Genomic DNA, 922,746 nt, shown 5'->3' with positions numbered 1-922,746 from the left:
TACCTTGTAATTGACAGTGTTCTAATGCTAAATGGGGATTCTGCAAAAAACGAATAATTTCCTCTTTTGTAAAGCCGAGATCTCGCGCTTCTTTAATCAATTTTATCCATTCTTGATCTAAGTACATATTCTCCACAAGAACCCCTCCAGAAAGTAAAGTAAATGGAATCCAGGTAACCCGGCGATCTTAGCTTTAAAAGCCTTAGACCCGTGGCTTTGCGCCCATTTCTTTCGAAAATGTTTGCCCTTGTCTGAAGGATTTTTAGGTAAAATTCCCTAACTAAAATTGATTATAAACAAGCTAAATAGAAAATGTTGTCAGAAAATGACTGTAACAAAAATGTAATATTACAATAGTACCAAACACTTTAAAGGATTGGATTAAGACTTTGTTGAAGTAGTAGAAAGATATGTCATTAAGAATTGAGAATATAATTTAAGTAATGAAAGGATGAATAATTTGTTTAACAAAATGCCATTAAGTTTGTCGAATCAACTCAGTCTACCCGTCATAAATGCTCCAATGTTTCTAGTATCAAGTCCCGATATGGTCTTGGAAAGCTGCAAGAACGGAATAATAGGGACGTTTCCTTTATTAAATGCACGCACCTCCGATCTATTAGAAAATTGGATGAAACATATTTCAGAAGAGCTAAGTAAAGCAAGGGAAGAAGATCCTTCGGCAAAGATAGCTCCATGGGGTGTTAATTTAATTGTTCACCGTACGAATAAACGTTTTGAGGAAGATTTAGAGCTAATAAAGAAATATAAGCCGCCAGTAGTAATTACATCTCTAGGTAATCCAAGTGATGTGACAAAAATCGTTCACGGATACGGTGGTCTCGTATTCTCTGACGTTATCTCGCTTGATCACGCGCGTAAGGCTGCTAAAACAGGTATCGATGGATTAATACTCGTGTGCAGTGGAGCAGGTGGCCATGGTGGGACGTTAAATCCATTCGCTTTCTTAAAAGCAGTAAAAGAATTCTGGGATGGGATGACGATTCTAGCTGGGGCGATTTCTACAGGTGAAGAAATGCTGGCTGCCAAGATTCTTGGGGCAGATCTCGTATACATGGGAACGCGCTTTATAGCTACTCAAGAATCTTCAGCTAGTGAAGACTACAGGCAGATGTTGATTGAATCTACTTTAGAGGATCTTGTTTATACAGACGCAATTAGTGGAATAAAAGGAAACTACCTGCTACCATCCCTACATAAAGCGGGATTTGATGTAGAAAACTTGATGAAAAAAGATTCTATTGATCTCTCTTTCTCTGAATCCAAAGCAAAAGCATGGAAAGATATCTGGTCAGCAGGGCAAGGTGTCGGTAGTGTGAAGAAAATTGCTACGATTCAGGAAGTAGTAGATGACCTAAAAGCTGAGTATAAAAAAGCATTGAATACAAAGGAAGCTATGAGCATTATTCCATAAATTGTATTAGTCTTTTAGAACTAAATCCCCCAAAACCACACTGTATAAACGTGATTTTGGGGGAAGTTTATTTAAAATCTTTTAAATAGCTTGGATCATCTTTTATTCGAAGATCTACTCTATAGAGATCTTTGGTTTCTGCAACTCCTCTAGAAATATCAAGTAATTGCTTCGAACTCTCTGAATAATAGAATACACTTCCACTTGAAGTTAGGATATGGTATGGCTTTCCTAGCTGGTTTACTAACTCATCTCTTTCTCGCTTTTGAAGATAAATGCTTAGATAAAAAGATTTATTTTCATCCAAATAGTTGATACTTAGAAAGTCATACGGAGGATTATTGTTAATTTTGGTTTTCCAACTATATGTGTTTTGGGCATCATATTCTACATCTGAAATATACTTTTGATCATAAAGCCCGAGGACTTTTACGGTTTCTTCTAAAGTCATTTCGGTAGTTACACCATTTAAATAGTACTTACCTCCTTGATAAGAAACATTTACTTTATCAAAAGGAGTTTTCTTTTGTTCTTTTATTTCTTCAGGTTTTTCTACTATAGCGGACTCTTCGTCTAACTCTTCGATTGGTTCTTTGAGTATTTCTTCGTTAATCGTTGTATTGTCAGGTGTGTCAGTAGACTCATCATTTTTTTCTTCTGCTATAGGTTTCTCTTCTGGTGGTTTTACCTCTTTTTCTTCATTTGGTAGATAAGTTATATCATTTATAACGAACGAGGTTAGTATATTTTCCTTGCTGTATATTTCTACTTCTACGGCATCCTTAAATGTGTTTTCATCAATAATACTAAGGTCAACAGTGACTACCTTCTTAAAAGAGTAACTTTCATTGGGTTTTATTATTTGATTAGTAGGTGTTTCTATAATTAAGCTTTCTGCTCCTAAAGCTTTTGCTACATCTTCATCTAAGATATTTACTTTTGCCTGAACCGGTTCACTATTATAGTTTGTCGTATTTACAACCGTTCCTGAGATGGTAAGTTCTCTTTTACTAACCTCAAAAGACAGCGTACTGGAAGCCTGGGTTAACTCCTGAGCGTAATGGACTTTAGGTTTCTTATTTTCTTTCTTAATTTCTATCGCCGTTTGGGGTTCCAAATACGTGTTAATCAATGTATAAGAGGTAAAAACAACCCCAGCAAAAAGAGCTGCTGTCAGGAGTTTTGGAAGAAAGATATTTTTTTTCTTTCCAGCTTTTTTGTTGAATGATGAGTTCTGTATAGAAAGTAAAATATTTACTTCATCTTTTTTCGTGAAAACGGGATTTATAGAAATTTGTTGATCTAATGTTTGTCTAAGGTCTTTAAGTTTTTTTTCCATTACGCTCACCTCCTAGGTGAATATAGGAACCTTGTAACTTTGTTCTGGCTCTGCTTAAACGCGTCTTGACTGTCGATTCACTTATCTTCAACAACTCACATATCTCGAATAGAAAATTCCTTATAATAGTGTAATAAAATGACTTCTCTATACTTTATCGGCAAAGAAAGGACAGCTTGATACAAAAGTTCATCATCACTGTTTGAAATGACCCCATCTTCGGCAGAGTCGACGCTTCCATTTGAATTTGCAGTAAATTTATCTGTAAAAGCAAGCTTTCTATAGCTCCAACTTTTTAAAAGTCTTTTGACTTATTAATAGCTATTGTGTAAATCCAGCTCTTTAATGTGGATTCTCCACGAAATGTATCAAGTTTCGTATACAAAGCAATATAAACATCTTGAGTAATATCTTCAGCTTGCTGCCAATTCTTCACGAATGTATAAACAAGACGTTTAATCTCTTCACCGTAGCACCTCATTAAGTAAACGATGGCCTCATCTTTAGTCATCCCATCAATAGTTATGGAACCCCTCAATCCCTCACTTTTCACTAAGCTGTCCTCCTTAAGTTGCATCTCCGATAGTAAGACGACGATATAGTAACACAAGTTTCATAAATTTAGAATACAAGTATAATATTACCATTTAAGGGTCTGACCCCACACAATTACAAAGTACAGAAAATGTTCATCAGGAAAGGACACAGCAAACTTGCTGTGTCCTTTCCTGATCGATTTTCAAGAAACAAATTCACCCATATTTTCTTCGAAAAGAGGAGAAGCGAAGAAGAGAGAGAAAATATAAGTAATATCTTTATGTAAAGAAAACGTGTAAACTGTAAGGAATTCATTACGATAAGAAAAATATCTACAGCTAATAAAAATGGAGGTGTTACCATGAATTTATTCTCATCGATTACCGAAGAAAGTTTTGACTATTTAATACGAGATTATGGATTTTCTGAGCCGGTTGATACAGATGGGAGGTGGAAGACAACCTTCTTATACGCAAACGAGCAACTTGAAATTGAAATAGAATTGAATTATCAAGATATGGATACGTTTATTTACTTGAGAAGTTTAGATTATGAATCAGAAGAACAATCGACGCGTATGCAACTAGAAGAGGTTCTTAATATTGAACCCGTTAAAAGTAATGGAGATCAAACAACGATTGAACAATTTGAAAAAGGGATCGTAAATAAGGCTGCATTATTAAAGAAGAACCTTAATCAAATCATAAACAAAAAAGAAAAGATTTTTTCGTGAAATAAAACTCTCAAATTTACCAAAAATGTCGCAACGGATATTCGTTGTGATTTTTTGTTTATAACTTTAAAAAGTTTCTAAAACGAAAATTAATGAGAAGAGAGAGGCTATAAGATGCCAGGTATAACTTTTAACATAAAAGGAGAAAAGAAGACTATTTTATTTGATGAGGAAATCAATAAGTATTTGCGGAAAAGAGAAGTAGATGGTAGGAAATCCGGAATCCTTCTTAACTTAGACCCCTATGGAGAATGTGAGTTTGCAAGCTCCGAGATACAATCACTCATTTTACTTTGTGATGAGTTAAAAGTAAAATATAATGATGAATTTAACTGGGAACATGGTAGGGTACGGAAATTTTGTAAGAAGTTTAAAGAATTATGTGTGGAAGCGATTGAGAAAAAGATGAACATAGAGGGATCAGGTGATTAGCTTACACTATATACAAAAAAGATAACTCCAATTTTCGAGTTATCTTTCTTATATTTATTTATGCTAATGTAAGTGTCATTCCTAAAGTAATAAGTATATATCCAACAAACATTAAGACAGCCAAAAAAGCTCCTTTTCCACTTGTACCCCCGCGCTTGCGAAGTTCATGCATCTTCCCCTCTTCGTTGATGGCGAGCTGATTCACTTCTTGTACTTGTTTTTTAACGTGCTTTCTATAGAACATATTACCTGTAATCCCTAGAGCTCCAGCAAGCCCATAACCTAATCCTCTACTGATTGTTGCCCCATCAATGCCCATGAATAAAACAATAATGTCAATTGCTAAAAAACCAAGAAGGATGTAAACAACAGGCTTGAGCATTTTTCGGTATCCCAACCAAAACAGGGTTAAAAAGAATGCTGCCCAGTTCCAGCTGTTGTCTTTTTGCCATTTTCTAAAATAAAATTCTCTCTTTTTTTCTCCCACGAATTCACCGAGTTTAGCTTGATCTGCACCATCAATCATTTTGTCGGGAGATAAACTTGTACTAGGTTGAGTAATTTGATCCATTTAACCTTCTCCTTCCGGTTAATAAAAGTACTTTGCTTGATTATTTTAAAACAGGCAACACAAATCCTAACCATTATATTCCATTTTTCGCGATTGAATAAACCTAAAAATTACACTTAATAAGTCATTTTGTTGAAAGTCTTTTTAAACAGCAAAAGTGTAATTGTGAGGGGTCAGACCCCGGGGTCTGACCCCTCACAATTATGTAAATTTTTATGAAAGTGCACAAAAGGGTTTTAATTTTCTAAAAAATATTGTAAAATAATTTGAAAATTAGGTTTCGTTTTAGCGGAATTGGGGAAGGAGAGTATATTTGGAGATGAAACATAACACATCAGGGTTTGGATTTGCGTTTATCTTCTTAGCAGGACTTTTTGCATTGGGACTTTATCAAACAGTGATGGTATGGGGGAACATTAATTTGTTCTTTGAACGAATTATGGGACTAACTTCTACTTCATTTATTTCTTCCATACTTCTATTCTGGTCCATCACGAGTGCATTTTGGATTCTTAGCTTAAAAGTGCTGGATCTTGCACATAAGACTCAATTGTACAACACGAAAAATGCGATTTTCGGGATGTTGTTTTTGTTCTTTGCGGTTCCATTTGGCATTTGTGTACAAGTGTATAACGCATTAAAAATTAATGCAGGTATTACAACCCTTACAACAGCTATCTTTATCATGACGATTGTTTCTTTTATCATTGGATTTGTTTTTAAGTTTAGGAGAACGGCGAGATAATTTCATAAATATACTCAGAACAAACCCCTTCTTTAGTTATTTAAGAGGGGGTTATTTTTGTGTCTATAAAAATTTAATTACAAACCAGTTTCGATTGTTTTTCAACATTCTATAACAATTTTCAAGAAAACCTCTACTCTTTATAACCTCAAGCTTGCTATTTTCACACTTTTTTCATGTATTACTTTTAAAATTTTTTTGTGCTTTTTAAGTTCTTAATTATTATCCACCATCAGAGCAAAGATTACAGGTATAGAAGTTCTTTAAAATGAACAAAAAGTTCTATAAAAAATGCAATATTGTATAAAAATTGAAGAAAAAGGATGCTAATTGGTACAATTGTACGTTAAAAAGAACAAAAATGACCTTATATGAGAGTTTTTAAAGTAGGAAATACGTTCTATAATAACACCATAACGTTCTTTAAATAGAACGAAAAGTTCGACGATGGTTCTATAGTAAGGAGGTACATATGGTAAAAAAAGCATTATCGATATTGGGAAGTGTTCTTTTCGGACTACTTATCACTTTAGTTGGATTTTCGGTATATTTAACGATTAGTGCCAAAGCGAATCCAAACGAAATACCATCTGTTTTGGGTTTTAAACCGCTTACTGTCCTATCTAACAGTATGTATCCAGAATTAGAAGCAGGCGACATGATATTTGCAAGAGAACTTGATCCAACTGAAGTTAAAAGGGGTAATGTTATTACGTTTAAAGAAAATGATGGTCGCATTGTAACCCATAGAGTGGTAAAAGTCATATCAGAAAAAGGAGAAACTACTTTTCAAACAAAGGGTGATAACAACAATGTAGTAGACCAGGAATTAGTGTCTAGTTCTCAATTGCTAGGAATGATGGGGTTTAATGTTCCAAATGCTGGTCATGTAGCAAAGTTTGCAGCAAGTCCAATCGGTGCGTTTGTATTCTTCGGAGTTCCGTTCTTCTTTTATGTACTTCTAGAGATGAATGATTTTTTGAAAAGAAGAAAACGAGATAAAGAACAAATGGCATGAAAAGTAAACACTTTAAAGGAGGTGAGGAAAGGGAGCAGAGCAGTTGTTAGGGATGACATAGGCAATAAGGATTCATACTTAAAAATCTTATTAAACTTAAAGTTATGGGGAGGCTTTCAAATGAAAAACGTTAAAAAGGTATTAGCAGCAACAGCATTATCAGGTGCAGTATTAATAGGTGCAGGATTTGGGACTTATTCCTGGTTTACAACAAGTGCTACAGTGGATGGCAACATAACCAATGGAACATTAAAAATCACAAATCAAACCCCATCTGGAAAAGTTTTTAGTAAAGAAAAATTCGCACCATCACAAGCAACTTATGGATCTATATTAGCATTTAAAAATACTGGAAATCTAGACCAAGTAGGAAAAGCAACATATACAGCTACACTGACAGATGCTGAAGATATGAATAATGTAGATTTAAGTAAGTATTCAATAATTCAAATTGCTGTTAAATATAATAGTGAACCTAAAAATGCAATACAACTTTTCACTAAATATCTAGATGAAAGAACTTCTAATTTAACTTCAAATTCATTAATGGCTCCTCAAAAACCAACATTTGAAGGGGCAGTAGAAGTCTTAGAACAAGAATTAGTAAATAATAGTATGAATAGTCTAGCTGCAAATTCAAAAAAAGAGAGTGACATCGTTGATGAGTCGAAATTTTGGAGTACAAAACCAGGTCAAGTAATTTATGTAAGTCATATAGCGGTGTTAAAATCTGATGCTGGAAATGCTTATCAAGGTGCAAAATACAATGCTACATTTACAATAAACGGTAAACAAACAGATGCTAGAGCAGATTGGAAATAAGTCCTTCCATAAAAAACGAGGCAGTCGAATAATCGACTGCCTTTATTAAGGAGGATATCTGTGGAAAAGAGACTAGAAAAGTATAAAAAGATTAGAAAAAGAAAAGTGACTAAACTCACAATATCAGCATTATTAATTTTTTATTTATTGATAATATCATTTAATTCTAATTTCTCAGAAAGTACTTATGCTTGGTTCTCTGTAGAGGCTAATTCTAACGGTGAAATAAAAAATGCAGTTACTTCTGACTTAATAACTATTAATACCGGAGAAGTCGATTATCTTAAGAACTGTAAAGTGAAAAGTATTATCACGCTTACAAATATATCCACTATAAATATACCGATAACATTGGAACTTCAAAGTAAAAATAATGGTAATCATATTAAATCACTAGTGTTATCTCCAGGCAATTCTTATATAAGTAATCCAAATGATACGGATAATTTACCGCATAATTGTGACGCAACTGAGATTACGTATCATTTATATGGATTTGAAGGTTTTATAGATGAGTATATATCAATTCCACTAAATCGTGAAAAGCTATTAGCAACTATTCAAGAGCCAAAAAAAGGCCAAGATAATAATCAAAATAAACAACTTAACAATGAGGAAAAACCAGTTCAAAATGATTCTACTCTAACTAAGGATAAAAACATAGAAGAGCAAGATCAAGAACAAAAACCACCTGTAACAGAACCGCTACCAATAAAGGAAGAAACTGAACAAACTCAAACTGAACAAATAGTAATACAACCTAAAGAGGATAATAACACTCCGCACCTAGACGTTCCTGACGAATCATCTACACCGGAGGAAAACCAAGATGATAATGTATAAATACAATCTCTCTATCATTCAAGTAAATTTGCAAAATGATGGTAGTGGAGGTGTGGTCATTGCCCACTAATAAGTGGTTCTATCGTATTATCTTTGTGTTCATTTTTATTTTTCTTATGGTGGGAAACACATTCAAATCAGAAAAAATTTATTCTTATAACAATGAAATTTATGGTTTAGAAGTGACGCCATCAGAGTTGTTTAACATTCAAAACATGAGACCGGGATATGAAGAAGACTACACATTGATGCTAAAAAATACTGGTAATCAGCCTTTGAGCTATTCTATTAAGTCAGAGTTATCCTCTGGAGATGAACTTCTCTTTAATCAACTTATCATTAAAGTAAGTAAAGAGGGCTCTATTCTTTATTTAGGTAAACTAAGTAATTTTTATTTTAGATCTCAACAAGGTTTAGCTGCGCATGCTCAAGATAACGTTAAGTTTACAATTGGGCTCCCAGGAGAGTCAGGTAATGAGTATCAAGGGCTGTCTGCCTCGGTTGTTATCGATATTAAAGCAGAACCTTCTAGTCCACCCAACCCAGGAGATGGAGATCCACCAGACAACGGTGGAGATCCAGATGACGGTGGAAATCCAGACGACGGCGATGACCCAGGCGATGGCGACAACCCAGACGACGGAGACGGAACAAACCCACCCGACGACAACAACCCGCCAACCGACGATCATGAGCCGCCATCAACAAATGAACCACCAAACACCAACGAACCTCCTAGCAATAATCCAACACCAACGAAACCGAATGATTCGCCAGCTAAAAACACAGGCTCATTACCGCAAACAGGTGAAGAGAATCCAATCTTAATCATTATGTCAGGATTTATCCTCTTACTCGCTGGACTCAGTTTATTACTTATCAAAAAGTCCATCATTCCAAATCCTTTTAAAAGAGGATAAGAGATGAAATGGCTCGCGTACCTCTTAATTATTTCAGGGATAGCTACAATGTTCTACCCCAAACTAAAAAGCATGTACTACTCGTATCAAGAACATCAGCTGTTGGAAGACTGGGAATCTATTGATGAAGATTCTGTGATCCAACAAAGCTATCAACAGCTGGATGATGTTTTCTTAAAGAATAAGCCGAAAAACACAGTTGCATCCCCAAAATTACAGAACGGAATCATCGGAAAACTGCAAATAAACAAGATCGATTTAACCATCCCGATCATGGAGGGTGCTTCCCAAGCCAACTTAAAGGTAGGTGCCGGACATTTGATAGGCACTTCTCCAATCGGGGATACTGGAAATTCGGCTATAGCTGCTCACCGCAGCTACACATACGGGAAGCAGTTTAACCGACTGCCAGAAGTGAAAGTGGGGGACACGATCCAAGTCGTCACGAAAGACAAAAAGCTTACTTATCGAATTATTGATGAAATGATCGTGCTGCCTAATGATTTGTCGGTGTTAAAAAAAGATTCAACCCAAAACGTCCTTACATTAATCACCTGTCATCCTATGAAAAATCCGACTCACCGGTTCATTGTTAAAGCGGTTCTCGAACAAGAGGAGGTTTTATAGCAAAGGAAGTTGTTAATTGTGAATAACAGTCTCGGAACCCAAATTAGAAAAATTCGATTAAGAAAAGGTCTCAGTCTTACAAAGCTTGCTAAAAAAGCAAACATCTCAAAAGGCTACTTAAGCAGTATTGAAAGTCATAAAAACAACCCTTCTGCGCATATGATTCAAAAATTGGCTAAAGCGTTGGAGGTACCTGTGGAACAATTGTTAAATATTCAGGTGGATCTGCTTGATCCTGAATGGGTTGAGCTTTTTACGCAAGCGAAAGAATTGGGAGTCAATAAGGAAGAAATCCGTGCTTTTCTTGCCTATGAAGCTTGGAAACATTCTTTGAAAGAAGAGGTGTAAAGCGTGATACGATTAGGCAACGGCATATACATCAGCCATCTTAACGGCTACATCCTAAAAATAGTGTATTTAGGCAACAACGAATGCGAGATTTATCTTGGTGATGAATATCAAGGAAAAGCGTATTTTGACTATGTGAAAAAGAAGCTGAATCTTATGGAGAAAAGGTGGAATACGTCTAAGCTCGTGTATTATAAATTTAGAGAGTTTCAACCGAGTGATTATACAGTATAAAGCCCGACGCAATATAAAACTGCATCGGGTTTTTTAGTATTATCCATTCACAACCTTACCACCATTAATATGAATCATCTGCCCCGAAACATAGGAAGAATCCTCACTTGCTAAATACACATAAGCAGGTGCAAGTTCTTCTGGCTGCCCCGGTCGGCCCATTGGCGTATCTTTACCGAACTGCTCCACTTTATCCGCTGAAAACGTGGATGGGATGAGCGGCGTCCAGATCGGACCTGGTGCGATACCGTTCACACGGATGCCTTTCTTCACAAGGTTATTCGACAACGAACGAGTGAACGACACGATCGCGCCTTTCGTTGATGCGTAATCGATCAACTCCGGATGGCCTTGATACGCCGTGATAGAAGCTGTATTAATAATCGAACTTCCTTGCTTTAGATGAGGAAGCGCTGCTTTCGTCAGATGAAACATGCTGAATATATTTGTACGGAATGTTTTCTCAAGCTGTTCCGCTGTAATATCCTCAAAGTTCTGCTGTGGATGTTGCTCAGCGGCATTGTTCACGAGAACGTCCAGTCCGCCGAACGAATCAACAACATCGCGAACCGTTTGTTCACAGAACGATTCGTCTCCGATATCTCCTCGAATCAACAAGCATTTCACGCCTTCTTGCTCGATCTGTGTTTTGGTTTCCTCAGCGTCACGTGATTCCTCTAGATAAACAATCGCAACGCTTGCGCCTTCTTTCGCAAAAGCAATGGCTGCCGCTTTACCGATTCCACTGTCTCCACCCGTAATAAGCGTCGATTTTCCTTGTAGCTTTCCGCTACCTTTATAAGTTGGACTTTCCGATTGCGGCTTGGGTGTCATTTCAGATTCTACACCGGGCTGGTGATTTTGATGCTGTGCGGGTTGACCTGTTGGATGACTTTGATTAGACATGTATGCTTCACTCCTTAAGTATATTTTATGTTTTAAAACTACCTTTCCCATATCACCATTGAATAAACATGAAAGTTTTATAAACATCTTTTTATTATTCCTTTTCTTTCAAAAATGCTCGTTCATGCTGTGGGTTCAGTGAAATAACAACCTTAGACGCTAGTCGTCTCCAATGTGAAATGAAGGAGGTTAGATGCCTACAACGACTTTTTCGAACATATTAATTGTTAATTTGAAGTAAATATCTAAAATAGGGAAGGAGTAAAGTAAAGTTTATAAAATAGAATAGAGGAAAGCATTCATTTGTCAAAGGAGTTTATCATCATATGAAAATAAAAAAAGCAATAATTCCAGCAGCTGGTTTGGGCACGCGTTTTTTACCTGCAACGAAAGCTATGCCTAAAGAGATGCTACCAATTGTTGATAAGCCAACAATTCAATATATTGTGGAAGAAGCAGTTAGATCAGGAATTGAGGATATAATTATAGTAACGGGCAAGGGCAAACGAGCGATTGAGGATCATTTTGATTTCTCACTAGAACTTGAACAGAATTTATTCCGAAAAGGAAAGTATGATCTTCTTGAAGAAGTCCAAAAACCTTCGAAACTTGTAGATATCCATTATATTCGCCAAAAAGAACCAAAAGGGTTAGGTCATGCAATATGGTGTGCAAGGAAGTTTATTGGCAACGAGCCTTTTGCTGTCTTGCTAGGTGATGATATTGTAACTTCCGATACGCCTTGCTTAAAGCAACTTATGGATCAGTATAATGAACATCGCTCTTCCATAATTGGTGTTCAACAAGTTCCCTTAAATGAGGTTTCAAGATACGGAATTATAGATGGTAATCAAATAAACGATCGGCTTTATTCTGTTCTTAATCTTGTAGAAAAGCCAAAACAAGATGTAGCCCCTTCAAATGTAGCCATTATGGGACGCTATATCTTATCACCTCAAATTTTTAAAATTCTTGAAAATCAAACACCAGGGGCTGGAGGCGAAATTCAACTAACGGATGCAATAGCAGAATTGAATCAATTACAAGATGTATTCGCTTATGATTTTGATGGAATCAGATATGATGTAGGTGAAAAGTTAGGTTTTATTAAGACAACCATAGATTTTGCTCTTCAACGTGAAGATTTGAAAGGTGATTTAATTAAACATTTAACAGAAATTACAAGTAAAGTGGATGCTCCACAAAAATGAAAATGCTCTTTTTCCACCCATATATATAGAAGAAAAGGATTTTTATTAAAACTTTCGAAAAATTGAAAAGTTAATGATTATACTAAGTAAGATAAAACATAGTCACTAAACTAAAGGAGATATTACAGAATCAGTGCTAATCACTGCGAATGCACTCAAAAAAGATAAATATATGATCTGTCAAGGAATTTAGCTTATCGCACATTGCTTTAAGGGGGAATTGTGGTGCTGATCATTTGTACCTTTGTTGCTACGACGCGCTTACTCCGCTTAAATCCTAAACCTATGAATAATTTCTCAAGAATAGAACAGTATTGATATTAGCAGTGCAAATAATCAGTTAAAGAAATGATTTGAAATATGGGTTTAACAAAGGTGTCTATACACATACTAATGTTAAAATAAGTACATTTCTTTTCAAAAACATCCTAATATTTGGATGAAGACGTTCTCAGTGAATAAAATTTTTTTGGAGAATTGTTAGGATTAAAGTGTTCCGTCATGGAAAGTGGAACAGGTCATGATGTAATAAACATGAGTAGAAATGGCTATCAAGATTTATCTTTTAAATATCTGTATAGTTGTGAGTTGAGACTCAGATGAATATGCAACAATAGAAGATTTACATTTAGGAGTCGATATCCTTGTTGGTTATTTACGAAAAGAGGCAAGGACTGAATAGATGAAAATGGTGTAGTTGGACCCAGTTATTCTATTGAACTTGTTAAAAATGCCGCTAAGAAGTTTGAGAAGCTTGAGATTGTCCCGTTTCCGTACAAAAAAGTAGAGGAAACATCTGATATCATTAGGCAAAATAAAGCCATTGTGGACCAATGGCTTTATTTCTGGACAGGCGCCTTATCATTATGCTCTCTATAATAATTTGATCTCTGAAGAGGAAGGCATCTTGTTCCGCAACGGAAATAGTCTGTATAAGACACTGCTTGAAGCACAGCTTAAGGAACAAAAGATTTTTAAAAGGATTAGTCTAGATACAATTTTAGAAAATGAAGTAGAAACGATTCATAGGCTTGTTACTTAAAGAAAAAGGAAAAACGTCGCTGTGCTTTAGGGTCTAAAATGAATATGTTGAGTTGACGATTTATTGCTTTACAACCTGTTTAGTAACAGATTCAAGATATATCACTTAACTCTGTGAGCAAACTCAATTTCATTGCAGCAAAAAAGAAGCAGAAGAACCGACCCAATCCTTCCCTCTCTATTGATTCAAATGTCACCTATATTTATAAAGATACTTAAGCAGTTAGGAATGTTAGCTGAAGGAATAAAAATAAGAAAAACACTAAGAAGTCAATATTGGTGGTTTTTAATGTTTATTTGATCCCTTCCTTTCCGATATAATATCGGAAGAAGAACTTATCTCAGGCAGTGCCGGTAGTATTTAAATATTAATGACTGAATGTATAACATAAATTTTGAGAATACCTAGAATGAAACATAATAGAATACCTAGAATGAAACATAAGCTAGAAAACAATTTTAGGAAGTGATGACTATTCAATTTGTTTATTTTGTAATATTATTTTTTTTGATGAAGCAAATGATTTACAAAATTGAACTTAAATTAGATAACCATAAAATAATATTATTATTATTTCTTACAGGGTTAATCTATGTTATTATCTCTCTTCCTTTTTATTTAATTTCTGAAAAATATAATACCTTCAATAAATTTATTACCATTACTATGATTATTGGTTTTTCTTATTTTTTCCAAGCTTTTGTTTTATATTTACTAAAGACTTTACATTCAAGAACAGACTCAAAAATATACTTGAAATGTATTGTATGGTATAAGAAAAAATACAAAACTCAAATTATTGATTGAACCCAACCTTGAAAGTACGGGGACGGTTCTCTCGCTTCTTTTTTGTATCTTTATTGTTCTGCTGAGGCATTAGGGCCGTATGAAGGATGTGAGTAAAAAATGTATCTTTTATAAAGGACAAGGACGCACAAAACTCCATCTTTCTTTTTCTCTTTTTAATTTAACAATTTGTAAGATATAGACCTAAAGTGTTGATACAATGAGTATATTAAGTAGTTTACTAGTAGCCATAGAGAACCATCACTTCAACCAATTAACTATTACAGGGTGGTCTAATTTATGAAAAATAAAATTTCCATAACCATTACCTTTATATTATTTTTAGCAGCATCCATTAGTTTGATTTACAACTTGTACTTTAGGAAAGTGGATCTAAGTGATGCAACTTCGGCTACCTTTTTAATTATTGCGATTATGATGTTCGTGACATGGATAAGAGAAGTGAAAAATAACTCATAATGTTTGCTCAAACCATTGTATGAATTTTTTATATGTTTGTTTGTTCTTTTTCTTAAGAATTAATAAAATGGGTAGCCATAGCAATTGAAAAACACCAAATGCTATTCCAGATTTTATAAAATTGTTAAATATATAAAAGGGAGTATGTAATAGAAATAGTGCAGATGAGAAAAAGATCAGGACTACCGCAGAAATGAAGAATCCTAGTTCATATGGTTCTTTTCTATTGAAAAAATGAGTTGAAATGCCTTTTACAAGTACAGCTGCAACTCCTGCATAAACGAATGCTAGTAAGACACTAATTAGTACCATGACATATTGCCTCTCTTTAATCTTTTTATTTTTATTATAAACTATTCAAAAACGCTATGGTTTAAAATAGGGAAGCAAGGTAAAGCCACACTCCTTTGTATGACGGAGTGTGGCTTTACCATTTTAGCGTGACTCTCTACATGCCAACTTGAAAGTGTCATCTTCTCAATATGCATGAAGTTTTGCCACTATCTGCTCCATTCTCCTCTCCTCATGAATAAGATGATTTTCAGTTACCTATGATTTATCGTAGGTTAATTCGTATAATGGATAATTTAGTCAATTCCTCTAATTGCTTGTCGAAATAAAACAATTATTCCTACTAAAAAATAACAAAATATTACTTTTTTTGCTATTTACGTAGGTAATACGTCATGGTACGTTTGATTTGGCTAGTATGTTACAAATCTAGCTGTTAACTACTCTACTAAAAGGAGGATCGTACGTCGAACATCACTTAATTTGAAGGGGAGAACCGAGTGAAGAGAGGAAGAACGTTTCATAAGAGTATGGCGGTTGGTTTTGCTACATTATTGTCTTTATCCAGTGCTATGAGTGCAACAAACGTTCGAGCAGAATCAAATGTAGAGCTAACCAAGTTTGAGTCGTTACAGATCGCGGAACAGCAAAAGTTAGAGCTCTCTAAGCCATTCGGCACCAAAGACATCGTGCGTGTTATTGTTGAACTAGAAGGTGATCCTGCTATTTCTTATCCGACGAGCAAAGGGGTTAGATACAAGGACCTTTCTACCAACAAAAAGAAAGAACTTCAATCTGAGGTTAAAGAAGAGCAATCTGAGTTTTTAACAGATGTAAAAGCAGACAAGATTGATTTTCAAGTCGAGAACACCTTTACTACGGTTATGAATGGTGTCAGTGGAGAAGTGGAATTTGGCGATATTGATGAACTTGAAAAATTACCGAACGTAGAAGCTGTTAGTGTAGTAAACGAGTATGAACGACCAAAAGAAAAACCTCAAATGATTTCAAGTAAAGAACTTGTAGAGACCATTCAAACGTGGAATGCGGGATTTGATGGTAAAGGCATGGTAGTGGGTGTTATTGATACGGGTATCGACTACACGCATAAAGACATGGTACTAACAAATCCTACGCCAAAATTAACTGCATCACAAGTTGCTGATCTTGTATCAAAAGAAGGTTTGAAGGGCAAATACTACACGAACAAAGTTCCTTACGGATACAATTATGCGGACAAGAACTCTGAAGTGTTAGATCTCGGTCCAGATGCTTCTATGCATGGAATGCACGTAGCAGGTACAGTTGGTGCTAACGGCGATGAAACAAAAGATGGACTTAAAGGAGTTGCACCAGAAGCTCAATTGTTAGCATTAAAAGTATTTGGGAATGACGCTGCGATGCCTTCTACATTCGGGGATATTTACATAAAGGCAATCGATGATGGTATTAAGTTAGGTGCTGATGTACTGAATATGAGCCTTGGTTCTACAGCAGGGTTTGTGGATGATAACAATTTAGAACAAAAAGCGATTGATCGCGCTGTAAACAGTGGGGTGCTTATGGCGATCTCTGCTGGTAACTCCAATCAGATCGGCAGTGGTTTCTCCAATCCGCTTGCAACGAATCCAGATATCGGATTAGTTGGGGCTCCTGGGTTATCCACAAACTCTTTATCAGTGGCATCGATTGAAAACAGTAAGATTACATTAGATCAGATGTCTTTAAAAATTGGTGAAGAAACATTGCCGATTGCATATAAATCACAAGAGTCACCAAAGTTCGTTGATGTGTTCGGAACATCTAAAGAAACAGAAGTTGTGTATGTTGCTGATGGAAGTGCAGCAAAATATACGGGCAAAGATGTAAAAGGCAAAATTGTCTTTGTAGTTCGTGCAGCTTCTAATCCGAACTATGGAGAAATTCAAAAGCAAGCAGAACTTGCTGGTGCTGCGGGTGTCATCATCAGAGGACTCCCAGGCCACGGCGATTATGTGAGTATGGCTCTAACCAATCCAATCATTCCGTTATTATCTCTAAGCCAAAGTGACGGGAATACGTTAGAAACGAAAATAAAAGCAGCAGGCGGCACAGCTAAAGTTACGTTCACTGGTAAGAGTGTTCAAGTTGTAAATAGCGCAGCAGGTAAGATGTCTTCCTTCACTTCTTGGGGAGTAACACCTGATCTTGGCATCAAACCGGAAATAACAGCTCCAGGAGGACAAATCTATTCCACGCTAAATGATGGAAAATACGGTGTGATGAGTGGTACATCCATGGCAGCGCCACACGTTGCTGGTGGCTCAGCACTAGTTCTTCAAAAAGTACAAGAGCTATTCCCTAAACTTACAGGGGCAGATAAAGTAAAACGTGCAAAGCTCTTGCTGATGAATACAGCAAAATCAGTTAGCGATCCTGATAACAATAACCTTCCTTACTCTCCGCGTCGACAAGGTGCAGGATTGATGCAGCTTCATTCTGCTGTAACAACACCAGTGTACGTTGTAAACAAAGCGACCAATGAAGGGAAGATCGAACTAAAAGAAATCTCCTCAGACTCCTTCAACATGACCATAACTGCAACTAATTTTAGTGAACAGGAAGCATCCTACGATGTTAGTACATCTGTTTTAACAGATGCTCTTTCTTCTGGAAGAAACGCTTTAAAATCAAAAGCGATAACAGATGCTAAAGTTACAATCGATACACCTACCGTAACACTCTTCCCTGGTCAGTCAAAAGATATCACGATTAAAGTAGATCTAAAAGATGCTAAAACAGCGCTTGAAGGTCTGATGAAAAACGGCTATTTCGTTGAAGGTTTTATTACCTTAACCAATAAATCACAAGATCCTGCACTTTCAGATTTAACGATTCCTTATGTAGGTTTCAAAGGAGATTGGAATAAGCCACCTGTCATGGATGCTATGATCTATGATTCCGGTTCTTATTACGGTGCAGCAGGAATGGTGGATCAAGTAGGGGATTACCTAGGATTTAATCCTTTCTCTGGCAAATATGATAAAAACCTGATCACTGTTTCTCCAAATAACGATGGTAAGAATGATTCAATTACTCCCGTTGTCTCTTTCTTGAGAAACAGCAAAAGTGTTGAATACAGTGTGGCAGATTCAAAAGGGAATACGTTGAGAAAGCTTACAACTGATAAAGAACAGCGTAAAAATTATTTTGCAAGTTCTTATTATTCTTACCAGCCTTCTATGACAGGGTGGGACGGATTAATAAACAATAAGAAAACAGAAGATGGTCTTTACTACTATCAAGTGAAAAATACAATTGACTTTGCGGGGAAAGATCAGCAAGTACTAAAAGTGCCAGTCATGGTAGATACTACAGCACCAACCGTTACACATGCCGCTTATAGTAGCAAAACAGGAAATTTAAGTCTTACTGCTGAAGATGCAGCAGGTGGAAGCGGCTTACAGTACATTGATATCAGTATTAACGGTGTGAAAAAAGGAAGCATTAATCCGAATGGTAAGAAAGCCTTTAAAGTTCCTTTAGGGAATGTGGCCGATGGTTCTACCATTGAAATTATGGCGTACGACTATGGATTCAATCATAGTGGTCAAACGCTATCCGGAAAATGGGATAATACGATTCCATACATTATTACGGATTCTCCAGAAGCATTAGGAGTATACGATACACGTGAAGTTCCTCTTTCTGGATACGTAAGTGACGGATCAAAGGTAGAGTATCTTAAGATTAAAGGTGAGCAGATCCAAGGTTCTGAACTGAATCTTAATCTTGTATATAATGCCACTTTAAAAAGATACGAGTTTAGTAACCAGATTAAATTTACAGAAGACGGCATTCACGATATTTATTTTGAAGGTGCCGATGAAGTAGGTAACAAAATTGAATTCAGACGCCAGATTATCGTGGATACGGAAGGACCAACTCTACAGGTAGATGGTATTCCTGCTAACCATTACGTACCTTTAGATGGTGAGAATCCTGAAGTGACAGTTACAGTTGAAGATAACTTCGACGAACTTCGTCTTCAAGTAAACGGATCTGAAGAGTTTAAAACGAAACTCGATGAGCCATATGAGAGAAGAGCTTTAAAGAAGGAACATAAGATGACTCTCAACCTTAAAGAAGGATTAAATGACTTCCAGTTTGTAGCTACAGATCTTTCTGGTCATAAACTCGTTAAGACAATCACCATTTATCAAGGAGAACAGGCACCAAAATCATTCATTACTTCTTTCGTTTCCTCTCCAAGTGAAGAAGTAAGTACGAATAGACCTTTGAAAGTGAAAGCTGAAGCATCAGAATCCATCAAATGGAATGCTAAAGTGATTGATTCAAAGGGTGATGAGTTCACTCTACCATCAGCTGAAGGAGTTACGTATGAAGCGACATATACACCTGATGAGTTAGCGGTTAACGGTATCTACAAGCTTATCTTATCTACTGAGGAAGGAAGAGAATTGAAAACAGAAGAGTTCACGGTAGTGAATTTTCCTGTAACCGTAAACAGTGTTCAGATGGTGGATGCAGAAGGAAATAAAGTCACTTCGTTCAATACGGACAGCAGTGTAAGTATTAAAGGTGATCTTAAGAACTTAGGACAACTGTCAGTCGATCCTGTTGTTTTCTTACAGGTTACAGATCGAGATGGTGCCGTAGTGTTCTTTAAGGAAGTAGATTTAAGTCTACTAAACAGCGGATCCAAAAATAGATTTGCTATAGATATTCCACTTGAAGGATTTGATAGCGGGTCCTATTCCGTTGAAGTATTCGTTTGGGATCAAGATAATAATCCTTTAACAGAGAATAATAAGCAAAAATCATTTACGGTCAACTAAGTACTAAAAAGTAAAATGGAAACTGGGAGGTCATTTCGCCTCCCTTTCTTCCTACTAATCTAGCAGGGAGTGAGCTTTTTTGAAGAAGAGATTAATGATCGTATTTACAACCTTTTTGCTGGTTGTAGGATATGTAATGCCGGTATTCGCTTCAACAGTAACGGTCGAACTTGCTACAGATAAAGTTCAATATACACCAGAATCTACAGTAGTCGTAACAGGTAAAGTGCTTAAAGACGGTAAAGCGGGAACGGGTACAAAGCCACTGTTAAAAGTTTTAAATGAAAACGGTGAAACAACACAAGCTTATCAATGGAAAGATACAGATATAGGTACGGAAGGGCAGATTTCAACATCCGTAAAATTAGGAAAGAAAGCTGTGAACGGTACATACAAGTTGGTGCTCACTGCAGGAGGAGTAAGCGTAACTAAACAAATTACCGTAACAGGCTCAACTGTAACAGAAACAATGAATATGAATATTAATAAAGTCGAATATAATCCGAACGAAGTGGTTCATATATCAGGAAAGGTTTTACTAGGGGACAAGCCTGCAAATAATCGGACGGTCTCTATTAAAGTAGAAAAGGAAACCGTATTAACTGTCCAAAGCAAAGTAAGTGATGCATTAGGAGAGTTTCAATATGATTACCAAATTCCAGCAAGTGCATCAGCAGGTACATATAAAGTAACAGCTACATTAGCAGGTACAGAACAAAAGATCGTAAAAGAGTTCGTGGTGAAAACGGCTCCTGTTACACCACCGCCAAACCCAGGTGTTCCTGGACCACCATCTCCAGTTGAATTGGCAGCTCCTGAAGTAAATGCAGTCACTTCAGAAAGTATGGAAATCACAGGAAAGTCTGAAAAAAATTCAACAGTCACGATTACCGATAAAGATAAAATGAATGTATCTGGAAGAACTTTAGAGAATGGAACATTTAGAATTAAACTTTTGAACAAAATAAAAGAAGGCACAAAGTTATATGCAACTGCGAGTGATTCTTCGGGCAAGGTAAGTAAGGAAATAATCATTATAGTTTTAGATAAAACACCTCCAAAAGCTCCATCTTTTAAAGAAGTTAGTGATCTTGACACTAAACTAACAGGAAGTGCGGAAAAGGGTTCTAAAATAGTCGTTAAAGCTGGAACAAGCACTGTCGCTCAAGGCACCGCTAATGCAAAAGGCGACTTCTCAATCTCCATTAAACCTTTACGAGCAGGTACACAATTAACGGCAACTGCTACAGATACAGCTGGGAACGTTAGTGCTCTGTCCAAGGTAGTGGTTAAGGATAAAAAAGCTCCAACAGCTCCAATCGTTAAAGCAGTCGGTGATTCAGATCGAAAAGTTACAGGAAAAGCAGATAGCGGTTCAACCGTTGTGATTAAAGTTGGAAGAAAAGTAGTGGCTAAAGGAACTTCAAATTCAAAAGGTGACTTTTCACTCTCGATTCCTAAACTAAAAGCGAAAACTACATTAGAAGTGACGGCTACTGATAAAGCAGGTAACGTAAGTAGAGTAACCAAAGTTCAAGTAAAGGATAAGACTGCCCCTGCGGTACCAACCGTACATGCAGTAAAATCGTCAGCAAAGTATGTGACAGGAAAAGCAGAGCCACATGCAAAGATTTATATAAAGGTAGGAAAGAAAGTAATCGGTTCAGCAACCGTAACAAGTAAAGGAAACTTCACGATTAAGATCGCAAAACAAAAATCAGGTACAACGCTAGTCATTTATGCGATAGATCAAGCTGGTAATGTTGGGAAGAGTAAAAGTGTTAAAGTGAAATAATGACATCGAATGAGCGTAAAGTTCCAGAGTGTGTTTCTCTGGGGCTTTTTATTTGTAATAGAGTTGTAAATAACATTGGAAATGAAAATATGCGTTTGAAAGAGAACCAGTATTTTGGTGGGGGTTTTGTTTTGGGAAGAAGAAATGGTTTGTGCATAGTGTGTTGATGTTTGGTGAGGACTCATTGAAGTAGTGTAGAGACTTAGTTTTAAAACCGTTACACTCCTTTAAGAAAAACTCATTTCAACTCTAGCAGGGAAAGTAGAGCAGTAAATGAGGGAAGCTCTAGAACAGAATCCTGTGCTGTCGAATGCATCAATACTAGTATCAGATCGCAAAAATATGCAAACCCTCGAAAATAACCAAATTTATAATAAGCAAGTATCACACTTTATTAGAGAGCAATAAAAAAATTGATACAACTATTATATAAGTATCTAAAAATAAGTAAATAGACTTATTTATTAAAAGATGAGTAAAAACAGGTGTCTTTGTAACTATTTTAAGTAAATAAATGTAAATTTTTCTTGAGTAATCCATTTTATGGATGTAAAGTGTGAATTATGACGCGCGTACATAATTTATTTTCTAAAAAGGGGATATCATGAAAAAACTTATTAGTGCTTTAATAATGACTTTTATGCTTTTTGTTAGTGTTGATGGGGCTTATGCTGCTGGTGATATTAATACTCAAGTAAAAAAGGTTAAAATCGAAAAAGTTAATCTTAATAAAAAAGAAATTGCTCAATTAGAAAGTATGGGCTTTACTCTGGAAGAAATAGAATCTTTAAGCAAAGTGGAGTATAATGAATTAAAGGACAGATATACCAACTTAAATGGTGAAAAAGTTGGAATTTCTGAAAGATATTTCAAGAAAACAAGAGACCAAGTATCTGAAATTTCTAAAGAGGAATATGATGCACCTAGCATTGGTATTCTAGGTGGAGTTAATGAAACCACAAAATTTAGATTAGTATTAAATGTAACTAAAATATACACTTCTACTGGCAGTTATACAGGACGTATTCAACTAAAGTCCTCCTGGGTTTGGAAGTCTGCACCAATTGCGAGATTTGTTGATGTTTCTGGACTTTCGTGGGAGCAAAATTTAAGTTATGTTACAAACAGTGCATATAATGTATATAAGTGTGATGGATATGCAACCATTTCAGAGGGATGGCAAGCTATGGATTCGCCAACTACATATGGAAGCGCCTTTAAAGTAGATATTAAAGCAACTCCGGCGCCTTATCACAGTGGTTACACACTTACTGAAGTAAGAAACAATAATAGTAAAAATACTTATGCTAATGTATATGGTCACTATGTTCACGTAGAATCCCCAGAATGGTTAAGTAATATCTCTGTGGGTCCTGGAGTAATAAGTGTAACGGGTCCTAGTGCTGATACATCTTGGAGAACAGACATAGGTATAAATTTACCTTAGAAAGGTCTGAGCATAATGGATAATCCTGTTTTTATTTTTATAGCAAACGTAATTGGTGGAATCGTTGTTTTTTACGGTCTAGCCTACTTATTCGGAGTTGTCTTAGATACCGATATCGAAAGTGCTTTTGCTGTAGGGATCTTTTTATTTCTCCAATTATGTTTTGTAACTACACTTCTTTTTACCATTTTGCATAAAGTGAACTCTAAAAAGTAGTAATTGAGTTTAGGTGTGTTTTTCTTGCCTTGTACTGCAAATTTAAAACCTTTTAAAATCCCTAAAAGCCTATTGGCTTTCAGGGATTTTTTTGGAGTATGCTTGTAACAATCACTTTAAACGTTAAGATAATACAGTCAAAAATCCACCAACTTGTACAATTTACATATTAGCAGATCTTCGGCATGTGTTTTTATTTTGAAATAAAAAACCGCAACTCAAATTAAATCTATTAATTATGCCATTAATCTTTAAATGTCTTTTTAATATACATTGTTTGACTGTGGGCTGCTACATGATAATAGTCACTGCCTTCACCAATTACAAGGACAAAACCGCCGCCGTTCAAAGTCATGATTTCTTCTTTAAACCCGTAGTTATAAGCTTTTGTACTTACTCTTAAATCCATTCGCTTCATAGGAAGTTCTTGTATCTGGTTTCCAGAAATCCAGCCATAAACAGTACTTCCATTTGAAAGTTTATACCATTTTTGTCCATTATAAGTAGTTTGTTCTTTTGATATTAATATCCAGTTGAGGTATGGAGTGCTAGATTCTTTATATACCCCTGGCTGTGAATAAATTCCAAACTCATCACTGGTGATCTTCACTGCTTTATATGGCATTGTATATTGACCATCGAAATTAACGAGTTTTTTTGCTATATACATGGGTTGACTGTGAGCAATAACTAAATATTTGTCACTATACTCTTTAGCTACATATACATATCCCGTACCATTAAGGGTCATAACTTTTTCATCTAAGTTATAGTTATATGCGTCAACATCTTCAGTAAGGTATTTCTTTTCTAAGCTCTCGTATTCACTTGTTTGATGTGCAGCAATCCACCCAAATACTTTATCTCCGTGTACGAGGAGGTACCAACGTTCACCGTTATAGATTTGCTGTTGTTTAACAACAAACGTCCAGCCTACATATGGTGTTGAAGACTCTTTATACGAACCCATCTTAGAATATAGACCAAACTCATCACTATCTAGTTTGATTACTTTAAACGTATCTGATGGTGGTGTATCTTTAAACTCTCCATTCAATTCTACTAATGGATTGATTGCATTAGATTTTTTGTCGTTCCAAGTACCTTTATGCAATTCAAAGTGTAAATGCTGACCAAAAGAATGCCCTGTATTACCCATGTATCCAAGTAATTGTCCCTGAGTAACACTTTGTCCTGCATCAACAGATCTAGAACGTAAGTGAGCATAGACAGTTTCATAGGTTTGTCCACCTATATTATGAAGCACAAAGACTACATTTCCATATGTCGTAGAATAATACGATTTAGAAACTTTACCTCCCGCAGAAGCTTTGATTGGAACTGTTCCAGGAATAGCAATATCAATTCCATAGTGCATTCCCGAGGATCTCTCTCCAAATCCTGAAGTTACATTATCTTCATTACCAGCTGGCCAGATAAAACTAGCAGCACTAACTTTTGAAGATGAAAAACCACCCGCAATTGAAAGTGTTAAAACAAATACCAGAAATAGTTGCATGAATCTTTTCAAAATATAAACCCCTCTCTAAACTCCATACCATTTATTAATATTATTCCTCTCTGAATCAAAAGGATTGATTTCCTTCATCACCAATATTGGAACAAAAAGAATACTAACATATTTTTCTAGAAAAATACTATTTATTACAAAATAAGGTATAATACTACTGTTTTTTACATAAAAGGAAAAATAAACTTTAGTAAAAAGGCTCTAAATTATTATAAAATTTTGAATTAAGAGTGTTTTGATAGAGATTTGAATAATAGGTTTAAGATGAGATGAGTTGATATGGAATAATGACTTATAAAAGCAGTAATAAGACCTCATAGGATAGCAAAATGCGAGCTTTTACACTCCATTCACAAGTGCAGCCTGATAATTGGGAAGCGTAGTTGTGGTTTTATTAGTCGATAGTTGGTGTAAGGTTAGTCGCAAAAGGCACATAAAAAAGCCCCTGATCGAAATCCAGGGACTTTTTCTATGCAATGTGTTCAGTTAAAAACGTAGCTCTCTCTGTGCTTGAAGGTTGCGCCAAACCCGTTCCCGCACACCTTAGAAAACATCATAAGACTTCTTATCATGATAATGCAAAAAGTTAAATTTCTTTGCGTAATTTTTACTTTTTTGCTCTGATTGCGTTGAAACCGTCAAAACTTGAGTTTTACCCATTTGTTGAATCTTTTTTAGCTTGTTTATTTGAACCTGAGCCCACTCATCTGTTGAAACTTCATTATAATCAAAGCCTTCCCACATAAAGCCATCCATGTAAGGATGAGTGTGCTGTATGGTTTCCATACCCCAATTTTGTACCATCAGGAGATCCGGGAATTTTTGATTGCTCTTTTTCAAGAAAGATAGAAGCCCATCTAACTGTTTTTTATAAATCGAAGCATGGTGCTCTAAATGTTCATTATCGATGTTCCCGACTGTATCAAAAAAGACGCCGTCCATGCCTTTTGAAGAAACCTGTCTTTTCATTTCATCCATGAGAACTTGGTGATAATGCTCGCTTGAGATGTCCATTAGGTAGGAATCCCATTGTTTATAATGCACTTTATTTTCATTTCTTTTGAAATAGTCACTCTCTAACAGAAGCTCCGTTCGCTGTTCATTCCAAGTGGGTGTTTCCATCACACTAATATATCCAAGAACGATTGTTCCAGATTCTTGCAAATATTGAACTTGTTCTTTCGTGTATAACTGTGGTTCGATCACAACCAAATCATATTTTCTTAATTTCTTAAGAATGGATGTAGTTGGTTCTGAGTAATAAATTTTGTAATTCTTTACTTGTTGTAGAGCACTTTGTCCACTTTGAGCAGATCCATGCTTAGGTTGAAAGCTTAAAAACCCTAAAGTGAAAATAGTCATGATTAATAACCACTTCTTCATAAAAAAATTCCCCCGATTCATACGAGGGATGGGTTGGTTTCGCGGACTGGCAATCTTTATTCTAATTAAAAGAATCGAAGACCCATATCTTTGCGTCCTTGGCTTTCACCAAGTTTGCCCATCACCGCAGTATTAAATTAATTATTTCCATTTTATAGGTTTTAAATGCGGAAAACAATAGCTATTCATCTAGTTTTTAGAAAAATGAGAAATAAATTTTTCTAGTGAATTCTGATAATGTTTAGGATCTTTTTTTGTAAAGATATGAAAATCGGCTTTTTGTACATAAGATATCAATCGAAAGCCTCCGTACGTGAAAGAGAGCGTTGCCCCAATAGCGACACCGACTCCATACCAATTAAACCCTAGCGGCAGCAAGAAAAGGGTTACTAAAAATGTCACGGTAAAGAATATGAAGGTCGTTATACATGCACCTAATCGATCATCAAAATATAGATGAAGTAGAGATAGAGTTAAAACAAGGCTGATTGAAAAGACTGCGATTAGTGTCATTGGCATCAATTCAAAAAAAACTGCTTTCCACTCAAACCATGTAACAAATCTAGGCAGCAATAGAAGAAACAGCAAAGTGAACAATCCTTGTGTTCTGATCAGACGGATCACTTCTTCTTTTAGAACACGAATCATCACTTTCTTACTATCTTTAATTTGAGACAAACTGCCCCCTTCATTTACAAAACCGTAGAATGTCCAATATTTCTTATAAAACCTGGTTTCAATAGAGATCACAAACGTCATCATTGTTGGAATGATCGTTAAGAACGACCAAAATAGAGCTGTATCATAATCAGGGTGATAGCGAAAGGATTTCTCAACCAATATGGATCCTTCGCCAAACCAGATGATCCAATTACTTATCCAAAGGCCCAAACTATAAAAAACACCGGTAAGAAGTAGATCAGGATATTTGTAGATATATTTGATAAAACCCCATTGGTTCGTTAAAGGACGGTCTGGAAAGCTGATGAATAGATGATAAAGAAGCCATAAAAGTGTAATGAGCATTCCTAGTGTAAATACCCCGAGCATAACCGCTGCTCCTTTAATGATCGTTAAAGAACGAACAAGGTCTCCGATCGGCAACACCCAAAACGCAAGAACCGTTATGAATCCTCCGACCAAAAAAGCATACACGATATTCATATATTCTTTCGTAGCCGTGCTGTATAAAAACAATACCCAAATCAGGTTCATAGTGATGAAGAGGACGAAGACAATCCAGTCGTACCAAAAGGGCAGGGGTGTGAATAAAGCAAATGGAAGCCACAGCAAGAGCGCGATTCCACAAGTCAACTTTGCCAATCCTACACTCGTTGCTGCCACATCTTCCACCTTTTCTGCATAGAACAAATCTGCCATATACCTTGTTACAACGAGCTGCAGCGAAAAATAAATGACTTGCGAAAAAATAAACGTGTATGAAAGGGAAACAACAAACAATTCTCTCGTACGAGGATCAACTTCATAAAATCTCATACCCCATTGCAGAGAAGTTAGGATCGCGATCGTGATCAGCCAGGGTCCGGAGGTGAGTAGAATTGTAAAAGCATAAGCCTTCGCGCGGCTAGAAAAGTAATCCTCTTGAAACATCTTTTGAAGTTGAAAGCCTATTCCTGCCATTGTTTTACTCTACCTACTTCCTTATAAAGAGAACGATACCTATTAATGACTTCACTTAGCTGATACCTGTGCTTTACCCGATTGAATCCGTTAATGCCATGTAGCATTATTAAAGACGGTTCTTTCACATAGTTTTCTATGCTTTCTGCAACTTTTCTAGGATTTACAGGAGGAACGACAAAACCTGCTGGTCCGAATACATCGATTGCGCCACCTGTTATAAGTTCCTCACAGTCTCCAACATTTGTACTGACAAAAGGCACACCTGCTGCTAAACCTTCTAAGATGGCTAAAGGCTGTCCTTCTGAAATGCTTGTTAAAAGCAAAACATCAATGTCAGCTAACTTTGATTGAACATCGACTTTGCCTGTGAATGTTACACATGCATTTAATCCTAGTTCATTCACCAGCTGTTCACATTCATTCACATACTCTTGATCCTCGTCCAATGGGCCGAATATTTGTAAGGAAAACAGAATGCGCTTTTTTCGGAGCATATCGGCTGCATAAATCATGGTTAGGATATCCTTTATAGGAACGACTCTAACAATGGCCCCTAACTGTATGGGTTTATCATTAGAAAAGTACTCTCTCTTTAATGAAGTATCTGAAAGCGTTACTCCGTTTGAAACAACAAGCTGCTTAGTCTTCAATGCTCCTAGACGCTCTTGAATCTTTGCATTTTTATGAAATAGCGTAATGAGTTGTTCGGCTTGGTTGTATGCCAGGTGACTTAAAAAATAGAAAAATTGAATCCACCTGTTTTTATAGATCATCGGAATCCAATCCGACTTTAAAATTTCCTCTTCACGTTCGCGAGAGTAGATTCCATGTTCTGTAACCATGAGTGGGATATCCTGTTTCGCTGAGAGATAGGCTCCTAACACACCCGCATAACCAGTAGAGGCAGCGTGTAAAATGTCGTAGTCATCAAACTCACTTTGAAGCAGATGAAGAATCGGCTCATATTTGTTGCGAATCATCCAGAAATAATCGATGAAAGAGCTTTGTAGCTTTTCTTCTCTATAGCAGATCTGAACAATATCCCAAAATTCCGGGCTCCTGAAAAAACCAGATGGATTGCCAATGATTGTGGTATCGCCTAAAAAACGCAGAGCTTTGCCTGATGTATCCTTGGACATAAAGAAGGAAAGTAAAGCTTTTTTGTTTTCCTCATTTAAATGAGGATAGATTGGTCGTTCTTCCTTCACTTCTAATGGATAGACCTTGACTGACTTTCCGTTTCTAGGGAGTTTGTATTTCCAATGCTCTTGAGTTGTCTGAACGCCACTTGGCATAATTGAGATGATGGTGAAGTCAAACTCAGGCATTTCGGTAATAAGCGTGTGTATCCACGAAGAGACCCCTCCGCTAACAAAAGGATAACTACCTTCAGCTATAATGGCTATTCTCACCTATGACTCACCTCTTTTAATAGGGACTATCGTTTTTCCCTTATACGTTTTGATCGTATAGAGTCCGTGAAATCCATTTATGCTTGCGACTGTATATCCTTTAAATGAACCTGACTCCATAGTTTCATTGTCATTAAGACGGATCAAAAAAACACTTGGTGATACTAAATTTTTGCCGTAAAGGATAATTTGATCCTCTTGATAATCTACCTTCATTTCAGATTGGATATAACTTGTGTATAGCTGCTTTGCTTCCTGTGCGGTTACCCCTTTTAAAAAAGGATACGTTTCATAAATTTTCTTCAAATGACGATCCAGTTCAACATTTAAGTCCGGCCATTTGTACCCTCTATTACGATAAGGATCCAACAGGTCGTCAGGGTGAATAAAATGAGAAAGAATGCCAGCATTTGCTAGCGCATCTGCATATGAAAATTGTTCATACAAATCAGGAGCATAGCCACTGGATACACGAGGTAAATGAAAATAACCTGCGTTTTCGTCGTAGCCAAATTCTTGGATAAACGAACCTTGATCAGTGCCGCCTAGATATAAAGAAGAAATTGTATCAATAGAAGGGGCACTTCTCTTCAATGCTTTTAGTCCAGTCGTATTCATTACATTAGAAGGTGGTACATAGGTTTTAACCTTATAATTAGGAAACAAATGTTCATGCATCTTCATCACTTCAGATGTGGCGTTTTCCATCTGTTCTTGATTTTCCCAAGGGATGTATCCAAAATCTTTCGCAATCGGTTCGTTCTTTGTCACAAGAGATTGGTGATTATAGCCATGCAAACTTAACTCATCTCCATTTTGAAGAGCATCTCGACCGTAAAAGAGAAATTTTGCTTGGTTTTGTGTGATCAATTGTTCGGTTTTCATCTTCTGATCTGCTCTGTATGTTCCAATGAAAGCATGTGTATATTTTAAATCGTATTTATCCTGTAGATTCTTCATATCCGGCCACCATATGTTCTTGAAAAAAGAACCTACACTTCTATCAAAAGTCGGAGTAATGTTTTCATGATCACCATCAGGAAACGGAGCAGGGAAATCGTCAATAAAAAAGACACTCATTTCTAATCGACCCGAAACAAACCTTGGAGGTAATAAGGAAAGGGATTGTAACAACAAGCCTCTAGAGCCCTTTCCTTGAAGCATGGTTCCATTCCAATACGCTACTTTTCCTTTTCCGTAGGAATGGTACCAAAGGATAGGTGTACCCTCGCTTTCCACATAGACTTCACTGTCATTTTGCAGTGTAAGCTCAAGAGAATTATTCGGTATTCTACCGTCAACATCTTTAACATCAGGATAAATCGGAGCAAATGGCTTAGTAAACGTAATGCCATTCAAATCATTTTGTTGATAGCCATCTACCTGTTCGATCCCCATCACATCATTTAGACTTGGATGGATGAAACGTAATCCAACAAATAACCTTCCGCCTGCATGAACAAAATTTCGAATACCCTTTTCTTCTGCTATCGCTTTCTTTTCATCTAAAATAACAACGATTGTATAAGGAGAAACAGAGACCTGATCTAAAGAATTAATGTAACTGTAAGACAATTTTCCAAGTTCAAGAGACTTTTCAAGGTGGAGTATGGAGGGGTTATTCTTAAGTGATTCTTCGTCACCTAACACGAGAATCTTAAGATGTTCACCCTGATCAGTTGCTGATAGGGTAGGAAGAAATTTTTGTTTCTTCATCTTTATCTCCTGTTGAGGAAATAACCAGTGAATCTCTCCAATTCTGGAAATCTGTACAACAATCATACATAGTACGGTAAGCAGCAAAACGGACCAAACCACTTTATTAATATCTTTCATCGTTCTTCATCCCTTTATTAGTTCCAGCACAGACTGCAGTCTCAATGGAATTCTTGCTGAGTAGTGTTTATCTATTTTGACTAACACTTTTTTTAATTGATCCTTATCATGAGTGATATAGTAGTGGTTAAGCAAAATGAAGTAGCATTCTGCCGAATTTGGAAAGTAAGAGATCACCTTTTCAGACAATTGAACGGCTTTATTTTTTCTATTATTCTCCCAGTAAAACAATACTAGTTGTTCATAGAACAAAACGTCTCTTGGAAAATTCTTAATAGCCTCTCTCAATAGCTTTTCATAGACTTCTTTCTTTTCCTTCATCAATGTATCAGAAATAACATCACTGGTCAGATATTCTTTATACACATACAAAACATTTTTGTACCCTTGTAAGCTACTATTCTCTTGGAGAGCTAAAAGCATCTTATGAATGGTTGTTTCATAGCGTTTGTTCAATAGATTTAATGCAGTAGCTGCATAATGAGCAGTTTCTCTATTTTGCTGGCCAACTGCTGCCTTTAAGTATCTTCCTTGTTCAGGTATTTTGTTTTCCATTAAACGGACGACCAAGTCTTTCCCAATATCATCAACCGTTTGCATCGCTGCGAAAAACGGTATAGAGTCTCTTCGTTTTAGGGAGAGGAGACCTATCTCGTTAAAATTGTTTACATAAAAACGTTCATGATGAATATAACGTTTTTCCTTTCCCTTGCGATCGGAGAGCTTAATAACCGCCCAAACCCCTAATGCTCCTAGTATAGGAATGACGAAACTAATAGCAAACAGCCAAAAATACTCTGTTTTTCTTTCTGTATGGTCATTCTCTTTTTCAAGCCACTTTTTCATGAGTAAAACTAGAAGGCTGTTTATAACATAGAGGGAAATAATCGAATATGTCATGTTATTTCAGAACCCCCAGCACCACTTCTTTTAGTCTGTCTTCAATAACTTTTACATTGTTTTTGGACGTTCCGGGCAGCAGGAAAACGATATGTTCAGAGCTGGGAAGATAGGAAATCAAGTCGATTTCCCTTAACAGACTTCTAAATTCTATTTCTAAACTTTGCAAAACAGGTAGGGTTAAAGGCTCTACTTTAAAGTAGACATAGCAATAAGGAACATGAAATTCTCGTAATCTAGCTTTTTCAATTTCGATACGTTCTTTAAATGAAGAAGGCTTAAATACCTTCGTATCTTGATAATATTGCTGCTGCTCTAGCTTTTCAAACTTTTTAGAAGTCTTTGTTAACTGTTCTGAAATAATATCAATCAGCATATGTAACATCGAAAGCCCTTCATTACTTAACCTTGATAGATCAAGCTCCTGTATTACAATAACCTGTGAAATTTTATTATTGATTTTTATAGGAGCAGCTAATAAAGGAGCATTTTCTTCATCTGTAATACGACGAATGGTAATGCTCTCATCTTGAAGTAATCTATCGTAGAATAAAGGTGCTGAATCTATGAATATGGTTTGAGGCAGCAGCTTTCCTGTTCCTGTCCGCACTTTTATACGCAAAGCTCTTAAACTTTGATCAACATGGTAAATCCCAAGTGTTTTTGCGCCGTAATAAGACTCAAGCGTTTTTGCCACTTCGTTAATAAACATCTCGATATGATCTTGATCTAGTGCTTGCAGCATCTTATAAACGTTCACCATGGTCATTTCTGAAGCAAGAATCTTTTTCTCTAGAACATCGTTTGTTTCATTAACTGTGTATAAAGTCGTAACAGCTTGTTCAAGTTGCACTTGAAGCTCTTCTCGCTCCGCCTCTTTATCCTCATATCGTTCTCTGTAACGAGTAGAGTAAATACCACTGATATAAGCGGTTAATAAATAAATGATGGCAGAGATAGAGAAGTTTCCATAAAAAATAAAAGAATAAACATCGCCATTTTGACTCCACACATTCATGATATGTAGGAATAGTATGAACGCGGCAATGGCCAATCCGTATAGGATGCCGTACCGTATACCGATCAAGAGCACAACAATCACATAGGGACTTCCAGATAACTCAGCAAATGAAAAAACATAAAATTCTATGATAAAAAGAATCATGGAAACAGCTAAAAGCTCCCACCACTTCATCCACTTTTTATTTATTCTATACATATTCCCCTACTCCTGACTTCTTAATAAAAACACCTTCATCATAAACCATTATTTTACAAAGTAACCTTATAATACCAACAAATATAAATCTAAAAAAGCAAGGAACGACTTTCGCTCGAGTTTGTTGAACCTCAAATTTGAAACGAGTTGATCATGAACCATGTATTCTCATATCCTTTTCTTTTTTATCGTGTGTTATCGTACAAAAGTTAAATATTTTGTAGACGAGTTTATGCATTTTTTAAACAGAAATAAAATACCCTTTATATGTTTTAGAAAATACTTGTACTTTATATCGTCTTTTAAATGACGATACAGATTAAAGAACAGTATTTAGCAATTTATTGGGGGGAACAAAATGGCTATTCTAGTCACAGGTGGTGCTGGTTTCATCGGTAGCCATACCGTAGTTCAATTAATCCAATCAGGATTTGATGTGGTCATACTTGATAATTTTTTGAACAGTGATCCAGAAGTATTAAACCAATTACATACAATTACAGGAAAAGAGATAAAGTCCTATAACATAAATCTTTTAGATAAAGAAAAGGTTCAAGAAGTCTTTTGTGAAAACAGCATCGATGCCGTTATTCACTTTGCCGGGTTAAAAGCGGTAGGGGAGTCTGTTGCAAAACCTCTGCATTATTACCATAACAACATTACTAGCACCTTAATTTTATGTGAAGTGATGAAGGATCATGGTGTGAAGAAAATCGTATTTAGTTCTTCTGCTACAGTATATGGTGCGGCTAATAAAATACCTTTGACGGAAGATACGCCACTTGGTGCAACGAATCCGTATGGATGGACGAAGCTGATGCTAGAACAAATCTTTAAAGACCTACACACGTCCGACAATGAATGGAGCGTAGCCCTTCTTCGCTACTTTAACCCAGTAGGTGCTCATACAAGTGGATTGATTGGAGAAAAGCCAGGTGAGATTCCAAATAACCTAACCCCATACATTACACAAGTTGCCGCAGGAAAGCTTGATAAATTGCGCGTCTTTGGCAATGACTATGATACAAAAGATGGTACAGGTGTACGAGATTATATTCATGTGGAAGACTTGGCGATCGGGCATTTGAGAGCTTTAGATAGAGTACTGACAAATACAGGTGTGGATACATATAACTTGGGAACAGGCAAAGGATTTAGCGTAATGGACATTATCCAAACCTTTGAAAAAGTAACAGGTGTGTACATTCCGTATGAAGTAATCGAACGCCGCCCTGGAGATGTCGCGGTCAGTTACGCAGATACAACAAAAGCCAAGCAAGAACTCCGCTGGGTCGCAGAAAAAGGATTAGAAGACATGCTGCGAGATGCATGGAAATGGGAGCAGAAGCAAGGGAAGTGTTTCGTTCCACATCTTGTTAAGAGAACTTAGGATCAAGTAAATTAGGTAAACGTGAAAAATGCAGATGAGGCTAATATGAAGCGAAGGAACGGGTAGTAAAAGGTCCTGTTCTTCCAAATACCTTCTGGTAGTCCTAGCATGTTCTGAAGTTTTTACTGAAAGGTTACAAGATGAATCTTAATGATTAATTACTTCATAGACATGGACAGAAACGATTCATAAGAAAAAAGGTGCAATTACAGCGAATTTAAAGCAGGTGGCAATGCTCATATAAAAGATAAGTTCGTATCTACGCTACATTATACAAATTGCTGCAGAACAATTAAACATTATAAAAAAAGTAAATAAAGGCACATAAGTTGAGGTTGGTCGCATTTGTTCACAGAGACCATGCATGAGATTCATGCGAGGCTTGATGTAAATTAGACTTTCTTAATGTATAAAAAGCAGATACGAATAGTCTGGAACGTTTAAAAGCACCTGTAGAAGATAACAGGTGCTTTTAAATAAGTTGGTAATAATAGGTAAAACTGACTACAGCTATATGAATGACTAGTCAGGAGAATGAATAGTGAGTGAAAGTAACTTCTTTAAAGGAATTAACTATGGTTTATTGATCAGTATTCCACTATGGATTGCATTTTTTGGCTGGTTATCTATCAAACGGATGAGTTGAAACGAGTCGTGCTATAATTTGTCTATTAATTCGTTGAAAGTATTGCACAACGGCTTGTGGATCTGTTTCAAAATAATAAATGCTGCCATTACAACGATAGGGTTTATAGTACCAAATTCCTTTTGTAATAGCTGAAAAACGTTTGAATTTGTCCCCCGTTTCTTCCTTTAACCATCGTGCAGCTTCTTGAATACTAATGGCTTCAAAAACAAGCGTTTTAGCTTTATAAATGTTGACAGGTACATTCAATTTATCTTTAAGCTTAGGTTTAATCCTTTCCATTGCACTCTCCTATATTGAAAATTAGTAGTTAAATAAGCACGTAATCAATAGTTGAATCATTATACAAATTTTAACATATATAATAACTTTCTCATAGTTATAAAGTCATGGTTTTTAAGAGCTCTTTTGGGAGATAGTGTAATATATTCTTTGCTTGTAACTTATAATTTTAGCTCTATTGCATGGGAGTCATCATAACTTGATAAATAAGGTATGTGGCATATTTTGGCTTGTAATAATAAGGCACGAAAAGTGAAATTAAGGGAACTTTCCAGTAAAATCATCGTATAAATTATTAGAGCTTAATCCTTAAAAATGATAGAGGGATCTATATGACAAAAAAGAAGATGGCAAAGGTCATCTTATGGGGAATCTTATTATCACTGCCATTATGGCTGCTTACCATATTAGTTGTAGTCACCATATGGATTATATTTTAATGTACGAAGATTAGATTTGTCAGAACACGTCAAGAGGTCTGAAGGCAGCAGATAGCAGTAGCCTAAGAAGATGGTGTTTTGTTACTTGGATAGCTAGAGGGAGTCTGCAACAAACATTCACGCCAAGGAACACGAACTTCATAATGAGGTAAGTTAAAAACTGTATAATGCTGGATTATACTACCTCATATGTAAAAAAATAAAGTCCATATCTTTACTAATAAGCAATGAAGTTTCGAATTTCCAAATCGTTAAATTTCAAATGTTGCTAAAATATTGTTGCTTAGTAAAAAGATGCTCGTCATACAAGACGAACATCTTTTTTGTATATTTGTCGTAAGATCAACTGATTATTACACTCTTTTTAACTGGAGAATCCTCACCAATTGGGAAGTGGCAAGCGCTGTAATGATCGTTATGGCTACGAGAAGTGAGTACTGGTTCTTCAACCTTGCATCTATCTTGGACTTTCCAGCAACGCGTTTGAAAGCGACAACCATTAGGTGGATCTGCTGGTGACGGAATATCGCCTTCTAGAATGATCTCTTCCTTGTCATGCTTCAACCATGGCTCTGGGTCGGGAACTGCTGATAATAGTGCTTTCGTATAAGGATGAGTAGGTGATTCAAAAATATCTTCACGGTTGCCGGTTTCAATAATTTTACCTAGATACATCACTGAAATTTTATTACACAAATGGCGAACAACTGAAAGGTCATGAGATATAAATAAATAGGCGAGTCCGAGTTTATTCTGTAAATCTTGAAGTAAATTTAATATTTGAGCTTGAACAGATACATCGAGTGCTGAAACAGCTTCATCACACACTAGAAGCTTTGGTCGAAGAGCGAGTGCTCGAGCGATACAAATGCGTTGCCGTTGACCACCAGAAAACTGATGAGGATAATTGTGTGCACTGTTAGGGTTCAATCCAACAAGTCTCATCATTTTCGCCACTTCTTGGTCCCAGTCTTTTTTATCCACGATACCAGGATGAATCAACCATGGCTCTGTAATAAGATCTTTAACACGCATTCTTGGGTTTAAAGAAGCATCAGGATCCTGAAAGATTAATTGAACGTCTTTTCTTAATTCTTGCATTTCTTTATTAGATATATTGGTGAGGTCTTTACCTTCAAAAAGGATGCTACCACTTTTGGATTTTTCAAGGCCAAGAATCGTGCGGGCAACCGTAGATTTCCCGCATCCAGATTCTCCAACAAGCCCCATCGTATCGCCAGGATAGATAGTAAAGCTCACGCTAGAAACAGCTTGCACTTCGGAAGTGGTACGCCGAAAGATACCAGTCTTGACCGGGAAAGAGGTTACGAGATCATGAACTTCTAAAATCGGTAGTGTATTAGAATGATTTGTCATTTAACACATCCTCTGCAAAATGACATGCACTTTTACGACCTGGTAATATTTCCAATAAAACAGGTTCCTTTTGTCTGCATAGTTCTGTTGCCATAAAACATCGTGGATGAAAGGCACAACCAGTTGGTGGATCCGCTAAATTGGGTGGCAATCCTTCAATAGACTTTAAACGCTCACCATTTTGTGTTGAAGAAGGAATGGAAGCCATGAGCCCGACGGTATACGGATGTGCAGGATTTCTGAAGATCGTTTCAACATCTCCAGTCTCTACGATATGCCCAGCATACATGACAGCGACCCGATCAGCATTTTCAGCAACAACACCTAAATCATGTGAGATCAGAATTAATCCCATATGATTACGATTTTGTAGATCCTTCAAGAGTCGCATAATTTGGGCTTGAACAGTCACATCTAGTGCCGTAGTCGGTTCGTCAGCAATCAATAATTTTGGATCCATCGCTAGGGCAAGAGCGATCATAACACGTTGCTGCATTCCTCCAGAAAATTGATATGGGTATTGCTTATAACGATTTTCTGCATCAGGAATGCGAACCAACTTCATTAGCTCGATCACACGTTTTTCTGTTTCTTTTTTTGAAAGATTTTTTCTTTTTCTAAGTGCTTCACCAATTTGGTATCCCACTGTTAAAACAGGATTCAATGCACTCAGAGGATCTTGGAAGATAATTGAAAGGCTCTCCCCATACAATTTACGGCGTTCAGCTTCCGACAACTTCACGAGATCTTTACCCTCAAATAAAATCTCTCCACCTGATATGACACCCCCAGGTTTAGGAAGCAATCCCATAATAGCTAAAGCTGTCGCACTTTTCCCACTACCCGATTCACCTAATATAGCTACTGTTTCTGCACGATAGACGTCTAGAGAAATATCATTCACAGCTTTTGCAACTTTTTTCCGCGAATGGAATTCTAAAGAGAGGTTCCGCAGCTCAATAAGTGGTTCATCGCTAGGTAGCTTATTTTTATCCTTAGATGCTTCAGTTGCTTTCATAAGAAACCTCCTTACTTAAGTGTTATTCGATCGATACTTTATGAAAATTTGGAGCACCTGTCGGACTAGCTTCTAGCCCCTTAACGTTCTTACGTACAGCATAGATTTGCTTTAGCTGTAACGGGAAAATACCAACTGCATCGTCCCAAATGATCTTGTTTGCTTTATCGTAAAAATCTTGACGTTCAGACGCATCTGTTGACTGTTTAGCTTTGAGAAGCAACTCATCTAATTTTTTATTTTTGTAGCCGTTACGATTGGCTTCTGAAATATATAATCGACCTAATGTATAGTCTGCGTCTCCACTAATGACAACGTTTGTTTGTAAATCCATATCCCAATCGAGTGCGGTTAGCTTTTCGATCCACTCTGCTCTTTCTAATTGATCTGGTTTAACTTTTACGCCAATTTTATCCCAGTATGAAGTCATCGCTTTTTGAAGTTCTAGTATTTGTGGGCCAGATCCTTTACTCCACATCATGCTAGTTTCAAATCCATTCGGATAACCAGCTTCTTTTAATAACTCTTTCGCTTTTTCTGGATTATACTCGTATGGCGTTTGTTCTGAATAACCAAAAACAGATGAAGGGATAGGGGCTTGCATGACTTCGGCTGTGTCACCGTATAAGTCTTTCACGATTGCTTTAGTATCAAGAGCATGCCACATAGCTTTACGAACACGAACATCATCAAATGGTTTTTCACCACTGTTGAACCAGTTGAAGTAGTAATAGTAACTGGCAGTATCGACGATGTTAATCTTATCGTTCTGTTTTAATTGACCTATTAAATCTGATGGAATCGTCCAAGTGGCATCGATCTCACCCGTCTCAACAGCCGTCATTCTAGCTGCGTTTTCAGGAATATTCATGATCTTTAACTTCGTTAGTTTAGGCGCACCGTTCCAATAATCTTTGTAACCAGTCAAATTCAAGTCTTGTTCAGGTTGGAAAGAATCCACCTTAAAGGGGCCACTGCCAATCGGTTTTCGAAAGAAATCTTCTCCAGTTGCTTGGTCTGCAGGAGTGATGAACAATAACGTTAGGTTATAAAGCATATTTCCAAGGGGAGTTTTGGTCTTTATCGTTATCGTTTTATCGTCAGTAGCTTGGATGGAGTCAAGCTGAGCCCATAACACAGTTAATGGTGATTCTTTTCGTTCTACTAGTTGATCAAGGGAAGCTTTAACATCTTTTGAAGTAAGTTTTGTTCCGTCATGGAACGTTACATCCGTACGCAACTTAAATACCCAAGTATTTTCATCGGGTTGTTCCCACTCAGTAGCTAAGCTAGGGGTAAAATCATCCCCATCTTTCTTCACAAGCGTGTCGTAAATTTGTGTAGCCGCTAAGATGGTTGGCGGTTCTCCATGAGCTGAACCGTAGGGGTCTAGAGAGATAATTCCGAGATCATTTGCGACGGTTAACTCCTGTTTTTTCTCACTCTTTCCATCTGATGAACCTTCATCCGAATCACCACTGATTCCCGCGCATCCTGAAGCAACCAAGATCAACATACATAAAGAGATGAGCGATAGGTACCACTTTTTCATAAAAACCCCTCCAATATATTAATTATTTAAATATGGGTCAGATTCATCTCTCAATGTATCTCCCAAAAATCCAACACAAACAACTAATATGGCTAAGGCGATACCAGGCATGACTGAAATCCACCAAGCCGTACTAATATAATCACGACCAAGAGAAATCAGTAATCCCCATGAGGCATTGTCTGGAGGTGTACCTAAACCTAAAAAGCTTAGTGAAGCTTCAGAGATAATGACTAATCCTATCTGGACGGTTACGACGACTAACAAAGGGGATAAACAAACAGGCAGGATGTACTTAGTCAAAATTCGTAGATGTGACGCACCCACGACTCTGGCAGAGTCTACAAAATCTTTATTTTTAGCGGTAAGAGTTGCACTGCGGACTACTCTGGCAAAAGTTACCCAACGTGTGATGGAGAGTGTGATAATGACATTGGTAACACTTGGTCCTAAAACACCAGCTATTAATATAGCTAATAATATGGTTGGAAACGATAGCTGAATATCTGCTATACGCATAATGACTGCATCTACCCAGCCGCCAAAATAGCCTGATAGTAATCCGAGGACTACACCAATACCTCCTCCAATTAAAACAGTTGCCACTGCTACAGAAAGAGAGATTTTTGCGCCGTGTATAATCTGGGCCAAAACATCTTGACCAAGTTGATCTGTTCCTAGCCAGGATATTTCATCACCAATCTTTGAACCAGGAGGCAGTACCCGATTGGCAGTATCGGTATTGACCGGGTTGAAATCTATAATCATCGGTCCAAAAATGGCAGTGAGTACAAACAATAAAACAGGAAGGCTAAGTATGACGATCTTCCAGTTGATTTGTTTTTTAAAAGAGGGTATAAATTCGCTCTCATTATTTATGACAGTTTTTACATTCACATCATTCATGATGATTCCTCCACAGTAACCCTTGGATCGATGTAGCCATACAGAATGTCTACTACAAGATTGAGGATGATATAGATAACGGCAATTAAAGCAACCGCAGCTTGAACGACTGCATAATCACGGTACAAAATGGAATTGATTAAAAGACGACCGATTCCTGGCCAAGAAAATACAACCTCGATAATGATAGCGCTTCCAATAAATTCTCCTAATAATAAGCCCAATACGGTAACCACGGGAATGAGCGCATTGCGAAGTACGTGAATGTACAGAATAAAATTTTGCTTGAGCCCCTTTGAGCGAGCCGTTTGTACATATCCTTGGCGCAATTCTTCTAAAATTCCGCTTCGAACAAGTCTCACGATCATACCGATGAAAGGTAGACATAACGTAAATGCTGGCATTATGAGATGCCAGATCGAACCTGCTCCAGCACTAGGTAAGACTCCAAGTATCCTTGAAAAAATTAAAATTAACACGATACCCACCCAGAAGGTAGGAAGAGATTGCCCAAATAGTGAGATAAAAGAGATCATCTTATCAGCTATCCCATTCGGTTTGCGAGCGGCCTGAATCCCAAGGGGGAAACTAATAAGAATGGCGAATAAAATAGCTGTGAACGCTAGTGTTACGGTGAATGGCAATCTTTCCATAACGTGTGAAATGGCGGATCCACCAAGTCTAAAAGATTCACCAAAGTCAAAACGGGCAGCATTCAGTATGAATTCCCCATACTGGACAATGAGCGGTTTGCTCAAACCAAGAGATTCTTTTAACGATTGTATTTGTTCAGGAGTAGCGTTACTCCCTAGCATTACGGCGGCAGGGTCACCTGGTATAATCCGGACCACTGCAAAGATAATTGTAATGGCTCCCCATATTACAAAGAGCGAATAAATGAATCTTCGGATCAAATATGTGGCCAAAGAGTACAGCTCCTTTCTATTACTCTACTTATTCATTCAAAGAAATGAATGAGTTACCAATTTAGAGAAGACTAAAAATTATTAATGTTCTGAAATTTAAGGTTAAAAATGTACAACCTCCTAACGTGATATGAAGTTTATGATATTCGTGTTTGTTTTTGTTTATATGTGTTCATAATAAAGAGTTATTTAATTATTTGTCAACATAAACAAGCAAAAAAGTGCGAGGTTAATCATTCTAAACGATGTTTTGAACTCTATATTCAGAAGGACTCATTCCCATAACTCCTCTGAATACACGACTAAGATAGAATCCATTCTCATAGCCGCATCGTTCAGCGATTTGTTCTAATGTTAAATTAGTGTCGATGAGAAGGCGAGCTACTTTTAGAATGCGTAACCTTTTTACAAACTCGGACGGTTTCATGTGAAATTCACGTTGGAATCGGCGGGAAAATTGTACAGGACTCAAACCCACTAAATCAGAGAGCTCACGTAAATTAAATTTTGAATAGGCATTATTCAACAACCATTCATAAGCTTCATTCATTAAAGGATCTCCAGAATAAGTGTGATACAGATATTCATTAGGATGCATTTCTTTATCCCATTCATTACAGAGCATCTGCCAAATATCATTGAGCATATGTTGCTGCTGTATAAACTCTTTCGGATCATTCGTTAAATGATAGTTGTGTAGGTAATTAATATCTGAGTCTAATCGTAATCGGTCTGAAAGTGTAGTTTTAAAGCGAGGTAACACAAACTGATTCAACTTTAAATCTTCGTCTACATCAAAGCTAATAAAATGTAGTGCGATGGGTGTTCCAATTTTTCGACGAAACGTAATTCCTGGTGGACAAACTAGTATATCACCGGGTTCAACTGTTCCAACCTCTTCCTCGATTTGATAATCGAAGCTCCCACTATCGATCATGAACAAAATCCAAGAATCATAGATATCTTCATTCATTACGAAATTTTCCTTGCGTTCAAAATAGGTATACGATAACAGTTTTAACGAACATACCCATAAATATCTTTTATCCAAATTCAGACCACCTCTTTTGAGTAAGTGAAATAAAATATATGTGCAATGTTACATTAGTGCATGTTATAAGTCTAGTAGCAAATTTATAATGAAATAAATTAAACTAACTGTTGAATAAAGGAAATTAAGAACGATTTGTTTTGGAATAAGGTAACCAATAAGCGGACAAAGGAGCTCTTATATGAAACTAGAAACAGTTCAATCAGATATCACTATTGTAGGGGGAGGATTAGCTGGAGTTTCTGCAGCAATCTCAGCAGCGAGACTCGGAAAAAAGGTAGCGCTCGTACAGAACAGACCTGTGCTGGGGGGGAACTCTAGTAGTGAAATACGTGTTTGGGTGTTAGGCGCGACTGGTCTGGGAGTTAATCGTTATGCTCGTGAAACAGGAATTATTGGTGAGATGTTAACGGAGAATCAATTCTTAAATCCCGATGGAAACCCATACTATTGGGATCTTGTAGTACTAGAAGCGGTAAGGAGAGAACCGAATATTCACCTTTTCCTGAACACAAATGTGTATGAAGTTGAGGCAGACGGAGATGAAAACGATAGGCAAATCCGTTCTGTTACTGGTTTTATGATGGGATCAGAACGCAAGCTTCGTTTTGAAAGTCCTATGTTTTTAGATTGCTCAGGTGACGGGTTCGTTGGGTTTCTTGCGGGTGCAAAATATCGTATCGGACGCGAAGCGTATGATGAGTTTCAAGAAGAATGGGCGCCAGAGAAATCCGATAATATCACGCTTGGCAGTACGATGTTTTTCTATACAAAGGATGCAGGCCATCCGGTAAAATTTGTTGCCCCAAGTTTTGCTCAAGATATAACGAAGACGGCAATTCCGATGAAACGTGTCTTTAAAGCGGGTGACAATGGTTGTTACTATTGGTGGATCGAGTGGGGCGGAGAAGCCCACCTAGACACACTTTATGATAATGAACATATTCGTGATGAACTGTGGTCTGTTATTTATGGAATCTGGGATTATATCAAAAATTCAGGGGAGTTCGATGCAGAAAACATGACCCTAGAATGGGTGGGGAGTGTTCCAGGGAAGCGGGAATATCGCCGTTTTATTGGAGACTATATCTTAACGCAGAACGACCTTTTAACTCAGAAACAATTCGATGATAATATCGGATTCGGAGGCTGGTCCATCGATCTACATCCACCTGAAGGTATGTATGCAAGCGAGTATATCTCTAAATTATTCTGCACAGATGGGAATTTCCAAATTCCGTTTAGAAGTTTGTATTCTAAAAATGTCAGTAACCTGATGTTTGCTGGTCGAAACATTAGCGCGACCCATGTTGCTTTTGGCGCAACTCGGGTTATGGCAACGTGTTCTGTAATGGGTGAGGCAGCAGGTGCAGGTGCAGCCTTAGCGGTTGATAAAGGGGTTACTCCTAGAGATGTTTATGAAAATCACATGACTGAACTACAACAAAAACTACTGTGGAACGATGCGGCCATGATCGGTGTAACCTACGAGGGTGACTTGACTGAAGGTGCTACGGTTGAAGCGTCTAGTCAACTAACGAACTTATCTTTACCTTTATCCAAACAAACCATGCAACTAACAAACGATGTTGCGTTTATTGTTCCAGCCAACCCTAAAATTACGAAGGTTGATCTTTTAGTCGATGCTAAAGAGGATACCGAAATTAAAGTGGAGTTATGGGACACGGGGCGTCTAGAAAATTATATTTCAGGTGAGCAACATGCTAGTGATACAGTTCATGTTTCAAGAGGAGAAAAGAATTGGGTGACTGCTGAACTTCCTTGGACACCTGATTCACCTCAAAATGCCTTTATCGTTATACGTGAAAATGATGCTGTTTCTATCCATCAATCATCAGAACCACAAACAGGTACACTAGGTTTTGTGCGAGAAAAATCAGCAAATATCTCAAGGTTGCTTCAAGCTATTGATAATAATCAGTTGATTGTACAATGGAGCCAAAAACCTATTGGTCGTGATCATTTCTGTATCCGTTTACACGATGAAACGAATGCTTATATGCCAGAGCAAGTCGTTAATGGATATCTACGCCCTTATGGTGGTCCAAATATGTGGTCCTCATCTGAAATGCAAGATGGGAAGGAAGAATGGTTAGAAGTAAAGTTACCTGAAACAAGAACAATTTCTGAAATACAGCTAATCTTCAATAATGATGTAAATGAGGATTTAAATAATCTGCATGATAAACGAACACCTTTTGAAGCGTTTCCTGAACTAGTGAAAGACTACAGAATTGAAGCGCTAGAGAAAGAGAATAACGAGTGGAAGGAACTCATTGTAGAGAAAGACAATCATACACGAAGAAAGCAATATCAGTTGAGTGAGCCAATTAGTACCGATGCTGTACGATTAGTGATTGAATCGACGAATGGCTCCCGTTTTGCAGAAGTTGTGGCAATACGTTTAAAATAATAAAATAAATACTTCTTGAAGGGCTTAGATAAAATTTTATCTAAGCTTTTATTTGAGTTTCTACTATTATATAGTTACTCGTAGTTAGCTTGTTATTCTGTGCGATTATTTTTATTTCTTCTCCGCAATACTACTTCTAAAATCTATCTTTTCATTTGTTTTAACAAATAGGAGCATTATTTTTTGAACATCATTAAACAAATGTTTAATATTACAAATAAAGGATATTTATAAGTACAACTAGAAAGGAGAATGTCAATGTTCTTCAAGCACAATGAAAAGATCAAGCGGAGGAATGTTAATATTGCTTGCTGGTGTACCTTTACCGTATGGGCAGTGTTGCTGTTAATTAATTCGTACTTTGAATTTTTTCTAGATAGAGAGCTTATTACGCATTCATTTACTATTTTAATTGTTGGACTAGTCGTGTTTTTTGTAGTTGAAGCGTTCTTAAATATCTATGATAGAAAGTCGGAAAGATCCCGAAACTTTTGAGAAAGGGGTTATATCCATGCTAAACATATTCATTCTCTTAGCGTTTATAATCGCAATGGGTTATAACACCTATGTCAAAACGACTTTTTCCCTTGTGGTTGTGTTGGTTATTGCAGCTATTGGGATTATATATAGAATTTATAGCGCGAAGAATAAAAATATAAATAGCTAAAGAAATCTCTGGAAACAGGGATTTTTTTAATGAAGCAATAATTTCGGCTAAAAAAACGTAAGGATATTATACCCAGAATCACTTCTTTCACGTAAAGCCCTTAGCCTCATTGTAAATGCAACTCATGACCTGTAATCTTATTCTTATATAAGGAAAATTAAGGTAAGTAGAAGAGGAGGCCATACCATGTTTCGGATTTTACTTAAGTGTTTACTTGTATTTCTATTCATTATTCCCCTTTATCCAAGTGGACAAGCTCATGCACAAGTGGAGCTTATTTCCGACACTCCCCTAAGTGAGAGGCTTCACGACATTACACTTCATAGTCCGGCATTAGGTAAACAGACATCACTGCGAGTCATTTTGCCTAAAGGATATGAGGAATCAGAGCAAACATACCCTGTTCTTTACTTGCTACATGGTTGCTGTGGTGACTACAAAGCATGGACGGCTCGAACGGATATTGAAAAGATAACAGAGGATCTACCGTTAATTGTAGTTATGCCTGATGCGGGGCGAGGTGCGAGTTATTCGGATTGGTATAACGGAGGTGCCTATGGACCACCACAGTGGGAGAAGTATCATATCGAAGAACTCATTCCTTGGGTGGAGCAACATTATCGTGCAAAAGGAACAAGAGAAGGACGAGCGATAGCAGGCTTGTCTATGGGTGGCTTTGGTGCGATGTCATACACAGCAAGGCATCCCGATCTTTTTGTAGCTGCAGCATCATTTTCAGGTGTACTTGATACGAATCTAGACCCTGAGTTTTTAGAGAAGACGATCTTTCAGAACCAGGAAAAAGTACCACCTGGAACCGTTTGGGGTGACAGAGAAACGAATGAGATCATTTGGAGAAGCCATAACCCTTGGGACCTAGCAGAAAACTTGGAAGGTGTAGATCTTGCCATACACACGGGAACAGGTGAAGCGGGCGGACCGTTGGATGGTGGTTTGGAATCTCCGGTTGAAGAGACTTGCTTTGTGATGTCAACGAGTCTTCATAATCGGTTAGATGAACTGAATATTTCACATGTGTGGGATAGTTATGGACCAGGTTCTCATACGTGGGGCTATTGGCAGCGCGATCTGCACCAAACGTTGCCTCGGTTCATGGATATCTTTAATAATCCCCCAGAAGCGCCGATTCCTTTTCAATATAAGTCGGCTGAATCATCCTTTTCTATCTACGGCTGGGATGTTACATTCGATCGAGATGAAATGGAGTTTGCTAGATTATCCGACGTGACGAAGAAAGGATTCAAACTTCAGGGTTCAGGAAAAGCAGATGTTCAAACAGCACCTTGGTTTAAGCCGAACGGAAAGTATCACGTGAAGATTAAAGGTGATCGAGGTGCTAAAGTTGTGAAGACACGGGCTGATGATGAGGGAAGATTGCGTGTTGAGTTGGATTTTAGTTCGAAACATGTAGGGGATACAGTGTCGGTTCGTATAAAATAAAAACAAACAGCGCTGCAGTTGCAGTGCTGTTTATTTGTAATGTTTTAATTAACCATTTCTCCACCTAATAATTTAAGTCTATCATCTTCCATTCCGACCACATAGCTCATCTGATAAACGGAAGTTTGTTCGGTTTCATTTACATATTCTTGTGCCTCTAACGTAATATCAACTTGATATGTGCCATCACCGTTATCGCTCACGTAAGAATTCGTAATCGTAGTATATATTGTTTGTGCATATCCTTCAGTAAATACTTCTAATGAAGGAGAAGAAGCTTTCCAGTTACCGCCAATCAGAACGTAAGCTAGCTCATATTCTCCAGCATTCACATAATTATAGTATTCTTCAACAGTGTATACCGCATCATCAGGTGTTACTTCGTAGGAAGACTCATATCCTTCATCGTAATCTTCATAATATTCATCTTCCTCGTATTCTTCATAAGGCTCTTCGCTGTATTCTTCATCCATACCGGTGTTCGTGTCAGAATCTGATCCATCCTCATAATATGCACCTTCATCGTTTTCATCCTCAGAAAGGTCTCCATCATACTCTGGTATTTCGTAATCAAAATCATGATCTTCTTCATATGGCTGAAGATTCATCGGGTTCTTTGACCATTCTGCTAACGTCGGCAATACGGCATACAACGGAATGCTAAATCCAATATTGTTTTCTTTAATGTATTTGACAGAGTTAATACCAAGCACCGATCCGTCTATGCCACTTACAATCGGTCCTCCACTATTACCCGGTGAAATAGGTGCTGTAATTTGATACATGTTCTCGTAGTAGTAGCGGTCTAATTGGAAGGAGCGATCTAGTCCACTGATGATTCCTACAGTTACCGTGTTTTGCAAACCGAGTGGACTGCCTAATGCTACAACATCGTCACCAGTTTCTGCTTTCTCTTTTTTTACCTTTAATGGAGTAGTATTTGCTAACTCTTGAACACGAATCAGAGCGATATCCGTATGTTCACTCCGCCCGATCACTTTACCTGTATACGTTTGTTGATCGCTCATGCGTATCGTTACGCTAACTTCATACCCTACTACATGGGCATTGGTAACAATATCTCCTTTGTTGTTATATAGAAACCCTGAGCCTTGGCCGTTGGATGTCTCAATTTGCACAACCTTGTCTTGAGTTGCTTTGATTATAGACTTTAAACTTGACTTTTCTTTTGCAGCCACTTCCTTTGTTATGGTAGTGGTTTTCACTTCAGTTACAGCAGGCTTTGCTTGATTCTGTGGAATCGTTGTAAATAGAAAGTAAGCTAGAGATAACCCGCAAATGAGGACAATAGTGACCAACGTCGAATGGAAGAGAATTTTTTTCATCGTATCTATTTCACCTTTCAAAATGTATGCCTATAAAAAATAAAAAACCTACAATCTAGCCGTAGGTTAAATGCGAATATACCTTTAGCTGCCCGGCTGTCGTAGTGTGAAGCACCTTAGACCCGTGGCTTTGCGTCCTTACTTTTCAATAAGTTTGCCTTTATATGGTTATCATACTTTTATCCTATCATATATGGAAAAAAATACAATATAGCATTAACTTTTCGTGACTATAGAACCATTACATGAATATCTTAAATCTTGTTAGTAAATTTTAATTGTTTATATTTGCACACTACCGAACTCATTTATGTTCATTTATGTTGAGAATTCCATACATATTCTATATGATTATGGAAAAGCGCTTACATAAGAGGTGAATAAAGATGTCCGGTTATTCTATTGGTATTGATTTTGGCACGGAGTCTGGACGAGTAATTGTGGTTGAGGTGAGTACTGGAACCATAAAAGCCATAAGTACCGTTCCCTACAAACACGGGGTAATGGTCGATGTTCTTCCAACAGACCAAAGTGTTCAGATTCCTCACGATTTTGCTCTGCAACATCCTCAAGATTATCTCGATGTGTTATACAATGGTATTCCTACTGCTATGAAAGAAGCTAACATCCATCCTCATGAATTGATTGGGGTTGGAATTGATTTTACTTCCTCAACATTTCTCTGTGTGAAAGAAAACCTAGATCCTTTATGTTCGCTAAAAGAATATGAAAATAATCCTCATGCTTGGGTAAAACTTTGGAAGCATCATGGGCCAAAAGAAGAAGCGCAAGCGTTGTTGGATAAAGCCTTATATGAAAAAAGTGAATGGCTGAGAAGGTATGGTTTCACAGTATCAACAGAATGGTTTATTCCAAAATGTCTTGAGACGATTAATCATGCACCTGATGTATATGAAGCTACCGATTATATGCTAGAAGCGGGAGATTGGATCGTTGCAAAACTGACTGGAGAAGTGGTGAGAAGCAATTGTTCTCTTGGATTTAAAGCCTTTTGGAGTGAGGAAGAAGGCTTTCCCAAAAAGTTCTTTGAAGAATTGAATCCTACTTTAGGGCAGATGGTACATACAAAGTTACAAGGAAAAGTAGGCAAAGTTGGCCAACGAGCGGGTGTCCTTACAGAAGAGGTGGCGAACTCATTAGGATTACCTAAAGGGTTACCTGTTGGAGTCTCAATCATTGATGCTCATTCTGCTCTCCTTGGTGTTGGTGCATCACGTTCTAATCAACTTACGATGGTAATGGGAACATCTACGTGTCATATGACGCTAAATGAAGAATTTATTCAAGTGCCTGGCATCTCAGGGGTGGTGAATGATGGCATCCTACCTGGTTTTTACGCCTATGAAGCGGGTCAATCGGCTGTTGGTGATCTCTTTGGATGGTATGTGAAACAAGCTCCATCTTCTTATGTGGAGGAAGCCAAGAAACAAAATCTATCTTTATTTACTTATCTGGAATCCTTAGCGATTCAAAAGGAACCAGGGGAAACTGGCTTGATAGCATTAGACTGGCATAATGGAAATCGATCCGTATTGTCCGATTCCAACTTAACTGGAACTTTAATTGGTCTTACGTTGCAAACAAAGCCAGAGGATATTTATCGGGCATACCTTGAAGCTACAGCGTTTGGATCAAAGATAATTATTGATAACTTCGAGTCATGGGGAATTGCGATTGACCGTGTATATGCTTGCGGCGGGCTGCCACAAAAGAACGAACTGCTCATGCAGATCTATGCCGATGTCCTTAACCGAGAGATTCATGTGTCTTCCACAGATCATGCTTCCGGAATTGGTGCGGCCATGTTAGGTGCTGCTGCAGGAGGATTGGAGTTAGAGGAAGTCGTACAATCTATGAAACAACCTTTTCTAAAGACTTACTATCCAAAGCCGAACCATGTTGAAAAATATGAGACTTTATTTGAACTGTACAAAGAGATTCATGACGAATTTGGCTACAAACGTCCTCATGTAATGAAACGGTTAAAGCAAATGACTGTATAGGGGTAATTGAGGTTTTTTTACAATAAACCTAAGGGCTGCTCCATTCCATTTAAACTGAAAGAAAGCTTCATAGATTCGTACTTGGAAATGATAAAAAATAGTAACCGATAATTCTTTTAGAGACCTTGAAGGGTGAAACTCCTTTCAAGGTATTTTTTATATCTACTTTTAGCTCAATTTTGCTTAAAATTCTTGACAGACAAACAACGTATGACTATTATTTACATTAACGAGCATAAATGAACTTTAACTGAGCGAAAACGAACAATAAATAACTACCGGTCTTCATACGAGGAGGAATGATTTGTGCAGGAACAGTCAATCCATTCAAGGACGTATCGTTTATTAGGTCCTTATCAGATGGAAGAGGTTACCGTTAATCGAACGATTAATGAAGGGGAAGTGGTTGTTGAACCGCTGATTGCAAGCATCTGTCATGCAGACTTACGTTATTTTATGGGGCACCGAAAGCCTGAAGTGCTTACTAAAAAACTTCCAATGGCCCTATTGCATGAGGGAATCGGAAGAGTAGTTGAAAGTAAATGTAACTCAGTAAGCGTTGGAGATCGTGTTGTGATCGTTCCTAATATTCCAGGGCATCTGCTTAAAAAAGGAGATCCTGAAGAGTGTAGTTCGTACTCGCAACAAGAGTTTATCGCCAATTATGGAGAGAAGAATGTATTCTTAGGAAGCGGCTATGACGGAATTGCTCAAAATCGGTTAGTTCTACCTGCAGAATGCGCCATCCCTATTCCAGACTCACTTCCTAATGAAATAGCCGTTCTTTCAGAGTTATGTACCGTGTCTTATCATGCACTTAGTCGCGTTAAGCAGAAGTTAGAATCCTCTCCAAACACGACGGTAGCCGTTTTTGGAGATGGTCCAGTCGGCTATTTGACCGCGGCTCTGATTCACCATGTGTATGATCTTGGCCCTGAGCGTTTGACGGTGTTTGGTGCAATCGATGAGAAGCTGAAACAGTTCACGTTTGCTTCAAGAAAGCTAGTCCAAAACTATGATTTTAAATCTTCTAAAAAGGTAGATATCATTGTAGAGTGCACGGGTGGAGCTTTTAGTGAGCATGCCATCAACCAAGGAATTGATCTTGCCGCACGCGGGGGAACAATCATTTTAATGGGTGTTTCAGAGGATCGAGTTCCGATCAATACAAGAGATGTTCTTGAAAAAGGGCTCTCGCTTTATGGCAGCAGCCGTAGCTCGAGTGCGGATTATCATGCAGTAATGAGAGCGATGGAGAACATAGAGTACCAAAAGACACTCCAAGCGATCCTGCCGAAAAGAAATACACCGATCCACAATCTGTCGGATTTTCAAACGGCGATGAAATCGGCATCCGAACATAGACATTGGGAGAAAATTATTTTAGATTTTGACTGGTCGGCATCTTAAATAACATTCAAGCTTTTCTTCAATCGAAGGAAAGCTTTTTTATTAAATACACACAAAAAAACATAAATTTCATGTAAACTAACAGAAACAAACAATTAGTGTATGTAAGGGGAGAACGTTATGTTAGCAGCAGAACGAAAAGCGAAGATTATTGAATTTGTAAAAAGGACAAACATTGCAACAGTCACGCAGCTTTCTGAGGAGTTTAATGTGCATGAAGCAACGATCAGAAGAGATCTCTCGGAAATTGAGAGAGAAGGTCATCTTAGAAGAACCCATGGTGGTGTTATTTTAGGAGAAGGTATTCACTCTGAGCCTTCATTCACTGTACGAGCAACCGAGCGTGTGGAGGAAAAACAGCGTATTGGAGAAAAAGCAGCAGAAATGATTCAAGAAGGCGATAGTATTATCCTGGATTCGGGGACGACGACGTTTCAGATTGCAAAATATATCGCGAACAAAACGAATATTACCGTTGTTACGAATGATATCAACATAGCTGCAGAGCTTCGTGATTCAAAAGGAATAAAAGTCATCGTGACAGGTGGTGTGCTTTATCCAGAGAGCTTTATGCTAAACGGTATGTTTACAAACGATGTACTAAAGAAATTGCATGTCCATAAAGCATTCATTGGTACACCTGCCATTCATCCTAAAAAAGGACTAACTCATTTTGAAGAGCTTTTTGTGCCAGCGAAGATGGAAATGATTAACGCTGCTAGTGAAGTGATCGTCGTTACCGATCACACGAAACTAGGCGGTGTTTCTCTTCACATGGTTTCACCAATCAATAAGGTAGATAAACTCATTACAGGTGAAGAAGCTTCAGATACACAGATTCAACAGTTCAAAGAAAGTGGAATAGAAATTATTATTTCTTAAATGTGACTAAACAAACATTAACGAACACTTAAATGTAAATATAATGTAAAACAAACAAATTCGAGCGAAAAGTGATTGACAATTTTGGTAATATTCTTTAAATTTAATATAAATCAACAAAAACAATCATTATAGTGCATTTGTAAAGACTTTTTATATTTGTAAGCGCTTTATTAAGATATTGTAAATGTTTAAGCAGAGAAAGTTGTTTGCAAAAGGGGGAGCGTCAATGGCATCTATTGAGTTTGTGAATGTGACGAAAGAGTTCGAGAAAAAAGATATTATTAAAGATCTTAACCTCACAATCAAAGATGGAACGTTTACCGTTTTGGTAGGTCCATCAGGATGCGGGAAGACGACATTGTTAAGGATGATCGCTGGAATTGGGCCGCAGAGCTCAGGAGCTGTCTTGATCAATGGAGATGATGTCACAGCGGTTGCACCTGGAAAACGAGGAGTGGCCATGGTTTTTCAAAACTATGCGATCTATCCGACGATGTCTGTAAGAGAGAATATTGAATTTGGACTTAAGAATAACAAAGTAAAAAAAGAAGAACGAACAAAGTTGGTAGAAAGCATCAGTGCTGCTGTTGGTCTGACGGACTATCTAGACCGAAAGCCTTCCACCCTTTCTGGCGGACAGCGTCAGCGTGTGGCTTTAGCTCGTGCGATGGTTAAGCAGCCTTCCGTGTTTCTGATGGATGAACCACTGTCTAACTTGGATGCCAAACTACGAGCGCAGATGCGACTCGATTTGATCGAGCTTCATAAGAGGTTAGGCACTACCTTTGTTTATGTAACACATGATCAGGTGGAAGCTATGTCGATGGCAGATACGATCGTGCTGATGAATAACGGATTGATTCAGCAAGAGGCAGCACCTGAAGAAATTTATCATGAACCGAACAACCTCTTCGTGGCTCAGTTTATCGGAACGCCACCGATGAATATCGGAGAACTTGGTATAGATGGTGTCAAGTTTGGATTCCGTCCAGAGAGCGCGCAAACGTCAGACACGCCGGTCGATGAATATTTGAGTATGGAAGGCGAGATTGCGACGCGTGAGATGCTTGGCTCAGAAACGCTTTACCAAATGAAGTACAAAGATAGCGCGTTCATGCTGAAAAGCAATTATGCCTTCTACAAAGTAAACCAAAAGATTCACATAGGGGTACCTGAAGATAAGATTTATCTCTTCGATTCAGAAGGGACACGAATAAGAAAAGATCATGAACGTTATTCCTCGTATCTTGAAGCTTTAAGAGGTTATTGAGATGAAGAAAAAGACGTTCTGGGAAACCTGTAGACCCTATGTCATGATCGGCCCGGCCATGATTGGTATCTTTTTGTTTGTGATCTATCCGATGCTCTATTTAGTCTACCTTAGCTTCTTCAAATACAATTTATTGAACAGTGCGATGAGTCGGTATGTTGGTTTTGATAACTATATTCAAATTTTCAACAGACCTGATTTTTATAAGTCGCTTACGAACACCGTGATCTACACGGGTGGCGTTGTTGTTCTGACGATGCTCATCTCCTTGTTTTTTGCGATATGGCTCAAAAAACAAACACGCTTGAATTACATTATCCAAGCGGGAATCTTCACCCCACATATCATTTCAATCGTTTCCGTTTCACTCGTATGGCTATGGCTGATGGAACCGAATCTAGGGTTTCTGAATTTTGCTCTAGAAAAATTAGGTCTTCCAACATCACAATGGCTGCAAAGCTCGAAAACAGCACTTTTTTCTATTATTATCGTTTCGGTTTGGCACGGAATCGGGTATTACGTTCTCATTTTGGTCGCGGCGCTGCAAGGCATATCGCCAAATATCTATGAGGCAGCGGAACTCGATAACACGAGTAGATTCAGAGTGTTCCGCAGAATTACACTGCCGCTCATCTCACCACAAATGTTCTTTATCTTGATCATCATGACGATCGGTTCGTTCAAAGTCTTTGATACGGTTCGAATCATGACAGGTGGTGGACCGAACAATGCAACAAATACGCTTGTCTACTATATTTATGGATTCAGAACGACAAACATTGGTTATGCGGCCGCTACTGGCGTCGTGTTGATGGTCATTATCGGAATTCTAACGTTTATCTACTTCCGTTTGATGTCGAAGAAAGTTCATTATCAATAAGTTCATAGAAAGCTAGATAGAAAGGGGGATCATAGGTTTTGAAAAAACATAACGTTTGGTTGTCGGTAGATTTCTTGCTAAAAGCAGCCATCTTATTCGCCTTTATTTTTCCGTTCCTATGGATGATCTCGACCTCGCTTCAGACGTTTCAGGAGACACTCAGCGTTCCGCCTACATTGATCCCGTCTTCACCGCAATGGATCAACTTTGTAGAAGCGATGACATCAGGTCCGTTTGCAACTTATGCCAAGAACTCGATCATCATTACATTGTCGATCATCATTATTCAATTCCTTGTGATGATTCCGGCAGCCTATGCGTTCGCCAAATATGAGTTTTTCGGAAAAAACGTCCTTTTTGCTCTCGTGTTAATCGCGTTTATGATGCCAGGGCAGGTAACTTTTATCCCGATCTACTTAATGATGGCAGATTGGGGTTTGATCAAGACATTGATTCCGCAGATTCTGCCGTTTATGTCTAACGCGTTTGGAATCTTCTTGCTCCGGCAATATTTCATGCAGATTCCTGAGGAGATTATTGAAGCAGCGAGGCTTGATAATGCGAGTGAATTTAAGATCATGTGGAAAATCATGACGCCGATGGCAAAACCAGCACTCGCTACAATCGCACTCTTTAGTTTTGTCAGTCACTGGAATGATTATTTCTGGCCGCTCGTTATGACAGATTCAAATGAAGTTCGGCCGTTAACGCTTGGTATTGCGATGTTAAAGCAATCTGAAGGAATCAGCAACTGGCACATTATTATGGCTGGTAACGTGGTATTGGTTATTCCGATTCTAATCGTTTACTTATTATGTTCCAAACAGATCGTCAAAGCTTTTGTGTATTCAGGTATCAAATAAGCTATATAAAAGATGGGGAGGGTTATGTTATGAAATTGAAGTACGTATTAAGTGCAATGGCTGTATTGGTGTTTATGATGCTTGCAGGTTGCCAAGGGGAAACTGAGAAAACCAGCGGTACGAAGTCCAAAGAAGGCGGTACGGCAACGATTCAATTCTGGCATTCATTAGGCGGTAAGAACGGCGAGTTCATGGATCAGTTGATTCAACGATTCAATGATAGCCAGGATGAAGTGAAGGTAGTCGGTACTTTCCAAGGAACGTATGATGAAACGTCGACTAAGCTTCAACAATCGATCTCAGCAAGTACAGGTCCTGACGTTACGATGCTTGAACGCTCATATGTACAACAGTTTGCAGAGTCTGAAGTGCTGGAAGACATGACACCTTATCTAAAAGAAAGCGGCTTGAAGAAGGGTGATTTTACAAAAGGTCTGATGGGACATTCAACATTTAACGATAAGCTTGTTTCATTGCCATTGAATCGTTCAACACCAATTCTTCATGTAAACAAAACGATTTTGGATGAAAAAGGCTTAAAGGTTCCTACTACGTGGGATGAATTAAACGAAGTAGCAAATGCACTTGTTGTTAAAGAAGGCGACAAAGTTACACGCTACGGCCTTACGATGCCTTACGATACGTGGTACCCGATCGCTATGATCTCTCAATCAAAAGGAATGTATTTTAACAAAGATAAAACGTCTATCGGATTTGCTAAAAATGATGTTGGCGTTAAAGTGTTTCAATACTTAAAAGACATGCAGAAAACAGGTGCTCTTTATTACCCACCAGCACAGGATTCAGGAAACATTGTAAACCAAATGTTCGCTGCTGGAAAAGTACCTCTTATGTTCCAATCTACAGGGGTAATCGGTGACATCAACCAGAATACAGACTTTGAGTATGTAACGGCTTTTCTACCTAAAAATAAAATCCACGCTACGCCAACAGGTGGCGGGAACGTTGCGATGCTTGCAGGATCTGAAAACAAAGAAGCGGCATGGAAGTTCATTGATTTCATGATGGAAGATCCGAAGGGGTTACAACAGTTTATTGTTGAAACAGGTTACCTTCCGTTTACAGAAAAGATGGTAGACTCCAAAGAAATTCAAGATCTATGGGCAAAAGAGCCGAACAAGAAAACAGCGTATGATCAGTTAAAATATGCAGTAGATAACAATAAGAGTGTGGTTTGGCCAGAAACGATGCATGAGTTCTTCTCAGCGATTGAAGCGATCATGTATGATGATGAAGAAATCGAACCAACCCTTGATCAATTTAAAGGTGAAGTAGAGAGAATCCTCTCTGAAAGTTAATGCAATGACCAAAAAGCCTAGAGGAATGCAGTCAGTTCAATACGTCTAACTGATGACTCTAGGTTTTTTGTTTTTCATTATTATGTTATTTTTTTACTTCTTTTAAAGAAATTGGAGTGGAAGGTGCGAGACTCCAGCGGGAGCAGTGGGACAGTTCGAAAAGTGGAAGTGGCTTGTTCAGCCCCGACAAGCAAAAGGTGAATGGGTTGGAAGGCGCTCTTTGCCTTCTTAACCATTTAACTTTTGACCTCGAGGGGCTAGTCACTGTAACTAGACAGGTGAGACTCTTAATAGCGCATAGCGCTAAGAGGCTCACCGCACACCCCGCGGAAAGCGAGCAACCTGGAACGGAAATCAACTGCTGTCAAGAGCTGCAAAGACTTTGCTATTTTCTAACTGAAAGGATGAAACAAATGATCGAGCAACTAAAAAACACCGATACCTTTTTTATCGCGGGCCATCGCGGATTTATGGCAAAGTACCCTGAGAATACACTTATCGCGTTTCAAAAAGCGCTTGATGCTGGAGTGGATATGCTCGAATTCGACCTTCGCTTTTCAAAAGATTCCGTACTCATGGTCATTCACGATGATACGGTGGATCGAACGACGAACGGTACAGGAAAAGTTAGTGATTTTACCCTTAGTGAGCTAAAAGGTTTATCTGCTGGAGTAGATGCTGACGGACAATCGCATACAATCCCAACTTTAGAGGAATTTTGTGAGTTGTTAAAAACGTATCCTGACGTTCTTTTTAATGTAGAAATTAAACCAAGTCCTGATGCAAAACGTGTGGCGGCTGCAACCATTCAAACGTTAAAGGATTACGATTATCTACCGCGATGTGTGTTTACGAGTTTTGATGCAGATATCGTTGCGTATATTCATGACGTATATGGTCTTCGGACACAAGGCTTTCCGGGGGAATTGATGTTCAACTTTGTAGCAGGACCAAACGGAACCTATTCGAAAATGTGGGCAGCGGGGATTAGTATGAAGCTGCTTACTCCTGATTTAATAGAAGAATTTAAGGATTTAGGTATTTTAAGATGGTGTTATTGTCCGGATACAAAAGAGCAAGTTTCTCAAGCTTTGGGATTAGGCATCAATGTTTTAACGTGTAACAATCCGTTACCCGCACTGGAAGAACGAAAGAAACAAAAAGACGAGATCAAAAGTTAAAGGAGGACGACCTTGCATATATCCTTTCCTTTTATAGTGAATTATGAGATGTATCTTCGTGTTCTGATCAGTGCTATCTTAGGCTTTTTGATCGGCTGGGACAGAGAATCAAAGAGCAAGCCAGCTGGGATCAAAACATACATGTACGTGTGCGTAGCGAGTACATTGATTACGTTGATCTCAATTTACAGTGTTGATGAGTTCAGTATGATGAGCGATACGATTCGAATGGATCCGATGCGATTGACGGCGCAGATTGTAGCTGGTCTTGGTTTTCTAGGCGGTGGCGTCATCATAAAAGACGGTGTTCAAGTGAAAGGTCTCACATCAGCTGCTATGATTTTATTAGCGGGTGGCGTTGGTATTGGTATTGGGGCAGGCTTCTATGGAATTGTAAGTTTTGCTGTTATTATCTCCCTCGTGTTAGCAAAGCTCGGCAACCATATGGAGAGTAGAAAAATGGCACGTCTTGAAAGGGAAATGAACAAGAATGAAGTGCATTTATAACGAATAGGAGGCTACTACTAATGAATATATGGAAAACGAACGTTGTTAAAAAAAGTGTAGGTATGATAACAGTGTTGGCCCTTTCATTAAGTCTATCCATTCCCGCAAGTGCAAAACAAAGCGTCCCGCATTCAAAAGTGTTTGATCTTAAGGCTCCCGCACATGAACTATTTCGGGATAAAGCTCTACATAATGGAACGGTTCAACAATCTTTTGGATTTGATGATGTGAATGGACATGTGTATGTGATGCAGCTGATGGCCGGCGGCATCCAACTGCCAGGTGAAGAAGCTCCTGTCAGTGGGGCCACTCGTAGTCTGAATGGAGATCTGACGTTAACGAAACTTGATCTAGACGGAAACAAACTCGGTTACATGTATTTAAAAGGCTTTGGTCACGGTGTGCAGATGGGAATTGAAACAGAGAATGGTGTTCCTTATATTTGGTCCGAAACTGATTCTGTTGCTGAAGGAAAAGAAGGATGGGGAACACAGCTGGCGCGTTTTCCGTTTCAAGAGGGTACTATTTTAACGCCTGATTCGGATTCTTTAGAAAAACACCGTTTAATAGAAGGAGCCGATCGAACGACGGTAAACATTGATTCTGCCAACAACCTGCTTACCATGCGTTATCGAGTGAATGGTGTCTTTCATTTTGGCGTATTTTCGTTAGATGATGTAAAAGAAGGAAAATATGAACCTGTAGCAGATGTGGTGCAGCCCTCTCTAGGCACGTTTCAAGGGTTTGCAAGCTACGGCAGTTTCCTCTATCTTCTAGAAGGCAACGCATATGGATCGAACGGCTCTGTTGCGCCCACTGGAAACACGTATATTACGGTTGTGAATCTGCAAAATGGTGACGTGATTGATCGGGAGTTATTTACAGGAGGGCAAGATCTTTCATTTAGAGAGCCAGAAGGTCTAGGGATTCGTGTTCCGGATATTCGCCATCCGCATAAAGCGCAGTTATATGTAGGGTTTGCATCAAACTTTACTCCGAATCGCTTGTCTAATCTGCTGTATATAGATGAATTGAAGCCATTGAGTCGCGTGGTGAAGTAGAGGTTATGTTGGAGGAAGCTTGGGAGAGTTCTCAAGCTTTTTTGTTTTTTTCGTAAGATGATTTTGCGACGACCCATAGCAAGGTGACTTTGACCCATAGACAGCACGTAACGACCCATAGAATTCGTTAAGACCCAGAACGACTCATAGGATTCGCGGGACGACCCATAGACACATGCTTTTGACTCATAGACTCTTGATAACGACTCATAGAAGGTCCATATCGTGTAACTCCATGTGGATTGAAGCAGTAGCGACCGAAGAGTACACCTTTCTGCTACTTAACGCATGACTACTTACAGCTTATAATAGTAGTAAACCCCACTAAGTTAGGAAAATTACAAAAATGAAAAGAATATTAATTTGGTTTACCGAACCCTACATCATCATAAGACAGGAATGGAAACTTCTCTCTGCACGTAATAAAGAACCTATAGTAGCTTCTGAAAAGAGACGAATAAAGGAGCTGCAATTCTTTAACATCATGCTAGCGGCTGTGTATACGTTGTTTTTCTACATGTTTTTAGGTGATTTGTTCATGCTTATACGCGGAAATTGGGTTTCATTGCTGGGCGTGGTATTTGGTTTCTTGATGATGGTTCTGATAAAGAAAATTCAAGTCTCGCGCTATCTTAAGCGGCGTGATGCTTATATCAAAAATGACGAGACACTTATCGAAAAATAGGGCTCGCCGCCGCAAAAAAAACAAGCTGACTCTTCTAAAGAGCCAGCTTGTTTTCTGTCTTATTTCTTCGCTACATCCACAATTCGACCTTCCACTTTCGGATCGACCGTCTTTAATTTAGCTACATAATCGCGTAAGTTTTCCCAGTCGGATAGTCCAAGATCTGTTACGCGGCCTTGCTCATAAGCTGTTTTGAATACTGTGTATCCATCTCCACCTTTTGCAGTGAAGGCATTTGTTGCAATTACATATTCTTTTGCTGTATCAATTGCTGTGTAAGAATCATCAGCATTCTTTACTTCCATCGTAAGTACACGGCTACCAGCAGCTTTTGTGCTGTCATACGTGAACTTCATACCAGAAACGTGTAAGAATCCGCCGCTTTCTTTTGGAGATTGGCTTACACTGTGCTCAAGTGCAGTTTTGATCTCAGCACCTGTTAACTTCATTGTTGCTAACGTGTTACCGAATGGTAGTGTTGTTAAAACATCTCCGTATGTGATCGGACCAGCATCGATTGGAGCACGAATTCCGCCACCGTTTTGAAGAGCGAACGAAACACTTGGATTCACTTCTTTTGCTTTGTTTAACATACCATCTGTGATGAGGTTACCCAGTTCAGTTTCGTTGCTTCGTACACTTGGTCCGCCGTTGTCAGAACGAGGATTCTCAAGTGCTTTTGCTGTTTCCCCACCTGTTGGAGTGTTCTTTAACTCGGCAATTTTGCTAGAGTACTTTTGTAAAAGTTTTGCAGCTTCTGGATCTTCCGTTTTTGTTTTCACTTCAATTAATTTACCAGCTTGGTTGATGACTTGACCTTTTCTGTTGAACTCTACATCCAATGTACCAAGGAAATCACCATATTGATAGGCTTGTACGATAACCGTTGAATCTTTCACTTTGCCTTCTTCATTTTCTTTAATGACGACAGGTGCGTTTAATGTTGTATGACTGTGACCACCAACGATTACATCGATGCCATCAACGTGTTTTGCTAGCGTTAAATCGTTATCGTATTCAGGGTTATCATCGTATCCAAGGTGAGTGATCGCTACGATCTTGTTAACACCACGGCGTTCTAAATCTCTAACCGCTTTTTGCGCAGACTCGATATAGTTTTTGAATTCAACGTTCTCAGGACTTGCGATGTCTGCAGTTTCTTCAGTCGTTAAGCCGATGAATCCAACTTTTTCATGGTTAACTCGTTTGATAACAGCAGGATAGATGTTGCTATCTTTCGCTTTAAGCGGAATTCTTTTGTTCGTAAGGGCTTTCATATTTAAGTCTTTAGAGAAATCAACGTTTGAACTAACAAATGGAAAATCTGCATTTTTCACAAAATCCGCAAGCGCTTCGTGACCTTCAGGGCTAGCACCAAGATCAAATTCATGATTACCAAAAGTCATAAGGTCATAGCCTGCTAGATTCATAAACTCAAGATCAGCTTGTCCCTTAAATTCGTTAAAATAGAGAGTTCCTGAGAACACATCACCAGCGTCTAAAAGTAAGGCATCTGGCTTTTCGGCACGAACCTCTTTAATAGCAGTTATGCGTTTTGCTACATTATCTAGGTGAGCATGTGTATCGTTGGTATGCATGAGTGATAGATTAAACGTACGATCCATAAACTTATGTTTCTTACCTTGAGCTTGGTCATCAGCTAAAGCTGGTACTGCGATTTGGGAAGAAATTAGCCCAACCGCAAGAGAAGGAGCAAGTAATTTTTTAAACTTTTGATTTAAAACCATACCATCACAATCCCTTCAAATTTGTCACACTATTATTAATTTAGCATGTAATAATGCAAAGTAAAGTCGAAATTTGTCGATTAAAGTTTGAAATTAAAAGTTTAATACGAACTTAACATTTTTAATAGTTCAGCGTGTGACACTTCATTAATAGAGTATGTATGTTTTGTCTGTTGATTAATGATTTGATAGGTATGTAGTGAAGGTCTGATAAGAAATTTCCAATGCGTTCCCGTTTTCGGCGAGTTTACATATTTGGCTGAAGGTGTCATCTGTTTAGTGAAAGATTCAAGTTCTGTAAGAAGGAATTTATCAAAATAGCGGATGAGCAAGTAACCTGTATAGGATTTCTGATGGAAACGGTCGAGGTTTACTTTGCGAATATCAAACCAGCTGTGCGCATTTTGGACAGAAGGCGATAACACAAAGAGATTCCCTTTCGTATAAATCGTAGTGTTTGAGTATTGCCTCAACTTCAGATCCAGTGTTAATACAATTTTATTTACTTTTGAAGAGGTGGTTACGTTCCCCATACGAGATCACTCCATTTTACAAGATAAGGTAATTATAACGTAAAGCAAACAAAGGATAATACAATTTTTTACAGAAATATACAAGATACGATGGAAATTGAGGGGAATGAGTATTTATGGCAGTCACCACACAATGGGATGAACGTTCAGTGCGTCTAGCTTTGGATAAGTTAGAACCGGGCTTAAAGAAATACGTAAACATACGCAACATGATATACAATGTTGATTTATCTACGAATCTAGCATTTAAACAAGCGTTTAACGGGTTCTATCGGATGAGGCAGCGTAATCAAATCTATTACGACACTTTCTATACGTTTATGGAAGCGAACAAGTATAAGACTCCAACATTTGCGGAGACTTTGATGCACATGTACGATAAATTAAACAGGGTGGAGGCATCCTTTTCTAGCAAATTGGTAGCAACGATTAATCCTGATTTGCCTGTTTGGGATAGAGTAGTGTTGAATAATTTAGGGTTAAAAGAGCCAGCGCAATATGATAAACATAGAATTAGTAAAATTATCTCATTGTATAACGAAATTGTGGCATGGTATGGGATGTATTTAGAAACAGAAGAAGCTAAGGAGATCATCCGGATGTTTGACACGGAGTATCCAGAAACAGGATTAACAGATACAAAGAAAATAGATCTCGTTTTATGGCAGATTCGTGAGTAAAATAAGTGAGGAGAGGCTGACTAGTTTTGTGTCATGTCTCTTTTTTTTGCTTTCTTAAAGAGACTGATAGAGGTTAATAGTTGCCTTATTCCTGATAGATATAATGTTTAGAAGATATTGAAATGTGAGATGCTGTTAATACTTATATTCTAGATGGGTAGGGGACTAATATGAATGAAGAACGATCTTTCGGTAAAGGCTGCTTTTGGGGACTGCTTTTATCCATACCATTTTGGATTTTAGTAGTTTTTATCGTACGAGCTATGGTGAACTAGTTCTTGGAATCTATAACCTGGTTTTTCTTGATATTCTCTTTATTCTTGATATCAGTTCTAAGATTCTTGATATCAAACTTTGTTTTCTCGATAAGTCACTCATAATTCTTGATATCCGCTCTCAACCACCTGTCACAATCCTACTTATACCCACAACCAAACCTCCATTTGTAAAACTATGTTAAGAATACACATTGTTACTGTAAATATCAGTATAATATCTTCTTTTTTTAGTAAGATGAGTAAATATTTGATTTTGTAATTGAACTTATAACTAGAAGAGGTAAGATCTATGAAGTTTATTTACAAGTATCTAAAGAAATACCATTTCGAGGTAAGTATCGGGTTGTGTTTTTTCTTGCCTCCTGTTGGCTTATTGTTACTAATGTTTATTGGTTGGCACTCTTTACATCGCGTATGGAAGGAGGGTCGTCTCTTTTCATTTACACTAGGTCAATTTTTATTTGGGAGTATGTTTATTTCTACAATTGGATCTTCTATTATAATGAAAAATTATTCGTTTTTTTTAGTATCAGCACTAATTCTAGCATATATGGGAATTTACGTTAAAATGTCAGCCGATGGCGTACAAAGAACATTTACTTCTTTTAAATGGTTAACCATTGCAGGTGGACTTTATTGTTATGGTCTATATCCTTTTCAACAAGAACTTATGACACATCCAATTTCCAGTTTTTTAACAGGAACAACGTTGGTTGGTGCAACTCATATAGAGGAATATGAGAGATTGATTGGAGCTGCGTATAACCCGAATTTTTCTGTTGCATTACTGCTTTTCGGACTATCGTTTCTTCTAGCAGAATGCTTAAAATCAATAAGAAAATCTTGCTGGATTCAATTGGGAATTATCATGGTGACTGTTATGTTCTTTTTACATGCCATCATCCTAACTGGTTCAAGAGCAGGCTTTTGCATCTCAATCGTCATCTTGACCCTTTTTACATTTAGATGGAACAAGTTATTTGCATTCGTGCTAATTACATTTCTTGCTCTAAATTATAAATTAATTCTAACCTGGATGCCTCGTTATAACGAACTGATTCGGTCTGCTGATGTTAGAAAAGAAATATGGGGACGTTCATTTGAAATTTGGCAGAACCACTCTTTATTTGGCACTTCATCAATTGGGTTTTATCAAGAATATTTTTTTCATTATCATGAGAAAATACCGCATGCACATAACATTATCCTTAGCATGTTTGCAGAGTACGGATCACTTGGAGGGATTGCCTTTCTTATTGTTATACTTATTAATGGATATAGGGTGACATGGCTATTTCTCTCGAAAGAAACGGATAAGAAGTTTCTAGATGTGTATCTTCTATCTTTACCTGTAATACTCTTAACGGGAATTGTGGATCATGTTTTGTATTCACCGCAGGTCGCGATCATGGCAATAATCATACTTGCTTCATGGGACAAATACACGGCAAGACTTTATTTAATTAATCCGTCTATATGGATTTTCACAGGAAAATGGATCTGGTGGAATACTTTGAAAGCATCGAAGAACCCCAAAAATCAAACCCCTTCATAACACGAAGGGGTCTTTTCTCACTTTTTTTCAAGCTTCACATCATGTTTCTTTGCTAACTTTTCCACTTCATTCTTATAATCTCTCATCATTTTACGAGCTGTGTTTAACTTCTCGTTTGCTTCATTAATCATAGTGCTGTCTTGGTTTTCGATGGCGGAAACAATCAGCAAGAACGCGCTGGCTTGTATATTCGCGGCCTCTATAAAATTTTCATGTAGTTTTCGTAATTCCTCCGTATCCACCTCGACTGCCTCAAGTTCTTTAATAAACGCGTTGTATGAAGGTATGATCTCCACCTTCAGCGCATTATATAGGGTTTGGTCATCAGTATAATTTGAACCTGTCACATTTTCATATTTTCCTATAATAGTCGACTCTTCTTTGCCAATAGTAGGCATTTCCTCGTTCACATAGTTCAGTAAATCATCCTGAATGGGATCGCCACATCCCGATAGGATGCAAATCAGAAAGAGAACACTCGTTAACACGTATTTTCTCATTAGCCACCTCCCTCAATCACTCTATTCACCGCGAAAATTGTCCTATTACCTAATTATGGATTTTGGTGGAGTGCACGATATTCCATTTCTTCATGTAGTGAAAAGTTCTTTAGAAATAGTAAAATGGATATATTTTCAACCATTTGGTTCTTTAGACTTAAGAGTAAATATGGAATTAAGTGTATGATCAGAGAGTTGTGTTTTTGAGATGAATACATATTTTTACATATAAACAGGTTTCGTAACTGTAGAAAAATGGTAAATAAGACAATGTGAAGAAATTGGAAGATAGATAAAAAGGAGTGGTCAGTTTGTTAAAAGCAAAGTCTAAATCTAAGTTCGTGGTCGTGGCAGGTCTATCTGCAGTCCTGATGTTAAGTGGATGTGGAGATAGTGAGAAGGCATCAGGCGATAAGGAAGAGAAAGATGTAAAAGTAGAAGAGAAAGCAAAAGCTGCTGACGAACCTAAAAAAGAAGAGCCAAAAGAAGAAAAAAAGGAAGAGCCAGCAAGCAGTGATTCTGGCGAAGTATTGAATCCATACATAGAAGAAGATACAGGTGGAAAAGCTGAAATCCTATATACGAACAGCAACCCTGGCTACGTAAATGAAGGTAGTGGCTTTAAAGTTACGATTGATGAGTACCAGCTTGTAAAAGTGACAGGCATGAACGAGTCAACAGCTGCACGTTTTGATGATTCACCGAACGGATATATCTTAACGGCACGCATGTCTGTGGATAACCAATCTGGAAAAGATGTTTACTTCAACGGAACAACAAATATTCGTCTAACTGATAACCTTACGTATATTCCGTCAAACACAAGGAACTTTATTGAAGAAGGAAAAGGACTGCGTCCGAAAACTTATTCAGAAGGCATCGACGGAAATAATAACATGTATAAAGCGGGTGAGAAGACGTCTGGTCTGATCACGTTCATGATCACAGAAGCGGATTACCAAACGATGACGAGTGTAAAACCAAAGTTCGTTATTGAAGCAAGTGCTGCACCAAACAAAGATTTCAGTGGTATGCAAGATTTCATGCAAGAAAAGATCTTTGATTTTGCGTATAGTGGGGAACAAGCAAAGGCATCCGCAAGTGAGCAAAAGTTCTACCCAGACTTGATGTCAGCGAACAACCTAGCGGATAAGAAGATGATCTTCGAGAAAGCAGGCATCGGACAAAAGCAAACCGTCGGTGACATGGAAGTGACGTTAGAAGGCGTTCAGTACACAGAAGTCATCCCAACAGCGGGTAACGAATCGCGCTTTGAAGATGCAGAGTTGGTTGCGTTAACGGTAAAAACGATGATCAAAAACAACGGTAAAAAAGAGATTGACATCTACAACGTACCTGGAAAAGTAACCATCGATAAAGATCGCGGATCAGCATTAAGCAATGCATTTGCAGAGCCACGCGATCCAAAGAGTGTGAAGCCGGGCGAAGAGAAAGAAAAATACACGGTATTCCTATTCCGTAAAGACGAATTCCAATTGTTCAAGTCGTTCGATTTAGAGGTTGGCCCGTTCTTCGGAGACGGTAAGTACCTATTTGGCGAGAAAAAAGCGAAGTTTACGTTACCGAGGTAACGAATTTGAGGGCACTCCTGTAGGTTTGGGAGTGCTTTTTTGTGTTCATTTTAAGGCTGCCGCCTGTACTTAGCAATTAAAATGCTAAAGACGGTGTTTAACCATTCATGATCAAGTATTTAACTGGGAAACGATTTAAGGTTAAGAGGACTAGCGATAGGGCCATAATTGTTTTAAGATAGCTGTAGAAGATTAGAGGCTATTTTTAGGAGGAACCATGCTACAAAAATTCGGTTTTTCACAATACGAAAGTCAGGTGTTCGAGGTTCTTGCATCAAGCGAGGAACCGATGGACGCGACAAATATCGTTAAATACTCGGGTGTTCCGAAATCCAAGATATATGAAGTGCTATCGCGCATGATTGAAAAAGGCATGGTGCTGGATTCGGTGTCAGAAAAGAAGAAGCTGTATACCGCATTGCCACTGTCAATCGTGATCGAGAAGCTGACGACTGAATTTCAGGAAAACGTAGAGCAGCTCAAAAATAATACATCGAAGCGGAAATTTTACGATGAACACGTTTGGAGTCTGAAGGTAGATTCGTCGATTCGTGCACAAACGAAGCAGCTTCTGCAAACCGCGGAGAAATCCATTCGAGTTTCTGGCTGGCAAGACGATATTCAAGAAATCCTACCGATTCTCCAAGAAAAAGAAAAGCAGGGTGTGGATGTGGAAGTGCTTGTTGTAGGTGAATTGGCGTCGACGCTGTCTCATGTACACACGTTGATTCCTGCACAGGAGCATCACTCGTTGGAGCGTTTTCGCCTTGTTGTTGTCGATGAGACAGAAGTTATTTTTGCAGGGATGGAGAGTCAGAGCTGGCAAGCATTAAAGACCAAGTCTCGACCATTTATTAAAGTTTTCATTGAGTTCTTTTATCATGATGTGGCGCTGGCTAAAATTACGGAGAAACATTCCGAATTAATGATGAATGATGAAGAGATTAAGAGTGTATTGATGAAGTTAAGGTATTAAAGAGTTAGGGCTGACTCCAAAAGAGCACTTCAAGTGATCTTTGGAGGTCAGCCCTATTACATTTTATAGTCTGATTGAGTGGTGCCGGATCCCTATGAGTCAAAGTGTGTACTCTATGGGTCGTAACTAGTCACCTATGAGTCAAACGAAGACTGCTATGGGTCAAAAAGAGAAGTCTATGAGTCAAACCATAATCTATGGGTCAAAATCATAGGTCTATGAGTCAAAATAAACATCCTATGGGTCAAACGAGCAACCCCAACCCCCTCAATCAAGCTTGTTGCACCACACAATCAATCAACCAACCAACCACTACACATTCAAATTAGTATCCCAATCCGCATTTCGCAGTGGGCTGTGTTTAGATGTCAGAAGCTTGGTGAAGGTGGGCTGTATTTTTTTCGTGAAGTCTTCTGCATCAACAGAAGACTTTTGTTGAAATTGTACCCCTGCAATAAAAGATGTCACATACTCATTCCAGTTTGAAAAGAGTGATTGTGCCTGCTCAGCAGCACGCTGGGAGCGTTCGTTCCGGTCCTTTCTAATTAATGATAAGTGTTTGAAATTACTCCACAATAAAGTAGCTGATCTTGCGTACATTTGGTTGTTATAGATGCAATTGGATATGTCGTACGCCGCAATTCCATGTTCGTTTAAGCGGTTCATATAACGTTGAACGACGCGGTACTTATGAGCGGTCTCTGGATCTAATGATTCAATAAGTGAGTTCTGTTCAATTTCTGATAATTGTAATAGCTCTTTCTTAATTGAAGAAAACCTCTTTTGAAAGCCATCTGTGAGAAGCCAATCCAATTTGTCATACGTGATTTTTTTATCTATATGTCCGGTTGAAAACAGAGCACCAATCCTGCTAACACCGTATTTAGGATAATTCACAGCCCAATAGTACGATCCCATGCCTTTAAAGCAGAGTACAGCGAGCGAATCGATGAAAAGAGACTTTTTTTGCCGACGTTTTCGTTTTTTAAACACGTGTATGCTCCTCTCTTATCGAAGTCCTCGAAAGATTTTTTTCCACTCTCGCCAAATGAAAAAAACGGAGACGAGGAATACGATTGACCAGATGGCTGGCCAAAAGATAAAGTCGTAAAAGTCCTGATCTGATGAGATGAACAAGTTAAGAATAAACATGAACATGAGCCAAAATGGGTTTGTTTTTTCATCGATCTCACTAACCGTGTTATAGCTGAAATAGGCTAGTACGAGTGGGATGAAGAGCCTCCATCTTAACTGGCTAATCAAGAAAATAAGCATTTTTTTCTTGAGGGAATAAATGTTCAGCTCTTTCTTTAATTGGCTCTTTGGTATCTGATGCTTTAGCTTTTTGCGTACGGCACGAGTATGTAATAAGCGATTGATTTCGGCTAACATGGTGATTGCTTCTGCATCATAGGGTTCGAGCTCTCTAATCCTTGTGAACTGTTTCCGTGCTTCTAGTAGCCTTTCTTGCTTGAAAAAGACGTGTCCAAGCAGACTGATTATGTCCGTGTCATCTGGCCACGATGAGACCATAGCGGAGAGTAGGGTCTCTGCTTTTTCATATTGTTCACTCTTAACGTACACAGTCGCGAGAAGAAATCTGGCGTCTTTTGTGTCTTGATGTTGTAGCAGCAGATGAGCTGCCCTGTCAAAGTCTTTTCTCAAAAGGAAAATCTGCGCCAATTGAGTAATCGTTTGATGATGATGAGGTCGCAGGGAATGTGCTTTTGAAAGTAAGAGTTCCGCCTCGTCGTAAGATTGCTGATGTGTAGCTAACAGTCCTTGGATGAGCAACAGATCAGGATCATCTGTGAAAATTTCTGCCGCTGCTGCCGCTTCACTTTCTGCTGAATTTATATCTCCTTCAAAGAACGCATCGAACGCGGCTTCTCTTGCTCGAAAGAATGCGTCATGATGAATGTCTTGCTCGTTTGCCGCAAATTCATATGATAAATCGAAAGAGGGTCCTATCCGTTTTTTATAATACGGTAAAAAGCGTTCTTTTGTTTCTGAATCAAGAATATCGAGATCCTCTTTCATCAACTCGTACCATTGGAACTGGTTTTCGAGAAGAAGCCAAATTTTCTTTGGTAAGAGATGATGTTCGGATATAAAGTAGAGAAGTTCGTCGCTCACTTCCTGCTTGTGCTCGATACTCCATAGCAGTTCATCGTCTAAAAGTGTTAGCCATGCTTCTTCCGAAATCCTTGATGTGATATCCCGATAATGCCGTTCAACATCTTCCATAAATGTTTCTATGGATTTAAGCGAATCAACATCCGGCAAGATAACAGGAGTTAATCTTTTTTGTTCTTGATTGAAATGAGAAAGTGAAGAATCTGGCCAAGACGTATCTACAACAGCAGTAGGTTCAACATGTACCAAAACACGCTCTTTTCTCTTTAAATCTTGTTTAGCACGGTCAAACGCTTCCCGAAGTCTTTGATAGCCCTCGGGATCATCTTCTGGATGGTGGATCTTCAGTTGTTTTGAATAGGCTTTTTTGATGACTGAAAGATCGTCTGTTGGTTCGATGCCTAGAATGGCCCAGTATCCGTTCATACGGTCAGCCAGCTTTCAGCTTGGTCGAGATCTTCTTTACACTTTGCAGCTGCTCGCTTAATGATATGTTCTTGCTGGGTTGAGAGCGCGAGTTCAAACTCCTCTAGAATCTTGGCTGCTACTAGTCGTTTTTCGCCGATTGATTCTTCGTATAACCGCTCACCGCGTGCGAGGATCAGTCGGTTTTCTGTACGTTCACGTGGATGGATCTTAATGTCTTTCAGCTTTTCCATCCTAGCTTGTATCTCTTCAGGTGTCATACTTCCGTCCTTTTGCTCGATCACCATCTTTTTCACATGTCCTGTGCTCAGTGTAGTAACCTCCACTTCGAGCAGTCCGTTCACATCGTACGTAAACCGGACATCTATGGGTTCTTGGCCTGCAGGTGCAGAAGGAATTTTAATAGAAAGTTCTCCAAGTTTCAGGTTGTTTTCAACAAGTCGGCTTTCACCTTGGTAAATATCAATCTTGAGCTTTTTTTGATAATCGTCGATCGTTGCATAACGTTCAACCCTACTAACTGGAATGGGGGTGTTTCGCTCGATGATAGGACTGTAGTGACCGATAGAATATTGGTTCTCGCCTAATTTTTTTGTCGTGTTGATGCCAAGCGAATAGGGACAGACATCGGTTAAAATCATTTCGTTTACCGCTTCGTTTCGTTCCTTGAGAGCCACTTGAACGGCGGTGCCAAGACCCACAGCTTCATCAGGGTGGATAGAGGTGAAGGGAAGGCGGCCGAAAAGTTTACCGATCGTTTGTTTGATCATCGGCATCCTTGTCGCTCCACCAATTAAGATCACCGTATCAACGTCATCAGGACGCATGTTGGCATCACGAAGTGCACGCTCTACTGGGTTTCGCAGACGGAGGATGAGTGGCTGTATGAGCCGTTCGAATTGTGTCCGGGTCACTTCCAGGCTATGGGTCGTATCATTTACATGAAGGGTCATCATCGAGCTCTGTATGTTACCGCCGAGTTCGCGCTTACATTGCTCCGCTTGTTTAAAAAGGGCAGAGTGAGCATGCACATCGAGATCATCAGATGAAAGATTTTTTTCGTTCATAAAAAAGTTCATTAACGAGCTCGTAAAATCTTCACCACCTAAAAAGTTGTCACCGGCAATGGATTTTACCTCCATCACTCCTTCAAACAGCTCGAGGATGGAGACATCAAACGTTCCACCACCAAGGTCAAAGACAAGGAATTTCGTATCATCTTCTTTTTGATGTAAGCCGTACGCGATGGCAGCAGCTGTCGGTTCGCTGATCAGTCGGTCAACTGTAAGTCCTGCAAGTTCGGCCGCATATTTGGTTGCTTTTCGCTGTTGATCGTTAAAATACGCAGGCACACTGATTACCGCATTTGTGATAGATGTGTTTAAATGAGCTTCTGCATCGCGCTTTAATGATTGAAGCACAAAGGAAGACAATTCTTCAGGTGTGAACTCCAAACGTCCGAGTCGGTATATTTTTTTCGTTCCCATGTGGCGTTTGAAAGCTGAAGCTGTAGTATGTGGGTGGGTGATCAGCCGTTCCTTGGCGATATCACCGACTAAGAGCTCTCCGTTGTCATCAACGCTGACAATGGATGGAGTTAGGTTATGGCCGAGTACATTTGGGATGATAACGGGTCCGTCTTCTCCCCAATACGCAACAAGGCTGTTGGATGTTCCAAGATCAATTCCAATCGTGGTCATTCGATCTTCCCCTTCAATCATGGCTATTTTTTGCTAACAGTATTATATAGCTCATTTTCTGGAAATTCAAACCAAATGGTGGGTGGGGAGTGGAATGAATAAGTGTTTATTGCATCTAAGAAGATGTGAAAGAGTTAGGAAGAGTACTAAATGGAGGATGAAAACGTAAAAAAAAGACCCAATCGGGCCTCTTTTTTTTCTACTATTCTTGTGTACTCACAACTTCCAAAGCCATCTCAATCATATCATTGAAAGTCGTTTGGCGTTCTTCCGCTGAAGTTTCTTCACCTGTGAAGATGTGGTCACTTACAGTTAAGATAGACAATGCGTTCACACCGTATTTCGCTGCGATCGTGTAAAGGGCTGTTGTTTCCATTTCAACTGCTAACACACCGTTATCCGCAAGCTTTTTCACGATATCCATGCTGTCGCGGTAGAAAAGATCAGCTGTTAATACGTTACCAGCTTTGATCTTCAAGCCTTTTGCTGTTCCAGCTTCATACGCTTTTCTTAAAAGATCGAAGTTCGCGCAAGGTGCGAAGTCGATGTTCGGGAACGTCAAGTGGTTCATGCGAGAATCAGTAGATGCTGTCATCGCAAGGATTACGTCACGCACTTTTACGTCTTGTTGAATCGCACCACACGTACCAACGCGGATTAAGTTTTTTACGCCATATTCACGAATCAATTCGTTTGTGTAGATCCCGATTGATGGAATCCCCATGCCTGTCCCTTGAACAGATACACGCTTTCCTTTGTATGTTCCCGTGAACCCAAGCATGCCGCGTACTTCGTTGTAGCATGTTACGTCTTCTAAAAATGTTTCTGCAATATATTTTGCACGAAGCGGATCCCCTGGTAATAGGATGCTTTCTGCGATTTCACCTTGTTTAGCGCCGATATGAATACTCATTTGTTCACCATTACATCGTTACGATTGTAATGGTTTCACCTCCTCAAAAGATTGTAACTTACCAAAAATTTCTCTACCTTCATCATGCCATAGTTTTCGCAACCTAGCTAATAGTATGTGCAGATTCTTCAGTGCGGCGTGCTTTTTTTGTCATAGATAGCACAGCCGTTCCGAGTGCTAAGATGATCAGCAGTCCGCCGACCGTTGCGTTGTTCTCGACAGATGCGTTCTCAATCACGATTCCGCCGATCATGGACCCGAACGCGATTCCGAAATGAAGCGCCGAGTTGTTCAGACTCTGCTGAATGTCGGACGTTTCAGGTGATGACTCGATAAGATAGCTTTGCATGGCCGGTGTGATCGCCCAGCTGAGCATGCTCCAAATCACCATGACGATTAAAAATAACGGAAAAGCAAAAGTTGTATAAGGAATCATAAAGATTGAGATCGCAAAAACAATAATAACGCCAATAATCGTAGGTTTTGTGCCGAATTTGTCAGCGAGCATACCACCGATTCCACCGCCAAAGACCGCAGCGACACCGAATATTAAGTATACGATGCTGACCCATGTTCCGTTAAGTCCAAGCGCCATTTTTAAAAACGGAGTCAGGTATCCGTATAAAGTCAGATGACCAGCTAAGAACAGGAACGAGGTAATTTGAGCAAACAAAATGCGTCTGTTTTTCAACGTGCGCAGCTGTTCTCTGATCGGAATCGCTGGTTTTGGAGCCAACGTATTCATGAAGAAATGCACACCGAGTATGGATAAAACGGTAAGTGCTGTAATCAGGATGAATGGTGCGCGCCATCCGAAAGCATTTCCGAGCATTAAGCCGACCGGTATGCCGAGTACAAGCGAAGCACTGATCCCCATGAACACCACGCCAATCGCGCGTGCTCGATATTTTTCTTCCACGATGTTAGACGCCATCGTCACACAGAGTACAACGAGCAACGAACCACTGACCGCAGATAGGATTCGTGCGATGAGCAGCATCGAATACGTCTGACTCACAATCACGAGTGCGTTACCTATTAGAAACACAAATAAAGAGATGATCGTTAGTCGTTTTCTCTCGATATGAGCTGTCATCGTAAGCAGGATAGGTGCCGCGATAGCGAACACGAGTGAGAAGATCGTGATCAGAAAGCCCGCCTTACCGAGACTAACATCAAGATCGTCAGCGATCAGGTCAAGGATGCCGCCGATAATCAACTCGACCATCCCAACCACGAACGAGACGATCGTTAACAAATAAACACGTTTGTTCATATTTATCTACCTTCTTTTTATATAAAAGTTACCCCTGTAATGGTAACTTATTTTGAGAGTGGTGGCAATAACGAAAATGATGTTAAAAATAGGGTTTGAGGGAGAGTGGAATTGAGAGTGGACAGTATTTTGCTGAAAGTGGACAGTAAATGTGTAAAAGTGGACAGTATTTCATCGAGAGTGGACAGTAAAACTCAAAAAGTGGACAGTATTTTCATGAAAGTCGACAGTAAGTGGCTGTTGAGGTGTCTGTACACCCCAAATGCGTCTATATCCGGGCTGATCATATTGTTGGCGACCCCAATCTGTCGGATTAGATGTTTAATCTGTCCGTTTGACCATTTAATCTGTCCAGTTAGCCCCACAATCTGACCAATCTCTAACATAATCTGTCCATTTCAGCCGATAATCTGTCCGATTCAAAATATCGTACTTAAAACCTTTCACCACTCATCCCGCACCACATCAAATCCTCACAAAACCACCCACCAAGACGAACAACTAAAACATCCAAAACTTGTTTTGATTGAACAATAATAGGAAAAGCTTCAAGTAAAGGAGGTCGCACGTGAAAAGTATACATAGTCGTTTGTTGCTCATGCTGTTAGGTTTTATTATCGTGCCGTATTTTTTAACGATTTTTCTTATATTTGCTTACACGAAGAATAGTGTTGAAGAATATGAACTCAACAACAGCAAGATGCAGCTGGAGAAGAATGCGGAAGACCTCCAACAATATTTTGATGACATGGTGAACCTGCCTTTTATTTTGTATCGTAATCCAGATCTGTTCCGCATTTTTACGGAAGGATTTGAAGACTCGATTTACTTCGATCAGGATTCGGTTGAAAAGAGTATTGAGACGTTTTACTTAGCAAGAAATGAGATTCGTCAGCTCCGATTTTATTTAAATGAAGGAAAAGAGTCGTTTACCGTTTACAACGCGACAGTTAGTACGCGAAAACCGCAGCCGAATCTACTGAACCAAGAACACATTAAACAATTGTTTAAATCTAATAAAAATTACGTGATCGAGCCGCCTCATGTGATTAAAAACTACAACAACGCGGCGATCATTCCAGAATCTGACCGGACGAAGGTGCTAAGCATTCATCATAAAATAAAGGAAGTGCCGTCTGACAAGTTTCTTGGAATCATGACGATGGACATCAGTTTAGGTGAGTATTCAAAGATCGTGAGTAACTTAGCCGGAGAAAACGGGTCATCAGCTTATCTAATTAACGATCAAAACGAGATTATGTATGCGACGGATGCTTCATTAATAGGTAAGCGTGTTCCATCCGAGCTAAAAAATCGAATTAAAAAAGGAACAACAGATAAAGAAATTTCATTAACAAAGACCTTATCGGGACCAGTTGAAGGCTGGAAGTTAGTGAAAAAGACGCCGAGTGACGTACTGTTTCGTGATGTTCGGAAGACGGCAACCATTAATATCATCGTTGGACTTGGTGTTGGCCTTTTAGGTCTACTCATGATCAGTTTCATCTCATACAAAATCTCTCGGCCGATTCGCAAACTGAGTGAGAAGGTGCGCGGGATTGAAGGGGGACATATCACGATACCATTTGACCAAGACAGGCAAGATGAGATCGGACACTTGGAACGGCATATTAAAGACATGACGGATCGGATCAATCTTCATATTAATCGTGAATATAAGTTAGAAATAGAGAACCGAAGAAATCAGTTTCGCGCGTTGAAGTCACAAGTGAACCCGCACTTTTTGTTCAATGCTCTGCAATCGATCGGAGCGGTGGCGCTGCGTTCCAAGTCACCGCAAGTGTACGGCCTTATAACCTCGTTGTCTAAGATGATGCGTTATTCCATGCAAGCCAACCAGTGGGTGAGCGTGCAGAATGAAGTGGATTATATGAAGGCTTACCTCACTCTGCAACAGGCTCGATTTGGGAAAAATCTGCACTATTCATTTGAGTTTAGTGACGAGGTACTAGAGAGTAGGATTCCGAGCATGATTTTACAACCGCTTGTTGAGAATTTTTTCAAACATGTGTATGAAGAGGGGTATTATGAAGCACAACTGACGGTTTCCGGTGAGCTAAAAGGAGAGTCTCTCTATATGGCTGTGCAAAACAATGCCGGTCCTGAAATCACACAAAACGATTTAGAGCGTTTACGAGAAAACATTTACGAATCACCATCGGAAGGTACCCCTGTAAATGAGCATATCGGGGTGAAGAATATATATCAGCGACTGATTCTAAACTATGGCACAAAAGCGGAATTCATAGTGGATAGACCGAATGGACAAGGTTTTTCGGTGACGATTGTTATTCCAAAAGATTCTAATGACGAGCCAAGGGTTTAGTAACAGAAAGAAGGTAACGGATATGAAGGTGTTGATAGCTGACGATGAGTTCAATGTCCGCGATGTGATTCGGTATATCGGAAAGTGGGATGAACACGGGATAACAGAGCTCTTGGAAGCGGCGAACGGAAACGAAGCGAAGAAGGTTATTGAAAAAGAGCAGCCGGAAATTATTTTTACAGATATTAAGATGCCGGGAATGAGTGGCTTGGATTTGATCGAGTGGCTGGATTCTATCGCGTATGAAGGCAAGGTTATTTTGATTACAGGTTACGATGATTATCAGTTTATGAGAAAAGCCATTCAGCATAACAGCTTCGATTACCTATTAAAACCGGTCGAGGATGAAGCATTTAATAATGTGCTGAAAAAAGCAGTGACCGCCTATGAAGAGGAAAGTAAAGCCAGACTCTATCAAGAAGATGCTGTCAAAGTAAGATGGAGTCAGACGATGTTAGCCGCTTGTCTCGGTGAGCCGGCTGACCTTGATTTCATCGCCTCAAACCTGCCACCATCGGAAAAATATGATTTTACATTATTAACGTTCTATCAAATGCATCAGCCCGCACCTTTTATCGAAAAACTAGCTGATGAGCTGGTGGAACAAGAAATCGGAAACGCTGTGATGCTGCTGGGTGACTCTAATCAAAGTGTGCTCATTACCTTGCCGGAAGAGTGGTTTTTCGTTGAAGAGCTTTTAAGCCGTGAACTTGATATTCCGGTGCGCCTCGTAAAGGGGGAGCTTCAGTCTCTTCATGAGATTCACGAAAAATATAACGATCTCCAAAGTGAGCTGGAAAACCAAAACTACCGATCCATCCAGCGTTTGGATGAACTCGAAGCAAAGCAGCGCATGAACGATATTATTTCGTATGTTGAAACATACTACATGGAAGATATGAGCTTAGAAAGACTAGCGAACCGGTTCTTTTTTAGCCGCGAACATATCTCTCGTAAATTCAAGCAAGAAACGGGATTAACGTTGTCCAAGTATATAACAAAATTGAGGATTGACCAGGCGAAACGTTGGTTGAAGGAAAGTGATGAAAGCATCTTTTCGATCTCGACGATGCTTGGGTATCAAGATGAAAAATACTTTTCTAAACTTTTTAAAAAAGAAGTGGGTATAACCCCGTTTGAATATCGAAATGGTGAAAAATCATAAGCAGAAATTTTATAGAGAAAGGGGTGATTCCAGAAAACATGAAAAAGCATTATGTAACCATTGGTATGATAGCGATTCTTCTTGCGGGCTGTCAGACAGAATGTGATTCGAAGCCCAAAAAAGAAGAAAAGGTAGAGAAAAAGATCGTTCTCGATATCCGAAATCCGAAAGTAGAGATCGCCTCTGAATTTGAAGAGCTCGCGAAAGTCTATGAAAAAGAAAATCCTGAGATTGATATACGGATTCGTACGGTCGGAGGAGCGGCAGATGATTATTCCGATTTAAAAGCGGAGCTCGCTTCAGGTAAGGGACCGGACATTTTTACAAACACAGGTTATGAGAATGCTGAGACTTGGCGGCCGTACTTAGAAGATTTGTCAGAAGAGCGATGGGTCAAGGAAGTCTATCCAGGTACGCTTAACGCGATCAAGATGGATGGCAACGTGTACGGAATGCCCATGAATTTAGAAGGCTACGGCTTCATCTTTAATGAGCAGCTGTTTCAACGTGCGGGTGTCGAGCAAGTACCACAGACATTATCAGATTTGAAAAATGCAGCGGCAACATTACAGAAAAAAGGAATCACCCCGTTCGCAACCGGCTATTACGAGGACTGGAAGCTCGGTGTCCACTTATTAAACGTGGCTTTTGCGAGACAAAAAGATCCTGATGCTTTTATAAAAAGGTTGAATACAGGTGAAGAACAGATTCCAGACAATCCATTGTTTCACGATGTGATCGATCTATTAGATGTTACGCTGAAATATGGAAACGCTGATCCGTTAACGACGGATTACAATATGGAAGTTGACCTTTTTGCAAAAGAAAAAGCCGCGATGATTCTTCAAGGAAACTGGATTCAGCCGATGATCGATGAACGAGCTTCTGATTTGGATGTAGCTTTCATGCCGATACCGATCAATGATGAACCAACCGACCAGCTTGTTGTGAGCGTGCCGAACTATTGGGTCGTGAACAAGCAGGCAAATGCTCGTGATAAAAAAGAAGCGAAGCGATTTTTAAACTGGATGGTGAATTCGGAAAAAGGGCAAACGTTCATTACGGAGCGGTTTAAGTTTATCCCGGTTTTTAAAAACATTAAAACAGACAAACTAGGTCCTCTTGCTAAAGAGACGATTGCCGCATACAAAGAAGGCAACACGTTGGATGCTAACTGGAATGGGTTTCCGGCTGGAGTAAAAGAAGAGTTCGGATCTGCCATGCAGATGTATGTAGGTAAACAACTGACACGTGAGCAGTTGTTGCGCGAATTTCAGCTTTCCTGGGACAGAGCACGGAAAACACAAGAATGATGAGACTCCTTGATAGGGGTCTTTTTTTGTTGTGAAAGTTGTTGATTTCATTTTCACCTCGACCCGGAGTCAATTTTTACGAGATATCAATTTAAGACGAAATCCTTATCAATCTATGCCATATCTACATGCAGGATCCTTCCCTATACTTAATCATGCAAAGACAAACGATTGGAACTGCTGATTCAGTCCCAACGAAAATCACTTAGGAGGAATACGTATGAACTATCGTAATATGGCGAAAAAAGTAGCTGTCGTATCACTCAGTACTGCGATTTTATTAGGAGGGGGCGCAACAACATTCGCGTCAGGCCAAACCCCTTCAGATTTTAAAGAAACGTACGGAACTTCACAGATCACGCGCTACGATATGAAGCAGATGATCAATCAACATAACGACCCAAAATATACAGTGCCAAAATTTGATGCATCTACGATCAAGAACGTTGAATCAGCTAAAAAGGTTGACGAAAACGGCAAGAAGATCGACATGGATGTGTGGGATACATGGCCACTTCAAAACGCGGACGGAACGGTTGCTGAATACAAAGGCTACCACATCGTTTTCGGTTTAGCAGGTGACCCGAAGAACCCGAACGACACGTTCATCTACATGTTCTATAAAAAAGCGGACGACCAATCCATCGATGCATGGAAAAATGCAGGACGTGTTTTCGAGGACAATGACAAGTTCAAAGCAAACGATAAATACTTAAAGCATCAATCTGAAGAGTGGTCTGGTTCTGCAACGTTCACTTCTGACGGTGAAGTTCGTTTGTTCTATACAAACCGTGAAGCATTCAAACCAGATCAAGACCGTTTCGGTAAACAAACATTAACAACTGCACAAGTAAACCTTTCTCAACCTGATAGCAAAACGCTTGAAATCGAAGGTGTAGAAGATTACAAGTCCATCTTTGAAGGCGGAGACAGCAAGATGTACCAAACGGTTGAAAAAGCGTTCGGTGGCGGAGACTACAACGATAACCATACGTTCAGAGATCCTCACTATATCGAAGAAGATGGACGCAAATATTTAGTATTTGAAGCGAACACAGGTACAGAAACAGGTTACCAAGGAGAAGAATCTCTTTATAACCAAGCGTACTATGGAAAGAGCAACGCTTTCTTCCAAGATGAAAAGAAGAACCTTTTAGCATCTGATAAGAAAGAAACGGCTAAAAAAGCGAACGGTGCGATCGGAATCATCGAGATCAACGACGATTATTCTGTGAAAAAAGTGATGAAGCCACTAATCGTATCCAACACGGTTACAGATGAGATTGAGCGACCGAACATCTTCAAAAAAGATGGCAAATGGTACCTCTTCACAAGCAGCCGTGGCGCTAAGATGACGATCGATGGCATCGATGACAGAGACATCTACATGCTTGGGTATTCAGCTGATTCTCTAGACGGTCCATTCAAGCCGTTGAACAAAACAGGTATCGTGCTGCATCAAGACCAAGATCCGAACGACATTACTTGGACGTATGCACACTACGCGATTCCTCAAGAAAATAGCGACAATGTCGTTGTAACAAGCTATATGACAAACAGAGGCTTTTTCGAAGACCGCAAATCAACATTTGCACCAAGCTTCGAGATGAACATCAAAGGCAAGAAAACATCTGTTGTTAAAAATAGCATTCTTGAACAAGGACAACTAACGAAGTAATACAGATTTTCTATCAATCATTTTTCGACCTACCCTACACATCAACCAAAAAGAAATGCCAGAGATGGCATTTCTTTTTATTTAGGGATCACTAGGATAGGAGGTTAAGTTATGTATAAGTACGATAAATGGCCCTTATTATTCATTTTTAGTCTACTGTTTGCAGGCATGTTACTCGTGAATCATCTGATGGATGAATCGAGTAAGCCTGTTCCAAAAAAGGAAAACGACCTATCGTATCGGGCAGATTATCATTTTACAACGCCTGATAAGTGGAAGAACGATCCTCAGAAACCGGTCTATTATAAAGGAAAATATCATTACTATTATCTGTATAACAAAGATTATCCGGACGGAAACGGAACAGAATGGCGCCATGCAACGTCAGAAGATCTCGTGAACTGGAAGGATGAAGGCGTGGCGATTCCAAAGTTTACGAATGACAACGGAGACATTTGGTCAGGTTCTGTGGTAATTGATAAGGAAAATACCGCTGGCTTCGGGAAGAATGCGTTTATCGCAATCCTCACACAGCCTTCAAAAGACGAAGGCAAACAGAAGCAATTTCTTTGGTACAGTACGGATGAAGGAAAGACGTTTAAGCCTCATGGCGAGGATCCTGTTTTAGACAACCCGGGAACGAAAGATTTCAGAGATCCTAAAGTCGTCTGGGATGATGAGCGAAAAAAGTGGATCATGCTAATGGCAGAAGGGACGAAAATCGGTTTTTATGAGTCGAATGATCTGAAAAATTGGAGATTTACGAGCGATTTTCAAACGAAAGATATTGGGTTGATTGAATGTCCTGATCTTTTTGTGATGCGAGCTGATGACGGAACGCTGAAATGGGTGCTCGGTGTGAGCGCGAACGGTCTTGCGTCTGGAAAACCAAACACGTACGCGTATTGGACAGGAGATTTTGACGGCGAATTCTTTGCTGTTGATCAAGAAGATCCAGAATGGCTGGATCATGGCTTTGATTGGTATGGCGGGGTGACGTTTGATAAAGGAGAGAAAAGTAATCCTGTTGCAAAAAGATATGCGCTCGCTTGGATGAACAACTGGAGCTATCCGCACGAAACGCCGACGATGAAAGAGGATTTTAACGGTATGGATTCCGTGGTTCGTGAACTTCAGTTGAAACGAGATGCTGATGCCGATCGCTATTATTTAGCTTCACAGCCGGTTGCGGCACTAGATAACTTGACGAGTTATAAGGATTTCTTCCAGCAGATTAAAGTGGATGGAGAAAAAACGCTCGATGTATCTGGAGATTCATACGTGTTAGAAACAGATATCAGTTGGGAAGACAGTCAAAATATTGGTTTGAGACTTCGTGAGTCCGAAGATAAGACTCGTCACATGGATGTGGGCATTCATACAGAAGGGCAGTTTTCGTACGTGAACCGATCTGCTTCTAACCAACCAGATAAAAGCGGTCAATTTGGAGAGAGCAAAGCGCCATTTTCTTCAGAAAAGCGAAACGTTCACTTGAAAATTCTTGTGGATAAGACAAGCGTGGAAGTGTTTGTAGATGATGGAAGAGTCGCGCACTCAAGTTTAGTGTATCCGGAGCATAACGATCAGGGAATCACACTGTTTTCTGAAGGTGGAGAAGCTATCTTTGAGAATTTACAGGTTAAGCATGTAGATTGAGAATGATTTAAGTGTTCTAGTGTGTTTGGCGAGCAGTGTTTGTTCATGTTGTCGGTGATTGTTCGTAGTTTTGGGGTGGTTGAAGCTAGTTTACCAGTGGTCCAAGCAACGCTTCAGGTGGTCTGCGGCCAGTCACCGGTGATCCCACATCATTTACCGGCGAATGTGTAACAGATATAAAACACGTACCGTAAAACCGACTATCATACTAAATTAAAGCAGCTTCCTAAGTGGAGCTGCTTTTTTCATATAACAAAAAGACTAACAGCAAACCTTCACGGAAGTTATTGTAAGATTTATAATAAAATCACAGACAGAAAAAAGGGGATATGAGGATCATGACAGACATTCTTTGGACGATCTATCTAGGGATTATTGGAGCTTTTGCCATCGGCTATTTCATCAAGGGCGGATACAAGACTCACTCAGCAAAACTAGACTTCGTTATCTCAATCATCACCTGGATCGGATTATTCGGTTACGTAACGAGCAATGAAATCTTCACGCCACTTCTATGGAAATTTGTTTTCATCGGCGGACTGGTGTGGGATCTAGCGTATGGACTTAAAAAATTTAATGAAGACGCGAACGAGATTCCAAGAGCAGCTCGCCCAGCGATATTCGGTGTTACGGCACTAATTATGATTGGCCCACTTTATTACGGGCTATTCCGTTACGCGTTTTAACAACAAGGAAAGGTAGATGTTTAGTATCAATACGAACAAAGAAGCTATTCATCAGCTAGAAGAAAATAATTTAGATAAAGCGATGAAACTATTTCAAAAAGCGGTATTAGAAAAGAGAGATGTTCAATCGCTGACGAACTTAGCATGGATTCTGTGGCATGAAGAAGATGATCTGGAGCGGGCATTGTCACTTGCCTCTGAAGCTATAATTTTTCATCCTACTTCACATTTTCCATATAGTTTGTGTGGGGAACTTTTATTAGAAAATAAACGTTATAAAGATGCGTTAAAAATGTTACAGCAAGCCCTTTCGATTGAACCGACTAATATCACTCATCATAACGTTGGTGTAGCGTATTATTATCTTGGAGAAACGGTGAAAGCGGCTACTCATTTCGGGCTAGCAGCTGGTAAATCTGACTACACGCTGTACAATCAGGTAAAATGTTTGATAGAAATTGGAGAAAAGGCCGAAGCCTTAAGATTCATTCAAACTTTTGATGAAGATGCCGAAGATTTTATAGGTACGATCGACCTTGCTGAATTGTATGCTGAGATTGGATTACATGAAGAAGCTGTTCATTGGTTTGAAAAAGGATGGAAAGACTATTACATACAGCCAGAATGGGTAGGGCTGTATATCTATTCTCTCTTACAAAGTAAAAAAGAAACCAAAGCGATCAACACGATAAAAGAATTTCTTCGTTACAAGAAAGAAGAAATACTAGAAACGGAAACAGAAGAATTAGATGAAGACTGGACGGAAGAGGATAAAAGAGAAGTGATTATCAGACTCACAAAAGAGATTAATGATTTTGAGATTCTGCTCAAGAAAATAGAGGATGGATATCTTCCGGCGATTCTACTTGAGCCTTCACCAGAAAGAAACTGTTACCTTTTCGGCTGTGAACGCCATCAACATCCTGAATATAAAGACTCGTGAGACGAGAGGCTCTTTCCAAAAGAGTCTCTTTTTTATGTTCAAAAGAAATCCGTCATGTATTGAACAAGCCCTCCATATAGTAGTAATAATCATCATACAAGTGCTTCTTATGTGAGAAATGCCTGTGATTAGAGGAGGGGTCGAATGCTTCATATTGTGGCTTGCATTAAGCAGGTGCCGGATACGAAGATCATCAAGATGAACCCGAAGACGAATACGATGGACCGCGCCAGTGCGCCTGCGATACTTAATCCATACGACGCGCATGCGGTAGAAGAAGCGGTGCGTTTAAAAAAGAGATACGGTGGGACGGTTTCGGTCTTGACGATGGGACCGCCGCCAGCGGTAAAAGCGATCAAAAAATGCATCGAGATCGGGGCAGATGAAGGCTACATGATCTCAGACCGAGCGTTTGCGGGAGCGGATACACTTGCGACGAGCTATGCACTTACGAAAGCGATCGAGAAAATCTCGCAAATTAAGCCGGTCGACTTGATCATCTGCGGAAAGATGACGATCGACGGTGATACGGGACAAGTTGGGCCGGGAATCGCACGCCGATTAGACATGCCACCACTCACTTCGGTCAATAAAGTAAAAGAGATCAACGTGGAAGAAGGGTATGCGATCGTTCACCGAAAGCTAGAGGACGGATATGAAGTGATCCAATCAACGATGCCGTGTTTGATGTCGGTGGAAAAAGAGATCAACGATGTTCCGTATTCTTCGATGACGAACATGCTGAAAGCGGCTCGCTATCAGCCGGTGATCTGGGCAGTCGCGGATCTAGAGGATGTGGAGAGAACACAGCTCGGACTGAAAGGCTCACCGACGATCGTTTCAAAAGTGTGGGCACCGACTAAACCGAGTGGCGGAGAGATGTTAGAGGGGGATGCAGTTGAGCAGACTGAAAAGCTCCTGAACCTTTTATTAGAGAAAAAAGAGCTTTTTGCGGTGAAGGGAGGGTCTGGCGTTGAGCTTTGAGGATTATTCAGGCATTTGGGTTTTTATTGAGGTGAAAGATGGTGAAGTAGTACCTGTTTCGCTCGAGTTGTTAGGAGCGGGTAAGGAACTCGCCGACAAACGTGGCACCGAGCTTGCTGGCGTATTGATCGGAGAGAACGTCACACATCTCGCCGACACGCTTTATGAATACGGAGCGGACACGGTCTATGTGTATGACGACACCATTTTTAAAAACTACCGAACAGAGTCTTATATGAAAGCACTATTGGAATGCTGTCAAAAGCATAAACCTGAAGTTATTTTATATGGCGCCACCTCAACTGGTAAGGACCTCGCAAGTGCCGTTGCGACGGACCTTCCAACCGGACTCACCGCGGACTCTACGATTTTAGATATAGAAGAAGACACAGGGTTGTTGCTTGCGAGCCGACCAGCGTTTGGCGGTAACATTATGGCAACGATTCTCTGTAAAAAGTATAGACCACAGATGGCGACGGTACGGCCAAAAGTGATGAAAGCACTGACGCCTGAACCGGGTCGAAGAGGACAATTAATAGAAGAAACAGCTTCTATAAAAGAAGAAGACATTCGAACAAAGGTGCTCGAGATCGTACAGTTCACGACGCAGAAGGTTCGGATCGATGAAGCAGATATTGTTGTTGCTGGCGGTAAAGGACTGGGCAGTGAGAAAGGATTCCAGGTAATTCATGATCTCGCTGAAACATTGGGCGGAGCGGTTGGGGCGAGCCGTGATGTTGTGGAAGCAGGCTGGGTCGAGCACCATCACCAAGTGGGGCAGACAGGATTAACCGTTACGCCAAAAATCTATTTTGCGATTGGAATTTCTGGAGCCATTCAACACATTGTTGGGATGCAGAACTCAGGGCTGATCATCGCGATCAACAACGACCCTGAAGCTCCGATTTTCCAGTCTAGTCATTACGGCATTGTTGGGGATGCCTTTGAAATCGTACCGCTTCTGATTCAACAGTTTAAACAAGCGTTTAACAAGGAGGTGGTGGACCATGTCTGAAAAGTTTGATGTCATCGTCGTTGGAGCAGGTCCTGCTGGCATTTCTTGTTCATACGAACTCGCAAAGGCCGGCGTTAACGTATTGCTCATCGAACGCGGAGAGTATCCGGGCTCGAAGAACGTGATGGGCGGAGTTCTTTATCGCAAAATGATGGAGGACGTGATCCCAGAGTTCTGGAAAGAAGCGCCGCTCGAGCGACCGGTCGTAGAGCAACGGTTCATGATGATGGACAAAGAATCGGCTGTAACCGTCGGGTACAAAGGAATGGAATGGGGACAGGAACCGTACAACAACTTTACGGTACTGCGGGCAAAATTTGATCAATGGTTTGCGGGGAAAGCTGTTGAGCAGGGAGCACTGCTCGTAAACGAAACGGTTGTTTTAGAGTGTATTGTTGAGAACGGAAAAGTAGTTGGTGTACGAACGGATCGACCGGACGGTGACCTGTACGCGGACGTTGTCGTGTTGGCAGATGGCGTGAACTCCCTGTTAGCAAAGTCACTGGGCTTCCACAAAGAATTTCGTCCAGATGAAGTGGCCCTCGCCACGATGGAAATCATCAAGCTCGACAAAAAGACAATCGAGGACCGATTTAATTTGGAAGAGAATCAAGGTACGACGATAGAGCTTTTTGGTGACGCGACAAAAGGAATTCTCGGCACCGGTTTTCTTTATACGAACAAAGATACGCTGAGCTTAGGTGTCGGTTCACTTCTATCTGGCCTTATCAAGCATAAGATAAAACCATATGAGCTCTTAGAGTATGTGAAGAACCACCCGATGATCAGACCGTACATCGCGGGCGGTGAGCCGGTCGAATATTTAGCGCACATGATTCCAGAAGGTGGCTATAAATCAATGCCAAAAGTAGCGGGCAACGGGGTGCTCGTTGTTGGGGACGCCGCCCAGCTCGTGAACGCGATCCACCGTGAAGGCTCGAACCTTGCGATGAAATCGGGCCAGTTTGCGGCAGAAGCTGTTTTATTAGCAAAAGAACGAGACGACTATTCGGAAGCGACACTCAACCATTATAAAACGCGCTTGATGAGCAGTTTTGTTGGTCAGGATATGAAAAAGTACAAAGATTCAACGCATCACTTTGATAAGTTTCCTCAGTATTTCGATAAGTACATTCCGATGGTGAACAAAGCGGCGAGCCAGATGTTTACGGTCGATGGTTCATCGAAATGGGAGAAACAGAAGAAAATTTGGCGTGATGTAGGAACGGCTGGAGAGAAATTCAAACTAGCTCGTGACGCGTACCGGGCGTGGAAGGTGATGAAGTAAATGAGCGAAAGAAAGTGTCAGAGCATCGAAGAAAAACAGTATCTCGTTCGTTTTAACGCAGACACAAAGTCACATCTTACCGTTATGGATGCCGATGTTTGTCTGAACCACTGTCCTGATAAAATCTGCACGATCTTCTGTCCGGCAGAAGTGTATAAGTGGGAAGAGATTAGGATGCACGTTGGCTACGAAGGCTGTCACGAGTGCGGAAGCTGCCGGATCGGTTGTCCCCATCAAAACATAAAGTGGGAATATCCAAAAGGCGGACATGGGATTGTGTTTCGCTTGGGGTAAAACGGCTGGAAAAGATGAGGATGACCTGGGGTTTAAGCCAGGTTATCCTTTTTTTGTGTTTGAAATGACGGTGATTCTTTTTGTAGCAAGGAAATACGCTACAACTCCAAAACAAAGTAAGAAAAACGCGAGGATTCCATAAGCTGCTCCTTCAAAACCACGAATGAACTCTAAACTCACATAAAAAATGACAAAGGAGCTAATCACGGTTAACAAACAGGGCAGAAGTTTTATGAACAAAGAGACGTTCTTTTTTCTTAGCCACCACGTGAGAAAAAGAACGATTATGCCTGGTATTAAGCTGATAAGAAATGGCATTCCAAAAAACATGTTAATTTCCTCCTGCTATTATAGTGGATTAAGGCTTAGACCAGAAGAGATGTATGCCTAAATACAAGAGCGCGACCAAGCCTATGAATCCAAAAACGAGAGTTGTAGCAATTCGTTTTGATAATCCTTTTTTCGCGTAAAAAGCCAAGAACAAAGATAAAACGATAAACGTGAAAAAAATAGGAAACATATAGTCCGCAATGAATGAGCTATATGCAGCCAGAACAATTGGAGAACCTGCGATTAATAAAGAAAGAATTGAAAGTATGCCAGCATTTCTTTTTAACACCATAAGACCACTCCTAATAATCGATTCAGATTTAATTCCATTTAATTACATTATACATAACTTCCCTTTATTTTGTAGGAGTCTTCTTTAATTAACGATAGTCACATGATTTTAACTTGTTTTTACGGTACGTGTTCTTATTTTTATTACACGTTCGCTCAATTCTTCAGCCGTTTCACTCAGAATAAATGCTGTTTCACCCAGAACCGTCAACGTTTCACTCCAACTAGCACCTGTTTCGCTCAAAAGGGTCTACTTTTGAATTAAACAACTGTTTAAAAATATTATTATTACCCTCTCTAAATACAGTAAATATTTTACCGATATAGAATATGTAAAGTAATTTCGATTCATTAACAAGGAGAGTTTCTATAAATGGACGCCGTTTCTAGTACATATCACATTCCGCTTGTTTCTCTATCAATCATTATTGCAGTCATAGCTTCTTATGCTGCGCTGGATTTAGGGATACAGGTACAAAAAACAAAATCATACGCACGGTACATTTGGATGATCTCGGGAGCTTTTGCGATGGGGATGGGCATCTGGGCCATGCATTTCGTGGCGATGCTTGCTTTTCACTTATCGATCTCGGTCACTTATGATGTAACACTCGTCATTGTTTCAATCATTCCAGCGATTCTTTCTTCCGGAATCGCACTATATATCATCAGCCGCCCTGTTATGGGGAAAAAGCAGGTATTGTTAGGAGCTCTTTTCATGGCGACGGGTATCGTTTCTATGCATTACACGGGAATGGAAGCGATGAAGATGAACGCTGAAATAGACTACAATCCAGTATTATGGACGCTTTCGGCGGTCATTGCTTTTGTCGCATCAGTCGTAGCTCTGTATCTACTTTCGTTTGTTAGTCAAAACTATAAAACCAGTAAAATATGGCTCGTGAAGCTAGGAAGTGCGGTGCTCATGGGTATCGCCATTTCTGGAATGCATTATACGGGTATGTCGGCTGCATCCTATAAGGCGCATCAGCATCACACGGATCTAGCATCAACACCTTTTAACAGCACCCTTTTAGCTTATGCGATTGGGATAGTTATTCTCATTTTGCTAGGGATGGTGTTCATCAGCACGTTCATCGATCGAAGGTTTGAGTATCAGTCGATTCTATCAGAAAGAAAGTTCCGCTCTGTTATTGAGTCTGCCAACGATTCTATTATTCTGTCAGATCGAACAGGAACCATCATCTCGTGGAATAAAGGAGCAGAGCTGATCTTTGGCTTTAACGAAAAAGAAGCACTAGGAAAAAATTTGCAGATCATTATACCGGACAAGTTTAAAGTTGCTCATCAGCAAGGTATGGAACGTTATCTGTTGTCTGGAGAACCAAAAGTGATCGGCAACACGGTTGAGTTAGAAGGGCTTCGAAAGGATGGAAGTGAGTTTCCGATTGAACTGTCCCTTGCGGCTTGGCAGGAAGATGATCAAGTATATTTTAGTAGCATTATTCGTGACATTACGGAGCGAAAAAGAAACGAGAAGAAAATTAATCAGATGGTCTACCGTGATCCCTTAACAGGTCTGCCAAATCGACTTCTGTTGAACGACCGTCTTTCTCAAGCACTTGAACTGGCAGATGAGAACAAGCAGACGATCGGCATCATGTTTATCGACCTCGATCGATTCAAGTATATAAACGATACGTTAGGACATGCGGTTGGAGATCAACTGTTGATTGAAATTGCAAAGCGGATTCAAGCATGTGTAGGGAAGAACGATACGGTCTGCCGTCAGGGTGGGGATGAATTTATCGTACTCATACCAAATACAACGGCAGATGAAGTCTCGAAAATCGCTCAGCAAATCGTAGATCTGTTTAGCAGTTCCGTTATGGTCAACGAGCAAGAGCTATTTGTGACTCCGTCGATCGGAATTGCGATGTATCCAGGAGATGGCCGTGATATAGAAACGTTGATCAAAAATGCGGATACTGCGATGTATCGAGTGAAGGAACAAGGGAAAAATAACTTTCAATTTTATACACCAGAGATGAATGAGGCCGTTACTAAAAAAATGAAGCTTGAGATCGGTCTTCGAAAGGCACTGGAACGTGACGAATTTAAGATTGTATACCAGCCTCAAATTGATGTAGAAACGGGTGGCATCATCGGAGTTGAAGCTCTTTTACGCTGGCATCATCCGGAATGGGGGACGATCTCACCAGCTGAATTTATTCCGATTGCCGAAGAAACAGGTCTGATTCTACAGATCGGAGAATGGGTGCTTCATGGGGCTTGTCGTCAAAATAAAGCGTGGCAAAACGCTGGATACGCGCCATTACGGATGGCGGTCAACATTTCATCCCGTCAATTTCAGCAGAGTGATCTCGTTGAGCGTGTGAGTAGAATTTTGAATGAAACTGAGCTTGCGCCACAATATTTAGAACTAGAGCTGACGGAAAGTATTATTCAAGATTCGAAGTATGCTGTAGCTAAGATGCAGCAGCTGAAAGAGATGGGAATTCATCTATCGATCGATGACTTTGGAACAGGCTATTCGTCTCTAAGCTATCTGAAGACGTTCCCGATTCATACGTTAAAAATTGATCAAAGCTTTACGCGTAACATCTATGCAGATCCGAAAGACGCTTCACTCGTTGAAACGATTATCGCGATGGCTCATAATTTAGATCTGAGGGTAATAGCAGAAGGGGTAGAAACGGAAGAACAGCTTCAGTTTCTGCAGCAAAAGCAATGTAACGAGGCGCAAGGGTATTACTTCAGCAGGCCGATTTCGGCGGAGGAGCTGGCGGTGATTTTACAAGAGCGCTCGGTTAGTGAAGTTAGTTAAGTCTGAATTGATACAAGAATAACACGAAAAAAACCCCATCATACACATTGAGATGGGGTTTTTAAGTGAATAAAACCAGATTTGTGGTAAAATAAGAACCTCAAACTAGGGAAGGAAAAACAAAGATGAAGATTAAACAGTTTCTTTCTTACTTTTGTATTTTCTACTTAAGTGTTTTAGCCACTACTAATGAAGAACTGAAGAGTTCTTTTAGTGCATTTAGTGCTGGCCTTTTCTTATTTGATATGTTGGTTTTATTTTCAACCCTATACTTATTATACGTTGTGAGAAGTTACTTTGAATCACAAGGAATAACTAAAAAAGAGTCTCTTCTTTATGCTTTTTCATCTTTATTTCTATGTTTCTGCTTCGTTTATCTTGTTCAACGATAGTGTCTGTTGCATCCCTAAATATATGTAACACCTAAGTCATACATCTTTCTCATGGCTTCCATGGCGGAACTATAGTACATGCTAGCCTGTTTATATTTTTGATGATCTTCAAAGTATTTTCCGAGTATCGGGTAATACTCTGCTAAAAAGATCCACTCGTTTCTTTTTCTAAAGTAAGGAATCATTTCTTTTATCATGAATTGAACAGTTGAGTCATTAAGCTCCCCATGAGTAAACAGTTCTTTGTGATAAAGGAAATGGAGTTCATAGCCCCTAAAAATAGGATTATCTTTCACATGATCCATCCAAGTGTTCAGTAACTGTAGGCCTTTTTCTGGTTGGTTTGTTTTTTCATAACTTTTGATTAATGCATAAATCGTCATAACTTTAGCGATAAAAGGTTCACTCTCTTTTGCTTGTAAACTTCTAGAAAATAGTTCGATCGCCTTTTCCGTTTCACCTTTATGATTCGCAATACTACCTAAATTATGGTAGACAATCCCTTTAATCACTTCATCACCAAACGAATTCGCGATGGTTTCGGCTAGGAGTAATTGCTTAATAGATTCATCGAAATTTTTAATCCTCGTTTGGACGATAGCAAGTATAATCCTACAATCTGCACATCTTTTAAAGAAATAGGTTTTTTCAAATATGGTCAGAGCCGATTGTGTGTATTCTAGAGCGGTAATGCTTTTAAATAGCTGATTAGCTGTAAGACCAATCATGTAGAGCAAGTAGCCTCTTTCCCATTCCTGAAAACGATGTTCTTCTAACAATTTTTCAGCTTTTAAAGCATAGCTATGTGAGTCTTCAAATTCTTCCATAAAAAAACTGAGTTGTGATCTAGCCAGCAGATAGTAAAAAGCTTTTTCCCCTTTGATCACATCGTCAATATAACCAACTTCATCTAACATTTCAGGTACACCATCTATTTCTTGTGTAGTCATCATGATGTACATACTTTTAAAAATTTTGTTCAAGATATCCTCTTCTACGGATTGTGAAGGTAAATCTATCAAATTATCATATTTTTGCTTTGCAGTTGAATAATCTCTCATATATAGAGAATAGAAGAGATCTACGTAATTTTGCATGATACTTTTTTCGTTTTTAGTATGTAGTCTGATAGCTAATCGTTCTGCTAGATGCTGCTGTATTTCTTCTGATGGTTCAGTGACTCCATTTTCAATCTTACTTAAATAAGGTACTGAACATATCCCGACAGCGAGTTCTTGCTGGGATAAGTTTTTGACTTTTCGGAAATAACGAATCTTTTCCCCTAAGTTCATTTTTTGTTACCCCGCCTTTGTTCATAAATTGGATTTACAATTATTAGGTATAAGCTCACGGTAAATTTTTTCCCTTCTCTAAATATACATGAACTTTAACTGTAAGAGGAAACTAGTCTTTAATAATTGCAATATATCCCCTAAATCACTTCATGTTTCCCAATTTTCATGGGCTATTTATTAGGTATAATTATCTATAGAAACTAACAACTAGGGTGAAGGCTATGACTATTGAAAGAGGCGATCTTGTAACATACCATGATGAATTACACAAAGTGCTTCACGTGTATTCATCTGATTTTCTTGAGATCAGAAAAGTAAACGAACCATATATACCGCGTGTTATTTTGGTTCATAAATCGGAAGTTAATGCCCAGCCATGATAAATGACTATATAAACATGAACTGACTCAAGAGTGAATATGACCACTACTTGAGTTTTTTGTTTGACTTAAAAAATTATGTATCAGAATTTTCTGTAATCATTTACAATAATAGTACTAATGAATAAGGAGGAATTTAACATGAGAAACATGACTACTCAAACCGTACAAACATATAAGGGTGGAACACGTTCTTAACTTATAGACGGTGTGTCCCCTTATGTGTGCCTCGTAAAAAAACACAAAAGGGGTAAATCATGAATTTTCCAATCAAACGTTTTTTCTCCTATTACAAACCGTATTTAGGGTTATTTCTAACTGTATTAGTTACTGCGTTTATTGTTTCTGGGATCACACTCATCCTTCCATTGCTCGTTCGGTATATAACCAAAGATGTTTTAGAAGGGGACTTGTCTGTTGCTCTTCATAAAGTCTACTTGATTGGTGGAATTATGTTTGTGCTAGTTGTCATACAAAACCTAGGAACCTACTTCGTCGACTATAAAGGACATGTGGTCGGTGCCCGAATGGAAAGTGATATTCGCAGCGAGTTGTTTCAGCATCTGCAGAAACTTTCTTTTAGCTTTTACGATAAAGAAAAGACCGGCCAACTCATGTCTCGTGTAACGAACGACTTATTTTTACTTGCTGAACTGTATCATCATGGTCCAGAAGATTACGTCAAATATTTTGTGAGGTTTGTAGGGGCATTTGTGATTCTGTTTTTTATCAATGTGCCTTTAACGCTTGCGGTGTTTTTGTTCCTGCCGATCATCGGTTTTCTCTCGCTCTATTTTAACAAGAAAGAGAACGTTGCTTTGCGACGAAATAAAGAGCGGATCGCAGATATCAATGCTCAGCTTGAAGATACACTTTCAGGAATTCGGGTCGTAAAATCTTTTGCAAACGAACAAGTGGAGATCCGTAAGTTTAATAGAGAAAATCTTCGTTTCTTAGAGAGTAGAAGGAACACATATAAAGTAGAAGCGACTTTTTATAACAGCATACAAATCTTAATTCAGCTCATCACGATCACCGTTGTTGTTTTCGGTAGTGCCAGTATCGTTAATCAAAATTTGGATTTAGCTGATCTGATCACGTTTTTGTTATATGTCGGCTATATGGTGGAGCCCATTCAGCGTTTGACTCACATGAGCACACAGTTTCAAGAAGGCATTACAGGCTTTCAGCGCTTTATGGAGATCATGAACCTAAAACCAGACATCGAAAGTCAAAAAGATGCGAAACAGTTTTCCACGGTGAAAGGGGAGATTGCTTTTAAGAAAGTAAGCTTTCAGTACGAACCGCATTTGGATTCTGTGTTTTCGAATCTTTACCTTCATATAAAGCCTGGAGAGTACGTTGCTTTAGTCGGTCCATCAGGTGCGGGAAAGACAACATTATGCTCGCTCATCCCTCGCTTTTATGAAGTGACAGTTGGGGAAGTGCAGCTTGATGGTATGGACATAAGAGAGCTTGATTTAAATGATTTGAGAAATCAGATTGGTGTTGTGCAGCAAGACGTTTATTTGTTCGCGGGAACGGTGATGGAGAATATCCGCTATGGTAATAATGAAGCGACTGATGAAGAAGTTATGGCGGCCGCAAAACAGGCAAACGCTCACGAGTTCATTATGAGCTTGCCAAATGAATATCACGCTGACATCGGTCAACGAGGAGTGAAGCTTTCTGGTGGTCAGAAGCAACGGCTCAGTATCGCTCGTGTATTTTTGAAAAATCCGTCTATCCTGATTCTCGATGAAGCGACGAGTGCGCTGGATAATGAATCAGAAGCTGTAATCAAGGAATCTCTCGAGTCTTTAGCAAAAGGGCGTACAACAATCGTAATCGCTCATCGCCTCTCTACGATCCGAAATGCTGAACGGATTATTGTTCTAACGAACGAAGGGATTGTGGAGGAAGGTACACACGATGCATTGCTTAGAAGCGATGGAGCGTATGCGCAGCTTTACAATAAGCAGTTTGAAGTACAATATTAGATGTTTATATAAATGGTCACTCCTTATTTTATAGGAGTGGCTGTTTTTCATTTCGATTATAGTTATACGAAACTTGTTGAACATTTAAAAAAAGACTCTCAAATGAAAGTCTTTTTATTCTTTATCTTTTCCCATGCTTGCATAAGGTTATCATGATAGTCTTTCGGTCTTTCAATAATAATCCATTCCACAGAATGTGATGTGACAGGCATCATTTTCTTGTGCCTTTCTCTTATGGTTTCGTGATGGGTGTAATGAGTATAGATGACTGAAGAGCGCGTAGACGTAACCGAACTTTTGAAAAACGTAATATCCTCAATTTCACTCCAGAGAATTTTGTTTCCTCTTAAATCGATCACAACGCCTTCAGCATCCCAATAAAAACCTCGGTTACTCTTTCTTTTTTGAAGTAGATAAATAGAATAACCAATAAGTACAACCGAAAAAATGAAAAGAAAGAGTGCTGCAGGAAGATGTTTATAGAACTCCTTTATATTACTTAACGGGAGCAATAAGGTGATTACTCCTGCTGTCATAAAACTTATTATAGGAAAGCAAGAAACTTTATACGTTGAAGATTTCATCTTTTAGTACCATGAATTGTCTTCTGTTGGTCTTGAAATGAGGTAACGTCCTCTTGGTGTGCTTCGTTCATCGTTATTCTCCTCTTTAAAACGTTCATAATTGTCTTATTTCCTTATTTTCCTACTATACCTTTATTATGTAAGTACGTCTGCACCAATTTATGAAAAAAACATAATAAAAATGAACTGGTTTATCATCCACTTCATTGGTGTGTTTCTTATATGGTTTTTCTTATATGTACACTGTTTCACAATCTGTAGCAAAAAGAAAAGCGAGGATGAATCACGTTATGCTTCTCTTTGTAGGACAGGCTTTTCAATTGTGCTTAGCAGATCTTCGCGGGCTTTTTGACTTAATTCATTGGAGTACTCGATCGCTTCATAGATGGATGCGAAGTGCTGCGACGCGTAGTACGGCGATTTATAGCAATGTATCACTTTCGTTTGTGAAGGATAGATGAGCACCTTCCAGTGGTAAACATTTCGTTGCTTTTCACTGCCTTCCATCGCGATGAGCCAATGTGTGGAGCTCTCAAGTGCTGCGTCGTCTTCCTGAGCTGTGTTCTTTAGAGCAGCCCGATCATTTTCACCGATTAAAATAGGCACCTTTTCATAGAACTCCCTAAGGTTTGGGTAGTTGTTCATACCATCTCTCCTCTCAAACATGATTTGTCCATTTCACAAAGTACATGTTTCGCTTATTGTGACATTATATGAAGGGAGAGAGGAAAAGATGATTCAAAAATAAAACCAGATGCTAAATATTTCAGCATCTGGTAGGTGAACGTTAGAAGCGTCTTCTTTTGTTACGACGAGGTCGTCTCGGCCGTCTGATCTTGATCTCTTTTACCTTAATAAAACGAACCCCGATAAATAGGAAGTAAGTAGCTAGTGCGACATAAAAGAAGATCGGTACGCTTTCGAATCGGTTCTTCGCAAGCAAGTAAAACATGTAAAACAAGAATAGCGAGATGATCGTTCCATATCGCGGCATCGGGATATCCTTGAAGCTTGGAATCTTGATCGTGCTTACCATTAAGAGACCGAGTCCGTAAAAGAGAAGAACAAAAATCCATAGTGGAATCCATTTTACAAAAAAGACTAAGAATACAACGATTCCACCTGCAAGCGGGATCGGGATTCCTTTAAAATATTTCATCGATTCTTCCGCTGCCGTAATGTTAAAACGCGCTAGACGGTATGCACCGAATAGTGGAAAAAGACCTGCAAACAGAAAGCCCCACATTCCCAGATGAGCGAAGTAGGTATTCGCTACAAAATAGGCGGGTGCTACGCCAAATGAGACAACATCCGCAAGTGAATCGAGTTCCTTTCCGAGGTTTCCTGAGACTCCTAAAATCCGAGCTGCTCTTCCGTCGACCGCATCCAGCATCATCGCGATGAAAATGAGGATAGCTGCGTTTCGAATATCACCGTTTGAAACGTAACCGATGGAAAGAAACCCACAGAATAGATTTCCTAAAGTTAATAAGTTTGGAATATGCTTTTTCATTGTTCACGTCCTTAAAAAATACTCTTCTCTATATAATAGATGATTTTATTGGAAAAAGTTATGTTTTTTTACAAGTCATGCAGTAATGTATAAAAATATTTCCACTCTATTTCAATTTATAGGAAAGTTTATTTGTAACATTTTAAAGAATGGAAAGCAAGATTGTCTCATTAAAATATTCGAGACGAAAAAGACAAAAGAGTTACTATGTTAAATTTTCATTAATTAAATCTTTCAATCCCGTAATCTTATTGCGGAATAATTTCCTGTGTGTTTTACTAAAACAAGTTTTTTAGATAACAAATGGAAAAGAGGGGAGAAAATTCATATGATCCTGATACCTATTATTCTTACTATAATTATTTTTTATGGGGTATATGAACAGCGATTTCATAAGAAAAGCATTGAATCAATTCCCATTCGAGTAAATATCAATGGAATTCGAGGTAAGTCAACCGTTACTCGTCTAATAACAGGAATCGTAAGGGAGGCAGGTTATAAGACGATAGGAAAGACAACTGGTACCTCTGCAAGGATGATTTTTTGGTTTAAAGATGAAGAAGAACCAATAATTAGAAGGCCAGAGGGTCCTAATATTGGTGAACAGAGAAGGGTCGTTCAAAAAGCAGCTAGCCATGGCTGTGAAGCATTAATTAGTGAGTGCATGGCTGTAAATCCGGATTATCAAATAACATTTCAAGAAAAATTAGTACAAGCGAACATAGGAGTGATTGTAAACGTCCTGGAAGATCACATGGACGTTATGGGACCAACATTAGATGAGGTCGCAGAAGCATTTACTGCTACTATTCCTTACAATGGTCACTTAATTGTTACAGATGATTCCTATTTAGACTATTACAAAGAAGTAGCCAAGGATCGAAATACCAAAGTGATAGTTGCAGATAACACACAAATTACAGAGTCTTTTTTAAGGAAATTTGAATATATGGTCTTTCCTGATAACGCAGCATTGGCACTTGGTGTTGCTGAGGCCATTGGAATAGATAAAGATACTGCATTTACTGGAATGTTAAATGCGAATCCCGATCCTGGTGCTATGCGAATAACGATTATGGGAGATCAAGATTCTCCATCCTATTTTGTAAATGGATTTGCTGCAAATGATGCATCATCGACTTTGAAAATATGGGATCGAATTGTTGAACTAGGATATCCAACAGAAAAACCTGTAGTCATCATGAACTGTCGAGCTGATCGAGTGGATCGCACAGAACAGTTTTCCAAAGATGTTTTACCATACATAGATGCTGAAATACTTATTTTGATTGGAGAAACAACAAGTCCAATTCTTAATGAATTTGATAAAGGAAATATAAAAGCAAAAGAAGTGTGGAATTTAGAAGGTTATGGTACGGAAGAGATCTTTAATAAGATCATACCTGTGTTAAACAATACTGTTATTTATGGGGTAGGTAATATTCATGGGGCAGCTGAACCTTTAATTCAAAAATTCTCGACAAATAAATACGGAAAAAAAGTGGGGTAACGAACAGATATGTTTGGATCTGATTTATACATAGCATTAGTCCTAGGAGTTATTTTAAGCTTAATTTTCACTGAGAAAACAGGAATTATCCCTGCAGGATTGGTTGTCCCTGGTTATTTAGCACTTATTTTTGATCAACCCATTTTTCTGTTAATTGTTCTATTTATTAGCTTACTTACATTTTTGATCGTAAATTATGGACTCTCCAGATTTATGATTTTGTATGGCCGCAGAAAGTTTGCAGCTATGCTGACAACAGGTATAGCTCTCAAATTAGTTTTCGACTATTTATATCCTGTTATGCCTTTTGAAATCTATGAGTTTAGAGGCATCGGAGTAATTGTTCCAGGTTTAATAGCAAATACAATTCAAAAACAAGGTATTCCAATGACATTAGGAAGTACGGTGCTACTTAGTGGATTAACATTCAGCATTATGTCATTGTATTATCTGTTTTAGGAGAATAGTAGATGAATAGAGTATTAACACCTCAAGAAAAAGTTTTGCGTTTCTTAAAACGTACAAAAAAGAAAAATAAAAAATATTCCATACTTTCCACTATCGTAATTGTGGTTTTAATCATCTCTTACAACCTCTTTTTTGAGAATGATCCTGTTGCTGTAAAGAGTGAGGGGGAACCACCGCTTCTAACTGGTACATTTGTGGGAGACATTATGCTAGGCAGACATGTGGAGGAAGTTACGGATAAAAAAGGACAAGAATACTTATTCAGAAATGTTCGTCCCTATTTTGAGACTTCTGATTATGTTACGGGAAATTTTGAGCATCCAGTTACTAAAACGGATGATTATGAAGAAGCGGATAAATTTATACACTTACAAACTTCTGCAGATAGTGTAAAGACAATGAAGAATTTAGGTTTTTCCGTTTTGAATCTAGCAAATAATCACACTATGGATTATTTAGAACCAGGCTTAAAGGACTCCATTGAAACCTTTAATGAGACAGACATGGATTTTGTAGGGGCAGGAAAAAACATTGAAGATGCAGGTGAAGCATCTTACCAGTCGATCAACGGTATTACGATTGCGACTTTAGGGTTTACGGATGCTTATGTAAAAGGCGCAAGAGCTACAAAAAATGACGGTGGCGTAGCAAACGCCGATCCAACAATCTTCATGCCTCTTATTTCAGAGGCTAAGAGAAATGCAGATCTTGTAGTCGTCCATATGCATTGGGGACAGGAATATGATGCTGAGGCAAGTCCTCGACAAGTTGGATTAGGTCATGCACTTTCAGATGCAGGAGCCGACATTGTGATCGGTCATCACCCTCATGTGCTTTCCACTGTTGAGAAGTATAATGACACTGTTATTTTTTATTCGTTAGGCAATTTTGTTTTTGACCAAGGCTGGTCCCGAACGCGTGATAGTGCTGTCGTTCAATATAAGCTTTCTAAGGATGGAATGGCAACCTTTGAAATCACGCCATTACGCATAAGAGAAGCAACACCTTCTCCTGTTAACAGCTGGTTATCTAGAGAAAAGATATTTAGACAATTAACAAAAGATACTGGTGAAAGTATAGTCTGGAAACGACAGGATGGAAAGCTATCATTTCAGGTTAATCATAAAAATGTAATTAAGGAATAGGAAAACTAAAAATGAAAATTAGGACAAAAATTTTTATTGCCGCAATTGTTTTTGGCGTGTTGCTTTTATGGTTCAATTTAAGCGATTTGAATAATAAACGAGAGCATACAAAAAAATACGAATCAAATAAAGGTTTTGAGTCCTCATTAAACTATGAAAAAACAGGGTCAATAGGAGTATCTGCTTCTCACCCCATTGCTGTTAGAGCGGGAATCGACATTCTAGAGCAGGGTGGTAATGCAGTTGATGCTGCTATTGCTGTTTCATTTGTATTGAATGTAGTAGAACCGTATGGCTCAGGAATGGGTGGCGGTGGTGGCATGTTAATCCAAAATGACGAGAAAAGTGATTTTATTAACTATCGGGAACGTGCTCCATCCCAATTTCTTACTACAAATAACAAAACAGCTATTCCTGGTTTTGTGAAAGGTATGGAAGCAGCTCACAAAAAATATGGTTCTCTTTCTTGGGAAGAACTTCTAGAACCTGCTGTAGATTTAGCTGAACTGGGTTTTAAATCAGATCAAGTGCTTTCAGAGCGATTATCGAATGCGAAATATCGTTTAGATTCATCTGATCTGTCTTCGTTTTTTCCAGATGGCCAGACGATCGAAGCGAATGAATTGGTTCAACAAAAAGAACTTGCTGATACCCTGAAAGTTATACAGAGTGAGGGTGCAGAGGGCTTTTATTCAGGTGAAGTTGGAAAAGAGCTTAGTAATTATTTAGGGATTAGCAACAAAGAACTTAACAGTTATTCTGTAAAGTTCCAAAAGCCAGTTCGAAGCAAAGTGGATGGGTATGAGATTGTTTCAGCACCTCCACCGTTTTCAGGTATCACCTTCATCCAAATGTTAAAGCTAGCTAACAAGTTTGAAATCACAGATTCAGAAGGCATGAGTGAATATATCCATTTATCTGGAGAAATACAAAAAGCAACTTACCATTCACGTTCGAATCATTTGAGTGATCCGTATTTTAATGAGGTCAACGAAAAGTACCTTTTATCAGCGTCATACATGAACAAACTCTCAGAAAATATAAACCGTGATAAGATCTCGGAGAAAATGGAGTTTGATGATGAAGAACATACAAGCACAACCCATTTTGTAATAATGGACAAGAAGGGAACTATCGTTTCAGCTACAAATACCCTTAGTAACTTTTTTGGAACAGGAAAAGTAATAAAAGGATTCTTCTTAAATAATCAAATGGATAATTTTAGTGCTCAAGAGCTATCAGCAAATTACTATTCACAAGGAAAGCAATCTAGAAGCTATACAACCCCGTCCATTATAAAAAACAAGGAACTTACGATAGGGATAGGTTCTCCTGGCGGCAGTAGAATTCCTATGGCTCTGTTTCTAGCATTGAATGAGTTTAAATCTAAAGACGTTACACTTCAAGATGCTGTAGATCATTCAAGATTTTATTTTGACGAAGACAAGATATTTGCAGAGTCCTCTTTTCCGAACAGTACTGAAAAAAGATTAAAGAAGCTAGGCTATTCCATTGATTATGATCAAAATAATACCTTCTATGGAGGTATTCAAGCGCTAGTCATTGATAAACAGCACGATAAAATCTACGGTGTTGCAGATAAGCGTCGTAATGGGAGTTGGATGGTTAAATGAAAACAGTAAAAAAGTTAATGGGCTTTATACTGCCAGTGGTTATTATTCTTGGATTGCTACAGATCATGACAACGTTTAAAAGAAGTGAAGTTCTAAGTGCAGAAGAAAAAAAAGTGATTGATGGATTTGAAAATCTATCAGAGGACCTTGAATTAAATTATACAAAGGTAATAGGTAACAAAGTAAGAGTTTTTAATTCGAATGGGGAAATTCTTTTTCAAACATCACTAAACGATTGGAACAAAAAGCTTGTATCCTATCAAAAGAAATTCAATCTAGAAACAGTAGAAAAAGACGGCTAAAATAGTCGTCTTTTTTAATTTTAGCATATTTAGTTAGAACACTTAATGTAATAGACGTAACGGTCGATAAAAGCTATAACACTCATAAAGGAAAGAGGAAAAAAGATGAGGTTTAAGGCAAATCGTTTATTGGCGATAATCGGATGTTGCTTACTGGCTATCGTTCCGTTATATCCTATCGATCACAATTTAAGTGTTGATGCTATGGAGAAAGAAGATGTATTAAATCGTTCGCTCAAATTGCTTGGTACACCTTATAAAATGGGGGGAGAAGATCCAAGTGGTTTTGATAGTTCCGGGTTCATACAATATGTTTTTAAAGACACTCATGATCTTTTGCTGCCTAGGACAATTTCTGAACAAAATAGGGTGGGAACTCTCGTTTCAAAAAAGGATTTAAAACGAGGTGATGTAGTATTCTTTAGCAGAGAGAATACTAAAGATTTGGCTACTCATGCTGGCATCTATATGGGTTCTAATTTATTTATCAATGCCCAATCAAAAAAAGGAGTAATAATTAGTAATTTGAATGATCCTTATTGGCAGAAGAGTTTTAAAGAAGGAAGACGTATTGCGTTAGCTTCAAAAAACATCAATACCCTATCTGTAGCACAAGAGTCTCTGGACTATTTAGGATTTCCTTATAAAAGTGGAGGAGACACTGTAAAAGGGTTTGATAGCTCTGGTTTTGTACAGTATGTTTTCGAAAACTCGATGTATTTTAACATTCCAAGAACCATTGAGAAGCAGTGGAGGTTAGGTAAGACAGTCATCGAAGAACAGGTAAAGGTAGGAGACTTATTATACTTTTATAATGATAATAAAGATAAGATCTCACATGTAGGCTTATACCTCGGCAACGATCAATTTATCTCTTCTACGGTTTCAAATGGCGTTGTGATATCTTATTGGAAAAAAAGCGACTATTGGAGAAGTAAATATGCAGGCGCACGCCGATTCCAAATTACAAATTCCAATGTTCCTACAATTGAAGAAGCGAAAAAATATTTGGGCACTCCCTATATCTTTGGAGGAGAAACGGAAGCTGGATTTGATTGTTCAGGATTAGTAAAGTTTGTCCACGATCATTTGACTAGTATGAATTTACCGCGTACGGCAGAAAAACAGTGGTCTGTCGGATCAGAAATTACAATAGATCAAATAAAGCCTGGAGACATTGTTTTTTTCAGCAACACATATAAAAAAGGAATTTCTCATAACGGCATATATATTGGAGAAAATCAGTTTTTACATGCAAATCGATCAAAAAATGTAGTTGTCTCTTATTTAGAGGATACTTATTGGAAAGGTAAATTAACAGGTGTTAAGAGGTTTAGTAAGTAAAGGCATTTATAAAGACTAGTCGGAAATGCGACTAGTCTCTTTTTTTGATTGAATGTAGAAGTACTCTTCACTAGTAGACAGTCCTACTTCACACTTCTCTTCAAATAACTCTCAAACAAAAGGTCGATCAACAGCATCAACGTTGATCTTGCTGTAATATCATAGCCTGCGAACTTCACCCGGCCGACAGTCATGCTCAGGTTCGTCTTCACCATCTTGCCTAAAGTAGAGTCGGATGCGTTCGTGATCGCTGCTGTATCAACGACTTTATACGAAAGCTTCTCGGCTGCTTGCACAAGTGTTTTCGTTTCGCCGCTTGACGAGATAAAGAACACGAGGTCGTTCGGTTCCACCATATTCGGTAAAAGGTCAATCATGTGTGACTCGTATGTATAATGAGTCTGTTTGTTTGTCTGCATGAGCAATTTGCTGAAGTACTCTGCCATCATTTTTGATAGACCTACACCAACCACCATCACACGCTTTGCGTTAACGATTTTCTCACTCAATTTTTCGAGCTCCGTTTTTTGAATCGTTTCAAACGCGGAGACAAATTCTTCTTTATAGCGCTCAACCGGATTATCCCTCAACATCACATGCTGATTTTCAATCGTTTTTAAAATGTATTTCAGTTCCGAAAAGCCTTCAAGTCCGAGCTTATGGGACATGCGTACGATCGTTGTTGTACTCACGTTATTTACTTTGGCGATCTCGGTCAACGAATGCGTTTTTGCTTCATCTATATGGTTGTCTATGTAATACAGTACTTGTTTTTCAGTCGGTGTAAGTTCAGCTAACTTGCTGCTGAACTGATCTAGAAACTTCCCCATCGTTAACTTCCTCATTTCCGTACGATTCTTTCTTTTAGTATAGCCCATTTTTCATTCTGTACAAATGTACGGACTCTGTACAAAGATAACGCTTACTTTCATGTTACAAATAGAGTATAGAAAGTTGGAAGTGCTTTCATACTAGGGGAGATTGGAGTGAACGTCATGGAACTAAGAAACATGACCCATCCGAATTTAGTGTTGTTTGATGTGGATGCTCAAAATAAAGAGCAAGTTATTCGGCAGCTAATTTCAATGATTAAAGTACAAAATTATATAGAATCTGAAGAAGCTTTATTGGAAGCGGTGTTAAAACGTGAGGAGCAGTCTCCGACAGGCATGGAGAAAGGGCTAGCGATTCCGCACGGAAAATCGGCAACGGTAAAACAAGCCGTCTTTGCGGTAGCTCGTCTCAAAACACCACTCGCAGATTGGGAAAGTATCGATCCGAACAATAAAGTTCAGCTCGTATTCTTGATCGCTATTCCTGAAAGTGAAGCCGGAACGACGCATTTAAAAGTATTGTCTACACTAAGCACAAATTTGATGCGTGACGGTTACTTGGAAGGTTTGATGTCAGCGGGAACAACAGAGGAATTTTTAAACAGGCTAGATGTTGAAAAGAAGACGGAAGTTACGACTGAAAAAGAGTTCACGAAGACGGTTGTTGCTGTTACAGCTTGTGCAACAGGTATCGCGCATACGTACATGGCAGCTGAAGCGTTAGAAAAAGCAGGACGTGAGCTAGGTGTTTCTGTACTCGTTGAAAAGCAAGGTGCGAGCGGAATTGAAGATGAGTTATCAGCTGAGGTTATAAAAAACGCGGATGCTGTCATCTTCGCAACGGATATTGCACCAAAGCAAAAAGACCGTTTTGCAGGTAAATCGTATGTGCAGACGCGAGTAGCTGAACCGTTACGAAAAGGGAAGGAAATGATTCAAAAAGCGCTGAATAACCCTGATGGTGTTGTTGAAGCGGAGGAAGAAGAATCATCTACTTCACAATCAAGTGGCGGAGGCGGATTCTTTAAAGATATGGTCCAAGCGGTAATGACAGGGATCTCTTACATGATTCCGGTTATCGTAGCAGGTGGATTGATGATGGGGATCGCAAAGCTCGGTGCGATGCCGTTCGGACTTGTAAACGAACTTGCTGATCCGAAGTACGCTACACATTCAAACGAGCTATTTGTTATTCTGCACCACCTCGATAAGTTTGGAGCACTCATATTCAAATTCATGTATCCGATATTTGCCGCGTTCGTCGCGTATTCACTGGCTGACCGCGTTGGTCTTGTAGCTGGATTTATCGGAGGAGCTTTTGCAGGCGGACTTCATTACACGTTCTGGAACAATCCGGAAGGCATTCCGTCTGGATTTTTAGGAGCATTGATCCTTGGTCTTGCAGCAGGTTACATCGCTCGTTTCTTGAATCGAAAAATTCAATTGAACAAAAACTTAGCTGCGATGAAGCCGATGTTTCTCATCCCAGCGATCTCTGTACTATCGATCTTTTTCTTGAACTTTTATATTGTAGACCCTGTGTTTGGCGGTCTGAACGTTGTGTTACGCAACTGGATCGAGTCTGCACAAGGAACGGGTGACGTTGTGCTTGCATCGATCATCGCTTCTGCAACTGCTTTTGACTTAGGTGGACCGATCAATAAAGCAGCTGGTGCAATCGCGATCGGACTTGCCGCTGATGAAGTGTATCCGTTAACAGCTCGCGTTCTAGCGATCGTTATTCCACCGATCGGCCTTGGAATCGCTGTTGTCATTGATAAATATATCGTCGGTCGCCGTGTATTCCCAGCAGACCTTCGTGTAGCAGGAAATACTTCGTTGTTATTAGGATTCCTTGCAATTTCTGAAGGTGCGATACCGTTCATGCTTCGTAACCCGTTGATCACGATACCGATCAACATTATCGGTGCGATCCTTGGCGCAAGTACGGCTGTCTTGCTTGGAGCTGTTCAATGGCTTCCGCTTCCGGCAGTCTGGGGCTGGCCGCTCGTTGAGAACCTTTGGGCTTACTTGCTCGGACTCGTTGTCGGCGCAGCATTCATCGCATTCTCCAACATCTTTATCCGCTTTGCGATTTTAAAGAAAAAAGAGAGACAAGCGTAAGAAGATTTTAAAGTATGTGCCTCTTTGACTAGGTTGATTGGAGCGCAAGGTGCGAGACTCCTGGGGGATAAGCGGGACAGGTGAGACACCTAACAGCGCAGAGCGCTAGGTGGCTCACCGCACGCCCCCCGGAAAGCGAGCATCCTGGAGCGGAAATCAACTACTTTCGGAGAGCGACAGTGAAAATACAAAAAAGAAAAGGGGCGCATCTTGTTAAAAAGGTGACCCCTCTTTCTATTAAACGTGAGCAACTCGGGAGGGGAAACAGCATGAAACAGAAACAAAAAAAGGTATACGTCGTACCGCATTCGCATTGGGATCGCGAGTGGTACTTTACTATAGAAGATTCAAACCTACTACTCGTAGAAAACATGGACCGATTGATGGATGTTATGGAGAAAGACCCTGAGTATACAGGTTATGTATTTGACGCGCAGAGCTCGATCATTGATGAGTATCTAAAGATTCGTCCAGAAGAAAAAGAACGGTTAAGCCGTTTGATCGCCGATAAGCGTATTTTCGTAGGACCTTGGTACACACAAGCAGATTCACTACTTGTTAACCGAGAGTCATTGATCCGCAACTTAATGTACGGAACGCGAATCGCTGAAAAGATGGGTCACTCCCTGAACGTTGGTTATCTGCCTGATATCTTTGGTCAAAACACGTACCTTCCGTCTATGTTCAGAGAATTTGATATTGATTACAGCGTGTTACAGCGTGGAATCTATACCGATCAGTTGAACGGTGATCTGAACTTCACGTGGCAATCCCCAGACGGCGAGAGCGTGAAGGCAAACAATATCTACTTCGGCTACGGTCCAGGAAAATTTTTATCTGATGATCCTCAGTACATGGAAGAACGATTGCTCCCGATTTTAGAAAAAATAGCTGATCTGAACGCGAGCACGGATAACTTGTTGTTGCCAGCCGGTGGTGACCAAGTGCTCGTGCGTGAGCATTTTCCTGAAACGGTAAAAAAGCTGAACGAAAAAGATGACAAACACGAATATGTGCTATCTGACTATGAAACGTTCATGAAGGATACGTGGCAAGAAGGAGATTTTAAGAACGTGATCGAAGGTGAGCTGATCGCGACTCAAAAATCTCGTATCCATAATACGATTCGGTCTCAGCGTTATGACATCAAAAAGCTGAATGATCTGGCTGAAGAAAAAGTCATTTATGAACTTGAACCATTAGCGAGTTTTGCAAGTACGCTAGGTTTTAAATATCCGCAACGATGGCTGGATGAGATGTGGAAGATGCTTTTCGATGTTCACGCTCATGACAGCATTGGTGGTTGTAATTCTGATGACACGAACCAAGAAATCGTGAATCGTCTTACGAAAGTTATACGAATTGCTGACGGCTGTTTGAATCTATTAAAAAAACAGATATCAGAAGCTGTGAGCCGTAAGCTAGGCAAAGATTCGATCTTTGTGATGTTCCATCTGCTGCCTAAAGCGTTTGAAGGCTCGCAAAAAGTCGTTCTTTTTACAAAAGAAAAAGGGTTCGGTGTTCGTGACCTAGATGGAAATCCTGTTTTGTTCGACGTATTGAATCAGGAATATATCTCAGGTGGAAAGACGATCGTCGTAACGGCGGATGGCGAGAAAGAAGTAGAAGCGCCAGGTTATTACAGAAACGAAGTGCTCTTACAGAATGTGAAACTTCCGTCCATGGGCTATGAAACATTTGAAGTAGTGGAAGATGAAGTGATCGAACATGTAGCTCCGAAAGTTGAAGATAAACGAGCGATACAGAATGAGAACTTCCGCATTTTTGAGGAAGATGGCAGACTGCATTTAACGGTGAAAGCATTGAACAAGACGATCTCAGATTTTGTGAAGTTCGAAAATGTTGCGGATGCGGGCGATTCATATGATTTCTCTCCACTTGCAGGAGACTCTCCGATTTATTCCCGAGAGATCGAATCTGTTTATGTTGAGGGAAGTGAAGCTGTAGAATTCATGGAGGTCGTGCATCTGTTGCAGGTGTCGAAAGACTTGGAAGAACGAAAAGTTGGAGACGCAACTGGGAATTTAGCCATTGTAACCCGATTTGAACTACGCAGTGGTGAGGACTTTATCCGGGTTACACATGACATTGAAAACGAAGTAAAAGATCACCGTGTTCGCGTGTTGCTGCAAACTTCTGTTGAAGCACCAGATTACTCGTTCGGTGATCAAGGTTTCAGCTTGATTCAGCGCCCGACCGTTAATCCGTACATGGAGAACTGGAAAAAAGAAAAGTTCGCTGAAGCACCAGTGCCGATCTATCCGCTTGAAAATCTAGCAGGTGTAACGAACGGAGAGCTAACTTCTGCTGTTATCACGAAAGGCATCAAAGAGTATGAGTTGATCAAAGAAACGGGGCAACTCGCTTTAACGCTGTTCCGAAGTGTTGGGCTGCTTGGTCGTGACAACTTAGCTTGGAGACCTGGCCGCGCGTCAGGTATCAACAACAAAGTCGTTTACACGCCAGATGCCCAAATGCAGACGAAAATGTCGTTTGAGTACGCAATTACGGTCACAGAAGGTCATGATGTTAAACAGTTGTTTAACACGGTGGATAATTATCGTGGACACAGTGTGAGTTATCAAAAGCAAGCGTTGAACACGTTTGAAGAGAGACTCGACCGTTTTGAAATTCCTTATCCAGTGGATATTTTACCTGCGAGATTCAGCTTGTTTGAGACAGAAGGTGACCTGTTCCTAAGCACGATGAAAAAAGCGCATGACGATGATTCGGTCGTCTTACGTTTGTTTAACCCGAGTGAGGTAGAACAGACAGTCTTATTAAGAAGCGAACACATCCAGTCTGTTGCACAAACAAAACTGAACGAAAAAAATGTGATCGACGTGAAAGACGAAGTGACGGTTCGAGCAAAAGGATATGTCACACTAAAGCTTCGTATGAAGGAGAATGTGTAATGAGTTTTCCAAAAAAAGTTGAGAATTTGTTAAAAACGATCTATGGCGAAGAATTTTCATCTACCTATAAAGATGAAATCATAAAGCTTGTTGATGGGTGGAAAGAGAAGAAGTGGAGCGAGACAGCTCCACTTTCTGAAAAAAATGTGTATCTGATCACGTACGGCGACATCATCAAAGAAGAAGGGGAGCCGACGTTAAAAACGCTGAACAAGTTCATTAACGAATACGCGGCAGATGAGATTACGGATGTACATTTGTTACCGATGTTTCCGTATACGTCTGACGATGGTTTTTCGGTCGTTGATTATCGTGAGATCCACCCTGAACTGGGGGAATGGTCGGATATTGAACGATTCTCAAGCGATTACCGTTTAATGTTTGATTTTGTGGCGAACCATATGTCGAAGTCGAGCAAGTGGTTTCAAGGCTATCTGAAGGATGAAGCAGAATATGCGAACTATTTTACCCCGAAAGAAGAAGGTTTCGATGCTTCAAACGTCGTGCGTCCTCGCACCTCTCCGCTATTTCACGAGTACGAAGGTGGAAAGACAGCGTGGACAACATTTTCTGAAGATCAGGTGGATGTGAACTTTAAGCATTTTCCTGCGTTGCTGGAGATGACGGATATTTTACTGAATTACGCGAACCGCGGTGGGACAAGCATTCGCCTAGACGCGATCGGTTTCATGTGGAAAGAATCGGGTACGACATGTATTCATCTTCCTCAAACACATGCCATCATCCAGTTGTGGCGTGAGATTTTAGAAGAGTTGAAGTTAAACACGCTCTTGATCACAGAGACGAATGTTCCGCATAAAGAGAATATCAGCTATTTTGGTGACGGAAACAATGAAGCACATATGGTGTACCAATTTTCGCTGCCGCCGCTCGTATTGCACACGTTAACGACTCATGATGCGAGTAAGCTGACGGGTTGGGCGAAGTCGATTGAAAAGGTGTCTGATTCGGCTACGTACTTTAACTTTTTAGCGAGTCATGACGGTATCGGCATGCGTCCAACAGAAGGAATTTTAACAGAAGATGAGCGTTCCTCATTGGCTAAGAAAGTACTAAGTAACGGCGGTCGTGTTTCGTATAAAAGTAACCCAGACGGAACGGAATCTCCTTACGAGCTGAACATCAATTACATGGATGCGCTCATCAACAAAGACGAAGATACGAGTGAAGATATGCAAGTGCAAAAAATGCTTGCGGCACATTCCGTTTTGTTCTCCGTGATGGGTGTTCCAGCCGTCTATTATCATTCGCTGTTAGGGTCTGAAAACGATTATGAAGGATTGGAGTCGTCAGGAATCAACCGTCGAATCAATCGCCAAAAGTTTCAATACGATGAGTTGGTAGCTGATTTGGAAACATCTACTCGACGTCAAAAAGTGTTTACGGGGTTGAAGCGGTTGATTCGAACGCGTCAGCAGGAAACGGCGTTCTCGCCATTCGCTTCACAGTCGATTGTAGATCTTGGGAAGCAGGTATTCTCACTGATTCGAAGAAATGAAGAAACAGGTGATACGGTGCTGTTCGTGATGAATACATCGAACAAACTGGTGGATGTAGAACTTCCTTTCGGCGGGCAAGACTTGTGGAGCGGAACTTCAGTTGAAGGAACCGTTGAACTTGTTCCGTACCAGTTTATGTGGATTAAAAAATAAAGTAGGTGGACACGGATGAAGATTGTCATTGCTCCTGATTCATTTAAAGAAAGTATGACAGCGGCTGAGGTCTGTAGAGCAGTGGAAACTGGTTTCAAAAGTACGTTTCCCCAAGCAGAATATGTGCACGTTCCTGTTGGCGACGGTGGAGAAGGAACCGTTACATCGGTTGTTGATGCGACAGGCGGCGAGATGGTCGAAGTCCAGGCAACAGGTCCGCTCGGTGAAAAAGTAGATGCATTTTACGGAGTGACAGGTGACGGGAAGACGGCAGTAATCGAGATGGCTGCCGCTTCCGGTCTTCATCTTGTTCCGAGAGAGAAGCGGAATCCTTGTGTGACAACAACACGTGGAACAGGTGAACTGATTCTGGATGCTTTGAATCGAGGAGTGGAGCGGATCGTGCTCGGTCTTGGTGGATCTGCAACAAACGATGGCGGTGCTGGAATGGCATCTGCACTCGGTGTTAAGTTTTTGAATGTGAACGGCGATGAGTTGAGTGCTGGGGGTGAAGCGCTTCGTGAACTGTTGACCATTGATGCTTCTGGACTAGATACTAGACTGCAGTCAGTGAAGATAGATGTGGCGTGTGATGTAACAAATCCGTTAACGGGACCGCACGGGGCATCGGCTGTTTTTGGACCGCAAAAAGGTGCGACGCCAGATATGGTTGGCATTTTAGATGAAAGTTTAAAACGATACGCTGAAGTAGTGGAGCGAAATCTTGGTGTTGCAGTAGATGAGTTACCAGGCGCTGGCGCTGCTGGAGGCCTTGGTGCAGGAGTTGTAGCGCTTTTAGATGGAAAGCTGCAGAGCGGAATTGATCTTGTGCTTGATGTAATTCATTTTGAAGATAGGGTTCGTGATGCGGATCTCGTCATTGTTGGAGAAGGACGGATCGATTCTCAAACCATTCATGGCAAAGCGCCAGTTGGTGTAGCGAAACGAGCGAAGACTGTTGTGGACGGTGTACCCGTTGTTGCGATTGCTGGCAGCATAGGTCCTGATTATGAAGCGGTGTATGATCACGGAATTGATGCTGTTTTTAGCGTAGTGAACAGTGTGGTGACGTTAGAGGAAGCATTGCTACACGGAGCGACTAATGTGGAAAAAACAGCGGAAAATATAGCGCGTGTTATAAAGTATGTTAAATAAAGAGGCATGGAATCTCCATGCCTCTCTCTTATTTATGATTTCTAGTTGTAACTAATCGCTTGTTTACCCATCTGTTCCCAAGCGGCAACGAAGTTTGTTCGATTGATCTTACGGTTTTTCTCGTTCGTCAAAGGATCGTTGAAGTAGATATATTGACTGTCATAACCTGTAACGAGTACAGAGTGTTCTCTATACGTGATTTTGACGGGTCCTTGTTCCGTATAAAAAGTTTGAAACTGAGAAGAAGGAAGTTTAGTGAACCACGTATTAGCGATTACCCAAACAGGTTTCTTTTTATCAAGCTGGTTTGTAACACTTGTAAAAGGTTTTCCAGTTAAGTTTACAACCCGATTACCTAGATACTGCCTTGTCAACGTGTCGATCGGTTTTTGATATACGCCATAACCAGGTTTGCTTTTGTCATACATATCGCCGACAAAGCCTACGTTTGGATTACCAAAATACACTTTTCCGTCTACCTTGCGATAAGGCGTTGGATCTTTTACAACTTGTTTTGCAAGTGTCATCTTGTCTACTTTTACACCAGCATAATTTAACAGCATGGCTAAACTCGTAACTTCACAACCTCTTGGAAGCTCTGGCAATTGAGAAACGAGAGGTGCATTCAATAACACTTTAGTAGGAACAGTTGTTTTAACAAGCCAACTCGCGATCCAACCTGTTCGATTATCAGGTAACGTAATGCGATACCAGAGCTCGTTTCTAGAATTCGTAAACTGTTCAAAAGCGACTACTTTTGTTCCATTCTTAAGCTGAGTGACTATCTTATAGTCTGTACTCGCACCTGAACGGATATTGGCAACGTCCACATTCACATAAAGAGTTTTACTAACTTTAGTAGCAGCAGAAACGTTTATTCCTGAAAAATATGTAGAAATACTAAGCAATAAACAAACAACAAGTAAACTTTTTAAAATCCCCTTCATTTTTCCCCTCCATCATTTAATTTTTGGCACTCTTAAACTCTATTAAATGACAGAATTTTCAGCAATGGGCAATCTTCTTTATTTTATTAACATAATAACCATTACTTAGAAAAACGACGGGAGATATGGCATAGACCATATTGTGCATATAAAACTTTTGGTAAACTACTGATTAATAAATCGTTTTACAAAGTGTTTAAACTTATCGTACAGTTGGTGTAAATTAAACAACTGTTTAAAAAGTGGGAGGTCATTTCATGAGTATTATTGATATTAACTGTGATATGGGCGAGAGTTTTGGCGCTTACAAACTCGGAACAGACGAAGAGATTTTAAAATACATAACATCAGCCAACATCGCATGTGGTTTTCATGCGGGAGATCCTGCGACGATGATGAAAACAGTAAAATTAGCGCTAGAGCATGGCGTTGGAATCGGTGTTCATCCGGGGTTGCCTGATCTGGCTGGATTCGGCCGCCGAAACATCGATATCTCTCCACAGGAAGCATATGAGATGGTGGTTTATCAGATCGGTTCGTTGTGGGGATTTGTACAGGCTGAAGGCGGAACGATTCAACACGTGAAACCGCATGGTGCGCTCTATAACATGGCGGCGGTGAATCGTGAACTGTCTGAAGCGATTGCCGAAGCCGTTTACAAAGTGAATCCTGAGCTTATTTTATTTGGACTTGCAGGGAGTGAGCTCGTTCAAGCAGGTGAAAAGGTTGGGCTGCGCACAGCATCTGAAGTTTTCGCCGATCGTACGTATCAGCAAGATCGCACGCTTACTTCACGCAAATTGCCACATGCTGTGATTACGGATGATGATGCGGCTGTCGCACAAGTGATTCGTATGGCTAAAGAAGGAAAAGTGATGACGCAGCAAGATGTTGATGTCGATATTAAGGCAGATACAGTTTGCATCCACGGTGATGGTGCGCATGCACTGAGTTTTGCGAAGAAAATCAGACAAACGTTAGAGGATTCTGGAATCTCTGTACGTAAAATCGGAGAAAGTATTTAAATTAGACTGCAGCAAGCTCAAAGGAACGCACCTTTGAGCTCTTTTTAATGTGTGGTAGGTTGGTTCGTGTGGTTAGGAGTGGTTTTCAGGTGGAGTGGAGAGAAAATGAGCGGTGAAAAATGAAGGCTCACAGGTGGAAGCTCTCACTTTACAGGTGGAACGACGGACTTTACAGGCGAACGTGTAACAAATATAGAAACACGTACCGTAAAACCCCTCTCTATGTCATAATAAATCTGGAAACTTCTACTAAAGAAAGGAAGCATCACACCTATGATTTGGATTCTTTACCTTATCTTTTTTATTCTATCATTGACACTCTCAATACTTGGTGCATCAACATGGATGTTCATCACGCTGCTACTATTTTTTGTAGCAGGCTCTTTTCTAACTCTTCTCTATCCGTTAATGTGGCAAAAAGATGCTGAACAAGTAAAGAAGTACTTACGAAAATCAAAGCAGCCGTACCACCGCTTTTTATATGCATTTTTATATGAAGAAGAAAGTGAGGCTGAAACGAAGCTCACGAAAATCAAACAAGCTCAGGCGAGAAAATATGCTGAGATCATGCTTTTCACACAGCAAGAAAGATGGGCAGATGTAAAGGAGCTTTTACAGACCATGAAAAAAAGTGATCTCACTCTCTATTATTCTGCAATCGTCGCGATGGAAGAAGGCAGACAAGACGAATACGAGAATTACAAGAAAAAATTGAAAGACCGCGATTATGTGACATGGTTAACAGTTGAAGAGCATCGACGTAACGGCAACAGAGACGAGGCGTTCGCTATTCTCGATAAACAAATAAGTACCTTAGGTGGACTAAAATTACTATCCGCCCTTCACTATAAAAAGAAGCTACTACATACAGCGTAAACGTCAAAAACTAGAACTCCATTACAAGGAAATCTAGTTTTTTCTTTTTCCAGCACATTCCACGCGTCTTCGAGCTACCTTTATCCGACAAATAACAGTATAATTAGGCATAAAAACATTTTTTGTAAAAAGGCAGGAATATAGGGGATGAATAATTTTAGATTCGGTATTCGCCAGAAAATCATTACTGGCTACATTGTCATCATTGTCTGTTTAATTGCTGCTATTCTTGCGGTGACCAACCAGCTGGATAACATGAAGAGTGAGAGGAACTTTATCATCCAGCATGATATTGCGGTCAGGGACCTTACGAGTCAGATTGAAAAAGATTTGCTAACAATGGAGACGAACAAAAGGGGTTATCTGATCACAGGAGATGAGAGCTATCTTCAGTCTTATGATGAAGCTCGTTCAAAATGGACGAAGGACTTCAACACGCTGAACGAACTTCTCTCTGATAATCCGAATCAGCAAAAAAACGCTGCAACGATTAACGAAAACATTAAAGAATGGATCGCAGTTGCTGGAGATCCGCCTATTAAAATGAAGCAGCAGAACGATACGGCGGGTATCACGGAATTCTTCAGACTAGATCCAGGGAAAGAAAAGACAGCACAAGTGCTTCAGCAATTCGATTCTTTTCGAACAAAAGAAAAAGTACTTACTGAACAACGCGCGGATGATCTGAACGACCAGAATCGATACTTAGAGATCGGTCTTTTTAGTTTGCTAGGATTCGTTGTTATCGCATCCATTACGCTTGCTTATATTATTTCCGGTTCGATCATTAAGACGATCAAAGCGGTAGTCGAGACGATTCGTGCCATGACGTCAGGCGGAAACTTGAGCAGCCGTATTCATGTGAAATCAAATGATGAGATCCGAGATTTAGGAGAAGCAACGAACGAACTGTTGAACTCTTTTGAAGAACGCGACTGGCTACAACGAAGTGTCACGGATGTTGTGAGCAAGAACCAAGGCGTTTCATCGCTTGAAACGCTAGCGGAGATATTCCTTTCTGCTACAGCACAGATCACGGAATCGTCGTACGGTGCCTTTTATATTAAAGAAGGTAAAGACGAGAACATTCGCTTTGTTAAAAAAGGAGCATTCGCGGACACGGATGCTGATGTAGGACGAGCTAGCTTTAAGTTAGGACAAGGTCTTATCGGGCAATGTGCACTCGAAAAACGAGTTCAAGTGATCGAAAAGATCGATGGAAACTATACGCTCATTTCTTCTGGACTTGGTGAAACAAAACCGAACAGCATTTTGATCGCGCCGATCGTGCACGAAGATGAAATCGTGGCAGTGATTGAGCTAGCGAGCCTAACGACCTACAGCAAGCAGCACATTGCATTTATTGAAAAAGTACTTGAAACATTCGGACTTACGATCAACCGAGTGATCGACCGAATGGAGATTGCAAGACTTCTATCTGAATCACAAGCGATGACAGAAGAACTGCAGGCGCAATCTGAAGAGCTTCAAACGCAATCTGAAGAATTGCAGATGCAATCAGAAGAACTGCAGATGATCAACGAGCAGCTGGAATCTCGATCACAAGATGCTGAGGAAAAATCGAAGGCACTTGAAATCGCGAAAAAGGACCTTGAAGATAAGGCGAAGCAGTTAGAAACAGGGTCTAAATACAAATCAGAGTTTTTGGCGAACATGTCTCATGAACTGAGAACTCCGCTTAACAGTATCTTGATTCTTTCCGAGATGCTTGCTGAAAATGGCAACCAATCACTTTCTGACGAAGAGTTAGAATTCGCTCGAGTGATCCATTCATCCGGACAAGATCTTCTGAATCTGATCAATGATATTCTAGATCTTTCGAAGGTAGAAGCAGGTAAACTGGAGATCATGCTTAGTGAGGTGAACCTCAGTGAGTTCCCGGCTAACCTGGAAAGAAACTTTACGCATATCGCGGATCAAAAGAATCTTAACTTTACGATCAACATGGCTCCTGACGTCCCACCACTGCTACAGACAGACGAAAAACGTTTTCAGCAGATCGTCAAGAACCTGCTGTCCAACGCGTTTAAGTTTACGGAAAAAGGGTCAGTATCTGTTAGCGTGAAAAAGGTTGAGACAGATGTGATCTACAACGGTGTTGATTATTGGTTAGAAGTGGCGATCAAGGATACTGGAATCGGTATACCGAAAGAGAAACACGCACTCATTTTCCAAGCTTTCCAGCAAGGGGATGGTGCAACGATTCGTAAGTTTGGAGGCACAGGTCTTGGGTTATCCATCAGCAGTGAGTTTGCGAAGCTTTTAGGCGGAAGACTGCAGCTGCAAAGTGAAGAAGGAAAAGGAAGTACCTTTAAACTTCTTATTCCAAGTATCTCTGATGAAAAAGTTTCTGTTCAAACGTTCCTTGGAGCATCAGCTGAAGTGGCGACTGCACTTGAGCAATCTAGCAACCCGGTAGCAGTGGCAGAAGCACCAATAACAGCTAAAATTGTACCTGCAGAACCTGAGGCAGAACAACCATCGATCTCTGCTGATGAAGAGAACGTATTTTATGGTAAAACGGTGTTGATCACAGATGACGATAACCGAAATATCTTTGCGTTAAAAACAGCTCTAGAACAAAAAGGAATGAATATTCTGATCGCCAATAACGGCATGGAGTGTCTAGACGTTCTTGATGCGAACAAGAATATAGATCTGATTTTGATGGATATCATGATGCCAGAGATGGACGGCTATGAAACGATGCAGCGCATTCGCGGAACAGGTGACCACAAGGACTTGCCAATCATTGCGTTAACGGCAAAAGCGATGAAGAACGACCGTGAAAAGTGTCTTGAAGCAGGGGCGTCTGATTATATCAGCAAACCGCTGAAGCTCGAACAGCTCTTTTCTGTGATGCACGTTTGGATGACAAAGTGAGGATCGACCACTGATGAATGATTTCTTATGGAACAACGATGACAACCAGGAAAATAGCATAACGGAAACACTCGAGATGGATCTGTTGTTAGAGGGATTGTACCGCGTATCTGGATTTGATTTTCGCCAGTATATGCGGTCCTCCATCCATAGACGTGTCCACAACCGCATGCAGCTCGAACAGATTCCAACGATTACGGGCGTGCTGGAAAAAGTTCTGCATGAACCAGCTTTCATGACGACGCTGCTCAATGACTTTTCGATTAACGTAACGGAGATGTTTCGTAACCCGGAGTTCTTTCGTGCATTTCGCCAAAAGGTGATTCCCGAGTTGAGAGATTTACAGGAGATCCGTATTTGGCATGCAGGATGTGCCACGGGTGAAGAAGTATATTCGATGGCGATTTTGATGGAAGAAGAAGGCTTAAGTCATAAGACGAAATTTTATGCGACAGACATGAACGAACCAGTGCTGAACAAAGCGCGTACAGGTATTCTGCCGCTGAGCAAGATGAGGACGTACACGAAGAACTATATGGCGGCTGGAGGGACTCAAGCATTTTCTGAGTACTATACGACAGACGGCCACTTTGCTTATTTAAAACCTTCGTTGTTAAAGCAGATCAGCTTTCTGCAGCATAATCTTGTGACAGATCATTCGTTCAATGAATTTCACGTTATTCTTTGCCGAAATGTCTTGATCTACTTTACGGCTGCTCTGCAAAATCAAGTGCATGAGCTGTTTTACGATAGCCTCAGCCCGAATGGTTTCCTTGGACTTGGTGATAAAGAATCCATTCAATTTGCGGACTGTGCGGATAAGTACGCTGATTTTGCCGAACAAGTAAAAATCTATCAAAAAAAATAAAGCAGGATGAAGGGGTGTGAAAACCTCTTCAATCCTGCTTTTTTTATTTGGCTTGAATCATCATGATACACATGTCATCGCTCTGACCTTTTTGCTGTTCTTCTGGCATAACAAGATGAATCGGCGAGCGAATGTTGCTCCATTTTTCCGAAGCCACGTACTTCAGCTTCTCTAGCATCAATTCTTCGTCGTCACCAGCTTCTAGCACACCATCCGTAAATAGCAGCATCTGAATATTATCTTCATAATGAATTACAGACTTCTTCACCTCGATCTGCTCAAAGAAGCCTACAGCAAAACAGCTGCGTTCAATGGATTGAAGCGAATGATCAACGAGCACATAGCCTTCTGGATGCCCGGCATTCACGTATTCGACCGTCTTTTTCTCCGTATCGATCAAAAGATAGATGCCTGTGAAATAGTAGTTATAATCGTTCTTCGGATTATGAAGAAGCGCCATGTAACGGTTCAATTCTTTGATCACGAGCTCCGGATCTTTAAGTTCTTTAATGCTATCCCGCATAACAGAAGAGATGAACATGCAAACAAGAGAAGAGGAAATTCCGTGCCCCATCATATCAAGCAAGATGATGCCATAACGATGGTCATCGAACTTATGCCAATAATACATATCGCCCGCGAGCTTAAAGGAAGGCAGGTGAGACACGTTTATCGTGATGTTGTCTTCTTTGATCGGAGGATTCAACAAGCCTTTTTGAACTTGCATCGCAAGATCGAGCTCATTTTGAATCTTTTGTTCTTGTTCAGCATGCCAGTCTTTTTCGTATTTTAATCGAAGTGCGACTCGGATTCTAGCAAGCAGTTCTACTTTATTAATCGGCTTCGTCACATAATCCATACCGCCGCAGTCCAGCGCTTCTGCTAACTTCGTAGAGTCTTCAAGCGCCGTGATAAAGATGATCGGAATGTCTTTGAAGCGCTCGTCTTTCTGTACGCGCTGACAAGCCTCGATCCCGTCAATCTCCGGCATCATGATATCAAGGAGAATCAAGTCGATCGACTTTTTGTTCAGCTCTTTTTCATTTTCTTCGAGGTGATCGAAAAGCTGTTGAGCCGATGAAAGTGAGGTACAGTCTTCGTATCCTGCATTCTTCAATATTTTCTCTATTACAAATAAATTTACCGTATTATCATCAACGATCAGAATGGACATTCAAACTTCTTCCCCTTATATGTACCATTTATTGTGTGTTCTTCTAAGATCATTCATTTCTATAACTCTAGTATACAAGTAAATACAGAAAGGGACTATTTTTTAGATTATTTAGAGTGGGATAGTGGTGGTGGAACAGTTATTAGGAGTGATTATGCTAGTTATGGCAGAAGAGGGGGGTGTTACGTAATAGACTGTGTACAGGATAAGGACATTGTTGCGATTTGTGCACAACAGATAGACTGTTTGAAATATATCCACGGTAATCCAAATTATATTCACGGATAAGCGTATTAATTTCACGGATAACCACAATAATTTCACGTATAAAATAATTTAAACGATTTTCGACACTTATCGCCACAATAACATCATCTATGGAAAATACACAATGCTCAACCGTATGTTCATTTTAAACATTTTAGTTGACATTATTGTTCGTTTATAACATTATAATACATATAAGATGTTCGAAAATAACAAAGGTGATGAAAACAATGCCTAAAGAGCGTAGAGAGCAAATTCTTCAACAATTAAATGAGAACGGAAAAATTGAGATTGAGGACTTAGTAAACGAATTAAATGTTTCGGCGATGACAATCCGCCGTGATCTTGCTTTTCTCGAAGAAACGGAACTGATTATTAGAACGCATGGCGGAGCGATACTTAACAAGCCGTTAGTCGTGGAATCATCTTTCCGAACAAAAGAAGGAAAGTTCAACGATCGGAAGAGAGCAATTGCCGAGAGAGCTGTACAATTCATACAGGATCACTCTACTATTCTTTTAGATTCAGGAACGACAACGTTAGAGATTGCAAAATTGTTAAAAGAGAAAACGACGATCACAGTTGTTACAAATGATATAAAAATTGCAGCTGAGCTTCTAGATACGGATGTGAAAGTAATTGTTACTGGCGGCGAACTTCAAAATACGATTGGAACGTTGTTCGGCCCATTAACAGAGCAGATGTTAAAAGGGATTCACGTAGATCTCTTTTTCTTAGGAGCTCATGCGATCCACAGCCGAGCGGGTGTTACAGCACCGACTTATGAGAAGGCTGCGATCAAAAAGCTGATGATTGAAGCAGCAGAAAAAACATGGCTCGTGGCTGACTCTAGTAAGTTTGAGCAAAAATCACTAACAAAGGTTTGTGACTTAAATCAGATACACGGATTGATTACAGATCAGCACATTTTAGATGAAACGGAAAAAATGCTGAATGAATATTTAGAAGTCGTAACCGTTGAAGGTGGTGAAAAGGGATGAAAGTCGGCGTTATCGCAGATGATCTAACAGGTGCCAATGCGACAGGGGTAAAACTGATCAAGCAAGGTTTTGAAGCGGCAACGATGGTGTATTATGATCAGGAGCCAGCATCAGGCAGCTACAACGCAGTCTGTATCGATACAGATAGCAGGTATGCACGAAAAGATGTGTCCGAGATGCGGATTAAAAAGTCCATGAGCAACCTTCAACGTTGGGGTGCAGATGTTATTTGTAAACGAATCGACAGTACCGTAAGAGGAAACATTGGAACAGAGATCGACATGGTCTTAAATGAACTTGGCGAACGGTCGATTGCGGTTGTCGTTGCATCGTTTCCAGATTCATCCCGAATCACATCTGGGGGTTACTTACTCGTCGATGGTGTACCTGTTCAAGCGACGGATGTGGCCAAAGATCCGGTCATGCCTCTTACTGAATCATACGTTCCTTCTATTATAAGTAAACAGAGTGAGTATCTTGTAACACACATCGGGCTCGAGACTGTTTTACAAGGAAAGAAAACGATTCTGCAGGCGTTAAAGCGTAAAATAGACGAGGGCAATCGCATTCTTGTGATGGATGCGGTAACGGATGAAGAGATTGAAGATATTGCTCACGCGATGGCATTGATTGAGGACTACCAACTCGTACCGGTAGATCCAGGACCATTAACGGCTTATTATGCAAAGGCTTACACGTCTCTCCACACACAAAGTAAAAAGATTCTCGTCACCGTCGGAAGTGTTACGTCTTTAAGTGGTGAGCAACTAACGTATTTGATCGATAAAACGGATGCGAAACCCGTCTACGTGGATGCTGAGAAATTAGCAAGTCTATCGGACAGCTGGGAAACAGAAGTTCAAAGAGCTGTGACAGCAGCCTTAGAAGCTATTCATCATCAAGACATCCTGATCATCACGACCAATTCACCCGAGGCAAAACGATTAGAACTAAAACGATTGGCTGAAGAGCAAGGTGTTAGCCAGGATCAACTCGCAAAAAGAATCGCAGATGGGTTAGGAAAGATTACGCGTATTGTCATTCAGTCAACGAATTATGAGATCGGCGGCTGCTTCTCTAGTGGAGGAGATGTTACGGCTTCACTCTGTTCCGTCGGAAGAGCAGAAGGCATCAAGCTAAAAAACGAAGTGTTACCTCTCGTCGCATACGGTGAATTCATCGGAGGTTACTTTGATGGTATACCGCTCGCAACAAAAGGCGGCATGGTTGGTGACAAAAAAGCGATTCACACGATTGTAAAGCACCTTTTAGCAAACCAAACGTCTACAAAGCAATTTCAATAAATCTATAAAACAACTTAAGGAGGAAGAAACATGACAACGACAACAAAAACGACAACAACAGAAAAAGCGATTATTGCGATTCCAATGGGTGATCCGGCAGGTATAGGACCAGAAATAACGATGAAGTCTCTTGCAAAAAAAGAGATCTATGATGTTTGTAAACCGCTCGTGATCGGAGATGCTGCAGTACTTGAAAAAGCGATTGAGATTGTAGGTGCAGACCTCACAATTAATGAAGTAACATCACCAGCAGAAGGAAAGTACGAACTAGGAACAGTTGATGTAATGAACTTAAACAATATTGATATGAATAAGCTCCAGTATGGCGAAGTTTCTGCTCAAGGCGGACAGGGAGCGTTTGAATATATCAAAAAAGCAGTAGAGCTAGCAACAGCAGGTGAGGTTAAAGCGCTGGCAACAACGCCAATCAACAAAGAATCGTTAAAAGCCGCAAATGTTCCATATATCGGACATACTGAGATGCTTGAAGCACTCGCAGGTTCAGATGATCCTCTAACGATGTTTGAAGTAAAAGGGATGAGAATTTTCTTCTTAACACGCCATCTTTCATTAAAAGATGCAATTGCAGCTATGACGAAAGAACGTGTGCATGATTATTTAGTACGATGTGATCGAGCGCTCGCTCGTCTAGGTGTTGAAAACAGACGGTGGGCTGTTGCTGGACTGAACCCGCATAGCGGCGAAGGCGGATTGTTTGGCTGGGAAGAAGTCGAGCAGATCAAACCGGGTATTGAGCTAGCTGTCGCAGATGGAATCAACGCAGTAGGTCCGGTTCCAGCAGACTCTGTATTCTTCCAAGCACTTAACGGAAAATATGATGCAGTGTTGTCGCTTTATCATGATCAAGGACATATCGCAGCAAAAATGACGGATTTTCATAGAACCATTTCTATCACGAACGGACTTCCGTTCTTAAGAACTTCGGTAGACCACGGAACAGCGTTTGATATTGCAGGTAAGAACATTGCAGAGAGCACGAGTATGGAAGAGTGTATCAAACTTGCTGCTCAATATGCGCCGAAGTTTACTGCGAACAGTCTTTAAGATAGTTACATGAAAGTGAAGGGTACTATTGCCCTTCACTATTCTTTCAATAAAATAAAAGCGCTTACATAAAAGGGGGTTAATGAAATGGAAGTATCAGGAGCACAAATGGTAGCTGGTTTAGTTCTTGGGGTTATTGCATTAATTTTTCTCGTTTTAAAAACAAAGATTCACGCTTTTCTAGCTCTGATCATCGCGGCATCAATTGCCGGTCTTGTCGGAGGTATGGAACCTGGTAAAGTCGCTGATACCATCTCGGCTGGGTTCGGTAGTACGCTTGCCTCTATCGGGATCGTTATCGGACTCGGTGTGATGATCGGACGGATTCTCGAAGTGTCCGGAGCGGCTGAAACACTGGCATATTCACTGATAAAAGCAGTCGGCAGGAAAAAAGAAGAATGGGCGATGGCGATTGCGGGTTATGTGGTTTCCATTCCGATTTTTGTTGACTCAGCGTTTGTTATTTTAAATCCACTCGTAAAAGCTCTATCTAAGAAAACGGGGAAGTCGGTCGTGTCATTAGGTGTTGCTTTAGCAGTGGGTCTTGTGATCACCCACTCTTTAGTACCGCCAACGCCTGGTCCTTTAGGTGTAGCTGGAATCTTTGGAGTAGATATCGGACTTATGATTGGGCTTGGCCTTCTTTTTGCCATTCCGACTATGATCGCGGGTGTTCTTTACGCCAAATGGATAGGTAAACGAATCTATCAAGTGCCAGATGATTCCGAGCTTGGTTTCACACGACCTACTAAACAAGCAGCTTATCAAGAGTTTATCGAGCTAGCTAGTGCGCGAGAGGATGCTCTACCTTCTTTAGGACGCTCACTTTTACCGATCGTTCTGCCGATTCTACTAATCTTTTTAAACACAACATTAACTGCACTTGAACTTACATCTGGTTTTTACGGAATCCTGATTTTCTTAGGAAAGCCAATTATTGCCGTAAGTATCGGACTCATTGTAGCGATCTACGCTTTAGCCGGTAACTTAAGTCGCTCTGAATCACTTGACCGCATGGAAGAGGGAATACAGACAGCCGGTATCATCTTGTTAGTAACAGGTGCAGGTGGAGCGCTTGGTAATGTCCTTCGTGAGAGTGGAGCGGGGAACTTTATTGCTGAAAAAATTGCAGACCTTCCACTTCCTGCAATCTTGATTCCGTTCTTCGTCGCGACGATTGTTCGCCTTGTTCAAGGAAGTGGAACAGTAGCGATGATAACTGCAGCATCTATTTCAGCACCGATCCTTTCTCAGCTAGATGTGAACATGGCACTCGCGGCTCAAGCTGCAGCGATGGGTTCGATGATCTTCTCGTACTTTAACGACAGCTTGTTCTGGGTAGTTAACCGGATGTTAGGCATTAAAGAGGTAAAAGAACAGATTATGGTCTGGTCTGTACCGACGACGATCTGTTGGTTCGTAGGATTAGTGTCACTGTTAGTCGCAAATATGGTTTTTTAAACAGATGTTTAAAAAGAGTCTCATCATGTTGAAATCGTGGTGAGGCTCTTTTGTATGTGAAGGGGGTCTTTTACAGCTTGTAACCAAGCTGTGACGACCGCTAAGCAGCTCACGACCACCGCTAACTCCTCCCATACCATCTAAATCCAACAAAAAAAGAACCTACATCATGTAGATTCTTCTCTATCGAGCATTATTTATGAACAGGATCAACGGCTGATGCCGCATGAACTGGCAATGTAATCCGAAATGAGGTGCCTTCGTTCTGTTTGCTGTCTACCAGAATCGTTCCTCCATGGTTGTGAATAATTTTAAAACAGACCATCAGCCCGAGGCCCGTTCCGTTGCATTTTGTCGTGTAGAACGGCTCACCGATTCTTTTTTGTTGCTCATCTGTCATGCCGACTCCGTTATCTTTGACCGTAAGAACAACATGGCCGTCAACAGGAGCAGCAGAGAGCGAGATCTTACCTCCGTCAGGCAGTGCTTCCATCGCGTTTTTTATCATGTTGATGATCACTTGTGTCAGCTGATTCTTTTCACCGTAGACGAGAGGCATGTCTTTTTCTTTTTCAAATGAAATAATGACGTTGCGTAAATTCGCTTCAGGCTGCATGAGATCGATGACGTTCTGGATGCTTTCAACGATATTGAACCAGCTGAAATAGACAGCATGGGGTTTTGCTAGGACCATTAGTTCACTCACAATAAAATTGATTCGATTGATCTCCGTCAGAATGATGTCTTTAAAGAAGGTATTCTTCTCCTGATCGGATTCGTTAATGAGCTGAACGAGCCCTGCGATTGATGTAAGAGGATTGCGGATCTCATGAGCAATTCCTGCGGCTAAATCCCCGATTAACGAAACCTTTTCAGACTTCAATAGAATCTCTTCTGTTTTCTTTTTCTCCGTCACATCGTATTGGATTGAGATGTGCTGATAAGCCACACCTTCCGGATCTAGAAATGGAACGATCGTCGTATCCACCCAATAGAGCGAGCCGTCTTTCGCTTTGTTGCAGATCTCACCGTTCCATACGCGTCCTGCTTTAATCTCTTGTTTAATATGATGAATGAAACTATCTGTATGAACACCTGAATAGAAAATCTTGCCGTGATCCTGTCCGATCAATTCTTCGCGGGTATATTGCGTTAACTCACAAAAGTGATCGTTTACTTGAATGATGCGATCGTCTTTGTCTGTAACGGAGAAGATCGTTCCTTCAAAGAGAGCCGTTCGAATGTTGTTTAACTCTAGGATTGAGATATCTAAATCTCGATTTGTATGTTGAAGAGCTTTTTTCGTGTTATGCATGAATTTAGTATAGTGTGTAACGATTGAACGAGCAGCGGTATCGATTAAAAGGTTCAGGCGATTGGATGCAGTAATAGCACCATTAACGTTAGTGCTTCGTGTTCCAAATTCTTCCTTTAACAGCTGTGAGATGATAACACGGGACTCGAAGATAAAATGAAGGGCGTGATCGAGCGGAATTTCCAACTCGGATGAGCGCTGGCCGAATGAGTCAGCCCATTTTTTGATCTTTTCTTCGGCGGTTTGAACATTTTCCGATAAGCCTTCACCTAAGTATTGAAAAAGAATTTCCATCCAGTGAGATACTTTGGTTTTGTAGATCGAAAAATCAGTTCCTAAGTTCTCGATCGGCGTTAGTGTGTCTACAAGTTGTTTGCTGTTTTCTTTTATTTTCGTTCCTAGCGTCTTACAACCTTCCATGGGGTTTGCCTCCTCGAACAGTTTCCGAATGTATCTGTTGAAACCTTCGACATTTCGACAAACATCCCTTCTATTGGAAGAAAAGGAATGATAAAACTTTTTTAGTAATGCTTTTGTTGTCCTTGTGGGGAGTTGATTTCCGTTTCAGGTGCTCGCTTTCCGGGGGGAGTGCGGAGAGCCACCTCGGCACTCTGTGACCTTAGGTGTCTCACCTGATTGGTTTAAGAAAGTTCCTTGCTCCTGCGTCTACAAGCAAATGCTACTGGGGTGTTTTTCCTCGTCGCATGCCTTACTTAGAAGGTTCTCAAGTGGTAGGCACGCACCTTACACTGCAATCAACTTTTCAAATGGTGTCAAAAAGCAACAATCTTTGATATAAGAAACTAAGAATTTATGATAAATAATGAGGGTAAACAAAAAAAGACACTCGATCTACTGTGATCAAGTGTCGCTCATTACATCGCTTCTAAGATACTCTCCATGTAGGTTTCGGTAAACACTTGAAAGCATAGATCGAGCATCTGATTTATCTCTTGAATGATAAATATCACTTCTTTTACGCTAGTTTCTTCTTGTTCTGCTAGACGTTCAATCACATGAAGAATCTCACTGCGAATAAAGATGGTGGATTGCATGGCAACATCTAACGATTGTCCGTATTCAAGCGCATAGCGAGCAGTTTGGATCGCCCAAACTTTTAATCCATCTTCTCTTGCAGACGGCGATAGCACGAGTGAGCTGCCGATGAGCTGGACTAATTTCATAATGTAATCGGTTGATGATTGACGATCAAAGAGCTGTTTATCTTTTATCGGATATTTCTTAAACCGTAGTGTGAGTATTTGCTCAGCCAGTGTCGGTGAATCATCGATGAGTGTTTTGGCTAACGTATGTTGGAGCTGATTCAAGATGGTAACCCCCTAATTTAAAAGATATATGTATTGAAATGTTAAGAAAATAAAGCTTTACCTTTAGTATTACTTAATCAGATAGGCTTGTCACGAACAATCGAGCTATTATAGACCAAATTTACAAAGAGGGCAGCTGAATAATCAGCTGCCCTCAGTTTCTGGTTGTTTTTCTTTTATAAAGAAGGAGATCACTAAGCCGATCAAAGATAATACGGATACGACGATAAAGGCCATGTTCGCGCCATATATATCTGGATGTGTAATTTCAGGGCGCGCTGCCGCTGTTTCGGCAGTTGTGGTCATGACGGTCACTAAAATCGCAGTACCTACTGATGCAGCGATCATCTTCATCGTATTATCCATTGCCGCTCCGTGAGGGATCAATCGCTTCGGAAGCCGGTTGAGTCCAGCAGTTGCAACAGGCATCATGACCATCGCAAGACCAAACATCCGTATGCCGTACATCACGGTTAAGAAGGTGAAAGATGTAGCGGGACTTAAGGTGGCGAACGCGAATGATGATCCTGTTATGATCGTTAATCCGATGATCGCCAGCCACCGTGCACCAAACTTATCGAACAGCCTTCCTGTGATCGGTGACAAAAGCCCCGTGATGAGTGCACCTGGCAAGAGTGCAAGACCTGCTTCAAACGCTGTAAAGTCTCTCATGTTCTGCATGAATAGCGGTATGATCGTCTCCGCTCCAATCAATCCTAAGAATGTGATCATTCCGATGATGATCGTAAGCGGGAAGATGGAGTTTGCGAACACTCTAAACTCGAGCATCGGATGTGCTAAACGCAGTTGTCGTGTGATGAATAAAACAAGAGCTACGACACCGATTGCGAGCCATAAGAGCGTGCTTGGTGCGGTCCATCCGAGATTTCCTGCACAAGTGAATCCGTATAGCAATCCTCCAAAACCGAAAGACGAAAGAATGATCGATGTTACATCTACCTTTGTTTTTGAAGTTTCCGTAACATTTTTTAAAGCAAAAAAGGCTACGATAATATCAATGATGGCAATCGGTAAGATTATGAAAAAGAGTACCCGCCAAGAGTAATGTGATGTTACCCAGCCTGAAAGAGCAGGACCGATAGCAGGTGCGAATGAAATCACGAGCCCGACTAATCCCATCGCTGATCCGCGTTTGTTCACGGGGAAGATCATCAAAAATACGGTCTGCATAAGAGGCAACATCACCCCAGCTCCACTCGATTGGATGACCCTGCCGAGCAAAAGGGTCTCAAAGTTTGGCGCCAGTCCTGCAACGAGTGTTCCAACAGCAAAGACACTCATCGCTGAAATGAAAAGCTGCCGCGTTGTGAACCGTTCGAGCAGAAATGCGCTGACGGGGATCATAATCCCGTTTACAAGCATAAAAACGGTCGTCAGCCATTGAGCGCTGTTCGCCGTTATGTTCATTTCTTTCATGATCGGCGGAATCGCAGTGATCATGAGTGTTTGGTTTAATATCGCAATAAACGTACCAGCCAGCAGCAAGGCAACGATCGTCGATTGTTTATAATTTTGTGAGGTTTCCATAATCGTTCATTCCCATCTAACATGTCATGATGAGTACAGCTTACAGGATTTTAAACGGAATTGATATAAAGTTGCTTTCATGAAAAGCATCTTCTTCCTCATGACATACACTAATCAAAAAGCGGGTGAGTGATATGGAAGAAGAGCAGTTAGCCGCGCTGGATGAAGTCCTGTTGATCGTCGATATGATTACCATTCTATTATTAGAAGATCGACCTCTTTTAGGTATCGTTTCTGTGGGTCTGCTTAAAATAGTAGCGAAAGATCGTTTGATCAGAATCGCTTTTATTTTGCTGATCATCGTGATAAATGTAAGCCGGAGATAAAAACACTCATTTATTCCTGGGTAGTAGGATGTCTGTTTTCGACGAAATGATACAGGATTAAACAATTCATACTATTCAAATGATTTCGTCGTTATTCTACAATAAGGAACAAAAGGAGGGTTTTTGTGAAGATATCATTTGGAAGAAGTATAGGAATGACATGCGCTTTGTTGCTCGGAGTCGTTATTTTTGAAAATGGTGAGACAGCAGAAGCAAAGAATCAGACAAGCTGCTTTGACACAAATGTAGCGTTAACAGCAGAAGAAGAGAGAATTGAGGATGGCCGACCGATTCCGCAACAGTTATTGAAGGAAAGTGAATTTACCTCATACGTGGATCGTTTTAAAAAAGACCTCTGTTCAGCAAGAAGTCCAGAAAAAGCTGAAAAAGTGATACAGAAGCATGGAACGGCATTATGGAAAACAGCCGTTGACCGCGCTCAAGGAAAAAGACCAGATTTAGGCGAGCTCGATTCGTATGATGATCGACCACTATACTGGGCAAGATTACATATGACAAGTGCTCTCAGACAATGGGATCCTGCGTTTAACGTGACGAAAGAACAACGCGATAAGCTGATGAAATCGTTAGAATACACATCAAGAGGCATTACGACGATCGATTATCCGAAAAGCAAAAAAGTGAAGCGGATCCTTGTGAGTGGATTCGATCCGTACCGCCTTGAACAAGAATTTAGACGAACCAACCCTTCAGGTGCAAGCGGCTTACAGCTCGACGGACGATGGGTGTGGACAGGTGATGGGCTAGCTTTGATACAAGCTGCGAATTTCCCTGTTCGATGGGATGACTTTGAAGATGGAATCGTGGAGAATACGTTCGGTCCATTTTTGAAGCAAGGCTCGAAACAAGTGGACTTAATCATGACCATTAGTCAAGGTGGACCGCGTAAGATGGCGATCGAAGGATATGCCGGACGCTATCATACGGGAGCTGACAACAAGCTCGAAGAACGAGCGGAAGTCACACCACCTGTAGCTCATTGGCCGATGCCAAAGCCGCTTCCAGAGTTTATTGAAACCACCCTTCCATATGAAGAGATGGTTGGGGCTAAAACCGGACCGTGGCCGGTTTTCCGAAATGATAAAGTATGTGAATGGCTGCCGCCAAACTTGGAAGACCCAGCAGTTTGTAATGAAGATGGACCAACACCGGGCTCTAAAGCGAAAGAGGGTGGAGGCGGAAGCTATCTATCTAACGAAAGCATGTACCGCTCGAATCGCGTTCGCTTAGGTCTTGGTGCGACCAATATTCCAGGCGGACACCTGCATATAGCAGCACAAGAATTTTACCCGGAAGACAAATCTGTATACATCACGGAGGAGTTTCAGGACTTTCGCCGAAATACTGTCGATCAAACAGTCGATCTCGTGGAAGCCGCAGCTCGAGCGGTGAAATAAAATAGGTAGAGGAAGATGTCTCTCATGTTGATGAGGGGCATTTTTTCGTGTGTGATTGAGGGGGATGACTCATAGAAACATACGGAAGGCCCATAGAATGTGAACGACGACCCATACAATTTTGGTTTGACTCATAGAAACCCCATTAAGACTCATAGGATGTTCATGACGAACCGTAGAAAGGTCTTTATGACCTATAGAAGTCTCGCGAAGACCCATAGATGATTTTTCGGTTCATTTTAGTAAATTAATGAAACCCTCTTAAACAAACCAACACTCGAAAAATTCAACATATGAAATTTTTTTCAAAAAAAGTGATCTGATTTGACTACTTTTAACGTATATATTATATTACTGTACTTATGGACTGGCTTTAACTAAAGAGGTGTTGCAACATGAATATCGTTAAAGTGTTAAATCAACTAGGTGACCGATTTCTCAAATTGAGGGTGTACGATTTATCGGCACAGATGGCCTATTATTTTTTAATGTCGGTCTTTCCATTTTTGCTTGTTATCTATTCATTGCTGACATATTTACCACTGAGAGAAGAAAATATTTTAGAGCTAGTCCAGCCGTATGCGCCAGAGAGCACATACAATTTAATTGATAAGACATTATCCTACACCGTTATGAGACAAGAAGGAAATCTGTTGTCGTTCAGTTTGATCGTCACATTGTGGCTTTCGTCGATGGGCTTTCAAAGTATGAAGCGTATCATGAACGATGCGTACCAAGTGCGAAATAACGAGAACATGCTAAAACAGATCTTAGAAAGTCTGTTGTTAACGGTTGGGTTCATGATCGCTGTTCTGTTCTCTGTATTTGTTCCGTTGTTTGAGAAAATCCTGCGGGTGTATTTGGAAGGCATCTTTTCGAATCTTGCTTTTCAAAAGCTATGGATCATAATCCAATGGGGAATAGGAACCGTGTTTCTGCTATTGTTTTTCATCATGCTATATTCCTTTGCTCCGAGCATCAAGCTTGGATTTAAAAAAGTACTTCCGGGTGCATTTCTGGCGACGATAGGCTGGCAACTCGTTTCGATGGGCTTCGCTACGTACGTGAGTGGAAGCAACTATTCCGCGCTGTACGGGCAAGTTGCAGGTCTCGTCGTTCTGATGCTGTGGTTCTACCTGTCAGCGATGATCATTATCCTAGGTGGACTGCTGAATACGGTGGTGTACCCAGCGGAAAGTGAATAGATGTAAGTAATGAAAGCTGATCCTTGCATGAGGGTCAGTTTTTAAATTGTCTGGGGTCTGACCCCGGGTCAGACCCCAGACAATTTCGACCATTTACGGTACACATTTTAATATTTGTTACACGTTCGCTGCTAATGAGGGTGTTTCCACTGGTAAGCGCAACATATGCACCGGTAACGTTGCTCTGAGCACCAATGATCACTCCTTTTCACCGATAAAAAAGATCGTCACCACCGCTCAGAACAACTTTCGTATCCAAATTGTCATCCTCACACCTAAAAAACCATTCCCAAAAAAGAAAAGAGAATCTACAAAAGTAGATTCTCTCCTCATTTAACGATTTCAACTACAAAACGCCATACTTCTCATCACGAACATCAGTAATGAACATGTGTCCGGGGGCGTGAGTGATCATGATTTCAGGTTTCACATGCATCGCGACGGCTTGAGGCGTTACCCCACAAGCCCAAAATACAGGAACTTCACCGTCATGAATCTGAACAGGATCACCGAAGTCTGGCTGATATAGATCATGTACACCGATCGCTTCTGGATTACCTATATGAACCGGAGCTCCGTGAACGGAAGGGAAGCGGCTTGTTACTTGAACCGCTCGAACCACATCCTTTTCTGGCACAGGACGCATGCTCACGACCATTGGGCCTTCAAAACGTCCAGCTTTCACACAATCGATGTTTGTTTTAAACATCGGAACGTTGCATCCTCGCTCGATATGACGAACAGGAATGCCGTTATTCATCAGCGCATGCTCGAACGTAAAGCTGCAACCGAGCAGAAAGCCGACCATGTCTTCATTCCATAGCGAAGTAATATCGGTACACTCTTCAACAAGTTCGCCATGACGATAGACGTTATACTTCGGTATGTCCACACGTAGATCGGCATCAGGTGCAACAAGTGCAGGAACAGCAGAACCTGGCTCAGTAACATCAAGCACTGGACAAGGCTTTGGATTTCGCTGACAGAAAAGGAGGAACTCAAAAGCTAGATCTTTCGGCAACACCACAAGATTTCCTTGTGTATAGCCGTTCGCGAGTCCACTTGTTGGCTTTCTCCACTCACCGCGGCGTATCAGTTCACGAGCTTCAACTGGAGTTAAACGGTCTAGTGCGTTCATAACAAGCTCCCCTTTTTATAGTAGTATTTATGCGAAAAGTTTCGGAACTTCTGTGTACATCGTGTAAACACTCATTGCGGCCATCATCAGAACGATCACGACGCCAAAGACCGTCATCCACATCGGATGTTTGTAGTCTCCGACAATCTTAGGTTTGTATGCTGCAATCAGCATCACACCAAGTGAAATTGGTAAAATGAGTCCGTTTAAAGCACCTACTAGAATCAAAATCGCAACTGGCTTTCCAACGAGCGCGAAAACAATCGTTGAAACAGCGATAAATCCGATGATGATCCATTTGTGGTATTTTTCGAGTGTTGCATTCAACGTACGGATAAACGAAACGGATGTATATGCTGCACCAACAACAGATGTGATGGCAGCCGCCCACATAACGACACCGAACATTTTGTAACCAATGTTTCCAGCAGCTAACTGGAATACAGAAGCAGGAGGGTTTTTAGGATCAAGTGCAAGTCCTTGAGACACGACTCCAAGTGCCGCTAAGAATAGGAAAATACGCATGATAGACGCGATTCCGATTGCCGAGATCGAACCTTTCGTTACTTCACCTAGGCTTTCTTTCCCTTTAATCCCTGCATCAAGCAATCTGTGTGCTCCGGCAAATGTGATATATCCACCGACTGTTCCACCGACTAGCGTAACGATCGCTAAAATATCAATCGTGTCAGGTGCGAACGTTTTTACAACCGCTTCTCCAACAGGAGGCTGGGCTGTGAACATCACATATACAGTCAATGCGATCATGACGAAACCAGCAACTTGTGTGAAACGGTCCATCGCTTTTCCAGCTTCACGAACAACGAATACTAAGATAGCAACGATACCACTGAGTACAGCTCCCATTGTAGGGGAGACGCCGAACAATACGTTTAAACCAAGACCAGCACCGGCTATATTTCCGATGTTAAATGCAAGTCCTCCAATTACTATCAATACAGCTAGGAATACACCTAAGCCCGGAAGTACAGCGTTCGCGATATCTTGTGCTCTTTTTTCAGATACGGCGATAATCCGCCAAACGTTCATCTGTGCGCCGATATCAATAATGATGGATGTTAAAATAACAAAACCAAAACTCGCTGCGAGTATGGACGTGAAATGTGTGGTTTGTGTTAAAAAACCTGGCCCGATCGCTGATGTCGCCATCAAGAATGCGGCTCCTAGCAGAATACTAGCTTTTGACTCTTTCTTCATAACGTACCTCCTAAATTACTTCGTTTCTTGTCGTATTTTAAGTGCGATTCCTTGTTTTAACTGATGCAATTTCTTTTCGCGATCTAAGTAGAGTTGTTGAGCCACTTCATGGGAAACCTCGACAAACTGAACTTTGTCTCCGGGCTTAAGCTGCGCCATGATTGAGAGATCCACCGTGGCGATCTGTCCGATCTTTGGATATCCACCGGTAGTTTGACGGTCAGCGAGCAGTACGATTGGATTGCCTTCAGAGGGAACTTGAATTGTCCCGAAGCTCACAGCTTCAGAAAGCATTTCTTGTTTCTCTTCGAGAGCGAGCTCAGGTCCTTTTAAACGATAACCCATCCGGTCAGATTGTGATGTGATTTCAAAGTGTTCGGTAAAAAGCTTCATCTGGCTTTCTGTTGTGAACCAGTCGTATTGTCTTCCTTTCATAACCCGGACTTGCGGTTTAGAAGCAGAAGAGGCGATAAAATCAGAAGAGATCGTCCATTGCATCTCCACGAATTTATTCTCTCCAAGCTGTTGTGTTAAAACTTTAGCTATCTTTCCGGAAAGCTCACTGTGCTCGCCGGTAGAAAGCTCATCTTCATTTTGCAGTGCTTTTCCATTATGCCCGCCGATTCCAGCTCGTAAATATGTAGATTTACTGTTCATTACTTCTGGCACATCGAAACCGCCCGCAACAGCAAGATATGCACGACATCCTGTTTTACAGCCGCCGAACTTCAACTTGCTGCCAGCCGTCACAAGGACCGAGCGCCATAACTTCACAGGTTTTCCGTCAATAGAAGGAGAAAGATTGCCCCCGCAGATTGAAATCAGCGTATCTTCTTTAAACTCCATATCAGGTCCGAGCAGCGTGAGTTCTAATGTTGCTTCATTCTCAGCATTTCCAACTAAAGAATTTGCTATCCGATGAGCAGTCGTGTCCATGACACCACTCGTGATCACGCCATATTTTTGAAACCCGTAACGGCCAAGATCTTGAACACTCGTTAGGAGGCCAGGCTTTGTAATCTTAATCATCTCGCGTCCTCCTCTATTCTTTGAAACTCTTCTTCTGAGATCGGTACAAACTTGATCTGATCACCCGCTTGAAGCAGGGAAGGCGTATCACCGTCAGGAGTGAAAAGCTTTTCCGGCGTTTTACCGATGAGCTGCCATCCGCCAGGCGTTTCGATCGGATACACGCCTGTCTGTTTGCCAGCGATTCCAACAGATCCGGCAGGGATCTTCAGTCTCGGATTACTTCGTCTCGGTGCTGCGATTTTTTCACTCATGCCACCGATATAGGGAAAGCCAGGGGCGAACCCGATCATATAAACGGTGTATTCACCATTCGAATGGATATCAATCACTTCGTCAACACTGAGTCCGTTGTGATTCGCGACTTCCTCTAAATCTGGACCAAACTCACCGCCGTAACAGACGGGAATCTCCACGACACGAGGGTTAGCGTCACCATCAATCTCTAACTTTTCTAAAAGCGGTTCCAAAAATGCGCATACTTCATCATAAGGAAGTGTCGTTGTCTTGATTTTCAAAGGATCATAAAAAACAGCCACCGTCGTAAAACCAGGAACGGTTTCAATCACCCAATCAAACATATTCTCTTCAAAGAAAGCGGAGACTTTTTTGACTTTTTGCTGGATCTCATGGCTCATATCTTGTCCGAGTTCAATGATCATGCTGTTATCGCCAAGTGGCTCAATGGTAAATTTCATCGTCAGATCTCCTGTCTTTTTATGTAAAATTAATCAGAATATTTGTATATTTATAAAGGTCTAGTATATCGGAATATGTGACAAAATCAAACCTACATTCTTAGATTCCCGATAGTAATAATTTCTAGTCCGATTTTTTTATGGTATCAGGTGGTTTATCTTTAAACAAACGTTTAGAATGGGAGGGACTATACCCATGTGGGGAGATGTGAAAAACGTGTATAATGAACCTATTTTTCTAAAACCTGTATTCAAGGACCGAATCTGGGGCGGTACGAAGCTTCGCGATGAGTTCGGTTATAAGATTCCGACTGAAACTACAGGTGAGTGCTGGGGAATTTCCGCCCATTCGCACGGGCCGAGTGAAGTCGTGAACGGACCATTAAAAGGAGAGACGCTGAATTCAGTATGGGATAAGCATCGAGAACTTTTTGCTGACCAAGAAGGTGAAGACTTTCCGTTGCTTGTAAAAATTTTAGACGCAAAGACCGACCTGTCCGTTCAAGTACATCCGGACGATTCGTATGCGCGCGAAGTAGAAGGCGAGGCATTCGGTAAAACAGAATGTTGGTATGTGATCGACTGTGAGCCAGGAGCAGAGCTTGTTTATGGGCATCACGCAGGTTCTAAACTTCAGTTTGAAGAGATGGTAAACGAGAACCGGTGGGACGAGCTGCTTCGTAAAGTGGCGATCAAGCCAGGTGATTTCGTCTATGTACCGAATGGAACGATCCACGCGATCGGTGCAGGCACGATGATTCTTGAAACGCAGCAAAGCTCAGATGTTACGTATCGTGTGTACGATTACGATCGTCGTGATGATGAAGGGAATCTGCGCGAACTGCATATCGAAAAATCGATTGAAGTCGCGATGATTCCACATGAAGACGCTGACTTCGAACCAGTGTTGTCAGGTAACGAGGACTTAAGAATCAAAAAACTGGTGAAAGAGAGCTACTTTACCGTTTATCATTGGAATTTAGCTGGTGCTGTTTCGGAAGTCGAAAATCCATCTTATTTGCTCGTAAGCGTACTAGATGGTGAAGGGAAACTGAAGGTAAATGGTGGAACGACGTCTACTTTTAGTAAAGGTGACCATTTTATCGTCCCTTCAACAATAAAAAGCTTCGGAATGAACGGTGATGCGCGATTCATCGTGTCACATCCGACTCTATAGAGAAGATGAAGCAACCGGAATGTTGGAATTCCGGTTGTTTTTTGTTTGATATCAGGATTGAGTGGGGGATTGTGAGCGAAACGGAGGCTATTTAGAGTGAAACACTATGCCGTTGGAGCGAAAACAGCAGTTGACTGAGCGAAAAGCATAATATTTGGAGTGAAACTTTACAATGTTTGAGCGAACGTGTAATAAATAAAATAACACGTACCGTAAAACACTAAGAATACAGAACATCACATTTGTAATAAATCCTCAAGAAGATAAATTTTGTGTTTTCCAGATTGAGAGGTTGGAAGTTCGATCGAATTTAGCAGGTGTTTGACGACATGACGTGAGGGGATCTGAAAAAATTCACAGCATTCATAATTCGTAATAGAAGGTTTCAACAAAAATGCATATTCTCTTAAAGCTTCAATGTGGGCAAGTTTGTCATAATGCCCGCATTTTAGACAAAACCACTTTCTCCTCGATCTAACCATTGATAGTTTAAGGCATTCTGTACAAGCTACCCCTTTTAACAAGTCGCTTTCAGTGATTGAGAATTGTTGAAAATAGTTATGATTCGGTTCGCTATGATGCTTAAGTAAAAGACGAGTTATTTTCTTAATATCTTTTTTAGAGATCGCTTCTTTCTTTCGAGTGTTCTGATAGCTATGAAACTTTGCAAGTATATTCGCACTATGAGTAACCACTTTTGAAATATCTTTATGTTGGGGAATGCTTTTAATTCGAGTGTTGGAGTTACTTACGACTACGAGTGATTCGATGGGAATATAGGGGAATTTTTGCTGATTGAGCCATTCTCTCAATAAATGAGTTTGTCGATAAACTTGTGAGATTGGATCTGGAAAAACTTCCTCCTTGTCTTTGTATATTCGTATGAGTTGATAAAATTCTTGGTCAAAAATTAATGTGCTGGACATGTTTTTCACTTCGAGTATGAGAAAAAAAGTTGGCGTTAAAATGAGGATGTCGATTTGAAAATAATTTGCCCCAAAAGGCAGGCGAAGATCATGGAAAATGTAAGTATCGTCTTTTGGAAGTAACTCCATATGATAGTCGAGGGATTTTTCACCATTATAACCGGTCACACTTTTAATTAGTTCAACTTCGATTTCATTACGAACAGGATGGTGAATTGGGAATCTCTTCATAATCAACTTTAGTTTTCTAATTTTAATAGACTCTGAAGCTTCTTTTATTATCATTGCATCTCTCCTTTATAGTTTTGAGCACTATTTCTACTTTTTTAGACAAAATCCTCCAACATCAAAAAATATTCTGTGGTTCTTACATTAGAAAAGAACGAGCCTGGGTGAAACAGTGAGCTTTCTGAGCGGAACTAGTTACCGTTGGAGCGAAAACGGTGCTTTATTGAGCGAAAAGAAAAGCAGTTGGAGTGAAACGAAATCGGATTTGAGCGAACGTGTAACAATAAAATAACACGTACCGTAACCTATTCAACTTATGAGCTATCAAATTGCATGCATAATAAAAATTTCTTTGTTTTCAACTCATGAAATATGCTATTTTATTAGTGTTAAGAAAATTATTACCAGAATAATATTTATTTTGACTATTATTTTCACGAAAAAATGAAATGGCAGGTAAATCATATGTTAAAACAAATCAAAAAAGGTTTAGTTGTATCATGCCAAGCACTAGAAAATGAACCGCTACATAGCTCTTTTATCATGTCCAAACTCGCTCTTGCTGCAAAAGAAGGTGGAGCATCTGGTATTCGTGCGAACTCCAAAGAAGACATACTCGCGATTAAACAAGAGGTGGATCTGCCGGTTATCGGAATCGTGAAAAGAGATTATGATGACAGCGAAATCTATATTACCGCAACAAAAAAAGAGGTAGATGAATTAATTGAGAGCGGATGTGAAATGATTGCATTAGATGCGACACTCAGAGAAAGACCGAAAGCGCTCACTCTAGAGGAACTCGTTTCATACGCCCGTGAAAAGAATCCAGGCGTGCAGCTCATGGCTGATATCTCATCCATCGAAGAAGCTAAGAATGCGGAGAGACTAGGTTTTGATTGTGTGTCTACCACACTATATGGATATACCGAAGATTCTAAGAAACACAAACTGTATGAAAATGACTTTCAATTTTTAAAAGAGGTATTAAAAGAAGTATCTCTTCCAGTGATTGCAGAAGGCAACATCATGACGCCTGAGATGGTAAGAGATGTACTTCATATTGGTGCTTATTCTGTTGTTGTAGGCGGTGCGATCACGCGTCCTCAGCAGATCACAGCTCGTTTTGTTGCTCAAATTCCTAAATAAAAAGGATGTTTATCAATGGCTTCATTACTCAAAGAAATACAAAGCGTTTTCTCCACGCTATCTGATAAGGAAAAGAAAATAGCGAATTACATTTTGGCCAATCCTGAAAAAGCTTCCCGAAGCCATATTCAGGAGCTTGCCGATACAACGGGCGTTTCGATCAGCTCGATCACCCGATTTGCGAAAAAGGTGTCATGCCGGAATTTTGTAGAAATGAAAGTACGGCTTGCTGGGGGTTTTGAATCAAAGGAAGAAAAGGGAATCGAACAGCAGCTTTCTTCCTCTTATCGAGATATGCTGACAGATGTCCAGGACCTAGAAGACAGAGATCAACTTCAGAAAGTCTTAGCTCACATGACAAAAGCAAGGCGGTTATTTATATATGGACTTGGAAGTTCTGGGTTAGCGGCTCAAGAATTAAACTATCGTTTAAGCAGAATGGGCTTTGTATGTGAAGCCATCACGGATCCACACTTAATGATTATTCGTAGCACACTCATGCAAAAAGGCGATGTGATCCTCGCTTTCTCTCGTTCCGGACAAACGGTAGATCTTCTTCAGTCCATTTCCAAAGGAAAAGAAAAAGGAGCTTTAGTGGTAGCATTTACAGCATTCGGTGAAACGCCGCTAACTAAACTTTCTGATTTTATTTTGTGGACGGTGCACCCGCTTCGCAATCATCACCTATTAACAGGATTGGATTTAAGTACACTTTATTTAATTGACAGAATCAGTCTGTATTTTTTATCGGATAGCAAACGAGAAGAAAAATATTTGGAAACGGTAGAAGCAATCAAATCACGGGAAAGATAGATTACTCCCCACACTTTAATGGAGGCAATGTAATGGTTAGAAAAAAAATCACCTTAAAGAATGCAACGATCTACGGCGAGAACCAAACCATGCATAAGGGGTCAATCACCATACAAAACGGAAAAATAATAAATTTAGGTAAGGACTTTTTTCCAGATGATGAAACAGAGATAATCGAACTTCCTGAAACTTATCACATCGTTCCTGGAATGATCGATGTTCATATTCATGGAGCTGCAGGTGCAGACACGATGGATGCTACTTTTAATGCGCTGCAAACTATTGCGAGCGTTCTGCCTGAAGAAGGTACGACTAGCTTTCTTGCAACAACGATGACGCAAGAGCAGAACAAAATAGAAAAAGCGCTTGAAAACGCAGGGTTATTTATTGAAGCTGGGCAAGTGGAAGGAACAGCTGAAACGCTTGGCATTCATCTTGAAGGACCATTTATCTCTGAAAAAAGAGCGGGTGCACAGCCAGTCGGCGCGATCATCAAACCAGAGTTAGAACTTTTTAAACAGTGGCAAGAGTTAGCTTCAGGGCACATTAAGCTCGTTACCATTGCGCCTGAAATAGAAGGTAGTCTTGAAGTCATCTCCTATCTGCAAGAGCAAAATATCATTGCGTCGATCGGGCATTCTGACGCGACATATGAAGAAGTGGTGACCGGAATGAAGGCAGGTGCGTCTCATGTGACCCACCTTTATAACGGAATGCGCGGACTTCACCATCGGGAGCCTGGAGTTGTGGGAGCATCACTTTTACACGACGAACTGACGACTGAATTGATCGCGGACGGAATACATGTTCGACCGGAACTCATCGCTTTAACTTACAAACAAAAAGGAAATGAGAGAGTCGTGTTAGTGACGGATGCGATGCGGGCAAAATGTCTTGGTGATGGGCAATACGATCTTGGTGGTCAGGAGGTAACCGTTCAAAATGAGACGGCGACTTTAAAAGAGGGAACACTTGCTGGCAGCATCATCAAGATGAGCGCAGCCGTAAAGAATATGATGCAATTTACCAGCTGTTCGATTTCTGACATTATTCAGATGACGTCTGTTAACCCTGCAAAGAAACTGAACGTTTTTGACCGTAAAGGAAGTCTCACGCCAGGAAAAGATGCCGACATTGTTGTTTTAGATGAAGACTTGGAAGTGGTGATGACTTTTTGTAAAGGAGATCTTGCTTACAGAAGGGGTGTTGAAGCATGAAAATCTTAGAAGCAAAGAACTACCATGAAATGAGCTCTATTGCAGCGAAAATCATTATTGAAAAAGTTCAATCTAAGCCAGATGCTAAACTAGGACTTGCAACAGGTGGCACACCAATCGGACTTTATGAGGAATTGATCCAGGATTACAGGAGTAACCGTACCTCTTATGAGAGAGTATGCACCTACAATTTGGATGAGTATGTTGGAATCAATCCAGAAGACTCCAATAGTTATCGTTATTTCATGGAGGAACATTTATTTGCTCATATTAATGTACCTGAATCTCAAATACATATCCCTGATGGAACAGCAGAGGATTTGGAAGCTGAATGCGAACGGTATGATGTCGAGCTGAACAGAGGAGAAGGCGTGGACATTCAGATCTTAGGCATCGGAAGCAACGGTCATATCGGATTTAATGAGCCTGGCACTTCTTTTTCTTCACATACCCATATCGTGGATCTTACCGAAACAACTCGCAAAGCGAATGCCCGATTTTTTCAACGTTTAGAAGAAGTACCAACGCAAGCCATTACAATGGGCATCGCATCCATCTTAAAGGCGAAAGAGATATTACTACTCGTCTCAGGCATCAATAAAGCAGAAGTGATGAAGAAATTATTAACTACAGATGAAGTGGATGAGCAGCTGCCAGCTTCTGCGTTAAAAAATCATCATAATGTCACGATAATTGCAGACGAGGAGGCACTTTCGCTACTTCGCGAAAAAAAATTTCAGTATAAGTAAAAAGACCCTTTTTAAATAGGGTCTTTTTTCGTGTTTTTAAACGGAAATCCCTCATTTACCCTCATAAATACTATTAATGAAAATAAATTTCATAAAAATAATATTAGTGAAAATAATTTAGAAAGACATTATAATAATTTGAAAGCGTTACCAAAAAAATAAAAGGAGACTGATTATGAAGAAAAAATTTAAAATCTTAACGGGTTCCCTCCTTGCTACGAGTCTTGTTTTTTCAGCTGTTGACCTGTCAGGTTCGGTTAAAGCACAAGAAAATGCACCTTACAATGTCCTGTCCGTAAAAGATGAGTCTGGTGACCAGATGGCGATCAACGGCAAAAATCAGTTAGCCAATGATAACAAGCTGATTTTATTCAACGATGAATTTAGTTACTACACTGAAACACAAAAAGGAAGTATGGAAGTAGTCTTAGAAAAAACGGGTGTAAATACATACCGTGTGGTAAAAGACACAGACGGTGACAGCTCTATTCCTGAGAACGGAATCGTATTATCAACTGGAGATATTTCAACAACAGAAATCAGAAACTTTTTAACACAGTTGGAAGCGGGTGAGTCCGTGACATTGTATGAGCCAACTGAAAAACGTGAGCAACAACAGTCTAATGCAGTAGATCCTACAAAAGAAACAAACCCAGATGGAGCTGTATTTGATGGGTTCCGCGGACCTGATCAGTTGATCGTCTATACTCCGGCGTTCGGTGAATCCACAAAAACGAATCAGTATGGCTATGAAATTACAGTAGAGAACGGATTTGTTACAAAACTTGGAGGCGGAAACTCTAAGATCCCAAAAAACGGTTTTGTTGTAAGCGGACATGGAGTGAATTCCAGCTGGATTTCTTCCAACTCTATCATTGGCGCGAAAGTCAAGGTGAGTGAAAATGGAGTTGTTGAAATCGTACAAGACGTTGAAAGTTTTCAATACCAAAGTAAACAAGCGATTGATCAAGCGAAGTCATCTATCGAAAATGCAAAAGCAGAGTATTTAGAAGTCGCGTTTAAAGAAGCGAATGCTGCGATTCAAAAAGCTGAGTCACTTTTAGCTGAAGCGGAAGCAATCAAAACAAGCGATCCTGTAAAATCATTGGATAAAACAAGACAAGCAACCCAATCGGCTTACGACGCGTACTATTATTCACTTGCTTCTCATAAAGCAGAGCAGCGTGCAATCTGGTATCGTCCAGAGGAAACTACATTAGCAGGAGTTAATCAAGTCCTTGATCGTATGGAGAAAGCGGGTTTTAACTCTGTTTACCTTGAAACAACATTTTGGGGTTACACGATCTATCCGAGTGATGTCATGAAGAAATATGGTCTCCCATCACAGCATCCACGCTTTGCAAATGGTAATTATGGAAAGTATGGAAAAGATCTTCTTGCTGCTTATGTAAAAGAAGGGAAAAAGCGCGGCATGACGATCCAGGCGTGGACAGATGGATTTATGATTGGAGAAAGCAGCATTGGTGTTCCGTCTCAATTCGCAAAATATCCAGAGTGGGCAGCGATCCAGCGCAGCAATACAACAGGAACGTTCCAGCCAGATACAGTGAGCCGTTATTACTGGCTTGATATCGCACAGCCTGATGTTCAGGATTTTATGTTAGACATTTATAAAGAGATGCAGAAAGACTATGACATCAAAGGTCTGAACATTGATTATATGCGTTACCCTCATCATAAGTTTGAGCAAAGCTACGGTTTCAGCGAGCGGACGAAACAGCTTTATCAAGAGATAACAGGAATTGATCCATACACACTGTCCCCAACGACTACACCTGCTGAGTGGGAAAAATGGCTTCATTGGCTACGTGAGCGTGAGAACGATTTTGTTGACAAGCTTCACGTTCAAACAAAAAAGCTGGATAAAAAGTTTATGCTGACAGCTACACCTGAACCAGGACCTGAAGCGGTACAGATCAGCGATTGGAAAGAGGATATTGATGGCGTCATACCACAAGCATATGGACACGACTTCAATAGCATTCAAAAAACAGTAACAGAGAGCAAAAAACTTATGCCAGAAGGAACGATGTATTACACAGGAATTTACTCTTTCTATCACCACTTAAGTGAAATGGCTAGCGTAAATGATGTCATATCAGCGAAATACGGAACATCGGGTGTAAACATGTTTGCTTTTGGTCAAGCAAGTGCACCATCTGTGGATGCACTTGGAAAAGGACCTTGGCGTGAGAAAGCAGTAAATCCAGGTGAAGAACCAATATTGGCATCCCGTACAGTGCTAAAAGATATCGAACAACAAATAATGAAAATCTATATTCCTCAAGGTGCAGTAAAGAAAAAAGAAGGCATTTCTCTTAAACTAGCGATTAAGAAACTCAATAAAACAGTAGAAAAAGATATCAAGAACAGTTCTGTCGTGTTTGATTCTACTGTTGCTAAAGTAGAAAAGGCAGTCGAGAACGAAAAACTTGATCCAGAGGTAGGAGAGAGAATGAAAGCCGATCTTCTTGATGCGAAAATGTGGGTGAATTACGCATTAAAGCATCAAAAGTAATTTCACTTTACGTAAGAATTGGATTTTTATGAGAAAAACTTGAAAAGCTGGCTCAAAAGGTACATGTAGTGACCTATTGTTGTCAGCTTTTTCTTTTTAGTTTGGTACGGAGTGAAATGATGATCCTATGGGGTGAAACTTCACCATGTTCGAGTGAAACATAAGCATTTCTGAGCGAAACCCAAACTAGTTGGAGTGAAACCACTTATGAATTGAGCGAACGTGTAACAAACTATAAAATCACGTACCGTAAAATCGATGCGTACATCGTCTGTCATACATCTATTCAGCAAGTGAAGAAATTAATTTTCAATAATTAAATAAAAATGAAAATTATTTTTAAAATGGATTGAAATCTCTTAATCTTACTTTTATAATTGAGGTATCAAGAAAACGCTTACCAAAATGTTTCTGAGGGGGAAATGAAAAGTGAAGAAACGTACAAAAACATGGGTTTCTGGTTCACTAGCAGCAGCATTGTCATTAAGTTTGATCGCGTGCAGCAACGGAGAGGATGATAAGGCAAAAGGGTCTGCTAAAGATGGAGAGCTTTCCGGAGAAGTTACACTTTGGACAGCGTCATTAGCAGGTGAGCCATTTGACACCTACTTCAAAAATATCGAAAAAGACTTCGAAAAGCTTCATCCGAAACTTGATGTTGTGATTGAAGACGTGCCTCAAAATGAGATGGAACAAAAAGTATTGACATCGCTTACAGGGGACGATGTTCCTGATGTTGTTAACTTAAATCCTCATTATATGTCTAACATTGCTGCTCAAGGTGGACTATTAGATCTTACAGATGCGGTGAGCGACGAGACGAAGAACTCTTTTGTAGAAGGACCATACGAGTCTGGTATGTATGACGATAAGCTATATGCACTGCCATGGTACTTAACAACAACTGTTTCTTGGTATAACAACGATGCTTTCTCTAAAGCAGGCGTTTCCGAACTTCCTACAGATACGAAGGGACTTTATGAAGCTGCGAAAAAAGTAAAAGACGCAACGGGTAAACCGTCATACTTCCCGGTTATCAATGACGGAAACACGATCATGGAAAAAATGGTTTCGATCGCGAACGGTACTCCTATCGTTGAAGATGGTAAAGCAAAGTTTGCAGATAACAAAGATCTATTAGAATTCTTTGAGGCAACACAGAAGATGTATAAAGAAGGTATTATTCCTCAAGAAGCAGCGGAAGGTTCAATTAAAACAGGTCAAGAACTTTACATGGCAGGAAACGTTTCAATGCTTGAAGGCGGCGTAACATTCCTAGGACCAATTGAGTCAGGAGCTCCTGAAGTGTATAAAGCGTCAAAAGCAGGACAGCCGTTGAACGCAGATGATGCACCAGTGAACGTAGCGGTTATGAACTTTGCGGTTCCAGCAAAAACAAAGAACGAAGATGCTGCCGTAGCTCTTGCTGAGTTTGTATCGAACGCTGAAAACCAATTAGAATTTGCTAAAACAGCAGGCACAGTTCTTCCAGCTACAAAGAAATCTTTAGAAGATGACTACTTCAAGAATCCAGGAGATTCTCCAAAAGCATTCGGTATGTTAGAAGCTTCTAAGTCTTTAAGCCGTGCTGAAGTACTTATTCCTCCAACGGAAAACAGTGCTGATTTGCGTACAGCAACAAAGAACATCTTCATCCAAAACTTACAAGGTAAATTATCTCCGAAGGAAGCGATAAAAGAACTAGCTTCTGAATGGAACAAAGCATTTGAAAAATCAGGTGAAAAAGTAACATTCTAATGTAGTAGATGAAGAGACTAGCTTTTTTTAAAAAAAGCCTAGTCTCTACTTTTTAAAAGGGAGGTTCTAACATGAACAGAGAACCTGTTGTGCTGCCAAATGTAAAAACAAAGATCACAACAACAAAAAAGAAGAAAAAGTTTAGTATGAAGTTCCTTACACCATGGCTGTTTTTACTTCCAGCTATCGTGATTCTAGCGACGTTTTTAGTGTTTCCCATCCTAGAAGCGTTCAAGTGGAGTTTTCTGGATTATAAAATCATTGCGGGTACTGGAGAATATGTTGGTCTAGCTAACTTTAAAGAGATGTTTGCAGATAAGTATTTCTGGGTTGCGTTAATGAACACGCTGACGTTCCTCGTGATCGTCCTGCCATTAAACGTCTTTTTACCAATGATTTTAGCAGTCCTTGTAAACCAAAGAATAAGAGGAGCCGGCACGTTCCGCGTTCTCTACTATCTCCCAGTTATCACACCAATGGTAGTAGCGGCGCTCATGTGGAAGATGCTTTATTCACAAAGCGGAATCATCTCTGAGTTTTTAGTAAAACTAGGCGTGTTTGATGGTCCTACCAATCTACTGGTTCAATCATCAACAGCATTAACAGCCGTAGCAGCCATCACTGTATGGAAAGGGCTCGGCTACTATATGATCATTTATTTGGCCGGTCTGCAATCGATTCCAAAGGATGTTTATGAGTCTGCAAGTATTGACGGAGCATCCGTTTGGAAGCAGTTTACGAAGATTACAATTCCGATGCTAACGCCATCTATTACACTCGTATCGGTTATGACAATTATTGCCGGCATGAAAGTCTTTGAAGAGATCGCATTAACAACGGGCGGTGGTCCATCAGGTGCGACCACTACGCTCGTAATGTACATCTACAGCAAATTTATGAGTCTTGACGTAAGTATCGCGTCTGCTGCAGGAATCGTGCTGCTCGTACTTGCCATCGCTGCATCACTTTTACAAATGAAGTTAACAAGTAAACGCGAAGACGATCTGCGTGTTTAATAGATTGGGGGGGAAACCATGAAATCAAAACAAAACAGTAAAATATGGCTTTACGCCGTTATGTTACTCATCACTGTGCTAACGGTCGGACCGTTTCTAATCACGTTATTTATGGCAATGAAATCCGGAAGTGAAGGCATCTACACAAGTCTTCTTCCGAAAGACCCTACACTTGCTAACTTCGTATCGGCATTTGAAAAAGCGAATTTTGGACTTTACTTTATGAATACAGCGATTATTACAGCGATCGCAATCCCTCTAAACTTATTGTTCTGCAGTTTAGCGGCATATCCACTCGCACGAATGGACTTTAGAGGTCGAAGTGTTGTTCTGGCACTCATCATCTCAACGATGATGGTACCGTTTCAGCTATACATGGCTCCACTTTTTCAGCTAGCAGGAGAACTAGGACTAAGAAACACACATATCGGTCTTGTTGTAATGCAGGTTTCAACAGCGTTCGGAATCTTTTTAATGCGTCAAGCTTACCTTCGTATACCAAAAGAACTTGAGGAGTCGGCTTACTTAGACGGCGCAAACCGATTTAAAGTTTGGTACCTTGTTGTATTGCCACTTGTAAAGCCAACACTTGTAACTCTGGCGATCTTCACATTCATGGGCACGTGGGGCGATTACTTATGGCCGCTTCTTAACTCAACAGAAAGCAGCATGTACACGTTATCCATTGGTCTTGCGCAGCTTTCACAGAACTTTGACGGATCGAACTTAAAATTAATTTCTGCAGCTTCCATCTTAACGACAATTCCAACACTTTTAATCTTTATTTGGCTGCAAAAGTACTTTATTTCAGGAGCAACAGACGGAGCAGTAAAAGGATAAACATATCTTTATAAGAGGTGAATTCATTTGAGTACCTTATCTTTTTGGGGCAGAGAAATACCTGTCATTTATGATGTGGATTGTGTTGTGGTCGGCGGCGGTACGGGAGGCGCGGCAACAGCGATCTCTGCATTAGAAGAAAATCTCTCTACATTAGTCGTAGAAAAAACCATTTCACTCGGAGGAACTCAAACGAATTCGCTTGTTTCTCCTATGATGCCGACTCATGTGAAAACACAGCGTATCAACAGTTTGATTACTGAGCGTTTAAATAAAGAAAATGTGGAAACGAACGATGGAACGACAGCTTGCAGCTGGTTTAACGTGGAGTCTTTAAGTTATGTACTCGAACAGCTCATTACAGAACGCGGAGGCAGTATTCTGTATGATGCGAATTTTATTGATTGCGTCAGGGAAAACGGGAAGATCACGCATATCATCGTAAACACATGTGATGGGCTTATAGCGATTTCAGGAAAAACGTTCGTTGATGCTACAGCAGATGCCGTTCTTTCTCGTTCAGCAGGTGTTGAAGTTGTGAGCGGAAATAAAGATGGTGAAAATCAGCAGATCTCTTTTCGATTTGAAATGGGCGGGATTGATATTCCAGAGTTACGAACGTTTATTCTCTCTCAGAATGAGACGTTTTGTAAGATCGAAAATCCTGACTTTTTTGAGATCGCGATGGTTCCTGGTAAAGGGCATGTGTTAGAACCTTATTTTCGAGAAGCACTCGCTAACGGTGACTTAATTGAGGAAGATCTGCGGTATTTCCAAGCGTTTACTCAACCTGGAAAACCCACGGTCATGTCATTCAACTGTCCGCACATTCCAGGCATCACAAAAACAACAGATCCTAAGCTTCGTTCAAAGGCTGTTGTAAAAGGAAGACAAATGATTCGCAGGCTCGCAACCTTTTTACCAAAATGCATTCCGGGATTCCAGAACGCGTTTCTATTGAAAGAAGCGAATCAGCTTGGAATCCGGGAGTCATACCGCATCGTTGGGCAATATGTGCTCACTGAACAAGACTATGTAGACCGTGCACGATTCCAAGACGGAATTGCTCGAGGCGACTGGTACATTGATGTTCACAGCGTTACAAAGAAACCGGTAAATGAAGCGAAATTCTCTCGTGGAGAATATTACGAAATTCCTTACCGTTCACTTATTACGTACGAAGTGGAGAACTTGGTTGTTGTAGGCCGACACATCTCTAGCACATTTTTGATGCAAGCTTCTCTTCGCATTCAGCCGACAGTTCGTGATATGGGGGAAGCGGCAGGGAAAGCCTGTGCGTATTCAATTAAAAACAACATGGCATTAAATACATTGAACGGTGCTCTCCTGAAACAGCAGCTTCAAATGGTGGAGGAGTTTTAAATGAAGAACATAAAGACAGTAAACATATTGAATCATACGCATTGGGACCGTGAATGGTACGAAACGTTCGAAGAGTTTCGTTTCAGGCTTCGAAACGGACTTCGCTATACACAGGACCTGTTGAGTGAGGGGAAGATCGATAACTTCTTTTTAGACGGACAGACGATCGTTCTGGATGATTACCAAGAAATCGTAAGTGATGAAGAATATGCGCGTCTTCTTACTTTTATAAAAGAAGGAAAAATTGAGGTTGGCCCCTGGTATCTCTTAGCAGATGAGTTTCTCGTTTCAGGTGAGTCCATGATTAAGAACTTGGAGATCGGAACAAGCACGGCAAAAAAACTAGGTTCACCGTACAACATCGGATATTTGCCAGATACGTTCGGACACATCAGCCAGATGCCGCAAATTTTACGAAATTACGGAATTGATTCTGCACTTATTTTCCGTGGTGCTATATCGGACCGTTTTGAAAACACATGGGAAGGTGCAGACGGAACGAAGGTATTTACGATCGTCCTGCCACTATTTGAAGGGTATTATCAAACGTTCCTTAAATCTAAGGATTTTGTGGAAAAGACGATAACCTATTTAGAAGGAAATGCTCCATATTTAACTTCAGGCAATGTTTTGATCATGAACGGAGCGGACCACACGTTTACGAGTTCAGATGTGAATGAAAGAGTGGAGAAGTTGAGTGAGGAAATGCCCCATATCGCGTTTAAGCAAACATTGATGTCTGAATATGTGGATTCCTTCGCTGGAGTCGAACCAGATGGAACAATCTCGGGGGAACAACGGGACCCATCAAAGATCTTCATACTTCCAGGTGTGTATTCCACGAGATCTTATTTGAAAAATCAGAACCAAATGTGCGAAGACCAAGCAATTGGAATTATGGAGGCATTAAACGTTTGGACAAATGGTCGTTCAGATTCTGCAACGTTCATGGAATATGTGTGGAAGCTCATTTTACAGAACCAGCCACACGACAGTATATGCGGATGCAGTGTGGACGCGGTTCATGATGAGATGGAGACTCGAACGCAAAAAGTGTTAAGCGCGATCAGCCGATTTTCAAAAGATATTCTTCACGATGAATTTCCGTTTGAGTATCTAGACGATTCAGTAGATAACGGCTACTTATATTTGGTCAACAACACACCGATCGCGTCACGTTACCCTGTAACAGCAACGATCCGCATACCAGCTCCATTGGACAAAGGTTCGATCAAACTGTTTCATAACGAAGAGGAGATTTCGTTTGACGTGTTGAAAAGAGAACGTCGAGAAGAATTTATTCATCATATTTTAGCTGAGCCCCACTATGGAGATTATGTGATCTATGATGTAAGCTTTTCGCTACTCTTTGACGGTGCCGAAATGAAAGCTCTTCGAATTGAACGTGTGGAAAATGAATCGGAAGTTGTTGAAAGTTGTGCGTTGCCATTCATTCAAAACGACTTTTATAAAATTGAATGGAACGAGGACAGTTTATCCATCACTGACCTAGAAACGGGCCTGAGACATGATGATCAACATCATTTCACGTCGTCCCTAGATGCTGGGGACACTTACAACTATTCACCTCCTCTGAATGATAAAATAAGTAAAGCCGTAATCACAGAGGTATCGGATATCCTTAACGGCGAGACGTTCCAGTCAGCTACAGTGCACTATGAGATGAAGTTGCCTGCTTCACTGAACGAAGACCGATCAGGTTCGAGTGAGGCTGAGACCATAAACACGATGAAAACAACGATTACTCTTCATAAAGGGAAAAGGTTCATCTATTTTAAAACGAAGGTAAACAATACGGCGAAAGACCAAAAGCTGAAGGTTGGATTTTCAGCTTCAACAGCCGATATTAGCTATGCAGATACAGCGTTTGACCTCATCCAAAGGGAAACGCTTCGAGATAAGAAGTACGATATGCCCAAAAATAAAGAAGCGATTATGAATCAATATCCGACTCAATCCACAGTGATTGCAAATGAACATCAGCTTCTTCACCGCGGTTTACAAGAATACGAGGTAGACTCTTTTAATGGTAAAGACCACATTTTCTTAAGCGTGATCCGCAGTGTTGGCTGGTTGTCGAGACGCGATCTGCGTACGCGTGGTAACGGGGCTGGACCAGGTTTTGAAACACCTGGTGCACAATGTCTCGGTGAGTATGAATTTAAATACGGATTGGTTCTTGGCAAGAACAATATGAGTTTAAACAACGGAAAATTTTTGCGTCAGCAAGTGTTGACTCAGCAATCATATGTGAAAAAAGAGGATCAAAAGCTGTTTAAACTTTCATCAGCTGAGGTTGCTTTTTCCTCATTCATGTTGAAGGAAGAAAATACGTTTGATATTCGTCTGTTCAATCCTTCTCATGAGGATGTGAACACAGATTTGATTTTTGGTTTTGATCCTGAAGAGCTGTATGAAGTTGATTTTACTGGAAAAATCATTTCCAGCGTTTCCGCAGCAAAACAAATAGCCATTACGTTTGGCCCTAAACAAATCAAAACCATTCGTGTAAAAAGGAAAGGCCGGTAATGAAGGGATCAAATACTCCGTCCTTAGAAAATGAAGGTGATCATGATGAGAAAGTTTGTAGCATTTGACATAGGCGGGACATTAATTAAATACGGTGTTATTTCAGAAGATGGTTCGTTTATTGAAAAATTCGAGGTGCCAACAGAGGCGCAGCTTGGCGGACCTGTTATCGTCGAAAAAGTGAAGCAATGTGGGAAGCAGCTGATCGACAAGCATGATATAAGCGGAATCTGTGTCAGCACGGCTGGCCAAGTAGATTCCAAAGAAGGCGTCATTTTGTTTGCTTCTTCTTTAATTCCAAACTACACCGGAACCAAGTTGAAGCAGGAGCTAGAGAACCATTTTAACTTGCCTGTAGAAGTAGAAAATGATGTGAACTGTGCCGGGCTTGCGGAGTCTTGGATTGGAACAGGAAAAGATTCGAAGAGCTTGTTCTGTCTGACGATTGGTACAGGGATCGGCGGAAGCTATATTTTAGATAACAAACTTCACACCGGCCACAGCTTTAGCGGTGGCGAGATTGGTTATATCCCGATTGAAGGCGGTCAGTTTGAAGAACTGGCTTCGACACGCGTATTAATTAAAAATGTAGCGAAACGAAAAGAAGTAGCTGAAATTGAGCTTGATGGTAAGAAGATTTTTGAGTTGGCACAAGCAGGCGATGAAATATGCATCGAGGAAATCGAACGCCTTGTGTACTATCTATCAAAAGGAATCGCCACGGTCGCGTACATGATGAATCCAGAAACGATTATTATCGGCGGTGGTATTACCGCTCAAAAGGAATACCTTCTGCCTTTAATCATGAAACAGCTCAAGATCGATATGATTCCAGCTATTTTAGCAAAAACGAAGATCGAGATCGCCCGTAACTTAAATAATGCTGGTATGGTTGGAGCTCTACGTCATTTCTTGCTTCAAGAATCCCTGCAGCCGCTTAAGAGCATCACAACAATGATTGAATCGAACAGACACAAGCTGACGAAACGTGAGCAGATGATCGCAAAATACATTATCACAAATCTAGAGTCATTTCCGAACAGAACGATCTCCGATTTGTCGCGACAGATTGATGTATCAGAAGCTACGATTACACGTTTCTGTCAGAAACTAGAGTTTGGTTCATACAATAAGCTTCGATTGATGGCAAAAGAAGCATCTGTTAGCACAAGACTTTTCGAACCATCTGAAAGTAATCATTTAACAGGCCTTAAAGAAACATATGTAAAAATGCTGAAGAAGTTTGATACGCTCTACGAGTTAAAAGATGTTGAAAAAGTAAAGCAACAAGTAGCTAACGCAGAACAAATTTACTTATATGGTGGAAACAAACTGTCTTTTATCGCCGATCAGATGAAGTATAAATTGATGAGACTTGGTAAGAAAGCAGACACCTTTTTGTCTGCATATGAGATGGAATTGTCGGCATACACATTAGATAAAAATACACTTGTGATCGGACTTAGTGCTTCTGGTTATGATTCAGAAGTGGTTGGTATGCTGAGGCAAGCGAAAAAGTTAGGCTGCGAAACGATCGGAGTAACCAGCCAGCAGGACTCTCCGTTAGCAGATGTTTCGAATACGCGATTACTCATTCCAGCGACAGATGATATCGCGGGTGATGATAACTCCATTTGTGAGGTTTCCGCATTCTACCTAATGGATGTTATCTTAAAAGAACTGCAAAGTGACTATAATACGGAAGAACAAAAAGAGATTATCTAATAGCTCAGAAAAAAAGCATATAATTACGCTGAATTCTGATATAAATGAGCCGATTCTTCGTTTTTACTGATGATGGGACAGGGTTTTTTAGCGGTAAAAAGAGATGAAGTTTGTATTTAGGAGTGTTGGAGCGAAACAAGGGGTCCACTGAGCGAAACTCTGATCAGTTGGGGCGAAACATGGTGTCCACGGGGTGAAACGAGTGGTGTTTGGGGCGAAAAGAGCCTTAGTTTGAGCGAACGTGTAACAAATAAAAAAACACGTACCGTAAAAACAGACTGCTTGTAGAGTTTTTGCAAAAACAGACGGTGAACCTGTGAACTGCTGAACTGAGGACTCGCAAAACGCACCTTTGAGATCGCCAACTTTCTATAGAAATGAATTGAAAAGAAAGGGAGAAAATATGACACTACAAATATTTTCTCCTTTTTACGTATAAAAGGGTGAAAAGTCTTGAATGCATACGATGAAGCAATGGAACAACTTCAAAATTACAAACCTAAACGGACTAAAAAAGCTGATTTCGAGGAATTTTGGAATGGGTTAAAAGTTGAAAATCAAGAGTATCCGCTGAATGTAGAAGTGAAGGAGCGGGCATACAGCGTTCCTGGTGTAAAAGTCTATGATGTGGCTTTTGAAGGATTTCGCAATTCACGTATCCACGGTGTTTACGTGACACCAGAAGTTTCAAAAGACGATGCACCAGCTGCAGTCATCTTTCATGGCTACAACTGGAACACGCTGCAGCCGCATTATACGTTTAAGCATGTGATTCAGGGGATACCCGTTTTATTAGTAGATGTAAGAGGACAGAGTGTGAAATCGGCAGATAAGAATTCCTATGAAAATGGAGGAGCAGCCGGTTGGCTTACGCAGGGAATTTTTGACCGTAATCAATATTATTACACACATGTTTACATGGATTGTTATCGAAGCGTTGACGTTGTTCGGAAGCTTTCTGGAAAAAGGAACGTTTATCTGGAAGGTGGTAGTCAGGGTGGGGGATTGGCTATTGCCACTGCTGCTTTACAGGAGAACATCACCTTAACGTTATGCGACATCCCATTTCTTACGGACTTTGAACAATCAGTTGGACTTGCTGCAGAAGGACCTTATACAGAGATTTCGCATTATTTTAAAGTGCACGATCCTCAACATCAAACATCACCTAAAATCTTTGAAACGCTTAGTTATGTTGACACAATGAATCTAGCAAGCTCTGTAACGTGTCCGGTTCTTTTATCGGTTGGAATGATGGATCCCGTATGTCCGCCGTTAAGCGCTTTTGCTTTGTATCATCATTTAGGCGGGCCAAAGGAAATTAGAATATACCGTGAATACGGCCACGAAGTTCCTATGCTTCATGAGGAAGAAAAGCTAAAATTTATTCACTCTTATATAAAAAGAATGTAGTGAAAGAAAGAAGGTCAAACGCATGAAAATTGCTTATTTACCAATAGATGAACGCCCTTGCAACATCACATATGTTCAGATGATCGCGGAGTCTTCACATGATGTAGAGTTGTTTGTTCCTGCACCCGAACTCTTAGGTTATAAAAAGAATGCGGCGAATACAGAAGGATTGTGGAACTGGTTAAAAAATATGGCAGGGAGAGTGGACGCTCTTATTTTAAGCATTGATATGCTGGTTTATGGCGGTTTGCTTCCATCTAGACTTCATTATTTGACCGAAAAAGAGAGTGCGGTATGGGTGGAGCGCTTACGCTCGTTGCGTCGCGATTATCCGAATCTAGGAATCTATGCATCGAACTTAATTATGCGCACGCCAAAATACAGTTCGAGTGACGAGGAACCGGATTATTATGAACATTGGGGCCGGGAATTGTTTTTACGCTCTTATTTGTTGGATAAAGAGAAGCGCGAGAAGTTAACAGAAGATGAGACGAAGCATCTTAGTGAGATCGATGCAAAGTTACCAAAAGAACATATTGAAGACTATGAGACGAGACGTGTCTTCAATTCAAACATGAATGTGCACATGCTAGATTTGGTTAAGGAAGGCGTGCTGACGTTTTTGTCGATTCCGCAGGATGATAGTTCTGAATACGGATATACCGCGATTGATCAAAGCACTGTGGTGACAAAACGTGAACAGCTTCGTTTATATAAAAAGGTTCACATGTACCCTGGTGCAGATGAAGTTGGAGCGACTTTATTAGCGCGGGTTTATAATGATTTGAAGGGGCAGAAACCTAAGATCTTTCCTATATGGAGCAGTACGCTCGGCCAGCAGCTTGTGCCCATGTATGAAGATCGTCCTTTTGCAGAAAGTTTAAAAGCACATGTGTTAGCAGCGGGGTGTCAGTTAGTGGATAGTGCTACGGATGCCGATCTCGTGCTCGCATATAATACGCCTGGCCGTGTGATGCAAGAATCATGGGAACAGAATGTAAAGGACATTACGTACACTAGTTTCAGAAATATGCTTACGTTTGTAGACCAGATTAAGGATTACATCGACTCAGGGAAAAACGTCATTGTGGCGGATTCCGCCTATGCCAATGGCGGAGACCGCGAGTTAATTACCCTTTTGGATGAAGAGCGTATTCTTGATAAACTCGTCTCATACAAAGGATGGAACACGAATTGTAATACGCTAGGTACAACCATCTGCCAAGGAGTGTTAGGTGCTGATGGGAAACAGCCGAAGATTCAAGAGAACCTTATCTACCACCTCTTTGATGATTATTTTTATCAAGCAGAAATACGTATGGAAATGAACGCAGATTTTCTGCCGAAGTATGATTTGAATTATTTTGATTTGAAAGATGAAACGGTTCGTGTGAATGAAGAACGTAATAACCGTTTGATAACCAGATTTAATGAGCAGATTCTTCATAGTTTTAAAAAGTTCAAAATCGATAATTTGAAAACATTTGCTCCTTGGAACCGAATGTTTGATTGCGGTCTCTCATTTGATTTTAAGGATGCTACATGTAAGGAGTGATTTTATGTTATTAGGCGCAATTGAAGCGGGCGGCACTAAGTTTGTGTGTGGAATCGGAAATGAGGACGGAGAAGTTATTGAAAGAATCTCTATCCCTACAACAACCCCTGAAGAAACGATGAGACACGTTGTTGATTACTTTATGGAAAAAAAGGTGAATGCTCTAGGAGTTGGTTCATTTGGGCCGGTTGATCTTGATGTTTCAAGTGCAACTTATGGTTATATCACGAGTACGCCGAAAGAACATTGGAATCAGTATGATTTAGTCGGTGAACTGAAGAAGCACTTCCAGGTTCCGATCGGATTTGATACGGATGTGAATGCTGCCGCTTTAGGCGAATCTCTCTGGGGTGCCGCCAAAGGTCTAGATAGCTGTCTGTATATGACGGTTGGAACTGGAATTGGAGTAGGAGCCGTTTCGGAAGGGAAGCTGGTACATGGGATGCTTCACCCAGAGATGGGCCACATTCGTGTTAGGCGACATGTTGAAGACCATTTTGCAGGAAGCTGTCCGTTTCATGGTGATTGTCTAGAAGGGATGGCGTCAGGTCCCACAATCGAAGCACGTTGGGGAAAGAAGGGCGTAGAGCTCGCGTCGGATCTAGAGGTGTGGGAGCTAGAAGCTTATTATCTCGCACAAGCTCTTGTAAACTACATTTTGGTGCTCTCTCCAAAACGTATTGTGATCGGCGGTGGCGTAATGAAACAAGAACACCTATTTCCGCTCGTACGAAACGGGGTGGTTCAGCTGTTAAACGGCTACATTCAACACGAAAATGTACTGAATCGAATTGATAAGTATATTGTACCGCCTGGTTTAGGTGACAACGCAGGTTTGTGTGGGGCTTTAGCTTTGGCTAGGCAAGCATATGCTATTAAAAAGACAAGCTGACTCTGGGAAAAGAGTCAGCTTGCCTTTTTCTATACTTATTTACTTTTTTGGGGCAAACAGCTGGCTAACGATAATAAGAGAATCATCGCTTCCGATATCGTAATGAACAGAGTGAAGTATTTTTGAGCATCGTCAACCCAGCTCTCTTTGTTGATTAGTAATAATCCAATTACCGCGAGCAAGACTATGTTGGCTAACCAGAAAAATATAAATCCTCGTTTAAATGAAAATGTTCTGTTCATTGGCAGTTCTCCTTGAGACTTCTAGTACTTTAATTTTATCCATTATACATAATTAGTAAGATCAACCAGTTGATAAGCAGCAGAAAAAAGAAAAGAAGAGCCAGCAATTTGTTGATGATCCATGGTATTAGGCTAAGTACGGATTGAACAGCGTCGTTCAGACCGTAAAAAGCAAATGTAGTGTATTTATATATTAATGAGAGAACATCCACTTTGTTTGTAACAAAACTATTATTATAGCGTTCAATAATGGCACGTTGTACAAATATAGAAAAGAACGCAGTGATGGCGTTAGTTAATAAAAGAAGCATGATTATAGTTGTTGGAAAAGGGATGTCAATTCCTACAAAAATTAGTGAGAAAAGAGAAATGAATAGAATGGTTAGAAGTATACTGATTAATTTGGCAGTCATAAAGAAACCTAAACCTTCCTTGATAATGGAATATTATAGATAGTTCTAGAATAGCACAAGGGATATAGTCTACATAAAGGTTAGGAAAACAAACCTGAAATTAATAGATGTAAAATTCTCGAGCGCAGAATTCTGAAGTTACTGATTGATTAGAGAACTTCACAACCACCACGTCACAATTTTTAGAAAATTATATTGTAACCGTTTACAAGTTGATTTATAATATTTAAAAGTGAAACGTTTCTATTGTTAAAATGAGGATTTCTGGTATTGAACAACAATTCAAACGTTTATATTTACCGAAAATCCTATTTTTTTGTACTATATCGAAACGTTTCGAATAGCTATACCCACACGCATCAACCATTTGATTTAATCCATTTATACTCCAGTACCCCGGTTTTTTTCCGGATGAAGAGGTGATTTATGAAGAGCATAGCAATAAAAGAAGAAAAGGTGATCGTAGACGGTCAGGAGGTCTTCTTGTTCGGAGGAGAGCTTCACTATTTCCGAATTCCGAAGCAAGACTGGCGCGAGCGCATACAGCAGGTAAAAGAAGCTGGCGCGAACATGATCAGCACATACGTGCCTTGGATTTTCCACGAGTATGAGGAAGGTGTTACGGATCTTATCGGAACTTCTCGACCAGAACGTGATCTACATACGTTTCTGCAGCTCCTACAAGAAGAGGGTATGTACTGCTTAGTCCGTCCGGGTCCATACGTGATGGCAGAAATCGTGGATCATGGTGTGCCAACATGGTTTATCGATAACTACCCGGAAGCCGTAGCGAAAACGAACGTTGGCGAGATTCATCCAACCCGAGTCGTGAGTTATAGTCATCCAACATTCTTAGAAAAAACGGAGCTTTGGTATGAAAAGGTATGTGCCGTTATTAAGCCGTTTTTAGTAACAAACGGTGGTCCAGTTATCCTTTTTCAGCTTGATAACGAAGTAGGGATGTTTCACTGGGTGACGAACCAACCCGATTTCAACACTTCAACACTGCAAGAGTTTCAACAACATCTGAGAACAAACTATACAGAACAATCGTTTCAAGAAACATTCCGCATTCCGTTTAGCGAGATTCAGTCGTTCGCGGAAAACATGACGAAAAAGCCTGAAGCGATCTACGCTCATGCATTACGAAATGAATTCGGCTTATTTTTACGACAGCACTATAAGCGTTTCATCGAGCATCTGAAACAGTCAGCAGAGGAAAAAGGTATCGATGTTCCGTTCGTCGTGAACATTCATGGTTTTCATGGAATCGATATCTTAAAGCGCGGAACGATGTATCCGATCGGCATTTCGCAGCTGCTTGAGACCGCGAAAATTGAGAACACACTCATGGCTGGTGATTATTACATCGGTAACATCGAGTATGACAGCTATGTGGACATCGTTTTAGCAAACGCCTTTACAAAAGCGATCCAATGGAAAGAGCAGCCGCTTTTCTCAGCAGAGTTTCAAGGTGGAAGCATCCACGATAAACCGAAGCTCCAACCAACTACGTTTGATCTGACGACGCGCTTATGTATCGCGGACGGGATGAACGGTGTGAACTATTACATGTTTGGTGCGGGCGAGAACTATGAAAACATCGGCTTGTTCGGCAGACGTCACGATTGGCAGGCACCACTCACTAAGTCGGGCAAGAAGAATCCGCACTATCCTGTGATTCAGCATATCGGAAAGATGCTTCAAACATTTGAAAGCTCACTTCTACAAACGAAACCAGTCGTTGATACACATCTCGGTTTTTATCCGGATTATTACATGACAGAGTTTCATGATGAGCATACGAAACACATGGTCGACCAGATCCAGCGTGATCGTGAAACTTTTATGGCAAACGGCATCGCAAAAGCACTTCGCGTGAACAACATTATCTATGATGCAATCAATGTACAGGATGATGATGAGATTGATCCAAATAAAGTTCCTTCTCTATGGATGTTTACCACAGAGTGGATGGATGAAAACATTCAGCAAAAACTCGTTACGTATCTAGAGAATGGCGGAAAGCTGATTCTGTTCCCAACGATTCCGACAAAAACACTGAAAAATATACCGTGTACGAACTTAAAAGATTACATCAACGTATCGGTAAAAGAAACAAAGCACCGCGTGTTCGGTCAGATCGATCAGGCGGACAACGTGTTGATCGACCGAGCTGATATCTATGAGACAACTGATGGAGCGTTTGCGCATATAGAGGACAAGCCGGACGAAGTGATCGCATTTGAAAAGCAGCTTGGCAAAGGTCAGCTCTATATGTTTGGAATCGGTATGGATCACGGTTTTCATTATCAAAACGACATCATCGTCGAGCTTGCCAAACGAGCTGGAATACAGAGTCGTTTCACACTTGAAGAAGAGCTTGATATTACCGTTCGATCTTCACCAGAAAAAGGAGACTTCTTCTTTCTTCAAAACTTCGATGAATTTAAGAAATCAACGACGATTACGTACGACGGAGCAACCCTTTTCGGTGGGAAAGAAATTTCAATTCCGATGCGAAGCGGCCTCATGCTACCGGTCAATGTACCGTTACATGAAGACTTGTTCATCGAATACGGAACGGGTGAAATCTACGAAACGGTACAGCACCAAGACGTGATCTCACTCACAATAAAAATGGTTCAAAAAGAAGAAGAATTCGTCTTCCGTTCCCCCTCCTGGAAACCTGTAGACACTAAAGAGGTTTCAATAGAGGAAGTACAAGAGCACACATACAAAGTGCTAATTTCAACAACAGAAGACACAACATCCATCCGGTTTCAACCAGCGTTCGCAAACGCTATTCAACCATAAGTACCAACAAGGCTATTTCTACCTGTTGAACCTGAAGTATTTGGACTTTTATCATCTCCGAATAAGTTGATTGGAGTGCAGGGTGCGAGACTCCTGGGGGATCAGCGGGACAGGTGAGACACCTAAGGGCACAAGGTGCCGAGGTGGCTCACCGCACGCCCCCCGGAAAGCGAGCACCTGAAACGGAAATCAACAGCTTTCAAAAGCAACAGAGCGAATAGCAAATAAAATTAATTGGGGAGTTGATAGGTAATGAAGAAAGTATTATCACTATTCATGATCATCGCACTGCTATTTTCAGTAGCAGCTTGTAGCTCAGATGACAAAGCAAGCTCTGACGACAAGAAAGAAAACGTAACCATCTCGTATGCAAGCTGGTCACTTGGTACGGAAAAAGAACAAAACCTTGAGCGCTTGATGATCAAAGCGTTCGAGAAAAAGTATCCGAACATCAAGGTTAAGATCGACGAGTCGATCAATCCGACAGATTGGAACGGAACACTCGCTGCAGCAGCAAGTGCGGGCAAGATGCCAGACGTTTTTGCTCTACCACAGATTCCATCATCACTTTCTAACGATTGGTTGATGGACATCACGAAAATGACAGAAAAAGATAAAGATTTTGCAAACATTCCTGAAGCGGTTCGTGAATCAGCAACATACAACGATAAAGTGTATGCGGTTCCATTCGCACAGCATTTCTTAGGTTACTTAGTAAACAAAGATCTATTTAACGAAGCGAACCTCGATTATCCTGAGTTTGGTTTTTCACTAGAAGAGTACACGAAATCCATTAAAGAAGTAACGAACATCAACAAAGGTGTAGCTGGAACGAACCACGCGTTCTCCGTAACAGACTGGTATCCGGCAGCAGCGAACCCAGACATGGGCTGGTATACGGTTCAAGACGGGCAATACTCTCTTGACTCAAAAGAATTCATCGCAGGAGCGAATCTTGCAAAAGAAATCACAACGAACAACTACGCGTACGAGTCACTTCCAGATGACTTGAAAGCTAACTTTAAAGGGGAAAACCCAGAAGAAGTATGGATGAACGGACAAGTTGCTGTGAAATGGGACGGCACTTGGGGAGTTCCTGCTCTTGTTGAAAAAGGAACGTTTGACTTTGACTTCATAGGACTTCCTGGTGGAAGAACGGGTGTAACGAACGACTTTGTTGGAATCTCTAAAACGAGTAAGCACGCTGAAGAAGCATTCCTTTTCTCTAAGTGGATGTCATTCGGTAAAGAAGGTTTCATGAAGCGTATGGAAATTGCTGAAAAAGAAGGAAAAGCTCTGAACACACTTCCAGTTAACGCAGATCCTGAAATTTTAGATGAGTACTTTGCGATCAATGAAGTGCCTGGAATCAAAACAGCTTATGACAACTTAGACAACGCAGTCGTTGAGCCGGTTAAAACCGTACCTGGCTATGTAGATGCACGCTGGGAAGCACCAACAGGCGTAAAGGTTGGAGAAGAAGCGAACGCGAAAGTGGCAGTTATTTTAGATAACGTGATCAAAGGAAACCTGAAGATCGAAGACTACGCAAAGCAGCTTGATCAATTAGCAGACCAAAAGAGTAAAGAAGCAAGTGAGGCTTTAAAAGATAAATAGAAAGCCTGAAGTTTAAGGGGAGGTTGATAGTATGAAGTTTAAAAGATTTCTTTGGTTAGGTTTAGCGCTGTGTCTCATTATTCCACAACCCTATGCATCTGCTGAAGGCAACAGTCAGGATAATAAGCCTGCCGAACAAGTCGTGGAGGAAAACTATCATACCGTCCTTAACAGTTGGGAGAAGAAAGGGACAGGGGACGCTTCAGAATTTGAAGCGTCTGTCTCTCCTTCTGATTTTAAGATCAAAGACAAAAAGAACCTTTTGTCAGAATCAGAGAGTAAGGGCTATAACGATCGTGTTTTCTATTGGCATAACCGAGACTCCGTTTCTTATGAAGTGAATGTGAAGGAAGCGGGACTATATGAGCTAGCGTTTGATTATTATCCACTGAGCAACGAGGTTGTTCCAATAGAGGGCGCCATTCAGGTAAACGGTAACTATCCTTTTTATGAAAGTCGAAGAATCGTGTTTCCGGCCGACTGGAAAAACGAGAAAAACACCTTTGAGAAAGATCGGTTCGACAACGATATGATTCCGAAGCAAAAGCGGATCGAGCGTTGGAACACGTTAACAGCGGAAGATGCGAGTCAGTTGCAGTCTGAGCCACTTCGATACGAACTGAAAAAAGGAAAAAATACGATCCAGCTTACAAACCTATCAGGTGAGATGCTGCTAGGTAAAGCTTACGTCAAATCACCTAGCAATCTACCAAGCTATAAAGAATACACAAAGAAACATGAAGATGCAAAAGTGGCGGACACGTTGATCACACGTGAAGCCGAGAAGGACTATGAAAAGAACAGCTCGTACATACGTCCTTTTGCAGCAGATGATTCATCAGCGGTACCGAGCTCTCCAAAGAACCTTCTATTAAACACACTAGGTTCTGAATCGTGGAAAGACTCCGGACAGACGGTGAATTGGAACGTCAACGTGAAAAAAGAGGGCTTTTACAAGCTAACATTTAAAGTGTTGCAGAACAAAGAGACGGGCGGTCCGGTTTTCCGAAAACTGTTGATCGACGGAAAAGTTCCGTTTCAAGAGACTTCACCCGTTACGTTTCCCTTCAATAAAAACTGGGATAATGTCACGTTAGAAAATAAAGAAGGAAAAGATTATCTGTTTTATTTATCAAAAGGTAAGCATCAGATCGGTCTAGAAGCGGACGCAGCACCTGTTGAGCCCGTTCTTCATACGACAAACAAAGTGATGCGCGAGATGGAAGAGCTGACGCTTGAAATTCGAAAGCTTACAGGAAATCAGACAGATACATCGCGTGGCTGGAAGATCAGCGAGTACATTCCAGGCATCGATAAAAAACTGGCTGGCTGGGCAGATGAGCTAGAGCAAGAACTGAAGTACCTCAGAACTCTTGATAATACAAAAGAAGATTCAAAAGATATGGTCTCGCTTGAGATGGCGGTTCAGAAGCTAAGGGCACTTAGCAAAAAGCCAAATGAGATTCCAAGCCGACTTACTGAGCTGTCAGAAGGATCGTCTTCAGCGGCACAGTTGCTCGGAAACATGCTCGTGACTTTGCCAGAACAGCCGTTAACGGTCGACCGTTTCTACGTGCATGGTGACGAAAAAGAAGTGCCGGATGCAGAAGCCGGTTTTTGGGAAAAGCTGATCGACTCGATTCAACGCTTCTTCTTATCGTTCTTCTCAGAGAACTACTCGGCGAGTGAAGCAGAAGAAGATACGTTAGAGGTTTGGGTGAACCGACCGCGTCAATACGTGGAACTCCTACAAAACCTATCTGATCAAAACTTTACGCCAGAAACAGGAATTAAAGTAAAATTCTCGATCATGCCAGAAGAGCAGAAGCTGATTCTCGCGAGTGCGTCGAACAAACAGCCAGACATTGCGCTTGGTATCTCTTCGTGGCTGCCATACGAGTTATCCATTCGTGGTGCAGCCGTTGATCTGCATCAGTTCGATGACTTCGAAAAGTTCAGCAAGCAGTTCTCGCCAGGAGCTTTTCTTCCGCTTATGATCGGTGATTCGGTCTATGCGATGCCAGAGACGCAAGATTTCTTTGTGCAGTTTTACCGAAAAGATATTCTGCAAGCACTCGGTCTTCCGGTTCCAGATACGTGGGATGACGTGAAGAGTATCTTGCCAGAGCTTCAGCGTTTTGGAATGAACTATTATACGCACATCGCTGGTGCGACAGGGTTTAAGCCGTTCCAAGCAACCGCTCCGTTCGTGTATCAGTTTGACGGAGATCTGTACGGAAAAGATGGCATGAAGACCGCGATTGGAACAGAAGAATCGTTAAAAGGCATTCAGTTCATGGCAGAGCTGAACACGATCTACAGCATGCCGTTACAAGTACCGAACTTTTATAACCATTTCCGATATTCAACACTACCGATCGGGACGGCTAACTTTACGACATATACGCAACTTACGGCAGCCGCTCCAGAGATCGCTGGATGGTGGGATATTGCACCGCATCCGGGTGTGAAAAAAGAAGACGGAACAGTGGAACGCTGGGCTACTGGTTCAGGCCAGTCGGCAATGATCTTCAAAGGAACGAAGAGCAAGGAAGATTCGTGGGAACTTTTAAAATGGTGGCTGTCAGAAGATACGCAGACCGAGTTCGCGACCAATCTTCAGATGTTGTACGGACCAGAATACATGTGGAACACGTCGAATCTAGAGGCGTTTAAGAACCTTCCGTGGCCAGAACAGCATAAGAAAACGATTTTAAAGCAATGGGAGTACCTATACGAAGTACCGAAAAATCCAGGTTCGTACATGATTGAGCGTGAGCTTTCGAACATCTGGAACCGCATCGTGTTTGACGGTGTGAACCCGAGATCGGCAGTTGACGATTCCGTTGTTGCGATCGACCGGGAGATCAAGCGAAAGATGGAAGAGTTCGGATATGTGAAGGACGGCAAGATGGTCAAGCCGTATCCGATTCCTACGATAGAACAAGTGAAAAGTTGGGCAGGCGATGAGAATGAAAAAGAAACCAAATAAACGAGATTATTCACCGTGGATGTTCCTTGCTCCGTATATCATCTTTTTTACAACGTTTATCATCATACCTGTTGCAGCGGCAATTCTTTTGTCATTCACGTATTTTAACGCGATCGAGACGCCATCGTTCATCGGGTTGAGCAACTATGTCGGTCTGATCACACAGGATGAAGTGTTCATGCAGAAGATCCTGCCGAACACGTTAACGTTCGCACTGATCGTGGGCCCTGGCGGGTATATCTTATCGTTCATACTCGCTTGGGCGCTCGCTCAAGTGCCAAAGCGCATGCGAACCGTACTTGCGCTGGTCATCTACTCTCCATCCATGACAGCAGGTGTTGCGATGGCCGTTGTTTGGACGATCATCTTCTCTGGAGATGAAACGGGTTATCTTAACAGCTTGCTTCTAACGATGGGTGTGCTGTTAGAGCCGATCCAATGGCTGCAGTCACCTGAGTATTTGATGAAAATCATGATTTTTGTAACGCTTTGGGGCTCTATGGGTGTAGGATTCCTTGCGATGTTATCAGGTGTTCTAAACATTAACACTGAGATCTATGAAGCCGGATACATCGATGGCATCAACAACCGTTTTCAAGAGATCATCTATATTACGATTCCGTCCATGAAGCCGCAGATGCTGTTCGGCGCGGTCATGGCAGTCGTTGGAACATTTCAAGCTGGTGCGATTGGGGTAGCGCTATCGGGTGCCAATCCGACACCGCAATATGCGGGTCAGCTAATGGTCAACCACTTAGAAGATTATGGATTTATCCGTTATGAGATGGGTTACGCAGCAGCGATCTCGGTCGTGCTGCTCATCGTTGTATATCTGTTCTCGAAAGTAGCCTGGAGGCTGTTTGGAGAGAAAGACTAGCGAAAAAGGAGTGATCAACATGTCAGCCTTTCAAGGGACAAGAATGAACCCGTCAAAGTTTCATAAAAGTCAGCTGAAATTTCTTGCATTTTTAATACCACTGGCTGTCTTTATGGCTTTGCCGATCGTCTATATATTCTTTCATGCGTTCAAACCGATCGACGAACTGTTCGCGTATCCACCGCGCTTTTTTGTAGATAACCCAACTATGCAGAACTTTGTAGACCTTTTTACAAAGACGAACGATACTGGCGTTCCGATGTCGCGCTTTCTGTTCAATTCTGTTGTCGTTACGCTGATCGTGGTTGTTCTGACGGTAATCATCAGCACGATGGCAGGCTACGCGCTATCAAAGAAAAATTTTAGAATGAAAAAAGCGATCTTTGAGATCAACACGCTTGCGCTCATGTTCGTACCAGCGGCGGTTATGATTCCCCGGTACCTATTGATCGACGAACTAGGTTTGATCAATACGTTCATGGTTCATATCCTTCCGTTACTTGCGATGCCGATCGGTCTGTTTCTCGTCAAACAGTTCATCGATCAGATACCGGATGAACTGCTTGAAGCAGCAAGACTTGACGGAGCATCTGATTTTCAAATCTTCGTTCGGATCATCATACCGCTCGTCAAACCTGCCATCGCGACCATCGCGATTCTATCGTTCCAGCTCGTTTGGAACAGCATTGAGAGTTCGTCTCTTTATGTGAACGATGAAGGACTGAAGACGTTCTCGTTCTATATGTCGACGTTAACTTCAACCGTTGAAGGAAACAACGTAGCAGGACAAGGACTTGCAGCAGCCGCATCCTTGATCATGTTCGTACCAAATCTAATCATTTTTATAATTCTGCAGAGCCAGGTGATGAACACGATGGCCCACTCAGGAATCAAGTAAGAAAGTAGGAGGGGGGAGAAATGAAGCGCATTGCCCAATTTGTAGCATTATTGGTATTCCTGCTCGTTCCGATCTCATCTATCGCTTCTGCTTCTGTCCCTTATCAGACAGAAACGTTATCAGCAGACGGTCAGACGATCGAAACACAGACTGCATACACACCGGTCGGCACCTTACTGCCGGACGTTGAAATTACAAACCCGGAAGATATTTTCTCTGATTCAAAAGGAAACCTTTATATCGCGGATTCTGGTGCCAAAAGAATTCTCGTCGCTGACAGAAACGGGAAATTTGTACGCGAGATCGGAAAAGGTGTTCTAAAATCACCAACTGGCGTCTATGTGGACGAAACGGAAAGAATCTTTGTAGCCGATTATGAAGAAGAGAAGATATTCCGCTTTTCAAAAGACGGCAAGGTAGAAGAGGAATACGGAAAACCGGATTCGCCGCTTTTCGGTAAAAGCTCTTCTTTTAAGCCACAAAAAGTAGCGGTCGACCGTCGCGGCAGCATCTACGTGATCAGTGAAGGGTCAACGAACGGAATCATCCAGCTTAGTAAAGATGGCGGATTTCTTGGCTATTATGGTGTAAACAGCACAGAAGGATCGTTTGGAACGTTTTTGCAGAAGCTTCTCACATCAGAGAGTAAAAAAGCAAATATGTTCATGAAAACACCTCCAGCACCAGATAACATCGCGCTTGATGATCAAGGTCTCGTCTATTCTGTGACAGAAGGAACGTCGAACGAAGTCATCAAAAAGCTGAACGTTGCTGGAAAGAACATGTTGTTTCCGGATATCTCTGATGAGAAATCATTACAAGATATCGCGGTCGATCATGACGGTAACATGTTCGTCGTATCAAGCACCGGCGAGATCTATGAATATGACAGCTTTGGAAATTTACTGTTCATCTTTGGTGGAAAAGACGACGGAACGAACCGTCTTGGGTTGTTCAAACAGCCGACAGGCATCACGATCGATCCTGATGGCAGACTGTACGTGACCGATAAAGAACGTGGCATGATCCAAGTCTTTGAATCTACTGCTTTTTCCAAACAAGTGCATGAAGGAATCGCGCTTTTTAAAGAAGGTCGTTATGTAGAGAGTCAGAAGTATTGGGAAGAAGTGCTGAAGATGAACTCTTCGTTCGGTCTCGCACATTCTGCCATGGGTTCTGCTTATTACAAACAACAAGACTATGATAAGGCGTTAGAAGAATACGAGTTTGCAAACGACGTGTACGGTTATTCCGACTCGTTCTGGGAAGTTCGTCACGCGTGGATGCAAGAGAACCTGGAAACGGTGTTGTTCGCGTTAATATTCTTTGTCATTTTGTACTATATCGTTAAAGTGATCGACAAAAAGAAAGGCATTCTGGATCAGCCGCGCAGAAGAATCGGTGCGATTAAGAAACAAAGATTGATAGGAGAACTGCTCTTCCTGTTCAAGTTCTTCCGTCATCCGATCGACAGTTTTTATTATCTGAAAAGAAAACAATACGCGTCGATTCTATCAGCGACGATTCTGTATGTAATCTTAATCGTCGAGTATATTTACAGCCGCTTCTATACCGGGTTTATCTATAAAACGGTGAGCAGCGATGCGAACTTAGTCGGCGAGCTTCTCTTACTACTCGTACCACTCGCGTTGTTTATTGTCGTGAACTATCTCGTTAGTACGATCAACGACGGTGAAGGAAGATTTAAGGATATCTATATCGGAACGATCTACTCGCTCGCTCCGTTTCTCGTGTTCAGCCCAATTCTGACCCTTCTGTCGAACGTGCTGACTTATAATGAAGCGTTTGTTTATGTTTTCTCAATCCGCATCATCTACGCATGGTGTCTGATCATTCTTTTCATCATGCTGAAAGAGATCCACAACTACACATTCTCAGACACGATCCGAAACATCTTCGTCACGCTGTTCGGTATGGTGATCATGCTTCTTGTTGTGTTCATCGTGTTCGTGTTGATCGATCAAGTGTACGATTTTGTTTATTCCATCATAAAGGAGGCTGTTCTTCGTGTATAAAAAGATAAGTATCGCGCTTCTTACCTTGCTCGTACCGATCTCTGTATTCGCCGCGCAAGATGATAAAAAAAGTACGGAGCAGCCTCCCGTACCAACAGAAAAGAGTCAAAACGTGATGAAGTATACGTCTTCATCGTTTACGAAGCCTGAAAAAGCAGATGATGCTCCGATCAAACAGAAAAATTCGTTTCAAGGCTTTGAAAAAGCAGCCGAGAACGAAAATCTTGCTCTTTATGTGAACGAAGAAACGCTCGCTATCAAGATCGAGAACAAGAAAACGAAGTACGTTTGGAACTCAGGACTGGATAATCCAGATCAGTATCGACTGAACAAAACGTGGGAACAGATGGCTCAATCTGCGATCACCGTTGATTATATGGATCGTCGCGGAAAGGTGAAAACCGAGAGCATCACGACGAACGATTCTAAGCCTCGTGTGAAGACGAACGATAAAGGATTCACCGCCTCTCTTTACATGAATCAGTCAAAATTAGAGTTTGAAGTGAACGTCGAACTTCAAGAAAACGATCTTGTTGTTTCAATTCCTGAGAATGAGATTAGGGAAAACAAGTACACGAAGCTCATCTCGATGCGCGTTTATCCGTTTTTAGGTGCGGTGAACAAGAGCGACATCAACGGCTACATGTTCATCCCAGACGGATCTGGTGCATTGATTCGTTATGAAAAGAACGGAACAAAAGCCGATGCACCGTTTACGGGATCCATTTACGGTGATGATGAAGCCTTTTTAAAAACGAAAGTGAAGAAGGAAGAAGATGAAAAAGTAACACCAGTCGAGCAGATCAAGATGCCGGTATTCGGAACGGTTCATGGTGTGAAGCAGAACGGATTTCTTGCTGTGATTGAAGAAGGCTATAGTCATGGTGACATTTTAGCGTATCCGTCAGGCGTTTCGACCGACTTTAACTGGATCTCTTCTGAATTTCATTTTAGAAAAGAATATTATCAGCCGACGAGTAAGAACATGAAGGGTCTGAACGTATATCAAAAAACAAAGAACCCGTTCGGCGTGAAGCTGAGATACATGTTCTTACAAGAAGATGATGCTGATTATGTAGGGATGGCCAAAGCGTATCAAAACCATCTTTCTGATACAAAACAGTTAGAAAAACAAGACGACAAAACCGGCGTCAGACTCGAGTTTTTAGGTGGCGAAGTGAAGGAAGGTCTGTTGTGGGATTCGGTTCTGCCGATGACGAAGGTTACAGACATTCCGAGTATGACGTCTGAGCTCAAAAAAGACGTCGATGATCTGTTCGTCGTTTATAAAGGCTGGTCAGAAGGCGGCTTAACCGGAACACTGCCTCAGAAGTTTCCGTTTGAAAGTGAGCTCGGAAACAGTGATGACGTAAAGGACACGATCGACAGTCTTAAAAAGGATAACATTCCGCTTTATTTTTATAGTGATTATACAAAAGCGTACGACGGAGCTTCCGGTTATTCTGGCAGCAAAGACGTAGCGAAGAAGATCAGTGCCGAGACGATCTCACACAGTGAAGATAAGAAGACACTATATTATCTATCGCCAGGAAAATCACTTGCGATCGCAAAAGAGGATGCAAAGGATTTTAAAGAGCTAGACATTTCAAACGTGGCAATCGATACGAGCGGGTATACGTTGTTCTCTGACTTTAGCGGAAAGAAATCGAGCGAGCGAAACCAGACGATCAAAACGTATCAAAAGCTGTTTGGGACTTTGAACAAAGAAGTAGGAAATGTTGCTCTCTACGAGCCGAACACGTATCTATGGAATCAAACGGATCGCTATCTCGACATTCCGATGAACGCGTCGAACTACGTGTTTGAAACAGATACGGTGCCGTTTTTGCAGATCGTGCTAAAAGGCTATATGCCATATTACGCGCCGTTCTCGAACTTTCAGTCAGATTCGGAAGATCAGATGTTGCGCATGATTGAGTACGGAGCATACCCGTCGTTTCTTTTAACGAAGGAAGCGTCACATCTTCTTGCGAAAACAGCATCGAGTGACGTTTATACATCGGAATACTCGATCTGGAGAGACAAGATTTTGTATCAGTACGAAAACATTAAGAAAAGTCTTGGTGAGGTAGAAGGCGAAGAGATCGTCAGCCGCAATGTGCCTCATACTGGTGTTGTTGAGGTAGAATACTCCAACGGAAAAGTGATCGTCGTCAACTACACGAATGCGACTTATAAAAGTAACGGTATTGAAGTGAAACCTAAGGATTTTGCAGTAACAGAAGGGGGAGAAAGCGATGAAACGACTAGGCAATAACAGAAATCTAACAGGATTGCTGTTTGTTTCACCATGGATCATCGGCTTTCTCGTCTTTACGGCGTTTCCGCTTTTATACTCACTCTTTTTAAGCTTTCAGGAAGTGAAGATTACGACAGATGGCATCAAAACAAACTTTGTAAGCTTTGGAAATTATGAATATGCGTTTTCGGTCGATGGAACGTTCGTTGACCGCGTCCTAAAATATCTAGAAGAGATGGTCATCTCCGTTCCGATCATCATCGTCTTTTCGTTGATCATCGCTCTATTGTTAAACCAGAAGATCAAGTTCCGCGGACTGTTCCGCACGATTTTCTTTCTGCCCGTAATCATCGCAAGCGGACCGGTTATCAAAGAGCTGATCGATCAAGGAATCACGACGATTCCTTCTATTGAACAGTACGCGATTTACCAAGCGTTAAATGATAACCCGGATGGTTTCTTTAACGGAATTCTACTTTATTTAATTAAAAACTTGATTGTGATCCTGTGGTATTCAGGCGTACAGATCCTGATTTTCCTTGCTGCTCTTCAAAAGATGGACAAGCAGATCTTTGAAGCGGCGAAGATCGACGGTGCGAGCAACTGGGAGTTCTTTTGGAAAATCACTCTGCCAAGCCTTACGCCGATGATCATCGTTAACTTGATTTACACGATCGTAACGTATTCGGTCTTCTCGCTCAATCCGATTATTGAACATATCCAGAAAAACATGTTTAAAGTAGACACAGGCTATGGCTATGCATCAGCACTATCTTGGATCTACTTCCTGATCATCGCCGCTGCACTTGCGATCGCGGTTGGTGTGATGACGGTAAAAAGAAAGAAAAAATACACCTAAGAGGATGTGATCAATGTGCAAACCAAAACACAGCAAGTGAACAAGTATTACTTAAAAACGAAACGCATGTTTTTGGGCATGCAGGGGACAGATGGTCTTCTTTACAAGCTCTTGATCTACGGACTCTTGGTCGGAATCGGATTCGTGTACCTGTATCCGCTTCTCTACATGGGTGTGTACAGCTTTAAAAGTTTGGATGATTTGTTGAACCCGCTCGTGAACTGGATTCCAACACAATTTTATACCGGAAACTATGAGCAGGCGAACAAAGTTCTGAACTTCTTCTCAACATTGATGGAAACGTTGTATGTGACCGTTCTTCCTGCATTGGCACAAACTGCTGTAGCAGCAGTTGTCGGATACGGACTCGCTCGTTTTGATTTTCGCGGTAAAAAGATCATGTTCGTTCTAGTGCTCGCAACGTTTATCATCCCGCCGCAAGTGACGCTCATCCCAAGATACATCTTCTTTAATGAGCTGAACATCCTCGGCAGTTTGAGTGCGTTCTTGCTTCCGGCAACCTTCGGACAAGGATTAAACAGTGCAATCTTCATCCTGATCTTTTATCAGTTTTTTAGAGCCGTGCCAAAAGCTTTGGAAGAAGCAGCTCAGCTTGACGGAGCAGGGCATTTTCGAATCTTTTTCACGATCGCCTTACCGATGGCATTGCCTGCGATCATCATCTCATTTTTGTTCTCGTTCGTTTGGTATTGGAACGAAACGTATCTGGCTGCGATCTATTTTGGTGATGCGTTAACGACATTACCCCTGCAGCTGCAGAAGTTCGTTGCGACATATCAGCAGATGTTCCCAGCTGAGATGGGAGTGTCGGGGGGCAACCAGTTGAACGAAGGAATCAAGATGGCAGGAACGGTCCTGTCGATTCTACCGCTATTGATCGTGTACTTTATCACGCAGCGCTGGTTTGTTGAAGGTGTGGATCGTTCGGGGATTACTGGGGAGTAAAAGTGACTTGGGTTTTCATTCTTTTGTGAGATTCTTCATAGAAACAGTGGAATGTAGCAGAAGGTGTGAGACTCCTGCGGGACGAGCGGTCAGGGGAGACCCTTAAAGGCGCAAAGCGGCAAGGGGCTCACCGGTCGCCCCGCGGAAAGCGAAGCACCTGGAGCGGAATGAAACGATCTTCACTTTAAATGGCTTAAAAACCCACAAAAAGAGAGGGGAATAACGATGGATACACAGAAACTATTGGACCTTGAAGCAAAAGGATGCTTTGATTTCTTTTGGAACGAAGCAAACACGGACAAAAACAGCCCGGGATACGGGTTGATCCTGGATCAGTCAGCGAATAAAAAAGTAGCAAGTATCGCATCAAACGGTTTTGGATTAACCGCGATCATCATCGGAATCGAGCGCGGCTGGATCACGAAAGAAGAAGGTTACGAACGTATAAAAGGGACGCTTGAAACGTTCCTGAACAACGTGGAACACGCGAGCGGCTTCTTTTACCACTTCTTAAATATGCAGACAGCGAAGAAAAACGAAGAGTGGTACGACTGTGCGTCGATCATTGATACGGGAATCTTCCTATGTGGTGCCGTAACTTCTGCTGAATACTTTGGCGGAGAAATCGCAGAGCTGTTCGAGAAAATCTACGCTCGCATCGACTGGAACGTGTATTATGATGAGCCGGTCAACCAGTTCTACATGGGCTACAACCCGGAAACGGGCGGCTTCCACCATTGGGATATGTACGCGGAGCAGATGATGACGTATGTGCTTGGTGTCGCATCTCCAACACATCCAGTTCCTGCAAAAATTTACGAAGGTTTTGAGCGCAGAAAAGGGACGTACAAAGATTACGAGTACATCCATGCGCCAGGAAACGCGATGTTCGTTCACCAATATTCGCATGCGTTCATTGATTTTAGAAATATCGTCGACGGAGACGGAATCAACTGGTACGAAAATTCGGTAAAAGCATCTCTTGCGAACCGTGCGTTTTGTAAAGAAAAATCGAGTGAGTTCAAGACGTATCACGAGAATGCTTGGGGCTTAACGGCTTGTGCGAGTCCGACCGGCTACCGTGTCCCAGGTGCTCCTCCTTATTATGAAGGGTGTGAGCCTGAACTTGAGGGTACGGTCGCACCAACGGGAGCAGCGGGATCAATCGTTTTCACACCAGAAGAGTCGATCGCAGCGATGAAGTACTTTTACGAAGAGCACCCACAGCTTTGGGGTGAGTATGGTTTCCAAGATTCTTATAATTTGGATGTCACGCCAGCTTGGTATTCAGACCATGTAATCGGTATTGATAAGGGAATCACGCTTCTTATGATCGAAAACTATCAATCTGGTCTCGTGTGGGATCTGTTCATGAAAAATAAGTATGTGAAACAAGGCGCTGACCTATTAGGTTGGAAAAAGACAGAAGGAAGTCCTGTTAAATGATTGAGATCAAGAACAAACAGATCATCATCGACGGAATGCCCGTTCTGATCACGTGCGGAGAGATTCATTATTACCGCCTTGATAAAAGCGACTGGCAAGACCGTTTAGATAAACTAAAAGAAACAGGTTGTAACGCCGTGGCCACTTATGTGCCATGGCTTTGGCATGAGCCGGTAGAAGGGCAGTTTGATTTTACGGGTAAAACGCGTCCTGAAACAGACCTTGCCGGTTTCATAGACCTTTGTACAGAAAACGGCTTTTATTTCTTCGTTCGTCCCGGGCCGTTCATCATGGCCGAGATGAAAAACGAAGGACTGCCATATTGGGTGTATGAAAAGCATCCTGAGATCATTCCGGTTGGTTGGGACGAGAGCGAACCCACAACACCGACAGTCGATTATCTCGCACCAGGATTCTTACAAGAGGTTCGTAAGTATTATGAAAAAGTAATGGAGATTGTTACGCCGCGCATCTATCCGAACGGCGGAAAAATCATCGCGTTTCAGCTTGATAACGAGATCGGCATGCTTTCTTGGGTGAGCAACACGCCGGACTTAACAGACAACGTGCTGAACGATTTCTCAAATTGGTTGAGCGAACGATACGGTGATAACGTGTCTAATCGCTATCCGTTTACGTTAGAAGAAAGTGCTGAGCGAAACACTGCATTCCGCTCTCCTAAAGAAGAGTATGCGGCCCAACTGTTAAAAGATCTTGGTTATTACATGCGCTACCGATTCGCTAAATACATCGCGATTTTAAGAGAGTACGCAGAAGAGTTTGGAGTGAGGGACATTCCTTTCGTGGTCAACATCCACGGAACAGGTGGAGGACGTGGATTCACGTACCCGATTGGGATCAGTCAGCTGTATGAAACGTATAACCAAGGACCTGGATATATCTCTGGTTCTGATATTTACTTTGGCGATCTTGATATGAAAACGTTCCAAGACCTCTACATCATCAACGGTCTGATGGAAGCTGTGCATAATGAAGATCAGCCGTTAACCTCTGTGGAGTTCAACTGTGGTGACGGAAACTTTGGTGAGACACTAGGCGAGCGCTACGATCCATCAGCGGCAGATTTTAAGTTTAGAATGTGTCTTGCTCAAGGAAACAGACTCATCAACTATTATCTGTTTGCGGGCGGGAAAAATGCGAGACTTGACACGCTTGTTGACGATGGAAACGATCGCATCGCCTCAACAGGTGAGCGCCATGGTTTCGCGGCGCCAATCGGTCCAGAAGGCGACTACAATTACACGTTTCCGCGCATGTCTCGCGTGAACCAAAGTGTGATGGCGGTGAGTGATAAGCTCGCGCGTATGAACGAAGAACGAGATGAAGTATCATTCGCGTTCATTCCGGACTATTACATGACGGAATATCGTTATCCGAAGAGTGAAGTGATGCGTGAGATTCTATCAAACATTGAGGCGAACCGCGGTGCGGGCGCTTGGGAGATCATGTGTCGTGCGATGCTGCTGAACGGTTATCGTTTTACAGCGGTCGATGTTCAGAACAAACTCCTCGATGTGACGAAAACACCTGTCCTAGCGTTACCGTCTGCTCGTTACATGGATAGTGCGATACAGGAGAAGCTCGTAAACTATTTGAACATGAGCGGAAAAATTCTTCTGTACGGTGAGGTTCCTCTTTTTGATATGGAAGGGAAGGACTGTACATTGTTAGCGGAAGCACTTGGTGTGACGTATAAAGGGATTAGTCGTGATGGTCACGGAAACTACCTTTCTATCTATGGAGACAACTGGGCTTCAGCTCAACCCGAGATTCGTTCAGGCTTCGTGCAGCGTTTTGAAGTTGGACCGAATGTAACTCCAATTTTCAGAGTGTACGGATCTGATGATGTGTGTGGCTTTGAGTCTGAAGTGGGGAATGGACGCGCGATCGTGATCGCGAGCTTCTATCGCTGTGATCTGCCTTTCTTTAAAACAGCGCTTGAACGATTAGGAAGTCATGTGAAACTCACGCATGATTGCCCACACCACGGCATCTTTATGACATCGACTGCTGATGCAGAAGGTGAGCGTTTCCTTCATCTGTTGAACCTAGACGGATTTGATAAAGAATTCAATGTTTATGAAGATGGGGTAGCATTGTTAGGCGGAAGAAAGCTGTTGTTGCAGAGCAAAGACGGTGTGATGCTGCCTGTGAATCTATCAGTTGGACGTGTGAAAATTGCTTATGCGACAGCAGAAATTACCGGTGTGAGTGCAGACTATATCGATTTCCGCTTAACGCAGGTGGAAGATGTGATCGCGTTTGAACGTGGAACGAAGATTTTACCGAGTGCTGATTATGTGATTGAAGAAAATGAGGAATTAACGCTCGTTCGCAGCAAGAAACATGCGAAAGTGGATGATGCGTTGCGTGTTTTGGTGGGATAGTAAGGGAGACTGCTCTTTGTGAGCGGTCTTTTCTTTATGTTAGAAGTCAGTCTTTGGTCGCTCGAGCGAAAAGGAAGGCCGTTGGAGCGAAACGCATTGTTGTTTGAGCGAAAACAAAGGTTTACTGAGCGAAACGAAGGGTCAATTGAGCGAAAAGAGCCCACGTCTGCGCGAACGTGTAATCAATATAAAAACACGTACCGTAAAACACACAAAAAAAGGACTGCTCAATCCCAGAGCAGTCCTTCCTATACATATATTACTTTACCAACCTAAACGGAACACTCACCACATCATGGCTGTTTTTCCCGACAAACGCCTCAAACTTACCAGCATCACTCTTGAACTCAAGGTTCTCGTGGTGATAGCGAAGCATTTCTTCTGTGATCTCAAACGTTACTTCTTCAGATGCTCCAGGCTCAAGAACAATCTTTTTATAACCTTTTAGCTCTTTCACCGGACGAACAACATCACCTGCAATATCACGGATATACAATTGAACTAGCTCTTCACCAGTCACATCACCTGTATTCGTAACGGTTACAGAAGCTGTAATCGACTCATTCTCCGTCAACACATCACTCGACAACTTCACATCGTCATACTTGAACTCTGTATAGCTCAATCCGAAACCAAACGGGAATAGAGGTTCGTTCGGAATGTCCAGATAATGAGACAGATAGCGCTCTTTATTTTCTGGAGTCGGCTGTGGACGACCTGTGTTGAAGTGGTTGTAATAAACCGGCACCTGACCAACTGAATATGGGAACGACATCGATAAACGACCAGATGGATTCACGTCTCCGAATAAAAGATCAGCAATCGCAGCACCCGCTTCAGTACCTGGGTACCACGCTTCTAATACAGCATCCACTTGATCTGCTACACCATGTAAATCAAGCGGGCGACCGTTAAAGAGTACCGTCACAATCGGCTTACCTAACTTTTTCATTTCTTGAATCAGTTGAAGCTGAGGCTCAGGTAGACGAATGTCAGCCCGACATCCCGCTTCACCACTCATGAATGATGCTTCTCCAAGTGCGAGTACGATCACGTCCGCATCACTCGCAACACGAACCGCTTTTTCCAATTGATCAGCTGTTACAGACTCAACCTCACAACCATCCGCAACCGTCAAAAGTGAAGGATCAGCCAGTTTACCCAACATACCTGCATCCACTTTTACCACATCATCATAAGCACCTTGCCAAGACCAAGGTCCCATCAGATCGCCATTTGTAGCGAACGGGCCGACTAGTGCAATTTTTTGTGTTGGTTGAAGGGGAAGAACGCCGCCTTCATTTTTTAAAAGGACACAAGATTTCGCAGCAAGGTCACGTGCTACATCACGGTGCTCGTCGCACAGAATCACTTCTTCCGCACGCTTCTCATCAGCACCACGGTACGGATCTTCAAAAAGTCCGAGCTTCTGCTTCAGCGTTAAGATACGTTCTACCGATTCATCAACGAGAGATTCCGATAACTTGCCGCTTTCCACAAGCTCCTTCACATGGTCGACGTAACACGTTGTCATCATCTCGATGTCAACACCAGCTGTCAGTGCTTTATATGCTGCTTCTGCTTCGTCTTCAGCCACACCGTGCGGAAGTTGCTCCTTTACAGCACCCCAGTCCGAAATGATTACGCCGTCGAAGCCCCACTCATCACGAAGAAGGTCACGCATCAGCTTCTTGTTCGCCGTTGCCGGAATACCGTCAACTGTATTGAACGCTGTCATCACCATCTCACAGCCTTCATCAAGCGCCGCTTTATAAGCCGGCAGATAAGACTCACGAAGCTGACGCTCAGACATGTTTACCGTATTGTAATCGCGTCCGCCTTCAGGAGCACCGTATGCCGCAAAGTGCTTCACGCAAGCTGCAACACGGTCTTTGTCGTTCGTGAGATCTGTTCCTTGAAAACCACGAACGAACGCACGAGCGAACTCACTGTTCAGGAAACCATCCTCACCCGTTGATTCCATCACACGACCCCAGCGCGGGTCACGAACGAGGTCGACCATTGGTGCGAACGTTACGTGAACACCAGAAACAGATGCTTCTTTTGCTGCGATCTCAGCGCTTTTTTCAGCTAGGTCTATATCCCATGAGCAACCGATCGCAAGAGGTACCGGAAAGATGGTCTTAAAGCCATGTACGATATCAGCCATCATCAATAAAGGAATGCCATGACGGTTTTCTTTTAAATGTGCGTCTTGAATGTTGCGCGTTTCACGAGCTCCCGATCCACCAAGAACAGATCCTGTATTGCGGATCACGTCATCCGTAATCCCCATCTCCTGCATAGGACCCGTGATGAAGCCTTGATCAGATGAACCTTTAAAGAAAGGCGTAGCCAACTGAACCAACTGCGCGATCTTTTCTTCGAGTGTCATGTCTTGAATTAAATGTTGCACGTTTTGCTTAAGCATAAAGAAAACCTCCTGAATATCGTTTATTGTGTATGGTCTAATGCAATCGAAACGTTTCGATAAACCTGTTAATAAAAATTATAAGCGCTTTCATTTTGAGAGTCAATGAAAAATCGAAACGATTCACTAGATTTGAGTCGTTATACTTTTATAGTCAACTTCTTAAGAAATAAAGGTATGATTTATAGCGTAGTGTTACTTCCAAAAGATTTCTTTCTTAACAGATAATAGATAAATTTTTCACAAGTGATAGAATTCCAGCATTCACTTCGTATTACATAATAGGTACCAATAACCAGCAGGAGGGGTGTACGATTGAAAGTTACAGAAAACAATGTTGTACAACAACTAATAAATAAGAATGAAAATGCCATTTCTTTTATGATCCAACAGTACGGTGGATTACTTACAGCGATCATCAAGCGTCATGTGAACAATCAGCAACAAGATTATGAAGAATGCTTAGACGATGTGTTGCTATCGGTATGGGACAATATTCATTCCTTTGATCCTACGAAAAATACGTTCAAACAATGGATTGCTGCTGTTGCGAAATATAAAGCCATTGATTATCAGAGGAAACAGATTTCTCTTCAAAAACAGCAGTTCTCAGTAGGGGAATTTCATGATTCCATCCTACCAACGCAAAAGCCACAAGAAGAGAGCCTTGTTCAAGAGTTGCTTCAACAATTGCCTCCAAATGAACGGAAAATTTTTCAAAAGTACTATTTAGAAGGAAACACGTCAAGTGAGATCGCTCATGAATTAAACGAGCGAGAGTCTTGGGTGTATAACAAGCTATCCAGAGGGCGTAAAAAACTAAAAGGCTTTTTGTTTCAAAATAACGAAGCATGAGGAGTGGGGATATGACAATCTATCAAAAATTAAATGAACTCGATATGGAATTGGAACAATACGAAGAGCAAGACCTTTCTCATTTTGAAAAAAAGCAATGGGAGAAGCGTGTACGAAAGAAAGTCAAAAAACAAATAGCGTCAAAGGGTAGGAAATATGTGAGTGTAGCAGCGGCCATGCTCCTAGCAACAGGAATATCACTGAGTACTGGAATCGTCTCTATAGCAAATATGCCGTTTGTAGGCGAGACGATCGAAAAGTATTTGAATCAAAACGAGAATCTTGATTTTTCTTCCTATAAAACAGCGATCGGACAAACCGCTGAAAACGAGAAGGGGAAGTTGACGCTGAACGAAGTGATGATTGATGGCGGACGATTACTTATAAGTTCGACTTATGAACCAGCAGACGGAATCGACTTTCATCATAAGATGCACCCTATGCCTAAAGTGAAGATGAATGGAAAAGACTTAACGTCAAGTACTGGCGGGCAGTCGATTGAACTAAACAATTCCATGTTTACGGTTTACAACGAAGTTCAATTAAAAGAGATACTGATGGGAGAGAAGATCCAGTTTCATATTGAATACGATCGCTTAGATCTAGAATTGAAGATGAATCAGCCGTGGGTATTTGATATTGAAGTCCCAACTGAAAAGTTAGCAGCGGATAGCAAAACGATCACGCTTGACCAAGATATACAACTCGAGAACGGACGCTCCATAAAACTCGAAAAAATGATCGTTACTCCCATTTCCACCGTGCTGTATTACGACTGGCCAGGCGAAGAGAACCACATCGCGTTTAAAATTGTAAGTGAATCTGGAACGGAAATCTTGCCTGACATGGTTTCTGTTACACCGGAAGAATCGTATAACAGATTTAGCGCGATCGATCTGGAATCGGAGAAATATGTTGTAGTGCCTTTTGAACACTCAGAAAATCCTGGTGCAGATCAGCCTGGTCGTATACCAGAGCTATCTGTTCCTATAAACTAAGCTTAAAAGCAAAAAACACTTGGTGACGATCCCAAGTGTTTTTTACTATCATCACTCTTATTTCACTAAATGACTCAATTTACCGTTTCGTTTCTCTCTTTCACTTTCATCCGCAAGATCGTACTTTTTCAAAAGATGAAACACTTCATTTAAGTAGGTTTGATCAGCAGCTTCAGACAAAGAGTCGCCAACCTCCATCACGAGTTCACGCGGCATAAAAGCGGATTGTTCGGCTAGCTTCTGCTTCACATCTTCTAACATGTGGTCGATCGTACATTTGCCCATCTATAATCAGTCTCCCTCTGTATCCTATTGAAAAAATCGTATCATAACTCTTTGCAGAAGTGGAAGAATAGTGTCTCAGCTAGGATTCATGTTACGCTATGAAGGATATAAAAATAGTGGAGGTGTTAAACATGCGTTTAAAAGGTAAAAAAGTGCTTAGTCTTGTGCATCATGATTTTGAGGATTTAGAACTGTGGTATCCGATTTTGCGATTGCGTGAAGAAGGGGCGATCGTGGAACTAGTTGGAGAGAAAGCAGGAGAGACGTACATCGGAAAGTACGGTGTTCCGGCTGACGCAGATTATGCGTTTGGTGATGTGAACGCCGAAGATTACGATGCGATCTTAGTTCCTGGTGGCTGGGCACCGGACAAGCTGCGCCGTTTTCCTGAAGTAATCGAAATGGTTCAGCATATGGAGAAGAACAAAAAGCCGATCGGCCAGATCTGTCATGCCGGCTGGGTTCTTGTTTCAGCAAAAGTGTTAGAAGGTAAAAAAGTAACGAGCACACCAGGAATCAAGGATGACATGGAGAACGCAGGGGCAACGTGGATCGATGAACCTGTAGTGGTTGACGGTCACCTCGTATCAAGCCGCCGTCCACCAGATCTCCCAGATTATATGCGTGAATTTGTTACGGTTTTGGAGAAAAAGTAGAGTTTGTTATCAAATGAGGCATCCGATTGTTCGCGAATCGGGTGTTTTTTTGTGAAAATTAGCGTGTTCAGGGGATTAAGAACGATTTACAGGTGAAACATGGTTGTATACAGGTGCTCGTACATCAATCACAGGTGATAACTAGTGCATCACAGGTGAAAACAAGCGATTTATCGGTGAACTTGTAACAAAATATAAAAAACACGTATCGCAAGCTTCAAACATTTGTTTAACTTTAACAGCAGAAAACGATCATGATTTTTGATAAAATAAGTCTAAAGGAGGTGAGTAAAAATGAGCGACAGACAACTATTAGAACAAATTCTAGAACTGAATAAACAAAATCATCAAGGCATTTTAGAACTAAAAGATGATGTGGCAGACTTGAAGGTTAGAGTAACAAATATCGAAAAAACTATGCTCCGCAAAAACATACTATGAATATAAAATTGCTGAACATGACCGCGAAATTTTCCAACTGAAGGAAAGTCAGAACTAATCCTCTAAAAATAAACACACATTTTTACCCCACTCAATCGGGTACACAATTTCATAAGAATACAAAGGACCCGGTTCACATAACGACCGGGTTTTCACATGACTCCATTAACTCTAATCGCAATAACATGATGTAACCGAGTTCCCAACATCCATTCATCTCTATACACTACTAATACATATTCCTTGACAGTTAGGAGTGAAAGACATGCCATCCAAAGACGACTTCATCAAACAGGAAGGCACGGTGTTCCCCGGCAAGACATACGTAGAACACTTGCTTCGCCCGGTATTCAACGATCAAAGAGACTATCTTTTTAAACATATGTTTAACATCCACCGCGCACATGTTGTGATGCTATCTGAACGACGAATCTTAGATAAAAGTGATGCCGCAAAAATACTTCAAGGAGTAGAAACCATAGCCAATATCGACCCACAGACTCTAACCTACGATCCCAAATTCGAAGACTTATTCTTCATGATCGAACACAAAATGAGTGAAGAAATTGGACCCGTTCTTGCGGGCAGTATGCATATGGCGCGTAGCCGAAACGATATGGGAATCGCCATGTACCGCCTCGTGCTAAGAGAACACATCCTCACGCTCACAGAAAGCGCACTTTCACTCGCAACAGCACTTCTAGAAAAGATTGACGAACACGCGGAAACTGTCATGACAGCCTATACCCACACCCAACCCGCACAGCCAACAACGCTCTGACACTACTTAACCGCTGTGCTAGACATCCTTCTACGAGATATCGAACGTCTTCAATCTGCGTACGAAACAGTGAACTGTTCACCAATGGGAGCGGCAGCACTCTCCACAACGAGTTTTCCAATCGACCGTGATAGAGTTTGTGAACTGCTCGGTTTCTCCAGACTTATTGAAAACTCATACGACGCTGTAGCTGGCGGGGATTATCTGATAGAAACCGCGACCGCCGTGTTAACGTTGATGACGAACAGTGGACGTTGGATTCAGGACTTCCTTCAGCTCGTTACCCGTGAACATGACTTCATAAAAGTGGCAGATCCATACGTGCAGATCAGCTCGATCATGCCACAAAAACGAAATCCGGTTTCCATTGAGCATTCGCGGGCACTGGCGAGTTCATCAGCAGGAGAAGCACTCGCGGCAATACACATGATCCACAACACACCATTTGGCGATATCGTGGATACCGAAGACGACCTTCAGCCGCATTTATATAGAAGTTATGAAAAAGCAAACCGGGTGATGCACCTCATGCATGCGGTCATTCGAACGATGGAAGTGAACAAAGGTCTAGCACTTGCCCGTGCGAAAACATCTTGTATCACGATCACAGAGCTTGCGGACTACTTAGCGAAAGAAAAGGGAGTGCCGTTTCGAGGAGCTCACAAAATAGCGAGCACGATAGCGACAAAGTGCTCATCAGAAAAGTTAGAGCTAAATGAACTGCCACTTCAAACGGTTCAACAAATTTTGTCGACTCATCACCAACACCTGACTCTCACCCAAAATGAATGGGAAGACATCATTTGCCCTATTCAATTTGTGAAAAGGCGTAGTATTCAGGGTGGGCCGAATCCGGATGAGGTGAGGAGAATGGCTGGAGAGCGACGCACTGTGATAAATGATGTAGTGAAGCGTCTTGAAGAAAGCAAGACGAACCAAACAATAGCAGAAAATAAATTACAATGTGCAATTCGTAGTCTAATAGAAAAAAATTAAAAAAAGCCAGCAGGCTTTTTTTCGTTTCCTGTCGAAAAGACAGTTAAATAAATATCCATAATTGCCGATATATGTCATAAACGGTATTTTTGAAGGAGGAGAACATGGAGAACACGGTTGTAAAACGGTTAGTGATGACTTCTGCGTTTGCTGGTGCATTTTTTGCTGTTCCTCTCGTTGGTGAAGCTGCCTTAGGTGATAACACTCTTAAACAGGGAACAACGCATGCGGATGTTCAGCAGCTGCAATCCATTTTAAAGCAAAAAGGATACTTTAAAGATTCACAAACGACAACGTATTTTGGACCGATTACAAAAAAGGCAGTTATGGATTTTCAACGAGCAAACGGACTAGTGGTGGATGGGATTGTAGGGAAGAATACGTATAGTAAGCTGTTGCAGAAGTCTTTTCAAGATACGGCACCGAAACCTGCACCAAAGCCGATAATAGCAAAGCCATCGGCCACAACACCAGTGGCTAACACTTCTACAAAAGAAATGAAGCTGTATTCCACAGGACAAGCTGTTATGAAGCTTCAACAAGATCTTAAGTTCCTTGGTTTTTTTACATATTATAAAACGACCGATTATTATGGAACTATCACAACAGAAGCGGTGCGTAAATTTCAGATCAGTCAAAAATTAAAAGCTACAGGTGTGGCTGATGCGAAAACCCAAGAGCTGATCCGAAAGGCAGTTGCGGCTAAAAAAGCACCGCCGGCTCCTTCCAAACCTGCTAAACCACCAGCTTCTAAGCCCCAGCCAACTTCTAAGGACTTGAAGTTTGGCACAACAGGGCCGGAAGTCAAACACCTGCAAACGCGCCTGAAAAATCTAGGTTTCTTTACATACCCGATGATCACGGACTATTTTGGGACAGTAACAGAAGATAGTGTTGAAGCGTTTCAAAAGGCACACGGCTTACCTGTGACAGGAATTGTAACCAAATCGGTTTTAGACAAGATGACTGAAGTAGAGAACAAAAAGCCAGAGCCTGTCAAAACACCGAACGAGATTACTATCAACGTGATTGCGAACGCGGCAGAACTTATGGGAACGCCGTACGTTTGGGCAGGGACGACCCCGAGCGGGTTTGACTGCAGTGGATTTATTCAGTATGTGTTTGCAAAAGAAGACGTTGCACTTCCAAGGACGGTTGCTCAGATGTGGAACGCTACAACAGCTGTTTCTAAGCCAGCTGTTGGTGATCTCGTGTTTTTTGAAACATATGCCACTGGTGCATCACACCTTGGCATCTATTTAGGAAATAATCAGTTCGTTCACAGCGGATCGAGCACGGGCGTGACGATCAGTAATCTTACTTATAAGTATTGGCAAGACCGATATCTCGGTGCTAAGCGTATTAACTATTAATAATCTATCACCTTGTGCGCATCGTTATCTATGCGCGCAAGGTGATTTTTTTATCATGTAGTTATCACACATTTATTGCTAGATTATTTGTTATAATGATTAAACAACTGTTTAATGGTAGGGAAAGGAGTTCTGTTTTGAAGAATTTTTATAAGGTCCTCGTATTAGCAGCACTTTGTTTTGTTTTTTTGACGGCGTGTTCAGAACCGCCAAAGCCGGAATCAACGGTGAAAAAGTATATGTCCGCGTGGCAAAAACAAGATTTTAAGAGTATGTATGACATGCTAGATTCAAAGTCTAAGAAAGCCATCTCGAAAAAAGAATTCGTAGATCGTTATACCACGATTTATGGTGGCATTGAAGCTACAGATCTGAAGGTGAAAACTTCAGGGAAAGTGAAACAAGATGAAAACGAGGAAAAGAAAGCTCAATCCTCGTATTCCGTAAAAATGAACACACTTGCAGGTCCAGTGGACTATACGCATAACATAAAACTAAACCTAGAAGAAAAAGAAGATACAGAGAGTTGGAGAGTAGAGTGGAATCCTTCACATATCTTTCCTCAGATGAAGGAAGGAGATAGAATTTCGGCTTCCTCCATCGCACCAAAACGTGGAGCAATTCTAGACCGTGAAGGAAATCCGCTAGCATTTAACGGCACAGCTTATGAGGTATCGATTGTTCCTCAAGAACTGCCCGAAGACCAAAGCAAAACGATTGTCCCACTCGCAAAAATCTTAGGCATGACGCCAGAAGAGGTCCAAAAAAAACTGGATCAGCCTTGGGTTAAGCCTGAATATAGCGTTCCAATTAAGAAGATGCAAACCGATAACCCAAATATTCAAAAAGCCGTTGCGCTAGCAGGCGTTCAGTCACCGAAAGCCGAAACGAGACTGTATCCGCTTGGAGAAGCAGCAGCGCATATAACAGGTTACATCGCACAAGTAAATGCAGATGATCTCAAGAAGTTAGAAGGTAAAGGATATACCGCGCAAGATTTTGTCGGTAAAGCCGGACTCGAGAAGTTGTACGAAGAACAGCTTCGCGGTCAAGCGGGCGGAGTCATAAAAGTACTTACGAGTGAAAAAGAAGAAAAAGCGGTTGTCGCTGAGAATGAGGTCGTTAACGGAAAAGACGTGAAAACGACGATTGATAGCGGTGTGCAGAAGTCTATCTATGCTCAACTTCAAGGGGATGTGGGGACATCATCTGCCATCCACCCAACAACGGGAGAAGTGCTCGCACTTGTAAACAGTCCATCTTACAATCCGAATGAGTACACACTCGGCTTGACAGAAGCGGTACGAACTAAGTGGAGTGATGATCCGAAAAATCCGCAGCTCAATCGCTTCGTATACACGTATGCACCTGGTTCAGTATTGAAACCAATTACGGCAGCAATCGGGATGGAAAATGACACACTCAATCCGAACGATGTGATGAACGTGAGCGGTAAGTCATGGAAAAAAGATGAATCGTGGGGTGGATATACGGTAACTCGTGTTAGTGCTGTTCCAAGTGTGAACCTTGAAAAGGCACTGATCTACTCAGACAACATTTACTTTGCTCAAGCTGCACTGAAAATCGGGCAAGAGCCGTTCGTAAACGGTTTGAAAAAATTTGGGTTTGGCGAAGATCTGCCACTGGCGAACCCGTCCACAATCGGTGAAGAAGGAATGACCGAAGTACAGCTCGCAGATAGCGGATATGGTCAAGGAAAGATCGAGATGAGTCCGCTTCACCTCGGAATTTCGTATACGCCATTTTTGAATAACGGTAATCTGTTAAAACCGCAGATTCTACAAGATGAAGCGGCGGGTCAACCGACTGTTTTGAAGGAGAATGTGATATCCGAAGAAACAGCAGCGATTCTTCGTGATGATATGTCGAAAGTGGTCTCGAACTCAGCTGGAACGGCGCATGACGCCTACATGGCGAAGCTGCCGCTTGCCGGGAAAACAGGAACGGCAGAACTGAAAGCCAGTAAAGAAGATAAAAACGGTATGGAGTTAGGCTGGTTTGTAGCATATAACACCGAGAATCCGTCCCTTCTCGTTACGATGATGATTGAAGATGTGAAGGGAAGAGGCGGCAGTCACTACTTGGTGCCTAAGGTGAAGAAGGTTTTTGAGGAAAGCATGAACTAACTCAATTGTTTCTTTAATTTAAATAACCAAACCCCATCTGGTATAAGCTAGATGGGGTTTGGTATGTAAATAATATTTATACTTCAATTTTCTAAATAAGAATCTAATAATGAATGGATTCTAGTTCGTTCCTCTTCTTTCACAAGATAGTACCAAACTCCATTTATTTTCTCATTATTACCTTTAATTTCTGTGGATTCTATATTGTTTCTAGCATTTTTATAATTTTGTTGGATGTTCTTCATTTCTTCAAATGTTATATTAGTTTTAACATTATTCCCAAGTATATCTAGTATGTTATCAAATTTTGTGATTGAAGACACTCGTGCACCTTTATCTATAATAGAAGTTATAATTTGGCGTTGCCGATCGTTACGGCCTAAATCCCCTTTAGTATCTTGATACCTCATTCTTGAGTAGGCTAATGCTTCAGTCCCGTTTAATTCTTGGTAACCTGTTGGAAAGTAATTCCCTTGATACTCAAAAGATTTAGGATTATTTACCTCGACACCTCCTACAGCATCAACGATATCTTTAAATGACTCCATATTTACTTTTACGTAGTAATCAAGTGAGATATCTAAGAAATTTTCTGCTGTATCCAAAGCCATTTGAGATCCTCCAACATTGTAGGCATGATTAATTTTATCTTCATATCCCTTACCAATTATTTCCGTTCTAGTATCACGTGGAATGTTGAACATAAGCATAGACTCTTTATTAGGATTTACAGCGGCTATTATAATGGTATCAGACCGCCCCTTATCATTTCTACGTTCATCTACTCCCATTAGCATAATAGAAATAGGTTTAACATTATTTCCTTCAACTAAAGGCTTAGGAGTATCTCTTATAACTTTTTCGTGCATTTCATTTGCTGCTTCTTTTGCTGTAATATATAGATAGTATGTGTAACCTCCCATGCTAATCAATATAATACAGATAACAATGCTTACTATTGTTAGTATTTTTTTCAAACTCGATCACTCATTTCATTAATGAAATTACCATAAATAGTATACCATTCGATATACAAGTTTGTTTGAATTAATAGATTAAATAAGGTGATGTTCAATGAGAAAAATTTTGATTTACTATTTGCCTATTTTCATTTGGGCGGTCATGATATTCTATTCGAGTTCACAGCCCTACGAAAAACAAGATCTGCGTCCGACGATCTCTGACTTTCTTAACTTGGATTTTGTAGAATCTTTATTTTCTACTACCGTTTTCAATTATGCTGGAGAAGAAATAAGTATAGAAAGTATGGGGCCGGCCCATTTTATAGAGTTCTTTATCCGAAAAGGAGCGCATTTTAGTGTGTATCTTGGACTAGGTTTTCTATTATATCGTGCCTTCGCCATACATTTAAACAATCGTTTAACAATGTTTTTGCTCTCCTGGATCCTAACTATTGCTTATGCTATTTCTGATGAGATTCACCAAGGGTTTACACCCAACCGAACACCATTGATGGAAGATGTAATGATTGATACAGTGGGTGGTCTTGTTGGAATTTCACTAGCTTTGTTTTTTTATAGAAATATTCGTCGAAAAAGAATCTAGTCATCAGTACCAGTGATACAATAGAAAAAAAGAGAGAAAGAAGGTGAGCGTATGCAGATGCCAATCACGATGCATACGAATTTGGTCACACTAGGCCAAGAAAAACGTCTAGACGGTAATGTGTTTCAACTGATCCTTCAAGGTTATCAACTTTTTATCTTAGATCATCCTTTTACGCTAAGTAAAAATGAAAACAACTCTCCTATTGGGAAAGCTGTTGTGAAAGAGCTGACGTGGAAAGAAGGCTCTACTTATCTTGTTTATGAATTAATAGATTTACATGGTGTTAACTAGCTAAAATTACTTATACGTAATCGCCTGTGACCCCATTTGTTCCCATGCCGCTTTAAAGTCTTGAAGCGGCATTTTTCGACTCTTCTTTTCGTAAAGTGGGTCGTTAAAATAAACAAAATCTTCATCAAATCCCGTGATTACAACTGAATGCTCTTTCCAAGTGATCTGTACTTCGCCTGTAGGTGTGTTCCACGTTCGGAACTCACTTATAGGTAGCTTTTTAAAATCCGAGTTAATGATGATCCAAACAGGTTTTCCTGTTTTCACTTTATTCAGTACATCTGAGAATGCATCACCACTTATATTTACAATGCGTCCTGGCAGATAAGATTCAGCTAATTCAGCTACAGGACCGTTGTAAACGCCATATCCCATGTTGCTAAATGAATAAATATCACCTACAAAACCATCATTCGGATTTCCATAATAGTAGGTGCCGTTTTTGTTCTCGTAAGGAGTTGTTACTTTTTTAATCTCTTTGGCAAGTTGCATTTTATCCACTTCTACACCTGCATGCTGAAGCATCATGGCAAGTGAGGTTACCTCACAGCCTCGATCAAGCTCAGGTTGTTGGAGAATGAGGGGAACATTATCAATTAAAAATAAGTCATCATTTCTCTGGATATGATTTGTCATCAAAAGCTCTGCTTCGCTCCGCTCTTCATAACTGTTTTTCATATCTTTAAACCATTCTTCGTAAAATAAATAACCAATAATGATTACTGCCAGCGCTATAAGGGTCTTTTTCATTCCATTCTCCTTACTTTGAACTTACGTTAATCGTACCAAAAAATAAGGAAACTATCATGAAGATATCACAGTTTGTCATGACTATTGTTGATATAATAAAGCAAAGTTTACTCCGAAGCTCTTAAGATTACTAAGGAGGGAAATTGACTATACTTTTTATAAAGGTTAGCATGTGAGTAGGAAATTTTATAGATAGAAGGGGTATATTCAATAATGGCTGCAAAACTAAAAGTAATGACAATCTTTGGTACTCGTCCAGAAGCGATCAAGATGGCACCTTTAGTTCTAGAATTAGAGAAAAATACAGAAGATATTGAATCAATTGTTGCTGTAACCGCACAACATCGAGAAATGTTAGATCAAGTGTTAGAGATATTCAATGTTAAACCTGACTACGATCTAAACATTATGAAGGATAGACAAACATTAACTGAGGTTACCACTCGAGCTCTTGAAGGACTGGATCGGGTAATGAAAGAGGTAAAACCGGATATTGTTCTCGTTCATGGAGATACAACAACAACATTTGTAGCGAGCTTGGCTGCCTTTTACAATCAAATTGCAGTTGGACATGTGGAAGCCGGGTTAAGAACTTGGAACAAATTTTCACCATTTCCAGAAGAGATGAACCGTCAGCTGACAGGAATTATGGCAGATTTACATTTTTCACCTACGGATACAGCAGCACAGAATCTCCTAGCGGAAAATAAATCTGGTGATGCTATTTACGTGACGGGGAATACGGCGATAGATGCACTGAATACTACTGTTCGAGACATGTACTCGCACGAAGTACTTGAAGAGCTTGGCGATGACCGCTTGATACTTGTAACGGCTCACCGACGAGAAAATCTTGGGGAACCAATGGAAAACATGTTTCGAGCAATCAAGCGCTTAGTTGATGACCATGATGATGTAAGAGTTGTCTATCCTGTGCATCTTAATCCAGTTGTACGAGAAACGGCTGATAAAATATTAGGTAACGATTCACGTATTCGGTTAATTGAACCACTTGGCGTTATTGATTTTCACAACTTTGCTTCTAGAGCACATTTAATTCTAACAGATAGTGGAGGAGTTCAAGAAGAAGCACCTTCATTAGGCGTTCCTGTGTTGGTCCTCCGGGATACGACAGAACGACCAGAAGGGATTCAAGCTGGGACACTTAAGTTAGCAGGGACAGATGAGGAAACCATTTACTCTTTAGCTAGTGAACTATTAACAGATGATGATGCATATGAAGCCATGTCACAGGCATCAAATCCGTACGGTGATGGACAAGCTTCAAGAAGAATTGTTGAAGCCATCCTGTATCACTTTAAGAAAAGAGACGAAAGACCTGATACATTTAGGGTCATTTAATAGCGTTATTAAAAATAAAAACTGTTACTTCATTTGTTTTTGAAAAAATAACAAAAGGAGTGCAGTTTCTTTATAATTCAGTGTCATATTTCGCAGTTTTTAAACATGTTTTTGCAATTTGTTATCGAATTGTAATATTAATTGACTAGAATTGTAACACTCTATTCCATAAAATACATGTAGATGTAAAAAGTCGAATTTTAGGGGAATAGAGGAAATTACATATGACAATTAGACTATTACCTAGCAAAATATATACTAAACTCCTAGGTGGAGTAATCATAGCAGGCGCTTTATTAATCTCAAATCCAATATCTGCAGATGCAGCACTGGGTGATCGTGTACTAAAACAAGGCATGACTCATAATGACGTTAAGGAATTACAGGTTTCGCTTAAGAAAACAAACTATTTTACATACCCTACATATACTACTTATTATGGATCTTACACGAAAACAGCTGTTACCAATTTTCAAAAGAAGAACAAATTGAAAGTCACCGGAGTAGCGGATCAAAAAACAGTAGCTCTAATTAAAAGTGCTGCAGCTAAAGTAAAAACAAAACCAGTAGTGAAGACTGCGAAACCAAATACAAAAGTGGCATCCGTAAAAACATTCAATGCCTCTGTTGCTAAAAACCTAGCGGGTATTCGATACACAAGCGGAGGGACAAGCCCTAAAACAGGCTTTGATTGTAGTGGTTATGTTACATATGTAATGAAACAGCATGGAGTGAGTCTTCCAAGGAAATCAAGTGATATGTATAACGCTGGAAGATCTATCTCGGCAAAAGAATTACAACCAGGGGATTTAGTATTTTATGATACGAATAGCAATGGTCGTAAAGATGTTTCACATGTTGCAATTTACGTCGGAAGCAATACAATGATACATAGTGCATCCAAAAAAGTTGAGTATGATAGCTTGAGCAATTCATATTGGAATAAGCGCTTTGTCGGAGCAAGAAGAGTATTATAATTGGATAGAAGTTCATTTAATGAAGAGAGTTGTCAAAAGACAGCTCTCTTTTTTGTTTGTGCCCTGCATGGGTACGGGCTATAGGGTGTGAGTGCCGAACTTGCTGGCACAGACATGCTCTGTCATAGCTGGACAAGAGAAATGGTTAAGTTGAAGGAATAGAATGATACGCTGGAAAGAATGGAAAATCTCGAGAAATCGTGTCGGAAATCTGAACAGTTTAGCCGTAAGTAAAGGCAAACTTTACGAATGGGGAAACTCGATAAAGGGATACTGGCGAATTCCCAAAAGCCCCAATACACACAAAATCCTAGGTAAAGCTTATTGGCTTTCCCTAGGGCTAAAGAGTTTAACGGCACAGTATGATTTTCTGCGTAAAACGTAACAGGAACCGCAGTATACGGAACCGAACGTACGGTGGTGTGAGGGGATGTGGAGGCTAGACGCCTCCCCCTATCTCAATTGCCAGCAAGAAAGAGTTAGATCAATTTGAAAAACGACAACGAGTGACAATTATCACTATACAAAATAACTATAAAAAGTATTTTAGATGTAAAAAATGAAAAATATTTGAAAATATATTAAACATTTAAAACAGACGACCGATAATATTTTTGGGTGATGAGTTACATTTACCCAAATAGTTTTTTACCATAATATAACTCTATTGGAATAATGTTAAAATATTTAGCTATAATTTACAAAAAAATGCTAGTATTTTATCAAAATTTGTTATATTATATGTAATGTATTCCTCTGATACTACTAAATTACTTATCTTGAATTATATGGAAATTTAATGGTAATATAGATTGGTATTGGAAAGAGTTAAAAAATGGGTTTTAAGCAGGTGGGTATTTGGAATTAGAAAATACATAACCGGTACGATCGAGTTTCTTACCTAGCTGTTTTTTTATACAAACCAAATCGTAAGAGAAATGGAAGGGGAATTTTAGATTATGGACAAAAAGAAAGTTTTCAAGCTTGCTACAGCTTCAACTGTTGCAGCTAGCGCATTTTTAGTAGCTGCACCTACACAAGCAGCGGGGTACACTGTAGCTCAAGCAGAATACCTTGTAAATAAAGCAATCAAGGCTCAAGATTCATTACGTAAACAAACTACAGTTTACAATGCAAACGATGCTAAATTGCTAGCTGGTGCTCCAGTACAAATCAACCGTTTAGAAAAAGCGATCGATAACGCAAAAGCTGCGATCGGAACGTTAAGCAAAAAGCACCGTGTAGTGCTATATGCAAAACTTGATGACCAAAAGCACGGAGTACAAAAACTTACTCTTGCTCAATCTTTAGAAAACGGTAAGAACTTTGACGATGCTGCTAAAGCTGCAACAAAAGTTCAAGCTGCTAAAGCTGCAGTTCAAACAAAAATCGATGACGCTTCAGTAGCTGCTCTTGAAAAAGCAATCACTGATGCACATGTAGCTTACGGAAAAGTTTACGGTAAATTCACTCGTGATTCTTTCCGCGCAACTCACGGAACTGAAGTTTCTAAATGGTTAGAAGCTGAAAAAGAAAAAATGACTCCAAAAGTTGCATCTGTAAGTGCGATTAACCTTAAACAAATCGAAGTAAAATTAACTCAAGCTGTTGATAAAGATACAGCTGTTAAAACTAACTTCACTGTTACTGGTGCAACTGTTGATACTGCTGTAGTTTCTGAAGATGGAAAAACAGTTACGTTAACTCTTACATCAGCTTTAACGCAAAAATCTGATCACACTGTATATGTTTCTAACTTAAAAACGGTTACTGGTGCTAAGTTCCCTTCATTTGTTCAAGATATTACAGTTGAAGATACAGTAGCTCCTAAAATTTCTTCTGCAATTTCTGTATCAAAAGATGATAAGGTGAATTCATTCACACTTAAATTCTCTGAGCCAGTTTCATTTACAACTATTAAAGTTGGAGATTCAATTCTAGGTGCTTCTAAAGTTGATGATTATACTTACACTGTATCTGGTAAAGAACTAGAAGTTGGTAAGTCTTACGAAGTTGAAGTTTACGGATTAACTGACCTTGCTGGTAACAAAGGCGGAACTCCTGAACGTGCTTCTATCGTAGTTACTAAAGATGCTGTAAAACCTAACTTCAGCCTAAACTCTGCTGGTCCTAAGACAATCGAAGTTAAATTCGACAAAGATATGAACAGTGCAGTTGCAGTTGATTCTATTAAAGTTAAAAATGCTAAAGGCGAAGTTGTAGCATTAAGCTCACTTCCAACTTTCAAAGATGATAAGCGTACACTAGTTGTTCAACTAGCTGCATTCCCGTTTGCTGATGCTACTGCTAACTCTGCAACTCTTGATGTTACAGTTCAAGCTTTACAAGACAAACTTGGAAATGTAGTTGAAGCTAAAACATCTCAAGTTACTCTTGTTCGTGATTCTGCAAAACCAGCTATTAAAGATGCTAAATTTACTACTGCTAATGAAATCGAAGTAGAATTCTCTGAAGCTGTAACAGGCGTTGAGAAGACTGACTTCTTTGTAAATAAAGCTGATGGCACAACTGCTACAACTGTTGATAGCATTGCTCCAGTTGCTGGAACAAACAAATACAAGCTTACTTTAACTGGATCATTGAAAAATGGAAGCTATGGCTTAGTATTAGGTGTAAATACTGTTTCTGACGACTCAGCAAACACTAATGCTGCTCAAGCTTTAACATTAACAAATGATAAAGAAACTGTAACACCTGTATCACCTATATCTGCAACAATCGTTAGCGCTGGCGTAACATCTGCAAATAAACAAGTTGTAATTACATTTGATAAGACTGATGTACTTTCTGGAATTAATCCTACAACTGGTAACCTATATGTAGATGGTGCAGACAATAAGGCACTATACTCAATTAACGGAGCAGCTCTTCCTCAAGGTGCTGTAATCAACTTCTACGATAAGGGTGTAGTAGCAGTTGGAACTGATTTAACTGCTGGTAACGATAACGATGCTGTAGTAATCGACTTGTCTCAAGTTGAAGCAAAATATCTAACTGGATCTTATGCTGCTTTCGCTAATGGTGGAACTGCTACGATCGCTGTTGGTGGAGTTAAAAACGTTGCTGGTGCTACATTGTCATTAACTAGTCTTCCAGTAGCTGTGGCTGATAAAACTGCTCCAACTGTAACTGAGTCTTATATTACTGGTAACGCTACAAATGGTTACTCATTAACTGTTAAGTTCTCTGAAGCACTTGCAGCAACTGCATCTGCAGACTTTGTACTTGCTGGTAAGAAAGATGCTAGCACAGCTGCTGCAGGAATCACTCTTGGAACAGCGGTTCTTGCAACTGATGGTCTATCTGTGACAATCCCAGTTTCAGCTTTAGGTGATGCAGATCGTACTTTAGGATTTACTCTTGATACTGCAGCAGCAGCAGACCTAGCATCAACTACTGATAAGGCTGCTAACATTCTTACAGAAGTAACAACTCCAATCGCTGTTACTAACTTTACTACAAACTAATTTATTATTACTCTACTAAACAGGAAACGTGCTGAATTAAGGACTTATATCTTAATTTAGCACCCCTTTCCATAGAAAAAGAACCACTTTTATGACTCCATGTCATTCAGTGGTTCTTTTTTAGGATTATATTTAAATAGTGGTAGATTAATTGAATTATGTTACTTTTAAGGAGAAGATACTTTGGTCTGGATAAGAATAATAATAATTTATATACTTTTGGTATATTTATGGACTGGAATCCTAAAGATTTTTGAACTGAGTTTAAACAAGTATAAACGATGGTTTTTAAAAAGAGTTTACAGTAAACAAGAAACGTATTTAATTAAGAATGACATTATTAAATTAGTAAGAACAATTAAATGTGAAATGTTTATTGAAGATAAAATAAATAAGATTACTCCTTATTTCCCATATCGCTTACAACAAAGTTATTCAGATGAAAGATTAATGTTTGAAATCAGAAAGGACTATGAAGTATTATTTTTTTATGTAAAAAAGCTTTGGCCGTTTAAACTGATTAACTTTTTATTTATTGTCTTAATATTTTATTTTCAAACAAATATATTTGATAAACTTTCCCATATATTAAATTGGAAAAATATTAAAAGTATTGGAAATCCTTTACCTTTTATTCCCTCAACAATTGCACTTATATTATTAATAGTTGCAATATATTTTACTAGTAGAAGTGGACTATTTAGAAAGGCAAAGAATAAAGTTAAAGTAGAGGAGATAGAAAATAAAATTAAATTTCATAAAGAGAATAGGATTATATTATCTTCTCTATTATATGATGGGTATAAAAATATTGAACGTATGATATTGAAACGAAAATTTATAATATCTCAGGTGAATGACATAAAGAAAAGAACAAACTTATCTTTTGCTTGGCTTGAAGATTTAGAAAGCATTAAAGAGCTAGACGAATTTATATCGAAATCAGAAAAAAATAACAAAGATCTTTTTCCGTTTTATTTAGGTATACATCATATTTCATTTATAAAATTAGATGATTTATATAGGGAAGTTTTTACACAAAATAAAAATAGAATTAGTAAATTAAATGCAGTTTTTCTTACAAAAACACATATGGAATCTATAATCAAAAATCAGTACTTTCATAATAATCCTAATGAAAAATTGAATGAAAGTTTAATTATAAGTGTAAAAACGCTAATTTATATAGAAAAATATCTCAATATCATTAATAATCAGATAAACAAACCTCATTCAATCTATTCTTTCTTTGCCTTTATCACCAATAAAGATAAATAAAATAGATATTACTAATATTAAGCGTATAAAAGGAACCATTTAATGAGTTGAATTCCAGCAAGCGGTTCCTTTTATATTATATAAGAGATAAAAATGAAAAATAAACATTAATGAGGTTTCTCCTTATCAATAAAGTCCATCATTAAATTGTATTCGTGTTCCTCTAGATGTTTATAAATCTCTTCGTTCCGGATTATCTCTTCGCCTTTCTCATACCTTTTATCTATTGCCTTCATACAATCTTCGCTACAAATATGGACGAAATGTATTCTGTCTACCCAAACAGTTGTTTCGCTACAAACATAACAATTACCATCTTCAATTGGAAAGGCTGTTTCAGCACCGAAATTTTCTGTACCTACAATAAATGGTTTTAACTCCTCATCTGTTAATGGAAGTTTAATATCATTTTCTTTAATGTATTTTGATATTTTTACTATATTGTATCTATACCTGTTTACTTTTTTTCGCACTTTTATCCCATCCTTTTAATATTGATAACAAATTAATTTCGCTATTAGATCTTTTGTTCCTTCGATTTTTTTAACCAGGGAAGAATAATAAAAACGTTCAAAACAGATTTTTTTACAGTTTGATTATTTTTACTCTGAAATGTCAATAATCATATTAGTAGTCTTTCAATTAAAATTCTCTTTTAGTTGAAAGACTACTAATTAAAAAAATTGTCTGCTAGGAGCAGACAAGGATAAGAATATCTATTTAACTAAATCAAAATCAAATCGTTCTAATTTTTGTTGGATATACCATTCTAACTTAAGCGAATTTGAAACAATATCTCTATAGTTAACGTTCGAATTATATAAGATATCGAATTGTTGCTGTAGAGAAGTCACTGGAGAAAACCAAGTGAATTGTATGCAATCTCTTTGTTTGAAAAGGTAGGGCGTATTCTCTTCAACAGAAAGAATGAAATCATGCGGCCCAATGCTATCTTCAAACAATGGAAGATAATCTTTATACTCATAAGGCAGCTCTAGCGTAATAGTTTGTTTATAGTTTGACAGCCTAAAGTAAACCTCATGTTCAGAAGATAATGTAAAAATTCCTTCAAGAATTTGCTCATTAAAGGGGTCATTTGTAGATCCACATGAAGTAAACTCAGTTTTAACTAGAGCAATGACTTCGGGAAGAGTATATGATTGAAGATTTGCTCTAAAGTGATCATATAAGATTTTTTGGCATTTTTCTATGATATCTGTCTGGTGAGTTTTTTGAACGTTATTTAATTGATTTAGAAAATGCTCTAACAATGAAATATCCTCCACATTCAAATCGCGTTGTTCACATGCTTCATCTTGTATATTGCTGCCATCTGCTGCTTTCTGTTTCTCCAATAGTAGCTCCAACTCTTTTAAACTAACATCAAAGACGTTAGCGTAACGATCTAATTTTTCAGTTGATGGTAGCCGTTTGTTTGTTTCGATTAAACCAATGTAGGAAGCACTGACTCCTAATTTTTCTGCTAAAGCCTTCCTGTCCCAACCTTTTTGGTCCCTAAGATACTTCAGGTGGCTTCCAAGAATGTTGTTGTGTTGAATCTCCAAAGCTTTCACTTCTAATCATCTCCTATTAAAATGATGTGTTTCTATCATCAGTTATTGCCAAAGATGAAACTGAAGATACTCTGAATTGAATTGTTTATTGTCATGGGTAGAAAACGAGAAAGACTAGTTAAAAAATATGAAAAATGAATAAAAACAATAAAGTGAGTGCATGATAGTTGTAACTACTCTTTCAACATAAAACGCAAATATATCTGATTTAGTTGAAAGAGAAACTGTAACACCCGACACAATAAGAAAAAAGTGTTTTTAGCTACAACAAAATACAGAAACAAAATTAGGGATATCGGGCCAAAACCGATATCTCCTTTTGGCATGCTCAAGTATAAAAATTAGAAAACGGTCTACAATGATATACCATATCAGTCCGGATGATATAAAGTTTGATAACGAAAGGAGATTCATAGATTGAGTGCACAAGAAAAATATTGGATAAGCAGTCGTGAGGGAATTACATCTCAACACTTATCCGTTTTGAACGAGTATCTTTTAAGTATAAAACTCGCTAATAAAGCGGATGCAACAATCATAAAGTATCGGTGGATTTTGGAACGATTTCTCCGGGATTGTTCAATTCCACTGAAAGACTTAACCTCTGGTGAAGTACAGCAGTGGCTGAACGTATATTCCTTCAGAAAGAAACCAAAGACAATTGATCTATTTCTTGCCTGTCTTTCTTCTTTTTTTAAGTTTTGTCAGGAAGAAGACTATATGGAAGGAATGGTGATGAAAAAGCGCTGGCGTCCAAGAATTACTCAAGCCTTGCCAAGGTATCTGAATGAGCAGGAATACGCGCGAGTCAAGCTGGCTGCAGAAAGACTGTCTTTACGAAACCGGGCTCTGATTCTATTTTTTCTGTCTTCCGGTTGTAGACGTGCGGAAATTTCCAACTTAAATATAGAAGATATAGATTTTAACAAAAGAACAGCGGAAGTAAAGGGGAAAGGAAGCAAGATTCGGTTCGTTCATTTTACTGAAGAGTGTGCGCTGGTACTCATAGACTATTTAAAAGAGCGATCAAGTGAGCAAAGTGATCCACTCTTTTTAAACAGAAAAGGGAATCGTCTTCTTCCGAAAGGAATTTATGAGATTACGAAACGGTTTGGTCAAAAGATAGGGATTAACCTTCATCCACACTGTTTCAGGCATACCTTTGCGACAAACATGCTCGCAAGAGGCGCTTCCCTTGAGTTTATCGCAGATGAAATGGGACATGCCAACTTAAACACTACACGGATATATGCGCGGATTCCCACCGAAGATATGATGATGGCCTATCAGAGTAGAATGGGGTGAAAAAATGAGCAGTGAAGTTCAGCGGAATTTCTTTGATGACCACAGAGCACGCTTCAGCTTTGAAACGATTCGAAGCTACAGAATGGCACTTCGTCAATTTTTTGCTTTTTGTGAAAAAAACTTTGATGAAGTGAAAGCAACAGATATTCGAGCTTGGCTTTCTTCAATGGAAGAAAAAGAGTTAAAACCAAGAACCATTCATATAAAACTAAGCGCTTTAAAATCGTTTTATCGGTATTGTATGGAAGAAAATAAGGTAAAGAAAAATCCAACTGTGACCATACAGACTCCCAAAATAGATGATTCTCTCCCATATTATCTGAGTAAGCGCCAAGTTGCATTACTTCAGGAACACACTAAAGAGAACCCGAGAGATAGGGCCATCGTAGAAATGTTGTATGCTACCGGTGTCCGGGTAAGTGAACTGTTGCAGATGAAAAAAGAGGATATTAAATGGGAGACCATGCAAATTTGGATTCGTAAAGGTAAAGGGAATAAAGAACGGTTTGTGTTATTCACTCATGAATGTACAGAACGCTTGAAGACATATATAGAAACTCACAAAGAGGAAAGTGTTTATGTGTTTCCAAACAACAGGGGCAGTCATCTAAGTCGTGTTTTTGTAGAAAAACGGTTTCAGGAATTTTCTGAAGCCTTAGGATTTATAGTTAGACCTCACACCATGCGCCATACCTTTGCTGCACACTTAGCGGAAAAAAATATGCCGCAGAGTTATATTCAGGAGTTGCTCGGGCATTCCAATTTTAACAGCACAAGAATTTACACCCGTTTAAATGAAGCTGCTCGCAAAAAGCAATATGATCATTATCAAGTTTAAACAAGGGAGAATAATGTTATGGAGCAATATTGGAAAGTTATTAAACCGTTTGTTAATGAGCAAAATAAAGAAATTCTTAACGAATTTTTACTGAATGTAAAATTATACAACCTTTCTGAGGTTACAATCGTGTCTTATAAGAACCTGTTGAGCGAGTTCTTCATTAACAAGGAGATTTTATACTCCGAACTTTCATCGGAGGAGATTTTAGAGTGGTACCGGCTAAATAAAAGTCACTTGAAGTTGCGGAGCTACAAGCAGCATCTAAGTGTCCTTTCTTCCTTTTACAATTACTGTGTTCGTGAAAGACTTATTGAACGTTCGCCCATTAAAAAACGATGGTTTCCGCGCCCGCCTAAAACTCTTCCAAAATACTTAGACAAAAGAGAGATTGCCAAGGTAAGGCAAGTCATCGAACGGAGGACGCTTAAAGATCAAGCAGTATTTGAGTTTTTTCTTTCGTCAGGAACGCGTATAGGTGAAGTATATACTCTAAAGATAGAAGACGTTGATATAAAAAACCGTACGGCTCGTGTTTTCGGAAAAGGAAGGAAAATACGAACCGTAAATTTTTCAGAGAAAAGTGGAATCTTGTTAGAACGCTATCTGGATACTCGTCAGACAACCGATGTTTCTCCTCTTTTTGCAGATAAGGGAAACGGAAAAAGGTTAAGCAAGGCAAGTATGCGTAAAATGTTTAAAGAAGTAGGGGAAGAGGCAGGACTCGCAGTCGGACTGCATCCACACCGACTCCGTCATACCTTTGCGACCATGTTACTGTCAAAGGGAGCAGACATCTCTTTTATCAGCAGGGAACTCGGACACGCCGATAGCAGTACGACTCAAATTTATGCCAGGTTGCCAAGTTCGGTGATCATTTCGGAGTATAGAAAATTTATGGGATAAGGAGGATGCGAATGCTGACATCTGAAGCATGTATCAACAAATTCATTGAGGATCACAGCTTTAAATTATCAACATATATCCTGAAGGTTTATAGAACAGCGTTATCCCAGCTGATTGAATATTGCGGAAAGCCGTACAATGATATCAGTACAAAAGATATTCGCAGATGGATTAAACATTTAGTTGATGCAGGCTATAAAGCAAGCTCGATTAAAACTAAAATTTACGGGCTGCGTCTCTTCTATAAATACTGTGTGGAAGAGATGCTCATGGTGGAAAATCCTGTGGATACCGTCCCTCTCCCAAAAGATGAACCAAAACAACCTCGCTATATGATCCCGGACCAGCTAAATAAGCTGAGAAACCTTACAAAAGATGATGTCAGACTAAGAGCGATAATCGAAGTCTTTTATGCGACAGGTGTTCGATTAAGCGAACTGTTAAACATGAAACATGAGGATATCAATTGGGAAGAACGGTTGATACGAATACCAGAGGGAAAAGGGGGGATCGAGCGCATAGTGCCGTTTACTGAGGTGTGTGCGGAATATTTAAAGGCATATTTACAGACAAGAAGAGACAGCCTCCCATATGTGTTTGTGAACCGATACTGGACATCCCCCATTAACCCGGTTTCTATCGGGATATGGTTAAAGCCCTATAGTGAAAAAATAGGCATTCATTTAAACCCTCATCTTTTCCGACATACCTTTGCGGCTCACCTGGCAATGAAGGGCATGAAATTTGAACATATTCAGGCTCTTCTCGGACATGTGAATCCAAAGCACACCCTGGTTTATACAAATCTTTATCAGCAAGTTAGAAGCGAGATGTATGATCAATTCATGTGAAACTTACAAGTTGGATGGCTAAGCTATTATAAATACCCTTTTAGAAAGCTGGCTTGTTTCTAAAAAGGTATTTGTTTTTCTGAAAAGAATTAAATACCTTTTATAATAACGAAGGGAATTTCTCGTAAAGAATAAGTCCTCAAATCGTATCATCTTTATACTCATAATCATGATGAAGTGTGCCGGGAATAATTGCTTTAGTGGTATGTTAAAAAACGGAGAGGGAAGAATATAAGAGGATAAAACAGAATAAAAAAAGAGCATATTGATGTGTAAAAAGGCTCCAATGCAACAAGAAGAGTTGTGAATAGAACGATTTATACAAAGGGTGAGGACTAAAAAGTTTAAACATTACCCATACTTTTTACGGAACGAAAAATCGCAAGAAATCCTTAAGAAATAAGGGTTTGTGGCGATTTTTATTTTGCTTACTTGCGGATGAAAGTGCGATTAACGGACTATTCATTCCCTGAAAGGTTGAGTTCAATCTTAAACCGAACAAAACATAAAAAATAACCCCCATTCTAAAGAGTGGGGGTTATTATAAAGAAACAGTAAACTAAGAAAATACAGGGTGCAAATACTTGGCTAGATGTTCTTAGCTTTCTTTTTGTTTCTCATTTCGTACAGGTTGTAAATGATCCCAATGGTAGCGATAACGACAACTAGTATTAATGCTGTTGTTGTCTGTACATAGAGGCTATACGACAATGCGGCTATAAATAACAACGTTAATAATATTCTCATGGCTTAAGGTCCCCCTTACTTGTATTGGTATCTCGTTTTCGTTTTGCCTTTAAAGTTTATGTCTTTATAGAATACGGTTTTGATCTTCTTATTATATCCTTTTTTATCGCTTTTCTTTACATATACTTTATACGAATTGTAACCCTTATATGTGTCTTTTACGGTCTGGAGTGTCCCAGCAACGAAAGAAACAATTCCCCATTGTCCCCCGGGAATAAATCCAACGCCGCCAATGGCTGCCCCGCCTATAATCGTTCCTAATCTTTTGTCTTTATTTTTGTAAATTAACGTATAGCTTTTTGGTACCTTTGTATTGTAACATGTGGCTGCTGGATAACATGCCGCTGCTTTTTTGGGTGTAAGGGTACCCGCGCCCCCTGCAATGAATAACGCTAAAACGGCGGTGATGGAAACTTTGACTACTTTACTTCTCATGTGATCGCTCCCTTTCCGGTTTTATCGTGGTTCTTTTTATTCTACCAAAATATGATAATCCTAGTTATTGGGAAAATACCCCTAAATACCTTTCACTAAACGGTAAATTAATAGTCTAATTCTCCCCGATATATTATTTAGAAAGAGCGAATTTCCACCGCCTTTATATGCTAAGCATCAGGTTATGTCTAATCTAATTATGGACTGAAAACAGAATAATTGTGGGTAAACCTCCTAACAGGTATGCCTGTTACTTGTTCAATCAAAGAACAGTGAGTTTATTTAAGTATTTAAAGATGTACTATGTAATTCACATTGAAAGGGGGAGTAATTAATATGCCATACGGTTTTATAAAACATATAGAAAATAAAGAATATAGCTCGGAATCTACTAAAAGTTATGAAAAAGTCTTAAATCAGTTTTTCTCTTATCTCAACTATATAATTGCCGATAGTAAAGAACCTCTTCAGATCTCTTCTGGTGATATTAATTATAATTTAACAAACCAACAAGCTAAAAAAGTGTTTCAACTAAAAATAAAGAACTAGCTATTATAAAATCGTTCTTTAATTACTTATGGGACTTAGATAAAGTGCCAGTTGATCCACCCATGAAAATAAAACGCTTAGAAGTTAAAGAAAAACCAACTGTAGAAGTTACTTATCAAGAGATAGAGGAAATTAGGCCAAACGTACAAAAGAATAAAGATTATTAGGAATTAAGAAAGACAGTTTTTATGCTTTCGACTAAAGGGTTAAAAACATATGAATTTGTTCAAGTGTGAACATACTGTTATACTTGAGTATTTTTTGTCTAAATAGGAGGATTTCCGGATGTGAAAAATAAGAAAGTAGAGAAATACATAATTGAATTGGCCACTGCCCCTTTAATAAATGATGGTAAATTAGAAGAGTATTTATCAACATCAACTGGCTTAACGATTAAAGTACTAAATTTGATCTAATAAACTATCCTAAACACACTTCTCTTAAGAAACTTTTGAACCTCTTTTACTAGCTGCAGTTAAAGTGTATCCATCTACATCCACAATGTTTTTTCTAAAATTACTGTAGGATTAAACAAGGTATAGTAATGGTTTGAAAAGTAAATTATAGTATTAAGCCTAATAAAAATCTTACAAACTGCTCTAAACATAAAACCCCCAAACCAACATCTTTTTGCTAAAATGAATAAGATATCTACATTAAAGGATTGATCTATCTTGCTTTTTAATTCCTATGAATTTATTTTTATGTTTTTACCGATTTCCTTATTCATTTACTTTCTACTGAACAAGTGGGCATTTTTTAATCTCTCTAAATACTGGCTAGTTATTGTATCTTTGTTTTTTTATAGTTGGTGGAACATTGCCTATTTGCCATTGATTTTGGCGTCCATTATTTTTAACTATCTTATCGGCTATTCATTAGGTAAGAACAAAAATAAGTCGCTTCTCATGTTTGGGATCATCTGCAATCTGGCAGCATTAGGTTACTTTAAATACTATGATTTCTTTATATCAACAGTAAATGAAGCAGCAAATGCAAACCTTCCTTTATTGGAGATTGCTTTACCCTTAGCTATCAGTTTTTTTACTTTTACAGAAATTGCCTATCTCGTAGATTCATATAGAAATGAAACGAAAGAGTATAGCTTTATCAACTATGTGCTATTTGTTACCTTTTTTCCTCATCTAATTGCAGGACCGATCGTGCATCACAAAGAGCTTGCACCTCAGTTTAGCAAAAAGGAAAACATGGCTATACATCACCGAAACATGGCAACAGGTCTTTTTATTTTCTTTCTTGGTTTGTTTAAAAAGGTTGTCATCGCTGATACATTTGCAGTTTGGGCAACTTCTGGTTTCAGTCAGGCTGGAGATCTTACGTTTGCCGAGAGCTGGATTGCATCTATTTCATACACGCTACAGCTGTATTTTGACTTTAGTGGGTATTCAGATATGGCTATTGGAGCGAGCTTGCTATTTAATATTAAACTGCCGATTAACTTTTACTCTCCTTATAAAGCTATAGATATTCAAGACTTTTGGAGAAGGTGGCACATAACCTTAAGCCGCTTTCTAAGGGATTATATTTACATTCCGCTCGGAGGAAACCGTAAAGGTACATTTAATCTATATAGAAATTTAATGATTACCTTCTTAATTGGTGGAATCTGGCATGGAGCAGGTTGGACATTCGTATTTTGGGGATTCCTGCATGGTGCCGCCTTAGTTATTCACCGGATGTGGAAGAATGCGGGCTTGTCGATGCCGAAAGTGATGGCTTGGCTAATCACGTTCCAATTTGTAAATTTAGCATGGGTGTTTTTCCGTGCTGAAACCTGGAAAGATGCTATAGAGATTCTATCCTCTATGTATGGAATGAATGGAATAGTGTGGACAACCAGCTTGTTTGACAGTCTTTCAACTGGCTATGCACTCTATCAATACTTACATTTAACCAATAGTCAGTTCATTGTGTTGTCTATCCTATTCTTTTTAGGGATCTGTTTATTCGCGAGGAACTCCGTTCAATTAATGGAAAATTTTAGACCAGACTTTAAAACGGCAATCTTAACCGCAGGTATTGCACTCTATTCCATTTTAAGTCTGTATAAGGTCAGTGAATTTTTATATTTTCAGTTTTAAAGGGAGATAGTATGAATCAAAATAAACCTTATAAAAAGTGGATTATTGTTTTTTTCACTACAATTGTAATAGGAAGCTTACCCATAGCCATTTTTAATTATTATGTAGATCCGTTGTGGCTCTTTCATACATCAAATTCAACGAATCAAAATCAGGATGGGTTTGATGAAAGGCAACAGAAAACAAACTGGATCAGCTATCATTCTTTTTCGTATGATAGCTTATTATTGGGAAGCAGCCGCAGCACATATATTAATCAAGAGGATTTTGGAAAAGAAGATGTCTTCAACTACTCGGTCAGTTCGATGTTGCCTCAAGAGTATGGTCCTTACATTGCTTATGCCAAAAAACAAAGAGGCAAAGCGTTTCGTACCATCTATCTAGGTCTAGATTTTTTTGGCACAAGTAAAAACATGAAAGCCGAGTTTAAGAAACCTGAGTTTTATTTTTCCAACGCTTCTGATCCTTTTTATCGAATGAAAATGCTTTTGAATTTTGATACGATGGAACGTTCTAAATATAATTTGAAGTTAGCGAATGGGGAAGCTAAAACAAAAGCTGTATATAATAGAAAACTGGTTAAAGAACCTACAAGGTTAGCCCAGTTTCAAGCAAATAAAAGCCTGCACAAAGATTTAGAAACATATCGTAATGACATATATGGAGACTCATATACGTATAGAAGCAATTATAAAAGTTTGCTTAGTAAACTGAAAAAAGAAAATCCTAATTCGAAGTTTGTTGTCTTTACCACACCTGTTTCTAAACCACTGTATGATGTCATGATAACAAGTAACAGATTTCCTGATTATGAGAGATGGTTAAGAGACCTAGTTGACGTATTTGGAGGTGTACATCATTTTATGTATCCCAATAGCGTAACAGAAAACCAGGCTAATTATTTTGATGCACATCATTTTTATCCGAAGACAGGCACATTAATTATAGATAAGGTTACGGGCAAAACAGATAAGGATAAACCCTCTGATTTCGGTGTGTACCTTACTAAGAGGAATATTAATATTTTTATTAAAGAGTGGAATCCGAAGAACACTTCGCAAGATTAATTCTAAAAACAAAATATACTTGTAAAGTAATTTGTAAAATGTCCGATATTAAAATAGTAGAAACATAAGAGTCTACAAATATATATACACATCCGTAAAGAAGCAACTCTTAAACCACAAGAGTTGCTTCTTTAATTTATGTAACTTAAAAAGATATCCAATTGTTTTTAAAGGCTTTAACTACAGCAGATGTCCGGTCAGGAACATTTAATTTACATAATATAGAACTAACATGATTTTTTACGGTACTTTCAGTTAAGAATAGTTGATTAGCAATTGTTTCGTTACTTAAACCTTTTGCGATTAATTGGTAAACTTCCCATTCTCTTTTGGTAAGATTTATGTTAGGCGGTTTAAATAAATTCACAGGTTCATCTAAATAGATACTAAATAGAATAGAAGATAGTGACGGTTGAAGATAAGGTTTATTCACCTGTAAGAATTTTAAGCTTTCTGCGAGTTCCTCATAATTTAAAGGTATTGAAAAATATCCCCAGTATTTTTGCTTTAGAAGGTAGATGATATCCGATTCATTAATAGAATCAATAAAAATATAGATTTTAACACCTTTTTTTTGGAGTGACTTTAAATTTTTCAACAAGTTTTGATTGTATGTTTCAAACTGAATATATAGTACATCACCTTTATTTAATAGTTTTGTATTCAACTCCTGTATTGATTCATAGGATTGGATAGAAGCTGATGTTAATGTTTCATTAATTATTAACTTTATTTGTTCTAACAATATTGGAACACGATGAATTAAAAATACCTTCAAGTAACTAACCCCATTTTTTGTAAATTCAATTATCAATATATAACAATTTTTAACTATTGTCATTAAAAAAGATAGGTGCACTGATATTTATAACAAAATAGTAATAAGGACATATGTTGGAGTATATTTTATATGCTATTATTTGGTTTGAATGGAAAATATTTTTCTAATAAAGGGGATAGGATTTTGAAAAAATGGTTTTCTGGCATTTTAATTCTTACTTTAGCCATTACCGTGTTATTGAGTGGGGGGAATTCGGCTCTAGCTTATTCAACTGCGGATGTAGAAGTAATAGTGAAGAAGGCAGAGGTACAAGCAGATTATCTGCGCCGCACCATTTCAGTTGAATACACAAAAAGTATTAAACCGTTTGATCTTAACCGATATAATATAATAAAATCGGCTTATGATAAAGCTTTGGCTGCTACTAATTCGTTAAAATCTGGACCGAATAAGAGAATGCTTTTTAAAAGACTATCAACAAATGTAAAGCCTCAGCTAGATCGTGCCATTTCATATTCTAAGGCTTATAATGCAGGCGTGAAAGTTGAACAACAAAGAGTTGACCTTGAAAGCAAAATTGAAGCTGACGTATACTTCGATACAGATGTAATCGAATCATATATCCAATTAAATTCAAAGTTAAAAGATTTTCATAAGCGAGTTGGAATCGTTTATGGAAAAACGACACGTGAAGCATTTGTAAACAAGTTCACAGCTCCTTCAGAAGTAACTAAAAAACGCACGGATAGCCTTGTACAGACAGGGATTAGTATCTATGAAGCGCTTTACGAATATGAACAAGATGAAGTGGATTTAGACTACTTATTGTATCACATGGATAAAGCAGGGCAGTATATTGCTGGTGTTGAAGAAGAAAACAAAGATATGTTTAATCAATACTTCCAAGATTATTATGTGATAGAAGATATGTTTATTGAACTTACGAAAGAAGATTGGTCTGGTAATGATATAATTTCTTCGGGATATGTTATGGGTGCTGATGGAAAGAACGATTTTACTAAACTACAGATTGTCTTTGATCTGGATGGTAAGCAAAAAGTAGAAGTTTATGATTTAGAAGAAACGATGTCAGGGCCTGGCTTTTACTTGAATTCGATTGAATTCAATGGTTATGAGTACCTGTTAAGCTTTGCAAAAATGGATAAAGATCCGTTCACGTACCCTGGATTTACTGTGCTTTACAAAGGGCCAATTGAAACTACTGAAACTTCAATAGGCAAATCTGTGAATGATTTCAAAATTGATTAATAGGTAAAGCAAGCAGCATGAGGCATTCCCTCACGCTGCTTTTTTTAACATTATGGATTAGTGATGGAATATCTCCATAGATCTGTTCCGTTCTTAAAGTACAGGTTTCCATCTTTCCCCTCTACTAAATCATCAATATCATTATTACTTCTTAAAATATCTAATTTATAGGTTTCGGGGTTTACCTTAAAGAATGTTTTTTCGACTGTCCCATATAGATAACCATCATTAGCAAATAGAAGAGTGGCATTTTTAAAATAACCGGATGTGCTTTTAACAATGGGAATCACTTTTGTTTTTTCTCGTCCAAAGGAATAGATAAACAAGTATCCATCCGCCATTCCCCATAACTTTTGATTATTGTCTATGACCACGGATGAAATCATCTTAATATTTGAAAGTGGAAGTGGAATATAAGCGGGTTGGGAGTAATTCTTGCTTACATCCACTGCAAATAGTTTGGCAGAAGTTTCATAGGTTCTAGAGTTCTTTCCACCATATATGGAAGTACCTCCATACACGTATCCATTTTGATAAGCCATTGAGATAATGGTTTGATTGGGAACGAGATTTTCTCTAACTTGTCTTATTCCCGTTTTAGGATCGAAAATGGTAAATGCGCCGCCAATTTTCCCATTATCAGGGGCGGTCCCTATGTATAACTTTTGAACTTCTTCCACTCCCAGCATGGAAACGGGCCGATTTTGACCAAAATCAAACAACTCCCACAAGCGAGTAGGGTTGGATCCGGCATTCCAAGTTCTACTCGGATCGTATTTAAATATTCGAGCTTTTGGATATCCACCGAAGTACATGAAATTTCCCAATGCTTCCATGGACTCAGCCTGACTCAGACCAGAGTAGACCTTTGTTGAATTAGAAAGGGTATCGTATACTCCTAGACTACCAGATACAAAACCAGAGCTGTAAATTTCACCATTTGGCCCTTTGCTAATATTGAAGAGCGGAACGCTTTGTTTAGGTAAATTCAACTTCAATAGTTCAAAACGTTGCGTTTGAAGGTTGTATTTGAAAAAACGCCCATCATTTCCTGTTGTGCCCACGAGTGTAAACCCGGGATATTTTGGATGGTTCAATTGAACATAATTTAGAGATACGACATGTGTCCCTTGTAAGTCAGAATGAAGCTTTTGACTTTGTCTCGTATTCAAATCAAATCTATATAGCGAACCGTCGTAGCCATAATAAACAGCATCTTCATAGGGAGACTTTGGCGATACACCTCGGGAATCGGCTGGGATCTCACCTAAAAATTCTTTCGTTATGGCATTAAAAAGAAGCATTTTCTCACTAGGTTCTAAACGGGCAAAAACGATTTCTTCAAACACATCAATATCATAGATTGTCGTTTGGGAGTGATACTCTGCAGGTAGAATGTTTTGTTTTTTATTTGTTTGTAAGTCCCAAGCGATTAATGCTGCATTCGATCCTGTACCTACAAACAAAGTTTCAGTTGCTGGCGAGTATCCAAGACTTTTTGCCAGCTCTTTTCGTTTTGCAGCCTGTCCTAAATTGGTAAAGCCTTTTCCATGAATATAACGAAACACATTGCCTCCGTATGATGTACTGCCAAACACAGCATTTTGTGAAGGTGCAAATTCCAGGTCCCATATCACTGTATTAGTAGGGGTTGTAGCCTTTCCTAGCTTTAACAAGCTCTTTCGACTAGGGTTATACTGATAAAGCGATTCGTCAGGTAATCCGCCCATCCAGACGTACCCATAGGGATCAACTTTTATCGACCAAGCAGCAGTTGAACCGGTTAATGACTGTTCATCATAAATACGATTCGTATTGAGATCTAATACTACTAACTTTGCAGGTTCTCCTTGTAACAAGGTGTACAATAGCGGTGTTCCATCGCTATTGGTTCCAGTCGCGCTTTTCATCACGTTTAAATTTGTAATTTGAGGTCCTACATTTTCAAAGGGTTCACTCAATTGTATATTTTTAAACGTTGCTGAGCTGACCTTTGCTTTACCTGACTGAAAGGCAATTTTTATTTGTGATGCATTTTTTGGGGCATGTAATAATACATCTATCGTTTCCCATTGTTTTGACGATGCTTTCGGCTTAGTTATGCTTTTATCTAATACAGGAATTCCGTTATTATCATAATATGTAACCTTCATTTGAGCTTGTACGTAAGAGATCAAGGTTTCTGCTGATACACGGTAAGTTGTATTGGGCTGAACCGGTACAAAAGCTGACTCTTTAATCATGTTTTTTTTACTTGAAGTATCATCAATCACAATCGTATCATTCTTATAAAAGAATTCTGCTGTGTTTTGTTCTCGGGTCTTTGCTAGAGCTGCCTCTGAGAATAAACTTGTGGTGATAGATATTCCGAGTAAAAATGAAATTGTTTTTTTCATTTTTTCCTCCTCTAGTTGAGTATATTAGGTATAATCTGGAAATAACACTAATTAATATCGGAATAAAATATTGTAATGTTAATAGTTTAAGGCAAAAAAAATCATTTCATATTAAAAAGGTATCCTTAACTAGCCGATAGAATATGTACATATAGTAAAATAATAGGAGATGGGGAAAAAGTTTGAAAGCTAAGGGGATCAAAGGGGCAATTGCAGGTGTAATTATTATTTGCAGCTTCTGTATACCATCTTTTCATGCAAGTGGAGAAGGATTAACTAGATTTGATACGTTGAATAAAAAGGGTGTTTTTTCTGCAGAAAAAAACGATGTTACGAGACTAGAAGACATAAAAAACCGTCAAATGGTAGTGAAAATGAAAGAAGGCTCTAAATTTCATGCGAAAAAGTTAGGATTAACGAGTATGCCGCGCACGAAATCGCTGCAAGAACGTAATTTATATATTGTTCAGGTTCCACATTCTATTTCTTATGAGAAAACGTTGAACGAAATAGCAAGTCATGCTGATGTTATGGAAGTGCAACCGGATATACTAGTTGAACCACAAAACACCTTGATGTCTTATAATCCTTTAGAAAAACGGCAGTGGTATCTTCAAACGATAAAGGCAGCAGAGGCGAGAGGATTTAAAACGCCTTTGACAGAAACAGTAGTGGCAGTTATTGATTCAGGAGTTGATTACAAACACCCAGATCTCGCTGGACAAGTCACAAATGGCTACAATGTTTATAATGACAACACCAACCCTATGGACAGACTCGGTCATGGAACAAGAGTTGCAGGAATTATAGGTGCAGGAATAACTAACGGAATTGGAATTTCTGGAATCAATTCAAAAGTGAAGATCATGCCATTAAAAGCTGGAGATGGAGAGGGGCTTTCGCTAAGTGATACAGTTGAAGCCATCTATTTTGCAATTGATCATGGTGCCAATGTTATTAATATGAGCTATGGTTCAGACCAAGCCGACATCTTGGAGTATGAAGCGATTGAAGAAGCTTATAATCAGGGAATCGTTGTAGTTGCTGCTACAGGAAATGAAAATTCTGAAGTGAATTATCCCGGAGCTTATCCACAAGTTATAGCAGTTGGAGCAGTAGATCAGCAACTAAGGGTTACGGATTTTTCAAATAAGGGGAATCTAGTAGATCTTGTTGCTCCTGGTACTTCTATTCTTTCTACTAATATAAAAGGTACTTACGATTGGGGAGATGGAACATCTTTTGCTACTCCAATGGTATCTGGTGCCGCATCTTATATAAAAGGGATCTATCCAGATTTTAGTCCAGCTCAGATTGAGTATCTTTTAGAGAAATCAGCTTCAAAAGTTCGAGTAAGAGGATATAACACATTTTTAAATCCTTATGGCGGTTACGGAATTCTAAACTTGTATAGCGGGCTTCAAGTATCATTACCAAGTTTAGCTGCAGATACCGGGAATAGCAGGGAAGAAGCGAGGGGTATTAAAGTCGGACAAGCCTATTCTGATCGTTATGATATGCCGATGGACGAGGATTGGTATAAGCTAACCGTTGACAATAGAATGAGACTTCAGGTTGATATAAGTGGAGTTAGAAGTATGGATGCTATAAGTTGGTTTGGACGCATGGAGGACGGGGAAATCGTTCAAGAAAATGTAGTGGATAATACAGGTGTTGATGAAAAAGAACAGTTCCGTTTTAACGTAAAGCCTGGCACGTATTATTTTCAAATACTAGAATTGAATAATCACTGGAGCCCTGAGCCTTATAAAATTTCATTTTCAGAAGCGGATGTAACTCCACCTTCTAAACCAGTCGTGAAAACTATTACCTCTTCTGATACGGTAGTGAGGGGTTCCGCTGAGCGTGGCGCGAAGATTATTGTAAAAAAAGGAAACACAACAATTGGAAGTACTATAGCAACAGCGCGAGCTACCTTCCAAGCTGCAATACCTAAACAGCCTCAGAATACTAGGTTAACGGTTTATGCGATAGACCCGGCAGGTAATAGTAGTATAGGATCTCAAGTGAAAGTTAAATAGTGTCTGAAAAACCAAGTAATCATGGATTATTTGGTTTTTTTATTGATATAAAACTATCAATAATTTACACAAAGATGCCGATATATATAGCGAGAACAAAGAGAACCCACTAGTATTTTTTATACATTTTTGGTATATTTTTATTATTAGTGGTATCGTACCGGTTAATAGGTGAAAGAAAGGAAACACTCCATGAAAATGGGAACAATTACGATTCATCATTGGAAAATGAATTATGTTCCTAATAATGACTTTACTTATGGTCAAGAAATGCTAAAAAAACTGGTCAATCTACGTTTGAAAGGCTACTCGCAACGTCATCGATATTACCATTCATTTTGCAAGAAGAAAGTGGGAGGGATTTATTTAACCCACCATGCTTTCTACAGATGGAATGAGCGGATAGGCCCAATTATGACCCTGCAAGCTTTAAATCTAATGTTTGCTTCACTATGGGAAGAGCCGGATAGACTTATCCTAGTGGATCAAGAAATTGGAACCTTGGATCAGGATATTGTATTTACATATGAATTGGATCGAGGACAATTGGTCATTACTACATTTTACGGAAGAATGTCGTTATATCCAGCTCTTCAAGGTATGACAAATGGGCAGCGTCTCAAACTTCCACAGAATGATATGTTGGACTTAAAGATATCTAAGCAATTACTTCAAAATCAATTGCCGCCTCAATTACCCTATGTAACTCTTATATTTTCTGGTAAAAGGTTTATGTATAAGATTGAACAATATTTATATGATCCATTAAAACAAGTCTTTTATTATGGATATGTACCCGAGAGCAATCTTGAATTAAAAACTTGGATATATACCTATTATGCATCAGCAATGCCGATCATTAGAGAATGGGAACCAGAGCGAAAGAATGGAAAGAGTATTGCGCAAGCAATGAAATGGCTGCAAACGGAAGTGAAATGGCCATATGAAATGAGTTAAAATGAAACGAATTAAAAGGAACTGACTTGTATGTTAATCGTACACGTCAGTTCCTTTTTTATTCCAATTTTAAGGACATGATATAAATCAGCAGCTATGTGTTATTTGTTTGCACAAGAGTCCTTGTTAATTGCAAAAACAGAACAGAAAATAACAAAAAGACCAGACAATCTTATCTGGTCATTTTCTTATGTTCATTTTACGCGTTTGGTTCATTTATTTAGAAGGAGAGTATACTTTCCATCGAGTTAAATCATAAGAAGTTGAAGTAATAAGGTTTTCTGGGAAGATGAAGGACCATGGTTTAGAGGTGTTTGCACTTACTTCAAAATCCTCTAATTTAAAAACGCCCTCTGCAACAATCGTTCCATTTGCATCCTCCACACATAATGGGAGCTGAGAAATACTGATATTTTCTTTGCTGCCATTACGAATTAATATCGTAACAATTAGTTGTGATTCTTTCATTGTTACTTCAATGCCCATCAGATTTATTTCATTCGGATTTAGGGCAGGGAGGTTTTGTATCATCTTTACAAGGTTTGATTTTTGTACTTCAGAAAGCATTTGCTCCCAACTTTCATGAAGTTGTAATTGGTGTACAGATGTGGATGGATTCGATATTTCAAAGGCTAATGACCACCCTTGTTCAGGAAGCTCTTCCACTTGCCAATCTTCTTTAGTAAATACAAAACGGTAAGGGATCGAAGACAAGCTAGGGATTTCTTCTTCTAAATGAAACTCAAAGGATTTTCTAGCCAAGATGGATCCATTTTCATCAAGTAATAGAACAACGAAGTGCTCTAAACGTATCCCTTTTGGCAACGTATTACGAATAAAGCCAATTACGACTGCAACCTCATCATCCTTAAATAATTCAACTCCACTAATAGACAATTGATTTTCTTTTAATGAGAATAGCTGCTGGTGATGATATTGGTAAACGTATTGTTCTTGAATAGGAATTTGCCAGCTGGAAGGAAAAATAAGTTTTGTTTTCACATCTGAGCTGTTACTCGTTTTTTCGTTTGTTTGTTCTGTATGTGTTTCTTGCTGTACCTCTTTATTCGTAGTAGGTTTCTTTTTAAACATGGAAAGCATTACAATTTCTCCAATCTACTGTTTGATCATTTCCATTTTTTCTTTAAGCATAAAGGCTAAAGCACTAGAAATATCTTCTCTGACCGTTTCTAGAAACCTAAGGAATAAATCATAGGCTTCCTTTTCAAAAATACGATATGGGTCTTCTTGAGCAACACTTCTAAGATGGATACCCTCTTTAAGAAAGCCCATTTCGTCAAGTAGTTTAAGCCAGTTTGTATCCAATGTTTGTAGCATCAAGCTACGTATTTTTGATTCGAATGAAGAATCGCCTATAAACGGGGTTACTAGTTCTTTTCTTTCTTTTAATAAAATAGAGATCTTCTCCATTATTTCTTCCTTTTCAAGACCTTTAAACGCTTCCTCAACTATTTCCCTTTCTGGGAAGAGAACGGAGAGTTGGTGTATTAAACCTTTTACATCCCATTCTTCTGCTATCATTTCTTCATTAATATAGGAATCAACTAGTTTGTTTATATGAAGTGATAACATGTCATCGATCGTACTCTCTAGGTCTGTTGATTCAAGAATAGCGTTACGTTGTGCATAAACAACTTTTCTTTGCTGATCTCCAACATTATCGAGCTTGAGCATATGACCACGGCTTGATAAAAGAATTCCTTCGATACTCTCCTGAATGCGGTCTACCAATTTAATAGGGTCAGGTTGAACGACGAGACCTTCGTTGTTGGTTTTTATTTTCTTTGTCCATCTCGCAACTTCTTCCGAATCAAAGCTTCTAAACAATTCATCTTCTAACGATAAAATAAATTGGGAAGAACCAGGATCACCTTGACGTCCAGCCCGTCCTCGAAGCTGATTATCAATTCTTCGGCTTTCATTTTTCTCGGTACCAATAATATGCATACCACCTAATTCTGCCACACCTTCACCAAGCAGTATATCCGTACCTCTACCGGCCATATTTGTAGCAATCATAACAGAATTTCTTTGGCCTGCCATTGATATCATTCTAGCTTCTTGTTCTACACTCTTTGCATTTAATAGTAGGTGCTGAATGTTTTCCTTCTTCAGGGCAAGAGAAAGGGCTTCAGACTGTTCAATGGATGTTGTCCCGATTAGTACGGGTCTGCCTACTTCATTTAAGTGCTTTACTTCATTTATGATTCTGCTGTATTTTTCATGGGTAGTTTTGTAAATAATGGTTTCGTGATCTATTCTGAGCTTAGGTTTGTTTGTCGGAATTTCAATAACGTTTAATCCGTAAGTTTGCCAAAACTCATCTTTTTCTGTTGAAGCCGTTCCAGTCATTCCTGAGATCGTTGTATATAATTTAAAGTAGTTTTGAATCGTAATGGTTGCTTGAGTTACGTTTTCTTCTTTAACTTCTAAGCCTTCTTTTGCTTCAATAGCTTGTTGTAAACCTTCACTGTAGCTTCTGCCTTCCATTACTCTCCCAGTAAATAAGTCAACAAGTTTTACTTCATCATTATGAATGATATAATCAACATCTTTTTTCATGATCGCGTGTGCCCGGAGAGACTGCATGATGAAATGAAATAAAAGCTGATGTTCTAAATGGAATAAATTCTCGATTCCGAATGCTTTTTCAACCTCTTCAGCACCTTTATCTGTTAAGAATAATTGTTTCGTATCCATGATGGCTTCATAATGAACGCCTTTGACGAAAGACTTAACAATCTTTGAAGTAATATAGAAAAGTTCAGATGAAAGATTGGATTTATTTGCAATGATTAGAGGAGTTCTTGCTTCATCGATTAAAATGCTATCTACTTCGTCAATAATAGCGTAATGAAGAGGTCTTTGTACTTTTTCACTAGACTTCAACACCATGTGGTCTCTTAAGTAATCAAAACCGAATTCGTTGCCCGTGCCATATGTAATATCTGCTGAATAGGCTTTTTGTTTTTCAGAGATCGACATTTTTGACAGGTTAATACCTACTGATAGTCCAAGAAATTGATGAATACTGCCTATTTTTTCGTAGTCACGTTGCGCTAAATATTCGTTTACTGTAATAACATGAACCCCTTTTTCTTCTAGCGCTCGAATGTAACTTGGAAGAGATGCAACGAGTGTTTTTCCTTCACCTGTCTGCATTTCAGCAATAGATCCTTCGCATAAACATAAGCCACCCATCAGCTGTACATCGTAATGGCGAAGACCGAGCACTCGCTTAGAAGCTTCTCTGACAACGGCAAACGCTTCTACTTTTATATCATCAATGGATTGTCCAACTGCAAGGCGAGCTTTGAATTCATCTGTTTTCTGTTGAAGTTCTTCGTCAGAGAGAATCTCTAATGAACTTTCTAATTTATTTATTTGATCTACAAGTTTACTAAGACGTTTAATATCTCTTGAAGAATTTTTCTTTAAAAGCTTTTTCACCGAAACCATTATTTGTAACTCCTTAAAATTAGATGATTAATAAGAGAATTATATCATATTTGGGATTTTTGGTCGTTAGTTCCATATAATAAATTTATTAACAATACGGCAATTTTATTATTTCCGTACTACCTACGAAAGGTTGACGATTATTGTCAATAAAGGTAGCATTATATCGACATGAAGCTTGCTTTTTATTCGAATCTACATATATAAACTAAAAACAAAGGAAATAAAAAAATGAAAAAAGTAATTGTATATTATCCTTTTAAAACAAGAGAGCAAACAAGTGGTTCTGCGGTACGTCCAGCTAAACTTTTAGAAGCTTTTTACGAGGCTGGACGAAAGCATTTGTTTGAAGTTGTACCTATAATAGGGGAAACTCATGAAAGAAAAGAAAAACTAGAGAGTTTCTATAAAAATACGAAGCCAGAAGATGTGCTTTTTTGTTATATGGAAAATGCGACGATTCCATACTGGCTAACAGATTCCAATCACATTCCTAAACATCCTCTCATGGATATTAAATTCTTTTCCTTTTTAAAGAAGAACAATATTCCACTTGGCATATTTTATCGGGATATTTATTGGAAGTTCGATGAGTTCTATCCATTAACAGGGCCGAAGAGGGCCATAATGAGAACTATATTTAAAATGGAACTATCTGTATATAAAAAGTATGCAGATGTGATCTTTTTACCAAGTCCTTATATGAATAAGTATGTAGGGATTGATTCCCAGCCAGTCATCTCACTCCCTCCTGGTGGAGTTGACAAAGTATTACCTACAGTTCCAAACAATGAGCCGATTCAAGCAGTCTATGTGGGTGGGATAAATCAGAGGTATGGGATTTATGATGTCCTTGAAGCCTTTGATACGATGAACAAAGACGAATTAAAAATAAAACTGATTCTTGTTTGTCGTGAAGCAGAGTTCAAAGTGATGAAGGAGCATTTTACTCCATATGTGAATCAGCCTTGGCTTAAGCTTATGCATGCACATGGTGAGCAGCTAGCACAAATCTATAAAGAAGCTGATTTTGGAATTGTTCCGATCAAAAAAGACACGTACAATAATTTTGCCGTAGCCGTTAAACAATTTGAATACATTTCGTATGGCTTACCGATTATTGCAACAAACTGTGATGCACAAAGAGATTTAGTGGAAAGTGGCAATTACGGTATTATTGTAGATGATAATCCAGCTTCCATTAAAGAAGGATTAGAAAAGATGTTAGATCAAGACACAAGACAACAGCTTCGAAACAATGCTGTACATGCTCTGCGTACAGAAAATTTGTGGCTGCATCGAGCGGAAACAATTATTGAAGAACTTTCAAGAGATTAAGGAGGAGAAGTACATGAAAATTCTAGTGCTTGTCCAAGATTATCCAAGTACAACAAATAAATATGCGATGAGTTATGTTCATACACGTAATCTAGAATATTTAAGAAAAGGATTAGAGGTAACGGTTCTTTCCTTTTCAGCAAAAGCCTCATATACCTATGAAAATATAAATGTTATCACTCATGAAGCTTTCCAGCCGTCACAAAAATACGATTTATTTATTAGCCATGCTCCTAATTTAAGAAATCATATTCGTTTCTTAATGAAGCACAAAACATCTTTTGCTAAATTATTAATGTTCCTTCATGGTCATGAAGTATTGATAAAGAAAGACTTTTATCCACCTGCCTATGATTATATGCAAAAAGGGAAAAAGCAGATTTCATTTGCGGATCAAATGTACGATCAAATTAAAGTAAGAGTTATGAAAAACTTTATGACGAAGTTAATGAAAGAAAACAAGCTGAAGATTATTTTTGTTAGTGAGTGGATGAAAGAAGCATTCTTCCAGTGTGTAAAAGCAGATCGAAAGCTAACGGAAGAAAACTCATATGTTATCTCAAATTCAATGAATTCTGTATTCTTAACAGAGAGTTACCAACCTAAGCAAGAGTTGAAAGCTGACTTTATTACTATTCGGCCATTAGATCAATCCAAGTATGGTGTAGATCTTGTAGCAAAAGTAGCTAAAGCTCATCCACAGTATACTTTCCATATATATGGAAAAGGAAAGTACTTTGACTATCATGAGAAACCAGAAAATATTACCTTGATTAATGAGTTCTTAACTCCAGCAGACTTTCCAGATACATTAAACAGCTATCGCTGTGCGATCATGCCTACGCGACTAGATGCTCAGGGGGTTATGATGTGCGAGATCGCGACTTACGGAATGCCAATTGTTACATCTGATATTTCAATTTGTAAAGAAATGCTTGGAGACTTTGATAATGCATTCTTCATGAACAATGAACGAGCGGATATCAACCTCGATGAAGTTTTTGAAAAAATTGATTTAAACAAGCTAACTGTAGATCCAAAGGCTAAGTTTTCTTATGAAGAAACAATTGAAAAAGAAGTGGAAGTCATTCAATCATTAAAAAGTTCTAATTAAAAAGGCAGTGTTCATACTATGAAATTATGGATTTTTAACCACTATGCTATTTCACCTGGATCAGGCGGGATAACGCGTGACTATGATTTGAGTTCGAAGTTAATTAAAAAAGGGCATGAGGTTACGATTTTTGCCTCGTCTTTTGATCATCGAACTCGAACGGTTAAGCATAGCATTCCAAAGGGTAAAACATATAAAGAAGAATATTACGATGGCATCAGATATGTTTGGATTAAAACAACTCCTTACTATAAAAATGATCATCGAAGAGTACTGAATATCTTAAGTTACACTTTTAGAGGCTATTTTGCTGCGAAAAAAATTAAAGGTCAGCCGGATTTTGTAATGGGTACGATTGTACACCCTTTTGCAGCATTTCTTGGCTATGCGATTTCAAGGTACAAGAAAAGTATGTTTTATTTTGAAGAGCGCGATCTATGGCCAGAGACATTGATTCATCTTGGAAAGTTTTCGCGTTCAAATCCGTTTGTGAAATTTTTGTACAAGCTCGAAAAGTTTCTGTATAAAAAAGCAGATAGAATCGTTGTCTTATTTGATAAAGCTGTCAATTATGTGGAGAGTCGCGGAATTGATACGAAAAAGGTTGTTTATTTACCAAATGGTGCTGATCTTGAGAGATATGAAAAGAAAGAGCCATTAGAAAACGATATTGAACAGGTTATGCAAAGTCTAAAAGATAAGAATATAGCCATCTATACCGGTGCACATGGTTTGGCTAACAACTTAGACCCTTTATTAGATACAGCAAAAATTCTACAGAACCGTAACGAAAACGTCCATTTTGTTTTTGTGGGTGATGGAGTAGAAAAGGCACGGTTGATTAAACGTACAGAAGAAGAAGGAATTCATAATATTACATTCCTACCTCCAATTCCTAAAGAACAAATTCCTTCCATATTAATGAAGGCTGATATTGGTTTAATCTCGATGTGGGATGCTGACCTTTATAAATGGGGTATGAGTTTAAACAAAGCGTATGATTATATGGCTGCTTCTCTTCCTACGGCAATTCTATGCAATATTCCTCAGACGATTGTTGAAACGTCCGGTGGGGGTGTGAAAGTAGGAACCGTAGATGAACTGGCTGACAGCCTAAGCCAGCTAGCTGGAAATCAGGAAGCGAAAGAAAGAATGGGAGCATTAGCCAGAACATTTGTAGAAGAAAATTATTCTTGGCAAAACCTAGCGAATCGATTGATACATGTCATGGAAGAAGATTATGCTAAAAAAGAAAATTTGATGGAAAGAGGGAATAATTAATATGCAACCCTTTAAAGCAGGAAAGAATGTAGTAATTGGTGAAAATGTAACATTTGGTGAAAATGTAACCCTTGGACATAATGTCATCATTTATCCAGGAGTAACAATTGGGGATCACTGTATTATTCAAGATAATGCTGTGATTGGAAAACAGCCAACACGGGCTAAGAACTCTATTTTACCTGATGTTAAACATTTACCTCCTACGAAAATTGGTTCAGGTGTTACCATTGGTACTTCTGCTATTATTTATGCAAATGCTGAATTAGCGGACGATGTTTTTGTAGCTGACCTCGCTACCGTTAGAGAGAGAGTAACAATCGGTGAAAAAACGATTGTCGGTCGTGGTGTTTCAGTCGAAAACGATTGTACAGTAGGATTGAAATGCAAGCTAGAAACTAATTGCTACATTACCGCTTATTCTACAATTGAAGATTATGTTTTCATCGCACCTTATGTAGTAACGACGAATGACAATTATATGGCTCGTTCAAAGGAACGTTATGATAAATTCAAAGGTGTTACAATTAAGAAAGGTGGAAGAGTAGGAGCGAATTCTACGATATTGCCTGGTAAAGTGATTGAAGAAGATGGAACTGTAGCAGCTGCAAGTGTCGTTACTAAAGATGTTAAATCAGAAGATCTTGTTGTAGGATCTCCTGCGCGTGTAATAAGAAAAGTTCCAGAAAATCAGCTTTTAAGAAATCAAGAATAGTCCTTTTGAAAATAGTCCGCTCATTCTCACACGAATGAGCGGACTATTTACTTATTTATTTTGTGTAAGGTACATGTTTGTATTACTTATTTTCTAATCTCTTAGCTTTACACATAATAAGATTAAAAGAAGAACCTGCCTAATGCAGGTTCCGGAAGAAATATTACTATTAATATAGTAGAAATTATTTAAAATAATTTCTTAACCCTTGAACAATGGCATTAGATACCGTTTCTTGATAGCTATCTTTGAGCACAAGTCGTTCATCTAACGGATCAGAAAGAAAACCTAATTCGAGCAGCGCAGCCGGTCGATAATTGTTTCGCAATACGGATAGATTACCGTATTTCACACCACGATTTTTCATTAAACCGATAGTGTTACCAGTCATACTATCATGAATGGACTTTGCTAGGAAATAATCTTTATTGTAGTTGTAATAATATGATTCTAGTCCATTTGGTGAACTCGTGCTAACTGGAAAAGAATTATAATGGATACTAATAAACGCGTCAGCATAATTCTTATTACTCACTTGTGCGCGATTTCCCAACTCAATAAATACATCGGTTGAACGTGTCATGATTACTTTCGCACCTGCTTTTGTGAGTTTGGTGGAAATTAATTTAGAAGTACTTAATGCAAGATTTTTTTCATACGTTTTATAGGTTCTTCCTATCGCACCAGAATCACTGCCACCGTGCCCAGGATCAATGACAATTACTTTACCACTTAAAGGATCAGGAAGTGGACTTCCAGTTTTCAAGTGAGCTCCAAAAAGCCAACCAGATCCTTTAGCTGATGTAAAGAAGTACCAGCCATTAATCTCTTTTTCAACTTGAATCGTATCACCAGAGGTAAGATTCGTTATTACTGCCGAACGTGTACTCGGCTTTTCATATACAGCGACATATGTAGAACTTACAGGTGTTTCTTTTTTTAAAACACCACCATACACCCAACCGTTTATGGTTTCAGAGGTAAAACGATTCCAACCATTAATTTGATAATTGACAATAACATTTTGATCCTTGCCTAAGGAACCTATTACAGTTGTGCGTGTGCTGGCACCGCTATAAACTTTAAGTCCATTTAATGTAACAATAGAAGGTATAGTCGTTGTGTTCTCAAGAGGCTTAGGACTTCCAAGATTGATGTGGTTAGAATATACCCAACCGTTAATGGTTGGAGAGGTTACGTAGTACCAACCGTTAATTTCTTTATTTACAGATATCTTATTGCCAGATTTAAAGGACGCGATGATCTTGGATCTAGTACTAGCATTTTCATAAACATTTACTTGAGATGCTTTTACTGTTAAATCAGAAGTTAAAAGCCCTCCGAACACCCATCCGCTTATTGAAGGTGATGTGATTTGGTTCCAACCGTTGATTTGCCGGGTAATTGTAACCCTTTGATCCTTTTTTAATGAAGAAATTGTTGAAGTACGTGTACTTGCACCGCTATGTACTTTTAATCCACTGGTTAATGAAATAGCAGATAGAGTTGGAGTTGTTTGCAAGGGTACACTCTCTTTTAATAGATGCGTATTATATACCCAACCATTAAGTTTAGAAGATGTAACAAAGTACCATCCATTAATTTCACTATCGATTAAAAGCTTGTCACCTTGTGTAAAGCTACCTATTGATGAAGACCTAGTACTTGGCTTTTCATATACGTTTGTTTTTATAGCTTTAACAGACACGTTAGCCGCTAGCAAGCCTTCATATACCCAACCATTTGTTGTAGATGATGTAATTTGATTCCAACCATTAATTTGATTGGTAATTTGTACTTTTTCATTCTTCTTAAGTGATGAGACAACTTTTGTGCGTGTACTAGCGCCGCTGTATACTTTAATTCCATCAGTTAGTGCTATTGCAGATAATGTTAAGGAGTTTATAGGTTTACTTTCCTTAACTAGATGAGTGCTATACACCCAACCATTCAAATTGCCGAAAGAAATTTGATACCATCCATTAATCTCTGAAATGATAGATATTTCTGTTCCTGATGGTAGTGTGTTAATGATTTGCTTCCTTGTGCTAGGTTTTTCATATACATTGACGCTGTCTGATTTAACTGTCGTTTGCGATTTTAGCACATCTCCGTAAATCCATCCGCTAAGATGATCTGTATTTACTTTACTCCATCCGTTGATTTGAAATGTAACTGTAACTATAGTATTTTTCTTTAAAGATGTAATAATTGGTTGTCTCGTACTCGCTCCACTGTGTAGATTAACATCATTTAGTGTCAGCGCTTTAAATGTGACGTCTGCTGCTTCAACTTTATTTGGCATACTATAAGCAAGAGATAAAACTAAAGAAATACATAATAAAAAACTCTTAATTTTGTGGTGCAATTCATTATACCTTCCCCTCTAATTAGTAGACTTTAAAACACCTGCCCATCCAACTTTATTAAAATTAGTAAATTATGACTAAATATAACAAAATATTACAATATAACTCTATCAAACCATATAGTATTTTGTTACTATTTGTCATTTTTCGGCTAATCACATCTTATATCGGCATACCTTTCCTATTGTTAAGGATTGATTATGTTTAAATAAAAGGATTGAAATGTACGACAGATATCTTTATAATTTGTCAATAGAGGTCAAAATAGTGTTCCAGTTTGAAAGTTTAAAAGGATTTCCTTGAGGGAAATTTCTCAGAAGAGGTTCTAGGGCTTTCAATGAGATGAATATAATACTTTTTGGAAAGTAAAGGGGATACCATGGATAAAACATTGATTATCGCGTTTGGTGTTTCATTGTTAACAGTATTAGCCATAACTCCACTAGTGATTAAATTCGCAATATTAATTGGAGCAACAGATAAACCAAACCAAAGAAAAGTTCATCAGAAAGTTATGCCAAGATTGGGAGGACTTGCAATCCTTATTGGAGTTGCAGCGGGTTATTTTACTGCTGGTCTTCACAAACAAGAAGTTACGGGTATAACAGTTGGTGCACTAATTATTGTTATATTAGGAATTTTAGATGACATATATGAGCTATCAGCAAAAGCAAAATTAGCAGGTCAAATCTTAGCTGCTTTTGTAATTATAGAAACAGGATTAACGATTGATCTACTTAATATCCCTTTTATCGGAAAGTTTGAATTAGGCTTATGGGCGTACCCTATAACGTTGTTTTGGATATTAGCGATTACGAATGCAATCAATTTAATAGATGGACTTGATGGACTAGCTGCAGGAATTTCATCGATTGTAATCTTGACTGTAGCAGTAATGGCGGGGATTAACGGGAATATCTTAATATTAACGCTCTCAGTTATTATTTTAGGATCAACTTTTGGTTTTTTATTCTACAATTTCAATCCAGCGAAAATATTTATGGGGGATACAGGCGCACTCTTTTTAGGGTATTCGATATCTGTATTATCTCTATTAGGACTATATAAAAGTGTAACTTTGTTTAGTTTTATTGTTCCTATTATTATCCTTGGTGTACCAGTGTTTGATACAACCTTTGCAATCATTCGCAGAATAGCTAACAAGAAGCCGATATCAGCACCAGACAAAGGTCATTTGCATCACCGATTGCTTAGTCTTGGCTTATCACATAAGTCGACGGTATTAATCATCTACCTTTTGAGCATCATTTTCAGCATTTCGGCTGCATTGTTTTCAACTACAACGGTATGGGGAGCAATTGCAATCACTTTTGGTTTGCTATTAATGCTGGAATTAATCGCAGAAATCATTGGCTTAGTTCACCACAAGTACAGACCCATTTTAAACGTGATAAAGTTTATCGTTGGAGAAAGTTTAGTGAAATTTTCTAATAAGCACCGATAAATATTATATTAGTTTAACCACTCACAACAGGGAGCATACGGATGCTTCCTGTTGTTTTTTTTCTTCAAAAAACAAGTTGGAAAATAATTCACGGCGAGTCGACCCCTTTAGCTGAATAACAGATACGAACCACTACAATATAAAATAATATTGTTTTTGTTGGATAAACTATGCAGACAAAAAATAATTCCGACAGAGGTTAATATGAATAATCATCTTTGGTTATCCAGTCTTGTGGCTCTAATTACTGTAATATGTGTAACACCACTAGTGATGAAGTTTGCAATTTGGATTAAAGCTACAGATCAACCGAATAACAGAAAAGTTCATAAAAAAGTTATGCCTCGTTTAGGTGGATTAGCTATCATAATTGGTGTGTCCACCGCTTATTTGTATAGTGGATTGTCACTTGAGAACATTTCTTCCATTACTTTGGGTGCTGGAATAATTATTCTTTTAGGGCTTTTAGATGATATTTTTGCTCTATCTGCAAAAATAAAGTTGGTTTTTCAATTGTTGGCTGCTGCTATAGTAGCGTCTAGTGGTTTAACCATTGAATTTGTTAATATACCTTTTGTCGGAAATTATGCTATGGGATGGTTATCTATTCCGCTTACAGTATTATGGATTGTTCTCATTACAAATGCGATTAACTTGATTGATGGTCTTGATGGTTTAGCCGCTGGTTCTTCAGCCATCATCATATTTACAATTGGAGTTGTTGCTTATTTTAATGGTAAGAGTCTAATTTTCTTTTTTTCTTTAATTATTTTAGCAAGTGTACTCGGATTTCTAGTGTATAATTTTCATCCAGCAAAGATATTCATGGGAGATATAGGGGCTTTGTTCTTAGGATACAGCATTTCGATCTTATCCCTGTTAGGGCTTTATAAAAGCGTAACACTCTTTAGTATAGTTGTACCTATTCTATTATTAGGGGTTCCTATTTTTGATACATCCTTTGCGATTATTCGAAGGTTAGCGAATAATCGATCGATCACAGCGCCCGATAACGGTCATTTACATCACAGGCTCTTGTTTTTAGGCTTATCTCATAGGAATACGGTATTAGTGATATATGCTATGAATGCACTGTTTAGCCTTATAGCCATTGCTTTTTCAAGGACAACCTTTTGGGGTTCGATCATCCTTACCGTAACGATTCTTTTTTGTTTAGAACTACTTGCTGAATTTATTGGATTGGTTCACGAAAGATATACCCCTTTGCTATCTGTTTTTTCTAAGTTAAAATCAAGGAAAAACAAAGAATAATGTATAATCGTATTAATTTTTGTCAAATTCTATCGCAAAACTTATAATGGATTATGTTAGAATGATACGGAGCCCATGGGACTCCAAAATTTTGTAGATTTCTTTTAAGGAGAGAATAAAACATGAAAGTACCTATGCTTGACCTTTCAGAACAATATGCAGTATTAAAACCGGAGATCATGGAAGCCCTTGACGAAGTTATGTCATCATCAAGGTTTATCCTAGGCGATAATGTTAAAAAGTTAGAAGCAGATGTTGCTAAATATAGTAATACGAAATATGCAGTTGGAGTAGGTAACGGAAGTGACGCAATACATATTTCACTTCAAGCTTGTGGTGTGAAAGCAGGAGACGAGGTTATTACAACTCCTTTTACTTTCTTTGCTACAGGTGGAGCTATCGCTCGAGCAGGTGCTAAGCCTGTTTATGTTGATATTGACCCAATCACTTTTAATATTGATCCAGCAAAAATTGAGGAAGCTATCACGCCAAAAACAAAAGCAATTATTCCCGTTCACTTATATGGCCAAATGGCAGATATGGATCCGATCGTTGAAATTGCCAAGAAACATAATTTAGCTATTGTGGAAGATGCAGCTCAAGCAATAGGAGCAAAATATAAAGGTAAATCGGTTGGAGAACTAGGAACTACAGCTACTTATAGCTTTTTCCCTACGAAGAACTTAGGAGCTTATGGAGACGGCGGAATGATTGTTACGAACGATCAAGAAATCGCTGAAAACATGGGCGTTATTCGTGTACACGGAAGTAAGCCTAAATATTATCACCATGTTCTTGGCTATAACAGCCGTTTAGATGAGCTGCAAGCAGCTGTGTTAAATGTGAAATTCCCTCATTTAGATGAGTGGAGCCAATTACGCCGTGAGAAAGCTGAAAATTACACAAAACTAATCAAAGAAATGCTAGGTGACAAAGTGGTTACGCCGATTGAGGCAGAAGACCGTTACCACGTGTTCCACCAATATACGATTCGCGTGGAAAATCGTGATGAGGTACAAAAGTTCTTAAACGAAAAAGGCGTATCTACAATGGTTTACTATCCACTTCCATTACATGTACAGCCAGTGTTTAAAGATCTAGGATACAAAGAAGGCGATTTCCCAGTTGCTGAAAAGGCAGCAAAAGAAGCCCTATCTCTACCAATGTTCCCAGAGTTGAAAATTGAGCAGCAGACTTATGTTGTAGAACAATTAAAGGCATACTTTGAATAAAAAACTTCCCCTGGTTTACAGGGGGGATTTTTATTGTTTAGGAGGTAGTTTTTTTGTCAGATCAAAACGATCGCTTTGTATTATATGAGTACTTGCTCTTCTTCTGGAGAAAAAAATGGCTGTTTTTGCTGATTCCAATCATTGCAATGATCATTGGAGCTGCTGCTACGCTCTTACAAGAAAGACACTATGTAGGTACTTCTACAACATTTATTGGGCCAGTGAAGAAACCAGCAACCTTAGTGAAAACGGACTTGATTACAACGAAATATCAAGATTTAGCGGATCCAGAAGTTGATTTCTTAGTACTTATCCCAGCCGATGGACGGGTTACTTTCCGTATTGAAGGAGAAGAGGAGAAATTAGTTAAGCAAGAACTTAACGAAGTTACTCAAGCTTATCTAAAAGACGTAAATGCTTCTTATAAGCCTTTGAAAGAAGAAAATGACACTAGAGTGAATGATTTGAAAACTAAAATTGATTTTTGGGAAGCAATAAAAAAAGAGTCTGCAGAAAAATACAATTCAAATACGTTAGAACCTCAACAATCAGAAAGACAATATAAACGAATTGTCGAGAGTGAAGAATTTATTACAGAGTTAACAAGTGAACTTGAAACAGCAGAAGAAAAAAGCCAAGAAATTATAGAAGAACCTAAGACTATTTCTAAAGATGTGAGCAAAGAACAAGGAAACATGGTTATGAATGCCTTGGTAGGACTGATTTTAGGGCTATTTATTACCGTATTAACTTTAATTTTATGGAAATATATTATAGATGCAAAGGGAGCTAGTAATCGTGATTAAGTTTGCATTAGTAGGGATTGGACATATTGCCAAAAAGCATATTGAAGCCATTGAAAATGCGCAAGATGCTGAACTAGTGGCAGTATGTGATAGCAATCCAGTTCGTTTAGAAGAATATCAAGGGAAATACGAGACATATACAGACTTAGATGAGATGCTTCGAACGAATAAAGATATAGAGGTCGTTAACATATGTGTTCCATCAGGTTTACATGCTAAATTAACGAAAATTGTTGCAGAACATAAACGCCATATCATTGTTGAAAAGCCTATGTCTCTTAAATATGAAGATGGTATTCAAATGATTGAAGACGCTAAAGCGAATGATGTTAAATTAGCAGTCGTTCATCCAAACCGTTTCAGACCAGCTGTTCAAAAGCTTAAAGCAAAAATGGACGAGGGTGTATTTGGAACGTTAAGTCATGCCAATGCAACGGTTAGATGGAATAGAAACCAAGCCTATTATGACCAAGCGCCATGGAGAGGAACGAAAGAGTTTGATGGAGGAGTCTTGATGAATCAAGCTATCCACGATCTTGACCTTCTGTTATGGTTAATGGGGCCAGTTGAATCTGTACAAGCGATGGCAGCCACAAGACTGCGGAAGATTGAAGCAGAAGATGTTGCTGCAGCGGTTGTTACGTTTAAAAATGGTGCATTAGGAGTTATTGAAGCTGCAACTACCATCTATCCTAAAAACCTAGAAGAGTCTTTAGCGATTTTCGGTGAGAATGCTTCAGTGAAAATAAGTGGCCGTACGGCGAATTATATTGAAACTTGGGATATCGAAGGCGAAAGTGAAGTTGATACTTCTAACCTTATGGATGAAATTAAAAATGATCCATTTGGAAAGCCAGGTCATCAGTGGATTATTGAAGACATGGTAGAAGCGATTAAACAAAATCGTGAACCCATTGTTTCGGGATTAGACGGGATTGCTCCTGTAGCATTGATTTTAGCAATTCTAGAATCAGCTGAAACTGGAAAGAAAGTAAGTCTTTAATTAAAGGGAGATGTAAATATGAGTCATATGGAAACATTGCTTCATAAATTAGAATCAAAAGAGGCAGTTATTGGGGTTGTCGGATTAGGTTATGTTGGTTTACCATTAGCTGTCGAAAAAGCGAAAGCTGGATACAAAGTAATCGGTTTTGATGTTCAAGAGAGCAGAGTTCAACAAGTAAATGACGGCGTTAACTATATTGGAGATGTTCTAAGTGAAGACCTTCAAGAGATGGTAAACAGCGGTCATCTCATTGCTACAACGGATTATGCGAAGATTAAAGAAGTAGATGCGGTTGCGATTTGTGTACCAACACCACTGGACATGTACCAACAGCCTGATACATCTTATGTAGAGAGTTCAGCAAATGAGATTGCAAAATATGCACATGAAGGCATGCTAGTTGTACTTGAATCTACAACTTACCCTGGGACTACAGAAGAAATCGTGCGTCCTCCATTCGAAAAGAATGGTTTTGTTGTAGGCGAAAGCATCTTTATTGCATACTCACCTGAGCGTGTAGATCCAGGTAACAAAGAATTCAAAACGAAGAATACACCTAAAGTTGTTGGGGGAATCACTGCAAACTGTACAAAAGTAGCTGCTTCTATGTACCGCAACGTACTTGAAGGGGATGTACATGAAGTATCTAGCCCTGCAATTGCTGAAATGGAAAAGATTTTCGAAAATACATTCAGACACATCAATATTGCTTTAGCTAATGAGATGGCAATTCTATGCGAACGTATGGGAATTGATGTATGGGAAGTTATTGATGCAGCGAAATCAAAACCTTATGGATTCATGGCGTTTTATCCTGGACCAGGTTTAGGAGGACATTGTATTCCAATCGATCCTTTCTATCTTACTTGGAAAGCTAGAGAATACAACTATCACACAAGATTAATTGAATTAGCTGGTGAGATCAACAACGCTATGCCGGAAATTGTAGTTGACCGCTCAATGAGAATCTTAAATGAAAGCGGGAAGGCACTTCGTGGCTCTAAAGTAGCAGTACTAGGTGTAGCTTACAAGAAAGATATTGATGATGTGAGGGAATCTCCATCTCTTCCAATTATCTCCATGTTGAAAAAAGCTGGAGCAGATTTAACGATTTGCGATCCTTTCGTAACTAGCTTTAAACTAGATGGTAACATTGAAGAAGTAGTAACTTTAAATGAAACAGTTCTTGAGGAAGCTGACTTAGTGTTAATTTTAACGGATCATTCTAATTTTGATTATGAGATGATCGGTCAGAACAGCAACGCTATTTTTGACACAAGAAACGCAATGAAAAACTTCACGAAACCAGAAAAATATATCAAATTATAATAAGATTAAGCCGCAAATAAGGTCTTTGTTTGCGGCTTTAACTTTAAATAGGGGATGATCGTGCTTGCTAGCTCAGATCAAACGATTGAGCGGTGATTCGTTATTATACGCTCTCATGAATGTGGGGACTAAGTTAATTGCATTTTTGATGATTCCCATATACACCGCTTATCTAGGATTAGCTGAAATGGGAGTTCTTGAAAATATTGACGCATTAACCTCTATTCTGACGTTTATCATTATTTTCGGAACTGATAATGCATTAGCGTATTATTATTTTGATGCAAAAGAAGAAAAAAGAAAACAAGATTACGTTAAGACGGTTTTGCTTTTTAGAATATTCATTTCTGTGGCCATATTTGTCGTATTTCTCTTGTTCGGAAAATGGATTTCTTTAATGCTGACGAACTCTGAAGAGTATGTAAACATCATCCTGCTATCGGGGCTTGTACTTATGTTAGAAGCAGTGGCAACGGTTATATTAACGTATTTCCGTTTTGAATTTAAAAGTCTAAAGGTCGTTGTTTATACCGTAACCAAACTTGGATTAGTTGCGATTCTTTCGTATGTCTTTCTAAGATTTTTTTCTGCAAATGTAGAAGCTATCTTTTATGGGAGAATTATAAGTACAGCTTTGATTGTTCTTCTTTTATTTAAACCATTAAAGGAATTTGTGACTTTCAAAGTTAACAAAGACATGATGAAAAAAATATTAGCCTATGGAGCTCCACTTGTTCCAGCGTCCATAGCTTTTTGGGTCATTACGTTTTCTAACCGATTCTTTTTAACGAAATTCGAATCCTTGGAAGAGGTTGGGATCTATGCTATAGCTGTTAAGTTTGCTGCTGTGATTGCACTTTTAACATCTTCTGTTCAAATGGCTTGGCGTCCTTATACCATGTCTATCAAAGAAAAAGCGGATGCTCCTAAGATATTTAGTAAATTGTATCTTCTTATTTTAATCATTGGCCTCGTAGGGCTTTTGGGAGTAGCTACAGTTATACCATATGTACTTTCTTTCATGATTTCTAATGAGGATTTTGCACCTGCTGCAGACTATATAGCATTCTTAAGTTTAGGAACATTTTTAAGTTTTTACTATCTAATTATTTCGGTTGGCTTATTTATTAAAAAGGAAACAAAGATAATTGCATACTATGTTGGAATTTCTGCAGTAATATGTGTATTATTGAATATTTTCCTTATTCCTGTGTTATCTATTTGGGGTGCAGTAATTGCGATGCTCGTCCCATATCTATTTGTTAATATTTCAATTTTTATGAAAAGCCAAAAGGTGTATTATGTACCCGTACCTGTTTTTAAAATGATTTTTCTTTTTGTAAATGGTACAGTTGTTATGGCTAGTGTTGTGTACATTCAGTCAACCGATACAATAAACCCGATATGGATTGCCGTTTCATGGCTTTATTTTCTAATAATCCTGTTTATATCAGGTATTATTAAGGAATTTCGGAAATAATAGTAACACTTCTTGGTAAGCACATTGCAACAGAGCATAAGGGGGTTCAAATGCTTTTCTTCACAATCTGGTTGGTTACGCTCATTGGCTCTTTATATCTTTTTCAAAAAGTATCAGGGTCACTTTCTATCCTTCGCCCTAATTTAGTTTCAATCGTGTATTATTACTCGTTATTGATATCCAGTTTTATTGGATCATTATTAATTGTTCTTAAATTAGATCATCATTATATGATCAATAGGCTACATGATGATAATTTTCGCGTAATTGGTTTCTTTCTAATCTGTTACATCATGGTTGCTATGCCGTTAGCTATGTTAGTCGTATCAAAATTGTTAGGCTTTAATGCGCAGCAAGAATTCAATGATTATTTAAAAAAACCTGTTGTGGAGACTGAAACGGGTAAAAAAGAATTCTTTTACCTATTTTCCACTCTAGCAATGATTTGCTTATTAGCTGTTGCATACACAATGCTAAAGCTTGATAAAATACCTATTCTCGCTATGTTTACAGGAAGTGAAGACCTAGGTAAGCTTCGAATTGAGGCTTCGAGAAATTTTGCAGGAAACACACTATTTAGAAATATATTCGCAATCGGATTTACTCCTGTTCTATCTTTGATAGCTTATATATATTTTGAAAAAACTAAGAAGTTAAGATGGACCATATTGTTCGGTGCCTTATTTATTGCATCAATTGTAATCTTGACATATGACTTACAAAAAGCCCCGATTATGTTCTATTTCATAATGTTAATATTGATTCGGATTTATATTGGTAAAACCGTTTTGAGCTGGACTAAAGTAGCTATGCTCGGCAGTTTGAGTGTTGGGTTATTAATTGTTATGTATGTGTTTATACAAGGCGTGACAAACCCGAGCAGCTTCCTTTCGTATCAGTCTGGACCTATTGCAAGGCTAATACTCGCCCAAATTGCTCCATTTTATCTTCATTTAGACTTATTTGGAGAAATACAACCTTTTTTATCAGGCAGGAGTCTTCCTAATTTTTTGGTTAGTATGTACGATATGGAACATGTGCGGTCAGCAAGAGTGGTTATGGAGCACTATTTTCCTGAGAGGGTAGAAGAAGGCATCGCTGGTGTTTTAAATACGCTCTATGCTGGAGAAGCTTATGCTAATTTTGGTTACAACGGTATCATTCTTGGTACATTGTATGTAGGTTTCTTTATACAAGTCCTTTATATCGGATTTATCAGACTGCCGAAGCACCCAGTTATCATTGTGTTATTTATCTTTTTTACGGTAAACATTCCACGAGTAGTTGTCGGAGGCTTTGCAGATTTTCTGTTCAATCCATTCTGGATTATGATTGTTTGTCTCTTCGGAGGTTTATTATTGTTTATACGCTTAAAGAAAGACTTTGAAGCATATATTACTCTTGCAAAAAACAAAAATAAACTACATTAATAAAAAGATGCCAATCTGTTTAGTGATTGGCATCTTTTTATATTACAGATCAGTAATCTGTGTACCTTGGAAGTAGTGGGTAAGGATTTTTTTATAATCCCAATTTGCATATTTAGCATACCCTTGAGCTCCGAATTGGCTCATTCCAATACGGTGCCCGAATCCTTTACCATCAATAATAATAGATTTAGGATCAGCTGGTTTCGTTACTACTGTGTTAGCCATTTGAATACTTACATTTGCATCATTTAAAATAGAAACACCATCTGTTTTTTGGATAGTTGCATTCTTTATGCTGAATACTGATTGCTGGCTATCATTGTTTTGAACAGCATACTCTTTATTCGCAGTTATTGTAAACCAGCTGGAAGGTAAATTGTAAGAGAGAGATCCTTTTGTTGTAGGGAAGTAACTACGCACTTCATTCTCTTTCTTACCTGTTAAAGAAATTGGTCCACTAGATGTTTCAAGTATAATCCCATTCACTTCTGTACCTGGACCGTTTACATTCGTTAGATTTAAACCATAAAGGGTAGAAGCTGCTACTTCAGCACTTATTTTCTTTTGAGTCGCTAATCGAGATAATAACTCACTAGCAGACACAGCATATTGCCATTTGCTGTTATGCTGTACACCGAAATCTTTTGTTGATTGAAAATCGTATTGATCATTTACACTTTTATAATAAGGAACTGAAGTAGGATTCCAAACTTCGCTATAATTAGCTGTTCTTCCTCCACTTGATGAGTAGTAGAAAGTCATGATTACTTTCCCATTATAAGTGACCACTTTGTTTTTCGTCTCATCCACTGCACGATTCGTTGCTGATACCTCTGTTCCATATCCCTTGTAAACTTGATCGCTTTGTCCATCATTCAGAATGCCGGTAATTCCTTTATAAGCGGCATAACTGCGTGCAGTAACAGCCTGAGCTTTTAATGCTTCAATATGCCAAGAAGAATAGGATTCGTTAGGTACTACACCTTTTAAGTATAATTCAAGGGCTAGTTGATTAATGATAGTATTTGTTGTTTCAATTTGAAAGCTTCCTCTATATGTCTTGCCGTTGCCAGTGACTGTGAATAATGACAATGCAGGGGCATTTTCAAGCACCGTAGTACTACCCTTTTTTACTGCTAATTGGGATCCATCTTTACCTTTGATAATAAACCATGCTTCACCATTAACAGAGGTTTCACTAACAAATTCAGAAGTTTCACCTGACACATATGTAATCTTAACAGGGGAGGTAGTAGAAGCACCGGTTCTCGCTTCAGTAGTTCCAGTGAAAGAGACGAGTTTAGCTGCTCCTGCCATTTCTGTAGCTAAAAAGCCTTTAGATGAATGAATATTTATACCACCTAGCTTTACATTTGTACCTGTAGAGGTTTTAGTAGAAGTCAGTGTAGTGTTTGGTCTTAACATAAAGACTTGATTATTTTCTAAATTTGTTAGCTTATATAACCCTTTATTACCAATAACTTGTGTTGATGGATTCTTAACTGTTAATCGGACCTTTACAGGGCGCTCATAAATTATTGGATTGATAGCGGCTAAGGCTGGATTAACTGCAAAACTTGACGCAATTAATAGGATGAGTACAAAGCTTGCAACTCGTTTCATCTTACTTAATACCTTCTGCACTCGATGCTAGGATTGCTGCAGCTCTACCATCACTCAATTTAACAATATACCACTTTTGACCATCAGCAGCTGTAAACGTTGAAGAGTATTTTACAACAGTGCCTGCCGCTAAATTCTTATAAATTATCCCCGTTGGAGAAGCGGATCTTCTTGCTGCAGTAGTATTTATCGTAATGGCACTAGAAAATGATGTAACAGAACTAATAGAAACGGAAGACTTACTAGCTAATACAGTAGCCGCTCTACCATCAGCAAGTTTAACGATATACCATTTTTCACCTGTTTTTGCATTTGTATACGTGCTTGAATAGGTAAGTGCTGTCCCAGCTGGAGCTGTAAAGAATACTCTCTCGGTAATTGACGCGCCTCTTCTAACCGGAGTTGAGCCTTTTGTCACTACATCCGATACTCCTTGCACAGGAACTTGCGGGTTTGACCCACCATTCGACAATTGGTTGACTTTGTTTTCCAACGTTGTAATTCTGTCTTTCATTGGATTAATTTGTGATAGTACCCATTCAGTGCTTGCCAATAATACATTTGAAGCAGCTTCACTTTTAACAGTAAACGCGCCTCCAATAAACCCAATAAACATTGCTGCACTAAGCGCAGCTAATTTCTTCTTCACCCGAAATCTCCCCTTTAAAATTATATGTTAGAAAAATATTATAAATTTTACTAACATTGTAAATATATCATTATAAAGGAAAAAATTCGATATTTTTTTACAAAAAATTCCCTACAAGGTAAATTGTAGGGAATAAGGGATTTAATATTCTGATTCATTATTTGTATCCTGTTGATCAATTTCAAGAATACGTTTTAATTCATTACTAACTTCAATAATTGAACGATCAAAAGGTACATAATAATATACCCCATTTATCGTCTGATCTTCACCTTCAAGTGATAAGCGTTTAATATCTTTGTTCGCTAATTCTTTGTAGAAATTACGTATACCAAACATTTCTTTTATTGTAATATCTGTTTGTGCATTATCACCGAGTGTCTCTATAATATTATCTGCTTTTCCGATTGAAGATATTGACATAGCTTTATCAGCAATAGCTTTAATGGCTTGTTGTTGGCGCTCTTGTCTTCCAAAGTCTCCACGTGGATCTTTCTTACGCATTTGAACGTAGGCAAGAGCTTCAGGGCCATTTAAGTCCATCTCTCCTTGGCGGAATTGAAACGTTTTAACTTTATCATCTACTATACCTTTTTCTCGGAAATCAAAAGGTACATCAACTGTAATTCCACCCAATTCATCTACAACTTCTTTGAAGCCATTAAAATTGGTTTTTACATAATAATCAATTGGAACATCAAGTAATCCCTCTACAGCTTCAATGGTTGCTAACTCTTTCTCGCCTTTCTTCCCATAAGCATAAGAGTGAGAAAGTTTATCTTTTCTATCAACAATAGGAAGATAAGTCCTCGTATCTCGAGGAATACTAACCATCGCTGTTTCTTTAGTTTTAGGGTTTATAGAAAGCAATATCATAGCATCAGAATGACCAGGAGACTCTTTATAGCTTTCTACACCGATCATCAGAATGTTAACAGGATCTTCTCCCATTTTCACTTCATCTAAGCGTTTATCTGACTTTTCTCTACCTAAAGCTTTAAAGCTCTCGTTTGCTGCGTCATTAACTTTGAAAGCTAAATATCCACCATAACCAGCTGCACTTAAAACGAATAAAAGGGTAACAACGAATAGGAACCGCAGAAATTTGCGGAAAGGACTTTTTTTGCGTTTTCTTCTTCTTACCCTTGTGTTTTTCATTTGATTCATAAAAATGTAAACTCCCTTTAGTCCAATAGTATTGGAAGTATTAATCATATATAACTCTTTCATAATAGCGTATGAGACAAAAATAGACAATTGTCTAAAATGCGACAATATAGCTTTCGGGGAAAAATATTATTTGGTGGGTATACTTTAGGATTTCACATCTTTCTCCAAATACTCCTCTTTACCAAAAACAATCTCACTTTGTGCGTTTGAAAGGTCAATGATCCATTCTTTAAATGTTTCCTTTTCTTTTATCGGTACAAACATCTGAATCTCTACTTTTTCCATGTAGTTCATCTCTTTGATAGGGAAGACAGAGTTGCGCAGTTCGTTCTCCATTTTACCGAGAAGCGTGTAATCCACGGTGATGTGAACGATCTGTTGGAGTTGACGTTCTACAACGCCAATATGGTTGAGGCCTTCAGAAACGGATTTACCGTATGCACGGATGAGACCTCCAGCACCTAATTTGATTCCACCGAAGTACCGTGTGACAACAGCAACGGTGTCTTTCAATTGTCGTTTTTTAAGTACTTCTAACATCGGAACACCCGCGGTACCGCTCGGTTCACCGTCATCGTTCGCTTTTTGAATGTTGTCGGTTTCTCCGATTAAGTATGCCGAGCAATTGTGTGTGGCACTGTTATGTTCCTTTTTAATTTTTTGGATGAAAGCCTGGGCTTCTTCTTCAGTAGTAGCTCGTGCAATATGAGCGATAAAACGAGATTTTTCAATGACAATCTCGTGCTGTCCTTCGTTTTTTACGGTAAGATAATTGGCAAGCATATGCGGGAAAACTCCTTTGAGTAGTGAATATTATGAATTCCATGTCAAATTTGTCGAATAATCTTCATGTTTCAAGTGTATCGTGTTATCCTTCATTATAAGGTGATTATAAAAAGCATTCAAATTCTTAAAAATTTTTTAGCATTAAAAGTCATAAAATTCCACATCTTGGCGAATGTAGTATATTAGAAGGATTAATGTCTTCGCGGTATGATTCGCTCAAGTGGGTATTAAGGCCTATGTATAAATTAGGCAAGATGGTTCTAGAACTTCCGGTTACACTTCTTTATCGTTTTAATTGGGGGAAATTTACATGACTGCAGCTAAGTTAACGATAGATCCACATTTGTTGGACGGAATACTAAATCAGACCATCGATACAGTTACGGCAAGTCAATCGCAAATCTTTGAGATCAGTGAGCATTCTCGCCAAGAGTTTCAGCAGCTTCGCCGTGAGCTTGAGCTAGTAAAGCAGCAGGTCATTGAGGTCATACATAAATCTGACCGGACCGAGGAATATGCAAAGCTGGCGCGAACTCGACTGGCAGAGGTGAGCAAGCATTTTCAAAAGTATAGCGAATCTGATATTCGTGATGCGTATGAGAATGCCAATAAGTATCAGATTGAACTTTCCATCATCCGGCAAACTGAGAAACAGCTTCGAGAAAAAAGAGATGAGCTCGAGCGGAGAATCGGCGCATTGAACGATACCGTTCAAAAAGCGGAGTCTCTGGCAGGTCAGATTTCTGTTGTTTTAAATTATCTTAACGGTGATTTAAGAAAAATTAACGAACTTGTGCAAAACGCTCAGCAGAAGCAAGAATTTGGACTTCAGATTATAGAAGCCCAAGAAGAAGAGCGTAAACGAGTATCGCGTGAAATTCATGACGGGCCTGCTCAATTGATGGCAAATGTGCTCATTCGCTCGGAACTTTTAGAGAAAATCTTTGTAGAAAAAGGAACTGATGCCGCCCGTGTTGAAATAAAAGATTTACGGGTTATGGTCCGAAATTCCTTGAAAGAGGTACGTAGAATTATTTACGATCTGCGCCCGATGGCCCTAGATGATCTTGGTATCGTTCCGACATTAGACAAGTATTTACGTAATGTGAAAGAAAGTACAGGTATAGAGGTTGAGCTTCATGCACTTGGTCAGACCCGACGGTTTCCGAATAAGATGGAAATCGCGATTTTTCGGTTGATTCAAGAGTCGGTAAGCAATGCTGTTAAGCACTCTGAAGCAAATCTGATTGAGGTTAAACTAGAGTTTACTCAAAAGTTTATTTCATTATATATCCGAGATGATGGCAAGGGGTTCGATATGGCACAGCCAACAAAATCAAATTCCTTTGGCATGATGGGGATGAGAGAGCGGGTCGAACTGCTCGAAGGAACTTTAAAAGTGAAATCCCGCATAAACTTCGGTACAAGTGTTTACATTCAAATTCCCATTCAAGACTAGGAGGGTTCACACATGAATAATGTTAATGTGTACGAAAATAACGCCTCAGCACCTGAGAAAACAAGAATAGCGATTATCGATGACCACCGTTTGTTCCGTGAAGGAGTAAAACGTATTCTAGATATGGAAGATCAATTCTCTGTTGTTGCTGAAGGTGATGATGGCTCAGAAGCTGAGAACATTGTCCGCGACCATAATCCAGATGTGGTGTTGATGGACATCAATATGCCAAACATTAACGGTGTAGAAGCAACGCGCCGTTTGGTTGAGAAGTCTCCTGGTACAAAGGTGATTATCCTTTCAATACATGATGATGAGACGTATGTATCACATGCGGTTCAAACGGGTGCATCTGGTTACCTACTTAAAGAAATGGATGCTGACTCATTGATTGAGGCCGTTCGTGTTGTTGCGGATGGTGGAGCTTATCTTCATCCGAAAATTACGTATAATCTTCTAAATGAATTCCGTCGATTGTCTACTTCAAATAGTAAACAGCAAAACAAAGCTGGTTTTGTGGAAGTGGAGTACCGCAAGCCGCTTCATATCTTAACACGTCGTGAGTGTGAGGTTCTTCAGTTGTTAGCGGATGGACGTAGCAACCGGACGATTGGGGAAGAGCTTTATATTAGTGAGAAGACGGTTAAGAACCATGTGAGTAATATTCTTCAGAAGATGAATGTGAATGATCGTACGCAGGCTGTTGTTGAGGCGATCAAGAATGGTTGGGTTAAGGTACGTTGATTTGATTTTAGGGGAAAAGACCTTCGATTTTGAAGGTCTTTTTTTGTTTTTGTTTTTTTGGAGCGAGTGTGGTGATGCGGGGATGTATTTTGAAAATCTTTGTGGGTGGTTATTAAGGTTGCTCAAGCTGGTGTTAGTTGTTAATTTCCGTTGCAGATACTCGCTTTCCGCGGGGCAGGCGGTGAGCCACTTGCCGCTTTGCGCCATTAAGTGTCTCACCTGACCGCTTGTCCCGCAGGAGTCTCGCATCTTCCACTTCAATTAACATTCGGAGAGGAGTTAAAGAAACAAATCCTTCTCTTGTTGATCTATAACAAGTTAAAGAAAAATCAAATCAACTTAAGCTCATTTCAAGGATCTTTTCTTCTGACGGAACGCTTATTGGGAATTCGAGTGAGACTTTTGTTCCGTAGCCTTCTTTTGATTCGATCCTCATCTTTCCTCCGTGGTTCTGGACGATTTGGTAGCAGATTAAGAGGCCGAGTCCAGGGTTGCCTTCTTTTGTTGTATAGAACGGCTGTCCGAGCTTTGATAGGAGGTGCTCGGGGATGCCGGGTCCATCATCTTGAATGGCGATGGTGATGTTTTCTTGTGTTTGTTTAAGCTGAAGCGAGATGTTTCCCCAAGAAGGTGTCGCTTCTAACGCATTTTTTAAGATATTTAAAATGAGTTGTGCTATTAGATTTTCTTCGCATTTTAAAAGAACGGGTTGTTTTGGCAGCTCGAGGTGTAGCGAAATGGTTTCAAAGTCTGTTTCTTCTTCTATAAATTTGAGTGAGCGTTTGATGACTTCGTTTAAGTCATGTTCACTTTTTAAAATCATATGTGGTCGAGCAAGTATCATAAGCTGACTGATGATAAAGTTGATTCGATCTGTTTCTCGTAACATGATGCCTAAGAAATGATGCGTTTCTTCTGTTGTGTTTTGAGACTGAAACAATTGCGCGAACCCTTTTATTGAAGTTAGCGGGTTACGGATCTCATGCGCAAGACCAGCTGCTAGTTCTCCGACATAAGCGAGCGTGTTTGCTCTTTGTTTAAAGTTTTGAGCTTCATTGATAGCAGTCATATCTTTGGCAATACCGATCACAGCGGTCATATCACTTCTTATCGAATAAGGGATGCTCGTAATATCGAGCTCTATTTCGTGCCCTTCTTTATGAATGATCGTAAGTGGATGTTTGATTGTTTCGCCTTCAATCACGCGAGTTAAGTAATTCAGTGAATTCGAGATTTCATTTTGTTTTAAAAGGTTGGTATATGGCATAGCGTGGAGCTCTTCTAATGAATAGCCAGTGATTTGTACAAGTGAAGAATTTACTTTTATAAAATTCAAATCTGGTCCGATCACAAAAACACCTTCAGGATTCAATTCAAAAAGTGAGTTGTATCGGTGTTCAGATTCAAGCAGTTGAAATTGATGCTCGACGAGTCTCTTTTGGTTTCGCTGTTCTAGAATGTATAGAATCAATACAACTGTTGTCGCACCGAATACAAGTAAAGTAGCGGTCATGTTTATATTGTTGATCGGAAAACTACTATGCCAATCGAAAGTAGGCGTTCCAGTCATTAAACCCATCTCACCGATATAGTGCATTAGACTAACACCTAGTGTGAACGAAAGACTAGCAGAAACTTTTCTTGCAGAAAAACTTCTTTTAGTGAGTAGATAAAAGCCGAGCCAGGAAAATAGATAGGCGGAAGAGATGGAAAGTAAGATAAACATGAGATTTGGTTTCATCGGCATATGCATGTGCATGGACAACAATCCAATCAAATGAACAGACACTAAGCCGATGCTAAATAAACTAACGGGTACAAAGAGTTTATTCTGCGGTCTTTGAGAGGTAAAATGTAAGAACGATACATATGAGAAGAAAATACCTGCAGCGAGTGCTGTGGTAACGATTAAAAAATTGTAGTTTACAGAAACGGGAATTTGGATGGATAACATTCCCATGTAGTGAGTTGCCCAAACAGCGATGCCCATTGTAACAGAACCTATCAGTAAGAATTGTTGCTGCGATTTTTGCTCTTCTGTACGTCGATTGACCCAATCGAGTGAGATTAAGGCAAACAGAAAGCAAACGAATAGAGAGAGTATTACGATATATAGATTATGATCCAATGGTCCTAGCCCTCCTTTAAACATGTCTCACATTCTAATTTCTTCCATATCCGACAAATTCCTTCTTCATTCGAAAAAAACTTTTTAAAAGATTAATAATTCGCGTGCTTAATAATGAACGTAGCTGTAGAAAACGGTTCGGAGGTGAATGAACTTGGTGAAAAAGTACATATTAGCAGTTGATATAGGAGGTACATCAATAGAGTGTGGACTGTTTGATAGGAGCGGAAAACTTTTATCGACAAGTATGTTACATACGATGGAAGTGATGCAAGGTGATGTAGCAGAACAACTTGCAGAAGAATTAAGAAGAAAATTGGATGATAGAGGGATTTTGTTTGAAGAGGTCTACGGATTAGGAATAGGTGTGCCAGGAATAGTGGATGCTGAAAATGGACTTGTGCTGAAAGCTCCGAGCTTAAAGTGGGATCACTATCCTTTAAAAGAAAAGCTTCAGAGGTTGTTACAGGTTCCAGTTTATATAGGAAATGATGTGAACAACGGATTGTTGGGTGAAGTTGAGGTAGGTGGGTTACAACACGTTTCTCATGCTATTTATATGATGATTGGAACGAGTATAGGTGTAGGTCTCCTCTTGAATGGTGAAGTATATGAAGGTCATCAATTCTCAGCAGGAGAAGCGAGTTACATGATAACGGATAAATCTGTTCTACGTGAAGGGTTCCAACCAGCTCGATCAGGATATGGCTTTCTTAGTTCAAAAGCTGGAGGATTCGGGATGGCTAATGAGTATGAGAAGAAAACAGGTAAGAGCGTTTCAGCTCAGGAATTATTTTCTTTAGTGAAAAAAGGGAATAAAGCAGCGATTAACGTTGTTGATCAAGCTGTTGAACACCTTACTTCTTCATTAATTAACATGACTGCTATTCTAAATCCAGAAGTGATTCTTCTGGGAGGTGGAGTCGGAAGAGAGCTTTCTCCATACCTTGAAAAAATAGAAGAAAATCTCGAAAAATATGTCCCTCACAAACCGAAATTAAGAATATCATCTATGCAAAATCGTTCCGTATTGTACGGTGCTTTCTCGTTATGCAGAAAACAGGCAAAAAGCACATAAAGGATAGTTGTAGAAAAAAGAGAATACTTAGTATAAGTAAATTTGAATTTAGTGAATTACTTTTTCTGATGGTGTACACTGTTAGAGGAGAAAAAAACAAGATTTTTGGCATAAGAGAGGACTAAAATTATGAGCAAGGTAGCCGTCATTACAGACAGTACTTCCTACATACCCGAACATATCCGCAACGAAAAAAATATTGTAATGATTTCGCTCAACGTGGTTTTTGATAAAGAAACATACAAAGAAGAAGCTGAAATAAAAGCAGATGATTTTTATGACATGGTTGGTAAAGAAGGAGCCCTGCCTAAAACGTCACAGCCCGCAATCGGTGAGCTTGTGGAACTTCTAGAAGAGCTATCTAAAAACTATGATGAAGCTGTGATGATCACACTATCGAGTGGGATAAGCGGAACGTATCAAAGTGCAGTTGCTGCCGGTGAGATGGTGGATGGCATTAAGCTTCATGTGTTTGATTCAGAGATCAGTTGTTCACCTCAAGCGTTTTACGTGTTGAAAGCTGCTGAGCTCGCGAGTGAAGGTTCTAACGGTTATGACATTATGAATCATTTGCTGCAGATGAAGAACAATGGAGTACCAGCTTACTTCATGGTTGATGATTTAAATCATCTTCACCGTGGTGGTCGTTTGAACACAGCTCAACTTTTCGTAGGCAATCTGCTTCAGATCAAACCGATTCTTCACTTTGAAGACAAAAAAATCGTTCCGTTTGAAAAAGTACGTACGAAGAAAAAAGCCTTAAAACGTATTTTTGACATCATGGATGAAAACGTAAAGCCGAATGACAAAGTGAAAATCAGTGTCATTCATGCGAAACGTGAAGATGAAGCGGTTGAAATTGCTGACGAGTTACGTGAAAAGTTTGTAAACGCAGACGTATGGGTTAGCTACTTCGGACCCGTAATCGGTACTCACTTAGGTGAAGGCTCACTCGGCATTACGTGGATAAAAGAATAATCATTTGGAGAGATGAAAATGAAATCTCTAACACAGGGGGAGACAACACGATGAGGTTTGTCTCCCTTTTTTTAAACAATCGTTTAACATTAACCCCTGAAACTCTAGTAAACGATTTCTCTTTGAAAGCTGTCCCTTTTAGTGAACTTCTTTTGATAGAACAACCTCCTTTAAATCCAACATTTCAATATGATGAGAAACTTCAACAAATCCTCTTTGGTAAGTCACTTTTATTTGATGAACTATCTTTTACAGTAGAGCAAATTCAACAGCATTATGAAAATGGTTTTGTTAATTATTCACCTGGTATTAGTAAGACTTCTAACGGTTATCTATGTAGTCGATGCGGAAATGAGAAGAGTAGTTTGTTTGCGGTGTTTTCTTGTTTTCGATGCAAGAGTGATAACTGTGCGTACTGTCGGAATTGCATCATGATGGGAAGAGTTAGCCAGTGTACGCCTTTGGTTTCGTGGAGTGGACCTGAAGTGAATTGGTCGCGTGGAAATAGTCTGCGCTGGAATGGTGAGTTGTCGAGTGGACAGCAAGTAGCATCTGAAGAATTTGTGGAGCGAATCGGAAGTGAGGGTGAACTTTTGATTTGGGCGGTGTGTGGGGCGGGGAAGACTGAAGTATTGTTCAAGGGCATTGAAAAAGCATTGAACTTAGGACTTCGAGTATGTATAGCGACTCCTCGTACGGATGTTGTATTAGAACTAGCACCTCGTTTAAAAGCGGTTTTTCCAAACACGATGGTCGCGAGTTATTATGGTGGATCAGAAGAACGTGAAACACTAGCACAACTCGTCATCTCAACTACTCACCAGCTGTACCGATTTAGACAAGCGTTTAACATCATGATCGTCGATGAAGTTGACGCCTTTCCTTATTCCTACGATAAAACCCTTCAACATGCGGTATCCTGTGCCGTTACATCGACACACTTTCTTATTTATTTATCAGCGACTCCTTCTAGAACGATGAAAAAAGCCTCAATTAGCGAGAGATTACCATGTGTGAAAATCCCAAAGCGATTTCATGGATTTCCATTACCTGTTCCAAATATGGTTTGGGGTGGAGAGTGGAAGAAGAGGTTAGAAAGAGGAAAACTACCAGCTCCATTTCTTAAATGGTTGAAAGCTCAAGCCGAGAGTGGACGACGAGCGATGATATTTGTGTCTTCAGTAGCCGTTTTAGAAAAGCTCACAGAACTGATAAGGAAGGAAGTTGATGTACCCGTTGACAGTGTTCATGCAGAAGATTCACTTCGAAAAGAAAAAGTAACTCAGTTTAGAAAAGATGAAATTCAATTACTTGTGACTACAACTATCTTAGAACGCGGAGTGACCGTTCCATTTATAGACGTAGCCGTTTTTGGTGCGGATCATGATGTTTTCACGGAAAGTGCTCTCGTTCAAATAGCAGGACGAGCAGGTAGAAGTAAGGATGATTATAACGGTAAGGTACTCCTGTTTCATTACGGTAAATCACTCAGTATGATACAAGCAATCAACCATATAAAGAACATGAACAAGGAGGCTAGACTTTGAGTTATTGCCTGTACTGCCATGAACCATATTCTGAAGCTTGGTCATGGGAAGGGCTGATTGGGTTAAAGCAATCACCACTTTTGTGCCAATACTGTGAAGGAAGATTAGTGCGGATAAAAGGTGAGATTTGTAGAATATGCGGTCGTGACTTTTCAGTATTTCCCGAGCAATATCGACAGGGTGATTGTTGCTTTGACTGCATTCGGTGGGAAGGAAACGAGGGTTGGAACGGCATTCTACAGCAAAATCGGTCACTATATGTCTATAACGACTATATGAAAGAAATGATAGCTAAACTCAAATATCGAGGAGATGCTGAAGTTGTTAAAGCCTATCACCCAGTGTTGAGTTCGGAGTTTAAAAAGATTTCCCGTGATGCACTTCTTGTTCCCATTCCTTTAAGTGAGGAGCGACATTATGAAAGAGGATTTAATCAAGCAGAACTTTTGGCAAGAGGAATGCAAAAGCCAGTAGAACATCTATTAAAGAGAAAAACACATGAAGAGAAACAAAGTAAGAAAACACGTGAAGAACGGTTATCTCAAAAAGAGAATCCGTTTGAAGTAGTAGACTCTTTAAAAGTGAAAGGTCAGAAAGTCATTTTAGTGGATGATATCTACACAACAGGAAGCACACTACGTTATGCGGCAAAAGTCTTAATTGAAGCTGGAGCCCGAAAAATTTCTTCTATTACCCTCGCACGATAAATAAAACGAATGACCTGTTAAAACTCGCTCGCTCAAATCCGATATATACAGAAGATAGAAGTGTTAAGGAGCGGGAAGCGATATGGACAATTTGATGAACTGTCCGCAGTGCGGCAAACTTTTTGTGAAATACATCCGTGAACAGTGTGATGGGTGCTTTCGAGAAGAAGAACAGGATTATGATCACGTATACCGATTTCTTAGAAAAAGCGAAAATCGTAAAGCGACGATTGTGGAAGTAAGTGAAGCAACCAAGGTAGCTGAAAGCAAAATCATCTATTTCATACACCAAGGAAGAATTCGTGTGAAAGGATACCCGAACTTCACGTATCCATGTGATGGATGTCAATCTCCGATTAATGATGGTCGTTTATGCGAAGAGTGTAAAGCGCGAATTAAATCGGAGCTCACGATTGAGGACTTAATAAGAAGAAAACAAGAAGAAGCATTACCTTCTTACCATACGGATGACAATTAACCTAATTTCTTTTCATCGCTTAAAGATTTTTATAATATTGCCGATACATTAAATAAGATTAAAGTCTCTAGATGAGGTGACTAAAAATGCGAATCAATCATTTTAACTCTATTCAAAATAACCCATACACAAAACAGGTGCCCCATATGAAGGATAATCATGTTAAGGCTGCATACAAAAAAGATGAGATTCAAATTTCTGATGAAGCAAAAAAACTATTATCTTCCTCAAAATTTGAACAAGACCGGATGAATAAAGTGAATGAGATCAAACAACAAGTGGATAGCGGAACATATAAAGTCAATATTTCTAAAACAGCAGCTTCCATTATTCAATATTACAAGCAGGTATAAGGAGGATTCATGGAAACGGCACAGATGACATCACTTCTTGAACGTTTGCTTCAATCCCACACAGATCTTCTAACTCTCGGAGAACGCAAAACAGAAGTGCTTAAATCAGGAGATATGAAGTCACTGGATGTTCTGTTAAAAGAAGAAGATCTTCAAGTGAAGAAACTACAACAGATAGAAAAAGAAAGACTTGTTAAGTTCGCGAATGTCACGTTAGGTGATGTTTTAGAACAAGTAGAAGAACCGGAAAAAGTACGATTGTTGAATCTACAAAACAGACTGATTGATATCTATGATGTTTTAAAGAATAGAAATCAGCTTAATCAAGGATTGCTTGAACAGTCACTGCAATATGTGAATATGTCACTTAGTATGATGCAGCCTCAAAGTGAACATGTGACGTATAACCAGACGAAAAAAAATCTTTATAAAAATAACGCAGCATCGCTTTTTGATTCGAAAGCTTAAACCTACGGAGGAATTACAATGCGCTCAACCTTTCATGGATTAGAAACAGCCCGTCGAGGAATGTTTACACAGCAAACAGCTCTTCAAACGACAGGTCATAATATAGCAAATGCAAATACTCCTGGGTATAGCCGTCAAAGAGTTAACTTTGTTCAGACAGAACCGTATCCGGCTGCGAGTATGAACCGTCCTCAGATTCCAGGGCAGATGGGTACAGGTGTAGCGGCAGGATCGGTGCAACGTGTTAGAGAAGGTTTTTTGGATACTCAGTTCAGAACAGAAAACAATAAGTTTGGGCATTGGGAAACTAAAAGTAATGCATTAAAAAAAATGGAAGACATTCTAAACGAACCTTCCGACACAGGCTTATCAAAAACAATGGATCGCTTTTGGCAATCACTACAAGACTTAGCTGTCCATCCTCAAGATGAAGGGGCTCGTTCAGTTGTTCTTCAGCGAGGGATAGCACTTTCTGATACGTTTAACCACATGTCAACTTCCTTAGACAATATTAGAAAAGACATGGGATTCCAGGCTGATGTAACAGTTAAGGAAATTAACTCAATCATTGATAAAATCAATGATATTAATATCCAGATTTCAGAAGTTGAGCCACATGGGTATTTACCAAATGACTTATACGACAAGAGAGATAGTTTAGTAGACCAGCTTTCAGGTTTAATAAATATTAAAGTTGAGCGTGTTCAAACAGCTGATCCTAGTTTAATTGACCTCAATTTTAACCCTGATGGAAAATATAAAATACATCTTTTAGATGATAAAGGCGCATCACTTGGATTATTAGTTAATGCAGACACGAATACAATTACTGCAATTAATAGTGTATATGATAAAACAACTAATGAACTAACAGCACTTACATTTGGCACAAATAATCTTTTAAGTGGAAGTGAAAAAACACAAGGTAAACTTCAAGCGTTAAGAGATGCTTATCAAGAAACATATCCAAACATGATAAAGAATTTAGACGATTTAGCGCATAAATATATACAAGCATTTAATGCGAAGCATAGCTCTGGAGTAGGTTTAGACGGAGCAGCCTCAGGAAATTTTTTTGACCCTGGTACACCAATTGGCGCTGCGAAAAACATGAAAGTAATATTATCGGATGTAAAAAAAATAGCAGCTGCATCATCTGGCGGGAAAAATGGCGATGGCTCAAATGCATTAAATCTTGCTGATGTAAGGGACGATGTTAATTTCCAGAGTGTATTTGAGGGATATATAGGATCGATGGCAGTCGATGCTCAAAAAGCAGAAGGAATGAGTACAAATTCTATTGTCTTACTCGACTCTGTTGATAAGAGAAGACAGTCGATAAGTGGTGTTTCACTAGATGAAGAAATGACAAATATGATTCAGTACCAACATGCATACAATGCAGCAGCAAGAAATATTACAGTAGTAGACGAAATGCTAGATAAAATTATTAACGGTATGGGTGTCGGAGGAAGGTAGGTTTAAGTAATGCGCGTAACACAATCTATGTTATCAAATAACATGCTGCGTCACATTAGCCAAAGCTATGAAAGAATGGCCAAAACACAAGAACAACTTTCAACAGGAAAGAAGATTAGCCGACCATCAGACGATCCCGTTGTCGCCATGAAAGGCATGGCGTATCGAACGGACTTAACAGAGGTAGAACAATATAAACGAAACTTATCGGAAGCATATAACTGGATGGAGAATTCGGATGCTGCTTTTGATAAAGCTACGAGTGTCTTGCAAAGAATCAGAGAGTTGACTGTTCAAGCGAGTAATGGAACTCTGGAAGAATCACAAAGAAGTATGATTGGAAAAGAAATCGGTCAATTAAAGGAACATTTGGTTTCAATTGCTAATACCAAAGTGGCAGGGAAATTTATTTTTAATGGTAACGATACAACAAACCCTCCTGTTTCAAATACAGCTGGCATAATCACAGTGTCTACAAACAGTAACCCTGTGAAAATTGAAATGTCTAGTGGTATAGAAGTTCCTGTAAACATTGATCCAACAAAAGTGTTTAATGATCAACTATTTAACGATATAAAAGATCTAGAAGATGCGCTTAATGGAAACAACACAATGCCAGTAGGTGATTTTCTTGGTAAATTAGACACTAATATCGATAACCTTGTAGCAGAACGTGCAGAATTAGGTGCTCGTTACAATCGTGTTGAATTAATTGACACTCGTGTAAGTGAACAAGAAGTTATTGCAAATCGCATCCTTTCAGATAATGAAGATGCGGATATCGAACGTGTTATAACAGATTTAAAGATGCAAGAAACCATTCATCGGGCAGCGCTTGGTGTTGGTTCTCGCATTATGCAGCCAACGTTAATGGACTTTTTACGTTAAAATTGGAGAGCTATCCTTGTGATAGCTCTTTTCTTGCAAATATGAAACTTATTTGGAGGGGACTTTTATGAACTTTCCTCAACTTAGAATGGAATCTGTAATTGGACAAATAGGTCTAACCTCTCAAAGATCAATTCAAGAGATAGAACAGCCTCCTGCAGAGATGACTATTAAACAACCAAAAGCTGAATTAACTATACACAGAACTCCCGGAAAACTAACAATAGACCAGACTCAAGCATGGGAGGATATGGATTTAAAACATATTTCTAAAAGAATAGAAGAGTTTGCCCAACACGGTTACCAAGATTGGTTGTCTGGTATGGCTAGAAGAGCTCAGGAAGGCGATGACCTGATGAGAATAGAAAATGGTGGAAATCCAGTAGTGGAACATGCGAAAATAAATAGTGAAAGTCCAGTGTATGAATTTAACATTGGTTTTGTACCATCACCATTTAGTGTGAAAGTAAACTATCAAGCAGCCGATGTGCGGATTAACTGGAAAACGAACAAGCCTGAAATTGATGTGAAAGTAAATAAGCCACGTCACGATTACACACCAGGAATAGTTAGTGGTGAAATGATACAATGGCCATCATTAAAAATTGAAGTCATTGGATTAGAATTGGATGGACAAACAGTAAAGGATTGAGGAAATGAAACTTCAGACGAAATTTGATGAAATATTAGAGATTAATGAATCAGATATATTGCATTTTGATAATGGATTGCCCGGTTTTGAAGAAGAGAAACAATTTATTCTATTACCTATAGAAGATACTGAGTTGTTTATGCTGCAATCCATAAACCAGAAAAATCTAGCGTTTATTACAACTAATCCATTTGTTTTCTTTCATAATTATGATTTTGAATTAGGTTCTCAAGAACAAAAATTATTGGGAGTTAAAGAAGAGAACGACGTTTATGTTCAAGTAATAATTACTGTAAGTGATCCATATGTAAAATCTACTGCAAATTTACAGGCACCAATTATTATCAATACTAAAAACAATAAATGTAAACAAGTTGTGTTAACCGATAGTAGGTATAGAACTAAGCATTTTTTAACAGAAGCAATTATTGGACAGGAGGGTTAAAGATGTTAGTTTTGGCCCGGAAGTTACAAGAAGCTATTAAAATCGGACATGATATTGAAATAACAATATTAGGTATTGATGGAGATCAGGTCAAATTGGGTATAAATGCACCCAAAAATATTGATATCCATAGAAAAGAAATATATATTTCCATACAAGAAGAAAATAGTCGAGCATCATTGACTACTTTAGATACTATACGTCAAATAAAACTACAAAAAAAAATTACGAAATCTGTTAAAGATTAATTTGAATTCTCCGATATAAATTATGTAGGAATAAGAGTTACTTTTAACGGCCGTAAAAGTGCTTAAATTCTACTAATTTATCCAACCACAAGGAAGTGGGCGGAAAACATTCAAGGAGGAAATTTAAAAATGAGAATTAATCACAATATCGCAGCACTTAACACGTACCGTCAATTAGGTGCAGCAAATAACGGACAAATGAAATCTATGGAAAAATTATCATCTGGTCTTCGTATTAACCGTGCAGGTGATGATGCAGCCGGTCTTTCAATCTCTGAAAAGATGAGAGGGCAAATTCGTGGATTAGAACAAGCTTCGCGTAATGCGCAAGATGGAATTTCTTTCATTCAAACTGCAGAAGGTGCTCTGAATGAAACACATTCTATTCTTCAACGCATGAGAGAGTTGGCTGTTCAAGCATCAAATGATACTAACGTTACAGCTGACCGTGTTGCTATTGGTGATGAGTTAAAGCAGTTGAAAAACGAAGTTACACGAATTGCTAATGAAACAGAGTTTAATACACAAAAATTAATTAGTACAGGTGGCACTTACGAATTCCAAGTAGGAGCTAATTCTGGTCAAATTATTGCACTTACTATGTCGACAATGACTGCTACAGCTCTAGGATTATCACTTGCTGCTATTACTGTTGATACTAGAACGAATGCTAATGCGGCTATTACTGATATTAATAATGCAATTACTACAATTTCAGAAAATCGCTCTAAGTTGGGAGCTGTTCAGAACCGTTTAGAACATACTATTAACAACTTAGATACTGGTGCTGAGAATCTTACAGCTGCTGAATCTCGTATCCGTGATGTAGATATGGCTAAAGAAATGATGGCACAGACTAAGAATTCTATTCTTTCTCAAGCTGCTCAAGCAATGCTTGCTCAAGCAAATCAACAGCCTCAAGGCGTTTTACAATTACTGCGTTAATTCACAAATATTAGTTCAATATCAATAAAGGCAACCAACACAATTGGTTGCCTTTTTTAAAAGGGTGTAATTTATGAACAACAGCAATGACGTATTTGAAAAATATGATATTTCTATAGTGAAAAGTAAACGGAATAATATTGATAGCTTAAAAGTAAATAATCTATACTTACATAGTAGGTACAACCCTATTGAAGAAGCAGAGAAAATAAGCAGTTCACACTATAAAAAGAACTATTTACATATTTTATTTGGATTTGGACTGGGATATATAGCTCATGCATTAGAAAAAAAGATGAGTGATACAGATCAACTACTAATTATTGAACCTAATATTGAATTGTTTAATAAAGCAATTGAAAGAAAAGAAAATCAAAGTTTCATTAATAATAATAAAGTTAAAATTTGTGTAGGTTTAGATGCCTCAAAACTTGAAATATTATTGAATTCTAATTTTCAAAGTTTTTTTGGAAGATTCACCATTATTTCATCTCCGAATTACACAAAATTGTATCCGGACTATTACAAATGCTTTTTAGAAAAAGCTAAGGAACACTTGATGATGGAAGTTATAAATAATAATACTCGTCATATTTTTTCCGAGCGATGGCAGGATAATTTTATATCTAACCTTTATCCAGCTTTTTTGGCATATAATCTCGAAGTTGTAAAAGGTAAGTTGGACTGTCCAGTAATAATAACATCAGGAGGACCATCCTTAACCAAACAACTGCCTTTATTAAAAAAAATGAAAGACCACGCTTATGTTATATGCGCTGGTTCTACTATTAATACATTACTAAACGAGAATATTATCCCTGATTTGATTGTAACAGTTGATGGAGGAGAACCAAATTTTAATCATTTCAAGGACATTGACATCGACCATATCCCTTTAGCCTATCCTTTAATTGTTCATAAAGGAATACCCTTGCAGCACAAAGGGGAACATATCATCTTTAATATTAGTGATCATACAAAAACAAATATATGGACTAATAAATTATTATCTAAAAATATAACCTTAGTGCAAACTGGACACTCTGTCGCTAATTTTTCTTTAGATATAGCCCTTCAAATAACAAGTGGACCAATTTGTATAATTGGACAAGACTTAGCATATTCCAATAACCAAACTCATGCAATAGGGAATGTTGGGTTCTCAATTATTGATGAAGCCCAGAAAAAACAAAGAAAAATGTTTATTACTGAGGGATATTATGGAGATGATGTTCTTACAGATTATGTTTTTCATGGAATGAAAAAAGGCTTCGAACATCAAATAAATATATTTAAGGAAAAAGGATGTAATCAAAATATATATAATGCCACTGAAGGTGGAGTGAAGATACAGGGTTTTGAACAAATATCCTTTATTAATTTTATTGAACAGTTTTGTAAAAAGAATGTTAGAGAAGAAGTAAATAAACTACTTCCACCAAAGGAAATTCCTAATTCTGAAAAGTGGAAGGAATTTTATAATGAAATACAAAAGTTATTGAATCAGTATAAAGATGTGTTGTTACTTACTGAAAAATCCCTGTCTATTTTAAATAAAGTTAAGAAAAATAATTTTCAATTTAATAGTAAATTCAATAAAAAAATAGATGAGTATGATAAGGAATTAAAAGTGTTACTAGAAAATGAATTTATACATTATATTTTAAAACCCACTTTATTTAAAATTCACCATAGTTACTTAGAAAGCGAAGATGAATCATGTGAGGATAGTAATAAAAGAATTTATCATCAATCATATATGCTATATGAAGGTATTAAAACAGCAACCCAACAAGGGCTTAATTGGCTAACTGACTTAATAAAAAGGGTTGAAATAAATTTATAAAAATGAGGTATAAATATGTCAAATGAAAAACTCATTCACGAAACAATCCAGAGTATAGAAGAATTTCTGCCCAAAGTTTCTCATTCTTGTCTAATAATTACTGAACAGATTAGAAGTGATAATGAAAGTCAAGCAATGTACCATATTAACCAATTCATTGCAGCAGTAGAATGGTTAACACAAGCTATTAATGGTATTAAATCGTTGGGCTATATAATTAATATAGATACAAAAGAGATTAATCAACATCTGCTTGAAACAAAAGAAGGCCTTGAAAACAATGACCTAGTACTTATAGCAGATATGTTTGAATATGAACTTTATCCAATGCTTGAGGGTTGGACTAACGAAATTTATCAATATAAAGGCGAATAGTAAATGGAATGGTATATTGCAAAAACGAGAACACTTCCTACAGTAAAGATTAAGAAAGATAGCAAAACGTATTATATGCATAGTAAATATGATCCCATTAAAGAGGCCGAGACATGGGTTGATAAAATTTCTTTAAAAGAGACTATAAATGAGATTATTGTAATAGGAATTGGACTAGGGTACCATATTTCATTGTTAGCCAAAAAGTATCCAAATTGCTTTATTCAAGTTTTTGAGTTTAATTATTCGTTTATAAAATGGGGCATAGAAAGAAATAAATTTACTAATCTAATTGAAAATAAAAATGTTTTTTTAAATTATGCAAGTGATACTTCTGCGCTATTGAACCAACTTTCTAAACACCTTATTGGTTCCATTGATAATCTACTTATATATAAACCATCTTTGGAATTAATTGAATCAAATATTATTAGATTGAGCTTGGAATCATACTTAATAAAAAAACGAACAATTCGAGAACAAAAAGCTGCATTAACTCAGAATTTTAATAAGAATAATGATTTAAAAGATAAAGACATTAGTAGTTGTCTAGGGATTTACAATAATAGCCCGACTATATTGGTTTCAGCGGGGCCATCCTTAACAAAACAATTACCTTTATTAAAGAAGGCTTCAATGAGGGGTGCAAAAATTGTTTGTGTAGGAACTGCACTTATACCATTGATAAAGGCAGATATTATTCCGAATTTAATTATGATATCTGATCCCAAAGATTTAATAATGGATCAGTTTCAGGGCATGAAAAATTTAGATGTACCATTATTTTATTTATGTACAGCAAATCATACTGCTGTAAAAATATATAATGGCCCAAGGTTTATTGTATGGCAAAGGGGTTTTCCTAATGCTGAACTTATTGCAAGACAAAATAAAGTGCCATTAATTGAAACAGGTGGATCAGTAGCTACATGTTTACTTGATTTATTAGTAAAACTGGGTTCAAATAAAATAGCCTTAGTTGGACAAGATTTAGCATTTACAAATAATATGACTCATGCAATAGGTACTCATTTATATAAAAGGTTTAATCATAACATTAATTCCATAGAAGTTAATGATTATTATGTTAAAGAGAAAATCATTACATCTCGAAACTTATACATTTATTTAAAATGGTTTGAAAGCTATGTTGAACAATATCAGGATATTCAGTTTTGGAATTGCACAGAAGGCGGTGCACATATAAAAGGTTGGGTACATCGCCCGTTGAGTGAGTTTCTGATTCAAAATAAAATACTTAAACAGGTTAATGGAAATGATGGAGGTTGTTCACCATCTTTAGCATAAAAATTTCAAAAAGACTCTATAAAGGAGTCTTTTTTTGTCTACAATTATATTAATAATTTTTCATATATACCGATATATAAAGTGATTCTTAATAATTAAGGAGATTAAAATCAATGTTCTTATCCAATAAAACTATACTAATCACCGGTGGTACCGGATCATTTGGAAAAAAATTCATAAAAAAAATCTTGCAATTAAATGTTAAAAAAGTAATTGTTTTTAGCCGGGATGAACTGAAACAATACGAAATGGCTCAAGAATTCACGGATTCTAGAATGCGTTTTTTTATTGGAGATGTACGTGATAAAGATCGTTTATACCGTGCATTTGATGGAGTAGATATTGTAATTCATGCTGCAGCATTAAAACATGTGGGTGCTTGTGAATATAATCCATTCGAAGCAGTAAAAACGAACATTCATGGGGCTCAGAATATTATAGAAGCTGCCATTGACCGTGGTGTACAAAAAGTGATTGCCCTTAGTACTGATAAAGCAGCAAGTCCAGTAAATTTATATGGAGCTACTAAACTAGCATCTGATAAGTTATTTGTTGCTGCTAACTCCTATGCGGGTGATAAAGATACAAGATTTTCAGTAGTACGTTATGGGAATGTTGTAGGTAGTCGTGGAAGTGTAGTTCCTTTCTTCAAAAAAATTGCACACACAGGACGTTTACCCATAACAGATTTAAGAATGACGCGCTTCTGGATCACGTTAGATCAAGGTGTTCAGTTTGTATTAGATAACTTAGAGAGAATGAATGGTGGGGAAATCTTTGTTCCTAAGATTCCAAGTATGAAAGTTATTGATCTTGCTGAAGCAGTAGCACCTGGTTGTGATATTGAAGAAATTGGGATTCGTCCTGGAGAGAAACTTCATGAGGCGATGATTACAGAAGACGATGCAAGGCGAACACTAGAATTTGATAGCTATTATGTTATCCAACCTGAGTTTCCATGGTGGAAAGAAGAATATTCAACTGATGGTAAGACACTTCCAGATGGTTTCCGCTATAGCAGTGAATTAAATGAGGATTGGTTATCTGTCGATCAATTGGTAGAGTTAATTGAAGAAAAAGAAGAAAAAGAATGGGTTAAGGGATAAATAGTTGATATGGACAATGTAAAAACTAAGTACAGGGCAGAACAACCCATTCGCGATTCATACCTTGCTTATGGCCGACAGTGGATTGATGAAGAAGATATACAAGCAGTTGTTGATGTCTTAAAGGGGGACTTTCTAACAACTGGTCCTACTATTAATAAATTCGAACATGCAGTAGCTAATTATGTAGGTGCAAAGTATGCAGTTGCTTTTTCAAATGGGACTGCAGCACTACATGGAGCTTGCTTTGCAGCTGGTATTGAAGAAGGTGATGAGGTCATAACAACACCTATGACCTTTGCAGCTAGTGCAAACTGTGTTTTGTATATGGGCGGTACCCCAGTCTTTGCTGATATTGATAACAAAACTTACAATATCAATCCTGAAAATATTGAAAAACTTATTACTGAGAAAACAAAAGCTATCATTCCCGTTGATTTTACAGGACAACCAGTAGAACTTGATACTATTTTAAATATAGCCAAGAAACACAATCTAGTAGTGATTGAAGATGCTGCACATGCACTTGGAGCTACCTATAGGGGTAGAAAAATCGGTTCCATAGCAGACATGACGATGTTTAGCTTCCACCCTGTTAAACATATAACAACTGGTGAAGGCGGAATCATTACTACGAATAGTAAGAATTATTATGATAAGCTTTTACAATTTCGTTCACATGGTATCACTAGAAACCAAGGTCAACTTATTAATAAAAATGAAGGTCCTTGGTACTATGAAATGCAGTTTCTAGGCTTTAACTACAGAATGACGGACTTCCAAGCTGCACTTGGAATAAGCCAACTTAAAAAGAATGATAAGTTTGTTGAAATCAGAACAAAATATGTTGATCTTTATAATAAGGCTTTTGAGCAACATAAATTTATTGACCCACCCCATCTCATAACAGATAGCAATTCTAGTTGGCATTTGTATGTAATACGTTTGAAACTAGACAAACTTAATGCTGATCGAAAAGAAATATACGAAGCATTAATCTCTGAAAATATTGGGGTGAATGTTCATTATATTCCAGTCCACTTGCTTCCATATTATAGTGATATTGGATATCAGAAAGGTATTTGTCCTAATGCCGAAAAGTTATATGAAGAAATAATAACTTTACCTTTGTACCCGGCTATGAATCAGAAAGATATTGAGGATGTTATAGAAGCTGTAAATAAAATATTAATATTCTATTCAAAGAATTAGGTGATCTCTTGAATAAAAAAGTTGCAATTATCCAAGCTAGAATGGGTTCCACAAGATTACCAGGAAAAATACTCAAAAAAGTGTTAGGGATATCATTATTAGAGTGCCAAATCGAACGCCTTTCCCATACTCAATTAGTAGATGAAATAGTTATAGCAACTACACTTAAAGAGGAAGATAAAAGTATAGTAGATTTATGCAATTGTTTATCTATTCCTTATTATCAGGGTCCTGAAGAAGATGTGTTAAAGAGGTATTACGAAACAGCAAAATTATTTAAGGCTAATACAATTATTAGGTTAACCTCAGATTGTCCAATTATAGATCCTTCTATTGTTGATAATGTTATAAATTATTACTTAAATAACAATTATGATTATGTATCTAATACTTTAAAACGGACATATCCAAGAGGAATGGATACTGAAGTATTTTCTTTCGATGCCTTAAAGAAAGCTTATATTGATTCGAAAGAGATTCATTTTAGAGAGCATGTTACACCATTTATTTATCAGAATCCAAGTATTTTTAAATTAGGATCAGTTGAGTCCCCCATTAATAATAGTAAATATAGATTAACTGTTGACACAAAAGAAGATTTAGAATTAATAACAAAAATAATAGAAAGTTTATACCCAAATAATAATTTATTCTTATTGAATGAGGTAATCGAGTTACTTCAAACTAAAAGTGATTGGGTAAAACTAAATAGCCATATAGAGCAAAAAAAATTAATAACTTAAGTAATTCACTCGTGAAATAAGGATGAAATGTATGAATATTGTTTTTAGAGTAGATTCTTCTAATATTATTGGCACTGGGCATATCATGAGATGTCTTACTTTAGCTCATCAATTTAAATTATTCGGAGCTAAGGTAGTATTTATATCTAGAACTCATAAAGGTAATATATGTAATATTATTGAGGAACAGGGATTTAAAGTTCATAGATTAAATATAAGTAACAAGATATGTAATGATAAATCTGTGTTGCATTCCAGTTGGTTAGGTGTAACTTTCGAAGAAGATGCCATGGAAACAATTAAATGTATTCAAAATGAAAAAGTAGATTTATTAGTGGTAGATCATTACGCTATTGATTCTCGTTGGGAAAAGAAAGTAAAAGAAGTGGTTCCAAGCATTATGGTCATAGACGATTTAGCTGATAGAAGTCATATGGCTGATTTTTTATTAGATCAAAATTTGTATCAGGATATTAATACAAGGTATACTAATAAATTACCAAACTACTGTAAAAAATTTTTAGGTCCCGAATTCGCACTTTTAAGACAAGAATTTTCACTTCATCAAAAAAAGAATCAAATTATAGATAAAAATAAAATAAAAAGAATTTTAATTTTTTTTGGTGGGAGCGATCCTACTAATGAAACAGAAAAGGTTTTAAAGGCACTAAAAAATATGGAATTATCAAACATAATAATTGATGTTGTTGTTGGTCAGTCAAACTCAAAAAAAGAAAAAATTAAGCAACTTTGCTCAAAATTAAAAAATGGAAATTTTCATTGCCAAATTAATAACATGGCTGAATTAATGTCTAAATCTGATTTTGCTATTGCTGCTGGAGGTAGTTTTACATGGGAACGATATTGTATAGGATTACCCGGAATAACAATAGCTGTAGCAGAAAACCAAATAAAACTTATAGAGGATGCTCAATTATTAGGAATAGACATGTATTTAGGTGAATCAAAAAATGTAACAGTAGATTTGATTTCTGAAGTTGTATCAAGAATTATTGTTTCTCCTTTTGATATTTTGAGTATGTCACAAAAAGCTCAAACGATTGTTGATGGAAATGGAGCGATAAAGATAGTTAAAGAAATTTTTAAAATTAGGAATGGTCTTAATGAAATTACTATTGCTAGGTAAACAAAGTGAGAATTTATTCGACTTTTTAATTGGATTAGGCAATGTAGTTGAACAAACGGAAAACAAACTAACATTAACTGAAGTTAATGAATATTCCCCTGATTTTATAATTAGTTATGGGTACAGACATATTATTAAAGAGGAGATAGTTTCTTGTTATAAAAATAAAATAATTAACCTTCATATTTCTTATTTGCCTTGGAACAAAGGAGCAGATCCAAATCTATGGAGCTTTTTAAAGAATACTACTAAAGGTGTGACTTTACATTATATTGATACAGGATTAGATACAGGAGACATAATAACTCAAAAGTCTATAGAATTTAATTCCAAAGAAACACTAAAATCAAGCTATGAAACGTTATGTCATGAAATTGAGTTGTTATTTAAGGAAACATGGACCTTAATAATTGAAAATAAAATCCTCCCTATTCAGCAGGTTGGAAAAGGGAGTTATCATCGAAGTAAAGACAAAGAATATTATTTGAATTTATTAACAGAAGGTTGGAACACACCTGTTAATAATTTGATTGGAAGAGCCTTAAATAAAGGAGAGTAAATAGTGAATTTAATTGATATAAATGGAAGAAAAATAGGACTAGGATTTGCGCCTTTTATCATTGCTGAAATGTCAGGAAATCACAATCAATCATTAGAAAGAGCCCTTGAAATAGTAGAAGCTGCAGCTAATGCTGGAGCACATGCCTTAAAAATTCAAACCTATACAGCTGATACTATGACGTTAGATAATGACTCCGATGATTTTTTTATAAATGATTCTAATAGTTTATGGAAAGGGAGGTCACTTTATAAACTTTATGAGGAAGCATATACTCCGTGGGAATGGCATAAACCTATATTTGACCGAGCTCGTGAGCTTGGAATGATTGCATTCAGTACACCTTTTGATGAAACAGCAGTTGATTTTCTAGAGGAGTTGAATGTACCTCTATATAAGGTTGCATCATTTGAAAATAACGATATTCCATTGATAAAAAAAATAGCTTCAACTGGTAAACCTATGATTATTTCTACTGGAATGGCCTCCATTGCTGAGTTAGATGAAACAGTAAGGACAGCTAGGGCAGCTGGTTGTGAAAATTTAGTGTTGTTAAAGTGTACAAGTACATATCCAGCCACACCAGAAAATACAAATATTACAACAATTCCACACATGAAAGAATTATTTAATTGCCACGTAGGATTGTCTGACCATACAATGGGGATTGGGGTAGCAGTTGCAAGTGTAGCTTTAGGGGCAACAGTTATTGAAAAACACTTTACATTAAATAGAGAAGACGGTGGGGTTGATTCAGCTTTTTCCATGGAACCTCATGAAATGAGAGCATTGGTAACAGAAACTGAAAAAGCATGGCAAGCATTAGGAAAGATAAGTTATGGACCTACAAATGCTGAAAAGAAGTCTATGAAATTCCGTCGTTCTATATATATATCTAAGGATATTAAACCAGGTGATATTTTAACTCGTCAAAATATAAAAATAATACGTCCTGGGTATGGTTTAGAACCGAAATATTATGACCTGCTTATGGGTAAAAGAATAAATTCTTACATAAAAAAAGGAACACCATTAAGTTGGAATATAATTAGTTCTTAAGGTATTGAATAATACTTTATAATTTTTTATCAAATGTTTATTCTTCAACGAACTTATCAATAAATAAACCAAACAAACTTCAGAGAAGATCTCTAAATTGAGATCTTTTTTTTAAAAATTCCTGTTTTTTTAAACAGCAGAGTAAGTGAAAATTTCATTAAAGTTAGTCTTTATCTGTGCTTATCCGGGTATACTCCTACTGTGGAGGTGAAAGAATGAAGCAATCGATCTGGCTACAACCGCAATTTTTAATTTGTCTTGTTCTGGCAGTTCTTAACATGATGGATGCAAGCATTACTCATGTGTTATTACAGAATGGTGCTAGTGAATTAAATCCTCTTATGAATAAAGCTTATGGGTACCATCCAGTATTATTTTTAGCTATTAAACTCATTTTTTCTTTCCTAATCGTATGGTGTAGAACGTTCATTGTTCATAAGCATATCAGAAAATTGACCATGGTTGCTTTTCTCATTTACTTAGGAGTTGTGACTTGGCAAACATTCCTGCTTATTTCCATATGAAAAGCCTTTCCACCATTGGAAAAGCTTTTAAATCTATTTATTTGATTTTGCGTTCAACCGTCGTTACTGCTAAATCCTTTACTTTAGGAAGTCCTTCTGGAGGATTTTCTATTAAATCTGGATTATACGTTATCTTTAATCTAGATTGGGCTGGGGAGATATTAGGCTGATTTAATTGGTAGATGTCGTTGCTGACCCATTGTAATCTGCTCCAATCCCAATCGTAGTTTTCTTTTACTGTTCCACGAGTAGCATTAAGTACAATTTTTCTTCCGAAAATACCACCTTGGATTTCAAGGTGTGAACCTACACCGTAAATCTCCATCATTTCTTCTGAATAAAAAAATCCTCGAATGATATTTGGTTCATCTTTATAAACGTTGTTATTCGAAATATGAATGGCATCTTTTCCAAAGACGACTAATGAGCTTTCTGGTACTTGAGTCTTGTCAATTCCTTGTATTTTGGAATAGTTGATTGTAGTGGAGCCTGTTACAAATATAGTGGAATTAAACTTAACATTAGCGCCTTTTATTGTTAAATTACCGTCTACAAACAACGGACCTTCAATCTGAAACTTTTCATAATTATTGGAATTATTCGGATCGTATGGGTATTCAGGGGTTTCACCGATCGTAAGATTCCCACCAATGTATGCTCCATTTTTTATGTTGTATATGGAATCGGTAAGTTTATTCCCTCGTAAATGTAATTGTTGGTTATTCTTTAAAAGGAAACTTAACCTGTTCAATGAAAAACCATTTTTAATTTCGATAATTTCATTGCCTATTCTATCTTTAACTCCCTTAACATCTGTTAGAAATGCATTTGTGCTACCAAGATTTCCGACTAATTTCGTGAGGTCTGTAACAGTTCTTGAATCAAAATAATACTTTGATCTTTGTGCGTCAATTTCAATAGGAGCGAAGTTAGCCACTCTTTGATCTAGAATAGGACTATATTGTTTGTTAACATCTTTATTGTATTTAGTAAAGGCATCGCTTACCTTTGAAGGGATAATTTCTTCATATTCATTTCTGTTAAAAGTATTTTGATTAATATTTTGATTGTATGACAATTTATCGTTATTTAATTTATATAATTTCTCTCCTACTATTAATCGAGCCTTGGAGCCATCTTCTCCTTCAATGCTCGGAAGGTCTGAGGGAATCCACTTATATCCATTGTTTGCATAAGTCACGACTCCTGTACTTTTCGTTACGAGGTTTCTCTCTACATATAGGTCGCCTTTAATGGCTACTCCGCCATGAAGAAACATATTGCCGTCATCTTTTTTTGATTCGCATTTCGCTGCGTCCTTACAAGGATTATAGGCACCAACTGCGTATTTTAAGGCATCAGGTACTTTCTTTGCACCTAGGTGAATGGTGGATGTAATGGTCTTTGTTTTTCCTTTAACTGTCGCCTCGCTGTGCAGAGTCATCTGTTGTGTAAGGTCTTCAGTTCCTGGAGACAGGTAGGAACGACTATAGATTTTCACCTTTAATTTCTTGTTTGGCTCGTCAATAAGCTTTCCGGCAGTTTGAGGAACTGTATTTTCACCATTAACATAATACGTTTGAATTATATTACCCATACGATTTTCAAAATCTCCAACTGGCAGTCCAGCAAGGGGCTTTGTTTCGGTTTCTAGGTAAGCTGTTAAAAAATCGATGCCTTTTTCTGCGAGCTCTGTTACCTGTATATCTGCCTCACGGACAGAGGTTCTTTTGACTCCGTTCATGGTTGTGGATAGAAGTGAAAGTCCAGCTACAGAAAAGATTACAATCATCAATAACACAATTAGTAATGTATTTCCTCTTTCATTATGCAGAATCTTCATTTTCCTCCTCCTAACAATCCAAATTGGCTATTGAGCGAAAGGGGCTTAGCTTTTTCGTTTTTTGTACTTTTGACTTTTAATAAAATTTTGATACTGGTTCCATCAATGGAAATTTTAGAACCCGTTAAATCATAGGAATTGGAGTGAAGAGAATTATTATTCATCTTTGCATCTGTTCCTATAAATCCCACCGTTTTTGTAACGCCTTCCTTTTCATAGGAAAGGAGATTCTGAGTTTCATTTGAGACATCCTTAATCTTAGATGAAGGAACCGTATAGAGGTCATTGATTATTTGTGACATAATAAGGTCCGCCTCGTCTCGTATCAAAGCTTCTGTATGTACACGTTTCTCTGTATTGAGCCCGTTAATAAGGAAAGAATATGCCACGGTTCCGATTATGGAGAACAATACGATCGTGACTAGCATTTCAATAAGGGTTAAGCCTTTTTGGTTATTTATCATAGGATACATACCCTTCTACAGAAGTGTCTTTCGATTTTTCTTTTAATTGATAAGAAACGGTTACTATTACAGGAAATAGATTTGCACTTACCTCTTTAGCATCTCCAGGGGAAGTAGTTACATTTATGGAATACTTAACATTATTGATTATTGTTGTATAGAGATTATTGCATGCGTCAGCTGTGAGGTCGTAGCATTTCTCATTGCTATAGACATCTTTAATAGGGACTTTTATCCCATAATCAATAGGTTTTTGCTGTATTCGATCTAATGTCATTCTAGCCAGATTTGTAGCGACTAGCTTCTGGTTGTTACCAGAAGAAATTTCGTCTGCTTGTATAAAAAGATTGGAAAAAGCTATGACAGAAACCGATAGAATAGTAAGGGATACTAGTACTTCAACTAATGAAAATCCTTTTTCTGAAAACATTGCACATCCCCCTGAATTCAAAGTTAAATTTGAAACTAAATTTCATTTCCATTTAGTATATAAGTAGTATACAATAATTCTCAGGAATATTTGCATTTATTGGATTTTTTTGTATAGTTTTGTAGTAATATAGTAAAAAAGATATATCATTTAATAAATATTTTGAAAATTAAGGAGGGATACCGTGACATATTTCATAGTTGCTATATTGTGTTTATTGGTTGTTACTCCTATCGTTCTTTATTTGCCTATTAAACTATCAAATAGAGATAAATTAATTTTGATTGGAGTATCATTTTTTCTAGCAATAGGAGGTATTGGGACGTTAAATTATATGTCGTACTGGATCGCTTTAGCTGTCATTCTTAGTCTTGCGTTTACAGCTGCGTATGCTTCAGAAAAATGGATGCCTGTTCTTAATACATCTCCTAGAGAAGAAGTGGCTAGTGTAGCACATTCAATCCAACCCACGTTACCTAGGGACAATCGCATGGAACAGCTCATGATCGAAGAAGCGTTAGCTCCAACTCTTGAAGAAACGGTTCAAAATAGAGAAGAGCTAAACGATGAAATACCTATTCTGTTAGAAGATTCCTTTTCATTAGAGGGTGTATGGATAGATGATTTAGAGGTAACTTCCGTTGATTTAATACTCGAAGATGTTTCTGAGGAAGAGGTCGTTGTTGAAGATGACCTGTTATTATCGCTTGAAGAACTGCAGAAGCAAGAGAATGAATTTGAGTTTCTAGAGATCAATCGATCTGATTTAATAGATTTGAACTCGGAGGAGAATTCTGAATTTGAGACGATCGATGAAATGATTCTGGAACGAGCAGAGTTATTTGATGAGCTTGATGAAACTGAGCTTGAAACAGAGTTAGAAACAGAACTTGAAATTGAGTTATCAGTAGCCGAAGTAGAAGAAATAGAACGAGAAGATAGTGTTAAGGAATTAGAAGAGATCGAGCACATAGACATATCTGAAATTTCTCTAGAGGTTGTCGAAAATTCTATAGAGAAAGAACTAGTAATTTCTAAAGTTGAGCCGATAAATGATATAGAGATAATAATTGAGTCCGAAATCATCAGTGAAGAGCTGAACGTTGTTAGTCCTTTAGATATGGATTTTGCGGTTCAGGATATGCTTTTACATACGCTTAGTCATTATCAAGAGAAACAGGATTTTGACTTTTATCACTCTATGTTATTGGCTATTTTAGAAGAGCCTCTATCAAACAAAGATTATTATCTTTTTGCAAAATTATTAGTAGAATCCTTTTTGGCAACAAATTATGCTAAAGGAGCAAAAGCTATTCTACAAAGCATGGGTGAGAGATTGTCAGATTATCCTATCATTCAAGAAGAAATTAAACATTATTTATCTTCATTAGATTAAATTACACATAAAGGAAAAGGTGAATCAAGAATGAAAAAAAGCAACCAGTTTATCGGATTGCCGATAATTAGCATTCAAGATGGAACAGAAGTAGGAAGTGTAAAATCACTTGTAGTAAATTCTCAACAGCGTACAGTGGATTTTTTAACAGTTGAACATGAAGATTGGCAGATTAGTGTAAGAGCGATTCCATTTAAGAAGATAGCAGGGGTTGGAGAATTTGCTGTAATGATTGAAGATCGAAATTCAATCTTTGATTTAACAGAGATTCCTATTGCAAACGAACTAGTTCAGAAGAAGATTGGAATTGCAGGAGCAAAGATCATTGATCGGAAAGGCCAGTTAATTGGGGAAGCGACAGAATTCTTTATTGATGAAGATAATGGATCTATTCTAGGTATTGCCGTATCGGTTCAATCCAAAGAATTGGTTCTTGCTGCAGAATACGTAATTACCTATGGTCGTAATTTATTAGTTGTTAAAGAAGAATCCGAATTGAAATTTTTGGATCGAGCAGAATTGCTCCTTATGAAACAAGAAGATGCTGTATCAAATGAGCCTGATATGATTAAAGAAAAGCAATATCAATTATTAACGGGCAGAACTACAACAAAAGACATTTTCTCTAGAAATGGTGTACTTCTTTTCCCAAATGGCACTCAGTTAAAAAAAGAAGACGTTGAAGCTGCACAAGAACACGGACCTGCAGTACTAGCTGAACTTTCTATGAATGTTGTCGGCTAAAGGATAGGCTATGGCTAAAACAGAATTCAATCCAAGACGATTTCTATTATTATTTGGAATGATTAGCCTAATGTCTTTTTTTATATTTTCCACAAGCCTTTTGTCTACGAATCTATACTATAGTTTATTCGCTGAAGAAACATTTGATAAGGGGGTTCAAGTAGCCTCAGTTTCACTGGAAGGACTCACCTACGAAGAAGCGGTTCAAAGAGTAAAAGATAGAACTAACAAGTGGAAGGAAGAAAGCCAAGTCGTCCTTCTTTATCAAAAGCAAAAGGTGACGATTAGTCCTGAATCTTGGGTGTTTCAGCCAGAGGATAGTGTGAAACAAGCGAACCAGAATAACGGAACTTTGATCGCTTCTTTAAATGGAGATCTAGTAAACGAAGGTTTAAATGAATGGAAGGATTCTGGACTTTTAGAAGTTCTAGATAAAGATTTGCTGTTTCGCCAGTTAAAGCAGATCGGACAATCCCTAAAAACAGGTACTACAGAAGTCGAGGTTAATGAATTTCTAACAACTGCAGGACAACCAGACGAAATCGTGAGCGAAAGTTCAATTGAGCTATCAGGTGAACTGCCATTGTTGGATGAATGGGTTGAGGCTTTAAATGGATATGAAATTAAATCTGGTGGTTCCTTCTCTTTATTAGAGGCTATTGAGGAGAAAGGAATGACTGCACAAGATTCAATTGATATTAATGTGCTTGGAAGTGCTATCTATTCAGCTGTTGTAAAAACTAATTTTGAATTTATAGAACGTCACATTTCTAGACAGCTACCTGAATATGTAGAGCTTGGTTATGAGGCGTATGTGAATCCCATTGAAACGGACCTAGCTTTTCAGAATCCTAATCCAACTCCTTATGCGTTAGAGCTTTTTATTCAGGATGGGAAGCTATCGGTTTCAGTTGTAGGGATACAGTTACCTCACCCTTACAGAATTGTGGTTAAGAAAGAGGAGTTTGAACCGAAGACCATCATTCACTTTAACGAGAACCTCTCCTACTTTTCAAGCTCAGTTTTAGTTGAAACAGGGAGAAAAGGTTATTTAGGAAAAGTGTATCGTGTCTCTTATGACGAAGCGGGGAAAGAGTCTGCAAGAGTGAAACTGTTTGAAGACTTTTATCCTCCTAAACACCGTATAGAAGAACGTGGTTATCCAGTGGAACCTGCTGAAGGGGAAGAAATAGAAGAAGGGATGCCAGTAGAAGGCATTCCGAATGATGGTACGATGCCACCTGTGTATCCGTATTATCCGTATCCTCAAAATCCGGCTAATCCAGATCCGTTTGCGCCGGTTCTTCCTAGTATTCCGACCCCGACGGACAAGGTGCCTAACGGAAACGAGGGCGAGACATCTGAGGCTCAGCCACAAGGGGGTGTTTCTAAGTAATGATTGTAAAAAAACGTCTTGGCGATTTGTTAGTTGAATCGGGATTAATTACTGAGGAACTTCTTAACCAAACGTTACAGGACAAGAGAAAGAATCAGAAGCTTGGAGATGCCCTCATTGAAAAAGGTTATCTATCCGAGCAGCAGTTAATTGAGGTTCTGGAGTTCCAGCTCGGTATTCCACATATCAGTTTGTATCGATATCCGATTGAAGAGCAAGCGATTGCCATCGTTCCACGAGAGTTTGCTAGAAGAAACTTCTTGATCCCTATCAAGAAAGAGGGTGAAAAGCTTTTTGTGGCGATGGCAGATCCAATGGACTTCATGGTGATTGATGATCTTCGTTTAACGACAGGCTTCCAGATTGAGAGGGTTATTTCAGCAAAGGACGATATCATCCGTGCGCAAAATAAATATTATGATGTAGATGATTCTATGAATGAACTGTTAGAGTTGTTGCCTCAAGGGACAGCACTAACAGATGAGAGTCGGATCACTGAGGATGATTCTCCTATTGTTAAACTCGTCAATCAAATTATCCAACAAGCGATCCAGCAAAAGGCTAGTGATATTCACTTTGATCCACATGAGACAAAGCTGCTCGTCAGGTATAGAATAGACGGACTTTTGAAGACGGAGCGAAGCTTGCCAAAGCATATGCAGAACATGCTGACAGCTCGCATCAAGATCATGGCAAACCTGAACATCACGGAGAATCGTTTACCCCAAGATGGGCGGATTAAACTCAACTTAGAGATGCATCCAGTAGATCTGCGTGTATCAACCTTACCCGCCATTTTTGGTGAGAAGATTGTACTGCGGATACTAGATCTTGGAAGCACGTTAAACAATTTAGATAATTTAGGATTTAATAAGTTGAATTACAAACGATTCACGACTCTTATTAAACAGCCTAACGGGATTATTTTAATAACAGGACCTACTGGATCCGGTAAATCTTCTACGCTTTATGCAGCACTAAATCGTTTGAACAGTGAGGAAGTAAACATAGTAACGGTTGAAGACCCTGTTGAATATCAGCTTGAAGGCATCAACCAGATTCAGGTAAATGCTGCAGTAGGATTAACATTTGCTAGTGGTCTGCGATCCATTCTGCGACAAGATCCTGATGTCGTGATGGTAGGTGAGATTCGAGATACAGAAACTGCTGAAATTGCGGTTAGAGCCTCGTTAACGGGCCATCTCGTTCTTAGCACACTTCACACGAATGATTCAATCGGCACGATCGCTCGTTTAACAGACATGGGTGTCGAACCGTTCCTTGTTGCAGCTTCTCTATCAGGTATAGTGGCACAACGTCTAGTTCGAAAAGTTTGTAGAGATTGTAAACAAACGTTTAAAGTGACGGAACGCGAGAAAGAAATCTTTTTAAAGCGTGGCATTAAAATTGAAGCTATTTCTCGTGGTAAAGGGTGCGGGATGTGTAACATGACCGGTTATAAAGGAAGGATTGCGATTCACGAAATATTGGTAGTGGACGAGCATATCCGACAGATGATTATGAACAACAAACCAATTCTTGAGATCCGAGAGTATGCCATGAAAAACGGAACGATCTTCCTCATTGATGATGGTCTGTTAAAAGTAAAACAAGGTTTAACCACTACTGAAGAAGTTCTAAGAGTAGCAATAAGTGAGTAGGTGGCAGACATGAAAGAAAAGCTAGAGCAGTGGCTACGAGCAGCATTTCAATTGAAGGCTTCGGATGTACATCTCTCTGTTGGAATGCCGCCTGTTTTTCGTATAAATGGTGCTCTTAAGCGGTATGGCAGTGAGTCGTTAAGACCAGAAGATACATTAGGTATTGCACAAACGGTTATTGATCCGAAATATTACTCAGCTTTCGAAGAGACAGGTGAAATCGATATTTCTTATGGCATTCAAGGACTGTCACGATTCCGAGTGAATGCATACAGACAACGCTCATGTGTTAGCTTAGCGATTAGAATTATACCGACTTCCATTCCTAGTCTAGAGGAGCTTTCTTTACCAGAGATTGTTCGTAAGATGGCTACCAAACATCAGGGACTCGTGCTTGTCACAGGTCCTACGGGAAGTGGAAAGTCGACTACCCTAGCCTCGATGATCGACTATATGAACCGGACAATGAGCCGGCACATTATTACGTTAGAGGACCCGATCGAATATTTGCACCGGCACCATACGTGTGTAATCGATCAGCGTGAAATTGGTTTTGACACCAATAATTTTGCAAACGGTCTCCGATCGGCTCTTCGTCAAGATCCTGATGTCATTCTTTTAGGTGAGATGAGAGATTTGGAGACAATCGCAACCGCCATCACAGCAGCAGAAACGGGTCACCTTGTATTAGGAACACTTCATACATCGAACGCTCCTTCTACAGTTGATAGGATCGTAGACGTGTTTCCTCCAGAACAGCAAGGACAGGTACGTATTCAGCTAGCTTCCGTATTAGTAGGTGTTATGTCACAGCGGCTGCTTCCGACCATTAATGGTAAAGGGAGAAAAGCCATTACAGAAATTTTAGTGAATACACCAGCTGTCGCTAACTTAATACGTAACGAAAAGAACCATCAGTTGCAAAGTGTGATGCAGACAAGCAGAAGCGCGGGCATGCATACTTTTGAGATGTCAGTACGAGAAGCATATGAGAAAAATGAGATCTCAAAAGAATATGTAGAGCCCTACCTCCAGGAAACGGGGGGATAGAATATGGCACAGTTTAGTTACGTAGGTCGTGACAGGAGCGGGAAGAGGCGTACAGGGCAAGTCCTTGGCCTTTCCAAAAGAGAAGCAGTGCTGAAGTTGAAAGAAAAGGGGATTGCTGTAACGGATGTTCAAGAAATGAAGCAAACATTCTTGAACAAAGAGATTTCCATTGGAAAGCAAGTAAAGTCACAGCAATTTGTCATTTTTCTTAGACAGTTCGCAACGCTTCTTCGAGCAGGAGTAACCGTGGTAGATGCAACTAGCATCCTGTCCGCTCAGACCGAAAGTAAAGCTCTTCAAAAAGTCTTGAGGGACATTGAAGAGGAGCTGCGACAAGGGAATCTATTGTCAGTAGCGATGGGGAAACACCGAGCGATCTTCCCTTCGATCGTCATCAACATGATTTCAGCAGGAGAAGTCAGTGGTAGTCTTGATGATACGCTTGATCAGCTGGCAACGTATTTTGAGAAACAGCATTACACGAAGCAAAAGATTGTATCAGCGATGATGTATCCGATGATTGTGGGTGTAGTTGCTGTCTTCGTTGTTATTTTCTTGCTCGCAAAAGTTGTTCCTAGCTTTGCCGCGATGCTCGAGGATGCAGGTGGAGAGCTTCCTTTGATTACAAAGGTTGTTCTCAGTGCCAGTGATTTTGTACAAGTTTTTTGGTGGCTATTTATTGTTTTGGGAGTGCTTTTTTACATAGCTATTATTTTTGTAAGGAGAAATCCCTCTAGCAAATTTTACTTGGATTATACATTGTTGAAGATCCCGGTGTTCGGTAAAATTCTGCAAAAATCCGTTTTAGCCAGAATGACAAGGACTCTTAGCTCTTTGTTCTCAAGTTCTGTACCCATTCTTCAAGCATTATCCATCGTTGAGAAGGTTGTAGAAAATGAGGTAGTTGCAAAAGTAATCCGTGATTCAAGAGACGCTTTAGAAAAAGGACAGCGGTTAACAGAGCCGATGAAAAAGCATTGGATTTTTCCACCACTTGTTACCCAAATGATATCTATAGGCGAGGAAACAGGATCACTCGATGAGATGTTAGCAAAAGTAGCGGAGTTTTATGAAAAGGAAGTTGAAACGGCGACAGATCGGTTAAAGTCATTGATCGAACCAATCATGATTGTTGTATTGGCATCTGTTGTTGGAACAATTGTTATTGCCATTATTGTACCGATGTTTGAAGTCTATAAAACAATTGGATAATACCAATATAAGAGAGGAAAAATATTATGTTAAATCTATTAAAAAAACAATTAAAAAATGAAAAAGGCTTAACGTTGATTGAGCTATTGGTTGTTATCGTAATTTTAGGTATTATTGCTGCAATTGCTGTGGTGAGTATTGGAGGTCTATTAGATAACTCAAAGAAAGATGCTCATATTGCGAATGCTGAACAGTTGATAAATGCTGCAAGAATGGCTGTAGTTGCTGACAATAATAATGTTAATGGAGCTACATATACGATGGACGCTTTAGTAACTGCAGGCCATTTAGAGTCTGCACCTAAAGATCCTAGCGGTGGAGATTATAATGGTACAGCTAGTAAAGTGGTAGTAGCAAAAGGAACGAGTAATGGTAATTTAACGTATTCAGTTACATTAGCTAAAACCACGACATTATTTTATATTAATGGAAAAGCTAAACCAGTAAGAGATGATGTTAAAGTTCCTCCTGTTGCTGCTACAAATTAAATATATTGTTAATTGACAGAGGTGAAACAAATGAATTTCGGTCGACTTGGGCTATTTAACAAAAGAAGGATTAACTTAATCATTCAAGATCATGTCATACGCTTCGTAGAGATGAAGAATCCAGAACTACTTGATGTTAAAAGCTCTGGTGAACGTTATCTTCCTGAAGGTGTTATTCAGGATGGAACCATTGTCGACCGAGAAGCTTTGTTTCTCATTTTAGAAGAATGCGTAGAAGATTGGGAGATAAAAGGAAGAGAGGTGCAGTTCCTCATTCCTGATAGCAAGCTTGTTATTCGTAAACAACACATACCCTCTGAGCTATTAGCAGAGGAAATTAAAGGCTATCTTTATATGGAATTAGGTAGCTCCATCCATCTACCTTTTGAAGATCCTCTCTTTGATTATGTACTGCTTGATAGAGATGAGAGTGATAGAGATATTTTGCTATTTGCTGCCTCGGAACAAATGGTTGCTGAGTATACATCACTGCTAGAGGGCGTTAAATTAAAACCAGTTGTAGCTGATGCATCTTGTGTAGCTTTATATCGTCTTTTATTTCTTAAACAACTAGTGAAAGCAGAAGATCATACGCTTTGTTTACAATTTGATATACCGGCAGTACAACTTAGTGTCTTTCATAATCATAAGCCTCTCTTCTTTAATCATATCAAGATGGAAAACGATATGACGGGTTGGAACTTTAATCATAGCACGCATGATACACAAATGATTAAATGGCAAGGTGAATTAGGATTTGTACACGGTCTTATTGAGGATAAACTTGTAGAGATTGAACGTATCATCAATTATTACAAATTTACGATTAATCAAGGTCAGCAAGGCGTTACGAAGATTGTCTTAACTGGTGAACTTCCTGAGCTTGCCTATATACAGGAAAGAGTAGAAGGAAAACTAGATATTCCTGTTATACGAGTAGACTCTTCCGATCATCCTTTGCCCGCTCAGTTTAATGTTATGCTTGGCTTGAGTTTAAAAGAGGTGCAGTTATGTTAGTAGAAATAAATCTGTTACCTCAAAAAGAGAAAAAACCTTTTCAATCACAGGTTCATATTATCATTTTACTAATTTTTCTTGTAGGTGCGGCTTCTTGGGTTGGAATTGACTATTATTTAACTTCTTCAGAACTCGCACAAAAAGAGACCGCTTTAGAACAAGAAAAAAAATTAGTTGAAGTACAACAACAGCAACTTCAAGGACAGAACAAAGATCAAACAACGATAGTTCCTTTAATGGAAAAAGTTGATTATGTTCGCGCAAAAGATATTGAAGCGGTGGGTTTACTTCAGCATATTGTAGCTTTACTACCAGAACGAGGTTACTTCCTAAAATATGAAAGATCGTTCAACGATATCGATAGAAGCACGTTTTGATACTCTGGAAGAAACTTCTCACTATTTATATGAACTAACAAATTCAAAATATCTAACACAAGCCTCCATTGAAAGTATGGAAACGACCAACTTTGAGGAGCTTGCAGCTGGAGAGGATATGACCTCGTTTGAAGGATTCCTACCAAGATATCATGCTCAATATAAATTAAAATTTAATCATGAGTTGATTAAAGAATTAAAAGGTGAAGACCAATGAACAAAGAAAAACTCGTTTCATTTATAGGTATTGGAACGCTTTTTCTTCTCCTTATTTTCGGGGGATACGGGTATTTTGTCATCCTTTCACCACTCCATCAAAAAGTTGAAACTGTAGATTCACAGATTACACAACAAGAGGCACTTTTGAAAAGCTTGGATGGTAAACCTAAGAATTCAGATTCTACATTGCTTGAGAATACACACTCTCTGCAAGAAGAAGTACCAGTAAAATCACTCGTTGATCAGCTATTACTGCAATTTGAAAAAGCCGAAGTTCTATCAGATAGCTTAATTTTGACAATGAATTTTACAGATGGTGAAACAACAGAGAACGACGGAACTTTAGAAGGTGAAAGTCCAGAAGAGGCTTCTGCTCCTGAGTCCCAACCAACAGATGGTGCTAATAATGGCTCACCTGAAACTTCGGAGAGGACTGATGATAGTCAGATTCCTGAAGAAGAACCAGTTACACCAGAAGAAAATGTCACACCACTAGCACCTGAAGTTCTTCCAGAAGGCGTAAAAAAAATTACGGCTGAGATGTCTGTTGTTTCTAAGGACTATGCAGGATTAGTCAAATTTTTGAAAACTATTCAAGAACAAAAGCGAATCACAATAATTGAAGCAATATCATTTGCAGGAACTGATGAACTAGAGGCAGCCTCTGCTGATGCTGTTACCGACCAGCTCAAATATGAGATTACCATTTCAGCTTATTACTTACCAGAACTTACGGATTACTTAAAAGATCTTCCCAAAGGAGAGTTTCCAGCTCCGAACGGAAAAGACAATCCTTTAATCAACAATGACGAAGAGTAGATATAGAAAAGCCAATCACCGTATGTTTTCGGATGATTGGCTTTTTTGTTAATCATTTTAATCAATATGTTTAAACAGAAATTCTGCATACTCTTTCGCACCAGTAAGCGTTAAATGCACACCATCACTACCAATATACTCTGGATGTGACTCACTCTTCGTAAACCAATCTACCACTTTAACATTATCATAGTTTGGAGCGACTTTTTCAATCGTCTCATTCACTTCCCGCTGCCAAGGCTTAGGAACACGTGCTGTAATCATATAAATATCTCGATCACCAATTAACTCAATTAAGTTATGCATTCTCTTTTCTGATAGTGGCCCATTCGCTCCAAGCTCAATGACAACAATTTCTCCTAAACTGCCTGAGCTTTTCTTCTGTTGAACGAGATCTTCTGCTTCTCTAAACTGACGTCCGATCTTGGCGTCCACTTTGGCATTAGGGAATACTTCCTCAATATGAGGCGTCACATCAATCATAACGGAGTCGCCAATGACTGAGAGTGAGCGTGTATCTTTAACAGGTTGTTTCTCTTCATCTGTTTTTTCATCATGAGATGGTGATTCTTCAGAAGGCTTTTCTTCAGGTTCTTCTGCCGGCTTTTCGTCTTCAGCACCATCAGGCTTCGGCTTTGGTCTCACCGTATTTTCTGGCGGAGGCTCTTCATTGCCGACTTTGTCTTGTATAGCAGAGATTACTTTACCCTTACTTAACGCTACTGAAGTTGTCGTGAAGCCGATTGCAGATACGCACATGAAAAGACCTAGAATACAAGCTGTTAACACAAACCGTCCAATAAACGACCGTTCACGTTTCCATTCTCCACGTTTCACGACTCTACAGAATCTTGATAACGCACCTTTACGGATCGGGTTTTCAATATATTTCCAAGATAGATTAGCTAGAACAAAGATCAGTACAATTTGAAATGTCGTTCTAAATAAACTTGGCGCATCCGCTCCCCATTGAGGGCTCGTCAGAACAATAACCGGGAAGTGCCATAAATAGATTCCGTACGAACGAATGCCGACCCAGCGTAACGGTTTAAAGCTCAACCACGTGTTGAGTCTGCTTGATGGGTGAACCATAACGGCAACGACTAGCAGAGCTGCAACGGATATCGCGACCATTCCACCTTGGTAGAGGAAATCTTGATATTGGTCCGTGCTTGCGAACATGTAAAAGATAAATGCGAGTGCAGATAGTCCGACAAAGTCTAGTTTCCAACGAATCTCTGGTGGTAGTGTGCTAGACAGTTTGCGGCTCGGCCAGATGACGGCAAGGCTTGCTCCTAGTAAAAGGGAGAACACGCGTGTATCTGTTCCGTAATAGACACGGCTCGGATCTGCACCTGGTTCGTACAGAATTGCCATGAATGCTGCTGAAAGGAGTGCACCTGCTAGCATCATAGAAAACAGAGAACCTTCACGAACTTTCATTTTTAATAGAACGATAATGACCAATGGCCATAGGATATAAAATTGTTCTTCCACTGCTAAACTCCAAAAGTGGGTTAGAAGGGAAGGGGGGCCGAAGCTTTCGAAATACGAAAGATCTTGGAATATATACCACCAGTTGCTCACATAAAAAATCGCTGCAACAGTATCTTCTTCAAGTTTTTCAAGCATGGCTGGCTCGAATAAAGTTACGTATGTGACAACGACGAGAAGCATCGTAAACATGGCTGGCAATAACCTTCGCGCTCGGCGGATCCAGAAGTTTTTAAAGTTAATCGAATTTGTTGTTACATATTCCGAGATTAATAGATCGGTTATTAAATATCCTGATAAAACGAAAAAGACAGTAACCCCTAGAAGACCGCCTGCCGCCCATTCGAAATTCAGATGATAGGCGATAACTGCAAGTACGGCGATGGCTCTGAGTCCATCGAGGCCAGTTATGTATCTGTTTCTGTGTAGAGATTGTTCCATGGCTTTCGTTTGCTTAACGTTTAAGTTCGGCTGTTGGCTGCGTTTTCGTTGTTGCTTTGAGTGTCGGTGTTTCATTACTGCCAGAATCCTCTCGTTTTCAATTTTTCATTTTTTAGAGTATGTATTGCTATATGTAAATGCCGCAAACATTATTGGTCATTTTTCTATATTTTTTATGTTCCTAAGCAACTATTTTACAATAAATAATTAGAAGATTGAGTAGTTTCATAGAATTGTAATAAATTTTTTTTCTGAACTTCTTTCTTTACTCTTCCTCAACAATTTTTTGATTAATCCGATATAAATTTTAGAGAAAACAAAAGGGGCGATGAAGGTGGAACTGCAATCGATTAGTTCTCCTGTATTTCAAAAATCTGAGCCTGTGCTTAAAAGCCAAAACCAACCAGAACAAACGACTCAAGCCGAAGCTTCAGTACAGAGTAAACCGACGCAAGAATCACTAGAAAAAGTGATTCATGCGATGAACGATATGTTAAAGCCAACACACACTTCTTCAAAATTTGTGCTTCACGAAAAGTTGAACGATTATTACGTTCAGGTCGTAGACGAAGTAACACAAGAGGTGCTCAAGGAGATTCCAAACAAAAAGTTCCTTGATATGTATGCGGATATGATTGATTTTATGGGTATTTTTGTAGATAAAAAAATTTAGGGACGGTGATGAACCGTGAGTATGAGAATTGGCGGATTAGCCAGCGGAATGGACATCGATACGATTGTTGGCGACTTAATGAAAGCAGAGCGCATCCCGCTCGATAAACTAGCGCAAAAGAAAACAACGCTAGAGTGGCAGCGTGATGACTACCGTTCGATGAATAGGTTGTTAAAGGATTTGGATCAGTTAATTTTTACAGGGATTAATATGCAAGGAAATTTTTCGAAAAAAACTGTTACAAGTTCAAACTCAAGTATTGTTTCCGCAACAGCGAATGGCAACGCGGTTAATACGGCTACAAGCATTGAAGTTAGTAATTTAGCTAAACCGGCAATGTGGGTAACAGAGGGATCCCTTTTAGCTGGATACACAGCTGCCGACAATGTAAAGCTGTCTTTTTCTGTTAAAAGTGGTGATGGATTAACTACTTCTACACAAACGATTGATATCGGTAAAGGGGATAATATAGAAAAAATTGTATCTAAGTTTAACTCTTCTGGTCTAGGTGTAATTGCTCTTTATGATGATCAACAAAATAAATTTGTCATAACTAAAAAAGATACTGGTGACAAAGCTGAAATCATAATTAATGACACAGGTTCAGAAACTGAGACTTTTATGAAGAGCTTGGGTTTTATAAACGCAACTACCAATGCAGAAATTGCCACAACAGGTAAAACTCAAGGTGGTATGGCAGAATTTTCAATTAATGGGTATGAAATGAAAAAACAAACAAACTCATTTTCAATCGGTGGGATAACTTATAATCTTCAGCAAAAAGGTTCTTCAAATATTTCTGTTTCCAGCGATACAACTGCTACCGTAGATATGATTAAAAATTTTGTTAGCAAATATAATGAAACAATTGATGCCATTAATAAGAAAACAAGTGAACCTAAGTATCGTAATTTTCTTCCATTAACCGATGAACAGCGTAAAGATTTATCTGAAAAAGAAGTTGAATTGTGGGATGAAAAAGCAAAAAGTGGTATGTTGCGCCGTGATTCAATTCTTACGAGTGGATTAAATACACTACGTCAGGATATGTATTCAATGGTAAATACAGGTGATGAAAAATATGATCAACTTTCTGAAATTGGTATTACGACCACTAGTATATATCAAGACAAAGGAAAGCTAGAAATCAATGAAACAAAGCTTAAGGACGCGTTAGCAACTAATCCAGACGCTGTAATGAAACTATTTGCTGGAACAAACTCTGTCGATGGGATTGCTAAAAAACTTCGTGAAACGATAGAGGGTACAAAAAAGAAGATTGAGTTGAAAGCTGGAAATGCAGGGGGAACCAACGCTCAGTTTACACTCGGTCGTGAATTAACTGATGTAGACAAGCGTATCTCAGCTTTTGAAGATCGTTTGAAGCAGGTTGAAGACCGCTATTGGCGTCAGTTCTCAGCCATGGAGTCAGCGATTCAACGTTCCAACCAACAATCCATGTACTTAATGCAGCAGTTTGGCGGCGGACAGTAATTTTAAACCAAAAAGGAGTGTTACCTTTACATGTCCATACTTAACGCAAACAAGGCGTATCAAAATAACTCAGTCCAAACGGCGTCTCCAGGCGAGTTGACGCTTATGCTCTATAACGGATGTTTAAAGTTTATCGGTCTCGCGCGAACGGGGATCGAGCTTAAGAATACAGAACAAAAGAATACGAATCTTTTAAAAGCGCAAAAAATCATTCAAGAGTTGATGGTCACGCTTAACATGGACCTTGAAGTATCGAAGTCATTGATGACGATGTACGATTACATCAACCGTCGTCTGATTGAAGCGAACATTCAAAATGACGTGAAGATCTTGGATGAAGTAGAAGACTACGTGCTGGATTTCCGCAACACGTGGAAAGAAGTAATTCAGATTAACCGCCGCATGCAGCATGGCGAAACAGGGCGCGTGTAATGCCTGTCGTAAAAATTTTACTCGAGATTACGAAGAACCTGTATGATCATATGAGCGCAGGTTTGCCGAAAGAAGAGCGCGAAATATATATCGAGCGGTTAAATGAATTGCTCGATCAGCGACAAGCGACAATCAGCAACTTACCTGGCACGTACTCGGAAGAGGAACAGCGGATGGGGCGTTTGATCGTAAAGATGAATGAAACGATTGATCCCCTTTTAACGCGGCAGTTTGAAGAGATTAAGCACAATCTTTCGACGATGAAGAAAAAGAAAGAAAAAAACACCCATTATGCGAATCCGTATCAGTCGGTGTCGGTGGATGGGATGTATTTTGATAAAAAGAATTAAATATGTAAAACAACAGGTTGCTCAATAGAGGAAAAAATTTAAGGAAATGATGAATAAACGCTGTTATTGGATATGTAAATACATAAGAAAACGATCAGAATATTTCTGGTCGTTTTCTTATGATTATTAATAAAGTTGTATTGTAATGGCTAGTTTAAATTATTGCGATAAAGACAAAATAAAATACGCGAGAAGATATTCGTTTTTTGTTATTATCTAAATAGTTAATTGTGAATATTAGTTAATTCAACTAGACTACTTTCATTGTTTGTCAAGGAGTATTTAATATAGCCGCTTATCGATTCGCCTCAATTTTTATTACAATACTAATCGGTTCCATTTCAATCACAGCTTTCATATTTATTACAGATTGGCAGGGAGAAACAGATATAATTCTTGTTGTGCTAACCACTTATTTCTACATTTTGGTACTATTAACAATTATTTCTTTCTGCTTTCTACTTCCTATGGTTTGGTTGATAGATAATTTTTTAAACCCCACAAAAATACTTAGGTTTGTATTATATATTTTACTTGCCTTCATTATGAGTATCTTAATTCATTTTTTTATTGGTGGTGCATATCCCGAAATCATTCTAGACCCAATTTTAGGATTAAGCATTTCTTATTTAATAATCTTTTATTATATTGAAATGAAAATAAAAAAGGGCAAATTACAAATGGAAAACTCAAAGTAAATATTTCTTGGTTTTTGTGCGTTTGTTTATGTTATTTGAGTGTGTAGATTCCTGATTTCAACAAATATTATGATGTCCGGTTTTCTAAAGATGCCTCAAATACCTCTCCGGACTCTCCAAAAAGTTTTTCGTAATCTGCACATGTTCCAGTTCTTCGTAAGGAGTTGGAGCTGGTGGCAGGGAATCGAGACTGATGATTTCTGCACCGGGATAGGCCATTAAGATGGGTGAATGAGTCGCAATAATGAACTGCGCGTTCTGCTGCTCCATCTCTTTTAACATGGATATAAAACTTAACTGTTTCATAGGTGATAGCGGAACTTCAGGCTCATCGAGAATATATAAGCCGTTCGGGCGAAAACGTGATTGAAAGAAATCTAGAAAACGTTCTCCGTGTGAACGAAACTCGAGACCGTCATTATAAAGTTCTTTGAGTTCAGCCAGCGTTCTGTTGTGAGGAAGGGAAGCTAGGCTCTTGGCATAGGCGGACTTGTCTTTGTACTCCACTTCGATGTTGGCTAATTCTTGTAACGCCGTTTCCTTCATTTCCGCAGCACGCCTCACAAAGGTAACAAAGTCCTCTGCGTTTAGGAAGAATCCTTTTTTCGTTTTCACACTCCACGTCAATTTTAACTGTTTGGCCAATTTTTTGATGGCGGTGTTCTCTTTTTCTGACCGATTGATCTGAACAGAACCCGCTCGATCTGCGATTGCCTCGAGCAAAGTTGATTTCCCTGTACCATTTTCACCTACTAAGATGGTGACAGGTTTTTGAAAGTGAAGAGACTCAAGGGATTGAAGAAGCGGAAGTTGAAAAGGATATCCTTCTTGTTTCTTATCTTTTCTATAAACAATTGATTTTAGAATCACGAAAAAGCACCTCTTTCTCAAAGAGTTCTTACTTTCAATTCTACCACTGAGTTTAGAGATGCTTCTATATGGAATGGCTATTCGTTAACTGTAACTTTATCGTGAAAATTCCCGGTATACACGGACTGTGGACGGTAAATCGTGTTGTCTTCCACTTGCTCTAAAATGTGAGACGTCCATCCGACCATTCTGCTTGCTGTAAAGGTAGGGGTGAATAAAGCAGGATCTAGTTCGATCGCCTTCATAATCGCTGCGGCGTAAAATTCTACGTTTGTATACAACGATCTACCTGGTTTGTATTCTTCGAGCAACGTTATCGCTGTTTTTTCTACTTCTAGTGCGAGATCTAACCACTCATCTTCACCGACTAATTCTAGAAGTGTTGCTTTTAGAGCAACCGCTCGTGGATCGTGTGTTTTATAAACCCGGTGACCGAATCCCATGAGCTTTTCACCATTCTCCAATTTGCCGCGAATCACTTGTTCAGCACTTCCAGCTTTTCGAATTTCGTCTAGCAAGTCAATGACCGCTGAAGGTGCTCCGCCATGAAGAGGTCCTTTCATCGTTCCGATTGCAGATGTTGCGGCTGAAACCATATCCGATTCGGTGGATGCTGTAACACGAGCCGAAAAAGTGGAAGCGTTCATGCCATGCTCGAGCGTTAGGATCATGTATGTTTCAAGTGCTAGAGTATGGGCTTTGCTCGGTATTTTACCTGTAAGCATATATAGATAGTTTTCAACATGACTTAACTCGGAGGACGGCTCAACAAATGGCTTACCATTCAAACGACATGTCCGGTAGCAAATGATAGTCGGAACAAGACTTGTTAACCGAATGGCTTGTGACACGGTTGGCTTCCATTCATAACTCGATACACCTTCAGAAGAAATGGCCGTTCGGATGACACTCATCAAATCCATGTCTTTAGGCAGGTGATCTAGGATTGTTTTTATATGAAGAGGAAGCTCACGATTTCTTGTAAGTTCGCTTTTGAGATTTTGTAATTGTTCATCGTCAGGAAGTTTACCGAACCAAAGAAGGTATGCCACTTCTTCAAACGAAAAACGTGAAGTAAGGTCACCAATCTCGTAACCTCTATAGATTAACTTACCTTCAGTACCATCGATGTGGCTGATCGCGGTTTCCGCAGCAACGATTCCTTCAAGTCCTTTTTGCATCATGGTTTTCACTCCTTCCATTATTTAGTATCATTGTATAGAATGAAAATGATTTACGATATTAATTGTTTTTAATTGATTTAATAAAAAAAGTTAATCAGGAGGGATTGAAGGAAGATGGAATTCTCTTGGCTACAAACGTTTATCACTGCGGCAGAATGCGAAAATTTTAGAAGAACGTCTGAAATTCTTCATGTTTCTCAGCCCTCTGTTTCAGTACATATTAAAATGTTGGAATCTGAATTAGGGATGTCACTATTTTTACGAGATGGCAGAAGAGTGAAGCTTACGGCGGAAGGGAGAAGGTACCTCCAGCATGCGAGAAAGCTGATGGAAGTGTATGAGAGTGGACTAGAAGATCTAAACGCGTTTCAACAAGGCTATGATACGAAGCTTTGTATCGGAATCTCACCGCTAATTGCAGATACGATTTTGCCTTCTGTTTTGAAACGATATGTAAAAGCCAATCCTGATGTGGAGATATCGATAAAAATCATTGATTCAGAAGATATAGAGAAAGCGGTTTTGAACGAGGATGTGGACCTTGGGCTTTCTTGTTTAGGAAGTTCGCATGCTGAGATTACGAGTCAGATGCTTTATCAAGATAAAATCGTATTAGTGGCACCGCATGATGGGCTGGATTTTGAAGCAGCGCCACCCCTGGATGAAAAAGAAGTGCTTCTCTTCAACTACCTACTGACCCATAACCATCCAGGATATTGGGACGATCTTTGCGGACGTGTAAAATCCCGTTATCCCGGCGTTCGGATGATGAAGGTGTCTCAGATTCATATAACAAAACGCTTTATTGCGGAAGGGTTAGGAATCTCGTTCTTACCGTTATCAACAGTAAGAAGAGAGCTGTTAGAAGGACGATTGCTAGAGGTGGACTGTAATTCAGTGGACATTCCTGATGCTCATACCTATGCGTTAACGAAGTACAATCATGGTAAACAAAAAGAGTTTCTGACGTATTTGTCTGGGTATCGGTTTTAAGCTTGTCGTCAGTTTGTCGACTCGCGTTTATATTGGCTATTTTCGTGAGATTATAAAATTTTTCGTGAAATTAATAGTCTTTTTCGTGAGAATATTTGTTGTTTCTGCGAGATTATTGCAAGCCAAGCCATACAGATTATCTTTTGATCCCATAAACAATACAAACGACGCCTAACATGATCCAGATCAAGCTGCCGAACGACAGTTTCGTTGATAATCCATAGATCCCAAGCGTCATCGTCGAGAAAAAGATGATCGGCCCGATGATGGAAAGCAGGGAATTGATGACGAGTGCTCGTTCTACCGTATTATAGTGCAGCATGAATAGGGCTGCCGTAATTTCAAGGGTACCGGATAAAATACGAATGGCCGCCATAGCTAGTACGACTTTTTCAATCATTTGCAGCAACGTCCATTGCCTCCTTTTAAACAACTGTTTAATGTTCCTACGCTGTATAGTGCATTATATGTGGCCAAGCTCCGATTAGAAGTGTAAAAAAGTTGCTACTATTCCCACTCTTTGCAATTGAAGGACTATACAGGTAATGATGGTTTTTTAGTGTATACTTGTCACTCAAGTTATTTTAAGGGGGAATAGGGATATGTTTGCAACATCAAACGGACCGCTCATTCAGGAGCCTATGGCGATTTTTGCTTATCTAGTAGCGCTAGTTGGCTTCGTATTCATATTGGGCGAATCCAAAAACCACGTTCTACGGAAGTTTTTCCACTATGCGCCGCCACTGATCTGGACGTATTTTTTGCCGATGATCTCAACGACTCTTGGCATCATACCTTCAAGTTCTGATTTATACAGTTTTGTTTCCGCTTACATACTGCCGGTTGGATTGCTGTTATTGCTTTTATCTATCAATGTAAAAGCGACACTCAAACTTGGACCGAAAGCAATCCTCATGTTCTTAGCGGGAACGGTAGGTGTAATCGTTGGTGGACCAATAGCGCTCGCGATCTTCCAGCCGTACTTACCAGAGGACGCTTGGACAGGTGTAGCTGCATTAGCTGGAAGCTGGATCGGGGGCTCTGCGAATATGGCAGCGCTCGTTGAAGCGGTGGACACACCAGAACACATTCTATCACCGATCATCGTTGTTGATACGGTTGTTGGATACAGCTGGATGGGAATCATGATTGCACTTGCGGGTTATCAAGCTCGTTTTGACAAGTGGAATAAAGCTGACAACCGCATCATTGGAGAAGTGAACAAGCAGGTTGGTGAGCTTGAGAAAAAGAATGCTCGTCCGATCGCCGTACCTCAATTGCTTGCAATTCTTGGTCTTGGTTTTGGTTTAGCGTTTATCGTAGGGAAGTTTTCCGAGAAGCTGCCACAAGGAGATATTCTAAACACTGCTACTTGGACAATCATGATCATCTCTGCAATTGGAATCGTGCTATCCTTTACAAAAGTTCGTGAACTTGAAAATTACGGAGCGAGTAAAGTAGGGTACGCAGGAATCTATCTATTGCTTGCTACAATCGGGGCAAAAGCGAACCTGATCTATGTCGTAGAAGCACCTCAATATATCTTAATGGGAATCGTATGGCTTGCCATTCATATTCTTTTCTTGTTTGGAGCAGCTAAGTTATTGCGTTCTCCTATGTTTTTCGTTGCGGTTGGCTCACAAGGAAACATCGGCGGGACAAGCTCTGCACCTGTTGTAGCTTCTGTTTTCCAACCAGCGCTTGCACCAGTCGGCCTTTTAATGGGGTTACTCGGTAACATCGTTGGAACGTATGGCGCAATTGTTTGTGCAAAGCTCGCACAGATGGTTTCACAGATGTAGACTCTTTAAGAACCGGTCGATTTGATCGGTTCTTTTTTGTGAAATAATTGCATAAATTAAGTTTGAAATGTATTTTTATGCGTTTTTGACCATTGATATTTTTCGACAAAACTTCTTATTTTTCGCCAATCTTAAGCCTTTGACAACTTTTTTGGGTATATGTCATACTATAAAGTGTATAGAAGATCTATACAAAGATTCGCATGATGAAGGGATTGTGAAACATGTTAGGAAAAGTAAAATGGTTTAACGCAGAAAAAGGTTTTGGATTTATCGAGCGCGAAGACGGAGACGATGTGTTCGTACACTTCTCTGCAATCAACACGGACGGATTCAAGAGCCTAGATGAAGGTCAGCAAGTCGAGTTTGATATTGTAGATGGAGCTCGTGGGCCTCAAGCGGCTAACGTAACTAAACTATAATTCCAGGCAATATGACCATACTTTTAATCCCGTCTGTTCAGGCAGGCGGGTTTTTATTTTTAGAAAATATTTCATAATATGAATGATTAGTTTGCATCATAAGGCAATCACTGTTATGATGGTGATAGATTATTTTTGTTCGGCGTAAAAGATTGTATGAGTTTCGACTTTTCTTCTTTAGCAATACTTTGGGCAAGAGTAGCAATATATCGTGTGGTAACGCACTAGGAGGCAACAAACATGGAACAAGGTACAGTAAAATGGTTTAACGCAGAAAAAGGTTTCGGATTCATCGAGCGCGAAAACGGAGACGATGTATTCGTACATTTCTCAGCTATCCAAACTGATGGTTTCAAATCTTTAGACGAAGGTCAAAAAGTAACTTTCGAAGTTGAGCAAGGTGCTCGTGGCGCTCAAGCTGCTAACGTTCAAAAAGCATAAGCTTCGTTATACCAAAACAGGTTCTCTTTAGAGCCTGTTTTTTTGTTGTTTAAAAAAAGTTTACATAAAAAAACCCCCACTCAACGTTCGAGTGGGGTGATGGAACAGGTTTTGTAAAATGTTTTAAGCTTTAAAGGTTAATTCCTAGTATACCACATAGTTTGAAACTTACAGAATGTAAGTCAAATTTATTTTTTTGCATCAAAACTGAATTGGTAAATATAAGTAACGGAAATTTTGTTTCGTAAAAATATTTTTTTGAATCGTGGCTGATTGGATCTTTTCCCGGTCTCATAAGGTTTGTAGCCATTGTAAAGAATTTGTCGATAGTGTAAAAATATTGTCAAAATATTTTAAATGTTACGGAGGAATTCTTTTGGGGTATATCGAAATATATATACATCACCGAAAGGAGGAGTTAAGTTATGCATTTTAACATTCGTGGAGAAAACATCGAGGTGACAGAAGCCATTAGGGCTTACGTTGAGAAAAAGGTGACGAAACTCACAAAATACTTTAACGAAACTCCAAATTCTGAAGTACACGTCAATCTAAAGGTGTACAATAATGAACAATCCATTGAGGTTACGATACCGATGAAGGGCCTACTGCTTCGTGCAGAGGAACGTCATTTGGATTTATACGCTGCGATTGATTTGGTGGTAGAAAAATTAGAGCGTCAAATACGAAAACACAAAACAAAAGTAAACCGTAAATTTAGAAATGCTGAAGGCACAAAGCACATGTTTGCTAACGGTACAGAAGGCGTATCAACGGCACTGTTAGAGGAAGAGGACGATTTCGAGATCGTACGTGAAAAGCGATTCGATCTGAAACCGATGGACACGGAGGAAGCTATTCTTCAAATGGGCTTACTCGGACATAACTTCTTCGTTTACAACAACGCTGAATCTGGTGAGATGAACGTCGTGTACAGACGTAAAGACGGCAAATATGGCCTGATTGCAGGAACGAACTAACATATACCAAACTAGACTACACACCCCATGATTCTTCTGGGGTGTGTTTTATGTTTTAGGAAGCAAGGTTGCCGATATAATCTAGAACTCGTCGATATAATTGAAAACTCGCCGATAAAAATGGATTCTTGCCGATATATTCTAAATCTCGCCGATAAAAGGTAATTCTTGCTGATATTTTCTAAATGAAGGAGCCACTACTATGAAAAACGACATTCTGTTAAAACAGCTCGCAGCTTTTCGCCACGATACCTTGAGTGCTGTGGAAGGACTGACTGAGGAGGAAGCGGATTTTATTCCTGAGGGTTTCAACAACAACATTCGCTGGAACTTGGGGCATATTTTTTTGGATCAGTACGATTGGCTGTATCATAAAACGCGTGAAGATAATCCAGCGCCGATTCATTATCGAGAGTTATTCGGATTTGGAACGAAGCCAGAGAATTGGCAGCAGACGCCTCCAACGCTTCAAGAACTTCGTCACCGATTAATGGAGCAGGTACAAGTGATTCAGGAGCAGTTTAGTCATAGACTTCACCAGGAGCTAGATGAACCAACTGAACTTGGAATGAATACTTTTGCGGAAGTGCTGCCCCGCACGTTTTATCATGAAGGTATTCATTTAGGAACGATCCTTGCTATAAAAAAAGCGATTCACCTTCAAAAACAAACACAAGCAAAATAAAAAAAGTGCAGACTCCACGTCTACACTTTTTCTGCTTTTCATACAGATACATCTCTCATTTTATTCTCGTTACTACTTCTATTATTGTAAATGTAACGCAAATTCACGATGATCTTTTAAACTTTTTTCAGCTTTGAAATATTTTCCGTGTTTTTCTGCGTTTTGTTCAACTCTAATCTGTTTTAACAGCAGGATTTTGAAGTAGGTAAGGGGAACTAGTGAATAACAAGAAAACGCTTACACTAATGACTATGTTTACTATTTAAGGAGGAGAAGTAGTTATGATGATGAATGTGCCTTTTCGAGTTACAAGTATGCTAGAGCATGCGGAACGGTATTTTGCTAAAAAAGAAGTAACGAGCCGCACGATGGCCGGGATCAGGAAGTTCAGCTACCGGGAGATTGGTGAGCGAACACGCAGGCTTTCGAGCGCGCTAAAACGCCTTGGTGTTCAAAAAGGTGAGCGGGTTGGAACACTTGCATGGAACCACCATCGTCATCTAGAAGCTTATTTCGCCATTCCTGGTGTTGAAGCTGTACTTCACACGATCAATATCCGACTTTCCCCTCAGCATATTGCATACATTATCAATCACGCCGATGACCAGATTTTATTCGTAGATCAGGACATTCTACCTCTTGTTGAAGCTCTTAAAGACCATATTCCAAATGTAAAAGCGTATATATTGATGACGGATGAAGACGAGCTGCCGCAATCGCCGCTTCAACCTCTCTATCATTATGAAAAACTATTAGAAACGGGTGATCCAGCTTACGAATTTCCACAGGATATCGATGAAAACGACCCTGTTGGGATGTGCTATACTTCTGCCACGACAGGAAACCCAAAAGGCGTAACGTACACGCATCGTTCGACCGTGCTTCACTCAATGTCACTAGGACTTGCTGATGGCGGTTCTGTATCAGAAAGTGATGTTCTTATGCCAGTTGTGCCGATGTTCCACGTAAATGCTTGGGGCCTTCCGTATGCGGCAACTTGGTTCGGTTCGAAGCAAGTGATGCCTGGACCGCGATTCACGCCACAGCTTTTAGCGGAACTGATTGAGATGGAAAAAGTAACCTTTGCTGCTGGTGTACCAACGATCTGGATGGGGCTTCTTCAAGAACTCGAACAGAATAGTTATGATACTTCTAGTCTTCGAGCGGTTATTTGCGGAGGATCTGCTGCACCTAAAGGGATGATAAAAACGTTCGAAGAAAAACATAACATTCCGTTTATGCATGCTTATGGTATGACGGAAACGAGTCCACTTGTAATCGCAACGCGACTGAAAACGTATCAAGAGGGTCTGGACGAAGAAACGAAATTTGATTACAAAGCAAAACAAGGTTATGTCGTGCAAGGTGTTGAGATGAAAGTGATCGGTGCGAACGGAGAAGTGAAGTGGGACAGTCACGAGATGGGTGAGCTGTTGTTGCGTTCAAACTGGATCGCGGACGAATATTACAATGATGATCGGACAGAAGGGACGTTCAACGATGGGTGGCTTCATACCGGGGATGTCGTTACGGTGGATGAAGAAGGATTCGTGAAGATCGTCGACCGGACGAAGGACCTCATCAAGAGCGGGGGTGAGTGGATATCATCCGTTGATCTAGAGAATGCGATCATGGCGTTTCCAGATGTTTTCGAAGCGTCTGTTATCGCCGTCCCTCATCCAGAATGGCAGGAGCGGCCACTCGCATGTGTCGTGTTGAAGCCTGAAGCAAAAGGAAAAGTGCCGAAAGAAGACATTGTAGAGTTTTTGAGGCCACAGTTTGCGAAGTGGTGGATTCCAGACGATATCGTGTTCATGGATGAGATCCCGAAAACGTCTGTTGGTAAGTTTTTAAAGCGGACACTGCGTGATCAGTTGAAAGATCATTATATGACGACGGCGAAATCGTAAAATTTGAGAGGCTTACTTGAACTTTGTTCAAGTAAGCCTCTCTTTTCTTCTTTTTACTCAAGAATTTGAGAACGTGGCAAAATGTAGCACCTGAAGTGTGCAGCTAGAATGAACATAATAAGGTTTTGTACGCATCAAGAAAACATCAAAAATATATCCGTAGATAAAGACACTTTATACGAGGTAAATGGAAATATATCCGTAAAAAAGCAGAATAATTCCGTACATAAAATAATTTATCCGATTTTCGACAAATACCGTGAATTTCAGATGCAGGTTGTCCATTCAATACAAGAAACAAAAAAACACCACCCTCAGTCAATCACGAGAACAGTGCCCAATCTACCTATTCTTGAATTTCCTTCTCAAGCCATTTACCTGTTTCCGTCACGTCCCAATAATCACTAGCTTTGTAGCCGTTCAACGATATATCGAGATCGTGAAAAATGCGGTGAACGCCTTTTAGTGGCTCTACACTCTCAGAACTTTTACTTTTCTCAATTTTATCAAGAGCGGTCTCGATGTCAGCCTTTAATGGACCCGCTACATAAGGCAGAATCTTATTTCGTATATCAATCTCTATTTCTTTTAATACAGGTGTATGTGTATCTATGTTATATTTCGACCATTTATCATAGCCGAGCTCACCGTTCCAAAATTCGTGAATCACATTGATTCGTCTTTGGATCTCGGTCTTTGGAACTTCTAGGGTCGGCTTGAAAAGAGCAGTGCCGCTCGATTTTTCAGCCTCCGTTAATTCCTCATCAGACGGTGCTTCTACACTCGCTGCAGAATTGGGTCCGAACAGTGAATAATATCCCCAAGTGCCAAGGCCTCCGATGATGAAGAAGCTGAGAACGAGGGTGAGAATGATCGTTTTGCTTTTTTCACTTCGCTGCTTATTTTGGTGCAGCTGCGCTTTTTGTCCTTGCCCAGCGTTATTTGTCCTGTCTAGATTTGTGTTTTCCATTCAGAACCTCCCCCATCCATCTTTATATTATTTTACCAAAATTTAGGTCTGCAGTCTCTATGAAAGTGTCAAATTTTTCACATATATAGGAAGTTTCTTTACGATGAATGCTACAATTCCGATGAAAAGATTTGGGATTTCTTGTGGCTCGTTTCACAAACTGGTAGAATAGAAGTGGTATATAATTTTCGAGAACAGGGAGCGTTATTCGGATGATTAGCATTTTGAAAAAGATTTTTCCAAGTTCCAATGACCGAACGTTGAATAGATACGAAAGAGTTGCGGAAAAAGTGGAAACGTTAGCTGAAGAGTTTAAGGCTTTAAATGATGAAGCTTTGGCGAACAAAACGGCTGAGTTCAAGAGCCGTATCGAAAAAGGGGAATCTCTGGATGACCTTCTCCCTGAAGCGTTTGCGACTGTGCGTGAAGCATCAGCTCGTGTATTGAACATGCGTCACTATCCTGTACAGATTATGGGTGCGGTTGCGCTTCATGAAGGTAACATTGCAGAAATGAAAACCGGTGAAGGTAAAACACTAGTTGCGACAATGCCTATTTATTTGAACGCACTAGATGGCAAAGGTACTCACGTTGTTACAGTCAATGAATATTTGGCTCGTCGTGACTCTGAGATCATGGCGCCGCTATACAATTTCTTAGGTTTAAGTGTTGGATTGAACGTATCTGACCTTTCAAAAGAAGAGAAGCGTGATGCGTACGCAGCAGATATCACTTATGGTACGAATAATGAGTTCGGCTTCGATTATCTGCGTGACAACATGGTGGTTTATAAAGAACAGATGGTTCAGCGCCGTAACTATGCGATCGTCGATGAGGTTGACTCGATTTTAATTGACGAAGCGCGTACACCGTTGATCATTTCAGGTTCTGCTCAAAAATCAACACAACTTTATCAGATGGCGAACATGTTCGTGCGTCAGCTGAAAAAAGAAACAGATTATACAGTAGATGAAAAGACGAAGAACGTTCAGCTTTCTGAAGAAGGTATCAACCGAGCGGAGCAGATGTTCTCAATCGATAACTTATATGATTATCAGCACGTAACATTGAATCACCATATTAACCAAGCGTTAAAAGCGAACATCATCATGCAGCGTGATGTGGATTATGTCGTTCAAGACGGCGAGATCGTGATCGTTGACCCGTTCACAGGACGTCTGATGGCTGGTCGTCGTTACAGCGATGGTCTTCACCAAGCGATCGAAGCGAAGGAAGGTTTGGAGATTCAGCGTGAGAGCATGACACTCGCGACGATTACGTTCCAAAACTACTTCCGTATGTACAATAAGCTTGCTGGTATGACCGGTACAGCGAAAACGGAAGAAGAGGAATTCCGCAACATCTACAACATGGATGTTATCTGTATTCCGACGAACCGTCCGATCGCGCGTGATGACAGAGCAGATCTTATTTATAAAACGATGCAAGGTAAGTTCAAAGCGATTGCAGCTGAAATCGAAGAGCGTCATAAAACAGGACAGCCGATTCTTGTTGGTACGGTTGCCGTTGAAACATCTGAACTACTTTCACAGCTTTTAACGAAGCGTAAGATCAAGCATAACGTGTTGAACGCGAAAAACCATGAGCGTGAAGCAGAGATCATCGAAAATGCGGGTCAGCTTGGCATGGTTACGATCGCAACGAACATGGCCGGTCGTGGTACTGATATCAAGCTTGGTGAAGGAGTTTTAGAAGTTGGCGGACTTCACATCCTTGGTACTGAACGTCACGAATCACGCCGTATCGATAACCAGTTGCGTGGTCGTGCGGGTCGTCAAGGAGATCCAGGTTCATCTCGTTTCTACATCTCAATGGAAGATGAATTGATGCGTCGATTCGGTTCTGATAACTTAATGACGATGATGGAGCGTCTTGGCATGGATGAAGAGACGCCGATTGAGTCTAAAATGGTTACAAAAGCCGTTGAATCTGCACAAAAACGTGTAGAGGGATCAAACTTTGATGCTCGTAAACAACTTTTACAATATGACGATGTTATGCGTCAGCAGCGTGAGATCATCTACGCACAGCGTCAAGAGGTGCTAGATGCTGAGAACTTAAGTGATATCGTTCTGCGCATGATCGATTCTACACTTGAGCGAATCGTGACGGTTCACACACCTGAAGCGGAAGTTCAAGAAGAGTGGAACACGAAAGAAATCGCGGACTATGTGAATGCAGTAATGTTTACAGAGCCGACGTTTACAGAAAAAGATCTATTCGGTCTTGATCGTGAAGAAATCATCGAGAAGATTCAAGCGAAAGTACACGCGGCGTTTGCTGAAAAAGAAACACAGCTTCCTGCTGAACAGATTGCTGAGTTTGAAAAAGCAGTAATCTTACGTTCAGTTGATAGCAAGTGGATGGATCACATCGACCAGATGGAACAGCTTCGTCAAGGTATCCACCTTCGTGCTTATGGTCAGAACGATCCGTTACGTGAATATCAGTTTGAAGGCTTCGAGATGTTTGAAGCGATGGTTGCAGCGATCGAAGAGGAAGTTACGACTTATATCTTAAAATCGCAGATCGAGCAAAACATGCAGCGTGAACAAGTGGCTGAAGGTAAAGCTGTTGTTCCGAGCGATAAACAAGATACAGCGAAAAAGAAGAAACCGGTTCGTAAAGCACAAGACATCAAGCGTAATGATCCTTGTCCATGCGGAAGCGGAAAGAAATACAAGCAATGTCACGGAGCTGAACAAGAATAGAAAGTTGCGTGAGAGAAGAGAGTCTTTTTTATAGGCTCTCTTTGCGCTTGTAATCAGACGTGAAAAAGGATTAATTTTAACAGCGTTCGCATACTTTAAAGATGGAACAATTATAAGATGAGGTGCAAAGACTATGGATTTAGTAGAAGTAAAACAGGAATTAAACGTGATTGAAAAACGTATCAACGACTTTAGGGGGTCCCTTTGACCTCGATACAAAGAAAGAGCGTATCGCAGAACTAGATGAAGAGATGAGTGCACCTACGTTTTGGGATGATCAAAACGCAGCACAAGTCGTGATCAATGAAGCTAACGGATTAAAAGAACAAGTGAACGAGTTTGAAGAGCTTGCTTCTGCTTATGAAGATCTTGAAATCGCTCATGAGCTTGTAAAAGAAGAAGCGGATGAGGATCTTCAAAAAGAGCTTGTAAAAGATCTTAAATCCTTGATCACAAAGCTGAATGATTTTGAGCTTCAGCTTTTATTGAACGAACCGTATGATAAAAACAACGCAATCTTAGAACTTCACCCAGGTGCGGGTGGAACAGAGTCACAAGACTGGGCGTCGATGCTGCTTCGTATGTACACGCGTTATGCAGAGCGACAAGGGTATAAAGTTGAAACGCTTGATTACTTACCAGGTGATGAAGCAGGGGTTAAGTCTGTAACGCTTAGCATTAAAGGCCATAATGCGTATGGCTATTTAAAGGCTGAAAAAGGGGTTCACCGTCTTGTTCGTATCTCACCGTTCGATTCATCAGGCCGTCGTCACACGTCATTCGTTTCGTGTGAAGTGATGCCAGAAATCACAGATGATACCGAGATCGAGATCCGTACAGAGGACCTTAAAATTGATACGTATCGTGCGTCTGGAGCAGGTGGTCAGCACGTTAACACGACTGACTCTGCGGTTCGTATGACACATATTCCTACGAATACAGTGGTGTCGTGTCAAACAGAGCGTTCGCAGATCAAGAACCGTGAGCGTGCGATGAAGATGATGATGGCTAAATTGGTGCAGCGTCGTTTGGAAGAGCAGCAGGCACAGTTGAATGAAATTCGTGGTGAGCAGAAGGAGATCGGGTGGGGAAGTCAGATTCGCTCTTATGTTTTCCATCCTTATAGTCTTGTGAAGGATCACCGGACGAATACTGAGGTTGGTAATGTGCAATCTGTTATGGATGGCGAGATCACGCCGTTTATTGATTCTTATTTGCGGTCTAAGTTGTAAAAAACTATATTGTTTTTGCTTCGAGGTTTTTGAGAGAGGTTGATCTGCGCTCTGGGTGCTTCGCTTTCCGCGGGGCGACCGGTGAGCCCCTTGCCGCTTTGCGCCTTTAAGGATCTCCACCTGCCCACTCGTCCCGCAGGAGTCTCACACCCTCCGCTCCGTTCAACTTGTCGAGGGTGTTAAACCAAAAACATTAAGTTACAAGCAAGCTTCAAATAACAAGCTAACAATAAAATAAAATAAAATAAAGAAACAAAAACAAAACTTCCGGGCTAATTGCTTCCGGAAGTTTTTTTATCGTATGTGTGTGAGATCTCCCTCTTGTACGAGTTCGATCTTTCTATGTTGTCCGTCTGTTACAATCTCAACGTTTCCATTGTCATAAATCCAAACGACTTGATACTCCTGGCCGTTATAAATGACAAAACTCCCCACTTCTATCTGCATGGCTTCACTCCTAATAAAGCTCTCTAGTTAATTATACCTATCTAAGATGGAATGTATATTGGGAAAAAACATGGACGTGTGTCTTCTTTAGTATAAAGGAAATTCCCCTATTTTCCCAACTTATATTTTCTACAGCAGAAATCTTCATGTCATAAAAGGTTTGATGAGCTAATAATCAAATCCTTTTTGTATCGTACTCCTACCGTTAAGGTTGTTCATTTTATGTCGGCAAGCATCGTAACTTTATAAAAAACAAAAAATTCTTAAACGTTTGTTTAAATCCTCTACATAGTAGCTTAATAATTCGACAGTATTCTTATAGGTGCAACATCAATTTTATGGGTCTAGGGGGAAATGACATGGAAAAGAAGCCATTGGATAGAAGAACCTTTTTAACATATTTGGGTACAGGCGCAACGGCACTTGCTGCAGCTACGACAGGATTAGGCGCTTTATCAGACACAGCTAACGCTCAATCAGACAGCTTGATGCGCATGAAACCTCGTAAAAAAGGGTTTAAGTTTCACCCGATCGCACCAACGGACAAAGATGATCTTGTTTTGCCAAAAGGATATAAATATGAAGTGATTGCATCTTATGGTGATGTAATTAATAAAAATGGTGACACGTTTGGATTCAATAATGATTTTACGATGTACTTTCCGATCGACAAATCAAGTGAACATGGCTTGCTTTGGGTAAACCATGAATACACGAACCCATTATATGTGGAAGGTGAAAAAGTAAACGATAAATATACTTCTGCTCAGATTGAAAAGATGCTCTACAATCAAGGCGGTTCTATTATTGAAGTGAAAGTGAAGAACGGCAAGTGGGTATTGGATAAAAATTCGATTTACGCTCGACGAGTAACAGGACTCACACCATTCGCACTAACTGGGCCAGCGAAAGGTACGGCAGCTGTAAATGGTGCAACAAAGGCACAAGGAACGTTTGCGAACTGTTCTGGCGGACGTACACCATGGAACACGGTTTTATCTTGTGAAGAAAACTTTGAGGATACGTCAAAAGCAGCTAATCTAGATCAAACCCATTATGGCTGGGTAATTGAAGTCGATCCTTTTAATCCAAACTTCAAAGTCAGAAAGCACACAGCTCTTGGACGCTTCAACCATGAAAATGCTAGCGTTGGAATCTCGAACGATGGACGAGTCGTTGTTTATATGGGAGATGACAAAAAGGATGCATGTGTGTACAAGTTTGTGAGTAAAGGCAAATATGCCGCTGCAAAAGGCAAAGACAACAGCAAGCTTTTAGAAGAAGGAACACTTTACGCAGCAGATCTTGCAAACGGACAATGGCTTCCATTAACGATTGAAGCTGTTCGTGAAAAAGCAGCAGGGAAAGCTGACCTTTTAGAAAAGTTCCAAACACAAGGTGATGTAGTGGTTAACGCACATGATGCGGCCATCCTTCTAGGCGCGACACCGACAGACCGCCCGGAAGATGTGGAGATTTCACCATTGGATGGGACAGTATTCATCGCACACACGAACAACGACAAGCACGGTAACATTCATGGCCATATCACACGCTTTTTTGAAAAAGACGAAGATCATGGTGCAGAGAGCTTTGAATTTGAGATCTTTGCAGCAGGCGGTCGTCAAAGTGGATTCAGTGCACCTGACAACCTAACGTTCGATTCAAATGCAAACCTTTGGACAGTAACGGATATTTCATCAAGTAAGCTGAATTCTGGTGCGTGGACAAGCTTTGGTAACAACGGCATGTTCATGATTCCTACGATCGGTCGTGAAAAAGGAGAGGCGTTCCAGTTTGCATCTGCTCCAAAAGAAGCAGAGTTAACAGGACCATCTTTTACACCGAACGAAAAAACGTTGTTCTTAAGTATTCAGCACCCTGGTGAGGAAACGGAAGATAAAGCTAATCCTACCAGCACATGGCCGCAAGTTCGTGGAGGCAACACACCGCGTCCATCTGTTGTAGCCATTACTGGTTTCAGATTCTAATTTCTCGTTAGCACGGAATAAAACGATTGATCACCAAAATTTGAGGAGGCGATCTACATGGGTTTCACAAACATCGGAGTACCAGGATTGATCTTGATCTTAATCATTGCGCTTATCATTTTCGGACCTTCTAAGCTGCCAGAAATCGGACGAGCATTCGGAAGCACGCTTCGCGAATTCAAGCACTCAGCAAAAGACCTCATGTCTTCGGATGAAAAAGAAGAAAAGCCGCAGTCAAAATAAAGAAAAGTGGAAGATGCGGGCGCGGTTAAAGTCCGCATCTTTTTTCTTTAAACCTGTTGCGATTTTAAACTCGTGGATTGGAAGCTGAAATTTGTGGATTGAGGGTCGAAACTCGTGGATTGGGAGTCAAAACTTGTGGATTGAAAGCCTAAACTCGTGGATTGAAGGCTCAAACTTCTGGATTGAACTCCAATACACATGAATCTAGAGTCCAAACAAGGCACAACAAATTAAAAATGAACCGCTATTTAAAGAAAGGAGGCTGTGTAGGATGAAAGCTGAAGAGATGTTTTTCGTTGAACACCTTGGTGAGCTTAGAAAGCGCATTATTATCACGCTCGCGGTATTCATAACCGTTCTTTCTGTTTCATTTTTCTACGTTCAGCCGATTTACGACTGGCTGATTCGAGATCTTGATCAGCAGCTTGCTGTTCTTGGACCAAGCGAGATCTTATGGGTGTATTTTATGATATCAGGTGTCATCGCGATCGCGTTCACCATTCCAGTTGCCGCGCATCAGACATGGATGTTCATCAAACCGGCATTGAGTAACAGAGAGCAGAAGGTAACGCTGTCCTATATTCCGGCACTATTCTTCTTATTCGTACTCGGTTTAGCGTTCGGTTATTTTATCGTGTACCCAATGGTTCTTAATTTCCTGCTAGGTCTATCGGAAGGGCATTTCCAAACATTCTTCACCTCAGAAAAATACTTTAAGTTCATGATGAATCTAACGCTTCCGTTCGGCTTTTTGTTTGAGATTCCGTTAGTGGTAATGTTCCTAACATCGCTTGGTATCTTAAATCCACATGTGCTAACGAAAGCTAGAAAAGTCTCGTATTTCGGACTTGTTGTCGTTGCCGTCTTGATCACACCGCCAGATTTAGTATCAGATTTTCTAGTCGTCATCCCACTGCTTGTCCTTTATGAGATCAGCATCATGCTGTCACGCGTGGTCTATAAGAAGAAGCTCGCGAAAGAACAGCTCGCCATGGAAGAAGAAAATAAGGTCGTGCAGATGAAACGTCCTTCATAAGTAATCTGAAAAGGAAGCCAATGTCGGCTTCCTTTCTTTATCAAACAAACTGATTCGAACGGCGGTTTTTGTCCGCTATGTATTTTGCGTACATATTTGCTTTTTCTAAATTTTCGTTTCGGTTATAAAAGTCAAACAGCTTGATCTCATAGTGCTCAGCGGGTAATACATAGCCTAGCTTTTTTAAATGTGGATACAATTCTGTTTCAAGATAATCAAAATAAAGATCGTCTTGTTTTTTTAATCGATAGATATGCATCTGAAAGAAGTGAACAAATGTCGTGCTGCCAGTTTCTTGCGCTGTTTTCAATCCTTTTTGTGCGAGTTGAAGAATGGTTGTCACAGATTCTTTTCCAAGAAGAGTAGCTGCGTTTACGTATCCTTCAAGAGACCCTAAGTAGTTTGAAGTGCTAGGATCTTTTAGGTGCATCGATTCTTTGTAGTGCCGGCACGCATCTTCAAAATATCCATGAAGAATCGAATGATAGCCGAAGTTGTGCAGAAGAAGCGCTTTTTGTTTCTCCAAGCCAAAATTCTCACACATTTCGATGAGTTCTTGATATTTCTCATTTTGAGGTCCACTTGTTGGCTCTTGTTCGATTTGAATTAGCATCAGCATCTCAGTTTCAATCACCCTTACATAGCAGTGCGATTTTTCAAAATAGCTAAGTGCTTTACTAGCGTAATAGTATGACAGAACGCGGGAATTGGTAGAGTGATACGCGACAGCCATATGATAATAATATTCCGGGTTGTTGTAGTAGGTAGGGTCTACCTGTTTCAAGAGATCGATCGCTTCGTAGTAATCATGTTTCATTTGAAGTCCGTAGATTCCTTTAATATGCAGAAGCATACTCTGTTCACGATGTGAGAGTTCAGTCCACTTTTCCATCTCTTGAAGAAGGGTTTCTGTCTTTTTTCTTTGTTCGGTAAGTATGTAATAACGTGTTAACAAAAGGGTGTGGGTGCGATAAAAATCAGGAATCTGCAACAAAGGAATCTGTTCGAGTTGCTTTTTGATGGTTTCTGTTTTGACATCCAGCTTCATGATGATTGCTTCTTCCCATTTTCTTAAGAGAAGTTCCACGTTTTTGTATAAATTCATCTCATTCTGAATATCGATCTGTAATCGATTCGCTAAAAAATGAATCGTTTCATCGGAAACCTCAGTCAGTCCTCGCTCAATCTTACTCACATGTGTACCTGAACAAATTCCGTCTCCGAGCTCTTTTTGTGTCATATTTCTAAGCTCTCGGTAGAATTTTATGATTTTTCCTTCAAGCATGAGATGACCCCCTATCTCTATTAAGAAATTCTCTACTTTTTCTATTCTACTAAAGAAAACCCCAAATCAGTTGAACGATTTTTAAGTCTATTTCCCTATTTCTCACCTCGTTTTCAAACGAAAATCTATTAAGTTCTAAGTTGAAATAGGTATGGAGTCATGTGGGAAACCCCGATAGCGGCAAGGGGTTATTGCTATTACAATTACATTTGAATCTACAAAAAATTCAAAAAATAGAAAGGAGGATACAACTCTTATTGTTTTTCTAGGAAAATTTTAACATCTGAGAGTTTCATATATAAATAATGGCTTGCAAATCATTAATACCAAAGAAAGCAGGGAAACGATGAAAAAGATATCTTTTATTAAAAAGTCTACTGCCCTTACCTTAGCTGCAGGATTGCTATTATCTCCAAACACAACGATGTTCACACAGCAAACAAGTGCTGCACCTTTTAAAGCAGAGAATATCCTCGCCTCTCTAACAGCTAAACAAAGAGAAGCTTTAAAACAGCTCGAACTAACAGATGTTGAAGGTCTTCAAGGCTTTAAGAAAGAAGAACTGCAGAGCGAAAAAGAGATCTCCGTTATCGTTCAATTTCAATCAAAGCCTGGACAAGCTGCAGTGTTAGATGCTCAGTTAAAAGGGAAAAAGATCTCACGTCAACAAGCTGACAGCAAAGTAGATCAAGAGCATGCTCAATTTAAGAAGGATGTTGAGAAACTCATTCCATCTGTTGCACCCATGACAAAAAAATCCACGCACAGAATTACATCCACATACAAAACGGTATATAACGGTGTGGCGATGAAACTGCCTGCCAATCAGGTAGAAGCACTCCTACAATCAGAAGCCGTAAAAGCAGTTTATAAAGATGTAACGTTTAAAGTAGATCCCATCGCGATGGGAGAAGAAAAAGCCCTGAACAGCAACAGTGCTGGAACATCTGTAGAGAGCATTCCTTACTTGAAGATTGATCAGCTACATAACGAGGGCATCACTGGTGAAGGTGTGAAGGTAGGGATCTTAGACACAGGGATCGACTACAACCACCCGGACTTAAAAGAAGTGTATAAAGGCGGATACGATTTTGTCGATAACGACAGCGATCCGATGGAAACGACGTATAAAAACTGGCAAGATTCTAAAAAACCAGAGTTTAACGGCAACGCATATTACACTTCGCATGGGACACATGTTGCTGGTACGATCGCTGGTCAAGGCAAAAACCCGAATGTATCCGTTCAAGGTGTAGCGCCAGATGCTGATATCTATGCGTATCGTGTGTTAGGACCTTACGGGACAGGCTCTTCTGAAGGCATTATCGCGGGGATCGAGAAAGCTGTTAAAGACGGGATGGATGTGATCAACCTTTCGTTAGGTGCCGGTATCAACGATCCGTATTATCCGACGAGTACTGCGATCAACTATGCGGTTCTAAATGATGTAACGGCTGTCGTATCTGCAGGAAATGCGGGTCCGAACGCATACACACTAGGTTCTCCTGGTGCTGCTGCATTAGCGCTTACGATCGGAGCGAGTGACGTACCAATGACGGTCGCTTCTTTTACAGGATCAGTGGGGAGTGAGAGTGGACTTCAACTCACTGGACTCGCTCGTCATTATGCTGATGTATTGAACGAACTGTCAGGTAAGTCGTACGATCTTGTTGATGTGGGTCTAGGTAAGGCTACTGATTACACAGGTAAAGATCTAAATGGAAAGATTGCTCTCATCGCTCGCGGTGAAACGACACTGAACGAAAAAGTGACACTCGCCAAACAAAACGGTGCGGTCGCAGTTCTTCTATATAACAACGTGGACGGAGTTATCGAGGCGAACCTTGGTGAGTCGACAACATTTATTCCATCATTCTCCTTAACAAAAGCAGCGGGTGAAAAGATTAAGTCTCAAATCGCTGCAGGTAAATCCAGTTTTACGTTTGGAAAGTATGATGAACTTCAAACAGAAGGCGATCGCTTAGCCGCTTTCAGTTCGAGAGGTCCAGCGAGACAGACGTACGACATGAAACCAGAAGTTACAGCACCTGGTGTTGCCGTTCTTTCAACGGTTCCGTCATACATGGTGAATCCAGCTACTCAAGAAAACTATGATTACGCATATTCCCGGTATTCCGGAACATCTATGGCTGCTCCGCATACAGCAGGTATCGCAGCGCTCATGCTCGATGCTAATCCTAACTTAGAGCCTGAGGATGTTAAAACCATATTAATGAACACAGCTGATCCACTTAACGGAGACTACTCCGTATTTGAAGTTGGGGCCGGACGTGTTGATCCATATCAAGCTGTGTACAGTGGAACAAGTTTTCAAGTGAACGATGAAACGTTGATTCCTAGTTCTACAAATCTAGTGAAAATTAAAGAACGGACAGGTGGAATCGCGTACGGAAGTCATTATGCAGGTAAAAAGCTGTCACTAAAAAAATCCATTACGGTTGAGAACAATGAAAAAGTGAAGAAGACGTTCAAAGTGGAAGTTGAAGAAACAAAGGGATCGCCAAGCTTGAAGAAGAACGGAATCGAGATCTCAATTCCGGACGAAATCAAGATTGCCGGTGACGATTTTAAAAAGGTGTCAGCAGGTATCAATATTCCTAAGAAAGCAAAAGAGGGCATTTACGAAGGGTACATCACGCTGACGAATCAATCGAAAGTAGCTGAACACTACAGAATTCCATTCAGTGTTCGTATAACGGAGGAGGGCTACAACAAACTAGAGCTTTCATCTCCGGTAATCGCGCCGAACTATTTGAATACAGGTGGATTCTTTGGTTACCGCGCGATTTATACGCCGATGGAATTTAACTTTAAGTCTCCGATGGAAAAGATGGAAGTCGTTCTTCAGGACGGAAAATCAGGGAAAGATCTGGGCGTGATCGGAACCATGAATTTAGAGGGTCGTAACGAAAACCAAAGCTATTTCGTGTTAAACGCTTTTAGTGGTATGTACAACAAATTTACCGGTGATAAAACAAATCCAGTTGATTCGGAGATCTCTTATGCACCAGCCGGTTACTATAAACTGAAGTTTATTTCAACAACAGCCACTGGTAAACAGCTAACCGATTACCGCCATATGTTCATCGATATTGATGAACCAACGTTTGAAAGCTCACTTGACGGCGATTCACCGTTCTTAGAATACAAGCCGGGTCAAGCGACGTATCCATTTGACATCAAAATTAACGATCCTTTAGTAGATGAGATGAAGAAGGTTGGCTTGAACGTAGATCAATCATCAAACTCGATGATCTATTATTGGAACACACCGTTCCCATCATCAGCGATAAAAATGGACAAAGAAGGTAAGTTTGTTGAAGAGATTGCGATGAACGAAAATGTACCTGCATTAAACTTCCGAATGGATGGTTTTGATCTGGCAGGTAACCAGGCTCTGCAGAAGAATTACTATTTTGTAAAAGAGGGCACACCTGTTTCCTATACGAAGAGTAAAAATGCGCCATTGAAAACCGGAGAAATGGTAAAAGCCACACTAGTATTAGATAACTTAAATGATCTGACCAAAGCGGAATGGAATTTTAACAATAGTAGCTTTGGCGCGGTCTCTCTTGTGGATGCTAAATTAACAGACGCTTACAAAGACAAAGCATCTATTGACGTGAAAGATGGTCTCGTAACTGTTGGCTTCAATGATGGTAGCGAAACGCTAGATCACGCCGCACTGGTAGAAGTGACGTTAAAAGTAAGTGATGCCTACTATGCGACACGAGCTGCAGTAGCGCCAATTGTAAAAGTAACGGATAACAACGCTAAAACATCAACAGTCCTGCAAGCTCAGTTAAGTTGGAAAGTGAAACCGCAGTTCTCTACTGCAAACGGCTATGTAACGCCTGAAGGCTTTGAAAACGAGGATGGAACAGTAACAGAAAGACGCGATTGGACGAAGGTAGGAGGCTCTGTACAAATTATCGATGCAGATGGTAACGCACATGCACCATCAACACGCATCGCTGACAACGGTCAGTACAAATACGACAAGCTTCCCCTTCAAAAAGAAGCATTCACAGTGGAAATGAGAGTGCCAGGACATTTCTTTACAAAAGACAATCTGTATATTGGTTTTGAACACAAAGGTGAATTATATGGACAAAGCCGCTTTATTACCGCGCTCGATGTGACCGCTGGAGATGTAAATCAAGATAACGTGATCGATATCCATGATGCTATCGAGATTCAAAATGCTTGGGGAAGCGGAAAACGTGCAGCGGATATTAACTTTGACGGAAAGGTAGATGCAAAAGATATGAAATTCGTACAGAAAAACTATCTCCTGCAAAATCAGCATGTGGACGATACACCATCACCTAGAAAGAAATATAAAGGAAAAACACTAGAAACGATCTTAGTTGAACTAGGTATCCAGCAATAACGGTGATTACATCTGAACAACCTTTAAGGAGAAGCATCTTCCTTAGAGGTTGTTTTTTTAACGAGATCCTCGAGATGGTAGACGCGGGATTTTCGATTGCCGGTGAAGGGGAGGTTTAGCGACTGGAGCAGGTGATATGATTGGCTTGTTGATGTAAGGTTCAAAAATTGTTTACAGGACTTATTGGAAATGGTGTTGGAGATTAGCAGAGCGTAATCTACTAATGCAGCTTCATGTGCCTTGTTATAGTTGTTTTTACAAGACGCACAATACCATGTTCTCCGTTGACGCTGTAAAAATTCTGCCTCGCAACTAGGACAAAACACACCAGTTAGTAAATGATTTGGATTAATATGATACTTTCTGCAAACGTCTGGATTATCTGGCGTATGTATTTTTATCAGGCTTTTACTAATTTTTTTACTATCTTTAGGTAAGATTATTTCTTTTCGATGCTTATTGCTCAACTCTTCAAATTTGGCTACTAAACCAGAACTCTTGATTACTTTCATGCGAGCTTCTTTGTAAGCAGGAGAAAATTCTGTTATTGCCTTTGGATTAGTCATCACTACAAGAGATTCGATTGGTAGGTGGGGGGCTTTGAAGTTATTTATAATGGCCATCAAGTGATAGGATTGTCTTTTTACTTGTTCAACGGGATTGTCAAAAGCTTCTTGTTGATCATTTAATGTACGGATCATTGGATCGTACGCACTTTCAAAATAGAGATGTCCTGCAATGTTCTTACTTTCAATAATAAGTAAGAAGTGCGGTGTAATCATAAGTGTGTCAATTTGAAAGTAGTAGTCTTCATGTGAAATTCTAAGACCATGAAGTAAAATAAGGTTAGTTTGAGGGAGATAACGATAAAAATAGTCCAGTGACTGTTCACCACGGTAACCAGATACATGTTTTCTTAAAGCGCGGTGTATTTCATCATGCTTAGTATCATTTAGTAGGTCTCTTTTTAAAAGTGATTGTAACTTATCAATGATAATTGGCCGTGTTCGATGTTTTTTTATCAAAAGTGACCACCTCTTGCACATTTTCTATATAATGATGGCTTTTGTGGAATAATGCAAAGTACAAAATGAAGAAAAATGAAAATATGCATCATTAATTTCACGGTAATCCTCCATATATGCACGGTAAATGCAATTATATTCACGTATAAAAACAATAATTTCACGGATAAAATTTTTTATCCGAAGTTCGACAAACTACAACACATTCCGACGAATGCACAAACCAAAATACTATCTCTTTCATATGCCCATACTATCCACATCTAGCTCCCACACACAGAATCTCACCAAAACAACTGCTATCAACCACACTTCACCTCATCACCGCGGCACTTAAGTCTCATTTACAAGGACATACTGTGATTGGTATACTTTTTCTCGGTTTAAAGAAATTCCTTATGAAAGTTTGAGGGTTAAAGACAGCAATGATGATGGCTATGCGAAAACGACGCGGGATCTTGCACCCGACCGTCGAACTCATTTTAGAATATGTATATGTTGTGATTGGATCAGGACTTGTGGCACTCGCATTCTCGGTATTCCTGCTGCCAAACCAGATCGCCTCTGGAGGAGTAAGTGGAATATCGACAATTTTATACGGACTCTTTCAATGGAAACCTTCTATTGTACAGTGGAGTTTAAACATTCCGCTCTTCTTTGCGGGATTATTCTTCCTCGGCCGACGATTCGGCGCGAAAACACTTGTTGGAACCGTTGTGCTTCCGTTTTTCGTCTTTATTTTTGAAAGCTGGGGAGCGGCTACAGAGGACCCATTGCTTGGAGCGATTTTCGGTGGACTAGGAATCGGAGCTGGGCTTGGGATCGTGTTCCGTGGGAAAGCCTCTACGGGTGGAGTTGATCTGCTCGCACAGATCGTCCATAAGTATACGGGTGCTTCACTCGGATCAATCATCCTTCTCATAGACGGAACGATCGTTACGTCGTCCGCCTTATTTTTCGGGATCGAACAAGCTCTATATGCACTTATCGCGATGTTTATTACCGCAAAAACGATCGATGTCGTACAGATCGGGCTAGGGACGACGAAGATGGCGCTGATCATTTCAGATAAAGAAGATGAGCTTCGCCAAGGCATACTGACTCACATTTATCGTGGCGTTACGAAAATCAATGCCTTCGGTGGTTATACGCAAGATGAACGGCCTATGTTGATGGTCGTTGTTGCTCAATATGAAGTAACAAAATTGAAACAATACGTAAAAGGTGTCGATCCAGATGCTTTCGTAATCGTAGTTAATGCAAACGAAGTATTAGGAGAAGGTTTTAAACGAGGATAAACAATCAGAAATGCAGCCAGTTGGGACTCATCCCGACTGGTTTTCTTTTGGTCACTAGTACTTTTCGCATAGAAGAGCCCTTTTTACTAGAATTAGCTAATATACTTTGAAAAAACTCTATCAATACCAGGTCAAAAGACCCGAAATCCCACGGCGATGGTCGGTTTTATCACACCTGTGTCGAAAAGTCTCCCTGCAGGTTTTTATGAGATATGAAGGATTTCAGCGAATTGTGTCGTATTTTAAGTACTACGGAATCTCGAAAACATGACCATGGTCCCTTGTCTGAGGGAAGATGAAACACAACTGTAATAAAATTGTCAGTGCAAGATGTTATAATAGTTATTGCGGAAAAAAACTGACATATATCGCGTATTTGTCGAAAGACCTTTATATAGAACTTGTTGATTGATCAGGGAAATATTTTTTGGGGTAGTAAGGAAGTGATTTTGCTTGATAGAAATGGTTGATGTATGGAAAACATACCCGAACGGTGTTATGGCACTTAACGGGATTGACGTCTACATAGAAAAAGGTGAATTTGTTTATGTAGTCGGACCAAGTGGAGCAGGTAAATCCACGTTTATAAAATGTATGTATCGTGAAGAGAAACCCACACAAGGTTCAATTATCATTAATGGAACAAACCTTGCAAAAGTAAAAGAAAGACAGATTCCTAAAGTACGAAGAAAGATCGGAGTTATCTTCCAAGACTTTAAACTGTTGCCACGTTTAACGGTATACGAAAACGTAGCGTTTGCACTTGAAGTTATTGAAGAGTCGCCAAAAGTGATCAGAGAACGTGTTATGGAAGTTCTTGATCTTGTAAAACTAAAAAACAAAGCGCGCATGTTCCCGGACGAGCTATCAGGTGGAGAGCAACAGCGTGTATCAATCGCACGTTCGATCGTAAACCATCCTCCAGTTGTAATCGCGGATGAGCCGACAGGTAACCTTGATCCAGAAACAGCTTGGGAGATCATGGAGATCTTCAAAGAGATCAACGCTCGTGGAACGACAGTTGTTATGGCAACTCACAATAAAGAAATTGTAAATACGATCACAAAGCGCGTAATCGCCATCGAAGGCGGCCGAATTGTACGTGATGAGGCGAAGGGGGATTACGGCTATGAAGATTAGAACATTAAAGCGTCATTTCGTAGAAGCATTCAAGAGCATGGGAAGAAACGGCTGGATGTCCTTTGCTTCCATCTCTGCGGTAACGGTAACATTGCTATTAGTAAGTGTGTTCTTGGCAATTCTCTTGAACATTAACTATATTGCAAGTCAAATAGAAGACGATGTACAGATTAGAGCTTACATCGAACGAACGGAAAAGCCGGAAAGATACGATGCTTACAAACAAGAGCTTGAAAAGCTTGGTAAGGTAAAAACAGTAGAGTATCAATCTAAAGAAGAAGGTCTTGATGAACTGATTGAAAGTCTAGGAGATGAAGGAGAAGCTTTCTCATCTCTTAAGAATGAAAATCCATTGCGAGATGCGTTCATCATCTACACAGAAAAGCCGCAAGATACGGCTGCTGTAGCAAAAGAAGTTGAGAAATTTAAATTTGTAAACAAAGTTGAGTACGGACAAGGGACTGTCGAAAAGCTCTTTAAAGTGACGGATGTTGCCCGCAACGTTGGAATCGTCCTCGTATTAGGACTTGTTTTCACAGCGATGTTCCTCATCTCAAATACTATAAAATTAACGATCGTAACACGAAGACGCGAGATTGAAATTATGAAACTCGTTGGTGCGACGAATGGATTTATCCGCTGGCCGTTCTTCATTGAAGGATTTGCATTAGGTGTAGCGGGTGCTGTTCTTCCGATCATCGTGATTACGGTAGGTTATCAAGCCATATTCGATATTGTTAACCAAAAATTAGGGACAGTATTCATTGAGCTATTGCCTGTAACACCACTTATCCCGCAGCTAGCATTGCTGATGCTGTTGATTGGTGGAGTAATCGGCGTGTGGGGAAGCTTAACATCTGTCCGTAAGTTCTTGAAGATTTAGTAAAGATAGCAGAAATAAAGAGATCCAAGAAAAACGAAACAATTAATTGGGGTTAGGGAGGAAAACGAATGAAAAGGAAAGTGGTTGGTACAGTGCTTTCACTAAGTTTAGCACTGGGCGCCTTTACTATGTATCACTCTGAATCCGTCGTTCACGCGGAATCTTTATCAAGCATCAAGAAAAAACAACAAGAAAATGCAAAGAAAGCGGAGGCTGCAAAATCAAAGCTGGACAAGAACAAAAGCAGCCAGGAAGCGATTGAGGCTGAAGTAGCAAGAATTGATAAGCTGTCTTCTGAAACAGATCTGAAAGTACAAGCCAAACAAACAGATATCAAAGAAACAAAAGAAGAGATCGACGTTTTAAAAGGCGAGATCGCTGTTGTTCAAAAGCGAATCGATAAGCGCGATGCTCTATTAAAAGAACGTGTTAACTCTATGTACGAATCTGGCGGAGCTGTTTCTTACTTAGAAGTTGTTCTTGGTTCAAAAGATTTTGGTGATTTTCTTGACCGTGTTCTTGCATTGAACATGATCGCAGAACAAGATCGTCAGCTATTAGAAGAACAAAAGAAAGATAAAGAGCTTCTAGAGAAAAAGATGGCAGCTGTTGAGAAAAAACTAGTTAACCTACAAAACGCAATGAAAGAGTTACAAGTATTGCAAAAGCAATTAAAAGCTCAAATGGATGAGAAGACTCGTTTGATGGCTTCTCTTAAAAAAGAAGAAGACTCGTTGCATGCTGAAGCACACAAGATTGAAAACGAAGGTGCACTTCTAAAATCTCAAGAAGAGGCGTTCCGTGCTGAACAAGCTCGTGCAGCTGCACGTGAAAAAGCTGCTCGTGAATCATCGTCTTCAGGTGGATCAGCTCCTTCAATGGGACCTGTTTCAGGTAACGGTATGATCATCAAACCTGCTGCTGGAAGAATTTCTTCTGGATTTGGTAACAGAAGCAGCGGTATGCATGAAGGAATCGACATCGCTCAAGGTGGAACCGTTCCGATCTATGCAGCTGCAGATGGAACAGTTATCCGTTCTGAGTATTCATCATCATATGGAAACGTTGTATACATCTCTCACTCGATCGGTGGGCAGCAATGGACAACGGTTTACGCTCACATGAGCAGCCGCGCTGTATCAGGCGGATCTGTTTCAAAAGGGCAGTTCCTAGGTAACATGGGGAACACTGGACATTCATTTGGTCAGCATTTACACTTTGAACTTCACAAAGGACCTTGGAATGCAGGAAAAACAAATGCTGTAAATCCTGCGGCTTACTGGTAAAATAAACACATAAAGTAAACAAGCTATTCATATAGTGAAGTAGGAGACAGGCTGTTGCCTAAAGACTCTTACAATGGAAGGCATCGCACTTTGCAGGGTGTGATGCCTTTTCCTGCAAAAACGAGGTGAGCAGAATGAACGTAAATAAAAAAATGTTGGCCCTGCTGATTGTTCTTTCCTTGCTTGTTGGTGCCGGTGGCATGTATGGTTCGATGGCACTGTTTGGAAACGATTCGAAGTATGTTCAGAACGGTGAAGTAAACGATCTTCCGAAGACCGCAACGAAAGTCGATAACGACGAAGAGTTTGCGAAGCTTCAGAAGACGTATGAGATCATCTCTTCTCGTTATGTAGAAGATGTTGATCGTGACAAACTCCTTGAAGGTGCCATTCAAGGAATGGTCAAAACGTTAAAAGATCCATATTCGGTTTATATGGATGAAGAAACAGCAAGTCAGTTTTCACAGTCACTCGATTCTTCTTTTGAAGGAATTGGGGCAGAGGTGAGCATGGTAGACGGTAAAGTTACGATCGTCGCACCGTTCAAAGATTCACCTGCTGAAAAAGCAGGACTCAAGCCAAACGATCAGATTATCACGATCGACGGTAAAAGCGTTGAAGGACTCGATCTCTATAAAGCCGTATTAAAAATCCGCGGTGAAAAAGGATCTATCGTAACACTTGGTGTAAAACGAACAGGCGTTAACGATGTAATGCCAGTCAAAGTTACACGTGATGAGATTCCGATCGAGACGGTTTACTCTGATATTGAAGAAGTAAAAGGTAAGAAAATCGGTGTACTTGAAATCACATCTTTCTCAGAAAAAACGGGAGCTGATTTCAAGAAACAGCTAGTAGAGTTAGAAAAAGAAAAGATTGATGGTCTAGTTATTGACGTTCGTGGTAATCCAGGAGGCTATCTAGAAGCGGTTGACAGCATTCTTCGTCAGATCATTCCTGAGAAAAAGCCATTCGTTCAGATCGAAGACCGTAAAGGAAACAAAGAGCGTTATGTTTCTACGTTAAAAGAAAAGAAAGATTATCCGATCATCGGTTTGATCGACAAAGGTAGTGCGTCAGCATCTGAAATTTTAGCTGCTGCTCTAAAAGAAGCAGGAAATTATGACTTAGTTGGTGAGAAGTCGTTCGGTAAAGGGACTGTTCAGCAATCGATCGATCTTGGTGATGGATCGAATATCAAGCTTACATTGTTTAAGTGGCTAACACCGGATGGTAACTGGATTCAAAAAAAAGGGGTAAAGCCTACTTTTGAAGTGAAGCAGCCAGACTACTTCTACACAAACCCAATTACGGTTGAGAAAAAAGCGTTAGAGTTTGATATGAATAATGAGCAGGTGAAGAACGCTCAAGTGATGTTGAACGGTTTAGGGTTCCAGACGGGCAGAGAAGATGGCTATTTTGATGAAAAAACGCAAGCTGCTGTAACCGCGTTTCAGCGTGCGAACGACTTGCCAGCAACAGGGAAAGTAGATACGAAGACAGCTGGTAAGATGGAGTCAAAAGTGATCGATTCAATCCGTGATGATAAGAACGATGTTCAGCGTAAAACGGCGATTGAATTGCTTGCAAAATAAGGGATTATGGCAGGAAAAAACAACTGAAACACGAATACTATCCGTAGAGGAAATTATTCTCTACGGAATTTTTTTGTGTAGTGCTACGATAACTTCAAAGAGGTTGATTTGCGCTCCAGGTTGCTCGCTTTCCGCGGGGCAGGCGGTGAGCCACATTCGTACGTTTCACGTATAAGTGTCTCACCTGTCAAGTTGCAGTGGCTAGCTTTTCGAGGTCAAAAGTTAAATGGCTCAGAAGGCAAAGTGCGCCTTCAAATCCATTCAACTTTTGCTAGTCGGAGCTGAACGAGCCACTTCCACTCTTCGGACTGCCGGCCTGTCCCGCAGGAGTCTCGCACCTTGCGCTCCAATCAACTATTCAGAGAAGTCTTAACAAAAAACAAAAAACAAATAAAACCCTGAATAGTTTCTATGGTGAGTATCAAATTAAACAGAAAATCAAATGATTTAAAAGATAAAATCCTTTGTCATTTTTAAAGGGGTAGACAAGATGCAGTCATTGAATGTTGGAGATGTTATATATCAGCTAGCTTTGTTTCTGGTGCTAATCGCTATTATCGTTGGAGTTGGTTTATTAGTGAAGAGAGCTGTGAGTACGGATAGAAGATTGAAACGTATTGAAGAAAAAGTGGATGAATTAAAAGATGAGAAAGGAAGAGACCGCACATGACAGACACCTTTGTGAAAGAATTACTTCAGGGCATGCTGCTTCTTTTTTTACACCCGCTTTTTTATGGTTTTATTCTGGTTGCTTTTTTAATTGGATTAAAACGTGTAAAACGAGAGAGAAAAGAATTTAAAGTGCGCGTGCATCCCGTCATTGATAATTTAATATTTTCATTGTTGCCAGGCATTCTGATTGGACTGATCGGATCAGTAATCTTTGTGGTTGCTGGTGTCACATTGCCGCTTGGGATGATTGCTTTGATCGGTGTCGTGTATGTGGCTTTAGGCTTAACGTTTAAAACAAGGTTTATGAATCCTGCATACGCTGTGAGTTTAGCGGCAGTTGTTGGTTTGTTGCTTCCAAAATTTCAACTCGGAATTTCTTTTCTAGATCGTTGGATTGTAGATGTTCAAAAAACGCCACTTGATTCATTAGCAGTCGTTATTGGTGTTCTTTTGATTCAAGAAGGGATACTGGTCATCTGGAAAGGTGCAGATCGCACTTCTCCTCGGCTGTTCAAAGGAAAACGAGGACATTATATCGGTGCACATGAAGCTACGAGATTTTGGATTGTTCCTCAGTTTTTAGTTTTACCTGTAGGCTCAATTCCTGTTTTAGATTGGTGGCCTTTGTTTCCGATGGGTGCGGTAGGATTCTCATTCTTCCTCGTACCGTTTGCCATCGGATATCGCCAGCTAGTTACACATACACTGCCGGAAGAAGCGATTAAACATCTAGGCAGACAAGTTTTGATTTTAGGATTTATCGTAACAGGCATTGCAGCAGTAGGTCATTTTTATAATTTGCCGCTCCTAATTGCTATAGCAATCGCAGCAGGTCTTGCAGGACGAGAACTCATTACACTCGTAACGAGCCAACGTGATGATACGAGACCATCACACTTTGTACCAAGAGATCAGGGAGTTATGATTCTTTCAGTCGTACCAGGGACACCCGCTGCAAAGATGGGATTAAAGATTGGCGAAGTCATTGTAAAAGTAAATGGAGTCACACTTTCACACGAATCAAGTTTGTACCGAGCCCTTCAAATCAACGCTGCATACTGCAAGCTAGAAGTTCTTAATTTAAATGGCGAGATTCGATTCGTTCAAGGGTCACTCTATCAAAACGAACACCACCAACTAGGTGTACTCCTTGTTCATGATGTAGTGGATCGGAATGCTGCTGTTGGGGATTGATGTAATTTTTCATAATTAACCGGAATCTGTTCAAAATTCGCCGGAATGATTATTTATAATTTATCGGAATCGCATAATTTTTATTTAAAAGGCTCATTTAACGTGAGTCTTTTTTTATTTCTGTTATTCAGCAAACGGGCCAGATTGTGGAATAAAACATTGTGATGGAAAATACTTAAACTAAAGTTGCAGTTTGGCTGAAGAAGAAAAAAGCTACTAGTTTTTATACAAACATTTCCATAAAATAGATGCCAATGATTGGTTTTGATGTAATAATTAGAGATATAAATATTACAATAGAGTGGTATTCATGGAAAAAATCATGGAGAATTACGCAAAGCATAGTTATGAAAAGCTTAGAATACTTCAACCACACGTAAAAACAAAAGGATTATATGTAGAGAAAGGATATTACTTTATTTTATGTGAAAATAAGGACGTTAAAGGACTTGGAAAAACTAATCAAACTGTTTCGGAAATGTTTGATGGGGAAATTAGAACCTTAGGTTGTCCTGTTAAACTGGTTGACGAGATACCAGCAGATGCTGTTTTAATAAATCATCGTACTGATGATGAAGTTATTGCATTAGCAGGAAATCCATTAACCGTATTTGAGCTTAACAAACAACTAGCATTATTAATCCCAAACAATTTCCCAAAAATTTGGATAGAATATAATAATGAAACAGGTAACACTGATGTCTTTCTAGAAAGAATGCCCTCTCCTCAAGAAGAGGAAGTTTTAAAAGATAAAATTAATTTCATAACCGCAGTCATTTCTCCAATCAAGTTTAACTTAGATGCTGAAGTTGAGAAGCGATTCCCTTCTAAATTACATGACCCTTTGTCAATAACCGTAAGTAATCATGCTTCAAATTCATTTTCTAAAACTTTACTAGATAAATGGGAAGAAGATGAACAGCTGTGGTCAGACAACAAACATACCCTTTTTAAAGATATTAGATCTAATGAAGTAAAGGAGAATTCAAAAAATTCTACATGTTTAATTAATGGACAATTTGCGGAAGCACATAATATTCGAAATTACCTTACCCTATTTGATGAATTACAAATTGTAATACCAATCGAATCCTCCTGGGAAGAATTTATAAAATCACTCGATGTTACTGAAACTGATTTACTAAAGTTGCTTGAACTCAACAAGGTTAAATTAATTTTTCCACATTCAATACAAAGATATAAGAAAAGTTTGTTAGAGTATGCTGTTTCTATTAACCCAGCTAATTTAATACTTTCTAGGGAATTAGCACATAAAACAGTTTTAGACTTAAAGCAGAGAAATCCATTAGTGTTTCTTCCAACTAGTATTGATGAAAAACAAGAAATTCTGTCAGCTATGTATTATTTAGCTACTGAATTGGCTAATCCACTTGAACAGAAGTGGATGCAGCAATTAACAGATGAATTATCTAACACTTGGTGTTCTATGTACGAATTGCTCGGAATTAGAGGGGCTATGGGTACGTTTAATGTAGGCTTGGGTCCGATAATTAATTCTACCCTTAAAAGTTTTACAGGAAAGGATTATTTTATTGAAATTATGCAGGCATCTAATTCAATTGAATGGGCTGCAGCGAATAATGCCGTCCTTTGTCCCGTTGGACCCTTAGCTCGAAATGAAGAACAATTAGCATATCTTTACTCTGGAGTTCGAAGAGGATGGAATTTAGAGATTGAAACTTCTCCCAATATTGCTACTGATGCAATTTTAACAATCGCCCAATACGTTCCGGTAGTTGAATTAGCTCAAACATTCACCAGCACTGAAATTCAAAGGTTTCGCCAATTAATTGTAGATGTCACCCACAATAAAAGTAGTGAAGAAATTAATGCTGTTATCCAAGATTTTAATGAGAATGTTAAAAAGTTTGAGAAGAACAGGAATAGGATAGATACATGGGATGTAAAGGGAGTAACCTTAGATACAAGTCTTGAGGTGGCAAATTCTGCAATTCCTTTTGCAGGCTTCGTCACTAAACAAATAGGAAGAATACTACAACACAAAGGTGCAAACCATAAAAAAATTGGTGAAATAGTTGATCGAGTTCATTCAAAAGTATATAGCACTTCACCAAACGTTATATTAGTTAGCAGAATGCGAGATAAGGTTAAGGATTTATTATAAGATTACATTATTAAAGAACATCACATGAAAGAAGAGTGTTTTTTCGTTTCTTTTTTATTAAGTTAATGGGGTTCTTTTTTCAATAAGACATTTCGATAATCTTCTACAATCGGGTGCGTTTCTGCTATAAGGAGAAGCGCACTTTTTTATTGAAATAAGGAACATAATTTATAGTTATACTTTTTTCGAAAAAGCGAACCTTTTACTAATTGAATGTGTATTTAGGTTGGTTGATAAAGGGAGGTGGTTTAACTGGAGATTCAAAAAGAATACTTTGCAGATTTGTTTAAAGAGTATTCTCCTTTTGTTTTTCGAACTGCATATTTTCTTACAAGATCTACTTCGGTAGCAGATGATATTACACAAGAAACATTTATCAAAATCATGAAAAGTATTCATAAATATGACTCATCTAAACCGATTGAGCCTTGGATATATAAGATAACCATTAATACAACAAGAAATATATTGAGGAAACAAAAATGGTTACGTTTTGTTGGTGTAATCCCTGAAGCTGCCCAGGAAAATATGGTGGAAAAATCAATTTTGCAAACGGAAAAAGAAAAAGAGTTAATGCAAGAGATCAATAAATTATCACAAAAATTAAAAGAAGTTATCATTTTACATTTTTACTTAGGGCTAAAACTTAAAGAAGTCGCAGATGTATTGGATATCCCGGTTGGTACATGTAAATCAAGATTGAATGCTGGATTGGTAAAATTGCGAAATCATATACCAGAGCATGAACATATAAAAATGATGGAGGGAGGAATATAGGTGGAAGATCAATTTCGACGCTATAAAATAGAGGAAGTTTTGGATAAGGAGTTAAGGAACCACCTTCCCTCTGTCACCTTGGAACAGATAATGAATACCAATGATAATCGGAAAAAACAGTTTAACAAGAGGCTTATTCCTGTAATGATTAGTTGTGTAATCGTTTTTGCTTCTATGATTTCTCCGTCAGCACGAGCAGTTATTGAGGGATGGTTACAATTCTCTAAAGTTGAGGAAGGTAAAACACATATTGGGTGGTCTTGGGATAATACTGCAGGAAATGAACAAAAAAACTATCAATCATTGAAAGAATTAGAAAGTGAATTTAATACTCTTATTCCCTTTCCTCAAGTTCTTTCAAATCTTGAGGTTAATGAAGCGCATAAACAATATCAATATAGTGCGAATATCAAAAATAACGAATTAATAGCTTTTCATTATCGACTTAAAATAAAAGGTAGAAGTTATAATCTAATGGCAACAAGAGCAGCAAAAAGACCCGAGTTTTCTGCTGGTACCGCTAAGAATTCTGTAATTGATAAAGAAATAAAAATTAACGGAATTCCAGGTAGAATGTTAGCAATTCATGACATGAATATCTTTCATATTTACTTAGAAAAAGACCATTGGAAATTAGTATTAACAGCTTCATCTGGTGGATTAGATACAAAATCAGGTAGAAAGGTTACGGAAAGCGAGATAATTAAACTTGCTGAGTCAATAACATGGTAAAACAAAGGTGGGGTAAATATGAAAAAAGTAATTTTAATTAGTTTAACTGTAGCTGTAGTAATTGGGGGGATCTTCATAGGAAACCTCTTTAATGAATATACTACCTTCTCTGGTAAACCCTCATTTAAATTAGCAGAACAACAATCTCTGAATTCAAATGTTGCATTTTCCGATGGATCTTTGTCAGTAAAAGCTGATAAAGATAGGTATGATAAATTCGATATCGGTTATTTTCAAATTACTAATACATCGAGTAAGAAGCTTGAGTTTACAGAAGAATGGACAGTTCAATATTTAAAAGAAAATGGAAAGTGGTATGATATCATTCATCACGGCTTAGGATTCACAACAAACACGAGTACATTGTCAAAAGAAAAAATTACAGACATGATTGCTATGGGAAATTACAAAGTTGGGAAGTTCCGTTTTACGAAAAAATTAACTGATCAGGAAGGTAACATATATTATATAGGTGTTCCATTTCAACTTAAGTGGTTTTGGCAATAGGTTATATAGAGTTCTTCCACAATCAGGTGCATTTCTTTAAAAAGAAATGCCTTTTATTATGTTAAAAATGATAAATTTAAATGATACGGAAATACAGTTACTTGTGACTATGTATTTAATTATTTTTACAGGAATGGGAATTGGAGGCGGAGATGAGGGAAACAGATGAGGTATTTATAATTTTGCTTCCGATTATTTTAGTTCTAATATTTATTACAGGAATATGCCTATTAGGGTATGGAATTAACCTTATTTTCAAAAAGGTTAATGAAGAAGAAGGACTAAATAAAAAAATAGAAGCTTTTGTTGCAAATATTTTTGGATTACATTTAGATCCATTTAGTAGAATATCAGTAGCAATTCTATTAGGTGGCTTACTAAGCTTATCTTCGTTCTTTTTTATTTTAAATATGTTTGGATATATTGAGATGGAATAAGGCAATGAATCAATAGCTTTTTAAATAGGAACTTTATGAATGAAGTGGTGTTACTCCATATTCAGCAATCGGTTGCATTTCTTCAAGAAGGAGAAGTGCACTTTGTATTGAATTTAAGGGCATAAATGGTATTGCTAACCTTATTGATGAGCAGTGTTTTGGGGGGGATCAAACATTAATAATTGGATTAAACTTAGTAAATCAGAAGAAAAAGCAGTATGGCGAAAGGTTTATAAAGATTATAAATTCAAACCTAGTATTACTAAATTTCCATCGTTTAAACTACCAAGCCCATTCATTACATACAATATTTCAGTTTATAGTAATTGGTCAGGAGATTTTAAAGAATTTAATGAGATTTATAAAGACCTTGAAGAGAAATCAATGTTTGCAATTAAAGAATTAATGAATAATGGTGAATATTTTTATGCATTAGATTGGCAACACCATTCATACTGGGTCAATCCCTTTTTAGAGTTTCCAAAAGACGAAGAATTTGATGAGTGGACAATACCTATTTTTCCTGATGGGGATTATTACTTCTTTATACAAAAGGAATTCAACTGGGGATTGTTAGGTCATCCCTGGGAACAGACCATAACTATATTTGGTGAGGAACTTATCCAATCGTTTAAAAAACATAATCCTAGAATGTTTGATACTATTTTACGGATAGGTTAGTCTTACCATCTGAGCTAGCTAGTCAAGGGTAGCATTCCTAATGATTTATTCCACAATCGGGTGCATTCCTGAAATAATTAATAAATCTATCAGATGAAAATGTAAAAAACAGTATATATTAACTTTCCATCTATAAGACCACCAATTACGTTATAGCTACGCTACTAATATGATCAATAATGGAGCACCTCTTTTATTGATACAGAGTTTATTAGGGCATGAGAAATAAAAAGGGGCTGATTTCTGCGCATCGATACCAATGTATCAGCTCCTATAAAATTAAATCATGCTCCCATAATCCTAGCTTTCCCTTAGCGGGAATAAACTCATCCAACATCTGCATGTCTTTAACTACCCAAGCATAACCTCCCACTATAAAGTCACCCATAAAATAGTCATTCCCTGATACGATTCGACCATCCTCCAGAATGGCCCATGTCTCATTGTTTTCATTTACCTTCAAACAATCTACAAGTTTGCATACAGCAATGATATGGCCAGTTGGAAGATTCTCTGGTGTGTATCCATGCTTACCAAGCAAAGACTTTATGGCTATATGATTAGCGACGTCTTTATCAATTTTTTTACTTGTGTGAATGGCAAGTGGCCCCCGATAATTCGTTCTCCATGACCTTGTTTCATATGTTGCCTCTCTAAGGATAAAAAGGCTTGCCCATGGCTGGATCATTGATAAAACCTTCATTTCTGACACTCTCCAACCTGTAGAAGTTTATTTTGATAATAGAGTGTCCCTGCAAAGGAATATTATGAGCAAAAGGCAGAATATCAGTTCACGGAGATCCATTTTATGAGGTATGAGTCATGACCAGTGATCATTATTATCATGTATTAATAAGGGAACTATTTTTGTAGGGTTTTACAAACACACTGGATGTGATTAGGCATGAACTTACACATGGAGTGACTTAGTTCACGAGCAGGCTAGAATATGAAAAGCAGCCTGGGGCTACGTGATCAGCACTCTTATGTCTGTACGAAAAATGGAAGAGCAACCTAATAAGTAGCTGTTCTTTTTGCAGTTAGCTCCTTCATTATTCAATAATCACCGAAACTCTGAGTACGTATTTGCATACTCAGGAAGTGTTTAATGGAGAAGGGGTCCTTGTTGCTATTCGTGGATTAAATAAAGACCCATTTTCAAACGAACACTCTATTGGTAGGGTGAGAAGGTTTTATGTTAGTAAAAAGTATAGGAGAAACGGTATAGGAAAGCTTTTGATAAAAAAAATAATTGACGAAGCAAAAAGAGATTATAAAATTTTGGTGCTTCATACAGATACGGAACAGGCTGGTAAATTTTATACTTCTTTAGGATTTTCAAATGAAAGCCTTTATCCAAATTCAAGTCACTTTATAGAACTTAAAAGCTAACGTGTTATTAAGCGTACTTTGTACGAACTAAAGAAGCAGACCCAACTGGATCTGCTTCGTTTTATGAAGGATTTGTTGACCATAATCCAGCTGTTTTGACAAATACTCTTGGATTAAATTTCAAACTAGCCACGACTAATTCTGCAAGGTCTTCTGGGTGCATCACGTTTTCTTCATTGCCTTTAACAAGATTTGTATCAATGGCTAAATCTGTAACGACCGTACTTGGTGTTAAAGCAGTAACACGGACATTATGTTTTCTTACTTCTAGCATAAGTGATTCTGTTAGCCCTAAAACAGCGAATTTAGAAGCACTGTAAGCACTTGTAACAGGAGCACCTTTTTGGCCAGCAGAAGAAGAGATATTAATGATATCTCCTGATTTTCTTTCGATCATACCTGGTAATACTGCTCGTGTTACATTATACACACCCATTAAATTGACTTGGATGATTTTTTCCCATTCTTCTGGTGTTAGATCAAGGAACCCACCAAATTTAGCAACACCAGCATTGTTGATTAGGATATCAATTTGGCCTAAGTCTGATTTGATATGTTCAATAGCATGGGTAACGGATTCAAGGTCCGTTACATCTGCTGTTGCAGCAGAAACCTTTATATCAAATTGCGCTAGTTCAGCAGTTACCTTTTCTAGATTAGACATATTTAAGCCGATTAGGCCTAAATGAACGCCTTCTTTTGCCAAGGCGATAGCAGTAGCACGCCCAATGCCTCTTCCTGCGCCAGTAACTATTGCATTTTTTCCATTTAAAGAAATCATTCTATCACTCCTAGAATTATTACTAATTGAAGTAGAACATACTAACAGAAAGACCACAATCTTGCATGGAAACAGTTTGTGGTCTTCCTATTTAGAACTCATGGAATAATTGTTTATTCTAAGTTGGCGTGTTTACCGTACATTTTATTGGTATCCAGACCTTTTTTCTCCATAAACCGAAGAATCACAGCGTCGTAAAATAGTAAAAGTGTTTGCTCAAATAATGAGCCCATTGGTTGAATCGTCTTAAAATCACTCTCCGACTGATCTTTAGGTGAGCCAGGCAACTTAATTGTGATATCCGCTAATTGTCCGATAGTGGACTCAGGGAAAATGGTTACAGCTGCAATTGTCCCACCGATGCTTTTTGCCTTCTCAGCCATGGAAACTAAACCTTTCGTTTCTCCTGAACCTGATCCAATGATTAAGATGTCATCTTTTTCAAAGTTAGGGGTTACTGTTTCGCCAATCACGTAGACATCTATCCCCATGTGCATCATTCGCATGGTGAATGATTTGGCCATAAATCCAGATCTACCTGCGCCTGCAACAAAGATTTTTTTTGATTCAAGAATCCCATTAACTAATTTTTCAGCTTCATCATTCGAAATTAAATCTACGGAGCGATTTAACTCTTTTATGATTTCAGCTAGGTATTGAGTTGTATTCATGAACTGAATTACCCTTGATTAATCATTTGTTGCATTTTAGCAGCAACAGCTTTTTTATCAGCTTGTCCAGTAATCCCGCCACCTACAATGACAAGGTCTGGTTGTACTTTGATGACTTCTGGAAGTGTGTCTAACTTAATACCACCTGCGATTGCAGTTTTAGCATTTTTTACAACACTTTTGATTGTTTGTAAATCTTCAAAAGAGTTCTTTCCAACTGCTTGAAGATCGTAGCCAGTATGAACACAAATATAATCAACGCCAAGTTCATCTAGTTCTTTTGCACGGGCTGTAATATCCTTAACAGCGATCATATCAGCAAGGATTTGTTTCCCTTGTTTTTTAGCTTCTTCTACTGCACCTTTAATTGACTCGTCTTCTGCAGTTCCAAGAATCGTAATGATGTCAGCACCTGCAGCAGATGCTTGACTGACTTCATATCCAGCTGCATCCATAATTTTCAAATCAGCTAATACGGTTAAGTTAGGAAATGCAGCTTTTACTTCTTTTACTGCTTTAAGACCTTCATTGATCACCACAGGTGTACCAATTTCTACAACATCAATATGATCTTCTACCTCTTTCACTAATTCAATTGCTCCCGGAATATCGACAAGATCTAATGCTAATTGTAATTTCATTTATATTTTCTCTCCTTATAGATAATTTTATTTTGTTGCGCTGAGTGGCTGGGTGTAAATGTTAATATTCATTTACTTACTAGCATGCTGTTTAGTATACTCAGTATGTAAATAAATTTAAAGTACGCACTTTTTCCGCATATAGTTACAAAAAGTATACTATTGGATGAAATAAAGGAGAATGAATGTAGATGCCTAATTTAGGAGATAAGGACTTTAACTGTGAAAAAGAATTAACTCTTGCAGTAATAGGTGGTAAATGGAAAATGTTGATTTTGTGGCACCTAGGCAAGGAAGGAACGAAAAGATTTGGAGAATTAAAGGCCATTATGCCAGGAATTACTCAGAGGATGCTTGTAAACCAATTGCGAGAACTGGAAGATCATTTAATCGTACATCGAGAAGTTTATCCTGTAGTTCCACCAAAAGTGGAATACTCCCTTACTGAGAATGGAAAAAGACTTTTACCAATCTTAGACGCTATGTATGAATGGGGTAAAGATTATATTGAGAATGTATTGGAAAAGGAAACTGATGATCCATCAGCAGTTAAATAGAAATAAACTTTTCAGAATAGTAACTTACCACGGGTTAGTCATTTTAACCGTGGTTTTTTTATTACTGTTTTATATACAGAGTAGAGATAACAACTTTCTAATAAAAATAGTATCAAAAAGCTTGAACAATGATTTTTATATGATTGAAGATCAAGGCTGTTTTACTAATGGAGTAAATTATATGAAACTGAACATAATACCAAAGGTGTAGAACTATTATCCTTATTGGGAGATTGATGTTGATGTTTTGGAAAAGGAAGAATATTTGGATAGGAAGCCAAAATGAAAATAGAACAAAAAAGATGACAACTAATATTCCTATCGCAATAGATGTTCTCCGCGAACGTATAGACAACATGGAAGACGCTGAAGTAATCGAATATCAAACCCAAAACAATAAGATATTTGTATTGATATTTATAGGAACATTGATTGATAAAGCAAGGTTAAATGAAGCTGTTATTGAACCTTTACGTCTCTGCAAGTATGAAAATATTTCAACTTGCATTTCTGTCTCTAAAATTACTGAAATTACAACGTTGGAAGAGGCGGAAAAGAAATTGATGCTGGGAGCCATCCTTCTTTTTGACACCATTGAAAATCAATGGTGTTCCGTTGATCTTAAAGATCCAACGGGACGTGCGATAGAAACCTCTGAAACAGAAACAATCCTTTATGGCGCTAAAGACAGTTTCAGTGAAAACTTAGAACAAAATATTACATTGATTCGTAGAAGGCTACCTCTAACAGCATTAAAATCAGAGAAATTCACGGTAGGATCACTAACTGAAACAAAGGTTGTTTTAATGTATATTGAGGGTTTAACGAATCCTGATTTCATATCAATTGCTAGGGAAAAAATCAAGAGTATTGACTATGATCAGATTCTTGACTCCTCCCAATTAGCAGCCTTTATGGAAGATCACAAACATAGTGTATTTCCACAATTTCAACATACTGACCGTCCCGATGTATGTGCATACTCACTAGGCGTGGGTAAAGTTACCATTCTAGTGGATAATACACCTTTTGCCCTGAATGCTCCAATCAACTTTTTCCATTTATTCCAATCACCCGAGGATTATATTAATCGCTGGATCGTTGCAAGCTTCTTGCGGATCATAAGATATTTAAGTTTCATGCTCTCCTTGCTGATGATTCCACTATATGTTGCTTTAACGACACATCATTATCAGATGATTCCCTTGCAAATTCTATTCGTCCTTGTAGAAACGAGAAGTCAATTGCCACTAACTCCATTTTGGGAATCGCTGATTATGTTGATAACACTTGAGGTCATTAAAGAAGCAAGTCTAAGAATGCCCACGAAATCTGGCCAAACGTTAGGTGTAATCGGTGGTATTGTCGTTGGACAAGCTGCTGTAGAAGCAGGATTCGCTAGTCAAGTGCTAATTGTTTTGGTTGGTATTTCTGCTATTGCTTCGTTTCTTGTGCCGAATTACTTGATGACTAAAGCGACTACATTAATACAGTTTACGCTATTGATCCTTGCTTCTTTTCTTGGAGTAATGGGCATCTTTATGGGCATCATTTTACTTTTAGTCAATTTGAATGCACTTACTTCTTTGAAACAACCATATTTTACCCCTGTTGCCCCTTTTTATGGGAAAGATTGGCTTGATCTATTTATCCGTGGTCCATTGCATTGGATGAAAACAAGGCCAGAGGCTCTTCATCCTCTACAGAAATGGCGATATAGCCGAAGGAGATGATCCCTTGACTGAATTTTCATTGTTCGAGAAAACCTCTTCGTATCAGGGGATTTATATGACTTTAATGGTCAATAGGATACAAATGTTATATTTTGCAATCATTATGCCCGTTTTTCTTATACATCCCTATATGATTTGGATGATTATCATTGTAGGGTTATTATCACAAATCAGTATATTCATGTTATCGAAATGGTTTAATTCCATGTATGCATCTAAAGGCTACGAAGGTTTTGTAGAACTTTTTGGTGAACGCATGGTACGGTTACTAGCTTTCATCGGAATCGGTTTCATATTATTAAAAGTGATTGTAATTATACTCGGATATATAGAAGTAGCACAACATTTCATCTTTCCTTCAGTTAATACGAACTGGATGCTTCTGTTCATTTTACTAATTTGCTGGTATGTTGCTTCACTAGGGATGACCAATACCATTCGTTTTATCGTCATTGCCTTTTTATGTACAGCTTGGATGCTATTGTTATTATTAAAACTGCCTTTTCATCCCTCTGCCACTATACATGATTTATTTCCGTTAATACCATATGAATGGACGAGAAAATCATGGGAAAGTGTACTATTCATCTGGTCAGCCTTTTCTGGCCCGGAATATTTGATTTTACTTGCGCCTTGGTTCAATAAGAGAGAAAAAATCCTAAAATACATGACAATCGGAAATGCATTTACCATTTTTGAATATCTGATTATATTTATTGCATCTTTGTTTTTTTTCGGATCACATTATCTTGGAGAAAACAAATTACCGATGATGGAAATGATACGTTACTTGCAGTCACCAGTGTTTGAGCGAATCGATATAATTTTAATCTCTGTATATTTATTTCACTTTGTATTCGCCATAACAATCTTCCTGTTATTTTTTTATGGTGCAACTCGTATTACTTTGAAGAAAACGAAAGATCAAACGACTCGATTAGGGTTTGCACTATGTTGTGCTATATTTTTCATTTGTATAATGATGAGTAATGAATTGTTGTGGAAAAAGGCAACTAATCAAAATATTTTGTTAGAGCTAGAGATATGGGCAGGAGCACTCACATACTTATTCGTACCCTTACTTCTTTTCATCTCTTTAAAGCGAAAGGGCCGTTCCTAGTATGAAACATAAACATACCAAAACACTTTTCTTCATTTTTGTTAATATAATTGCTTTATCTGGTTGTTCGCCTATTGCAGAAAAAAATCTGATTGAAGAAATTGCTCCTGTGACTTTTTGGTCGATTCAAAAAGGGGAGGATGAGAACTACCGAATGAGCACTTTGATACCTCCCCTTGTAAAAGAACACAAACGCCTTTTGACTGTTCAAGTCGACTTGTTAAAAGAAGGTATGAAGGGTTTCAACTTAAAGTATTATAGAGAATTGAAAGTTGGTCAACTCCGGATGCTGTTGATTAGTGAAGAAATTGCAAAAGAAGGGATCAGTCCATTGATTGATACGATTTTGACAGATCCTGATATTTCTAAACGTTTGTATCTAGCCGTTGTCAGAGGGAATTTCGATGAGTACATTAATAATCAACTGAAAATGCAAGAAGACCTAGATTATTATCTCTATCGGATGTTCAAGCATTACGATAATCAGGGGAAGTTGACAATTATAAATTTGCATCAATTCATGAAGACACTTCATTCACCAGCGCATTCTCCCGTAGTGCCTGTATTTGAAGCAAGTGATGAAAATTTCCAATACCTAGGTACTGGCATATTTAAAAATGACAAATTGATCGAAACCACGAACAACATGGAAGAGCAAATATACCAGCTTATCGGCAACGATCACTTTTTAAAGTATTTTGCGATTCGTGATTTATCCATTGTTCTTGGCCATGTGAAAGCCAATAGCCAATTGAATATAGATAAATCATATTCTGAACTGAATCTCAACGTCCAATTAAACGGACGACTTGACGAAATTGCACGGAAACATAACATACTTACCAGTGATGAGCTTTCAAGATTCGAATCAGAAATTGAATCGTATTTGGAAAAACAAACTACCAAGTTTTTAAAAAAGCTTCAGGAGAATAAGGTTGACCCCTTACAATTAAGAAATTATACCTTGAGACCTTTCTCAAAACCTCTTAATGGGAGAGAATGGTTAAACAGATGGGAGCTAATGAAGTTGAAGGTCGATTATGATCTTAAAATCCAACCGCTTACAGATATCAAAAACTAATCAATCCATCAAGAAAGCTCTATTTTTACTTTGTCTGCGGGAAGTCCAGAATAAAAGAACAGGTAAAGACTCCCGAAAAATCTGGACCCCACTCATAATCGATTAAAAGTATGAACAAGTTTTTATGGCATTTCTTCAAGGAGGAGAAATGCATTTTTTTATGGAAGTTTGGTAAAAGAGGTACTAACTATATTTTTTTGTTTATTAGGGAAAACTGACCTCTCAGTATAAAGTTAACTAAATCATTCTGAAGAAAGGAAGAATATATGAATCATAATAAGTTATTAAAAAATTTTGGTAGGCAAGCAAAAATAAGAGAAAAAGAATTCCAAAAAAGATGGCGGGTAGAAAACTACTGGCTTGATATTTTCCATGTGGGTTGGGAGAAAAAGTAATTGGATTGGAATTTACATGGAACTTATTCAACACACAGCAGACGTTCAGCTTTTAAATACGATTTTAGGAGAATAAGGATTATGAAAAAACAAATCGGATTCTCCTTCTAAAGGGAACCCGTTAGAATAAAGGGCACCTGTTTTCCTTTTTTCCTCTATACTGATCTATTCTAAAGGAGTTTTTATGGAAGTAAGATCTGTGCTAACTGACCACACATGGCGAATACTGGGATCGGGACTTTTTTGTAGTGTTTGTAATTTATTTTGAAAAGCAACATACTAAACTCAAAACATTTTTCAATAAGAATGCAGGTGTCGGAATGGATATTAAACAATTACAATATTTCATTGAGGTTGCAAAATATAACAGTTTTACCCGTGCAGCTAAAGAATTGTTCATCACTCAGCCAACCATAAGTAAAATGATCAAAAATTTAGAAGATGAACTAGGATTGGTTCTATTTGACCGTTCCAGCAGAAAGAAGCTCATATTAACCGATGCTGGTAGAGTCATCTATGAACAGGCTAAACTCGTAGATAAAGCTTTTAACAATTTAGAATCAGAAATGGATAATTTGCTGGGACTTCAAAAAGGACATGTTCGAATTGGATTACCTCCTATTTTTAATTCTCGTCTCTTTCCGAAACTGGTGGGAAGTTTTCATGAGAAGTATCCAGCCATTACATTCGAATTGATGGAGGATGGATCGAAGAAAATCGAAGAAGAAGTAGCTAATCATCTCTTGGATATCGGAGTAGTTGTACTCCCCACAAACAACGATATCTTTCAGTACTTTTCGTTTATGAAGGAAGATCTGAAGCTCATTATTCACCCTGATCATCCACTTGCTCAATGTGAAGTAGTTGATCTATCGGATCTCAGCAGTGAATCTTTTATACTGTTCAATAAGGATTTTGTTCTGCATGACCGGATCATCTCTTCTTGTAATCATGCTGGATTTCATCCTCATGTGATCTCCGAAAGCTCACAATGGTCTTTTATAGAAGAGATGGTCGCTTGTAAACTGGGTGTTTCTTTATTACCTGAAAGTATTTGCAAGCACCTTACCACAAAAGTAAAAACAATGAATGTGGTGAATCCCTCAATAAATTGGGAACTCGCTCTTATTTGGAGAAAGGATCAATATTTATCTTTTGCCGCAAAAGAGTGGCTGCGTTATGCCAAAGAACAACTTTAAAAAATAATGCAAGAGACGGTTCCACACGAATTGTCTTTTTTTATGCCAATCGGGCATAGATGTAAGCATTTACATAGAGACTGTCTATGTTGTAAATGAAAAATAACCATTTTACTTCATGTTATTTCAAGCGTACACTTGCCTTGTAAATGGAAATTCACATTCTGGAAGGAATGATTCATATGAACAAGAAGAGAGCGCGAGAAAGCAGAATTATTAATACTGATCAGGTTATGTCCCTGGATCTAAATAATTATAATACTTTATTCGGCGGTGTTTTGATGAGAAAGCTGGATAATAATGCAACTTTATCTGCACGCAGACATTCCAGAGTAAAAGAATGTGTAACAGCTTCAACCGATTCAATCGACTTTTTATATCCTATTCATCAAACAGACTCTGTCTGCATAGAATCCTTTGTCTCATTTACCGGCAAAAGCTCAATGGAGATCTTTTGTAAAGTGATTGCAGAAGACATGCTAACAGGCGAGAGAAGAATTGCTGCGACTGCTTTCTTAACTTTCGTTGCTTTAGGTGAAGATAAAAAACCAGTCGATGTTCCACAAGTTATTCCTGAAACAGAGGAAGAGAAATTCTTATATGAAACAGCAAAAGAAAGGGCAGAAGTCCGAAAGCTGAGACGATTGAAGAGTAAAGAATTAGCAGCTGTTATCTCTCTTGATAAACCGTGGGATGTAAAAGAGGAGGTATATGCATGATCACATTATGCAGCCAGAACGAACTGAAATCAGCTCAATCTGCACTAAATACATTAGAGCAATCTTACCCTGAGCTTTTTGAAAAGCTGATACATGTCATTCACTTGACCCGTACCATGCAGGTAAAATACCAGTACATGGGATGTTTAATCATGAATGAGGACCCGGAAAATGCCAAGCCTCAATTTGTTATCGGATCTGTTATTCGTTTGTATAAAAAAGAAATCCAGCGATTAACTAGTGACAAGGATATTGATGAAGTAAGAAAAGTATTCACAGAGTATAAACATACTGGATACTCTAGACTCAGCCAGCTTACTCTAGGGAAAACACCTGAATCGTTAATAGGTAGCTCTTTCATTATTCAATAAACATTAAAACTCTGAGTACGTATTTGCGTACTCAGGGTTTTTTACAGTGTTTTAATTTCCGTACACTACTACAACCTTTACGAATAGCACTATCTTTACAGCAATACTCTCCTTAAAATTCCCATTTCCTAAACGACTCAAAGACGAAAACATGGTGACATAAATTTTGATTGAAACATATATCGGTATTAAACTATCGGGTGTATTTCTTCGAGAAGGAGATCTGCACTTTTTTATGGAACTTATTGAACAGACGTAGCAGGATTGTGGAATAAGAGTTGTGTATTTTAAAGGGGATAATACACTTATGACGACAGAATATGTTAAATGGGGAGAAGCGATAGTAAAGTTAACGTGGATACTTGATAATCAACTTCCTCCTGCAGAACAAATTACCAGCGTTCACGGATTTTGTTTTAAAGATGATAAGTTACTTTTAGTAAATTTAAACCGAAGAGGATGGGACTTTCCTGGAGGTCATATCGAATGTAATGAAACACCCGAAGAATGTCTAAAGCGTGAAGCATATGAAGAAGGTTATGTTACGGGAAGATGCTCTCTTTTAGGACATATCATTGTTGACCACAATGAAAATGCTAAATGGGATGAAAATAGAAAATATCCAAAAGTAGGTTTTCAAGTTTTTTATCGATTTGAAATTGACCAATTACACGACTTTGAAGCGGGGTATGAGTCACAAGAAAGAATTTTTGTAAGTCCAAGCGAAGTAAAAGAATTTTATCCGAGTTGGAACGAACTCTATCAGGAAATAATTGACTATGCCATAATTCAAAATTGATATTCCACAATCGGGTGCATTTCTTCAAACAAGGAGAAGTGCATTTTTTATTGAAGTTAAGACTACATAAAATAATTATAGGAGAAGGATAAATTATTTTTATCAAACAAGCAGGTGTAGTAAGAATGCAGCTATTCAAACATGAAACAAATTAAAAAGGGAGGCTACAAATTGTCAGACTCTATGGTAAATCAAAATATTGAAAAGTATGCAGAAACTGTTCTACGTATCGGTTTGAATATACAGCATGGACAAAAACTTATTATTGAAGCACCAATACAGTCTGCACCTTTTGTACGGACAGTAACTAGCTACGCATATGAACTTGGTGCATCGTACGTCCATCATGAATGGTCAGATGATGAGTTGACGCTAATCAATCATAAACAAGCACCATATACATCTTTAGGGTATTATCCAGAATGGAAAGCAAATGGTCTTGAAAAATACGCAAATGAAAATGCAGCTGTGTTATTTCTCCAAGCACCAAATCCAGAGCTATTAACTGATGTATCAGTTGAACGTAGTACTAGGTATGCGAATGAGCGCTCTGCAATCAGAAGACCATATTTAGAACATACTCATTTGAATAAAATTAGTTGGGTTATTGTAAATGTCCCATCTGACTCTTGGAGTAATAAATGTTTTCCAGAACTTCCTGTGGATGAAGGAAAAGCAAAACTATGGGACATTATTTTTCAAGCAGCCAGAATAGATAGTATAGACCCGATTACCAATTGGAAAAATCACCTGAATTCGTTAAAGAAAACAACTGAACAATTAAATGCACTTCATATTCAAAAACTAGTTTATCTAGGACCTGGTACTGATTTAACGATCGAACTGCCTGAGAAACATCAATGGCTTTATGGATCTAGAATGAATAGAAGGGGAATTCCATTTGTGTCCAATATGCCTACTGAGGAAGTTTTTACGATTCCTAAGAAGGAAGGCATAAATGGAATCGTTGCTAGTACAAGACCTCTTAACTTCAATGGGAGTATAATTGAGGATTTTTCACTTACGTTTAAAGAAGGGAAAGTCGTCCAATTTACAGCTGTAAAAGGAAAAGAAGTACTAAATTCAATTCTACATACAGATGAAGGAGCGCGCTTTCTAGGAGAGGTAGCTCTAGTGCCTCATCATTCTCTAATTTCTAATATGAATCTTACGTTTTATAATACTTTATTTGATGAAAATGCTTCTTGTCATCTAGCATTAGGACAGTCCTTTCCAAATAATCTAGTAGGAGGAGAAGACATGTCTGATCAAGAACTCCAACTTAATGGAGCAAATAAAAGTCTCATTCATATAGATTTTATGATCGGTTCATCTGCACTAAATATAGATGCCCAGCTTGCGGATGGGTCAACTATTCCCTTGTTCCGCCATGGAGATTGGTCTGAAAAATTCCTTGCATATAATCAGTTGAAGAGTTCAAACTGAGGAGAAAAATATAGTTATTCCGTAATCGGGTGCGTTAATTCAAGAAGGATTAACGCACTTTTTAATGAACTTATTTAACAAACGTAGCAGAATTGTTGAATAAGCAAGCGGTAGGTTTTTAAGGTAGACTTTTCTAAATCGTAAAATTCTGGTAGGTCAAACAGGTTTTTTTGTCGTAATTTACACATATGAAATTCATTAAATTGGAGGAAAAAACGATGGCAGAAGTTTTGTTGTTACACCATGTTTTAGGCAAAACGAAGGGGATTGAAGAAATAGCTGAGCAACTGAGAGAGGCGGGGCATACTGTGTACGTGCCAGATTTATTTGACGGTCGCATGTTTTCCACGCTGGAGGAAGGCTTGGCATTTGTTAAGGGAATTGGATTTAATGAAGTGACGGCGCGCGGAGTTCGGGCAGCGAGCGAGCTTTCACGCGATGTTGTCTATGCTGGTTTTTCACTAGGTGTCCCGGCAGCACAGCAGCTCGCTCAAACTCGTGAAGGCGCCAGAGGCGCACTGTTTTTTCATGCCTGCCTCCCAAACTCGGCGTTTGAATCTCAGTGGCCGGCCGACTTACCTGTGCAAATTCACGCCATGAGTTCAGATCCTTTTTTCGTTGAAGACGGCGATATCGACGCTGCCCGTGAACTTGTGGCTTCATCCAATCTTGCTGAACTTTTTCTGTACGAAGGCAAGGAACATCTCTTTACCGACAGCAGTATACCGTCTTACGATGCTGAAGCGACGAAACTTGTAATCAAGCGAGTTCTCGACTTTCTCGCTTAGTTAAAGGTTCAATCGGTTAAAACGAAAACCCTTGGTGTAGGCATATACCAAGGGCTTCTTTATATGGAGATTTATATTGTACAAACATTGATTATTACTGTGAATCTTACTCCATAAACGGGTGCAATTGTCGGATATCAAACAAAATAAAACAACCAGCAGCGACTGGTCGTTTTATTTGTCTTTTTAAATTTTAATGAATTATCGAGAAAACAGATCTACAATAAAAACAGTCTCTTTATCTACTATTAGACGAAGAGACTGTTTATTATGGAAGTAGTATATCGATCGTTCCTTATAAAGATTTAAAACATCTGTGGGGGCATATCTTGTTGATTTATATAGATTTAATGAGGGGCTTTTGTTTGTAAAAGCTTAATCCCCATACCGATAAAAATAAGTCCAGTTAGTTTGTTCAAAACAGTCCCAATTTTTTGGTTTCCTCTTAGTTTTTTCGTAACGTAGGAAGAGAAATACGCAACAAATAAACACCATAGCAATCCAGTGGCTGTAAAGGTCAGTCCTAAAATCAAAAAAGGAATGGGTCCAACCGCTTTGGTGTCTATAAATTGTGGAAGAAATGCAATGAAAAACATTGAAACTTTTGGATTTGTAAGACTCGTTAGCATCCCTTGTATATAGATCTTTCGTATATTAAGGGAATCTGTCGCAGCTTGAAAAGATAGATTGGATTTGTCCAGTATCATCCGAATGCCTAAATACACCAAGTATATAACACCAATAATTTTAATCGTATTAAACAGAAAAACAGATTTTACAAGTATCAATGATAAACCAAACGCTACAAACAATGTGTGAACCAAAGAACCTGTAATAATACCTAAAACAGAATACACACCTGCTTTTCTACCTTGTGACATACTTCTTCCGATGATGTACATCGTGTCGGTTCCAGGAATTAAATTCAATAGAATTCCTGTGAGCAAAAATGCTTCATAATTTATAACGCCATACATAATTACGCACCTCTTTTTATTTTTAGGGTGCCCTTATCGATACTACAGGATTTTGCTACACATGGGAAGCTCTTTTGGCATATGGACAAAACTAGAACACGCGGTTTTAATTACTTTCTTTTTTCACTATTATTAGGTGAATACTATTCAAATTCTTATAGCAGCAGTAACAGCAACTGTAATAACTATTAACGTTAGGAATTAGATAGATGGGAAAGAGTAACTCTTTATCTAGAGGGATTTATGAAGGGTCTACATAGAGAAGCAAATTTAATTATTCGACTATCGGGTGCGTTTCTGTAATAAGAAATGTGTCCTTTCTTTATAAATCCGGCCAGATTGTTGAAGGTGTAGTTTAGCACTAGTAGTTGGGAACCGTAACATAAGTAACGGTGAAATGAATCACTCCTTTTACATTGTTATGGTAAAATTGTATGCAACAAGACTTATAACGATATATCTCGCCAATAACATAATATGAAACATTGCTTTAATAAGGAGTTGTGTCAAATGAATAAAAATAAAAGCACAGAAATAAAACTCTCTTCGAAAGCAGAAAACATTCTATCTCAGTTTAATACTAAAACGAAGCTAGGCGACTTACGAAAAATCGCGAAGGACATAAAAAAAGATCACGAACTAGCTATGGAACTTTGGTCAACCGGAGATTTTGTACCAAGACTATTGGCAATCTTAATTATGGACAAAAAACTTCTTTCACAAGATGTACTAAATAAGCTTGATAAGGATATGCAGACTCACACTCTTGATGAGCGAAATAACTTAATGGATTGGTTAATGGCTAATCAGCTCACCAAAGACAAGAAGAACATAGCATTGATGGAGTCATGGGAAAATAGCCCTTCTGCTCTTCAAAGGAGAGCCTTCTGGTATTTTCAAGGTCGATTGAGATGGACTGGACAAACACCGCCAGATAACACCGAAGACTTACTATCTGCAATTGAAGCTACTATTATGCAGGAAGAACCGGAAGTTCAATGGGCTATGAATTTCACCGCAGGCTGGATAGGCGTTTATGATGAAAAGTATCGAGCACGTTGTATTAAACTTGGGGAGAAAACGGGTCTTTTCAAAGATGAAATGGTATCAAAAGGATGTACTCCCAATTATTTGCCTGAGTTCATTACAATTGAGGTAAATAAACGAATTGAGAATTAATTACCAATGAACCCAATTTATGATTCGCACTTTTCTATCATCAATAAAGTAGACCATTAAAAAATCTCAGACTGGAAATAGTCTGAGATTTTAGTAATGGATTCTTTGCAGCACTGGTGGTCAATAACGGGGGTAGCTTTTAAGTGCTTTGCGGACCGTGAGTCAAGCAAACTGTCTCCTTGGTTTTTCGTCTTCTATATACGCTGAGAATCAGTCCTGCGGATATCATCTCCAGCAATAAATGTGAACCTCCATAACTCATGAATGGGACGGATACGCCAGTCAGTGGAGATAAACCGAGATTCGTCAGTAGGCTTAGTATAAACTGAGCTGAAAAGACTGCTGCCAATCCTGTAATAAGTAATTTTCCATAAGGGTGATTCACATTTTTGGCGGTAATCGATATTCTGCAAATAAAAAATATAACCAGGGCTAAGGCAATGATTGCGGCTAGCCACCCGAACGAATAGATGATGTACGCCAATATAAGATCAGTATGGACCTCAGAAATGAAACTTGGGGTCACCTGAAGGGTACTTCCTATAAAATAAGCCTCACCTATTTTATGATTGGTATAGGGGCTTAACATAGAATATCTCTGAGAAAGAGCCAGCAGATTCCAGATAGGCCATATAGAAGCAGCAACTGCGAATGTTATCGTTTGCTTCAGGCTGGACCTTGACGTATGCATGATTGCAACAGAGACAATGATGCTAATAGTAGTAGCTGCAAAGGCTCCTGTAGTCGACAATATGAAAATAGGTATTAACATAAGAGCTACTCCAAACCAAGACTTTTGTTTATCATGCCAGTCCCAGGAATGAAAGATTCCTGAAATGGCAATGACCAAAAGGAATGGTGTGATTTCGGTGAAATTAATACTGGCGAAGCCTACATCTAAAAATGGAACATTATCGACTCTAACACCAATGAGAACGGTTAATAAAAGTATGAGGATTGTTGCAGCATATAGGTGCTTAGAATACTTCAGCAATCTTCTGTAATCAAACATAAATAGGCTTAGCATGAGCACGACACCCAACAGGTAAAAGACAAGACTTTTATTGAAAACTTTCATTTCTTGAAGCTCTGTAAAAGCCGAATGAAATTGCAAATAATACATAATTAGCAGCCCAAATAGAGAAGTTGTCAGCACGGACAGCAAGGTTTTCATATCCATAGGGGCTTTATGTGTTTTGTTAAGCTGCTTCCCCAAAACTCCTGCATCTCCCATACGTGCCAATGCTTGATCTATAGCCTCTTCTTCTGAAAGTCCTGTACTCATGGCCTCCTCTTTGAGTGTATGAAGGTGATCGTTGATTTCCAGTTTTATAAGGGCATGTACATCCTTATTTTTTATCCGTTTACACAAATCTCTAATATATATTTCAAACTTATTATCTAATCCCATACGATTTTCTCCCCACTTAAAACTTCGTCAACAGCATTCTTGAAAACGGACCACTCTTCTTTTTTTTCTTGAATAAATTCTTTACCCTGGTCATTAATCTTGTAATATTTCCTCTTTCTCTTTCCAGTCCCTTCGCCCCAGTAAGATACAATTAGTTCTTTCTCCTCAAGGGTGTGAAGGATGGGATAGATCGTGCCTTCCTTTAAACTAAAAATCCCATTAGACTTTGATTCCAGTTCTTTGATAATTTCATAGCCGTACATTGGTTTAGAATTAAGCAAACTCAAAATAAGAGTAGTAGTACTACCCTTAAGCAATTCTTTGCTTATCTTCATAAACAGTTCACCTCCATATACATAGTAAATCTATGCATAGTTATTATATGTATAATTTATGATATAAATTAATTCCTGTCAATATGTCTATACAGAAAAACGGCATGTTTTATATAACAAAAATTCATTTTCATAAGTTGCACTTAATAGTTGAATGTGGTCTTGGTCTCAGTAAAGAAAGGGATAACAGACAATAAGAATTCCTATCAGATTTTTATGTTTATGAAGCAAACATTGATTATTTAACAAAAGGTCAACCAGAAATTCTAGATAACCTTATATTACGATCGGGTGCATTTCTTTAAGAAGGAGAAGTGCTCTTTTTTAGTGAATTAAATTTTAGTATTATGCAAAAGAGGTGATTACAAATGAGTTTAGCAAGTTACATTGGTTGTAATGTACAGGTGAATGATAGTGAATCAGAAGAGTTGATATATATTGGTGCTTGTTTTGCTGGAGATGAAGAATTAGACAGTGTTAGAAAATATCAGTTCTCTACGCCCTTTGTTTATGAGGTATCGAGTCATTGGGGAATTGAAATCACAGAGTATATAAATGAGGATACACTTAATGAGTCAAAACAAAAGTTATTAGAACTATGTAAAATTATGGACAAGTACCTTCAGAAAGGGGATTATTTTGAGTTATATAGTTGTTGGGTAGGGGAAGAACGTGATAAACGAGTAGGTAAAGTAATACTTCCGATTTACGGATTTAATATTGATCAGCTTGTTTTACCAGAAAAAACTTTAGTTCGATTTGAAAAATAATCTGCTGGAATAATCGTCTGTATCTTTTATTCCACAAAAGGGTGCTTTTCTTTAGAAAGGAAGCAGGAAATGGATCTAGAAGAATTAAAAAAGTATCTTGAAATTGGACATGATATTGAATTCAAATTCGATAATGAAGAATATTCTATTACTCCTACAGCGACTGGGATTTGTTTGACTAAATTTTATAATCTAGATCATCAAGAATACGAAAACCTTGATGAATTCATTAACAAAGCTAAAATAAACAATTACAAATTGAAAGATATCATCGATCAAATTAACGGGATATTTATTTATTAATTGTTAATAGAAGTTATCTAGTATTCTGCAACAAACGGGTGCGTTTCTTCAGGAGTGTATTTCCAAAAGAGATTCTCTTTTTACATATAAATAACGTTTAATAGTACTGTTAATCAAAATGATATTAACAGTGCTCTTTTTTTGAAATTTATAAGGTATAACAAATAACACTATAAAACTAATTTTTGGAAAATTGAAATGAAATTAGTATTATATAACTGGGTTTAACTGTAAAATATAGATTGATCTATGCATCTATTATTCATGCGAAATTGCCATCAAGGAGAAAAAGTTATGAAACAATTAGTAAGAATAATTAGCTTTTTGGTTCCATTGATTCTAGGATTGAATGGTCTAGCTGCTCATTTAGTAATCGCTGAATCAAGTGGAAAAATGGAGAAAATCGAAGAGCTGGTTGAAAAGCAAAGACATATTAGTAAAATTCCAGGTATATCACTAGTTATCGTTGAAAAGGGTGAAACAGTTTATCAAAGGGGTTTCGGCTACAAAAACGTGAAAGAGAAAACACCTGTTACGTGCAGCACATTATTTGAGATTGGATCAACTACTAAGGCATTTACCGGTTTGGCCATTCTTCGTTTGGAGAAGGAAGGGAAGTTAAAACGTTCTGATAGTGTTCAAGAGTATATTCCATGGTTGAAGCTTACATATCAGGGAGAACCTCAAACCATTACGCTGAATCAGTTACTCTATCATTCAAGCGGAATCGCATCAAATTCTATAGCGCAAATTCCTGAAAGTAATGCTTCAAACGCACTTGAATTGAACGTAAAGACATTATTGAATCAGGAACTGAATCGAAAGCCAGGAAGCACGTTTGAATATGCAACAATTAATTACGATGTTCTAGGACTCGTAATCGAGAATGTAACGAAACAACCGTATGATCTTCACATAAAAAATCAGGTATTAAAACCTATAGGGATGAAAGATTCCTTCGTTGGTCTCCACCAAGTTCAGTCTTCAATGGTCGCACAAGGCTACAAGATAGGATTTTTGAGAGAGCAGAAATACACACCCCCTATTTATCGTGGAAACATACCCGCTGGATATATCATCAGCAACACTACTGACATTGCGAAATGGATGAATTTACAGTTAGGATATGATTCGAATAAAGAGTTTGATAAGCAACTCATTAAAGAATCGCACCATCCTGATCGATCGGTGGATGCTTTTGATAAGAATTCTTACTATGCCAGCGGATGGGAAGTTGTAAAAAAGGAAGCAAAACAATATATTCAGCATGAGGGGCAGAATCCAACATATTCATCGTTTATCATTATGCAGCCAGATAAAGAATTAGGTGTAGCAATCCTTTCTAATATGAATTCAAGTTTTACGACATCGATCGGCCAAAGTGTTATGGATATATGGGAAGGTAAAAGTGTTTCAACCAACCAAACTGATAGTTATCAAAAGCTGGACAAAATAGCGACCGTTCTTCTTAGTATACTCACTGTCCTTGGTGTTATTTTTATCCTATTATTACTACGAACAATAAGACAGATAATTAGAAAACAACGAGAAAGAAGAGCATTAAAAGGCAAAAGGATTTTAATCTTATCCATACATACGTTGCTATTCGTTGCAATTTTGATTTTAGTAATCTTATTTCCAAAAATCTTATTAGGATTTACCTGGACATTCATCCAGGTATGGGGGCCAGTTTCTATAACAGTATTATTTTATGGTTTTATAACCACAAGCATTATCTTCTATGTTTATGGGCTATTACTTATTCTCACCAAAAAACAAACGGCATTAATAAGGGAAAGCTTTGGTAAATATAATTTCAATTCATTTATTATACTTTGCCTATTTCTATAAAAGGAAAATGTACCTTTTTTATGAGATGATCTAAATTGAGAAAAACGCAATAATTTGAAATAATTGGAATAGGAAGAGGGTAAATCTAATTAAAAAGAAAGGTGAGTACATTGAGATTTTTAAAGATTTTCGGAATAGGATTACTCTTATTTGTTTTATTAATCATCAGTTTACTTAAAAGCACCAGTGATCCTTCTACTAGAGATGGAATAGGATTTTTAATAGCTTTTGGTGTTGTCTTTTATTTGCCTACATTATTTATTACAGCCCTCATTTTCCAGAAACAAAAGAAATAGTGATAAACGGAAGTGAGAAAAATAGGGAGTTCTTATAATATAGAAATTCCTTTTATCATTGTTATCAATTAAAGTAATATCTTCCTTTCGTAATCTTAAGAAAATACCAAAATGGACAATCTATTATCTTTTATTTTTCTATTGTTTTTTTAGGATTTTATTAGTTAAACTCTAAGTAAAAGTATCGGAGGTCTCATGAACACAATCGTATACATGGTAAGGCATGGTGACTCACCAAAGGAAGGCAATGAACGGACGAGAGGATTAACCGAAAAAGGGTATGAAGATGCTTGTCGTGTGACTGAACTTCTAAAAGACAAGAAGATTGATATTGTAGTTTCGAGCCCTTACCGCCGCTCTATTTTAACGATAGAAAAGATAGCTTTACATATAAGGAAAGAAGTTGAGGTTATTGAGGGTCTAAGAGAAAGAGTATTTTCTTCGAGTTCCAATAGATTAGAAGATAATGAGCTCGGTCCTCTATTAGAAAAATCATTTGTAGACTTTAATTTCTCTCTTGAGGATGGCGAATCAAATGCAGCTTGTCAAAAGAGGGCAGTTCAAGTTTTGAAAGAACTCTTACATACGTATAAAGATAAAAATATGGTAATCGGAACTCATGGTGCCGTTATGACCTTGATGATGAATTATTTTGATTCTTCTTTTGACTTAGATTTTCTCTACAGCACAACAAAACCGGATATCTATAGATTAGCGTTCAATGACGAGGAGTTAGTAAGCGTTGAAAGAGTATGGGACAAGACTTTCATAAAATTAATTGATAACGGGGGATTAATGACATGACCTATCATATTCGAGTAAGAGTAGGCGCACTTATTATTGAAAATGATGAGATATTATTAACAGAGTTTAATGATCCATATCGGGGAATTTTTTATGATTTTCCAGCTGGTGGAGCGGAACCTCATGAATCTCTGATCGAAGCTGTAAAGAGGGAAGCAAGGGAGGAAGCGAATATTGATGTGGAGGTAGGTCCATTAGCTTTTGTCTATGAGTATGCTCCTCATCTAAACGAAAATAAGTATGGTCAAACACACACGCTAGTCATGCTGTTTGATTGTACATTGAAAAGTGGGTCCAAACCTAGATTGCCGGATAAGCCTGATCCAAATCAGACAGCTGTTAAGTGGGTTCCGCTATCAGAGCTTGAACATTTAGAGCTTTATGCGAACATTGGAAAACAAATTAATGATTATGCGAGCAAGAAGCGAAATATTGATCTACTACAAGAACACAAACTTCTAGATCAAACATTTACATCTAAACTCACGGAGACTTTCTAATAAGGGAAGTCTCTTTTTTATAGGAGCTTTAATAATGTTAAGTTTTAATTTAAATAATAAACAATTATTATCAATAAAATTAATTTATTCAACTCTAAATATTAATATTTTAATAAAAACTATTCACATAATTAATTATAAGGTATATAATCTAATTAATCGATATGAAAGGAGAATGAGATGGCTCACCCATTACTTACAAATTGTCCGGTTTGTTCACAAACGTTAAAGATAACTAAACTTCACTGTTCACATTGTCACACGACAATTGAGAACGAATTCGAATTGTCAAAATTTGCGTCACTAACGAAAGAACAGCTTCATTTTGTGGAAGTCTTTCTTGTATGTAGAGGCAATATTAAAGAGGTTGAAAAAGAGCTAGGGATATCGTATCCAACCGTTCGAGGCAAGCTGAACGATATAGCCTCTTCATTAGGATATGAAACCAAAAAGAAGAATGAGGTCGATGAGAAAAAGATTGTTGGGATGCTTGAGCGCGGAGAAATTTCTCCAGATGAAGCAATCAAAATGCTAAAGGATGAATAGGAGGATATAAAATGAAAAGTGAGATTGAGAAAGTCTTAACGATGGTGCAAGAAGGTAAGATTGATACAGATAAAGGTTCAGAATTAATTCAAGTCTTACAAGAAAAAGAACACTCTACTACTGTTAAGCCATTAAGCTATACGTCTCATAATTCTTCTAATTACATCGACAAAACCTTGAAAATCCGTGTTGTATCTGAGAATGACAATGTGAATGTGAACCTACCCATCAAACTAGTAAAGGTTGTACTAGCAGCAGGTCACAACATTGCTTTAAAGATTCCTCAATCTGAACAATATGTAAAAGATATTGATATTAATCTAATACTTGAAGCCATTGAAAACGAACTGGATGGACAGATTGTTGATGTGAAGTCAGCGAACGGGGATACCGTTTCAATTACGATTGAGTAGAGGATGCAAACATGTTACATGTAAATGTGAAAACAAAAGAGGCAAAGTTCTCATTTCCTGTTCCTTATGTCCTATTAAATATAGGGATATCTATTATCACTTCTAAGTTATTAATTCGACAAGTAAACAAATGGTCGAAACCTCATCTAGATAAGAAAAACATAGCCTTCACCATTCCTTCCATAGATCAATCAGAACTGAAACCTATTATTAAAGAGCTAAAAAAGCACAAAGGATTAGAGCTCGTTAATGTGAAAGCGCAAGATGGAACTGAAGTGATTGTAAAATTATAGAATAAGCAATAACACAGTTAAAAGGTTTCTGATTCCGCAAAAGCATTCATAACAAAAACAAGTTAAAGAAATAGTTAAACAAATGAGTGCTTTTCTGTAGTGGAAAAAGCGCTCTTTTTTATGCATAAGTCGATTTCGATGAAAGAGGAATATGAATAAGCAGTCGAGAAGAAGAGAATGGGATAATTAAGGATAAAGTTTTAGCTCAGTCAAAACTAGCTGTGCCCTTTTCCTACACAATACGTAAGTACTAAAAAGGAAGTGTAATAAATGAATGCAGAAGATGTGATGCAGGAACTTGAAGCTCTTGGCAAGGAACGGACCAAGAAGATGTATATATCCAATGGTGCCAAAGAACCGGTGTTTGGTGTAGCAACTGGTGCCATGAAGCCTATCGCTAAAAAGATTAAAGGAAATCAAACCTTAGCTGAAGAGCTTTACGCGACAGGAAATTACGATGCGATGTACTTTGCAGGAATCATAGCTGATCCGACGGTTATGACCGAAAATGATTTTGAGCGTTGGATTGACGGAGCTTATTTTTATATGTTGTCCGATTATGTAGTAGCAGTCACACTTTCTGAAACTGAAATGGCACAAGAGGTGGCGGACAAATGGATTGCAAGCGGTGATGAGCTCAAGATGTCAGCAGGTTGGAGTTGTTACTGCTGGCTATTAGGTAATCGGCCAGACAGCAAATTCTCAAGAACGAAGTTAGATAAAATGCTTGAGGTCATAAAAAATACTATTCATGATGCACCTGAACGAACAAAATCTTCAATGAATAATTTTGTCTATACAGTAGGGGTATCCTACGTGCCATTACATGAAAAAGCGGTTGAGACAGCAAACGCTATAGGACCGGTAGAAATGAAACAGGACAAGAAAAAAGCGAAGTATCTACTCGCTTCTGAAAATATTCAAAAGGCGATAGATAAAGGTCAGGTTGGTTTTAAGCGGAAATACGTAAGATGTTAATTATTTAGATTATAATGATACTCCTGTTTTGAGTTCGTTTATGAAAAACAATTTTGCACGGGAATTAATTTTATAATTCAAATTCCGAACGATAGGGCGTGTTTTCTAGATTGAATAAACAAGCTGATATGAAAGTTGTAATCGGTGCAGGTGAGTATAATAATAATCCCAATTGGCTGCAGACGCAGGAGTCAGAACTAAATTTATTAAAGCGGCTTGATTGGGAGAGGCAATTTTCAGGTGAATCGTTACAAGCAATCTTAGCTGAACACGTATGGGAGCATTTGACTTTTGCAGAGGGAGTCGAGGCGGCAAAGATTTGCTTTGATTTTTTAAAGCCAGGTGGCCACATTCGTTGTGCAGTACCAGATGGCTTTTTTCCTGATAAAGATTATCAAATGGGTGTACAAATAGGCGGTCCTGGGCCGAAAGATCATCCTGCTGCAAGTCATAAGATTGTACATAATTATAGAACAATTACATCTATGTTTAGAAAAGCGGGTTTTTCTGTTACTCTTTTAGAATATTGTGATGAGAAAGGAAATTTTCATACACAGGATTGGGATGAAAGTGAAGGATATATTTATCGCTCTATGCGCTTTGATCATAGAAATCAAAACGGGAAACTTGGTTTTGTATCTTTAATAGTGGACGCAAAAAAGCCTTTTTAACCCTAATATACCGTTCAAGCTCAATAGGCATTGAACGGTATATTTTATTTTACACAACCAAACCATCGCTCATTTTTACAACATGATCAACATAAGAAAGCATTTCCTCGTCATGGGTGACCATAAGAGTCGTAATGTTTAAGGTTTTCGTTAGGTCTTGGATGAGTGACATAATCTCTTTAGATTTCTTTGTATCCAGACTTGCAGTCGGTTCATCTGCAAAGAGAACTTTCGGCTTATGGATAACCGCTCGAGCGATAGCGACGCGCTGTTTCTCTCCACCGGATAAAGAAGAGGGATAAGCATGTTTTCGATGAGATAAACCAACACTGTCTAAAATATAATCAATTTCTTGTTCACGTTTTTCATTTTTCATTTTCACTTCAGATACATCTAACATGAGGCTTAATTGCTCCCGAACGGTTAAAAACGGGACAAGATGTGCAAATTGGAAAACAAAACCGAATTTCTTCGCTCTTATGCTGCGCATTTCCTCTGAAGTCATGGAAGTTAAGTTATGTCCATTAAATAAAATATTCCCGTCTGATGCGGGCTGCAGTCCTGCAGCAATGGTTAGCAGGGTACTCTTACCAGACCCCGATGGACCGACTAACGCTGTAATCTCACCTTCTTTAAGCGTTAGGTTTATTCCTTTTAATATCTCTTCTTTCATGTCACCATTCGTAAACGTTTTTCGTAATTCATCAATCGTAAAAATATCCATATATTAAACCTCTCCTTGTTGTATGGCTTGTAAAGGTTCAACTTTTTTAATTTGTAAACCAGATAGCGTAGCTCCAATAAATCCAATCACCAGGAAGACGATGGACAATTGCAGCGTGGTTTCGTTCGTTAAATGATAAGGCATATCCTTAGGTGCAATTTCCTTGAATAATTGGCTAAAACCAACAGAAAGAGTAAGGGATATGATTGTGATGCATAGCATTTGTGTCCACATCATTTTAAACAGATCACTTGTTTTTACGCCGATTGCTTTCAATATGCCATATAGCCCAATCTTTTGAACGTTCATCATATAGAAGAAGATAGCGAACAGCATACCGCTAATAACGATTAGAAACCAAACGATCATATTCAAAGACATTTGTTCTGCACTGTAACTCGGAATGGTAGAAAGGAATTCTTTATTCGAGAAAGTTTGCAGCTCTTTGAAATTTAGTGTTTCATCTGCACCTGGTATGAAAAGTAGCTGCATTTCTTCAGCTCGATACATCTGCTTGTAATCTTCCATATTCAGAAAAGCAACTGGAGCATGACTGAACTTTTTTTGGTCAACAAAATCCTTAACAACAAGCGGTTCGTTGAATGGTTTATGTGTTAAGGTATCACCAACTTTAATTCCGTCTTTCTCTAATGAACGGTCTAGAACGATTTCCCCGGGTGCCACTGATTGGAATAATTTAGAATCGGTAGAAGCAACAAAAGCAACGCTTCGTTGTTTGTCACTCTCATCGTTTAGAAATCCCATTTGTATAGAGAGTGCAGCAGCATTTTTATGTTTGTTTAACACTTGCTCTTGAAGCCTATTATCAATTCTAGAGAGGTTGTAATTTTCTTCTGCGTCATTATTCATATAAAACTGGCCGTTCGGCAAGTCTTTAATTAAGGCAGCGTTATCTTGTGATAACCCATTGGCCAAACCAGAAATAATAAAAGTTAATAAACTAATTAAAAAGATGATTGAACCTAATATGGAGAACCTACCTTTATTTTTTTTTATTTCTTTCCATGCAATGTTCATAACGTCTCCTCCAATCTTTTTACATCCTTTAGTTTATGGTCCTTATATGAACGGAGAATGAATAACAAGTTACAAATCAAGTTGTTTAGAATTGGAGAGGAGACATAAATAAATCAGGCATCACCAATGGGATTCCATTAATAATGCCTGATATATTTGAAATGGATTAATCTATAGGTAATTCAACCACGACCGTAGTTCCTTCATTTTCCTTGCTCTTCACATCTGTATGACCACCGTGAAGTTTCACAATTGTAGCAACGATGGATAGACCAAGTCCTGTTCCGTCAACAGTTCGCGATCGGGCAACATCAGCTCGGTAAAAACGGTCAAAGATTCTTTCTACTTCTTTATCGGTCATGCCTATCCCCGTATCTTTAAAGGTGATGAATATCGATTTTCCTCTCGTTTCAACAGCTATCTCAATACTGCCATCAGGATTATTATATTTAATAGCATTGGTTAGAAGGTTATCCCATACGGCATTCAATAGAGAAGGATCGCCGAAGAACTCGGTATCTGGTAATGAATAGCTAAGCATGACGCCTCTTTCATTTGTTAACCATTGATAATTTCGAATCAGTTCTTTAATCTGCTGTGAAAGATTGAACGTTTTTTTCTGTAAAATATCTTCGTTCCGATCTAATGATGCAAGAAGTAGTAATTGTTTCGTTAAGTTTGAGAGTCTACTGATCTCACCATTTATAACAGATATGTATTGCATTCGGTCATATGAACTCAGATCATCTTTTTCTAACAGGTTGGTGTACCCTTTTATATTCGATAGTGGAGACTGTATATCATGAGAAATATTTGAGATGAATTCTTTTCGCATCTCATCTGATTGTTCTAGCTTTCGAGCCATCTGTTTGAAGCTCTGAGAAAGGACGCCTAATTCATCCCTACGCCTCGTATCAAGCTCAACAGAATAGCTTCCTTGTGAGAGTGATTTTGTGGCAATGGTTAATTTGGATATTGGTTTTACTAAATATTTTGCACTTATGACTACCATCAAAATACTGATGACAATCATCAGACCAAAAAGCCAGCCGAATAGAACATGCATCTCATTAAAAAGAAGTTTAATATCGGGTCGGATAAACAGCGCATAATTTTCCTCGCGATGCGTTAGCGGAACACCGATCGAATTACTCAATTCGTTTGCAAAAAAACCAGTTACAAATGTTTGCTTTGGAAAATGAAGAATCCCATGATAGACCTCACCATTTAATACACTGTCTTTTGTTGAGGAAGGAAGTCTCGTGTTACGAAATTTTGCTCCGAAGTACATTTCCTTCCCTGTTCTTTCTACAAGGTAGATTTGATAGCCGATTGTAGATAGGTTCTTCAAGTATTCGTTCAGGTTGATGGTCGGGTGTTCTTCGACAAAGGCGGCCATCTCAAGCGCAATCTTTGTGTTTTTTTGGTCATTAGCAGGTTTTAATTTTTGCTGATAGTATGTATTGGAGGCGAAAAAGGCTAATACGCCGCTTAAAAGCATAATCCCTATTGTTATAACAACAAATTTGGTATACAGTGACCTCATTTTTTTGCCTCCAACAAATATCCGACTCCTCGGACGGTTTTAATTTGGAAATCATCCGTTAATTTTGAAAAACGTTCTCTTAATCTTTTGACATGAACATCTACTGTTCTTTCATCTCCTTCATAATCTATACCCCAGATGTGCTCTATTAATTGAACACGTGAAAATACCTGCATCGGGTTAGATACGAAGAAATACAAAAGTTCGAATTCCTTTAGTGGTAAAAGGATCGTAACGTCACCGATATGTACTTCATAGCTTTTTTTGTTGATGATCGTTCTTCCTAAAGTAACAGTTGCTGAATCTGATTGCTTATCATACCGTCTTAATAAAGCCTTAATTCGAAAGAGTAATTCTTTCGGTTCAAACGGTTTAACAAGATAATCATCAGTTCCTGATAGATAGCCTTGTTCTTTATCTTCAATTTGATTTTTAGAAGTTAGTAAGATAATGGGAATGTCGTAAATTTGACGTATCTCTTTGGTTAAGTGATATCCATCCATATAAGGCATCATCACATCTACAACAGCTAACTCGCAGCTCGTATGCCGCAGGACTTTTAAAGCTTCTAAACCATCTTGAGCCTGATATACCTTATAACCGATTTCTGATAAAAAAGTATCTATAAGCTTTAAGATATTACGATCATCATCGACAATTAAAATATTCGTCATTTTAGATACTCCTAACCAAATGTTGAGTCTTTTCTCTTACTAGTATGGGTTAATCTCTTTATAAGTTGTAGACAAGTTTTTGTCCATTCAAAGTGTGAATGGCATTCTATTGCAGTTGAATATATTAACGTACTTTCTAATGACATAGGCATATGATGAAATTATAAGTCATTGAAGGGAATGATTGATCTGGAACAACAAGAATTTGAAGCCCTATATTCGGGAATTATTAGAGAGCAATTCCTTGTGGATTTTTACAATCGGTTGGCAAATGAAGCTCCTAATCAGATTCATAAGAATAATATCCTTTATGCTTTGGAATGTAAAAGGTCCAATCTGAATGATTTAGTAAAAATGTTCACGGCTCTTACAGGAAAACTGCCTGAATACCAAAATAATGTCTTATCTTATAGTAGTTATGAGGAGGGATTGAGAAAAGCTCATCAAGCAGAACTAATGGATTGCCAGCGTTATCAGCATGACTATTATCGCTGTAAGCAGCCACATGTTCAACAGGTTTTGCTACAGACCTATTATCAGAAGTGTGAAGATGCAACACGAATAGGATGGTTAAAAAAACGAGTACCGATTAAATTAAAAGATTATGGAGGACAGCCTTTTGTAGTAAATATTGATGAAGCTACTAAGCAAAACCAGACGTACCGCACTGCTCTTTGGACAGGAGATAAGTTACAGGTAACATTGATGAGTATTGGAGTGGGGGAGGACATTGGTTTAGAAGTGCATCCGACCACTGATCAATTTCTCCGGATAGAAGAAGGCCAAGGGTTTGTACAAATGGGTGACAGTCCTGACCAGTTAGATTATACCGCCAATGTGTATGATGACTTTGCAGTTATGATACCAGCTGGAAAATGGCATAACTTAACGAATACAGGAAATAAACCGATTAAACTCTACGCTATTTATGCACCACCAGAGCATCCGTTTGGCACCGTTCATGAAACAAAAGCCATAGCGATGGCTGCAGAAGCCAGTGAATAAGTGGAATGGATTCTTTTCGTGCCATATGAAAAAAAGCTAACCATAAGGCTAGCTTTTTTTGTGGCTTTAATTGATTGGGTTAGCCAATTCTCTTCTTGTTTTTCTTGCTTTTAGCACGTTTTTTAGAAGATAGAACCCCGTTTAAGATACTAATGAAACTCACAATGAATTCCCCCCATATAGAACTTCCGAAAAGAGAATATTCGGTGTATCCTCTCTTCTCCATATCTTATGCAGACATATTTAAAATGTTTGGACAAACTGTATCCATACTTAAGCAAATAATAAAATACACACACACCTAATGAAACATTGAAAAAAATTTTCTAAGGTTATGAATAAGATTGAAAGTTAGTGGGATTATAAGAGTAGAAATGAAAGGGAGGTGAATAGAATGGCTAAAAACAACAGCAACCAATTATCAGTACCTGGAGCTCAAGGAGCTCTTGATCAAATGAAGTATGAGATCGCTTCTGAGTTCGGTGTAAACCTTGGACCAGACACTACTTCACGTGCAAACGGATCTGTAGGTGGAGAAATCACTAAGCGTCTTGTAGCACAAGCTTTAGGCGGACAACGCTACTAATTTTCAAACCTTTTGCTATGGCTATCTGTTTTATGCAGATAGCTTTTTTTGTATGAATTAAAAGTTAAACAACCGTTTAAACTATCTCTGTTGGAGGTGAATGGATAGATGAATGAAGATAGACCGACTCACTATGATGGGAGTCTTTTAAACACTGAAGTTTTCAATGATGATACTTTGCAAGAGCCGTTTCTTTTAACAGATGAAGTGAGGGCGAACATTGCTGGGAATCCTTATGATAAATCGTGATTGCAGTTCATTGAAAGTCGTTGATTTCCGCTCCAGGTTGCTCGCTTTCCATGGGGCGACCGGTGAGCACCTTGCCGCTTTGCGCCCTTAAGGGTCTCACCTGACCGCTCGTCCCATAGGAGTCGGCAACCTTCCGCTCCAATCAACTTGCATAGAAGTGAAAAGAACATTCAAAGCAACGGTAATTTAGAAAAGAAAAAACTGAAAGGCAGTGTCAATTACATGACAAAGGTATTATATATTACAGCGCATCCTCATGATGATCAAGTCTCTTACAGCATGGCTGTTGGTAAAGCATTTATTGATGAATACAAAAAAGTTAACCCGGATCATGAATTGATTCATGTGGATTTGTATAAAGAGGACATTCCTCACATCGACCTTGATGTCTTTAGCGGATGGGGTAAACTGCAATCTGGTAAAGGATTTGAAGAGCTTTCTGCAGAAGAAAAAGCTAAAGTGGGAAGACTTTCAGAGCTTTGTGAGCAGTTTGTAGTGGCTGATAAATATGTTTTCGTAACACCAATGTGGAATTTCTCATTTCCACCTGTTATGAAAGCATACATCGATTCAGTGGCGGTAGCAGGAAAAACGTTCAAGTATACAGAGCAAGGACCTGTTGGACTATTAACGAACAAGAAAGCACTACATATACAAGCTAGCGGCGGGATCTATTCGGAAGGACCTGCAGCAGCAATGGAGATGGGGCACCGTTATTTAAGCGTGATCATGCAATTTTTTGGCGTTCCATCGTTCCAAGGATTGTTTGTTGAAGGACATGCGGCCATGCCAGATAAAGCGAATGAAATTAAAGAAAATGCCATTGCTCGTGCTAAAGATTCCGCACATACGTTTTAACAGTTAGAAACCTCCCAAAAAGAAAACTTGTAGACGTTGTCTGCAAGTTTTTTTATAATGAAAAATCCTTGTCTACCAACTAAAAAGAGCATTTGTAAACAATTGTATGTAAAAAACTCCTTGCAATTTTGAATGCGTTTTCATAGAATAAAAAGCAACATCTATATTGACTGAATTTTTTTAAAACAAAAGGTAGTGATGTTTTAATAAAGATACCTATGTTATTGTTTTTTGAAAAAGAGGAGGTAATAAGTTGTCACACGTAAACATGAAAGAAAACAGCATGATTATAGAGCATGTTAGTGATGATTCATTCAAGAGTTATGGAAAAGTGATTACAGGCTATGATTTTACACGTTTAATGAACACGATGAAGCAATCTACGAAAATTCCAGAGCATGAAAATGTTTATGTGGCTTCAGAACCGATTCTGGAAGACGATCTCGTAAAAAAACAAATTGAGACTTACTTTTATGGTGAGATGCCTGCCCAGATTGGGTATTGCAACGGTCGGAATTCAACGTTAAATGGCCTTGAATATCACAAAGGAAGTGAGATCAATATAGCAGTGACTGATTTAGTTCTCCTTCTTGGAAAAGTACAGGATATCGAAAATAATACATTTCATTCGAATAATGTAAGGGCTTTCTTTATTCCTGAAGGAACGGCAATTGAAATATACGAGACGACACTGCACTTTGCACCTTGTAAAGTTCAAGAATCAGGATTCAAATGCATTGTTGTTTTACCAAAAGGAACGAATGAACCGTTAGAAGTTGCGCCAGCAGAGCGTGAAAAAAGTACTGATGAAGATCACTTGCTTTTTATGAAGAATAAATGGCTGATCGCACATCCGGATCGAAAAAAGCTGATAGAAAAGGGAGCTTATCCTGGAATTATCGGTGACAACATAGAAGTCTTGTTTTAACTATCATTATTTAAAAGGACAGGGGTGTTCGATATGTTTTCAGGCATTGGATTTACACTTTTATCATGTACATTTTTTATGGGACTGGTCGCATGGATCTCTTACTTAAAAACAAAAGGGGAGACAGAAGATTCTACGGGCTATTTCTTAGCAGGACGCGGGTTGAATGGGACATTTATCGCCGGATCACTGCTTCTTACCAATCTTTCTGCTGAGCACTTGATCGGTTTGAATGGACAAGGGTATCGAACGAACATGTCCAACATGGCTTGGGAAGTAACGGCTGGCTTTGCGATTGTTATCATGGCTCTCTATCTATTACCGAAATATTTAGGAGGAGCTTTTACAACATTGCCAGAGTTTCTCAGCACGCGATTTGATGAGGGGGTTCGTCGCTATACGGTTTTGCTATTTATGCTGGGCTATATTTTAGTTACGATTCCATCAACCCTTTACTCAGGTGCACTGACTATTCTTAAACTCTTTGATGTGCCAGGTCTTTTAGGCATTTCCTACACGCAATCGGTTTGGCTCTTAATTTGGGTGATCGGAATCATCGGTGCAGTATACGCAATCTTTGGCGGTTTAAAAGCCGTTGCTGTATCGGATACGATTAATGGAATCGGACTTTTGATAGTAGGACTTTTAGTGCCTGCTCTAGGTTTCTTAGCACTCGGAGATGGGAACATGTTTGAGGGCATGAAGACCATTGCAACAAACAGTCCGGAAAAACTAAATGCGATCGGATCGAGTACGGACTCGGTTCCGTTTGGGACCATCTTTACGGGTATGATTTTTGCAAACTTGTTCTATTGGGGAACAAACCAGTACGTTATTCAACGTACGCTTGGAGCACAAAACTTAAAAGAAGGTCAAAAAGGTGTGCTTTATTCTGGTTTCTATAAGCTTGCGATTCCACTATTTATGATGATTCCTGGTATTATCGCTTTCCACCTATATGGAGGAGGATTAAGCCCGGTTGATCTTGCTTATCCAACATTAGTAGCAGATGTATTGCCAAAATACTTATCAGGTTTCTTCCTAGCTGTTCTATTAGGAGCGGTATTTAGTACATTTAACTCGTTGCTTAACTCAGCAGCAACCATGTTTGCTCTTGATATCTATAAACCGCAGTTCAATCCGAAAGCGACTGACGATCAGTTGATCCGGATGAGTAAATGGTTTGGTACAGTTATTGCACTTGTATCATTCTTTATCTCACCATTACTGATGAACGCACCTGATGGTCTTTGGGATCTGATCAGACGCTTTACAGGGTTCTTTAATATTCCGATCATCACAATTGTTCTTGTTGGTATCTTCTCTAAGCGAATTCCTGCACTTGCTGCAAAAGTAGTAATCATTTTCCATGTTATTACCTACTACTTGCTCGTTTGGGGCTTGGATCAATTGTTTGGTATTCAAACCACCATTAACTTTATCCATATTTACGCGATTCTGTTCTTCGTAGAGGTTGGAATTATGATCGCAATTGGGAAATGGAAGCCTTTGCAAAAACCATATGTGTATAAAGCGAATGCACAAGTCGACATGGTACCTTGGAAATACGCACTTCCCGTAACGTTTATCTTGCTAAGTTTGCTTGCGAGTATGTACATCGTGTTCTCTCCGATTGGTTTAGCTTATCAGGATTCAATCGTTTCGGGGTATTTCTGGCCAGCGATTGCAGGATTGGCAATTGTTACTGGAGTTCTTATCTACCTTTCGCTAAAGGTTTGGAATCGGAAGTATGCAGACTTCTTAAGTGAACAGCACAAAAAAGAAGTAAAAGAAGCAAGAAAGCTAGCATAATAAGGAGGTTCTTATGGCTCTTAAAACAAATGAAACAAAATTCGTTTTGAACGAAATAAATAATGGATTTCAAATTGTTGCTGATGGCAGACTTCTCTTTCATCACTCTCTTCAGCAGCCCATGCTCTATGTAGGATATGGGGAAGAAACAATCAACATGTATCGAGGAAATTTTGACATTCACGATTATGTAGTAGAAAGAATAGGACTTCGTTATGTTGATGTTGTTCAAGAGGAAAATGGTTTTCAACTTTCTTTTTCAAAATTTGACGGTGGACCAACAGATCTCGAAATTCTTCTCACCGAAGAGGACAGAAAAGTAAAACTTCAGTTTACAAAACGTTCATCAGAAATAAACCGGTTATGGTTACGGGTACAAGCAGATAGCAACGAGAAAGTCTACGGTTGCGGTGAACAGCTGTCACATTTTAACCTGAGAGGCAAAAACTTTCCATTATGGACTTCGGAACCTGGTGTTGGAAGAAATAAGAACACGTACACAACATGGCAGGCGGATGTAAAAGATAAAGCAGGTGGTGACTACTACAACACGAACTATCCGCAACCAACCTTTATTTCTACTAAAAAATATTATTGCCATGTTGAAACAACGGCTTATGCTGACTTTGATTTTCGAAATGATGAATATCATGAACTTCAAATATGGGACATCCCGAAATATGTGCTATTTGAAACAGCGGAAAGCTATGTTGAGCTTGTCGAGAAATTAACTGATGTGTTTGGGCGACAGCCTGAATTACCAGATTGGACGTATAACGGAATCTGGCTCGGTTTACAAGGCGGAACCGACATTGTTCAAAAAAAGCTGGACGTAGCACTTGAAAAAGGAATTAAAGTCGGAGGAGTTTGGTGTCAGGACTGGCAAGGAAAACGCATCACTTCATTCGGAAAGAGATTGATGTGGAACTGGCGTTGGAACAGTGAAGAGTATCCAAATCTTGATCAAAAGATTGAGGAATGGAAAGCAAAAGGTATCCGCTTCTTGGGCTATATTAATCCTTACGTTGCTGTTGAAGGTGATCTCTACAAAACCGCGGCAGAGAAAGGATACCTTGCTCTAAATGAAACAGGGGACATCTACCTTGTTGACTTTGGAGAGTTCTACTGTGGAGTCGTAGATTTTACAAATCCTGAAGCTTGTACGTGGTACAAATCAGTCATTAAAGAAAACATGATTGACTTTGGCCTTGACGGCTGGATGGCTGATTTTGGTGAATACTTGCCAACAGATGTTCAACTCTATAACGGTGAATCGGCTAAAATCATGCATAATGCATGGCCCGCACTTTGGGCAAAAATAAATTATGAAGCAGTGAGTGAAGCTGGAAAATTAGGTGAAGTTACATACTTCATGAGAGCCGGTTATACGGGAATACAAAAATATTGTCCGCTATTATGGGGTGGAGATCAAAGTGTGAACTGGTCACTAGATGATGGATTAGCTTCTGTTATCCCGGCTGCACTTTCAGCTGGTATGACAGGCTGTGGTTTACACCATAGTGATATTGGCGGCTATACAAGTCTTCATGGAAACAAGCGAAGCAAAGAGCTCCTTCTTCGCTGGACAGATATGGCGACTTTTACACCCGTCATGCGAACACATGAAGGAAATCGTCCTGATGATTGTTATCAATTTGATGGTGATGAAGAGACGCTGCAGCATATTGCTCGTATGACAGATATCTATGTAAAGTTAGCGCCTTATACGAAAGACATCGTTAAGGAGAATGCTAAAAAAGGAATTCCAGTACAGCGTCCTTTGTTCATGCACTATGAGGAAGACGAAACAGCTTATGACATTCAATATCAATATTTATACGGCAGAGATCTTCTAGTGGCACCGGTGTATGAAGAAGCCGCAACCCATTGGAACGTCTACTTACCGGAAGATGAATGGGTGCACGTATGGACTGGAGAAGAATATCGTGGCGGTTATGCAGAAGTTGAAGCACCGATCGGTAAACCGCCTGTATTTTACAGAAAGAATTCCTCATACAAGGAATTGTTTGAATCATTAACGAACTAGAATTACAGAGGGGACAGGAATAGGTTTGTCCCCCTTATTCTTTTAAGCTTATGAAAACTTTTATAAATATAAAGGTAGTAATATATTTAAAAAGGTAGTAACCTTTTGTTATACTTATTCAAGATCACTCTTTCCTTTTAAATGATGATTGCCTTTGTTTACTCTTTTAAAGACATCATCGACAAGTTGATTGTAGTGTAAGTGCGAGACTCCTGGGGGATCAGCGGGACAGGTGGAGACTCCTAAGGGCGCAAAGCGGCAGGAGGCTCACCGCACGCCCCCCGGAAAGCGAGCAACTGAAACGGAGATCAACCACTTCCAAGAGCACCAAAATATACGAAAACAGCTTTAAAGATAGAACAATATGAAGGATGTGGACAACTATGCAAACGCCAACAATCGTATATATCCCAATTGGCAGAAAAACATTTGATCTAGAAGCTGGTGAGCAATACCGTAAGCAAAGCTCTGAATGGCTCAACAAGACGTACCACACAGTGTATGAACCAGAAGAAATTCTTACATCTGTAGAAGATCTACAGCAATTCCTTGAAACGCTAACCAATAAAAATATTGATTCTATCATCTATCAAAGCGTTACGTTTGCAGATGGTGAGTTTATTGCGAAAGTACTTCAATATCGAAACGAACCTGTTGTTGTATGGTCTGTAAGAGAACCAAGTGTAGGCGGCAGGCTTCGTCTTAATTCATTAACTGGAGGAAACAGCACGAGTAATGTTCTCATGCATCATCGTCACCCTTTTACATTCGTACTAGGTAACCCCGACGAAGAGCAGCTTCAAAAGCAGCTTTCTCGTCAAATCAGAGTGAATGTTTTGGTTAACAAGCTGAAGCAGCTAAAGATTGGAGTGATTGGAGAACATCCACCTGGCTTCTTCTTCTCAGATACAGACGAAGAACTTCTTCATCAAAAACTGGGAGTAACACTTAAAAAGATGGATCTCCTAAAAGCATTTCAAGAATGTGTAGAGCTACCTGAGGAAGAATGGACAGGTGCCATCGATCGAGCTGAACAGCAAGTCATAGGGTTGAATCGATCTGATGAAACGGTAAAGAAGTTTGCACAGTTTTCCACGTATGTGAAAAAGTATATTGAACAAGAAGATATTGCAGCACTCGCTGTTAGATGCTGGCCAGAATTTTTTAATGAATTAGGAGCAGCAGCGTGTTCGACACTATCTCAGTTTACCGAAGATGGTGTGGTATCTTCCTGTGAGTCGGATATTCATGGTGCGGTTTCGATGTTTATCCTACAAGAACTAAGTGGAGGAAACGCTCCGTATCTCGGGGATCTCGTTCATGTGAACGAACCTAATAATTCGGTTGTTTTCTGGCATTGCGGAGCAGGTGCTTATTCGCTCGCAAGTCCGTCAACCGGTGCACAATCAGGCGTGCATCCTAACCGTAAAATGGGCTTTACGATGGACTTTGGATTAAAAGCTGGAGAAGTAACAATCTTCAGACTAGGGTATACACCAGACGGATATCGCCTTCTTGTGATGAAGGGGGAAGCGCTAGATGTTCCGCAACCGTTTTCAGGAACCTCGGTTGAAGTAAGATTAAACGGAGATGTTTCTGAAACAGTAAATGCTCTTATGGAGAGTGGCTATGAACCTCACTTTGCTGTTGTGTATGCGGATGTTGCTGATGATCTATTGCAGCTAGGCAAGCAGCTTAACATTCCTACTGAGGTGTACGTATAGGAAGGGAGCGAACTTAGATGGCAAAGAGAGTAGCAATTGGGCAGGCTGGGGGTCCAACAGCCGTCATCAATGCCAGTTTAGTAGGTTTTGTAGAAACGCTCCAACAAGAAGTAGAGTTATTCGGTGTTTATAATGGCTACCAAGGTTTATATGAAAACGACATCGAAAAGCTTGATGATGAACTTTTAGGATGGATCAAATCACATCGATATGTAAACGGTGCATGCCTTGGTTCAGGACGCTATGAATTCACAACTGAAAAGATTCAAAAATCACTTTTGCATCTAAAGAAGCATGAAATTGATACTCTTGTTTTTATTGGCGGCAATGGTACAATGGCTGCTCTTCATAAGCTAGCTGAACAAGCTCGCCACATTAACTATGATCTTCAAGTCATCGGCATACCGAAGACGGTTGATAATGATCTAGCAGAAACGGATCATGCACCTGGCTTTGGAAGTGCCGCGCGTTATGTGGCGACAGCCGTCAGAGATATTAGCAGAGATCTATGTGCTATGCAGAATTTTGAGCAAGTGAGAATACTAGAAACGATGGGGCGTAACTCAGGATGGCTCGCTGCCGCAAGCGGTCTTTTGAGAAATGGAGAAGATGATGGGCCACACATCGTTTATGTTCCGGAACGAATTATTGAACCAGAACATTTTTTAGCAAATGTTAGAGAAGCTGTTCGATTTTTTGGATATGCAACAATTGTTGTTGCTGAAGGGTGTAAAATTAATTCCTTTTCAGATCAGGTCGAGAAAGCGAATGTTCAAGGCAGGACGATTCTAGGCGGCATTTCTGGCGTGCTTGAGAAAATGGTTAAAACAGAACTTGGTGTGATGGCTAGAGCTGAGATTCTTGGTATGAATCAGCGCAGCTCATCAGCAGTTATTTCTAAGCAAGATCAAGTGGAAGCCTTTGAAGTGGGACGAGAAGCTGCAAGACTTGTATTACGTGGTGAGACGGGGAGAATGGTTACCATACAACGATCGGCAAATATAGATTATACTTTTAGTATGAATAGCTGTCCTCTGCAAGGTGTTGCGCAGGGCGGGGAACGTTTCCTGCCTGATGCACTTATTGATGACCCGGAAGCCTATTACAAATGGCTCCGACCTCTCGCAGGGGAAGATCTACAAGCTTATCCCACTGTGAGAAAGAGGAGAATATTATATGAAAAGCAATAATACAGCACTTTATCTGCAAGTAAAAGACCATCTAATAGAAAAGATACAGCAGCAAATCTGGCGTCCGAACCAACTTATTCCAACTGAACAAGAGCTCATGAAGCAATTCGGTGTGAGCCGCACGACCATTCGTCAAGCGATCAATATGCTTGTGGCTGACGGGCTTTTAGAAAAACAACAAGGAAAAGGAACGGTTGTGAAGCCGCAACAGCTTGTTGGCTCATTAAAAAGATTAAAAGGTTTTGCAGAAGAAGTAATGGAGAAAGGACAAGTTCCTCACTCTAAAGTTCTGCGTGCAGAATTTATTGATACGCTTTTCTTTGAAAAAACAAAGCTTGGATTAAATGAAGATGAAAAAGTCCTTATCATTGAACGCATCCGATTTGCAGATGATGTCCCGATCGCATTAGAACGATCATGTTGGCCAGAAGCGATCGGAAAGTTACTGATGAAACACGATCTGGATACTGCTAAATTTTATTCCATCCTGGAAGAAGACAATATTTTGTTAAAACGTGCAGATGAAAAAATTTCTGCTATAAATTCTACGATATCTGAAGCAGATCTACTTGGAATTCGTGCAGGAGAAGCTCTTTTAGAGATGACTAGACTGAGTTATGGACTAAACGACAAGCCGATCGAATATACAAAAACAAGATATAGAAGTGACCAATACCACTATGACATTGAACTAAGACGATAATACAAACATTCGGAGGTATTACAATGGGATATATTTCAGGAAAAGAACTGTTAACACATGCTTACGAGAACCAATATGCTGTTGGGGCATTTAGTGCACATAACGCAGAAACCATTCTTGCTATCTTGGAAGCTGCTGAACAAGAACAAGCACCAATCATGATTCAAGTTGGTCAGAAAGTAATCAACACGATCGGACTTGAACCGATGAAGGCAATGATTGATGTATTCATGAAAAACATATCTGTTCCAGTCTGTATCCATCTGGATCACAGCAGGGAATATGAACAAACAATGAAAGCCATCCAGCTCGGTTTTCAATCCGTTATGTTTGATGGATCTGCTCTTTCGTTCGAAGAGAATACCTTCATCACAAGAAAAGTAGTAGACGCTTCACGTGCGCTTGGAATCGGTTCTGAAGGTGAGATAGGTAAGATTGGTGGAACGGAAGATGACATAACAGTTGCTGAAGAAGATGCAATGATTACAGCAACTGAAGAGGCTGTGGCGTTTGTTGAAGCAACGGATGTAGATTATCTTGCCGTCTCAATAGGTACAGCACATGGTATCTATAAGAATCCTCCAAAACTGGCATTTGAACGATTAAAAGAAATCTCAGCAGCGGTTAACCGTCCGATCGTTCTGCATGGTGGTTCTGATGTGCCGGATGAGCAGATTACAAAAGCAGTTTCGTTAGGTATTGCAAAAATCAATGTGGATACAGAGCTTAGACAATCATTCACAAAAGGCATGCAGCAAGTTCTAGAAGAAAACCCTGAAGAATTTCATCTAGCTGTTTCCCTTGGCAAAGGCCGTGAAGTTATGCAGAAAAAAGTTCAGGAGAAAATACGTCTATTCGGAAGTGCAGGAAAAGCGAGTGAATTCACAACGCGCGAAAAGGTCGTAACGTTATAAAATAGGGAGTGATGATTTGTGGCGATAAATACAACGTATCAAACGTACGGACTATGGATTAACGGTGTTTGGAAAGAAAAAACAGAGGTCTTGGAAGTACTCAATAAATATACGCAGAATGTAGAAGCTGCGATTGCGCGCTCTGAAAAAAAGGATGTAGATGAAGCGGTAGAAGGAGCCAAAGAAGCATATAAAGAAACCTTCTCGGCATACGACCGTTATCTTGTGCTTATAAATGCTGCACGATTATTATTGGAGAAAAAAGAAGAGTTTGCTAGAGTGTTAGTCGCTGAAGTAGGTAAGCCGATTCGTGATTCAAGAGTCGAAGTAGAACGAGCTGCACAAACACTTGAAATCTCAGCTGAAGAAGCGAAGCGTATCCACGGTGAAGGGGTTCCTGTAGAATCAGCACCAGGTTCTGAAAATCGAATGGCTTTTACACTACGAGTTCCAGTTGGTGTTATTGCGGCAATTACACCATTTAATGTGCCGTTGAACCTTGTTTGTCATAAGATCGGTCCAGCTCTCGCTGCAGGAAATGCGGTCGTGCTGAAGCCCGCTGAAGTTACCCCATTTTGTGCCCTTATGTTAGCAGAGGTATTTAAGGAAGCTGGCTTGCCTGATGGCAGGCTCCAAGTCATTACAGGTGATGGTGCAGAAGTAGGCGGATGGCTACTAGAAAATCAAGACGTTAAGATGTTTACTTTTACCGGAAGTCCAAGAGTCGGTGAAATCATCAGACAAAAGGCAGGACTTCGCAAAGTATCACTCGAGTTAGGGAATAACTCCGCAACGATCGTTCACAAAGATGCAGATCTTGATAAGGCTGCAGCACTCCTTGCGAACAAAAGTTTTAATAATGCAGGTCAAGTATGTATTTCTGTTCAGCGTGTATATGTTCATCAAGATGTGAAAACTCCTTTTATTCAATTATTAAAAGATAAAACAGAGCAGCTGCAATCCGGTAATCCATTGGACGAAACTACCGATATCGGCCCGATGATCCGACAGGCTGAAGCTGAACGTGTTGAAGAGTGGGTGAACGAAGCAGTGGCTGACGGAGCAACTATTGTAACGGGTGGTAGACGGAATGGAGCATTTTACGAGCCTACTATACTATCAGATGTTAAAAGAGACATGAAAGTTTGTAAACAAGAAGTGTTTGGTCCTGTTGTTGGGATAGACACATATGCTACGATAGACGAAGTGATCGAACAAGTGAATGACTCGGATTATGGATTACAGGCAGGTCTCTTCACAAACGATCTTGCTTTCGCTATGAAAGCGGCGAAAGAGATTGAAGTGGGCGGACTTATCGTAAACGATGCCTCAGCATATCGAGTGGATCACATGCCATACGGTGGCGTAAAGAAGAGCGGGACAGGAAAAGAAGGCCCGCGCTATGCGATTGAAGAGATGACTGAAGAACGAATCATTGTTTTAAATTTGTAGCAAGAAAAAAGTGCTGATCTCACTTGGTCAGCCTTTTTCCGTTGTAGTTAACAGAAAGAAGGGGTAAGACATGATAGAGCTGTTGAGCATTATTCTTCCGGTATTTGCGATCTTTGGTATCGGATTTATCGGCCAAAAAACGATAGGTTTTGAAACGCAAACCCTTTCCAAGATGGCACTTTATCTGATGTCTCCTTTTCTCGTATTTCGAACGTTTTATGAAACTACTTTTACGAAAACGTATGGATATATGCTCATCTATACGCTCATTCTATGTTTCACTTTAATCGGTCTCGTGTATGTGATCAGTTATATTAAAAGATACAATATGCGGGAAACATGCGGTGTCATTTTGGCTTCTGCTTTTATGAATAATGGGAACTATGGTACGCCAGTCGCGCTGTTCGCGTTTGGGGCCGCAGGGTTAGATTATGCGGTTGTTCTTATGGTTATTCAGCAATTAGTCATGTGTACAGTTGGTGTGTATTATGCAGCAAAAGGCAGCCCGGAAAACGATGGTATCTCTTCAGCATTAAGAGCAGTAAGGCGTATGCCAATCGTATATGGAGCGATAGCGGGTGTTGTCTTTCAACAGTTACACATACCGATAAAAGGTTCTGTGTCAGAGGCTCTTGATCTTGTGGCGAATTCTGCGATACCGACCATTATGATCATACTCGGCATGCAGCTCGCGAAAATATCATTACGACATGTACAGGTGGAGAAGTTAACGTATTCGTTGCTACTAAAATTAGTGGTGTCACCTCTGATTGCATTTTGTATCACGTTGATACTTCCTGTAGATGATATGCTCGCAGCGATTATGATTCTGATGGCTGCGATGCCTTCAGCAGCAAATACGACGATGTATGCGTTACAGTTTGGAACAGAGCCTGATTTCGTATCGAGTGCAACCTTAGTAAGTACACTTTTTTCACTGATCACGCTGCCCATCTTGCTCGTGATTTTAATTTAAGGATGAGAAGAACTCAATGAAAAGTGGAAGTGGCTCGTTCAGCCCCGACCAGCAAAAGTTGAATGGGCTATGAAGGCGCACTTTGCTCATCACAGACCGTTAAACTTTTGACCTCGAGCGGCTAGTCACTGCAACCAGGCAGGTGAGACACTTATACGGAACCGTACGAATGTGGCTCACCGCCTGCCCCGCGGAAAGCGAGCATCTGCAACGAAAATCAACTACTTTCAAAAGTAATGAATACGAAATAAGCTTTAATAAATAAAAAACTCACAAAAATAGTGAGTTTTTTTCTTATGTGTTAATGCTTTTCTAACCACTTAATTATCTCTTCCGCAACAATATCCTGCTGTGTTGTAGCTGAAATGTCAGCTTCATTATCCCCTTTTTGTTTTCCATACATGCCGAATCCAGCATGATTTCCGCCTTGAATCTCAAATAGAACAGTCTCACGTGACAGCAAGCTTTTCGTTTCTTCAATCTTATCCCTAGTCGTTAGCCCATCTTTTTCTGCGTAAATAGATAAGATCGGTGTGTCTTTGTTAGAAAAGTCATCTCCACTAGCAGGATAAGAGGCAAGCAGGATAACACCATCTACTACATTGGGATTTTTATGTGCAAATGTAGCAGCGCTTACCCCTCCTAAGGAGTGCCCACCAATAAACCATTTCTTAATCGATGGATTACGGTTAATCCATTCTTCTGCTTTATTTGCTTCAAGCATCGCAAGATTTAGATTAAATTTCGGAATTCCGACGGTGTACCCAGCGTCTGACAATACTTTACCGAGATAACCATATGCTTCTGGTTCAACTTTTGCACCCGGATAAAGGATAACCCCAACTTCTTTATTAGTACCACTAGGTTTGAACGTTACCCAATCGTCTTCATGCTCGATGTCTCCAACACTTTTCAACAGTTCTTTAGTAGGTTCATATGTCTGTTGAGTCCACACAAAAAATCCGATCAAGCAGCATACAAATAGTACTGCGATTACAAGAATTGCTCTTTTGATTATCCTTTTCATATTAAGTTAAGCACCTTTCAATTGGCGGTCTTGATGAATCTTTGTTGCAACAAGCGTGATCATCAAAAACAACTCAAAGCCGTTCGTGACAGCGGCACTTTCCACAGATATAGGAACCGCGCTTCCAACTGTCATCACAACTGAACCAATCAACATCCACTTCCAGCCTGTTTTTTTCCAGAGGATCGCTCCTGCCGTGATCAAAGCAATAGACACGAACAGAACCATGAGAGGAGGACCTGATGAAGGTTCTGCAGAAACATATCGAAGTAAACCGTGTTCTCTTTCAGGAACGATTTTTACCCCATATGTTTCAGTGATAATTTCCATTATGACAAGGGCGATCGTGTAAAAAAGAGCTACTATGTATACAATTTTACGTTTGGCGAACTCAATTCCAGCTCTGTTTAAAACACTCCATGAAAATAGAACGAGGGTAGGTGTGAAGAACGCATGAAACCAAAATCGTAAATAGCTCAAATTCTCTAAAAGTGGTCCTTCACCTAAGAATTTCCCTATAGCGATCAATCCGTTATCATAAACAAGTCCGAACACTACCAAAAAGAGTAGGGAAGAAGCATCCCATCTGTTACCGAAGTTTATGCACATGATAAGCAAAACAAGGTAAGCCGCTGTATAAATAAAATAGAAGACTGTATCCATGAAATTCCCCCCAAAGTTTATACTCATAAGAATTACCTTATCCATACAAGACGAAACGTTATGAGTACATCATAGTCTAAAAATGAGGAACATCAACAACGAATTTCACGTATTGTTCATTTTTTTGAAGTGGTGCGGGCTTCCTTTTTCCATAGTGGCATACCTCTTTTTTGCAGCAACTTATATAGTGTGATATAGGTGAATGGAAATAAGAAGGATAGTAGGGTGAAAAAGATAAACCGCCAAGTAAGAATGCGGGTTAAAAATTCATTCATTTCGAACATCGCTTATCTTAGACCTCCTGCTGAGCTAATTGTCGTATAGATCTGTGTGTTTATCTTTACTTGGCTAAAGTGATTTTCACCTGTTTCCCAGTCATTTTTTAGTTTTAGCCACTCTTTATGATGATGCTTTTCCATGTAGACACCGAGACCTAGAATATCGGTTTTATATTGGTTCTGAAGTTTCTTAATAAATGACTCTGTTTTTTTAGCGACCTGTTTTTCTACTTCTTTTTTCACATGATCTGCTGAAACGGTACGTGAATCCATCTGTTTATTGACTTCTTGAATCTCTCCTTCTAGGCTGATTTTGATCGTGAATGTAAGCTGACCGTTTTTAGTTGGAACGAGTTTGATCTTACTTTTCGATTTATCTATTTTATAGATGTAGAGATCCTCATCTAATTCGAAAAAAAGCATACCTTTTTGAAATTCACCGTTCAAAATGTTCATAGCTTCTGTATCTTTTTCATTAAGTATTTGCGTCAATCTGCTTGATTCCCCTTTTATGATAGCGGCACCACCAAGCTTGATCTCTTCTGTATTCTTATAATGTAACATTGGCAGGACGAAAGAACGGTGAGCTAACAGGTCTTCCTGCAGATCTCCTAACCTCTTAATGCTCGCAGTACGGGAATGATTTTGTACATTAGCAGATAGTGTATCGATATAGAGTGATGGCAGTTTTTCGTTATTCTCAACGTCAAGATACTGCTTCGTGTCTCCTTTTGTAATAAAGACACGTACACTCCGCCTAATATCTTCATGTCTGACAAAAAAATCTAGCAGACGCTCCATTCTTTCTGGTTGTCTTGCAACCTTATCTGAAACCAATATAATCTGGTTGTGGGCAAAATATAACTCTTTATTCGAGAATTGAGCAATTTTTGATATTTGTTCAGATATATCATGTCCTTTTTCCTGAAAGTTTTGATACGCTTTTTCGTTCGTTACTTCAGGTTTTAGGGACCTTGGGACAGCCACTTGAAAAGTTCCGTTCATCATTGGTTGATTTGAATCATCACCCAATGTTTCCTGATCGATTCCGACACCAATCACAAAAGCCTTTTTCTCGATCTCTCGTGCTCCGCAACCTTGCAACAAGTTAATAAGGAGGAGGGTTGATAGCATATAACAAAGCTTCTTCATGATTTCACTCCTCTAATCTTAGCGATAATATAAAGAGGGACCGGCACGATTGCAATTAATGCTAAGCTGACTCGTCCGATAAACGTTCCCATCGCTTCAATACCTTCCATGCCAATCGGAACCATCGAGACGAAGAAAATGATAGGAGATAAGATGACGATCAGTGTCTCTTTCTTTGCTTTTTTAAATAGAGATTCTAAGACGACGAGTGAAGAATCAATAGACATTGATGTTGTATTAAAGATCGTCATGATCCAAATGGTAAAATAGACAGATTCGAATCTCTCAAAAAAACCTCCAGGAAGTTCAATCTCCTTACCTAGCTCGATCGTTGGATTCTCTAAAAAATCAGTTCCGAGATTAGAAAAGACAGCCACACACGAAACAAAGACCAGCGTGTAGATGATAATGGAAATAAATACACCTTTCACCGCAGCAGAGGATGCTTTATCAGGTTCATTAACAAGGTAAGAATAGCTTAAGATTATAGAGATGCCGGTGAACGAAAAGAATATATTGATCATACCTGATCCATAGCCTTGCAAGTCTGTTGTGAGCAACGGGTAAAAATTATCTAGATGCATGATCCGAATGTTTAAAACAACTAATAACAATGACACGATTAATACGACAGGTAAAAACATCGAGTTTATACGAATGAGTGCTGTACGAGAACCAAAAAGAGCATATAGCGTAACAAGCAAAAAAAGCAGACTTAAACTATCAGAGCTCGTGTTTGGCAACAGATATTTCTTCGTTATCTCTGCGATTGCTCGTATTTCATAGGCTGCTAATAAAGCAAAAAATGCACCATAAATTATGATTAAAGGCAGGGCGAGTGGCTTTGGGATGATTCCTAGCAAAATTTCATAGATGCCTTTACCCGGAAACATACGAACGAATTGACCCATGATCCATACGATACCTAGCACCATTCCACCCATTACAAGAATGCTGATCACACCGTCGATGCCGTTTGTTACGGTCGTGATATAGCGAGGCAGATTAAAGATACCAACACCAATGACCATGGAAGCTACGGCGTACATTAATTCTTTAGCACTAATGGAACGATCGGTGTATTTGACTTTGCTCACAGTTTATTCCTCTTTCTCTGGACGGACTTCATCTACTGTATCTAAGAAAACAGGTTTTTTTTTAATAAATGATATGGGCAAGCGTAGGAATAGCTCTTTCCAGTCGTTGATAAAGATAGGTGCAAGAGGTGCGGCGTATGGAATACCTAGACTGGTCAGATTGACTACATGTATGACAAGTACAATAAAAGCAAGTGAAATTCCATAGAGCCCCATCATGCCTGCAGCAAAAATAAAACTGAACAAGAGGATTCTATAGGTTACACCCATGCTATAGACCGGTAATGTAAAAGAAGCGATTGCAGTGATTGCAATTACGATGACCATTACGGTACTCACGATTCCAGCTTGAACAGCAGCTTCTCCAATAACGATTCCTCCCACGATACCAATCGTTTGTCCGATGGGTTTCGGAAGACGCAGTCCTGCTTCCCGTAAAAGTTCCATCGTGATCGCCATCATCAGAGCCTCAACAAATGCTGGAAAAGGAACCCCTTCACGCGAAGCAGCAATTGAAAATGCGAGACGTGACGGAATTAAGCCTTGATGAAAGGAAACAAGTGCTATATAAAAGGATGGAAGAAATAGTGAGATGAAAACAGCGAATGCACGGAGCATGCGCAGCAATGACCCAATGTGCCATCTTTCATAATAATCTTCAGGTGACTGAACCGTATCCAGGATCGAGATAGGTGCGATCAGTGCGTTTGCTGTCTGATCAGGGATAATCGCTAATCTTCCTTGCAAGAGTGAGAGTGCAACTTTATCAGGACGTTCCGTGCTAATAAACTGTGGAAAGGGAGACATAAAGTTGTCTTCTATCGATTGTTCAATAATGCCTGAGTCGATAGGTGCATCAATGCTTATATGCTGTAAACGATGTCTTGCTTCTTCTACGATTGCAGGATTGATCACATCACCTATATACAATAAAGCTACTTTTTTCTTCCCTCGTTCACCAATAACAAAAGTCTCTATCTTCAGGTTCTCATCTGTGATCTGTTTACGAATCATCGCGATGTTGACACCGATCTCTTCTGTAAAACTTACTTTAGGCCCACGAATAAGAGATTCTGTTTGTGGTTCCTCGATCGCCCGAACTTTGCCGCCATACGTATCCACACTAAAGCCTTCGTTTATGGAATCCAATAAGATGATGGTTTTGCCGCTCAAAAGATGGTTGATCACATCTTTCGTTTTCGATATCTTAGCGGTTTGAGCGGTTAGGTAGATATCAGAATACATTTGCTCAAACAACGACGAATCCACAGGTGGTGCGTATTTTATATATTTAATTGATTTTAAGATGTTTTGCAGCTTATCTGAATCAACTAAGTTTGCCATATACAGAATAGTTAAAGGTGTATTTCTGATTTCGTACTGTAGCATTTTCAAATCAGGTGTTGGACCGAGCGTAGTTTGAATTCCTTCCAGATTGCTAGAAAGACTGTTACTTAATAATGGGGAGTGGTCTATTTGTGAATTTCCTTCTTTTTTCAATGCAACAGACCTCCCTCTTTTTTTACTAGGTATGTCCATTGAATGAGGTGTTTATTCCATTAATAGGGTAGATGAGAAAATATATAGGACGTGCAAAAGAAAAGAGAAGCCCATAAGCTTGAATGGAGCTTCTCTTTTCGTATATATTGTTGTTCTTGAAAGTAGTTGATCTCCGTTCCAGGTGCTCGCTTTCCGGTGGCGTGCGGTGAGCAACCTTGACGCTTTGCGCCAGAATGTGTCTCACCTGTATGCTCCTTGCTCCTGCGTCTACAAGTTAATGCTAGAGGAGTAAGCTTCCTCGTCGCATGTCTTGTGAGATGTACTTCAGGTGGCAGGCACGCACCTTACACTCCAATCAACTGGACAGCGATGTTTTTAAAATAATATGTCCAAACGGTCATTTAGAAATAAGTTACTTAAATAATAAAACACAAAATACATTAAGAATAGATTAGTGGTCTTTAACTATTTCTAAATTTACATAAAAACAAAGAACAACTATCATAAATGCATATCCATTTATTTGGAAGTATTGTGTAGATAGAAAGGAAATCATTCATGGATGTTGATCTGAATATACTATTGCAAGAAATTAAAATCTGCCGTCAAGAAATGTATGATCTTAAACCAAGCTCCAATGATTTTTCAGATGCTGATCTCGTCAAACAGAGTCAAAAGCTGGACAAACTAATCTACCTTTATCAAAAAGCAATCATGGAGAATCCATCTGTAAAATAAGATATTGAGATTACTGGTCTAAAAGAAATTTAACCTTCTCTTTAAATTCTTTCGCTTCTGTCGAGAGCCCTTTTGTTAAAGGATATAGTGTCCAGAAGTCTTGGTAGATCAGATCAGGCTGCATAAACGGAATAATCGCTAAATTGCTGTTTCTTACATCTGCGTTGTTTTTGAAAGTAAAATTAAAAACAAAAGAAAAAGCATGTCCATCCAAGATCGCAGAACGCATGACTTCAATATTATTGGATGAGAATAGAATCTGTTCGTTCTTTACGTATTTGTCATTAAATGTTATACCGCCTTTTGAATTGTAAATTACCAGTTTCTCATCGCTCAACTCATCTGGAGTAAGAAAATCTTTGTAATACAACGAAGATTTCTTGCCTGCACAAACGCAAACATGTCCCGTATACAACAGTTCATAATCCACTCCTTTTTCATGCTGAAGGTTGGATACTTCATAATCGGTAAATGGACTTAATCCAATATCAATATGTCCGTTCTTCATTTCCTCTAATATATGATCTTGATCGATCTCTCTAATCATAACGTTCGTTTCAGGAAATTGTTCATGAAACAATAAGAAGGCATCGTACACGATGTACATTAAAGCTGGTGCACAACCAACCTTTAAAACATGTTTTTTTGCATGTTGTTTATCTGCTAATTCTTCATGAAGCTCTTGCATCTTCTTAAGAATCTCGTAGGCTTTTGATACAATAAATTTTCCATCAGTAGTGGGAATTGTACCTTGTCTAGACCGAGTAAAAATGGTAACGCCAAACTCTTTTTCAAGTTGAGTGATAGATTGTGATATTGCTGAAGGAGATAGGTGTAGTTTGTCTGCCGCCTTCGTAATCGAACTTTCTTTGGCCACTTCTACAATATATTTCATTTGTTCTAAGTTCATCGTTATCTCCTTTATTTAAGCTATGTTTAACTAAGTTAATTTTATTTCATTTTATCTTAAATAACGAGAAAGTTGTTGCATTTAAAGTAATTTAGGAAAGAAATTTATGAAAAAGATCAATTGACGCTATTAATTGATTAAGTAGTTACATGTGTCAAAGCTCTTGAATGAATACGGAAGGGATAAGTAAAAAAGGGAATTATTGTTTATAAACGAATACTTTTTAAAGAGAAGGTACCATATACCCGACATTCATTAAGTATAGTTAAAACCATTAGCCCCTGACAGAGGAGGAAAAAAATGATTGAAACGCACCGTCTTCTATTACTACCTTTTACTTATGAACTTGCGGAGGCCACACTTAAGAGTAAAGAAGATCTGATCAATTTACTAAACTACAATGTATCCAAAGAGTGGCCGAGTCCGCAATATATGAAGTTGATCAAGATTCAAAAAGACAAGCTGCAACAAACGCCTGATAGTAGTGCATGGGGCAGAATAGCCATTGATAAGGAAACACGTACACTATTTGGAGAAATAGGATGTAAAGCTCCACCAGATGAGAAGGGGAGAGTTGAGATTGGATATGGCATGGTAGGTGAAGCGCGAAACAAAGGGTATGCCACTGAAATGGTAATTGGATTCACGGAGTGGCTTTCTTCACATCCAGAAGTTGAAATTATTTCTGCAGAGTGTCTAATAAGCAATACTACATCTGTAAAAGTACTGAAAAAATCAGGATTTATGATCATAAGAGAGGTAAACGATATAATTTATTGGGAAAAGTCACAAAAATAATTTACTTGGATAATTAAAATAATGTTTTAAACCATCTCATTCGGGTATCCAAAGAGTGTTGTCCATATCTTGCCAAAATAAGTGAAACAGCATGTAATTCAAAAGAAAGGGTAGATGCAGTATGAACCTTTCAAAAGGTGAATTGAATGGACACACTTTTTTAGCAAAACTCATTACTCAATATGCCCATATTCATAAAAAAGCAATTGGTCCCGCTGCGGAAAGATATATTGAGCAGCTAGGTCTACGTACCGGCGAATGGATAGAAAGATTTTATGATGATCCATTAGACTGGACAGTTGATCAATACGTTCATGTCATTGTGGATTTAAAAAATTCCATCGGCGGGCATTTTGAGATTGTCAGTGTAAAGCCTGACCATGTAATAGTTCGTGCAAAAGAGTGTCCTTTCGGGGAGTTTGTTAAGGATGCACCGCACTTATGCAAAATGACATCCAGTGTACTTGGTGGAATAGCAGCACGAAAATTTGGTTATGGAAAAGTCTCGCTGCGTCAAAGGATAGCCTTAGGAAATCCTATCTGTGAAGTAGCCATTTACTTTCAGCCTGATGAACGAGAACAAGGAGATATCTATCAAGGCATTCCAGTCACACCTGAAAACGGTGATCCTTTTTCTTGGGAAGAAGAGACCATCAGTATGCTTAATAATGAGCTAAAAAAATGTGATGAGATGGTTGAGTCACTTCTAAATGAGCTCGAAGAATTAAAAAGTGGAAAATCATAAAGATAATTAAAACAGACCCTTAATTAGAGTCTGTTCTTTTTGTTTTTTTATTTGTTTTATCCAATTTACCATACCCAAAGTCAGCCAATGCTTGAAGCAGGTTTCCTTTTAACGTAATCTCATCAAAATCTAAATTCAAGCTTACTGATGTTTGTGCGATCTCAGGGCTTAAACCGGTTAAAGTTGTTTTGACCCCTAAAAGTTTTAGCGTTGAGACAAGTTGGAAAAGTCGGTGAGCGACCATCGTATCAATATAACTCACACCGGATAGGTCGATAACTAAAGAAGTGATTTCATGATCTAAACACTGTTGCAGCGTAGCTTCGAGTAAGAGCTTTGCACGATTCGTGTCAATATCGCCGACAACGGGCAGAACGGCAACTCCAGGAAAAAGAGGCACAACAGGAACAGATAATTCTTGAAGAGATAGATGGAACTGTTTCGTCATTTCCCTGTAATTATTTACATAAGATTTGCTGAATGCTTGTACAGCGTAATCAATCATAGGATTAATCGTCGTAGAAATATGCAATACCGAGTGTGGAGACATTGCTTGCAACGAACCTTCTTCTTTTATAAAATCCCAGATCACATCGCGATAGTAAGACGTACTTTCAAGTGTGACATCTAGCGGCTGTCCAGAATGTACAGCAAGCATGCCAATATTTTCTCCCCACTCATAAATCGTTTTTTTGGAGTCTGAGACCTTTCCAGAAACTGCATCTCCCAGTAGTCGAATGAATGCAATGGACTGTTGAAGTTCCTCGTTATTATTCAATGGAGCATTTTGTTGAAGGGAAACATATGCGTTGCTATCTTTTATGTTATTCATGATCTTCTCTGCAATTTGAGGTGCATTTTCAGAAATTCGTGTACCGATTTCAATTTGATCTTGTTTCTGCTTCATTTGAAGATCCATTTTGAACTCCTAATTATTTTAGACGTTAAATATATTTTAACAAAAACAATTAACACATGTTTGAATTTACTGAAAAAAATTTTGAGTAAGATGATTATGACTTTCGGGGATAAAAAAAACAGGCCTCTTTTTCAAGAGTCCTGTTTATCTATTGGTTTATTAAGCTTTACGTACGTTAGTAGCTTGAGGTCCGCGTTGTCCTTGTTCAACTTCGAACGTTACGTCTTGACCTTCGTCTAAAGATTTGAAACCGTCAGCTTGGATAGCTGAGAAGTGTACGAATACATCGTCTCCACCTTCGCGCTCGATGAATCCGAAACCTTTTTCTGCGTTAAACCATTTAACTTTACCTTGTTCCATTTTTGTTGCCTCCTGTCGTGCCAAACCGCACAATAATACTATCTCTGCTCAAAAATATCAAGATAATAGGTCTACCTGTACAATCGAACAAAAATAATTCTTATTTATCGTAACATTTTACTAACCAATAAACAAGTAGAACAAGAAAAAGGAAATGATTAAATATTCGGTATGCTCTTAGAAAGCTGTTATAACAAGGAATAGTGAAGTACAAGTAGAGAAAATTTGGTAATAATGGTCTATTTAAAATTTTAAATAGTGATTATGAACTATTCTCGTTCTCTTTAAAGAAGCTGAGTTTTGTAAGTAATTCTGGTTTTAACTTCCTTTTATTCGTGGTACATTGATAAAAATACTAAAACAAATGATGTGATGATATGAATGAAAGTAATGGAATCACTGATCGATTGCATCGTCCGCTTCAGGACTTGCGGATCTCGGTAACCGATCAATGTAATTTTCGGTGTACCTATTGTATGCCTAAAGAAATTTTCGGATCAGATTATCCATTCTTAACACGAACTGAGCTATTATCTTTCGATGAGATCATACGTATTGCTTCCCAGTTTGCAAAGGCAGGTGTGGAAAAAATTCGAATTACTGGCGGTGAACCTTTACTTCGAAAAAACCTGCCAGATCTGTTAAAGCGTCTTCGGGCTATAGAGGGAATTCGAGATATTGCGTTAACGACCAATGGCGTGCTTCTTCCTAAGATGGCTGTTTCTTTAAAGAAAGCAGGAATGGACAGAGTAACAGTGAGTTTGGATACGCTTGATGACCATCTGTTTGGCACTATTAATGGAAGAGGTGTAGGCGTATCACCTGTTTTAAAAGGAATAGAAGCTGCACATGAAGCGGGTCTTGCTGTCAAAATAAATATGATGGTCAAAAAGGGAATTAACGACAAAGAGATTCTCCCAATGGCTCGTTATTTTAAAGATACGCCATATGTTTTGCGTTTTATTGAATATATGGATGTGGGGACTTCAAACGGTTGGAATTGGGATGATGTAGTTGCAAAGAATGAGATCTTAACGATGATTGATTCAGAGATGCCTTTAAAGCCCATTGATCGTAAGTATTATGGAGAAGTAGCCAAACGGTATCAGTATGCAGATGGTAAAGGTGAGATTGGTATTATCTCTTCAATCAGTGACACATTTTGCTCGACTTGTACAAGAGCAAGATTGTCTGCAGACGGAAAAGTATACACGTGCCTTTTTACTGGACGAGGAACTGATCTAAAAGATTTTGTACGAGACGGTGCCACTGACGAAGATCTGTATAACCGTATTGTTCAAATATGGCGAAATCGATCTGACCGCTATTCAGATGAAAGAAAAGAACAGGGAATGAGCGAAAGAAAAAAAATAGAAATGTCATATATAGGAGGCTGAGACGATCAGCCTCTTTTTCTCATTTTCTTTTTTCTGGTTGAAGTTTGTTAATAACTATTTTATAATAACTTACATAAAGTAATTAAATTACGTTTAACATAAATAATTTCACTATTAAATAGGAAAGAAGGAAGAAAGATGACGCCTATTCATGAAAAAACTCATATCGGAAGTGTGACTTTAAAAGTTAGAAATTTGGAGAAACTTGTTACCTTCTATACAGAAACGATTGGTCTACAAGTGTTAACAAAACGGAAATCTATCGTGGAATTAACAGCAGACGGCAAAACGCCACTTATCATTTTAGAAGGTAATCCTGAGCTTCGTGCGAGACCAATAAAAAGTGCAGGCTTATATCACTTGGCATTGCTTGTACCAAGTAGAACAGATCTTGCAAATGTTCTTTACCATTTTATTGAGACAAATACACACTTACAAGGAGCATCTAACCACAGGTTTAGTGAAGCTATCTATCTACAAGATCCTGAGAACAACGGAATTGAAATTTATAGAGATGTTAATCGCGAAGATTGGCGACGAGATGAAAGAGGAAAATTACCTGCTGTCAGCGAACCATTAGACGTACAAAGTCTTTTAGCAGAAAGAGATACAAAGACTTGGAATCGCCTGCCAGAAAACACGGTTATGGGCCATGTGCATTTGAATGTATTAAATATTGCCGAAGCCGAAACTTTCTACATGAACATATTAGGTTTTGAAGAACAGACAAGGATGGGGAACCATGCTTTATTCATCTCCGCTGGAGGTTATCATCACCATATTGCCGTAAATATTTGGAACGGAAGAGATGGCCAGTCAAATCGAGATGATGTTACAGGACTTCTTCATTATGAAATCATCGTTCCATCGCTGTTGGAAGTCGAAAAAGTTTTAGGTGCTCTAGAACGTGAGCAAGTTCCATATCATATAGAGTCGCAAACCATTTTGTTAAAAGACCCTTCAGGCAACGGTATCGTGATTAAAGCCGAACAGCGCTAACGTTTACAAACTCTCAGAAACAGGAATATTAAAAGTAAGAAAAAAACGGCAAAGAGGGGGGTTATATGAAAAGAAGTACTTTGGTAAAGATCACCGCAATCTTATTGATTGTTCTGTTTTTATTTGCTCTTAACCATTTTGTCTTTAAAATAACCCCCATGTCTTTGCGTGATTGGGTATTGTCCTTTGGGATGGTCGCTCCCATCGTCTATATCATTGTAAATGTAATCCGGCCTTTTACTCTATTTCCAATCTCTGTTCTTTCACTTGCAGGTGGTTTAGCATTCGGGGTAGTATGGGGAACTGTTTATACAGTTTTCTCAGCTACAATTGGTGCCATTTTATCGTTCTACATCGCCAAACATCTTGGGGCGAGATGGATCAAACAAAAAACAGATTCACCTTCAAGAATTGAGAAATGGCAGAATCAACTTAAGGAAAAAGGTTTTGTTTACATCTTCTTATTGAGAATCATTCCGGTACTGAATTTTGATGTTGTTAGCTATGTGGCTGGAATCTCTAAACTTAAACTCCGCTCCTATATTTTAGCTACGATGCTTGGCGTTTTACCAGGAACACTCGCATATAACTTGCTTGGTGACAGTTTTATTAAAGGAAATGGAACAATCATCGCAATTGCAATCGGCTTAGCGCTATTTGCAGCTTGTATACCTATTCTAATGAAAAACAAACAGATGATTACCAGTCAAATTCATCAGCATAAAGAAGATAACGCATAGCCTTACTCTTACCCTTAGAGTAAGGCTTTTTTGTTTGTTTTCTTGATGTTTGAGCATAATACTTGTTCCTTATTAATAATTATTATAAATTAGTATTGACTTCAAAATAGAAGTGAGTATAATAAAGATTGTGAACAACACATGATAATGATATTCATTATCATTTGAATAAAAGGAGTGGAATTTAAAATGGCAGAACGTATGGTAGGAAAACAAGCACCTCGCTTTGAGATGGAAGCGATCATGCCTAATAAAGAAACGAAAAAAGTAAGCTTAGAAAAGAACATGGAAGATGGAAAATGGACCGTTCTTTTCTTCTATCCAATGGATTTCACTTTTGTATGTCCAACTGAAATCACCGCTTTATCAGATAGATATAGTGAATTCGAAGACTTAGATGCGGAAGTAATTGGGGTATCAACGGACACCGTTCATACGCATTTGGCGTGGATCAACACGAGTCGTGAAGATAACGGGCTTGGTGAGTTGAACTATCCTCTCGCTGCTGATACGAACCACCGTGTATCACGTGATTATGGAGTTTTGATCGAAGAAGAAGGTGTTGCACTTCGTGGCATGTTCATCATCAATCCAGAGGGCGAGATGATGTATCAAGTGGTCTTCCACAACAACATCGGCCGTGATGCTGATGAGACACTGCGTGTACTTCAAGCACTACAAACAGGCGGACTTTGCCCAGCAAACTGGAAGCCAGGGCAAAAGACACTTTAAAAATATTATTGCTTCGAGGTTATTAAATGAATTTCCTCGTTGAACGTTGATTGGAGTGGAAGGTGCGAGACTCCTGCGGGACAAGCGGTCAGGTGAGACACTTAAAGGCGCAAAGCGGCAAGTGGCTCACCGCCTGCCCCGCGGAAAGCGAGCAACCTGGAACGGAAATCAACTACATCTTGCAATTACTTAAGAATAAAACTAACGAACAATTTTTGGAGGAATATTAGATGAAATTACGTGAACAAATGCCTGAACTTGATGGTGCTACAACTTGGTTGAATGAAGAAGTGACGAAAGAAGAATTGGTTGGAGAAAAAGCAACACTAATTCACTTCTGGTCCGTAAGCTGCGGATTGTGTAAAGAAGCGATGCCTGATGTTAACGAACTTCGCGATGAATATGAAGACGATCTAAACGTAGTGGCTGTTCACATGCCGCGATCAGAAAATGATCTAGACATGAGCGTTATCGAACAGATGGCAATCGGACATGACATCACACAGCCTATCTATGTAGATAGCGAGCATAAATTAACCGATGCTTTTGAAAACAAATATGTACCTGCGTACTATGTGTTTGATAAAGAAGGTAAGCTTCGTCACTTCCAAGCTGGTGGAAGCGGAATGGACATGCTTCGCAAGAGATTGAACCGTGTGTTAAACGAAGAAACAAAATAAGGAGATGATACGATGAATACCATTCAAGAAGTATTGAATCGTCAAGTAGCTAACTGGAATGTGTTGTTTGTAAAACTACACAACTATCACTGGTATGTAAAAGGACCTCACTTTTTCACACTTCATGAAAAGTTTGAAGAGCTCTATAATGAAGCGGCAACGAACATTGACGAATTAGCTGAGCGACTGCTCGTACTAAAAGGAACACCAGTTGCAACGATGAAAGAATATTTAGAGTTGGCAACGGTAGAAGAAGCGAATACAAACGAATCTGCAGAAGTTATGGTTCAAAACGTTATTAACGATTTTGAACTACTGATCGCTGAGATTAAAGAAGGAATGGAAGTAACCGAGCGTGAAGGTGATGAGGTAACGCACGACATGTTATTATCCGTTCGTGAAAGCTTAGCAAAACATAATTGGATGCTTCGTGCGTTCGTAAGCTAATCTAAAAAGGAGTGACTTCGGTCGCTCTTTTTTTGTGCACTGATTATATTTCTAAAAATTATAATTATTCTGCAATTTTAACGAAGCATATGCTAAACTTTAAGAATGGACCAAATTATTCCAAAAGGAGGAAGAACATGAAAAAGGGGATCGCATTATTTTTCGTAATGATTCTAGCATTTTCACTAGCGGCTTGTGGTCAAAAAATTGACACTCCATCTGAAAAGAAAGACTCTGGTGAAAAAAGCGCTTCATTAAATCTTGATCAGATCAGTATTGTAACAGGCGGTACAGGTGGTACATATTATCCACTAGGTGGAGAGATGGCGAAGATTGTGAAGGATGAGTTAGATGTTGAAGCAAACTCTCAGGCATCAGGTGCATCTGTTGAGAACATGCAGCTGCTTCAAGATGGTGATGCTGATGTAGCGTTCACACAAACAGATATTGCTAGCTATGCAGTAGAAGGCAAGGAAATGTTTAAAGAAAAAGTTGACCAAGTATCGGGAATTGGGACACTTTATCCTGAAACGATCCAGATCGTTACATTAAAAGATAGCGGGATTAAGAGTGTTGAAGACTTAAAAGGCAAAAAGGTTTCAGTTGGAGCGCCAGGTAGTGGAACTTTTGCTAATGCTGAACAAATTCTAAAGATTCATGGTATGACAATGGAAGACATTGATGCCCAGCATCTATCGTTCGATGAGTCTACGGAAGGTATTCAAGATAAGAACATCCAAGCGGCTTTTATCACAGCAGGCACGCCAACAGGAGCTGTGGATGCATTATCTGCAACAAAACCTGTAACGATCGTACCGATTTCAGATGACAAGATTAAAGAGCTGATCGAAGCGCATCCGTATTATATTGAAGATACCGTTAAAAGCGGAACATACAAGATCGAAGCAGACGTTAAAACGGTAGCCGTACTTTCTATGCTAACTGTTCGCAAAGATATGGAAGATGATGCGGTGTATGCGATCACAAAGGCAATCTTTGAGAACACAGATAAGATCAGTCATGCAAAAGGAGAGCTTATCTCTGCTGAGAATGCAGTAAACGGTATGGGAATCGACTTCCATCCTGGAGCTAAAAAGTATTTTGAAGAAAAAGGAATCTTAAAATAAGAGGTGTTGAGCATGGACTAAGAGAGTATTCTTTAGTCCATGTATTCTTATGAAGAAAATTTTTATTAGCATACTGATCTTATTGTCTTTAACGATTGCTTCAATTGTGCCTTTTTTTAAATCAGTAGTAATTGAAGATGGCAAGACAGGTAAATCGTTAGCTTTCTTTGATGCAAAGCAAGGTAGTGAATTCAGTATTGAATACATACACTCGATTCATAAAACACCGGTTCGTGAAATCTATCAAGTTCATAACGAAGAAATTCTTCAAACTGAAATGAGGTTTCAGGAATTTGGTGTTGGCATGCCATCAGGTGCAGATGAAGGAGAAGTGTTTGCACAAAAGGGTGAGAACTATATTTTATCCAACATGAAAAGAACGTTTCCTTCATTAGATATTCGAATCGGACAAATTATAGCCAATCATACACTCCTTCTTAAAGGTCATGAATATCCCTTTTCTGGTTTAAGTGAAAAAGGATCTTGGGTTTCAATAAAAGTAGACAACTTGAATATATGGCAAAGGTTGATAGGAGGGAAAAAACTTGGATAAGAACAAGCATAACGAGCGTGAACAAATATCAGATCAAGCTGTACAAGAGCTGATGGAAAAGTATGATCCGGAAGCAGGGTTTCGGAAATTAAAAGGTGTTCTTTATTGGATTACACTCATCGGTCTTATTACCTTTTCACTATTTCAACTCTATACAGCTATTTTCGGAGTGTTGCCTGCACAGCTGCAAAGAACGATTCATCTCGGCTTTGCACTAACTTTAATCTTTTTGCTATTTCCAGCTTCTAAAAAGAAAAAAGAAGGTAAGCCACTTTTTCAAGTCGCTTGGTATGACATGATCTTGGCTGTCTTGTCTATAGCGGTAGGATCGTATTGGTACATATTTATGGACGATCTTGTGATGAGGGTCGGAAGATTAACCACTCAAGATTTCCTAATAGGGGTACTCGCAATCTTACTTGTTCTAGAAGCAACGAGAAGGGTCGTTGGGCTGCCGATCACGGTTATTGCAGGTCTATTCCTGCTTTACGCGTATATGGGACCTTATATGCCGGGCTTCTTAGAGCATAAAGGTTTGACGATCGAACGGATCGTAAGGACGATGTTCTTTACAACAGAAGGTATTTTAGGAACACCGCTTGCGGTTTCATCAACGTATATCTTTTTGTTTCTCTTATTTGGAGCCTTTCTCGTAAAGACAGGAGTGGGCGAATATTTCAATGATCTATCCATCGTCATTGCAGGAAGACGAGTCGGCGGACCTGCTAAGGTAGCGATTTTCTCGAGTGCTCTACAAGGAACGATCAGTGGAAGCTCGGTTGCTAACGTTGTAACTTCAGGGGCTTTTACGATTCCGATGATGAAACGTTTAGGTTATGATAAAAACTTTGCAGGAGCAGTTGAGGCAGCTTCCTCTACTGGTGGTCAGATCATGCCTCCTGTCATGGGCGCTGCAGCGTTTCTGATGGTTGAATTTATCGGAGGCGGTATTACCTATTGGGATATCGCCAAAGCCGCTGCCATTCCTGCCGTATTATACTTTGCAGGAATATGGATCATGACACATTTCGAAGCAAAACGTATCGGTCTTAGAGGGTTATCTCGTGAAGAGATGCCTGAAACGAAAAGAGTTATGAAACAAGTGTACCTGTTGATTCCCATCGTTGTGGTTATTCTCTTGCTTATGAGTGGTATGAGTGTAACAAAAGCTGCGCTGTGGTCCATCGTGAGTGCAATCGCGGTAGGGATGTTCAACAAGAAAACTCGCATGGGGCCGAAGCTCTTTCTTGAAGCGTTAGCAGATGGCGCGAGAACGGCTCTTGGTGTTGCAGCGGCTACAGCAGCGGCAGGTATGATCGTCGGAGTGGTCACCGTAACAGGTGTAGGTCTTAAGATGGCGAACGGTTTGCTAGAGTTATCAGGTGGGTATCTCATTCCGACATTGATCTTAACGATGATCGCATCGCTCGTACTTGGTATGGGATCACCAACAACGGCGAACTATGTCATTACTTCAACGATTGCGGCTCCAGCTATTTTATTATTTGGGGTTCCGGATCTGTCAGCTCATATGTTTGTCTTTTATTTTGGAATCATCGCAGATATCACGCCTCCGGTCGCACTGGCAGCCTTTGCCGCAGCAGGGGTTTCGGGCGGTGAACCGATACGAACCGGTATTCTCTCATCAAAACTGGCCATTGCAGCGTTTATCATTCCCTATATTTTCGTTATCTCGCCACAGCTCATGTTGATTGATACAACATGGACTGAAGCGATTTGGGTGATCTCAACGGCATTTGTAGGAATGATCGCGATTGGGGCAGGAATGATCGGCTATTGGATGCGTGCTCTTTCATGGTTAGAAAGAATAGGAGCAGTTGTGATCGGATTCTTGCTGATCTATCCAGAAGGCATGTTCAGCGCGATCGGTCTTGCAGCGTTCGCATTAATGCTTGGTACTCAGTATTGGCTTTTGAAAAAGGATAATACACAAGCACCATCTTCACCAGCGGTTTAAAAGATGATTTGCTCAGAGGCAATTGTGCTTCTGAGCTTTTTTATGTGTGCAAAGTTTAAAAAATTCAATGTGGGTAAAAGATTGTAAGGTTATACCTCTCGTATTTATGATACAATCAGTAAGTATGCATTTTTGGAGGATACGGATTTGAATATATGTATGTAGGCTGATAGAGATAGTTGGTCAGTTATATATAAAAAGGAGAGATATCCAAATGATTACGGTAACTAACGTTGGTCTTCGCTACGGCGACCGCAAGCTGTTTGAAGACGTTAATATAAAGTTTACACCAGGAAACTGCTACGGCTTGATTGGTGCGAACGGTGCGGGTAAATCTACATTCTTAAAAATTCTTTCTGGTGAGATCGAAGCACAAACAGGTGACGTTCACATGACGCCAGGCGAACGTCTAGCCGTATTGAAGCAGAACCACTTTGAGTATGAAGATCAAGAGGTAATGCAGACAGTTATTATGGGCCACGCTCGTCTTTATGAAGTGATGCAAGAGAAAGACGCGATTTATATGAAAGCTGATTTCTCAGATGAAGATGGAATTCGTGCAGCTGAACTTGAAGGTGAGTTTGCCGAACTGAACGGTTGGGAAGCTGAATCAGAAGCAGCGATCCTTCTAAAAGGTCTTGGTATTAAAGAAGATCTTCACACAAAGAAACTAGCTGAACTAACAGGTTCTGAAAAAGTAAAAGTATTGCTTGCACAAGCTCTTTTCGGTAAGCCAGATGTTCTACTTCTGGATGAGCCGACGAACAACTTAGACCTTCAAGCAATCCAATGGCTAGAAGATTTCTTGATCAATTTTGAAAACACAGTCATCGTTGTATCCCATGACCGTCACTTCTTAAACAAAGTATGTACGCACATGGCTGACCTTGATTTTGGAAAGATCCAGATCTATGTGGGTAACTATGATTTCTGGTATGAGTCTTCTCAATTAGCGCTTCGTATGGCACAAGATCAAAACAAGAAAAAAGAAGAAAAAATCAAAGAACTTCAAGCTTTCGTTGCGCGATTTAGTGCGAACGCATCTAAATCAAAACAAGCGACTTCACGTAAGAAGTTATTGGATAAAATCTCTTTAGATGATATCCGACCTTCTTCTCGTAAATATCCATATGTGAACTTTGGCATCAACCGTGAGATCGGAAATGATCTTCTTCGTGTTGAAGGTTTAACAAAAACGATCGACGGCGTAAAAGTACTTGATAACGTGAGCTTTATCATGAACAAAGACGACAAGATTGCTTTTGTAGGTAAAGAAGAGATCGCCATCACAACTCTATTTAAAATTTTAATGGGTGAGATGGAAGCGGACAGCGGAACATACAAATGGGGTGTAACAACGTCTCAAGCGTACTTCCCGCGTGATAACTCGAAGTACTTTGCTGGCAGCGAGCAGACTCTTGTTGACTGGCTTCGTCAATATTCTCCTGAAGATCAAACGGAAAGCTTCCTTCGCGGATTCTTAGGACGTATGCTCTTCTCAGGTGAAGAAGTAATGAAAAAGCCGTCTGTATTATCTGGAGGAGAGAAAGTACGTTGTATGCTTTCTAAGATGATGCTAAGCGGATCAAATGTATTGATCATGGATGATCCTACGAACCACTTGGATCTAGAATCGATCACAGCATTGAACAACGGATTAATCGGCTACAAAGGTGCATTGATGTTCACATCACATGACCATCAGTTCGTTGAAACAATCGCGAACCGTATCATTGAAATCACGCCTAAAGGAATTCTTGATAAGCAAATGTCTTATGATGAGTACTTGGCGAATGATGAATTGAAGAAGCAGCGCCAATTGATGTATCAATAAAACAACGAAGGAGTGTTAAGTCTGATCGTAGATTTAGCACTCTTTTTTTGTTTGGCTACTTATTTAAAAAAGTGAGGAGAAATGATGGAACCATTTACTGAGAAGGTCATTAAAGTCATCAAAAGCATACCGAAGGGACAAGTCATGACTTACGGACAGATTGCCCGTGTAGCTGGAAATCCGCGAAGTGCTAGACAGGTCGTGCGTATCCTTCACTCTTTGAGTAAGAAGCATGATCTGCCTTGGCACCGGGTAATTAATGCAAAAGGTGAGATCGGCATTCAAGATGAGGAATTGTTTTTTACGCAAAAGTCACTGTTAGAGAGTGAAGGCGTGCAATTTAAAGGGAAAAATAGAATGAACATCGAAGCATACAGGTATTCGCCAGATTGCGAGGATTATATTTAATTAGCATTGATAGGGAGAAATGAGTATGCAGATCAAACAGAATTCGGTATTAAAAGTAGCAGAGTTAAGGGATAAAGAAACGATCCATAATCTTATGCAGTTTTATTTTTATGATTTCTCAGAGTTTATCGACATTTACGTCGATGACAATGGAGTTTTTGGTCAGTATGCTTATCTAGATACTTATTGGGAAGAAAGTCGGCGTTTTCCTTATCTGATCGAATGGGAAGGAAAGGTAGCAGGGTTTGTATTAGTAAGTGAAGTACAAGAGGAGAACAATCAACACTGGTCGATCTCAGAATTTTTTATCATGAAAAAATTCAGGCTTAGTGGTTTGGGCAGACTTGCTGCTTATCAGGTATTTGAAAAACATAAAGGAGATTGGCAAGTTTCTCAAATAGAAGCGAACAAACCTGCACAAACATTTTGGAGAAAAGTGATCGGTGAATACACGAGTGAACAGTATAAAGAGCGTAATGAAGAGAGACGAGTCATCCAATCGTTCTGCAATAAAATAATCAAGATGTGACGTGCGATTCTATTCAATAGAATTGCTTTTTTTTATTGTGATAAACCGATAGAAAGTTTGACTTTTTTTTAATAGGGCAAAATAGGGTAGGAGCTACTTGTATCTGGAGTGTTCCCAAATAACTGTTGTTTTTACTTCTGAGGGGATGTACACATGTTTAGATTGAACCTGTTAGATAATTATTTAAAGAAATATACAAAAATGTCGGAGAGGGAACTATCACATACGGTGCAATCAAATATGTGGTTTACTCCCGTGCTCTACATGATATTTTCTGCACTATTAGTGACGGCCACATTAACAACTGATCTAAAGTACGATTTAGGAGATCAAATGCGTCCATTTTTTGCAGTCGATTATGATCTTACACGAAATCTAGTAGGAACGCTTACCGCTGCTACTCTAACTTTGACCACTTTCACGTTTAACTTGATCTTAGTTGTGTTTACGACGTTTTCTGGACAGTTTTCTCCTCGTATGTTGAAAAACTTTATAGCTAGTAAATCAACTCAGCGTGTTTTAGGTATATTTACCTCAAGTTTTATTTATATGTTGTTGAGTTTTTTATTTTTGAACAAAAGAATGGCCGAATATTATTTTGCTGTTCCTTTAGCGGCAGCTATTATTGCTGCATTTTCAATGGGAACCTTTATCTTTTTTATCAATCATGCTGTTGCTTGGCTTCAAGTGAATCAGATGACCTATGACATGAAGAATGAAGCGTTGTACATCGTAAAGAGTACATTAGAGGACGAAGTCGATCCTTATAAAGTGGATGATTTAACTACGGTAAACAGTGAGATATGTGATGAAAGCGGTAATACGATCTCAGCGCGCAAATCGGGATTTATCCAACTGGTGGATTTCATTTCTATTATGAAAGAAGCTGAACGAGATGATATTGTCATACGATTGGAGTATGCGATCGGAAGCTATGTGTATGCTACAACGCCATTTATCACCTATTGGAAAAAAGGTGAGAATGAAGTGGATGAACAAAAATATTTAGCGCTCATCAGTATTGGAAGAAGGCAAACAGAAGTTCAAGATATTGAATTTAGTATTAATAAACTTGTGGAAGTTGCGATTAGATCACTTGGAAATAATGATCCAAAAACAGCGATTAACTCCATCTATCAACTAGGTGAAGTTCTTACTACGATTTCACGTGGATCCATTTTTTCAAAGTATTTGGTAGATAAACAAAATAATCTGCGCGTCGTTTTACAAGAACGAGATTTTAGCCATTATTTATACAATGCTTTTGGATACATTCGTCACTATGCAAAAGATAATGTGATAGTATGTACGGAAATACTGAAGGTTCTTGATCTGATGGCAAAATCTCTAAATAAGCGTGATTATAATGCAGTCTGGGAATTCGGGATTTTAACCGCAAGCGGGTTAGAAAATCAATTCTTATTTGCTTTAGATTATCAACAATTTCATCGAGCGCTGCAGAATCTTTCCGTGACGACAAATCATGAAAAAGAGTATGAGGATTTCTTATTTAAAAGTAAACAACCGTAGATGCAGCTATAGAATATGAAAAAGCCCGGTTTAAGTACCGAGCTTTTTTATATGGAGCGCAATGCTTTTTGAACGTCCGATGCCGAATGAAACGGCTCGTCAAGTTGAAGCATTTTTCGAAGAACATATTTAAGTGAGGATGAAATTTCTAACTCTTCTTCCCAGCTCGCCTCTTTCTTCGTTTGGGGCACGTAAGTTGAGTAAAGAAGAAACAAGGCAAAATGACCGAGAGCAAACAGGTCGCTTTCCACTTTAACAGCCCGCATCCGAAGTTTCTCCGGATGATCATGGGGCTCTTCAATCTCATGGTCTATGTCTGATAAATAACAAGCAAGTCCAAAATCAATCACGATCAGTGTTTTATTACGTTGAATGATATTTGGAATACGAAGGTCTCGATGTATGATCCCTTTCTGGTGAAAGCGTTCAGTAATAGTTAAAAGCTCTAGCAATATCGTAATCGTTTCTTTTTCGTCGAATGTTTGATTATCACGAAAAATTAGATCTTCGAATGTATCTCCCTTGATCCATTCCATAGCGATAAAGTGACCTTGTTCATCTTGAAAGGTATTCAATAGCTTCGGTACAGGGTGTTTCTGCAGCGCTTCTAAAATTTGAGACTCTCTTTGGAAAGAAAGAAGACCTGTTGTGGTCTTTGCTTTAGTGTTCCGAAGCTGTTTTAGTACGATGATCTCATCTGTATGCGTATCAAGTGCTAGGTACGTAATACCGTAACTACCCATTCCTAGAACTTCTTGAATAAGATATTGATCATGAACAAGGTTTCTAGCTTTAATAGGTCTGTCCCAAAACGTTCTTTGCATACCTTTCCATAGTTCAGCTATCATGTTGTTTGAATGCTACTCAGATCAGGAGCTAAAGAAGCTGCTTCTCTTTTTCTTTTTATAATGCTTGTGTCCATATCCACCATAATGCTTCTTGCCAAAATCACTGCTGCTGTATTTCTTGTAGCTTTTCTTATATTTGTAGCCTGAGCTGCTGTACCTCTTATGGCTGCTTTGACCTAATAGTGATTTTAATAGTTTCTTTAACATGAAAAATCATCTCCTTTGAAAATCCTTGTTAATCATATTCGTCCTTTTCAAGCATTATCCTACTGTACGTACTTTTAAACAAAAAGTTTCAAAGAGAAGGGGTCTGACCCCAAACAATTTATTTCCCGCAACAATTTCCTTGTTTTTGTCTAGTGAGTTTTGTTAAATTTAGAGAGGTATAATAGAACGTTTACAAAAGTTATGTTTTTTGGTGTTCAAGGAGAGGGGTTCTTCGTTTCATGTCGGAGTATATTGTCGCAGCTTTATTGCCGTTTGGTCTACAGCTGCTATTTAATAGAGTGTTGTTTACTAAGTACTTACCTTTAGCGATTACTGTTGTTATCTTAATTTTTGGTTTTGATGGCTTGAATCAACCGTTGCCTCTCCAAATCGTTGCCTTAATATCTACGATCATAGGCTTCTTACTGGGACTTAAAATTTATAACAAACAAAAAAGAAAAGTAAGATAAAAAAAGACGTCACCTTCACGAGGTAGACGTCTTTCTTTTTGTATGAGTGATCGTTTCTTTTAAGAAAAGTACGAGCATGGATAGCACATATAGTGTAATGATACCTAGACCAGCTTTATCAAGATGAACGAGCTTCAGTACTACTGAGCTTAAGATCGTGATGTATAGAGCACCTAGATATTTTTGAATCTGTTCGCTGGAATAGATGGTTGTGAGCTTTGCACCTAGTTGAGTCCCGACCAACGCCCCTAAAATAAGCAGGAGGCCAAGTTTATAATCAATCTGTACACTTGATGCGTACGTTAAGAAACCAGCACTTACGATGAAAAACACACTGACTAAGCTCGTCCCAACTGCTTTTCTAGAAGGGAACTTCATTAATGAAATGAGCATTGGAACCATTACAAATCCTCCGCCGACTCCTAATGTCGTAGAAATGAATCCTCCTGTAAATCCAATAAAGACTGCTTTCGGCCAAGAGAAATAGATCTCAGTAGTGCTTTGCTCTATATTCTTGCGTTTTGTTTGCTTATAAAGCAGGGAAAGAGCAAAGTAGGCAAGAAGAACAATATAAAATATTGGGATGATCGTATCGTCGTAACCCATCTTCTCTAACCATACTACAAGTGGATGAGCGACCTGTGTGGCAACGATTCCTACAATTCCTAAAACAGCAGCAGTTTTCCATATAATATTCTTAAATCTAAGATGAGCAGCAACGCCTGAAACACTTGTCCCGATTGAGTACATAAGACTCGTCCCGATCGCTGAAAGAGGCGGGAGACCGAACAAGATTAGAACAGGTGTCAGAATAAAGCCACCACCTATTCCGAAAATACCTGAAAAGATGCCGATGCATAAACCTAGCAGTATATAAAAAAACTCCATTTTAAAACTCCTTTAAAAGGGACACACCTTTTACAATTTTTCCGAAAGCCTTGGTAATGCTAGCGGGAAATGGGGTCAGACCCCACACAATTTATTTCCCAACAAGCGCCTACCTTTAAGTATAACACTTTACTTTCCTTCCAGAAACTTCTGCGAATATTTGTTCGTAATTATTAGGTTTTTGGATAGGGGCTGTGCTATAATTTGAGTAACCAGAATTTAGGAACGGAGGTTCGGTTTTGTGAGTCAAAGTCAATTGTTCGAAATCAAATCAAACTATCAGCCACAAGGGGATCAGCCCGCAGCGATCCAACATCTTGTGAACAATATAAACGCAGGAAAGAAGAGTATGACCCTGCTTGGTGCGACCGGAACAGGGAAGACGTTTACGGTATCCAACGTTATTCAGGAAGTAAACAAACCGACTCTTGTTATTGCTCATAACAAAACATTAGCCGGACAGCTTTACAGTGAGTTGAAAGAATTTTTTCCGAACAACGCAGTTGAGTATTTTGTATCGTATTACGATTATTATCAGCCAGAAGCATACATCGCACATTCTGATACGTATATCGAAAAAGATGCAAGCATTAATGATGAGATCGATAAACTTCGCCACTCGGCTACTTCATCACTTTTTGAACGCAAAGACGTTATTATTGTGGCCAGCGTATCGTGTATTTATGGTCTAGGTTCACCTGAAGAATATAAAGACATGGTGATCTCCTTAAGAGAAGGAATGGAGAAAGACCGTGATCAGCTTTTACGTGATCTCGTAGATGTTCAATACAACCGAAATGATATTAACTTTACTCGAGGTACGTTCCGAGTTAGAGGAGATGTCGTGGAAATCTTCCCAGCCTCACGCGACGAACATTGTCTTCGTGTGGAGTTTTTTGGTGATGAGATCGACCGCATCACTGAAGTGGACGCACTAACAGGGGAAATTCTTGGTGAACGTAAACACGTTGCCATTTTTCCGGCTTCCCACTTCGTAACACGTGAAGAGAAGATGAAGGTAGCAATCAAGCGAATTGAAGCTGAACTGGAAGATCGTCTAAAAGAATTGAATGAAGCGGGAAAACTTTTAGAAGCACAGCGTCTCGAACAGCGTACAAGGTACGACCTGGAGATGATGGCGGAAATGGGATTCTGTTCAGGAATCGAGAACTACTCTGTTCATCTGACTCTAAGACCATTAGGTTCAACGCCTTACACACTTCTAGACTATTTTCCGGATGATTCATTGATTGTCATCGATGAGTCCCATGTTACTCTCCCGCAGATTCGTGGAATGTTTAATGGAGACCAAGCGAGAAAAGGCGTCCTTGTCGATCATGGATTCCGACTGCCTTCCGCAAAAGATAACCGTCCGTTAACGTTCGATGAATTTGAGCGTTATACTAAGTTTCAGCACATTTACGTATCAGCAACACCTGGTCCTTATGAGCTCGAGCATGCACCTGATCCGGTCGAGCAGATTATTCGTCCAACAGGGCTCTTAGATCCTACACTAGAAGTTCGTCCGATCAAAGGTCAGATCGATGATTTACTAGGTGAGATCAACGAAAGAATTGAGAAAAATGAACGAGTTCTTGTTACTACCTTAACGAAAAAGATGTCTGAAGATCTTACCGATTATTTTGTAGAACTCGGCATAAAAGTTCGTTATCTGCATTCAGAAATTAAGACGTTAGAACGGATTCAGATCATACGCGATCTGCGTCTTGGTGTTTTTGATGTACTCGTCGGTATTAATTTGCTGCGAGAAGGGTTAGATATTCCTGAAGTTTCTCTCGTTGCCATTTTAGATGCAGATAAAGAAGGTTTCTTACGTTCAGAACGCTCTCTTATTCAAACGATCGGTCGTGCTGCTCGTAACTCAAACGGTCACGTTATTATGTATGGAGATAAGATTACAAAGTCCATGCAGATCGCGATTGATGAGACGCAGCGCAGACGTCAGAAACAGATGGAACACAACGAAAAGCATGGAATCACGCCGACAACGATTAAAAAAGAAGTGCGTGATGTGATTCGTGCGACTCAAGCTGCCGAAGATACAGAAACGTATACAAGTTCAAAAGCTCCTAAGCAAAAGATGAGCAAGAAAGATCGCGAAGCGTTTATCGAACGTATGGAAAAAGAGATGAAGGATGCTGCAAAGAACCTTCAGTTCGAGCGTGCAGCAGAGCTTCGTGACCTCATTCTTGAGTTAAAAGCGGAAGGATGATAGCAGTTGGCTACCAATCAAAACATAATTGTAAAGGGTGCTAGAGCCCATAATTTAAAGAATATAGATATTACGATCCCGCGTGATAAGCTGGTTGTTTTAACTGGCTTATCTGGTTCGGGTAAATCTTCACTTGCTTTCGATACGATTTATGCAGAAGGACAGCGCCGTTACGTTGAATCTCTTTCTGCTTATGCCCGTCAGTTTCTCGGACAGATGGACAAGCCGGATGTAGACTCAATCGAAGGTCTGTCACCTGCTATTTCGATCGATCAAAAAACAACAAGCCGTAACCCTCGCTCAACAGTAGGTACGGTTACAGAAATCTATGACTATCTTCGACTTTTATTCGCACGTATCGGTCGACCGGTATGTCCAGTTCATAACGTAGAGATCACCTCTCAAACGATTGAACAAATGGTAGACCGGATTTTAGAATATCCTGAACGTACAAAGCTCCAAATTTTAGCTCCTGTTGTTTCCGGTCGAAAGGGAGAACACGTTAAAGCGCTTGAAGATATTAAGAAACAAGGGTATGTTCGTGTTCGAATCGACGGTGAGATGCGTGAGATCTCTGAGGAAATTAAGCTTGAGAAAAATAAAAAACATACGATTGAAATCGTGATCGACCGTATCGTCGTAAAAGAAGGAGTCGCTACTCGTCTGGCTGACTCTCTTGAGGCGGCACTCAACCTTGGTGGTGGAAGTGTAGTCGTTGATGTGATGGAAGAAGAGGAGCTTCTATTCTCTCAAAACCATGCTTGTCCTCATTGCGGATTTTCGATTGGTGAACTAGAACCTCGTTTGTTTTCATTTAACAGTCCATTCGGGGCGTGCTCTTCGTGTGATGGCTTAGGAGTAAAACTCGAAGTAGATCCAGAGCTTGTTATTCCAGATTGGAGTCGTACTTTACGAGACAGCGCCATCGCACCTTGGGAACCGATTAGCTCGCAGTATTATCCGCAGCTTCTTGAAAGTATCTGTAACCACTTTGGTATTGATATGGATGTACCCGTTGAATCTCTGCCAAAAGATCAGATGGATAAAATTTTAAACGGAAGTAAAGAGTATCTTACATTCACGTATAAAAATGATTTCGGTCAAGTACGTAAAAATGAGATTCAATTTGAAGGCGTATTAGGCAACATTCAGCGCAGATATCGTGAAACGAGTTCAGATTATATTCGTGAGCAGATGGAAGGATATATGGCACAAAAGCCATGTCCGACTTGTAAAGGACATCGTCTGAAAAAAGAAGCTCTTTCTGTTTTAATTAACGGAAGACATATCGGTGAAACGACTGCTCTTTCCATAACAGAAGCAAAGAACTTCTTCGATAACCTCGATCTGACGAATAAAGAACGTGCAATAGCGAAGCTGATTCTCCGCGAAATCGTGGATCGTTCAGGTTTCTTGATCAATGTTGGACTAGACTATTTAACGCTAAGCCGAGCGGCTGGTACGCTATCTGGTGGTGAAGCACAGCGTATTCGTCTTGCGACTCAAGTGGGGTCACGTTTGATGGGCGTTCTTTATATTCTTGATGAGCCGTCAATCGGCCTTCATCAGAGAGATAATGACCGACTGATTAGAACACTCGAAGAAATGCGTTCTCTTGGAAATACGCTGATCGTCGTTGAGCATGATGAAGATACGATGCTAGCAGCAGATTATGTCATCGATATCGGTCCTGGTGCCGGTGCACATGGTGGTGTGATCACATCACAAGGTACACCACAAGAGATTATGGAAGACCCAGCTTCACTAACAGGGCAATACCTGTCAGGTAAGAAGTTTATTCCTCTTCCAAAAGAAAGACGTAAGCCAGATGGAAGATATATTGAAGTAAAAGGTGCAACAGAAAACAACTTAAAGAACGTTTCTGCTAAGATCCCATTAGGGTTGTTTACAGGAGTGACAGGTGTGTCTGGTTCTGGTAAGAGTACCCTCGTCAATGAGATCCTGCACAAAGCACTTGCACAAAAGCTGCACCGTGCAAAGGACAAGCCTGGTGCACATAAGTCGATTAAGGGTCTAGAACATATCGATAAAGTTATTGATATCGACCAATCCCCAATTGGCAGAACGCCACGATCAAATCCAGCAACATATACGGGAGTATTTGATGATATTCGTGATGTGTTTGCATCAACGAATGAAGCAAAGGTACGTGGTTATAAAAAGGGACGTTTTTCTTTCAATGTAAAAGGTGGACGATGTGAAGCATGCCGTGGAGATGGAATCATAAAAATTGAGATGCATTTCTTGCCGGATGTATACGTACCATGTGAAGTTTGTCATGGTAAACGTTATAACAGAGAAACGCTAGAAGTGAAGTATAAAGGGAAAAACATCGCTGACATCTTAGATATGACGGTGGAAGATTCAGTTGAGTTCTTTGCTAATATTCCTAAGATCAATCGGAAGCTTCAGACTATTCTTGATGTAGGGCTTGGTTATATTAAACTTGGTCAATCGGCTACCACTCTTTCTGGGGGAGAAGCACAGCGTGTGAAGCTCGCGTCACAGCTTCATAAGCGTTCTACGGGGAAAACGATCTACATTTTAGATGAACCTACAACTGGTCTTCACGTAGATGATATTTCTCGTTTGCTAGTCGTTCTTCAAAGACTTGTTGATAACGGAGATTCTGTACTTGTTATTGAGCATAATCTTGATGTCATCAAACAGTGTGATCATTTAGTCGACCTTGGACCTGAAGGTGGGGACAAGGGCGGTATGATCGTTGGTGCAGGTACACCAGAGGAGTTAGCTGAAATTGAAGCTTCTCACACCGGTCGTTATCTTGCTCCAATCTTAAAACGTGATAAGAAACGTATGACTGGAAAGATTAAAGAAAAAGAAACAATTAAATAGACTATTAAACAATAGGTTATTAAAGAAAGGAGGGTGTATAATATCACCCTCCTTTTTTTATTAAAAGAGATGAGTTGGAAGGAAAGGAACAATCCCATTGATCCAACCATTTTGATAAGCTTTAATTACTGCTGAAGTCCTGTCCTTAACGGTTAGTTTTTTTAGAAGTGATGCGACGTGATTTTTTATGGTGTTCTCACTGAGGAAGATAGATTGAGAAATTTCCCTGTTACTCATACCGATTGAAAGCAATTCAAGAACTTCCCACTCTCTTTCAGTAAGGAGTTCTTGAGGTCGGGGTGGTAATAAAGGTTTTTTTAATAGAATGTACTCTTCCCATATCAAGAACGAGATCGCTTGTGGCATATATTTTTGCCCACAAAATAGTAGGGTGATTGCGTGCATCATGAGACTCGGATCCATATTTTTTAGAAGGACCCCGTGAATGTTAAATGTAAGACATTCTAAAAGCAATGAAGCTTGTTGGTCGATGCTTGGAACAAAGAGAACAACTCTAACATCTTGCTTCATAAAATGCTGAATCATCTCAACAACATTGAAATGCTTAATCCCCAGGTCAATAAAAACGATATCAATGTTTTTGGCTAATTTATAAAGTGGATTATGTTTATGACTTTCTATGGATGTGATAAAAATTTCATCCATTTCTCTTAAAAGCATGTGCTGCAGTGAGTCTTTAAAGATTCTATCATCATCAATCACTAATATATGAATCATAGGATGTGAGCACCTCACTAATCATGTATTTTGCTATTCATAGAGTAAAACGTTTAGAAAATGCTGCTCCCTGCTGCACTCCTATCTATTGCTTAGCTAAACCTCCCTATTTGCTAAAGGCGAATAATATAGAATTAATTGTTCGATTTCTTCAGAAGGTAGTGGCTTGCTAAAGTAGTAACCTTGAATCTCGTCACAGCATTCAGCTTCTAAAAAAGCAAGCTGCTCTTTGTTTTCAACTCCCTCAGCTAAAACAAAAAGATTCATACTATGTCCCATCGTAATGATCGCTCTAATAATGGATTCATTGACCGTTGACTTTTCGTGTAGAAAGGTTTGGTCGATCTTCAAACGTTTGATAGGAAACTGGCTTAAGTACTTCAGTGAAGAATATCCTGTTCCGAAATCGTCTAAAGCAATGCTTATACCCATTTCTTTAAAACGATTTAGAACTTTAAGGATATAACCTTCTTTAACAATGGCAATGCTCTCAGTAATTTCAAGTTCTAAGAATTGAGGATCAAGTTGGGTTCTTTTTAAGATGTTACTCACTATCTTTGGAAAGTCACTATGAAGTAGTTGAGCAATTGAAATGTTTACCGAGCATCGAAGAGGGGGAAACCCAGAGTCTTGCCAAAGTTTATTTTGTTTGCAAGCTTCCTCGAGCACCCATTCTCCAACTGAAAAGATGATTCCTAATTTTTCAGCTAATGGAATAAAGTCTGAAGGTGAAATGAGTCCTAAATGTGGATGGTTCCACCGGATCAAAGCTTCTATTCCGATTAGCTGTTTTGTTTTTATAGACCATTGAGGTTGATACACTAATGAAAACTCTTTACGTTTTAAGGCATGCCTTAATTCATTTTCAAATGTGAGCTGATGTCCCGTAAACTTGTTCAACATGCCATTGTAGATCTTAAAATTATTTTTGCCTTCTTCTTTAACCCGGCACATTGCAATATCTGCAGTCTTTATTAGTCCGAGTACATTATGACCAGCGAAAGGGTACACGCTCACACCTATACTTACACTCACAAAAAGTTCGTTATTATCAATGTAAAAGGGAAGTTTAAAAAGCCCCATAACCTCTTTACAAAAGTTTGTTATGTCTTGTTCATTTTGAGCGTCTTCTATAAAGATCAAGAATTCATCACCGTTCATTCTTGATAAAGCTTTGGAGTTACTTCCTAACGACTGTAGTCTAACAGCTACCTCTTTTAAAAGAGCATCTCCATTTAAAATGCCTAGAGTATCGTTGACTATTTTAAAACGATCTAGTCCGATCTTAACAACAGCCAGTTTCTTACGACTTCTTTCGGCATTTATTAAGGCGAAGGTAAGCTCCTTTTTGAATGATTTTAGATTTGGTAATAGTGTTAATTCATCATAAAAAGTCATCTTATTCAGTTTTGTTTCTAACTTTTTTATTTGAAGATACAGTTCTTGCATTTGAGTATGGATCGTTGATTCTTCAACTGGTATTGGTTCAGCAAGTTGAACAGTGTTTTTCTTGCTCTTCATATAGCACCTCAATTCACTGTTTTTTCTAGAGCTTTATCCAAATTCAAATCTTGGTAGATCGTGAGTCTGTTTCGTCCTTCTTTTTTTGAAGTATAAAGGGCGTGATCGGCTTCAAAGATAAGCTGTTCAAGCGATTTTTTATCTTGGATGGATGCTAGACTTGCACCAACTGAAATCGTAATTTTCCCTTGTGGTTGGCTTTCTTCACCTAAAAATATAAAATCTTCAACTTTGTTGATTAGGGCCGAGAGATGAGAACTTACTTCATTCGGAACAGGATTAGGGATGCAGATAATAAATTCCTCGCCACCATACCTGGCAATAAAATCCGAACTTCTTTTATGTTCTAGAAACAGCGTAGATATTTCTCTTAATGTTCGGTCACCCATCAGATGACCGTTCGCATCGTTATATGTCTTAAAGTAATCGATGTCCATCATCACAATACATACAGAAATCTTATTTTGAAAATAAGAGTTTACATGCTTCCGGAAGTAAGAAATGTTTGGTAAGCCTGTTAAGAAATCATGAGTGGATTGGTATTCCAGAGTTTTTCTAAAGTTTAATGTAAAGTGTGCATTATTTATGATGTATACCATGGCTAAGATGGCAAAATAACAAAAAAGAGTCTGATGGAAATTCACTAGAGATAAAGTTTTAGGTGTGAATGGTGATGCAAGATACATGATGATTTCTCCGGTCAACTGAAAAACTAAAAAGACGAAAGAAACTCTTTTGAAAGATAATCGTGAATCATAAGGCGTAATACCATGTAGGTAGTGAAAAAGAGCGCCGATAAAACTCACATAAAAAATAGAGCCAATTCCAAGCCAAACATTAGGTTCACCCATTAAATATCTAGCAAAAGAAACTATTAAACTAGAGAATAAAGCGCCATACCAACCACTTATATAGGCAAAAATAAGTAAAGGAGCGGCACGGAGGTCGATGAGAACTCCTTCCAACTGATAAGATTCGGTCATGATAATAATTGCCATCATGCTATAAAGAATAGAAAAATAGAAGTTTTTTCTGTGCCTCAAATCATGATTCATATATTCTCCAAGCTTTGTAATAAGAAAAAGGAAGGTAATAATAAGGGTTAAGTTATGGATATAGGTTGTAATTAAGTAGTTGATCAGCATCTTAAACTTCCTTTTAGAGAAAATGATTCAATACATATAAATGTTTTTATCTAGCTACAGTAAGGTATTAGTAGAAAATCCACCAATGTTTTTTAGTTTGAGCGGTACAAACTAGTTGCTCTTGAAAAACAAATGGTAGATTTCCTGCCTACTAGGGACCTGAGAAAGAATCTATACCTTGAACTGGCTAGTCGCTTCTTGTAGTTCTTCCGCCATTGTTGATAAAGAGTTGGCAGATGAAGCGATTTCTTCCATGGATGCGAGTTGTTCTTCTGTTGCAGCCGAAACATTCTGAGCCCCAGATGCGGATGATACAGCGAGCTCGGAAACAAAATCAATTGATTTCACAACTTGCGCAGTTCCAACGGCCACTTGTTCGGATGCAGCTGAGATCTCATTCACTTGTTGCGAGACATCCTCAATGGAAGATAAGATTTTTCTGAAGGATTCTCCTGAAGATTGCGCAAGTGAAATTCCCAATACCAGTTCTTTATTTCCAAGTTCCATCGATTGTACAGCTTCCTTTGTATCCACTTGAATGGAGTGGATCAACTGGCTGATTTGATTCGCAGAGGCTGCAGACTGTTCTGCTAATTTTCTAACCTCATCGGCAACTACTGCAAATCCTCTGCCATGTTCTCCGGCTCTTGCAGCTTCAATTGCAGCGTTTAAGGCAAGCAGGTTTGTTTGAGAAGAAATGTTTGTTATCACATCCACGATCTGATCAATTTCTAAAGACCTTACTCCTAAACTCTGTATGGCCTTTCCGGTTTGTTGAAGGGATTGATCGATGGTTTCCATTTGTTTTACCATGTTATCCATCGATTGGTTTCCTTCGTAAGCTAACTGAAGCGAGTCTTGTGAAGTGCTTGATACGTTCGTAGCACTAGCAGCGATTTGCTGAATACCAGCACTCATCTCACTGATGACGAGTGAGCTCTCCCCAACATTTTTAACTTGATGATCAGATCCGCTCGCCATCTCTTGAATACTTCCAGCGATTTGTTGAGTAGCTTCACTATTTTGTTCAGCACTTGCTAACAGTTGTTCTGAACTTGCAGCGACCATCTGCGAACTGCCTTTGATTTGGGAGATGAGAAGAACTAAATTATTCTTCATCTGCTCAAATGAACGAGCTAGTTCACCAATCTCATCTCTATTTTTCACAGAAATGGTCTTACCTGTTAAATCACCATTCGAGATAAGTCCAGCTTGTTGAGAAAGTAGAAGAATTGGTTTTGAAATTAAATGTGAAATATAGAGTGCAACTGCAAAACCAAGCAGTACGGCAATAATCGAGAACATAGTAACGAATTTAGCACCATCTTTAAATAGATCCACTGAGGAATTCGTGGCTAATGTTGCACCTTTTTCATTGATTTCAATCAATGATCTAAGGTGGTCATCAGCTGAAGTCCAACCAGAGTGCATTTCTAATTGAAGCTTGTTTGCAAGGGTAATGTTATTTTCACTTTTAGCTTTTAACACTGCTGGAATACCGTCTATGTAGGTGTTTATATCTGCCAAAAAGGCTTCATATACCTCTTGCTCTTTATTGCTATCAATAAGGGGGGCATACTTTCCGCTTCTTTCATTCATTTCTAGGACGGTTTCATCTATTCTACCTGTTAGACGTTCAATTTCAGTTTTTTCGTCAGTGAGGATAAGTTTAAGAAGAATACGCTGGATATCTGAAATATTTCCATTCATCCCTCCAAGATAAACAAGGCTTGGTGTCCAAATTTTGTTTATTTCTTCGGCTTTTTTTCCCATTCCATCCATTTTAATGAATGCTACAACACTGATTGCGATTAAGAGACTTAGTATGACTAAAAAGCTGCTGATTAGTTTAGCACGAATGTTGAATTTCATTTTCTTCACTCCCTATTGGATGATTGATTGTTTCGTGTTTTAAAGCAGAAGCCTCTGAAATCAACAGTTGGTCTACATTGATTATTGTTATTAATCTATTCTCTAGCTTGGATATGCCTAAAAGGTAGGGAGGGATGTTTTTGTCATTGATGGTGTTTGTTTGAATAGAATCGTGGGGGATATCTAGTACATCAGTTGCTTCATCCACTACTAATGCAAATGGTTTTTCTTCAAATTTGACAACAATGTACCTTTGTAAGGAATATTCGTGAGGAATTGAACCTGCATCTGAATATAAGAGGGTGCTTAGGTTAATAACCGGAGTTATTGTTCCGCGCAGGTTAATAACACCTAGAACGTGCTTTGGCATAGCTGGTACGACGGTAACTCGCTGTGTTTTCTCAATTGATAATACTTGCTCTACATGAAATGCGAATTCCTCACTGCCGATTTTAAACGCAACAGCTTTAAAGTCATCAAAAGCATCTTTCAAATTCATCACCCTTTTTTCTATATTTGCAGATAAAAGTCAGTTAAGTCATTATCAGACTTTTATACTACAGTTTAAATATCGACTATTTTAAACATTTATGAATTAAATATATAGGAAAGGTAGGATTTAACTAATTGAAATAGGACTTTTATGCTATGAACAGTTGAAGGAGGAAAGCAAAAAAAATACACCTTCTCTTTTTAAGAAAAGGTGCATTAGAATATTAGTTTTTATTTGTATTTTTCCTCTGAAGAAGAAGAGTTTTTTGTTCCTTTTTTGTCTTTTTCTTCACGCTTTTCTTGCTTAAGGTCTTCCATAGGAATGGGATCTACGTTTTGCTCACTCTCGAATTTATCAAACAGACTTTGTTGATCTGTTTTGTATTGTTCAGGATTGTCCATTTTGCCTTTTTGCTTCTTTTTCACGTCAGCCATAATAAATCACTCCTGTCTTAGTTATATATCCATTCCTTTTTTACGGTTTTGTTAAACAAATCTCCTCAAAACGACAATTTTCGTATAAAATAGATAGGTGTTTTTATTTCCATATCTTAGAAAGAAGTTTGTAGATTACATAGTTGATCACAATTACGATAAAAGTGCCGAACAGCCCAGCTAGAATTCGGTCACTAACGGTGAGTTCTTTAGCATCTTCAGTCATAACGCCGAATATAATGCTAGTGATCATCAGTATTGCTAATACTATAAAAAGAATGTTTAAGGTTCGAATCTGTTTCAATGGTGGTTGCTCCCTTGGGTGTTTTTGTCATTATGATACGGAATTTTAGAAGTTATGTCGAATGGCTATAGAGATAAAGGAAGATTGTTAAAAGGGGTCGAAGTAAAAAAGGCACGTGCCTTTTGCTTGCAGTCCCGTTTGTTATTGTCTTATTAAAGCAGGAGGTCTTGTTTCATGAAGGAAGGCTCAAAAAAAGCTATTTCTGCACTATGTTATTTTAGTCTGTTTTTCGCACCATTTTTATTTCCGATCGCTGTATTTTTTATCGCAGATGAGCCTGAAGTGATGGAGCACGCCAAGAGATCATTTTTGTCTCATCTTTTGCCTATCATCGCTGTTCCATTAGGTATTATTATCATTTTTGAAACGCAATATCATCTAGTTGCTATTATTATAAGTGGACTCATTTTTGGAACGCTGACATTAATTGTGATGATCTGGAATATTGTTAAAGGGATAAAGGTAATTGCTTCATAAACTAATTTTGTACAAGTAATACCGGAAAGTCTCAGTCATCTTAGAATCAGCCGACGCCGGTGACGGAACCCCATAAAAGGAGGCGTCAATGTATGGAAGAACGCAAAATGATTTTAAACATGCTGAACGAAGGTAAGATCTCTGTTGAAGAAGCGGAGAAACTTTTGTATGCCCTTAATGATAAGAAGAAGCTGCAGCTGAGCTCGATCGGTTCTCTCAACCTAAAAAAGAAAGCTGTGAATGGTGCTACTGCTGTTAAGCTTCCGACTTCCGGGTATAAAGTGGCAAAGTTTTTTGATCGTGTTGTAAAGCGTATTAAAACGGTTGACTTTGACTTGAATTTTGGACCTTCTGAACCTGTTCATTATGTCTTTCAAGATAGTCATGTCATGTTTCAGGCAATGGATGTTGAAGTATACAACGGTTCAGTAACGGTCGTTCCATGGGATCGAAAAGACGTGCAAGTCGAGTGCGATGCACATGTTTATAAAGTGCCAGAAGGATCTTCGGCGAAAACGAAATTTAGAAATGAAACGTTCTATGATTGTGACGCCACAAAGATGCGCTTCTATTCTAGAAATAAGCATCAGAAGGTAAACGCCGTCATTTCTATTCCAAGAGAAGCTTATGATGAGATAAAGATTACAACATTTAATGGACCCGTCAAAATAAGTGATTCTCATGCAAAAACACTGACAGTTAAAACGACTGTCGGTGCGATTGCGATGAACCACTGTACGGGAGAGAACGTTAAAGCCTCCGCTGCTAATGGCTCATTAACACTTAACGATTGTCAGTTTAAAGACGTAGAAGCCGAAACGATGAACGGACCTGTACGCCTTTCTGTTGATGCTTCACAAGTCCGGTCAGAAACCATAAACGGCTCCATCTACTGCCGTTTTGCTTCAGCGGTTGAAGGGTATGCATCTTTTAAGACGGTGACGGGAAAAATAGAAACAGAATTCCCAGATACCGTAGAGCTTGATGCCGTTCTTAAAACAATCGTTGGCGGATTTGTTTGTGATTTTGAATCAGTCGATGTGCGAGAAGAAAAGAAAGAAGTGACTCGGAAATTTCTTTCTTTTATTGCGAACGGAGGTAAGAGCTGGCCGTCTTTTAAATTGGAGGCGGAGGCAAAAACAGGCTCTGTTGTGGTGTTAAAAGCGAAATAGAGGTGACTTACATCATGAAAAAACTTAAAAGATCGAACGATGCTAAAATTTCAGGAGTATGCGGTGGAATTGCAGTGTATATGAATGTTGATCCTACGGTTGTAAGATTAGGAACAGTAGCGCTTGCTCTGTTTACAGCAGTTTTTCCAGTTGGTTTAGCGTACATTATCGCACTAGCTGTCATGCCAGAGGATGGCGTATAAAATGATGAGCTGGTTGGCTTCTTTATTAATTAATACGATTGCGCTAATGGTAGTAGCGGGTTACTTTGATGCTTTTCATATTGAAAATATCAGTGCTGCTCTACTAGCTAGCGTTTTGTTATCGCTTTTTAATGTTTTCCTAAAACCGATTCTAGTTCTGTTAACACTGCCTGTAACCATTTTCTCTCTCGGTTTATTTTTAATCGTAATCAACGCAGCCCTTTTATCGTTAACGGCGGAATTGATGGGTAACTCGTTTAATATCGATGGATTCGGAATGGCATTACTTGCTGCAGTCATTATTTCACTTCTCAATATGTTCCTTACGAATTTTGTATTGGAGCCTTTAAGAAAGAAGCGGAAAAGAAACTAGAGTAGCTGTTCGATTAAATCTAATTTTTGAAAAAGGCTGTTTTCGTAAACTTTGTTGCTTTTGGAAGTATTGATTTCCGTTCCAGGCTGCTCGCTTTCCACGGGGCAGGCGGTGAGCCACATTCGTACGTTTCACGTATAAGTGTCTCACCTGCCCGCCTGTCCCGTAGGAGTCTCGCACCTTCCACTACAATCAATTGTCAAAGGTGACAAGGAGTTCAAAGCAACAATCTTTTAGAAAAGAGCGTTGAAAAAACATCTTTTATACAAAGCTTGAAAAACCGGTGGATTCTCACCGGTTTTTCTTTTTTAATTGGCAGTGGTGATAATTGCGTTCCATTAATGGGCTAGGAAAGCTCTCTTTGCCTTCTGACCATTTAACTTTTGACCTCGAGGGGCTAACCACTGTAGCAAGACAGGTGAGACCACTAAAGGCGCGAAGCGTGCCAGCCACCTGAAATTTCTTCTCGTAAGGCATGCGACGAGGAATCTCCCTTCGATATAGGCATCACTTGTAACCGCAGGAGCACACATGCTCCTAGAACACCGCCCGCCCCGCGGAAAGCATGTATCCTGGAGCGGAAATCCCCTCATCTAGTTATGCTTTTTAAGAATCTCCCTAACAGAAGCATCATCTGGTTTCCATATTTTATATTTTATAGTAATATTAAGGTATTCTGTTTGAAAGAAAGGACTACAAGTGACCTGTATGCCAACATTTAATCTGTAATGGAAAACAATTTAGATCGCTTCTCAACCGTTAAGAAACAACGTGTTTCTGACCTCGGGAGAAGTCTGTCTACAACCCATTACAGAGGAAATACAGCGAACTGCAGTCCGTTATAACGGTAACATTGCGTTCAAAGCTCTCCTTGTATGAGGGGAGCTTTTTTTGCGTTCTGCAAGAAATCAAATAGAAGTTGTATTTCTTCACTACTACATTTTAGAGGTGAAGAAAAAAATGCAGATCCAACAATTTGCTTTAGCACTTAATCAACAAATGAGAGCGGACACGGTAAAAAAACAGTGCAAAATGTGCGGGAAAGTTACCACATTTACAGATACGACCATACAAAGACATAACGCAAACGGAAAGAACATCTATCAGTTTGCAATTTATAAATGTCCGAAAAACCATTCTTGGAACAAAAAGCTCAACATCTATAAATCGTTCACAGAACATGTCGATCCTCTATCGATCGTTCCTACATCATTTATAGAGATAGAGCCCGGTAAGAAGATTACTTCCTTGATGAGAGGGGATTCTTCATGCGAAATAAAGATAACATCAGTTAAGGGGGATTTTCGGATTGATCGCACACTTGCAGATCACCTTGAAGGGTGGAGCAGAACAGAGATCGCTCAACACATCAAAACAGGCAAGATTCTGTTAAACGATTGTTTAACAAAACCAAGTCAAAAGCTCTCCGTTCATGATAAAATTTTTATAGATGTAATTTAAGAACAATAATTGTTTCAGCCGTTTGCTTCGAACTCGATCAAACGGCATTTTTATTTTAGAAGGAGCTGAAGATCTTGCAAACGGATAGATTGAAATTCCGACCGTATACGACTGAGGATTTTTCGTTTTTTGCATCATTATGGGCTGATCCTGATGTCGTTCAATTCATCGGGAAAGGGGTAACTCGTTCAGAAGAAGAAGCTCGGAAAAGCTTTGAAGAATGGCTCCTCCCTGGATATCGTGAGGGCAGAGGATTGTTTTTGATTGAACATAGGGATAGTCTAGTTCCAATCGGTCACGCAGGTGTTGTGCAGCAAATGATCGATGGAAAAAAAGAGTATGAGATTGGCTATTGGTTGGCTAAGGAATTTTTGGGAAACGGCTACGCAACGGAGGCAGCGATTCACTTCAAAAATTACGCTGTTCAGAAACTAGGAATCACACGACTGATCTGTCTGATTCAGCGAAATAATAAAAGGTCTGTCTCGGTCGCATCGAGATTAGGGATGACCCTCCAAAAAGAATCAACGTTTAATACGATACCTGTAGATGTTTACAGTTGGGAGGGAAGTCAGAAATAACCCTATAGTACTCTTTGGTTAATCTGTGGTTGAAGTGATACAATAGAATCATTGAAAAATGTCGAGGAGGACCCAATGGCTAAGGTACATATTCATGAACTCATAAAGAAATTTCATCTAGAGCTTGTTAGTGGTGAAGAAGGGATTCACCGCACGATCCGAACAAGCGACATCTCACGGCCAGGCCTAGAGATGGCTGGTTATTTTACCTTTTATCCAGGTGAGCGCCTACAGCTTCTTGGAAAAACGGAACTTTCGTTTATTTCAGAGCTCGATCCTGAAACACGCATGGAGCGTTTAACAGCGCTTTGTACGGATGAGACGCCGGGAATCATCGTTTCTAGAGACATCGAAGTACCTAAAGAACTTCTTAAAGCTTCTCATAAAAGCGGAGTGCCAATCATGCGTTCACCTGTTACGACTACGCGTTTATCCAGTCGTATCACGAATTATTTAGAGAGTCGTTTAGCGCCAACGACTGCTAAACATGGTGTATTAGTAGATATTTATGGAATCGGTGTTTTGATAACAGGTAACTCTGGTGTCGGGAAAAGTGAGACCGCCCTTGAACTCGTAAAACGAGGGCACCGGTTAGTAGCGGATGATTCGGTTGAGATCAGACAGGAAGATGAAGATACGCTTATCGGCAGCGCACCTGAACTCATACAGCATCTGCTTGAGATTCGTGGTCTTGGCATCATCAACGTGATGACGTTGTTCGGTGCTGGAGCGATTCGCAACTATAAAAAAATCTCAATCGTTATGAATCTTGAAGCTTGGGATTCTAAAAAAGTCTATGACCGCTTAGGCTTAGAAGAAGAGACAACAAAGATTATTGATACAGAAATACCGATCTTAACGATTCCTGTTCGTCCTGGACGAAACTTAGCGGTCATTATTGAAGTCGCAGCGATGAACTTCCGTTTGAAGAGAATGGGCATGAATGCCGCACAACAATTCTCAGACCGCTTGACTGATGTAATTGAAGCTGGAGATGAAGAAGACCTATAAGAATGTGAAGGAAGTGTAGACTTTGGAAGAAACGATTCAACCTCTAAATCGTGTAGCACTCGAGTTAGGGCCGCTCACGATCTATTGGTACGGACTTATTATTGGGTTTGGTGCGATGCTTGGCCTTTGGCTTGCGGTAAGAGAATCAGAAAGACGCGGGCTTGCTAAGGATACGTTCGTTGATGTAGTCATGATTGCAGTGCCTGTGGCCATTTTATGTGCAAGGCTTTATTATGTAGCGTTTGAATGGGACTTTTATAAAGACCACCCAGGAAAGATTCTTGCTGTATGGGAAGGCGGAATCGCGATTCATGGTGCATTGATCGGTTCCTTCTTAACGGCACTCGTTTTTTCAAGAGTAAAGAAGATCTCGTTCTGGAAGCTTGTTGATATCGCAGCACCTAGCATCTTGCTCGGTCAGGCGATCGGACGCTGGGGCAACTTCATGAACCAAGAAGCTCATGGCGGAGAAGTGACACGAAACTTTTTAGAATCACTTATGCTGCCTGACTTTATTATTAATCAGATGTATATTGACGGAACTTATTATCATCCCACTTTTCTTTATGAATCACTTTGGAGCTTCATAGGTGTTATCGTCTTGCTTTATTTGCGCCGTGTTAACCTTCATAGAGGTGAATTGTTCTTGTCATATATCATCTGGTATTCGATCGGACGTTTCTTTGTAGAAGGACTTCGTACAGATAGCTTGATCGTTTGGGGAACTTCTCTTCGAATCGCACAAGTCGTTAGTTTGGTCTGGATTGCAGCGGCAGTGATCATCTGGATCTATAGAAGGAAAACAGGGTTGGCGAAACAACGATATCTAGAAAGCTAAGGGAGGCGAATGAAAAGTGGAAACGTTAAAAAAAGGCACACTTGCAGGCTTAAAAACCACTTGGACGCTAGGGAAAATCATTTTTCCTGTCACTTTACTCATCACGTTGCTGAGTCACACACCGGTGTTAGATTGGCTGATCTCTGTTTTAGCACCAGCCATGAAATGGATTGGTCTTCCGGGTGAAGCGGCGATCCCGCTCGTTCTCGGTAATTTTCTGAATCTATATGCAGGAATCGGGGGAATTCTGACTCTCGATTCTTTAACGGTGCAAGATGTATTTATTCTAGCTGTCATGCTTTCGTTTTCGCACAACCTGTTTATTGAGTCTGGTGTTGCAGCGAGTGTAGGTATCAAATTGTGGGTGATCTTACTCGTGCGAATCGGCTTGGCGCTTTTCTCTGCTTTTATGATCAACCTTTTATGGGATGGCGGAACAGAAAAAGCACAATACGGTTTTATTTCAAAGCCTGAAGCGGCTCCGAACGGCTGGGGGGAAATCACGCTCACCGCTCTAGAAAAAGCTTCGCTCGGTATTCTGCAACTAGCACTTATCGTCATACCCCTCATGATCATTATGCAGTATATGAAGGACAAAGGCTGGCTGAACAAGTTTTCGAAATGGATGGCACCAGCTATGAAGCTGCTAGGTATGAAAGAGAACACGTCTATGACGATGGCAGCCGGACTTACGATCGGTCTTGCCTATGGTGCAGGTGTGATGATGCAGGCGGCGAAAGAGGACGGCGTATCAAAGAAAGATCTGTATTTAGCTTTTATCTTTCTCGTAAGCTGTCACGCCGTTGTTGAGGATACACTTGTTTTTGTACCATTAGGAATTCCCGTTCTGCCGTTGTTGATCATTCGAGTAGTGACGGCGATCGTTCTTACTGTAATAGTAGCTTACGTATGGAACAAGATGGAACGGAAAAATCGTTTAACAAGAAAGGAACGACAACATGAAACGCAACACCATACTATTTGATCTAGACGGAACATTAATCAATACGAACGAACTGATCATCGCTTCTTTCCTTTACACATTAGATAAGCATTTTCCAGAACAATACAATCGTGAGAGTGTCTTGCCGTTTATGGGGATGCCGCTCGTTGAGACGATGGAGCAGTTCGATAAAGAAAAAGTATCAGACTTAGTTCAAACATACCGTGAACATAACATCTCGCATCACGATGAACTTGTTACAGAGTTTGAAGGAGTTTTTGAAACGGTAGAAGAATTGTATAAAAAGGGCTATAAACTGGGCATCGTAACTACAAAAATGAGAAATACAGTCGAGATGGGCTTACGCCTTGTTGGTCTGGATAAGTTCTTTCAAACGGTTGTTACGCTAGATGACGTGAAAAACGCGAAGCCAGATCCAGAGCCTGTTCAAAAAGCGTTAACCTTGCTCGGTTCAACACCAGAAGAAGCAATCATGGTAGGCGACAGCAAGTACGATATTCTTGCGGGTCAGAATGCTGGCACACAAACGGCTGGTGTAGCATGGACCATTCGCGGCAACGATTATTTGCAGCAGTTTAATCCAGACTTCATGCTGAATGAAATGACGGATTTGCTGGATGTTTTAGGAGAGAGATAATTGCGGAATACTGAGCGTTATCCGGTAAAAGGAAGAAACTCGTTGTACCAAGTGTATGACACTGTCCCATTCTGGAAAGTGGTAAAGAATTTTATCGCGATACAAGTGGCTCGATACACGCCATTTCTACCTATGAAAAATTGGCTATACCGTACTTTTTTGAAGATGAAGGTCGGTGAGGGGACAGCGTTCGCCTTGATGGTCATGCCAGACATCATGTATCCTGAACGAATTTCAGTCGGGAAGAACTGTGTGATCGGCTATAATACAACGATATTAGCTCACGAATATTTGATAAAAGAATACCGTTTAGGTGATGTGATCGTGGGCGATGAAGTGATGATCGGTGCGAACTCTACGATCCTCCCAGGCGTTACGATCGGTGACGGTGCGATCGTGTCAGCTGGAACACTCGTCCACAAAAATGTTCCAGAGGGATCTTTCGTCGGTGGTAATCCGATGCAGGTCATCTACACGAAAGAAGAACTTCTTAAGAGGGAAATGGAAAGATAGAAATTTGTCGTAAGTTCCCCTCTTGGGTTTTCTTGATTTTCGTCGTATACTTAAAACAGGCAAAAAAGCGAAAGCTGGAGGCGCATACTATGAGAAGGAAATCATTCTCGATCGTATTTATGAAGAACACGTTTAAAATTGGACACCTCGTTGAAGACAACTGTCAGTCTCAGCATGCACCGAAAGCATCTCATCCACAAAATAAGGCCGAACAACTTGCTGCCCGCGATACCTATCGTTTCCGGACTGCTGTGTCAAAAATGAAAGGTCATGGTCTTGTTAAGCATTACGAACTTCAAAGCAAACGTGCAAAGCTGGTTTTTTACGGCGACTATTCTACTTACAAACGTAACGTACCTCATATTGCGTTTACACGCGAACATTTTCAACACTACTTTGGAACAGAAGATTTAATCTGTGAATTTCTCCTAGATACTTCTATTTATTTATTTAAAGAACTCCATTTTTTAGAAGAGATCCAACTGGATATTCCGAGTCATGGCAAGATGTATACGGTCGAACTGACGCGACAGGAACTGGATGATTACATGAAGTGTGATCTGGCCGAAATGAAAGATGGTCATCACCATAGGTTCTTCTACATCTACCGAGACGAAGAGCTGGATCTATTTACGAATCAATTTGTAAAGGTCAAACGATTAAGACGAAAAAAATTATAAAGTGATTAAAAACTGGCGCCCAAACGTCTTATGAATGGGTACCAGTTTTTTTGATGTGTAAAGGGAGTGAGTGGGGAATAGCGAGTATGTGGGTTAGGTGCTAGTGACACACAACGAAATTTGTCGAGGATTGCAGACTCGTGGATAAACAGCCAAAACTCGTGGATTCAGCACTAAAACTCGTGGATAAACAGCCAAAACTTCTGGATTGAATGCAGAAACTTCTGGATTCGGCACCAAAACACTTGGATTCAGAGCCAAAACTACTGGATTGATTAATCCTTATGTGCCACGCCACCTTGTTTTGGCAGCTAACAAGCTCATTAATAGATGTCTTCCAAAAAAAAATCTATTCCTTTTGTCGAAAAATGTCTTTATAATAAAAATGTTCCTTTTTATAATTTTTAAAATATTGAAAGCGTTTTTACAACAAGAAAAGGCAGGAGGAAAACTGAATATGGGTTATGGAGTTATTTTTTCAATTAGTGTGTACATGATCGGGATGGTGCTGATCGGGCTTTATGCGTACCGAAAGACCGATAACCTTACCGATTACATGCTTGGTGGAAGAAATCTTGGACCAGCTGTTACCGCACTTAGTGCAGGTGCATCAGATATGAGTGGATGGCTGTTGATGGGTCTACCAGGTGCAATGTACGTATCTGGTTTGAGTGCTGGATGGATTGTGATCGGCTTGTGTGCAGGTGCCTATTTAAACTGGCTATTCGTTGCACCTCGACTCAGAACGTATACGGAAGTAGCGAACAACTCAATTACGATTCCAGATTATTTTGAGAATCGATTTAAAGATACTTCACGCATACTGCGTATTACGTCTGCGTTAGTTATCGTGATTTTCTTTACGTTTTACTCATCATCCGGAATGGTTGCGGGCGGACAATTGTTTGAGACAGCTTTTGGTCTGAATTACATGTGGGGAATCTTGCTTACAGCTGGAGTAGTTATTATTTATACTTTATTCGGTGGGTTTTTAGCGGTAAGTTATACAGATTTCGTACAAGGAGCGATCATGTTTGTAGCGTTAATCCTTGTACCATTCGTAGCCATTTTAAAAGTTGGCGGATGGGATGCTTCGTTTAACGAGATCGAAAGCATCAGTCCAACTTTGCTTGATGCCTTTACGGGGACTAGCTTGATCGGTATCATCTCCTTATTAGCATGGGGATTGGGTTACTTTGGCCAGCCGCATATTATCGTTCGTTTTATGGCGATCACGTCTGTAAAAGAGATGAAGAGCGCTAGACGAATCGGAATGGGTTGGATGGTTTTCTCCATCGTTGGAGCGATGTTCACAGGTCTAGTAGGGATTGCTTACTTCAACCAAGCGGGAGCACCTCTTGGAGAAGCAAAGGCTGAAACGGTATTTATCTTATTATCTGAAGTATTGTTCCACCCGATCATTACGGGCTTCTTGCTTGCAGCAATCTTAGCGGCAGTTATGAGTACGATCTCATCTCAGTTGCTCGTAACATCGAGTGCTTTGACGGAAGATTTTTACAAAGCATTCGTAAAACGTTCTGCATCTGACAAGGAACTCGTGTTAGTAGGGCGTTTGGCCGTTTTAGCTGTTGCCGTTATTGCATTTGTTATGGCTCTTAATCCGAGTGAAACGATTCTGAATCTTGTAGGTTATGCATGGGCAGGGTTTGGTGCTGCATTCGGTCCGGTCGTCTTGCTGAGTCTATATTGGAAGAGAATGACGAAATGGTCTGCTTTTGCTGGTATCGTTGTAGGGGCTTTAACTGTTATTGTTTGGGAACTCATCCCGGCTATGGCTGATGTATATGAGATCATTCCAGGATTCATCGCATGTACACTAACGATCGTAGTCTTTAGCTTGATGACAAAAGAACCAAGTGCAAGTATTCTGGAAGAGTTTGAAGAAACGAAAAGATTAGTAAGTTAATAGTGAGGATATGGACTGACCAAATAGCGGATTTAATTGCTGATTTGGTCAGTTTTTTCTTAGAATAAAGCTGTTTTCTAAAAGATTGTTGCTTTTAATCTAAAAAGTATAATTTACATTTTTTTCAAGTGAAATGTATAATAAAGTAGGATCGATTTTATTGAGGGGGAAAATTAAGTGAATAAATATGGTAAACTTTCACTATTGATGGTTGGTATTTGTATAGTCATTTCCTTTTTCATCAATGAAAACATCAAGTACCCAGGCATTTTCCTGTTAGTATTCAGCATACTTTCGATTACAGGAGTGGTTTTTGCTATCTTATCAAAGAAACGGACCAATATCATTCTAGGCGTAGTTCTAAATAGTGCTACATTAGTTTTCTTCTTCTTTTTGTTGCTAGCAATGGGATTTAGCGAAGCATAATTGGACAAATACAAACTAATTTACGACTCAGTTATGGGTCGTTTTTTCTATGTGAAGGAAACGTACACGAATAAAAATGGGTTACATAAAATTGTACTCGAAAGAAAGTTATGTGATTAAACAATTGTTTAAAAGAATTCACTCTTGATAGCAGCCTCCGCATATGATGGTATAAGCGGGGTGACGGACATGAGGATAAAAGATAGAGTGAAGCTTTGGTTCTTAGGATCGCTTTATCCAGAGAAATCATTACGACCAATCGACAGCAAGGAGCAGTTTAAGAGCGACTTAAACAAGGGCCGTCCGGTAATCTTTACGTTAAGAGATGTTTACGGATTAATTTTATTTGATAAAAAAGAGCAACTCGGAACACTGTATACAAAAGATGTGTTCGGTATAACGGAAGATTATAGAAGTTATTATTCTATGCCTGAGCTGATCTCGTTCTACAGTGAGCATGTTAGTGAAGGAATTTTATTCTATACAGAGAATAGTTAAAGAATCATATTCTGTTAGACACCTCATTTAATGGGGTGTTGTTTTTTACATACTCATAAGAAAGTGAGTCATAATCATGCCTATCATTATACACCGAGAATTTGTACATGCTTCTGCAGAAACCTGTTTTGATCTTGCACGAAACGTAGATATTCATACTGAAACGACTTCTCATACAGGAGAAAGAGCGGTCGCCGGAGTAACGTCAGGATATATGGAAAAAGGCGATCATGTGACGTGGGAAGCTGTTCATCTTGGCGTGAGACAAAGATTGACTGCAAAAATTATTGAGATGGAAAGACCTCATATGTTCGTAGATGTGATGGTAAAGGGGGCTTTCCATTCATTCGTGCATACTCACACCTTTGAACCGAAGGGGAACGGGACCGTTATGGTGGATCATTTTCATTACAAGTCTCCGTTTGGCGTGATTGGAAGATTAGCAGATTGGTTGTTCCTAGAGAAGTACATGACGAATTTTCTAGTAGGAAGGGCGAGAGCGCTAAAAGAGATCGCAGAAAATACGCAACACACATAAAGGTAGAAAGCGGTGATCAGTGATGAAGATAGGAATGGTACGTCATTTCAAAGTCAAAAGAGGCTATCCGACTGAAAAATGGATCACGCCGTCTGAATTTGATCAGTGGTTGAAAGAATACGAAGCGTCTGATGTAGAAGAAACAGACGTTGACTTAGGCGGAATCAACTGGAATACATGCTATTCGAGTACAGTTCGTCGTGCAGAATACACAGCAGGAAAGATTTATAGAGGAGAGCTGATTAGAACAGATGATCTTCGTGAAATCCCAGTCTATCCGTTTTTTAAAAGAGATATTAAGATTCCAATGATTTTATATCCACTTTGCATTCGAACAGCATGGTTCTTTAACCACAAATCTCAGCTTGAGCGTAGAACGGATGTAGAAATGCGTGTTTCAAAGATCGTTGACCGCATACTAGAAGAAAACGAAGAAAATGCACTAATCGTAAGTCATGGTGGACTCATGATGTTTATGAGAAAAGAACTGATCCGTAGAGGATTTAAGGGACCAAGATTAGGCAGACCCGAAAATGCGAAGCTCTATTTGTTTGAGAAGATCTAGGTGGGGCTGTCGAGGTGTGTCGAAAATCGGATAAATAATTTTATCCGTGAAATTATGTGTGCTATCCGTGAAATTATGTATGCTATCCGTGAATATATTGGTCATTACCGTGAATAAAAAAGAGATTACCGTGAAATTGTGCACTTTTACATCTATGTATTGAAAGAAAACTGGCTGATACCCCACACGAAAAGGGAATGTAGCCAGTTTTCTTTCGTAAAACCTTCATTTATTGAGCATTCTTATAAAATTCTTCCATCATATCGTAGCTCATCGGGCCGATATGTTTTTGCACGATGATTCCTTTTTTATTAATAATAAAAGTAGTCGGAATCGTTACCGTTTTGTACGTATTTCCGACTTTACCGTCTGGATCTAATAAAACCGGAAAATTTAACTTGTATGATTGAGCAAACTTTTTCACTTCTTTTTCAGAGTCGCTGTCTGTTAAGTTCACAGCTAAGATTTCTACTTTCTTAGAGGAGTGGTCTCTATAGAAACGGACCATCTCAGGCATTTCTGCACGACAAGGCGGACACCATGTTGCCCAGAGGTTTACGAATACGACCTTTCCTTTGAGGTCTGATAGCTTTACGGTTTCGCCTTCAATCGTTTTTAATTCAAAATTCGGTGCACGGTCACCTGTTTTGATTCCATAAGATGCCGCCTCTACTGCTTCACCGTTCGTGTTCTGTCCACCGAGCGGAGAATTCGTGAGAACGGAAAAGAAGAATGCGGTGACTAGCATAGATAGAACGGTTTTTCTTATTTCAAATGAACCCTTCGTATATAAGTAGATTGACAGGATGGAAAAGAACAATGAGATCAATCCGTCTGCGAAGAGGGTGGTTGACGCAAAATGTGCACCATAATAAGCGGCGAAAAAAACAGTTAGACCTAATATTCCGATATAAAACACCCGAGTTCTATCAAGCTCCCGTTTTCCTGAAGTCCTTAGCATGTAAAGGATTGAAAAGATGATCCCGAGTACGATTCCTGTTTCTCCTCCATTAAAGTACAAGATGCTTAATGGATGTTCAACGATCAGTAGGGGATGCAGAACAGAATAACTGAATTTCCAAACCAATAGAAAAATTCCTACCGCATTACTCAATACGTCTAACAGCTGTTTTTTATCAGGTTCTTCTCTTACTTTTACATACAATATGCCATACGCGATCAACGCTGATCCTACAATCGCTAGCCAAACCATCTTTACTGGAAATGATCCGATCGTTAAATAATCCGCCATCGTTACACCCACCTTAAACTTGTCCTCTATTCTAAACTTTATCAAAGTTTTGCTATTTTTATTCCTAATTTGCTTGTTTCATTAAAAAAACCAGTGAAGGGTTTCTCCTTGCACTGGTCTTATGCTATATATTACATCTCTTTTTAAAATTCTGTTTCAGTGGCATTTAATTTTTTCCTTCTTTGACTGTTGATTTGAATGGAAGGTGCGTGCCTACCACTTGAAATACATCTCGTAAGGCATGCGACGAGGAAGCTTACTCCGGTAGCTTTAACTTTTAGACGGGAGCAAAAATCCTCTAGTGTCGAGCAGTCCAAGAAGTGAATGTGGCTCACCGCCTGCCCCGCGGAAAGCGAGCAACCTGGAATTGAAATCAACTACTTTCTTAAGCAATACTGAATACGAAACAGGCACTTATAAAAGATAAAAACCAACTCCCATGATCAGGTAGGCAGCTAGAAGGGTAAGCCCTTCAAACCAATTCGTATCGCCATCACTTGTTAACGAGATCGTTAAGAATACGGCGAGAACCATCGCTACGAGTTCAGGAAGCGTAAAGACAAGAGCCATCGACTTTTCAAAAAATAAAGAAACCAATACGAGCAAGGGAGCAACAAACATGGCGATCTGAAGTGTTGAACCAATTGCGATTTCTACGGCAACATTCATCTTATTCTTGTAAGCCATTATGATCGCTGAAGCATGCTCAGCTGCGTTACCAACAATCGCAACGATGATGATTCCGATGAACACTTCACTCCAGCCGAGCGTTCTGCCTACTTCTTCAAACGTATGCACGAGTTTTTCAGAAACATAAGCAACGGCAAGAGTAGCAAGAGCAAGGACGATAAGAGCTTTCCACTTACTCCATTCTGCTTTTTCATCTCCTTGCGCAACATCGTGTTCTGACTGATAGACACCGCGGTGAGTAACAAGCTTGAACAGAAGTGCGGCAATATAAAGAACGATCATGATGACAGAGACCCAAACACTCAAGGTGAGTGAATCGGCGTCGTTCAGTTTATAAGAAAAGACCTCAGGGAAAACAAAAGCGACTACCACAGCGAAAATCAATAGACCAGCGTTATGGCGTGCATCATAAACGTTGAACTTTTGTTGTTTATACTTTAATCCACCGATGAAAAATGACAAACCTCCGACTAGTAAAAGATTTCCGAGTACAGAACCAGTTAAAGACGCTAATACTACACTTATAAGTCCGGCTTTTAAAGCAAAGATTGAAATGATGAGCTCGACCGCGTTACCGAAAGTGGCGTTGAGTAACCCGCCAATTCTCGGCCCGGCTATGATGGCTAAGCTTTCAGTTGCGCGTCCCATATAACCAGCTAGTGCGATAATCGTTGCACAATAGATCACAAAGAGTAAGACAGCAGGCCAATGAAGAATGCTGCCGATAACGGATAGCGGTACGCCAATCATGATGGCAATAAAAAAGATGCGATTAAACAAGACGCATTCCATCCCTTCCTATGTATTTATTTTTACATACTATTCCCTGAAATCTGTTTTCTTAACTCAGAATAAGGATACAAGATTTTGTTTGAATTGGTTGACAGTTTCGACAAGTACGTGTAGACTAACAACTAAATCTTTATCATGGTAGTATATTAGCGAACTAAAGTGTTTCTATCAAATTCATGTAGAACCCAGCTCATATTTTCGTAAAACATTACTAAATCTATTCATTTTATAAATAAAGGATGAAGGATCATGTCAAAACCGTTTGTGTTTGAAAAACCAGCAGGTATGCGGGATACACTTCCTGCTTTTTATCAAAAAAATGAAGACATCAAAAATAAAATCAAACAAGAGATGGAGTCTTGGGGTTATCAATTCATTCAGACTCCTACTTTGGAATATCACGATACAGTCGGAGAAGCCTCCGCAATTTTAGATCAACAATTGTTCAAGCTGCTTGATATGGAAGGAAAAACATTGGTGCTCCGACCAGATATGACAGCTCCGATCGCGAGGGTCGTGTCATCAAGCATGAAGCATGTAGCTTACCCACTTCGCCTCGCATACAGTTCTCCCGTTTTTAGAGCGCAACAGCGAGAAGGAGGAAGGCCAGCAGAATTTGAACAAGTAGGTATCGAATTGATTGGTGAAGGAACGGCTAGTGCAGAAGCAGAAGCACTCGCTCTCATGTCCGAAGTGTTTAAAAAGAGCGGAATTGCTGCATTTACTGTAGCCGTTGGACATATAGGATTTGTGCAAGAGCTTCTTTCCGATATTTTAGGAAATGTTGATCGAGCAGCGGATTTGTTACGTTATTTAAATGAAAAAAATTACGTAGGCTACACTTCACATGTGAAGAAGCTTCCTCTATCTTCAATCGATACACAGCGCTTATTAAAACTGTTGGATTTAAGAGGTGGTATCGAAGTACTTGATGAAGCATCTTCATTAAATCCGAACAGAGTAGGACAGCAGACCTTACAAGAACTAAAGGACTTGTACAATCTCTTAGAAGATTATGATGCGGCACAAAACATCGTATTCGATTTTACGTTGTTCAGTCACATGAGTTATTACACGGGAATCGTGTTTGAAGGATACGCTGCTGGAATTGGCGCACCAATCGCGAGCGGAGGACGTTATGATGATCTGCTCAGTCGTTTTGACCGAAAAGCACCCGCTATTGGTTTTGCGATTCGAATGGACTATTTTGTAGAAGCACTCGGAAACAAAAGTGATGATACAAAGAGACATTGCATTCTTTACACAGATGAACGCAGAAAAGAAGCACTGAAGTTAGCAAAAGAAAAGCGTAATAAAGGGACGCATGTTGTGATGCAGAATCTTTCTGGAGTCAAAAATGTAGATGAATTCAGCAAACGTTTTGATGATGTGCAATATTTAATCGGAACACAGCAAGGAGAGGACTTTTCATGAGTACGGTATTAACGATGGCAATGCCAAAAGGGCGAATATTTGAAGAAGCAGTCGATCTTCTCAGACAAGCTGGATATCCGCTTCCTCCCGAATTTGATGAATCTAGAAAGTTAATTATCGATGCACCTGAAGCAGGTCTTCGTTTTATTCTGGCAAAACCGATGGATGTCCCTACCTATGTGGAACATGGTGTAGCTGATATCGGAATCGCCGGAAAAGATGTGATGCTTGAAGAAGAACGTGATGTTTATGAGGTGCTCGACCTGAAAATCTCAGAATGCTATCTGGCGGTTGCTGGGCTACCGAATGGACATGATCAAAGAGTTGCACCAAAGATCGCTTCGAAGTATCCGAATGTTGCGTCTCATTATTTTAGAGAGCAGGGACAGCAAGTTGAAGTGATCAAATTAAACGGATCGATCGAGCTTGCACCATTAATAGGGTTAGCAGATCGAATCGTTGATATCGTTTCAACGGGGCGGACGTTAAAAGAAAACGGTCTGGTTGAACTTGAGAAAATAGCTGAAATTACATCAAGGTTGATCGTGAATCCTGCTAGCTACAGATTGCATGCTGCACGCATCAACGATCTGGTTGAGCGACTTCGAACACTTGTTGAGAGCAAGGAGGAAGTTCAATGAGAATACAACCTGTCACTGAACTGAAAAACTTAGAGAGAAGTGTTGAACAAAACACGGAGAAGCAAAGAAAAGCGGTTCTTGATATTTTACAAAATGTGAAATCGAAGGGGGATAAAGCCCTTTTTGAATATACTGAAACATTTGATGGTGTTTCTCTTTCATCTCTTGAAGTAACAAAGAACGAAATAGATGAAGCCATCTCTTCACTTGATCCAAGTATGGTAGAAATTATTTCAGAAGCAGCAAGCAATATTCGTGAATATCACGAAAAACAACGACGACAGTCATGGTTCTTCACTCGTGAAGATGGAACGCTTTTGGGTCAAAAAGTAACGCCGCTTGATTCAGTCGGTGTGTACGTTCCAGGTGGAACAGCTGCTTATCCGTCATCTGTGTTGATGGGCGTCATACCAGCCGTTGTTGCGGGCGTAGAGGAGATCGTACTCGTTTCACCACCAGGGAAAGATGGAAAACTTCCGTCTGCTGTACTGGCTGCAGCTTCTATTGCCGGAGTTAAACGTATGTTTAAAATCGGTGGTGCACAAGCGATCGGAGCTCTGGCATATGGCACTGAATCGGTTCCCAAAACGGACAAAATCGTTGGTCCCGGTAACATATTCGTCGCGCTCGCAAAACGCGAAGTATTTGGTGTATGTGATATTGATATGATCGCGGGTCCGAGCGAAATCGCCGTTCTTGCGGATGAAACAGCAAACGCTCGTTACGTTGCGGCAGACCTTTTATCACAAGCCGAACATGATCCCCGATCAGCAGCGGTATTGGTAACAACTTCAAAAGTGTTAGCAGAAGAAGTTGCAACGGAAGTTGAGTCACAACTATCTAAACTCCCAAGAAAAGATATCGCGACAGAAGCGATTCGAGATCATGGAAGCATCTATATCGTGAATTCGCTTGAAGAAGGTGCAGATGTGATCAACCAGATCGCACCCGAACACCTTGAGATCATGACGAAAGATCCAATGAGTCTTCTCGGAAAAATAAAACACGCAGGTGCGATTTTTCTTGGAGAATACAGCTCAGAGCCTGTTGGGGATTATTTTGCAGGAAGCAATCATGTTCTTCCGACAAGTGGAACAGCACGTTTTTCAAGTCCACTTAACGTAGATGATTTTACGAAAAAATCAAGCGTGATTCGATATAGTGAACAGGCACTAAAAGAAAATGGAGAGAAAATATCAGCTTTTGCTCGCCTAGAGGGACTTGAAGCACATGCGAGAGCGATAGATGTTCGACTGGAGGACAAGTAGATGGAAAATCAAGCGCGACAACATACGATTGAAAGAAATACGAAAGAGACACAGATCAGCTTATCTCTAAACATTGACGGAGAAGGACAAGCCGATATTCAAACACCTGTCCCTTTTTTAAACCACATGTTAGACGCGATCGCACGTCACGGACATTTTGATCTGACGGTAAACGCTGCGGGAGATGTGGAGATCGATGACCATCATACAACAGAAGACGTTGGCATCTGTCTTGGTCAAGCAATTCAAGGAGCACTAGGGGATAAGCGAGGAATCAAACGATACGGTAATGCGTTTGTACCGATGGATGAAACGCTCGCTCAAGTGGTGATCGATCTATCCAACCGTCCGCACCTTGAATTTCGTGCAGAGTTTCCAAGTCAGAAAGTAGGAACGTTCGATACCGAGCTCGTGCATGAATTCTTTTGGAAGCTCGCGTTAGAGGCGAGAATGAACCTGCATGTGATCGTTCACTATGGCTCGAACACACACCATATTATAGAAGCTATTTTTAAAGCTTTTACAAAAGCGTTAGATGAAGCCACACAGATCGACCCTAGGGTAAAAGGAGTGCCTTCTACGAAAGGAATGTTATAGATGATCGGAATCATTGACTATGGAATGGGCAACTTGCATTCTGTCTGTTCTGCTCTAAAAAGAATCAATCAACCTTACATCCTCTCTGGAAATCCAGAGGAACTTCAAAAAACAGATGGACTGTTGTTGCCGGGAGTTGGTTCTTTTAAAGATGCGATGACGGAGTTAGAGAAGACAGGTCTCGCTAATTTTATAAAAAAAGAGGCGGAAAGCGGTAAGCCTCTGATGGGCATCTGTCTAGGCATGCAACTCCTTTTTGATGGCAGCAGCGAGAATGGTTTAACAAAAGGACTTGGATTACTTCCAGGAAGAGTTGAACGTTTTACAGGCAAAACGAATGAAGGACGTTTATATAAAGTGCCTCACATGGGATGGAACAATCTACACTTTTTGCAGAGTGATCAGCCGTTAGTAAAAGGTATAGACGAAGGATATGTTTATTTCGTCCATTCTTTTGTTGTACAGACGGAAAATAGAGAGGTACTTGCTGCAGTCGCTCAATACGAAGACGTGGAAGTTCCAGCTGTGGTCGGAAGCGGCAGGGTCATGGGTACGCAGTTTCACCCTGAAAAAAGTTCTGAGACTGGCATGTGCATGCTGAAAAACTTTTGCGATTTCGTTGAGGAGGGAAAACAAAGATGAATGCATTTATATTGTACCCCGCGATCGACATGCGTAATGGGAAGTGCGTAAGGTTGATGCAAGGAGACTATGAACAAGAAACCATCTACGGAGATTCCCCTTTTGAAATGGCAAAACAGTTTGCAGATCAAGGTGCAGAGTGGATTCATATGGTGGATCTTGACGGCGCAAAAGACGGAAAGAAAATCAACCATGAGCATGTATTGCGTGTTGCAAAAGAACTGTCTGCAAAAGTTCAGATCGGTGGAGGAATTCGTTCGATGGATGACGTTTCGTATTACTTAGACGGTGGAGTTGACCGGGTGATCTTAGGCAGTGCTGCGGTTTCGAATCCTGAATTTGTACGAGAAGCGTTACAGCAATACGGTGGTTCAAAGGTAGCGATCGGGCTTGATGCTCGTGATGGGTTTGTAGCCACTGAAGGATGGTTAGAAACGTCTCACATCAAAGCTGTTGATCTCGCGAAAAGATTAGTAGAAGAAGGTGCAGAGACGTTTATTTTCACAGACATCTCAAAAGACGGTATGCTGCAGGGACCGAACGTTGAAGCGATCGGAGAAATGGCGAACATCACTGGAAAAGAAGTGATTGCCTCAGGTGGTGTAAGCTCAATCGCTGATCTCGTTTCATTAAAAGCAGATGAACGTAACATCGCTGGTGCGATTATTGGAAAAGCGCTTTACACAAATCGATTTACCCTGCCAGAAGCGTTAGGAAGTGTGAAATAATGCTTACGAAAAGAATTATTCCTTGTCTAGATGTTAAGGAAGGAAGAGTTGTTAAAGGGATTCAGTTCCTTAACTTAGTCGACGCTGGTGATCCTGTTGAACTAGCGAGATTTTATGATGAAGAAGGAGCAGACGAGCTCGTTTTTCTTGATATTTCTGCTAGTCATGAAGGACGGGACACGATGGTTGAAGTTGTTGAACGAGTTGCAGCAGAACTCGCGATACCTTTTACCGTTGGTGGAGGTATTAATAAACTTCAAGATATGAAACGTGTGTTGCGGGCAGGAGCTGACAAAGTCTCTGTAAATACTGCAGCGGTTTTGCGACCAGAACTGATTACAGAAGGATCGGATTATTTTGGTGCCCAATGTATCGTAGTGGCGATCGATGCAAAGTATGACGAAGAGTTAAAATCATGGCGCGTGTATACGCATGGAGGTCGCAAACCCACTCAATGGGAAGTCACAGAGTGGGCGCGAGAAGCAGTAAATCGTGGTGCTGGAGAAATTCTGCTGACCAGCATGGATAAAGATGGAGAAAAGTCTGGATTCAATCTAGAGCTAACGAAAGCAGTGAGTGAAGCGGTAACCGTTCCAGTTATTGCGTCAGGTGGAGCTGGATCTTCCGAGCATTTTAGTGATGCGTTTACGATTGGAAAAGCTGATGCTGGCCTTGCTGCTAGTATTTTTCATTATAAAGAAACATCGATCACAGAGGTAAAAGCAGATTTGCGAAAGTTAGGGGTGTCTGTTCGATGAATTTAGAAAAACTGAAATTTGATGAAAAAGGATTGATTCCTGCCGTAGTCCAGGATATTCAATCAAAAGAGGTACTAACGGTCGCGTATATGAACCGAGAATCGCTCCAGAAAACAATCGAAATTGGCGAAACGGTGTTCTTTTCAAGATCACGACAAGAATTATGGCACAAAGGCGAAACTTCCGGAAATACACAAAGAGTCAGAAGCATCCGCTATGATTGCGATCAAGACGCTGTGGTTGTGCTTGTAGAACCGAAAGGGCCTGCTTGTCACACGGGCTCATATAGTTGTTTTTCAGAAACACTTTATGAGGTGGATGAGAGAGAAGACGCGCCAAACCCTGATCGATATAGAATTCTGACAGAACTGCAAGAGATTATCGCAAAACGAGAGCATGAGATGCCAGAAGGTGCTTACACAACCTATCTTTTTGAACATGGAGTCGATAAGATTCTGAAGAAAGTTGGGGAAGAAGCAGGGGAAGTGATTATCGCCGCTAAAAATCGTGATGCCGAAGAACTGAAATGGGAAGTTTCTGATCTTTTCTATCATGTTTTGGTATTATTGCAGGAGCAAAAGGTACCTTTAGACGAGATTTTGGCCACATTAAAGGAAAGACATACGAAAAAGGACGACTGAGGCTTTTTAGCTCGGTTGTTTTTTTGTGTCTGAAAGGATTTATGATCGATTCCAGGGATTTATGAGCGATTCCAGAGATTTATGATCGATTTCAGGGATTTATATTAGCCCCACCAAAGTGTTCCAAACTTTTCGCAATAACTTACAAACCTCGGACTCCTTGTCTCATACAGATTGACACGCATCCATCATTTTTTGTCGAAAGTTTCCTGCACATTATTTACAGTCTAAGGGGTGTTACTCTTTTTAGCCTGTGTTATAATTTTTTGGTTGAAAACTTTGTAAACAGAACGATATAGAAGTATATATGTTTACATAAGTAGATGGAGGAACCAAATATGCATAAACAAAAACGGGCCAGTGCAGCTAGCGGCCGTGTTCTTCCCTTTATCCAGGATGGGGATTACTTTTTTGAAAAAGGAATAAAAGCCTATAATAGGCGTGATCTATATACAGCAAAAAAAATGTTTGAGCGGGCCGTTACCTTCCAGCCGGAAGAGCCCTCTTTTTTATGTCAGCTTGCTTCAACGCTTGCTGAGATTGGAGAATATGAAGAATCCAATAAGTATTTGCTGAACGCATTAGAGCAGTCTAGTTCTGATCTTTCAGAATGTCATTTTTTCCTTGCGAATAACTTTGCGCATCTAGGCATGTATAGTGATGCTGAAGAACATGCTCGTTTATATATCGCGATTGATCCAGATGGTGAATTTGTTGATGATACACAAGAACTATTAGATCTTATCTCACTCGAAACAGGAAGCAAGTCTTCTAATCTGCCTCTTTCTACTGAAGAAGAGCTGATCAAGCTTCATGATGAAGCAAGGCAATCGATTGAACGAGGAGATCTTCCATTAGCGCAACAACAGTTAAAAGAGATCATCACGAATCATCCTAAGTTTTGGGCGGCGTATAATAACTTAGCACTCACTCACTTTTATAAGAGCGAGTTTGATGAAGCGATGGATGTTCTTCAAGATGTGTTGGATAAGAATCCAGGTAACTTAAACGCACTATGCAACCTTGCTATATTTCTGTTCCATTTAGGGATGGACGAACCTGGTGGCAAGCTAGTTGAGCGGCTAAAAACGGTGCATCCGATGCACCCTGAGCATCGTTACAAATTGGGGAATACGTTCGGGTTATTAGAGGAGCATCTATACGCGAATAAGTGGCTGCAATCACTTAGAAAGTCGTCATTTGTATATGATCCTGTAACCACACACATGCTTGCTGTGTCGTACTATGCACTTGGACAAAAAGACCTTTCTGTAAAAACGTGGAAAAAGGTAATCGATCTAGATCCTGAAAGTCACGTTGCTCCTTTTTATTTGGAAAAAGCACAAAGTGATGAGTTGACGATAACAGGCGGCGACTATCAATATCGCATTCCAACTAACAATCAGAACAAACCGAAAAAAGATCGTCAAGTGAAAGCGATGGAGCATATTCAGCAGGTTCGTAAAGGACTGGAAAAAAACAAAATTACGCATTTAATTCTTTTAAGAGGGAATAAAAATGAAGAGGCTTATGAGACGCTTCGTGACTTTTGCCTTAGAAAAGAAGAGTCGTTATTCGTAAAAGAGATCGCTGCAACAATCATGCTGGAACATCAGCCTGAAAAAGCTGTAGAACTCCAACATGATGATGCACGTGTTGAAGTGAACGCACCTTCTGAGGTTATTAGTATGGCATTAGATGTACTTCTTTCTGTTAAAGAAATGGGTTCAGCTCTTGATGAGCATGTACTGTTTTATTGGGCAGAAGCGATTAAATTTGCGGAGACGACAGGCGAACGAATCTTTGATAATCAAAAAGCAATTGCTGCGGCAATCGATCACTTAGCTCGTAAGCAAAAAGGGCGTTCTACCCAAAAGAGTGTTGCAGAGCAGTATGGAATCACTGTTTCTGTATTGTCATTACGCATAAAAAAACTGATAGGTTGGGTAAATCGCAACGTTTGAGCAGAATGATGGACTTTACTCCTATGTGCGAATAGGATATAGATATAGTAAATAAGAATTTCCTTATATAAGGAGTGGGCATTAATGACTGAAGAAAGAATTTATGATGTAGCTATTCTTGGTGCAGGACCAGCTGGTATGACTGCAGCGGTTTATACATCACGCGCGAACTTGGATACGATTATGATCGAAAGAGGTATCCCTGGCGGACAGATGGCTAATACAGAAGATGTAGAAAACTATCCTGGTTTTGATCACATTCTTGGACCAGAACTTTCAAACAAGATGTTTGAGCACGCAAAAAAATTCGGTGCTGAATACGCTTATGGCGATGTAAAAGAAATCATCGATGGCGAAGAGTACAAAACGATTCATGCAGGAAGCAAAACGTACAAAGCGCGTTCGATCATCATCTCGACAGGTGCTGAATATAAGAAACTAGGCATTCCAGGAGAAAAAGAATTCTCTGGACGCGGCGTTTCTTACTGTGCAGTGTGTGATGGTGCATTCTTTAAGAACCGTGAATTAGTTGTTGTCGGCGGTGGTGATTCCGCTGTTGAAGAAGGTGTTTACTTGACTCGATTCGCTTCTAAAGTAACGATCGTTCATAGACGTGACAAACTTCGTGCACAAAAGATCCTTCAACAGCGTGCGTTTGATAACGATAAGATCGATTTTATCTGGAATCACTCTGTTAAAGAGATTCACGGTGAAAACAACAAAGTGAACAAAGTGACTCTCGTTCATTCTGAAACAGGAGAAGAACAAGACTTCTCTGCGGATGGCGTGTTCATCTATATCGGAATGCTTCCATTGAACGCTGCCTTTAAAGATCTTGGCATCACGAACGAAAATGGTTATGTAGAAACGAATGAACAGATGGAAACAAGAATTCCTGGTATCTTTGCAGCAGGCGATATCCGTGAAAAAACACTTCGTCAAATCGTTACGGCTACAGGGGATGGAAGTATTGCGGCACAAGCTGCTCAGCATTACGTGGAGAGTTTAACGGAGAAACTAAAAAACGTAACTTCCAATTAATGTGATTGTAACAGTGATGAAATAATTGTGGGGTAATATAAAAATAAGAAATTGACCCCCTTTTTATAAAGGCAAGACTTTGACACGGAGCTATGCTTCGTGTCCTTTTTTTGTTTTTTTCTATGAAAGCGAAAAGATTACTTTGAGTTTTCGCTTCATTGACAAAGTGATTGGAATGGAAGTTGCGAGACTCCTACGGGACAAGCGGGCAGGTGAGACACTTAAAAGTGAAACGTCCGAATGTGGCTCACCGCATGCCCCGTGGAAAGCGAGCAACTGTAATGGAAATCAGTTACTTTCAATAACATCTTTGAAACGTTTAGATTTCAATTATTACAAAGCTTATTTTAAAAGTGATTTTTTCACATAATAAGAAAAGCAAAATACCATAAATTAGAATGCTAAAATACGTCAAACCCTTGAGGCCTCTGTATTGTGAGGGGTTACATAATTTAGTATACTAAAAAGTAGGACATAGCCCTGAGGTGAAAACAAGTGCAAAGAGTAACAAACTGTGTGTTAATAAGAGATAATCAAGTGCTTTTACTTCAAAAGCCTAGACGGGGCTGGTGGGTAGCACCAGGCGGAAAGATGGAGTCTACCGAGTCTATCCGTGATTCTGTTATACGCGAGTACCGTGAAGAAACGGGAATCTATCTGAAGAATCCGCAGCTTAAAGGTGTGTTTAATTTTATTATTAAAGAAGGCGACAAGATCGTCTCTGAGTGGATGATGTTTACCTTTTTTGCAACAGACTCAGAAGGTGTTGCATTAGATGAATGTGAAGAAGGGATTTTGTCATGGAAGCCGGTTGAAGAAGTACGTGAACTTCCGATGGCGCCAGGAGATCATCACATTCTTGACTATATGACGAGTGGCAGCAACATGATATTTGGCACATTTACGTATACACCTGATTTTGAACTGCTTTCTTATCGTTTAGACCCAGCATAAGTTAAGACGGGTCGCATAAAAATGGAACATAGTAAACTGGGGGGAAATGGCATGGAAAGACATGATGTACAAATGGTGATTATTACAGGAATGTCAGGGGCCGGGAAGACGGTAGCCATGCAGAGCTTTGAAGATTTAGGCTTTTTCTGTGTTGATAATCTACCACCTGCACTACTCCCTAAATTTGTAGAATTAATGCAAGAATCTGCTGGCAAGCTGAACAAGGTGGCACTTGTTATGGACCTTCGTGGTCGCGAGTTTTTTGATCAGTTGTTTTCAACGCTCGATCAACTTGCCCTCTCATCGGATGTTCAGCCGCAGATTTTATATTTGGATTGTAAGGATGCAACACTTGTACGCAGATACAAAGAAACTCGACGTTCTCATCCTTTGGCGAAGAGTGGAAACCCGCTTCAAGGGATTACTCAAGAGCGTGAGATGCTTGAAGAACTAAAAGGAAGAGCACAGCAAGTCTTAGATACATCTGACTTAAAACCACTTCAATTACGTGAACGTATCATTCAGCGTTTTTCTGCAAATGCCGCTCATCCGTTCACGATCAACGTGATGTCATTCGGATTTAAGTACGGGATGCCGATCGACGCTGACTTAGTGTTCGACGTGCGTTTCCTACCAAATCCTCATTATATTGAGCATATGAGACCGCGAACAGGGCTTGAAGCAGATATTTCAGAGTATGTATTGAAGTGGCCGGAAACGAACATGTTTTTAGAAAAGCTGCTTGATCTGCTTCAGTTTATGATTCCGCAATATAAGAGAGAAGGCAAGAGCCAGCTGATTATCGGGATCGGATGTACAGGCGGAAAACATCGTTCTGTAGCTCTAGCTGAATATATCGGAAATGCACTTTCCAAAGAATATGTGACATTCAGCTCTCACAGAGATATGGGAAAGGATAAAGTTTAAATGAATAAGCAGCCGAAAGTGGTAGTGCTTGGCGGAGGAACAGGTCTTTCTGTTCTTCTCCGCGGTTTAAAGCGCTATCCAGTTGATATCACTGCTATCGTTACGGTTGCAGATGATGGCGGCAGCTCAGGAAGGTTGAGGAGAGATTACGATATGCCTCCTCCCGGTGATGTGAGAAACGTAATCGCCGCACTTTCTGAAGTGGAACCGCTTGTAGAAAAAATGTTTCAGCATAGGTTTAAAGTGGGAGACGGAATTACGGGTCATTCGCTTGGAAACTTGCTTCTTGCTGCCATGCACGATATTACAGGAGATTTTTTAACAGGAATTCGGGAACTTAGCCGCGTTTTAAACGTAAGAGGACAAGTACTGCCTGCAGCGAAAAACAGTATTATTCTATGTGCGGAGTTAGAAGATGGGACGATTGTTCAGGGGGAATCTAAGATCCCGCTGTCGAATAAGAAAATCAAACGCGTCTTTTTATCTGATGAAAAGATCGAGCCTCTTCGTGAAAGTGTGAAAGCGATTCAAGAAGCCGATTTGATCGTGATCGGACCAGGAAGTTTGTACACGAGCATCTTGCCGAACCTTCTTGTGAACGGAATTTCCACGAGCATCCGTGAGGCAACGGCTCCTAGAGTTTATGTATGTAATGTCATGACACAGCCTGGAGAGACTACAGGTTACACGGCTGGTGATCACATTCAGGCATTGATCGATCATGTGGGCCACAACTTTATCGATGTTGTGATCGCGAACAATGAAAAGATTCCTTCAGAATACCTGGATCTATATTTGGAAGAAGGCGCATCGCAAGTTACTTATGATGAGGAACGCTTAAAGTCGTTCGGCATCGGTTTGTTATGTGACAACATCATTCAATACGGAACGCTTGTCAGACACGATGCACAGCGTGTATCTGACTTATTGTTAGGACTTATTGAAAAATAGAATACGGATTGAAACGGATGGAAGAGAGGTGGTGATGCAGGTGTCTTTTGCTGCAGATACAAAAAAAGAATTAACGCAGCTCGAATTGAAAGATTGCTGTAAAAAAGCAGAGTTAGCTGCCTTAATTCGAATGAATGGTTCCATCTCTTTCAGCAACAGAAAATTGATTCTGGATATCCCGACTGAAAATGCTGCTATTGCAAGAAGAATCTATACGTTGATCAAACGTGTATATCCTTATCACGTAGAGCTATTAGTACGAAAAAAGATGCGCTTGAAAAAGAATAATGTCTACATTGTACGTGTTTCAGAAGAATCAAGAGCATTGTTGGAAGATTTGAAGATTATTGACGGAGCATTTACGTTTACCCGCAACATTGCAGAGGAATTTAATAAGAAGAGCTGTTGTCGCCGTGCATACATGAGAGGTGCGTTCTTAGCAGGTGGGTCTGTAAACCACCCAGAGACAAGCTATCACCTAGAGATATTCTCTATGTATGAAGAGCATACGGTTGCATTAGCTGAACTGATGAACAAATTTGAACTTAAAGCAAAAGTTCTAGAACGCAAAAAAGGTTATATTATCTATTTAAAAGATGGCGAAAAGATTTCAGAGTTCCTGACACTGATCGGCGCTCATCATGCAGTATTATTTTTTGAAGATATTAGAATCTTAAAAGATATGCGTAACTCAGTGAACCGACTCGTAAACTGTGAGACAGCGAACCTCAACAAAACAGTAGGGGCTGCTATGAGACAGGTCGAGAACATTAAGTTTATTGACGAACAGGTAGGACTTGAGACACTTCCAGATAAGCTGCGCGAGATTGCGCAACTGAGAGTCACGCATCAAGAAATTACCCTCAAAGAGCTTGGCGAGATGGTATCATCAGGCCCTGTTAGTAAATCAGGTGTTAACCACCGATTACGTAAGATTGATGAAATCGCTACGAAGATTAGAAACGGTCAACCCATCCATTGATGTTTTTCATAGAGAGATAAGGTTAGAGGAGGTAAGGTAGAATGGTTGAAAAGAAAGTAACCGTGCAGTTGAAGAGTGGACTGCAAGCACGCCCAGCGGCATTGTTCGTCCAAGAAGCAAACCGTTACACATCTGATGTATTTGTTGAGAAGGAAGGCAAGAAAGTGAACGCAAAGAGCATCATGGGAATCATGAGCTTAGCTGTAGGATCTGGCAGTGAACTTGTACTCGCTGTTGATGGCCCTGATGAGAACGAAGCTGTTGAAGCCCTAGCAGCTTTTGTTTCCAAAGCAGAATAACGGGGGTCTGACCCCATACAATTACAAAACCGGTGATTTGTCCTTTTCATAAGGACAAATCACCGGTTTTTTCGATTTTGCAGGGTTGGCCCACACCGTTCACTCTATATACTGTTAAAGAGGAAAAAGGGAGGCGATTATTTTGCATCACACAAGTTTTATGCATGACTGGTCGTTTGCCGCAGGATTAACGATTCTAAATATCCTACTGACTCTTTATCTGATTAAACCTCGAAGAAGTTCTGTACGTTTGATTTTCTGGGTTTTAATGTTGATTTTTATCTTTCTTTATCCTTTAGCATTGGCAGGATTTTCGTTGCAATATCCAGCAAGTTCAGGACTGTTTCTCGGCCTCGCTTTTATGATTACGATTATATTTAGTCTCATCTTATTTTTTAGTGTCTGCTGGGTGTGGGTGATTCGGCATTCTTTTTATCGATAAATGAACCTTAGGAAAAAGCATTCAATATTATTCGATTTTCTATTTCAAATACATCTCATTTCAAAAAGAGATCTACTCATTTGAGAGTTGACAGAAAAGGGGTAACCCTATATATTAATCACTAATCAGGAGAATAGTTAGAGTTGAGATGAGTGGAGAAAAGAGAGCATAGTTTGAGCTGAGTTGAGAGTATTTTAATCCTCCGATTAAACCTCTTTCTTAGTTTATTTATGATGCAAACATCAGCCTCCGCTGTAACAAGCGAGAGGTTTTTATTTTTTGAAAGAGGTGAAAATAACATGTTTATACCAAATATAGAGGAAGTCGTTTCTCTATCAAAAGAAAACTTTAATGTGATTCCAATCGGTTTTACTTACCTATCTGACCATGAAACGTGCATTTCTCAGTTTGAGAGAGTCCGTCATGAAGAACATGCTTTTCTGCTTGAAAGTGTTGAAGGTGGGGAGCGTTGGGCGAGGTATTCGTATATTGGCCGAAAGCCGTTCTTGGTGGTGTCATCATTAGGAAAGACAGTAGATATCACGTTTATAAATGATAATAAAAGTATACAAAAGCACGGTTCTCCGTTAGATATCGTGAAAGACTACGTATCAAGATACAAATCTCCTAAACACTCTTCTCTGCCTCCGTTCACTGGAGGTGCTGTTGGCTTTTTCGGCTATGATCTGATTCATACGTTTGAAAATGTCCCAAGGCCAAAATCTCCATCTGAACAAGAACATGAAATGGAATTTTTGTTCACAGATGAAGTCATCGTATTCGACCATCTGAAACAAAAAACAACGATTGTATGCAATCTGCACGTTTCTCCTGATGATAGTGAAAACAACTTACACGAAAAATATGAACAAGTGTGCGATAGAATTCGTAGAACGTATGAAGAGCTGCAGCAGCCCACAAAAATGAAAGCTGTTCAGACTGAATTTCCTTTATCGGAAATGAAAAAAAACGAGGTTCGTTCTTCACATACAAAAGAAGAATTTTGTAACATGGTGAAGCAAGCGAAGGAATATATCAAAACTGGAGATGTTTTTCAGGTCGTATTATCACAGCGATTCGAACAGGAAACCGAAGCGGACCCGTTCGATGTGTATCGACTTCTGCGATCGATGAATCCTTCGCCATATATGTATTATTACAAATCGAAGGACGCGTATATCGTGGGTGCTTCCCCAGAGCTTCTTGTAAAAGTGGATGATGGATGTGTGGAGAACAGACCGATCGCAGGAACACGTCCAAGAGGCAAGACGCTTCAGGAGGATTTGGCTTTTGAGCAAGACTTGCTTGCTGATGAAAAAGAACGAGCAGAGCATGTTATGCTTGTTGATCTAGGAAGAAACGATGTAGGAAGAGTGAGCGAATACGGAACTGTAGAACTAGATTCATATATGGAGATCGAGCGATATTCACATGTGATGCATATGGTTTCACACGTGACAGGAAAGTTGCAGAAAGATAAGGACTTTTTCGATGCGCTGCGCTCTTGTATGCCGGCGGGAACTGTTTCAGGTGCACCAAAGGTCAGAGCCATGCAGATTATTTCTGAACTAGAGCAACAGTCACGAGGTGTTTACGGAGGGGCCATCGGATACTTAGGATTTAACGGCCAGATGGACTCTTGTATTGCCATACGGACAATTGTATTTCAGGATGGCAAAGCCTACGTCCAAGCAGGTGCAGGGGTGGTTGCGGATTCAGTGCCTGAGCGAGAGTACGAAGAAACGGTCAATAAAGCAAAAGCTATGCTGAAAGCAATCGAGGGGGGGACAGACCCCAGACAAATACAAACCCCCGTTTTGTCTATTCGGTGAAGACACACGACATTAATAATCAACTCATCGAACCATTGATTCCTAAAGCTGTAAAACAATCATCATCTGAGCAGATTGCTATTATCAAAAGCTGAAAATGGATATACTGTCCCTTATATTCTTTTCATATTTCCAAACTCAAAGGGGCGAGTATAGATGAAAGCTTTAATGCTTGAAGACAAAAATATGTGGCGTGAGATGAAGGTTCAGGAAACGGAAAAGCCTACTCCTGGACCAGGTGAAGTCTTGATTCGTATCAAGGCTGCTGGACTTAATCCTGTTGACTATAAAACGGCAACTCACGGAAACCCAGCATGGAACTACCCTCACATCCTTGGTGTTGACGCAGCGGGGATTGTTGAGGAAGCAGGTGAAGACGTTTCTGAATTCAAACAGGGAGATCGTGTATTCTTTCATGGGAATTTCATGAAACATGGCGGTTTTGCTGAGTATGCTGTGACAACGGCTCATTCTTTGGCTAGAATTCCTGATGAGCTTTCATTTGAAGAGGCAGCGGCTCTTCCTTGTGCAGGGATGACAGCGTATCAAGCACTTTTTAGAAAGATGAACCTTCAACAAGGGGAGACCATCTTAATTCACGGTGGAGCTGGTGGTGTCGGTGGATTCGCAATCCAGTTGGCTAGACAAATTGGAGCTACCATCATCACAACGTGTTCACCTGAAAATAAGGAATATGTAAAAAGTCTTGGAGCCGATCACGTAATTTTTTATAAAACAGAAGACGTTCATGCACGTGTTATGGAACTTACGAGCGAAGTTGGAGTCGATGCGGTCCTTGACACGGTTAGCCGTGAGAATGCCACAGAATCATTAAAAAGCATCGCCTTTAACGGACGCATTGCTTTCATTGCAGGAAACCCAGATTATTCGGCTGTAAAGCCTTTCAGTCAGGCTCTTTCTTTTCATGAAATCGCGTTAGGAGCTGCTCATTTCTCAAATTCAATAAAAGCTTTAAAAGATTTAGCGACCATGAACGAAGAATTAGCACAACTTGTCGTCGAAGGGAAAATTTCCGCGATGATCTCTGAAAAAATCTCGTTGGAAGAAGTACCGGCAGGACTGATCAAACTCTCTGAGAGACACGTTAAAGGAAAGATCGTTGCTGTTATATAGCGCATAATAAAAACTGGACTGCAGATCTGCAGTCCAGTTTTTTTATTACCTTACTTATTTTTTAATATCTGTGCTGTCTACAGATGTGATTAGTTTATCAACCAATCCGTATTTAACCGCATCTTCTGCAAGCAAGAAGTTATCACGGTCTGTGTCGCGCTCGATGACTTCAAGCGGCTGACCTGTTTTTTCAGAAAGGATCTTGTTCAACTGTTCGCGCATCTGGATGATACGACGAGCGTGAATTTCGATATCACTTGCTTGACCACGTGTTCCTCCAAGAGGTTGGTGAATCATAACTTCAGAGTTAGGTAGCACATAACGCTTTCCTTTTTCCCCTGCAGCAAGCAAGAAGGCACCCATAGATGCAGCCATACCGATACAGATCGTGGAAACGTGCGGCTTGATGAAGTTCATCGTGTCATAGATCGCCATACCAGCTGTGATCGAACCACCTGGGCTGTTTATGTATAACGAGATGTCTTTATCAGGATCTTCAGCAGCTAAGAATAGAAGTTGTGCTACGATTGAGTTTGAAACATTATCGTCGATCGCACTGCCAAGCATAATAATACGGTCTTTTAATAGACGGGAGTAGATATCGTAAGCGCGCTCCCCACGGTTCGTTTGTTCAATTACTGTTGGAATTAAGTTCATGGAAATCCTCCTTCTCCTTTTTCAAGTTAAACTGTACTGTCATCATACAAAAAAGGTCAAACAAGGTCAAACGATATGCTGTATGTAACTCATTTCGCCAGCAATGCTCAATATCCTTCTTACACCTTATGTATGGGCTATCATCATAATGCCCGCTATATGCAGGATTTTAAACCTCTACTTGTGAAAACAATACCCTTAAATGAGAAAAATAAGCTTTAGTTTTCGTTTTTAATCTCGATATAGGCGGTTTCTAAGTTGCGGATGCGACGTACGATCTCACTGTTTTTGTTAAGATTATCATTAATAAGAGTGCCGACGATCGAACGGTAGTAGGCATTCATCGCATGAGTCTTCGTGAAAACATCTTTATTGCGCTCTATGTATTGCTGGAAATTCTCTTTAAAATAAGGGACTGAAAATGCTTCGCTCACTCGTTGTTCCTCCTTCATTCGTAAAACCCATTCTAAAAGGTGCATGTTCTTTATCTATCATAGCCTATCTTAATGTCTGTGCAAAAGGATAATAAAAATTGTATCCCTTGTTTTGACAATTGAGTTTTAGCATGTTATAGTTAATTCAACCATTTACGTTGTGAATATCTTTTGGATTTAAAGCGGTCGTACTTTTTGAATAAGAAGTGGAACACTTAAAATCCACTTCAGAATTATTCAAATGAGTGCGCATTTTTTTATGCCTTTTTATTTACATAGTAAGTCGGTTAAAAGAGTTAAAACGCTTACATAGCGTTTGTAAGGAGGAAACACCCATGCAAAATGGTAAAGTAAAATGGTTCAACGCTGAGAAAGGTTTCGGCTTCATCGAAGTTGAAGGCGGAAACGACGTATTCGTTCACTTTTCTGCGATTCAATCAGAAGGCTTCAAGTCTCTTGAAGAAGGACAAGAAGTATCTTTCGAAATCGTTGATGGCGAGCGTGGACCGCAAGCTGCTAACGTAACAAAACTTTAATAGTAAAGTTTAAAATGCCAGACTGCCTTCGGGCGGTACTGGCATTTTTTTGTTGGCTGAAGATCTTAAGAAGTCTTTTTAATCTAGTATGTATGCAGAGCTAGCTGTCTTCCTCACAAATACAAATTTCTAGGATTTGTATTTGTGTGGGGTCAGACCCCAAATTTTGTAGGATGTATAGCGCTTACATCTGTAGTATGATGAAGGAATAGGGGGGATTTAGAATGGAAATGGGTTTGTTTCAACAACAGAGCATGAACCTTGTCATGACAACTGAATTGCGCCAGGCCATTGCCATCTTACAAGTTCCCAGTTATGAACTGACATCATATCTTCAAGAACAGGCATTAGAGAATCCGCTTATTGAAATTGCAGAACCAAAGGGTATGTTCACGACATTGAAGAAAAGCGTGAGGAAAAATGGGGTTAATGGCCGCTCAGATGCACAGCAACCACTCGAGCATCTGATCATAGAGAAAGAAACCTTGTACGACTACCTTTATAAACAATCGATCCTTCTGCCGATCCAAGAACAGGATCGAAGAATATTTCAATACTTACTGCTAAGTGTAGACGAGAGCGGGTATCTCACCGTCTCTGCTGAGGATACGGCACATCGGTTTCAAACAACAGTTGAAAAATGTGAGGAGCTTATCTCGCTCCTTCAAACGTTAGAGCCTGTTGGAATCGGTGCACGAGATCTAAGAGAGTGTCTGTTGCTTCAACTTCAAGAACAACATCAAGAACATACAATAAGCTACATAATCGTAGATCAGTATTTAGACCAGCTAGCAGAGCGTAAGATGAAATGGCTATCAACTCATTTAAACGTAACACCACAAGAAGTAGAAGCAGCGGCGGATTTTCTTCAAACACTTGATCCTCGACCAGGCGCTGCATACGCTCCTGCCAACGATCAAGCGTATTTATATCCAGATGTCTCTGTAACAGAAGAGAACGGAAAATTTCACATTGCTGTTAACGAGCAATACTCACCAATGCTCAAGTTGAACGAAAGCTATGGCACACTCTTAAACGGAAAAAACGCAACATCGAAATTTTTAGATGATTCTTTCCAAAAGTTTAATTGGTTGAAAAAGGCTCTAGAACAAAGAAAAGAAACGCTCCTTAACATAACAAATGAGATCGTCAGAGTACAAGAGAAGTATTTTTTAACATTCGATCGATCGGATATGGTACCACTCACTTTAAAAGAAGTGGCAGACGAAATCGGGGTACACGAATCCACGGTAAGTCGAGCTGTCAAAAATAAAGTAATTCAAACATCAAAAGGTGCAGTGGAGCTTAAATCCTTTTTTACAGCTAAAATCTTTACACAAGATGGCGGCAGCGTTTCTGCAACTTCCGCCAAATCGGAAATTAAGAAATTGGTAGAGAACGAAGATAAAACCAAACCTTTATCAGACCAGATACTTGCCTCTCTTTTAGAAAAGAACAGCGGTCTCTCGATATCCCGAAGAACGGTTGCGAAATATCGGGAAGAATTAAACATACCATCTTCTTCAAAACGGAAACGGTATACCTCTTAAACTAAGGTCTTTTCCTCACGGAGAAGTCCTTTTTGTTTGGCTAGCCAATGCCACTAGAAAGGTGAGACACTGATACATAACGTACGGGTGTGGCTCACTGGTTACCCGTGGAAAGCGGGCATCAGCAACGGAAATCAACTGCTTTTAAAATCAACGATGAATACAAAACAGCCTAATAAAAAATGAAGGAGCACTAAAAATGGGTGAAAAAAAAGTCATACTTTATACGAAAATACATTGTCCACTTTGTGATGAGGCACATAAACTATTACAGAAGCTGCAGCAGGAGATCTCGTTCACCATAGAATCGATCGACATCTATCAAGATGATCTCCTTCTTGAAAAATACGGACTGATGATTCCTGTTATTGAAGTCGAAGGGAAAGAAATCGACTACGGAATGATCTCGGAAAGTAAAGTAAAGAAAGCGCTTACTAATTTTTAATAAGTAAAAGTTGTTGAAATGTAGTGAGACTATTTGATAATATAAACTTGCCAGAGAGGAATTCGACACTTTTATGACAAAAAGTGAAGTCTGGCACGTTTTAAAAGATCACTTTCAGGGTAATCTACAATAGGTAATATTGGGACTTGGGTCAAACCAAGTTATTTTCTTAAGCTAATGGGACAAAAAATGACTAGCCGGGACATAAAAAGTCCAACAGGGTTTGCCATCAAAAAATTCCAGAGAGCTTAATCGTTCATCTCATTGAATCAGGAGAAATGTGCAATGAAAAAACTTATAGAGATACAAAAGAAGTTGCTGCCAGATCTTCTAGAAACGATGCGAAAGCGATACAACGTTTTAAACGTGGTGAGAATTCATGAACCTATTGGAAGAAGAAGTTTAGCATCAACCTTGAACCTGACAGAACGTGTACTGCGCTCAGAAGTTTCGTTTCTAAAAGATCAAGGACTTCTAAACATTCAGACCGCTGGCATGTCATTAACATCAGAGGGACATGATATTTTACTAGAGCTTTCTGAGATGATGAAAGAATTGTCTGGTTTGCATGTTTTAGAATCAAAACTTAAGGAAATGTTAAATCTGTCAGAAGTCATCGTAGTACCAGGTGATAGTGATCAAGATGTGTGGGTAAAAAATGATATGGGTAAGGCTGCAGCAGACCGATTGAAGCGTCAGCTATCAGCGAAGAACGTTATCGCTGTAACGGGTGGAACAACACTCGCTTCAGTAGCAGAGATGATGTCACCTATACAAAAGGGACAACAGTTATTGTTTGTTCCTGCCCGAGGCGGACTTGGTGAAAAGGTTGAGAACCAAGCGAACACCATTTGTTCCACGATGGCTCAAAAAGCCAATGGGGAATACAGGCTTCTTCATCTACCAGATCAGTTGAGTAAAGAAACGTATCTATCTTTGATGGCTGAGCCAGGTGTGAAAGAAGTCATGGAGCTCATACACTCCGCTGGTATAGTGCTTCACGGGATTGGCGATGCTAAAACAATGGCAGTACGCCGAAACTCAAATCCATCCGTTCTACAAAAGCTGGAGAAAGAAAAAGCTGTTGCAGAAGCATTCGGCTATTACTTTGATCAGCAGGGTGAAGTGGTTCACCGCGTGCGCACGATTGGCTTGCAGCTAGATGAGCTGCAGAATAGTGATTTCATCATGGCTGTAGCAGGCGGATCATCTAAATCCGATGCGATTGCAGCATTCATGAAACACGGTCCGAAAAAGGTTTTAATCACGGACGAAGGAGCTGCCCGACAATTATTGGGACGCTCGTAAGTTCATTTTCAATTCGTTATTAAGGGGATTTCCCTTTATATAAAAAATAAATTCTCTCTTAAATCAAGGAGGTCATTTTACATGGCAACAAAAATTGGTATTAATGGTTTCGGTCGTATTGGCCGTAATGTATTCCGCGCAGCATTCAACAACCCTGAGGTAGAAGTTGTAGCTGTAAACGACTTAACAGATGCTGACACTCTTGCTTTCCTATTAAAGCATGACACAGTACACGGCAAGTTCGCTGGTTCTGTTGAAGTTAAGGAAAATGCACTTATTGTAGATGGCAAAGAAATCAAAGTTTTAGCTGAGCGCGATCCAGCACAACTTGGCTGGGGAGACCTTGGTGTAGAAGTAGTTGTTGAATCAACTGGACGTTTCACTAAGCGTGCAGACGCTGCTAAACACTTAGAAGCTGGCGCTAAAAAAGTAATCATTTCTGCTCCTGCTTCTGATGAGGATATCACTGTAGTTCTTGGTGTAAACGAAGACAAGTACGATGCAGCTAGCCACGATGTTATCTCTAACGCATCTTGTACAACGAACTGTCTTGCACCATTCGCAAAAGTTCTTCACGAGAAATTCGGCGTGAAGCGCGGTATGATGACAACTGTTCACTCATACACAAACGATCAGCAAATTCTAGATCTTCCACATAAAGATCTTCGTCGTGCTCGTGCGGCAGCTGAGAACATCATTCCAACTTCAACTGGTGCTGCTAAAGCAGTTTCTCTAGTGCTTCCTGAACTTAAAGGTAAGCTAAACGGTATGGCAATGCGTGTTCCAACTCCAAACGTATCTCTAGTTGACTTAGTTGTTGAACTTGACAAAGAAGTTACTGTTGACGAAGTAAACGCAGCACTTAAAGCTGAAGCTGAAGGCAACCTTAAAGGAATCCTTGGCTACTCTGAAGAGCCGCTTGTATCTACTGACTACAATGGCGACACTCACTCTTCTACAATCGATGCTCTTTCCACGATGGTTATGGAAGGAAACATGGTTAAAGTTGTATCTTGGTACGATAACGAAACTGGATACTCAAGCCGCGTTGTAGATTTAATTGACTATATCGCTAAAAAAGGACTTTAATAGATAGAGAAGAACAATAAGGAGGGGGAGAAGTCGTTTCAAACAGGCTTCTACTCCTCTTTCCCATGTAAAACCTGGGGATTTTCGTTTCTTTAATCTTTTTACTAGTCAGGAGGCTGCATGTACTTATGAACAAAAAAAGTGTTCGTGACATCGATTTAAAAGGCAAAGTCGTATTTTGCCGTGTTGATTTTAATGTACCAATGAAAGATGGAAACATTACGGATGAAACGCGTATCAACGCTGCTCTTCCTACCATCAAATACTTAACAGAGCAAGGCGCTAAAGTTCTTTTAGCAAGTCATTTAGGACGTCCAAAAGGACAAGTTGTTGAAGAGCTTCGTCTAACTCCTGTAGCAGAACGTTTAAGCGAGCTTCTTGGTAAAGAAGTTGTAAAAACGGATGAAGCTTACGGCGAGGAAGTTGAAAAGGCAGTTGCTAACCTAGAAGAAGGCGGCGTGATCTTACTTGAGAACGTTCGTTTTTACCCAGGAGAAGAGAAGAACGATCCTGAATTAGCACAAAAATTTGCTGCACACGCTGATGTGTACGTAAACGATGCATTTGGAGCAGCTCACAGAGCGCACGCTTCAACAGAAGGGATCGCGAAACATCTTCCTGCTGTTTCCGGTTTGTTGATGGAAAAAGAACTTGAAGTGCTAGGAAAAGCTCTATCGAATCCTGACCGTCCTTTCACTGCCATCATCGGTGGTGCAAAAGTTAAGGATAAGATTGACGTAATCGATAATCTATTAGACAAAGTAGACAACCTGATCATCGGCGGTGGTTTAGGGTATACATTCATTAAGGCGCTTGGCCATGATGTAGGGAAGTCTCTTTTAGAAGAAGATAAGATTGAAACGGCTCGCGGTTTCATGGAAAAAGCTAAAGAAAAAGGCGTGAACTTCCTGATTGCTGAGGATGTTTTAGTAGCTGACGACTTTTCGAACGATGCTAACACGAAAGTAGTAGCGATCGATTCTATCCCATCTGATTGGGAAGGGCTTGATATCGGAACAAAAACAATCGAAAAGTACGTAAAGGTTATTAAAGAATCGAAGCTTGTAATATGGAACGGACCGATGGGTGTGTTTGAGATCGACGCATTCGCAAACGGTACTCGTTCAGTAGCAAACGCACTAGCAGAAGCAAAAGACACGTACAGCGTTATCGGCGGTGGAGATTCTGCTGCAGCGGTTGAGAAGTTTGGTCTTGCTGACAAGATGAGCCACATCTCAACAGGCGGCGGCGCTTCCCTTGAGTTCATGGAAGGTAAAGAGCTTCCAGGAGTTGTAGCACTAAACGATCGTTAAAAAGCGAGAAGAGGTAATGTGTTTTTACCTCTATGATTAGTTGATTGGAGTGGAAGGTGCGAGACTCCTGCGGGACAAGCGGTCAGGTGAGACACTTAGTGGCGCAAAGCGGCAAGTGGCTCACCGCCTGCCCCGCGGAAAGCGAAGCACCTGGAGCGGAAATCAACAGCTTGCAACAAAAGTAAAAGCAATAAAACTCTTTAAGAGGTGAAAAGAATGCGTAAACCTATTATTGCAGGTAACTGGAAAATGAATAAAACTTTAACAGAGGCACGCAGTTTTGTAGAAGAAGTGAAAGGTCTTGTGCCTTCAGCTGAAACTGTAGACTCTGTAATCTGTGCTCCTGCTTTGTTCCTTGACAGCTTAGCAGACGAGTCAGAAGGTACACCACTTGCGATCGGTGCACAAAACATGCACTTTGAAGAAAGTGGTGCGTTCACAGGTGAAATCAGCCCTGTTATGCTAAAAGATCTTAACGTTCAATATGTGATCTTAGGACATTCTGAGCGTCGTGAACTTTTTAGTGAAACAGATGAGCTTGTTAACCAAAAGACACATGCTGCATTCAAACATGGTTTGACTCCAATCGTATGTGTGGGTGAAACGCTTGAACAGCGTGAAGCAGACAAGACGAAGGACGTTGTAAAAGAACAGACTGAAAAAGGCTTATCTGGATTAACAGACGAGCAGATGAAACAAACGGTAATCGCATATGAGCCAGTTTGGGCAATTGGAACAGGCAAAACAGCATCTTCTGAAGATGCGAATGAAGTATGTGCTTACATCCGCAGTGTTGTAGCCGATCAATTCTCTCAAGATGTTGCAGATGCAGTTCGTATTCAATACGGTGGCAGTGTTAAGCCTGACAACATTAAAGAATTAATGGATATGTCTGATATTGATGGCGCTTTGGTTGGCGGAGCTAGCCTTGAGCCAAAATCTTACCTTCAGCTTCTGGAGGGCGTTAGCCGATGAGTAAAAAACCAGTAGCTTTAATCATCTTAGACGGTTTTGCTTGCCGTAATGAAGACAAAGGTAATGCTGTTGCACAAGCGAAAAAGCCCAACTTTGACCGCTACTGGGAAACGTATCCGCACGCTCAACTAACAGCTAGTGGGGAAGCCGTTGGACTTCCTGAAGGTCAAATGGGTAACTCAGAAGTGGGTCACTTAAACATTGGTGCAGGACGTATCGTCTACCAAAGTTTGACTCGCGTGAACCTATCGATCAAAGAAGGAGATTTTTACGAAAATCAAACGTTTATTGATGCGATGGATCATGTGAAAAAGACCGGTAAAGCACTTCATATCTTTGGATTGCTTTCTGATGGTGGTATTCACAGCCATATCGAACACATTCTTTCACTATTAGAACTAGCTAAAAAGCAGAACGTGGAAAAGGTATATCTGCACGGATTCTTGGACGGGCGTGATGTACCACCGCAATCGGCTAAAGGTTATATTCAAAGAACAGTGGACAAGATGAATGAACTCGGTGTTGGTGAGATTGCAACACTTTCTGGCCGCTACTATTCCATGGACCGTGATAAGCGTTGGGACCGAGTTGAAAAATCATACCGCGCTATGGTTTATGGTGAAGGACCAGATTACAAAGATCCATTTGAAGTTGTTGAAGATTCATACAGCAATGGCGTTCATGATGAATTCGTTCTTCCTTCTGTTTTAAAACAAGAGAACGGAGAGCCTGTTGCGACCGTTCAAGATGGAGATGCAGTCATCTTCTGTAACTTCCGTCCTGACCGTGCAATCCAAATCTCTCAAGTGTTTACGAACGAAGATTTCCGTGGATTTGACCGTGGAGAAGCGTTTCCGAAAAACCTTCACTTCGTCTGTTTAACACACTTCAGTGAAACAGTGGATGGGAATGTAGCGTTCAAACCTACAAACCTAGATAACACATTGGGTGAAGTTTTATCACAACAAAACTTTAAACAGCTTCGTATTGCCGAAACTGAAAAGTACCCACACGTAACGTTCTTCTTTAGTGGAGGACGTGAAGCAGAGTTTCCTGGTGAGACGCGTATCTTGATCGACTCGCCTAAAGTGGCAACGTACGATTTAAAGCCTGAGATGAGTGCTTATGAAGTTACGGATGCGCTTGTAGGAGAGATTGAAGCAGATAAGCACGATGCGATCATCTTAAACTTTGCCAACCCTGATATGGTAGGTCACTCAGGTATGCTTGAGCCTACGATTAAAGCGGTTGAAACAGTGGATGAGTGTTTAGGGAAAGTGGTCGATGCGATCCTTGCAAAAGGAGGAGCAGCGATCATTACAGCTGACCATGGTAATGCTGATGAAGTGATTACGATGGAAGGCAATCCGATGACAGCTCATACAACAAATCCTGTTCCTGTAATTGTGACACAAGAAGGATTGAAACTGCGTCAAGACGGAATCTTGGCCGATCTTGCACCAACAGTTTTAAACCTTTTAGGTGGAGAACAACCAAAAGAAATGACAGGTAAATCATTAATTAAATAAGTTTATTTTACGGAATATGTACAGAGCCTCTTGTGCATAGTGCTCGAAATACCTTATTCTCAAATTACATTTTCTTTTAAAAAGGAGAGACAAATATGTCAGCTATTATTGAAATTTATGCTCGCGAAGTTCTAGACTCTCGCGGTAATCCAACAGTTGAAGTAGAAGTTTACACAGAATCAGGTGCTTTTGGACGCGCAATCGTTCCATCTGGTGCTTCTACAGGTGAATACGAAGCAGTTGAGCTTCGTGATGGCGACAAAGAGCGTTACCTTGGAAAAGGTGTTATGAACGCTGTAAACAACGTAAACGAAAACATCGCTCCAGAACTTATCGGTTTTGATGTACTTGACCAAGTTGGAATCGACCAAACGTTGATCGAGCTTGATGGTACTGAAAACAAAGGTAAGCTAGGCGCTAACGCAATCCTTGGTGTTTCCATGGCTGTTGCACATGCTGCTGCTGATTTCTTAAACGTACCTCTTTACATGTACCTTGGAGGATTCAACTCAAAAACTCTTCCAGTTCCTATGATGAACATCTTAAACGGTGGAGAGCATGCGGATAATAACGTAGACATTCAAGAATTCATGGTAATGCCTGTTGGTGCTGAAAGCTTCCCAGAAGCACTTCGCATGGGTACTGAAATCTTCCACAGCTTAAAAGCAGTTCTTAAAGAAAAAGGCTTGAACACAGCTGTAGGTGACGAAGGTGGATTCGCTCCAAACCTTGGTTCGAACGAAGAAGCTCTTCAAACAATTATGGAAGCGATCGAAAAAGCTGGTTACAAGCCAGGTGAAGAAGTTCGCCTTGCAATGGACGTTGCTGCTTCTGAATTGTTCAACAAAGAAGACGGAAAATACCACCTTTCAGGTGAAGGTGTTGTTAAGACTTCTGAAGAAATGGTTGCATTCTACGAAGATCTTGCTAACAAATATCCGATCGTTTCAATCGAAGACGGTCTTGACGAGAACGACTGGGATGGTTTCAAGTTATTAACAGAGCGTATCGGTGACCGCGTACAGCTTGTTGGTGACGACTTGTTCGTAACAAACACAACTAAGCTTTCTGAAGGTATCGAAAAAGGAATCGGTAATTCTATCCTTATCAAAGTTAACCAAATCGGTACGTTGACTGAAACGTTCGACGCGATCGAAATGGCTAAACGTGCTGGTTACACAGCAGTTATCTCTCACCGTTCAGGTGAATCAGAAGACAGCACAATCGCTGACATCGCTGTTGCGACAAACGCTGGACAAATCAAAACAGGTGCTCCTTCACGTACAGACCGTGTTGCGAAGTACAACCAACTTCTTCGCATCGAAGACGAGCTAGGCAACCTTGCTGTATACCCAGGAATGAACGCATTCTACAACCTTAAAAAATAATTGGGGTCTGACCCCAAACAAAGACAAACTCGCCATTTTGTCTTTGTGAAAAAGACAAGCCCCCGGATCAAGCACTAGAAGTGCTGATTCGGGGGCTGTCTTCATTTTTAAACGGGTAAAGCATACTCTGCTGCTTATCGAGAGCGATTGTTAGAATGAAGGATAGTGACAATGAGCATTGAGAAACTGATCATGAGCGACATCGTTTCAAAAACAGTCATCTTTGATCCCTCCAATCGTGTTACCCTTAAGATTCGTAAAAGCAGGGTTGTCCTATACCCTAAAAGAGAAAGATAGGTAATAAGGCTTGTCTTTCTGGCTTAAACGATTTCAGAATTAATTACTTAAAGTGATTTATGGAGTTGTGAGCGATTCGAGATTTATATGAGCGATTCCAGGAAGTTGTGATCGATTCGAGAGTTTTATGAGCGATTCTAGGAAGTTGTGATCGATTCGAAAGATTTATGAGCGATTCTAGAACTTCACAAACCTTCTCAGAATCTCTATATCACTGCAATCATTCACGAGCGTTCCAAGTTTCTTAAATTACCAAATATTTACCACAGCTCTTACCGAATTTCTCACAAAGCCTCATAATCCTTCTATTTTTAACGAAAATCATTTAAAATGCTTATAACAAGTACTTGCTTGATGTACGGGGGAATTTTTGATGAATGATAGTTTATACATACGCATAGAAGCTGGGGATCCTTATGACACGGGGAGCCTCATGCCATTAAAACCTGAAGGAGAAGCATTAGTCTTTGGACGCTCTTCTCAAACGAACGAAACAGATGTGTCATTTATCAGCCCTTATGTATCTCGAAAGCATGCTGAGATTTACATGCAAGATGGGGTATCTTTTATTCGAGATCTTGATTCAAAGCACGGAACGGCGCTCAATAATCAACTGCTCGATCCACATATGCCAAAACAGCTGCAATCTGGAGATGTGATCAGCTTGGCAAAGGGAGTAATTCTTTTAACCTATCTGAACACTCAAGAAGATCAATCAGATCTTACGATGGAGTTTACTTCACCTATTCAACCAGCAGAATCACAGATCACGAGTGGGTTGCATATCATTCCTGAACGCCGCCAGATTTCGATTGATGGTGAGCCTTTATTTCTGTCAGGAAAGCACACCGACCTTCTTGTATTTTTGTATCGAAAAAAGAATCAGGCAGTCAGCAGTGACGAAATAAAGATTCAAATATGGCCGGAGCGAATGGTTGCCGGTTCGAACGATATCCCTGACGTTGGAAATGATGAGATCAATGCACTTGTCTACCGACTCAGAAAGAAGCTTGGTCCGTACGGAGATGCTATCGTTACTGTCCCACGTTATGGATACATGTTGCAGATTAATTAAATAGAAACACTCCTAAGAGTCTGTTAGAACCCAATCGTTCTAATAGGCTTTTTTATTATAGTAAAGGCTGTTTTCGTACTTTGTTGCTTTTGGAAGTGTTGATTTCCGTTCCAGGATGCTCGCTTTCCACGGGGCAGGCGGTGAGCCACATTCGTACGTTTCACTTTTAAGTGTCTCACCTGCCCGCCTGTCCCGTAGGAGTCTCGCACCTTCCACTACAACCAACAGTCAAAGAAGTAATTAAAAAGATTTAAAAGCAACAATCTTTTAGAAAACAGCCTAAAAAAATACAATCTAATTATCAGAAACTTATCATTTTCGTATGAGGAAAGAGTCATGATAAATCCATTTTAGAGTAGACAAAAAGAGAGTAAATTAAATAAAAGGAAAAAACTCCTTTTTAAAAAAGATGTTTCTTTTAAATAGGTGTGGTGAGGAAGTAATGAGGGTAGAGGAAACTAGACGGGATCGAAGAGGAAGATCATTTCGGTTTCGATTAATCAGAGCATTTATCATTCTACTATTTACGATTTTGTATATACGAACCTATGAACTGCAGATAACGAATGGAGAAAGAGCTCGTTTGAAATCTGAGACCTATAAAGATGTTGTGATCAAAAAATCCATTTTCAATGATAACTACTACTCGTCAAAAAAAGACACACCACTAGAAACAGACATAAAACATAACAAGTAACAGTAAAATGAAAATGGGGGATGTCCCCATTAATGCGAAGAGGGGATGTTTATGATGCAACCACTTAAACAAGAATCTTCGGATGGTGCAGAAAACAAACTGGAAAAATTGAATCCGATCAGCTTTATTGGAAAAGTAAAAGATACCAATGGCCAAGTATTTACCATCTCTCATAAAACAACGTTGATGAAAGTAAAACTGGATGCTAAGACAGAGCTGCTCGATGGAGACAAGACGCTTGATATCGCGCCAGACGAAGCCGTCCAGCCAGGAGCTACCGTTCAAGTAGTAGGGATGTTAAACAAAAGACTGAATGTCATTAGAGCGGTTCGCCTCTATATTTTTCATAAAGAATTCGATATCAACTATTCAGGAACAAATTAATGAAGGTTCTGAAAAAAGCTTTGCCTCGTCCCTTCAAGTTATGGTACATTTAGGGTAATGTAACGTGGAACGGTGGAGGTGTAACATACATGCTAACAGCAGCAAAAATCCTTCTTATTTTAGTATCAGTCGCATTAATCGTTGTCGTTGTTCTTCAATCAGGTCGTTCGGCAGGATTATCAGGTGCGATTACAGGTGGAGCTGAACAGCTTTTTGGTAAACAAAAAGCACGTGGAATCGACGCATTGCTAAGTAAGTTAACGATCATTCTTGCAGTGTTGTTCTTCATTCTAACGATTTCAGTAGCATACTTTATTCCCATGAACTAAAGAACAGTCAAAAACAACAAGCGGTGAATGCCGCTTGTTGTTTTTTTAGTCTGTAGAAACGCCGCATAACCTTTATAAGAGTGGTTGTGATATGATTTGTTACGAGGATAAAAGGGTAACCTATAGACAAAAAAGGTGGTAGCATGATCGGGTGTCTTTGTTTGCATGGGTTCACGGGTGGACCATATGAGATCGAGCCAATTACTGAATATCTTGAAAAGCATACAGACTGGTTATTATCTGTGCCCACTTATCCTGGACACGGAACCGAACTCTCATTAAGAGGTAGAACACATACAGAATGGCTTCAAGAAGCGGAAAGTGCTTATTTAGAACTACGCGAAAAGGTTGAGACCATCTATATTGTCGGCTTTTCGATGGGTGGCATGATCGCGGGATATCTGGCTTCAAAATACGGATGCGACAAATTAATTCTGTTGAACGCAAGCGCCTACTATCTTAACCCCGCACAGATGATTAAAGATATTGCCAATATGATGGTCTCTGGGCTGAACGGTCAACTAAGAGATCATGAATTATATAAAAGGTATCGAAAAAAATTTCTTGATACACCTTTTAGAGCAACGAGAGAGTTTCAAAAGCTTGTAAGAATGATCAAACCTGAATTCTCACAAGTCTCGGCACCGACTCTAATCGTTCAAGGAGAATGTGACGGCCTTGTTCCGAGAAGAAGTGCAGAATATCTGTATAAAGCGATAGCAGCATCTAACAAGCGTCTTTGTTATTTTAAAGAATCAAAGCACATGATTTGTCATGATGTAGAGAAAGAAGAATTAATTCAAGAAGTATATCAATTTTTAATGAATGAATAGGAGAGGTACAACATGAAAATCGCAGCACCAAAACCGTTTTTCTTTGAAGGTGGAAAGCGGGCAGTCTTAATGCTTCATGGGTTCACAGGCAGTTCAGCCGATGTACGAATGATGGGGAGGTTTCTGCAGAAGAAGGGCTATACATGTCACGCTCCTCAGTATAAAGGACATGCCGTTCCTCCTGAAGAATTAGTACACACAGGACCCGAAGACTGGTGGGAAGATGTGATTGGCGGCTATAATCATCTAAAAGAAAAAGGCTACGACGAGATTGCTGTTTGCGGTCTTTCGTTAGGTGGCGTATTCTCTTTAAAACTTGCTACTGAACATCCTGTGAAAGCAGTTATTCCGATGTGCGCACCGATGTCTATCAAGAGTGAAGAAGTGATGTATAAAGGGGTTTGTGCGTACGCTGAAGAATATAAAAAGCGAGAACAGAAAACAGCAGAACAGATTCAAGAAGAGATGGAAGAATTCAAAAAAACACCGATGAACACGTTAAAAGCTCTTCAAGACCTTATTCAAAGTGTAAGAAATTCAGTAGATCTCGTATACGCACCTACGTTTGTTGTGCAGGCTAGAAATGATGAAATGATAAACACGGATTCTGCAAATATTATCTATGATGAAGTAGAAAGTGAAACGAAAGATTTAAAGTGGTATGAAAACTCATCACACGTTATTACATTAGATAAGGAAAAAGAACAGCTGCATGAAGATGTTTATGCTTTCTTAGAAGACCTTGATTGGTCAGAATAGAACCTTTTTTCCTTAAAAGGAGGTCAGTTTTTGGATAAACTGCAAATACTCCAGCTCATGAAAGAGTCGGAAAAACCGATGACAGTAACAGAGATTGAAGAAGCTCTTCAACTTCCTGACGCTGAAGCTTTCAAGAAACTGGTTTTAACACTTAACGAACTAGAAGATGAAGGTTCTGTCGTTCGAACACGTACGAACCGATATGGATTGCCTGAAAAAATGAGCCTAATTAAAGGCCGCGTTCAAGGTCACGCAAAAGGTTTTGCGTTTCTTATTCCTGAAGACTCTGAACAAAAAGATGTGTATATCTCACAATCTGATATGAATGGTGCGATGAGTGGAGACACGGTGCTCGTACGCCTCAACCAAACCTCTTCAGGATCACGTCCTGAAGGTACGATTATTCGTATTTTAGAGCGAGGGGTTACAGAGGTTGTCGGAACGTTCCAAGAGAGCCGTAAATTCGGTTTTGTTGTGGCTGATGATAAACGGATCCCAAATGACATCTTTATCCCGGCAGACGGCGTTAACGGAGCTGTAGAAGGACATAAGGTGCTTGTGAAGATCACAAAATATCCTGAAGGCAAAAACAGTGCCGAAGGAGAGATCATCCACATCATCGGACATAAGAACGATCCAGGGGTAGATATCATCTCTGTTATCTTCAAACATGGACTGCCAAGAGAGTTTCCAGTTGAAGCACTCGAGCAAGCTCATAACACACCAGATGAGATCGATCCAAAAGATATTGAAGGACGTCGCGATCTTCGAAATGAAACGATCGTCACGATTGATGGAGCAGACGCGAAAGATTTGGATGATGCGGTTCATGTGATCAAGCTGCCTAACGGTCATTATAAGCTTGGCGTACATATCGCAGATGTTACGCACTATGTAACCGAAGATTCTCCGATCGATAAAGAAGCGCAAGAGCGCGGTACAAGTGTGTACTTAGTCGATCGTGTTATCCCGATGATCCCACATCGTCTATCGAACGGTATCTGTTCATTGAACCCGAAAGTAGATCGCTTAACGATCTCATGTGAGATGGAGATTAACCACGATGGTGAGGTCATTAAACATGAAATCTTCCCGAGTGTGATCAAAACAACAGAACGAATGACGTATACAGATGTTCGTAAAATTTTGCAGGATGAAGACGAAGCAGTTAACAAGAAATACGAATCTCTTATCCCTTTCTTTAAGCTGATGGGAGAGCTTGCTGAAGTTCTACGTAAAAAACGTTTTGCACGCGGTGCGATTGACTTTGATTTCTCTGAAGCAAAAGTGCTCGTAGACGAAAACAGCGATCCACAAGATGTTGTTCTTCGCGAGAGATCAGTCGCAGAAAAACTGATCGAAGAATTCATGCTTTGTGCCAACGAGACTGTAGCTCAGCATTTTCACGAGCTCGAGCTTCCGTTCATGTACCGAATCCATGAAGATCCTGATGAAGGCAAATTAGAGCGTTTCCTAGAGTTCATCGGTATGTTTGGTTATGCGTTAAAAGGGACTGCAAGCGACATCCACCCGAGAAGCCTTCAACAGTTACTAGAAACCGTAAAAGGTGAACCGGAAGAAATGGTGATCTCAAAGATCATGCTTCGTTCCATGAAGCAAGCGAAATATGATCATATGTCACTGGGTCACTATGGATTGGCAACAGAATTCTATACACATTTCACGTCACCGATTCGTCGTTACCCAGACTTGATCGTACACCGCCTCATCCGTACGTACCTGTTTAAAAAAGACACAGGACCAAAAACAGTCAGTCATTGGAAAGCGGAACTTCCTGGGATCGCTAAACATTCATCAGCGATGGAACGCCGTGCCGTTGATGCGGAACGCGAAACAGATGAGCTGAAAAAATCACAGTTCATGCTTGATAAGATCGGGGAAGAGTTTGATGGCGTGATCAGCTCTGTGACGAACTTTGGATTGTTCGTTGAACTTCCAAACACGATTGAAGGACTCGTACATGTTAGCTACTTAACAGACGACTACTACCGATTTGATGAGAAGTTTATGGCGATGATCGGTGAGCGAACAGGTAACGTGTTCCGAATCGGTGATGAGATTTCCATCCGAGTTGCGAACGTAAATGTAGATGAACGCGCGATTGATTTTGAAATCGTCGGAATGAAAGGAACACCTCGTAAACGCTTTAAAGATCGCCAGAAAGTGATCGATATTGGGGATACACCAAAACGCGGACGAGGAAGAAGAAGCAAGAACCGCACGAGTGAATCTGAGCGTTCAAGCGGCCCTCAAGATTCAAAGAAAGGGAAGAAAAAGCCTTTCTATAAACCAGTAGCTAAGAAAGGCAAGAAAAAGAAGAAATAAGAAGGCATGTTGGTCAAGGTTCATCCTCGGTGGTGAACCTTGACGTTATTTGACCATATTGCTATAATTAAACTTCACTTGCTGTGGGGAGGATTGAGTTTTACATGCCAAAAGGAGAAGGGAAAGTAGTCGCACAGAATAAGAAAGCGCGGCACGATTACCACGTCGAAGAAACATTTGAAGCAGGAATTGTCCTTCAGGGCACGGAGATTAAATCCATTCGCGCAGGCAGGGCTAATCTAAAAGATTCTTTCGCACGTGTGCAAAACGGCGAGTTGTTCTTACACAACATGCACATTAGCACATACGAGCAAGGAAATCGGTACAACCATGATCCACTTCGTACGCGTAAGTTGCTTTTACACCGCAAAGAGATCAATAAGCTGTTAGGTGCTACAAAAGAACAAGGATATTCGATTGTTCCTTTGAAAATGTATCTGAAGAATGGTTTTGCGAAGCTTTTGATCGGACTTGCAAAAGGGAAGAAGCATTACGATAAGCGTGACGATTTGAAGAAGAAGGATGCGAAGCGAGAAATTGAACGTGCATTCCGAGATCGTCAAAAAGATTAATTGGTTCCTTTTACAGGATGTTACAATTGAGACGATGAAGCAAAAATGTTATACTAAGTACACAAGTGAATAGAAGCGATTGAGCTTTTATCTCTTTCCGAGGTTCGGCAGAATTAAGTTTCTGCTTACCATTTTATAATGGGGACGTTACGGATTCGACAGGGGTAGTTTGAGCTTAAGTTGCGAGTCGAGGGGGTCGGCCTCGTTAAAACGCCACAGCCAATAACTGGCAAAACAAACAACAACTTAGCTTTAGCTGCGTAATAGCACTTTAGCTGTTCCTCCCTCCATCGCCCATGTGGTAGGGTAAGGGACTCACTCTTAGTGGGCTACGCCGGTTGTCCTCCGCCTGAGGACGATGGAAGAGAATAATCAGGCTAGCGGTCCAGGCGCCTGTCGGCTGGCAGACGGATCCGCGAAACGCGAATAAACCGACTACACTCGTAGAAGCTTAAGTGCCAATATCTTTGGACGTGGGTTCGATTAATAACTAGTCGCCTTATGTGGTAACACATAAGTGATAATTCGGCTTTATCGGTGAAACCTAACCAACGCCTATCGTTGCAAGGCAATGCCGAGCGGTATGTGGAGCAATCCAACAGCCGTGTATCGACTTATAGGCTGCCATTCTGGTAGTACTAGGATACGAAATTTGCTTGGAATCAAGTAAAATTATATTTCGTATAATACGCCGAAGGACCTGATTCTTCAGGTTCAAGATATAGTCAGTGCCATGACGAAAGCATGGAATAACATGTCCCACCGTCTCCACCATACATAGGTGGATAACAGATCAGCAGTTTATGCTGGTCTTTTTTATTTTAATTCAAAAAAATTCTTCTCAAATAATAATTTCTGATTCAATTGATCAGTTGTATATTTACCATTTCGAGAGGTAACGCGATTATATTCTCCAAGAATGAATAGAGCTCTATTTCTTTTTTTATCTATTCTTAAAAAAGGAACAATTTGATTTAAGATAGAAAAAATAGTATTTTTCTTTTTAATCGTTAATGTAAATGATTTTTTATGAATATTTGGTTGATAATTCTTTTTACCGATTACTATTCCTCCAGTGAGTGATTGAACATATTGCAACAGTTCTAAGTCAGTAGATGCAATTGATATACAAGGCCGTCGAAATTCCTTCTTGTGCATTCTTGTCAGCATGATACTACCTTCTCCGTCAATTACCCCAGCTAGGTAAGCAGCTTCCCATTCTTTCATAAATGTCACCTTTTTCCTTTTATCTTAACATAAAATCGAACAAATGTTCCTATTTAGAATAAAAAAAGTTTTGGTAATAAAAATTTATCTTTTCCCCATCCTATAAAATAGGAAGGTGAAAAATGATGGACTTATTAAAAGAGTTAACCGAAACAAATGGTGCTCCTGGTTTTGAAAAAGCGATTAGAGAGATCATGAAACGTGAGATCAGCAAAACAGGTGCTGCACTTATGAACGACCATATCGGTAGTGTATTCGGTGAAAAACACGGATCTACGAATGACGGTCCTAAAATACTTCTTGCAGGACACATGGACGAAGTAGGTTTCATGGTCAGTGAGGTCACAGAGCAAGGTTATCTGCGCTTTGTTCCATTAGGAGGCTGGTGGTCACAAGTTCTCCTCGCGCAACGTGTCCATGTTCAGACGAAAAGTAAAACGTTCACTGGTGTCGTTGGATCGAAAGCACCTCATATCTTAACGGCAGACGAACGAAACAGGGTTTATCCGATGAAAGAGATGTTTATTGATATTGGTGCGAAGGATAAAGATCAGGTGAAGGAGTGGGGAATTAGAGTGGGTGATCCGATTCTTCCGATATGCCCCTTTGAACTGATGCCTGACGGTGACACCATTCTTGCTAAAGCACTCGATAATCGAGCAGGCTGTTATACAGCGCTTCAGGTTTTAGAACAACTTCAAAACGTCAAGCATCCAAACACCGTCTATTGTGGTGCGACCGTTCAAGAAGAAGTGGGGCTTAGAGGAGCAATAACTGCACCAGCCATTATGGAGCCAGATGTCGCGATCGCTCTTGATGTGGGCGTTGCAGAAGATGGTCCTGGTGGGAACGCGAACAAGGCGAAGCTTGGAAAAGGACCCCTCATTACGTTTCTCGATTCGTCGATGATTCCGCACACCGGTTTTCGTGATTTAATTATCGAGGTTGCAGAGAAACATAACATACCTTACCAAGTAGATGTGATGCTCGGCGGGGGAACTGATGCGGGTAAATTCCATCTTTTCAAAAAGGGTACCCCAAGTCTTGTAGTGGGAGTGGCGGCTCGCTACATTCACAGTCATACATCCATGATCAGTAAAAGCGACTTAGAAAATAGCACAAAGCTTTTAGTAGAGCTAGTAAAGGTTATGGATAAAGAAAAACTTCATTCGCTTCTGGATTACTAAACACTACTCAAAAAAACCTCGTTGGATTTTATTCCGACGGGGTTTCTCACTTTATCGCAATATGTTACAGTGTTATAAAAAGTTTTACATCATTCTTTGCTAATCATCAAAAAACGTCTATTATATAGAGATGAGAGTATAAGTTGTTAAAGGAGATCAGTAATTTTTATGGACATCCTATTGTTGTTAAAAGCCCTTATTCTAGGGTTAGTTGAAGGTTTGACGGAGTTTGCTCCTGTTTCATCTACGGGACATATGATTCTTGTGGATGACATGTGGTTAAAATCACAAGACTTTTTAGGTAAATACCCAGCGAATACATTTAAAGTTGTGATTCAGCTTGGTTCGATTTTAGCGGTAGTCGTTGTTTTCAGACAACGATTCATCGATATGCTGGGACTTAGCCGAAACAAAGCAACAAATGAAATTACGGGGAGCCGTTTAAAATTAACGCAAGTCATCGTAGGGCTGTTGCCGGCAGGTGTTCTTGGGTTGTTGTTCGAAGATTATATCGACGAGTACCTTTTCACGACGAACACCGTGCTTATCGGACTCGCTATTGGTGCGTTTCTTATGATTTTTGCCGATCGATTTGCTGCTAAAAATCAAAACCCTGTTATTGATACAGTGGATAAGATTACGTACAAGCAAGCTTTCTCGATCGGATTGATTCAGTGTTTATCACTCTGGCCAGGATTTTCGCGCTCGGGTGCTACGATTTCAGGTGGTGTCCTTTTAGGGCTTAGTCACCGTGCTGCAGCTGATTTTACTTTTATTATGGCTGTTCCGATCATGGCAGGTGCGAGTGGAATCTCTCTATTGAAGAATTTAGAATATTTTAGTATGGATGCTATGCCGTTCTTTGTAGTTGGATTCATCAGTGCGTTCGTATTCGCTATGTTATCGATTCGTTTCTTCTTAAACATTATCGAAAAAGTTAAGCTAACACCATTTGCGATCTATCGTCTTGTGCTAGTAGCTGTTATCTTTTTTGTTATTATGTAATGCAAAAGAACCCCCACTAAATACTGATTTAGTGGGGGTTCTGCTATTTTTAATATTGTTCCATTCTGCTATACCAATCGTCGTATTCACGTTCTGCTTCTTCTCTTTTTCTTCCGTGCCTTTCTTGAATCTTTCCGATCATTTTTTCACGGTCACCTTGTGCTTGATCGTAATCATCATCTGTCAGGTTGCCCCATTGTTTCTTAGCTTCACCTTTCAACTGTTTCCATTTGCCTTCCATTGTATCGTTTTTCATATTGAATCATCCTCCTTTTAATATTTGTTGGAATATGAATCTTCATAACGATGTGCATTTGTTGAACGGTACGTACGGAATGTATCATTAACCTGTCTATGTCGACTTACTTCATTCGTATCAACGAGAACGAGAATGTCCCCAGCTTCAACAGATTGTTCGTATTCTTTCGCTTCATTTTCAGGAATTCCTAATCCTACAAGAGCTCCAACAATTCCTCCGGCGCCAACGCCTACCGCTGCTCCACCGAGTGCCGCAGCAATGGGTCCTGCCGCTACAATCGGGCCGATCCCTGGAATAGCCAGTGCACCTGCACCTAGTAATAGCCCGCCAAGTCCACCAAGAATGCCACCAGTAGCCATCCCTGTCGCAGCACCTTCAGGAGCTTTTGATCCGGTTTCTTCATGAATGTGTTTTACTTCTTTTTTATCTTTTGCGATCACTGAGATTTCGTTGTCACTATAACCTTGCTCTCTCAGCTCTTTAATTGCATCAATCGCATCATCTTCTGAACGGAAAACGCCAACCACTTTACCATGAGTATTCATCGATTTCCTCCTTTTGTAGAAGATTAGTACGTAGTTTGTGTTCCCACTGGTCATCAAGATGAAACATGAACTTGCAGGTTCGACAAAAGTATACATAGAATATAAAACACAGCATTTGGAAGCATTTAACAGCAAGACACGTATTGTACTTGTTTACAATTTATGGTTTGATGTCTATATAAAGGAAAAAAGATTATTGATTGTGAATGGGGATTGAAATGGATATTTTTATCGGCAGACAACCGATCTTAGATAAAGATGAGAACGTTGTGGCTTATGAACTTTTATATAGAAACAGTGAGAACAATAGATATGATGGCTTGGATCATGACAGTGCTACGATAGATGTGATGGTGAACAGCTTTGCTGGAATCGGGATCAAAGAAGTTGGAGAACGCAAGAAATGTTTTATAAACTTTACGGAAAATCTGTTGTTGAATCGAATTCCTACTTATATTTCTCCTCAATATATCGTTGTTGAGATCTTAGAAGATGTTCGTCTAACGGACGAAGTACTTGAGGTCTGTAAAGAGTTGAAGAATAAAGGATATATTATTGCGCTGGATGATGTTTCAGTAAACCGCAACTTAGATAGAGTTCTGCCTTATATCGATATTATTAAAGTAGATTATTTAATCATGGACGTCGAAGAGATGAAGATTATGATTGAAACGTACCGCGAGCAGATTACATTTCTAGCTGAAAAGATCGAAACACGGGAGCAGTTTGAAGAAGCCAAAGAGCTAGGATTTGAGTATTTTCAAGGCTACTTCTTTAGCAGACCCGTTATATTACAAGGAAAGGATATCGCTCCTATTCCAACGAACTATCTTTTGTTATTAGAAAAGTTGAATGGTTCCGATCCAGACATTGATGAGATCAGCAGCTTGATCCAACGTGACCTCTCGCTTTCTTATAAGCTTTTGAAAGTGATGAATTCTGGTACCTACTTTTTTAAAAGTAAGATTACAACGATTAAACAGGCAGTCGTTCTAGTCGGTCTATATGAGATCAAAAAGCTCGTTATGATTTTGATGATGTCGAGTTTGAACAGAGTCGATAATGGATTAGAAATTGTAAAGATGAGTCTTACTCGGGCCTTCTTTTTTGAACGCATCGCAAAATCTGTAGGTGTATCTAAAAACCATCTCTACATGTTTGGTATGTTTTCTCTTATCGACACTCTGCTAAGTAAGAACATGAAAGATGTGATCGCAGACCTTCCGATAACGAACGAGCTGGCTGAAGCTCTTTTAGGGAATAGGGATTCCTATAACCTTGCATTAAAAATCGTACAAGGTTTGGAGAGAGGTTCATGGCTGGAAATTCAGTCGATTTGCCGCACGTTAAATTTGACAGAAGCGGAACTCTTTACGCATTACCGAGCAAGTACATTATCTGCTGATCAGTTTGTAAAGGCGGATACTGAAATAAAAGTTTAGCTTTATCGAACCTCAAGTGGGGTTCTTTTTTTATTATATAATCCTCAAAAAAAGTAAAGAGAGTCAGATTGGAGTAAAATACAAGAATACAAGGGAGGATGCACCTGATGAAATTAAGCATACTCGATCAATCACCAATCTCCTCTGGTAAAAGTGCTCAAGATGCTCTTCAAGCTTCAATGGATCTGGCAAAAGAGGGAGAAAAGCTCGGATATATTCGTTATTGGATCGCGGAACATCATAACTTTAGCGGCTTATCTTGTTCAGCGCCAGAAGTGATGTTGAGCTACATAGGGGCAAACACAGAAAAGATACGACTCGGCGCAGGAGCTGTGCTTTTACCGCATTATAAACCTTACAGAGTTGCGGAAACCTATAACATGCTTGCTACTCTTTTTCCAGATAGAATCGATCTAGGTATCGGCCGTGCACCTGGGGGTTCAGCAGAAGCGTCGATCGCTCTTTCGGACAATTATCTGGAGAATGTTCGAAAAGTTCCTGACTACACTAAACAACTGCTGCATTTTCTGCATAACGATTTTCCAAACGACGATATGTTCTCTAAGATTCAGGCTGCGCCAGTCCCTGAGATTTCGCCCGTTCCATGGATTCTTGGAACAAGCCAAAAAAGTGCTAATTTAGCTGCAGAACTTGGAACAGCTTATGCGTTCGGTCATTTTATGAGTGATAAACCAGGGCACGAAATTGTAGCATCCTACCAAAAGTCTTTTCAGCCAAAATCATTATTGAAAACAGCAAAAACCATTGTTGCGGTTTCTGTGATCTGCGCAGAAACAACGGAACGTGCTGAGGAACTCGCATTACCAGGAATTCTATGGAGAAAACAGAATGCTGCTGGCGAGGGAAGTGGCGTTCCGACACTAGAAGAAGCTCAGAGCTCTTTCTCTATAGAAGAACAGAAACAATTAATACTTGAGGCAAAAAGAAAAATGATGATAGGCACACCACAAGAGGTAAAGAAAGAACTACAGAGACTTCAAGAAATCTATCATACAGATGAAATAATGATTGTGACGATTACTCACTCTTATGAAGACCGCAAAAAGTCATATGAGTTGCTCGCTAAGCACGTGCTATCCACATAAAGGATAAGCAGTATTTTTTATTTAAGAAAGCAAACTTGTTATACTAGTAGCGAATTATTAAAATATAGTAGCTAATTTTTTGTTGCTTTAAATAAGGAGGACGTTACGATGTCCAATAAAAAAAATTTAAGTGATGTGAAATGGTCAGTTCTTGACCTTGCACCGGTCGTTGAAGGCGGAACGGTAACGGAATCGTTTCAAAATACGTTAGATCTCGCTCAGCATGCTGAGAAATGGGGATACAACCGTTATTGGCTAGCTGAACATCATAACATGCCTGGAATCGCGAGCTCTGCTACTTCGGTCGTGATCGGACATGTGGCGGGTGGTACTTCAAAAATTCGTGTCGGTTCTGGTGGGATCATGCTTCCTAACCACGCCCCACTCGTGATTGCTGAACAATTCGGCACACTTGATGCACTTTATCCCGGAAGAATCGACCTCGGACTAGGCCGAGCTCCGGGAACTGATCAGGTAACCGCACAAGCGCTTCGCCGTGATCTAGGCAACATGGGTGATGATTTTCCGTATCAGTTAGATGAACTGCGAACGTATCTCGATCCAGAACGAGCAGAATCGCCGATGAAAGTTAGAGCAGTTCCTGGAGAAGGGCAAGATATTCCAATCTGGCTTTTAGGTTCAAGCGGATTTAGTGCACGATTGGCAGGTAGAGAAGGACTGCCGTTTGCATTTGCGAGTCATTTCTCCCCAGACAACACGATTCCTGCTCTAGAGTTATACCGTAATACGTTCACACCATCAGAAGTACTTGAGAAACCGTATGCGATGGTTGGAGCAAACGTGGTAATCGCAGATACAGACGAGGAAGCAGCACGAATCGCTACTTCTCTTCAGCAGCAGTTCGTCAACTTAGTCCGTGGAAATCCAACGAAGCTGAAGCCCCCTGTTGAGAGCATGGATGGGATCTGGAGTCCGTATGAAAAAGCGGCACTCGACCAACAATTACGCACATCCTTTATCGGTAGTCCTGAAACGGTTAAAGCTAAGCTGCAAGCGTTCTTGGACGAAACACAGGCAGATGAAATTATTGTAAATGGTCAGATCTACGATCATGCTGCAAGATTGCGTTCTTTTGAGTTGTTATCAGAGATCGTAAAATAAGGTATGTGATGATCAGCGTACTCCTTAGGGGAGTGCGCTTTTTTTGGGTATTTGAGTTTCAGAGCTTGTCGAAGTTTGTAGACTCGCAGATAACTTTTGGATTGAGCAGCAAAACTCGTGGATAAAACAGCAAAACTTCAGGATAAAACCGTAAAACTTCTGGATTGAACCCATCAAATGCCTCGGAGGGTATACAATGTGGCATACATCCTGCCCCGCAGAAAGCGAACAGTCACTTCCAAAAGCCGCACGAATTCCTGTCTGACGAAAAAGAACATTTGTTTGCATTTTTAAAGGAGTTTTCCATCTCAATATCGAAATTAGTACCTGGAATAACAAACTTGGAGGTATTAAAGATGGGTAAATCGCTACAGCTTCAACAATTCAACTCTTGGGCTAATGAGAAGGTATTTGAGAAACTTAAAGAACTTCCAACCGAAATGTATAGAAAAGAGGTAGAAAGTGTTTTTCCTACGATTGCCGATGTTCTCGTACATATGTATCAAGTTGACTATGTATGGCTACAGGTACTAAAAGGGAGAACATTCGAAGATATTTTTAACTCCGTAAAACAGCTACACGAAGAATTAAACTTGGCAGATCTACAAAACATGCACATGAAGTTTCAAACCATATCTGAAGACTACGAGAATTTCATCAAAGGAATAGGAGATTTATCCGCTGATATTACCGTTCATCATCCACATTTCGGAACACTACATTCAACCTATGCAGATCTTAATCAGCACATCGTAAATCACGGCACGTATCATCGAGGTCATCTATCGGCAATCGTCAATCAGCTCGGCTATAAAGGAGCATCGATCGATTATATTTTTTATCTTTATTCACTACAAGAAAACAAGCAAACTTCATAAGAAAGAAAAAGAAGGCATATCTAAAGAGATATGTCTTTTTTGTTACGTTTAAATAGATCTCTGTAAAAGTTACAGTAGAGTGATTGACAAGATGCTTGTCCACCATGTAATCTAAGTTTGGAAATAGATAGTTCAATTATTGAACAGTTAAAAAAATGAACCACCAGGAGGTTACCATGTCACAACTATCCATTAAAGAACTTGTTGATCGTTATATCGATCTCACATTTGCCGTCCATAAAAAAGGGGAGTCGCTCGTAAAAGAACAGCTGCAGAGTGAACTTTCTAATGATCAATTTTATACATTGAAGTACATTTACAAGACTGAGAACTGCACGTCAACCGAGCTAGCTAAAGTTTTTGATGTAAAAAAAAGTGCCATTACAGCTGTGATCACAAAATTGTGGGATCAAGATTTGATCGAGAGAACGAGAGATCAAAATGATCGCCGCGTCGTTTATCTCACATTAACGGAAACGGGACTCGAGCTTTACAAAAAAACAGAAGAGCGAATCTACAACTTGGTAGAATCCATCATTACTCAGTTTGAGGAGCAGGAGATCAAGCAGTTTATTGAAACGTACGAAAAGATCAATAACATCTTAACAACACTTCAGGAAAAACAATAGGCAGGGGGAGAAATCGTGCGGTTTATTTTAAAACAAAAATGGCTTGTGCTTGTAGCATGGATCGCTGTCGTTGCCGTTCTTATGTTATCGGCACCTAATATGGCAGAGCTGGTTCGAGAAAAAGGACAAGTCGATGTACCGGATGGCTATTCGTCATCATTGGCTTCAGACATTATGAGCGAAGTTCAGGAACAAGAAGGAGGTGGAGATGAGTCTACCGTAGCCCTTGTCTTTACAGATGAAAAGGGGCTTAGTGCCGCAGATCAAAAAGAAGTTGAGCGTGCGATTCGTCAACTTGAAAAGAGCAAAGAAGAACTAGGAATCACGGAGATTCTGACTCACTTTAATGAAAAAAGTCTGGAGAAGCAGTTAGTCTCAAAAGATGGAAACTCTATCTTAACGTCTATAAAAGTAGCTTGGAATGACCGGGAGCCAAGTGAAGTGAATGAGGCTCTATACAAAACGATCCAAGACAACAATGTTGATCACTATTACACAAGTAACTGGATGATCAACGAAGATCTTGTAAAGAGTTCTGAAGAGGGACTTAAAAAGACAGAAGGCATTACGGTAGTATTCATTCTAGGCGTGTTGCTCTTAGTATTCAGATCGGTTGTTGCCCCACTTATTCCGTTGTTAACCGTTGGTGTGACGTATCTTGCTTCACAATCAATCGTGGCGATGTTAGTCGATTCGTTCGACTTTCCAATTTCCAATTATACGCAGATCTTTTTAGTCGCTGTACTGTTTGGAATCGGGACAGATTATTGCATTCTTTTGCTAAGTCGATATAAAGAAGAACTAACACTCACAGAAAGTAAAACAGAAGCGATTATCGCAACGTATCGTCAGGCGGGACGTACTGTTTTCTTTAGTGGATTGGCGGTCATGATTGGATTTGCTGCGATCGGTTTTTCACAGTTCATTCTCTATCAATCAGCAGCAGCCGTTGCGGTTGGTGTAGGTATACTTTTAGTCGCTCTATTCACTATTGTTCCTTTCTTCATGATGGTCTTGGGGCAGAAAATCTTTTGGCCATCTAAGAAAAAAGCGGAGCATGGCGAAAGCAAGCTCTGGGCAGTTGCAGGGAACTTTTCGTTAAAACGTCCATTGTTATCGCTCGTACTCGTTGCGGTGATATGCGTACCTTTTCTTGTGACGTATGATGGAAAGCTATCGTTTAACTCATTAGAAGAAATTTCAGGGGATGTTTCATCGATCCAAGCGTTTAATGTAATTGAAGAAAGCTTTGGAGCGGGAGAATCGATGCCAACAAACATCGTTATTAAAAATGATGAAAGTATGGACTCGACTTCATACATGGAGCTTGCTGAAAAGATCAGTCAGGAACTAGAAAAGGTTAATCATGTTGATGCGGTAAGGTCTGTTTCCAGGCCTACTGGCGAACCGGTTGAAGAATTCTTCGTCTACAAGCAAGCAGAGAGCTTAGGCGATGGCCTTGGTGATGGAAAAGAAGGGATCAATAAAATCAGCAGCGGACTTATGGAAGCGAGCGGAGAGTTATCAAAATCTGAGCCGCAGCTGACTGGTGCGACTGACGGCATTCAGCAGCTTATCGACGGCACGAGTGCTACTCAATCGGGTTTAAACGAGATTCAAAAGAATCTGGTGAAGATAGAAGATGGAATTCGAAAAGGAACGATAGGAGCAGCTGACGCAAAAAAGGGATTACAACAGATAAAATCTAAACAACAAGAGCTGTTGGCTGGTTATCAAAAGATTCAGCAGGGTTATGAACAAGCGGGATCAAATCTATCAACGATCCAATCAAACTACGTAAAACTAGGGCAAGGTTTAGGAAGCTTGAATACTGCTTTAGCCTCGATTACAGAACAAGATTTTCAAGCTTTGGAAGATCGTTATGAAATTCCAGAAAACGATGCAGAGTATCAGAAAATAAAGAACACAGTGAAAGCAACTCAAAACCAATTGCCTGTTATCAAAGGTCAACTAGACCAATTAAACGGTGGATTGAGTCAAGTTTCATCAGGTGTTCAACAAGCTAATGGGAAATTTAAAGAGGTTAATGGTTACCAGCAAAGCATTATTGGTGGACTTCAGCAAGTGATCGATGGTACAGATCAACTTCAGTCCGGTCTCGGGCAGTTAGCTAACGGTCAAGGTCAGATCGTTGATAATGTGCCTAAGTTAACAAACGGCTTAAGCGGTATCAATAGCGGCCAACAAGAACTTCTAAAAGGATTTGAAGACCTTGGTGGTCAGTTTAGTCAGTTAACGACTGGTTTAGATCAGAGTGCTGACGGATTAAATCAAGTGTCAGATGGTCTTGGTTCTGCGCAGGATTATTTGAACAACCTAGCCGAAACAAAGGATAAGAGTGCTTTTTATATGCCAGAAGAGGTCCTTGAAAGCGAGGATTTTGAACAGGCACTCCATGCTTATCTATCAGAAGATCGCAAAACGATGACGATGGATGTAGTGTTTGGAATCAACCCTTATTCTAACGAGTCAATTGATGAAGTAGGCGAGATAAAAGAAGCGATCAATCGAGTGACAAAAGGAACGGAGCTAGAAAACGCAAAAGTGGCAGTTGGGGGAATCACGAGTTCAAACGCTGACTTGCAGACTGTTTCTAGCAATGATTTCTCAAGAACCGTTCTGCTCATGCTAGTAGGAATCTCGATCATTCTTGTATTCTTGTTCCGTTCTTTAATCATGCCTGTCTACTTGATCGGTTCACTCATTTTAACGTATTACACGTCAATGGGGATCAATGAATTCATCTATGTAAACTTATTAGGATATACAGGAATCAGCTGGGCTGTTCCGTTCTTTGGATTCGTAATCCTTGTGGCGCTCGGCGTTGATTATAGCATCTTCTTAATGGATCGATTTAATGAATATAAAGATCTTACGGTTGCAGATGCGATGCTTCTCGCTATGAAAAAGATGGGGACGGTTATCATTTCCGCGGTTATCATATTAGGTGGAACGTTTGCTGCGATGATGCCTTCTGGAATGCTTTCATTATTACAGATCGCGTCCATCATCTTAGTAGGGTTGCTTCTATATGCATTTGTCGTGTTGCCGTTACTCATCCCAGTTTTAGTTAAGAACTTTGGTGAAGCAAACTGGTGGCCATATAAACGAAGTTAAGCAATAAAAAAGATGGTTTTAAAGTGCTCTAAGAATAGACACTTTAAACCATCTTTTTTTGTTTTCTATATAATGTGGTTGCTTTGAAAGTATTTGATTTCCGTTTCAGATGCTCGCTTTCCGCGGGGCAGGCGGTGAACCACATTCGTACGTTTCCGTATAAGTGTCTCACCTGCCCGCCAAATCAGACAATTATTCAGCTGTCTTACTTTCTTTTTGAATACTTTGCTTCAATTCCTCGATGTATTTCTTTTTAGCTTTTTCATCCTCTAGATTGCCAGGCTTCTTTTGCTGCAGATATTTTTGGAGAGCGTTGTTGATTTCTTCTGTTGTGGCATTCTCAGGAATCTCTCCCTTATCTTTGAGCATCTGAATGATTCTTTCGTCATTCGCGATCATGGCAGTCACCTCGTTTTGTTCTGCAGATTTAGAATCAGAGGAATCTTTTGGATCAGTTTCTGCCTTTTTTTCTTCTGATTCCTTTGTGTTTTTCCCAGGAAGATTATCGTTTTCTTGTGAACTGCAACTCATAAGCAAGATCAGTGTAAAAACCGTTAAGAATACGCGTACAAACTTTTTCATCTTTATACCCTCCTTATTAACAGTTTACCCTAGGAAAATAAAACCCAACTGCATGTACACAGTTGGGTTTCTGAATAATGTTTATTTCTTGCGAGAGATCTTAATCTTCGCTACAGAATTATCTTTACTCTTTCCTTCAACTGAGAACTTTAGTCCGTATTGTGGAACGTTACGTCCTGCGTCTAGAAGGCCAGGGTTAGAGTAGTCATCTTTATCATTGAATACGGAGTTTGGATGGATCGCGTTATCTGTAAGCGATGTTCCATTGATTGCTTTGTAATCTAAGAACATCGGTTTACCTTTATCTGTGTTGAACGCAGCGTCATGGATCAGGTAGCGAGTTGAAGCTACTTTACCATCGCTCCATTTAAGCGTTTCTTGGTTCGCATCAACTACGCCTAAGAAACCATCTCCAGGGTGGATGCCTGTCCAGTTGTCAGAATAGCTGTTATCCACGTACCAAACAACAAGTCCGCCATCATAAGACATCAAGCTTTTACCGCGAGCGATGTGCCCAAGCCCTTTATCAACACCTTGGTGATTTCTCCATTCTAATAAGTAGTAATGATCAGAAAAGAATTTTCCTTGGTTCTTCGTGAAGCCTTCTTGCTTAAATGTAGACGTTCCTTCAGCATTATCAAACAATACTTCAGTTCCATCAACGTTTACAGAAATGTCATCTACAAAGAATCCAGGCATTGTTGCAGCTACATCTGTCCAATAGTTGAATTTCAGGTCGATCTTCTTGCCAGCATAAGCTGATAGATTGAATGCTCCGTTTACCCATTCACCATTCGTGCTTCCTGTAATACCGTGGCCAGGGTTTTGTTCATTTGGATTCGTATCTGTTGTCAGGTTTCCTTTAACAGTTACCCAATCCGTTGCTCCTTCTTCTTTCACTTGAATAGAAGCATAATCCCAATCTGTTTCAATGTCATACCAAGTTTTAAAGTTTAGTGAAGCTGTTAAAGCTTTTGTAAGATCAAGAGAGGTAACTAATGAGTTATCAAGGTCATCTCCGCTGCCACTGAAATATTGGTTTTCGCCGCTATACGGCTTGTTAACCACTGTTTCTTTTTGTGGAAGATCAACGCGAACGGCATCATTGTTCGTACCTTTCGTGTTTGCCTGATCGAGAAGAACTTCAATTCCTTTACGATCGATCTCTTCGTAAACGAACGTTTCTCCACTTAACCAGTTACCACCGATATACGCTTGTAAGAACTCTTTAGACCAAGCACTGAAACCAGTTGGCTCCGTACCAGGAACTTTACCAGCCCAGCTTCCGCTAGACATGATCGACCAGTAAGCAACAGGCTCACCTTGGCCAGTGTATTGTGTATCATACTCATCTGGAAGCTCCAGGTCATGACCATATTCATGAGCGAATACGCCAGCGGCTCCATCAGCAGGTTGAACCGTATAATCGTAAGCTCCCATCATGCCGTTCCAATAATCAACTTCAGACTCAGAGCCTGCGATTGGGAAAGGCTGTCCTAGATTCCAACGGTGGCTCCAAATTGCGTCACCAGCAAGTGCACCTCCGCCAGCTTCTTCACCAACGCTTGAGTGAACGATCATGAGGTGATCTACTAAACCATCAGCTTCACGTGTATTGCCATCACCATCCATGTCGTAGCGATCTTCTTGGTCATAGTCTCCTAGATTAATTTTAGGATCTTTTGCTGCCGCTTCTAATGCTTCTTTTACTAGAGAACGAGCGTCTTTGTCGCTACCGTCTGGAGTAGGTACGTTACCTCCATAATAAGCAGCTGGATGTTTAGCTTTATACCAACCTCCAACACTACCTGTTACAGAGTAACTTCCACCGGATTGTTGTTCATAATATTGCTTCATGGAGATTAATTTTTCCCCGTTCGGTCCTTTATATCCTTTATTTCCAAAGACTAAGTCTTCATAGTGTTTCTTAGGATATTCTTCATAAAACATATCTGTTTCGTCTGCTTTAATGTTCGTAGCAGGGTAGTCTGGAAACTCTATCATAAGAACAAGTACGTTATCTACACGCTTTTGTCCTTTCCACTTTTCTTCTTTTACATTTTTGATTTTATCTTCTTTTCTACCGTCTTTTTTAAGGCCATCTTTTTTATGCTTACTTCTAATTTCTTTACGTTTTTCACTATGTTCATCTTCTAAAGCACCTTCAGAGAATTTAGAAGCGTTCTCTTGTTTTTTGTGTAAAAATTGCTGTAATTTTTTCTGTGCATCTGCTTCAGATGCGTTTTTACTGATTTCACCTTGTTTCTTTAGCATTTCGATCAATTTTTCATCGTTGGCGACGCCTAAATCAAAAGGACCGCCTCCATGCTTATGTCCTTTGTGATCTTCGTGTTGATGTGTAGCTTGTAAATCGGATGATACATTCGCTGGTGCAGCACTAACACCTGAAAAAGCAGAGCAGCTTAACATAGTAGCGAGTGCAGCAGATACCCATTTCCCTTTTTTCACCAAGATTCCCCCTAAATCGTAGTAGTTACCGAAAACCGACATATATTGTCGGATAATTCCGTGTATTCAAAATGTTACCACGATAATGCATCTACTAGAATAGGAGATAACTCCCGTGTTTTTTATATAGAATAGGGAGTATTTACTATTTAAAGAACTATTTTCAAACACTTTTAATTTGAAAAAATGGTGAAGAATGTTTTATTTTAGGAGTTTCCATATAGTTCTTTAGACATAAAAAACAACTCTCGTTCAAAGAGCTGTTTTTTTTAGCTTTTATAAAAGTTTAGAGTAAATCGTTTAACTGCCGTTCTATTCTTTTGAAATGAAAATAAAAGATTAAATAGATGAAGCTGTAGATGATAAGAAAGCACAGGAAGCATATTATGAGTGGAGAAGGCTCAACAGGCACCCACTTTGCAAGTATGGCGATGGGGAAGAAGAATGCGACTGAAGTTAAAAAGTGAATATTAGTTTGTTTAAGGGTACTCCATTTTTCAATATCAAAAATCACCGATGCAGTTGAAAAGTAGATTCCGACCAGTAGTGAGCCTGTGAAATTCAGCCAAAGTTCTTTCATAGTTATCTCAATTTCGAATAGCATGTAACTAGTTAAAGCAACAAAAAATATCACCGCACCAAAACTCAATCCGATTAAAAGCTTGTTTAAAAAACAATTATTCACAATCATTCATTAGTACCTCCGTTTAATAGTTTTTCTTTTAGTGCTTTAACATATTTTTTACTTACATATTCTCGGTGTCCAGAATGAAAGTACACACACAAATTTCCGTTAAACGATAACTCAAAACGTTTAATCTGATTTACGTTTCCTACTACTGATTTAGAGAAGCGTGCAAAATAGTGATTCCTCAAATGACTTTGGATCATAGTGAGATTCATGCTTACTTCATAGTGTGATTGTTTCGTTCTTGCATAAGTTCTTCTGTCTTCAGAATAAAAATAATCAATTTCTGATGGTTGTAAAATAAACGTTTGATCTTCTTTCGTCCCAAAAATTTTTATGTGGCTTGTTTTGGTGTTCTTAAGGCAAAGGAGAATCCTCTCTAACTCAGAAGTCATTTCATTTGTTTGAATCGTAATGGCAGTTTGTTCATACTTTGGATCAATATCAATCTTAATTTCCAAATAACATCACCTCAAAAAAAGTATCGCATAATTCAAATAGCAAGTACCATAATTTGGTATAAGAAGACTGGAATGACGGTTGAAAGATATATTTTTTTTACATAAATGTTTATTTCATTTAGCGAAGGGTAAATAAATGGGTGGACCATCAAAGTATAAACTTAAAGAGATTTTTGGAAATGAAAGGTTGGTCATTTACTTTGTCTATTCATCTAAATGCAGCGCTTAAAAATAAATCGGTTAAAAACTTTGAAGAAGCAACAGAGAATATTCTTCATTTTATGAGTAAACTTATCAACATTAATACGTTGTTTATTGCTAAGAACGACAAAGAAGTAAATGAAATAAAAAAAGCGATTAATAAAAACACAGTATTGATTCAAGAAGGTACATCAATGCCCTTTCAAGAAACGTTTTGTAAAGTGAGTGTGGATCAAGGCAATGATATTCTTTTAATCGAAGATATTACGGAAAATGAACGGACGAAGCATCTGAATGTGACGGCAGATCTAGGTGGTGGAAGCTTTATAGCAATACCGATCTATTATGAAGATGGTGAAAATTACGGAACCATCTGTGGTTTAGATACTGAAACCTTTGAGTTTACAGATCAGCACATCGAGCTTTTCCAGACGATGTCATCCTTATTGACGTACGTGTTAGAACTGGACAAGGCAAATAAAGAGATAAAAGAACTTTCAGTGCCGATCGTTCCTTTAACAAAAGGTGTTGCAATCCTTCCAATCATTGGTCATATCAATGAATATCGAGCAGAAATCATCATTCAAAGCACACTAGAAAGCAGCATGAGCTTAGAACTTGAGTATATGATCGTTGATCTTTCAGGAGTGAGCAGAATCAATAATTCGGTTAGTGAATATCTGTTAAATATTGTAAAGTTGTTAAGGTTAATAGGTGTTACTCCGATTCTAACGGGATTCAGACCTGATCTCGCAATGACAACTTTACATGTTGATGTAGATTTTAAAGGAATTATGATTACGAACAATTTAGAGAGTGCACTCTCGCAGATCGGATTTAGCCTAAATAAAACTGAAAGTAATCATTTAAGATCACAGTCTGTTATGTGATCTTTTCTTTTAAGTAAATGTTTCTTTATCTTCATTGTCCGTTTCATATCCTTACTTTTCCGGAGGTGAGGTGAGCTTATCCTAAGTATGGGGTAGCTTAGAAGTTTCTCACACTACAGTCCACTTAGAAGTCATTAAAGAAAACAGTAGTCATAATATTCATTTTTTTATATAATTAAAATAATATAAACTTATCAGTCGTTTTTATGTATTCACCAATCGGAGGGGAAAGTATGAAGTCATTTGAAGAAAAATTGGATCAATACGCTGAATTAGTGATAAAGGTTGGGTTAGGTTTAAAAGAGGGACAAAGGTTGCTCATTAGTTCGCCAATTGAGACGGCAGAATTTACGCGTAAGGTAACGAAGCATGCATACGAGAATGGTTGTAAACGAGTGATGGTGGATTGGACAGATACACAAACAAGCCGCATTCATCTCACTCTTGCAGCAGAAGAGGTTCTTCAAAATGATCTACCTTCATGGGAAATTGATAAATATAACAGCCTTGTGGAAAATCATGATTGTTTTTTGATGATCACGGGGAATGATCCAAATGCTTATAAAGGCGTTCCTTCTGAGCGAATGATGTTCGTTCAAAAAAATCGCGGTGAGAAACTTCAAGCTTTCTCAGCAGGTCAATTAAGAGGAGATATGCACTGGGCGATTGCTGGTGCACCTACAGTTGGTTGGGCTAAGAGCGTATTCCCAGACAAAAATGATGAAGAAGCGGTAGATGCATTATGGGAAGCGATCTTCAAAACCGTTCGAGTCGATCAGGATAATCCTGTAGCAGCATGGGACGATCATGTGAAAACGTTGACAGAGAAAGTGAACTACTTAAACGAACAGCAGTTCAAAACGCTTCATTATAAATCAGAAGGTACGGATTTAAGCATCGATCTTCATCCAGATCACACGTGGATTGGTGGAGGTCACCATTCAACGTTCGGAACGTATTATATCCCGAACTTGCCTACGGAAGAAGTGTTCACGACACCGAGAAAATTTGGTGTAAACGGTAAAGTATCAAGCTCAAAACCACTTTCCGCGATGGGGAACATCATTGATAACTTCAGCTTAACGTTTAAAGATGGAAAAGTGATTGATTTCACGGCTGAGGAAGGTTATGACACATTGAAACAGCTGCTTAGCATCGATGATGGAATGGGGTACTTAGGTGAGGTTGCATTAGTTCCTCACGATTCACCGATCTCAAACTCAGGTATCACATTTAATAACACATTGTATGATGAAAATGCTTCATGCCATCTAGCGATCGGAACATCAATCACGATGTCAGTGAAGGATGCAGGAAATCTTTCACCAGAACAGATGGAAGAAAAAGAGATCAACTTCAGCCGCGGCCACACTGATTTTATGATCGGTTCTGCAGATCTTGAAATTGAAGCTGAATATGAAGATGGCAAACGTATTCCGTTATTTAAGAATGGAAACTGGGCGATATAATGTTTTAAAGACTCCACACTCGTGGGGTCTTTTTTTTTGAAATGTATTATGAAGGAAGTTGATTTCCGTTCCAGGTTGCACGCTTTCCATGGGGCGACCGGTGAGCCACTTGTCTAGTTGCAGTGACTAACCCCTCGAGGTCAAAAGTTAAACAGTCAAGAAGGCAAAGTGCGCCTTCCTAGCCCATTCAACTTTTGCTTGTCGGGGCTGAACGAGTCACTTCCACTTTTCGGACTGCCGCTTTGCGCCTTTAGGAGTCTCCACCTGACCGCTAAAAGGTTGTCTATCTGCTCCTGCGTCTACAAGTTTATGCTAACGAAGTGAACTTCCTCGTTGCATGCCTTGCGAGAAGATCCTCAAGTGGAAGGCAGGCAACCTTGCGCTCCAATCAACTTGCATAGGAAGGAAAAAAAACATTCAAAAGCAGAAAATAGCTCTTTTTTATACACGAGTTAGTTCCTTGTTTTGTACCTTATGGAAGCTAAGAAACTAACAGGAGTTGAAGGTACGAGCTATCTATTTCTAAAAAAGAGAATAGGACAAACCTCTTCATGGAAAAATAACGAAAATGAAGGAGGTTTGTTTATGAAGAAGATAGTCGCGCTTTTTGCGGCGTTTACGATTGTACTGAGCGGCTGCGGCAACTCTAATAATATGAAGGAAAGCGAAGCCGCTCCAAAGAACATGAGTAACGAAACGCGAAATAGCCCAAGGTTAGAACAGATTAATTCGCCACAGAAAAAACAAGTCGATATCTCAAAAGCTGAAACGAATCATGGTAAAACGAAGATTGAGACATTAGGATTCTTAGAGCCGATCGAAGCGAAACAATCAATAAAAGATGTACAAGAATCGGTAAACGATCTAACTTACGTAGCGTTTTTTAGTTATCAAGTAAATAAAGATGGATCACTTAAGCCGATTAAGGATTATGCGGCGCTTCAAGAAGTGAAGAAATCTAAAGCCATGCCGATGATGGTGTTAACAAACTTTATAGACGGAAACTTTTCACCTGAGATCGCACATAACATCTTCACGGATAAAACCGCTTCAAAAACGCTGATTGGGAGTGTTATCAGCACGATGAAGCAAAAAGGATATAAAGCACTGAATATTGATTTTGAACATATTAAAGAAAAAGATCGAGAGCTATATAACGGTTTTCTAGAAACGATCATCCCACAAGTTCAAAAAGAAGGATTTAAAGTTTCAACTGCATTGGCTCCAAAGACAAGTGATGAACAAAAAGGACCGTGGCATGGAGCACATGACTATAAACGTCATGGAGAACTAGCTGACTTTGTTGTTCTTATGACCTATGAGTGGGGCTGGTCTGGTGGACCTCCAATGGCTGTTGCGCCTGTAAAGCAAGTAGAGAAAGTAGTGAAGTATGCAACATCGGTCATTCCTTCAGAAAAAATTGTGATGGGCGCACCGCTATACGGATACGATTGGACACTTCCATATAAAAAAGGAAATAAATTTGCTAAACGCGTCGCGCCTGCTGAAGCACATGATTTGGCATTAAAAGAAGATGCGACTGTAAAATACGATAACGAGTCTCAAGCACCGTTTTTTAATTACAAAGATGATAGCGGCAAAGAGCACGTTGTATGGTTTGAGAACGAACAAAGTGCTGAAGCAAAGAATCAACTCGTGAAGAAATATAAATTAAGAGGGCTTGGTTATTGGGTATTAGGAGAACCATTCCCTGAAAACTGGACGCTACTAAGAGATCAATTTGAGATTGCTCATAAATAAAACAAAAAGGATTAAGCATTTTCAAGTGCTTAATCCTTTTTCCTGTTTAAGTTTGAGTTATAGAGCAGCGGACAAACATTTTTCGACGACTACACCTCTGCGATCTGGAAAAACTGTTTCAAAGTGGTACTGAGGAAACAGTGCTGACAGTTGTTCTGTGATACCTGCTGCTTTTTGATGAGGCGTAAAACAGACGATGGATGGTCCCGATCCACTTATAGCTGCACCATAAGCACCGAGCTCGATTGCTTTTTCCTTAAGTTCAGCATACAGGGGAACCCATTTCGAACGAAACGGTTCATGAAACAGATCGCGGTTCATCATATCGGCTGCTTTCTTCCAGTCGTTCTTCATCAATGCTGCAACAAGAACATTGCTGATCGCGCTTCCTTCAACCGCCTTGTTGAAGGGAAGAAGGTTTGGCAGAGAGCCTCTAGACTGTTTCGTATGAAGAACTCCATCTGGAATGGCAACGATCATCTCAACTGCAACATCTGGTACATGGACCGTTTCTACCACTTGTCCATTGTAAAAACTGATCGTGAGACCACCAAAGATGGCAGGAATCACATTATCAGGATGTTCTTCTAGTGAACTTGCAAGTAGTGATTTTGATTCTTTAGAAAGTTCAAGGTTTAAAAGGATGTTTGCGAGTTCGATGCCTGCCACGATCGCTGATGCAGAACTTCCCATTCCTTTTGATGTTGGAAACGTACTAACCACATCTAGCTGACACGGAGGCAGTTTTTTTCTAAAAGAATCTGCTGTGAATTGTGCAGCATGCATGATTAAGTTGTTCTCATCTTTATTGAATGCTTGAAGTTCTTCGCCGTGAAATGTTGTTTTTCTCGGAGCGAACGGCTGAACGTGAACCGTTAAGTATCTATTTAGCGCAAGCCCGACAGAATCAAAGCCGGGACCAAGATTGGCTGTACTTGCTGGAACATGAATAGAAAAAGGTTCTGCTTTCATTTAAACAACACATCCTTTTAGCTGTTGACGTAGTAGATCAAAATCATTCGGAATTAGGATTGGTTCTTGTTGCACTGTTTTTAGCGCGATGTCAGGGTCTTTAAGACCATTGCCGGTTAGGATGGCCACAACCGAAGCGCCTTTTGGAAGCAAACCTTGTTTGTGTTGTTTATACAATCCAGCAATCGTACTGCAAGAAGCAGGTTCAGCGAAAACACCTTCTTTGGATGCAAGCATCTGATAAGCTTCTAAGATTTCTTCATCTGTAACAGCATCAATGACCCCACCTGATTCTTCTAATGCAGATGAAGCTAACTTCCAGCTCGCAGGATTCCCGATTCGGATGGCAGTTGCAATCGTTTCAGGATTCTTTACCACAGATCCGTTTACGATAGGAGCTGCACCGGCTGCTTGGAATCCATGAATACGGGGGAGTCCAGAGGATCTCACTGCATCATACTCTTTGAACCCTTTCCAATAAGCACTGATATTACCGGCATTTCCGACTGGTATAGCTAGAATATCCGGTGATCCGTCTAGCGCATCAACTAATTCGAAAGCTGCTGTTTTCTGTCCTTCCAGACGATATGGATTTACAGAGTTAACAAGAGTGAAATCTTCTTCATCACTCATTTTCTGTACCATCTGAAGAGCTTCATCAAAATTTCCTTCTATCGCAAAGATCTCTGCTCCATACATTTTTGCTTGAGCCAATTTTCCTTGAGCGATCTTACCATCTGGAATGACAACGATACATCTGAGGCCAGCTCTTGCGCCATAAGCCGCAGCTGCAGCAGATGTATTTCCTGTAGATGCACAGATGATCGCTCTGCTGCCTTCTTCTTTCGCTTTTGCCACAGCCATCACCATGCCTCTGTCTTTAAAAGAGCCTGTCGGATTCGCTCCTTCGTACTTCGCATAAAGGTTGATACCCCATTCCTTAGATAGATGTGTCAGGGGAATGAGTGGAGTATGCCCTTCGTTTAAAGATAGAAGGGGAGTAGACTCATTAACCGGCAAATATTCTTTATATTGATGTAAAAGTCCTTTCCAATGCATGTTAAGCTCCCTCCACACGATAGTGACTTTTGATTTCTTGTACCATTTCAGAGTCACGAAGCAGGTTGTATACGTGACTATCTTGCTGCTTGTTCGTTCCGTGTGTAACGATCACAACTTCTGCTACTCCTTTGTGATCAACAGGGCTCTGAATTAATTTTTCAAGTGAGATGTCATGCAGTGCAAACAGAGAAGTGATCGAAGAGAAGGCACCTGCCTCATCTTTCACGTACAACCGGTAAAAGAATTTTCCGTCGATCTCGTTCGGCTGTTTTAACTGTTTATCAAACTGCGGTGCAACAACGCTTTTACCATTAACACCAAGTCGCATGTTTTTCACCACGGCAACTAAATCAGAAACCACTGAAGTAGCAGTTGGAAGCTGCCCGGCACCTGGTCCGAAGAACATGGTTTCTCCTACAGATTCACCGTAAACATAGACCGCGTTATATTCATTTTGAACACTTGCTAGCGGATGTGAGTCAGGCAGAAGAGTGGGCTCAACACTGATCTCCACTTTTCCGTTATCCTTTTTTGCGTTTCCGATCAGTTTCAGCGTATAACCGAACTGGCGTGCATATTCAAGATCTTCTTGTGTAACTTTTGAAATACCTGAAACAGTTACATCATCCAAGTGGATGTGCATGGAGAATCCGAGTGTTGAGAGAATCGCCATTTTTCTCGCGGCATCGATACCTTCAACATCAGATGTAGGATCTGCTTCTGCGTATCCAAGATCTTGAGCTTCTTTTAATACTTCTTCATAGTTGCGCTGTTGTTTATCCATTTTTGTAAGAATGTAGTTCGTTGTTCCGTTGACGATTCCCATCATCTTTGTAATTTTGTCTGAAGCTAACCCATCGACGAGTGAACGAATAATAGGGATGCCTCCTGCAACACTTGCTTCATAGAATAGATCGCATTCATTCTCATGAGCTACTTGTAAAAGCTCTGCACCGTATAAGGCCATCAGATCTTTGTTTGCCGTAATCACATGCTTTTTGTTTTGAAGAGCAAGTGTGATGTATTCCCGCGCTAGTTCAATGCCGCCCATCACTTCTATTACAACCTGAATATTTGGATTTTGGATGACGTCCTCAGGATGCTGTGTTAACCATTCATTGTTAATGGAGACTAGGCGTTCTTTATCTACATTCTGAACGAGTATCTTCTCAATAAAAACAGGGCATCCAACTCGGTGCTGCAATTCTTCTCGATTTCCTTCAATCATTCTAACAACACCGCTGCCGACAGTTCCTAAACCTAAAAGTCCTACTGAAACGTGAGTAACCATTTTATCCGCCCCTTTGTTTTTATGGAAAGTACACATGTATGTTCGATATGGACATTTTACATGGTGTTGGAACATCATACAACAGGATTTTTTGTAAAGATTTAGATAGCGCTTACATTAACGAGGTCTATTCAGTCTTTTTTTATAGAGTAATAGGATAATCTCCGATATGATAGGAACAGGACTGTAAAAAAGGGGAGCGCTTCTTATGGCTTATGAGTTAGAAGAAACGGTTAAGGACACTCTGAATTGTTTAGAAGAGAATATCTTTTATATAGATCAAGACTTGCACATTTCTTGGATGAATCATAGCAGCAAGAATTTAATAGAAATGATGAAGACTTACCTTAAAATAGAATCTTCCGAAGACATTCTTGGCTTACCTATTAGAAGTTTTCATAAAAGCTCTTTTCAAGAAGAGCTGTTGAAAAAAGGTGAGTTTCCGATCGATATGCAGATTGTTCTCTTTAATAAGTTTGTTGCAAGATTGATCGTGAAAGAACTAATCTTGCAGAATGAAAAAAGGGGCTATCTGTTAACGTGGAAAGATATAACAGAGCGTGAACAAGAAAAGGAAAAAACAAAGGAACTTCTTAATGAACTAGCGACGCCTATTCTTCAAACAATCGCAGACCATACGCTGTTAGTGCCGCTGATTGGAGAGCTAACACTCGAGAGACTTGAGACGTTGACTACGAAACTATTAAAAGAATGCTTAAACAATGAAGCGGATTGTGTCATCTTAGACTTTTCAGGTGTAACAACCATCACAGATCCTGAGCTGGGGCATGAGATTCAAAAGCTTACAGATGCGATTAAGTTGATGGGAGCAGATGTATTGTACTGCGGTTTTCCAAAAGAAATGGTTAAAAATATGGTTTCTCTTGGTGTACATACGAATCAACGTTCATTTGTATCCTTTCGAAATGCTATTCGTTATGTTGTTTCAGAACTTCAAAAATAAAGAAGCAGCCGTTTAGTGCGGCTGCTTTGTCTTTTTAATATTTTTAATCGCCTCTTTATAGGAAAGTGGACTTAACTCCTCTGTATGAACGAACTCCCATACCCAATCGGCGTCAGTGTAGGCATATTCTCTCAACGCCCATCCAATGCCTTTCCGGATAAAGAAATCTTGATCGTACTTTGTATCCTTAATAATTTGTGCTAGGAGCTCTTTATCGGTCTTGAGTTTGTACCCGAGTTGAAATAGAATGGCCGATCGCATAAGCCAGATGTTTTTTGATGCGATCCAACGTTCCGTAACGTGTTCAATCTCTTCTGGAAACTTCATCAAATAATAGCCTGCGATATGTTTAGCAATATGATCAACCGTATCCCACCAGCTTTTATTCACGATGGTATATTCGATCCAATCTATATCCTCTTTTGTCATCTGCTTCTTTGATTTTTCTATTATTGTAAACGTGGCATACTGCATTTCGCGTTCTGGCCGAGACCAAGCTTCTTTAATTAATGATGGTAGTTCTTCTTTTGAAGGTAATCCATACTCCTTTAAAAATTCCTTCATACTTTGTTTCAAAATGGGAGAACGAATTCCGAAAAATTCGAACTGATCACGCATATATTTTTTCATTGGTTCTGCATCTTCTTTATTCGCTTGTTTGTTTAAATACTGCCACAATTTTTCTTCATACATGGGATTTCACTCCTTTTAACAAAATTATACAAAATATTGTTAACTAACTGAAACTTTTTTCTGTAACTCTCGTAAATATCTATATAAAACCAATATTGGAAATTAATTATTGTCGACAAAATTTTACAATCTTTTTTGTTTCACTTTGTTAAGGTTATATCAAATTCGACAAAAGGGCGTGGTCATTTATAGCTTTGCAATAAAAAGTATATGAAGACAGGAGAGATGACCGTGGAACTATTCGGATATCCGTTGTCTACGATCTATTTAGGAAGCTTTATCATTTTTGGGTGCATCACTTTTGTATACATCCTTTTTGGTGACATGCTCGATGCAGCAATGGACTTTTTGCACCCATCGCTCATCTTATCCTTTTTTACAATCGGGACGGCTTCGGGCTATTTATTAGAGATCATGACGGAAATTAACAGCTGGTTCATTATGGTTTTCAGTGGATTACTTTCGCTGTTACTCGTGACTCTTTTAAACGTTTTCGTCTTGATGCCGATCCGTTCATCAGAAGAATCATTAGCTTATCGAGATGAAGATCTTAAGGGAAGAGTGGGCACCGTATTAACTTCGGTTCCGACAGATGGATTTGGCGAAATTCTAATCGAAGGTATAAGCGGGAGGATATCTAAATCCGCAATAAGCATGGATAACAAGCCAATTCCTCAAGGAGAAAAAGTGTTGATTATCGACATCCAAAAAGGTGTCGTATCCGTCATGCGTTATGAGCAAGTGGAACAAACATATATTCATTAAACTGGAGGGGTTATTATGAGTTTTTCACCGTTGTTTATCGTTATCGGGGTTGCCGTATTCTTAGTCGTTGCTCTTATTAGTGTTTTTATTACAAAGTATAGAACGGCGAGCCCAGATGAAGCATTAATCGTAACAGGAAGCTTCTTAGGAAGCAAGAACGTGAATATCGATGAAGCAGGCAATCGTATTAAGATCGTTCGTGGAGGCGGTACGTTCGTACTTCCTGTTTTCCAACAAGCAAAGCCGCTTAGTTTGTTAACGAGTAAGTTAGATGTACAAACACCAGAAGTATATACAGAGCAAGGTGTTCCCGTTATGGCTGACGGAACAGCGATCATTAAAGTAGGAAGCTCAATCGGTGAGATCGCGACTGCTGCTGAGCAGTTCTTAGGAAAGTTGAAGGAAGATCGTGAAAATGAAGCACGTGAAGTCCTTGAAGGTCATTTACGTTCTATCTTAGGATCGATGACGGTTGAAGAGATCTATAAGAATCGTGAAAAATTCTCGCAGGAAGTTCAACGTGTAGCTTCTCAAGATCTAGCTAAAATGGGATTGATCATCGTATCGTTTACGATCAAAGATCTTCGTGATAAGAATGGATACCTAGATTCTCTTGGTAAGCCTCGTATCGCACAGATTAAGCGCGACGCTGACATGGCGATGGCAGAAGCTGAAAAAGAAACGCGTATCAAACGTGCTGAAGCAGATAAAGAAGCAAAGCAGTCTGAGTTAGGGCGCGCGACAGAAGTAGCGGAAGCTGAAAAGATGAATCAGCTGAAAGTGGCTGAGTTCCGTCGTGAACAAGATGTGGCTAAAGCCCGTGCTGACCAGGCTTACCACCTAGAAGAAGCGATCGCAAAACAGCAAGTAACAGAACAACAGATGCAGATTAAGATCATCGAGCGTCAAAAGCAGATCGAGCTTGAAGAAAAAGAGATTCTTCGTCGTGAAAAGCAATACGACTCAGAAGTTAAGAAGAAAGCTGATGCAGACCGTTATGCAGTTGAACAAAACGCAGAAGCTGACAAACGCAAACAGGTCGCTGAGGCAGATGCTCATAAGTATCGTGTTGAAGCCATGGCAAAAGCCGAAGCTGAGAAAGTACGCCTAGACGGACTTTCAAGAGCAGAAGCGGAACGTGCAAAAGGGGAGTCCGAAGCAGATGTTATCCGTCTGAAAGGTCTTGCTGAAGCAGAAGCGAAACAGAAGATCGCAGAAGCGTTCGAGTTATATGGTCAGGCAGCGATGATGGATATGATGATTAAGATGCTTCCAGAATACGCGAAGCAAGTGGCAGCACCTCTTTCTAACATCGATAAAATTACGGTCGTGGATACAGGCGGCGGTGAAAATGGTGGAGCAAACCGTATTACGGGTTACGCGACGAATTTAATGTCATCACTTCAAGAATCTTTAAAAGCATCTTCAGGCATTGATGTGAAAGAACTGCTAGAAAACTTCTCTGGCAAAGGGAATGTTCGCAATAGCATCGACGATCTTCGCATCGAATTTGCTAAAAAAGAGCCAAATGCAGTGGCAACAAAGGAAAAAGCAGAAGTAAAAGCATCAAAGGGCGAATAAATAAAGAAAAAGCTTACTCTGGATGGGGCGAAATAGCCCCTGTAAGAGTAAGCTTTTTGTAAATATATTTGCTAAGGAGACGTTGAGCGGAATTTGTGCTCGCTCACGAAGATTTATGCTCGTTCGCAGAGATTCCACATACCAGCCAGATTCAACCATTACTCCTTATTCATCTGAGCCTCGACAGCCTCAAGCTTTCCTGCCATCGTAGACTTTTTATCGCGGCGGTCATCGATGCGAATATTTGTGGCTACTCGCTGAATGCCTTTTGAAAAGGGTACCTCATGAAGCTGCTGAATCACATGAAAGAGATCTGGAAGCTCGCCTTCAATCAATGTACTCATAGGTGTAAGCTGGTAATTTACCTTATCTTCGTTTTGCTGAAGAACTTTTTGTATTTCAGCTACATATTCACTAACACTAGGAGTTTCAGTACCGATTGGAATGATCGTAATGTCTACAATTGCCATAAATAAAACACCTCAACTTTTTACTTTATTGTAGCAAAACCAAACATAATGACAAACAAAAGGACGATAACTATGGAAATTCAGTATGCGAAGAAACATCATCTTCAAAAAATAATAGAATTAGATAAAAAAATAATAGGAAGTGATCACAGGAAAGAAGAGCTCGGACATGCGATAAAAGAGGAAAGATGTCTCATCCTCTATCAGGAGGATGAAATCGCTGCTTTTTTAATCTATCATACTCACTTCTTTGACTGCTGTTTTATATCGCTTATCATGGTTGATCCGGCTCATCAAAGAAAAGGATTGGCGAGTAGTTTGTTAACACACATGAGTAGGATCTCACCTACAAATAAGCTATTCTCATCCACAAATAAATCAAATGAATCTATGAAAAAGGTATTTATCAAGAACAATTTTACGAAAAGCGGATTTATCGATAACTTAGATGAAGGAGATCCAGAGATTATTTATTATAGAAATTGTTACTAAAAGTTTGGGCCGCCTTCAACAAGCATCCCTATAAAAGAAAGGAAGAAACAAGATGGTGGAACTAAAAAGAATAGATGAGGCGATCGATGAACTTTTTACATATAGAAATATTGGAACTGATCCAGCGTTCAGTAGGTTTATTCCGATGGTTTACGATCCGATCGATTTTGATTGGCGCAATGAGTTCCAACCTGAATTTACCAAACTGTTCAACGGACTCATGCTTAGAGGAGACGAAAAGGTAAATCGAGTATTTTTGGCTGTTTTCCCTACAGAAGAAATTTTAGAAAGATTCATTGCTGAAAGTCATCCAGGAGATCTGTTATTTATGCATCATCCCATTGTGATGGAATGCGGAGATCCAAAAGGGAAATGGGGAAGAGGTTTTATGCCGATACCTCCTCATTTTATCCAGCAGATGAAGAAAAGACGTTTATCGGTATTTACGCTTCATGTACCACTCGATTATTCAAGGGTAATCAGTACGAGTGATTCGTGGGGAGAAGCATTAAACGCAAAAGTGATTGGAGAACTATTGAAGGATGATAATGGAGCTTGTGGTATTCTTTGTGAAATAGCTCCTACTTCTACAGAGGACTTGATTCATCATTCAACCGAATTGTTCGGAATTCCTTATGCTGATGTGCATGGTCCTATTCATAAAAACATAACGAAGATCGCGATTGTTGCAGGATGCGGTGATAAAGTAGAAGCAATGATCGAGGCGGAAAAGATGGGTGCAGAAGCCTATTTGACAGGTGAGGTGCATTGCCACATCGATAATGAGTACGGTAAAAAGAAGTATGAACAGATGAAAAGCTATATTGCTCAAAGTACAATGAGCTTAATCGGCGTATCGCATGCTGCTTCCGAATATTTAGTTCATGCTACACAGTTGAAATCTTGGTTTGAAGAGCAGTTTCAGTTGCGTGTAACGCTATTACCTCAAAGTAAATGGTGGGTATGATCACAACAAAAAAAGAGGTGGGAAGAAGACATGAACATTCGGCGAGCGAAAATAACAGATGCAGCAGAAATTGCGAAAGTACACGTAAAAAGCTGGCAGCAATCGTATAAAGGTCTAGTAGATGACGATTATCTATTACAGATGTCAGTTACGGAAAGAGAACAAAGATGGAGTGAATGGTTGGTCCAGAAATCGCACATTGTTCTTGTTTTAGAAGATGAGAATCATCATTTATGTGGCTTTATTTCTGGAGGTTCGATCAGGTCACAACATCAATATGAGAGTGAGATATATGCTTTTTACTTAGAAAAAACAGTGCAACAAAAAGGACATGGAACAAGAATGCTTAAAGCGTTCTGTAAAGAACTAACATCAATAGGGAAAAAAAGTATGATCGTGTGGGTATTGAAAGAAAATCCATCCAAACAAGCATATATTTCAACAGGTGGGAAAAAGATAGATGAAGAACAGATAACAATAGGAAAGCAGCACTTGTTTGAAGTATGCTTTGCATGGGATGACATAACGTATATACTAACTACTAGTACCGAACAAACGACTTAAATACATAGAAAAAATAACACTGCGTTTTACTGAAATGTATTTTCCTCTTTCCAAATTACCCAATTTATCGTTACAATGGTAGAAGGTGTAAAAAAAGAAGTTGGTGACGTCATGGAATTTGACTTAATAAATATCATACATCAATATAGCTATTTTGGTATTTTTCTACTATTGGCATTAGGTATTATCGGCTTACCTATCCCGGATGAGATCCTTTTGGCCACTGTAGGATACTTCATTTTTGCAGGAGATCTTCCTTTTTTACCTGCTGTATTGAGTGCTTTTTTAGGAGCGATAGCAGGTATTACGGGTAGCTATTATTTTGGAAACATCTGTGGTAAACCTCTGTTAAAAAAGTTAGGCCCAAAATTTGGGGTATCTGAAGAAAAGATAGAAAAAACACAAAATTTCTTTTTAAAGTATGGAAAATCAGCATTGTTTTTTGGCTACTTTATGCCGGGAATAAGACACCTGACCGCTTATTTTGCTGGAATGTATTCTTTAAATTGGAGACAATTCGCACTTTACGCTTATAGTGGTGCTTTGTTCTGGTGTTCCTTCTTTATCGTGATCGGCTATCAATTGGCAGGTCGATGGGCTCTAGTCATGGAGGTAATCCATAAAGTAGGTCTGTTCGCATTTACAATCGTAATCCTTAGTGTTGTTGCTTGGTTCATCTTTAAACCGAAAAACAAAGGTTCCTATTCAAATGGTTGGTTTAAATAATTATGTCTTCCAATACTGGAAGGCTTTTTTTTTATGTCTTTTAACAACGCTCTTTTCTAAAAGATTGTTGCTTTGTGAACTCCTTGTCACCTTTGAAAATTGATTGGAGTGGAAGGTGCGAGACTCCTACGGGACAGGCGGGCAGCTGAGACACTTAAGAGTGAAACGTACGAATGTGGCTCAGCGTCTGCCCCGTGGAAAGCGAGCAGCCTGGAACGGAAATCAACACTTCCTAAAGCAACAAAGCTTACGAAAACAGCCTTTAACAAAAATCATTGCTATGTATATTTTCTCTTCAACAAACAAATTTTATTAGATGACAGTCAAAAATTTATAAAGGAGTGTCATTTAATGAAAAAGACTATTCTCGTTACTTCAATGGCCGTGATGCTATCATCGTTTCTAGGTGCTTGTGGAATGAACAACAATGACAAGGACATGGGAAAAGAAGCGCGTAACAATATGACTGAAGTGAACTACGACAATCGTGCTGACCGAAATATGGATAACATGAACAACAACATGGATATGGGTATGGATAACCAGTACGACGAAAACACGCGTATGGATGTAGCAGATAAAGCAGCGAATAAAGTAACAGATCTTAAAGAAGTAGACGATGCGACCGTTATCGTTACAGAGAACAATGCTTATGTAGCTGCAAAGCTTAAAGGCGGCGAGAGCATGAAGCTTTCGAGAGAGACAGAAAAGAAAATCGGCGATACCGTTCGAAAAACAGATCCTGATATCAATGATGTCTTTGTTTCAACGAACCCTGACTTCATCGATCGTATGAACGGATATGCTGACGAGATTAACAAAGGAAATCCTGTTTCAGGTTTTGTAAGAGAGTTCAACGATACGATTAAGCGTGTATTCCCAACCAATCGTTAAATGAGTAAAAGGGCTGAGTATGTCTCAGTCCTTTACTTACGAAAACATTTGTTAGAAAATTCATTATATCTGAATATTGACTCCAATCTCATATCGTGTTACAAATACATATGGATAAAAAAATATTTCGACAAAATTCGATAATTACAATAAAAACGAAATCATATAGATGACCACGGAGGAGGAATTTAATATGCAGAAGCGGACGCTCTCGGTGGGCTTAATGTTATTTGCTTTATTTTTTGGAGCAGGAAATTTAATTTTTCCGCCAGCATTGGGTCAGTCAGCAGGGGAAATGGTCTGGCAGTCCATGGTTGGCTTTTTCATAACAGGAGTTGGATTACCTTTATTGGGTGTAATCGCACTAGCACGTACGGGTGGTGGCCTACAAACCTTAACGGAACGAGTTAATCCGTTATTCGGTTCTGTATTCGCGATCATACTCTATTTAGCCATAGGGCCTTTCTTTGGAATCCCTAGAACAGGAACTGTTTCTTATGAGATGGCAGTCGTTCCTTTCTTACCAGAAAGTATGAACAATGGTCTGACGCTGTTCTTGTTTACAGTTGTATTCTTTGCCGTAACGTATTGGCTTTCGTTAAATCCATCAAAACTTGTAGACCGAATCGGTAATATCTTAACGCCAGTATTATTGCTCATTATCGTATCTCTTTTAGTTAAGGCGATCATTACACCGGTTGGAAAACTAGGTACTGCATCTCCTAATTATGCAAGTAATCCTTTAGTTAAAGGGTTTATGGATGGATATTTGACGATGGATACACTAGGAGCACTTGCGTTTGGTATCGTAGTCATCACAGCAGTGAAACGCCCAGAGATGAAAAAAGAACAAGTAACCAAGATGGTTATTAAGGCAGGACTGATTGCAGCTACTTGTTTGGCCGCAGTTTACGGTATTTTAGCTTATTTAGGAGCTACAAGTCAGGCACTAGGCAAAACGGATAATGGCGGTCAGATCCTTACGAATGTTGTAGCAGAACTTTTTGGACCGTTTGGAAACGTACTCCTTGGTCTAGCTGTAGCACTAGCTTGTCTTACAACTTCAGTAGGTCTTGTAACTGCTTGTGGAGAATTTGCAAAAAAAATGTTCCCGAATGTTTCCTATAAAACAGTTGTACTTCTTATGAGTGTTTTCAGTGCTGGTATTGCAAACCTAGGATTAACACAGTTAATCTCAGTTTCTGTACCTGTTTTAACAGCGATCTATCCAATTGCGATTGTTTTGATCCTGCTTTCTTTCCTACATGATTTATTCTCTGGGAGAAAAGAAGTATATATCGGTGGAATCGTAGCAACTGCACTTGTCTCAATAGTAGATGGATTAAAAGCTTTTGGACTTAAACTGGGTGCGATCGAACAAATTTATTTGCATATCCCTCTTTATGCAGATGGAATCGGGTGGCTGCTCCCTGCTATCATAGGATCAGTTGTAGGTTTTATCATTGCCGTAATAAGAGGTAGAATCGTCATCTTCTCTACAAATTAAGAAAAAGAGAATGCCTTAGGATTAGATCCTAAGGCATTTTTTTATGTTATTTAAACCAACGCTGGTGTTTTTTCTTTTATCTTAGCTGCAACGTTTTGAGCAATCCATACGCCACATGCACTTGCTTGGGCGAGACCACGCGTGATTCCAGCACCATCTCCACCAACATAGAGGCCGTTGATCTCTGACTCGAATTTATCATCAAGCTTTGGACGTGCAGAATAGAACTTAGCTTCTACACCATAAAACAATGTGTGTTCTGATGCAATACCAGGTGTTACTTTATCTAATGCCTCAGTCATTTCAATCAAACTTTTCATCGTGTTATAAGGAAGCACAAGCCCTAGGTCGCCAGGTACAGCTTCTTTTAATGTTGGAGAAAGGAAGCCTTCTTTAATTCGTTTATCCGTAGATCGACGTCCTTTTAAGATATCACCATACTTCTGAACGACAAGGCCACCCATAGAAAGCTGATTGGCAAGTCTTGAAACCTCATGAGCGTATTCTGTAGGCTGATCGAACGGTTCAGCGAATTGATGTGATACAAGGAGTGCAAAGTTTGTGTTCTCACTGCCTAGCTTAGGATCTTTATAGGCGTGTCCATTCGCAAGCATGATACCAGAATGGTTCTCTACGACAACATGTCCAGAAGGATTGGAGCAAAACGTTCTTACTTTTGTGCCGACAGATGTATTAAAAACAAATTTACCTTCATAAAGATGCTTGTTGATCTCTTCCATCACTAAGTTAGAAGTTTCAACACGAACGCCAATGTCGACTTGGTTAGCTGTCATTTTTATACGTCTTTTTTTAAGAATTTTCGTTAGCCATGTTGAACCATCGCGACCGGGAACAATAACAACTTTCTCTGATGTAAGAGATGTTCCGTCTTTTAGAAGGATTCCTTTTGCTACATATCCTTCAGCCGTTCGTTCGGTAATGAGATCTTCAACCTCAGCTTTATATTTCATCTCAATGCGTGTTTTTAAGTATTCATAGATGCTTTTCAGTATTTCAAGGTTTTGTTCTGTACCAAGATGACGAACTTGAGCTCTTAGAAGCTTCAAACCAGCTGCATAACCGCGCTTTTCAATATCCTTGACTTCTGGTGTAAGAGGGTCTGTGATTGAATCAGTGGCTCCGTGCTCTAAGTTGATCTCATCTACATATTTAATAAGTTCAACCACTTGTTCTTCCGATAGGTAATCTGTCATCCATCCTCCGAATTCGCTCGTAATATTGAACTTTCCATCCGAATAAGCTCCTGCTCCGCCAAAACCATTTGTGATCGAACAAGCTGGTAAACAACCGGCAAATTCTTTTCTGCCTGCTGCAGGCGGACATTTTTGAATTTTCTTCTCTAAAATCGGGCACGAACGTGCATAGATGTCATGTCCCTTATCTATTAACAAAATCTTTGCATCTGGAAGCTGTCTTGTTAGTTCGTAGCTCGTAAAAATTCCTGCAGGACCTGCGCCAACAACAATTACATCATAATGGGTATTCATAATAATCCCCCTTGAAATACTTGGTAGTTTTTCTAGAATTGTTTTTTCCCTTGGTAAATATAACAATTATTAAGGTGGATTTCAACTAAAATACGAACAATTTAATAAAAAAATATATTTTTATTCGTGTTTTAGATTAGGAAGGTGATTCATATGAGGATTGACAGTAAATCAGGAAATAAGATTACAATGTAAAACAGGTAGGAGTAACCGATTTTCAATGGTATATTTCCCTTTACACTGCCCATAGAGTTTTGATCATATTTCCGCGAGTAAATGAATCGACTAATCCTTCTCGACCTATACCCTTTAATCATCGCAACTCTCAAAAAAAAACCTAAAGAAAAAGCTTCTTCAGGTTTTAGAATCTGATCTTCATGATCTTCCAGCCGTCTGTCATTGATTTTCGTTCCATTAAAAAGGTAAATGTATCTGTTTGTAATCCGTTATCATCGTACTTTTTTACTCTAGCTCTTATTTCAGTTCGAACAACAGGAGGATACCTAGTACTTGGAGATCTGATCTCATATTGCATACTTGTGATTCCTTTGAACAGCTCCGTAACGGTCGAGTCTTCAAGCAGGTTCCTGTTTAGGACAGGCATAGCTAATTTGATGTCTTGCTGTTTCATGCCGACTAAAAACATAGAAACTGCTTGTTTCGCACTTGCTCCAGCTGCGTATTTAGAAAGTTGTCCGCCAGCTTTTAAGATCATAAATTGATGAGAAGGATCAATATTGCGTGATCGGTGTGTTGAACTACCTAAAAAATGTATACAAAAATGGCCAGGAAATCCGTTTTCTAATGCGCCTGCTCCATGAGGCATTCCATGCATGCTGCCTGCGAGCATCCTGCCTTTTACGGGAATAAGTATAGCTCGTCGATTCCAGCTCCATTTATCGTTATATAGATGCTTTAAAACAGCTGTATCATCGCGGGTCAACGGCTGTACATCGGCATGCTTATTGCCAGCCCTTCTTTGTACTTGAAAATAAAAGCCGGTCTCTAGATCTACGACTTTAAATGTAGCACCTTTAGGAAGGAGTTTGTTTACTTTCTCCCATTCTACAACCTCCCCCTTTTTTACGATTGGGAAATAAGTTAGGGGTTCTTTTGCTTCAGAGGTGAGGGGAAAGAAGAAGCTTAAACAAGCAGTTAATAGAACTCCAGTCATGATCTTATTCCACATAGTCAGTCCTCAATTCCGTATGATTTTCTCTTCCTTAATATGGATTGTTTTGTCCTTTTTATCCTCCAAAAGTAAAAGAGTGAATGAAAATATTGGCTTCAAACGTCTAAAAGGTAGAAGAAGGGGGAGCGTTATGAAGATTATTAAGAAACTGTTGATGCAACTGATTTTAACGATCGTTTCCATTATTTTAATCAGTGGACTGCCAGAATTAATCATGAACAAAAATGTAAGTATGTATTTCAATAAGATCAAGGATGTTTGTAGAGATATCTTTCAATTGAATCAGATGACTTACTTCAACCAAGGCAAGCCGAGGTTATTTTTAGATGATATATGGTCGCCATATATTTATTCACTTTCCATTCTTTTTGGGGCATTGTTGATTGCTTTTTGTATGGCGCAACTGCTCACGTGGGTTACGTTAATGCTGCCAATGTTCATAAGGGGAGCTATTAAAAATCTACTTACCTTTTTAGAGTCCTTGCCAGATCTGCTTGTTTTTGCCCTCGTACAGATGGGAATTGTTCTTATTTATAAAAAGACAGGAGTTCTTGTATCGAATGTGGCTTCGATGGGAGCGGAAGAGAGGATCTATATCGTACCTATTGTTTGCTTGATGATTCTGCCCTTTGTTTACTTTTATAAGATGATGATACTTCTTGCTGAAGAAGAGCTTAGCAAACAGTATGTTGAGATGAGTTTAGCAAAAGGTATGAGACGGATATACGTACTTGTCGTACATGTCACGAGAAATACAAGTGAAGGTATCTTCCATTTTTCAAAATCAGTCTTATGGTTTATGATCTCTAACTTGCTTCTTGTTGAGATCATCTTTAATATCCATGGAATCACTCATTACATGTATAGCGATTTTAGACCAGAAATGCTTGCTGCTTGTCTCATACTTCTCGTCATTCCATTTTTTCTTTTGTATGCTCTTTTCGAATGGGTCATTGTTCATTTTACGAAGAGAGGAGAATGGGTATGATTCGGAGCGTGAAGTTTTGGATAGGGTTTTTCATTCTAATCGTGTTTATCATCTCTAGCTTAGGTTTCGAATTGTTTTATGATAGCAAAGTTCGTCAAGTTCAGCTGCTTTATGATGATCAGAAAAACCTAATAGGTGGTGCACCTTTTGACCCTTCGCTCATGTTTCCTCTTGTTACGGATCCACTTGGATATGACATCAGCCATAAAGTGCTCCAAGGTGCAAAATTCACCTTAATTGCCGTTATAGCAATCGGTGTATTTCGTGTTCTTTTCAGTTTTATCGTGGCTATTCCTTTTGCATTCTATCTACCAGATAACATCAGAAAAGGTTTAGATCAGCTTCTTAGTTCGTTTTATTTTATTCCACTTACAATCATAGCTGTTTTTATACTAGGGCCAATTTTAAGGGAGCAGCTGAATGCTCAAGGAGAAGAATTTTTCCTTTATTCGTTTTTTGCAAGGGTAAGCCTTGAGGTTATTATTTTGACGTTGCTCGTAGTACCCCTTCTAGGCTCAATGATCGGAAATATGATGGCCTCAATATTGAAAGAAGACTTTATTGAAAGTGCGCAACTGTTAGGTGCATCCAGGTGGCGTGTTTTTATGAAACATGTTATTCCTCACATGTTACCAAAGCTTGTAATTGTTTGGTGTCAGCAGTGTGTGCAAGTGTTGATAATTTTTACGCATCTTGGATATTTAAAGTTGTTTTTTGGAGGGACGGATATTGATTTTAATCCGATGATGGCGGATCCGCCAAAATCAATGTCAAATGAGTGGTCAGGTCTTGTTGGCGATTATTACACCCAGATTCATGCCAATCCCTACATCGCACTCGGTCCGATCATCATGTTCGGAATCGCCATCTACGCCTTTCAGCTAATAGGTGAAGGTTTTCAGCATCACCTGCAAACGAGGCATTATAAAAGGACGAAACGTAATCGCGTGCTTGAAAAACAAATTCTCGGGAGTAAAACGAAATCATCTTTTGATTTCGTTCACAAGAGAGGCGCTTAAAAATACACCACTTTTCTCTTCTCACCATACTATGTAATATCCTGTGCAGACAGGGGGGAGAGAAATGATTTTTGTTAATGGGTATCCGGTAAAAACGGCTCAAATCTCGGGTTTTAATTCGCTTACACAAACACAGAAACTGGTAGGCGAAAAGCTTGAAAAATCCAGAGAATCGTTTTATTACACAAGTCCACATCAGTTTTTATTTGAAGTGGTCATGCGTACAAATATTGTAGCAGCAGCAAACGCTATGCGTGATAGCGGAGCAGGATTTGCGACGTTCGTGAATTCACGCTGCAATCCGCAATATTGGAGAAGAACAGCTTATGGCGGTTTTTTGCTTCGATCCGATGCCCGTCCTTCTGACGCCATCTCAGATATTTTTATCAATGGAAAACGGTACGGGTTCGAATGTACAACAGCTATTATGATCATGATGTACAAAGCGATTCTTGAAACAATTGGAGCGGGTATGTTTGATCAATTGTTTAACGGGTTGCTTCTCTACAGTACGGAGCATGATGAGGATCTACAGATTATTGCAGTGCCATCTGGGGATTCGTTGCCAGGAGATGTGAGATATGTTAAAAATCCAGAACATCATCCTAATACGCCTCAGTGGCAAGGTGAAAACCTGATCGACCTTGGAAACGGACAATTTTTCGGTCATGGAATCGGAACAGGAACAATTGGAGAGGTTATTGATGTGCTTAATCAAAAAAGAATGCCTGGTGCAACGGTTTCGGCTTTTCTAACAGCGGAGATCATAAGGCCAAACTATCGACTCATGTCGGAATACACACGTCATCCAATCCGAAGATTGCTTGGTGGAGTCATATAAAATGCCTAGACAAAAAGACGCAGAGAACTATGATCTCTGCGTCTTTTATTTATTTTTAATTAATTATTGAAGGTATGGTCTTGGATCAACTGCATTTGATTTTGAGCCGTTCCATGGGCCTTTGTGCAATTCAAAATGCAAATGCTGTCCTCTAGAAGCGCCTGTGTTACCTTGGTAGCCTAAGAATGTCCCTTGAGAGACAGACTGACCTTGGCTAACAGCAGGTGTAGATCTCATGTGTGCATATAGCGTTGTGTACAGTTGTCCGTTAATATAGTGCGTAATATACACAACGTTACCATAAGAGCTTGAATAGTAAGCTCTCGTAACCGTTCCAGATGCTGCTGCTACGATTGGAACAGTACTTCCGCCTTGAGCGATATCCATTCCGTAGTGCATGCCCGCGCTTCTGTTACCAAAGCCTGAAGTGATGAATCCTTGTGAAGGCATGATAAAGTCACGACTCACTGGTGCTGGAGCAGGTGTTGGTGCTGGCGGTGGAGTTGGTGCAGGTGAAGAACCTGAGCCTGAACCTGAGTTAGATTTGTTTTTCTCTCTAGCCGCTGCTTCTTCACGAGCTTTTTCTGCCGCAGCTGCAGCCGCAGCTCTTGCTTCAGCTTCTCTTTTCTTGCGTTCAGCTTCTTCACGTTTTGCACGTTCAATTTCAGCTTTAATCGCTGCTTCTTGTGCGGAAAGAAGTTCGTTCGTCTCATCCAGCTGCATAATATGATCATGTAGATGGTCTTCTTCCGTCTCTAATTGAGCGAGAAGCGCATTCTTTTGTTTTTTCTGGTCCGTTAGTTTTTGGTTCAATCCTTCAAGTTCGGTTAAATCTGAATTTAGAGACAAAAGTTCACTCTCAACCTGTCCTTTTTTCTTTTCAACAGACTCTTTATCTTGTTTGTGCTCTTCTAAGATGGCTTTATCTTGTTCAGCAATCACGTTTAATGCAAACACGCGATCAAGGAAGTCGCCGAAATCTTTAGAACCTAATACCACATCTAAATAATTTACCGCACCGCCGCTTTCGTACATGGAAGTTACGCGTTCTTTTAGAAGTGCATCACGTTCTTTGATTCTCTTTTTAAGAACATCGATTTCTTTTTTTAGTTTTTCAATAGAAGCTTTCGTTTCTTGGATTGATTCTTTTTTGTTTCCAATATCTTTAAGAGTTTTGTCGATAGAACCCTCTAATTTTTGAATTTGATCTAACGTATGATCTTGCTGATTTTGATTTTTCTTTAATTCACCCTGCTTTTCCGTTTGCTCAGAGCGATTCTTTTCTTTTTTCTCTTTTATAGAAGACAGAGTTTCTGCCGATACCGTATATGTACTGAATACTAGACTGAGAGACAGTGTAGCCATAACTAGCTTACGTTTCAAGATGGGTACTCCTCCTTGTAAGTGCAAATGTTGCCAATTTCTTTACTGAAGTGATTATACCATTGATTAATCATCAGTTATTGCGAAATAATATTACATTTATATTTCAAAATATTACACATTGAAACATATTTCGACGTTATAGATGTAGAGATTTGTCTGTATTAGGAAATTAAAAGGTAAAAACAGCGTGGTAATCGAATAAAAGAGTAGGTATATAGAATGGAGTTTCATTACAAAGTTGAAAACAAAGTAAGTTTAATAGAATCTCATTCATTATATAATCGGCTAAATTTTAAAAAAGTTAAAAAACGAATAAAAATATCATAGTCAGTCGTCATATAGATAGGGTGTTGTTAAAGGGGGGAAGTTCTTGACGATCAATCGGAGATTTAATAACGAAGGCATTGATTCTCACTCACTCAGTCAAGAAGAGTGGATTATACAGATAATGGATATATACCAAGACAAAGTGATAAGGCTAGCTTATACATATGTTAAGGATCGGAAATTGGCAGAGGACTTAGCACAAGAAGTATTTGTGAAATGTTATATACATAAAGACAACTTTAGAAATGATTCCTCTGTTAAAACCTGGGTATATGCCATCACTGTTAACTTGTGTAAAGATTATTTAAGAAGCGGTTGGAAGAAATACATTCATGTGATGGACCGGTTCGGAAAGTCGAGACCATCTTCAGTTTTAACACCAGAACTATCGATCGTCCAAAAAAGTGAACATGAGGCGTTAGCCGAACATGTCCTAAATCTTCCTCTTAAATATCGAGAAGTAATCCTTCTTTTCTATTATAAAGAGCTAACCGTTTGCGAGATTAGTCAAATCTTATATAAAAAAGAAACGACAATCAGAACATTACTTCAGCGCGGAAGAGAACTGTTGCGTCGAAAACTGGAGAAGAGTAGGTGAGATCATGGAAGATCCTTTCAAGCAGTTGCCTGAAATATTGAACAACGGCCGTATGAGAACAATAACGTTTAAAGAGGAACATAGACAGAAAGTCCTTCAGAGAACAAGGGATCTCCACAAGCCTCCTGCTCCTAAAAGCATGTGGTATCACTGGTTTCATCAAAGTTTAAGTCTTGCTCTTGGTGTAGCGTTCATCTTTATTTTTGTTCAATTTGCTGAGAGTGTTCCTTTTCAGCTTCATGAGAAAAAAGAAGCTCAATCTATAGCGAAAATACCATATGCCAATCAAGCGATCTTAACGAAAGCTAGGCATGATATGCGAAACCATCACAAGATCTCAGATGTGATGGCTAATCAAAAGAAAGATAACCTTACCGTTTTTATTACGTTTCCGAAAAATCTATCACAAGAAAAACAAATTTTTCTTACCGAATCGTACCTAAAAGAGGTATCACATCTCACACTAAATGAACCTTACGAAGGGCAAAAGAATTTGGGAGAGCTATGGAACTATGTTAATGTAAAGATCTATACAACAACAGAATCTGAAGACGACATGTTAAGACAACTGATGCACGTTGACCAAAACTTTGAGTGGAAGGGTTCCATCAATAAGCATGATGGTATATTGAAATGGGAACGCATACCTGGATCTAATAATTAATCCACACTTAAAAAGGTTTTCATTAAAACAACTAGAAAATAGATAGGAAACAAGCAAAAGCGGTGAAAAGAATGAAAAAAACACACATTAATTTTTTTACAGAAGTAGGAGCTCAAAAGCCTAATAGTATTAGAAATAAAGAAACACCTTGTCCGTTTTGTCGTATTGATGAGTTAGAAGAAGTTTTGGATAAGCAAGATTCGATCATTCTTGTTAAAAATAAATATACCGTTCTCGATGGTGCCTTTCAAACTGTCTTGATTGAAACAGATGAATGTGAAGGAGAGCTCTCCAACTATTCTAAGGATCATCTATACAAAGTCCTTCGTTTTGGGCTTGAACATTGGCATAACATGTTAAACAGCGGCAAGTACAAGTCGGTGATGTTCTTTAAGAACCATGGTCCATTATCAGGTGGAACAATTCGCCATCCTCATATGCAGATCATAGGATTGAACGAGGTAGATTGTCTTCATGATTTTTCCGAAAACCAGTTTAAAGGATTGCCTATCCTAGAAAAAGATGGAGTAAGGTTTACCGTATCAACTGAACCGAGAGTTGGTTTTTATGAACTGAATGTCATTTGGGAAAAAGACGCTGAACTTTCTTTATTCGCGGACTGTATTCAAGCGGGTGCTCATTTTTTGCTGAATCATTTTCACAGAAGCTGTACAAGTTACAACCTTTTCTTTTATAAACATAACGAAAAGACATATTGCAAGATCATGCCTCGTTTTGTAACGTCACCACTTTATATGGGGTATGGTGTACAGCAAGTGGCAAATAATATAGAAGGAATTGCCCAAAGCATTAAAGATATCTACTTTAAAGCATAAGAAAACCAGATCTTTCTCAGATCTGGTTTTTTGCTTGATTCAATAATGTTTCCATCGCAAAAATGATTAAAGGATGAGTTTCATCCATTACTTTGTTAATCTCGAGCCGTTCTGTCCACTGATGTGCATCCTTCCCAAGAGGACCAATGTTAATAACGGGAATATCAAGCTCTCTCATATCATCAAACGGAATATGATAACGAGATCCTAGTAATGGAAAGTTACTTGTGAAGGATGAAAGATCACGAGAATCTCCGTGAAACCCAATATAGCTCAAGTCCGATAAGCCGCTAAAATAGTGGACATTAACAAGCTCGCTGTTGAATGTGTTATTCGCATGATTGACTACCTCATCTGATGTAGCTTTAATGAGTGGGTGGTCGCTTGAACATACAGCGGGATAAAAAGGCGGTGTGTAGAACAAAACGATCATCGGAGAGATGTCTCTGCAAAGACTCGCTAGCTCAAATACATATTGGATCGTCAGTTCTCTTTCATCCGCGTTCGGGTTGTTCGTCTGAAGCATGTTTTCTCTGCGATCAAGTTCTTCTTGTCCATATTTAGTTACGGCATGTTCATATAGTTCATTGAAGCTAAGTACTTTAATACTCTCTTTTTTGGGAGTGAACGGTACGATCTCAGCGACATTTTTGCTTCTTTCAAAGAGCCGTTCTTCTAATTTAATCGCAGCGTTTTGTGCGCTTTTTATTAACATATCCGTAATATCCGAGAGTGATCGATTAAAGAGCATGAGATTAAACATGGTTACAGCTGCATGAGGAATCTGGACAGAGTAGTGATCTTTTAAATCTTTTTGAATCAAGTTCGTTGGGACAGGCGTAGCCTCTTCTCGAAACTTCTCTACATAATCGACGTTCCATTCCAGTTCCCTCGTAATTTCAGCAGCCATCACATTTCCGTTCATACCTGCAAGTGGCTCACCTACGTGAGTCTCCTTACCATAACAAAGAAATCCAGGTAGAATCTTCCCCGTTGATCCTGTATACATATAGGAAGTTGTGTCTCCTGGATATTTTGTGAAACTCGGTTCTCCGTTCAAACATGTGATGTACTTTATATCATATTCTTCTTGAAGCTGCCGTAAGACACTGACACCCGTAAGCATGCCTTGTGAGTGCACTTCTTCATCAGGAACAGAAATCATGAGTACATTTCCTTTAAAATGGCCGGTTGTCGCTTTTTCGATCATGGACATATGAAGAGCGACGCCAGCTTTCATATCCATGATGCCGCGGCCGAAGAGCCATTCTCCACTATTCAGATCATCCTGAACAAAAGAATGGAGTAGGTCCTTATTTTCAATGATCTTTTCAGTCAGTTCTTCTGGCCGGAAAGCGAGATGCTTCCATTCACCAAAATCCTCAACCGAAACAACATCAAAATGACTGAGCAAAATAATGGTTTCTTTGATCGAAGGATCATTCTGTACAAATGCAGTGATCAGTTTTCGACCATCTGGAAGAGGATGATGGCGAACGTAATCAGGATGCTTCGTAAAATAATCTAATGATGAAAGCGTATGGTGAAGATGCTCGGCCATAAATAATTCTCCATCATGATGAGTAATGCTCGGAATAGAAACGAGGTCTTTCAACAATTTCTTGTATCCCTCTTTTGTTTGCCACTTTAACATATGTGTACCTCCTAGATGTATGCCTTTGTTACCTATACTCTTCTTTCCCTTTAAATCCTTCTTTGAAAAGTTTCTTGGAATGTATTGACAGATAATAAAAGAAAATGGTATATGTGTATTATAACAAGTAGTACACTTAGGACAAAAGGGGTGTCAGCATGATTACTGTAAGTGATTTATCCTATGCTTTTAAAATTGGAAAAAAAGAAAAAGAGAATATTGTACCTGTTCTTCATCATGTCGATCTACATGTAGCAGAAGGTGAAATCGTAGCGATCGTGGGAAGAAGCGGATCAGGAAAGTCGACGCTATTAAACTTGATTTCTGGTTTTATTCGGCCGCAAACAGGAGAGATTATTATCGATGGAAAAAAGGTTAGCGGATTTTCTGAATCGAAGTGGGCTGAATTTCGGTTAGAGCATCTAGGATTTATATTCCAAAGCTTTCAGCTGATTCCTAGTATGACCGCTTATGAAAATGTAGAGCTACCATTAGTACTCAAGGGAGTTAGCGAGAAAGATAGAAGAGAACAAACAATAAAGATGTTAAAGAGAGTCGGTCTAGAACAGTATCAAAGCCATTATCCAGGAGAGCTTTCGGGAGGTCAGCAACAGCGCGTTAGTATAGCCCGTGCACTAATCCTGAATCCGCCTCTTATCTTGGCAGATGAACCAACAGGAAGCCTTGATTCTGAGAATGAGAAAGAGCTATTAAACTTTATTCAAGAATTGAATGAAAAAGATGGTATTACGTTTTTAATCATTACACATGATCATGAAGTAGCTTCTATTGCTCATAGAAAAGTAGAGATCAGAGACGGTTACTTAAGAGAAGGGAGCAAGCTTCATGAAGTTCAAAGATAAACATCGATTTGTAAGAAGCAATATGAAAAGAAACAAGACCCGTGTATGGATGACAATCCTAGCATCTACGATGGGGTGTGCCTTTTTGATCATGCTCGCCTCAGTAGGATTTGCAATTCATAAGACTGCAGTTGATGATGTGATGAGTTATCGATTGATGAATGAGATTGAAATACAGAGTGAAAACGGTCCTTTGATTGAGGAAGACGTGAAAAAACTCCAAGATATTAAGAATGTTAAAGCGGTTAGTCGAAAGAAATATGTACCTGCGAATGAACTGTCACTTGGAGAATACACAGGGTATGCTGACGTAAGCAGCGCAAACATTCCTTCTGAGAGAAAAGCGGGATTGCAACTTGAAAAAGGAAGAATGCCTAAGAGTAAAAATGAGGTCGTCATCGGGTACCATTTTGCTCAAGAATTAAGAAAAGAGATGCCTGAAAACTTTACAGAAGGAATGAGTGAAGAAGAGGCACAAAAGAAGATGAAGAAATTAGCTTATGATGGAGATTTGTTAAATAAAACATTAACCTATCATATGAAGATAGATAATCCGGAAATCAAAACAGAAACACAGATAAAAACGGTGAAAGTCAAAGTTGTAGGTATTAAGAAGAAGCCTAATAAAGAATGGATAATAGACAGTTCGGTGATGATTACGGATGATCTACATGGTGAAGTGATGCCACTATTGAGTGAAATAGATCCTGAACTTAAGAACAGTGACGATTCTTATAGTTCTGTTAAAGTATATACGTCTTCAGCCGAAGATGTTAAAGCAGTGTCCGAAAAGATTAAAGATAAAGGATATCTTACTTATTCAGTTGTCAGCGAACTAAAAGAACTGAACATCTATTTTACATTGTTTAAAGCGGGCTTGATTTTCATTGGTGGTATTGCCGTGCTCATTGCTTCTATTGGCATTTTTAATACGATGACGATGGCTGTTACGGAACGCTCCCAAGATATTGGAATCATGAAAGCGATCGGAGCTACACCAAAAACAATCAAGCGCATCTTCCTTTTAGAGAGTGGATACATCGGATTATGGGGAGTGGGCTTAGGAACCATTTTAGCGTATGTTATCAGCTATGGAGTCAATTTCGCTCTTCCTATCATCGTTGAACAGTTTATGAACGAAAAGCCACCTGAAGATTTTATTTTATCTTATATCCCTTGGAGTCTGACTGTAATCGCTGTTACGATCTGTATGAGCGTAACATTACTTTCTGGTTGGCGGCCAGCAGCCAAAGCTACCACAGTTGATGTATTAAAAGCATTAAGAAGAGATGTATAAAGAAGCATCAGCCGATGTTAAGAAATCGGCTGGTGTTTTATTTTTACTTTGAAAGGATAACTCTGGATCAAAATCGAAAGAGGTATAACAGAGGAGTGAAAGAGAGTATGAAACAAAACATCATGAAACAAATTATTGCCATGGGTGGCGGAGGCTTTTCCATGGAACCTGAAAACAAAAGATTAGATAGGTATATTCTGAAGCAAAGTAGTGCTGATCGACCACGGGTTTGTTTTATTCCTACAGCAAGTGGCGATGCAGATGGATATATCGAACGATTTTATACAGCTTTTCAATCGGAAGACTGTGAACCTACACATCTTTCTCTATTTTCACCACCCCAACATTTGGAGAGTTTTGTAGAACAGCAAGATATTTTTTATGTAGGTGGAGGCAATACAAAAAATCTCCTTGCACTTTGGAAAGAGTGGGGACTTGATGTTCTTTTAAAGAAAGCTTATGAAGAAGGAAAAATATTAGCAGGACTAAGCGCTGGATCTCTATGCTGGTTTGAAGAAGGCGTAACAGATTCGTTCGGGCCATTAGCTAAGCTGGATTGTTTAGGCTTCATAGCAGGAAGTCATTGTCCGCACTATGATGGTGAAGCAAACCGAAGACCTGCTTATCATAAACTCGTAGCGAATGGACTGAAAGCGGGATATGCTGCAGATGATGGAGCGGGACTGCACTTTATTAATGGCGAACTGCAAACCGTTGTCAGTTCAAGAGAAAACGCGAGGGCCTATCTAGTAGAGTTTGATGGAGAGAACGTGCGCGAGCAGGAAGTTGAGACACTTTTTTTAAAATAGTGGTTTAAAGTTCTGATGATTGGGCGGAAAATGTACTATTCGTTAATCATCAGGAGGTAAATCGTTTTGAAAAGAATAGGATCAGTTTTGTTGTACATGATGCTCTTACTCTTACTCGCATCATGTGGTAACAAAGATAAAGAAAACGAGCATAAAAATCATGATATGGAAGAGTCAAAAGCGCAATCTCAAGCTGCATCTAGTAAGGTGAAAGGCGGTTCATATATCGTAAACCTTGTTAATGCAAAAGGAGATAAAGCAGGAGAAGCGACGTTAACCCAAACAGGAGATGGTGTTAAGGTGAAAGTGAACGCGACTGGGGTAAAGCCGGGTGAACACGGCATTCATTTTCATGAAAAAGCAAAGTGTACACCACCCGACTTCAAATCTGCAGGAGCACACTTTAATCCTACCGAAAAGAAGCATGGATTTTTGAATCCGAAAGGACCACACGTAGGAGATATTCAAAATGTGAAGGCTGATAAAAGCGGAGTCGTGAAAGACGAAGTTCTATCCAACCTCGTGACGCTTTCTGAAGACAGTAAAAACTCACTTTTTGCCAATGGTGGTACATCCCTTGTTATCCACGACAAGGCAGATGACTATAAAACAGATCCTTCAGGTAATTCAGGAGATCGTGTGTTGTGTGGGGTTATTAAAAAGTAAGAACATATCTATATTTAAAAACAAAGCTGGCACCTCATCTTCTACAAAAGATAAGGTGCCAGCTTTCAATTTAACTACCTGTACTCGTAAATGCCCTGAGCCCTCTATTCCAAAACCAGTACGCAATGAGGCAAGAGACGATGGCGACAACTGGCGTTAAGAGAGCCAACCTCTCGAATCCTGAACCTTCGATAAAATATGCTGCAGGATAGAAAGCAGTAAATCCATAAGGAACAATCCACGTTAGAAAGTGACGAATTCCTTTATGATAGATCGTTAAGGGATAACGAGCGAAGTCACTTAAATTAAAGATCGTCCAAACGATCGGCAGACTATCCACCATCCAAAACGACAGAGTTGCAAAAAAGAGGTTGATCGCAACGAAGATAAAACCTGATGCGATGATCATAACAACAAGTATGAAAAACTCTAGAACACCCCATGAGATACTTAAATGTGGCATCGCTGTACCAATGACGATAATGCCAATGAACAGCTGTCCAAAACCATCTTGCTGCAATCGATCTGCAATAAAATGAAACAGAGGATTGATCGGTCTGATTAAAAGTCGATCAAATTTTCCGGGTCTTATATACTGCCAGCCAAGTGTCCATAGATTATCAAAGAAAATGTGGTGAATGGAGCGGCCGGTAGCAGCAATTCCGTAAATAAATAAAATTTCATAAAAGGTCCAACCGTTTAAAGCATGGATATGATCAAAAACAATTTTGACGAAGAAGATACCTGCAAATTGCTGAAGCATAACAGAAAGGACGCCAAGTAAAAAATCCATCCTGTATTCCAACATGACTTTTAAGTTTTGTTTGCAAAACAAATAATATAATTTTATGTACCGTGATAGCATAAGCGTCACCTCCTAACCTCCAAAAATAGTTACCTTTTTTATTGCGATTGACCATAATACTCTTAATAGAACAAAAAGGGAAACCGCCCAAAATACTTGTGATCCCAGCGCCAGCCATGCTTCTGTTCCTGATAGGATGCCAGTGTAGATCGCAACCGGTACATACACCATCGCTTGGAACGGAAGAAAAAGACTTATCGTTTGAAACCATTCAGGAAAGAGAATAAGCGGGACAAGCGCGCCAGAAAAAAAGGAGATAACCGCTTCTTTCATGACTTGAAGACCCCAAAGATTTATAGTCCAAAATGCTAGAATCGCAATCAATAGATCAAAAAAAGTACCAATCCAAATACCCATTAATGCACTGAGTAAGAACAAGAGACCGCCTTGCCAAGTGGTCGGCAATGTAATATCCATAAAAATAAATGCAAGAATGCTAAGGGGCAGAGCACCACGTACAAAGTGAATAACTTTATCGCCTAGATCCATAGCGACCAAGCGGGTAATTAAGTTGTAAGGTCTCATCAGTTCAATTGCCACATTTCCGTCCTTGATCGTATGCGCCAGTTCCTGACCAACGCCTGAAACAAACATCTGTAAAAACATCGCAATGATGATATACGTAATCATGCCATCAAAAGGCAGTCCCTCGATTTCCGTACGGCTGCTATAAACGGCTTTCCAAAAGAAATAGATGACAAGCATCCGAAGCAGAATGGAGAAAGTATTGGCCCAGAACCATGCTGAATAGGCAGCATGTACTTGCATCTGAACTCTAGCAAACTCAAAGTATTTCCTCATGCTGAACCTCCTTTTTCATACCTCTTCCATAAATTTCTTCAACAATCGTTTCTATCTTTGCATCGGCAATGGTTAAATCAGCAACAGAATATTGGTTCATCATCGTGTTTATGACTTCTGCACCAGAGATATGTTTGTTGCTGAAGGAGAGGGATACAAGATGCGGGTTTTCACCACTGATTGGGAGAACCTCTGTTACCGCACTAATGGCTTCCGGCAAAACAAATGAATCAGCAGCATCTACAAGTTCAAAATGAATAACACGCTTATCACCAAACTGCGATTTGATATCTTGGATAGAACCATCATAGATCACACTACCATCATCAATAATGATGATTCGCTGACAGATCTCTTCTATGTCTTGCATGTCATGGGTGGTAAGAAGCACAGTTGTACCGTATCTAGCGTTCATTTGTTTGATGAAAGAGCGAATTCGAACCTTTACAGCCACATCCAATCCGATAGTAGGTTCATCCAAATAAACAACTTTTGGGCGGTGCAAAAAAGCGGCAGCAAGTTCACAACGCATCTTTTGTCCTAATGAAAGCTGTCTTACAGGGATGCCGAGCAGCGGCTCTAAATGAAGTACATCAACGAACTCTTTTAAAGTTTCTTCGTACTGAGCTTGAGGAATCTCGTAAATGTGTTTGAGAAGTTCATAGCTTTCTCTGACCGGAATATCCCAGAATAATTGTGTACGCTGACCGAATACAGCACCAATATGACTTGCGTTTTGTTGTCTGTTTTCGTAAGGTATGATGCCGTTTACTTTTACCTCGCCTGATGTTGGAGTGAGTATGCCTGTTAACATCTTAATCGTTGTAGATTTCCCAGCACCGTTCGCCCCAATATACCCAACCATCTCCCCAGCTTTAATATGCATGTTGATCTTCTTAACCGCTTTTTTCGTTTCGAATTTCCTATGAAACAACGATTTTATGGCTCCTCTTAAGCCAGGGTCTCGTTTGGCAATCTTATAATGTTTTTCAAGATTTTTTACAACTATCATGTTAGATCTCCTTAAAAATGAACACAAAAAAACCACAGACAAATACCTGCGGATATGTGTGCATATGTAATTTTTGCTCACCAAAAAACGCGTCAGGTTATGAAGGGATATGAAGTTAGTTTGATTGTATGATAGAAATCCACATGTTATCTTTCTCCTTTTTGAAAACGGTTGCACTAAGTATACCGAAAACTACAACAAATGTAAAATATATCCTTGTTTTCGAATATAAAGCGCTAGTTTAACGAAATCAAGCTTTGGGAAAGTAGAGCTAATGTAGACGTTTTTATGAAAGGCTATGATTTCTAGAAAATTGTTGTATCTATTTTTTGTCTTTTCCTTCTTTGAATAATGATTGAAGTGTAAGATGCGAGACTCTTGGCTAGGACAGGTGGGCAGGTGAGACACTTAAAAGTGAAACGTACGAATGTGGCTCACCGCCTGCCCCGCGGAAAGCGAGCATCTGAAACGGAGATCAATTACTACAGAGAGCAACATGAATAGAAAAACAGCCTTATTAAATGAGAAAAAGGAGGACGAACATGTACGATTACAATGGAGTTACAGATTCTTGGATGGCCTATTTGGGAAGATTGCCAGATTTGCTTCTTGCTATTTTAGTTTTATTAATTGGTTGGCTGATCGCCTCATTGGTTGCAAAAGCAGTTAAAAAAGCGTTACACAAAACAGATTTTGACAACAAAGTCTTGAAGTGGATGAAACCTGATATCCATGAAGATCAAGTGGAACAAACGCGCACTAGAAAGTATTCTTCTGAAGAGGTAATTAGTAAGGTTGTATTTTGGATACTGATGGCAGTAGCCATTGTCATGTTCTTGAACATGCTAAGTCTTCCGTATGTCGCACAACCGATCTCAAATGCATTAGGTGTGATTGCGGCAGCGATTCCTAACCTACTAAAAGCAGCCCTTATCGCAGCAGTTGCATGGTTGATTGCATCAGGATTATCCATTCTGGTAAAAAAACTTGGTCAGAACACGAGATTTGAAAGGGTATTACATCGTTGGAAGCTGACACGTGATCCACAACAATCCGACATGGCGGTTTTCTCTGCATCAAAAGCTGTATTTTACCTCACATTGTTATTGTTCCTGCCAGCTGTGTTATCCGCTTTAGGCATTGATGCCATTTCTGAACCGTTGGAAGGTATGCTGACAGGCCTCTTCGCATTCTTACCGAAACTGCTCGGAGCAGCAATCATTCTTTTTGTAGGGTGGTTAGTTGCTAAGATCGTTAAAGAGATCTTAGTTAACTTTTTAGCGAGCATTGGTACAGATCGTTTAGCTTCAAAACTTGGTGCTGAACGTGCGCTTGAAAAAACCTCTCTTTCTCAAATCGTTGGAACAATCGTGTATGTCTTTATCTTAATTCCAGTTGTGATTTCAGCTCTAGAAACGCTTGATATTAATGGGATTTCAGGTCCTGCCATCGGTATGTTAGGTCAGATCATGGACATGATTCCAAATATCATTGTTGCTATCCTTTTAGCAGCAGTTGGATTATGGCTTGGTAGATGGGTAAAACAAGCAATTACCACTTTATTAGAACGAATTGGATTCAATGGCATCTTTTATAAGATGGGTCTTGGATCACTTCATAAGGCGAATCAGACGTTCACGATCTCTGAGATGGTTGGATATGCAGCTCAAGTGGTGGTTGTGCTGTTGTTTACGATTGAAGCACTTCAGCTTGTTAAGCTAGAGAGCTTAGTTAACATACTAACCGTTGTACTTGCATATATTCCGATGGTGTTAACGGCTGTGTTGATACTAGGAATCGGCTTTTACGCCGGAGACCTTGTGAAACGCGTTGTTCAGAGTATGTTCAAACAGCAAACAGAAGGAAAGCTGCTAGGCAACATTGCAAAATATACGATTATTACCCTTGCTTTCTTTATGGCTCTTGATCAGCTTGGAGTAGCGAAAACGATCGTAAACGCAGCATTCATCCTCATATTAGGTGGATTTACGATTGCGTTTGGTCTTGCATTCGGACTCGGTGGTCGTGAAGCGGCTGGACGAACTCTTAATAAATGGAGCCGCAAGATGGAAGAAACAACGATTCAAAGTCCCGACCCAGCAGAATGGAAAGACAAGACGAGTTTAAAAGATTTCCGTACAGACTCTTCTAAACCGGAAAGCAATCTTATTGATGTAGATATAAATAAACCACATACAACTGCAAAAGATCGTCAGTTTGATCATCTAAACACACCTAGTGATGAATTTGGCATCAACAATAATCCAAAACGAAATGACTAAAGAAAACAATAGAATGAAATCGGCTCATAGAGGTGAAACTATCCCTTTATGAGTCGTTTTTAATAGTGAATGTCGATAATAAATGAGGAATAGGAGGTAAAGAGAATGCTACTTGCCGCCTTTTGGGGAGGAATAGCAGGTTCAGCTGTACTATTAGGATGTTTTACAGCCCTCGCTTTTCGAATTCCTAAAAAATGGACAGCATGGATCATGGCTTTTGGAACAGGGATATTAATAGGTGCCGTTTCTTTTGAACTCTTAATTGAGGCAGTGGAGCAGAGTGATTTGATGGTTACTTCTGCTGGCTTTATTTTTGGCGCAGCTCTCTTTACTGGTATAAATAGCTTTCTAGCTAAAAAGGGTGGCCATGAGAGAAAGAAATCAGGCGATAAGAAAACAAAAGGTGTAGGCATGGCGATCTTTCTTGGAACTTTGTTAGATGCCATACCAGAATCTGTTTTAATTGGTGCGAGCTTAATCGATCATAGTAAAGTAAGCTGGCTTCTTGTCGTTGCCATCTTCTTAAGTAACTTTCCTGAAGGTCTGTCAAGCTCGATTGGGTTGTTAAGAGAAGGTTTTTCACGCCGTAAAATTATTGGTATGTGGCTTTCTGTTTTCGCTATTTCTGCACTCGCTGCGTTTCTTGGATATGTCTTATTGGAAAATGCATCTGTAGCTTCACTTTCGTTGATCGGCGCATTTGCAGGTGGTGCTATCATGGCGATGGTAGCGTCTACCATGTTACCTGAAGCTCATGAAGAGGCGGGAGTAGCTGTTGGTTTTATTACTTCCTTGGGACTCCTATGTTCGTTGCTTCTGACTCATCTATCATAAAATGAGCCTAGGAATCGATAAAAAAAAGCTGCCAAAAGTAAGTATCCTTACTTTTGAACAGCTTTATGATGATTAAAGCTTGAACCAGCCTCTAGATTCTAAATCCTCTGAGTTTCTCTTCTTGCGCTTCTTTTTCTTCCAATGATCATGCGTTGAGGAAGACTCCTTGCACCAGCTAGAAGATGATGAAGATGAAGATTCTTTTTTGCACCACAGTACAGATGAACTTGAGGAAGACGAGGAAGAAGATGAAGATTCAGGCTTACACCATATGATAGGTGAACTTGAAGAAGATTCTTTCTTACACTCTACTTTACATTCTTCTTTCTTCTTGCAACAAGGCTTTTCCTTTTTACAGCATAAGATTCTGCAGTTGCTGCTTTCGTCGTCGCCGATTTCGCCTGCTTGTGTAATAAAGTTGATAGAGCCGATCGCGATGATTACGAGTTCGTCGTCTTCAACCACTTGGATGGATGTACGGTTGACACGAGTTAGAACGCCTTCAACTTGGCCATCATCGTCACTTCCATCATTTACTCTTACTTTGCAGTTGATTAATTTTCGTAAGATGCTTTGGAACGTATCATTACAAACTTTCTTACGGTCCGTGTTACAACAGTTTCTGTCAGTTGCTACTGAAACGGATCTTACATTATTTAAAGGAAAATAAAGAACCTCTCTGTCATCTGTTTTGATCGCGATAAAATCTCTTCCAACACAGACTAGTTTGCCAGACTCTTCTACATCTTCCCCTGCTCTGACTGTAACATGCTTACATAATAAATTAGCAAGCTCTCGAGGTGAGAGTTTGTTTTTACAATTCAAAATATTGCCTCCTGGTAATGGTATTGACTATTTCTTGTCCATGCATTATATGTAACAAGATTTGAAAGTGCATGTGACACTTGTCTATAATTTTGATAATTAGAGCGTATTTTTTTGTTTTTATTTATTTGATGAATGTTTTAGCGAAAAATAAATTAAGATTTCACCTCGACCCATTTTTTGTATATAATGGGTGAAAAGAAGAAAAGAGGAGGGGTTGTAATGAACGGGACACGAAACAACAATACTCATTTCTTTACAATCCATCTTATTAATCGAAAGAACAGATGACATATTTATTGTCATTTGTTCTTTTTTTGTACTCATTTTTCTTTATGTGTATGAAGAAGGAGGAAAAAGCAGATGCGCTATAAACGAGTACTGATTAAATTAAGTGGTGGAGCTTTGGCTGGCCAACAAGGATCAGGTTTTGATCATCTTTCTTTAAACCATATTGCAAAAGAAGTGTTATCTGTTCTTGAAAAAGGTATTGAAGTAGCTATCGTTGTAGGTGGAGGTAATATTTTTAGAGGGAATTTAGCAGAGTATTGGGGAATTGAAAGAGTAGAAGCTGATCAGATCGGAACGCTAGGTACAGTCATCAATAGCTTGATGCTTCGAGGAGTCCTGAAAAGTAAGATAGACCAAGAAGTAAGAGTCATGAGTTCTGTTCCGATTAGTGCTGTAGCAGAACCTTACATTCGCTTAAGAGCGGTACATCACTTGAATAAAGGATATGTCGTCATTTTTGCAGGAGGCAACGGTCAACCATACGTTACGACTGACTATCCTGCTGTTCAAAGAGCGCTAGAGATGAACTGTGATGCCATACTCTGTGCAAAGCAGGGAGTTGATGGTGTTTATGACAGCGATCCTAACCGGTTCAAACAAGCAAGGAAATATGCTACTTTGCATTATGACGAAGCTATAAGGAATAATTTAAAAGTGATGGATCAATCGGCGCTAATTCTTGCTCGTGATCATGGCTTGCCGATCCACCTCTTTGATTTTAACCAAGAAGGATCGTTTCTTAAAATCTGTAACGGTGAAGATGTAGGGACATTCATCAGCCACAACATAGAAACAGCTCTCGTATAAATACGTTTTTAAATGCTGTTTTTAGTTTTCACTGTTGCTTTTGAAAGTAGTTGATTTCCGTTGCAGATGCTCGCTTTCCACGAACGTTCGGTGGTCACAGTGAGCTTTCTCGTCGTATCCATGCGAGGAGCTTATCATGTTATAGGTTACACATCTTCAAATTCAACCAACTTACGAATGAAGTGAATAATAAAAGCAAATAATGCATTATTAGTTAAAAAATGCGACTTTCACAAAGCATTCCTGTCACAGGCCGGAATGCTTTTTTGTATATTTCGACTCACCTCATCTCATATTAAGAAGTAGAAAAGAGGTGTGAGACGTTATGATGAAATGGTTAAAAAAGAAGCCGAAAGAGCAGAGCCACACGATTGATCTTTCTGATAATACTTATAGTGACATTAGAGAACTAGTGGATAATGCTAAGGAGTCTGCTGATTTTATCCATTATCCTCAAAAGACGGTTCATCACAATATTTATATTTCCTATTATAAAGCGATGATTGATGGAGAATTGCTTCATCGAGATCTACTGCCTTACTTAATACACAGCAAAGATTTTAAGAACATCAAAGACTTAAAAGATATATTGCCGATCGAGAGCGTTACAATCACAAATGATGTAAAAGAGATTCAAAACAAGCTGTTACGTGGCTTTATAGTTGTTCAACTCGGTGAATATGACGAAGAATGTGCCGTCATCCGGGCAGAGAACTTTGCGACAAACCGGCCAGTATCTGTTTCTGAAATTGAATTCTCTGTTATTGGACCGAAAGAAGCTTTTATAGAGAACTTAGATAGCAATCTTTATTTGATCAGAAGAAGATTGCCTGTTCCTGAACTTCGATTTAAGGAAGTCGTACTTGGAAAGTTTTCTAAGACACGTGTTATCATCGCTTATTTAGAAGGCGTTGCTGAAAAAGAAAACCTGAACACTGTGATGCAGCGAATCAAGGATATTGAGCTAGAAGTTATTCCGGATAGCTCTTATTTAGAGCAGATCATATCGGATAATACGAAATCAGTGTTTCCGCAGCTTATAACTACTGAACGACCTGACAGGGTTGTGTCCATGTTAAATTATGGACAAATTGCGATTCTCTCTGAAGGATCACCTCAAGCGCTTCTCGGACCAACGGGAATTTCAGAATATTTTGCTTCACCAGAAGATTATTATTTATCATGGGTTCTAGGCTCACTCTTCCGCTTCATACGTTTTCTTTCTGTTATTTTTTCAACCTTTGCAACACCGCTTTATGTGGCCGTTCTAACTTACCACTATCAGATGATTCCTAAAGATCTACTAGCACCATTAATTTCGTCACGAGTGAACATTCCGTTTCCGCCTATATTAGAAGTATTGTTTTTAGAGTTGACGATTGAACTGTTGAGGGAAGCGGGAGCTCGTCTTCCTACGAAAGTTGGTCAAACACTCGGGATCGTTGGAGGTATCGTAATCGGACAGGCGTCTGTAGAAGCGGGATTAACGAGTAATATTCTCTTGATCATCGTATCATTATCTGCACTAGCTTCGTTTACAACACCGATCTATAAAATGGCAAATACGATTCGGATACTTCGTTTTCCATTTATCTTTTTTGCGGCACTTTGGGGCGGAGTGGGTATCATACTTGCAATGTCATTTATTTTAGTCCATCTTCTGCGACTAGAGTCATTAGGCAGACCTTATCTACAGCCGATTTATCCGCCGCGTTTATTGGATATGACAGATACGATTTTCAGACTTCCATACAACCGACTGTTGAAACGCCCCATCTCATTAGGTACTGAGCTACCATCTAAAGATAAGGTTAAAGAAATGAGAAAGAAAAAGGATATCGACGAATGAAAAAATATTATAGAATGTTCCTCCTTTCTCTTATCTTTATTTTGGCAGGATGTGTCCCTAAAGAGATCATTGATGAAGTACAGCTTATACATGCTATTGGTTTTGATAAGAAACCAGATGAAAGTATTCAAGGAACGATCACTTATCCCGTGTTTAATATGGATGGAAATGTTCGAGTTGAAACATTAACAGCAGTCTCTCATACGAGCCGGTTTATACGATCTAAACTCAATACACAATCACCTAAAACACTCACAACAGGACAATTGCGTGTTGTTCTTTTTAATGATCGCTTTGCCGAAAAAGGAATATTGGAGATCGTGAATTCATTATATCGAGATCCTAATGTAGGGAATCGGCTGTTTTTAACTGTTGTAAATGGTAACACGAATGAACTTTTAACAACGAAGTATACAGCTTCTGCTCTTCCGTCCATGTATTTAGCAGATTTGCTCGATCAGAATATTAAGAGTGAGAATTTACCCAAAACGAATTTGCATGTGTTTCTTTATAGCTATTATGGTGAAGGTATGGACCCTTTCTTACCGATCGTAAAAACGCACAAAAAATCAATTCAGCTTGAAGGTATAGCTTTGTTTAAAGGGGACGAATATGTTGGAAAGTTAAATCATCGTCAATCCTTTGCTTTTAAAGTTCTTCTCGACGGTTCGAAGTCAGGTAACTATGAGGTGGAGATTGAAAAAGAAAAAAGGAAGGGCCATGCTGTTATCCGTAACATTAAAGGAACGACAACCTATAAACTAAAAAAAGTGAATGGTATCCCTCAATTTAATATAAAGATGAAGATTCTTGGTGAGATTCATGAGTATCCACATTGGTTGAACCTTGAGGAGCCAGCGAACATCGCTCTCGTTGAAAAGACATTGACGAAACAATTACAACGAGAAGCGCAGGGAGTCGTTAAAAAGTTTCAAAAATTAAAAGTAGATCCCCTTGGTCTAGGGGATCAAGTGAGAAGGCGTGAAAAAGGTTGGGATTATAAAGTGTTTCAGAAGCAATATCCTTCTATGAAAATCAATGTATCAACTGAAGTAGAGATTGTAGAGTCTGGGGTTATCGAATAATGTATCTTAGCAGCTTTTCATTCGTTATGGAAAGCTGTTTTTTTGTATTCTTCTTTCTGCGGACAAAAAAATAAATCAATCGCGAATATTTATATGGTTATTCCTTTATAGGATAACGAGTTAAAGGGGGCAATTGATTTGAGTACAACAGATGAGAAAATTAAAATTAGGAACCATTGGTTTAAAATTATTTTAGTCAGCCTACTATCATTAGTGTTTATGTACAAGTTAGTGATCACTGAATTTACGTTTCATTTTTCTGACTTACTTGCATTCCTTGTAGCTGTTTTTGCGATAGGGATCTGCAGTATGTTTTATGTAAAAGTAAATGAAGCACTCATGGCTTTTGTATCTGCCGGGAAGTCAGTTATACCGATAGCTAACAAAAATAAGATTGAGCCAGAAACGCAAGAAGAGAGCATAGAGGAAGAATACATAGAAGAAGATCAGGTCATATTAACGGAATCTGAGGAAGAAGAACTTGTGCGCGAATTATTATCTCAAGAAGAGCAGATTAAGCGAATGAAGCAAGTTCAGAATGAAGTTAAGAACCGCTTAGTAACAGAAGACCTTCATGAAGAAGATAAAAAAGATTACATAGACTATTTGCTGCAAAAAGAAAAAGAAATCATGTTAGCAAAACAAGAGATTATCCGAATTACTTCATTATTAGAACCTCTAGAAGAACCTGCTGATGAAGAAGACTTCGAACAAGGATATGTTGAAGAAGAATACTTAGATGAAGAAGCTGCTCAGACTGGAAACGCCAAAGATATTGTGCAGTTATTAGGAAAAGAGTTTGTATTAAATGCAAGTTTAGAGCAGTTCAATCACAAGATGAGAGAGATTCAACACTCCATAACGATTGAAACGGCCAATCAATTAAAAGAAGAAGGACTCATTGATCCATATTTCAACGTCACGCGTAAAGGGTTGAAAGAGTTTAGACGTGCTGCAAGAAAGTTCAGCTATGGTGATGGAGTCAAATTTTTATCCAAAGTTGTGCAGCGAGGAAATCGATAACTTCATTAAAAAGCTAATAGAGGCGCGGAAAGCGCTCACCTGTTAGCTTTTTTATTTTATAGGAGATTTCATTTTATTGTCATTCTTAATTTTTGTTCCTTTCCGATTCCCTGATACAATAAGCATAGATTGTTGTGAAGGAGTTCAATTTTATGTTTATTGTCGCTAAAGCCATGTTATATGTTTGTTTTGCCTTATTAATGGGTGCGTTTATTCTATATTCAGTTCCACGAGGAAATCGTCCGGAAATCTATATTTCAAAAAAGCTTATCTTACTTTTAGTTGCTTTAATCCCTTTGTTTGGCATCGGAGAGCTTATGAGGCTTACGATGCATCTTGGAGAGGATTTCGGATATTGGTTGACGTTTCAGAACATCGTTTTTAGTTTTGAAGTAGGAAAGGGTTGGCTTTTCTTAACCGGTATCTCCGTGTTATTGTTTTTTATGGTTTTATTTAATGATATTAAAGAAGATCGATTCTTTGCCGGATTAGCCGTCTTTTTGATAGCGGGGATGGGAGTTTCCGTTGGATATGCGAGTCATGCAGCAAGTTTAGAATCGTTAGGATTCTTGGCTCACTCTTTACATTTTATAGCTGTGATCACATGGTCGGGGGTTCTACTCGTAACCGGATATTTCAGCAAAGGAGAAGGACCCAGCCTGTCCTTTTATAAATGGTTCACGCCATTGGCTGTTGCCTGTTTAGCAACCGTGATCGGTGCTGGATTGTGGTTGATGAACTATATTGTTCCTGAATATTTGAACAGCTACTTGTTGGACTACGGCCAAGCACTGTTGATCAAACACATTCTATTGTTTATCATCGTTATTTATAGTCTCATAAACGGAATATGGTTAAAAAAGAAATTAGATCAAGGAAAAAGTGGATTATCACTTAACAAATGGATTAAAGCAGAAGGAATTTTATTGTTTTCTGCATTTGTAGCAACAGCGTTAATGACTCAGCAAACACCACCTCATGATGTAGCCGATACGTTAAAGATGGAAGATCCATCTAAGCTGTTTACTTTTTCTACTGGTTTAATCCCAGGAGATAATCCGATGCTGTCATTCAGCTTCTCGATGATGAGTCTCGTTTGGCTAGCATTTGCTATAGTACTTGTATTATCTATACTTGCCACGATAAAGCGAAACAAAAGTATGATACTTGCAGTAGTCGCTTCAGTGTTGGCAGCGATGGCGATTTATTTAGCCATCATGTCTTCTGTATCACTATAAGAAATGTTTTGAATGATTCTAGGGGGTAGTTAGCCATGGATGATAAATTACAACTACAGTTGGATGGTCTAATGGAGAAATATGCTGAGCTTCTCGTAGGAAGTTCAGATCCAAAACATATAGAGATGGTGAAATCTTATGCTCTATATTCATTCATCGCAAAAAGTATGCCTCCATTAGTAAAGCATTGGAATGAAGAATACCCAGATGCCAAGGAAGCGATGAAGAATCTAGTTCATGAGATTAAAGAATTGAACGAAAAGCACCGAAATGAACAGAAATAAATAAGATATAACATAGAGGCAGTCATATAGACTGTCTTTTCTTTTGTATGCCATTCCTTTTCTGATACTATCAGTGATATGAAGGTAGTTAGTAGTTACAGGTAGTGAGTGGACGTTTTTTAGCTGGAGCGTAAGGTGTTGGCGGTGAAACATTGTCTTGTATCGGTGAGACTCAGCCATTTACCGGCGAACATGTTAGAAACATAAAACATTTACCGTAAAAATAGCAGTAAGACATGATTAATTCATTTTTTACATGAAAAATATTTTTAATATTGCAAAATCGACAATATTCGCAAAAAAAATGATATATTTAAAGCGGTTACAACATAGAAAGAATTTAACCAATCTTATTTAATATTTTAAGGGTACTAGGGGGTAATTGGATTGGAACAACTCATGCGCAATTTTTTCTTATTTCTTGCTAAAAATAAATCGTTAACTAACCTTGCTAAAAGATACGGTCTACGTTTCGGAGCAGGCCGTTTTGTGGCAGGTGCAACACTTGATAGTTCTATTTCTGCTATCAAACGTTTGAACGAAAAGGGAATGCCTGTTACGATCGATCATCTTGGTGAGTTTGTTGACAACGAACGAGAAGCTGCCGAAATGACTCAGCATTGTATAGATGCAATTAAAGCCATCAGTAAAGAAAAGCTTGATTCACAGCTTTCTCTAAAAATGACTTCCATGGGACTAGACATTAGTGATGAACTCGTGTTGAGCAACATGAGAAAGATTATGGATGCAGCTACAAAACATAATGTTTTTATAACGATCGACATGGAAGACTATTCTCGTTGTGAAAAAACGCTTGAAGTGTTTAAGATGCTAAAGAGTGAGTATGATAACATCTCAACTGTTATTCAAGCCTATTTGTATCGTTCACTAGAAGATGTTCAAACGTTAGATGAATATCATCCGAATCTGCGATTAGTAAAAGGTGCTTACAAAGAGCCTCAAACTGTCGCATACCCGGAAAAGAGCGATGTAGATAATAACTTTAGAAAGCTGATCGAAACTCATCTATTGAACGGAAACTATACCGCGATTGCAACACATGATGATGAGATCATCCAATATACAAAAGACTTGGTTGAAAAACACAACATCCCATATGATCAATTTGAGTTTCAAATGTTGTACGGAATTCGTGTAGAGCGACAAGACCAACTGATGCAAGAAGGCTACAAGATGCGAATCTATGTACCATACGGAAACGACTGGTACGGTTACTTTATGAGACGTCTTGCTGAACGTCCGGCAAACGTTGTGTTCGTATTAAAAGGTGTGTTTGGAAAATAAATAGTAGTAATCAAGAGGAGTCTGTCTTAAACACAGGCTCCTCTTATTTTATTCATGCTGTTTTCTAAGGATTGTTGCTTCAAATCTTTTTCTTCTTTGTCTGTTGATTGGAGTGGCAAATGCGAGACTCTCGGCTAGAACGAGTGAGCAGGTGAGACACTTACCCGCGCGAAGCGAGAAGTGGTTTACCGCTCGCCCCCGCAGAAAGCGAGCATCTAGAACGGAAAATCAACTTCTTTCAAAAGCAACAATGAATACGAAAACAGCCTTATTAAAAGACATCAAATCCACTAGAAAAACTATAGGCAACCTTCCTGCATAAGATATAAATGAAAGTTTAGAAAAGAAAAAAACCTCTACTATTGCTAAAATTCAGAATATATTTTATATTGGATATAGGGTAACAAATTTTTTTTATGGAGAAAAAATGAATGAGTATTCATTCAATAAAGGAGGAAGACCATCTTGTCTCGTGAAATCCGTAAAGCTGCCGTACTGGGTTCTGGTGTAATGGGATCAGGCATAGCCGCTCATCTAGCAAACGTCGGAATACCAACATTATTATTGGATATTGTACCGCCTTCTTTAAGTGAAGAGGAAAAAGCAAAAGGGATAACGGAAGATCATCCTGCATTCCGCAACAAATTTACTCTATCTGCCACACAAAAACTATTAAAGCAAAAACCAGCTCCACTTGCTGTTAAAGAGAATCTCGAATTAATCTCGATCGGTAACCTTACCGATGATCTTGAAAAATTAAAAGATGTAGACTGGATCATTGAGGTAGTAGTTGAACGCCTTGATGTGAAACAAAAACTTTTTGAACAAGTCGATCAATATAGAAAACCAGGAAGTATTATAACGTCTAACACATCTGGAATCTCGATTTCTGCGATGGCTGAAGGACGTTCTGAAGATTTTAAAGCAAACTTCTTAGGGACGCACTTTTTTAATCCACCAAGATACTTAAAGCTTCTTGAGATCATCCCAACCGAAGATACAAAACCAGAAGTTGTTCAATTCATGCGCAGCTTTGGTGAGAACGTACTAGGAAAAGGAGTCGTTGAAGCGAAGGATACGCCTAACTTTATCGCGAACCGCATCGGAACGTATGGATTGATGGTTACAATGCAAGAGATGATGAAGCAAGGTTATAGTGTCGGTGAAGTTGATTCGGTTACAGGTCCTTTGATCGGCCGTCCTAAATCTGCAACGTTTAGAACGCTTGATGTTGTTGGATTGGATACGTTCCTTCATGTTGCGAGAAATGTTTATGAGCAAGTTGACGGAAAAGAAAAAGAAGTGTTCGAAATCCCTGATTTCTTAAACGAAATGGTAGACAAAGGCTGGACTGGAAGCAAGACAGGTCAAGGCTTCTATCTTAAACAAAAAAGTAAAGCAGGCAGTGAAATCTTAGAGCTCGATCCTGCTACGTTGGAATATAAACCGCGCTCCAAAATGAAAACAGCTACACTCGAAGCAGCTAAACAAATGAAGACAACAAACCAAAAAGTGAAAGCGCTTTTATACAGTGATGATCGTGCAGGTAAACTGCTGTGGGACATCATTAAACCGGTTCTATTATATTCTGCGGAAAAGTGTTATGAAATCGCCGATGATCTTGTTGCGATTGACCAAGCGATGAAATGGGGATTCGGATGGGAGCATGGTCCATTTGAGATTTGGGATGCGATCGGTGTACCCCAATCTGTAGAACGAATGAAATCTGAAGGAGAGACAATTCCTGGTTGGGTAGAAGAGCTTCTTCAATCAGAAAAGAATTCTTTCTACACAAAATCAGACGGTGATCGCTCTTATTACCACCACGGCAGATATCTTCCTGTGGAAGAGAACAAAAAAGTCGTTCATTTAAGCCGTTTAAAAGAAAAAGGCAATGTGATCACAAAGAATGGCGGGGCTACGTTAATCGATCTTGGTGATGATGTTGCAGGCCTTGAGTTCAATTCTCCAAACAATGCGATCGGACCAGAAATCATCATGATGCTTCATCAGGCGATCGATGAAGTTGAAAAGAATTACAAAGGGTTAGTGATTGGTAACCAAGGTAAGAACTTCTGTGTTGGTGCTAACTTGATGCTTATCCTTATGGAAGCTCAAGATGACAATTTCTTTGAACTGGATATGATGGTTCGTCAATTCCAACAAGCGATGGCAAGAGTTCGCTACAGTGCAAAACCTGTCGTTGCGGCTAACTTCGGAATGACGCTAGGCGGCGGAGTTGAAGTATCTCTTCCTGCAGCAAGACTTCAAATGTCATCTGAAACGTACATGGGGCTTGTTGAAACAGGAGTCGGCTTGATTCCGGGCGGAGGCGGAAACAAAGAGCTTTATCTTCGTTTATTAGAGCAGCTGCCAGAAGGTGCTAAGGGAGATCTGCAAAAAGTTGCGAACCAAGCCTTTGAAACGATTGCGATGGCTAAAGTTTCAACTTCAGCTCAAGAAGCACGCAAGCTAGGGTTCTTACGAAAAGAAGACAGCATCTCCGTAAACGGTGACCATCTCTTACATGATGCGAAAACACAAGTGCTTGCATTAGAAGGGATTGGCTATACACCGCCTGTAAGAAAGAAGATTCCTGTTGTAGGTGAAGCCGGTTATGCAACGTTGGCACTAGGAGCACAGACGATGCACTTCAGCCAATATATTTCAGAGCACGATTTAAAAATTGCAAAGAAACTAGCCTTTGTTCTCGCTGGAGGACGGGTACCAGAAGGAACATTGGTAGACGAACAATACTTACTAGATTTGGAGAGAGAAGCGTTCCTAAGTCTAGCTGGAGAACCAAAAAGCCAGGCAAGAATGCAGCACATGCTTGTTAAAGGCAAGCCGCTAAGAAACTAAGGGGGGAAGAACTCAATGTTAAAAGAGGCAGTAATAGTAGCAGGTGCTAGGACAGCGGTTGGTAAAGCGAAAAAAGGTTCTTTTGCACATATGAGACCAGATGAACTAGCAGCGGTAACCATCAAAGAAACGTTGAAGCGTGCAGGCGATTATAACGGAGAGATTGATGATTTAATCATCGGATGTGCCGTTCCTGAAGCAGAACAAGGGATGAACATGGCTCGTCTGATCGGTGCTAGAGCAGGATTGCCTGAAACTGTACCAGCGATTACGATCAATCGTTTTTGTTCATCGGGTCTGCAAAGTATTGCGTACGGAGCAGAAAAAATCATGCTAGGTGCAGCCGAAGCGATTCTTGCAGGCGGAGCTGAATCCATGAGCCTTGTTCCTGTAGTAGGTCATGTCGTAAAGCCTAACCCTTACTTAGTTGAGACGGTGCCGCAATATTATATGGGCATGGGTCATACAGCGGAAGAAGTAGCTAGACGTTTTGGCATCTCAAGACAAGATCAAGATGAATTCGCCGTAAGAAGTCATCAAAAAGCAGCGGCAGCTATTAAAGACGGGAAGTTTAACGACGAGATCGTTCCTGTACATGTTATGAAACGCTGGTTAGATGAGCAATCAAAGTTAGTTGAAAAAGAGGTTGCTGTGTCAGTAGATGAAGGTGTCCGTGCTGGAACAACCGTTGATGTACTTAGTAAGCTTCGTCCGGCATTCACACCAACTGGTTCTGTAACAGCAGGGAACTCTTCACAAACAAGTGATGGCGCTGCAACAGTTCTTGTGATGAACAGAGAAAAAGCAGAAGCAGAAGGTTTAACGCCATTATTGAAATTCCGTTCTTTTGCAGTAGCTGGGGTAGCTCCAGACATCATGGGAGTAGGTCCTGTTGCGGCCATTCCGAAAGCTTTAAAAATGGCAGGATTAGAAATTTCAGACATCGGCTTGTTCGAGTTGAATGAGGCATTTGCTTCTCAGAGCGTTCAAGTCATTCGTGAACTGAACCTTCCAGAAGATAAAGTAAACGTGAATGGTGGTGCGATCGCACTTGGCCATCCGCTAGGTTGTTCTGGAACTAAACTCACATTAACTCTTTTACATGAGATGAAGCGTCGCAACGAACAATTCGGAGTTGTTACGATGTGTATCGGTGGTGGCATGGGAGCAGCAGGCGTATTTGAACTAGTAGGATAACAAGGAGGAGAAAACATGTCGAATACAGCAGAAAAACAAATCATTGGTGGAAGCTTTTTAATCGAAGATGTTTCCGCAGCAGATATTTATACACCTGAGGATTTTTCAGAAGAACATTTGATGATCGCGAAAACAACTGAAGATTTCGTTGTGAAAGAGGTTGTTCCTCAACTTGAAAAGATGGAAGATCACGATTTTACTGTTTCTCGAAAATTATTAACTAAAGCGGGAGAGCTAGGTCTACTAGGAGCAGATGTACCTGAAGAATATGGCGGATTAGGTCTAGATAAGATTTCTTCTTCACTCATCACTGAAAAGTTCGCACGCGGACGCGGCTTTTCAATTAGTTATGGAGCACACGTAGGAATTGGATCACTACCAATCGTTCTTTTTGGTAACGAAGAACAAAAGAAAAAATACTTACCTGAACTAGCAACTGGTGAGAAGATCGCAGCTTATGCATTAACTGAGCCAGGTTCTGGATCTGATGCACTTGGCGCAAGAACGACAGCAAAGCTTAACGCTGAAGGCACTCACTATGTATTGAACGGTGAAAAGCAGTGGATCACAAACTCTGCGTTTGCTGACGTTTTCGTCGTATACGCAAAGATCGATGGTGAGCAGTTCACAGCATTCATCGTTGAAAGAGATTATAAAGGCGTTTCCACAGGACCAGAAGAAAAGAAGATGGGAATCAAGAGTTCTTCAACGCGTACGCTTATCCTAGAAGATGTAGAAGTACCAAAGGAAAATCTGTTATGGGAAGCAGGAAAGGGACATCTGATTGCGTTTAACATTCTAAACATCGGCCGTTACAAGCTTGCATTAGGATGTGTAGGAGCTGCAAAACGAGCATTTGAAGTATCTGTAAAATACGCGAACGAGCGTCAACAGTTCAAGCGTAAAATCAGTTCTTTTAGCTTAATTCAAGAAAAGCTTGCGAACATGGCTGTCCAAACGTATGCAGCTGAAAGTTCTGTGTACCGAACGGTAGGTCTATTTGAAAACCGTCTAGGCGCTTTATCTGAAGAAAAGCAAAAAGACGGACGTGAGTTAGCGAAAGCAATCGCAGAGTATGCGATCGAATGTTCACTGAACAAAGTATCAGCTTCAGAAGTGTTGGATTATGTAGTAGATGAAGGCGTTCAGATTCATGGTGGGTACGGCTTTATGTCTGAATATGAGATTGAAGGTGCATACCGCGATTCTCGTATCAACCGAATCTTTGAAGGAACGAACGAGATCAACCGTTTATTAGTACCAGGAACGCTTGTGAAAAAAGCGATGAAGAACGAACTTCCGCTTATTCAAAAAGCAACTCAGCTTCAACAAGAGCTTATGATGTTAATGCCTGTTGAAGTAGGTACGGAAAGCTTGGATCAGGAAAAATACCTTGTTTCTATGGCTAAGAAAATTTTCTTGATGACAGCTGGATTAACGGTTCAGAAGTTCGGACCTAAGTTAGAGCAAGAGCAAGAAGTATTGTCGAACTTAGCAGATATCATTAGTGAAGTGTACAACATGGAATCTGTTCTACTGCGTACTGAAAAAGCAATCGAAAGATCTGGAGCTGAAAAGGCAAAACAAAAACTGTTATATACAGAAGTGTATTGCCAAGAAGCATTCAACCGCATTGAAGCACATGCTAAAGAATCCATCATTGCCGTAGAAGAAGGCGATATGCTCCGCATGATGCTGTCCGCGTTAAAGAAACTAACGCGCCATACACCAATTAATGTGATTAAGAAGAAGCGAGAACTCGCGGTTCAGCTTCTTGAAGAAGAACGCTATATCGTTTAATTGATCTGTATTTATTTACGCTAACCTTCAAAATATCTTATCTTTCCCTCCTGCATTTGTAGGAGGGCTTTTTTTGTTTTAACAGGCTTATGTTGTAGTGGAAGCTGATGGTTTAGTTTCCGAGCGCTCGCGTTCAGCGTGTACGGTAGGAGTATCATACCTTGTACTTCAATCAACTGTTACAGTTGATAATAAAAATGAGTTTGGAAAGCGATTATCTTTAAGGAGAAGCTTAACAAAGTAAGTTTTGATTTTAGCTATCGAAAAATACCCAGATAAGCTGCAGTTTTTAGGTGCCGAACTGGATTTTAGAGGATACCTAATAGGGTATGTAGGCGTATTCTGAAACTGAATCCACAAAAAAACGGCTTTAATCCACAAATATAGACAGTTTATCCACGAATTTTAGCTCCCAATCCAAAAGTTTCAGCTGTTTATCCGCGAGTCTACAATCCTCGACAATTACCACACATGAATATACCCCCATCCACATCCTCATTAAAATCATGAAAATCTCCCTCTCATATCCTTCATTGCACGTCACATTACATCCTGATATAAGAAATTAGCCAACGTGCAGAATTTCTTGTTTTATTGGTAACACTAGTTTGTGGTACTATGAGAAGGGGTGATATAATGCTACTGAAAGTGTATGAATATCCAAAATGCTCAACTTGCCAAAAAGCAAAAAAATGGCTAAAAGAAAATGATGTAGCCTTTGAGCCTATACATATTGTGGAGAGCCCGCCTTCTGCTGAGGAACTTAAGAAATTGATCGATCTTAGTGGTCTAGAGATCAAGAAGTTCTTTAATACGAGCGGAATGAAGTATCGTGAGTTGGGTATGAAAGAAAAGATGAAAACAGCTACAGAAGAAGAACTGCTCGAAATCTTAGCAAGTGATGGCATGCTTATTAAAAGACCGATCGCAACTGATGGCAAGCAAGTCACAGTAGGATTTAAAGAAGATCATTACGATAACACATGGAAAAAATAAAAATGTTACTGACTGCGATAAATCATTTATTGTAGTTATTATAAAACCAAGAAAAGCTGGAGGGATTACACATGGAATTTCCAAAAGAATTACGCTATTCAGAAGAGCACGAGTGGACTAAAACAGAAGAAGGCAATAAAGTTCGTATCGGTATTACAGCATTTGCGCAAGACGAACTAGGAGATATCGTATTCGTTGAACTTCCTGAAGTTGGAGATGAGCTTACTGCGGACGAGCCTTTCGGAAGCGTAGAATCTGTTAAGACTGTTTCTGAGTTATATGCGCCTGTATCTGGAAAAGTTGTAGAAGTAAATGCAGACCTTGATGATAGCCCTGAACTTGTTAACGAGTCTCCATATGAAAAAGCTTGGATGGTTGTAGTAGAACTTTCAGATGCATCTGAGGTTGAAAAGTTAATGACTGCTGAACAGTACGAAGAATTAATCAAAGAAGATTAATGAAATCAATCTCTTCAGGAAAGAATAGACATATTGCTATTCTTTTTTGGAGGGATTTTTTTATGAACCAAGATAGACGAGATGTTACATCAAGAGTTTTTGGTAAAATGAAGGGTGGATCAATGTCCCTTTATTTGGATAAGGATGAAATTGGCCAGATCCGCTTTACGAATCAAGGGAACATGTACGAGATGGCTGAGGGGTTTGAATTTGATGCAGACAAGATTTATAAACGTGAAAAACCTGTAGAATTACCAAATCCATCAAAGTATGTGGATGAATGTGATAAGGGTTGGTGCTGATTTCAGCATCAATAGAGGATGATGTCAATGTGATCTATCTTGGCAATCATCCTCTTTTTGATTTTAGATCTGTTTGTTTCGTTCGGCACTCCCACCTTTTGAGCCGATCTTTTGATAAAAACTTTTATCCTGGTTTTGGGATGTGGCCGTACCGCCTTTCTTTCCGATTTCTTGATAAAACGTTTTATTATGTGTACTAGAGGTAGAGCTCCCACCTTTTCTCCCGATTTCTTGAAAGAAAGTTGTGCTATGTTTTTTTGATGTGGAGGTACCGCCTTTTTTTCCGATCTGTTGATAGAATTCTTTTCCTCGTGATTTGGATGTTTTCTCGCCGCCTAATCTGCCTGCATCAGCTCGGCTCATTTTAGGTTCTGTTTTTGCCATGTGATGACTCCTCCAATATTCGTTTTATGACTCCTAAATTCCCTTTTATAACAGGATGTCAAACACGTTTGAGGCGAATTAGTACTAAACGCATACACCGAACAGAAATAGGTAGGAAAATAGGAAAAAGGGGTATAGTAATAAAGAACATCTCTTGCAGGATTTTAATAAAATAAAGCAAATATATAATCTAAGCGATGCATTCATTTTATAGTCTTCAAAGTATAGGAGAGATGAGTAATGAATGAAATCAAAAACAAAGTAATCATTGTCGAAGGTAAATCTGATAAGGATAAGTTAGCCGCAATCTTGGATGAACCGGTTGAAATTATTTGTACGAATGGAACTTTAGGTTTGGATAAATTAGAAGAGCTTGCATTAGCCATTGAGGATCGAGATGTATATATCTTGGTCGATGCTGATGATGCTGGCCATAAACTAAGAAAACAACTGCAACGTGAATTGCCTAATGCAGAGCATTTATATATTAATAAGATGTACAGAGAAGTTGCAAAAACACCTCTAATGTACCTCGCAAAGGTATTGGTAGGTGCACACTTTAATATTCAAAAGAATTGTTTAGGATAAGCCATGAAAAAAAAGAACTGGTTGAGTCTTCTAACTACCTTTTGCCTAGTGAGTGGTTGCAGTCCTTCAAATAAAGATGAAGTAAAAACGAATTCTAAAGATGTCGTGAGCAAAAATTTAAATATTCCGTGGCAAATAAACAGCACCCCAAAACAAATGTGGATCAGTGAACGAACTGGGGGGCTTGTTTTACTAGGGCCAAAACAAAAAAAGACCTCTTATTCCCCAAAATTTTCAGAAGCTATAGCTGATGACGGGGAAGGAGGTTTTCTTGGCTTTCTATTAGACCCAAATTACGACAGTAATAAAAAAGCTTATGGATATTATACATATGAAAAATCGAATCGTTTAGTTAATCGGATTGTCGAGATGCGTTTTGAAAATAATGAATGGAAAGAAATCAGAATCCTGCTAGATGATATTCCAGGAGGCTACACACACAATGGAGGAAGAATGGAGTGGGGACCAGATCGAAAGCTATATATCACAACGGGTGATAGTGGCGAAGAAGAGCTGTCCCAAAATCTAAACAGTCTGGCTGGGAAAATTTTAAGAATGAATAATGATGGTTCTGTTCCAGAGGACAACCCGTTCTATCCTTCACCGGTCTATACATACGGTCATCGGAATCCACAAGGAATGACATGGGATGATGAAGGTAAGATGTTTGCTGCTGAACATGGCTCATCTAACTATGATGAGATTAATAAAATTGATCCGGGTAAAAATTACGGATGGCCGATCATTCGTGGTGACGAAAAAAAGGAAGGGTTAGAATCACCGTGGGTTCACTCTGGTCGTGAAACGTGGGCACCCTCAGGCATCGATTACAAAAACGGTTATCTGTTTGTTGCAGCATTGAGAGGCGAAAGTGTCATAAAGGTTAACACGTCTTCTAAGAAGATAACCACTATTGTTTCCAATAAAGGGCGCATTCGTGATATCCTTATTGAAGATAATCACATGTATGTTGTTACGAATAACAAAGATGGTAGAGGACAGCCGTCGAGCGATGATGATGTGCTGCTAAAAGTTTCACTAAAAAATGTAATGGAGTAGTACCATGAAAGAAATCACTCGAAAAAATTGGAACACCGTTATTGAACAATCACTGCAGAATCCGTACTTTTTATACCTAGAGACTCCGCTTTGTGGAACTTGTAAAATGGGAAAAAGAATGTTTGAGGTAGCAGTTGAAACAATACGTGTTCAAAAAGACGTAAATATAGCTGTAGGTGTTAGTAATATTAATGAGATGCCCGAGCTTGCATCCAAGTATGGGGTAACAAGCGTGCCATGTTTACTCATTCTTTCTAGAGGAATTGCAATCGATCGTATTTATGCACTTCAATCTGCGGGAAATATATATAAATCCATGTTAAAACTAGTGGAAAAGGAATATAAAGGGTGAAAAAAATGTGGGATATACCCCACATTTTTCATTTCATCGTCTAATTCTACAAAAAAACTTATTTTTCGGGGGTTAAATCTCAAGAAAAATATGGGAATTTAATGTCGTTCACTCGCCCTTTTGTAACAATAAAGGGTGTTTTTTTTTATTTTGAAATAACGCTGATGACCTTAGTAGAGGGGTTTATCAAGGTATTTGAACAATTATCAGTTTGTTTTGCAAATTCAGTACTTTAACGATAACGTCACAAATGTTACGGACGCTGTAATATTGTTATAGAACTGTATCCTACAAATGTCAAAAGTCATGGTATAAATGAATAGGAGAGCTTGTTTGCATGTTTGCTCCCTAGCTTATTGTGGTAAATAAGAATGATTTTATTTTTGAGATAAAAATATACGATTCACTAATAAACGAAACAAAATGTAAAGCAATTCTTTAACAGAGGTGATTGATAAACATGGCATCTTTAAATTTAAATGCAGTATTTCCTATTGGAAAAAATAAATTATCGAACAATAAATTAACAAGTATAGAAGATAAAGTTCTAACGATCCAAGAAAGAGACGATGAGAAACTAAGAAACGAACTGATCGGTGATTACCAACCATTCATTAAAAAAGTAACATCGAAAGTTTGCAGTCAATATATAGATCGTACGATGGACGAGTTTAGTGTAGGTCTTTTTGCCTTCAACGAAGCGATTGATCAATACCAAGAAGGTCAAGGTAGCCGTTTCTTGTCCTTCGCCGATATGGTTATCAGACGAAGAGTTATTGATTACATTCGTAAAGAAGTCCGTCAGAACAGACTGATATTCTTACAGCCAGATGAAGAAGATGAAGAAGGTCGCTTAGAAGAAAGTTATGCAGAGCAAAAAGCTGCGATGGATCATTTTGAAGACCAGATTCAAGTTGAGAATCGCGTTTATGAGATCGAAGAGTATCAAAAGTTATTAAAAACGTTCGGATTGAACTTTAAAGTATTAAGTAAGCATTGTCCGAAGCATGTGGATGCTCGCGAAAATGCAAAAGAAATTGCTCGTCTTTTAGCTGAGAACGAAGAACTTGCCGCGTTTCTAAAAGAAAAAAAGCAATTACCAATAAAAGATTTATTAAATATGGTATCCTGTAGTCGTAAAACCATAGAGAGAAATCGAAAGTATATAATAGCAGTATCACTTATATATTTAGGCGATTTTCAAGCGCTGAAATCATACATTCAGCCATAAGGTGAGGTAAATAAGGTTACTAGGCAAGGGAATGTAATGTTCTCTTGCCTGTAATTTATACTGATCCTGCTACATGCGGGAGGGATATCATTGAAGAACGGCAGCGGCATCGTTATTGAAGTTCAGAATAAAAAAGCAACTCTTCTCATGAAGGACGGAACTTTTGTCACAGTAAGAGTACCAGCAGGTAAAAGACCTCTTATAGGTAATGAGTATCAGGCTTCTTATTTTTCACACAAAAAAAGAAGTCTTTTTGTGCTGCCATCTATTTCGTTTTCAGTGGCAGCATTAATTGCATTTCTTTTTATTTCAGGTCTTTTACCCAACAGCAGCCATTCTGCCGCGGCTGCTTATGTTAGCTTTGATATCAATCCAAGCCTTGAGGTTGGCGTAGATGATAATATGCGAGTGGTTGAAATGGATGCTTTTAATGACGAAGCAAAAAAAATCATTAAGAAATACAATTTTTCTACAGATGATCGTATGCCGTTTGAAGTATTCGCGGATCAACTGATCAAAGCTTATCAGCGAGAAGGCTATATGGAAGAGAATCAGTCCATGCTTATCACTACAGTATCCGATAAATCCAGTGATAAGAAAACGAAGCAGGAATTGGATCATGCATTGGATTCAATTGTTAAAAAAGCTGTCGTTCAATACCCTGTAGCGATTACTGTTTCTGAAACAAACGAAGAAGTTCGCGATAAGGCGAAACAATTAGGCGTATCTTCAGGTAAATATACAGCATTCCAAGAAGCAACGAAGAACGATAAGCATCTTAAAGAAGAAAAGATTAAAGAAGTGAAGTTTCAAGAGCTTAAAGTGAATACTACTTCTTCTAAAAATATTAAATCCGTACCACATCCTCGTAAAATAAAGGCTGCACCTCATGAGGTCAAGGTAAAGCCAGTAAATAATAAAGAAAAAAAATCGGATCACCAAAGCTCAGTTAAACCGACCGAGAAAAACCTTGTGAAGCCTCAAAAGAATACGAATGAAAAACGTAACAGCAAAGAGCGTGGCAAAAGGAATGATCAAAATAACAATAGAAATCATATTCAGCAAAAAGAGCAAAGAGTAGAACCTAAAAAGATTAAGGAACCTGTCAGAGCACAAAACCATGATAGGAATTACAATCAGAATAAAGAGCATAGAAAAGAAAACAGATATCAGGATAAGAATCATAACAAGCGACAAAAAGAAAATGACCGTAATAAACATGAACAGAGACAGCAATGGAATGGAGACAGGCATTCTAATGATGATCATAAGCGTTCCAAAGGTGAACATCGAAAGCAAGAAAAGAAACATAAACACTAATTATGAGATAACATGTCGTAATACCAATTACGATTCCTTGCTGCTGTCGAAGGGTTTATAAAGGTATATGAATATTCCTCTAGAATCGGTGAAGTAACAACCAATTCGGGGGGATTTTTTATGTTGGATATCCGTTACTTTGAAAGTCAAATAGCAAAAAGTCCGTATCTTTCTCTTTATAATATCCCGGTAAAGCCTAGCTTTAAATGTAAGGACGAAACGACGCTGAAAATTGAATACAGAGAAGGAGAGCGGAACAGAACAGTCACGTTTACTGGGAATCCGAAATATCTATGTATGTTGCTTGAGGGGAAAATGAAGCTGAGTACTTTATTGAGACAAGAGATGATTGAGTTTCAGGGAACACTCAGACAACGCTTAAAATGGGAAGCGATTTTTTACTTAAGCTCCCATTGGGAAGAGATATCCGCCGGTGTACTCGTTCGAACTGCTAAAAATATTTGACACGAATCGACATGGATGATAATATTCTTCACAGTGATTCAAATATGCATCGCTTTAATTTAATAAAGTAACACTTTTTTACTTATCACGAGAGGTGGAGGGACTGGCCCTATGAAACCCGGCAACCGCTAGATCATTGCATTCTTATGAATGATGAACTAGAAAGGTGCCAATTCCTGCAAGGCTCTAAGTAGTCTTGGGAGATGAGGAGAACGTGCATAGAATATAATATGCCTTTCTGCTCATATTGAAGCAGAGAGGCATTTTTTTGTTTAATGTTTTCGTTTTACATTGAAGCTCTTGGGAGTAGTTAATTTCCGTTACAGGATGCTCGCTTTCCACGGGGCGTGCGGTGAGCCTCTTAGCGCTATGCGCTGTTAAGAGTCTCACCTGTCCCGCTGATCCCGTAGGAGTCTCGCACCTTCCACTACAATCAACTTATCGATGAAGGGAACACTTAAGCAAACCAATGCAACGTTTTCTATATGAGCCAATATTTAGATAAGAAATGAGGTAAGAATCTTGATTAATTTACAGGCAGTCCGTAAAGTCTTTCAAACCAAAGATGGTGAAGTAAAGGCTGTTGATACGGTAGATTTAAACATAAAACAAGGAGAGATTTACGGAATCATCGGATACAGTGGTGCAGGTAAGAGTACACTAATCCGCATCCTAAACATGCTAGAGCGACCGACTAGCGGTACGGTTACGATTGGCGGCAAGAACATGTCTGAGCTGTCATCAAAAAAGTTAAGAGAAGCACGACAAGAAATTTCAATGATCTTTCAGCACTTTAACTTATTATGGTCTCGCACGGTAAGAGAAAACATTGCTTTTCCTCTTGAGATTGCGGGTTATCCAAAAGCTAAGATCAAACAGCGTGTTGATGAGCTGATCGACCTAGTTGGATTGGAAGGTCGTGGTGGTTCTTATCCGTCGCAACTAAGTGGAGGGCAGAAGCAACGTGTAGGTATCGCACGCGCGCTTGCGAATGAGCCGAAAGTTCTCTTATGTGACGAAGCAACTTCTGCACTCGACCCTAAAACAACTGACAGCATTCTTGATCTGCTTGTAGAGATCAATCAAAAATTAGATCTGACCATTGTTCTTATCACACATGAGATGCATGTAATCAGAAAGATCTGTCACCGTGTAGCCGTTATGGAACAGGGGAGAGTAGTGGAAGAAGGCGATGTCCTAAATGTCTTCAAAAACCCGACAGAACCAATCACGAAGGATTTTGTGAAACAAGTAACAGAACCTGAAGAAACAGTCGACACGATCAAACAGTTTATTTCTGAGTTTCCGGAAGGCCGAATTGTCCAACTTACTTTTATCGGTGGACGAGCAGGACAGCCATTAATTACGGAACTGATTCGTAAGTATGAGGTAGATGTAAATATTCTACAAGGAAAGATTACGCAAACTCAGAATGGACCTTATGGGACGTTGTTCATTCAGATTAAAGGTACAGAATCTGCACTAGCTCGTGCAATGGAATTTTTAAACAGTGTGCAGGTTGAAGTAGAGGTGATTCATAATGCTTAGTACATGGTTTCCGAATGTCCAATGGGATGTTCTATTAGAAGCGACAAATGAAACTTTATATATGTCAGCCATCTCTGTAGTGATTACATTTTTCCTAGGACTGGCTCTAGGATTGGCGTTATTTCTAACTTCTCCTGGAAACTTGTGGGGGAATAAGTTTTTAAACAGCGTAATTGCTATAATCGTTAACGTGTTTCGATCGATTCCGTTTATTATCTTAATCATCTTATTGATTCCTTTTACACGTTTAATCGTAGGAACGATGCTTGGAGCTGAAGCTGCACTCCCTGCATTAATCGTAGGTGCTGCGCCATTTTATGCACGTATGGTAGAGATCGCTTTGAGAGAGATTAATAAAGGGGTAATCGAAGCAGCGAAATCAATGGGTGCTACAAACGCTCAGATTATCTTTAAAGTTCTTATTCCCGAAAGTACGCCGGCTCTTGTTTCTGGTATCACTGTAACCGCGATTGCACTCGTAAGTTATACAGCGATGGCTGGAGTTGTTGGTGCTGGTGGTTTAGGAAACTTGGCTTATATGGAAGGTTACCAAAGAGACAACGCGGATGTAACATTAATTTCAACTGCACTTATCTTAGTCATCGTTTTCGTCATCCAATGGATCGGTGACCGCATTACAACAGCATTAGATAAGAGATAACGTTTTAAGACAACAAGGAGGAAGTTCATATGAAAAAAGTATTATCTGTTCTTATATTAACCGTTCTTGTTGCAGCACTTGCTGCTTGCGGGAACAAAACAGAAGGCGGAATCAGCGACGAGAAGATCATTGTAGGTGCTTCAAACGTACCACATGCTGAAATCTTGGAAGAAGCAAAACCTCTTTTGAAAGAAAAAGGTGTAGAACTTGAGATCAAAACGTTCCAAGATTATGTACTGCCAAACAAGTCTTTAGATGAAAAAGAAATCGGTGCGAACTACTTTCAGCACGTTCCTTATCTAGAGTCTCAAATGAAAGATCACGGATACAAATTCGAAAACGCAGGTGGCATCCACCTTGAGCCGATCGGAATCTATTCTAAAAAGTATAAGTCATTAGATGAGCTGCCTGAGGGCGCAACAATTATCATGTCTAACTCAGTAGCAGATCATGGCCGTATGCTTGGGTTACTTGAAAAAGAAGGATTGATCAAAGTTAAAGAAGGTGCTGGAGCAGAAGCACAAATTAAGGATGTTGTAGAAAATCCTAAGAAGCTTAAATTTAAAGCAGATGTTGATGCGGGTATGCTTCCAAAAGCCTACAAGAACGGTGAAGGCGATGCCGTACTAATCAACACAAACTACGCGATCGATGCTGGATTAAATCCTCAAAAGGATGCGATCGCATTAGAAGGATCTGATTCTCCATTCGTAAACATCATCGCGGTTCGTGAAGGAGATAAAGATAAGAAATCTGTTAAAGCTTTAGTAGAAGTTTTACGTTCTAAAGAGATTCAAGATTTCATTAAGAAGAAATATGAAGGTGCAGTAGTGCCAGTAACAGAATAATTTTCTATAAAGAACTGACTTTGAGATTAAAGTCAGTTCTTTTTTTGAGTAAAGATCGATCAACAACACTTTATAGTCCTTCAAACTAACTTTTAGACCCTGCGATTCCATTTATAGGCCCTTGAACTTAATTTATAGGCCGCAAAATTTTTTATAGTCCTTCAAAGTCATTTATAGGCTTTTCGACAAAAACTTACGAACATTTATTACATAACCAGCTTGCGAATGACCCATACTAAACCTGTTTACTATTTTGACAGGAGTGAATGAAATGAAACAAGAAGAACAGCCGCTACCCGGATCGAATTCAACGCAATATCACCTGATCCGCTATAAAGAAGGCTTAGGGAAATACAATGAGAATATGCCTGAACTTACACATGCTTATAATGAATTTACACGCCATTGCTTTAAAGAAGGTGAGATCTCTGAGAAGTATAAGCAGTTGATCGCTTTAGGAATCAGCATCTATTCTCAAGATGAATATTGCATCATCTATCATACAAAAGGTTGTTTAGATCAAGGGTGCTCGGAAAATGAAATTCTTGAGGCTGTGGGTGTTTCTGCAGCATTTGGCGGCGGAGCGGCTATGAGCCAAGGTGTGACCCTTGTTCAAGAATGCATTAAAGAATTAAATAACCCGCGTCATTAAAAGAAAGTCTAAATTCCACACTTACATGTTTTGAAATCATCCTAATAAGGTAATGGAAGTAATATAGCGCATTTAGCAGGATAACATAGGAAGTCACATCTGTTTTCAATAGGAATCATCATGCACTGGTATGCAAGGTGATTTCACTTGGATAACGGATTGAGCAAAATGAGTGATGCTGATACGCTATTATTGTTAACTAACTTTAACTTTGAAAGGATTGATTCATTATCCACCCCATTAAAGTAAAACATACGTCCGAGATGGAAAAAGCAATGCACCAGTCACATGGCTGTGGTTTTGCAGAGTATGAGAGGGATTTGGAAAAACGCCTAGATGTTGAGAAGGTCCGAGATATGGAATACAAAAAAGGGTTAGAAATAGCGGCAAATGCGAACAGAAATCATACGCCGTAACATATGAACTTAAAATTACAAAAGGCTGATTCATAAGGTGGTCTACCGCCTAATGAGTCAGCCTTTTTTCAAATCTTGTGACTGATGTACAATTAAAATGACAACAATGGAAAAGTAAACAGCTCGTTCCCTTGAACATACATTTCATTTGTTATAAGATTAGAATGAGAATAAATTGAGAATGGCTATTTTGTGCCTTTTATCAAAATCTTAAGAATGATTTCTTAATGGAGGTTGTATTATGTCAGCACCTAATTTAAAGATTGAAGATCTTCGTGTATCTATTGAAGATAAAGAGATTATTAAAGGTTTAGATCTCGAAATAAATGGTGGCGAGATCCATGCGATCATGGGACCAAACGGAACAGGAAAGTCTACTCTTTCTGCAGCGTTAATGGGACACCCTAAATATGAAGTAACTTCTGGTAAAGTTACGTTCAACGGTGAAGATCTTTTAGAGATGGAAGTTGATGAGCGTGCACAAGCTGGTCTGTTCTTAGCTATGCAATACCCTTCAGAAGTAAGCGGTATTACAAACGCTGATTTCCTTCGCTCTGCAATCAATGCAAAGCGTGAAGAAGGCGACGAAATTTCTCTAATGAAATTTATCCGTGAGTTAGATAAAAAGATGGATCATCTTGAGATGGACAATGCGTTCGCTCACCGTTACTTAAACGAAGGATTCTCTGGTGGAGAAAAGAAGCGTAATGAGATTCTTCAAATGATGATGCTTGAGCCAAAATTAGCAATCCTTGATGAGATCGATTCAGGACTTGATATCGATGCTCTTAAAGTTGTAGCTAAAGGTGTTAACGAAATGCGTAACCCGGATTTCGGTTGCTTGATCATCACTCACTACCAACGTCTATTGAACTACATCACTCCTGATAAAGTACACGTGATGATGCAAGGGCGTATTGTAAAATCTGGTGGACCTGAATTAGCTCAACGTCTTGAAGCTGAAGGGTACGACTGGATTAAAGAAGAGCTAGGAATTAAAGACGAAACTGTTGGTCAAGAAGCGTAAGCATTAAGGGGGACTATACATGTCAGTTGATACGAGCCTAAGATTTGATAAGGACTACGTAACCGGTTTTTCAAGCAGCAGACAGGAACCCGCTTGGCTGCAGGAACTTCGTTTGCAAGCATTGGAATTAGCTCAAGAGCTTCCAATGCCTAAACCGGACAAAACTAAAATCGATAAATGGAACTTTACAGAATTCAAACATGAAGCAACTGGCACTCCTGTTGCGTTCAATGAACTTCCTGAAGATGTTAAGGCATTGATCGGTTCTGAAGAAGAAGCGAAGAATGTTCTTGTTATCCATAATGGAACACCAGTTTATTTTGCACTTGAAGAGTCGGTAAAAGAACAAGGTGTTATTTACACAGATCTTCTAACAGCTGCAAAAGAGCATGAAGATCTAGTGAAAAAGTACTTTATGAAAGCTGTTGCGGTTGATGAGAACCGTTTGCCAGCCCTTCATGCAGCACTATTCGTTAATGGAGCATTTCTTTATGTTCCGAAGAACGTGGAACTTTCTGCTCCTATTCAAGCGGTTTATTATCAAGACGATGAAGCAGCGATCTTCAACCACGTTATCGTTGCAGCAGAGGATAACAGCTCAGTAACGTATGTAGAAAACTACTTATCAACGAACGATGCTACAGATTCAGTAGCAAACATCGTGTCTGAAGTATATGCAGGCAGCGGTGCAAAAGTCGTTTATGGTGCCGTAGATAACCTTGCAAAAGGAATGACAACATACGTGAACCGTAGAGGCCGTGCTGAGAAAGATGCTCGCATCGAGTGGGCGCTTGGTCAGTTTAATGACGGAAATACGGTTTCTGACAACACAACTCATTTGATCGGTGATGGATCTTTTACAGATACGAAGACTGTAACAATCGGACGCGGTGATCAAAAGCAAAACTTCGTAGCGCAAATCTTTAACCACGGAAAACATTCTGAAGGTTATATCCTTACTCATGGGGTAATGAAAGATAGTGCGAGCTCAATTTTTAACGGTATTACAAAAATCGAGCACGGTGCTACAAAATCTCATGGTGAGCAAACTGAACGCGTACTTATGTTAAGTGAAAAAGCGCGTGGGGATGCGAACCCGATCCTTTTGATCGATGAAGATGATGTTACAGCAGGTCATGCTGCTTCAGTTGGAAGAATCGACCCTCTTCAAATGTTCTATCTGATGAGTCGTGGTATTTCAAAAGCTGAAGCTGAACGTTTGATCATTCACGGATTCTTAGCACCAGTCGTTAGTCAGATGCCTTTAGAATCTGTTAAAAATCGTTTAGTCGAGGTTATTGAAAGGAAAGTGCGCTAATGAGTGCAAACGAATGGAGAAAGCTGTTTCCTATCCTGGATCAGGAAGTTAACGGCAAACCTCTCGTTTACCTTGACAGTGCAGCTACTTCACAAAAACCGATACAAGTTATTGAAGCTTTAGATAAATATTACAAAGAGTACAACTCGAATGTTCACCGTGGTGTTCATACACTTGGAACTCGTGCTACAGATGGTTATGAAGGAGCGCGTGAAAAGGTACGCCGTTTTATCGGTGCAAAATCCACTCAGGAGATTATCTTTACACGTGGTACAACAACAGCGATCAATACGGTAGCAAGAAGCTATGGTATGGCAAACCTGTCAGAAGGTGATGAGATTGTAATCACTCCAATGGAGCATCACAGCAACATCATTCCATGGCAGCAAGTTGCGAAAACCACTGGTGCAACGCTTAAGTACATTCCTTTACAGCCGGATGGCACGATTGATCTTGTGGATGTTGAAAATACAGTTACAGAGCATACTAAGATCGTCTCAGTTATGCAGGTATCGAACGTATTAGGAACGATCAACCCGATCAAAGAGATCGCAGCGATCGCACATAAGAACGGAGCTGTAATGGTAGTGGACGGCGCTCAGAGCGCTCCTCACATGAAAGTAGACGTTCAAGATCTCGATTGTGATTTCTTTGCCTTTTCAGCACATAAAATGTGTGGACCTACAGGCATTGGCGTGCTTTATGGAAAAAAAGCACTCCTAAACAAGATGGATCCTGTTGAGTTCGGTGGAGAGATGATTGATTTTGTAGGACTTCAAGAATCTACGTGGAAAGAGCTGCCTTGGAAATTTGAGGGTGGGACACCAATCATCGCAGGTGCGATCGGTCTAGGTGCTGCGATTGATTTCTTAGAAGAAGTAGGTCTTGATAATGTGTTAAAACATGAACATGTACTTGCTGACTATGCGATGGAGCGACTTTCAGAGTTAGAGGGTGTTACGATATTTGGTCCAAAAGAACGAGCAGGACTTGTAACGTTCAACTTAGATGATGTTCATCCGCATGATGTAGCAACCGTTTTAGATTCTGAGGGAATTGCTGTTCGTGCAGGCCATCACTGTGCACAGCCTCTTATGAAATGGTTAGATGTTACAGCAACAGCACGTGCTAGCTTTTACCTGTATAACACTGAAGATGACATCGATGCTTTTCTTAAAGGCTTAACAACAGCAAAGGAGTATTTCGGTCATGTCTTCTAATTTAGATCAGCTATATCGTCAGGTCATCATGGATCATTACAAAAACCCACGCAATAAAGGGGTTATTGAAGATAATGCCCTGACAATTAATATGAATAACCCAACATGCGGCGATCGCATCCAGCTCACTTTAAAAGTAGAAGATGGAAAGATCGAATCGGCTAAGTTCGACGGTGAAGGGTGTTCGATCAGTTTAGCATCAGCTTCTATGATGACACAGGCTGTTAAAGGTCTTCCTGTCGAAGATGCTGTAAAGCTTGCAAACATTTTTTATGATATGATGTTAGGGAACGACTATGATGATGAATCCTATGATCTAGGTGACATCGAAGCTCTTTCTGGCGTTTCCAAGTTTCCAGCTCGCATCAAATGTGCCACACTTGCGTGGAAGGCGATGGAGCAAGGGGTAGGAAAAGATGAGGAAGAGGAAGAATAAGTTCCTTTTGATAATGAGTTAAAGAGTGCCAATCCAGTAAGGAGGGATTCTGTAATGGCTAAGAAAATGCCTGATATCGGCGAATATAAATATGGTTTTAGAGATAAAGACGTTTCCATTTTCAGATCGAAGCGTGGGTTAACAAAAGAGATCGTAGAAGAGATCTCCCGCATGAAGAACGAGCCTGAATGGATGCTTGAATTCCGTTTGAAGTCATTAGAGCAGTTCTATAAAATGCCAATGCCACAATGGGGCGGAGACATGAAGGACTTAAACTTTGATGATATTACGTACTATGTTAAGCCATCTGAGAAATCTGAGAAGTCTTGGGACGAAGTGCCTGCTGAAATTAAAGCGACTTTTGACAAGCTAGGAATTCCAGAAGCTGAGCAGAAGTACCTTGCAGGAGTATCTGCACAATACGAATCAGAGGTTGTATACCACAACATGAAAGAAGACCTTTCTGACTTAGGAATTCTTTTCACAGATACGGATACAGCTTTAAAAGAGCACGAAGAGATCTTCCGTGAGCATTTTGGAACGATCATTCCGCCAACTGATAATAAGTTCTCGGCACTTAACTCTGCAGTATGGTCTGGTGGATCTTTCATTTACGTACCAAAAGGCGTTAAATGTGATACGCCACTTCAAGCATACTTCCGAATCAACTCTGAAAACATGGGTCAGTTCGAGCGTACGCTTATCATTGCAGATGAAGATAGCTCTGTACACTACGTAGAAGGATGTACAGCACCGGTTTATTCTACAAACTCACTTCATAGTGCGGTGGTAGAGATCATCGTTAAGAAGAACGCTTACTGCCGTTATACAACGATTCAAAACTGGGCAAACAACATTTATAACTTGGTTACAAAGCGTGCAGTTGCTGAAGAGAACGCAACGATGGAATGGGTAGATGGAAACATCGGATCTCGTCTAACGATGAAATATCCTGCTGTTATCATGAAAGGCCGCGGAGCGAAAGGTACGATCCTTTCTATCGCGATCGCTGGTAAAGGACAGCACCAAGATGCTGGAGCTAAAGTATTGCACTTAGCACCAGACTGTTCTTCTACAATCGTTTCGAAGTCAATCTCAAAGCATGGCGGTAAAGTAACATACCGTGGTATTGCTCACTTCGGACGTAAATCTGACGGATCTAAATCCAATATCAAGTGTGATACGTTGATTATGGATAACCAATCCACTTCAGATACGATTCCGTACAATGAAATTCTGAACAATAACATCACATTAGAGCATGAAGCGACTGTATCTAAAGTTTCTGAAGATCAGTTGTTCTACCTCATGAGCCGTGGTGTTTCTGAACAGGAAGCAACGGAAATGATCGTAATGGGCTTCATCGAGCCATTTACGAAAGAACTTCCAATGGAATATGCAGTAGAGATGAACCGTCTGATCAAGTTCGAGATGGAAGGTTCAATCGGATAAATGATGAAAAGCCTTGGTATATAAGCAATATACCAAGGCTTTTTTATGTGTAAATTAATGTCGTGCCAACTTTGTGCCAACTCGAAATTTTTTTTGCTTTTTAAGTTTTAAAAAAGACCTGGATTATTTTATTTATACCAAGGTCTTTTACGTAGAGAATGGATCGTTTCTTTTTTGTGTGGTTTTATTTCTCTTTGTATAAACTGAGAATTTATTTAGTTCATCTGCTTCAATTTTGTCCGTAACATCTAAATAAATATCAGCTGTCGTCTTTATCGTTTGATGTCCGAGGCGCTGCGAAACATATTTAATACTTGCTCCAGCTTCAAGTAATAAAACAGCATGTGTATGCCTGAAAACATGTGTACCTTTGTAACTGACATTTGCTTTTGTGCAATACCCCTGAAATGTCTCACGTATTATAGAGGGTGTAAGATACCTTCCAAGAAAATTTTGGAATATAATTCCGTCGTTATTGCGTTTGAATTGAGTGTGTTGTAAAATCATCTGGTTTTGTAACAGCTTGAACTTTTTAAGTTCAGCTACTAAACTTTCATCAAGTTTAATTGTTCTATATGAGGATGAATTCTTAAGAGAAGTTATCATTGCGTTATTGTTATCATCACGGCTAGTTTGTCTTTCAATCGTTAATTTATCACCCTTAAGGTCAGTCCATTGTAAGGCGAGTGCTTCGCTTATTCTTAATCCGGTTTGGCTTAGTAAATAAATTAGCATAAAGTACAGACGATACTCCTGATACCTTTGATGCTGATAAGTTTCCATAAAGTCAAGTAATCGATGTAACTCACCTAAAGAATAATATTTAATATCTTTATGAATTTGTATTTTATCTTTAACTGGTATTTTCAATTTGTTCGTTGGATTTTTATCTAATATCTCCATATCGTGAACCGAATAATGGAATATGCTTTTGAGTACTGATAAATATTTTAATCGAGATCCATAGGAGTAAACCTCATGTCCGCTTTCATCTTTGAGCTCAGCATAATGATTCATCCATCTCTTAATCTCAGGTCTTTTAATTCGAATTAACTTTTTATTCCCGAAGTAAGGGAGTATGTGTATTCTTACGATGATTTCTAATTGTCGAAAAGTAGAATCTTTAACAGAGGATTTTTTATGATTATATAACCATTCATGTACAACGTCATCAAACATTAAATCCCTGTCATTTAGTGTGTGACCATAATAAATTTTTTCTTCTACAGCATTTGCCTCTATTTGGGCTTCTTTTTTGGTACGAAAAGTCCCAATACTCATTACTTTTCCATCTTTAAAAACACGTGCTTGCCACATGCCGCTGCTTAATTTTCGGAAATTAGCCATTCATGTATCTCCTTTATTCTATTTTTGCTCTGAACAAGACCTGATTAATAATAAAATTTGCTTTTAATAAGCAATTAATTTTTATGATTAATTCTCTATTTTTAATAACCCATCTGCAAAGTATGTAGAGGATGAACCGCATCTGTGACAATAACGAGATGTCTTATGAAGTAATTCACCACAACCTCCATGGAAATCATGCCATTTAATATTCATGTGTGAATCTTCATAAGCATACCCAGAACACTTGTTTACTAAATAAACACCGCATTTATTGCAGTAATTTGAACCTGAAGGTAAATCTCCATTTTCGCAATTAGGGCACACATTATGAGTCTTGTTCAAATTTTGACTTGTTATAATTGCCGTATTCTTCAAATCACTACGGTAAATATTTTCTTCCTTTCTTAGATTATTGCTGTTGCAGCTTGGACAAAAGACTGCTTGAGCATTTGAAAAGAGATAATTACAGCTCATGCATCGTTGAGTATTCTTAATCTTAAAAATGAATTCTTGAAATAATTGGATAACAGGATGGCTTGGAGAATACTTGATACCAAATTGAGCACCTTGCTTTATAAACTTATATACATTTATAGAAGCCTCACTTGATATGTCGCATAAATTAGAAATGTCATTTGGGTCATTGATCTTTAGTTCGTTTAAGACTGGAGGAGGGGCTAATAGTTCTCTTGCGAAGCAGTTTGCTTCACTTTCAAATTCGTTGTATTCATCTTCTGTAAGTGAACTTCTAGCCAAGGAAGAATTATTGCTGATTTTGTTATGATTCATGACATAATGTCCAAGTTCATGGGCAAGAGTCCATCTTTTTCTGCCCTTACTAGGTATCTTATCGTTGTATAAAATCAAATACTCATCTAAGGATTCATAATATAAACAGCATCCTTCATGACTGTTTACGAGATTACAAACTTCTTTATGTGAAAATCCTCTCTTTTTTGCAAACCAAGAATAAGTTCTTATTTTGAGATTTGGGAAACTGTTCACGATTTGTTTCACCCGAACAGGCAACTCTTTTATAGTACTATTCTTTAAGACATTATCTGCAGATTTCTGTGCTTTAACGAAGTCGGCTTTATAGGTCGTCTTCTTCGTCAAATTCATCACCTTCTTCATTTTCAGTGTCTAGAAATGAAAGCTTTAACATTTTTATCATATTTTCAAATCTTTCTCTGTCCTTACCGGTAAGTTTGTTTCGTTGTCTTTGAATCTGTTTTAAATCATTGTCTTCTAATGAGAATTTTGAATAAGGATCATTTGTACTTCCCAGCAAATAGTCCGTTGTTACATTAAAGATTTCGGACATCTCCAGCAACGCACTACCAGGAGGTACTACTCTTCCGGCTTCATAATTTGCTACGTTTGATCTCTTCATATCCAATTTCTGTGCAAGCTCTTCCTGTGACAACTTATTATCCTGCCTACACTTTTTAATTCGTAATCCAATCACTTTTTTTCTTTCTTCATTCATAAGTATACCCCCAACTAAAAAAAGTTTATTTAAATGACGTTTTATATATTGACACGCTTTTAAATGACGTGTTAAGCTTTAAGTGTCATTTAAAAACACAAAATGAAATGAGGTGATATTTTGGAGAACGCTAATGTGCGCCGATTACGTTTTCGATCACTACGCCAAAAGCTTAATATTTCCCAACGCCAATTATCTATAGATCTTAATGTTAGCGAAAGCCATATTAGAAATATTGAAAGTGGCAGAGGTAATCCTGACGCAAAACTATTATTTAAGTTATCGAATTACTTAAATACAACTCCTGAGTATTTATTTCCGGATTTAGCTGACGTTAATGTTAAAAGGTTTGTTAAAGAATCGTATTGTCATTATTATAAACGTTCCATTTGATTACCTCAACAGGAGCTGACTTTTGAAAAGAGGAGGATTCTAAATGTCAAATCGTATTATGCAGTTAGAAAGATCCCCTAAGTTGTTAGAAGTACAAGTTGATGAGGAAGCAATCAAAGAAATGTATTACGATGCAATCGAAAAAAGAATGGAGAAGCTTGATACTGAGTTGGTGTATTGGGATACAAAAGAACTAAAAAGGCGAACATGTATGAGCTGGAATACCATTCTTAATAATTTCTTTTATGAGAATGAATTTCCAAAAATCAAAGTTGGTGGGAAGTGGTATTTTCCAGCAGCGGAAACGAAAAAATTCCTGAACAAGTGGTTATTACAATTAAGATAAATCATTTGAATAAGGAGTGATTCAAAATGGCTGAAGTGAAGTGGATCAAACTTAGTACGAACATGTTTGAGGATGAAAAGATCCGGTTGATTGAGAACATGCCTGAATCTGATATGCTTCTGATCATCTGGATAAAGCTTTTGTCTCAAGCCGGAAAAACAAACGCCAATGGTTACATCTACTTGAACGAAAACATTCCCTATACAGATGAAATGCTGGCTACCATTTTTAATCGTCCGCTGAATATTGTCAGACTTGCACTAAAGACATTTGAAGACTTTGGGATGATTGAAATCAGTCATGAAAACTTTATCGCTATCAGTAACTGGGAGAAGCATCAAAATGTCGAAGGGCTTGATAAGATTAGGCAGCAGACACGAAATCGTGTGGCTAAACATAGAGAAAAAAAGCAGCTTGAAGCAGGTAACGATACATGTAACGTTACAGTAACGCATAGTAACGCAACAGATATAGATAAAGAATTAGATATAGAAATAGATAAAGATATAAATATAGAAAATGCATTTAAGAACACGAAAGAAGAAAAGAATGAGAACAAAACTACAAAAGTGCATGAATACTTCCAAAAGCATATAGGAAAGGCATCTCAAAAAATTATAAATGAGATAAATGTTTGGACAAAAGTATTGAATGAAGAGCTAGTGATAGAGGCAATAAAAAGGTCTGTTGCTTGTGATAAAGCTTCGTGGACATATACAAGAGGCATACTTTCAAAATGGGTTAAAAGCTATGTTCAAAGTTTAGATGATGTGAAATCCCTGGATATTCAATTTGCAAGTCATCGAAAGGAGATTAATAATGGAAAGTCGTCTGAACCATATAATCGAATCTCTATGTCAAAAGCATTTTCAATTACCGGCGGAAAGGTTGGTCGCATCCGAAAGGCTAGATGATTATCATTGTACAAAATGTAAAGACAAAGAGATCATCTTTTATCGTGTACACAAAGATACAGAATGGCATTGGAACTCAGGTACACAATCTTGTGTTCCTGCCAGTAAAGTACCTGAGTCTGATTATTATCTTGGTAAAGTCTGTGGTCCTGATAATGCATGGGAATGGCATGATAGCTATTCTGAAAGGTGCAGCTGCATCAAACAAAAAAATGTTGAAAAACTTCTTCGGTCATCAGAAATCACAGATGAATTCAGTAATAACAGCTTTAGCAACTTTATCACAGAAGGAAAGGATCAATTGATAAAAGATGCTTATCAATGTACCCAGGAATATATCTTAGACTTTAGTGATATCCGGAGAATGAGAACAAACAGTATTGCCTTGCTCGGACAACCAGGTGCGGGTAAAACGCATCTTCTGACTGCTATAGCTAATCATTTAATCAAGAAGATGCAAATATCTGTTCTATATTTTCCATATGTTGAAGGCTTTGATGATCTAAAAGACGATTTTGAAAAGCTAGAAGAAAAGATGGTTCGGATGAAAAAGGTAGACGTACTCTTCATTGATGATCTATTCAAACCAGTAGGGCAACTAAGACGACCAAGAGCAACGGAATGGCAGATTGAAAAAATGTATGCTCTTATCAACTACCGCTACTTAAACCATCTGCCAGTATTAATTTCATCCGAATTAACAGTGGATGAAATAGAAGCAGTGGACGAAGCGTTAGGATCGCGACTCTATGAGATGTGCAGGAACTATATGGTCATCATCAAAGGGGATAAGAAGATTTTGAACCGGAGACTAAGCTAGGAAACAAATGTGTGTATTTCATTTATTTTTATAATTAAATAATTTATAAAAATGTTTACTTGTTTTTTAATACATTACAGGTTTGTGCTAAAATTCCTCTCCAAAGGTCATTAAAAATGTGTTTAAAATGTGCGAAATCAGCCTGATTTTCATTTTAAAGGTGAAGGACGTCCGTATCCATTGACTAGTAAGGAAAATCCACCTTGTTTTTCCAGGCTATCGCCGTGGAAATCCCGTGACCTCACACCACCAACATCATGTGTTGTGAGGTCACGGGAGCACAAGGTGGAAAGACAGATGTATAAATAGAGCGGACGTCCTATTGTTGTATATATTTGACTGTGATATTATTCCAGTATAATTTAGGGATTTAATAGATTTTAAAGAGAAGTGATTTTTGAGTAGAGGAGGTGGGTAAGTTCAAGGTCAAGAGATTTAAAAGAAGCTAATGATTTTTAGTTGTTGATCAATTGTCGATTTGGTTAAAGATTGAAGGGAGGATTTCTTTGGAGAGGAAATGATGCCTATGAATCTGTTAGCCGAAAAACAAGAAGAAGTACTGCAAGTTATCAATCGCTTTGGAGTCATTACGACAACTCAGCTCTCAGCTTTTCTAAAGGGTAATATTTCACATGTCACGGTCTATCAAACGAAGCGCAAATTGCTATCATTAGGTTTTTTGACTGAAGAGAAGATCGGTTATCAATTGATCTTAGCCATGCGCCCAAGCGGTGTCGAATATCTCGGAAGTTCATTAACGCGGTTTACAAAATTTAACTACTCTACCCTTAATCATCAACTCGTCATGATCGATTGTATCCTAGCACTTAAAAATATTGCTGAGAAAACAGGCCAGCCATTTGAGTTCATCACAGAGCGTGAACTTAGGAGTGAGTATATCGAGCAGAACTTTACTAAAGCAGACCGAAGAAACACAACATTGTTAAAGAGAATCGCGGATCGCATTCCGGATTTTGTACTTCTGGAGAATGGTGAAAGGATCGCATGTGAAGTAGAACTCACCCGAAAATCTTCAAAGCGCTACATCGAAAAAATGAATCGTTACCGAAATGAGATTCTTAACGGTCAGTATAACCAAGTCAGGTATCTGTGTGAGAATGAGTGTATCCGTGATACCGTCATCTCTTATGCGCAACAGACAGGAATAGTCAGCGATATGTTGCAGCTGGAGTTGATAAGGAGGTTATTGCACTTTGCCGAAAAGCAATGAAGACTTAGGAAAAGAATTCGGATTAGGCATTGCGATGTTGATAGGTGTTTTTGCTTTTTTTCCTTTATTAGTTTTTTCTCTACCTTTCTTTATCTTATTTCGTATCGTAAAACAAAACAGGATTCACCTTTCATGCGCTGTGTTAGGATTGATCAGTTTTTGTTTTATCGTCTACACTAATCCTTATAGTTATTTAGGTTTGTATGGCGTTCTGCCTTTTGATGTTACATGGTTAGAGCGAATCGTAAAACAGAAGATGGAGTTTACAAATACTTCTTTGTTTTTGTATATGTCAGGGGGATTATTCGTTTCATATGGCTGGTCACTGATGACGGATTACCACCGTTCAAAACGAGTAAAATCAACAGAGGAAAAACGGGATACATTTAAATCGTCTTCACACTATCAAAAAGTGAAAAAGAACCGGTTCCAACTGACACTAAAAGCGCAAAAGAAATGGAGGAACCAGAAGGAACAAGATCAGCTGCTTCTTGGAATAACCGAAAATGGGAAGCCATACTACATGGATTTTAAAGAGATCAATCAACATATGTTTATTCCTGCCACAACAGGAGGTGGGAAGACAATTTTACTTTTAAATTTTGTAGAGTACGCACTGATAAAGAACCTGCCCTTTATCTTTATCGATGGGAAGGGATCATCTGAAAGTATTGAAGAAGTGGAAACTTTATGTAAACGATACGACAGAAATTTGAAAGTGTTTTCTGATAAAGGGAAATTAACATACAATCCTTTGAAGTATGGAGGACCAACCGTTATTAAAGATAAACTGGAGCAGTTAATTGAAACAGAGAGTGATTATTATTCTTCCATTTCAACGTCTCTCGTTCAGGCTCTTATTCAGTTTATCGATGATTATGAATTTACCCGGGACTTATGGACGTTTGCAAAATATTTAGATCCAAATGAAATTCTTGAAGTATTAAATCAAGATGTTATCGAAGTGGAAGAAGAAGAACAAGCAGAAATGGCAGTGGTAAGCACTTCCTATTCTTCATTTTTGCCAACTAAAGATACGAAGAAGCCAGAGGGGAAAGCTCCAAAACAAAAAGTAAAACCAGTAAGAAGCAAACGGGCTGAAAAAAATTATGAACGTTTGTTTAAACGGTACCGTCATGAAGAGGCAGGAGAGAATCATTTATTCAAAAATGCTTCATCCGTTCGTACGCAGATCTATCTCTTGTTAGACAGCGAGTTAGGGCATCTTTTTGAAGAGACCGATAATAGTCTGGATCTAATCCGAATCAGTGAAGAGAAGGAAGCATTATTTGTCAGTTTTGATGGATTGATCTATGACAAGTTTATCAAAGTCATCGCACGTTTTTTAATACTAGATATTAACTATCTGGTTTCATATCGGAACCGTAATCAATTAAAAGATCAACCCATCCTCGCAATCTATGATGAGTTTTCAGTCTATGCAAATGATAAAATTGTAGATACCGTAAACAAATCACGTTCTGCCGGTTTTCATTGCATCATCGCGACTCAAACGCTAGCCGATCTTGAAAAGAATGATCCGTACCTTGCCAAGCAAGTTGTAGGGAATACGAATACGTATGCCATCGGCCAGACCAACAATCCAGATGAAGTTGATTCCTGGGCAAACACACTTGGCACATTCAAAGATATCGATCTGACGATCACAACTGAAAAACAAGAAGGTCGTTTAAAACGAGTTGATTTAAAAGCCGACAAAGGTACACTGCGGCATGTTCAAAAATTTAAGATATCCCCCGACGAAATAAGAGATTTACGTCAAGGACAATTTATTTTTGCTAGAAAGGCATCAAGAGAATCAGTTCACCCAGAAATCATTTATGTCCGCCATCCGTTGGCAGAAGGTTGAAGGGAGTGAATCAGTCTATGCTTTTTTCTAAACAAAAACAATCCACTTCAAAAAACAAACGCCGTTTATCCTATTCAAGAAAAAACGCTGCAAAAACAGCGTCTATCCTCTTTTTTTCTGTTATGTTTCTATCACTGTTATTCAATGTGGTTTTCTTTACGAAATATCAAGCCATCCGAAATTCCGTCAAAGCCTCTGAAGAAAATGTTCATGACCAGCTAAAAGAAGTAGAGAAAACTAATCTTTTGTATTCTGATTCTATCGAAGTGTTTACCGAAGATTTTCTAAAAAGTTATCTAACTGTACCTAAAGACGAAAAAGAACGCCAAGACCGTAAAGGTGAGCTCTCAGAGTACTTTGTATCAGGATTTGATTTAAAACGTGTCGCAGATTTGAAAGATTTTAAAGGAGAGCGACGAGTCACTGATCTGCAATACATTGATACAAAACACCTCAGTAACCGTGAAGCGAAGGTCAAATTTCAGACTGTCTATGAAATTACTGAGGTTCAAGAAAAAGACGGTAGATCAATTCCGAATACTACTAAATACGAAACAGATATCATAGTTCCAGTAACAAGTAACGGAGAGGGTTTTGCGGTCTATCAGAACCCCAATATGATTCAAGAAGATTTAAAGACTACCATGTCTTATGAAGGGAAAATGCCGGAAGGAGAACCGGTCACTTCTACTGAAACAAAACTCCTGGAGTCTTTCTTAAACGATTTTTTCACTTCATATGGAGTGAGCGATGAGAAGTTGCCATTCATGGCTGACGTTACTGGGGGGTTAGAAGACCAGACACTTCAAGACGTGAATGTGCGTGAAGCCGTGAAAATGGATTCTGGATACACGGTAAATGCTGATGTTCATTACCAGAACAGTGAGACATCAATGAGTGATCTTTATTCTTATGAGTTAAAGCTTGAAAAAGAAAACAATAAGTTCTTTATTACTCGAATCGAATAGGGAGGGAAAAACGATGATAAATTTTAGTCTTCAGGAAGTGACTCAAAACCTGATCTCGCAGATTGGCTTCTTAGTCCTTTTAATCATGGTCATTCGGGCATTAGTCGCTTATACAAGAGAAGATTGGGGTCAGTTCTGGTCAGGTCTAACGCTTGGTTTATGCTGCTTGGTCGTTGTCTTTTTCGGTCCGCAACTACAAGAGCTAGCAAAAGGTCTCGGAAATGCGTTGTTTCAATAAACATTTTGGTTCGTAAAATGGATGGAGGAGAGTGGGATGAAGGGAGAAAATTATACGCAGGAATACAAGTACCCCATCAAAATCTACCGAATCTGGTCGATTGAATTCGCCAACGGACTTGAAGTCAGAAAGATGATCTTTGCTATCGTTCTTGCAGCCGTTCTTTTATTATCTTTTGTACTTGTTGGGATTAAAAATGACACCAATCTGTTTCGTTTTTTCGTAAAGAACTGGCTGATACTTTTGACCGTTATCCCAGGTGTGATTACATTCATTGTTTTCAATCTGAAGTATGACCATAAAGGGGTTATTCCTTTTGTTAGAGACCGTATTACTTTTTACAGAACAAAGAACATGTCTTATGAACATTTTATCGAAGTAGCAAGTGACCAATTGGAGAAAGAAATAACGTTTGAACCATTTCTTCTAAAAAAAGAAGGTGAGAGCCATTGAAAGACGTATTGGAATTTCCAATCGCACACCGTCATATGAATATGGCGTTTAACAAACGCAAGCAGGTTTGGGCTTTTTATCGGCTCGATGAAGAGTATGTCAGATTAAACAGCGATAACGACTTTAAACGCTATATGGAAAACACGGCTGCATTCTTAACACAAGAAGAATATGATTATCACATTATGATTCTTCCAAAGAGATTTGACTTTGACACATTTACGAAAGTGGTAAATGAGCATATTGTTCAAGGTGAGTTTTCAGATATCGGACATAAGTACTTCAACCGTGCTTCAAGGGTATTACAGGAAGAAGTGTTCTTACATGAATACGATGTATATGTAGGCGTTCATTTGAACAAAACAGATGATGCAGTATCCGCAAACGCAGGTGAACTAATCTCCCTCTTTTTTAAGAGAGTAAGAGAAGATGTTTCTAAAATGATGTTTTTTCAGACGCAGGCAGAAGATGATTTTAGCTATTACGAAGAGTTGGAACGTACCTTTAGTTCTAAAGCTTCCAATCTTAAACACCTCCAAAAGCTAAGTGAAGATGAGATGGATAAACTGATCTATTATATGTTTCATCGGACCAGTGATCTTTTTTCGATACCTGAAGGTTCTTATAATCTAACAGAGGGTGTCATTAAGAACGAGTACGGCTACTTAACCGTTACACACGAAAATCATAAAGAATTTTTAACGTTTCTGCCTTTCATTGAAATGCCGGCTTTTATTGAAGGTTATCGTTTCATTCAAGATATATTAGAGAGTGTTTCGTTTCCTGTTGAAATACAGATTCGATATCATTTTAAGGAAAACGGATCTAATGCTCGGCAAGTGAGAAAATTAAAACGTCGATTCACAAACTTTGATCGTGAAATTCAATCCACTCATACCGCAGACGATGACCGAATTGTCGAGATGGCATCTGACAGACTAACAACCTTACTTGATGATGTAAAGTCCAATAAACGGCAGCTATTGTTCATGACATTTACGCTTGTTGTCTCAGACGTTAGTAAAAATGGATTGGATGAAAAGATAGGAGCTCTTCAAACATTATTTAAAAATACGGGGTTTCAAGTCACAAAACCTCTGGTAGACCAACTTACTCTTTTTTCACAAAGCCTACCAGCTTCATATGTGGATTATCAGTACTTCGAACAAGTTGTCGATGAATCTTATCTGGCACAAACTGGGATGAACTTGAACAATCGTGTAGGAAATCGGTTTGGCATGGTTCTAGGGAAAGTGGTAACTGGAAAGAAATTATCTCATGTGGAACAAGCGAGAGAGATCAATAATAACGTAGTCATCTTTAATCCCCTTTTGACCAAAAAGGCAATCTCAGGAGCTGATCATACGAATGGGAACATCCTGATAACTGGTCCCCCAGGCAGCGGAAAGTCGATGCTTGTTAAGAATTTCTTTACTTGGAGTACCTTTTTTGGTTCAAAAGTGCTCTATATTGATCCGAAGAATGAATTTCAACGGTATTATCAAAGGGCACTCAAGAAATTTGGTGAAATTCCAGAATTTCGCTCGCTATACGAACGTATCAACTTTATTCATCTTTCTGAAGATAGTGTGTATCACGGTGCTCTAGATCCACTCGTCTTTTTAAAAGGCGACCAAGCGATTCAAACAGCAATGATGATTTTAAATACGTTAGCAGAAGTTAGAGGATCTCGTGATGAAAGTGTAACAATCTATGACGCCATCATTGACGAAGTTAACCAAGAAAGTAATCCTACTCTAACAGGAGTACTTCAAAGAATTCAGAAGAAAGATCATACGCTTGGGAAATTCATTGAAAAATATCGGCACGGACTAGGGAGAATGTTATTTGGAAAGGAAGATTCTAAAGGACTTGATTTTCAAAAGCAGATTAATGTACTAGGACTACAGGGGCTGCGTTTGCCTGCATCTGAAAACATGAACGAGGAAGAACGTATCGGTCTTTGCCTGATGATGTCAATCTCTAAATATGTTCATACTTTTTCTACCAATCAAGAGGAAGAAGCCATGATCATTTTTGATGAAGCATGGACACTCAAACGATCAGCAGATGGACAGAACCTTATCGATGAAATGTTACGAACAGGCAGATCACTGAGAACAGACATTGTTCTTGTTACACAAGCATTCGATGACTTCAATGTAGACACCACTAAAGAACAGATCGGAATCAAGTTTTCGTTCCGTCCTAAGTCAGATGATTCGATCAGACCTATCTTACGTTTTTATGATATGGAGGAAAACCAAGCAAATATCGAAGTAGTCAGTTCTCTGAAGTCGGGTATGTGTCTATTCCAAGACCATCTTGGCCGCAATCAAGCCATCGCAATTGATATCCTGTTTGACGAATGGTTTGAAGCATTCAAAACGACTGAAAAAGAATCACAAGCCGTACAAATGGAAGAAGCTTTTCGCTGAACATGAGAGGAGAGAGTCTTATGAAAAAAATGATTTTAATAGGATTAGGGGTTTTCCTTTTAGGAGGATGTGGGACAAACGAACTTGGACTTGATGGAAAAAAGACTCATGAAGCCGTTTCAAAGAAAGCACTGGAACAAAAAGTAATTAAGGATGGGAATTATTCTGCAGAAGATATTCAGCTAGTAAAAGCTTGTGAAGCTATCGAAAATGGAAAATCAGAATTTAAGGGCGATTATATTGTTTCCTGGAAAACGAAGGATGATAAATATAATAGAGATTTTATTATGAAAGATTATAAAATCTCCTATGGAACAAATAATTATAAATCTAACTCCGATCAATGTGTTAATTACTAGAGGAGGTGAAGGATGTGAAACATCCATTTTTCCTTTCCTTCTTTTTCTTACTTCTGCTCATATTTCAATCGAGTGTGGTTTTTGCAGAAGAAACGGAAAGAAAGGCGAAAGAACGAGATGAATCTGCGTATGAGTTAATGTCATACGCGGATGATGGCTGGTGGGATGTCGCAGCGAAAACAGGTTCGGCGACTGCAACTGCGGTGAAAAACTTTTTTTGGATGATCAATATTGTACTTTCACAAATCACGATGATGGTCGTTTATCAACTCTTTTCGCTCGATGTAGTGGACATGACAAAGGATGCCGTCCATGAAATAACAGCTGGAACTGCCGGCACCCTTACATTTAATTTTGGCTTGTTTGCACTGTCTGTAGCTTCCATTGGAATCGTTGTAAGATCCTATATTCAACAAAACTGGCAGGCGTTCTTTAAACTATTAACTCTAATTCTACTAAGCCTTACTCTCCTATTTTCCATTCAATCTAAGAAGTTCAATTATATCGACCTTGCACATGGTCTTTCTACATCACTAGAAAATGCTGTAATGAGTGTCAATCCAACTCTTAATGATGATGATGCTTTTCAGTTTAATAGCTTTGATAAGAACACAGCAAAAAATGTTTCTATTGGCATTGAGAATAAAGTATTTGATGCGTTAATCTATAAACCTTACCTACTACTACAGTATGGGACTACACAGGAAAAGAAGATACTGGCCGAAGATACTAATCGAATCAGTGACTACTTAAAAGCAGACCCAAGAATTGAGGAAGGGGTAAAACAACGAGAAGAAATTGCTCAGAAAGAATATGATCAATACGATAACAAAAATATCTTTGCGGGTAATGGATGGAAGCAAGCCGGTTACATTCTCGTTATGATACTTTCAACGGTTATACAAGGTGTCGTGTTTTTCTTTATCGCATTAATTCGTGTGATGCTGCAGTTCGCTTTTATCATGATGCTGCTTTTAGCACCCATCATGATTTTTATCAGTCTGTTTCCAAGTTTTGAAGCACTGGTTGGCAGATACCTGAAAGGGACAACCATTCTCATTCTTTTTAAGTCAGTGACGATGTTCTTTGTACTAGTGGCGACTAGTTTTATTTCATTGGGGTATGAGATGACAAACATGTCGGATGACATTTATTACAGAATCTTTATTCAAATCATGTTTTGTGTGGCAATCGTCTTCATGTACTCCAAGCGTCAGTTTGCTCTTAGTATGTTAGAGGGTGCTACACCAAATCTTCATCAAATGGGGGCATCTACTTTAAATCGTAAATCTATTAGTAAAGCAAAACGAGGTATGCAAGGTGCTGTTTCACAACTTCGTCAACCTATAAGAAGATTCTCAGCAATAAAAAATACAAATACCAATGATCAAGACAGCTCTTCAAGCAGACATTCAGGAAACGTTCATCCTATTCGTCCCAATGGAAAGACTAGTAGTTCCCATTCAAGAAGCTTTAAATATCCCAACCAACCCAAACAAGACACCGCTGTTGCCATGGAACAATCATCTTCCCATTCTTCATTCTTACCATCCCAATACCGGAAACCGAAGAAATTAAAACATCAATCATTCAATAAGGATGAACAGAATTTCTTAATGAAAAATAAGAAAACTTCACCATCCAATCAAATCACTAACCCTGACAAGAACGAGCAATTAAATGCACGTAAACAAAAAATAGAATCGATGACCTCTCCTAAACGGACTCAATCTTCAGCAAGAAACCCGTACCAAATAAAAGATAAGACTTTCGAAAATCAATTGGAGCAGACCCATGGAAAGTTAAATCGAACACCCCGACTTCGTTCGTCTAGCAAGGATTAGGAGGGATGCCAGTTGATAAGACAAGCTGTAGAAGTAAAAGTGAAGACAGCCATATGGGTATTGGTACTGAAATATCTGCTACCTATCATTCTATTTATTGGACTGCTTTTCGGAAGTGCCTTTATGGTATTAATGATGGCTGATCAATTATTTGGTGGTAAAAACAATACGTTAGAAGAAGGAACGGCTAATGTCAGTCAAAATGTCCTTAAACATAAAGCAACGGTAGAGAAATACGCAAAAGAATACGAAGTGAGCGAATATGTCAGTGTTCTACTTGCTATTATGATGCAAGAGTCGGGAGGAAAAGGTGACGATCCAATGCAAGCGAGTGAAAGCTTATGTGGAAGTGTTGGGTGTATTAAAGATACTGAAAAATCTATTGAGCAAGGTGTAAAGTACTTTTCTGCAATGCTTAAGGAAGCAGAGGGTGATTTGAAAACGACCATTCAAAGCTATAATTTTGGTAGTGGCTTCATCGACTATGTGAACCAAAATGGAGGGCAGTATACAAAAGAGCTAGCGATTGCATTTTCACAACAACAATATCAAAAGTTAGCACACACTGGACTTTATAGCTGCGTACGCCCTGAATCTTTAGCGGAGCAAGCTTGCTATGGAGATATTGGCTATGTGGATGCCGTTTTGCAGTACTATGATTACACTCTTCCTGCTTCAGGAAAGGGGGATTGGTCGTCTCCTATAAAAGGTTTGAAGAACGTAACCAGTGGATTCGGATGGAGAACTTGGTCTGATGGTAGCAAAGAGAATCATAAAGGTATCGACTTTGGTTGTATCAATCATGTAACACCTATTCATGCAGCAAGTGAAGGAAAAGTCGTTTATTCTGGTTTTCATAAAAATAAAAACGGAGCTGCAGGTTATGGGAATTTAGTTATATTGAAACATGGAGATAACTTATATTCCGGTTATGCTCACTTATCGGAGGCGAATGTTAGAAAAGGTGAATCGATCAAAAGCGGTCAGAATATTGGAGTTTGCGGTAGCACAGGAAATTCAACAGGTCCCCATCTCCATTTTGAAATTAAAGAATCCAAATGGAGTAATCACCTAAATCCACATACTCTACTGGGTTTATAGGGAGGAGGAAAATTTGAAACAGGAATTCATAGTAAAGACAGGTTTATTAGGTTTCACGATTATATTAATTCTACTTATCTGGTTCGGCTTTCGAACAATCGATCAGCAAGCTGTCCAAATTAATAGACTTACAAAAGAAGTTGAACGAAAAGAAGATCAAATACAATTTTTAAAAACCAATACTAGAATGAACGAAAAAGAAGTCAACGAAACTGAAAATGCAAAGATTGAAGAGAGCATTAATGTTTTTATACAGTCCATGTTTCATGTGAAAGATGATCAACTTGAACAAAGATGTGAAAAAGCAAAAACAGTATTAACACAAGAACTGTTCAACAAGTACTTTTCTACTGAAGAAGGGGAAAAGCTTCTCTATGAACATGAAGTCAATGATTCAAGGGTTTACATCAAAAATGAAGGTGAGAACAGTAGTGCTGTCGTTACATTTGAGGAGACTATAACATCTTTAGCTAATAATCAAAAAGAAAACTCTCGTATTACTTTGGAAGTCTTTTTACAAAAGGAAGGAGAGAAGTGGTTAGTCAATGGATTTGAACAATTAGATGCTGAACCATTATAAAAATGAAAGATGTCTTGCTAAAAAGGACATCTTTTTTCTTATATTTATTCAATGGGCCAGATATTAGAATAAGGGTTAGTTGAAAAGCAGGATGTTAAATGAATAATGTAGAATGTTCACCTAAAGCATAAGGGATGAATAAAGTTCCTTTTATGGCAGGGAGTAAATAATATTTTTACATTTTTTAGTCCTCCACTCAAGAATAACTCTTTTATGGGATAGTTTGTGTTAATTACCAATAGAAACAGTCAAATTTAGAAAGGATAAGAGGAAAAATGATAGGGGTGATTATTTAATTATGTTCTTTAACATTTTTGTTGCCTTCCTAGTTCCCTGGTCTATAATATTAATGTTTCACAAAAAAATGAATAAAGCACTTCTATTAACGATAGCTCCATTCGGAAGTGTATTAGCCTTTTTTGTTGATGAACTCGGTTTTTATTTTGGTTTTTGGAACGTAAAACCATTTGATGATGATACCATTGCTGAGCTGCCATTCAATTTAGGTTTATACAGTATCTTGGCATTCTTACTTATATTATTAATACGAAAATACAAAAAAGCTTTATTCACTATATTAGTTTTTTCTTTAGTAACAACAGGACTAGAGTTCATTTATCTAATAATTGGAAGGGTTGAATACAGTAACAATTGGAATATAGGTTGGACTTTTCTTTCATATCTTGCACCTTATTTTTTATTGTATTTTTACTATAAAGCTTTAGTAAAAAACAACGTTTTAAATTAGATTGCACTAACTTTGTGAATTCTTCAAAAAGGAGAAGTATACTATTTTATTGAACAAAAGGCGAGGTTTATTGAATCAGATCTAAAATAAAATTAAGCAAAAGGAGAATAGAGTGGTTATACAATCAAATATGTCCCCCCGAGCAATAGTTGAAGTTTGGGAAATGACGGCAGAAATTTTCAATAAATATCGTATCCCAATTATAAATCAATCCTTAGAAACATTAGTGGAAGAACAACATCTATCTATACTTCTTGAAAAATTAAATACTGCTGTTGGGAGCTCTACTGCAACTTGTATAGAGGGTGGCTGACAAATACCAATTAAAATGGGGTAGGTTACTCCTTATCAAAGATCTTCTTTTCAACTAACTGGTGCGATTGTTGAAGGTCAATAGCAAGAATTAAATTATTAGATGTACTTTTTAACCGAAAAATAAAAAGTATTTTCTCTTTCCTCTTTGTTCTCTTAAGTGTAATCGTTCGCTCATGAGATCAGTAAAGGGATGCTTCGCTATCTCTCCGCAAACTTTGTGAACTTTTTTGATAACACTCCAAAAAACTTGCACAAACTTCAAGTCCCTTGACAGCTCTTATCGCAAAGATTAGTTGGCCTTCAAACAAAGAAGGGAGCTGTTGAAGCATGGAAAAACTGTATGAAATTCTTCAAATCAAGCAAGTTATCGCAGAGGTGAGAGAAGGAGAGAGTCACATGATTCGTTCACCAATCGATGGAGCAAAGATTGCAGCTGCATTCATAGGAGATGAAGACAGGGAAGTATTTCTCGTGATGTGTCTCAATACGAAAAATAGAGTTGTAGCCGTCCACCGATGTCATGTAGGAGCTCTTAATTCAAGTATTGTTCACCCAAGAGAGGTATTCAAGGCGGCGATCTTAAACAACTCAGCTTCGATTATCGTCTCGCACCAGCATCCAAGTGGAGATATCACACCATCCGGAGAAGACATTGCAGTATCGAAGCGATTAGCAGAAGCCGGCAAGATGCTTGGCATTGATGTATTAGATCATCTGATAGTAAATGCCGATGCAGACTATACAAGCTTAAAAGAAAAAGGCTGCATGTAAAGCATAGAAGGAGGAGATGAAAATCTCTTCCTTTATTTCTTATTTTCTCAGAAATGGAATGTCCAAGTACCTTAAAGGAGAGAAAACGCTCCCCTTATCTTTACTGTGATTCACAATCGGAAATGCTTTGAAGCGCACAATAATGTGCTGACACAATAAAAGCAATACCAGCACAATTTAAGTTTTATTTTATACGTATGATGTTTACTAAATGGTGGTCTTTACCTTTACGATCCCATCAAAAAAGAGCATCGTATTAGATGCTCTTTTGAATTCTTTGCTATTTATTTACGAAAACGAGTTTTGAAAAAAAAATTATTGAGGCATTTGAGGAGTTTGTTCTTGCTTCTTCTCTAAGATCCCTTTTAGCTCTTTGTCATTAACCTTTACATTTGCATCTTTGCGAAGCTTCTCTACGATTTCAGTAATTGGTTTTGCTTTTTCTTGTTTTATTTGTTCTTCTATTTCTTTTTCTTTATCATTAAAAGTATTCTCTCGTTTATCAGTCACTTTAATGATGTGATAGCCATAATTAGATTTAATCGGATCGCTTACTTTATTTTTTTCTATTGTAAAAGCAACTTTATCAAATTCAGGTACCATGGCTCCTTTACCAAAAAAGCCAAGATCCCCACCTTTCATTTTTGATCCAGGATCTTTTGAATACTCTTCTGCTAGCTTTGCGAAATCTCCACCATTATTGAGTTTTTCTTTTACTTCTTGTGCTGTTTTTTCATCGTCAACAAGGATGTGACTAGCCTTAACCTCAGTTTTGAATTTTTCTTCAAATGCTTTCTTCATTTCTTCTGCTGAAACTTTCACGCCATCTGTTGTGGCTTTTTGGCTGACGAGCATAGTTTTTATACGATCTTCAAGTGCTTTTTCATCAGTAATTCCGTTCTGTTCAAGAAGCTTTTTGAACGCATCTTCCCCGCCAGATTCTTTCTTGATCTTTTCTATTTCTTTTTTTATTTCTTTGTCAGTTACCTTATACTTTTTTTCAAGTACCATCTGGTCAACCATTTGGCTAAGAACTTGTTCTCCGTATCGAGCTTTTAATTTAGCGTAAAGATCTTCATTCGTGATTTCTCCCACGTTCGACTCTACAATAGCTTCTGAATCTGAAGCTTCTCCAGAACTACAAGCTGACAATGCAAGGAGTCCTGTCATTAATCCTAACGAAAGCATCCATCTTTTCAATTATAAACCCTCCAAGGTCATTTTTTCTTAGTGTTTGTAGATATACCATAATCATTTTGGGATTCTAAACTGGGAATATGAGAGAAATTACAAAGTTTTTAAAGAGGGTTTTAAATTATCTTATTCAATCAAAAAGGCAATATACGCACACATAGAGAAGCCAGAGCTTACAATGAGTATTAACCAAAATACGGTGTATACAGTACTTTATCATTTATTCGAATTTAGGTTATCCATTTCATGTTTCCTTAACATAGCTTATTAGACCGGGACATTTATCGGTAATCGATTAATTAATAACATATAAAAACATTACACAAGTTGACTAAATTTCACGAATGTACTATGTTTATGAAAATAATGTTTCTATTAGAAAGGACTGTTTATTCTGTTTGCATATTCACATAAAGTGATGGCTTTTCATATAAAGACACATGTTAAAGAAAATGTTCAGTATGACTTAAACAAATCAACATTCTATTGGGCTAATATGAAACCAGATTTTGTTCCTGAACTTGCCAAACGAAAACATTATATAGAAGAGAGTTTTGATTTTGTCGTAGATAAAGTTGTTGCTCTTATTAATACACCAGCAATCCATTTATTAGATAAACAAAAACAAAAAAGAATTGAAATTGAAATGGGTGTCATTTGCCATTTTGTTACTGACTTTTTTTGCGTTCCACATAATCAAAGGTGGGAATTTAAAGATTACATGATACCTCACGTGAAGTATGAAGCAACATTAGATAATAAGGTAAAGACTTTGAATTTGGTAAATCGACTGACCTTGCCTGCGGTAAAGGATTACTCTAAAGAAAGCGTATCTTTTTTTCTGAAAGAATTGTTAGCAGAGTATGAATTGGAGAGCGATTACATGAGAGATGTAGTGTATTCAGTTAATGTTTGCAGTGCTTTATGCACTTTCATTCTGGAAAAAATTTATTCTAACACGGTCAGTAAAACAGCTTAATGACCGATATCTATCTAAAGAGATTTCAGAAAAAAATATATTTCTCCTAAAGGGGAGTAGCTTTTACAGTATAGTCGTCAATTCGGAGTTTACTCTCGGCTGTATTGGCAACACGCTGTTGTTAGCAAGACCTTTACCTGTTGGTAGAGGTCTTTTTTGAATTCTAAGACCTATGCCGCAAAATAGCATAGGTCTTTTTTCTTTCACTAGGCTGTTGCTAATGTTTTGTCACTATTGAAACTGGAAATTTATCTTTTAATATGGAGGGACCTATATGTTAATTAGAAAGTACACAGCATTAATTGGAATTGGTTCAGCGAAAATTGACTTATTGTTAGAGAAGGACACTTATTATCCTGGTGAGATTGTAGTCGGGCACTTCAATATAAACGGAGGGATTATCGAACAAGGAATTAGAAGAGTAGATTGCGATCTTATTTATCAAAATATAAATAAGCAGACGGAGCAAGTAATTAAGTCTTTCACTATTCATACTTCTACAATCATAAACGCAGACGAAGAAACTAGGATTCCATTTACCTTCGAACTGCCTTCATCACTTGTAGCGTCTCGACAAGAAGAGTCTTATTACTTTAAAACAAAATTAATTTTTAACGAAGGATTAAAGAGTGATGATGAAGATGTTATTAAAATAGTGTTCAAATCTTAAACTTTTTATATACGGCGTAAACAACAAGGTCATGCCTCTAAGTAGGCATGACCTTTCTATATCTACACAAAAATGGGGTTGGGATAAGTTCTATTTATCATATGTTCTTATAATAATGATATCAAACATGTAAAAGTTTTTTAACACGTTAAAAATTTATGAAGCAAACCGAAAAACAGCTTTAATACTCCGATGTAATAATAGGGGTGCCGATCGTTACGGTTGTATCATTATTATTACCGTTTGAAGTTCGATAAGAAATGTGTAGATTCATAAATTTTTGATTTCCTAATGGAATTTTTGATTTCCAAATCTTATTATAAGCAGATACTGATATGAAGTTTTTTTCATACAAACCCTCTACTGTATTTGCAGAGAACCGATTTAATAACTTTGTTGCTTCCGTTTTTAGTGGTTCCTTAAGCTTTTTAACACCTTCAACGGCGTAAAATACAGAAAAGCGATTCATTTCCGACTCGTATTCCTTTGAAATGCGATTCCATTCATTTCTGTTCCAGCCTTTACCAAGTACAGCGTATGTGACACTCAAATTATATCTATTATTTTCTACAGGATAAAAGATAATCAATATTCTCTCACTGACATTCCCTGTAAAATTTTTCCTCATCCCTATCATTTTATAGTGCTTTCCTTGTGAAGGTTCGATCGACCATGTAAATCCTTTTTGTTCAGTTTTAATTTGCTCTATTTTTTTATTAATTTCAATTTTGCTTTTCGTTTGAACAATAGGTTTCTTTATTAACATAGACCAATTTTTTATTTCTATTTCCTGTTTTTTTACCCCTTCTATTATATCCAACAATTGATTTTCCTTAAAGAAACTAAAAGCATTTTTCTCATTCAATAAAAAAATACCAAATAAAAATACAATTAAAAATAAATTCCTTCTCTTCTTGTTTAACATCGTATTCACCCCATAATTAAAGGATTACCAGCTAGAGATGAAATTATACAAGTTTACTAGATTCACTAACATTAAAATCATTCCATATTTTTGTGCGAAATATTTAGGATTTAACAAAGGGATCGACTTCTTCTTCCATTTGTTATTAGAAGGTCATAAACGAGAAGAAGAAAATCGAAGTAAAAAACAATGATTATATATGTTTATTTAAAAGTGTGCAGGAATGATCTTATAGATTGCTGAAATTATAAACAAAATAATAAGTGAATTTTATTTACTACTTTGTGAAAAGTGGCGAGACAACTCACTGCTTTTTTTATTTGTTTATATATGTATATATTGTGAACCGTCTATACGAGGGGCTTTTCTTTTATTACAATAACGTTGAAGCTAAACCGCTAACTGTTTAGGAGTGAGAAACTGTGAACATAAATAGAATAGTACCTTATCTGCTCGTTTTATGCCTTTTATTAGCTACGGCATGTTCAAAAGATGAGCCTAAGAAGAGCAATGCTGAACATAGCAATCATAAATCTGAATCAAGCAGTCAAAAGTCAGATCATGGGGTCTCAGATATTAGAGAAGAAACAAAGAACATGGAGACGCTTCCCTCTTTTTTATCTGAAAAACCAGAAAACATGCAGATTATCTATAAAGCTGCTGCTATGCATAAAGAGTTATTAGAGAAGATGCCCTGTTATTGTGGCTGTGGTGAAGAAGCGGGTCATAAGAATAACTACGATTGTTTTATAAATGAAAATAAATCAGATGGTTCTCTGGTATGGGATGATCATGGGACAAAGTGCGGAGTATGTTTAGAAATTGCCGCAAAATCCGTACTTGATTACAGCAAAGGCAAATCCATAAAAGAAATTCGAGAAAAAATTGACTCAACGTATGAAAAGGGATATGCAAAACCAACACCCACTCCAGAAATTTAAAGAAACAGGTGATTTTATATGAAAAAATTTGTGTTAATGCTTTGCTTACTTACGTTTATGGTACCAACTCTCACAAGTGCTCATACAGGACTAAAATCATCAAGTCCTGCAGATGGCGATATAGTGAAAGAGGAACTAAAAGAGATAACCCTTCAATTCGAAACAAAGGTTGAGAACTTAAGTACGATGAAGGTCGTTAAGGATGATGGGGAAGAGATTGAACTTGATTCCGTTAAGATCAAAGAAAAGTCAATGAGTGGCATGTTGCCTCGTTCATTAGAAAATGGCTCATACAAGATCCAGTGGAAGATAATCGGAACGGACGGTCATCCTATTGACGGAGAAATCCCGTTCAACGTTCAAGTCGAACAAAAAGAAAAAGTAGATTCACCAGTGGAAAACGAAACAGAAACGGATTCTGATAAACAAAAAGATGAAGAAAAAGGGTTAACCAAAGAGAATACAAAAAAGGATGAGGGTCTTAGTCCGATATTCTTTATCATCATCGGCTTTGTGATTGGCACTATCGTCTTTTTCTTCAGAATCAAGAAGATGAAGTCATGACCGGTTTCATTCCGTTCGCTGAATTCTTAAACTATGTTTTCTTTTCGTTACTCGTTGGACATGTGATTTTACAGTACGTTCCAGAATCCAAACAGCCGAAGATCATAACTTCTAGAACACTATTGCTAATCATGCCACTAGGGGTTTTACTCTTTTCCTTCGGCCCGGTACTTTATGTCATCAATTATTTTGCAGAGGATTTTGGTTTTAGACATACCACTTACTTGGTTCTCACACAATTCAACGTTGGAAAAGGCTGGATTATCACAGCGATTGTTTCTGTAATGCTATGGGTGACCTTATTCTTAAAAGGTTCCAAACACTTGCAAGCATTTTGGCTGCTCCTATTGATAGGTTCTGTAGGATATGCGAGCCATGTTGCCTCACTATCTTTTTGGTCAGGCTTTTTCCTTCATACGGTACATTTCTTAAGTGTATGCGTTTGGGTAGGGATTCTACTTCAAGTAGCTTGGTTTTCAAAGGAAGCAAAAAACTGGGCGAAGTTCTTAAGATGGTTTAATCCGGTAGCCATAGGATGTGTGGTTATCCTTTTTATGAGTGGCATCTTTATCATGTTTAAAGTCGTGGAACCAAGCGAATATCTTAACTCCTGGGCTATTCCATATGGTCAGATGTTACTGCTTAAACATATCAGCATAATCCCCGTTCTCGTGTTTGCTGTCATCAACGGGATACTGGCTAAAAAAACAAAGGCTGATTGGTCCTTTCAACCCCTTTCTTGGATGAGGATCGAAAGCCTTATATTATTGATCGTATTTTTCTTTACAAGTAGACTAGGAACCTTGTCACCGCCTCATGAATCGGTGGAGACCGCTCCATGGATGCTGCACTTCCTTGGAAGTAAAATACCGTCTTCTTTCCAAATTCAATTAGAACCAACCATGTTAGGTGTTATTTTAGGTTTACTTTCTGTATTGTTCTTGCTATTGATATTAATCAGCTTTAGAAAAAATGCGAAACCAGTTTTAGCCTTGTCCTTTGGTCTAGCTTTTATCGTGACTTTATATTTTGGTTTTATGTTTAATATAACTTTGTAGTGTTTTCCTTCGGCTGAAAAGCCGGAGGATGTTTTTATTTATGTGTATTAATTTTTATTTCTTCACACTTTATACAAATTTAACTGCTATATTTTCAATAAGGGTTTGAAATAAATGAGCAATATGTATAAGGTAATATTTTATTTAGGAGTGATCGAAGTTTGGCCACATTAGTTTTAAAGAAAAAAAATATGATAACGAAGGGTTAAAAATGAAAAAAAATCGATTTATTTACAGGAGTCTGATTCTAGGTGTTTTTGTACTAGTAATTGGATACACGCTCTATATAAACCTTTTTAAGGAAAAAAATTCTCTCGTTCAGGTTGGAGATCAAGCGCCTAATTTTGTATTGAAAGACTTGAACGGAAAATCTGTGAAATTATCTGATTATCGTGGCAAAGGAGTTTTCTTGAATTTTTGGGGTACTTGGTGTAAACCTTGTGAGCGGGAGATGCCTTATATGGAACGACAATATCAAAAATATAAAGATCAGGGGGTTGAGATTCTAGCCGTTAACATAGCTGAGTCTAACGTGTCAGTCAAGAACTTCGTAGATAGATACCACTTGTCTTTCCCAATTCCTATGGATAAAGATAGAGAAGTAACTAAAGCTTTTGGGATTGGACCGATACCCACAACGGTTTTGATTGATAAGAACGGAAAAATTGTAAAAAAGACTACCGCTAGCTTAAGTGAAAAAGACATCATTTCCTTTATGAATCAAATCGTACCTAAAGAGAAGAAATAAGTGCATTTTACTAGCTAAATGAATAAGAGAAGAAATTAAAAAAAGCCTCCCACTAAATTTTCGTGGGAGGCTTCTTTTGCATAAGTTGTTCTAGGGATGGCTATAAGATAACATTCATCTTCCATCTTTAATAGAAAGATGTAATTCTTTTTAAAAACGTTAATAAAGTGTGGCGGTTCAATGTTTATTTTGTGAAGACTTTCCGTTGCTGCAAGTTTGGATGCAAAAGTTTCATGTTTGAAGACCTTATCCTTATCATTAATAAGGTTAAATTATATCAATTTGAGCACCGTATAGAATGTGTAAGTTTATTAAAAGTTAATAAGGAATAGTTAATAAATAAACCATTACTAATTGAAGTGGAGGTAAATGATATGTCAGAAATACGTAAAATGCCTCGAGAGGAAGGAATAGATCATTCATTAAGTTTCATTAGAGAGGGTTATAGATACATTTTAAATAGACGTCAAGGCTTTAATTCTAATGTTTTTGAGACACGATTACTTGGAAAAAAAGCAATATGCATGGTCGGGATGGAAGCTACTGAAATTTTTTATGACCCTGAGAAATTCAAAAGGAAAAGTGCAGCACCAAATCGAGCAGTTCAAACATTGTTTGGGAAAAATGGTGTTCAGGCATTGGATGGACAAGATCACAAACATCGGAAAGAAATGTTTATGTCCATTATGACTACCCAAGGAATCCGAAAACTAACAAACATTACAAAAATTCAATGGATGACAGCTCTAAATAAATGGGAACGGAAAGACAAAATTACCCTCTATGAAGAAGTGAAGGAAATTATGTGCAGAACGGCGTGTCAATGGGCGGGAGTTCCTATAGAAGATGCTGATGTTAAAAAAATGACAAAAGACTTAGCAGCGATGTTCGAGACTCCAGCCGCAATTGGCCTTAATCATTGGCTTGGTAGACATGCACGTAATAACGTGGAGAAGTGGATTGTCGAGTTAATTAATAAGGTGCGTAATGGGAAAATAAATCCTCCAGAAGATACTGCTTTACATGTATTTACCTGGCATAAAGATCTAGAAGGAAAGCTTCTGGATATCAACACCGCTGCTGTTGAAGTAATCAATATCTTGAGACCAATTGTCGCGAACGCTATATTTATCAATTTCATAGCGCTCGCATTGCATCATTATCCGGAAGAAAGGAAAAAACTTCAATCCTGCTATAAAAAATATTTTCATATGTTTATACAGGAAGTGCGCCGATTCTTTCCATTTTTTCCTTGTGTTGCGGCACTGGTGAAAACAGATTTTGTCTGGAAGGGCTATGAGTTTAAAAAAGATACCTTAACATTACTTGATCTTTATGGTACCAATCATGATCCAGAAGTATGGGAAAGCCCTGATTTATTCAATCCGATGCGCTTTGCCAGATGGGAAGGAAGCCCTTTTAGCTTCATTCCACAAGGTGGTGGTGATCAATTTATGGGTCATCGCTGTGCTGGAGAATGGGTCACAATTGAAGTTATGAAAGTAAGTCTTGATTATCTGGTTAATCAAATGAAATATGAAGTTCCAGATCAGGATTTAAGTTACAGCTTGGTGAGCATGCCGAGTATTCCAAAAAGCAAAGTAGTAATAAAAAATGTTAAACCAAAGCTGACTACTGACTCTTGAATGGGGTTTTAATGTAACCTAATTAATTTATTGGATAATGCCTGTTTTTGCTAATAAGTTAAAAACGGGCTTTCTTATGTGGGAATCAATCCGTTCTAAACCATTTATGTGTGTCCAATTAATAAAAAAAACCTTAACCATACTTATTACAAACAACAAAATGAAAATGTTTATGGTGAATTATATCTGAACTACTCAAACAAAAGATGGTGCAACCACGACAAACTACATCAAATTGAGATTAAAGGGTTTCAAAATGCTGGAGTTACTCTTGAATGTTGACACGTCCTCTTCAATTTACATATAATACATTCAAATGGATGTTTGAATGTTTGGGATGAGGTGGATAAAAGTTGAAAAGTCAAGACGTATGCGAAGTAACTTGTTTTGACGAGAAAAAAGTTGTTCGAGTTAAAGATGAAATCAATAAAAGAAATTCGCTAAACGTAGCAAGTATTTTCAAAGCTCTCTCAGATGAAACAAGACTTAAAATAGCTTATGCACTTACACTTGAAAAGGAGCTATGTGTTTGTGATGTTGCTAACATCGTAGGAAGTACAACTGCAACAGCATCCCATCATCTAAGACATCTTAGGAGTATGGGCTTAATGAAATACCGAAAAGAAGGAAAACTGGTTTTTTATTCTTTAGATGATGAGCATGTAGTACAACTGATTAAAATTACTTTTACACACCAGGAGGAGGTGGAACATCGTGGAAGAAGCTTTAACGAAGCAAGGTAACAAAACTGTATACCGTGTGTCTGGATTCACTTGAGCGGGCTGTGCGAAAAAGTTCGAAACGAACGTAAAACACCTGGATGGTGTTTCAGATGCAAGTGTTAATTTTGGAGCATTAAAACTGACTGTATATGGAGAAACCACTATTAAATCAATCGAAAAAGCAGGAGCATTTGAGAATATCAAAGTTGTTCCAGAGAACGAGGAGTTTGAAAAAAATAATGAAGCAATTTATAAACGGCATGCTTCCCTAATCGCTTCTAGCATTTTTCTGATCATGGGTTGGCTTGCAGCTGAGATGTATGGGGAGAAATCGATCACTTCCATAATTCCCTATGTCCTATCAATTGTAATCGGTGGCTATCGACTGTTTATCACAGGATTTAAGAATCTTCTCCATCTTGACTTTGATATGAGGACTCTGATGACAATCGCGATTATCGGTGCTTCATTTATTGGTGAATGGGGAGAAGGGGCGATGGTTGTCATCCTATTCGCTATCTCAGAAGCCTTAGAATCCTATTCGATGGATAAAGCAAGACAATCGATCCGATCCTTGATGGATATAGCACCTAAAGAAGCGCTGATCAAGCGTGGTAACCAAGAACAAATGGTAAAGGTTGATGACATTGAGGTAGGGGATGTCATGATCGTAAAACCAGGACAAAAAATTGCCATGGATGGACGTGTAATAAAGGGAATCTCTTCTGTCAATCAAGCGGCAATTACAGGAGAATCCATTCCAGTTACAAAAGAAAAGGATGATGAAGTCTTTGCAGGCACACTAAACGAGGAAGGGTTGTTAGAGGTTGAGGTCACCAAACATGTCGATGACACGACAATCTCAAAAATTATTCATCTGGTTGAAGAAGCTCAAGCAGAAAGAGCACCTTCTCAGGCTTTCGTGGATCGGTTTGCAAAATACTATACACCAGCAATCATCCTTGTTGCCTTTCTTGTCGCTGTTCTCCCTCCCCTATTTGATGGTGACTGGCAGAAGTGGATCTACCAGGGATTAGCTGTTCTCGTAGTTGGTTGCCCTTGTGCGTTAGTCATATCGACACCAGTTTCTATCGTAACGGCAATCGGAAACGCTGCTCGGAACGGTGTATTAATAAAAGGCGGTATCCATTTAGAGGAACTTGGGGCGATTAAAGCAATAGCATTTGATAAAACGGGTACGTTAACGAAGGGGATACCTGTTGTAACAGATCTTAAAATTGAAAGTGACACTAAAGAGATATTCTCTCTAGTAGCCGCCCTAGAAAGAGCGTCTCAACATCCCCTAGCATCGGCAATTGTAAAGAAAGCGGATGATTTAGATTGCTCTTACCAACAGATTGATATTGAAAACTTTCAATCTATAACGGGTAAGGGTATCCAAGGAACCATTAACGGTATAACATACTTCGCTGGAAGTCCAACTTGGAGCAAAGAGCGCATCTTATCAGGAATAGAATCATTCACTGCTCAAATCAGTGAATTGCAAAACCAAGGGAAAACTGTAATATTATTTGGAAACGAAAATGAAATCTTAGCACTAATCGCCGTTGCAGATGAAATAAGAGAATCCAGTCTTGGAGTCATAAAACAGTTGCATTCTCAAGGAATCCAAAAAACAATCATGTTGACCGGGGATAATAAAGGTACTGCAGAAGCTATCGGGAAACTAGTAGGTGTTACAGATATTCAGTCTGAACTACTACCACATGAGAAACTTGGAACTATTAAAGAACTTCGTAAATCCTATGAAAAAGTAGCGATGGTAGGAGATGGTGTGAACGATGCTCCCGCCCTTGCAGCAGCAAATGTGGGGATAGCAATGGGTGGAGCAGGGACCGACACGGCATTAGAAACTGCGGATATTGCTCTTATGGCAGACGATTTAAGAAAACTTCCATTCGCCATGAAACTCTCCCAAAAAACATTAACGATTATTAAACAAAACATCACATTTTCACTTGGCATCAAGCTGTTAGCGTTGCTTTTAGTCGTTCCAGGCTGGCTTACTCTCTGGATTGCGATTTTTGCAGATATGGGTGCGACCCTAATCGTGACATTAAATAGTTTGAGACTTTTAAGTATAAAAGACAAGAATTAAATTACAAAACGCTTGGAGTAGGTTTTCCAAGCGTTTTTTTACTATTTATATTGAGCCATTATTCGTTGTCCAGCTGCAATTGAATGTTTTGCTCTAGATTGGTTAAAATGGATTCAACTAGATGGGGTTGCTGTTTGTAAATGGAATGTAATTGTTGGTTTGCCCGTAACAATCGTAAAGAAATGTTATCGTGCCTCCATTCGTTTGGAATATTTGGAAACAGATTAAGTTCATCATGTAATAATTGAAGATTAGTAAGTTTAATAGTAGTCGTCTTACCATTTTCAAGTTTACTTAAATACGATTTAGAAACCCCTAACTTATATGCAAGTTCCATTAAAGTCACATTACTTTGATTTCTATAAACCCTCATTCTCTGGCCAAAATCCCGAAACATTATTAGATCCTCCGTTTCTTTAGGGAATTTATTTAATCCTTTATAAGTTTAGCCTTTTAGGTGATTGTAAAATTATACTATATTTGTAATAAAAGACTGCTAAATTCTTAGCAGCCTCTAATGTTTTGATTATTTTTTTAGTGGTATTAATCTTTATTGTTTTGCGTTTTTCTTTCATCCTCATCCATAAGTTCATTGGTAGATTTTTTAAACTCTCTCAGTGTCGCTCCTACTGCTTTACCTAGTTCGGGTAGTTTTTTCGGCCCGAAGACGATGAGAGCAGCAGCTCCTACTAATACCAAACTTCCTGGTCCTAACATCGCTATCCCTCCTTAATATTTTACGAAAAACGCCGTAAAGTACATGATGAGCATCCCAACTGAGAATGCAGCTAGGTTTAACCAAGAGACAGATGGTTCTCTGAACTTTTTATGGTCTTCGATGAGCAACTTAGTGATAACAAAGATAACTTGCAGGATCGCACCTGCTCCAATTCCTAAGAATAATGCTCCCCAGATCGGAGAGAAGACAAAGCCTCCGAACCAAGTGCCCAAGATGGCGGGTGCCCCTGCGATCAATCCTAGGAGTACGAAGTCCCTAAACCGTGGTTTGGTCTTTAACAATGGTGCAGCGATCCCGATGCCTTCTGTGATGTTATGCAATGTGAACCCGATGATTAAAAAGGTTCCGAGTGCGGCTTCACCTAAGGCGAAAGAAGAGCCGATGGCAAGACCTTCACCGAAGTTATGAAGTCCTATCCCTGTTGCCATGAGTAAAGCTAAAGCATAAGGAGAATACCCTTTAGATTCCTGTTTCTTATGCTGATACTGGTCAAAGCCGATCAGAAGGAGGAAGGTAAGAGCAGCTCCGATGATGACCACCATGTTTCCTTGGAAGACAGATGGTGCTTCAGCTCCAATCTCGAATCCATCTGCTAATGTTCCGACGAAAAGGAACAGCAATAAACCAACCGTTAATGCTAATATTGCATTGATCCATTTACGTTTAAAACGCTTCATGAACGGATACCACAACAAGCCTAGTGTGATGGGGACGATCCCGACATAAAATCCGATAAAGCCATATTTCAAAAAGTTTTCCAAAGTCGGCTTGGGTGTTAACGTTGCAGCTGGAATCTCACCTTCCGTGATGATGCCGTTCTCCGTAATCAGTTTTATAGCATGAGGATCACCTTCGACCCAAGGATAATTGATCATGACGGTACCTTCGTCAAATCGCTTTAGTGTCTGACTAGGAGAGACCGTAAAATCCCATACCGAATCATCCACCATTACCTGTGAAATCTTTAGGGTTTCTGGTCCTGTGTTGCTCACATCCACTTCGAATCCAGAAACCGTTACTTGTATTCTTTCGATGTTTAAGACTTCAATCGGTGCGGCTGGATCTTGTTCAACACCAGCCCCGTTTTTTAACACCCAAGCTAATACGCCAACTAATAAAATCAACGGAATAAGTCCTGCAATCCACCATTTTGCTTTCATCTTCACCCCTCCTTTTACTCGACCTCAAAGAATCCCATCCAACCTAGTTCAGCGAATTCACTGACATGAGCATGGAACATATATTTTCCTTTGTATGGGAAACGGACTTCAACAATCCCGCGTTCACCTTGACATTGCATGATCGTATCAGTGAACTGGGAAGGGTTGTCGTCTCTTCCAGTCGGATAATACGTAAAGTAATTGGCATGAAGATGAAACGAGTTCAACAAATCAAATTCCGTTAGATTGCTCAAATAAATACGGACAAGCTCATCCTTTTTTATCTTTATCGGATGATTCATAAACGCGAACGCATAACCGTTCACGGTGTAAAATTCGTTCTCTCCGTCTAAATCCAAGTCAAAACCGTTCATCACCATGTTCAGTTCTATTGCAGGTTTTCTCGGTTTCTTAGGATCGATGATAAAGTTTCCATAAAGTCCTTTATGAATATGTCGTGCCAAAGGGAGTACATGGCAATGATAGATCTGTAATCCATAAGGCTTCGCTTCAAATTCATACGTGAAAGATTGACCTGGATAGATCGGATCTAACCCATCCATCTCGGGAGGATGGATGCCATGGAAATGAATCGAGTGCGGGTGACTGCCTTTGTTAACAAAGTTGAAACGCAGCATGTCACCTTCTGTACAACGGAATGTTGGTCCAGGGATGGTTCCGTTGTACGTCCAGCCTGGAAACTTGATTCCCTTAGCGATCTCGATCTCTTTATCAACCGCAACGACTTCGTACGTTCTTAGTGTTTGCCCATTCGGCAGGGTGCTGACTTTTCCATAATCAAATTCAGTAAGCAATCTCTCAGCCATCTTATAGCCGTTTGTTTTGGATTTATCCGACATGTTCGCGTGATTAGCATGACTATTCTTTTTCTTGTGATTGTTGTGAGATGAGGCGTTAACCGTTCCTGTAAATGGAGCAACCTTGTTCAAAAAATAACTTCCTGCAAGTCCAATGGCTCCGACAGATCCCATTTTCAAAATATCACGACGAGAGACTTGTTCCTTTTCTTCCAGTTCCTTATCCATACTTGACCTCCTCTTAAAAAGTTTCCCTTATGCAACTTTTATGATTAATAACTACACTTTATGCCTAATACAAGTATCCTGTCAATTGTTTTTTTTTTGTAAGGTTATTTATTGTACATCCTATTTATAAAATTCTTATTTGGAATGAACAAAAAGCCAATAGAATATGGTGAAAGTGGGTGGGACAAAAAAAGAGGAGACAACGAGATGAATTCAATCATTATTGGGTTAGGGGTTTTTGTTTTTGTGTTTTTAGGCACGTTCCTTGGTGGTGGTAGTCTCCAACTTCTAAAAGATGTGGTATTCAAAAGGAGGAAATTAGTCTTATTGTTTTCAGGAGGAATCATCCTAAGTTTATTACTAAATGAAATCATCCCAGAAGCCATTGAATTATTTGAGACAAAGGGAATTATTCTTGGATTTATAGCTGGTGCACTTTTAATGAAAATTACTGATCAATTTTTCCATAAGGGGAACAAAAAATCCTTTATGTTCTTAGTAGTTGCTTTAATCCTCCATAACCTTCCCACTGGCGTAGGTGTAGGGTTGTTAATAAACGAGAGTTCAAACTCCATATTTTCTTCACCATTTTTACTTGCCATGTTTTTTCATCACATACCGGAAGGACTAGCACTTATGTCATCTGCTTTATATGGAAATGTTTCTTTCTATCTCTTTACATTAACTTGTTTGATTCTTGCGTTTTTCTTCGGTATTAGCGCATTAATTGGCAATGCGTTTTTATATCTTCAAAATATAAAAGTAAATACGCTTTTAATGGGTACATCGATAGGAACACTTAGTTTTGTAACCCTCCATGAGTTTTTAAGGAAAAGTAAAGATGTTACGATTTTTGAATGGCTTTTATACACTAGCTTTGGTTTTTTAATTCCATACTCGTTGCTTTTTATTCACTAAAACCACAAATGCTGAACTCTCCGGCTGCCATAAAAGGCAGTCCTTTTTATGGATAATTTTGGATTTGGTGATTTAATAGCAATCAATTGACAAAGTATGAATACATTCTTATTATGATACTAAAAGTTGCCTATGGGAAACAATTGGGACAGGGGGAAACACGGATGGACGAAGCTAAAGTAATAAAATTATACGATGCCAAGATCGGAAGCTTCATCCGGATCACTTCAATTGATTTAGAAGGTGTGATGAGAAGACGTTTACTGGATCTAGGTTTTGTTCGAGGGGCAGTTGTTGAAGTGATAAGAAGAAGTCCTTTAGGGGATCCGATGGCATTCCGTGTAAGCCAAACTACCATTGCTTTACGAAAAGAAGAAAGCCAGAGGATAGAAGGGGAGTTGGTCTAACATGAAAAACTCTTATACTGTTGCGTTAGCAGGCAACCCAAACACAGGAAAAAGCACGCTGTTCAATGCGTTAACAGGTTTAAAACAACATACCGGTAATTGGGCTGGTAAGACTGTTTCACTCGCAGAAGGTAAAGTTGAACATAAAGGCAAAACGGTAAGAATAATTGATCTGCCAGGTACGTATTCCTTATTCTCAAATTCAACCGATGAAGAAGTCGCAAGGAATTATATCGTTTTTGAAAAGCCAGATGTAACACTGGTCGTTTTAGATGCTACATCATTAGAGCGCAACTTTAATTTAGCCTTACAAGTTTTAGAGATGACAACGAATGTGATCATTTGTATCAATTTAATTGATGAAGCAGATAAACAAGGCATATCTATAAATGAAAAAGCGTTAACAAGGAAACTCGGTGTACCTGTTATAAAAATATCTGCGAGAAATAAAACAGGTTTTACCCTTTTATTAGATACGATTGATAGAATCCATACGGGAAAGATCGTGTGTACTCCTGAAATTATTTTTTATGATGAAGAGATCGAAAGAAAGATTCGCCAGATCGAACCGCTCGTACGGGAGTATCTTGAAGATAGTATTTCGTCAAGATGGGTAGCTTTACGCTTGCTTGACGGAGATGATTCATTATTTCAGCAGATGGAAAAACGCTTATTGGTCAAGGGGGGATAATCATGCAAAATGGATTCCAACAGAAAACTTCAGTAAGTTTGGGAAACTTATATGCGTATGCTCAAGAAATCTCTGATGATCATATGCGGGATAAGATCGTTCAAAATCTGTATAAAAAGAGTCAACAATTATGCGAATCTAGTGTCATTCATAAAAATAAGAAGAATGATAAAAGAACAGAAAAACTAGATGCCATCTTTACTTCCCCGATATTTGGATTCCCGATTATGATTATAATGCTTGGAATCGTGTTTTATCTAACTATCGCAGGGGCTAACATACCGTCATCGATGCTTGCTACTTTCTTTGGCTGGCTAGAAAATCATCTAACTGCCTTTTTTATGTATATGAATTCTCCTGATTGGCTTCATGGTATATTGGTACTTGGGTTATACCGGGGGACTACATGGGTGATAAGTGTAATGCTTCCTCCTATGGCTATTTTCTTTCCTACTTTTGCCTTGCTTGAAAACTATGGTTATCTACCACGTGTTGCCTTCAATATGGATCGAATTTTCAAGAGTGTAGGGGCACATGGAAAACAGTCTTTAACAATGGCGATGGGGTTCGGTTGTAATGCTGCAGCGATGTTATCGTCTCGAATCATTGAATCTCCAAGAGAAAGGATGCTTGCCATCCTTACGAACAACTTCGTTCCTTGCAACGGTCGTTGGGGTACCCTGATTGTTCTTGCATCACTTTTTATGGCAGCAGGATATACAGGTGGTCTTAAATCACTCGTGACGACTTCTGTTATCGTTGGAATTGTAATGGTTGGTGTAATTGTAACCTTTATTGTTTCTTGGGTTCTTTCCAAAACAGCTCTAAAAGGAGTGCCTACGCATTATACTCTAGAATTGCCGCCATATAGAAGACCGAAATTCTTTGACACAGTCATAAGATCATCATTGACAAAATCTTTATCAGTTCTTAGCCGTGCAATTAAAGTTGCTGCGCCAGCTGCAATTTTAACATGGGTCATTGCTAACATTTATGTTGGGGATACAAGTATCTTGATGTATATCGTAAACTTCTTAGATCCTTTCGGTAAGATGCTAGGGTTAGACGGCTTCATACTCATGGCTTTTCTGATTGGATTGCCCGCCAACGAGATCGTTTTGCCAATCTTATTAATGGGCTATCTTTCCACCGGGTCATTAACAGAAGTCGATAACCTGGTAGATTTGAAGCAAATCTTTGTAGAGCACGGATGGACGTGGCTTACTGCATTGAATATGATGCTATTTTCATTGTTGCATTTTCCATGCGGGACAACACTCGTGAACATATACAAAGAAACCAAGAGTAAAAAATGGACGTTTTTAGCTTTTCTGATACCAACTGTTATTGCAATTACGGTTACATTCACCATTGCTCAAACAGTTTATTTTCTTCGTTAATTCAAAAGCCCTTTATTGGGCTTTTTTTAATGTGAAAAAATGATCGATAGACACAAAGGATTAAGTTTATTTACAATTGTTTATTCTAATTATGTATTAACTTTTTCTCTTTGTATGATTGCACGCTGAGCGGATATTGTGCATAATATACATGAGCACATATTCATATTTAAGAAGGTGGAAATTATGGGACACTCTCACGATCATGGACATCACCATCATGGAAGTAATAACAAAAACGCATTAAAATGGTCATTTTTTCTAATTGCGAGCTTTATGATTGTTGAGGTCATTGGTGGCCTTTGGACTAACAGTTTGGCTCTCCTTTCCGATGCAGGGCATATGTTGAGTGATGCTGCGGCACTTGGACTTAGCTTTTTAGCTCTTACGATGGGGCAACGAAAAGCCACCCATTCAAAGACGTTTGGATACAAACGTTTTGAGATTCTAGCGGCGTTTTTAAACGGTATTACCTTAATCTTAATCTCACTTTATATCTTCTGGGAAGCTTATCACCGTATAGTAGATCCTCCAGAAGTGGTGAGCTCAGGAATGTTAATCATCTCTTTCATTGGATTGCTTGTAAACATAGCAGCTGCCTATATTTTGATGAAAGGCGATAAAGACGAGAACTTAAATGTGCGTAGTGCATTTTTACATGTGCTTGGCGACATGTTAGGATCAGTCGGAGCAATCGTTGCAGCATTACTCATCATGTTCTTGGGATGGAGTATCGCTGACCCGATTGCGAGTATCATTGTTGCGGTATTAATCATCATAAGTGGCTGGAGAGTAACAAAAGATTCCTTCCATATCTTAATGGAAGGAACACCATTAAATTTAGACGTAGAAAAAGTAAAAGAAGTTATACTATCACTTCCCGAGGTGAAGGGAGTTAACGACCTCCACGTATGGTCGATCACATCTGATTTTCCTGCACTCAGCTGCCATGTAGTAAAAGAAACATCAGCTGATTACAAGGAAGTTTTGAATCAAGTGAAAAAAGTGTTGCACGATGAATTCCATATTCATCATACGACGATTGAAGTGGATGAAGAAAGAGAAGGGCATCAGCACCAAGGGCATTGCAATTAAAAAACGAACCCTTTTCAGGGCTCGTTTTTACGTATGTTTTGCATGGTCAATGCTTTGTTTTAACAAGTCAATGACATGTTCATCATCTGTAGTATAATAAATTGTTGTGCCTTCTCTTCTTGATTTCACTAATCTAACATTTTTCAAAAATCGTAATTGGTGGGAAACTGTAGATTGTAAAAGAGAGAGTTTGTCGGCAATCTCATTTACAGACTGCTCACCATGTAGTAACAAATTTAAGATGCGTAACCTTGTTGGATCGGATAATGCTTTAAAACATTGACCGACCATAAAAAGTGTTTCTTCATCTAAATCAATAAACAGCTTTTTATTATGTTGTTCCTGTTCTCCCATGTGCAACCCCTTCTTTATTAATACATGAATCTATTATAAGAGAATCTTTCCTAATGAACAACGATTTAGACCAAGGAGGTACTTGTGAATAACGTTTTAACAACTTATCCATTCTTTGAGCTTTGGAAGATTGACATTTTACTTTTAATTGTTTTTCTAGGCTTTATATTTTCTTTAGTAACTAAGAGAGTTTTAATTTTAAATCCACATTTGGATGGTGTAAGCATTAAGAAGAGGGCACTTTTTTGTAGTGGGTTGATTCTTTGGGCTATTGCAGAGGGCAGTCCGTTAAGTCTGATCGGACATCATTATCTCTTCAGTGTACATATGGTACAGATGACAATTACCTATCTGATGGTACCACCATTATTAATTGCAGGGCTCCCGGAATGGGTGTTTACCTATCTCTTTCAGGTATCATCCATCAAGAAAATGGTCCACTTTGCAACAAGACCCTTGTTAGCGATACTAGTATTCAATTCCTTGTTTTCGATTTATCATTTTCCAAATGTTTTTGACACGCTGATGGCTAACCCTTGGGCGATGGATTTTTATCATATTGTTTTATTTATTACATCAATTATGATGTGGTTTCCTATAATATCAAATGTTCAAACCGGAAAAGAATTATCAAGCCTTCAAAAGACAGGATACATCTTTGCCATGGGCGTACTGCTCACACCAGCATGTGCGTTAATCATTTTTGCAAAAGACATATTGTATCAGATGTATCAACACAGATCGTCGATCACTTACCTCTCCTATACACCTCTGTATGATCAGCAACTTGGAGGAGTAATCATGAAAATCGGACAAGAGATTATATATGGAACGGTATTGTTGAGGATCTTTATCGGTTGGTTCAAAAAAGATAAGTTATATAGCATTGATGAATTACCAGCTGAGGATTATCGGGTCCCAAAGGGATAGCCATTTCTGTTCTAATTGGGGGGAATAAGCATGAATTATGATGTGATTGTGATTGGCGCTGGTCAAGCAGGATTAGCGATGGGCTATTACTTAAAGAAGGCAAAACATTCATTTTTAATAATCGGTAAAGAAGAGAATGTTGGGGATGTTTGGAGAAAGCGTTATGATTCTCTCGTTCTGTTCACGCCGCGGTCATATAGTACACTTCCAGGATGCTATTTTGAAGGGGATCAAGACGTTTATCCGACAAAATATGAAGTAGCAGACTACCTTGCGTCATATGCTGAAAAATTTTCATTACCCCTTCAATTAAACACTAACGTTTATAGTTTGCATAAAGAGGATAACCGATTTGTAGTTAAAACGAACCAAGGCGATTTTCTTTCAGATAATGTAGTTGTGGCTACGGGGCCGTTTCAGGTCCCATTTATACCTGAGTTTTCACATCAGTTCTCCAATGAGGTTTTTCAAGTACATTCTTCAGGTTATCGATCTCCAGAACAGCTCAAAAGTGGATCAGTGTTGATCGTTGGTGGTGGGAATTCTGGTGCTCAGATCGCCGTTGAGTTGTCCAAGACCAAAGAAGTGTACTTGTCTGTAGGACATAAAATGAAGTTCTTTCCGCAAGTAATCGGAAATAAGAGCATCTTTTGGTGGTTTCAAAAGTTAGGACTTCTACAATCACACGTAAATACCACAATAGGGCGATTTTTGAGCCGTCAGCCTGATCCAATTTTTGGTCTTGAACTGAAAAAAGCGATAATAGAAAAGAAGGTAATTTTAAAATCACGATCTGTTAGTGTAGAAAATGACAAGATCATGTTTGAAGATGTGAGCAGGGTAATGGTTGATAATGTTGTTTGGGCGACAGGTTTTAAATCCGATTTTAGCTGGATACAAATTGAGGGTTTATTCGATTACGATAGAAAACCTATTCATCAAAGAGGCGTTACTAAAGTTAAAGGGCTATACTTTTTAGGTTTGCCCTGGCAGTATCGAAGAGGATCAGGGCTGCTCTATGGAGTCGGAAATGATGCAGAGTATCTAATGAATCATATGAACAGCTTACAATAAAAACAGTGCATACAGCGCACTGTTTTTTTATAATCTAACTTGATTTTTTCTTTTCCTCCATGAGCCACTTAGAGGCTAAGACTTCTTGCTCAAATCGATTTGCATGCTCCTCTTGCTTCTTGGACACTTTCTTTATGAAAACGACAAAGATAAATGAGAATACAATTCCTATAACTATCAAAAGTGTAGGTCCTACAAACTCCATCGTCTCTTTTGAAATATTAAACAATATGATCACTCCCTTCATGGTATTTATGTGCATATGTTCATATAATAGCATTAAAAATATTATTATACTATCGAGGTAAGTTATTTTTAAGTAGCCATAGTATATCTTATTATGTTGATCATTAATTTAGGGCTGGATAAAATGAAAACCCACATTCTATTAAAGACAATGTATTTAATCACAATATTCTAAATTGAACTGTCACGTTATTGTTCCAATGCAAATATTTAAATTTACTAGAATTCATATAGAATGAATATATGAATATATGCACATGTATATTGAAAAATTGAGTTTAATGTACTGGAGGTGGGCGATATGAAACTTACTAATTTACAACTTTTTCTTTTCCTGACGGCCTTTGGATTTGTTACTGCAAGTGCGTATTGGATCTTAGCGATTTTGAAATCATATTAATTGAGGTGAAAAAGAATGTACAAGAAAACCATATTGATCATTGATGACGATTGGGACATGAGAAACTTATTGCGTATCTATCTTCGTGATTATTATCACCTTCTTGAATTAGATAATGGGCAGCGCGCTCTAGATGTATTGACAAGAAATAAAGTAGATCTTGTTATATTGGATATTATGATGCCAGAAATAGACGGATGGGAAATCTGTATGAGAATACGTGAGAAAAGTACAACACCTGTCCTAATGCTTACTGCTTTATCCGATGTACAGGATAAGATTATGGGCTTGAATATTGGGGCGGATGATTATATAACAAAGCCATTTGAACCTGATGAGTTGTTGGCTAGAGTTCAGGCATTGCTGCGAAGAGTGTCTTACTTAAATACAATGGAAAAGAAAGAAAATGAAATAATAATTGAGGATTTAACGATTAATATTAGAGCTCGAGAAGTATTCGCAAACGAGAAGAGTGTCAACTTTACGCCAAAAGAGACAGAGTTGCTCATATTTTTAGCTAATAATCCTAGACAGGTTATGACGAGAGAAGTTCTCTTAAACAAAATTTGGGGTGAATATTACTCATATGATGGCAGGGTCGTAGACACACATGTTAAAAATATTAGAGTAAAGCTAAGAGAAAAGGGACTTTCTTTTGATCCAATAAAAACGGTTTGGGGCGTAGGTTACAAATTCTCTCAACCAGGAGAACAAGTGTAATGAAGAATAGTATCATCTTTAAGATAAGTGGAAGTTTTATTTTACTTTTCTTAGTTGTGCTATTCCCTACAGGTATTGTAATCTACCAAGGATTTTCGGGTTTTTATTATAATGAAGTAAGACAAAATATAAATAAACTATCTGAGCAGTATGCCCATTCAATCAACAACACAAATGATAAAGAGTTTATTAGTATGTTTGAATCTCTGTCCAGACTAACAAGGACTGATATATTCATCACAGATTCTAAGGGGAATATAATTGCTAGTACTGGCGTGGAGGGCTTGGAAGAAGGCAAAAAGATTTCAACAAAAAACAACAATTTGTTATCTAGAGGGCAGACAATAAATAAAGAATATGAAGAACCTATTTCGAAGGCTCATCATCTAATGGCAGGAAAACCAATAAAGAATAACCACACTTTTAAAGGCAGTGTTTTTGTACTTTCATCGATTGAAGAGATTCATGAATCGATAAAAAAGGTTCGCCTATTACTTACACTTGTAGGAATCGGTGCTTTCTTTCTTATGCTTGGCTTCACTTATTTTCTTTCACGAAAACTGGCTGCTCCATTATTACAAATGGAAAAAGCAACGAAAGAAATCGCGAAAGGTAATCTCGGTGTACCGGTTGAATATTCTTCCAATGATGAAGTGGGTCAACTCGGGAAGGCAATAAATTTATTGAAAGTGGAACTAAAACAGTACCGTGATTCGAGGCAAGATTTTTTAGCTTCCATTTCGCATGAATTACGTACACCTATCACCTATATTGAAGGGTATTCAAAGGCACTTAAAAATAAACTTTATAAAGATGATAATGAAAAAGTTTTATACTTAGATACCATTAATCGGGCTTCTTTGCAATTAAAAGGCTTGATTAACGACCTCTTTGATTTATCAAAAATGGATATCGACCAATTTCAGCTAACAAAACAACAAATTGATATTATTGAACTTGCCGAATCTATCCTTGTTAAAGTAAAACTGCGGGCAGGAGATAAAGATATAGGAATTGAGTTTATTAAAAATACAGAAGAAGCTTATCTTTACGCAGATGCCTTGCGAATCGAGCAAATATTATTAAATCTCTTAGAAAATGCCATTCGTTATACAGATCACGGAAGTGTTATATTGGAAATAAACAAATCAAAAAAATTTATTGGAATTCGTGTCAAAGATACTGGAAAAGGAATTCCAGAAAAAGAACTTCCTTTTATTTTTGACCGTTTTTATCGAGTGGAGCGATCAAGATCAAGGCAACACGGTGGCTCTGGATTAGGCTTATCTATCGTAAAAAAGTTAGTTGAACTTCACGATGGAACAATAGAAGTTAAAAGTGATCCAGGTAAGGGATCAGAATTTATAGTAAGTATCCCTATTAATCAAAAAGTACACTAAACACAAAAAAATTAGAATTGGAGAGAGGTATATGTATCCTCTCTTTTTTTTGTAATAAAAATGAAAAATAAAAGGGTGCATTTCTTCACAGTTTCCACACATTTTTCAATTATAGTGAGTGTGTCCTAGAAACTCGAATAAACAATTATAGTGTCAGATTTTGGTGTCAGGAGGCTCGGAATTTGAAGAAAGAACTAGTTTTAATGACTGCATTCTTTACCTTGCAGTTAGGTATTGCAAATGAATTAACAACTGTAAACGCAACAACCTTGGATGAGATAAAGGAAAAAAAAGAGGAGAATGATAAAAAACGGCAAGGGAAATTAGCAGAAAAGAATGAAATAGTCACTAAAAAAGAAACCATTTCTTCTGAGATTAAACGACTCGATTTATCGATCATGGATAAAACGCGAGAATTAGAATCGAAGAAGGAAGAAATCGAAGAGATAACCAAAAATATAGAAACTTTAAAGAAAGAGATTGCTATTATAGAAAAACGAATTGAAAAGAGAGACAAACTTCTAAAAGAAAGAGTGTCTGCCATGTATGAGGATGGAGGTGCAACCAGCTATTTAGAAGTTGTATTGGGTTCAAAAAGCTTTGGCGATTTCTTAGATCGAGTCATAGCTTTAAATACGATTGCTGACCAAGACCGATCTATCATCGAAGAACATAAAGCAGATCTAAATGTATTGGACATTAAAAAGGCTAAAATCGAAAATCAGCTATTAACACTGGAAGAAACCAAAGTTGAACTTGAAAAGCTAATGAAAGTTCTTGACGATCAGCGGAATAAAAAAAATATAATATTATCAGATTTGAAGAATAAAGAAGGTGAGATTAACTCCTATATCTTAGATCTTGAGGAGAAAAATAAACTTCTAGACGACCAAGAAAAAGCGAAGAAAGCAGAAATCGCTCGTGCAAAACGAGAATCTGCAATGAGCCAAAACAACAATTCTCAGCCAAAATCAAATAGTGGGAGCGGTTCATTTTTATTTCCAACTGAAGGTATAATTACTTCAAAGACTGGTCCTAGATGGGGAAAAGAGCATGCGGGTCTTGATATTGCTAAAGCAGGAACCGTACCAGTTGTTGCTGCAGCTAATGGGACAGTGCTGCGTTCTTATTATTCATCGAGCTATGGTAATGTAGTATATCTAACACATTATATCAATGGTCAGTTGTATACTACTGTCTATGCTCACATGAAAAGCCGCCTTGTAGATTCAGGAGAAACGGTAACAAAAGGGCAACAGCTTGGTTATCAAGGCAATACGGGCAGATCAACAGGTCAACATCTCCATTTTGAGCTTCATCAAGGGGAATGGAATTCAAGTAAATCAAATGCAATTGATGCTTTACCATTACTAAGCAGATAACAAAAAGAATAATCCATTTCCATTCCCAATACCTCCCTCTTTGGTATTGTTTATATAAAATTTGAACCTGCAGGTAATAAACACCCGAATCTCAACGGGTGTTTTTACCTGTTAATATAGGATAAGTATAGGGTGACTTTTATGAATGATATAAATCTGATTTTTTCGTTTACTGCTGGACTCTTATCGTTTCTTTCGCCTTGTTCCTTGCCGCTTTACCCAGCCTTTGTGTCTTATATAACTGGTGTATCTTTACAGGACTTGAAAGAATCAAACAGGATATCAAAGCATGCGGTTCTTCATACCTTGTTCTTTCTTGCTGGATTCTCAATTATCTTCCTTGTATTAGGATTATCCTCTTCGTTATTCAGCCAACTGTTTATGCAATATAAAGATCTTTTTCGTCAAGTTGGAGCCGTGGTCATCGTATTTTTCGGGCTACTTGTAACCGGGAACTTAAGTATTAAGTTTTTAATGAAGGATAAAAGAGTTCGTTTTACTAAACGTCCTTCAGGATATTTTGGGTCTGTCCTGATTGGATTAGGTTTTGCGGCTGGGTGGACGCCATGTACAGGGCCGATACTCGCTGCTGTCATGGCTCTAGGAATTACGAATCCTGGGTCGGGGTTAATTTACATGTCTTTTTATATCTTAGGATTTGCTATTCCTTTTTTTGCACTCACTTTCTTTGTTGAAAAAATTCAATGGTTCAAAGTGCACAGCGGTATTTTTATGAATATTGGCGGTTATCTAATGATTATAATGGGAATCTTTTTGTATTTTGATTGGATGACTAAAATCATTTCGTTTCTTACAAATAATATATTCGGGGGATTTACTGGCTTTTAAAATTGGAATTTTAATTCCTATGAATTTGCAAAGATGGGGGAGAAAATTTTGGCAGAAGTAAGCGGTATCTTATTATATTGTGCATTTTTTGTCTATTTAATTGCAATAATTCCTTTTTCGATGGCTATGCCAAGTGAAAAAAAGAAACAACAATCTAATAAATGGGGGCAAATCGGATATTTTGTTTCTATTTTAGGATTTTTATTCCAAGCTGGATATTTTGTAACTCGATGGTTTGCGAGTGGTCATGCACCTGTCAGCAACCTTTTTGAATTCATCACTTTCTTTGGTATGATGCTCGTTTTTGCATTTTTAATCATCTATCGAATATATAAAACAAATATTTTAGCCATATTCACAATGCCGATTGCACTATTGATCATCGCATATGCAAGTATGTTTCCTAAAGAAATTTCACCATTAATACCAGCGCTTCAAAGTGACTGGTTAAAAATCCATGTCACTACAGCAGCTCTTGGTGAGGGACTTTTGTCTATTAGTTTTGTTGCTGGACTTATATATTTAATACGTAATGTGGATCAATCAAAATTCAATAAAATGACATTTTGGTTAGAGTTTATCCTTTATTCATTGCTATCTGTTGTTGGATTTATTTTAATCAGTTTTTCGTTTAATCTTATGGATTATAGTACTACATTTATTTGGAATGATAAAAATGAACGTATGATTACTGTCACATACGAACTTCCAGCTATTGTAAGTCCAGATGATTCAGAAGTCAACAGTAATAATCCGAGCTCACTTTTTGAAACCCCTTCTTGGATGGATGGGAAAAACGCAGCAAAAAATTTAAATAGTTTATTGTGGTCGTTTGTTGCCGGCTCTTTATTGTACATTTTGATAACGATGCTCTGCCGTAAACGAATAGCTGCATATATTCAACCAAAGTTAAAGCATATAGACCCTGAGTTATTGGATGAAATATCGTACAGAGGCGTTGCAATTGGATTTCCTGTCTTTACATTAGGTGCACTTGTATTTGCTATGATATGGGCACAAGAAGCATGGAGCAGGTTTTGGGGATGGGACCCTAAGGAAGTATGGGCTTTAATCACATTTTTATTTTATGCAGCCTATTTACACTTGCGTCTATCAAGAGGCTGGCATGGGGAAAAATCTGCATGGCTAAGTGTTGTTGGCTTTTTAATCATCATGTTCAATTTAATAGCAGTAAATTTAGTAATCGCAGGATTACATTCATATGCATAAGGAATTTGATACAATAGACATAATTAAAAAATCATAGAGGTGTTTATATGAAACAAAAAAGTAACCCCTTTAAGAAGATTGTATTAGGTACGCTTGTTCTATTCGGCATAATATTAGGTCTCTTTCTAATTTCCAATGCTAATCAAGATAGTGATTTGAACACACAATCCAGCTACAAATCCTCTCCATCCATTAAAGGACAGCCGACTATAGGTGATGCTAAAGCGGACGTGCAAGTTGTTGAGTTTGGAGATTACAAATGTCCGGCTTGTAAAGCATGGAGTGCTCAGATCTTCCCTAAATTACAAAAAGATTTTATTGATACTGGTAAAGTTAAATTCTCGTTTATCAATGTATTATTTCATGGAGAAGAGTCCGAATTAGCTTCCATCGCTGGCGAATCGGTATTTGCACAAGATGAAGAAGCCTTCTGGATTTTTAACAAAAAGATGTTTGAAGAACAACCAGCAGAAAACCATGATGGGGCATGGATTACAACAGACAAGATCTTAGAGGTTTTAAGTAAAAACACGCCTGAAATAGATAGAGAGAAAGTTAAACAAGATATGGAGAGTAAAGCCACTTTAGAAGAAGTAAGTAAAGATATTGAACTGGTAAAAGAATACAAAGTAGAACAAACTCCAAGTATTATGGTTAATGGAACAATGCTTACTGATCCTTTTAACTATGAAGAGCTAACCAAATTAATCGAACAAGAATTAGAAGGAAAATAATATGAAGCTACGTGAATCAACGCTGTATCTATCATGGGTAATATCCATATTCGCCACGTTTGGAAGTCTCTATTTTAGTGAAGTTAGGGAATTCGTTCCATGCGATTTGTGTTGGTATCAAAGGATCATGATGTATCCTTTGACCATTATTTTAGGAATTGCAGCATATCAAAATAATAAATCTATAAAGCACTACGTTCTGCCGTTATCGATTTTAGGGGGATGCATTTCTCTTTTCCATTATTTAGAACAGAAAGTGCCGGGTTTTGCTGCGATCAAACCATGCAAAAACGGAGTTCCTTGTAGTACGGAATATATTAATTGGTTCGGCTTTGTAACTATTCCATTCTTGGCATTAACCGCGTTTAGTTTAATAACTTTGCTTTTACTGTTAACGAAAAATAAATAATGGTGTATTAAAATAAAACCTATCCAAAAAAACGGATAGGTTTTTTTCTTTTTGAAGGTCAAGTACTTGTTGGGAAATCGGAAGAAAAACCCAAGTTTGTGAACAATGTTTGCACAGAGTATGTGGTTTTAGTGAATGTGGTGAAATTCCTATGACACATACGTAAATTTTAATACAAAAGGTATTTGTTCTGCTAAATTGATAGTGTTATAAAACATATTTCGAATTACAGCAGAAAGAAGGTGGCCTTAGTGTATAAGCGGTATAAACCGTTTGTTTTCTTGGGTATGTTATTGACTGTTTTCTTATTGAGTGGATGCAGTGATTTGCTCGTACTTGATCCTAAAGGACCGGTAGCTCAACAGCAGAAAGACCTGATCATGTATTCAATCATATTTATGATAGGAATTATAATGGTCGTTTATGTGTTGTTTGGATTTATCGTATATAAGTATCGTGATCATAAGGGTCATAAGGGGTACGATCCTGAAAATAAAGGAAGTCACTTAATTGAAGCCATTTGTTTGATTATCCCGTTGATTATCGTTGTTGCGTTATCTATTCCAACGGTAAAAACTATTTATTCTTTAGAGGAAGCTCCAAAGGGAAGTGAGAATAAAAAGCCGTTGGTTATTCAAGCAACCTCGGTGGATTGGAAGTGGATTTTCACGTATCCAGAGCAAAATATAGAGACAGTAAACTATATCAATATTCCAGAAGACCGTCCTATACTATTCAAACTTACATCAGCTGATTCAATGAACTCGTTCTGGGTGCCTTCATTAGGTGGACAAAAGTATGCTATGGCTGGTATGCAGACTGAGCTCTATCTTCAAGCCGATGATCCAGGGGTTTTTGATGGCCGAAATTCAAACTTTAATGGTGAAGGTTTCACAGACCAAACATTTAAAGTAGCTGCTTTAACATCAGAGTCTTTTGATAAATGGGCGAAAGAAACCCAGCAAGAAGCACCAAAATTGACTAAGAAGCAGTACGATCAACTTATGCTTCAAGGTCATACGAAAGAAATGACTTTCTCATCTACCCATCTAAAGTGGGTTAAACATGAAAATGATGCAGATTACGCTATTAAAGTGCGTGAACGCTTAAGCAAGTAATATAGTAAGGCAAAGTCTAATGGGGTGAAACTGCCCCATTAGAAGAGGAGGCACTATCAATGAAATGGGATGAATTTTTTGTAACAGGTGATCCGCTCATTTATGGGGCGGATGTCTCGATTGCTATCACGATGTTAGGAATTGTTTTTTTTCTGACATACTTTAAAAAATGGAAGTGGTTATGGACCGAATGGCTAACTACCGTCGATCATAAAAAGATAGGTATCATGTATATCATCTCTGCTATCCTGATGCTATTCAGAGGGGGAGTTGATGCTCTTTTAATGAGAACGCAACTCGCAGTCCCTGAAATGGAGTTTCTCGATTCACAGAAATACAACGAGATATTTACAACACATGGCACGATTATGATTATATTTATGGCGATGCCGTTTTTAATTGGACTAATCAACGTGGTTGTTCCATTACAAATAGGTGCACGGGATGTAGCATATCCTTATCTGAATGCTGTTAGTTTCTGGACATTCTTTATTGGAGCGATGCTGTTTAATATCTCGTTTGTTATAGGCGGATCTCCATCTGCTGGGTGGACGAGCTATATGCCGCTTGCGAGTAATGAACTAAGTCCTGGGCCTGGTCAGAATTATTACCTCTTGGGGTTACAAATTTCTGGAATCGGTACTTTGTTAACAGGTATCAATTTTATGGTCACTATATTTAAGATGCGTGCACCAGGAATGACATTGTTCCGTATGCCAATGTTCACTTGGTCAGCACTCGTTACGATGGCTATCATCATTTTTGCTTTTCCGATCTTAACGGTTGCTTTAGCTTTAATGACTTTTGACCGCCTATTCGGAAGTCATTTCTTTACACTTCAAGGAGAAGGAATGGATATGCTTTGGGCTAATCTTTTCTGGCTCTGGGGTCATCCTGAGGTTTATATCGTTATACTACCAGCTTTCGGTATATTTTCAGAAATAATAGCTACGTTCTCTAAAAAAACACTCTTTGGCTATAAAGCAATGGTCTGGTCGATGGTTCTAATCGCGGCATATAGCTTCTTAGTTTGGGTCCATCACTTCTTTACGATGGGTTCTGGTGCGTTGGTTAATTCTTTCTTTTCAGTTACCACGATGCTTATTGGGGTACCGACTGGTGTGAAGATATTCAACTGGCTCTTTACGATGCGTAAAGGTCAGATAGAATTTTCAACGCCAATGCTCTGGTCACTCGGGTTCATCGTTAATTTTGTAATCGGTGGGGTAACTGGGGTCATGCTCGCCATGGCAGCAGCAAACTACCAATACCATAATACGTATTTCTTAGTCGCTCACTTCCATTATGTACTAATAGCAGGTACGGTCTTCGCTTGTTTTGCAGGACTTGTATATTGGTATCCAAAAATGTTCGGTCATAAACTAAACGAACGTATCGGTAAATGGGTATTTTGGTTATTTACCATAGGATTCAATATTTGTTTCTTCCCGCAATACTTCCTTGGATTAGACGGAATGCCTAGACGTATATATACGTACAGCGAAGAATCAGGTTGGGGGCCACTAAACATGATTTCAACAGTAGGCGGGTTCATGATGGGGATTGCGTTCTTAGTTCTTGTTTATAACATTTACTATAGTTTCCGCTATGAACCACGTGAAAAAACAGGAGATGCATGGAACGGGCGTACATTGGAGTGGTCGACACCTTCAGCGATGCCGCCATTCTATAATTTCGCTAAAATTCCAGTGGTCAAAGGATTAGATCATTTCTGGAATGAAAAACAGAACAAAGAGATCAAACCATTGACGACACAAGATCTTCAAAAGATCCATATGCCTAATAATTCCGGTGTACCATTCGTTATGGCCAGCTTCTTCTTTGTCTCAGGTTTTGGACTTGTCTTTGAATGGTATTGGATGGCGATCATAGGGTTGATCGGTGTATTGGCAACGCTAGTTATTCGTTCTTTCGATTACAATAATGGTTACTATGTTTCGGTTGAAGAAATAAAAGAAACCGAAAACATAACTAAATAAAGGGAGGCGTGGACATGGCACAATCAAAAGTAAGAGACCTCAACACGCCGATGGAATATCAATCAGAGACTGGAAGATTGAATATTTTAGGGTTTTGGTTGTTCCTTGGGGCCGAAATAGCCTTGTTCTCAACACTGTTTGCGACATATATGGTTTTGATGGACAGGACAGCAGATGGTCCTGCATTAGGAGAATTGTTTGAAGTAAAAGGATTGTTGATACAGACTTTCTTGTTATTAACCAGTAGTTTCACATGTGGACTAGCAATCCATGAAATGCGTCGCTACAATGTAAAAGGCTTATTCTTTTGGATGATTACAACCATCTTGCTTGGTCTTGGATTCCTTGGTTTCGAGATTTATGAATTCTTTGTCTACATTCATGAAGGAGCGAATATAGGCACAAGTGCAGCATGGTCAGCATTCTTCGTATTGGTCGGTACACACGGACTGCATGTAACCCTTGGTATTGGCTGGATTATATTGATTCTGATACAGGTTGCAAAAAGGGGCTTAACACCTCAAACAACCGCTAAAGTATTTATTTCAAGTCTATATTGGCACTTTCTTGATGTTGTTTGGATCTTTCTCTTCACAGCCGTTTATCTCATGGGGATGGTGATGCAACATGGCTAATCATGCAGCTGCTCAACATAAAGGTATTCCTTGGAAGCATGTGGTTGGTTTTGTATTGTCTATTGTGTTAACACTGTTTGCTATATGGTTCGCCCTAGAAACCGATTTATCAACGAATATAAAATTGCTTGTTATTTTTGGGCTTGCAATTATACAAGCAGCATTACAACTCTTAATGTTCATGCACTTAACGGAGAATTCTAGAACACAAGGTTTTTCGGGACGAATTCAAATCGGGAATATATTATTTGGATTTTTTGTTGCGATTGTTATTGTAGTAGGATCGGTATGGGTTCTATCCTCTGGTCATGCAGAAAAGAAACCGACTAATGGAGAACACGAGATGAAAATGGATTCTGGATCAATGAACCATGATTAATAAACCTATTTGATTTACGGGTTACAGTAACTTTCATTATTTTCACATGCAAAAAGAGGAGCCGTTTTAGTGTAACGGCTCCTCTTTTTATTTTCTTTTATTTTAAGAGTTACTAAAAAATTTTCTTATAACTAATTTAATTTAGTGGTTGTTACCAGTATGTTTCCACGAAGTAGGTTCTCCTGTGTTAGGACAACTAGGAAAAGTGTCTCCATGCGTTAAATCAACATGTTCTCCGTCCTTATCAATGTAATGTCCGGATTCTGTGACCTCATCACCAGTTTTATGGGTGTGATCGGCATGTCTCCAAGAAGTCGATTCATTTGTTTTAGGGCAAGGAGGAAAATGATCTCCTTTTTGCAATTCTTTTGTTTCGCCTTCTGCACAGATATATTTCCCTGTTTCTAAAACTTCTTCATTAGTTTTGTGCAAGTCTTGTGTCTGTTGCATTTTTTATTTACTTCCTTTCTTTTTTTACTTTATCAAAAATAATTTTCCCTAATCTATTTTGATTAAACATGTTCCATTATATTTTAAAGAAATTTGTAGAGTGGAAACGGAATAATACGATTCAAATATACACACATTTATGAACTGTAGAACTGTAGTGTTTTAGTAAATTAAAGTATTCATAAAACTACGTTAATAAAATATGGACTTTCATTTAATTAAGGAAAAATGTAACAGGACGGTGGTTCTGTTAAAATTTGAATGTTTGGATATATTTGAGTGAGTAGTAAAGACCAAAATGAAAATTTGAAATTGCTTTCTTTAAGCTATTGACATTAACGAACGTGATATATTTATCGATAAACAAAGTGGTTGGGATTTTCCTCGTGAACAATATCACCTTCAAAAACGAATACTGAGAGTTATGTACATTTATTATTTGAATCGTTTCGGAAGGAATAAAGTGAAATCTCAAATGAATGGAAGGAATGACATCACAATAAACATATAAGCCGAAATAGTGGTTCTCGATATACCCATGTTAGATACGACTAAATATAAAGATAGTCTTGGAGTTTTTTATTGCTGATTTAATTTTACAAATACTATCCCGGGTGGCACAAGAAGAACCGGAAAGAATTTGGAAACGGCAGCGTGGAGGTATTGATGCTGCGTTTCGATACGGGGTTTCATTTGGATTTTTAGTTCGTAATACCAACCATAAAGAAACTTCAGGTATACTTACGGGACTATTTCTTCAAGAATAATATCAGAACTAATCAGCATAATTCTCCATTTCCAATAACTAAATCCTGTAATACAAATATCGGGTAATAATGTAACGTGCAAAAACTATTCTAAGTCCATCGAATTATTTTTAACAAAAATAACCTTTATTGTCTTAATTTATGTCATCATCGACATAATAGTCAGGTGTATCAGTTTGTATATATGTTAACTGACCGCCAGGATAAATCCCTTTATTTGTGATTTTATAATCATCATGGTTATGCATAGGATAAAATTGCGGAAAAAATTTATCATTTAAATCAATAATTGGTTGCTGACAAATTTGAAGATAATTAATTAACTCTGGTGACTTGCATTTAACAGGTTCTGTAGGAATATTAAAAACTGACTTAGAATCGGCTTTATACAATTTTTTTAATTGAGAACAAAATGAGGGAAAGCCATCTTGCCCTCTAGTAATATAATTTAAATATTCAAATCGTTTATCATCTGCATTTAGTAGTAAATCATAAGTTTCTCCCGAACCTATGCTTACAGTGAAACCTTTATTTTTGATTTCATTATGGAATGATTCATCGAGTTGGAAGAGTGATGAAAGCTTTATAAATGGATCAAGATGGCTATCCTTTCCTATAATTGTGAAATGCCATCCGTGAATATGCCAGGGTACAACCTGGTATCCCATATTAATCATCCTGAGCAAAAATTTTTGATCAGTTTCCACGCGGACAAATGATTCATAATTGATTTGTACAAAATCAGATTCTGATTCATTATATAATAGAGATAAAGGATGAGGTAGTAAAGTATCGGGGAATGAACGTCCATTAATTAGCCAAAAGTCCGGTTTGTAATTGGCAGCATCAAAGAATATACCCTTATTTACATTATCGTGCCATACCGAATCTACATCAGATAATAACATAACATACTCTTTATCAAAGTATGTATGAATGTTGTTATAAGCAAAATTTCTATTTGAAGCTGACTTGGGAATTTGAGGTTGTGGTATCCCTTTAAAAAACCATACTCCATTACTATTTTGTTTAATACCTGCTTTAAATAAGCTTTCTTTTGATGGATAAACGATTAAGCCTCCATACATACCCATCTGAATGTGTTCAGATGCCTCTACATGGCAGTGATACATTAATGTTCCTGGAATTTCTGGTTGAAAAAAATAAGTCATATTTGGTGGAGGATTTTTATAATTAGTCCAGACAGGCACACCAAAAGATGTTTCAGGAAACCCATCCAACTGAGTAGGGACGTGAGCCCCGTGCATATGAATAGTATGATAGTCCATTAAATTAGGACGTTCTTTCATTCCTAAATTTATGAGTGTAATGTAGATGCGATCACCAACTTCTCCAAAAATTAGAGGAGAAGGAATTGTTGCATTACCCTTCATATCAAGGATATTTTTCCAATTTTTACGATTGGACCAATCAAGTTTAGGATTAATAATTTTGTCATTTACTTTAAAAAGACCTCCAATAAATCCAAGAATATAAACCTTTTTTCTTGATTTTGGAGAGGGACACAGAGTTTTATCAATAGGCAGATAAACAAATCCGTCCGTTGCAAATAAAACATAATGCCTTATAGACATTGAAATACCCCCAGTCATAAGAAAATCATGAATTTATCAATCTGAATAGGCTATTAATTATCTTATGCAAGAGTTTAATCTCAAATGAACATCAGCCTTTTTCATGGTACCTCTAAATCATTATCACATTTCTTACGCTAATCCATTTATATACGTATAAATGAATTTTCAATACCGTAGATGTTGCACAATAATAGCGGTGATTATGTGGGAATCTAGGTATGTAAGAGCATGTAGAAGGTTGCCAACAAGAAAGTGTTGTACGAGAGGGAAAGAAATTGCTGACACCTGAGCAGATAAATATGTTACTCTTATATCTCATTTTTGGGGGTGTCGCATAACTCAAGCACCTTGGTCATGATTGAGAGACACACGAGTTGGATTTCCTCGGTTATCCGTCCCGTCTCTATTGATACCTCCTCTCGCCTCTTTTGACTAAATCCCTTTTTCGTAACATCGGCTAGATGTTCAAATAACAGCAAGAGCTCTTCGTTTTCTCGTTTTACGATTTCAGGGGGAGTTATACTTTGAAGCAAGGAGATGATTTTGTTGAACTTTTTTAAAATTAAGAATAAAAATCGTTCGATTGTATGAATATCACTTGTTAATGTAATCTCTTCGCAATCATCAGTTATATATTTTCCGATTTCCTTTAACAGTTGGCCATATTCTTTGTATTCCATATATGTCCCCCTATACTTGATGTCATCATATATAGAAACCATACCGCATGGTTCTGTTCGAGCATTGTTCTTTTGAACATTTCTTTAGATTACAGATTCGTGACGCCATCAGAGATCATTAAATAAAATCAATTAATCGTTTAATTGGTCATCGATGACAGTTGTTTTTATTTCATTACTGAAGGTTGACGCAGTGGTTTCTGTCTGTTTTGGCGCGTGTAGTTCTTTACTTTTTGTTTTAGTTTTACTTTATGTTTAATTTTAATTATGGGTTACAATGTAAAAGGGTTGAGAAGATATCAAAACTCCCTTTATTTTTTTGAAATCAATCAAGAGAGATTATATAGAAAATCAATAAGCCGAAAGAATTTTTTAAGAGAAAAAATGAATAAAGCTTAAAAAATTTTGATAGGCTCATTAGTAAAAATAATAAATATTATTTTAGGTACTTAGATGGATGTTCATGTTTTTAAACAATACTGTTATTCATCAGTAAGAAAGGGGAAAAAATATGTCTTCACTCATTACAAAAGGAATTAGTATTAATCGTATAGCACCTAATTCAGTAGCTTCGTTTGGAGATGCATTCTCAATTTCACCAAACCATAGTTCTAAATTCCACGGAGGCTCTGGAAGTTTGAATGTTGGAAATAATAAAATGATCTTCAATGGACCAAGTTACACGGTTACAGTTGATAATGATAAAAATGATAGTAATAATTCAACCAATCTCTAAAAAACAAAATTCATTTTATTATCGGTTTTAAATAGGGCCGTTTTAGCAGTAAGCTGTATACCAAAAATCATTTTCTAAGGGATACTAGCTGCCTGTTTTTCTACCTTCTATTCACGGTCCCCTATTACATAACAATTCCACTTAGTATACCTCATATTTTTGGCTTGAAAAATATGTTGTTCGCATCTGTTTATGTAAATGAAAAGAATCAAGAATAGGTAAAGGTGGATGAATTATGGGAGGGAGATTAGTATCCCTCCTGCAGTAATGGTTCAGTTCCATTATTAAAGAGGAGATAAGTTCCCTCTCTCATTTAACAATTTTGCTGGCTTTTTGTCACTATTAAAATATAAATCTAGTGGAGATCAATAATTGAGCTAGCTTATCTGGACATAGATATGTTAGAGAAAGCTAGGGGGAATGTGACCTTTTAGAAACAGTAATTTTTTTGAGTGAATGTTTAAAGCCCCAATATACACCTCCTCTACAATCTTGTTGGCCTTTATCTAAAACAGGAGTAATTCGTAAAATGCCTCATAAATTTAATTAACAGTATTTACTTTTTCATTCTCCCAATACATTTCACTGAATACCTCAGCAAATGCCTCCGAAGTATTAATGAGTTCCTGAAGATTGTTATCAATTCCACCCATTTCAATCAACAATGATTTGTTTGAAAGGTCTTGATTGTATACACCGTTTCCTTCATTTTTATCTTTAATAATTACTCCACGACAAAGATCAGGGTATTTTTCGTTAATCTTATTGTGCATTGATTCAGCTAGAACAAGGTTTTTTTCGTAACCTGGATGTTCCTTTCCAACCACTAAGAACAACCGGCCATATTGCTTACCGTTAATTTCGATTGTTGTTACTTTTTTAGGTTGTGAATCTCTATGCATATCAATCAAGTATTGAATGCTTTTATTATTAGAAATTGCGTCAATAACATTTTCTCTCGCTGCAATATATGCTTTTCCAGTACCCCAGTTCTTAGATTTAAGTTTTTCACCAATGTTAGACGTATCATGGGATACACCAATTCCTCGTTCTTCAAGATCTCTTTTTAAAAGGTCACCAATTGCTATGATGTTAGTTTCAGGGTTGGAACTATTATATGTTCCATCTTTTGACAAAGACTTAAACGCTTCATAACTATGCGAGTGATAAATATGAACCACGGGTTTGCCATTAGTGTTTGGCGCTTTATGTTTTTCTTCATTCTCTTTTAAAATTTGTTTATTTTCATCTGTCGGCTCAGTCATTTTCATGATTTCTTCGATAGGAGGTGTTGATTCAATAGGTAATGTTGAAAAATTGGTTCCTTTACTCGCTAAATAGATTTCTGAATCATATATTGCTAAGCCAGGTAACTCATTTCCAAATAAACTACGTATATCCCCAGGCCGAATATTGGTAGCGAGTTGAACGAAGATAGAGGATAACTTAGGAGGTTCACTTTCTGCTGGTAAAGCTTTTGTAAAGTAACCGTTTTGTGAACCTATCGCATATACGAGTGCTTCACTACTAAAGTCTCTAAGCCATTAGTAAGAAGCGTAGAATCAAACCATTTACTTTTTACCGTTGAAAACATAATTACAAATAGAAAAGTTAGGCTTACCAACAAAACAGTGGCTTGTAGATATCTATTTTTTTTCATAAGAGTTTTCACTTTCCTCTAGTGAACATTGAACAATGTGAAAGCAGAACAATGTAATTCCAGCTATGAATACTCCTATTGTAAATACCCATGGGAATAAAAAAAAACTAATAATAGAAGAAAAAAAGATAAAAACTAACCATCGATGTAATTTTTTCATAACATTCACCTCAGCGTCTAGTTAGTAGATTATATACTAGAAACCGAAAAGTATTCTTATAATAATAGAGGATTTAGAGTCTAGAATATATTTATTGCATGTAAATATATTACAGTGGAGTAAGAAAGATAATTAATATGATTGATTGGTAGAAATATTAGTTCAAACGATAGGTGGGTGCTTCTGTCATTTAATACGATGACCGTAGCTATCTGTGGCAGTTTGAGGTCAAGAACATTTAGAGACAATTTGTTATGAATAATATAGAAAAAAGAGGCAGACTCAAAAGTTTTTACACTTTGAGTCTGCGCCATTTTTAATTAATTTTGAATTTGTTAATATTTTTTGGCTCCAAGATACCTTGTTGACCAATATGAGTTTTTCATGGAACTTATACTCACACCCTTTGATGAAGAACTATGGATGAATTCATTATTTCCAATATAAATTCCCGCATGAGATGCGCCTGGTTTATAAGTTTCAAAAAATACCATATCCCCTACCTGTGGCGTGTTCACTTTTGTCCCTTTTAAGAAAATTTCCGATACGGTGCGTGGAAGGTTAATTCCGGTAGCTTCCTGATATACATAATTCAGATATCCGCTACAGTCAAAACCCTTTGAGGAGGTACCTCCCCATACATAAGGAACTCCCATATATTTCTTAGCTGTATTAACCAACTTTGCTTTACTATAAGTTGGGGCATATACCGGCGATTTAATACCTAATGCTTTAAATGTATCGGACCCCACAATACCATCCGCTTTCAGTCCCTTAGCTTTTTGAAAACTGATGACTGCACTTTTAGTATATGAACCAAAATAATTGGTAGTTTGTCCTGAATATGTAAAATAACCTTTACTCTTTAGATGAGTTTGCAAATCCTTGACCTCAGAATGTGTCATTCCTGGTTTAAGTGTCTGATCACCTAAAGCTGCTTTACCGATTGATGGGTTTAATGTTAAGAATCCTGCAATTGTTGCTCCTATAACTAATCTTTTCACTTCTTAATTCCTCCTGTTGTCTCTTTTGCTCTCATTATTCTAGCAATCTTTTATATCAAAGGTATTATGGTTAGGTTAATTAATAATTACAAATTTGTGCAGAATTTGAGGATATTCGACATTATTTCCAATTTTAGTTTACGAGCTACTGGTGAATAATTACTTATTGAATAAAACATCTGTTTTTGTGGGCGGGGAGGATCATCCAGGGTAAGAGAAATATTTAAACCTCTAAATTTTAAATAGAGTGGATAGGTATTAAAAGAAAAAAGGAAGGTAATGGGATTAATAATTTAGATTTGACAAACAATGCGAAATCAATATTAATGGGGGTGTATTGATAAAACTCCTGAAGCTTTTGGGGAAGTTTTTAGTGAGTTTTATTGGAAAACTGAAATGTTAATCAACATATAAATTATATAAACAAAGTTAAAGAGGGCTGAAACCGAGGAGTTACAGCCCTCTTTAACTTTGTTTGATATGGAAAAAATCTAATCAAAGTAATAGCTTACGCTGATAGCGAGTATGAGCATCAAAATCACTCTTACAAAAAAGTGTTTTATTTCAGATGATTTTAGAGTGCATAGCTTCTTCACATTTGTAGCTTATTATAGACTAAGAGGTTTACCGGTACATCAACATGACTCTATATGAAGTGAGGGACTATTTTGAATCAAGTGTTTTATATTTTAAAAAGTAAAACGTTTCTTAGTTTATTGCTAACAATTAATATTTTAGGTACAATTTATGGTTATATTTGGTACGGGGTCCAGTTAACTGAAACACCATCCAAGTTTTTACTTTTTGTACCTGACAGTCCCACTGCTAGTTTATTCTTTGTTATCGTATTATTTGCATTTCTAGTAAATAAAAATCTGCCAATCTTTGAAGGACTAGCAATCGTTACTTTGTTTAAGTACGGAATTTGGGCTGTTTTTATGAACATACTTGTGTTTATTGTTAATGAATCTCTTAATATTGTTGGTATGATGTTAATCCTTTCTCATCTGGGTATGGCAATACAAGGATTGTTGTATGCCCCATTCTATAAGATTAAACCACTTCATTTAACAATTGTAGCAATTTGGACGTTGCACAACGATGTAATCGATTATGTGTTTTTTATGATGCCAAGATACAGTTTACTTAATCAATATACGCCTCAAATAGGTTATTTTACTTTTTGGCTAAGCATTGGATCTATTTTGCTCACCTATTATATATGCATATATAGAAAAGGCAAACGATCTATTTAAGAATTTAATTTAAAATCCACTATTCTTTGCACCTAGTATTTCTGTACATTTTAAGGATTCTATGAACGTTTTAAAATCTACGGTTTATGAAGGCTTTAATCCATGTCATTCATAAAATCTTGCATCATTTTGTATGACAGGGGTCCTATAAACGTATTCGTAATCACACCATTAGAGTCAATAAAGTAAGTGGTTGGTATACTGATAGGTCGATAGATACTTCCTACTTGTCCTTCTTGGTCTAACAGTATGTTAAATGTTATCCCTTCATTATTAATATAGTTTTGTACATTAGATACACTACTTTCACTTGTTATAAGATTAATTCCAATGATAACAATTTCCTTATTTTTACTGTCTTTGTGAAATCGTTCCATTTCAGGGATTTCCTCTCGACAGGGGACACCGAGTCGCCTAAAAATTTAGGAGAACCTTCTTCCCGCGGAAATCTGACAATTTTGTTTTCGAGCCATTTAAAGACATCAATTCAAATTCAGGAGCGATATTTCCTTTTGAAATTCGGGTTTTAAGCTCTTCTTCACCTTTGTTACGTTCCATTCTTTTTTTTACTTCACTTGTATTATTATTGTTTTGAACTTCCTCCTTGGCGTTAAGAATACCATTGTTAAACAATGTCCAAGCGATCATTCCAGCAAGGAGAATAGTGACAAAAATAGTTTTCTTCATTTTTACATTCCTCCGTTACTTATGATATTGCAACTTCTTTTAATTATAAAAACATATATGGAGATTTTTGGGAGAAAAGTTTGTTAAAGAAATTCTTGTTCAAGTAGTTGACTATGCATAAATTCTTCATATATTTGTTGTAAGTTTTTTTAGAAAGGGTTAATTATCGAAATAACCACTAACCTTTTTCAATCATATTTAAAAAGGTCTAACTCGTTATTAGGGAGGCGAATGTATGAAAAAATGGCTTAAGTCTTTATCAATTGTTGTTCTATTAATGAGCAGTGTCGGAATTATATCTGCATGTTCTAATGATAAAGAAAATGAAGAGAAGATGGATAAAGAAAATATGGATGGGATGGACCACGGAAATATGGACAAGGAATAACTGTTGTGAGTTCATTAAGCGCTTGAAATTATTCAGATACTGCAAAACAAGAACTAATCTATCTGATAAAATCATTTATGGAGATCTCTTACGATTTTTGGAAAATAATAATGGTTTATAATAAAAAGTTCAGGTGCTCCCTGGGCTTTTTCTTATGAAATGGATAAACAAAGCCTCTTGGATAATAATCCTATAAATATACTTGTTTCATTAATTTATAGAAGAAATCTTATTTGATTATAGATTTTGTAATAGAACTGAAATGTAAACAAAGCTTAAAATGCATATTTCCTGCAATTTTCTTTTTTATAGTATTTCTTGTCAAAGTAAATCGAAATATTGCATCTGAGGGTAAGGAGAATATAATTTGAAAAGGAAATTTGTTTCGTTAGCTGCAGTTCTAGCTGTAAATATAACTTTTGTCAGTATTTCAAGTAATGTAAGTACTGTACATGGAGAATCACTGGAAGAAATAAAAAAGAAGAGAGAACAGAATGGTGAAAAAGAAAAGAAAAAAAAATCAGAGCTGAATTCAGTCAAAAATGAACAAAATAAGGTCCAAGATGGAATTCAAGAGATAGACAACAAAATATATGAACTAGAACAAAATATTAAGGAAAAAAGCACTGAAAAAGAAGATATTATTCTTTCTATTGATAGTCTGAAAAAATCAATAGCTATCATTGAAAAACGTATCGAGACTAGAGACAAGCTTTTAAAAAATAGAGTAAGTGCAATGTATGAGGATGGTGGAGTCATCCAATATCTTGATGTACTGTTAGGTTCTAAGGATTTCGGTGATTTTCTAGATCGGATAATAGCTTTAAATTTAATTGCAGAACAAGATCGTGAAATTATTGAAGAACATAAACTTGATCAAAGGAACCTTAAGTTGGAAAAACAAAAAGTTGATTCAAAACTTTCACAACTCGAAGTAACGCTAACTGAAATGAAAACGTTAGAAGAGCAATTAAGTGCCCAGCGAGATGAAAAAAATAGAATCCTAGCGGAATTGAAAATTGAGGAGGGGAAAATTAATAATTATCTAATAGAGCTTGATGAAAAGAATAAACTTTTAGCAAACCAAGAATCAGCAATTAAAGCTGAAATGGAACGCGCTAGAAAAGCAGAATTAGAACGTAAGAAAAAAGAAATGGAGAAAAGCAAAAGAGTTCAAAGTGCATCATCATCACCAGTTCAAGCAGAAACATCAGATGAAAGAGAGGGCAAGACAGGCATGTTTCTTTTTCCTACAGAAGGGACTCTAACATCTACGATGGGTCCAAGATGGGGGAAAGAGCACGCAGGCATTGATATTGCAAAAGCCGGTACAGTACCTATTGTAGCTGCTGAATCTGGTACAGTTCTTCGGTCGTATTATTCAAGCAGTTACGGTAATGTTGTTTTTATATCGCATTATATAAATGGGCAGTTATATACAACCGTATATGCTCATATGAATAGTAGAAGTGTACAGGATGGTCAAACAGTAAGCAGAGGTCAATTGGTCGGGTATCAAGGAAATACTGGTAATTCATTTGGTCAGCATCTACATTTTGAGCTTCACAAAGGTCCTTGGAACTCAGGCAAGACAAACGCTATTAATCCTATGCCGCTTCTTAGCAGATAGTAAGAATTTTAATTCGGGTGAAAATATATGGATATCCAAGGTTTTATTCTCGACTTATATAGCAGTAATCCAATACTGACAGTAGCTATCAGTCTTTCATTAAATATTATTATTGCTGTTTTAGGGATCGTTCCTAGCGTGTTTTTAACCGGAGCGAACATCATCTTCTTTGGTTTTTGGGGAGGAACGTTTATCTCGTTTTTAGGCGAGATACTTGGTGCCCTGATTTCTTTTTGGTTATATAAAAAGGGATTAAATAAATTTAAGCTCACCAAAATTTCCATGTATTCATGGGTAAATACATTAAGAAAAGCGAAAGGGTTAGACGCCTTTTATTTAATCTTTTCTTTACGATTGATGCCCTTTATTCCGTCAGGTATTGTAACATTAGCTGCAGCATTTACTAACTCTTCTTTTCTAGTATTTTCTGCAGCTACCATTGTTGGGAAAGTCCCAGCCCTATTACTCGAAGCATTCTCCGTCTATCAAATCACGCAATTTACCTGGATAGGAAAGATCCTGTTGGTTTTAACTGCTATCTATTTGGGATACTTATTGTTCAAAAACACCAATTCAAAATAAGTCATAAGTCGTTTTCACGGCTTTTTTTTATGCAAAAAAAATCCATATCTAATATGTAAAATGTACTTAAAGAGGGGGAGGGTTATGAGACAAAGAAAACAAGAGAATGAAGAAAAAGTAGATGAGTCTTGGCTCATACCGTATGCGGACATGTTAACTTTGTTATTGGCATTATTTATTGTACTTTTTGCCTCTAGTAGTATTGATGCAAAAAAATTTAATGCCATGATGATATCCTTAAGTACAAGTTTTGGTAATAAAGGGGTACTAAATGAGACTAAAAGTTACCAGACTACAAGTATGCTAACCGAAGAGCAAAAATCGATAATAGAATACGAGAAAAATGAACTTGAAAAATTACATATAAAAATAGAGAATTATATAAACGAAAACGGATTTCAGAAGATTGTTCAAACGAAGTTAAGTGATGATGGCCTTTATATTGTTATTGTTAATGATATCCTTTTTGATTCTGGGAGAGGTCAACTCAAAATGGAGGCAAAAAAAATAATCTACCAATTAACCCCTTTATTAATAACCCACCCGGCAAGAGATATAATCATCGGCGGTCATACCGATAATGTACCGATACATAATAACGATTTTCGTTCCAATTGGGAATTAAGCATGCAGCGGTCTCTTCATGTTCTAGATGTTGTGCTCTCTAACAAAGATCTAGATCCTGCTCGTTTTAGTATAAAAGCTTATGGGGAACATAAACCTTTGGAATCTAACTCAACCTCTGAAGGGAGAGCTAAGAACAGAAGGGTCGAATTTTTAATCTTACCTTTGCAAAAAGAGTAGAGGTTTATTTGAAATAAAATATACACACAATCCGTTTTCCATTTGGGAAACGGATTTATTTATGGGGAAATTCTAATGCTCTAAATAAGTATGGACGGTATAAAACTAGCATAAATGGGGATGCTAGTTTAGTAGGGAGGGATACATTAATGAAAAAGGCATTTGTTATTATACTTACAATCTTTCTCATACTTATAGATAGTCCGATTGGTTTTAGTGATAAACAGCCAACGGACTCAATAGTCGTAAAAAATTTAATGGACAATGAATCTATACAACAAGAAAAATTATTTCTCACATATGGAACAACCATTTCTGAAAAGCAAACGTTGAATGATTTTCAAAGAATGGTAAATAAACTAAACCAGATATTCTCAGTCCAATTAAAAGTTTACACAGATCACGATGATCATGGAATCATAGAATTTATAGGAACTCATAAAAAAAGTAAAAAGACAACACTGTCAATAAAATGGCTGGGACAGAAAGTTCAAACAAGTCCGAATTTGTACAAAACCTATTTATTGGTTAATATTACGAGTCAGGACTTAGGAACAAAGAACATGAAAAAACTTTACGATAACTTACGCAACAAGTTAATCACGTTAAAGTTAAATCCTAACATCAATACTACAGTTCAAGGAGCCATCGAGCGAAAATTAGTCCAGGATGAACAAATCAGTCTCATTAATAAGATGACAAAGAGACTGAAAGGAAAAATAACCGATAAGTACATAGACAAGTACTTCATCAGTTCCAACGGGTTCTCTCCAAAACTTAACCGGACCATTAAAATAAATAAGAACAAGATTAATTTTCAAATCTCAAGTTATTATCATACAGAAAGGAAACGTACAATTATCACCATTGGGAATCCGATTATTACTGGGGATTCGTGAATATAAAAAAGCAGGCCATATATTTGAGGCCTGCTAATTTTTAAGATACTGGAGAATTTTTCTTCGTTCTTCTATAAACAATTAAGAAGAAGGAAAGAACGATCAAAACGATCGATATGATCTGTGCCATCTTTAATGAGGAAGTTAACATAAGGCTGTCAGTCCTCATCCCTTCAATGGCAAACCTTCCTATGGAATACCAGATTATATAGCTTAGAAACACTTCGCCATTCTTAAGATTGAACTTTTTAAGGGTTATTAAGACAAAAAAACCAATCATGTTCCATACCGACTCATAAAGAAAAGTGGGCTGGTAATAAACACCGTCAATATACATCTGATTAATGATAAAATCCGGAAGCCATAGATTTTCCAGGAACGACCTTGATACCGGTCCTCCATGGGCTTCTTGGTTAATAAAGTTCCCCCATCGTCCAATCGCTTGTCCTAAGATGATACTTGGAGCTGCGATGTCTGCAATAGTCCAAAAGGATAGTTCTCTTCTTTTTGTAAAAATGTATGCTGTTAAAAAGGCACCTATGAGTGCTCCATGGATTGCGATTCCCCCATTCCAGATAGCAAATACATCGGCAATACTATCTTTATACTTCTGCCATTCAAAAATAACGTAGTATAATCGGGCTGTAAGTATTGAGACTGGTACGGCTATCATGACCAAATCAACAAACGTGTCTTTTGGGAGGCCACGTTTCTTGCTTTCTCTATTTGCAAGGAGAAATCCTAAAAATGCTCCTGAAGCTATGATTAACCCATACCAATAAATCTGAATTACTCCAAAATCAAGAGCCACCCGATCTATGGGTTGCATTGAAGATTCAATCAAGTTAAACACTCCTCTAATTTTCTATTAAAACCACTTTGATTAGATTATAAGAGAAAAATAAGGAGTTTTTTTGAAGATGAACCGTAATTATGACTTAATTGACTTATACTCATTTAATCAATAATTATCTTTATATATAAAAGATAAGTCCATATATCGGAATCATCTTCAGCTGCATTATTTAGCGGAAAGTCCTGAAATGAACTTGGTTTAGATCATAGTTATTAAAAGATAACCAAAACCAGCATGCGAGACTAAATTATCTCTTCGCTTTGTTTCTTTGATTATTTCTTTAAATACTCCTCAAAGGATACTCTAATCTCACAATCTATTAAAAACTTAATATTTAATGTTTGTTGCAAAGAGAATACACAAAAAGTTCTTATTTTATTAGTACACTTCTTATCAAAATAGATACCTTATACTTAAAAGTGTGAATGAAGTTTGAATGAAAAAATCGTCATGCATACTGTTGCAATTTAAAGGGTAATATAGTGTTTAAATAAAAAAGGAAGGAGAGTTTTTAATGAAATTTAAAAATTACTTTCTTGGAAGTTTACTACTGGTTTTCACACTTACTCTCGCTGCGTGTGGTAATAATGACCAAGATACAAATCAAAATGATGAGAAAATGGAAGAAGGAAAGGACCATGGGAATATGGACCATTCCGGATCGGGAGAAGTACCAAAAGGTTTAAAAGAAGCAAAAAATCCTAAATATGAAGTAGGAAGTAAAGCGATTATAAATGCAAATCATATGGAAGGGATGAAAGGGGCAGAGGCAACAATTGTAGGTGCTTATGATACATATGTTTATAAAGTAACATACACGCCAACTACAGGTGGGGAAAAAGTAACAGATCATAAATGGGTTATTCAAGAAGAGCTTCAGGATGCAAATGAGAAACCTTTAAAACCAGGTGCAAAAGTCGTGCTTAATGCAGACCACATGGAGGGCATGAAAGATGCTGAAGCTACTATAGACTCTGTAGTGAAAACCACAATTTATATGGTCGATTTTACCCCTACGACCGGTGGGGACAAAGTAACAAACCATCAATGGTTAACTGAAAGCGAGTTATCACCTGAGTAAGATTTTAATAGTGGGAGGAGTATCTACGATAGTAGGTACTCTTTTTTTACCTCTATTTAGAGGTGAACAATGGAAGCTTCTTTTCACATTAAACGAAAGCTCTTAACTTAGAAAATTATGCCTAACTTTAGTATTGCTTATCTTCTATTAATAAATAGGGAGTATGATTAGGTAGATGGATGATATTGAGCTCTGAATTTAATGCATAAATTCTTGATAATTTTAAGGTAATGTTAATAGGGAGAGGGGGAGAATTATGTATGATATTTTTAATTTGTTAAGTAGTTTTTTAAATGAACCCTTAACTACTCTCTTTTATAATAACCAAGGCATACCACTTTTGAGTGCTTTCTTTTTAGGGATTTTGGGGGCAGTAGCTCCTTGTCAATTAACTGGAAATATAAGTACCATGATGTATTATGGCAATAAGTCTCTAAGGGATTCAAAAATTTGGCCAGAGATCTCCGCTTACATATTCGGAAAAATTTTTGTTTATATTATGTTAGGACTACTGATATGGATATTTGGTCGTACTTTAGAAAATAGCTTAACTACAATATTCCCTATTGTCAGAAAATTGATTGGCCCGTTACTCATAATCATCGGATTTTACCTGATTGGTATCATAAAATTGAACTTGAGTATTATATTCAATTTCCACTCCTTTTTTTCAAAAAGAGGCATTATTAATTCATTTTTATTAGGAGTTGTACTGACACTCGGTTTTTGTCCAACAATGTTTCTACTCTTTTTTGGACTTTTAATGCCATTAGTACTTTCTACTTCCTATGGAATCATACTGCCGGGGATTTTCGCTTTAGGAACAGTCTTTCCATTTCTGCTATTAATCTTTTTAATCTTATACTTTAATTTATATGGAGTACTTTTGAAGAAAAGCAAGAAAATAGGCAATGTAATCCAGGTGACTTTTGGATGTTTGTTTACTGTTCTAGGTATTCTAGATATCTTTGTCTACTGGCTCTAATAGGAGGGACTATGAAGATTTCAATAAAACTTGGGTTAATTCTATTGGTTATCATGTTAATCATAGAGTTTTTACTTTTTTTAATCTTATATCAAGGCATTTTGACAAGTCGTATTCAAGAGGAAACACGAGATCTTGTCGCGCGTGGAAATAATCATAGAGATGTTTTAGAAAGAAAGTTTGATGATGTTACACTCCATCATGTTGGTCTAATGGAGTCCAAAGCGAAAACAAAAGTTGTAGTAATGGATTCGGATGATAACATTTTAGTTAGGTCAAGTGATATCGACACTAAGATGAAAGAGATACTGAATAAAAATATCACACCAAGCCATCATGGGTTTTTAGTACAGAATGACTGGAAGAAGAAAGCTTATTTTGCATCGGTTTCACCTATTGTAATTGATGGCAAGCACGTGGCATTCGTATATATGTTTTTAGATACAAAATTTATTCAACAGATGAATAACCATCTTATAGATGAGTTTGTTAAAATCAGTATCATTTCACTAATAATACTGATTATTGCAGTAAGCTTTTTATCTAAAACGATTACTAAACCCTTACTTAAAATGAAAGAAGCAACAAAAAAATTAAGTGATGGTTATCACAAAGTCACCTTAGATATAAACAGAAAAGATGAACTCGGTGAACTTGCCCTGCAGATTACTACTTTATCGGAGGACTTGAATCGATTACAAAGAGATCGAATTGAATTCTTAGCTAATATATCACATGAACTACGTACACCCCTTACCTACATCACTGGTTATACTAAAATCCTGCAGCGTCCAAATATCCAAGTAGAAGAGAAGGCAAAATATTTAACCATCATAAATGAAGAATCAAATAATCTGACCAAACTTATTGAGGATTTGTTCGAACTTGCAAAGATGGACCAAACTAGGTTTGTGATTCATAAGGAAAAAGTGTCGGTCTCCCAACTGGTTCAAAAAGTTCTTAATAATATAAAACCAGTTTTTTCTTCAAAAAAGATCGAATTGGTTTATTTCTCGGACGGGGATTATATTTTAGAGATTGATGAGAAAAGGATATATCAGGTTCTAATCAACCTCTTGGATAATGCAATGAAATACTCATCAGAAAATACGACGGTCAATATCAGTGTCACAGGACACAAGGAGTTTATCGAAATTCAGATTAAAGATGAGGGTGAAGGGATTCCGGAAAATGAATTGCCATTGATTTGGGATCGTTTATACAGAGTCGAAAAGTCCCGGTCTAGAGAAAAAGGAGGTTCCGGTTTAGGATTAGCTATTGTGAAAGAGATTATAGAACAGCATGATGGAAAGATTACTGCCACGAGTCAAATCGGGAAAGGAACAACCATCTCAGTATTTTTAAAAAGGAGTTAAAAATGAAAAAAATATTAATAGTAGACGATGAACAAAGAATGGTAGATTTGATCTCATTATATTTAAAACCATATAATTTTGAAATAGTAAAATCTTATTCAGGAAATCAAGCGATTGAAATTATAAAAAAAGAGAAAATTCATTTAGTTCTATTAGATGTTATGATGCCAGATATAGATGGCTGGGAAACAATTAAGCTGATTCGAGAATGGCTGCAAGTACCTATTATCATGTTGACTGCAAGGAACGAAAAGATGGACATTGTAAAGGGGTTAAGACTTGGAGCGGATGATTATATTACGAAACCATTTGATGAAGAGGTATTATTAGCTAGGATTGAAGCAGTCTTAAGAAGGTCGCAGCAAGAAAATGAAGAGGATTATGGAATTGAAGGATTGATTATTGAAAAGAAAAGGCACTATATTTCTTATAATAATCAATCGATAATTCTTACTCCAAAGGAGTTCGAAATGATTTACTTATTAATCAAATTTCCTCGGCGTGTCTTTAATAGGGAGCAGTTGATAGAGATTATATGGGGTATGGAATCTGAAACTGAAGGTAGAACTATAGACTCTCATGTTAGAAATATTAGAGAAAAGTTCAGAAAAGCAGGATTTCCAATTGACAACTATTTTAAAACAGTATGGGGTTTAGGATACAAATGGGAAAATAATTAGAACAACAATCTGAAAATGTAGTGAATGTGATGGATGATATGATTCATGATGTGTAGAACAAAAATGACAATAAAGATAATAATTAATATAAAAATCGGAAAAATAGTAATTGTAAAAGCTAAATTATAGTTTTAAGCCCAATGTGTTTATTGCATTGGGTTTAAATTTATAAATGAAGGGATGTAAAAAATGAATCACCATCACATGAATGAACATCATACTGAAGAAAATAAGCAACAACATAATCATTCGTTAGGAAATCATACTAATCAAGAGGATCATAACGGACACCATGACCATATGATTGATGATTTTAAGAAAAGGTTCTATATTTCATTATTATTAACTATACCCATTTTAATTCTTTCACCGATGATTCAGATGTTTTTTGGTTTTAACATAACTTTTCCAAGTTCGATGTTAGTCCTGTTTACATTGTCAACAGTAGTATTTTTTTATGGTGGATGGCCATTTATATCAGGATTGATTGATGAAATAAAACAAAAGAATCCAGGTATGATGACATTGATTGGGCTTGCTATCATATCAGCCTATATCTACAGCACTCTTACCGTTTTTGGATATGAAGGGGAAAACTTTTTTTGGGAATTAGCGACATTAGTGGATATTATGCTTCTAGGTCACTGGATAGAAATGAAATCAATTATGAAGGCATCCAACTCACTGGAAGCACTAATTAAGTTAATGCCTCAAGAAGCCCATCTAATACAAGAAAACGGTGATGTAATGGATGTATCTGTTTCAGAATTAAAGAAACATGACAAAATCCTTATTAAACCTGGAGAAAAGGTGCCTGCCGATGGTGTAGTCATTAAAGGCGTTTCAAATGTTAATGAATCCATGTTAACCGGCGAATCAGTACCTGTGGAAAAAGAGAAGGATCACAACATAATTGCTGGTTCCATTAATGGTGAAGGGTCTTTAACGATATTAATAAAGAATATTGGTGAAGAAACCTATTTATCCCAAGTCATTAAACTGGTTCAAGATGCCCAAGCAACAAAATCGAAAACTCAAGCATTATCTGATCGGGCAGCAAAATGGTTGTTTTATATAGCTCTGTGTGCAAGCTTAACGACTTTAATAATATGGTTGCTCTTAGGTTATGATTTCTACATAGCACTTGAACGTATGGTTACTGTTTTAGTTATTTCATGTCCGCATGCTTTAGGGTTAGCGGTTCCATTAGTAATTGCAAGGTCTACAACCTTATCTGCTAAAAATGGTCTTCTAATTAGAAACCGTACAAGTTTTGAAGACGCTCGAAACTTAGATTCTATTGTGTTTGATAAAACAGGAACTTTAACAAAAGGGGAATTTGGAGTTACAGATATAATAACTGAGGCTAATAAAGATGAAAATGATTTATTGCAACTAGCAGCATCAATAGAATCTCAATCAGAACATCCTATTGCGAAGGGTATTGTAGAAGAGGCGAATAAAAGGAATATCAAACTGTTGGAAGTAGAAGAATTTAAATCAATAACAGGAAAAGGCTTACAAGGAATAATAAAAAGCAAGGCCGTGAAAGTTATGAGTCCGAGGTATGTAATCGAAGAGAGCATAGCTTTTGACTCAACAACTTATAAAAAACTATCGAACGAGGGCAAAACAGTTTCTTTTATTTTGATTAATGACGAATTATACGGAATGATTGCGCTAGCTGATCAAGTTAAAGATACTGCCTATAGGGCGATTGAGAAACTTAAAGAAAAAAATATTCGAACTATAATGTTAACTGGAGACAATCAACAAGTTGCGAATTGGGTCGGAAAAAAGTTGAAATTAGACGAGATATTTTCAGAAGTACTTCCTCATCAAAAGGCCGATCAAATTAAGAAGATTAAATCGAGCGGTCAAAAAGTTGCAATGACCGGTGATGGTGTAAATGATGCCCCAGCCCTTGCTAGTGCAGACTTAGGCATAGCGATAGGGGCTGGGACAGATGTTGCTATGGAGACAGCTGATATTATTTTAGCAAGAAGTAATCCAGAAGATGTCGTTTCAATAATTGATCTTTCAAGAGCTACATATAAAAAGATGTTACAAAATTTATGGTGGGCCGCTGGTTATAATATTTTTGCCTTACCTCTCGCAGCCGGAATTCTTTATCCCTATGGAATTTTATTAGATCCAGCAGTGGGAGCAGTATTAATGTCATTAAGTACAATTATCGTAGCCATCAATGCACAATTGTTAAAAATTTAATCTATATTTTATTGAAGGAACTATCATATCAAAAGGTAGTTCTTTTTTGATTTGAACTAGAATGTGGTACTACTTCATAATTTATGCATATTTTTTTGTTATAACAAATTTACTTAAGTTATTAATATTTATTGATTAAGTTTCCATTATTCGAGAATTGATATTTTGAAATAATAAATAACATCAAATTTAGTAAATGGGTAACTTTCATTATATTTAATGGGGGATTTAGTAATGTGTGGTTTTATCGGTTATTTGAGTAATAACGAGATACAAGGAACGAATACAGAAGTTAATGATTTTATGAACATGACTAATATTATCTCTCATCGGGGACCAGATGATGTTGGATATTATTTTGATGAACATATTCGTCTAGGATTCCGTAGATTGAGTATTATTGATTTAGATAGCGGGAAACAGCCATTAGGATATGAAGATGATCGGTATTGGATAACCTTTAATGGTGAGATTTATAACTATCTTGAATTAAGAGAGGGCTTAGAAAAGAGAGGGCTATCTTTTAAGACTGATTCTGATACGGAGGTTATCCTGGCTTTATATAGTATCAAGCGTGAAAAGGCTCTTAATGAGTTGCGAGGTATGTTTAGTTTTTTAATATGGGATAAAGAAAAAAAAGAATTGTTTGGTGCTAGAGATCATTTTGGTATTAAGCCATTTTTTTATTATGAATCTGAGGATGAATTATTATGTGCATCTGAGAAAAAAAGCATCCTGCTTGCAACGAATGGAGGGAGCTTTAATGAGGAAGCTCTACATTATTATCTCACATATCAATTCGTTCCAGAACCATACACTTTTTCCAGTTCAATAAAAAAGTTAGAGCCAGGTCATTACTTTGTAAAAAAAATCGGTCAAAAGATGAATATTAAGAATTACTTTAAACCTCGCTTTACTCCTATTTTCAAACCTTTTGATGAGGAAATCAATACGATTAGGGATGTAATGAGAGAATCTGTAAAGGTGCACATGAGAAGTGATGTTCCTGTTGGTTCATTCTTGTCTGGAGGTATAGATTCTTCAAGTATTGTAGCGTTAGCTAAAGAGTTTAATCCTAAAATTAAAACTTTTACTGTAGGATTTGAACGAGAAGGTTACAGTGAAATAGATTTAGCCAAAGAAACGGCTTCAGATCTTGGGGTAGAGAATATTCATTATATTGTAAAACCAGAAGAGTTTATTGAACAACTGCCTAAAATCATTTGGCATTTGGACGAGCCCGTCGCGGATCCTGCATTAGTCCCACTGTTTTTTGTCGCAAGAGAAGCCAAAAAGCACGTTACCGTAGTCCTTTCCGGTGAAGGGGCAGACGAACTGTTCGGTGGATACAATATCTATCGTGAACCATATTCATTAAGACATTTCAAAAAACTTCCAACAGGAGTAAAAGAGGGACTAAACTCATTTTCAAAAATGCTACCTGATGGTACACGTGGAAAAAGCTTTCTTGAGAGAGGTACAACCAGCATCGAGGACCGCTATATCGGAAATGCAAAGATATTTTTAGAAGCTGAAAAAAAGGAGCTCCTTAAGAACTATCAAACGAAATGGGATTATAAAAACGTTACAAAAGAGCTATATCGTAACATTCAACACCTAGACGATGTTCATAAGATGCAGTATATCGATATGCACACATGGCTGCGGGGAGATATTCTAGTGAAAGCCGATAAGATGACGATGGCGAACTCATTAGAGTTGCGTGTCCCATTTTTGGACAAGGAAGTCTTTAAAGTTGCTTCACAGCTTTCTTCGTCTAAGACCATAACAAATCAAACGACAAAATATATACTAAGAAAAGCAATGGAAGGAATCGTACCAGACTCTGTTCTAACTAGAAAGAAGTTAGGATTTCCGGTCCCCATACGCCATTGGCTTCAAAATGAACTGTCTGATTGGGCATATTCTTTGATTGTCGAAAGTGAAACGGATTGTTTGTTTAATAAAGTGTATTTGCTGAATCTTTTAGATGACCATCAAAAAGGAAAGAAAGATTATAGCAGAAAGTTGTGGACGATTTTAACGTTTATGATTTGGCATAAAATTTATATTGAGAAGAAATATAATTTCTCGAAAGATAAAATTTTGAACGATAATGATGCTAAGTTATTAAAAGTGTAAAGGATTTCCAAGTGCCAAGTTCTCATGCTCGAGTACTTGGTTTTTATATTTCTTGAATGAACATAAAATAAAATTTAGATAAAAGAAAGAAGGTGAAAACTAGTATATGTGGAAATTTTAGAACAATCATGTGAAAAAGGAGGTTTAATGCATTGCTGAAAACATAAAAACCAAGGAAGTGAATAAATGTCACTGAAATCGGATGGTTCATTAAAGGAACAGACAAAATGGGGAAAAATCTCTATTATTCTCTCTTTAGCAATTCCAGCCATGTTAGAGAACATCTTACAAACGATTGTAGGATTCGTAGATACTCTCTTCGTAGCAAAGATAGGACTAGAGGAGGTAACTGCAGTAGGTGTAGCTAATACGGTAATAGCCGTTTATATAGCCGTCTTTATGGCGGTTGGCGTCGGGACTTCATCACTGATCGCACGGAGTTTAGGAGCCGGAGATATTGATCAGGCGAAATCAATCGCTAAACAATCGACTCTCTTAACAGCGTTTATAGGTCTATTCTTTGGAGCCGTAAGTATATTTTTGGCGGAACCTTTCCTTTTATTAATGGGTGCTGATGAAAAAGTTTTAGTGGATGGAGTTGTCTATTTCCGAATCGTCGCTATACCCTCCATATTCATTTCTCTCATGTTCATCTTCGGAAGCATCCTGCGAGCTTCTGGTGATACGAAAACACCATTGAAGGTAAGCTGGTGGATAAATATAATCCATCTTGGTCTTGATTATGTTCTGATTTTTGGAGTAGGCGATTGGGAAGGATTAGGAGTTGCTGGGGCCGCTTGGGCTACAGTATTAGTAAGAATAATGGGAACATGGATGCTCTATCATTATATTAAGAAATCAATCGTTTCTTTTTCCCTGCGTAAAGGTACACTGAACATGATAAGGGGCGTCATGCTATCCGTCATAAAATTATCCATACCTGCTGCGATCGAAAGGTTAATAATGAGAGTTGGCCAAGTTCTATACTTCGGATTGATTGTGCATATAGGAACAGAAACATTCGCAGCTCATACCATTGCAGGAAACATCGAAACCTTTTCTTACATGCCTGGATATGGATTAGCTATCGCCGCTACTACTCTAGTAGGCCAAAGTATAGGAGCGGGAAAATTAAAAGATGCCTACCAATATGGCATTTTAACAACCGGGGTCGGAATCTTCTTCATGTCAATAATAGGGATCATCTTATTTGTTTTTTCTCCATATTTTGCATCCTGGTTCACGACAGATAAAAATGCCATTGAAATGGTGGTAACTGCTCTAAGAATCGATGCATTTGCCCAACCCGCACTTGCTGTAGGATTGATCTTGGCAGGGGCTCTTCAGGGAGCTGGCGATACAAAAAGTCCCATGTATAGCACAGCAGTCGGTATGTGGGTGATACGAGTCCTAGGTGTTTACCTTTTTGGAATCGTACTCGGCTATGGAATAGCAGGGATATGGATTTCAATTGCTCTAGATTTACTTATAAGAGCTATATACTTATATGTTAGATGGATAACTTATTTTAAAATATCTACTGAAAAAAATATACCAAAATAAGAGATAATTATTTTTAAAACTAAAATAAAAAAACCATTGACTTATAAAAATTGGAATACTAAAATGGAATCAATTACAATTATTTTGAATTTTTAGAAAATTTATATACTATTTCTTCCTAGCTGGTACTAGGTTTTTTTTATACTACATATTATACGTTGGGAGGGTATGGTATAAGAGGGGGTTTTTCATTGGAGGGAAAGTTAGTTAGGCTAGCTGTCAACGGAGGAATTGGTTTTGGTGCACAACTATCACCTAAACAATTACTTCTATTGAGCAAGTACTTACCTGAGGATTCAGAAATTGAATTAACAACATTCCAACAGCTTATTATTCAAGTACCAGAAGATAACCTGGAACAAATAAGGAATGAGTTGGAGCTTATAGGTCTTTCATGTTATTCAGTAGGAAACTATGTAAAGAGCTTAAGAACTTGCGGTTTTTGTAAAGGGGCAGAAGAAGAGGGTATGCCAGTTGCCATCGAGTTGAACAATCGTATCGCAGGTAAGGAAGTGCCTTTTACACTACGGCCCGCATATACTGGTTGTCCTACCGCATGTGGTGAACCATTAGTAAACGATATTGGAGTTATAAAACAAAGAGACACCTTTGATCTCTATTTAGGTGGCAAAGCAAATGGTCTTGATGCACGAACAGGTCAACTTTTCAAAAATAATCTACAACCAAACGAATTATTTAAACTAGTCGAACAAATTATTGATATTTATGCTAAAAACGGTAAAAGGAGAGAAAAATTTTCAAAGTTTCTTAATCGGTTTGGTATCGATCAAATAAAACAACAACTTAATATATAAAAAAAAACTTAAAAATTTTGAGGGGCATTGTAGGAGGCTAACATGGAAAAATTCGAATTTAAAGTAAACGGAATGAGCTGCGGCCATTGTGAGAAAGCCATTCAAGATGCACTTATGGAATCACCAGGAGTTGAATCTGTAAAAGCAAGTGCCTCAAATAACAGCGTTCAAGTAACCTATTTGTCTAATAAGACTAACACAGCACTAATCAAAGAAATAATAGAAGAGGAGGGGTACAACGTTATTGATTAGTTGTTAAATATGATTATGGGAGGCATGGGGATGAAAAAAAGGTTAAGTGTTTTCTTTTCATTTATTTTACTTGTAAGTCTTATTTTAAGTGGTTGCAGCAGTAAGGGGATTGAAGAAGAACCGGCTGCAAGCGATAGTGAAACAAAAAAGGAACAAAAACTAACCATCAATGCCATATCAGAACCTCCTAGTCTAGACCCGGCGTTAATTGATAATCAGATCGCGGGAGACATCAGTAACCAATTATTCGAAGGATTAGTCAGGTTGGATGAAAAAGGAAATGTCGTAGCCGGAGTTGCCGAATCATGGGATATCTCTGATGATAAAACAGTTTATACTTTTCATCTAAATAAGAACGCTAAATGGTCGAACGGAGATCCAGTAACAGCGGAAGACTTCATCTTTTCGTGGGAACGAGTATTGAATCCAGAAGTAGCTGCTCCTCTTGGAAGTAATCTGTTCTTCATCAAAAACGGCGCTGCATATAATGAAGGGACAGTAAAAGATTTTAATGAAGTTGGTATAAAAGCCCCCGATCAACAAACTTTAGAAATCACACTCGAAAGACCGACATCCTTCTTTTTAGAACTGACATCGTTTTTTACATTATTGCCTGTGAACAAAAAGGTAGCAGAAGCAAATGCTAAATGGGCGACAGATGCAAAAACATTTGTTTCAAACGGCCCATTTCAACTTAAAGAATGGAAACACGATCAAGAGCTAGTGATGGTCCCGAATGAGAATTACTGGGCAAAAGAGGTCGTAAAGCTAGACGAACTGAAATGGGTGATGGTAAACGATCAAAACACCGAATATGGTATGTACAAATCAGGGGAGATCGCTGTTGCTGAACAGATACCAAACTCTATCAAGAGCCAGCTCATTCAGAGCGGAGACGCGGAAAAACTACCAAGTGCAAGCGTAGCCTACTTGCGATTTAATCATGAGAACAAGGTGTTCAGTAATCCTAAGATAAGAAAAGCACTGAGTATGGCACTGGATAGACAATTGATTGTAGATAAAGTAACTCAAGGAGGAGAAACACCTGCGTTCTCATTCATACCAAACGGTTTAGGAAATGGTGTGGGAGAGTTCAGGGAGCAGGCAGGAGATTCACTCTATAAGGACAAATCGGTTGAAGAGGCAAAACAGCTATTAGAAGAAGGAAAGGCTGAGTTAGGGTTAAGTAGTCTGCCAAAGGTGAGCCTATTGTTCTATACAAGCGATTTATACAACCAATTAACTCAAGCGATGCAAGAAATGTGGAAGAAGAATCTAGGTTTAGAAGTCGAGCTTAAAACGATGGAGAGAAAAGTGTTTGTTCAAAATGTTCAAAAAGGAGATTACGAGATAGCCATCTATAGCACAGGGGCAGACTACAATGATGCTCAGAACCTGCTCGGTCAGTTTACAACGGGAGATGTCTATAACTATAGTAAAATCTCAATTCCGGCATATGATGACTTGGTTAAGAAAGTAGATACCGAACTCGATCTAAACAAGCGGGCTGAATACATGCAAGAAGCCGAGAAAGTATTACTAGAAGACATGGCGATCGCTCCACTTTACTTTAACAACAAAGTCTACCTGCAACAAGATAATGTAAAAAATGTTCACCGTTACATTATACAAGCGGTTGATTATAGGGAAGCTTTTGTGGAGTAAAGAAATATGATTTGATAGAGGGAAATCGTTTTGGTTTTCCTCTTTCTTTCAAGGAGGTAAGCTATGATTTTCTATATCATTAAACGAATGATGACTGCACTCCTTGCGTTGTTTGTCATCGCCACTCTAACTTTTGTGTTAATGAATCTGATACCAGGTGACCCATTCACGAATGAAAAGAGCATACCTGAACAAGTACTGAAAAATCTGAGGGCTCACTATGGCCTTGATCAGCCGCTTATCATCCAGTATTTCAAATACATGGCAGGAATTATTACTTTAGATTTTGGACCTTCGATTACATCGGATACACGTACAGTCAATGAATTAATATTAAGTGGGTTTCCTGTTTCGGCGGTACTCGGCATACAGGCACTGGTTATTGCAGTCGTCTTCGGGATGACTCTAGGTATCATAGCCGCGATCAAACATAACGGCTGGTTAGATTATCTATCAATGGTTATAGCCATCTTAGGCTTATCAGTACCGAGCTTTGTACTATCAACTGTTCTTATTAATTACTTCGCGATAAAGCTTGAATGGCTCCCAGTCGCTACTTGGGGTACGTGGAGACATACTGTTCTTCCAAGCTTAGCGTTGGCAGTTGGTCCGTTAGCTTACATAGCTAGATTAACAAGGTCGAGCATATTAGAAGTTCTTACCTCAGATTATGTTCAAACGGCTATTGCGAAGGGTGTAACGGGTTCACGGTTAATCTTTCGTCATATATTAAGAAATGCATTGATACCGGTTGTTACTGTACTAGGTCCTATATCAGCTGGAATATTAACAGGGAGTTTTGTGATCGAACAAATATTTGGTATTCCTGGGATCGGAAAATACTTTGTTCAATCAATTTCTGATCGGGACTATCCGGTCATCTTAGGCACAACCATATTTTACAGTGCAATATTGATACTCTTCATCTTAATAATCGATCTGACTTACGGATTCTTAGATCCTCGAATCAAACTAGCGAGGAGGAGATAATATGGAAGCGCTAAACGAGAAGAGAAAATTTCATTTCAAAGAAAAAAACATTCGAATAGTTGAAGAAATCAACGTCCAACCTTTTTCACAGTTTAAAGAAACGTTATATTATCTAACCAAGAACAAACTCGCTGTCGTTGGGCTAATCATCATCTTATTGTTAATCATTATGGCTGTTATCGGTCCTAAGTTAGTGACTTATTCATATTCTGATCAATCCTTACTAGAATCCAATCAACCACCATCAAAAGAGCATTGGTTTGGAACAGACCAATTAGGAAGAGATATTTTTGCCCGAACATGGACGGGAGCAAGGATTAGTTTATTCATAGGAATAATGGCTGTTTTAATCGATCTTATTGTAGGAATAATCATCGGTGGAATAGCAGGGTTAAAAGGTGGTAAAACGGATGAGATTCTTATGCGACTAGTAGATATCCTATACGGGTTGCCTCATCTACTGGTAACCATTCTATTGATGGTTGTTCTCAAGCCCGGACTTACGACCATCATACTAGCGATGGCAGCAACAGGGTGGATTGGAATCGCCAGGCTTGTAAGGGGACAGATTCTCCAGCTCAAAGAATGTGAATACGTTATGGCGTCTCGAGTACTGGGAGCTGGTTTTTATAAGATTTTGTTTAAACATCTTCTTCCCAATACTTTAGGTCCTATCATTGTTGCTATGACTCTATCTGTTCCCGGAGCTATCTTTGCTGAGGCGACTTTAAGCTTTTTAGGCTTAGGAGTACCAGTACCCTTGGCCAGTTGGGGAACGATGACATCCGAGGCACTTGTGACACTATTGACGGGTCACCTATGGATATTATTTTTTCCTGCATTCTTCATTTCGTTAACGATGTTTGCCTTCAATGTGGTCGGAGATGGATTAAGAGATGCGTTAGATCCTAAAATGAGAACGTAGGTGAGTAGATGACGAATCTTTTAGAGGTGAGCAACCTTTATGTCGAGTTTTACGCAAAAAAGAAAACGATAAATGCCTTGAGAGGAGTATCTTTTAGTCTAGGAACAGAAGAAGTGCTAGCGATCGTCGGCGAGTCTGGCAGCGGGAAGTCCGTGACTGCCAAAAGTATACTTAAACTATTACCGCCACAAAACGCTAAAATAGTTGATGGATCCATTCTTTATAAAGAAACAGAACTAACCCAGCTTTCAAAGAAAGAAATGGTCAAATACCGCGGCAGAAAAATTGCAATGGTATTCCAGGACCCAATGACTTCATTAAACCCGACCATGAGAATTGGTGAGCAGATCGCAGAAGGATTAATCGTTCACGATAAGTTACCGAAAAAAGAAGTGTGGGAAAAAGTTCACAGGATGCTCAAACTTGTTGGAATTCCAGAACCAGAATACAATAGTAGAAAGTATCCTCACGAACTAAGCGGAGGTATGCGCCAAAGGGTAGGCATTGCCATGGCCCTCATCTGTGAACCTTCCATCCTCATAGCAGATGAGCCTACAACAGCATTAGATGTATCCATCCAAGCTCAAATAATAGAACTGTTAAAAGAGTTAAAACCGAAGTTAAATATGTCCATCATACTGATCACTCATGATTTAGGCATCGTGGCAAACATGGCAGATAGAATCTTAGTCATGTATGCTGGTGAAATAGTAGAGAGCGGAACAGTAAATGAGATCTTCTATAAAGCAAGACACCCCTATACATGGGGACTTTTACAATCAATCCCGGATGTTGACAGTAAAAAGCCGTTAAAAGGAATTGATGGCTCCCCCCCCAGATCTGTCACAAATTTCAAAGGGGTGTTCCTTTGCAGCTAGATGTCCATATGTACTAGATGTTTGTGAAGAAGAAAAACCGACTTCTTTTATGATCGATAAAGGTCATCATGCCTCATGCTGGCTGAATGACGAAAGAGCTCCCATGGTGGAAAGTCCTTTAACTATTAAAAATAAAGAGAAAAAGATTATGTAAAAACACTCAGAGGTGAGAAGATGGCACTAGAAAACATTATGGAAGAACAACACGGTTGCTGTGATTCAACTGCTGCAGAAGAAAAACACACAACTAGATCACAAAAAGAAAAAGAAGAAATGTTGAATAGATTGAAACGAATTGAAGGTCAGGTACGCGGCATTCAGAACATGATTCACGATGAACGCTATTGTATTGACATTATCGTACAATTGAGTGCAATCAACGCAGCGGTAAAAAAAGTGGGCTTTAACTTATTAGAAACCCACACACACCATTGTGTTAAGGATGCTATTTCTTCAAACCAAGGAACTGAAGCTGTAAGTGAGTTAATGAAAGTAATCCATCAATTTACAAAATCATAAACAGATTTAACCCCCCCATTCCGGAGGGTTTTTTCACGAAATTTTTATTTTTCCTATCATGCCAGATTCTTTGTGTCCCGGGATTGTACAATAGTACGTATAGACACCCGCTTCTTTAGGAATGAACGATACCTGATTGGATCGATTTGGTTCAACGTGTAGATGAAAGACAGAATCATCTTCATTTGACATAGCATGATCATGTTCCGATTGAGTGTTTGATGTTTCTACATTCTCATACGAAAAAGAAGAAATTTCAATATCATGTTCAACTGAATCATCATTTAATAATGTTAAGAGTACTTTTTGATCTTTTTTTAAACTAGCATTTGATGAAAGGTATCTATAATCTTTTATTCCTACCTCCCAATTGAAAACTTCTTCCTGTTCAAGTTTTTTATCCTCATTCTTATTAGCTGATGTAGAAGAATGTTGTTCGTGCTGCGTTTGAGCTTTTTCATGTGGTTTAATAATATCATCAGGAAATTTTAAAAAAACCATAAGCAGCAGTCCGCAGCCAAAAAGCATGATGACATTAAAGTATCTTTCAATTTGATGTTTAAGTGTTTCTGATAAGAATTGTAGAATACATAAAATTGTTATTCCTACAGTAAGTAAGATTCCTATCATTACCAATATCTGTGCTTGTTTAAAACTTAACATTACTGTTAACATGGCACCCATCATCCCGGCCATTATACCTGAAAAAAGTCCTTCAATCATTAGATGGAAATGAAGTTTAGACCCAATTAATAAACCTGCTAGACCACTTAATAATATTGAGAAAAGTGTGGCATACAGCAAATTATCTTTAAAGTACACGCCTAAATAAAATCCAGCGGTCAGACCCATACTCATAGTGTAAGCCATTACGTAAACCATATTGTTCATTAAGGAATCTTTAGACTTATAAAAAAAAGATGATAGAAAAACTAAAGCTGTACAAATCACTAAAACCCCTAAAATGTAAATTGACATTTAAGCCCTCCTTGTCCATTCCTTCATTCTAAGTTATGAGAGGAAGATATCGATTTATGCAAGTTCATTATAAACTCGAAAAAAAATGCACATTTTATATGAGTAAAAAAAATTAAAATCGGGCTTTACATAGGGTAGGGGGGTATAGTAAAATTAAAGTAAATAAAGGAGGTTATCTGATGGAAATAGTAAAACCAGATGATCTAAATAATGATCAATGTTGTGATACGAACGAACGGAAGAGTCATCATTCCGATAAAATAAAGAACAATCTGATCACACGATTAAATCGGATCGAAGGGCAAATTAGAGGTGTTAAAGGGTTGATTGACCGTGACACTTACTGTGACGACGTTATCACTCAAATTTCAGCGATTCAATCAGCATTAAATAGTGTTGGAAAAATTCTTCTTGAGGGCCACTTGAAAAGTTGTGTTGTAGAGAGAATTCAAGAAGGCGATCAAGAAGTATTGGATGAACTTCTAGTTACTGTTAAAAAACTGATGAAATAAAAGGGAGAGATATCAATGGAAAAAACCACATTAAAAGTAGAAGGTATGTCTTGTAACCACTGTATAATTGCTATTGAAGGAAGCGTTGGAAAGTTAGACGGTGTCTCACACACTAAAGTAAACCTTAAAGAAGGTATCGTTGAGGTAGAATATGATTCTTCAAAAGTAAACCTGGATGAGATCAAAGAGACGATCGATGATCAGGGTTACGATGTAAAATAAATCGCGTGCTTATCATAGCACGCTTTCTTTTCAGTTGAAATATACCCCATATAGGTATATCGAAGGGATGATGAAAACCATGAGTACAAAAGAAACGACATTACAAATATCAGGTATGACCTGTGCAGCCTGTGCGATCCGAATTGAAAAAGGTTTGAACAAGTTAGAGGGAGTCGAGAAAGCGAACGTAAACCTTGCTCTTGAAAAATCAACCGTTTCTTATGACCCTCAAATTTTAAAGGTGGCCGATCTCGAGAAAAAAATAGAAGATCTCGGATATGGAGTCGTCACTGAAAAAGCTGAATTCAATTTGACTGGCATGACGTGTGCAGCATGTGCAACAAGGATTGAAAAGGGGTTAAACAAACTTCCCGGAGTGATTAAAGCTAACGTTAATCTAGCATTAGAAACCGGGTCAGTACAATATAATCCATCTGAAGTTTCTATTGGAGATATGATTAAAAAAGTTGACCAATTGGGATATGGTGCAACCCTAAAGGAAGACTACAAAGAATCGGTTGATCATAGAGCAATGGAGATTGAGAAACAGAAAGGAAAATTCATCTTTTCTGTCATCCTCTCATTCCCTTTATTGTGGGCAATGGTTAGTCATTTTGAGTTTACATCTTTTATCTATTTGCCTGAGATGTTCATGAATCCTTGGGTTCAATTGGCGCTCGCGACACCTGTACAGTTTGTTGTAGGGAAACAGTTTTATGTAGGAGCTTATAAAGCGCTCCGGAATAAAAGTGCGAACATGGATGTACTCGTAGCATTAGGAACTTCTGCAGCTTATTTCTATAGCCTGTACCTATCTATCCTTTCCATCGGTACCAATCAAGGGATGGTGGAAATGTACTTTGAAACATCGGCAATATTAATTACACTTATTGTGTTGGGAAAACTTTTCGAAGCAAAAGCAAAGGGGCGTTCCTCTGAAGCGATTAAGAAACTGATGGGACTGCAAGCTAAGACAGCTATCGTGGTTCGTGATGGTAAAGAAATCGAAATAGCGATAGAAGAAGTGGAAGCCGGTGATATCGTATATGTAAAACCAGGTGATAAAGTACCGGTCGATGGTGAAATCATCGAAGGGCGTTCAGCATTAGATGAATCGATGCTGACAGGTGAGAGTGTACCTGTCGATAAGACAATAGGGGATACGGTAATCGGTGCAACCATTAATAAAAACGGGTTCCTAAAAATAAAGGCAACAAAAGTAGGGAAAGATACGGCCCTGGCTCAAATCATAAAAGTCGTTGAGGAAGCACAAGGTTCAAAAGCACCGATCCAGCGTCTAGCTGACCAAATCTCTGGTGTATTCGTGCCTATAGTTGTAGGCATCGCTGTTCTTACCTTCATTATCTGGTTTGTTTGGGTAAGTCCCGGAGAATTTGCTGTTGCGCTTGAAAAATTGATTGCTGTCCTTGTTATCGCGTGTCCTTGTGCATTAGGATTAGCGACTCCTACTTCAATCATGGCAGGCTCTGGCCGCTCAGCTGAATTTGGTATTTTATTTAAGGGTGGAGAACACTTAGAAACCACTCATCGAATCGATACTGTGATCTTAGATAAAACGGGTACGGTTACAAACGGTACTCCAGAACTTACAGATATTATTGTGGAACCATCATTCAGTGAAGAAGAAGTGTTAAGACTAGTAGGTTCAGCAGAGAAAAATTCTGAACACCCATTGGCGCAAGCTATTGTAGAAGGAATCACCAATAAGGGAATCCAGTTATCGAGTTCGGAGGATTTTGATGCTATTCCTGGGTTTGGTATCAAAGCTGTAGTTGCAGGTAAAACACTTTTCATCGGTACACGAAAATTAATGAAAGAAAACAACGTTACCATCTATGATTCTAATAATCAGATGGAGGAACTTGAAAAAGCCGGTAAAACCGCGATGCTCGTGGCGATAGACGGAGTATATGCAGGAATTATCGCTGTAGCCGATACGATCAAAGAAACATCAAAAGATGCGATTTCTCGATTAAAAGAAATGGGTCTTAAAGTTATCATGATCACAGGAGATAATCAGCAAACAGCTAAATACATTGCTAAACAAGTGGGGATTGATCATGTCATATCTGAAGTTCTTCCTGAAGGAAAAGCAGATGAGGTGAAAAAGCTACAGGAGCAAGGTAATAAAGTGGCCATGGTCGGAGACGGAATCAATGACGCTCCAGCACTAGCTGTAGCGGATATTGGGATGGCGATTGGCACAGGTACAGACGTTGCGATGGAGGCAGCTGATGTAACGCTGATTCGTGGCGATCTGAACAGCATTGCAGATGCCATCTACATGAGTAAAAAGACAATACGAAACATCAAACAAAATCTTTTCTGGGCTTTTGCTTATAACGTGTTAGGCATCCCTGTTGCTGCACTAGGTTTTCTTGCCCCATGGCTTGCAGGAGCTGCGATGGCATTCAGCTCGGTGTCAGTTGTTCTTAATGCACTTCGTTTACAAAAAGTAAAACTGTAAGGAGGGAATTCTATGAAGGACAATATCGTTTTAAGGTGGACATTGTCGGCTGTATTGATACTCGTTATAGTGATCGGGAGCTATTCCGTATTTGCAAAGTACGCAGAACCATCGACTAGTGAACATGCTGGTCATGTTGGAGAACAGAATACATCTGATTCATCTGATACAAAAGATAAGGAAAAGCAGGAGGCTGGACATGGTGATCATGGGGAGAGCCAAGGCAATGTATCAAAAAATAGTGATATTACACCAACTCTGCATTACGAAAACAATTTAATCCATATTGAGTTGAAAGATAAAGAGGGAAACCCAGTAGAGGAATTAGAGATCGATCATGAGAAACTGATGCATTTGATCATCGTAAATGATGAACTGCAGCAGTATTACCACATTCATCCCGAGAAAAAAGGGAATGGTGTGTTTACCATACAGCACAAACTGGAAGAAGGAAGCTATAAAGCGTTCATAGACATTAAACCAAAAGATAAAAACTATGAGGTGCAGCCACTTCCAATCGAGGTTGGCGCTGGTGATGCCCACGGTGAACATGATTCGTTAAAGCCAGAAACTGAGTTCACTAAAACAGTCAATGGCTACAAGTTAACCATGAGTCCTGAAACCTTTACATCAGGTGAAGAAATTGTGTTGGATTTTGATCTAAAAGAAAACAAACCCGAGCCCTATCTAGGAGCGCTTGGTCATGTAGTCATATTAGACGAAGGTGGAGATGAGTATGTTCACGTCCACCCAGCATCGGAAACAGATACAAAGTTTGCCACAAAATTTGACCAGCCAGGTATATATAAAATTTGGGGTGAATTTAAGATAAATGGAAAAGTGAATGTTTATCCATTTGTAGTAGAAGTTAAGTAAATTTTACGTTCTATCTCTCGGGAACGAGGTGAAGCACTTTATGGAACTTTCTGGCGTTTCAAAACACGTGTTATTGTGTAACGGAGCTAGCTGCATCAAAAAAGGGGCTGAGGAAGTTACGAATACCGTTCGACAAGAAATTAAAGATCAAGGGTTATTAAACAAAATTCATACTACTAAAACCTTTTGCAACGGAAGATGTAAAGAGGGACCGACAGTCGTAGTCTACCCGGATGGAGACTGGTATAAAGAGATGACTCCTGAAAAGGGAAAACAACTGATCGATAAGATTAAGTCTGACGAAAAGTTAGATGAAGCTCTAGCTTATACGTATGACGTTAAGTCATTTGCGAGATTTCAGGATAATAAATAAAATACTTTATTCATAGGAGGAGCAGTTGATGGTTATCCAGCCGAACATGTCTGTAGTGGATATCGTTAAGGTATGGCAAGATACTAGTGAAGTTTTTGAAAGGTTTAATATATCCATTAATAATGGCGAAAAACTATGTTCAGTAGTGAATGAAAGAACTCTAACTATTTTATTAGATGAGTTAAATAGAAGAGTAAATAGTTCTAAGATGACCTGCATCAAAGGTGGATGAAGGATTTCTATTAAAGAGTAGGTTACTCTTTATGAAAAGTACCGATTTATTGTTCGGTACTTTTTTTATTTATTTCGTGATTTGAAGAGTTATGAACTTATTAGGTTGCTCCATAAAAATTGCATATTTTTTTAGTACGGTTAATTTGAGGAGGGAAAACCAATGAAAAAGCAATGGTTGATTTCTTTAATGTTACTGGTACTCATTTTGGTTATAACAGGTTGTAGCCAAGAGGGTTCAAAAGATCAATCTAATGAAAATAAGGTACAAGCAAAAGAAGAAATTTTAGAAGGTAAAACAATTAAAGAGTTCTCCATTACTGCAAAAAAAGAGAATTGGGAATTGAAGTCCGGTAAGACCATTGAAGCTTGGACTTATAATGGAAGCGTCCCTGGGCAAGAGATTAGAGTAAAAGAAGGTGAAGGGGTAAAGGTTACAATCAAGAATGAACTTCCGAAGCCTGTAAGTATACATTGGCACGGTGTCCCTTTATCGAATACACAAGATGGTATTCCCGGAGTCACACAAGATGCTATTGAAACAGGCAAGGAGTATACGTATCAGTTTGTCGCAGATACCCCTGGAACGTATTGGTATCATAGCCATCAAGACAGCGTAAATCAGGTTGATAAGGGGCTTTATGGAGTCTTTATCGTTGAATCTAAAGATGATGAACAGTATGATCGAGATTATTCACTTGTTTTAGATGAATGGGAGTCCAATCCAAAGCAAGAATCCGAAGAAATGGATGGAATGGATCACTCAAACATGGATATGAATGAGTCAGATACAGAAGATATGGAAGGTATGGATCATTCCAATATGGACATGGGGGATAAGAAAAATAAAGACAGCAAATCTTCCGATAACGGTTCAATGAATGGTATGGACCATGATATGTCTTCTTATGATATATATACAATAAACGGTAAGTCATATGATAAAAGTAAACCCCTTATAGCGAAAAAAGGAGAAAAAGTAAAACTCCGATTTGTAAATGCCGGATATATGTCTCATAAAATTCATATTCCATTGAATTTTAAAGTAACCAACGTTGATGGTCAGCCCGTGAATCAACCAATCGAACAGGAAAATAAGGTACTTGAAGTTGCACCTGGTGAAAGGTATGATATAGAGTTCATTGCAACAGGTGAAACCGTAACAATCGATTGCCATGGTGAGATGGATGCATCTAAAGACATGAGGATAAATATCCAAGCCGAAGAAGAGGCGGTGCAGCCTGTTGCTCACAAAAAAGATGCGGGCATGGTGAAACCAGATGAGTTTGGTAAAGAGATTAAAGGGAATTTCTCATTAAACGATTCTTTCGATTTAGAATACAAAATGGACCTTGCTACTGATATGGATTCCGGTGAGATGAAGTACACCATAAACGGGAATACTTATCCTAAGACTGAAAATATAAAGGTGGATAAGGGTGATAAAGTCAAAGTCACTTTAACAAACAAAAGTATGGATAAATCTGATCACCCAATGCATCTACATGGCCATTTCTTTCAAGTATTAAGTAAGAATGGAAAACCTGTAGAAGGAGCACCATTAATGAAAGATACACTAAATGTAAAGCCTGGAGAAACATATGAGGTTGCATTCGTAGCTGATAACCCAGGTAACTGGATGTTCCACTGCCATGATTTACATCATGCCTCAGCTGGTATGATGACCATGGTGAAATATAATAACTTCAAACCTTTTTACAAGGATGAAGGTAAAGTAAATAATATTTCAGAATGAAAAACCTCGCTCAAGAGGTTTTTCTCTTTGTTTATGAAGGAGAGGTAAATTATGGCTAAAAAGAAAAAAACAACAAAAAAGCCATTTAAACTTAAGGGTATTTTAATTCTTGCAGCGATTAGCTTAGTTTTGGTTTTAATACTTTTATTTACATTCAATGATAAACAATCAAGTGTAACGTTCACGGATATCCATGGGGTAGGATATTCAAATGACGGAAAAAAGATCTTTATACCTGCACATGATGGAATCAAGCAGTACGATACGATGAACAAACAATGGCAAGCAACACCTGGTGAGAAAAATGATTATATGGGTTTTTCAATGGTGGATGATGGTTTTTATAGCAGCGGCCATCCAGGAAATGATTCAGACAAACCAGACCCGTTAGGAATCGTAAGAAGTAAAGAGATAGGTGGGGAAATCGAACTGCTTGGCTTAGAAGGCGAAACGGATTTCCATTTTCTCGCTGCAGGCTACGAAAACCATGTCTTGTATGCCTATACTTCTATGGCTAATTCAAGAATGCCATCAGATGGTCTTTATTATTCCAATGACGATGCTAAATCATGGAATGAAAGTGACTTAACAAATGTAGAGGGGGAGATCACAGGTATTGCGGTCCATCCTACTGATACGAATGTCGTTGCAATAAGTTCTCAAAATAAGGTTCATCTATCAAGAAATAAGGGTAAAACATTTGAAGAACTGACGAACATGAAACAAGTTACATCACTTACGTTTACTAATAAAAATTCACTCTTAGTAGGTGGGTTTGAGAATAAAGCGTTCCTTACAGAAATCAATATAAATGATAGTTCGGAAAAGGAGATAAGTATTCCGACACTCCAGGAAGATGCCATATCTTATTTAGCTAAGAATCCAGTGGATAAAAACATCGTTTTTACTACCTTTAAAAAAGATGTGTATTTTTACAATGGTGAAAGATGGATCAAACTTGTTAATCAAGGAAAAGCAGTTAATTAATAAATTATCTTTTATCAGGTATACTTCATTTTTGGTTAAACAAATAAGGAGCAGAATCCATGGAATTAATAACATTACTTCAAGAATTAAATATATCAATAGAGGATTATCCACAAGCGTGCAGGATAGGCATAAAAGGGATCAAGTCAAATTCAAAGTTTGTTGAACAAGGAGATTTGTTTGTCGCTATAAATGGATATGAAGTAGATGGTCATGATTTTATTAAACATGCAGTCGATTCCGGAGCAGTTGCTATCATAGGAGAATCAGATTATCAATCAACTGAAATTCCTTATATTAGAGTAACAGACAGCAGAAAGGCACTAGCAAAACTAGTAAGCTGCTTTTATGGCTACCCTTATAAAAAACATATAATGATAGGTATTACAGGAACGAATGGCAAGACTACCACTGCTTATATGCTTAAGCATATTTTAGAAATGCAAGGAAAAACCTGCTCACTAATTGGCACTGTAAATACGATTATTAACAACGAGGTAATTCAATCTAAAAATACGACCCCTGATTCGATTGAATTAAACCAACTGATTGCGAAAAGTAATGATGATGTTGTAATCATGGAGGTTTCTTCACACGGCATCGAACAGAATCGTATAGAAGGCATATACTTTGATTTTGCTATATTCACCAATTTAAGTCATGATCATATGGATTATCATAAAAATATGTGGGAGTATTTTCAGGTTAAAGCGAGGCTTTTTGCTCAGTTAAAACCAACAGGACAAGCCATTATAGCTACTTACACCGATTGGGGAAACAAGCTAGCAGATATGTTGACTACATCTAAAATTCCTCATTTCACAATGGGGGTAGGTGAGAATAGTTTAACAGTCAAAGAGATAATACCCTCGTACTTTTCTGAGTTCAAATATTATATGGATGGCAATCCTTATCTAATAAAGTGTACCATTCCAGGTATCCATAACGGATGGAACATGATGACTGCGATATTGACAAGTAATATAATGGGTCATAACATCGAATCCATTCATCATTCATTACAGTCATTCTCTGGTGTCCCGGGTAGATTTGAAACATATACGCATCATAATGGGGCTTCATTTGTCATTGATTATGCACATACTGCTGATGCAATTCACTACTGTTTAGAAATTGCAGAGCGCGAACAAGCAGAACAAATCATACATGTTCTTGGTTTTAGAGGTAAAAGAGACGTAACAAAGAGAGAGGTTATGATAGATTCTTCTAAAGAATTTAGTCATTTAATCATACTAACACTAGATGATTTAAACGGAGAAAAAGAAGAGTCCATGATTAGTTCCTTAAATGAATTAAAAGAACGGTTCCTTGATCTTCCTATTGTTGTAATTCCAGACCGAACCCAAGCGATTAGTTTTGCTTGGAGAAAAGTTAATGGATCAAAAGATTGGGTGTTTATTACAGGAAAAGGTTCTGAGAGGTATGAGCAAGTTTTCGAATTGCCATGTTCATCCGATAAGGAAACTATAACGTATCTAAAAAACAGGACAAATAATAACAAATGCATATTCCCTTAAAAAATTAGAAGCCGACAAATGTCAGCTTCTTTTTCTATCTTTAAATATTTTGCTTTTCTTCAGTTGAGATTGCACGTAAAAAGAATTTTCCACTCCGATTCGTTAGTGATTCTTTTTATTAACTTACCATCCTACGGCAAGCTTCCGCACATTTAAAACAAGCTTCTGCACATCGCTGACAGTGTTCATGATCATGTTTTTTACACTCATTTCCACATGCTTCGCAAATTTGAGCACAAAGGGAACAGATTTCATTTATGAACGGACTGTTACTGCTCATCGCTGTAGCAGCAAAGGAACAAATATCTGCACAGGCTCTATCCAACCTGATACATTCCGCCATCATTTTTACGTCTTCTTCATTTAAACATGCGTCAAAACAATGATTACATTCTTTCATACAGGCCAGACATTCATCAATACATTGTTGGTACGTGTCATGCATACATCATCATCCTTTCGTTATTAGGGATTTAATTACATAAAAAGTGTACCCATTGAGTGGTCATATAAACGTATTTTGCGAAAATCCATAAAAACTGCATAATTCTTTCATTATTTATCTAAATGGACAAACCGTCACTGCATAAAAAATTCATATTTAAATGTTATACTCCTGAGAAATTAATCAAAAGAGGAACGAAAAATGAAATTCAGCAAAAGAATCGTCTTAGTCATTAGTATTTTATTTTTCATAATCTTACTCATGTTCTTAAGCCCATTTTCTACTGCAGCTTCAAGTAACTCTCCAGGTAATATATCCAGTGAATCTGTGATTTTAATTGAAGGAACTACAGGAGAAATTCTTTATGAGAAGAATAGTTATCAAAGTATGTATCCTGCCAGTATCACAAAAATTTTAACAGCAATAATTGCTATTGAAGAAGGTAACCTGTCAGATAAAGTTCTAATTAGTCAAAACGCTCGAGATACAGAAGGAACGAGAGTATACCTTGAACCAGGGGAACAAGTATCTTTAAAAAAACTCGTGCAGGGGTTATTAATCAATTCAGGAAACGATGCGGGAGTGGCGATTGCCGAACATATGGCAGGTAGTGTGGAATCGTTCAGTAATGAAATGAATCGGTTCACAAAAGAAAAAATCGGAATTACTAACAGTACTTTTAAAAATCCTCATGGTTTGTTTGATATTAATCACCAAACAACTGCTTATGATATGGCAATGATTACTAAGTATGCAATGAAAAATAAGGAGTTTAGAGAAATCTTCCGAACAAAAGAACTACGTTGGGTTGGAGAAGGCTGGGATACAACGCTTTATAATCATCATAAAATGTTATGGAGATATGAGGGTGTTAATGGCGGCAAAAATGGTTATGTTGATCAATCTGGGACTACATTGGTCACAACGGCGAAACGTGGAGAAACTGAATTAATAGCGGTCACTTTAAAAGCGAACTCTTCTGAAGTTGCATATGCGGACACCACTAGTTTATTAGATTTTGGTTTTACTCATTTTCTAACGCAGAAATTTTCTGAAGTAGATCTTACAACAATTCAAGGTGCAGAAGGATATAATATTGATAAAGATCTGTTTTTTACAGCAGGAGTTAACATTCCGATCATTTCAGAAGTTAACATGGATGGCTTATTAGTTATTAAAGACCAAAATGAGAAGGTATTATTAGAGTATTCTTTAACTAAAGAGTTAAAAAAAACGAAAAAAAATGAAGATGGTAAAGAGGTTAAACGTAGTCCTTTAGTAATAATTACTTATCTTCTAGTAGCACTTTATATTGTTTTTCTACTCTTCTTGATTTATTTAATTCGACTGAGAAGCATTAAATTTAAAAGTCAAAAATATTCTTCATTCAAATATCACCATTAGATAGATCCAGTATAACTATTTATTCTCAATTTAAAGGAATGCTTTTCAAATAAGAGGTGAGTGTAAATTGGAATAGGAAAAGGAAATTCTCGAAGCGTTTTCTAAATTACTTCCAGAAATGAGAAGTATCTTAGATAACATAAAAAATCAGAAACAAAACAATTTAGATGATATTCTGTTATTAGATGAAAAATTAAAAATCTTAGAATCAAAATTTTCTCGTTTTTTGAAAACTTCAATATCACGTAAGTATAATCAATAATTAAACTATCTTACTAAAAATGGAGGGGAATTATGGTAAGAATTCTTATCATAGATGACGAGCCAAAATTAGTAGATGTTATCTCTTCATACTTTGAAAAGGAAGGATTTCAAACAGTAAGTGTATTTAATGGAAAAGATGCGTTATATCATCTGAAAGTTTCCTCATTTGATTTTGTCATACTTGATTTAATGCTTCCAGATATTAGTGGAGAAGAACTTTGCCAAATGATTAGAGACAATCACTCGATCCCAATCCTCATTTTATCAGCTAAATATGGAGAAGATGATAGAATACATGGTTTGTCGATTGGAGCAAGTGATTATATGAAAAAACCTTTCAGCCCAAGAGAATTAGTCTTAAGGGTTAAGAATATTCTTAGACAATCAAATTTATGAACAACAAAATGAGCTTATCCTAGGAAAAGCTCATTTTCTTCATATAAATAGAGTTTTTATGATTATAAACATAACCGTGAGACCCAGTGTTCATCATACACTGTATCAATATATCGATCTCCTCTATCAGGGAATACAGTTACAATGTTCTCACGGTTATCTAAAGAATTCACTAACTTTTTAAGAGCTGCAACTGAAGCACCGGAAGAACCCCCAGTAAAGATTCCTTCACTTTGTAACAATTCATGACATCCATTAACGGATTCTAAATCATTAACATGAATGACCCTATCAATTTCGTTATTATTTAAAATCTCCGGCACTCTACTAGCGCCGAACCCAGGCAGTTCTCTTTTTCCCGGAGGAGTATTAAAGATTATTGATCCGACAGCATCAACGGCTATTACCGTTAAATTCGGATGTTTTTCCCGAAGTTTACGGCTAGTACCCATAATACAACCTGTAGTACTTACGGGTACTACTAAATAATCAATGTTCGCATCAATCTGTTCGATAATCTCAGTACCTGTCCCTAAATAATGTGCCTTCCAATTGTTTTCATTGGCATATTGGTTTATCCAATATCCATTGGGTAACTCTTCAAGAATTTCTTTAACTTTGTTTATTCTAGTCTTTAAATAACCACCCTGATCGTCTTTATCCTCGACCATAACGATATTTGCTCCAAACGCTCTCAAGATTTTTAGATTTGTCTTTGAAATTTTCGGATCGACTACACAAGTAAAAGATAAACCGTGATAACGGGCAATCATTGCTAGTGCAATGCCAAGGTTTCCAGAACTGCTTTCTATTAAGTGAGTTGCAGAAGTTATTTGTCCATTTTGCAGTCCTTGTTCTATGAAATACTTCGCAGGGCGATCCTTCATGCTACCACCTGGATTCATAAATTCAAGTTTTGCATAAACATTTTGTTGGGGAAATAAACTCTCTAATCTAACCATAGGTGTGTTGCCGATACATTGGTTGAGTGAGTTATACACAGGTGCTTTTTGTATAGTGTGTAACATTAAATACCTCCAGTTAAATGAGATTCAATAATTTTTGCAGAATTATGCCTCATAAAGATAAACATTTTCAGAATATAAACGTAAATTATCTTCTCGGTGCTTACAGAGTGATTCCCATTCAAACTCATCGAAACTTTTAGATGTTAAAAATTCAAAGGGAATCCTTAAATTTAACAATCGCCCATTAACTTGAATTCGAGTAACTCCAGCTGGATAGAGTTTTCCAAGTTTCACAACTTTTTTTATGGTATCCAAACATGTTGCAGGATAGTTAAATCGAATAAAACCAAGGTTTGGACTTTCCTTAGAATGGGCAGGTATACGTCGTACCTCTTGGTATTCACTGTAAGCATTCACAATGGCGTGCCAAACATCCAACTTTTTAGATAGCTCTTTTGTTGAGTACTTCGCATAAATATAAAGTTCGGAATGGTCATGAAACGACAGAGTTGCAAGAGGGATTTCATCTGCTCGAACTTTTTTTGTTACTTCTATTGATGGATGTTTTGTTAATTCTTCAAACCATTTTCCAGCTGGAACTATGTGATGCCATGCGTTTATTCTTACATGATTGGGATCCACAATTTGTATGGGAACTCTCAAACACCCCATTTCTTTTAGTGCGTTTAATCGATGTGCACCATCTAAAACTAAATATTTTTCGTTTTCTAAATGTAGAGCTATGATCGGATTTCTTATTACACCATCTAGTTTTATGGCATTCTTAATTTTAGAAAGACGTGCTGGTTCATATGGTTCATGAAGCATAATTCTATTAATATCAATTAATTGTAAGGATGATTTTAAATTCATTACCATTCCTCCTTAGGTTTTAATGTCTTTTTTGTTTTGTTTTTTTTATAAAGAATGAATAAAGGCAAAAGGCTTAAGAAGCTGACTACGATCCAATATTTTTCTGGTTGACCGTTTTTTAAAAAATAATCATATATAACTCCACCTACCAAATTACCTAATGATCCCCCGATTGCCATTGCTAAGTTTGAAAAACCAAAATAGGCTGCCAGTGATTCTTTAGGGGAATTGTGGGCAATATAGCTTTGGAACAATGGCAGTAATGTAATCGATCCAATAGCAATTCCAGTTAGCACTAATAATAGAGTAGCTATATTGTTTCCAAACGTAATGGGGACAATAAAAATTAGAATAGTAACATAACTGAAAAAGAATAATGAATGAATCGTTCTATCCTTAATCATTAAGAATACAGGCCACTGGAAAATAATAATTATTAAAGTTACAAAAGTAAAAATCCAACCAGAAGACCCTGTCACATTCGTTGAAATGATTGGTAATGTTAGATACAGCTGTTGATATAAAAAATGAAAAGGAATCAAACTAACAGTCAAACCTACAAATGACTTATCTTTAATAATTTCAGCAAATTCTTGGATCCAAGTCTTAGTATTAAGTGGCTTAGATACTTTTGGGAGAAATATAGCAACTATACAAAGAATCAGAAATAATAATCCTGAAAGAACACTAAGATGTTTAAAGTCATCTATTGAAAAATAAAGTCCGGCTAATGGTCCCAATACAGTTCCAGCGTTCTCTATGATATTCATTAGAGAAAATATTTCCTTATGCTTTCCTTCTGGTGTTAGCGAAGTTAAATTTGCTTTAAGAGCAGGACTGAATAATGCTCCGCCTAGTCCACTCAAAATAGCTGCAATTATGACCAAAAAACCATTTGTGGTTAATCCCATCGATGCAAATCCAATTCCGCGAAAGAAAAATCCGATTACCACTATTTTTTTATATCCTAATCGATCAGCCAGGGCACCTCCTACAATCATTAGACCTTGTTGACTCAAAATTCTTATTGCGAGAATGAAACCAACAAAACCTAAAGAAAAGCCGACATTTTGATTAAAGTAAGTGGATATAAAAGGAACAAACATAAAAAAAGTAAAAAACGATATAAACTGCAACAAAAGAATGACGATGACAGGTAGTTTTAAATAAGATGGGAAAATGTTTTTAATAGTGTTTAAAAATTTCATATTCAGCACCAACTTTTAAAGGGATTTAATACACCTCCAGAATCGTTATAAAACAAGAGTAAATATTAAATGTCGAGAAATAATGCAAAAATGGTTACAGGACCGTAAATGATTTTAAAAATGATTACATATTTAAGGTGAAAGAGTAATAATTGTGGGGATTATCGGAATAAATTGAATAATTTTCTAAATTGCAAGGGGTTTTTCATTTTATCTCTAAGATTATAAAATTCGAAAATGTACACATTTACGAACTGTTAATCTTGCAGAGAGTTAAGCCCATTCAGCTGTTCAAATATGTGTAAATAGACTTAATGAACGTTTACCTCTTTTTATAACAATTTCGGAAGAATAATCAATTAATACAGTTTGATAAAAAATTCAGTTCTTGGGAAAAGTATATTTTTTTTTATAATGATGTGTTTGAGGATCTAGTTACTTCTCATTCTTAATTGGAATCTGCAGCCTTCGAAGCTTGAAGTACAATTGATTCAATCATAGCTAAGAATTACCAAATATTAAACAGTCTGATTACAAGAATGCCGAAAATTTCTAAGACTTTTTTACGTACTTTTAACGAAAGTATTCAAAACTTCCTTCTTTAACATATTTTGGATTTTGGTATAATTGATTTAACAGTATTAATTTTCTGTGAAATTTAAAATAAAGTGAGGTTCTTGTTATGGCTACTGTTAAAGCATTTTATGCTTATCCATCAGGAAACGAGAGTTTAAAAGAAGACATTGCTAAAGCAGTAAAAAATATTAATGCTACTAAAGCAGTTAAAATAACAAGATGGGAAGATCTAAATGTAACAGGTAAACATATGATAGATGTAATATTAAAAACTATTGATGATAGTGATTTATTTATTTGCGACTTAACTTTCTTAAATTTCAATGTACTGTTTGAACTTGGATATGCAGTTGGTAAGAAAAAGAAAATTTGGATAACTCTCAATGAAACCCATAATAAATCTACTAGCAATTACCGTCAGTTAAAATCATTAACAACCATTGGATATGCAGGATATAATAACGCAGATGAACTTAAAATTAAATTTTTCAAAGAAAATCCACATCAATTAGCAGAAACAATAAATATTCAAGATGAAAATTTGGGTAACACCAAAAGTTTGGTTTATTTGAAGTGTGGAACAGGAACAACAGCTTCAACAGAGTTAACTTCACTAGTACAAAGTTCAAAGCTACCATTATTAACAGCAGATCCATATGAAGGTCGTAACCCACTAAGTTGGTATGTTAAAGCATTGCAAAATTCTTTAGGAGTTTTAGTACATTTTCACACTTTAAATCAAGATGGAGAAGTTGGTGAAGATATTTTTTGGTCATCAGAAAAAGCAATGGTAGCGGGAATTGCACAAGGCCTGGATCTAAATTTGCTCATTTTAGCTCATGAACCTTATGAAACACCTTTAGATTATCATGACCATTTGCATACACATAAAACAAGTAAAAAGTGTGTTGAAATTTCGGAGACTTGGCTTGAACCCTTGATAAATAAACGGAATAATATGAAGGAAGAAAACAGACAGCACAAAGCAGGACAAAAAGCTCTTAATAGTATAAAGAGTTTAATCATTGGTGACCATGTAGCGGAAAACGAGCCAGTTGATTTAATAGAATACTTTGTTGAAACAGCAGAATACAAGGAAGCACTCAAATCACAGCAGGTACTTTTTGTAGGTAGAAAAGGTACTGGTAAAACAGCAAATTTAATAAAAATTAAAGATGAGCTATCTTCAGATAAAAGAAACTTTGTTTGTTCCATACAACCCCAAGGTCATGAATTCGAAGGTGTATTAAATATATTAGAAAAAACATTAACCAGTTCTGAACAAGGACATTTAATCGAAAGCATTTGGAAATTTTTGATTTATACAGAACTAGCAAAATCATATTATGAATATTTATGTAACCAACCCCCTCAGATACCTAAAACCAATGATGAATTAGAACTAGAGGACTTTATTAAAAAAAATGAAAAACTTATCAATGCTGATTTCACACTTAGACTTGAAAATGCAGTCACTAAATTAAAGTTATTAGACTACAATAATGAAATTGATCAGCAAAGAGTTAAAGTAAGTGAAATTTTACATAGCAAGATAATTTCTCATTTAAGACAAAAACTAGGTAAAGTTTTTCATTCAAAAGAGAGGGTATGTATTTTAATTGATAATCTAGACAAGAATTGGAGTGACAATGTTAATCTCGAAAGATTAAGTCAATTATTGTTTGGATTGTTAAATGTAGGCCAAAGAATTACTGATGAGTTTAGAATGAAAAATTATAAGCAGGTTGATGTAGAATTATCACTTATTGCTTTTTTAAGAAGTGATATCTTTACTAGAGTTATGAAATATGCAAACGAAAGAGATAAAATACCATATAAAAATCTATCATGGACTGAGCCTAATCTGTTATTTAAGGTTATAGAGCAGAGGATTGAATATAATATTGATGAAATTCCAAGTCCTGAAGTTCTTTGGAGAGATTATTTCTGTGAGACTGTTAATGGACAAGCTTTAAAAGACTATATAACTAGTTTTATTCTTCCTAGACCACGTGATATTATAATTTTGTTTAAAATGGCTTTTCAAGAAGCGATAAACAAAGAGCATGCTAAAGTAGAAGAGGAAGATTTTAAGGCAGCTGAATTTAAATATTCAGAATATGCTTTGCAGTCTTTACTTCCTGAAAACGGGAATAGAATTCCGGAATTAGAGTCAGTATTTTATGAATTTGCAGGACATAATTCTATTATCGATAAAAATGAATTAGAAAATTGTTTAGTAGAGTGGTGTACAGCTGATAAAGATACAAAGCATATTATTGAAGTCTTGTGCGAATTGACTTTTTTGGGATTGGAAGTTGCAGAAAATAAGTTTGAGTATTTTAGTGAAAAAAGACCCAAGAAAATTACTGAAAACTTGGCTCGTAAATTAGTTTTAAAAAATAAAAAAAATCAACGATATGAAATAAATCCTGCATTCCATGCATATTTAGAAATAAATAAGGTTGAATTGATGAAAGTATAAAGATACTTTTATCATATATTAAGAAAAGATAATTACGATTCTATCCGATAGTAGACAGCCCATTTTGTTAATGAGTTGTAATTAAAGAAAGTAAATTTCATCTGTTTGGTAACTTTTTATTATTCCATAGCTACAAGCCAAAACCACCTTTTTGGTGGTTTTGGCATTTTTAAATTGATGCAATTAAGAACTGCATCGAGTCTCGTGAAATAGAGAAAGTGTCTCAATTAAGTAGACTCTATGGGGACAATTTACGAGAAACAGTCTAAAAGGCTTTGGTACGTCTCACTTTCATGTTCCAAAAAGGTAAGTTCTAAGAACATTGGATATCGCAGTTCAGCGTGCAAGATCAGAAAAAATAAGCGGAGATCAAATAGGATTGTATTCATTAGAAGGATTGTCCGTTAAATTTGTTTTATCAAATTTTTATTTACTCGGAAACAAACTTGCGAAAATGTCCATTAAAAGGCTAGGGATTAATCCTAACTTTTTTTTACATATTTTCTACATAACGCAAAATAAGGTCTGGTAATTCAATAGGTTTCATATGGGCTATTAAAGAATGCTATAAATGTTCAAAAGTCCCTTTAGAAATCTCCCTACAGGGGCTTTTTTATATTGTTGGATTTAATTATTAAGTGTTCAATTTTGTTATTTTAAAGGAAAAATAATACAATTTGTCGAATATTTGGTATTAGTTGTCTATTTTCTTAGGAAGGGGTAAAGTGAAATGAAATTTTCTATGTTACATATCAGTGATATACATTTTAAAAATGAAAAACAATAGTCTTTTAGAAAAAGTTGAAAAAATTAGTCTTGCAATAAAAAGTGAATTATATGATATAGAGACTCTTTTTATAGTAATGACTGGTGATATGGCATTTTCAGGGTCTCAAGTTGAATATGAAATTGGAGTAGAGTTTCTAGAAGGATTAAAAAACTCTTTAATAAAGGAAAGGGAAATAAATATTTATATTATTACTATTCCTGGTAACCATGATTGTGATTTTTCTACTGATCAATCATTAAGACAGGTGTTACTTGAAAATATAAGAACCCATTCAACTGACATTCCTTCTGACAAAATTATTAAGGAAATATGTTCGCCGCAGTTAAATTATATTGATTTCGCAAGTTTATATACAGAAAAAGAACATATTATTTATGATCATCTATTATTTAAAAAACATCTTTTTGAATTGGATAATGATATTAAGATAATCTTTAACTGTTTAAATACCTCTTGGATTTCTGAACGACATGAGCAACCTAGCAAAATGTACTATCCTTTGCATCTGTTTAAAGATGAAATTAGAACAAGTGGTGATATTAATATAACTCTTCTTCATCATCCTTTACATTGGTTAGATCCTATTAACAATAGAGCAAATAAAGAGATTATTGAAGATTTTTCAGACCTTGTTCTAACTGGCCACGAGCATTTTCCAACTTATAAGCAGTCCTTAGACTTTGATGGTAATTATACTGGTTACATCGAAGGTGGTGCACTACAAACAGGAAATCCAGTTGAAAGTGATTTCAATCTAATTCTTATTGATATGGATCTTCAACAACAAAAGATATTAAAATTTAGTTGGGAAGTTAATAAATATCATGTAAATAAGCAGATTAATTGGACGGATTTAAGGATAGGAAGTACAAACTCATCTGTTAATGAAAACAACGAAGATTTTAATAATTATTTAAATGATCCTGGGTTAACTTTGAAACATCCAAAAAAATCAGAAATTTCACTAGATGATATTTATATCTTTCCTGATGCAAAAGTCATAAAATATGAAGTGAAATTAAAAGAAGACATAAGTGAATATGTTAATTTAGAAGTTATAAAAGAAATTGGAAGTGAAAATAAATTTTTTATTACAGGGGAAGAGAAATCTGGTAAAAGTACACTATGTAAAACTATTTATAAGCATTATAAGTTAAATGGCTATGTTCCAGTTTTAGTAAATGGAAGAGATATAAAAAAATCTTCCATTGATGATTTTAATAAGGTGCTATATAAAGCTTACAACAACCAATATTCTGAAGAATCTCTAGATGAATTTAAACAATTACCAGATAATAAGAAGATTATTATTATAGATGATTACGATCAAAATAAATTGAATAACAAATTTTCTTTAAACCTACTAGCTAATTTAGATAGATACTTTGACAATATTATTATTACTGGAAACGAACTTTTTAAGTTTTTAGAACTACTATTTAATGATGATACACATGAAGAATTACTTGAGAGATTTCAAAAACTTGAGATTATGCACTTTGGTCATAGACTTAGAGCTCAATTAATTAATCAATGGAATAGTATAGGTGATTTAGAAACTTTGGATGAAAAGGAACTAATCTCAAAAAACGATTATTTTGAAAACACTATTAACACGATTATTGGAAATAATTACGTTCCATCATATCCTTTTTTTATTCTAGTAATGTTACAGACTTTAGAGTCAGGTGAATCACATAACCTTGCTGAAAGTACTTATGGTTATTATTATGAACATTTAATTAAACAATCTCTTATTAATCTTAATATGAAAAATGAAGATATTGATGCTTTTTATAATTATATTACTGAGTTGGCCTACGTCTATTTTGAAGATAAAACTATTGAAAAATCTAAAATCGAATTAGAAAATTTTAATAGTTGGTATTGTGATGAGTATGCTCTTGATTATAAATTTGATAAGTATTTCTCTAAACTAGTTGAAGCTTCTATTTTAGAATCTATACAAGAAACTTATAAATTTAAATATAATTATACGTACTACTATTTTGTAGCAAGATACTTAGCCATTAATATTTCAGAACCAGGTATAAGAGAAAAAGTATCTGAAATGTGTAAAAACCTATATTATGAAGAATACGCAAATATAATAATGTTTTTAACACATATATCAAAAGATCCTTTTATTTTAAATGAAATTTTAATTAATGCTCAGTCTATATTTAATGAATTCAAACCTACAGAATTAAATGATGAAATTAATAATTTGAATCAACTTATTAGTGATGTACCTAAGTTAGTAATTGATAACAAAGAAGTTAAAGAGCATAGAACGCAAAGGTTAGAAATGAAAGACCAAATAGAAAGAAGTCAAAATGAAATAGCTGCTACTGGTTATGATATAAGGGATGATGAGGCAAAAGAATTAGACATTTTAGGGAAATTGAATTGGTCATTTAAAACTTTGGAAATTGTTGGTTTGGTCTTAAAAAATTATTATGGGTCAATTAAACGAACCCAAAAAATCATTTTAGGCAGTGAGGCATATTTCCTTGGATTGAGATCCTTAAGTTCCTTTCTAAATATGATAAATACTCATATGGACTCCATCGTTAAGGAAATAGAAAAGGTAATAAGTGAGAAGGGGATTTCTGGTAAGGTAGAAATTGAAAATGAAGCAAGGAGTTTTGTATTCAATATCTGTACTGCTATGTCCTTTCATTTTATTAAAAAAATATCAACCTCCGTGGGTACAGATAAACTATCGGAAATATTTAAGCATATTTTAGATGAGAATTATACCAATGCTATTAGATTAATAGACTTATCTATAAAGTTAGACCATATTCAGACAATACCATTTAATGATATTGCAACTTTAAAAAAAGATTTAACAGATAAAAATAATTTAATTGGTTATAGTTTACTTAGGGGTTTAGTAATTAACCACCTATATATGTTTGAGACAAGTTATAAAGATAAACAAAGAATCTGTAACCATTTAGACATATCAATAGAAAGGCAGAGGAAAATTAACCTCATGTCTAATGTAAAAAAACAATAATTTCTCATAATTGGTGGCATTTGAATCGAATAGTGTAAAATCATGAACGAAGGCTGGGCTAGCTACTGGCACGCCAAAATTCTACAAGAAATGGACTTGACCTCTCATGAAACGATTGAATTCGCTAAATTAAACGCGGGTGTTGTCCAACCATCGAAAACATCGATCAATCCATATTACTTAGGGTTACAGATCTTCAAGAACATCGAAGAACGCTACAACAACCCAGATGAAGAGCTGATCAGACAAGGGGTTAAACCAGGATCAGGACGAGAGAAAATGTTCGAGGTCCGTGAACTGGAATCCGACATGTCGTTTATCCGAAACTATTTAACTAAAGATTTAGCACAAAGAGAAGACATGTATCTGTTCCAAAAGCAAGGGAAGGAATACAAGATTGTCGACAAGCAGTGGGAGGAAGTACGTGACCAGCTCGTGAGTATGCGTGTGAACGGAGGGTTTCCATACATTACAGTAAATGACGCAGATTACATGAAGAATGGGGAGCTATACCTCAATCATAGCTATGAGGATATGGAACTTGATGTGAAGTATCTTGAAAAAGTACTGCCGCATCTTCATCATCTCTGGGGAAGACCTGTTCACATGGAGACAAAGATTGAGCAAAAGCCTGTGTTGTTCACGTATGACGGGAAGACGGTACATCGCAAGTACCATTAAAATTAAAGATTTAAAAGCACTCTCATTTTGAACTGCACCCCGTCAAGTAGACAGTAAAAATAATAAAAACCAACTAAGAGGCTTCAGCTCTATATTCTATAGGGCTGAGGCCGTTTAATCGTTTTTGATATCTTTCATAATTATAAAAATGGATATACTCATCTATCGCTATAGACAGGTTTTCAAATGTCTCAAATTTATGTAAGTAATACTTTTCACACTTGAGGGTTCCCCAGAATGATTCCATTGGTCCATTATCTATACATCTACCCACACGTGACATGCTTTGAGTCATTTGGGCTTGATCCACCTTGCGTTTGAACCCATGAGAAGTGTACTGAAATCCTCGATCACTGTGAATAAGTGGTTGTTCTTCCTCTAACTGTTCTATTGCTTGGTCTAGCGTTTTGAACACGAGGCTATTATTATTCGAATGTCCTACTACATAGCTTACGATTGATCCATCATACAAATCTAAAATGGCACTTAGATAAGCTTTCTTTTGTGAACCATATTTGAATTCTGTGACATCCGTTACCCATTTTGTATTTTTCTTTTCTGCTGTGAATTCACGATTTAACACATTCTCCGCCACATGTTGGGGGATAGAACGCTTATATCTACTCTTCTTTTTTCGAATGACGCACTGTATATCCGCAACCCTCATCAGCCTATAAATCCGTTTAGGATTAAATTTCTTGTTTAAGATTCGGTTTATATTCATTGTCATTCGACGATACCCATAGATGCCCTCCACTTTCTTATGGAGAGCTTTCAGCTCTTTTATAATCTCATTATTCTGACGCTCTTGCTTAGAAGGCATTCGTTTTAGCCACTTATAATAGGCAGCTCGTGAGAGACCTGCGATTTCACAAAGCAAAAGAATACTTACTTTTTCTTTAACATGTAGTTCCTGGATGGCCATATATTTATTTTCATTTGGTATATAGACTACTTTTGCCTCCTTTCGATCTCCTCTAACTTTTTTAAGAATGCATTTTCCGCCCGTAATCGTTCATTCTCTCGTTCTAATCTTTTCATCTGTAACTTAAATGCCTCATCAGGTGTTAACTCGTTTTCTTGCTTTGTTCTTCCACGCTTATCTTTAAGCGCTTCATCTCCATCTTTTTCATACTTCTTAACCCATTGATACACCTGTTGGTAGGAGACCTCGTATGTTTCAGCTTTTTTCTGATAATCCTTCCCGTTCTCCAAACAATCAAGTACAATCTGTCTACGTTCACCCCATGTTGTTTTTCTTCCTTTAGTCATAGAACTCGTCCTCCCCATAGACGTACCCTTTAATTCTCTATAACTATTATACGTCTTAATCCATTCCTGGAGGACCGATCTACTTGAAATACCATACATTCTTATAAGTTCATTCTGAGAGTATTGACCTGACAAATAATCCCTAACAGCTCTGACCTTGAGCTCTTTAGAATAAGACTTCCAGGGACTTGAGGATCTAAGACCTTCCATTCCATATCTCTCAAATTGCTCAATCCATTTCTTAAGAGAGGTCTTGGCTATCTCAAACTTTTTACAATGCTCTTTTATTGTAAAATCGCCCTCTTTATAAGTAGATAAGACTGTGTATTTAAACTCTTTAGAATACCCCATAAAAAAACTCCCCTTAAGATAAACAGACTTTTTATTTCATCTGTCTACCTTAAGGGGAGCATATCATTTAGGAGTGCTTTTTGTTTTTTAATTTAATCTGGTAAGGATAGTAGATATCAAATTTGTAATAATGTGGTAAAATATAATCAGGTTATTTTTGAAAAATTATGAAAATATAAATAGGGGGATTTTTCATTGAGAAAGCTGTTAATGACAATGCCATTAATAGGGATACTGTTAGTAGGTGAAAAAGCGATATTTGAGATCATTATTTTAACTTTAATCGCAATACCATTGAAAACTGTAAAATTCAAACAGGATATGGATATGTATAACTTTATTATTACTAATAAAGTTGATAAGAATTTATTTAAACCTGTTACGCCAGTGTTAAATACGAATCGTAATTCAGAAATTGTTACTAGATCTATGGAACATAAATCAATTGAACATTAACAATAAGTTTAACAAGCAAAAGCCATAAGGAAGTTAAAGGGTTAAATTAAGATCCTTAGGAGAAGGAAGGCTTCGTGCCAACTTTGTGCCAACTGAATTTGAAAAGCATTGAAATAGTTTAAAAATCAATACATGGAAAACCTTGAATTAACAGAGTTTTTACATCTATTTAATATGTTATGAAAGTCTTCGTTAATCAAGTTTGAGATGGAAGGTTCAATCGGTTAATAAAGAAAAGCCTTGGTGTAAGACTGCACCAAGGCTTTTTTGTGTTTACATGCTCGTAAGTGAACGATTATTCAACCTTTTTAAAACCGAACTTTTCAAACGTATTTAATGTTTCTTCTTTTTGCAAATATTTATAGAACTGCTCTGCTTCTTTTCTATGAGAAGTCTCTTTTATTACTCCGACTGGATAGATGATAGGCGAATGAGTATCTTCTTTAGCAACAGCTGCTACTTTGACTTTAGAAGAGATCATCGTATCAGTCTTATAAACGATACCAGCATCGACATTACCCGTTTCTACGTATGTAAGCACTTGGCGAACGTCTTTTGCGTAAACGATTCTTTGTTCAACTTCTTTTAATAACTCCAAATTCCCTAGCGTTTCTGTGGCGTATTGACCTGCTGGAACCGTTTCAGGAGTACCAACCGCTATTTTTTTTACCTTTATCAAATCTTCAAAACGCTTGATGTTTTGTGAGTCTTTCCCAACGACTAAGACAAGTTCATTTCCTACAAGATCAGTTCCTAGTTTCTTTTCAATGAGGCCTTCTTTAACAAGCTGGTCAAATTTATCTTCTGCTGCAGAGAAAAAAAGATCAACAGGTGCACCATTAGAGATTTGCTGTTGAAGGGCACCAGAGCCTCCGAAATTATAAGTGATGCTGACATTCGGATTTTCTTTTTCATATTGGGTCGCAATTTTATTTAATACATCTTGTAGACTGGCTGCAGCTGAAATTGTTAATTCTACATTAGATTCTTTTTTGGCTGACTCTGAAGATTCATTTTTTGAGCATGCAGATAATAATGTTGCAAACAAGCAGATTAGAAGTAAAATTGTATAACTTTTCTTCATCTTCTCTCTCCTCACTTAACTTTTGTTTTTTTAGTGTCAGGTAAGAATATATAGAAAAAAGACGCCCGATTGGACGTCTTTTTTGCGTATATTGCGGCGAGAGACAGCACTCCACATAGTGCATTGCCAAAAGGCGCGTCAATCTCGTCTTATGCAATTAGCTCATCGCTAAATTAGTATACCATCTCTTTGCGTTAATGAGAAGAAGAGATTATTGAGACTTCAAATGGTTCGCTTTTTTATATACGAAAAAGATATAATGCAATCAACCATAACTTTAAAGAAGGAGCTTATGTGATGAACGAAATTATAGAAACAATATTAGCTCACCGATCGATTCGAAAATTTAAAGACAAGCCGTTAGATGATGAAACGGTTGAAACACTTGTACAATGTGCTCAAGCTGCGTCTACTTCAAGCTATCAACAAGTTTGTACGATTATTGGAGTAGAAGACCGGGAAAAGAAAGAAAAACTAGCTGAGCTTGCGGGTAATCAGTCTTATGTTGCAGACAATGGATATTTCTTTGTCTTTTGTATGGATTACAACCGTCATACAATTGCAGCAAACATGAAGTCAATAGATATTCAAGAAACGATCCAATCCACTGAAGCGTTTATCGTAGGATCGGTGGATGCCGCTCTTGCTGCACAAAACCTATCTGTAGCGGCAGAGTCTCTCGGACTTGGTATCGTTTATATAGGGGGAATTCGTAATCAACTGCAGGAAGTTTCAGCGTTATTGGATTGCCCAGACCATGTACTTCCGTTGTTTGGGGTAGCGGTTGGATATCCGGACGCTGAGCCTGGGAAAAAGCCTCGCTTGCCGATGTCAGCCGTTTTTCATAAAAATCAATACCAAAATTCTGAGGAAACAGAAGCTCTCCTTGATCAGTATGAAAAAGAAACTGCTGCATATTACACAGAAAGAACAAGCGGAAAACGTACAGAAGGCTGGGTCACGCAGATCACAGCATCGATGGCGACTCCTAAACGAACGTATATGAAAGAGTTTGTCCGGTCAAAAGGATTAAATAAATTGTAACTCACAGGCAGGTGACTTCAAAGAATGATAAAAATCGGTGTAACAGGCTGGGGAGATCACGATTCTCTTTATCCAGATGGTACTCCTGCAAGAGAAAAGCTTGCTGTATATTGCGGCCACTTTCCTGTTGTAGAAGTTGATTCTTCCTTTTACGCGGTACAGCCTGTCAAAAACTATGAAAAGTGGGTAGCTTCTACACCACAGGATTTTTCGTTTGTTGTAAAGGCGTATCAAGGGATGACGGGACATTCAAGAGGCAAGCTGCCTTTTGAATCTGTCAAAGAAATGTATGAGGCGTTTATAGAGTCTATTCAACCTGTCATCTCGTCAGGCAAGCTTGAAATGGTCTTGTTTCAGTATCCACCGTGGTTTGATTGTAAGAAAGAAAATGTCCAGATGCTTCGCTATGCAAAAGAAATGATGGGTGATATTCCTTTAGCTCTTGAGTTTCGTAATCAAACCTGGTTCAGTGATGAAATGAAGGAGAAGACGCTTCAATTTATTAGGGAAGAGAATTGGATTCATACAATTTGTGATGAACCTCAAGCCGGACAAGGCTCGATTCCAATCGTCATGCACACAACATCGGAAAAGACACTTGTTAGGATGCATGGCCGAAACGTTTATGGCTGGAACAACCAAGGTCAACCGAACTGGAGGGAAGTACGTTATCTATATCGTTATAATGAGACAGAACTTCAAGGATGGAGGGAGCGCATACAACAGCTTTCTTCAGAAACGAAGGATCTAACCATTCTTTTTAACAATAATTCGGGTGGAGATGCTGCCGATAACGCGAAGCAGATGATTGAACTTCTGGACATTCAATACGACTTTTTGGCTCCAAGGCAATTGGATCTGTTCTGAGTTTTCCTTATATTACAAATCCATTTCAAAAAGAAGGAAACGATTCATTTTTCAAGGTAGACTGATATACTAATAGGGTGAACGAAATATCGTGAACTGGATAAAGAAAGTGGGGATCACTTTGAATTTCAAAAAATTGATTCAGATGATGTACTGCTTACAAATTGCCTTTATCATCAGTGGCGTTTACTTACTATGTGTCTACATATATATCAATGATGCGAAGCGCATACAGTTCTTATCCTTGGTCTTATGCATTAATCTTATTTCATTAAAAATAACAAGAGATCGTTTTAAAGCATAATGAAACACCCTCTGCCATTTTGGCAGAGGGTGTTGTCGTTTTATTGGAAATGTCGATATATTTCTTTTTTCGCCGATATATTTGAAAAGTTGCCGATATAAATGATTTTTGGCCGATATATTCTTTTTCTTGCCGATATATTTCAAATCTCGCCGATAAAATGCTCTAAATCATTTTTAAAAGTGCCTTTCGCCCTTGCATACCAACTTCAATACCTTTTTCTTTTGCTTCAAGAGTAATAGATTCTAAAGGTGCATCCAGCAGCTGTTCGATTGTTCTTACTCCAACAGCGCGTCCTGCGATAATTTTACGGTCTGCTAACTTTTCGTTTAAAAGAGCTACGTCAAGTGCCCCACACATGATATATCCATTGTCGTTGAATACAGCCATAAAATTCGTTTTTGGCAAACGAAGGGTGACAGCGGTAAACGGATGTCCTTCGATTAAGATCGGGTTCATCTCTAACATGCTTCCACTCCTTTCTTCACTATTATTTTTATGTGTATAGAAGGGAAAAAGTGTTAGGTGTTGAAGCTATTTTTATGACTTTTCGTATGATACGATTAAAAGAAAAATAGGAGGCGATGAGGGATGAAACAATATCTGGATTTTCTTCAAGATATTCTACATAACGGTACGAAAAAAGAGGATCGGACAGGCACGGGGACCGTTTCTGTGTTCGGTCGTCAGATGAGGTTTGACCTACAGAAAGGCTTTCCGCTTGTTACGACTAAAAAGCTGCATTTAAAATCGATTATTCATGAATTGCTTTGGTTCTTAAAAGGCGACACAAATATTGCTTATTTAAAAGAAAACGGTGTACGGATTTGGGATGAGTGGGCCGATGAAGATGGAAACCTAGGGCCTGTTTATGGACATCAGTGGCGCTCATGGTCTGCTCCGAACGGTGAGACGATCGATCAGATATCAAACGTAATTGAAGACATCAAGAAGAATCCAGATTCAAGACGATTAATCGTCTCTGCATGGAATCCTTCTGATATTCCGAATATGGCGCTGCCACCATGTCATTTATTGTTTCAATTTTATGTTGCGGATGGAAAGCTCTCCTGTCAGCTTTATCAGCGCTCAGCAGACAGTTTCTTAGGTGTGCCTTTTAATATTGCGTCATATGCTTTGTTAACGATGATGGTGGCACAAGTGACCGGACTTAAACCAGGAGAATTCGTTCACACTGTTGGGGACGCGCACATTTACACCAATCACCTTGAACAAGTAGAGCTGCAGCTCACTCGTGAGCCAAAGCCGCTTCCGAAGATGAAGATTAATCCAAACGTGACGAGTATTTTTGATTTCACTTTCGATGACTTTGAGCTTGTAGACTATGAGTCACATCCACATATTAAAGGCGTGGTGAGCGTATGATCTCGTTTGTTGTAGCGATGGATGAAAATCGCGCAATCGGTAAAGACAATGATCTACCGTGGTACTTGCCTAACGATCTCAAGCATTTTAAAAACGTAACGATGGGAAAGCCGATCGTGATGGGTCGTAAAACATATGAATCCATAGGAAAGCCTTTGCCTGGTCGAGAGAATATCGTGGTAACAAGAGATGAGCAGTATCAAGCTGAGGGAACGACGGTCGTTCATTCTGTCGACGAAGTCATTCAAAAAGAAACAGAAGAACTATGTGTGATAGGGGGAACGGAGATCTTTAAGCTGTTCATGCCTGTTGCAGATCGCTTGTATGTCACAGAGATCCACCACACCTTTGATGCTGATACGTATTTTCCAGAAATCAATCGTGAGGAATGGAAGGAAGTTTCCCGTAAACCAGGTGTTGTAGATGAAAAGAACAAATATCATCACGATTTTGTAGTCTACGAAAAAAATTAAAACCATAAAGTTTGAATGAGCCCCCCTCTTGTCTGCATACATATGTATATGTAGATAAAGGGGGGTTACCTTTTGCTTAAGCGCAGAAAAATGAAACTTCGAAAAGGGCCACTTCCATTCCGATTTGTACTATTGATCTCATTTATTCTGTTTACTTTTATAACGATTCAAGGGCTATGGCTTGTAAACAAAGGGATCGAACCAACACTTATGTTGATTGCTCAAAAGAAAACGGAAGAAATCGCCGCACTTGCAATAAGTGAAGCGATCGACAATGAAATTTTAGGGCCTTCGGAAATGAATGACATCATCGAATATAAGACCGATACAGAAGGAAATGTAGTCTTTGCTGGAATCAATCAGAGTGTAGTCAACCAGGTTGCCAACCAGTCACAAAAAGTCGTTCAAAAATACCTGAAGGAAATAGAAGAAGGAAAAGCACACGAAGTAATAACCAATGATGAGTTAGGAATAACAGCCTATAAGAACGAACCGGGTGTTATTATGGAAATACCTCTTGGGCAAGCAACAAGAAACTCTCTCCTAGCTAACTTAGGGCCGAAAATTCCTATCAAATTTATGTTGATTGGTGAAGCGAACACAGATATCGAAGAGAAAATAGAGAATTCAGGGATCAACAATACGTGGATCAATATTGATATTGTAGTCACAGTGAAAACGAGGATCGTTATTCCTTTTGCGACAGAAACGACAGTTGTAAAAAGACCAATAAAGATAACAGCACAGTTTATTAAAGGGGAAGTCCCTGTCTATTATAATCAATCTGGAGATCCTATTCAGCCGACTGTGCCGATTACACCAGACTTAAAAGAAAAGGAATCTCATGATGAATTGGAGCCTTCTGAAGATAGTCCATCAGAAGACACAAGTGGGGAAGAAGCAGCAGAATAAATATATTTCCTTCATTTAACAAATCCTGTTTAGGTTGACCATTCGTCCTAGTTTGTTATAATTGAAATTGAATTTAAAATTTTATATGTCTTTAAGCCTATCACCGATGGGGTAGAGGAGCGGATTTTATAAGTACTTTTTCAGAGAGTGACGTCTGTGAAGAAAAAGGAAAGGAACTTCCGCCGAAGCAAAAGTAAACCGTCTGTTCACTTTTGCTGGGTTTACACTAAACAAGTGTAAAACTGTCACTGCTTGGGAATTAAAAGCAGTGGAGGACTACTGATCGATGAGGAAAACCATAAATTACTTAAGTGATTGATAGCAGGTTATTTCCTTGTCTATTGATCGCTTTTTATTTTGTCCTTTTTTCCTCAACGTCCTGTAAGAACTCCTCAATATCGATGGCTAAATAAAAGAAGGAGGAACATCATGGAATTTGAGAATTCGATTTATGCGTTAATACCACCCGTATTGGCAATCTTGATGGTTGTTCTAACGCGAAGAGTGTTAGTCTCATTAGGAGCTGGGATCCTAGCGGGAGCCCTATTGCTTCACGATTTTAGTATTGTGGCTACACTGAAAGAAATTGGTACGATCGTGAAAGGGCACTTTATTTCAGACGGTGCATTAAATGAGTGGAATGTTTATATTCTTCTGTTCTTATTAATCTTAGGAATGATGACGAGCATTATCTCTTTAGCAGGTGGAAGCAGAGCTTTTGGAGAGTGGGCCATTTCTAGAGTGAAAACGAGAAGAGGTGCACAGCTTTTAACGGTTGTGTTTGGACTCGTCATTTTTATTGATGACTATTTTAATTCGTTGGCTGTCGGAAATGTAAGTAGACCTATTACTGACCGACATCGCATCTCGCGTGCGAAACTGGCATATTACCTTGATTCAACTGCAGCGCCAGTGTGTGTAATCTCACCTGTTTCAAGTTGGGGCGCGTACATTATCGGTATTATCGGAACGATCTTTGCTACACATGAGATCACAAATATGTCTGCGTTTAGTGCTTTTATTCAAATGATTCCAATGAATTTTTATGCAGTGTTTGCGTTAATCCTAGTATTTGCTGTAGCGTATTTTCAACTTGATTTTGGACCGATGAAAAAACATGAGGAAACAGCTCTTGCTACAGGAGAAGTGATTGCAGCTGATAAAAAAGCTGCAATCGGAGAAGGTATTAAGCTCGAAGAAAGTGACAAAGGAAAAGTAGGAGACCTAGTTTGGCCAATCGTAATCTTGATTATTTCAACGGTTGGATTCATGATCTATACAGGTATTCAAAATGTGAAGGGGCTAGAAGAACCAACGGCCATCTCACTTTTATCTATTTTTGAGAATACCGATGTACCAAAATCATTAGTATATGGTGGTCTGCTTGGTTTAGCTTCTGCTATATTGTTCTTCCTTCCAAAGAAGATGGGTGCTGCATCCTTAGGAAAAGGACTGGGACGCGGTATTCAGTCTATGATCGGTGCTGTTACGATCTTGCTTTTTGCATGGACGATCATCTCTATCATCGATAGCTTAGGAACAGGGACGTATCTAGCAGGGTTAGTTGATCAGCATATGAATTTAGCTTATCTGCCGTTTGTTCTTTTCGTACTGTCAGGGTTAATGGCTTTTGCGACAGGAACTTCATGGGGTACATTTGGAGTAATGCTGCCGATCGCAGCAGAAATTTCAGCTTCTACAAATATTGAGTTAATGCTTCCTGTTCTTGCTGCAGTACTAGCGGGATCTGTTTTTGGTGACCATTGTTCCCCAATATCAGATACTACCATCCTTTCTTCAACAGGAGCGGGAAGTCATCACATTGATCACGTCATGACCCAGCTTCCTTATAGCCTAGTGGCTGCTGGAGTGTCTGCCGTTGGTTATCTTGCCCTTGGGTTCACAGAAAGTGTTTGGGTCGGCCTCTTCGCATCTGCTGTAATATTTATCTTAGCGCTCTTCATAATTAAAAAAGTATCTAGTAAAAATAGCATTAGTGATCAATCTTTAAAGGCTTAATTTTTGAAAGTGTCTGGTAGTTAACCAGGCACTTTTTCTTATATTTATACGACTTTTTCCCCCTTATTCCGACAAAATAACTAAAAACATTTTGACAGGTTTTCATGTTTTGTAATATACTGAACACAGAATTATCAGAAAAAAGTAACAATTGTAAACTTTTCGACTTCATAAAAAGGGGGATACAACAATGGAAAATAGGCAGCAATGGGGAAGCCGCTATGGGTTTATATTAGCAGCGGTCGGCTCAGCAATCGGCCTAGGCAATATCTGGAGATTTCCAGCGGTTGCTTATGAGAACGGTGGAGGAGCATTCTTCATCCCATATCTTATAGCACTTTTAACGGCAGGGATTCCCTTACTAATCCTAGAATTTACGCTAGGTCATAAGTACCGTGGATCTGCTCCACTTTCTTATTTCCGACTTCACAAAAAAGCGGAGTGGCTAGGATGGTGGCAAGTATTTGTAGCATTTGTTATTTCTACTTATTACGCGGTTATCATCGCTTGGGCGATTAAGTATTCTATTTACTCATTAAACTTAACTTGGGGAGACAAGCCTTCTGACTTCTTCTACGGTGAAGTCCTTCAATTAAGCAAGACGCCTGGTGACTTGGGTGGTATCGTACCAGGTATTCTGATCGCACTTCTAATCGTGTGGGTCGTTACACTTCTTGTTCTTTATAAAGGTGTATCGAAAGGAATCGAGCGTTTTAACAAAATTTTTATTCCAGCTTTAGTTATTATGTTTACGTTAATTGTTATTCGTGCCGTAACGCTCGATGGTGCTGCTCAAGGTTTGAACACATTCTTCACACCTGATTGGAGCATGATGAATAATGGTAAGGTGTGGGTAGCAGCTTACGGTCAGATTTTCTTCTCATTATCGATCGCATTTGCAATCATGGTAACGTACTCAAGCTATCTGCCTAAGAAATCAGATATTAACAATAATGCATTTATTACAGGTTTCGCAAACTCAGGATTCGAACTACTTGCAGGTATTGGTGTATTTGCCGCTTTAGGATTCATGGCGATGCAACAAGGTCTGCCGGTTGATGAAGTTGTAAAAGGCGGTATCGGACTAGCCTTTGAAGTATTCCCAGCAATTATTAATGAGTTCCCAGGCGGAAATGCCTTCTTTGGAACAATCTTCTTCTTAACCCTTGTATTCGCTGGTATGACATCGTTGATCTCGATCGTTGAAACGTATGTGTCTGCATTACAAGATAAGTTTGGCATTTCTAGAACAAAAGCTGTATTGATGGGTGGAGGAGTAGCATCTGTTATCTCATTACTTTTCGCTACAAAAGGCGGACTGTACATGCTTGATATCGTGGATTACTTCATCAACAACTTCGGTATCACTTTAGCAGGTCTTGTAGAAGTAGTCATTGTTGCTTGGTTCGTCAGACAATTGGCTGGACTTCAAAACCATGCGAACGCCATCTCTGACTTACGAACAGGTTTATGGTGGAAGGTTTGTCTAGGTGTGATCACACCAATCCTTCTTGGTTACATGATGTTTGATAACATTAAACAAAACCTTGCAGAAAACTATGAAGGTTATCCTACAGAACTGATCCTTACGTATGGTGTAGCCGTGGCAGTTGGCGTAATCGTACTCGGCATCGTACTCGGTCTAGTGAAGTGGAAATCTGAAGTGGCAGTAGAGAAAAAGGAGGTCAGCTAATATGACAGGCAGTGCGATTACAATGATGGTGATTGGCATGGTTATCCTATGGGGCGGCCTCCTAGCGAGTATTGCAAACGTGGTTCGCGTTTCGAGAAAGAAATAAAGGGTAAAGCTGGTTCTTCAAATTGAAGAATCAGCTTTTTTCTTATGATAGCGCTCGTAAATCAGAGCAAGGCTCGAGATTTACGAGCGCCATATAAAAAAGAAGCCCTCAAGCTTCTTTTTCAACTTTGCCACCATTTATCATTATCTTCGCCTGTTGCTAATGCGCTCCTGACGTTCCCATGCTTTTAAATAAGGGTATGGATCGAATGCCCATTCCGTATATCCGTTGTCACGGTACATACCAAAGTGCAAATGGGGAGGGAATTTTCCTGATGTTCCTGGAGGACCGTAGCCTGAGCTGCCCACATAACCAAGCACAGTTCCGGGTTCGACGATAGATCCTTTTTCAATTGTTTTATTAAAGCTGCCTAAATGGGCGTAATAATGATACACATTATTGATATCACGGACACCGATTCTCCATCCGCCAAAACGGTTCCATCCTTTAATTTCAACAATTCCGTATGAAACGGCTTTTACCGGAACTCCATAATCTGCAAAGATATCTGTGCCTTCATGGATACGTAATCCACCAAAGCCGCGTCGGTCTCCCCAAGTGCTTCGGTAACTATAGTTTGATCTTAATGGAACGATAAAGCTGTGTTTGTCTAGAGAAACGGTTCCATAGGTCTCATAGATCTTCGCGTTTTCCATAATAATATCCACGGCTTTATCACGCTGGTAATAGCTCCAAAGGCCGATTCTGAAATTCTCTATATCATGCCCATGCTTTTGAATAATCTCACTAAATGTATATAAAATATCTTCATCGTTGTTTCGATCTGCAATTCCGTCGTTGTTACCGTCTTTTCCGATGCCACCAAACATAGAAATACGTTCAGGGTTCGTATCGTCCATAGTAGGGTTGATCGGTCCAGACCATTGTAAAGGAGAAAAGTAAATGCCGACTAATCCTTTTCTGGCAGGTAGATCTCTTCTCGCTTTTCTCACGCTTCTTTCATATTGGTCTACGCCTGCAAAGTAGTGCCATGGAATGAGAGTAACGGACTCCATTTTTTTATAGAGGCTAAGCCTTTCCACATCTTCTTTCGTATATCGCTCTGCGGCCGTGCTCCTGCTTTCTGGAAGAAAGGTTATTAGAAGGGCTGTCAGAGTGAGGAACAGGACTGAAAATTTCCTCATGCGTCCCAATCCACTCCTTTCTTATCATTTATCTATAGTTTGTTGAAGTTAAGGAAAAACATGAAGGAAAAATGTTGGAAAAAACTCATGTTTGGAATTTTACCCTGTCGTATGGTAGAGTATTGAGGGGACAATAATGTTTAAGTAGAAACTAAAATACGAACGTTCATTATACGAAAGACCAAGAAAATTTGGGGTGATGATGATGGCAAAGAAAGAAGAATATGTACGTAAACCCGAGTGGTTAAAAATAAAGCTAAACACGAATGAAAATTATAAAGAACTTAAAAAAATGATGCGTGAGAAAAAGCTACATACGGTATGTGAAGAAGCAAAATGTCCAAATATCCATGAATGTTGGGCTGTTCGAAAAACGGCTACTTTCATGATTCTTGGAGATATCTGTACACGTGCTTGCCGTTTTTGTGCCGTTAAAACAGGATTACCGACAGAACTTGATCTACAAGAGCCAGAACGTGTTGCAGAATCTGTTGAGCAAATGGGTTTAAAACACGTTGTAATCACAGCGGTTGCGCGTGATGACCTTAAAGATGGCGGTGCTCATGTATTCGCCGAAACCGTTCGTGCTGTACGTGCTCGTAATCCATTCTGTTCCATCGAAGTCCTTCCATCTGACATGTTAGGTGATTTTGATGCACTGAAAACATTGATGGATGCAAAACCAGATATTATGAACCACAATATTGAAACGGTGAGACGTCTTTCTCCGAGAGTTCGTGCACGTGCTACGTATGACAGAACAATGGAGTTCTTGCGTCGTGCAAAAGAAATGAATGCTAACATCCCAACAAAGTCCAGTCTAATGATCGGGTTAGGTGAGACGTGGGATGAAATTGTAGAAACGATGGATGACTTACGTGCAAATAACGTAGATATCATGACGATTGGTCAATATCTACAACCTACTAAGAAACATTTAAAAGTACAAAAATACTATACACCAGATGAGTTTAAAGAGCTGCGTGATATCGCGTTCTCTAAAGGATTCAAGCATTGTGAGTCTGGACCGCTTGTGCGTTCTTCTTACCATGCTGATGAGCAAGTAAACGCAGCTGCACAAAATAGCTAAAAAATAAGAGAACCAGAAGCAACGATCTGCTTCTGGTTTTTTATTTGCCTTCCATTTCACTACGCATATTGTTTGTTTCGCCGTTCATCTCACCGTTTTCATTTTCCCCATAGTTCCACTTTTTACCTTGAGGCGCTTTTTTCATTTGTTGGATTAACGTGTCCATGATGCCTTCGATCTGTTCCGTATCATTATTTAGTGATTGATATTGTTCGATCTTATCGATCATTCCTTTTTCGTCAGATACGTAGACGTGATAATATCTTGGAACGACAGAGAATCCAGTCATCTTTACTTGGTCAGCAGCTGCGTTTCGATCCTTGTTTGTTGTTTTGTAGCCGATCAGTACCTCTTCATCCGTAACTAATGTACCGACATCTTTAATATCCGGTAGTTGAAGGACCATATCAGAGATCATATCAGCAAGCTTTTGGCGATTTAAGTATGGAACCGCATTTCCTGTTTTTACTTTGTCCCCCGACATATGACGCATATATCCAAAGTCCCCATAGTTCATGTTGTTGCCAATTCGATTCTCATCTTTTACATTGGTTTTAGAAAATTTATATTCTTGTCCCATCTTTTTCTGATCACCACCGCCGCATCCAGCGAGCATCAAGCCGATCAATAAGAACATTCCTAATTTTTTCACAGGTGTTTCACCTCCTTATTCTATAGAGTGCCTTAAATGGGAAGATCTTTACGAAGAAATTGTTGGCTGAAACGAGTACAAGCATGGTAAAATAAGTATCAGGAAACGAGGTGAAGCATTTTTGATTACAGTTGGTAATTATTCCTATGAAGTGATTGAAGATGTACGAGAAGCCTTTAACGAGGAACAATTTAAAGCGCGCTATAGTGAAATATTACATAAATACGATTATATTGTTGGTGATCTCGGTTACGAACAGCTTCGACTTCGTGGATTCTTTGAAGACAATCATGAAAAGGCTACGTTTGATACGAAGATCAGTACACTGCCGGAGTACATTTACGAATATTGTAATTTCGGTTGTCCGTATTTTGTAGTCAAAAAAGTAAACCCCTGAGAAATTTCAGGGGTTTTTCTTTGTCTTAGCGATGATCTTAAATTTGACGTAAAGGCTATTAAAAAGTCACCAAGGTTACTTTACGAGCCTCTAGAATCTTCATAAGGCTTTTCCGTATGATATTCTGGATTATCGTGTGTGGGATGAGCACCAGGATCTTGTCTTTCCAGACCTTCATGAAGGGTTTTGTTTTCATAGTTAAAGGCACTATAATAACGCTGTTCTTCTCTCCAAGGAGTCGATTTTCCTAAAGCTCTCTTGATTGGAGAGCCGTACGGACCTTCAGGTAAATCCTCAGGAAGTACGTAATTACGACCAGTCTCTACATTCGAAAAATCGGTATATTGTTCTTTTTCTTTTTCGAACAAAAAAACCATCCTCTCTTCGGTCATTTTAGGATAAGAAAAGTATCCTTATCTAAAGTGTCTCCAAGAAAGCATGATTCTTTTTTGGTACATTTTGATTACATCTTAAACAACTTCAGCTAAAAATTCACGAAGCTCCATCGCGTCTTCTTCAGTTAGATTAAACGCGTGTTCTAAATAGCCCTCTTCTTCTAGGTCATCTTGACCGATGATGGCATACGTACTGCCTAACATGTTCAGAACTAAAGCTTTACCGTAATGTCTTGTTGTTTTGGTGATGGCAAGATCAAAGCGAGTATTTCGTCCCATGAAGCTTACAAAGCGCGTTTCTGTTGTTTCTTTATCATCATATAAGAAAAATGTTTCCTCGTTCATTTTGTTCCTCCTTCGTACTAAGCAAAATTTAAATTTTGAGTCCATATGATTGCTCTTACTTTATGTTACACTTTACTTGAGAAACTTACAAAAGGTGATGACTATGTATTTTGTTGATCGAAAGAAAATCAATGAACATTTAGTGTATATGAATGAGTTAATCCATACGTTCAAGGAAGTAGCAGCCCCAGAAAATAAGCTTGAAACACTTGTGGTGGAAAGAATCGGACATATGTTGATCGAATCGATGATGGACGTTGGAAATATGATCATTGATGGATTTATCATGCGCGATCCAGGAAGCTTTGAAGATATCCTTGATATCCTGATTGATGAAAAGGTAATCCCAAATGATGAAGCACTATCTCTAAAGGAAGTGGTGAACCTTCGTAAATCACTTGTTCAAGATTACACTTCGGCTGATAGTAAAATTATATACGATACAATCGCTTCAAAAGAGAAAGAACTTTCAGCATTCCCAATACATGTAAGACGGTATTTAGAGGAAGAGTTGGGGCCAGTTTCTGCATTTTTACCTGAATAAGGATAAGTAGAGTTTTTATACATTTATATTTAAAAATGTACGTTTACCCTTATTTACGATAAAATGGTGACAAAGGATGGTGATGACCATGAAGAATCACACCTCAACCCGTGATGAAATCATCTATCTTTTAAAAAGAAATAAGAGGATGACAGTTACGGAAATGGCGAAATCCCTAGGAATAACCGAAATGGCGGTTCGTCGTCATCTCAACACATTAGAGCGTGACCATGTGATTGAAACGACTCTTGTGCGACAGGCTATGGGAAGACCAATTCATTTTTATCATCTTACAGCAAGCGGTGACGAACAATTTCCACGTAACTATTCAGGACTTACCGTAGATTTTTTAAAAGATATAGAAGAAGTGAGTGGCACAGAAACAATTGATGAATTGTTTAAGCGTCGTGAAAATCGTCTTCAGGATAGATACAAAGATCGAATGAACACACTCACAGAGTTTGAGCAAAAAGTAAATGAACTGTCGAACATACAAAATGAAGCGGGTTATATGGTGGACTGGGAAAGAGGCGAAGATCCAGGAACCTACGTATTAACAGAGTACAATTGCCCGATAGCTAAGGTAGCTAATGAATATCAGCAAGCCTGCTCTTGTGAACTTTCGCTGTTTAAGCGCATGCTTCAAACAGATGCCGTTGAGCGAAAGACGTGCATGGCAAAAGGCGGAGATTATTGTTGCTATGTGATAAAAGAAGAAAAGCAAACATCTGAAGTCTAAATCGCTTCAGGTGTGTTTTTTTTTGAAGTGGGTAAAATGAGAAGGTACATAAAAGGAGAGAGCATAATGAAGGCATATAAAGGATTCTTGATCGACTTGGATGGAACGATGTATCGAGGGACAGAACGAATAATCGAGGCCGTTGATTTTGTTAAAAAACTAAACGAAAAAAATCTTCCCTATTTGTTTGTGACCAATAATTCTTCTAAAACAAAAAAGCAAGTGGCAGATGTGCTTGCAGGGTTTGATATTCCAGCTTCAGCAGAGCATGTGTATACGACGAGCATGGCAACTGCCAATTATATTGCAGAACAAAAGAAAAATGCGACTGTCTATTGTATCGGTGAAGATGGAATAAGAGAAGCGCTTCAAGAGCAAGGACTGCAACTTGTTGAAGAGAACCCTGACTATGTTGTGGTCGGAATCGATCGCTCGATCACATATGAAAAATTAGCAAAAGCATGCCTAGCAGTCCGTAACGGAGCAACTTTTATCTCTACAAATGGCGATATTGCACTTCCAACAGAAAGAGGCCTTCTGCCAGGAAACGGCTCACTAACTTCTGTCATTACGGTTTCTACGCAAACAGATCCGACGTTTATCGGTAAGCCTGAGTCCATCATCATGGAGATGGCGTTAGAAACGCTGGGAACGAAAAAAGAAGAAACACTCATGATCGGGGACAACTATCAAACAGATATATTAGCTGGTATTCGTGCCGGGATAGATACTCTGCTTGTGCACACAGGAGTCACAACTAAGAAACACCTTGAAGAAATTGAAGTGCATCCAACGTATACCGTTAACGGATTGGATGAGTGGGAGATCAATTAATCTGATTTCCGGTTCAGGTACTTGCTTTTCCCGATGGAGGCTATCTAGCAACACCCAGTTAATAAAAAATGAAAAAGGCTTAAGTCAAAGAGGATCCTCTTGTTCTTAAGCCTTATTTTTATTCTTCATTTGCTGCACGATGTGCCAATCTGCTCGATGCTGCAGCTGCAATAGCACCGACTATGTCATCTAAGAAAGTGTGAACCATACCTGTAGACTTATCATTAAGCTTTTCTAGAATACCCGGTTTTTGTTTATCGATGAATCCATAGTTGGTAAAGCCGATCGAGCCATATATATTTACGATTGAGAGTGCGATCACTTCATCGATCCCATAAAGACTTTCGTCGCGAGCCAATATTTCCTGAAGCGGCTGCTCAAGTTTTTTCTGTTCCGCTAATACATCAAGCGCTATGCCTGTAAGAATGGCATTCTGAACTTCACGTTTTGCGATGACTCTCTCAACGTTTTCTCTACATACATCCATTTTAAGATCAGGATGGTAGGGGACTTGGAGAAAATAAACAAGTTCAGCAATATCGTTTACCGTAACGCCCCGTTCGTTCAGCTGTTTGCGAGCAGTTTCTTCGACTTTTTCCACTTTTTTGTTTGGCATCCTTGTACTCCTTTTCTCTGTTAGTCTCCTTAGCTTTGTATAGTATATGTTTTCATAGTAAAGTTATGAATTTATAAAAAGTACTAACCACTTCGCCTATATGGGCATACAATGTTGTATCCAATCATGCGGTGGTGTGAAAAGATCGACCGCTGGAAAGCTGAAGGGGTGGGGGGATCGGCTTTGTTTGAAAGAGATATATTTCATCATTATCAACTAGTTTGTGAAGACAGAAGATCTGAATCAGGTTATCGGACCTTCTATTGCAAAGGAAATCAATACATCGTGATACCGCAGCAGCAGATGTCTTATGAGAAACTGCAAGAAATGATGTATATCAGTGATTATTTACAGCAGCGTGGAGAAGAGAACATTCCTGTTCTGCAGCCTACGATCACCAATATGCCTAGCGCTTATGTAGATGGTGAGTCTGTTATCATTTTTAAAGTTGAGCCTAAAAAAGGGGAAAATCGTAATATTGAAATGGGCTCCGAACTAGCAGAATTTCATAAGCGAGGAAAAGGGCTTGAACAGTATTATCCCGTTGAACAAATCGCATACGGACAATGGCCGTTATTATGGATCAATCGTGTGGATGAAATGCATAACCGATATGCAGAAATATCAGCCAGAAAGCAAAAAAACGATTTTGATCAATTATTTTTGACTACATTTCCTTATTATGAGGGAATGGCAGAAAATGCAATTCAATATATTACGGATTACCAACTAGAGAGAGGACCTAAAGGAATAGGTTCTGCTGCAATTTGTTACGATCGATTCAGTGAGCGGTCATGGATTCGGACGTCTAACAGTTTTGTGAAACTGCCTGTTGGCTGGGTGATCGATAGTCCGATGAGAGACCTTGCAGAATGCATCAGGGAGAAGATCTATCAGCCAGAATTCAGAAGTCACGAAGTATTGCAGTTGATCGACGAATATGAAAAAGTAAAGCCATTATCTAAAGGGGCTTGGAGGCTTCTATACGGCAGACTCCTCTTTCCTTCACAGTACTTTGATACGGTTGATGAACATTATAATAATGAGAGAGATATCGGAAAAGAACTGTATGTTCGCCGCTTTACTGACTTAATCTCGTATGAAAAGCAAAATGAATACTTCTTAAAAAGCTTTTACAGATCGATCGGTCTTCCGGTTCAAGAGTTAAATATTCCAATGGTCGATTGGCTCGTTCCCATGATCTAATGAAAGAGGTAGCTCAAAAAGTAAGATTTTTGAGTTATACCTCTTTTTTCTGTTGGTTACTTGTTGGTCTTTTTCATATCTTCTAATAGATTATTGCTTGTGTAGGTTCTTTTTCCCCTTCCTCTGCAAGTTGATTGGAGCGCAAGGTTGCCGACTCCTATGGGACGAGCGGTCAGGTGGAGACTCCTAACGTCGCGTAGCGTGCCAGCCACTCTGCAAATTCTTCTCGTAAGGTATGTGACGAGGAAGCTTGCTTCGATAGGATTTTCTCGTAGACGCAGGAGCACCCATACTTCTTCGAACACCGTTCGCCCCATGGAAAGCGAGCAACCTGGAACGGAAATCAACCTACTTTCGAAGACAACAATGTAATTAAAACCACCATTCATAAGTACCATTTCTTTATTTTCTCACTTTCCCATGAGAAAATAGCAAGCAGGGAGTGAAAGCGTATGCAAAAACCTTATGTTTTTATTACACGAAAATTACCGAAAGAAACGGTTAGTCAACTAGAGCAAATTGCAGAGATCAATATGTGGCCACATGAAGAAAAGGCAGTTCCACGTGAAGTACTTTTAACCGAAATCAAAAAAGCTGATGGACTGCTCACGATGCTATCAGACAAAATCGATAGCGAATTACTTGATGAAGCATCTTCAGTAAAAGTAATTGCCAATCTAGCAGTAGGCTATGACAATATCGATGTCGAAGCCGCAAAACAAAAAGGGATAACGGTTTGTAACACACCAGATGTATTAACAGATTCTACGGCGGATTTAGCATTTTCTCTAATTCTTGCAACAGCGCGCAGAATCGTTGAATCAGCAAATTATGTGAAAGAAGGAAAGTGGAACAGCTGGGGACCTCTATTGCTTGCTGGAGCAGATGTTCATCATAAAACAATCGGTATTGTTGGAATGGGAAGAATCGGTGAAGCCGTAGCGAGACGAGCAAAAGGCTTTGATATGAAAATTTTATATCATAATCGAAATCGTAAGCCCGATGCAGAAATCTCACTCGGCGCTGAATACAAAGAATTTCATGAGCTCTTAAAGCAATCAGATTTTGTTGTCTCTCTTGCACCATTAACATCTGAGACAAAAGGAATGTTTAATGAAGAAGCGTTTCAGAGTATGAAAAATAGCTCGATATTCATTAATGCAGGCAGAGGTGCGACGGTTGATGAATCTGCACTTATTGAAGCATTACGTAACCAGGAAATCGCGGGTGCAGGGCTTGATGTATTTCAGCAAGAGCCGATTGAAGTCGATCATCCTCTTCTGTCGATGAAACAAGTGGTAGCCCTACCTCACATCGGAAGTGCAAGTGTGGAAACAAGAATGAAGATGGCTGAACTTGCATGCAGAAACATAACGAATATATTGGATGGAAAAGGCGCAGAAACGCCTGTTACATAAGGAGGTACAAGATGTATCGTTCTTTAGAAGGTAAAACAGCCATTGTTACGGGTGCAAGCCGTTTAAACGGAATTGGCGCAGCCGTTTGTGTTGAGCTTGCAAAAAGGGGAGCTAATATTTTCTTTACGACTTGGGGTACATATGACACAACCATGCACACAGGTGACCATACAAATGACCCAGAACAGCTTGTGGAGAAACTAAAAAATTTCGGAGTAAAATCTTTGTATGAAGAAATTGACCTTAGTGCTGCAGAAGACATTCCGAAACTTCTAGAGAAAGTTGAAAGTGAATTAGGAGTAGCAAGCATACTTGTGAATAACGCCTGTATGTCACAAAATCACAGCTGGGAAGATACAACAAGTGAGATTTTAGATGCTCATTATGCAATCAACATTCGTGCAACAACTCTTTTAAGTATAGAGTTTGCCAAGCGTTTTACAGGGGACAGAGGAAGTATCGTTCATCTAACTTCCGGCCAGTCGAAAGGTCCGATGCTCGGTGAGGTAGCATACGCGGCTACAAAAGGAGCCGTCGATGCGTTAACGATATCCTTAGCTGCTGAAATCGGACATAAAGGAATTACTGTTAATGCAGTGAACCCTGGTCCAACAGATACGGGCTGGATCAACCCGGATTTAGAAAAAATTCTTCTGCCTAAGTTTCCTGGAGGAAGGATCGGGAAACCAGAAGATGCGGCAAAGTTAGTCGCATTTTTAACAACACCTGAAGCAGAATGGATAACCGGACAGATCATCCATTCAGAGGGTGGATTCTTAAGACAATAGAAACATTTTTGAGACTGGCTTTAGTGGTATCTAAGTGTACCCAAAAAGTCAGTTTTTTTATTAAAATTAAATTATTTATAAATATACTATTGAATTAATTTTTATACAGTCCTATAATGAACCATAACTTATTTAAGGAGTGATGGAATGAGAGCAGGAATTATTGGTGTAACCGGATATGGTGGGATGGAACTTTTCCGGCTGCTATCGGCACATACGGAGATTACCGAAGTTGTTCTCTATTCATCCTCTAAAGCGGGTAATGAGCTTTCAGAAGAAATTCAGCATCTGTCTCACGTTCATGATCAGAAGCTAAGATCACTGAAACAACTGCCGACCGATGGCCTAGATATCGTATTTTCCTCCGCACCGAGCGGCGTTTCATCAGAGTTTCTTCCTTCGCTACTCGATGAGAACTTGAAGATCATTGATCTAGCAGGGGATTTTCGTTTAAAAGATGCAGATACCTATCGAGCGTGGTACAAAAAAGAGCCTCCTCCACAATCACTCGTGAATGATGCGGTATACGGATTAACAGAATGGAAGAGAGAAGAGGTACAGAATGCGAAGCTGATCGCAAACCCAGGATGTTATCCAACCGCAGCTCTCCTAGGTATTCTCCCGTTACTAAAAGAAAACGTGATCCATCCATCTTCACTCGTGATTGATGCAAAGAGCGGGATTTCTGGAGCGGGTGCAACGCCTGGTAAAGCAACGCATTTTGCACAAGTAAATGATAGCCTCGGCATCTACAAGGTCAATCAACATCAGCACATTCCAGAGATCGAGCAAACGATACAGTCATGTACGGATACCGAAACGAAAATAACATTCAATACACACCTTGTTCCAATGACAAGAGGCATCATGACTACGATGTATGCGGAACTCACAGATTCAGTTACCTCTTCATCTGTAAAAGAAATCTATGAATCTTATTACGACAGTGAATACTTCGTCAGAGTTCATAATGAAAAAGCAAATCTGTTTACAAAACAAGTGTACGGATCCAATTTTTGTGATGTTACGTTTGCCGTTGATGAGCGTACAAACCGTATCACGGTGATCTCTTGTATTGATAATTTATTAAAAGGAGCTGCAGGTCAGGCGGTTCAAAATATGAATGTGATGTGCGGAATGGAAGAAACGAAGGGATTAAAGTCTTCGCCGATGTTCCCTTAACTAGAGGAGGCAGTATATGCAGGCAACAAAAGCAACGATTCAAAAGGTAACAGGTATCAACATCGCGACGCCAAAAGGATTTTATGCAAGCGGACTTCATTGTGGTGTGAAACATAAAAAGCTCGACTTAGGATTGTTGTATAGTATTACTCCGGCGAATGCGGCAGGTGTTTATACAACGAACCAAGTACAGGCAGCACCACTAAAAGTTACTCAGAATAGTATCTCTCAAGAAGGCAAGCTTCAAGCGATCATCGTGAACTCTGGAAATGCAAATGCGTGTACAGGAAAAAGGGGCTTGAATGATGCTCGGCACATGCAGATTCAGACGGCCGAAAAGCTGGGTATTCCTCCGCACTATGTTGGAGTTGCCTCAACTGGCGTAATCGGTGAACATCTGCCGATGGATAAGATATCAACGGGTATTGAAAACCTAGTATTAGATTCTGAGTTAAAAGGCTCGATTGATTTTGCTCAATCCATTTTAACGACAGATACGGTTTCCAAGAATACGGCTTACTCGTTGAAAATTAATAATAAGAATATAACGATTGCAGGTACGGCAAAAGGATCGGGGATGATACACCCCAATATGGCTACGATGCTGGGCTTTATCACGACAGATGCGGCTGTCCAACAAGATGATCTCCACGAGGCTTTGTCATTTGCTGTAGAACGTACGTTTAACTGTATTACTGTTGATGGTGATACATCGACGAACGACATGGTACTCATGCTTGCAAACGGAATGGGTGAGAATGAAGAGTTAAACAAAGACCACCCTGAGTGGGAACTATTCTTAGATGCACTCGTACTCGTTTGTGAAGATTTAGGCAAACTTATTGCAAAAGATGGGGAAGGTGCGAGCAAGCTGATCGAGGTTCAAGTTAGCGGAGCAGCATCCGATAAAGATGCGAGAATCATAGCCAAAACGGTAGTAGGTTCTCCCTTAGTGAAGACTGCTGTGTTTGGCTGCGATGCTAACTGGGGCAGAATTCTTGCTGCAGCTGGATATAGCGGAGTTTCGTTTAATCCGGACGCTGTAAAAATACAGATTGGTGAACATGAAGTCGTAGTAGATGGAGAGCCAGTACTATTTTCAGAGGAAAAAATTCGCAACTATTTAAAAAGCCATGAAATTCATATCTCAGTCGAACTATCAGAAGGTTTTGGAAGTGGAAGAGCGTGGGGATGTGATCTCACGTATGATTATGTTCAGATTAATGCAAGTTATCGTACCTAAATGGAGGCGAGTGTTGTGTTTCATGTTGTGAAAATTGGAGGAAGTACGCTAGCTAACTTACAACCTGCTTTTTTTGAAGTTCTTAAAAATAGGATTCAACAAGGTGAAAAGATCGTCATCGTTCACGGAGGAGGGCCGGAAATCAATAAAAAGCTGTCAGAATCGGGGTTGCCGTTACAAATGAAGAATGGCATCCGAGTAACAAGCCCAGAATCACTTTCCTATGTAAAAACAGCGTTAAAGGACATTACCAACAAAAATCTTGTAGAGAGATTAAATAACGAAGGTATATCAGCTCAAGGACTTTCTGGAGAAGAGAATAGCTTACTCACTTGTGATTTTTTAGATAAAGAGAATTATGGTTGGGTTGGAAGTATACAGAAAGTAAATACAGAGATTATCCAAAACGTGTTAGATGCTGGCAAGGTCCCAGTCATTGCTTCTCTAGGTGTAACAGAGTCGGGTGAAACGGTTAATATTAACGCAGACACAGCGGCTGGAGAAACAGCAGCTTCTTTATCTGCTGAGTCGATCTGTTTTGTTACAGATACCCCTGGTGTTTCAGTGCTTGGAGAGTGGATGGAATGCTTAACGATCGCTGACATTTTTACAAGTATTGTCGAAGGACACATAAAGGGAGGCATGGTACCAAAGGTTGAAGCGGCTATAAAATGTCTCGATTTAAACATCAAGCAAGTACGAATTACCGATCAAACTCTGTCAGGAACAGAGTTGCTTAAGGAGGTATTGATCACATGAGTGCACTTTTTCCAACTTATAAAAGAAAACAGATACAACTTCAAAAAGGAAACGGAAGTTATGTATTTGACCAAAATAATAAAAGGTATCTTGATTTCACGAGCGGAATAGCTGTAACAAGTCTAGGACATTGTCATCCTGAAGTGGTTGCAGCGCTTCAAAAACAGAGCGATTGCATTTGGCATACTTCCAATTTATTTGAAATCCAACAGCAAGAGCAGCTCGCTCTGACACTTGTAAATCACACGCATTTGGATCTAGCTTTCTTTTGCAATAGTGGTGCGGAAGCAAACGAAGCTGCAATCAAGCTGGCTAAGAAATTCACAAAGAAAAATAAGATCATCACGTTTAACGATTCATTTCACGGTCGAACATTCGGTTCTATGTCGGCGACTGGTCAACAGAAGATAAAAGAAGGGTATGGACCCCTCGTGTCAACATTCATACACCTGCCATGGAACGATATTGAGCAACTGAAGAATCAAGCAGACAATGACACAGCTGCGATCATGATGGAAGTCATCCAGGGAGAAGGCGGTATCAAAATCGCTGACTTAGATTTTTATAAGGAAGTGCAAGAAATCTGTGAGAAGAACGATATCTTATTGGTCATTGATGAAGTCCAAACGGGTATCGGCAGAACGGGTAAAAGATATGCCTATGAACACTTCGGATTAGATCCTGATATCGTTACCCTTGCTAAAGGACTAGGAAATGGTTTTCCAATAGGGGCTATGTTAGGTAAAAGAAAACTAGCTGAAGCGTTTGGACCAGGAAGTCATGGAACGACGTTTGGAGGTAATCCTCTCGCTTGTGCAGTCAGCCAAAGTGTTTTGAATATTATCTTTCATGACGAATTCTTAAATGAGGTTGAGCGTAAGGGTAAGAACTTTAAAGAGCAATTAGAGAAGCATTTAATAAAATTTCCATCCGTAAAAGAAATAAGAGGAGAAGGATTATTGATAGGAATTGAGTGTGAGAACGCCGGAGAACTCATAATAAACTTAGAGAAAAAGGGCTTATTAACCGTTCCTGCAGGCGAGCACGTTATTCGATTATTACCTCCGTTAAACGTTACGGATGAAGAGTTATCGATTGCTCTAAACACGATTCAAAGAGCATTTAACAACAAGTATGAAACAGTGACCTAAATGAAAGGTGCTATTTTTTTACACATAAATGAATAAAAATACAGATAAATATAATTTTTATACAAGGAGAGGAACATGTTATGAAAGGCTGTATAACACTATCTAACGGTAATACATTCGATGGTGACTGGATTAGTGATAACCAATATGGTTCAGGTGAAATTGTATTTTATACAGGAATGACTGGATACGAACAAGTTTTGACTGATCCTTCCTATCAAGGACAGATCGTCGTGTTTTCTTATCCTTTCATCGGAAATTATGGATTTGATCCTAAGAGTATGGAATCCGCAAAAATCCAAGTAGCGGGAGTAGTTATGGCAGATTGCTTTGGATTTGCTGCAAAAGGAGGCCGCAAATCGATCGTGGACTTGTTAAATGCATATCAAATCCCTGCACTAAAGAATGTAGATACGAGATCTCTTATTCAACAAATTCGCATAAAAGGATCTTTGCCTGCTGTTATGCATGTATCAAGTATCTCTCCTGATTCTTTTAGTCTAGAAGAATATTGGCCAGCGACATCAATGGAAAAGACCGGTTCAGGAGATACACATATAGTATTGATCGACTTCGGATATAAAAAGTCGATTGCTGAAGCTCTTGTTAACGAAGGGTGTAGCGTAACAATTGTTCCTTTTGATCATGAGTTAAACGATATCGAAAAATTGAATCCTGATGGCTTAGTTTTTTCAAACGGTTCTGGTGACCCTATGAGGTTCTCTAACTATTTTCATCGTTATAAAAATCTGGCCATGCGCTATCCGACATTAGGCATCTGTCTTGGTCATCAGATCCTAGCTTTATCATTCGGTGGTGAGACACAAAAGCTGAAATTTGGTCACCGTGGTGCGAATCAGCCGGTTATGAACTTGAAGACGGGTAAAGTATCAATGAGTTCTCAAAATCATAGCTATGTCGTTCAAAAAGAAAGTTTAGCAGAAACAGGCTTTAACATCTGGTTTGAAAATGTGAACGATGGAAGTGTTGAGGGATTGTGGCATCGTTCATTTAACGTTGCGAGTGTTCAATTCCACCCAGAAGCAGCACCGGGTCCGAACGAACATAAAGAAATCTTTCAAAATTTTATAAACAGTGTACAACATACAGAGAAGGTGAGAAGTTATGCCTAAACAACAAGACATCAAGAAGGTGCTCGTGATCGGATCAGGACCGATCGTAATCGGGCAGGCCGCAGAATTTGACTATTCCGGAACACAAGCATGTAAAGCATTAAAAGAAGAAGGGATCGAAGTGGTCCTGATCAACAACAATCCTGCTACGATCATGACGGACAACACGTTTGCAGACGTTATATACTTTGAGCCCTTAACAGTAGAATATGCCGAACAGATTATTCTGAAGGAAAAACCTGATGGACTTCTAGCGACAGTTGGTGGCCAAACAGGACTTAACTTAGCAATGGAGCTTCATGAAAATGGGATATTAGCGAAATATGGAGTTCGACTTCTAGGTACAGACATTGACTCTATACAAAAAGCAGAAGACCGTGAGCTTTTTCGATCATTGATGAAGCATCTAGGAGAACCTGTACCAGAAAGTGAGATTGTTACGTCAATAGATGAAGCAATCCATTTTGCTGAAGTGACGGGTTATCCCGTGATTGTTAGACCAGCATATACGCTCGGAGGATTTGGTGGCGGGATTGCTTCATCTAAAGAAAAGCTGATCTCACTAGTCAAACAAGGTCTCTCAGCGAGTCCGATCAACCAATGTCTGATTGAAAAAAGTATTGCAGGCTACAAAGAGATTGAATATGAAGTGATGCGTGACAAGAACGGAACATGCATCACGGTGTGTAACATGGAAAATGTTGACCCTGTTGGTGTTCATACAGGTGATTCTGTAGTAGTAGCTCCTAGCCAGACGTTAACAGATGATGAGTATCAGTCATTAAGAAAAGCGTCTTTAACCATCATTTCTGCGCTTGAAATCGTCGGAGGATGTAATATACAGTTTGCGCTTCATCCGGATAACTCACAGTATTATTTGATCGAAGTGAATCCTCGTGTGAGCAGGTCATCTGCTTTAGCATCAAAAGCAACCGGATACCCGATCGCAAAGATTGCTGCCAAACTTGCCCTAGGGTATAACCTGCATGAATTGAAGAATCCAGTAACCAGAACGACATTTGCGAGTTTTGAACCGGCGTTAGATTATGTAGCTGTAAAAATGCCAAGGTGGCCGTTCGATAAGTTTCCTCATGCAGACCGCAAACTTGGAACCCAGATGAAAGCGACAGGCGAAGTGATGGCGTTAGAGAGAAATATGGCTTCTGCCTTTCAAAAAGCGATTCGTTCACTCGAGCTGAAAACGAATGGCATGTATTTGAAAGAACTATCTGCACTAGATGAGGATACACTTCTTGACCTAGTCGTATCAGCAGATGATCGCCGCTTTTTCGTTGTGATGGAACTGTTGCGAAGAGAAGTTTCTTCAGACAAAATTCATGAATTGACTAAAATTACACCGTATTTTTTATCGGTATTTCAAGAGATGGTCTCTATGGACAATATGCTGCAAAAAACGGGATTAGAAAAAGTAGATAAACAACAACTGCAACTAGCAAAAAAATATGGTTTTTCAGATCGATACTTATCGAATATCTGGTCTGTTTCAGAAATAGAGGTACGCAACAAGAGAATAGAGTGGGGGATCACGCCGACATATAAGATGGTGGATACGTGTGCAGCAGAGTTTGAAGCAAAAACGACTTATTTTTATTCCAGCTGGAGCGGGAAGAGCGATAGAATCCCTGACACTAAGAAGAAGGTTGCCGTTATCGGGTCAGGTCCCATACGAATCGGGCAAGGTGTTGAGTTTGATTATTGTTGCGTGCACAGCGCTATCGCTCTTCGCTCATTTGGATATGAAGCGATACTGATCAACAATAACCCCGAGACAGTAAGCACGGATTATGAAGTATCTGACTCCCTATATTTTGAGCCTCTAACCTTTGAAGACATCAATCATGTTTTGGAGTTTGAAGGAATATCAGATGTCATTCTGCAATTTGGGGGCCAGACATCAATCAATTTGGCTAAAGAGTTAGAAGAGGCAGGATATTCTGTTCTTGGAAGTCCAGCAGATACCGTGGACCAAATGGAAGACAGAGAGCGTTTTTATCATTTTTTAGATGCATTAAATATTCCTAAAGTTCCTGGATTCTCGGCATTAAGTGAAAAAGAAGTCAAAGAATATGCAGGCAAACTAGGGTTTCCAATTCTTCTGCGTCCATCATACGTGATTGGTGGAAGCGGGATGAAGGTTCTTTATTCTGAAAGCGAACTAACAAGTTATCTGAACCATGAACAAGTGAATTATCCCGTTTTGATAGATACATTCTTAGAAGGAACAGAAGCGGAGGTAGATGTTTTAAGTGATGGTACAGAACTATTCATTCCAGGTATTTTCGAACATTTAGAAGGAACCGGGGTTCATTCAGGAGATAGTTTGACTGTTACACCACCTCAATCTTTATCTAACCATGTGATCAATCAAATAAAGTCGTACTCTAAAAAGATAGCACTAAACTTATCATATAAAGGATTATTTAATGTTCAATTTGCCATACAGAATGAGTGTGTTTATGTAATTGAAGTGAATCCAAGAGCATCTCGAACAGCACCGATCATGAGCAAAATCACGAATGTAAACCTTGTCCAGAAAGCAACACAATTGCTTCTAGGTCACTCATTACATTCACTGAACCTTGAACAAGAGCATAACGGACAACCAGAGATTACAGTAAAAGCACCTGTTTTCTCAACCATTAAACTGCCTGGTGTTTCCCCGGTGTTAAATCCAATGATGCTCTCAACCGGAGAAGTGATTGGAACGGATGCAGATTTTAATGGAGCTCTAGTGAAAGCTTTGAAAGGCTCAAGCCTTCAATTAGCAGATCTCTGGAATGATCATGGAAGTATTTTTGTGGAAGGAATCCTTGATGAAGCTGCTTCAAAAGCCTGGGGAGAATGTGGGTATACCGTCCTTACAGCAAATGATCTGACATTTGATGAGTGGTTAAAAACGGATAACAAAGTCATATATATAAACTTTTCGAATGATAGCGAAAGCCAGAATGCTAAACGTGCCGTACTAGAAAGAGTCCATGTACTAACAAGGAAAGAAACATCTAACGCTTATTTAAATGCGATACGCACCACGAATAAAATGAGAAAGGAAGTGCTGAACTGATGTCAATCGTACACCCTTTTCGCCAAACGCGAACTCAGAAAGATTTTCTAACACTTATGGATTATTCTACATCTGAGATCATCGACTTATTGAACCTTGCGAAAGACTTAAAAAAACAAGGTCCATCTGCACCACCCTTACTAAAAGGAAAGATCTTAGGAATGATTTTCGAGAAATCATCGACACGTACTCGCGTTTCGTTCGAGGCTGCTATGCTGCAACTCGGTGGTCATGCAATCCATCTATCGACTCGTGATATTCAGATGGGTAGAGGAGAATCGATCTCAGATACAGCGAAAGTATTGTCCGGATACCTAGATGCTCTAATGATTCGTACGTTTCATCAATCCACAGTTGAAGAGCTTGCGCATAGTGGATCTATTCCTGTAATTAACGGACTTACGGATGATTTTCATCCGTGTCAAATACTAGCGGATCTTCTTACGATTTTAGAATATAAAGGATCATTCAAAGGGAAAAAGCTGGCTTATATTGGTGACGGAAACAATGTAGCACATTCATTAATGATTGGAGCTGCAAAAGTGGGGATGGATTGCACTATTATTTCACCTGAAAACTACGAACCGAAAGAAGAAATCGTTTCTTATGCAAAGGAAGTTGCGAAACAAAACGGCTCTGTTATCGAGGTAACTCATGAACCAGTTGCTGGTGTTAAAAATAGTGATGTTATTTACACGGATGTCTGGGCGAGTATGGGTCAAGAAGCGGAAGCGGAGGAACGTCTCGAACATTTTAAGGGTTATCAAGTGAACCGAGAGCTTGTGTCCTATGCAAAGAGTGATTTTATTTTCATGCATTGTTTGCCTGCGCATCGAGAGGAAGAGGTGACGGCGGAGATTATTGATGGTCCTCATTCTGTTGTTTTTCACGAGGCGGAGAACCGTCTTCACGCACAAAAAGCACTGCTTGTTCGTTTGCTGAGTTAAGTATAATCGAGTTAGGATTAGTGAGTGGTTGATTTCCGTTTCAGGTGCTCCCTTTCCGAGGGGCGTGCGGTGAGCCACCTAGCGCTCTGCGCTGTTAGGTGTCTCACCTGTCCCGCTGATCCCCCAGGAGTCTCGCCCTTACACTCCAATCAACTTGTTAATGAAGCTTCTTAAAGAACTCTTGATAGCGTTCAAATAATTTGTGCGAGTATGCTAAATTACTACCTTCAATTGCAACTAAGTTTTTAAAAAACAACAAAAAAAAGAAGCCGCTCTTCAAAAGAGCGGCTTCTTGCGTTTTATTAAAATACTTGTTCTAATTCAACAACACCAGGAACTTCTTCAAGAAGTGCACGTTCGATACCTGCTTTTAGTGTGATTGTTGAACTTGGGCAGCTACCACATGCTCCCATTAGGCGTACTTTTACTACACCTTCTTCAATATCCACTAATTCCACGTCTCCTCCATCACGAAGAAGGAACGGGCGTAATTTATCAAGAACTTCTTCAACTTGTTCACGCATCTCTAAGTTTTGAGTTTCAGCCATAATAATCAAGGCTCCTTTCTTAAAAAGAACTTACTCTTAGTATACGGGATATGGAATAAAAAATCCATGAGCAAGCATCATGATATTTGCTCCTTTTTCTTTTTTGAAAAATAAGGTATGATGAAAGCAAATAAGCGCATACATTGAGGTGATTCTTCATGAGTAACTCATTTAGTATTAAAGTATATGGAGCTGAACAAAAATGTGCCAGCTGTGTTCATCTTCCTTCAGCAAAAGAAACGGCTGAATGGCTAGAAGCAGCAATCTCAAGAAAGTTTCCGAACTTATTGTTTAATGTTCTTTATATAGACATGGAAAATACGGAAAATGAGATCGATCAGGCATTTTCAGAAAGAATTGTAGAAGAAGACCTTTTTTATCCTGTCGTTGTGATAGATGGAGAAGTAGTAGCAGAAGGTAATCCGAATTTAAAAACGATCTACGCAATTATAGAACAGAACGGTTATGGCGCTGTAAGTTAAGCGCCTATTTTTTTTATTTTGGGTTTGTACACACGCCTTGTTTTCTCTTAAGAATAAGATGTATAGAGAAAAAAGGAGGCAAATTGTATTGTTGAACCCTTTAAAAGGTAAAAGTCATAAAGATGAATCATCCTCATATGCAGGACATCATCACCATCATTATCATGATCTTTGTCTCGAGTACATGGGACAGAAGGTTACGATCGAATTGAATGATGGAAATGTATATCACGGTCAATTGCATAGCTATGATCAGGATAACATGTATATGATCATGCCAGGTGAGAACGCTGACCGTAATAGCCGTATCATTTTTGTCGGGCCGTTTTTTCCAGGCTTCGGAGTTTTTGGTTTTCCTTTTTACCGAATTCGTCGTTTTCGTCCTTATTATTGGTAAAAAAAAAATAAAGAAAAAGACCCATGCTGCTGCATGGGTCTTTTCTTATACTTGATATTTATACAACCATAGAATTCCTGACTTTAATAAGCGTGGCACTCTACCAATAAGAGCAGTGCTACCCATCGTACCAAATCCGCTCTTCTTACCAAGAGAACCCATAACACCTTTTAGTTTAATCTCGTTCATTTCAGGAAGAGGCTGTTCGTTCCAACGAGCTAAAAGGACTTGTGAGATCTGTTCTGCTTGCTCCTCTGCTAATTGTGCACTTGGTGCATAAGGAAGGCTCGCGCAATCTCCAACAACGTATACATGCTCTTCGGTTGGAAGGTGATGATGTTCAGTTAGAACAACACGTCCTTGACTGTCTTTTTCAACATCTAAATCACGAACGATTCGGCTCGGCTGTATACCTGCCGTCCAAACGATAGCATCACACTCTACCTTTTCGTCATGATTATAAAGAGCGCCTTCTTCAACCTTTGTTACATTTGAATTATTGATTACTTCAACACCGTGTTCAACGAACCAGTTTTGTACATAGTTGCTCAATCGCTTCTTATAAGCGGAAAGAATCATATCACCACGGTCAAAGAGTTTAATTGTAAGATCCGGACGGCTCTCACGAAGTTCAGATGCTAACTCTACACCTGAAAGTCCGGCACCAACTACTGCAACAACCGCATTAGCATGCAAGTTGTTTAGAATTTGATACGTTTGACGAGACTTATCAATGGTCTGAATGCTGAGCGTAAATTGGTCAGCACCAGGGACATTATGATATTTGTCTTCGCAACCTAGGCCGATAACCAAATCATCATATGAAACTGCATCTTGGGCTTTTAATAGAACTTTCTTTTCTTTTACATCAATTGAAGTAACTTCGCCATACTTAATATTTAGACGTGGGTGATCTGGAAAAGTTACACGAACATGATGATCAGATATGGTACCTGCAGCAAGTGCATAGTATTCAGTTTTTAAACAATGATAAGGTACACGATCAATAAGCGTAAGCTGAATGTTTTCAGGGAGGTCTGAGGAATTAAGAAGTCTCTTTAGCACACGCATATTTCCATATCCTCCGCCAAGTAAAACGAGGTGTTTCATTTGTCATTTCCCCTTTTCTTTCAAGACAATTCTTATCTGTTTTTAAAAATGCATATATAAGTAAATAACCTTAACTCGAAATAAGTAAACGATTACACGTTTTTGACATGTTTAAGTATAGCACTTTGCAACAATTTCACAACTCTTTTATAGAAAAAACACAGGAAGAATGAGTGTTTACATTGACTACAACTATAGAAACCGTTAGGATGGATTCATCAAGAGGTGAAGACGGAAATGAGACCGATTATAGAGTTTTGTGTAAGTAATTTAGCGAGTGGTGCACAAAAAGCGCTCGAAGAACTCGAGAAAGACTATGATCTAGACGTTATCGAGTATGGGTGTTTAGGGTATTGTGGACACTGTGCAAAGTCGATGTTTGCTCTCGTAAATGGAGATATCGTTCACGGAGAAACATCAGATGAACTTGTGAAAAATATTTACAATCATATAGAAGAAAACGGAATGTTTTAAAAAGCAGCTATCTAAAAATGGGATAGCTGCTTTTTCTATGGATAAGGGAGTTATGATTGGGAAAAATATCTAGCATATAATTTTTTGAAAAACGATTGCATTTTTGTCGAAATTTGTTACATTAGAAAAGGGTCAGTCATTGGATGTCTGACAACTAACGTGCTAATAGTAAGCGTTTTCTTCCAAATTACAAAAGGGGTGTACGAATATGCAAATTTTATGGGGATTAGGTGGTATGCTCGTTCTTCTTGTAATCGCATTCTTACTTTCTCAAAATAAGAAAGCGATTAACTGGAGAACGGTAATCGGTGCACTAGCAATTCAAATTGCTTTTGCGTTGATCGTTCTTAAATGGGATGCTGGAAAACAAGCATTGCAAAGCGTCTCACAAAAAGTTTCAAACGTTGTGGCTTATGCGAACGAAGGGATTACTTTCTTGTTTGGAAGTATGATTCCAGCAGAAGGAAAAGGATTTATCTTTGCGTTTCAAGTTTTAACCGTAATCATTTTCTTCTCTTCTCTAATCTCAGTTCTTTATTACCTAGGCATCATGCAATGGGTTGTAAGAATTTTAGGGGGAGCATTATCTAAGTTATTAAAAACTAGTAAAGCAGAATCAATGAGTGCTACTGCAAATATTTTCTTAGGTCAGACAGAAGCACCTCTAGTTATTCGTCCATATATGAACCGTCTTACTCAATCTGAACTTTTTGCTGTAATGGTAGGTGGACTAGCATCAGTAGCAGGTTCTGTATTGATTGGTTATTACCTATTAGGAGTACCGTTAGAATACTTAATCGCGGCAAGCTTTATGTGTGCTCCTGCAGGACTTGCGATCGCTAAGATCATTGTTCCTGAAACAGAAGAGCCTGAAACAATGGGTGAGATCAAATTAGAACGTGATAAAGATACAGTAAACGTAATTGACGCTGCAGCAAAAGGTGCAGGAGATGGACTTCAAATCGCACTTAACGTTGGGGCAATGTTACTTGCATTCATCGCTCTTATCGCTTTAGTTAACGGTATCCTTGGCGGAATCGGTGGCTGGTTCGGTTATGAGATCACACTTCAACAAATTCTAGGTTATATTTTCGCTCCAATCGCATTTGTTATTGGTGTACCGTGGGAAGAAGCAGTTAAAGCCGGTACGTTCATCGGTCAAAAAATCGTATTGAACGAGTTCGTTGCTTATTCTTCATTCGCACCTCAAATTCCAGACTTAATGCCGAAAACAGTAGCGGTTGTAAGTTTCGCACTTTGTGGTTTCGCGAACCTTTCTTCGATCGCAATCCTTTTAGGTGGTCTTGGAGCAATGGCACCTACTCGTCGTCCTGACATCGCAAGACTTGGAATGCGCGCTGTAATCGCAGCTACAATCGCAAACTTACTAAGCGGTGCAATCGCAGGTATGTTCATTTTATAAGAATGGTTTCATTTTAAGATGTTCAAGCTAATGCTTGAGCATCTTTTTTTGTTAGAGAGGATTTTAGCAGATAGCGTGCGGTGCAATTCTCTGTCACACTTGGGACATTGTCCCCTGAATAATACCAGCTAGGGTATCATCATCTATAATTAAGTCTAAGCAAACAAAATTGGGTCGAAATAAGACTTAATTAAGTCGAAACGGCGTTCAATTAAGTCTAAATTCAAAAATAAAGGCGGTTCGCTAAATTTCGACAAGCAATCTAACCGCCAGTCCAGCTTAATACCCCTATCATGAACAATAAAAAAACCGCAGTGGGAATCATCCCCCCTGCGGTTTTATCTTCTATATTTAGGCCTGTTGAGCGATCTGTTTCATCACCCATGGCTGCATTCGGTTGTATAATGCTACGAATAACAGTGTAATTATTGTACCTTTTATCAAGTTAAACGGCGTTATACCTTTTAATATAAGATCAAGCATCATCTGGCTAGACATCGGATCAGCACCAAGGAACCACGTATAGGCTGGTAAGATGATTAGGTAGTTGAGCAGACCCATCATAAATGTCATCAAAACCGTTCCTAAGATCAAGCCCGCTGAAAGACGTTTAACAGAATTCTTTTTGCGGAATAAGTAGGATACTGGAAGAATGAATAGAATACCGGCCACAAAGTTTGCTAATTGACCAACTGGTACACCGGTAAAGCTTCCTACTATCCCGTAGTGTAGAACATTTTTTATGGCTTCCACCATAACTCCTGCCGCTGGTCCGAAAATGATTGCAGCTAGAAGTGCAGGCACCTCACTAAAATCAATCTTTAAAAATGGAGGTAACCCTGGGAACGGAAAGTCGAGCATCATCAGCACATAAGCAATCGTACTGAGCATCGATACCGCTACCATTTGTTTGATCTTTCCCTTTTGCATTGAAATCTCTCCTCTTTTGTGTTGCGCCATCTCATGATTTCGAATGCAGCACAGCCTGCTTCACACAAAAAATCCTTAGTCAGTTAATGAGACTAAGGGAGTTTGTAAGTATGATAAACAGCATGTAAAAGATGCACAAAATGGCATGCTTAAACAAAGGGTTCTAATTAGAGTTGAACCGCTGTACCTACATCTTCTCCCATCCAGACTATACTGTCGGCTCTGGAATTACACCAGATCAGCAAAAAAGAAAACTTTTTCGCTCACGGGCTGATGAAGAGGGAATCTTCAATTACCGCCGGTCGGGAATTTCACCCTGCCCCGAAGATGGATCGCTATTGTATTTTGTTACATCACCTATTATACTTTAAAAAATGTAAGTTGTGAACGAATATGCAATAACCATACCTTCCAAATAGAGGATGAACCGATATGAAATTAACATTTGAATATACATGGCCATATGAAAGAATGATGAAGGATATTTATATTTCGGAATGTCCGTTCTGCCAACGAGACAATGTATTGACTTCCTTTAAAGAAGAACAACTGAATCTTGCTCAAGAAGGAATTAAACAGATACTTATTATGCCTTGTTGTCATGGCAAGTTAACCATACTAAACGCCGACGATGATTATTTTTATACGGATGAAAAATTGAGAGGTCAATCATAAGGAGCAGGGTTAAGCGATGGATACGTTGAAATTCACAAAAATGCATGGATTAGGCAATAATTACATCTATATAAACATGTTTGAAGAGTGTATTGATGAAGCTGATCTGCCGAGGTTAGCAGCGGAAGTCTCAAATCCTTACACGGGCATCGGATCAGATGGGATGATTCTAATCTGCCCAAGCGAATTAGCGCCAGTTAAAATGAGAATCTTTAATAATGATGGTTCTGAAGCTAAAAACTGTGGTAACGGACTTCGATGTGTAGCCAAATATGCGTACGAAAACAGGTTAGTAACAGAAACCGAATTTCAGATTGAAACACTAGGTGGTTTAGTAACTGCAAAAGTAACAATAGGTAACAACAATAAAGTATCACTCGTTACGGTTAATATGGGTAACCCCATCCTTCGACCTCAAAAAATTCCTGTCACGGGATTTGACCACCTCCAACAAGTGGTGAATGAGGAAGTATCTTTTGATGGGACACCTTTAAGACTCACTGCTGTTTCAATGGGAAATCCACATGCCGTTTTCTTTGTGGATAATATTGAGAAAGCGCCTCTGCATTCGTTAGGACCAATCATCGAAAAAGATTCAATGTTTCCTGATTGGGTAAACGCAGAGTTTGTAGAAGTGGTGTCTAAAAGTGAAATGCACTTTAGAGTTTGGGAGAGAGGATCAGGTATTACACAAGCTTGTGGTACAGGAGCTTGTGCAGCAGCTGTAGCTGCCGTTCTAAACGAAGAAGCAGATAGAAATACGGATATTACTGTTCATTTAGCAGGCGGAGATCTCATCATTAACTGGAAAGATAATGGAGATATTTGGATGACTGGCCCAGCAGAAATAATCTGTACGGGTGAATATCATACTAATAGGTAGAAGGTGCACACATTAAGCCTACACCTACTAAAAAAGAAAGCAGAGATGCTTTCTTTTTTTAATCCTTAACTTCAGCCTGCTCACGATGTTGAACGATTTTCTCCGTATGTTCAATTCCCCATTGAAGCATGGACTTTATAATAGGGATCAGTGTTTCACCAAATGAAGTTAGAGAATATTCCACTTTCGGCGGGACTTGTTTATAAACTTCTCGGTGTATGATGCCGTCACGCTCTAATTCTCGTAGCTGTAGGGTAAGCATTCGCTGTGTAATTCCAGAGACGAGGCGCTTTAGTTCGTTAAAACGTATCTTGCCCTCGATCAAGTGATACAAAATAACGCTTTTCCACTTACCACCGATAATATCAAGAGTCGCTTCGACTGGACATGAATAGCCGTGAGATTGCCAATTGGAAAGGTCGAATTGTTGATTAGTCATTGAATGGCTCCTTTAGTATAAAAAATGATACTATGACACAAAAATGTGCGTACTTTTCATTTTTGTTATTACTTTTATAATATATTGTGTAGGATATCAAAACAACTTTAAATTACGTTCATAAATATTGAAGGAGAGATAAACATCATGAATAAAGAAGCTAAAAAACAAGAGATCTTAGAGGCATTTCAGTTCAGACATGCAACAAAGGAATTTGATCCAGAGAAAAAGATTTCAGATGAAGACTTTGAATTTATTTTAGAAACTGGACGTCTATCACCGAGTTCCTTCGGCTTTGAGCCTTGGCGTTTTGTTGTCATTCAAGACCCAGAGCTACGTGAACAGTTGAAACCTGTATCATGGGGCGCACAAAAACAATTGCCGACTGCGAGTCACTATATCGTGATGCTAGCACGTACGGCAGAAGATATGATGTACGATTCAGAATACATTGAGCATATAAAGAAAGATGTAAAGAATCTTCCGAAAGAAGCGTATGATGCGATCAGTGGGTTTTACAAGACATTCTTAGAATCTGACTTTAAGCTTCTTGGAAACGACCGCGCTATGGTCGATTGGGCAGCTAAACAAGTCTATATTGCACTAGGAAATATGATGACAGCTGCAGCGCAGATAGGAATTGATTCTTGCCCGATCGAAGGATTTGATCAAGAGAAAGTTCAGGCAATTTTAGAAAGAGAAGGAGTACTTCAAGGAGGAAACTTTGAAGTAGCGGTTATGGTAGGATTCGGCTATCGCGTAAATGAACCCCGTCCAAAAGTTCGTCAAGATATGAGCGATGTTGTGAAATGGATTGAGTAACGAACATAAAAAAGTGGAGGCACAATCGCCTCCACTTTTTAGTATTTTTGAATAATGTTATAAAATGTATCACGTTCTACAGGAACTTTGTTGGCTGTTTTGATCAAGTGAACAAGTTCTTTACGTGTAATCCCTGATGACGTTAATGCTCCAACAGCGTGAGAGATACGTTCCTCAATCAACGTTCCGTGGATGTCACTTGAACCGAACGTTAATGCCATTTGAGTTAACTGAACACCAATGTTGATCCAATATGCTTTGATATGGTCAAAATTATCTAGCATGAGTCGGCTGATCGCAATGGTTCTCATATCATCAAAAGCAGATGTTCTTCTCATCAATCCCATAGATTGTGTACGAGGCTGCATAGCTAACGGGATGAATACCATGAATCCGTTTGTTGAATCTTGAAGTTGGCGCAAGCGGTCCATATGAATGAGACGTTCTTCTTTCGTCTCAATAGATCCGTACAACATTGTTGCATGTGTTTTTAATCCTAAACCATGAGCGATTTCATGTGCTTCTAACCACTGATCAGTCGATGCTTTGTCTGGGCTCATTTTTAAACGGTAACGTTCGGTCAGAATCTCAGCACCACCACCAGGCAGGGTATCAAGACCTGCTTTAATCAACTCTTCTAATACTTCTTTCATAGAAAGTCCAGCTATTCTGGAGAAGAACTCGATCTCTGCACCTGTATATGCTTTAACCGTTACTTGTGGATAATGCTTTTTTAACGTTCGAATCGTATCTAGATAATAATCGAAAGGTACTTCATGATTATGGCCACCTACGATATGAAACTCTCTAATGTTATCGTTCCAGCGTTTTTCAACATAGCTCAAGAGCTGCTCATCGTTCATCGTATAAGCGCCTTCTTCACCAGGCTTACGTTTAAAGCCACAGAAACTGCAAGTAGCTTCACATACGTTAGTCGGGTTGATGTACAAGTTTTCAATGAAGTAAACGTTGTCGCCGTTCTTACGCTTATTAACCTCGTTTGCTAATGAAGCAACGCTTAGCAAATCATTCGTTTCATATAGAAATAATCCATCTTCAATCGAAAGACGCTCACCGTGAGTTATCTTCTCAGCGATTGCCTCCATACGCGTATCTAGCGTTAATATATTTGCCATTACTAATCCCCCTAATTTTTCAAATGAAATGTTCGGATGATGTACACAATTTTTTAAGAGATAGGCATAAAGCGACACTCTCTCTTTACCAAATTTATACGAATACTTATGTATTAAGAGAATTCAATACATGTCTTAATTGCATAATCATTATAATCCTATTCAAACTTTACGACAAGGGAAGCTGCTTTTACAGATATTAGCACATAAAAAGTTTAATTTTTTTATTAGTGACTCGTTGTCTAATAAATAGAAAAAATGTAAAATAAAAGGAACGGATATGTTGAAAACGAAGAGTGGAGTGACGAAAATGAAAGCCACAATACCAGCCGCTAGACTTGAAAAGATCGAACAATTAGAGGCATTGCGTAATAAAATGATACAGGCGGCGAACGTGTTAGGTCTGCAGCATCCAATGGTGTTAAAATATAGTAGAAAAATTGATGAGACACATAATAAGATTATGGAAATGCAGCAAAAAACCAACTAATCGAAAGCCGATTCCTTGAGGGCTTATTTAAGAGTCGTTATACTATAGATATAGATCCTTATAAGAGGAGTGATCACGATGATCGTTGAAATAACAGATAGTGCAGCGAGTCGAATTAAAGAAATGCTTGCTGATGAAGAAGATCAAAATCAATTTCTCCGTGTAGCGGTAAAAGGCGGCGGATGTACAGGACTTTCTTATGGCATGGGTTTCGATAGTGATAAAAGTGACTCAGACCGAGAAGAGATGATTGAAGGAATCCGCGTGGTTGTGGATGAAGAAAGTGCAAAAGTCCTAAAAGGAACAGTTGTCGACTTTAAACAGAACATGATGGGTGGAGGGTTTACGATTACAAACCCGAACGCAATCGCATCATGTGGCTGTGGATCTTCTTTCCGAACAGCGACAAACGCTGGAACACCAGAAGAGTGTTAAATAAAGTGCGATAATAAAAGCTCCTGCCTCTTATTCAAGAGGCAGGAGCTTTTTTGAGCTAAATGATATTAAAAATAAAAAGCACCCCAAGTATATCTGATAAAACAGCAGCACCGATAAGTAAGAATTTCTTTTGTTTGTGTTGCTCTTTTAAACCAAGAGGCATCAAAAAGGTACCAAGGATAAAGAAAACAATTCCAAGTATTAAACTAATCTCCATTATGTAAGTCTCCTTATCTAAAAAAAGATATAAGAAAACCCGGCGCGCCAACACCGGGTAAAAATTCATATGAGTCAGCGGCACTTGTCCGCCTCAAATACCATGATAACAGAACTAAAGGTTGCTAACCATATGCAATTTATTCCACTGTGTATTTTTCTAGATCTTGTAGCAACTTAGATAAACGTGGAATTTCTTTTTTCGTATCTTCTAGGAAAGATTCGTCTGATATATGAAGCTGATTGATGATCCTTTGCATTTCCTGAAGGCAGTCAGCAGCATGCATTTCCTCTTCAGTAAATTGTCTGTTCATATCTACTCTCTCCCTTATATGACTATTTGAATGATTGAAAATAAAAAGGCGCAGGAGCTTGTTACCCCGCGCCAATAAAAGTTTAGAATAAGCTAGTACTGTGTAAAGGTTGTGTCTTAGCGTTTGGATCGATGTATGATTTAGCATTGTTGATTGCCGTAGGCGCTTCACCAAAACCTGAAGCGATCAACTTTACTTTACCATCATACGTACATACATCACCAGCAGCATAAATCCCTTTTATATTTGTTTCCATTTTTGAGTTAACGACGATTGAGTTTTTTTGAATATCTAACCCCCATGTTTTAATTGGACCTAGAGAGGAGATGAAACCATAGTTTACAACTACAGCATCCACTTCAACGTTCTCTTTAACATCTCCATTCTCTAAAACAACAGCTGAGATATTCTCTCCATCACCGATCAACTCTGTAATTTGATAAGGGGTTTTAACTGCAACTTTTGAATTCATTAACTGCTCGACGCTATGTTCATGAGCACGAAACTTATCACGTCTGTGTGTTAACGTAACTTGTGGAGAAATAGGCTCAAGCATCAATGACCAATCAAGAGCTGAATCTCCGCCACCACAAACTAAAACGCGTTTTCCTGCGAATGCATTCAAATCATTTACGAAATAATGAAGGTTTTTCCCTTCGTATTGTTGAGCGGTTGCCAGTTCTAAACGACGAGGCTGGAATGCACCTACGCCTGCCGTAATTAAAACGGCTTTGCTGTAATGCACGCTTTTATCTGTTGTTAACTCAAAGATTTCTTCGCTTTTTTCAACATTTTGAACCGATTCTTCTAGAACGACTGTTGGGTTAAACTGCATCGCTTGCTCTTTAAGATTATTGACGAGTTCTTGAGCAAGTACTTTAGGAAATCCAGCAACATCATATATGTACTTTTCAGGATAAAGAGCAGATAACTGACCGCCAAGTTGAGGCATGCTCTCAATAATTTTCACCTTCATCTGACGCATGCCACCATAGAAAGCAGCAAACAAGCCTGAAGGTCCTCCGCCAATAATCGTAATATCGTAAATCTCTTTTGTCATAACTTTCACCTCTTCTAGATTTATGACTGACGAACATGTAATATGTTCTGACCAGAACGTGCTATCTCTCATTTTTACATTCTTGAAGGAAGCCCAAAGTCCTCTTTTTGTTTGTAGATTTTGACATTGTCAAACAACGTAATGAAAGGTACTTCACAATAGAAATTGAAACATCATCATAACGAAAAAAGGGTTGAAAAAACAAGAAAAAAGGAATAAGATGAGGGTGTATGGTTAAAAAATGTCGAAATTTCGAACGTTTTTTGCATTTATTTATATCTTATTACGTGAAATATATCACAATCTATTCCTTTCCATCATATTTAATGATTGAAAAGGTCAAACTAAAAAAAATGAGAACTGGAAGTGAATTTAAATGAGTAAGCCAAAAATTCTAATATTAGGCGGCGGCTACGGTGGAATCATGTCAGCTGTCCGTTTACAAAAAGAGCTAGGTTCAGACGAAGCTGAGATCACGTTAGTAAACAAGCACAACTATCATTACCAAACGACGTGGCTTCATGAGAACGCAGCGGGTACATTACATCATGACAAAACACGTATCATGATCGATAACATTATCGACATGAACAAAGTGAACTTTGTTCAAGATACGGTTAAAGAAATCAAAAAAGATGAAAAGCTTGTTATCCTAGATAATCAAGAATTAACATACGACTACTTAATTATTGCTCTTGGTTCTGATCCAGAAACTTTCGGTATCCAAGGTCTTAAAGAGAATGCATTCAGCATTCGCAGCATCAACTCTGTTCGTAAAATTCGCGAGCATATCGACTATTCTTTCGCTCGTTACAATAACGAAGGACAACCTGATGAACTTATTACAATCGTAGTAGGTGGAGCAGGATTTACAGGGATTGAGTTCGTTGGGGAACTAGCTGACCGTGTTCCTGAACTTTGCCGTGAATATGATATTCCTCGTGAAAAAGTTCGTATCGTAAATATTGAAGCTGCTCCAACAGTACTTCCAGGATTTGATGAGGAACTAGTTGAGTATGCAATCAATAACTTAGAACGCCGTGGCGTTGAATTCCTTGTAAGCACACCGATCAAAGAGTGTAATGAAGATGGTGTAATTCTTGCAAATGGCGAAGAGATCAAAGCAGCTACTATCGTTTGGACTGGTGGAGTTCGCGGTAACCACTTAGTTGAAGAAGCTGGATTCGAAACGATGCGCGGACGTGTGAAAGTTGATAAAGACCTTCGCATGCCTGGATTCGAATATATTTTTGTTGCTGGAGACTGTGCACTTATCATCGATGAAGAAGCGAACCGTCCATATCCTCCAACAGCTCAAATCGCGATTCAACAAGCTTACACGATCGGCCGTAACATCAAAGCATTGATGAACGGTGGAAAGCTTGAAGAATTCAAGCCTGATATTAAAGGTACAGTTGCGTCCCTTGGTAAAGGTGAAGCGATTGGTAAAGTTGGAAACAAGAAATTATTTGGTGCAACTGCATCTGCCATGAAAAAAGTAATCGATAACCGCTACCTGTTCTTACTAGGTGGGGTACCGATGGTTATTAAAAAAGGAAAATTAAAACTGTTTTAATGGATAGTGGTAAACTAAGAACAGAAGCGTAAAGCTTCTGTTCTTTTTTATTACGTTGAGAAAGGGCGAGCGTTCGGATGACGAAAAAAGACAGAGGAAATGTTTGGCTTGCAGCAGCTGGTCTACTGATCGATGAGGATGGAAGATGGCTCGTCGTAAAAAAGAATTATGGCGGGCTAAAAGGAAAATGGTCTATTCCAGCTGGCTTTGTAGATGCTGGAGAAACAGTTGATGAAGCGGCGATTCGAGAAGTTTATGAAGAAACAGGCATCGTTGGTGAGGTCAGTACAATACTTGGTATACGCTCAGGTGTTATTAAAGAAACCATTAGTGATAATATGGTTGTTTTTTTATTGAGGAAGAAGCATGGCGATCTTTCACAGCATTCAAGTGAAATTGAAACAGCTGCTCTCATGACGCCTGAAGAACTAAGAGCAGATCCTGATACATCATTAATGATTCATTACTTTATGGAAAGAAAAGTGAAGTTTCTAGAAGATAAAATCAATCCTGGAGACGTATTCGGTTATACGACTTATAAGGTAATGGATTGTAGATAAAAGTACATACTTATCGAAAAAGATTATTGATTCAGGGCTTCCGAAGAGCTCTGTTTATTTTAGTTAAACTCCTTAGAAAGGGTTTTAAACAAGTAACAACAAAAATGTACGAAATATTCTGATAATTAAAGAATGTTCATGATGATTACGCTTACATTGGAGTATTTAGCTTTAAAATCGGTTTTTCATTCCCTCATTTCCTTGTTATTATTATCTGAAAATTTAAACAAAAAAGAGGGAGTGTTACAACATGAGAAAACATGCGATTCAGAAAAAACATGATCAATGTCCATACTGTGAGGGAAAGGGTTATTTTCAGCTCTTGCTTGGAGGATCTGAAACGTGTGTGGAATGCTGCGGAAGCGGTAAAAAAAGAGCTTAAAACCGTAACGCTCTCAAACACGATTGACGTATATGCCCCCGTTTAGTAAACTAACCTAAGGATTATGGGGGTGTCTACATCATGGATTTGCTATTGCCGCAATTCATTATTTCAATGTTGCTGTTTATGGTTCTATTCTTTGGAATCGGTTTCTTATTTAACATGCTTTTACGTGCTACTTGGTTTATGGTTATTCTATATCCAATAGTCGTCATTATGATAGTAGATGACATTCGGTTTTTCGAGTATTTTACAAAACCAGGTACGAGCTTTGGACTACTTGGAAGTGATCTTCTAAATTTGTCAGTATCTGATATTACGATTCTTGCTTGTGGATTGATCGGTGCGATACTTTCCGGAGTTGCCATTAAGATGTTGCGGGTACGCGGTTATCAGATGTTTTAAAAAGCCCCTTATTTAGGGGTTTTTTTATTTGCACTTTTTTCCTTTTATTAAGAAACGGGTATACATAATAACTAGCCTGGGAAGGAATAGATAGGAGAGGAGTGGACAATTTTTGTTGATTTTAAGAAAAATTGTAAAGAGAACCACGATCGTTATCCTATTCATCTGTGCAATATTTACGACATTTCGTTCCATTTCAGGTGTAGAAGCAGATGATCTAGCAACATGGCTAGATGAAACACAGTCAGACAACAAGATTGTTGAGGCTACACTTAGTGTTTTAACAGAGTCCCTGAAGACATTGCCTACAATTTATAAGCCTAACATGATGGTTTCTTCTGCTGAGGTGAAGCAGCGATCCCTTGAAGATGAGATGAATCTTACTCAATATCCTTCAGTTAAAGTAACAGCAACTGGCTATACGGCAGGTCATGAGAGTACAGGAAAGACTAAAAGTCATCCTGCATACGGAATCACCAAATCAGGGTTAAAGGTGAGAAGAGACCTCTATTCTACCATTGCAGCAGATACTTCAATCTTTCCGATCGGCACCGTTCTATGGATTCCAGGATACGGATATGGAGTAGTGGCAGATACTGGATCAGCCATTAAAGGGAACAGGTTAGATCTCTTTTATAATACGGTAGACGAAGTGTATAAAAAGTGGGGCAAGAAAAATATTGATGTGTATATTGTCGAGCGTGGAGACGGTAAGATAACTGAAAATGAACTGAATGATCTAAACGAAGAAAAGTCCATGCAAGTATTCAGACAGCAATACTTATATAAATGATAAAAGCTTCAGGTTTAAGTGACCTGAAGCTTTTTTATGTAGCTTTCCTCTTCTTCTGGTAAGAATGCAGGAAAGTCATTCGGATGAACAAGTGCAGCTAATCGTTTCATTCCGATGATTAACCGTGGTGAGGGTCTACAAAAGAGGGATTCTTCAAGTTTGTAGATTTCAGTGCGCGTGTTAGCTTCTAGATGGTCCCATCCCTCTCTCTTTTTAATGTGGGAAACCTTCATCTTTTCTGTTTTAACACCGACCCAAACCATTCCTATGATATCTGGCTCGCGAGTTACAACATCTTCCCACGATGTTTGAACACTTGCCAATTCTACGTCTTGAAACACGTTTTCTCCGCCAGCAAGATAAGCGATCTCTGAGAGCCAGTTCACCCTACCAGGTGTAAAGATGGGCTTAGGCCACCACTCAAAATATACTTTTTTTCGTTTTTTTATGGAGTTGCTAATTTTATCGTAGTGAGTAATCTCATTCTTCATCCATTCATTTACTTTTTCAGCTTCTGGCAAATGATTTGTTACTTTACCCAAATCGAGCAGATCATTTTGGATATCAGTAAGACTTTGTGGATTATAAATGACATGTGGAATATTACGACGCTCTAATTCCTCTATGTTTTTCTCCATTCCAGGTACACTTAAACTAGCTAGTACAAGATCAGGCTCTAGAGATTGAAGTTTATACATATCAATCGATAAATCTGGACCTAATCTCGGAAGTTGTTCAATTTCTTTTGGCCAATCTGAAAAGTCATCGACTCCGACCAACATTGATGTTAATCCTAAAAAATGCAATAGTTCCGTATTGCTTGGGCAAATTGAAATGATTCTCAAAGAGAAGAACCTCCTATGATATGAACAACCATGATAAGAGTAATGTTTGAAGAATACCAAGAAGTCCGCCAAAGAACACTTCACTAGGACGATGTCCAAGAAGTTCTTTTAATTCTTTTCTTTGTTCTTCCACCTTTTTTTCCTGAAATTTCTCTGATTCTCTTACGTGGTTTCTGAATTCCTCTACTAAATCATTCAATACTGCTGCTTGTTCTCCTGCATGCCAACGGATACCTTTTGCATCGTACATGACGATGATCGCAAACATGGCAGCGATGGCGAAGAGAGTTGAACCTGTACCGTGCAAGGCTCCAACGGCAGTTGCTAAGGAAGTAACAGAAGCTGAATGTGAACTTGGCATTCCTCCTGTACTTATAAATAACTCCCATCTAATTTTTCTAGTATGATAAAAATGGATAGGGATTTTTAAGAATTGTGCAGAAAATACACCAAGTAAAGCTGCTATCAATGGAAAATTTAATAGAATATCTGGCATGGGGACTATCCTTTCAATATGGTGGTTTATAGTATGGCTGTTTTAGATAGTTGTTACCCGATTTAGGTACAGTTCAATCTTTTACTAATATTGAACGAAAGAGGGGGAGGGAGTAAGAATGGAGTATTTTCCTCAAGAATATTACGAGTTTTTTATTGTTTTTAACGATGGAGATTATTACACAGGACACGATTTGTTAGAAGCGATCTGGCTCACAGATCGCAGTAACTTGTTCATCAAAGGACTGCTACAGATGACGGTTGCTCTCTATCACTATGAATATGGAAACCTTAAAGGGGCAAGGCAAATGATGAGGGTAGCTAAAGAGTATCTATCTTCTTATAAACCATCGTATTGGCAGCTGGATGTAGAGAGAGTATTAATGTTTATTGAGCATTGCCTTGGAGTTATACCATCAGTTCCAGACAGGGTAAGATTTGAAGAAGTTGTTCAATTGCCAGCCCTGCCAAAACTTTATATAAATTTAGAAGAATAAAGCAACGTGAATTCGAAATATTCTAAAAGAAAGAGTATAATGAGAAGCAGAGCTTTATAACGAAAAAGGGGGAACTTTAACATGTTTACGATCAAACAACTTTGGAATACCAGCGAACAAGAAGAAGTCCTACTGGTCGGTTTATTTCAAGAACCAAAACTTACTGGTGTAATGGCAGATATGGATAATGAATTAAAAGGAATAATGACTGATCTTATAAAAGACGGTGATTTATCAAATCGCCTAAAAAGCATCAAAAAACTTAATACGCTAGGTCAGCTTGGAACGAAAAGAATCTATTTTGCGGGTTTAGGCAAACGCGAAGATTTCACGTATGACAAAGCAAGAAGCACATTTGGAAGAGCGGTACAAGAAATTACAAAAGAAAAGAGAAAACAATTTTCTATATTGCTAGATACGTTCCATACAGATCAGCTCCCTATGGAAAAGCTTGCACATGCCTTTAGTGAAGCTGCAGGTACCGCGGTTTATAAATTTGAAGACTACAAAAAGAAAACGAATGAACCACAAAAACGGCTAGAAGGGGTTACTGTATATACGGAAAACAGTGAGGCTGAAGCTGGGCTGACGAGCGGGTTTGCTTATGCGAAAGGGATTAACTTTGCTCGAGATCTTGTGAACACGCCAGCGAATCTTCTTACACCTACAGATCTTGCTGCTGAAGCAATTGATGTGGCGCTCGAATATGGCATGGAATATGAGATCCTTGAAAAGGAAGACATGGAGAAGCTAGGAATGGGAGCGATACTCGCGGTTAGTAAAGGGTCAGATCAGCTTCCTAAATTGATCACAGTAAAATATCAAGGCGGTAAAAAGGAAGATTCGTATGTTGCCTTAGTCGGAAAAGGATTAACATTTGATGCGGGCGGTTATTCGATCAAACCAGCTTTAAACATGCATGAAATGAAGAGCGATATGGGTGGAAGTGCAGCTGTATTGGGAGCGATGGAGGCGATCGGCCGTCTGAAGCCAGAGATTAATATCATGTTTGTGATTCCATCCTCAGAGAACTTGATCAACGGAGAGGCTATGAAGCCAGGAGATGTGATCACTTCACTGAGTGGTAAGACAATTGAAGTTCGCAACACGGATGCAGAAGGGCGTCTTATCCTAGCTGATGCGATTACGTATGCAAAGGAACAAGGAGCAAAATATATTGTTGACGTTGCCACTTTAACTGGCGGAGTTGTTGTTGCACTCGGAGATTGTACAACAGGTGCTCTTACCAACGATGAAGAGTTCTATGAACATATTAAGCAATCTGCAGCTGATGAAGCAGAATTATTGTGGCTCCTGCCAAGTTTTCAGCCATTTAAAGATATGTTAAAAACAAGTGATGTTGCAGACCTAAACAACTCAACAGGCAGACTGGGTCATGCCATTACAGGTGGATTGTTTGTAGGCGAGTTCGCTGAAAATACGCCTTGGGTCCACTTAGATATCGCAGGTACTGCGTATTCTGGAAAATCTACAGAGTTAGGTCCAAAAGGAGCAACGGGTGTTATGGTTCGAACACTCGTTAACTTCGTAAGAAACTTTAAAGCATAATCAATAATCGAAGCTGGTTCTCACTGATGAGAGCCAGTTTTTGTTTTGGGTTTGACAAAATCCCGTTATCCATGTTAATTTGTTAAAGGTTTAACATATTAGTGATTTAGCGAAATAAAGCAATAAAGTTATTTGAGGAGGAAATGAAATGAATGCTGTGGTATTAGCGGTAGCTGTTATGCTAGTACTTAGCCTTTTACGTATACATGTTGTCGTAGCTTTGTTAATCGGAGCCTTAGTAGGCGGGTTCGTAGCAGGAATGGGTTTAACAGAAACCATAACAGTATTTACTGAGGGGTTAGGATCGAATGCAGTCATCGCATTAAGTTATGCGTTATTGGGAAGTTTTGCTGTAGCGTTATCTCGTACAGGACTTCCAAAACTGATGGTTGAAAAAGCTATCGTATTGGTTGGAAAAGAAGGAGAATCAAAAAAGAAGTCGTTATCAAAAGTACTAATCTTATTTATCATCCTTATGATTTCTTCATTCTCCCAAAACTTGATTCCAGTTCATATTGCGATCATTCCAATCTTCATTCCACCATTGTTGCACGTTTTAAATGAACTGCAGCTTGATCGTAGGTTAGTTGCAACTGTTATTACGTTTGGACTGGTCACACCTTATATGTGGTTTCCGGTAGGATTCGGAGGAATCTTTCATGAGATTCTTCAGACAAACATGAAGGATAGTGGATTAACTGTAAAGATGGATCAGATTCCTGCTGCGATGACGATTCCATCTCTAGGCATGATTGTAGGTCTATTGATCGCTGTCTTTATTACGTATCGTAAACCACGCAAGTATGAAGATAGAACGACCGGAATGACTAAAACAGATGATGTATCTTATACAGCTCGTTCCATCATTGTAGCTGTTTTGGCTATTGTCGCTACATTGTTTGTACAATTACAAACGGACTCAATGATCTTCGGAGCTTTATCAGGGATTATCGTTCTGTATTTCAGCGGACAGTTAAAGTTGAATGCTTCAGATGCAATATTAACCGAAGGTATGAAAATGATGTCGTATATTGGATTTGTTATGATCACTGCCGCAGGTTTTGCAGCAGTAATGCGCGAGACAGGAGAAGTAGAAACATTAGTTAAAGACAGTGCTTCATTTATCGGTAACTCAACTGCTCTCGGCGTACTGTTAATGCTAGTTATCGGTCTGCTCGTAACAATGGGAATCGGTTCATCGTTCTCAACAATTCCTATCATAACAACAATCTTCGTACCCTTAGCTGGAGAATTAGGACTAAGCGTTATGGCGACGATCGCGTTGATCGGTACAGCGGCTGCGTTAGGTGATGCAGGTTCCCCTGCTTCTGACAGTACACTTGGACCTACCTCTGGTCTTAATGTTGATAATCAGCATAATCACATCTGGGATACGTGTGTACCGACATTTTTGCATTACAACATCCCATTAATCGCTTTTGGATTTATTGCAGCGATGGTACTATAAAAAAGTTTGTTTTCACTGAGAAACCGCCATGTGCGGTTTTTTTGTTCATCATCAGAAATTTATCGGTTCATCGCATGCTATTTTTCAGCATAAATACACATGCTAAAAACAAGGAGGGAAAGACCATGACAAAACGGAAACACGCTTGGGACGCAGCGGCGAAAAACAACTCAACACCAACAGAAAGCATGACAAATGTAGAATTTTCTGATGAAAAATTTAGTGATGAATTACCAAAAAGAGATACCCAAAGCCCAAGATCAAAAGGAAAGTAAAAGTAAGCTGACTCCTAAAAAGCAGGAGTCAGCTATTTTTATGAAGGATTATTCAAAAAAAGTAAGTTCGGGAACCCACTGCTTCATATGTGTTTTTATTTCTTCATAAGATTTTTTCATTGCAGGTAAGTCTTTCATCGGTTGAATTACAAAAGCTTGATCTACATGGGTCGGCAGAAATTTCGGTTCTGATAATTCAATGGTTTTTTCCGATCCTTTTTGCCGTTTTGTTACCTTCAGCTGAACGATCCCACCGATGTCTTTATATTCTCGTCTCTGACCAGATAAGAAATTACCGAGAGAATAAGCGACGAACGTTTTTGATCCGTCACTTGCGGTCTCCCATTTTACAGGCTGAAGAACATGAGGGTGGTGACCGATGATGATGTCTCCGCCTGCTTCGGTTACAACTTTTACGATATTCTTTTGAAACTCATTCGGCATCCTTTCATACTCGTTTCCGAAATGAAGAGATACCACATTCACATCAGATAACTTTCTAGCCTCTTTAATGTCTCGCTTGATTCGCTCTACTTCAATCAGATTGACAAGATGATCCTTGCCTGTAGGTACAGGAATTCCGTTCGTTCCGTATGTATAACTCAAAAAGGATAACGTAATGTCATTTCTTTTGATCAGTCTAATATTTTGTCTGTCTTTGTCTGTTAAATATGAACCGGTGTACATCACATCTATTTGATTCCAATAGTTCAAGGCACTTACGATCGCTTTTTCTCCACGGTCAAGTGTGTGGTTGTTTGCTAAGGTAACGAGATCAACACCGTTTGCTTTTAAAGCATCACCTACTTCATGTGGTGAATTGAACGAGGGATAGGACGATAGACCAAGCTGTGTACCACCAATCATTGTTTCTTGGTTAGCAATCGTAATATCAGGCTCGGTTAAATATGATTTTACTGAGGTGAAGTTGCGATTAAAATTATAGCCTTTTGCAGTTTTCGCTTTATTATAAACCGTATCATGAATCAAGATGTCACCAACTGCAGCAAGTGTGAGATCTGTTTTTATTTCTTCAGGCTCCGGAGAAATCGGCTCTGTCTTTATTTCTTCTGGCGTAGATGTGTTTTCTTGTTTCGGTATCTTTTTTTCTTCTACCGTTTGTAAATCTGCGTTATTATACATATATATAAATGCGATTGTCGAAAAGAATACGACTACAATACCTGTGAACCACCAAAGACGTTTCAGTGGTAACACCCCCTTTCTGTCTATCATAATGGAAGAAGAGGGGATATGTATATGTCAAATTACTCTGTATTGGAAACGGTTTCAATTCTTGCATTCGGGAGGAAAGTACAAAATGAGACAAATCACAGCGCAAACAGTAGACCTTATGGACCAAAATGATGAACTGGCTTCTTTTAAAGAAGAGTTCTATACAAAAGATGAATCAATCTATCTAGATGGAAACTCGCTAGGTCTTCTATCTAAACGTGCAGAACAATCTTTGCTAGATGTATTAAATGACTGGAAAGAGAATGGAATTGACGGATGGATGGGTGGTAAATACCCATGGTTTACTCTTAGTGAAAAACTTGCTGAGAAACTTGCTATATTGGTTGGAGCTGAAGCGAAAGAAGTGATCGTAACAGGTTCAACTACTGTAAATCTTCATCAATTGGTCGCTACGTTTTTTGAACCAAAAGAGGGAAGAACGAAGATATTAGCAGATGAGCTCACTTTCCCTTCTGATATTTATGGATTACAAAGTCAGTTAAAATTAAAGGGGCTCAATCCAGATACTGATTTGATTCAAGTAGGAAGCAAAAATGGTTTAACGCTGGATGAACAGGATATCATCGATAAGATGACAGAGGATGTAGCTCTTATCTTACTTCCATCTGTCCTATATAGAAGCGGGCAATTGTTAGACATAGAACGTTTAACGCATGAAGCACATAAAAGAAATATACCAATCGGATTCGATCTTTGTCACTCGATCGGAGCTCTGCCTCACGAACTCAGTAAATGGGGCGTTGATTTTGCATTTTGGTGCAATTACAAATACGTAAATGGAGGTCCTGGTGGAGTCGGTGGATTGTACGTCAATAAAAAGCATTTCACGAAAACGCCCGGACTATCTGGCTGGTTTGGGAGCAAAAAGGAAACACAGTTTGATATGGATCACCATTTTGATGCGGAAAATTCTGCGGGGGGTTACCAGATTGGAACACCTCATATGCTGAGCACAGCACCATTGATCGGATCGTTATCTATTTTTGAGGAAGCCAAGATTGACCGCATTCGTACGAAATCTTTAAAGTTAACGACTCTGCTCATGGACTTGTTGAATCAAGAGCTTGAAAACGAGTTTACGATTGTAAATCCACTAGACGATAAAAGAAGAGGCGGGCATGTTGCTATCATGCATAATGATTCTGCGAGAATTTGCAAGGCATTAAAAGACAAGGGCATCGTTCCGGATTTTAGAGCACCTAACATTATTCGTTTAGCTCCTGTGGCATTGTATAATTCATATCGTGATGTATTCGAAGCAGTCAAAATATTAAGCAAGATCATGAAAAATCGTGAATATGAGAAGTATGAAAATAAGAGAGAAGTTATTGCATAAGGAGTGGCAGTCGTGAAATTATTTGATATATCCATGCCGCTTTACAACGGAGTACCAGGTTGGCCAGGGGATACACCCTATCACTTCAATCTTGCTTGGACGAAAGAAGATTCTGGTTCTGTAAACGTTGGAAAAGTGGAGATGAGCACACATACCGGTACACATATTGATGCACCTTATCACTTCACGAATAGCGGAGAAAGGATCGGGGGCTTACACCTCGACTTATATGTGGGACCAGCGGTCGTTATTGATGTGACGAACGCTAAAGAGATAACGGCTGAGACAGTGAAAGATAAACTGCAAGCTGGTACAAAACGAGTTCTGTTTAAAACAAGATGTTGGACAGATCGGTCCGTGTTTCCAAAACAGATCGTGCCTATATTACCAGAAGTGGTTAAACTGTTTAGTGAGTGCGGAGTCGGCTTGGTCGGTGTAGATATGCCTTCCGTTGATCCACTAGATAGCAAAGAGCTATGTGCACATCATGCTCTTTTTGAGCACAACATTCATATATTAGAAGGACTTGTATTAGATGAAGTGCCTGAAGGAGAATACGAGTTGATCGCTCTTCCACTTTCCCTTGACGAGGCTGATGGAAGTCCTGTGAGAGCCGTTCTTAGAGAACTAGTAAAATAACTTTCATAAAAACAAACACGAAATGATGTGTTTGTTTTTTCTTTTTGTAATAATATTTGATGATGGGTCTCGCAGTGTTGCTAAAGTAAAACCCGCATTTTTGAGATTTTACCTATTGTTCCTTATAATAGATAAGAGATATTACTTGGAGGACGGCTATGTACAAATATGGATTTACTAATTATTTTGAAGGAACCTTACACTTTACAGGGCATGATGTGGTGCAGGTTGGTCCATGGACAAATGTATATGTTTCTTTTGAGATAGACAACCTTGAGATTTTTCCTGAAGGACTCAATGAGCCGAGTGCGTTAGCTGTCTATAATGGAAATGGTGAGCTGCAAGAAATCATTGCGCACGATGAAGGTGTTGATTGTGAATATAAGTTCACGGACAAGGAAAAAGAACAGATCAACGAATATCTGCTACGCATAGATTTGAAACACGAAAATGAGGAGTGAGTGAAAATGAAAATTACAGGTATCGAACCAACTCCAAGCCCAAATTCAATGAAGATTAACCTAACAGAAACTCTGCCGGGATCTGAACGTTACAACTATAAGAAAGATGAAGCTGAGAATGCTCCAGAATTTATTCAAAAGATCCTTAAAGTGGACGGAGTTAAAAGCATTTATCATGTTTCAGACTTTATTGCACTAGAACGAAACCCTCGTGCGAAATGGGAAGATGTACTCGCAGGAGTTAGATCCGTTTTTGGTCAAGAAGAAGAGCTTGATACTTCTGATCAACAAGCTCAGCAAGAAGATGAGATAAAAGAAATTACGGTTCTTGTTCAGATGTTTAGAGGACTTCCTATGCAGATCAAACTTAAAACCGAACAGGAAGAAAGACGAGTAGGACTCGCTGAGCAATTTGGTAAAGCTGCACTAGAGGCTCAAGATTCTTCCGACAACCTTGTTATGGAAAGACAATGGGAAGATCAAGGAGTTCGTTATGGTACATTTGAGCAAGTAGGCAGTGAAGTAGCCGAAGAGCTATCAGCCGTCTATCCTCAAGAACGATTAGATCAATTAGTAAAACAAGCATATAGCACAAATACCGAACAAGAAGTTGAAGTCGAAACACTTTCCACTTCAGAAGTAGCGAAACAACTTCGCGACTCAGATTGGCAGACGCGTTATGCGGCATTAGAACGAATAAACCCATCTATTGATGATGTAATGGTATTGAAACAGGCTCTTAAAGACGAAAAACCTTCTATAAGACGTTTGGCTGTCGTCTATTTAGGAATGATCGAGGATGAAGCTGTGCTACCTCTCTTATACTTAGCTCTTGAGGATAAGAATGTTTCGGTAAGACGTACAGCAGGTGATGCATTATCTGATCTAGGAAATGCAAAAGCCATCCCTGTAATGTGTGATGCATTATCCGATAAAAATAAACTAGTAAGATGGAGAGCGGCGCGCTTCTTATTTGAAGTTGGTGACGAGACAGCACTTCCTGCTTTAAAAGCAGCTCAAGATGATCCTGAGTTTGAAGTATCTCTTCAAGTGAAAATTGCGATCGAACGGATCCAAAGCGGTGAAGAAGCAGCGGGTACAGTGTGGCAACAGATGACAAAGAGTCGCGAACAATAAAAAAGAGGTTGAGCCTGTTAGGAGACATGGGTTCAGCCTCTTTTATTAATTATATTACATCAGAATTGATCAGGAAGTTTCTTGTTGAAAATCAGTTCCGTGAGTGATTCCTCGCTCAATAAAACGTGTGATTTCACTGCATATTTCTTGGGGCTTTTCTTCCATTAGCAGATGTCCACATTTATCATAGACGATAAGTTCAGCGCTAGGTAGATCATGTTTTAAACGATAACCTGTTTTAACGGGCATCACTTTGTCCTCTTTGCCCCATAACATCAATACGGGCTGCTGAATCTGATTTAAATCCTGTGAGCACATATCTCCTTCTCGTTGCCGTAATAGCCTGACTAAAGAATGGATGAACGCTACCTCGCTAATCGGTTTTCTATAACTTTCAATCATTTCTTCCGTAACCAGCTTTGAGTCATGTAAGACAGAAAGCAAATTTTCTTTTACGTCTTTTCTCTGAATCCAATTGCGCATTCCCCAACTAAACAACGGTAAGTAGGAGCATGCGATTAAAGAACGGCTTGCTCTTTTTACATATGAACAACAGCCAAGAAGGATTAATTTTTCAATTCGCTCAGGAGACTTCTTTGCTGCATGCATAGAGATTTGGCCGCCCATAGAGTGCCCGATCAATATGGCGTTTTGAATGTTTAAAGCGTCTAAGAAATCTATAATCAGTTGTCCATAGTTAGAAAGCTTGTAGATGAAATTTGTCGATTTTTCACTCTGTCCAAACCCTGGAAGATCGATAGACAATACTTTATACGTCTTCGTTAAGTAAGGAAGCAGTTTTCTAAAACTAACCGTAGAAGATAAAAATCCATGCACAAGAACTAAGACTTTCGCATGTGGATCTTCGTGATCGAAGTATTCATAATAAATTTGAACATTATTCACATTGATTCGATATCCTGGATAATAATTGTGCTTTTCATCATGAGCCATGAATGTCTTACCTCCGTCCGCAGAATTCTATGAGTAGTTTCACCAATCGATCCACAAGATACAACGAGAAATTATTTCCTCTTTTTTTATTACTTTCTAAAAAATTTTTGCATTCGTGTATAGTTACATTGATGCTTTCCATGGGGCGAACGGTGAGCCTCATGTCTATTTGCATTGACTAGCCACTCGAAGTCCATGAAGAATACAATATTGAAGGTGTTTTCACCTTTTGCTTGTCGGGGCTAAACGAGTCACTTCCACTTTTCGGACTGCCGCTTTGCGCCTTTAAGGGTCTCACCTGACCGCTCGTCCTATAGAAGTCGGCAACCTTACGCTTCAATCAACTTGCATAGAAGAAAGAGAAAAAGAAAACATCCAAAACAGCCTTTTAAAACTTAAAAAAGTAATGGAAAGCCAAAATTTGTGCGTTTGCCTCTATTCCTCTTTACCCACTTCGTACATATTTTAATAAGGAGTAAGAACGCATAAAGAAATAAGAGGAGGTAGCAGGATGGCATTTCCATATTATCCTTACTATACCCCGTATGCTTACGGAGCTTACGGTTATGGCGGCTATGGTTACGGTTGGATCTGGGCTGTAATAATTATAGTATTTATTCTCATCTTGATATTTGGTGGCTGGTGGTGGTGGAACACTAGAGACTAACAGATTAAGGCTTGGAGGTAGGGTCTTCAGGCCTTTTTTTGCTTAAGTATGGATGAACAGTTATGCGGGGATAATGAAAGAAAAAAATGGAGAGATGTTATGCATAGTCGACAAACAGTCCGCTATATATGTGAAGAATACGTAAGCGGTAACTGTTATTATTACAAAAGTGAGATCATTACACATGATAACTGGAAAAATCTTGACTCCCTTTCCTGGTCAAGGCCCCGTCCAATATCGGAAAAGACCTTTCTGAAACAAAAGAAAGCAGGGTTTACAACAGAGCATAAGTTTATAAAAAAAGAGCCTGCTGTGGTCGTTTCACTGCACAAAACGAAAACCGTCTAACTAGGCGGTTTTTTTGTTTACAACAATTAATTAGATAGTAAAGGTGTTTTTGGAAAAGGGTTACATCTTTTTTAAGAAGGGGATACAAGATATAAGGTTACTTAAGGAGGTAGAGATCTTGGATAAATTTCGAATTGCCAAAGATACGTTGGGGGAAGTTAGGGTCCCTAAAGAGGCCTACTATGGAGCTCAAACACAAAGAGCGGTAGAAAATTTTCCGATCAGCGGTATTCGGTTACCGTTATCATTCATAAAAGCACAAGCTATCATTAAAGGTAGCGCAGCCTTCGCGAATAGAGAATGTAAGGCACTAAGTAACGAAAAAGCGAATGCCATCATTTCGGCAGCAGATGAAGTGGTTAACGGCGATTTGAGAGATCAATTTGTTGTAGATGCCTATCAAGCAGGTGCGGGCACTTCTCAAAATATGAACATGAATGAGGTTCTAGCTTCACGTGCTTCTGAGATATTAGGCGGGGAAAAAGGTGATTATTCAATTGTTCACCCTAATGATGATGTGAATATGTCACAATCCACCAATGATACCATTCCGACAGCTATACAAATTTCAGTTGCATCTGAACTTCAAACAACTCTTTATCCGGCTCTTAGTCGTTTGATTCAAGTTTTGAAGGAAAAGGAAAAAGAGTTTCACGAGATTATTAAAGCGGGCAGAACACATTTGCAGGATGCTGTGCCTATTCGATTAGGCAGCGAATTCAAAGGTTACAGAGGCACACTTGAATCTGTAAAGCATGCTTTAGAACATTCAGAGACCTCTTTATATGATTTAGGATTGGGTGGAAATGCAGTAGGTACAGGAATAAACGCTCACCCTGATTATGCACAACTCGCAATAAAACAGATTGCACAAAAAACGAAGCTGCCGTTTACACAGAGTGACAATACATATGCTTTTATGCAGAATACGAACGCAGCGATTCGAGTAAGCGGCCACTTAAAAGAATTAGCTCTTCACCTAATAAAAATATCGAGTGACCTTAGACTGTTAAGCAGTGGCCCAAGGACAGGATTTGCTGAAATCATGCTGCCAGCGGTGCAGCCAGGATCATCGATCATGCCAGGCAAGATCAACCCGGTCATTTTAGAAAACATGTATATGATCTGTTCACAAGTAATAGGTAATGACACATGTGTGTCCACAGCTGCAATCGGAAGTCAGCTAGAAATCAATGCAATGATGCCTGTAATTGGTTTCAATGTGCTCCAATCTATCACAATCTTGAGTAATGGAATCACTATCTTTACAGAAAAATGTTTAAAAGATATCACTGCTAATGAAGAGAATATACAAAATTGGCTCGAGCAGAGTCTTTCACTTGTAACAGCGCTAAACCCTCATATTGGATATGAAAAAGCAGCAGCGGTAGCAAAAGAAAGTTTCGAGACAGGCAAGACATTAAAAGAAGTGCTGGTTGCAAAAAAGATCTTAACTAGAGAAGAAGCTGACCGAATCCTAGATCCAAATTCAATGATTTAAAGTTATGCTGTAACTTTTAAATCGCTGTTCTCGACAAATATAGTACAGATTTCTTGTTTTTCATATTATTAACAAATAATTAGTGAAGATTGGAATTTACAGAGTTATAATAGAGAAGTTCATTCACATATAAAGGGAAATAAATAATATTCTGGAAAACCAATTAGTTAACTTGGTTTAATAAATGAAAAGTGGACATTTGAACTGTTTTTTGGGGAGGAACTTGAAAATGTGCGGTTTTATTGGATATATGTTAAACACGCCTGAGACGGTAGAACAAAATGAAACTGAGCAATTAATCAATATGACTAACATCATTACTCATCGAGGTCCAGATGATAGTGGTCATTTTGTAGATCAGTATGTTCGCTTCGGTTTTCGCCGTCTGAGCATCATTGATATAGAAAGTGGTAAACAACCACTTTCATACGAAGATGACCGTTATTGGATTATTTTTAATGGTGAAATATATAATTATGTTGAAATAAGAAAAGATCTAGAAGAAAAAGGATATATGTTTAAAACCCATTCGGATACCGAGGTAATCCTCGCTCTTTTTAGTGAGAGAAGAGAAAAAGCCTTTACTGAACTTCGAGGGATGTTTGGCTTTTTAATCTGGGATAAAGATAAGAAAGAGCTTTATGGAGCAAGAGACCGTTTCGGGATCAAACCTTTTTTCTATCTTGAGGATGAAGAAGGACTATACTGTGCTTCTGAAAAGAAAAGTATTAACGTTGTTAAAGAAAAGCAAGAAGTAGATGCCGAAGCACTTCATCATTATTTGACCTATCAATTCGTGCCAGAGCCAATGACTTTAACGAAGGGGATCAAAAAACTTGAACCTGGCCATTATTTTGTAAAAAAAGCGGGCAGACCGATGTCTATCCAATCGTATTGGAAGCCTAGTTTTAAACCAAATAATATGACACTTGAAGAAGCGAAGAATGAAATTCGTTCTGTTATGCGAGATTCAGTAAAAGTTCATATGCGTTCTGACGTTCCTGTAGGTGCTTTCTTGTCTGGAGGAATAGATTCAAGTGCAATTGTCGCTCTAGCGAGTGAACTGCACCCATCGCTAAAAACGTTTACGGTCGGATTTGAAAGAGAAGGATTTAGTGAGATTGATGTAGCTGTTCAAACTGCTGCTGCATTAAACGTTGAAAATATCCACTATTTAGTTAAACCAGAAGAATTTATTAAAGAACTTCCAAAAATCATCTGGCATATGGATGATCCAGTAGCCGATCCAGCAGCTGTTCCCCTGTATTTTGTCGCTCGTGAAGCAGCAAAACACGTGACAGTAGTTCTTTCTGGAGAAGGTGCTGATGAGTTGTTTGGAGGATACAACATCTATCATGAACCTCACTCATTAAGACATCTTTCTTCATTGCCAAAAGGTGTTGCAAAAGGGCTAGCTGCCATCGCAAGCATCCTACCTGAAGGTGTTAAAGGGAAGAGTTTTATGCAGCGAGGAAGTATGACAATTGAAGAACGTTATATTGGTAATGCGAAAATGTTTTCAGAGAGTGAAAAAAGTAAGCTCTTAAAGGAATATCGTCCTGCTTATAACTACAAAAATGTAACTAAGCCGTTGTATGAGGAAGCGAGAGCTTTTCACGATGTTCATAAAATGCAGTATATTGATCTTCATACTTGGATGAGAGGCGATATTCTCGTTAAGGCTGATAAGATGACGATGGCTCATTCGCTAGAGCTAAGGGTGCCTTTCCTTGATAAAGAAGTATTCAATGTTGCTTCCAAATTGCATCCAAGTCTTACAGTAACGAATGGAACAACAAAATATGCACTAAGGGAAGCGATGAATGGGATCGTTCCTGATTCTGTGCTTCATCGTCGTAAGTTAGGTTTCCCTGTTCCAATTCGACATTGGTTAAAAAATGAGATGTATGATTGGGCTATACAACTCATACAGACGAGTCATACAGACCAATATCTAAATAAAGATGTAGTACTGAATCTTTTAGAAGGACACCGAGCTGGCAGAGGCGATTACAGCAGAAAATTATGGACAGTACTCATGTTCATGTTGTGGCATCAAATAAATATTGAGAAAATGTATCACTTTGGTGAAGACCTCTCACCAAAACAAGATCAAATTCAAGAAATGATGGTTTCAAGTCGATAAAACACACTCTTTATTAGTTTTGCTTGTATGATTTAGTTATGTTATACTTAACAGGTTAAAAAATAGTTAGGAGTGTTTTCATGAATTTTGAAGTAGGTAGCATTGTTGAAGGTAAAGTTACAGGCATTAAGCCTTTTGGTGCGTTCGTTGCATTAAATGATAATGTACAAGGTCTTGTACACATCTCTGAAGTTTCACATGGTTTCGTTAAAGATATTAACGATGCATTAAGTGTTGGTGACGTTGTGTCAGTAAAGGTTCTTTCTGTTGACGAAGACAGCAAGAAGATTTCACTGTCCATCCGACAAACACAGGAAGCTCCAGCTCCTGCACCTAAAAAAGAACGCCGCCCTGGTGGTTTCAACAATAATAACAAAAAGAGCAACACAAACAATCAAGACGCTAACAAAGGTTTCAACACTCTTGAAGCAAAACTTAAAGATTGGTTGAAAGAGTCTACAGATCGTCAAGCTCAACTAAACAAGCGCCTTAAAAAGTAATAAAAAAACCTCTCGATCGAGAGGTTTTTTTTATTTAAATTATACACGGTTATGTTCTGTATGACCTTCTCGGCTAAGTTCCTCGGAAGGTTTAAACAATAGTGTTAAACAGTAAAGACCAGAAAGACCTACTAGACCATAGACGATACGGGCAAGAACAGCATCTTGACCTCCAAAAATAGCAGCAACTAGATCGAACTGAAAGAACCCGATTAAACCCCAGTTGATGGCTCCAATGATAACCAATGCAAGTGCGAAACGCTGTAATCCACTCATGTAATTCCCTCCTCTTTTTAATAATTGAAAAGCTTCCTTAGGGTGGCATATTATGTCTACAATTATTCATTCCCTTAATCACTGGCATGAAACTAATCAATAAAACACATGCTAGTATTCGATAAGCTAATTACTTTACATTACATTTTATGTCCCACATAATACGGATTAACCATGTAAGAAGGAGAGATATTCATGAACGAATATATATACTACAATCCAACTCGATTAGTTTTTGGTAAAAATCAAATTCAAACGCTAAAGGACGAATTAGGGAAATTCGGAAAGAAAGTCCTCGTGGTTTATGGTGGAGGAAGCATAAAACGAAATGGCTTGTTTGATGAAGTGATGAATGAGCTTAATAAGATGGATGCAGAGGTTAGTGAGCTTTCAGGTGTGGAACCAAACCCGAGAGTATCTACTGTTCGTAAAGGCGTAGAAATTTGTAAAGAAAAAGGCATCGATGTTTTATTAGCAGTTGGTGGTGGAAGTGTTATTGACTGCACAAAGGCAATCGCAGCTGGGGCTAAGTATGATGGAGACGTATGGGATATCATTACTCTACAAGCTCAAGTGGAAGATGCACTTCCTTTTGGAACAGTTCTTACGTTAGCTGCAACTGGATCTGAAATGAATTCAGGTTCTGTTATTACGAACTGGGAAACACAAGAGAAATATGGTTGGGGAAGTCCACTTGTATTCCCTAAATTTTCAATTTTAGATCCTACTTATACGTTCTCAGTTCCTAAGGATCAAACGATTTATGGAATTGTAGATATGATGTCGCACGTATTTGAACAGTATTTCCATAACGCTACAAACACACCACTACAAGATCGCTTTGCTGAATCCATTCTATTAACAGTAATGGAAACCGCACCTAAGCTTCTAGAAGATCTTGAGAACTATGAGTTGCGTGAAACAATTCTTTACAACGGAACGATGGCACTAAACGGTACACTTCAAATGGGTGTTCGAGGTGATTGGGGAAGTCATAACATTGAACATGCTGTTTCAGCAGTCTATGATATTCCGCATGCTGGCGGTTTAGCTATTCTTTTCCCTAATTGGATGAGACATAATGTGGATACGAATGTAGCTCGCTTCAAGCAACTTGCTGTTCGAGTGTTTAACGTTGAAACAGAAGGAAAGTCCGATAAAGAAGTGGCTCTTGAAGGTATTGATCGTCTTTCTGCATTCTGGTCGTCTCTTGGAGCTCCGAACGCTCTTAAGGATTATGATATTGACGATTCAAAGCTTGACCTTATCGCAGATAAAGCGATGGCAAGAGGTGAGTTCGGTAACTTTAAGAAGCAGAATAAAGAAGATGTACTAAACATTTTAAGAATGTCTTTATAAAAGTTTCATGAAAGTGGTTGATTTTCGTTGTGGGATGCTTTCTTTCCAGATGGTGTGCGGTGAGCCCCAGAGTTTTTCGCACCCTCCACTGCAATCAACTTGCCTGAGGAGCATGAAATAACTGTAAGCCATATAAAAAGAGGGGATCGATCCTTCTTTTTATATGGCTGCTTTTTGAATATTTCGTCTTTTGTAAAGAAACCGATTACATTTGACTGGTTTCTTGATTTGGTCCTTGTACTTGTATAAAGTGAAAGAATAATGATGTTTTAGGAGGCTTACATATGACAAAGAAACTTAGTTTTGATTATAGCAAGGCCCTTTCTTTTATTGGTCAGCATGAAGTAGATTATCTTACAGGTGCGGTAAAAACTGCTCATGAAGCAATTCATGAAAAAACCGGTGCAGGGAATGACTATCTTGGCTGGGTTGACCTTCCTGAAAACTACGACCGCGAAGAATTTAGCCGAATCGTAAAAAGTGCTGAAAAAATTAAAAGTGATTCTGATGTATTGATTGTTGTTGGAATTGGTGGCTCGTACTTAGGAGCTCGTGCAGCGATCGAAATGTTAAATCATTCATTCTACAACCTTTTATCAAAAGAAGACCGCAAGACTCCACAAGTATTCTTTGCTGGACAGAACATTTCATCGACATATGTTAAAGAACTTTTTGATGTATTAAAAGATAAAGATGTATCTGTAAATGTGATCTCTAAATCTGGGACAACGACTGAACCTGCGATTGCGTTCCGTATCTTTAGAAAGTTTTTAGAAGAAAAGTACGGTAAAGATGAGGCTCGTAAACGTATTTATGCAACTACTGACAAAGCTCAGGGTGCACTTAAAACATTAGCGAACGAAGAGGGCTATGAATCCTTTATCATCCCTGATGATGTAGGTGGACGATACTCAGTGCTGACTGCTGTTGGTCTATTACCAATCGCAGTAAGTGGAGTGAACATTGAAGAGATGATGAACGGAGCGAAAGAAGCTGCAGCTGATTTCAACAACCCAAACCTTTCAGAGAACGAAGCTTATCAATATGCAGCAGTTCGTAATGCTCTTTATAATAAAGGCAAAACCATCGAATTAATGGTAAACTACGAGCCGGGTCTTCACTATGTTTCTGAATGGTGGAAGCAGCTTTACGGTGAAAGTGAAGGAAAAGACTACAAAGGCATCTATCCAGCGTCAGTTGACTTCACTACTGATCTTCACTCAATGGGGCAATACGTGCAAGAAGGGCGTCGTGACCTTTTTGAAACGGTGTTATACGTAGGTTCAGCTCGAGAAGAAATTACAATCGAAGAAGATGATCAGAATTTGGATAAACTGAATTTCTTAGCTGGTCAGACAATGGATTTTGTTAACAAGAAAGCATTCCAAGGAACAATGCTTGCTCATACAGATGGTGGAGTACCAAACTTAGTGGTGAGTATTCCTGAAATGACACCTTATCATTTTGGATATATGGTTTATTTCTTTGAAAAAGCGTGTGCGGTGAGTGGCTACTTGTTAGGTGTTAATCCATTCGACCAACCGGGAGTAGAAGCATACAAGAAGAACATGTTTGCTCTTCTAGGTAAACCCGGATTTGAAAAAGAAAAAGAAGAATTAGAAAAGCGTCTATAATCATTTTTTAAGCCTGACTCAAACATTGCTGAGTCAGGCTTTTTTTATGTTTACTTATTCTAATGGTCAAATAATCTCATGTCAGATTGGATACGCTAAGAAATAGACAATAAAGGGGTGACAATGATGAAACCGATAAAAAGCAAACTTGAAAATGAGTGTTGTGCATTAAATGAAGCTGAAGATGTTTTGAAAGGGATGGGCTTTTCTTACGGCGGGAACTGGGATTATGATCACGGCTATTTCGATTATAAACTGGATGATGAAGTAGGGTATACGTTTTTGAGAATTCCTTTTCAAGCCATTGATGGTCAGTTAGATAAAAAAGATACCACTATTCAATTTGGTGAACCTTTTTTACTGGCTCACAAATATCAGGTTGGGCTCGACGACAATGCTGAGACAGGTAATATCTCAGGGAGCTTCAATCAGTTTTCAGAGCCGCAAGATCCGGATGCGACGGTTGATCAAAAGTGGATCGGGATCGCCAAAGATTTAGTGAAAAAGGTAGAAACTGCAGTATTAAATTAAAAACAGATAGACCATGACGTCTATCTGTTTTTCTTATAGTATCTCTTTTGCAAGGCTAGAAACCATCGCATGTGAAGCAAGGTTTGAAGTGTGTATAATATGGTCGGCACCAGCTCGTATTGCGTTTGAAGTTTGCTCCGTTGTTAACACTTCTGCATGAATAGATACTGTAGGGTTCAGTCCTCTGGCTGTTAGAATAGAAAGAATCGTATTCGTATCAGCTTCGTATTCCTTTAAGTTTGCATCAGCTGTAATTAAGATGGTATGAGCTTGTTTAACATGAGCCATCATCCAAGTATGATCTTCACTAGGTTTAGCATGGATAAAATGAATGCCTTCAACATATAACGGATTTTCTTTTAATGATTCATCGATTAAAACGATATGGTTGGATTTTAATTGCTCTTTTAGAGCTTGAATCGTATGTCTAGCTCTTTCGTTCCAGCCTACTATAATGAAATGATCTTTATTTTTATACATATTTTTCCCCTCTAGAAAGCGATTTTCTCTTTTAACAACAGAACTTGCCAAGTGAACAGTCAAAAAGGCAAAAAAAGACGCGCCAATGAACACAAGGAAAATAGCTAGTATCCTTACTTCAGTTGATTCAGGAGTGAAATCGCCATATCCAACTGTTCCGGCCGTAATAACTGCCCAATAAAACCCTTCAAATATAGTTGGAAATGTTTTTGTTTCTAAGAGGTGAGCTAAAATAGCGCTGGATAATAGAATGCTAAAAAGAATAATCGCAAGTCGAATCAGCATCGGCATTCTTAAGTAAGCATAATAAATAGACCGCATACAAACACTCTCCTCCTATTATCACTATTGCCATAAAAGTTTGCTGTCTATACCGAAATGAAAACAAAAACCCCAGGACTGGAGTTAGTCCTGGGGTTTGCCATTATGAAGCCTCTTCTAAAAGTGGTGGTTCTTCAATGGAAGAATCTGATGCAACTTCATTTTCTGTTGTTTGTTGTAACTCTTTAGAAACTTCAGCTTGCTCAACTTCTTGCGTGAATGCTGAAGTTGACGTAGGGCATGACTGTTCTTTTGAAGCATTTTGATGATAAGTGGTTAATGCTTGTTGTTTTAACTCAGCATCAGTGACATTTGTTGTTACTTTAATGCGAACTTCTATAACGATACCATCAATAATAATTTCAATATAAATCCAGTGCTCTTTAGGTGTTTCTTCTTTAGGCGTTTCTTCTTTAGGCGTTTCTTCTTTAGGCGTTTCTTCTTTAGGCGTTTCCTCTTTAGGCGTTTCCTCTTTAGGTGTTTCTTCTTTAGGCGTTTCCTCTTTAGGTGTTTCTTCTTTAGGTGTTTCTTCCTTAGGCGTTTCTACCCTTGGAGTATCTTCCTTAGGTGCTTCCTTAGGAATGTTTTCTTTCGGAATTTCTGGTTTAGGTTTTTCCTCATTTGGTGTTTCCTGTTTCGGTTTATCCTCTACGGGTTTTACAGGTTTTGGTTTCTCTTCCTTTGGTGCTGTGACGACAGGTGTACTCTTCGTAGGTGCTTTGTGTGTATTCTTGTCCTGCTCACCACCAGAAGGAGCAGGCGTATTCACATGTTTTTCTTGCTCGTTCTTAATTGGTTTTTCGGCTGGCTTTTCTTCCTTTTTTGGTGCAGAAGGAATTTCAGCATGACTTACAGGTAATTCGAACGTTTTCTTTTTCTGAGGTTCCTGTATTTTTTCTTGAACCGGTGTTACTTCCTTCTCAACCTTTACCTCGTTACTCGAATCTTTTATATCTAAGATAGGTAGAGGCGGTTCGTATACAAGATCCTCTTTCTTGTCTTCAGAGGCATCAACTGTTTCAAGATCCTCTTTTAAAAGCTCTTTTATAGGGCCCACTTTTTCTGAAATCTCTTCTATTGTAAGAGTTGAAATTTCGTTCTTCGTAATTTTCATTCCAGACTTCTTAGCTGCTTTATAAATCGCATAATGACCAGGTGACATTTTCATCTTTTTAGATTGTTCGCGCTCTTTAGAACTCATCACGATAGTTGTCATCTCTATCGATTTCTTTTTAGCGGTCTCTGTCATCACTTCATTCACTTGTTGTTTGATTTCTTTCTCCTTATCAGCAGGTATTTCCTCAGATAAGGTTGTAGTAATCAATACCTCTTCCTTTGACTTCAGATAGCCGAGGTCTTCGCATGTATCAAAAATAAGGTCAGTTACATGTTCGATTTCTTCATTTTCCCAATCGTTCAATCGATCAAGAACCATATGACCTTGCTGATTATAAGCCAAGATATCCAGTACTCTCATTTCTTCGTCAATCTTCAATTCAAGACTTGGATCCATGTTTATGCCGACATAGGCATACGCCCCAGGCCCTGATATCGGTGCGAGTACTTGAAAGAATAAGAGAAAGATAGCCAGAGCTACGGCAGTTCCTGTTTTCCAGTTTATGAAAATAGAGAAAATAGATTTCTTGTTTTCTTGTCTTACTGGAAGACGAATTTCTTGACCGACCATATAGGCTGCATTGGTATTTTTAATCTTTTTAAATTCTCCGCCCTCTGCAAGAACGATGACATGGCGCTTGTTAACCTCTACAATAATCGCTTTGTTCATTAGTGTTTTCCTCCCGTGCCAGGAACATATTGCAGCAACACTTGATAGTTTTCTATAAAGATAAGGGTAAGAGCGGTTATGTATTCTCGCTGTTTCTTCATGGTGTGCTTTTGATGCTGTGTACTTTCGTTATGAAGAAGGGGCAACCGTTTCCACGTTAGAAAGTAATTCCGCATCTCAGGGTCTTTCGAGATTTCTTCAGCAACTTTTATGGCTTGCTGTCTGTTTTCAACATCCTTAGGAGTGCTGGAGACTAAGTGACTAAACTCTATTCCATATTCTTTTAACCGCATTTTAAAATGCGATATTTCTTTTACAGGATCTGGTTCATCCGTGGTACTTGTGCATAGACTCAACGATGAATTTGAAGACGGTGTTTCAAATGCAGGCTGCAATGATTTATTTTTTTTCGTAAACCAACGGCGGATCAATTGTTCCCCCTCCTTCCGACTAATATGTAAAATAATATATTTCAAGATAATAATAACCAAATTATTATAGTATACTTTCCTATGAAAAAATAGTGAAAAAAGTCACAAGAGTAAATGTTTATGAAGTTTGTTAGCACTCATTGATGGAAAAGCTGTGAATGGGTGATGAAGTTGAAATATAATAAGGAAGATCGAGAAAAATATAGTGAAGCGATAGATCGCATGCAAGAGGGGTTAGACAGCATGATCGATTTATACAATGAAGCAGAAGATGATGAAGAACTCATTCAATATGATGAAGAAGTAATTGCCGCAATCAGGCAAGCAAAAGAAAGCTTTGGAGATCAATTTATCAACCAAAAGATAAACACGATCGTCAAGGAAGTGCTTTCGTTCATGCAAGGGGGTCAGACCCCCGAAAAAGACAAATAGCAATTTTGTCCATCTAAAGAGGACACTTCTAAACCAATACAACCGCCTTCAGTGAGCAACTGAAGACGGTTGTATTGGTTCTTCTTATAAAACATACATAAAAATCGGAAACATGTTCCAGCAAAACCAGAGTGTGAGGATAAACAGAATAGAGATAGGAACAGAAACTGTATATTGAATCCATCTCGTCGTTTCAGAACTGAGCTGCCACACTTTACGAACAACAAGAATCAACACTGGTATGGTTAAGACGAGAAAGAACAATCGTACCCAATATTCATAAGTCACGGTATCAGATGTTAATGAGAGTAAGCTGATAAAACACACGATGCCTATTATTCCGTAAAACGGCCAGATGACTTGTTTCAACTTCTTAGAATCATGTATCGTTAGAAGATAGAAAGCAATCATGCAGATAATGGTGAATACGATCATTATAGACCTCCTAATTTGTTATCTTATACTCTATTCTTTGTTTCTATTTTTTATGAGATTACGATGCAATCAACCATTTTTTTGAAGAGAGTTTCTAGCAATTAAGATGATACGTAAAAGAAAGGTGATAAGAATGAAAATCGCAGTTATTAACGGCAGCTCTAGAGAACATGGTAACACGGAAGCACTGACTCAAAAGGCATTAGACAACATTCAGCATACTTCTTTTTACCTCAAAAACTTCAAAATCAATCCTATAGATGATCTACGCCATGATGCAGGCGGATTTGTTAAGGTAGATGATGACTACGAGGAATTGATCAAAGAGATTCTACAATATGACGTACTTATTTTTGCTACACCTGTTTATTGGTATGGAATGAGTGGGATCATGAAAAACTTTGTAGATCGGTTCTCAGAGAGTTTACGAGACGAAACCTTAAACTTTAAGAAAACCATGGGCGATAAAAAAGCTTATGTTATTACAGTAGGGGGAGACCATCCTCGAATAAAAGCACTGCCCTTGATTCAGCAATTTCAATATATATTCGACTTTTTAGGTACAGAATTTGTTGGTTATTTAATAGGAGAAGCAAATGCACCTGAGGAGATATTAGCTGACTCAAAAAGCTTGGGAGATGCTAAATCATTTAAGACAGCTTTATCGAAGCACACTGAGAAATAATCAGTGTGCTTTTGTATTTTAATTATTATAGGTCTTCAAAAGGTTTTCTTCAAAATGTTCACTTGATGGATTGTTATTCACTAGAGAACCTGTTCTATTCAAATCTAAGTCTTAATTGGTAATCTTTGATCTGAATCCAAAAAGAGGAAAATAACTCTTGTGTTTTTTTGTATTTAATAGAAAAATAGAGAAAAGGCATTTCTTGTAAATACTTTAAAAATAATTCAACAAGGATGTAGAACATGCGAGAGACTTCGTTTGAATTACAAAATACAAAACAAATGATGCATACGTTCTATGAAGCGGTTAATAATGGGATTATCGTTATAGAACCATGTGGCACAATTCTTTACGCCAATACAAAAGCGTATGGCATGTTAAGATTGTCTGATTCTGAAGTAGAAGGCTCATATGTATATGAGTTGCCATTTTTTATAACAGATTCAAACAAAGAGAAATGGTCACTTCAAGAAGCTTACATTCAACATGAGAAAAACAAAAAAGCAGAATATCAGATCGAAATAGATTTAATCTGTAAAAACACGGGCTATTCTTCTTCGTTGTCTGTTTCTATCATTCCTCTTAAAGATAATGTGTGTGATCTATCTGTCATTACACTAACGGATAACCAGGAGCTAAAACGTACGGAAAAAAAATTGAATCGCAGTCAGCAGCGCTTTAACTCGCTTGTCGACTCAATGGAAGACACTGTTTTTACGTTAGATACAAATTTTGTACATACTGGCATCTATGGAAGATGGATGGAGAAACACGGTGTTAAGCCATCCTACTTCTTAGGCAAGACCGTTCGCGAAGTTTTTGGCGCTGAGATTGCTGATGGTCAAGAAAAGGCATGTCGTCTTGTTTTGCAAGGCAAATCTCAATTTTATGAGTGGAGTAATGTGCGTGATGGTGAACGTCTCTATTATCAGGCTATCCTATCTCCAATTAATAATGACCAAGGTCAAGTGGAAGGAATTGTAGGTGTTTCTAGAGATATCACCCAAAGCAAGAGGATGGAACTAGGACTACGAGAAAGTGAAGAGAGGTTCCGTCAGTTTGCTGAAAATGCAAAAGACATCTTTTGGATGCAAGATTATAAAACGCATCAGCTACTTTACATATCAAAGGCTTTTAAGCAAATTTGGGATGTCGAAGAAACGGAGCTGATTGAATCTGTTTTTACAGACGTTCACTCGGAAGATCAAGAAGCTGTTTCAACGTTCATCAAATTAATCGCGCAAGGTGAATCACAGATTGAATACCGGATACATGGGAAAAATAACAGAGTCCGTTGGATCAGAACAAGAGCATTTCCGATCACCAATGACGATGAAGAGATCTATCGCATAGCAGGTATTTCAGAAGATATTACAGATTTAAAAGAAAAAGAAGAATTGCTCAGAAAATCAGATAAACTCACGGTCGTTGGTGAGCTTGCGGCAGGAATCGCTCATGAGATTCGTAATCCGCTAACAAGTATCAAAGGATTCGTCCAACTTATGAAAGCAGACATGGAAGATCTTCATAGTGAAATCATCTTGTCTGAGATGGATCGGATTGAATCGATCATTACTGAATTTTTAGTATTAGCTAAACCGCACCAGGAAACTTTTTTTCAGCAGAGAAACGTAAATGATTTTATTAAACAGACGATAACGCTGTTGGATTCAGAGGCGAACCTTAATAACGTTCAATTCGAGACGCACTTAATGAACGTTCCTCAGATTCTTTGTGAAGGAAATCAAATTAAACAAGTAATCATTAATGTGATTAAGAATGCGATCGAATTTATGAATGGCGGCGGCACCATCTTTGTAGAAACAGGAGCACATGATGAAGGCTATGTCTTTATTAAAGTTACTGACCAAGGAGTGGGAATCGGCGAAGAGCGACTTGCAAGACTTGGAGAACCTTTCTATTCCAATAAAGAAAAAGGCATAGGGTTGGGACTAATGGTATCTTTGAAGATCATTGAAAATCATCATGGAAATATTACATTTGAAAGTATGTTAGATATTGGAACCACGGTTACAATATTGCTGCCGACTAAACTTTTGCCATAAAGATTTGATAATGCGCATTTCAGTATATCTGAAATGCGCATTTTTTGCTTGCTAAATAAGTGTTTACGAGTTTTTTGTAAAGGGTAACCATATACAAGATGCATGAAAAATCTGATCTTTTTGATAGGTGGGAATTCACGTAAAATTGAGAACATTTCCAATTCATGCTACCCTTGTCTAGTAGGGGAATCTACAAAATGGGATATTCAAGGAGGATAAGAATGAAAGATTTCAAAAAGAAGATTGGGATGTTAGCTGTCGTTTTTTCAATGTTTGTACTAGCTGCATGTGGCAGTAGTGAATCAAGTGACGGGGGTCCAGAATTAAAGAACGAAGGTGAATTTAACTTTATCGTATCAGGAGAGTTTCCGCCTTTCAGCTCGGTTGATAAGGGAGGGGAACTAACAGGCTTTGATGTTGCAGTCGGTGAGGCGATTGCTAAAGAACTTGGTCTAAAGCCTGTTCCAGAGAAGTTTAAATTCCACGGCGCTGTATCCGCTATTAAGGCAGATCGTTTTGACGCAGCAGTGGCAAGCCATACAATCACTGAAGACCGCAAGAAAGCAGTGAATTTTAGCGAGCCTTATTATTACTCAGGTCCGGTAATCTTTACAAGACCAGACAGTGATATTAAAACAAAAGAAGATTTAAAAGGAAAAGAAGTTGCTGTTTCAAAAGGCTCTACCTATGAAAAATCTGCACAAGAATTTACAGATCAAATTAAAAACTATGACAGTGATGCTACAGCATTGCGTGCTTTGAGCGAAGGAAAACACGATGCGGTTATTACTGATGCTATCACTGGTAAACAAGCGATCGAAAAAGGATTTAAAATCGTCGAACAAGAGCAGCTTGGTACGAGTGAACAAGCGATTGCTATTAAAAAAGAAGATAAAGAATTGCTAAAAGCGGTTAATAAAGCATTAAAGAAAATGAAGGATAACGGTGAGCTCGCGAAGCTTAGTGAAGAATACGTCGGTGCTGATATCACGAAGAAGCCTGAATAATGGTGGAGCCGCCCTCATGAGGTTACGTGCAGGGTGGCTTTCTTTTATCCATACATTCGATCACACACCATTAACAAAGAGAATAAAAAGGGGAGGACAATGGCATGTTTGATCTCGCACACATTTTAGACGTATTAGTTGAAAGTTATCCGCTCTTCATGAAGGGACTTTTGATCACTCTACAACTTACCTTTGTATCTATTTTAATCGGTACGGGGATTGGACTTGTTTTTGCATTATTTAAAATCTCTGGAATTAAAGTCCTGAATTGGATCGCGAATATTTATATTGCACTCATTCGTGGTACACCTTTGATCGTACAGATTTTCATCTTTTACTTTGGTCTAGCAGAGTTAGGTATTTCTGCTTTTTGGTCTGCGGCATTTGGTCTTGCTATGCATAATGGAGCTTATATTGCAGAGATCTTCAGAGGTTCTATTCAATCGGTTGATAAGGGACAAATGGAAGCAGGACGCTCTTTAGGGATGACTTATGGATTGGCAATGAGAAGAATCATCCTGCCGCAAGCTTTTAAACGAGCACTACCTCCTCTAGGCAACCAGTTTATTATCGGTCTGAAGGATTCATCACTAGCATCCTTTATTGCCCTTAACGAGTTGTTCAGTATAGCAACGACACAGGGATCGAGGACATTTGATGAGATGACGTACCTGATTATTGTTGGTCTATACTATCTAATACTCGTTCTGCTTTTCACATTACTTGTTAATCTGTTAGAAAAGAAACTATCAGCTGGGGAATAGGAGGTGTCTGAGTTGAAAAAAGAAATGATACGCATTGAAAACTTAAAGAAGAGTTTTGGAGATTTAGAAGTATTAAAAGAAGTGAATCTTAACGTACAAGAGAGCGAAGTGGTCGTCTTAATCGGTGCAAGTGGTTCTGGAAAAAGCACGCTGCTTCGATGCATTAATTTTCTAGAGATTAAAAATGGTGGTAAGATCGTCATCGAAGAGGAAGAAATCGATCCGAAAACACATAACTTAAACGAAGTACGTCAAAGAGTAGGGATGGTTTTTCAGCACTTTAACTTGTTTCCTCATAAAACCGTATTGGAAAATGTGATGGAAGCTCCTCTAAATGTAAAAAAACAAAGTAAATCAGAAGCAGAACAGGATGCAAAAGCTTTACTAGGGAAAGTTGGTCTTTCTGATAAAGCAGATGTCTATCCAGCGAAGTTATCGGGTGGACAGAAGCAGCGTGTTGCTATTGCAAGAGCGCTTGCGATGAAACCAGATATCATGCTTTTTGATGAACCGACATCAGCACTCGATCCAGAACTTGTAGGAGAAGTGCTCGCCACAATGAAAGAGCTAGCGCAAGAAGGGATGACGATGGTCGTTGTAACTCATGAGATGGGCTTTGCAAAAGAAGTTGCAGACGAGGTCGTTTACATGCACGATGGACAAATCTGGGAAAGAGGAAAGCCAGAAGAGATTTTTGATGCCCCGAAAGAAGAGCGAACGAAAGACTTTTTAAGCTCTATTCTATAATGAAACAAAAAAGGTGCAGCGTTTATGCTGCACCTTTTAATGTCTGTTTTGAATGGTGGGAGTTTGAATATTTTTTCCTTTTCGTTCTTGTATCATAAGAACAGCACCCAGTACAAATATAATACCGATACTCTGAACAATGGATATGGATTCTTTGTATAGCATCATTCCCATTAAGGTAGCTACAACCGGTTCAATAGTAGATACAATAGCTGCTTTACTAGCATCCATCTGTTTTAAGCCTTGTGTATAGAACCAGTAGGCAAATACGGTTGGAAAAAGGCCGAGTCCGATAACATTCATTAAAACGGATGGGCGAAACACTTGGATATTAGCAGAAGTCATATCGCTAATCGGAAATAGAGCAAGCATCGCAAAGAAAAAAGTGTAGATGCTGATAGTGAGCGTTTCATATTTTCGACTCGCTAACTTTCCAAAAATACTGTAGAGCGAATAGCCAAAGCCGGCTCCTAGACCAATCAGAAGACTAGTAATCGATAGTTCCAATTGAGCGGAGAACAGACCTGATACGAGTGTACATCCAATGAAAGTAGCGGTAAGGGCTAGCAGCTTCTGATGAGTTAATTTTTCTTTAAATACGATACTAGAGATTACAAGCACAAAAGCTGGAGCCGTATACAAAAGAATAGCTGCAATGGCGAGTGATGACGTTTGTATCGTCGTAAAATAACACCAATTAAAGAAGGAAACACTTAATATCCCGGTACCTAAGAAATACCAAGTATCCTTTAACTTGATTTTGAGTAGAGCAGGATTTTTTATAACAATCCATGCAAGGAATAGTAGAAAAGCACTGATAGCTCGTAAAAAGACAATCTGTAACGAAGTAAAACCGGCAAGCGAAAGTTCTTTAACGAAAAAGCCGATGATGCCCCAAAGAGATGCGCCTATCGCTACATATAGAAAAGCAAGTTTCGTTTGATAAGGCAAATTGGTTCATCCCCTAAAAAAATAATCTTAATCCTACTGAAACTCTAACAAAAAACACCTTTACTGTATATCACAATAAAGGTGTTTCGGAGTTTCTTTTATTATTCCATCTTATGCTTTATCTTTTCTACTTCCTCTTCTTCCTCTTTCACGATATTATCATCAATGTCTTCTTTAAAAGCAAAAGAAAGTAACAATGATACTAATATACCTCCGCCGATCAAGTTACCAATCGTAGCAGGAATTAAATTAAGAAGTATAAATTCATACCAACTGTATTCAAAGCCTTCTAAAACGGTAATGCTGAAATACCCCATGTTGGCCACGGCATGTTGAAAATTTCCTGCTTCAAAGATAATTACAGGTAAAAGAATTCCAAAAATTTTACCCATTACATCACGTGCAGCTGTTGCGAGAACGGCTGCAATACCGATCAGCCAGTTGGCAAGAATACCAGAGAATAATACTTGAAACCAACCCCATGTTCCTCGTTCAGTGAACTCCATCTTTTTTTCCATGAACTTTAGTAGGGTTTCATAAAACTCTTTGTCTAATGAACCTGACATATTTAGAAGGAACCCAACAAATAATGCTCCTAAAAAGTTACCAATATAACAGATCCCCCAAAATCGCAGAACCTTTTTACTGATCCAATACTTGCTTTGTAGAATATAGCTTGGAAGTAACACATTAATTTCCGTAAAAAGAATAGATCCTGATAGAAAAATCATAGTATAGCCGATCGCGAATCCAACACCTGATAACAGGTTATAGGTACCAGTTGTGTCTACTCCCATAGATAACAAAACAGAACCTAGTGCACCAAATGCGATAAATGCTCCTGCCATAAAAGATAAAATGAATTGAGCTAAGTTTGTAATCTGTAAAGAAGCTTTGCCTTCTTCAATAAAATACTCAATAATCTGTACTGGAAAAAAGTATTGCCGATCTGGAATATCAGCTTTTTTGTTATTTTTGTTGTCCTGATTCTCTTTCATTTTTGCATTCCCTCTTATTATGTCATCCTCGTCCTACTACTCTTCCCATAATTCGAAGTAAGCAAAACCACATATGATGAAATTTATACAACAAATCTTATTATTTACTTTTAAATACCAAATTTATATGAAAATCGACTTAATTATGGTAAACAAATTGAAATATTAAAGGTGACTATCCTCATGCGAAGCCGTGCTAATCCTTATCTATACTATTAATATATTCAAATAATTTTAGAGTGTATTGAAAGGAGAGAACAGATTGAAAAAAGGTCTAGTGTTGTTTATGGGGATATTACTTGGGAGCTTATCATTTTGGAGTTACAAGGGAGAAGCAGCAAGCTATGTAAATCCAAATCAAACGTATACATATGAAACGATGACGAGTAACATCAAGACACTTGCCCAAAAATACCCGGGGTTAGTCCAATATCGATCCATTGGAAAAACGCCTTATGGCAGAGACATCTGGGCTGTTAAGCTAGGGAGAGGTGATGCGACGGTTTTATACAATGCATCACATCATGCAAGAGAGTGGATGACAACAAATATCGTGATGGAAATGATCGATCAATATAGTGAACGCTATGTCTCCAACGGTACGATGGACGGCTATAATGTTGCAAACGTATTAAACAATACGTCGATCTGGTTCGTACCGATGACGAACCCAGATGGTGTCGTACTTCAGCAAAAAGGATTGTCCGCTTTTCCTACATCAGCTCATGCCAATCTCATTAAGATGAATGGTGGAAGCAAAGATTTTAAAAGATGGAAGTCGAATGCCCAAGGGGTTGATCTGAACAGACAATATCCTGCGCGTTGGGAACAGATATCAAATAATGCAAAAGCTCCTTCTTATAAAGATTACAAAGGTAGCGCTCCCCTTGTAACGAAGGAAGCAAAAGCGGTGTCGGCTCTCACTTATCTAGTAGACCCGGAAATTACGAACTCCTACCACACAGCTGGAAGAATACTATACTACCATTTCAATTATGGAACCAACACCTTTGAAGGGGACAAAACCCTCGGTACAACTCTTGCCAACATGACAGGGTATCGACTAATCCCTCCTGATACACAGTTATCAAGTGGTGGTGGATACAAAGACTGGTTCATTCAAACCTTCAAACGTCCTGGTTTTACGTTTGAACTAGCTCCATATGCAGGAGAGACGAATCCGCCAATCACGATTATTAATGAAGAATGGACAAGGAACAAAAAAGCAGGACTTTATATGGCAGTAGAAGGGGATAAGCGTTGGGAGAAACGTATAACACCAGTGACCAAAACCATCACTCTTACTCAAAAAGTTCCTTTGCATGACCGTCCTCATGTAAACCACAAAATGGCTGCAGCCAGTCTGTATCCAGGAACGTATAAAGCGAATGCAGCGTATGGAAACTTTTATCGCATCCAAACCATACTTGGACCAAAATGGATCGTTAAATAAAACATAAAGAAAAAACTGCTCTCTAGAATTTGCTAGAGAGCAGTTTTTTCTATGCGCTGATCGTGTGAGATGAATCCACTTTCGGTTCTGGAACAAACATAAGAATCGTAATGCCGATGATAAAAAGAACGACAAGACTGAACACGGCACTAGCAGAATTACCGGTAACTTGAGCGGTTACGGCGATTAACAACGGCCCCATAATGGAGGCGAACTTGCCGAAAATATTATAAAAGCCAAAGAATTCGTTCGAGTTTTCTTTCGGAACCAATTTAGCAAAATAAGCACGGCTTAGCGCTTGAATTCCACCTTGAGACGTAGCAACTAGCATCGCTAAAATCCAGAAATCCATTGTTGTTTTTAAGAAATAAGCATAAATACAAACGATAATGTAGACCACTATTCCAACGTAAAGCATCTTCTTACCTGTAAATCTTTCTGCTAACCTTCCGTATAGAATGGCAAAAGGGGCAGCGACCACCTGTGTTACAAAAAGGATGATTAAAAGGTTAGTAGAACTGATTCCAAGATCTGAACCATAAGCGGTGGACATCGTTATGATGGTCCCGACGCCATCGATATAAAAGAAATAGGCGAGCAGAAATAAAAATAGAGCCCGATACTTTCTTATTTCTTTCATTGTTTTACCTAAACGTTTAAAGCTGTTGATCAAAGGTTTCGGCTCTCGTTCGATACCGTACTTCTGATAAACGTTCTTCAGCATAGGAATCGTAAATATCCCCCACCATATCGCAGTGATCAAAAATGCAATCTTGCTAGCTAGAGTAGTTGAGATCGGCAGAACTTCATTTTGTGCCAACACGATAATCGCGATACTGATCAAAAAAGGAATCGTGCTCCCGATGTATCCTAATCCAAATCCTCTTGATGACACTCTGTTCATTCTTTCTTCTGTTGTTACATCGGTTATAAAAGCATCATAAAAGACATTAGATCCGCTAGAGCCGATTGCAGTTAATGTATAAAAAATTAATAATAAGAGCCATTGATCACTTGGAATAAAAGCTAATGATGCGGTAGAAATAAGACCAAGTGCGAAAAAGAAAGTGAAGAATCGCTTCTTTAATCCTTTATAATCAGCAATTGTTCCTAGTACGGGGCTAAGCATCGCTAATATGAACGTAGCAATCGCGATCGTATAACCCAAATAAGCGGTTGAATCTGAAGAGCTGACTCCTGCATTTGTGGCAGCTGCTTTAAAGAACAAAGGAAATACAGCTGTTGAGATAATAATTGAATACGCTGAGTTTGCCCAATCATAATACATCCAGCTATTCTCTTCTTTCGTAAACCGTTTCATAGGTTTTGTCCTCTCTATACTAGAATTTAGTTAAAAACTAGATGTTTAAAAACTCTTGTACGACTTTACCATCCGTTTTTCCTAAATCTAGACCTAATAGTTTAGCAAACGTCGGCCCTTCATCAATTAAATGCATGGAAGGAACAACAACATTTCTTTGTATCCCTTTACCTGCTAATAACAGGATAGTAGTGTAGTCTTCTTTTTCAGGAGAATAACCATGACAAGCATGCGTGAACCGTTTTTCCCTCACATCTTGATCTGTAATGTTGTTTAGAAAAGAGCCTTGATGTTCTTCGTTAAAATAAAAACCTCGTCTAGCTTCTACCATAAACGCACATTGATCATCAGCACCGGTTGCAGCCGCTTGTTCTTGACTGTAGATCTTTTCAATACCATTTCTTTCATCAATCAATAAGTGGTCCAGCAGTTTTTTCACTACCTCCTTTGTTTGTAGATCAGATGAATCCTTCAGGTAAATATATGCTGATCCATCACAACTTTTGCAATAGGCTTTCCAATTTTGTATAGCCCCTTTTGAATCAGTGTCTATCAATCCATGTTCTTTTAATAGTACATTCAGTTTAATAGCTTGGCTCTCATCAAGTGCGCTATGATCTCCTAATACGGCGATCGTCGTTTCTTCATATATACCAGCTTCCTGTAAGGATTCGATAATTTTGCCAAGTCTGTTGTCATGTCTTTTTATCGCATCCATTGCTTCATCAGAAGAAAAGCCATGATAGTGCCTCTGTGAATCAAGATCCACAAAATGAACAAGCAATAGCTCAGGTTTTTTATTCTTAATCGTATGTATCGTGGACTCTAAAACAAAATCATCAAGCTCAGGCTGGTTCAAACCACTACGCAGATGTCCGAATCGACGGTTCATATCAAGTTGATATCTTTTACTTCCGTTTAAGAGAGAAACAGGAATCTGGTGGTGCCACTTACGGTTCGCAAAAATTTCGGGCATGTTGTAATCGATGTTCGCTCTTGCAGTCACTGGCCAAAGGAGAGCACCGGTAGTCATACCTGCTTTTTTAGCTTCATCATATAAAGTAGTTCCTTTAATATGTTTTCTGTGCCAATACCAATCAGGCGAAGCTTTGCCTGGCTGTGTTAACGTATTATTTACGATTCCGTGGTTTTTTGGATACCTTCCTGTAACAATCGAGGTATGACAGGGATACGTTACAGAAGGATAGATTGTCTCTACTTTTTTGCAATGGGACCCTTGATCCAATAATTCCTTAAAATGCGGAAGCTGCTCTAAGATAGGAAAATCAAGGGAAGAAAGACAGTCAAAAGAGATGACAACTAAATGATTGGTTAGACGGGACATAACACTCCTCCAAAAGTTGCTAAGATTAACCATTCTAAATTAAATGATAGCATAAGGGAATATAACGCGTGTAAAGTCTATGTATGAATTATAAAAAATCATACCATTTCCTTTCCAAACTTTGTAAGTTGTGTTATGAATGAATTATCTCATTATATAGCGGGTGATGAAGTGATCAAATGGTGGTTAAGTGTAGTATTAATGTTTTTTATCACATCTGGTGTAATTCTGTACATCTTGACGATGGATTACGCTTCTGAAAAAGCAATGGTAGAAATCACAAAAGAATTAAAGTCCAATGAAGATGAGATCACGAAACTTCTAGAAGACCCAGAGATTAGAAAGTACATAGAAACAGGGAAGCCTCCAAAGCAGAAGTTGCCATTTACTACAAAGAATGATGCTGTTCAATTCATCTCTGAGAGATACACCATTCAAGAACTAGCTTCCATTAGAGAGAAGGTAAGTAAAGGCTTGAATGAAGACGAAAAGCAAGCTGTATATGAGAAGCTGCTCGAAAAAGTTACAGATGATGAGCTGATGGCGCTTAAAGTAGTCGCTTTAAAAGAGATAAAGAAGAAATAAAAAAAGCCCGTAACAGGGCTTTTTTTCTATGACTTTAAAACGATACTCTAATTTTTCCATCAACTTTTGAAATATGGTAGCTCTCAAATTCACCAGTTTTGACTTGAATCTCTTTCCCAGTTTTAATAACTTCTTGAATCTGTTCCTTAATCGTAGGATGCATATCGTATAGTACATCTATGTTTTCGATAGAAGTCATATTAATACCCGTGCTAAAACTCATAATCATTTGATCGGTAGAACTATCAAACATCAAAAAACTGTCGCTGTATTCAATCGCATAAAGAGTAGCATCATGTTTCTTTGCGATGGCTACGAGATCTTTTAAGTTCTCATGTGTATCATCCATTAAGCTAACATATGTGTAACCACCAATAATTTTAGTTTCAGGCATCTTCGCTTGTGCTTGCTCTTCTACTTTAGGTTTTTCCTCCACATTTTTTGTTTGTGGCTGAACAGCAGGCTTTGGTTCAGGTTTTGTTGTTTGAGTTTTACTTTCTTTCGGCATTTCGGAAATCTTTGGCTGTTCTACTTTTTCTTTTTCAACATGTTTTTGGACGGCTTCTTCATTTTGCGTTTGAACAGGAACGTTCACTTTCGATGCTGCTACCCGTTTTTCATTTTTTTCAACATCATTTTGATTTAGTTTTAGTGTAACTACTTTATCGGTTTGTGTAGGAGTGACAACCTCCTGTTTAATAGGAGTATTTTGTTCTGTTGCTTTTACTTTGCTCTCAAAATCGCTATCATTTAATACCCCGATTGTTAGTAATGCTGTTGCTGTAAAGATGACCGTACGTTTTTTGAATTTCAATGTTATGTCCTCCTCATTGTCTTGTTATTTATTAGACGAGAGAAGTCCTGAAATGGTTTCACTAATATTACAGAAATATTTCATAAATATTACAAAGTGCATTTTCCTATAAAAAAACGTGAACCTTAAAGGGGATTCTGTGGATAAAAAGAAGTCATATAATACGTCGGTGTGAGGAGGCAATAGGCGAGTTTATTTTTTTACATATTTTATGTAAGCGCATTCATTATATTTGGTGTTCACATTTTTTCATTGGAGGGGATTATATTTATGCTTGGAATGGAAGATGGACTTATCGCATTTGTATGGGTGGCTACTGTTGTTTCGGCATTAGGGTGTGTTGTCTTTGGGGGAATCATGTGGAACAGAGGAGGTAATGACTCAAAATGAATTTTGCAGTCCTCATTCCGATTCTTATCGTATATATGGGTATCATGTCTTGGCTGGCTTATTATGGATATAAAAAGACGGTAACAGAGTCAGATTATTTAGTAGGCGGTCGAAACATTCACCCAGCGATCATGGCATTGTCTTACGGAGCTACTTTTATCAGTACGTCGGCCATTGTCGGTTTTGGTGGCGTCTCAGCGGCTCATGGATTTAGCTTGTTATGGCTAGCGTTTCTTAACATCGTACTAGGTATATTTGTCGCTTTTGCCATTTTCGGAACCAAGATTAGAAAGTTGTCACTAGATCTAAACGCTACAACGTTTCCTACACTGCTAGGAAAAAGATATGATTCAAAATTTATCACTGTTTTTTCAGGAGCTATGATATTTATTTTAATGCCAGCCTATACGAGTATTGTTTTGATCGGAGGAGGAAGATTTCTTCAAGAATCTCTTTCGATGAACTTTAATCTCGCTCTTATTCTGCTAGCTGCAATCATTGGGATCTATGTAGTAACAGGTGGAATTAAGGCGGTCATGTATACCGATGCGTTTGGTGCGGTTGTCATGTTGATTGGGATGGCTATCTTCTTATTCGTCACCTACCAAGCAGTAGGAGGCATTATGGAGGGGCATAATGGATTAACCGCAATGAAGGATCTTGTGCCTCAAGCTCTTATCGATCAAGGTCATCAAGGCTGGACAAGTATGCCTGAATTCGGATCACCTCTTTGGTGGACTATTGTAAGTACCATTATCATGGGAGTAGGAATAGGAGTTCTAGCACAGCCTCAACTTGCGATGAGATGCATGACTGTAAAAGATGATCGAGCACTTTATCGTTCTGTATTAGTCGGAGGTGTTTTTATCTTTTTTATGACAGGTGCAGCATTCGTGATCGGCCCGTTAAGCAATCTTTATTTTTATGAAAAAACAGGTGAGATCGCTTTAACAGCCGCAAAAGGAAACGTCGATCTTATCATCCCTATCTTCATTAACCAAATCATGCCTGAATGGTTTATCTATCTGTTTACACTCACTTTATTATCTGCCACAATCTCTACAGTTAGTTCACTCATTCATGTTCAAGCAACAGCTTTTGGCCAAGATATTTTAAAAACTCTTGGTATTCAATCCTTATTTGGATCGAAGCTCAATCCTTCAAGAATCGGCGTGCTCATTGGGGTAATCGCTGCTGTTATATTAGCTTACTTGCTTCCAGCGGGAATCATCGCTCAAGCAACAGCCTTTTGGTTTGGTATATGTGCTGCCGGATTCATGCCAGCTCTGATAGGAGCACTTTATTGGAAAAGAGCTACGAAGACCGCAGCTACAGCAAGTATGATCGTTGGGTTTACAGTAAGTATCATCGGTTTCTTATTCATGCACCTTAAAGAATCTGCTGCTATCGGGTTATCACAAGCATGGTTTGGAAAACCAGCAATATTTCCTTATCCATGGACGCATATAGACCCTCTTTTCTATGCTTTACCTATGTCTTCGGCTGTATTTATTATTGTTAGCTTGTTCGATAAAAAAACAAGCTTTACTCAGAAAAAAGAAAAAGAACCGATGATCCCAGCGGTATCTGAATAAAATATTCGAGGCAAACACAATTCAGTTCAAGAAGTATGAACCTCCACTATTTGTTGCAAACTAGGAACAGATTAAGGAGGTTTTTTATTATGGATCAAGTAAAAGTCATTATTATGAAATTTCTTGTGTGCCTGATCGCATTTTGGATCGGACTCGATCTGTTCTTTGACGCTTCGATCAGTGATATCGTTTCTTTTGCGGTTACAACAACTGCAATCACATATATTGTAGCGGACCGTATTCTTCTGCCTAGAATAGGAAAGAACAACACGTTGATGGCAGAGTTTATTCTAGCGTATATGGTGGTTTGGATTTTCGGTTCGATTCTGTTAAATGGGTACATGCAGATTGCGTGGGGAAGTGTAATCGCAGCGGGTATTATCACCGCTACAGAAGTTTTTGTTCATCAATACTTATTAAAACACATGCCTTCAAAGAATAAAGAGAGAAACGGGAGACAACAAAGAAGGTTTAGACCAGGTTTTCGTTATGCAACTGAATTTGCTGAAGAACAAGATCCAAGAAATAAAAATAATAAACAAGAATAGTCTCCAAAAAAGTATCATGGCGTATAAGAGCATGATACTTTTTTGTTCTGAATAGAAAAACCCCTTGAGCTCTCTCAAGGGATTAGTGATTCGTTTGAATTTATATGTATATGGTGGAGACTAGCGGGATCGAACCGCTGACCTTTTGGCTGCCAGCCAAACGCTCTCCCAGCTGAGCTAAGCCCCCGATTAATACTGACATAGAAAAGTATATAATTATTCTGAAAGTGGAGCAAGTCCTTTTTGGATAAATCTGCATACCCTCGTTCTTAACATCAAATAATAATTAAAATATATAACAGTTATGATTTATCAAAAATTTTAGTCATACCTAACTCTCCTCTAAATGACACTTTCTCAAAAGATATAAGTCTTTTTTACCTTAAAAGTATTTTTATTAATACTGGTATAGACAACTAGGCCTAGTAGTTTAAAGGACTTAAGTTCTGTTTTGTACTCTTACGACAGGAACCGCTTTTTTTCTACCGAAAAGTGACAAAGAAAGAAAGCGCTACCAAATTTTAAGGAGGTTAGTAATGTGAAAAAATCAATAAACATTCGGTATGTTCTTTTGATCGCCCTATTGATCGTTCCTATGTTTGCTGGAATTGGGAAGGCTGAAGGTGTTTCAGCCAAACATAAAAGAAATGAAGGATTAATGATCGCTCAAAATATGCCGCAACTAAGTAAGCATATTAACGGCGATACAGTAGATTTAGCAGCATTGATAACAAGTAAAGATGGAACATATGTCGAAGCGACAAATCATTTAATATGGAAATCACTTAATAAAAGAGTTGCCTCTGTAAACAGTGAGGGCCTTGTAAGCTTAAATGGTAAGAATGGTTCAACAATCATCATAGTTACAGATGGTAAGTCGTTCGACAAAATCGGAATACACGTTAAAAACGGGAAGGCAGAATTTATAAAACAAAAAAACCAAAAATATGACGTGATCAAAAAAGCGATAAAGTCTATGACAGTAAAAGAAAAGGTTGGCCAGATGTTAATGCCAGATTTCCGAAATTGGAAAGGGCAACCTGTAACGGAAATGAACGATGAGATTAGAGAACTTGTAAAAAAATATCACCTCGGTGGCGTTATTCTATTTAGAGAAAATGTAGTAACAACAGAGCAGACAGTTAGATTAGTGGATGAATATAAAAAAGCAAATGAAGATTATGGTTTATTGGTTTCAATCGACCAAGAAGGTGGAATTGTGACACGTTTGCAGAGCGGTACCGATTTCCCAGGAAATATGGCGCTTGGTGCCACAAGATCAACGGAGATGGCGGAATCTGTCGGACATGCCATTGGATCAGAGCTTCATTCGCTAGGAATCAACATGAATCTAGCGCCAGCTTTAGATGTAAATAATAATCCTGATAATCCTGTTATCGGTGTTCGTTCATTCGGCGAAGATCCACAACTTGTTGCTGACTTAGGAACTGCATATATTAAAGGATTGCAAGATTCAGGAATGGCTGCTACGGCTAAACATTTCCCTGGTCATGGAGACACAGCAGTAGATTCTCATTTAGGTCTGCCTTCTGTTCCTCATGAAAAGGAAAGACTCCTAGAAGTTGAGCTATATCCTTTTCAGCAAGCGATCAATAACAATATAGATGCCATATTAACAGCTCATGTTACATTTCCTAAGATTGATCCAACAACTGTTATTTCTAAAAAAGATGGAACAGAAATCAATCTTCCAGCTACATTGTCCTATGAAGTATTAACGAATTTGGTGCGAAAAGAAATGGGCTTTAAAGGCGTTATTTCTACAGATGCACTCAATATGAAAGCCATAGTAGATCATTTTGGTCCAGTTGATACTGCTGTTCGTGCAGTAAATGCTGGAACAGACATCGTACTAATGCCAGTGGGGTTAGAAGAAGTTGCAAATGGACTTTATGAAGCAGTAGATAATGGTGAAATTACAGAAAAAAGGTTGAATCAATCGGTTGAACGCCTATTGACTTTAAAAGCGAATCGCGGGATTTACAAACAAGTAAGCGAAACACCAATAGAAGAGAAAATTGGACACGCAGAAGAAGTTGTTGGCAACCAAGAGCATAAGGCTTTAGAGAATGAGGTAGCAAGAAAATCAATAACACTTGTAAAGGACGAAAACCTTTTACCTGTTAACAAAAACGAAGTCAATTCTGTAGTTGTTATTGGCAATACCTATATTGAAAACCTTCAACAAGCGTTAGCTGCTCACCACTCTTCAGTAGAGTTAATTAAAGCAGATAAACCTTTAAATGCTGAACAACTGCAAAAAGTAAAAGATGCGGATCTCGTTGTACTCGGAACTTATACGTCTACCGTATCTGGTCGACTACCATCATCTCCACAAATGCAGATGGTGAATCAAGTTATTGATACAGCACCTGGTAAAACAGCAGCTGTGGGAATAAGAAATCCATATGATATTATGGCGTTTCCTGAAGTTTCAGCTTATCTTGCACAATACAGCTTCAGAGATGCTAGCTTTAGGGCGGCAGCAGAAACTATTTTTGGATTGAACAACCCTTCAGGTAAGCTGCCTGTTACGATCTATGAAGATGGTTTAGAACAGATTCTATATCCGTTTGGTCATGGCGAAAGCTACTAATAGGGGGAAATAGACTATGAGAAAATGGGGAATTTTTTTAACGATATTGATGTTGTTTTCTTTTATATTGCCAGGTGCTCAAGCTACGAACCAGAAAGGTTTCGATCATAAGAAAAAGTTTAAGACAGGACTAGAGCAATTGTTGAATCATGATATGAGGGTATTAAAGGGTAAGAAGGTCGGTTTAATCACGAACCCGACTGGAGTAGACCGCAACTTGAACAGTATCGTTGATGTTTTATACAATCATCCAGATGTAGAGTTAAAAGCATTGTACGGACCTGAACACGGAGTTCGAGGAAGCGCTCAAGCTGGAGAATATGTTGAATTCTACATTGATCCAAAAACAGGTCTTCCAGTCTACAGCTTATATGGAGCAACGAAAAAGCCAACTCCTGAGATGCTTGAAGGAATCGATGTTTTAGTGTTCGATATACAAGATGTAGGCACGCGTTTCTATACGTATATTTACACGATGGCTTATGCGATGGAAGCAGCCAAAGAGAACAATATTCCATTTGTGGTACTCGATCGTCCGAATCCATTAGGAGGTAAAGAAGTAGAAGGACCTGTATTAGATCCTGCCTACTCTTCATTTGTTGGCCTTTATCCCATTCCGCTTAGGCATGGTATGACTGTAGGAGAACTAGCTAAATTATTTAACAAAGAGTTTGATATTGATGCGGATTTAAAAGTAGTAGAGATGAAGGGGTGGAAGAGATCTTGGAGCTATGAAGATAGTGGACTCGAATGGGTGTTGCCTTCACCTAATATGCCTACAAAAGATACGGCACTTGTATATCCTGGAAGTGCACTGATCGAAGGCACGAACGTTTCAGAAGGTCGTGGAACGACTAAGCCGTTTGAATTGATCGGTGCTCCATTTATTAATGGAGATCAACTAGCTGAGAAATTAAATAAAGAAGCTCTGCCTGGTGTTACATTTAGAGCAGCCTCGTTTACACCTGCTTCATCAAAACATGCAGGGAAGCTATCTCACGGAGTTGAGATTCATGTTAAGGATGAAAAGTTATTCCAGCCTGTTCTTACTGGAATCACTCTTGTTAAAAGCATTCATGATCTTTACCCAAATGATTTTGAATTTAGGGCAGAAGATAGTAGAGGGATCTCTTTCTTCGATCTATTAACCGGAAACGGATGGGTTCGAGAATATATTGAGACAGGGCGAACTGTAGATGAAATTGTTTCTCGGTATGATCAAGAACTGGAAGAGTTTAAAGATTTACGAAAAAAATATTTACTATATTAATCGTATTTGAGAGCTAAGGCGTTTTCTTTAGCCTTAGCTTTTTTATTTGAATTTTCTGACTGGTATAGACAACTAGTCATAAGAATGATAGGCTAGGCATAAAGTGATAAAGGGGAGTGGACATGAAACCTGATATTTTACTAGTTGGGAACTTGATTAACGAAGAAGGAAAGCTCATTAAAAATGGATATGTGTGGATCAAGAACGATAAGATTCACTATGTTGGTACTCCAACCCCCTTTTCACCAGATGAAGATGTAATAAGGTATACCATGCCTCAAGACTGTATCATCATTCCTGGCATGATCGATATTCATATTCATGGTGCTGCTGGAGCAGATTGTATGGACGGTACGGAAGAAGCACTTGAGATTGTTGCAAAACATCTCCCAGCAGAAGGAACGACATCCTTTTTAGCAACAACGATGACTGAAGAGACATCTGTTATTCATAACGCACTGAATGTTGCTGCAAACTTCATAAAAAAATCTCGAAGTCCAGCCGCTGAAATGCTGGGTATCCATTTAGAAGGACCTTTTATTTCTCCAAAACGTGCAGGTGCACAGCCTACGTCTTTTATTCAGGAGCCTGACGTACATTTATTTACAAAATTTCAAGAAAGTGCTGAGGATCAAATAAAACTCGTCACTTTAGCACCTGAAATGGATGGTGGACTTGAACTTACAAAGTACTTATCTTCACAAGATGTGATCGCTTCGATCGGTCATAGTGACAGTTCTTTTGTAGAAGTAAAAGGTGGGATTGAAGCAGGTATTTCTCATGTTACCCATTTATTTAACGGCATGCGCGGAATACATCACAGAGATCCAGGTGTTGCTGGTGCTGCTCTCTTACAGCAAGAATTGATGGTTGAGATGATCGCGGATGGCGTTCATGCTAGTCCTGAGATGATTCTACTAGCCTACCATTCTACTGGTGCAGAACGCACGGTCTTAATTACGGATTCAATGAGAGCCAAAGGTTTAGGAGAAGGATCCTACACACTTGGTGGCCAGCAAGTAACTGTAACAGGTAATGAAGCTAGATTAATTGACGGAACACTAGCAGGAAGTATCTTACCGATGAATGTTGCTGTTAAAAATATGATGGATTATACACAGTGCTCTTGGTCGGATATTGTGAAGATGACGAGTGAGAATGCTGCAAAAGAGCTGCGGATCTTTGAGCGGAAAGGAAGTCTCTCGGTTGGTAAAGATGCCGATATTACGGTGTTGACGGAGGACAGCGATGTACTTATGACATTTTGTCGAGGCGAGCTTGTGTATCATCGAAAGGGGGAACGAGTTTGAGATTGATCAAGGTTTCCGATGAAGAAGAGCTTAGTAGAATGGCAGCTGAATATGTGTTTTCGAAAATAAAAAGTTCAGAAAAAATTGTACTTGGTCTTGCTACGGGGAAGACACCTTTAGGCATGTACCGACACCTTTCAAAATATAGTAAAGAGTATAAGCAGTCCTATTCACAAGTGTACACGGTTAACCTTGACGAATATGTCGGTTCCAGAGCTTACCATGAATACATGCAACAAAACTTTTTCGACCATATCGGAATCCATAAGAATCAAACTCATCTCCCAGATGGTAACGCCGTAGATCTTGAAAATGAATGCAAGCGCTATGAAGAAGTGATCAAACAACTGGGTGGTATCGATCTTCAGGTGCTCGGTATCGGAGAGAACGGACATATCGGTTTTAATGAACCGGGTACAGATTTTAGTTCGCGCACGCATGTAGTGAAGTTAACAGAGTCGACATTAAGGGCGAACGCTAAATATTTTACACATGAGAAACAGCCGCGAAAAGCGATTACGATGGGCATCGGCACGATACTAGAGAGTAAAGAAATCCTGCTTCTTGCTGCTGGCGAAAAAAAAGCGAGGGCAGTAAGAGCGCTATTTCAAGGTATCATGAATTCCGATATACCTGCGACAGTTCTTAATCATCATCCTAACGTTACTGTGTTAGCCGACAAAGGTGCAAGGAGTCTTTTAGAAGAGGAGAGTTAAGTATTTTTATGATTGATAAAACATCACCAATGCCACTTTACTTTCAGATCGAAGAAGCGATCAAACAAAAGATTGATAAGGGTGAATGGGAAGCTGAAACCATGATACCTTCTGAAAGAGAATTTTCTCTAAACTATGAAGTAAGCCGCATGACAGTCCGGCAGGCTATCAATAATCTTGTGAATGATGGCTATTTAACCCGCCGAAAAGGAAAAGGTACGTTTGTTTCTGCAAAGAAAATAGAGCAGAAGCTTCTAGGCCTTACAAGCTTTACAGAAGACATGAAATCACGGGGCTATAAACCCGCATCTAGACTCATATCTTTCCAAAAAACGACCGCTGAAAACAGATTAGCAAAAGCGCTTGAGATCGAAGAGGGTCAAGAAATTTATGAGATTAAACGTGTTCGCCTTGCAAATGACATTCCGATGGCGTTTGAGACTACTTATGTTCCCGTTGATCTTCTTGAATTAAACGAATCACATATAAAAGAAGGTTCTTTGTATTCTGAAGTTGAGAATGCAGGCTTTGTAATAGATTACGCGACACAAAGTTTAGAAGCGTCCATTTCGCGTGAAGCAGAAAGCGAGATACTCGAGATTACAAAAGGCGCAGCCGTTCTTCTTATTAAGAGACAGACTTATTTAACGACAGGAAGGCCACTTGAGCTCGTTCATTCGGTGTATCGAGGCGATCGCTACAAATTTATGATCGATATGAAACGCTGATAAAAAGCGTTTTATATAAAAATGAAAGCGTTTACTAAAAGGGGGAAGAAGCATGGGGAAAGAGCAGCAAATGGCTCATGGTATCATCGAAAAACTTGGAGGTTCTTCAAACATCCAATCGTTGATGCACTGTATGACGAGAATTCGGGTTAATCTACACGATCCTTCAAAGGCAGATCTAAAAGGTCTTAAAGAAGTAGATGGTGTGCTGGGTGTCGTTGAAGATGATACATTGCAGATCATTGTTGGTCCTGGCATCGTTAATCGCGTCACGCTTGCGATGAGCGAAGAAACAGGTATGAATATTCAATCTGTTGATGAGACGGATCCTATGGACCTCGAACAGTTGGCCCGGATGAATAAGGATGCCATCAACAAGAAGAATGCAACACCTTTCAAACAGTTTTTACGCAAGATCGCTAGTATCTTTATTCCGCTGATTCCTGCTATTGTTGCTTCTGGTTTAATTATGGGAATCACGAATGCGGCAATTAACTATGGCGCAGATAAAGACACATCATTCATGCAGATGATGGGTGTTATCGGTGGAGGATTGTTTGCTTACTTGGCCGTATTCGTTGGTATCAACACAGCAAAAGAATTTGGAGGCACCCCTGCACTTGGAGGAGCTGCCGGAATCTTAATCATCAATCCGAACCTAGCTAATATTACACTTTTTGGTGATCCATTAGTTGTTGGTCGTGGTGGTTTAATAGGAGTTATGTTAGCTGCCATATTTATCGTCTTTTTAGAAAAGAGAATTCGTAAATTTGTTCCAGCAGCTATTGATATTATTGTTACGCCAACTTTAGCGTTACTGATTACAGGCTTTGCAACACTTTATGTCCTGCAGCCAGTTGGTGGTTTTCTTTCAGATGTTATCACAAAAGGACTATTAAATATTCTTGATGTAGGCGGTATTTTCTCTGGACTTATCTTAGCAGGAACATTCCTTCCATTGGTCGTAACAGGATTGCATCAAGGGTTAACACCAGTACACATGGAGCTTATTAATACGATCGGTGATGATCCGCTATTGCCGATTCTAGCGATGGGTGGAGCAGGGCAAGTTGGTGCTGCCTTTGCTATCTACTTTAAGACAAAGAATCAGCGTCTTCGTAAAGTTATTAAAGGTGGATTACCTGTTGGTATGCTCGGAATTGGTGAGCCATTAATCTTTGGTGTTACCCTTCCGCTCGGGCGACCGTTCTTGACAGCATGTCTAGGAGCAGCAGTTGGTGGAGCGTTTCAAGCCTTCTTTAAGATAGCCACTGTTGCCATCGGTGTGTCAGGCATTCCACTCGTGTTCCTTGTAAATGCAAACGAAATGGTTCTCTATCTAGTAGGTTTAGTAATTGCTTATTTCTTCGGGTTTTTATTCACATGGACGTTTGGATTTAAAGAGAGTATGGCAAAAGACATCTAACGAATCAGGAGTGAACATTTTGTGTTATGGTATTTCAATTTACCTGAGTGAATCAGACACGTTTAATAAAAACTGGATGGAGAAAGCAGCTAAAAGTGGCTTTCAATACATCTTTACATCTCTTCATATTCCTGAAGAGAAGGACGTGGATTACGTTAAACAAGTTAAATGGTTAGGGAAAACGGCTCAAAAGTTTCATATGGAAGTAATGGCTGATGTTTCACCGGCTTCTCTAGAGCGGTTGGGTTTATCTTTTAATGAACTACCTTCTTTAACAGACTGGGGCATTTCGGGTATCAGGGTGGATTATGGGTTTACAGCCAAGCAGATCGCTTGGCTGTCTCACCACCTGAAAGTTGGCCTGAACGCAAGTACCATTGACGAAGAAGAGCTTAAGAAGTTGATGGATGAGGGACTTCAACCGAATCAAACAGAGGCTTGGCACAACTTTTATCCAAAACCGTTTACAGGTATCTCTAAGCAATCTCTTTATGAGAGAAATGCTCTGTTTCATCGGTATGGAATCAAGACGATGGGATTTATTCAAGGTGATGAACAATTACGCGGCCCTCTTCATTTAGGGCTTCCTACAATTGAGAATCACAGACATGTATCACCTGCACTTGCTGCGTTGGAACTTCAAGAAATGAATACGGATAAAATCTGTGTAGGAGATTTGAACCTTACGAACAAAACGTTGCAAGAATTAAAGTTTTTAATGGAAGGTACAGTCCCTCTTTATGCCGACTTGAACAAAGGATACGAGACATTCGGCAACATGGTTCATACGAATAGAATGGATGCTGCAGAGTATGTGATCCGGTCCGTTGAGTCACGACATCAGCCTTCTCATTTTCGATCAGAAGCTCATGAGTTAGATGTATTTAATGAAGGAACGATAACAGTTGAAAACGAGTTATATGGCAGGTATGCGGGTGAACTTCAGATTTGTTTAAAAGATATTCCTGCTGATACAAAAACGAATGTAGCGGGACGTATAAAAGAAGAGAGCTTGTCACTGATGAAGAAAGTTGGAAGCGGCAAGAGATTTGTGCTGCTGAATTCAGATGTGAAATAAAGTTTTGTTAACTATCAATCATTTAAAGGAGATCAAGATGGACTTAACCAAATTGGCTACAGAGAAAAGAAACCCTGACACGTTAACAATTGATGAACTTACAACTTTAGAAGTGATCCAAAAAATACACGAAGCCGATCTGGGAGTAGCCAGTCGTATTACTCCTGTTTTAAAAGAAATCAGTTCTGTCGTTGAAAAAGTAGTAACAGCTTTTGAAAATGAAGGTCGATTGATTTATATAGGTGCTGGAACTAGTGGGCGGTTAGGTGTGTTAGATGCATCAGAGTGTCCTCCCACATACGGCACAGATCCAAAGTTAGTCGTAGGGATAATTGCAGGCGGTGAGTATGCCTTACAACATGCGATCGAAGGAGCGGAAGATGATGCAGAGTTAGGTCAATCCGATCTTCAATCATTGAATGTAACAGAAAGAGATGTTGTTGTTGCGATTGCGGCTTCTGGCAGAACTCCATATTGCTTAGGTGCGATGAAATACGCCAAAACAAAAGGAGCATTAACGGTGGCTCTTGTTTGTTCTGTGGATTCGCCGATGGAAAAACTTGCGGACATTAGCATTCCTGTTATAACGGGGCCAGAAGTGGTCACAGGCTCTACCCGAATGAAAGCTGGTACCGCTCAAAAACTTGTGTTGAACATGATCAGTACAGCGAGCATGGTGAGATGGGGTAAAGTGTACAGCAATCTAATGGTAGATGTTCAACCGACGAATGAGAAACTAAGACAACGAGCTAAAAATATTATTATCGAAGCTTCTGGTGCAACAGAAAAAGAAGCGGAAATGGCTTTGCAAGAACAAGGCGGCAACACAAAGGCCGCAATTTTTCAGCTTGTGACAGGCGTCGCACCACATGAAGCTAAACTGCAACTAGATGAGCATAATGGAAAGTTAAAAGAAGCGATACGTAATTTCACTCAAAAGTGAGAGGGGTAGGTACTATGTTAGGTTTCTTACAGCGGATTGGTCGGGCGCTCATGCTTCCGATTGCAGTTCTTCCTGCAGCTGGACTTTTGCTACGTTTTGGTCAAGACGATTTACTAGACATACCATTCTTAGTTGCTTCAGGAAACGCGATTTTTGGTCATCTAGCACTTTTATTTGCGATAGGCGTTGCAGTCGGACTATCTAGAGATGGGAGTGGAGCTGCTGGACTTGCAGGAGCAATCGGTTACTTTGTATTAACAGAAGGAGCCAAAACATTTGCCGAAGTAAACCTGAATTATGACGGGAAATTTGATATGTCCGTCTTAGGAGGTATTCTCGCAGGGGTTATAGCTGGACTTTTATATAATAAATTTTATAATACGAAACTGCCAGAATGGCTTTCTTTCTTTGGAGGTAAACGATTTGTTCCAATCGTAACTGCTGGAACGATGGTACTTTTAGCGCTAGTCTTCGGATTTATCTGGCCATACCTTCAGATGGGGTTAGAGAACGTTGGTACTTGGATAACAAGTGCAGGAGCAATCGGTGCAGGTATATTCGGTTTCTTTAACCGCTTATTAATTCCACTTGGACTTCATCATGTACTCAACAGCTTCTTATGGTTTGTATTTGGTGAATTTACAGGTGAAAATGGGAAGGTAGTTACGGGTGACTTATGGAGATTCTTTGCCGAAGATCCTAAGGCAGGCTTCTATATGGCTGGATTCTTTCCTGTAATGATGTTCGGGCTACCAGCTGCGTGTTTAGCCATGATTCATACAGCAAAAAAACATCGGAAGAAAGCAGTTGCGGGTATGTTAGGAAGTTTAGCACTCACTTCCTTTGTCACTGGTATCACAGAACCTATCGAATTTGCGTTCATGTTCCTATCTCCTTTATTGTATGTGATTCATGCTGTATTAACGGCTGTTTCAATGTCGGTCGCAGTATTACTAGATATACATCACGGGTTCACGTTTTCTGCTGGTGCGATTGATTATTTCTTAAATATTGGAATCTCGCAAAATGGTTGGTTGTTACTTCCGATGGGAGCGGTATATTTTGTCTTATACTATGGAATATTCCGTTATCTGATTGTAAAACTGAACTTGCAAACACCAGGCAGAGAAGATGAAGAATCTATAGTTTCAGAAGCCGCAGCAACTTCTACAACCAATGAAAGGTACGAAACATCTGCATCGGCGTACTTGAGTGCACTCGGTGGAAAAGACAATATCGTGCTGCTTGAAAACTGCATTACTAGATTACGAGTTCAGATTAAAGATTTGTCAGCAGTTGATGAGGAAGGTTTAAAGAGAGCAGGATCTAAAGGGCTGATTAAGCTTAATAACCAAAATATACAGGTTGTCGTAGGTTCTGAGGTTGAACCGATCGCAGATTGTATGAGAGATAAGCTATAAAGCTATAAAAAAAGACCGCCATCTTCTTGAAGAAAATGGCGGTCTATGTTTTTCTTACACGTTCCAATAACCACTTACTGGTACGTTTGCTGCGTATCCATAGGAACATGGATAAGCATATACGCAGCTGTTTCCATTAAACGAGACGGCTCCGACAATAATGAGCAGCACGAATAGTACCACGTAAAGCGTAAAGCTATCAGAACAGTACTTTCTTGACGACATAATTTCACTCCTCTTCTTGCATGTGAGAAGCCGATTTCTCTCCTCAGCTTATTTTATGCAAGTAGGATGAGCATAGAAACGGAGATAAACGCCTCATTTTAAGAGAGTTGCCGTCAACAAGAAGTCTATTTGTATGCTTCATCTAAGATGATGTATAAGTAATCTACGAATTCACCTTTTGAAAACATCGTAACTTCATATATATTACCAAGGTCGTTGTATACATAAGCTGTGTCTGTGTCTGTTGTTTCTTCAACGTCTACAGGTAGACCCGCAAGTTCAAGTGCTCTTGTCATTTCTTCATCATTAAACATAATTTCTTCGTCTATTACAGAATAAACAAGACGAGCTGCTTTTCCTTCCACAAACGTAACCGCATACTTATCATTTTGATAGTAGTTTACGATAGCGGGAACGAATTCAGTCGTACCTGAGTAGCGGAACTGAATCTTTTCAGAGCGGGTTGGTTTACCCCATTTGTCGCTTATTTGTTTTTCTGAAGAATTTGTTAGTTCACTAGCAACAAATTGATGCTCGCTAGTTAGATAGTCCGTTTGTTCACTATCACTATTTTCTGATTCACCTTCGGCATTGCTGTTGTCATCTTCTGTAGTTGTTGTCTCAGTTGCTTCTGAATCTTCTTTTTCTGGTTCAGATGTGGAATTATCAGTAGATTCTTCTTTCTCTGCTTTTGTTTCAGAAGTTCCTTGTTCATTTTGTTTCGTATCCTTTGAACAAGCTGTTACAGTTAGTAACCCAATTATAAGCAATAGCGTAATAAGTTTTCTCATGATACTCCCTCATTATGTAATTCATATTGTTTAACAGACACTTCCAATGTTAACAAAAGAGTATAAAAATTGAAAATGAAAACTTTGGCAAATGAAGAAACTTATATCCTTTTAAGAATAGAATGACATTTAAATACCTCATTTTCATAAAATAAGGATATAGCTGTTATCGCTTTTTTGTTGTTTCCAAAGTAGTTGATTACATCTCGTGCCTATCTATTCACTGGGGGCACTTTGCAATGCTTTTATTAAAGAAGTCATTATCAGTCGAATGCATGGAGGATTATTTCATTTTGTTAACAAATCAACTACAATATATGGTAGACATCCATTTAAAGGCATGAATGCGGAAGGGCAGGTGGAATGGGATGCAGTATATTGTGTATGATTTAGAAATGACAAACCGGCTCTCAGAGATTATTGAGATAGGTGCCATTCGAATGGTCGAAGTTGATGGTGAGCTTAAAATTTTGGATACGTTTCAATCATTCGTTCAACCTAAAATGGATAAGTTGAATACACGAATTACGAATCTGACTGGTATCACCAAAAAAGATTTGATTTCTGCTCCTGTTTATACAGAGGCAATTGAAAATTTTAGATCCTGGATCGGCGTAGAAGAATATTATCTTTGTTCTTGGGGACCAGAAGATAAGTGGGCACTCATTACTGATTCAACTTTTCATAAAGCAGATACGGATTGGATCATCAACCATAACGATCTGCAATTTCATTTCAGTATGCTCCACGATAGTGAAAAGGGATTCCGTTATGGGTTGTCGCGTGCACTCCAGGCAATGGAACTTGTTTATGAAGGATCTAAACACAGAGCACTAGACGATGCCATGAATACAGCTAGAATTCTCACAAAGATATATAGAAAGATCAAATTTGTAAAAAACCCGACTTCTTTTTTAGAATCAAAGCTTTTTGAGCCTGAAAAATTAGTCTATAAAACAAAGTCTGAAGTGAATGAGTCTCCCTTTGCTTCCTTATCAAAGTTATTTAACTAAAGTAATTTTAGTTTTAAATGTAAACTTTTCAATGCAAACAGTTAACCATTAAGACGAGGATAGGACTTATTCCCTGTTTATTCGACTTCCTTCGACATAAATGTATAGGTATTATAGGGTAAAATCCATAAAAAGTAAGATATGTCGTCATTTGACGAATTGTTTTTGTAGGAAAATGACCTTAGTTTCGATAATAATAGTAAGCGTAGGGGGTGTTGTTGGTGGATACTACATATTACATAACCAATAAAAACAATCAGTTGTTGGAACTTTTGAACACGATAGACCATTGCTTGACAGGTGCAAGACTTGAGGAAGTGGATTCAATAATCAAATTAAAAGAAGAATTATTAGCAAATGATGGTATACATATAACTCCAGAGCAAATTAATAATATTATTTCCTTACTGTTATCATTTGTCCCTAATACAGTCAGAGAAGTTGGTTAATTGAGAATCTCTTCATAAAGAGGTTCTTTTTTACTACCTAGAGTTTTATTCGCTCATATATTTTGCTTTCAGGGGGTAAAGTCGTAAAAAAAATAAGAAGTGAAAAAGATCACTTCTTATTTAGATTCCTCTACTTCTTTTTTTGATTTCAATTCATCCATTTCATTTTTAAATCTTTCTTGTAGACAACTTTGGTGACCATATAGGACCAACATGTCTCCTTCTTGTATTTTTGTCGTATAACTATCCTTCCGTACTGTTACGTCCCCTCGCTTTATAAATAAGACAATTAGATCATCTTCTGTTTGAATGACGTCTTTTAATTGTTTCCCCATAATCTTTGAATCTTTATGTATAGGAATTTCTACTACAACATCATCCTCTTCAAAATACATAACATCTCTTAAAGGAAGATCTGCTAAGTTATAGCTTTTTTCCATGTGACTCTCAAAAGAACGTTTCATGTATTTTTTTAGTTTAGGTACGCTTAAGATTAAATATAAACTGATGAGTACTAAAATAATGATTCCAAGTTCGATCGAACGAAATTCATCTGATAAGATGCTGCTTATCGATGAGATGATAACCGCTAATGAAAAGACTCCGAACAAAATGAGAAACGTACTTAAACGTCTGCGTACCGGATGCTCCAGAATCAACTCTGATTCTCCTGTCGTAAATCCAGTGGCTGTAAACATTGAGATGACCTGGAAGCGAGCGATTTCTTTTTTAAGACCAGTTAACGTGAATAACAGAACGTTAATTTCAATCACAATTCCTATGATGGCAAAATAAAGCAAAGTGAATAAAAACCCCACAAAGGCACCTCCGTTAAAATTCTTCTTTACCTGTATACCCTTATTTTCTATTTATATAGAGGAAATAAAATATTTTATTCGTTTCATAAACATATATAGCCCCTCATATAGTTTGGTACAGGAGGGATGTAGATGATAGGTTTTCTTATTACCTTAGTGCCCGCAAGTCTATTGTGTGGAGGAGTTGCTATGTTGATTCATACATTCGCGAAAAAAGATTCATATCAATACGATCAAGAAAATCTTTGGGAGGATACATCACTTACATCTGAAGATTATCGTTTGAAATAACAAATTAACACATTCATTACTTGATATTTTCCCTCGTTATGGTAAAAAGTAATATAACAATAACTTGTAACAGAATCGAGGATTTGATGTGCGGAAAGTATCAAAAAGATGGTTAATTGGTGGTACAGGACTAGCCCTCATACTATTCCTTATCTTTCAATTTTATGGAGAAACAGAAGGGGCGAGCGATACACAAACTCTGAAGGTCGTTGCCCTTGGAGACTCATTAACGTATGGAGTTGGTGACCCATCCAAAACAGGCTATATCGGAATCGTTAAACGAAATATTCAGCAGCAAACAGGCAGAAATGTAATCATTAATAATTTTGGGATCAGTGGACAGCGTTCCGACCAATTGTTAAGACAATTGGATAATGGAGTCGTGATCAAGTCATTAAGACAAGCAGATCATATCTTTGTTTTTATAGGCACAAATGACTTTCGTCACGCTGCCGGTTGGAACTTTCGCCAGTTGCCTCAGCAGAAATTAATGCTAGGAAAAGAAAAGCTAAGAAACAATTTAACTAAAACACTGACAGTGGTGAGGGAAAACAATTCGTTTGCACCGGTTTACGTATTAGGTCTTTATAATCCTTATTTTGGGAAAGAATACGATCCCACAGCTGCAGAGAGTATTAAGACATGGAATGAAGCAATCGTTGAGGCGAGCAAAGAAAGCACGCTTACAAAGTATATCTCCACTTTTGAACTCTATGAAAACGTTGAGAAAGAACTGTATTTTTCTGATTCTATACACCCTAATAGAAGGGGATATAACAGATTAGGAAATTGGGTTTATAACCAGTGGAAACCTTTAAACCAGGAATGATCTCTTAGAAGTAGATACTTCTAAGAGATTTTTTTTGATTTTTTTTAATTGCTTCTTTTGGATAGAACCATCCTTTGTGATAGTAGTTGTTTTCAGGCTCCAGGGCGAAACTTGAGCGTCGTTTGTGAGTTTCGTTTTTTATAAGTATTACCTCCGAGCTTGTCCGAACCTGATACTTGGCATCTTTCACTCCAATCAGCTCTTAAAGGAGATTAGGATTTGAGAGCAATAATCCATCAGAGAAAAACATTTAAAAAAACGGTTGACTTGAGAATGATTATCATTATAATTAAAAGTGAAGTTGATAATCGTTTTCAATTACTTATACATAAAAGGAGTAACTGACATATGTTTAAAAAGAATCTTTTTACGGTTGTTACAATGGTCCTACTAGCTGCTTTAGTCTTAGCAGGCTGTGGTAAATCAAACGAGGGTGCGAGTTCGAATAATAATGAGACAAAAAAAGAAGAAGTAAACCTATATACAAGTCGTCACTATGAAGTTGATGATAAAATCTTTGCTGATTTTACAAAAGAGACAGGAATTAAAGTCAACCTTATTAAGGGTAAAGAAGATGAGTTGATCGAGCGTCTTACAAGAGAAGGGAAAGCAACAAAAGGAGACCTTTTCTTCACATCTGATGCTGGACGTTTACACTGGGCAAAAGATAAAGACCTCTTACAAAGTGTAGAAAGCGAAACTTTGAATAAGAATATTCCTGATAATTTAAGAGATAAAGACAATCAATGGTTCGGTCTAACAAAACGTGCACGTGTTATCGTATATGATCAGAAAAAAGTAGACAAATCAGAACTATCTACTTATGAAGCGTTAACTGAAGACAAATGGAAAGGTAAAGTTCTGATCCGTTCATCAGAAAATATTTACAATCAATCATTAGTATCATCCTTTATTTCATTAAACGGAAAAGATGAAGCGAAGAAGTGGGCAGAAGGGATCGTTAACAACATGGCTCGTGATCCACAAGGTGGAGACAAAGACCAAGCGAAAGGTATCGCTGCTGGTGAAGGTGATGTTGCCATCATGAACTCATACTATTTTGGTCAGATGTTGAACTCAGAAGATCCTGAAGAAGTGAAAGTTGCTAAACAGCTGAGTGTGTTTTTCCCTAACCAAGAAACAACAGGTACTCACATCAATATTAGTGGTATAGGTGTTACGAAACACGCTAAGAACAAAGAGAATGCTATAGAATTAATGGAATATCTGTCTAGTCCAAAAGTTCAAGAAGTATTTGCTGAAGCAAACTACGAGTATCCGGTTAATAAAGAAGTAGAACCTTCAGAGCTTTTAAAGTCTTGGGGTCCGTTTAAAGAACAAGATCTTAACCTTTCTGAGTTAGGTGAAAACAATGCAGATGCTGTTAAGATTATGAATGAAGTCAGCTGGAAATAAACGTTAATATTTTGCCGTATCACGATTTGTGATACGGCTAATTCCATGTAAAAACAAACAACAAGAACAATGCTGATGAGTAAAGAAGGTGAAAATATTGTATTTCATTCGAAAAATGAGATCACAGTTTAATAGTTGGGCTTTGCTTAGTGTGATTTTTTCTACTTTAATCCTTTTACCGGCTTTGCTCATCATGGTTCAGTTATTCGCTGAGAGTAATGAGAATTGGGAACACATTAAAGAATTCATGTTGAAAAATTATATCGTAAATTCCGTGACACTCGTTGGTTTTACTGGTCTTTTCACAGTGCTGATCGGTGTAAGTGCGGCATGGCTAGTTTCCGCCTATAAAGTTCCTATGCATCGGTTCTTTAAGTGGGGTCTTATCCTCCCACTTGCGATTCCACCATACATTGGGGCCTATACGTACCATGGTATTTTAAATTATACAGGTGTCATTCAGACGTCACTAAGGAACCAGTTTGGTATAAAAGTGGACCAAAAGTTCTTTGACATCATGAACATACCCGGTGCTGTTTTTATCTTTACGATGTTCCTATATCCATATGTATATATCATCACAAAAAGTTTCTTAGAAAATCAGTCATCATCACTGATTGAGAATGCACGGTTGCTAGGAAAAGGCTCGTTCATGACATTCATACAAGTCGTCCTTCCTGTGTCACGTGCGGCGATCGTTGGTGGAGTTAGTTTGGTCATTCTTGAAGTCTTCAATGATTACGGGGTAGTAAAGTATTTTGGTATTCAAACATTTAGTACAGCAATATTTCAAGCGTGGTTTGGGATGGGAGATATCTATTCGGCTATCAAGTTAGCGGGTACTTTGATGTTTATCGTAGTTTTGATCTTGATCTTAGAAAAAGTAATAAGGGGCAGGAAACAGTATAGCTATTCCACTTCAAAAGTCCGCCCGTTACAACCTAAAGAACTTAAAGGTTGGAAAAAGTTCGCTGTGCTTAGTTTTTTCATCTCTTTATTTGCTCTAGCTTTCGGAATTCCTTTCATTCAGCTTATACATTGGGTGTATATGACTTATGACGTTATTTTAAATACTGCTTTTGTTGACTTGATTTGGAACTCGGTCTTTGTTGCTTCTATAGGTTCAGTTCTTATCATTATCGTCGCTCTAATTATCGCCAACTTTAGTCGTCTATCAAAAGGTTGGATGGGGAAGCTTTTTTCAAAAATAACGGTTTTAGGGTATTCGATTCCTGGAGCTGTAATTGCAATAGGTGTATTGACCTTATTTCTCTCACTAGACGAAAAGGTATTCACGTTATATGAATGGTTAGGGTTAGAGCCAACTCTTGTGCTGAGCTTAAGTATTAGTATGCTGATCTTTGCCTATGTGGTCCGTTTTCTAGCAGTTGGTTTTAACTCCATCGAATCAGGCTTTGATAAGGTAGGAACGGTTTTCACAGAAGCTTCGAGGACATTAGGTATGTCGGTAACGAAGACGTTTTTTAAAGTGGATATTAAGATGATTAAAGGTGCTATTGCTGGTGGTTTTATCCTTGTTTTTGTAGATATATTAAAAGAGCTGCCTCTTACTCTTATCCTTCAGCCTTTTAATTTTTATACGCTAGCTACCAAAACATTTCAATACGCAAGTGACGAACGTATTCACGAAGCCTCTGTTTCATCAATGGTGATTATTTGTATAAGTGCACTTTCCATCTTCTTTTTACACAGAGTTTTAGAAAAGGAGCCAAAATAATGTTTGTTCAAATCAAAGACTTAGCGTTTCATTATAAAAATTCGCGTAACCCTTTGTTCGAAAATCTTTCTTTAAACTTTAATCAAGGAGAAGTTTCGGTGATCTTAGGAGAAAGCGGAAGCGGGAAAAGTACGTTACTTCGTCTTATAGCAGGACTAGAGGTGCCCTCAAGAGGATCGATCCTCATAGATCAGGCTGTCATGAATGATACATTTCGTTTTGTTCAGCCAGAAAAACGTGGTGTAGGTTTGGTTTTTCAAGATTATGCTTTGTTCCCTCATATGACGGTTGAAAAGAACATAAAATTTGGCTTAACGAAAATGAATCGTAAGCAGAAGCAAGCACGCATGGAAGAATTATTGGCTATTGTGGGAATGGAGGACTATGCTTCTCGTTATCCTTATGAATTGAGCGGTGGACAGCAGCAGCGTGTTGCACTAGCTAGGGCTATGGCACCAAATCCATCTTTGATCATGTTTGATGAACCATTTAGCAATCTCGATTCTAAGCTTCAACTACAGATTCGGGATGAGTTACAGGAAATTTTAAAACGTACGGGGATCACGTCTATTTTTGTAACTCACGATGAAGAGGATGCTCGTGCTATAGGGGACAGGATCATACTAATGAACAATGGAAAGATACAGGATGAAGGGCGTCCAGAAATGGTATTGAAGAGGAATAAAGAACAATTATCACTCGCATACGTATAAAAACAAAAAACCGGGATATCCCGGTTTTTATTTTTGGCTGTTTTCTAAAGAATTGTTACTAATAGATCTTTTTGAATTTGCCTATATAACTGTTGATTGGAGTGGTAAAGTGACACGTACGAATGTGGTTCACGCCTGCCCCATGGAAAGCGAGCAGCCTGGAACGGAAATCCACACTCCCAAAAGAACCTATGTTTTAAACAGCCTTATTTTTTAAATTGAGTATCTAATTTACCGTTCATATCGATTAAAAATCCGATTTCTCTTCCTAATAATTCACCTAATTCTTTTGCTTTCTTTTCGCTTTCGTTCTTTATTTGTTCAATCGTAAGTTCACCTTTTAATTTGGATGCTCCAACGATTATACTTAATTCACCTTTTTCATAAAATACGATTTTCATTTACAATACCTCCCTGAAAAATAGAACCTTATATATAATTCGTTTTTTTCTATATGCTTATGGGGTAGAAGTGAGAATATGGAAAAACATTCATTATGAAACAATTAATTGGAATAAATAAGCATAGTGAGTATTCTTGACAAAAATTTATGTATGTTGATAAAATTAGAGCATATTATATATGATTCGCTGAATTCGGATGTTCTATTCCATAGAATATCTTGAAGCGGGGGAACCACGATATGGCTTATAAAGCCTAGGGATGAATTTGTGCATACACAAAAGGGACAACTCTCAATTTCCTAATCCGACAGCTAACCTCGTAAGCGTTTTTGGAGAGAGAACTCTATACATGGGCTCAGTCTATGTGTTGCGGTGTATTCCCACGGAAAATCCTCTCTATTTTCGGTGGGTTTTTATATGCAACAAATAGGGCATGTATTAGTATAAAATTTCTTCATCGTACTGCACACTAAATAGTGAGAAGATTTTAACAAAGGGGGTACTTTATTATGAAATTGTCTACAAAAATTTTAATTGCACTTGCACTTGGGGTTGTCGCGGGATTAATTCTTAATCTAGCTGTACCAGATGCTTTTTCAACACTGGATAAATACGTTTTAAAGCCAGTCGGGACATTATTCTTAAACCTTATTAAAATGTTAGTTGTTCCAATTGTTTTTTTCTCAATCGTACTTGGAACTGCGGGATTAGGTGATCCGAAGAAACTTGGAAGAGTGGGTGCCAAAACGGTTGGGTTCTTCTTAGGAACTACAACAATTGCGATTACGATCGCGATGGCTTTAGCGCTTATCTTTCAACCAGGTGTAGGGGACTTTAAAACAGAAGGTGCTAAGTTTGAGCAACAAGAAGCGCCAGCAGTTACGGACACGTTGCTGAACATTATTCCTACTAATCCAATTCAATCGATGGCTGAAGGAAACATGCTTCAAATTATCGCGTTTTCCGTATTTGTAGGATTTGCTTTAACGATGTTGGGAAGCAAAACAAAAGGTATTATGGATTTAATTGAACAAGGTAACGACATTATGATGTATCTTGTAAACCTAATTATGAAATTTGCTCCATATGGTGCTTTTGCATTGATTGCTTCAGCGGTAGGAAGTCAAGGAATGGATGCTATCAAAGCGATGGGCTTATACATGAGCGTAGTTATTTTAGCTTTATTCATCCACTCTGTTGTCGCGTATGGTGGTTCAATTGCTCTATTTGCAAAGAAGAGCCCGCTCTGGTTCTTTAAAGGCTTCGCGCCGGCAATGTCAGTTGGATTTAGTACGTCTAGTTCAAATGCAACACTTCCAATCTCAATGAAAACAGCTCAAGAGAATTTAGGTGTTCGAAAATCGATAAGTGGTTTTGTACAGCCGCTTGGTGCAACGATTAACATGGATGGAACAGCTATCATGCAAGGTGTTGCGACGATTTTTATCGCTCAAGTATACGATGTTAACTTAGGTTTAACACAGATGCTTACTGTTATTTTAACGGCAGTGCTTGCTAGTATCGGTACAGCTGGTGTTCCTGGAGTTGGATTGATCATGTTAGCGATGGTATTGAACTCTGTAGGATTACCTGTCGAGGGTATTGCCTTAATCCTAGGTGTTGATAGACTTCTTGATATGCTTAGAACAGCTGTTAACATCACTGGTGATGCTGCTTGTGCTGTAATCGTTGATAAAGGCGAAGACAAACATCTTGGGACTCGTGAACAAGAAGTTAGTGCATAAATAATCACTTCAAAAGGCCGCGGTGTATACATATACCTGCGGCCTTTTTGTATGCCCATTTCCCTAGTTTACAAATGTTGAGTAAATAAATGTAAGCACTAATGAAAAATCATGGTAAAATAAGAAGATACTTAATGAGATTTCGGAGTGATCTTCTTGGAAAAATGGCTAGAGATACTAACGCTTGCAGCAAAGATCATATGGGTACAGATTCAAACCGCTATTAATCCTATCATCGAGTTAACAGAGAGCGCGATGAACTCTTTTTGGTTTGTCTTTTCACTCACGATCATCACAGGCTACGTATTACTAAGGCTTGTACAGAATGCAATTACTTATTATCAAGCTCATAATTTTATTCACAGAAAAATGAATAACGAACCCGCTAGTGATATAGAATTCACCCTATTTATGAAATCCCTTTGGAAGAAAGATCGATCTAAAGGTTTAGTGGCCAATGCCAAATCAGCTAAAAGCAGATACCTCCAGTTCAATGCTCAAGAACGTTTATCCATCCAGAACTACTTGCAGCATCGACTGAAATTTTTACGTACGAACCAGCCATTGTTCATCTTGGGAGCTGTTGTGATTGGATTGCTTTCAAGTATAACAGTGAATGTTCTACCGATCGAGGCGGCTGCGCTTACTGCGGAAAATGTATTGAAAACAACGTTGTTCATCCTTTTCTGGTTGTTCATTATGCAAGCAAAATACGTTGCTATGAAAAAACAAACGTATCATCATCTAGCATGGATGCAAGATACCAATCGGACAACAGCGGTTGATTACATGCGGGAAGAGGATGTTACGGTTTCAACGAACAAAGAAAACAACCCTGCGTATTAACGTGATACGTAAGGGTTGTTTTTTATCCAGAACCGATAAGGATAATGAACAGCTTCTTCGGCATAGTGTATACCTATGCGTGGACCAGAGATTATTTCATTTGGTACTAATTCAATTCCTTGTTCTATCCGTATATTTTCCTCATTCATTTTCTTACCATTATCATTCAATGTGAACCCCATTGCTTTGCTCAGTTTACCTGGACCATTCGTAAGCTGAACCTCATTCTTTACGCTCGCTCTTCTTTCCTTCATTATTTCTATTCCTTCAATTGGTTGCAGTGCTCTAATTAGTATGGCTTCAGGTTTATTAACGGGTCCGGAAACGATATTAAAGCAAACATGCATCCCATAAATAAAATAGGTGTAAATTGTACCTGCTTCACCGTACATCACTTCTGTTCTAGCTGTTCTTCGATTGTTATAGGAATGCGCAGCTCGATCTTCAGGGCCTAGATAGGCTTCAGTTTCTACGATGTATCCCGATGTTATTACGTCTTCATGGATATGTATCAGCTTCATTCCTAAGAGTTCTTTTGCTAGATCTAGAGTTGGTAATCCCCATAGTTTCATTTATATCTCCTTGTTATGTATGACATGTATTATTTATTAGTACAATAACAACAGGTTCATGTAAATTTATGTTTCCTTTTGTCGAAGTTTTACAAACCGTAAAAAAGAGGAAATTACGAAAGAAAAAAGAATTTTTTATAAAGCAGATGAATAGGAGGCGTTTAATATGGACGGTTGGGTGAATGAAACAGGAATTTATGAAAATCTCTCCAAACGACGCTGGGAGTACTGGGAAGTAAGTCAACATGGAATTAAAACCATGGTTTCCTGGCTATGCTGGAATGCCCCTAATTCGGTTTATGAACAATGGAGTAAATCTGTCTTACACTAGCAATAATCTCGTGTGAAGTTCCTTTTTGTATAAGGAACTTTTTTGTTTGCTTAGCAGGCTTGAATCTTCTTTTATGTGGTTAGAATGGATAACAATGATGATTCACAAAAAGGAGAAGATTTTATATGGATTCGCAGAAAGGACAACTGCGTCGAGCGGTTGAAGGACGTAAACAACGACTCATCCAGCATCTAATTCATAGAGGTTTGTATGGGTATGAAGACCATAGGTATCTAACTGATTTTACATTAAGTGAACTAGAGTTAGAATGGAAGAATGCTCAATTTATTGATCAAGAAAATCATATAAGCTAAATCGTTTAAATAGTAAAAAAATAATGAGTCCTCTTAACTATTTTCTGATATAATATACCTATAAAATAGGAAGAATGTCTTGTGGGATTTATCCAAAAATGGCTAAGACATATCGCCATAAATCGTTTGATAAAGGCAAACTCATTGAAAAGTGAGGACGCAAAGCTAAAGGGGCTTCATTTTCCAAATATGCCAGCCAGCTACCTTACGACATTATCCTTCGATTTATGAAATCATTTAGGGGGGATATCATTGGATCAGCACTTATTATTCTTTTCATGGTCAGCGATTGGTTTTTATTTTGCAACAATTTTTTTTCTAACACTTTTACTGTTTTTCACTAGAAGCCAGCTTAAAAAAGATAACAGAATCATAGATGTTTTTACAAATATCCTAATCATTTTAGGTGCTATCGCTTGGGTGGTTATCACGAGTTAAATACTGAATTGCAAAATTTCCAAATTTTTAGTAAGGATAAGCATAGAACCCTCACGTTATAATGGATTTATGAATGAGAGGGGGATTAACAATTGGATAAATTGAGGATAAACCTTACCGATGATGAAAAAGAATTGTTAATTGAAGCACTGTTGAGTCAAGGGTATGCATATGAAGTTGTTGATTCTGAGCTGAAAGATCTAGAATACGAGCTCAAGCCAGATTATGAATCAAAAGTAAGAAGACTGAACGGACTTTTAAAAAAATTACATAATTAAAAAATAAAGCAAAAGGCCTTTTCTCAAGGGTCTTTTGCTTTTTACGTTAAGTATCTAATAATCCTTTTCTTCTGGCTTCCATACGCCATTCAGCTTCTTTTACTAATCTTCTAGGTAATTTACCTCTGTTTTTTAAGAATGACCAATACGTTAAATATTGTTTTGGTCTGGAAACTGGTGAGACATTTCTAGCATACTCCCACCAAGAAATTTCATTTGCTTCTAAGCGTATTAAAAAAAGATCATCGCCTTTTACCATAAAACTCACTCCTGTCTTGCCTTTCGTTACCAATAGTATTGACTCAATTCAATAAAATAACCGAAAAAAATCATGGCACTTTATTTTATGCGATCTGTTATATAACGCTTAGGACAAAAAGTAATTTTTTATTTTGGCAGGAAATAAGTTATGAAGCTTGAATCTTTAAGTTACTAAAGGAAGGTCGTGCTAATGAAAAGGGGGGTGGTCCTGTTGGAGCAAGTACTCATGTTTTCATCACTATTAGCTCCTTTAGTGACAGCTATGATGGAGCTCTTAAAACGTACTTTCCCGATTCCGAAAAAATATATACCCATTACTAGTTTTTTTATGGGATTGATGATTGGATTGTTAGCTGCCCCTGTTACAGAGATGAATGTAGAGCTACGGTTATGGTCTGGAGGAATCGCGGGCTTAGCCGCCACAGGATTGTATGAGATCGGCAAGAAAAGTAAAAAATATAAAAGAGCAAGTTAGAGAGGTTCATGTGATTATTTATGGTAGCACTTTCATCTTTTGCTTAAAAAGGGTTTAGAATTCCGAAATCAGTGAATAGATTATAGTAAGAAAACAATGTCAGGCGGTGAACTATCATGAAAGCTTTTCTAGCACTATGTTTGGCTGTTATGCTATCATTCATCATTGTCCCTAACATTCCTGAAAACGTTCAAGAGAAGTCCGGTGCCTCGGACAAGATTATCACTCAGCCAGTAACGGCTGAAGAAACGAAAGAAAAACAAACTGCACCTGCATTTACGGAGGATATCGCGAAGAAACAGGCGAATCTCTTTATTGAAGCATTAAAGCAAGAAACAGATGAAAACTATAGGGTTTTAAATTATTCTAATAAAGAAGAATATATGACATACTTAACGAATTTTGTGTCTAAAGATCTAGCTACGTATTATACGAATGGATTATTTGAAGAACGAGAAAGCTCCTTGTATATTATTCCAACTGAACTTCCACCATGGTTAGAAGAAAGTGAACCTGTAATAATTAAACAGCTTTCAGATCATTCTTATAGAGTTCACCAAAAAAATGAGTCTGATCTTTATGGTTCTTATGAAATTACATTAGGATTTGAGTATATGAACGGGAAATGGATTATTACATTTGCATCAGTAGATTAAACATGGGTTTTACCACCCATGTTTTTTTACGATTAGATTGAATAGACTAGGATTGTTACATAATAGAAAGAGGAAGTTATTAGCTCTTTAGAAGCGTACGTATAAAGAGTAGCAATTAAAACAAATGGACTTTAAATGTTGTGAACTTTACAATAAAGGAAACAGTCGAGATGGAGTAGTGTGATGGATATAATTACATTTAAAGATTTTTATAACAACACTGTACAATTGTCGTTTTCAGACCACCCCTTTTCGGATACGCCTAAACATGTGTGGTGTTTGTGTAAATTTAAAGATCAATGGTTGCTGACAGAACATCCGAGACGTGGAATTGAATTTCCAGGTGGAAAAGTAGAACCAGGAGAAACCGCAGACGAAGCAGCAGTTCGGGAAGTTTTTGAAGAAACGGGTGGAAGAGTATCCGATCTTAAGTATATTGGTCAGTACTTTGTTGATGGTAAAGGTGGAAAGATCATTAAGAATATTTATGTTGCGACTGTGGATAAGATTCTTTTAAAACATCGTTATTTTGAAACGAACGGGCCAGTCTTAATGAGTGAGTTACCTGAAGATGTATCCACTGATAAGGCGTTCAGTTTTATGATGAAAGACCAGGTGCTAAAGGAGAGTATGAAATACGCCCTTCTGCATTCCCTGGCCTAGATTGTTAGTTCATATTCGGTGTTTAATAAGTTTTCGCTCAAGCCATTCGACTCCTTGATACATGATGGTAGCCATAACGGCAATGATCAAGAGACTCATCAGCACGAGTGTGAAGTTAAAGACTTGGAATCCGTAGATAATCATGTACCCTAAGCCTTGTTTTGAGACAAGAAACTCACCTACGATAACACCTACCCATGACAACCCCACATTTACTTTTAAAGATGATATGATATTCGGAAAACAGGCTGGAAGGATTACCTCCTTAAAGCACTGTTTTTTATTTCCTCCAAAAGATCGGACCACTTTAATATAGTTAGGGTCCACATTTTGAAACGCCGTATAGACGACGAGGGTCGTAATGATGATCGAGATTAAAATTCCCATAGCGATGATTGAACCGAAGTTCGGCCCGATCGCAACGATCAATATAGGCCCTAACGCTACTTTAGGCATGGCGTTTAAAACAACAAGATAGGGATCAAGGACTTTAGATAGAAATGGAGACCACCAAAGCAGGGCTGCAAGTAAAGTCCCAAGCAGTGTACCTAATATAAATCCTAATACGGTCTCGCCTAGAGTGAATATTACGTGAATATAAAGCGATCCATCACTAACCTTTTCTATAAAAAGAGACCCTATCTTCGTTGGTGAACTAAACAGTAAAGGATTGATCCAACCTCGTAGAGAGGCAACTTCCCATAACAAGAAAAAGCTGATAAAAATAAATAGTTGAACAAGACGTATATTTCTATTTTCTTTTTTTATCGATTCAAGATACTCGTGGTGAATCTTACTCTTTATCGTTTTGTTCAATGTGCTCCAACTCCTCCCATATTTGCTGAAAGGTTGCTGAAAAGTCTGGATGCTGACGAGCTTCAAAGGGAGGGAGATCTCTTAATGTTTCTGGCATTTTAAACGTCCTGAAAATACGTCCAGGATTTGTTGATAACAGGATAACAGTATCACTCATCGCGATGGCCTCACCGATATCATGCGTAACTAAGATAGCTGTTTTTCCATGTTCTTTTAGAGTTGAGGATACGAGATCTTCAAGCTTTAACTTTGTTTGGTAATCGAGTGCTGAGAAGGGCTCATCGAGCAAGAGAATCTTAGGCTGTGTAGCGAGTGTGCGAACGAGCGCCACCCTCTGTCTCATACCTCCAGAAAGCTCTGAAGGAAATTTTGTTAATGTATGATCAAGCCCGATCTCTTTAAGAAGTCGTATAGCGGATTGAACGTTTTCTAAGGAATGCTGATTCCTCAGTTTTAAACCAAGCGTTATGTTATCCTGGATCGTTTTCCATGGAAATAGATAGTCTTGCTGTAGCATGTAACCGATTTTTGGGTGCGGAGAAGTAATTTGTTGATTATTCACCATTACCGATCCAACCGTTGGTGTTAATAGACCAGCGATCATAGATAGAAGTGTAGATTTACCGCACCCGCTTGGTCCCAGTAAGGATATAAACTCGCCTTCTTGTACAGAAAGCGAAATATCTTCTAAGGCCGTTGTGGCAGACGTTTTTGAAAAGTAAGTTTGCCCGACAGATTTTAGTTGTAATAAAGCCACGACGATCCCTCCTGAATTTTTATTTGTAATCTCAGCAAATCATCAGTAAAGCTTCTCGTGTAAAAATGCAACAAGAAGCTCATTTTTGTAGCCGTCTCATTATGCAGAGACGTAAGTTCTCTTATTTAATGGCTTTCTTAGCTATTTGAGTATCAACAAGAATGTTATAATCCACTTTCTTCGGAAGTTCTCCCGCTTCTTCCATAATGGTCTGTAAGTTGTTCCACTCTTCTTCATCTAATATCGGGTTAAGAGCGAAACTGTGTTGATTCTTGTATCGGTCCACAACGGTTTCAATAAGTTCCACAGGGGTATCTTCAAAATATGGTGCGATTACTTTTGCGATCTCTTTTGCCGAATGGTTCTCGACCCATAACTGTGCTTTATATAAGCCTTTTGTAAATTTTTCCAATGTTTCTTTGTTTTCTTTTATATAACTTTGTTTTGACATGAATGTTGTATAAGGAATCTTCCCGGACTCGGCACCGAACGAAGCGACAATGTGCCCAATTCCTTCTTGCTCAAAAAGACTTGCTTGCGGCTCGAATAATTGAACGTAATCTCCAGTTCCAGATGCAAAGGCGTTTGCAATATTGGCAAAATCAATATTTTGAATCATTGTTAGATCATTCTTAGGATCGATCCCGTGTTTCTTTATACCAAACTCACCTGCCATCTGTGGCATTCCACCTTTACGCTGACCTAAGAAAGTACTGCCTTTTAATTGATCCCACGAAAAGAATTCCGGCTTTTTCCTTGCAACCAAGAAAGTACCGTCTGTCTGAGTGAGTTGTGCAAAGTTAATAACAGGGTCAGTCGATTCTTGTGCATGTACATAGATTGTTGTTTCAGAACCAACGAGTGCTACGTCTGCTCCATCAGATAGAAGAGCCGTCATCGTTTTGTCGCCGCCCCAGGTCGTAGTCAGCTCAACGTCCAAACCTTCTTCTTTAAAAAAGCCTTTTTCTATGGCAACATATTGTGGAGCGTAAAAAATGGATCGTGTTACTTCGGCGATTCTGATCTTATCTTTTTTAGGGCTTGAGGTATTGCACCCTGCCAGCAGCATGGAGAAAGCTAGTAAACAAGTAAAAAGTAGCATTAGTTTTCTTTTGAAATATTTCATATTGGATCCTCCTGCACATAGGAATGAAGTCATGACTTTTATGTAATAATGTATGTGATTGGTGCAAATGTGTGTTTGCCCACAAAAATAAAGGAGTGTAGGAATGAAAAAGGCAAAAATGATAGAGTGGCAGCGATTTCCTTCTCCGCATCCTACCATTCGTTTGTATGTAGTTACTTATTTAAATGATGGGTTAAAAATAAAAGGACTAGCAGCATTACCAGAAGGGAAAGGACCTTTTCCGGGTTTCCTTTATCTCAGGGGCGGAATCAAGTCCGTTGGCATGGTCAGAATTGCTAGGATCATTCAGTTTGCCTCACAAGGATTTGTTGTGATGGCTCCCTATTACCGTGGAAATCTAGGGGGGGAAGGCAACGAAGATTTTGCTGGGGAAGATCGAACAGATGCATTTGCAGCTTATGAAGTTTTGAAGCAGTTTCCAAAAGTAGATGAAGAGGACATTCATGTGTTCGGATTTTCTCGTGGCGGTCCTATGGCCTTGTTTACGGCAATGAAATATCCTGTGATACGTTCTGTCGTAACATGGGGCGGTGTGACTGATATGGCTATCACCTATGCAGAGAGAGAGGATCTGCGCAGGATGATGAAGAGAGTTATTGGAGGAACACCAGAGAAATATCCAGAAGAATTTGAATGGCGATCGCCGCTTAATTATTGTGAAGAATTAGATACACCCTTACTTTGCATTCACGGTATGAAGGATGAGAATGTAACGGTCGAACACACACTTAAGATAGAAAAAAGATTAAAAGAACTCAAAAAGCCATGTGAAACATGGATCTATCCGGAGTACACCCATTATTTTCCTCCAAAAGAGAACCGGAAGATTACATATGCTTTATGCGCATGGATGAAAGGACATGGAAAAGGAGCTGAATGAGATTTTAGCTCCTTTTCATAAATGAAAAAACCTTCCATCGCTAGAATGGAAGGTCATTATTCCGTGTATTAAACGAGTGGTCCAGCTTGAGAAATTTCAGCCGAAACAGACTTAAATTTTTCAAAGTTCGCATTAAATTGGCCCGCAAGCTCTTTTGCCTTAACGTCATAAGCGTCTTGATCACGCCACGTTTTTTTCGGTTGAAGAACTTGATCTGGTACACCAGGGCAGTGTGTTGGAATATGAAGCCCGAATATAGGATCAACGACTGTTTCAACAGAAGCAAGTTCGCCTTCTAAAGCAGCCTGCACCATTGCACGCGTGTGACCTAGATTCATACGGCTTCCGATGCCGTACTCTCCACCAGACCATCCTGTGTTAACAAGATAAACTTGAACATTGTGCTGATCGATTTTCTTACCGAGCATCTCAGCATAAACGGTAGCAGGGAGTGGCAGGAATGGTGCACCAAAACATGTTGAGAACGTAGCTTGTGGTGATGTTACGCCTCTTTCAGTTCCTGCAAGTTTGCTCGTATACCCTGATAAGAAATGATACATCGCTTGTTCTTTAGTCAGTTTGCTGATTGGAGGAAGCACGCCGAATGCATCAGCTGTTAAGAAGATGATCGTGTTCGGGTGTCCTGCAACACTTGGTTGAATTATATTTGGAATAGCATCAACAGGATAAGCAGCACGTGTGTTTTCTGTTAGTGAAGAATCTTTATAATCTGCTTCTCTTGTAACGGGATCGATCATAACATTCTCTAAAACGCTTCCAAAACGAATCGCATTCCAGATCTGTGGTTCTTTTTCTTTAGAAAGATCGATTGTTTTAGCATAACATCCACCTTCGATATTAAAGACACCGGTGTTAGCCCAACCATGCTCATCATCTCCGATTAAGCGACGGTTCGGATCTGCTGATAATGTAGTTTTACCAGTACCAGATAGTCCGAAGAATAAAGCTACATCTCCTTCATTCCCAACGTTGGCAGAGCAGTGCATAGACAGAATGCCTTTTTCAGGAAGAATGTAGTTCATGACAGAAAATACAGATTTTTTGATTTCACCTGCGTACTCAGTACCACCGATAAGGACAATTTTCTTTTCAAAAGAGACGATAATAAATGTTTCTGAGTTAGTTCCATCTTCAGCCGGATTAGCTTGAAATCCTGGTGCTGAAATCACTGTGAATTGAGATTCATGAGAACCTAGCTCATCGTGGTTCGGGCGCACAAACATTTGGTGAGCAAAAAGGTTATGCCATGCATACTCGTTAATTACTTGGATAGGAAGGCGATACTCGCGGTCCGCACCAGCAAACCCTTTAAATACGAATAGTTCTTCTTTATTGCTTAAGTATTGGAGTACTTTTTTGTATAATTTATCAAAGTTTTCTGGTGAAAATGGTTTATTTACCTTTCCCCAATCGATTGAATCTTTAATGGAAGCATCTTCAACGATAAATTTATCCTCAGGGGAACGGCCTGTGTATTTCCCCGTTGTAGCTTGAAGTGCTCCTGTGGATGTAAGGATGCCCTCGTTGCGCTGAAGAGATTTTTCTACTAAAACCGGAACAGGTAAGTTCTGGTGAGTTGTTTCACGGGTCACAAGATCGTTTAAGGTTGTCGTAAATTCCAATGTATTCATATGAGACAGTACCATCCTTTATCCTAGAGTGATATATTCGAAAATTAGTATAACACATTGATTTAAATAATGTATACTATTTTATGAAAGTGCATCAAAAAAGTTCTTACTTCTGAAAAAAAGAACAAAATGTTGTGAATTATCCATCTTATTTAAAACGCTTTCATTCTATAGAATATAATACTCCAAACTTATTGCTATTCATAGGGTTTTCTATTGACAGAGGTGAAGCATTACGCTATCATATTTCGAGAACGGCTACTCTTATTCTGAGTAGGTGGAGGGACAGGCCCTATGAAACCCAGCAACCGACATGAAAGTGGCAATAATAACGCTACTGGAAATGAAAAGGTGCTAACCTGCAAGGTGAAAATAACCTTGGACAATAAGAGGTTGAAGGCATTTTGGTTTTATAAACCTTTTCCCTCGTGAATGTATGTGAGACAGGGAAGGGCTTTTTTTATGCCTTTTTCAGGTTAAGAACATAAACTGTGTAAAATAGATAAGAATAAAGTACCGTATCATACTCAAAAGCAGTTAAAGGGAGGATATTAACTTGTCCAAAAAAGTTAGTCGTCGTTTATTTACATCAGAATCCGTTACAGAAGGCCATCCAGATAAAATCTGTGACCAAATCTCAGATGCGATTCTAGATGAAATTTTAGCTAATGATGCAAATGCTCGTGTAGCATGTGAAACATCTGTAACTACAGGTCTTGTACTTGTTGCAGGTGAGATCACAACTTCTACTTATGTAGATATCCCAAAAGTTGTACGTGAGACAATTAAAGAAATCGGTTATGACCGTGCCAAATATGGTTTCGATTCTGAAACATGTGCAGTACTAACTTCTATCGATGAGCAATCTGCTGATATCGCGATGGGTGTTGACCAAGCTCTTGAAGCAAGAGAAGGTTCTATGACAGATGCTGAGATCGAAGCGATCGGTGCAGGTGACCAAGGTCTAATGTTCGGATATGCTTGTAACGAGACAGAAGAGCTTATGCCTCTACCAATCTCACTAGCTCATAAATTATCTCGTCGTCTTACAGAGGTTCGTAAGTCTGAAGAGATTCCTTACTTGCGTCCAGATGGAAAAACTCAAGTAACTGTTGAATATGATGAGAACGACAAACCTGTTCGTATTGACACAATCGTAATTTCTACTCAGCACCACCCTGAGAACACACTTGAAGAAATTCAAAGAGACATCAAAGAAAAAGTAATCACGCCGGTTGTTCCTGCTGAACTAATCGACGAGAACACAAAATACTTCATCAACCCAACGGGCCGTTTCGTAATCGGCGGACCACAAGGTGATGCTGGACTTACTGGCCGTAAAATCATCGTAGATACATACGGTGGATATGCTCGTCACGGTGGTGGTGCATTCTCTGGTAAGGACGCAACTAAAGTTGACCGTTCTGCTGCTTATGCTGCTCGTTATGTTGCTAAAAACATCGTAGCATCAGGTCTTGCTGACAAAGTTGAAGTTCAGCTTGCTTATGCAATTGGTGTTGCTCAACCAGTATCAATCGCTGTAAACACGTTTGAAACAGGTAAAGTTTCTGAAGAAGTTCTTGTAGAACTAGTTCGCAACAACTTCGACCTTCGTCCGGCTGGAATCATTAAGATGCTTGATCTTCGCCGTCCGATCTACAAGCAAACTGCTGCATACGGCCACTTTGGACGTACTGACATCAACCTTCCTTGGGAGAACACAGATAAGGCTGCAGAGCTTAAGAAACAAGCAAATATTTAATATTTAATAACATGTTAAACCAGACTTCCTTTTGGGAGTCTGGTTTTTTTAGTGGTTAGTTTAGAAGGTTATGTCGAAAATCGGATAAAAAATTTTATGTACGGAATTATTCGCTAGTTTTACGGATATATGTATTTTATCTGCGGATATAATTGTAATTACCTCGTAAAAAAAATTGTGTATCTTCCAAACGAACATCTTAATCGCTAATGTTCATTTGGAAGATACGTTTATTTTATCCTCGTATTTTCATATCTTATTAACTATTCACCTGCTACGCAATGATCGTTTTATTTTTATTTTTCGTATAAATAACTTCTTCATACTGCATTAAAAGGTTCCCGAAAATAGCTGACCAAGATTGAGTCATCGCATAATTTCTTGCTTTTCGTTTCATAGAGCCTAAGAGCATAGGATCTTCCATAATAGAAACGATATTTTGTATGAATGAGTCAGCTTCTCTAGCTTTGCAGATTCTACCCGTTACACCGTCTTGAACAATTTCAGCTACTCCGCCAGAATCAGACACGATAGCAGGTAACCCAGAGGCAGCTGCTTCTAAAACAACATTGCCGAACGTCTCTGTAGAAGAAGGGAAGACGAAAAGGTCGGCTGAAGCATAAACCCGCGCAAGATCTTCTCCAGATAGATAGCCTGCACATGTTACATTGCTATATTCAGTTTCCCACTGTTCGACATCACGTCGACTTGGTCCGTCACCCACAATCAGCCAATGAACATTCTCGCTCAAAGGGGATGGCAGCTTATCTATCATTTCTTTGAGGATGTTTAGATTCTTTTCAGGTGCTAGTCTTCCCACGAACAAGAAGATATACTTCTGTGTGATCTTATATTCTTCACGAACATGGAAATCTCGATTTTGAGGTGTGAACATCATACAGTCAACTCCTCTGGACCATATTTCAATAGAAGTAAAGCTTTTTGTGTATAAAATCTTCCGTGTTTCTTCACTTGGAACAAAGATCTTTTCAAAAGGTTTATGAAACCATTGCAGATAACGCCAGAGCAAGGGGGATAAGAAATCTAGATGGTAGTAAGCAAGGTAGCGGTCAAAATGAGTATGATAGGAGGCAACCATTGGAATGCTTTCTTTTTTACCGTATCTCATTCCGAACAGACCAATATTAAAAGGAGTCGCTATATGGAGGAGATCAGGTTTAAATGTATTCAGTTCATCGTTCAAGGCTTTAAACTGAGGTATGGCAAGCCTGCACTCTGGATATAGAAAGAGTGGCAGGCTTTTCATGGCATAATACTGTTTGCCCTCTGTTTCTTGAACATCTTCAAATGAAGGCATGATAACTTTATAATCAACTCCATTGGTTTCTAGGTAACTCGTAAATCTTTTTAACGTACGAGCAACTCCGTTAATTTGTGGGTGGAACGTATCAGAAAAAAGAGCAAGCTTCATTTCTTCATCTCCTTTTTATAAGAAATAAGGCAAGACAAAGCTATTAACTAAGAACAAAGAAAAGAAGCTGGAGCTGATGCCTAGAATCATTCCTGCAAGTACATCAGATGGATAGTGAAGACCTAGATACATACGGGAGATGGCCACTAAAAGAGCGGCGACTAATAAAAATATACCGATAAACGGATTCAATAGTATTAAAGGCGTTACGATTGAAAATACAGCTGTTGTATGACCGGATGGAAAAGAATGATCTTTTAATGGGTTATCGCCGATGTTTGTATCTGGAAGGCTTAAATACGGTCTCTTTCTCGGGTACATTTTCTTAGAAATCGCAACAGGAATGTGGCTGATCAATAATGACAGCATACAAACAATTCCCCAAGACTTTAAATGCATAGGGAGAAATAACAGAAGCAGAATACTTGTTGAGATAGTAGCTGTTGCACCACCAAGATGTGTCCACAAGTGAAAAAAATGATCCATTGAATTTCTGTGTAATCTTCCATTAATCAGCCGGAAAAATGTACACTCTTTTTCATAAAGCCAGTCGATTACTTTTGTCATGAATATCCCCCTTACCATTCATATTTTGTTTGATACTATAATAATAAAATACAATTGTAAGGGGAACATGAAGACAGTATGAAATTATTATAAAAAAACCATCCTGCATGTGCAGAATGGTTAGAAATATATTTTCCTGTCACGTTCTTCTTTTAAGATTTCAACTGCCTCACGGAATCGTTGAGAGTGGATAATCTCTCTTTCTCTTAGGAACCGAAGAGAGTCATTAAGGTCAGGGTCATCTGACATATTAATGATCCATTGATAGGTAGCTCGTGCTTTTTCTTCCGCTGCAATATCTTCATATAAATCAGCTATCGGATCGCCTTTTGCAGCTATGTAGCTTGCAGTAAACGGTACACCCGCTGCATTATGGTAAAATAATGCGCTGTCGTGATTTACATAGTGGTCTGCGATGCCAGCGGCTTTTAGTTGCTCTGGTGTGGCGTCCTTTGTCAGCTTGTAGATCATGGTTGCGATCATCTCGAGATGCGCGAACTCCTCTGTACCTATATCTGTAAGAAGTCCTATCACTTTGTCTGGAATTGTATAACGCTGATTTAAATACCGAAGAGCCGCTGCGAGTTCTCCATCTGCACCTCCATATTGTTCGATCAAGTATTTAGCAAGTGTCGGATTACATGAAGTGACTTTAACGGGATATTGCAGTTTTTTTTCATACACCCACATTTAAATGAACCTCCTTTCGCTTTATAACTGCCACGGCCATGGTCCGTCACTCCAATTCCATGGCATACCTGAATAACTGTTTCCGTATTGCTGGAGAGGACCATATTTTGATTCAATGGCTCTTTTGATCTGTTTTCTTTGTTTTGCGAACTGATTAAACTGTTGGACTGCAGATTCATCTTGTGGGTGTGTATCGAGATATAAAGTAAGTTCCACAAGAACAAAATCAACTGCTTGCAGTTCTTCCATCCACTGATAGAACTCTTCAGGTAAGGTTGATGGCACGAAGATTACCTCCTTCTTTCATAGGGATTTTCATAATAATCATAAAATGCTGGCCATAATGTGCCTTTTTGGAGTGCTTCTTTTGGTGAGTATTGTGGCAGGTTATATGGTTGGAATCCCATATATAGATTAGGAGGAGTAGAGTAATATTTTTTTCCGATCGGAGGGCACGGATCGTAAGGGCTATGATAAGGAACATAAGACTTTTGGTTAGATGGACGCATCAGACAACTTCCTTTCATATTGTTAACTTTTATTATAAGTATTCAAAAGGAAGGCAGTTTCAGTACGAATTCATCTCAAATTGTTTGTTTCTATGTTAAAATTATGGGCAAAACATACAGAGAGGTGAGGTGGAAGTACATGTATGCAGGAATACATCATGTATCCTTACTTGTAACAAATCTAAAAGAATCCCTTTATTTTTATGAGGGAATTCTCGGTTTCAAGCAAAATAAAAAACGCCCGCAGTTTGATTTTCCAGGCGTTTGGTATGATATCGGTGACACACAGCTTCATTTGATCGTTCATCCTAAAGGTAAGGCTAGAAGAAATACGACTGAGATTGATAGCAGAGACGGTCATTTTGCGATAAGAGTTACCGACATGGACAAGCTAATAAAAACATTAGATGTTCATAACGTTCCTTATGTTAACAAACCAACAAACAAAACAGAGTGGCATCAAGTTTTTGTGAGTGATCCAGATGGTAACCTAATCGAGTTTAACGTTTAGGCTGCAAGGACTTATAATACTGACCTTTCTCGTAATATTCACGGCGAATGCGGTTCATGTCCGTGATATCTTCTTCTGTTAATTCTCTAATCACCTTAGCAGGCCGACCGAAAGCTAACGTATTAGGTGGTATCTTTTTTCCAGGAGGAACAAGACTTCCTGCGCCTATAAAAGCTCCTTGTCCAATGTGAGCTCCATCGAGCACGAGTGAACCCATTCCGATCAATGCGTTCTCTTCAACGACACAACTATGTAAAATCACGCTATGTCCAACTGTAACGCCATCTTTTAAATGAAGAGGGCGGTTCGGGCTTTGATGAAGAACGGAATTATCTTGAACATTTACATAGTTTCCAATGATAGTCGGGGAAACATCTCCTCGTATGGATGTGTTAAACCATACAGAAGAATATTCGCCAATCTGAACATCACCCGTTATGGTGACATAGTCTGCAATAAAGGCAGTTTCTGAAATCTTAGGTTGTTTATCTCCAAATGGATAGATCATCATTATACACTCCTATTATCAATATTTATCTATCTACAGTTTAGCAAATCATCAAGTCTTATGAATAGAGAAGAAGGTGGAGAAATGTGGACGTGGAAAACAAAAAAGGATGCGATCGGAACAATCGTTGTCGTACATGGTGCAAATGAACATCATGGCAGGTATGATTGGGTCATCAAGCAACTGAACGAAGCGGGCTTGCATTGTGTTTCAGGCGATCTTCCTGGTCAAGGTACGACAACGAGAAGAAGAGGACATATTGATGCATTCGACGATTATATCCAAACCATAGAAAAATGGTATCTAGAAGCCGAGAAATTAGGCCTTCCCGTATATATCTTAGGACACAGCATGGGTGGATTAGCTGTGATCAGAACCTTGATGGAAAAAAGGCTAAGCGTAAAAGCGGTAATCTTATCCTCTCCGTGTTTAGGATTGGTTCATTACCCATCAAAAGGAAAAGAAGCCGTTTCCGTTCTATTGAACAAACTCGCTCCGAGTGTAAGGTTAGCGACCAACTTACCTGAAGGCAGTGCTACAAGGAACGAAGAGATACGTATTCGTGATAGAGAGGATAAGTTGATCGTTAAGAAAGTTTCTGTCAGGTGGTATCGAGAGTTGATTGGTTCGATAAAACATGTTTTTGATCATTATAAAGATTTCCCAAATGTACCTTTAATGCTTTTACAAGCGGGGGATGATCGAATCGTGGACAAAATGAAAGTTATGCAATGGTTTAACGCAGTGCAGCTCCAAGAGAAATGGTATAAAGAATTTCCGTCCCTATATCATGAAGTATTAAACGAGCCTGAAAGAGATCATGTGTTTAATTATGTGAAAAAATTTCTATTTTTGCATAGCGAGGTCGATTAAAGAAAAAGGTAAGGAAAGAAATAAACAAAAGGAGCCATCTTATGAACAAAGTTCCGGTTCACCCTTGGGGATTGATGTATTCCGTTTATACGCAGATTTTTCCGGCCGTCAGTCTTCTGCTGAAGACCTGGCATAATAGAGCTGAAAAGATTCCTAACCCTGAATTAAGAAAACAGGCAGTTAGCAGCATATCGGATAAGATGTTTCACTGTGAAGGGGGAGCTATCCTCACACTGCTAGCAGGTAACCAGCGCAAAAAAGCTATAGAGTTTGTGGTGGCGTACCAAACGATCAGCGACTATTTAGATAATCTTTGTGACAGAAGCACGTCACTGAATGAAAAAGATTTCCGAGCACTTCATGAAAGCATGTTTCATGCCCTATCTCCTGGCGCTGTTCCTACTAATTATTATCGTTACAGAGAAGAACAGGACGACGGAGGTTATTTAAACGAACTTGTCTACACGTGTCAAAGTGTTTTGTCAGAGATGAAAGCTTATCCGAATATCGCAAGTGAACTAATCGGACTTGCTTCGATTTATTGTGACCTGCAAGTACATAAACATGTAATCGTTCAAGAAAGAGAGCCCCGCTTAATCAGTTGGTTCGGAGAGTATCAATCTGTTCTACCGGATATTACTTGGTACGAATTTTCAGCTTGTGCAGGATCAACGCTCGGTATTTTTTGTTTAGTCAGCTATGCGTTTCAAGGAAACTTCACGAAAGAATCTGCTGCAACGATAAAGAAAGGATATTTTCCATGGCTACAAGGTCTTCATATTCTTTTGGATTATTTTATTGATCAAAATGAGGACAAGTTAGAAGGTGATCTTAATTTTTGTACGTATTATAAGAATGATCAGCACATGTTAGAACGTATGGTTTATTTTGCGGAAAAAGCAGAGAAAAGCTGTGCAAACCTGCCTAACTCAAGGTTTCACCGTTTGATCCAAAGAGGTCTCTTAGGGATCTATCTTGCAGATCGGAAGGTGTCTGAGAGCCCTGGAATCAAAAAGATGGCTGCAAAGCTCGTTAAAGTTGGTGGCGTAACGAGTTACTTCTTCTATGTAAATCGAAAATTATATCAAAGATTAAAACCTTCTATCTCATAAATAAATTTCTGATAGAGCAAGTTTTGTAGCTCTTGGAATTGGTTGGTCTCCGCTCCATGTGCTTCGCTTTTAGCAGGGGTATGTGAGGATAGTAACTATTGCGTAATTTGTCGAGGATTGTAAACTCGTGGATAAAAGACAAAAACTTTTGGATGGAGAGGCAAATCTCGTGGATAAACAGCCGAAACTTCTGGATTGCGTGCTCAAATTTCTGGATTGATGATGCATAATACCCCAACGTGTATAGATGGCGACTAGTTTCTGAATCCTGAGACTGCACCATTTAACAAGAGTATACTTTAAAAAAGGCTGAATCAACTTTGATTAGTTGAGTTCAGCCTCTTTTTTCGATTGCGACTACAAATGGCGGGTCGTTTTTTTGATTAATAAATTCGTATTGTAAAACATGAGCCTGTTTTTGATCCAGCTGTTTTACATAATTCATGACTAGTTCTTTTTCTCTTTTTCCCTCTTCATGCCCATGGTAGATCACGAGTATGATGATGCCTTCAGGTTTTAATAGTTGCAAGAGCTGTTCAATAGCACCGATTGTAGATGATCCTGTTGTTGTAATCGACTTATCGCTTCCAGGCAAGTAACCAAGGTTGAAAATAGCGGCAGTTACTTTTGTGTGAAGATTACTAGGTAACTGAGTTGTTAATTCATCATGAGAGGAATGAAAAAAAGTAACGTTATGATCTGCATGATGATCAACAAGCCGTTGCTTTGAGTTCTCGATTGCTTGCTTTTGAATATCAAAAGCAAACACATGGCCGCTCTCACCGACGAGTTTTGATAAAAATAAAGTGTCGTTTCCGTTTCCGCATGTTGCATCAATTACGATATCTCCCTCATCACAAAATGTACGAAGAAGTGTTCTCGCAAACGGCAAAACTCCTTCTAATTTCATGGTGTATTCACCTCAGACGTATTATAAAATTCCCCTTGAAAACTATTTCTGTTTTTAAGCTCACTTTCAATCGCGTTTAACACTTTCCATTTATTTAAACTCCACATTGGTCCGACCAATAGATCAGATGGTCCATCTCCAGTCAGGCGATGAATCATCATATGTGGGGGAAGAATCTCTAGTTGGTCACAAACAAGTTTTACATATGTGTCAAAATCAAGAAATTCTAACATACCTTGTTCGTATTGTTTGACCATCGGTGTCTTTTTTAGAAGATGAAGCAAATGAATCTTGATTCCTTGAACATCTAGTTTCGCAACTTCCCTTGCTGTTTCTATCATCATTTCTGGAGTTTCTAAAGGCAATCCGTTAATGATGTGTGTACACACTCTAATGTTATGTTTTCGAAGTTTTTCTACTCCTTCTACATATGTTGCGTAATCATGAGCTCTGTTTATGAGCAATGCTGTTCGCTCATGTACAGTCTGAAGTCCTAACTCGATCCAAAGATAAGTTCGTTTATTTAAGTCAGCTAAATATTCAATTACATCATCCGGTAAACAATCAGGTCTCGTAGCAATGGAAAGTCCAACAACACCTTCTTGTTCGAGCACCGTTTCATATAGCTCTTTTAGTTGCTCAACAGGAGCGTACGTGTTCGTAAAAGCTTGGAAATAGCCTATATATTTACCTTTTTTCCATTTCGAATGCATTCTTTTTTTAACGGTGTGAAACTGTGTGATGATATCATCACGGCGGTTTCCTGCAAAATCTCCTGAGCCGCTTTGAGAGCAGAAGGTACATCCTCCAAATGCTGCGTTGCCATCACGATTCGGACAATCGAATCCGCCATCAAGTGGTACTTTAATAATTTTATCTCCAAAATGGGACTTTAAATGCTGATTCCATGTGTAATATCTTTTTTCTCCAAAATAATCTGGTTTTTCCATAAGGTGTGTCATCTTTCTCACTCCTTCATACGGTGATGAGCACCATATGACATTGTAGCATGTTCGCACGTTGAGCGGCAAAATGAGTTGTCAGTACTTTCAAATTGTAAAGTGCAGGAAAAAGGAATAAAATACAGAGTGGTTTATGACATCTTAGTTAGCAAGCGGGGGATATTTATGCCAGCGAAAGTATGGCTGCTCATTATTGGAATGGCACTTAATGTGACGGGCTCAAGTTTTTTGTGGCCGATCAATACGATTTTTATACATGAACACCTTGGTAAATCACTTACCGTAGCAGGAATGGTTCTATTACTTAACTCAGGTGCTGGAATCATCGGTAACTTAACGGGAGGATTGCTGTTTGATAAATTAGGAGGCTACAAGACGATTATGCTCGGAGTCTCCATTTCATTTACGACTTCTTTCTTATTAATCTGGTTTCATGATTTTTGGATGTACAGTATCCTTCTTGTTTTTATGGGATTTGGAATGGGAATCGTCTTTCCATCTATGTATGCTTTAGCAGGTACGATGTGGAAAGAGGGTGGAAGGAAGGCGTTTAACAGAATCTATATTGCACAGAATGTAGGAGTGGCGCTTGGGGCTGCTCTTGGTGGATTTGCAGCTTCGTATTCTTTCACACTGTCATTCATCAGTTGTTCCACTCTATCTTTTGTATTTTTTATTATTGTGTTATTCGGCTTTAAAGGCATAGATGAAAAAGAAGAAGCATCTGTGCAAACCGTTTTTTCTCAACGTAAAAGAATTCACAACAAAGAAGCGTTTATTGCTTTGTTAATTTTATGCGGAGGGTATCTGTTGGCTTGGATAGGTTATGTTCAGTGGCAGTCCACGATCGCCGCTTATACGCAATCACTAGGGGTAAGTCTGAAAATGTATAGTTTACTCTGGACCGTTAATGGTGTGTTTATCGTTCTTGGTCAGCCGCTGGTCAACCTTTTCTTGAAAAAGTGGCTTCATTCTACAACATCTCAAATTTTGGTCGGTTATTGTATATTTGTCATTTCATTTGTGATGGTGGGAAATGCAAAAGACTTTAGTGGGTTTATGGTAGCGATGATTGTGCTGACAATAGGAGAGATGCTCGTATGGCCAGGTGTTCCATCCATCGCAGCAGAGCTCGCTCCTGAAGGCAGAGCAGGATTCTATCAAGGAATCGTAAATTCTACTGCCACAGGCGGAAGGATGCTCGGTCCGTTGTTTGGAGGAATGATTGCAGATCTGTTCAACATATCTGTGTTGTTTCAAACGATTATCGGCCTGATGGTGCTTGCTTTCATTTTAACGATCCTATATAGCAAGAGTCGACATGCCATACAACAGACTGAAATTCCTCAACAAGCTTCTTGAGATTGATAGATAATGAACAACCAAGAGACCGTGATGTGATAATCACGGTCTCTTGGTTGTTCATATTTTAATGAATTAAGCAGCTCTTGTTTCTTCTTTTGGAAGCAGTTTAGCTGACATTAATCTTCTTCTGATCGTAACACCAAGAACGGAAGCCAAAATGGCTTTAATTACTCCGACAAGTAAAAAAGGAATAACACCAAGACTCAACGCTTGTTCCCAGCTAAGGCTTGCGATGAACTTTAGTTGAACGGCACCGAACACAAGTGTGATCACCATACCTGCCATGTTTGCTACAACAGCAGGCAGCAGAGTAAAACTTGTCTTTTCTAAAATGAGTCCAGTGATAAAAGCAGCGATAATAAAGCCGACGATATAGCCTCCTGTTGGACCGATCAGTACCATGAACCCACCTTTAGCTTCAGAAAATACTGGGAGACCGATCGCACCCATAGCGACGTAGATCATCACAGCTAATGTGCCGTATTTACGACCTAAAATAGTTGCGCAAAGACCAATCGCTAATGTCTGCCCTGTAATCGGAACTACCGGTAGTGGAATGGTCAGCTGAGCAAGAATCGCTGTAATTCCTGCCATAAGTGCTGCGTAAAGTGACATCTTCAGTTTTTCGTTGGTTTCATGCATGTTTGTTGCACCCCTTTTAAATGTTAACATGAAAATAATAACGGTTAACATAACATTATACAGCTCCTAAATGTTTGTCAAGATACCGCTTACAGCGATATAGCATTTGTTTAAAAGTGGGAAAAATAGGCTATTATACGTCTAAACAACCTTGACAATTTAGGGAGTTATTCATAAAATACAAATTAGCATCTAAATTTTTAATAACGATGATAGGGAATAGTAAAAAAAGAATGGAATGATAGAGAGTTGACGGCTGGTGCAAGTCAACCCGGACTTTTTTGAACTCGCCCTTTAGTTGCAAGTGTGAATGAAGTAATGCTTGCCGTTCGCCGCGTTAAGGTATGTTTCCGAGTGAATGCGATTTTTGCATTAATCAGGGTGGTACCGCGGCAGGTTTAAATTGTTAACTAACCTTTCGTCCCTAATGTTTATTAGGGGCGGGAGGTTTTTTGTTTTTAAAAGTATAGTTTTCTAAGGAGGATCGGTTATGTATTATAACCACAAAACAATCGAGAAAAAGTGGCAACAGTTTTGGGATCAGAACAAAACGTTCCAAACAAAAGAAGAATATGATAAAAAGAAATTTTACGCGCTAGATATGTTTCCATACCCATCTGGAGCTGGCCTTCATGTTGGTCATCCAGAAGGTTATACGGCGACAGATATTCTATCTAGAATGAAGCGTATGCAAGGATACAACGTACTTCATCCGATGGGGTGGGATGCTTTCGGACTTCCTGCCGAACAGTATGCGCTTGATACAGGAAACGATCCAGCAGAATTTACAGAAACAAACATCAATACGTTCCGCAGACAGATTAAAGAGCTTGGTTTCTCTTATGACTGGGACCGTGAAGTTAACACAACAGATCCTTCTTATTACAAATGGACTCAATGGATCTTTATCCAGCTTTATAATAAAGGACTTGCATATGTAGATGAAGTACCTGTTAACTGGTGTGAAGCACTTGGAACGGTACTTGCAAACGAAGAAGTCATCGATGGAAAAAGTGAACGTGGCGGCCATCCTGTTGTTCGTAAACCTATGAGACAATGGATGCTTAAGATCACAGCATACGCTGACAGATTGTTAGAAGATCTAGATGAACTAGATTGGCCTGAGAGCTTGAAAGACATGCAGCGAAACTGGATCGGCCGCTCAGAGGGAGCTGAAGTACACTTTGATGTAGATGGACATTCTTCTAAAATCACAGTGTTCACGACACGACCTGATACACTTTTCGGTGCGACATACTTAGTTTTAGCTCCTGAAAATAAACTAGTGAACGATATTGTAACAGAAGACCAAAAAGAGGCAGTAACCGCTTATCAAAGACAAGTAGAAACAAAGTCTGATCTTGAACGTACAGAGCTTGCAAAAGAAAAGTCTGGTGTGTTTACAGGTGCATATGCGATTCATCCTGTAACAGGTGCAAAACTTCCGATCTGGATTGCAGACTATGTATTAGCAAGCTATGGAACAGGTGCGATCATGGCAGTTCCTGCTCACGATGAACGTGATCACGAGTTCGCAGTTAAGTTTGAACTTCCGATCGCTGAAGTGGTTGCCGGCGGAAATGTGGCAGAAGAAGCATACACAGGTGATGGTGAACACGTTAATTCAGATTTCTTGAATGGCATGCAGAAAGAAAAAGCGATTGCAACAATGAACGAATGGCTTTCTGAGAACAAAAAAGGTGAGAAGAAGATTACTTATCGTCTTCGTGACTGGTTATTCTCACGTCAGCGTTATTGGGGCGAGCCGATTCCGGTTATTCATTGGGAAGATGGTACGATGTCGACGGTTTCAGAAGATCAACTTCCTCTTCTTCTTCCGATTGTTAAAGAGATCAAACCTTCAGGCACAGGAGAATCTCCTCTCGCTAACGTTGAAGAGTGGGTAAACGTTGTTGATCCTGAAACAGGAAAGAAAGGACGTCGTGAAACGAATACGATGCCTCAGTGGGCAGGAAGCTGCTGGTATTACCTTCGTTATATCGATCCAAAAAACGAGGAGCAATTGGCATCTCCAGAGAAGCTTAAGCATTGGCTTCCGGTTGACATTTATATCGGTGGAGCGGAGCACGCGGTGTTGCATCTTCTTTATGCTCGTTTCTGGCATAAGGTTCTTTACGACCTAGGTATCGTACCAACAAAAGAACCTTTCCAAAAACTTTTCAACCAAGGGATGATTCTTGGAGAAAATAATGAAAAGATGAGTAAATCTAAAGGAAACGTAGTTAACCCTGACGAGATCGTAACGAGCCATGGTGCAGATACACTGCGTTTGTATGAGATGTTCATGGGACCACTTGACGCTTCCATCGCATGGAGCACAACTGGTTTAGACGGAGCTCGCAGATTCCTAGATCGTGTATGGAGATTGCTTCTTGCTGAAGATGGAGAGAAGATAAATCCTTCTATCCAAGATAAACAAGGAACAGAGGCCTTCAACCGTCTTTACCATATGACGGTAAAGAAAGTAACGGAAGATTATGAAGGGCTGCGCTTTAATACAGCCATTTCACAATTGATGGTGTTTGTAAATGAAGCAAACAAACAAGAAGTTCTTCCAAAGGATTTCATGCAAGGTTTTGTTAAGATGCTTTCCCCGATCGCTCCGCATATTTGTGAAGAGCTTTGGGAAATGCTGGGTGGAGAAGGCAGCATCGCATATGCGTCTTGGCCGGTTTGGGATGAAGCACAGCTTGTAGAAAATGAAGTTGAAATCGTTGTTCAAGTTAACGGCAAACTTAAAGCAAAGATGACGATTGCGGCTAACATCAGTGGTTCTGATATGGAAGAAGCTGCTCTAAAAGATGAATCCGTTCAACAAAGCATTGAAGGAAAGACGATTCGCAAAGTGATTACAGTTCCAGGTAAGCTTGTGAATATCGTTGCGAATTAAAGGAGGCAAACGTTCATGGAAGAGTTAAAAGAAATTTCACCATCAGAAGTAAAGCAATTGCTCCAAGAGGGCAAAAAGATATCTCTGATTGATGTTCGAGAAGATGAAGAAGTAGCTGAAGGGAAGATCCCAGAAGCAGCGCATATCAAAATGGGTGAAATACCAGTTCGTCTAGATGAAATAAACAAGGACGAAGAACACATCATCGTCTGCCGTTCCGGACGCCGCAGTGAGAATGTTGCTTATTTCCTGCTAGATCATGGATTTAAGGTCAAGAATATGACAGGCGGCATGCTGGAATATAATAAGGACTAAAACGATAATATTACTCTCTGCTCATGACTTGAGCAGAGAGTTTTTTTTATAAGTATGTTTACTTTATTGAAGAAAGTTTAAATTTCCATGAAATAGCCGATAGAAAAGGTATACTTAATAGCCTTGGAGGCTTACAAATGCCATTAAAACACGCAAAAACAAAAAAATGGACCTATATCATAGCGGTTTTGTTTACCTTACATACTGTAAGCACAATAGGATTAATGTATAATCAGAGCTATTTGATGTATGGGATCGACTTAGGAATTGTTGTTCTTTTTGCAATTTTGATTTATAAGATGCTGATCGTAAAAGATAGTTATGCAATAAATTTAGAGCAAGAGATCTTAAATCACAAAGAAACTTTTGCGGAATTAGAAGCGAGTCGAGTGAAGCTTCAAAATATATTTGACAGTATCGATGTTGCGATATGGTCACACAATTTGAAGACCAATAAACTTTTGATCACATCGGGTATTGAAAAGTTATATGGTTATCCTTTGCAAGCTTTTTATGATGACTCAGAATTGTGGAAAAAGGTCATTCACCCTGATGATGACGAAATCATCATAAACCGAGGTATAGCTATTCAAAACGGATTGATCACTACAAGTGAGTATCGAATCATGAAGCCGAACGGTGAGATACGCTGGATTCAAGATCGGGGAATTCCCTTTTTAGATGCCAACAAAAAATTAGTTGATTTTAACTCTATTCTTATTGATATTACAGAAAGAAAAAGAGCTGAAATTACGATTGAGCATATGGCTTATTATGATGAACTAACGGGGCTGCCTAATCGTAATGGATTTATGCAGACGATAGAAAAACAAATAAAGGAAGCAGACGTACAGAGTCGCAATCTAGCTCTGTTGTACGTGGATCTAGATCGGTTTAATGTTCTGAACGATACTCTTGGGCATAGCTTTGGTGATCTGTTGCTGCAGAAGGTAGCAGAACTTTTAAAGGTTACGGTTGGATATAACGGAACCGTGTTTAGGAGAAGTGGAGATGAATTTCTGATTTTGTTAAACTTTAAAGAAATCAGTGAGATTAAACAAAAAGCAGAACAGATCATTCAAGCTTTTACAAAACCGTTCAAGTTGAGTGGGCAAGAAGTATTTACAACACCAAGCATAGGTATCAGTACATATCCAGGGAATGGTTCAGACAGTGAAACACTCTTAAAACGCGCTGATTCCGCTTTGTACCAAGCAAAGGAAAAAGGACGAAACAATTATCAATTTTTCACGGAGCAACGTGATGGCAAGATGGAAAGAAGGTTAACTCTCGAGCATGGTTTAAGAAGAGCTTTAACGAACAAAGAATTCTTTCTTGTTTATCAACCTTTAGTTCATATCGGAAATAATAAGATTCTGGGTGTCGAAGCGTTATTGCGCTGGAATAAAGAAGATGAAGGGATGATCTCTCCTGCTGAATTCATACCAATAGCTGAAGAGACGGGGATGATTCTACCAATCGGAGAATGGGTGTTAAGAGAAGCTTGTTTGCAAGGGGTACATTGGCATGAAAATGGCTTTAGTGACCTCTTAATCTCCGTAAATATATCGGTTAGACAACTATTAGAAGAAGCATTTATCGAAAGAGTTGAAAGTATTTTAGCTGAAACTGAATTTCCTCCTACTTCATTAGAGCTGGAGATTACAGAAAGTACCACGATGCAAAACATGGAGGAAGCTCTTCCGATATTAAATTCTTTAAGGGCGAAAGGAATTCGCATATCTGTCGATGACTTTGGTACAGGTTATTCCTCGTTAACGTATTTGAGACAATTACCCGTTGATACATTAAAGATTGATAAGATGTTTATCGATGATATTTTGACAGATTCAAAAGCAGGAGCGATTGTAAAAACGATAATTGATATGGGACATAATCTCGATTTTAGTGTAATTGCAGAAGGAATCGAAAGCCGTGAGCAGATCAATTTCTTAGTAGAGCAAGGGTGTGTATTCGGCCAAGGTTATCATCTGTACAAGCCGCTTCATGCTGATGAACTCCAAAGACAGTTACATAAGAATGTTGTTATGAATTAGAAAGAAGCTTAAAACGTCGTGGATGAACGGTGTTTTGAGCTTTTTTTATTGGATTTCAGAACAAATCACAATTCTCAAATTGTACGTTCAGAACCTCCTGACCTACTTAAAATACTTCTATTACACAACCAAATGTTTTATATTCATCATTTCGTGAAACACTACATAAGTAGACAAATAGAAGGAGTGGATATGTAGTGAATGTATTAGTGATTGGAGCAAACGGTAATATTGGTAAAATGACATCTAACATACTAGCTGATCAAGAACACTCTGTAAAAGCGATGGTTAGAAAGAAAGAACAGCAAGATCATTTTCTGCATGAGAATATTACTGCCGTTCTAGGTGATTTGGAACAAGATTTTGAACATGTTTATGAAGGGATTGAAGCTGTCATATTCACAGCTGGTTCAGGTGGCCATACAGGACCAGAGAAAACAGATGCTGTAGATTATGAAGGAGCGGTAAAGTCCATACAATTAGCGCAAAAACATAAGGTGAAACAATTCATTCTAGTAAGTTCAGTTGGCGCAGACACTCCTGAAAAAGGACCAGAAGGACTTCAGCATTATTTAGAGGCAAAAGGAAAAGCTGATCAAGAACTGATAAACAGCTCCTTAAATTATACGATCTTACGTCCAGGTGCGCTGACAGATGATGATGGAATGGGATTGATTCAAGCCAAAGAAAAACTGAACGAGCGCGGTTCTATACCTCGAGCAGATGTAGCAAGAACACTTGCAGCCTGCCTCGGAAATGAAAAAGTTAACCACAAAGTCTTTGAATTGATTGAAGGAGAAGTACCTATTCAAACTGCTCTTGAAAATCTGTAAAAGACAAAACTAGTCAAAACCTAACAAAGGATAAGCATCTCCAGAGGCCGAAGAAATACCAAAACACTTGGCTGAAAGGGGATGCTTTTTTATGATTCAAGTGAAAATCTTTGATGAAGATCATGAAGAGGATTTAGAGGTCGCTATAAATGAGTTTTTGAGTACTGTTCCTCCTGAAAATATTGTGGATATTAACTATCAAATAGCCGTATGTGATAATGTGCACTCAGAGGACGATACGATGTTTTCTTTTTCAGCCATGATTATCTATAAAAAAATAGAATCACCTAAATAAGGAAGAGTGGCAACCGCTAAATGGGTTGCCACTCTTCCTATTTTTTAGGGCTCAAGCTTACCCCATTGCATGGTAAGCCGCGTTAGTTCCTGCAATGTTTCCTGTAACAAAGGCAACAGTAATATTATAACCGCCTGTGTATCCGTGCAGATCTAAGATTTCACCACAGAAGAATAAACCTTCTTGCTTCTTAGATGCCATCGTTTGAGGTGCGATCTCTTTAACTGATACGCCGCCTCCTGTAACGAAAGCTTTTTCAATAGATAAGGTGCCATTAACAGAAAAAGTGAAACTCTTCATTTGTGCAACAAGCTGACGAAGGGCTTGTTTGGAGACTTGATCCGCGATGGAGTCACCATCAATCTCAGCGCGTTCGATTAAAAAGTGAAGAAACTTTTCTGGAAGTAGTCCTTTAATTACATTTTTAAAGGCTTTTTTAGGATCAGCATCTATCTTTTTCTGTAGAGAAGTAAGCAGGGTCTCTTCATTTTCTTCAGGAAACGAATCGATTCTCATCTCGATAGATGGTACATCGAACTTTTTCAAGGCTTTGACTACATATTGACTGCACCGTAATGCTGCAGGTCCTGATACTCCAAAATGAGTAAAGATCATATCCATTTGATGGGCTTTAATCAACTTTCCTTTTGGATTCCATACTGAGAGTGCAACATTTCTTAACGAGATACCTTGTAAGGTCTTTTGTTTGATGAATGATTCATTTGAAGTGATGGGAACCTCTGTTGGATAGAGCTCTGTAATCGTGTGCCCCGCCTTTTTTGCCCATGCATAACCATCTCCTGTGGAACCCGTATGCGGAACTGATTTACCGCCTACAGCGATTACGATTGATTTAGTATGGATCACTTCTCCACTATGCAGAATGATTTCGTGGATATCATCACCATAATGAATCGTTTTTACAGGAGTGTTGGTTCGAATCGTAACTCCAAGCTGCTTTATTTTTTGCAGAAGAGCAGCAACCACATCAGTCGCCTTATTTGTAACAGGGAACATACGCCCATGGTCTTCTTCTTTCAAATGAATGCCTAGTCCTTCGAAGAATTGAATGATGTCTTCGTTGTTAAAAACGGAAAAGGCGCTGTATAAAAAACGGCCGTTACCTGGAATGTGTTTGATAATTTCTTCAACAGGCAGTCGGTTTGTGACGTTACAACGCCCGCCTCCAGAAATAGCAAGTTTACGACCTAGTTTTTCTCCTTTATCGATCAATAGTACGCGTGCACCATTCGTGGCAGCCCCTACACTAGCCATGAGGCCAGAAGGTCCACCGCCGATCACTATACAATCATAAATCATACGATCCCAACTTTCTAAATACGTTCAATAAAAATCATTTCATACAATAGCATAGCTTAATCAAAAAGACTATATGTTTTCATAATCCTTACTTTTTTGCAAAAAGTTAAAGTAGGTTACTTCCGCTTTTAATGTGATACAATATCAATAATGTTTTTTAGGATGATTAGTAGGAGCTGAAAATAGTTGTCTCGATTACTTCGTGGAACATTGATTTTATCCGCTGCGACCTTTTTCTCGAAATTTATCGGATTGATCTTTGTAATTCCATTTACAAATCTAGTAGAAGAACAAGGTATGGCTCTATACGGCTATGCTTATATTCCATATACCATATTACTTAGTATTTCCACAATGGGAGTTCCGCTTGCTGTTTCTAAATTTGTTTCTAAATATAATGCATTAGGAGATTATGCAGCAGGAAGAAAACTGTTGAAATCCGGTCTTCTAGTCATGACGCTGACAGGAACTCTAGCTTTTGTCATACTGTATATGTTAGCGCCTATACTTGCTCATCAGATCATTGATGAAAAAGGTGGACAAGGCAACACGATTGAAGATATTACTTTAGTTATTCGAATGGTAAGTACCGCTCTAATCGTAGTACCTTCTATGAGTTTGATTCGTGGATACTTCCAAGGCTTTCAATCTATGGGGCCAACAGCTGTGTCGCAAGTCGTTGAACAAATCGTTCGAATCGTGTTTATTCTTGTTGGAAGTTTCGTCGTAATCAACCTAATGAACGGGGAGATTACTACAGCTGTAGCGCTTTCTACATTTGCAGCTACACTAGGTGCAATCGCAGGCTTAGCCGTTCTTATCTGGTATTGGATAAAAAGAAAACCCCATCTGGACAAGATGTATAGAGAAAGTAAACCTGTTGCTGATATATCGTTAAGAGATATTTATAAAGAAACGATCAAATACGCAATACCGTTTGTAGCTGTTGGTCTAGCTATTCCGCTCTATCAGATGGTCGATCAGTTTACGATCGTTAACACGCTGAAAAAGATGGATTATACGTTAAAAGAAGCAGAATCTGTATTCGCCATCATCACACAGATCGCGCATAAGCTTGTTATGATCCCGGTATCATTAGCAACTGCTCTTGCACTAACCTTGATACCTGTGATAACGAAGTCTTTCACTCAAAACGATGATGAAATTCTTCATAAACAGATCACCCAAACGTTTCAGATGGTGCTGTTCTTAACGGCACCAGCAGCGATCGGGCTAACGGTTCTTGCATACCCGGCATATGGCGCACTCTTTGGGTTATCATCTATGGAAACTGGTGGCTATTATCTTCAATGGTACGCGCCGACTGGGTTATGGTTTGCGATGTTTACCGTTACGGCAGCAATACTACAAGGGCTTAATCAGCAACGTTATGCGTTTATCAGTTTATCAGCTGGTTTCCTAGCGAAACTGATTTTGAACAAGCCATTGCTATTGCTGTTCGGTGGGACTGGCTCTGTCATTGCCACAAACATCGGATATACACTTTCGATCTTGTTTAATCTGTATATCATTAAAAAATACAGCGGCTTCTCTTTTAAATGGGTATATCGAAGAACGGTTCTGATCACGTTATTTTGCGCAGCGATGGCAGTTACCGTCATGATTGTATCGGCACTTTTAGGTGAGACAGAGACAAGACTTGATACGATCATTAAATTAACGATCGGTATTCTTACTGGTGGAGCGGTGTATGTGTTCTTAAGTCACCGATCAGGACTATTAAAGATCATATTAGGAGATCGCATTCCTTTCTTGAAACGCAGAAAATAAGCATAAGAAAAAAGAAGGCTGATTATTGGCCTTCTTTTTCTGCGATAGTCTTTATTTACTCTGATGATTCTGTTCATCGTACCATTTAAGTTGATTACCGATACTGTAGCCTTCGAGCGGGACTTCAAATTGAAAACCTGCTCTTTCAAGCGCGGGCTGTAAAAATTCTCGGTATACCCAACCGCCATGAATATAAATCTTACATTGAGAAGGCTTGATGATTTGTTCCAGGTCTTGAATAACGTGATGGGCCCATTCCCGTTTTTCAGATGTCTTAAAATTTTTGATAGAAACATTATACGGTTCAATGTATTGGTCTTTCGTTAATAGTCCTTCTTTTGCACTAAAAAAGTAAAAATCATCATAATGATTTTGTGCGTATTGAACAGACTTAACGAATAAGGGACTTATGTATAAATCTATAGCTGCAGAAGGGGTAGACGCTTTTTTTCGTGCAGTTGCTAGAAGACCTATTTTCCTTTTCATTCCAATTCCTCCTATAGTACTAAATTACCCTGTTTCTTCAAAAATCAATCAATTTTTTACAATAATATAGGAAAAAAAGATCATTCAATCAGGAGGTTTCTTATGAGAATAGATAAATGGCTATCAAATACAGGCTATGGAAGCAGAAAAGAAGTAAAACAGTTACTAAAATCAGGTGCAGTTACGTTAAACGGTGAGGTGGTAAAGGATGCAAAAACTCAAGCGAACCCTGATCATGACAACGTGATGGTTCATGGAGAAGAAGCTGTTTATAAAGAGTTTATCTATCTGATGATGAACAAGCCCCAAGGAGTAATTTCAGCGACAGAAGACTCTAGGCATGAGACGGTGATTGATCTTCTTTATATGGAAGATCAGAATTTCGAGCCTTTCCCTGTTGGAAGATTAGACATTGATACAGAAGGATTATTAATTTTGACCAATGATGGTCAGTTGTCACATTCTTTGTTATCACCAAAAAAACATGTCCCTAAGACGTATTACGCCAAAATAAATGGATCAATTCCAGAAGGCGCGTTTGAAGATTTTAAAGAGGGAGTTATCTTAGATGATGGGTATAAAACAAAGCCTGCCTTTTTAAGAACCCTGACTAATGATGACAAAGAATCAGAGATAGAGTTAACCATCACTGAAGGGAAGTTTCATCAAGTGAAAAGAATGTTCGAGGCAATCGGCAGAAAGGTCATTTTCTTGAAGCGAATTCAGATGGGGCAACTCAAGCTTGATGAAACGCTTGAGTTAGGAATGTATAGAGAGCTTGCAGACGAAGAACTTTCCTTACTTTCTTTAAAAGAGGATGTTTTTGAATAATTTATAAGGGGTATCTTCCAATAAAAAGGAGATGTATACCAATGAAATTATCTGTAGAAAAGTTAATGGATGCTAAAGCCCAAAATCATACGATTTCAACGGAAGAAACAGAGCATAAGATCAACGACATTCTATTTAATATGTACGACCATCGCTTATGCTATTTTACGTACACCGTTGACAACGGAATCAATCAGCGTGAAGAGGTTCCCTCAGATAAACATATGGAAACAGTAGTTGCTGCCACTTCAGGCATCGGTACACAGCATACTCCGTTTACAGGAAGCTCTAACCTTGCTGCTAATCAGAACTATGGAAAAGAAACCTTTTTTATCCCTTGGCATCAAGTGAAAGAATTTGATGAAGATAAACTCGTGTTCTCCGGAAATGAATTACAAAGAGATGAACCAAAAGAGTGTTATTCTTATATGGCTATAAAAGATTGGACTGTCATTGATCAAGATGGTGAAAAAATTGGGAAGATAAAAGATTTGATCATTGATACAGATCGTCAGCAAGTTATTGGTTTTTCTCTTGCAGAAGGATTTTGGAAAAACTTATTCGGTCAGGATGATAAGTATATGCCTGTTTCAGGAAAGCCGAATTGGGAAAGCCGTGAATGGAACATTGAAAGAACTCCTGATCTGCTCTTAAAAGACAACAAGGATGAACTTTAATATTAACAAAAAAAGTCCCTGCTAAGAAATTAGCGGGGATTATTTAATGCAATATGCTTATCCGAAAATTTATTATATCTTTTAAGATACTTTTACTTTTTTTCCTGTTGTTTCCCACATACCTCGGGCAGGACTTGTTACTAAATTGTTATAAGAGAGGACGTTAAGATCTCTCTGGATGGTACGTTGCGTAGTTCCAAATTCTTCAACTAGTTCTCGTGTTGTTACAGTACCTTTCTTGCGAATAAACAAATACAGGGCTTTCACACGATTCAACATTCTGTCAGTTGAAGGACTCAAAAAACCACTCCTTGTTATTTAGATAGTTGTTAACACACTATATGATACCAGTCTAAAGTTAATGAAATATGAACGTTGTATTACATTCTTTTTAATTCTTAAGACCCATCCTTTTTATAAAAAAAAGCGAAGAATCCGTATTGGTTCTTCGCTGCTTCAGCCATTAGATGTAGTAATAACGTTCAAAAAGATGTCTGTGCGGCTAGGCAGCAAAACCTCATAACGAACATATGATCCTAAATATAAAGATATGGAGGAAAATTGTTAGTTAACCAACACTACACCTCCCATTTGGCACCATTATACACTAAAATATTTATTTGTCAATACCCCATAATTCCTGAGAAAGCAAAACACTCTAACCATTTTAATGGGAATAAGGTACAATAATAGGGTTATAAAAAATTATTATGTTAGGAGCGATGAGGTGTATATTTTACAAAAACTGATGAATAGGCTTTTCGTTTTGAATAAGCTTGGAATTTTTTCATTTACCTTTTTTATCGTTATTTTTTCGTCAGTCGTTATGCATCTTCTAGAGCCAAAAACATTCCCTCACTGGTTTGACGCCTTGTGGTATGTAATGACAACTGTTACAACGGTCGGTTATGGTGATTACTATCCGGTATCCACAGCAGGAAGAATTTACGCGATCTTCATCTTTTTAATCGGCATCGGTATTGCTGGTCTGGCTATTGGGAAACTGGTAGAAGCATTAGGAGCTCATCGTAAACGAAAGGAGGAAGGAAGATTGACTTTTCAAGGTAAAAATCATTTCGTTATTATCGGATGGTCTGAGAAAGCAAAATATGCTGTTAGTGAAATCATCGAAACTCATCCAAACCTAGAAGTAGTTCTTATTGATAACCTGCCTGTTACACCGATTACACATCAGAGTGTGCATTACATTCAAGGTGACCCATCAATAGAAGGGACTCTCGTACAAGCAAATTTAAAGGAAGCCAAATCTGTACTTGTGTTTTCAGATGATTCGATTCATGATTCAGCACTCGCTGATGGTAAAACACTATTGATCGTAACTTCTGTAGAACGTTTAACTCCTCACATACATAGTACGGTAGAGATCAAAAAAGAGGAACATATTAAAAACTTTAGGCATGCTAAAGTAGATGAGTTTGTTTTAAGTCATGAAACAGTTTCTCGTATGGCTGTACGGTCCGCCTTTTCTAAAGGTATTACGGAGATCTACACACAGCTTCTTTCTCATAAAGAAGGAGAGAACTTATTTGAGGTGCGAAAACGATCGGAATGGGTAACATACAAAGACGCTTTTGACAGTTTGTTGAAACAAGGTGCTACACTTATTGCGGACGGCAACGATCTATCGATAAACAAGAAGTTGGACCAACCAATTCGTGATGATGCACGTCTCTATATCATCTGCAGCAAAGATGTATACGAATCGATCATCTGATAGTGATCGAAAAGACAATCGTCAGAACAATTTAGAAAGGATGTAAGTGTGATGGATCAGGTCAATTGGAAAGAACAAGTTGAATTGAGAAAAAAACAGCTTATGGAGGATACAAAAGGGCTATTGCGCATTCCTAGTCTGCTCGATGAAGAGAATGTCAAAGAAGGAGCACCTTTTGGGCCAGAAATAGAAAAAGCTTTATCCTATATGTTAGACCTCGGAAAAGAAAGTGGAATGATTGTTAAGAATGTGGACGGATATGCCGGTCACATCGAGATTGGAAACGGAGAAGACATCGTAGGTGTTCTATGTCATGTTGACGTAGTACCTCCTGGTGATGGCTGGTCTGTAGAACCTTTTGGAGCAGAAGTGAAAGACGGAAAGATCTTCGCACGAGGTGCGATTGATGATAAAGGACCAACGATGGCAGCTTTTTATGGGATGAAAATCATTCAGGAACTCAAGCTTCCACTATCGAAAAAAGTCCGCATGATCATTGGTTGTGATGAAGAAAGCAACTGGCGATGTGTGAGACATTACTTTACGAAAGAAGAGATGCCAGCGATAGGTTTTGCACCCGATGCTGATTTTCCGATCATCTCTGCAGAAAAAGGAATCTTTGATGTGGAGTTTCGTCTAGATAACAATCAAAAGGAAGAAACAAGTGACCTTCATTTACTTTCTTTTACATCGGGTCAGCGTTTAAATATGGTTCCAGACTATGCAGAGGCTAAGATTCAAGCAAGCAACTTAGAGGAAATTCAACAATCGTTCGAAGCGTTTGGTGAGAAATCTGTAATAGAATACCAAGCTCAAATAGAAGGTGATGCTTTAATCCTGAAAGTTAAAGGGAAATCTGCACATGGAAGTACACCAGACATGGGTAAGAATGCTGGACTTATGCTTGGTGAATTCTTAAACACTCTTTCTTTCACTGGAAACGCTAAGTCATTTCTTCGCTTGTTGGACGAACTTACTGGCGAATTTACAGGTAATAAGCTAGATATTGCTGCAGAAGATGAGGCGAGCGGTAATCTAACGGTCAATGCTGGAATCCTTTCTTATGATCAAGTAGAAGGCGGAAAAGTAGGGTTAAATATACGCTATCCGGTTACACATGATAGCAAGAAGATCGAAAATACTTTATCAACAAGAGCGAAGACAGATGATTGGTCTATGAGAATTATTGAAAACAATCCACCTAACTATGTAGAAGAAAGTCACCCACTGATTCAAACCCTTCAAAAGGTTTATGAAGATCAAACGGGTAAAAAGGGTGAATTGATGGCTATTGGCGGTGGTACTTATGCACGGTCATTGGAGACAGGAGTTGCTTTTGGCGCGTTGTTCCCTGGACGAGAAGATGTGGCTCATCAAAAGGATGAACACATGTTTGTAGAGGATTTACTTCTCGCTTCTGCCATATACGCTCAAGCCATTTACGAACTAGCTAAATAGCATGTAAGAGAGGGTACATCATGAATAATTCTTTCGATAAAACCTCTATCAGTCTAAAAGGCTTTTATCTTTTAAGTTTTTTTGGTCTAGGGAGTTTATTTCCGTTATTGGGTGTTTATTTTAAAGATTCAGTAGGTCTCAGTGGGACAGAAATAGGCACATTAATGTCTATCAGTCCAGTCGTGATGATATTTGCTCAGCCTCTATGGGGTGTGGTTACAGATTATTCAAGGCGTCCAAGATCCGTGTTAGTTCTATCATTGCTGTTAACAGCTGGGTTAGGATATACCATCTATCTTTTCGAGTCCTATTTTTGGCTGATCGGGATACTTATCGCGTTTTCTTTTATGCAGAGTGCGTTAGTTCCTGTTTCAGACAGCATTCTTTTAAATTACGTACAAAAAGAGAACAAGCAGTATGGAAACTACAGACTTTTTGGGGCGATCGGATTTGCAGTAGCTGTATATATAGCAGGAAAGCTTTCAGATTCCATTGGAATTCAAGTGATTTTCTATATGTTTACCACTGTTCTTCTTCTTTGTATTTTATTTGTTTTCAAGATGCCGAAAGATAACCAATCGCTCCGTACAGATCTAAGGAAGGGGATTGGGCAGCTAGTCAGGATGCCTTCCTACCTCGTTTTTCTCGCTGCTACGTTCTTGGTGTTTGGTCCTATTTTTGCTAATAACTTTTACTTTGGATTTTATATTCAAGAAACAGGGGGAACTTTAGCAGGTGTGGGACTTGCTTTCTTGATCGCAGCTGGAAGTGAAGCTCCATTTATGAAGTTTGCTGGACTCACCATAAAAAGATGGGGAATGATGCATATTATGGTCTTTGCAGCGACGGTTTCTGCTGTTCGTTGGACCTTTTATTTTTTTGAACCCTCTTACCAAATCGTATTATTGACAACCATCGTACAAGGATTTTCAGTCGGGTTGTTCATCCCAGCAGCCATGGAATATGTGCGAGCTTATACACCAGTAGAAGTGAGAGCAACCGCAGTTTCTCTATACACAGCTGTAGGGAATGGCTTAGGCTCTTGGTTTTGTACGTTTGTAGGTGGTGTGATCTTTGATAAATACAGCATCTTTTACACGTACTTATTTTTTGGTGCTTTATCGTTCATAGGACTGGTAATGGTGTTAATCCTCACAAAGATGGAAGTGCAAGGTCGCATACTGATTCAAAGATCTCTATAAAAGATTAGCAACCCTCATGGCAACAATGTACAAAAGAAGCATCCCAATTCTGTTTGGGATGCTTTTGTCATTTATTCAAATTGAAACAGATCACTCGATAAATAACGTTCGCCTGAATCACACGTCATACAGATTACGACTTCACCTTTTTTGCGTTTTTCTGCAATTTTTAAAGCGGCATATACAGCTGCTCCTGATGATGGACCGACCAAGATCCCTTCTTCTGAAGCAAGACGTCTTGTGATCGTATACGCGTCTTCATCATTAACTTGAACAATCTCATCATAGACCTCTTGATTTAAGATTGGTGGGATGAAACCAGGACTTGTTCCTACTAATTTATGTTTCCCGGGCTTTCCTCCCGAAAGAACAGGAGACCCTTTTGGTTCTACAACATGAACAGTTAAATTCGGAAAAAATGTTTTAAGCTGTTCACCCGTACCTGTTATCGTTCCTCCTGTACCAGCGGGTGCGATAAAAGCAGTAAAGGGCTTGTTTAACTCTTCGATGGCTTCTTTAATCTCAATCGCTGTGCTTCCTCTGTGTGCATCAGGGTTTGAAGGGTTCTCAAATTGCATAGGCATATAGCTGTTTGGAATTTCCTCTGCAAGCTCTCTGGCTTTTTTTATCGCTCCAGGCATCTTTTCATCACCAGGAGTTAGCACCACTTTTGCTCCATATGCTTTTAAAAGATTAATTCTTTCTTCTGTCATCGTATCAGGCATCACAATAATGGAAGAATAACCTCTAGCGGCCGCATTCATAGCGAGTCCGATTCCTGTATTTCCTGAAGTAGGTTCGATAATAGTAGAGCCTTCTTTTAAGAGACCTTTTTGTTCTGCATCAACGATCATATTATAGGCAGCGCGGTCTTTAAGGCTTCGACTAGGGTTGTAATACTCTAGCTTCACATATACATCTGCTCCCTCTTGATGAGGAAGGCGGTTTAACTTTACGATAGGTGTATCACCGATTAATTCCGCGATATTTGTAACAACTCTCATAAACTGCACTCCTTTTTCTTGCTGATTCGATTATAACAAATAAGTCACGCGGGAAAAAAGCAGATGAATCCATGTATTCTTTGATAAAATAAATGAAGGTGTGTGAGAAGTATGCAAAGACATTATTTTTTGGCACTAAAGCTTCCTGATGAGACCAAAACAGAGCTTGCGAATATATGCAATCTTATAAGGAATGAACATCATTTTAAAACATGGGTACATCCTGATGACTTTCATATCACTTTAGCTTTTCTAGGTGCTGCTTCGTTAGAACAGCTTCAAAAACTGCAAGAATTACTTAACGAAAAAATGAGTATAACAGAGGGTGGTTTTTCACTACAAATAAACCAATTTGGCTTTTTCGGAAACGAACAACATCCAAGGATCTTTTGGGCAGGTGTTGAAGAAGAACACTGTTTATATACTCTGCAAAAACAAGTGGCTTATGTATGTGAAGAGGTAGGTTTTCAACTTGATAAAAGACCTTATGCCCCGCATATAACGCTTGCACGGAAACATATAGAGTCAGACTGTAATTCCCTGAATTCTCAGCAGTGGTGGAGACGATACGGTGAAAACATTCGATTCCAAGCTGATGAAGTGGTTATCTATGAAACACATATAGAGAAACAGCCCAAATACCATGTTTTACACTCTTATTCGATATAGAGTGATGAAAAGAAAGGAGTTCGAATGGCGCAGCTTGTAAAATTACTTGATTATGTATCAAGATACGAAAATAATTTGCATCATTATCAATCGTTATTTATGCGGATTAAAGAAAATCGCTGGAGGGCATTTCAACAACAATATGGAACAGAAAATCGTAAGAAATCTCATCAAGAATTTCGGGAAAAATTATTTCATCATCAGATGAACTGGGCCACTTCGACTGTAAAAGAGATTTCAAACTGGGATAATAAATACCTTCATGATGAAACACTAAAGTTACTCATTCAAGGAATTCCTGATAATTACTTTTTGTTCTATGAACCTGTCTTTCAAGTGAAGAATACAGGAGTGGAACTAAATATTATTTTGGTAGGACCCACAGAGGTTTGGCTGATCGTTTGGATGAATGGAGAAGGAATTTGGCAAGAAGCTGAAAATAAACGTTTCTGGAAAAATGTTCGAGATGAGCAGAAAGAAACCGTCTTGAGTCCATTTATTCGACTCGAACGCATGCAATCATTCGTTCGAGAAGCTTGGGAACCTTATCAAAAACAGCTGTCATTAAAAGCGTGTATTGTTGCACCGGATGCCTTTGTTGATTTTACGAGTGATTGGAGAAGAGTGAGCTATGTAGATAAACGCAATTTTAATGAATGGCATGCACTTCTTCAACAAAATCCGGCACCGATTAAAGGACTGCAATTAAAATTTGTGTCTGATCTCTTAAAATTAGGTGTAACGAATTCTCTATACAGAAAAGATCCTTTATCCAGTGAGTCTGAGTTTCATTTTGAAGGTATTTGAGAGATTTTGTCGAATTACTTTTAAAAACATAAATCGAGGACGCACTGAATGAAAAAATATTTCTTTATCATCAACGCAAACAACGCAAAAGCGATTCAATCATTTGATCAATTAAAAAATGTAATGGACAAGGAATCGATAAGCTACCGAACGTTTTATACAGAGTATAGCGGTCATGCCACAGAAATTGCGAAAAAGATTACATACATAAACAAAGATGATATTAAAGCTGTTATTGCAGTTGGTGGAGACGGTACGGTCCATGAAGTTTTAAATGGTATGAAAGAGAATCCTAGCATTCCTTTAGGGTTTATATCTGGAGGATCTGGCAATGATATCGTTCGAGTATTAACGAAAGAGGTTAAAGGGGTAAAAAAACAACTTCTATATCTTAAACGCAATCGAACGGTCAAGACTGACTCCGGAAGTATTCAGCTTTTAGGAAGAAGCAATAAGATCCAGTCTTTTATAAGTGCCGTTGGTATTGGTTTGGATGGAGAAGTCGCAAAGTTTACAAATGAAGCGACATACAAAAAGTATTTACATAAGCTGAAATTAGGTTCACTTGCCTATGTTTTTACATTGTTTAAGGTTTTAAAATTTTATGTACCAGATTCCATGGAAATCAGAATCGATGGACATGAACATCAGTTTAGCAATGTCTGGCTTGTAGCTGTTGGTAACATGCCCTATTATGGAGGGGGTATGAAAATTTGTCCTTCCGCAAAGTGTAATGATGGAGTTTTAGATGTTTGTATTGTGCATGATCTATCTCTATTCAAACTTTTATTGCTCTTTGTTTCTGTATTTTGGGGTGGTCATGTTAACGTACAAGGAGTTTCTCAGTTTAAAGGAAAAGAGATTGAAGTGATAACACGTAAATCAGTAGCCATTCATGCCGATGGTGAGTACAAAGGAACCACTCCGGTTCGTATTGAAGTTCAACCAGGTACGGTTTCAGTTAAAATATAATTTTTAAAACGAGTGGGGAATAAAAATGAAATGGACAGATTTTTTTAATATTGCTCTATTTGCCTTCCTTTGGGTTATGTTGATCGAAAAGAAGTCAGGTTTGAAGAAATGGATTTTAGATGTAACCAATGACCAGCTTATTCTTGGGATTGTTGTACCTGTCATCGTTTATGCGGCAATCGTTATTGCAGGGAGAATCATGAAGAATAAGTATTTAAATGCGGAGTGAAGATAAAAAACTTCTGTTAGTTATCTTCGCCAAATGCGTGAGGCCGCCTAAAGTAATCCTATCTTACTTTTAGGATAGGCCTCTTTTTCATAGATAGGAATAACAAATTCATTTTAAGTTCAATATGATGTAATAGCGATAAAAAGGGGTGAGGTCAATGAAAGTTGATCATATTTCAATGTCGGCATATATCGATGATTTTTCTATGATAACCATTGTAGTCTGTAACCCTTTTTCAATCATCCCATCACTTTCATTGGTAGATGATAAGAAGGTATTGCAGCCATTAACCATCGATAAACAAGAACATTATCATAATCAAGTGATCTACAAATGCAGAACGAGAACGCCCATTGATTTAAAAAACCGATATTGGGTCACATATAACGATACAAAGATCCCTTTAATGATCGGTAGCATTGTACGGACCGAAAAGTTCGATAGCCTCTATTATGATGACAGTAGTCTTGGAGCGAATTACACACCAGAGAGTACGACATTTAAAGTTTGGTCTCCTGTTGCCTTTGCAATGATACTTAAGTATAAAACCAAACATTCTAATACCTTTGTTGAACAAAACATGTCACGGTCTGAAAGAGGAGTGTGGCAAGCTACGTTAGACGGAAATCACCATCTTACAGAATATATGTTTGTCGTAAACGTAAATCATGAATGGATAGAAACAACAGATCCTTATTCGAGGTCGATTACTGCAAACGGAGTTCATTCGGTTGTCATCCATCTACCTGAGACAGATCCTGACGGATGGAATCGATCAGAAAAAAAGATAAACCTTCGTTCAAAAACAGACAGTATTATCTATGAAGTTCATATTCGGGATTTAACGATTCATTCTGATAGTGGTGTCTTAAATAAAGGAAAGTATTTAGGATTAACAGAACAAGGGACAAAAACATCCAATGGATTTCATACGGGATTGGAGTATATAAAAAGTCTTGGTGTTACTCATGTTCAGTTGTTGCCAGTAGCATACTTTGGAAGTGTTGATGAAACAAGGCCAGATTCAGCGTACAACTGGGGATATGATCCGGTTCATTTCTTCTCTCCTGAAGGATCGTATGCTACAAATCCTTATGACCCGATCTGTCGAATAAGAGAGCTAAAAACTTTGATTCAGACTCTTCAACATAATGGGCTCTCGATCATTTTAGATGTGGTTTACAACCACGTCTATAAACGTGAAGAATCATCACTTGAAAAGCTCGTTCCTGGCTATTATTTTCGTTATGACGATGGCGGAAACCCGGTTAATGGAACGGGTGTAGGAAATGATACAGCATCTGAAAGGAAAATGATGCGCAAGTTCATCTTAGATGCGCTAACTTTTTGGATGAGTGAATATAAAGTGGATGGATTTCGATTCGATCTGATGGGGATTCATGATGTTGAAACGATGAATCAGGCTGCAGAAAAGTTAAAATCTTTGAATCCTGGCGTGTTTTTACTTGGAGAAGGCTGGGATTTAAATACGAATTTAGAACCTGAAAGAAAAGCTTCTCTGTCATCTGCTAAGAAGATGCCATCCTATTCATTTTTTAATGATGCGTTTCGTGACCATGTTAAAGGAAGTATCTTTCCTAAGGGTCAAAGCGGGTTTATTAATGGTAATAATGATGAACGAATCAAACATCAGATGAGTCATGTGATGAAGGGTTATGCAGGTCAGCATGATAAATTTATTAAAGCTGAACAAAGCATTAATTATACAGAATGTCACGATAATCACACATTGTTCGATCTTTTGTACATTCGGCACCCCTTCGAAGATGAAGTAATGAGAAGGAAGAGACAACAGCTTGCTTTAGCGATTACGATCTTTGCACAAGGCGTTCCATTTATCCATGCGGGGCAAGAATGTTTTCGAACGAAAAAAGGTGAAGAGAACAGCTATAATCTTCCCGACACGATCAATGCGTTCGATTGGAACCTTGTTGAGTTCTTTCATAAAGAAGTTGATTATTTTAAACATCTGATAGGTATAAGGAAATCACAGCCTATTTTTCGTGATAACTCTGTTGAGCTTTTGGAATGGAATGTACCAGATGGATGTTTAGGATTTAAGTACCACCTTCCTATCACCGATATAAAAGATGGTGCTTCTTATTGGAGCAAAGCTTTATTGCTTTTCAACCAAACGACTAAACCGATAATCATCCCTTTAGAACAGCATAGATGGATGATAGCGATTGAAGATGAAAGATACGATAATGTAGTATTAAATGAGGATTCGTATAGATTAGAACCGTTATCTTTTTCTTTGCTTTATTCTGTTTAGAATTGTAAAGAATCAAGAATCAAGTGCTTTTCTTGATTTTTTGTGTTAAAATAATGACTTCGCAGTAATTTAATTCGATACGGAAAAGCTTTAATTTTTTGAATGAACAACTAATAAAAAACGGATTTCTTAACTAGACAAGAAGGTGAACATTTTGGAACAGATTTTGGGAGAAGATTGGCAGGTTTCCCCTGCTGGCGGAGCAACGGGAGAAGCATATATAGCTGAATATGGGAACCAAAAACTGTTTTTAAAGCGTAATTCCTCTCCGTTTTTAGCTGTTCTTTCTGCAGAAGGAATTGTTCCTAAACTTTTATGGACAAAAAGATTAGGTAATGGAGATGTTATAACAGCTCAGCAATGGCTAAACGGCCGTGAATTAAAAGCAGCAGATATGAAAAGTGAGAATGTAGCTGAACTTTTGGCAAAAATTCACCGATCTCAAGAACTGCTAGGCATGATGAACCGCTTAGAGAAAAAAAGGTTAACACCAGTTGACCTATTAAATGATATACAATTGCAGATGCGTAAAGAAAAAGATTATCTAGAAATCATCAATGATTCCTTTGCATATTTAATGGAGACTGCCTCTGAGGTGGAAGTCGATAATTTGGTTGTATGCCACTGTGATGTTAATCATAACAATTGGCTGCTAAGCGATTCTGATGAATTATATTTAATCGATTGGGATGGAGCGATGATTGCTGATCCTGCATTAGATCTTGGAATGCTTCTCTATAGCTATATCCCTTATGAAAAATGGGAAGAATGGCTCGAGATTTATGGGGAAACCCTTGATGATGATTTAGAAAGAAGAATGCATTGGTATGTTTTGGCACAAACGATAAGCTCTTTTTTCTGGTATAAAGAAAAAGGACAGTCTAAAGAGACTGCCCATTTTGCAGAAAGTATTAAGAAACTTGCTGGTTCGATCTAACACTGACAATATATAAGACCATCTGACACTATTTCCTAGGGAATAGTGTCTTAATATGGATGATGTGTTTGAATTGTGTTGATCCATGATTCTAAGTGAGGACGATGATTGGTAATATGCTCTTCTAAATGCTGGTGTGAAAAGCCTGTATGACTATATTCGTTAATGTTGGATAAGATGTTTCGTACTTCTTCATGAACTGCGCCGTTCTCCAATAAATGTGCAGCAAGACGTTCTAATTGAGCACATTCGGATGGTGAACCAGCACAATCGGTATAATGGTCTTGAAGAAGATCTCTTATGATATGCAATTGATCATTGTGATTTAAGGGCATTTTTCCTGCACATCCTTTCATTGCATAGCTTATGGATTATGCTAAAAAATATCCTTCGTTTAAAACTATTATGAGGTAAATGAAATCGTATATAAAAGTGTGAAAAGTGGGGAGAAACTATGCGTCAAAGATTTAAGCCTTGGGCAAAAGAAAAATTAATCGACCATCCTGAATATGTTTCAGTAGAGCCTGAAAAGATGAAAGGGAAATGGCATTCTTTTTTTGGGAATGACAATCCGATTCATATTGAAGTTGGAACAGGTAAAGGACAGTTTGTTAATGGTATGGCTAAACAAAATCCTTCTATAAATTATTTAGGGATGGAGCTTTATGACAGCATCATCATTACTGCATTGGATCGTATTCTAGAAGACGAAAAACCAAACGTAAAACTTATTAGAGCAGATGCATCACATTTGCTGGATTACTTTGAACCGGGAGAAATTGAGCGTGTTTACCTCAACTTTTCAGATCCTTGGCCAAAATCCAAACATGCTAAAAGAAGATTAACGCATGAAAGTTTTCTGAAACGATACGAAACGGTATTAAAAAAGCCGGGTGAAATACATTTTAAGACGGATAATCAAGGGTTGTTCGAGTATTCACTTCATAGCATGTCAACTTATGGCATGTTCTTTAACCAAGTAAGTCTTGATCTTCATAAGAGTGATATGGAAGATAACGTTATGACAGAATATGAAGAGAAATTCTCTGAAAAAGGATATCGAATTTACCGAATGGAAGCACAATTCCGTTCATAAAGATCCAAGCATATGCTTGGGTCTTTTCTTTTCATCCGATCTGTGTTTCTTATGATACACTTGTACAGAGATCGAAATAGAAAGGAGACTAAATATGGATCAGTGGAAGATTGGTAAAAAGACATTGACATGGTTGGATGGCGGGGTCACACATATGGACGGCGGTGCTATGTTTGGAGTCGTTCCTAAAGCTCTATGGGAAAGGAAATATCCTGTTAACGAGAAGAATCAAATAGAACTTAGAACTGAACCCATCCTTGTTCAAGGTTTTGAAGGAAAGAACATACTCATTGAGTCTGGAATCGGTTATGGGAAATTAACAGAAAAACAAAAAAGAAATTATGGCGTTACAGAAGAGTCGCTTATTGAAAAAAGTTTAGAAAAAGAGGGATTAACAACAGCTGATATTGATATTATTCTTATGACACATATGCATTTTGATCATGCCTCAGGGCTATCCAGATGGGAAGATGATAGGTTAGTACCTGTTTTTGAAAACGCTGTTATTTATACTTCTGAAACAGAGTGGAATGAGCTTAAGAATCCAAATATCAGGTCTCAGAATACATATTGGAAAGAAAATTGGGAACCTATTCAGCATCAAGTAAGGACGTTTAAAGAAGAGATAGATGTTCTAGAAGGGATAAGAATGGTTCATACGGGCGGGCATAGTGATGGTCATTCCCTAATTGAGCTAACGATAGAGAATGGTGAAAAGCTCTATCACATTGGTGACATCATGCCAACTCATGCACATCATAACCCACTATGGGTGCTGGCTTATGATGATTATCCCATGACTTCCATCTTTCAAAAACAGAAATGGATAAAGCCAGACACATGGTATTTCTTTTATCATGATTGTATTTGTCGTGCTGTTAAGTGGGATGCAAAAGGTGACATGACAGAAAGAATTCCACGTTCCCCGAAAATGTAAAAAAACCGTCACATATTTTCCATTTTCAAGTGAATGTCGAAATCGACAGGATATGTTAAAATATGAGAGGCATGTATTGATGAACTTTATTTATATCTTAAAGGGTAAAAAATGAGAGGGGATTTGAAAATGAAAAAACAGTTAGTTGCCATTTTTACCGTTTTAGCACTGTTTTTATCCATGGGTACTTTCGTATCTGCTGAACAAGCTACAGATGAAATGAAAAAGACGATTGAAAAGGGAATTGAAAGTAAGCACAAAGATTTAAAAAAGGGTTCTTTAACATTAACAGACATTGAAACATACCCAAATCAAGACTCAGAACTAGATGCATCAGAAGTAACAGTTGCCATTGCTAACTATGATACGGTTAGAGATAATATTTTTTACTTCGATCACACAGAAGTTGTGTTCTATGATGCTGACAAAAACGAACTTTTGGCTGAAGCAGCAGTAGCTAAAGCAAACTCCCAAATTAAAGATTATAAAAAAGCACACGAATCAGATCTTGGAACACATATGGATTGGATCGTTGTAACAGGACTATTATTTCTTTTAATTATCGTTCCTTTATTGATTTTAGGTGTTTGGGAAAAGCGTCAGTATCTTACTTCGAAATTCAAGATCGATAACAATCTTTATGATCAAACAAAATTATATCGTTAATCTCCATAAGAAAGCCCTCAGGAAATTATTTTCCTAAGGGCTTTTTTTACTTTGTGTATGTTTTTGGATTTGAAGGCGCATTTTGTTCATCACAGCCATTTAACTTTTGACCTCGAGGGTCTAGCCACTGCAACTAGACAGGTGAGACATTTAAAAGTGAAACGTACGAATGTGGCTCACTGCCTGCACCGTGGAAAGCGAGCAGCCTGGAATGGAAATCAACACTTCCGAAAGCAATAAAGTTTAAGAAAACAGCCTTTATTTTTGAATGAGCTCTAACAGACTTCCAGTTGAAGCATCAATTAAGAATTCGTAATGCGAGGCTTCCATTCCAGGTGATGAGTTTGAAAAGCCACCCTTATATACAGAGTATGGAAGACCGTGCACGTTCTTTTCTTCTGAGTTAACCATGATCCAGGCTCCAGAGATTGTGTAATGATCTCTTGCTTTTTCCTTAAATTGTTTTAAAGCTTTTTCTGGTGTGATGGTTTCTGTTTGCTTCTTTGTAACAACATAACCGATTGCAGCACCTGTGAGGCCTGCTAGAATCAGGTTTCTCCAATTCATTACTATTCCCACCTTATGTAAGTTCATTTTTAAAAATCATATTGGTTCTTCTTTATCAGTATAACAAAGAAAAGCCTTCTTTTTCTTGGGCTTTTTTGATAAGATACACTTGATAAAGATGGAGGGTTCGAAATTCCCACCCCTCTTAAAACAAAACTAGGGAGCGTGAAGAATGAACATTTACACTCTCTGCGTTTTTAGCAGAGTTTTTTTGTTTTCGTGCTCCATTCGAAAGGATGAACTGGAATGACTTATAAAATTCCAACAGATGTTCAAATACTTGGTCGCGACATTAAGAGCGAACAATTAAAGTACCATAATAAGCGGGTTGCAGTATGCAAAGAGTTTACGTTTGATGCGGCTCATCATCTGCATTGCTATGATGGAAAATGTAAAAATCTCCACGGTCACACATACAAACTAGTGATCACAATGAGCGGATTTGTGAATTCGATCGGTATTGCCGTAGATTTTGGAGAGATAAAAGAAATCTTTAAATCAGCAATCGACAGTAAACTAGATCACCGATATTTAAATGAAGTTCTTCCGCCGATGAATACGACTGCAGAAAATATGGTGGTTTGGATTTGGGAGCAAATTGATCTTGAACTAAACGAAAGAGGTCTAAGTGAACAAGGTCACAGGTTAGAAGAGTTAAAGCTGTATGAGACACCTACTAGCTATGCTGTCATGAAAAGAGAATGGATGGTGGAAAAGGATGATGTTTAATCTGCCGTCTAAAGACGTTTGGAAACATTGGAAAGTTCCTATGGTCGAGATTTTTGAGACGGTAGAAGGTGAAGGATTACAAGCTGGGTATCCTACGGTTTTTGTACGTGTTTTTCATTGTAATCTCCGTTGCACATGGTGTGATACGACATACAGTTATGCACCAGCTAAGCCTGAGTTTGAAGCAACGATTGAAGAAATCGTGAATACGATTAAGACGTTTCGTTCACAACGAATCTGTTTTACAGGTGGAGAGCCTTTAATCCACCGAGAAAAATCAGCTGCCTTGCTTCTAGCTATGGCTGACTTGGATCATATTGTGGATATCCACATTGAAACGAACGGAGCTATCGATCTACAGCCATTTGAGCAATTGCGCAACTCTCACCATGATTTACAAAAAAAGATGAGATTCGTGATGGATTACAAGCTCCCAGCATCTGGTGAGATGGAACGGATGCACATGGAGAATTTCAAAGAGCTTCAGCACCAAGATGAGATCAAATTTGTTGTGGGGTCAGAGAACGATTTTGAGATAACGAAACAAGTAGTCTCTGAACATTACAGAAATGGTCAGATCTGTGTAAGTCCGGTATGGGAGAGTATGCCTCCGAGACGTCTTGTTGAACTTTTGTTGGAGAATCCACTACCAAATGCAAAGCTCAGTCTTCAGCTTCATAAAGTGATCTGGCATCCAGAAGAAAGAGGGGTTTAACCATGAACAAAAAAGCGGTTATTGTTTTAAGCGGAGGACTTGATAGCACAACTTGTATGGGGATCGCAAAGGCGGAAGGATATGACTTATATCCGATCACTTTTCACTATGGACAACGGCATAATCGAGAAGTTCAACAAGCGATTGAAGTAGGTAAATTTTATGATGTAGCAGATCATCGAATTGTAGATCTCACCTTCTTAAAAGATATTGGTGGAAGTGCCCTTACTGATGAAAAGGTAGATGTTCCGACTGAGGCAGAAGAAGGAATCCCTGTAACGTATGTGCCTGCTAGAAATATGATTTTCTTATCACTCGCAAGCGCTTATGCTGAAGTTATCGGAGCTACTGCTGTTTATACCGGCGTTTCAGCGGTTGATTTTAGCGGCTATCCAGATTGTCGTCCTGAATTCATTCAGAGCATGGAAGAAACGATTAATCTAGCAACAAAAGCGGGTGTGACAGGGAAAAATATTTCAGTAGAAACACCATTGATCTCTTTATCTAAAAAGGAAACGATTGAAAAAGGTCTTTCTCTTGAAGTGCCATATGATCTAACAACTTCTTGCTACAATGGGAAAGAGGCAGCTTGCGGTCAATGTGACAGCTGTGTTTTACGTTTAAAAGGTTTTAAAGAAGCAGGAGCAGTCGATCCGATCACTTACGAAATCTAGAACGTTCATAAGTATAGAAAACCCCTTCTTATTAGGTGTACAATAAAAATGTACATGTGACTAATTAGAAGGGGTTGTTTTTATATGAATAATGAAACACTCGACTTGTTTAAAACATTGACTGAATTGCCAGGGGCGCCAGGCTTTGAAAGAGATGTTCGTAAGTTTGTCCGAAAAGAGATCGAACCTGTATCAGATGAAATTATTCAAGATGGTCTTGGCAGCATCTTTGGTGTCAAAAAAGGGAATGGTCCAAAGATTATGGTAGCAGGGCACATGGATGAAGTTGGTTTCATGGTTACGAAGGTTACGAAGAACGGCATGCTTAAATTTCAAGAGTTAGGTGGCTGGTGGAGCCAAGTTCTGTTAGCTCAACGTGTAAATATTTATACGGATAAAGGTGATGTTATAACAGGTATTATCGGCTCGACTCCACCTCATCTTCTTTCCGACGATCAGCGTAACAGACCGATGGGTATTAAGAATATGTACATAGATATTGGTGCAGATAATGATGAAGAAGTTCATAACCTAGGCGTAAGACCCGGACAGCAAATCGTTCCGATCTGTCCGTTCACACCGATGGCCAATCCGAAGAAGATTATGGCTAAAGCATGGGATAATCGTTATGGTGTGGGATTAGCGATTGAACTATTAAAAGAATTAAAGGATGAAACGTTGCCTAACGAATTGTATAGTGGTGCTACGGTTCAAGAAGAAGTAGGACTTAGAGGATCCAAAACAGCAGCTAACTTAATTCAACCTGATCTATTTTTCGCTTTAGATGCAAGTCCAGCGAATGACATGATGGGGGATAAAAGTGAGTTCGGACAGCTTGGAAAAGGTGCGTTGTTAAGGATTTTAGACAGAACGATGGTCACTCACCGTGGAATGAAGGAATATATTCTAGATACAGCTGAAACGCATAGGATTCCCTACCAGTATTTTATTTCACAAGGTGGAACGGATGCTGGCAGTGTACATATTTCAGGGAACGGTGTACCTTCTGCGGTGATCGGAATCTGTTCACGTTATATTCACACACATGCTTCAATGATACATGTTGACGATTATGCTGCTGCTAAAGAATTGCTTATAAAACTTGTGAAAACAGCAGATGAATCTACATTAAGAACGATCTTAGAAAATAGCTGAGGGTGAACGCACGATGAAAATTGGAATTGGATCATCTAATCCTGCAAAGATCAAAGCAGCTCATCCTTTTATTACGCATTTTGAGGATGCTGAACTCGTATCTTACGCATCTGATTCACTGGTTGCGGCTCAGCCTTTTTCTGATGAGGAAACCAAGATCGGTGCTATCAATCGTGCGAGAGATTGTGTGAAGCAAGGAGCGGACATCGGCATTGGTTTTGAAGGCGGTGTTATGGAGATGGAAGATGGCATGTATTTATGTAACTGGGGAGCGGTGGCTGACCAACATGGGAACGTCTATTCAGCTGCGGGAGCTCGCATTCTACTTCCATCGGTAATCGTAACAGGTCTGAAGCAGGGCAAGGAACTTGGAACATTGATGGGGGACTTAACAAAAGACCCAGAGATCAGAAAAAAGGATGGAGCGATAGGCGTCTTTACCAGTGGCATGCTGTCTAGGAGTGAGATGTTTTTGCATATTTCCACGATCCTTTTAGGGCAATATATATACAGTTTAAACAAATAAAAGTTTAAAAACGCGATGCTATTGCAGAGTATATTTTTCAATCGAAGGTTGTTAGTAAGGTTTGTATACCTTACCTAACAGCCTTTTTGTATGAATAAAGATAATCAGGGGAAATTAGAAACAAAAACGTTAGGCGGATTTTAACTTTGAACTCATATTCGAAAAGAGTACTGATCTTGTTTGTTGTCCTCATCGCTTTGTGTGTTGGCTGGGTCGTATATGAAGTCTCACCACCTGAAGGAACAGCAGAGAAGGCTTTTGTTATAAAAGAAAACAGTGATTTTGAAACGATATCCGATCATTTAAGAGAAAACGAATTTATTAAAAGCCCATTTTTATTTACCGTTTATGCAACAGTTACAGGAAAGAAAAGTGAAGTTATAGCCGGAGAACATACGATTAAACAAGGAAAAGGGTATAAAGAGATTCTGCGAGATCTATCTACTTTGGAAAATGAAACAGAAGCCATCGAAGTGATCATTCCAGAAGGTTTGACAGTTACAGAGATAGCAGATCGATTAAGCAAAGCGGGAATAGTGGATAGAAATCAATTTCTTGAAGTAGCAAAAACGTGGGATACATTAACTGATAATCAACAAGAACAATTAGGAATAAACAAGAAAGTAAAAGAATCGGATACAAAGTTTGCTGTGGAAGGACTTCTTTTTCCAGACACTTATTATCTTGAGAAGAAAATGAGAGCAGATAAAATTATTCATCAAATGACTAAAAGACTGATCGAAGAAACAACAAAAATTACAATTAAAAGTGATCAAACACCTTATGAAATGATAACATTAGCTTCAATTATTGAGCAAGAAGCTCTTTTGAATGAAGAGAAACGTAGGATCGCTGGTGTTTTTGTGAATAGGTTAGAAGAAGAGAAGAAGCTGCAATCCTGCTCTACCGTTCAATACTTGCTAGAAAAACCAAAAGCAACATTAAGAAGAAAAGACATTAAGATTAAAAGTCCGTACAATACGTATATCAATAAGGGTCTGCCGCCAGGGCCGATTTCTAGTCCAGATCTATCTTCATTAAAAGCCGCAGCAGATCCCGAAAAGCATAACTATTTTTACTTTGTTGCAAAACAGGATGGTACATGGAGTCATTACTTTTCAAAAACGTATAAAGAACATAGAAAATATACTCAATTGAGTGGAAATTATTAAACCCGGCGAGTGATCACCGGGTTTTTATACTTAATCTTCTTTTTTAGTTTCACGATCTAAAGAATGAACAGACTCCGTATCATTCTCTATTTCCTCTTCATCAACATGGTGATCAGGTGTTACTTCTGTCTCTGCTTCAATTTCTTCTCTGTACTCATCGTATGGAGCATCATGCTCTTCTGCATCACTATCATCAACTGTTGCTGCTGCTTCATGGTAAGTGTCGATAAATCCTATCTCTTCATCAGTGATTAGATTTTCTCTTTCACCTAAAGAAAATTGGTCTACTTCTTCTTGCAAAGTGAGCGCAATTTCTTGCAGTTCTGTCGCAGCAATGTTTACTTGGTGAATGGCTTCTTTTTGGTGAATACTTGAGGCACTAACTTGTTCACTTGTAGCAACGGATTCCTCAGATATCGCACTCACTTCAAAGAGTTTTTCAGATAAGTTTTCATTAGCGGATTCAACACGACCGATCGCACTTTTTACTTGAGAGATTCTTCCGTTAATTTGAGAAACATTTTGAATGATGCTTGAAAACGCTTTTTCTGTCTGTTGAACAGATTCAACTTGATCAACACGATATTGCTCAAAGCGCACTGTTTCTTTTGATAACAATTCCATTTGATAAGTCATGGATTTTACTAGCTGCTGAATTCTTAGTGCTTCATTCTTAGAACGCTCAGCAAGTTTTCGAACTTCACTGGCAACAACGGAAAAGCCCCTACCAGCTTCACCAGCTCTTGCGGATTCAATGGCTGCATTAAGTGCAAGAAGGTCAGTGCTTCCTGCTATCTCTTGGATCGTTTCAACGATTGAATGAATCTGTTTGGATTGTTTGCTCGCGTCTTGAATTTCTGAAATAAGACTTTGAGCAAGTTCTAAAAAGTTCTCAGAATGTGTATTTAGTTGATGGACGATATTGGATCCTGCTTTTCCTTCGTTTTCAGCTTGAATGGCATCAGAAGCAATCTCGTCACTGATCGAAGCCGTTTCTTTAATATATCCAGTCACATCAGAAAGCAAAAGTGTACATTCTTGCAGATGATCAGCCTGACTTTGAGCTCCTGTAGCGACTTGAGAGATCGCTTCTGTCACTTCATCACTTTGTGCGGTGGTTTCTTCTGATACAGCTGCTAAGTTTTGAGATGAACTCGTTAGTTTCTCTGCGGCATCTTTTACTTCGTTCATTGATTTTTGCATTTTTTCAGCCATACGATTAAAGGTTTGAGCTAGTTCTCCCATTTCATCCTTAGATTTCGTCTCTACACGGTAAGAAAGATCACCATCACCAATAATGGCAGCTCCTTCTTTAAGTACCGAAATTGAGGATTGGATCGATCGTAGAAGCCAAACACCGATCACACTTAATATCGATAAGATTACGACACTCAAACCGATTAAACTGATCGTCAGCCAAAACTTAACTGATTTTTGGTTTTTCGTTAATTCAACATTTTCCTTCTGCAAGTTACTTTCTGCATCTTTCGTTGATTGATCTACAACATTAGCGATCTTTTCAAAAGTCGAAATATCATCCCCGATCTTTTTTGTGATCGATTGGATCGTATCTGCAGAGGTTGTATATTTTAATAAATTTGATTTAAAAGTAGACAACTGATCAGCAGGCAGGTTTTTCTCATCTAACATACGATCAAACGTTTGAGCACTTTCTTTAAAGCTTTCAACCGTCGTGCTGTCATACTTAATATGAACATCTTTTTCATACGTTTGCATCTGCAGCAGTGTGATCAATAAAGCTTGGTCGTTCATGGCTTTTACTGATTCATAAAAGTTGTTAGATGTTTCTGTCATCATCTGCTTTAATGAGTTAAGTTGTGTAGTTAGGCTTGTGGCAGAATTAAACGATGTTTGATAAGCAGACAGGTCTTTTTCTATTCCTTTAATTGAAGAACTGTTCGTTTCTTTAGCTATTTTAGTTGTTGCTTTTTGCAAGTCATTCAATGAAGTTAAAACTTTTTCTTTAGCCTCTGTGCTAGGATCTCTTAAATACTCTTGTTCAAGTTTACGCACTTCATTAAATGTACTTTGAATATCATTACTAGAACGTAATGTTAGTTGTACTTGATCTCTTTCCTCTTCCATTTGGGTGTTCTGCCATAAAAATAATCCAATAAATGCAAGTAATAGTACCATTCCGGCTAAACTGATGAAAAGCATCAGTCGCACTCTTCTTCGTATCGACATGTTCATATGAATTCCCCCCTGCCATTTTATCGGTCTTTTTTGAATTATTTTAAGTTTCAAAGTAAAAAGAATTGTATGTAAAACTAATTAGCTTTACACCTGTCTTTACATGGGTTTAAAACAAGTTATAATGTTTGGGGGACATGTTTAACAGAACAGCAAAAGGAGTCATTTCATATGAGGGATTTTTTAAATAAAAAAGGGGTAAGTCTATCCCCAAAAACGTATTTTATTACGGGGTTTCAATATTTTGCACTAGGTTTGATGGCATCGCTTATCGTAGGACTGATTCTAAAGACGATTGGTGAGCAACTCTCGCTTCCATTTTTCACAGAGATGGGACAGTTAGCGATGACTTTGATGGGTCCAGTGATCGGTACGGCAGTGGCGTACGGATTAAAAGCACCTCCACTCGTTATCTTTTCAGCAGGTATAGCGGGTGCAGCAGGAGCGGATCTAGGGAGTGTTGCGGGTTGTTATGTAGCAGCGTTGATTGCTGTAGAAACCGGAAAGCTAGTATCTGAAGAAACGAAGTTTGATATTTTAATCACACCTGCAGTTACGATCTTTACAGGTTTTACGATTGCAACATTTATCGGACCAGGAATTGATCAATTCATGAAGGCATTTGGTCAGCTTGTTATGTGGTCAACCGATCAGAGACCGTTGATCATGGGGATATTAGTAGCTCTATTGCTTGGCTTTGCACTAACAGGTCCGATTTCTTCTGCCGCAATTGCGATGATGCTTGGCCTAGAGGGTCTAGCCGCTGGTGCAGCAACAATTGGATGTGCAGCTCAAATGATAGGGTTTGCCACAAGTTCATACCGGGAAAATGGATTTGGAGGCTGGCTTACCCAAGGAATCGGAACATCAAAACTACAGTTTCCGAATGTGGTAAGAAATCCGTATATCTTAATTCCGCCAACAGTTGCAGGTATCTTATTAGCACCCATCGGAACACTTTATTTTCAAATGGAGAATATTCCAGCCGGAGCAGGGATGGGTACAAGTGGCCTCGTAGGGCAAATTATGACGCTCAGGACGATGGGCTTTACCTTTGAAACGTTTCTTGCTATATTTATTTTGCATTTTATAGGACCCATTATCATTAGTCTGATACTTTCAGAATGGTTAAGAAAAAAAGGATATATTAAATTTGGCGATATGAAGCTGAATCAATAAGGAGACGATCTAAATGGAAAATATCAAATCGATCGAACAATTTAAAGAAACAATCAAAAAGGACGTTACAATAGCTGTCTTTTCTGCTGATTGGTGTCCGGATTGTGTGGTAATTAAGCCGATCCTACCAGAAATTGAAGAAGAATATTCAAGCTATCAATTTGTCTATGTGGATCGTGATGAACTGATCGAACTTTGTCAAGAGCATGATATTTTTGGTATACCGAGCTTTTTAGCATTTAAGGACGGCGAAGAGATCGGACGTTATGTGAATAAAGAGAGAAAAACAAAAGAGCAGATTGTTGCCTTTTTAGAAGAGCTTAACATTCCTTCAAAATAGGTCAAAAGAGTATGTTATAATAACGAAAAATGATATTTTTTTAGGTGAAGGGAAGTTTTTTAATGGCTAAAGTTGAAGTAAATCACAGTAAATATGAAGGAATTCGTTTTGACATCCAAGATGAGAACGTAATCCTCGTTGATATATTAGAAACGATTCCATATGAGTATGTAGGAAAAGATACAATGGTAACCATTCCTACGACTGAATTTACATCTGTATGTCCTTGGTCAGGTCTTCCGGACTTTGCTGATATCATCATCAGCTACATTCCAAATGAAGATCTAGTAGAAATGAAGTCATTGAAGTATTATCTAACTTCATATCGTAATGTTGGAATCTATCAAGAGCATGCTACAAATCGTATTCTGGAAGATCTAGTGAAGCTGCTTAAACCAAAGTATATAAAAGTAGTAGGAAACTGGAACGCACGTGGCGGACTAGGAACAGAAGTAGTAGTAGAATATAAAGAAGAGAACAGCAAGTAAACGAACAAAAACCTCCATTAGGAGGTTTTTCACGTTACGAGTAACCGTAGTTTAGGAAAGGAGGATTCATATATGAGCAGTTCCATTAAACTAAAGAAAACGTTACAAGAGAGACTAATGAGTCCAACCAGAGAATTTTCATATGATAGAGAAGATGAAACACTGCGAATTACGAATAAGTTAACGGGTAAAGGTGTATCTTTATCTCTCGGAGGTCTCAGTGCGCGCTGGTCGAAAGAAAAAGATGAGCTTATCGATAAACTTGTTTACTACGTTGAAGAAGGATTGAACGCCGCGTCCCATGAAGATGAGAGTTCGAATAGCCTATCACGCATCTTCCCAGTCATTCGTTCTGCTTCCTTTCCTACAGAAACACCAGAAGGAGAAGAACTGTTCTATCAAGAGCATACAGCAGAGACGAGGATTTATTATGCTTTAGACCTAGGCAAAACCTACAAACTTCTAACGAATAATAAGATGAAGGCGTTGGAGGTAGAAAAGTCTCAAATACTTGATGCAGCAAAGTTCAATGTAAAACGATTATCAACAGATTATAAAGAAGACCAAGTTGCGGGAAATACGTTCTTCTTTTTAAACCATAACGATGGATACGATGCGAGCAGAATCCTGAATGTTCAGTTCTTAGAAGAAATGAAGAAAAACATTACCGGAGAAATGGCAGTTGCCATACCACATCAAGATGTATTGATTGTTGCAGATATCAAAAATAAGCAAGGATACGATGTCTTGGCTCAGATGGCGATGCAATTTTTTATGAACGGACGAGTACCGATCACGGCTTTACCGTTTATGTATGAAAACAAAGAGCTAGAACCTGTCTTTATTTTAGCCAAGAATAGACCAGTAGAAGAAGAAACAACAGATTGATTAATAATAAAAGCCGCTAGATCATCTAGTGGTTTTTATTTCTTATCTTTTTAGACGCATGTGCTATTGATGAATATTTAGACTATTGTTTCTCTTCTATTTTCGCTACAATAAAGAAACAACCAACAGAAATAGGTGAGAAGATGAGTTGGATAAAAAAATTAATGAATACGTTTTTTGACGATGAAAATGAAGATGATTCCTATTATGAGGATGAGAGAAAGCAAAACCAAGAGCCAGTAAAAAAGCAACAAGCAACCGAAAAAAAGGAAAGTACAGAAAAGACGAGGTCAGTTCCTTTTGTAAACAATGGGAGAAAACCGTCTCAATCAAATATACAGCATCCTGCGAAAATGCTGCATAAGTATCCAGAGAATGCGCCATTTCGTTTTCCTGTGATCCCGGATGAAAAAACGGCAAAACCACCTGTACAACGACATACATATCAGCAGAAAGAGACACAACAGTATAAAGCGCCTGTTAGGGAAGAAAAACCATACCGAGATGAGCGCACTGTACGTGAGCAACGATCTCTTCAAAAAGACAACAGAAGAACTCAAGCCAAATCAACTACTTTTAGCCGGGAACCAAAACGTCAAGCATTCAAAGCATCTAACGTTCCGTCGCCTGTTTACGGATATGAGAGAAGAAATAAGAATGATGCACAGGTAAAGCCTGAACAAAAGGATACCACTCCTGAAGTGAAATCTAGGTTTATGCCTACAGATGTACCCTCTCCTGTATACGGGTATGGAAAGAGAAAGCCAGAAGGTATCTTGTTCATCGGTAGAGATATACCTGAGAAGGATTCTGTGACAGAAGAACTTTTAAAGACTGTTGAAGAAGTTCTTCCAGCTGCAACAACAGAAGACACGATGGATTCACAAGAGATTCGGCGTGAGATTTCTCAATTTCAAGATTCGAATCAAAGTATGGTTGAACCAGAACAATTACCGGTTGAAGATGAAGTAATAATATTGGGTCAGGATGTAGCATCTGAAGAAGAACAGCATAATGAGTCGCTTGAAATGGTTATCGAACACCAAGAGCATGTGTCAGAGGAGGTCTTCGAGGTTGCACCTGACACGTTAAATGTGGAGAAACAGGATGAAATGATTGAGCCTGTTGATGAATCAGAACCTGCTGATGAACGTGCGGAGAAACCTGATACACAATATGTTCAAGAGGTAGCCCTAAGTAAGTCAGAGAAGCAAGTACAAGAAGATGTAGTCATTGAACAGTCTCCGCCTAAGAAAGAAGCTCCAAAAAGTGGAGGTCAATTCGTTCCTTTCAATGTGCTGATGCTAAAAAAAGACAGAAAGTCACTAAGCAGTGTTTCAAATCCAGAAATGCGTCAGTCAGAAAGTAGACAAACAGCAAGAAAAGAATTAAACATTCATCAAAGTGCTGAATCTGTAAAAAATCAGCTATTTGTTCCAATGTCATTATTGAATAAAGCGAAGATATCACTTGAAGATGATGATCTTTGGTTAAACGAACAAAAGAACACACTTCAATCAACACTGGATAACTTTAATGTGAACGCAAAAGTAGTTCATATGACAAAAGGCCCTGCCGTAACAAGGTTCGAAGTTCAACCCGCTCCAGGCGTTAAGGTAAACAAGATTACAAACCTTACAGATGATATAAAACTTAGCCTCGCTGCTCGTGATATAAGAATTGAAGCGCCGATCCCAGGAAAGAATGCAATCGGTATAGAAGTTCCCAACCAGCATAGCAGAGCTGTTTATTTACGTGAGATCATTGAAGATGATGTGTTTAAGGATTCAGTTTCTTCCTTAACAGTGGCTCTTGGTTTAGACATTTCAGGAGCACCTGTAGTAACAGATCTCCAAAAGATGCCTCACGGACTTATCGCAGGTGCTACAGGTTCAGGAAAGAGCGTTTGTATCAATTCTATACTTGTGAGCTTGCTGTATAAAGCAAAGCCGGAAGATGTCAGACTGTTACTTGTCGATCCTAAAATGGTCGAACTCGCACCATACAATCATATCCCGCATCTAGTGACTCCTGTTATCACAGATGCAAAAGAGGCTACAGCTGCTTTGAAATGGGCGGTTGAAGAAATGGAACGCCGGTATGAAGAGTTTGCAAAAACAGGTGTACGTGAGATCAAACGTTACAATCAAAAGATGGAAGAAGAGCAGCATTATAAGAACAAGATGCCATATATTGTTGTAGTCATTGATGAATTGGCAGATCTTATGATGGTATCACCGCAAGAAGTTGAAGAAGCGATCTGCCGAATTGCTCAGAAAGCAAGAGCATGTGGTATCCATCTTCTTCTTGCAACACAGCGTCCATCAGTAGATGTTATCACAGGACTGATCAAAGCTAATGTACCAACTCGTACAGCATTCGCTGTATCGTCCGCGATAGATTCACGAACCATTCTAGATATGAGTGGTGCAGAACGGTTATTAGGGCGAGGCGATATGCTCTTTATGGAGAACGGCTCGAACAAAGCGGTTCGTATTCAAGGAACGTTCGTATCTGATGAAGAAATTGAAGAAGTAACACGTTACGTAAAAGAAGAATATCAGACGGAATATCTTTTTACTCGTGAAGAACTGATTCAGCATCAGCAAACAACAGAAGTAGAAGACGAGCTTTTTGAAGAAGCTTGTTACTATGTAATCGAAGTAGGTGCAGCATCCTCTTCTAGCTTGCAGCGTAGATTTAGAATTGGTTACAACCGTGCAGCAAGATTAGTAGATATGATGGAAAGCTTCGGCCTCGTCTCTGAAACGATGGGAAGTAAACCAAGACATGTTCTTCTTACACAAGAAGAACTAGAGAATCGTTTATATAGTGGTGTAGAGTAATGAAGTAATCAGAAAGAGCTGATTGTAAGGGACGCCTTACATCAGCTCTTCTTTTGTAAGCAGAGTGGTGAAGTCTACACTTCGGTAGAAAGTAAGGATATCGGCAAGAATAAAGATATATCGGCAAGAAACCGATTATATCGGCGGGAAATATCTTTTATCAGCAAAATTGCTTTTATATCGGTAAATTTGACCGATTATTCATTTATTTCACTTTCTGGTTGCTCTCTAAAATTCTCTATTAAATGATTTTCTTGAGTTATTGTGCCTTGTTCGCTATTATAGTGTGGGGAATAGTTCCCTTTCTTTTATACCTTGGAATAAGTCATGAGGAGTAATTTAATGAAAGAGATAGAATTAAAGCTGCAAGGTAAGATCAAGCGGCTCACAAATAAAACATTTAAATTTGATGAACGGATCAGAGAAGGCTGGTTCTCTGCTGTTTATTTTCTAAAAACGTGTGAGATTGTAGAATCATTTAAACCAGATAATATCGTAACCATGCAGTTCTTTCAAAAGAGTGATGCCGTTCTGTGCGGTTCGGATGAAGCGATCGCTCTTATTAAAACGTTTGCTAAAGATGTTGATTCTTTAGAGATCCATTCTCTAAAAGATGGAGACAAAATCTCTCCGTTTGAAACGGTGTTAACGATTAAGGGACCTTACCAGAACTTTGGGTTCTTAGAAGGTATGATAGATGGAATACTAGCCAGAAGAACGTCGGTTGCAACGAATGTTTATAATGTTGTGAAAGCTGCTAGCAAATCGGGCGTACAGAAACCGGTCATCTTTATGGGAGACCGAGATGATCATTTTGCACAGCAAGCAGGAGATGGTTATGCATCTTATATTGGCGGCTCAACTGCACAGGCTACACATGCGATGAATGAATGGTGGGGCAAAAAAGGAATGGGCACGATGCCACATGCCCTCATTCAAATTTTCAATGGTGACATAGTGGAAGCTACGAAAGCTTATCATGCAAAATACCCTGAAGACGACCTTATCTCACTCGTTGATTATAACAATGATGTGATAACAGATGCCTTAAAAGTAGCAAGAGAGTTTGGAGAGACTTTAAAAGGGGTAAGGGTTGATACTTCGCGAACGATGGTCGATCAATATTTCTTTAGAAATCCTGATGTGTTAGGTTCGTTTGACCCTAGAGGCGTCAATCCAGAATTGATCTTTGCACTCCGAAAAGCGCTGGATGAAGAAGGCTACCAACATGTCAAAATCGTTGTTAGCGGTGGGTTCAAGAAAGAAAGAATCGAGCAGTTTGAAGAACAAAAAGTACCTGTAGATATTTACGGGGTAGGCAGCAATCTATTAAAGATTAATATTGGATTTACCGGTGATAACGTTATGATGAACGAACAGCATCAAGCAAAAGCTGGAAGAATCTATCGCCATAATCCAAGACTAGAGTTAGTGGAATAACAGATATCATTATTTTGGAGAAGTTGGGTAAAAATAGATAAAAAGGTCTATTAGACTTTTATCATTTGTCTATCATGGTGATAGGACAACAACTTTGATATAATGGTTCAAGTATTCCGAATCAAGCCTGACTGTGCATAAATAACCGATTCAAACAGCAGGCATATAATAATACAAATAGGCCTTTTAGAAGGTGTTCTTTTTGTGGAGGGCTATACATGACAAAATACCATTTTATTGGAATTAAAGGGACAGGAATGAGCCCGTTGGCACAAATCCTTCATGACACTGGTCATGATGTTCAAGGATCTGATATTGAGCAATATATCTTTACTCAAACAGCACTTGAAGAGAAAAACATACCGGTGTTACCGTTTGACAAGAACAACGTTGAAGAAGGTCAAACGATTATCGCGGGTAATGCTTTTGGCGAACAGCATGAAGAGATTCAAGCTGCAAATGAAAAAAATATACCTATTCATAGATATCACCATTTTCTTGGAGAGTATCTATCTAACTTTACATCGATCGCCGTTACGGGATCGCACGGAAAAACGTCAACTACAGGATTACTAGCACATGTTGTAGGTGCAGCAAAACCTACTTCCTATTTGATCGGTGATGGAACAGGTAAAGGCAGCAAAGGCAGCGAATACTTTGTGTTTGAAGCATGTGAATATCGCAGACATTTCTTATCTTATAATCCTGATTATGCGATAATCACAAACATTGATTTTGATCATCCTGATTATTTTTCTGATTTAAAAGATGTAATCAGTGCATTCCAGGCTATGGCGATGCAGGTTAAAAAGGCAATCATCGCATGTGGTGATGATGCAAATCTTCAAGAAATTCATGCACAAGTACCTGTTGTGTTCTATGGTTTTGGTGATCATAATGATTTCCAAGCAAAGAATGTTAATCGTGGTGATGAAGGAACAACATTTGATGTATTTGTTCGCAACACGTTTTATGGGACGTTCCAGATTCCAGGATACGGCACACATAACGTTTTGAACGCCCTTGCAGTCATTGCGATCTGTCATTATGAAACATTACCGATGGATATCATTAAAGAGCAATTAAAGAACTTCACTGGGGTTAAAAGACGGTTCTCTGAAAAATCAGTAGGTGATCAAATTCTGATCGATGACTACGCTCATCATCCGACTGAGATTAAAGTAACGATTGAAGCAACAAAGTATAAGTATAAAAATCGTGAAGTGGTAGCGATCTTCCAACCACATACATTTACACGAACAAAGACGTTTCTAGATGAATTTGCAGCAGCCTTAAGTGAAGCAGATCACGTTTATCTATGTGATATTTTTGGTTCTGCAAGAGAGAATGCGGGGAATCTTTCGATCGAGAATTTGATAGAAAAAATCCCTAACGCACAATTCATTACAGAAGATAAAGTGGATGTACTAAAAAAATACAATGACGGTGTTTTATTGTTCATGGGTGCTGGAGATATTCAAAAATTCCAAAGAGCATACGAGGAAACACTGACTGCAAAACCTTAAGAAAAAAAGACTTGCCTGACGGCAAGTCTTTTTTTGTATTTTCTTTTGATTAATTCGTGAAAGTTTATACCTGTGAAGGCTAGTGCTTCATTGATAAGTTGATTGTAGTGCAAGGTGAGCCTCCTAACAGCGCAGAGCGTTAGGAGGTTCACTGCACGCCCCCCGGAAAGCGAGCATCCTGGAACGAAAATCAACTACTTACATGAGCATTTCTACTAGTATTATTTTAAATTCTCAGGGTTTAATTGCTCTAATTCAGGAAGAACGAAAACGCCATCTTTACGTATCAACACATCGTCAAAGAAGATTTCTCCTCCGCCGTAATCAGGACGTTGGATCATGACCATATCCCAATGGATGTTTGATTCATTTCCGTTATACGCCTCTTCATACGCTTGACCAGGCGTAAAGTGGAAGCTGCCGTCGATCTTCTCATCGAAAAGAATATCTTTCATCGGATGCTTGATGAACGGATTTACACCGATCGCAAATTCACCTACATAACGAGAACCTTCATCTGTATCGAAGATCTTGTTAATACGCTCAGAATCGTTAGCTGTCGCTTTTACAATCTTCCCGTTCTCAAACGTTAGCTGTACATTTTCGAATGTAAAACCGTTATATGGTGACGGCGTGTTATAAGAAATCGTTCCGCTAACAGAATCTTTAACTGGAGCTGTAAACACTTCACCATCTGGAATGTTGTTTTGTCCAGAACATTTAATGGAAGGAATATCTTTGATCGAGAACGATAGATCTGTTCCAGGTCCTGTGATGCGAACTTTATCTGTCTTATCCATGAGGTCTTTTAGTGCAGTCATGGCGTCATCCATTTTTCCATAATCAAGGTTACATACTTCAAAATAGAAATCTTCGAAAGCTTCTGTGCTCATGCTTGCAGATTGTGCCATAGATGCGTTCGGGTAACGAAGCACACACCATTTCGTCTTTTTGATACGAATCTTACGGTGCATTGCAAAGATTGTTTTTTCGTAAAGCGCCATTTTTTCGGAAGGTACATCAGACATTTCGTTGATGTTGTCACCTGAACGTAGACCAATATAAGCATCCATCTGGTTCATCAGATCACCTTCGTGTTTAGCGATCATCTCCATTTGTTCTTCAGTTGCTTGTGTGTATTGAGCGCGCATTACAGAATGGTCTTTTAGTAGAACGAATGGAAAACCGCCAGCAGCATATGCTTCTTGAACAAGTGCGTTCACGAGTTCTTTTTGCAGGCCGAAGTTTTCAATCAATACTTTTTCACCTTTTTGCAGGTTTACTGAATATGTAATCAAGTTTTTTGCTAGTTGTTGAATTCTTGGATCTCTCATGTTGAAGAAGCCCCCTATATATTTGATATCTTCTTTATTTTAACTTAATTTAAACAATTTGTAATGTTCTAGAAAAGGATTTTAATGAAGTGGTAAAGAATACTATAAAAAAACACGTTTCCTTTGATAAAAACTCGGGAAAAAGCAATAATATACTTTCAGGAGGTGTCTCGAATAATGGATATCATTATCTCAATCAGTGTAGCATTAGTCGCAGTTGCATTTGTCGTACTCGTTTATTTTTTATCAGGGGCTTTGAAATCATTACAAATTACCCTCAATCATGTCGCGGTAACGCTAGAAAGTCTAGAGAAGCAATTAGATGGCGTAACGCGCGAGACAACCGATTTGTTACATAAAACAAACCAGTTAGCCGAGGATGTTCAAAAGAAATCAGATTCTCTTAACAACGTGTTTTCTGCAGTTCAGGATTTCGGTCAATCCGTTCAAAAGGTGAACCAATCTGTCCGCAAAGTAACAGACCAGATTACGGTTGAAACAGAGCGACAGTCTAAACAAATATCGCAAGCGGTTCAATGGGGAAATGCAGCATTGAATTTATGGGAAAAATACAAACTCAAAAAATCCAATGTTGACACAGCGACAAATCAATATTCCAGAGGAGGAGTGTAAATGAGCAACAACAACAATCAAAACATTGATAGCAAAGATTTTATCATCGGTGCTCTTGTTGGTGGCATGTTAGGGGCTGCAGCAGCGCTATTATTAGCGCCTAAAGCAGGGAAGGAATTGCGAAGCGATCTGAATGAACAAGCTGTCTATTTAAAGGATAAAAGTAATGAGATCTCTCATTTGGCTCGTGAAAAATCCTCAAACATTGTTAAGACCGTATCTGAACAATCGAACCAAGTCGCAACAAAGGTTAAAGATCTAACTTCAAATCTTCGCAAGGATATTGATAAGTGGCGTGCGAAAGAAGAGGAAAACGCGTCTGAACTGTATGGTGAGATTACAGACGATATCCAAGATGAAGGTAAGCTGGATTATGATCCTGCTAATGAGCAAGAATTAGTAGAGCAAAAATATTGATAAGTATGGTGTGAATATGAAAAGATAAGAAAAAGAACTTGTTTCTTTTTCTTTTCTTTTTATTATGGAGGTAGAAATCGATATGTCACTCATTCAATTACAAAACGAACAAGATTGGAATTTAGTAAAAGAACAAAGAAACCGCATTATCTTGATGAAAAACAGTACAACATGTCCAGTAAGTCATGAAGCTTTTAAAGAATTCCAAACGTTTGCAGCTGATAACGAGAATGAAACGTTGTATTATCTGAACGTGCAAGATTCAAGACCACTAAGTAATGCGATTGCTGAGCAAACAGGAGTGAAGCACGAATCTCCTCAAGTTTTAATTTTCGATGGAAATAACGTGGTTTGGCATGATTCACACTGGAATATTACGAATAAGAAGCTTGCACAAGCGAACGAAAAAACAAAAGCGTAGCAGAAATTGCTACGCTTTTTTCTTTTTAAACAAGTACTTCAAATTTTAATAGTAATTGATCACCTGTTTGGATTTCGGTTTGAAAGCCTGCTTTTTCTCCGTTCTTTAACAAAATCAGGCTCTCACCTGGTTTTGGTTGAAGTGTAAGTTCCACTTCTGTAAAAACGTCTTGAAATATAAACGGTTGTTGATTGGTCTTTTTCATCAAAAGTCTTTCCTGACTATGAAGAACTGAGTCGCTACACAGTTTTTCCTCTTCACGGTAGAACGTATAAAGTGGTCTTACAAGAGTCAGTTCTTCTTCATTAAAAATAACCGTACATGACTGATGAAGGTTTAGGTCTAGTGCGTTCGTTACATGTTTCAAAATTACTTGCTCTTCTTCAGAACGTTGATAATCTAAACGATCTCCGTCGTTCCATTCTGTATGAAGGGTAACACTTAGATCGTTTAGATGCACCGTACTCGTGATTGTAGTAGGAAGAGAGAGCGGTTTACCATCTACAAAAAGAGTAAAATCCAAATTCTTTGTTTCGCTACTCCACTTTTTTAGATCAAAAATATCTGAAAGGGTTGAAGGGAAGCGATAATAACAATCATCTCTATCAGATAATAAAGTATTGGCGCATACACGTTGTTCATTTATATAATAATGTGTTTCAAATGTCTCAGCTTCCCCGTTCACCCATAACGATTTGACAGAGTGATCATCAATTGCGTCTTGTATCGAGATTTCCGCATCCTCCCCGTTATTTCCAGGTTCATAATGGATGGTTGCACCCTCTAAGATTTCATCTGATAGCGTGCAAGGAACACCATTCATCTCAATGGTAGGAGCTGAACCGATCTTTCCTTTAAACATCTTCACTTTCCCATTCACAGAAACCATCAATCCCATTCCAGGTTTACCGTAAAGTTTCGAAAGATCAGCTCCTCCAGCGATCAAGGCATCACCGATCGTAAGTTTTTTTACTTGAAATAAACGTATTGTCTTTCCATTCACAGAGACGGTTACATATTTAACCGGATTTTCTTTAGCCGCAATACCGATACCTACAGGTGTTACGAGTTCAGGGCCATCTTCTTTTAATGATGGGATCAATGATTGGATGGCGTTAAGACCACGAATCGCAACTCGCTCCATTGGCAGGGTAAGCTTTTCAGCGACTTTCTCGCGTAATAGAGGTGTTAAACTGCCTCCTCCCACAAGCATGATCGCCTGTGGTGCTTTGCCGTTCAAGCGAAGGACTTCATTTGTAATTCCTTCTGCCAAATTGTCGATCGAATAGGCTATCGTTGAAATCACTTCAGATGTGACTTTCTTGGATGGAAATCCTAAGATATCTGTGTATGTTATTTCAGATTCTTGCGTTAACGAACGTTTAATCTGCTCAGCTACAGGAAAATCCAACAAAAACTCAGAACTGACTGCTTCCGTAATTTCATCCCCTGCGGCCGGTACCATACCATATGCAATAACTGTTCCTTGAGCAGTTATCGCAATATCTGAAGTACCTGCTCCAATGTCAACAAGAGCTACATTTAACTTACGCATAGAAGGCGGAATCAGCACATTGATGGCTGCGATCGGTTCTAACGTTAGAGCTTCCATTTCAAGGCCAGCTTCGTCTAGAGCTTTCATTAAGGAATCTACAACTACTCTCGGTAAAAATGTAGCGATAACTTCTACACTAGCTCTGTTTCCTTGCTGACCGATAAAGCTTCCGATCTCCTGCTCGTCGAGATAATAATGAAGGACAGAATATCCAACGCAATCGTAGAGTAAATTGGAGTTTTCATCTAATAAGCTCGCTAATTGATATTGAGCTTGCTGAACCGCTGCAAGTTCCATATGGATCACTTCTTCATTTGAAGTGATATCACCAAGTGAGAGATCTTTTTCAGAACGGCCTTTCACGGTCTTAAGAGCTCTTCCTGCTGCAGCAACACAAACTTTAGAAAGCGAACCTACTTCATGTTCGAGCTGATTTTTTATAGTCCTGATCACTTTAGCAACAGCAGGGATATGGTGGATCTGGCCATCAAGCATAGAGCGCTCTTCATGTTCGATCATTTTTTTATGTAAAATTTCATACTTTCCATTTTCATGCTGCTTTAAAATCATACCGACCACGGAGCGTGTACCGATATCTAATGCGAATAAAAGATTTTTGTCCACGAAGGCACCTCTTTTTGTTACGATAGATGTATAGGTAGTCTTATAAGTGATAGAAAACGTCCTAATTATTAGAAATGTATCATATTTCTTACATTATATAAATACTGAGGTGCTAAGATATGAATCATCTAGAATTAAACACGTTACGAGCAGAACTTGATGATGTGAATAAAGAGTTATTAGCGATAATCAATAAACGTGGTGAGCTTGTTCAGCGGATCGGTAAGATCAAATCAGATCAAGGTATGAAGAAGTACGATCCTGTTAGAGAAAGACATATGTTAGATCTCATTTCAACAGATAATGAGGGGCCATTTGAAACGAGTACTCTTCAGCATCTTTTTAAAGAAATATTTAAAGCAGGTCTAGAATTACAGGAAGTAGATCATAAAAAGGAGCTTCTTGTCTCTAGAAAGCAAAGACCTGAAGATACGGTTATCTCTGTTAAGGGGATGGAGATCGGAAACGGAAATCCTATTTTGATTGCTGGGCCGTGCGCTGTAGAGAGTTATGAACAAACAGCTTCTGTAGCAGATGCTGTTACAAAGAATGGAGTAAGACTATTACGAGGAGGAGCATTTAAACCACGAACGTCACCTTACGATTTCCAAGGATTAGGTGTGGAAGGACTTCAGATTCTAAAAAAAGTGGCAGATGAATACAATTGTGCGGTGATCAGTGAGATCGTCCATCCACAAGACCTTGATATGGCGTGTGAGTATTTAGACATCATCCAAATTGGTGCTCGAAACATGCAGAACTATGAGCTGTTGAAAGCAGCAGGGAAGCTCAATAAGCCTGTTCTATTAAAAAGAGGACTGGCAGCAACGTTAGAGGAGTTCATTAATTCCGCGGAGTATATCATGTCGCAAGGAAACGGGCAGATTATCCTTTGTGAAAGAGGGATTCGAACGTATGAACGAGCGACACGAAACACATTAGATATTACAGCCGTACCGATTTTAAAACAAGAAACCCATCTGCCTGTGTTTGTAGATGTCACCCATTCAACAGGGAGAAAAGATTTGCTCCTTCCAGCAGCGAAGGCAGCTTTTGCGATCGGAGCGGATGGCGTGATGGCAGAAGTACATCCTGATCCAGCAGTGGCTTTATCAGATGCTGCACAGCAGATGAACACCGAAGAATTTCAAGTATTTGTTGAAGAACTTGTTTCCTCACGTTTTCTTAAAATCAATCAAATGGTTTAATAAGTGATCAACATAGGACCGGTGAGCTTAAGGATTTAGCTGCCGGTTTTTTTGTATGCAAATAACTACTCTGAAAAAGCGTATGATTCTGCCTTTTTTCGCCAAAAATAAGTAAAATAGGTTCATTTTATTTTATTCTTTTTTTAATGTATGAATAAATGGTGAAACATGTCTCTATTCATTGCCTACTTTACTACTTTATCGTATGATAATAGCATTACATAGCTGTCGGATATGCAGTATATAAGGAGGATTTTTTTTGAATACAACAATTTATGATGTAGCTCGTGAGGCAGGTGTCTCAATGGCAACGGTTTCTCGTGTTGTTAACGGAAACCCAAACGTCAAGCCATCTACTAGAAAGAAAGTACTTGAAGCGATTGAAAGATTAGGTTATCGCCCGAATGCAGTAGCAAGGGGATTAGCAAGCAAGAAAACAACAACGGTCGGCGTTATCATTCCGGATATCTCTAGCATCTTTTTTGCGGAATTAGCTCGTGGGATTGAAGATATTGCCACCATGTATAAATACAACATTATCCTTTGTAACTCTGATCAGAACAAGGACAAAGAGATCCATCTGTTAAACACTTTACTAGGTAAGCAAGTGGACGGAATTGTATTTATGGGCGGGAAGATCACAGAAGAGCATGTAGAGGAATTCAAGCGTGCGGCAGTTCCGATCGTAATGGCTGCTACTGTTGATATGAACGAAGAAGTTCCATCTGTAAACATCGATTATCAAAATGCTGTTTATGAAGCAGTTTCTCACTTGCTTGAAAAAGGTCATTCTTCTGTTGCGATGGTAACTGGCCCATTAGAAGATCCGATCAACGGTTATTACAAATTTAACGGTTACCGTAAAGCGTTAGAAGAGCACGGTAAGAAGGTTGATGAAAGTCAAGTATTCGTTGGTGAATACACATATGATTCTGGAATTGAAGCGATTGAAAGCTTCTTAGACAGTGGAAACAAACCTTCAGCTGTCTTTGTAGGTACGGATGAAATGGCACTAGGTGTGATCCATGGTGCACAAGACCGAGGTTTGAGCGTGCCAGAAGATATTGAAGTGATCGGGTTTGACAACACAAGACTTGCTACGATGGTGCGTCCGACATTATCAACGGTCGTTCAGCCAATGTATGATATCGGAGCTGTAGCGATGCGCTTGTTAACAAAACTAATGAACAAAGAAACAGTTGAAGAACATACGGTAGTATTGCCTCATCGTATTCAATTCAGAGATTCTACAAAACAATAACGAAGTGTTGAGGTGGGCGAAGTGAGGATTGGCATCATCGGTGCGATGGACGAGGAAATCGTTTATATGAAAGAAGCACTGGATATTTATGGGGAGAGCGTTTTTGCTCAAAATAAATTTTATGAAGGTACACATCATAACAAAGAGATCGTTTTATGTAAGTCTGGTGTAGGGAAAGTTAACGCAGCGATTACCACACAGATTCTTATCGATCGCTTTCAAGTTACTCATGTTCTTTTTACAGGAGTAGCAGGTGCACTTGATCCTGAACTTGAAGTAGGAGACATTGTAATCTCATCAAGTGCGATGCAGCACGATATGGATGCATCTGCATTGAGCCCTGACTTTCCAAAAGGAACGATTCCGATGTTCGCGTTTGATTCTGAGTTTAAAGCAGATGCTCAGTTAGTAAAACTTGCAGAAACAGCAGCAGAAAGATTACAAGGACCGAAAGTGAAGATCGGAAAAGTACTGAGCGGTGATCAGTTTATCGCTGATCGAGAACTGGTTGAAGTATATTCTGCTCTTTTCAATGGAACTTGCATTGAAATGGAAGGGTCAGCAGTGGCTCAGGCTTCATTCTTAAATGAAGTACCGTTCGTGATCATCCGTTCGATCTCTGATAAAGCAAACGGTGAAGCGCCAGCTAGCTTTGCTGAATTCACCGCATTAGCTGCACGTCGTTCGTCAGACATGGTCGAAAGCATTATAGAATCATTATAGAATGTGACTTTGGAGAACTGACCCGTCAATGGACGGGTCAGTTTTTTTGGTTGAGGGTCATGAGGTCTTATGGATTTGTCGAAAAGTGGTTAAAAATTTTTATCCGTGAAATTAATTTACATTACCGTGAATTTAATTCTATTTACCGTGGATATATTTTTGATTACCGTGAAATTATGAACATGTTCGTTAGAAAATATGGCTTGAACAGCTGTTTTCCGGCTCAAAAAGTATAAAGAAAGAGGACTAAACGGTATAGTCCTCTTTTTTTATGAACTCTTTTTAATGGAATATAAGCTTTTTTCCAATGTTGCTCTGTTTTTTGATGTGATCTCTTCTTTTCTTGGAATCGGTTTATAGATTCCAGATTCATCTTCCCATGTAGGAGGAAGCGGATACTTCGCCTCGCTCGTCCAACGCTTTAGCCAGTTCTCTGCTATCTGTCCGGAAGGTGCTTGATCGTTCATGACACACCAAAGGTAAGACCAAGCCCTCGGAACGACACGCCAAATATCATAACCGCCACCCCCTGTTGCAATCCAGCGGCCGCCGCAATATTTTTCGGCGACTTTCTTTGCGATCCTTGGAATTTCAGTATACGTTTTCATCGTTACGGACAAATGAGTCAAAGGGTCATAATAATGAGCATCAACACCATTTTGGGTAATGATGACGTCCGGTTTGAAAAAATCTGCCACTTCCCACAAACTTCTTTCATAGCACTCTAAGAAGGATTCATCTTCTGTAAAGGCATCAACAGGAACATTAAAGGAGAAGCCATACCCTTTTCCAGCTCCTTTTTCATGGATTGATCCTGTTCCAGGAAATAAGTAGCGTCCTGTTTCGTGGATGGAAAGTGTGCAAACATCTGGATCATCATAAAAAGCCCACTGCACACCATCACCATGATGGGCATCCGTATCGACATATAAAACACGTGCATTATATTTTCGTTTCATATATTCGATTGCGATTGAACTGTCATTGTAGATACAGAATCCAGAAGCTTTGCCTCTAAAACCGTGATGAAGTCCACCGCTGAGGCTAAGAGCATGCTTGGACTTTCCTTCCATGACATGATCTACAGCTGTAAGAGTAGCACCGACGATCCAGCTGCTGGCTTCATGCATATTTGGGAATATGGGTGTATCTTCTGTACCAAGTCCATAGTTTAGAGCGATCTCACGGTTAAGTTGTCCTTTTCCAGCCTGCTTTACGGCTTCCACATACCCTGAATCATGAATCATCATGATCTCTTCATCTGTCGCTTGTCTAGGTAAGACAATCTGATCGTCATCCAAACACCCTGAATCTCTTAACAACTCATAAGCAAGTTGTACTCTAAGCTGATTGAAAGGGTGGGTGTCACTGAACTTATATCCTAAAAGATCTGGTGAATAAACAAAAACGGAATCATTTTTCATCGCGTTCACCCGGAACAGGTGGCCACTTCACTTCATAGCCGTTTTCAATCAAGTGTTCGATGACCGGAAGCGGGTTCATCGTACCAACGCGAAATACGATAATCTTTTCTCGCTCATTATGAGACGGATAGACAAGGACCGAGCTGATGTTCAAGTGAAAATCTTTCAACACACTCGCAACCTTAGCCAGTTCACCAGACTCGTTCGGGACGGCTACCTCTAGATGAGACCCCGGTTGATGAGTACCTGTTAATAAGATAAAAGCATGAAGCATCTCTCGTTCAGTTACTAGACCAACTAACTTCGTCTCTTCAAGTACAGGAATACAGCTTACATTATGTTCATAAAAAATCGTGGAAAGTTCTTCTGCGATATCGAAAGGATGAGCTGAAAAGGTAGCTTGTTTCATAATGCTTGAAACAGGCTTCTCAAAATCTTCTGGATGTTCGTTTTGGTGAAAAATAGATGGACTGGCATCCTTCACTTCACGATCTGTAACCAGTCCTAGTAGATCTCCGTTGTTATCAATGACAGGCAAGTTTCGAACATCTTTTTCTAGCATTAGTTGAATGGCTGTACCGATCGTCTCGCTTTCATGAATCGTTACAACATTCTTTTGCATCATATTTTGAACGATCATATGTAACACTCCCATTTGATTTCTCTCTATAAAGTGATGTTTTTATTATGCTGTTTTCGTATACACTGTTGCTCATGAAAGTAGTTGATTTCCGCTCCAGGTTACTCGCTTTCCATGGGGCGTGCGGTGAGCCTCCTGCCGTTATACGCCTTTAGGAGTCTCCACCTGACCGCTCGTCCCATAGGAGTCGGCAACCTTGCGCTTCAATCAAATTGCATATGAAGTAAAAGAAAAACATCCTAATAGTTTATTAGTACATAAAACGATTCTTAAAACGCAGCCGGTCAAACTGTTGAATCGTGTCTAAGTCGATTCTATTTCCGATACGGACCATCAAACAATTGGCTGGGTGCGAACTAATTTCAGGATCATCTGTTGCCATATACTCAAGGTCACCTGCATTCATCATCTTTTCCATGACTTTTCGGTAATCCCAAACGGATAGTTTCGTTCCTTTTAAGTCCCAGTGCCAATAGTATTCTGTTGTGATAATAATATAGTCTTCCATGGCATCATCCATCATGGAAACTTTTAATAGTGTTTTTCCAACTTTAAAGTTTCGATAATCAGGAATGACTTCTATCGCACCTAGTTCTAATAGATTTTCCATGTTTCCTTCTGACCAGCGTTCTAATGGATCAGGATAGACATATGTAACATAACCGACTATGGTATCTTTATTTCTTGCGATAATGATTCTTCCTTCGACTAGCCTCGCGATTTCGGTAACTGCTTTTTTTTGCTCTTGAGCTGGCCTGAATGCTTTTAGATCTTCATGGAAAGAAAGACCTTCTAACGTTTCTGCTGATACAGGTCCTTCGACGGTAATGGTTCCATGACTCGTTTTTAGTGCTACACAGTTGTATGTTTTCGTATGTTTCATTTTTACACCACCTAGGTTGGTTTCCAACTTCTATTATACATCATAAAACCATGTTGTAAGGGTTTACATAACGGTTTTTATAGATAGTTCTAATAAGTTAAAAAATTTAGATAATATGATATAATTAAAGGGATATCCAAAAGGGAAGGGAGATTTGGCAATGAAACTGGAAGCGCTTCCGATTATAAAAGGTGATTTTAATCTACAAGATTATGAGGCTACATACGGAGCATTTGATTGGAAAGACATTGAAAAAGAATTCTCCTGGCACAAGACAGGACGAGTTAATATGGCATATGAAGCTATAGACCGTCATGCAGCATCCCATCGTAAAAACAAAGTAGCACTCTACTTTTCAGATCAAAAAAGAGATGAGAAGTATACGTTTAAAGACATGAAAGAGATGTCTAACAAAGCGGGGAATATGTTACGCCAAATAGGTGTTGAAAAAGGAGATCGCGTCTTCATTTTCATGCCGCGTTCACCTGAACTTTACTTCGCATTCCTTGGTGCGATCAAACTCGGAGCAATCGTTGGCCCATTGTTTGAAGCATTTATGGAGGGAGCAGTAAGAGATAGACTTGAAGATAGTGAGGCAAAAGTGCTTGTTACCACGCCAGCGCTTTTAGAGCGTGTCCCGGTTGATCAACTGCCAAAATTGAAGAATGTTATTTTGGTAGGAGAAGATATTAAAGAAGAGGGACCATATGTAAATTATTTTGATCGTATGAAAAAAGCATCGAAGGATCTAGATATTGAATGGGTGGATCGTGAAGATGGATTAATCCTTCACTATACGTCTGGATCGACGGGTAAACCAAAAGGTGTGCTTCATGTTCATAATGCGATGCTTCAGCATTTCCAAACTTCAAAATGGGTACTTGATCTAAAAGAAGATGATGTTTACTGGTGTACGGCAGATCCGGGCTGGGTGACAGGAACTTCTTATGGCATATTCGGGCCATGGTTGAACGGTACATCAAGTGTCATTCGCGGGGGGCGTTTCTCACCTGAAGATTGGTATGGAACGATTGAAAATTATGGTGTAACGATCTGGTACAGTGCTCCAACTGCTTTTCGTATGTTGATGGGCGCTGGAGACGAAGTGGTAAAGAAATTTGATATGTCTTCACTTCGACATATTTTAAGTGTAGGTGAACCTCTTAACCCCGAGGTCGTTAGATGGGGAATGAAGGTGTTTAACTTACGGATACATGATAACTGGTGGATGACGGAAACAGGTGGTCAGTTAATCAGCAACTACCCAGCGATGGAAATTAAACCTGGTTCGATGGGTAAACCGTTCCCAGGGATAGAAGCAGCGATCATTGACGACCAAGATAACATCTTACCACCATATCGTATGGGCAATCTAGCTATCAAAAAAGGATGGCCGTCCATGATGCGAGCAATCTGGAACAATCCTGAAAAATATGATTCATATTTCACGCCAGGTGGTTGGTATGTTTCCGGAGATTCTGCTTATATGGATGAAGATGGCTACTTCTGGTTCCAAGGTAGAATTGATGATGTTATCATGACTTCTGGAGAACGAGTCGGGCCGTTTGAAGTGGAAAGTAAACTCGTAGAACACCCTGCTGTTGCGGAAGCCGGTGTTATCGGAAAACCCGATCCTGTTCGAGGCGAGATTATTAAGGCGTTCATCGCCCTTCGTTCTGGCTATGAAGCAAGTGATGAGCTGATCGAGGAAATCCGTAGTTTTGTAAAAGCTGGTCTTGCTGCACATGCGGCACCACGTGAAATAGAATTCCGTGATAAGCTTCCGAAGACAAGAAGTGGTAAGATTATGCGTCGTGTTCTTAAAGCGTGGGAGCTTGATCTACCGACAGGTGATCTTTCTACGATGGAAGATTAATAACAATGAAAAACCCTCGAATCAATTCGAGGGTTTTTTCTTATTATTGTTTTGTGTTGTGGCTGGTGGCGGATCACCAGTGCCAGGATCTGTAGGTTCAGTTGGTGGCGGCGGTGGATCTTGTGGCTCATCAGGCTTATCTCCATCTCCTACTGTTGGAGGTGTTGGTGGCTCAGCTGGTGGTTTCTTTTCACCGACCTGAACTTTTGTCTGTGCGGGAGATTCTTTGCCAGCAATATCCACTGCTGTAATATAAACGACTCCGGCAGGAACTTTTGCAGAAGTTTTATCAGCGGTTACAGAACCGATCTTCTTAAATGATGTACCATCTGAAGAGTGATAGATGCGGTAACCAATTACATCATTTTCTCCATGTGACGCCCAAGAAAGCACGCCATCCGACATTTTTGCGCCCGCAACAGCGGAAGGAACTTTACCGTTCTCTTTTAACTCTTTTTCAGGAACAATGTTGTTCAATAGATTCGTTGTATTCGTTAATTTGTTTAGCGCTTCTAATCCAAGTTCGCGTAGGAACTCTTCCTTAATCAGAACACCATCTTTTGTGAACTCTTGTGGTGTCGAAGGAAGTGCTTTATACTTCGCATCGCCTACAAGCACATAACGACCTTTTGTGAGTGTGTCGTCCACTTCATTAGGTGTAAACTTCGCATTAAACAGATCAGTCGTTACGAGTCCAGCACTTCGACAAAGATCAGAAGGCAGTTTACCCGATATTCCACAGATCTCACGACGTACGATTCCTGAAGGCATTGCGAATTGCTTTTCAGGATCCATTAATTGTGGTGAATGCTTATAAGCTGCGTTAGCAAGTAGGGACCAAATTCGTTGATTTCTTTTCCCAGTACCGCCGTTCCCTTTAGCTAGTGAATCAGGTGTATCATATCCAATCCATACTCCAAGGGAAACGTTTGGATTTGTTCCTACAAACCAAGAGTCATAATCATCATTTGTTGTACCTGATTTCCCTGCCCAATCAGTGCTAAAGGAAAGATAACGATTAATATTATTCCCAGTACCACCATTTACAACGTCACGCATCATATCTAACAATAAGAAAGATGTTTGGGGCGAGTAAACTTGAACAGGATTTGCTTTATGCTGATAGATTAATTCACCATTGTTTGATTCTATTTTTTCAATCATGTATGCATCTACGAAATTACCGCCGTTAGCAAAAGTGGCAAATGCATTTGTATTTTCCTCGACAGTAACACCGTTTGTCATTCCTCCGATAGCAAGCCCAGGTGCTCCTCTATCATTAGGACTTAGTGAAGATACGCCCATTTTTTCTAATCTGTTAAGTGCCTCATCGGTATTCACTCTCATATAGCTTCTAACTGCAGGTGTATTTCTTGACCATTTCATAGAGTGTCTAACAGAAACAAGACCATCATATTTCCCATCCCAGTTACCTATTGGATGAGAACCAAATTGTATTGGAGTATCGGGAACGATAGAACCTGGTTGCACTTTACCTGTTTCAAGTGCTAGAGAATAAGCGAGCAACGGTTTCATTGTAGAGCCGTTCTGACGTTTCATATATGTAGCATGATTGGTTTGCTCACGATTGAAGTCACGGCCTGCTACGAAACTAATTATTTTTCCAGACTTATTGTCTATTAAAGAAGCTCCAACCTCTTCCGGTTCTGGTTTGTCTAATTTCTTTCCATTAACGTATTCATTAGCTGGACCAAAAAGATTATCGTTTGCTACTACTGCTTGCATCTCGTCATATATTTTTTGGTTAATAGTCGTATGAATTTTTATCCCTTTTTGACGAACTTGAATTCTAGCATTGTCTTTGTATTCCTTTAGTTCGTCTGGTGTAAGTTTATCAAAGTTCTTACCATCTTTTTCTGCTTGAACTTTTGCTAAAACTTCAACCGTACGACGTTGAACTTCAACTGTTAATGCTGGGTATTTTTCATATGATGATTGCTGTTTAGTCGTAAGATTCTTTTTAATATCATATTTCATTGCTTCATCATACTCGGCTTGCGTGATTGAGCCTTCAGATAGCATTCTATTTAATACGGTTTGCATTCGTTTAACTCCTGCAGAGATGTCCTCTTTAGGTACTCCTCCATTACTGAATGGCGTATATACGAATGGGTTCTTTGGAAGTCCAGCTAAGTATGCCGATTGAGCTAGATTTAGCTTAGAAGCTGGAACGCCGAAAATTCCTTCTGCAGCAGCTTGTATTCCTGCTACATTTCGACCTGATGAATTTCTTCCGTAAGGTACTATGTTTAAATATGCTTCCAGAATCTCATCTTTCTTAAGTACTTTTTCAAGTCTCATAGCTAATAAAATCTCTTTTGCTTTTCGATCGAATGAAACTTCATTCGTTAGAATTTGATTTTTAATAAGCTGTTGAGTTAAAGTACTTCCTCCTGTAACGATTGGAGCACCAGAAAACTCTTCATACATGGCGCGTAAGATAGCTTTTGGTACGACACCTTCGTGTTCATAGAAGTATTGGTCTTCTGTAGATATAACAGCTTTTATGACAAAAGGAGAAACATCTTTTAAACTAACCTCTTGTCTATCTAAATCTGATTGAAGTTTACCCATGTATTGATCGTTATCAAAGTATACGGTACTCGTTTCTTCATAGTTGTAGATATCTTCTTTCATAGAAGTGTGAGCTCGCACGGGTTCGTCTTTTACAAGAGAAGCGAAGAAACCAGCTCCTACACCTGCTGCGAAAACACCACCGAGGATAAGTAATACAGTTACGATCAAGAACATGTTCCATGTGACGTTATATGTAATTCGTGCTGTTCGAATAATTCCTTTTTCTTTCAAAAAGTGGACAAATTTCTCCCATTTTTGCTTCAATTCATCAAAACGAGACATCATTTGGTAATCCCTCCCCCTCGTGTATTATAACATAAGGTCGATTTATGATAGAACACCGTTTTTGAAGATGAAGATTGACATGAAATTCAACTATGTGGTAAAAATAAATGAAGATTATTATATGTTGAAAGCGAAGATAGGAATGAGTAGCAGGTGTCTCCCTGTTTCAGAAAGCTGGTGGTTGATGCGAACCAGTGCAAAGGCATGCTGTGAATTACCTCCTGGAGCTGTCTCTGTGAACGTTAAGTAGCAGAGAACGGATAAAACCGTTACGAAATGAAGTGAAAAGCCTTTTTTTGGGGCTTTTAATTAGGGTGGTACCGCGAGATTGTCATCACGTCCCTTTCCAACTGGAGAGGGACTTTTTTTATTGTCATTAAACAACGAAAGGAAAGATAGGAATGAATATTCTACAAGATCTAGAATTTAGAGGTCTTCTTAATCAAGTAACAGATCAAGAGGGATTGCAAAAAGAACTTGAAAACGGAATCGTAAAGCTTTATTGCGGATTTGATCCAACTGCAGACAGCCTGCACATTGGAAACCTGTTACCGATTCTTACACTTAAACGATTTCAAGAAGCTGGACATCAACCTTTTGCGCTAGTTGGCGGTGGAACAGGTTTGATTGGTGATCCAAGTGGTAGACAAACAGAAAGAACATTGAACGAAGCTGAGATTGTTGTTCAATGGACAAATAAAATTAAAAATCAGCTTTCTAGACTTCTTGATTTTGAAAGAGAAAACAATCCTGCTAAGACAGTGAATAACTATGAGTGGTTAAGTCAACTTACGATGATCGAGTTTCTTCGTGACGTTGGAAAGAATTTCTCAGTTAATTACATGCTTGCCAAGGATTCTGTTGACTCTCGATTAGAAGCGGGTATCTCTTTTACCGAGTTCTCATACATGATTTTACAATCGTATGATTTTCTTAATCTCTTCCAAAAAGAAAACGTAAAACTTCAAATAGGTGGAAGTGACCAGTGGGGGAATATTACAGCTGGTATGGAATTGATTCGTCGTTCTGGCGAGGAAGAAAAGGCTTTCGGACTAACGATTCCGTTAATTACAAAAGCGGATGGAACGAAGTTTGGTAAAACAGCATCAGGAACGATCTGGTTAGATGCAGAAAAAACGACTCCATACGAGTTCTACCAGTTCTGGGTAAACGCAGCAGATGCTGATGTAATCAACTGGCTAAAATACTTTACATTCTTATCTAAAGAAGAAATTGTAGCTCTTGAAAAATCCTTAGCTGAAGCGCCAGAAAAACGTGAGGCGCAAAAAGCGTTAGGACGAGAAGTAACAACTTTAGTTCACGGTGAAGCAGCATACAAACAAGCAGTAAAAATCACTGAAGCACTCTTCAGTGGAAATCTGTCTGACTTAACGGCTGCTGAGATCGAGCAAGGTTTCAAGGATGTTCCGTCATTTAACGCAACGAATACGGAGGACTTAAACATTGTAGATCTGCTTGTTGATGCGAAGATTTCTCCATCTAAACGGCAAGCAAGAGAAGATGTAACAAACGGAGCTGTATCAATCAACGGTGAAAAGATTCAAGATACAGCATATATGATTGGTGAAAAAGACCGCATTGAAAATAAGTTTGTGATCATCCGTCGCGGAAAGAAAAAATACACGTTGATCAGATATTAAAATGAAGGATAGGAACCCAATCGTAGCAGGGTTCCTATCTAATTTTATTAAAGGATGTGTTTGTTGTGAAAAGAATTCAATTAGCAGAAGACCTTCAGTTTTCACAGATCGTTCACGGACATTGGCGTTTAGCAGAATGGAATCTCTCTCCCGAAGAGCTTCTTTCACTTATAGAAAGATGTATAGAGGCAGGAATTACAACGTTTGATCATGCTGATATTTATGGTAATTACATGTGTGAAGAGCTGTTTGGACAAGCCCTAGCTCTTAAACCATCCTTACGACATGAAATGCAAATCGTGACTAAGTGTGGTATTAAACTCATTTCTGAAAACCGTCCACATCATACGATTAAATCTTATGATACGAGTAAAGAACACATCATCGCTTCTGCAGAAAATTCATTGAAAAAAATGAACACAGACTTTGTAGATGTACTATTGATTCATCGCCCAGATCCGTTTATGGACCCAGCTGAAACAGCAGAAGCGTTTCACATCTTAAGAAAAGAGGGGAAAGTGAGACATTTCGGTGTTTCTAACTTCACACCTAAACAAATGGAAATGCTGCAAAATGAGTATGATGGACCACTTGTAACGAATCAGATCGAGTTGTCCGTTCTTCATGAACAGTCTTTCTTTGATGGCACGATCAATCACCTTCAAAAAGAAAAAGTTAGACCGATGGCTTGGTCTCCGCTTGCTGGAGGAAGATTGTTTAATGGAAAAGATGAAAAAGCGGTACGAGTGAAAAAGGCTATAGAAATAGTCGCTAGTGAAACAGAAGCCTCATCTATTGATGAAGTAGCTTATGCATGGCTGTTGAATCACCCGGCACAGGTCATGCCGATTGTTGGTAGCGGAAAAATGAATCGTATTGAGGCAGCGATAAATGCAGCAAACTTACCGCTAACACGCGAGCAATGGTTCTACATTTTACAAGAAAGTATGGGGAAAGAAGTAGATTGATTCATACTTTACTCATTTAATAATAAGCCGAAATCCACACAGTATGATGTGTGGATTTTTTTATTATATCTATAGAACATTTCGTTAGTAATTAGTTCCTTAGTAGTATAATATTAGAAATAAATACTAAAAAATGGGGATGCATCAATGATTACATTAAGCAACAACAGTTCTACGAAGAGCTCACAAGTATTGAATGAAAGTGCTGTACTGGCAGCGATTGATCGATCAGTAGCCATGATTGAATTTGACCCTCATGGAAAAGTACTATGGGCAAATGAAAATTTTGCAACAACGGTGGAATACCATGTTGATGAGATGCCGTTTTTGGTCCATAAGCAATTTTGCACAGAAGAGTTTTTGCGAAGCGGTGAGTATGATCGGTTTTGGCGAAGTCTAAGAGAAGGTAAAACATTTCAAGAAAAGATTCAACGTGTAACGAAGTCAAAGCGTTTGATTTGGTTAGAAGCTACGTATACACCTGTTCTGGATGAAAATCATAAAGTGACAGCTGTGGTAAAGATTGCAACAGATATTACGAATAGAGAAAATAATACGATCAGGGTTGCTTCCGACCTACAACAGATGTCCCTAGAATTGCTTACACGAGCGGAAGAAGGATTAAAGAAAAGTAATGAGATTTCATTATCTACCGAAAAATTAGTGTCTGAATCCCAACAGAATTTATCTATATTAGAATCTCTGAAAAAGCAAGCTACTTCTATAGAAGATATTGTAAAAACGATTCGTGAAATTGCGGCACAAACCAATTTGTTAGCGTTGAACGCAGCTATAGAAGCAGCTCGAGCTGGTGATCATGGAAGAGGATTTAACGTTGTGGCGGTTGAGGTTAGAAAACTGGCTAATCGCGTGCAAGACTCTATCCAAGAAGTGAATGCACATATTTCAGGAATCACTGGCGAGATAAACAAGATCAATGATGTGACTCACCGATCGCAAGAAGGGATAACGAATAACAAACAATTGATCGAACAAGCGATGCAAGAGTTCTTAGGTATCGAAACTTCTGCGAGACAGTTGGAGTCACAGGCAAGTAAGTTTAAGGAACTTCTATAGGTCTACAAAATAAGAAAAACCCCTAATGCCTTTAGAAAAGGTGTTAGGGGTTTCTTCACTCTTATTAACGAGAGTAGTATTCAACGATAAGTTGTTCTGTGATCTCAGCAGGAAGTTCAGAACGCTCTGGTAAGCGAGTGAAAGTACCTTCCAATTTGTTTTCATCAAATGTTAAGAAATCAGGTACGAAGTTGTTTACTTCGATCGCTTCTTTAATAGCAGATGAGTTACGAGATTTTTCACGAACACCGATTACATCTCCAGCAGATAGACGGTAAGAAGCGATATCAACACGCTTTCCGTTTACTGTGATGTGACCGTGATTTACTAGTTGACGAGAAGCACGACGCGTGCGAGCAAGACCAAGACGGTAAACTACGTTATCTAAACGAGATTCTAAAAGAATCATGAAGTTTTCACCGTGGATACCAGTCATTTTACCAGCATCATCAAAAATGCGGCGGAATTGACGCTCGTTTACACCGTACATGTAACGAAGCTTTTGCTTCTCTTGTAATTGTAAACCGTATTCAGAGATTTTTTTACGTTGAGTTGGACCATGTTGTCCTGGTGCGTATGGACGCTTAGAAAGTTCTTTCCCAGTTCCGCTTAGAGAAATTCCAAGACGACGAGAAACTTTCCATGTTGAACCTGTATATCGAGCCATTATAGACTCCTCCTTCACATGTTTGTTTGTGTTAAAACAACAACAGTGACTATGGCCTTTTCATGAGCATATTTTGTATGAAAAACATCTTCACTTCAGCAGCCATGAAGCTACGAGATGTTCCCGGATTAATGAAAACCAGGGTACAAAATAAAAACAAATGATGGACACAGTGCCGCTTATTTTACACAAAGAATAGTATAAGCTTTTTTGTTATACCGTGTCAACTCTATCTATAAATACATAAAACATTTTCAGGGACAAATTGTAAAAACATGAAAATTCATATATGATATGTTTAAGAAAGCGCTTACATTTTATATTGCCTTCAAAGGAGAAGTAAAAATGGACACAAAACGCTTTGAAACAGATGTGATTCACAAAGGGTATAATGCAGAACAACATAATGGGAGTTTGGCTCCTCCGATTTTTCAAACTTCAACTTTTGTATTTGACAGTGCTGAAACGGGTGCAGCACGGTTTGCAGGTGAACAGGAAGGATATATCTATTCTAGACTTAGCAATCCTACCGTCGCGATGTTAGAAGAGCGAATAGCAGCGATGGAAAAGGGGGAGAAAGGTCTAGCGTTTGGTTCCGGTATGGCTGCCGTGTCAGCTATTCTTCTCGGTTTAACGAAAACAGGTGATCATATCCTCTGTTCTGAAGGAGTTTATGGTTGTACCTTTGGCCTGCTTCAGCTTATGGAAGAAAAGTATCATATTACACACAACTTTCATTCGATGAACGATGAGGAATCAATACGGTCAGCAATTAACGACCATACAACAGTCATATATATTGAATCTCCGATAAACCCGACGATGAAACTTGTTGATTTAAGTATGGTGGCAAGAATTGCAAAAGAATTTAATATTCCAGTAGTTGTAGATAATACGTTTTCCTCTCCTTATCTACAGCGTCCACTTGAATTAGGCTGTGATATCGTTTTGCACAGTGCCACGAAATATTTATGTGGACATGGGGATGTAATAGGAGGTCTAGCGGTTGGAAAGCAAGAATTGATGAGCCATCTTGCTATGACCACTCAAAAGGATATTGGTGGAGTAATGTCTCCTTTTGATGCCTGGTTGCTTTTAAGAGGAATCAAAACACTTCCTGTTCGAATGGACCGTCATTGTGATAATGCAAAAAAGCTGGCAGACTTGTTAAAGAAACACCCTGCTGTAAATCGAGTTTTGTATCCGGGTGATTCTGATTTTCCTCAATACGAGCTTGCGAACAAACAAATGTTAAACGCGGGCGGTCTGATCAGTTTCGAAATAAAAGGAGATAAAGTGGTCGCACAAAAATTCATGAATGCATTAAGACTCATTAAAATCGCAGTTAGTCTTGGAGATGCAGAAACACTCATCCAGCATCCTGCTACGATGACGCACGCTGTCGTACCTGAGGAGAATCGTCTTCAGATGGGAATCAGTGATCAGCTTCTGCGCTTATCGGTTGGTTTAGAAGCATGGGAAGATATTTGGGGTGACATAGAACAAAGTTTAGATTCTTTATAAAAGGCTGTTTTCTTAAACTTTGTTGCTTCTGGAAGTAGTCGATTTCCGTTCCAAGCTGCTCGCTTTCCGCTGGGCAGGAGACACGCACCTACCACTCCAATCAACTGTAATGAAAGCAACACCTTTTAGATGAGCGTTATAAACAAAAGAAGCCCTGCGCTTATATCGGCGCAGGGCTTCTTTAATAGGTAAGAGAAATTAGATATATCGAAGTAAAACCTCACAGAACTTTTCTAAGTTCTCTTGATCAATCTCATCAAATCGTTCCTTCTCTGGACTATCAATATCTAGAACTCCTCGGAGCTGGCCGTCTTTAACTAACGGAACAACGATCTCGGATTGAGAAGCTGCATCACAGGCGATATGTCCAGGAAACTCATGAACATCTTTTACTACTAATGTTTCTTGGTTTTGAGCGGACGTTCCGCATACTCCTCTTCCAAGAGGTATTCTTACGCAAGCTGGAAGCCCTTGAAAGGGTCCAAGAACTAATTGGTTCGTCTCTACTTCAAGTGTATAAAATCCGACCCAGTTTACTCTGTCTAAGAATTGATTCAGTAAAGCAGAAGCATTTGCAAGATTCGCAGTAGCGTTTGTTTCACCCTCAAGTAAAGCAGAAAGTTGTTTTAACAGAAGAGAATACCCCTCATTTCTGTCTGTGCTATATTGCTGAACGGAAAACATCAAGATTCCTCCAAACCTGATAAATTGTTTATTCTATCCTATCAAATAATGTTGAACTATACACCCAAAAGCCCTTATTTGTCGAGCGATTATTAAAGGTTTATGTCTTCCGCCCAAGAATTTTATACAAGAGGGAAGGACGGTGGAAGAAAATGAAGACAGATCCGATGGAAACGAAACTGAAAATAGCTGAGGCTGCGATTGCTCTTTTCACAAGCCAAGGATTTAAAGGAACGACCGTTAGGCAGATAGCAAAAAAAGCTGGTGTGAACATCGCTTTAATTTCGTACCATTTTGGAGGAAAGAAAGGTCTTCTAGAAGAGTTGATCACTTCATTTTTTGAAGGGTATATCAGAAGGATTGAAATCATCTATCATACATCGAGCTCTCCAACAGTAAAAGGGAGTTTTATTGAAATAGTAGAAGCATTGTTGATCTATCAACAGCGAAACCTTCCTCTTGCACGCTTTGTCTATCGTGAGATGACGCTTGATTCAACATTGGTACGTGAACTCATGTCTACCTACTTAGTAAAAGAAAAATACTTTTTGCAAACTTTGTTTGAAAAAGGGATGAAGAAAAAAGAATTCAGAAGGCAGCCTGTGGACTTTTTAACTATTCAGTTCAAGGATATGATGATGCTACCATTTTTGCATCCACTATATTTAGCTGAAGTGTATCAGATCAGTGCTGAAACAGAGACGTTCATCCAACCTTATAAAAAATGGATGATGAACTGGTTTGATAAATGTGTTTGTCTTCCTGAAAGAAAAAATCCCCTACTGTCTGCTGTTCAAAAGCCGTTATTCGGCTCTATTCAAGAGAAGTGGGGAAGTTAATGTTGCTGTTGCTACTAATTGATCAAATCCTTGACCGAGTCCCTTAGCACTGTGGGCATCAGACCCATAGACGAGAGGGATTTTTCTTTTTTGTGCTTCATTTATGATCCAATCTGAAGGGTAAGGCTCCAAACAATAAGGCTTAACAGCACCTGCCCCGTTATAATCCAAATACATTTTACGTTCAGACAAGGTTGTTAAAATGTCTTCTACTTCCTTTTCATAACTAAAATCTGGAGGGAAAAGTGTCTGAAACTTCTTAGCTAATGTGATATGACCAATCCTTTTTGGCTGATGCTTCCCAAATGAATGACTGATTGATCTTCTAACCGTTTGAAAGTATAGGGAGTAGACAGCAGAAAGGCTACCCGACTGTTCAATCAATTCTTTAAATACATTCTCATCATAATCCATGCAGTAGTGCTTATTTTTGACGTTTAGAAAATGAACAGAGAGAATGGCATCATCGAGCTCTGGCCAAACTTCTTTAAGAAACGTATTCGTCTCGTCTTCATATCCATCTATAAAATCAATCTCTAATCCAGTAAAAATCTCTATTTTACTTTTATAAAATTTCTTAACTTCTCTCAAAGTGTTAAAGTAACTTCCTAATTGTTCGTGTGTCATGCTACTGTCTTTTGTGGGAGTAGGATCGGTAAATGTATGAGGGAGCGGGGCATGCTCTGTAAAGGTAATACCTTTCATACCTAAAGAGATAGCTCTTTCGATATACATTTCAAATGTGTCTAGTGACCCATGGGGACAAAAAGGCGTATGGACATGTCCATCATAGTACATCTTTCTTACTCCTCCTTTCGACAAAATCTTCATTAAATTGGAAAAAAATTATCAGATTATGCAATTTTTTTGCGTCAAATGTTTGTTTACATGTTATCATAAAAGCATTAAACTGCAATTTTTATAGAATAAAAACTAAATTAGATCGGTAAAGCGATTTAAACATACGAATACATAATGTAGGCCATATAGAAATTTGAACAGATAGAAAGGGTGCCTTTGATGATATACATAGTCATTGCCATCGTTACATTCCTAGCATTGATCCTGTACGGTGCCATGTCACGCCGAAGAGTGTATAAAGAAATTGATCGACTCGAAGCATGGAAAATGCAAATTATGAATCGCCCATTAACAGAAGAGATTTCAAAAGTTAAGGGTATGGCGATGATTGGGGAAACGGAAGAAAAATTTGAAATGTGGCGTCAAGAATGGGATGAGATGGTAACGGCTCAACTTCCTAATTTAGAAGAAGACTTATTCGACGCTGAGGAATATACAGATAAGTACCGCTTTAAAAAAGCTAGATCTATTTTAGCTGGGGTTAGCCAATCATTAGAAAAAATTGAATTGCGAATTAAAGAGATTACTTCAGAGATTAATGAGTTAGTTACGAGTGAGGAACTAAATCGAGAAGAGATCGTTGAAGCGAAAGAAAAGCTGCAAGAAACAAAGAAGTACTATTTAACACATATCCGCGCACTTGGTCAGACAGCACCAATTTTTGATAAAGAGCTGGATGAGATTAAAGCACTGTTTGAAACATTTGAATCACTTACTGTACAAGGAAGCCATCTAGAAGCTAGACAAAGACTTGTAGAGAGTTTAAACCGTATTTCAGACTGTAAAACGAAGATGCAGGGTGTTCCTGAACTTCTAGTGATCCTTCAATCGGATATACCAAATTCACTGAAAGAATTAAGTGCAGGTTTTACTGAGATGGAACAGCAAGGCTACGTTCTACATCATATCGGTATTGAAAAAGAGATCAGTTCTTTGAAAGATCTTAACGAACAAGCGTTGAACAGAGTGTTAGATTTGGAGCTTGAGAGTGCTCAAAGAGATATGGACGAAACGGTTCAGAAAATGGATCAGCTCTATGAAATGCTCGAAAACGAAGTGCATTCTAAGCAATTTGTAATTAGTGAAAGAGAAATCTTTTTCTCTTCCATTCAAGATCTTCAAGATAGAATTGAGAATTTAAAGCAAGAGACCCAAATTGTTTCTTCTACTTACTTGATCGAACAAAATGAAGCAGAAATGCAAAAGAAGATTGAAAAACTGTTTCACAAGCTACAGAGTCGTTTCTTAATCATTGAAGATTCAATAGACGAAAAAAGAGAATCTTATTCAGTTATTCGAGAGATGATGGAAGAGATGCAAAAGCAGATGGAAGAACTGCAGCGTTCTCAGAAAGTATATGAAGAAATGCTTCATAACTTAAGAAAAGATGAGCTTGAAACGAAACAAAGCTTAAGAGAACTAAGAAAGAAACTGCTCGAAGCAAGAAGAATGGTACAAAAGAGCAACCTTCCTGGATTACCGGAACACTACTTGATCACGATCGGGAAGGCAGAAGAATATATCATCGAAGTTTCTAAAAAGCTGGATGAGAAGCCTCTTGAAATGTCAGATGTTTCTTATGTACTAAACAAAGCGCACGAAGCAGTAAACGAAGGTTACGATGAAACGTCTAAGATGATCGAGAATGCTTTCTTAGCTGAGAAGCTCATACAGTACGGCAATAGATTCAGAAGTTCTTATCAATCTGTATCCGTTCGATTGATTGAAGCAGAGATCGCTTTTCGAAATTATCAGTATGAAGATGCTCTTGAGATTGCAGCTTCTGCGATAGAAAGTGTTAGACCTGGAATCCTTAAAGAGATGGAAATCAATTTAAAGTCACATGTATAAAAACTGCGAGGATTCAATTCCTGCAGTTTTTTTGCTGTTTAAAAGAATTTTATTTTAGTGAGTTAACAAAAACTAGGATATAAGTGGAGATGTGCACGATAGCTAAATTATGGTATGATAATGAAATGTGTGTTTTAGAACGGTTTGGAATGGATAATTGGAGGATTCAACAATGATTTATTTGGATAATAGTGCAACAACAAAGCCATATAAGGAAGTACTTGATACGTTCGTTACGGTGTCAGAAAGGTATTTTGCCAATCCATCTTCCCTTCATTCTAAAGGAGGCGAAGCTGAGAAATTGCTTGGTCAGGCCAGAAAGTCAATTGCTCAGTTACTGGAGGTTGCTCCATCAGAAGTCGTTTTCACCTCTGGTGGTACAGAAGGCAACAATATTGCGATCAAAGGGATTGCTTTTCAACATCAAAATCGAGGTAAACACCTTATAACATCTTCTGTTGAGCATGCATCGAGTCATGAATCCTTTCAATATCTTGAATCACAAGGTTTCGAAGTAACGTATCTTCCGGTGGATCACAACGGTTTGATTTCATTAGAAGAACTTAAGTGTTCGATCCGGCCAGATACGATTCTTGTTTCACTTATTCATGTCAATAACGAAACGGGAACGATACAACCTATTCAAGAGATAGGTAAGATCTTGAAAGAGCATCCGAAGATTTTTTTCCATGTCGACAATGTTCAAGGTGTCGGTAAGGTTGACCTGCCACTAAAGGAGTGGGGGATTGATCTATGCACGATATCTGCTCATAAAATTCACGGTTTAAAAGGAAATGGGATTCTATTTGTGAAGAATGGTGTGAGTGTCTCTTCTTTATTCACTGGTGGAGAACAAGAATTAAAGAAAAGAGCCGGGACTGAAAATGTTGCAGGTATTGTAGCTATGGCAAAAGCGTTAAGGTTAATTCTTCAAGAAATGAAAGAAAAGAAAGAAAATTTACTTGAGATTAAACAGTTCTTAATTGAAGAGTTGCGTTCCATAGATGGAATAGACATCAATACATCTTTAAAGTACTCAGCTCCTCACATTATTAATTTTTCAGTGAAGGGTATCAAACCAGAAGTGCTGATCCATTCACTTGATAAAAGAGATGTTTATGTATCAACTCGATCTGCATGTTCATCAAAACAAGGTGGAGCTAGCCGTATCTTACTAGAGATGGGGTTAGGAGAAAATCGTGCTTCAACGGCTATTCGTTTGAGTACCTCCTATGGAAACACTTTGAAAGAAGCAGAACTGTCTTTAAAAATATTAAAAGAAGAACTAATAAATTTTAAGAAGGTAATGAGGTAATGAAGATGATTTATGATCATTTAGTCGTACGCTATGGTGAATTATCACTAAAAGGAAAGAACAGAAGGCATTTCGAATCACAGCTTTTTGAAACAGTAAAAAGAAAAATGCGTCCGTTTCAGGATCTGCATATGTCAAAACACTTTGACCGAATTGTTATTGAGTTAAACGGCCAATCATATGAGCCTATCGTCAAATCTTTACAAGATATTTTTGGCATCCACTCGATCAGTTTAGCTGTAAGATCTGAAAATGACTTAGAAGCGATTCAGAAAGCAGCGTTAATCGCTCTTAATGAAGCGATGGAAGGAAAGAAGACGTTTAAAGTTACTGGTAAACGCTCATTAAAGTCCTTCCCAGTTAACTCCATGCAGCTTAACCAAGAAGTTGGAGGATACCTTTTAAGAAACACGGAAGGTTTAACCGTTGATGTTCATAATCCAGATGTAAATGTAAAAGTGGAAGTAAAAGATACAGGAACTTACATCAGCTCAAAATCATTTGAGGGAGCTGGCGGTCTGCCGATAGGTGTTGGCGGTAAAGCGATGCTAATGCTTTCAGGTGGTATTGACAGTCCAGTAGCGGGATATTTGACTATGAAGCGTGGTGTTCGTATTGAAGGTGTTCATTTTCATAGTCCGCCATTTACAAGTGAACGGGCAAAACAAAAAGTGGTGGATCTGACACAAGAGCTCACTCGCTATAGCGGAGGCAAGATCAAGCTTCATGTTGTACCTTTTACAAAAATTCAACAAACGATCAAAGATAAGATTCCGTCTAGTTATAGCATGACAATCATGAGAAGAGTAATGCTAAGAATCACTGAGCGTTTAGCGGAGAACAACCATGCGATGGCTATCGCGAACGGAGAGAATCTCGGCCAAGTTGCAAGTCAGACGATGCATAGCATGTATGCGATCAATGAAGTAACAAACCTGCCTATTCTTCGCCCTGTTATTACAATGGATAAGCTAGAGATCATGAATTTGTCGCATAAAATTGGAACATATGAGATTTCAATTCGTCCTTATGAAGATTGCTGTACCATTTTCTTGCCTTCTGCACCAAAGACTAAGCCGAAGCGTGAGAAAGCGATTCGGTTTGAGAAAAATATTGAAAACCTTGAAGAGTTGATTGAAGAAGCGGTTAATGAAGTTGAGACGCTGATTCTTGAAGAAGGGAAATCAACGGACGAAACGTTTGATGATTTACTCTAAGGCATTTTTTGCGTGTTTTGTTAGTTCTTGAAAGTAGTTGATTTCCGTTTCAGGTTGCTCGCTTTCCGCGGGGCAGGCGGTGAGCCACATTCGAACGTTTCACTTTTAAGTGTCTCACCTGCCCACCTGTCCCGCAGGAGTCTCGCACCTTCCACTCCAATCAACTAGTCAATGAAGAAAATTACAAAATAAATCAGCCTCTTTAAAAACATCAAGATTATTAACTTTAAAAGCTTGATGACAAGTTAATCAAGGTAAGTCATAACAAAAGTCTGCATATTGTGCAGGCTTTTTTTACTTATAGAGCTGTTGTTTTTGCATTCAGATTGTCTGTCCATTGCAATTTGCTTAGAGTGCAAGGATGCTTGCCTGCTACATGAGAAGCTACTTTTGAAGGCATGCAACGAGAAAGCGTACTGAGGAAGCATTGACTTGTTAGATGCAGTAGCAAGTATGCAACAGCAAGCTTGAAGTGGTCATTTTTATAACTGAAGTTAGCAAGTGTGTGCTGAAATCAACTGCGTTCAATAGCCTGCTTCTTAACTAATATACGAAATGGCAACACACACAACAATTTCCAAGAATTGAATCGGCCATTTAGACACATCTTATTAGTACAAAGGAGGTGAAACAACATGGCAAACCAAAACCAATTAGTAGTACCAGGTGCACAACAAGCTGTAGACCAAATGAAGTATGAAATCGCTTCTGAATTCGGTGTAAACCTTGGACCAGATTCAACTTCACGTGCTAACGGATCTGTAGGTGGAGAAATCACTAAGCGTCTAGTAGCTCAAGCTCTAGGTGGATACTCTAAATAAATAGCAAATGGCTAACGGAGCGGGTTATCCCCGCTCCTTTTATTTTTGTACATATATGACTAAATTTTAAAAATTTTCTAAAATATATTATAATGGTAAAGAACAACATGAATTGAAAGGGTGAAGTAAATGAACTTGATTGCTCCAAACATTTATAATTTAACAGAAGAAATGGAAAAGTATGCTTTAAACCCTGAAAAAAAAGCTTTAATCTGGATGGATGAACAAGGTATTACAGAGGAGATTACATATAAGAAGCTCCTAGACAGAGCGAATCAAATTGCAAATTCTTTAGAAGAACTTGGACTGGCTAAAGGTGATAGAGTTCTGATCATCATGCCGCGACTGATTGAAACGTATGCGGTGTATATCGCTTGTTTGAAAGCTGGAATTTCTGTTATTCCATGCTCGGAAATGTTAAGAGCTAAGGACCTGAGCTACCGTGTTCAGCATAGTGAAGCTAAAGCGATCATTGCGGATTACCGATTTACAGAGCAGGTTAATGAGATCAAAGACCACTTGCCTACACTTACATATAAAATTAGTGCGAACGGGGAAACAGATAACTGGTTAAGCTTACAAGCAATAACGAATGATGTAAGCGTTTCCTATAAAGCACCTGAAACGGCGAAGGATGATATGGCTTTTTTATCCTACACATCAGGTACAACCGGCCAGCCTAAAGGTGTCGTTCATACACACGGATGGGCGTATGCGCATATTCGAACGGCAGCTAAAAGCTGGTTGAACATATCAGAAGATGACAAAGTATGGGCAACAGCGGGACCTGGTTGGCAAAAATGGATTTGGAGTCCTTTTTTATCCACTCTAGGTACTGGTTCTACCGGTTTTGTCTATCAAGGTAAGTTCGATCCGAAAAAATATTTAACACTTTTGCAAGACCAGAAGATCTCTGTTTTATGTTGTACACCAACAGAATATCGTTTAATGGCAAAAGTAGATAATTTGGATCAATATAAGCTACCACAATTAAGGAGCGCTGTATCGGCTGGAGAACCGTTAAACCGAGAAGTGATCGATACGTTCGAAAAATATTTCCATATTAAAGTACGTGACGGATATGGACAAACAGAGAATACGTTATTAGTCGGTACGATGGAAGGTATGGAGATCAAACCAGGTTCAATGGGTAAGCCGACGCCTGGAAATGATGTTGATGTCATTGATGAAAACGGAAAACCTGTTGCTGCTGGAGAAGTTGGTGATATTGCCGTTCATAAAAATTGTCCTGCTCTGTTTAAAGAATATTATAAAGATCGTGATCGAACGATGATGGCTTTTCGTGGTGACTATTATGTGACGGGTGATAAAGCGAAGAAAGATGCTGAAGGCTATTTATGGTTCGAAGGCAGAGGCGACGATATTATCATCTCCTCAGGGTATACGATTGGACCTTTTGAAGTAGAGGATGCACTTGTAAAGCACCCAGCTGTTAAAGAATGTGCGGTGGTGGCAAGTCCAGATGAAATACGTGGTCATATTGTTAAAGCGTTTGTTGTTTTACGAGATCATACTGCAAGTAACGATGCCTTAACAAAAGAACTTCAAGAACACGTAAAAGAACTTACAGCTCCATATAAATACCCAAGATCCATAGAATATGTTGATGATCTTCCAAAGACAACTTCAGGAAAGATCAGACGTATCGAGCTTCGTCAGCTAGAAGCGTCAAAATCAAGATGATTTTTAAGGAAAAAGCAGATAACTTATCTGCTTTTTTGCTTGGTTTTTAAGTTATACTACTTTTAAAAGAAGATGAATAAAGGTGGTCAAATAAATTGGGGACTCTCTTTTATAACGGAAAAATCTACACGATGGCAAACGAAGGTGAACATATTGAAGCTGTTTACGTGGAGAACGGTCATATCATTAAAACAGGAACGGAAAAACATCTAACTAATACATTTAGAGAGCATATTACGAAAAGGGTTGATCTAAATGAGAACTTCATGTATCCGGGATTTGTGGACAGTCATCTACACTTGATCGGTCATGGTGAAAAGTTGATAAAACTCGATCTCTCAGAAATGACTTCTGCTGAAGAGATGGAACGTGCTCTGAGAGAAAAAGCAACTACACTTACATCCGATGAATGGTTGATTGGAGAAGGATGGAATGAGAACAATTTTATCGACCGTAAGATTTTTCATAGGCAAGAATTAGATGGTATTTCAGGTGGACGACCTGTTCTTCTATCCAGAGTGTGTCGGCATGCATTTTTAGCGAACACGAAAGCTTTAGAATTGGCAGGTATCACTAAGGAGACGATCGATCCTCCTGGTGGAATTATCGTAAGAGATAATGATGGAGAAGCAACAGGGCTGTTACATGATAGTGCTGCAGAACTTGTAAAGAAAGCTGTGCCAGAAGCTTCACAGAACTATTTGAATACGGCCTTAAAAACCTCTATCAAACATTTACTTTCATTAGGATTAACAGGAGGTCATTCGGAAGACTTAAGCTATTATGGGTATGTAGAAAGGCCGTTGAGTGCTTATCGAACTGTCATTGATGGAGAAGAGATTAAGTTTCGAGCTCATCTATTGGTGCATCATGAAGCCTTTGAAGACTTCAAGAATGTTAAAAAGGAATATGAGTTGCCTTTCGTAGAGTATGGGGCATTGAAAATATTTGCAGATGGAGCTTTTGGAGGCCGGACCGCTTGGCTATCTCAGCCTTATAATGATGCACCGGAAACCTCAGGTGTATCAATCCATGCAGATATTGATCTAGCTAAACTTGTTCAAAAAGCGAGAGAGTATTATATGAATGTTGCTGTACATACGATTGGTGATATGGCATTGAAACAAACGATTGAAGCGATAAAAAATCACCCTGCAAAGGAAGGCAGAGATCGCCTAATTCATGTTGGACTTGTAGATGATAATTTAATTGCAGAAATGAAACAACTTCCAGTCATACTAGATATTCAACCAGGATTTGTAGCATCAGACTTTCCATGGTTGATCGAACGACTCGGTACGGATCGAATTCCAAATGCTTTTCCTTTCAGAAGATTGATCGATGAAAAACTAATTTGTGCAGGTGGCTCTGATGCTCCTATTGAACCAGTGGATCCGCTTCTTGGAATATTTGCTGCAGTAACACGAAGAAAACCAGGGGAGAGTCATGAAGGTTATGTTCCAGAGCAAAAATTAACAAGGTTTGAAGCGATATCATTATATACTGTCGGAAGTGCTTCTGCCATTATGCAAGAAGATGTTAAAGGGGTCATTAAAAAAGGATATTTAGCTGACTTTACTGTATTAGATCAAGATCTATTTGAAGTTTCAGAAGATGAGATCTTAAAATCTAAGGTTGTACTTACAATTGTAGATGGTGATATTGTCTATGAGAACCAGGGTTTGTAGAACGCGAATCATGAACCAAAAAAACAGCTTGCAGATGATGCAAGCTGTTTTATTTGGTTGTTTATCTTCTACAAAAAGCTTCTTTTTACTTTATGCCAAAATGAATTGTCTTTTAATTTTACAGTCTTGATTCTTTTAGTTGTGAGCTCAAAATTCAATGTCTCACAATGCTTAATACTCATTGCTTCATTATCCATTCCGATGATCGGATAATGGCTGTTATCATGCTTGATCTTTAATGTCATCTTACGGTTATCACTGAGTATAAACGATGAACCTAACGTGCGGTAGTGATTGTTATTTAACGAAGCGAGTTCACTGATTTGATAGCAAGCTAGCATCGGGTCAACGACCGCACCGTTAACTGACTTATTGTAAGCTGTACTACCAGTAGGTGTCGAAATGATCATTCCATCCCCACGGAAGGTTTCAAAATATAGATCATCGATGAAGACGTCAATCTCAAGAGTTCGAATAATGGAAGAACGAAGAGAACATTCGTTTAAGCAGAAGAACGACCCTTGACCATCAATGGTTACAGATAGAGCAGGGTATTTTCTAACTTCAACTTGTTCGTTTTTCATCGCTTCAATCATACCCGCTTGATCATCGATATGAAAATCGCAATAAAATTCATTCTCAAGTGTACTCACACCTACATAAAGACAATCATCTCTGAAACCAGTCTTACGGACTGCTTGTAAGAAGGTGCCATCACCACCGATGCTAGCTATGATGTTTGCTTCCTGCTCATCTTCAACTACTTCGAACCCCTCTGTTATGGCTAATGATAGTAATTGGTTGATCTTTTCTAAAGTGCTTTCTTCCTTTTTGTAAAAAAAGAAAATTTTATTACGAACAGCCATAATTGCTTTCCTCCCTTAATTTCTCTGCTTCACTATTTTGTTCTGAGTGATGAGATCAAATTCCTAATTCTATTGTAACAGACAGACTTCTTAAGGTTTAGATTGAATGCGCTCTGCCTATAATGAAAAGATAACAGAAGGGGAGAACATGTATGGTTTGGTTTACAATCATAATAGGTATCTTACTATTTTTATTAATCGTGATAAGTCTTTCAACGATCCACATCTCCATTTATTTCGTTCATCGAAATGATAATAGTAACATTCAGATCAATTTTAAAATGTATCATTTTTTAAAATATAAATTGAATGTACCTCTAATCATGGTAGATGCTCAAGATCACTCTGTAAAGATAAGAGAAGAAAAAGAAACGACGCTCGGACAGAAAAAAGAAAAGAAGAAGATTACGTTCTTACAACTAAAAAATCAATATCAATCATTTAAAAAGATGCTAAAGCATATAAACCACTTTTATCAAATACTCGCTGCATTTTTGAAGAAGATGAGGATGAAAAAAGTAGAATGGCACAGTGCAATCGGACTCGGAGAAGCTTCTTCGTCTGCCATTGCAGCAGGAGCAGTATGGGGTTTTAAAGGAATAGCGATACAAGTGCTCAATACGTTTTTTAAACTTGAAGAATCTCCGAATGTATCTGTTGTTCCTGTTTTTCAGGGGATGCATAGTGAAACGCGCTTTTCTTGTATGATTTCATTCAAAATCGGGCATGCTATTGTCGTTATGTTGAAAATCTTAAAGTCCTGGCGAATAGTAAGTCGTTCGGCTAAGGTGAATTCTGAATATATGACTGGAGGCATGTAAAAATGAGTGAACATCCGATCCAGGGTTTAATGAAAACCGCGATGGAAAACTTAAAAGAAATGATCGATGTAAATACGATTATTGGTGATCCTGTAGAGACACCAGACGGCAGTGTCATTCTTACTGTATCAAAAGTAGGGTTTGGATTTGCAGCAGGTGGAAGTGAGTTCGGTGGACAGGAAGAATCCCGTAATTCTTCCACACAACAAGGTTCATCTAGTCAATCAAAGGAGATGCCTTTTGGTGGAGGGAGTGGAGGAGGAGTTTCTATTACTCCGATTGCATTCTTAGTAGTAAGCAATACAGGGATCAAGACGATCCACTTAGATAATAGTACGCATCTGTATGAGAGAATCTTAGATCTAGCACCTGGTGTGATTGATAAGCTACAGCATATGATGAACAAGAACAAACATAATAATGGTCCATCAAGTACACAAACACATGAGTTTTAAAAAAGCTAACATCTCGTTAGCTTTTTTTTCTGCATTGCTTTAAGATGAAAGGGAAAGTACATAATTTATACCTTAAAGGAGGAATATAATCATGGCTGTAACATTTAAAGAAAAACCAGTGACATTACTAGGAAATGAAGTAAAAGTAGGGGACCAAGCTCCAGATTTTAAAGTGCTGGCAAACGACATGTCTGAAGTCAGCCTTGCAGATTCTAAAGGAAGTGTACGTTTGATCGCTGCTGTTCCTTCAGTTGATACAGGCGTATGTGATGCTGAAGTGCGTCGTTTTAATGAAGAAGCATCTAAGCTGGATAACGTTAAAGTATTAACGGTATCAGTGGACTTGCCTTTTGCACAAAAAAGATGGTGTGCTGCAGCAGGTATTGAAAATGTTCAAACGCTATCCGATCACCGTGATCTTTCGTTCGGTAAAGCATACGGCGTTGCGATCGAGGGACTTCGTCTTCTTGCACGCTCCGTATTTGTTATTGATAGCTCTGATAAAGTTACGTATGTAGAATACGTAGACGAAGTTACGAGCCATCCGAATTACGAAGCAGCGATCGAAGCAGCTAAAGCAGCGAAATAAGCAATCAGACATCTCCGGTATAGCGTTTAATATACCGGAGATTTTTTTGTTTAAAAGGGATAGAATCCAGCAGAATCCATTCATTTTACAAGCAATAGAAGTTAATGATTGTATATCCTGTACGTAGTTTGCTAAAATGTTTCCTGTGAAAACTTAGGAGGAAGCTAAATATGAGTTCTTTTAAAGATGTAGAAAAGCTGTTTGTTGTTCTCGACAATACAGCGACGGCAATTAAGGATAAACTTGAACTGCCTTATTTAGACGCTCTTGTGGAATCAGGAGAAAACCTGTTCTTTCAGGAGATACCAAAAGAATACCCGAAAGAATTAACAACTGTGTTAACAGATGAATACAAAAAAGTGAACGTTACAGAATTCGGTAAAGAAGAAACGCGCAAGGCTTTCCAGTTGGCTGTACTTAAAGGCATGAAAGAAGCTGTACAACCACACCATGCGATGACACCAGATGCGGTTGCATTATTCGCTGGATATCTTGTTCAAAAATTCATGAAACAATCCGAAAATCTTACGTTGTTAGATCCTGTAGTTGGTTCAGGGAACTTGCTAACAGCTGTAATGAACCAGTTGAAAGACAAAGAGTGTGTTTCGTTTGGAGTAGAAGTGGATGAAACTCTTTTGCGATTAGCTTGGGTCAATGCGAATATCCAAAAGCATAAGTTAGAGCTTTTTCATCAAGATGTGATCAAACCGCTTTATGCTGATCCTGTTGATATTGTAGTAGCCGACTTGCCTGTAGGATATTATCCAGACGACGAAGCCGCTAAAGCCTTTAAAGTTTATGAAAAAGAAGGACATACTTATGCACATCACTTAATCATCGAGCAAGCGGTTCATCATTTGAAAGAAACTGGCATTGGGATTTTTATCGTGCCGAACAACCTGTTTGAAAGTGAACAAGCGGACTTATTCAAAAGTTGGATGAAGGAAACAGTAACCGTACTTGGTCTTCTTCAGCTACCTGAATCATTATTCAAGTCCTCCGTACATGCGAAAAGTATCCTGATTCTTCAAAAGAATGGAGAAGGTGCGATCAAGCCTAAACAAGCGATGCTTGCTCAGCTTCCATCCTTCTCAAATAAGAGTGGATTAGGAAATGTTATGGAACAGATTAATGAGTGGTTTAAAACAGAGTGGGAACGTGAAAAATAACAGCGTGGGTCTATCCTATGCTGTTTTTTTCATGGAATTGCAAACGGATTCAAGTCTGAATTGCATGAATATAAGGTGTAAGCGTTTTACAACCTTGATATTAATAAGGGTCAATGTTTAAATAAGGAAGGATTATAGTTTCAAGTGAGATGGAAGTGTGAGTTCACACCCTACTATTTCATTGAATATGAAGGAGATGGCTATTTTGGCTAAAATTATTGCAATTAACGCCGGAAGCTCGTCCTTAAAATTTCAGTTGCTTCAAATGCCTGAAGAAGAAGTACTGACTAAAGGACTTGTAGAACGTATCGGATTAAATGACTCAGTTTTCACAATCGAAGTTAACGGTGAAAAAGTAAAAGAAATTAAAGATATCCAAGATCACTCAGAAGCAGTATCTATGCTTTTAGATAAATTAGTAAAACATAACATCATTTCTTCTCTAGATGAGATTGAAGGAATTGGTCATCGTGTTGTGCATGGTGGAGAGAAGTTTAACGACTCTGTTCTGATCACAGATGAGATTTTACATGAGATTGAAGAGATCTCTTATCTTGCGCCATTACACAACCCAGCGAATGTTGTTGGAATTAAAGCTTTCAAGAACGTGTTGCCTAACGTACCAGCAGTTGCTGTTTTTGATACGGCTTTCCATCAGTCCATGCCTGAAAAATCATTCTTATACAGCCTTCCTTACGAGTATTATGAAGAATATGGTATTCGTAAATACGGATTCCATGGAACAAGTCATAAGTATGTTTCAGAGAGAGCTGCGGAGCTCCTTGGACGTCCGGTTGAACAACTTCGTCTATTATCATGCCACTTAGGTAACGGTGCAAGTATCGCAGCGATCGAAGGTGGAAAATCGATTGATACATCTATGGGCTTCACACCTTTAGCAGGTGTTACAATGGGAACTCGTTCCGGTAACATTGATCCGTCATTGATTCCTTATATCATGCAAAAAACAGGTCAAAGCGCTGAAGAAGTAATTAATGTATTGAACAATAAGAGTGGAATGCTTGGAGTTTCTGGGTTCTCCTCTGACCTTCGCGACATTGAAAGTGAAGCAGAAAAAGGAAACGAACGTGCTGAACTTGCATTAGAAGTTTTTGCTAGCCGTATCCATAAATATATCGGATCTTATGCAGCGAGAATGGCTGGAATCGACGCGATCATCTTTACTGCTGGTATCGGTGAGAACAGTACAGCTGTACGTGAGCGCGTACTTCGTGGCTTAGAGTTCATGGGAGTATATTGGGATCCTGCTCTTAACCAAGTTCGTGGTAAAGAGGCATTCATCAGCTATCCTCACTCACCAGTAAAAGTTATCGTCATTCCTACAAATGAAGAAGTAATGATCGCGCGTGATACAATGCGCTATGCGATGTAGTGATAGAGACAGTCTTTTCCCCCCGGAAAAGGCTGTTTTTTTATGCTTAGATATGCAAGTGTAAGGAGGAATATGGAGTCGTTTAGCGTAAACCATCTAATGAGTAAATAAATAACGATCAGTTTGTAAAAGAGGGTGGCTGAAAATGTACATAAAGGAACAATATCTTTACTTGAACAATCGAAATGTAAAGGCTGTCGTTCGAAATTATGAACAAAAAGATTTTGCTGAACTCCTTGCCATTCAAAAAGAAAGCTTTCCTCCTCCGTTTCCAAAAGAATTATTATGGAATGAAGAACAATTACATAATCATACCTCACTCTTTTCAAACGGCGCACTATGTGTAGAGATCGATGGAGTTGTTGCTGGATCCATAACAAGTTTGCTCGTGGATTATGATTTAAAACATCCACAGCATACGTGGGAAGAGATAACCAGTAATGGCTATATTACGAATCATGATCAAAATGGGAATACTCTTTATGTTGTAGATATTTGTATACGGCCATCCTATCGGAAATTAAATTTAGGCAAGCTTCTTATGCAGGCTTTGTACGAAACGGTCATTCACCTTAAATTGGAGCGATTGCTAGGTGGCGGAAGGATGCCGGGATTTTCTCAGCACTCCCATGTTCTTTCTCCTCAACAGTATGCTGATAAAGTGATCAGTGGAGAGCTATATGATCCGGTCATCTCGTTTCTAATGCGCTGTGGAAGAAATCCGTTGATGGTTATTCCAGATTATTTAGAGGATGAAGAATCGTCTAATCATGCTTTATTGATGGAATGGAAAAATCCTTTTCTGTGAGTTTGATCACTCCAGATTTTTTACTTTAAGAGTAATTTATACTACACTATTTAAAAGGTTTTAAAGGAGGATATGTATGGCACTAACAGAGCGTGAAGAACAGATCTGGCAGGACATTAATGCGTGGGAAGAAGATTTTTTTACATATGAACCAACGGATTTTGGCCGTACTTACGAAAAATGGGCAACAAGGCAGATGGACCTTCTTCCAGACGAGATGCAAGAGACGATAGGAGAGTATGTTGATTCTGCACTGTTTCATATTCATGCTCTTATTCAGAATTCACAATTCCAACTGGATACGAAGCAAAGGCTGTTGTCTGAAGCTAGAGTCTTTAGAGACGATATCTTTGAAATTGAAGATCTGAAAAAGTGTTCGATCGATCAGTTGTCTTATATGGCAGACCAGCAGATCGCAAGAAACAGACTGTTGTCATTCTCTCAAGGAGGACTCGCAGGTACAGGAGGACTTCTCTTCTTAGGTACAGACCTGCCTGCAATGGTTGCTCTAGGAATTCGCTCTGTGCAATCTATCGCGATGCACTATGGATATGATATACAAAGACCTGCAGAAATGATGCGCTCCTTAAAAGTCTATCATGCAGCCACGATGCCAAAGCGTTTTCAGCAGGAAAAGTGGGACGAACTGATGGTTGAGATCAGAGAGGAAGAAGATCCGATTTTTTATGCAGGAAAAGATGTGATTGCAGATGTGTCCTGGATGTCTCATCCGATACAGCAAGCTGTGAAGATGATGGCAATTCTCCTTCTCAGAAAGAAGCTCACTCAAGGTCTGCCGATCTTCGGTATGGCATTGGGTGCTATTATGAACTATCAACAGTCGAGAAAGATTACAGAAATTGCACACAAGTTTTATCAAAAAAGATATCTTTACGAAAAATATTAAGAAACAGGTGTTGCATTCATGAGTGTTCAAGAACATAAAGCTCTAGCTCCAGAAGTTGTTAGATGCATGATCGTAACCGTTAGTGATACACGTAATGAAAAAACAGATAAGAGCGGCAAATTGATACATTCTTTTTTAGAGAAAAATCATCATAAGATTTCTGAATATAGAATTGTAAAAGATGATATGAAGTCTATACGATATGCTGCAGAATACGGCATACAGAACGAAGACATTGATGTTGTGCTTTTTAATGGAGGCACAGGGATAGCTTCTAGAGATGTAACGATCGAATCGTTATCCTATTTGTTTGATAAAGAGATCAATGGTTTTGGTGAGCTTTTTCGCATGTTAAGTTATACAGAAGATATTGGATCTGGTGCGATGCTAAGCAGAGCAGTAGCGGGAGTTAAGGATAGGACAGCGATATTTGCACTCCCTGGTTCGTCAGGTGCTGTAAAACTGGGCATGGAAAAATTGATCATCCCCGAGCTGTCACATGTTGTTCAACAGCTAAAAAAATAAAGCTGTTTGCTAAAGAGTAGACATCAACTACATTCAAAGAGTGACATTGTATACGAAAACAGCCCCAAAAAAAGAGGATGCATTTGCATCCTCTTTTTTTTTATGTGAAGACTTCTAATAAGTCAGGGGAACCATATATGCATTCCCCTTAATTAATCGTGTATTTTGGATGTTATACTCTGATTCAATCGATACCATAACCAAAGATCGTTTATGACAGAAGCGAGGCTCGCGATTTTGTTGTTCAATTCGCAAGAGACCTCAAAATGTTCTTCAGTCGATAATTGATCTTGCAGCTCGTTAATTTTCCGTTCGATCTCTCCGATTCGGTCCGGAATTCTTCCTCTGATCCTTTCCCAATGCAACATGATTGCTTCTTGAGTGGATGTATCGTACTTTTCCCACGCTTTATTTAAATGTGGAACAAAGATTCCAAGTCTTTCATCCCAAACAAAGTCATTCTGCAACTGAAATCACCTCTAATCCTATTGTACAAAAGGGTGGGTGTTGATGGTAGTTAAAAATCAAATGTTATTTTTATTCATTTTAAAGAATAACCTTGCAATTCCTGTGATGTTTTTGTTATAGTATGAACTATCATAAATGGTATTTTTATAAACAAAAATGTATAAAAATAAATAATTATTCATTTTTGTCTATAACAAAAGGAGAGATTTCATATGGGGAAAAAGGTAGTTTTAGCTTATTCTGGAGGGTTAGATACATCTGTTGCGATTCCGTGGCTAGCGGATAAAGGATACGAAGTCATTGCATTATGCTTGGATGTAGGGGAAGGAAAAGACCTTCCTTTTATACAATCAAAGGCGTTATCAATCGGAGCATCAGAATCGATCGTACTTGATGTTCAAAAGGAATACGCTGATGAATATGCATTAGTCGCTCTACAATCACATGCATTATATGAAGGGAAATATCCACTTATCTCTGCATTAAGCAGACCGTTGATCGCGAAAAAGCTAGTAGAAACAGCTAAGAAATATGGAGCTACAGCAGTTGCTCATGGATGTACCGGGAAAGGAAACGACCAAGTCCGCTTTGAAGTTTCTGTCGCTGCACTAGCACCTGATCTTGAGGTTCTAGCACCAGTTCGTGAGTGGAGCTGGTCGCGAGAAGAAGAGATTCAATATGCGAAAGATCATGATATTCCTGTACCGATCAAAAAGGAAAATCCGTTCTCAATAGATCAGAATCTATGGGGAAGAAGCAATGAATGTGGAATCTTAGAAGATCCGTGGGCTGCTCCGCCAGAAGAAGCTTATGAGATGACTGTTGCTCTTGAACATACGCCAAATGAGCCGCAGGTCGTCGAAATTGGATTTGAACAAGGTGTACCTGTTTCACTGAACGGTCAGAATGTTACATTAGATGTTCTGATAAATCAGTTGAACGAATGGGGAGGCGCTCATGGTGTTGGACGAATCGACCATGTCGAAAATAGATTAGTAGGAATAAAATCCCGTGAAGTTTACGAATGCCCAGCGGCAACAACACTTATCAAAGCACATAAAGAGCTTGAAGATCTAACATTAGTTAAAGAAGTCGCTCACTTTAAACCGATCATTGAAAAGAAGATGACTGAACTGATCTATGAAGGTTTATGGTTCTCACCGCTAAATGCATCATTAAAAGCCTTTTTAGATGAAACACAAAAACATGTAACAGGTACGGTACGTGTTAAATTCTTTAAAGGTCATGCGATCGTCGAAGGAAGAAAATCACCTTATTCCCTTTATGACGAAAAACTAGCAACATATACATCAGACGATGCTTTTGATCATACAGCTGCGAAAGGATTTATCTCTTTATGGGGACTTCCTACAAAAGTAAGCAGCATGGTTCAAAAAAATGAGGTGAAAGTGTGAAGAAGTTGTGGGGAGGACGTTTCTCAAAACAGCCTGAAGAATGGGTAGATGAGTTTGGAGCATCCATCTCTTTTGATCAGCAATTGGCCGGTCAAGATATTAAAGGAAGTCTGGCTCATGCTAAGATGCTTTTCCAATGTAAGATAATTGATAAGAGTGCTTATGAAAATATTAAGAATGGTTTGCTTTCTCTTCAGTCTGAAGTGGAAGAAGGGGAGCTTACTTATTCAGTTAAATATGAAGACATTCATTTGAACCTTGAAAAATTATTAACAGACAAAATTGGGTCTGATGGCGGCAAACTTCATACAGCAAGAAGTCGAAATGATCAAGTTGCAACAGATTTCCATCTGTATGTTAAAGAAGAAACCATATTGATCATGGATCATATAGAAGAATTGCAAAAATCTCTGTTGAATCTTGCAGAAGAACATGTAGAGACGATCATCCCGGGGTATACACATCTTCAGCGTGCTCAGCCCGTCTCATTTGCTCATCATCTTTTAGCATATTTCTGGATGCTTGATCGAGATAAAGGAAGACTGCAAGATAGTCTAAAGCGTAGTGATATTTTGCCTCTTGGAGCTGGGGCTTTAGCGGGAACAACATTTGATATCGACCGCAACATTACAATGAACGAACTAGGATTCAGAGATAAATATCTCAATAGCTTGGATGCTGTGAGTGATCGAGATTTTGCGATTGAATGCTGCAGCAACGCATCAATGATCATGATGCATCTGTCTCGTTTTTGTGAAGAACTGATCCTTTGGTCTTCAGAAGAATTCGGGTTCATCGAGATCAGTGATAGCTTCACTACAGGTAGCTCCATGATGCCGCAAAAAAAGAACCCTGATATGGCTGAATTGATTCGTGGGAAGAGTGGGAGAGTATATGGTTCGTTGATCTCCCTACTTACCTTGATGAAGGGATTGCCACTTGCATACAATAAAGACATGCAAGAAGACAAAGAACCTGTTTTTGATACGGTAAAAACAGTAAAAGGATGCTTAAGTATCATGACGGGCATGATGAATGAAGTAAAGATTCATGTTGATAAGATGAATAAAGCCGTTCATCAAGACTTTTCTAATGCTACAGAACTTGCTGATTACCTAGCGAAAAAAGGAATTCCATTTCGAGAAGCACATGAATTAGTGGGGCAGATGGTCCTTCAATGTATTCAAAAAGGCTGCTACCTTCTTGATGTATCTTTAGATGAATATCAGGAATGGTGTCCGCTCGTTGAAAATGATTTGTTTGATGCACTATCTCCAAAAACTGCTGTAGAAAGACGAAATTCTGAAGGTGGAACAGGCTTCGAAGCCGTTCGCCAGCAGATTGATGCAGCACAATCAAGAATGGCCGTTTCCAATAATTAGCTCAAATGAACTTTCCTCAGAAGACTAAAACTATGGTTAAAGTCTTGCAAGTGAAGGAGGAAAGAATGATGGAGAATGAAAAACGTCCCAATCAACAGCTTGAATATGATGCTGAAGGTGAAATGACTGTTCATCAGCAGATAACAGAAGCTTATCAAAGCGGAATCGTTGATAAAGTAGATCAAGGACAGCAAAGAACAAAGTTAGATGAAGAAGAAAGTCTCTCATAACTGAAGAAAGGATAGTTCGTATAGTCGAGCTATCCTTTTTTGTGTACTTAAAAAAAGATTGCTCTGATTATTAGCAGCTTTTGAATTTTTCTCGATACTAAAAACTAGAATGTTCTTTTTCCATTTAGGGCATCTTAATGCTGTCTTAACTATGTTCATATTCAAATAAAATTCAACTTTTTATTTTGAATTTTTGGTGGTATGTTAACTATAGAATAATGAAAAAATTTCCATGTGATATAAAGGAGGTTGAAATATGAAAATAGGTATACCGACTGAGATAAAGAATAATGAAAATCGTGTAGCGATGACACCAGCAGGAGTATTGAACCTTGTGGCATCAGGTCATGAGGTCTTTATTCAAAAAGGCGCAGGGATCGGATCAGGTTTTACAGATGAAGAATATGAAAGTGCTGGTGGTGTTATCGTTGAAACACCAACTCAAGCCTGGTCGATGGACATGGTCATGAAAGTAAAAGAGCCGCTTCCTGAGGAGTACTGCTTCTTCCGTGAAGGTTTAATTTTGTTCACCTATTTACATCTTGCACCAGAGCCGGAACTAACGAAAGCATTAACAGATAATAAAGTAGTGGGTATTGCGTACGAAACGGTTCAGTTGCCAAACGGAACGCTACCTTTGCTTACACCGATGAGTGAAGTAGCAGGAAGAATGGCTGCTCAAATAGGAGCACAATTTTTAGAAAAGCCAAAAGGCGGTCTAGGTATCCTCCTAAGTGGAATTCCTGGTGTAAGACGCGGCAAAGTAACAGTTATCGGAGGCGGAGTAGTCGGGACGAATGCGGCTAAAATTGCTATGGGTCTAGGAGCAGATGTAACAATCATCGATTTAAACCCAGAACGTCTTCGTCAGCTCGATGATATCTTTGGTGTTGAGATCAATACGCTCATATCCAATCCGTTAAATATAGCTCTCGCCGTTCAAGAGTCAGCATTAGTTATTGGGGCTGTCTTAATTCCTGGGGCAAGGGCACCTAAACTTGTTACCGAAGAGATGATTAAAGGCATGCAGCCAGGGGCTGTAATCGTAGATGTTGCCATTGATCAAGGTGGAATTTTTGAAACGGTTGATCGAATCACTACACATGATAATCCAACATATGAAAAGCATGGTGTTCTTCACTATGCTGTAGCTAACATGCCAGGCGCTGTCCCTAGAACCTCGACAATTGGTCTGACTAACGTTACAGTACCGTATGCTCTTCAAATCGCAAACAAAGGTTATGTTAAAGCGTGTTTAGATAATGAAGCTCTACTAAAAGGTATCAATACGTTGGATGGATTTGTAACGTATAAGGCGGTTGCTGAAGCGCATCAACTAGATTATAAAGATGCCGTATCTATTCTAAAATCTAACTAAAAGATAACAAACGAAAAAGTCCAATATTCCTTTTCTCTGGAATCGGACTTTTTTTCTGTTCTATAATAGGGTATGTAATGGAAGTAAGATATTTCAGCGTTTATTTGAGAAGGGAGCATGTAAATATGAAAATGACTTTTCACGGACACTCCGTACTGGAAGTTCAAACAGAGCAACACTCCATTTGGATTGACCCTTTTATTAATGGAAATGGACAAGCTAAGATCGATGTTAAGGACGTAAAAGCTGATGTGATTCTTTTAACACACGGTCATAACGATCATGTAGGAGACACAGTTGAGATCGCAAAAGCGAATAACAGCTTGGTCGTTGCGCCATTTGAACTTGCTGAGTACATGCAAACACTCGGCGTAGAGGCACATCCTATGCATATCGGAGGAAGCCGAACATTTGATTTTGGAAAAGTGAAGTTCACTCAAGCCTTTCATGGATCAAGCTATTCACAAGAAGATGGCACGGTCGTATATACGGGAATGCCAGCGGGAATTTTATTCTCACATGATGGAAAAACGCTATATCATGCAGGAGATACAGCTCTATTCTCAGATATGAAATTAATCGGAGAGTTTGCAAAACCAGATATTGCTTTCTTGCCTATTGGTGACAATTTCACAATGGGCCCAGAGGATGCATTGATTGCCGCAGAGTGGATCGGTGCAAAGGTGACCGTTCCAATCCATTTCAATACGTTTCCTGTGATTGAACAAGATCCAGAAACCTCATTCACATCTAAACTTGGAAACAAAGGAAAAGTGCTCCAAAGCGGCGAAAGTATAAGCGTATAATGATTCTAACCTCCCTTTCTATGCATACCAATGATAGTAAGGGAGGTTGTGTTTTTTATGAGACAAGAAAAAATGGCAAAAGTATTAATGTTGTTGGTGCTTTTCTATGTAGCGATACCTGTTATATCGTTTGACGGCCCGCTTCTGCAACAACTTTTTTCAGTAGCTTGGATAGGATTTGCCGGTATGCTTTTGGTCAGCTTATTGTTTAAAAAGGATACGGCTCCAAAAAGGGCTGTTAAAAAGCAAAGTATAGCTTCAGATTCAAAAATGAAAAAAAGGATACACATGGAAAGTTGAGTTTCTGTTCTAATGACTGTATAATCTGTATTAGTCAAAGTGATAAAACAGATAGATACAGGTAGAAGGAACGGTGAATGTAATGCTAACCAAGCATGAACAAATACTACAGCATATTTTGGACCTTGATGTCGGATCAAAAATCTCCGTTCGGCAAATTGCAAAAGATCTGACCGTTAGTGAAGGAACAGCTTATCGAGCGATAAAAGAAGCTGAAAACCAGGGGATCGTAAGCACGATCGAACGTGTTGGTACGATACGTATCGAAAGACAAGCAAAAAGTAATATTGAAAAGTTAACGTTTGCTGAAGTAGTAAATATTGTTGAAGGACAAGTACTAGGCGGGCGCGCTGGTCTTCATAAAACGCTGCATAAATTTGTAATCGGAGCTATGAAACTTGAAGCGATGATGCGCTATGTTGATGCGGGGAGTTTGTTGATCGTCGGTAACCGTGTGAACGCGCATGAACTTGGACTGAAAGCAGGGAGTGCAATCTTAGTTACTGGTGGCTTTGATACAGAAGAAGAAGTGAAAAGACTCGCTGACGAGCTTGAACTTCCTGTTATCTCTACGAGCTATGATACCTTTACTGTTGCGACAATGATAAATAAAGCGATTCATGACCGTTTGATCAAGAAGGATATCGTTTTAGCTTCTGATATTTTAATTCCGATCGATGAGACGCATTATCTTTATCAACATGATAAAGTGCAGCGTTGGCACGAATTGAATCAACAAACGATGCATAGTCGTTATCCGGTGGTCGATCAAGGCAATCGCGTAACAGGTGTAGTCACTTCTAAAGACATTATAGGTGTTCCTGTTTCCATGCAGGTTGAAAAAGTAATGACTCGTGCACCTTTAACCGTTACGGAAAAAACATCTGTTGCAGCATGTGCTCATATGATGATCTGGGAAGGGATCGAACTGCTCCCTGTTATCGGAACTTCTCATAAACTGATCGGAATCTTAACAAGGCAAGATGTATTAAAAGCGATGCAAATGATGCAAAAGCAGCCTCAAGTGGGCGCGACCTTTGATGATTTGATAACTACAGAGTTAAAAGAACAAAAGGTGGATAACGAGGTTACGTACTTCTGTAGAATTACACCGCAGATGACCAACCACCTAGGTACTGTTTCATATGGTGTATTGATGACCATCGTTACTGAAACCGCACGGAAAGCACTCAGAAAAATTAAAAAAGGCGACCTCGTTGTGGAGAACGTAACATTTTACTATATTAAGCCTGTACAGATTGATAGTGATATCGAACTGATCCCAAGAGTGCTTGAAGTGAGTCGGAAATTTGGAAAAGTAGATGTGGAAATCCATCATGATGGAAAGATTGTTGGAAAAGCAATGATGATGGCACAGCTTCTTGATCATCGTTCATAAAAAAAAGTCCCTCCTGCAGGGACTTTTTATCCATACGTATTAATTTTTCTGTGCTTCTTCACGTGCAAGCGTAAGGAAATGCTTGTACATTTTATAATTCATGATTAAAAGAACGATTCCGTAAATTAAAAAGACTAGTGCCACCCAAAGCTGTACACGTCCTTCAACTGCTGTTAGTTCGTTCAGACCGAAGGAAGCTAAGAATGAACCGAGTGCCATTTTTGCTTTTGTGCCTGTCCAGCGCTTTAAGAATGGTTCTTTTGCACGTACTTCAGAAACTTTATAGAACACATATAGAGCAAAAGAAAGTATAATTAGGATAATAAAAATAGGCATTGAAAATTCCCCCACGTATTTACTCCACTATATTGTAAACGTTTAAAACCATAATTGCCACAACGACATCTAAAAGGAGTCTGCTATGAAAGAACAAATCTTACAAGTAATCGAACAGTATGAAAAAATAATCATTCATCGACATGTCAGACCAGACCCAGATGCGCTTGGATCACAAGGTGGGCTTTCAGCGATCCTTAAGGCGAGCTATCCTCAAAAAGAAGTGTATGTTGTAGGGGAAGAGGAAGCGGGTCTTACCTTCTTAAATACAATGGATGTCATAGAAGACGATGTTTACAAAGGTGCTTTAGTCATCATTTGCGATACAGCAAACTCACCTCGTATCAGTGATCATCGTTATTCACTTGGAGATTTTATTATTAAAATTGATCATCATCCTAACGAAGATCCTTATGGAGATTTAATCTGGGTGGATACTGAAGCAAGTTCTACATCTGAGATGATAATGGATCTTTATCTTTTCGGAGCAACGTCTGGACTTAAGCTTGATGAACATGCAGCAAGACTTATCTATGCTGGTATTATTGGGGACACTGGTCGCTTTTTGTTTTCAAATACGACTCAGAAGACTCATCATTATACAGCGGCGTTATTAGAGACAGGATTCTCGCCATCAGAAATTCACGAAAATCTATATAAAATTTCTGAGAAACTTGTGAGGTTGAACGGTTATGTTCTTCAAAACTTTTCAATTGTTGATAATTGCGTAGGGTATATCCACTTAAAAAAAGATACATTGAAAAAGTTCGGCACGTCAGCAGGTGAAGCATCCCTTTTAGTGAATTCTTTTTCACATGTTGAAGGCTTGTTAGCGTGGGTGTTTTTTGTGGATGAACCAGATCAGATCAGAGTAAGATTAAGGTCCAAGGGTCCTGTAGTTAATAAGATCGCAACTAAATTCAATGGTGGTGGACATCCGAGAGCATCAGGAGCAACCGTATATACAGAAGACGAAACGATGTCTGTACTCGCTGAACTTCGAAACCTCTGTAAAGAATATAAATCCAAATAAAAAAGGCCTCATCGGGGGGGCCTTTTTATGCTTTAGCATGAAATAGATTTAGTTAGCTTTTTCAGGGATAAACCAAGAGCCAACATCTGTTACATCTTCATGCACTTTCAAGTTTAATTTTGCAAGCTCTCTCTTGATTAGGTCTGCTACTTCTTTCGTTTCTGCAAAAGCAGAAAAACCATTCTGTAATTCCTTTACCTTTTCACGGGCAAGTTCTTTTCGATTGATAATCATGTAGTTTCCCCCCAATAATCACTCTAGAATTATTCTTTACACATATTTTATACAATTGAAGGAGGGATTGCCATTTCTTTGCCCAAAGATTCATAAAAACGTAATATTTCGACCATTATTTATGCATAATCATTCACTGATTTTAGCTGATATATAGATTCGAAGAACACCTGTGTATAAATACAAGTGATCGATTTTCACCTCATAAGTTTGCTCGTCGTCATCAAGACGGTATGTTTTATTTTCAATAGCTTGTACAAGTAAGGAATGGCTTTTAGCAAGTGTTTCTGTATCTTCTCCTATTAGATGCTCTAGATCGTCTTCAACTGCTTTTGCTATGTGCAGCCTTGTTAAATTTGATAACTTTGAAGAATCCTGGTTTGAGAACCTAGCATTCACTTCATGAAGTTTAAACTTCTTGGCGAGTTCTTTATTTGCTTTTTCATCATCCGAGGTTAAGATCTTGTTCTTCTTTTCCAGATCATTAATTTTTACTCGTTGCTTTTCAATTTTCACAATCAGCCTTTCATGAGCTAAGCCGCCTTGTATTAAAAAAAATGCCCAGCCGATAATAAACCCGATCGCTATCCCAGCAAAAAAACGCTGGTAGCCTTTTCGTTGATATAGCGGTGGGATCCTCATCAGTTAATGTTCTCCTGGCTGAGCCATTGAATCAATTGCATGGCAGAATTAGCACCAGCAATGGCAACGAAAATATAGGTTAATTGTTTGAAAATCTCTATAGTAGCGCCGTTTTCAAAGCTTCGCTCAAAATTCGTGATCGTATCAAACGTTCCACCGATAGCAGCGACGATTGCCCATATTTTAAGTCTTTTTGCAAGCTCCATCATTTCATATATAGGTGCTTTTCCAACAAGAAAAGCGGCAAGACCGCCGATTAACGCTCCACCCAACAACACGCCGAAAGCTATAGCAAAATCTAATATGATATTCGCAAAAAATTCACGCACCATGAGACAACCTCCCCTCTTACTCAATGTATGGATAATAGGTGGAGTGTATGCTTATTTGATAGAAAATGAATAACCGCTCGCTGTTGAAAACTGTTTCATTAACACATACGAACTTCTGTACTATAATGGAATGCAAACAGGTGCGTAAAGGAAGTGATGGTATGGGGTTTGTCCCACTGCATATACATAGTGAATACTCGCTTCTTGAAAGCTCTTGTCGGATCGAAGAGCTTGTTCAGTATGCAAAAGAGCTTGGGTATACGTCTTTAGCCTTAACAGATAAATCAAACATGCATGGTGCCTTAAAGTTTTATACTACATGTGTAAAAGCTGGCATCAAACCTATCATTGGATTGGAAGCAGAGGTTGGAAGTAATCAAGAGGATACAAAAGAGAAGATAAGTTCAGGCAATAAACTTCTTTTGTATGCGATGAACATAGAAGGCTATGAAAATTTATTAAAACTCACAACGCTTATGCAGACAAAGCTGGACGGTGAAGTGTCATCTCTTTCTTATGAAGAAATTTCAAATCATGCAGCGGGCCTTATCGCTGTTTCTTCAGGTATGGAAGGTGAGATTCAGCAATTTCTTACTCGTGAAAATCTTGACGATCAACGATTAGATAAGCTACTTCACTTTTATAAAACGTGCTTTAAAGATCGTTTTTATCTTGGACTAGAAGATCATGATACAGGTATAGAAAAAACAATTAATCTCCAACTTCAAAACCTTTCAAGGAAGTCTCTCATTCCACTCGTCTGCATGCATGAAACGTATTATATGAGAAGAGAGGATGCAAACGCACATGATATCCTGCTTTGCATCAAACAAGGCGAAAAGAAAAGCAATCGTGATCGATTTAAACTGCAGACAGATGACTTTTATTTTAAATCCCCATTAGAGATGAAACGTGTATTTTCTCATGCGGAGGATGCATTAGATGAAACGGTTAAACTGGCTGAAAGATGTTCACTCGAGCTTGAGCTGGGTAGCATTGCTTTGCCCAAATATCCTGTACCAAATAATAAGAACAGCTATGAATATCTGACTGAGCTTTGTAATGAAGGACTTTTGAAGCGTTATGAAACGGTAACACCTGAAATAAACGAACGATTATCATATGAACTTAACATTATTAAGAATATGAACTTTGAAGATTATTTCTTAATCGTTTGGGATTTTATGAAATTTGCACACGACGAAAAGATGATTACAGGGCCAGGAAGGGGTTCGGCAGCAGGATCACTAGTAGCTTACGTTCTTCAGATTACGAACGTTGACCCGATCCATCATCAGTTGATCTTTGAGCGTTTCTTAAATCCGGAGCGGGTTACGATGCCCGATATTGATATCGATTTTCCTGATAACCGTCGGGACGAAGTACTAAGCTACGTAGCTCGTAAGTATGGTACAGATTATGTCGCACAGATTATTACATTTGGTACCCTAGCAGCAAGAGCTGCTATAAGGGATGCGGGCAGAGTGATGGATTTTGCTCCTGCGCTCATCGATCTTACCGCAAAGAATATTCCATCAAGACCTGGAATCACGTTGGAAAATGCATTGAAAGAGTCAGCTGGCCTGCAACAGGCGTACAAAACAGAGCCGGATGTTAGAAAGCTTGTTGAGATCGCGATGACACTTGAAGGTTTACCGAGACACGCATCCACTCATGCTGCAGGTGTAGTCTTGTCGGGAGCTCCACTTGTTCAAAAAGTACCTTTACAAACCGGGCATGACGGTATACCTCTTACACAATACAGTATGGAGTGGCTTGAAGCTGCAGGTCTTTTGAAGATGGACTTTTTGGGTTTGCGGAATTTATCGCTTATTGAAAATATCTTATTGGCGATCGAAGAAAATGAAAATGTGAAGATCGATCTAAATGATATACCATTCGACGACGTGAAAACATTTGATCTTCTTGCGAAAGGAGATACTACAGGTGTGTTTCAGCTTGAGTCTGATGGGATGAGAAAAGTTCTTCAGCAGCTTAAGCCGACAGAGTTTGAAGATATCGTAGCAGTAAATGCTCTCTACCGGCCGGGTCCGATGCAGAATATTCCTGACTATATCGCGGGTAAACATCGTCTGAAGACCGTACACTACATGCATCCTGATCTTGAACCGATTTTAAAATCCACGTACGGAGTAATTGTCTATCAAGAACAGATCATGCAGATTGCAACAAAAGCGGCTGGTTTCACACTAGGAGAAGCAGATTTACTGAGAAGAGCAGTAGGTAAGAAGAAACGGGATATTCTTCTTCGGGAGCGACAACACTTTGTTGAAGGTTGTTTAAAGCAAGGCTATGATGAAAAATCTGCAGATGCGCTATATGACTTGATCGTACGCTTTGCTGATTACGGGTTCCCGAGGAGCCATGCTGTTGCATACAGTGTCATCGCCTATCAGCTTGCATTCTTAAAAGCAAACTATCCTGCCCACTTTATGGCTGCCCTGCTTTCAAGTGTTATCGGCAATCATGATAAAGTAAATCAATATATTAAAGAATCTGAGCAAAGAGGCATACCTGTACTCCCACCATCTATAAAAAAAGGCAGCGAAATTTTCATTTCAAACGGATCTCATATTTCATTCGGGTTATTGGCTATTAAAAATGTTGGATACAATGCCCTTAGGATGCTGATGGCAGAAAATGAAAAAGAACCGTTTCAAGATCTGTTCGATATTTGTTCACGCTGTCCTCAAAAAGTTGTGAATAAGCGTACACTCGAATCATTAATTTTTGCTGGAGCAATGGATGAATTGGGACAAGATAGAGCAGTGTTGCTAGCTTCATTAGAAACTGCGATAGAATATGGAGAAGAGGTTCAGGAAATCTCGCGAAAGAATCAGATGTATCTTTTTGATGATGATATTAATTTACCTAAACCTTCTTACGTTTCCGTTCAATCTTTTCAAGAAAGCGAGAAGCTTAAATTTGAAAAAGAAGCTCTAGGTTTCTTCCTTTCCTCACATCCGCTGCAACGATATCGAACGACGTTAAGCAGCTGGAAAGCCGTCCACATAAATGAATTAAACGAAAAAAGATCTTCCGTTCGTCTTGGTGTATTAGTGGACAAAGTACGAGCGATTAAAACAAAAAAGGGAGAGCTCATGGCATTCCTGACGATTAGCGATGAGAGCGGTGAGATAGAAGCCGTGGCTTTTCCAAAAGTTTATGAAGCCAATCACTCTCTTCTGCAGAAAGGACAACAATTGTTCATAGAAGGAAGTGTGGAACACCGTAACGAAACATTACAGATACTTGTGAACAAATGCAGACTGCTCCAAGATCTGAAGTCAAACGAGCAGCCAACACTATTTCTTAAGATAGATAAAGACCATCAATCACCTCAGCATCTTAATGCTGTGAAGGCGATTTTCGATGAATCAAAAGGAAGTACATCTGTTGTTCTTATCTATGAAGAAAATAGACAAAAGGTCCAGATCTCTCAGAAAGTAAATGTTTCTGAAAATTTGTTGTTAGAATTGCAATCTGTTATTGGTGAGGGTAATGTCGTATTTAGAAGAAATTAAAAACCTTTACAGCTTGTTAACTTTTGTTATAATGGATGAGTCAATATTAGTGGTCTGACCACCTCCTAATTGGCTCATCAACCTTAAATTTAAAATCATTAGGAGATGAAAAAATGTCTACATTAAGAGAAGAAGCACTACACATGCACCGCACACATCAAGGGAAATTAGAATCGAAATCAAAGGTACCTGTACGTAACGCGAAAGACTTGAGCTTAGCGTATTCTCCTGGTGTGGCAGAGCCGTGTAAAGATATTTATGATGACAAAACGAAAGTCTATGACTATACGATGAAAGGCAATACTGTAGCTGTTGTTTCTGATGGGACAGCTGTATTAGGTCTAGGAAATATAGGACCTGAAGCTGCACTTCCTGTAATGGAAGGAAAGGCAGTACTATTCAAGAGTTTTGCTGGTGTTGATGCGTTCCCAATCTGCTTGAATACTACAGATGTGGACAAGATTGTTGAAACGGTAAAATTGCTTGAACCTACATTTGGTGGTGTGAACTTAGAAGATATCGCTGCGCCGAATTGTTTTGTAGTCGAGGAGCGTTTAAAGAAAGAAACAAATATTCCAATTTTCCATGATGATCAGCATGGCACTGCCATTGTTACACTAGCTGGTCTAGTTAATGCGCTTAAATTAACAGGACGTGAAATGTCTAAGATTAAGGTCGTTGTTAATGGAGCAGGAGCAGCTGGGATAGCTATTATTAAGTTGCTAGATCGTTTTGGTGTGAAAGATATTATCATGTGTGATACGAAAGGTGCGATCTATGAAGGTCGTCCGTTCGGAATGAACTCTGTAAAAAAAGAAGTTGCAAACTTTACGAACCGTACAAAACAAGAGGGAACACTTGCTGATGTAATCAGCGGCTCAGATGTTTTCGTCGGTGTTTCAGTAGAAGGTGCATTAACAAAATCAATGGTTGAGTCAATGAATCCAGAACCGATCATCTTTGCTATGGCCAACCCAAACCCTGAGATCATGCCTCATGAAGCGCGTGAAGCAGGTGCTATGGTCATTGGAACAGGACGTTCTGATTTTCCTAACCAAGTAAATAACGTGTTAGCGTTTCCTGGTATTTTCCGCGGTGCGCTTGATGTTCGTGCAACACATATCAATGAAGAAATGAAGATTGCAGCCGTACATGCGATTGCAAATCTAGTGAACCCAGTAGAATTGACTGCAGATTATGTAATTCCTGCACCATTCGATCCGCGCGTTGCACCTGCTGTTGCGGCAGCTGTAGCGACTGCGGCTATGGAAACAGGCGTTGCAAGACTTCGGGTGAATCCTGAAGACATCGCTGAAAAGACTAAGAAACTAGCGATCATCGGAAAAGATGAATGAAACCGGTAGAGGAGAGAGGAATGTCTGTCCAGCCTACCGAAAAAGTATATATTGAAATTCTTAAACAAATTAAAGCTATTATTGTTGAGGATGGTCTTCAAGCGGGTGACAAGCTCCCTTCTGAAAGGGAGCTGAGTGACCGCCTGAAGGTTGGAAGGTCATCTGTCCGTGAAGCACTGCGATCTCTAGAGCTTCTAGGTCTGATTGAGACACGAAGAGGTGAAGGAACCTTTATACGTGAAGCAACTGGTCATCGACTTGTTGAAGTACTAGCATCTTTCATTTTAAATGATAATAAAGCTAGACACGATCTTCAGGAAACAAGGCATATTGTTATTAAAGACTGTGTAGAGCTTGCAGTACGAAGGTGCAAATCTTCGACCATCTCAAAACTTACACAACTAATTAAGCAGATGGATCCGAACGAACATGAACAAGTTAATGAAGCTTGCAAGCAATTTGAAAAGATTGTGATTCAAGCATGCGGCAATCATCTTCTTTATCGTTTATATGTTGAACTAACGGGTTATGGGTCTTCATTGCAACGAGCAAATTCGTATTGGCCACAAGCATTTTGTGAGGAAGTTTTAACACTTCTTCAACAAAAAGATGCTGTGAAGCTGACGAGTTTGTTATCAAAACAAAACGATGCTCTAAACGCAATCGAATAGGTGGTGTTATTCATTTATGATAAAAGGATTGTTTGTAAAAAAGAAAAAATATGCCACAATACCGACTGGTAAAGTTAAACAAGACGTACCAGAAGGGATTATGAGTAAATGTCCAGAATGCAAGCACATCATGGTAACAAAAGAACTAAGAAAAAACTTGCTTGTTTGTCAAGGTTGTCAATACCATTATCCAATGTCATCACAAGAACGAATAGCTGCACTGATTGATGAAGGAACATTCACAGAATATGACGCAGATATGATTTCAGGAAATCCTTTAGAGTTTCCTGATTATGTGGAGAAACTTGAAGGCGACCGAAAGAAAACCAAAATTAACGAAGCTGTTGTTACAGGTGCAGGTCAGATAGATGGCCTTGATGTAACATTAGCGGTTATGGATTCTCGCTTTAGAATGGGTAGCATGGGTTCTGTTGTAGGTGAGAAGATCACACGTGCGATCGAGCACGCGATCAATAAAGAAACACCGTTTATTATCTTTACAGCATCAGGTGGAGCTAGAATGCAAGAAGGCGTTTTAAGCCTGATGCAGATGGCTAAAACGAGTGTCGCTCTTAAACGATTAAGTGACAGAGGGTTGCTGTTCATCTCTATCATGACACACCCAACTACTGGGGGAGTTTCCGCAAGTTTCGCATCTGTTGGTGATTACAATTTTGCTGAACCTAAAGCCTTAATTGGGTTTGCTGGCAGAAGAATCATCGAGCAAACCATTCGCCAAGAATTACCAGATGATTTTCAGACTGCTGAGTTTTTATTGAAGCATGGACAGTTAGATAAAGTCATTCATAGAAGCGAAATGAAGAAAACATTGAGTACGCTATTAAAGATTCATACAGAAGGGAGGGTGTAAGGTATGGCTGCAGAACTAGAATTTGAAAGACCGATACATGAGCTGGAGAAAAAGATTGCAGAACTTAAATCATTTATGGATGAAAAAGATATTGATTTAACTGATGAGATCAAAAGGCTAGAAGAAAAATTGTCTAACCTAGAAAACAGTACGTATTCAGAGATGAAACCTTGGGATCGTGTTCAAATTGCCAGACATGCTGAACGCCCAACCACCCTTGATTATATTAGTTATCTGTTTACGGATTTCATCGAATTACATGGAGACCGTCTTTTTGGTGACGATGAAGCGATCGTTGGAGGCGTAGCTTTTTATAAGAATCTACCTATAACGATCATCGGACACCAAAGAGGGAAAGATACGAAAGAAAATCTTCGTCGTAATTTTGGGATGCCACATCCAGAAGGCTATCGTAAGGCACTTCGCTTAATGAAACAAGCGGAGAAGTTTAATAGACCTATTATCTGTTTCATTGATACAAAAGGAGCATATCCAGGAAAAGCAGCTGAGGAAAGAGGGCAGAGTGAAGCGATCGCTCGTAACCTAGTTGAGATGGCAGGATTAACTGTTCCTGTTATTTGTGTTGTGATCGGAGAAGGTGGAAGCGGTGGAGCATTAGCATTAGGTGTAGGGAATTATGTACACATGCTCGAGAACTCAACCTACTCTGTTATCTCCCCAGAAGGTGCAGCTGCCATTCTTTGGAAAGATGCTTCGATGGCGAAAAAAGCAGCAGAATCGATGAGAATCACTGCTCCAGACTTAAAGGAGTTAGGAATTATAGATGAGATTATTGAAGAAGTTAAGGGCGGAGCACATAAAGATGCTAAGTACCAGGCGGAATTGATCGACCAGGTTTTGGAAACTTCTTTAGATTCTCTGTTGTCTATGTCTCAAGAAGAGCTCATAAATCAACGCTATGAAAAATATAAAAAAATCGGACAATTTGGGTTTGTAAACGATTCCATTGTTGTTAAATAGGGAATGTGCCTTTCTGCTTGTAGAAAGGCGCATTTTTTTGCCTATTGTTGTCTATTGTGTTCAACATTTGAACATGATATTTTAATAAGACGAGAGAACTAGAGAGGTGAAATGTTTCATGAAGCGGATAGGAGTTCTAACAAGTGGTGGCGATTCACCAGGCATGAACGCTGCGATTCGGGCGGTTGTTCGAAAAGGAATCTACCATGACTTAGAAGTTTATGGGATATACAATGGTTATGCAGGACTAATTTCGGGGAATATTAAGAAACTAGAATTAGGATCTGTTGGAGATATTATACATCGTGGAGGCACAATGCTTCATTCAGCACGTTGTTTAGAGTTCAAAACACCAGAAGGACAACAAAAAGGTATCGAGCAGTTAAAAAAATTCGGTATCGAAGGATTAGTCGTTATTGGTGGAGACGGCTCTTTCCAAGGTGCTAAGAAATTGTCTGAACAAGGTTACCCAACGATTGGTGTACCTGGTACGATCGACAATGACATCCCTGGTACAGATTTCACAATCGGTTTTGATACAGCATTAAACACGATTATCGATGCTATCGACAAGATTCGTGACACAGCTACTTCACATGAGCGTACTTATATCATTGAAGTTATGGGACGTGACGCTGGTGACTTGGCTCTATGGGCTGGCCTTGCAGATGGAGCTGAGACGATTCTCATTCCAGAAGAAGACCACAAGATGGATCAAGTCGTACAAAAGCTGCAACGAGGACACGAGCGCGGTAAGAAACATAGTATCATTATTGTTGCAGAAGGCTGTGGAAGCGGCGTGGATGTTGCTAAAGAGATCGAAAGGCTTACAGACTTCGAAACAAGGGTTACTGTTCTGGGGCACATTCAACGCGGTGGTTCACCTACAGCTTTTGACCGGGTATTAGCAAGCCGTCTAGGTGCGCAAGCGGTTGAACTCTTATTAGAAGGCAAAGCTGGTCGTACAGTAGGTATTGAAAATAACAAACTTGTTGATTATGACATTACAGAGGTATTATCTAGAAAACATTCGATAGATAGACAAATGTACAAGTTATCACAAGAACTATCCATATAATCTGCTTAATGCATCGTACGGCTGCGGGTTAACTGCAGAAGCCTTACGATGCCTTTCTGCGAAAAAAGAAAATCAGGAGGCCATTTACATGATGCGCAAAACAAAAATCGTTTGTACGATAGGACCGGCAAGCGAAAGTATTGATAAGTTAAAAGAATTAATGAATGCTGGGATGAACGTTTCCCGCCTAAATTTCTCTCACGGTGACTTTGATGAGCACGGTCAACGAATCATCAACATTCGTGAAGCATCGAAAGAGCTTGGAAAAACAGTTGCGATCTTGTTAGATACAAAGGGACCTGAAATCCGTACTCAAACGCTAGAAGGCGGAGTAGCTGAACTTGTTGCTGGAAACGAATTAATCGTTTCTATGGAAGAAGTAGTGGGTAACGACAAAAAGATCTCTGTAACATATCCAGGTCTTGTTGAAGACGTACATGTTGGATCAAGAATCCTGCTTGATGACGGACTGATCGAACTTGAAGTAACAGCGATCGGCGAAAAAGAACTGACTACAAAAATCTTAAACTCCGGTACATTAAAAAATAAAAAAGGTGTAAACGTACCTAACGTAAGCGTGAAACTTCCTGGTATCACAGACAAAGATGCAAAAGATATCGAATTTGGTATCGAGCAAGGTGTTGATTTTATTGCTGCGTCATTCGTACGTCGTGCAACAGATGTTCTTGAAATTCGTGAGATCTTAGATCGACACAACGCTAACCATATTCAAATCATCCCTAAGATCGAGAACCAAGAAGGTGTAGACAATATCGATGAGATCCTTGCTGTTTCTGACGGTCTTATGGTAGCACGTGGTGACCTTGGTGTTGAAATTCCGGCTGAAGAAGTACCTCTTGTACAAAAGATGCTGATTAAAAAGTGTAACGAGCTTGGAAAGCCTGTTATTACAGCAACTCAAATGTTAGATTCCATGCAGCGTAACCCGCGTCCAACACGTGCTGAAGCAAGTGACGTAGCAAACGCGATTTTTGACGGAACAGATGCGATCATGCTTTCAGGTGAAACAGCTGCTGGTACTTATCCAGTTGAAGCGGTTCTTACCATGCATAAGATTGCTAGCCGTGCTGAGAGTTCTTTGAACTATAAAACATTATTATCTTCAAGAAGCAAAGAAAGCAAAACGACAATTACAGACGCGATTTCTCAATCTGTTTCCTTTACAGCTCTTAACCTTGATGCAGATGCTGTTATTACTGCTACTGAAAAAGGACAAACAGCTCGTATGATTTCGAAATATCGTCCAAAAGCTCCTATTATCGCTGTAACAAGCAACGAAGACGTTTGCCGTAAGCTTGCACTTGTTTGGGGAGTAACACCTGTAAAAGGTGAGAAAGCTGGAACAACAGATGAAATGTTCCAAATTGCGATTGATTCAGCGATTAAAGCTGAAGCTGTTCAACATGGGAACCTTGTAGTGATCACCGCAGGTGTACCAGTAGGTGAATCAGGATCTACAAACTTGATGAAAGTTCACATTATTGGTGATGTGCTTGCTAAAGCTCAAGGAATCGGACAATCATCAGCTTCAGGGAAAGTAGTAGTAGCTAAAACAGCTCAAGAAGCGATGGAAAAGATGACTGAAGGCGCAATTCTTGTAACAGTTGGAACGGACCGTGATATGATTGCTGCATTTGAAAAAGCATCAGCTGTTATTACAGAAGAAGGCGGATTAACAAGCCATGCTGCTGTATGTGGAGTATCTCTAAGTATTCCTGTTATCGTTGGCTTACAAAATGCTACGGAAATCTTTAAAGATGGCCAAGAGATCACGATCGATGCTTCTGTTGGATACATTTATGACGGAAGAAAGAACGTTATCTAATTATACGAAAAGAGAAGGGTGAAACCTTCTCTTTTTTGATACGTAAAAAATGGCATAGGCTTAATCTCCTTATTATTTGTTTAACGAAAGCGGTGATTTAAATGTTCCGTAAGCTATTACCTATATTTATTCTTATTCCTGCTATTGAAGTAGCTCTGTTTATCTTGGCAGGGCAATATATAGGAATTCCTGCAACGATTGCTGGAATATTTATTACCGGTATATTAGGTGCTTATTTGGCAAAAAAAGAAGGGGTAGAGACGCTTCAACGCGTGAAGATGCAGCTCGAGAGCGGTCAGATGCCAGGAGAAGCAGTTCTTGATGGGGCATGTATTCTGGTCGGCGGTGCATTACTCTTAGCACCTGGATTTCTAACTGACATTATAGGTTTCTTCTTACTTATCCCTCCACTAAGAAAACCAGTGAAGTTGTGGATGAAAGCGAAACTCTTCCAAAAGATGCAATCAGGACAGTTTTACTTCATAAAAAGAAGGTAGAGTTACTAGCTACTGACAGAGAGTCAACTTAGAAAGGGTTGTTTTCTAAGAGTTTTTTCTTTTAAGTTCTTTGAATTTCTTCTTAGATAGTTGGTTGTAGTGGAAGGTTGCCGACTCCTACGGGACGAGCGGTCAGTCCGAAATGTAAAAGTGGCTCGTTCAGCCCCGACCAGCAAAAGTTGAATGGGCTAGGAAGGCGCATTTTGCCTTCTTGTCCGTTTAACTTTTGATCTCGAGGGGTTAGCCACTGCAACTAGACAGGTGGAGACTCCTAATGGCGCAAAGCGGCAGGAGGCTCACCGTTCGCCCCGTGGAAAGCGTGCAACCTGGAGCGGAAACCAACCACTAACAAGAACATCTATGAATACAAAAACATAACAAAAAGAACGATGCTCACTTCCGGCATTCGTTCTTTTTATTTGTGTATAGGCTTCATAACAAATTGATAGATCTCATGAAAGAACTTTGCTTCGTAGAGTGCACGAATAACAACTAGGATAACAGGTCCGATGATAAGGCCAACAAACCCAAGAAGCTGGAATCCAGCAAATAAAGAGACTAGTGTAGCAAGAGGATCGAGTCCGATCGTTTTTGATAAAAGCTTTGGTTCCATAATCTGTCTTTGTATAACAACAACTCCATACAAAATGGATAGTCCGATCGTCAGCGTATAATTTCCTGTTAAGAAACAATAAGCGATCCATGGCAGAAAGACAGCACCTGTCCCAAGGTATGGCAGTAGATCTATCGCCCCAATCAGAACAGATATAGTAACTGCATAATCAATTCGCATCAACAAAAGACCTACTAATACGATACATGCTGTGATAGAGATTAAGGTTAACTGTGCTTTTAAAAAACCGAATAAAGCTTTTCTCAGTTCTACATATACCGTTGTGACGGTGTGGATTAATTTTTCAGGAAAGATCGCGTTAAGAAACCCTATTAGTCGGTACCAGTCTTTACTTATAAAAAAAGCAGCGAGAAGAGAAAAGATAAAAACCGTTAAAAAAGTTGGAAGACTTACGATCATTAGAGAGACACTATTAATCACGGCCTGTGTCATACTAGATGCATTCGTGGTTATTCCTGTTCCAATCTTCTCGATATTATCCATGACCGTTTCTTGTTGATCGGTTCCCAACTTGCTATAGATAGAGAGTAAATCTTGATATAAAGGGAGAACGTTCATTTTAAATGATCGTTCAAAGTAAAAGACCAATTCTTGAATATAAGCGGGTAACTCATGTGCAATATAGGCAAAACCAGTCATCATCTCTTGAATGAGCAAGGTTAGTAACAAGACAATTACACCTAAAAGGCCTAATATAGAAAGAATGACGGCAAGTGCTCTATTCACTTTAAAACGATTTACGATAAAGTCTACAAACGGGTTGATCATAAGCGCTATGATTGCGCCTGCTATGAATGGATAAAGAATAGCAGAAACATAATAGCCAGAAAAAATAAGGGCAACAGCGAGGGATAGAATAAATCCAATACGCAATAAACGATGTGTCAGTTCAGCATACAAATTTTCCACCTGCCTTTACGTACATATAAATTAGTGAGAAAGGAATGAAAATCTATGGGACCTTTACTGTTTTTATTCGGATTATTAATCATTGGCTTATTGGCAAAAAATCAATCTTTAATCGTCGCGGTCGCCTTTTTGTTAGTGTTAAAATTTACCGGTATGGGTGATAAATGGTTTTCTGTTATACAGCAAAAAGGGATAAATTGGGGTGTGACGATCATTACAATTGCCGTATTAGTTCCGATAGCATCTGGTGAGATTGGGTTTAAACAGTTGTCTGAATCATTGCGTTCTTATTATGCGTGGGTTGCTCTATTATCGGGCATTTTCGTAGCGGTAATCGCAAGTAAAGGACTTCATCTGCTTCAGAATGATCCTCATATTACTGCTGCTTTGGTCTTTGGAACGATCCTGGCCGTCGCTCTTTTTAAAGGAGTTGCTGTAGGACCATTGATCGGGGCAGGAATTGCATATATGGCTATGAAAGTCGTTGGAATGTTTTCAGGTTCATGACGCTTTCCGCACGAAATAAGTGATATCCGTTCACAAATATCAGATTATTGTTTATAATTGATGTGTATGTCCCATTTCCTTTAAATAGTCTTTCATTTTTCAAGTCTCAGTTTCGAGATTAAAAAAGTTGGGAATGTAACCTTGAATCCGGCTTTTTTATTACATGGAAAATGTAAGCTCTTTCTATTTTTTTAAAAGTGAAACAATTAAAGGAGAAGAGAGAATAACAGAAAAAAAGGAGAGATAGCCATGACAGCTACAAGAGGATTAGAAGGAATTGTTGCAACGACTTCTTCTGTCAGCTCTATCATTGACGATGTATTAACCTATAGAGGATATAGCATTGATGACTTAGCTGAACATGCAACTTTTGAGGAAGTTGTATACTTGCTTTGGAATGGTAAACTGCCTTCCCAATCTGAACTAGAATCTTTTAAATCAGAACTTGCTGAGGCTAGTGAGCTGCCCGCAGAATTGTTGGAACAAATGAAATCGCTTCCTTTGAAGAATACACATCCTATGACTGTATTGCGTACAATCGTGTCAACATTAGCGATGTATGATTCAGAAGCAGAGGATATGTCTACAGATGGAAACTACAAAAAAGCCATCCGTCTTCAAGCACAGATGTCATCACTTGTAACGGCATTTGCACGTATTAGGGAAGGAAAAGATCCGATTGCTCCTAAAAAAGAACTTAGCTATGCAGCTAACTTCCTATATATGCTTACAGGTAAAGAACCTGATGAAATTTCTGAAACAGCTTTTAATAAAGCATTAGTTCTACATGCTGACCATGAGCTAAATGCATCCACGTTCACTGCACGTGTTTGTGTAGCTACTCTTTCTGATATCTATTCAGGCATTACAGCAGCGATCGGTGCTTTAAAAGGACCACTTCATGGTGGAGCGAACGAACAAGTAATGAAGATGCTTTCTGAGATCGGTGAAGAAGCAAACGTAGAATCTTACTTGGACAACGCGATTGAGAACAAACAAAAGATCATGGGCTTTGGTCACCGTGTATACAAGAACGGCGATCCACGTGCAAAACATTTGCGTGAAATGTCTAAACAGCTAACATCGATTACAGGTGAAGAAAAATGGTACACAATGAGCGTAAAGATTGATGATACGCTTAAGCAGAAGAAAGGCTTGCTGCCAAACGTAGATTTCTATTCTGCTAGTGTTTACCACAGCTTAGGTATCGACCATGACTTATTCACGCCAATCTTTGCGATCAGCCGTGTTTCTGGCTGGATTGCACATATCTTAGAACAATATGAAAACAACCGTTTAATCCGCCCTCGTGCTGAATATATCGGACCTGACATGCAGCAGTATGTTGCTTTAGAACAAAGATAATATAAAAACTATAGGTTATATCTTTAAAAGAGAAGGGATTCTTCTTCTCTTTTCCCTATGTTTTTTAGTAGACTAGTATAGTACATGCAATACAAGAATTAGGAGGAATTTAGAAATGTCTAACGGAGAACGTATTACAGTCGACAATGGTGTATTAAACGTACCAAATCAACCGGTGATCCCTTTTATCGAAGGTGACGGAACGGGTCCTGATATTTGGGCTGCTGCTTCACGTGTTTTAGAAGCTGCTGTTGAAAAAGCATATAACGGTGAGAAAAAGATCGTTTGGAAAGAAGTATTAGCAGGAGAAAAAGCATTTAACCAAACTGGTGAATGGCTTCCTGCAGAAACGCTTGATGTGATTCGCGATTACATAATTGCGATTAAAGGACCATTAACAACGCCAGTAGGCGGAGGGATCCGTTCTTTAAACGTTGCACTTAGACAAGAGTTAGATCTATTTACTTGTCTTCGTCCAGTTCAATACTTCAAAGGTGTGCCTTCACCAGTAAAACGCCCTGAAGATACAAACATGGTTATTTTCCGTGAGAATACAGAAGATATCTATGCTGGTATCGAGTATGCGAGTGGATCTGATGAAGTGAAAAAGTTGATTCAATTCCTACAAGATGAAATGGGTGCTAACAAAATCCGTTTCCCTGAAACTTCAGGTATCGGTATTAAACCGGTTTCTTCAGAAGGTACTCAACGTCTAGTTCGTGCAGCGATTCAATATGCGATCAACGAAGGGCGTAAGAGTGTAACACTTGTTCATAAAGGAAACATCATGAAATATACAGAAGGTGCTTTCAAGAACTGGGGTTATGAGTTAGCTGAAGCTGAGTTTGGTGACAAAGTATTCACATGGGCTCAGTATGACCGCATTGTTGAAGAAAGCGGAAAAGATGCTGCGAACAAAGCTCAAGCAGATGCAGAAGCTGCAGGTAAGATCATTGTTAAAGACTCTATCGCTGATATCTTCTTACAACAGATCTTAACTCGTCCAGCTGAGTTTGATGTAGTAGCTACAATGAACTTAAATGGAGATTACATCTCTGATGCTCTTGCTGCACAAGTTGGTGGTATCGGTATCGCACCAGGTGCAAACATCAACTACGAAACAGGACATGCAATCTTTGAAGCAACTCATGGTACTGCTCCAAAATATGCTGGTCTTGATAAAGTAAATCCATCATCTGTAATTCTTTCAGGTGTGTTGATGCTTGAACATCTAGGATGGGGAGAAGCTGCTAAATTAGTACTTTCTTCAATGGAAAACACAATCGAAAGTAAAGTTGTTACTTACGACTTTGCACGTTTGATGGACGGCGCTACAGAAGTTAAATGTTCTGAGTTTGCTGACGAACTAATCAAAAACATGTAATCTAACTGACCCCTTTTTATAAGGGGTCTTCTCAACATATTTTATGTTTTTTAAACTGTTCCTGGAGGGAAAGACATGGCTAACAAACGAAAAAAGATTTCGGTTATTGGTGGAGGATTTACAGGAGCAACAACGGCTTTTATCTTAGGACAAAAAGAAGTTGGGAATGTAGTATTAGTTGATATTCCTCAAATGGAAAACCCTACAAAAGGTAAAGCACTAGACATGATGGAAGCAAGTCCTGTTCAAGGTTTTGATGCATCGATTACGGGTACGAGCGATTATGCAGATACAGCAGAATCTGATGTGGTTGTTATAACAGCAGGAATTGCTCGCAAGCCTGGTATGAGTCGTGATGATCTTGTAAACACAAACGCTGGAATCATGAAGAGCGTAACGAAGGAGATCGTTAAACATTCTCCGGATTGCACGATTATCGTCTTAACAAATCCAGTCGATGCCATGACTTACACAGTATTAAAAGAATCTGGTTTTCCTAAAAGCCGTGTAATCGGACAATCAGGAATACTAGATACAGCACGTTTCCGTACATTTGTTGCTATGGAACTTAACGTATCTGTAAAAGATGTTACTGGTTTTGTTCTTGGTGGTCATGGAGACGATATGGTGCCACTCGTACGCTACTCTTATGCAGGTGGAATCCCGTTAGAGAAATTAATCTCTAAAGAGCGTTTAGATGCTATTGTTGAGCGCACACGTAAAGGTGGAGGAGAAATCGTTAATCTCTTAGGTAACGGATCTGCCTATTATGCACCAGCTGCTTCTTTAGTTGAGATGGTAGAAGCGATCGTTAAAGATCAACGAAGAGTGCTTCCTTCAATCGCCTTTTTAGAGGGTGAGTATGGTTATGATGGTATCTGTCTTGGCGTCCCTACGATCCTAGGCGGTGGCGGTCTAGAAGAAATCATTGAACTTGAGCTGACGGCAGAAGAGAAAGCAGCGCTTGATCAATCGGCAGAATCTGTTAAATCCGTTATGAAAGTATTAGCATAAGCGTGTGAGAGGTTCGGGCAGATCCCCGAATCTTTTCTCCAGATATTTATGAAAGCGTTATCATATAGAGGGGGGTCTTTAAATGCTGATCGGAAAAAAGCGAAAACTCGGAAGAAAAATAGACGAGATCCAAGCTGGGGAAAAATTAGAGATGCAAGAAACAATTGAAGATAAAGATCTTCTATTGTATTTAGGCTTAACGAACGATAACAACCCACTATTCATCCAACACGATTATGCAACATTGACACCTTATAAAAAGCCTGTCGTGCCACAAGTCATGCTGATGGGTATGGTCACTTCAGCAGTATCAAAATATTTACCGGGTCCTGGAAGTTCGATCGTTGAATCAAGTTTCACATTTATTAAACCCGTTTATCATTATTCCAAATTAACCTTTTTATTTGAAATTACAGAAGTAAATAGAGACAAGCATATTGTGCATATGAACGTTAGAGCAGAGAATGAGGAAGGAATCGAAGTGTTAAAGAGTCATTTACACGTTTGTCCTCCATATGCTCCAAAATCGATTACATCTAATACAATGGAAAATTTCTAAACCTTTCATATGAAAGGTTTATTTTTATGCTCTTATAAAGGTGATAAATTTACTATGTCCTCTTTAAATATACAAATATGATGTAAAAGTACATAGGAGGCATACAAGGGGATTTTATACGAGGTAAACACCATTATATCCGTAGATAAGAACCATATATCCGTAAAACTACCGATTAATTACGGATATAAAATTTTTTATCCGATTTATCTGTCCCAATTTGAACAATAAATATAAAAAAAACCTTATCAATGTAAAGGGAATGTTAAGGATATGTAAAGCCACTATGAAAATTTTGCGATTTTTGTACACACTATAAAAAAAATAGTATGATGAATCTGTACAAGTCGTAAAAAGGTGGGAATATGATGAGCCAAAAGTTACTCGTAGTAGAAGATGAAATTTCGATCTCAACATTGTTGCAATTTAACTTAGAACAAGCAGGATTTCAAGTAGTTACGGCAATGGATGGCAAGAGTGGATTAGAAAAAGCAGAAAGCGAAGAACCTAATCTAATCATATTAGACCTTATGCTGCCGGAAATGGATGGAATAGAAGTATGTAAAGAACTCCGTCTAAGAAAATTAAATATTCCTATTCTCATGTTAACGGCTAAGGATGATGAGTTTGATAAAGTGTTAGGACTTGAGTTAGGTGCAGATGATTATATGACGAAACCGTTCAGTCCACGTGAAGTGGTTGCAAGGGTGAAGGCAATACTACGAAGATCATCATCAGCGAATACGGACTCAGAAAAGAAAAAAGAAGAAGTAGAACATCTTAAAATTGGAGAAGTTGATATTTACCCAGAAAATTATGAAGCGTATTTTAAGGAAAAAGCACTAGAACTTACACCAAAAGAATTCGAACTGCTTGTTTACCTTGCTAGACATAAGAGCCGAGTTCTTTCGAGGGAACAGCTGCTTTCTGCAGTATGGAACTATGATTTTGTAGGTGACACACGAATTGTTGATGTTCATATCAGTCATTTAAGGGAAAAGATTGAGAATAATACTCGTAAGCCAATTTATATTAAAACCATAAGGGGATTAGGTTATAAGCTAGAGGAGCCTCAATAATGCATGATTTTAAGAACCGAGTACTTACCTTTTTCCTGCTCGGTATTTTATTGGTTTTTATTCTATTAGCTCTCATTATGGGGAACATCGTTCATCATAGTGTGAAAGATAAGCGTATGGAATTTTATAAAGGTGAATTAAGTCTAATTGAACAAGTTCTTAAGACTGAAAAATCAAAATCAAACATAACGAACTTATTAAGAACGGCCTCTGAAGATCTTAAAGGTGAGATTTATATACTTGATTCAGATTGGAATGTAAAATACACATCTGACGGAGACAGTCCAAGAAACATGTCTTCGTATTACCCAAAAGATAAAAAAATGAATGATCAAAATCTTGTGCTAAAGAATGACAACGGTAAATTATTTTATACGTTAAAAAAGAAAGATGAAACAGGATATATACAGTTTGCAATTCCTGAAGGTGCTGCGGAATCTGAAGAGAGATCGATTTGGATCATGATGTCGATCGGTTTCCTTATCTGCTTTATCATCATTCTGTACGTATCCCTCAAAGTGATTCATAAGATTGTTAGACCTGTAGAAGAGGCTACTCAGACTGCGAAAGAGCTTGCCAAAGGTAATTTCAAAGCAAGAACGTATGAGTATTTTGGGGAAGATATTGGTGAGTTAAACTACTCATTAAATGTATTAGCCCGTAACTTAGAGAAGATGACAAAATCCCAAGAATCACAGCACGATCGCTTGATAACATTGATCGAAAATATGGGAAGCGGACTTATTCTTATTGATAAAAATGGATATATCAACTTAGTAAACAAAACGTTCAAAGAACTGTTTAAAGAGCATACGGATTATTGGACGGGTCATCTCTTCTATGAAGTGTTTCCTTACACATCTATTAAGGATATTGTAAAAGAAACGTATTTAACTGAAAAAAAAGTTAGAAGAAACACAGTTATTCCAATTCACATCGATACGAAACATTTCGATGTCTATAGTGCACCTGTCCTGAACGCAAGAGGTAAGCTAAAAGGGATCGTGCTTGTATTTCACGATATAACAGAGCTTAAGAAACTCGAGCAAGTAAGAAAAGATTTTGTGGCTAATGTTTCACATGAACTCAAAACGCCGATCACTTCTTTAAAAGGGTTTGCTGAGACTTTATTAGATGGTGCAGGTGAAAATAAAGAGTTTAGAAATAAATTTTTAACGATCATGTTAAATGAAAGTGATAGGCTTCAGGCGCTTATCCAAGACTTGTTAGACCTTTCTAAAAGTGAGCAAGGTTTTCACCTAGAAACTCAATCTATTGATCTTGGTGCTTTAGTAAACGATACCTTTGAGATTCTTCAGCCTAAAGCTGAAAAGAAAGGCATTATTCTATCCGTTGATGTTACTGGCCAAACCATTATGGACGGAGATTCACCTCGATTGAAGCAGATCATCATTAACCTTGTTTCAAACAGCTTAACGTACACGCCTGTTGGTGGCCGTGTAAACGTAGTGGTGGAAGAACTACGAGATCATGTGAGGCTGCTGATTAAAGATACTGGAATTGGCATCAAGGAAAGTGAGATCCCTCGAATATTCGAACGCTTTTACCGTGTGGATAAAGCAAGAAGCAGGAATTCTGGAGGCACTGGATTAGGGCTTGCGATCGTTAAACACCTTGTAGAAGCTCATCACGGAACCATTGAAGTTCAAAGTAAGCCAGGTGAAGGTTCTCAGTTTACAATTCTATTTCCAAAAAAGTTCGAGTTATAAGATTTACAATTCCTTAACACGCTTGTTTTCTTTAATTAACAGTTAAATCTTATGATTAAGTTATCCTTTTTCAGTACCCCCTTAGCGAGAGTCCTTCATGGATTCTCGCCTTTTTTATGGCCAAGAACTCTTCTATTCCTACTTTTTTGTTTCTGGTTGTCATCGTGATACAATAGATGATAGAAGAAATGTCCTCAGGAGGTAACGGACTTGGCAAAAACAAACAAATTAGTACTTATTGATGGAAATAGTATTGCATATAGAGCTTTTTTTGCTCTACCACTTTTAAACAACGATAAAGGTATTTATACAAACGCAGTATACGGGTTTACTCAGATGCTTCTGAAAATTTTAGAAGATGAAAAGCCTACTCATATCCTCGTCGCTTTTGATGCAGGGAAAACGACATTCCGACATAAGACATTTGGTGAATATAAAGGCGGTCGTCAGAAAACGCCACCCGAATTGTCAGAGCAGTTTCCTTTTATCAGACAGTTGTTAGATGCATTTAAAATCAAACGGTATGAGCTTGAAAATTATGAAGCAGATGACATTATTGGAACACTTGCTTCTTATGCTGCCGATGGGAACTGGGATGTAAAAGTGTTCACCGGTGATAAAGACTTACTTCAACTTGTTACTCCTGATGTTGAAGTGGTGTTGACAAGAAAAGGAATCACTGAGGTTGAGGCATATACCGTTGAACAAGTGAATGAGCGGTACGGCATTACGCCGCACCAAATCATTGATATGAAGGGGCTCATGGGAGACCCTTCTGACAATATTCCAGGAGTACCTGGGGTCGGAGAAAAGACTGCGATCAAATTGATCAAACAATATGGAACGATCGAAAAAGTTCTAGATTCAATTGATGAAATCTCAGGTGCTAAGCTTAAAGAGAGATTAACAGAGAACAAAGAACAAGCCATTATGAGTAAAGAGCTTGCTACGATAACGAAGGAAGCTCCTATTAAAATCGGTCTAGATGAGACGGATTACGAGGGTTATGAAACGTCTTCTGTTTTTCCTCTTTTCAAAGAATTAGGATTTAATTCATTGCTCGAACGATTGGGTGGCGATGAAGAAATTCTTCAGGATGAAGAAAAAGAAGAGCTTAACTTTAAAACGGTAACCAAAATCGAGGCTGATATGCTAAAAAGCCCTTCATCCCTTATTGTAGAAACGCTTACTGAAGATTATCATAAAGCTAAAATTCATGGTTTCGCTGTAAGTAATGATGCTGGAACATTTTATATTCCTTCAAGTCTTGCAGATCAATCAGAAGAATTTCAGGAATGGCTGCAAGACGACAGTCAAAAGAAGAGAATGTTTGATGCCAAGAGAGCTCATGTTGCCTTACATGGGCAAGGAATCGTGTTGAACGGAATCGATTTTGATATTCAACTCGCTTCATATCTGCTAAATCCTTCTGAATCGTTAGATGAAGTAGCAGATGTTGCGAAGCAGTATGGCAAGTCTAATGTAGACGTAAACGAAGCTGTATACGGTAAAGGTGCTAAGAAGAAACTGCCAGAAGATGAAGCTGTCCTCGCTGAGCACCTCTGTAGAAAAGCTCATACTGTCTTTCAATTGAGCGACCTTTTGGATGAGAAGTTAAAAGAAAATGAACAGAGTGATCTGTTCTATCAGTTAGAGATGCCATTAGCTCTCGTTTTAGCTAAGATGGAAGAGTTCGGCGTTAAAGTAAAATCAGACACACTTCAAAAAATGGGTGCTGACTTAGATATACAGTTAACAACACTTGAAAAAGACATTCACGAACTAGCTGGAGTATCCTTCAATATTAACTCGCCTAAACAACTAGGAGAAATATTATTTGAGAAGTTGAACCTGCCGCCTGTTAAGAAAACTAAGACAGGTTACTCGACTTCTGTTGATGTATTAGAGAAATTAGAAGGCAAGCATGAGATCATTAACAAGATTCTTATCTATCGTCAACTTGGTAAGTTAAGGTCTACTTATATTGAAGGTCTGTTAAAAGTAGTTAAAGAAGATACGGGTAAGATTCATACACGCTTCAATCAGGTACTTGCTCAAACAGGAAGACTGAGTTCTATCGATCCTAATCTTCAAAACATCCCTATTCGTTTAGAAGCAGGAAGAAAAATCAGACATGCCTTCGTTGCATCACAGCCTGGCTGGAAGATTCTTGCCGCTGATTATTCACAGATCGAACTGCGCGTATTGGCTCATATCTCTCAGGATGAAAACTTGATGGAAGCTTTTAAGTTGGAGATGGATGTTCACACGAAAACGGCCATGGATGTTTTTCATGTGGAAGAGAGTGAAGTTACATCTGAAATGAGAAGACACGCTAAAGCCGTTAACTTTGGTATTGTATACGGAATTAGTGATTATGGCCTATCACAAAGCCTAGGTATCACGAGGAAAGAAGCTGGAGAATTTATAGCGTCCTATTTGGATAGTTTTCCTGGTGTCCAGCAGTACATGAAGGACAGCGTTTCTGAGGCAAAACATAATGGTTTTGTTTCAACTCTGCTTCATAGACGACGTTATCTGCCCGAAATTAATAGCAGAAACTTTAACCTGCGTAGTTTCGCGGAGAGAACAGCTATGAATACGCCGATTCAAGGAACTGCTGCAGATATCATTAAAAAAGCGATGGTTGATATGGATCAGCGGTTAACTGACGAGAAACTTGAAGCTAAAATGCTGCTCACTGTACATGATGAACTTATTTTTGAAGTACCAGAAAATGAGCTGCAAAAACTTGAAGAAATCGTTTGTGAAGTAATGGAATCAGCAGTAGAACTTGATGTACCTTTAAAAGTAGATGTGAACTGGGGAGATTCCTGGTTCGAAGCAAAATAATAAAGAAACAGCATCCTATAGATCCAGGGTGCTGTTTTTCTAATAAGGTTGGTGAAAGGATGCCTGAGTTACCAGAAGTCGAAAATGTTAAAAACACACTGAATCAATTCCTACCAGGAAAAATGATTACAGATGTAAAAATATACTGGGAAAATATTATTAAACATCCAGGTACTGAAGAATTCATCTTGAAGTTGAAAGGTCAAACCTTTCAAAATGCGTATCGAAGAGGGAAATTTATAATATTTCATCTTGATGAAGATGTATTGGTGTCTCACCTTAGGATGGAAGGGAAATATGGCTTGAATCAAAGCGATGAGCCAGCTGATAAGCATACTCACGTTATTTTTCAGTTTTCTGATGGAACTGAACTAAGATATCGAGATGTGAGAAAATTTGGGACGATGCATCTGTATCCAAAAGGAACAGAGGAAAGTCATGCTCCGTTAAAAACTTTAGGTGTAGAACCACTTTCGGATTCCTTAACAGCCGCTCTACTAAAAAAGCTGTTTGCTAATCGGAAACGTAACATAAAATCGGTATTGCTTGATCAGACTCTTCTGGCTGGTTTAGGCAACATTTATGTAGATGAAGTACTGTTTCAGGCAGGAATCCATCCAGAGACACCAGCTAATTCTCTAACTCTACCTCGGTTAAAGAAGTTGAAAACAGCGATTACTGAAATCCTTTCTGAGTCTGTGAAGCACGGAGGAAGCTCAATCCGTTCCTATACGAACGCAGTGGGTGAGACAGGCGGTTTTCAGCTGAAATTATTTGTTTATGGCAGAAAAAATGAAGCATGCCGTGTGTGTGGTACTGAGATCGAACGATTAGTTGTAGCGGGTAGAGGAACTCACATCTGTAAGACTTGTCAAAAATAAACCATTTCTGTACTCCTTTCATATACTACGTTTACCGTTAACTGAAAGGAGTACAGGAACAATGGTGGCTTACTCATTTGTATTACTGGCACTAGCCGTCAGCCTGGACAGTTTTGGAGCCGGATTAACGTATGGAATGAAATCCATTAAAATTCCTTTTCGCTCCATTATGATCATCGCAATTTGTTCAGCTGTTACCTTTTTACTTTCGATGTTGCTTGGATTTACGTTAGAACAATTTATTTCACCTAAAACAGGTGAGATATTGGGAGGCGTGATTCTTCTCGGAATCGGAATCTACTCTCTATGGCAGGTTTTCTTACCAGAGAAAGAAAACGTTGAGTGCATGGAAAAAGAACCTAAGAACATTGTGCTTTTTGAAATTAAGTCGTTGGGAATCGTCATACACATACTTAAAAAACCAGTTATGGCAGATATCGATAAGTCTGGTTCAATTACGGGCTTAGAAGCTGTACTGCTTGGAATAGCATTATCGCTTGATGCCTTTGGAGCGGGAATAGGTGCAGCACTCATCGACTTGTCTCCTTCATTAACAACCATTACAATTGCGGTGATGAGCGCTTTATTCTTATGGGGTGGTATGGTTTTAGGATTATATCTTTTTAACAAAACAAACTGGATGAAGGGATTATCCATTCTGCCAGGCGTTTTGTTGATTGTAATGGGATTATTAAAAATGTAACACTGGAGGATAACTTGTGATTATTGGATTAACTGGAGGCATTGCAACGGGAAAATCAACAGTCAGTAACATCATCAGAGGTCAAGGAATTCCTGTAGTCGATGCTGATATCATTTCTAGAGAAGTTGTTATGCCAGAGAAAGAAGCGTATGAGAAGATCGTTGCCTGCTTTGGTGAACAGATACTAAATGATGACAAGACAATAAACAGAGCAGGATTAGGAGAGATTATTTTTAACGATACTGAAAAGAGGACGATGCTGAACGAGATTGTTCATCCTGCTGTTAGAAAGGAAATGAGACAGCAAGCAGATGATTATCTACGTTCAGGAGAGTCTATAGTGGTTATGGATATACCACTTTTATTTGAGAGTAAGCTTACACATATGGTAGATCAAACGTGGTTAGTATATGCAACGCCCGAAATACAACTTCAAAGATTGATAAATCGTGATCATTTTTCTGAGAAGCAAGCGAAGTCTAGAATCCATTCCCAGATGCCGATCACAGCAAAAAAGGAATTAGCAGATGTAGTAATCAACAATAATGGATCTCTTTCTGCATTAGAAAATGATGTTCTTTCCTTGCTAAAACAAACAAAAAAACAGACCTGATAACCATTTCAGGTCTGTTTTTATCTATATAAGCCCTTTTTCAGCCTAAATTAAATAAAAGTATGTTCTTTTCAAGCGTTAATATGATATACTAATTACAGATAGATACAAGAAAGAGTATAACACATTGGAAGGAGCAGCTTCATGAAAGCAAAAATTGCAATTAATGGCTTGGGGAGAATCGGAAGAATGGTCTTCCGCAAAATGATGGAGAACGATGAATTTGAGGTTGTAGCTGTTAATGCCAGCTATCCTGCAGAGACTCTTGCTCATATGGTTAAGTACGATTCTATACATGGGACGTACCCGGGAGAAGTTGTTGCTGGAGAAGATGCCCTTTTTGTTGATGGAAAAAAAGTTCAATTAGTTAACTCTCGCGATCCTCGTGAACTTCCTTGGGGAACGTTAGGTGTTGATATTGTTATAGAAGCAACTGGGAAATTTGTTTCACAAGAATCTGCTGGTCTTCATATTGAAGCAGGTGCAAAGAAAGTAATTATCACTGCTCCAGGGAAAGATGAAGACATTACAATTGTTATGGGAGTAAATGATAGCGATTACATTTCTTCGAAACACCATATTATATCTAATGCATCGTGCACGACGAACTGTTTAGCCCCTGTGATTAAAGTGCTTGATGATCAGTTCGGGGTACAGTCCGGAATGATGACGACTGTACATGCATATACGAATGACCAGAAAAATATTGATAACCCACATAAAGACTTAAGACGTGCACGTGCATGTGGCACTTCTATTATTCCAACTTCTACAGGTGCTGCAAAAGCTATTGCAAAAGTCTTGCCTCACTTAGAAGGCAAACTGAATGGTATGGCACTACGCGTTCCAACACCTAACGTTTCATTGGTTGACGTTGTTGTGGAGTTAAAGACTCCTGTATCTAAAGACCAAGTCAATCATGCTCTACAATCGGCATCTGAAGGATCAATGCGTGGAATCTTAGGGTACAGCGATCTGCCGCTAGTATCGATTGATTATAATGGAAATGAAAACTCTTCAATCATTGACGGCTTATCAACTATGGTGATGGACGGTAATAAAGTAAAGGTCCTTGCTTGGTATGACAATGAATGGGGTTATTCATGCCGAGTAGTAGATCTTGCGAAACATGTAAGTGTTGCTTTGAATATGCCGGTACAAGAAAAAAATGTGTCAGTATCATAAAAACAGTCAGTTAAAATAAATAAATGAGTGAGAGCTGGATATCACACCAGCTCTTTTCTACGTTTAAACGAACTAGTATGTTTCAATTGATCCTTATCCTTAAAAAACAATATAAAATTGACGCAAAAAAATTTGCCCATAGTTATTGCAAATAAATTTTAAAAGAAGTATACTATGATTCGTGAACTTCAAATAAAGCAAACAAAGGCATTGAATGCTACTTAAAGGGTTAGGACCTCTTTGGACTAACTTGCCCCCGTGGTAGATGTTCGATACCGCATGCTTGAAGGCATGATTATTTTTAAAAGGGGGACTATGCTAATGGATACAATGGGAAGACACGTAATTGCTGAGTTATGGGGTTGTGATTCTGAAAAACTAAATGACATGAAATTTATTGAAGAGACATTCGTTGACGCTGCATTGAAAGCAGGTGCAGAAATTCGTGAGGTTGCTTTTCATAAATTTGCTCCACATGGTGTAAGTGGAGTTGTTATTATTTCTGAATCTCATCTAACTATTCACAGTTTTCCTGAGCATGGTTATGCAAGTATTGATGTATATACGTGTGGAGATCGAATCGATCCTAACGTAGCTGCTGATTACATTTCGGAGGCACTTGGCGCTAAAAAGCGCGAAAACTTGGAAGTTCCTCGTGGAATGGGTCCAATTTCTGTTGCCAAATCAAAAGTTACTGCTCAATAATTTAAAAACAGAATGTACGTGAGGTGTGAGAAATCACACCTCTTTTTTATTTCACTCATTATAGGGAATAATAGGATACAAATTATATTGCTTTGGAGGACTACTATGTTTAGAAAACTTCAAAATCTAATGGAAAATCATGCAGAAACGAGTGAACAGCATGTGGACGAAAGACTTAGAACCCATTATTTTAAAGCTAATAAACCTGAAGTAATGAAAGTGATCAAACAGATTTTAGATGAAGACATGAATTTCCATGAGCTAGGTTTTTCAGAAGAAAGGGGAGAGATAACGTTTGAAGTTAGACAGCCTAAGAGTGCGTTTGTCGTTATTAGTGTAGTAACAGTTAAAGCGAATCGAACTGCTGTAGATTTAAACGTATCAACAGAATCTGCTCTTCCTTTCAATTTTGGCAACAATCAAAGACTTATTGTAAATATTTATGAAATCTTAAAAGAAAAACTAACGTTTGTTGGGACGTCAATGGCTGAAAAATTGTAGGAATAGCTTGTCACATTCCTCCCTTTTCTTTAAGATAGATAGAGAACAGAAAATTTTTTGGGGATGATTACAATGAGGTGTCCTACTTGCCAGCACAACGGAACAAAAGTGCTTGATTCAAGACCTGTACATAGCGGAAGATCCATTCGCCGCAGAAGGGAATGTGAATCTTGCAGCTATAGATTTACTACATTTGAAACGGTAGAACAAACACCGCTTATCATTGTTAAAAAAGGCGGGGAACGAGAAGAGTTCAGCCGTGAAAAGATCCTTAGAGGGCTTATTAAAGCTTGCGAAAAAAGGCCAGTCCCCTTGGAAACACTTGAAAATATAGTAGATAGTATCGAAAAAGAATTGCGGAACTCAGGTGCATCTGAAGTTTCGAGTACAGCTGTTGGTGAACAGGTGATGGAGCATCTGTCTAAAACAGATGAGGTTGCATATGTAAGATTTGCCTCTGTATACCGTCAATTTAAAGATATTAATGTTTTTATACAGGAATTGAAAGAACTAATTAACAAGGAGGAGCGTTAAAGCGTATCTTAGACTGCTGTAACGCTCTTTTTATTCCAATCTAACTCCGTATTCTGCTTTTCAGAATAAATTATATGAACAAAGTACTCTGGCTGACGATACTAAAATCCGTCGGCCACATTACTTTTAAGACTTTTTAACAAAGGGTGAAAACGATGACGGTACATTTTCAAGAAGTTGTGCCCGTTGATACGTATTCCGTCCAGTGCAAGGGTATGTTGCATGAAATAGATCATAAAGTTCTTACCATGCTATATCAGCCGTTGGTTGGCGCATTTGCACATAGTTTATACATGACATTGTGGTGCGAAGTAAATATGGATCGGCAGACACAAAAACATCAGCACCTCATGAACGTGACTCAGTTCTCGTTAAAAGATATTTTATCGGGAAGAAAGAAGCTAGAAGCGATCGGTCTTTTGAAGACGTTCAAAAAAGACGGTGATAGCTCCAGGGAGTACATTTATGAGCTTCAACTCCCGCTTTCGCCGAATGCTTTTTTTACAGATGGCTTTTTAAGTATATATCTCTTTAATCGATTGGGAAAAGCGAAGTTTAATGAAGTTAGAGAATCTTTTTATATCTCTCAAACGGATGTGTCAGATTATAGAGATGTGACCGCTTCTTTCAGTGATGTGTTTACTTCTTTGCATCCATCTGAAATGTCATCAAAGAGTTATGCTGAGATTAACGAAAATGTTCTTCCAAAAGATGTCTCTTTACAGGAAAAAGACATTCATGGGAAAGTTGTACTAAGTGAATCTACCTTTGATTTTGAAGCGATGGTGAATCAGATCTCATCATTTATCGTACCTAAAGAGGTGCTCACTCCAAAACTAAAGGAAGCCATCTATAAGCTGGCATACATCTATCAGTTACAGCCGATGGATATGAGTAAGCAGATTCAAAACGTATATTATTCCACAGGAGAAATTTCTGCAGAGAGCTTAAGGAAAGAAATTCAAAAATGGTATCGATTTGAACATGAAGAAGGTCTACCAGTTCTAGCATTAAAAACGCAGCCGGTTCCATTAAAGGCACTTCATGGCATGCAACCTCAAACAAAAGAAGAAGAACTTATCAAATACTTTGAAGAAGTGTCACCTTATCGTTTGTTAGAAGATTATTCAGGTACAACTCCTTCAGAAGTAGATTTGAAGCTTGTTGCTTACTGTATGATCGATCAGAATTTAACACCAGGGGTTACGAATGTTCTTTTAGATTATGTCTTATCTGAGAATGATATGAAGCTTGCAAAAGGGTTGATCGAACGGATCGCTTCACATTGGGCTCGAAAAAAAGCACAAACGGTAACAGAAGCAATGGCGTTGGCACGCGATGAAAAACGAAAATATAAAGAATGGCAAGAAAAGAAAGTAAATTCAGGTTCTTACAATAAGGGTAATAAAAAGAGTAACGTAACTGTTCCTGACTGGCTTAAACAGGATAAAGTGGCCACTAGTCAAACCGATCATTCAAGCACTGATGCTACAGAGGACGAGAATCGTAAGTGGCTTGAAAGCTTGTTAAATAGTTCGAAATAAGGGGGGATAATATGGAATCTATTAAGGAATCTGTTAAGAATATGCCGGGTTTTGATAAGTTTCAAGAAAGATTTGAGCGAATGAAACAAGAAGTGCTTACAGACCCAGGAGTCATGCGTTTTCTAAGAGAGAATCCTGACATATCAGATGTCCATGCGGAAAAATTATTGTCCAGTTTTTACACCTTTAAGAACGAACAGAATGCTTGCCGCAATTGTCCAGGTTTAGATAACTGTCCGAATCTCATGCAAGGGTATCGTTCTGAACTAACAAAAGTTAGACATACTGTAGAACTTAGATACAAACCTTGTGAATTAAAGATTATTGATGAGCAAAAGAAATCTATGACTTCATTGATAAAGAGTTACTTTATACCGAAAGAGATACTAGAAGCGAGATTTGATCGTTTGTACAAACATAGTATTGATGATACAAGACGTAATGCGATCTCGAAGGCTTATGAATTTGTCCAGATGGCAGGCTCGGGTCAGCAAGCAAAAGGGATCTACTTTTATGGGAAGTTTGGCGTTGGTAAAACGTATCTTCTCGGTGCCATCGCGAATGGTTTAGCAGAAAAAGGCGTTCACTCTTTGATCATTCATACACCAGAATTTCTTCGTGAAATGAAATCTTCACTCTCTGACGGAACATTTGACTCTAAGATGGAACTCTTAAAGACCGTTCCAGTACTTATGCTTGATGATCTTGGGGCTGAAAATATGACGAATTGGGTCAGGGATGAGATTATTGGGGTTATCCTTCAATATCGAATGATGGAAAAACTACCTACTCTCTATACGTCTAACTGTGATTATGATATGTTGCAGCAGCACTTATCGTATTCCCAAAAAGGCGGACTCGATGAACTGAAGGCTCTCAGGATCATGGAGCGTATCAAACACTTAAGTACTCCGATTTTTATGGGCGGAAATAAAAATTTCAGAGAAGATTATTAATATAGTTTCTGCTCTTTTAAAGGGCAGAAGCTTTTTTCTTGAAAACCCAAAGCTGTCTCTTATACTAAAATATGATAGGATAAGAACAGACAAGATCTTAAGACATTGTATTCGGAGGTTACCGATGAGTATAGAATCTATTTTACAAAAAGCTTTAGATGGCGAACGTTTATCGGTAGAAGATGCCGTTAAACTTTATGAGAGTGATGAAGTAGAACGCATGGGAGAAGTTGCGGATATTATTATGAAAAGGTGGCATCCTGAACCGATCACCTCATTCGTAATTGGCCGTAACGTAAACTATACAAATTTTTGTGATACATATTGCAGATTCTGCGCGTTCTATAGAGCGCCAGGAAGCAGTGAAGGTTATGTGTTGGATGATGATGTGATCTTCCAAAAGATTCAAGAGACAGTTGATGTAGGCGGTACAGAAATTCTAATGCAAGGTGGAACAAATCCTAACTTGCCATTCAGTTACTATACGGACTTATTAAGAGAGATCAAAAAGCGCTTTGATATCACGATGCATTCATTTTCTCCAGCAGAAGTATGGAAGATGGTTGAAGTATCTGGTCTGTCTCTAGAGGAAGTGCTCAGAGAACTGAAAGAAGCTGGACTTGATTCTCTTCCAGGTGGGGGAGCAGAAATTTTAGATGACCGCACTCGTAAGAAGATTAGCAAACTTAAAGGCTCGTGGACAGAGTGGATTGACTGTATGAAAACAGCTAAAAAAGTTGGATTGCATTCTACTGCTACGATGGTCATTGGATTTGGAGAAACATTCGAAGAACGTGCCCTTCATTTACAGCGTGTTCGTGATGCACAAGACGAGACGGATTGTTTCTTGGCTTTCATCTCTTGGACATTCCAGCCAGATAACACGAATATGAAGGCTGAAAAGACAACGCCGAGAGAATATCTCAAAAATGTTGCGATCTCTCGAATCTTCCTAGATAACATTCCTAACTTCCAATCTTCATGGGTTACGATGGGGCCAGAAGTTGGTAAAAAATCTCTCCACTATGGCTGCAATGACTTTGGCAGCACGATGATGGAAGAGAACGTTGTTTCAGCAGCTGGAACGACTCACAAGGTAAACACGAATTTAACACTTCGATTGATTCGTGAAGCAGGTAAGATTCCTGCTCAACGAAATACAAAATATGAAACACTTCGTGTGTTTGAAGATGAAGAAAAAGCTGAAAAAGATTTTGTTATGCAAAATTAACAGTGAAGCACTTGGCATATTTATGTCGAGTGCTTTTTTCGTTCGTTTGGATGGATGATTTAGCTTTTATGATTGTCATAAGAGGCACAAGCCGAATTTAGATGACACAAATGACTACAAGACTGGGCTTTTGTTTTATATCCCAATGGTAATGAGTGACTTTCGTATTAAAAATAATTATCTTAATTTTCCTTATATTTAAAATTTTGTGTATAATATAAGAATATTTAGAACAAAGGGGGAAATAAAAGAATGGAAATGAAACGAAAATTTAAAATGGGACTAATAGGTTTATCTGCTGCGTTTCTTGTAGCTTGCTCGTCTGGTTCCGGAGATAAGTTAACGGTTGGAACAGATGCGGCCTACGCCCCTTTTGAATCCTTGGATGGGGAAAAGATTGTTGGATTTGATGTAGATTTGCTTGATGCTGTTATGAAAGAAGCGGGATTAGAATATGAAATCAAGAACACAGGATGGGAGCCTCTGTTTATTGCTTTAAAAAACAAAGAAGTAGCTGCAGGTATTTCTGCCATCACGATTAATGATAAAAGAAAAAAGACGTATGATTTTTCTTCACCGTACTTCGAATCAGTAAATATGATTCTAGCAAAAGAAGGAACATCTATTAAGAGTGCAAAAGACCTCGAAGGAAAGAAAGTGAGTGTTCAAAATGGGACAACTGGTCAAGAAGCTTTAGAAAAAATGTTCGGAAAAAATGAGAACATCAAAAAGTTTGATAACAATACGCTGGCAATCCAAGCATTATTGAACGGGGAAGTAGAAGCGGTTGTAGCAGATAATGCAGTTGTTCAGGAGTATGAAAAGAATAATCCTGATAAAAAACTAGTGACGATTAGTGATAAAGATAGTTTTGAAAGCGAATTTTACGGAATCATCTTCCCTAAAGACGGTGAACATCAAGATGAGGTCAACAAAGCTTTGAAAAAGGTGATTGATGATGGCGAATACGCTGAGATCTATAAAAAATGGTTTGGTGAAGAGCCGAATGTAGATGTACTTAAACAATAAACTAACCTAGGAGGTCTACATGCAATTCTCTTTACAGATTATTGGGGAGTATATGCCATTGTTCTTAAAAGGGACATGGATTACAATCCAGCTTTCATTGTTAGCCATACTTTTTGGCACCATTCTAGGATTATTTATTGGACTCGGAAAGATGATGAAACAGTCTTACATAAGTCTTCCTTGCGTTTGGTATATTAGTTTTTTTAGAGGAACTCCATTATTAGTTCAGATTCTTTTGATTCATTCAGCACTAATGCCGATTTTTATGAAGCCGCCTAATGTGTTTGTATCGAGTGTTCTCGCTCTGTCCCTGAATGCTGCAGCATATATTGCAGAAATCTTCAGAGCAGGTATTCAATCGATTGATAAAGGACAGATGGAAGCTGCACGTTCTTTAGGGATGAATCATGTGCAAGCGATGAAACATGTTATACTGCCGCAAGCATCAAGAAGGATGATTCCTCCGCTTGGTAATGAATTTATTGTACTGATTAAAGATTCATCTCTTGTTTCCATTATTGCAACCCCTGAATTGATGTATTACGCCAGGGCTATGATGGGCGAATACTACCGGCCATGGGAACCCTATATGACAGCAGCATTGATGTATCTGATCTTGACACTTGGAATGGCATTCGTCCTGTCCAAGATCGAACGGAAATTTGTTTACGATTAAACAACCCTACCCAAAGGGTTGTTTTTTCTTTTGTAAGTAACATGTTTTAGGACCTCGTCCCATATAGTGTATTATTGAGGATTTTATATGGGGGGGACTTATTTGGTCGCGATTGCTTTTTCACACCCATCAGATGGTATAGCTGTTTTGAAGAAAATGATCAGAATGGCAGCTGAGCATAGAATAAACCCTTCCTTTGCCAAATTATCTGAAGCTTCTTCAAAAATTCTTGAACTGCACATACATCAGAGGAAAACGTTCATATTGGATGTGTTAACGGAATTTACTCGAAATAAAGTAGAGGATATTTGTTTGAAGGAAATGATCGAACAAGCATTTTGTTACACCGATTCAGCAGAACAAAAAGAGATCTTATCTATCACAAAAAGCATCATACTCGGAGAGATTGAAGGTATACCTGATGTCAAACATCTGCCAGACTTAAATGAACTGATCCGAAGTCAATGGGAATCGATTCTCGAGGCAAAGACAGATTTTTTAGAGTTTGAATCATTTATTAAATTCAGGCTGAAAGAGTATTTAGCAACTTTGTTGAAGATTGTTGAATGTGCTATCGATGAGTACAAGCTAGAACTAGAGTACCAAATGTTCGTAGAGCAATTAAGAACGTGCTTAACGAAACAAAGAACATTTACTTCAGCAGATATCGTAATAATTTTTGAACAAGAGCAGATTCTTCTTTTTGATGAACATCAAAACCAGTTAACTCATACTGAATTGATGATGTTCCATGAAAAGGCACTTCGGCTAACAAATGTAACGAATCTAGATGAAAGACTTTTAGGTCCGTTAGTTGGAATCTCTCCAAATTCCGCTAGGATTTATGCTTATGATACCGATCATCCATTGCTTCATACTGTGAAGAACATCTTTCAGGAAAAGGTTACGATTACACCAATTGAGAGGATGTCCTACAGAGAACATCGGTCTTATCGTAAAAAAAAGTCATAAACTTACAGAGTCCTCTTGCTTTTTGAAAAACGACTGCATATAATAGGTGTATAATTTTATCATTCAATCTGTATTGATAAGGACACGAAGCATATTTTTACGGTTCATAGAGAGGGAAGTCTAGGCTGAAAGCTTCCTAACACGGAAAAGTGCTTTACCACCTTGGAACTTCAGCGGTGAAAATTTATAGTAATCGCTGACGGCCGCAGTCCGTTATACTGTCCGAGTGCCGATTGGCTTGTTAAAAGTTGTCGGAACAAGGGTGGAACCACGAGATAATCACTCGTCCCTTCTATAGGGACGGGTGTTTTTTGTTTTCAATCAGAGAAGAACCCAAACTAAAAAGGAGATGTTTTACATGTCGTCAATTTCAATTAAGTTCCCTGACGGATCAGTCAAGGAATTTCCTAAAGGCGTTACTTCTGAACAAGTAGCAGAGAGTATCAGCCCTAGTTTGAAGAAAAAAGCAGTTGCAGGGAAAGTAAACGGACAATTATTTGATTTTTCACGTCCTATCGAAGAAGATGCATCGATCGAGATCGTAATGCAGGATTCTAAAGAAGGTCTTGAAATGACAAGACACTCGAATGCCCATCTACTAGCTCAAGCACTTAAGCGCCTTTACCCAGACGTGAAATTAGGGATTGGACCAGTTATCGATAACGGCTTCTACTATGATGTAGATATGTCTCATAACTTAACACCAGAAGATCTGCCTGCGATCGAAAAAGAAATGAAGAAGATCGTAAATGAAAACCTTCCGATCGTACGTAAAGAAGTTAGTCGTGAAGAAGCTCTCGAGATTTACGAAAAATTGAATGATCACTTAAAGCTGGAACTGATTCGTGACCTTCCAGAGGGTGAAAAGATTACGATTTATGAGCAAGGTGAATTCTTTGACCTTTGCCGAGGGCCGCACGTTCCTTCAACAGGAAAAATCAAAGCTTATAAATTAATGAGCATCTCTGGTGCATACTGGCGTGGAGACAGCGATAACCAAATGCTTCAACGTATTTATGGTTCAGCGTTCTTAAGTCAAAAAGATCTTGATGAGTATCTTCACTTTATTGAGGAAGCTCAAAAACGTGATCACCGTAAACTAGGAAAAGAACTAGAGTTATTCATGTTCTCAGAAGAAGCACCGGGAATGCCGTTCTATCTTCCTAACGGTCAAACAATTCGTACTGAGCTTGAGAATTTCTCTCGCGAACTTCAACGCCAAGTGGATTACGATGAAGTGCGTACTCCATTTATGATGAATCAGCGTCTATGGGAACAATCGGGCCACTGGGATCATTATCATGAAAACATGTACTTCTCTGAAGTGGACGATACAAAGTTTGCGATGAAGCCAATGAACTGTCCAGGTCACATGCTGATCTTTAAGAACAAACTACATTCATACAGAGATCTTCCAGTACGTATGGCTGAGTTCGGTCAAGTACACCGTCACGAATATAGTGGTGCACTAAACGGTATGATCCGCGTTCGTACGTTCTGCCAAGATGATGCGCATATCTTTGTAACACCACAGCAGATCGAAAGTGAGATCAAGAACGTATTTAAGTTAGTTGATAAAATCTACAGCACGTTTGGATTTGAATATTCCGTAGAACTTTCAACTCGTCCAGAGGATTCTATGGGTGATGACCGTTTATGGGAACAAGCTGAAGGCGCATTGAAAAACGTTCTAGAAGATCTTGGAATGAACTATCATCTAAACGAGGGAGATGGAGCGTTCTACGGTCCTAAAATTGACTTCCATATTAAAGATGCTCTGAAGAGAAGTCATCAGTGTGCAACAATTCAGTTAGACTTCCAAATGCCAGAAAAGTTCGATCTAACGTATGTAGATGAAAACAATCAAAAGGTTCGTCCGGTCGTTATCCACCGTGCGATCTATGGTTCGATCGACCGTTTCCTAGGGATCTTGGTTGAGCACTTTGCTGGAGCGTTCCCAACTTGGTTAGCACCTGTTCAAGTGAAACTAATTCCTGTATCTGATGTTCATAATGAGTATGCGTATAAGCTACAAGAAGATCTGAAGAAACATGCTGTTCGTGTTGAAATCGATACTAGAAATGAAAAGATGGGCTATAAGATCCGTGAAGCTCAGATGAAAAAGATCCCTTACATGCTAGTTCTAGGTGATAAAGAGATCGAAGACAATGCAGTTAACGTTCGTAAATATGGTGAGCAAAAGTCAGAGACAGTTTCTTATGAAGATTTCCGAGATAAGATTTTAGCTCAAATTAACGAAAAGAGATAAGGTTATAAAGAGAGCGGCCAATGTTGAATTGGCCGTCTTTTTTTATAGGGAAATGAAAAGTGGACAGTAAAATGCTCAATGTGGACAGTATATTACTGAAAGTGGACAGTAATTATTCAAGAGTGGACAGTAAAACAACAAAACATAAAAGGTGAATAAAAAAACTCTTGCATTCCTTTCGTAAACGAAGTAAAATTAATTTCGTTGCTGTTATTACATTCGTTGTTTGACACGCATATCTCCAATGTGTTATAGTATGTAAGGTTAATAAAATAAGCAAAAGCATCAAACAAGCAGAAGCACCCGCTTCTCACCTGACTCGACGCTAATAAAGGCTGTTGATGGGTAGATGGATATTCAGGCATGTCAAAGTGTACATAGCCGGTTTACTATGTGTGGGTGATCGTTGCGCCGACGCTTTTTTTATTTGCAGAAATAACAAGTCGAGTGTTTTAAAACACTCACTGAAAAAATTTGGAGGTGACTTACTATTAGTAAGGACATGTCTGTCAATGAAGGTATTCGTGCTCGTGAGGTTCGCTTAATCGGTCCTGATGGAAGCCAGCTTGGCATTAAATCTAGACAAGAAGCTTTGGATCTTGCTACAAACGCAAATCTTGACCTTGTACTCGTTGCTGCAACTGCTAAACCGCCAGTATGTCGTATCATGGACTACGGTAAGTTTAAATACGAGCAACAACGTAAAGATCGTGAAGCACGAAAAAATCAAAAGGTCATTACGACTAAAGAGATTCGTCTAAGTCCAACGATTGAGGAAAACGACTTTAATACAAAGCTTAGAAATGCACGTAAGTTCCTTGAAAAAGGTGACAAAGTAAAAGCAAGTATTCGTTTCCGTGGACGTGCAATCACTCATTCTCAAATCGGAAAAACGGTATTGGAAAAGTTAGCGAAAGAATGTGAAGATCTTTCTACGGTTGAAACGAAACCGAAGATGGAAGGTCGTAGCATGTTCCTTATCCTTGCGCCTAAAGCCGAAAAATAATTTTTACCAGGGAGGATAACCATTATGCCTAAAATGAAAACTCATAAAGGTGCTGCGAAGCGCTTTAGAAAAACTGGATCAGGTAAATTAAAGCGTGCTCGCGCTTATACTAGTCACTTGTTTGCTAACAAGTCAACTAAAGCTAAGCGTAAGCTTCGTAAAGCGAAACTTGTTCACAGCGGTGACTACAAGCGTATCCGCACATTGTTAACTTACAAAAAACGTTAATCGTTCATCAATCGATTTAAAAATAGGAGGTTTTTAATATGCCAAGAGTAAAAGGTGGCTATGTAACACGTCGTCGTCGTAAGAAAGTTCTTAAACTAGCTAAAGGCTATTTCGGTTCCAAACATAAATTATTTAAAGTAGCACAACAACAAGTATTCAAATCACTTATGTACGCTTACCGTGACCGTCGTCAAAAGAAGCGTGACTTCCGTAAGCTTTGGATCACTCGTATCAATGCTGCTGCTCGTACAAACGGTCTTTCTTACAGCCGTTTAATGCACGGTCTTAAACTTGCGGGTATCGACATCAACCGTAAGATGCTTTCTGAAATTGCTATCACAGACGAAAAAGCTTTCGCTGAATTAGCTTCAAAAGCAAAAGACAGCCTAAAAGCTTAAGTAAAAAAAGAAAAGATCATTTCCTCATTTGATGGAGATGATCTTTTTTCATTCTGAAGGGAAACAACAAGGTGTTAATCATATATTTAATCATTTTAAACGTAGCCGCCTATTATGTTATGAAAAGAGACAAATTATCTGCCAAAAAAGGCGAATGGCGCACCCCTGAAGCGAGACTTTGGCTGATTGCTATTATTGGTGGAGCACCCGGTATGTGGCTTGCTATGAAGAAGTTGCGTCATAAGACTAAACATCCTTCATTTCGTTACGGGCTGCCTCTTTTAAGTATGTTTATAACGGTTTTAGCAGGCTGGTTCATATAGAAACTATTCCTGTTGCAGGTATCGTTTGTCTTTTAAGAACAATCTCCAGAAAATATAGAAACCTGGTGCTAAGATGGCAAGACCAACGATATACATAATCATTAAGGAATAAAACGTTTCTGGTGCGGTAAATGCCTCATAGATGGTTAATTCAGGGTATACGATATAAGGCAGATGAGCTAATCCATAACCAACACTTGCAAGACCGTATTGTAAAACAGTTGCTAATAGTGTAAGACGCGGCCGTCCAATTCCTGGGCGGTTTTGTTTTGGCCACCAAAGAGAAGCGTATGCAATAAGAAAGGCGATCAAAGAAAGAATAAACCAGATCTTGTGATCCATTAAATTATCGATGAGCCATCGAGATTCTGGTGTTATAAATAACAAAGTGAACAGAGCGGCGAGTAGCGTAAGTGGTCCTAACAGAATCGCATTGCTCCGATATAACCTATAGGCATCTTCTTTTTTCGAGACTCTTGCGTAATCTGCTAAAAACAACGAAGAAAGATACAACTCAGATGTAAGCCCGAAAAGTACATACAAATAGAGGGTTGGACTTGTGAGAAGTTTTGATAGAAGTAGGCTCTGAGTATCACCATCAACAGCGATGAATCCCCCTTGTGAAATAGGAAGAACGGCTATTAGCAAGGATGGAATAAGCAGGCCAGAGATACCCGAGATGATAAACATCGTTCTGCGATATCCTTGAACGGAATACGAGAACACCATAAATGCACTTCGGATAGCGAGTAAAAAAAGAATCAAAGAAACTGGAACGAGCATGACCGTTCCGAGAGTGTACGCGCCTTTTGGAAAGAAACCAACGAACGCAACCACTAAAAGAACTAAGAACGTGTTTGTGATTTCCCAAGTGGGAGACAAGAAACGATTCGCTATTCTTCCAGCCATCGTCTTATGATTGTTATAAATCATCGCCCAAAATCCAGCACCAAAATCGATTGAACCGAAAATGCTATAGATAAAGATAAAGGTCCACATCATCAGAATCGCTAAAACTTCTTCGCTCATCCTTCATTCCTCCTTTCTAACTCTGAAGTTTTTCCATATCTTTTGAAACAGGGTTTCGTTTGAAATAAGCTGTTAAAATTAAAACGGTTAACACGCTGAGTAGCGCATATAGACCTAAAAATAACAGGAAGAGCACGCCAAGGTCTTCATTCTTAGTCGCAGCTTCCGCTGTCGTCTGAACGCGATAGATGGTCCATGGTTGTCTTCCGCTACAGCTGAAAACCCACCCGAACTCAATGCCGAGCATAGAAAGTGGTCCGGATAAAACAAGAGACCATAACAGCCACTTTGGAAAAGGTTTTCCTCTTCTTTTTACGAAGAACCACCAGTAGGCTAAAGCCACTGCTGCAAGACCTAATAAAAGTGTTCCGATCCCGACCATTAAGTTAAAGAGCGTGTGTACATAAAAAGGTGGCCATGTTTCCCGAGGAAATTCGTACAGTCCTTTCACTTCTGTATCAAACTTGCCGGCAGCAAGCCAGCTTAGAGCCCAAGGTATCTCGATTCCGTACTTTACTTCTTCGGTCTTCGGATCTGTATACCCCCCTATTGCGAGTGGTGCATACCTTTGAGTCTCAAACAGTCCTTCAGCAGCTGCTAGTTTTTCAGGAGAATGCTGATGCAAAATTTGGGCGGAATGATGCCCAGAAACCGCAGAGACAAAGCTCATCAAAAGAGCGACGGTAAGAGACATGAACAACCCTTTTAAATGATAAGCTCGTTCACGTTCAGGTCGCTTCTTTAAAAGTTTAAATGCTGCTACAGAAGCAACGGCAAAAGCGCCGGTCATATAAGCGGTTATGGCAACGTGAAAGGAAGAGGATAGAAAGCTAGGATTGAAGAAAGCATCCCAAGGGGAGACATCATAGATCGTCCCATCTGGTTTGATCTTAAATCCATCCGGTGTATTCATCCACGTATTAACGGCTGAAATTAAGATGGCTGACGCAACAGCTCCAAGTGCAACAAAAAATACAGATATCAAACGGAAATATCTCGGTAACCTGTCAGCCGCATATACGTAAATAGACATGAATAAGGCTTCTAAGAAGAAAGCGAAGATTTCGATCTGAAAGGGAAGGGAAATAACCTTTCCTACAATTTCCATAAATCCAGGCCAGAGCAATGATAATTGAACACCGACAATCGTTCCTGATGGAATGGCAACACCCAATAAAACGGCAAACGCCTTTGTCCAACGCTTAGCCATAATAGCGTAATCGTTGTCACCTTTAACTTGATGTATGATTTCTGCGATGACGATCATCAAAGGAAGACCAACACCAAGGGTTGCAAAAATAATATGAAAACCTAGCGATGTTCCAAAGAATGCTCTCGCGAGTACAACTGTATCCATGATGGACTCCTCCTAAAAAAACTAAGAACTATGTAAGCAAACAATCTATCTTTAAGGTGTCAAAAAGAAGTATGGTTTATGCATACGAACATTCTGTCATATAGAGCTCGTCTTCTGTCATATGCTGACTTAAAGGGGGGATGAGTGCGTGTTAGACAATAGTAGTGTGTTCATCGAGGTGCTCAAGTTCAGTGGAATCTTTGCCCCTTTATTGTTCATTCTTCTTCAAGCGTTTCGACAGTTCTTCTTTCTACCGGTAGGGCTGATCTGTCTTACAGGAGGAATCTTGTTTGGTGCAGTTGCCGGCGCATTCTATTCAGTCATAGGGATCACGCTCTCGAGTGTTCTTTTTTACTGGGGAATGAAAAGTATGCCGAAGCTTATGAAAAAAGTAAAAAAACTGCAGAAAAAGTGGATTGGTAAACGAATGCCGTTCTCGGTAGGTCAGATTGCTATTTTAAAAATGATACCCTTTATGCATTTTCATCTGTTGAGTCTATGCTTGATCGAGATCTCGTCAAATTTCAAAGAGTATACAAAAGCTAGTATCATATCAAACGTTCCGATCGCCATTTTTTATTCTTCGTTCGGATCGGTATTACTTTCTCTCTCGCTCGTTACTTCTGCAGCTATCATTGTCGCGTTATCTGTATTGTTTTATTTATTGAGAAGAAAAGAATGGGTGATTAAATGGAGTGAGTTCTTTGAGGAAGAGAGAGAAGATCAGCAAAAACAACGCATGCCTGCATAAGGTGTGCTTTTTTATTAGAAATTTTTTTGCATAAGATGGAGCTCTTTGAGTGGTTGATTTCCACTCCATGTTGCTCGCTTTCCATGGGGCGAACGGTGAGCCACATTTGTACTCTTAAAAGGTTTCTTGCTCCTGCGTCTACAAGTAAATGCTTAGTAGAAAATTTTCCTCGTCGCATGCCTTACAAGAAGTATCTCAAGTAGTTGGCACGCACCTTCCGCTCCAACCAACTTGCAAATGAAGTTATTTAATAAAATCAAAGCAACAATATTAACAGGCCTTTCTCAATCTGGAATCCTTTGTATTAAGAACAACTAAAAATTCACCCTCGAATGTAGGGCTAGTTAACGTTATAATAGCTTAGGTATGAAAGGCAGGGATGGACCATGAAAATTAAAGAACTCTTTTCGATGCAGAACGAATTAAATATGCGCATAGTAAAAGAACATAAACTTGATAACTCATCATTATTTGAACAAAGAAGATTAGCATTTCTTGTTGAGCTAGGTGAACTAGCGAATGAAACAAGATGCTTTAAATATTGGAGTAAACGTCCTGCTTCTGAAAAAGAAGTAATTTTAGAAGAATATGTAGACGGACTACATTTTGTCTTATCAATAGGATTAGATTTGGGCTTTAAAGAGGTAGAGATAACCACTGAGGTTGATCTTGGCGAGAAAATGGACAAGATAGATATCAATACTTTATTTTTAACTCTATATCAATCGGGGTCTAAATCTTTATTAAACGAAGAATTCCAATCGTTTTTTGACACATTTTTAGGGCTCGGTGTGAAGCTCGGCTTTTCTTTTGAAGAGATCGAAGAAGCTTACTTTGCAAAGAATAGAGTAAATCATGAACGTCAAGATACTGGCTATTAATAAAATAATTAACATTAAACAAAAATAAAAAACCCGGGAATCCGGGTTTTACTTCAAGCCGTCTGAAAGGGTGTTTAAAATTTCTTCCTTCTTTTGCTGATCTGAATTTTTCCAGATTACTTCAAAAAGAACACCAAGACCAGGAAGCATTTTTTCTTCTCCACTCTCGATAGCATCTACGATCGTATCTTGTAACTGCTCTTTATTATTGCCAGTGACATTATGCAATACAGCTTTTCTTAAGTCTAGATTCATGGATATGCACCTCTATTAATTTTTTCTTTTTTTATTGTGTACGATTTGAGCATGTTTTATGAGAAAAAAGTAAAATATTTATGATTTAAAGGAGAACACTTGAAAATGAAGCACATTGAATCAGAATCCAACGCTTCCTTGAAGCAATGGAAAAAACTTCATACCAAAAAAGAACGTGAAAAATCCGGGACCTTTTTACTTGAAGGTCCACATCTTATAGAAGAAGCAATCGCGTCTGGTGCAAAACTTCAACATGTGATCGTTGAAGAAAATTTTGAAATCAACGAGACGTGGTTAAAGGAAAAATTCAGCCTATGGTCTGTTCCGGCGAAATTAATGAAACAGCTTTCTGAAACGGAAAAACCTCAAGGGATCATTGCCGTTTGTGAAATGATGGATCAATCTGAAGAACTCATTAAAAACGGAGGACGCTACCTTTTAATCGACGGTGTTCAAGACCCTGGAAATCTTGGTACGATTATTCGAACAGCTGATAGCGCGGGCCTCGATGGTGTATTCTTAGGTGAAGGTACAGCGGATCTTTATAATGGTAAAACCGTTCGATCAACGCAAGGATCGTTGTTTCATCTACCAATCGTGAAAGCGAACCTTCTGGAGATAATTGAGCAATGTAAGGAACATGATTTACCGGTATTATCTACTTCCCTTCAAAACGCTGTAGATATGCGAGAAATGGCTGAAGTGGATGGCTTTGCCTTAATCATGGGCAATGAAGGAGCAGGTGTGCAGGAGATCCTTCAGCAGGAATCAACATTGAATGTGAAGATCCCGATCTTCGGCAGTGCTGAGTCTCTGAACGTTTCTGTAGCAACAGGTATCCTTTTGTATGAATTGCAGCGAAATCGCACGTAATTTGTGACATAGCGTTGCAATTATAGAATTTTTTCATATATAATGAAAAAGATGAATGGAATAGTGTCAAAAACGAAGATGGAGAAAAGTAGATAATGATTCCGCCAAAAAGGGAGGAAATGTCCTGGACTGTGAGCATTTCTTTGGTAGGTGTTATTGAATTCACTCCTGAGTTGTCACCTGAAACGTTAAGTAGGGCTGACCGGTGAAGAGCCGTTATTAAAATGAAGTGAACAGTGTATTTTTCATTGTTAAATTGGGTGGTACCGCGAACTCCTCGTCCCTTATTGGATGAGGAGTTTTTATATTTTTAAGGAGGGGTTGCACGGTGAAAGACCGTTTAGAAGCTCTAAAAGTAGAAGCGATCGGCCAGATCAAAGAAGCCCAGGATCTAAAAGATCTGCAAGCTGTTAAGGTAGCTTATTTAGGAAAGAAAGGACCCATTACTGAAGTATTAAAAGGGATGGGGAAATTGTCTGCTGAAGAAAGACCTGTTGTTGGTGCTTATGCTAACGAAGTTCGTGACAGCATCCAGCAGGAATTAGATAAAAAACAGGCAGAGCTTGAAAATGCAGCAATTGCTGAAAAGCTTTCAAAAGAAACGATTGATGTTTCATTACCAGGAAGACCTGTAAAGAAAGGAAATCCCCATCCTTTAACAGCTGTTGTTACGGAGATTGAAGATCTTTTCTTGAGCATGGGCTTTACAATCGCTGAAGGTCCTGAAGTAGAAACAGATTATTACAATTTTGAAGCGTTAAACTTGCCAAAAGGACACCCTGCGCGTGATATGCAGGACTCTTTCTTTATTACAGAAGATATCCTTCTTCGTACACAAACTTCACCTGTTCAAGCACGTACGATGGAAAAACATGAAGGAGAAGGCCCTGTGAAAATCATTTCTCCTGGTAAGGTTTACAGAAGAGATAATGATGATGCTACACACTCGCATCAGTTCATGCAGATCGAAGGGCTAGTTGTTGACCAAAATGTTCGTTTAAGTGACTTAAAAGGTGTGCTTGAAACGTTCGCTAAAAAAATGTTTGGTGAAGATCGTAAAATTCGTCTTCGTCCAAGTTTCTTCCCTTTTACAGAACCATCTGTCGAAATGGATATCTCTTGCTTTAAGTGCAGCGGAAAAGGCTGTTCGATCTGTAAACAAACAGGTTGGATTGAGATATTAGGAGCAGGAATGGTTCATCCGAACGTGCTTGAGATGGCAGGGTTCGATTCAAAGAAATACACAGGTTTTGCATTTGGTATGGGACCTGAGCGTATCGCGATGCTCAAATATGGAATTGATGATATTCGTCATTTCTATGCGAACGATATCCGGTTTTTAAAACAATTCAAAAATGCATAACTTGAGGAGGGGAATTATATGCTAATCTCTTATAACTGGCTAAAAGAATATGTAAACGTAGAAATCTCACCGTCTGAACTCGCAGATAAGATAACAAAAAGCGGTATTGAAGTCGAGATGGTCGAGTCACTAAACAAAGGAATCAGTGGAGTAGTTGTTGGATATGTTGAAGAATGCATCCAGCACCCTAACGCTGACAAGCTGAGAGTTTGTAAAGTAGATGTGGGTCAAGGAGAAGTCTCACAGATCGTTTGCGGTGCACCAAACGTAGCTCAAGGGCAAAAGGTTGCTGTTGCTGTACCTGGTGCCGTGCTTCCGGGTAACTTTAAAATAAAAAAAGCAAAACTTCGCGGTGAAGAATCTCACGGAATGATTTGTTCACTTACAGAGTTAGGTGTAGATACAAAATTAGTACCAAAAGAATATTCAACAGGAATCTTTGTGATGCCATCTGATGCAGAGCCAGGAAGCGATGCTTTAGAATACTTAAATCTCAATGACCATGTGTTGGAACTTGGACTGACACCAAACCGTGCTGACTGTCTGAACGTGATCGGTGTAGCTAATGAAGTAGCTGCGATTTTAGAACAAGAAGTGAAACTTCCAAACACATCGATCACTACGACAGAAGAAAAAGCAGAGGATTTTATTTCTGTTCATATCGAGTCGCTTGAAGACAATCCATATTACGGAGCGATGATCATCCGTGATGTTAAAATTGGTCCTTCTCCGCTTTGGATGCAGAATCGACTGATGGCATCTGGCATTCGTCCGATCAATAACATTGTTGATATCACAAACTACGTACTTCTTGAGTATGGTCAGCCACTACACGCATTTGACTATAACCGATTAGGTTCAAAAGAGATTGTGATCCGTCGTGCAGCAGAAGGTGAACACATTCAAACGCTTGACGATCAAGATCGTAAGCTTAAAGAATCTCATCTAGTAATCACAAATGGTAAAGATCCAATTGCAGTAGCAGGTGTTATGGGCGGGGCTACGAGTGAAGTTCAATCTGACACAACAAACGTACTTTTAGAAGCAGCTTATTTCACTTCAGGTCGTGTAAGAGCAGCTTCTAAAGACCTTGGTTTACGCAGTGAAGCAAGTTCGAGATATGAAAAAGGCATCGATCGTAACCGAGTATACGCTGCTGCAATGAGAGCGGCTAGCCTTATGGCAGATCTTGCTGGTGGTCAAGTTGCTGAAGGAATCGTTGAAGCAGGTAAGCGTGAAGTCAACTCTTACAGCGTGAAGATGGATGTTTCTAGAATGAATAATCTTTTAGGGACAGAGATCACATCAGAACAGACAGCATCGATCTTTAATCGTTTAGGTTTTGCATATAAAGAGTCGGACGGAAAGTTCGAAGTAAACGTTCCTTCACGAAGACCAGACATAACGATTGAAGCGGACTTAATTGAGGAAGTAGGACGTATCTATGGATATGATCGCATCCCAACTACGTATCTTTTATCAGAAGCGCGTCCTGGTGGACTAACGAAGAATCAGGCACAACGCCGTAATATCAGAACGTATCTAGAAGGAGCTGGACTATATCAAGCTGTAACTTACGCATTGACTACTCCGGCAAAGTCTACTCATTTTTCGTTTAGTGATGAGAAGGTATATCCGATCTCTGTTGCACATCCGATGAGTGAAGAACGCAGTACGTTAAGAATGAGCTTATTGCCGCAGCTTCTTGAAGTGCTTCAATACAACAGAAATCGCTCGATGGAAGATCTCGCTATTTATGAGATGGGATCTGTCTTCATCAATCGCCAAGAGGTATTAACGGATCTTCCAGAAGAGTATGTATTCGTTTCAGGCGCTGTTACAGGTGTATTTAACGAGCATCTATGGCAAGGAGAGAGAAAGACTGTTGATTTTTATGTGTTAAAAGGAATTCTAGAAGGTCTCATGGGTGAATTGAACCTATCTGAACGAATCACGTATGAAGCTGGAGAAATAGAAAACATGCATCCAGGAAGAACGGCGATCGTGAAACTCGATGGTATTTCTGTAGGGTTTGTAGGTCAACTTCACCCAGCTCTTCAAAAAGAGTTGGATGTAAAAGATACGTACGTGTTCGAGTTGAACGCAACAAGTCTTTTAGACAAAGAAACAGATCAGATGGTTTATCAAACATTGCCGCGTTATCCATCTATTACACGAGATATCGCTCTTGTTGTAGATCAACAACTTCCAGCAGGAGACCTGACTACTGTGATTCAAGCTGCAGGTGGAGAGCTATTAAAAGAAGTGAATCTTTTTGATCTGTATGAAGGAGAAAAGATGGAAGAAGGCAAGAAATCACTTGCATTCTCACTGAAATATTTTGATCCAGAACGAACGTTAACGGATGAAGAAGTAGTAACGGCGCATAACCGCGTATTAAAGAGCTTAGAAGAACGCTTCGGAGCTCAGCTAAGAAAATAATTGTTGAAGAAGCTGGTTCATCGAGAGATGGCCAGTTTTTTTGTCTTTATTATTAGGCTGTTTTTGCATATTTTGCTGTTCTTGAAAATGGTGTCAATGCGAACTGGACACTTTTATGTGAAAAGGGATCATTTTTATGTGATGGACTTCATTTTTTATGTGATGAACCGCATTTTTTATGTGATTATAACTTTTTAGTAACCAATAGCGGATGCTCGTTCTGCGAAAAAGAGGATGATTCCTTATGAATTCATCCTCTCCGCTCCTTAAATCTTCTTTTTACGTAATAAATTTAGCGCTTTTTGTGTATTTGCAAAATGCTTCTTTGTTGCCGTATCAAAAACAGTCTCTCCATATTTTTCTACCAGCTCAGCCGCCTTCACATCCACGTGAGGACCTGCCCCTTTTGGAATAACGGTATTAAATCGGTGCCCTAACTTATCCATTTCCTTTAAAAAGCTATACCTGGCCAAGATTGAAGCAGCAGCAACAGAAAGATGAATCGATTCGCCTTTTGTGGCAAAATAAAGACCTTCTTTTAAGAGATTCTTCTCTCTTGTTAAGTAGTTAAAGTAAACACCAGGTTCACAAAACTGATCGACTAATATACCTTCGATCTCTTCACCTTCAATTTTTGCTTTTACATTTTGCAGAGCTCGGTTATGAAGGATAGCCTTAATCTTACCTTGAGTCATACCTTTTTGCTGAAGTTCGTTATACTTTTCATTATTCAGTACGAGAAGTGAGTATGGAACGGTATGAATCAGTTCCTTTGCAATCTGAATGATCTGTTTGTCATTTAAGTGCTTAGAATCTTTCACCCCGAGTTCTTTTACAAGTTCTAGATTTTCCCGAGAAACATAAGCCGCAGCAACAGTCATCGGACCAAAATAATCTCCTGTTCCAACTTCGTCACTTCCGATCATCGACAATTCTGCAGCGTTCTGTGGTGGGGCATACTGATGAGGCGGTTTAACTGTTTTGGTTTTCTCTTTTGGAATAGCAACTTCACCCGAATATTTTTGAGAAGCAGCTTCTGCTCCCTTTCCTTGGAACAGGACTTTGCCTGATTGGTAAGCTGTAACTGTGCAATCTGAGAGTTTTGCAGAAAAAACAGCTCCGGGTGGCGTTTTAGCTGATAGAACGGAAGTGAGTTCTTTTTTCATCTTAAGTATTTCTGCATTTGTCATTTTTTTAACAACGTGAGACATAATAGTGATCCTCCTAAAAATGAAGAGATTTCCAAATATATCAAAAAAACACTACAATAGAACAGAAATATTTTCAACTATGAACGATATTTGATAAGATAAAGATTAGAGTATTCATTAAATGAATGATCCTTTGTATGTTAAGGAGGTTATTTTGTGGCGGAAGAGAAAAAGAAAAACCGTACGACGGTCGAAATCTATGGACAACGATATGTAATTGCAGGGACCGAATCCTCCAGCCACATTCATTTAGTAGCTGATAAAGTAGACTTGAAAATGAGAGAGATTCAATCTCATAACCGGTTTCTCGACACGAAACAACTAGCTGTACTTACAGCAGTAAATACAATGAACGAATATTTAAAGATTAAAGAAGAGCTGAAAAAATTGCAACAGCGAATTGGAAAAGAGGAAAGTTAGTATGTTGGATTTAATTTTAATTATCGTATTAGCAGGTGGATTTTTAATCGGTTTAAAAAGAGGCTTCATCATGCAGCTTGTTCATTTGATCGGATTCATAGCAGCGTATATCGTTGCTTATCTGTATTATGATGAACTTGCGCCAAAGCTAGAGTTGTGGATTCCATACCCTTCTTCAAATGATAGTTCTGTTTCCTTTTTAATGAACAGCATATCACTTGAACAAGCTTATTATAATGCAATTGCCTTTGCGATTCTGTTCTTCGCAACCAAGATTATCCTACAGATTTTAGGGTCTATGCTCGATTTTCTTGCAAACTTACCGATCCTTCACACGTTCAACAGATGGCTCGGTGGTTTATTAGGTTTTGTAGAAGTCTATTTGATCGTGTTTATTTTATTGTATATCGCGACATTAGTTCCAATTGAGGCATTTCAAGCTCATTATGAAAATTCATGGATCGCACAGGGAATGGTCAAAAACACCCCCGTATTTTCTGAGTCCGTAAAGGAAATGTGGATGAAACATATGGCATAACTTCTCCCAAAGCGGAGAAGTTTTTTTCTTTGTTGTTTATACTAAGTTGATCTTGAAAGTAGTTGTTTTCCGCTTCAGGTTGCATGCTTTCCGCGGGGCAGGCGGTGAGCCCCTTGCCGCTTTGCGCCGTTAAGGGTCTCACCTGACCGCTTGTCCTAGCCTAGAGTCTCGCATCCTTCTGCTCCAATCAACTTGTCAAAGAAGGTAAAAAAACAACACAAAGAAATCCTTTTTTGGAAGGTGAATTTGCACACTTTCATAAAAGAAATCAAAAACAACCTTTGTTTTTCTAGCCTACAATTATTATAGAGGAGAGCTCATTATGGTAAATAAAAAAGAGGTAGTACGTGCACTTGAACAGATTGCTTTGTACCTTGAGATCTTAGGAGAGAACTCGTTTAAAGTTTCTGCATATCGTAAAGCAGCGAACGCTCTTGAGAGTGATGAGCGAACGATGGAAGAGATCGGGGATGTCTCAAAACTAAAAGGAATCGGCAAAGGTACAGCTGCTGTAATTATTGAAATGATTGATAAGGGTGAGTCGGATCTTTTAGGTGAACTACAGGATAAAGTTCCGTCTGAATTGATTACACTGCTGCAAGTTCCAAATCTCGGAGGTAAGAAAATTGCTAAACTTTATTCCGAGTTAGGTGTAACGAATATTGAATCTCTAAAAGAAGCATGTGAAAATGGTAAAGTAAGAGAATTGGCAGGGTTCGGCGCTAAAACGGAAGAGAAGATCTTAGCATCCTTAAAAGATCTTGGGAAAAGACCAGAGAGGCTTCCTATTGCCTATATGCTGCCAATCGCAGAGAAAATAGAATCTCAGTTAAAAAGAATGAAAAGTATTGAGAAATACTCTAGAGCAGGAAGTCTAAGACGATACCGTGAAACGATCAAAGACTTGGATTTTATTATTTCAAGTGAACATCCTAATGAAGTAAAAGAGCAACTATTGAAACTTGATGGGGTTATCGATGTGATTGCGAGCGGAGATACGAAGGTTTCCCTCGTACTAGATGAAAAGCTTTCTGTATCCGTAGACTTTCGTATTGTCCAGCCCTCTCAGTTTGCTACTACACTGCATCATTTTACAGGCTCGATGGAGCATAACGTTAAAATGCGTCAGCTCGCAAAAGCAAGAGGTGAAAAGATCAGTGAATATGGTGTAGAAAATGTAGAGACAGGTGAAATTCTTACGTTTGAAACGGAACAGGATTTCTATGCTCATTTCTCGTTAAGTTGGATTCCGCCTGAAGCGAGAGAGACTGGTGAAGAAATAGAGCTATTTAAGGATGGTCATGACCTTATTCAGTTGTCTGATATAAAAGGCGATCTTCATCTGCATTCTACTTGGAGCGATGGGGCGTTCTCGATCGAAGAAATGGCTGAAGAAGCACGAAGTAAAGGCTATGAATATATGGCGATTACGGATCATTCTCAATATTTAAGAGTAGCGAACGGTCTAACTCCAGAGAGAGTACGTATGCAAAGGCAAGAGATTAATAAGTTAAATAAAAAGTATACAGATTTTAAGATACTCGCTGGAATCGAGATGGATATTCTCCCAGATGGTACACTTGATTATGATGATGAATTGTTAGAGGAAATGGATTTTGTTATTGCAAGCATCCATTCTGCGTTTTCTCAAGATCAAAGCAAAATCATGGATCGTTTAAAGACAGCGTTAACACATAAGAAAGTTGATCTGATCGCCCACCCAACAGGGCGTTTGATCGGACGCAGAGAAGGTTATGACGTGGATGTTGAAACACTGCTGCAGCTTGCTTATGAAACAGGTACCGCTGTTGAGTTGAATGCGAATCCGAATCGTCTTGATCTTGCTCCACACTGGTTAAGGAAAGCTCAGGATCTTGGGGTTAAGATAGCGATTAATACAGATGCACATTATAAAGACACGATGAAACATATGGAGATTGGAGCAGCGGTTGCCCGAAAAGGTTACATTCAAAAAAGCAATGTGTTAAACACAATGACTTTAAAAGAACTCGAAACCTATTTAAACCGTAGAAAGCTCTAGATCCTATGATCAGGGGGAAGAATATATGCAAGAAAAAATGCTACGTGTTTTAGAACTAAGAAAAGTGATAGACCGTCTAAAAAAGCATGCAAGCTGCTCACTTGGACTAAATAAAATAGATTCTTTAATGCCGTTTACAGCTCTTGAAGATGTAAACGAAGCTCAAGATGCTACAGATGAAGGGGTAAAAGTTCTCCGATTAAAAGGACAAGTTCCATTCGGCGGGATCTTTGATGTTTCATCAAATGTTAAGCGATCAAAGATTGGCAGTCTCCTAAACGAAGAAGATTTAATGGACATCGCTTCAACTCTTTATGGTGGTAGACGCTTTAAGCGGTTTATCGAAGGCTTGGTTGAGGATGGAATTGAACTGCGTATTCTTAAGAATGCAGCAGAAAACATCATTCCTCTTCATGAGCTAGAACAAGAAATTAAAAGCTGTATCGATGACAACGGACATATGATGGATAGCGCTAGCCCTGAACTTCGTGCGATTCGTCAGCAGTTGCGTACGTATGAAACACGCGTAAGAGAAAAACTGGAATCAATCGTTAGATCATCCAGTTATCAAAAAATGTTGTCTGACTCGATTATCACGATTCGTAACGACCGATTCGTTATTCCTGTTAAACAAGAGTACAGAGGTAATTTTGGCGGAATGGTCCATGATCAATCAGCGAGTGGAGCAACTTTGTTCATTGAACCTCAATCTGTTATGACAGTTAACAATCAAGTGAAAGAAGCTAAAGCGAAAGAGGCTCGTGAGATCGAGAAGATTTTAAGAGAACTAACTGCTGGAGTAGCAGAACATGCTGATGATATTCTGTTGAACGTAGATATTTTAGCAGAGATGGATTTTATTCTAGCAAAAGCTAGGTTTGCCAATGAGCTAAAATGTACGCGTCCGATTATGAATGACAAAGGATTTATATCACTGAATAGCGGCAGGCATCCTCTGCTCGATCAAGAAACGGTTGTTCCAACGAGTGTGATGTTAGGTGGTGAGTATCAATCACTCGTTATAACAGGTCCGAATACAGGTGGTAAAACAGTTACCCTAAAAACGATCGGACTGCTTACTCTTATGGCACAATGTGGCCTGCAGATACCTGCTGGAGAAGAATCAGAAATGGCTGTCTTTAAGAATATCTATGCTGACATTGGTGATGAACAGTCTATTGAACAATCATTGAGTACATTCTCTTCACATATGGTTAACATCGTAGACATCTTAAACAAGATCGATTTCGAATCACTCGTTCTCTTTGATGAACTGGGAGCAGGAACTGATCCTCAAGAAGGGGCTGCCCTTGCTATTTCGATTCTAGACTTCGTTTTTGCGCGGGGAGCACGTGTCGTAGCTACAACCCATTATAGTGAGTTAAAAGCATATGCATACAACCGACCTGGTGTTATGAACGCATCTGTAGAATTTGATGTGCAGACGTTAAGACCTACATATCGATTATTAGTGGGAGTGCCAGGCCGAAGCAATGCGTTTGAGATCTCTAAAAGACTCGGACTCCGTCAAGATATCATTGATTCAGCTCGTTCTCAGATCAGTGAAGATGAGAACAAGATTGATAATATGATAAAGTCTCTAGAAGATAATCGTAAAAACGCAGAAAAAGAGATGGAAGAAGCAGAGAACAAAAGAAAAGAAGCAGAGTCTATTAAGGGTGATCTGGAAAGAGAACTCGAACTGTTTCAGAATGAAAAAGATCGATTGTATGAAAAAGCGAAGCAGGAAGCGGAACAAGCAATTGAAAAAGCACGTGAAACGGCAGAAGAGATCATCCATGAGATTCGTGAACTTCAAAAATCTGGAGGACAGATTAAAGAACATAAACTGATCGAAGCAAAAAAGAGATTAGAAGAAGCTGTCCCGAAATCAAAAGCAAAAAACAAGAAGCAAAAAGCAGTATCTACAAAGGAAGAGTATGTTCCAGGTGACGAGGTAAGAGTACTTACAGTAGGTCAAAAAGGACATATTGTTGAAAAAGTAAGCAACAACGAATACCAAGTTCAGATTGGAATTCTAAAGATGAATGTATCTGAAAAAGATTTAGAGTGGGTAAAACAAAGTAAACCGAAATCTGAACCGCGTTCATTCGTAAAAGTATCAGGAAACTCTGATTCTTCTCGTCCTGAGCTAGACCTAAGAGGAAAAAGGTATGAAGATGCGATGCTAGAGGTGGATCGATATCTAGATGAAGCACTTCTAGCTGGTTTTAACCAAGTATATATCATACATGGTAAAGGAACAGGTGCACTTAGAAAAGGTGTTCAAGAGCTGTTGAAAACGCATCGTAATGTTAAATCCACTCGTATGGGTGCAGCTGGTGAAGGCGGCGGAGTAACAGTCGCTGTATTGAAATAGTATAGTGAATTAAACCAAGCCGTTTACAAAGGGGTATTGTTGAATGGATTTTATGAGTAACGCTTTTATTAGAACAGCAGCAAACTATAGCGTTGTCGTGCTATGTTTAGTCGTTTTTTTGGCTGTGTTTGAACTGGTTACGCGTTATAAAAACTGGGTCGAGATCAAAAAAGGAAACTTTTCCGTTGCTATGGCAACAGGGGGCAAGATTTTCGGTATCGCGAACATCTTTCGTTACTCGATCGCTCAAAATGATTCCATACTTATGATGATAACGTGGAGTGCCTATGGGTTCATTCTGCTCTTGATCGGTTATTTTATTTTTGAATTCTTAACCCCAAAGTTTCAAATCGATAAAGAGATTGAGAACGATAACCGAGCAGTTGGTTTCATTTCGATGATCATCTCAATTGGTTTATCATTTGTAATCGGTGAAGGAATCGAATAGCTGAAGGGA

888 protein-coding genes, 1 tRNA gene, 1 other RNA gene, 7 pseudogenes, 9 riboswitches and 5 other annotated features (1 of these 911 cut by a window edge) are annotated in these 922,746 nt (G+C 38.8%); of the genes and pseudogenes, 658 read left to right on the top strand and 239 right to left on the bottom strand.

Features of this window, described 5'->3' with window-relative positions; translation table 11 throughout:
• On the bottom strand, nucleotides 1–127 hold the 5' portion of the coding sequence (locus IHV12_RS04990; protein WP_197190365.1) for an anti-repressor SinI family protein. It extends 5 nt beyond the left edge of the window; the window shows 127 of its 132 coding nt (coding positions 1–127); its start codon is at nucleotides 125–127; the stop codon falls past the left edge of the window.
• 42 nt (nucleotides 128–169) lie between these two features.
• A riboswitch (cyclic di-GMP riboswitch) is annotated at nucleotides 170–256 on the bottom strand.
• Between the two features lie 204 nt (nucleotides 257–460).
• Here IHV12_RS04990 and IHV12_RS04985 point away from each other — a divergent pair.
• Entirely contained in the window at nucleotides 461–1,435 is a 975-nt protein-coding gene (locus IHV12_RS04985; RefSeq protein ID WP_370568765.1) for an NAD(P)H-dependent flavin oxidoreductase, read from the top strand.
• A 67-nt stretch (nucleotides 1,436–1,502) separates the two neighbouring features.
• On the opposite strand, the gene IHV12_RS04980 is transcribed toward IHV12_RS04985, so the two are convergent.
• The 3 genes and pseudogenes from IHV12_RS04980 to IHV12_RS04970 form a co-directional block, all read right to left on the bottom strand.
• Nucleotides 1,503–2,774, bottom strand: coding sequence for a hypothetical protein (locus IHV12_RS04980; RefSeq protein ID WP_197190070.1), 1,272 nt, complete (start codon nucleotides 2,772–2,774; stop codon nucleotides 1,503–1,505).
• Nucleotides 2,758–2,959, bottom strand: a pseudogene (locus tag IHV12_RS23030) (sigma-70 family RNA polymerase sigma factor). The gene IHV12_RS04980 and the pseudogene IHV12_RS23030 overlap by 17 nt, the downstream one beginning before the upstream one ends.
• A 110-nt stretch (nucleotides 2,960–3,069) precedes the next feature.
• Nucleotides 3,070–3,327, bottom strand: a complete 258-nt coding sequence (locus IHV12_RS04970) for a sigma-70 family RNA polymerase sigma factor (protein ID WP_197190068.1) — start codon at nucleotides 3,325–3,327, stop codon at nucleotides 3,070–3,072.
• A gap of 345 nt (nucleotides 3,328–3,672) precedes the next feature.
• Between IHV12_RS04970 and IHV12_RS04965 the strand changes: the two genes are divergently transcribed.
• A complete protein-coding gene (locus IHV12_RS04965) occupies nucleotides 3,673–4,044 on the top strand; it encodes a hypothetical protein (RefSeq protein WP_197190067.1) in 372 nt (123 codons plus the stop codon).
• 114 nt (nucleotides 4,045–4,158) lie between these two features.
• Nucleotides 4,159–4,476, top strand: a complete 318-nt coding sequence (locus tag IHV12_RS04960) for a hypothetical protein (RefSeq protein ID WP_197190066.1) — start codon at nucleotides 4,159–4,161, stop codon at nucleotides 4,474–4,476.
• A 58-nt stretch (nucleotides 4,477–4,534) separates the two neighbouring features.
• On the opposite strand, the gene IHV12_RS04955 is transcribed toward IHV12_RS04960, so the two are convergent.
• The gene (locus IHV12_RS04955) at nucleotides 4,535–5,047 is read right to left on the bottom strand and encodes a DUF2628 domain-containing protein (RefSeq protein ID WP_197190065.1); all 513 of its coding nucleotides are present in this window, start codon (nucleotides 5,045–5,047) and stop codon (nucleotides 4,535–4,537) included.
• A gap of 313 nt (nucleotides 5,048–5,360) precedes the next feature.
• Between IHV12_RS04955 and IHV12_RS04950 the strand changes: the two genes are divergently transcribed.
• From IHV12_RS04950 to IHV12_RS04915, 8 genes are all read left to right on the top strand, one after another.
• Nucleotides 5,361–5,792 carry a hypothetical protein gene (locus tag IHV12_RS04950; RefSeq protein WP_197190064.1) on the top strand — a complete coding sequence of 144 codons (432 nt, stop codon included), beginning with the start codon at nucleotides 5,361–5,363 and terminating at the stop codon, nucleotides 5,790–5,792.
• Nucleotides 5,793–6,264: 472 nt separating this feature from the next.
• Nucleotides 6,265–6,810: a signal peptidase I gene (locus tag IHV12_RS04945; protein ID WP_197190063.1), complete on the top strand. Its 546-nt coding sequence runs from the start codon at nucleotides 6,265–6,267 to the stop codon at nucleotides 6,808–6,810.
• A gap of 120 nt (nucleotides 6,811–6,930) precedes the next feature.
• Entirely contained in the window at nucleotides 6,931–7,632 is a 702-nt protein-coding gene (locus IHV12_RS04940; RefSeq protein WP_197190062.1) for a TasA family protein, read from the top strand.
• A gap of 60 nt (nucleotides 7,633–7,692) precedes the next feature.
• On the top strand, nucleotides 7,693–8,475 hold the full coding sequence (locus IHV12_RS04935; RefSeq protein ID WP_197190061.1) for a hypothetical protein: 783 nt from the start codon (nucleotides 7,693–7,695) through the stop codon (nucleotides 8,473–8,475).
• Between the two features lie 59 nt (nucleotides 8,476–8,534).
• Nucleotides 8,535–9,395, top strand: coding sequence for an LPXTG cell wall anchor domain-containing protein (locus IHV12_RS04930; RefSeq protein ID WP_197190060.1), 861 nt, complete (start codon nucleotides 8,535–8,537; stop codon nucleotides 9,393–9,395).
• 3 nt (nucleotides 9,396–9,398) lie between these two features.
• Nucleotides 9,399–10,022 (top strand): class D sortase, encoded by a 624-nt coding sequence (locus tag IHV12_RS04925; RefSeq protein ID WP_197190059.1) that lies wholly within the window; start codon nucleotides 9,399–9,401, stop codon nucleotides 10,020–10,022.
• Between the two features lie 18 nt (nucleotides 10,023–10,040).
• Nucleotides 10,041–10,370 carry a helix-turn-helix domain-containing protein gene (locus IHV12_RS04920; protein ID WP_370568774.1) on the top strand — a complete coding sequence of 110 codons (330 nt, stop codon included), beginning with the start codon at nucleotides 10,041–10,043 and terminating at the stop codon, nucleotides 10,368–10,370.
• 3 nt (nucleotides 10,371–10,373) lie between these two features.
• On the top strand, nucleotides 10,374–10,604 hold the full coding sequence (locus tag IHV12_RS04915) for a hypothetical protein (RefSeq protein WP_197190057.1): 231 nt from the start codon (nucleotides 10,374–10,376) through the stop codon (nucleotides 10,602–10,604).
• Between the two features lie 39 nt (nucleotides 10,605–10,643).
• Here IHV12_RS04915 and IHV12_RS04910 read toward each other — a convergent pair whose 3' ends face one another.
• The gene (locus IHV12_RS04910; RefSeq protein WP_197190056.1) at nucleotides 10,644–11,510 is read right to left on the bottom strand and encodes an SDR family oxidoreductase; all 867 of its coding nucleotides are present in this window, start codon (nucleotides 11,508–11,510) and stop codon (nucleotides 10,644–10,646) included.
• A gap of 326 nt (nucleotides 11,511–11,836) precedes the next feature.
• Between IHV12_RS04910 and galU the strand changes: the two genes are divergently transcribed.
• A complete protein-coding gene (gene galU, locus IHV12_RS04905; RefSeq protein WP_197190055.1) occupies nucleotides 11,837–12,721 on the top strand; it encodes a UTP--glucose-1-phosphate uridylyltransferase GalU in 885 nt (294 codons plus the stop codon).
• Nucleotides 12,722–13,544: 823 nt separating this feature from the next.
• Nucleotides 13,545–13,763 carry a hypothetical protein gene (locus tag IHV12_RS04900; RefSeq protein WP_197190054.1) on the top strand — a complete coding sequence of 73 codons (219 nt, stop codon included), beginning with the start codon at nucleotides 13,545–13,547 and terminating at the stop codon, nucleotides 13,761–13,763.
• 1,260 nt (nucleotides 13,764–15,023) lie between these two features.
• Here the strand turns inward: IHV12_RS04900 and IHV12_RS04895 are convergent.
• Nucleotides 15,024–15,341, bottom strand: a complete 318-nt coding sequence (locus IHV12_RS04895; RefSeq protein WP_197190053.1) for a hypothetical protein — start codon at nucleotides 15,339–15,341, stop codon at nucleotides 15,024–15,026.
• Between the two features lie 479 nt (nucleotides 15,342–15,820).
• Here IHV12_RS04895 and IHV12_RS04890 point away from each other — a divergent pair, with 479 nt between their 5' ends.
• The 4 genes from IHV12_RS04890 (at nucleotide 15,821) to IHV12_RS04875 (ending at nucleotide 23,616) form a co-directional block, all read left to right on the top strand.
• On the top strand, nucleotides 15,821–20,158 hold the full coding sequence (locus IHV12_RS04890) for a S8 family serine peptidase (RefSeq protein ID WP_197190052.1): 4,338 nt from the start codon (nucleotides 15,821–15,823) through the stop codon (nucleotides 20,156–20,158).
• A gap of 79 nt (nucleotides 20,159–20,237) precedes the next feature.
• The gene (locus IHV12_RS04885) at nucleotides 20,238–21,953 is read left to right on the top strand and encodes an Ig-like domain-containing protein (RefSeq protein ID WP_197190051.1); all 1,716 of its coding nucleotides are present in this window, start codon (nucleotides 20,238–20,240) and stop codon (nucleotides 21,951–21,953) included.
• A 604-nt stretch (nucleotides 21,954–22,557) separates the two neighbouring features.
• The gene (locus IHV12_RS04880) at nucleotides 22,558–23,400 is read left to right on the top strand and encodes a hypothetical protein (RefSeq protein ID WP_197190050.1); all 843 of its coding nucleotides are present in this window, start codon (nucleotides 22,558–22,560) and stop codon (nucleotides 23,398–23,400) included.
• A 15-nt stretch (nucleotides 23,401–23,415) separates the two neighbouring features.
• Complete coding sequence (locus IHV12_RS04875) at nucleotides 23,416–23,616, top strand: hypothetical protein (protein WP_197190049.1); 201 nt, start codon at nucleotides 23,416–23,418, stop codon at nucleotides 23,614–23,616.
• Between the two features lie 1,060 nt (nucleotides 23,617–24,676).
• On the opposite strand, the pseudogene IHV12_RS22585 reads toward IHV12_RS04875, so the two are convergent.
• The 7 genes and pseudogenes from IHV12_RS22585 to IHV12_RS04840 form a co-directional block, all read right to left on the bottom strand.
• Nucleotides 24,677–25,057: pseudogene (locus tag IHV12_RS22585) on the bottom strand (M23 family metallopeptidase); the annotation flags it as partial.
• Between the two features lie 633 nt (nucleotides 25,058–25,690).
• Nucleotides 25,691–26,530: a putative glycoside hydrolase gene (locus IHV12_RS04865; protein ID WP_197190047.1), complete on the bottom strand. Its 840-nt coding sequence runs from the start codon at nucleotides 26,528–26,530 to the stop codon at nucleotides 25,691–25,693.
• A 37-nt stretch (nucleotides 26,531–26,567) separates the two neighbouring features.
• Nucleotides 26,568–26,659, bottom strand: a riboswitch (cyclic di-GMP riboswitch).
• A 60-nt stretch (nucleotides 26,660–26,719) separates the two neighbouring features.
• Nucleotides 26,720–28,171, bottom strand: coding sequence for an exopolysaccharide Pel transporter PelG (pelG, locus tag IHV12_RS04860; protein WP_197190046.1), 1,452 nt, complete (start codon nucleotides 28,169–28,171; stop codon nucleotides 26,720–26,722).
• Entirely contained in the window at nucleotides 28,159–29,586 is a 1,428-nt protein-coding gene (gene pelF / locus IHV12_RS04855) for a GT4 family glycosyltransferase PelF (RefSeq protein ID WP_197190045.1), read from the bottom strand. The genes pelG and pelF overlap by 13 nt, the downstream gene beginning before the upstream one ends.
• A complete protein-coding gene (locus tag IHV12_RS04850; RefSeq protein ID WP_197190044.1) occupies nucleotides 29,587–31,422 on the bottom strand; it encodes a DUF2194 domain-containing protein in 1,836 nt (611 codons plus the stop codon).
• A 6-nt stretch (nucleotides 31,423–31,428) separates the two neighbouring features.
• Nucleotides 31,429–32,322: a tetratricopeptide repeat protein gene (locus tag IHV12_RS04845; protein WP_197190043.1), complete on the bottom strand. Its 894-nt coding sequence runs from the start codon at nucleotides 32,320–32,322 to the stop codon at nucleotides 31,429–31,431.
• A gap of 1 nt (nucleotide 32,323) precedes the next feature.
• A complete protein-coding gene (locus IHV12_RS04840) occupies nucleotides 32,324–33,541 on the bottom strand; it encodes a hypothetical protein (protein ID WP_197190042.1) in 1,218 nt (405 codons plus the stop codon).
• A gap of 358 nt (nucleotides 33,542–33,899) precedes the next feature.
• On the opposite strand from IHV12_RS04840, the gene galE reads away from it, so the two are divergent.
• A complete protein-coding gene (gene galE, locus IHV12_RS04835) occupies nucleotides 33,900–34,931 on the top strand; it encodes a UDP-glucose 4-epimerase GalE (protein ID WP_197190041.1) in 1,032 nt (343 codons plus the stop codon).
• A 622-nt stretch (nucleotides 34,932–35,553) separates the two neighbouring features.
• On the opposite strand, the gene IHV12_RS04830 is transcribed toward galE, so the two are convergent.
• The 7 genes from IHV12_RS04830 to IHV12_RS04800 all read right to left on the bottom strand — a co-directional run bounded on the left by IHV12_RS04830 (nucleotide 35,554) and on the right by IHV12_RS04800 (nucleotide 43,129).
• A complete protein-coding gene (locus IHV12_RS04830) occupies nucleotides 35,554–35,859 on the bottom strand; it encodes a hypothetical protein (RefSeq protein ID WP_197190040.1) in 306 nt (101 codons plus the stop codon).
• A gap of 782 nt (nucleotides 35,860–36,641) precedes the next feature.
• Complete coding sequence (locus IHV12_RS04825) at nucleotides 36,642–37,676, bottom strand: ABC transporter ATP-binding protein (RefSeq protein WP_197190039.1); 1,035 nt, start codon at nucleotides 37,674–37,676, stop codon at nucleotides 36,642–36,644.
• Nucleotides 37,660–38,694 carry an ABC transporter ATP-binding protein gene (locus IHV12_RS04820; RefSeq protein ID WP_197190038.1) on the bottom strand — a complete coding sequence of 345 codons (1,035 nt, stop codon included), beginning with the start codon at nucleotides 38,692–38,694 and terminating at the stop codon, nucleotides 37,660–37,662. The genes IHV12_RS04825 and IHV12_RS04820 overlap by 17 nt, the downstream gene beginning before the upstream one ends.
• Nucleotides 38,695–38,716: 22 nt before the next feature.
• Nucleotides 38,717–40,246 (bottom strand): ABC transporter substrate-binding protein, encoded by a 1,530-nt coding sequence (locus IHV12_RS04815; RefSeq protein WP_197190037.1) that lies wholly within the window; start codon nucleotides 40,244–40,246, stop codon nucleotides 38,717–38,719.
• Between the two features lie 18 nt (nucleotides 40,247–40,264).
• Entirely contained in the window at nucleotides 40,265–41,152 is an 888-nt protein-coding gene (locus IHV12_RS04810) for an ABC transporter permease (RefSeq protein WP_197190036.1), read from the bottom strand.
• Nucleotides 41,149–42,078, bottom strand: a complete 930-nt coding sequence (locus IHV12_RS04805; protein WP_197190035.1) for an ABC transporter permease — start codon at nucleotides 42,076–42,078, stop codon at nucleotides 41,149–41,151. The genes IHV12_RS04810 and IHV12_RS04805 overlap by 4 nt, the downstream gene beginning before the upstream one ends.
• A 238-nt stretch (nucleotides 42,079–42,316) precedes the next feature.
• Nucleotides 42,317–43,129, bottom strand: coding sequence for a helix-turn-helix domain-containing protein (locus IHV12_RS04800; RefSeq protein WP_197190034.1), 813 nt, complete (start codon nucleotides 43,127–43,129; stop codon nucleotides 42,317–42,319).
• Nucleotides 43,130–43,310: 181 nt separating this feature from the next.
• On the opposite strand from IHV12_RS04800, the gene IHV12_RS04795 reads away from it, so the two are divergent.
• Together IHV12_RS04795 and IHV12_RS04790 are read left to right on the top strand one after the other, a co-directional pair.
• A complete protein-coding gene (locus tag IHV12_RS04795; RefSeq protein ID WP_197190033.1) occupies nucleotides 43,311–45,563 on the top strand; it encodes an FAD-dependent oxidoreductase in 2,253 nt (750 codons plus the stop codon).
• An 853-nt stretch (nucleotides 45,564–46,416) separates the two neighbouring features.
• A complete protein-coding gene (locus IHV12_RS04790) occupies nucleotides 46,417–47,691 on the top strand; it encodes an alpha/beta hydrolase (protein ID WP_197190032.1) in 1,275 nt (424 codons plus the stop codon).
• Between the two features lie 44 nt (nucleotides 47,692–47,735).
• Here the strand turns inward: IHV12_RS04790 and IHV12_RS04785 are convergent, their stop codons facing one another.
• The gene (locus tag IHV12_RS04785) at nucleotides 47,736–49,037 is read right to left on the bottom strand and encodes a S1C family serine protease (protein WP_197190031.1); all 1,302 of its coding nucleotides are present in this window, start codon (nucleotides 49,035–49,037) and stop codon (nucleotides 47,736–47,738) included.
• 83 nt (nucleotides 49,038–49,120) lie between these two features.
• Nucleotides 49,121–49,206: riboswitch (cyclic di-GMP riboswitch) on the bottom strand.
• 217 nt (nucleotides 49,207–49,423) lie between these two features.
• Between IHV12_RS04785 and IHV12_RS04780 the strand changes: the two genes are divergently transcribed.
• From IHV12_RS04780 to IHV12_RS04730, 11 genes are all read left to right on the top strand, one after another.
• On the top strand, nucleotides 49,424–51,061 hold the full coding sequence (locus IHV12_RS04780; RefSeq protein WP_197190030.1) for a ribulokinase: 1,638 nt from the start codon (nucleotides 49,424–49,426) through the stop codon (nucleotides 51,059–51,061).
• A 306-nt stretch (nucleotides 51,062–51,367) separates the two neighbouring features.
• Entirely contained in the window at nucleotides 51,368–52,471 is a 1,104-nt protein-coding gene (locus IHV12_RS04775; protein ID WP_370568764.1) for an alcohol dehydrogenase catalytic domain-containing protein, read from the top strand.
• Between the two features lie 120 nt (nucleotides 52,472–52,591).
• Nucleotides 52,592–53,353: a DeoR/GlpR family DNA-binding transcription regulator gene (locus IHV12_RS04770; protein WP_197190029.1), complete on the top strand. Its 762-nt coding sequence runs from the start codon at nucleotides 52,592–52,594 to the stop codon at nucleotides 53,351–53,353.
• A gap of 229 nt (nucleotides 53,354–53,582) precedes the next feature.
• Complete coding sequence (locus tag IHV12_RS04765) at nucleotides 53,583–54,626, top strand: ABC transporter ATP-binding protein (protein ID WP_197190028.1); 1,044 nt, start codon at nucleotides 53,583–53,585, stop codon at nucleotides 54,624–54,626.
• A gap of 1 nt (nucleotide 54,627) precedes the next feature.
• The gene (locus IHV12_RS04760) at nucleotides 54,628–55,506 is read left to right on the top strand and encodes a carbohydrate ABC transporter permease (protein ID WP_197190027.1); all 879 of its coding nucleotides are present in this window, start codon (nucleotides 54,628–54,630) and stop codon (nucleotides 55,504–55,506) included.
• Between the two features lie 122 nt (nucleotides 55,507–55,628).
• The gene (locus IHV12_RS04755; protein ID WP_225218893.1) at nucleotides 55,629–56,369 is read left to right on the top strand and encodes a carbohydrate ABC transporter permease; all 741 of its coding nucleotides are present in this window, start codon (nucleotides 55,629–55,631) and stop codon (nucleotides 56,367–56,369) included.
• 29 nt (nucleotides 56,370–56,398) lie between these two features.
• Complete coding sequence (locus IHV12_RS04750; protein ID WP_197190026.1) at nucleotides 56,399–57,688, top strand: ABC transporter substrate-binding protein; 1,290 nt, start codon at nucleotides 56,399–56,401, stop codon at nucleotides 57,686–57,688.
• A gap of 413 nt (nucleotides 57,689–58,101) precedes the next feature.
• Entirely contained in the window at nucleotides 58,102–58,869 is a 768-nt protein-coding gene (locus tag IHV12_RS04745) for a glycerophosphodiester phosphodiesterase family protein (RefSeq protein ID WP_197190025.1), read from the top strand.
• 48 nt (nucleotides 58,870–58,917) lie between these two features.
• Entirely contained in the window at nucleotides 58,918–59,376 is a 459-nt protein-coding gene (locus IHV12_RS04740) for an MgtC/SapB family protein (protein WP_197190362.1), read from the top strand.
• Nucleotides 59,377–59,396: 20 nt separating this feature from the next.
• On the top strand, nucleotides 59,397–60,437 hold the full coding sequence (locus tag IHV12_RS04735; RefSeq protein ID WP_197190024.1) for a hypothetical protein: 1,041 nt from the start codon (nucleotides 59,397–59,399) through the stop codon (nucleotides 60,435–60,437).
• Between the two features lie 346 nt (nucleotides 60,438–60,783).
• Nucleotides 60,784–61,122, top strand: a complete 339-nt coding sequence (locus IHV12_RS04730; RefSeq protein WP_197190023.1) for a hypothetical protein — start codon at nucleotides 60,784–60,786, stop codon at nucleotides 61,120–61,122.
• A gap of 59 nt (nucleotides 61,123–61,181) precedes the next feature.
• On the opposite strand, the gene IHV12_RS04725 is transcribed toward IHV12_RS04730, so the two are convergent.
• Together IHV12_RS04725 and IHV12_RS04720 are read right to left on the bottom strand one after the other, a co-directional pair.
• The gene (locus IHV12_RS04725; protein ID WP_231620636.1) at nucleotides 61,182–62,870 is read right to left on the bottom strand and encodes a bifunctional metallophosphatase/5'-nucleotidase; all 1,689 of its coding nucleotides are present in this window, start codon (nucleotides 62,868–62,870) and stop codon (nucleotides 61,182–61,184) included.
• 101 nt (nucleotides 62,871–62,971) lie between these two features.
• On the bottom strand, nucleotides 62,972–63,403 hold the full coding sequence (locus IHV12_RS04720) for a hypothetical protein (RefSeq protein ID WP_197190022.1): 432 nt from the start codon (nucleotides 63,401–63,403) through the stop codon (nucleotides 62,972–62,974).
• Between the two features lie 116 nt (nucleotides 63,404–63,519).
• On the opposite strand from IHV12_RS04720, the gene IHV12_RS04715 reads away from it, so the two are divergent.
• Together IHV12_RS04715 and IHV12_RS04710 are read left to right on the top strand one after the other, a co-directional pair.
• On the top strand, nucleotides 63,520–64,083 hold the full coding sequence (locus tag IHV12_RS04715; protein ID WP_197190021.1) for a hypothetical protein: 564 nt from the start codon (nucleotides 63,520–63,522) through the stop codon (nucleotides 64,081–64,083).
• A gap of 780 nt (nucleotides 64,084–64,863) precedes the next feature.
• On the top strand, nucleotides 64,864–65,916 hold the full coding sequence (locus IHV12_RS04710) for an O-antigen ligase family protein (protein ID WP_197190020.1): 1,053 nt from the start codon (nucleotides 64,864–64,866) through the stop codon (nucleotides 65,914–65,916).
• A 17-nt stretch (nucleotides 65,917–65,933) separates the two neighbouring features.
• Here the strand turns inward: IHV12_RS04710 and IHV12_RS04705 are convergent, their stop codons facing one another.
• On the bottom strand, nucleotides 65,934–66,416 hold the full coding sequence (locus IHV12_RS04705) for a hypothetical protein (protein ID WP_197190019.1): 483 nt from the start codon (nucleotides 66,414–66,416) through the stop codon (nucleotides 65,934–65,936).
• Nucleotides 66,417–66,727: 311 nt separating this feature from the next.
• Here IHV12_RS04705 and IHV12_RS04700 point away from each other — a divergent pair, with 311 nt between their 5' ends.
• On the top strand, nucleotides 66,728–68,008 hold the full coding sequence (locus tag IHV12_RS04700; protein ID WP_197190018.1) for a DUF5068 domain-containing protein: 1,281 nt from the start codon (nucleotides 66,728–66,730) through the stop codon (nucleotides 68,006–68,008).
• Nucleotides 68,009–68,225: 217 nt separating this feature from the next.
• Nucleotides 68,226–68,984 (top strand): TrmB family transcriptional regulator, encoded by a 759-nt coding sequence (locus tag IHV12_RS04695; RefSeq protein ID WP_197190017.1) that lies wholly within the window; start codon nucleotides 68,226–68,228, stop codon nucleotides 68,982–68,984.
• Nucleotides 68,985–69,296: 312 nt separating this feature from the next.
• Here IHV12_RS04695 and IHV12_RS04690 read toward each other — a convergent pair whose 3' ends face one another.
• The 5 genes from IHV12_RS04690 to IHV12_RS04670 form a co-directional block, all read right to left on the bottom strand.
• Nucleotides 69,297–69,977: a DUF1266 domain-containing protein gene (locus tag IHV12_RS04690; RefSeq protein WP_197190016.1), complete on the bottom strand. Its 681-nt coding sequence runs from the start codon at nucleotides 69,975–69,977 to the stop codon at nucleotides 69,297–69,299.
• A 15-nt stretch (nucleotides 69,978–69,992) separates the two neighbouring features.
• On the bottom strand, nucleotides 69,993–71,546 hold the full coding sequence (locus IHV12_RS04685) for a J domain-containing protein (RefSeq protein WP_197190015.1): 1,554 nt from the start codon (nucleotides 71,544–71,546) through the stop codon (nucleotides 69,993–69,995).
• Nucleotides 71,543–73,246, bottom strand: coding sequence for a molecular chaperone HscC (locus IHV12_RS04680; RefSeq protein ID WP_197190014.1), 1,704 nt, complete (start codon nucleotides 73,244–73,246; stop codon nucleotides 71,543–71,545). The genes IHV12_RS04685 and IHV12_RS04680 overlap by 4 nt, the downstream gene beginning before the upstream one ends.
• A gap of 202 nt (nucleotides 73,247–73,448) precedes the next feature.
• Nucleotides 73,449–74,159, bottom strand: a complete 711-nt coding sequence (gene deoD / locus IHV12_RS04675) for a purine-nucleoside phosphorylase (RefSeq protein WP_197190013.1) — start codon at nucleotides 74,157–74,159, stop codon at nucleotides 73,449–73,451.
• Between the two features lie 103 nt (nucleotides 74,160–74,262).
• Nucleotides 74,263–75,435, bottom strand: coding sequence for an MFS transporter (locus tag IHV12_RS04670; RefSeq protein WP_197190012.1), 1,173 nt, complete (start codon nucleotides 75,433–75,435; stop codon nucleotides 74,263–74,265).
• Nucleotides 75,436–76,003: 568 nt separating this feature from the next.
• Here IHV12_RS04670 and IHV12_RS04665 point away from each other — a divergent pair.
• From IHV12_RS04665 to IHV12_RS04615, 11 genes are all read left to right on the top strand, one after another.
• Complete coding sequence (locus IHV12_RS04665) at nucleotides 76,004–77,782, top strand: sensor histidine kinase (protein ID WP_197190011.1); 1,779 nt, start codon at nucleotides 76,004–76,006, stop codon at nucleotides 77,780–77,782.
• A gap of 22 nt (nucleotides 77,783–77,804) precedes the next feature.
• On the top strand, nucleotides 77,805–78,947 hold the full coding sequence (locus tag IHV12_RS04660; protein WP_197190010.1) for a response regulator transcription factor: 1,143 nt from the start codon (nucleotides 77,805–77,807) through the stop codon (nucleotides 78,945–78,947).
• A gap of 38 nt (nucleotides 78,948–78,985) precedes the next feature.
• Complete coding sequence (locus IHV12_RS04655) at nucleotides 78,986–80,260, top strand: ABC transporter substrate-binding protein (RefSeq protein WP_197190009.1); 1,275 nt, start codon at nucleotides 78,986–78,988, stop codon at nucleotides 80,258–80,260.
• Nucleotides 80,261–80,480: 220 nt separating this feature from the next.
• A complete protein-coding gene (locus tag IHV12_RS04650; RefSeq protein ID WP_197190008.1) occupies nucleotides 80,481–81,938 on the top strand; it encodes a glycoside hydrolase family 68 protein in 1,458 nt (485 codons plus the stop codon).
• A gap of 111 nt (nucleotides 81,939–82,049) precedes the next feature.
• Nucleotides 82,050–83,594 carry a glycoside hydrolase family 32 protein gene (locus IHV12_RS04645; RefSeq protein ID WP_197190007.1) on the top strand — a complete coding sequence of 515 codons (1,545 nt, stop codon included), beginning with the start codon at nucleotides 82,050–82,052 and terminating at the stop codon, nucleotides 83,592–83,594.
• A gap of 338 nt (nucleotides 83,595–83,932) precedes the next feature.
• Complete coding sequence (locus tag IHV12_RS04640; RefSeq protein ID WP_197190006.1) at nucleotides 83,933–84,280, top strand: hypothetical protein; 348 nt, start codon at nucleotides 83,933–83,935, stop codon at nucleotides 84,278–84,280.
• Between the two features lie 16 nt (nucleotides 84,281–84,296).
• Nucleotides 84,297–85,223 (top strand): tetratricopeptide repeat protein, encoded by a 927-nt coding sequence (locus tag IHV12_RS04635; protein ID WP_197190005.1) that lies wholly within the window; start codon nucleotides 84,297–84,299, stop codon nucleotides 85,221–85,223.
• A gap of 144 nt (nucleotides 85,224–85,367) precedes the next feature.
• Entirely contained in the window at nucleotides 85,368–86,207 is an 840-nt protein-coding gene (locus IHV12_RS04630; protein ID WP_197190004.1) for an electron transfer flavoprotein subunit beta/FixA family protein, read from the top strand.
• Nucleotides 86,197–87,222, top strand: coding sequence for an electron transfer flavoprotein subunit alpha/FixB family protein (locus tag IHV12_RS04625; protein ID WP_197190003.1), 1,026 nt, complete (start codon nucleotides 86,197–86,199; stop codon nucleotides 87,220–87,222). The genes IHV12_RS04630 and IHV12_RS04625 overlap by 11 nt, the downstream gene beginning before the upstream one ends.
• Nucleotides 87,215–88,510: an FAD-dependent oxidoreductase gene (locus tag IHV12_RS04620; RefSeq protein WP_197190002.1), complete on the top strand. Its 1,296-nt coding sequence runs from the start codon at nucleotides 87,215–87,217 to the stop codon at nucleotides 88,508–88,510. Before IHV12_RS04625 ends, IHV12_RS04620 begins: the two co-directional genes overlap by 8 nt.
• On the top strand, nucleotides 88,511–88,804 hold the full coding sequence (locus IHV12_RS04615; RefSeq protein WP_066398362.1) for a ferredoxin family protein: 294 nt from the start codon (nucleotides 88,511–88,513) through the stop codon (nucleotides 88,802–88,804).
• Nucleotides 88,805–88,846: 42 nt separating this feature from the next.
• On the opposite strand, the gene IHV12_RS04610 is transcribed toward IHV12_RS04615, so the two are convergent.
• The 3 genes from IHV12_RS04610 to IHV12_RS22855 all read right to left on the bottom strand — a co-directional run bounded on the left by IHV12_RS04610 (nucleotide 88,847) and on the right by IHV12_RS22855 (nucleotide 89,669).
• Entirely contained in the window at nucleotides 88,847–89,134 is a 288-nt protein-coding gene (locus tag IHV12_RS04610; RefSeq protein WP_197190001.1) for a YesK family protein, read from the bottom strand.
• Between the two features lie 28 nt (nucleotides 89,135–89,162).
• Entirely contained in the window at nucleotides 89,163–89,426 is a 264-nt protein-coding gene (locus IHV12_RS04605; RefSeq protein WP_197190000.1) for a hypothetical protein, read from the bottom strand.
• A 108-nt stretch (nucleotides 89,427–89,534) separates the two neighbouring features.
• Complete coding sequence (locus IHV12_RS22855) at nucleotides 89,535–89,669, bottom strand: hypothetical protein (protein WP_255552543.1); 135 nt, start codon at nucleotides 89,667–89,669, stop codon at nucleotides 89,535–89,537.
• A 129-nt stretch (nucleotides 89,670–89,798) separates the two neighbouring features.
• On the opposite strand from IHV12_RS22855, the gene IHV12_RS04600 reads away from it, so the two are divergent.
• The gene (locus IHV12_RS04600) at nucleotides 89,799–92,234 is read left to right on the top strand and encodes a bifunctional diguanylate cyclase/phosphodiesterase (protein WP_197189999.1); all 2,436 of its coding nucleotides are present in this window, start codon (nucleotides 89,799–89,801) and stop codon (nucleotides 92,232–92,234) included.
• 406 nt (nucleotides 92,235–92,640) lie between these two features.
• Here the strand turns inward: IHV12_RS04600 and IHV12_RS04595 are convergent, their stop codons facing one another.
• Nucleotides 92,641–93,918 (bottom strand): helix-turn-helix domain-containing protein, encoded by a 1,278-nt coding sequence (locus IHV12_RS04595; RefSeq protein WP_197189998.1) that lies wholly within the window; start codon nucleotides 93,916–93,918, stop codon nucleotides 92,641–92,643.
• Between the two features lie 224 nt (nucleotides 93,919–94,142).
• On the opposite strand from IHV12_RS04595, the gene IHV12_RS04590 reads away from it, so the two are divergent.
• Nucleotides 94,143–94,301, top strand: a complete 159-nt coding sequence (locus IHV12_RS04590; protein WP_197189997.1) for a hypothetical protein — start codon at nucleotides 94,143–94,145, stop codon at nucleotides 94,299–94,301.
• Between the two features lie 257 nt (nucleotides 94,302–94,558).
• On the top strand, nucleotides 94,559–96,301 hold the full coding sequence (locus IHV12_RS04585; RefSeq protein ID WP_197189996.1) for an ABC transporter ATP-binding protein: 1,743 nt from the start codon (nucleotides 94,559–94,561) through the stop codon (nucleotides 96,299–96,301).
• Between the two features lie 98 nt (nucleotides 96,302–96,399).
• On the opposite strand, the gene IHV12_RS22580 is transcribed toward IHV12_RS04585, so the two are convergent.
• From IHV12_RS22580 to pssA, 3 genes are all read right to left on the bottom strand, one after another.
• A complete protein-coding gene (locus IHV12_RS22580) occupies nucleotides 96,400–96,837 on the bottom strand; it encodes a hypothetical protein (protein WP_231620635.1) in 438 nt (145 codons plus the stop codon).
• A 336-nt stretch (nucleotides 96,838–97,173) separates the two neighbouring features.
• On the bottom strand, nucleotides 97,174–97,530 hold the full coding sequence (locus IHV12_RS04575) for a hypothetical protein (protein WP_197189995.1): 357 nt from the start codon (nucleotides 97,528–97,530) through the stop codon (nucleotides 97,174–97,176).
• Between the two features lie 142 nt (nucleotides 97,531–97,672).
• Nucleotides 97,673–98,398, bottom strand: coding sequence for a CDP-diacylglycerol--serine O-phosphatidyltransferase (gene pssA, locus IHV12_RS04570; protein ID WP_137790872.1), 726 nt, complete (start codon nucleotides 98,396–98,398; stop codon nucleotides 97,673–97,675).
• Between the two features lie 328 nt (nucleotides 98,399–98,726).
• On the opposite strand from pssA, the gene pgsB reads away from it, so the two are divergent.
• The 6 genes from pgsB to IHV12_RS04540 all read left to right on the top strand — a co-directional run bounded on the left by pgsB (nucleotide 98,727) and on the right by IHV12_RS04540 (nucleotide 104,801).
• Entirely contained in the window at nucleotides 98,727–99,908 is a 1,182-nt protein-coding gene (pgsB, locus tag IHV12_RS04565; RefSeq protein ID WP_197189994.1) for a poly-gamma-glutamate synthase PgsB, read from the top strand.
• Between the two features lie 9 nt (nucleotides 99,909–99,917).
• On the top strand, nucleotides 99,918–100,367 hold the full coding sequence (gene pgsC / locus IHV12_RS04560; protein ID WP_137790870.1) for a poly-gamma-glutamate biosynthesis protein PgsC: 450 nt from the start codon (nucleotides 99,918–99,920) through the stop codon (nucleotides 100,365–100,367).
• 11 nt (nucleotides 100,368–100,378) lie between these two features.
• Entirely contained in the window at nucleotides 100,379–101,521 is a 1,143-nt protein-coding gene (locus IHV12_RS04555) for a CapA family protein (protein ID WP_197189993.1), read from the top strand.
• A gap of 11 nt (nucleotides 101,522–101,532) precedes the next feature.
• On the top strand, nucleotides 101,533–103,155 hold the full coding sequence (locus tag IHV12_RS04550) for a gamma-glutamyltransferase family protein (protein WP_197189992.1): 1,623 nt from the start codon (nucleotides 101,533–101,535) through the stop codon (nucleotides 103,153–103,155).
• The gene (locus tag IHV12_RS04545) at nucleotides 103,152–103,457 is read left to right on the top strand and encodes a CapE family protein (protein WP_197189991.1); all 306 of its coding nucleotides are present in this window, start codon (nucleotides 103,152–103,154) and stop codon (nucleotides 103,455–103,457) included. Before IHV12_RS04550 ends, IHV12_RS04545 begins: the two co-directional genes overlap by 4 nt.
• Before the next feature lie 105 nt (nucleotides 103,458–103,562).
• A complete protein-coding gene (locus tag IHV12_RS04540; protein ID WP_197189990.1) occupies nucleotides 103,563–104,801 on the top strand; it encodes a C40 family peptidase in 1,239 nt (412 codons plus the stop codon).
• Between the two features lie 83 nt (nucleotides 104,802–104,884).
• Here the strand turns inward: IHV12_RS04540 and IHV12_RS04535 are convergent, their stop codons facing one another.
• Nucleotides 104,885–105,679 (bottom strand): MurR/RpiR family transcriptional regulator, encoded by a 795-nt coding sequence (locus IHV12_RS04535; RefSeq protein ID WP_231620634.1) that lies wholly within the window; start codon nucleotides 105,677–105,679, stop codon nucleotides 104,885–104,887.
• A gap of 117 nt (nucleotides 105,680–105,796) precedes the next feature.
• Here IHV12_RS04535 and IHV12_RS04530 point away from each other — a divergent pair, with 117 nt between their 5' ends.
• The 4 genes from IHV12_RS04530 (at nucleotide 105,797) to IHV12_RS04515 (ending at nucleotide 113,522) form a co-directional block, all read left to right on the top strand.
• Nucleotides 105,797–107,758: a fructose-specific PTS transporter subunit EIIC gene (locus IHV12_RS04530; protein WP_197189989.1), complete on the top strand. Its 1,962-nt coding sequence runs from the start codon at nucleotides 105,797–105,799 to the stop codon at nucleotides 107,756–107,758.
• Nucleotides 107,759–108,027: 269 nt separating this feature from the next.
• Nucleotides 108,028–110,694, top strand: a complete 2,667-nt coding sequence (locus IHV12_RS04525; protein WP_197189988.1) for a glycoside hydrolase family 38 C-terminal domain-containing protein — start codon at nucleotides 108,028–108,030, stop codon at nucleotides 110,692–110,694.
• Entirely contained in the window at nucleotides 110,694–112,367 is a 1,674-nt protein-coding gene (locus IHV12_RS04520) for an alpha-amylase family glycosyl hydrolase (RefSeq protein ID WP_197189987.1), read from the top strand. Before IHV12_RS04525 ends, IHV12_RS04520 begins: the two co-directional genes overlap by 1 nt.
• Before the next feature lie 15 nt (nucleotides 112,368–112,382).
• Complete coding sequence (locus tag IHV12_RS04515; RefSeq protein ID WP_197189986.1) at nucleotides 112,383–113,522, top strand: glycerate kinase; 1,140 nt, start codon at nucleotides 112,383–112,385, stop codon at nucleotides 113,520–113,522.
• Between the two features lie 41 nt (nucleotides 113,523–113,563).
• Here the strand turns inward: IHV12_RS04515 and IHV12_RS04510 are convergent, their stop codons facing one another.
• The gene (locus tag IHV12_RS04510; RefSeq protein ID WP_231618233.1) at nucleotides 113,564–114,469 is read right to left on the bottom strand and encodes a C39 family peptidase; all 906 of its coding nucleotides are present in this window, start codon (nucleotides 114,467–114,469) and stop codon (nucleotides 113,564–113,566) included.
• A gap of 257 nt (nucleotides 114,470–114,726) precedes the next feature.
• Between IHV12_RS04510 and IHV12_RS04505 the strand changes: the two genes are divergently transcribed.
• From IHV12_RS04505 to IHV12_RS04490, 4 genes are all read left to right on the top strand, one after another.
• On the top strand, nucleotides 114,727–115,494 hold the full coding sequence (locus tag IHV12_RS04505) for a LamB/YcsF family protein (protein ID WP_197128716.1): 768 nt from the start codon (nucleotides 114,727–114,729) through the stop codon (nucleotides 115,492–115,494).
• Between the two features lie 273 nt (nucleotides 115,495–115,767).
• Entirely contained in the window at nucleotides 115,768–116,370 is a 603-nt protein-coding gene (locus IHV12_RS04500; protein WP_197189985.1) for a hypothetical protein, read from the top strand.
• A gap of 147 nt (nucleotides 116,371–116,517) precedes the next feature.
• Nucleotides 116,518–119,274, top strand: a complete 2,757-nt coding sequence (locus IHV12_RS04495; protein ID WP_197189984.1) for a CHASE3 domain-containing protein — start codon at nucleotides 116,518–116,520, stop codon at nucleotides 119,272–119,274.
• A gap of 13 nt (nucleotides 119,275–119,287) precedes the next feature.
• A complete protein-coding gene (locus IHV12_RS04490) occupies nucleotides 119,288–120,142 on the top strand; it encodes a CheR family methyltransferase (protein WP_197189983.1) in 855 nt (284 codons plus the stop codon).
• A 43-nt stretch (nucleotides 120,143–120,185) separates the two neighbouring features.
• Here the strand turns inward: IHV12_RS04490 and IHV12_RS04485 are convergent, their stop codons facing one another.
• On the bottom strand, nucleotides 120,186–121,316 hold the full coding sequence (locus tag IHV12_RS04485; RefSeq protein WP_197189982.1) for a fused response regulator/phosphatase: 1,131 nt from the start codon (nucleotides 121,314–121,316) through the stop codon (nucleotides 120,186–120,188).
• A gap of 497 nt (nucleotides 121,317–121,813) precedes the next feature.
• Here IHV12_RS04485 and IHV12_RS04480 point away from each other — a divergent pair, with 497 nt between their 5' ends.
• The 4 genes from IHV12_RS04480 (at nucleotide 121,814) to IHV12_RS04465 (ending at nucleotide 126,414) form a co-directional block, all read left to right on the top strand.
• Complete coding sequence (locus IHV12_RS04480) at nucleotides 121,814–122,584, top strand: DeoR/GlpR family DNA-binding transcription regulator (RefSeq protein WP_197189981.1); 771 nt, start codon at nucleotides 121,814–121,816, stop codon at nucleotides 122,582–122,584.
• The gene (locus IHV12_RS04475) at nucleotides 122,581–123,888 is read left to right on the top strand and encodes a four-carbon acid sugar kinase family protein (protein WP_197189980.1); all 1,308 of its coding nucleotides are present in this window, start codon (nucleotides 122,581–122,583) and stop codon (nucleotides 123,886–123,888) included. Before IHV12_RS04480 ends, IHV12_RS04475 begins: the two co-directional genes overlap by 4 nt.
• A gap of 30 nt (nucleotides 123,889–123,918) precedes the next feature.
• Nucleotides 123,919–124,953, top strand: coding sequence for a 4-hydroxythreonine-4-phosphate dehydrogenase PdxA (pdxA, locus tag IHV12_RS04470; RefSeq protein WP_197189979.1), 1,035 nt, complete (start codon nucleotides 123,919–123,921; stop codon nucleotides 124,951–124,953).
• Between the two features lie 87 nt (nucleotides 124,954–125,040).
• Nucleotides 125,041–126,414: a GntP family permease gene (locus IHV12_RS04465; protein WP_197189978.1), complete on the top strand. Its 1,374-nt coding sequence runs from the start codon at nucleotides 125,041–125,043 to the stop codon at nucleotides 126,412–126,414.
• 193 nt (nucleotides 126,415–126,607) lie between these two features.
• Here the strand turns inward: IHV12_RS04465 and IHV12_RS04460 are convergent, their stop codons facing one another.
• The 3 genes from IHV12_RS04460 to IHV12_RS04450 form a co-directional block, all read right to left on the bottom strand.
• The gene (locus IHV12_RS04460) at nucleotides 126,608–128,149 is read right to left on the bottom strand and encodes a PAS domain-containing sensor histidine kinase (protein WP_197189977.1); all 1,542 of its coding nucleotides are present in this window, start codon (nucleotides 128,147–128,149) and stop codon (nucleotides 126,608–126,610) included.
• A 455-nt stretch (nucleotides 128,150–128,604) separates the two neighbouring features.
• Nucleotides 128,605–129,057: a hypothetical protein gene (locus IHV12_RS04455; protein ID WP_197128730.1), complete on the bottom strand. Its 453-nt coding sequence runs from the start codon at nucleotides 129,055–129,057 to the stop codon at nucleotides 128,605–128,607.
• Between the two features lie 144 nt (nucleotides 129,058–129,201).
• The gene (locus IHV12_RS04450; protein WP_197189976.1) at nucleotides 129,202–130,605 is read right to left on the bottom strand and encodes a DHA2 family efflux MFS transporter permease subunit; all 1,404 of its coding nucleotides are present in this window, start codon (nucleotides 130,603–130,605) and stop codon (nucleotides 129,202–129,204) included.
• 134 nt (nucleotides 130,606–130,739) lie between these two features.
• On the opposite strand from IHV12_RS04450, the gene IHV12_RS04445 reads away from it, so the two are divergent.
• The 3 genes from IHV12_RS04445 (at nucleotide 130,740) to IHV12_RS04435 (ending at nucleotide 133,554) form a co-directional block, all read left to right on the top strand.
• Nucleotides 130,740–130,931 carry a hypothetical protein gene (locus IHV12_RS04445; RefSeq protein ID WP_197128734.1) on the top strand — a complete coding sequence of 64 codons (192 nt, stop codon included), beginning with the start codon at nucleotides 130,740–130,742 and terminating at the stop codon, nucleotides 130,929–130,931.
• Between the two features lie 125 nt (nucleotides 130,932–131,056).
• A complete protein-coding gene (locus IHV12_RS04440; RefSeq protein ID WP_197189975.1) occupies nucleotides 131,057–132,349 on the top strand; it encodes a hypothetical protein in 1,293 nt (430 codons plus the stop codon).
• 395 nt (nucleotides 132,350–132,744) lie between these two features.
• The gene (locus tag IHV12_RS04435; protein ID WP_197128737.1) at nucleotides 132,745–133,554 is read left to right on the top strand and encodes a YihY/virulence factor BrkB family protein; all 810 of its coding nucleotides are present in this window, start codon (nucleotides 132,745–132,747) and stop codon (nucleotides 133,552–133,554) included.
• 346 nt (nucleotides 133,555–133,900) lie between these two features.
• Here the strand turns inward: IHV12_RS04435 and IHV12_RS04430 are convergent, their stop codons facing one another.
• Genes IHV12_RS04430 through pxpB form a run of 4 tightly spaced genes read right to left on the bottom strand, consistent with a single transcriptional unit; the run spans nucleotide 133,901 to nucleotide 137,637 of the window.
• Nucleotides 133,901–134,692, bottom strand: a complete 792-nt coding sequence (locus IHV12_RS04430; protein WP_197189974.1) for a putative hydro-lyase — start codon at nucleotides 134,690–134,692, stop codon at nucleotides 133,901–133,903.
• Between the two features lie 27 nt (nucleotides 134,693–134,719).
• Entirely contained in the window at nucleotides 134,720–135,910 is a 1,191-nt protein-coding gene (locus IHV12_RS04425) for an NRAMP family divalent metal transporter (RefSeq protein WP_197128741.1), read from the bottom strand.
• A gap of 15 nt (nucleotides 135,911–135,925) precedes the next feature.
• Nucleotides 135,926–136,939, bottom strand: coding sequence for a biotin-dependent carboxyltransferase family protein (locus tag IHV12_RS04420; RefSeq protein WP_197189973.1), 1,014 nt, complete (start codon nucleotides 136,937–136,939; stop codon nucleotides 135,926–135,928).
• Nucleotides 136,936–137,637 (bottom strand): 5-oxoprolinase subunit PxpB, encoded by a 702-nt coding sequence (gene pxpB / locus IHV12_RS04415; RefSeq protein ID WP_305069384.1) that lies wholly within the window; start codon nucleotides 137,635–137,637, stop codon nucleotides 136,936–136,938. Before pxpB ends, IHV12_RS04420 begins: the two co-directional genes overlap by 4 nt.
• A gap of 217 nt (nucleotides 137,638–137,854) precedes the next feature.
• Between pxpB and manA the strand changes: the two genes are divergently transcribed.
• On the top strand, nucleotides 137,855–138,814 hold the full coding sequence (gene manA / locus IHV12_RS04410) for a mannose-6-phosphate isomerase, class I (protein WP_197190356.1): 960 nt from the start codon (nucleotides 137,855–137,857) through the stop codon (nucleotides 138,812–138,814).
• Between the two features lie 236 nt (nucleotides 138,815–139,050).
• Here manA and IHV12_RS04405 read toward each other — a convergent pair whose 3' ends face one another.
• A complete protein-coding gene (locus tag IHV12_RS04405; protein ID WP_197189972.1) occupies nucleotides 139,051–140,025 on the bottom strand; it encodes a nuclease-related domain-containing protein in 975 nt (324 codons plus the stop codon).
• Between the two features lie 408 nt (nucleotides 140,026–140,433).
• On the opposite strand from IHV12_RS04405, the gene IHV12_RS04400 reads away from it, so the two are divergent.
• The 14 genes from IHV12_RS04400 (at nucleotide 140,434) to IHV12_RS04335 (ending at nucleotide 159,564) form a co-directional block, all read left to right on the top strand.
• Nucleotides 140,434–141,114 (top strand): N-acetylmannosamine-6-phosphate 2-epimerase, encoded by a 681-nt coding sequence (locus tag IHV12_RS04400; protein WP_197189971.1) that lies wholly within the window; start codon nucleotides 140,434–140,436, stop codon nucleotides 141,112–141,114.
• Between the two features lie 15 nt (nucleotides 141,115–141,129).
• Nucleotides 141,130–141,927, top strand: coding sequence for a MurR/RpiR family transcriptional regulator (locus IHV12_RS04395; RefSeq protein WP_197189970.1), 798 nt, complete (start codon nucleotides 141,130–141,132; stop codon nucleotides 141,925–141,927).
• A 32-nt stretch (nucleotides 141,928–141,959) separates the two neighbouring features.
• A complete protein-coding gene (gene nagA, locus IHV12_RS04390) occupies nucleotides 141,960–143,144 on the top strand; it encodes an N-acetylglucosamine-6-phosphate deacetylase (RefSeq protein WP_197189969.1) in 1,185 nt (394 codons plus the stop codon).
• A complete protein-coding gene (gene nagB, locus IHV12_RS04385; protein WP_197189968.1) occupies nucleotides 143,141–143,893 on the top strand; it encodes a glucosamine-6-phosphate deaminase in 753 nt (250 codons plus the stop codon). The genes nagA (IHV12_RS04390) and nagB (IHV12_RS04385) overlap by 4 nt, the downstream gene beginning before the upstream one ends.
• A 175-nt stretch (nucleotides 143,894–144,068) precedes the next feature.
• Nucleotides 144,069–146,432 (top strand): glycoside hydrolase family 10 protein, encoded by a 2,364-nt coding sequence (locus IHV12_RS04380; protein ID WP_197189967.1) that lies wholly within the window; start codon nucleotides 144,069–144,071, stop codon nucleotides 146,430–146,432.
• Nucleotides 146,433–146,861: 429 nt separating this feature from the next.
• Nucleotides 146,862–148,190, top strand: a complete 1,329-nt coding sequence (locus IHV12_RS04375) for an ABC transporter substrate-binding protein (RefSeq protein WP_197189966.1) — start codon at nucleotides 146,862–146,864, stop codon at nucleotides 148,188–148,190.
• A gap of 71 nt (nucleotides 148,191–148,261) precedes the next feature.
• Complete coding sequence (locus IHV12_RS04370; RefSeq protein ID WP_197189965.1) at nucleotides 148,262–149,206, top strand: carbohydrate ABC transporter permease; 945 nt, start codon at nucleotides 148,262–148,264, stop codon at nucleotides 149,204–149,206.
• An 18-nt stretch (nucleotides 149,207–149,224) separates the two neighbouring features.
• Nucleotides 149,225–150,046, top strand: a complete 822-nt coding sequence (locus IHV12_RS04365) for a carbohydrate ABC transporter permease (RefSeq protein WP_197189964.1) — start codon at nucleotides 149,225–149,227, stop codon at nucleotides 150,044–150,046.
• 27 nt (nucleotides 150,047–150,073) lie between these two features.
• Nucleotides 150,074–151,429: an FAD-dependent oxidoreductase gene (locus tag IHV12_RS04360; RefSeq protein ID WP_197189963.1), complete on the top strand. Its 1,356-nt coding sequence runs from the start codon at nucleotides 150,074–150,076 to the stop codon at nucleotides 151,427–151,429.
• Entirely contained in the window at nucleotides 151,430–153,979 is a 2,550-nt protein-coding gene (locus IHV12_RS04355) for a glycoside hydrolase family 38 C-terminal domain-containing protein (RefSeq protein WP_197189962.1), read from the top strand. It abuts the gene before it with no gap.
• A 42-nt stretch (nucleotides 153,980–154,021) separates the two neighbouring features.
• Nucleotides 154,022–155,704 (top strand): ROK family protein, encoded by a 1,683-nt coding sequence (locus tag IHV12_RS04350; RefSeq protein WP_197189961.1) that lies wholly within the window; start codon nucleotides 154,022–154,024, stop codon nucleotides 155,702–155,704.
• Between the two features lie 453 nt (nucleotides 155,705–156,157).
• On the top strand, nucleotides 156,158–157,117 hold the full coding sequence (locus IHV12_RS04345; RefSeq protein WP_197189960.1) for an acetylxylan esterase: 960 nt from the start codon (nucleotides 156,158–156,160) through the stop codon (nucleotides 157,115–157,117).
• A gap of 22 nt (nucleotides 157,118–157,139) precedes the next feature.
• A complete protein-coding gene (locus IHV12_RS04340) occupies nucleotides 157,140–158,672 on the top strand; it encodes a DUF4127 family protein (RefSeq protein ID WP_197189959.1) in 1,533 nt (510 codons plus the stop codon).
• A 4-nt stretch (nucleotides 158,673–158,676) separates the two neighbouring features.
• Complete coding sequence (locus IHV12_RS04335; protein ID WP_197189958.1) at nucleotides 158,677–159,564, top strand: ROK family protein; 888 nt, start codon at nucleotides 158,677–158,679, stop codon at nucleotides 159,562–159,564.
• A 35-nt stretch (nucleotides 159,565–159,599) separates the two neighbouring features.
• Here the strand turns inward: IHV12_RS04335 and IHV12_RS04330 are convergent, their stop codons facing one another.
• Both IHV12_RS04330 and IHV12_RS04325 read right to left on the bottom strand, forming a co-directional pair.
• Complete coding sequence (locus IHV12_RS04330; protein ID WP_197189957.1) at nucleotides 159,600–159,806, bottom strand: hypothetical protein; 207 nt, start codon at nucleotides 159,804–159,806, stop codon at nucleotides 159,600–159,602.
• A 35-nt stretch (nucleotides 159,807–159,841) separates the two neighbouring features.
• A complete protein-coding gene (locus IHV12_RS04325) occupies nucleotides 159,842–160,219 on the bottom strand; it encodes a hypothetical protein (RefSeq protein ID WP_197189956.1) in 378 nt (125 codons plus the stop codon).
• Between the two features lie 426 nt (nucleotides 160,220–160,645).
• On the opposite strand from IHV12_RS04325, the gene IHV12_RS04320 reads away from it, so the two are divergent.
• The 11 genes from IHV12_RS04320 (at nucleotide 160,646) to IHV12_RS04270 (ending at nucleotide 179,395) form a co-directional block, all read left to right on the top strand.
• Entirely contained in the window at nucleotides 160,646–163,036 is a 2,391-nt protein-coding gene (locus tag IHV12_RS04320; protein ID WP_197189955.1) for a beta-galactosidase, read from the top strand.
• A gap of 252 nt (nucleotides 163,037–163,288) precedes the next feature.
• Entirely contained in the window at nucleotides 163,289–164,653 is a 1,365-nt protein-coding gene (locus tag IHV12_RS04315) for an ABC transporter substrate-binding protein (RefSeq protein ID WP_197189954.1), read from the top strand.
• 31 nt (nucleotides 164,654–164,684) lie between these two features.
• Complete coding sequence (locus tag IHV12_RS04310) at nucleotides 164,685–167,645, top strand: extracellular solute-binding protein (protein WP_197128767.1); 2,961 nt, start codon at nucleotides 164,685–164,687, stop codon at nucleotides 167,643–167,645.
• The gene (locus tag IHV12_RS04305) at nucleotides 167,626–168,522 is read left to right on the top strand and encodes a carbohydrate ABC transporter permease (protein WP_231618237.1); all 897 of its coding nucleotides are present in this window, start codon (nucleotides 167,626–167,628) and stop codon (nucleotides 168,520–168,522) included. The genes IHV12_RS04310 and IHV12_RS04305 overlap by 20 nt, the downstream gene beginning before the upstream one ends.
• 19 nt (nucleotides 168,523–168,541) lie before the next feature.
• Entirely contained in the window at nucleotides 168,542–169,420 is an 879-nt protein-coding gene (locus tag IHV12_RS04300) for a carbohydrate ABC transporter permease (protein WP_197189953.1), read from the top strand.
• 20 nt (nucleotides 169,421–169,440) lie between these two features.
• On the top strand, nucleotides 169,441–171,456 hold the full coding sequence (locus IHV12_RS04295; RefSeq protein WP_197189952.1) for a YIP1 family protein: 2,016 nt from the start codon (nucleotides 169,441–169,443) through the stop codon (nucleotides 171,454–171,456).
• A complete protein-coding gene (locus IHV12_RS04290) occupies nucleotides 171,449–173,734 on the top strand; it encodes a DUF5696 domain-containing protein (RefSeq protein WP_197189951.1) in 2,286 nt (761 codons plus the stop codon). The genes IHV12_RS04295 and IHV12_RS04290 overlap by 8 nt, the downstream gene beginning before the upstream one ends.
• Entirely contained in the window at nucleotides 173,715–174,575 is an 861-nt protein-coding gene (locus tag IHV12_RS04285; RefSeq protein ID WP_066398199.1) for a carbohydrate ABC transporter permease, read from the top strand. Before IHV12_RS04290 ends, IHV12_RS04285 begins: the two co-directional genes overlap by 20 nt.
• Nucleotides 174,576–174,590: 15 nt before the next feature.
• Nucleotides 174,591–175,541 (top strand): carbohydrate ABC transporter permease, encoded by a 951-nt coding sequence (locus IHV12_RS04280; protein ID WP_312035304.1) that lies wholly within the window; start codon nucleotides 174,591–174,593, stop codon nucleotides 175,539–175,541.
• Nucleotides 175,542–175,766: 225 nt separating this feature from the next.
• Nucleotides 175,767–176,987: a glucoamylase family protein gene (locus IHV12_RS04275; protein ID WP_197189950.1), complete on the top strand. Its 1,221-nt coding sequence runs from the start codon at nucleotides 175,767–175,769 to the stop codon at nucleotides 176,985–176,987.
• On the top strand, nucleotides 176,984–179,395 hold the full coding sequence (locus tag IHV12_RS04270; RefSeq protein WP_197189949.1) for a beta-galactosidase: 2,412 nt from the start codon (nucleotides 176,984–176,986) through the stop codon (nucleotides 179,393–179,395). Before IHV12_RS04275 ends, IHV12_RS04270 begins: the two co-directional genes overlap by 4 nt.
• A gap of 259 nt (nucleotides 179,396–179,654) precedes the next feature.
• On the opposite strand, the gene bglX is transcribed toward IHV12_RS04270, so the two are convergent.
• Nucleotides 179,655–181,826, bottom strand: coding sequence for a beta-glucosidase BglX (gene bglX / locus IHV12_RS04265; protein ID WP_197189948.1), 2,172 nt, complete (start codon nucleotides 181,824–181,826; stop codon nucleotides 179,655–179,657).
• Between the two features lie 315 nt (nucleotides 181,827–182,141).
• Between bglX and IHV12_RS04260 the strand changes: the two genes are divergently transcribed.
• Nucleotides 182,142–182,681 carry a sigma-70 family RNA polymerase sigma factor gene (locus tag IHV12_RS04260; protein WP_197189947.1) on the top strand — a complete coding sequence of 180 codons (540 nt, stop codon included), beginning with the start codon at nucleotides 182,142–182,144 and terminating at the stop codon, nucleotides 182,679–182,681.
• An 11-nt stretch (nucleotides 182,682–182,692) separates the two neighbouring features.
• A complete protein-coding gene (locus tag IHV12_RS04255) occupies nucleotides 182,693–183,679 on the top strand; it encodes a DUF4179 domain-containing protein (RefSeq protein WP_197189946.1) in 987 nt (328 codons plus the stop codon).
• Between the two features lie 57 nt (nucleotides 183,680–183,736).
• Here the strand turns inward: IHV12_RS04255 and IHV12_RS04250 are convergent, their stop codons facing one another.
• A complete protein-coding gene (locus IHV12_RS04250) occupies nucleotides 183,737–183,964 on the bottom strand; it encodes a group-specific protein (RefSeq protein ID WP_197189945.1) in 228 nt (75 codons plus the stop codon).
• A gap of 131 nt (nucleotides 183,965–184,095) precedes the next feature.
• On the opposite strand from IHV12_RS04250, the gene IHV12_RS04245 reads away from it, so the two are divergent.
• The 5 genes and pseudogenes from IHV12_RS04245 (at nucleotide 184,096) to IHV12_RS04225 (ending at nucleotide 190,358) form a co-directional block, all read left to right on the top strand.
• On the top strand, nucleotides 184,096–184,620 hold the full coding sequence (locus IHV12_RS04245; protein WP_197189944.1) for a type 1 glutamine amidotransferase domain-containing protein: 525 nt from the start codon (nucleotides 184,096–184,098) through the stop codon (nucleotides 184,618–184,620).
• A gap of 294 nt (nucleotides 184,621–184,914) precedes the next feature.
• On the top strand, nucleotides 184,915–185,061 hold the full coding sequence (locus IHV12_RS04240) for a hypothetical protein (RefSeq protein ID WP_197189943.1): 147 nt from the start codon (nucleotides 184,915–184,917) through the stop codon (nucleotides 185,059–185,061).
• 265 nt (nucleotides 185,062–185,326) lie between these two features.
• Nucleotides 185,327–186,838: pseudogene (gene argH, locus IHV12_RS04235) on the top strand (argininosuccinate lyase).
• Between the two features lie 104 nt (nucleotides 186,839–186,942).
• Nucleotides 186,943–188,211 carry a peptidoglycan-binding protein gene (locus tag IHV12_RS04230; protein WP_197189942.1) on the top strand — a complete coding sequence of 423 codons (1,269 nt, stop codon included), beginning with the start codon at nucleotides 186,943–186,945 and terminating at the stop codon, nucleotides 188,209–188,211.
• A 137-nt stretch (nucleotides 188,212–188,348) separates the two neighbouring features.
• Nucleotides 188,349–190,358, top strand: coding sequence for a penicillin-binding transpeptidase domain-containing protein (locus tag IHV12_RS04225; RefSeq protein ID WP_231620633.1), 2,010 nt, complete (start codon nucleotides 188,349–188,351; stop codon nucleotides 190,356–190,358).
• Nucleotides 190,359–190,441: 83 nt separating this feature from the next.
• Here IHV12_RS04225 and IHV12_RS04220 read toward each other — a convergent pair whose 3' ends face one another.
• On the bottom strand, nucleotides 190,442–191,281 hold the full coding sequence (locus IHV12_RS04220) for an LCP family protein (protein ID WP_197190355.1): 840 nt from the start codon (nucleotides 191,279–191,281) through the stop codon (nucleotides 190,442–190,444).
• A 151-nt stretch (nucleotides 191,282–191,432) separates the two neighbouring features.
• On the opposite strand from IHV12_RS04220, the gene IHV12_RS04215 reads away from it, so the two are divergent.
• The gene (locus tag IHV12_RS04215; protein ID WP_197189940.1) at nucleotides 191,433–191,924 is read left to right on the top strand and encodes a VanZ family protein; all 492 of its coding nucleotides are present in this window, start codon (nucleotides 191,433–191,435) and stop codon (nucleotides 191,922–191,924) included.
• A 51-nt stretch (nucleotides 191,925–191,975) separates the two neighbouring features.
• The gene (locus IHV12_RS04210) at nucleotides 191,976–192,218 is read left to right on the top strand and encodes a DUF2584 family protein (RefSeq protein ID WP_197189939.1); all 243 of its coding nucleotides are present in this window, start codon (nucleotides 191,976–191,978) and stop codon (nucleotides 192,216–192,218) included.
• A gap of 6 nt (nucleotides 192,219–192,224) precedes the next feature.
• Here IHV12_RS04210 and IHV12_RS04205 read toward each other — a convergent pair whose 3' ends face one another.
• Entirely contained in the window at nucleotides 192,225–192,968 is a 744-nt protein-coding gene (locus IHV12_RS04205; RefSeq protein ID WP_197189938.1) for a C39 family peptidase, read from the bottom strand.
• Nucleotides 192,969–193,181: 213 nt separating this feature from the next.
• Between IHV12_RS04205 and wecB the strand changes: the two genes are divergently transcribed.
• The 4 genes from wecB to IHV12_RS04185 all read left to right on the top strand — a co-directional run bounded on the left by wecB (nucleotide 193,182) and on the right by IHV12_RS04185 (nucleotide 200,073).
• Nucleotides 193,182–194,330 carry a non-hydrolyzing UDP-N-acetylglucosamine 2-epimerase gene (gene wecB, locus IHV12_RS04200; protein ID WP_197189937.1) on the top strand — a complete coding sequence of 383 codons (1,149 nt, stop codon included), beginning with the start codon at nucleotides 193,182–193,184 and terminating at the stop codon, nucleotides 194,328–194,330.
• 224 nt (nucleotides 194,331–194,554) lie between these two features.
• The gene (locus tag IHV12_RS04195; RefSeq protein WP_197189936.1) at nucleotides 194,555–195,307 is read left to right on the top strand and encodes an NlpC/P60 family protein; all 753 of its coding nucleotides are present in this window, start codon (nucleotides 194,555–194,557) and stop codon (nucleotides 195,305–195,307) included.
• Nucleotides 195,308–196,266: 959 nt separating this feature from the next.
• Entirely contained in the window at nucleotides 196,267–198,795 is a 2,529-nt protein-coding gene (locus IHV12_RS04190; RefSeq protein ID WP_197189935.1) for a hypothetical protein, read from the top strand.
• A 183-nt stretch (nucleotides 198,796–198,978) separates the two neighbouring features.
• A complete protein-coding gene (locus IHV12_RS04185) occupies nucleotides 198,979–200,073 on the top strand; it encodes a hypothetical protein (protein ID WP_197189934.1) in 1,095 nt (364 codons plus the stop codon).
• 107 nt (nucleotides 200,074–200,180) lie between these two features.
• Here IHV12_RS04185 and IHV12_RS04180 read toward each other — a convergent pair whose 3' ends face one another.
• Both IHV12_RS04180 and IHV12_RS04175 read right to left on the bottom strand, forming a co-directional pair.
• Nucleotides 200,181–200,546, bottom strand: a complete 366-nt coding sequence (locus IHV12_RS04180) for a hypothetical protein (RefSeq protein ID WP_197189933.1) — start codon at nucleotides 200,544–200,546, stop codon at nucleotides 200,181–200,183.
• 243 nt (nucleotides 200,547–200,789) lie between these two features.
• Complete coding sequence (locus IHV12_RS04175) at nucleotides 200,790–201,647, bottom strand: helix-turn-helix domain-containing protein (protein WP_197189932.1); 858 nt, start codon at nucleotides 201,645–201,647, stop codon at nucleotides 200,790–200,792.
• A 417-nt stretch (nucleotides 201,648–202,064) separates the two neighbouring features.
• Here IHV12_RS04175 and IHV12_RS04170 point away from each other — a divergent pair, with 417 nt between their 5' ends.
• From IHV12_RS04170 to IHV12_RS04155, 4 genes are read left to right on the top strand one after another with little or no spacing between them, the layout of a single operon-like run.
• Nucleotides 202,065–202,952: a tyrosine-type recombinase/integrase gene (locus tag IHV12_RS04170; protein WP_197189931.1), complete on the top strand. Its 888-nt coding sequence runs from the start codon at nucleotides 202,065–202,067 to the stop codon at nucleotides 202,950–202,952.
• Nucleotides 202,953–202,956: 4 nt separating this feature from the next.
• Nucleotides 202,957–203,790, top strand: a complete 834-nt coding sequence (xerA, locus tag IHV12_RS04165) for a site-specific tyrosine recombinase/integron integrase (protein WP_197189930.1) — start codon at nucleotides 202,957–202,959, stop codon at nucleotides 203,788–203,790.
• An 18-nt stretch (nucleotides 203,791–203,808) separates the two neighbouring features.
• Nucleotides 203,809–204,696 (top strand): tyrosine-type recombinase/integrase, encoded by an 888-nt coding sequence (locus tag IHV12_RS04160; protein WP_197189929.1) that lies wholly within the window; start codon nucleotides 203,809–203,811, stop codon nucleotides 204,694–204,696.
• 11 nt (nucleotides 204,697–204,707) lie between these two features.
• Nucleotides 204,708–205,547: a tyrosine-type recombinase/integrase gene (locus IHV12_RS04155; protein ID WP_197189928.1), complete on the top strand. Its 840-nt coding sequence runs from the start codon at nucleotides 204,708–204,710 to the stop codon at nucleotides 205,545–205,547.
• A 588-nt stretch (nucleotides 205,548–206,135) separates the two neighbouring features.
• On the opposite strand, the gene IHV12_RS04150 is transcribed toward IHV12_RS04155, so the two are convergent.
• The gene (locus IHV12_RS04150) at nucleotides 206,136–206,294 is read right to left on the bottom strand and encodes a hypothetical protein (protein WP_197189927.1); all 159 of its coding nucleotides are present in this window, start codon (nucleotides 206,292–206,294) and stop codon (nucleotides 206,136–206,138) included.
• 15 nt (nucleotides 206,295–206,309) lie between these two features.
• Nucleotides 206,310–206,729, bottom strand: coding sequence for a hypothetical protein (locus IHV12_RS04145; RefSeq protein ID WP_197189926.1), 420 nt, complete (start codon nucleotides 206,727–206,729; stop codon nucleotides 206,310–206,312).
• Nucleotides 206,730–207,065: 336 nt separating this feature from the next.
• On the opposite strand from IHV12_RS04145, the gene IHV12_RS04140 reads away from it, so the two are divergent.
• The 4 genes from IHV12_RS04140 to IHV12_RS04130 all read left to right on the top strand — a co-directional run bounded on the left by IHV12_RS04140 (nucleotide 207,066) and on the right by IHV12_RS04130 (nucleotide 210,447).
• Nucleotides 207,066–207,278, top strand: a complete 213-nt coding sequence (locus IHV12_RS04140; protein WP_197189925.1) for a hypothetical protein — start codon at nucleotides 207,066–207,068, stop codon at nucleotides 207,276–207,278.
• Between the two features lie 287 nt (nucleotides 207,279–207,565).
• Nucleotides 207,566–207,694, top strand: coding sequence for a hypothetical protein (locus tag IHV12_RS22850; protein ID WP_255552536.1), 129 nt, complete (start codon nucleotides 207,566–207,568; stop codon nucleotides 207,692–207,694).
• 258 nt (nucleotides 207,695–207,952) lie between these two features.
• Nucleotides 207,953–209,380 (top strand): MBOAT family O-acyltransferase, encoded by a 1,428-nt coding sequence (locus tag IHV12_RS04135; RefSeq protein ID WP_197189924.1) that lies wholly within the window; start codon nucleotides 207,953–207,955, stop codon nucleotides 209,378–209,380.
• Nucleotides 209,381–209,391: 11 nt separating this feature from the next.
• Nucleotides 209,392–210,447 carry a hypothetical protein gene (locus IHV12_RS04130; RefSeq protein WP_197189923.1) on the top strand — a complete coding sequence of 352 codons (1,056 nt, stop codon included), beginning with the start codon at nucleotides 209,392–209,394 and terminating at the stop codon, nucleotides 210,445–210,447.
• Between the two features lie 145 nt (nucleotides 210,448–210,592).
• On the opposite strand, the gene IHV12_RS22985 is transcribed toward IHV12_RS04130, so the two are convergent.
• On the bottom strand, nucleotides 210,593–211,225 hold the full coding sequence (locus IHV12_RS22985) for a response regulator transcription factor (RefSeq protein ID WP_305069383.1): 633 nt from the start codon (nucleotides 211,223–211,225) through the stop codon (nucleotides 210,593–210,595).
• A gap of 186 nt (nucleotides 211,226–211,411) precedes the next feature.
• On the opposite strand from IHV12_RS22985, the gene IHV12_RS04120 reads away from it, so the two are divergent.
• The gene (locus IHV12_RS04120) at nucleotides 211,412–212,497 is read left to right on the top strand and encodes a hypothetical protein (protein WP_197189921.1); all 1,086 of its coding nucleotides are present in this window, start codon (nucleotides 211,412–211,414) and stop codon (nucleotides 212,495–212,497) included.
• 50 nt (nucleotides 212,498–212,547) lie between these two features.
• On the opposite strand, the gene IHV12_RS04115 is transcribed toward IHV12_RS04120, so the two are convergent.
• Complete coding sequence (locus IHV12_RS04115) at nucleotides 212,548–214,893, bottom strand: hypothetical protein (RefSeq protein WP_197189920.1); 2,346 nt, start codon at nucleotides 214,891–214,893, stop codon at nucleotides 212,548–212,550.
• A 182-nt stretch (nucleotides 214,894–215,075) separates the two neighbouring features.
• Between IHV12_RS04115 and IHV12_RS04110 the strand changes: the two genes are divergently transcribed.
• Together IHV12_RS04110 and IHV12_RS04105 are read left to right on the top strand one after the other, a co-directional pair.
• Nucleotides 215,076–216,935 (top strand): S8 family serine peptidase, encoded by a 1,860-nt coding sequence (locus tag IHV12_RS04110; RefSeq protein WP_197189919.1) that lies wholly within the window; start codon nucleotides 215,076–215,078, stop codon nucleotides 216,933–216,935.
• Between the two features lie 192 nt (nucleotides 216,936–217,127).
• Entirely contained in the window at nucleotides 217,128–217,892 is a 765-nt protein-coding gene (locus IHV12_RS04105; RefSeq protein ID WP_197189918.1) for a hypothetical protein, read from the top strand.
• A gap of 216 nt (nucleotides 217,893–218,108) precedes the next feature.
• Here the strand turns inward: IHV12_RS04105 and IHV12_RS04100 are convergent, their stop codons facing one another.
• Together IHV12_RS04100 and secA2 are read right to left on the bottom strand one after the other, a co-directional pair.
• Entirely contained in the window at nucleotides 218,109–218,984 is an 876-nt protein-coding gene (locus IHV12_RS04100) for an accessory Sec system S-layer assembly protein (protein WP_231620631.1), read from the bottom strand.
• A gap of 24 nt (nucleotides 218,985–219,008) precedes the next feature.
• The gene (secA2, locus tag IHV12_RS04095) at nucleotides 219,009–221,372 is read right to left on the bottom strand and encodes an accessory Sec system translocase SecA2 (protein WP_231620630.1); all 2,364 of its coding nucleotides are present in this window, start codon (nucleotides 221,370–221,372) and stop codon (nucleotides 219,009–219,011) included.
• Nucleotides 221,373–221,603: 231 nt separating this feature from the next.
• Between secA2 and IHV12_RS04090 the strand changes: the two genes are divergently transcribed.
• The 4 genes from IHV12_RS04090 to IHV12_RS04075 are packed head-to-tail and all read left to right on the top strand — an operon-like array spanning nucleotide 221,604 to nucleotide 225,820.
• A complete protein-coding gene (locus IHV12_RS04090) occupies nucleotides 221,604–222,710 on the top strand; it encodes a glycosyltransferase (RefSeq protein ID WP_197189916.1) in 1,107 nt (368 codons plus the stop codon).
• 13 nt (nucleotides 222,711–222,723) lie between these two features.
• On the top strand, nucleotides 222,724–223,824 hold the full coding sequence (locus IHV12_RS04085) for a glycosyltransferase (protein WP_197189915.1): 1,101 nt from the start codon (nucleotides 222,724–222,726) through the stop codon (nucleotides 223,822–223,824).
• 18 nt (nucleotides 223,825–223,842) lie between these two features.
• A complete protein-coding gene (locus IHV12_RS04080) occupies nucleotides 223,843–225,105 on the top strand; it encodes a glycosyltransferase family 4 protein (protein WP_197189914.1) in 1,263 nt (420 codons plus the stop codon).
• A 1-nt stretch (nucleotide 225,106) separates the two neighbouring features.
• Nucleotides 225,107–225,820, top strand: coding sequence for an acyltransferase (locus tag IHV12_RS04075; RefSeq protein WP_197189913.1), 714 nt, complete (start codon nucleotides 225,107–225,109; stop codon nucleotides 225,818–225,820).
• Nucleotides 225,821–226,004: 184 nt separating this feature from the next.
• Here the strand turns inward: IHV12_RS04075 and IHV12_RS04070 are convergent, their stop codons facing one another.
• Nucleotides 226,005–228,125, bottom strand: a complete 2,121-nt coding sequence (locus tag IHV12_RS04070) for an SH3 domain-containing protein (protein ID WP_197189912.1) — start codon at nucleotides 228,123–228,125, stop codon at nucleotides 226,005–226,007.
• Nucleotides 228,126–228,568: 443 nt separating this feature from the next.
• Between IHV12_RS04070 and IHV12_RS04065 the strand changes: the two genes are divergently transcribed.
• From IHV12_RS04065 to IHV12_RS04030, 8 genes are all read left to right on the top strand, one after another.
• Complete coding sequence (locus IHV12_RS04065) at nucleotides 228,569–229,654, top strand: glycosyltransferase family 4 protein (protein ID WP_197189911.1); 1,086 nt, start codon at nucleotides 228,569–228,571, stop codon at nucleotides 229,652–229,654.
• A 204-nt stretch (nucleotides 229,655–229,858) separates the two neighbouring features.
• Nucleotides 229,859–230,926 carry a glycosyltransferase family 4 protein gene (locus tag IHV12_RS04060; protein ID WP_197189910.1) on the top strand — a complete coding sequence of 356 codons (1,068 nt, stop codon included), beginning with the start codon at nucleotides 229,859–229,861 and terminating at the stop codon, nucleotides 230,924–230,926.
• Nucleotides 230,927–231,048: 122 nt separating this feature from the next.
• Nucleotides 231,049–232,158 (top strand): DegT/DnrJ/EryC1/StrS family aminotransferase, encoded by a 1,110-nt coding sequence (locus IHV12_RS04055; RefSeq protein WP_197189909.1) that lies wholly within the window; start codon nucleotides 231,049–231,051, stop codon nucleotides 232,156–232,158.
• Nucleotides 232,159–232,211: 53 nt separating this feature from the next.
• Nucleotides 232,212–232,964: a hypothetical protein gene (locus tag IHV12_RS04050; RefSeq protein ID WP_197189908.1), complete on the top strand. Its 753-nt coding sequence runs from the start codon at nucleotides 232,212–232,214 to the stop codon at nucleotides 232,962–232,964.
• Nucleotides 232,957–233,967 (top strand): Gfo/Idh/MocA family protein, encoded by a 1,011-nt coding sequence (locus tag IHV12_RS04045; protein ID WP_197189907.1) that lies wholly within the window; start codon nucleotides 232,957–232,959, stop codon nucleotides 233,965–233,967. Before IHV12_RS04050 ends, IHV12_RS04045 begins: the two co-directional genes overlap by 8 nt.
• Before the next feature lie 18 nt (nucleotides 233,968–233,985).
• Nucleotides 233,986–235,299, top strand: a complete 1,314-nt coding sequence (locus tag IHV12_RS04040; RefSeq protein WP_197189906.1) for a nucleotide sugar dehydrogenase — start codon at nucleotides 233,986–233,988, stop codon at nucleotides 235,297–235,299.
• Between the two features lie 64 nt (nucleotides 235,300–235,363).
• Complete coding sequence (locus IHV12_RS04035; protein ID WP_197189905.1) at nucleotides 235,364–236,779, top strand: lipopolysaccharide biosynthesis protein; 1,416 nt, start codon at nucleotides 235,364–235,366, stop codon at nucleotides 236,777–236,779.
• Between the two features lie 50 nt (nucleotides 236,780–236,829).
• Entirely contained in the window at nucleotides 236,830–238,209 is a 1,380-nt protein-coding gene (locus IHV12_RS04030; RefSeq protein WP_197189904.1) for an O-antigen polymerase, read from the top strand.
• Between the two features lie 42 nt (nucleotides 238,210–238,251).
• On the opposite strand, the gene IHV12_RS04025 is transcribed toward IHV12_RS04030, so the two are convergent.
• The 4 genes from IHV12_RS04025 to IHV12_RS04010 all read right to left on the bottom strand — a co-directional run bounded on the left by IHV12_RS04025 (nucleotide 238,252) and on the right by IHV12_RS04010 (nucleotide 242,434).
• On the bottom strand, nucleotides 238,252–239,853 hold the full coding sequence (locus tag IHV12_RS04025; RefSeq protein WP_197189903.1) for a SpoIID/LytB domain-containing protein: 1,602 nt from the start codon (nucleotides 239,851–239,853) through the stop codon (nucleotides 238,252–238,254).
• A complete protein-coding gene (locus IHV12_RS04020) occupies nucleotides 239,834–240,481 on the bottom strand; it encodes a hypothetical protein (RefSeq protein WP_197189902.1) in 648 nt (215 codons plus the stop codon). The genes IHV12_RS04025 and IHV12_RS04020 overlap by 20 nt, the downstream gene beginning before the upstream one ends.
• Nucleotides 240,482–240,622: 141 nt before the next feature.
• Nucleotides 240,623–241,648, bottom strand: coding sequence for an LCP family protein (locus IHV12_RS04015; RefSeq protein ID WP_197189901.1), 1,026 nt, complete (start codon nucleotides 241,646–241,648; stop codon nucleotides 240,623–240,625).
• Nucleotides 241,649–241,795: 147 nt separating this feature from the next.
• Nucleotides 241,796–242,434, bottom strand: coding sequence for a YigZ family protein (locus IHV12_RS04010; RefSeq protein ID WP_197189900.1), 639 nt, complete (start codon nucleotides 242,432–242,434; stop codon nucleotides 241,796–241,798).
• Between the two features lie 313 nt (nucleotides 242,435–242,747).
• Here IHV12_RS04010 and IHV12_RS04005 point away from each other — a divergent pair, with 313 nt between their 5' ends.
• Nucleotides 242,748–243,896: a sensor histidine kinase gene (locus IHV12_RS04005; protein WP_197189899.1), complete on the top strand. Its 1,149-nt coding sequence runs from the start codon at nucleotides 242,748–242,750 to the stop codon at nucleotides 243,894–243,896.
• 12 nt (nucleotides 243,897–243,908) lie between these two features.
• Complete coding sequence (locus tag IHV12_RS04000) at nucleotides 243,909–244,640, top strand: response regulator (RefSeq protein WP_197189898.1); 732 nt, start codon at nucleotides 243,909–243,911, stop codon at nucleotides 244,638–244,640.
• A 133-nt stretch (nucleotides 244,641–244,773) separates the two neighbouring features.
• Here IHV12_RS04000 and IHV12_RS22845 read toward each other — a convergent pair whose 3' ends face one another.
• Nucleotides 244,774–244,908 carry a hypothetical protein gene (locus tag IHV12_RS22845; protein ID WP_255552533.1) on the bottom strand — a complete coding sequence of 45 codons (135 nt, stop codon included), beginning with the start codon at nucleotides 244,906–244,908 and terminating at the stop codon, nucleotides 244,774–244,776.
• A gap of 66 nt (nucleotides 244,909–244,974) precedes the next feature.
• Nucleotides 244,975–246,768, bottom strand: coding sequence for an ATP-binding protein (locus IHV12_RS03995; protein WP_197189897.1), 1,794 nt, complete (start codon nucleotides 246,766–246,768; stop codon nucleotides 244,975–244,977).
• 148 nt (nucleotides 246,769–246,916) lie between these two features.
• Here IHV12_RS03995 and IHV12_RS03990 point away from each other — a divergent pair, with 148 nt between their 5' ends.
• The 23 genes from IHV12_RS03990 (at nucleotide 246,917) to IHV12_RS03880 (ending at nucleotide 266,913) form a co-directional block, all read left to right on the top strand.
• Nucleotides 246,917–247,846, top strand: coding sequence for an ROK family protein (locus IHV12_RS03990; RefSeq protein ID WP_197189896.1), 930 nt, complete (start codon nucleotides 246,917–246,919; stop codon nucleotides 247,844–247,846).
• Between the two features lie 129 nt (nucleotides 247,847–247,975).
• Nucleotides 247,976–248,824 carry a DegV family protein gene (locus tag IHV12_RS03985; RefSeq protein WP_197189895.1) on the top strand — a complete coding sequence of 283 codons (849 nt, stop codon included), beginning with the start codon at nucleotides 247,976–247,978 and terminating at the stop codon, nucleotides 248,822–248,824.
• 50 nt (nucleotides 248,825–248,874) lie between these two features.
• Nucleotides 248,875–250,371 (top strand): DEAD/DEAH box helicase, encoded by a 1,497-nt coding sequence (locus IHV12_RS03980; RefSeq protein ID WP_197189894.1) that lies wholly within the window; start codon nucleotides 248,875–248,877, stop codon nucleotides 250,369–250,371.
• Nucleotides 250,368–251,078: a ComF family protein gene (locus IHV12_RS03975; protein ID WP_197189893.1), complete on the top strand. Its 711-nt coding sequence runs from the start codon at nucleotides 250,368–250,370 to the stop codon at nucleotides 251,076–251,078. Before IHV12_RS03980 ends, IHV12_RS03975 begins: the two co-directional genes overlap by 4 nt.
• Before the next feature lie 82 nt (nucleotides 251,079–251,160).
• Complete coding sequence (locus tag IHV12_RS03970) at nucleotides 251,161–251,556, top strand: TIGR03826 family flagellar region protein (protein WP_197189892.1); 396 nt, start codon at nucleotides 251,161–251,163, stop codon at nucleotides 251,554–251,556.
• Between the two features lie 86 nt (nucleotides 251,557–251,642).
• Nucleotides 251,643–251,909 (top strand): flagellar biosynthesis anti-sigma factor FlgM, encoded by a 267-nt coding sequence (gene flgM, locus IHV12_RS03965; protein WP_197189891.1) that lies wholly within the window; start codon nucleotides 251,643–251,645, stop codon nucleotides 251,907–251,909.
• A gap of 9 nt (nucleotides 251,910–251,918) precedes the next feature.
• Nucleotides 251,919–252,377: a flagellar protein FlgN gene (locus tag IHV12_RS03960; RefSeq protein ID WP_197189890.1), complete on the top strand. Its 459-nt coding sequence runs from the start codon at nucleotides 251,919–251,921 to the stop codon at nucleotides 252,375–252,377.
• Between the two features lie 18 nt (nucleotides 252,378–252,395).
• Nucleotides 252,396–253,856, top strand: a complete 1,461-nt coding sequence (gene flgK, locus IHV12_RS03955; protein WP_197189889.1) for a flagellar hook-associated protein FlgK — start codon at nucleotides 252,396–252,398, stop codon at nucleotides 253,854–253,856.
• Between the two features lie 9 nt (nucleotides 253,857–253,865).
• On the top strand, nucleotides 253,866–254,744 hold the full coding sequence (gene flgL / locus IHV12_RS03950) for a flagellar hook-associated protein FlgL (RefSeq protein WP_197189888.1): 879 nt from the start codon (nucleotides 253,866–253,868) through the stop codon (nucleotides 254,742–254,744).
• A 67-nt stretch (nucleotides 254,745–254,811) separates the two neighbouring features.
• Nucleotides 254,812–255,396, top strand: coding sequence for a DUF6470 family protein (locus IHV12_RS03945; RefSeq protein WP_197189887.1), 585 nt, complete (start codon nucleotides 254,812–254,814; stop codon nucleotides 255,394–255,396).
• A 4-nt stretch (nucleotides 255,397–255,400) separates the two neighbouring features.
• Entirely contained in the window at nucleotides 255,401–255,841 is a 441-nt protein-coding gene (fliW, locus tag IHV12_RS03940) for a flagellar assembly protein FliW (protein ID WP_197189886.1), read from the top strand.
• 2 nt (nucleotides 255,842–255,843) lie between these two features.
• Nucleotides 255,844–256,089: a carbon storage regulator CsrA gene (csrA, locus tag IHV12_RS03935; protein WP_197189885.1), complete on the top strand. Its 246-nt coding sequence runs from the start codon at nucleotides 255,844–255,846 to the stop codon at nucleotides 256,087–256,089.
• A 129-nt stretch (nucleotides 256,090–256,218) separates the two neighbouring features.
• Nucleotides 256,219–257,034, top strand: a complete 816-nt coding sequence (locus tag IHV12_RS03930) for a flagellin (protein ID WP_197189884.1) — start codon at nucleotides 256,219–256,221, stop codon at nucleotides 257,032–257,034.
• Between the two features lie 73 nt (nucleotides 257,035–257,107).
• The gene (locus IHV12_RS03925; protein ID WP_197189883.1) at nucleotides 257,108–258,880 is read left to right on the top strand and encodes a motility associated factor glycosyltransferase family protein; all 1,773 of its coding nucleotides are present in this window, start codon (nucleotides 257,108–257,110) and stop codon (nucleotides 258,878–258,880) included.
• Between the two features lie 15 nt (nucleotides 258,881–258,895).
• Nucleotides 258,896–259,255: a hypothetical protein gene (locus IHV12_RS03920; protein ID WP_197189882.1), complete on the top strand. Its 360-nt coding sequence runs from the start codon at nucleotides 258,896–258,898 to the stop codon at nucleotides 259,253–259,255.
• A 3-nt stretch (nucleotides 259,256–259,258) separates the two neighbouring features.
• Entirely contained in the window at nucleotides 259,259–260,563 is a 1,305-nt protein-coding gene (locus IHV12_RS03915; RefSeq protein WP_197189881.1) for a motility associated factor glycosyltransferase family protein, read from the top strand.
• Nucleotides 260,564–260,676: 113 nt separating this feature from the next.
• On the top strand, nucleotides 260,677–261,669 hold the full coding sequence (gene pseB, locus IHV12_RS03910) for a UDP-N-acetylglucosamine 4,6-dehydratase (inverting) (RefSeq protein WP_197189880.1): 993 nt from the start codon (nucleotides 260,677–260,679) through the stop codon (nucleotides 261,667–261,669).
• Between the two features lie 9 nt (nucleotides 261,670–261,678).
• Nucleotides 261,679–262,881: a UDP-4-amino-4,6-dideoxy-N-acetyl-beta-L-altrosamine transaminase gene (gene pseC, locus IHV12_RS03905; protein WP_197189879.1), complete on the top strand. Its 1,203-nt coding sequence runs from the start codon at nucleotides 261,679–261,681 to the stop codon at nucleotides 262,879–262,881.
• 8 nt (nucleotides 262,882–262,889) lie between these two features.
• Nucleotides 262,890–263,624, top strand: a complete 735-nt coding sequence (locus tag IHV12_RS03900; RefSeq protein ID WP_255552531.1) for a glycosyltransferase family protein — start codon at nucleotides 262,890–262,892, stop codon at nucleotides 263,622–263,624.
• Nucleotides 263,625–263,655: 31 nt separating this feature from the next.
• Nucleotides 263,656–264,771 carry a UDP-2,4-diacetamido-2,4,6-trideoxy-beta-L-altropyranose hydrolase gene (gene pseG, locus IHV12_RS03895; RefSeq protein WP_197189878.1) on the top strand — a complete coding sequence of 372 codons (1,116 nt, stop codon included), beginning with the start codon at nucleotides 263,656–263,658 and terminating at the stop codon, nucleotides 264,769–264,771.
• Complete coding sequence (locus IHV12_RS03890; protein WP_197189877.1) at nucleotides 264,749–265,330, top strand: formyltransferase family protein; 582 nt, start codon at nucleotides 264,749–264,751, stop codon at nucleotides 265,328–265,330. Before pseG ends, IHV12_RS03890 begins: the two co-directional genes overlap by 23 nt.
• A 3-nt stretch (nucleotides 265,331–265,333) precedes the next feature.
• Nucleotides 265,334–266,389, top strand: coding sequence for a pseudaminic acid synthase (gene pseI, locus IHV12_RS03885; protein WP_197189876.1), 1,056 nt, complete (start codon nucleotides 265,334–265,336; stop codon nucleotides 266,387–266,389).
• A 215-nt stretch (nucleotides 266,390–266,604) separates the two neighbouring features.
• The gene (locus IHV12_RS03880; protein WP_197189875.1) at nucleotides 266,605–266,913 is read left to right on the top strand and encodes a DUF5658 family protein; all 309 of its coding nucleotides are present in this window, start codon (nucleotides 266,605–266,607) and stop codon (nucleotides 266,911–266,913) included.
• A gap of 37 nt (nucleotides 266,914–266,950) precedes the next feature.
• Here IHV12_RS03880 and IHV12_RS03875 read toward each other — a convergent pair whose 3' ends face one another.
• The 4 genes and pseudogenes from IHV12_RS03875 to IHV12_RS03865 all read right to left on the bottom strand — a co-directional run bounded on the left by IHV12_RS03875 (nucleotide 266,951) and on the right by IHV12_RS03865 (nucleotide 269,650).
• Nucleotides 266,951–268,756 carry a hypothetical protein gene (locus IHV12_RS03875; protein WP_197189874.1) on the bottom strand — a complete coding sequence of 602 codons (1,806 nt, stop codon included), beginning with the start codon at nucleotides 268,754–268,756 and terminating at the stop codon, nucleotides 266,951–266,953.
• Entirely contained in the window at nucleotides 268,753–269,058 is a 306-nt protein-coding gene (locus IHV12_RS03870) for a hypothetical protein (protein WP_231620627.1), read from the bottom strand. Before IHV12_RS03870 ends, IHV12_RS03875 begins: the two co-directional genes overlap by 4 nt.
• An 87-nt stretch (nucleotides 269,059–269,145) precedes the next feature.
• Nucleotides 269,146–269,220, bottom strand: a pseudogene (locus IHV12_RS23025) (prepilin-type N-terminal cleavage/methylation domain-containing protein); the annotation flags it as partial.
• Nucleotides 269,210–269,650 carry a prepilin-type N-terminal cleavage/methylation domain-containing protein gene (locus tag IHV12_RS03865; protein WP_197189872.1) on the bottom strand — a complete coding sequence of 147 codons (441 nt, stop codon included), beginning with the start codon at nucleotides 269,648–269,650 and terminating at the stop codon, nucleotides 269,210–269,212. The pseudogene IHV12_RS23025 and the gene IHV12_RS03865, both read right to left, overlap by 11 nt.
• A 184-nt stretch (nucleotides 269,651–269,834) precedes the next feature.
• On the opposite strand from IHV12_RS03865, the gene IHV12_RS03860 reads away from it, so the two are divergent.
• From IHV12_RS03860 to IHV12_RS03810, 11 genes are read left to right on the top strand one after another with little or no spacing between them, the layout of a single operon-like run.
• Entirely contained in the window at nucleotides 269,835–271,046 is a 1,212-nt protein-coding gene (locus IHV12_RS03860; RefSeq protein ID WP_197189871.1) for a hypothetical protein, read from the top strand.
• Between the two features lie 30 nt (nucleotides 271,047–271,076).
• Nucleotides 271,077–271,790 (top strand): PRC-barrel domain-containing protein, encoded by a 714-nt coding sequence (locus IHV12_RS03855; RefSeq protein ID WP_197189870.1) that lies wholly within the window; start codon nucleotides 271,077–271,079, stop codon nucleotides 271,788–271,790.
• A gap of 10 nt (nucleotides 271,791–271,800) precedes the next feature.
• Nucleotides 271,801–273,186, top strand: a complete 1,386-nt coding sequence (locus IHV12_RS03850) for a VanW family protein (RefSeq protein WP_197189869.1) — start codon at nucleotides 271,801–271,803, stop codon at nucleotides 273,184–273,186.
• Nucleotides 273,186–274,847 carry a GspE/PulE family protein gene (locus tag IHV12_RS03845; RefSeq protein WP_197189868.1) on the top strand — a complete coding sequence of 554 codons (1,662 nt, stop codon included), beginning with the start codon at nucleotides 273,186–273,188 and terminating at the stop codon, nucleotides 274,845–274,847. The genes IHV12_RS03850 and IHV12_RS03845 overlap by 1 nt, the downstream gene beginning before the upstream one ends.
• Nucleotides 274,848–274,856: 9 nt before the next feature.
• Nucleotides 274,857–275,897, top strand: a complete 1,041-nt coding sequence (locus tag IHV12_RS03840) for a type IV pilus twitching motility protein PilT (protein WP_197189867.1) — start codon at nucleotides 274,857–274,859, stop codon at nucleotides 275,895–275,897.
• 3 nt (nucleotides 275,898–275,900) lie between these two features.
• A complete protein-coding gene (locus IHV12_RS03835; RefSeq protein ID WP_197189866.1) occupies nucleotides 275,901–277,109 on the top strand; it encodes a type II secretion system F family protein in 1,209 nt (402 codons plus the stop codon).
• A gap of 26 nt (nucleotides 277,110–277,135) precedes the next feature.
• Nucleotides 277,136–277,597 (top strand): type II secretion system protein, encoded by a 462-nt coding sequence (locus IHV12_RS03830; RefSeq protein WP_197189865.1) that lies wholly within the window; start codon nucleotides 277,136–277,138, stop codon nucleotides 277,595–277,597.
• A gap of 30 nt (nucleotides 277,598–277,627) precedes the next feature.
• On the top strand, nucleotides 277,628–278,614 hold the full coding sequence (gene pilM, locus IHV12_RS03825) for a type IV pilus biogenesis protein PilM (protein WP_197189864.1): 987 nt from the start codon (nucleotides 277,628–277,630) through the stop codon (nucleotides 278,612–278,614).
• Nucleotides 278,608–278,991, top strand: coding sequence for a hypothetical protein (locus IHV12_RS03820; RefSeq protein ID WP_197189863.1), 384 nt, complete (start codon nucleotides 278,608–278,610; stop codon nucleotides 278,989–278,991). The genes pilM and IHV12_RS03820 overlap by 7 nt, the downstream gene beginning before the upstream one ends.
• A complete protein-coding gene (locus IHV12_RS03815) occupies nucleotides 278,951–279,208 on the top strand; it encodes a hypothetical protein (RefSeq protein WP_197189862.1) in 258 nt (85 codons plus the stop codon). Before IHV12_RS03820 ends, IHV12_RS03815 begins: the two co-directional genes overlap by 41 nt.
• Nucleotides 279,205–280,029 carry a hypothetical protein gene (locus tag IHV12_RS03810; protein WP_197189861.1) on the top strand — a complete coding sequence of 275 codons (825 nt, stop codon included), beginning with the start codon at nucleotides 279,205–279,207 and terminating at the stop codon, nucleotides 280,027–280,029. Before IHV12_RS03815 ends, IHV12_RS03810 begins: the two co-directional genes overlap by 4 nt.
• A 57-nt stretch (nucleotides 280,030–280,086) precedes the next feature.
• Here IHV12_RS03810 and IHV12_RS03805 read toward each other — a convergent pair whose 3' ends face one another.
• Nucleotides 280,087–282,039: an acyltransferase family protein gene (locus IHV12_RS03805; RefSeq protein WP_231620626.1), complete on the bottom strand. Its 1,953-nt coding sequence runs from the start codon at nucleotides 282,037–282,039 to the stop codon at nucleotides 280,087–280,089.
• Nucleotides 282,040–282,298: 259 nt separating this feature from the next.
• Between IHV12_RS03805 and flaG the strand changes: the two genes are divergently transcribed.
• Genes flaG through IHV12_RS03785 form a run of 4 tightly spaced genes read left to right on the top strand, consistent with a single transcriptional unit; the run spans nucleotide 282,299 to nucleotide 284,913 of the window.
• The gene (gene flaG / locus IHV12_RS03800) at nucleotides 282,299–282,637 is read left to right on the top strand and encodes a flagellar protein FlaG (RefSeq protein ID WP_370568762.1); all 339 of its coding nucleotides are present in this window, start codon (nucleotides 282,299–282,301) and stop codon (nucleotides 282,635–282,637) included.
• 21 nt (nucleotides 282,638–282,658) lie between these two features.
• Nucleotides 282,659–284,131 carry a flagellar hook-associated protein 2 gene (locus tag IHV12_RS03795; protein WP_197189859.1) on the top strand — a complete coding sequence of 491 codons (1,473 nt, stop codon included), beginning with the start codon at nucleotides 282,659–282,661 and terminating at the stop codon, nucleotides 284,129–284,131.
• A gap of 30 nt (nucleotides 284,132–284,161) precedes the next feature.
• Nucleotides 284,162–284,563, top strand: coding sequence for a flagellar export chaperone FliS (fliS, locus tag IHV12_RS03790; protein WP_066397945.1), 402 nt, complete (start codon nucleotides 284,162–284,164; stop codon nucleotides 284,561–284,563).
• On the top strand, nucleotides 284,563–284,913 hold the full coding sequence (locus tag IHV12_RS03785) for a flagellar protein FliT (RefSeq protein WP_197189858.1): 351 nt from the start codon (nucleotides 284,563–284,565) through the stop codon (nucleotides 284,911–284,913). The genes fliS and IHV12_RS03785 overlap by 1 nt, the downstream gene beginning before the upstream one ends.
• A gap of 782 nt (nucleotides 284,914–285,695) precedes the next feature.
• On the opposite strand, the gene IHV12_RS03780 is transcribed toward IHV12_RS03785, so the two are convergent.
• Both IHV12_RS03780 and IHV12_RS03775 read right to left on the bottom strand, forming a co-directional pair.
• Nucleotides 285,696–286,481 (bottom strand): AAA family ATPase, encoded by a 786-nt coding sequence (locus IHV12_RS03780; protein ID WP_197189857.1) that lies wholly within the window; start codon nucleotides 286,479–286,481, stop codon nucleotides 285,696–285,698.
• A gap of 77 nt (nucleotides 286,482–286,558) precedes the next feature.
• Nucleotides 286,559–287,665 carry a citrate synthase/methylcitrate synthase gene (locus IHV12_RS03775; protein ID WP_197189856.1) on the bottom strand — a complete coding sequence of 369 codons (1,107 nt, stop codon included), beginning with the start codon at nucleotides 287,663–287,665 and terminating at the stop codon, nucleotides 286,559–286,561.
• Nucleotides 287,666–287,779: 114 nt separating this feature from the next.
• On the opposite strand from IHV12_RS03775, the gene IHV12_RS03770 reads away from it, so the two are divergent.
• Nucleotides 287,780–288,658 (top strand): LysR family transcriptional regulator, encoded by an 879-nt coding sequence (locus IHV12_RS03770; protein ID WP_197189855.1) that lies wholly within the window; start codon nucleotides 287,780–287,782, stop codon nucleotides 288,656–288,658.
• Nucleotides 288,659–288,794: 136 nt separating this feature from the next.
• On the opposite strand, the gene IHV12_RS03765 is transcribed toward IHV12_RS03770, so the two are convergent.
• Complete coding sequence (locus IHV12_RS03765; protein WP_171005664.1) at nucleotides 288,795–289,058, bottom strand: YqhV family protein; 264 nt, start codon at nucleotides 289,056–289,058, stop codon at nucleotides 288,795–288,797.
• Between the two features lie 202 nt (nucleotides 289,059–289,260).
• Between IHV12_RS03765 and IHV12_RS03760 the strand changes: the two genes are divergently transcribed.
• The 6 genes from IHV12_RS03760 to IHV12_RS03735 all read left to right on the top strand — a co-directional run bounded on the left by IHV12_RS03760 (nucleotide 289,261) and on the right by IHV12_RS03735 (nucleotide 294,898).
• Nucleotides 289,261–290,460, top strand: coding sequence for a DUF819 domain-containing protein (locus IHV12_RS03760; RefSeq protein ID WP_197189854.1), 1,200 nt, complete (start codon nucleotides 289,261–289,263; stop codon nucleotides 290,458–290,460).
• 224 nt (nucleotides 290,461–290,684) lie between these two features.
• Nucleotides 290,685–290,882, top strand: coding sequence for a cold shock domain-containing protein (locus tag IHV12_RS03755; protein WP_066245425.1), 198 nt, complete (start codon nucleotides 290,685–290,687; stop codon nucleotides 290,880–290,882).
• Between the two features lie 240 nt (nucleotides 290,883–291,122).
• A complete protein-coding gene (gene cspC, locus IHV12_RS03750) occupies nucleotides 291,123–291,323 on the top strand; it encodes a cold shock protein CspC (protein WP_077359956.1) in 201 nt (66 codons plus the stop codon).
• A gap of 425 nt (nucleotides 291,324–291,748) precedes the next feature.
• Nucleotides 291,749–292,303 carry a ribosome hibernation-promoting factor, HPF/YfiA family gene (gene hpf / locus IHV12_RS03745; protein ID WP_144697887.1) on the top strand — a complete coding sequence of 185 codons (555 nt, stop codon included), beginning with the start codon at nucleotides 291,749–291,751 and terminating at the stop codon, nucleotides 292,301–292,303.
• A 202-nt stretch (nucleotides 292,304–292,505) separates the two neighbouring features.
• Nucleotides 292,506–292,988: a DinB family protein gene (locus IHV12_RS03740; RefSeq protein WP_197189853.1), complete on the top strand. Its 483-nt coding sequence runs from the start codon at nucleotides 292,506–292,508 to the stop codon at nucleotides 292,986–292,988.
• A 281-nt stretch (nucleotides 292,989–293,269) separates the two neighbouring features.
• Nucleotides 293,270–294,898, top strand: a complete 1,629-nt coding sequence (locus IHV12_RS03735; RefSeq protein WP_197189852.1) for a long-chain fatty acid--CoA ligase — start codon at nucleotides 293,270–293,272, stop codon at nucleotides 294,896–294,898.
• 346 nt (nucleotides 294,899–295,244) lie between these two features.
• Here IHV12_RS03735 and IHV12_RS03730 read toward each other — a convergent pair whose 3' ends face one another.
• Nucleotides 295,245–295,868 carry a hypothetical protein gene (locus tag IHV12_RS03730; protein ID WP_197189851.1) on the bottom strand — a complete coding sequence of 208 codons (624 nt, stop codon included), beginning with the start codon at nucleotides 295,866–295,868 and terminating at the stop codon, nucleotides 295,245–295,247.
• 212 nt (nucleotides 295,869–296,080) lie between these two features.
• Between IHV12_RS03730 and secA the strand changes: the two genes are divergently transcribed.
• Together secA and prfB are read left to right on the top strand one after the other, a co-directional pair.
• The gene (secA, locus tag IHV12_RS03725; protein ID WP_197189850.1) at nucleotides 296,081–298,600 is read left to right on the top strand and encodes a preprotein translocase subunit SecA; all 2,520 of its coding nucleotides are present in this window, start codon (nucleotides 296,081–296,083) and stop codon (nucleotides 298,598–298,600) included.
• 133 nt (nucleotides 298,601–298,733) lie between these two features.
• Nucleotides 298,734–299,832 (top strand): peptide chain release factor 2 gene (prfB, locus tag IHV12_RS03720; RefSeq protein WP_231620624.1). Its coding sequence is split into 2 segments (ribosomal slippage): nucleotides 298,734–298,802 and nucleotides 298,804–299,832, totalling 1,098 coding nucleotides; the frame shifts between segments, so codons are not numbered across the junction.
• Nucleotides 299,833–300,126: 294 nt separating this feature from the next.
• Here prfB and IHV12_RS03715 read toward each other — a convergent pair.
• Nucleotides 300,127–300,279 carry a hypothetical protein gene (locus tag IHV12_RS03715; protein WP_197129008.1) on the bottom strand — a complete coding sequence of 51 codons (153 nt, stop codon included), beginning with the start codon at nucleotides 300,277–300,279 and terminating at the stop codon, nucleotides 300,127–300,129.
• Nucleotides 300,280–300,638: 359 nt separating this feature from the next.
• On the opposite strand from IHV12_RS03715, the gene IHV12_RS03710 reads away from it, so the two are divergent.
• The 3 genes from IHV12_RS03710 (at nucleotide 300,639) to tatC (ending at nucleotide 303,549) form a co-directional block, all read left to right on the top strand.
• Complete coding sequence (locus tag IHV12_RS03710) at nucleotides 300,639–302,270, top strand: PhoX family protein (RefSeq protein ID WP_197189848.1); 1,632 nt, start codon at nucleotides 300,639–300,641, stop codon at nucleotides 302,268–302,270.
• A gap of 57 nt (nucleotides 302,271–302,327) precedes the next feature.
• A complete protein-coding gene (tatA, locus tag IHV12_RS03705; protein ID WP_197129014.1) occupies nucleotides 302,328–302,513 on the top strand; it encodes a twin-arginine translocase TatA/TatE family subunit in 186 nt (61 codons plus the stop codon).
• A gap of 271 nt (nucleotides 302,514–302,784) precedes the next feature.
• Entirely contained in the window at nucleotides 302,785–303,549 is a 765-nt protein-coding gene (tatC, locus tag IHV12_RS03700; RefSeq protein WP_197189847.1) for a twin-arginine translocase subunit TatC, read from the top strand.
• Nucleotides 303,550–303,589: 40 nt separating this feature from the next.
• Here tatC and IHV12_RS03695 read toward each other — a convergent pair whose 3' ends face one another.
• Complete coding sequence (locus tag IHV12_RS03695; protein ID WP_197189846.1) at nucleotides 303,590–304,834, bottom strand: helix-turn-helix domain-containing protein; 1,245 nt, start codon at nucleotides 304,832–304,834, stop codon at nucleotides 303,590–303,592.
• A gap of 346 nt (nucleotides 304,835–305,180) precedes the next feature.
• Between IHV12_RS03695 and IHV12_RS03690 the strand changes: the two genes are divergently transcribed.
• Nucleotides 305,181–309,248, top strand: coding sequence for a S8 family serine peptidase (locus tag IHV12_RS03690; RefSeq protein WP_197189845.1), 4,068 nt, complete (start codon nucleotides 305,181–305,183; stop codon nucleotides 309,246–309,248).
• A gap of 23 nt (nucleotides 309,249–309,271) precedes the next feature.
• Here IHV12_RS03690 and IHV12_RS03685 read toward each other — a convergent pair whose 3' ends face one another.
• Nucleotides 309,272–310,273: a nuclease-related domain-containing protein gene (locus IHV12_RS03685; RefSeq protein ID WP_197189844.1), complete on the bottom strand. Its 1,002-nt coding sequence runs from the start codon at nucleotides 310,271–310,273 to the stop codon at nucleotides 309,272–309,274.
• A gap of 437 nt (nucleotides 310,274–310,710) precedes the next feature.
• On the opposite strand from IHV12_RS03685, the gene IHV12_RS03680 reads away from it, so the two are divergent.
• From IHV12_RS03680 to IHV12_RS03615, 14 genes and pseudogenes are all read left to right on the top strand, one after another.
• Nucleotides 310,711–311,571, top strand: a complete 861-nt coding sequence (locus tag IHV12_RS03680; protein ID WP_144697907.1) for a YitT family protein — start codon at nucleotides 310,711–310,713, stop codon at nucleotides 311,569–311,571.
• A 453-nt stretch (nucleotides 311,572–312,024) separates the two neighbouring features.
• Nucleotides 312,025–312,711 carry a cell division ATP-binding protein FtsE gene (gene ftsE / locus IHV12_RS03675; RefSeq protein ID WP_137791963.1) on the top strand — a complete coding sequence of 229 codons (687 nt, stop codon included), beginning with the start codon at nucleotides 312,025–312,027 and terminating at the stop codon, nucleotides 312,709–312,711.
• Nucleotides 312,701–313,594: a permease-like cell division protein FtsX gene (gene ftsX, locus IHV12_RS03670; RefSeq protein WP_197189843.1), complete on the top strand. Its 894-nt coding sequence runs from the start codon at nucleotides 312,701–312,703 to the stop codon at nucleotides 313,592–313,594. Before ftsE ends, ftsX begins: the two co-directional genes overlap by 11 nt.
• 68 nt (nucleotides 313,595–313,662) lie before the next feature.
• On the top strand, nucleotides 313,663–314,880 hold the full coding sequence (locus tag IHV12_RS03665; RefSeq protein ID WP_197189842.1) for a murein hydrolase activator EnvC family protein: 1,218 nt from the start codon (nucleotides 313,663–313,665) through the stop codon (nucleotides 314,878–314,880).
• A 134-nt stretch (nucleotides 314,881–315,014) separates the two neighbouring features.
• A complete protein-coding gene (locus IHV12_RS03660) occupies nucleotides 315,015–316,475 on the top strand; it encodes a S41 family peptidase (RefSeq protein ID WP_197189841.1) in 1,461 nt (486 codons plus the stop codon).
• Nucleotides 316,476–316,965: 490 nt separating this feature from the next.
• Nucleotides 316,966–317,145, top strand: coding sequence for a hypothetical protein (locus tag IHV12_RS03655; protein WP_197189840.1), 180 nt, complete (start codon nucleotides 316,966–316,968; stop codon nucleotides 317,143–317,145).
• On the top strand, nucleotides 317,142–318,341 hold the full coding sequence (locus IHV12_RS03650) for a PDZ domain-containing protein (protein ID WP_197189839.1): 1,200 nt from the start codon (nucleotides 317,142–317,144) through the stop codon (nucleotides 318,339–318,341). The genes IHV12_RS03655 and IHV12_RS03650 overlap by 4 nt, the downstream gene beginning before the upstream one ends.
• 310 nt (nucleotides 318,342–318,651) lie before the next feature.
• Entirely contained in the window at nucleotides 318,652–320,487 is a 1,836-nt protein-coding gene (locus IHV12_RS03645; RefSeq protein WP_197189838.1) for a hypothetical protein, read from the top strand.
• Between the two features lie 282 nt (nucleotides 320,488–320,769).
• Nucleotides 320,770–321,264 (top strand): RNA polymerase sigma factor, encoded by a 495-nt coding sequence (locus IHV12_RS03640; RefSeq protein ID WP_231620623.1) that lies wholly within the window; start codon nucleotides 320,770–320,772, stop codon nucleotides 321,262–321,264.
• A complete protein-coding gene (locus tag IHV12_RS03635) occupies nucleotides 321,265–321,996 on the top strand; it encodes a hypothetical protein (protein WP_197189837.1) in 732 nt (243 codons plus the stop codon).
• Nucleotides 321,997–322,014: 18 nt separating this feature from the next.
• Nucleotides 322,015–322,503 carry an immunoglobulin-like domain-containing protein gene (locus IHV12_RS03630; protein ID WP_197189836.1) on the top strand — a complete coding sequence of 163 codons (489 nt, stop codon included), beginning with the start codon at nucleotides 322,015–322,017 and terminating at the stop codon, nucleotides 322,501–322,503.
• 152 nt (nucleotides 322,504–322,655) lie between these two features.
• Nucleotides 322,656–322,940 carry a hypothetical protein gene (locus tag IHV12_RS03625; RefSeq protein ID WP_197189835.1) on the top strand — a complete coding sequence of 95 codons (285 nt, stop codon included), beginning with the start codon at nucleotides 322,656–322,658 and terminating at the stop codon, nucleotides 322,938–322,940.
• 174 nt (nucleotides 322,941–323,114) lie between these two features.
• The gene (locus tag IHV12_RS03620; protein ID WP_197190350.1) at nucleotides 323,115–323,621 is read left to right on the top strand and encodes a DUF2716 domain-containing protein; all 507 of its coding nucleotides are present in this window, start codon (nucleotides 323,115–323,117) and stop codon (nucleotides 323,619–323,621) included.
• Between the two features lie 139 nt (nucleotides 323,622–323,760).
• Nucleotides 323,761–323,847, top strand: a pseudogene (locus tag IHV12_RS03615) (tyrosine-type recombinase/integrase); the annotation flags it as partial.
• Between the two features lie 45 nt (nucleotides 323,848–323,892).
• Here the strand turns inward: IHV12_RS03615 and IHV12_RS03610 are convergent.
• Complete coding sequence (locus tag IHV12_RS03610) at nucleotides 323,893–324,324, bottom strand: ASCH domain-containing protein (protein WP_197129050.1); 432 nt, start codon at nucleotides 324,322–324,324, stop codon at nucleotides 323,893–323,895.
• A 383-nt stretch (nucleotides 324,325–324,707) separates the two neighbouring features.
• On the opposite strand from IHV12_RS03610, the gene IHV12_RS03605 reads away from it, so the two are divergent.
• Nucleotides 324,708–325,013, top strand: coding sequence for a GNAT family N-acetyltransferase (locus IHV12_RS03605; protein ID WP_197189834.1), 306 nt, complete (start codon nucleotides 324,708–324,710; stop codon nucleotides 325,011–325,013).
• Between the two features lie 61 nt (nucleotides 325,014–325,074).
• Here IHV12_RS03605 and IHV12_RS03600 read toward each other — a convergent pair whose 3' ends face one another.
• The 3 genes from IHV12_RS03600 to hxlA all read right to left on the bottom strand — a co-directional run bounded on the left by IHV12_RS03600 (nucleotide 325,075) and on the right by hxlA (nucleotide 327,106).
• On the bottom strand, nucleotides 325,075–325,794 hold the full coding sequence (locus IHV12_RS03600) for a 3-ketoacyl-ACP reductase (RefSeq protein WP_197129056.1): 720 nt from the start codon (nucleotides 325,792–325,794) through the stop codon (nucleotides 325,075–325,077).
• Nucleotides 325,795–325,907: 113 nt separating this feature from the next.
• Nucleotides 325,908–326,465 (bottom strand): 6-phospho-3-hexuloisomerase, encoded by a 558-nt coding sequence (hxlB, locus tag IHV12_RS03595; RefSeq protein WP_197129059.1) that lies wholly within the window; start codon nucleotides 326,463–326,465, stop codon nucleotides 325,908–325,910.
• 8 nt (nucleotides 326,466–326,473) lie between these two features.
• The gene (gene hxlA, locus IHV12_RS03590; RefSeq protein WP_197129062.1) at nucleotides 326,474–327,106 is read right to left on the bottom strand and encodes a 3-hexulose-6-phosphate synthase; all 633 of its coding nucleotides are present in this window, start codon (nucleotides 327,104–327,106) and stop codon (nucleotides 326,474–326,476) included.
• A 191-nt stretch (nucleotides 327,107–327,297) separates the two neighbouring features.
• Here hxlA and IHV12_RS03585 point away from each other — a divergent pair, with 191 nt between their 5' ends.
• The 11 genes from IHV12_RS03585 (at nucleotide 327,298) to IHV12_RS03540 (ending at nucleotide 337,314) form a co-directional block, all read left to right on the top strand.
• Nucleotides 327,298–327,663: a winged helix-turn-helix transcriptional regulator gene (locus IHV12_RS03585; RefSeq protein ID WP_197129065.1), complete on the top strand. Its 366-nt coding sequence runs from the start codon at nucleotides 327,298–327,300 to the stop codon at nucleotides 327,661–327,663.
• A gap of 242 nt (nucleotides 327,664–327,905) precedes the next feature.
• Nucleotides 327,906–329,396 carry a spore germination protein gene (locus tag IHV12_RS03580; RefSeq protein ID WP_197129068.1) on the top strand — a complete coding sequence of 497 codons (1,491 nt, stop codon included), beginning with the start codon at nucleotides 327,906–327,908 and terminating at the stop codon, nucleotides 329,394–329,396.
• Between the two features lie 4 nt (nucleotides 329,397–329,400).
• The gene (locus IHV12_RS03575) at nucleotides 329,401–330,516 is read left to right on the top strand and encodes a GerAB/ArcD/ProY family transporter (protein ID WP_197189833.1); all 1,116 of its coding nucleotides are present in this window, start codon (nucleotides 329,401–329,403) and stop codon (nucleotides 330,514–330,516) included.
• A 1-nt stretch (nucleotide 330,517) separates the two neighbouring features.
• Entirely contained in the window at nucleotides 330,518–331,597 is a 1,080-nt protein-coding gene (locus IHV12_RS03570; RefSeq protein WP_197189832.1) for a Ger(x)C family spore germination protein, read from the top strand.
• Nucleotides 331,598–331,863: 266 nt separating this feature from the next.
• Nucleotides 331,864–331,992, top strand: a complete 129-nt coding sequence (locus tag IHV12_RS22840; RefSeq protein WP_255552529.1) for a hypothetical protein — start codon at nucleotides 331,864–331,866, stop codon at nucleotides 331,990–331,992.
• A gap of 320 nt (nucleotides 331,993–332,312) precedes the next feature.
• Nucleotides 332,313–333,191 (top strand): cidABC operon transcriptional activator CidR, encoded by an 879-nt coding sequence (gene cidR, locus IHV12_RS03565; RefSeq protein WP_197129077.1) that lies wholly within the window; start codon nucleotides 332,313–332,315, stop codon nucleotides 333,189–333,191.
• 182 nt (nucleotides 333,192–333,373) lie between these two features.
• On the top strand, nucleotides 333,374–333,910 hold the full coding sequence (locus IHV12_RS03560; RefSeq protein ID WP_197190349.1) for an acyl-CoA thioesterase: 537 nt from the start codon (nucleotides 333,374–333,376) through the stop codon (nucleotides 333,908–333,910).
• Entirely contained in the window at nucleotides 333,907–334,281 is a 375-nt protein-coding gene (locus tag IHV12_RS03555) for a hypothetical protein (protein ID WP_197189831.1), read from the top strand. The genes IHV12_RS03560 and IHV12_RS03555 overlap by 4 nt, the downstream gene beginning before the upstream one ends.
• Before the next feature lie 307 nt (nucleotides 334,282–334,588).
• The gene (locus IHV12_RS03550) at nucleotides 334,589–335,080 is read left to right on the top strand and encodes an NUDIX hydrolase (protein ID WP_197189830.1); all 492 of its coding nucleotides are present in this window, start codon (nucleotides 334,589–334,591) and stop codon (nucleotides 335,078–335,080) included.
• Between the two features lie 141 nt (nucleotides 335,081–335,221).
• A complete protein-coding gene (locus IHV12_RS03545; RefSeq protein ID WP_231620621.1) occupies nucleotides 335,222–336,526 on the top strand; it encodes an aminopeptidase in 1,305 nt (434 codons plus the stop codon).
• Nucleotides 336,527–336,744: 218 nt separating this feature from the next.
• The gene (locus tag IHV12_RS03540) at nucleotides 336,745–337,314 is read left to right on the top strand and encodes a dienelactone hydrolase family protein (RefSeq protein ID WP_197189829.1); all 570 of its coding nucleotides are present in this window, start codon (nucleotides 336,745–336,747) and stop codon (nucleotides 337,312–337,314) included.
• Between the two features lie 347 nt (nucleotides 337,315–337,661).
• On the opposite strand, the gene IHV12_RS03535 is transcribed toward IHV12_RS03540, so the two are convergent.
• Nucleotides 337,662–338,291, bottom strand: a complete 630-nt coding sequence (locus IHV12_RS03535) for a LysE family translocator (RefSeq protein WP_197189828.1) — start codon at nucleotides 338,289–338,291, stop codon at nucleotides 337,662–337,664.
• 510 nt (nucleotides 338,292–338,801) lie between these two features.
• On the opposite strand from IHV12_RS03535, the gene IHV12_RS03530 reads away from it, so the two are divergent.
• Entirely contained in the window at nucleotides 338,802–339,470 is a 669-nt protein-coding gene (locus tag IHV12_RS03530; protein WP_197189827.1) for a DNA alkylation repair protein, read from the top strand.
• A gap of 139 nt (nucleotides 339,471–339,609) precedes the next feature.
• Here IHV12_RS03530 and IHV12_RS03525 read toward each other — a convergent pair whose 3' ends face one another.
• Both IHV12_RS03525 and IHV12_RS03520 read right to left on the bottom strand, forming a co-directional pair.
• Entirely contained in the window at nucleotides 339,610–340,881 is a 1,272-nt protein-coding gene (locus tag IHV12_RS03525) for an FtsW/RodA/SpoVE family cell cycle protein (protein ID WP_197189826.1), read from the bottom strand.
• On the bottom strand, nucleotides 340,872–341,216 hold the full coding sequence (locus tag IHV12_RS03520; protein ID WP_197189825.1) for a PadR family transcriptional regulator: 345 nt from the start codon (nucleotides 341,214–341,216) through the stop codon (nucleotides 340,872–340,874). The genes IHV12_RS03525 and IHV12_RS03520 overlap by 10 nt, the downstream gene beginning before the upstream one ends.
• 368 nt (nucleotides 341,217–341,584) lie before the next feature.
• Here IHV12_RS03520 and IHV12_RS03515 point away from each other — a divergent pair, with 368 nt between their 5' ends.
• From IHV12_RS03515 to IHV12_RS03470, 10 genes are all read left to right on the top strand, one after another.
• A complete protein-coding gene (locus tag IHV12_RS03515) occupies nucleotides 341,585–341,986 on the top strand; it encodes a hypothetical protein (RefSeq protein WP_197189824.1) in 402 nt (133 codons plus the stop codon).
• A gap of 69 nt (nucleotides 341,987–342,055) precedes the next feature.
• Nucleotides 342,056–342,289 (top strand): hypothetical protein, encoded by a 234-nt coding sequence (locus IHV12_RS03510; protein ID WP_197189823.1) that lies wholly within the window; start codon nucleotides 342,056–342,058, stop codon nucleotides 342,287–342,289.
• A 294-nt stretch (nucleotides 342,290–342,583) separates the two neighbouring features.
• Nucleotides 342,584–344,140 (top strand): class A beta-lactamase-related serine hydrolase, encoded by a 1,557-nt coding sequence (locus IHV12_RS03505; protein ID WP_231620620.1) that lies wholly within the window; start codon nucleotides 342,584–342,586, stop codon nucleotides 344,138–344,140.
• Between the two features lie 491 nt (nucleotides 344,141–344,631).
• The gene (locus tag IHV12_RS03500) at nucleotides 344,632–345,240 is read left to right on the top strand and encodes a histidine phosphatase family protein (RefSeq protein ID WP_197189821.1); all 609 of its coding nucleotides are present in this window, start codon (nucleotides 344,632–344,634) and stop codon (nucleotides 345,238–345,240) included.
• Nucleotides 345,237–345,740 (top strand): NUDIX domain-containing protein, encoded by a 504-nt coding sequence (locus IHV12_RS03495; RefSeq protein WP_197189820.1) that lies wholly within the window; start codon nucleotides 345,237–345,239, stop codon nucleotides 345,738–345,740. The genes IHV12_RS03500 and IHV12_RS03495 overlap by 4 nt, the downstream gene beginning before the upstream one ends.
• A 180-nt stretch (nucleotides 345,741–345,920) precedes the next feature.
• Nucleotides 345,921–346,286 (top strand): DUF2089 domain-containing protein, encoded by a 366-nt coding sequence (locus IHV12_RS03490; RefSeq protein ID WP_197189819.1) that lies wholly within the window; start codon nucleotides 345,921–345,923, stop codon nucleotides 346,284–346,286.
• Nucleotides 346,287–346,297: 11 nt separating this feature from the next.
• Nucleotides 346,298–346,699 carry an SHOCT-like domain-containing protein gene (locus tag IHV12_RS03485; protein WP_197189818.1) on the top strand — a complete coding sequence of 134 codons (402 nt, stop codon included), beginning with the start codon at nucleotides 346,298–346,300 and terminating at the stop codon, nucleotides 346,697–346,699.
• An 11-nt stretch (nucleotides 346,700–346,710) separates the two neighbouring features.
• Nucleotides 346,711–346,992 carry a hypothetical protein gene (locus tag IHV12_RS03480; protein ID WP_197189817.1) on the top strand — a complete coding sequence of 94 codons (282 nt, stop codon included), beginning with the start codon at nucleotides 346,711–346,713 and terminating at the stop codon, nucleotides 346,990–346,992.
• A 270-nt stretch (nucleotides 346,993–347,262) separates the two neighbouring features.
• Nucleotides 347,263–347,970 (top strand): DNA alkylation repair protein, encoded by a 708-nt coding sequence (locus IHV12_RS03475; protein ID WP_197189816.1) that lies wholly within the window; start codon nucleotides 347,263–347,265, stop codon nucleotides 347,968–347,970.
• 128 nt (nucleotides 347,971–348,098) lie between these two features.
• Nucleotides 348,099–348,641, top strand: coding sequence for a class I SAM-dependent methyltransferase (locus tag IHV12_RS03470; protein ID WP_197189815.1), 543 nt, complete (start codon nucleotides 348,099–348,101; stop codon nucleotides 348,639–348,641).
• A 49-nt stretch (nucleotides 348,642–348,690) separates the two neighbouring features.
• Here the strand turns inward: IHV12_RS03470 and IHV12_RS03465 are convergent, their stop codons facing one another.
• The 4 genes from IHV12_RS03465 to IHV12_RS03450 all read right to left on the bottom strand — a co-directional run bounded on the left by IHV12_RS03465 (nucleotide 348,691) and on the right by IHV12_RS03450 (nucleotide 352,623).
• Nucleotides 348,691–349,365 carry an ABC transporter ATP-binding protein gene (locus IHV12_RS03465; protein ID WP_197189814.1) on the bottom strand — a complete coding sequence of 225 codons (675 nt, stop codon included), beginning with the start codon at nucleotides 349,363–349,365 and terminating at the stop codon, nucleotides 348,691–348,693.
• A 3-nt stretch (nucleotides 349,366–349,368) separates the two neighbouring features.
• Nucleotides 349,369–350,403: an ABC transporter permease gene (locus IHV12_RS03460; protein WP_197189813.1), complete on the bottom strand. Its 1,035-nt coding sequence runs from the start codon at nucleotides 350,401–350,403 to the stop codon at nucleotides 349,369–349,371.
• 166 nt (nucleotides 350,404–350,569) lie between these two features.
• A complete protein-coding gene (locus IHV12_RS03455) occupies nucleotides 350,570–351,949 on the bottom strand; it encodes a sensor histidine kinase (RefSeq protein ID WP_197189812.1) in 1,380 nt (459 codons plus the stop codon).
• On the bottom strand, nucleotides 351,946–352,623 hold the full coding sequence (locus tag IHV12_RS03450) for a response regulator transcription factor (protein WP_197189811.1): 678 nt from the start codon (nucleotides 352,621–352,623) through the stop codon (nucleotides 351,946–351,948). The genes IHV12_RS03455 and IHV12_RS03450 overlap by 4 nt, the downstream gene beginning before the upstream one ends.
• Nucleotides 352,624–352,803: 180 nt before the next feature.
• Between IHV12_RS03450 and IHV12_RS03445 the strand changes: the two genes are divergently transcribed.
• The 13 genes from IHV12_RS03445 to IHV12_RS03385 all read left to right on the top strand — a co-directional run bounded on the left by IHV12_RS03445 (nucleotide 352,804) and on the right by IHV12_RS03385 (nucleotide 367,067).
• Complete coding sequence (locus IHV12_RS03445) at nucleotides 352,804–353,628, top strand: cupin domain-containing protein (RefSeq protein ID WP_197189810.1); 825 nt, start codon at nucleotides 352,804–352,806, stop codon at nucleotides 353,626–353,628.
• Between the two features lie 394 nt (nucleotides 353,629–354,022).
• The gene (locus IHV12_RS03440) at nucleotides 354,023–354,214 is read left to right on the top strand and encodes an alpha/beta-type small acid-soluble spore protein (protein ID WP_066397779.1); all 192 of its coding nucleotides are present in this window, start codon (nucleotides 354,023–354,025) and stop codon (nucleotides 354,212–354,214) included.
• Nucleotides 354,215–354,322: 108 nt separating this feature from the next.
• The gene (locus IHV12_RS03435; RefSeq protein ID WP_197129168.1) at nucleotides 354,323–354,463 is read left to right on the top strand and encodes a hypothetical protein; all 141 of its coding nucleotides are present in this window, start codon (nucleotides 354,323–354,325) and stop codon (nucleotides 354,461–354,463) included.
• Nucleotides 354,464–354,685: 222 nt separating this feature from the next.
• On the top strand, nucleotides 354,686–355,321 hold the full coding sequence (locus tag IHV12_RS03430) for an FMN-dependent NADH-azoreductase (protein WP_197189809.1): 636 nt from the start codon (nucleotides 354,686–354,688) through the stop codon (nucleotides 355,319–355,321).
• Nucleotides 355,322–355,574: 253 nt separating this feature from the next.
• Complete coding sequence (locus tag IHV12_RS03425; protein ID WP_231618250.1) at nucleotides 355,575–356,249, top strand: DUF4867 family protein; 675 nt, start codon at nucleotides 355,575–355,577, stop codon at nucleotides 356,247–356,249.
• A gap of 33 nt (nucleotides 356,250–356,282) precedes the next feature.
• Complete coding sequence (locus IHV12_RS03420) at nucleotides 356,283–358,061, top strand: solute:sodium symporter family transporter (protein ID WP_197189808.1); 1,779 nt, start codon at nucleotides 356,283–356,285, stop codon at nucleotides 358,059–358,061.
• Nucleotides 358,062–358,074: 13 nt separating this feature from the next.
• A complete protein-coding gene (locus tag IHV12_RS03415) occupies nucleotides 358,075–360,108 on the top strand; it encodes an alpha-glucosidase (RefSeq protein ID WP_197189807.1) in 2,034 nt (677 codons plus the stop codon).
• A 383-nt stretch (nucleotides 360,109–360,491) separates the two neighbouring features.
• Nucleotides 360,492–361,832 carry a sulfoquinovose isomerase gene (sftI, locus tag IHV12_RS03410; RefSeq protein WP_197189806.1) on the top strand — a complete coding sequence of 447 codons (1,341 nt, stop codon included), beginning with the start codon at nucleotides 360,492–360,494 and terminating at the stop codon, nucleotides 361,830–361,832.
• Nucleotides 361,833–361,849: 17 nt separating this feature from the next.
• A complete protein-coding gene (locus IHV12_RS03405; protein WP_197189805.1) occupies nucleotides 361,850–363,022 on the top strand; it encodes a diphosphate--fructose-6-phosphate 1-phosphotransferase in 1,173 nt (390 codons plus the stop codon).
• Nucleotides 363,009–363,725, top strand: a complete 717-nt coding sequence (locus IHV12_RS22980) for a GntR family transcriptional regulator (RefSeq protein ID WP_137791625.1) — start codon at nucleotides 363,009–363,011, stop codon at nucleotides 363,723–363,725. The genes IHV12_RS03405 and IHV12_RS22980 overlap by 14 nt, the downstream gene beginning before the upstream one ends.
• Before the next feature lie 23 nt (nucleotides 363,726–363,748).
• On the top strand, nucleotides 363,749–364,639 hold the full coding sequence (locus tag IHV12_RS03395) for a class II fructose-bisphosphate aldolase (protein ID WP_197189804.1): 891 nt from the start codon (nucleotides 363,749–363,751) through the stop codon (nucleotides 364,637–364,639).
• A gap of 18 nt (nucleotides 364,640–364,657) precedes the next feature.
• Entirely contained in the window at nucleotides 364,658–366,091 is a 1,434-nt protein-coding gene (locus IHV12_RS03390; protein WP_197189803.1) for an aldehyde dehydrogenase family protein, read from the top strand.
• Nucleotides 366,092–366,164: 73 nt separating this feature from the next.
• Nucleotides 366,165–367,067 carry an AEC family transporter gene (locus tag IHV12_RS03385; RefSeq protein WP_197190346.1) on the top strand — a complete coding sequence of 301 codons (903 nt, stop codon included), beginning with the start codon at nucleotides 366,165–366,167 and terminating at the stop codon, nucleotides 367,065–367,067.
• Nucleotides 367,068–367,368: 301 nt separating this feature from the next.
• Here IHV12_RS03385 and IHV12_RS03380 read toward each other — a convergent pair whose 3' ends face one another.
• The 5 genes from IHV12_RS03380 to IHV12_RS03360 form a co-directional block, all read right to left on the bottom strand.
• A complete protein-coding gene (locus IHV12_RS03380) occupies nucleotides 367,369–368,094 on the bottom strand; it encodes an alpha/beta hydrolase (RefSeq protein WP_197189802.1) in 726 nt (241 codons plus the stop codon).
• Between the two features lie 6 nt (nucleotides 368,095–368,100).
• A complete protein-coding gene (locus tag IHV12_RS03375) occupies nucleotides 368,101–368,757 on the bottom strand; it encodes a hypothetical protein (RefSeq protein WP_197129198.1) in 657 nt (218 codons plus the stop codon).
• A gap of 287 nt (nucleotides 368,758–369,044) precedes the next feature.
• Complete coding sequence (locus IHV12_RS03370) at nucleotides 369,045–370,187, bottom strand: Ger(x)C family spore germination protein (protein ID WP_197189801.1); 1,143 nt, start codon at nucleotides 370,185–370,187, stop codon at nucleotides 369,045–369,047.
• Nucleotides 370,184–371,284 (bottom strand): GerAB/ArcD/ProY family transporter, encoded by a 1,101-nt coding sequence (locus IHV12_RS03365; RefSeq protein ID WP_197189800.1) that lies wholly within the window; start codon nucleotides 371,282–371,284, stop codon nucleotides 370,184–370,186. Before IHV12_RS03365 ends, IHV12_RS03370 begins: the two co-directional genes overlap by 4 nt.
• A 3-nt stretch (nucleotides 371,285–371,287) precedes the next feature.
• Nucleotides 371,288–372,784 (bottom strand): spore germination protein, encoded by a 1,497-nt coding sequence (locus tag IHV12_RS03360; protein WP_231620618.1) that lies wholly within the window; start codon nucleotides 372,782–372,784, stop codon nucleotides 371,288–371,290.
• Between the two features lie 558 nt (nucleotides 372,785–373,342).
• Between IHV12_RS03360 and IHV12_RS03355 the strand changes: the two genes are divergently transcribed.
• Nucleotides 373,343–373,522 (top strand): aspartyl-phosphate phosphatase Spo0E family protein, encoded by a 180-nt coding sequence (locus tag IHV12_RS03355; protein ID WP_197129209.1) that lies wholly within the window; start codon nucleotides 373,343–373,345, stop codon nucleotides 373,520–373,522.
• 10 nt (nucleotides 373,523–373,532) lie between these two features.
• On the opposite strand, the gene IHV12_RS03350 is transcribed toward IHV12_RS03355, so the two are convergent.
• A complete protein-coding gene (locus tag IHV12_RS03350; RefSeq protein WP_197129212.1) occupies nucleotides 373,533–374,432 on the bottom strand; it encodes a LysR family transcriptional regulator in 900 nt (299 codons plus the stop codon).
• A 300-nt stretch (nucleotides 374,433–374,732) separates the two neighbouring features.
• Here IHV12_RS03350 and IHV12_RS03345 point away from each other — a divergent pair, with 300 nt between their 5' ends.
• Together IHV12_RS03345 and IHV12_RS03340 are read left to right on the top strand one after the other, a co-directional pair.
• Nucleotides 374,733–375,230 (top strand): GNAT family N-acetyltransferase, encoded by a 498-nt coding sequence (locus IHV12_RS03345; RefSeq protein ID WP_197189798.1) that lies wholly within the window; start codon nucleotides 374,733–374,735, stop codon nucleotides 375,228–375,230.
• 121 nt (nucleotides 375,231–375,351) lie between these two features.
• The gene (locus tag IHV12_RS03340; protein ID WP_197129217.1) at nucleotides 375,352–375,975 is read left to right on the top strand and encodes a methanogen output domain 1-containing protein; all 624 of its coding nucleotides are present in this window, start codon (nucleotides 375,352–375,354) and stop codon (nucleotides 375,973–375,975) included.
• 19 nt (nucleotides 375,976–375,994) lie between these two features.
• Here the strand turns inward: IHV12_RS03340 and IHV12_RS03335 are convergent, their stop codons facing one another.
• On the bottom strand, nucleotides 375,995–376,894 hold the full coding sequence (locus IHV12_RS03335) for an STAS domain-containing protein (RefSeq protein ID WP_197129220.1): 900 nt from the start codon (nucleotides 376,892–376,894) through the stop codon (nucleotides 375,995–375,997).
• Between the two features lie 159 nt (nucleotides 376,895–377,053).
• A complete protein-coding gene (locus tag IHV12_RS03330) occupies nucleotides 377,054–377,254 on the bottom strand; it encodes a cold-shock protein (RefSeq protein WP_066397748.1) in 201 nt (66 codons plus the stop codon).
• Between the two features lie 377 nt (nucleotides 377,255–377,631).
• Between IHV12_RS03330 and moaA the strand changes: the two genes are divergently transcribed.
• The 14 genes from moaA to IHV12_RS03260 all read left to right on the top strand — a co-directional run bounded on the left by moaA (nucleotide 377,632) and on the right by IHV12_RS03260 (nucleotide 390,208).
• Entirely contained in the window at nucleotides 377,632–378,651 is a 1,020-nt protein-coding gene (gene moaA / locus IHV12_RS03325) for a GTP 3',8-cyclase MoaA (RefSeq protein ID WP_197189797.1), read from the top strand.
• Nucleotides 378,652–378,789: 138 nt separating this feature from the next.
• The gene (locus IHV12_RS03320) at nucleotides 378,790–379,650 is read left to right on the top strand and encodes a VOC family protein (RefSeq protein WP_197189796.1); all 861 of its coding nucleotides are present in this window, start codon (nucleotides 378,790–378,792) and stop codon (nucleotides 379,648–379,650) included.
• A gap of 65 nt (nucleotides 379,651–379,715) precedes the next feature.
• Nucleotides 379,716–380,390 (top strand): TVP38/TMEM64 family protein, encoded by a 675-nt coding sequence (locus IHV12_RS03315; protein ID WP_197129228.1) that lies wholly within the window; start codon nucleotides 379,716–379,718, stop codon nucleotides 380,388–380,390.
• A 189-nt stretch (nucleotides 380,391–380,579) separates the two neighbouring features.
• A complete protein-coding gene (locus IHV12_RS03310; protein WP_066397741.1) occupies nucleotides 380,580–381,122 on the top strand; it encodes a peroxiredoxin in 543 nt (180 codons plus the stop codon).
• A gap of 46 nt (nucleotides 381,123–381,168) precedes the next feature.
• Nucleotides 381,169–381,315: a hypothetical protein gene (locus IHV12_RS03305; RefSeq protein WP_197189795.1), complete on the top strand. Its 147-nt coding sequence runs from the start codon at nucleotides 381,169–381,171 to the stop codon at nucleotides 381,313–381,315.
• A 37-nt stretch (nucleotides 381,316–381,352) separates the two neighbouring features.
• Nucleotides 381,353–381,802 carry a TlpA family protein disulfide reductase gene (locus IHV12_RS03300; RefSeq protein ID WP_066397740.1) on the top strand — a complete coding sequence of 150 codons (450 nt, stop codon included), beginning with the start codon at nucleotides 381,353–381,355 and terminating at the stop codon, nucleotides 381,800–381,802.
• A gap of 12 nt (nucleotides 381,803–381,814) precedes the next feature.
• Nucleotides 381,815–382,249 (top strand): Dps family protein, encoded by a 435-nt coding sequence (locus tag IHV12_RS03295; protein ID WP_197129231.1) that lies wholly within the window; start codon nucleotides 381,815–381,817, stop codon nucleotides 382,247–382,249.
• A gap of 137 nt (nucleotides 382,250–382,386) precedes the next feature.
• Nucleotides 382,387–383,376 carry a TAXI family TRAP transporter solute-binding subunit gene (locus IHV12_RS03290; RefSeq protein WP_197189794.1) on the top strand — a complete coding sequence of 330 codons (990 nt, stop codon included), beginning with the start codon at nucleotides 382,387–382,389 and terminating at the stop codon, nucleotides 383,374–383,376.
• A 49-nt stretch (nucleotides 383,377–383,425) separates the two neighbouring features.
• A complete protein-coding gene (locus tag IHV12_RS03285; RefSeq protein ID WP_197189793.1) occupies nucleotides 383,426–383,929 on the top strand; it encodes a DUF1850 domain-containing protein in 504 nt (167 codons plus the stop codon).
• A 52-nt stretch (nucleotides 383,930–383,981) separates the two neighbouring features.
• On the top strand, nucleotides 383,982–385,907 hold the full coding sequence (locus tag IHV12_RS03280; protein ID WP_197190345.1) for a TRAP transporter permease: 1,926 nt from the start codon (nucleotides 383,982–383,984) through the stop codon (nucleotides 385,905–385,907).
• A gap of 214 nt (nucleotides 385,908–386,121) precedes the next feature.
• On the top strand, nucleotides 386,122–387,741 hold the full coding sequence (locus tag IHV12_RS03275; RefSeq protein ID WP_066397735.1) for an ABC-F family ATP-binding cassette domain-containing protein: 1,620 nt from the start codon (nucleotides 386,122–386,124) through the stop codon (nucleotides 387,739–387,741).
• A gap of 84 nt (nucleotides 387,742–387,825) precedes the next feature.
• The gene (locus tag IHV12_RS03270; RefSeq protein ID WP_197190344.1) at nucleotides 387,826–388,149 is read left to right on the top strand and encodes an MGMT family protein; all 324 of its coding nucleotides are present in this window, start codon (nucleotides 387,826–387,828) and stop codon (nucleotides 388,147–388,149) included.
• A gap of 25 nt (nucleotides 388,150–388,174) precedes the next feature.
• Complete coding sequence (locus IHV12_RS03265; RefSeq protein ID WP_197189792.1) at nucleotides 388,175–388,678, top strand: GNAT family N-acetyltransferase; 504 nt, start codon at nucleotides 388,175–388,177, stop codon at nucleotides 388,676–388,678.
• A 153-nt stretch (nucleotides 388,679–388,831) separates the two neighbouring features.
• Entirely contained in the window at nucleotides 388,832–390,208 is a 1,377-nt protein-coding gene (locus tag IHV12_RS03260; RefSeq protein WP_231619509.1) for a DUF2254 domain-containing protein, read from the top strand.
• Nucleotides 390,209–390,255: 47 nt separating this feature from the next.
• Here the strand turns inward: IHV12_RS03260 and IHV12_RS03255 are convergent, their stop codons facing one another.
• A complete protein-coding gene (locus IHV12_RS03255) occupies nucleotides 390,256–391,032 on the bottom strand; it encodes a serine/threonine protein kinase (RefSeq protein ID WP_197189791.1) in 777 nt (258 codons plus the stop codon).
• A 45-nt stretch (nucleotides 391,033–391,077) separates the two neighbouring features.
• Nucleotides 391,078–391,263 carry a hypothetical protein gene (locus tag IHV12_RS03250; protein ID WP_197129244.1) on the bottom strand — a complete coding sequence of 62 codons (186 nt, stop codon included), beginning with the start codon at nucleotides 391,261–391,263 and terminating at the stop codon, nucleotides 391,078–391,080.
• 239 nt (nucleotides 391,264–391,502) lie between these two features.
• Here IHV12_RS03250 and IHV12_RS03245 point away from each other — a divergent pair, with 239 nt between their 5' ends.
• Entirely contained in the window at nucleotides 391,503–391,733 is a 231-nt protein-coding gene (locus IHV12_RS03245) for a DUF2198 family protein (protein ID WP_197189790.1), read from the top strand.
• A gap of 15 nt (nucleotides 391,734–391,748) precedes the next feature.
• On the opposite strand, the gene IHV12_RS03240 is transcribed toward IHV12_RS03245, so the two are convergent.
• Nucleotides 391,749–392,621, bottom strand: a complete 873-nt coding sequence (locus tag IHV12_RS03240; RefSeq protein ID WP_197189789.1) for a sulfite exporter TauE/SafE family protein — start codon at nucleotides 392,619–392,621, stop codon at nucleotides 391,749–391,751.
• A 241-nt stretch (nucleotides 392,622–392,862) separates the two neighbouring features.
• On the opposite strand from IHV12_RS03240, the gene uvrB reads away from it, so the two are divergent.
• Together uvrB and uvrA are read left to right on the top strand one after the other, a co-directional pair.
• Nucleotides 392,863–394,854: an excinuclease ABC subunit UvrB gene (gene uvrB, locus IHV12_RS03235; RefSeq protein WP_197189788.1), complete on the top strand. Its 1,992-nt coding sequence runs from the start codon at nucleotides 392,863–392,865 to the stop codon at nucleotides 394,852–394,854.
• A gap of 6 nt (nucleotides 394,855–394,860) precedes the next feature.
• Nucleotides 394,861–397,731: an excinuclease ABC subunit UvrA gene (gene uvrA, locus IHV12_RS03230; RefSeq protein WP_197189787.1), complete on the top strand. Its 2,871-nt coding sequence runs from the start codon at nucleotides 394,861–394,863 to the stop codon at nucleotides 397,729–397,731.
• 60 nt (nucleotides 397,732–397,791) lie between these two features.
• Here the strand turns inward: uvrA and IHV12_RS03225 are convergent, their stop codons facing one another.
• The 7 genes from IHV12_RS03225 to IHV12_RS03195 all read right to left on the bottom strand — a co-directional run bounded on the left by IHV12_RS03225 (nucleotide 397,792) and on the right by IHV12_RS03195 (nucleotide 404,238).
• A complete protein-coding gene (locus IHV12_RS03225) occupies nucleotides 397,792–398,469 on the bottom strand; it encodes a response regulator transcription factor (protein ID WP_197189786.1) in 678 nt (225 codons plus the stop codon).
• Nucleotides 398,470–398,565: 96 nt separating this feature from the next.
• Nucleotides 398,566–399,990, bottom strand: a complete 1,425-nt coding sequence (locus IHV12_RS03220) for a putative bifunctional diguanylate cyclase/phosphodiesterase (protein ID WP_197189785.1) — start codon at nucleotides 399,988–399,990, stop codon at nucleotides 398,566–398,568.
• A gap of 8 nt (nucleotides 399,991–399,998) precedes the next feature.
• Nucleotides 399,999–401,045, bottom strand: a complete 1,047-nt coding sequence (locus tag IHV12_RS03215; protein ID WP_197189784.1) for a GGDEF domain-containing protein — start codon at nucleotides 401,043–401,045, stop codon at nucleotides 399,999–400,001.
• Nucleotides 401,046–401,306: 261 nt separating this feature from the next.
• Nucleotides 401,307–403,007, bottom strand: coding sequence for a methyl-accepting chemotaxis protein (locus tag IHV12_RS03210; RefSeq protein ID WP_197189783.1), 1,701 nt, complete (start codon nucleotides 403,005–403,007; stop codon nucleotides 401,307–401,309).
• Nucleotides 402,985–403,500: a chemotaxis protein CheW gene (locus IHV12_RS03205; protein ID WP_197189782.1), complete on the bottom strand. Its 516-nt coding sequence runs from the start codon at nucleotides 403,498–403,500 to the stop codon at nucleotides 402,985–402,987. The genes IHV12_RS03210 and IHV12_RS03205 overlap by 23 nt, the downstream gene beginning before the upstream one ends.
• Before the next feature lie 230 nt (nucleotides 403,501–403,730).
• The gene (locus IHV12_RS03200; protein WP_197189781.1) at nucleotides 403,731–403,934 is read right to left on the bottom strand and encodes a hypothetical protein; all 204 of its coding nucleotides are present in this window, start codon (nucleotides 403,932–403,934) and stop codon (nucleotides 403,731–403,733) included.
• Between the two features lie 103 nt (nucleotides 403,935–404,037).
• On the bottom strand, nucleotides 404,038–404,238 hold the full coding sequence (locus IHV12_RS03195) for a hypothetical protein (protein WP_197189780.1): 201 nt from the start codon (nucleotides 404,236–404,238) through the stop codon (nucleotides 404,038–404,040).
• 174 nt (nucleotides 404,239–404,412) lie between these two features.
• On the opposite strand from IHV12_RS03195, the gene IHV12_RS03190 reads away from it, so the two are divergent.
• The 4 genes from IHV12_RS03190 (at nucleotide 404,413) to IHV12_RS03175 (ending at nucleotide 406,463) form a co-directional block, all read left to right on the top strand.
• A complete protein-coding gene (locus tag IHV12_RS03190; protein ID WP_197189779.1) occupies nucleotides 404,413–404,715 on the top strand; it encodes a hypothetical protein in 303 nt (100 codons plus the stop codon).
• A gap of 92 nt (nucleotides 404,716–404,807) precedes the next feature.
• The gene (locus IHV12_RS03185) at nucleotides 404,808–405,887 is read left to right on the top strand and encodes a DUF4097 family beta strand repeat-containing protein (RefSeq protein ID WP_197189778.1); all 1,080 of its coding nucleotides are present in this window, start codon (nucleotides 404,808–404,810) and stop codon (nucleotides 405,885–405,887) included.
• 14 nt (nucleotides 405,888–405,901) lie between these two features.
• Nucleotides 405,902–406,090, top strand: coding sequence for a PspC domain-containing protein (locus IHV12_RS03180; RefSeq protein WP_197189777.1), 189 nt, complete (start codon nucleotides 405,902–405,904; stop codon nucleotides 406,088–406,090).
• Nucleotide 406,091: 1 nt separating this feature from the next.
• Nucleotides 406,092–406,463: a phage holin family protein gene (locus IHV12_RS03175; RefSeq protein ID WP_197189776.1), complete on the top strand. Its 372-nt coding sequence runs from the start codon at nucleotides 406,092–406,094 to the stop codon at nucleotides 406,461–406,463.
• Here IHV12_RS03175 and IHV12_RS03170 read toward each other — a convergent pair.
• On the bottom strand, nucleotides 406,437–406,598 hold the full coding sequence (locus IHV12_RS03170; protein ID WP_197189775.1) for a hypothetical protein: 162 nt from the start codon (nucleotides 406,596–406,598) through the stop codon (nucleotides 406,437–406,439). The two genes, IHV12_RS03175 and IHV12_RS03170, sit on opposite strands and share 27 nt — an antisense overlap.
• 756 nt (nucleotides 406,599–407,354) lie before the next feature.
• On the opposite strand from IHV12_RS03170, the gene IHV12_RS03165 reads away from it, so the two are divergent.
• The 13 genes from IHV12_RS03165 (at nucleotide 407,355) to IHV12_RS03105 (ending at nucleotide 417,102) form a co-directional block, all read left to right on the top strand.
• On the top strand, nucleotides 407,355–407,924 hold the full coding sequence (locus IHV12_RS03165) for a cytoplasmic protein (protein WP_231620616.1): 570 nt from the start codon (nucleotides 407,355–407,357) through the stop codon (nucleotides 407,922–407,924).
• Nucleotides 407,925–408,013: 89 nt separating this feature from the next.
• Complete coding sequence (locus IHV12_RS03160) at nucleotides 408,014–408,505, top strand: GNAT family N-acetyltransferase (RefSeq protein WP_231620615.1); 492 nt, start codon at nucleotides 408,014–408,016, stop codon at nucleotides 408,503–408,505.
• A gap of 75 nt (nucleotides 408,506–408,580) precedes the next feature.
• Nucleotides 408,581–409,516 (top strand): HPr(Ser) kinase/phosphatase, encoded by a 936-nt coding sequence (hprK, locus tag IHV12_RS03155; RefSeq protein WP_137791665.1) that lies wholly within the window; start codon nucleotides 408,581–408,583, stop codon nucleotides 409,514–409,516.
• 22 nt (nucleotides 409,517–409,538) lie between these two features.
• Nucleotides 409,539–410,354, top strand: a complete 816-nt coding sequence (gene lgt / locus IHV12_RS03150; protein ID WP_197189773.1) for a prolipoprotein diacylglyceryl transferase — start codon at nucleotides 409,539–409,541, stop codon at nucleotides 410,352–410,354.
• Nucleotides 410,355–410,370: 16 nt separating this feature from the next.
• A complete protein-coding gene (locus IHV12_RS03145; RefSeq protein ID WP_197189772.1) occupies nucleotides 410,371–411,339 on the top strand; it encodes a nucleoside recognition domain-containing protein in 969 nt (322 codons plus the stop codon).
• Nucleotides 411,314–411,955, top strand: coding sequence for a pyrophosphatase PpaX (ppaX, locus tag IHV12_RS03140; RefSeq protein WP_197129285.1), 642 nt, complete (start codon nucleotides 411,314–411,316; stop codon nucleotides 411,953–411,955). Before IHV12_RS03145 ends, ppaX begins: the two co-directional genes overlap by 26 nt.
• The gene (locus IHV12_RS03135) at nucleotides 411,956–412,468 is read left to right on the top strand and encodes an acyltransferase (protein ID WP_197129288.1); all 513 of its coding nucleotides are present in this window, start codon (nucleotides 411,956–411,958) and stop codon (nucleotides 412,466–412,468) included.
• An 89-nt stretch (nucleotides 412,469–412,557) separates the two neighbouring features.
• Nucleotides 412,558–413,148: a hypothetical protein gene (locus tag IHV12_RS03130; RefSeq protein WP_066397668.1), complete on the top strand. Its 591-nt coding sequence runs from the start codon at nucleotides 412,558–412,560 to the stop codon at nucleotides 413,146–413,148.
• 457 nt (nucleotides 413,149–413,605) lie between these two features.
• On the top strand, nucleotides 413,606–415,075 hold the full coding sequence (putP, locus tag IHV12_RS03125) for a sodium/proline symporter PutP (RefSeq protein ID WP_197189771.1): 1,470 nt from the start codon (nucleotides 413,606–413,608) through the stop codon (nucleotides 415,073–415,075).
• A gap of 177 nt (nucleotides 415,076–415,252) precedes the next feature.
• Nucleotides 415,253–415,501, top strand: a complete 249-nt coding sequence (locus IHV12_RS03120; protein WP_197189770.1) for a hypothetical protein — start codon at nucleotides 415,253–415,255, stop codon at nucleotides 415,499–415,501.
• A gap of 189 nt (nucleotides 415,502–415,690) precedes the next feature.
• A complete protein-coding gene (locus IHV12_RS03115) occupies nucleotides 415,691–415,999 on the top strand; it encodes a hypothetical protein (RefSeq protein WP_197189769.1) in 309 nt (102 codons plus the stop codon).
• A gap of 76 nt (nucleotides 416,000–416,075) precedes the next feature.
• Entirely contained in the window at nucleotides 416,076–416,537 is a 462-nt protein-coding gene (locus tag IHV12_RS03110; protein WP_197189768.1) for an SRPBCC family protein, read from the top strand.
• 22 nt (nucleotides 416,538–416,559) lie between these two features.
• Nucleotides 416,560–417,102: a histidine phosphatase family protein gene (locus IHV12_RS03105; protein ID WP_197189767.1), complete on the top strand. Its 543-nt coding sequence runs from the start codon at nucleotides 416,560–416,562 to the stop codon at nucleotides 417,100–417,102.
• Between the two features lie 229 nt (nucleotides 417,103–417,331).
• Here the strand turns inward: IHV12_RS03105 and IHV12_RS03100 are convergent, their stop codons facing one another.
• Nucleotides 417,332–418,354 carry a redoxin domain-containing protein gene (locus IHV12_RS03100; RefSeq protein WP_197189766.1) on the bottom strand — a complete coding sequence of 341 codons (1,023 nt, stop codon included), beginning with the start codon at nucleotides 418,352–418,354 and terminating at the stop codon, nucleotides 417,332–417,334.
• Nucleotides 418,355–418,768: 414 nt separating this feature from the next.
• Complete coding sequence (gene cax, locus IHV12_RS03095; protein WP_197190342.1) at nucleotides 418,769–419,824, bottom strand: calcium/proton exchanger; 1,056 nt, start codon at nucleotides 419,822–419,824, stop codon at nucleotides 418,769–418,771.
• A 261-nt stretch (nucleotides 419,825–420,085) separates the two neighbouring features.
• Between cax and IHV12_RS03090 the strand changes: the two genes are divergently transcribed.
• From IHV12_RS03090 to IHV12_RS03005, 18 genes are all read left to right on the top strand, one after another.
• Nucleotides 420,086–421,270 (top strand): ATP phosphoribosyltransferase regulatory subunit, encoded by a 1,185-nt coding sequence (locus IHV12_RS03090; RefSeq protein ID WP_197189765.1) that lies wholly within the window; start codon nucleotides 420,086–420,088, stop codon nucleotides 421,268–421,270.
• Nucleotides 421,267–421,911, top strand: coding sequence for an ATP phosphoribosyltransferase (gene hisG / locus IHV12_RS03085; RefSeq protein WP_197189764.1), 645 nt, complete (start codon nucleotides 421,267–421,269; stop codon nucleotides 421,909–421,911). Before IHV12_RS03090 ends, hisG begins: the two co-directional genes overlap by 4 nt.
• On the top strand, nucleotides 421,908–423,179 hold the full coding sequence (gene hisD / locus IHV12_RS03080) for a histidinol dehydrogenase (RefSeq protein ID WP_197189763.1): 1,272 nt from the start codon (nucleotides 421,908–421,910) through the stop codon (nucleotides 423,177–423,179). Before hisG ends, hisD begins: the two co-directional genes overlap by 4 nt.
• Entirely contained in the window at nucleotides 423,180–423,776 is a 597-nt protein-coding gene (gene hisB / locus IHV12_RS03075) for an imidazoleglycerol-phosphate dehydratase HisB (RefSeq protein ID WP_197129317.1), read from the top strand.
• A complete protein-coding gene (gene hisH, locus IHV12_RS03070) occupies nucleotides 423,777–424,418 on the top strand; it encodes an imidazole glycerol phosphate synthase subunit HisH (RefSeq protein ID WP_197189762.1) in 642 nt (213 codons plus the stop codon).
• Nucleotides 424,415–425,146, top strand: coding sequence for a 1-(5-phosphoribosyl)-5-[(5-phosphoribosylamino)methylideneamino]imidazole-4-carboxamide isomerase (hisA, locus tag IHV12_RS03065; protein WP_197189761.1), 732 nt, complete (start codon nucleotides 424,415–424,417; stop codon nucleotides 425,144–425,146). Before hisH ends, hisA begins: the two co-directional genes overlap by 4 nt.
• Complete coding sequence (gene hisF, locus IHV12_RS03060) at nucleotides 425,146–425,904, top strand: imidazole glycerol phosphate synthase subunit HisF (RefSeq protein WP_197189760.1); 759 nt, start codon at nucleotides 425,146–425,148, stop codon at nucleotides 425,902–425,904. Before hisA ends, hisF begins: the two co-directional genes overlap by 1 nt.
• Nucleotides 425,901–426,545, top strand: a complete 645-nt coding sequence (gene hisIE / locus IHV12_RS03055) for a bifunctional phosphoribosyl-AMP cyclohydrolase/phosphoribosyl-ATP diphosphatase HisIE (RefSeq protein ID WP_197189759.1) — start codon at nucleotides 425,901–425,903, stop codon at nucleotides 426,543–426,545. The genes hisF and hisIE overlap by 4 nt, the downstream gene beginning before the upstream one ends.
• 338 nt (nucleotides 426,546–426,883) lie before the next feature.
• A complete protein-coding gene (locus tag IHV12_RS03050) occupies nucleotides 426,884–428,509 on the top strand; it encodes a tetratricopeptide repeat protein (RefSeq protein WP_197189758.1) in 1,626 nt (541 codons plus the stop codon).
• A gap of 84 nt (nucleotides 428,510–428,593) precedes the next feature.
• Nucleotides 428,594–429,550, top strand: coding sequence for a thioredoxin-disulfide reductase (gene trxB / locus IHV12_RS03045; protein WP_197189757.1), 957 nt, complete (start codon nucleotides 428,594–428,596; stop codon nucleotides 429,548–429,550).
• A 495-nt stretch (nucleotides 429,551–430,045) separates the two neighbouring features.
• Nucleotides 430,046–430,504 carry an NUDIX hydrolase gene (locus IHV12_RS03040; RefSeq protein WP_066397616.1) on the top strand — a complete coding sequence of 153 codons (459 nt, stop codon included), beginning with the start codon at nucleotides 430,046–430,048 and terminating at the stop codon, nucleotides 430,502–430,504.
• Nucleotides 430,505–430,555: 51 nt separating this feature from the next.
• The gene (gene rapZ, locus IHV12_RS03035) at nucleotides 430,556–431,431 is read left to right on the top strand and encodes an RNase adapter RapZ (RefSeq protein ID WP_197129333.1); all 876 of its coding nucleotides are present in this window, start codon (nucleotides 430,556–430,558) and stop codon (nucleotides 431,429–431,431) included.
• A complete protein-coding gene (locus tag IHV12_RS03030; RefSeq protein WP_197129336.1) occupies nucleotides 431,432–432,382 on the top strand; it encodes a gluconeogenesis factor YvcK family protein in 951 nt (316 codons plus the stop codon). It abuts the gene before it with no gap.
• A gap of 40 nt (nucleotides 432,383–432,422) precedes the next feature.
• Entirely contained in the window at nucleotides 432,423–433,364 is a 942-nt protein-coding gene (whiA, locus tag IHV12_RS03025) for a DNA-binding protein WhiA (protein WP_191752265.1), read from the top strand.
• Between the two features lie 41 nt (nucleotides 433,365–433,405).
• Nucleotides 433,406–433,663 carry an HPr family phosphocarrier protein gene (locus tag IHV12_RS03020; protein ID WP_066397607.1) on the top strand — a complete coding sequence of 86 codons (258 nt, stop codon included), beginning with the start codon at nucleotides 433,406–433,408 and terminating at the stop codon, nucleotides 433,661–433,663.
• Between the two features lie 142 nt (nucleotides 433,664–433,805).
• Nucleotides 433,806–434,105 carry a hypothetical protein gene (locus IHV12_RS03015; RefSeq protein WP_197189756.1) on the top strand — a complete coding sequence of 100 codons (300 nt, stop codon included), beginning with the start codon at nucleotides 433,806–433,808 and terminating at the stop codon, nucleotides 434,103–434,105.
• A 299-nt stretch (nucleotides 434,106–434,404) separates the two neighbouring features.
• Nucleotides 434,405–435,937 (top strand): anthranilate synthase component I, encoded by a 1,533-nt coding sequence (trpE, locus tag IHV12_RS03010; protein WP_197189755.1) that lies wholly within the window; start codon nucleotides 434,405–434,407, stop codon nucleotides 435,935–435,937.
• A 156-nt stretch (nucleotides 435,938–436,093) separates the two neighbouring features.
• Entirely contained in the window at nucleotides 436,094–437,071 is a 978-nt protein-coding gene (locus tag IHV12_RS03005; protein WP_197189754.1) for a zinc-binding dehydrogenase, read from the top strand.
• Between the two features lie 54 nt (nucleotides 437,072–437,125).
• Here the strand turns inward: IHV12_RS03005 and clpP are convergent, their stop codons facing one another.
• Both clpP and yvfG read right to left on the bottom strand, forming a co-directional pair.
• Entirely contained in the window at nucleotides 437,126–437,728 is a 603-nt protein-coding gene (clpP, locus tag IHV12_RS03000) for an ATP-dependent Clp endopeptidase proteolytic subunit ClpP (RefSeq protein ID WP_137791692.1), read from the bottom strand.
• Nucleotides 437,729–437,946: 218 nt separating this feature from the next.
• Nucleotides 437,947–438,162 carry a protein YvfG gene (gene yvfG, locus IHV12_RS02995; protein WP_066245683.1) on the bottom strand — a complete coding sequence of 72 codons (216 nt, stop codon included), beginning with the start codon at nucleotides 438,160–438,162 and terminating at the stop codon, nucleotides 437,947–437,949.
• A 335-nt stretch (nucleotides 438,163–438,497) separates the two neighbouring features.
• On the opposite strand from yvfG, the gene cspD reads away from it, so the two are divergent.
• The 10 genes from cspD (at nucleotide 438,498) to eno (ending at nucleotide 448,295) form a co-directional block, all read left to right on the top strand.
• Nucleotides 438,498–438,698, top strand: a complete 201-nt coding sequence (cspD, locus tag IHV12_RS02990) for a cold-shock protein CspD (protein ID WP_066245685.1) — start codon at nucleotides 438,498–438,500, stop codon at nucleotides 438,696–438,698.
• A gap of 224 nt (nucleotides 438,699–438,922) precedes the next feature.
• Nucleotides 438,923–440,248: an RNA polymerase factor sigma-54 gene (gene rpoN, locus IHV12_RS02985; RefSeq protein ID WP_197189753.1), complete on the top strand. Its 1,326-nt coding sequence runs from the start codon at nucleotides 438,923–438,925 to the stop codon at nucleotides 440,246–440,248.
• 199 nt (nucleotides 440,249–440,447) lie between these two features.
• Nucleotides 440,448–440,693 (top strand): glutaredoxin family protein, encoded by a 246-nt coding sequence (locus IHV12_RS02980; protein ID WP_197129352.1) that lies wholly within the window; start codon nucleotides 440,448–440,450, stop codon nucleotides 440,691–440,693.
• Nucleotides 440,694–440,978: 285 nt separating this feature from the next.
• Nucleotides 440,979–442,001 carry a sugar-binding transcriptional regulator gene (locus IHV12_RS02975; protein WP_197129355.1) on the top strand — a complete coding sequence of 341 codons (1,023 nt, stop codon included), beginning with the start codon at nucleotides 440,979–440,981 and terminating at the stop codon, nucleotides 441,999–442,001.
• A gap of 81 nt (nucleotides 442,002–442,082) precedes the next feature.
• A complete protein-coding gene (gene gap, locus IHV12_RS02970) occupies nucleotides 442,083–443,090 on the top strand; it encodes a type I glyceraldehyde-3-phosphate dehydrogenase (protein ID WP_066397583.1) in 1,008 nt (335 codons plus the stop codon).
• Between the two features lie 128 nt (nucleotides 443,091–443,218).
• The gene (locus tag IHV12_RS02965; RefSeq protein WP_197189752.1) at nucleotides 443,219–444,403 is read left to right on the top strand and encodes a phosphoglycerate kinase; all 1,185 of its coding nucleotides are present in this window, start codon (nucleotides 443,219–443,221) and stop codon (nucleotides 444,401–444,403) included.
• Between the two features lie 40 nt (nucleotides 444,404–444,443).
• A complete protein-coding gene (locus IHV12_RS02960; RefSeq protein ID WP_197189751.1) occupies nucleotides 444,444–444,614 on the top strand; it encodes a hypothetical protein in 171 nt (56 codons plus the stop codon).
• A gap of 5 nt (nucleotides 444,615–444,619) precedes the next feature.
• Nucleotides 444,620–445,378 carry a triose-phosphate isomerase gene (tpiA, locus tag IHV12_RS02955; protein WP_197189750.1) on the top strand — a complete coding sequence of 253 codons (759 nt, stop codon included), beginning with the start codon at nucleotides 444,620–444,622 and terminating at the stop codon, nucleotides 445,376–445,378.
• Nucleotides 445,375–446,907, top strand: a complete 1,533-nt coding sequence (gpmI, locus tag IHV12_RS02950) for a 2,3-bisphosphoglycerate-independent phosphoglycerate mutase (RefSeq protein WP_197189749.1) — start codon at nucleotides 445,375–445,377, stop codon at nucleotides 446,905–446,907. The genes tpiA and gpmI overlap by 4 nt, the downstream gene beginning before the upstream one ends.
• 95 nt (nucleotides 446,908–447,002) lie before the next feature.
• Nucleotides 447,003–448,295, top strand: coding sequence for a phosphopyruvate hydratase (eno, locus tag IHV12_RS02945; RefSeq protein ID WP_137791699.1), 1,293 nt, complete (start codon nucleotides 447,003–447,005; stop codon nucleotides 448,293–448,295).
• A gap of 134 nt (nucleotides 448,296–448,429) precedes the next feature.
• Here the strand turns inward: eno and IHV12_RS23020 are convergent, their stop codons facing one another.
• The gene (locus IHV12_RS23020) at nucleotides 448,430–448,516 is read right to left on the bottom strand and encodes a putative holin-like toxin (RefSeq protein ID WP_225218726.1); all 87 of its coding nucleotides are present in this window, start codon (nucleotides 448,514–448,516) and stop codon (nucleotides 448,430–448,432) included.
• Between the two features lie 449 nt (nucleotides 448,517–448,965).
• On the opposite strand from IHV12_RS23020, the gene IHV12_RS02940 reads away from it, so the two are divergent.
• Nucleotides 448,966–449,667 carry an FHA domain-containing protein gene (locus tag IHV12_RS02940; RefSeq protein WP_197189748.1) on the top strand — a complete coding sequence of 234 codons (702 nt, stop codon included), beginning with the start codon at nucleotides 448,966–448,968 and terminating at the stop codon, nucleotides 449,665–449,667.
• Nucleotides 449,668–449,690: 23 nt separating this feature from the next.
• Here IHV12_RS02940 and IHV12_RS02935 read toward each other — a convergent pair whose 3' ends face one another.
• Nucleotides 449,691–449,846 (bottom strand): hypothetical protein, encoded by a 156-nt coding sequence (locus IHV12_RS02935; RefSeq protein ID WP_197189747.1) that lies wholly within the window; start codon nucleotides 449,844–449,846, stop codon nucleotides 449,691–449,693.
• A gap of 263 nt (nucleotides 449,847–450,109) precedes the next feature.
• Here IHV12_RS02935 and IHV12_RS02930 point away from each other — a divergent pair, with 263 nt between their 5' ends.
• From IHV12_RS02930 to ssrA, 8 genes are all read left to right on the top strand, one after another.
• Nucleotides 450,110–450,364, top strand: a complete 255-nt coding sequence (locus IHV12_RS02930) for a hypothetical protein (protein WP_197129372.1) — start codon at nucleotides 450,110–450,112, stop codon at nucleotides 450,362–450,364.
• 51 nt (nucleotides 450,365–450,415) lie between these two features.
• Nucleotides 450,416–450,748 carry a hypothetical protein gene (locus IHV12_RS02925; protein ID WP_197189746.1) on the top strand — a complete coding sequence of 111 codons (333 nt, stop codon included), beginning with the start codon at nucleotides 450,416–450,418 and terminating at the stop codon, nucleotides 450,746–450,748.
• Nucleotides 450,749–450,837: 89 nt separating this feature from the next.
• Complete coding sequence (gene secG / locus IHV12_RS02920) at nucleotides 450,838–451,077, top strand: preprotein translocase subunit SecG (RefSeq protein WP_066397553.1); 240 nt, start codon at nucleotides 450,838–450,840, stop codon at nucleotides 451,075–451,077.
• A 143-nt stretch (nucleotides 451,078–451,220) separates the two neighbouring features.
• Complete coding sequence (locus IHV12_RS02915) at nucleotides 451,221–451,910, top strand: alpha/beta hydrolase (protein ID WP_197189745.1); 690 nt, start codon at nucleotides 451,221–451,223, stop codon at nucleotides 451,908–451,910.
• 12 nt (nucleotides 451,911–451,922) lie between these two features.
• Nucleotides 451,923–452,669, top strand: a complete 747-nt coding sequence (locus tag IHV12_RS02910) for an alpha/beta hydrolase (RefSeq protein ID WP_137791704.1) — start codon at nucleotides 451,923–451,925, stop codon at nucleotides 452,667–452,669.
• Nucleotides 452,670–452,699: 30 nt separating this feature from the next.
• Nucleotides 452,700–455,015: a ribonuclease R gene (gene rnr, locus IHV12_RS02905; protein WP_255552520.1), complete on the top strand. Its 2,316-nt coding sequence runs from the start codon at nucleotides 452,700–452,702 to the stop codon at nucleotides 455,013–455,015.
• A 104-nt stretch (nucleotides 455,016–455,119) separates the two neighbouring features.
• On the top strand, nucleotides 455,120–455,587 hold the full coding sequence (smpB, locus tag IHV12_RS02900) for an SsrA-binding protein SmpB (protein WP_197129384.1): 468 nt from the start codon (nucleotides 455,120–455,122) through the stop codon (nucleotides 455,585–455,587).
• A gap of 148 nt (nucleotides 455,588–455,735) precedes the next feature.
• Nucleotides 455,736–456,073: a transfer-messenger RNA gene (ssrA, locus tag IHV12_RS02895) on the top strand.
• 330 nt (nucleotides 456,074–456,403) lie between these two features.
• Here the strand turns inward: ssrA and IHV12_RS02890 are convergent.
• Nucleotides 456,404–456,814, bottom strand: coding sequence for an LAGLIDADG family homing endonuclease (locus tag IHV12_RS02890; RefSeq protein WP_197189744.1), 411 nt, complete (start codon nucleotides 456,812–456,814; stop codon nucleotides 456,404–456,406).
• A gap of 125 nt (nucleotides 456,815–456,939) precedes the next feature.
• Between IHV12_RS02890 and IHV12_RS02885 the strand changes: the two genes are divergently transcribed.
• Together IHV12_RS02885 and IHV12_RS02880 are read left to right on the top strand one after the other, a co-directional pair.
• Nucleotides 456,940–458,001, top strand: a complete 1,062-nt coding sequence (locus IHV12_RS02885) for a M42 family metallopeptidase (RefSeq protein ID WP_197190340.1) — start codon at nucleotides 456,940–456,942, stop codon at nucleotides 457,999–458,001.
• Between the two features lie 168 nt (nucleotides 458,002–458,169).
• Entirely contained in the window at nucleotides 458,170–459,006 is an 837-nt protein-coding gene (locus tag IHV12_RS02880; RefSeq protein ID WP_197189743.1) for an undecaprenyl-diphosphate phosphatase, read from the top strand.
• 49 nt (nucleotides 459,007–459,055) lie between these two features.
• On the opposite strand, the gene IHV12_RS02875 is transcribed toward IHV12_RS02880, so the two are convergent.
• Nucleotides 459,056–459,262, bottom strand: a complete 207-nt coding sequence (locus tag IHV12_RS02875; protein ID WP_066397538.1) for a CsbD family protein — start codon at nucleotides 459,260–459,262, stop codon at nucleotides 459,056–459,058.
• 17 nt (nucleotides 459,263–459,279) lie between these two features.
• A complete protein-coding gene (locus IHV12_RS02870) occupies nucleotides 459,280–459,810 on the bottom strand; it encodes a general stress protein (protein WP_197189742.1) in 531 nt (176 codons plus the stop codon).
• Nucleotides 459,811–460,016: 206 nt separating this feature from the next.
• Here IHV12_RS02870 and IHV12_RS02865 point away from each other — a divergent pair, with 206 nt between their 5' ends.
• From IHV12_RS02865 to IHV12_RS02840, 6 genes are all read left to right on the top strand, one after another.
• The gene (locus IHV12_RS02865) at nucleotides 460,017–461,252 is read left to right on the top strand and encodes an EAL and HDOD domain-containing protein (RefSeq protein WP_197189741.1); all 1,236 of its coding nucleotides are present in this window, start codon (nucleotides 460,017–460,019) and stop codon (nucleotides 461,250–461,252) included.
• Nucleotides 461,253–461,359: 107 nt separating this feature from the next.
• Complete coding sequence (locus IHV12_RS02860) at nucleotides 461,360–462,358, top strand: LLM class flavin-dependent oxidoreductase (RefSeq protein WP_197189740.1); 999 nt, start codon at nucleotides 461,360–461,362, stop codon at nucleotides 462,356–462,358.
• A gap of 108 nt (nucleotides 462,359–462,466) precedes the next feature.
• Nucleotides 462,467–463,480, top strand: a complete 1,014-nt coding sequence (locus IHV12_RS02855) for an LLM class flavin-dependent oxidoreductase (RefSeq protein ID WP_197189739.1) — start codon at nucleotides 462,467–462,469, stop codon at nucleotides 463,478–463,480.
• Nucleotides 463,481–463,836: 356 nt separating this feature from the next.
• A complete protein-coding gene (locus IHV12_RS02850) occupies nucleotides 463,837–464,358 on the top strand; it encodes a DinB family protein (protein WP_197189738.1) in 522 nt (173 codons plus the stop codon).
• Nucleotides 464,359–464,534: 176 nt separating this feature from the next.
• Complete coding sequence (locus tag IHV12_RS02845) at nucleotides 464,535–464,987, top strand: MarR family winged helix-turn-helix transcriptional regulator (protein ID WP_153237487.1); 453 nt, start codon at nucleotides 464,535–464,537, stop codon at nucleotides 464,985–464,987.
• A 15-nt stretch (nucleotides 464,988–465,002) separates the two neighbouring features.
• Nucleotides 465,003–468,125, top strand: coding sequence for an MMPL family transporter (locus IHV12_RS02840; RefSeq protein WP_197189737.1), 3,123 nt, complete (start codon nucleotides 465,003–465,005; stop codon nucleotides 468,123–468,125).
• 192 nt (nucleotides 468,126–468,317) lie between these two features.
• Here IHV12_RS02840 and IHV12_RS02835 read toward each other — a convergent pair whose 3' ends face one another.
• The 4 genes from IHV12_RS02835 to IHV12_RS02820 form a co-directional block, all read right to left on the bottom strand.
• Nucleotides 468,318–468,707, bottom strand: coding sequence for a hypothetical protein (locus IHV12_RS02835; RefSeq protein ID WP_197189736.1), 390 nt, complete (start codon nucleotides 468,705–468,707; stop codon nucleotides 468,318–468,320).
• An 81-nt stretch (nucleotides 468,708–468,788) separates the two neighbouring features.
• The gene (locus tag IHV12_RS02830) at nucleotides 468,789–471,176 is read right to left on the bottom strand and encodes an immune inhibitor A domain-containing protein (protein WP_197189735.1); all 2,388 of its coding nucleotides are present in this window, start codon (nucleotides 471,174–471,176) and stop codon (nucleotides 468,789–468,791) included.
• Nucleotides 471,177–471,462: 286 nt separating this feature from the next.
• A complete protein-coding gene (locus IHV12_RS02825; RefSeq protein WP_197189734.1) occupies nucleotides 471,463–471,867 on the bottom strand; it encodes a DUF3021 domain-containing protein in 405 nt (134 codons plus the stop codon).
• Nucleotides 471,864–472,325 carry a LytTR family DNA-binding domain-containing protein gene (locus IHV12_RS02820; RefSeq protein WP_197129435.1) on the bottom strand — a complete coding sequence of 154 codons (462 nt, stop codon included), beginning with the start codon at nucleotides 472,323–472,325 and terminating at the stop codon, nucleotides 471,864–471,866. The genes IHV12_RS02825 and IHV12_RS02820 overlap by 4 nt, the downstream gene beginning before the upstream one ends.
• Nucleotides 472,326–472,504: 179 nt before the next feature.
• Here IHV12_RS02820 and IHV12_RS02815 point away from each other — a divergent pair, with 179 nt between their 5' ends.
• From IHV12_RS02815 to IHV12_RS02805, 3 genes are all read left to right on the top strand, one after another.
• Nucleotides 472,505–473,416, top strand: coding sequence for a GAF domain-containing protein (locus IHV12_RS02815; protein ID WP_197189733.1), 912 nt, complete (start codon nucleotides 472,505–472,507; stop codon nucleotides 473,414–473,416).
• 233 nt (nucleotides 473,417–473,649) lie between these two features.
• A complete protein-coding gene (locus IHV12_RS02810) occupies nucleotides 473,650–474,885 on the top strand; it encodes an aminopeptidase (RefSeq protein WP_197189732.1) in 1,236 nt (411 codons plus the stop codon).
• Nucleotides 474,886–475,470: 585 nt separating this feature from the next.
• Nucleotides 475,471–476,646 (top strand): glycosyl hydrolase family 18 protein, encoded by a 1,176-nt coding sequence (locus IHV12_RS02805; protein WP_197189731.1) that lies wholly within the window; start codon nucleotides 475,471–475,473, stop codon nucleotides 476,644–476,646.
• 57 nt (nucleotides 476,647–476,703) lie between these two features.
• On the opposite strand, the gene thrB is transcribed toward IHV12_RS02805, so the two are convergent.
• From thrB to IHV12_RS02790, 3 genes are read right to left on the bottom strand one after another with little or no spacing between them, the layout of a single operon-like run.
• Complete coding sequence (gene thrB, locus IHV12_RS02800) at nucleotides 476,704–477,618, bottom strand: homoserine kinase (protein ID WP_197189730.1); 915 nt, start codon at nucleotides 477,616–477,618, stop codon at nucleotides 476,704–476,706.
• Entirely contained in the window at nucleotides 477,619–478,677 is a 1,059-nt protein-coding gene (gene thrC, locus IHV12_RS02795; RefSeq protein ID WP_197189729.1) for a threonine synthase, read from the bottom strand.
• A 1-nt stretch (nucleotide 478,678) separates the two neighbouring features.
• Entirely contained in the window at nucleotides 478,679–479,971 is a 1,293-nt protein-coding gene (locus IHV12_RS02790; protein ID WP_197189728.1) for a homoserine dehydrogenase, read from the bottom strand.
• Nucleotides 479,972–480,179: 208 nt separating this feature from the next.
• Between IHV12_RS02790 and IHV12_RS02785 the strand changes: the two genes are divergently transcribed.
• Nucleotides 480,180–480,935, top strand: a complete 756-nt coding sequence (locus tag IHV12_RS02785; protein WP_197189727.1) for an STAS domain-containing protein — start codon at nucleotides 480,180–480,182, stop codon at nucleotides 480,933–480,935.
• Between the two features lie 12 nt (nucleotides 480,936–480,947).
• On the opposite strand, the gene IHV12_RS02780 is transcribed toward IHV12_RS02785, so the two are convergent.
• On the bottom strand, nucleotides 480,948–481,628 hold the full coding sequence (locus IHV12_RS02780) for a DNA alkylation repair protein (protein ID WP_197189726.1): 681 nt from the start codon (nucleotides 481,626–481,628) through the stop codon (nucleotides 480,948–480,950).
• 231 nt (nucleotides 481,629–481,859) lie between these two features.
• Between IHV12_RS02780 and IHV12_RS02775 the strand changes: the two genes are divergently transcribed.
• A complete protein-coding gene (locus tag IHV12_RS02775; protein WP_197189725.1) occupies nucleotides 481,860–482,393 on the top strand; it encodes an NfeD family protein in 534 nt (177 codons plus the stop codon).
• 15 nt (nucleotides 482,394–482,408) lie between these two features.
• Nucleotides 482,409–483,974 (top strand): flotillin family protein, encoded by a 1,566-nt coding sequence (locus IHV12_RS02770; RefSeq protein WP_197129465.1) that lies wholly within the window; start codon nucleotides 482,409–482,411, stop codon nucleotides 483,972–483,974.
• A gap of 158 nt (nucleotides 483,975–484,132) precedes the next feature.
• On the opposite strand, the gene IHV12_RS02765 is transcribed toward IHV12_RS02770, so the two are convergent.
• Nucleotides 484,133–484,444 carry an MTH1187 family thiamine-binding protein gene (locus tag IHV12_RS02765; RefSeq protein WP_197189724.1) on the bottom strand — a complete coding sequence of 104 codons (312 nt, stop codon included), beginning with the start codon at nucleotides 484,442–484,444 and terminating at the stop codon, nucleotides 484,133–484,135.
• Nucleotides 484,445–484,516: 72 nt separating this feature from the next.
• Here IHV12_RS02765 and IHV12_RS02760 point away from each other — a divergent pair, with 72 nt between their 5' ends.
• From IHV12_RS02760 to brnQ, 7 genes are all read left to right on the top strand, one after another.
• A complete protein-coding gene (locus IHV12_RS02760) occupies nucleotides 484,517–484,936 on the top strand; it encodes a GNAT family N-acetyltransferase (protein WP_197189723.1) in 420 nt (139 codons plus the stop codon).
• 52 nt (nucleotides 484,937–484,988) lie between these two features.
• Nucleotides 484,989–485,903 carry a Nif3-like dinuclear metal center hexameric protein gene (locus IHV12_RS02755; protein WP_197189722.1) on the top strand — a complete coding sequence of 305 codons (915 nt, stop codon included), beginning with the start codon at nucleotides 484,989–484,991 and terminating at the stop codon, nucleotides 485,901–485,903.
• A 30-nt stretch (nucleotides 485,904–485,933) separates the two neighbouring features.
• A complete protein-coding gene (locus tag IHV12_RS02750) occupies nucleotides 485,934–486,467 on the top strand; it encodes a GNAT family N-acetyltransferase (protein ID WP_197189721.1) in 534 nt (177 codons plus the stop codon).
• A 111-nt stretch (nucleotides 486,468–486,578) separates the two neighbouring features.
• A complete protein-coding gene (locus IHV12_RS02745) occupies nucleotides 486,579–487,193 on the top strand; it encodes a DedA family protein (RefSeq protein ID WP_197189720.1) in 615 nt (204 codons plus the stop codon).
• A 115-nt stretch (nucleotides 487,194–487,308) separates the two neighbouring features.
• Entirely contained in the window at nucleotides 487,309–487,509 is a 201-nt protein-coding gene (locus IHV12_RS02740) for a hypothetical protein (RefSeq protein ID WP_197189719.1), read from the top strand.
• A 35-nt stretch (nucleotides 487,510–487,544) separates the two neighbouring features.
• The gene (locus IHV12_RS02735) at nucleotides 487,545–488,087 is read left to right on the top strand and encodes a YhcN/YlaJ family sporulation lipoprotein (RefSeq protein ID WP_197129483.1); all 543 of its coding nucleotides are present in this window, start codon (nucleotides 487,545–487,547) and stop codon (nucleotides 488,085–488,087) included.
• Nucleotides 488,088–488,280: 193 nt separating this feature from the next.
• Nucleotides 488,281–489,594 (top strand): branched-chain amino acid transport system II carrier protein, encoded by a 1,314-nt coding sequence (brnQ, locus tag IHV12_RS02730; RefSeq protein WP_197189718.1) that lies wholly within the window; start codon nucleotides 488,281–488,283, stop codon nucleotides 489,592–489,594.
• Nucleotides 489,595–489,644: 50 nt separating this feature from the next.
• Here the strand turns inward: brnQ and IHV12_RS02725 are convergent, their stop codons facing one another.
• The gene (locus tag IHV12_RS02725) at nucleotides 489,645–491,102 is read right to left on the bottom strand and encodes an NAD(P)/FAD-dependent oxidoreductase (protein WP_197129489.1); all 1,458 of its coding nucleotides are present in this window, start codon (nucleotides 491,100–491,102) and stop codon (nucleotides 489,645–489,647) included.
• A gap of 361 nt (nucleotides 491,103–491,463) precedes the next feature.
• Nucleotides 491,464–492,291, bottom strand: coding sequence for a hypothetical protein (locus IHV12_RS02720; RefSeq protein ID WP_197129493.1), 828 nt, complete (start codon nucleotides 492,289–492,291; stop codon nucleotides 491,464–491,466).
• A 133-nt stretch (nucleotides 492,292–492,424) separates the two neighbouring features.
• Between IHV12_RS02720 and IHV12_RS02715 the strand changes: the two genes are divergently transcribed.
• The 3 genes from IHV12_RS02715 to IHV12_RS02705 all read left to right on the top strand — a co-directional run bounded on the left by IHV12_RS02715 (nucleotide 492,425) and on the right by IHV12_RS02705 (nucleotide 495,142).
• Nucleotides 492,425–493,282: an ABC transporter permease subunit gene (locus tag IHV12_RS02715; RefSeq protein WP_197129496.1), complete on the top strand. Its 858-nt coding sequence runs from the start codon at nucleotides 492,425–492,427 to the stop codon at nucleotides 493,280–493,282.
• A complete protein-coding gene (locus IHV12_RS02710) occupies nucleotides 493,279–494,301 on the top strand; it encodes an ABC transporter permease (protein WP_197189717.1) in 1,023 nt (340 codons plus the stop codon). Before IHV12_RS02715 ends, IHV12_RS02710 begins: the two co-directional genes overlap by 4 nt.
• Before the next feature lie 64 nt (nucleotides 494,302–494,365).
• On the top strand, nucleotides 494,366–495,142 hold the full coding sequence (locus tag IHV12_RS02705) for a protein-glutamine gamma-glutamyltransferase (RefSeq protein WP_197129502.1): 777 nt from the start codon (nucleotides 494,366–494,368) through the stop codon (nucleotides 495,140–495,142).
• A 63-nt stretch (nucleotides 495,143–495,205) separates the two neighbouring features.
• Here IHV12_RS02705 and IHV12_RS02700 read toward each other — a convergent pair whose 3' ends face one another.
• Entirely contained in the window at nucleotides 495,206–496,525 is a 1,320-nt protein-coding gene (locus tag IHV12_RS02700) for a murein hydrolase activator EnvC family protein (protein WP_231619511.1), read from the bottom strand.
• A 373-nt stretch (nucleotides 496,526–496,898) separates the two neighbouring features.
• Here IHV12_RS02700 and IHV12_RS02695 point away from each other — a divergent pair, with 373 nt between their 5' ends.
• The 3 genes from IHV12_RS02695 (at nucleotide 496,899) to IHV12_RS02685 (ending at nucleotide 498,953) form a co-directional block, all read left to right on the top strand.
• Nucleotides 496,899–497,453, top strand: a complete 555-nt coding sequence (locus IHV12_RS02695; RefSeq protein WP_197189716.1) for a sigma-70 family RNA polymerase sigma factor — start codon at nucleotides 496,899–496,901, stop codon at nucleotides 497,451–497,453.
• A gap of 4 nt (nucleotides 497,454–497,457) precedes the next feature.
• Nucleotides 497,458–498,117, top strand: coding sequence for a hypothetical protein (locus IHV12_RS02690; protein ID WP_197189715.1), 660 nt, complete (start codon nucleotides 497,458–497,460; stop codon nucleotides 498,115–498,117).
• Between the two features lie 71 nt (nucleotides 498,118–498,188).
• Complete coding sequence (locus tag IHV12_RS02685; RefSeq protein ID WP_197189714.1) at nucleotides 498,189–498,953, top strand: DUF4931 domain-containing protein; 765 nt, start codon at nucleotides 498,189–498,191, stop codon at nucleotides 498,951–498,953.
• 16 nt (nucleotides 498,954–498,969) lie between these two features.
• Here IHV12_RS02685 and IHV12_RS02680 read toward each other — a convergent pair whose 3' ends face one another.
• Nucleotides 498,970–500,607: a M20/M25/M40 family metallo-hydrolase gene (locus IHV12_RS02680; RefSeq protein ID WP_197189713.1), complete on the bottom strand. Its 1,638-nt coding sequence runs from the start codon at nucleotides 500,605–500,607 to the stop codon at nucleotides 498,970–498,972.
• 158 nt (nucleotides 500,608–500,765) lie between these two features.
• Between IHV12_RS02680 and IHV12_RS02675 the strand changes: the two genes are divergently transcribed.
• The 4 genes from IHV12_RS02675 (at nucleotide 500,766) to IHV12_RS02660 (ending at nucleotide 504,242) form a co-directional block, all read left to right on the top strand.
• Complete coding sequence (locus IHV12_RS02675; protein ID WP_197189712.1) at nucleotides 500,766–501,470, top strand: ABC transporter ATP-binding protein; 705 nt, start codon at nucleotides 500,766–500,768, stop codon at nucleotides 501,468–501,470.
• Nucleotides 501,454–502,767 (top strand): ABC transporter permease, encoded by a 1,314-nt coding sequence (locus IHV12_RS02670; RefSeq protein WP_197189711.1) that lies wholly within the window; start codon nucleotides 501,454–501,456, stop codon nucleotides 502,765–502,767. The genes IHV12_RS02675 and IHV12_RS02670 overlap by 17 nt, the downstream gene beginning before the upstream one ends.
• A 122-nt stretch (nucleotides 502,768–502,889) precedes the next feature.
• Nucleotides 502,890–503,576 (top strand): peptidase E, encoded by a 687-nt coding sequence (locus IHV12_RS02665; RefSeq protein ID WP_197129998.1) that lies wholly within the window; start codon nucleotides 502,890–502,892, stop codon nucleotides 503,574–503,576.
• A gap of 66 nt (nucleotides 503,577–503,642) precedes the next feature.
• Complete coding sequence (locus IHV12_RS02660; RefSeq protein ID WP_231620613.1) at nucleotides 503,643–504,242, top strand: superoxide dismutase family protein; 600 nt, start codon at nucleotides 503,643–503,645, stop codon at nucleotides 504,240–504,242.
• A 70-nt stretch (nucleotides 504,243–504,312) separates the two neighbouring features.
• On the opposite strand, the gene IHV12_RS02655 is transcribed toward IHV12_RS02660, so the two are convergent.
• Genes IHV12_RS02655 through IHV12_RS02645 form a run of 3 tightly spaced genes read right to left on the bottom strand, consistent with a single transcriptional unit; the run spans nucleotide 504,313 to nucleotide 506,920 of the window.
• Nucleotides 504,313–505,116, bottom strand: coding sequence for an ABC transporter permease (locus tag IHV12_RS02655; RefSeq protein ID WP_197129517.1), 804 nt, complete (start codon nucleotides 505,114–505,116; stop codon nucleotides 504,313–504,315).
• 3 nt (nucleotides 505,117–505,119) lie between these two features.
• A complete protein-coding gene (locus IHV12_RS02650; protein WP_197189710.1) occupies nucleotides 505,120–505,908 on the bottom strand; it encodes an ABC transporter permease in 789 nt (262 codons plus the stop codon).
• Nucleotides 505,892–506,920 (bottom strand): ABC transporter ATP-binding protein, encoded by a 1,029-nt coding sequence (locus tag IHV12_RS02645; RefSeq protein ID WP_197189709.1) that lies wholly within the window; start codon nucleotides 506,918–506,920, stop codon nucleotides 505,892–505,894. Before IHV12_RS02645 ends, IHV12_RS02650 begins: the two co-directional genes overlap by 17 nt.
• A gap of 542 nt (nucleotides 506,921–507,462) precedes the next feature.
• Between IHV12_RS02645 and IHV12_RS02640 the strand changes: the two genes are divergently transcribed.
• Nucleotides 507,463–509,202: a mechanosensitive ion channel gene (locus IHV12_RS02640; RefSeq protein WP_197189708.1), complete on the top strand. Its 1,740-nt coding sequence runs from the start codon at nucleotides 507,463–507,465 to the stop codon at nucleotides 509,200–509,202.
• Nucleotides 509,203–509,307: 105 nt separating this feature from the next.
• Entirely contained in the window at nucleotides 509,308–510,036 is a 729-nt protein-coding gene (locus IHV12_RS02635) for a ZIP family metal transporter (protein ID WP_197129529.1), read from the top strand.
• A gap of 72 nt (nucleotides 510,037–510,108) precedes the next feature.
• Here the strand turns inward: IHV12_RS02635 and IHV12_RS02630 are convergent, their stop codons facing one another.
• Nucleotides 510,109–510,861 (bottom strand): hypothetical protein, encoded by a 753-nt coding sequence (locus IHV12_RS02630; RefSeq protein WP_197189707.1) that lies wholly within the window; start codon nucleotides 510,859–510,861, stop codon nucleotides 510,109–510,111.
• A gap of 363 nt (nucleotides 510,862–511,224) precedes the next feature.
• On the opposite strand from IHV12_RS02630, the gene pyrH reads away from it, so the two are divergent.
• From pyrH to IHV12_RS02565, 13 genes are all read left to right on the top strand, one after another.
• Nucleotides 511,225–511,959, top strand: a complete 735-nt coding sequence (gene pyrH / locus IHV12_RS02625; protein ID WP_137791752.1) for a UMP kinase — start codon at nucleotides 511,225–511,227, stop codon at nucleotides 511,957–511,959.
• Nucleotides 511,960–512,284: 325 nt separating this feature from the next.
• Nucleotides 512,285–513,808 carry a spore germination protein gene (locus tag IHV12_RS02620; RefSeq protein ID WP_197129535.1) on the top strand — a complete coding sequence of 508 codons (1,524 nt, stop codon included), beginning with the start codon at nucleotides 512,285–512,287 and terminating at the stop codon, nucleotides 513,806–513,808.
• Nucleotides 513,805–514,893: a Ger(x)C family spore germination protein gene (locus tag IHV12_RS02615; protein ID WP_197129538.1), complete on the top strand. Its 1,089-nt coding sequence runs from the start codon at nucleotides 513,805–513,807 to the stop codon at nucleotides 514,891–514,893. Before IHV12_RS02620 ends, IHV12_RS02615 begins: the two co-directional genes overlap by 4 nt.
• A 138-nt stretch (nucleotides 514,894–515,031) precedes the next feature.
• Nucleotides 515,032–515,916 carry a hypothetical protein gene (locus IHV12_RS02610; RefSeq protein ID WP_197189706.1) on the top strand — a complete coding sequence of 295 codons (885 nt, stop codon included), beginning with the start codon at nucleotides 515,032–515,034 and terminating at the stop codon, nucleotides 515,914–515,916.
• A 152-nt stretch (nucleotides 515,917–516,068) separates the two neighbouring features.
• Nucleotides 516,069–517,154 (top strand): copper resistance D family protein, encoded by a 1,086-nt coding sequence (locus IHV12_RS02605; RefSeq protein ID WP_197189705.1) that lies wholly within the window; start codon nucleotides 516,069–516,071, stop codon nucleotides 517,152–517,154.
• A gap of 35 nt (nucleotides 517,155–517,189) precedes the next feature.
• Entirely contained in the window at nucleotides 517,190–517,438 is a 249-nt protein-coding gene (locus IHV12_RS02600; RefSeq protein ID WP_197189704.1) for a DUF2573 family protein, read from the top strand.
• A gap of 387 nt (nucleotides 517,439–517,825) precedes the next feature.
• The gene (locus IHV12_RS02595; RefSeq protein ID WP_197189703.1) at nucleotides 517,826–518,743 is read left to right on the top strand and encodes a proline dehydrogenase family protein; all 918 of its coding nucleotides are present in this window, start codon (nucleotides 517,826–517,828) and stop codon (nucleotides 518,741–518,743) included.
• Between the two features lie 465 nt (nucleotides 518,744–519,208).
• Nucleotides 519,209–521,605 carry a 3-hydroxyacyl-CoA dehydrogenase/enoyl-CoA hydratase family protein gene (locus IHV12_RS02590; RefSeq protein WP_197189702.1) on the top strand — a complete coding sequence of 799 codons (2,397 nt, stop codon included), beginning with the start codon at nucleotides 519,209–519,211 and terminating at the stop codon, nucleotides 521,603–521,605.
• A 15-nt stretch (nucleotides 521,606–521,620) separates the two neighbouring features.
• Nucleotides 521,621–522,802 (top strand): acetyl-CoA C-acetyltransferase, encoded by a 1,182-nt coding sequence (locus tag IHV12_RS02585; RefSeq protein WP_197129552.1) that lies wholly within the window; start codon nucleotides 521,621–521,623, stop codon nucleotides 522,800–522,802.
• A 15-nt stretch (nucleotides 522,803–522,817) separates the two neighbouring features.
• On the top strand, nucleotides 522,818–524,602 hold the full coding sequence (locus tag IHV12_RS02580; RefSeq protein WP_197129555.1) for an acyl-CoA dehydrogenase family protein: 1,785 nt from the start codon (nucleotides 522,818–522,820) through the stop codon (nucleotides 524,600–524,602).
• Nucleotides 524,603–525,238: 636 nt separating this feature from the next.
• Complete coding sequence (locus IHV12_RS02575) at nucleotides 525,239–525,598, top strand: arsenate reductase family protein (protein WP_197189701.1); 360 nt, start codon at nucleotides 525,239–525,241, stop codon at nucleotides 525,596–525,598.
• Between the two features lie 71 nt (nucleotides 525,599–525,669).
• Nucleotides 525,670–526,056, top strand: a complete 387-nt coding sequence (gene gcvH, locus IHV12_RS02570) for a glycine cleavage system protein GcvH (RefSeq protein ID WP_066397386.1) — start codon at nucleotides 525,670–525,672, stop codon at nucleotides 526,054–526,056.
• 62 nt (nucleotides 526,057–526,118) lie between these two features.
• The gene (locus tag IHV12_RS02565; RefSeq protein ID WP_066397384.1) at nucleotides 526,119–526,358 is read left to right on the top strand and encodes a YusG family protein; all 240 of its coding nucleotides are present in this window, start codon (nucleotides 526,119–526,121) and stop codon (nucleotides 526,356–526,358) included.
• Between the two features lie 63 nt (nucleotides 526,359–526,421).
• On the opposite strand, the gene IHV12_RS02560 is transcribed toward IHV12_RS02565, so the two are convergent.
• Nucleotides 526,422–526,742, bottom strand: a complete 321-nt coding sequence (locus tag IHV12_RS02560; RefSeq protein WP_197129562.1) for a general stress protein — start codon at nucleotides 526,740–526,742, stop codon at nucleotides 526,422–526,424.
• Nucleotides 526,743–526,982: 240 nt separating this feature from the next.
• Between IHV12_RS02560 and IHV12_RS02555 the strand changes: the two genes are divergently transcribed.
• The 16 genes from IHV12_RS02555 (at nucleotide 526,983) to sufB (ending at nucleotide 541,335) form a co-directional block, all read left to right on the top strand.
• Nucleotides 526,983–527,330 (top strand): toprim domain-containing protein, encoded by a 348-nt coding sequence (locus tag IHV12_RS02555; protein WP_066397377.1) that lies wholly within the window; start codon nucleotides 526,983–526,985, stop codon nucleotides 527,328–527,330.
• A gap of 3 nt (nucleotides 527,331–527,333) precedes the next feature.
• The gene (locus IHV12_RS02550) at nucleotides 527,334–528,389 is read left to right on the top strand and encodes a PQQ-dependent sugar dehydrogenase (protein WP_197189700.1); all 1,056 of its coding nucleotides are present in this window, start codon (nucleotides 527,334–527,336) and stop codon (nucleotides 528,387–528,389) included.
• 4 nt (nucleotides 528,390–528,393) lie between these two features.
• On the top strand, nucleotides 528,394–528,741 hold the full coding sequence (locus IHV12_RS02545) for a thioredoxin family protein (RefSeq protein ID WP_197189699.1): 348 nt from the start codon (nucleotides 528,394–528,396) through the stop codon (nucleotides 528,739–528,741).
• A gap of 460 nt (nucleotides 528,742–529,201) precedes the next feature.
• Entirely contained in the window at nucleotides 529,202–529,972 is a 771-nt protein-coding gene (gene sigI / locus IHV12_RS02540) for an RNA polymerase sigma-I factor (RefSeq protein ID WP_197129570.1), read from the top strand.
• A 90-nt stretch (nucleotides 529,973–530,062) separates the two neighbouring features.
• Entirely contained in the window at nucleotides 530,063–531,292 is a 1,230-nt protein-coding gene (locus IHV12_RS02535; protein WP_197189698.1) for an anti-sigma-I factor RsgI family protein, read from the top strand.
• A 120-nt stretch (nucleotides 531,293–531,412) separates the two neighbouring features.
• Nucleotides 531,413–531,757: a hypothetical protein gene (locus tag IHV12_RS02530; RefSeq protein ID WP_197129577.1), complete on the top strand. Its 345-nt coding sequence runs from the start codon at nucleotides 531,413–531,415 to the stop codon at nucleotides 531,755–531,757.
• A 79-nt stretch (nucleotides 531,758–531,836) separates the two neighbouring features.
• Nucleotides 531,837–531,967: riboswitch (SAM riboswitch) on the top strand.
• A 312-nt stretch (nucleotides 531,968–532,279) separates the two neighbouring features.
• Nucleotides 532,280–533,305 carry a methionine ABC transporter ATP-binding protein gene (locus IHV12_RS02525; protein WP_197129580.1) on the top strand — a complete coding sequence of 342 codons (1,026 nt, stop codon included), beginning with the start codon at nucleotides 532,280–532,282 and terminating at the stop codon, nucleotides 533,303–533,305.
• The gene (locus tag IHV12_RS02520) at nucleotides 533,298–533,966 is read left to right on the top strand and encodes a methionine ABC transporter permease (protein WP_197129583.1); all 669 of its coding nucleotides are present in this window, start codon (nucleotides 533,298–533,300) and stop codon (nucleotides 533,964–533,966) included. The genes IHV12_RS02525 and IHV12_RS02520 overlap by 8 nt, the downstream gene beginning before the upstream one ends.
• Before the next feature lie 29 nt (nucleotides 533,967–533,995).
• Nucleotides 533,996–534,814: a MetQ/NlpA family ABC transporter substrate-binding protein gene (locus tag IHV12_RS02515; RefSeq protein WP_197129586.1), complete on the top strand. Its 819-nt coding sequence runs from the start codon at nucleotides 533,996–533,998 to the stop codon at nucleotides 534,812–534,814.
• A 271-nt stretch (nucleotides 534,815–535,085) separates the two neighbouring features.
• Nucleotides 535,086–535,466, top strand: a complete 381-nt coding sequence (locus IHV12_RS02510) for a carboxymuconolactone decarboxylase family protein (RefSeq protein ID WP_197129588.1) — start codon at nucleotides 535,086–535,088, stop codon at nucleotides 535,464–535,466.
• Between the two features lie 263 nt (nucleotides 535,467–535,729).
• On the top strand, nucleotides 535,730–535,882 hold the full coding sequence (locus tag IHV12_RS02505; RefSeq protein WP_197189697.1) for a hypothetical protein: 153 nt from the start codon (nucleotides 535,730–535,732) through the stop codon (nucleotides 535,880–535,882).
• Between the two features lie 241 nt (nucleotides 535,883–536,123).
• Nucleotides 536,124–536,909, top strand: coding sequence for a Fe-S cluster assembly ATPase SufC (sufC, locus tag IHV12_RS02500; RefSeq protein WP_197129591.1), 786 nt, complete (start codon nucleotides 536,124–536,126; stop codon nucleotides 536,907–536,909).
• Between the two features lie 19 nt (nucleotides 536,910–536,928).
• Nucleotides 536,929–538,227 (top strand): Fe-S cluster assembly protein SufD, encoded by a 1,299-nt coding sequence (sufD, locus tag IHV12_RS02495; protein ID WP_197129594.1) that lies wholly within the window; start codon nucleotides 536,929–536,931, stop codon nucleotides 538,225–538,227.
• Complete coding sequence (locus tag IHV12_RS02490) at nucleotides 538,227–539,447, top strand: cysteine desulfurase (RefSeq protein ID WP_197189696.1); 1,221 nt, start codon at nucleotides 538,227–538,229, stop codon at nucleotides 539,445–539,447. The genes sufD and IHV12_RS02490 overlap by 1 nt, the downstream gene beginning before the upstream one ends.
• Complete coding sequence (gene sufU, locus IHV12_RS02485; RefSeq protein WP_197129601.1) at nucleotides 539,437–539,883, top strand: Fe-S cluster assembly sulfur transfer protein SufU; 447 nt, start codon at nucleotides 539,437–539,439, stop codon at nucleotides 539,881–539,883. The genes IHV12_RS02490 and sufU overlap by 11 nt, the downstream gene beginning before the upstream one ends.
• 54 nt (nucleotides 539,884–539,937) lie before the next feature.
• Nucleotides 539,938–541,335, top strand: a complete 1,398-nt coding sequence (sufB, locus tag IHV12_RS02480; protein WP_137791777.1) for a Fe-S cluster assembly protein SufB — start codon at nucleotides 539,938–539,940, stop codon at nucleotides 541,333–541,335.
• Between the two features lie 147 nt (nucleotides 541,336–541,482).
• Here sufB and IHV12_RS02475 read toward each other — a convergent pair whose 3' ends face one another.
• The 3 genes from IHV12_RS02475 to IHV12_RS02465 all read right to left on the bottom strand — a co-directional run bounded on the left by IHV12_RS02475 (nucleotide 541,483) and on the right by IHV12_RS02465 (nucleotide 544,174).
• Complete coding sequence (locus tag IHV12_RS02475) at nucleotides 541,483–542,682, bottom strand: tyrosine-type recombinase/integrase (protein ID WP_197129604.1); 1,200 nt, start codon at nucleotides 542,680–542,682, stop codon at nucleotides 541,483–541,485.
• An 87-nt stretch (nucleotides 542,683–542,769) separates the two neighbouring features.
• Nucleotides 542,770–543,801 carry an ImmA/IrrE family metallo-endopeptidase gene (locus IHV12_RS02470; RefSeq protein ID WP_197129619.1) on the bottom strand — a complete coding sequence of 344 codons (1,032 nt, stop codon included), beginning with the start codon at nucleotides 543,799–543,801 and terminating at the stop codon, nucleotides 542,770–542,772.
• Entirely contained in the window at nucleotides 543,779–544,174 is a 396-nt protein-coding gene (locus IHV12_RS02465; protein WP_197129622.1) for a helix-turn-helix domain-containing protein, read from the bottom strand. The genes IHV12_RS02470 and IHV12_RS02465 overlap by 23 nt, the downstream gene beginning before the upstream one ends.
• A gap of 135 nt (nucleotides 544,175–544,309) precedes the next feature.
• On the opposite strand from IHV12_RS02465, the gene IHV12_RS02460 reads away from it, so the two are divergent.
• The 17 genes from IHV12_RS02460 to IHV12_RS02380 all read left to right on the top strand — a co-directional run bounded on the left by IHV12_RS02460 (nucleotide 544,310) and on the right by IHV12_RS02380 (nucleotide 559,563).
• On the top strand, nucleotides 544,310–544,567 hold the full coding sequence (locus IHV12_RS02460; RefSeq protein ID WP_312035278.1) for a helix-turn-helix domain-containing protein: 258 nt from the start codon (nucleotides 544,310–544,312) through the stop codon (nucleotides 544,565–544,567).
• An 82-nt stretch (nucleotides 544,568–544,649) separates the two neighbouring features.
• A complete protein-coding gene (locus tag IHV12_RS02455; protein WP_197130003.1) occupies nucleotides 544,650–544,913 on the top strand; it encodes a group-specific protein in 264 nt (87 codons plus the stop codon).
• Nucleotides 544,914–544,939: 26 nt separating this feature from the next.
• Nucleotides 544,940–545,827 (top strand): phage replisome organizer N-terminal domain-containing protein, encoded by an 888-nt coding sequence (locus IHV12_RS02450; protein ID WP_197129628.1) that lies wholly within the window; start codon nucleotides 544,940–544,942, stop codon nucleotides 545,825–545,827.
• Nucleotides 545,733–546,647 (top strand): ATP-binding protein, encoded by a 915-nt coding sequence (locus IHV12_RS02445; RefSeq protein ID WP_197129631.1) that lies wholly within the window; start codon nucleotides 545,733–545,735, stop codon nucleotides 546,645–546,647. The genes IHV12_RS02450 and IHV12_RS02445 overlap by 95 nt, the downstream gene beginning before the upstream one ends.
• A gap of 517 nt (nucleotides 546,648–547,164) precedes the next feature.
• Entirely contained in the window at nucleotides 547,165–547,878 is a 714-nt protein-coding gene (locus IHV12_RS02440) for a hypothetical protein (RefSeq protein ID WP_231607358.1), read from the top strand.
• On the top strand, nucleotides 547,862–549,748 hold the full coding sequence (locus IHV12_RS02435; RefSeq protein WP_197129634.1) for a type IV secretory system conjugative DNA transfer family protein: 1,887 nt from the start codon (nucleotides 547,862–547,864) through the stop codon (nucleotides 549,746–549,748). The genes IHV12_RS02440 and IHV12_RS02435 overlap by 17 nt, the downstream gene beginning before the upstream one ends.
• Nucleotides 549,749–549,765: 17 nt before the next feature.
• Nucleotides 549,766–550,716: a conjugal transfer protein gene (locus tag IHV12_RS02430; RefSeq protein WP_197129637.1), complete on the top strand. Its 951-nt coding sequence runs from the start codon at nucleotides 549,766–549,768 to the stop codon at nucleotides 550,714–550,716.
• Nucleotides 550,717–550,729: 13 nt separating this feature from the next.
• Entirely contained in the window at nucleotides 550,730–550,954 is a 225-nt protein-coding gene (locus tag IHV12_RS02425) for a hypothetical protein (RefSeq protein ID WP_231607359.1), read from the top strand.
• A 36-nt stretch (nucleotides 550,955–550,990) separates the two neighbouring features.
• Nucleotides 550,991–551,407, top strand: a complete 417-nt coding sequence (locus IHV12_RS02420) for a TcpE family conjugal transfer membrane protein (RefSeq protein WP_197129641.1) — start codon at nucleotides 550,991–550,993, stop codon at nucleotides 551,405–551,407.
• Nucleotides 551,404–553,845: an ATP-binding protein gene (locus IHV12_RS02415; RefSeq protein ID WP_231607360.1), complete on the top strand. Its 2,442-nt coding sequence runs from the start codon at nucleotides 551,404–551,406 to the stop codon at nucleotides 553,843–553,845. The genes IHV12_RS02420 and IHV12_RS02415 overlap by 4 nt, the downstream gene beginning before the upstream one ends.
• Before the next feature lie 20 nt (nucleotides 553,846–553,865).
• Entirely contained in the window at nucleotides 553,866–554,204 is a 339-nt protein-coding gene (locus IHV12_RS02410) for a hypothetical protein (protein WP_197129644.1), read from the top strand.
• Between the two features lie 14 nt (nucleotides 554,205–554,218).
• Nucleotides 554,219–556,048 carry a CD3337/EF1877 family mobilome membrane protein gene (locus tag IHV12_RS02405; RefSeq protein WP_197129647.1) on the top strand — a complete coding sequence of 610 codons (1,830 nt, stop codon included), beginning with the start codon at nucleotides 554,219–554,221 and terminating at the stop codon, nucleotides 556,046–556,048.
• Between the two features lie 12 nt (nucleotides 556,049–556,060).
• Nucleotides 556,061–557,149, top strand: coding sequence for a lysozyme family protein (locus IHV12_RS02400; protein WP_197129650.1), 1,089 nt, complete (start codon nucleotides 556,061–556,063; stop codon nucleotides 557,147–557,149).
• Between the two features lie 13 nt (nucleotides 557,150–557,162).
• A complete protein-coding gene (locus IHV12_RS02395) occupies nucleotides 557,163–557,729 on the top strand; it encodes a hypothetical protein (RefSeq protein WP_197129653.1) in 567 nt (188 codons plus the stop codon).
• A 364-nt stretch (nucleotides 557,730–558,093) separates the two neighbouring features.
• On the top strand, nucleotides 558,094–558,477 hold the full coding sequence (locus tag IHV12_RS02390) for a CBO0543 family protein (RefSeq protein ID WP_197189695.1): 384 nt from the start codon (nucleotides 558,094–558,096) through the stop codon (nucleotides 558,475–558,477).
• A gap of 163 nt (nucleotides 558,478–558,640) precedes the next feature.
• Entirely contained in the window at nucleotides 558,641–558,790 is a 150-nt protein-coding gene (locus tag IHV12_RS02385) for a hypothetical protein (protein ID WP_312035279.1), read from the top strand.
• 329 nt (nucleotides 558,791–559,119) lie between these two features.
• Nucleotides 559,120–559,563, top strand: coding sequence for a JAB domain-containing protein (locus tag IHV12_RS02380; RefSeq protein WP_197129663.1), 444 nt, complete (start codon nucleotides 559,120–559,122; stop codon nucleotides 559,561–559,563).
• A gap of 315 nt (nucleotides 559,564–559,878) precedes the next feature.
• Here IHV12_RS02380 and IHV12_RS02375 read toward each other — a convergent pair whose 3' ends face one another.
• The gene (locus IHV12_RS02375) at nucleotides 559,879–560,763 is read right to left on the bottom strand and encodes a peptidylprolyl isomerase (RefSeq protein WP_197129666.1); all 885 of its coding nucleotides are present in this window, start codon (nucleotides 560,761–560,763) and stop codon (nucleotides 559,879–559,881) included.
• Nucleotides 560,764–561,175: 412 nt separating this feature from the next.
• On the opposite strand from IHV12_RS02375, the gene IHV12_RS02370 reads away from it, so the two are divergent.
• Together IHV12_RS02370 and IHV12_RS02365 are read left to right on the top strand one after the other, a co-directional pair.
• The gene (locus IHV12_RS02370; RefSeq protein ID WP_197130015.1) at nucleotides 561,176–561,736 is read left to right on the top strand and encodes a zinc dependent phospholipase C family protein; all 561 of its coding nucleotides are present in this window, start codon (nucleotides 561,176–561,178) and stop codon (nucleotides 561,734–561,736) included.
• Nucleotides 561,737–562,010: 274 nt separating this feature from the next.
• Nucleotides 562,011–562,406 carry a sporulation protein gene (locus tag IHV12_RS02365; protein WP_197129670.1) on the top strand — a complete coding sequence of 132 codons (396 nt, stop codon included), beginning with the start codon at nucleotides 562,011–562,013 and terminating at the stop codon, nucleotides 562,404–562,406.
• Nucleotides 562,407–562,587: 181 nt separating this feature from the next.
• On the opposite strand, the gene IHV12_RS02360 is transcribed toward IHV12_RS02365, so the two are convergent.
• The gene (locus tag IHV12_RS02360) at nucleotides 562,588–563,331 is read right to left on the bottom strand and encodes a YwmB family TATA-box binding protein (RefSeq protein WP_197129673.1); all 744 of its coding nucleotides are present in this window, start codon (nucleotides 563,329–563,331) and stop codon (nucleotides 562,588–562,590) included.
• A gap of 422 nt (nucleotides 563,332–563,753) precedes the next feature.
• Between IHV12_RS02360 and IHV12_RS02355 the strand changes: the two genes are divergently transcribed.
• The 7 genes from IHV12_RS02355 (at nucleotide 563,754) to IHV12_RS02325 (ending at nucleotide 571,129) form a co-directional block, all read left to right on the top strand.
• The gene (locus tag IHV12_RS02355; RefSeq protein WP_312035280.1) at nucleotides 563,754–564,272 is read left to right on the top strand and encodes a PCYCGC motif-containing (lipo)protein; all 519 of its coding nucleotides are present in this window, start codon (nucleotides 563,754–563,756) and stop codon (nucleotides 564,270–564,272) included.
• 18 nt (nucleotides 564,273–564,290) lie between these two features.
• On the top strand, nucleotides 564,291–564,836 hold the full coding sequence (locus IHV12_RS02350; protein WP_197129676.1) for a copper resistance CopC family protein: 546 nt from the start codon (nucleotides 564,291–564,293) through the stop codon (nucleotides 564,834–564,836).
• The gene (locus IHV12_RS02345; RefSeq protein ID WP_197129680.1) at nucleotides 564,833–565,894 is read left to right on the top strand and encodes a copper resistance D family protein; all 1,062 of its coding nucleotides are present in this window, start codon (nucleotides 564,833–564,835) and stop codon (nucleotides 565,892–565,894) included. The genes IHV12_RS02350 and IHV12_RS02345 overlap by 4 nt, the downstream gene beginning before the upstream one ends.
• A 211-nt stretch (nucleotides 565,895–566,105) precedes the next feature.
• Entirely contained in the window at nucleotides 566,106–566,642 is a 537-nt protein-coding gene (gene resA, locus IHV12_RS02340) for a thiol-disulfide oxidoreductase ResA (protein ID WP_197129684.1), read from the top strand.
• Nucleotides 566,643–567,016: 374 nt separating this feature from the next.
• Entirely contained in the window at nucleotides 567,017–568,288 is a 1,272-nt protein-coding gene (locus tag IHV12_RS02335) for a cytochrome P450 (protein ID WP_197129687.1), read from the top strand.
• Nucleotides 568,289–568,641: 353 nt separating this feature from the next.
• Entirely contained in the window at nucleotides 568,642–569,031 is a 390-nt protein-coding gene (locus tag IHV12_RS02330) for an ArsR/SmtB family transcription factor (RefSeq protein ID WP_197129690.1), read from the top strand.
• On the top strand, nucleotides 569,003–571,129 hold the full coding sequence (locus IHV12_RS02325) for a heavy metal translocating P-type ATPase (protein WP_312035281.1): 2,127 nt from the start codon (nucleotides 569,003–569,005) through the stop codon (nucleotides 571,127–571,129). The genes IHV12_RS02330 and IHV12_RS02325 overlap by 29 nt, the downstream gene beginning before the upstream one ends.
• Nucleotides 571,130–571,187: 58 nt before the next feature.
• Here IHV12_RS02325 and IHV12_RS02320 read toward each other — a convergent pair whose 3' ends face one another.
• From IHV12_RS02320 to IHV12_RS02305, 4 genes are all read right to left on the bottom strand, one after another.
• Entirely contained in the window at nucleotides 571,188–571,526 is a 339-nt protein-coding gene (locus IHV12_RS02320; protein WP_197129693.1) for a helix-turn-helix domain-containing protein, read from the bottom strand.
• A 146-nt stretch (nucleotides 571,527–571,672) separates the two neighbouring features.
• Entirely contained in the window at nucleotides 571,673–571,846 is a 174-nt protein-coding gene (locus IHV12_RS02315) for a twin-arginine translocase TatA/TatE family subunit (protein WP_197129696.1), read from the bottom strand.
• A gap of 12 nt (nucleotides 571,847–571,858) precedes the next feature.
• Nucleotides 571,859–573,028 carry a ZIP family metal transporter gene (locus IHV12_RS02310; protein ID WP_197129699.1) on the bottom strand — a complete coding sequence of 390 codons (1,170 nt, stop codon included), beginning with the start codon at nucleotides 573,026–573,028 and terminating at the stop codon, nucleotides 571,859–571,861.
• Between the two features lie 14 nt (nucleotides 573,029–573,042).
• Entirely contained in the window at nucleotides 573,043–574,074 is a 1,032-nt protein-coding gene (locus IHV12_RS02305; protein WP_370568612.1) for a multicopper oxidase domain-containing protein, read from the bottom strand.
• A 207-nt stretch (nucleotides 574,075–574,281) separates the two neighbouring features.
• Between IHV12_RS02305 and IHV12_RS02300 the strand changes: the two genes are divergently transcribed.
• The 5 genes from IHV12_RS02300 (at nucleotide 574,282) to IHV12_RS02280 (ending at nucleotide 578,585) form a co-directional block, all read left to right on the top strand.
• On the top strand, nucleotides 574,282–574,992 hold the full coding sequence (locus tag IHV12_RS02300) for a ZIP family metal transporter (protein ID WP_197129702.1): 711 nt from the start codon (nucleotides 574,282–574,284) through the stop codon (nucleotides 574,990–574,992).
• A 164-nt stretch (nucleotides 574,993–575,156) separates the two neighbouring features.
• Nucleotides 575,157–575,399: a FeoA family protein gene (locus IHV12_RS02295; protein ID WP_197129705.1), complete on the top strand. Its 243-nt coding sequence runs from the start codon at nucleotides 575,157–575,159 to the stop codon at nucleotides 575,397–575,399.
• Between the two features lies 1 nt (nucleotide 575,400).
• On the top strand, nucleotides 575,401–576,090 hold the full coding sequence (locus IHV12_RS02290) for a FeoB small GTPase domain-containing protein (protein WP_197129709.1): 690 nt from the start codon (nucleotides 575,401–575,403) through the stop codon (nucleotides 576,088–576,090).
• 2 nt (nucleotides 576,091–576,092) lie between these two features.
• Entirely contained in the window at nucleotides 576,093–577,490 is a 1,398-nt protein-coding gene (locus IHV12_RS02285) for a ferrous iron transporter B (protein WP_197129711.1), read from the top strand.
• A 186-nt stretch (nucleotides 577,491–577,676) separates the two neighbouring features.
• Nucleotides 577,677–578,585 (top strand): cation diffusion facilitator family transporter, encoded by a 909-nt coding sequence (locus IHV12_RS02280; protein WP_197129714.1) that lies wholly within the window; start codon nucleotides 577,677–577,679, stop codon nucleotides 578,583–578,585.
• A 27-nt stretch (nucleotides 578,586–578,612) separates the two neighbouring features.
• Here IHV12_RS02280 and IHV12_RS02275 read toward each other — a convergent pair whose 3' ends face one another.
• A complete protein-coding gene (locus IHV12_RS02275; protein WP_197129725.1) occupies nucleotides 578,613–578,939 on the bottom strand; it encodes an ArsR/SmtB family transcription factor in 327 nt (108 codons plus the stop codon).
• An 84-nt stretch (nucleotides 578,940–579,023) separates the two neighbouring features.
• Here IHV12_RS02275 and IHV12_RS02270 point away from each other — a divergent pair, with 84 nt between their 5' ends.
• Entirely contained in the window at nucleotides 579,024–579,869 is an 846-nt protein-coding gene (locus tag IHV12_RS02270) for a cytochrome c oxidase assembly protein (protein WP_197129728.1), read from the top strand.
• Nucleotides 579,870–579,899: 30 nt separating this feature from the next.
• Complete coding sequence (locus tag IHV12_RS02265; RefSeq protein ID WP_197129731.1) at nucleotides 579,900–580,943, top strand: flavin-containing monooxygenase; 1,044 nt, start codon at nucleotides 579,900–579,902, stop codon at nucleotides 580,941–580,943.
• A gap of 34 nt (nucleotides 580,944–580,977) precedes the next feature.
• Here IHV12_RS02265 and IHV12_RS02260 read toward each other — a convergent pair whose 3' ends face one another.
• On the bottom strand, nucleotides 580,978–581,172 hold the full coding sequence (locus IHV12_RS02260; protein ID WP_197129734.1) for a hypothetical protein: 195 nt from the start codon (nucleotides 581,170–581,172) through the stop codon (nucleotides 580,978–580,980).
• Between the two features lie 432 nt (nucleotides 581,173–581,604).
• On the opposite strand from IHV12_RS02260, the gene IHV12_RS02255 reads away from it, so the two are divergent.
• From IHV12_RS02255 to qoxD, 11 genes are all read left to right on the top strand, one after another.
• Nucleotides 581,605–582,309: a response regulator transcription factor gene (locus tag IHV12_RS02255; protein WP_197129736.1), complete on the top strand. Its 705-nt coding sequence runs from the start codon at nucleotides 581,605–581,607 to the stop codon at nucleotides 582,307–582,309.
• Nucleotides 582,309–583,709 (top strand): sensor histidine kinase, encoded by a 1,401-nt coding sequence (locus tag IHV12_RS02250; protein ID WP_197129739.1) that lies wholly within the window; start codon nucleotides 582,309–582,311, stop codon nucleotides 583,707–583,709. The genes IHV12_RS02255 and IHV12_RS02250 overlap by 1 nt, the downstream gene beginning before the upstream one ends.
• Nucleotides 583,710–583,891: 182 nt before the next feature.
• Nucleotides 583,892–585,091, top strand: a complete 1,200-nt coding sequence (locus IHV12_RS02245) for a murein hydrolase activator EnvC family protein (protein ID WP_197129742.1) — start codon at nucleotides 583,892–583,894, stop codon at nucleotides 585,089–585,091.
• Between the two features lie 141 nt (nucleotides 585,092–585,232).
• On the top strand, nucleotides 585,233–585,940 hold the full coding sequence (locus tag IHV12_RS02240) for a cytochrome c biogenesis CcdA family protein (protein ID WP_197129745.1): 708 nt from the start codon (nucleotides 585,233–585,235) through the stop codon (nucleotides 585,938–585,940).
• A 48-nt stretch (nucleotides 585,941–585,988) separates the two neighbouring features.
• Nucleotides 585,989–587,170 (top strand): c-type cytochrome biogenesis protein CcsB, encoded by a 1,182-nt coding sequence (gene ccsB / locus IHV12_RS02235; RefSeq protein WP_197129748.1) that lies wholly within the window; start codon nucleotides 585,989–585,991, stop codon nucleotides 587,168–587,170.
• 47 nt (nucleotides 587,171–587,217) lie between these two features.
• Nucleotides 587,218–587,904 (top strand): DsbA family protein, encoded by a 687-nt coding sequence (locus IHV12_RS02230; RefSeq protein WP_197129751.1) that lies wholly within the window; start codon nucleotides 587,218–587,220, stop codon nucleotides 587,902–587,904.
• 1 nt (nucleotide 587,905) lies between these two features.
• A complete protein-coding gene (locus tag IHV12_RS02225) occupies nucleotides 587,906–588,313 on the top strand; it encodes a disulfide oxidoreductase (RefSeq protein ID WP_197129755.1) in 408 nt (135 codons plus the stop codon).
• A gap of 251 nt (nucleotides 588,314–588,564) precedes the next feature.
• A complete protein-coding gene (qoxA, locus tag IHV12_RS02220) occupies nucleotides 588,565–589,431 on the top strand; it encodes a cytochrome aa3 quinol oxidase subunit II (RefSeq protein ID WP_197129759.1) in 867 nt (288 codons plus the stop codon).
• A gap of 59 nt (nucleotides 589,432–589,490) precedes the next feature.
• The gene (gene qoxB, locus IHV12_RS02215) at nucleotides 589,491–591,431 is read left to right on the top strand and encodes a cytochrome aa3 quinol oxidase subunit I (RefSeq protein WP_197129761.1); all 1,941 of its coding nucleotides are present in this window, start codon (nucleotides 589,491–589,493) and stop codon (nucleotides 591,429–591,431) included.
• 14 nt (nucleotides 591,432–591,445) lie between these two features.
• A complete protein-coding gene (qoxC, locus tag IHV12_RS02210; protein ID WP_197129764.1) occupies nucleotides 591,446–592,066 on the top strand; it encodes a cytochrome aa3 quinol oxidase subunit III in 621 nt (206 codons plus the stop codon).
• Nucleotides 592,059–592,445 carry a cytochrome aa3 quinol oxidase subunit IV gene (qoxD, locus tag IHV12_RS02205; protein ID WP_197129766.1) on the top strand — a complete coding sequence of 129 codons (387 nt, stop codon included), beginning with the start codon at nucleotides 592,059–592,061 and terminating at the stop codon, nucleotides 592,443–592,445. The genes qoxC and qoxD overlap by 8 nt, the downstream gene beginning before the upstream one ends.
• 141 nt (nucleotides 592,446–592,586) lie before the next feature.
• On the opposite strand, the gene IHV12_RS02200 is transcribed toward qoxD, so the two are convergent.
• Entirely contained in the window at nucleotides 592,587–592,895 is a 309-nt protein-coding gene (locus tag IHV12_RS02200; protein WP_197129768.1) for a hypothetical protein, read from the bottom strand.
• A 614-nt stretch (nucleotides 592,896–593,509) separates the two neighbouring features.
• Between IHV12_RS02200 and IHV12_RS23015 the strand changes: the two genes are divergently transcribed.
• Entirely contained in the window at nucleotides 593,510–593,662 is a 153-nt protein-coding gene (locus IHV12_RS23015; RefSeq protein WP_197189694.1) for a hypothetical protein, read from the top strand.
• Between the two features lie 134 nt (nucleotides 593,663–593,796).
• Here the strand turns inward: IHV12_RS23015 and IHV12_RS02190 are convergent, their stop codons facing one another.
• Nucleotides 593,797–595,257 (bottom strand): multicopper oxidase domain-containing protein, encoded by a 1,461-nt coding sequence (locus IHV12_RS02190; RefSeq protein WP_197129770.1) that lies wholly within the window; start codon nucleotides 595,255–595,257, stop codon nucleotides 593,797–593,799.
• A gap of 311 nt (nucleotides 595,258–595,568) precedes the next feature.
• The gene (locus IHV12_RS02185) at nucleotides 595,569–595,940 is read right to left on the bottom strand and encodes a hypothetical protein (protein ID WP_197129772.1); all 372 of its coding nucleotides are present in this window, start codon (nucleotides 595,938–595,940) and stop codon (nucleotides 595,569–595,571) included.
• A 511-nt stretch (nucleotides 595,941–596,451) separates the two neighbouring features.
• Here IHV12_RS02185 and IHV12_RS02180 point away from each other — a divergent pair.
• Nucleotides 596,452–596,676 (top strand): spore germination protein, encoded by a 225-nt coding sequence (locus tag IHV12_RS02180; protein ID WP_197129774.1) that lies wholly within the window; start codon nucleotides 596,452–596,454, stop codon nucleotides 596,674–596,676.
• Nucleotides 596,677–597,218: 542 nt separating this feature from the next.
• Here the strand turns inward: IHV12_RS02180 and spoIIP are convergent.
• Complete coding sequence (gene spoIIP, locus IHV12_RS02175) at nucleotides 597,219–598,073, bottom strand: stage II sporulation protein P (RefSeq protein WP_370568773.1); 855 nt, start codon at nucleotides 598,071–598,073, stop codon at nucleotides 597,219–597,221.
• Between the two features lie 758 nt (nucleotides 598,074–598,831).
• Nucleotides 598,832–599,500, bottom strand: coding sequence for an NlpC/P60 family protein (locus IHV12_RS02170; protein WP_197129776.1), 669 nt, complete (start codon nucleotides 599,498–599,500; stop codon nucleotides 598,832–598,834).
• 668 nt (nucleotides 599,501–600,168) lie between these two features.
• On the opposite strand from IHV12_RS02170, the gene IHV12_RS02165 reads away from it, so the two are divergent.
• Nucleotides 600,169–600,756 carry a DUF1405 domain-containing protein gene (locus IHV12_RS02165; protein ID WP_197129779.1) on the top strand — a complete coding sequence of 196 codons (588 nt, stop codon included), beginning with the start codon at nucleotides 600,169–600,171 and terminating at the stop codon, nucleotides 600,754–600,756.
• Nucleotides 600,757–600,851: 95 nt separating this feature from the next.
• Here IHV12_RS02165 and IHV12_RS02160 read toward each other — a convergent pair whose 3' ends face one another.
• Nucleotides 600,852–601,178: a TlpA disulfide reductase family protein gene (locus IHV12_RS02160; protein ID WP_312035282.1), complete on the bottom strand. Its 327-nt coding sequence runs from the start codon at nucleotides 601,176–601,178 to the stop codon at nucleotides 600,852–600,854.
• Nucleotides 601,171–601,443 (bottom strand): peroxiredoxin family protein, encoded by a 273-nt coding sequence (locus IHV12_RS02155; RefSeq protein WP_197129785.1) that lies wholly within the window; start codon nucleotides 601,441–601,443, stop codon nucleotides 601,171–601,173. Before IHV12_RS02155 ends, IHV12_RS02160 begins: the two co-directional genes overlap by 8 nt.
• A 235-nt stretch (nucleotides 601,444–601,678) precedes the next feature.
• On the opposite strand from IHV12_RS02155, the gene IHV12_RS02150 reads away from it, so the two are divergent.
• The 5 genes from IHV12_RS02150 (at nucleotide 601,679) to IHV12_RS02130 (ending at nucleotide 605,746) form a co-directional block, all read left to right on the top strand.
• A complete protein-coding gene (locus tag IHV12_RS02150) occupies nucleotides 601,679–601,831 on the top strand; it encodes a Vmc-like lipoprotein signal peptide domain-containing protein (RefSeq protein WP_197129787.1) in 153 nt (50 codons plus the stop codon).
• Nucleotides 601,832–602,198: 367 nt separating this feature from the next.
• A complete protein-coding gene (locus IHV12_RS02145; RefSeq protein WP_197129790.1) occupies nucleotides 602,199–603,461 on the top strand; it encodes a murein hydrolase activator EnvC family protein in 1,263 nt (420 codons plus the stop codon).
• Between the two features lie 27 nt (nucleotides 603,462–603,488).
• Entirely contained in the window at nucleotides 603,489–604,043 is a 555-nt protein-coding gene (locus IHV12_RS02140) for a TVP38/TMEM64 family protein (RefSeq protein ID WP_197129793.1), read from the top strand.
• An 84-nt stretch (nucleotides 604,044–604,127) separates the two neighbouring features.
• On the top strand, nucleotides 604,128–604,847 hold the full coding sequence (locus IHV12_RS02135; RefSeq protein ID WP_231607361.1) for a flagellar motor protein MotB: 720 nt from the start codon (nucleotides 604,128–604,130) through the stop codon (nucleotides 604,845–604,847).
• 149 nt (nucleotides 604,848–604,996) lie between these two features.
• A complete protein-coding gene (locus tag IHV12_RS02130) occupies nucleotides 604,997–605,746 on the top strand; it encodes a YwmB family TATA-box binding protein (RefSeq protein ID WP_197129799.1) in 750 nt (249 codons plus the stop codon).
• A gap of 40 nt (nucleotides 605,747–605,786) precedes the next feature.
• Here the strand turns inward: IHV12_RS02130 and lgt (IHV12_RS02125) are convergent, their stop codons facing one another.
• A complete protein-coding gene (gene lgt / locus IHV12_RS02125) occupies nucleotides 605,787–606,587 on the bottom strand; it encodes a prolipoprotein diacylglyceryl transferase (RefSeq protein ID WP_312035283.1) in 801 nt (266 codons plus the stop codon).
• Between the two features lie 529 nt (nucleotides 606,588–607,116).
• On the opposite strand from lgt (IHV12_RS02125), the gene IHV12_RS02120 reads away from it, so the two are divergent.
• The 14 genes and pseudogenes from IHV12_RS02120 (at nucleotide 607,117) to IHV12_RS02055 (ending at nucleotide 622,702) form a co-directional block, all read left to right on the top strand.
• The gene (locus IHV12_RS02120) at nucleotides 607,117–607,683 is read left to right on the top strand and encodes a YdhK family protein (protein WP_197129805.1); all 567 of its coding nucleotides are present in this window, start codon (nucleotides 607,117–607,119) and stop codon (nucleotides 607,681–607,683) included.
• A 256-nt stretch (nucleotides 607,684–607,939) separates the two neighbouring features.
• Nucleotides 607,940–608,668, top strand: a complete 729-nt coding sequence (locus tag IHV12_RS02115) for a sulfite exporter TauE/SafE family protein (RefSeq protein WP_197129808.1) — start codon at nucleotides 607,940–607,942, stop codon at nucleotides 608,666–608,668.
• Nucleotides 608,669–608,679: 11 nt separating this feature from the next.
• A complete protein-coding gene (locus tag IHV12_RS02110) occupies nucleotides 608,680–610,044 on the top strand; it encodes a HAMP domain-containing sensor histidine kinase (protein WP_197129811.1) in 1,365 nt (454 codons plus the stop codon).
• Between the two features lie 2 nt (nucleotides 610,045–610,046).
• The gene (locus tag IHV12_RS02105) at nucleotides 610,047–610,724 is read left to right on the top strand and encodes a response regulator transcription factor (RefSeq protein WP_197129812.1); all 678 of its coding nucleotides are present in this window, start codon (nucleotides 610,047–610,049) and stop codon (nucleotides 610,722–610,724) included.
• Between the two features lie 204 nt (nucleotides 610,725–610,928).
• A complete protein-coding gene (locus IHV12_RS02100) occupies nucleotides 610,929–612,953 on the top strand; it encodes a copper-translocating P-type ATPase (RefSeq protein WP_197130030.1) in 2,025 nt (674 codons plus the stop codon).
• Nucleotides 612,954–613,187: 234 nt separating this feature from the next.
• A complete protein-coding gene (asnB, locus tag IHV12_RS02095) occupies nucleotides 613,188–615,095 on the top strand; it encodes an asparagine synthase (glutamine-hydrolyzing) (RefSeq protein ID WP_197129813.1) in 1,908 nt (635 codons plus the stop codon).
• Between the two features lie 186 nt (nucleotides 615,096–615,281).
• Nucleotides 615,282–616,658 carry an MATE family efflux transporter gene (locus IHV12_RS02090; RefSeq protein WP_231618261.1) on the top strand — a complete coding sequence of 459 codons (1,377 nt, stop codon included), beginning with the start codon at nucleotides 615,282–615,284 and terminating at the stop codon, nucleotides 616,656–616,658.
• Nucleotides 616,659–616,849: 191 nt separating this feature from the next.
• Complete coding sequence (locus tag IHV12_RS02085) at nucleotides 616,850–617,473, top strand: nitrite reductase (RefSeq protein WP_197129814.1); 624 nt, start codon at nucleotides 616,850–616,852, stop codon at nucleotides 617,471–617,473.
• Between the two features lie 42 nt (nucleotides 617,474–617,515).
• Nucleotides 617,516–617,725 carry a heavy-metal-associated domain-containing protein gene (locus tag IHV12_RS02080; protein ID WP_197129815.1) on the top strand — a complete coding sequence of 70 codons (210 nt, stop codon included), beginning with the start codon at nucleotides 617,516–617,518 and terminating at the stop codon, nucleotides 617,723–617,725.
• A 30-nt stretch (nucleotides 617,726–617,755) separates the two neighbouring features.
• Complete coding sequence (locus tag IHV12_RS02075) at nucleotides 617,756–619,390, top strand: peptide ABC transporter substrate-binding protein (protein WP_231607364.1); 1,635 nt, start codon at nucleotides 617,756–617,758, stop codon at nucleotides 619,388–619,390.
• Between the two features lie 63 nt (nucleotides 619,391–619,453).
• A complete protein-coding gene (locus tag IHV12_RS02070; protein ID WP_197129816.1) occupies nucleotides 619,454–620,380 on the top strand; it encodes an ABC transporter permease in 927 nt (308 codons plus the stop codon).
• A 1-nt stretch (nucleotide 620,381) separates the two neighbouring features.
• The gene (locus tag IHV12_RS02065; RefSeq protein WP_197129817.1) at nucleotides 620,382–621,305 is read left to right on the top strand and encodes an ABC transporter permease; all 924 of its coding nucleotides are present in this window, start codon (nucleotides 620,382–620,384) and stop codon (nucleotides 621,303–621,305) included.
• Nucleotides 621,306–621,313: 8 nt separating this feature from the next.
• A pseudogene (locus IHV12_RS02060) lies at nucleotides 621,314–622,337 on the top strand (ABC transporter ATP-binding protein).
• A 38-nt stretch (nucleotides 622,338–622,375) separates the two neighbouring features.
• Nucleotides 622,376–622,702 carry a metal-sensing transcriptional repressor gene (locus IHV12_RS02055; RefSeq protein ID WP_197130047.1) on the top strand — a complete coding sequence of 109 codons (327 nt, stop codon included), beginning with the start codon at nucleotides 622,376–622,378 and terminating at the stop codon, nucleotides 622,700–622,702.
• 33 nt (nucleotides 622,703–622,735) lie between these two features.
• Here the strand turns inward: IHV12_RS02055 and IHV12_RS02050 are convergent, their stop codons facing one another.
• Entirely contained in the window at nucleotides 622,736–623,680 is a 945-nt protein-coding gene (locus IHV12_RS02050; protein ID WP_197129820.1) for a cupredoxin domain-containing protein, read from the bottom strand.
• 179 nt (nucleotides 623,681–623,859) lie between these two features.
• On the opposite strand from IHV12_RS02050, the gene IHV12_RS02045 reads away from it, so the two are divergent.
• The 9 genes from IHV12_RS02045 to IHV12_RS02005 all read left to right on the top strand — a co-directional run bounded on the left by IHV12_RS02045 (nucleotide 623,860) and on the right by IHV12_RS02005 (nucleotide 632,663).
• The gene (locus IHV12_RS02045; RefSeq protein ID WP_197129822.1) at nucleotides 623,860–624,192 is read left to right on the top strand and encodes a metal-sensitive transcriptional regulator; all 333 of its coding nucleotides are present in this window, start codon (nucleotides 623,860–623,862) and stop codon (nucleotides 624,190–624,192) included.
• A 15-nt stretch (nucleotides 624,193–624,207) separates the two neighbouring features.
• Nucleotides 624,208–624,414 carry a copper chaperone CopZ gene (gene copZ / locus IHV12_RS02040; RefSeq protein ID WP_197129825.1) on the top strand — a complete coding sequence of 69 codons (207 nt, stop codon included), beginning with the start codon at nucleotides 624,208–624,210 and terminating at the stop codon, nucleotides 624,412–624,414.
• Nucleotides 624,415–624,493: 79 nt separating this feature from the next.
• On the top strand, nucleotides 624,494–626,902 hold the full coding sequence (locus IHV12_RS02035) for a heavy metal translocating P-type ATPase (protein ID WP_197129827.1): 2,409 nt from the start codon (nucleotides 624,494–624,496) through the stop codon (nucleotides 626,900–626,902).
• A gap of 12 nt (nucleotides 626,903–626,914) precedes the next feature.
• The gene (locus IHV12_RS02030; RefSeq protein ID WP_197129831.1) at nucleotides 626,915–627,778 is read left to right on the top strand and encodes a hypothetical protein; all 864 of its coding nucleotides are present in this window, start codon (nucleotides 626,915–626,917) and stop codon (nucleotides 627,776–627,778) included.
• Between the two features lie 40 nt (nucleotides 627,779–627,818).
• Nucleotides 627,819–628,151: a (2Fe-2S) ferredoxin domain-containing protein gene (locus tag IHV12_RS02025; RefSeq protein ID WP_197129834.1), complete on the top strand. Its 333-nt coding sequence runs from the start codon at nucleotides 627,819–627,821 to the stop codon at nucleotides 628,149–628,151.
• A 46-nt stretch (nucleotides 628,152–628,197) separates the two neighbouring features.
• Entirely contained in the window at nucleotides 628,198–628,383 is a 186-nt protein-coding gene (locus tag IHV12_RS02020; RefSeq protein ID WP_231620612.1) for a hypothetical protein, read from the top strand.
• A gap of 162 nt (nucleotides 628,384–628,545) precedes the next feature.
• Nucleotides 628,546–630,138, top strand: coding sequence for a multicopper oxidase family protein (locus tag IHV12_RS02015; RefSeq protein WP_197129840.1), 1,593 nt, complete (start codon nucleotides 628,546–628,548; stop codon nucleotides 630,136–630,138).
• A 51-nt stretch (nucleotides 630,139–630,189) separates the two neighbouring features.
• Nucleotides 630,190–631,125 (top strand): F510_1955 family glycosylhydrolase, encoded by a 936-nt coding sequence (locus IHV12_RS02010; RefSeq protein ID WP_197129843.1) that lies wholly within the window; start codon nucleotides 630,190–630,192, stop codon nucleotides 631,123–631,125.
• 59 nt (nucleotides 631,126–631,184) lie between these two features.
• A complete protein-coding gene (locus tag IHV12_RS02005; protein WP_197129846.1) occupies nucleotides 631,185–632,663 on the top strand; it encodes a UDP-N-acetylmuramoyl-L-alanyl-D-glutamate--2,6-diaminopimelate ligase in 1,479 nt (492 codons plus the stop codon).
• A 118-nt stretch (nucleotides 632,664–632,781) separates the two neighbouring features.
• Here IHV12_RS02005 and IHV12_RS02000 read toward each other — a convergent pair whose 3' ends face one another.
• On the bottom strand, nucleotides 632,782–633,108 hold the full coding sequence (locus tag IHV12_RS02000) for a four-helix bundle copper-binding protein (RefSeq protein ID WP_197129849.1): 327 nt from the start codon (nucleotides 633,106–633,108) through the stop codon (nucleotides 632,782–632,784).
• A 201-nt stretch (nucleotides 633,109–633,309) separates the two neighbouring features.
• Between IHV12_RS02000 and IHV12_RS01995 the strand changes: the two genes are divergently transcribed.
• Nucleotides 633,310–634,512: a D-alanyl-D-alanine carboxypeptidase family protein gene (locus tag IHV12_RS01995; protein WP_197129852.1), complete on the top strand. Its 1,203-nt coding sequence runs from the start codon at nucleotides 633,310–633,312 to the stop codon at nucleotides 634,510–634,512.
• 294 nt (nucleotides 634,513–634,806) lie between these two features.
• Nucleotides 634,807–635,172: a response regulator transcription factor gene (locus IHV12_RS01990; RefSeq protein WP_197129854.1), complete on the top strand. Its 366-nt coding sequence runs from the start codon at nucleotides 634,807–634,809 to the stop codon at nucleotides 635,170–635,172.
• Between the two features lie 62 nt (nucleotides 635,173–635,234).
• Here IHV12_RS01990 and sbnA read toward each other — a convergent pair whose 3' ends face one another.
• The 3 genes from sbnA to IHV12_RS01975 are packed head-to-tail and all read right to left on the bottom strand — an operon-like array spanning nucleotide 635,235 to nucleotide 638,221.
• Entirely contained in the window at nucleotides 635,235–636,200 is a 966-nt protein-coding gene (sbnA, locus tag IHV12_RS01985; protein WP_197129856.1) for a 2,3-diaminopropionate biosynthesis protein SbnA, read from the bottom strand.
• A 42-nt stretch (nucleotides 636,201–636,242) separates the two neighbouring features.
• Nucleotides 636,243–637,013 carry a ParB N-terminal domain-containing protein gene (locus IHV12_RS01980; protein ID WP_197129858.1) on the bottom strand — a complete coding sequence of 257 codons (771 nt, stop codon included), beginning with the start codon at nucleotides 637,011–637,013 and terminating at the stop codon, nucleotides 636,243–636,245.
• Nucleotides 637,013–638,221 (bottom strand): MFS transporter, encoded by a 1,209-nt coding sequence (locus IHV12_RS01975; protein ID WP_197129860.1) that lies wholly within the window; start codon nucleotides 638,219–638,221, stop codon nucleotides 637,013–637,015. The genes IHV12_RS01980 and IHV12_RS01975 overlap by 1 nt, the downstream gene beginning before the upstream one ends.
• A 682-nt stretch (nucleotides 638,222–638,903) precedes the next feature.
• Here IHV12_RS01975 and IHV12_RS22555 point away from each other — a divergent pair.
• The 3 genes and pseudogenes from IHV12_RS22555 to IHV12_RS01960 form a co-directional block, all read left to right on the top strand.
• The gene (locus IHV12_RS22555; RefSeq protein ID WP_231607365.1) at nucleotides 638,904–641,282 is read left to right on the top strand and encodes a P-loop ATPase, Sll1717 family; all 2,379 of its coding nucleotides are present in this window, start codon (nucleotides 638,904–638,906) and stop codon (nucleotides 641,280–641,282) included.
• Between the two features lie 773 nt (nucleotides 641,283–642,055).
• Nucleotides 642,056–645,097: an ATP-binding protein gene (locus tag IHV12_RS01965; RefSeq protein WP_197189693.1), complete on the top strand. Its 3,042-nt coding sequence runs from the start codon at nucleotides 642,056–642,058 to the stop codon at nucleotides 645,095–645,097.
• Nucleotides 645,098–645,133: 36 nt separating this feature from the next.
• Nucleotides 645,134–645,778 (top strand): annotated as a pseudogene (locus IHV12_RS01960) (SpoVR family protein); the annotation flags it as partial.
• A 73-nt stretch (nucleotides 645,779–645,851) separates the two neighbouring features.
• Here the strand turns inward: IHV12_RS01960 and IHV12_RS23010 are convergent.
• Nucleotides 645,852–647,401, bottom strand: a protein-coding gene (locus IHV12_RS23010) for an IS3 family transposase (RefSeq protein WP_370568758.1) whose coding sequence is annotated in 2 segments (ribosomal slippage) — nucleotides 645,852–646,777 and nucleotides 646,777–647,401 — 1,551 coding nt in all. Because the reading frame shifts where the segments join, the coding sequence is not laid out codon by codon here.
• A 195-nt stretch (nucleotides 647,402–647,596) separates the two neighbouring features.
• Here IHV12_RS23010 and IHV12_RS01945 point away from each other — a divergent pair.
• Nucleotides 647,597–647,857 carry a hypothetical protein gene (locus IHV12_RS01945; RefSeq protein WP_197132099.1) on the top strand — a complete coding sequence of 87 codons (261 nt, stop codon included), beginning with the start codon at nucleotides 647,597–647,599 and terminating at the stop codon, nucleotides 647,855–647,857.
• A gap of 295 nt (nucleotides 647,858–648,152) precedes the next feature.
• Here IHV12_RS01945 and modA read toward each other — a convergent pair whose 3' ends face one another.
• A complete protein-coding gene (gene modA / locus IHV12_RS01940) occupies nucleotides 648,153–648,941 on the bottom strand; it encodes a molybdate ABC transporter substrate-binding protein (protein ID WP_197189691.1) in 789 nt (262 codons plus the stop codon).
• Nucleotides 648,942–649,238: 297 nt separating this feature from the next.
• Here modA and nfsA point away from each other — a divergent pair, with 297 nt between their 5' ends.
• Together nfsA and IHV12_RS01930 are read left to right on the top strand one after the other, a co-directional pair.
• Entirely contained in the window at nucleotides 649,239–649,985 is a 747-nt protein-coding gene (nfsA, locus tag IHV12_RS01935; protein ID WP_197189690.1) for an oxygen-insensitive NADPH nitroreductase, read from the top strand.
• Nucleotides 649,986–650,009: 24 nt separating this feature from the next.
• The gene (locus IHV12_RS01930) at nucleotides 650,010–650,852 is read left to right on the top strand and encodes a DUF72 domain-containing protein (protein ID WP_197189689.1); all 843 of its coding nucleotides are present in this window, start codon (nucleotides 650,010–650,012) and stop codon (nucleotides 650,850–650,852) included.
• 469 nt (nucleotides 650,853–651,321) lie between these two features.
• On the opposite strand, the gene IHV12_RS01925 is transcribed toward IHV12_RS01930, so the two are convergent.
• Nucleotides 651,322–651,624: a YunC family protein gene (locus IHV12_RS01925; RefSeq protein WP_066397323.1), complete on the bottom strand. Its 303-nt coding sequence runs from the start codon at nucleotides 651,622–651,624 to the stop codon at nucleotides 651,322–651,324.
• Between the two features lie 123 nt (nucleotides 651,625–651,747).
• On the opposite strand from IHV12_RS01925, the gene IHV12_RS01920 reads away from it, so the two are divergent.
• The 6 genes from IHV12_RS01920 to IHV12_RS01895 all read left to right on the top strand — a co-directional run bounded on the left by IHV12_RS01920 (nucleotide 651,748) and on the right by IHV12_RS01895 (nucleotide 657,745).
• The gene (locus IHV12_RS01920; protein WP_197189688.1) at nucleotides 651,748–652,542 is read left to right on the top strand and encodes a thymidylate synthase; all 795 of its coding nucleotides are present in this window, start codon (nucleotides 651,748–651,750) and stop codon (nucleotides 652,540–652,542) included.
• Nucleotides 652,539–653,015: a dihydrofolate reductase gene (locus IHV12_RS01915; protein ID WP_197189687.1), complete on the top strand. Its 477-nt coding sequence runs from the start codon at nucleotides 652,539–652,541 to the stop codon at nucleotides 653,013–653,015. The genes IHV12_RS01920 and IHV12_RS01915 overlap by 4 nt, the downstream gene beginning before the upstream one ends.
• Before the next feature lie 72 nt (nucleotides 653,016–653,087).
• Nucleotides 653,088–653,927 (top strand): sporulation protein YunB, encoded by an 840-nt coding sequence (yunB, locus tag IHV12_RS01910; RefSeq protein ID WP_197132083.1) that lies wholly within the window; start codon nucleotides 653,088–653,090, stop codon nucleotides 653,925–653,927.
• A gap of 104 nt (nucleotides 653,928–654,031) precedes the next feature.
• Nucleotides 654,032–654,214, top strand: a riboswitch (Lysine riboswitch).
• 142 nt (nucleotides 654,215–654,356) lie between these two features.
• Nucleotides 654,357–655,946, top strand: coding sequence for a Na+/H+ antiporter NhaC family protein (locus tag IHV12_RS01905; RefSeq protein WP_197189686.1), 1,590 nt, complete (start codon nucleotides 654,357–654,359; stop codon nucleotides 655,944–655,946).
• Between the two features lie 190 nt (nucleotides 655,947–656,136).
• Complete coding sequence (locus IHV12_RS01900) at nucleotides 656,137–657,639, top strand: sodium-dependent transporter (RefSeq protein ID WP_197132077.1); 1,503 nt, start codon at nucleotides 656,137–656,139, stop codon at nucleotides 657,637–657,639.
• 1 nt (nucleotide 657,640) lies between these two features.
• Nucleotides 657,641–657,745 (top strand): methionine/alanine import family NSS transporter small subunit, encoded by a 105-nt coding sequence (locus IHV12_RS01895; protein ID WP_137791787.1) that lies wholly within the window; start codon nucleotides 657,641–657,643, stop codon nucleotides 657,743–657,745.
• A gap of 143 nt (nucleotides 657,746–657,888) precedes the next feature.
• Here the strand turns inward: IHV12_RS01895 and IHV12_RS01890 are convergent, their stop codons facing one another.
• Complete coding sequence (locus IHV12_RS01890) at nucleotides 657,889–658,890, bottom strand: M23 family metallopeptidase (RefSeq protein WP_197132075.1); 1,002 nt, start codon at nucleotides 658,888–658,890, stop codon at nucleotides 657,889–657,891.
• 205 nt (nucleotides 658,891–659,095) lie between these two features.
• Between IHV12_RS01890 and lipA the strand changes: the two genes are divergently transcribed.
• Complete coding sequence (gene lipA / locus IHV12_RS01885; RefSeq protein ID WP_197132073.1) at nucleotides 659,096–659,980, top strand: lipoyl synthase; 885 nt, start codon at nucleotides 659,096–659,098, stop codon at nucleotides 659,978–659,980.
• A 40-nt stretch (nucleotides 659,981–660,020) separates the two neighbouring features.
• Here lipA and IHV12_RS01880 read toward each other — a convergent pair whose 3' ends face one another.
• Nucleotides 660,021–660,632 carry a YhcN/YlaJ family sporulation lipoprotein gene (locus IHV12_RS01880; RefSeq protein WP_197189685.1) on the bottom strand — a complete coding sequence of 204 codons (612 nt, stop codon included), beginning with the start codon at nucleotides 660,630–660,632 and terminating at the stop codon, nucleotides 660,021–660,023.
• A 121-nt stretch (nucleotides 660,633–660,753) separates the two neighbouring features.
• On the opposite strand from IHV12_RS01880, the gene IHV12_RS01875 reads away from it, so the two are divergent.
• The gene (locus IHV12_RS01875) at nucleotides 660,754–661,029 is read left to right on the top strand and encodes a YutD family protein (protein ID WP_066238928.1); all 276 of its coding nucleotides are present in this window, start codon (nucleotides 660,754–660,756) and stop codon (nucleotides 661,027–661,029) included.
• A gap of 80 nt (nucleotides 661,030–661,109) precedes the next feature.
• On the opposite strand, the gene IHV12_RS01870 is transcribed toward IHV12_RS01875, so the two are convergent.
• Both IHV12_RS01870 and IHV12_RS01865 read right to left on the bottom strand, forming a co-directional pair.
• Entirely contained in the window at nucleotides 661,110–661,406 is a 297-nt protein-coding gene (locus tag IHV12_RS01870) for a hypothetical protein (RefSeq protein ID WP_231620653.1), read from the bottom strand.
• A 93-nt stretch (nucleotides 661,407–661,499) separates the two neighbouring features.
• On the bottom strand, nucleotides 661,500–661,769 hold the full coding sequence (locus tag IHV12_RS01865) for a DUF3055 domain-containing protein (protein WP_197132069.1): 270 nt from the start codon (nucleotides 661,767–661,769) through the stop codon (nucleotides 661,500–661,502).
• Nucleotides 661,770–661,872: 103 nt separating this feature from the next.
• Between IHV12_RS01865 and IHV12_RS01860 the strand changes: the two genes are divergently transcribed.
• From IHV12_RS01860 to IHV12_RS01850, 3 genes are all read left to right on the top strand, one after another.
• Complete coding sequence (locus IHV12_RS01860; RefSeq protein ID WP_197132067.1) at nucleotides 661,873–662,313, top strand: DUF86 domain-containing protein; 441 nt, start codon at nucleotides 661,873–661,875, stop codon at nucleotides 662,311–662,313.
• Between the two features lie 82 nt (nucleotides 662,314–662,395).
• Entirely contained in the window at nucleotides 662,396–663,052 is a 657-nt protein-coding gene (locus IHV12_RS01855) for a helix-turn-helix transcriptional regulator (protein WP_231620652.1), read from the top strand.
• A gap of 66 nt (nucleotides 663,053–663,118) precedes the next feature.
• Nucleotides 663,119–663,886 (top strand): TIGR01457 family HAD-type hydrolase, encoded by a 768-nt coding sequence (locus tag IHV12_RS01850; protein WP_197189682.1) that lies wholly within the window; start codon nucleotides 663,119–663,121, stop codon nucleotides 663,884–663,886.
• 118 nt (nucleotides 663,887–664,004) lie between these two features.
• Here the strand turns inward: IHV12_RS01850 and IHV12_RS01845 are convergent, their stop codons facing one another.
• A complete protein-coding gene (locus IHV12_RS01845) occupies nucleotides 664,005–664,502 on the bottom strand; it encodes a phosphatidylglycerophosphatase A family protein (RefSeq protein ID WP_066397286.1) in 498 nt (165 codons plus the stop codon).
• A gap of 183 nt (nucleotides 664,503–664,685) precedes the next feature.
• On the opposite strand from IHV12_RS01845, the gene yutH reads away from it, so the two are divergent.
• The 10 genes from yutH (at nucleotide 664,686) to argF (ending at nucleotide 677,414) form a co-directional block, all read left to right on the top strand.
• A complete protein-coding gene (gene yutH / locus IHV12_RS01840; protein WP_197189681.1) occupies nucleotides 664,686–665,708 on the top strand; it encodes a spore coat putative kinase YutH in 1,023 nt (340 codons plus the stop codon).
• Nucleotides 665,709–666,160: 452 nt separating this feature from the next.
• The gene (locus IHV12_RS01835) at nucleotides 666,161–667,126 is read left to right on the top strand and encodes a 2-hydroxyacid dehydrogenase (RefSeq protein ID WP_197189680.1); all 966 of its coding nucleotides are present in this window, start codon (nucleotides 666,161–666,163) and stop codon (nucleotides 667,124–667,126) included.
• Nucleotides 667,127–667,137: 11 nt separating this feature from the next.
• Nucleotides 667,138–667,914 carry an SDR family oxidoreductase gene (locus IHV12_RS01830; protein ID WP_197189679.1) on the top strand — a complete coding sequence of 259 codons (777 nt, stop codon included), beginning with the start codon at nucleotides 667,138–667,140 and terminating at the stop codon, nucleotides 667,912–667,914.
• A gap of 147 nt (nucleotides 667,915–668,061) precedes the next feature.
• Nucleotides 668,062–669,096: an N-acetyl-gamma-glutamyl-phosphate reductase gene (gene argC / locus IHV12_RS01825; RefSeq protein ID WP_197189678.1), complete on the top strand. Its 1,035-nt coding sequence runs from the start codon at nucleotides 668,062–668,064 to the stop codon at nucleotides 669,094–669,096.
• Between the two features lie 16 nt (nucleotides 669,097–669,112).
• Nucleotides 669,113–670,339 (top strand): bifunctional ornithine acetyltransferase/N-acetylglutamate synthase, encoded by a 1,227-nt coding sequence (gene argJ, locus IHV12_RS01820; RefSeq protein ID WP_197189677.1) that lies wholly within the window; start codon nucleotides 669,113–669,115, stop codon nucleotides 670,337–670,339.
• A 15-nt stretch (nucleotides 670,340–670,354) separates the two neighbouring features.
• Entirely contained in the window at nucleotides 670,355–671,098 is a 744-nt protein-coding gene (argB, locus tag IHV12_RS01815; protein ID WP_197189676.1) for an acetylglutamate kinase, read from the top strand.
• On the top strand, nucleotides 671,095–672,249 hold the full coding sequence (locus IHV12_RS01810) for an acetylornithine transaminase (protein WP_197189675.1): 1,155 nt from the start codon (nucleotides 671,095–671,097) through the stop codon (nucleotides 672,247–672,249). Before argB ends, IHV12_RS01810 begins: the two co-directional genes overlap by 4 nt.
• A gap of 80 nt (nucleotides 672,250–672,329) precedes the next feature.
• On the top strand, nucleotides 672,330–673,382 hold the full coding sequence (locus tag IHV12_RS01805) for a carbamoyl phosphate synthase small subunit (protein WP_197189674.1): 1,053 nt from the start codon (nucleotides 672,330–672,332) through the stop codon (nucleotides 673,380–673,382).
• Nucleotides 673,375–676,467 (top strand): carbamoyl phosphate synthase large subunit, encoded by a 3,093-nt coding sequence (locus tag IHV12_RS01800; protein WP_197189673.1) that lies wholly within the window; start codon nucleotides 673,375–673,377, stop codon nucleotides 676,465–676,467. The genes IHV12_RS01805 and IHV12_RS01800 overlap by 8 nt, the downstream gene beginning before the upstream one ends.
• A complete protein-coding gene (argF, locus tag IHV12_RS01795; protein WP_197189672.1) occupies nucleotides 676,467–677,414 on the top strand; it encodes an ornithine carbamoyltransferase in 948 nt (315 codons plus the stop codon). Before IHV12_RS01800 ends, argF begins: the two co-directional genes overlap by 1 nt.
• Before the next feature lie 302 nt (nucleotides 677,415–677,716).
• Here the strand turns inward: argF and IHV12_RS01790 are convergent, their stop codons facing one another.
• On the bottom strand, nucleotides 677,717–677,962 hold the full coding sequence (locus IHV12_RS01790; protein WP_066238880.1) for a NifU family protein: 246 nt from the start codon (nucleotides 677,960–677,962) through the stop codon (nucleotides 677,717–677,719).
• 158 nt (nucleotides 677,963–678,120) lie between these two features.
• Between IHV12_RS01790 and IHV12_RS01785 the strand changes: the two genes are divergently transcribed.
• Both IHV12_RS01785 and IHV12_RS01780 read left to right on the top strand, forming a co-directional pair.
• Nucleotides 678,121–678,444, top strand: a complete 324-nt coding sequence (locus IHV12_RS01785) for a YuzD family protein (RefSeq protein WP_144698327.1) — start codon at nucleotides 678,121–678,123, stop codon at nucleotides 678,442–678,444.
• An 88-nt stretch (nucleotides 678,445–678,532) separates the two neighbouring features.
• Nucleotides 678,533–678,841, top strand: coding sequence for an LSM domain-containing protein (locus IHV12_RS01780; protein WP_197132045.1), 309 nt, complete (start codon nucleotides 678,533–678,535; stop codon nucleotides 678,839–678,841).
• A gap of 45 nt (nucleotides 678,842–678,886) precedes the next feature.
• On the opposite strand, the gene IHV12_RS01775 is transcribed toward IHV12_RS01780, so the two are convergent.
• On the bottom strand, nucleotides 678,887–679,951 hold the full coding sequence (locus tag IHV12_RS01775) for an NAD(P)/FAD-dependent oxidoreductase (RefSeq protein WP_197189671.1): 1,065 nt from the start codon (nucleotides 679,949–679,951) through the stop codon (nucleotides 678,887–678,889).
• Nucleotides 679,952–680,188: 237 nt separating this feature from the next.
• Between IHV12_RS01775 and IHV12_RS01770 the strand changes: the two genes are divergently transcribed.
• On the top strand, nucleotides 680,189–680,425 hold the full coding sequence (locus IHV12_RS01770) for a YuzB family protein (protein ID WP_191752119.1): 237 nt from the start codon (nucleotides 680,189–680,191) through the stop codon (nucleotides 680,423–680,425).
• A gap of 208 nt (nucleotides 680,426–680,633) precedes the next feature.
• Nucleotides 680,634–681,848: a NupC/NupG family nucleoside CNT transporter gene (locus IHV12_RS01765; protein WP_197189670.1), complete on the top strand. Its 1,215-nt coding sequence runs from the start codon at nucleotides 680,634–680,636 to the stop codon at nucleotides 681,846–681,848.
• Between the two features lie 351 nt (nucleotides 681,849–682,199).
• Here IHV12_RS01765 and IHV12_RS01760 read toward each other — a convergent pair whose 3' ends face one another.
• Nucleotides 682,200–682,778 carry an ECF transporter S component gene (locus IHV12_RS01760; RefSeq protein WP_231618429.1) on the bottom strand — a complete coding sequence of 193 codons (579 nt, stop codon included), beginning with the start codon at nucleotides 682,776–682,778 and terminating at the stop codon, nucleotides 682,200–682,202.
• 187 nt (nucleotides 682,779–682,965) lie between these two features.
• Nucleotides 682,966–683,111, bottom strand: a riboswitch (FMN riboswitch).
• Between the two features lie 99 nt (nucleotides 683,112–683,210).
• Between IHV12_RS01760 and IHV12_RS01755 the strand changes: the two genes are divergently transcribed.
• Both IHV12_RS01755 and dapF read left to right on the top strand, forming a co-directional pair.
• The gene (locus tag IHV12_RS01755) at nucleotides 683,211–683,453 is read left to right on the top strand and encodes a hypothetical protein (RefSeq protein ID WP_197132037.1); all 243 of its coding nucleotides are present in this window, start codon (nucleotides 683,211–683,213) and stop codon (nucleotides 683,451–683,453) included.
• 16 nt (nucleotides 683,454–683,469) lie between these two features.
• Complete coding sequence (gene dapF / locus IHV12_RS01750; protein ID WP_197132036.1) at nucleotides 683,470–684,336, top strand: diaminopimelate epimerase; 867 nt, start codon at nucleotides 683,470–683,472, stop codon at nucleotides 684,334–684,336.
• Nucleotides 684,337–684,394: 58 nt separating this feature from the next.
• On the opposite strand, the gene IHV12_RS01745 is transcribed toward dapF, so the two are convergent.
• Nucleotides 684,395–684,775, bottom strand: coding sequence for a winged helix-turn-helix transcriptional regulator (locus IHV12_RS01745; protein ID WP_197189669.1), 381 nt, complete (start codon nucleotides 684,773–684,775; stop codon nucleotides 684,395–684,397).
• Nucleotides 684,776–684,922: 147 nt separating this feature from the next.
• Between IHV12_RS01745 and IHV12_RS01740 the strand changes: the two genes are divergently transcribed.
• Nucleotides 684,923–685,597, top strand: coding sequence for an NAD(P)H-dependent oxidoreductase (locus IHV12_RS01740; RefSeq protein WP_197132032.1), 675 nt, complete (start codon nucleotides 684,923–684,925; stop codon nucleotides 685,595–685,597).
• A gap of 38 nt (nucleotides 685,598–685,635) precedes the next feature.
• Here IHV12_RS01740 and mqnE read toward each other — a convergent pair whose 3' ends face one another.
• Nucleotides 685,636–686,733, bottom strand: a complete 1,098-nt coding sequence (mqnE, locus tag IHV12_RS01735) for an aminofutalosine synthase MqnE (protein ID WP_197132030.1) — start codon at nucleotides 686,731–686,733, stop codon at nucleotides 685,636–685,638.
• 310 nt (nucleotides 686,734–687,043) lie between these two features.
• Between mqnE and IHV12_RS01730 the strand changes: the two genes are divergently transcribed.
• On the top strand, nucleotides 687,044–687,223 hold the full coding sequence (locus IHV12_RS01730) for an aspartyl-phosphate phosphatase Spo0E family protein (protein WP_197132028.1): 180 nt from the start codon (nucleotides 687,044–687,046) through the stop codon (nucleotides 687,221–687,223).
• A 78-nt stretch (nucleotides 687,224–687,301) separates the two neighbouring features.
• A complete protein-coding gene (locus IHV12_RS01725; RefSeq protein ID WP_197132026.1) occupies nucleotides 687,302–687,658 on the top strand; it encodes a HesB/IscA family protein in 357 nt (118 codons plus the stop codon).
• Between the two features lie 58 nt (nucleotides 687,659–687,716).
• On the opposite strand, the gene IHV12_RS01720 is transcribed toward IHV12_RS01725, so the two are convergent.
• The 3 genes from IHV12_RS01720 to IHV12_RS01710 all read right to left on the bottom strand — a co-directional run bounded on the left by IHV12_RS01720 (nucleotide 687,717) and on the right by IHV12_RS01710 (nucleotide 689,251).
• Nucleotides 687,717–687,878 (bottom strand): hypothetical protein, encoded by a 162-nt coding sequence (locus IHV12_RS01720; RefSeq protein ID WP_197189668.1) that lies wholly within the window; start codon nucleotides 687,876–687,878, stop codon nucleotides 687,717–687,719.
• Between the two features lie 139 nt (nucleotides 687,879–688,017).
• A complete protein-coding gene (locus IHV12_RS01715) occupies nucleotides 688,018–688,191 on the bottom strand; it encodes a hypothetical protein (protein ID WP_197189667.1) in 174 nt (57 codons plus the stop codon).
• 82 nt (nucleotides 688,192–688,273) lie between these two features.
• Complete coding sequence (locus tag IHV12_RS01710) at nucleotides 688,274–689,251, bottom strand: NAD(P)/FAD-dependent oxidoreductase (RefSeq protein ID WP_197189666.1); 978 nt, start codon at nucleotides 689,249–689,251, stop codon at nucleotides 688,274–688,276.
• Nucleotides 689,252–689,627: 376 nt separating this feature from the next.
• On the opposite strand from IHV12_RS01710, the gene IHV12_RS01705 reads away from it, so the two are divergent.
• From IHV12_RS01705 to IHV12_RS01685, 5 genes are all read left to right on the top strand, one after another.
• Nucleotides 689,628–690,827: an NAD(P)/FAD-dependent oxidoreductase gene (locus IHV12_RS01705; protein WP_197189665.1), complete on the top strand. Its 1,200-nt coding sequence runs from the start codon at nucleotides 689,628–689,630 to the stop codon at nucleotides 690,825–690,827.
• A 77-nt stretch (nucleotides 690,828–690,904) separates the two neighbouring features.
• A complete protein-coding gene (locus IHV12_RS01700) occupies nucleotides 690,905–691,387 on the top strand; it encodes an NUDIX domain-containing protein (protein ID WP_197132013.1) in 483 nt (160 codons plus the stop codon).
• A gap of 250 nt (nucleotides 691,388–691,637) precedes the next feature.
• Entirely contained in the window at nucleotides 691,638–691,769 is a 132-nt protein-coding gene (locus IHV12_RS01695) for a YuiA family protein (protein ID WP_171005383.1), read from the top strand.
• 81 nt (nucleotides 691,770–691,850) lie between these two features.
• Nucleotides 691,851–692,174, top strand: coding sequence for a YuiB family protein (locus IHV12_RS01690; protein WP_197132010.1), 324 nt, complete (start codon nucleotides 691,851–691,853; stop codon nucleotides 692,172–692,174).
• A gap of 112 nt (nucleotides 692,175–692,286) precedes the next feature.
• Complete coding sequence (locus tag IHV12_RS01685; RefSeq protein WP_231620611.1) at nucleotides 692,287–692,967, top strand: 3D domain-containing protein; 681 nt, start codon at nucleotides 692,287–692,289, stop codon at nucleotides 692,965–692,967.
• A gap of 14 nt (nucleotides 692,968–692,981) precedes the next feature.
• Here the strand turns inward: IHV12_RS01685 and IHV12_RS01680 are convergent, their stop codons facing one another.
• Together IHV12_RS01680 and IHV12_RS01675 are read right to left on the bottom strand one after the other, a co-directional pair.
• Nucleotides 692,982–693,812 carry an ABC transporter substrate-binding protein gene (locus tag IHV12_RS01680; protein WP_197189664.1) on the bottom strand — a complete coding sequence of 277 codons (831 nt, stop codon included), beginning with the start codon at nucleotides 693,810–693,812 and terminating at the stop codon, nucleotides 692,982–692,984.
• A gap of 13 nt (nucleotides 693,813–693,825) precedes the next feature.
• Nucleotides 693,826–694,308, bottom strand: a complete 483-nt coding sequence (locus IHV12_RS01675) for a divergent PAP2 family protein (protein ID WP_197132004.1) — start codon at nucleotides 694,306–694,308, stop codon at nucleotides 693,826–693,828.
• Nucleotides 694,309–694,426: 118 nt separating this feature from the next.
• Here IHV12_RS01675 and IHV12_RS01670 point away from each other — a divergent pair, with 118 nt between their 5' ends.
• The 4 genes from IHV12_RS01670 to IHV12_RS01655 all read left to right on the top strand — a co-directional run bounded on the left by IHV12_RS01670 (nucleotide 694,427) and on the right by IHV12_RS01655 (nucleotide 698,116).
• Entirely contained in the window at nucleotides 694,427–694,804 is a 378-nt protein-coding gene (locus tag IHV12_RS01670; protein WP_197189663.1) for a DUF309 domain-containing protein, read from the top strand.
• A gap of 81 nt (nucleotides 694,805–694,885) precedes the next feature.
• A complete protein-coding gene (locus IHV12_RS01665; protein ID WP_197189662.1) occupies nucleotides 694,886–696,373 on the top strand; it encodes a leucyl aminopeptidase in 1,488 nt (495 codons plus the stop codon).
• Nucleotides 696,374–696,521: 148 nt separating this feature from the next.
• On the top strand, nucleotides 696,522–697,841 hold the full coding sequence (locus IHV12_RS01660) for a Na+/H+ antiporter family protein (RefSeq protein ID WP_197189661.1): 1,320 nt from the start codon (nucleotides 696,522–696,524) through the stop codon (nucleotides 697,839–697,841).
• 125 nt (nucleotides 697,842–697,966) lie between these two features.
• Entirely contained in the window at nucleotides 697,967–698,116 is a 150-nt protein-coding gene (locus tag IHV12_RS01655; RefSeq protein WP_197131995.1) for a hypothetical protein, read from the top strand.
• 48 nt (nucleotides 698,117–698,164) lie between these two features.
• On the opposite strand, the gene IHV12_RS01650 is transcribed toward IHV12_RS01655, so the two are convergent.
• Nucleotides 698,165–699,352: a CapA family protein gene (locus IHV12_RS01650; protein ID WP_231620610.1), complete on the bottom strand. Its 1,188-nt coding sequence runs from the start codon at nucleotides 699,350–699,352 to the stop codon at nucleotides 698,165–698,167.
• A gap of 85 nt (nucleotides 699,353–699,437) precedes the next feature.
• Between IHV12_RS01650 and kynU the strand changes: the two genes are divergently transcribed.
• The 4 genes from kynU (at nucleotide 699,438) to IHV12_RS01630 (ending at nucleotide 702,946) form a co-directional block, all read left to right on the top strand.
• Nucleotides 699,438–700,709 carry a kynureninase gene (gene kynU, locus IHV12_RS01645; RefSeq protein ID WP_197189660.1) on the top strand — a complete coding sequence of 424 codons (1,272 nt, stop codon included), beginning with the start codon at nucleotides 699,438–699,440 and terminating at the stop codon, nucleotides 700,707–700,709.
• Between the two features lie 12 nt (nucleotides 700,710–700,721).
• Entirely contained in the window at nucleotides 700,722–701,348 is a 627-nt protein-coding gene (kynB, locus tag IHV12_RS01640; protein WP_197189659.1) for an arylformamidase, read from the top strand.
• A 158-nt stretch (nucleotides 701,349–701,506) separates the two neighbouring features.
• A complete protein-coding gene (locus tag IHV12_RS01635) occupies nucleotides 701,507–701,809 on the top strand; it encodes a hypothetical protein (protein ID WP_197189658.1) in 303 nt (100 codons plus the stop codon).
• Between the two features lie 6 nt (nucleotides 701,810–701,815).
• Nucleotides 701,816–702,946, top strand: coding sequence for a conserved virulence factor C family protein (locus IHV12_RS01630; RefSeq protein ID WP_197189657.1), 1,131 nt, complete (start codon nucleotides 701,816–701,818; stop codon nucleotides 702,944–702,946).
• Nucleotides 702,947–703,015: 69 nt separating this feature from the next.
• Here IHV12_RS01630 and IHV12_RS01625 read toward each other — a convergent pair whose 3' ends face one another.
• A complete protein-coding gene (locus IHV12_RS01625) occupies nucleotides 703,016–703,900 on the bottom strand; it encodes an alpha/beta fold hydrolase (RefSeq protein ID WP_197131982.1) in 885 nt (294 codons plus the stop codon).
• Between the two features lie 511 nt (nucleotides 703,901–704,411).
• On the opposite strand from IHV12_RS01625, the gene IHV12_RS01620 reads away from it, so the two are divergent.
• The 4 genes from IHV12_RS01620 (at nucleotide 704,412) to yugI (ending at nucleotide 709,062) form a co-directional block, all read left to right on the top strand.
• Nucleotides 704,412–704,567 carry a sporulation protein YjcZ gene (locus IHV12_RS01620; protein WP_197131979.1) on the top strand — a complete coding sequence of 52 codons (156 nt, stop codon included), beginning with the start codon at nucleotides 704,412–704,414 and terminating at the stop codon, nucleotides 704,565–704,567.
• Nucleotides 704,568–705,033: 466 nt separating this feature from the next.
• Complete coding sequence (locus IHV12_RS01615; protein WP_197189656.1) at nucleotides 705,034–706,416, top strand: class II fumarate hydratase; 1,383 nt, start codon at nucleotides 705,034–705,036, stop codon at nucleotides 706,414–706,416.
• A gap of 229 nt (nucleotides 706,417–706,645) precedes the next feature.
• Entirely contained in the window at nucleotides 706,646–708,562 is a 1,917-nt protein-coding gene (asnB, locus tag IHV12_RS01610) for an asparagine synthase (glutamine-hydrolyzing) (RefSeq protein WP_197189655.1), read from the top strand.
• 80 nt (nucleotides 708,563–708,642) lie between these two features.
• Entirely contained in the window at nucleotides 708,643–709,062 is a 420-nt protein-coding gene (yugI, locus tag IHV12_RS01605; RefSeq protein WP_066397183.1) for a S1 domain-containing post-transcriptional regulator GSP13, read from the top strand.
• Nucleotides 709,063–709,101: 39 nt separating this feature from the next.
• On the opposite strand, the gene IHV12_RS01600 is transcribed toward yugI, so the two are convergent.
• Nucleotides 709,102–709,338 (bottom strand): DUF378 domain-containing protein, encoded by a 237-nt coding sequence (locus IHV12_RS01600; RefSeq protein ID WP_197131970.1) that lies wholly within the window; start codon nucleotides 709,336–709,338, stop codon nucleotides 709,102–709,104.
• A gap of 195 nt (nucleotides 709,339–709,533) precedes the next feature.
• On the opposite strand from IHV12_RS01600, the gene IHV12_RS01595 reads away from it, so the two are divergent.
• The 3 genes from IHV12_RS01595 to IHV12_RS01585 all read left to right on the top strand — a co-directional run bounded on the left by IHV12_RS01595 (nucleotide 709,534) and on the right by IHV12_RS01585 (nucleotide 712,862).
• The gene (locus IHV12_RS01595; protein ID WP_197131966.1) at nucleotides 709,534–710,697 is read left to right on the top strand and encodes an iron-containing alcohol dehydrogenase; all 1,164 of its coding nucleotides are present in this window, start codon (nucleotides 709,534–709,536) and stop codon (nucleotides 710,695–710,697) included.
• A 284-nt stretch (nucleotides 710,698–710,981) separates the two neighbouring features.
• Nucleotides 710,982–712,331 carry a glucose-6-phosphate isomerase gene (locus IHV12_RS01590; RefSeq protein WP_197131963.1) on the top strand — a complete coding sequence of 450 codons (1,350 nt, stop codon included), beginning with the start codon at nucleotides 710,982–710,984 and terminating at the stop codon, nucleotides 712,329–712,331.
• Nucleotides 712,332–712,457: 126 nt separating this feature from the next.
• Entirely contained in the window at nucleotides 712,458–712,862 is a 405-nt protein-coding gene (locus tag IHV12_RS01585; RefSeq protein ID WP_197132189.1) for a YugN-like family protein, read from the top strand.
• Nucleotides 712,863–712,895: 33 nt separating this feature from the next.
• On the opposite strand, the gene IHV12_RS01580 is transcribed toward IHV12_RS01585, so the two are convergent.
• The 3 genes from IHV12_RS01580 to IHV12_RS01570 all read right to left on the bottom strand — a co-directional run bounded on the left by IHV12_RS01580 (nucleotide 712,896) and on the right by IHV12_RS01570 (nucleotide 715,880).
• Entirely contained in the window at nucleotides 712,896–713,663 is a 768-nt protein-coding gene (locus tag IHV12_RS01580) for a potassium channel family protein (RefSeq protein ID WP_197189654.1), read from the bottom strand.
• 103 nt (nucleotides 713,664–713,766) lie between these two features.
• On the bottom strand, nucleotides 713,767–715,449 hold the full coding sequence (locus tag IHV12_RS01575) for an anti-sigma-I factor RsgI family protein (protein WP_197189653.1): 1,683 nt from the start codon (nucleotides 715,447–715,449) through the stop codon (nucleotides 713,767–713,769).
• Nucleotides 715,449–715,880 (bottom strand): hypothetical protein, encoded by a 432-nt coding sequence (locus tag IHV12_RS01570; RefSeq protein ID WP_197131956.1) that lies wholly within the window; start codon nucleotides 715,878–715,880, stop codon nucleotides 715,449–715,451. The genes IHV12_RS01575 and IHV12_RS01570 overlap by 1 nt, the downstream gene beginning before the upstream one ends.
• Before the next feature lie 171 nt (nucleotides 715,881–716,051).
• Between IHV12_RS01570 and IHV12_RS01565 the strand changes: the two genes are divergently transcribed.
• On the top strand, nucleotides 716,052–716,312 hold the full coding sequence (locus tag IHV12_RS01565) for a hypothetical protein (RefSeq protein ID WP_231620609.1): 261 nt from the start codon (nucleotides 716,052–716,054) through the stop codon (nucleotides 716,310–716,312).
• An 84-nt stretch (nucleotides 716,313–716,396) separates the two neighbouring features.
• Here IHV12_RS01565 and IHV12_RS01560 read toward each other — a convergent pair whose 3' ends face one another.
• Entirely contained in the window at nucleotides 716,397–716,747 is a 351-nt protein-coding gene (locus IHV12_RS01560; RefSeq protein WP_197189652.1) for a hypothetical protein, read from the bottom strand.
• 139 nt (nucleotides 716,748–716,886) lie between these two features.
• On the opposite strand from IHV12_RS01560, the gene IHV12_RS01555 reads away from it, so the two are divergent.
• From IHV12_RS01555 to IHV12_RS01535, 5 genes are all read left to right on the top strand, one after another.
• Entirely contained in the window at nucleotides 716,887–717,432 is a 546-nt protein-coding gene (locus IHV12_RS01555; protein ID WP_197190336.1) for a flavodoxin family protein, read from the top strand.
• Nucleotides 717,433–717,674: 242 nt separating this feature from the next.
• Nucleotides 717,675–719,498, top strand: a complete 1,824-nt coding sequence (locus IHV12_RS01550) for a PAS domain-containing sensor histidine kinase (protein WP_197189651.1) — start codon at nucleotides 717,675–717,677, stop codon at nucleotides 719,496–719,498.
• A 221-nt stretch (nucleotides 719,499–719,719) separates the two neighbouring features.
• Entirely contained in the window at nucleotides 719,720–720,505 is a 786-nt protein-coding gene (locus IHV12_RS01545; RefSeq protein WP_197131949.1) for a transporter substrate-binding domain-containing protein, read from the top strand.
• Between the two features lie 104 nt (nucleotides 720,506–720,609).
• Nucleotides 720,610–721,269: an amino acid ABC transporter permease gene (locus IHV12_RS01540; RefSeq protein ID WP_197131947.1), complete on the top strand. Its 660-nt coding sequence runs from the start codon at nucleotides 720,610–720,612 to the stop codon at nucleotides 721,267–721,269.
• Between the two features lie 24 nt (nucleotides 721,270–721,293).
• Complete coding sequence (locus tag IHV12_RS01535) at nucleotides 721,294–722,016, top strand: amino acid ABC transporter ATP-binding protein (protein ID WP_197132180.1); 723 nt, start codon at nucleotides 721,294–721,296, stop codon at nucleotides 722,014–722,016.
• A 36-nt stretch (nucleotides 722,017–722,052) separates the two neighbouring features.
• Here the strand turns inward: IHV12_RS01535 and IHV12_RS01530 are convergent, their stop codons facing one another.
• Nucleotides 722,053–722,967 carry a DMT family transporter gene (locus IHV12_RS01530; RefSeq protein WP_197131944.1) on the bottom strand — a complete coding sequence of 305 codons (915 nt, stop codon included), beginning with the start codon at nucleotides 722,965–722,967 and terminating at the stop codon, nucleotides 722,053–722,055.
• Between the two features lie 101 nt (nucleotides 722,968–723,068).
• On the bottom strand, nucleotides 723,069–723,965 hold the full coding sequence (locus IHV12_RS01525) for a formate/nitrite transporter family protein (RefSeq protein WP_197131941.1): 897 nt from the start codon (nucleotides 723,963–723,965) through the stop codon (nucleotides 723,069–723,071).
• Nucleotides 723,966–724,227: 262 nt separating this feature from the next.
• Here IHV12_RS01525 and IHV12_RS01520 point away from each other — a divergent pair, with 262 nt between their 5' ends.
• A complete protein-coding gene (locus IHV12_RS01520; protein WP_197189650.1) occupies nucleotides 724,228–725,418 on the top strand; it encodes a M14 family zinc carboxypeptidase in 1,191 nt (396 codons plus the stop codon).
• A 49-nt stretch (nucleotides 725,419–725,467) separates the two neighbouring features.
• Here the strand turns inward: IHV12_RS01520 and IHV12_RS01515 are convergent, their stop codons facing one another.
• Nucleotides 725,468–726,739 (bottom strand): MFS transporter, encoded by a 1,272-nt coding sequence (locus IHV12_RS01515; protein ID WP_197131935.1) that lies wholly within the window; start codon nucleotides 726,737–726,739, stop codon nucleotides 725,468–725,470.
• A 37-nt stretch (nucleotides 726,740–726,776) separates the two neighbouring features.
• Nucleotides 726,777–728,084 (bottom strand): alkaline phosphatase family protein, encoded by a 1,308-nt coding sequence (locus IHV12_RS01510; protein ID WP_197189649.1) that lies wholly within the window; start codon nucleotides 728,082–728,084, stop codon nucleotides 726,777–726,779.
• A 135-nt stretch (nucleotides 728,085–728,219) separates the two neighbouring features.
• On the opposite strand from IHV12_RS01510, the gene IHV12_RS01505 reads away from it, so the two are divergent.
• Entirely contained in the window at nucleotides 728,220–728,669 is a 450-nt protein-coding gene (locus IHV12_RS01505) for a hypothetical protein (RefSeq protein WP_197189648.1), read from the top strand.
• Nucleotides 728,670–728,703: 34 nt separating this feature from the next.
• Here IHV12_RS01505 and IHV12_RS01500 read toward each other — a convergent pair whose 3' ends face one another.
• Nucleotides 728,704–729,483 (bottom strand): hypothetical protein, encoded by a 780-nt coding sequence (locus IHV12_RS01500; RefSeq protein WP_197189647.1) that lies wholly within the window; start codon nucleotides 729,481–729,483, stop codon nucleotides 728,704–728,706.
• Between the two features lie 270 nt (nucleotides 729,484–729,753).
• On the opposite strand from IHV12_RS01500, the gene IHV12_RS23005 reads away from it, so the two are divergent.
• From IHV12_RS23005 to IHV12_RS01490, 3 genes are all read left to right on the top strand, one after another.
• Complete coding sequence (locus tag IHV12_RS23005) at nucleotides 729,754–729,873, top strand: symporter small accessory protein (protein WP_370568757.1); 120 nt, start codon at nucleotides 729,754–729,756, stop codon at nucleotides 729,871–729,873.
• Nucleotides 729,870–731,468, top strand: coding sequence for a sodium:solute symporter family protein (locus IHV12_RS01495; protein WP_197189646.1), 1,599 nt, complete (start codon nucleotides 729,870–729,872; stop codon nucleotides 731,466–731,468). The genes IHV12_RS23005 and IHV12_RS01495 overlap by 4 nt, the downstream gene beginning before the upstream one ends.
• Before the next feature lie 89 nt (nucleotides 731,469–731,557).
• A complete protein-coding gene (locus IHV12_RS01490) occupies nucleotides 731,558–732,016 on the top strand; it encodes a YndM family protein (RefSeq protein WP_197189645.1) in 459 nt (152 codons plus the stop codon).
• A 111-nt stretch (nucleotides 732,017–732,127) separates the two neighbouring features.
• On the opposite strand, the gene IHV12_RS01485 is transcribed toward IHV12_RS01490, so the two are convergent.
• Nucleotides 732,128–732,203, bottom strand: a tRNA-Ala gene (locus IHV12_RS01485).
• 408 nt (nucleotides 732,204–732,611) lie between these two features.
• Here IHV12_RS01485 and nagZ point away from each other — a divergent pair.
• From nagZ to nagE, 9 genes are all read left to right on the top strand, one after another.
• Nucleotides 732,612–734,633 carry a beta-N-acetylhexosaminidase gene (nagZ, locus tag IHV12_RS01480; RefSeq protein WP_197190335.1) on the top strand — a complete coding sequence of 674 codons (2,022 nt, stop codon included), beginning with the start codon at nucleotides 732,612–732,614 and terminating at the stop codon, nucleotides 734,631–734,633.
• A gap of 16 nt (nucleotides 734,634–734,649) precedes the next feature.
• Nucleotides 734,650–735,903 (top strand): exo-beta-N-acetylmuramidase NamZ family protein, encoded by a 1,254-nt coding sequence (locus tag IHV12_RS01475; protein ID WP_197189644.1) that lies wholly within the window; start codon nucleotides 734,650–734,652, stop codon nucleotides 735,901–735,903.
• A 122-nt stretch (nucleotides 735,904–736,025) separates the two neighbouring features.
• The gene (gene nagA / locus IHV12_RS01470) at nucleotides 736,026–737,213 is read left to right on the top strand and encodes an N-acetylglucosamine-6-phosphate deacetylase (protein WP_197189643.1); all 1,188 of its coding nucleotides are present in this window, start codon (nucleotides 736,026–736,028) and stop codon (nucleotides 737,211–737,213) included.
• Entirely contained in the window at nucleotides 737,210–737,929 is a 720-nt protein-coding gene (gene nagB, locus IHV12_RS01465) for a glucosamine-6-phosphate deaminase (RefSeq protein WP_197189642.1), read from the top strand. Before nagA (IHV12_RS01470) ends, nagB (IHV12_RS01465) begins: the two co-directional genes overlap by 4 nt.
• Before the next feature lie 8 nt (nucleotides 737,930–737,937).
• Nucleotides 737,938–738,657, top strand: coding sequence for a GntR family transcriptional regulator (locus IHV12_RS01460; RefSeq protein WP_197189641.1), 720 nt, complete (start codon nucleotides 737,938–737,940; stop codon nucleotides 738,655–738,657).
• Between the two features lie 52 nt (nucleotides 738,658–738,709).
• On the top strand, nucleotides 738,710–740,083 hold the full coding sequence (locus IHV12_RS01455; protein ID WP_197189640.1) for a PTS transporter subunit EIIC: 1,374 nt from the start codon (nucleotides 738,710–738,712) through the stop codon (nucleotides 740,081–740,083).
• Nucleotides 740,084–740,102: 19 nt separating this feature from the next.
• The gene (locus IHV12_RS01450; RefSeq protein WP_197189639.1) at nucleotides 740,103–741,161 is read left to right on the top strand and encodes a DUF871 domain-containing protein; all 1,059 of its coding nucleotides are present in this window, start codon (nucleotides 740,103–740,105) and stop codon (nucleotides 741,159–741,161) included.
• Between the two features lie 37 nt (nucleotides 741,162–741,198).
• A complete protein-coding gene (gene murQ / locus IHV12_RS01445) occupies nucleotides 741,199–742,104 on the top strand; it encodes an N-acetylmuramic acid 6-phosphate etherase (RefSeq protein WP_197189638.1) in 906 nt (301 codons plus the stop codon).
• Between the two features lie 14 nt (nucleotides 742,105–742,118).
• Nucleotides 742,119–743,525, top strand: a complete 1,407-nt coding sequence (gene nagE / locus IHV12_RS01440; RefSeq protein WP_197189637.1) for an N-acetylglucosamine-specific PTS transporter subunit IIBC — start codon at nucleotides 742,119–742,121, stop codon at nucleotides 743,523–743,525.
• Nucleotides 743,526–743,579: 54 nt separating this feature from the next.
• Here nagE and IHV12_RS01435 read toward each other — a convergent pair whose 3' ends face one another.
• Entirely contained in the window at nucleotides 743,580–743,750 is a 171-nt protein-coding gene (locus IHV12_RS01435; protein ID WP_197189636.1) for a YjcZ family sporulation protein, read from the bottom strand.
• Between the two features lie 125 nt (nucleotides 743,751–743,875).
• On the bottom strand, nucleotides 743,876–744,541 hold the full coding sequence (locus IHV12_RS01430; RefSeq protein WP_197189635.1) for a hypothetical protein: 666 nt from the start codon (nucleotides 744,539–744,541) through the stop codon (nucleotides 743,876–743,878).
• Nucleotides 744,542–744,909: 368 nt separating this feature from the next.
• Here IHV12_RS01430 and IHV12_RS01425 point away from each other — a divergent pair, with 368 nt between their 5' ends.
• Both IHV12_RS01425 and IHV12_RS01420 read left to right on the top strand, forming a co-directional pair.
• Nucleotides 744,910–745,554: a 3'-5' exonuclease gene (locus tag IHV12_RS01425; RefSeq protein ID WP_197131868.1), complete on the top strand. Its 645-nt coding sequence runs from the start codon at nucleotides 744,910–744,912 to the stop codon at nucleotides 745,552–745,554.
• Between the two features lie 221 nt (nucleotides 745,555–745,775).
• Nucleotides 745,776–746,003, top strand: a complete 228-nt coding sequence (locus tag IHV12_RS01420) for a hypothetical protein (protein ID WP_197131866.1) — start codon at nucleotides 745,776–745,778, stop codon at nucleotides 746,001–746,003.
• A gap of 116 nt (nucleotides 746,004–746,119) precedes the next feature.
• Here the strand turns inward: IHV12_RS01420 and IHV12_RS01415 are convergent, their stop codons facing one another.
• On the bottom strand, nucleotides 746,120–746,821 hold the full coding sequence (locus IHV12_RS01415) for a TrkA C-terminal domain-containing protein (protein WP_197189634.1): 702 nt from the start codon (nucleotides 746,819–746,821) through the stop codon (nucleotides 746,120–746,122).
• 132 nt (nucleotides 746,822–746,953) lie between these two features.
• Between IHV12_RS01415 and IHV12_RS01410 the strand changes: the two genes are divergently transcribed.
• From IHV12_RS01410 to IHV12_RS01390, 5 genes are all read left to right on the top strand, one after another.
• Nucleotides 746,954–747,112, top strand: coding sequence for a hypothetical protein (locus IHV12_RS01410; RefSeq protein ID WP_197189633.1), 159 nt, complete (start codon nucleotides 746,954–746,956; stop codon nucleotides 747,110–747,112).
• An 88-nt stretch (nucleotides 747,113–747,200) separates the two neighbouring features.
• Entirely contained in the window at nucleotides 747,201–747,941 is a 741-nt protein-coding gene (locus IHV12_RS01405; RefSeq protein ID WP_197131860.1) for a GDSL-type esterase/lipase family protein, read from the top strand.
• Between the two features lie 348 nt (nucleotides 747,942–748,289).
• The gene (locus IHV12_RS01400; protein ID WP_197189632.1) at nucleotides 748,290–749,357 is read left to right on the top strand and encodes a Fe(3+) ABC transporter substrate-binding protein; all 1,068 of its coding nucleotides are present in this window, start codon (nucleotides 748,290–748,292) and stop codon (nucleotides 749,355–749,357) included.
• 115 nt (nucleotides 749,358–749,472) lie between these two features.
• Nucleotides 749,473–751,095 (top strand): ABC transporter permease, encoded by a 1,623-nt coding sequence (locus IHV12_RS01395; protein ID WP_197132174.1) that lies wholly within the window; start codon nucleotides 749,473–749,475, stop codon nucleotides 751,093–751,095.
• On the top strand, nucleotides 751,095–751,808 hold the full coding sequence (locus IHV12_RS01390; RefSeq protein ID WP_197131854.1) for an ABC transporter ATP-binding protein: 714 nt from the start codon (nucleotides 751,095–751,097) through the stop codon (nucleotides 751,806–751,808). The genes IHV12_RS01395 and IHV12_RS01390 overlap by 1 nt, the downstream gene beginning before the upstream one ends.
• A 206-nt stretch (nucleotides 751,809–752,014) precedes the next feature.
• Here IHV12_RS01390 and IHV12_RS01385 read toward each other — a convergent pair whose 3' ends face one another.
• A complete protein-coding gene (locus IHV12_RS01385; protein WP_144698448.1) occupies nucleotides 752,015–752,209 on the bottom strand; it encodes a hypothetical protein in 195 nt (64 codons plus the stop codon).
• Nucleotides 752,210–752,386: 177 nt separating this feature from the next.
• Nucleotides 752,387–752,553: riboswitch (cyclic di-AMP (ydaO/yuaA leader) on the top strand.
• A gap of 168 nt (nucleotides 752,554–752,721) precedes the next feature.
• Between IHV12_RS01385 and IHV12_RS01380 the strand changes: the two genes are divergently transcribed.
• Both IHV12_RS01380 and IHV12_RS01375 read left to right on the top strand, forming a co-directional pair.
• Complete coding sequence (locus IHV12_RS01380; protein ID WP_197131851.1) at nucleotides 752,722–753,957, top strand: dicarboxylate/amino acid:cation symporter; 1,236 nt, start codon at nucleotides 752,722–752,724, stop codon at nucleotides 753,955–753,957.
• A gap of 156 nt (nucleotides 753,958–754,113) precedes the next feature.
• The gene (locus tag IHV12_RS01375; RefSeq protein WP_197189631.1) at nucleotides 754,114–754,803 is read left to right on the top strand and encodes a hypothetical protein; all 690 of its coding nucleotides are present in this window, start codon (nucleotides 754,114–754,116) and stop codon (nucleotides 754,801–754,803) included.
• Here IHV12_RS01375 and IHV12_RS01370 read toward each other — a convergent pair.
• Nucleotides 754,800–755,375 (bottom strand): DNA-3-methyladenine glycosylase, encoded by a 576-nt coding sequence (locus tag IHV12_RS01370; protein WP_197189630.1) that lies wholly within the window; start codon nucleotides 755,373–755,375, stop codon nucleotides 754,800–754,802. The two genes, IHV12_RS01375 and IHV12_RS01370, sit on opposite strands and share 4 nt — an antisense overlap.
• Before the next feature lie 166 nt (nucleotides 755,376–755,541).
• Between IHV12_RS01370 and IHV12_RS01365 the strand changes: the two genes are divergently transcribed.
• The 4 genes from IHV12_RS01365 to abbA all read left to right on the top strand — a co-directional run bounded on the left by IHV12_RS01365 (nucleotide 755,542) and on the right by abbA (nucleotide 756,736).
• Nucleotides 755,542–755,706: a hypothetical protein gene (locus IHV12_RS01365; RefSeq protein ID WP_153237601.1), complete on the top strand. Its 165-nt coding sequence runs from the start codon at nucleotides 755,542–755,544 to the stop codon at nucleotides 755,704–755,706.
• Nucleotides 755,707–755,831: 125 nt separating this feature from the next.
• Nucleotides 755,832–756,020, top strand: coding sequence for a Fur-regulated basic protein FbpA (fbpA, locus tag IHV12_RS01360; RefSeq protein ID WP_197131841.1), 189 nt, complete (start codon nucleotides 755,832–755,834; stop codon nucleotides 756,018–756,020).
• Between the two features lie 124 nt (nucleotides 756,021–756,144).
• Nucleotides 756,145–756,228: riboswitch (cyclic di-GMP riboswitch) on the top strand.
• 44 nt (nucleotides 756,229–756,272) lie between these two features.
• Nucleotides 756,273–756,458 carry a hypothetical protein gene (locus IHV12_RS01355; RefSeq protein ID WP_197189629.1) on the top strand — a complete coding sequence of 62 codons (186 nt, stop codon included), beginning with the start codon at nucleotides 756,273–756,275 and terminating at the stop codon, nucleotides 756,456–756,458.
• A 92-nt stretch (nucleotides 756,459–756,550) separates the two neighbouring features.
• Entirely contained in the window at nucleotides 756,551–756,736 is a 186-nt protein-coding gene (gene abbA / locus IHV12_RS01350) for an antirepressor AbbA (protein ID WP_197131837.1), read from the top strand.
• A gap of 46 nt (nucleotides 756,737–756,782) precedes the next feature.
• Here the strand turns inward: abbA and IHV12_RS01345 are convergent, their stop codons facing one another.
• Entirely contained in the window at nucleotides 756,783–756,995 is a 213-nt protein-coding gene (locus tag IHV12_RS01345; protein WP_137788569.1) for a hypothetical protein, read from the bottom strand.
• A gap of 213 nt (nucleotides 756,996–757,208) precedes the next feature.
• On the opposite strand from IHV12_RS01345, the gene IHV12_RS01340 reads away from it, so the two are divergent.
• The 3 genes from IHV12_RS01340 (at nucleotide 757,209) to ytkD (ending at nucleotide 758,791) form a co-directional block, all read left to right on the top strand.
• Nucleotides 757,209–757,472: a holin gene (locus IHV12_RS01340; protein ID WP_197131834.1), complete on the top strand. Its 264-nt coding sequence runs from the start codon at nucleotides 757,209–757,211 to the stop codon at nucleotides 757,470–757,472.
• Between the two features lie 116 nt (nucleotides 757,473–757,588).
• Nucleotides 757,589–758,128: a hypothetical protein gene (locus tag IHV12_RS01335; RefSeq protein ID WP_197189628.1), complete on the top strand. Its 540-nt coding sequence runs from the start codon at nucleotides 757,589–757,591 to the stop codon at nucleotides 758,126–758,128.
• Nucleotides 758,129–758,311: 183 nt separating this feature from the next.
• Entirely contained in the window at nucleotides 758,312–758,791 is a 480-nt protein-coding gene (gene ytkD / locus IHV12_RS01330; protein ID WP_231618436.1) for an RNA deprotection pyrophosphohydrolase, read from the top strand.
• 9 nt (nucleotides 758,792–758,800) lie between these two features.
• Here ytkD and IHV12_RS01325 read toward each other — a convergent pair whose 3' ends face one another.
• The 3 genes from IHV12_RS01325 to IHV12_RS01315 all read right to left on the bottom strand — a co-directional run bounded on the left by IHV12_RS01325 (nucleotide 758,801) and on the right by IHV12_RS01315 (nucleotide 761,433).
• Entirely contained in the window at nucleotides 758,801–759,607 is an 807-nt protein-coding gene (locus IHV12_RS01325; RefSeq protein ID WP_197189627.1) for an ABC transporter permease, read from the bottom strand.
• Nucleotides 759,585–760,364 (bottom strand): ABC transporter ATP-binding protein, encoded by a 780-nt coding sequence (locus IHV12_RS01320; RefSeq protein WP_197131825.1) that lies wholly within the window; start codon nucleotides 760,362–760,364, stop codon nucleotides 759,585–759,587. The genes IHV12_RS01325 and IHV12_RS01320 overlap by 23 nt, the downstream gene beginning before the upstream one ends.
• A gap of 121 nt (nucleotides 760,365–760,485) precedes the next feature.
• The gene (locus IHV12_RS01315) at nucleotides 760,486–761,433 is read right to left on the bottom strand and encodes an ABC transporter substrate-binding protein (protein WP_370568772.1); all 948 of its coding nucleotides are present in this window, start codon (nucleotides 761,431–761,433) and stop codon (nucleotides 760,486–760,488) included.
• Nucleotides 761,434–761,593: 160 nt separating this feature from the next.
• Between IHV12_RS01315 and IHV12_RS01310 the strand changes: the two genes are divergently transcribed.
• The gene (locus IHV12_RS01310) at nucleotides 761,594–762,391 is read left to right on the top strand and encodes an alpha/beta hydrolase family protein (protein ID WP_197189625.1); all 798 of its coding nucleotides are present in this window, start codon (nucleotides 761,594–761,596) and stop codon (nucleotides 762,389–762,391) included.
• Nucleotides 762,392–762,459: 68 nt separating this feature from the next.
• On the opposite strand, the gene pckA is transcribed toward IHV12_RS01310, so the two are convergent.
• On the bottom strand, nucleotides 762,460–764,043 hold the full coding sequence (pckA, locus tag IHV12_RS01305) for a phosphoenolpyruvate carboxykinase (ATP) (protein WP_197189624.1): 1,584 nt from the start codon (nucleotides 764,041–764,043) through the stop codon (nucleotides 762,460–762,462).
• Between the two features lie 261 nt (nucleotides 764,044–764,304).
• Nucleotides 764,305–764,435: riboswitch (SAM riboswitch) on the top strand.
• 164 nt (nucleotides 764,436–764,599) lie between these two features.
• On the opposite strand from pckA, the gene metK reads away from it, so the two are divergent.
• On the top strand, nucleotides 764,600–765,805 hold the full coding sequence (gene metK, locus IHV12_RS01300) for a methionine adenosyltransferase (protein WP_197131813.1): 1,206 nt from the start codon (nucleotides 764,600–764,602) through the stop codon (nucleotides 765,803–765,805).
• 274 nt (nucleotides 765,806–766,079) lie between these two features.
• On the opposite strand, the gene IHV12_RS01295 is transcribed toward metK, so the two are convergent.
• The 5 genes from IHV12_RS01295 to IHV12_RS01275 form a co-directional block, all read right to left on the bottom strand.
• Entirely contained in the window at nucleotides 766,080–767,237 is a 1,158-nt protein-coding gene (locus tag IHV12_RS01295; RefSeq protein WP_197189623.1) for a glycosyltransferase family 4 protein, read from the bottom strand.
• 15 nt (nucleotides 767,238–767,252) lie between these two features.
• Nucleotides 767,253–767,804 carry a phosphatase PAP2 family protein gene (locus tag IHV12_RS01290; protein ID WP_197189622.1) on the bottom strand — a complete coding sequence of 184 codons (552 nt, stop codon included), beginning with the start codon at nucleotides 767,802–767,804 and terminating at the stop codon, nucleotides 767,253–767,255.
• A 120-nt stretch (nucleotides 767,805–767,924) separates the two neighbouring features.
• Nucleotides 767,925–768,494, bottom strand: a complete 570-nt coding sequence (cotJC, locus tag IHV12_RS01285; RefSeq protein ID WP_191752016.1) for a spore coat protein CotJC — start codon at nucleotides 768,492–768,494, stop codon at nucleotides 767,925–767,927.
• A 21-nt stretch (nucleotides 768,495–768,515) separates the two neighbouring features.
• The gene (locus IHV12_RS01280; protein ID WP_197132171.1) at nucleotides 768,516–768,743 is read right to left on the bottom strand and encodes a spore coat protein CotJB; all 228 of its coding nucleotides are present in this window, start codon (nucleotides 768,741–768,743) and stop codon (nucleotides 768,516–768,518) included.
• A gap of 41 nt (nucleotides 768,744–768,784) precedes the next feature.
• On the bottom strand, nucleotides 768,785–769,003 hold the full coding sequence (locus IHV12_RS01275; RefSeq protein ID WP_197131804.1) for a spore coat associated protein CotJA: 219 nt from the start codon (nucleotides 769,001–769,003) through the stop codon (nucleotides 768,785–768,787).
• Between the two features lie 139 nt (nucleotides 769,004–769,142).
• Between IHV12_RS01275 and IHV12_RS01270 the strand changes: the two genes are divergently transcribed.
• A complete protein-coding gene (locus IHV12_RS01270) occupies nucleotides 769,143–769,514 on the top strand; it encodes a VOC family protein (RefSeq protein ID WP_197131801.1) in 372 nt (123 codons plus the stop codon).
• Here IHV12_RS01270 and IHV12_RS01265 read toward each other — a convergent pair.
• The gene (locus tag IHV12_RS01265; RefSeq protein WP_197131798.1) at nucleotides 769,504–770,022 is read right to left on the bottom strand and encodes a gamma carbonic anhydrase family protein; all 519 of its coding nucleotides are present in this window, start codon (nucleotides 770,020–770,022) and stop codon (nucleotides 769,504–769,506) included. The genes IHV12_RS01270 and IHV12_RS01265 overlap by 11 nt on opposite strands.
• Before the next feature lie 60 nt (nucleotides 770,023–770,082).
• Between IHV12_RS01265 and IHV12_RS01260 the strand changes: the two genes are divergently transcribed.
• Nucleotides 770,083–770,895 carry an alpha/beta hydrolase gene (locus tag IHV12_RS01260; RefSeq protein ID WP_231620608.1) on the top strand — a complete coding sequence of 271 codons (813 nt, stop codon included), beginning with the start codon at nucleotides 770,083–770,085 and terminating at the stop codon, nucleotides 770,893–770,895.
• A 41-nt stretch (nucleotides 770,896–770,936) separates the two neighbouring features.
• The gene (locus IHV12_RS01255; RefSeq protein WP_197189621.1) at nucleotides 770,937–772,007 is read left to right on the top strand and encodes a tetraprenyl-beta-curcumene synthase family protein; all 1,071 of its coding nucleotides are present in this window, start codon (nucleotides 770,937–770,939) and stop codon (nucleotides 772,005–772,007) included.
• Between the two features lie 334 nt (nucleotides 772,008–772,341).
• On the opposite strand, the gene IHV12_RS01250 is transcribed toward IHV12_RS01255, so the two are convergent.
• Entirely contained in the window at nucleotides 772,342–772,917 is a 576-nt protein-coding gene (locus IHV12_RS01250; protein ID WP_197189620.1) for a class I SAM-dependent methyltransferase, read from the bottom strand.
• Nucleotides 772,914–773,879: a TIGR01212 family radical SAM protein gene (locus IHV12_RS01245; RefSeq protein ID WP_197189619.1), complete on the bottom strand. Its 966-nt coding sequence runs from the start codon at nucleotides 773,877–773,879 to the stop codon at nucleotides 772,914–772,916. The genes IHV12_RS01250 and IHV12_RS01245 overlap by 4 nt, the downstream gene beginning before the upstream one ends.
• Before the next feature lie 165 nt (nucleotides 773,880–774,044).
• On the opposite strand from IHV12_RS01245, the gene IHV12_RS01240 reads away from it, so the two are divergent.
• Nucleotides 774,045–775,241: an MDR family MFS transporter gene (locus tag IHV12_RS01240; RefSeq protein ID WP_197131787.1), complete on the top strand. Its 1,197-nt coding sequence runs from the start codon at nucleotides 774,045–774,047 to the stop codon at nucleotides 775,239–775,241.
• Nucleotides 775,242–775,316: 75 nt separating this feature from the next.
• On the opposite strand, the gene IHV12_RS01235 is transcribed toward IHV12_RS01240, so the two are convergent.
• The gene (locus IHV12_RS01235; protein WP_231620607.1) at nucleotides 775,317–775,916 is read right to left on the bottom strand and encodes a biotin transporter BioY; all 600 of its coding nucleotides are present in this window, start codon (nucleotides 775,914–775,916) and stop codon (nucleotides 775,317–775,319) included.
• Between the two features lie 170 nt (nucleotides 775,917–776,086).
• Nucleotides 776,087–776,315, top strand: a binding site (T-box leader).
• A gap of 61 nt (nucleotides 776,316–776,376) precedes the next feature.
• Between IHV12_RS01235 and leuS the strand changes: the two genes are divergently transcribed.
• The 5 genes from leuS to IHV12_RS01210 all read left to right on the top strand — a co-directional run bounded on the left by leuS (nucleotide 776,377) and on the right by IHV12_RS01210 (nucleotide 782,297).
• A complete protein-coding gene (gene leuS / locus IHV12_RS01230) occupies nucleotides 776,377–778,797 on the top strand; it encodes a leucine--tRNA ligase (RefSeq protein ID WP_197189618.1) in 2,421 nt (806 codons plus the stop codon).
• A 15-nt stretch (nucleotides 778,798–778,812) separates the two neighbouring features.
• Nucleotides 778,813–779,112: a rhodanese-like domain-containing protein gene (locus IHV12_RS01225; protein WP_197189617.1), complete on the top strand. Its 300-nt coding sequence runs from the start codon at nucleotides 778,813–778,815 to the stop codon at nucleotides 779,110–779,112.
• A gap of 137 nt (nucleotides 779,113–779,249) precedes the next feature.
• Nucleotides 779,250–781,169, top strand: coding sequence for a putative bifunctional diguanylate cyclase/phosphodiesterase (locus IHV12_RS01220; protein WP_197189616.1), 1,920 nt, complete (start codon nucleotides 779,250–779,252; stop codon nucleotides 781,167–781,169).
• Nucleotides 781,170–781,366: 197 nt separating this feature from the next.
• Complete coding sequence (locus tag IHV12_RS01215) at nucleotides 781,367–782,002, top strand: SDR family oxidoreductase (protein WP_197131761.1); 636 nt, start codon at nucleotides 781,367–781,369, stop codon at nucleotides 782,000–782,002.
• A gap of 91 nt (nucleotides 782,003–782,093) precedes the next feature.
• Nucleotides 782,094–782,297, top strand: coding sequence for a sporulation protein Cse60 (locus IHV12_RS01210; protein WP_197189615.1), 204 nt, complete (start codon nucleotides 782,094–782,096; stop codon nucleotides 782,295–782,297).
• A gap of 57 nt (nucleotides 782,298–782,354) precedes the next feature.
• Here IHV12_RS01210 and IHV12_RS01205 read toward each other — a convergent pair whose 3' ends face one another.
• Complete coding sequence (locus tag IHV12_RS01205) at nucleotides 782,355–783,617, bottom strand: NAD(P)/FAD-dependent oxidoreductase (protein ID WP_197189614.1); 1,263 nt, start codon at nucleotides 783,615–783,617, stop codon at nucleotides 782,355–782,357.
• Nucleotides 783,618–783,803: 186 nt separating this feature from the next.
• Between IHV12_RS01205 and IHV12_RS01200 the strand changes: the two genes are divergently transcribed.
• Nucleotides 783,804–785,408 (top strand): putative polysaccharide biosynthesis protein, encoded by a 1,605-nt coding sequence (locus IHV12_RS01200; RefSeq protein ID WP_197189613.1) that lies wholly within the window; start codon nucleotides 783,804–783,806, stop codon nucleotides 785,406–785,408.
• 51 nt (nucleotides 785,409–785,459) lie between these two features.
• On the opposite strand, the gene IHV12_RS01195 is transcribed toward IHV12_RS01200, so the two are convergent.
• Nucleotides 785,460–785,894 carry a DUF6884 domain-containing protein gene (locus IHV12_RS01195; protein WP_197131752.1) on the bottom strand — a complete coding sequence of 145 codons (435 nt, stop codon included), beginning with the start codon at nucleotides 785,892–785,894 and terminating at the stop codon, nucleotides 785,460–785,462.
• Nucleotides 785,895–785,996: 102 nt separating this feature from the next.
• On the opposite strand from IHV12_RS01195, the gene IHV12_RS01190 reads away from it, so the two are divergent.
• Complete coding sequence (locus IHV12_RS01190) at nucleotides 785,997–786,725, top strand: pseudouridine synthase (RefSeq protein WP_197189612.1); 729 nt, start codon at nucleotides 785,997–785,999, stop codon at nucleotides 786,723–786,725.
• Nucleotides 786,726–786,766: 41 nt separating this feature from the next.
• A complete protein-coding gene (locus IHV12_RS01185; protein WP_197189611.1) occupies nucleotides 786,767–787,402 on the top strand; it encodes a PRC-barrel domain-containing protein in 636 nt (211 codons plus the stop codon).
• A gap of 81 nt (nucleotides 787,403–787,483) precedes the next feature.
• Here the strand turns inward: IHV12_RS01185 and IHV12_RS01180 are convergent, their stop codons facing one another.
• On the bottom strand, nucleotides 787,484–787,702 hold the full coding sequence (locus tag IHV12_RS01180; RefSeq protein ID WP_066243921.1) for a DeoR family transcriptional regulator: 219 nt from the start codon (nucleotides 787,700–787,702) through the stop codon (nucleotides 787,484–787,486).
• 61 nt (nucleotides 787,703–787,763) lie between these two features.
• On the opposite strand from IHV12_RS01180, the gene IHV12_RS01175 reads away from it, so the two are divergent.
• From IHV12_RS01175 to IHV12_RS01160, 4 genes are all read left to right on the top strand, one after another.
• Nucleotides 787,764–787,925, top strand: a complete 162-nt coding sequence (locus IHV12_RS01175) for a hypothetical protein (protein ID WP_197189610.1) — start codon at nucleotides 787,764–787,766, stop codon at nucleotides 787,923–787,925.
• 204 nt (nucleotides 787,926–788,129) lie between these two features.
• A complete protein-coding gene (locus tag IHV12_RS01170) occupies nucleotides 788,130–789,137 on the top strand; it encodes an ion channel (RefSeq protein ID WP_197189609.1) in 1,008 nt (335 codons plus the stop codon).
• 51 nt (nucleotides 789,138–789,188) lie between these two features.
• Entirely contained in the window at nucleotides 789,189–790,595 is a 1,407-nt protein-coding gene (gene pepV / locus IHV12_RS01165; RefSeq protein WP_197189608.1) for a dipeptidase PepV, read from the top strand.
• 20 nt (nucleotides 790,596–790,615) lie between these two features.
• Nucleotides 790,616–791,797 carry an MFS transporter gene (locus tag IHV12_RS01160; protein WP_197189607.1) on the top strand — a complete coding sequence of 394 codons (1,182 nt, stop codon included), beginning with the start codon at nucleotides 790,616–790,618 and terminating at the stop codon, nucleotides 791,795–791,797.
• A gap of 71 nt (nucleotides 791,798–791,868) precedes the next feature.
• Here IHV12_RS01160 and cysK read toward each other — a convergent pair whose 3' ends face one another.
• Complete coding sequence (cysK, locus tag IHV12_RS01155; protein ID WP_197131743.1) at nucleotides 791,869–792,801, bottom strand: cysteine synthase A; 933 nt, start codon at nucleotides 792,799–792,801, stop codon at nucleotides 791,869–791,871.
• Nucleotides 792,802–792,912: 111 nt separating this feature from the next.
• On the opposite strand from cysK, the gene thpR reads away from it, so the two are divergent.
• The 6 genes from thpR to IHV12_RS01125 all read left to right on the top strand — a co-directional run bounded on the left by thpR (nucleotide 792,913) and on the right by IHV12_RS01125 (nucleotide 798,711).
• The gene (gene thpR / locus IHV12_RS01150; protein ID WP_197189606.1) at nucleotides 792,913–793,470 is read left to right on the top strand and encodes an RNA 2',3'-cyclic phosphodiesterase; all 558 of its coding nucleotides are present in this window, start codon (nucleotides 792,913–792,915) and stop codon (nucleotides 793,468–793,470) included.
• Between the two features lie 24 nt (nucleotides 793,471–793,494).
• Nucleotides 793,495–794,277 (top strand): hypothetical protein, encoded by a 783-nt coding sequence (locus IHV12_RS01145; protein WP_197131738.1) that lies wholly within the window; start codon nucleotides 793,495–793,497, stop codon nucleotides 794,275–794,277.
• Nucleotides 794,278–794,325: 48 nt separating this feature from the next.
• Nucleotides 794,326–795,249, top strand: a complete 924-nt coding sequence (locus IHV12_RS01140; protein WP_197189605.1) for a diacylglycerol/lipid kinase family protein — start codon at nucleotides 794,326–794,328, stop codon at nucleotides 795,247–795,249.
• Between the two features lie 25 nt (nucleotides 795,250–795,274).
• Nucleotides 795,275–795,478, top strand: coding sequence for a hypothetical protein (locus IHV12_RS01135; protein WP_197189604.1), 204 nt, complete (start codon nucleotides 795,275–795,277; stop codon nucleotides 795,476–795,478).
• Between the two features lie 157 nt (nucleotides 795,479–795,635).
• A complete protein-coding gene (gene pulA, locus IHV12_RS01130) occupies nucleotides 795,636–797,774 on the top strand; it encodes a type I pullulanase (protein ID WP_197189603.1) in 2,139 nt (712 codons plus the stop codon).
• A 154-nt stretch (nucleotides 797,775–797,928) separates the two neighbouring features.
• A complete protein-coding gene (locus IHV12_RS01125; protein ID WP_197131728.1) occupies nucleotides 797,929–798,711 on the top strand; it encodes a phosphotransferase family protein in 783 nt (260 codons plus the stop codon).
• Nucleotides 798,712–798,761: 50 nt separating this feature from the next.
• Here the strand turns inward: IHV12_RS01125 and IHV12_RS01120 are convergent, their stop codons facing one another.
• Complete coding sequence (locus tag IHV12_RS01120; RefSeq protein ID WP_186320458.1) at nucleotides 798,762–799,046, bottom strand: YtzH-like family protein; 285 nt, start codon at nucleotides 799,044–799,046, stop codon at nucleotides 798,762–798,764.
• Between the two features lie 119 nt (nucleotides 799,047–799,165).
• Between IHV12_RS01120 and trmB the strand changes: the two genes are divergently transcribed.
• From trmB to IHV12_RS01105, 3 genes are all read left to right on the top strand, one after another.
• Complete coding sequence (trmB, locus tag IHV12_RS01115; protein ID WP_197189602.1) at nucleotides 799,166–799,807, top strand: tRNA (guanosine(46)-N7)-methyltransferase TrmB; 642 nt, start codon at nucleotides 799,166–799,168, stop codon at nucleotides 799,805–799,807.
• A 94-nt stretch (nucleotides 799,808–799,901) separates the two neighbouring features.
• Nucleotides 799,902–800,744 carry a YtnP family quorum-quenching lactonase gene (locus IHV12_RS01110; protein WP_197131724.1) on the top strand — a complete coding sequence of 281 codons (843 nt, stop codon included), beginning with the start codon at nucleotides 799,902–799,904 and terminating at the stop codon, nucleotides 800,742–800,744.
• A 129-nt stretch (nucleotides 800,745–800,873) separates the two neighbouring features.
• Complete coding sequence (locus tag IHV12_RS01105; RefSeq protein WP_197189601.1) at nucleotides 800,874–801,410, top strand: hypothetical protein; 537 nt, start codon at nucleotides 800,874–800,876, stop codon at nucleotides 801,408–801,410.
• Nucleotides 801,411–801,668: 258 nt separating this feature from the next.
• Here IHV12_RS01105 and IHV12_RS01100 read toward each other — a convergent pair whose 3' ends face one another.
• A complete protein-coding gene (locus tag IHV12_RS01100) occupies nucleotides 801,669–801,977 on the bottom strand; it encodes a PepSY domain-containing protein (protein ID WP_197189600.1) in 309 nt (102 codons plus the stop codon).
• Between the two features lie 246 nt (nucleotides 801,978–802,223).
• Here IHV12_RS01100 and queD point away from each other — a divergent pair, with 246 nt between their 5' ends.
• From queD to mltG, 6 genes are all read left to right on the top strand, one after another.
• Nucleotides 802,224–802,706: a 6-carboxytetrahydropterin synthase QueD gene (gene queD, locus IHV12_RS01095; RefSeq protein WP_197131718.1), complete on the top strand. Its 483-nt coding sequence runs from the start codon at nucleotides 802,224–802,226 to the stop codon at nucleotides 802,704–802,706.
• Complete coding sequence (locus tag IHV12_RS01090; RefSeq protein ID WP_197189599.1) at nucleotides 802,696–803,421, top strand: 7-carboxy-7-deazaguanine synthase QueE; 726 nt, start codon at nucleotides 802,696–802,698, stop codon at nucleotides 803,419–803,421. Before queD ends, IHV12_RS01090 begins: the two co-directional genes overlap by 11 nt.
• Before the next feature lie 2 nt (nucleotides 803,422–803,423).
• On the top strand, nucleotides 803,424–804,095 hold the full coding sequence (gene queC, locus IHV12_RS01085; RefSeq protein WP_197189598.1) for a 7-cyano-7-deazaguanine synthase QueC: 672 nt from the start codon (nucleotides 803,424–803,426) through the stop codon (nucleotides 804,093–804,095).
• An 84-nt stretch (nucleotides 804,096–804,179) separates the two neighbouring features.
• On the top strand, nucleotides 804,180–805,250 hold the full coding sequence (locus tag IHV12_RS01080) for a M42 family metallopeptidase (protein WP_197189597.1): 1,071 nt from the start codon (nucleotides 804,180–804,182) through the stop codon (nucleotides 805,248–805,250).
• 13 nt (nucleotides 805,251–805,263) lie between these two features.
• On the top strand, nucleotides 805,264–805,776 hold the full coding sequence (locus IHV12_RS01075; protein ID WP_197189596.1) for a DUF84 family protein: 513 nt from the start codon (nucleotides 805,264–805,266) through the stop codon (nucleotides 805,774–805,776).
• A 146-nt stretch (nucleotides 805,777–805,922) separates the two neighbouring features.
• Nucleotides 805,923–806,948 (top strand): endolytic transglycosylase MltG, encoded by a 1,026-nt coding sequence (gene mltG, locus IHV12_RS01070; RefSeq protein ID WP_197189595.1) that lies wholly within the window; start codon nucleotides 805,923–805,925, stop codon nucleotides 806,946–806,948.
• Nucleotides 806,949–806,978: 30 nt separating this feature from the next.
• On the opposite strand, the gene IHV12_RS01065 is transcribed toward mltG, so the two are convergent.
• Nucleotides 806,979–809,162, bottom strand: coding sequence for a methyl-accepting chemotaxis protein (locus IHV12_RS01065; protein WP_197189594.1), 2,184 nt, complete (start codon nucleotides 809,160–809,162; stop codon nucleotides 806,979–806,981).
• Nucleotides 809,163–809,333: 171 nt separating this feature from the next.
• On the opposite strand from IHV12_RS01065, the gene IHV12_RS01060 reads away from it, so the two are divergent.
• The 7 genes from IHV12_RS01060 (at nucleotide 809,334) to murC (ending at nucleotide 817,869) form a co-directional block, all read left to right on the top strand.
• The gene (locus IHV12_RS01060; protein WP_197131703.1) at nucleotides 809,334–810,341 is read left to right on the top strand and encodes a PTS transporter subunit IIC; all 1,008 of its coding nucleotides are present in this window, start codon (nucleotides 809,334–809,336) and stop codon (nucleotides 810,339–810,341) included.
• Nucleotides 810,342–810,354: 13 nt separating this feature from the next.
• Nucleotides 810,355–810,681, top strand: coding sequence for a thioredoxin family protein (locus tag IHV12_RS01055; protein WP_197189593.1), 327 nt, complete (start codon nucleotides 810,355–810,357; stop codon nucleotides 810,679–810,681).
• 62 nt (nucleotides 810,682–810,743) lie between these two features.
• Complete coding sequence (queF, locus tag IHV12_RS01050) at nucleotides 810,744–811,169, top strand: preQ(1) synthase (RefSeq protein ID WP_066396893.1); 426 nt, start codon at nucleotides 810,744–810,746, stop codon at nucleotides 811,167–811,169.
• 72 nt (nucleotides 811,170–811,241) lie between these two features.
• A complete protein-coding gene (locus tag IHV12_RS01045) occupies nucleotides 811,242–812,057 on the top strand; it encodes a DUF1444 family protein (protein ID WP_197189592.1) in 816 nt (271 codons plus the stop codon).
• Nucleotides 812,058–812,200: 143 nt separating this feature from the next.
• Nucleotides 812,201–814,903, top strand: coding sequence for a DNA translocase FtsK (locus IHV12_RS01040; protein ID WP_197189591.1), 2,703 nt, complete (start codon nucleotides 812,201–812,203; stop codon nucleotides 814,901–814,903).
• Between the two features lie 342 nt (nucleotides 814,904–815,245).
• Nucleotides 815,246–816,343, top strand: a complete 1,098-nt coding sequence (locus IHV12_RS01035) for a nicotinate phosphoribosyltransferase (protein WP_191751972.1) — start codon at nucleotides 815,246–815,248, stop codon at nucleotides 816,341–816,343.
• Nucleotides 816,344–816,561: 218 nt separating this feature from the next.
• Nucleotides 816,562–817,869 (top strand): UDP-N-acetylmuramate--L-alanine ligase, encoded by a 1,308-nt coding sequence (gene murC, locus IHV12_RS01030; protein WP_197189590.1) that lies wholly within the window; start codon nucleotides 816,562–816,564, stop codon nucleotides 817,867–817,869.
• Nucleotides 817,870–818,090: 221 nt separating this feature from the next.
• Here the strand turns inward: murC and IHV12_RS01025 are convergent, their stop codons facing one another.
• Complete coding sequence (locus IHV12_RS01025) at nucleotides 818,091–819,203, bottom strand: aminopeptidase (RefSeq protein WP_197131689.1); 1,113 nt, start codon at nucleotides 819,201–819,203, stop codon at nucleotides 818,091–818,093.
• A 177-nt stretch (nucleotides 819,204–819,380) separates the two neighbouring features.
• Between IHV12_RS01025 and IHV12_RS01020 the strand changes: the two genes are divergently transcribed.
• The 3 genes from IHV12_RS01020 (at nucleotide 819,381) to ytxJ (ending at nucleotide 820,674) form a co-directional block, all read left to right on the top strand.
• Nucleotides 819,381–819,836, top strand: a complete 456-nt coding sequence (locus IHV12_RS01020; RefSeq protein ID WP_197189589.1) for a DUF948 domain-containing protein — start codon at nucleotides 819,381–819,383, stop codon at nucleotides 819,834–819,836.
• Entirely contained in the window at nucleotides 819,837–820,253 is a 417-nt protein-coding gene (locus tag IHV12_RS01015) for a YtxH domain-containing protein (protein ID WP_191751970.1), read from the top strand.
• A 64-nt stretch (nucleotides 820,254–820,317) separates the two neighbouring features.
• Nucleotides 820,318–820,674: a bacillithiol system redox-active protein YtxJ gene (gene ytxJ / locus IHV12_RS01010; protein WP_231620606.1), complete on the top strand. Its 357-nt coding sequence runs from the start codon at nucleotides 820,318–820,320 to the stop codon at nucleotides 820,672–820,674.
• A 25-nt stretch (nucleotides 820,675–820,699) separates the two neighbouring features.
• Here the strand turns inward: ytxJ and IHV12_RS01005 are convergent, their stop codons facing one another.
• On the bottom strand, nucleotides 820,700–822,853 hold the full coding sequence (locus tag IHV12_RS01005) for a cell division protein FtsA (RefSeq protein ID WP_197189588.1): 2,154 nt from the start codon (nucleotides 822,851–822,853) through the stop codon (nucleotides 820,700–820,702).
• Nucleotides 822,854–822,972: 119 nt separating this feature from the next.
• Between IHV12_RS01005 and IHV12_RS01000 the strand changes: the two genes are divergently transcribed.
• From IHV12_RS01000 to IHV12_RS00990, 3 genes are all read left to right on the top strand, one after another.
• On the top strand, nucleotides 822,973–824,061 hold the full coding sequence (locus IHV12_RS01000; protein ID WP_197189587.1) for a bifunctional 3-deoxy-7-phosphoheptulonate synthase/chorismate mutase: 1,089 nt from the start codon (nucleotides 822,973–822,975) through the stop codon (nucleotides 824,059–824,061).
• A gap of 259 nt (nucleotides 824,062–824,320) precedes the next feature.
• Nucleotides 824,321–825,322: a catabolite control protein A gene (gene ccpA, locus IHV12_RS00995; RefSeq protein ID WP_197131669.1), complete on the top strand. Its 1,002-nt coding sequence runs from the start codon at nucleotides 824,321–824,323 to the stop codon at nucleotides 825,320–825,322.
• Between the two features lie 21 nt (nucleotides 825,323–825,343).
• Nucleotides 825,344–826,045 carry a 5'-methylthioadenosine/adenosylhomocysteine nucleosidase gene (locus tag IHV12_RS00990; protein ID WP_197131667.1) on the top strand — a complete coding sequence of 234 codons (702 nt, stop codon included), beginning with the start codon at nucleotides 825,344–825,346 and terminating at the stop codon, nucleotides 826,043–826,045.
• 269 nt (nucleotides 826,046–826,314) lie between these two features.
• On the opposite strand, the gene IHV12_RS00985 is transcribed toward IHV12_RS00990, so the two are convergent.
• From IHV12_RS00985 to IHV12_RS00975, 3 genes are all read right to left on the bottom strand, one after another.
• On the bottom strand, nucleotides 826,315–827,469 hold the full coding sequence (locus IHV12_RS00985; protein WP_197189586.1) for an acetoin utilization protein AcuC: 1,155 nt from the start codon (nucleotides 827,467–827,469) through the stop codon (nucleotides 826,315–826,317).
• Nucleotides 827,459–828,109: an acetoin utilization AcuB family protein gene (locus IHV12_RS00980; protein ID WP_197189585.1), complete on the bottom strand. Its 651-nt coding sequence runs from the start codon at nucleotides 828,107–828,109 to the stop codon at nucleotides 827,459–827,461. The genes IHV12_RS00985 and IHV12_RS00980 overlap by 11 nt, the downstream gene beginning before the upstream one ends.
• Nucleotides 828,110–828,359: 250 nt before the next feature.
• A complete protein-coding gene (locus tag IHV12_RS00975) occupies nucleotides 828,360–828,992 on the bottom strand; it encodes a GNAT family N-acetyltransferase (protein ID WP_197189584.1) in 633 nt (210 codons plus the stop codon).
• A gap of 160 nt (nucleotides 828,993–829,152) precedes the next feature.
• On the opposite strand from IHV12_RS00975, the gene acsA reads away from it, so the two are divergent.
• Entirely contained in the window at nucleotides 829,153–830,868 is a 1,716-nt protein-coding gene (acsA, locus tag IHV12_RS00970) for an acetate--CoA ligase (protein ID WP_197189583.1), read from the top strand.
• A gap of 21 nt (nucleotides 830,869–830,889) precedes the next feature.
• On the opposite strand, the gene IHV12_RS00965 is transcribed toward acsA, so the two are convergent.
• Nucleotides 830,890–833,751 carry a transglycosylase domain-containing protein gene (locus tag IHV12_RS00965; protein WP_231620605.1) on the bottom strand — a complete coding sequence of 954 codons (2,862 nt, stop codon included), beginning with the start codon at nucleotides 833,749–833,751 and terminating at the stop codon, nucleotides 830,890–830,892.
• A 124-nt stretch (nucleotides 833,752–833,875) separates the two neighbouring features.
• Nucleotides 833,876–834,098, top strand: a binding site (T-box leader).
• Nucleotides 834,099–834,152: 54 nt separating this feature from the next.
• On the opposite strand from IHV12_RS00965, the gene tyrS reads away from it, so the two are divergent.
• From tyrS to IHV12_RS22975, 3 genes are all read left to right on the top strand, one after another.
• Nucleotides 834,153–835,412 (top strand): tyrosine--tRNA ligase, encoded by a 1,260-nt coding sequence (tyrS, locus tag IHV12_RS00960; RefSeq protein WP_197131655.1) that lies wholly within the window; start codon nucleotides 834,153–834,155, stop codon nucleotides 835,410–835,412.
• 65 nt (nucleotides 835,413–835,477) lie between these two features.
• Nucleotides 835,478–836,380, top strand: coding sequence for an aldo/keto reductase (locus IHV12_RS00955; protein WP_197131653.1), 903 nt, complete (start codon nucleotides 835,478–835,480; stop codon nucleotides 836,378–836,380).
• Nucleotides 836,381–836,527: 147 nt separating this feature from the next.
• Nucleotides 836,528–837,457: a methyl-accepting chemotaxis protein gene (locus IHV12_RS22975; RefSeq protein WP_197131651.1), complete on the top strand. Its 930-nt coding sequence runs from the start codon at nucleotides 836,528–836,530 to the stop codon at nucleotides 837,455–837,457.
• Nucleotides 837,458–837,521: 64 nt separating this feature from the next.
• On the opposite strand, the gene rpsD is transcribed toward IHV12_RS22975, so the two are convergent.
• Entirely contained in the window at nucleotides 837,522–838,124 is a 603-nt protein-coding gene (gene rpsD / locus IHV12_RS00945) for a 30S ribosomal protein S4 (protein WP_191751958.1), read from the bottom strand.
• Between the two features lie 345 nt (nucleotides 838,125–838,469).
• On the opposite strand from rpsD, the gene megL reads away from it, so the two are divergent.
• Nucleotides 838,470–839,648: a methionine gamma-lyase gene (gene megL, locus IHV12_RS00940; RefSeq protein WP_197189582.1), complete on the top strand. Its 1,179-nt coding sequence runs from the start codon at nucleotides 838,470–838,472 to the stop codon at nucleotides 839,646–839,648.
• A gap of 198 nt (nucleotides 839,649–839,846) precedes the next feature.
• Here the strand turns inward: megL and IHV12_RS00935 are convergent, their stop codons facing one another.
• A complete protein-coding gene (locus IHV12_RS00935; protein WP_197189581.1) occupies nucleotides 839,847–840,332 on the bottom strand; it encodes a GAF domain-containing protein in 486 nt (161 codons plus the stop codon).
• A 152-nt stretch (nucleotides 840,333–840,484) separates the two neighbouring features.
• On the opposite strand from IHV12_RS00935, the gene refZ reads away from it, so the two are divergent.
• Entirely contained in the window at nucleotides 840,485–841,171 is a 687-nt protein-coding gene (refZ, locus tag IHV12_RS00930) for a forespore capture DNA-binding protein RefZ (RefSeq protein ID WP_231618368.1), read from the top strand.
• Here refZ and hisJ read toward each other — a convergent pair.
• Nucleotides 841,136–841,969 (bottom strand): histidinol-phosphatase HisJ, encoded by an 834-nt coding sequence (gene hisJ / locus IHV12_RS00925; protein ID WP_197189580.1) that lies wholly within the window; start codon nucleotides 841,967–841,969, stop codon nucleotides 841,136–841,138. The two genes, refZ and hisJ, sit on opposite strands and share 36 nt — an antisense overlap.
• 222 nt (nucleotides 841,970–842,191) lie before the next feature.
• Between hisJ and ezrA the strand changes: the two genes are divergently transcribed.
• The 6 genes from ezrA (at nucleotide 842,192) to IHV12_RS00895 (ending at nucleotide 850,628) form a co-directional block, all read left to right on the top strand.
• On the top strand, nucleotides 842,192–843,883 hold the full coding sequence (ezrA, locus tag IHV12_RS00920; protein ID WP_197131642.1) for a septation ring formation regulator EzrA: 1,692 nt from the start codon (nucleotides 842,192–842,194) through the stop codon (nucleotides 843,881–843,883).
• A gap of 172 nt (nucleotides 843,884–844,055) precedes the next feature.
• On the top strand, nucleotides 844,056–845,198 hold the full coding sequence (locus tag IHV12_RS00915; RefSeq protein ID WP_197189579.1) for a cysteine desulfurase family protein: 1,143 nt from the start codon (nucleotides 844,056–844,058) through the stop codon (nucleotides 845,196–845,198).
• Nucleotides 845,199–845,203: 5 nt separating this feature from the next.
• Nucleotides 845,204–846,415 (top strand): tRNA uracil 4-sulfurtransferase ThiI, encoded by a 1,212-nt coding sequence (gene thiI / locus IHV12_RS00910; RefSeq protein WP_197190330.1) that lies wholly within the window; start codon nucleotides 845,204–845,206, stop codon nucleotides 846,413–846,415.
• A 635-nt stretch (nucleotides 846,416–847,050) separates the two neighbouring features.
• Nucleotides 847,051–847,236, top strand: coding sequence for an alpha/beta-type small acid-soluble spore protein (locus IHV12_RS00905; RefSeq protein WP_066243771.1), 186 nt, complete (start codon nucleotides 847,051–847,053; stop codon nucleotides 847,234–847,236).
• Between the two features lie 129 nt (nucleotides 847,237–847,365).
• Nucleotides 847,366–848,940, top strand: coding sequence for an acyl-CoA synthetase MbcS (mbcS, locus tag IHV12_RS00900; RefSeq protein ID WP_197189578.1), 1,575 nt, complete (start codon nucleotides 847,366–847,368; stop codon nucleotides 848,938–848,940).
• 95 nt (nucleotides 848,941–849,035) lie between these two features.
• Nucleotides 849,036–850,628 (top strand): amidohydrolase, encoded by a 1,593-nt coding sequence (locus IHV12_RS00895; protein ID WP_197189577.1) that lies wholly within the window; start codon nucleotides 849,036–849,038, stop codon nucleotides 850,626–850,628.
• Nucleotides 850,629–850,696: 68 nt separating this feature from the next.
• Here the strand turns inward: IHV12_RS00895 and IHV12_RS00890 are convergent, their stop codons facing one another.
• Nucleotides 850,697–851,494: an NAD kinase gene (locus IHV12_RS00890; RefSeq protein WP_197189576.1), complete on the bottom strand. Its 798-nt coding sequence runs from the start codon at nucleotides 851,492–851,494 to the stop codon at nucleotides 850,697–850,699.
• A gap of 152 nt (nucleotides 851,495–851,646) precedes the next feature.
• Here IHV12_RS00890 and IHV12_RS00885 point away from each other — a divergent pair, with 152 nt between their 5' ends.
• The 8 genes from IHV12_RS00885 to IHV12_RS00850 all read left to right on the top strand — a co-directional run bounded on the left by IHV12_RS00885 (nucleotide 851,647) and on the right by IHV12_RS00850 (nucleotide 858,161).
• Nucleotides 851,647–852,315 (top strand): DUF2953 domain-containing protein, encoded by a 669-nt coding sequence (locus tag IHV12_RS00885; protein ID WP_197131627.1) that lies wholly within the window; start codon nucleotides 851,647–851,649, stop codon nucleotides 852,313–852,315.
• A gap of 2 nt (nucleotides 852,316–852,317) precedes the next feature.
• Nucleotides 852,318–852,770, top strand: a complete 453-nt coding sequence (gene ytfJ, locus IHV12_RS00880) for a GerW family sporulation protein (RefSeq protein WP_197189575.1) — start codon at nucleotides 852,318–852,320, stop codon at nucleotides 852,768–852,770.
• Nucleotides 852,771–852,858: 88 nt separating this feature from the next.
• The gene (gene tpx, locus IHV12_RS00875; RefSeq protein ID WP_191752649.1) at nucleotides 852,859–853,359 is read left to right on the top strand and encodes a thiol peroxidase; all 501 of its coding nucleotides are present in this window, start codon (nucleotides 852,859–852,861) and stop codon (nucleotides 853,357–853,359) included.
• Nucleotides 853,360–853,529: 170 nt separating this feature from the next.
• Entirely contained in the window at nucleotides 853,530–854,528 is a 999-nt protein-coding gene (locus IHV12_RS00870; RefSeq protein WP_197189574.1) for a class I SAM-dependent methyltransferase, read from the top strand.
• A 205-nt stretch (nucleotides 854,529–854,733) separates the two neighbouring features.
• The gene (locus tag IHV12_RS00865; RefSeq protein ID WP_137788653.1) at nucleotides 854,734–855,921 is read left to right on the top strand and encodes an acetate kinase; all 1,188 of its coding nucleotides are present in this window, start codon (nucleotides 854,734–854,736) and stop codon (nucleotides 855,919–855,921) included.
• 145 nt (nucleotides 855,922–856,066) lie between these two features.
• On the top strand, nucleotides 856,067–856,729 hold the full coding sequence (locus tag IHV12_RS00860; RefSeq protein WP_197189573.1) for a GNAT family N-acetyltransferase: 663 nt from the start codon (nucleotides 856,067–856,069) through the stop codon (nucleotides 856,727–856,729).
• Nucleotides 856,730–856,805: 76 nt separating this feature from the next.
• Entirely contained in the window at nucleotides 856,806–857,636 is an 831-nt protein-coding gene (locus tag IHV12_RS00855) for an EcsC family protein (protein ID WP_197189572.1), read from the top strand.
• A gap of 18 nt (nucleotides 857,637–857,654) precedes the next feature.
• Nucleotides 857,655–858,161, top strand: coding sequence for a MogA/MoaB family molybdenum cofactor biosynthesis protein (locus IHV12_RS00850; RefSeq protein WP_197189571.1), 507 nt, complete (start codon nucleotides 857,655–857,657; stop codon nucleotides 858,159–858,161).
• A 152-nt stretch (nucleotides 858,162–858,313) separates the two neighbouring features.
• Here IHV12_RS00850 and IHV12_RS00845 read toward each other — a convergent pair whose 3' ends face one another.
• Nucleotides 858,314–858,628, bottom strand: a complete 315-nt coding sequence (locus IHV12_RS00845) for a hypothetical protein (RefSeq protein WP_197131608.1) — start codon at nucleotides 858,626–858,628, stop codon at nucleotides 858,314–858,316.
• Nucleotides 858,629–858,841: 213 nt separating this feature from the next.
• On the opposite strand from IHV12_RS00845, the gene IHV12_RS00840 reads away from it, so the two are divergent.
• The 7 genes from IHV12_RS00840 to IHV12_RS00810 all read left to right on the top strand — a co-directional run bounded on the left by IHV12_RS00840 (nucleotide 858,842) and on the right by IHV12_RS00810 (nucleotide 865,539).
• On the top strand, nucleotides 858,842–860,044 hold the full coding sequence (locus tag IHV12_RS00840; protein WP_197131605.1) for an argininosuccinate synthase: 1,203 nt from the start codon (nucleotides 858,842–858,844) through the stop codon (nucleotides 860,042–860,044).
• Nucleotides 860,041–861,426: an argininosuccinate lyase gene (gene argH / locus IHV12_RS00835; protein ID WP_197131603.1), complete on the top strand. Its 1,386-nt coding sequence runs from the start codon at nucleotides 860,041–860,043 to the stop codon at nucleotides 861,424–861,426. Before IHV12_RS00840 ends, argH (IHV12_RS00835) begins: the two co-directional genes overlap by 4 nt.
• A gap of 65 nt (nucleotides 861,427–861,491) precedes the next feature.
• The gene (locus IHV12_RS00830) at nucleotides 861,492–861,656 is read left to right on the top strand and encodes a hypothetical protein (protein WP_197131600.1); all 165 of its coding nucleotides are present in this window, start codon (nucleotides 861,492–861,494) and stop codon (nucleotides 861,654–861,656) included.
• A gap of 256 nt (nucleotides 861,657–861,912) precedes the next feature.
• A complete protein-coding gene (gene ald, locus IHV12_RS00825) occupies nucleotides 861,913–863,034 on the top strand; it encodes an alanine dehydrogenase (RefSeq protein ID WP_197189570.1) in 1,122 nt (373 codons plus the stop codon).
• Between the two features lie 125 nt (nucleotides 863,035–863,159).
• Nucleotides 863,160–863,840, top strand: a complete 681-nt coding sequence (locus tag IHV12_RS00820) for a metal-dependent hydrolase (protein ID WP_197189569.1) — start codon at nucleotides 863,160–863,162, stop codon at nucleotides 863,838–863,840.
• 57 nt (nucleotides 863,841–863,897) lie between these two features.
• On the top strand, nucleotides 863,898–864,140 hold the full coding sequence (locus IHV12_RS00815; protein WP_197131591.1) for a hypothetical protein: 243 nt from the start codon (nucleotides 863,898–863,900) through the stop codon (nucleotides 864,138–864,140).
• A gap of 82 nt (nucleotides 864,141–864,222) precedes the next feature.
• Nucleotides 864,223–865,539: a DRTGG domain-containing protein gene (locus tag IHV12_RS00810; RefSeq protein WP_197132136.1), complete on the top strand. Its 1,317-nt coding sequence runs from the start codon at nucleotides 864,223–864,225 to the stop codon at nucleotides 865,537–865,539.
• Nucleotides 865,540–865,578: 39 nt separating this feature from the next.
• On the opposite strand, the gene IHV12_RS00805 is transcribed toward IHV12_RS00810, so the two are convergent.
• Nucleotides 865,579–865,875: a YtpI family protein gene (locus tag IHV12_RS00805; RefSeq protein ID WP_197131588.1), complete on the bottom strand. Its 297-nt coding sequence runs from the start codon at nucleotides 865,873–865,875 to the stop codon at nucleotides 865,579–865,581.
• An 85-nt stretch (nucleotides 865,876–865,960) separates the two neighbouring features.
• Here IHV12_RS00805 and IHV12_RS00800 point away from each other — a divergent pair, with 85 nt between their 5' ends.
• A complete protein-coding gene (locus IHV12_RS00800; protein WP_197189568.1) occupies nucleotides 865,961–866,908 on the top strand; it encodes a DHH family phosphoesterase in 948 nt (315 codons plus the stop codon).
• A gap of 48 nt (nucleotides 866,909–866,956) precedes the next feature.
• Here the strand turns inward: IHV12_RS00800 and IHV12_RS00795 are convergent, their stop codons facing one another.
• From IHV12_RS00795 to IHV12_RS00785, 3 genes are all read right to left on the bottom strand, one after another.
• On the bottom strand, nucleotides 866,957–867,142 hold the full coding sequence (locus tag IHV12_RS00795) for a hypothetical protein (protein ID WP_066396796.1): 186 nt from the start codon (nucleotides 867,140–867,142) through the stop codon (nucleotides 866,957–866,959).
• A gap of 129 nt (nucleotides 867,143–867,271) precedes the next feature.
• Nucleotides 867,272–867,784: a sporulation membrane protein YtrI gene (gene ytrI / locus IHV12_RS00790; RefSeq protein WP_197131582.1), complete on the bottom strand. Its 513-nt coding sequence runs from the start codon at nucleotides 867,782–867,784 to the stop codon at nucleotides 867,272–867,274.
• A complete protein-coding gene (locus tag IHV12_RS00785; protein WP_197131579.1) occupies nucleotides 867,784–868,116 on the bottom strand; it encodes a YtrH family sporulation protein in 333 nt (110 codons plus the stop codon). The genes ytrI and IHV12_RS00785 overlap by 1 nt, the downstream gene beginning before the upstream one ends.
• A gap of 125 nt (nucleotides 868,117–868,241) precedes the next feature.
• On the opposite strand from IHV12_RS00785, the gene dnaE reads away from it, so the two are divergent.
• The 8 genes from dnaE (at nucleotide 868,242) to IHV12_RS00745 (ending at nucleotide 878,960) form a co-directional block, all read left to right on the top strand.
• A complete protein-coding gene (gene dnaE, locus IHV12_RS00780) occupies nucleotides 868,242–871,661 on the top strand; it encodes a DNA polymerase III subunit alpha (RefSeq protein ID WP_231620604.1) in 3,420 nt (1,139 codons plus the stop codon).
• Nucleotides 871,662–871,774: 113 nt separating this feature from the next.
• Nucleotides 871,775–873,016: an NAD(P)-dependent malic enzyme gene (locus tag IHV12_RS00775; RefSeq protein WP_066396784.1), complete on the top strand. Its 1,242-nt coding sequence runs from the start codon at nucleotides 871,775–871,777 to the stop codon at nucleotides 873,014–873,016.
• Between the two features lie 20 nt (nucleotides 873,017–873,036).
• Nucleotides 873,037–873,687: a FadR/GntR family transcriptional regulator gene (locus tag IHV12_RS00770; protein ID WP_197131573.1), complete on the top strand. Its 651-nt coding sequence runs from the start codon at nucleotides 873,037–873,039 to the stop codon at nucleotides 873,685–873,687.
• A gap of 16 nt (nucleotides 873,688–873,703) precedes the next feature.
• Nucleotides 873,704–874,558, top strand: a complete 855-nt coding sequence (gene accD, locus IHV12_RS00765) for an acetyl-CoA carboxylase, carboxyltransferase subunit beta (protein ID WP_197189567.1) — start codon at nucleotides 873,704–873,706, stop codon at nucleotides 874,556–874,558.
• A 3-nt stretch (nucleotides 874,559–874,561) separates the two neighbouring features.
• Nucleotides 874,562–875,539, top strand: a complete 978-nt coding sequence (gene accA / locus IHV12_RS00760; protein ID WP_197189566.1) for an acetyl-CoA carboxylase carboxyl transferase subunit alpha — start codon at nucleotides 874,562–874,564, stop codon at nucleotides 875,537–875,539.
• 118 nt (nucleotides 875,540–875,657) lie between these two features.
• Nucleotides 875,658–876,617, top strand: coding sequence for a 6-phosphofructokinase (gene pfkA / locus IHV12_RS00755; RefSeq protein WP_137788670.1), 960 nt, complete (start codon nucleotides 875,658–875,660; stop codon nucleotides 876,615–876,617).
• A gap of 91 nt (nucleotides 876,618–876,708) precedes the next feature.
• The gene (gene pyk, locus IHV12_RS00750) at nucleotides 876,709–878,463 is read left to right on the top strand and encodes a pyruvate kinase (RefSeq protein WP_197132118.1); all 1,755 of its coding nucleotides are present in this window, start codon (nucleotides 876,709–876,711) and stop codon (nucleotides 878,461–878,463) included.
• Between the two features lie 101 nt (nucleotides 878,464–878,564).
• Complete coding sequence (locus tag IHV12_RS00745; RefSeq protein ID WP_197131562.1) at nucleotides 878,565–878,960, top strand: FxsA family protein; 396 nt, start codon at nucleotides 878,565–878,567, stop codon at nucleotides 878,958–878,960.
• A 415-nt stretch (nucleotides 878,961–879,375) separates the two neighbouring features.
• Here IHV12_RS00745 and ytvI read toward each other — a convergent pair whose 3' ends face one another.
• Nucleotides 879,376–880,494: a sporulation integral membrane protein YtvI gene (gene ytvI, locus IHV12_RS00740; protein WP_231619585.1), complete on the bottom strand. Its 1,119-nt coding sequence runs from the start codon at nucleotides 880,492–880,494 to the stop codon at nucleotides 879,376–879,378.
• A gap of 54 nt (nucleotides 880,495–880,548) precedes the next feature.
• Here ytvI and IHV12_RS00735 point away from each other — a divergent pair, with 54 nt between their 5' ends.
• From IHV12_RS00735 to IHV12_RS00610, 26 genes are all read left to right on the top strand, one after another.
• Entirely contained in the window at nucleotides 880,549–881,010 is a 462-nt protein-coding gene (locus IHV12_RS00735) for a DUF441 domain-containing protein (RefSeq protein ID WP_197131555.1), read from the top strand.
• Nucleotides 881,011–881,259: 249 nt separating this feature from the next.
• The gene (gene citZ / locus IHV12_RS00730) at nucleotides 881,260–882,375 is read left to right on the top strand and encodes a citrate synthase (protein WP_197131552.1); all 1,116 of its coding nucleotides are present in this window, start codon (nucleotides 881,260–881,262) and stop codon (nucleotides 882,373–882,375) included.
• 115 nt (nucleotides 882,376–882,490) lie between these two features.
• On the top strand, nucleotides 882,491–883,759 hold the full coding sequence (gene icd, locus IHV12_RS00725; RefSeq protein WP_197131549.1) for an NADP-dependent isocitrate dehydrogenase: 1,269 nt from the start codon (nucleotides 882,491–882,493) through the stop codon (nucleotides 883,757–883,759).
• A gap of 75 nt (nucleotides 883,760–883,834) precedes the next feature.
• Entirely contained in the window at nucleotides 883,835–884,773 is a 939-nt protein-coding gene (gene mdh / locus IHV12_RS00720; RefSeq protein ID WP_197189565.1) for a malate dehydrogenase, read from the top strand.
• 82 nt (nucleotides 884,774–884,855) lie between these two features.
• Nucleotides 884,856–885,332, top strand: coding sequence for a MaoC family dehydratase (locus IHV12_RS00715; protein ID WP_197131547.1), 477 nt, complete (start codon nucleotides 884,856–884,858; stop codon nucleotides 885,330–885,332).
• A 368-nt stretch (nucleotides 885,333–885,700) separates the two neighbouring features.
• A complete protein-coding gene (locus IHV12_RS00710) occupies nucleotides 885,701–886,411 on the top strand; it encodes a response regulator transcription factor (RefSeq protein ID WP_197190328.1) in 711 nt (236 codons plus the stop codon).
• Nucleotides 886,411–888,141, top strand: coding sequence for a two-component system histidine kinase PnpS (pnpS, locus tag IHV12_RS00705; RefSeq protein WP_197189564.1), 1,731 nt, complete (start codon nucleotides 886,411–886,413; stop codon nucleotides 888,139–888,141). Before IHV12_RS00710 ends, pnpS begins: the two co-directional genes overlap by 1 nt.
• Nucleotides 888,142–888,351: 210 nt before the next feature.
• Entirely contained in the window at nucleotides 888,352–890,994 is a 2,643-nt protein-coding gene (gene polA / locus IHV12_RS00700) for a DNA polymerase I (RefSeq protein WP_197189563.1), read from the top strand.
• Between the two features lie 59 nt (nucleotides 890,995–891,053).
• Nucleotides 891,054–891,875 carry a DNA-formamidopyrimidine glycosylase gene (gene mutM, locus IHV12_RS00695; RefSeq protein WP_197189562.1) on the top strand — a complete coding sequence of 274 codons (822 nt, stop codon included), beginning with the start codon at nucleotides 891,054–891,056 and terminating at the stop codon, nucleotides 891,873–891,875.
• Nucleotides 891,876–891,936: 61 nt separating this feature from the next.
• On the top strand, nucleotides 891,937–892,578 hold the full coding sequence (ytaF, locus tag IHV12_RS00690) for a sporulation membrane protein YtaF (protein WP_197131520.1): 642 nt from the start codon (nucleotides 891,937–891,939) through the stop codon (nucleotides 892,576–892,578).
• 16 nt (nucleotides 892,579–892,594) lie between these two features.
• Complete coding sequence (gene coaE / locus IHV12_RS00685; protein ID WP_197189561.1) at nucleotides 892,595–893,191, top strand: dephospho-CoA kinase; 597 nt, start codon at nucleotides 892,595–892,597, stop codon at nucleotides 893,189–893,191.
• Between the two features lie 144 nt (nucleotides 893,192–893,335).
• The gene (locus tag IHV12_RS00680; protein WP_197131514.1) at nucleotides 893,336–894,376 is read left to right on the top strand and encodes a glyceraldehyde-3-phosphate dehydrogenase; all 1,041 of its coding nucleotides are present in this window, start codon (nucleotides 893,336–893,338) and stop codon (nucleotides 894,374–894,376) included.
• Nucleotides 894,377–894,697: 321 nt separating this feature from the next.
• Complete coding sequence (speD, locus tag IHV12_RS00675) at nucleotides 894,698–895,081, top strand: adenosylmethionine decarboxylase (protein WP_066396744.1); 384 nt, start codon at nucleotides 894,698–894,700, stop codon at nucleotides 895,079–895,081.
• Between the two features lie 105 nt (nucleotides 895,082–895,186).
• On the top strand, nucleotides 895,187–895,582 hold the full coding sequence (locus IHV12_RS00670; protein ID WP_197189560.1) for a cytosolic protein: 396 nt from the start codon (nucleotides 895,187–895,189) through the stop codon (nucleotides 895,580–895,582).
• Between the two features lie 72 nt (nucleotides 895,583–895,654).
• Nucleotides 895,655–896,116, top strand: a complete 462-nt coding sequence (gene nrdR / locus IHV12_RS00665) for a transcriptional regulator NrdR (RefSeq protein WP_066396742.1) — start codon at nucleotides 895,655–895,657, stop codon at nucleotides 896,114–896,116.
• 155 nt (nucleotides 896,117–896,271) lie between these two features.
• Nucleotides 896,272–897,660 (top strand): replication initiation and membrane attachment family protein, encoded by a 1,389-nt coding sequence (locus tag IHV12_RS00660; protein WP_197189559.1) that lies wholly within the window; start codon nucleotides 896,272–896,274, stop codon nucleotides 897,658–897,660.
• A gap of 11 nt (nucleotides 897,661–897,671) precedes the next feature.
• Nucleotides 897,672–898,616 carry a primosomal protein DnaI gene (gene dnaI, locus IHV12_RS00655; RefSeq protein WP_197131508.1) on the top strand — a complete coding sequence of 315 codons (945 nt, stop codon included), beginning with the start codon at nucleotides 897,672–897,674 and terminating at the stop codon, nucleotides 898,614–898,616.
• Nucleotides 898,617–898,740: 124 nt separating this feature from the next.
• Nucleotides 898,741–899,847 carry a cyclic dehypoxanthinyl futalosine synthase gene (gene mqnC, locus IHV12_RS00650; RefSeq protein ID WP_197131506.1) on the top strand — a complete coding sequence of 369 codons (1,107 nt, stop codon included), beginning with the start codon at nucleotides 898,741–898,743 and terminating at the stop codon, nucleotides 899,845–899,847.
• 258 nt (nucleotides 899,848–900,105) lie between these two features.
• Complete coding sequence (locus IHV12_RS00645; RefSeq protein WP_197190327.1) at nucleotides 900,106–900,876, top strand: basic amino acid ABC transporter substrate-binding protein; 771 nt, start codon at nucleotides 900,106–900,108, stop codon at nucleotides 900,874–900,876.
• Between the two features lie 19 nt (nucleotides 900,877–900,895).
• Nucleotides 900,896–901,552: an amino acid ABC transporter permease gene (locus tag IHV12_RS00640; protein ID WP_197189558.1), complete on the top strand. Its 657-nt coding sequence runs from the start codon at nucleotides 900,896–900,898 to the stop codon at nucleotides 901,550–901,552.
• 102 nt (nucleotides 901,553–901,654) lie between these two features.
• Nucleotides 901,655–902,524 (top strand): sporulation protein YtxC, encoded by an 870-nt coding sequence (gene ytxC, locus IHV12_RS00635; RefSeq protein WP_197189557.1) that lies wholly within the window; start codon nucleotides 901,655–901,657, stop codon nucleotides 902,522–902,524.
• Between the two features lie 64 nt (nucleotides 902,525–902,588).
• Nucleotides 902,589–902,818 (top strand) — a binding site (T-box leader).
• 64 nt (nucleotides 902,819–902,882) lie between these two features.
• Entirely contained in the window at nucleotides 902,883–904,793 is a 1,911-nt protein-coding gene (gene thrS, locus IHV12_RS00630; protein WP_197131501.1) for a threonine--tRNA ligase, read from the top strand.
• A gap of 285 nt (nucleotides 904,794–905,078) precedes the next feature.
• Nucleotides 905,079–905,223 (top strand) — a sequence feature (ribosomal protein L20 leader region).
• A gap of 72 nt (nucleotides 905,224–905,295) precedes the next feature.
• Nucleotides 905,296–905,799, top strand: a complete 504-nt coding sequence (gene infC, locus IHV12_RS00625) for a translation initiation factor IF-3 (RefSeq protein WP_066396718.1) — start codon at nucleotides 905,296–905,298, stop codon at nucleotides 905,797–905,799.
• A gap of 24 nt (nucleotides 905,800–905,823) precedes the next feature.
• On the top strand, nucleotides 905,824–906,027 hold the full coding sequence (rpmI, locus tag IHV12_RS00620) for a 50S ribosomal protein L35 (RefSeq protein WP_066243622.1): 204 nt from the start codon (nucleotides 905,824–905,826) through the stop codon (nucleotides 906,025–906,027).
• Nucleotides 906,028–906,065: 38 nt separating this feature from the next.
• Complete coding sequence (rplT, locus tag IHV12_RS00615) at nucleotides 906,066–906,425, top strand: 50S ribosomal protein L20 (RefSeq protein WP_066291543.1); 360 nt, start codon at nucleotides 906,066–906,068, stop codon at nucleotides 906,423–906,425.
• Nucleotides 906,426–906,496: 71 nt separating this feature from the next.
• A complete protein-coding gene (locus tag IHV12_RS00610; protein ID WP_269148762.1) occupies nucleotides 906,497–906,748 on the top strand; it encodes a DUF1294 domain-containing protein in 252 nt (83 codons plus the stop codon).
• A gap of 3 nt (nucleotides 906,749–906,751) precedes the next feature.
• Here the strand turns inward: IHV12_RS00610 and IHV12_RS00605 are convergent, their stop codons facing one another.
• Nucleotides 906,752–907,777, bottom strand: a complete 1,026-nt coding sequence (locus tag IHV12_RS00605) for a cytochrome d ubiquinol oxidase subunit II (RefSeq protein WP_197189556.1) — start codon at nucleotides 907,775–907,777, stop codon at nucleotides 906,752–906,754.
• Between the two features lie 16 nt (nucleotides 907,778–907,793).
• Nucleotides 907,794–909,134: a cytochrome ubiquinol oxidase subunit I gene (locus IHV12_RS00600; RefSeq protein ID WP_137788691.1), complete on the bottom strand. Its 1,341-nt coding sequence runs from the start codon at nucleotides 909,132–909,134 to the stop codon at nucleotides 907,794–907,796.
• 148 nt (nucleotides 909,135–909,282) lie between these two features.
• Here IHV12_RS00600 and IHV12_RS00595 point away from each other — a divergent pair, with 148 nt between their 5' ends.
• Both IHV12_RS00595 and IHV12_RS00590 read left to right on the top strand, forming a co-directional pair.
• A complete protein-coding gene (locus IHV12_RS00595; protein ID WP_197189555.1) occupies nucleotides 909,283–909,885 on the top strand; it encodes a TVP38/TMEM64 family protein in 603 nt (200 codons plus the stop codon).
• Between the two features lie 386 nt (nucleotides 909,886–910,271).
• Nucleotides 910,272–910,766 (top strand): dUTP diphosphatase, encoded by a 495-nt coding sequence (locus IHV12_RS00590; RefSeq protein ID WP_197131489.1) that lies wholly within the window; start codon nucleotides 910,272–910,274, stop codon nucleotides 910,764–910,766.
• A gap of 48 nt (nucleotides 910,767–910,814) precedes the next feature.
• On the opposite strand, the gene sspI is transcribed toward IHV12_RS00590, so the two are convergent.
• Nucleotides 910,815–911,021 carry a small acid-soluble spore protein SspI gene (gene sspI, locus IHV12_RS00585; protein WP_066396708.1) on the bottom strand — a complete coding sequence of 69 codons (207 nt, stop codon included), beginning with the start codon at nucleotides 911,019–911,021 and terminating at the stop codon, nucleotides 910,815–910,817.
• Nucleotides 911,022–911,126: 105 nt separating this feature from the next.
• Here sspI and IHV12_RS00580 point away from each other — a divergent pair, with 105 nt between their 5' ends.
• The 3 genes from IHV12_RS00580 (at nucleotide 911,127) to pheT (ending at nucleotide 915,699) form a co-directional block, all read left to right on the top strand.
• Nucleotides 911,127–911,894, top strand: a complete 768-nt coding sequence (locus IHV12_RS00580) for a TrmH family RNA methyltransferase (RefSeq protein WP_197189554.1) — start codon at nucleotides 911,127–911,129, stop codon at nucleotides 911,892–911,894.
• A 66-nt stretch (nucleotides 911,895–911,960) separates the two neighbouring features.
• Nucleotides 911,961–912,182, top strand: a binding site (T-box leader).
• Between the two features lie 40 nt (nucleotides 912,183–912,222).
• Complete coding sequence (gene pheS, locus IHV12_RS00575; protein WP_197131483.1) at nucleotides 912,223–913,257, top strand: phenylalanine--tRNA ligase subunit alpha; 1,035 nt, start codon at nucleotides 912,223–912,225, stop codon at nucleotides 913,255–913,257.
• An 18-nt stretch (nucleotides 913,258–913,275) separates the two neighbouring features.
• Entirely contained in the window at nucleotides 913,276–915,699 is a 2,424-nt protein-coding gene (gene pheT / locus IHV12_RS00570) for a phenylalanine--tRNA ligase subunit beta (protein ID WP_197189553.1), read from the top strand.
• A 266-nt stretch (nucleotides 915,700–915,965) separates the two neighbouring features.
• On the opposite strand, the gene rnhC is transcribed toward pheT, so the two are convergent.
• A complete protein-coding gene (rnhC, locus tag IHV12_RS00565; RefSeq protein ID WP_197189552.1) occupies nucleotides 915,966–916,910 on the bottom strand; it encodes a ribonuclease HIII in 945 nt (314 codons plus the stop codon).
• Between the two features lie 156 nt (nucleotides 916,911–917,066).
• On the opposite strand from rnhC, the gene zapA reads away from it, so the two are divergent.
• The 5 genes from zapA to IHV12_RS00540 all read left to right on the top strand — a co-directional run bounded on the left by zapA (nucleotide 917,067) and on the right by IHV12_RS00540 (nucleotide 922,737).
• Nucleotides 917,067–917,330, top strand: coding sequence for a cell division protein ZapA (gene zapA / locus IHV12_RS00560; RefSeq protein ID WP_144698705.1), 264 nt, complete (start codon nucleotides 917,067–917,069; stop codon nucleotides 917,328–917,330).
• 1 nt (nucleotide 917,331) lies between these two features.
• Entirely contained in the window at nucleotides 917,332–917,868 is a 537-nt protein-coding gene (locus IHV12_RS00555) for a CvpA family protein (RefSeq protein WP_197189551.1), read from the top strand.
• 322 nt (nucleotides 917,869–918,190) lie between these two features.
• Entirely contained in the window at nucleotides 918,191–919,909 is a 1,719-nt protein-coding gene (gene polX, locus IHV12_RS00550; protein ID WP_231620603.1) for a DNA polymerase/3'-5' exonuclease PolX, read from the top strand.
• Nucleotides 919,910–919,934: 25 nt separating this feature from the next.
• Nucleotides 919,935–922,289, top strand: coding sequence for an endonuclease MutS2 (locus tag IHV12_RS00545; RefSeq protein ID WP_197189550.1), 2,355 nt, complete (start codon nucleotides 919,935–919,937; stop codon nucleotides 922,287–922,289).
• Nucleotides 922,290–922,332: 43 nt separating this feature from the next.
• Nucleotides 922,333–922,737: a DUF350 domain-containing protein gene (locus tag IHV12_RS00540; RefSeq protein WP_197189549.1), complete on the top strand. Its 405-nt coding sequence runs from the start codon at nucleotides 922,333–922,335 to the stop codon at nucleotides 922,735–922,737.
• Nucleotides 922,738–922,746: the final 9 nt, after the last annotated feature.

This window comes from Fictibacillus sp. 7GRE50 (genome assembly GCF_015903875.1).
Lineage (GTDB): Bacteria > Bacillota > Bacilli > Bacillales > Fictibacillaceae > Fictibacillus > Fictibacillus phosphorivorans.
The sequence above is the reverse complement of the archived record's forward strand: the minus strand, read 5'-3'. Positions and strand labels throughout refer to the sequence as shown.

What these genes read in the sequence shown, in the direction of transcription:
- queF (WP_066396893.1), top strand. Translation starts at nt 810,744, where the DNA reads ATGGCTAAAGTTGAAGTAAATCACAGTAAATATGAAGGAATTCGTTTT.
- IHV12_RS01110 (WP_197131724.1), top strand. Translation starts at nt 799,902, where the DNA reads ATGGATCAGTGGAAGATTGGTAAAAAGACATTGACATGGTTGGATGGC.
- infC (WP_066396718.1), top strand. Translation starts at nt 905,296, where the DNA reads ATGTCTGTCAATGAAGGTATTCGTGCTCGTGAGGTTCGCTTAATCGGT.
- IHV12_RS01120 (WP_186320458.1), bottom strand. Translation starts at nt 799,046, where the DNA reads ATGCCCTTAAATCACAATGATCAATTGCATATCATAAGAGATCTTCTT.
- IHV12_RS01395 (WP_197132174.1), top strand. Translation starts at nt 749,473, where the DNA reads ATGAGATCACAGTTTAATAGTTGGGCTTTGCTTAGTGTGATTTTTTCT.
- IHV12_RS04685 (WP_197190015.1), bottom strand. Translation starts at nt 71,546, where the DNA reads ATGAACGGATACTGGGCCATTCTAGGCATCGAACCAACAGACGATCTT.
- IHV12_RS03990 (WP_197189896.1), top strand. Translation starts at nt 246,917, where the DNA reads ATGAACTTGGTGAAAAAGTACATATTAGCAGTTGATATAGGAGGTACA.
- IHV12_RS02550 (WP_197189700.1), top strand. Translation starts at nt 527,334, where the DNA reads ATGAAAAAAAAGAACTGGTTGAGTCTTCTAACTACCTTTTGCCTAGTG.
- IHV12_RS04435 (WP_197128737.1), top strand. Translation starts at nt 132,745, where the DNA reads ATGAATATCGTTAAAGTGTTAAATCAACTAGGTGACCGATTTCTCAAA.
- IHV12_RS02565 (WP_066397384.1), top strand. Translation starts at nt 526,119, where the DNA reads ATGAACCAAGATAGACGAGATGTTACATCAAGAGTTTTTGGTAAAATG.
- IHV12_RS01630 (WP_197189657.1), top strand. Translation starts at nt 701,816, where the DNA reads ATGAAAATTACAGGTATCGAACCAACTCCAAGCCCAAATTCAATGAAG.
- mutM (WP_197189562.1), top strand. Translation starts at nt 891,054, where the DNA reads ATGCCTGAGTTACCAGAAGTCGAAAATGTTAAAAACACACTGAATCAA.
- nrdR (WP_066396742.1), top strand. Translation starts at nt 895,655, where the DNA reads ATGAGGTGTCCTACTTGCCAGCACAACGGAACAAAAGTGCTTGATTCA.
- IHV12_RS04945 (WP_197190063.1), top strand. Translation starts at nt 6,265, where the DNA reads ATGGTAAAAAAAGCATTATCGATATTGGGAAGTGTTCTTTTCGGACTA.
- secA2 (WP_231620630.1), bottom strand. Translation starts at nt 221,372, where the DNA reads ATGGTTTCGGTGAAAAAGCTTTTAAAGAAAAATTCTTCAAGAGATATT.
- IHV12_RS03050 (WP_197189758.1), top strand. Translation starts at nt 426,884, where the DNA reads ATGCATAAACAAAAACGGGCCAGTGCAGCTAGCGGCCGTGTTCTTCCC.
- IHV12_RS02600 (WP_197189704.1), top strand. Translation starts at nt 517,190, where the DNA reads ATGGATGATAAATTACAACTACAGTTGGATGGTCTAATGGAGAAATAT.
- mbcS (WP_197189578.1), top strand. Translation starts at nt 847,366, where the DNA reads ATGAACTTGATTGCTCCAAACATTTATAATTTAACAGAAGAAATGGAA.
- murC (WP_197189590.1), top strand. Translation starts at nt 816,562, where the DNA reads ATGACAAAATACCATTTTATTGGAATTAAAGGGACAGGAATGAGCCCG.
- IHV12_RS04395 (WP_197189970.1), top strand. Translation starts at nt 141,130, where the DNA reads ATGGCTTCATTACTCAAAGAAATACAAAGCGTTTTCTCCACGCTATCT.
- IHV12_RS02045 (WP_197129822.1), top strand. Translation starts at nt 623,860, where the DNA reads ATGGAAATAGTAAAACCAGATGATCTAAATAATGATCAATGTTGTGAT.
- IHV12_RS01385 (WP_144698448.1), bottom strand. Translation starts at nt 752,209, where the DNA reads ATGAAAATCGTATTTTATGAAAAAGGTGAATTAAGTATAATCGTTGGA.
- IHV12_RS03920 (WP_197189882.1), top strand. Translation starts at nt 258,896, where the DNA reads ATGTCAAATGAAAAACTCATTCACGAAACAATCCAGAGTATAGAAGAA.
- IHV12_RS01560 (WP_197189652.1), bottom strand. Translation starts at nt 716,747, where the DNA reads ATGATCGTATTCACCATTATCTGCATGATTGCTTTCTATCTTCTAACG.
- IHV12_RS03285 (WP_197189793.1), top strand. Translation starts at nt 383,426, where the DNA reads ATGAAGAAAATTTTTATTAGCATACTGATCTTATTGTCTTTAACGATT.
- IHV12_RS02705 (WP_197129502.1), top strand. Translation starts at nt 494,366, where the DNA reads ATGATTTTTGTTAATGGGTATCCGGTAAAAACGGCTCAAATCTCGGGT.
- IHV12_RS04270 (WP_197189949.1), top strand. Translation starts at nt 176,984, where the DNA reads ATGATTGAGATCAAGAACAAACAGATCATCATCGACGGAATGCCCGTT.
- IHV12_RS02530 (WP_197129577.1), top strand. Translation starts at nt 531,413, where the DNA reads ATGTTGGATATCCGTTACTTTGAAAGTCAAATAGCAAAAAGTCCGTAT.
- IHV12_RS04380 (WP_197189967.1), top strand. Translation starts at nt 144,069, where the DNA reads ATGAAGAAAAAATTTAAAATCTTAACGGGTTCCCTCCTTGCTACGAGT.
- IHV12_RS02180 (WP_197129774.1), top strand. Translation starts at nt 596,452, where the DNA reads ATGTCTTCACTCATTACAAAAGGAATTAGTATTAATCGTATAGCACCT.
- IHV12_RS02910 (WP_137791704.1), top strand. Translation starts at nt 451,923, where the DNA reads ATGAAAATCGCAGCACCAAAACCGTTTTTCTTTGAAGGTGGAAAGCGG.
- trpE (WP_197189755.1), top strand. Translation starts at nt 434,405, where the DNA reads ATGTTTATACCAAATATAGAGGAAGTCGTTTCTCTATCAAAAGAAAAC.
- pgsC (WP_137790870.1), top strand. Translation starts at nt 99,918, where the DNA reads ATGTTTGGATCTGATTTATACATAGCATTAGTCCTAGGAGTTATTTTA.
- IHV12_RS01075 (WP_197189596.1), top strand. Translation starts at nt 805,264, where the DNA reads ATGAAAATTGGAATTGGATCATCTAATCCTGCAAAGATCAAAGCAGCT.
- IHV12_RS02120 (WP_197129805.1), top strand. Translation starts at nt 607,117, where the DNA reads ATGAAATTTAAAAATTACTTTCTTGGAAGTTTACTACTGGTTTTCACA.
- IHV12_RS04865 (WP_197190047.1), bottom strand. Translation starts at nt 26,530, where the DNA reads ATGAAGAAGTGGTTATTAATCATGACTATTTTCACTTTAGGGTTTTTA.
- IHV12_RS03110 (WP_197189768.1), top strand. Translation starts at nt 416,076, where the DNA reads ATGCCTATCATTATACACCGAGAATTTGTACATGCTTCTGCAGAAACC.
- IHV12_RS03755 (WP_066245425.1), top strand. Translation starts at nt 290,685, where the DNA reads ATGTTAGGAAAAGTAAAATGGTTTAACGCAGAAAAAGGTTTTGGATTT.
- IHV12_RS01575 (WP_197189653.1), bottom strand. Translation starts at nt 715,449, where the DNA reads ATGAACAAAGCGATTATTGTAGAGGTTAACAAGCGCCATGTCATCGTT.
- IHV12_RS03550 (WP_197189830.1), top strand. Translation starts at nt 334,589, where the DNA reads ATGACGACAGAATATGTTAAATGGGGAGAAGCGATAGTAAAGTTAACG.
- IHV12_RS04780 (WP_197190030.1), top strand. Translation starts at nt 49,424, where the DNA reads ATGTCCGGTTATTCTATTGGTATTGATTTTGGCACGGAGTCTGGACGA.
- IHV12_RS01720 (WP_197189668.1), bottom strand. Translation starts at nt 687,878, where the DNA reads ATGGAGATTAGTTTAATACTTGGAATTGTTTTCTTTATCCTTGGTACC.
- IHV12_RS03245 (WP_197189790.1), top strand. Translation starts at nt 391,503, where the DNA reads ATGTCGGAGTATATTGTCGCAGCTTTATTGCCGTTTGGTCTACAGCTG.
- IHV12_RS03625 (WP_197189835.1), top strand. Translation starts at nt 322,656, where the DNA reads ATGAGGGAAACAGATGAGGTATTTATAATTTTGCTTCCGATTATTTTA.
- IHV12_RS04765 (WP_197190028.1), top strand. Translation starts at nt 53,583, where the DNA reads ATGGCATCTATTGAGTTTGTGAATGTGACGAAAGAGTTCGAGAAAAAA.
- IHV12_RS04730 (WP_197190023.1), top strand. Translation starts at nt 60,784, where the DNA reads ATGAAAAGAATATTAATTTGGTTTACCGAACCCTACATCATCATAAGA.
- IHV12_RS03500 (WP_197189821.1), top strand. Translation starts at nt 344,632, where the DNA reads ATGAACACAATCGTATACATGGTAAGGCATGGTGACTCACCAAAGGAA.
- IHV12_RS01400 (WP_197189632.1), top strand. Translation starts at nt 748,290, where the DNA reads ATGTTTAAAAAGAATCTTTTTACGGTTGTTACAATGGTCCTACTAGCT.
- IHV12_RS04450 (WP_197189976.1), bottom strand. Translation starts at nt 130,605, where the DNA reads ATGGAAACCTCACAAAATTATAAACAATCGACGATCGTTGCCTTGCTG.
- IHV12_RS01980 (WP_197129858.1), bottom strand. Translation starts at nt 637,013, where the DNA reads ATGAATTTAAAATCATCCTTACAATTAATTGATATTAATAGAATTATG.
- bglX (WP_197189948.1), bottom strand. Translation starts at nt 181,826, where the DNA reads ATGCTTAAGCAAAACGTGCAACATTTAATTCAAGACATGACACTCGAA.
- sigI (WP_197129570.1), top strand. Translation starts at nt 529,202, where the DNA reads ATGGCATCTTTAAATTTAAATGCAGTATTTCCTATTGGAAAAAATAAA.
- IHV12_RS03270 (WP_197190344.1), top strand. Translation starts at nt 387,826, where the DNA reads ATGGAACCATTTACTGAGAAGGTCATTAAAGTCATCAAAAGCATACCG.
- IHV12_RS01235 (WP_231620607.1), bottom strand. Translation starts at nt 775,916, where the DNA reads ATGTTAACATTTAAAAGGGGTGCAACAAACATGCATGAAACCAACGAA.
- IHV12_RS04840 (WP_197190042.1), bottom strand. Translation starts at nt 33,541, where the DNA reads ATGTATAGAATAAATAAAAAGTGGATGAAGTGGTGGGAGCTTTTAGCT.
- cspD (WP_066245685.1), top strand. Translation starts at nt 438,498, where the DNA reads ATGCAAAATGGTAAAGTAAAATGGTTCAACGCTGAGAAAGGTTTCGGC.
- IHV12_RS04160 (WP_197189929.1), top strand. Translation starts at nt 203,809, where the DNA reads ATGGAGCAATATTGGAAAGTTATTAAACCGTTTGTTAATGAGCAAAAT.
- rapZ (WP_197129333.1), top strand. Translation starts at nt 430,556, where the DNA reads ATGGAAAGACATGATGTACAAATGGTGATTATTACAGGAATGTCAGGG.
- IHV12_RS03735 (WP_197189852.1), top strand. Translation starts at nt 293,270, where the DNA reads ATGATGATGAATGTGCCTTTTCGAGTTACAAGTATGCTAGAGCATGCG.
- IHV12_RS03020 (WP_066397607.1), top strand. Translation starts at nt 433,406, where the DNA reads ATGGTTGAAAAGAAAGTAACCGTGCAGTTGAAGAGTGGACTGCAAGCA.
- IHV12_RS01580 (WP_197189654.1), bottom strand. Translation starts at nt 713,663, where the DNA reads ATGCGGTCTATTTATTATGCTTACTTAAGAATGCCGATGCTGATTCGA.
- IHV12_RS03005 (WP_197189754.1), top strand. Translation starts at nt 436,094, where the DNA reads ATGAAAGCTTTAATGCTTGAAGACAAAAATATGTGGCGTGAGATGAAG.
- IHV12_RS01590 (WP_197131963.1), top strand. Translation starts at nt 710,982, where the DNA reads ATGACAAAGAAACTTAGTTTTGATTATAGCAAGGCCCTTTCTTTTATT.
- IHV12_RS03530 (WP_197189827.1), top strand. Translation starts at nt 338,802, where the DNA reads ATGAATAAAAATAAAAGCACAGAAATAAAACTCTCTTCGAAAGCAGAA.
- IHV12_RS03830 (WP_197189865.1), top strand. Translation starts at nt 277,136, where the DNA reads ATGTTAAATCTATTAAAAAAACAATTAAAAAATGAAAAAGGCTTAACG.
- IHV12_RS01060 (WP_197131703.1), top strand. Translation starts at nt 809,334, where the DNA reads ATGAGGGATTTTTTAAATAAAAAAGGGGTAAGTCTATCCCCAAAAACG.
- IHV12_RS04315 (WP_197189954.1), top strand. Translation starts at nt 163,289, where the DNA reads ATGAAGAAAGTATTATCACTATTCATGATCATCGCACTGCTATTTTCA.
- IHV12_RS01035 (WP_191751972.1), top strand. Translation starts at nt 815,246, where the DNA reads ATGAAAGAGATAGAATTAAAGCTGCAAGGTAAGATCAAGCGGCTCACA.
- hxlB (WP_197129059.1), bottom strand. Translation starts at nt 326,465, where the DNA reads ATGAATACAACTCAATACCTAGCTGAAATCATAAAAGAGTTAAATCGC.
- IHV12_RS02350 (WP_197129676.1), top strand. Translation starts at nt 564,291, where the DNA reads ATGAAAAAATTTGTGTTAATGCTTTGCTTACTTACGTTTATGGTACCA.
- IHV12_RS01295 (WP_197189623.1), bottom strand. Translation starts at nt 767,237, where the DNA reads ATGAAGCTTGCTCTTTTTTCTGATACGTTCCACCCACAAATTAACGGA.
- IHV12_RS04085 (WP_197189915.1), top strand. Translation starts at nt 222,724, where the DNA reads ATGAAAATTCTAGTGCTTGTCCAAGATTATCCAAGTACAACAAATAAA.
- IHV12_RS02580 (WP_197129555.1), top strand. Translation starts at nt 522,818, where the DNA reads ATGTCGAATACAGCAGAAAAACAAATCATTGGTGGAAGCTTTTTAATC.
- IHV12_RS02880 (WP_197189743.1), top strand. Translation starts at nt 458,170, where the DNA reads ATGGACATCCTATTGTTGTTAAAAGCCCTTATTCTAGGGTTAGTTGAA.
- IHV12_RS02850 (WP_197189738.1), top strand. Translation starts at nt 463,837, where the DNA reads ATGGGTAAATCGCTACAGCTTCAACAATTCAACTCTTGGGCTAATGAG.
- mdh (WP_197189565.1), top strand. Translation starts at nt 883,835, where the DNA reads ATGGCTAACAAACGAAAAAAGATTTCGGTTATTGGTGGAGGATTTACA.
- IHV12_RS01020 (WP_197189589.1), top strand. Translation starts at nt 819,381, where the DNA reads ATGGATATCATTATCTCAATCAGTGTAGCATTAGTCGCAGTTGCATTT.
- trxB (WP_197189757.1), top strand. Translation starts at nt 428,594, where the DNA reads ATGACTGAAGAAAGAATTTATGATGTAGCTATTCTTGGTGCAGGACCA.
- IHV12_RS04545 (WP_197189991.1), top strand. Translation starts at nt 103,152, where the DNA reads ATGAAAACAGTAAAAAAGTTAATGGGCTTTATACTGCCAGTGGTTATT.
- IHV12_RS04615 (WP_066398362.1), top strand. Translation starts at nt 88,511, where the DNA reads ATGAGCGAAAGAAAGTGTCAGAGCATCGAAGAAAAACAGTATCTCGTT.
- tpiA (WP_197189750.1), top strand. Translation starts at nt 444,620, where the DNA reads ATGCGTAAACCTATTATTGCAGGTAACTGGAAAATGAATAAAACTTTA.
- pssA (WP_137790872.1), bottom strand. Translation starts at nt 98,398, where the DNA reads ATGAAAAAGCATATTCCAAACTTATTAACTTTAGGAAATCTATTCTGT.
- IHV12_RS04040 (WP_197189906.1), top strand. Translation starts at nt 233,986, where the DNA reads ATGAGTCATATGGAAACATTGCTTCATAAATTAGAATCAAAAGAGGCA.
- IHV12_RS03855 (WP_197189870.1), top strand. Translation starts at nt 271,077, where the DNA reads ATGAAAAAAAGCAACCAGTTTATCGGATTGCCGATAATTAGCATTCAA.
- IHV12_RS04500 (WP_197189985.1), top strand. Translation starts at nt 115,768, where the DNA reads ATGATTTGGATTCTTTACCTTATCTTTTTTATTCTATCATTGACACTC.
- IHV12_RS03775 (WP_197189856.1), bottom strand. Translation starts at nt 287,665, where the DNA reads ATGATGCAAAAAGGACTTGAAGGAATCGTTGCTGCGGAAACCGCGATC.
- IHV12_RS04680 (WP_197190014.1), bottom strand. Translation starts at nt 73,246, where the DNA reads ATGACCACGATTGGAATTGATCTTGGAACATCCAACAGCCTTGTTGCG.
- IHV12_RS04535 (WP_231620634.1), bottom strand. Translation starts at nt 105,679, where the DNA reads ATGGGCTATACTAAAAGAAAGAATCGTACGGAAATGAGGAAGTTAACG.
- IHV12_RS01335 (WP_197189628.1), top strand. Translation starts at nt 757,589, where the DNA reads ATGAAAGCTTTTCTAGCACTATGTTTGGCTGTTATGCTATCATTCATC.
- IHV12_RS02490 (WP_197189696.1), top strand. Translation starts at nt 538,227, where the DNA reads ATGAGTGCAAACGAATGGAGAAAGCTGTTTCCTATCCTGGATCAGGAA.
- IHV12_RS03470 (WP_197189815.1), top strand. Translation starts at nt 348,099, where the DNA reads ATGAAAGTTGTAATCGGTGCAGGTGAGTATAATAATAATCCCAATTGG.
- tatA (WP_197129014.1), top strand. Translation starts at nt 302,328, where the DNA reads ATGGGTTTCACAAACATCGGAGTACCAGGATTGATCTTGATCTTAATC.
- IHV12_RS02465 (WP_197129622.1), bottom strand. Translation starts at nt 544,174, where the DNA reads ATGAATGAAGAAAGAAAAAAAGTGATTGGATTACGAATTAAAAAGTGT.
- IHV12_RS03260 (WP_231619509.1), top strand. Translation starts at nt 388,832, where the DNA reads ATGTTTAGATTGAACCTGTTAGATAATTATTTAAAGAAATATACAAAA.
- IHV12_RS02290 (WP_197129709.1), top strand. Translation starts at nt 575,401, where the DNA reads ATGAAAAACTCTTATACTGTTGCGTTAGCAGGCAACCCAAACACAGGA.
- IHV12_RS04330 (WP_197189957.1), bottom strand. Translation starts at nt 159,806, where the DNA reads ATGAACAGAACATTTTCATTTAAACGAGGATTTATATTTTTCTGGTTA.
- IHV12_RS02015 (WP_197129840.1), top strand. Translation starts at nt 628,546, where the DNA reads ATGAAAAAGCAATGGTTGATTTCTTTAATGTTACTGGTACTCATTTTG.
- IHV12_RS03610 (WP_197129050.1), bottom strand. Translation starts at nt 324,324, where the DNA reads ATGAAGGTTTTATCAATGATCCAGCCATGGGCAAGCCTTTTTATCCTT.
- IHV12_RS01695 (WP_171005383.1), top strand. Translation starts at nt 691,638, where the DNA reads ATGAGAAAACATGCGATTCAGAAAAAACATGATCAATGTCCATACTGT.
- IHV12_RS02240 (WP_197129745.1), top strand. Translation starts at nt 585,233, where the DNA reads ATGAATGATATAAATCTGATTTTTTCGTTTACTGCTGGACTCTTATCG.
- IHV12_RS02520 (WP_197129583.1), top strand. Translation starts at nt 533,298, where the DNA reads ATGCTTAGTACATGGTTTCCGAATGTCCAATGGGATGTTCTATTAGAA.
- IHV12_RS01205 (WP_197189614.1), bottom strand. Translation starts at nt 783,617, where the DNA reads ATGATTTATGATTGTATAGTGATCGGCGGTGGACCTTCTGGCCTCATG.
- IHV12_RS04630 (WP_197190004.1), top strand. Translation starts at nt 85,368, where the DNA reads ATGCTTCATATTGTGGCTTGCATTAAGCAGGTGCCGGATACGAAGATC.
- IHV12_RS01675 (WP_197132004.1), bottom strand. Translation starts at nt 694,308, where the DNA reads ATGCCAGATATTCTATTAAATTTTCCATTGATAGCAGCTTTACTTGGT.
- IHV12_RS02135 (WP_231607361.1), top strand. Translation starts at nt 604,128, where the DNA reads ATGAGACAAAGAAAACAAGAGAATGAAGAAAAAGTAGATGAGTCTTGG.
- IHV12_RS01430 (WP_197189635.1), bottom strand. Translation starts at nt 744,541, where the DNA reads ATGAGAAAACTTATTACGCTATTGCTTATAATTGGGTTACTAACTGTA.
- IHV12_RS04955 (WP_197190065.1), bottom strand. Translation starts at nt 5,047, where the DNA reads ATGGATCAAATTACTCAACCTAGTACAAGTTTATCTCCCGACAAAATG.
- IHV12_RS01830 (WP_197189679.1), top strand. Translation starts at nt 667,138, where the DNA reads ATGTATCGTTCTTTAGAAGGTAAAACAGCCATTGTTACGGGTGCAAGC.
- IHV12_RS00680 (WP_197131514.1), top strand. Translation starts at nt 893,336, where the DNA reads ATGAAAGCAAAAATTGCAATTAATGGCTTGGGGAGAATCGGAAGAATG.
- IHV12_RS02965 (WP_197189752.1), top strand. Translation starts at nt 443,219, where the DNA reads ATGAACAAAAAAAGTGTTCGTGACATCGATTTAAAAGGCAAAGTCGTA.
- asnB (WP_197189655.1), top strand. Translation starts at nt 706,646, where the DNA reads ATGTGCGGTTTTATTGGATATATGTTAAACACGCCTGAGACGGTAGAA.
- IHV12_RS03810 (WP_197189861.1), top strand. Translation starts at nt 279,205, where the DNA reads ATGAACAAAGAAAAACTCGTTTCATTTATAGGTATTGGAACGCTTTTT.
- IHV12_RS01995 (WP_197129852.1), top strand. Translation starts at nt 633,310, where the DNA reads ATGAAATTCAGCAAAAGAATCGTCTTAGTCATTAGTATTTTATTTTTC.
- rpsD (WP_191751958.1), bottom strand. Translation starts at nt 838,124, where the DNA reads ATGGCTCGATATACAGGTTCAACATGGAAAGTTTCTCGTCGTCTTGGA.
- flgM (WP_197189891.1), top strand. Translation starts at nt 251,643, where the DNA reads ATGCGAATCAATCATTTTAACTCTATTCAAAATAACCCATACACAAAA.
- IHV12_RS01975 (WP_197129860.1), bottom strand. Translation starts at nt 638,221, where the DNA reads ATGAAATTTTTAAACACTATTAAAAACATTTTCCCATCTTATTTAAAA.
- IHV12_RS03805 (WP_231620626.1), bottom strand. Translation starts at nt 282,039, where the DNA reads ATGAAACACCGACACTCAAAGCAACAACGAAAACGCAGCCAACAGCCG.
- IHV12_RS03970 (WP_197189892.1), top strand. Translation starts at nt 251,161, where the DNA reads ATGGACAATTTGATGAACTGTCCGCAGTGCGGCAAACTTTTTGTGAAA.
- hisA (WP_197189761.1), top strand. Translation starts at nt 424,415, where the DNA reads ATGAATGCATTTATATTGTACCCCGCGATCGACATGCGTAATGGGAAG.
- kynU (WP_197189660.1), top strand. Translation starts at nt 699,438, where the DNA reads ATGAGACAAATCACAGCGCAAACAGTAGACCTTATGGACCAAAATGAT.
- IHV12_RS03240 (WP_197189789.1), bottom strand. Translation starts at nt 392,621, where the DNA reads ATGGAGTTTTTTTATATACTGCTAGGTTTATGCATCGGCATCTTTTCA.
- csrA (WP_197189885.1), top strand. Translation starts at nt 255,844, where the DNA reads ATGTTAGTTTTGGCCCGGAAGTTACAAGAAGCTATTAAAATCGGACAT.
- IHV12_RS00590 (WP_197131489.1), top strand. Translation starts at nt 910,272, where the DNA reads ATGAAAATTAAAGAACTCTTTTCGATGCAGAACGAATTAAATATGCGC.
- IHV12_RS03030 (WP_197129336.1), top strand. Translation starts at nt 431,432, where the DNA reads ATGAATAAGCAGCCGAAAGTGGTAGTGCTTGGCGGAGGAACAGGTCTT.
- thrB (WP_197189730.1), bottom strand. Translation starts at nt 477,618, where the DNA reads ATGAAAGCAGAACCTTTTTCTATTCATGTTCCAGCAAGTACAGCCAAT.
- IHV12_RS04230 (WP_197189942.1), top strand. Translation starts at nt 186,943, where the DNA reads ATGGAGAACACGGTTGTAAAACGGTTAGTGATGACTTCTGCGTTTGCT.
- IHV12_RS00645 (WP_197190327.1), top strand. Translation starts at nt 900,106, where the DNA reads ATGAAACGAAAATTTAAAATGGGACTAATAGGTTTATCTGCTGCGTTT.
- IHV12_RS01290 (WP_197189622.1), bottom strand. Translation starts at nt 767,804, where the DNA reads ATGACAAAAGTAATCGACTGGCTTTATGAAAAAGAGTGTACATTTTTC.
- modA (WP_197189691.1), bottom strand. Translation starts at nt 648,941, where the DNA reads ATGAAGAAAAGTTATACAATTTTACTTCTAATCTGCTTGTTTGCAACA.
- IHV12_RS01535 (WP_197132180.1), top strand. Translation starts at nt 721,294, where the DNA reads ATGATACGCATTGAAAACTTAAAGAAGAGTTTTGGAGATTTAGAAGTA.
- IHV12_RS02185 (WP_197129772.1), bottom strand. Translation starts at nt 595,940, where the DNA reads ATGGAATACAAAGAATATGGCCAACTGTTAAAGGAAATCGGAAAATAT.
- IHV12_RS04720 (WP_197190022.1), bottom strand. Translation starts at nt 63,403, where the DNA reads ATGGGGAACGTAACCACCTCTTCAAAAGTAAATAAAATTGTATTAACA.
- IHV12_RS03655 (WP_197189840.1), top strand. Translation starts at nt 316,966, where the DNA reads ATGCAGTCATTGAATGTTGGAGATGTTATATATCAGCTAGCTTTGTTT.
- queC (WP_197189598.1), top strand. Translation starts at nt 803,424, where the DNA reads ATGAACAAAAAAGCGGTTATTGTTTTAAGCGGAGGACTTGATAGCACA.
- IHV12_RS03585 (WP_197129065.1), top strand. Translation starts at nt 327,298, where the DNA reads ATGCCTAATTTAGGAGATAAGGACTTTAACTGTGAAAAAGAATTAACT.
- nfsA (WP_197189690.1), top strand. Translation starts at nt 649,239, where the DNA reads ATGAACGAAATTATAGAAACAATATTAGCTCACCGATCGATTCGAAAA.
- IHV12_RS03275 (WP_066397735.1), top strand. Translation starts at nt 386,122, where the DNA reads ATGATTACGGTAACTAACGTTGGTCTTCGCTACGGCGACCGCAAGCTG.
- IHV12_RS00840 (WP_197131605.1), top strand. Translation starts at nt 858,842, where the DNA reads ATGGGGAAAAAGGTAGTTTTAGCTTATTCTGGAGGGTTAGATACATCT.
- IHV12_RS04960 (WP_197190066.1), top strand. Translation starts at nt 4,159, where the DNA reads ATGCCAGGTATAACTTTTAACATAAAAGGAGAAAAGAAGACTATTTTA.
- IHV12_RS00980 (WP_197189585.1), bottom strand. Translation starts at nt 828,109, where the DNA reads ATGATCGTTCAAAATATGATGCAAAAGAATGTTGTAACGATTCATGAA.
- IHV12_RS03710 (WP_197189848.1), top strand. Translation starts at nt 300,639, where the DNA reads ATGGAAAAGAAGCCATTGGATAGAAGAACCTTTTTAACATATTTGGGT.
- IHV12_RS03875 (WP_197189874.1), bottom strand. Translation starts at nt 268,756, where the DNA reads ATGAAGATTCTGCATAATGAAAGAGGAAATACATTACTAATTGTGTTA.
- IHV12_RS04830 (WP_197190040.1), bottom strand. Translation starts at nt 35,859, where the DNA reads ATGGAAAGGATTAAACCTAAGCTTAAAGATAAATTGAATGTACCTGTC.
- IHV12_RS02025 (WP_197129834.1), top strand. Translation starts at nt 627,819, where the DNA reads ATGGAACTTTCTGGCGTTTCAAAACACGTGTTATTGTGTAACGGAGCT.
- IHV12_RS03850 (WP_197189869.1), top strand. Translation starts at nt 271,801, where the DNA reads ATGGCTAAAACAGAATTCAATCCAAGACGATTTCTATTATTATTTGGA.
- IHV12_RS02265 (WP_197129731.1), top strand. Translation starts at nt 579,900, where the DNA reads ATGAATTATGATGTGATTGTGATTGGCGCTGGTCAAGCAGGATTAGCG.
- hisH (WP_197189762.1), top strand. Translation starts at nt 423,777, where the DNA reads ATGATCGGAATCATTGACTATGGAATGGGCAACTTGCATTCTGTCTGT.
- IHV12_RS03645 (WP_197189838.1), top strand. Translation starts at nt 318,652, where the DNA reads ATGGAAAAAATCATGGAGAATTACGCAAAGCATAGTTATGAAAAGCTT.
- IHV12_RS04460 (WP_197189977.1), bottom strand. Translation starts at nt 128,149, where the DNA reads ATGGAAGGTTGTAAGACGCTAGGAACGAAAATAAAAGAAAACAGCAAA.
- IHV12_RS04295 (WP_197189952.1), top strand. Translation starts at nt 169,441, where the DNA reads ATGAAGCGCATTGCCCAATTTGTAGCATTATTGGTATTCCTGCTCGTT.
- IHV12_RS04845 (WP_197190043.1), bottom strand. Translation starts at nt 32,322, where the DNA reads ATGACATATTCGATTATTTCCCTCTATGTTATAAACAGCCTTCTAGTT.
- rpoN (WP_197189753.1), top strand. Translation starts at nt 438,923, where the DNA reads ATGGAAATGGGTTTGTTTCAACAACAGAGCATGAACCTTGTCATGACA.
- IHV12_RS04510 (WP_231618233.1), bottom strand. Translation starts at nt 114,469, where the DNA reads ATGAAGGGGATTTTAAAAAGTTTACTTGTTGTTTGTTTATTGCTTAGT.
- IHV12_RS04980 (WP_197190070.1), bottom strand. Translation starts at nt 2,774, where the DNA reads ATGGAAAAAAAACTTAAAGACCTTAGACAAACATTAGATCAACAAATT.
- pfkA (WP_137788670.1), top strand. Translation starts at nt 875,658, where the DNA reads ATGAAGCGGATAGGAGTTCTAACAAGTGGTGGCGATTCACCAGGCATG.
- IHV12_RS04550 (WP_197189992.1), top strand. Translation starts at nt 101,533, where the DNA reads ATGAAAATTAGGACAAAAATTTTTATTGCCGCAATTGTTTTTGGCGTG.
- IHV12_RS04530 (WP_197189989.1), top strand. Translation starts at nt 105,797, where the DNA reads ATGGAACTAAGAAACATGACCCATCCGAATTTAGTGTTGTTTGATGTG.
- IHV12_RS00745 (WP_197131562.1), top strand. Translation starts at nt 878,565, where the DNA reads ATGTTCCGTAAGCTATTACCTATATTTATTCTTATTCCTGCTATTGAA.
- hisB (WP_197129317.1), top strand. Translation starts at nt 423,180, where the DNA reads ATGGAAAATCAAGCGCGACAACATACGATTGAAAGAAATACGAAAGAG.
- IHV12_RS03505 (WP_231620620.1), top strand. Translation starts at nt 342,584, where the DNA reads ATGAAACAATTAGTAAGAATAATTAGCTTTTTGGTTCCATTGATTCTA.
- IHV12_RS04525 (WP_197189988.1), top strand. Translation starts at nt 108,028, where the DNA reads ATGAAACAGAAACAAAAAAAGGTATACGTCGTACCGCATTCGCATTGG.
- galE (WP_197190041.1), top strand. Translation starts at nt 33,900, where the DNA reads ATGGCTATTCTAGTCACAGGTGGTGCTGGTTTCATCGGTAGCCATACC.
- IHV12_RS03730 (WP_197189851.1), bottom strand. Translation starts at nt 295,868, where the DNA reads ATGGAAAACACAAATCTAGACAGGACAAATAACGCTGGGCAAGGACAA.
- IHV12_RS02010 (WP_197129843.1), top strand. Translation starts at nt 630,190, where the DNA reads ATGGCTAAAAAGAAAAAAACAACAAAAAAGCCATTTAAACTTAAGGGT.
- IHV12_RS04015 (WP_197189901.1), bottom strand. Translation starts at nt 241,648, where the DNA reads ATGAATCAAATGAAAAACACAAGGGTAAGAAGAAGAAAACGCAAAAAA.
- pulA (WP_197189603.1), top strand. Translation starts at nt 795,636, where the DNA reads ATGAAAGTTGATCATATTTCAATGTCGGCATATATCGATGATTTTTCT.
- IHV12_RS02680 (WP_197189713.1), bottom strand. Translation starts at nt 500,607, where the DNA reads ATGTTAAAGTGGCAAACAAAAGAGGGATACAAGAAATTGTTGAAAGAC.
- IHV12_RS03460 (WP_197189813.1), bottom strand. Translation starts at nt 350,403, where the DNA reads ATGAACATTGCATGGAAAGAAATAAAAAAAAATAAAGGTAGGTTCTCC.
- IHV12_RS00905 (WP_066243771.1), top strand. Translation starts at nt 847,051, where the DNA reads ATGGCAAACCAAAACCAATTAGTAGTACCAGGTGCACAACAAGCTGTA.
- IHV12_RS03835 (WP_197189866.1), top strand. Translation starts at nt 275,901, where the DNA reads ATGGCACAGTTTAGTTACGTAGGTCGTGACAGGAGCGGGAAGAGGCGT.
- gpmI (WP_197189749.1), top strand. Translation starts at nt 445,375, where the DNA reads ATGAGTAAAAAACCAGTAGCTTTAATCATCTTAGACGGTTTTGCTTGC.
- ezrA (WP_197131642.1), top strand. Translation starts at nt 842,192, where the DNA reads ATGATATACATAGTCATTGCCATCGTTACATTCCTAGCATTGATCCTG.
- IHV12_RS03660 (WP_197189841.1), top strand. Translation starts at nt 315,015, where the DNA reads ATGAACGTAAATAAAAAAATGTTGGCCCTGCTGATTGTTCTTTCCTTG.
- IHV12_RS02665 (WP_197129998.1), top strand. Translation starts at nt 502,890, where the DNA reads ATGAAACAAATTATTGCCATGGGTGGCGGAGGCTTTTCCATGGAACCT.
- IHV12_RS03865 (WP_197189872.1), bottom strand. Translation starts at nt 269,650, where the DNA reads ATGTTTTCAGAAAAAGGATTTTCATTAGTTGAAGTACTAGTATCCCTT.
- IHV12_RS04240 (WP_197189943.1), top strand. Translation starts at nt 184,915, where the DNA reads ATGAGCGACAGACAACTATTAGAACAAATTCTAGAACTGAATAAACAA.
- IHV12_RS04105 (WP_197189918.1), top strand. Translation starts at nt 217,128, where the DNA reads ATGAAAATGGGAACAATTACGATTCATCATTGGAAAATGAATTATGTT.
- IHV12_RS01760 (WP_231618429.1), bottom strand. Translation starts at nt 682,778, where the DNA reads ATGCAAAAGGGAAAGATCAAACAAATGGTAGCGGTATCGATGCTCAGT.
- dnaE (WP_231620604.1), top strand. Translation starts at nt 868,242, where the DNA reads ATGGAATGCAAACAGGTGCGTAAAGGAAGTGATGGTATGGGGTTTGTC.
- IHV12_RS00795 (WP_066396796.1), bottom strand. Translation starts at nt 867,142, where the DNA reads ATGATTATCAATCGAAAAGAACTTGCCCGTGAAAAGGTAAAGGAATTA.
- IHV12_RS04205 (WP_197189938.1), bottom strand. Translation starts at nt 192,968, where the DNA reads ATGAAAAAGACCCTTATAGCGCTGGCAGTAATCATTATTGGTTATTTA.
- IHV12_RS04335 (WP_197189958.1), top strand. Translation starts at nt 158,677, where the DNA reads ATGTTATTAGGCGCAATTGAAGCGGGCGGCACTAAGTTTGTGTGTGGA.
- IHV12_RS02975 (WP_197129355.1), top strand. Translation starts at nt 440,979, where the DNA reads ATGAAAAAACTTATAGAGATACAAAAGAAGTTGCTGCCAGATCTTCTA.
- nagE (WP_197189637.1), top strand. Translation starts at nt 742,119, where the DNA reads ATGTTAGGTTTCTTACAGCGGATTGGTCGGGCGCTCATGCTTCCGATT.
- IHV12_RS04810 (WP_197190036.1), bottom strand. Translation starts at nt 41,152, where the DNA reads ATGAATGATGTGAATGTAAAAACTGTCATAAATAATGAGAGCGAATTT.
- IHV12_RS01505 (WP_197189648.1), top strand. Translation starts at nt 728,220, where the DNA reads ATGAATGAATTATCTCATTATATAGCGGGTGATGAAGTGATCAAATGG.
- IHV12_RS03130 (WP_066397668.1), top strand. Translation starts at nt 412,558, where the DNA reads ATGAGAAGGAAATCATTCTCGATCGTATTTATGAAGAACACGTTTAAA.
- hxlA (WP_197129062.1), bottom strand. Translation starts at nt 327,106, where the DNA reads ATGAAATTACAATTAGCATTAGATCTTGTCGATATTCCGGGAGCAATT.
- ald (WP_197189570.1), top strand. Translation starts at nt 861,913, where the DNA reads ATGAAAATAGGTATACCGACTGAGATAAAGAATAATGAAAATCGTGTA.
- IHV12_RS03455 (WP_197189812.1), bottom strand. Translation starts at nt 351,949, where the DNA reads ATGAGGTCACTGTATACCAAATTTGTTGTTATAACAATAGGGATTATG.
- IHV12_RS04600 (WP_197189999.1), top strand. Translation starts at nt 89,799, where the DNA reads ATGGACGCCGTTTCTAGTACATATCACATTCCGCTTGTTTCTCTATCA.
- pgsB (WP_197189994.1), top strand. Translation starts at nt 98,727, where the DNA reads ATGATCCTGATACCTATTATTCTTACTATAATTATTTTTTATGGGGTA.
- IHV12_RS04515 (WP_197189986.1), top strand. Translation starts at nt 112,383, where the DNA reads ATGAAGATTGTCATTGCTCCTGATTCATTTAAAGAAAGTATGACAGCG.
- IHV12_RS03930 (WP_197189884.1), top strand. Translation starts at nt 256,219, where the DNA reads ATGAGAATTAATCACAATATCGCAGCACTTAACACGTACCGTCAATTA.
- IHV12_RS00870 (WP_197189574.1), top strand. Translation starts at nt 853,530, where the DNA reads ATGAGTTCTTTTAAAGATGTAGAAAAGCTGTTTGTTGTTCTCGACAAT.
- IHV12_RS02280 (WP_197129714.1), top strand. Translation starts at nt 577,677, where the DNA reads ATGGGACACTCTCACGATCATGGACATCACCATCATGGAAGTAATAAC.
- IHV12_RS02510 (WP_197129588.1), top strand. Translation starts at nt 535,086, where the DNA reads ATGAAACAAGAAGAACAGCCGCTACCCGGATCGAATTCAACGCAATAT.
- ppaX (WP_197129285.1), top strand. Translation starts at nt 411,314, where the DNA reads ATGAAACGCAACACCATACTATTTGATCTAGACGGAACATTAATCAAT.
- IHV12_RS01730 (WP_197132028.1), top strand. Translation starts at nt 687,044, where the DNA reads ATGAAAGCCACAATACCAGCCGCTAGACTTGAAAAGATCGAACAATTA.
- IHV12_RS04080 (WP_197189914.1), top strand. Translation starts at nt 223,843, where the DNA reads ATGAAATTATGGATTTTTAACCACTATGCTATTTCACCTGGATCAGGC.
- sufU (WP_197129601.1), top strand. Translation starts at nt 539,437, where the DNA reads ATGTCTTCTAATTTAGATCAGCTATATCGTCAGGTCATCATGGATCAT.
- IHV12_RS04115 (WP_197189920.1), bottom strand. Translation starts at nt 214,893, where the DNA reads ATGAAAAAAACAATTTCATTTTTACTCGGAATATCTATCACCACAAGT.
- pseB (WP_197189880.1), top strand. Translation starts at nt 260,677, where the DNA reads ATGTTCTTATCCAATAAAACTATACTAATCACCGGTGGTACCGGATCA.
- IHV12_RS04925 (WP_197190059.1), top strand. Translation starts at nt 9,399, where the DNA reads ATGAAATGGCTCGCGTACCTCTTAATTATTTCAGGGATAGCTACAATG.
- IHV12_RS01345 (WP_137788569.1), bottom strand. Translation starts at nt 756,995, where the DNA reads ATGGTAAAAGGCGATGATCTTTTTTTAATACGCTTAGAAGCAAATGAA.
- pnpS (WP_197189564.1), top strand. Translation starts at nt 886,411, where the DNA reads ATGCATGATTTTAAGAACCGAGTACTTACCTTTTTCCTGCTCGGTATT.
- eno (WP_137791699.1), top strand. Translation starts at nt 447,003, where the DNA reads ATGTCAGCTATTATTGAAATTTATGCTCGCGAAGTTCTAGACTCTCGC.
- IHV12_RS03840 (WP_197189867.1), top strand. Translation starts at nt 274,857, where the DNA reads ATGAAAGAAAAGCTAGAGCAGTGGCTACGAGCAGCATTTCAATTGAAG.
- IHV12_RS04575 (WP_197189995.1), bottom strand. Translation starts at nt 97,530, where the DNA reads ATGAACAACTACCCAAACCTTAGGGAGTTCTATGAAAAGGTGCCTATT.
- IHV12_RS02745 (WP_197189720.1), top strand. Translation starts at nt 486,579, where the DNA reads ATGGAATTTGACTTAATAAATATCATACATCAATATAGCTATTTTGGT.
- IHV12_RS01805 (WP_197189674.1), top strand. Translation starts at nt 672,330, where the DNA reads ATGAAAGGCTGTATAACACTATCTAACGGTAATACATTCGATGGTGAC.
- hprK (WP_137791665.1), top strand. Translation starts at nt 408,581, where the DNA reads ATGGCTAAGGTACATATTCATGAACTCATAAAGAAATTTCATCTAGAG.
- IHV12_RS04145 (WP_197189926.1), bottom strand. Translation starts at nt 206,729, where the DNA reads ATGAGAAGTAAAGTAGTCAAAGTTTCCATCACCGCCGTTTTAGCGTTA.
- IHV12_RS02885 (WP_197190340.1), top strand. Translation starts at nt 456,940, where the DNA reads ATGGACTTATTAAAAGAGTTAACCGAAACAAATGGTGCTCCTGGTTTT.
- IHV12_RS01755 (WP_197132037.1), top strand. Translation starts at nt 683,211, where the DNA reads ATGAAATTAACATTTGAATATACATGGCCATATGAAAGAATGATGAAG.
- IHV12_RS03870 (WP_231620627.1), bottom strand. Translation starts at nt 269,058, where the DNA reads ATGTCACAAATAATCAATGACCTCTATACGGTTCCTTCATCTAAGATT.
- IHV12_RS01040 (WP_197189591.1), top strand. Translation starts at nt 812,201, where the DNA reads ATGAGTTGGATAAAAAAATTAATGAATACGTTTTTTGACGATGAAAAT.
- IHV12_RS03355 (WP_197129209.1), top strand. Translation starts at nt 373,343, where the DNA reads ATGGATGTTGATCTGAATATACTATTGCAAGAAATTAAAATCTGCCGT.
- IHV12_RS04285 (WP_066398199.1), top strand. Translation starts at nt 173,715, where the DNA reads ATGAAACGACTAGGCAATAACAGAAATCTAACAGGATTGCTGTTTGTT.
- IHV12_RS01545 (WP_197131949.1), top strand. Translation starts at nt 719,720, where the DNA reads ATGAAAGATTTCAAAAAGAAGATTGGGATGTTAGCTGTCGTTTTTTCA.
- IHV12_RS01515 (WP_197131935.1), bottom strand. Translation starts at nt 726,739, where the DNA reads ATGAAACGGTTTACGAAAGAAGAGAATAGCTGGATGTATTATGATTGG.
- IHV12_RS03315 (WP_197129228.1), top strand. Translation starts at nt 379,716, where the DNA reads ATGAAAAGAAGTACTTTGGTAAAGATCACCGCAATCTTATTGATTGTT.
- IHV12_RS01635 (WP_197189658.1), top strand. Translation starts at nt 701,507, where the DNA reads ATGTACAAATATGGATTTACTAATTATTTTGAAGGAACCTTACACTTT.
- thrC (WP_197189729.1), bottom strand. Translation starts at nt 478,677, where the DNA reads ATGCATTGGAAAGGACTTTTACATCAATATAAAGAATATTTGCCGGTT.
- IHV12_RS00805 (WP_197131588.1), bottom strand. Translation starts at nt 865,875, where the DNA reads ATGCCTATTTTTATTATCCTAATTATACTTTCTTTTGCTCTATATGTG.
- IHV12_RS00580 (WP_197189554.1), top strand. Translation starts at nt 911,127, where the DNA reads ATGAAGCACATTGAATCAGAATCCAACGCTTCCTTGAAGCAATGGAAA.
- IHV12_RS03985 (WP_197189895.1), top strand. Translation starts at nt 247,976, where the DNA reads ATGAGCAAGGTAGCCGTCATTACAGACAGTACTTCCTACATACCCGAA.
- IHV12_RS03520 (WP_197189825.1), bottom strand. Translation starts at nt 341,216, where the DNA reads ATGAAGATAAGCAAAGAATTGCTTAAGGGTAGTACTACTACTCTTATT.
- IHV12_RS04220 (WP_197190355.1), bottom strand. Translation starts at nt 191,281, where the DNA reads ATGGGAGGTTACACATACTATCTATATATTACAGCAAAAGAAGCAGCA.
- ytrI (WP_197131582.1), bottom strand. Translation starts at nt 867,784, where the DNA reads ATGAGGATCCCACCGCTATATCAACGAAAAGGCTACCAGCGTTTTTTT.
- IHV12_RS04755 (WP_225218893.1), top strand. Translation starts at nt 55,629, where the DNA reads ATGATCTCGACCTCGCTTCAGACGTTTCAGGAGACACTCAGCGTTCCG.
- thpR (WP_197189606.1), top strand. Translation starts at nt 792,913, where the DNA reads ATGCAAAGACATTATTTTTTGGCACTAAAGCTTCCTGATGAGACCAAA.
- IHV12_RS01870 (WP_231620653.1), bottom strand. Translation starts at nt 661,406, where the DNA reads ATGGTTTTTTTGTTCGAAAAAGAAAAAGAACAATATACCGATTTTTCG.
- nagB (WP_197189968.1), top strand. Translation starts at nt 143,141, where the DNA reads ATGAAAATCTTAGAAGCAAAGAACTACCATGAAATGAGCTCTATTGCA.
- secA (WP_197189850.1), top strand. Translation starts at nt 296,081, where the DNA reads ATGATTAGCATTTTGAAAAAGATTTTTCCAAGTTCCAATGACCGAACG.
- mqnE (WP_197132030.1), bottom strand. Translation starts at nt 686,733, where the DNA reads ATGGCAAATATATTAACGCTAGATACGCGTATGGAGGCAATCGCTGAG.
- IHV12_RS00915 (WP_197189579.1), top strand. Translation starts at nt 844,056, where the DNA reads ATGATTTATTTGGATAATAGTGCAACAACAAAGCCATATAAGGAAGTA.
- IHV12_RS03560 (WP_197190349.1), top strand. Translation starts at nt 333,374, where the DNA reads ATGAACAAGAAGAGAGCGCGAGAAAGCAGAATTATTAATACTGATCAG.
- IHV12_RS02315 (WP_197129696.1), bottom strand. Translation starts at nt 571,846, where the DNA reads ATGTTAGGACCAGGAAGTTTGGTATTAGTAGGAGCTGCTGCTCTCATC.
- IHV12_RS03465 (WP_197189814.1), bottom strand. Translation starts at nt 349,365, where the DNA reads ATGGATATTTTTACGATTGATGAATTACGAAAAACGTTTACGAATGGT.
- IHV12_RS00710 (WP_197190328.1), top strand. Translation starts at nt 885,701, where the DNA reads ATGAGCCAAAAGTTACTCGTAGTAGAAGATGAAATTTCGATCTCAACA.
- pelG (WP_197190046.1), bottom strand. Translation starts at nt 28,171, where the DNA reads ATGGCAGGAATAGGCTTTCAACTTCAAAAGATGTTTCAAGAGGATTAC.
- IHV12_RS01595 (WP_197131966.1), top strand. Translation starts at nt 709,534, where the DNA reads ATGAACGAATATATATACTACAATCCAACTCGATTAGTTTTTGGTAAA.
- IHV12_RS03215 (WP_197189784.1), bottom strand. Translation starts at nt 401,045, where the DNA reads ATGAATCATGATTTGAGGCACAGAAAAAACTTCTATTTTTCTATTCTT.
- ytaF (WP_197131520.1), top strand. Translation starts at nt 891,937, where the DNA reads ATGGTGGCTTACTCATTTGTATTACTGGCACTAGCCGTCAGCCTGGAC.
- IHV12_RS01145 (WP_197131738.1), top strand. Translation starts at nt 793,495, where the DNA reads ATGGCGCAGCTTGTAAAATTACTTGATTATGTATCAAGATACGAAAAT.
- accD (WP_197189567.1), top strand. Translation starts at nt 873,704, where the DNA reads ATGATAAAAGGATTGTTTGTAAAAAAGAAAAAATATGCCACAATACCG.
- IHV12_RS04320 (WP_197189955.1), top strand. Translation starts at nt 160,646, where the DNA reads ATGAAGAGCATAGCAATAAAAGAAGAAAAGGTGATCGTAGACGGTCAG.
- flgL (WP_197189888.1), top strand. Translation starts at nt 253,866, where the DNA reads ATGCGCGTAACACAATCTATGTTATCAAATAACATGCTGCGTCACATT.
- IHV12_RS04250 (WP_197189945.1), bottom strand. Translation starts at nt 183,964, where the DNA reads ATGGGCAAATGTACGATCGACCACATGTTAGAAGATGTGAAGCAGAAG.
- IHV12_RS01185 (WP_197189611.1), top strand. Translation starts at nt 786,767, where the DNA reads ATGAAATTATCTGTAGAAAAGTTAATGGATGCTAAAGCCCAAAATCAT.
- IHV12_RS02450 (WP_197129628.1), top strand. Translation starts at nt 544,940, where the DNA reads ATGGCTGAAGTGAAGTGGATCAAACTTAGTACGAACATGTTTGAGGAT.
- asnB (WP_197129813.1), top strand. Translation starts at nt 613,188, where the DNA reads ATGTGTGGTTTTATCGGTTATTTGAGTAATAACGAGATACAAGGAACG.
- IHV12_RS00555 (WP_197189551.1), top strand. Translation starts at nt 917,332, where the DNA reads ATGTTGGATTTAATTTTAATTATCGTATTAGCAGGTGGATTTTTAATC.
- IHV12_RS04495 (WP_197189984.1), top strand. Translation starts at nt 116,518, where the DNA reads ATGAATAATTTTAGATTCGGTATTCGCCAGAAAATCATTACTGGCTAC.
- IHV12_RS01930 (WP_197189689.1), top strand. Translation starts at nt 650,010, where the DNA reads ATGATAAAAATCGGTGTAACAGGCTGGGGAGATCACGATTCTCTTTAT.
- IHV12_RS03375 (WP_197129198.1), bottom strand. Translation starts at nt 368,757, where the DNA reads ATGGATACAGTCTTCTATTTTATTTATACAGCGGCTTACCTTGTTTTG.
- IHV12_RS02335 (WP_197129687.1), top strand. Translation starts at nt 567,017, where the DNA reads ATGTCAGAAATACGTAAAATGCCTCGAGAGGAAGGAATAGATCATTCA.
- IHV12_RS00605 (WP_197189556.1), bottom strand. Translation starts at nt 907,777, where the DNA reads ATGAGCGAAGAAGTTTTAGCGATTCTGATGATGTGGACCTTTATCTTT.
- IHV12_RS04100 (WP_231620631.1), bottom strand. Translation starts at nt 218,984, where the DNA reads ATGTTTAAAAAGAAACCTACTACGAATAAAGAGGTACAGCAAGAAACA.
- IHV12_RS04770 (WP_197190029.1), top strand. Translation starts at nt 52,592, where the DNA reads ATGTTAGCAGCAGAACGAAAAGCGAAGATTATTGAATTTGTAAAAAGG.
- IHV12_RS04300 (WP_197189953.1), top strand. Translation starts at nt 168,542, where the DNA reads ATGTCAGCCTTTCAAGGGACAAGAATGAACCCGTCAAAGTTTCATAAA.
- tatC (WP_197189847.1), top strand. Translation starts at nt 302,785, where the DNA reads ATGAAAGCTGAAGAGATGTTTTTCGTTGAACACCTTGGTGAGCTTAGA.
- IHV12_RS03600 (WP_197129056.1), bottom strand. Translation starts at nt 325,794, where the DNA reads ATGATTTCTTTAAATGGAAAAAATGCAATAGTTACTGGCGCAGGAAGA.
- IHV12_RS03915 (WP_197189881.1), top strand. Translation starts at nt 259,259, where the DNA reads ATGGAATGGTATATTGCAAAAACGAGAACACTTCCTACAGTAAAGATT.
- IHV12_RS04475 (WP_197189980.1), top strand. Translation starts at nt 122,581, where the DNA reads ATGAAAGTCGGCGTTATCGCAGATGATCTAACAGGTGCCAATGCGACA.
- IHV12_RS02115 (WP_197129808.1), top strand. Translation starts at nt 607,940, where the DNA reads ATGTATGATATTTTTAATTTGTTAAGTAGTTTTTTAAATGAACCCTTA.
- IHV12_RS02370 (WP_197130015.1), top strand. Translation starts at nt 561,176, where the DNA reads ATGGCTTTTCATATAAAGACACATGTTAAAGAAAATGTTCAGTATGAC.
- IHV12_RS04520 (WP_197189987.1), top strand. Translation starts at nt 110,694, where the DNA reads ATGAGTTTTCCAAAAAAAGTTGAGAATTTGTTAAAAACGATCTATGGC.
- ytxJ (WP_231620606.1), top strand. Translation starts at nt 820,318, where the DNA reads ATGGAGGTAGAAATCGATATGTCACTCATTCAATTACAAAACGAACAA.
- IHV12_RS02725 (WP_197129489.1), bottom strand. Translation starts at nt 491,102, where the DNA reads ATGAATACCCATTATGATGTAATTGTTGTTGGCGCAGGTCCTGCAGGA.
- ftsX (WP_197189843.1), top strand. Translation starts at nt 312,701, where the DNA reads ATGAAGATTAGAACATTAAAGCGTCATTTCGTAGAAGCATTCAAGAGC.
- IHV12_RS01265 (WP_197131798.1), bottom strand. Translation starts at nt 770,022, where the DNA reads ATGATCTATCCATTTGGAGATAAACAACCTAAGATTTCAGAAACTGCC.
- IHV12_RS04210 (WP_197189939.1), top strand. Translation starts at nt 191,976, where the DNA reads ATGCAGATGCCAATCACGATGCATACGAATTTGGTCACACTAGGCCAA.
- IHV12_RS01140 (WP_197189605.1), top strand. Translation starts at nt 794,326, where the DNA reads ATGAAAAAATATTTCTTTATCATCAACGCAAACAACGCAAAAGCGATT.
- IHV12_RS03980 (WP_197189894.1), top strand. Translation starts at nt 248,875, where the DNA reads ATGAGGTTTGTCTCCCTTTTTTTAAACAATCGTTTAACATTAACCCCT.
- argF (WP_197189672.1), top strand. Translation starts at nt 676,467, where the DNA reads ATGTCAATCGTACACCCTTTTCGCCAAACGCGAACTCAGAAAGATTTT.
- IHV12_RS03770 (WP_197189855.1), top strand. Translation starts at nt 287,780, where the DNA reads ATGGAATTCTCTTGGCTACAAACGTTTATCACTGCGGCAGAATGCGAA.
- IHV12_RS02020 (WP_231620612.1), top strand. Translation starts at nt 628,198, where the DNA reads ATGTCTGTAGTGGATATCGTTAAGGTATGGCAAGATACTAGTGAAGTT.
- IHV12_RS01025 (WP_197131689.1), bottom strand. Translation starts at nt 819,203, where the DNA reads ATGAGAGATCCAAGAATTCAACAACTAGCAAAAAACTTGATTACATAT.
- IHV12_RS03760 (WP_197189854.1), top strand. Translation starts at nt 289,261, where the DNA reads ATGTTTGCAACATCAAACGGACCGCTCATTCAGGAGCCTATGGCGATT.
- IHV12_RS00540 (WP_197189549.1), top strand. Translation starts at nt 922,333, where the DNA reads ATGGATTTTATGAGTAACGCTTTTATTAGAACAGCAGCAAACTATAGC.
- qoxB (WP_197129761.1), top strand. Translation starts at nt 589,491, where the DNA reads ATGAAATGGGATGAATTTTTTGTAACAGGTGATCCGCTCATTTATGGG.
- IHV12_RS02420 (WP_197129641.1), top strand. Translation starts at nt 550,991, where the DNA reads ATGAAGGGAGAAAATTATACGCAGGAATACAAGTACCCCATCAAAATC.
- IHV12_RS01410 (WP_197189633.1), top strand. Translation starts at nt 746,954, where the DNA reads ATGATAGGTTTTCTTATTACCTTAGTGCCCGCAAGTCTATTGTGTGGA.
- IHV12_RS02360 (WP_197129673.1), bottom strand. Translation starts at nt 563,331, where the DNA reads ATGTTAAACAAGAAGAGAAGGAATTTATTTTTAATTGTATTTTTATTT.
- rnhC (WP_197189552.1), bottom strand. Translation starts at nt 916,910, where the DNA reads ATGTCTCACGTTGTTAAAAAAATGACAAATGCAGAAATACTTAAGATG.
- IHV12_RS01100 (WP_197189600.1), bottom strand. Translation starts at nt 801,977, where the DNA reads ATGAATTGGAGAAACCTGATTCTAGCAGGCCTCACAGGTGCTGCAATC.
- moaA (WP_197189797.1), top strand. Translation starts at nt 377,632, where the DNA reads ATGAATGAAAGTAATGGAATCACTGATCGATTGCATCGTCCGCTTCAG.
- IHV12_RS04190 (WP_197189935.1), top strand. Translation starts at nt 196,267, where the DNA reads ATGGACAAAAAGAAAGTTTTCAAGCTTGCTACAGCTTCAACTGTTGCA.
- IHV12_RS03480 (WP_197189817.1), top strand. Translation starts at nt 346,711, where the DNA reads ATGTTACATGTAAATGTGAAAACAAAAGAGGCAAAGTTCTCATTTCCT.
- IHV12_RS04645 (WP_197190007.1), top strand. Translation starts at nt 82,050, where the DNA reads ATGTATAAGTACGATAAATGGCCCTTATTATTCATTTTTAGTCTACTG.
- IHV12_RS03395 (WP_197189804.1), top strand. Translation starts at nt 363,749, where the DNA reads ATGGGATATATTTCAGGAAAAGAACTGTTAACACATGCTTACGAGAAC.
- IHV12_RS02860 (WP_197189740.1), top strand. Translation starts at nt 461,360, where the DNA reads ATGAAATTAAGCATACTCGATCAATCACCAATCTCCTCTGGTAAAAGT.
- IHV12_RS02445 (WP_197129631.1), top strand. Translation starts at nt 545,733, where the DNA reads ATGGAAAGTCGTCTGAACCATATAATCGAATCTCTATGTCAAAAGCAT.
- IHV12_RS02675 (WP_197189712.1), top strand. Translation starts at nt 500,766, where the DNA reads ATGATTACTGTAAGTGATTTATCCTATGCTTTTAAAATTGGAAAAAAA.
- IHV12_RS02560 (WP_197129562.1), bottom strand. Translation starts at nt 526,742, where the DNA reads ATGGCAAAAACAGAACCTAAAATGAGCCGAGCTGATGCAGGCAGATTA.
- IHV12_RS02430 (WP_197129637.1), top strand. Translation starts at nt 549,766, where the DNA reads ATGCTTTTTTCTAAACAAAAACAATCCACTTCAAAAAACAAACGCCGT.
- IHV12_RS04910 (WP_197190056.1), bottom strand. Translation starts at nt 11,510, where the DNA reads ATGTCTAATCAAAGTCATCCAACAGGTCAACCCGCACAGCATCAAAAT.
- IHV12_RS04070 (WP_197189912.1), bottom strand. Translation starts at nt 228,125, where the DNA reads ATGCCAAATAAAGTTGAAGCAGCAGACGTCACATTTAAAGCGCTGACA.
- xerA (WP_197189930.1), top strand. Translation starts at nt 202,957, where the DNA reads ATGAGCAGTGAAGTTCAGCGGAATTTCTTTGATGACCACAGAGCACGC.
- cotJC (WP_191752016.1), bottom strand. Translation starts at nt 768,494, where the DNA reads ATGTGGGTGTATGAAAAAAAACTGCAATATCCCGTTAAAGTCACTTCA.
- IHV12_RS00785 (WP_197131579.1), bottom strand. Translation starts at nt 868,116, where the DNA reads ATGGTGCGTGAATTTTTTGCGAATATCATATTAGATTTTGCTATAGCT.
- IHV12_RS01475 (WP_197189644.1), top strand. Translation starts at nt 734,650, where the DNA reads ATGAGAAAATGGGGAATTTTTTTAACGATATTGATGTTGTTTTCTTTT.
- IHV12_RS04245 (WP_197189944.1), top strand. Translation starts at nt 184,096, where the DNA reads ATGCGTTTAAAAGGTAAAAAAGTGCTTAGTCTTGTGCATCATGATTTT.
- IHV12_RS00660 (WP_197189559.1), top strand. Translation starts at nt 896,272, where the DNA reads ATGACGGTACATTTTCAAGAAGTTGTGCCCGTTGATACGTATTCCGTC.
- IHV12_RS02770 (WP_197129465.1), top strand. Translation starts at nt 482,409, where the DNA reads ATGAGTTTTTCACCGTTGTTTATCGTTATCGGGGTTGCCGTATTCTTA.
- IHV12_RS04340 (WP_197189959.1), top strand. Translation starts at nt 157,140, where the DNA reads ATGAAAATTGCTTATTTACCAATAGATGAACGCCCTTGCAACATCACA.
- IHV12_RS02000 (WP_197129849.1), bottom strand. Translation starts at nt 633,108, where the DNA reads ATGCATGACACGTACCAACAATGTATTGATGAATGTCTGGCCTGTATG.
- IHV12_RS03650 (WP_197189839.1), top strand. Translation starts at nt 317,142, where the DNA reads ATGACAGACACCTTTGTGAAAGAATTACTTCAGGGCATGCTGCTTCTT.
- IHV12_RS02755 (WP_197189722.1), top strand. Translation starts at nt 484,989, where the DNA reads ATGGTGGAACTAAAAAGAATAGATGAGGCGATCGATGAACTTTTTACA.
- IHV12_RS03105 (WP_197189767.1), top strand. Translation starts at nt 416,560, where the DNA reads ATGAAGATAGGAATGGTACGTCATTTCAAAGTCAAAAGAGGCTATCCG.
- icd (WP_197131549.1), top strand. Translation starts at nt 882,491, where the DNA reads ATGTCTAACGGAGAACGTATTACAGTCGACAATGGTGTATTAAACGTA.
- leuS (WP_197189618.1), top strand. Translation starts at nt 776,377, where the DNA reads ATGTATTATAACCACAAAACAATCGAGAAAAAGTGGCAACAGTTTTGG.
- hpf (WP_144697887.1), top strand. Translation starts at nt 291,749, where the DNA reads ATGCATTTTAACATTCGTGGAGAAAACATCGAGGTGACAGAAGCCATT.
- IHV12_RS03250 (WP_197129244.1), bottom strand. Translation starts at nt 391,263, where the DNA reads ATGTTAAAGAAACTATTAAAATCACTATTAGGTCAAAGCAGCCATAAG.
- IHV12_RS04075 (WP_197189913.1), top strand. Translation starts at nt 225,107, where the DNA reads ATGCAACCCTTTAAAGCAGGAAAGAATGTAGTAATTGGTGAAAATGTA.
- IHV12_RS03815 (WP_197189862.1), top strand. Translation starts at nt 278,951, where the DNA reads ATGAAAGATCGTTCAACGATATCGATAGAAGCACGTTTTGATACTCTG.
- IHV12_RS03540 (WP_197189829.1), top strand. Translation starts at nt 336,745, where the DNA reads ATGGCAGAAGTTTTGTTGTTACACCATGTTTTAGGCAAAACGAAGGGG.
- IHV12_RS03535 (WP_197189828.1), bottom strand. Translation starts at nt 338,291, where the DNA reads ATGTATGGCGTTATAAATTATGAAGCATTTTTGCTCACAGGAATTCTA.
- IHV12_RS02150 (WP_197129787.1), top strand. Translation starts at nt 601,679, where the DNA reads ATGAAAAAATGGCTTAAGTCTTTATCAATTGTTGTTCTATTAATGAGC.
- wecB (WP_197189937.1), top strand. Translation starts at nt 193,182, where the DNA reads ATGGCTGCAAAACTAAAAGTAATGACAATCTTTGGTACTCGTCCAGAA.
- IHV12_RS03370 (WP_197189801.1), bottom strand. Translation starts at nt 370,187, where the DNA reads ATGAAGAAGCTTTGTTATATGCTATCAACCCTCCTCCTTATTAACTTG.
- IHV12_RS01435 (WP_197189636.1), bottom strand. Translation starts at nt 743,750, where the DNA reads ATGTCGTCAAGAAAGTACTGTTCTGATAGCTTTACGCTTTACGTGGTA.
- IHV12_RS00815 (WP_197131591.1), top strand. Translation starts at nt 863,898, where the DNA reads ATGAGACAAGAAAAAATGGCAAAAGTATTAATGTTGTTGGTGCTTTTC.
- IHV12_RS04540 (WP_197189990.1), top strand. Translation starts at nt 103,563, where the DNA reads ATGAGGTTTAAGGCAAATCGTTTATTGGCGATAATCGGATGTTGCTTA.
- IHV12_RS01245 (WP_197189619.1), bottom strand. Translation starts at nt 773,879, where the DNA reads ATGACACACCTTATGGAAAAACCAGATTATTTTGGAGAAAAAAGATAT.
- sspI (WP_066396708.1), bottom strand. Translation starts at nt 911,021, where the DNA reads ATGAATCTAGACTTAAGAAAAGCTGTATTGCATAATGTCACTGGCAAT.
- IHV12_RS03420 (WP_197189808.1), top strand. Translation starts at nt 356,283, where the DNA reads ATGTTTTCAGGCATTGGATTTACACTTTTATCATGTACATTTTTTATG.
- IHV12_RS02050 (WP_197129820.1), bottom strand. Translation starts at nt 623,680, where the DNA reads ATGTCAATTTACATTTTAGGGGTTTTAGTGATTTGTACAGCTTTAGTT.
- IHV12_RS01280 (WP_197132171.1), bottom strand. Translation starts at nt 768,743, where the DNA reads ATGGAAGAACTGCAAGCAGTTGATTTTGTTCTTGTGGAACTTACTTTA.
- IHV12_RS01455 (WP_197189640.1), top strand. Translation starts at nt 738,710, where the DNA reads ATGGGGAAAGAGCAGCAAATGGCTCATGGTATCATCGAAAAACTTGGA.
- IHV12_RS04705 (WP_197190019.1), bottom strand. Translation starts at nt 66,416, where the DNA reads ATGAGAAAATACGTGTTAACGAGTGTTCTCTTTCTGATTTGCATCCTA.
- IHV12_RS01495 (WP_197189646.1), top strand. Translation starts at nt 729,870, where the DNA reads ATGAATTTTGCAGTCCTCATTCCGATTCTTATCGTATATATGGGTATC.
- lipA (WP_197132073.1), top strand. Translation starts at nt 659,096, where the DNA reads ATGGCAAAGAAAGAAGAATATGTACGTAAACCCGAGTGGTTAAAAATA.
- IHV12_RS01365 (WP_153237601.1), top strand. Translation starts at nt 755,542, where the DNA reads ATGGACGGTTGGGTGAATGAAACAGGAATTTATGAAAATCTCTCCAAA.
- IHV12_RS02760 (WP_197189723.1), top strand. Translation starts at nt 484,517, where the DNA reads ATGGAAATTCAGTATGCGAAGAAACATCATCTTCAAAAAATAATAGAA.
- IHV12_RS04060 (WP_197189910.1), top strand. Translation starts at nt 229,859, where the DNA reads ATGAATAATCATCTTTGGTTATCCAGTCTTGTGGCTCTAATTACTGTA.
- IHV12_RS03430 (WP_197189809.1), top strand. Translation starts at nt 354,686, where the DNA reads ATGACAAAGGTATTATATATTACAGCGCATCCTCATGATGATCAAGTC.
- IHV12_RS03295 (WP_197129231.1), top strand. Translation starts at nt 381,815, where the DNA reads ATGAATACCATTCAAGAAGTATTGAATCGTCAAGTAGCTAACTGGAAT.
- IHV12_RS03225 (WP_197189786.1), bottom strand. Translation starts at nt 398,469, where the DNA reads ATGATTCATATATTAGTGATTGATGATGATAGAATCTTTAAAGACTCA.
- IHV12_RS04790 (WP_197190032.1), top strand. Translation starts at nt 46,417, where the DNA reads ATGTTTCGGATTTTACTTAAGTGTTTACTTGTATTTCTATTCATTATT.
- IHV12_RS03115 (WP_197189769.1), top strand. Translation starts at nt 415,691, where the DNA reads ATGAGGATAAAAGATAGAGTGAAGCTTTGGTTCTTAGGATCGCTTTAT.
- IHV12_RS02070 (WP_197129816.1), top strand. Translation starts at nt 619,454, where the DNA reads ATGATTTTCTATATCATTAAACGAATGATGACTGCACTCCTTGCGTTG.
- IHV12_RS00830 (WP_197131600.1), top strand. Translation starts at nt 861,492, where the DNA reads ATGATGGAGAATGAAAAACGTCCCAATCAACAGCTTGAATATGATGCT.
- IHV12_RS02825 (WP_197189734.1), bottom strand. Translation starts at nt 471,867, where the DNA reads ATGATTGTGAATAATTGTTTTTTAAACAAGCTTTTAATCGGATTGAGT.
- IHV12_RS02090 (WP_231618261.1), top strand. Translation starts at nt 615,282, where the DNA reads ATGTCACTGAAATCGGATGGTTCATTAAAGGAACAGACAAAATGGGGA.
- IHV12_RS03715 (WP_197129008.1), bottom strand. Translation starts at nt 300,279, where the DNA reads ATGCAGATAGAAGTGGGGAGTTTTGTCATTTATAACGGCCAGGAGTAT.
- IHV12_RS03340 (WP_197129217.1), top strand. Translation starts at nt 375,352, where the DNA reads ATGAACCTTTCAAAAGGTGAATTGAATGGACACACTTTTTTAGCAAAA.
- cidR (WP_197129077.1), top strand. Translation starts at nt 332,313, where the DNA reads ATGGATATTAAACAATTACAATATTTCATTGAGGTTGCAAAATATAAC.
- IHV12_RS02715 (WP_197129496.1), top strand. Translation starts at nt 492,425, where the DNA reads ATGAAGATTATTAAGAAACTGTTGATGCAACTGATTTTAACGATCGTT.
- IHV12_RS02915 (WP_197189745.1), top strand. Translation starts at nt 451,221, where the DNA reads ATGATCGGGTGTCTTTGTTTGCATGGGTTCACGGGTGGACCATATGAG.
- IHV12_RS04090 (WP_197189916.1), top strand. Translation starts at nt 221,604, where the DNA reads ATGAAAAAAGTAATTGTATATTATCCTTTTAAAACAAGAGAGCAAACA.
- IHV12_RS04140 (WP_197189925.1), top strand. Translation starts at nt 207,066, where the DNA reads ATGCCATACGGTTTTATAAAACATATAGAAAATAAAGAATATAGCTCG.
- IHV12_RS01655 (WP_197131995.1), top strand. Translation starts at nt 697,967, where the DNA reads ATGACAAAACGGAAACACGCTTGGGACGCAGCGGCGAAAAACAACTCA.
- IHV12_RS03440 (WP_066397779.1), top strand. Translation starts at nt 354,023, where the DNA reads ATGGCTAAAAACAACAGCAACCAATTATCAGTACCTGGAGCTCAAGGA.
- IHV12_RS04130 (WP_197189923.1), top strand. Translation starts at nt 209,392, where the DNA reads ATGAATCAAAATAAACCTTATAAAAAGTGGATTATTGTTTTTTTCACT.
- IHV12_RS04585 (WP_197189996.1), top strand. Translation starts at nt 94,559, where the DNA reads ATGAATTTTCCAATCAAACGTTTTTTCTCCTATTACAAACCGTATTTA.
- IHV12_RS03580 (WP_197129068.1), top strand. Translation starts at nt 327,906, where the DNA reads ATGTTTTGGAAAAGGAAGAATATTTGGATAGGAAGCCAAAATGAAAAT.
- IHV12_RS02035 (WP_197129827.1), top strand. Translation starts at nt 624,494, where the DNA reads ATGAGTACAAAAGAAACGACATTACAAATATCAGGTATGACCTGTGCA.
- IHV12_RS01900 (WP_197132077.1), top strand. Translation starts at nt 656,137, where the DNA reads ATGGAAAATAGGCAGCAATGGGGAAGCCGCTATGGGTTTATATTAGCA.
- IHV12_RS03630 (WP_197189836.1), top strand. Translation starts at nt 322,015, where the DNA reads ATGAAAAAAGTAATTTTAATTAGTTTAACTGTAGCTGTAGTAATTGGG.
- thrS (WP_197131501.1), top strand. Translation starts at nt 902,883, where the DNA reads ATGTCGTCAATTTCAATTAAGTTCCCTGACGGATCAGTCAAGGAATTT.
- IHV12_RS01065 (WP_197189594.1), bottom strand. Translation starts at nt 809,162, where the DNA reads ATGAACATGTCGATACGAAGAAGAGTGCGACTGATGCTTTTCATCAGT.
- IHV12_RS01000 (WP_197189587.1), top strand. Translation starts at nt 822,973, where the DNA reads ATGAATCATCTAGAATTAAACACGTTACGAGCAGAACTTGATGATGTG.
- gcvH (WP_066397386.1), top strand. Translation starts at nt 525,670, where the DNA reads ATGGAATTTCCAAAAGAATTACGCTATTCAGAAGAGCACGAGTGGACT.
- IHV12_RS04670 (WP_197190012.1), bottom strand. Translation starts at nt 75,435, where the DNA reads ATGAACAAACGTGTTTATTTGTTAACGATCGTCTCGTTCGTGGTTGGG.
- IHV12_RS04825 (WP_197190039.1), bottom strand. Translation starts at nt 37,676, where the DNA reads ATGACAAATCATTCTAATACACTACCGATTTTAGAAGTTCATGATCTC.
- IHV12_RS04465 (WP_197189978.1), top strand. Translation starts at nt 125,041, where the DNA reads ATGGAAGTATCAGGAGCACAAATGGTAGCTGGTTTAGTTCTTGGGGTT.
- secG (WP_066397553.1), top strand. Translation starts at nt 450,838, where the DNA reads ATGCTAACAGCAGCAAAAATCCTTCTTATTTTAGTATCAGTCGCATTA.
- IHV12_RS03960 (WP_197189890.1), top strand. Translation starts at nt 251,919, where the DNA reads ATGGAAACGGCACAGATGACATCACTTCTTGAACGTTTGCTTCAATCC.
- IHV12_RS03695 (WP_197189846.1), bottom strand. Translation starts at nt 304,834, where the DNA reads ATGCTTGAAGGAAAAATCATAAAATTCTACCGAGAGCTTAGAAATATG.
- IHV12_RS04000 (WP_197189898.1), top strand. Translation starts at nt 243,909, where the DNA reads ATGAATAATGTTAATGTGTACGAAAATAACGCCTCAGCACCTGAGAAA.
- IHV12_RS01925 (WP_066397323.1), bottom strand. Translation starts at nt 651,624, where the DNA reads ATGTTAGAGATGAACCCGATCTTAATCGAAGGACATCCGTTTACCGCT.
- IHV12_RS02815 (WP_197189733.1), top strand. Translation starts at nt 472,505, where the DNA reads ATGAAAGGTTGGTCATTTACTTTGTCTATTCATCTAAATGCAGCGCTT.
- IHV12_RS02865 (WP_197189741.1), top strand. Translation starts at nt 460,017, where the DNA reads ATGGGGATTGAAATGGATATTTTTATCGGCAGACAACCGATCTTAGAT.
- IHV12_RS01015 (WP_191751970.1), top strand. Translation starts at nt 819,837, where the DNA reads ATGAGCAACAACAACAATCAAAACATTGATAGCAAAGATTTTATCATC.
- IHV12_RS03525 (WP_197189826.1), bottom strand. Translation starts at nt 340,881, where the DNA reads ATGGGATTAGATAATAAGTTTGAAATATATATTAGAGATTTGTGTAAA.
- IHV12_RS00985 (WP_197189586.1), bottom strand. Translation starts at nt 827,469, where the DNA reads ATGAAAAATGATTCCGTTTTTGTTTATTCACCAGATCTTTTAGGATAT.
- IHV12_RS04605 (WP_197190000.1), bottom strand. Translation starts at nt 89,426, where the DNA reads ATGGTGTTAAAAAGAAATGCTGGCATACTTTCAATTCTTTCTTTATTA.
- IHV12_RS01460 (WP_197189641.1), top strand. Translation starts at nt 737,938, where the DNA reads ATGATTGATAAAACATCACCAATGCCACTTTACTTTCAGATCGAAGAA.
- IHV12_RS01665 (WP_197189662.1), top strand. Translation starts at nt 694,886, where the DNA reads ATGTTTACGATCAAACAACTTTGGAATACCAGCGAACAAGAAGAAGTC.
- argJ (WP_197189677.1), top strand. Translation starts at nt 669,113, where the DNA reads ATGCAGGCAACAAAAGCAACGATTCAAAAGGTAACAGGTATCAACATC.
- IHV12_RS01225 (WP_197189617.1), top strand. Translation starts at nt 778,813, where the DNA reads ATGGAAGAGTTAAAAGAAATTTCACCATCAGAAGTAAAGCAATTGCTC.
- ytkD (WP_231618436.1), top strand. Translation starts at nt 758,312, where the DNA reads ATGGATATAATTACATTTAAAGATTTTTATAACAACACTGTACAATTG.
- IHV12_RS04150 (WP_197189927.1), bottom strand. Translation starts at nt 206,294, where the DNA reads ATGAGAATATTATTAACGTTGTTATTTATAGCCGCATTGTCGTATAGC.
- IHV12_RS01255 (WP_197189621.1), top strand. Translation starts at nt 770,937, where the DNA reads ATGAACAAAGTTCCGGTTCACCCTTGGGGATTGATGTATTCCGTTTAT.
- pdxA (WP_197189979.1), top strand. Translation starts at nt 123,919, where the DNA reads ATGACAACGACAACAAAAACGACAACAACAGAAAAAGCGATTATTGCG.
- IHV12_RS01745 (WP_197189669.1), bottom strand. Translation starts at nt 684,775, where the DNA reads ATGACTAATCAACAATTCGACCTTTCCAATTGGCAATCTCACGGCTAT.
- IHV12_RS04480 (WP_197189981.1), top strand. Translation starts at nt 121,814, where the DNA reads ATGCCTAAAGAGCGTAGAGAGCAAATTCTTCAACAATTAAATGAGAAC.
- IHV12_RS03555 (WP_197189831.1), top strand. Translation starts at nt 333,907, where the DNA reads ATGATCACATTATGCAGCCAGAACGAACTGAAATCAGCTCAATCTGCA.
- IHV12_RS03290 (WP_197189794.1), top strand. Translation starts at nt 382,387, where the DNA reads ATGAAAAAGGGGATCGCATTATTTTTCGTAATGATTCTAGCATTTTCA.
- IHV12_RS04750 (WP_197190026.1), top strand. Translation starts at nt 56,399, where the DNA reads ATGAAATTGAAGTACGTATTAAGTGCAATGGCTGTATTGGTGTTTATG.
- cysK (WP_197131743.1), bottom strand. Translation starts at nt 792,801, where the DNA reads ATGAGAGTTGTTACAAATATCGCGGAATTAATCGGTGATACACCTATC.
- IHV12_RS01315 (WP_370568772.1), bottom strand. Translation starts at nt 761,433, where the DNA reads ATGCTGCTGGCAGGGTGCAATACCTCAAGCCCTAAAAAAGATAAGATC.
- IHV12_RS04275 (WP_197189950.1), top strand. Translation starts at nt 175,767, where the DNA reads ATGGATACACAGAAACTATTGGACCTTGAAGCAAAAGGATGCTTTGAT.
- IHV12_RS02640 (WP_197189708.1), top strand. Translation starts at nt 507,463, where the DNA reads ATGTACGATTACAATGGAGTTACAGATTCTTGGATGGCCTATTTGGGA.
- IHV12_RS01380 (WP_197131851.1), top strand. Translation starts at nt 752,722, where the DNA reads ATGAAATTGTCTACAAAAATTTTAATTGCACTTGCACTTGGGGTTGTC.
- IHV12_RS03665 (WP_197189842.1), top strand. Translation starts at nt 313,663, where the DNA reads ATGAAAAGGAAAGTGGTTGGTACAGTGCTTTCACTAAGTTTAGCACTG.
- IHV12_RS00855 (WP_197189572.1), top strand. Translation starts at nt 856,806, where the DNA reads ATGGCACTAACAGAGCGTGAAGAACAGATCTGGCAGGACATTAATGCG.
- IHV12_RS02425 (WP_231607359.1), top strand. Translation starts at nt 550,730, where the DNA reads ATGATAAATTTTAGTCTTCAGGAAGTGACTCAAAACCTGATCTCGCAG.
- IHV12_RS02785 (WP_197189727.1), top strand. Translation starts at nt 480,180, where the DNA reads ATGGCTTATGAGTTAGAAGAAACGGTTAAGGACACTCTGAATTGTTTA.
- IHV12_RS02575 (WP_197189701.1), top strand. Translation starts at nt 525,239, where the DNA reads ATGCTACTGAAAGTGTATGAATATCCAAAATGCTCAACTTGCCAAAAA.
- nagA (WP_197189969.1), top strand. Translation starts at nt 141,960, where the DNA reads ATGGTTAGAAAAAAAATCACCTTAAAGAATGCAACGATCTACGGCGAG.
- IHV12_RS03445 (WP_197189810.1), top strand. Translation starts at nt 352,804, where the DNA reads ATGATTGATCTGGAACAACAAGAATTTGAAGCCCTATATTCGGGAATT.
- IHV12_RS01190 (WP_197189612.1), top strand. Translation starts at nt 785,997, where the DNA reads ATGAGAATAGATAAATGGCTATCAAATACAGGCTATGGAAGCAGAAAA.
- pyrH (WP_137791752.1), top strand. Translation starts at nt 511,225, where the DNA reads ATGCGCTATAAACGAGTACTGATTAAATTAAGTGGTGGAGCTTTGGCT.
- IHV12_RS02710 (WP_197189717.1), top strand. Translation starts at nt 493,279, where the DNA reads ATGATTCGGAGCGTGAAGTTTTGGATAGGGTTTTTCATTCTAATCGTG.
- IHV12_RS04795 (WP_197190033.1), top strand. Translation starts at nt 43,311, where the DNA reads ATGAAACTAGAAACAGTTCAATCAGATATCACTATTGTAGGGGGAGGA.
- IHV12_RS02110 (WP_197129811.1), top strand. Translation starts at nt 608,680, where the DNA reads ATGAAGATTTCAATAAAACTTGGGTTAATTCTATTGGTTATCATGTTA.
- IHV12_RS02790 (WP_197189728.1), bottom strand. Translation starts at nt 479,971, where the DNA reads ATGGTTACTCACGTTTCAGTAGGACTTTTAGGTTTAGGAACTGTCGGC.
- IHV12_RS04850 (WP_197190044.1), bottom strand. Translation starts at nt 31,422, where the DNA reads ATGAAAGATATTAATAAAGTGGTTTGGTCCGTTTTGCTGCTTACCGTA.
- IHV12_RS01905 (WP_197189686.1), top strand. Translation starts at nt 654,357, where the DNA reads ATGGAATTTGAGAATTCGATTTATGCGTTAATACCACCCGTATTGGCA.
- IHV12_RS01845 (WP_066397286.1), bottom strand. Translation starts at nt 664,502, where the DNA reads ATGCCAAACAAAAAAGTGGAAAAAGTCGAAGAAACTGCTCGCAAACAG.
- IHV12_RS00670 (WP_197189560.1), top strand. Translation starts at nt 895,187, where the DNA reads ATGTTTAGAAAACTTCAAAATCTAATGGAAAATCATGCAGAAACGAGT.
- IHV12_RS22845 (WP_255552533.1), bottom strand. Translation starts at nt 244,908, where the DNA reads ATGTTAATTGAAGTGGAAGATGCGAGACTCCTGCGGGACAAGCGGTCA.
- IHV12_RS01895 (WP_137791787.1), top strand. Translation starts at nt 657,641, where the DNA reads ATGACAGGCAGTGCGATTACAATGATGGTGATTGGCATGGTTATCCTA.
- pckA (WP_197189624.1), bottom strand. Translation starts at nt 764,043, where the DNA reads ATGAATACATTGGAATTTACGACAACCTTAAACGATCTTGTGACCCGT.
- IHV12_RS03880 (WP_197189875.1), top strand. Translation starts at nt 266,605, where the DNA reads ATGAAGCAATCGATCTGGCTACAACCGCAATTTTTAATTTGTCTTGTT.
- IHV12_RS02765 (WP_197189724.1), bottom strand. Translation starts at nt 484,444, where the DNA reads ATGGCAATTGTAGACATTACGATCATTCCAATCGGTACTGAAACTCCT.
- IHV12_RS01740 (WP_197132032.1), top strand. Translation starts at nt 684,923, where the DNA reads ATGAATAAAGAAGCTAAAAAACAAGAGATCTTAGAGGCATTTCAGTTC.
- IHV12_RS02650 (WP_197189710.1), bottom strand. Translation starts at nt 505,908, where the DNA reads ATGAGGAAATACTTTGAGTTTGCTAGAGTTCAGATGCAAGTACATGCT.
- IHV12_RS03335 (WP_197129220.1), bottom strand. Translation starts at nt 376,894, where the DNA reads ATGGATCTTCAAATGAAGCAGAAACAAGATCAAATTGAAATCGGTACA.
- IHV12_RS03690 (WP_197189845.1), top strand. Translation starts at nt 305,181, where the DNA reads ATGAAAAAGATATCTTTTATTAAAAAGTCTACTGCCCTTACCTTAGCT.
- IHV12_RS04660 (WP_197190010.1), top strand. Translation starts at nt 77,805, where the DNA reads ATGAAGGTGTTGATAGCTGACGATGAGTTCAATGTCCGCGATGTGATT.
- IHV12_RS03545 (WP_231620621.1), top strand. Translation starts at nt 335,222, where the DNA reads ATGAAACAAATTAAAAAGGGAGGCTACAAATTGTCAGACTCTATGGTA.
- IHV12_RS03175 (WP_197189776.1), top strand. Translation starts at nt 406,092, where the DNA reads ATGATGAGCTGGTTGGCTTCTTTATTAATTAATACGATTGCGCTAATG.
- IHV12_RS04405 (WP_197189972.1), bottom strand. Translation starts at nt 140,025, where the DNA reads ATGATAATAAAAGAAGCTTCAGAGTCTATTAAAATTAGAAAACTAAAG.
- IHV12_RS04595 (WP_197189998.1), bottom strand. Translation starts at nt 93,918, where the DNA reads ATGAACTTAGGGGAAAAGATTCGTTATTTCCGAAAAGTCAAAAACTTA.
- IHV12_RS02605 (WP_197189705.1), top strand. Translation starts at nt 516,069, where the DNA reads ATGTTTATTGTCGCTAAAGCCATGTTATATGTTTGTTTTGCCTTATTA.
- fliS (WP_066397945.1), top strand. Translation starts at nt 284,162, where the DNA reads ATGTCCATACTTAACGCAAACAAGGCGTATCAAAATAACTCAGTCCAA.
- IHV12_RS00975 (WP_197189584.1), bottom strand. Translation starts at nt 828,992, where the DNA reads ATGAAACATACGAAAACATACAACTGTGTAGCACTAAAAACGAGTCAT.
- IHV12_RS02635 (WP_197129529.1), top strand. Translation starts at nt 509,308, where the DNA reads ATGCTACTTGCCGCCTTTTGGGGAGGAATAGCAGGTTCAGCTGTACTA.
- IHV12_RS03450 (WP_197189811.1), bottom strand. Translation starts at nt 352,623, where the DNA reads ATGACGAATATTTTAATTGTCGATGATGATCGTAATATCTTAAAGCTT.
- IHV12_RS03515 (WP_197189824.1), top strand. Translation starts at nt 341,585, where the DNA reads ATGAGTTTAGCAAGTTACATTGGTTGTAATGTACAGGTGAATGATAGT.
- IHV12_RS01195 (WP_197131752.1), bottom strand. Translation starts at nt 785,894, where the DNA reads ATGAAAAGGAAAATAGGTCTTCTAGCAACTGCACGAAAAAAAGCGTCT.
- IHV12_RS02875 (WP_066397538.1), bottom strand. Translation starts at nt 459,262, where the DNA reads ATGAAAAACGATACAATGGAAGGCAAATGGAAACAGTTGAAAGGTGAA.
- IHV12_RS01270 (WP_197131801.1), top strand. Translation starts at nt 769,143, where the DNA reads ATGTATGCAGGAATACATCATGTATCCTTACTTGTAACAAATCTAAAA.
- sufB (WP_137791777.1), top strand. Translation starts at nt 539,938, where the DNA reads ATGGCTAAGAAAATGCCTGATATCGGCGAATATAAATATGGTTTTAGA.
- IHV12_RS02100 (WP_197130030.1), top strand. Translation starts at nt 610,929, where the DNA reads ATGAATGAACATCATACTGAAGAAAATAAGCAACAACATAATCATTCG.
- pyk (WP_197132118.1), top strand. Translation starts at nt 876,709, where the DNA reads ATGCGCAAAACAAAAATCGTTTGTACGATAGGACCGGCAAGCGAAAGT.
- IHV12_RS02410 (WP_197129644.1), top strand. Translation starts at nt 553,866, where the DNA reads ATGAAAAAAATGATTTTAATAGGATTAGGGGTTTTCCTTTTAGGAGGA.
- IHV12_RS02140 (WP_197129793.1), top strand. Translation starts at nt 603,489, where the DNA reads ATGGATATCCAAGGTTTTATTCTCGACTTATATAGCAGTAATCCAATA.
- IHV12_RS03485 (WP_197189818.1), top strand. Translation starts at nt 346,298, where the DNA reads ATGAAAAGTGAGATTGAGAAAGTCTTAACGATGGTGCAAGAAGGTAAG.
- IHV12_RS01850 (WP_197189682.1), top strand. Translation starts at nt 663,119, where the DNA reads ATGAAGGCATATAAAGGATTCTTGATCGACTTGGATGGAACGATGTAT.
- IHV12_RS04695 (WP_197190017.1), top strand. Translation starts at nt 68,226, where the DNA reads ATGCTACAAAAATTCGGTTTTTCACAATACGAAAGTCAGGTGTTCGAG.
- IHV12_RS02320 (WP_197129693.1), bottom strand. Translation starts at nt 571,526, where the DNA reads ATGTTTCGGGATTTTGGCCAGAGAATGAGGGTTTATAGAAATCAAAGT.
- IHV12_RS02940 (WP_197189748.1), top strand. Translation starts at nt 448,966, where the DNA reads ATGAATGATAGTTTATACATACGCATAGAAGCTGGGGATCCTTATGAC.
- IHV12_RS01425 (WP_197131868.1), top strand. Translation starts at nt 744,910, where the DNA reads ATGCAGTATATTGTGTATGATTTAGAAATGACAAACCGGCTCTCAGAG.
- IHV12_RS02720 (WP_197129493.1), bottom strand. Translation starts at nt 492,291, where the DNA reads ATGTGGAATAAGATCATGACTGGAGTTCTATTAACTGCTTGTTTAAGC.
- cspC (WP_077359956.1), top strand. Translation starts at nt 291,123, where the DNA reads ATGGAACAAGGTACAGTAAAATGGTTTAACGCAGAAAAAGGTTTCGGA.
- deoD (WP_197190013.1), bottom strand. Translation starts at nt 74,159, where the DNA reads ATGAGTATTCATATCGGCGCTAAACAAGGTGAAATCGCAGAAAGCATC.
- IHV12_RS00850 (WP_197189571.1), top strand. Translation starts at nt 857,655, where the DNA reads ATGAGTGTTCAAGAACATAAAGCTCTAGCTCCAGAAGTTGTTAGATGC.
- IHV12_RS01660 (WP_197189661.1), top strand. Translation starts at nt 696,522, where the DNA reads ATGAATGCTGTGGTATTAGCGGTAGCTGTTATGCTAGTACTTAGCCTT.
- IHV12_RS04420 (WP_197189973.1), bottom strand. Translation starts at nt 136,939, where the DNA reads ATGATTAAGATTACAAAGCCTGGCCTCCTAACGAGTGTTCAAGATCTT.
- IHV12_RS03490 (WP_197189819.1), top strand. Translation starts at nt 345,921, where the DNA reads ATGGCTCACCCATTACTTACAAATTGTCCGGTTTGTTCACAAACGTTA.
- IHV12_RS02225 (WP_197129755.1), top strand. Translation starts at nt 587,906, where the DNA reads ATGAAGCTACGTGAATCAACGCTGTATCTATCATGGGTAATATCCATA.
- IHV12_RS01810 (WP_197189675.1), top strand. Translation starts at nt 671,095, where the DNA reads ATGAGTGCACTTTTTCCAACTTATAAAAGAAAACAGATACAACTTCAA.
- IHV12_RS03255 (WP_197189791.1), bottom strand. Translation starts at nt 391,032, where the DNA reads ATGCAAAGAACGTTTTGGGACAGACCTATTAAAGCTAGAAACCTTGTT.
- IHV12_RS02345 (WP_197129680.1), top strand. Translation starts at nt 564,833, where the DNA reads ATGACCGGTTTCATTCCGTTCGCTGAATTCTTAAACTATGTTTTCTTT.
- IHV12_RS22840 (WP_255552529.1), top strand. Translation starts at nt 331,864, where the DNA reads ATGAATCATAATAAGTTATTAAAAAATTTTGGTAGGCAAGCAAAAATA.
- IHV12_RS01710 (WP_197189666.1), bottom strand. Translation starts at nt 689,251, where the DNA reads ATGACAAAAGAGATTTACGATATTACGATTATTGGCGGAGGACCTTCA.
- IHV12_RS02735 (WP_197129483.1), top strand. Translation starts at nt 487,545, where the DNA reads ATGAAAAAGACTATTCTCGTTACTTCAATGGCCGTGATGCTATCATCG.
- IHV12_RS03300 (WP_066397740.1), top strand. Translation starts at nt 381,353, where the DNA reads ATGAAATTACGTGAACAAATGCCTGAACTTGATGGTGCTACAACTTGG.
- rpmI (WP_066243622.1), top strand. Translation starts at nt 905,824, where the DNA reads ATGCCTAAAATGAAAACTCATAAAGGTGCTGCGAAGCGCTTTAGAAAA.
- IHV12_RS03320 (WP_197189796.1), top strand. Translation starts at nt 378,790, where the DNA reads ATGACGCCTATTCATGAAAAAACTCATATCGGAAGTGTGACTTTAAAA.
- IHV12_RS04370 (WP_197189965.1), top strand. Translation starts at nt 148,262, where the DNA reads ATGAACAGAGAACCTGTTGTGCTGCCAAATGTAAAAACAAAGATCACA.
- IHV12_RS02275 (WP_197129725.1), bottom strand. Translation starts at nt 578,939, where the DNA reads ATGGGAGAACAGGAACAACATAATAAAAAGCTGTTTATTGATTTAGAT.
- IHV12_RS02285 (WP_197129711.1), top strand. Translation starts at nt 576,093, where the DNA reads ATGCAAAATGGATTCCAACAGAAAACTTCAGTAAGTTTGGGAAACTTA.
- IHV12_RS04760 (WP_197190027.1), top strand. Translation starts at nt 54,628, where the DNA reads ATGAAGAAAAAGACGTTCTGGGAAACCTGTAGACCCTATGTCATGATC.
- IHV12_RS03280 (WP_197190345.1), top strand. Translation starts at nt 383,982, where the DNA reads ATGGAAAAGTATGATCCGGAAGCAGGGTTTCGGAAATTAAAAGGTGTT.
- IHV12_RS02250 (WP_197129739.1), top strand. Translation starts at nt 582,309, where the DNA reads ATGAAGAATAGTATCATCTTTAAGATAAGTGGAAGTTTTATTTTACTT.
- IHV12_RS02380 (WP_197129663.1), top strand. Translation starts at nt 559,120, where the DNA reads ATGGAAAAACTGTATGAAATTCTTCAAATCAAGCAAGTTATCGCAGAG.
- IHV12_RS01510 (WP_197189649.1), bottom strand. Translation starts at nt 728,084, where the DNA reads ATGTCCCGTCTAACCAATCATTTAGTTGTCATCTCTTTTGACTGTCTT.
- hisIE (WP_197189759.1), top strand. Translation starts at nt 425,901, where the DNA reads ATGAATTTAGAAAAACTGAAATTTGATGAAAAAGGATTGATTCCTGCC.
- polX (WP_231620603.1), top strand. Translation starts at nt 918,191, where the DNA reads ATGGTAAATAAAAAAGAGGTAGTACGTGCACTTGAACAGATTGCTTTG.
- hisJ (WP_197189580.1), bottom strand. Translation starts at nt 841,969, where the DNA reads ATGTACTATGATGGACATGTCCATACGCCTTTTTGTCCCCATGGGTCA.
- IHV12_RS01160 (WP_197189607.1), top strand. Translation starts at nt 790,616, where the DNA reads ATGAATAATTCTTTCGATAAAACCTCTATCAGTCTAAAAGGCTTTTAT.
- IHV12_RS04710 (WP_197190020.1), top strand. Translation starts at nt 64,864, where the DNA reads ATGAAAAATTATTCGTTTTTTTTAGTATCAGCACTAATTCTAGCATAT.
- IHV12_RS02925 (WP_197189746.1), top strand. Translation starts at nt 450,416, where the DNA reads ATGATGCAACCACTTAAACAAGAATCTTCGGATGGTGCAGAAAACAAA.
- IHV12_RS03945 (WP_197189887.1), top strand. Translation starts at nt 254,812, where the DNA reads ATGAACTTTCCTCAACTTAGAATGGAATCTGTAATTGGACAAATAGGT.
- IHV12_RS01775 (WP_197189671.1), bottom strand. Translation starts at nt 679,951, where the DNA reads ATGAAACACCTCGTTTTACTTGGCGGAGGATATGGAAATATGCGTGTG.
- IHV12_RS03185 (WP_197189778.1), top strand. Translation starts at nt 404,808, where the DNA reads ATGGAAGAACGCAAAATGATTTTAAACATGCTGAACGAAGGTAAGATC.
- IHV12_RS22980 (WP_137791625.1), top strand. Translation starts at nt 363,009, where the DNA reads ATGAAAAGCAATAATACAGCACTTTATCTGCAAGTAAAAGACCATCTA.
- IHV12_RS02300 (WP_197129702.1), top strand. Translation starts at nt 574,282, where the DNA reads ATGAATTCAATCATTATTGGGTTAGGGGTTTTTGTTTTTGTGTTTTTA.
- IHV12_RS22555 (WP_231607365.1), top strand. Translation starts at nt 638,904, where the DNA reads ATGGCTACTGTTAAAGCATTTTATGCTTATCCATCAGGAAACGAGAGT.
- hisD (WP_197189763.1), top strand. Translation starts at nt 421,908, where the DNA reads ATGAGAATACAACCTGTCACTGAACTGAAAAACTTAGAGAGAAGTGTT.
- acsA (WP_197189583.1), top strand. Translation starts at nt 829,153, where the DNA reads ATGAAACTGGAAGCGCTTCCGATTATAAAAGGTGATTTTAATCTACAA.
- IHV12_RS03570 (WP_197189832.1), top strand. Translation starts at nt 330,518, where the DNA reads ATGAAACATAAACATACCAAAACACTTTTCTTCATTTTTGTTAATATA.
- IHV12_RS03190 (WP_197189779.1), top strand. Translation starts at nt 404,413, where the DNA reads ATGAAGGAAGGCTCAAAAAAAGCTATTTCTGCACTATGTTATTTTAGT.
- IHV12_RS01390 (WP_197131854.1), top strand. Translation starts at nt 751,095, where the DNA reads ATGTTTGTTCAAATCAAAGACTTAGCGTTTCATTATAAAAATTCGCGT.
- IHV12_RS00545 (WP_197189550.1), top strand. Translation starts at nt 919,935, where the DNA reads ATGCAAGAAAAAATGCTACGTGTTTTAGAACTAAGAAAAGTGATAGAC.
- IHV12_RS01525 (WP_197131941.1), bottom strand. Translation starts at nt 723,965, where the DNA reads ATGAAAGAGAATCAGGACAACAAAAATAACAAAAAAGCTGATATTCCA.
- IHV12_RS23005 (WP_370568757.1), top strand. Translation starts at nt 729,754, where the DNA reads ATGCTTGGAATGGAAGATGGACTTATCGCATTTGTATGGGTGGCTACT.
- IHV12_RS04785 (WP_197190031.1), bottom strand. Translation starts at nt 49,037, where the DNA reads ATGAAAAAAATTCTCTTCCATTCGACGTTGGTCACTATTGTCCTCATT.
- IHV12_RS01550 (WP_197189651.1), top strand. Translation starts at nt 717,675, where the DNA reads ATGCGAGAGACTTCGTTTGAATTACAAAATACAAAACAAATGATGCAT.
- IHV12_RS02155 (WP_197129785.1), bottom strand. Translation starts at nt 601,443, where the DNA reads ATGAAGAAAACTATTTTTGTCACTATTCTCCTTGCTGGAATGATCGCT.
- hisF (WP_197189760.1), top strand. Translation starts at nt 425,146, where the DNA reads ATGCTTACGAAAAGAATTATTCCTTGTCTAGATGTTAAGGAAGGAAGA.
- IHV12_RS01080 (WP_197189597.1), top strand. Translation starts at nt 804,180, where the DNA reads ATGAATAATGAAACACTCGACTTGTTTAAAACATTGACTGAATTGCCA.
- IHV12_RS02130 (WP_197129799.1), top strand. Translation starts at nt 604,997, where the DNA reads ATGAAAAAGGCATTTGTTATTATACTTACAATCTTTCTCATACTTATA.
- IHV12_RS03265 (WP_197189792.1), top strand. Translation starts at nt 388,175, where the DNA reads ATGCAGATCAAACAGAATTCGGTATTAAAAGTAGCAGAGTTAAGGGAT.
- dnaI (WP_197131508.1), top strand. Translation starts at nt 897,672, where the DNA reads ATGGAATCTATTAAGGAATCTGTTAAGAATATGCCGGGTTTTGATAAG.
- IHV12_RS00600 (WP_137788691.1), bottom strand. Translation starts at nt 909,134, where the DNA reads ATGGATACAGTTGTACTCGCGAGAGCATTCTTTGGAACATCGCTAGGT.
- pseG (WP_197189878.1), top strand. Translation starts at nt 263,656, where the DNA reads ATGAATATTGTTTTTAGAGTAGATTCTTCTAATATTATTGGCACTGGG.
- IHV12_RS02080 (WP_197129815.1), top strand. Translation starts at nt 617,516, where the DNA reads ATGGAAAAATTCGAATTTAAAGTAAACGGAATGAGCTGCGGCCATTGT.
- IHV12_RS04655 (WP_197190009.1), top strand. Translation starts at nt 78,986, where the DNA reads ATGAAAAAGCATTATGTAACCATTGGTATGATAGCGATTCTTCTTGCG.
- clpP (WP_137791692.1), bottom strand. Translation starts at nt 437,728, where the DNA reads ATGAACTTAATTCCAACAGTAATTGAACAAACGAACCGTGGGGAGCGC.
- IHV12_RS02385 (WP_312035279.1), top strand. Translation starts at nt 558,641, where the DNA reads ATGACGGCAGAAATTTTCAATAAATATCGTATCCCAATTATAAATCAA.
- IHV12_RS02005 (WP_197129846.1), top strand. Translation starts at nt 631,185, where the DNA reads ATGGAATTAATAACATTACTTCAAGAATTAAATATATCAATAGAGGAT.
- IHV12_RS02980 (WP_197129352.1), top strand. Translation starts at nt 440,448, where the DNA reads ATGGGTGAAAAAAAAGTCATACTTTATACGAAAATACATTGTCCACTT.
- IHV12_RS00810 (WP_197132136.1), top strand. Translation starts at nt 864,223, where the DNA reads ATGCTAACCAAGCATGAACAAATACTACAGCATATTTTGGACCTTGAT.
- IHV12_RS00770 (WP_197131573.1), top strand. Translation starts at nt 873,037, where the DNA reads ATGTCTGTCCAGCCTACCGAAAAAGTATATATTGAAATTCTTAAACAA.
- IHV12_RS04445 (WP_197128734.1), top strand. Translation starts at nt 130,740, where the DNA reads ATGGAAGAAGAGCAGTTAGCCGCGCTGGATGAAGTCCTGTTGATCGTC.
- IHV12_RS03925 (WP_197189883.1), top strand. Translation starts at nt 257,108, where the DNA reads ATGAACAACAGCAATGACGTATTTGAAAAATATGATATTTCTATAGTG.
- nagZ (WP_197190335.1), top strand. Translation starts at nt 732,612, where the DNA reads ATGTTTGCTGGAATTGGGAAGGCTGAAGGTGTTTCAGCCAAACATAAA.
- IHV12_RS04010 (WP_197189900.1), bottom strand. Translation starts at nt 242,434, where the DNA reads ATGCTTGCCAATTATCTTACCGTAAAAAACGAAGGACAGCACGAGATT.
- IHV12_RS04640 (WP_197190006.1), top strand. Translation starts at nt 83,933, where the DNA reads ATGACAGACATTCTTTGGACGATCTATCTAGGGATTATTGGAGCTTTT.
- IHV12_RS04820 (WP_197190038.1), bottom strand. Translation starts at nt 38,694, where the DNA reads ATGAAAGCAACTGAAGCATCTAAGGATAAAAATAAGCTACCTAGCGAT.
- IHV12_RS01625 (WP_197131982.1), bottom strand. Translation starts at nt 703,900, where the DNA reads ATGGCTCATGATGAAAAGCACAATTATTATCCAGGATATCGAATCAAT.
- IHV12_RS01800 (WP_197189673.1), top strand. Translation starts at nt 673,375, where the DNA reads ATGCCTAAACAACAAGACATCAAGAAGGTGCTCGTGATCGGATCAGGA.
- IHV12_RS03220 (WP_197189785.1), bottom strand. Translation starts at nt 399,990, where the DNA reads ATGAAGAGCAAGAAAAACACTGTTCAACTTGCTGAACCAATACCAGTT.
- IHV12_RS02890 (WP_197189744.1), bottom strand. Translation starts at nt 456,814, where the DNA reads ATGAAAGAATGGGAAGCTGCTTACCTAGCTGGGGTAATTGACGGAGAA.
- IHV12_RS04355 (WP_197189962.1), top strand. Translation starts at nt 151,430, where the DNA reads ATGAAGAACATAAAGACAGTAAACATATTGAATCATACGCATTGGGAC.
- IHV12_RS23020 (WP_225218726.1), bottom strand. Translation starts at nt 448,516, where the DNA reads ATGACTGTTTTTGAAACGATGTCGCTCATGATCAGTTTCTCAATGCTC.
- IHV12_RS01650 (WP_231620610.1), bottom strand. Translation starts at nt 699,352, where the DNA reads ATGATAGACAGAAAGGGGGTGTTACCACTGAAACGTCTTTGGTGGTTC.
- tyrS (WP_197131655.1), top strand. Translation starts at nt 834,153, where the DNA reads ATGAATATTCTACAAGATCTAGAATTTAGAGGTCTTCTTAATCAAGTA.
- nagA (WP_197189643.1), top strand. Translation starts at nt 736,026, where the DNA reads ATGAAACCTGATATTTTACTAGTTGGGAACTTGATTAACGAAGAAGGA.
- IHV12_RS00890 (WP_197189576.1), bottom strand. Translation starts at nt 851,494, where the DNA reads ATGGCTGTTCGTAATAAAATTTTCTTTTTTTACAAAAAGGAAGAAAGC.
- IHV12_RS02685 (WP_197189714.1), top strand. Translation starts at nt 498,189, where the DNA reads ATGAAAAAAACACACATTAATTTTTTTACAGAAGTAGGAGCTCAAAAG.
- IHV12_RS04400 (WP_197189971.1), top strand. Translation starts at nt 140,434, where the DNA reads ATGTTAAAACAAATCAAAAAAGGTTTAGTTGTATCATGCCAAGCACTA.
- IHV12_RS02365 (WP_197129670.1), top strand. Translation starts at nt 562,011, where the DNA reads ATGTTAATTAGAAAGTACACAGCATTAATTGGAATTGGTTCAGCGAAA.
- IHV12_RS04620 (WP_197190002.1), top strand. Translation starts at nt 87,215, where the DNA reads ATGTCTGAAAAGTTTGATGTCATCGTCGTTGGAGCAGGTCCTGCTGGC.
- IHV12_RS00735 (WP_197131555.1), top strand. Translation starts at nt 880,549, where the DNA reads ATGGGACCTTTACTGTTTTTATTCGGATTATTAATCATTGGCTTATTG.
- IHV12_RS01090 (WP_197189599.1), top strand. Translation starts at nt 802,696, where the DNA reads ATGATGTTTAATCTGCCGTCTAAAGACGTTTGGAAACATTGGAAAGTT.
- IHV12_RS03510 (WP_197189823.1), top strand. Translation starts at nt 342,056, where the DNA reads ATGGATCTAGAAGAATTAAAAAAGTATCTTGAAATTGGACATGATATT.
- IHV12_RS04305 (WP_231618237.1), top strand. Translation starts at nt 167,626, where the DNA reads ATGAAAAAGAAACCAAATAAACGAGATTATTCACCGTGGATGTTCCTT.
- IHV12_RS01790 (WP_066238880.1), bottom strand. Translation starts at nt 677,962, where the DNA reads ATGGCTGAAACTCAAAACTTAGAGATGCGTGAACAAGTTGAAGAAGTT.
- IHV12_RS00935 (WP_197189581.1), bottom strand. Translation starts at nt 840,332, where the DNA reads ATGTTTTCCGTTCAGCAATATAGCACAGACAGAAATGAGGGGTATTCT.
- IHV12_RS04065 (WP_197189911.1), top strand. Translation starts at nt 228,569, where the DNA reads ATGGATAAAACATTGATTATCGCGTTTGGTGTTTCATTGTTAACAGTA.
- IHV12_RS02200 (WP_197129768.1), bottom strand. Translation starts at nt 592,895, where the DNA reads ATGCAACAGACACAAGACTTGCACAAAACTAATGAAGAAGTTTTAGAA.
- IHV12_RS01210 (WP_197189615.1), top strand. Translation starts at nt 782,094, where the DNA reads ATGATTCAAGTGAAAATCTTTGATGAAGATCATGAAGAGGATTTAGAG.
- IHV12_RS04590 (WP_197189997.1), top strand. Translation starts at nt 94,143, where the DNA reads ATGACTATTGAAAGAGGCGATCTTGTAACATACCATGATGAATTACAC.
- IHV12_RS03350 (WP_197129212.1), bottom strand. Translation starts at nt 374,432, where the DNA reads ATGAACTTAGAACAAATGAAATATATTGTAGAAGTGGCCAAAGAAAGT.
- IHV12_RS04635 (WP_197190005.1), top strand. Translation starts at nt 84,297, where the DNA reads ATGTTTAGTATCAATACGAACAAAGAAGCTATTCATCAGCTAGAAGAA.
- IHV12_RS03680 (WP_144697907.1), top strand. Translation starts at nt 310,711, where the DNA reads ATGCGAAAACGACGCGGGATCTTGCACCCGACCGTCGAACTCATTTTA.
- qoxC (WP_197129764.1), top strand. Translation starts at nt 591,446, where the DNA reads ATGGCACAATCAAAAGTAAGAGACCTCAACACGCCGATGGAATATCAA.
- IHV12_RS01855 (WP_231620652.1), top strand. Translation starts at nt 662,396, where the DNA reads ATGACCATGAAGAATCACACCTCAACCCGTGATGAAATCATCTATCTT.
- IHV12_RS03200 (WP_197189781.1), bottom strand. Translation starts at nt 403,934, where the DNA reads ATGGCTGACGTGAAAAAGAAGCAAAAAGGCAAAATGGACAATCCTGAA.
- IHV12_RS04745 (WP_197190025.1), top strand. Translation starts at nt 58,102, where the DNA reads ATGATCGAGCAACTAAAAAACACCGATACCTTTTTTATCGCGGGCCAT.
- IHV12_RS03180 (WP_197189777.1), top strand. Translation starts at nt 405,902, where the DNA reads ATGAAAAAACTTAAAAGATCGAACGATGCTAAAATTTCAGGAGTATGC.
- IHV12_RS02615 (WP_197129538.1), top strand. Translation starts at nt 513,805, where the DNA reads ATGAAAAAATATTATAGAATGTTCCTCCTTTCTCTTATCTTTATTTTG.
- IHV12_RS02585 (WP_197129552.1), top strand. Translation starts at nt 521,621, where the DNA reads ATGTTAAAAGAGGCAGTAATAGTAGCAGGTGCTAGGACAGCGGTTGGT.
- IHV12_RS01670 (WP_197189663.1), top strand. Translation starts at nt 694,427, where the DNA reads ATGGAGTATTTTCCTCAAGAATATTACGAGTTTTTTATTGTTTTTAAC.
- IHV12_RS02390 (WP_197189695.1), top strand. Translation starts at nt 558,094, where the DNA reads ATGAATAAAGCACTTCTATTAACGATAGCTCCATTCGGAAGTGTATTA.
- trmB (WP_197189602.1), top strand. Translation starts at nt 799,166, where the DNA reads ATGCGTCAAAGATTTAAGCCTTGGGCAAAAGAAAAATTAATCGACCAT.
- IHV12_RS00715 (WP_197131547.1), top strand. Translation starts at nt 884,856, where the DNA reads ATGCTGATCGGAAAAAAGCGAAAACTCGGAAGAAAAATAGACGAGATC.
- IHV12_RS04030 (WP_197189904.1), top strand. Translation starts at nt 236,830, where the DNA reads ATGCTTTTCTTCACAATCTGGTTGGTTACGCTCATTGGCTCTTTATAT.
- IHV12_RS22975 (WP_197131651.1), top strand. Translation starts at nt 836,528, where the DNA reads ATGATTACATTAAGCAACAACAGTTCTACGAAGAGCTCACAAGTATTG.
- IHV12_RS01725 (WP_197132026.1), top strand. Translation starts at nt 687,302, where the DNA reads ATGATCGTTGAAATAACAGATAGTGCAGCGAGTCGAATTAAAGAAATG.
- resA (WP_197129684.1), top strand. Translation starts at nt 566,106, where the DNA reads ATGAAAAAAAATCGATTTATTTACAGGAGTCTGATTCTAGGTGTTTTT.
- IHV12_RS03345 (WP_197189798.1), top strand. Translation starts at nt 374,733, where the DNA reads ATGATTGAAACGCACCGTCTTCTATTACTACCTTTTACTTATGAACTT.
- IHV12_RS04555 (WP_197189993.1), top strand. Translation starts at nt 100,379, where the DNA reads ATGAATAGAGTATTAACACCTCAAGAAAAAGTTTTGCGTTTCTTAAAA.
- IHV12_RS04430 (WP_197189974.1), bottom strand. Translation starts at nt 134,692, where the DNA reads ATGAACGCACTAGACCGTTTAACTCCAGTTGAAGCTCGTGAACTGATA.
- IHV12_RS01705 (WP_197189665.1), top strand. Translation starts at nt 689,628, where the DNA reads ATGAGTAAGCCAAAAATTCTAATATTAGGCGGCGGCTACGGTGGAATC.
- IHV12_RS03435 (WP_197129168.1), top strand. Translation starts at nt 354,323, where the DNA reads ATGAATGAAGATAGACCGACTCACTATGATGGGAGTCTTTTAAACACT.
- hisG (WP_197189764.1), top strand. Translation starts at nt 421,267, where the DNA reads ATGAGTACGGTATTAACGATGGCAATGCCAAAAGGGCGAATATTTGAA.
- IHV12_RS03765 (WP_171005664.1), bottom strand. Translation starts at nt 289,058, where the DNA reads ATGATTGAAAAAGTCGTACTAGCTATGGCGGCCATTCGTATTTTATCC.
- fliW (WP_197189886.1), top strand. Translation starts at nt 255,401, where the DNA reads ATGAAACTTCAGACGAAATTTGATGAAATATTAGAGATTAATGAATCA.
- IHV12_RS02295 (WP_197129705.1), top strand. Translation starts at nt 575,157, where the DNA reads ATGGACGAAGCTAAAGTAATAAAATTATACGATGCCAAGATCGGAAGC.
- IHV12_RS03740 (WP_197189853.1), top strand. Translation starts at nt 292,506, where the DNA reads ATGAAAAACGACATTCTGTTAAAACAGCTCGCAGCTTTTCGCCACGAT.
- pepV (WP_197189608.1), top strand. Translation starts at nt 789,189, where the DNA reads ATGGATCAGGTCAATTGGAAAGAACAAGTTGAATTGAGAAAAAAACAG.
- IHV12_RS02190 (WP_197129770.1), bottom strand. Translation starts at nt 595,257, where the DNA reads ATGTCTATAAGGCATTATGTTTTATTTGCAACGGACGGATTTGTTTAT.
- IHV12_RS01240 (WP_197131787.1), top strand. Translation starts at nt 774,045, where the DNA reads ATGCCAGCGAAAGTATGGCTGCTCATTATTGGAATGGCACTTAATGTG.
- IHV12_RS04725 (WP_231620636.1), bottom strand. Translation starts at nt 62,870, where the DNA reads ATGGTTTTAAATCAAAAGTTTAAAAAATTACTTGCTCCTTCTCTTGCG.
- IHV12_RS01690 (WP_197132010.1), top strand. Translation starts at nt 691,851, where the DNA reads ATGGATTTGCTATTGCCGCAATTCATTATTTCAATGTTGCTGTTTATG.
- pheT (WP_197189553.1), top strand. Translation starts at nt 913,276, where the DNA reads ATGCTAATCTCTTATAACTGGCTAAAAGAATATGTAAACGTAGAAATC.
- IHV12_RS02230 (WP_197129751.1), top strand. Translation starts at nt 587,218, where the DNA reads ATGAAACAAAAAAGTAACCCCTTTAAGAAGATTGTATTAGGTACGCTT.
- IHV12_RS01715 (WP_197189667.1), bottom strand. Translation starts at nt 688,191, where the DNA reads ATGAACAGACAATTTACTGAAGAGGAAATGCATGCTGCTGACTGCCTT.
- IHV12_RS04310 (WP_197128767.1), top strand. Translation starts at nt 164,685, where the DNA reads ATGAAGTTTAAAAGATTTCTTTGGTTAGGTTTAGCGCTGTGTCTCATT.
- IHV12_RS04425 (WP_197128741.1), bottom strand. Translation starts at nt 135,910, where the DNA reads ATGAAGAAAGAGTCAAAAGCTAGTATTCTGCTAGGAGCCGCATTCTTG.
- IHV12_RS01915 (WP_197189687.1), top strand. Translation starts at nt 652,539, where the DNA reads ATGATCTCGTTTGTTGTAGCGATGGATGAAAATCGCGCAATCGGTAAA.
- sufD (WP_197129594.1), top strand. Translation starts at nt 536,929, where the DNA reads ATGTCAGTTGATACGAGCCTAAGATTTGATAAGGACTACGTAACCGGT.
- IHV12_RS03785 (WP_197189858.1), top strand. Translation starts at nt 284,563, where the DNA reads ATGCCTGTCGTAAAAATTTTACTCGAGATTACGAAGAACCTGTATGAT.
- IHV12_RS01585 (WP_197132189.1), top strand. Translation starts at nt 712,458, where the DNA reads ATGAAACCGATAAAAAGCAAACTTGAAAATGAGTGTTGTGCATTAAAT.
- IHV12_RS04365 (WP_197189964.1), top strand. Translation starts at nt 149,225, where the DNA reads ATGAAATCAAAACAAAACAGTAAAATATGGCTTTACGCCGTTATGTTA.
- argC (WP_197189678.1), top strand. Translation starts at nt 668,062, where the DNA reads ATGAGAGCAGGAATTATTGGTGTAACCGGATATGGTGGGATGGAACTT.
- IHV12_RS02645 (WP_197189709.1), bottom strand. Translation starts at nt 506,920, where the DNA reads ATGATAGTTGTAAAAAATCTTGAAAAACATTATAAGATTGCCAAACGA.
- IHV12_RS02075 (WP_231607364.1), top strand. Translation starts at nt 617,756, where the DNA reads ATGAAAAAAAGGTTAAGTGTTTTCTTTTCATTTATTTTACTTGTAAGT.
- sufC (WP_197129591.1), top strand. Translation starts at nt 536,124, where the DNA reads ATGTCAGCACCTAATTTAAAGATTGAAGATCTTCGTGTATCTATTGAA.
- IHV12_RS03210 (WP_197189783.1), bottom strand. Translation starts at nt 403,007, where the DNA reads ATGAAATTCAACATTCGTGCTAAACTAATCAGCAGCTTTTTAGTCATA.
- pilM (WP_197189864.1), top strand. Translation starts at nt 277,628, where the DNA reads ATGAATTTCGGTCGACTTGGGCTATTTAACAAAAGAAGGATTAACTTA.
- dapF (WP_197132036.1), top strand. Translation starts at nt 683,470, where the DNA reads ATGGATACGTTGAAATTCACAAAAATGCATGGATTAGGCAATAATTAC.
- IHV12_RS03475 (WP_197189816.1), top strand. Translation starts at nt 347,263, where the DNA reads ATGAATGCAGAAGATGTGATGCAGGAACTTGAAGCTCTTGGCAAGGAA.
- IHV12_RS04005 (WP_197189899.1), top strand. Translation starts at nt 242,748, where the DNA reads ATGACTGCAGCTAAGTTAACGATAGATCCACATTTGTTGGACGGAATA.
- pseC (WP_197189879.1), top strand. Translation starts at nt 261,679, where the DNA reads ATGGACAATGTAAAAACTAAGTACAGGGCAGAACAACCCATTCGCGAT.
- IHV12_RS00965 (WP_231620605.1), bottom strand. Translation starts at nt 833,751, where the DNA reads ATGATGTCTCGTTTTGATGAATTGAAGCAAAAATGGGAGAAATTTGTC.
- rplT (WP_066291543.1), top strand. Translation starts at nt 906,066, where the DNA reads ATGCCAAGAGTAAAAGGTGGCTATGTAACACGTCGTCGTCGTAAGAAA.
- IHV12_RS02515 (WP_197129586.1), top strand. Translation starts at nt 533,996, where the DNA reads ATGAAAAAAGTATTATCTGTTCTTATATTAACCGTTCTTGTTGCAGCA.
- IHV12_RS04505 (WP_197128716.1), top strand. Translation starts at nt 114,727, where the DNA reads ATGAGTATTATTGATATTAACTGTGATATGGGCGAGAGTTTTGGCGCT.
- ytfJ (WP_197189575.1), top strand. Translation starts at nt 852,318, where the DNA reads ATGAGTGAACATCCGATCCAGGGTTTAATGAAAACCGCGATGGAAAAC.
- IHV12_RS02030 (WP_197129831.1), top strand. Translation starts at nt 626,915, where the DNA reads ATGAAGGACAATATCGTTTTAAGGTGGACATTGTCGGCTGTATTGATA.
- IHV12_RS02810 (WP_197189732.1), top strand. Translation starts at nt 473,650, where the DNA reads ATGAAGTCATTTGAAGAAAAATTGGATCAATACGCTGAATTAGTGATA.
- IHV12_RS01220 (WP_197189616.1), top strand. Translation starts at nt 779,250, where the DNA reads ATGCCATTAAAACACGCAAAAACAAAAAAATGGACCTATATCATAGCG.
- speD (WP_066396744.1), top strand. Translation starts at nt 894,698, where the DNA reads ATGGATACAATGGGAAGACACGTAATTGCTGAGTTATGGGGTTGTGAT.
- IHV12_RS04055 (WP_197189909.1), top strand. Translation starts at nt 231,049, where the DNA reads ATGAAAGTACCTATGCTTGACCTTTCAGAACAATATGCAGTATTAAAA.
- IHV12_RS02930 (WP_197129372.1), top strand. Translation starts at nt 450,110, where the DNA reads ATGAGGGTAGAGGAAACTAGACGGGATCGAAGAGGAAGATCATTTCGG.
- refZ (WP_231618368.1), top strand. Translation starts at nt 840,485, where the DNA reads ATGAAGACAGATCCGATGGAAACGAAACTGAAAATAGCTGAGGCTGCG.
- IHV12_RS03405 (WP_197189805.1), top strand. Translation starts at nt 361,850, where the DNA reads ATGGCAAAGAGAGTAGCAATTGGGCAGGCTGGGGGTCCAACAGCCGTC.
- accA (WP_197189566.1), top strand. Translation starts at nt 874,562, where the DNA reads ATGGCTGCAGAACTAGAATTTGAAAGACCGATACATGAGCTGGAGAAA.
- IHV12_RS02505 (WP_197189697.1), top strand. Translation starts at nt 535,730, where the DNA reads ATGGAAAAAGCAATGCACCAGTCACATGGCTGTGGTTTTGCAGAGTAT.
- IHV12_RS03090 (WP_197189765.1), top strand. Translation starts at nt 420,086, where the DNA reads ATGTCAAAACCGTTTGTGTTTGAAAAACCAGCAGGTATGCGGGATACA.
- IHV12_RS00640 (WP_197189558.1), top strand. Translation starts at nt 900,896, where the DNA reads ATGCAATTCTCTTTACAGATTATTGGGGAGTATATGCCATTGTTCTTA.
- IHV12_RS01250 (WP_197189620.1), bottom strand. Translation starts at nt 772,917, where the DNA reads ATGAAATTAGAAGGAGTTTTGCCGTTTGCGAGAACACTTCTTCGTACA.
- IHV12_RS04325 (WP_197189956.1), bottom strand. Translation starts at nt 160,219, where the DNA reads ATGACTGCCAAATTAATCAGTATACTTCTAACCATTCTATTCATTTCT.
- IHV12_RS02750 (WP_197189721.1), top strand. Translation starts at nt 485,934, where the DNA reads ATGAACATTCGGCGAGCGAAAATAACAGATGCAGCAGAAATTGCGAAA.
- IHV12_RS03415 (WP_197189807.1), top strand. Translation starts at nt 358,075, where the DNA reads ATGGCTCTTAAAACAAATGAAACAAAATTCGTTTTGAACGAAATAAAT.
- queD (WP_197131718.1), top strand. Translation starts at nt 802,224, where the DNA reads ATGACTTATAAAATTCCAACAGATGTTCAAATACTTGGTCGCGACATT.
- IHV12_RS04880 (WP_197190050.1), top strand. Translation starts at nt 22,558, where the DNA reads ATGAAAAAACTTATTAGTGCTTTAATAATGACTTTTATGCTTTTTGTT.
- IHV12_RS01175 (WP_197189610.1), top strand. Translation starts at nt 787,764, where the DNA reads ATGAAATATGAACGTTGTATTACATTCTTTTTAATTCTTAAGACCCAT.
- IHV12_RS04255 (WP_197189946.1), top strand. Translation starts at nt 182,693, where the DNA reads ATGACAATCTATCAAAAATTAAATGAACTCGATATGGAATTGGAACAA.
- IHV12_RS03100 (WP_197189766.1), bottom strand. Translation starts at nt 418,354, where the DNA reads ATGGCGGATTATTTAACGATCGGATCATTTCCAGTAAAGATGGTTTGG.
- IHV12_RS01620 (WP_197131979.1), top strand. Translation starts at nt 704,412, where the DNA reads ATGGCATTTCCATATTATCCTTACTATACCCCGTATGCTTACGGAGCT.
- IHV12_RS04485 (WP_197189982.1), bottom strand. Translation starts at nt 121,316, where the DNA reads ATGTCCATTCTGATCGTTGATGATAATACGGTAAATTTATTTGTAATA.
- IHV12_RS01055 (WP_197189593.1), top strand. Translation starts at nt 810,355, where the DNA reads ATGGAAAATATCAAATCGATCGAACAATTTAAAGAAACAATCAAAAAG.
- IHV12_RS04875 (WP_197190049.1), top strand. Translation starts at nt 23,416, where the DNA reads ATGGATAATCCTGTTTTTATTTTTATAGCAAACGTAATTGGTGGAATC.
- IHV12_RS01700 (WP_197132013.1), top strand. Translation starts at nt 690,905, where the DNA reads ATGACGAAAAAAGACAGAGGAAATGTTTGGCTTGCAGCAGCTGGTCTA.
- IHV12_RS02780 (WP_197189726.1), bottom strand. Translation starts at nt 481,628, where the DNA reads ATGTATGAAGAAAAATTGTGGCAGTATTTAAACAAACAAGCGAATAAA.
- murQ (WP_197189638.1), top strand. Translation starts at nt 741,199, where the DNA reads ATGGACTTAACCAAATTGGCTACAGAGAAAAGAAACCCTGACACGTTA.
- sbnA (WP_197129856.1), bottom strand. Translation starts at nt 636,200, where the DNA reads ATGTTACACACTATACAAAAAGCACCTGTGTATAACTCACTCAACCAA.
- IHV12_RS02105 (WP_197129812.1), top strand. Translation starts at nt 610,047, where the DNA reads ATGAAAAAAATATTAATAGTAGACGATGAACAAAGAATGGTAGATTTG.
- IHV12_RS00820 (WP_197189569.1), top strand. Translation starts at nt 863,160, where the DNA reads ATGAAAATGACTTTTCACGGACACTCCGTACTGGAAGTTCAAACAGAG.
- megL (WP_197189582.1), top strand. Translation starts at nt 838,470, where the DNA reads ATGGACACAAAACGCTTTGAAACAGATGTGATTCACAAAGGGTATAAT.
- IHV12_RS02845 (WP_153237487.1), top strand. Translation starts at nt 464,535, where the DNA reads ATGTCACAACTATCCATTAAAGAACTTGTTGATCGTTATATCGATCTC.
- gap (WP_066397583.1), top strand. Translation starts at nt 442,083, where the DNA reads ATGGCAACAAAAATTGGTATTAATGGTTTCGGTCGTATTGGCCGTAAT.
- IHV12_RS04715 (WP_197190021.1), top strand. Translation starts at nt 63,520, where the DNA reads ATGGCAGTCACCACACAATGGGATGAACGTTCAGTGCGTCTAGCTTTG.
- IHV12_RS04650 (WP_197190008.1), top strand. Translation starts at nt 80,481, where the DNA reads ATGAACTATCGTAATATGGCGAAAAAAGTAGCTGTCGTATCACTCAGT.
- citZ (WP_197131552.1), top strand. Translation starts at nt 881,260, where the DNA reads ATGACAGCTACAAGAGGATTAGAAGGAATTGTTGCAACGACTTCTTCT.
- IHV12_RS01865 (WP_197132069.1), bottom strand. Translation starts at nt 661,769, where the DNA reads ATGAACGAGGAAACATTTTTCTTATATGATGATAAAGAAACAACAGAA.
- IHV12_RS04155 (WP_197189928.1), top strand. Translation starts at nt 204,708, where the DNA reads ATGCTGACATCTGAAGCATGTATCAACAAATTCATTGAGGATCACAGC.
- IHV12_RS03495 (WP_197189820.1), top strand. Translation starts at nt 345,237, where the DNA reads ATGACCTATCATATTCGAGTAAGAGTAGGCGCACTTATTATTGAAAAT.
- IHV12_RS01785 (WP_144698327.1), top strand. Translation starts at nt 678,121, where the DNA reads ATGAGTAACTCATTTAGTATTAAAGTATATGGAGCTGAACAAAAATGT.
- copZ (WP_197129825.1), top strand. Translation starts at nt 624,208, where the DNA reads ATGGAAAAAACCACATTAAAAGTAGAAGGTATGTCTTGTAACCACTGT.
- IHV12_RS02475 (WP_197129604.1), bottom strand. Translation starts at nt 542,682, where the DNA reads ATGGCTAATTTCCGAAAATTAAGCAGCGGCATGTGGCAAGCACGTGTT.
- IHV12_RS01765 (WP_197189670.1), top strand. Translation starts at nt 680,634, where the DNA reads ATGCAAATTTTATGGGGATTAGGTGGTATGCTCGTTCTTCTTGTAATC.
- IHV12_RS02870 (WP_197189742.1), bottom strand. Translation starts at nt 459,810, where the DNA reads ATGAATACTCATGGTAAAGTGGTTGGCGTTTTCCGTTCAGAAGATGAT.
- IHV12_RS02690 (WP_197189715.1), top strand. Translation starts at nt 497,458, where the DNA reads ATGGAAGATCCTTTCAAGCAGTTGCCTGAAATATTGAACAACGGCCGT.
- IHV12_RS04965 (WP_197190067.1), top strand. Translation starts at nt 3,673, where the DNA reads ATGAATTTATTCTCATCGATTACCGAAGAAAGTTTTGACTATTTAATA.
- IHV12_RS01890 (WP_197132075.1), bottom strand. Translation starts at nt 658,890, where the DNA reads ATGAGGAAATTTTCAGTCCTGTTCCTCACTCTGACAGCCCTTCTAATA.
- IHV12_RS04895 (WP_197190053.1), bottom strand. Translation starts at nt 15,341, where the DNA reads ATGGTACTAATTAGTGTCTTACTAGCATTCGTTTATGCAGGAGTTGCA.
- IHV12_RS02305 (WP_370568612.1), bottom strand. Translation starts at nt 574,074, where the DNA reads ATGGATAAGGAACTGGAAGAAAAGGAACAAGTCTCTCGTCGTGATATT.
- sftI (WP_197189806.1), top strand. Translation starts at nt 360,492, where the DNA reads ATGCAAACGCCAACAATCGTATATATCCCAATTGGCAGAAAAACATTT.
- IHV12_RS01540 (WP_197131947.1), top strand. Translation starts at nt 720,610, where the DNA reads ATGTTTGATCTCGCACACATTTTAGACGTATTAGTTGAAAGTTATCCG.
- IHV12_RS01990 (WP_197129854.1), top strand. Translation starts at nt 634,807, where the DNA reads ATGGTAAGAATTCTTATCATAGATGACGAGCCAAAATTAGTAGATGTT.
- putP (WP_197189771.1), top strand. Translation starts at nt 413,606, where the DNA reads ATGGGTTATGGAGTTATTTTTTCAATTAGTGTGTACATGATCGGGATG.
- IHV12_RS02805 (WP_197189731.1), top strand. Translation starts at nt 475,471, where the DNA reads ATGAAGAAGATAGTCGCGCTTTTTGCGGCGTTTACGATTGTACTGAGC.
- IHV12_RS02555 (WP_066397377.1), top strand. Translation starts at nt 526,983, where the DNA reads ATGAATGAAATCAAAAACAAAGTAATCATTGTCGAAGGTAAATCTGAT.
- IHV12_RS04940 (WP_197190062.1), top strand. Translation starts at nt 6,931, where the DNA reads ATGAAAAACGTTAAAAAGGTATTAGCAGCAACAGCATTATCAGGTGCA.
- brnQ (WP_197189718.1), top strand. Translation starts at nt 488,281, where the DNA reads ATGCAGAAGCGGACGCTCTCGGTGGGCTTAATGTTATTTGCTTTATTT.
- IHV12_RS01920 (WP_197189688.1), top strand. Translation starts at nt 651,748, where the DNA reads ATGAAACAATATCTGGATTTTCTTCAAGATATTCTACATAACGGTACG.
- IHV12_RS03890 (WP_197189877.1), top strand. Translation starts at nt 264,749, where the DNA reads ATGAAATTACTATTGCTAGGTAAACAAAGTGAGAATTTATTCGACTTT.
- IHV12_RS04490 (WP_197189983.1), top strand. Translation starts at nt 119,288, where the DNA reads ATGAATGATTTCTTATGGAACAACGATGACAACCAGGAAAATAGCATA.
- IHV12_RS04195 (WP_197189936.1), top strand. Translation starts at nt 194,555, where the DNA reads ATGACAATTAGACTATTACCTAGCAAAATATATACTAAACTCCTAGGT.
- qoxD (WP_197129766.1), top strand. Translation starts at nt 592,059, where the DNA reads ATGGCTAATCATGCAGCTGCTCAACATAAAGGTATTCCTTGGAAGCAT.
- IHV12_RS01600 (WP_197131970.1), bottom strand. Translation starts at nt 709,338, where the DNA reads ATGAGTGGATTACAGCGTTTCGCACTTGCATTGGTTATCATTGGAGCC.
- IHV12_RS02255 (WP_197129736.1), top strand. Translation starts at nt 581,605, where the DNA reads ATGTACAAGAAAACCATATTGATCATTGATGACGATTGGGACATGAGA.
- IHV12_RS01045 (WP_197189592.1), top strand. Translation starts at nt 811,242, where the DNA reads ATGAGCAGTTCCATTAAACTAAAGAAAACGTTACAAGAGAGACTAATG.
- fbpA (WP_197131841.1), top strand. Translation starts at nt 755,832, where the DNA reads ATGGATTCGCAGAAAGGACAACTGCGTCGAGCGGTTGAAGGACGTAAA.
- IHV12_RS00885 (WP_197131627.1), top strand. Translation starts at nt 851,647, where the DNA reads ATGGTTTGGTTTACAATCATAATAGGTATCTTACTATTTTTATTAATC.
- IHV12_RS01260 (WP_231620608.1), top strand. Translation starts at nt 770,083, where the DNA reads ATGAATAGAGAAGAAGGTGGAGAAATGTGGACGTGGAAAACAAAAAAG.
- IHV12_RS02055 (WP_197130047.1), top strand. Translation starts at nt 622,376, where the DNA reads ATGGAAGAACAACACGGTTGCTGTGATTCAACTGCTGCAGAAGAAAAA.
- IHV12_RS04815 (WP_197190037.1), bottom strand. Translation starts at nt 40,246, where the DNA reads ATGAAAAAGTGGTACCTATCGCTCATCTCTTTATGTATGTTGATCTTG.
- IHV12_RS01275 (WP_197131804.1), bottom strand. Translation starts at nt 769,003, where the DNA reads ATGCGTCCATCTAACCAAAAGTCTTATGTTCCTTATCATAGCCCTTAC.
- smpB (WP_197129384.1), top strand. Translation starts at nt 455,120, where the DNA reads ATGCCAAAAGGAGAAGGGAAAGTAGTCGCACAGAATAAGAAAGCGCGG.
- IHV12_RS02670 (WP_197189711.1), top strand. Translation starts at nt 501,454, where the DNA reads ATGAAGTTCAAAGATAAACATCGATTTGTAAGAAGCAATATGAAAAGA.
- IHV12_RS01490 (WP_197189645.1), top strand. Translation starts at nt 731,558, where the DNA reads ATGGATCAAGTAAAAGTCATTATTATGAAATTTCTTGTGTGCCTGATC.
- mqnC (WP_197131506.1), top strand. Translation starts at nt 898,741, where the DNA reads ATGAGTATAGAATCTATTTTACAAAAAGCTTTAGATGGCGAACGTTTA.
- IHV12_RS03310 (WP_066397741.1), top strand. Translation starts at nt 380,580, where the DNA reads ATGGCAGAACGTATGGTAGGAAAACAAGCACCTCGCTTTGAGATGGAA.
- IHV12_RS04740 (WP_197190362.1), top strand. Translation starts at nt 58,918, where the DNA reads ATGTATCTTCGTGTTCTGATCAGTGCTATCTTAGGCTTTTTGATCGGC.
- IHV12_RS03845 (WP_197189868.1), top strand. Translation starts at nt 273,186, where the DNA reads ATGATTGTAAAAAAACGTCTTGGCGATTTGTTAGTTGAATCGGGATTA.
- IHV12_RS04610 (WP_197190001.1), bottom strand. Translation starts at nt 89,134, where the DNA reads ATGTTTTTTGGAATGCCATTTCTTATCAGCTTAATACCAGGCATAATC.
- IHV12_RS02440 (WP_231607358.1), top strand. Translation starts at nt 547,165, where the DNA reads ATGATGCCTATGAATCTGTTAGCCGAAAAACAAGAAGAAGTACTGCAA.
- IHV12_RS03380 (WP_197189802.1), bottom strand. Translation starts at nt 368,094, where the DNA reads ATGAAAAGGATAATCAAAAGAGCAATTCTTGTAATCGCAGTACTATTT.
- IHV12_RS01370 (WP_197189630.1), bottom strand. Translation starts at nt 755,375, where the DNA reads ATGAAACTATGGGGATTACCAACTCTAGATCTAGCAAAAGAACTCTTA.
- IHV12_RS02620 (WP_197129535.1), top strand. Translation starts at nt 512,285, where the DNA reads ATGATGAAATGGTTAAAAAAGAAGCCGAAAGAGCAGAGCCACACGATT.
- thiI (WP_197190330.1), top strand. Translation starts at nt 845,204, where the DNA reads ATGATTTATGATCATTTAGTCGTACGCTATGGTGAATTATCACTAAAA.
- IHV12_RS01105 (WP_197189601.1), top strand. Translation starts at nt 800,874, where the DNA reads ATGAAAAAACAGTTAGTTGCCATTTTTACCGTTTTAGCACTGTTTTTA.
- IHV12_RS04350 (WP_197189961.1), top strand. Translation starts at nt 154,022, where the DNA reads ATGATGAGAAAGTTTGTAGCATTTGACATAGGCGGGACATTAATTAAA.
- IHV12_RS03820 (WP_197189863.1), top strand. Translation starts at nt 278,608, where the DNA reads ATGTTAGTAGAAATAAATCTGTTACCTCAAAAAGAGAAAAAACCTTTT.
- IHV12_RS03795 (WP_197189859.1), top strand. Translation starts at nt 282,659, where the DNA reads ATGAGAATTGGCGGATTAGCCAGCGGAATGGACATCGATACGATTGTT.
- IHV12_RS02065 (WP_197129817.1), top strand. Translation starts at nt 620,382, where the DNA reads ATGGAAGCGCTAAACGAGAAGAGAAAATTTCATTTCAAAGAAAAAAAC.
- IHV12_RS04215 (WP_197189940.1), top strand. Translation starts at nt 191,433, where the DNA reads ATGAGAAAAATTTTGATTTACTATTTGCCTATTTTCATTTGGGCGGTC.
- IHV12_RS01770 (WP_191752119.1), top strand. Translation starts at nt 680,189, where the DNA reads ATGAGACCGATTATAGAGTTTTGTGTAAGTAATTTAGCGAGTGGTGCA.
- IHV12_RS02835 (WP_197189736.1), bottom strand. Translation starts at nt 468,707, where the DNA reads ATGAAAAAGTTTGTACGCGTATTCTTAACGGTTTTTACACTGATCTTG.
- IHV12_RS01965 (WP_197189693.1), top strand. Translation starts at nt 642,056, where the DNA reads ATGAAAAACAATAGTCTTTTAGAAAAAGTTGAAAAAATTAGTCTTGCA.
- pxpB (WP_305069384.1), bottom strand. Translation starts at nt 137,637, where the DNA reads ATGAAATTTACCATTGAGCCACTTGGCGATAACAGCATGATCATTGAA.
- IHV12_RS00860 (WP_197189573.1), top strand. Translation starts at nt 856,067, where the DNA reads ATGTACATAAAGGAACAATATCTTTACTTGAACAATCGAAATGTAAAG.
- IHV12_RS02310 (WP_197129699.1), bottom strand. Translation starts at nt 573,028, where the DNA reads ATGAAAGCAAAATGGTGGATTGCAGGACTTATTCCGTTGATTTTATTA.
- galU (WP_197190055.1), top strand. Translation starts at nt 11,837, where the DNA reads ATGAAAATAAAAAAAGCAATAATTCCAGCAGCTGGTTTGGGCACGCGT.
- IHV12_RS02855 (WP_197189739.1), top strand. Translation starts at nt 462,467, where the DNA reads ATGTCCAATAAAAAAAATTTAAGTGATGTGAAATGGTCAGTTCTTGAC.
- IHV12_RS01135 (WP_197189604.1), top strand. Translation starts at nt 795,275, where the DNA reads ATGAAATGGACAGATTTTTTTAATATTGCTCTATTTGCCTTCCTTTGG.
- IHV12_RS04735 (WP_197190024.1), top strand. Translation starts at nt 59,397, where the DNA reads ATGAATATATGGAAAACGAACGTTGTTAAAAAAAGTGTAGGTATGATA.
- IHV12_RS03330 (WP_066397748.1), bottom strand. Translation starts at nt 377,254, where the DNA reads ATGGAACAAGGTAAAGTTAAATGGTTTAACGCAGAAAAAGGTTTCGGA.
- IHV12_RS02545 (WP_197189699.1), top strand. Translation starts at nt 528,394, where the DNA reads ATGAAAGAAATCACTCGAAAAAATTGGAACACCGTTATTGAACAATCA.
- flgK (WP_197189889.1), top strand. Translation starts at nt 252,396, where the DNA reads ATGCGCTCAACCTTTCATGGATTAGAAACAGCCCGTCGAGGAATGTTT.
- IHV12_RS01310 (WP_197189625.1), top strand. Translation starts at nt 761,594, where the DNA reads ATGAAAAAGGCAAAAATGATAGAGTGGCAGCGATTTCCTTCTCCGCAT.
- IHV12_RS00800 (WP_197189568.1), top strand. Translation starts at nt 865,961, where the DNA reads ATGAAAGAACAAATCTTACAAGTAATCGAACAGTATGAAAAAATAATC.
- yugI (WP_066397183.1), top strand. Translation starts at nt 708,643, where the DNA reads ATGAATTTTGAAGTAGGTAGCATTGTTGAAGGTAAAGTTACAGGCATT.
- IHV12_RS01860 (WP_197132067.1), top strand. Translation starts at nt 661,873, where the DNA reads ATGTATTTTGTTGATCGAAAGAAAATCAATGAACATTTAGTGTATATG.
- IHV12_RS00775 (WP_066396784.1), top strand. Translation starts at nt 871,775, where the DNA reads ATGTCTACATTAAGAGAAGAAGCACTACACATGCACCGCACACATCAA.
- IHV12_RS01835 (WP_197189680.1), top strand. Translation starts at nt 666,161, where the DNA reads ATGCAAAAACCTTATGTTTTTATTACACGAAAATTACCGAAAGAAACG.
- IHV12_RS22580 (WP_231620635.1), bottom strand. Translation starts at nt 96,837, where the DNA reads ATGACAGCAGGAGTAATCACCTTATTGCTCCCGTTAAGTAATATAAAG.